Origin of the sequence: Campylobacter sp. CFSAN093226 (assembly GCF_012897595.1) — a bacterium.
Lineage (GTDB): Bacteria > Campylobacterota > Campylobacteria > Campylobacterales > Campylobacteraceae > Campylobacter_D > Campylobacter_D jejuni.
This window is the reverse complement of the sequence record NZ_CP040608.1, coordinates 631,417-1,554,162: the sequence shown is the minus strand read 5'-3', so window position 1 is coordinate 1,554,162 and position 922,746 is coordinate 631,417. Positions and strand designations below refer to the sequence as shown.

Below are 922,746 nucleotides of genomic sequence, written 5' to 3'. Positions count from 1 at the left end.
GATAGGGTGTAGTCCTTGTAAAAAAAGGATTTTAATTCATTTTTCTTTTCTATTTTAAATAATCTTAAATCATTTCTCGCATAAAAAAATCCACTAAAGTTCATAAATGCCATAAGTATCACTCCCTAAAAAATTCCTGTAAAGTGGCTTGAAATTTAAAGGTATTGTAACATTTTTTTCATCATTTAAACTTGAACTTTGGAAAATCAAAAACATATCTATTTCATCTTTAAAGATTTTGAGAAAATTTTCTCCACCCTCATACATTAAAAATTTAGCTTCACTTGGAATTTGGGTATAAATTTGGCGGTTTGGAACTTTAAATAAAGGGATATTTTTATCAAAATTATCTATATTTTGACGGCTTAAGATACAAAGATTAGGCGCTTTTGCTTTGCAAAGCCTAGCATCTAATATAGGGCAATCTTTTCTTATGGTTTCTCCACCGACTACAAGCAAATCAATCACCGCTCTAATTTCATGTGCATAAGTGCGACTTAGCTCATTGCTTACGATTTTGCCAAAAGGTGAGCCGTTCATAGAAAGGGCTAATTTAAAAAGTTTAAATTGCCCTTTTTGCCATTTTAAAAAAGGTTTTAAAAGTTTTTTTCCTTCTTCTTTAAGTATGTCAAATTCAACCTCTATACCTTGTTTTTTTAAAAATTCAGCCCCACCGCTTGCGATTTTATTTTCATCTTTAACGCTGATGAAAATTTTTTTAAAACCTAGCTCGCTAAAGAGTTTTGCACAAGGAGGTGTTTTTCCTTGATGAGAGCAAGGCTCAAGCGTTACAAAAGCTATGCTATCTTTAAATACACCTTGATGGTTTTTGCAAATAAACTCATGTAAGGCGTTTGCTTCTTTGGGCAATGAAATTTCAGGTCTTAAGCTTTTAAAAGCATGAGCTATGGCATTAAGTTCCGCATGAGCTAATCCAGCTTTTTCATGAGCTTTTATGGCTAAAATTTTTTCATTTTTATCTAAGATTACACAGCCTACAGCCGGATTTGGATAGGTTAAAAACTGATATTTCCAAGCCTCATTTAAAGCTAAATTCATATAAAATTCTTTCATTTGCCTACCTTGTATTTTAAAATTTGACATATTTTTAAAATTTTATATTTTTGTTTTAAGATAACAAATTCTAAATTTCCATTTGTATTTCTTATTTTTAATTATATTAGCCATAGTTTTTCTAAGTTTTTTTAGGATATAACAAAAATAGTAAGACCGAAGTATTATTTTTCATTTGTAGTATCCTTTATAATTTCAGGAATAATATAAGCTTGATAAACTAGAAAGTCTTGGTGGCCGGGAGAAAGGGATTCGAACCCCTGGAGGTGTGACCCTCAACGGTTTTCAAGACCGCCGCTTTCGACCACTCAGCCATCTCCCGATAAAGTAAAGTTTTGCCTTTTGGAGGCGACATCCGGATTCGAACCGGAGATCAAGGCTTTGCAGGCCCATGCCTTACCGCTTGGCTATGTCGCCCTGATAATGTTGAAAAAGTGGTGCCCGAGGCCGGACTTGAACCGGCACGGAAGAAAAATTCCGAGGGATTTTAAGTCCCTTGTGTCTACCAATTCCACCACCCGGGCGGGTGATTATGGAGCGGGAAACGAGATTCGAACTCGCGACCCCAACCTTGGCAAGGTTGTGCTCTACCCCTGAGCTATTCCCGCATAAATTTCTGAAAGAATTGAAGATAAAAGTATAGCAAAATAAACTTAAAAGGAGTTTATTTTGCTATAAGTTATTTGCAAATAAATAAAGCTTTTGCATTTAAAATTTGTTCTTTTTTGCTGATAATTGGAGATGAAAGTTCTATATTGTCAGATTTCGCATTTAGCATTCTAGGTGCGATATTGGTATTGGCATTTACTTGTAAATTTTTCAATACACAAGTTTTATTAAGATCTAAAGAGTAAGTTTTTTCATATTCGTATGATGTTTTTAAAAGCTCTTTGTAGAGATTTTCTTTGTTGTTGTTTAGTGTATCTTTTGAAAATTTTGTTTGTATGGCTGGTGTTGAAACGCTGATGAAATTATTTTTAGCTATGATAGAATTGATGTCATTTAAAAGCTTGTTAAAATCTGCAAGTTGGTTTTCTTTAAATTCACATTCTAAATTCGCATCAAATCTTTGACCTTTTGGAGTTTGTATACCATCTTTATAGGAAAAATTAGGTTCTAAAGAAAAACTTCCTCCGCTACAAAAATTTTCTTTTTTTGAGCGTTCTAAAATTTGATTGAAAGTATTTGTGATTTCAGCTTTTTCACTATTGTCTAATGTAATTTTTGAACTTAAATTTTCATTTGCCCAAAAATTAATATTTGCATATAAAATATCGGGTTTTAGCGTATTGCTTACTTCTATATTTCTTGAAAAATATAAATCATGATTAGAGTCTTTTTTGCCTAAAAATTCTACATTAAAAACTACTCCTGCAACAAAAAGTAATAAACATAAAAAACCTACACCTAAACCTTTAAAAAAAGCTAACATGGATATCCTTAATAATTTAATTTGAGCTAATTTTAGCAAAAAATTTTAAAATTTTTTTGTTATACTCTCATTTATGCAAAAAAAAGAGCTTGAAAAACTACAAGAAAATTTACTTCTTTGGTATGAAAAAAATGGACGCAAAACTTTGCCTTGGCGTAATTTACAAAGTCAAAATTGTGATGAAAGTTTAAAGCATATTGATAGAGCTTATGGGGTTTATATCAGCGAAATTATGCTTCAGCAAACTCAAGTTAAATCAGTTTTAGAAAGGTTTTATTTCCCCTTTTTGCAAAAATTTCCTACTTTAGAAAGTTTGGCTAATGCTAATGAAGACGAGCTTTTAAAGGCTTGGCAAGGACTTGGTTATTACACTCGTGCTAGAAATTTAAAAAAGGCAGCCTTAGAATGCGTGGATAAGTTTGGGGCTAAATTACCCAAAGATGTTGAGGATCTAAAAAAATTAAGTGGTATAGGAGCTTATACAGCAGGCGCTATAGCTTGTTTTGGCTACGATCAAAAGGTTTCTTTTGTTGATGGCAATATACGCCGTGTGCTTTCTCGTCTTTTTGCTTTGGAAAATCCTAGCATGAAAGAACTTGAAAAAAGAGCTAAAGAGCTTTTAAATTTAAATCATGCCTTTGATCACAACCAAGCTTTGCTTGATATAGGGGCTTTGGTTTGTGTGGGTAAAAATGCAAAGTGTAGGATTTGTCCTTTGTATGATTTTTGTCAAGGCAAATTTCATACAGAGCTTTATCCAAGAGCTAAAAAAATACTTTATGAGAGTTTAAATTTAAATCTTTTTTTGTTTGAATTTAATAAAAAATTTGCGATACAGAAAAGCCAAGATAAGCTTTATAAGGGTATGTATAATTTTCCTTTTTTTAAAGAAGGAGAGTATAAACTTTCTAAAGATATGGGTTTTGTAGGGGAGTTTAAGCACAGCTATACTAAGTATAAACTTAATATCAAGGTTTATCATCAAATTTTAAACAATGAAAATAAAAATTATGAATTTAAAACCTTAAAAGAGTTAGAAAGTACCGCACTTTCGGCACTTTCTTTAAAAGCGTTAAAATTAATTAAGCTCTGATTTTTTAGGCAAACATAAAGTAGCTATAAGCATGATGATTGTAAAAATAGCTATATATATAAAAAAGCCATTTTCTATACCTGCATTTTTAAATTGTAAAGCAACCCAAGGAGCAGATCCTCCAAAAACAGCATTTGAAATAGCATAACCTAAACCTGTCCCTAAAGCTCTTACATGTTCAGGAAAAAGTTTTGCTTTAAAAATCCCAGCAACTGAAGTATAAAAACTTAAAATAACAAACAATAATACCACCAACATAAATGTCAAAGAAGGGTTATTTTGTGCGTTATTGGCTATAAGTGAAAAAATAGGATAAATTCCTACCAATGCCAAAATACAAAATACAATTAAAGATCGTTTGTGACCTATTTTATCTCCTATATATCCAAAAAGAGGTTGAATGATCATTAGTATAAATAAAGCACCTAAGAAAAGATTATTAACAAGCATTTTATCCATACCCGTATTTTCCATAAAAGTTTTAGTATAAGTTGTAATGGTGTAAAAAGCTAAAGAACCTCCAGAGGTAACCCCAAGTACCATTAAAAAAGGTTTCCAAGATTTGCATAATGCCTTTAAAGTACCACGATCTTCATGCTGGTGAAGTTTTGTAGCACTTTCATTCATCATTTTTCTTACAAAAAGCGAGCCTAGTGCTAAAATTCCGCCTATTACAAAAAGTATTCTCCAAGCATAATCTTTCATATCATCAATGCTAAAAAATAAAAACATTATACTAATGCTTGCAACGGCCAAAAGTTGACCACCTATTAGGGTTACATACTGAAAAGATGAGTAAAAACCGCGTTTTCCTTCCGTAGCAAGTTCTGAAAGATAAGTAGCTGCTATGCCATACTCCCCGCCTACACTAAGACCTTGAATAAGTCTTGCTATTAAAAGCAAGATAATAGCAAGATCGCCCACTGTATCTTTGCTTGGTAAGGCTGCTATCATAAAAGAGCCTAAAGCCATTAAAACCACTGATATAACCATAGATTTTACGACCTACTTTATCAGCTAAAGAGCCAAAAAGCCAAGAGCCTATAGGACGCATAAAAAATCCTGCTGCAAAAACCCCAAAGGCATTGATTTGCTGGATAACAGGATTATCTGAAGTTGAAAAAGTATGAGCAAAATAAGTTGCTGTAAAAGCATAGATATAAAAATCAAACCACTCTACTAAATTTCCGCTACTTGCAGCAATAATAGAGCGAATTTTTTTCGTGCGAGTAAGCTCTTGCATAAACCCTTCCTTAATTTTAGATTTTTATTTAAGTATAGTGTGATTTTTGTTTAATATATTTAAAAATAAAGAAGAGAAATAAAAAAGATAAAAATATCGATAAAAATGTTACATATTTTAATAAATTTCATAAATTTTGGTAAAATGTTTACTCTAGGAAATATAATGAAATTTAAAAAAATATATATAGAATTAAGCGATATTTGTGGTTTAAAATGTGATTTTTGTCCTTCTCAAAAAGGAATTCGCGGGGTAATGAGTGAAGAAAAATTTCAAAACTTAGCTTATGAAATTTCTAATAAAGCTGAGCTTTTTACCTTTCATCTTTTGGGCGATCCTTTGCTTTTACCTAATTTGGAAAATTATCTAAAAATCGCAAAAGATGAAGCTATGAAACTTGAAATCACTACAAGTGGCTTTTATCTAAATTCTAAAAATCAAGCTTTATTGTTAGGGTATGAGAATATCCATCAAATCAATATTTCTTTAATGTCTTTTTTAAGTCAAAGCAAAATTTCTTTAGAACAGTATTTTAAGCCTATTTTAGAACTTTGCAAAAAGCATTTAGAGCAAAAAAGCCTTTCTTTTATCAATCTAAGACTTTGGAATTTAGATGCTAATTTTAAAGCACCTAAGTCAAATTTAAAAATTTATGAGTTTTTAGCCAAAGAATTTGAAGCTAAGATCGATGCAAACTTAAGTAAAAATCGCTTGCAAAGACATATTTTGCTTCATCAAAATAAACTTTTTAAATGGCCAAATTTAAAAGATGAACCCCTTTATAAAAAAGGAAAATGTCATGCTTTAAAAGAGCAAATTGGGATTTTAAGTGATGGAAGTTTGGTGCCTTGCTGTTTGGATACTAAAGCAGATATTAACTTGGGAAATGTTTTTGAAAATAACTTTGATAAGCTTTTTAAATCACCGCGTATAAAGATGATGAAAAAAGCTTTTGAAGAAGATAAACGCATAGAAAAACTTTGTCAAACTTGCGAATTTTTTAAAGCAAGATTGGGTGATTAAAAATTGTTATTTTCTAGCTTTGTTTTAAATTCTTGAATTCTATCTATTATCTTAGGACTAAGACGTAATAATATAGGTGTATCTTTGTTAAAATAAATACTTCCTGTTTTAACTGCTTTGGTATTTTTCAATAAAGCATTTGTATCTAAAAGATTGTTTTTAGCATTAATTCCAAGAATGAGTATGTCTGGATTTTGTTTCAGTATGTATTCTGCTGATATAACAGGTCTTGAAATTTGACTTTGCGGGCTTAAATTTTTAATCCCTATAAGTCTTAAAATATCAGCTATTAAAGAATTATCATTAAAGGCCATTAAAGGGTTGCTAGAATAAAGATAAATCGCACTTTTATTTAGGGGTTTATCGCTTAATTTTTTAAATTTTTGGTTAAATTCTTGTTTTAAAAGCTCTGCTTCTTTTTCTTTTTTGGTGATTTGGCCTAAGGTTGTGATATTTTTTGTTATATCTTCTAAACGCTCGGCTTTTAAATTGATACTTTTGATACCAAAATTTTTAAGTCCTTCTTCTAAATTTAAAGAATAAGAGCTTAAAATCACCAAACTTGGTTTTAATGCTACTATTTTTTCAAGCGAAGGATTTGAAAAAGTACCTACGCTTGTAAGTTTTGAGGTTTGATCTTTAGGATAAATATTTGAGTGTTGCAAAGTGGCAATGCCTACGATTTGATCCTTAGCCTTAAGCATAAAAAGGGTTTCTATGCTTGCAGGATCAAGCACTACAAGGCGTTCTTTTGCATTTAGTGTGATTAAAAACAAACTCATAATAATTAAAATTTTTTTCATTTTTTCTCCTTTAAAGCTAAAATATAAGGTTTAGAATTTTGATAAATAATCTCGCAGTTTAAATCATAAATTTCTTTTAAAATTTTTTGAGTAAAAAGTTCTTTGCTCGTTCCAAAATACTTTATTTCCCCTTCTTTTAAAAAAAGGATTTTATCACAAAACATAGAAGCTAAATTTAAATCATGCAAGATAGCAACAACGGCTATATTTTTTTCTTTAACTAGTTTTTCACAAAGGCTTAAAAGCTCTATAGCATAGTTTAAATCAAGGGCTGAAGTGGGTTCATCTAAAAAAAGAATTTTTGGCTTTTTAAGCAAAGCTCTTGCTAAAAGCATTCTTTGAAATTCACCCCCACTTAAAGAAAGTATGCTTCTTTCTAGAAAATTTTCAAGTCTTAAATCCTTAGCAAATTCTTGAATTTCTAAAATATCTTCTTTAGAATAAGAACTAAAAGCGTGTTTTAAATTCGCATATTTGCTCATTAAAAGCACATCGATGACTTTTAAAGGGGTGTTTAATTCTGATTTTTGAGGCACAAATCCGCAAATTTTGGCAAATTCTTTAAGAGAAAAATCCTTGATATTTGTGTTAAAAAGACTTATCACTCCTTTATTTGGACTTAAATTTTTAAGTATAAGTTTTAAAAGAGTGCTTTTGCCTGAGCCATTTGGCCCTAAAATTCCTATAAAAGCTTGGTTTTTAAGTTCTAAATGAATATTTTTTAGTAAATCTTTTTGGTGATAAGCAAAGCTTAAATCATGTATTTTTAGCATTATAAAAATCTCCTAGCGCTTAAAGCCAAGTATAAAAAAATAGGAGCTCCAAAAAATGCAGTTAAAATTCCAATCGGAATTTGCACAGGAGCTAAAAGAGTTCTTGCTAAAGTATCACAAATAAGTAAAAATAATCCTCCAAATGCTGTACATAAAGGGATAACCAAGGCATTATCATAGTTTTTAAGCAAAAGTCTTATAGTATGAGGAATGATGAGTCCAACAAAGCCTATAAGTCCACTAAAAGCAACCGCAAAAGATACAGCCAAGGATGAGACAATGAGTAAATTTATCTTTAATTTTTGAGCATTTACCCCTAGATTTCTAGCTTCATCATCTCCGCTTAAAAGTATGTTTAATTCGTTTTTATGAGCGTAAAAATAAAACAAACAAAAAATTAAAGGCAAGATTAAAATACCCACACGAAACCAAGAAGCATTGCCTATATTTCCCATGAGCCAAGCGACTATTTTAAAAGAATCCTCGCCTATAAGATAAGTGAAAAAAGAAGTAAAAGCTCCTAAAAAAGATGAAGCTGCTATGCCGATAATGAGTAAAGTCGCTATAGAAGCTTTAGAAGAAATTTTAAAAACTCCTAGGGCAAAAAAGGCAGAGCAAACAAAACCTAAAATTCCATAATAATAATCATTCAATTTTAACAAATACGCTAAAACCGCTCCAAAGGTTGCCGCAGAAGCTATACCTATGATATAAGGATCGGCTATAGGATTTGAAAATACATTTTGAGTGATAGCCCCACTACTAGCTAGAAGCATACCGATTAAAATCGCCATTATAATGCGTGGCAAGCGTCCATCTATGATGATTTGTCTTAAAATTTCATCTTGGCTAAAGATATATGAAAAAAGTTCTTTTGGGTTTAAATTCTCATCTCCTAAACAAAGTGCTGTAAAAGAAGCGATTATATAAGCTACCAAAAGCCCTATAATCACTAAAATTTTAGAATGCGTATTTAAATTCAACATAGTAGTTTCTGCCATTCCCAACTAGGTATTGATCATTTATACTGTCTTGATAGGTGTAGTATCTTTTATCGAAAAGATTGCGAATTCCTGCTAAAATTTGTAATTTTTTATAATTATATTTCATACCAATATCTGTTAAAAAATAATCCCTTATCCAAGAATTTTTAGACATTTTTCCTGTATTTTCATCTATAGTTCCACCATCTTTTGCTCTAGAAAAATAGGTTAAATCAATAAAATTTGAGAAATTTTTATTCCAAGCGTATTCGAACCCAGCTGTGGCTTTGATTTTTGAAACATAAGGAATTCTCATGCCGTCATTAACGCCTTTAGAAATTTTAGCATCAAGATAAGTTAGACTTTCTCTAAAGATTAAATCATCATCTAAGAAATTTTGACTCAGACTTAATTCTACTCCTAGACGGCGAGTTTGATCTATATTATAATATTTCCACCAAGATCCACTAGTAGAATGAGGGTTTCCAAGATAAGAAATTTCATCTTTGCTTAGGGTGTAAAATAAAGTTAGATTAAAGCCGTAAAAATCCCACCAAAAATCATCAATTCCTAGTTCAAAGGTATCAAAGATCTCAGCTTTTAGGTTCGACGAATAATAGGGTGGTATTCCATTACCAGTTTTGTTGCGATTGACAAATTGAGCAGGTGTAGGAGAAACAAAACCTCTTTCGTATTTAAGATAAAGATTACCTGTGTCAGAGTATTTAAAGTTAGGGGTGATTTCAAAAGCAAAATTATTGGTGTTTTTATCGGTATCAAAAAGGGTTGTTGAGTCTGTGATCATAGGATTTGATGATGGCGGTCTTCCGTTCATACTCATTTCATTTCTATAAGATCTATCGGTATTATAAGAGCTAAATTCATATCTAGCTCCACCGGATAAAGTGAAAAATTCATTAAAATTATGAGAATCAAGAGCAAAAATAGAATGGCTTTGTTTAGTCATATCCATTAAAGTTGTCATCCTGTGATAATTTATGACACCTGGAACGCTATAATACACCAAACTCTTTCTTTTTGCATCATGGTTTGCAAATTCATAACCAAAAATAAAATAAGAATTATTTGCATAATTTAGTTTGTTTTTTAAACTTATCCCTGTAAGTGTGTCTTCAAAACCACTTCCATTTTGATAAGCTGTAGTTCCCCTCATAGAAATTTCATCTTTTAGATAATTGATCTTTTGATTTTGCCAAAAAGCTTCTAGGTTAAATTCCCATATATCATCAAAATAGTAATGATAATCTAAAGAAATTTCAGGGCGATTGATTTGTGTGATATTGTCACTATTACCTTTTTGAGTTGGATTGCTTTGAGCTTGTGCTTTTGTTAGATAGCCACTGCTGGTATTTTTGCTTTTAAAATAATTATAACCCAAAGTTAAATCGCTATTATCATTAATATCAATATAGGTTTTTGTGTTGATAAAATAACCTTTTTCATTATAACCTTCTTGATATCCATCAAGGTTAAAACTTTGTATATCAAAGCTAAAAGCTAAATTTTCATTTATTTGTTTGGCGCCATTGATACCTAAATTTCCACCTAGTCCACCATGATTATAAGCACTGCTTTTTAAATTTATAGCAAAAGCATCTGATTTTTGTTTTTTTGTAATGATATTAATCACACCCCCTCTAGTACCACTTCCATAAAGCACAGACCCGCCCCCAGGTATGATTTCTATGCGTTCTACATTATCTAAATTGATACTATCTAGTGGGGTTACACCATGGGAATTATCAAGAACATTAATAGCACGCCCATCGATCATAACTTTTACAGCTATATTGGATTTATTTCCTTGTCCACGCATGTCTATATTGCGTCCAAGTCCAAAATTTACAAAACTAATGCCCGAAATTCTTTCTAAGGCTTGTTCTAAGGAAACATAACCTTTATTTTGCAGATCTTTGCCTTCTATGCTGATTACATTGCGTAAATTTGAATCCGCATCTTGTTCAAAACCTGTTGTACTAACAACAACTTTTTGTAGATTGATAGCTTTATTTGATTCTTGTGCATTTAAATTAGTTATTAGCAATAATGCAAATAAAGATAATTTAAAAGCTTTTTTATTTGGGTGCAAATTTTACTCCTTAAATAAAATAAATAATGATAATTTATATCATAATAATTTAGAAATAAATTTATCCTTTATTAACTTAATCTAGTATAAATTTTTGTTAAAATAGATAATTTATATATTTTAAGTGCTTTTTAATTTGATAATTGATACCATTTTTTTTAATATTTTATTTTAAAATCAAGAAAGGATAAAAATGAATTTTGAAAGCATTATTTCTCATATGAATGATCATCATAAATCAAATTTAGTCGATCTTTGTAAAAAATTTGGTGGTATTGAGCAAGTACAAGATGTTTTTCTAAAAAGTGTTGATTTTAATGGCTTAGATCTTGTTTACAATGATAAAGAAAATTTACGAGTGGAATTTCCTAAAAAAGCCGATGAAAACACGATTAAAGATGCTATAATATCCCTTTGCATGAGTGCAAAGAGCGAGCAAAATTTTAGTGGCGTAGAAAAAGAATTAAATGAATTTATGCTAAGTTTTAATTCTGTAGCTTTGGCAACTTTAAATGCAAATGGAGAAGTTGTTTGCTCGTATGCACCTTTTGTAAGCACACAATGGGGAAATTATATTTATATAAGTGAAGTAAGCGAACATTTTAACAACATCAAAGTAAATCCAAACAATATAGAAATAATGTTTTTAGAGGATGAGAGTAAAGCCGCTTCTGTGATACTTCGCAAAAGATTGCGCTATAGAGTAAATGCAAGCTTTTTAGAGAGAGGTGAAAGATTTGATCAAATTTATGATGAGTTTGAAAAACAAACCGGAGGAGAAGGAGGCATTAAAACTATACGCAAGATGCTTGATTTTCATCTAGTAAAGCTTGAATTTAAAAAAGGACGCTTTGTAAAAGGTTTTGGTCAAGCTTATGATATAGAAAATGGAAATGTTACACATGTAGGTGCTAGTGGAAATCCACATAAATTCCTACATAAGCATTAATTTATATAAAATCTTATAAATTTTGTTCTTGTAAAGCTTGGGCTTGATGATGAGTGATTAAAGGTTCTATGATTTCATCAAAAAGCCCATCTTGCATAATGGCATCTAAGCGATATAAAGTAAGATTTATTCTATGATCGCTGATACGATTTTGTGGAAAATTGTAAGTGCGAATGCGTTCACTTCTATCTCCGCTTCCTACTTGTGATTTTCTTGCTTCACTTTCTTTTGCCAGTCTTTCACTCTCTTGCATTTCATAAAGCCTTGCTTTTAGGACTTTCATCGCACTTTCTTTATTTTTGTGTTGGCTTTTTCCATCTTGATTGACTACAACTATACCTGTAGGGATATGAGTGATACGAACAGCTGAATCAGTAGTATTTACACTTTGTCCACCATGTCCTGAAGATCGCATAACATCAACTTTAAGATCGTTTGGATTGATTTCGATTTCTATATCATCAACTTCTGGCATTACTGCCACGGTGATAGCAGAAGTATGCACGCGTCCTTGGGATTCTGTTTGAGGAACTCTTTGAACACGGTGCGTTCCACCTTCATATTTAAGTCTTGAATAAGCCCCTGTTCCTTTAACAAGCATGATGATTTCTTTAAATCCACCTACGCTTCCTTCACTAGAGCTTACAATCTCAAGTTTATAGCCGCGATTTTCAGCATATCTTGCATAAGCTTTTATAAGATCTCCCACAAATAAAGATGCCTCATCGCCACCTGTGCCTGCACGAATTTCAAGAAAAATATTTCTTTCATCATTGGGATCTTTAGGAAGAAGTAAAATTTTAATCTCTTCTTCAAGTTTCGGTTTTAATTCTTCTAAAGTTTTTAGTTCTTCTTTTGCAAGTTCCCCAAGTTCTGGATCGTTTAGCAAAGCTTTATTTTCTTCTATATTGTCTAAAGTTTTTAAATACTCTTTAGCTTTTAAAACGATAGGTTCTAAATTTTTTTGTTCTTTAGAGAGTGTAGTCATTTTACTGATATCGTTGAGTATATCAGAACTGCTAAGAAGAGAATTTAACTCTTCAAAGCGTTTAAAAAAAGGATCTAGTTTGCTAGCTAACATTAAAAACTATATAGAAAATTATGCGATTTTATTTACTAAAAGGGCTAAGCGGCTTACACGGCGAGAAGCAGTTTGTTTTTTAATGAAACCGCGACTTACCATAGCATGAATGCTTTTATTAGCTACTTTTAAAGCTTCATTAGCAGCATTTTTATTTCCATTTGCTGCAGCTTCTCTTACGGCTTTAGTTATATTTTTAAGTCTTGTTCTATAGAATCTATTTCTTTCTGTTTTTTTAATAGTTTGTCTTGCTCTTTTTTCAGCAGATTTATGGTTTGCCATTTATATTTTCCTTTTTTGAAATTAAAGACTAAATTATATAAGAATAAAATTTAAAATTTAATTAATTTAAGCAAAATTTCAAAATAAATCTTTTAAATTTATATCCCAAAAAACTAAATTAAATTTAAGTAAAAATCCATAAATTACCGCACTTAAAAGTCCAGCAAACAATCCTGCTAACATATCATCAAGCATTACACCTAGTCCGCCTTTGACTTTTTTATCTATCTTACCAATAATAGAAGGTTTTGTAATGTCAAAGAGTCTGAATAAAACAAAAGCCAAAATAAAATTGACTATCGAGTTTTCAACACTTGCTGCAATAGCACAAGCAAGAAAAACTCCAGCAACCTCATCGATAACTATGTGTTTGTCATCGTGAATTCCTGTTTTTTTTTCATAATCATCTATAACACGAATACTTGCAACAAAAATTAAAATGCTTAGTAAAAACAAAGTATTAATCCCGAGATATTTAAGTATAAAAAAAGCAGGTATTAAAGCAGCGATAGTACCAAAAGTCCCACTTGCCTTTTTTACAGAACCTGAATAAAAAAAAGTTAAAAATAATTTTTGCATTTTATTACACCATATAAGACATTTGATGAATTTCTAAAAGTTTTTGATAAAATTCTTCATCATTTTTGTATTCTAAAATTCCATCAGTTGGAAAAAGCTCATTATAAATTTTTTGCATATTTTTTAATCTATTTGGAAAAAGAGAAGTTAAAATAACACTAGATACTTCCTTGCGTATGAAAATTGCTGGAGGAATGATACCCGCTCTTAGTAAATCTTTTAAAGACTGAGAATTATAGTGCAAATGGTGATGACAACCATGAGGGCAAGATCTTGTGCTAACAATCATGCGACATTGATCGCAAAATACAAATTCAGGCAAAACGATCACTTCTATGCCATAGTCCTTGGAAAAATCATCAAGTATGGTTTTTGGTTGGTTATCATCATAAAACATTCCAAGTCCTGTATGATTTTGTCCTACTACTAGTTTGGTACAACCTAGACTTTTTGCGATAATACTTTCTAAGCCAGGATTTAAATGAGCGTGAAAAATATTAATATTTTTTAATGGAAAAATGAAAATTCTATCCGGTGGAAGATAGTTTTGAATAAATTTTTTCAAATATGCTTCTTTAAGTTCGAATTCAAACCCATTTACATCAAAAGATTCTACAAGAAAAATTACAACTAAATCTGCTTTATCAATAGTCCAACGAAACATTCTTTCATGGGCACGATGCAAAGGATCAAAACTTGAAACTATAGCAGTAATTTTTTGTGCATTAAGATTGTTTTTGATTTGTTGAAAATTTTCTTTTATTTTTTCAATTTGAGAATTATAAATTTCTATTTTTCCACTTATGCAAGTTGTTCCCATGTCTTCTAAAGAGCAAGTGTTAGGACTGAAAATATCAGAAAAATTTTTATTATTTTTAAATTGGCTTTTAAAATCTATATGTCCTACTACTTTTTCATCTAGCATGAGATCGATTCTATCGCCAGATTTTATATCATTTAGTGCTTCTTCGGCATTTTTTGGTGCAAAGCTTAAGGGATAGGGAAAGCTTTCTCCTTTAAATTTTCCTGATTTAATGATTTCATTGACTTCTTTTTCATTCATTAAATGAGTGCAAGTGCCTAGCAAACCTTCTTTAATAAGTGATAAGATGCCAAATTCATTTTGATCTATGATAATGTTTTTATTTTTTCTTGCTGATTTCATATTTCTTCCTTTTTTCCCATAAAGATTTACGTGAAATGCCTAATTTTTTTGAAAGATCAGTATCAGGAAATATATTTTGGTAATTTATAATAACATATTTTACATACTCATCTATAGTTAAAATTTCATTGCTATTGATATTTTTTTCATTATCATTTAAATTAATGCAGTTTATTTTTAAATCATCTGTATTTGAATTGGTATGCAAAATAACATTTTTGTTTTGTATAAAATCTAGGAGTTTTTCCTTTTCTGCTGCTTTTAATGCTTGAAAATTACTCAAAAATAAGAGATTGTTTTCTGTGGGAAGTTTCATAACTTTTTCAACTGAATTTGTAGATGTTAAATCAATAAAAGAAAGAGTAATGTCACATTCATTTGCATAATTAAAAACAAAAGCATCAGCACTGCTTTGCTTGTTGGATTTTAATATCAATGGAAGTTTTAATTTTTTATAATTATACTCTGGAATTTTTATTGTTTCTAATCTTGATTTGATATAGCTTTGATAAGCTTTATTAAGGATTGAAAGTTTTCTAAAATCCTGATAATGCTTTATTTTTCTAATCAGCTCTTCTATCATAAAGGGTTTTTGAATATAATCACTAGCACCTAATTTCAAAGGATTTGAGACTGTATCTGTACTTATATAAGAAATAAGCAAAATAATAATACTATGTTTAAACTGACCTACGGCCTTTAAAAAATTATTAGTATTTGTAGAAAGCAGTACAATATCATAGTATTTTTCACCATTGTATTCATTAAACGAGTTGATAATTTCACAGCTATATCCAGCATCACTTAGTTTAATGCTAATGCTTTGCGCTAGATAAATTTCATTTTCAATAATTAAAACTTTCATAATCTTGTCCAATCAAAATATTTTAAATTTACACTACTAAGCACCGCCATACCTTCTTTTCTTCCAATAAAACCCAATTTTTCCGTTGTTGTGGCTTTAACATTGATTCTAAATTCATCTAAATCTAAAGTATGAGCTATATTGCTTTGCATAGCTTGTTTAAAGTCTTTAAGTTTAGGGCTTTGTGCCATGACGCAAATGTCTATATTAATGAGTTCAAAACCTATTTCTCTGACTTTATCATAAGCTTGTTTTAAAAGCTCCATGGAGTTGGCATTTTTAAATTTCATATCAGTATCAGGATAAAGCTCTCCTATATCTCCAAGTCCTGCAGCACCTAAAATCGCATCGGTTAAAGAGTGAGCTAAAACATCTCCATCGCTGTGTGCTTTAAGCCCCATAGTAGGATGAATTTGCACTCCTGCTAAAAGCAAAGGGCGATTCTCTCCAAATTCATGCACATCAAAACCATTGCCAGTAAAAATTTCAAAGCTAGGTGTAGGCAAATCAAGTTTTTTAAGATCTTCTTTAAAGGTTAGTTTTCTTGCATTTTCTTCACCTTCAACAAACCAAATTTTTCCACCCATTGCAGCTATAGCTGTGCTATCATCTGTAAATTCTAGGTTTTGATCCAAGGCTTTTTTAAGCAATTTGGTTTTAGAAATTTGCGGGGTTTGAATGAGTTTGATTTTTTCTCTTTGCAAGGCTTCATTGTCAAAAAGTGTTGTATCTGCAACTTTTAAAGCAGGGGTAATACAATCTGCTTTATCTAAATTTTCAATCAAACGATCAAACAAATTTTTACTCACCAATACCCTTGCTACATCACTTACCATAACAAATTCGCTATCTATGAGCTCTAAGGCTTTTTTTAAGGATTCTGCTCTGGTATCACCACCTTCTATGAATTCATAGTTTTTGGTAAATTTTTTCATATAAGTGATATTACTAGAGGTAACAACTATTTTTTTAAAAGGATAAAAAGAGCTTAAATTTTTTGTTGCATAAAGCCAAAGAGGGTCATTTCCAAGTCGTAAAAATTGTTTTTTTACCTTTGTATTAAAACGAGTAGAATTTCCAGCTGCTAACATAATGAGGCTCATTTCACTCATTTTTTCATTCCTCTTTTTAATATTGTTGGTTTTTATAATGTTACCATATTATACACTTATAAAAAGCTAAATTTTATCATTTTATTAGTAAAATTGATTTTTTTAAAAGACAAGGAAAAAATATGAAAGAACAAATTTTAGAGAAATTAAAAACTGTAAAATATCCTGGTTTTGAAAAGGATATAGTGAGTTTTAACTTTGTAAAAGATATTAAAATTCAAGATGATGGTGTATTCATTGATATAGAAATCGTTTCAGCAAATCCTGAAGTAGCTAATGAAATTCGTAAAAATACTATTGAAGCTTTATCGAGTTTGGCTTTAAAAAATATTGAACTTAATATCATTACTCCAAAAATTCCTGAAGAAAAAAGTAATTCAAGAAGTGGAAAAAATATCGCTCCACAAGTAAAAAATTTCATCATGGTTTCAAGTGGAAAAGGTGGTGTGGGTAAATCTACAACTACAGTAAATTTAGCAATTTCCATGGCTAAAATGGGAAAAAGAGTAGGTATTTTAGACGCGGATATTTATGGGCCAAATATTCCAAGAATGCTAGGTGAAACCAAAACTCAGCCTGAAGTAGTAGGGCAGAGATTAAAGCCTATTTTAACTCATGGTGTTTATATGATGAGTATGGGGGTTTTGATCGAAGAGGGTCAAGGCCTTATGTGGCGTGGAGCTATGATCATGAAAGCAATTGAGCAACTTTTAGCTGATGTAATTTGGCCTGAGCTTGATGTATTGTTTTTGGATATGCCTCCAGGAACAGGCGATGCGCAAATTACTTCTGCACAAAGCATTCCTATTGCTGCAGGAGTTTGTGTAAGTACGCCTCAAACCGTATCTTTAGACGATAGTAAAAGAGCTTTAGATATGTTTAATAAACTTCACATTCCTATAGCGGGTGTGATTGAAAATATGAGTGGATTTTTATGTCCTGATAACGGTAAAGAGTATGATATTTTTGGCAAAGGAACGGCTGAGGATATGGCAAAAGCCTATAAAAGTGAAGTCTTAGCACAAATTCCTATAGAAATGATAGTAAGAGAAGGTGGAGATGAAGGCAAGCCTGTGAGTTTTTATCACCCTGAAAGTGTGAGTTCAAAGCGTTATTTAATGGCGGCTGAAAAAATTTGGAGCTTTATAGAAAAAATTAACAATGAAGGTGGTGCGGATAATTCTGCTATACAACCTGTGATGAATGGAAAAAGTGCGTGTTCGCATTAAAAATTAAGTGGATAAGGAAAAGAAAATGATTAATACTAAAGAAGATTTTTTACTTTTAATCAAACAAATCGAGCAAAAAAGTGGCTATAAAAAACCTAAAGCTTTTGGTATAGCAAGGCTTGATAGAGGACAGTTAAATAAAAATAAAATCTTACAAGCAAGTTTTGCTTTGATTAACTATGAGCAAAATTTTGGCTCAGCGGCAATCATGCTTGAAGCTTTTATGCAAAGGGGCGTGGAGATTGATTTTAATGCGAGTGAGTTTGTGCAAACTTTGAAATTAGAAGATATTGATTTTGCACTTTCTTGTTTTAAACCTTTTTTAGAAGAAGATGGGCATCAAAATATTGATTTATTAAAGATTATCAAAGATAAATTTAAAGACGATGAATTTTCTTTTGTTTGTCTTTTTGAAGATAAAGAACCTTTAAGTGTAGAAAGTATTTATCTAAAACTTTATTTGCTTTCTACTAAAAAAGTACCTTTAAGAAGTATCAATTTAAATGGAGCTTTTGGACTTTTAAGCAATGTAGCTTGGAGTGATGATAAGCCTATCGAGCTTGAGTATTTAAGAGCAAATGAAATGCGTTTAAAAATGAGCAATCAATATCCAAAAATCGATTTTGTTGATAAATTCCCAAGATTTTTAGCACATATTATCCCTGAGGATAATACAAGAATTTTAGAAAGTTCTAAAGTAAGAATGGGTGCGTCTTTAGCAGCAGGAACAACCATCATGCCAGGGGCAAGTTATGTGAATTTTAATGCAGGTACAACAGGAGCTTGTATGGTTGAAGGGCGTATTAGTTCAAGTGCTATAGTAGGAGAAGGTTCTGATGTAGGTGGCGGAGCTTCGATTTTAGGTGTTTTAAGTGGAACAAGTGGCAATGCTATAAGCGTAGGCAAGGCTTGTCTTTTAGGGGCTAATTCAGTGACAGGAATTCCTTTAGGGGATAATTGTATAGTTGATGCAGGTATTGCAGTGCTAGAAGGAACGAAATTTTTACTCAAAGATGCCGAAGAACTTGCTAAACTTAATCCTTATTTTAATTTTGATAAAGAAATTTACAAAGGCTTAGAGCTTAAAGGTTTAAATGGGCTACATTTCCGTCAAGATTCTATAAGTGGTGCTATGATAGTAGCTTTAAATAAAAAAGCAGTCAAACTTAATGAAGCCTTGCATTGATATAAATTTATTTTACATAAAGCTTTAAGCTTTATGTCTTTCTTTTAATTTTGAAATCACATCTGAGAAACTAAGATTTGCATCTGCAAGTAAAACACTTAAATGATACATTAAATCCGCTGCTTCACAAATAAGCTCTTCTTTATCTTTTACTGTCGCTGCTAAAGCTGTTTCTACGCCTTCTTCACCAACTTTTTGTGCGATGCGTTTTGTACCACTTTTGAAAAGTTTTGCTGTATAAGAAGTATTTTCATCGGCATTTTTGCGTGCATTAATAAGTTTTTCAAGTCTGGCTAGAAAAACAAAATCTGCATTTTTAGAAATTTTTTCAAAACAAGAAATATCGCCCGTATGACAAGTAGGCCCTACAGGATTTGCTAAAATTAAAAGCGTGTCATTATCACAATCTAAGCTTAAATCTATGATATTTAAGAAATTTCCACTTTCTTCACCCTTCATCCAAAGACGCTGTTTTGTGCGTGAAAAAAAGACTACTTTGCCACTTTCTAAGCTTTTTTCTAAGGCTTCATTATTCATAAAGCCTAGCATTAAAACTTCGCAAGTTTTTGCATCTTGGATGATGACAGGTAAAAGATTATCCACTTTTTGCCAAGCGATTTTTTCATTAAGTTCTTTGAAATTTTGCATATTATATCCTTATACTTAAGCCTTGATTTTTAAGATAAATTTTTAATTCTTTAATGTCTATAAGTTTTTGATGAAAAACAGAAGCAGCTAAAGCCCCATCTATACCTAGTTTAAAAGCTTCTAAAAAATGTTCCATTTTTCCCGCTCCCCCACTTGCGATTAAAGGTACTTTACAAATTTTATATACAGCTTCTAATTGTTCTAAATCATAGCCATTTTTAACACCATCTTGATTCATCATATTTAAAACAATTTCGCCTGCACCTAGATCTTGCACTTTTTTAACCCATTCTAAAGTGCTTTTTCCACTATGTTTACTTGTTTTTTCATCCCCTGTGTATTGAAATACTTTTAAATTTCCATTTTCATCTTTAAAACTATCAATCCCTACTACTACGCATTGCACGCCAAAGCTTTTAGCAAGGCGTGTGATTAGGCTTGGATCATTTAAAGCAGGAGAATTGATAGAAATTTTATCTGCCCCATTAGCCAAAAGTTCAGCTGCATCTTCTTCGCTTTTAATACCCCCTGCAACACAAAAAGAAATATTGATATTTTTTGCTACTTCACTTACCCATTCTCTTGATATGCGTTCTTTTCTAGCACTTGCAGCAATATCATAAAAAACAAGCTCATCAATACCATTTTGAGAATAATACCTAGCAAGCTCTATGATATCTCCCATATCTTTATGGTTTTTAAATTGTGTTCCTTTTACTACTCTGCCATCTTTGACATCTAAACATGCAATTATGCGTTTTGTAAGCATTTATTTCTCCAAAATACATTTTTCTTTAAGATATTTTTCCATTTCTTCATCGCTTTTAATTTCATCAAAATTAGCTTGAATTTTTGCTTCTTTGCCCACTTTAATTTGTTTGTTTATATCATCAATAAATTCTTTAAAATTTGGATTTTTATTGATCAGCATATTTAGTGTTTGAATATCAAGTTCTTTTTCTTTTGCACTAATTAAAATTTGAGAATTTGAAATATCTTTTTCAAGTTTTATCACTCCTATGCCAAAACTTTGATTTAAGCGTCTTAACTCACTTAAAACTTCGCTATCAATTTCTTGTAAAACAACCAAATAGCCTTCATTTGCCCAGCTAGAATTGCTTACAGCTTGAAAATAGCATTCTTTTAAATTTGAAAAATTTAAAGCAATTTTAAGTTCAAAAGAAAAAAGCTTATAACTATTTTGTTTGATATTTTCTAAAAGTGTTATGGTCTCTTTTTCATAATCATCATAAGGAAAATAAACCCCTACAATATCAGGATAATTCCACTTATCTTCCCCGCCTTTACCCTTTTTGCTTTGTTCATGGTAAATTGTTTTGCAATTTAAATTAAAATCTAAATTTTCATATAAAAATTTTACAAGCAAGGGGTGTAAATCTCTTTCATGAAATTTATTTTTTTCTTGTTTTTCGTTAGTAATTTCATTTTTATTATCAAGCTTTAAAAGTTCATTTTCTCTTTCTTTTAGCCAAAAAGTTGTAGGTTTTTGGGAAGCTTTGATAAACAAAGAATTGTGTTGCAATTCTTTTATATCAACATATATCCTAGCCCCTAAAGTAGCAATTGGAGTTTGTCCTATGCTAGAAAGCTTTTTATCTAAGCCTTGTTCAAGAGCTTTTTGCCAAATTTCATTAACACTTAAAGGTCTGTCACTTTGTTTTAAAATTTCTAAAGTAAGTTCTTTGTAGCTTAATTTGCTAGACATCTTATCCCTTCTTCTACGCTAAAAACTCCGTCTAATAAAGCTTTTCCTACGATAACCCCACTACAAATTCCTTTTAAGTTTTCAAGGTCTTTTAAGCTCGCTACTCCACCACTTGCCTGAATGCAAATATTAGGAAAAATTTCATGGATAAGTTTGTAAAGTCTTACATTTACTCCTTGCATGGTACCATCTTTTGAAATATCTGTGCAAAGTATGTGTTTTAAGCCTTTATTGCTATAAAAATCTAAAACTTCCATAAGCTTTTTATCGCTTGCTTCTTGCCAAGCATTTACAGCCACAACATAATCTTCTTTTAAAATCGTATCTAAGGCTAAAACTATAGCTTCACTACCAAATTCTTTTAAAATTTCAAGACATAAAGTCGCATCTTTAATTGCCATAGATCCTATAACTACTCTTTTTACTCCACAATCAAGCAAAGCTTTAACTTCTTCTTTAGAGCGTATACCTCCACCTACTTGCAAATTGACACTGACTTCTTTGGCTAATTTTTCTATCAAAGCAAATTGTCTTTTGCTAGGATCTTTTGCACCTGTAAGATCTACAAGATGAAGTTCTTTCGCTCCTGCTTTTTCGTATTCTTTAAATTTCTTTAAGGGATTGTATTTATATACTTTTTTTTGTTCGTAATCCCCTTTTACAAGACGCACCACTTCGCCATCTATAAGATCGAGTGCGGGTATGATTTGAGTCATCCTATATCCTTAATAAAATTTGAAATTAAAATTTCCCCAGCCTCGCTACTTCTTTCAGGGTGAAATTGCACTCCGTAAAAATTATCTTTCATTACGCTTGCGCTAAATTTTTGCGAATACTCACAATCTGCTATAGTGTATTTCCCAAGTCCTACACAATAACTATGCACAAAATAAAAATAAGCCCCTTCTAAGCCTTTAAACAAAGCATGAGAGCTATAAACTTCATTCCATCCCATATGTGGAAAAGTAAAGCCTTCTTTAGCTTTAAATTTTTGAGTTGTAAAATCTATGAGTTTTAAGGTTTCTTGATTTAATTCTTCAGAAAAATTTCCTAAAATTTGCATACCTAAACAAATACCAAGCAAAGGTTTTTTGGTATTTTGAATAAAATCAATAAGATTAAATTGTTCTAAATTTTTCATTGCTTCTTTTGCGGTACCCACTCCAGGTAAAAAAAGCTTATCCGCACTTTCAAGCTCTTTTAAATCCCTACTGATAGTTGCATTAAAACCTAATCTATCTAGACAAAATTTCAAAGATGCTAAATTCGCACAGGCTGTATCGATGATGATGATTTTCATATCACTCCTTTAGAGCTGGCTAAATTTTCACTTTCTATTTTTACTGCCATTTTCAAAGCTTTTGCAAAGGCTTTAAAAAGCCCTTCGGCTTTATGATGATCGTTTTTGCCTTTAACTTTTAAATGCAAACTCACGCCCATAGCATAGCTTAAAGAATAAAAAAAGTGCTCGATCATTTCTGTGCTTAAAGCCCCTAAATGAGATTTTTTAAATTTGGCTTTATAGACTAAATGGGGACGATTGCAAAAATCCATTGCACAACTTGCCAAACACTCATCCATAGGTAAAGCAAAACCATATCTTGCAATGCCGATTTTATCCCCTAAAGCTTTTTTGATACAAGCTCCAAGTGCTAAGGCTACATCTTCAACGCTATGATGCTCATCGATTTCCAAATCTCCTTTACAAGAAATTTCAAGCCCTATACCTCCATGTACAGCGATTTGCTCTAACATGTGATCAAAAAAATCAATACCTGTTTTAATGCTAACCTTACCCCCATTTAAGCATACCTTTACTTTTATATCTGTTTCTTTAGTAGTTCTTTGATAACTCGCGCTTCTAAAAGAACTTAAAATTTCATTTTCTATTTCTTTCCAAGAAAGTTCGCCGTATTTTAAACCACGCACGCCTAAATTTGAAGCCAAGATCATATCACTCTCACGATCTCCTATAACAAAACTTTGTTCCTTATCATAAAGTTCGTGTTTGATATACTCTTCTAACATAGCGGTTTTAGGTTTTCTGCAAGCACAATTTTCATTTTCAAAATGCGGACAAATAAAAATATCTTGAAATTCTATACCGCAACTTTTTAAAATATCAAGCATTTTTTCATGAGCGATTTCAAAATTTTCCTTTGGAAAACTTGGTGTTCCAAGACCGTCTTGATTGCTTACCATAACAAATTTAAATCCAAATTTTTTTAGTTTTAAAAGAGTGGGAATAGCATCTTTTTCAAAACGCAATTTTTCAAGAGTATCGATTTGAAAATCGCTTTTTGGCTCCTCTATTAAAGTGCCATCTCTATCTATAAAAAGGATTTTTTGACTCATTTTAAGCTTTCTAAACGAAAAGTTACTGCATTTTTGTGCGCGTCTAAATGCTCATTTTGTGCTAAAATTTCAACACTTTTACCTAAAGCTAAAAAACCTTCTTTACTTAACTCTTGAACGGTCATTCTTTTACTAAAATCTGCCAAACCTAAACTAGAATGCGTTTTAGTAAGTCCATAAGTAGGTAAAACATGATTTGTCCCACTTGCATAATCACCCATAGACTCTGGGGAATAAGCTCCTAAAAATACTGATCCTGCGTGTTTTACACCTTTTAAAAGTTCTCGTGGATTTTGAGTTTGTATGATCAAATGTTCAGGGGCGTAAAGATTTGAAATTTCTAAGGCTTGATTTAAATCTTTAGCTATGATAATGCGTGAATTAGCAATGCTTTTGCTTGCAAGTTCTTTGCGAGGCAAAAGTTCTAATTGACTTTGGACTTCATCACTTGCTTTTTTAGCAAAATCTTGACTTAAACACACTAAAATCACTTGAGAATCTGCACCATGTTCAGCTTGTGAAAGCAAATCACTAGCTACAAATTTTTCATTAGCTAAATCATCAGCTATGACTAAAACTTCACTAGGTCCTGCTTGCATATCAATAGCTGCTCCGTTTATATCACTACTTACTTGGCGTTTTGCTTCGGTTACAAAGGCATTTCCTGGGCCAAAAATTTTATCCACCTTTAAAACACTTTGGGTACCGTAAGTCAAAGCTGCTATAGCTCCTGCACCGCCCATTTGATAAATTTCATCCACGCCACAAAGCTTAGCACAAAAAAGCACAGCATCATTGATTTTTGCAGGACTTGCTAAAACGATTTTTTCACAACCTGCAATTTTTGCAGGAATAGCTAGCATTAAAACCGTTGAAAACAAAGGTGCCAAACCCCCTGGTATGTAAAGTCCTACTTTTTCTATAGGGCGTGTTAAAACTTCACATTTAACGCCTTTTGTAGTTTCAAGAGCGATTTCATGTGGGATTTGGGCTTCGTGAAATTTTTTGATATTTTCATAAGCCACTAAAATAGCTTCTTGTAAATCTTTATCTAAACGATTGCTTGCTTGAGTGATTTCTTCTTGAGTGATTTTAATCTTTGAAATTTCAGCCTTATCAAATTTCAAAGCTTGTTCTATCAAAGCTTTATCGCCTTTTTCTTGCACTTCTTTAATGATAGAACTTACTATTTTTGAAATTTCATCTTTCGCACTTATAGCAGGGCGTTTTAACGCTTCTTCTTTTTGTTTTTCATCCAAATTATCATATACTAAAATTTGCATTTTTTACTCACTTTAACATTTTTTCTATAGGCAGAACTAAAATCGAACTCGCACCTTCTTCTTTTAAAGCCTCCATGGTTTCCCAAAAAAGATTTTCTTTACTTACCATATGTAAAGCTACATTTTTTTCATCGTGTGCTAAAGGTAAGATAGTCGGTCTTTCAACTCCTGGAAGTAGGGCTTGAATTTTATCAAGCTTTTCTTTTGGAGCATGAAGCATAATGTATTTAGATTCTCTTGCTTGCATTACTCCTGCTACACGCAACATAATTTTATCCACTAAGGCTTGTTTTTCTTTACTTAAAGCATTTTCTTTTTGAATCAAACAAGCACGAGATTCATAAATGACTTTAACTTCTTTAAGATTGTTTGCTTGTAAAGTTGCCCCGCTTGAAACAAGATCGCAAATCGCATCGGCTAAATTTGCCCTAGGGGCTACTTCAACAGAACCTGTAAGCGTACAATTTTTATAATTAATCCCATTTTCTTTCATAAAACGCTTTAAAAGTTGTGGATAAGAAGTAGCTATCCTTAAGCCTTCAAAATCTTTCAAATTTTGAAATTTATTTTCTTGAGGTAAGGCAAGAGAAAGACGGCAATATCCAAAATCTAGCTTTTTTAAAAGCTTATAGCTTGGATTTTCTCCTAAAGACTGGCGTTCAAGTTCATTTTCTTCTAAAACATTTTCCCCTATAATGCCTAAATCTACAACCCCATCAAAAATAAGCCCAGGGATATCATCATCTCTAACGCGTAAAATATCTATGGGTAAATTTGTAGAAAAAGCGATCAAGCTTTGTTCATGGATATGCATTTTAACACCACATTCTGAAAGAAGCTCTATGGATTCTTTTGAAAGTCTACCTGATTTTTGTATCGCAATGCGTAAACGAGTGTTTTCTTGCATAACATATCCTTGAAATTAAAAATTAAAAACTTATATTAGCATAAGTAGTTGAATTTTTAGCAAGGGTTTTAGAAAATAAATAAATTTAATTTTATTTAAAATAATTATTTAAAACTTTTTATTTTTAGGATATTTAATTGAAGTATTAATCCTAGCAAAAGCTAGGATTTGATTAAGCTACAAATTCGATGAAAGCCATTTCAGCGGCATCACCACGGCGAATTCTTGTTTTGATGATTCTTGTATATCCGCCATTGCGATCTTTGAATTTTGGAGCAATTTCAGTTACTAGTTTATTGGTAGCGTTTTTATCTTGTAATGAAGCAAAAACTGCTCTATGAGCGTTAAAATCTCCAAGTCTTGCTCTAGTAATCAATCTTTCTACATAACCTCTTAATTCTTTAGCTTTTGGTAGAGTGGTTTCGATTTTTCCGCTATTTACTAAAGCTATAGTTAAATTTTTTAATAAGGCAGCACGATGAGATGAAGTTCTGCCAAGTTTTCTATATCCATGTTTATGTCTCATTCTTTATCCTTCGTTTTGTGCTTTTAATTCTGCGATTTTATTTTTAAGTATTTCTTTATTATCGCTAAGCTTAGAAGTTCCCACAGGAAAACCTATGCTTTCCATGATGTTTTTAATTTCATCAAGAGATTTTTTACCTAAATTTTTAAGCCCTGCAAGTTCACTTACACTCATCAAAGCAAGCTCGCCTATGTAAACCACTCCTGCTTTTTCAAGACAATTATAACTTCTAGCACTTAAATTTAAATCTGTAATGTTTTGCAATAATTTAGTATTTTCTAGTTCATTGCTTGTTGCTTGATTTTTAATTACACTTCTAACATTGGTAATTTTATCAAATACTGATAATTGTTTATACATAGCTTCTAGAGCATTTTGAAAAGCTTCATTTGGAGTGATTTGTCCATCAGTTGTTACGGTTAAAACCACTTTTTCATAATCAGGATTATCTTCAAATAAAACTTTTTCAATATCATAGGTTGCTTCTCTTACAGGTGTAAAGAAAGCATCTAAAGCTATAAATTTAGGATCATTTATAAGCTCTTTAATTTCTTCGCTTGGTACATAGCCAATACCTTTTTCAACGATCAATGTGAATTTGAGTTCAGCATCTTCGTTGATTGTTGCTAGATAGGCGTCTTTATTTACTACTTCTACTTGATCATTATTTAGATCTTTGCCGTAAATTTCTTTTGAGCCTTTAAAGCTAAATTCTACTATTTCTTTATTTGAGTCGCCTTTAATTTTAAAGCGTAGTTTTTTTAGATTAATGATAAAAAGTGCTACATCTTCAAGCATACCACGCATGCTATCAAATTCATGAGCTACGCCATCAATATGAATCGCAGTTGGAGCATATCCTATGGTGCTAGTGTAAAGTAAACGGCGTAAAGGATGGGCTAGGGTGATTCCATAGCCGATCTCAAAAGGCCAAGCACTGATTTTAGCCACAGTATCACTAATGTTTTCTATTGTAAATTCTGTTGGCGTATAAGCAGATGTTGTAATATTTCTCATATTTAGCCCCTATTATTTAGAGTAAAGCTCAACGATAAATCTTTCCTCAACCGGAATGACAACTTCTTCTCTTTCAGGTTTTCTTGTGAAAATTCCAAATCTCTTATCTTTTTCAACATCAACCCAAGCAACGATTCCAGTTTGTGCTGTAAGTTCGATAGCTCTTGTAATTTGAGGATTGTTTTTGCTTTTTTCGATAATTTCGATTTTAGCACCTGCTTCTACTCTAAAGCTAGGAATATCCACTCTTTTACCATTTACTAAAACATGTCCATGTGTTACAAGTTGTCTTGCAAAACGACGTGTTGTAGCAAAACCCATTCTATATACTATATTGTCTAATCTTTGTTCTAAAAGTTGGATAAGTAATACCCCTGTATTTCCTTCTCTTCTTGCTGCTTCAGCAAATAAACGACGGAATTGCTTTTCGCTTACTCCATACATAAATTTAGCTTTTTGTTTTTCTCTTAATTGAAGTCCATACTCACTAATTTTACCTTTTCTTGCTCCGTGTTGTCCTGGTGCATAAGGGCGTTTATCTAGTGCACTTTTGCCAGCTAGTCTTCTTTCTCCTTTTAATGCTAAGCTAACACCAAAGCGTCTTTCTAATTTTTCTACTGGTCCTCTATATCTTGCCATAATATTCTCCTAAATTTTTCTTATATCTTAGACACGACGACGCTTAGGCGGTCTGCAACCATTGTGAGCTAATGGAGTGATATCTTTTAAGAAAGTTACTTTGATTCCTTCCATAGCACCTACACTCTTAACAGCAGTTTCTCTACCGCTTCCTGGTCCTTGTACTTTAATGCCTACTTCTTTAATTCCGTGTTCTTTTGCTTTATTTAAAGCGTCTTCTACTGCTTGTTGTGCTGCATAAGGAGTTGATTTTTTAGAACCTTTAAATCCTAAACCACCTGCACTACTCCAAGCGATAGCATTTCCCATTTCATCAGTTACTGTAACCATAGTATTGTTAAAAGTCGCACTGATATAAACAATACCTTTTGCTATATTTTTTTTAACTACTTTTTTCTTTACGATTTTTCTTTTTGCCATGATTTATCCTTATGATTTTGCACCAACAGTTTTTCTCTTACCTTTTCTAGTTCTTGCGTTTGTTTTTGTTTTTTGTCCGCGAACTGGTAAGCCTTTTCTGTGTCTTAAACCTCTAAAGCTTCCTAAATCCATAAGTGCTTTAATATCCATAGCAACTTGTTTTCTCAAATCCCCTTCAACCATATAGTTTTCTTGAATTTCTTTACGGATAGCTGCTGCTTCATCTTCACTTAACTCATGAACTCTTTTATCATAAGAAATTCCTACTTTATCTAGAATTTTTCTTGAAGTGAAAAGTCCTATACCATAAATATAGGTTAGTCCATACTCAATTCTTTTTTTCTTTGGTAAATCCACACCTGCAATACGAGCCATGTTTATCCTTGTCTTTGTTTATGTTTTGGATTTTCGCAAATAATGCGAACCACGCCTTTACGGCGAACTACTTTGCATTTGTCGCACATCTTTTTAACCGATGGTCTCACTTTCATGAGCGTCTCCTTGAATGAATTCCACTTGATTTACGACTACATCAGGTTTTATGAATAACCAACTATTTTCAAAATAAGTGGTGGATTTTAAAAATACTTCTTCATATAGTTCGATGTAATTTGTCGCAAAAACTCTAATTTTATCTAAAATTAGCTTTTAAATAACTTAGATTATTTATATCTAAAAGTTATACGCCCTTTATCAAGACTATAAGGTGTAAGTTCTACTTTTACTTTATCACCTGGCATTATTCTTATATAATGCATACGCATTTTTCCTGCAATATGACATAAAATTACATGTTTGTTGTCAAGTTCAACCTTGAAATTTGCATTAGGCAATGCTTCAAGTACGGTGCCATCAATTTCAATTACATCATCTTTTGCCAAAATTTTCTCCTTTCATGAAATAAAAAGGCTATAATTTTAGCAAAAATTATTAAAATTTTTACTTAATTTTTAGTAATTTTTAAGTAATTAATCTAAAAATTTAGGTTTGATAAAAGGCACATGAGTCCCTATAACTTTGAGTTTTCTTTCTTTAAATTCTTTAAGTAGTTTTTCCCTTGTTTGTATAGCCTCATTTTGATCTATATCAAATTTTATAGCGATTTTAGGTTTTGGGATTTGTATATCATAAAGATGAAGTAAATCTCCCCAAAAGACTATTTTATCATCAATTATGATAGCATTTTGACCTGGGGTATGCCCGTAAGCAGGTATGGCTTTAATGCCTGAATTTTGAAAGATCAAATCTTTGGAATGATCGATAAATTCTATATTTTTAAGTTTAAGCAAGGTGTTTTTAATTTCTTGTCTATCGCTTTTGATCCAAAAATCATATTCTTTTTTATCAATTAAAATTTGAGCTTTTGGAAAAAGATTTTCTTCGCTCATTAAAGCACCTATATGATCAGGATGTGCGTGTGTTAAGATAATATGAGTGATATCTTTAAAATCGGTTTTATGGATATGTAATTTTTCTTTTAATGTGTCAATAGTATCTAAAAACCCTGTGTCTATTAAAGCATTAAAATTTGGATTTTTTATCAGAACAATATTATGCTCATTTCTTTTGATTTTTGTGCGAGTTTTTTCTATAAAATTCTTATCTTCATCGCTTTGTGGCACTAAAAAAGAAAATAATAAATTTAAAAATTCATCATCAGACTGTTTAAGTGAGATTATATGGGTTTGATTTGAATTTTTGCTTGTGGTTTTTTCTTCTAAAAAATAAAGATTGGTTTTTAAAAGAGTGGTTATAAAATTAAACATATTTATCCTTAAATTTTTAGATAATATTTTGGAAATGATTATAGTATAATAAAAACAATGTTTTTAAAATTTAAGGTAATTAATCAATGAGAAAATCAAAATTTGGAACAAAGGAAATTAAGATCTTAGGACTTTCTTCACTAGGAGGAACTTTAGAATTTTATGATTTTATTATTTTTGTCTTTTTTGCTGAATATATAGCCAATGTATTTTTTCCTAAAGATATGAGTGAATTTTGGGCTTTATTAAATACTTATGGAGCATTTGCAGCTGGATATTTAGCACGTCCTTTGGGTGGTATAGTTATGGCACATTTTGGAGATAAATTTGGGCGTAAAAATATGTTTATGCTAAGTATTTTACTAATGGTTCTTCCTACCTTTGTCTTAGCTTTTATTCCAGGTTATGAAACTCTTGGGTTTTTAGCTCCTGTTTTATTGATACTTATAAGAATTTTTCAAGGCATAGCTATAGGTGGAGAATTGCCTGGAGCTTGGGTTTTTGTAAGAGAGTATTGTCAAGAAAAACAAAAAGCTTTCTTTTTAAGCTGTTTAAATTCAGCTATGGCTTTAGGAATTTTGTTAGGAAGTATAGTATTTTTAATCATTAATGCTTTTTTTAGCATAGAAGAAATTGCTGCTTATGCTTGGCGTATTGCTTTTTTTGTAGGTGGAATTTTTGGGATTATTTCTATTTATTTGCGTAGATTTTTGCAAGAAACTCCTGTTTTTAAACAAATGAAAAAAGAATCATCGCTTAGTTCTTTTCCGCTTAAAGATTTATTTAAAGAAAAGGATATTGTAAAAAATTTATTTTCATCAATGATGATGACTTGGGTTTTAACAGGTTGTGTTATTGTGCTTGTTTTATTGATGCCTAAATTTATGCCTAGTATTTTAAATTTAAGTGGGGTTGAAGGAAGTTATTTACAGATATTAGGAATTTTGGGAATAGCTTTAGGCGGGGCTTTTATGGGTTATCTTGTAGATAAATTTGGTTTATTTAAAATTTGCATTTTCTTTTCTTTAACTTTTGTATTTTTTTCTTTTTTATATTTTTATGCTTTATATGAGCTTAAAAATTTGGTTTTGGTGTGTATTTTGTATTCGATTATTTGTTTTTTAGGTGGGATTAATGTGTTCGCACCTATTTTAATGAGTGAAGTTTTTAGAGCTAAAATAAGATTTTCAGGAATTTCTTTTTCTTATAATATTTCTTATGCAATTTCAGGCGGTATTACTCCGCAACTCGTTTTTTGGCTTAATACACTTGCGAGTAAAAATGAAAATCCATTTTTATATGGTATGAGTATATATATGATTTTTTTAGCGTTATTGGCTATTTGTGCTGTTTTTATAGTAAAAGATAAAATAAAATTTTGATAATCACTCTTAAAATGTTATAATTAAAATTATATTTTGGAGTTTATAAATGCCTTTTATTATGGAATTACTTAAGCAAAATAAATTAAAGTTGATTTCTTTTTTGCTTTTTTCTTTTATTACAAGCGCTGTTGGAGTTTTAACTCTTGTTTTTATCAATGATTATTTGCTTAAAAATGCACAAAACATTCCTATTTTTTATTTTATTGTTTTGCTTTTGATTTTTTTTATAAGTTCTACCATAGTTGAACTTGGACTTAGTATTTTTGGACAAAATTTTATTTTTAAAATGCAAAGGCGCGTAGTAAAGCAGATCTTAGACACCCCTTTGTTAAGAGTCGCTAAAGTAGGTAAGGCTAGAATTTTAGCTTCTTTGGGAAGTGATGTGAGAAATATATCTTTTGGGCTTTTAAGATTGCCTGATTTTTTACAATCAAGTATATTGATTTTATGCACTAGTGTTTATTTATGTTATCTTTCACCACAAATTTTTGCTTTGTGTGTGGTATGGATTATGGTTATTTTTATTACTAATAATTTTTTGATGATGAAAGTATATCAGTATTTTAGAAAGGCAAGGGAAAATGATGATGCTTTGCAAAATAATTACCAAAATATACTAGATGGACATAAAGAACTTTTGATCAATCGTGATAGAGCCAAGCTTTATTATGAAGATGAATTTGAAAATAATGCAAGATTGAAAAAGAAAAATAGTACTTTAGGTAATCTTTTTAACAATCTCTCAAACAACTGGACAAATGTAACTCTTTTGGCTTTAGTGGGTGTAGAGTTTTACTTAGCTTTAAAATTTGAATGGGCAAGTGTTGCAGATGCTACAACTATAGCTCTTTCTATTTTGTTTTTACGAACCCCTTTAGTATCTATGATAGGATCTTTTCCTACTTTGCTTTTGGCAAAAATCGCTTTGGATAAGATCGCAAAATTGGAATTAGATGATTATATAGAAGGTTTTAAAAAAACACATTATATCAGTGAATGGAAAAAAATTTCTTTTAGAAATACTCAATTTGCTTATGAAGAAAATTTTCATTTAAATCCTGTAAATATAGAACTTAAAAAAGGTGAATTGGTATTTTTAATAGGTAAAAATGGAAGTGGTAAATCCACTTTTTGTATGCTTTTGACAGGACTTTTTAAGCCAAGCAAAGGCGGAATTTATGTTGATGATACGCTTATAGATGATAAAAATTTAGATGAGTATAGATCTCTTATTTCTGCTGTTTTTAGCGATTTTCATCTTTTTACTAAAACCTTAAATAAAGAAAATTTTGCAAGCGAAGAAAAAATTGCTTTTTGGTTGGAGTTTTTAGAACTTAAAAATAAAACAAGTGTCAAAGATAATGAACTGACCTTAACCAAACTTTCTACAGGGCAAAAAAAGCGTTTAGCTATGCTTATAGCCTTGCTTGAAGAAAGGGATATTTTAGTGCTTGATGAATGGGCGGCTGATCAAGATCCTGTTTTTAGAAGATTTTTTTATAAAAAACTTTTACCTTTGCTAAAAGAGCAAGGTAAAACAATCTTTGCTATCACACATGATGATGCATATTTTGATAGTGCTGATAGAATTTTCTTGGCTCAAAATGGTGAAATCAGCGAATTAAAGGGTGAGAATATAAAGGAATTAGCTAAAAATTTAGTAGAAAAATTTGATTAAAGCCCAAAATGGGCTTATATTATTTATCATAGAGCTTTTTTTCTATATCGATATAAAATTTAGCAATTTTTCCATAAGCAACTTCCCAAGCTTTAAGAGTGGCTTCATCAGGATTTAAAAGATTTTTAATAGCCTTTAAAAGGCAAGCTCCAACTATAGGATAATGCTCTTCTTTAACTCCTAAATTAACATGAGTTATGGCAACTTTATCAACAAAGCTTCTCATATTTTCCAAATTTTCTATATTTTTAGCCGCCATTAAAATCGCCATTGCTAAAGCTTTTGGTTGTTCTCCTGAAATTTGTTTTTCCATATTAAACATAGGTTTTACCTCAGGATAATCATTGAACATTATTTTATAAAACTCATTGGTTAAATCCTCTCCATTTTTTTGCAAAATAGGCACACAATCTTTGATGATTTGAATTTGTTCTTTTGTCATAGTTTCTCCTTTTTGTTGTAAAAGAGATATTTTATATCTTAAAAAGGAGAAAAAAATTGACTTATGTTAAAATTATGCTCAAAAATATAAATTTAAAATTATCTTTAAATTATTAAATTATATAATTGATAATAAATTAAAAAGAGGGACTATGGCAAATTTTAAAGCTTTTTATAAAGAGGCTAAGTATATTTTTAAGGATAGAATTTTTAATGATTATGCTAGATGCTATGCTTATGGCATTGATGCGTCGTGTTATTTTTATATTCCAAAAATAGTGATTATTGCTAAAAATGAAGATGAAATTAAGCAAATTATTCAATTAGCAAATACTTATAAAACTCCTATAACATTTAGAGCAGCAGGTACAAGTTTAAGTGGACAAAGCTCTTGTGATGGAGTACTTGTAGTGATTAAATTTGCCTTTAAAAAAATAAAAATTAACAAAGACGCTAACGAAATTACTTTAGGATGCGGTGTAGTAGGCATTCATGCTAATGAAAGTCTTGCTTTTTTGAAGAAAAAAATAGGACCTGATCCAGCTACTATAAATTCAGCTTTAATTGGAGGGATTATAAATAACAATTCAAGCGGAATGTGCTGTGGAACTAAGGATAATAGCTATAAAACCTTAAGAAGTATTAGGGTGATTTTGGCAAATGGTAGTATGCTTGATACCAGCGATGCTTTAAGTGTGGCTCGATTTAAAGATGAAAATAAAAAATTAATTAATGAACTTAGAGAGATCAAAGAAGAGATTAATGCCAATAAAGAATTAAAAGATTTAATAATCAAAAAATTTAAAATCAAAAACACCACAGGTTATAGCCTTAATGCCTTTGTTGATTATGATGATGAAATAGATATTTTAGCACACTTGCTTATTGGCTCTGAAGGGACTTTGGGATTTGTAAGCGAAGTTAAGCTTGCTGTTTTGGATGATTTGGAATTTAAGGCCTGTGCTTTATTGTTTTTTGATAATATCAATAATGCTGCAAACACTATAAAAGAATTTGCTAAAGTTGATTTTATAAGTTCTGCTGAAATAATGGACTATGCAAGTTTAAAAGCTGCATCAACTTATGATGAGTTAAGAGATATTTTAGCTGATATTAAAGAGGGCAATACTTGTGTATTGATCCAAAGTGAGCATAGTAATGAGCTTAAGCTTGATGAAAATATAAATAAAATAAAAGAAATTTCCAAACTGGCTTATAAGTCATATTTTAGCAAGAATAAGGCCGAATATGATTTATGGTGGAAGATTAGAAAAGCACTCTTGCCTATAGCAGCTAGTCTTAGAAAGGCAGGTTCAACGGTAATTACTGAAGATGTGTGTTTTAATATCGAGGATTTAGCCGATGGAATTAAAAGCATTCAAGAATTGTTTTATAAATATGGCTTTGGTGATAATGGAATCATTTTTGGCCATGCATTAGCAGGCAATATCCATTTTATTATCACACCGGATTTAAACAATAAGCTTGAATTTGATAATTTTTCAAATCTAGTTAAAGAAATGTCTAATATAGTAGCTTCTTATGGTGGAAGTATAAAAGCTGAACACGGCACAGGGCGTATGGTGGCACCTTTTGTGGAGGTAGAGTGGGGTAAGCAAGCTTATTTGATCAATAAAAAAATCAAAAGTATCTTTGATAAGGATAGTTTATTTAATCCCGATGTAATCATTAGCGATGATAAAGATATTTATAAGAAAAATATCAAACAAGTCAGTTGGATTGATGAGAAATTAAATACCTGTATGGAATGTGGATTTTGCGAAAGATTTTGTCCATCAAATGAATATACAATTACTCCAAGACAAAGAATTGCGATCTTACGAGAGATTAAACGCCTTGAAAGCTTAAATGATGATGAGTCAAAAGCAAAATTAAAGGATATTAAAAAATATTACAATCATTTAGTAGACAGCTCTTGTGCTGCTTGTGGGGTGTGCTCTTTTTCATGTCCTTTGGGGATTAATTTTGCTGATTTTTCATTAAAATATAGAAAAAATAATATAGGATTTATATCTAAAATTTTAGGAAATCTAGCATATAAAAATCATGAAAAAACTCTAAAAATTGCTAAATTTTCATTAAGTATCGCAAATAAATTTGATAATTTAAGTCTTGATAATAAGCTTGAAAAAGCAAGCAATTTTCTTAGCATTATACCAAGAACTAGGGCGTATTTGCCTAAGGTGAATGATTATGAGCTAAAAAGTCATAAAAGAGTTTGCAATGTGGTTTATTTTACAAGCTGTCTTAATAAAAGCTTTAAACCAAATGAAAAAATGCATGATAAAAGAAGTTTGCAAGAAGTATTTGAAAGCTTGTGTAAAAAAGCAAATATAGGCATTATTTATGCACCCAATGATTTATGTTGTGGTAAGGCTTATGAGAATTTTCAAGATATTCAAGATAAAAATATACAAAAAATCAATGACTTTTTAAGCAATATAGACTCACCCATAGTGTTAGATCATAGTGCTTGTAGTGCTAAGTTAATTAGTGATCATTCAAAGTACGAAATTTATGATTTAAGCGAGTATTTATTAAAATTTATTGCTCCCAAGTTACGCATTGATAAAATCAATGAGAATGTAGGATTATATATCATGTGTGCTGCTAGAAAGCTTGGTTTAAATGAAAATATAATTAAGCTTACAAAGCTATGTACGAATGGAAAAGTATTAATAGATAATGATACCTATTGTTGTGGGTTTGCTGGATACAAGGGCTTTTTCAAGCCTCAATTAAATATTAGTGCTACAAAAGGCTTTAAAAAATTTTATGCCAAAACAAATATTAAGCGCGGGTTTAGTACATCAAGCACTTGCGAGATAGGATTAAGCGATGCTACGGGTATATCTTGGCAGCATATAGCGTATTTATTGGATGAATGCAGTGAAGCAATTTAATTGATAAATAAAACTCCATAATTTAAAGCAAATTATCCCCCCATAGAGCTTGTGGCTTCTTATTTTTTATTTTATAATTCTTTAAAATTTTAAATTTGAGGAGTTACAAGTGCTTAGATGGTTTGTTTTACTATTTTTATTGTTTTTGAATCTTGAGGCTAAAATTCCAAAAGATACACTTATTATAGCAGTTGAAAATGAAATCGCAAGGATAAATCCTGCTTATAGCGAGGATCATGATGCAGTGATTAATCTTGTATTTTCAGGGCTTACGCGTTTTGATGAAAATATGAGTTTAAAACCTGATTTGGCTAAGTCTTGGGATATTAGTAAAGACGGGCTTGTTTATGATATTTTTTTAAGAGATGATGTTTTATGGCATGATGGAGTCAAATTTAGTGCTGATGATGTGAAATTTAGTATAGAAGCCTTTAAAAATCCTAAAAACAATTCTTCTATTTATGTCAATTTTGAAGACATTAAAAGTGTGGAAATTTTAAATCCTTCTCATGTAAAAATCACACTCTTTAAACCTTATCCTGCATTTTTAGATGCTTTAAGCATAGGAATGCTTCCTAAACATTTGCTTGAAAATGAGAATTTAAACACAAGCTCTTTTAATCAAAATCCTATAGGTACAGGTCCTTATAAATTTGTAAAATGGAAAAAAGGTGAATATGTTGAATTTAAAGCCAATGAACATTTTTATCTTGATAAGGTAAAAACTCCAAGACTTATTATAAAACACATTTTTGATCCTTCTATAGCTAGTGCTGAGCTTAAAAATGGCAAGATAGACGCAGCTTTAATCGATGTTTCTTTGCTAAATATTTTTAAAAATGATGAAAATTTTGGAATTTTGCGTGAAAAATCGGCTGATTATCGGGCTTTAATGTTTAATTTAGATAATGAATTTTTAAAAGATCTAAAAGTAAGACAAGCTTTAAATTACGCAGTCGATAAAGAAAGTATAGTAAAAAATCTTTTACATGATTATGCTTTTGTAGCTAATCACCCTTTAGAGCGTTCTTGGGCAAATTCTAAGAATTTTAAAATTTACAAATATGATCCTAAAAAAGCCGAGGATTTGCTTGTGAGTGCAGGTTTTAAGAAAAATAAAGATGGAAATTTTGAAAAAGATGGGAAAATTTTAGAATTTGAAATTTGGGCGATGAGCAATGATCCTTTAAGGGTAAGTTTAGCTGGAATTTTGCAAAGCGAATTTAGAAAAATAGGAGTTGTAAGCAAGGTGGTGGCTAAACCTGCTGGAAGTTTTGATTATTCTAAAGTAGATAGTTTTTTAATAGGCTGGGGAAGTCCTTTAGATCCTGATTTTCACACTTTTAGGGTATTTGAAAGTTCGCAAGATAGTGCTTTAAATGATGAGGGTTGGAATTTTGGACATTATCATGATAAAAAAGTGGATATAGCCTTGCAAAAAGCAAGAAATACTTCAAATTTAGAAGAGAGAAAAAAATATTATAAAGATTTTATAGATGCTTTGTATGAAAATCCTCCTTTTATTTTCTTAGCCTATCTTGATTTTGCTTTAGTTTATAATAAAGATTTAAAAGGTATCAAAACAAGGACTTTAGGTCATCATGGAGTGGGTTTTACTTGGAATGTTTATGAGTGGAGTAAATAGTGCTAAAACGCTTAGTTTTTAGTATTTTCATAGCATTTTTTAGCACTTTTTTATGTTTTGTTTTACTTCATTTTAGTAAAGGCAGTATAGCTTATGCTAATGGAGTTAATTCACAAAGTAAAGAATTTGTTCAAAGAATAGAACAAAATTTAGGGCTTGATAAGCCTTTGCTAGAGCAGTATAAAATTTGGCTTTTTAAGGCTTTAAAAGGGGACTTAGGGGTTTCTTTTTTAAGTGGAGAAAGTGTTTTAAAGCTTATAAAAGAAAGAATTTTTAATACTTTTATTTTGGGTTTTAGTGCCTTAATGCTTTTATTTTTGCTCAGTGTTTTTTTGGCACTTTTGGGATATTATTATAAAGAAAGTTTTATAGATAAAATCATCACTTTTTTAGCTTTTAATTTTTTTGCTTTACCTCCTTTTGTTTTGGCTTTATTGTTTGTTTTGATTTTTGGAATTTTTTGGAAAATTTTGCCTGTTATGGGAAGTAGTGATATAGGCTTTGAAGATGATTTTTTAAATCGTTTAGAGCATTTGATTTTGCCTGTTTTGGTGCTCGTTTTATCACATTTGGCGTTATTTTTAAGGATTGCTAGAAATTTTATCAATGAAAGTTTTTCTCAAATTTTTATTCAAAATTTATACGCTAGGGCTTTAAGGGAGAAAGATATTTATTTTTTAGTTTTGAAATATTCTTTAAGTCCTATTGTGGCTTATTTTGGGGGAAGTGCTTTAAGTTTTATGATGGGAACTTATGTGGTAGAAAGTGTCTTTGCTTACAAGGGGCTTGGATCTTTACTTTTTAAAAGTATTATTTTTAAAGATTATCCTATTGTGCTTGCGCTTATATTTTTTAGTGTTTTGCTTGCAGCATTTTTTACATTTTTAAGTGATATTGTAGCTAGGATTTTAAATCCTAGATTAAGAAGGCTTGATTTTGTTTAAATTTCTTATCATTCTTGCGCCTTTAATTTTTTTGTTTTTATGCGCCTTGTTTGCACCTTTTTTAGCTTCTTTTGATATTTTAAGCACTCATTTAGAAAATTTGCATCAAGCTCCTAATTTTACTTATATTTTAGGGACTGATTTTTTAGGCAGAGATTTGTTTTCTCGTTTGCTTTTTGCTTTGAGAAATTCTTTGATTATAGGTGTTGGTGGATCTTTATTGTCTATTATCTTTGCTTTGTGCTATTTGTTTTTAGCGCGATGTTTTTTTTATGTTTTTTGGATGCGTATTTTAGAGTTTTTTTTAGCCTTGCCTGCTTTTTTACTTATGATGTTTTTTCAAAGTATGATAACTTCTGATGTGTTTTTGATGATTTTTTTAATCGCTTTAATTCATTGGTGTTTCATAGCAAGAATTATAGAAAGTGAATTAAAAAGACTTGAAAATTTAGATTTTTACAAAGCAAATATAGTGCTTGGAAGAACTAAATTTAGAGCTTTTTTTAAAGATTTAATACCTGCTTTAAAAACACTGATTTTTACACTTTTTATATTTAATATCGTTCATGCTATAGCCACAGAAGCTACTTTGAGTTTTTTTGGACTGGGTTTAGGATTTGAAATTCCAACTTTAGGTACTCTTTTGAGTGAGTCTTCAAAAGCAGTTTTTATAGGCGCTTGGTGGATGATACTTTTTCCACTTTTAAGCTTGCTTTTGTTGTTTTTACCTCTTTTATGGTTGGGTAATTTTTTACAAAAAATTTGGGGTATAAGATCTTGAAGGTAAGAAATTTAAATATCAGTTTGAAGAATAATTTATTACTTAAGGATATTAATTTAGATATAAAAACAGGCAAAACTTTAATGATACTAGGACAAAGTGGAGTGGGCAAAAGTTTGTTAGGAAAAGCTTTGGTAAGACTTTTAGATTCTAATTTCACAATAAGTTTTGATGAATTAAGTTTTCATAATTCTTGTATTTTTAATTTTAATAAAGAAGAGCTTAGAAATTTTCGTTCTAAAGTGGCACTTGTTTTGCAAGATGCAGAGCTTAGTCTTTATCCTTATTTGGATATTGGAAATTTATGTCATCTTGTTTTAAAAACTCATACAAAATTAAAACAAAAAGAAATAAAAGATTACGCTTTTTCTTATTTTCAAAAATTAGGATTTGAAAATCTTGATCGTTTGTGGCATTCTTATGCTAATGAATTAAGTTTGGGTATGGCAAGAAGGGTGAGCCTAGCTTTGGCATTATTAAATCAACCCCAAATTTTAATTTGTGATGAAATCACAGCTTCTTTGGATAAAGAAAACGCTTCTAAGATTATATCGATTTTAAAAGAATTAAAAAATACTACAGCCTTAGTTTGTATCACTCATGATTTAAATTTGGTAAATTCTTTAGCAGATGAAATTCTTATGCTAGAAAAAAATAGTTCAAATTTATATAGCTTAGATGAGTTTTTAAGGTATTATAATGCTTAAAGTTTGTAATTTAAGTAAGTTTTATGAGCTTAAAAAGCATTGGTATTTAAAAAAAGAAAGACATATTATTTTTGATAATGTCAATTTTTCTTTAAATGAAAATGACAATTTAATAATTTTAGGTAAAAGTGGTGCAGGTAAAAGCACATTAGCTAGAATTCTTTGTTTTTTAGAAGATCCAAGTGAGGGTGAGGTATGGTATGAAAATCTTAACTTACACAAGCTTGATAAAAACAAACAAAGACTTTTAAGAAAGCAAATTCAATATTGCTTTCAAGATCAAAAAATGGCTTTAAACCCTTATAAAAAAATCAAAAATCTTATACAAGATGGTTTGGAAAATTTTAATTTACAAAAGAATGATGACTTGATTTTAGAATTTTTTGATTTTTTTAGTCTAAAAAAACAAATTTTAGAACAAAAATCCTATGAGTTAAGCGGAGGAGAAGCCACACGTGTAGGTCTTATCCGTGCTTTGGTTTTAAATCCTAAATTGTTGATTTTAGATGAAATTACTTCAGCGTTTGATATTAAAACTTCTAAAGAAATTTTAACTTTTTTATATGACTATCAGCAAAAAAATAATATTTCTTATATATTTATAACCCATCAAAGTGATCTTTTTTATAAATTTAATCATAAAAAATTAAAACTTTAAAAAATATTTTTTAATATAAGTTTCAATATAGAAAGTTTAGAGTAAAATAAAGAAAAGTGTAAATTTAATTTTTGTTGTGGAGTGATTAAAGTGCTTTAAAAAAGGAGAATAAATGTCTCATATAGATGCTTCGCATCCTTATTTTGGTATTTTTTTAATGCTGGTACTTGCTAGTGTTATTTTTTTTGGACTGGTTTTTTTAGCTTCAAAAATCGGTAATAATTTTGCCGCAAAAAATCGCAAAAAATTAGGACTTGGAATTTATGAATGTGGTCCTATTCCTGTTAAACAAGCTAACAAGATTAACTCTCAATTTTTCATCATCGCCTTAATCTTCATACTTTTGGATATAGAAGTTGTGTTTTTATTTCCTTGGGCTTTGATTTTTAAAGATTTAGGTTGGTTTGGATTTTTAGAAGTTTTTGTTTTTATCGTACTTTTAGGAGTTGGATTTTTATATGCTTATAAAAAAGGAGCGTTTGCATGGCAGAGCATCAAGTAAATTATGCAAGTGGTTTGCCCGTAGTTTTAACCAGTGTGGATAAGCTAGTTCAATGGGGCAGGAGTAATTCTTTATGGGCTTTATCTTATGGACTTGCCTGTTGTGCGATTGAGATGATGGCGGCTGGGGGTTCAAGATATGATTTTGATAGATTTGGAACGATTTTTAGAGCTTCACCACGCCACAGTGAAGTGATGATTATCGCAGGAACTTTGTGTAAAAAGCACGCTGAATTTACAAGAAGACTTTATGATCAAATGCCTGATCCTAAATGGGTGATTTCTATGGGAAGTTGTGCCAATACAGGCGGTATGTTTAATACTTATTCTACTGTTCAAGGAGTGGATAGAATTATACCTGTAGATATTTATGTGCCAGGCTGTGCTCCACGCCCCGAAAGTTTTCAGTTTGCTTTGATGATTTTGCAAAAAAAGATTCGCAAAGAAAAAGCAAGTCGCAAGATCGCACCTAAAAGGTTGATATGATGAGAAAGTATAGCGATAAAAAAAATGCTCAAACTCAAAATTACTACAAAGATAGATTTTATCACGCACCACACACTGTAAAATCTGATGTTAATGAAAGTGTTTTTAAAGAGGATTTTGAAGTTTTAAAAACTCAAGTAGAAATTTTAAATTCCTTTGTAGAGCTTGATTTTTGGGTAATAGAAATTAAAAAAGAAGACAATGTTAAAACCTTGCAAATGCTTAAAACTTTAGGTTATTTAAGTTTTACAGAAGCAAGTGCTATTGATTTTATAGCAGATAAAAATGGTTTTGAAGTGTTTTATCAGCTTTTAAATTTAGAAAAAAAATTAAGAGTGAGAATAAAAACTTTTGTAGGCGTAAAAGAGCGTTTGCAAAGCGTGGCTCATGTTTTTAAAGGGGCAAATTGGAGTGAGAGAGAAATTTATGATATGTTTGGAATTTTCATCATAAATCATCCTAATTTAAAACGCATTTTAATGCCTGATGATTGGTTTGGACATCCGCTTTTGAAAACTTATCCTTTAAAGGGCGATGAGTTTGCAAGATGGTATGAGATTGATAAAATTTTTGGCAAAGAATATCGTGAAGTAGTGGGCGAAGAACAAAGAGATTCTGGTTTTGCTGATGATAAAGATACGCTAAATTTTGCAAGACTTTACCATGAAGTGCCAAAAGGTGGTCAAAAGAAGGAAATTTCCTTTAAACAAGAATATCAAGAAGATGAAGGTGTGGCTTTTGTAAAAAAAGTAAAACGTGATGAAGCAAAAATTTTAGAGAAAAGGCGTTAAAATGCAAATTCCTAGCAAGTTAAAACCTTATTATGAAAATATAGCTTTTGAGCAAGAAGACTCAAAAATGATTATCAACTTAGGCCCTCAACATCCTTCAGCGCATGGAAATTTGCGTCTTATTTTAGAACTCGATGGAGAGCAAGTTGTAAAAGCGCGTCCTTGTATAGGTTATATGCATCGTGGTATGGAAAAAATGGCTGAAAATATGATTTATCAAGAATTTATTCCTACTACTGATAGAATGGACTATATCGCTGCTTCAGCGAATAATTATGCTTATTGTGCAGCGGTTGAAAAGCTTTGTGGTTTAGAGATTCCACGCCGTGCCGCAGTGATACGCATGATACTTTTAGAATTAAACCGTATCACATCGCATTTGCTTTGGCTTGCTACTCATGCGCTTGATATTGGTGCGATGAGTGTATTTTTATACTGTTTTAGAGAACGAGAGTATGTTTTGGATTTGATAGAAAAGTATTGCGGTGCAAGGCTTACGCATTCTTCTATGAGAATAGGCGGGGTTATGCTTGATTTACCTGAGAATTATTTAGAAGAAATGCTTGCATTTTGCGATAAATTTCTAAATGATTTAAAAGATTATGAAGATCTTTTAGATGATAATAGAATTTGGCGTTTAAGAACTGAAAATGTAGGTGTGGTTACTAAAGAACAAGCCTTAAATTGGGGTTGTACGGGTGTGATGTTAAGAGGAAGTGGCATAAAATACGATATACGCAAAGAAGAGCCTTATTTGCTTTATAATGAAGTTGAATTTGGTGTGCCTTATGCTACGCAAGGGGATTCTTATGCAAGATATAAAGTTTATATGCAAGAATTTCGTGAAAGTTTGAAAATCCTTAGACAATGTGCCATGCTTTATAAAGATACTTCGCCTGAAATTTTAGCTACGCATCCTGAGTATGTAAGTGCTTCAAAGGAACAAATTTTAACGCAGAATTATTCTTTAATGCAGCATTTTGTTTTAATCACTCAAGGTTTAAAACCCCCTAAAGGCGAAGTTTATGTGCCTACTGAAAGTCCAAAAGGTGAGCTTGGCTTTTTTATCCATAGTGATGGTACAGGAAGACCTTATCGTTTAAAGGCTAGAACGCCTAGTTATTGGCATTGTGCGTTTTTTGAAGAAATGCTTGTAGGTACTTATTTAGCTGATGTTGTAGCCATTATGGGTAATGTAAATATAGTTTTAGGTGAGATAGATCGATGAGAAGGGTAGATTTAAGAAAAAGCAAAGAGCTTTTTGAAGATTTAGCACAAATCATAAAAGAAGCAAAACAAGGTGAGGTTTTAGTGGTGCTTTTTGAAATCGGCGATTTTTCTCCTGTTGAAAAAAGTTTTTCTTTTGTAAAAGAACAAGGCTGTGAGCTTTTAAATTCTTTGAAATTTAATCAAGTCGATTGGACTATTGTTATAAAAAAGGAGAGGGTATGATTTATGATAATGCTCTTTGTTTTTTAGATATGCCAAGCCTTAAAAACAAAAATTTATGTGAAAAAATAGGTGTAAATAGCATTAATATTTCTTGTTTGGAAGATAAAAACTTAAAAGCTAAATTTTACAAATGCGAAATTGCAAGTTTGAGTTTTGTTTTGGCCTTGCTTTGTAAATTAAGCGATGAAGGACAATTTTGCGATTTAGATGAGGGATATTTAAGTGCTGAATCTTGTTTTGGAGAGGAAGAAGCAGGCGAAGTGCTTGCTTTTTTAAAAGAGGTTAAGTATTTAATTATAGATAAAAATATCCATTCTTATAAAGATAGTGAAAATATCAAATATTTTTTGAATTTCTTAAGTGTAAAATATGGATTAAAGATTTTAGATAGCGATGAAGAAGAATGCGATTTTAAAAAGGCAAAATTAAACACCCTAAAAGAACTCGATAATTATGACGGGTTAGTGCTTTTTAGAGCAAATTTGCAAGATAAAAATTTACATTGTTCAAAGCAATTTTTACAAATTGCAAAATGCAAAGATCAAAGTGAAGTTGAAATTTTAGCTAAAGATTTTAGTTTTAAAACTAAGCTTTGTTTAGATGAAAATTTACAAGGCACCATAGCTTTTTTAAATTATGAAAATAATGGTTTTGATTTTACTCCAATTCGCATAAAGGAAGCAAAATGACAGTTAAGATTAATGGTATAGATTGCGCCTTTGAAGAAGGCGAATATATCTTAAATATAGCAAGAAGAAATGATATTTTTATCCCAGCGATTTGCTATCTTTCGGGCTGTAGTCCTACTTTGGCTTGTCGTATGTGTATGGTTGAAGCTGATGGTAAAAAGGTATATTCTTGCAATACTAAAGCAAAAGAGGGTATGGTTGTAGAAAGTGATTTACAAAATCTTTGGGATGAAAGAAATGAGATCATGCAAGCTTATTGTATCAATCATCCTTTAGAATGTGGAGTTTGCGATAAATCAGGCGAGTGTGAATTGCAAAATTTTACTCATAAAAGTCGTGTAAATGTTCAAAAACATTGGATTAAAGACACGCATAAACCACATAAACATTGGGGAATGATTAATTACGATCCCGCACTTTGCATAGTGTGTGAGCGTTGTATTACAGTTTGTAAGGATAAAATCGGCGAAAGTGCTTTAAAGACTGTTCCTCGTGGCGGAGATAGTGTGGATAATAGCTTTAAAGAGAGCATGGGAAAAGATGCTTATGCGATTTGGACTAAATTTCAAAAAAGTTTGATAGGCCCTGCAAATGGTGATACGCTTGATTGTTCATTTTGTGGAGAATGTACAAGCGTGTGTCCAACAGGAGCTTTGATAGGTTCGAAATTTCAATACACTTCAAATATTTGGGAACTTAAAAGAATCCCTGCTTCAAATCCGCATTCAAGCGATTGTGAGTTGATGTATTATGATATTAAGCAAAGCGGCATTAGCAATCAAAAAGAAAAAATTTATCGTGTGAGTAATGATTTTGCCTTTGCGAGTTTAAATAAGGCTGCAAGGTTTGCTTTTGATACGCAAAATGAGGCGGATAAAGATGAAAAAGCCTTTAAAGAACTTGTGGAGCTTTTTGAGAAAAATGAAATTAAAAACATTAAATTTAATAGTTTTATTACCAATGAAGAAGCTTTGATTTTACAAAATTTAAAAAAGAAATTTAATCTTTCTTTGATCAATGAAGAAGCTTTGAAATTTAAAGAATTTTTACAAGAATTTATCGCTAATTCTGGTGAGTTTTATAGCGCTAATACTCAAGATATAACAAAAAGTGATTTTTTGGTTGTAGCTGGAATGCTTTTAAGATATGATGCTCCAACGCTTAGCTATAAAATCAATAATGCTTTAGTGATGAATAAAGGCTCAGGGCTTTATTTTCATCCTATGGAAGATATGGGTATAGCAAAATATTCTAAAAATTTTATCCCGCACATTCATAAAAATGGCGATGAAGAGCAAATTTTATATTTTTTACTTCAAAAATTTAGCCAAGATGAAGGTATTAAAACTCATTTAGCAGAGTTTTTTGTTAGTGAAAATAAAGAAATAGAAGAAAGTATCAACGAAGAAGTTGTAGAACAAGTCATAGAAAAAGATGAAGAAGGCAATGAAATTCAAAAAGAAGTAAAAAAAGTCGTACCTAAAAAAGTAAAAAAAATCATAGAAGTACAACGCTCTGTTTTTGCTAAAAATTTAGGCATAGATGAAGATAAATTAGAAGATTTATTGCTTAAAAAAGCAAATTTTACTCTTGTTGTAGGGAGTGATTTTTATTTTCATAAAAATGCGAAAAAACTTGCTAAATTACTTGCTTTGATCCAAAATACTACTCCTTTTAAAGTCTTTTTAAATCCTACGCATACTAATACCTTAGGTGTGGCTATGATTTGTGATTTGGATAACAATACACAAGAAGGCAAGACTTTAGGCTACAATGAAAAAGGTGATTTTAGTTTTTCTTATGAAGAGCATGCAAATTTAGCTAGTGCGAGTTTAAATCAGCAAGAAGGAACTTTTTTAAATTATGATAAAAGAGTGGTACCAACTAATGCTGCTTTAGAATTTAAGGGATATTTTTTAAATGATTTGGCTAATGCTTTAGGTTTTGATGAGGAATATACTATAAATTATACTAAGAGACTCCCTATAAATAAAGGTTTTTCTCCGATTGATTTTGATCATTTAGACAATTTTTATACCAATGCAGGCGATTGTAAAAGGGGATATGAGCTTAATTTAGAATGTTTCAAACAAGTTGCTAAAAAAGAATTCATCTCTCCAAATTTTGAAAATTTAAGCCTAAAAGAAGATGAAATTTTGCTTTATAGTGCTAATCCTAGCTATCAATTTGGTAGATTTTCAAATCGTGCTAGTGCGATTAATGAGGTGATTTTTTTAGGTGTAAGTGAAAATTTAGCTAAAGAGAAAAATTTAAAAGATAAAGATCTTGTAAAACTTAAAATAAAAGATAAAGAATTAAGCCTTAGTGTGCGTGTGGATAAGGATATAAAAAATGGAGCTTTCTTGCCGTATTTTGATGAAAAACTTGATACGCTAAGCTTTTTTGATGAAAGATTTGTTGTGGCGAATTTAGAAAAATTAGGAGCAAACCATGAGTGATTTTGCTTTTTTTGCTTTAGAGACTTTGATTAAATGTATTATTATCATTGCAATATTTGCGAGTTTAGCAGGTCTTGCAACTTATGCTGAAAGAAAGGTTTTAGCTTATTTTCAAAGACGCATAGGGCCTGATATGGTAGGGCCTTTTGGGCTTATTCAACTTGTAGCTGATATGATAAAACTTTTTACTAAAGAAGATATAATCCCTTCAAATTCGCAAAAATTTATTTTTGCTATAGCACCTTTGATTTCTGCTATTTGTGCTTTTGTTTCTTTAGCAGCTATTCCTATGCTACCTGAATTTACTTTATTTGGAAGGGTGATTCAGCCTATAGTGGCAGATATCAATGTAGCTTTGCTTTTTGTCATCGGCACTTCAGGACTTTGCTTTTATGCGGTGTTTTTGGGTGGACTTGCAAGTAATAATAAATGGTCGATTTTAGGGGCTGCAAGAGGGCTTGTATCGATTATTTCCTATGAAAGCGTAGGAGCTTTAGCTTTGATTGCTATTATAATGCTTGTAGGTTCTTTTTCTTTGGTGGATATTAACAATTATCAAAGCGATGGATTTTTTTCTTGGCTTATTTTTAAACAACCTTTGGCTTTTGTGCTTTTTATAATTGCTTTATTTATAGAGACTAATAGAACTCCGCTTTGTTTGACGGAAAATGATGCTGAAATTGTAGCGGGTTATGGAACGGAGTATTCGGGTTTAAGATGGGGTATGTTTTTCATAGGTGAATATACTTCTATGATAGCTGGAGCTATTTTGGTCACTCTTTTGTTTTTAGGGGGTTTTAATAGCTTTTGGATTATTCCTGGTTGGATTATGATGATAGTAAAATCAAGTTTTATTTTCTTTTGGTATTTTTGGGCAAGAGCTGCTTTTCCGCAATTGCGTCCAGATCAAGTGATGAAAATGTGCTATTTGATCTTAATTCCTTTAGCTGTTTTAAACCTTTTAATCACTGCTTTGACAGTTCTTTTATAGGAGTTTGATATGAAAAATTATTATTTAGTAGATGAGAAAAGAAAAACTCCTGTTAGCACTTGGGAGAAAATTTCACAAGCTTTGCGTAGAAGCGTTAAACTAGAGCTTTTTGTAGGGCTTTTTGTGATGATGAGAGAATTACTTAAGAGAAATAATAGTGCTACGATTAAATATCCTTTTGAAAAGGTAAAGCTTGACAATCGTTACCGTGCTGTTCATCGTTTGATGCGTTTTATAGAAAGCGAAAATGAAAGATGTATAGGTTGTGGGCTTTGCGAAAAAATTTGCATTAGCAATTGTATCAGAATGGAAACTTCTTTAGATGAAAATGGGCGTAAAAAAGTAGAAAATTATAGTATTAATTTAGGGCGTTGTATTTATTGTGGTTTTTGTGCTGAGGTTTGTCCTGAACTTGCTATAGTGCATGGCACAGAGTATGAAAATGCAGCCGAGCAAAGGTCTTATTTTGGCTATAAGCAAGATTTTTTAACTCCTATTGATAAGCTTAAAAATCAAGTTGAATTTGAAGGAGCAGGAAGTCTTAGAAAGGATGCAAATTTGTGGGTTAAAAAAACGCCAAATTATTACGATGCGATGCTTGAAAGTGCCTTAGAAAATCAAAACACACAAGAGCAAGGAGAAAACAAATGATAGAAAATTTAGCCTTTGTATTTTTTAGTGTAGTGGTTTTAGGCTTTTTTGGCATTGCGGTTTTAAGTAAAAATATGCTTTATTCTCTTTCGGCTTTAGCGGGTGGAATGGTGTTTTTATCGGGATTTTATTTTTTACTTGATGCAGAGTTTTTAGGTGTGATACAAATTATTGTTTATAGTGGAGCTGTGCTTGGACTTTATAGTTTTGCGATGATGTTTTTTGATGCTTCTAAAGAATTTAAAGAACAACTTAAAGCTAAAAAAAGTTTTTTTACTTTGGTGGTTTTAAGTGCGATTTTACTTTTGGCCATGCTTATAGGTTTTAAATACCAAAATATCAGCACGGATTTGCCTTTAAACGATCCTGCTTTGTTTGATTTTAATAAACAACTGGCTTTAGCGATTTTTTCAAAATATCTTTTGGCTTTTGAGTTTATAGCTATTTTACTTTTGATTGCTTTAGTGTGTGCTATAGTGCTTACTCATAAAGAGCTAACAAAGGAAAAACAATGATAGAAAAGTATTTTTTTATAGCTATTTTAATGTTTGTCATAGGGCTTGTAGGTATTTTAAAAAGACAAAATCTCATCATGCTTTTTATTTCGAGTGAAATTTTATTAAATAGTGCTAATTTAGCCTTAGTAGCGGCTTCTAAAATGCACAATGATTTAAATGGACAGGTTTTTGCACTTTTTATCATGGGTGTAGCGGCTTGTGAAGTAGCTGTTGGTGTAGCTTTGTGCGTGCTTTGGTATAGAAGAAAAGGCACTTTGGAATTAAAAAGCTTAAAAGAAGTGGAGGCTTAGTATGCAAAATTTAGCTTTGATTTCTCTTTTTAGTCCTTTTATAGCTTTTTTGTTTGCAAGTTGTTTTGCTTTGAGTGAGAAAAAACAATTTGTAGGGATAATTTGTTCACTTCTAGTTGCTTTGAGTGCTTTTTGTTCTTTGTATTTGCTTTTTTGCAATGAAGCTTTTAATGTGAGTTTGTTTGAATGGTTTGCTGGAGTAAATTTTGGCTTTGATATAGACGCTATTTCGCTTACTATGATGAGTGTTGTAGGTATTGTAGCTACTTGTGTGCATTTTTATAGTATTTTTTATATGGCTCATGATGAGGGTTTTAATAAATTTTTTGCTTATTTGGGGCTTTTTGTCTTTTCTATGCTTTTTTTAGTTATGAGTGATAATTTCTTAGGACTTTTTGTAGGTTGGGAAGGCGTTGGGCTTTGCTCTTGGTTGCTCATAGGTTTTTGGTATAAAAACGCTACTTATTCTTTTGCGGCTAATGAAGCTTTTATTATGAATCGTATTGCGGATTTGGGTATGCTTTTAGGAATTTTTTGGCTTTATTTGCAAGCAGGAACTTTAAAATATGATGAAGTTTTTTCCATGGCACAAAGCCTAGATCACAATGCTTTGATCTTAATCGCAACTTGTTTATTTATAGGGGCTATGGGAAAATCTGCACAATTTCCTTTTCACACTTGGCTTGCTGATGCTATGGCAGGGCCAACTCCTGTTTCTGCATTAATCCATGCAGCAACCATGGTAACAGCGGGGGTTTATTTGGTAATTCGTGCGAGTACGCTTTATGATTTAGTTCCTGAAGTTTCTTATATTATTGCCTTACTTGGAGCTTTTGTAGCGATTTTTGCAGCCTCTATGGCTTTGGTGGTTAGGGATTTAAAACGCATTATTGCTTACTCTACCTTATCGCAACTTGGATATATGTTTGTGGCTGCAGGACTTGGGGCTTATGGTATAGCTTTATTTCACTTAGCTACGCATGCTTTTTTTAAATCTTTACTTTTCTTAGGCGCTGGAAATGTAATGCATGCTATGAATGATAAATTAGACATTAAAAAAATGGGTGGACTTTTTAAACCTTTAAAAATTACAGCTATTTTAATGTGTATAGGATCTTTAGCTTTAGCAGGAATTTATCCTTTTGCAGGATTTTTCTCTAAAGATTTGATTTTGGGATATTCTTTCATTTCTTTTCACCATGGTATTTTTTTAGTGCTCTTAATCGCAGCTTTTTTAACAGCATTTTATAGCTTTAGACTTTTAATGTTGGTATTTTTTACCCCTGCAAGACATGATGAACATCCACATGAAGCAAGTAAAATCGCACTTTTGGCTATGAGTCCTTTGATGGTTTTAGCTATTATTGCAGGATTTTTCGAACATAGTTTTTTTGAATATTTAAGCACAAAATTAGTTTTTATTGATGCGCAAAATCAAATTGTAATGATTTGTGCGAGTGTAGCAGCTATTTTGGGTGCAATTTTGGCTATTTTTGCTTATAAAAATTCTTGGTTTAAGGAAAGTATTGAAGAAAATAAAATTCATAAACTTTTAAGTAATGATTATTTTATTCCTCAATTCTATCATCAATTTATCGTTTCAAAATATGAAAGCTTATGTGCGATTTTAAAGCATTGTGATCTTTATATTTTTGATAGAATAGTTGAAAAAATTGCTTTGTATTCTCAAAATATTTCACAAAAAATGATTATGCCAAACAGCTTAAACTTAATGCTTAGGTTTTTGGTGGCAGCTTTTGTGATTTTGTTGATTTTAGTATGGATGGTGTAAAATGCTAAATTATTTGATATTTTTTCCTTTAATTTCTGCTTTTGTGGTTTTGCTATTAAATCGCGGAGGCGTTAAGGTTTTTAGCGTTGTTGTAAGTTTTATGATTTTGGCTTTAAATTTGGATATTTTTGCGGATTTTTTACAAGGGGTAAGCTTTGATTATAATCTCTCTTTTAAAATTTTGAAATTTTTTAGCTTTCATGTAGGAGTAGACAGTATTGCACTTGTATTGATACTTTTAAGTTCTTTGATGATATTTTTAAGCTTTTTATTTTTGAAACTAGAACAAAAAGCGCTTATATCTTGTATATTCTTTTTAGAATTTGCTATTATGGGACTTTTTAGCGCAAAAGATGGTTTGTTGTTTTATGTTTTTTGGGAATTTTCTCTTTTGCCTTTGCTTTATATTATGGGAGTTTATGGTAAAGATTTTAGAGCAGGGGTGAAATTTTTTATCTATGCTTTTGCGGGTTCAATTTTAATGCTTGTAGCATTGATTTATCAAGCTTATTTAAATTATCAGCTTTTAAATATCTTCACTTTTGACTTGGAAATTTGGAAAAATAATGCCTCAGCAGTAAATTTTACAGAGCAACTTTTACTTTTTGGAGCATTTTTTATCGCTTTTGCTATCAAAGCTCCTTTATTTCCACTTCATACTTGGGCACCTAAGGTTTATGCAAATTCGCCTATACTTGTTTCTGTAATGCTTGTAGTTTTTAAAATGGCTCCTTTTGGATTTTTACTTTTTTGTTTACCACTTTTTCCAGATGCGAGTGTGTATTTTATGCCTTTAATTGTAGCTTTATGTATAGTAAGTATCGTTTATAACGCTTTAATTGCTTATAGAGCAGAAAATATTAAAGAATTGATTGCTTATAGTTCTATTTCACATCTTGGTGTGATGATTTTGGGAATTTTTTCTTTAAATGCTTTGGGTATTAGTGGTGCGGTTTTTTATATGTTTGCACATGGTATTGTAACGGGAGCTTTATTTTTAATGGTTGAACTTTTATACCAAAGATATCATACTTATGATATTTCTTTTTACCATTCTTTAGCCAAAAAAGCACCTTTATTTTCAATTTTCTTTATGCTCATTTTACTTGCGAGTGTTTCTTTGCCTTTAACTGTTTCTTTTGTGGGAGAGTTTTTAATTCTTTTAGGTATAGCAAAGATTAATTTATTTTACGCTTTGTTGGCAGGTTTGGTGATTATTTTAGGAGCGATTTATATGTTCGCAGTATTTAGAAAAATATTTTTCATGCAAAAACAAAGCTTTATAGAGGGTTTTTCTTTACTTTTTAGAGAAATAGTAGCGCTTGTGTGCATTGTAGTAATGATTTTTGGACTAGGGCTTATGCCAAATATACTTTTAAAGCCGATACAAAAAGATGTGGATAATCTTATAAAAACAATGAATATTAGAGCTGTTGAGCAAAATACTTTAGATTTTTTATCTAAAATAGGAGAGGCAAATGTTAAATAATTTTTTAAATTTAGAACTTTTAAATATAAGCTTATCTTATCCATTTTTATTTTTAATTACAACTGCAATAGTTCTTTTGCTTTGCTCTGGTTTTTGGAAATTTCATCGATCGTTTTATATCGGCATAAGTTCTTTGTCTTTGATTGTAAGTGCTTTTTTGATTTTAAATAATGCAAATGCTCAAGGTTTAGAAGCAAAAGCTTTTTTGGCTACTTTAAATAATGATATTGTTTCATTTTATGCTTCTTTGGTGATTTTGTGTTTTTCATTTTTATATCTTTTAATGCAAAAAGAAGAAAATCAGGGTGAATTTTATGCTTTATTTTTATTTATGATTGCATCTTTGCTTTTGATGGTTTCAAGCTCAAATTTAGTACTTATTTTTATAGGACTTGAAAGTTCTTCTTTAGCACTTTATACTTTAATAGCAATGCGTGGAAGTGATAATGCTATTTCAAGTGCGATAAAATACTTTAGTGTAGCGGCTGTAGGAGCTGGGTTTTTTGTTATGGCTGTAGCTTTTATTTATTTAAAAACAGGAACTTTAGATTTATCTGCTAATTTAGCGTTAAAAAATGAGTTTCAAAAAGATCCCATGCTTTTGGGTGCTGGAGTGATGATTTTTGTTCTTTGTGCAATCAAGCTTTCTTTGGCACCTTTTCATTTTTGGCTTAAAGATGTGTATTATGCAGCACATACAAATTTGGTTGCTTTTATTTCAGTTGTGCCAAAAGTTGCCATGTTGGTTGTGGTTATTCGTTTGTTTGATTTTTTAAATAATACAGGTTTTGAATATATCATAATAGTTCTAGCGATTTTTTCTATGCTTATAGGTGCTTTTGCGGCTCTAAGTCAAAACAATATCAAAAAAATGTTTGCTTATAGTTCTGTAGTGCATTCTTCTTTGGTTTTGGTAGCTTGCATTCCTTTATTAAAAGAACAAAATTTTGATGGAATTTTGCTTGCTATTTTTGGATATTGGACTTTATTTGCTTTTGCAAATTATGCTGTATTTATGATTTTAAGCAATTATGAGAATAATTCTTATGAGAGTTTAAATGGGCTTTTGGTTAAAAAACCTTTAATTGCTTTTTGTTTAAGCATTAGTGTGCTTTCTTTAGCAGGTATCCCGCCTTTTGGAGTGTTTTGGGGTAAATTTATGATTTTAAATACAGCAATTTTAAATGGATATTGGTATTTGGCGCTTTTTGTGGCTTTATCTTCTGTTATTATGCTTTATGCGTATTTAAAGATTTTAATTCATGCTTTATTTATGAAAAATGATAGGGTTCATAATATTAAGTTTAGTTTTATACAAAATTTTATTTTAGCTTTTTGTGTTTGTGTAAGCACTTTTGTTATATTGTTAATGTTATAAGAGTTTTGCTATAATTATTTTATGAGAATATTATTTTTAATTTTATTAAGTTTTTTAAATGCTTTTGCTTTTGAGCTTGTTTTAAACACGGGTCGCGAAAATAATCAAGCTTTTGCAGTTTTACATGCGAGTAATGATTTAGAATTTACATGTCAAAAATTTATTACCGAAGCAAAAGTTCATTTTGAATGTGATATTGTAGGTATGGTTGATAATAAATTAAAAGATCAGAGTTTTTCTGCTTTTGATTTAAAATTTATACAAGAAGCTCAAAAAATTAAAATGATCATTTTGCCAAAAATACAAGCAAGAATGTTTGACACTTCTCAAAATATTTATATAGATAAAGAACTCAGTTCATCAAGTTCGCATAAAAGTAAGGCTTTTACTTTTATTTTTACACCAGAACTAGCACCTATTAAAGACTATGATGGACTCGATTTTAATATCAATTTTCCACATGAGAGTTTGCCTTATGTTGGAGCTTTGGATTTAAATTCTGATCCTGTTGTTATTCCTCAAAGTGCAGATATCAATACTTATTTACGCATCAAAAAAGAATACGATAAGGCTAATTACAATCAAGTGGTGATTGATGCACAAAATGCTATCAATAGATATCGTGGCAGTATTTTTACTAGTGAATTTATACTTTATAAATTAAGAGCTCAAAATAAACTTTACACTCAAGATCCAAGTATGCGTGATCAACAAATTTTAGAAAAGATGATTGATGATGCTAAAAATTGGACGCGTACTTTTACAAGTGATAAAAATTTTTCAGAAGTTTTACATATAATGTTAAGAACTTATATCGCTTTAGCTCAGCGTGCTGATGTAGAGTATACAATGTCGATTTTAGATAATGAACAACCTAATAATTATTTTACTCAGTTATCAAAACTTGATTATGCAGACTATATTTATAATTTAAATGAAAAAGAAAAAGCTGTAAATATTTATGAAAATACTTATTTTAATACAAAAAATTTAGATTTAGCTGCAAGAGCAGCTATGAGTTTGGCAAAGAATTTGCTTTCAAATGAGCAAGTAAATAAAGCTATAGAATATATTAATACCATTTTAAAAGCCAATCCTGAATATTTTGGAAAAGATATTCCAAGATCTTTAGAACTTGCTAAATTATTTAATCAAAAAGGACAATTTGATATAAGTGCAAGTATTTATGAAGATGCCTTTGCTAAAATGTCCAAACTTGATCCAAGTTATGAAGAAACTTTAAAAGATTTAGCCTTGGTTTTATCACATGCTAACAGATCTAGTGATGCTAAAAAATACCTTGATTTGTATATGGATGATTATTTAGATGGTAAGTATTTAGATGAAATTAAAAAAGCAAGTGATGAGGTATTCTTTGCTTTAGGTGATAATAATGCAAGCTTTTTGCATCAGCGTTATACAGATTTAATGAAGCAATATGCAAATAAAGATGAGAATATTGCAAATAAAGCTTTAGATGAAGATGTTGCACTTTATTATAAAGAGGGAAATTTTAGTGCCATTTTAGCTTATAAAGATCTTATAGAAAGTAAAAAAATTCCAAATGCTACTCAATTTTTAGAGAAAGCAGCCATTAATGATTTAAAAAATGCCATAAAAGCTGATAATTGTATCAATGCTGCAAATATTTTTATGCGTTTTAGTGCTTATGATATAGGTCAGAAAATTGAGAATAAAAAACAAATGTTAGCTTGTCTTATCAGAACTTCTAATGTTGAACAAGCACTTGATTATATAGATAAAAATTATAATGAAGATTCTATATTTTATGGTCTTCAAAAAGCATCTATTCTTTTTGACAATAAACAATATCCTCAGGTGATTAAAATTTCTAAAGATATAGCTAATTCTAGAATTTTAAAAAGTGATGATGAGAATTTTAAGGCTTATTATTTGCAATTTTTATCTTTATTGCGTTTAAATGACTATAATCAAGCCATTAAAATTTTGCAAATTTTAGAAAGTTTTCCAATGAATTTTAGTATGGTGGAAGCTTATGATGCTTTACTTTCTTACGCTAATGATCATAATATGCAAACAACGATTTTAACTTACGCACCTAAGGCCATTGACTATCAAAATTTTAAAGGTATAAATCTTTTTAGTCCTAATTTAGAATTTATATATCTTGATGCTTTGACTAAAATCAATAAAAATGAAGAAAGTTTAGCTGTTTTAACAGATTTACTTAAATTAAAACTTTCAGATGAAGATAGAGCAAGAGCTTTATATATCCAAGCCTTAACTTATGAAAGAATGCAAAATATACAAGCTGAAAAAGAAAGTTTAAAACAATGTCTTGAAATCAAAAGTGCTTCAAATTGGCAGAATTTATGTAAGAGTAAAAATCAAATTTTAAATCAATAAGTAAATTTAGAGATAACTAGCTTTTTGGCTAGTTATCTAAGGTTAAAACCTCTTCTTCTTAATATCTTCTAAGATATTATTAGCTATATCACTTACTGTACTAGAAATAATAGCTGATTCATTAGCAATTTCAACATTATCTTTAGTAGTTTGATCAATTTGAGCTACGCTATCATTGATTTGAGTGATACCTGCAGTTTGTTCTTTAATACTTTCTGCCATATCATTGATAGATTGAACAAGTAAATTAGTATTAGCTTCAATTTCAGATAAAGACTTTTGAGTTCTTTCAGCTAACTTTCTAACTTCATCAGCTACCACTGCAAAGCCTCTACCATGTTCTCCAGCACGAGCTGCTTCAATAGCTGCATTTAAAGCTAAAAGATTGATTTGATCTGCAATATCACCTATAATACCTGTAACATTTTTAATCTCTTCGGATTGAGTGATAACATCACTAGTTTTAACTGAAACATTTTGCATAGAAGAAGTGATCTCTTCTAAAGCTGCTGCAGTTTCTTCTAAAGATTGAGCTTGAGAATTTGAAGAAGTGGTTAAGCTCTTTGAACAGCAGTTTGTAATTTTCCACTTTCATTAGCTAAAGCATTAGCAAAGTCTGAACTTTGTTTTAGCATTTTAACTATTTCATCACCTAAAGCATTAGTAGTTAATTCTACACTACCGCTAGCATTTTCTAATTTATTTCTAAAGTCTAAGCTTTTGTATTCTTCAAAAATTTTATGAATAGCATTCATATCAGAACCTACTCTAGCTTGTAAAACATCAAGAAGTTTATTTAGAACATTTTTAAGTTCAATAAGCTGTGGGTTTCTTGGATTAGCAGTAATTCTTGCTGTTAAATTACCACCTTCTACAACTGATACGGTTTGAACTGATTCTTTAACGGCTTGATTGTCTTGTTCTAAGCCTCTTTTAGTAGCAAGAATGTTTTCATTGATAGCATTTGAGATTTGTCCAAATTCATCATTGCTTTTTACTTCTATAGTAGAAACATTTTTTGTTTTATGGTTGATAAAATCAAAGAATGAAGTTAAACCTGTTTGGATAGCTGCAAGTGGGGAGAGGTATTTTGATACGATGAAATAAAGGAGGATGACGCTAAATACTACTACAATAATGACAACAATGGCTTGAATAAATGCAGCTTTATAAATAGGTTTATTTATAATATCAGCGCTTTCGGTAATACAAGCTGTATAAGCAAAGACTTTAGTACAAGCTCCAAGTCTTTCTTCATTATTTAACTTATAAGAGAAGAAGTTGTTATCACCATTGAGTTTATATGCATTTAGAACAGGAGAATGATCAATGGATGGATTTAATAATTCTTTATTGGTTGCTGCAAATATTTTATTTTTTTGATCAAATAAAAAAGTATTTCCAGGGGTTTTTGCAACTAAATTTTGCAAATCTTCTGATGGTATATCGACACCCAGTACCCCTATGATTTTACCATCTTTATAAATAGCTTTAGAATACGTTATTACATATTGTTTTAAAACTGTATCTAAATATGCTGGTGTAACAAAAATATCATTTGTTTTTAAAGCTTCTTGATACCAATCTTTTGTCTTTATATCTAAATCATCACGTAATTCAGGCATTTTTGCATCATTAGATTTTTGACTAAGTAAAACTTTTCCATTGTTTAAACCTAAATAAACATTTAGTGCATTTATACTATGATGATAATATTTCAATATTGGACCAACATTGTTAATAATATTTTCTTCAGTGATTAAAGATTGATAAGGTAAGTTCGCGATATCTTTTTCTAAAGCTCTAGTAAAAGATTGATTTGTGGAACGGAAATCTTCAACGGTAGATTGTGTGACTTTAAGTAGGTCAGTTTGATTTTTAAGAGTGCTTTCATATAGTGAGGTTTTTGTAAAATAAAAACTTACAATACCTAGAACAATTAAGGCAAAAATTGCAATTAAATTTGCAATGAGGGAAAGTTTGATTTTAATACTATTCATTATTTTCCTTTTAATCTTTGTTATTTTTAGCATAAAACTAATAATTTGGCTATTATTTTATCACAAAAAAATAAAATAAATTTTTATTTTTATCTTAAATAAAGGAGAAAATATGGCTTATACTATAAAAAAAGTAGAAAAAGAAACAAAAATTAGTGCTCATACTTTAAGATTTTGGGCTAAAAAAGGTTTGTTTCCTTTTGTTCAAAAAGATGAAAATAGTGTGAAATATTTTTCAAAAAGCGATATAGAATGGGTAAAATGGATAGAATGGCTTAGAATTTCAGGTATGCCAATAGAACAAATCAAACATTATATAAAACTTTGCTCTTTGGGTATAAAAACTGCTAAAGAAAGACAAGAGATGTTAAAGCAAACAAAGAAAAAATTACAAAACCAGATTAAAACATTAAAAGAAAGTGAAAAAGTTTTAAGCAAAAAGATAAAAATTTATGAAGAAATGCTTGCAAATGAAGTCGATGGGTTTAATCCAGAAAGCAAGGACTATCAACCTTGTGATAAATTGCATAAGTTTAAGGGTTGATTTTATATTAAGGGCAAATTTGGGTAATAATATTTTCATTTTTTTTAATAACATTTTTAAGCTCTAAATTTTTGATATTTTCAAAAAGATCTAAATGCAGCTTTAAAAGCTCATTATTAATCCCATAATACGCCCAAGTTCCTTGACGCCTTACATACAAAAAACCTGCATCTTTTAAAATTTTTAAATGTCTTGAAAGTCTTGATTGACCCATGTTTAAGAGCTCTTGTAGATCACAAACACAAAGTTCTTTGTATCTTAAAAGATGATACAAAATCAAAATCCTACTTTCATCATTGATTGCTGAAATAATGGTTAAAAATTTTTGCATTTTATTTCCTTAAATTAAATTAATAAAAATTCCAAAAGATATAGCCACGCCTAAAATAATCATAACAAATAAAAATAAAAATTTTATTTTAAACATTTGTTTGAGTAAAACAAGCTCAGGTAAAGAACATCCAGCACCAGCGATTAAAAAACTCATAATCACTCCTTGAGAAATTCCCATTTGTAAAAGTGCTAAGCCTATAGGAATAATAGTTTCTACTCTTAAATAAAGGAAAATTCCTAAAAAAGCCGCTAATGCAATGCTTAAAATTTCATTGCCATTTAGGTATTTTTGTAAAATTTCTTGAGGAATAAAACCATGAATAAAAGCACCGATAAAAACTGCCACAACGATATAAGGTAATAATTTTTTATAATTTTTCAAACTTTCTTTGAATAATTCTTTATAGTTTATCGTTATATTTTTAGACTTATCTTGAGTATTTGCACAGCATGATTTTTGTTTAAAAATAAAATTGCTAGGATTGTGAGCGCTTTGGGTAAAAATACTTGATTTTGTATTTTTAGGAATATGTTTTAAAAAACTATCTTCCTTAAATTTAGAAAAAACAAAAGAAATAATAAATATCAAAAATATCAAAAAAACCACATAAATCAAACTTAACTTTAAACCAAAAGTTACAAAAAGCATGGAAAAAATAATAGGATTAATAAGAGGCGAAGTAAAAAGATAAGCTAAAGCTATGCTAAGTTTTACTTTCGCTTCTAAAAAAGCTCTTAAAAGCGGTATGGTAGAACAGGAACAAAATGGCGTTAAAGCACCTAAAAATATAGCTTTAAAATAACTTGAAATTTTGTCACCAGCAAGTTGTTTTTAAAAATTCCTTCGTATTTTTGATTGATAATAGAAACTAAAAAAGAAATAGCTATAAAAAGTACAGAAAGCTCAGTAAATAGATATAAAAACTCTTTGAAAGTATTTAAAAAAGACTGCATTTTTTATCCTTTTAAAAATATTTCCAAAAAATATAACATGTATAAATTAATAAATTAATATATATTGATATATTAATTTATTACTTAAACGATATTTTTATAGCTATTTCCCCAATTCTCAAGACTTTTTAAGATGGATTCTAAACTATTGCCTAAAGATGTAAGTGAGTACTCAACCTTTGGAGGAACTTCTGCATAAACTTTGCGTTTGATCAGTTTTGCTTCTTCTAATTCTCGTAAATTTTGTGTAAGGACATTTTGAGAGATGTTTTGATTTTTTGTAAATGAAATGCTTTTTCTTAACTCTCCAAATCTTTTAGTCCCTTGCAACAAATCTCGAATAATTAAAATTTTCCATTTATTTCCTATCAAATTAAGCGTGGTTTCAATAGGACAAAGAGAATGATATTTTTTCATTATAAATCCTTATTTTTTAAAATTATAACATATTTTTTAAAAAAATTTATCTCATTAAAATACTAAAATAACATAATACTCCTAAAATAGATACTATATTATAAAATAATATCTACTTGATTTTTAGTAGTAAATATATTTATAATTTCTAGATTGCATTTTTTATGTAAAAATACTTAAAAAGGAGATATTATGAAAATAGCAATTTTATGTGCAAGCGGTAAAGTAGGCAAAGAAATCAGCAAAGAAGCTTTAAAAAGAAATTTAGAGCCAGTATGTTTTGTACGCAATAGCTCTAAAATGAATGAATTTTTACCTCAAGCTAAAATAGTACAAAGAGATCTTTTTGAACTTGATTCTAAAGATCTGATAGATTTTGATATTATTATTGACGCTTTTGGAGAATGGGAAAATTTAAGCTTACATAAAAAGCATATAGAATGCTTGAGTGTAATTTTACAAGGAAGTAAGGCTAAATTATTTGTTGTAGGGGGTGCTGGAAGTTTGTATATGGATGAGAATCATACTACAAGACTTATGGATATGCCTGATTTTCCTAAAGAGTATTTGGATATAGCTAAAGCAAGTGCGGAAGTATTGGAATTTTTACGCAATGAAAAAGGTTTTAAATGGGTATATGTGAGCCCATCTGCTATTTTTTCACCAGATCTTCCAAAAAGCAATCATTATAAAATCATAGGCGAAAAATTTGAAGTGAATGCCAACAATGAAAGTAAAATCAGCTATAGTGATTATGCTAGTGCTATGATAGACATAGTGCTTAATTCTTGCTATGAAAACACACGCATTGGGGTAATAAGCCTATAAATAAAGATGCCTTATGCTTTTAAGGCATCTTTTATTTCTTTTAAATACTTATTTTGAAGTTTTAAATTTTCTTCTAAAGAATTTAAAATCTCTTCGCTAGTTCTTAGGATTTTTTCTTCTTTTACATTTGGATTTTTAGCACTTAAATCATAATTTCTTTCTTCAAGTTCTTTTTTGCTAAGCAGCCAAGAATTAGCAGTGATTTTTCTTTTCTTTGTAGCATTTTAGAAATTCCTTAAAATGTGCGTATTCTAAAGGCTTGTTTTTAGTAAGCTTGTAAGGTGGTATAAGCTCGTAGTAATACACCTTATCATCATTTGCTTTTAAAATACTATTTGTTATACTTAATAAAATTATTTAAGGATAAAAATGGCAAAGAAAAAAGAAATAAAACTAGAAGATGCGTTATGGAAAAGTGCTGATAAATTACGCAAAAATATCGACGCAGCAGAGTATAAACACATAGTTTTAGGACTTATATTTTTACGCTACATTAGCGATAGCTTTATGCAAAAATACGAAGAGTTATTAAAAGAACAAGATGATGGAGCCGACCCAGAAGATGCAGATGAATACCTAGCTGACAATATCTTCTTCGTTCCAGAAAAATCTCGCTACAACTACATAAGAGATAACGCCAAAAATCCCAAAATAGGCAAAATGCTAGATGAAGCAATGGACGAGATAGAAAAACACAACGATACTCTAAAAGGAGTTTTGCCAAAAGTCTATGCCAAAGATAACTTAGATAGTAAATGCCTAGGCGAACTTATAGATCTTATAGGAAATATCGCCTTTGACACTGGTAAAAGCACCGATGTTTTAGGTCATGTATTTGAGTATTTTTTAGGTGAATTTGCCCTAGCTGAAGGCAAACAAGGCGGACAATTCTACACTCCAAAATGCGTCGTAGAGCTCCTAGTAACTATGCTTGAGCCATATAAAGGCAGAGTGTTTGATCCTTGCTGTGGAAGTGGCGGTATGTTTGTTCAAAGCGAAGAGTTTGTAAAATCTCACCAAGGCAGACTAGATGACATCTCAATCTATGGTCAAGAGTCAAATCAGACTACCTACAAACTCGCCAAAATGAACCTAGCCATAAGAAAAATCGAAAGCTCACAAGTGATATGGAACAACGAAGGCTCATTTTTAAACGACGCTCATAAAGACTTAAAAGCCGATTTTATTATAGCCAATCCACCATTTAACGACTCGGACTGGAGCGGCGAACTGTTAGAAAACGATGGCAGATGGAAATACGGCGTCCCACCAGCAAGCAACGCCAACTACGCTTGGATACAGCACTTTTTATATCATCTATCACCAAACGGCGGTGTAGCGGGATTTGTCCTAGCTAAAGGCGCACTTACAAGCAACACCACAAATGAAGCAGCCATTAGAAAAGCACTTATTGAAGATGATTTGATAGATTGTATAGTAAATCTACCCGCAAAGCTGTTTTTAAATACAGGTATTCCTGCATCACTTTGGTTTATAAGACGCCAAAAGCTACCAAAGACAGTCAAAAAAACGCTTTTTATAGATGCAAGAGATTTAGGAACTAGGATAAATAGACGCAACAAAACCCTAAACAAAGACGATATAAACCAAATCGCAAATATTTATAAAGCATGGAAAAACGGCACTGATTATGAAGACATAAAAGGCTTTTGTAAAAGTGTTAGCATAGATGAGATAAGAGAGCTTTCTTATGTGCTTACCCCAGGGCGTTATGTGGGGCTTGCTGATAGTGATGATGAGTTTGATTTTGATACTAGATTTAACGAGCTTTTAGCAAAGTTAAAATCCCAAATCAAAACTGAGCAAGAGCTAAGTGAAATTATCTTAAAAAACTTAGAGAAGATTAAATGATAAGGACGGTTATGGATTTTAAATTTGTACTAAGATTGTTAGAAGCAAACCAATTTGAGAATGAAGTGGTTGAATATAAGAAAAATAATAAAGATTTTATTGTATTAGGAAAAAATATTTCTGCTTTGTCAAATACAGCTGCTTTACTGGGTATAGATAAAGCATATATAATTTTTGGCATTGAAGATGGTACGCTTAATATTGTCGGTACAAATTTTAAACCAAAACAAGAAAAAAAGGGAAATGAAGAGCTTGAAAGTTGGTTGCATAAAGTTTTAAAACCTAATATAGAATTTAAAATTCATGAAATAACGGAAAAAGAAATCAGGTTGGTGGTATTTGAAATTGAGGCAACTAAGATTTCACCAATAAAATTTGAAGAAAAAGCTTATATAAGGATAGGCAGTAATAGAAAAGAATTGGATAAATATCCAGAAAAAGAGAAAAAATTATGGCAAGTTCTTTCAGGCTTTTCTTTTGAAAATGAAATAGCTAAATCAAATTTAAATATTCAAGATATATATGATTTATTGGATTACAGTAAGTGTTTTGATATGTTAGATATATCTTACGATAATTATTCTTCAGATGAATATATTATTGAAAAATTAATTGAGCATGGTTTAGTTAAAAATTTGAATGATTCTTTTGCTATTACTAATTTAGGTGCTATCTTGTTTGCAAAAGATTTAACAAAATTTAAAGGCTTAAATAGAAAAAGAATTAGATTTATAAGGTATCAAGGTAAAAACAAAATTCATACATTAGAAGAATTAGAAGGTAGAAAAGGATATGCTATTGGTTTTCAAGGATTGATTTCATATATAATGCAGTATGTTCCTAAAAATGAAGTGATAGAGAATGCGATAAGAAAAGATACTACTTTATATCCAGAAATCGCAATAAGGGAACTTGTAGCTAATGCGATAATTCATCAAGATTTTACAATAAATGGTAGAAATCCAATGATTGAAATGTATAGCGATAGAATAGAAATAACAAACAATGGAAAATCTCTTATAGATATTAAACGATTAATAGACATGCCATCAAAGTCACGGAATGATAAGTTGGCTAATTTAATGAGAATAATGGGTATATGTGAAGAAAGGGGTTCTGGTGTGGATAAGGTTATAGATAGCGTTGAAGCTTATCAATTGCCAGCACCAGATTTTATAAATAATGAAGATTATTTTCAGGCAATTTTATTTTCTCATATGCCCTTAGAAGATATGACCAAACAAGATAGAATAAGAGCTACATATCAACATTGTTGTTTAAAATGGGCTTCAAGAGAAGCCATGACAAATGCTAGCTTAAGAGCTAGATTTAAAATAGGTGATAAGCAACATTCAAAAGCTTCAAAAATAATTAGCGATACTTTAGAGGCAGGTTTGATTAAGCAGCAAGATCCAGAAAATAAATCTACAAAACATGTTAAATATGTTCCATTTTTTGTTTAGGTTTTATGTCATGCTTTCGTCAAAATTATTTAAAAATAGCTTAAATTATATATCACATAGCTTTAAAATACGAGCTTTTAGCGTTTTTTCTTCTGTCATGCTTTCGTCATTATCTTTTAAACCAAGCTTAAACAAAGGAAATTCCGAATTTAAATTCTCGAATTTATTTCGTGTATTTTTTGGATTTTTTACGCAAATAAATTCCAAGGGATTAAGATATGAATAATTGGAAAAAATGTAAGCTTGGGGATATTGCAGAGATAACAATGGGGCAATCTCCAAAATCAGAATTTTATAATTTTGATAATATAGGTATGCCATTTTTACAAGGCAATAGGACTTTTGGTAGGAAATATCCTTATTTTGATACATATTGCACTGAATATAAAAAAATAGCTAAAAAGGGTGAGATTTTATTTAGTGTGAGAGCTCCTGTCGGAGATATTAATTTCGCAAACAATGATATTTGTATCGGTAGGGGCTTATGCTCCATGAATGCAAAAAATGGTGAAAATGAATTTTTATATTACTTATTACACAACTTAAGAAGTGTTATTATAAATAATGAGTCTGGTAGTGTTTTTGGCTCGGTAAATAAAAATGATTTACAAACAATAGAAATTTTATTACCGCTATTAGAAGAGCAAAGGCAAATTGCTACTATCTTAAGTAGTATTGATGACAAGATAGAACTACTACACGAGCAAAACAAAACCCTAGAAGAACTCGCCCAAACTCTTTTTTTAAATTGGTTTAAAGATAGAGAATTTAATAGCACTATTAGTGATTTTATATCTATGCAAAATGGTTTTGCTTTTAAGAGTAAAGATTTTATAGATTATGGTAACAATGGAGTAATAAAGATAAAAAATATTTCAAATGGAATTGTAGATATTGTAAATACTGATAAGATAAGCCAAAATACTATAAATGAAGTTAATAACAAATTTAATATAAATTCTGGAGATATTTTATTTGCAATGACTGGTGCTGAGATAGGTAAAATGGGTATCGTTCCAAGTACAAATAAAAAATTATGGTTAAATCAGCGAGTAGGAATGGTAAAAGAAAGGTTTTTAGGAGCTAGGTTTTTAGCATATATACATTTAACTTCTGAATTTGGTTATGACTATGTTATCAATTCAGCTACTGGCAGTGCTCAAGAAAATATAAGTGCGACAGATATTGAAAATTGTCCATTTGTTAAGCTTACGAGTGAAGAGATTGTGAGTTATTCTAAACAATTAAATGATTTTTTTGAAAAAATTATATTTAATCTAGGAGAAATTCAAACCCTAGAAAATATGCGTGATATACTTATCCCAAAACTCCTAAATGGAGAAATAAAAATAACTAACTAAAGGAGAATGTGTGAATAAATATAAGTTTGTAAAATTTCAGGTTAAAAACTTTCGTTCTTTATTGGATATTACTTTAAATATAGACAATAATAATATAAATACAATTTGCGGTGAAAATAATATTGGAAAGACTAATTTTTTGAGAGCCTTAAATTTATTTTTTAATCATAATAATGGTGTGGAGTATAATCAAAATGAAGATAGACCATATCATATTCAAAAGGGATCAACTGGTGGTAGAAAAACAGAATTAATAGGCTATTTTACAAAAAATAATGTCACACATATTTTAAAAGTTGAATTTCATAAAGATAAGATTGTGTATATATTAAATGGAAAGATGGTTGAATGGAAAGTTGCTAGAGATATTGTAGAAAGTTTTAAACTTTTATTTATAGAAGCAAGTAATGTGAATATGCCTAGCGTAATTTCTGCTATTTTAGAAAACGATGCTTTGTTAGCCTTAGATAATAAACGAAAAAAGCAAAGTGAGCCTTTAAGAACATTGAAATTATTCATAGAACAATCAAAGAAAGCTATAGAAGATATAGAAAAGGATATTAATATATATTTAAAACAAATGTTAGATTTTGATAACACCTTAAAAGACAAGGAAATAAAAATTAGATTTGCCGAATTTGAAAAATTAAGAGATGTTGTAAAAACTATGACATCTGTTACTTTAGACGATGGAAATGACCACTTAATGGATCATAAAGGGAGTGGTGCTCAAAGAATAGTACTTTTATCTTTAATGCAATATATTACAGATAAAATTACAACAGATATAATATGGGCAATTGATGAACCAGAAGCATTTTTGCAGCCAAAATTACAAAAAAAGATTATGGAAATATTTAAAAATATTGTAAGAGAGAAAAAGCAGCCTATAATTATGACAACACATTCTCAATACTTTGTAGATTTTAATAATTTAGTCAATACTCATTTGTTTAAATTGACAAAAGAAGAAAAGATTTATGCTAGAAAAAAAGGTAGAGTATTTCAAGAAATTAACACAAAACCGATTTATATAGGCACTGCGTTTGAAAAGTTATCTGTTATTAAAAAACATTTAGGTATAGAAACCAATGATAATTGGGATATTATGCCTTATAATATTTTAGTTGAAGGAGAAGAAGATAAGAAATATTTGCAAATGCTAATAGAAATTTTAAATTTATCTATGCCAAATATAATACATTCTGGTGGTGCAACTAAAATAGCAGGTTTTTTAGAATATTTTAATAATCAGTGCAGTTATACTTCTTTTAAACCATATTTTATATGTATTTTTGATAACGATGAAGAAGGTAGAAAACAATACAATAAAATATCAAAAGATAATTTATATCCAAACATAAAGCTAGATGCAAAAAAATTAAAAAGATATGGAGAATCGATACAAGAAAATAATAGAGATATTTGGGAGATTGAAGATTTCATGCCTATAAAAATAATAGTAGATGCAGTTAATATTATACTTAAGTATAAACAATACAATACGATAACAAACTCTCAGATAAGTGATAGAAAAAAACTAGCATTTAAAAATATGTCAATTTTGGATTATTTAGAAAAATGTATTGCTGATAGAAATGAAGAGAAAGAAAGATTTATATTAAACACTGAATCAAGAAAAAAAGAAATTTGCCAAAACGCATTTAGGGCTCGTGAAAAATATACAAAAAATGATTTAGAAGATTATCATGTTGATTTTATGAATGAACTTATTGATAGCTTTAACAAAGTAGATTTGATAAAAAAGGATAACTAAAAATGAGCAAGGCGAAGACTAGTGAGTTTGATTTAGAGCAGTTTGTTATATCATCACTACTTGAGCATGGGTGGTGCTATGAAAAGCCTGTAAGAGCCACTGATGAAGTTTTGCTAGAAACTAGCCTTGTAAATGCACTTTGTAGGCTAAATCCACAGCTTGATTTATCAAAAGCTAATGAAATTTATAAGGAGCTAAAAAGCAAAAATCATCTTAGCCTTTTAGATAGCAATGAAAACTTTCATTATAAGCTTGTAAATGGGGTAAATATAAACACTACAAAAGACGGCGAAAGCAGAGCTGATATCATAAATCTAATTGATTTTAATAATGCAAGCAACAATGAATTTATAGCAACAAACCAGCTAAGCATCACAGAAGCTAAAGAAAACAAAATCCCCGATGTAGTGCTATATATAAATGGAATTCCGCTTGTTTTAATGGAGCTAAAAAGCCCAAGCGATGAAAACGCCACGATAAACTCAGCTTATAATCAAATAAACACTTATAAACAAACAATCCCAAGTATTTTTACATATAATGCTTTTTGTGTGATAAGCGATGGGTATTTTGCTAGGGCGGGGAGTATTTCGGCTGATTTTTCAAGGTTTATGGCGTGGAAAAGTAGCGATGGGATAAACTACGCTCCAAACAAGTCTTTAGAAATTAAAACCTTAATAGATGGTATGCTAAATCCAAAAACCTTGCTAGATATCATTTGCAATTTCATAGTTTTTGAAAAAGAGCAAATAAGAGATTTAAATGGTATTTTAAGTATAAAAACTACCAAAAAAATCGCTTGCTATCATCAATACTACGCAGTAAATAAAGCCATTAGTAGAACAATCACAGCAAGTAGCAAAGACGGAGATAAAAAAGGTGGCGTGGTGTGGCATACGCAAGGTAGTGGGAAGTCTTTGTCTATGGTGTTTTATAGTGCTAAAGCGATAAAGGCTTTAAATAATCCTACGATTTTGCTTATCACGGATAGAAATGATCTAGATGATCAGCTTTTTGGTACTTTTGCAAGTTGTGCGAACCTTTTAAGACAAGAGCCAAAACAAGCAAACGATAAAGAGCATTTAAAAGAGCTTTTAAGGGTAGCTAGTGGTGGAGTGGTATTTACTACTATTCAAAAATTTAGTCCAGAAAATGATAATGTATTTGAGTGCTTATCGCTTAGAGATAATATCATCGTAATTGCAGATGAAGCACACAGAACCCAATACGGCTTTGATGCAAAAGTAGTAGAAGAAAAGTCAAAAAGTGGCGATGTGCTAGGGCAAAAGATAGTTTATGGTTTCGCAAAATATCTGCGTGATGCTTTGCCAAATGCTACTTATATAGGATTTACAGGAACGCCAATTGAAAGCCATGATATAAACACCCCTGCAGTTTTTGGAAACTACATAGATATATATGATATATCAAGAGCTGTTGAAGATGGTGCTACTGTGAGTATATATTATGAAAGCAGACTTGCCAAAATAGAGCTAAGCGAAGAAGGAAAAAGGCTTGTAAATGAATTAGATGAAAAGCTTGAAAACCAAGATAGCCAAAAAGCAAAAGCTACTAAGCTAGAAGCTTTAGTAGGTAGCACAAGCAGACTAAAACAAATCGCTAAAGATATAGTAAAACACTTTGAAACAAGGTCTAGTAAGCTCGGCGGAAAAGGTATGATAGTAAGTATAAGCCGAAGCGTAGCTATAAAACTATATGATGAAATCATAAAAATAAGACCAAGTTGGCATAGCGATGAGCTAAGTAGCGGGGCTATAAAAGTAGTGATGACTTCAAGCTCTAGCGATGGGGTAGAGTTTAGTAAACATCATACAAGTAAGATTCAAAAGCAGTTTTTGGCAAATCGTATGAGAAATATAGACGATGAATTAAAACTAGTTATAGTGGTGGATATGTGGCTAACTGGCTTTGATGTGCCATCGCTTCATACTCTTTATATAGATAAGCCTATGAAAGGGCATAATCTAATGCAAGCTATAGCTAGAGTAAATAGGGTTTATAAGGATAAACCTAGTGGGCTTGTGGTGGATTATCTTGGGATTGCAAGTGATTTGAAAAAAGCTTTATCATTTTATAGTGAAAGTGGTGGCAAGGGCGATATAATCACTACTCAAGAAGACGCTGTAAAAGTGATGATAGAAAAGCTTGAAATCGTAGAACAAATGCTGCCAAATGACTATGAAAAATACTTTGAACTTGATACGGGGGCTAAACTTGAATATATACTTGATGTAGAAGAGCATATATTATCAAATGAAGATGGTAAGAACAGATTTATAAAAGAATTTGCAGCACTTGATAAAGCCTACACGATAGCTATGCCACACGAAAAAGCTTTGAGCATAAAGAATAAAATCGCTTTTATGTATGCGATAAAGGCTAGGTTTTTAAAGTTTGCTAAAGAAAATGAGAATGAAAATTTGCTTAATCAAGCTTTGATAAAGCAAGTAGTAGATAAAGCTATTGTATCATCTAAAGTGGTGGATATTTTTGATGCTAGTGGTATAAAAAAGCCTGATATATCTATACTTTCTGATGAGTTTTTACTAGAAGTAAAGAATATGAAGCGTAAAAATTTAGCCTTTGAAATGCTAAAAAAGATACTAAATGATGAGATAAAAGCAAGAGAAAAGCTAAGCCTAACAAAGGCTAAAAAATTAGCACAAATGCTTAGTGATGCTATCAAAAAATATAACAATAAGCTAATCTCATCAAGCGAGGCACTAGATGAGCTAATAAATATGAGTAAAAGCATAGTAAGTATGGAAGATGAGGCTAAGAAGTTAGGTTTAAAAGACTATGAATACGCCTTTTACTCAGCACTTGCTTGTAATGATGAGTATGAAAAGATTTTAGGCAATGAAAAACTATTAGCACTCGTTAGTGAAATACTGCAAATTATCAAAAACAATGTAAGTATAGACTGGATGATAAAAGAAAATGTAAGAGCAAGATTAAGAGTAGCTGTAAAAAGAGTGTTAAATAAGTATGGTTATCCACCTGATATGCAACAACTTGCAATTGATGGAGTTTTAGCTCAAGCTGAAATTTTGGCTAAGGAATTAGCTAACGAGTAGAATTTAAGCGATACTGAAATTAAATTTGTTTGTATTATTTTCTTTTATCTTTATTATAGATAGCTTGATTTGTCGTTGCAACTATGTCTTTGTTATAAAATTTGCTTAATTTTATACAATTTCACTAGTATCCAGTATTTATACTAATTTTTAAAAAATTATTTTCACTCTTGACTTATAGCTACTCTAATGTTTTATAATTATAAAAAATCAAAAAAGGAGCAAAAATGCAATACAAAATTTTAGAAAACAATCGCATCGCAAGTAAAGGCTATGCAATGCTTAGCAAGGATGCGAAATTTACACCCTTTGAATTTAGCCGCCATGCTATTGGCGATAATGATATTTTGATTAAAATCCTATATGCAGGCATTTGTCATAGCGATATTCACACCGCAAGAAGCGAGTGGGGAGAAGCTACTTATCCTTGCGTGCCTGGGCATGAGATAGCAGGAGAAGTTATCGCTGTGGGTAAAAATGTGAGTAAATTTAAAGTAGGAGATTACGCAGGGGTTGGTTGTATGGTAAATTCATGCGGTGAGTGCGATGCTTGCAAACGCTCACAAGAGCAGTTTTGCGAAAATGGCAAAACCATCTTTACTTACAATAGTTGTGATGTATTTCATGGCAATGAAAACACTTATGGGGGCTACTCAAACAACATAGTTGTAAGTGAAAAATTTGCCGTTTGTGTGCCAAAAGATGCACCGATGGAAAAAGTCGCGCCTTTGCTTTGTGCAGGAATTACCACTTATTCTCCGCTTAAATTTTCAAATATCAAAGAAGGCTCAAGCGTAGCAGTAGCGGGATTTGGCGGACTTGGTATGATGGCGGTTAAATATGCTGTGAAAATGGGTGCAAAGGTTAGCGTTTTTGCTAGAAATGAAAACAAAAAAGCCGATGCTTTGGCTATGGGTGTAAGCTCATTTTACACAAGCTGCGATAAAAACGCTGTAAAAGAACGTTTTGATTTAATCATCTCAACCATTCCAACGCCTTATAATCCTGCTATTTATTTGGATTTGCTTAAATTTGGCGGTGAAATGGCGATAGTGGGTTTGCCACCTCACGAAGTTGCTCCAAGTATCAGCGTGATAACCTTTGTACATAAGGCAGGTAAAAAGGTTTATGGCTCGTTAATTGGTGGTATTGCTGAAACTCAAGAAATGCTTGATTTTTCTTTAAAACACGGAATTTATCCAGAAACCGAGCTTATTACCCCACAAGAAATCGATAAAGCTTATGAAAATCTAACCTCAGGAAAGGCTAAATTTCGCTATGTCATTGATATGACAAAAGAATAATTTAATACTTATCAAAAACCACATCGCTAATGTCAAATCCCCTTTGCTTAGCGATGTTTAAAAGCTCTTTTATATTTTTTTCATCTATTATATTTCTTGCTAAAATCCAAAGATATTTTTTATCAGGACTACCCACAATGGCAACTTTATACTCGCTATCAACAAAAATGATTTCATAATTTACTTTATTAAAAAGGTTCATAAAGATGTTAAATCTCACTGCTAATTGCCTATTTGAAACGATTTTTGCCTTACCCTTTATACTTGAAATTTCATTTTTTTTACTGCAAAAATTCTCAATTTCTACATAAGGAATGCCATTTTTGTATTTAAGCTCGTATTTTGCCTTTGAATTTAGGCAAGATTTTTGAAAAAAGGCCGGTTTTCTAGCTATTTCAAGCCATTCTCCCATATAATTTTGCAAAGAAAGTTCGCCAATTAATTCAAGCATTTTTTCCCTTTTTTGTCTTTCTTGCCCCATTTGCTCATAGCTTGTAAAATGGGAATTAAACTTTGTCCACGTTTGGATAAGCTATATTCTACCTTGGGTGGAATTTGAGCGTATTCTTTTCTGATAATTAAACCATCGTTTTCTAGTTCTCTTAAGGTATTGGTTAAAGTTTTAAAAGATATGGAGCTTAAAAAGCGTTTGAGTTCATTATAACGCACGATTTCATAGCGAAATAAGCAGTATAAAATACTCATTTTATATTTTCCATTAATTAATGCTAGAGTATAGTTAAATCCACATTCTTCGAAATTGCACGGAGAATTCTCTTTAGTCATTTAACATTCCTTTAGTATAGTATATTACTTTATTTTCTGTATTGAAAATGATATTATGCTAAGTTATAATTGTATCATAAAATTTAAAAAAGGATAAAAATGAAAAATATACTCTTGCTTAATGGTGCTAAAGAATTTGGAAATTCAAAAGGACAACTTAATTTGACATTGCATAATCATGCTTTAGAAATTTTAAAAACACTAGGATACGAGGTAGATCAAACTCACATAGATCAAGGATATGATCCTAAAGAAGAGATACAAAAATTTATAAAAGCTGATGCTGTGATCTATCAAATGCCAGCTTGGTGGATGGGGGAGCCTTGGATAGTTAAAAAATATATCGATGAAGTGTTTGGTTTGGGTGCTGGAGTGCTTTTTAAAAATGATGGAAGAACTCATGAAAATCCTAGTAAAAACTACGGAAAAGGTGGTTTAGATCATGGTAAAAAATACATGTTTTCTCTCACTTGGAATGCACCTCTTGAAGCCTTTAATGATAAAAATGAATTTTTTGAAGGAAAGGGTGTAGATATGGTGTATTGGCATTTGCATAAGGCTCATGAATTTATAGGTATGAAAGCTTTACCAACTTTTATGTGTAATGATGTGGTAAAAAATCCTCAAGTGGAAAAATATCTAAACGAGTATGAACTACACTTGAAAAAAATTTTTTAAAAAATTTGACTTAAAAATTTCAAGGTGTAACATTGACTCGAACAAAGTATTTGTATATCTTGCTTGTTATTGCTATGTTTTTATGGGGCTCATCTTGGCCAACATCTAAGATTTTAGCAAATTATACGGATACTTCTATTATTACCTTTTGGCGTTTTTTCTTTGTTGTATTGGGTTCATTTTTTGTTTTAAACTTCTTAAAAATTCCTCTTAAAATCGAAAAAACTGCCTTAAAATGGGTATTGATAGCAGGAGTTTTAAATGGGCTTTATGCCTTTGTATTTTTTATTGCTATAAAGCACGGCTTGGCAGGCAAAGGAGGAGTTTTAGTAACCACTATGATTCCTATTTTTTCTTATTTGATATTTATGATAGCGATATTTTTTCAAAAAAACAAAAAATCAACTCACAAGATCACAAAGAGTGAAATTCTAGGCTTATTTTTAGGTTTATTATCTGGATTTTGTTTGCTAAATTTAGGGAGTTTAGAAGATTTATTTGGTAAATTTAATATTTTATTTTTAACTTGTTCTTTTATTTGGGCTTTGATGGCAGTGTTTAATCATAAAGCCAAAGGAGCTCACCCTTTGGCGATTAACTTTTATATTAATCTCATTTCTATTTTAATGTTTTCTTGGATATTGTTTGATGTAAAAAGTTATGAAATTTTTCATTTTGAATTTAAATTTTGGATCAGTATGTTTGTCGTGGCTTTTTTATCAACTATTATAGGAACTAGTATTTATTATTATGGGATTCACATTTTAGGAAGCGTTAAGGCAAATTCTTTTGTTTTAATCACTCCTGCTAGTGCTTTAATTTGTAGTTATTTTATACTAGATGAGGTGCCAAATGCACTTACCTTGTTAGGTTGTGCCTTGGCTATAGGTGCTATATATTTTATCAATATTTATGGCAAAAAAGCTTAGATTAAATTTTCAAAATCAAGATTGATTTTTTGATCCATAGCTTTAAATTTCATTTCTCTTTGTTTATAAAGTTCTAAGGCTTCTTGCATGCTAATGCTTTGAAATTTAAAGCTAGAACCTAACTTAGCTTGTGCGAGTAAGCTTAGATCATTTTCTATAACCGTGGCTATTTTTGTATAGCCTCCTGTGCTTTGTCTTCCTGCCATTAAAATGATAGGAATACCACTTTTTGGCACTTGTATACTTCCAAAAACCGCAGGATCTGAGATGATATCTGCTGAGTTTTTATGCTCTATACTTTCACTAGATTCTGCATAAATTGCCATTCTATCGCTTTTTAAACCTACTTTATAAGTAGTATTTAAAAAGGTTTCTATGCCTTTTTGGGTAAAAGCATCTTCATTTGTTCCTAAAATAACGCGTATAATAGGCTCTTTAGGGCTTTTAAAAAGAGGATTTTCACATTCTCTAGCTTCTAAATTAAAAGGTATAAAAGTATTATGAGTATTTAAAATATCATCTTTTTGCAAAGCTCTTCCTTCAAAAACTCCAGCTCCCATTTTAGCATCACTGGATTTAGAGTTTAAAAAACTTTTTACTTCAAAGCCACCCGCTACGCATAAATACCCACGAAAACCTATTTTTGCTAAATCAAGTTCTAAAATATCGCCTTTATTTGCTTGATATACTTTGCAAGTTTTGATTTTTTGATTATCAAGCTTTGCCTCAAATTCAGCTCCACTTAAAACAAAATAATTCTCATCTAAAAATTCGTATTTTCCACCCTTTAAACAAAGCTCAATTCCTGCTTCATCTTGTTTGTTTCCAAGCAAGATATTTGCCATTCTTAAAGCATCTTCATCCATAGCTCCACTTCTTGCTATGCCAAATTTAGCAAATTTTTTTCTACCAAAGTCTTGCAAACTTGAATTTATAGATGCTTCAATGATTTTTATACTCATAAATTTCCTTTTGATAGACTTTTTTAGCAACTTGCTCTTGGATATCGAAAAATTCATCTTTTGAAATGGCTTTAAATTTTAAAAACATACCCGCTTTTAAAAGAGTGGGATTTTTTTCATCTTCTTTATCAAAAAATTCCAAAGGTGTTCTAGCAATGATTTGCCAACCCCCTGGACTTGATATGGGATAAACTCCTGTTTGTTTATCGGCTATACCTACACTTCCAGCTTCTATTTTTGCTCTAGGGCTTGAAAGGCGTGGGGTAAAAAGTCTTTCATCTAAACCTCCAAGATAAGGAAAACCTGCCATAAAACCTAGCATAAAAACAAGATAATAAGGTTTAGTGTGAAGAGATATAAGCTCTTCTTTTGAAATTTGATTGTGTTTGCACACAAATTCTAAATCCAGCCCAAATTCTTCATCATAACAAAGTGGAACTTCTATACAAAGACTTGAGTTTTGTTCTGCAAGTTTAATATCCTTTTTAATTTTTTCCAAAAAATCAAGCAAGGAATTTAAAGAAAGCACGCAAGGATTAAAATATATAAGCAAGCTTGCATAAGCACTTACCAACTCATCAATCCCATAAATTTCACCTTCTTTTAGGGCTTTTTGTATCCTTTGTTCTGTGCTTAAAACATAGGCATTGATTTGAGGTGAAATTTCTTGCTCAAAACGCAAAAGCAAAGCTTTACTTCCACTAAAATGCACACTAAACATTGCTAAAACTTATATAAAATTTTCCAAAGCACAAATTTGAATTTGCTCTTTTTTTAAATTTTCTTTGATTTTTTTAACAAATTCTAAAGCTTTTGCATTATCCCCATGAACACAAATACTATCGGCTTTTAAATCAATTTCTTTGCCATTTATGCTTGTAACTTTGCTTTCTTTTATCATTTTTATCACGCGTTTGATAGCTAAATTTTCATCGTGTATTAACGCCCCTTCTAATTTTCTTGAAACTAAAGTGCCATCATCATTATAGGCACGATCTGCAAAAACTTCATTAGCATATCTTAAACCCTTTTTCTTAGCTGCTTCATTCATAGCAGAATTACTAAGCCCTAGAAAAATAATATTTTCATCAAAACTCGCCACTGCCTCACAAAGTGCTAAGGCTAAATTTTCATCAATAGCTGCCATATTATAAAGCGCCCCATGGGCTTTAAAATGCTGTATTTTCATACCTTTTGCCTTAGCAAAGCCAAATAAAGCTCCTAGTTGATACAAGGCATAGTTTTTAGCCTCTTCAAAGCTTATTTGCATATTGCGTCTTCCAAAACCCAAAAGATCAGGATAAGATGGATGTGCTCCTATGCAAACACCATTTTGCTTGGCTAAATTTAAGGTTTCATCCATCACACAAGGATCACCCGCATGAAAGCCACAAGCGACATTTACTGAACTTACAAATTTTAAAATTTCTTCATCCATTCCCATTTTATAGGCGCCAAAACTTTCCCCTAAATCACTATTTAAATCCACTTTGAACATTATTTGACCTTGTATATTTAATTATTGATTTTATTATATCTAAAGAAGAATTTTAAATAAGCTAAAAGTTTTGAAAAATAAATAAAAAAGTTACAATAAGTAAAAAATGATATTTTAAGCAGGTTAAAACCTGCTTAATTTTTAGTCTTTTCTTGTTTTTGCATCAATTACAAATAAAGGTTTATTAAGAAGTTTAAAATCAGCAATGAAATTTAAAGTCTTATCACTTGTTACCCATTTGATAAATTTACTAGCTTCTGTATAATTTACATTTTTACAATGCTTAGGATTTGTCGCTATAACAGAATAAAAATTTTTAAGACTATCATCGCCTTCATTTACAATGACTAAGTTTGGTTTGCCTTTTTCATTGGCTTCATATTTGATATAAGTACCACGATCGGTTAAAATCACACCTTTTTTTTCTTCAGCGATTTTAATGCTTGCTAACATACCTTGTCCGCTTTGTTGATACCAGCTTTGCTTTTCAGGAACACCGCCAAGATTTTTCCAAAGGCTTTTTTCTTTATTGTCAGTGCCTGATTTATCGCCTCTTGAGATGAAAGTAAGCTTTTCATTTTTGATAAGTTCTAAGCTTTCTTTTAAATTTTTACCTTTAAATTTAGAAGCTAAAGATTTATCTGCGATGATGATAAAATCATTATACATCACAGGAGTTCTATCTACACCAAAGCCTTTTTTCATAAATTCTTTTTCAGCCTTTGGAGAATGCACAAAAAGCACATCAGCATTGCAATCTTCACCCATTTTTAAAGCCGCACCTGTTCCTACGGCAACCCATTTTAAGGTATTGCCACTTTCTTTTTCATAAAGAGGTTTTAGAGCATCTAAAAGTCCTGTATTGTCAGTGCTTGTTGTAGTTGCCATTTTAAGTTCTGCTGCACTTGCACTTAAAGCTAAAGCAAGGGCTAAAGAAATGATTTTTTTCATTTTTTTTCCTTATAAATTTATATAAAAAAATATTTTAGCATAATTATGCTAAAATTACTTATTTTAAAAAGGATATTTTTGGATTATATTTTTGATGGTTTTAAACAGGCTTTATTTTTACTTTTCAATGCTGATGAAAGCGTAATTTCAGCTATAAAAACTACACTTTTAAGCTCAAGTATTTCTATAGTTTTAGCTTTGCTTATAGGTTTTCCTTTGGGATTTATCTTAGGTTTTTTTGAATTTAAATTGAAGCGTTTTATAAAACTTATAGTTGATACTAGCCTTTCTTTTCCAACAGTTGCAGTAGGACTTATACTTTATGCACTGATTTCAAGTCGAGGACCTTTGGGAGAATTTGGATTGCTTTTTACTATAAAGGCTTTAATTTTAGGGCAGTTTATCTTAGCGCTTCCTATAGTGATCGCACTTTTTTCAAATTTGATAGAAAATATGAATAAAAAACATTTTTTACTTATAAAATCTTTTCACCTAAGTCCTTTAAAACTTGTTTTAACGATGATTTATGAATTACGCTTTGCTTTGATTAGCGTCGTTGCACTAGCTTATGGACGCATTGTAGCAGAAGTAGGAGTAGCGATGATAGTAGGTGGAAATATCAAATACGATACTAGAACCATAACCACAGCTATTTCTCTTGAAACAAACAAAGGCGAATTTGCTAGCGGTATAGCTTTGGCTTTGGTTTTAATTCTCATTGCCTTTTGTTTAAATTTCATCACGCACAAACTCAAAAGAACATAAAATGATAGAAATTTCTAATCTTTTTTTCAACTATCAAAACAAAGAAGTTTTAAAAATCAAAAATTTAAAACTTGATACAAGTAAAATTAGCATCTTAATGGGAGCGAATGGAAGTGGAAAATCTACATTTTTAAGAATATTAAAATTTTTAGAAGGAGATTTTTCAAAAAATATTTCTTATTTTGGAAATTTTAAACCTAATAATAAGCAAAAGCGTGAAATTTATTTGCTTTTTCCAGAGCCTATTTTGTTAAATCGTAGTGTAAGGGCAAATTTTTTATTTACCTTAAAAACTTATGGGATTAAAGAAGATATTGAAGAACGCATAAAAGAAAGTTTGATGTTTTTAAATTTAGATGAAAGTTTTTTAAGTAAACATCCTAATGAACTTTCATCAGGACAAAGTCAAAAAATAGCTTTTGCTATAGCTTTAAGCGTAAGAGCGAAGTATTATTTACTTGATGAACCAAGTGCTTTTTTGGATAAAAATACTACACTTTTATTTAAAAAAACTATTCTTAAAATGCATGAAAATTTCAATACAGGTTTTTTAATCGCAAGTCATGATAAACATTTTTTAGATTCTTTGGCGCAAAAAAAACTTTATTTGCACAGTGGAGAAATTTTAGAATTTGAAAATACTAATGTTTTTGAACTAGAAAATCAAGGTGTGAAATTTTGTAATTTTATAGATTTTAGTAATTGTAAAAAATATAAAGATTTTAAAAAACCTCCAAGCAAAATTGCTATTGATCCTTATAAAATTTCTTTTTTTAATTCTAAAAATATTCCAAAAAATAATTATGATTTTATTTTAGAAAAATGTTATATTATAGCACTTAGAAGTAGGAAAAGTGATGTTTTTATAAGGGTAAGTTGTATGGATAAAATTTTAGAATTTGCCTTGGAAAAACAAGAATTTTTAAGATTCGATTTAAAATTATACGAAGAACTTAGTCTTTATTTTTATGAAGATGCAATATGTTTCTTAAATTAACATACATTATAAAATTTAAATAAAATATTACAAATATTCCCATTTTTTATAAAATTTATCTTAATTATTTTTTAAATTTGTATTTAATACAAATAAACTCTTATATAATGTTTAAAAACAACCATAAAGGAGTTTTTATGCTTAATCAAAATAATCAAGAGCTTTTTAAGCCAAGTAAAGAATTTTCTCGTAATGCTCGTATAAAAAATTTATGTGAATACTATGATTTATGCGATGAAGCCAAGGAAGATTTTGAAGGTTTTTGGAAAAGACAAGCATTTGAGAAGATTGAGTGGTTTTCGCCTTTTTCAAGAGTGCTAAATGAGGATAAAGCTCCATTTTATAAATGGTTTGAAGGTGGAACTTTAAATGTAAGTTATCAATGTCTTGATCGTCATATGAAAACAAGACGCAATAAAGCTGCTTTGATTTTTGAAGGTGAAATGGGGGATTATGAAGTTTATACTTATAGAAGATTATTGCATGAAACTTGCAAGGCGGCCAATTTGCTTAAAAAATTCGGAGTAAAAAAAGGCGATAGGGTTGTAATTTATATGCCTATGATTCCAGAAACAGCTATAGTAATGTTAGCTTGTGCAAGGATTGGGGCTATTCATAGTGTAGTATTTGGAGGGTTTTCTCCTGAAGCCTTAAGAGATAGAATTATAGATGCAGGAGCTAAACTTGTAGTAACGGCTGATGGTGCTTTTCGTCGTGGCAAACCTTATATGTTAAAACCTGCAGTAGATAAGGCTTTAAGTGAAGGGTGTGAAAGTGTAGAAAAAGTACTTATAGTTATACGCAATAATGAGCCTATAGAATATATTAAAGGAAGGGACTATGTTTATAACGAACTTGTGAAAAATGAGTCTTATAAGTGTGAACCCGAAATTATGGATAGTGAGGATTTGTTGTTTTTGCTTTACACTTCAGGATCAACGGGCAAGCCAAAAGGAGTTATGCATGCAAGTGCAGGATATATACTTTGGGCACAAATGACTATGGAATGGGTTTTTGATATTAAAGATTATGATAATTATTGGTGTAGTGCTGATGTGGGTTGGATTACAGGACATACTTATGTAGTTTATGGGCCTTTAGCATGTGGGGCAACGACTATAATGCATGAAGGAACTCCTACTTATCCAAATTCTGGGCGTTGGTGGAGAATGATAGAAGAGTATCAAATAAGCAAATTCTACACTTCGCCAACTGCCATAAGAATGCTTCATGCTGATGCACCTAATGAGCCAAGAAAATATGATTTAAGTACGCTTGAAGTGCTTGGAACGGTTGGAGAGCCTATCAATCCTAGTGCTTGGAAGTGGTTTTATGATGAAATAGGGGGAACTAAAAGTCCTATAGTCGATACTTGGTGGCAAACAGAAACAGGTGGGCATATGATCACGCCTTTACCAGGCGCCACTCCTTTAAAACCAGGTTGTGCCACCTTGCCTTTGCCAGGGATTTTTGCGGAAGTTATTGATGAAGAAGGCAATAAAAAAGATGAAGGTGAAGATGGGTTGCTTTGTATAACTAAACCTTGGCCTTCGATGATTCGTGGAATTTGGGGCAATGATGAACGCTATATAGAAAGTTATTTTTCTCAAGCTAAAAAAGATGGAAAAGCTGTATATTTTAGTGGCGATGGTGCTTTTTATGATAAAAATGGTTATATTACCATCACAGGAAGAACAGATGATGTGGTTAATGTTGCAGGACATCGTATAGGAACGGCTGAAATTGAAAGCGCTATTGCTAAACATCCAAGTGTAGCAGAATCAGCTGTAGTGAGTATTTTGGATACGATTAAGGGCGAGTCATTGTTTGCTTTTGTGGTTTTAAGTCCTGCATCCAGTTGTGATCTTGGCGGAGCTATAGAAACTTTAAAAGAACTTAATGACATTTTAAGAGTAGAAATAGGACCTATAGCTAAAATAGAAAAAATTCTTTATACTCCAGGTTTGCCAAAAACTAGAAGTGGTAAAATAATGAGAAGAATTTTAAGAACTATAGCAAGAGGCGAAGAAATCAAACAGGATATTTCAACACTTGAAGATTCTAAAGTAGTAGAAACCATTGTTAAATTAGCTAAGGCAGAGTTTGAATAACAAGGCAAAAAGAACTTTGCCTTGTTGCATGAAAATTCATAAAAATAAGCTATAATGATAAAAAAATAAAAGGAAATTTTTATGCTTCAAACTTGTATTTTCCCTGCGGCAGGTTATGGGACGAGATTTTTACCTGCAACAAAAACTTTACCTAAAGAGATGTTACCTATCTTAACCAAGCCTTTGATCCATTATGGAGTTGATGAAGCTTTAGAAGCAGGAATGGAAAATATGGGATTTGTCACAGGGCGTGGAAAAAGAGCTTTGGAGGATTATTTTGATATTTCTTATGAACTTGAACATCAAATTTCAGGTACAAAAAAAGAATACTTACTTGATGAAATTCGCTCTTTGATCAATCGTTGTACCTTTACTTTTACAAGACAAAATCAAATGAAAGGCTTAGGTGATGCGGTTTTAAAAGGTAGACCTTTGGTTGGCGATGAAGCTTTTGGCGTAATTTTGGCTGATGATTTGTGTGTTAATGAAGAAGGCTTAAATGTTATGGCTCAAATGGTAAAAATTTATGAAAAATATCGCTGCACCATCATAGCTGTGATGGAAGTACCAAAAGAGCAAGTTTCAAACTATGGAGTAATTTCTGGAAATTTTGTAGAAGAAAATCTTATCATGGTTAATTCTATGATAGAAAAACCAAGTCCTGATGAAGCTCCAAGTAATCTTGCTATCATAGGAAGATATATTTTAACTCCTGATATTTTTGGAATTTTAGAAAATACTAAAGCAGGAAAAAATGGTGAAATTCAACTTACCGACGCGCTTTTAACTCAAGCAACCAATGGTATGGTTTTAGCTTATAAATTTCAAGGGAAACGCTTTGATTGTGGAAGTGTAGAAGGCTTTGTAGAGGCGACAAATTATTTTTACGAGAAAAGTAAATGTTAAACAATACGCTTTTTTTTAAACAAAGTGAAATTCACACTATAAGTTCTTATGCAAATCGTATTAATGATGAGGTAAAAAGTGGAGATATAGGGTATTATCATCTTATTGACACAAGTTTGAATTTAATCGATGAGAGCTTGCAATTTATTCAAGATAAAGAGTATGTAAAAAATATCGTTTTAGTGGGAATGGGAGGTTCAAGTTGTGGTGTAAAAGCCTTGCGTGATATGCTTTTTAATGAAAAAAGCAACCAAAGAGAGCTTTTTATACTCGATAACACAAGCTCGCATTCTTTTAATAAGACTTTAGAAAAAATCAAGCTTGAAGAAAGTTTGTTTTTAATCATCAGCAAAACAGGTAGTACTATAGAAGTTGTATCGCTTTTTAAACTTCTTATTGAACATTTTAAACTTGATATGCAAGAATTAAAAAAATACTTTGTTTTTATTACCGATAAGGATTCAAAACTTCATCAAGAAGGTGAAAATTTAGGTATTAAATGCTTTTTTATCCCTGCAAATGTAGGAGGTCGTTTTAGCATACTTTCAGCCGTAGGTATAGTTCCACTTTGTTTTTGTGGCTATAATGCCAAAGCTCTTTTAGAAGGAGCTAAAGCTTGTTTTGAAGATTTTTTTACTCACAAAAAAGATGAAATTTTACAAAAAGCCTATCATTATTGTACACACAAAAATGCCAATATCAATGTACTTTTTTCATATAGCGATGCTTTTAAAGGCTTTAATGAATGGTATATCCAGCTTATTGCTGAAAGTTTAGGTAAAAAGCAAGGCTATAAACGCATAGGTTTAACTCCTATTGCACTCATTGGCGCAAGAGATCAACATAGTTTTTTACAACTCATCATGGATGGACCTAAAAATAAAACTGTAACTTTTTTAAAAATCAAAGACGCTCAAAAAGCACCTATTATCCCTGATATTCATTTTAAATTTTTAGATTCTTTAAGTAATAAAGTCAATCTTCACGAACTTTTAAACGCTCAATGTGATGCAACTATGCACGCTTTAATCGCTGAAAATTTGAGTGTTGATGTGATAGAACTTGAAAAACTTGACGCTTGGCATGCGGGATATTTGATGTATTATTATGAACTTTTTACTTCAACTTGCGGTGTTATGCTAGGGATTAACACTTATGATCAACCTGGTGTGGAAGTTGGAAAGTTGATCTTAAAAAATATATTAAATTCTTAATCAAAATTCATTAAAAAAGAGTATAATGATTTTAAGTTAAAATTATAATAAAAATTTTTAATTAATAATAATAATTATTATTTAAGAATTTTATGTTATAATTTTAAAAATTAAAAAAAGGAGTCAATCATGTCAGTTACAAAACAATTATTACAAATGCAAGCAGATGCTCATCATTTATGGGTTAAATTTCATAATTATCACTGGAATGTAAAAGGTTTGCAATTTTTTTCTATACACGAGTACACAGAAAAAGCTTATGAAGAAATGGCAGAACTTTTTGATAGTTGTGCTGAAAGAGTTTTACAACTTGGCGAAAAAGCTATCACTTGCCAAAAAGTTTTAATGGAAAATGCAAAAAGTCCAAAAGTTGCAAAAGATTGCTTTACTCCGCTTGAAGTCATAGAACTGATCAAACAAGATTATGAATATCTTTTAGCAGAATTTAAAAAACTCAATGAAGCAGCAGAAAAAGAAAGTGATACTACAACAGCTGCTTTTGCACAAGAAAATATCGCAAAATATGAAAAAAGTCTTTGGATGATAGGCGCTACTTTACAAGGTGCTTGCAAAATGTAATTTAAGGGGCTTTATGCCCCAATTATACAAACTAGGTTATAATATCCTTTTTTAAAGGATAAAATTGAAAGTACTTAATTTTTTTTATGAAAACCACCCTAAATTTGAAGTAAGTTATGAAAGAAAAAATCAAATTTCAAAACCAAATATTATCATAAAAGGCCCACGATTTTGTGGTAAAAAAACACTTATTTTTAATTTTTTATCTCAATTTAAAGCAAGTGAAATTTTGTTTTTAGATTTATATGATACACGCTTTGAAAAACAAAGTTTAGAAAGACTTGCTGATTTTCTGAATGAAAATTTACAAATTAAAATTCTTTGCCTTTATAATTTGGATTTTATCCCTAATTTAGAAAAAATTAACATTCCCATCATCTTAAGTACAAATATAAAAGATTTAAATGTAAATGGGTTTGAAGAGCTTGAACTTGATTATTTTGATTTTGAAGAATTTATTAGTGTAAGTAAGAAAAATTTACCTATAAATAATTTAGTAGGTCTTTTTTTGCAAAGTGGACGCAGTAAATTTGGAGAAAAAAACATACTTCTAAGACAAAGCTTCACTCTTTTAGAATTAGAAATTTTAAAGTATTTAGCTTTAAATTTGGGTCAGCAAATCAGTATTTCTAAGATATTTATAGAACTCAAAAAAAGATTAAAAACTTCAAAAGATAGTGTTTATCAAGCTATAAAAAAATTAGAAAATACTTATGTGATTTATACCTTAAAACATGATGAAAAAAAACTTCAAAAGATTTATTTTAAAGATTTTGGCCTAAGAAATAATCTTTGTATTTCAAAGGATTTTTCACATTTATTTGAAAATTTAGTTTTAAGCGAGTTGTTTAAATTTAAAGAAGAATTTTTTTATAACAAATACTTTAACTTTTATAGCCAAATATCTAAAATTGCTTATATTTCAAGTCCAACTTTAGATATTGATTTGATCAAGCTACGTGCTAAGAAAATTTTACCAAAGGCTTTAGAACTTGGAATTTTTCATGTGATTTTTATCACTCTTTCAAGCGAGGATAATTTTTTTGAACAAGGGGTTAAATTTGAAGTCATATCTTTTGATAAATTTTCACTTGGATTTTAGGTGTTGTTTGAGTTTGTATCGTATTTTTCAAGGTTGTATCGTTTGATGATTTTTGTAATAAGATTGATATAATATCCCTTGCGTTCAGAATAAGAATCTAAAGTTTTAATAGCCTCTAGCCCTGTTATCTCTTTGCCTTCGCTTTCAAATTTAGCTCTTGCATCGCGAAACTTTTCATAAGCAAAATGACGATTTAAATTTAAAACATAAGAGTCAACACTATCTTGCAGACTATCAAAAATTTTAATTTTGTGTTTTTTATCTGGATGTCTTAAATCAGGAATTAAACCTTTCTCACCCCAAGTCCATTCTCCAAAAAGATTGTTTGCTTCTCTTGCGAAGCGACTGGTACCTGTAGCACTTTCAACTAAAGCTTGGGCTATACCCATGGATTTTGGAATTTTTTGAATACGTTTTTTATATTCTGCAAAATCATAAAGATTTTCAATGCGATATTTGTTTTTTATCGTGATAAGTTTTTCAAGATTTATTTGGTTTGAAGTCCTAAAGCCTGTTTTGTAAGCATCTTTAAAAAAGGCTTCGATAAAAGCTCTTTCTTGTTCAATTTTTTTAAAGCTTTGATCAAACATTTCATTCATTTTTATAAAAAAAATTTGTCTTTTTTGATCTATATCAAGTTTGTAATATTCTTCTCCAAATCCACTCTTTAGATCATCAGCAAAAAGTGGGATTAGAAAAAGACTAAAAAAAATTATAATTGGCTTCAAAACAATACTTTACCTTTCCTTCAAAAAACAATTCTTCATTTTTATATGCAAACCCTACCTCTTCACCACTTTTAGGAGTTATTTTAACTTTATTTTGTACTTTTTTATTTAAAAATGCCAGATAAAAACAAGCCCCCATTCCTGTGCCACAAGCTAAGGTTTCATCTTCAACTCCGCGTTCATAGGTGCGAACTTTTAAATGATTTTCATCTAAAATTTTTACAAAATTAACATTGGCATTATATTTTTGTCTCATTTTTTGACAAAGCATTGTATCAAATTCATCTAAATTTTGACAAAAATGTACTAGATGTGGAACTCCAGTGTTGCAAAGTTGCCAAGTTTTTCCTAATTCTTCAAAAGTATTTTGCACGCTTTTTATTTTGCCTAAAGATACTTCAACTTTATCTTGATTTACCTTTGCTTTTATTATTCCTGCACCGGTTAAAAAACTCATGTTAGGATTTATTTTGTTAATATGATGTGCAAAATGTGCCGCAGCCCTTGAGCCATTGCCACACATAGCAGCCCTTGAGCCATCGTTATTATAAAATTCCCATTCAAAGTCGTATTTTTCATGAGGCAATATTACGATAAAGCCATCCGCACCTATACCCTCATAACGATTACAAAGTTCTTTAGCTAAAGCACTTCTATCTTCTTTTCTATCAGCATTTGTTATGACAAAATCATTCCCACTTGCACAATATTTATAAAATTTCACATGTTTCCTTTAGAAATTTCTTGTATTACTTTAACACATTCTTGCCTAAAATCGGCATAAGAATTAGTATTTTTAATGATAAAATCTGCTTTTTTAAGTTTTTCTTCAATATCTATTTGAGAATCAAGTCTTGCTTTTGCAGCTTCTAAGCTAAGCTTATCTCTTTGCATGATTCTTTTAAGGCTTAATTCTTTAGGTGTGTAAATTACAATGACTTTGCCTAAATTTTCATAAGCACCGCTTTCAAAAAAAAGAGGAATTTCTACAAAAAAAGCTTTATTTTCTTTATCTAGAATTTGCATTTGTTCTAAAATTTTAGCTCGAATTTTAGGATGAGTGAAATTTTCTAAGATTTTTTTAGCTTCTTTATTGTTAAAAACAATTTCTCCAAGGATTTTTCTATCGATTTTCTTTTCTTTTTTGAGTAAATTTTTTAAACTAAAGGGAGAAAAAATCTTTTCAAGTTCTAAAGCATTTTCATCTAAAATTTTATGAGCGATTTTGTCTGCGCTAATGCTTTTAAAGCCTAAAGAATTCGCTATTTCTATAAAAGTGCTTTTACCACAAGCAATTGAAGCGGTTACAAAAAAAGCATTTTTCATCTTATGCCTTATTAAAACTTTTTTCGTTAAAATACCTTTTTAGTTCTTAAAGGAAAATAAATGAAAATTTCATATGAAGATGCAGGCGTAAGTATAGATAATGGAAATACCTTTGTAGAGGCTATAAAACCTTTGGTTAAAGAAACTTTTAATGATAATGTTGTAGGTGGAATTGGTTCTTTTGCTGGTGCTTTTAGAATGCCAAGTGGTTTTAAAAAGCCTGTGATTTTAGGTGCAACAGATGGGGTTGGTACCAAGCTTCGCTTGGCAATTGATGCTAAAAAATATGATACTATAGGGCAAGATTTAGTAGCAATGTGCGTGAATGATTTGATTTGTAATTTTGCTACGCCTTTGTTTTTCCTAGATTATTATGCTACAGCCAAGCTCGAAGTAGAAGTAGCAAAGGCTGTTGTATCAGGCATTGCCAAGGGATGTAAGATGGCAAATTGTGCATTAATTGGCGGAGAAACTGCTGAAATGCCTGGAATGTATGCAAAAGATGATTTTGATCTTGCGGGTTTTGCAGTGGGTATGGCTGAAGAAGATGAGATTGATAGAAGTAAATTTGTTAAAAATGGTGATATTTTATTGGCACTTTCTAGTTCAGGACTTCATTCAAATGGTTATTCTTTAGCTAGAAAAGTACTTTTTGAAAGTTTAAAATTAAAATTTGATGACAAGATAGAGGGTAAAAATTTAATTGATATTTTGTTAGAACCTACAAGGATTTATGTGCGTGATTTTCTTACACTAAAGCCTTATATCAGTGCTCTAGCACATATTACAGGGGGTGGTTTAGTAGAAAATTTACCACGCGTTTTACCTCGTGGTATGGGTGCAACTATACGCAAACATCATCTTAAAACTCCTGAAATTTTTTATACTATAGGACAGGCTGTAGAAGAAAGCGAAATGTATAGAAGCTTTAACATGGGAGTGGGTTTAGTAATGGTTGTAGATCCTTCTAATGTAAGTAAGATTTTAGAAAATTCAGATGCCTTTATTATCGGCGAAATTTGCATTAATGAAGGTATTGTTTTAGAATGAAAATAAAGCGTTAATACGCTTTATTTTTGTATTTTAAGTTCTATTTTTGTAGTGTTTTGTTCTTTTGGCAAAGGATTGGTTTGTGCTAGATAAAAGGCTACAAGTACATTTACAAGCATAGCGATAAGTAAAAGAGGAGTGGTTCGTTTTATAATATCCATTGGAGCTACTTTTGCAAATCCAGCTAAAGCTATGATTCCGCCTGCTATTGGTGAAGCTGCACGACCTAAACAAGATGCAATTTCTATAGGTAAAACTAGAGTAATAGGTGCAACGCCTAATTTTGTAGCTATATCAGGAGCTAGTTTTCCAAAAGTATTAAAAGCGGCAATTCCACTTCCCATAATCACTGTGGCAAAATAAACTAAAAAGCTTAAAATAGCTATACTCAAAAGAATTCCAAACCATGCAAAATTTCCTGTTCCAAGATTTGAAACCGCGTTAGCAAGGATATTAACTCCACCAAGTGCTTTAATGCCTTCAGCAAATACTCCAGCGGCGATGATTATGCTTACGACTGAGATAAAAATTTCAGCCATAGCTTTTAAAATCACCATCATATCTTCGCCTAATTTTCTAGCATTTCTGTGTCTTGCAAATTCAACAAGAAAAACTAAAGAAATGCTTACAAAATTTGCTGTTACAACATCGAGCTTGATAGTAAAAAAATACGGTATAAATAAAAATACAACAGGTAACCAAGGAAAGAGTATGTAAAAAAGTAGGGCATTTAGGATCAATGATTTGCGGAATTTCAACTTCATCATTTAAAACACCTTTTTCTTTATCTCTTTTATCAATCCAAGTAGAATAAAAAGGAATCAAGATGGCAATTAACTACAACATAAGTAATCACACTATAAATTTGATAATTTAAAGAAAGTCCTACGACATTATCACTTTGTCCTACCATATCCGCCATATTGATTGAATTTCCATCTTTTGGACCATAATCAAGCGCAATTAAAGAAAGCACACATACAGCTGTAATAGGACGGATTTTAAGTGAGATTAAAACAGGATAAATACATGCTAACAAAAGCAATCCAGCATAGCTAGAAATGACGATTTTTAAAGCCATTCCAACAACAAAAGTTCCACTTAAAATTAAGTATTTATTTTTTGATTTTTCCTGAGGGTTTATTTGCTAAAAAAGCAAGTTTTGCCGAAGCATTGATATGTTTCATGTAAGCAGTAAAGCCTGCCACACTCATGATAATAAACCCTACTCCAGAAAGCTGACTTTTAAAAATCGCTGTGATAAAAGATAACTATCAAGTAAAACATTTAAAAAGCTTGTATGCTCTCTGCTTGGGGCTTTTGGTATAGGTGTTCCTGTGATGTAAAAAGCAAAAATAAGCAAGATAATATTTGAAAGAAAAATACAAAAATGAGATTATATTTTAGTATATAATAAGCAACGACAATTACCGCTAAAAGTGTAGAACATATCATAAAAATTGGCATGATTTCTCCTAAAGTTATTATTAGCTTTTATTTTAGCTAAAATTTAACTAATAAATATTTTTCATTTAAAATTTTACTTATTTTTTGCATTATAAAATTAATAATATGTATAGTTTGGTTACTGAAAAGTTTATGTTTGTTTAAAAAAATGATTTTTGTATTATAATTATACACAAATCATAAATATTAAAAAGGATCTAGTGTGGTAAGAATTTTGGCATTTGATATAGGAATAAGCTCTATTGGCTGGGCATTTAGTGAAAATGATGAGTTAAAAGATTGTGGAGTTAGGATTTTTACAAAGGTTGAAAATCCCAAAACAGGAGAATCCTTAGCCTTGCCAAGACGCCTTGCAAGAAGTGCTAGAAAACGCCTTGCTAGACGCAAAGCAAGGCTAAATCACTTAAAACATTTAATCGCAAATGAATTTAAGTTAAATTACGAAGATTATCAAAGCTTTGATGAAAGTTTAGCCAAGGCTTATAAAGGATCTTTAATTAGCCCTTATGAGTTAAGATTTAGAGCTTTAAACGAGCTTTTAAGTAAGCAAGATTTTGCAAGAGTGATTTTACATATTGCAAAAAGGCGTGGCTATGATGATATTAAAAATAGTGATGATAAAGAAAAAGGTGCGATTTTAAAAGCTATCAAGCAAAATGAAGAAAAACTAGCAAATTATCAAAGTGTGGGCGAGTATCTTTATAAAGAGTATTTTCAAAAATTCAAAGAAAATTCCAAAGAATTTACAAATGTTAGAAATAAAAAAGAAAGTTATGAACGCTGCATAGCGCAAAGTTTTTTAAAAGATGAATTAAAGCTTATTTTTAAAAAACAAAGAGAATTTGGCTTTTCTTTTTCAAAAAAATTTGAAGAAGAGGTGCTTAGTGTAGCATTTTATAAAAGGGCTTTAAAAGATTTTTCTCATTTGGTGGGAAATTGTAGTTTTTTTACCGATGAAAAAAGAGCGCCAAAAAATTCGCCCTTAGCTTTTATGTTTGTAGCACTTACAAGAATTATCAATCTTTTAAACAATCTTAAAAATACTGAAGGAATTTTATATACAAAAGATGATTTAAACGCCCTTTTAAATGAAGTTTTAAAAAACGGCACTCTAACTTATAAACAAACAAAAAAGCTTTTGGGCTTAAGCGATGATTATGAATTTAAAGGAGAAAAAGGAACTTATTTTATTGAGTTTAAAAAATACAAAGAATTTATAAAAGCCCTAGGTGAGCATAATTTAAGCCAAGATGATTTAAATGAAATAGCAAAAGATATTACCCTTATAAAAGATGAGATTAAACTTAAAAAGGCTTTAGCAAAATATGATTTAAATCAAAATCAAATTGATAGTTTAAGCAAATTGGAATTTAAAGACCATTTAAATATAAGTTTTAAAGCCTTAAAACTTATCACTCCTTTAATGCTTGAAGGTAAAAAATACGATGAAGCTTGCAATGAGCTTAATTTAAAAGTAGCAATCAATGAAGATAAAAAAGACTTTTTACCCGCATTTAATGAAACTTATTACAAAGATGAAGTAACTAATCCTGTGGTTTTAAGGGCGATTAAAGAATATAGAAAGGTCTTAAATGCCTTACTTAAAAAATACGGTAAAGTGCATAAAATAAACATTGAATTAGCAAGAGAAGTAGGTAAAAATCACAGCCAAAGAGCTAAAATAGAAAAAGAGCAAAACGAAAACTACAAGGCCAAAAAAGACGCCGAACTTGAATGTGAAAAACTAGGCTTAAAAATAAATAGCAAAAATATTTTAAAATTAAGATTATTTAAAGAACAAAAAGAATTTTGTGCTTATAGTGGAGAAAAGATTAAAATTAGTGATTTGCAAGATGAAAAAATGCTTGAAATTGATCACATTTACCCTTATTCTAGAAGTTTTGATGATTCTTATATGAATAAAGTTTTAGTTTTTACCAAGCAAAATCAAGAAAAACTTAATAAAACCCCCTTTGAAGCCTTTGGCAATGATAGTGCAAAATGGCAGAAAATTGAAGTTTTAGCAAAAAATTTACCTACTAAAAAGCAAAAAAGAATTTTAGATAAAAATTACAAAGACAAAGAGCAAAAAGACTTTAAAGATAGAAATCTAAACGATACTCGCTACATCGCAAGGCTTGTTTTAAACTACACTAAAGATTATTTAGATTTTTTACCTTTAAGCGATGATGAAAATACAAAGTTAAACGACACACAAAAAGGCTCAAAAGTGCATGTAGAAGCAAAAAGCGGTATGCTTACATCGGCTTTAAGACACACTTGGGGCTTTAGCACTAAGGATAGAAATAACCATCTTCATCACGCCATCGATGCAGTAATTATTGCTTATGCAAACAACTCTATCGTAAAGGCTTTTTCAGATTTTAAAAAAGAGCAAGAAAGCAACAGTGCAGAACTTTATGCAAAAAAAATTAGTGAATTAGATTATAAAAACAAAAGGAAGTTTTTTGAGCCTTTTAGTGGTTTTAGGCAAAAGGTTTTAGATAAAATTGATGAAATTTTTGTCTCAAAACCTGAGAGAAAAAAGCCAAGTGGAGCTTTACATGAAGAAACATTTAGAAAAGAAGAAGAATTCTATCAATCATACGGCGGAAAAGAAGGAGTTTTAAAAGCCCTAGAGCTTGGTAAAATCCGCAAAGTAAATGGTAAAATAGTTAAAAATGGCGATATGTTTAGAGTGGATATTTTTAAACACAAAAAGACAAATAAATTTTATGCTGTGCCAATTTATACTATGGATTTTGCTTTAAAAGTATTACCAAATAAAGCTGTAGCACGAAGTAAAAAAGGTGAGATAAAAGACTGGATTTTAATGGATGAAAATTATGAGTTTTGCTTTTCTTTATACAAAGATAGTTTGATTTTAATTCAAACTAAAGATATGCAAGAGCCAGAATTTGTTTATTATAATGCTTTTACAAGCTCTACTGTTAGTTTGATTGTTTCAAAACACGATAATAAATTTGAAACGCTAAGCAAAAATCAAAAAATATTGTTTAAAAATGCAAATGAAAAAGAAGTAATCGCAAAAAGCATAGGAATTCAAAATCTAAAAGTATTTGAAAAATACATAGTTTCAGCACTTGGGGAAGTTACAAAGGCTGAGTTTAGACAAAGAGAAGATTTTAAAAAATGAGTTACGATGAAGCTTTTAAAACACTGCTTATTAGCTCTAATGCCAAGCTAAATTTAGAGCTAAATCATCTTGTGATTAAGCAAGATGAAAATATAGCCAAATTGTTTTTAAAAGATATAAATATCATCGTTTTAGAAAGCTTACAAATAAGCATTAGTTCCGCACTTTTTAATGCCTTTGCAAAGTATAAAATTATCTTATTAACCTGCGATGAAACTCATAGTATAAATGGCGTTTTTACTCCTTTTTTAGGGCATTTTCAAAGTGCAAAAATCGCAAAAGAGCAAATGAATGTAAGTGCTCAAAAAAAGGCTATTTTATGGCAAAAAATCATTAAAAATAAAATCCTAAATCAAGCCTTTATCTTAAAAAAACACAATAAAATAGAGCAAAGCAATGAGCTTATAAATTTGGCTAAAAAAGTAAGCTTAAATGATAGTAAAAATATTGAAGCTGTTGCGGCGGCGCTTTATTTTAAAACTTTGTTTGGTACTTCTTTTTCAAGAGATGAGCTTTGCTTTGAAAATTCTGCTTTAAATTATGGCTATGCAATCATTAGGGCTTGTATTATTAGAGCAGTTTGCATAAGTGGGCTTTTGCCTTGGCTTGGCATAAAGCACGATAATATTTATAATTCTTTTGCGCTTTGTGATGATTTGATAGAAGTGTTTAGGGCTAGTGTTGATGATTGTGTTTTAAAGCTTAAGGGTGAAAGTGAGTTTTTAAGCAAAGATGACAAAAGAGCGTTGATTGGCAATTTACAAAGTAAAATCAATTTTGATGGGCAAAATTATCCTTTAAACAGAGCGATAAATCATTATGTGGCAAATTTTAAAAATGCTTTATTGTATGAAGATGAACTAAAGATAGTGAAATTTGATGATTGAAGATAAATTTATGCGTGTGCTTTTGATGTTTGATGTGCCAACTAAAAGTAAAAAAGAGCAAAAACTAGCAAGTAAATTTAGAAATAATCTTATAAAATTAGGTTATTTTATGCTGCAATTTAGTGTTTATATGCGTATTTGCAAGGGTTTAAGTTCTGCAAAAAGTTCTATTGAAAATGTAAAAAAGATTTTGCCACCTTATGGAAATGTAAGGGCTTTAATCATCACTGAAAAGCAATTTGATAAAATGGAGCTTTTGCTTGGTGGCATAGTTTTTAACGAAAAAGTTAATAACGAAACCAATTTAACGCTTTTTGATATAGATAGTCATGGAGAATTTAAATATAAAAATTCAAATAATGAAGAAATTCAAATAAACAAAAAACAAGAAAAATATCATCAGCAAAATTTATTTGAATTTTAAAAGCGGTTTTAGGGGATTGTAACCCCGCAGAGTCCCGCAAACTCTTTATTTTAGTCCCTTTTTAAATTTCTTATGAGATTATAGCATAATTTTTGCTATTTTTCATGAAAAAACCCCGAAATTTTCATTATCTGGTAAATATCTATTTTACCATAAAGAAATTTAAAAAGGGACTAAAACAAAAAAATGGACTTAAATTAAAATACGATAATTTTACCATAAAGAAATTTAAAAAGGGACTAAAACCACAACATTACAAGGGAAAACTCTTTTTTAATTTTACCATAAAGAAATTTAAAAAGGGACTAAAACTCTTTTATTCCAAATAATTTCCTCTTTAAAATTTTACCATAAAGAAATTTAAAAAGGGACTAAAACAGTTAAATTCAACTAATGAAACTTTGGAAAATTTTACCATAAAGAAATTTAAAAAGGGACTAAAACAAACCCTAGTGGATTGAAACTCCACTAGGGCTAATTACTCCACTAAAAGGAGGTTGCGAATTTGAAACTTATTGAAATTTAGGGTTGATTAAAATCGAAATAAAATTATTTAAATAATTTTAAGGCATAAAGATAATATCTACTAAACTTTCATTTTCTAACATTTCACATTCTTTTGGCACCACCATAAGGGCAGCTTTATTGTTAAGATTGTTTATAATCGCACTAGAGCCTTCTTTTTTGCCTTCAAGATTGGCTAAAATGCGTCCATTTTTAAACTCTATATTGCAAGCGACAAATTCCAAATAAGGTGTTTTTTTCTTGTAACTTCCTTGTAAAAAGGCTTTGCAAATATAGTCTTTAGGTTGAAGTAACCAAGAGTTTAAAATCTCTCTTGTGTAAAGATTAAACATTACCATAGCCGAGTAAGGAAAACCTGGTAAGGCGATGATGAATTTTTCATTAGCCTTAGCTATTTTGATATGTCTACCTGGTTTTATGTCGGCTTTATCGATGATGATTTCGTATTCTTTGATGGCTTTTTTTAAAAAGTCAAAATCTCCCATAGAAACCCCGCCCGTTGTAACCAAAATATCACAACTTTGCAAAGCACTTTCAAGGGTGGAAAAAGTGGCTTTCTCATCATCTTTTAAAAGAGGAAAAACCCTTGTATCGCAATTTAAATTTTTAGCTAAATTAGCTATGGCGATATGATTTGAAGAGCGGATTTGAGCAGGATTTTCCAAGGCTTCTCCTAGATCTTTGATCTCACTTCCACTACTTAAAACCCCTACAATAGGTTTTATAAACACACTAATGTGAAAAAATCCAAGTTCAGCTAAAAGAGCTATCTCGCTATAATTTAACCTTGTGCCTTTTTTGAGTAAAATTTCATCTTTTTTATAGTTTTCTCCTACCGCACGCACGGCAAAAGCTTGGGGAACTTTTTTTTCTATAAAAAGAGTATTATTTTCTATGCGTATATTTTCAACAGGGACTAAAGTATCGCTTCCTTCGCTCATGAGTGAGCCTGTAAAGGTTTTTACACAAGTGCCATTTTGTACGCTAAATTGTGGCATAGTACCCGCAGGTGTGAGGCCTAAAATTTTTAAAGGCTTGTCTTGATCTTCAAATTTGATCGCATAACCATCCATAGCCGAGGTTGGAAATTCAGGCTGATTTTTAGGGGCTTTTATATCTTGAGCTAAAATGCGTCCTAAACACTCTGTAAGAGCTATTTTTTCAATCTTTTCATAAGTTTTGATATGAGAATGTAAAATTTTTAAACTTTCTTCATAAGACATTAGCATTTTTTATCCTTTTAAAAGTCCTGCACCGCAAAGCTTGGTTGATCTTTCTTTGGCATAAATTCTTTCTTTGTTTATCACATCATACTTCCAAATGGGCGCACTTGCTTTAAAATCTTCAACAAATTCATTAAGAAGTTTAAGTCCTAATTTTCTTTGTTTGCTTAAAATTCCTGCAAAATACGAGCTTTCATGTATCGCTACATCGCCTATAGAGTGAGCAAAAAGCAAGCTAATACCATCAAAATCTACTCTTTTTTGCCACTCATCAAACCATTTTTTTAAAAGCGATTCATAAATATCAAAACTAAGTGCCTCAATACCTCCTTCTTCACGCACAATACCACAAAAAGTCAGTAAAGCACCGCAGTTTTTATCCTTGGAAAATTCATACCATTGGCTATAAATTTTAGGAATATCTAAAGAGCCTTGATAAAGTGTAAAATGTTTCATTTAGCCTCCACAAACTGGCGGTAAAAGTGCTATTTTATCACCATCTTTTAACTTGGTGTTTTCATTAAAAATGATTTCATCATTTAAAGATACAGCACAAAGTTCTAGCCATTCTTTTAAACTCTCATCTTTTTGCAAAATTTCTTTTAATTCTTTTAAATTTTTTACTTCAAGTTCTAAATTTTCTTTATTTATAGGGCCTAAAAATTCCACTTTTACCATTTTATTCCTTTACTTCTAAATTTCCCATCATTCCTAAATCTTCATGTTCTAAAATATGGCAATGATACATTCTAAGTCCTTTAAAATCTTGTTTCATTTTAAGTCTTAACTCTTCATTAGGACGCACATTTATAGTATCTCTGAAGGCTCTAAATTCGGCTTTTTGAACTTTGCCATTGAGTTTTGATGAGATGAGTTCAAATTGCGTGCCGTGTATGTGGAAAGGATGATCCATGTGAGATTTGTTTATCACTATCCAGTCTTCAACTACTCCAAGCTTGGAGCTTAAATCAATGCGTTTTAAATCATAGCTTTTGCCATTGATTAAAAACATAGACGCAAGAGCGATTTTTAATTCATTTTCACTTTTTCCCATCATTCCATGCATTTGCATATGATCTTCACTCATGATTATTTCTTTAAATTCCTTAGGTTCTTCTAAAGGTTTGAAAATTTTTAAATTTTTTGGAAGTTCTAATTTTTCTTTTTTTAGGTTAATATTGGCTAGAAATAGGGTATTAGATTCTTCTTTTACCATCATTTTATCCCTATCATAATAAGCACTTTCTAGCTTAAAATTCCCATCTTTTGGAGCGTCGATTAAAACTTCTACACGAGAAGCAGGACTTAAGAAAAGTTCTTCTTTATAAATAGCTTTTTCTATAAGTCCACCATCAGTACCAACAAGTATAAACTTAGCTCCTTGTATGCGTAAATTTAAATATCTTGCTGCAGTAGCATTATAAATGCGTATGCGTTCGTTTGTGGCGAGTTTGATTTTAGGTTTAAATTGTCCATTGATGAGTACAAATTCTCCTTCTCTACCATTTAGCCAATCATTTAGGTTGTTGTTTGGAATTTGAGCGTTTTCATCAAGACGCAAATCGCTAATCATCAAATCTTTTTCTTTTAAATGACTTAAAGCATCTTTTTTTGCTTTGATCACAAAAGCCCCTGCTAAACCCATAAAAACTTGTTTAGAAGCCGTATAATGAGGATGTGGATGATACCAGTAAGTTCCTGCGCTATCTTGAGGAATTTCAAAACGATATATTCTTTCTTCTCCTGCTAAGATAGGATCATGTGGGCTTCCATCTTGATCAGGTGGCACAGGAACGCCATGCCAATGTATAGTTGTAGCTTCTTTGAGTTTGTTTTTGACTAAAATTTCAAGTTTATCTCCTTCAAAAACTTCTATTTTTGGAGCAGGCACGAGGCCATTGTAAGTATAAAATAAGGTTTTTTTACCTTTGATAAGCTCTATATGATTTTCTTTGATTTCTAGGGTAGCACGAAAAATATTTTTTTCTTTACTTTCATTTTTGAGTAAAGGCAAGGCTTTTAAAATTTCTCCTTGGGGGAATTGTTTTGGATCTAAAAGCTTTAAATTTTTTGGAGCAAAGTTTATAAAAGAAGTATCTAAGTCATGATTTATAGAATGATTTTTATGCATGGAGTGCATATCATGCATAGGATTTGCATAGGCTACACCCATACTTGCTAGAGTGAGTGCATTAAATTTTAAAAAATTTCTTCTATTCATTAGTTTTTCCTTTTGCTTGATTTTTTGTATTATAGTCATTATTTTTTTAACTTTAGTAAATATTTATTTTGAAAATTTGGTTTAATTTTGTTATGATTTTAGCAATTTAATCAAGGAAAAATAATGTTTTATGAAAAAATTCAAACCCCAGCTTATATTTTAGAAGAAGATAAATTAAGAAAAAATTGTGAGCTTTTAGCAAGTGTTGGCGAAAAAAGTGGTGCTAAAGTGCTTTTAGCTTTAAAAGGTTTTGCTTTTTCAGGAGCGATGAAAATTGTTGGAGAATACTTAAAAGGTTGTACTTGTAGCGGACTTTGGGAAGCAAAATTTGCTAAAGAATACATGGATAAAGAAATTCATACTTATTCGCCTGCTTTTAAAGAAGATGAAATAGGTGAAATAGCCAGCTTATCTCATCATATAGTGTTTAACTCTTTAGCTCAATTTCATAAATTTCAAGCTAAAACACAAAAAAATTCCTTAGGTCTTCGTTGTAATGTTGAATTTTCTCTAGCCCCAAAAGAACTTTACAATCCTTGTGGAAGATACTCAAGACTTGGAATTCGTGCTAAAGATTTTGAAAATGTGGATTTAAGTACCATAGAAGGACTTCATTTTCACGCACTTTGCGAAGAAAGTGCTGGTGCTTTAGAAGCTGTTTTAAAGGTTTTTGAAGAGAAATTTGGCAAATGGATAGGGCAAATGAAATGGGTGAATTTTGGAGGAGGACATCACATCACTAAAAAAGGCTATGATGTTGAAAAGCTTATTGCTTTGTGTAAAAATTTCAGTGATAAATACGGTGTGCAAGTTTATCTTGAACCAGGCGAAGCGGTGGGTTGGCAAACAGGAAATTTGGTGGCTAGTGTAGTAGATATCATAGAAAATGAAAAACAAATTGCTATTTTAGATACTTCAAGCGAAGCGCATATGCCAGATACTATCATCATGCCTTATACAAGTGAAGTTTTAAATGCTAGAATTTTAGCCACAAGAGAAAATGAAAAAATTTCAGACTTAAAAGAAAGCGAATTTTCCTATTTGCTTACTGGAAATACTTGTTTAGCGGGTGATGTAATGGGAGAATACGCCTTTGATAAAAAGCTTAAAATCGGCGATAAAATTGTTTTTTTAGATCAAATTCATTACACCATTGTGAAAAACACAACTTTTAATGGTATAAGACTTCCAAATCTCATGCTTTTAAATGCAAAAAATGAACTTCAAATGATAAGAGAATTTTCTTATAAGGATTATTCTTTAAGAAATTAGTATTATTTATAATTTGCATAAAATGTTAATTTTACTCGGAAGAGAATCAAAGATGTAAATTTTATGCAAAGTATTTTATTTTTTCAAATATAAAATCAACTCAAATATCTAATTTTCAATACTTTGGTATGATTTTTTAATATTTTAAATCCTTGTGGAATTTTATTGAAATTCAGTGATTTTTAAATCAAATAGTATTAAGATAAATCGATTTAAAAATCGGCTTTAAAATGAATATTAGGTATATTTTGCATAATATTCATTCAAGCAAAATTTAAAGCTATTTTTGAAAATTTTGAATGCATGGGAGCTTTAATGGATTTGGAAAAATTAAGATTAGCTAGAAGTCTTTATTATCAATGTCTAGGAGAGCTTTTTGTTTTTTCATTTTCTGAAGAAAGATTGTCAAAATTACAAGAGTATTTAAAGACAATGCAAGAATGTTTATTTGATGAAAATTTAAAATCAAATTTTGATATCTTGCTTAAGCATTTAGATGATGAAAATTCTATACAAGCATTTTTTAAAGAATATGATTTGCTTTTTTTAAGTCTTAAAAATAGCATTCCAACGACTTTTTCTTACATAGAAGAAGGTTTTGAAAATTCAAATCCTTTACTTTGCGTGCGTCAAATTTTAGTCAAAAGTAAAATAAGACGCAATGAAAAATTTTTTAAAGAAAGTGAAGATAGTGTTGGATTTTGTTTATTGTTGATGAGTGAATTTTTAAGGCAAAATGAAGATGATTTAGCCAAAGAGCTTTTTGAAAAAGTGATCAATAAAAGCATTGATGAGTTTTTAGGCGATGTTTTCATGAATAAAAATGCGAATTTATATAAGGAAATTGCAAGTATTGCATCGGCTTTTATGGAATTTGAAAGACTTTGCTTTGAAGTGGAAAAACCTGCAAAAATAAATTCTAAAAAAGTGCAAAACGATCTATCGCGTTCAGAATTTTTAAGAAGAGAAGCAAATAAACAAAGGAGGACTCGTGAAAAATCGCAGGGAATTTCTTAAAAAATCCGCTTTTGCCTTAGGGGCTGCTGGAGTGCTTGGTAGCACAACTTTAGCTCTAGCTAAAGATGAAGAAAGAAAAGATTTAGTTAAAGGTAAAAGTAAGAAAAAAGAAGTGCTTTTTCAAAGAAGTGCTAATTGGGAAAATTATTATATAAAGGCTGAGTAATGTCAAGTGTAGGTGAAAATATCAAGCTTACGCGTCGTTCTTTTCTTAAAATGGCAGCACTTTCAAGCCTAGCAACACCGTTGCTTGCTAGAAGTGAAACTTTAAGAGAAGCGAGTGCTGATGAGCTTAAAGAAGCTTATGAAGGTAGTAAAAAAGTAAAAACAGTTTGTACAGCCTGTTCTGTAGGCTGTGGGATTATTGCAGAAGTGCAAAATGGTGTTTGGGTGCGTCAAGAAATCGCTCAAGATCATCCTGTGAGTTCAGGTGGACATTGCTGCAAGGGATCTGATATGATCGATATGGTGCGTTCACATGTGCGTTTAAAATATCCTATGAAAAAAGAAAATGGAGAATGGAAACGCATAAGTTATGAGCAAGCTTTAAGTGAGATCGGAGAAAAACTAGCTGCTTATCGTAAAGAAAATCCTGAAAGTGTTATGTTTTTAGGTTCTGCAAAACTTAATAATGAACAAGCTTATTATATAAGAAAATTTGCAGCATTTTTTGGAACGAACAATGTAGATCATCAAGCTAGAATTTGACACAGCGCAACAGTCGCCGGTGTGGCGAATACATTTGGTTATGGCGCTATGACAAACCATCTTGGAGACATCCAAAGAAGTAAATGTATCATTATCATTGGAGCAAATCCAGCGGTAAATCACCCTGTGGGTTTTAGACATTTCTTAAAAGCAAAAGAAAAAGGTGCAAAGCTTATCGTTGTAGATCCTAGATTTACAAAAAGTGCAGCAAAAGCGGATATTTATGCAAGAATTCGTCCAGGAACTGACATTGCTTTCATGTATGGAATGTTAAAAATCATTTTTGATGAAGGCTTGGAAGATACAAAATATCTTGATGAAAGAGTTTTTGGAATTGATAAAATTCGTGAAGAAGCAGCAAAATGGACAGTTGAAGAAGTGGAAAATGTTACAGGGATCTCTAAAGAACTTTTGGTGCAAATCACTCACGAAGTAGCTAAAAACAAACCAACTACGCTTATTTGGGCTATGGGTTTAACTCAACATACTGTAGGAACTTCAAATACACGTTTAGCACCTATTGTGCAAATGGTACTTGGAAATATAGGTAAATTTGGTGGTGGAGTTAATATCTTACGCGGACACGATAATGTTCAAGGTGCTTCAGATATGGCTTGTTTGAGCGAAAATTTACCAGGTTATTATCCTTTAAATGAAGCGACTTGGAGATACTATGCCAAAATTTGGGGTGTGGATTATGAGTGGCTTTTAGGAAATTTTGTAAGCAAAGATTGGATGCATAAAACTGGGCTTTCACTTGCTAGATGGTGGGCAGCGGCTTTAAATGGAAAAGATGGAAATGATGCTATCGATAATGCAGGAACGCCTTTAAAAGCTTTAGTAGTTATGGGAAATGGTATTACTTCGACTGCACAACAAGTAAAAGTTAAAGAAGGTTTGGAAGCTTTAGAGCTTTTAGTTTTAGCCGATCCTTTTGTAAATGAAGCAGGGATTATTGCAGAAAGAAAAGATGGAATTTATCTTTTACCTGCAGCAACACAGTTTGAAACAAGCGGAAGTGTAACAGCAACAAATCGTAGCGGACAATGGAGATTTAAAGTTGTAGATCCACTTTATGAAAGCATGGAAGATCAAGAAATTTTATTTGAGCTTGCTAAAAAATTAGGTTTTTATGAAGACTTTACCAAGACTTTACGCGATGAAAAAGGTGAGATTGTTTGGCCTGAAAATGCAACAAGAGAAATTGCAAAAGCAGTTAGAAGTATAGGGCTTAATGGTTGGAGTCCTGAAAGGCTTAAAAAGCATACTTTATACTGGGATAAATTTGATGAGGTAACTTTAGAAGGAAAAGACGAAGTTGCTGGCGAGTATTACGGGCTTCCTTGGCCTTGTTGGAGTGATAAGCACCCAGGTTCTCCTGTGCTTTATAATACCGACATTGAAGTAGCAAAAGGTGGTATGGGCTTTAGAAACAATTTTGGACTTGAATATGAAGGAGAGAGTTTACTTGCTAAGAATGCACCTTTAAATTCACCTATTGATACAGGTTATCCACAAATTACTAAAGATAATATAGAAAAAGTTTTAGGTATTACTTTAAGTGCTCAAGAAAAAGAAAAAATGGGATCAACTTGGTCTTATGATGATAGCAATATCATAGCAACTAAATGTATAGAAAAAGGCATAGTTCCTTATGGAAATGCTAAAGCTAGAGCTGTAGTTTGGACTTTTAAAGATAAAATTCCACTCCACCGTGAGCCTTTACATTCTCCAAGAAACGATTTGGTGCAAAAATATCCAAGTTTTGAAGATCAAAAAGCGCTTTACCGCGTGGATACTAAATTTGTTTCTGTGCAACAAGCTAAGGATTATTCTAAAGAATTCCCGCTTAATCTTGTTACTGCAAGACTTGTGAATTTAAATGGTGCAGGTATGGAAAATAGAGCATCTATGTATCTAACGCGTTTAACACCTGAAATGTTTTGTGAGATCAATCCTGAATTAGCAAAAGAGCAAGACATTAAAGCAGGAGATATGATTTGGGTGCATTCTCCAGAAGGTACTAAAATTCATGTAAGAGTGAAGGTTAATCCAGGTGTAGCAAAAGATATGATTTTCTTGCCTTTCCATTTTACAGGAGTTATGCAAGGCGTGGATTTAACGCACAATTTCCCAGAAGGAACTAAGCCTTATGCAAGCGGAGAAAGTGCTAATACGGTAACAAATTATGGTTATGATATCATGTGTCAGATTCCAGAGACTAAAGGTGGACTTTGTAGAATCAGTAAGGATGGAAAATGAGTAAGGTAAATTTTGCAAATTTAGAAAAAGAACGCTTGAAATTCTTTTGTGATAATGAGCGTTGTATTGATTGTAATGGTTGCGCGGTAGCTTGTGATGAAGCACATGAGCTTCCTATTCATATTCGCCGCCGCCGTGTGATTACTTTAAATGAAGGAATTCAAGGAAAAGAAGTTTCAACTTCTATTTCTTGTATGCATTGTGATGATGCTCCTTGTTCTATCGTTTGTCCTGTGGATTGTTTTTACATCCGTGCTGATGGTATTGTTTTGCATGATAAAGAAATTTGCATAGGTTGTGGATATTGTCTTTATGCTTGTCCTTTTGGTGCACCACAATTTCCAAAAGATAGTGTTTTTGGAAATAAAGGCATTATGGATAAATGTACTATGTGTGCAGGTGGCCCTGAAGCAACGAATTCAGAAAAAGAAAGAGAACTTTATGGTCAAAATCGTATCGCAGAAGGAAAAGTCCCTGTATGTGCTGCGATGTGTTCGACAAAAGCACTTTTAGTAGGTGAAAGTTCTAAAATAGAAGAGATTTATCATAATAGACTTATGAATAGAAATTATGGCATTCCAAATCCTTCGGAAAGTTTGGAATGGAAGATTGCTTACACAGGAAAGGAACGCTTATGAGAAAAGTATTTGTAACGCTTTTATTAAGCGTAGTGAGTTTATTTGCTTATGGTAGCGAGAGAATGGGACAAGATACTCAAATTTGGGATTTTCATCGTATTACAAATATCCCAAATTATGATACTTTTGGCAAACTTTGGACAACTTTGCAAGGTGAATATATAGCTACTATAGCTTTAATCGCTGTTATTGCGGTATTGTCTGCATTTGCTTTGCATTATATGGTTATAGGACCTAAGCAATTTTCACACGATGGAAAGAAAATTTATGCTTTTACATTATTTGAAAGACTTTTTCATTTTATCGCAGCGATTTCTTGGGTGATTTTAGTGCCAACTGGTTTTGTGATGATGTTTGGAGAAGTTTTTGGGGGTGGAGTTTTTGTAAGGGTTTGTAAAAATTTACACGCTTTTGCAACGATTTTGTTTATCATCTCTATAATCCCTATGTTTTTATGCTGGATTAAAAGAATGCTTCCTGCAAGTTATGATATCAGATGGATGATGATAGTAGGTGGTTATTTAAGTAAAATCAAACGTCCTGTACCTGCAGGTAAGTTTAATTTTGGTCAAAAATCTTGGTATTATATAGCTGTATTTGGTGGATTTTTGATGATAATTACAGGTGGATTTATGTATTTTCTTGATTTTAATTCCACGGCAATTCAAGGTCTTTTTGGTTTAACTCAAATTGAACTTTTGAGAATTTCAGCTATAGTGCATAATTTCTTGGGTATAGTGTGTGCAGTGTTTTTTGGTGTGCATATTTATATGGCAGTATTTGCAATCAAAGGTAGTATCCATTCTATGATTAGTGGTTATAAAGAAGAAGAAGAGGTTTATATTTTACATTCTTATTGGTATAAAGAATTAAGCAATAAAAAGCAAATTGAACCTAGTTTTTCTTATGATCCTAATGTGAAAATTTAATCTTTAACCGCTATGTTATTACATAGCGGTAGTTTTAAGCTTTTTTGAAATAAATAGAACGAATTTTCTTTTATAAGTTGAATCTAAAATCTATTTTTCCATATATAAATTTGTTATTTATGTTTTTTTGATATAATATTATTTAAAGATATTTAAAGGATAAGGTATGGATCCGTTATTTACAACTCAAATTTTAAAATATAAAGGTGATGAATCTTTTACATGCAATGATACTTTAGTGCGTGAAATTAAGCTTGAAATTTTTATTAATGATGAAAAAGTAGGTGCTTTAATGGCAACTCCTGTAGATGAACAGGCATTAGCAATAGGATATTTAATGAGTGAAAATATCATTGCGAAAGTAAGCGATATTGAGAGCATAGAAACAAAAGATGATGGTATGAGTGTGCATATTAAAGCAAAGATTGATAAAGAAAATTTAGCAAAGCTTAATGCTGAAGGTGTAGTTATAAGTGGTTGCGGTAGAGCACATACTGCCAATATCGATCCAGAAGCTATTGAAGCGAGTAAAATTAGTTCTGATGCAAAATTTAGCAAAGATGAAATTTTAAAACAAATGAGTACTTTTTATACTCAATGCGAGCTTTACGAGAAAACAGGCTGTGTACATACGGCTAAGCTTTTTGTAGATGAGAAAACTTTTTTTATAGGTGAAGATATAGCTCAGCATAATACCATAGATAAAGCTTTAGGAAAAGCGTGTTTAGCTGGGGTTGATTTAAGTCAATGTTTTTTAATGGTTAGTGGAAGGCTAAGTTCTGAAATGGTAGCTAAAGCAGTTATGCATAAAATTCCAGTGCTTGTTTCACGCACGGCTCCTACTTGTTTAGGGGTTATGATAGCAAGAAAATTTGATTTAACGCTTTGTGGTTTTGCTAGAGAAAATAAGATCAATATTTATAGTGGAGAATTTAGAATTCATGGATAAAAATCAAGAAAAAGAAATCATCTCATATATGAGAGAATTGTTAAATAGCAATGAAAAATTAGATTGTGGTACGGCTTTTAAAATTGCAAAGAAATTTAATATAAATATAGAAAAAATCGGACAATTAGCCGATGAAAATCACATGAGAATTGATAATTGCGAGTTGGGGCAATTTGGACATTTAGATTTTGAAAAAGCAAAGATTGAAGTGCTTAAAAAAATAGAACCTAGTTTAGATGAAAAGCGTAGAATTTTTTGTAAAGATGCAAGAGATATTGCTAAAGAAGGTTGTGGACTTAAAAGTATGCGTTCAGCTTTAAAAACTTATAAGGTTGATGTAAAGTATTGTCAACTTGGTTGTTTTAAAGAAAAAAAAGGTAAGCAATTTATAGTAAGAACAAAAACTTGGATTGAAAATGCGGATGGAGATTTGCTTTTTGGTCGAGGAAAAACAGAACTTTTAGAACTTATCGGACAAACAGGTAGTTTATTACATGCTTCTAAACTTATGGGGATTAATTATAAAAAAGCTTGGATGCATTTACAAACCTTACAAAAAAATTCTCAAGAAATTTTAGTTAGCACAAGACAAGGACGCTCTAAAGAATCAGGAACAAAACTTACTCCTAGAGCTATGGAATTGATGGAAAATTACTCTATTTTGCAAAAAGACATAGAAGAATACGCTAATAAACGCTTTAAAGAATTGTTTTTAAAAGGAAAAAAATAAATCTTCTATCAAAAAATACTAATACATAATTTTTTTATAATTAATTAATATTATTTTTTTAAAAATATGTTAAAATTAGAATCTAAATTTTTATTTTAGGAGTTATAAGATGTTTAAATCTTTAAATATAGGTTTAAAACTTATTTTTTCTGTGGCAGCTGTTGTTGTTATTGGACTTGTTATTTTAATTTCATTAATCACAAAACAAGTAAGTCAAAATATTACCAAAAATACAGAAGATATTCTTGCTTCTATCACGAAAGAATATGCTACTCAAACTCAAGGAATTTTTGGGGAAATGATCGCTTTAAATAAAAGTATTTCAGGTACTTTAACAGAAATGTTTAGATCAACCTCTAAAGAAGATTTAGATATAGACAATATAACAAATATTATAACCAATACTTTTGATAATAGTGCTTATTCTAATTTTACTTATTTATATCTTATTGATCCGCCAGAATACTTTAAAGAAGAGAGTAAATTTTTTAATACTCAAAGTGGAAAATTTGTTATGCTTTACGCTGATGAAGAAAAGGATAATAAAGGCGGAATAAAAGCAATACAAGCTAGTGATGAAATAGCTAATCTGCAAGTTGTGCAAGATATATTAAAAAAAGCAAAATATGGGGAAAATAAAGTATATATAGGCCGTCCTATTAAGATGAATTTAGAAGGTCAAGATTTTGATGCTGTAAATGTTGCTATACCTATTTTTGATCGAAAAAATCAAGTTGTAGGTGTCATAGGCATGACTTTAGATTTTTCAGATATTGCTACTTATCTTTTAGACCCTAAAGGTCAAAAATATGATGGTGAATTAAGAGTTCTTTTAAATTCAGATGGTTTTATGGCGATACATCCAAATAAAAATCTAGTTTTAAAAAATTTAAAAGATATCAATCCTAATAAAGGTGCACAAGAAACTTATAAGGCCATAAGTGAAGGAAAAAATGGAGTTTTTAACTATATAGCTTCTGATGGTGATGATTCTTATGCTGCGATTAATAGTTTTAAAGTGCAAGATAGTTCTTGGGCAGTTTTGGTAACTGCTCCTAAATATTCAGTATTTAAACCCTTAAAAAAATTACAATTAATTATTCTTGGTGCATCTTTTATTTTTATTTTTGTTGTTTTAGGAGTGGTTTATTATTGCGTAAGAAAAATTGTCGCATCTAGATTGCCTGTGATTCTTAGTTCTTTAGAATCATTTTTCCGTTTTTTAAATCATGAAAAAATTGAACCTAAGGCTATTGAAATTCGTGCTAATGATGAGCTAGGAGCAATGGGAAGAATCATAAATGAAAATATTGAAAAGATTCAAATATCTTTAGAACAAGATCAAAATGCTGTAGATGAATCGGTGCAAACTGCTAGAGAAATCGAAAAGGGTAATTTAACTGCAAGAATTACTAAAAATCCTATAAATCCTCAATTAGTAGAACTTAAAGATGTTCTTAATAGGATGCTTGATGTTTTACAAAGTAAAATTGGTTCTAATATGAATGAAATTAATAGAGTTTTTGATAGTTATAAGGCTCTTGATTTTAGTACAGAAGTATTTAATGCTAAAGGTGAAGTTGAGATTACAACTAATATTTTAGGCAAAGAAATTAAAAAGATGCTTTTGGCTTCTTCAAATTTTGCTAAAGATTTAGCCAATCAGTCAGAAGAGTTAAAAAATTCTATGCAAAAACTTGCTGATGGCTCTAATGCACAAGCGAGTTCTTTAGAACAATCGGCTGCAGCTGTGGAGGAGATTAATTCTTCTATGCAAAATGTAAGTGGAAAAACAGTTGAGGTTGCTTCACAAGCTGATGATATAAAAAATATTGTCAATGTGATTAAAGATATCGCTGAGCAAACGAATCTTCTTGCTTTAAATGCAGCTATTGAAGCTGCACGTGCTGGAGAACATGGGCGTGGTTTTGCAGTTGTTGCAGATGAGGTAAGACAGCTTGCGGAAAGAACAGGAAAATCCTTATCTGAAATCGAGGCAAATATTAATATACTTGTTCAAAGCGTAAATGAAGTAGCAGAATCTGTAAAAGAACAAACAGCAGGAATCACACAGATTAACGATGCTATAGCACAACTTGAAACTGTAACTAAGGAAAATGTCGAAGTTGCAAATGTCACCAATAATATAACAAATGAAGTCAATCAAATTGCTGCGGCAATTCTTGAAGATGTGAATAAAAAAAGATTTTAAAAAAGCTCATTTTTGAGCTTTTAAATTTTTTCTATATTATTTAAAATTTTTAAACACAAAACAAGTAATAAAATAATATTATTTTTCAAAGCTAATATCAAGGAAAAATAATGAAAATTGATTGTCGCAATCTATCTTGTCCTCAGCCTATAGTTGAAACAAAAAACGCTCTTGAAAAACTTCAAGAAAATGAAATTTTAGAAATTGTTTTAAATTCTATTATTTCAAAAAATAATGTTGTAAAATTTCTTAACTCTTTAAATTTAAACCCTGTTGTAGATGAAAATGCACAAGAGTTTTGCATCAAAGTACAAAAAAAGAATTTTGATTCTAGTGAAGTAAATATTCACGATTATAATGTTTTATTTTTAAAAACCGACAAAGTGGGTGAGGGTGAATTGGGACAAAATTTACTTGTAGGATTTTTAAGTACCTTAAAAAATTTAGATCATGCTCCAAGTAAAATTCTTTGCGTAAATGAAAGTGTTTTAATCAATGTTGATGAAAATCATAAAGCACATTTAGCTATGAAAGAACTTGAAAATTTAGGTATTGAGATCATAAGTTGTGGAGCTTGTCTAGAATTTTTTAATAAAAGCAAAGAACTTAAAATAGGAAATATAGGCAATGCTTATGAAATTTTAAACGAGCTTTTTGGTAAAGCAAAAATCATTACTCTATAAGGAAAAACACTGCAATATAAAAATCAAAATTTAACGCATTTTGTTAAAGCAGCAGGCTGAGCAGCGAAATTAAGCCCGGGTGGTCTTAAAACAATTTTAAATTTCATGCAAAAAACTCCTGCTTTACTTAGTGATATCGGAAATAATGAAGATGCAAGCGTATATCAAATCAGCCCCGATTTAGCTTTGGTGCAAACGCTTGATTTTATCACTCCTATAGTAGATAGTGCTTATCATTTTGGTGCTATTGCTGCAGCAAATGCTTTAAGCGATGTTTTTGCTATGGGTGCAGAGGTAATTAATGCCTTAAATATAGTAGGTTTTGATACTTGCAATCATGATTTAAACATCTTAAAAGAGCTTTTAGAAGGTGCAAATGATAAAGTTAAAGAATGTAATGCTTTAGTCGTGGGTGGCCATACTATAGAAAGCACCGAGCTTTTTTTTGGACTTAGTGTTACAGGAAAAGTACATCCTAGTAAATTTATTGCTAATAATACTTCTAAAATCGGAGATTGTATCATTTTAACCAAGCCTTTAGGAACAGGAATTTTAAGTACAGCTTTAAAGGCGCAAATGTTAAATCAAAAACATTTAGATATAATGCTTAAAAACATGATAGAGTTAAATTATAAAGCCAGTCAAATTGCTCTTAAATTTCATCCAAGTGCCATGAGTGATGTTACAGGTTTTGGACTTTTAGGACATTTAAAAGAAATGCTAAATAAAAATATTTCTTTTGAAATTTTTGAAAGTGAACTTCCTTTTTTAGATGGAGTAAAAGAGTATTTTAATATGGGTTTAATTCCTGCTGGAGCTTATAAAAATTTAGAATTTATAAAAGAACTTACCCCTGATTTAAATGAAGAAAAATTATTACTTTGTGATCCACAAACTTCAGGAGGACTTTTAATTTCTATAAGTGAAAAAGATTCCTTAGAATGTTTAAAAAAACTAGAAGATGAAAATATTCAAGCTAAAATTATTGCTAAGGTTGTAAATAAGCAAGAAAATGATATTATCATTTCTTAATTTTTGTTACTTATATACCCATTAAAATTTTTTTTATCATTTTTTATACATTTTCTATGATTTAAAATATTATTTTTTATCTTATTTATATATTATTTATTAAAATTTATTTTATCTTAGGAGATACGAAATGATACAAAAAGCTTTAGCCTTAGCTGAAGAATTACAAGGACAAATAGAAGCCAATATTTCAAATTCTGAAAAAGAATTTCATGCTAAAATGCAAAAACTTCTTAATAATCCCAAAAATAAAGTTATGCTTATAGAGCTTTTAGATCGTTCTTTTAGATGTAAAGATAAAAATGCAAGTTTTGAGCTTATAGAATATACTTTGAGTAAATATGGCATAGCGGATTTTTTTAGCACTTTTGAAAAATTCCTACTTTTTAGCTTTTTAAATTTTGGCAAATTTGCTCCTAATTTAAGTGTACCTTTTTTTGTCAAACATTTAAGAGAAGATACTAAAGCTATGGTTCTAGATGCAAATCCTAGTGTTTTAGAACCACATATTAAGAAAAGAAAAGAGCAAGATAAAATTACCTTAAATGTGAATTTAATCGGCGAAGAGGTTTTAGGTGAAGCTGAGAGTAAATATCGTATGCAAAAATACGAAGAAGCCTTAAAATCAAGCTATATCACTTATATTTCCATAAAAATTACTACTATTTTTTCACAAATTAATATTATAGATTTTAATTATTCTAAAGAAGAGGTCGTAAAAAGACTAGATTATCTTTATGCTTTAGCCTTAGAAGAAGAGAAAAAACAAGGTGTATCTAAATTTATCAATCTTGATATGGAAGAATTTAGGGATTTAGAGCTCACCGTTGCAGCTTTTATGGAAAGTGTGGCTAAATTTGATATTAAAGCAGGGATTGTTTTGCAAGCTTATATTCCTGATTCTTATAAGTATCTTAAAAAACTTTTTGCTTTTTCAAAAGAGAGGGTTTTAAAAGGTATGAAGCCTATTAAGATCCGTTTTGTTAAGGGTGCTAATATGGAAAGTGAAGAAACCATTGCGTCTCAAAGGGGTTGGGAGCTTCCTACTTTTTACAAAAAAATAGATACTGATAGTAATTATAATAAAATGCTTGATTTTATTCTTGAAGGAGATAATTATAAATACATCAACATAGGAATTGCAAGTCATAATATCTTTGAGATTGCTTATGCTTATACACGCATAAGTGAAGTGGGTGCTTTGGATTCTTTTACTTTTGAAATGCTTGAAGGTATGAGTTTGCAATGTTCTTATGAATTATCTAAAATGCATGATCTAATCCTTTATGCCCCAGTTTGCGATGAAGCACATTTTAACAATGCCATTGCTTATCTTGTAAGACGCCTTGATGAAAATACAAGTGAAGATAATTTTATGCGTTATTTTTTCAATCTTAAAGTAGGAGATAAGAACTGGAATATCCAAAAAGAACTTTTTTTAAAATCTTTAGAAGGCATAAAAACTCTTGATAATACTACACATCGTAAGCAAGATAGAAATAAAGAATCAAATATCATAAGTTCTTATGAAGGTAAAAAATTTAGCAATGAAAGCGATACGGATTTTATTTTAGCACAAAATAGAGTGTGGGCTAAAGAAATTAAAACTAAATATGAAAATTTAAAAGATTATGATGTTTATCCTGTTATAGGCGAACTTGATTTTAAAGCAGAAAATTTAAATGTTTTAGAAGTTAAAGATAAGATCGAAGATAGAGTTATAGGAAAGGCTTATTTAGCAGGAGAAAAAGAAATCAAACAAGCTTTAGAAGTAGCTAAAAATTCCAAATTTACACAAAAAAGTCATGATGAAATTTATCAAATTTTAGCCAAAAGTGCAAAACTGATGAGAGAAAGAAGAGGGGATTTGATAGGTTTGGCAGCTTTAGAAGTGGGCAAAACCTTTTTAGAGATCGATCCTGAAGTAAGCGAGGCTATTGATTTTATAGAGTTTTATCCGCACTCTTTAGAAGAGCTTAAAAAACAAAATCCAAAAGTTACATTCACACCTAAAGGTATAGGGGTTACCATAGCTCCTTGGAATTTTCCTATAGGAATTTCAGTAGGTACTATAGCTGCACCACTAGCCGCAGGTAATGTGGTGATTTACAAACCTTCTTCACTTTCAACTCTAACAGGTTATATGCTTTGTAAGTGTTTTTGGGATTCGGGTATTCCAAAAGATGCTTTGATTTTCTTACCTTCAAAAGGAAGTGATATTTCTAAATATTTACTTATTGATGAAGCGATTAAATTTTCAATTCTTACAGGAGGAGAGGATACTGCTTATGCCATGTTAAAAGCTAATCCAACCTTGCTTTTAAGTGCTGAAACTGGCGGAAAGAATGCGACTATAGTTTCTAAATTTGCTGATCGTGATAGTGCGATTAAAAATATCATTCATTCTGCTTTTAGCAATAGCGGTCAAAAATGTTCAGCTACTTCTTTGCTAGTCTTAGAAGAAGAGGTTTATCATGATGAAGAATTTAAAAAGACTTTAGTGGATGCTGCGAGTTCTATGGCAGTGGGCAATCCTTTTGAATTTAAAAATAAATTAGGTACTTTAGCTGATAAGCCAAGTTCTAAAGTTCAAAAGGCCTTAGATGAATTACAACCTTATGAAGAATGGGCATTAAAACCTAAGTTTTTAGAGGATAATCCTTATTTGATGACTCCAGGCATAAAATATGGCACTAAAAAGGGTGATTTTACTCATATGAATGAACTTTTTGTACCGATTTTAAGTGTGATGAAGGCTAAAGACTTAAAAGAAGCTATTGATATAGTAAATTCCACAGGTTATGGTTTAACTGCAGGTTTTGAAAGCTTAGATGAAAGAGAATGGGAGTATTTTCACACTCACATAGAAGCAGGAAATATTTATATCAATAAACCAACCACAGGGGCTATAGTGCTGCGTCAACCTTTTGGTGGGATTAAAAAATCAGCTATAGGTTTGGGTAGAAAAGTGGGAATTTATAATTATATCACTCAATTTTTAGAGATTAAGCAAGAAGATTTTGATGATCATTTAATTGAAGATAAATTTTCAAAAAAATTAGCACAAATAGATTTAAAAGAAGCACAAGATTTTATAAACAATTTAATTAAAATGTCTCAATCTTATGCTTATCATTATAAAAACGAGTTTAGTGTTTCAAAAGATTATGTCAATATTCGTGGAGAAGATAATCTTTTTTCTTATACTAAAATAAAGAATATGGTTTTAAGACTTTGTGGAAATGAAAGCTTAAAAGATGTTTTAGGTGTGGTTTTAGGTGCAAATATTGCAAATATTGATCTAAGTATCAGTTATGATGAACAAGATGTTAGTATGATAGAACGAATTGTTCAAAGCATAGGAGCAAAAGTATTGTTTTTAAAAGAAAATAAAGAAAATTTTATCAAGAGTATTAAAGAATATGAAAGAGTGCGTTATTTAGCAAAGCCAGATGTAAATGATGAGATTTATAAAGAGGCTGCAAAGCTTGCTAAAATCATTATAAGAGAAAAGCCATTATTAAATGGTCGTTTTGAACTTTTAAATTATTTTAATGAAAAAGCTTTAAGTATATCTTTTCATCGTTATGGAAATTTAGGCATTAGAGCAATATCTTAATGATCAAGGAGAGATTGATGGAAGTGGTTCAAATTAATACCCCAATAGCAGTGATGTTTGTAGTGTATGCCTTATTAATGCTTTATATAGGTTTTTATTTTTATAAGCAAAATAAAAATTCAGAGGATTATTTTCTAGGTGGGCGTACTATGGGGCCTGTGATATCTGCACTTAGCGCAGGGGCTTCTGATATGAGTGGTTGGCTTTTAATGGGTTTACCAGGAGCTTTATATGTAAGTGGTTTTATAGATTCTTATATTGCAATTGGGCTTACTATAGGAGCTAGTTTAAATTGGATTTTTGTGGCAAAAAGACTTAGAATTTATACCAGTGTGATTGCAAATTCTTTGACTATTCCTGATTATTTTGAAACTCGTTTTGATGATGATAAACATATACTGCGCATTGTATGTGCGGTGGTAATTTTGATATTTTTTACCTTTTATGTTTCATCAGGGCTTGTAAGCGGAGCAAAACTTTTTGAAAGTACTTTTGGTATCAGATACGATTATGCTTTAACTACTGGAACGATTATTATTGTTGCTTATACTTTTTTAGGTGGATATAAGGCGGTTTGTTGGACGGATATGATACAAGGGCTTTTAATGATGATGGCTTTAATTATTGTACCTTTGGTTATGCTTTATCATTTAGGTGGTTTTGGTGAAGCGATGAATATAGTAAGAGAAATAAAGCCACAAGCTTTATCTATGGGCGAAGGAGTAGGAATTGTAAGCATTATATCTGCACTTGCTTGGGGTTTGGGTTATTTTGGTCAACCACATATTTTAGTGCGTTTTATGTCGATTCGTTCTACTAAAGATATTCCTATGGCCACTTTTATAGGTATTGCTTGGATGGCGGTTTGTCTTTTAAGTGCTTGTATGATAGGTATTTTAGGTATAGCTTATGTGCATAAATTTGAATTAAGTTTGCAAGATCCTGAAAAGATTTTCATCGTGATGTCGCAGCTTTTATTTAATCCTTGGATAGCAGGTATTTTACTCAGTGCTATTTTAGCGGCTATTATGAGTACGGCAAGTTCACAATTGCTGGTTTCAAGTTCTACTATAGCGGAAGATTTTTATAAAAAGATTTTTAGAGAAGATGCACCAAGTCATATTGTATTAAATTTAGGTAAATTAGGTGTTTTATTGGTAGCTGTAATAGCGTTTTTGATTTCTACTGATAAAAACTCAAGTGTTTTGAGTATAGTTTCTTATGCATGGGCTGGATTTGGAGCTTCTTTTGGTTCTGTAATGCTTTTTTCTTTATTTTGGAGTAGGATGACAAGAGTAGGAGCGATCTTAGGTATGATAACAGGAGCTGCTACTGTGGTGCTTTGGAAGAATTTTGCAAATTCAGGTCTTTATGAAATAGTTCCAGGGTTTTTAGTAGCTTCGGTGGTGATTATTATTGCAAGTTTGTTTACAAATGTAAGATCTGGAACTAAGGCAGCTTATGAAAAGATGTTAAAAGAGCTTTGAGAATAAAAGCCTTTTTTAAGGCTTTTGGATTAAAAATCTTAGTGTGGGTCCACTTTGATCGATTTCAAGCACTTTAAAACCACGGTTTTTTGCATCTTGAGGTATGGAATTGATACTTTGTGGACAATCACAAAGTACTTCTAAAATTTCTCCACTTTTAAGCTTAGGTAAGACATCAAGTGTTGCTATAGCAGGATAAGGACAAGCTTCACCTTGTAAATTTAAACTATAAGTAATTTTCACTGTTTATCCTTTAAGTTGATTTTTAAAAAAGTGTTTTTTGTAAAATACTACAAAAACAAACATTAAGATGAATAAAATAAGGTTGATAAAAAATCCATTTAAATTGCCAAATTCAGTTAAAAGATTGATTTTTATACCTTCTTTAAAAGCTTTTGGTAAAAAGTTATAACTTAAAGCTAAAATCATAGTTCCTATTATATTTGCAATTCCTACTATTATAAAATGACTTTGTCCTTCAAAGGCACGATAAGTCCAACCACACTCGCAACCTCCGGCAAAAACTATACCAAAACCAAACAAAAATGCTCCCACAGCTACAGCAGGAGAAAGTTCTATGAGTTTGCTAGTATGACCTTGCAAGATAAAAGCAAAAGCGATTAAAGAGGCGATAATCATACCGATTAATGCGCCTTTTATAGCATTATCTCTACCAAATAAAAATAAATCTCTAAAGCAAGAAGTAAAACAAATTTGCCCTCTAGAAATAACAAAGCCAAAAACAAAACCAAAAATCAGTGCTAAAGCTAGAAGACTTTGTTTGTTTTGTGTGCTGATATTGCCATTTGTAAAAACAAGATAAAACACCCAAACTAAAAAGGCTATGAAAAGCAATATGCCTAAGTTAAAATATAATTTTGTACGCAAACTTTGCTTGTTTAACGGCAAGTTTTCTTTATTTACACGTTCTAATTTAGCTTTAGGTTTAAAAAAGGAAGTGTTGCAAATTTTCACTCCTAGATAAATTCCTAAAACCATAAAAACAGTAAAAAGCCAAGTGTGTAAAGAAAAATAAGGTAAACCTGTAAAAAAATTAGCTAAATTGCATCCAAATGCAAGTCTTGCTCCATATCCTGAAAGAATTCCACCTACTATTGCTTGAAAAATTCTTATATTGCTAGCAGGTAGACGAAATTTGACTTTGTTAGCTAAAAGTGCGGCTACTAAACAACCTATAAACATACCTATGAGCATAATACCATCAGTTCTTGTTAAAGGGGTTCCATTTAAATTTTGCTTTTGGTAATAAGAATATCCATCTAAATTCATACCTAAAAGCTCTAAAAACTCGCCACCCCAACGTGTCATTTCTCCAGTAACAGCCCAAACGCCACCAAAAATCCCAAAATACACTGCACTTAAAATTCCAAGTGCAATCATAGAACGGGAATTGTCCCAAAAATTGATTAAATATTTTTGTTTAAAAGAATTCAAAGAAAGATCCTAAAAATGTAATCATCAAAACTTGATGCTAAAAAAGAGTGAGATTATAGCTTAAATTTAATATGAAGTCAAAAAGAATATTGATAAATTTATTTTGTTTTTCATTAAAAATCGCTATAATTATCACTTTGGAAGATTAGCGTATCTGGTGATCGCCACTGACTTCAAATCAGATGAAAGGATAGTTGACTATTCTTTGGGGAGTTCGATTCTCTCATCTTCTCGCCAATATTAAGTAAAATCAAGGAAATTTTTATGAGCAAAGCAGATATTATTGTCGGCATTCAATGGGGCGATGAAGGAAAAGGTAAGGTAGTTGATAAATTATGTGAAAATTATGATTTTGTTTGCAGAAGTGCAGGTGGACACAATGCAGGACATACGATTTGGGTAAATGGTGTAAGATATGCGCTTCATCTTATGCCAAGTGGAGTTTTGCATCCAAGATGTATTAATATTATCGGAAATGGAGTTGTGGTTTCTCCTGAAGTATTGATTGCTGAAATGGCTCAATTTGAAAATTTAAAAGGTAGATTATATATCAGCGATAGAGCTCATTTAAATTTAAAACATCATTCTTTAATAGACATTGCAAAAGAAAAGCTCAAAGGCAAAAATGCCATAGGAACAACAGGTAAGGGTATAGGACCTTCTTATGCAGATAAGATTAATCGTACAGGACATAGAGTTGGAGAGCTTTTAGAACCACAAAGACTTTGCGAGGCTTTGATAAAAGATTTTGAAGCTAATAAAACTTTTTTTGAAATGCTTGAAATTGAAATTCCAAGTGCTGAAGAATTGCTTGCTGATTTAAAACGTTTTAATGAAATTTTAACTCCTTATATTACAGATACTACAAGAATGCTTTGGAAGGCTTTAGATGAAGATAAAAGAGTACTTTTAGAAGGAGCTCAGGGTTCTATGCTTGATATTGATCATGGAACTTATCCTTATGTTACAAGTTCAAGTACTATTTCAGCAGGCACTTTAACAGGACTTGGGTTAAATCCTAAAGAAGCGGGAAATATTATAGGTATTGTAAAAGCTTATGCAACGCGTGTGGGAAATGGAGCTTTTCCTACTGAGGATAAGGGCGAAGATGGAGAAAAAATTGCGCAAATTGGAAAAGAGATTGGCGTAAGCACGGGACGCAAAAGACGCTGTGGATGGTTTGATGCGGTTGCTGTAAGATATACAGCAAGGCTTAATGGTCTTGATGCTTTATCTTTGATGAAGCTTGATGTTTTAGATGGTTTTGAAAAGATAAAAATTTGTCGTGCTTATGAATATAAGGGTATGGAAATCGACTATATACCAAGTGATTTAGAAAATGTTCAACCTATTTATGAAGAAATGGATGGTTGGGATAAAGTTTTTGGTATAAAAGATTATGATTTATTGCCAGAAAATGCTAAAAAATATATAGCAAGACTTGAAGAGCTTGCAGGGGTTAAGGTAAAGTATATTTCTACTAGCCCTGAAAGAGATGATACTATCATCTTATGAAAAGTAAATATAATTCTGTTGTAAAGGTAAGAAAACAACAACTTGATAAAGCAGAATCAAATCTTAATCAAGCCAAACAAAGACAGCTTGAACATGAAAAAGCTTATGAACTTTCACGCCAAGAGTGTGAAAGTTTAGGCGTATTGCCAAAATCAGGATCTATAGCAGAGTTAAGATCGAATTTAAGTATGGCACAAGTAGGACGCGAGGCTTTGGCAAGAGCTAAGGAGAAAGTAGAACTTTCTAAAAAAGAAATGAATCATTATCAGTTTTTATATCAAAAAGCACATTTAGATTATGAAAAAATGAAGGTTTTAGAAGCCGAGGAAATTAAACAAAAGCAAAAAGAACTTGCCAAGGCTGAAGAAAAATTTTTAGATGAAATTGCAATCAGTCGTTTTTTCAAAGGAGAAAAAGATGATTAAAAAATTTATATTGTTAGTTTTTATTTCAAGTGTAGTTTTTGGAGCTGAACAAGATTGTGAGCAGTATTTTGAAGCTAGAAAAGCTCAAATTGAATTGCAAACTAGAGAATTTGATGAAGCAAGACAATCTTTAGAAGCTTATAAAGCCTCTTTTGAAGCTTTGCAAAAAGAAAGGCTTGAAAATTTAGAAAAAAAAGAGGCTGAGGTTAATGCAACTTTGGCAAAAATTGAAGAATTAAAGCTTGAAAACGCAAGGCTTGTAGAAGAACAACAAAAGATTTTAAATTCAATCAATGATAAAACACAAGGTAGGGTTAAAGAAATTTATTCCCAAATGAAAGATGCAGCCATTGCAGATGTTTTAAGTCAAATGGATGCAGAGGATGCAAGCAAAATAATGCTTTCTTTGGAATCGCGTAAAATTTCAGGTGTTTTATCTAAAATGGATCCAAAAAAAGCTAGCGAGCTTACTTTGCTTTTGAAAAATTTAGATAATAATGCTAGTAATTAGGTGATTAAAATAATGAAAATTTTTCATTTTTAACATTCTTTTACCAAAAATAAGCTATTATTTCAAACATTATCAAATAAAAGGTTTTTAAGATGCGTATAAAATTACCACATATTCCTTATATCGCAAATAAAATGATGTTAGATATAGCTAATTCTTCTTTTGTAGAAATTAAAGATCAATTAGAAAAGCTTAAGGTATGTATAATAGAAGTTTTAGAGAAAGATATTCTAAATGAAAGAAAATTAGATGAAAGAGTAAAAGAGCTTTTAGAGCAACAAGAAGATGAAATGGAGCTTATGCAAGTAGATCGTAAAAATATGTTTTGGCTTGTGAAGAAAAAGTTAGCTCCTGAATTTAATGTGATTTTAGATTCTGAAGATAGACATAATCATCTAGCGCATCAAATTTTAGAAGAACTTGTAGAGAATGATTATATTAATTTTATAGTGAGTGAAAATAGAGTTAAAAATTTAATCTTTTCAAGCATAGAGTCTTATCTTAAAATTTATGAAAAACTTGAAGATGAGGTTTATGAGAAAATTAGCAATTATAAAACAAAACCTATTCCAGGTAGCGAAGAATACGATCTTATCTTTGAAAAACTCTATCAAGAAGAGCTTAGAAAAAAAGGTATGTTTTAATGAAGGCTTATATTTATTTAGAAAATGATATTTTTTTAAGTGCTAAGGCTTTTGGAAAGAGCGGTACTTTTTTTGGAGAGCTTGTATTTAACACTTCTTTAACAGGGTATCAAGAAATTATTTCAGATCCTTCTTATGCAGGGCAATTTATCGTATTTTCCATGCCAGAAATTGGTATAGTGGGAACCAATGAAAATGATAATGAAAGCAAGGAAATTTTTGCAAGTGGTGTTTTAATGCGTGAATTAAGTTCCAGTTTTTCAAATTTTCGCGCTAAAGAAAGTCTGCAAGATTATCTTGAAAAACATGGAAAAATAGGAATTTATGAACTTGATACGAGATATCTAGTAAAAATGATAAGAAATAATGGCAATTTAAGAGCTGTAATTTCAACTGAAATTTCAAATAAAGAAGATTTAAAAATCGCCTTAGAAAAATCAGCAAAAATTGATGAAGTAAATTTTGTAAAAGAAGTTAGCACTAAGAAAAATTATTCTCATAAACAAGGCGTTTGGAACGCTAGTTTTCAAAAATTTAATGATGCTAAAAGAAGTGAGAAAAAAGTTGCTGTTATAGATTATGGTGTTAAAACAAATATCTTAAATGAACTTGTAGAAGTAGGTTTTGAAGTAGAAGTTTATCCATATAATGTTAAAGCAGATGAGTTGATTACTCTGTATAAAAAAGGTGAAATTCAAGGCGTGTTTCTTTCTAATGGTCCAGGTGAGCCAAGGATTTTAAAACAAGAGATTGCAGAGATTAAAAAACTTGCAGAAGCTAAAATTCCTATGCTTGGAATTTGCTTAGGTCACCAGCTTTTAAGTAATGCTTTTGGATATGAAACTTATAAAATGAAATTTGGACAACATGGAGCAAATCATCCTGTGATCAATCTTGATACAAAAACGGTAGAAATTACCGCACAAAATCATAATTATAATGTTCCAGAAGAATTAGCTCAAGTGGCTCATATCACTCATAGAAATTTATTTGGCGATAATGTTGAAGGAGTAAGATATAAAGACTATCCTATTATTTCAGTGCAACATCATCCAGAAAGTTCTTCAGGTCCTCATGAAAGTAAGTATATTTTTAAAGAATTTATGAATTTGATGTGAGTATAGATTTTTTAGCTATTATCAGCGTTGCTTTTTTATCTAGTTTTGGACACTGCTATTCTATGTGTGGTGGTTTTAATTTACTTTTTATAAATTTGAATTCAAAAAGCAATAATTTATTTTTATTAACTTTTATTTATAATTTGTTTAGAATTTTTGCTTATATTGTTTTAGGGATAATTTTTGGGACTTTTGGGAATATCTTGGCAATCAATGCCAAGGTTCAAAGTTTGTCATTTTTTATTCTTGGTATATTTATGATGATTTTGGGTTTTGCTCTTATTTTTAGAGGTAATATGTTATCTTTTATTGAAAATAATGTTTTTTTTGATAGTTTTGTAAAGAAAATTATTAAAAAATCTAAAAATTTTAAAGGATTAAAATCAGCCATATTTTTAGGATTTTCAAATGGTTTTGTTCCTTGTGGATTGGTGTATTTTTTTATAGCCAATGCAATGAGTAAGCAAAATATTTTTGAAGGTATTTTGGTAATGATGATTTTTGGAATATCAACTTTACCTGCGATGTTATTTTTTTCTAAAATTTCACAGTTTTTTAGTGATTTTTTGAAAAATTTATTTAATTATTTATCGTATGGCGTTATTGTTTGTTACGGTATAAATCTTGCCTATATAGGTTTTAAGGCTTTTCAATGAAAGATTTTTTTAAAGATCAGTTTTTTAAAGCTCTTGAAAAAAATACAATTTTTTCAAGAGCTGATGTTCAAGGAAATTTAATTTTTGTCAGTGATAAGCTTTGTCAAATAAGTGGATATAGTAAAAAAGAGCTTATAGGAAAAAAACATTCAATATTTAAACATCCAGATGTTGAGGAATGTTATATTGAAGAACTTTTAAAAAAACTTTCATATAAAAAACCTTATCAAGTTATTTTTAAAAATATTGATAAATTAGGCAAAACTTTCTATCTTGAAACTTTATTAATCCCCATATTGGATAAAAATAATGAATTAATAGAAATAGTAGCATTCTCTCATGATGTTAGTAATTCTTTTAAGCTTAATGAAGAGCTTGCTCTAAATCACGCTAAATTAAGAGAATTAAGTATTAATCTTGAAAATACAGTTAAAAATCACCAACAAGAATTTATACAGTTAGGTAAAAAATTTGAGAAAAAAATGCAAATTGCCTTGGAAAAAAATGAAAAAGATATTAAAATAGCATATGAAGAGATTTTGAAATCTTCATTAGAACAAATGATTAGCGATATAGCACATCAATGGAGACAACCGTTAAATGAGCTCGGTATTGCCATGTTTCAAATGAAGCAAAATCTTAAAGATGAAAAAGGATTTGCTGAAATTTACTCACAATCAAAAGATATGATTAAAAATATGTCAGAAACAATTGATGTGTTTAGAACTTTGTTTAACAAAGGAGTAGAGCAGTGTGTATTTATAAAAGAGACTTTAAATAAAGCCTTGGAAATTGCTTTTGAAACTATAGAAAAAAATCATGTAAATATTAATATTGTTTCGAAAAGTGATTATGAAGTTTTGGCATATGAGAATGGTTTAATAAGAGTTTTTCTTAATTTGATTTTAAATTCAATAGAAGCATTTAAAAACAAAAAAAGGAAAATCATAACAATAAATTTTTCAAAATTTGGAAAAAATTATCTGAAAATTACAATAAAAGATAATGCTGGTGGGATTGATAAAGAAAATTTAGATAAAATTTTTCAACCTTATTTTACAACAAAACATCCTAGTCAAGGTATAGGAGTAGGACTTTATATAAGTAGACAAATTATCGAAAGTTTCCAAGGAAAAATAAAAGTTAAAAATGGAAAAGACGGGGCTTGTTTTGAGATATTTTTAAAACTAAAAGAGAGGGTAGAGTAGAAATGTCACAAGAATGTAAAGAATTGATAATATTAGTAGTTGAAGATGAGGTTAAGGCTAGAGAATCAATGATTAATATATTAAGCGAACGCTTTAGTAAAGTAATCGGAGCTCAAAATGGAGATGAGGGGCTTAAAAAATTTAAAAAATTTAAGCCAGATTTAGTTATCACAGATATTGCTATGCCTATTATGGATGGACTGGATATGGCAAGAGAGATTAAAGAAATTTCAGATGATGTCCCAATTGTTGTTCTTAGTGCGTATTCAGAGAAAGAGAGACTTTTGCGTTCTATTGATATTGGTATAGATAAATATTTGATTAAACCTGTTGATATAGAAGAGTTGTTTAAAGTTTTAGATTATCTGATAGGTGAAAAAATTGAAGCAAATATGCTTGTAAAAATTTCTGAAGAATATCAATTTAACAAAACTAAACGAACTTTAATTTACAGTGGTGGAGAAATTGTTTTAACTAAAAAAGAATTGGCTTTTATTTCTTTGCTTTTAAAGCAACCTGGAGCTTTGGTTTTGCATGAAGATATTAAGAAAAATGTTTGGATAGGTGAACATGTGAGCGATACTGCTGTTAGAACTTTTATAAAAAGAGTAAGAGATAAAGTGGGTGAAGATTTTATAAAAAATGTGCCAAGTTTAGGTTATAAGATAAATATCAATAAATAAGACTGATTTAGCCTTAAAATATAAAACATAACAAATGATTAACAAAATTATCATTTTTAAGAAAAAATGTATAATTAATATTCTATAATATTCTCTTGTTATCAAAAATTTTAAGGAGAAAGTCGATGCATCCAGGTAATGTATTAAATTACGACTATACGGTTGCAAGATATTTTATGTTTGCGACCATATTGTTTGGCATTGTTGGTATGGCTATAGGAACTCTTATAGCTTTTCAAATGGCATATCCTAATTTAAATTATTTAGCAGGAGAATATGCCACTTTTTCAAGACTTAGACCACTTCATACTTCAGGTGTGATTTTTGGTTTTATGCTTTCAGGGATTTGGGCAACTTGGTATTATATAGGTCAGCGTGTTCTTAAAGTGAGTATGGCTGAGTCAAGATTTTTAATGGCTGTTGGTAAGCTTCATTTTTGGCTTTATATGCTTACTATGGTTTTAGCTGTTATATCTTTGTTTATGGGTGTGACTACATCTAAAGAATATGCAGAGCTTGAGTGGCCTTTAGATATTCTTGTTGTTCTTGTTTGGGTTTTATGGGGTGTAAGTATTTTTGGACTTATTGGAATTCGCCGTGAAAAAACCCTTTATATTTCTCTATGGTATTATATAGCTACATTTTTAGGTATAGCTATGCTTTATCTTTTTAACAACATGGAAGTACCAACTTATTTTGTTACTGGAATGGGTAAATGGTGGCATAGTGTATCAATGTATGCAGGAACAAATGATGCTTTAGTACAATGGTGGTATGGACATAATGCTGTGGCATTTGTATTTACTGTGGGTATTATTGCTCAAATTTATTACTTCTTGCCAAAAGAAAGTGGTCAGCCGATTTTCTCTTATAAACTCTCTTTATTTGCATTTTGGGGCTTAATGTTTGTTTATCTTTGGGCAGGTGGTCACCATTTGATTTATTCAACTGTACCTGATTGGATGCAAACTATGGGTTCGGTTTTCTCTGTAGTATTGATTTTACCTTCTTGGGGTTCAGCGATTAATATCTTGCTTACTATGAAAGGTGAGTGGAGTCAGCTTCGCGAGAGTCCGTTGATTAAATTTATGATTTTGGCATCAACTTTCTATATGTTCTCAACACTTGAAGGGCCAATTCTTTCAATTAAATCTGTTAATGCTTTAGCACACTTTACAGATTGGATTCCAGGACATGTTCATGATGGAACATTAGGTTGGGTAGGATTTATGACTATGGCTGCGCTTTATCATATGACTCCTAGAGTTTTCAAAAGAGAGCTTTATAGCAAATCTTTAATGGAAGCTCAATTTTGGATCCAAACCACAGGTATAGTTCTTTATTTTGCTTCAATGTGGATTGCGGGTATTACTCAAGGTATGATGTGGAGAGCGACAGATGAGTATGGTAACTTGCTTTATAGCTTTATTGATACTGTTGTGGCTATTGTTCCTTATTATTGGATTAGAGCGATTGGTGGATTGTTGTATCTTATCGGTTTCTTTATGTTTACTTATAATATTTACAAAACAATTGCTTGTGGAAGAGTGCTTGATAAAGAACCAAAAAGCGCTTCGCCTATGGCAGCATAAAAAGGAGAAAATATGTTTAGTTGGTTAGAAAAAAATCCATTCTTTTTTGCTGTAGCTGTTTTTGTAGTGATTGCTTATGCAGGCATAGTTGAAGTTTTACCAAATTTTGCAGAAAATGCAAGACCAATTGAAGGTAAAAAACCTTATACGGTTTTACAACTTGCAGGGCGTGCAGTATATATTAAAGATAGTTGTAATGCTTGTCATTCACAGCTTATTCGTCCATTTAAATCAGAAACAGATCGTTATGGTATGTATTCTGTAAGTGGTGAATTTGCTTATGATAGACCTTTTCTTTGGGGCTCAAAAAGAACAGGACCTGATCTTGCTCGTGTAGGAAATTATAGAACGGCTGATTGGCATGAAAATCATATGTGGGATCCTACTTCTGTTGTTCCAGATTCTATTATGCCTTCATATAAGCATATGTTTAAAAATAATGCAGATATTGAAACTGCTTATGCTGAGGCTTTAACTGTGAAAAAAGTTTTCAATGTTCCTTATGATGCAGAAAATGGAACAAAACTTGGTTCTTGGGAGGATGCACAAGCTGAAGTAAAAGCTGAAGCTCAGGCTATAGTTGATCAAATGAAAAATCAAGAAGTAAAAGATGCTTTTGCTAAAGGTGAAATCAAAGAAATAGTTGCTTTGATCGCTTATTTAAATAGCTTAAAGTAAGATGATGGAACATTTATCAATAGTTTTTGATGTGATTAAAAATTTAATCACATTTGATTTAGCAACAGTTCAAAAACATGAGTGGGAGATTTTCCAAGGTTATGGTTTTTTTGCACTCGTGATGTTTTTGTCAATAGTATTATATGCGTATTGGTATCATTTATATAGAACAGAAAAAAAAGGCGAGAGAAATTATGAAAATTATGCAAACCTTGCCTTAAAAGATGATATTGATGATAGTGTATTAGAAAGTAAAAGGAGTGCTTAATGCAATGGTTAAATTTAGAAGATAATGTTAATCTCTTATCTTTAATTGGAGCTATTCTTATCATTTTAATCACACTAGTTATTGTGGGTAGAATGTTTAAGCAAATGAAAGAAAAAAAAGGCGAGTCAGAGCTTAGTGAACATAGTTGGGATGGAATAGGAGAGTATAAAAATGCTGTTCCTACTGGTTGGGCTGTGGTATTTTTCCTGACTATTGTTTGGGCTATTTGGTATTTTCTATGGGGATATCCTTTAAATTCTTTTTCAAGTATAGGTCAATATAATGAAGAAGTAGCAACTCATAATACAAAATTTGAAGAAAAATTTAAAAATTTATCTCCTGAAGATAAAATAGCAATGGGTCAAAATATCTTTTTAGTTCAGTGTTCGGCTTGTCATGGAATTACAGGAGATGGTATCAATGGTAAAGCTCAAAATTTAAATATTTGGGGTAGTGAAGAAGGTATAATCAATGTAATTAAACATGGTTCAAAAGGTATGAATTTTCCAGGTGGAGAAATGCTTGGTGCTGCTGATTTAGGTGTAGCAGAAGAAGATATCCCTGCTATTGCTGCTTATGTAGCAAAAGATCTTTCAGCTATTAAGAAAACTGCAAATGAAAATTTAGTAGCAAAAGGTAAAGAAGCTTATGCAACTTGTGCAGCATGCCATGGAGAAGATGGAAAAGGTCAAGATGGAATGTTCCCAGATCTTACAAAATACGGTTCTGCAGCTTTTGTAGTAGATGTTTTACATAGTGGTAAGGCTGGTTTTATAGGAACAATGCCGAGTTTTCCAACACTTAATGATATTCAAAAAGAAGCTGTTGGCGAGTATGTAATTTCTCTTTCAAGGGGTGAATGATGGAAAATAATAATAGATGCGTGTTTTCTCTTTCAGGTGTTACAGGTATGTTAATTGCTACGGTTTTGTTGCTTGTTATCTTAGCAGTTTTAACTATTTGGGGTCTTAAAGCTCAGCAAGAAGTGATGCAAAAGCCATATAGTCTTAAAGATGTACAAAGTGTAAAGATGTTTGGTTCAAAAGAACAAGATCATAGAAGTATAAAGGAAGCACAATGAGTAAGGCTTTGGAATATTTAATTGTTATTGGTTTAGTTGCTGCTGCTGCAATCACCGCTTGGTCGGTTTTGACCGTAAATCATCTTCATATAGGATGAAAAAAATATTACAAGATGGCTTTTTTTTAGCTATCTTCTTCTTTGTTTTATTGCCTTCTAGGGTTTTTGCTCTTGATGCTGTACTTTTTAATGAAAATATTTTAAGTCAAAAAGTAAGTAACGAGATTAATCTTATAGGAAAAGAGCTTTACCAAAAAAGTAATATTTTTATCGGCGTTATGGTTGGTGATAAAACTGAAATTGAAACTTTATTAAATAAACAAAAAGAACTTCCTCAATCTTATATATTGCTTCTTTTGTCAAAAAATTCTCACAAAGTTGATATAGTGGGCTCAAAAGGTGCTTTAGCTTTGATTGATAAAGAAGCTGTGCTTAGTCCTTATCCTGGAACAGGATCTATTTTGCCGATATTAGCTACAAATAAAGGTGATATTTATAATGCTGCTATACTTAATGGTTATGCAGATATTGTAGATCGTGTGGCAAAATCCTTGGGATTACAATTAGAACATTCTATAGGTAATGCAAATCGTGATACTATCAATATTTTAAGAATACTTATCTATGGATTTATTTGCTTTGCATTGTTATACTATGCACAAAGAAGAATAAAGAGGAAAAAAAATGTTAGAAACTAAAAAAAGTTTTTGGCCTTATGGTATTTTGCTTTCACTTTTGGCTATAATTATTGCTTGTATTGTAACGATTTTTATAGCAAGTCACCATCCTGTGTATGAGGATGATTTTTATTTTGACTCTTATCAAAATGTTGAAAATAATTACAATCAAATACAAAAACAACAAGTAAATTTTGATAAATTTTTTAAAGTAAATTTTCAAAATGATAAAATCACTTTTATAGGTAAAAGAAAAATTCCTAGTTATGAAGTGGATCAAAATTCCTATGTTGCAAATTTTAAAATTTCTGCATTACAAAATATAAATTCTAATGATTTAAAAGTTCAAGTTCTTCTTACAAGACCATTCACTAAAAATTTTGATCAAAAGTTAGAAGGACAAGTTAAAAATGGAATTTTAAGTATCGCTTTACCTAAATTAGATAAAGGTAGATGGGAGCTTAAGCTAAAGTTTTATGCAAATCAAGAAACAGTGGGTTTTTTTAGCTACGAATTAAATGCTCAATGAAATTAAGAATTTTTAGCTCTTCAAGGCAAATTAGAGAATATTATAATCAAAAAAAACAGCAAAATGCTTTATTAGATAGTGCTATTCATATAGGTGAATTTTTAGATAAAGTTTGTTTGAGCAATTTTCATAAGGCAAGTTCTTATGAAAGCTTACTTTTAATGCAAGAAGCTTGTCTAAAAAGTAAGGATTTAGAAAAAAAACTAGGAATTTCGGTAGAATTTTTTGCTTTTTTGAAAAATAACGAATATCTTTTTTCTTTTTTCAAAGAACTTAGTTTAGAAAAAAAAAGTATAGAAGATCTTAAAAATAATGATTATTATGCTACCTATAATGAACATTTGGAAATTTTAGATGAGGTATATAAGAATTATCTTACTTTGCTTGAAAAGAATTCTTTTTATGATGATCTTTCTTTGCCTAAAAATTACACTCTTAATAAAGATTTTTTAGATGAGTATGAAGCTATAGTTTATGATTTGCAAGGTTTTTTGAGTAAATTTGAAGAAAATTTATTAAATGAAATTTCTCAGATTAAAGAAGTGGTTTTAAGTTTTAAAACAAGTAAATTTAATCTTGAATATCTTTTAAAACTTGATTTTTTAAAAATATTTGATTTAAAAATAAACACTCATTATGAAATCAATCTTTCAAAACAAGAGATCTTAAAAGAAGAAATTTTTAAAACAAAAAATTCAAAAATGAAACTCAAATCTTTTGAATTAAGGGCTTTGCAATGTGCTTTTGTTATGGATGAAATTTCACATTTTGTACGCAAAGGTTTAAAGCCTGAAAATATTGCAGTTATAACTCCAGATGAAAGTTTTTGTGAGTTTTTAAGACTTTTTGATAAAGACAATATGCTTAACTTTGCAAGTGGAATTAGTATTAAAGAGAGTTTGTTTTATCAAAAATTTCAAGCACTTTATGAAAGTGCTAGTAGTGCTTCTTTTATTTATAAAAATCAAGAGGATTATTTTGAAGACACGCAGATGATTTTTGATTATCACAATACGCTTTTACATTCTTTAAAACTTGATTTTATAGAGTTTAAAAAGTATTTTGATGAGAAATGTGATTTTGAATATTTTGAAAAATTACTTGCTTTGTTTTTAGAAAATGAAAAGCAAGAGCTTATTTATTTGATACGAAAAGAACTTTATTTTATTAAAGATTTATTGAAAAATCAGTCTTTAACTCTTAAAGAGTTGATCCATCTTTTTTTCATGCAAATTTCACAACTTTCCCTTAGTGATGTAGGTGGAGGTAAGGTTACGGTAATGGGACTTTTAGAAAGTCGTGGGCTTTGTTTTGATGGAGTGATTTTGGTTGATTTTAATGAAGAATTTATTCCTAAAAGAAGTGTTAATGAGCTTTTTTTAAACAATGAAGTGCGTAAAAAAGCAGGATTGATTAGCTATGATAGAAGAGAAAATTTACAAAGATTTTATTATGAAAGCTTGATGAAGAATGCTTTAGAAGTAAGTATTTGCTTTGTGGAAAATGAAGAAAAAAGCAAATCACGTTTTTTAGATGAACTTGATTTTGACTTTTTTTATGAAACTCATATCCACCAAAAAGCTTATCTTAATGCTTTAAAATTAGACTATGAAGGCATAAAACCTAATCTAACTCCTATAAAAGCTCCTATTTTAAAGCATAATCCTTTCGAGTTTCCGCTTTCTTTTAGTCGTTTTAATTTATTGGAAAATCAAAAAAGAACTTATTATTATCGTTATATTTTAAATTTAGCAGAACCTAGGGTTTTAAGCGAGGAAAGCAAAGCGAAAAATCAAGGAAATTTTATCCATAAAATGCTTGAAATTTATTATAAAAATTATGCAAATAATAATTTTGATATAAAAGTTTTTGCAAATTTATTGGATAAAGAATATCAAAAATACAATATCAGTGAACTTGATCTTGAAGTATTTAAATTAAAATTTATACAATTTGCTAAAAATGAAAAAGAGCATTTTTCAAAAGGCTTTTATGTCGCACATACAGAGCTTGAGTTAAACAATATTTTAAAGCTCGGAACAGATAGTATAAAACTTAAGGGTACTATAGATCGTATCGATAGTTCAAAAGAAGGTAATTTGATTATTGATTATAAAAGTGGAAAAGTGCCAAGTAATTCTTATCAACTTGCTTTTTACCAAGCTTTATATGATGAAAATGCAAGCGTGGGTTTTTATGATTTAAATAGTATGCAAATATTGCATCAAAAAGCCAAAAGTTTAGATGAGCTAAGAGAAAGACTTAAAGATTTAGTTCTTATGAGTAAGGAAGAAATAGAGTTTGAAAATGAACAAGATGAGTATTGTCCTTATAAACTCATTTATAAAAAGGAATTAAAATGAGTCAATTTGAGCCTTTTTTAGCATTAGAAGCGAGTGCAGGAAGCGGAAAAACCTTTGCCCTGAGTGTGCGTTTTGTAGCACTTATTTTAAAAGGAGCTAGGATTAATGAAATTTTAGCTTTGACTTTTACCAAAAAAGCTGCTAATGAAATGCAAAAAAGAATTATTGAGACTTTTTTAAACTTAGAAAAAGAAAATAAAACCAGTGAATGCAATGAACTTTGCAAGCTTTTAGGTAAAGATAAAGAAGAGCTTATTTCTTTAAGAGATGCTAAAAAAGAAGAATTTTTAAGAACAGAGTTAAAAATCAGTACTTTTGATGCTTTTTTCGGAAAAATTTTGCGTGTTTTTGCTTTAAATTTGGGCTTAAGTAGTGATTTTACAATGAGTGAAGAGAGGCTTGATGTAAGAGAGATTTTTTTAAAACTTCTTAAAAAAGATGAATTAAAAGATTTGGCTTATTATATTAATTTAGTTGATGAGAAAGAAAATTTTTTTAACGAGCTTGAAAAATTTTATGAGAATGCTTATTTTCAAAATCGTCCTAAAATTCTAAATCCAACTAAAGCTTATATCAATAAAGCTTATAGTGAGTTAAGAAGTTATTGTTTGGGTCTTACTCATGTAAAAAATTATAAAAATTTGTGTGACAATTTCAAAAGTGAAGTTTTAGATTTATCCGTGTTTATGCAATCAAGTTTTATGACAAAATTTGAAAGTACAAAATATTTACAAGATTTAGAAAGTACTAACCTGCATTTTAGTGCAAAAAGAATGGAGCTTATAAATGCTTTAAATACCTATGCCATAGAGCTTGAAAATTATAAAATTGCTAATTTAATGAATCTTTTAAATCATTATAGTGAAGCTAAAAATATATTTCATAAAGATAAAAATACCTTAAATTTCCAAGATGTGAGTAAAAAAGTTTATGAGTTAATAACCAGTGAATTTAAGGATATGATTTATTTTCGTTTAGATGGTTTTATTTCGCATTTGCTTATTGATGAATTTCAAGATACAAGCGTGATCCAATATCAAATTTTACGCCCTTTGATCGCTGAGCTTGTTTCAGGAGAAGGGGTTAAGAAAAATCGCACTTTTTTTTATGTAGGAGATAAAAAACAAAGTATTTATCGCTTTCGTAAAGGAAAAAAAGAATTATTTGATTTGTTAAAACAAGAATTTAGTCAAATTAAAAGTGATAATTTAAATACTAATTATCGTTCTAAAGAGCTTTTGGTTGATTTTGTTAATGAAACTTTTAAAGAAAAAATCAAAGATTATAAAGAACAATTTGCCTTAGAAAGTAAAAAAGGCGGTTTTGTGCGTATTGTGGAGTCTAAGGAACAAAAGGTTAAAAACCAAGCCCAAGAAATTAAGGAAAAGACTTTAGAAACTTTATTTGAGCAAATTAATTTTTTAAGATCTAAAAATATTTCTTATGATGATATTTGTATTTTGTGTTGGAAAAATAGTGATGCAGATATGGTTTTGGATTTTTTAAGAGAGCAAAATATTCCTGCATTTACTCAAAGCAATGTTTTACTTGAAAATAAAGCAAGTGTAAGACTTGTTTTAGAATATGCTAAATATTGTATTTTTGGTGATGAGTTTTACTTGGTATTTTTAAAGGAACTTTTAGGTTTTGAGCCGAGAAAAATTACCCTTGATTTTTCAAAAAATGCTATGGAAAATGTACTTTTTTTAATAAAAGAATTAAAACTTGATTTAAATGATATCGCTTTAATACAATTTATCGAATATGCTAAAACTAAGGAGAATTTTTTAAAGCTTTTATTTGAGCCTTGTGCTTTGAAAATAGTAAGCGAACAAAATATGGGAATTAGTATTATGAGTGTGCATAAATCTAAGGGTTTGGAATTTGATCATGTGATTTTACTTGATAGTTTATCTAAAAACAATTCAAACAATGAAGATATCATGCTTGAATATGATATCAATCAAGGTTGGCAACTCCATATTAAAGATAAAATTCGAGAGCTTACTAAAGAGCCTATTTATACTCTTTTTAAAGAAAATATTACAAGAGCAAATTATGAAGATGATATTAATAAACTTTATGTGGCTTTTACAAGAGCTAAGGAAAGTTTGATCATCATAAAAAGAAATGAAGAAAGTGTAAATGGAAATTATCCAAGTTATTTTAAGGGGGGATTTTTAAATATACATTCTCAAGAGAGAGGTTTTTTAGAAAGCAAAGAACAAATTTTAAGCGTTAAAAAAGAAAGCATTCAAACTTTGCAAAAATTTGAAAAAATTACCTTGCAAGAAATTCAAAGTGAAGAAAGGCTTGATAGTAAAGAACTATATTTTGGAAATGCTTTTCACTTTTTTATGCAAAATTTAAAACTTCCTAAGGGTGAAAATTTTCAAATACTTACTCAAAGATGCAAGAGTAAATTTAGACATTTTTTAGATGAGAGTGATTTTGAAAAGCTTTTTAAAAGAATTGAAATTTTACTTAAAAATATTCAATTTCAAAATTTGATTGGTGATGGAAAGCTTTTAAAAGAACAAGCTTTGAGTTTTAATGGAGAAATTAAACAATTAGACTTGCTTGCTTTAAAAGATGAAGAAGCTTTTATAATTGATTATAAAACAGGTCTTGCTATGCAAGATAAACATAAAGAGCAGGTAGGAACTTATAAGATCGCCATTAGTGAAATTTTGCAAAAAGATAAAGTGCGTGCTTTTATAGTTTATTGTTTGGAAAATGAAATTCAAATTTTGGAAATATAAACTTAATTTTTACTTAAATTAAGTAAAAATTAATATTATTTTTTATACAATCACATTTTAAATTTTTGGCAAAGGTAAAAATTATGACAAAGATAACAAAGCCAAACGAAGTAAAACGAGAATGGATTGTTTTAGACGCAGAAGGCAAACGCTTTGGTCGTCTTTTAACTGAAGTAGCAACAATTTTGAGAGGTAAAAACAAACCTTGCTTTACTCCAAATGTTGATTGTGGTGATTATGTAATTATCATCAATGCTTCAAAAGCTGTATTTACAGGTGCTAATAAAGCAGAAGATAAGCTTTATCATAGACATTCAGGATATTTTGGAAGTGTAAAAAGCGAAAAATTTGGTGATTTACTTGAAAAAAATCCTGCAAAATTATATAAATTAGCAGTTAGAGGTATGCTTCCTAAAACAAATTTGGGCAGAGCTATGCTTAAAAAATTAAAAATCTATGCGGGTAGTGAGCACCCACACACTGCACAAATTGCTAAAGAAGGAAAATAATCATGGCAACAACATACGCAACAGGTAAGAGAAAAACTGCTATCGCAAAGGTATGGGTAAAACCAGGTAGTGGTAAAATTAGTGTTAATGGTGTTGATTTAAACACTTGGCTTGGTGGACACGAGGCGATTAAGCTTAAAGTGGTTCAACCTTTACTTGTGACTAAACAAGAAACTTCAATGGATATTAAAGCAACTACTTTAGGCGGGGGCTATAGTGCTCAAGCTGAAGCTTTAAGACATGGAATTTCAAGAGCTTTAGCAGCTATGGATGCTGATTTTAGAGCCTTATTAAAACCTAAAGGACTTCTTACTAGAGATAGTAGAACTGTTGAGCGTAAAAAATATGGACGCCGCAAAGCAAGAAGAAGCCCACAATTCTCTAAACGTTAATATTTTTGGTGGGATTTTCCCACCTTTCTACAATTTTTTATAAAACTCATCCTTTTTTCTATCATTTATGTTATAATTGCAAAATTTAAATTTTTATTTTATAACACAATGAAAGGTTTTTTCTATGAAAAAAATATTCTTATGTTTAGGTTTGGCAAGTGTTTTATTTGGTGCTGATAACAATGTAAAATTTGAAATCACTCCAACTTTAAACTATAATTACTTTGAAGGTAATTTAGATATGGATAATCGTTATGCACCAGGGATTAGACTTGGTTATCATTTTGACGATTTTTGGCTTGATCAATTAGAATTTGGGTTAGAGCATTATTCTGATGTTAAATATACAAATACAAATAAAACTACAGATATTACAAGAACTTATTTGAGTGCTATTAAAGGTATTGATGTAGGTGAGAAATTTTATTTCTATGGTTTAGCAGGTGGAGGATATGAGGATTTTTCAAATGCTGCTTATGATAATAAAAGCGGTGGATTTGGACATTATGGCGCGGGTGTAAAATTCCGTCTTAGTGATTCTTTGGCTTTAAGACTTGAAACTAGAGATCAAATTAATTTCAATCATGCAAACCATAATTGGGTTTCAACTTTAGGTATTAGTTTTGGTTTTGGTGGCAAAAAGGAAAAAGCTGTAGAAGAAGTTGCTGATACTCGTGCAACTCCACAAGCAAAATGTCCTGTTGAACCAAGAGAAGGTGCTTTGTTAGATGAAAATGGTTGCGAAAAAACTATTTCTTTGGAAGGTCATTTTGGTTTTGATAAAACTACTATAAATCCAACTTTTCAAGAAAAAATCAAAGAAATTGCAAAAGTTTTAGATGAAAATGAAAGATATGATACTATTCTTGAAGGACATACAGATAATATCGGTTCAAGAGCTTATAATCAAAAGCTTTCTGAAAGACGTGCTAAAAGTGTTGCTAATGAACTTGAAAAATATGGTGTAGAAAAAAGTCGCATCAAAACAGTAGGTTATGGTCAAGATAATCCTCGCTCAAGCAATGACACTAAAGAAGGTAGAGCGGATAATAGAAGAGTGGATGCTAAATTTATTTTAAGATAATGAATAAAACTATTTTATTTGATTTAGATGGCACTTTAATTGATTCTACTGATGCTATTTTAAATTCTTTCCAAGGAGCTTTTAAAGCCCTTGGATTAACTTCTAAAAATAATGAAGAAATCAAAAATCTCATAGGTTATCCTTTAGAGCAAATGTTTAGAATGCTTTATCCAGATAAAGTAAATTTAAGTAAAGAATTTGTATTAGCTTATCGTGAAATTTATGCACAAATTTATTTAGAACAAACCACTCTTTTGCCTAAAGCAAAAGAAGCATTAGAACTTGGAAGCGAAATTGCAGATCTTGGTATAGTTACAACAAAAGGAGGTAAATTTACTCCGATTCTGCTTGATTATTTGGGAGTTAAAAAATTCTTTAAAACTTTAATTACTCTTGAAGATGTCACAAATCCAAAGCCAAGTTCCGAACCTATAATTTTAGCCTTAAAAGGACTCAATAAAACTCAAGAAAATGCCTATATGATAGGCGATACAATATTAGATATTCAAGCTGCAATTTCTGCTAATATCACTCCTTTGGCCTTAACTTGTGGCTATGGCAATGAAAATGAATTAAAAGCTCATTCTATGGTATTTTTAAATGCATATGAGGCTGTTAATTATATAGCTAGATTAAACTAATTTCAAGTTTTCGTTAAACGCCTTTTAAGAGAATTTATAGTAAATTGATAGTTAAAAAATTATAAAAATTATCAATATAAAGGAAGGTCTCAATGGGTAAAATTATGAAAACTATGGACGGAAATGAGGCTGCTGCATACGCTGCGTATGCTTTTACTGAAGTTGCTGGAATTTATCCTATTACACCTAGTTCTCCTATGGCTGATTATACCGATATGTGGGCAGCTGCAGGAAAAAAAAATCTTTTTGGAGTTCCTGTAAAAATCGTAGAAATGCAAAGTGAAGCAGGAGCTGCAGGTAGTGTGCATGGATCTTTACAAGCTGGGGCTTTGACTACAACTTATACGGCTTCTCAAGGATTACTCCTTAAAATTCCAAATATGTATAAAATAGCAGGTCAATTACTCCCCTGTGTAATCCATGTAGCAGCGCGTTCTTTGGCTGCTCAAGCTTTGTCTATCTTTGGTGATCATCAAGATATTTATGCAGCAAGACAAATTGGTTTTGCTATGCTTTGTTCGCATTCTGTGCAAGAAACCATGGACTTAGCTGGTGTAGCACATTTAGCTGCAATTAAGGGAAGAGTGCCATTTTTACATTTTTTTGATGGTTTTAGAACAAGCCATGAAATTCAAAAAGTTGAAGTAATGGATTATGCGCATTTTGATAGATTATTAGATAGAGAAGCTTTGCTTGAATTTAGAAATAATGCTTTAAATCCAGAAAATCCAAAAACACGTGGAACAGCACAAAATGATGATATTTATTTTCAAACTAGAGAAGTAAGCAATCGTTTTTACGATGCTTTACCTGATGTTGTTAATGAATATATGCAAGAAATTTCAAAAATTACAGGTAGAGAATACAAACCATTTACTTATTATGGTCACAAAGAGCCAGAGTGTGTGATTGTTGCTATGGGTTCTGTAACTCAAGCACTTGAAGAAGTGGTGGACTATCTTAATGCCAAGGGTGAAAAGGTAGGGATTTTAAAAGTTTATCTTTATCGCCCATTTAGTTTAAAATATTTCTTTGATGTTATGCCAAAATCAGTGAAAAAAATCGCGGTTTTAGATAGAACCAAAGAACCAGGAAGTCTCGGAGAACCACTTTATCTTGATGTAAAATCAGCTTTCTATGGAAGAGAAAATGCTCCTGTTATAGTGGGTGGAAGATACGGACTTTCTTCAAAGGATGTTGATCCTGCTCAAATGATAGCAGTATTTGAAAATCTTAAACTTGATAATCCAAAAGATGGCTTTACTGTAGGTATAATTGATGATGTAACTCATACTTCACTGAGTACTGGAGAGAAAATTTCACTTGGAGATGAAAGTACGATCGAATGTTTATTTTACGGACTTGGTGCTGATGGAACTGTGGGTGCAAATAAAAACTCGATTAAAATCATCGGAGATAAAACGGATTTTTACGCTCAAGCTTATTTTGCTTATGATTCTAAAAAATCAGGGGGTTATACAAGAAGCCATTTAAGATTTTCTAAAAAACCTATCCGTTCAACTTATCTTGTTTCAACTCCGCATTTTATCGCTTGTTCGGTAGCGGCTTATTTGGAAATTTATGATGTTTTAGCAGGAATTCGCAAAGGAGGAACTTTCCTTTTAAATAGTATTTGGAATGCTGAAGAAACCATAAGACAACTTCCAGATGCAGTAAAGAAAACTTTAGCTGAAAAAGAAGTAAATTTTTATATCATCAATGCAACCAAACTAGCTCGTGATATAGGTTTGGGAAATCGTACAAATACCATTATGCAATCAGCCTTTTTCAAACTTGCAAAAATCATTCCTTATGAAGACGCACAAAAATACATGAAAGAGCTTGCGTATAAATCTTATAGTAAAAAAGGCGATGCTATTGTAGAAATGAATTACAAGGCTATTGATGTGGGTGCTGATGGACTTGTAAAAGTTGAAGTGGATCCAAATTGGAAAAATTTAGAGCTTAAAGAAAAAGAACAAACCAATGCCTATAAAGGTACTGAATTTGTTGAAAAAATCGTAAAACCTATGAATGCGGCTAAGGGTGATGATTTACCTGTTTCAGCCTTTTTAGGTTATGAAGATGGAAGTTTTGAACACGGCACAACCGAATACGAAAAACGCGGTGTTGGGGTTATGGTACCAAGATGGATAGAGGCAAATTGTATTCAATGCAATCAATGTGCTTCAGTTTGTCCGCATGCTGTTATCAGGCCATTTTTGATTAATGATGAAGAAATGGCAAATGCACCTCGCGGTGTAAAAGATCATGCTTTAGAAGCTAAAGGAACCAAAGGAGAAAAATTAAGCTTTAAAATTCAAGTTTCTCCACTTGATTGTACAGGCTGTGAGCTTTGTGTTCATGAGTGTCCTACTAAAGAAAAATCTTTGGTTATGGTACCACTTCAAGAAGAGATGGATTTTGGTGAGCAAGAAAATGCGGATTATTTATTTAAAGAAATTACTTATAAAGATGATATTTTAAATAAAGAAACCACAAAAGGAGCGCAATTTGCCCAACCTTTATTTGAATTCCATGGGGCATGTCCTGGATGTGGGGAAACTCCTTATATTACTTTAATTACAAGATTGTTCGGTGAAAGAATGATTGTGGCTAATGCTACAGGTTGTAGTTCTATTTATGGGGGTTCAGCTCCATCAACTCCTTATAGAAAAAGTGTGAAAAATGGACACGGTCCTGCTTGGGGAAATTCACTTTTTGAAGACAATGCTGAGTTTGGTTTGGGTATGAAAATTGCAACTGAAAATACAAGACACCGCATTGAACATATCATGAATGAAAGTATGCAAGAAGTTCCAAATGCTTTATCAGCTCTTTTTAAAGATTGGATTGCAAATAAAGACAATGGTGCTATGTCTGTGGAAATTAAAGATAAAATGATCCCTATTTTAGAGCAAAATAAAAATATTAAAGCTGTACAAGATATATTAGAGCTTAAACAGTATTTAAGTAAAAAATCTCACTGGATTTTTGGTGGTGATGGTTGGGCTTATGATATAGGCTATGGCGGACTTGATCATGTTTTAGCAAGTGGAGAAAATGTAAATATTTTAGTGCTTGATACAGAAGTTTATTCTAATACAGGCGGTCAAAGTTCAAAATCTTCTAGAACAGGAGCTGTAGCACAGTTTGCAGCAGCAGGCAAACCTATACAGAAAAAAGATCTAGGTCAAATTGCTATGACTTATGGTTATATTTTTGTAGCACAAGTAAATTCAACGGCAAATTATACTCATCTTATCAAAGCTATCACTGCAGCTGAGGCCTATGATGGACCATCTTTGGTGATTTGTTATTCTCCTTGTATAGCTCATGGTATTAAAGGTGGGCTGGGTTACTCAGGAGAGCAAGGTGAGCTTGCTACAAAATGTGGTTATTGGCCACTTTATACCTTTGATCCTCGTTTAGAAGAGCAAGGAAAAAATCCTTTAACTCTAACAGGAAAAGAACCTGATTGGGATTTATATGAGCAATTTTTGATGAATGAAGTGCGTTATAATTCACTTAAAAAAGCAAATCCTGAACACGCTGCTGAGCTTTTTGAACGCAATAAAAAAGACGCTCAACGTCGCTATAGACAGCTTAAGCGTATTGCTATGGCTGATTATAGCAATGAGGTCGAAAGCTGATAAAATATATTTTTAGTGCTACATTGTGTTTTAGCACTTTGTTTGCACAAGATAATTTTGAAGAGTATTTTAAACTTATAGATAAAGAAAATCGTATAAATTTTAATACTCTTCAAAACCCATTTGTGAATCCTACTTTTGAAAAATTAAGACATATTAAAATTACTGCAATTATGCTTGATAAAGTAAAAATTTATGATCGATGGTATAAAAAAGGTGATATGATTGATGATGCTATAATATATGAAATAAATACTAAAGAGATTAAATTCCAATATGATAATTTAGAAATTGCAATCCAAATAAATAAAAATGATAAGATTAATATTAATTAACATTCTTTTTTGCCATTATCTTTATGCTTTAGATTGTCAAAAGCGTCTTTTTGATATCAGTATTAACGAAAAATTAAGCATACAAGAAAGTCTTGATGAGCTTGCAAAATATTGTTCTTTCAGTATTATTGTTAAAGATAAAATTGCCAAAGAAAAATTAGAAACATTGCAAAACTCTGTCAATATTCATCAAATGAGTTTGGACGAAATTTTTAATTTTTTTATCAAAGAGCATGATCTTAGCTATGATTTTGATGGTAAAATTTTAAGAATTTCAGGCATTAATACGAAGATTTTTAAGATAAGTTATATCACTTCTATCAGAGAAGGACAAAGCATAACTAAAGCGTCTGTAGACGCTAAACCAAGGCAAAGTGAATATAGCGGTAGTTTTGATGATGCAGAAGACAACATGATTAAAAGTATGGAAAAATTTGATTTTTGGCAAAATATAGAAAAAGAGATTATTGTATTATTAAAAAATTCTCATGAAGATTATGAGGCTAAAACTCCCATTATAAATCCCAATGCAGGTCTTATTATAGTAACTGGAACAAATTCTCAGTTAAAAAGTGTGAAAAATTATTTGCAAAAACTAGAAAATCGTCTTAAAAAACAAGTTATTATCGATGTTAGCATACTTGCTGTGAGTTTAAATGAAAGCCATTCTAGTGGGATTAATTGGCAAAATTTTAATATAGGTTTAAATTCACAAGTAAATAATGAAAATTCTTTTATTCAGTTTCAAAATGGGCAAGGTTTTGTTAAGAATTTGGGTTTAAGGGCGAATTTAAATTTTGATTCTATTATTAACTTTCTTTCTCAAAATGGAAAAACTAGCGTGCTTTCTAATCCAAAGCTTATGGCTTTAAATAACCAACAAGCCATTATTTCTGTAGGCGATACTATAAATTATCAAGTTAAAGAAAGTTCTAAAGGTACTGAAAATGGGACTACTGTTAGTGAAAGTTATAATAATTATTCTATTTTTGTAGGCATTTTACTCAATATCTTGCCTGAAATTTCTGATGATGGAAAAATAATGCTTAGGATTAATCCAAGCTTAAGTGATTTTAAGTATCCAGAAGATAATAAACGACAAAAAGAACCAAGAACTATTGCTCCTGATACCATACAAAAAAAGCTTTCTAGTGTTGTGCAAGTAGAGAATAATCAAACTTTAATTTTAGGCGGATTGATTTCTCACGATAAATCTAATGAGAAAAATTCTATCAATTTTCTATCAAAAATTCCAATCCTAGGTTCTTTGTTTAAAGGAGAAGTTTTAAATTCTAAAGCAACCGAAATCGTTTTTATTATCACTCCAAGTATAGTAGATAGCGTAAATGCTCCAAGTCTTAAAGATCTAGGATTTAAGCATTATGAGTAAAATTATTCCATTTAGAGAAGAAATTTTTCATCAAATCAATCAAATTTTAGAAAGCCAAAAAGCTTTTATTTTTTTATGGGGAAAAAGTGGTAGTGGTAAAAGTGTATTGTTGCAAAGATTGGCAAAAAAATATAATGTTGATTTTATTAATGAAAATTTTAAAGATCAGAGTTTCTTAAAAGAAAAAATTGAGTTTTTGATTTCACAAGGTCAGAGTTTAATCATTCTTGATGAAGTGGGAATGTATGATTATGCAATGCTAGAAAGCATCAGGATTTATAGTGATTCTATAAGTTTTGTTTTAAGTTCTCATAAAAAGTTAAATATACTTAAAAAAGAGCATTTTAAAAGTCGTTTAAGTGCTTGTTTTAAATTGAAAAATATTAGTCTTTTAGAACTTGATGATTATATTAAATTGAAATTTGGAATGAATTTTTCAAATAAATGTCTTAAGTTTTTACAAAAAATTTCTCAAGGAAATTTAAGATATATTGATAAAACTTTAAAAAGTTTTTATGAGATAAATAGTTTTTTTGATAAAAACAAAAGTCAAGAGTATATTTTAAAGCTTAGTGCTTTAGAGAATGGCTTATTAAGGTAAGATATGCAAGAAAGAATTAAAGAGCTTGAGCTTAGGTATAAATACTTTTTACTTAAAAAATATTTAAAATATTTATTATTAATTATTCTAATATCAGTAATAGCATTTTGTTTTTTTGTGCTAATGCAAAAATATAATAAGCAAAAAAATATTTATTTGCAGGCTATTGAACATAAAAAGCATTTGGAGCAAAAGATTCTTCAAGCGCAAATTTTACAAGAAAAAAATAAGATTTCTAGGGAAAAGTTATATAAAGAACTAGAAGAAGTTAAAGCGGTGCAGGAAAATACACATATTAGCAAGATAGAAATTGATTCTAAAATTTTAAATATTTCTGATTTAAAAAAATCTTTTTATCAAAATCCAAGCTATGAAAAGGCATTAAATTTAGCTAAGAAGTATTTTGATATTAAAGCTTATCAAAAGACAATATTTTGGGCTTTAAAAGCCAATGAACTTGACAAGCAAAAACAAGATTCTTGGCTGATTTTTGCTCAGGCTAAAAGAGCTTTAGGTGAAGAAAAAGAAGCTCAAAGTGCTTTAGATGCTTATATAAATTATTATGGTTTAATGGAATTAGATGGAAAGTAGAATGGATAAAATTTTTCAAGCTTATATTGATAATGAAATAAGTCTTGATGAAATTTGCACTAAATTTAATATCACTTCTTGGGATTTTTTTAACAAATTAGCAAATTTTTGTAATTTACATTTTGTTGATTTAGATGAAGATAATGATTTTATTTATGAAGGTATACCTTTTTCTTTACTTTTAAAATTTAAATTTCTGCTTATTAAAAACAATGACGGCTTTATGATTATTAGATCCAAACCTTGTTCTTTAGAGCTTTTAGAGCAAGTTAAGACTTTTATGATTTGTGAAAAAATCGACACTGCAATTGCCGATGAATTAAAGATAGCTAAAATTTTAAATCAAATTCGCATTCAAGAGGAGATTAAAAGATTAAGCATTAAGCTTAGACTTGAATGGCAAGAAAATCACAAAAGAGATGACCAAAGTTGCATCAGTCAAATTTTTGATTTTTTATTACATGAAATTTTATCTTTTCATGCGAGTGATATTCATATAGAGGCAAGAAATAATGATGCTTTGATTAGGTTTAGGGTTGATGGAATTTTGCGTGAATTTGCTATTTTTGAGAAGGATATTTATGAAGCTTTGGTTTTTCATGTCAAATTTTTAGCTTGTTTGAATTTAGCTGAATCAAGAAAAACACAAGATGGAAGTTTTGAATTAGATTTTGAAAATGAAAGATATGATTTTCGTGTTTCATGTTTGCCTTTGATTTATGGCGAAAGTGTTGTTATAAGAATTTTAAAACATGATAAAGAAATTTTGGATTTGTATAAACTAAATCTTGGAAATAAAAATTTAGAAATTTTAAAAAAGATTTTACATCGTCCCAATGGAATGATTTTATTAACCGGTCCTACAGGTAGTGGTAAAAGCACAACTTTATACGCGTGTTTAAATGAGTTGAAAAGTATTGAAAAAAAGATTATTTCCGCAGAAGATCCTATAGAATATAAAATTCCTTTAGTGCAGCAAATTTTGCTCAATTCAAAAGTTGGAGTCGAGTTTAATAGTGTTTTAAGAGCAATTTTAAGGCAAGATCCTGATATTATCATGATAGGAGAAATTCGCGATGAAGAAAGTTTAGATATTGCACTTAAAGCTTCTTTAACAGGTCATTTGCTTTTAAGCACCTTGCATACTAATGATGCTCTTAGTACCATTGATAGGCTTTTGGATATGCAAGCAAAAAGTTACTTGATAGCATCGGCTTTGAGTCTTGTTATAGCACAGCGTTTGGTTAGAAAACTTTGTCCTTGGTGTAAGCAAAAAAGCAAAAAACATTATATTGAATTTGAAGGTGAATTTTTTGAACCAAAAGGATGTGAGCGTTGTCATCATAGTGGATTTTTTGGCAGAGAATTAATCGCTGAGTGCTTAGAGATCAATGAAGATTTAGCTTGTGCAATTAGGGAAAATCAAGATAAAACGATTTTAATGGAGCTTGCAAAAAAATATGGCTTTCAAACTATGTTTGAACAAGGTTTAAAAAAAGCCAAAGAAGGTCTTACAAGTATAGATGAGCTTTTAAGGGTTGTAAGATGAAATTTTATGAAGTAGAATTTCTTAAAAACAATCAAAATTATACAAAAACTATAAAAGCTGAAAATTTAAATACAGCACAAGCAAAAGCCTTATCAAAGAATTGGAAAATCATTGATATAAAAGAAATTCAAAAATCTAATTTTCAGAGATTAAAGGATGAAAATTTTATACTCTTTTTTAAAGAGCTAGCTTTGTTGTGTGAAGTTGGATTAAGTGTTCAAGAAGCGATTAGAGAATTATATTTTATGCATTCTTGCAAGATTATGAAAAAAATATTAGACAATTTAATTTTAGCCCAAAATCTAAATCAAGCTTTTGAAAATGCTAATTTTGGATTAAATCGTGCGGAGTTAGCTTTGATTAAAACGGCTGAAAAGACAGGAAAAATCAGTGAAGTGTTTAGTCAAATTTCTAAACTTCGAGAAAAAAGCTTAGAGAGTCAAAAACAATTAAAAAAGGCTTTTAGATATCCTACTTTGGTTTTTTTAAGTATTATCGGAGCATTTTTGTTTTTAATGCTTTTTGTAGTGCCTAATTTTAAAGATTTATTTGAAAATTTAGGCGCGAGTTTGCCTTTTATCACGCATGTAATGTTAGAAATTTATAATTTTTTAGATGACTATGGAATTTTTTGCATATTTTTGTTTGTTATTTTTATTGTTATGCTTATTTTAGCTTATAAAAATTTTCATTCTTTTGCTTTTTCTTGCGATTTTTTATTTTTAAAAGTACCTTTGATTTCTCGTTTGATTATTTATAATCAAAATTATTATTTTTTTATGGTTTTTTCTTTGCTTTTAAAAAATGGAATTTCAATATCTAAAGCTTTTGATTTAGCTATTATAGGGCTTGAAAATAAATTTTTAATTTTTCAGTATAAAAAACTTTTTAGTTTTATAGATTCTGGTCTTGAGTTAAGTCAGGCTTTTAAAAAGATTGATATTTTTGATTCTTTGGTGTTTTCTATGCTTAGTGTTGCGATGAAAAGTGGAAGACTTGAAGTATTAAGTGAAGAAATTGCCAAATATTATCAACAAAAAAGCGAAAATTTGATGGATAGATTTTTGATTTTTTTAGAGCCTATGATGACTTTATTTGTAGCGCTTTTAGTTTTGTTTTTGGCTTTAGGTATATTTTTACCTATGTGGGAGCTTAGCTCAGGGGTCAATTTTAACTAAAATAATCCCAAGCTACTTTAATAATAGTAGCTCCTACAACGATTAAAAATAAAGTTTTTATAAACTTTCCATTAGTTTTTAATACAAGTTTTGAGCCTAAATAAGCTCCTAAAACTTGTCCTACACCCATAAGCAAACCTACAGCCCATAAAAGTTCATATTGCCATAAAAATATAGCAAGAGCAATGATGTTGCTTGTGAAATTTAAAATTTTAGTATTAATGCTCGCTTTTCTCATATTAAAACCTAGTAGCATCACACAAGCAAAAATCCAAAATGAACCCGTTCCAGGCCCTAAAAATCCATCATAAAATCCTAAAGTTAAGCCACAAATTAAATGAAAAATTTTGATATTTTTTATTTTAGGTTCGCTTTCGTGTTTGCCTAAGTTGGGACGTAAGGCTGTATATAAGAAGGTAAGAGTTAAAAAGATTAAGATAATAAGCTTTAATTGCTCATCTTTTACAAAAAGAACACTATAACTTCCTATAGCTGCTCCTAAGGCTGTGAAAAAAACACCCCAAGCAAGACGAGGTAGAGTGGTGGATTTAAAATAAGTTAAAGTAGCCGTAAAAGAACCAAAGACGCTTTGGAGTTTGTTTGTTGCTAAGGATAAATGCGCAGGAATTCCACAGGCTATGAGTGCTGGTAGAGTAATAAGCCCTCCTCCACCTACAATAGAATCTATAAAACCAGCAAAAAGAGCTACAAAAAAAAGTATGAAATAATAAATCGTATTTAAGTGCTCAAAACCCATTCTTCACTCCTTAAATTTGTCAATTTCCTTACTTTGCCCTAAACGATAGAGTGCAAAGTCATATTTTATGGGATCATTTGCATCTAATTTTTTTAAATTTTGTGTGAGTTCTAAAACACTTTTATAATCATATATTTTACGCTTTAGAAGTCCTAAAGTCAAGGAAATTTTATGTGCATGTGTATCAAGTGGAATTAAAAGATCTTTGGTGTGAATTTTGGTAAAAAGTCCAAGATCAAGTTCATCTTTTCTAACCATCCATCTTAGATACATATTATAGCGTTTAAGAGGTGAAGTAGGGGTGTTTTGCCAAATTTTTCCAAAGAAAAAATCATATCCATAACTTGAATATGAATTTAAGGTTTTGATTTTTTGCATAAAAGCTAAGATGGCATCTGTGGTATTTTCTCTTTCTTGATAGGCTTGATAAAAAAGTTCGTAGAGTGAAATTTCATTTTTCAGCCTTGAAAGAGTGATAAAAATTTCTTGTATATCTTTTTCATTTTGGAAGCGGTATTTTAAATTTTTAAGTTCTTTTTTTATTTGTTTTTCTTGAAGGTTTAATAAAGAAAAATCAAGTTTCTTTAGAAAATTTACTATATTTTTAGCATTTCCATAGGCAAATAAAGCACAAATTAAGGCAATAAATTCATCATTGTGAATTTTAGCAATTTGCAAAGGATCTGGAGTTTCAAAAAGGGAATGATTGGTATTTTTTTGATTGGCTAAAAAATCGAGCTTAGCTTTAAGATGGATAAAATTTTTCATTTGATATTACTAGAGCTTAAGATTTAAGCCCTAGTAAGGTATCAAGCATTTGATCTACGGTTGAGACGATTTTTGCTGCTGCACCGTAACTTGATTGATATTGTATAAGGGCGGCTAATTCTTCATTTGTATTTACGCCACTTTTAGATTGGTACTCGCTATAAACAGAATTATAAAGAGTTTCATTGCTTGAATTGACGACATTGTTATTTTCACCATCTGAGGCTATTTTACCTGTAAGTTTGCGGTAATATTCTTCCATAGTAAGATTATCGATAGTGCCATCTTCATTATAAAAATTAACTTTTTTATATTGAAGTTGGATGATTTTATTTGCCATGTCATTACCACTATCAACTCCATTTGAGCTTGCTCTTACTGTACTTGGATCATTTAAGATGGAATCTTTTACTTTCATGTCACTTGCATCAGTTCCGCTGAAAAAACCACCTATGCTAAACGCACCTGCGAAATTTGTGCCCTTATCTTCAATGGCTACCTTAAAACCTGATTTTGCATTGATTTGAAATAAACCATCTCCAGTTTTTGCATCGTAGCTAAAACTTGCATTGATATGATCATCAACATCATCGTTTGAATTTTTATTGTCATTATCATCTGTATTAGCATTGATTTGGCGCATGATATCATTCATGGTTGTATTTACATCTATGGTGATGGTTTTGGTGAGTTTTTTATCGCCTTTATCATCATAAATGACTATATCAAAACTTCCTGGTTGTATGGTTCTATCGTAATTAACTAAAGGAATATCTCCCTTAAGCCCAGATAGATAATCAGAAGTAACAGAACTTTTCGCAGAACTTGCATAAAGATTGTTAGTTTCATTGATCATGGTCTTAGCAAAAGTATCTAAAGAATCCATATAACCTTGGATAATTCCATCTTCATATTTTCCTTCGCTTTTGCTATAGTTTCTACCGCGTAAGTCAAGTTGAGCACCAAGCTGTCCACCGCTAATTTTTGCAGTAAGATCGCGAACTTTTTCATCAGGAGTTTCATAATAAATGCTATAAGATTTATTTTTATCATCATAATCAAGCTTTAAAGGATGAAAATTTATTCCATCTACTATACTAAAACCTTCTATACTTAGATTGTATTGATGTCCTGGATCAGTGATGGTTGTATCAAGGCGATTGTCTTGATTGATTTCATTTTTGCTTGCAACTGCACTAACTAGCTTTGAAAGAGTAAGCTCAAGTTCATCTCTTCTATCCCTAAGTTCATTTGCGTGTTCTGTTGGTAAGGCTTCTTGTCCATAAATTTGTTTATTTATAGTAGCAATTTCTTCACCAATTCTATTAATCTCATCAACTGTATTTTTAATATCATCATTTACTTTTTTTTGGATTTTATCTAAGGTTGCAAAAGTGTTATTAACGCTTTCTGTTAAGGTCTGAGAAGCTTTTACAAGGGCTATTTTTGTGGCATTTTCGTTGGGGTTAGATGCAAAATCATTCCAAGCTTTGTTATAATTTTCTAAATCTTGCAAAATTCCAGTATTTTGTAAGTCGGGAAAACGCTGCGCAATTTCTTGTAAAGTGGAAGCCATATATTTAGTATATTCTAGTTGAGTAGATGCACCTTTTAATTTATAGTAAGAATACTCATCATGCAAACGCACTATACTTTCTACAGCAGTTCCTGTGCCTACTTGAACTCCACCTGTTGTAATATATCCATTTGTAGTTTGCACCACTCTTTGGCGTGTATAAAAAGTTGCATTAGCATTTGAGATATTATTTCCAGTTGTTGCGATTTGAACTTCGCTTGCCTTTAAGCCTGTAACACCTGTGTATAATGTTCCAAAAATACCCATTATAAATCCTTATACATTGATCTTGAAAATTGACTCTGGATTTGTCTTTTTATCTCCATAAGCATTATTTGTTCCATCATTGATATCAAACATTTTATTTACTAAGCCATCAAGAAAATCTTTGACAATAAGAACAAATTTAGCATACTCTTTGTTTTTACTATGAAGGTTTTGAAGATTTTTTTTAAGTAGATCTAGTTTTTGTTTATCTTCATCATCTAAGAGTTCACTAAGCCCTTTTGTAGAGCTATTATTTAGCTCAACCAAGGCAACATCAAGTTGTTTTTTAGCTGTAATAAATTCCGCGATAAGTTTGTTTTTTTCTTCTACACTTGGCGTTACACTCTCATGTTTAGCCACTTTGATATTTTCTATATCTTCTTCGGTTAAAGCAATAAGTTTTGCTAAGATAGCATTTACTTCATCAAGTCTTTGTTTAAGCATATTTTCTCCTTTTCTCTCTCAAAAAAAAGGAGAATGAAAGTTTTAGATTAAAGAGTCAGCAATCGCAGCAGCTGTAGCTTTTGTATCGATTTTATAAGTACCGTTTTTAATCTGCTCTGCGATTTTACTCGCTTTATCATTTTCCGTTTTTTGAGTATCGTTTGTTTTAGTTTCTTTATCTATTCTATTTGTATTTAATGCGGTATTTGCCACATAACTTTGTTGTATAGGATTGATCATTTCTGCCTCCTTGATCTTAGTTATAATCCTCTACAAACCATATCGACCTAAATTTAAAAAACTTAACCCCTTTCTTTTAAAAAATCGTATAATAATTTTGAAAAACCCATACCTCCACTTAAAGCTTTACTCATGGTATCATTATACATGGAAGAGTATATTTCATCGCTGGCATCTTTTCCAAAGAGTGAATTTTGACTTTTTAAAGATACATCTAAAACTTGCTTTAAAAAAAATGCCTCAAAAGCATTGGTTTGTTCTTTTAAGGCTTTATCTTCTTTGCTCTTTGTAACTATATCATTGTCATTTATTTTGATGCTTGATTCTAAACTTCTTGCTTTGGCTGCACGATCAAGTAAAGCGCTATTCATACTATAAGTATTTAAAAAATTATCCACTTTCATTAGATGATCTCCAAATCCGCGTTAATTGCACCTGCGCGCTTTAAATTTTCCATAATAGCAATAATGTCATTTGGGGTTGCTCCAAGTTTGTTAAGCATTCTAGCTATATTTGCAACTGTGCTTTTTGCATTGTTGATTCTTAAGGTATTTGAACTTGGATCTACAAAACCACCATCTTTCATATCGATTTCATTTTGATTAGCTACTGTGTTATTGTTTGGATCTATTTTTATAGTGATATCTTTATGAGTGATTAAAACAGGTTCTACCTCTACATCAACTCCAGCAATCACTGTTCCTGTTCTTTCATCGATGATAACTTTGCTTTGTGGTTTATAAGCTATATCTTGTTCTAAAACTCTTGCCATAAAATCAACATTTGAAAGATCTTCAGGTTTTTTGAGTTTTACTGTGCGAGAGTCGATGGCTTTAGCTACTTCTTCGCCAAAGACAGTATTTAAAACTCTTTCTATATTGTTTGCGGTTTTAAAATCCGCTACTTTTAAACTTAAGGTTAGATCATTGTTTTGGCTAAAATTTTGTGGAATTTCTCTTTCTACATTAGCTCCGCCCATTACAGTTGCAGCAGTTGAGTGAGAACCTGTTCCTCCTGGTCTAGGTGTTAAACCTCCTGTTGAGATAGAGCCTTGTGCTATAGCATAAATTTCACCATCAATCCCACGAAGTGCAGTCAGTAAAAGTGTTCCACCTTGTAAAGATTTTGCATCACCCATAGATGAAACGGTAATATCAAGTTTATCTCCGCTTTTTGCAAAGGCTGGAAGTTTGGCTGTAACCATAACAGCTGCGGTATTTTTTGATTTGATATCATTAGGATCTACTTTGATATTCATACCTTGCAAAAGGTTTGAGATAGATTGTAGTGTAAATTTAGAGCTTGTTCCATCGCCGCTTCCATTAAGCCCTACAACAAGTCCATAACCTATAAGTTGGTTATCTCTTACACCTACAGTATTTGCTACATCCTTGATTTGCACTGCAAAAATGCTTGTCATAAAGAGTAAAAATATCGTTAAAACTCTCATGGATTCTTCCTTTAATCTATTGTTGATGATAGATCAAGCAAAAAGTGTTCCAAGTGAGTTAAGAAGAGTAAAAACTTAAGCTAGTTGATCCAAATTTCTTTTCTTTAACTTTTTGAAAATTTTGGATTTTTTCGGGAGTTTTTATGGTTGAGTGGTATTCAAAAATGATTAAATTTAAAGTCTTTAAATCTAAATTTTCTAAAAAATGATAAATTTTTTCATAAATATCACTAAAACCTTCTCTGATATCAAAAGGTGGGTCAAGATATAAGATGATTTCATTTTTTGAATTTTCTATGAGTTTAGGTAAAATTTCAAAAGTATTTGCATGGATCACTTCTAAATTTGGATCTATGTTTTTAGCATTTTCTAAAGCAATTTTATAAGCTTTTATATCAAGTTCTATAGCATAAGCTTTTAAAGCATAATTACTTAGTGCTTCAGCCGCTATTAAAGCACTTCCGCCAAAGGCTTCAATGAAAATTTTACTTCTTAAATCTTCTCTTATTACATTAAAAACACAACTTTTGACTATGCTTTTAGTACTTCTTGTTGTTGTAAGACTAGGTAAAAGTAGTTTTTTCCCTTTGTATTTACCACTTTCTATATTTGTATAAAGCTTTGTTTCTTTAGTTTTTTTTGTTTTTTCTTTAGGAGGTTTAATTTCTTGTTTTTGAAGAAATTTTTTTCTTTTTTCATTGTGATTAAAAAAGTCTTTAACGCTTATAAATTCATCATTCATCATTAAGTGCTTTTACGAGTTTGTTTTTAAGATCTTTTATGGCAAGATCGATTTTATTTTCATAATCTTTTTTAAATTCCAAAGCAATAGCGTCAATTTTTTCTTCAAGCAGTCTTTTTTGTTCAAGTGCAAGTTGCAAAGCTGCTGCTTTTAAGGCATTGTCAAATTCATTTAAAGACTCAAACAAGGTTTCTTTGCTAAATGGTATGCTTAAAAATGGAGAGTTTTTAGAGATGATAAATAAGGGTTTTGCGGTATGAATTTTTTCATCGCTAATGATGAAATCACAATTTTTTTTCATTACCAAATGATCTTTTAAAAAAAGTTCTAAAGTTTTTTCTATGATGAGATCTTTGCATTCTAAAGAGATTTTCATATCAAACTAACCTTTAAAGTGTGATTTTTTAATGATGGAGCTTGTATGCCTTCGATAAGGGCTAAAAACTCAAAACGGCTCAAAATATAAAAGTCTTCAAAATCTCTTTTGCTTGTTTGCATAAGTTTTTTAGCACAAGTATCAAAAAGATAAAAATCTTTTTCTTCTTTTACTACCATAAAATCAGCCCCGCTATCATAAGCGTCCAAAACAATATCTGCGGCTATTTTATAGCTTAGCGTAGGATTTAGATTAAGCAAGCTAAAGCCATTATTTTTTATACTGTTTTCATAGGAAATAAATTTAGCCTTAAGTTTGGATTTTAAAGTATCGCAAGCATTAAAACCATAAAAAGCTATATTGAAATCTTTAAAATTATGTTTAATTTCTTTAAGTTCTTTGATCTCATTATCAAAAGCATTGGTTTTAGGTAAATCAAAGTGTAAAATATTTTTATCAAAAAGCCCTAAATTTAAAATTTCATTTTGTAGGTTTTTGATCGTTGTTTCTAAAATTTCATTTTTGCTTTCAAGATGATAAAAAATACCCTTTTCTTTATCTGCTAGAGTTTTTAAAATTTCTATCTTTTTTTCAGGATATTTTTCTATCATTTTTGAAGCCAAATAAAACACTCCATCGCCCATATATTCAGGAAGATAGTCTAAAATTTCAGTTGCATAATATAAATAATCATATTTTGCATAAAGCTTTTTATCCTCTTCATCGCCAAATTTTTCAAGATATTTGTATTTGTCTAAAAAATCATTTTTATCGATGATAAGATCTTTAATAGCTCTTTTTGTACTTAAAGGCTCGATACAAAGATTAAAATCAAATTCTTTTGCTATTTTTTCTAAAGGTGTAAAAAGTGGTATGATTTGCTTATTTACAACTATGTAAGTATCTTCATCTTTATCAAAATCAAAATAAATATCATCATTTTGAACTTGCAAAAGCAGATCATAAAAACTTGCAAAATTTTCATAATTATCATAAATATAAGGTTTATAATAAGCCTCATAATCCTTAGTTTTATCAAATCTAAAAATTCTTAATTCTAATTTTTTCATGGTTTTTCCTTAAATATTTTTATATTATATAAAATTTTTCTAAAATTCACTAGAATTTAAAAGGAAATTTTATAAAATCACGCATTATGAACAAAGAAGATTTTATTATCAAAGCTTTTTTAAATAAAAAAAATGGTGATGATGGAGCTATTATTGATGATTGGTGTTTTAGTAAGGATTTGTTTTTTGAAAATGTGCATTTTAAAAGAGAGTGGTTTAGCTTAGAGCAAATTGCTACAAAAGCAATGCTTGTTAATATCTCAGATGCTATTTCAATGAATGCTGTACCAAAATACGCACTTTTAGGACTTGCTTTACCAAAAAATTTAAGCGAAAATGAGATCAAAGCCTTGCAAAAAGGTTTTTTAAAAACAGCTAGGAAATTTAATATAAAAATCATAGGCGGTGATACTATAAGCAATGATAAAATAGACATTAGTCTTACTATCATTTCAAAGATTAACGATAAAGCTGTTTTTAGAAAAGGTTTAAAAAAGGGGCATTTACTTGCTTATACGGGAAAATTAGGACGAAGTTTAAAAGGGCTTGAAATTTTACAAAATGGGGGCACTTTAAAACCAAACCATGTATTTATAAAGCCAAAATTAAGAGCTAGTTTTTTTTATGAAATCGCACCTTTAATTTCTTGTGCTATGGATATTTCAGATGGTTTAAGCAAGGATTTATCAAGGCTTTTAGCTTTAAATAAATGCGGTATTTCTTGGTTTAAAAAACTTGATGATTATGCGCTTTATAGCGGAGAAGAATATGAAATTTTGTTTGCTTTTGATGAAAAAGAACGGCAAAATATAGAAATAATAGCCAAAAAACACGGCGTGAAATTAAATATCTTTGGAAAAGCAGTGAAAGGAAAATATGAATTTAGAGGAAGAGAACACCATTTTTAAGCCTTTGTATAGTTTAAAACACAGTCCTATTAATGCGTATTTTAGTAAAAATAGCGATGATTTTGTAGTGCGTGAAAGGCCTTTGTATGAATTTAGCGGTAAGGGTGAGCATCTTATTTTGCATATCAATAAAAAAGATTTAACCACAAATGAAGCTTTAAAAATTTTAAGTGAAGCAAGCGGGGTTAAAATAAGAGATTTTGGTTATGCAGGGCTTAAAGACAAGCAAGGATCAACCTTTCAATACCTTTCTATGCCTAAAAAATTTGAGAGTTTTTTGTCAAATTTTTCTCATCCTAAACTTAAAATTTTAGAAATTTTTACCCATGAGAACAAGCTAAGAATAGGCCATTTAAAAGGAAATTCTTTTTTCATACGCTTAAAAAAAGTTTTACCAAGCGATGCTTTAAAACTAGAACAAGCTTTGATGAATTTGGATAAACAAGGTTTTGCGAATTATTTTGGCTATCAGCGTTTTGGAAAATTTGGGGATAATTACAAAGAAGGGCTTGAAATTTTGCGTGGCAAAAAGATGAAAAATGTAAAAATGAAAGAGTTTTTAATTTCAGCTTTTCAAAGTGAGCTTTTTAATCGCTATTTGAGTAAAAGAGTGGAGTTATCACATTTTGCAAATGATTTTAGCGAAAAAGAATTGATCCAAATTTATAAAATTTCTAAAGAAGAAGCTAAGGAACTTAAAAAACAAGAACAATTTTTTAAGCTTTTAAAAGGTGAGGTTTTAGGGCATTATCCTTTTGGAAAGTGTTTTTTATGCGAGGATTTAAGTGCTGAGCTTGGGCGTTTTAAGGCAAGAGATATAAGCGCCATGGGGCTTTTAATCGGTGCTAAGGCTTATGAAACAGGAGAAGGTTTGGCCTTAAATTTAGAAAATGAAATTTTTAAAGATACTTTGGAGTTTAAGGCTAAAATGCAAGGTTCAAGACGCTTTATGTGGGGATATTTAGAAGAGTTAAAATGGCGTTATGATGAAGAAAAAGCTCATTTTTGTATAGAGTTTTTCTTGCAAAAAGGCTCTTATGCTACTGTGGTTTTAGAAGAAATTTTGCATAAAAATTTGTTTGAATGAAATAATTATGAGTTAAATTTTTACGTGATTTTTACTTTAGAATTTATTGCAAAAATGATATTTAAATTTTAAATTTAGGTATAGTTATATTAATTTAATTTTAAAACTAGGAGCAAAAATAATGAAAAAGATTTTAACAAGTGCTTTGGCTTTAGGAGCTATGACTTTGATTGTAGATTGTGGCGATGGCGATTTAGTCGAGTTAAAAAACAATGGCAACGATCAAGCTATGTTTGATTTAGGTAATCAAGAGATTATGAAAAAATATCCAAATTATAAACTTTATGATTATACTTCAGTCAGAACAATTAGTGATATTAACAATCCAGAAGGCAAAATTAAAGAAATGAAGCGTGATTTAGAAATAGATAAAACTCCATACTCAAACTATGTTTTCTTATTAAATCCAAACGATAAAAAGACTATAAAGTTGTGAGTGTTTATTGCGATAAAGATTTTAAGAAAAGAGTTTATTATTCTGTGAATGATGCTCTTAGGTTTTATGCAAGATAATAAAACAAGCGGGAAAATCCCGCTATCTTTCTAATTTTTTTATACCGACATTTTGCAGAAATTACTTATTTTTAAGCCTGTTACTCCGCTTTTAAAGCAATCAAAACGCCTTCTATCATTTTTTTGATATCCCCATCAAGGATATTATCCACTTGAGAAAAAGCTTCTCCGCTGCGATTGTCTTTGACTTGCTGATAAGGGAAAAGCACATAAGAACGGATTTGATGCCCCCAACCTATCTCGCTTTTTTCTCCAGTATTAGCACTATCTTGTTGTTTCATGAGTTCAAGTTCATAAAGGCGAGATTTTAGCATTTTAAAAGCGGTGGCTTTGTTTTTGTGCTGACTTCTGTCATTTTGGCATTGTACGACTATGCCGGTTGGAAAATGCGTGATTCTCACAGCCGATTCTGTTTTATTGACATGTTGTCCGCCTGCACCGCTTGCTCTGTAATAATCTATTCTTATGTCTTTTTCTTCGATTTCAATTTCTATATCATCATCAAGTTCAGGGCTTACCATAACACTTGAAAAGCTTGTATGACGGCGTCCTGCACTATCAAAAGGAGAAGTTCTTACCAAACGATGGATACCATTTTCAGCTTTTAAATAACCATAAGCATTTTCTCCTTTAACTAAAAAGCTCACATCTTTAAGTCCTGCTTCTTCGCCTTCTTGAAAGTCTAAAGTTTCGACTTTAAAACCTTCTCTTTCACAAAATCTTAAATACATTCTATAAAGTATGCTTGCCCAGTCATTACTTTCCGTTCCACCTGCACCTGGGTGAATGGAAACAATGGCATTTTTACCATCATTTTCCCCGCTTAAAAGCATGGAAATTTCAAGACTTGTGATGGTATCTTCAAGTTTTGGTGCGTCATTAAATAAAGCTTCAAGTGTTTCTGTATCGTTTTCGCTATTGGCCAGATCGAAAAGTTCGCTTGCGTCATTTAGAGCATTAAAAGCATTTTCATAGTTTTTAAGTAGATTGGTGATTTTAGTTTTTTCTTTACCTATGATTCCTGCTTGTTTAACATCACTCCAAAAAGAAGGAGAATTTTCAAGCTCTTCGATTTCTTTAAGCCTTGTTTGGATATTTTCAGGCTTGATGATGGAGGCTATGTTGCCGACTTTGTTTTTTAAAGTTTTTAAAAGTTCGCTAAATTCGTAATTATCCATAAAATTTCTTTGCTATAATTATATTTTTAAAGTCAAAAATTATATCAAAAGAAAACTTTAATATAGGAAAAAAATGTCAAAACTTTATCTTATGTCTTTAGGTTGTAATAAAAATTTAGTCGATAGTGAGATCATGCTAGGGCACCTTAGTGCTTATGAACTTTGCGATGAACCAAGCAAAGCTGATGTTTTAATCGTAAATACTTGTGGTTTTATCGATAGTGCAAAAAAAGAAAGTATTAATGCGATTTTGGATTTGCACGAACAAAGAAAAAAAGATTCTCTTTTGGTGGTTACGGGTTGTTTGATGCAGCGTTACCGCGAAGAACTTATGAAAGAACTTCCTGAGGTTGATCTTTTCACAGGTGTGGGTGATTATGAAAGAATCGATGAAATGATACTTAAAAAAACAAATTTATTTTCAAATTCGACTTATTTGCAAAGTGAAAATTCTAAACGTATTATCACAGGTTCAAATTCCCATGCTTTTATAAAAATCGCCGAAGGTTGTAATCAAAAATGCTCTTTTTGTGCCATCCCAAGTTTTAAAGGCAAGTTAAAATCTCGTGAGATAAGTAGCATTATAGCTGAGCTTAAAGATTTGGTAGCTAGAGGTTATAAGGACTTTTCTTTTATTGCACAAGATACGAGTTCTTATTTGTTTGATAAGGGTGAAAAAGATGGGCTTATACGCTTAATCGATGAGGTGGAAAAAATCAAAGGCATAAGAGCGGCTAGAATTTTATATCTTTATCCTACGAGTGCGAGTGAAGCTTTGATTAAACGCATTATAGCTTCTGAAATTTTTATAAATTATTTTGATATGCCTTTACAACACATAAGTGATAATATGCTTAAAATCATGAAGCGTGGGGCAAATAGCACAAGACTTAAAGAAATGCTAAATTTAATGAAAAGTGCGCCAAATAGTTTTTTACGCACGGGCTTTATCGTAGGACATCCAGGTGAGAGTGAGGCGGATTTTGAAGAGCTTTGTGAGTTTGTTAAAGATTTTGGTTTTGATAGGATAAGCGTTTTTGCGTATTCTAAGGAAGAAGATACGGCTGCTTTTGATATGGAGCAAGTGCCTTTTAAAGTGATCAATAAAAGGCTTAAAATCATAGAAAAAATTGTTGATGAAGTCATAGAAAAAAGTTTTGAAAAAGAAGTAGGGCAAAAGCGTTTAGTAGTTTGCACAGGAAAAAGTAGCGAGGGAGAGTTTTTCATCGCAGCTAAAGATTTAAGATGGGATAGAGAGATTGATGGGGAAATTCTTATCAATGAAAGTGAATGTGGAAATTTAGAAATGGGGCAAATTTATGAATGTGAAATTTTACAAAACCTTGATAAAAAGCTCCTTGCTAAGGCTTTAAGAAAAGTAGATGCAAATTAAAGATGAAATTTTATCCCTTTTAAAAAGGGGTAAAAATTTACTCGCTTTTTCTTATGGAAGTGATTCTAGTGTGCTTTTTTATCTTTTAATGCAAGAAAAGATCGACTTTGATCTTGTGATGATAAATTACAAAACTAGAAAAAATAGTGATTTAGAAGAGTTAAAAGCCAAAGAACTTGCTTTAAAATTTCATAAAAAAATTTTCATAAAACACGCTCCTAAATTTCAAAGTAACTTTGAAAAAAAAGCCAGAGATTTTCGCTATGATTTTTTTGAAAAAATTTGTCTTGAGCAAGGTTATGACCATCTTATCTTAGCCCATCATTTAAACGATCAATTTGAATGGTTTTTGATGCAACTTTCACGAGGCGCAGGTTTGGCTGAAATTTTAGGTATGCAAGAGTGTGAAAAACGCTCAAATTATACACTTTTACGCCCTTTACTCTTTATAAGTAAAGATGAAATTTCATCTTTTTTAAAAGAAAAAGATATTTTTTATTTCCATGATGAAAGTAATGAAAATGAAAAATATTTTAGAAATTATATAAGAAAAAATTTCTCTAATGCCTTTGTGAGTGAATTTCATCAGGGTTTAAAAAGAAGTTTTTCTTATCTTGATGAAGACAGGAAAAAACTTTATGATTTTGAAAATATCAAAGAAATTCAAGGACTTCTTATTTGCCCTAAAAATGAAAGCTTGATTGCTAGAGCGGTGAAAATGAAAGGTTTGCTTTTAAGCACGGCACAAAGAAAAGAGCTTTTAAAGGGTGATTGTGTTTTAGGTGGTAAAATAGCACTTGCATATAAAAACGAACAAGCTATTGTTTTTGAGTATGAAACTTGTCAAAAATTACCTAAAAATTTCAAAGAAGAGTGTAGAATAGCTAAAATTCCAAGACTTTTAAGAGCTTATTTATATAATCATAAAATCGATATTTCAAGCCTTAGCTTTTAGTTTTAAAATTCTTTGATAGCTTAAATGTGTGAGAAAAATCACAAAAAATACTTGCAAAAAAAGTCCTAAAAGTGGTACTGATGAGAGTAGATAAAAACAAAGAGTGCTAAATTTAAACTCTAAAGGCGAAAAATCGGAATGAAAATTTTTAAAACTTTCTTTGTCTAAAATCGTGCTTGTAACATCAATCATTAAAAGTTTGTGAAAGAGATAATAAAAAGCAAGATAATATACAAAAATATTTATAAAAGGTAAAAATAAAGCCAAGGTGCAAAGCAATAAAATCCCTATAAATTTTATAAATATTTTAAAAATTTCAAAGATAGTTTTTAAGGTTGAAACTTCGTTTGTATTATCATAATGGTAATATTTTTTGTTGATTTCTTTAGCGATAAAAGGAGTAAGAAAAGAAGTGATAAAAAGGGCTAAAAAAACCGAAGCAAAAACAACAATAAAACCTGAAAATAAAAAACTTATGATGGTGATTAAAATTTGTACAAAATGAAGAGCATAAAACCACGCCCAAAACGAATCTTCTCCAACGCTAAATAAAGAATTAAAATAATCAAGCAAGGCCGAAAAGCCAAGTACTCCTAAAAAAAGCATCAGTATAAGGCTAAAAATCAAAGGAATTAAGGCAAATTTTAAAAATTTAAGACTTAAAAAATCTTTGATTGCAAGTTTTAAAATATCCAAATTATGCCTTTTTGTAGCATTCTTCTAGTTTTTTATAAATAGTATCAAAATCAAGCTCTTGTTCTAAAATTTGAGCTAAAACTTCATTGTCTTCTTTGCCATTCCAAGTTTTTTTATAGCTGCCATCTTTGTAACCATTGTTTTGTCTAAAAATATTTAAAACATTTTTACCTATGTAGGTCTTATAAAGAATTTCAAGATTTAGCCCACATTTAATAGCTAGGGTAAAATAGGTTGAAAGTAATTCTCCAAGATTAAATCCAAAACCACTGCATTTATGGATAATAAGCTCTATATCATTTAAAATGCCATAAATATCACCCTCATTAGGGTATTCTTCTTCTTTGCAAAAATCTTGAAACACGCTTACAGCATTAACTTCTGTGGCTATAGCTTTGAAATCTTTATTGTTTTTATCGCGATACTCTTCAAGTAAAAGACTTAAAATAAAATGCCAAATATCGACAATCTCTATACGCACATTTTCCCAATTTGTTAGACTTGAAATATTTTTCCAATGTTTCCATGTAAAAGAGTCTATAAGTTCTGCACATTCCATATAAATACAGCGTCTCCAACTGATCAGTTTTCCTTCTTTGGTGTAGCCATTTTCCCAATTTAAGCCGTTTGTTTCATCGTTGAGTTTTTGTTGGAGTTTGAGCATATTTTCTAAAATTTCGATATTTGTCATTTAAAAACTCCTTGATAATTTTTAATATTATATGATTTAAGCGTAAAGATTTAAACTATCATCTGTCTTATCTTGATTTTCCTTGGCTTTTTCTTGCTGTTTTTCAAGTTGTTTTTTCATTTGTTCTAAAACTTCATCAAGAAGTTTTTTGCTATCTTCAAGCATGGAAGCATTGATATCTTTATCATCTGTTTGATTTTGTTTTAGTAAATCACTGAGTTTATTTGTAAAATTATTCATAATAGCATTTTGATGGTTTTCATCATTTGGTGTTGGTAGAACATTTGCCATTTGCATAGCTGATTCTATAATTTCTTTTGGCTTTAACTCTCCGACTTTAGAATTTGCTAAAAAGTCTTTGATCATAGGTTCAACTTCTTTCATAGCATTTTTAATCTCATCAAGATCATTTTGTGTGAGCTTAGAGCCTTCAAAAGTAAAGCTAAAGCCATACTGACGCTTAAGATTAAGAGTTTTACCTTCTTCATTATTTGCATAACTCACGCTTTGATTGTCATACATAGATAAGGCTAAATGTTTGCCACTTTTTGTTGTATAATCCATCGAAAAACTTTGGTTTTTGCTAGCATCAATTTGCATTTCTTCCCCTTATATTTATAGTTTAAATTAAAAATCGGTTATTTTTAAAAATATTTTAGTATAATTTTTACAATATGGATGAAAGAATTTTAGAATTTATAAAAAATGAGCAGCTTTTATCTTGGGCTATGATTGATGAAAAAGGTGTTTATACAGCTAGTGCTTTTTATGCTTTTGATGAGAAGAATTTAGCTTTTATTATCGCTTCGCATGAAGATACTAAGCATATAAGATTAGCCAGTGAAAATTCAAGTATAGCACTTAATATAGCCAAAGAAAGTAAAATAGCTTTTTTAAAAGGTGTGCAAGCTAAGGCCGAGTTTAAAATGGCAAGCAAGGAGCAAATGAAAATTTATTTTTCTAAGTTTCCCTTTGCTAAATTTGATAAAAGTGCAAAAATTTATGCTTTAGAGCTTTTTTGGCTTAAATTTACTAACAATGCTTTAGGACTTAGTAAAAAGCTTGAATTTTATAAAAAATAAATTTTTATGATTTTGTTTAAAAAAATGAGTTATGATTATAGTTTATGTAAAATTGTTAGGTATAAAAATAAATGTTAAATGTAATTTATGCTTTATTTTTTAGAGAGTTAAAAACTAGATTTGGTAAAAATCGGTATTTAGGATATATATGGGTAGTTGGGGAGCCTATGAGTATTGTACTTTTAGTAACTATCATAGGCACTATTGTTAGAGAATATCATCATCAAGTTATGCCTGAGGGAATTTCTATTTTTATGTTTTTGATTTCAGGCATTATGCCTTTTTTTATGTTTAGAAGTATAGTTACCCAGCTTATGAATGGAACTCAGGCAAATTTAGCTCTTTTTGCCTATAAACCTGTAAAGCCTATACATGTATTTATTGCTAGAACTTTACTTGAGTTTTGTATTTATTTTGTAATTTTTATTATCATACTTTTTTTTGCGGGATGGTTTTTTAGACTTGATGTATTTCCTGTTCATTTGCTTGGAGTTTTGTTTTGTATTTTTTTGCTTATATGTTCAGCTTTTGCTTTGGGAATTTGTTTTGCTATTATTTGGCATTTTGTGGAACCTTTAAGAACTTTGCTAGCTTATTTTAGCATAGTGTTTTATTGGACTTCGGGAATTATATTTCCTACTTGGCTAACTCCTCGTCCTTTGCTTGATATATTTTATTATAATCCTTTGCTTCATATTTTTGAACTTTTAAGATTTAATTTTTTTGAAAATTATCCTTTGCAAGATGAATATAGTTATTTTTATGCTATATTTTGGATTTTACTTGTTTTATTTATAGGGCTTTTTATCTATTACTATAATAGACAAGCTTTAACGGCGGTAAAAAAAGAATGATAAAGTTAATTAATCTAACAAAATCTTATCCTTTATTTAGTGGTGGAAGACATTATGTTTTTAAGAATTTTACTTTTGAGTTTCCTGAAAATTGTAGCATAGGTTTGATGGGGTATAATGGAGCGGGTAAATCTACTCTTATGCGTCTTTTAAGCGGGGCAGAACTTCCTGATAGTGGTAAGATAATTACTAATAAAAAATTATCTTGGCCATTGGGTTTAAATGGGGCTTTTCAAGGTTCTTTAACAGCTAGAGATAATGCTAAATTTGTAGCTAGAGTATATGGTTATAAAGGAAAAGAACTCCAAGAAAAAGTAAAATTTGTGGAAGATTTTGCAGAACTTGGGAAATTTTTTGATGAGCCTATGAAGACTTATTCTTCGGGAATGAGTGCTAGGATAGCTTTTGGACTTAGTATGGCCTTTGATTTTGATTATTATTTGATTGATGAAGCAGGAGCTGTTGGAGATCCTGCTTTTAGGGAAAAAAGTGTGAAATTATATAGAGAAAGATTAAGCAAATCAAAAGTGATTATGGTATCTCATAATGTAGCTGAAATTAAAGAATGGTGTGATAAAATAATTTATATGAAAAATGGACAAATTACGGTTTATGATGATGTAGATGAAGGAATAGCTGTATATCAAGGAAAAGTTTAATGGAAGAAAATAAAACTTTATTAGAAAAAATCAAAGATTTAAGTATATTTGATTCTTTTAAAATTGTTTGGTTTATAATGATTTTTGTTGTGATTTATTATACATTGATTGCAGCACCAAGATATGTAAGCACGATGATTTTAGATGTTAGATCAACAAGTGGAGAAAGTGCTCAAACAAGTGGAATCTTGTCTTTGCTTAGTAGTACTTCTACAGCAAGCGAAGATTTAAATTATCTAAAAGGTTATATAGAATCAAGTGATATGTTAAAGATTTTGGATGAAAAAATCAAACTTAAAAATCTTTATCAAGAGCAACATATAGATTTACCTTTTAAAATTTGGGATTCAAGCTCGATAGAATCTTATCTTAAATACTACCAAGCAAGAGTTAAGGTTCATACGGATGAAACCACTAAACTTTTAAAAGTTGAAGTAGAGGGTTTTACACCTAAATCAGCTCATTTGATTGCTCAAGCTATTATGCAAGAAAGCGAAAAATTTATCAACGAAATCTCTCATAAAGCAGCTAGAGAGCAAATGGCTTTTGCTGAAAATGAAGTGCAAAAATACAAAGAACGTTATCAAAAAGCACAAAATGATTTGATTGCTTTTCAAAATAAATATGGAGTTTTTGATCCTTTAAAACAAGCTGAAACTAAAGCAAGTTTAGTTGCGCAAATTGAGGCTAATTTAGCTCAAAAAGAAGCTAAACTTTTAACTTTACAAAGCTATATGAATGATGCAGCACCTGAAGTAGTAGCACTTAAAGCAGAAATTGAAGCGATTAAAAAACAGCTTTTAAGGGAAAAATCTAAAATTTCAGCTAACAATTCTTCTCAAAAGCTTAACGATTTGGCTGCTAAATTTCAGGATTTAACTATAGAAGCTACTTTTGCGCAAAAAGCTTATGAAGCAGCTTTAAAAGCTTATGAAAGTGCTAGAATAGAAGCATTAAGAAAAATAAAACAACTTGTCATCATCCAAAGTCCAGATATTCCAGAAAGCGCAAAATATCCTGAAAGAATTTATGATATTTTAACAGCATTTATTGTATTATCTTTGATTTTTGGGATTGTTAAATTTATTAAAATGATAATAGAGGAGCATAAGTATTAAAATGAAAAAAATATTAATTTTACTTTTTAGTTGTATTTTATGTTTTGGAGCTGTGGATGTTTCACAAATCATTTCAGCAGAGGATCAAGGTTCTGCTACAACTAGCATAGATCAAAATTTAAGCTCAAATTATGATATAGCAAATAAAGAAAATAATCTTACAAAAATTCATCAAATTTTAGTATTTGGCGCTCATCTTTTTAATGGAAATTTTAAAAATTACAATCAAAGAGTTTATAACCCAGATTATAAGATTGCAGTTGGTGATCAAATCAGTCTTAAAATTTGGGGAGCTGTTGAGTTTTCGCAAGTTTTAGTGGTGGATTCTCAAGGAAATATTTTTATCCCTAAAGTAGGAGCTGTAAATTTACTAGGTGTGAAAAATAGCGCCCTTGTAAGTGTTATAAAAGCACGTGTTAATAAAATCTATAAAAGCAATGTTTTTGTTTATGCAGATATGAATGCTTATCAAAATGTCAGTGTTTTTGTAACAGGAAACGTTAATGCTCCAGGACTTTATCAAGGACTTAGTTCGGATTCAGTGATCCAGTATCTTGATAAAGCAGGGGGTATAAATTTAGAATATGGAAGTTTTAGAGATATTCAAATTTTGCGTAATAACAGCGTGATAAAAAATATTGATTTATATGATTTTTTACTAAAGGGGCAAATGGATCTTTTTCCTTTTAGAAGTGGAGATGTTATTTTAGTAGGAAATGTTCAAAATTACGCTTTTGTTAACGGTGATGTGCAAAGACCTTTTCGTTTTGAACTTTCAAATGATATTAAAACTTTAGCTGACTTAGCTAGAGTATCAGGTGCTAAACCTATCGTAACTAATGCTATCGTAAAAAGTTATGGTGAAGATCATAAACTTGATGTCAGTGCTTATAATAAAATGCAATTTTCAAAAGTTTTACTTAGAACGGGAGATGAGGTAGAATTTCACCCTGAGTATGTTTCTGAAAATATAACTATAAGTGTAAATGGCGAGCATAATGGTTTAAAAACTTTAGTTGTGGGTAAAGGAACGACTTTAGAAGATATTTCTAAATTAATTAAAGCTAATCCACAATCAAACATGCAAGCTTTACAAGTGTTTAGAAAAAGTGTAGCTAGAACTCAAAAAGAACTTATCAATGCTCAGCTTAAAGAGCTTGAAACTCTAGCTTTAACTAGTGGTTCTGTTACAGCTCAAGGTGCAGCTATAAGAGCTCAACAAGCAAAAACGATTTTAGAATTTATCCAAAGAGCTAAGCAAGTAGAGCCTAAGGGTCAAATTGTCATTGATAATCCAAAGTCTTATAATTCGGTTATTTTAGAAGATGGTGATACTATTAATGTACCAAGTAAGAATAATCTCATCATAGTTCAAGGTGAGGTTTCTTTACCTGGAGCTTTTGTGTATGATAAGGGCAAAGATTTAAGATATTATATCAATCTTGCAGGAGGTTATGGAGAAAGAGCGGATACTTCAAAAGTTTTGGTGATACGAAGCAATGGAAAAGCTGAAAAATATCATAGTGGTATAGATATGAAACGAGGCGATTCTGTGTTGGTATTGCCAAAAGTGGATAGTGAGAATTTACAAATTTTTTCAATGTTGACTCAAATTCTTTATCAAATTGCTATCGCAACCAATGTTGTGCTTAATCTTTAAGGTTTAAATAATGAATACTCTTGAAATAGCCAAAGAAGTTTTTGAAAAAGAAGCGCAAGCTATTTTGGATTTGGCTACAAATTTAGATGAAAATTTTAATCAAGCTGTAAATTTGATGTTAAATACCAAAGGGCGTTGCATAGTTAGTGGTATGGGTAAATCAGGTCATATAGGCGCTAAGATAGCAGCTACTTTAGCAAGCACAGGAACACCAAGCTTTTTTATCCATCCAGGAGAGGCTTTGCATGGAGATCTTGGAATGTTAACTTCCGAAGATGTTTTAATTGCTATTTCAAATTCAGGAGAAACTGAAGAAATTTTAAAAATCATTCCTGCTATAAAAAAGCGTGAAATTCCACTTATAGTAATGTGTGGTAAAAAAAATTCTACCCTTGTAAAGCAAGGCGATATATTTTTAAATATAGCCGTGGAAAAGGAAGCTTGTCCTTTGCAGCTTGCTCCTATGTCTTCGACAACAGCAACTTTAGTTATGGGGGATGCTTTAGCGGCTGCTTTGATGAAGGTAAGAAATTTCAAGCCTGATGATTTTGCCCTTTTTCATCCAGGGGGAAGTTTGGGACGTAAGCTTTTAACCAAGGTAAAAGATCTTATGGTTTCAAGTAACCTTCCTATAGTGCATCCTGATACCGAATTTAACGATCTTGTTGATGTGATGACTAGTGGAAAACTAGGACTTTGTGTGGTGCTTGAAAATGAAAAATTAGTGGGTATTATCACTGACGGGGATTTGCGTCGTGCTTTAAAAGCAAGCGATAAACCAAGGTTTGATTTTAAGGCCAAAGAAATCATGAGTATAAATCCTAAAGTAGTCGATGCTGATGCTATGGCAAGTGAAGCAGAAGGGATCATGTTAAAACATAAAATCAAAGAAATTATAGTAGGAAAAGAAGAAAAAGTTGTAGGTATTATCCAGCTTTATGCCATAGGAAATGTTTAATGCCTCTTTTATCTGTTATTATTCCTTTTGGATTAAGTAAAGAACGTCCTTATATAGAAGAAAGAGTTCTTCAAAAAGCTAAATTTTTTCAAAGCGATGAGAATATAGAATTTATTTTCGTTGAAGGATATTCATCTAAAGATCACGAGCTTAAAAATTTTATCCAAGCAAACCATCATATTTATCTTAAAGATATGGATCAAAAAGCTTTTTCTCAAGGAAGATGTAGGAATTTAGGAGCAAGTTATGCGCATTCAAATGTTCTTTTGTTTTTGGATGTGGATTGTTATATTTCTTTGGATAATTTTGAAAAAATTTTAAAACTAATTCAAATTAAAAATATTTCTCAAAATATCAATGCTTTGATAGTTTTACCCGTAGTGTATCTTAATAAAGAAGCTAATGAAAAATTAAAGCAATACGATGATAAATTTTGGGATATTTTGATACAAGAGGATTTATTTACAGCAAAAAATACTTGGGTAAAATTTTTTGCCCCAAGTTCTACTTCAAGTATTGTGATAAATAAACATCAGTTTTTAAGATTGGGCGGAAATGATGAAAATTTTATCGGACATGGTTATGAAGATTTTGATCTTTTTGCTAGAATTTTAAAAGCTTGTGTGAGTTTTGAAAAAATGCCTACTAATTTAAGTTATGATGCTAGAAATTGGAATTTTTTTAACTTTAAAGGTTTTAGATCTTGGTTTTCATTGCTTGGTTATGAGGCTTGTTTTTATGGAATTTATATATATCATTTTTATCATATAGAACCCAATCAAAACGCTTATATGCAAAATAAAGATAAGAACCATCAGCTTTTTTATAAGCATTTAAAAAACATCAAAAAACACGATTTAAAGCCTTTGCAAGTTTTTAAAGCCAAAGGTGAAAAAGTTTTAATGCTTTTTAAAGATCAAAATTATGATTTTAAGGATATTAGTGTTTATGTGGGAGAAATTATCTATAAAAATATAAGTGATTTTTTTATAGCTAAAGAGTTAAAATATGAACTTTTGTTGGATTTTTTACAACAAGAAAAAATCACTAAAATATTTTTGGATGCAAGTATAAAACTACAATTTAATGGTATAGATTATTGTGATATTTTTTATTTTCAAAAAGGAATTTTACCTCATTCTTGGTTTTTTGCAAAAAAATTAGATTTAGGTTATAAACAAGATTTAAATTTAAGCGAGCAAAAACTTTATCAAGTGAAAGAATATTTCTTAACTTTAAAGGAGGATGAAAAAAAAGTTATCTTGGATTTTTTAAGCCAAAACAATGATGATAAGTATGATTTGTATAAAATGCTTTATTATTTGATTAACGAGCTTTATAGTTTTGAGCATGATGGGATTTTTTATCAAATCATCATTGATAAAGAAAAAATGCTGATAGCACAAAAACATGATAAAAGCTTTTATCCTTTAAGATCTTTTGTTTATAAACCTTATTTGCATGAGCTTAAGAGTATAAGACCTTTTTCATTTTTGATGAAAATTTTAGGTTTAGAGTATCTTGGTGCTATGATTTCACATACTAAATTTTATCGCTTGGCAAGAAAATTGTTTTTTAATCCTAAGGGATTTTTTGAGGATTTTAATTATAAAATAATGAAAGGTAAAATATGAAAATAGTCATTGTTGGAATTGGTTATGTTGGGCTTGCAAATGCTATACTCTTTTCAAAAAATAATGAAAATGAGGTTGTATTGTTAGATATTGATGAAAATAAAATCCAAAGTATTAATAATCATAAGTCTCCTATTAAAGATAAATTAATTGAAAAGTTCTTTGTGCAAAATATAAGTAAATTACATGCTACTTCAAATATCAAAGAGGCTTATTTTAATGCAGATTTTGCAGTTATTGCTACTCCAACTGATTATGATGAACAGCTTAATTTTTTTGATACAAGAAGTATAGAGAATGTTTTAAAAGATATAAAAAATATAAATTCTAAGATCAATGTTATTATTAAAAGCACTGTGCCTATAGGATATACAAAAACCATAAAACAAAAATTTAATATGTCTAATATTGTTTTTTCTCCAGAATTTTTACGGGAGGGAAGTGCTTTATATGATAGTCTATATCCCAGTAGAATTATTATTGGTGATAAAAGTGTTTTGGGTAAAACTATTGGAGATTTGTTTTTAAAAAATATAGAGAAAAAAAATGTTGATATTTTTTATATGGATTCGGATGAGGCAGAAAGCGTTAAGCTTTTTTCTAATACTTACTTAGCAATGAGAGTGGGATTTTTTAATGAAGTTGATTCGTATGCAAGAAAACATAATTTAAATTCAGCGGATATAATTAAGGGTATTAGTGCTGATGATAGAATTGGAAAATATTACAATAACCCTAGTTTTGGATATGGTGGATATTGTTTACCTAAAGATACAAAACAGTTGCTTGCAAATTTTTATAATATTCCTAATAGTTTAATTAAAGCTATAGTTGAAACTAATGAGATAAGAAAAAAATTTATAACCCAGCTTATTTTAGAAAAAAAACCAAACATTTTAGGTATTTATAGATTAATTATGAAGCAAAATTCTGATAATTTTAGAAATTCTGTGATTATAGATATTATAAAATATTTACAAGAATATAATAGTAATATTGAATTAATAATATACGAACCTTTGGTTAAGGAGAAAAAATTTTTAAATATTAAAGTAGAGAATGATTTTAATGTTTTTGGAGCTAAAGTTGATTTGATCATAGCCAATCGTTTTGATGATAAGCTTAAAGAGATTAAAGATAAAGTTTTTTCAGCAGATGTATTTTATACTGATATTTAGGAAATTACTGTGAAAACTGTAGGTGTAGTTATCCCAATCTATAATGTAGAAAAATATTTAAGAGAATGTTTAGATAGTGTTGTCAATCAAACTTATAAAAATTTACAAGTTGTACTTGTAAATGATGGTAGTACAGATGAAAACTCGCTTAATATAGCCAAAGAATATACTTTAAAAGATGAAAGATTTATACTTTTTGATAAGGAAAATGGGGGACAAAGTACAGCAAGAAATGTTGGCATAGAATTCTTTAGTAAAGAATATGATTTTAAAAACATTACCCAAGAATTAAAAGAAAACTCTTTAGTAGAATTTAAACTAGACAATGAAGATAATCCTTATAATATTTATAAAATATATAAAAGTTCAAATTTCTTTAAAAACAAAGATGAGCTTTTAAATTTTAAAGCCCCTGATATTGATTATATTATCTTTTTAGATTCTGATGATTATTGGGAATTAAATTGCATAGAAGAATGTGTTCCTAGAATGGATGGGGTTGAGGTGGTTTGGTTTGACAGTTGTAGTATATTTGAAGAAGGATTTAAGAAACAATGGAGTAGTTTGTTAAAATTATATGATTTACATGAGGGGGTTATAAAGTCTAAAGTTTGGTTGGAGTATAGTATAAACAAGAAAATTTATAATTTTTATTTCACTTGGTCGGGTATGATTGATTTTATTTATTTAAAAAACATTAAGCTTAAATTTATTGATTATATTATTCATCAAGATCATCACTTCGGCATGTTATTATTTGCCAAATGTAAATATATTTATATTTTTCCATCATCGATGCATACTTATAGAATAAGATCTAATAGTACAATTAATTTAAGTGATAGTGAACTACAAATTCATATTCCAAGATATATGCAAAGTATTTATGATAGTTTTAATATAAATATTAAAGAAGCTAAAGAATATTATTCTTCAATGAGTATGTTTTATGTTTTAAAAAATTGTTTTAATGATAAAATATTAATGGAGAATAGATATAACGCATATTTATTAGAAAAAGCATTTTTTAAATTTATTTGTGAAAGATGTTTAAGGATATTTTTACTAAAAAGAGATCCTTGTTGTATCAAAATTCAAATAAAAAAAATATTAAAACAGTATAAAAATTATCGCTATGTCCATTTAACAAATTTTTATGGAGCTTTTATTTATTTTAAAATTTTTAAAATAAATATTATTAAAAAATATATAAGATATTTATTTTTCAGGTAATTTTTTTTATAATTAGGTTTTGTGAGGAATGTGATTCATGTATGATTATTTAATTGTTGGTTCTGGATTGTTTGGTAGTATTTTTGCTTACGAAGCAACTGAAAAAGGTTATACTTGTTTAGTTGTGGAGCAAAGGGAACATATTGGAGGTAATTGTTATACCGAAAATATTAAAAATATCAATGTGCATAAATATGGTGCTCATATTTTTAGAACTTCAGATCAGAATATATGGGATTATATGAATCAATTTTGTGAATTTAATCATTTTATCAATTCTCCTATTGCAATCTATAAAGATGAAATTTATAATTTGCCTTTTAATATGAATACTTTTAGTAAATTATGGGGAATTAAAACTCCAAATGAAGCTAGAAAAATAATTGAAATGCAAAAACAAATAATTCAACATCCTCCAAAAAATTTGGAAGAACAAGCTATATCTTTAGTTGGTACAGATGTATATGAAAAACTTATTAAGGGTTATACAGAAAAACAGTGGGGTAGATCTTGTAAGGATTTGCCTGCTTCTATTATAAGAAGATTGCCTGTTCGATATATTTATGACAATAATTATTTTAATGATCCCTATCAAGGTATCCCTAAAGGCGGCTATACGGCAATTTTTGATAAAATGCTAAAAAAAAGTAAAGTTATTTTAAATACTGATTTTTTAAAATATAAAGATAAATTTAAAAATAAAGCTAAAAAAATAGTTTTTACTGGTTGTATTGATGCTTATTATGATTATCGATATGGAGCTTTGGAATATAGAAGTTTAAAATTTGAGCATAAAATATTAAATTTAGACAATTTTCAAGGAGTGGCAGTTGTCAATTATACTGACAAGGAAATACCTTATACTAGAATTATAGAGCATAAGCATTTTGAATTTGGAAATACAGATACAACAGTTATAAGCGAAGAATATCCTTTAGAATGGATTAAGGGTATTGAGCCTTATTATCCAATAAATGATGAAAAAAATCAAGCTTTGTATGAAAAGTATAAGCAATTAGCAAAACACGAGAGTAATGTATATTTTGGGGGAAGATTGGGAGAATATAGATATTATGATATGCAAGATGTTGTAAGATCGGCATTATTATTTTGTAAAAATGAGTTAAAAAATAAGCAAGGATGAAATGATGAATTATAATACTCCAAAAGTTTCTATTGTTGTACCTTCATTAAATTCTATATCATATATAAGAGAATGTATTGATAGTATATTAAATCAAACTTTAAAAGATATTGAGATACTTTGTATTGATGCAAATTCAACTGATGGAACTTTAGAAGTTTTAAAAAACTATGAAAAAAAAGATAAGAGGCTTAGGGTAATAATATCAGATAAGAAAAGTTATGGTTATCAAATGAATCTTGGTATAAAAGAGGCAAAGGGAGAATATCTTGGTATAGTTGAAAGTGATGATTATATTAAAACAAATATGTATGAAAGACTTTATGAAATTGCTAAAAAGAATGATTGTGAAGTTGTTAAAGGGGATTTTTATATATTAGAATCAAATAAAGGAAAATATTCGAAAATTACTCCTATTGATTTTTTATATAATCAAATTATTTCTTTTAAAACCCACCCTAATATATTTAATTTTCAAAGCATAAATCCAATCGGTATTTACCGATTGGATTTATTAAGAACAAATCAAATTAAGTTAAACGAAACTCCAGGAGCTTCCTATCAAGACAATGGTTTATGGTTTCAAATTTTTGCTCTTGCTAAAAGTATTTATTTTATTAATGAAGCATTTTATATGCTTAGAAGAGATAATCCTAATTCATCCGTAAAAAGCAAAGAAAAAGTATATTGTGCATGTGAAGAATATGATTTTATTCGAGATTTTTTAAAAAAACATCCTGATCTTGAAAAAACACTTGCTCCAATATGTGCTTTGCATCGTTTTGGAAATTATATGTTTACTTTAGAAAGAATCGATGAAAGATATAAGTTGGATTTTTTAAAAAGATTTTCGCAAGATTTTCGCAAGATTTTAAAAGATAAAGAGCTTGATGAGAATTTATTCGGGGATGGTGATATGAAAATAATTTATTCTATAGTTGAAAACCCAGAAAATTATTATTTTCTCTATATGGGGTATTGTAATGATATGTTTGGTAAGTTATATTTTGGTGCCTCTGAAAGGATTAAATGGCAATTATCTTATAGAATAGGTAAACTTTTGATTGATCTTAAAAATCCAGTACAAATCTTGAAATTTCCATTTAAATTGTTTTTGGAGATTAAACAATTTAAATTTGAACAAAAAATTTATAAAACTACAATTAAATTTTATCCAAATTTACAGCTTCCCCCTCTAGAGGAATATTCTGATTATGAACAGGCATTGAAAACTAAAAAACATTTAAGTTATATTTTAGGAAAATCTTTTATCAATAATCCTATTTTATTTATTTTTAAAATTAAAAAAATATATAAGCAATATAAAAAAGATATAAGTAGCTCAAAAAAAAATATTAAGGAATTAAGTGATTATGACTTTTTATTAAATAGACATAAACAAATTTTTGATTATACTCCAGACTTTAAATGTCCTGTTACATTTAATGAAAAATTAATATATAGAATTTTATATGATAGAAGTTGTATATATTCTTTTCTTGCAGATAAAATTAAGATGAGATTTTATGTAGCTAGCGCTTTGTCTGATAATCATGAATATAGTTGGGATAAAATCGATATATTAAATGAAAAATCTATTTTATTTAATAATATAGACGATTTACAAGATAAAATTTTTGAAACCAATAAATGCAAATATCTTCCAAAAATATATGGGATATATAAAAATATATATGATATTAATTTCAACGAATTACCTAATTCTTTTGTTTTAAAAACTAATCATGATTGTGGAGGTTATGTTATAGTTGAAAATAAACAAGAATTTTTACGAGATACTGTTGTTTTTTCAAATGCTATGAAAAAATTAAAAAAACATTTGGAATGGAATTATTATAGTGTATTTAGAGAATGGCATTATAAGGATATAGAGCCTAGAGTCTTTGCAGAAGAATTATTGTTGGGAGAAAATAAGAAACCAGCAGATACATATAAATTTCATATTTTTGACAAAGAAAATTTATCTAACAATTTTATACAAGTTACAACAGACAGATTTGATAATTATCAAAGGGCTATGTTTGATTTATCATGGAATTTAGCACCTTTTAATTTTATGTATGATAATAAAAATGTTACAATGATTCCTAAAAAACCTAATCTTTTGGATTCTATGATAAATATTTCTTTGATTCTTGCAAAACCTTTTGATTATGTTAGAGTCGATTTATATCAGTTTGATAAGAAAATTTATATTGGGGAATTAACTTTTACTCATGGTGCAGCTGGTGAAAAAGTTATTCCTAAAGAGTGGGATAAGAAATTGGGGGATTTGTGGCGTTTGAAAAGGTTGGATAATGCAAGCAAATAAAAATATTCAAAAACTTACTCCTTATTTATCTATTCCACACAAAATATGGAATTCGAGTCAATCAAATATTTTGAAACTTGATTGGAATGAGGCTACGATTCCGCCATCTCCTTATGTTATAGAAAGCATTAAAAAATTTTTAGTTAATGGAAATTTAAACTGGTATCCGAATACAAAAAATTTATATTTATTGGATAAAATAGCAGAATATACCAAACAGATAAATAGTTCTTTTGTTGAGTTGTTTGAAGGATCCGATTCTGCTCATGAATGCATCATCGATGTGTTTTTAGATAAATGTGATAAAATCGGAATTGTTTCCCCTACTTATGATAATTTTAGATCTAGAGCTAATGGGGTAGGTATTGAAACTATTTCATTTACACTTGATGATAATTTTAATTTAGATTTTGATAGTTTAGAATATTTTATACATGAAAAGAGAATAAAACTTTTATATTTATGTAATCCGAATAATCCAACCGGGAAATCTTATAATATTCAAAAAATTAAGTCTCTAATTATTAATAATCCTAATGTAATGTTTATTATTGATGAAGCCTATTATGAATTTACTAGCCAGAGTGTATGTGATTTGGTTGAACAATGTAATAATTTAATTATAACTCGAACATTTTCTAAGGCTTTTGCATTGGCGAGTTTTAGGATAGGATATATAATTTCACATCCAGAAAATATAGAATCAATAAATAAATTAAGAAATCCAAAAAGTGTTCCTATGCTATCTCAAATTGCAGCTAATGCAGCATTGGAGGATTTACAATATATGAGAGATTATGTAGATGAAGTGAGTTGTGCTAGGATGGAATTTGTGAAATTTTTGAATACCTTAACTACTGGCGGGGGGGGGATATTCAATGATTCTGTAGCAAATTTCGTTTTGATTCAAAATGAGAATATATCTCTTTTTGTAGGGTTTTTGGAAAAAGAGGGTATTTTTATTCGCAACTATTCTCATCTTATTTCTAAAAATTGTCGTATTAGTATAGGTACAAGAAATCAAATGAGTTATGTTGCTGAAAAAATACAAGAATTTGCTAAAAAACAAGGAGGTTTTCACCTTGTTTGATGCAATTATAGTAAGAATTATTTTTACTTTTGTATTCTTCAAGGATTTGATGTTGATAAAACTTAATGATTATGAAAAAAATATTACGCAAAAGATAAAAGATTTGAAAAATGCTTCTGGTAGTCATAGTCCGAGTATTTTTACCATGGCTGAGCAAATACCGGAATTAAATATAAAAATTGATTCTTGTTTTTTATCTAATCCCTATGCGACAGCTCTTTTTTTAAGATATTTAAAAGAGGAGTTAATAGATGGTCAAAAACTAAGGTCAGTTTTGGAATTTTATCCTTCTCAAAATAGTATAATTGCCAAAACTGTTGCAGATTTTATAGGAATTGATCCTAAAAATGTTTTTATTGGAAATGGTGCTATAGAGATTATTCAAGCTGTAATGCATAATTTTGTAGGTAAAAAGATCATTGTTAATATTCCTACTTTTTCATCTTATTATGAATTTGCTAAGTCTGAAACAAATGTTGTTTATTATCAACTTTCTAAAGAAGATAATTATAACTTGAATATAGAACACTATCTTAACTTTGTTAAAAATGAAAATCCAGATAGTGTAGTTTTAATAAATCCTAATAATCCGGATGGAGGATATATTAACTATGAGAAATTAAGATACATTTTAAGTGAATTGAAATATGTTAAAAATATTATTATTGATGAGTCCTTTATTCATTTTGCTTATGAAAATAAGGATTATAATGGGATTAATATTGAGTATCTTTTTAAAGAATTTCATAATACTATTATTATCAAAAGTATGTCTAAAGATTTTGGCGTAGCAGGGATTAGAATAGGTTATGCAATTATGTCAGAAGATAAGATAAGAGGTTTATTGAAAAATGGATATTTGTGGAATTCTTCGGGACTTAGTGAATATTTTTTAAGATTATATGTAAGAAAAAACTTTTTTGATGAATATGACAAGGTTAGAAGGGAATATATACAAGAAACTCAGACTTTTTTTAGAAAGTTAAGTGGAATTAAACAATTTAAGGTTTATCCTAGTATGGCTAATTTTGCTCTTGTGGAGCTTTTGGATGGTAGTTCTAGTACAGATTTTGTTGCTAAAATGCTGATTAAATATGGTATTTATATGAGAACTTGCAATGATAAGATAGGTTTAGAAGGAGAATTTATTAGAATTGCAAGTCGAACTTTAGAGGAGAATGATATGGTATTAAAATCAATTTGTGATGTTTTTAAGGAATAAAATATGTCTAAGGAAATTTTGGCCTTATTTGATTTTTGTGAAACTTTAACTAATTTTCAAACGCTTGATAGATATTTGCCTTTAGCTGGATCTAAAAATATTAATTATACGCAAAGTAAAAATTTAGCAAGAAGAGAAAGGTTTCAAAGAGAAAACCTTCCTTATCCTCGTTATGAATGGTTAATTGATCTCGATGTTGATTTGGCAGAAGAAATTGCTCAAGAGTTTGTTTATACTGATGTGATGGCAAATCTTAATCAAAATGTTATGGATAGACTTTTTTGGCATCAAGATGAAGGCCACACAATCGTTATAGTATCAGGTGGTCTTACGATTTATATTAAAGAATTTGCTAGAATTTATAATATTGAGAATATTGTGGCCGTAGATCTTGAAATTTATAAGAATAAATTAACTGGAAATATAGATGGAATTCATACCATGCAAGAAAGAAAACTTTACAAATTAGCTCAAAAATTTAACTTAAAACAATTTGATTTAAAAAATTCTTATGCGTATAGTGATTGTGTAAGCGATATACCTTTATTATCATTAGTTGGAAATCCAAATGTTATTGAATGTGGTAAAGATTTACAATGGGCTAGAATTTTAGGTTTTAATATTTTGTTGAAGTATTAAATTATAAAGTATTATTTTGTAAAAATGAGTTAAAAAATAAGCAAGGATGAAATGATGAATTATAATACTCCAAAAGTTTCTATTGTTGTACCTTCATTAAATTCTATATCATATATAAGAGAATGTATTGATAGTATATTAAATCAAACTTTAAAAGATATTGAGATACTTTGTATTGATGCAAATTCAACTGATGGAACTTTAGAAGTTTTAAAAAACTATGAAAAAAAAGATAAGAGGCTTAGGGTAATAATATCAGATAAGAAAAGTTATGGTTATCAAATGAATCTTGGTATAAAAGAGGCAAAGGGAGAATATCTTGGTATAGTTGAAAGTGATGATTATATTAAAACAAATATGTATGAAAGACTTTATGAAATTGCTAAAAAGAATGATTGTGAAGTTGTTAAAGGGGATTTTTATATATTTGCATATGGTAAAACTGAATATGTTAATGTTTTGAGAAATTCTTGTGAAGATATTTATAATTATAAAGTAAATTGGAATAAAGATATAAGAATATTTTTAGGTTCGGATGGAATAAATCCAATCGGTATTTACCGATTGGATTTATTAAGAACAAATCAAATTAAGTTAAACGAAACTCCAGGAGCTTCCTATCAAGACAATGGTTTATGGTTTCAAATTTTTGCTCTTGCTAAAAGTATTTATTTTATTAATGAAGCATTTTATATGCTTAGAAGAGATAATCCTAATTCATCCGTAAAAAGCAAAGAAAAAGTATATTGTGCATGTGAAGAATATGATTTTATTCGAGATTTTTTAAAAAAACATCCTGATCTTGAAAAAACACTTGCTCCAATATGTGCTTTGCATCGTTTTGGAAATTATATGTTTACTTTAGAAAGAATCGATGAAAGATATAAGTTGGATTTTTTAAAAAGATTTTCGCAAGATTTTCGCAAGATTTTAAAAGATAAAGAGCTTGATGAGAATTTATTCGGAAATATAAATATGCAAAGAATTAATAAAATAATTGAAAATCCTGTAATATATTATTATTTTTCTAGAGGAGCTAGAGCTCGTTTGCAAAACCAGCTGGTATATAGATTGGGTAAAGTTGTTGTTGAGGCAAAGTCATTTAATAAAATTATTAAATTACCTTTTCTTATGCTCAAAATTTGCCTTGAGCATAATTTTGAGCATAAAGTTTATAGGTCTATTGTACAATTTAGACCAGATTTGAAGCTTCTTCCATTAGAGTGTTATTTGGATTATCATGAAGCATTAGTTATAAAAGAGCATTTATCTTATAAATTTGGAAAATTGATTTTGCTTTCTTTTAAGGGATGGTATAAAGGGAAGATTTTTATTTTGCCATTTATGTTAAAAAAAAGATATAAGGAATATAAGAATAAGATGATATAATATTTTTGGCAGTTTGTTTTAAAGGATGTTTTAATGCAGCGATTTAAAAAATGGTTTTTGTCTATCATAAAAAATTTCAAGCAACATGAAAAAATTAAGATAGATCTTAATAATACAAAGATAGATCTTAATAATACAAAGATAGATCTTAATAATACAAAGATAGATCTTAATAATACAAAGATAGATCTTAATAATACAAAGATAGATCTTAATAATACAAAGATAGATCTTAATAATACAAAGATAGATCTTAATAATACAAAGATAGAATTATCGCAATTAAAAAAAGAGCACTATAAAGTATTAGATTTTCATTTAAGAAAAATTACACCTCAAGCTTTTTTAGAGATTGTTGAAATTCATTTAGCCGAATCATGTAATTTAAATTGTTTTGGTTGTAATCATTTTTCACAAATAGCTGAAAAAGAATTTCCAGATATAGAAATTTTTAAAAAAGATATGCAAAGACTTTCAGAAATATCTAAAGGTATTGTCGGAACTTTTAGATTGATGGGTGGCGAACCTCTTTTAAATCCCAATTGTATACAGTTTTTTGACATTACAAGATATTTTTTTCCAAAAAGTGCCATTTGGTTGGTAACTAATGGTATTTTACTTGATAAGCAAAATGAGGATTTTTGGAATTCATGCCAAAGGAATAAAATGCAAATTCGTCCAACAAAGTATCCTATAAAAATTAATTGGGATTTGATTAAAGATAAGTGTGATCAATATGATATCCCCTTGATATTTTTTAACAATGGAGAGTTGGAAAAAACTTCTTGGAAATTTTCTCTAGATCCTTCTGGAAATTGTGATAATTACCATAGTTTTACAAATTGTAGTATGGCAAATCACTGTGTTCAGTTTAAAGATGGAAAGCTATTTACTTGTACCTTTCCTGCACATGTACAGCATTTTAATAAAAAGTATGGAAATCATTTTGAAGTTTGCGAATTTGACTTTATTGATATTTATAAAGCCAAGGATTATCAAGAAATTTTATTTTTTCTTTCTAAGCCTATTCCTTTTTGTAGATATTGCAAGGTATCACAATGGGCAGAAATTGGAAAATGGCGTTCTAGCAATAAAACAAAACATGAATATTTAATTTGAAAGTGTATTATGATAAAAAAAATTCTTCTTATTACTCCAGAACTAGAATATACAGGAGCTTTAAATAGTTTTAAAAGAATATGTGAAGTATTATTGAATAATAAATATGCTGTAGATATTTGGACCTATAATGAAGGACCTTATATTAGTGAGTTTGATAAATTAGGCGTATATGTTGAAGTTATTTCAGAAGATGATATTGATTCTAAATGGGTGCATGAAAGAATTTCAAAATATTCATTGGTCATAGCAAATACTATAGTAGTATATAAATGTGTTGAGTTGATCCAAAATTTAACTCCTGTTGTTTGGTATATTAGAGAGGCTGAAAATCTTCCTGATTTTTTTTGGAAGCCAGAAAGGAAGTTGGCTTTAGAAAAAGCTAAAAAACTTTATGTGGTTAGTGAGTATGCAAAGGATTTTATAATTCATAATTATAATAAAAATGTAGAGGTTTTACATAATTATGTAGATGATGTTTTTTATGAAAAGCATGACGATTTTTTAAAACAGATAAAGTCAGATAAATTAAAATTTTTAGCTTTAGGGACTATTGAAAAAAGAAAAGGTTATGATGTGTTGTTACAAGCTTTCATTGATCTTCCAGTAGATATAAGGGATCAATGTGAGCTTCATTTTGCTGGAAGATTTTGGGAGGGAGCTAAAGATTTTTTCCCCAAGATTTTATCATTAGCCAAAAAATTTCCAAACATTTTTTATCACGGGGAATTAAGAGATAGAAAAAAAATACACTCTTTGATTTTCCAATGCAATGTTATGGTTGTACCATCTAGAGATGAATCGTGCTCTTTGGTTGCATTGGAAGGTGCGATGATGTCTAAACCATTGATATTAACTGAAAATATTGGAGCTAAATATATTTTAGATGAAAATAGTGGATGGTTGGTTAAAACCGGTAGCGTAGATTCTTTAAAAAATGCTTTTATACAAGCGTATAAAAATAAAAATAAGTTAGATGCAATGGGTGCAAATTCTAGGAATAATTATCTTCAAACATCCACTTATGAAATTTATGAAAAAAATATTTTAAAAATGGTTCGAGATGAAATTTGTAAAAATCAATATTTATATCGTATTAATCAAGAAAATTATGTACTTTTTTCTTTTGATATTTTTGACACTTTAATTTCTAGAAATATAGCTAAACCTAGTGCTGTATTTTTAATAATGAAACAAAAAATGAGAAATATGGATTTTCCTTTAAATTTAGTTAAAAATTTTGATAGAATAAGAGTGGAGGTTGAGCAGTATTATTATCGAAATGTGTGTAAAAATAAATATGAAGATACCAATTTTGATGAAATTTATAATTTATTACAGCAGAATTTTTCTTTAAGTTTTCAACAAAAAGAGGAGTTAATGAAACTCGAAATTAATACTGAAAAAGAGACATTATATCCAATTAAAAAAAATATAGAATTGGTTGAAGAGCTTATTAAAAATGAAAAGAGAGTTGTTTTAATTTCTGATATGTATTTTAGTTCTTCTATTATTAGAACCTTTTTAAATAAATTTTCCCCTATTTTTAATAATATTCCAATATATATGTCATCAGAGTTTAGATTAAAAAAAAATAGCGGGAATTTGTTTAAGGCTATATTAAATTTAGAAAAAGTTGATCCAAAAAAATGGATTCATTGCGGCGATAATTGGGTGGGGGATTATCTTAAGCCCTCAAATTTGGAAATTTCTACAAATTTTTATATTAATCAGTTGCTTCCATATGAAGAATTTGCATTAAACCGTAATTCATTAGATATGGATTTGCAAAAAATAATTGGAATATCTAAAAAGATAAGACTTGAGAATACCTTGACTAACTTGCAAGAGATAGGAGTTTCATTTGGTGCCCCTATGCTATTACCTTATGTTCAGTGGATTTTAAATATTGCTTTAAAAAACTCTATTAGATGTTTATATTTTATAGCAAGAGATGGTTATGTATTGCAAAAAATGACCGATATGTTAATTCAAGCAAAAAAAATTAATATTAAAACAAAATACTTGTATGGTTCTCGAGAGTCTTGGAGAGAGCCTTTTAGAAATAAAGATAAGTTAAAAATACAGCTAATTGATGAGTATTTGGATCAAGAAATTGATAAACAAGAAATTTTTGCTTTTGTTGAGTGCTGTGGCACGGGTGAAACTTTGGATTATATTGTAAAAAGAATTGAAAGTAATCAACAATTTAAAAATATGTTTTTTGGCAGTTTATATTTATATCGTAGTAAATTAAATAAAACTAAAACTCAATCTTTATTTATGCTCCCTTTAAATGAAAATTATACTTATGGTATAGAATTATTTGTTCGTTCGTTACAAGGTCAGGTTTTAGGATATGATAAAAAAGATGGTAGAGTGATTCCTGTTTTTGATTTTTTAGAAGGGGAGGCTTTGCAAAAGTTTAGATATGATGAATATATCGATGGGGTAATGCTTTTTATGGAGTATATAGTAAAAACTGATAATTATGAAAAAATCTTTGACAATATGAATGTAACTATTTTATATCTGAATTATTTAAGCAATAATTATATAGATAAAAAATTTATCGAAATTATGGGAAATGTTCCATTTATTCTTAATGGAGTAAAAGATAGAGTGGGTATTTTCGCTCCTAGGTTAAACAACAAAATAACATTAGATCAAAAAAATTCTTTTTTTAACTGGTCTGTTTTAAGAAGTTGTAAAGATATTAGAGTTAAATATAATATGGATAATGATTGTTATTTTGGCCTTATTGGTGCTGTAGATATTATAAAATCTCATCTTTCTTATAAATTGGGTAAAGTTATACTTTTAAATATTAAAAATCCTTTAAAATGGATAAAGCTGATAGTTTTAATTCCTATTTTAATTTTTTCTCATCATGAGCAAAAAAAAATTTATTTAACTGAAAAAAAAATAAACATAGATTTGAGTTTTTATAAAGATTACAATGAGGCAATTATGGTTAGAAATTTTTTTTCCTATCAGCTTGGAGAGCTTATTTTAAAAACATCTAGAAAATGGAATGTTTTAGCTATAGTGATTTTACCTTATAAGATTGCACAGCTATATAGAAAGAAATTTAAGAAAGGATAATAATGGATAATTCAAAACCTCTCATAATTGCAGGAAGGGATGATGGATTTGGAGAGAGAATGAGAGCATTATTAAATGCTCTTTATATATCTAAAAAATTTGGTTTTAAATTCGGTTTTGTATGGAGAGATATTAATAATATTCAAAATTTATTAGATGGTAAAGTATTGATTCCTTGGGCAAATTTGCCAACTAGAGAGTATTTGTTTGATCAAGATTTTATTAAAAGTTATTATAGACAAGATATAGAATTCGCTTATGAAACACCAGTATTGTGGAGTTTGTATAGACAAAGCATTAAAAATATTTTGAAAAAACCTTACGAAAAAGAATGGGGGTGGTATTCAACTCAAGGTGATCTTAGTGAATATTTTACAGATGTTGACGAGGGCGAATATAGAACAGAGTTGGTTTCATGTTGGAAACAAATAGATTTTTCATCTCATGTTAAAAAAATTTTTGAAAAAGCTCATAGTAAATTTTTAGACATTGGAAAGTTTGTTGCTATACATATTAGAACAGGTGAGGTTATTCATGATGAATTTTATAGAAATATACTATATCATTGTAGATATAAAATCTTTCCATACCCATTTGCTTTAGAGATTGCTCTAAAAGAAATAAAAAAAGGACATCGTGTTATTTTTTTTGGAGATGATCTTAATTTAATACAGAATTTAAAAGAATATTGTTCTTTCAATAAACAAGCTCAAGAAAATATTTTTTCAATAGATGATATCATAGCTTTCGAACAATTAGATAATGGATATGATAGATTACTTTTTGAATTGGTTTTAATGTCTAAATCTGAGTATATATTTGGTTCTGGGACAACAGGATTTTCAAGATGTGCTAGTTGGATAGAAAATAAAATTTTTATCAATATATTTGATCATTTGTCGCTCATTGAACAATATGAGATTATTTTAAAATATATTGATATTGAAAATATTGATGACTTGTATCGATCGTGCAATTATTTTTTCCTTTTTTTACTTTCGGAACAATTGAATTTAAATTTTGATATAAAATTAAGATATTTAAGTAAATCTTTAAGGTATGATTCTGGTAGCTTAAATTCTGAAGTGTTTTATATTAATTTGTTGTTGCAAAATGAAAAATTTAAAGAAGCAGATGATAGGTTGGAGCAAGTAATTTGTAAAAATAAAAAAAAGTTTTTCGACTTATTGCTAGGATATGGCCAAAATCCAACTTTTCCTTACGATATTTATATGAATTATTATTTTAAAGATTTTGATCAGTATAGTAATATTTTCTATGTTGCATGTAGGATTTTTTCTGAATTTAATATTCCAGAATCTAGGGTCAATACTTATTATCCTAATTTTCATCCTATAATATTTGATCAATTTAAAATGTTTATTTTTAAAGATCTTCCTAAAAGCGATCAAGAAATAGGTGCTGTAAAAAAGATTCGTAATCATTTAGCTTATAAACTTGGCGTTGCTGCTATTAAAAATTCTAAATCTTTATGGGGATATATAAGGATGCCATATGTTTTGTCTTACATAAGAGATATGCATAAAGAAAGCCAAAATAAAATGGATAAAAAATCTATTAGTTTAGAATATTATTCTGATTATGAGTCGGCTTTAAAAGAAAAAGAGGGTTTTGTTTATAAATTAGGACAGATTATAATCAAAGCTCATAAAAATTGGCATAAAGGAGGATATATTATGTTGTGGTTTGAGGTTAAAAAATTAAAAAAAGAATTTAAAAAAGGAAAATAATGGCAATAGAATTTGATATACAAGAATCAAAAATTTTAAAAGGAGTGTATATTATAACTCCTAATAAATTTAGAGATTTAAGAGGTGAAATTTGGACAGCTTTTACAGATGAATATTTAAGCAAGTTGGTTCCAGATGGAATTAAATTTAAGCATGACAAATTTATAAATTCCCATTTTAATGTTTTACGTGGAATACACGGAGATGTGAAAACTTACAAACTTGTAACTTGTGTCTATGGAGAAGTGCATCAAGTTGTGGTTGATTGCAGAAAAGATTCCCCAACTTATTTAAAATGGGAGAAATTTATTATAAGTTATAAAAATCAGCAACTTATTTTATTACCACCAAATATGGGAAATTCTCATTATGTGAGTTCAAAGGAAGCAGTGTATTATTATAAACTTGCTTATGAGGGGGAATATATGGATGCACCTGATCAATTTACTTATGCATGGAATGATGAAAGAATTGGTATAGATTGGCCAACAAATACGCCTATTCTTTCCGATCGCGATATTCTTGCAACTAAAAATAAAGGATAAATTATGGAAAAATTATTAAAAGAATTAAATAATAATATTAAACTTAGCAATCAATTGTCCTATCAAATCTTAATGTCAAATATTATTTCGAATTTAGATATTGATAAAAAAGATAAAGAAATTTTACTTTTATTATTACAAGCAAGAGATAGAAATTATATTCGTATAAATAATAATGAACAATGTTATCAAAATATTATAAATTATTTAAATCTCATTCGACCTTTGGAATTGCCTTTGTGTGATTTGTTAAGAATAGGTGGTAATGGAGATGGTGGTTATGTGATGTATAATGGGGGGGGGGATATGAGTGATATTAATGCAAAAGCTCTTTCTTTGGGTGTTTCGGATAGTTCTCCTTGGGATTTAGAAATGGCTCAGAGGGGATTTAAGGTGATAGAATATGATGCTAGTATAGAAAAATGTCCTTATGACCATGAAAATATTGTTTTTCATAAAAAATTTATAGGTAATGTAAATAATGAGAATACAATTACTTTGGTACAAGCTTTAAAAGATAATAATTTAGATGAGAACAAGCCAAATATTTTGCAATGTGATATTGAAAATTGCGAATGGGATATGCTTGAAAATATTGATATAAGTATTTTAAATAAATATTTCTCACAAGTTATATTTGAATTTCATGGGTGCAATCCTGAGGAGCAAGATGGGGTGGAAAAAAGAATAAGTTTGCTAAAAAAACTTAATGAATATTTTGTTCCAATGCATACACATTTTCACAACCATGGGAAAATTTTTTATTCTCAAGGATTATTTTTTAGTACCACTTTGGAGGTTAGTTATTTAAGAAAAAATTTGATTAATCTTGATATTATGAAATATAGAGATGTCGCAGGGGGATTTAAAAATTTAGATTTTCCTTGGATTTCAAATCCAGAAATTCCAATACGATTTAGAGGTTATTGATGCAAACAAATTCAAAAATATATATAGCGGGGCACAAAGGAACCGCAGGTACAGCATTGGTAGAAAACTTACAAAAAAGAGGATTTAATAATCTTGTTTTAAAAACAAGGCAAGAGCTTGATTTGGTTAATCAGCAAGCGGTTGCTAAATTTTTTAAAGAAGAAAAGCCAGAATATGTTTTTTTGACTGCAGTCTTACCTTGTGGTGCTGCAAATGTCGCTCAAAGGGCTGATTTTATTTATGAAAATTTGATGATTCAAAACAATGTTATTCACAATTCATTTCTTAATAATGTTAAAAAATTGGTATTTTTTGGTTCTGGGTATATGTATCCTGAGAATGCTAAAAACCCATTGAAAGAGGAATATTTATTTCAAGGTGATTTAGAATATGGCGCTTATTCTTTTGGTGCAGCCAAAATAGCTGGAGCTATAATGTGTGAAAGTTATAATATTCAATATGGTACTAATTTCATTACTCTTGTTTTAAATAATCTTTACGGAACTAAAGCAAATTTTGATTTTGGAAAATCAAGAGTCTTACCCGCATTGCTTAGAAAATTTCATTTAGCAAAATTGTTAAGCGAGGGTAATATAACTCAAATCCTTCAAGATTTGAAAATGAATAATTTTGAAGAAGCAAAAGAATATTTGCATAATTTTGGAATTAGTAAAAAAAGTGTAGAAATTTGGGGCACTGGAAAAGTTAGGAGAGAATTTATTCATAGTGACGATCTAGCCGATGTAGCTATCTATACGATGCAAAATATTGATTTTAAAGATCTTATTAAAGATAGAAAAAGTAAAAATACCCATATTAATATAGGGACAGGTATTGACTATTCAATCAAAGAAGTTGCTTTGATGGTAAAAAATATAGTTGGGTTTAGCGGAGAACTAGTTTTCAATACTTCTAGACCGGATAGCACAATGGATAGACTTATGGATTGCTCAAAAATTCATTCTTTAGGTTGGAAGCATAAAATTGAACTTAAAGATGGTATTAAAATGATGTATGAATGGTATAAAACACAAAATTGATTTTCAAAGACGAAAGGAAAAGTATGTCAAAAAAAGTTTTAATTACAGGTGGTGCAGGTTATATAGGTTCGGTTTTAACGCCGATTTTACTTGAAAAAGGTTATGAAGTTTGTGTGATTGATAATTTGATGTTTGATCAAATTTCTCTTTTATCTTGTTTTCATAATAAAAATTTTACTTTTATAAATGGTGATGCTATGGATGAAAATCTTATTAGGCAAGAGGTAGCAAAAGCTGATATTATTATTCCTCTAGCTGCTTTAGTTGGAGCTCCACTTTGTAAAAGAAATCCAAAATTAGCTAAAATGATCAATTATGAAGCCGTAAAAATGATAAGTGATTTTGCAAGTCCTTCTCAAATATTTATTTATCCCAATACAAACAGCGGTTATGGTATAGGAGAAAAAGATGCAATGTGTACTGAAGAATCTCCCTTGCGTCCTATCTCAGAATATGGGATCGATAAAGTGCATGCGGAGCAATATTTGCTCGATAAAGGAAATTGTGTGACTTTTCGTTTAGCTACTGTTTTTGGAATTTCACCTAGAATGAGACTTGATTTACTTGTTAATGATTTTACTTATCGTGCATATAGAGATAAATTTATAGTGCTTTTTGAAGAGCATTTTAGACGCAATTATATTCATGTTCGCGATGTGGTTAAAGGATTTATTCATGGAATTGAGAATTATGATAAGATGAAGGGTCAGGCTTATAACATGGGATTAAGTTCTGCAAATTTGACCAAAAGACAGCTTGCTGAAACAATTAAAAAGTATATTCCTGATTTTTATATCCATTCAGCCAACATAGGTGAAGATCCAGATAAAAGAGATTATTTGGTTTCAAATACTAAATTAGAGGCTACAGGTTGGAAACCAGATAATACTTTAGAAGATGGTATTAAAGAGCTTTTAAGAGCGTTTAAAATGATGAAAGTTAATCGCTTTGCAAATTTTAATTAAAATTAAAGGAGATAAATAATGAAAAAAGAACAATTGGAAGTATTAAAAGAGGCTCTAAATGGCTTGATTTATCAAATTGATAATCATCAGCAAGCTAGGAAACCAATAGCTGATGTAGAAAGGATAATTTCAGAGTTGCAAGTATTAAACCATTGGAATAAGCAAGAAAATGTTTATAATGCATTGCATTTAATTCAGGGTGCTATAGCCGATCCACAAGGGCTTGGTAGATTAAATTTGTTATTAGATAATGCCAGAATTCCAAAACAATATTATGATATTTTTTACAAGATGCTTTATGTCGATAAATATGGGGGGGGGGATGGATATCGTCCAGTATGTATTGATTGTGGTGGACATGCAGGCTTAATTACTGATATTATTTTACATTGTGGCGGGCAAAGTTATATCTTTGAGCCAAATATTTATTTAAATTATTTTTTAAGAAAAAAATATGAAAATAATATAAATGTAAAACTTTTTCAAAAAGCAGTATCGGACAGAAATTATGAAACAGATTTTATTATGTTTGGAAATAGGATACTATCTCAAGGCAATCGTATAGTTGAAAGTGTACAAGACAGTCAGACGGAAAAAACATATAAAGTTCAAGTAATTGATTTATGCGAGTTTATCGAAAATGAAATTTTAACACAACATAAAAGGATTTATTTTCTAAAACTTGATATTGAAGGAATGGAGTTTGAGATAATGAAAAAAATTATTGAAAAAAAAATATATAAAAAAATTGATTATATTGCTTGTGAAACACATGAATATATGTTTGATGATTCAGAGAAAAAGATAGGGGAGTTAAAGCAATTGATTAATAAATGTAATATTCAAAATATTTTACTTGATTGGATATGATAAATAAATTAGGAGATTTATGAAAACCATACGCACACAAACTCCTCTTCGTCTCGGTCTAGCAGGTGGTGGGACTGATATAAATTTATATTGTGATAAATATACAGGTTATGTTTTAAATGCGACTATATCTTTATACATACATTGTACTTTGATCAAAAGAGAAGATGGAAAAATCATTTTTGATTCTCCTGATACAAATTCTTACTGTGAGTACGAAAGTAAAGAATTCTTAGGAAATGATGGAAAATTAGATATTTTTAAAAGTATTTATAATCGCATTGTAAAAGATTTTACAAAAAAACCTTTGAGTTTTTCTTTGCATACCTATTCGGATGTACCAAGTGGTAGTGGCTTGGGCGGAAGCTCAACTTTGGTTGTAGGGGTTATAAAAGCCTTTGCAGAATGGCTTAATCTACCTTTAGGAGAATATGAAATCGCTAAACTTGCTTACGAGATAGAAAGAGAAGATTTAGGCATAGTAGGTGGAGCACAAGATCAATACGCCGCAACTTTTGGTGGTTTTAATTTTATGGAATTTTATAACAATAAAAGAGTCATTGTTAATCCTTTGCGTATTAAAAACTGGATAGCTAGTGAGCTTGAAGCTAGAACTGTGCTTTATTTTACAAATATCACAAGAGAAGCAAAAGATATAGAAGAGCATAAAAAAGGAAAGCTTGGAGATGAAAAATCTTTAGAAGCCATGCACGCGATAAAACAAGATGCTATAAAGATGAAAGAAGCTTTATTTAGAGCCGATTTTGGTACTTTGGCGCAAATTTTAGGAAAATCTTGGCGGTCAAAAAAAATCATTTCAGAAATCGTTAGTAATGATGAGCTTGAAAGAATTTATAAACTTGCTATAGATAACGGAGCCTATAGTGGCAAAACCAGCGGAGCAGGAGCTGGTGGATTTATGTTTTTCTTCGTAGATCCTACTAAAAAATACAACTTAATCAAAGCTTTAAGAAAAGAGCAAGGTTATGTGCAAGATTTTTCATTTACAAAAGAGGGGGTTAAATCATGGAGAATTTAAATTCCTATATAAAAGGACATTTTGCAGATTCTATTTTAGTAAAAGAACAAATTTTAAAAGATGAGAATTTGATAACTCTTATTAAAAATGCTTCATTAGAAGTCATAAAAGCTTATAAAAATGGTAACAAAACTTTATTAGCAGGAAATGGTGGCAGTGCTGCAGATGCACAGCATATTGCAGGGGAATTTGTAAGTAGGTTTTATTTTGATAGACCCGGTATCGCAAGTATTGCACTTACTACAGATACTAGCATATTAACAGCTATTGGTAATGACTATGGTTATGAAAATTTGTTTGCTAGACAAGTGCAAGCTCAAGGTGTTAAGGGAGATGTTTTTATAGGCATTTCAACAAGTGGAAATAGTAAAAATATCTTAAAAGCTTTAGAGTTTTGCAAACAAAAAGAAATCATAAGTATAGGCTTAAGTGGAGCTAGTGGCGGGGCTATGAATGAACTTTGTGATTATTGTATAAAAGTGCCTTCAACTTGCACGCCAAGAATTCAAGAAGCGCATATTTTAATAGGACATATTATTTGTGCTATTGTCGAAGAAGAGCTTTTTGGTAAAGGTTTTTCTTGCAAGCAATAATACTTTGTGGCGGCTTAGGAACAAGACTTAAAAGTATTATAAAAGACATTCCAAAGCCTATGGCACCGATAAATGATAAGCCTTTTTTAGAATTTATTTTTGAGTATCTTAAAAAGCAAGGTATAAAAGAAGTAATTTTAGCAGTATCATACAAATATGAAGTGATAAAAGAGTATTTTAAAGATGAGTTTTTAGGTATAAAAATAAAATACAGCATCGAAAAAGAGCCTCTAGGAACAGGCGGAGCCATAAAAGAGACTTTGAAATTTGTAAAAAATGAAGCTTATGTTTTAAATGGTGATACTTTTTTTGACATAGATTTAAGTAAATTAAAGCTAAATGAAAGTAAAATTTGTCTTGCTTTAAAACAAATGAATGATTTTGATAGATACGGCACAGTAAATGTTGATGAACAAGATCTTGTAATTTCTTTTGAGGAAAAGGTATTTAAAAAGCAAGGTTTAATCAATGGTGGAATTTATCTTTTAACTAAAGATATTTTTAATGATTTTGCTTTGCAGGAAAAATTTTCTTTTGAAGAGTTTTTACAAGAAAATTATAAAAAACTAAAGGCTAGGGCTTGTATTTTTGATGATTATTTTATAGATATTGGTGTGCCTGAGGATTATTATCATTTTCTAATCAATAATTGAATATAATTATTTCTTGTTTTTTTGATTGATTTATTTTAAAGGAAAAACCCATGCTCAACCCAAATTCAGCCATAGAAAGAGTAAAAAACCATTTAGCTTATAAACTAGGTCAAACTGTGATAGAACATAGACATAACGGGGGGGGGTATATAGCATTATTTAAAAAACTCTATAAAATCAAAAAACAACATAAAAAAGAACAAAAAATTTATCAACAAATCATACAAGTCTTTCCCCAACTTAAATACCCAAGTTTAGAAACATGTTCTGATTATAATGAAGCTTTAAGATGTAAATTCCATTTATCTTACATGATAGGTGAAGTTTTAATTAAGGCTTATCAGAATTGGTATAAAGGAGGTGGATTTAAATTAAAAAATAATATTAAAAAAGCAAATAAAGAATTTCAAATTTTTAGAGAAATTCTAAAAGAATTTAAAGAATTAAATGGTGAAACTTTAAAAGCTATTCAAGATAATAAACAATTATTCCTAAAAGAATTTCCAAGAATAAAAAATATCTTAAAAACACATCAAGATTATCAACCTATACTAGATAATATCTTTCACAACTTTAATTATTTTATAAAAAATTTCGATCTTATAGAAGAATGGTTATTATCAGATGATTTCAAAGAAAAATATAAAAAAGAAAACCATCCTTATCCTTCATTACTTGATCCTAAAAAACTTAATGATGAAAATGAAAAAATCAATTATCATAACATACCTGCTGAACTTGCTTGGAAGATGAATTTGCCTTTACCACCCAATTATGAGTTTGTTGGATTTTTTTTGCATACAAGTGGAGAAAAAGCTATGGAGAGATTTTTAAAAGAAGTTGGTGTTGTGCTTATTGGTGCATTTGGATATGAGGATGGTAAGCGTTATATTAGTATTTTTAATTTTTTGATTAGTGAAGCTTGTGCATGCAATGATTTAAAATTTGCCATAGGTATACTCGATGTGAATTGTCAAAAGTATGATAAATTTTGTTTTTTGTTGCAAAATAAACCTGTATTGATTTTGCTTAGAGATCCTATTGATTCTTTGAAATCTTTTATTAATGTTAGACATCAGAAAAATGGATTTAATGAAATTCTTAAAATAGATATTAACAATACTGATTTTGATAAAATTAATGATAGAATAGTTTATGTTCACGAATCAAATGGTTGTTTTAATCCAGATACAAATCAAAAATTTCCATCTCTTGAAAGTATCAAAGCTCTTTCAGATACTAATCATTGGATGTTAATGTATAATATTAGAAGAAATAAGACTATAGAATTTTTTAGATTTAATAAAATTATTTATATTGATATGATGGATATAGTTGGAGACAAGACTTTATTTACATTAGAGAAATTATCAAAAATACTGAATTTTTCTTCCCCAGATAAAAATAATAAAATATTTTATCAGCAATTATATTCACCATTAACAGTATTATTACCTTGTATTATAAAAGTAAATAATAAGGTCAAAATTTTTGTTTCAAATAGATTTTCTGTAAAAAACATACAAATTATGGAAAATTGCATAGATATCACTGATAAGTTTAAAGAAATTTTTCATGAAAACTTGATTATTTTTTGTTCAAAAGATCATTTTGATAGTTTGATAAATAATCAAACTCTTTATAATGTTGTTTTAGAATATATTAATAAATTTTTAATTTCTTTAAAAAAAAGGATTAATGTTGAAAAAAATAAAGAAGTGAAAGTAGACGATGTATTGGATTATTTTAAAAAGAATATAAGTGTAGCAAAATCTTATAAGGATATTTTAGATGAGGAATTGGTTTACATCAAGCAACATCGTCCAGATATAGTAGCTTCTTGGAAATACTACCAAGAATTTGAAAGAATGTGTAAAGAGTTAGATGAGAATAATCAAAACCCATCTTTATCATTTTCTAATCAATAATTGAATATAATTATTTCTTGTTTTTTTGATTGATTTATTTTAAAGGAAAAACCCATGCTCAACCCAAATTCAGCCATAGAAAGAGTAAAAAACCATTTAGCTTATAAACTAGGTCAAACTGTGATAGAACATAGACATAACGGGGGGGGGTATATAGCATTATTTAAAAAACTCTATAAAATCAAAAAACAACATAAAAAAGAACAAAAAATTTATCAACAAATCATACAAGTCTTTCCCCAACTTAAATACCCAAGTTTAGAAACATGTTCTGATTATAATGAAGCTTTAAGATGTAAATTCCATTTATCTTACATGATAGGTGAAGTTTTAATTAAGGCTTATCAGAATTGGTATAAAGGAGGTGGATTTAAATTAAAAAATAATATTAAAAAAGCAAATAAAGAATTTCAAATTTTTAGAGAAATTCTAAAAGAATTTAAAGAATTAAATGGTGAAACTTTAAAAGCTATTCAAGATAATAAACAATTATTCCTAAAAGAATTTCCAAGAATAAAAAATATCTTAAAAACACATCAAGATTATCAACCTATACTAGATAATATCTTTCACAACTTTAATTATTTTATAAAAAATTTCGATCTTATAGAAGAATGGTTATTATCAGATGATTTCAAAGAAAAATATAAAAAAGAAAACCATCCTTATCCTTCATTACTTGATCCTAAAAAACTTAATGATGAAAATGAAAAAATCAATTATCATAACATACCTGCTGAACTTGCTTGGAAGATGAATTTGCCTTTACCACCCAATTATGAGTTTATGTGGTTTTTTAGCCATGGTGCTGGCGCGTTTACTTTAGGTCAATTTTTTTATCATTTGTTTAAAATTAATATATTGGATTATTTTTGTGGAGGAGACGGGGATATCCGTTATTATAAATTTTATAATAAATTGTTAGAATTAAAAGATAAAAGAAATATTATTACTATAAATGATATAGACCCATCATGGTATGGCAATCAGCATAAAAGAGATAAATTATTTTCATCTTTTCAAAAAATAACTCCTATTCTATTTCAGATAAGGGATCCTATAGAATTGATTAAACATGCTTATGGTAGAAAATGGGGAAATAATTTAGCCAAAACAAAAGAATTTGATTTGAGTTATCAATTTAATGATATCATAACGGAAGTAGAAGTATATAATTATAATTTGCCTAATACTTTGGAAGGACAAAGGCCGCAATCGTTTTTATGGAAATCTTTAATCGAATGTTTTGATAAATTTAATGATTGTTTTTATTTAGATATCTCAAAGATAAGAGGTGAAGAAACTATTCACACATTAAATTATCTATCAAATAAATTTAATTTGAAACAAATTAAGATTAACGATAAAGAGTTTGTAACAAAAAGTTACTTTAAAGGAAATTTATATTTTCTATTGCCTTTGACTTTGTATTTAAATAAAGAAGACTTAAATACAAATATTCCGAATAAAAAGATTAATAAAAACAATAGTTTGATAATTAATATTAATTTTTTTCAAAATGATAATAACTTATTTAATTTATATTCTGAGCTTAGTATTTTAGATATGGATAGTTCAGTGGGTTTTTATATTGATAAGCAAGATTATAATAAATTAAAAAATGATAGTATTTTTTATAAGCAAGTAATAGATTATCTTCGGAATTTTGCTTATGAATTAAAAAATAGAATTCAAATAGAAGAAGATTTGATGCTTAAAGTTGAAGATGTTTTGAGACATTTATATAATAATAAAAATGCTAGAGTAAGTGCTAAAAATATCTTGGATGAAGAATTGGTTTATATTAAACAACATCGTCCAGATATAGTAGCTTCTTGGAAATATTACCAAGAATTTGAAAAAATGTGCAAGGAGTTGGATGGTGATATTTAGGAGAAAGATTTGTAAATTAATAAAAAAAAGATATAATTATGTTTTAATTTAGAAAAAGGAATGAATATGAAACAAGGGGATTTTACAAAAGTTGCAAAACATTATCACAATAGACCTGCTTATAGTCCGTTTTTACTTGAAAAACTTGTAGCTTGTATCAATGATAAAAATAAAAATTTAAAAGATTTAAATATTGTTGAAGTAGGAGCTGGAACTGGAAAACTTACTAAGATGTTGGGAGAAATGTTTGGATGCCAAATTAGTGCTGTGGAACCAAACGATAATATGCGTGAAGAAGGGCAAAAATTTACACAAAATTTATCAAATATTTCTTGGCATAAAGGGAGTGGCGAAGAAACCTGCATGAGCAATAATCAAGCTGATTGGGTCATCATGGCTAGTTCTTTCCATTGGACAGATCCTAAAAAATCTCTCCCAGAATTTAATCGTATATTGACAGGGGGGGGGGTATTTTACTGCGATTTGGAATCCTCGCCACATTGTAGAGGGTTCGGTTTTTGATGAAATTGAAAAGGAGATTAAACATATTGTTCCAGATCTTGCTCGTGTAAGCAGTGGCACTCAAAATGTTAAAAAATGGGAAGAAATTCTTGTTTCAACAGGAGATTTCATAGACTGCTTTTTTATGGAGTGTGACTATAAAGAGTTTTGGGATAAAGAGCGTTATCTTGGAGCTTGGCATTCTGTAAATGATATACAAGCACAAGCAGGTGAAAAAAGATGGAAGGAAATTTTAGAGATGATAGAAGCTAAAATTTCTCATATGCAAAGTATAGAGATTCCTTATAAAATAAGAGCATGGACAGCTAGAAAAGCATAAAATACCTCCTTTTTTTCATCAAGCTTGTCAAAGATGAAAAAAAGGAAATAAAATGCAAAAACTAGTAGAACAAGTGTGGGATTATACCAAGCATGCTAAATTTTATAGCTATAGACCAAATTATGCTCCAAAAACTATAGATATGCTTATTAGCTTAGTTGGAAAAAAAGATATTAAAGTCGCTGATATCGGTGCAGGAACTGGAAATTTAAGCATTATGCTTTTAGAAAGAGGATGTAAGGTAGTATCTGTAGAACCAAATGATGCGATGCGTGAGATCGGGATAGAAAGAACCAAGGATCAAAAGATTGACTGGGTTAGAGCAACAGGCTTAAACTCAACACTCCAAAATAGTGAATTTGATTGGGTGACTTTTGGTAGTAGTTTTAATGTAATGGATAGAAATGAAGCCTTAGAGGAAGCGCATCGCTTATTAAAATCAGAGGGATATTTTTCTTGTATGTGGAATCACAGGGATTTAAACGATCCTGTGCAAAAAATAGCTGAAGATACTATTGTAGAATTTGTACCAAATTATACAAGGGGAACAAGAAGAGAAGATCAAAGACCAATTATAGAGAGTCGAAAGGATCTTTTTGATAATATTGTTTATATTGAAGAGGATTTTTATTTTCATCAAAGCATTGAAAATTATATTAATGCATGGAAGAGTGTTAAAAATCCTTACTGGGATTTGGAGACTGATGAAGGAAATGAACTTTTTAATAAAATTAGTAATAAAATTTCACAAAGACTTCCTAAGGAATTTAGCATAAAATATACCACTCGTTGTTGGAGTGCTAAAAAAATATAAAACTAAGGAAAAACATGGCGGAGTTAAAATTTAAAACCAAAGCACAAAATTTAAAAAATTTACAAACAAAATTAAAAAAAGCAAAAGTTCTACCTTTGGTTTTAACTTCGCTTGAAGAATTAATATCAAATGAAGATAAAGTTTTACAGGACATTCAAACCTTAAAGGCTAATAGACTCATTATAAGAAGTTCTTCTTTAAGTGAAGATAGCATGAAAAACTCCAATGCAGGTGCTTTTCTTTCTTTGGCAAATATTAAAGCTGATTCTAAAGATGAGTTATTAAAAGCTTTATATGAAGTTGCCAATTCTATGCCATCAAAAAGTGATGAAATTTTAGTTCAACCTATGCTTGAAAACATTACTCTTTGTGGAGTTGGTTTTAGTGTTGATAAGGATAATTTTTCCCCTTATTTTTGTCTTCAATATGATGAAAATGGTTCAAATAGCTCTATTACAGATGGAAGCAGTAAGAGTGCAAAAACTTACTATCATTACAGAAATTATTTAGAATTTAAAGATATTAGACTTCAAAAAATTATAGAACTTATAAAAGAATTAGAAGTTTTATATGATTGTCATTTTTTAGATGTTGAATTTGCATTTGCTATTCAAGATGATAAGGAAGAACTTTTTTGCTTACAAGTGCGTCCTTTGGTTATGCATGAAAAAAATAATTTATTTCATTCTTTACCAAAAGAAGCTTTATATAGATTTTATAAACGTTTTGAGTCTTTAAAAGAATCAAGATCTAGAGTTTTGGGAGATAAAGCTATTTTTGGGGTAATGCCTGATTGGAATCCAGCTGAAATCATAGGGTTAAGACCTAAGCGTTTAGCTTTTAGTTTATATAAAGAAATCATTACGGATAATATCTGGGCGTATCAAAGAGATAATTATGGTTATAGAGATCTAAGATCCCATCCTTTAATCCATTCTTTTTTAGGCATTCCTTATGTGGATGTAAGATTATCTTTTAATTCTTTTATACCAAAAAAATTAGATGAAAATATTGCACAAAAACTTGTCAATTTTTACTTAGATAAGCTTAATAAAAATCATGAATTGCACGATAAGATTGAATTTAATATTGTTTATTCTTGTTATGACTTTAATAGTTCTAAAAAATTAGAAGAACTTTTAAATCATGGTTTTAATGAAAATGAAATCAAAAGATTAGAATTTTCATTATTAGAACTTACAAATAAGATTATTAATCCTAGATCAGGGTTTTATTTAAAAGACATACAAAAAGCTTATAAGCTAAAAGAAAGATATGATGGCATTATTAATTCTAATTTTTCTTTAATTGATAAAATTTATTGGCTTATTGAAGAATGCAAGCGTTATGGAACCTTGCCTTTTGCTGGGGTGGCTAGGGCTGCATTTGTAGCAATGCAACTTTTAAATTCTTTAGTTGAGATTGATTTTATAACCAAAGAGGAAAAAGATGATTTTTTAAATTCACTCAATACAGTGAGCAAAAATTTAAGCAAACAAACAAACCATCTTAATTTTCACAACAAAGATCAATTTTTAAAAGATTTTGGACATTTAAGAGCAGGAACTTATAATATTTTATCGCCAAGGTATGATGAAGATTTTGAGCTTTATTTTGATGCAGATCAAAAAGATAGTAAAGTTTATTTACAAGATAAAGCTTTTGTTTTTTCAGAAGAAAAGACAAGAGCTTTAAATGCTTTACTTAAAGAACATGGACTAGAAATTAATGCTTGTGAATTTTTTGATTTTTTAAAACAGGCTATCGAGGGTAGAGAGCTCGTTAAATTTGAATTTACTAGATTGCTTTCTAAAGCCATAGTTTATATAGAAGAATTAGGCAAATATTATGATATTGAAAAAGAAGATTTGGCTCATCTTGATATAAAAAGCATTTTAAATCTTTATTCTAGTCTTTATTCTATAAATCCAAAAGAGCAGTTTATAGAAGAAATTAATCGCAATAAAAAAGAATATGAACTTACACAAGCTATAAAACTTCCTTCTTTACTTTGTAATGCTGATGAAATTTTTTCTTTTTATAATCATAGCATTATTCCAAATTTTATTACACAAAAGAGCATTACTGCATTTACGGCGAAGGAAAATGATAAAGATTTAGAAGGAAAGATTGTTTTAATTTATGCAGCAGATCCTGGATATGATTATTTATTTACAAAAAATATAGCAGGACTTATTACATGTTATGGGGGTGCTAATTCACATATGGCCATTCGTGCCTCAGAACTTGGAATGCCTGCTGTTATAGGAGTTGGAGAAGAAAATTTTGAAAAATATTTAAAAGCTAAAAAAATAAATATAGAATGTGAAAGTGAGCAAATATTTTGTTTATAGGTATTACTCAAAGGCTTATTTGCAACGATAGTTATCATGAAAAAAGAGAATGTTTGGCTTTGGATTGGGGAAAATTATTTAATAAAGATTTATTTAAAAATTTTACTCCTCTTCCTCTTAGCTATGAAATAGATTTTTCTTATTATAAACATCTAATAAAAGCTGTGATATTAAGTGGTGGCAATGATTTAAGTTTTTATAGTCCTAATGTTTTATCCAAAAAGAGAGATTTATATGAAAAGCAAGTTATAGAAATTTGTTTAGAAGAAAAAATACCACTTTTAGGAATTTGCAGAGGGGCTCAGATGATAGCTCATTATTTTAACAGCCATATAAGTCCTTGTGAAAATCATATAGGCAAACATGAAGTATTTTTCTCAAAAGAAAAATTTATAAGCAATTCTTTTCATAATTTTGCTATTGAAAAATTAGGCGAAGATCTTGTAGAACTTTGCTTAGCAAAAGATAATACCATAGAAGCTTTTAAACATAAGTATGAAAATATTTTTGGTATAATGTGGCATATTGAAAGAGAAAATGGACTTAATAATATTCAAATTTTAAAAGAGTGGTTTAGTTTAATCAAGGAATAATATGAATGCAATTATCTTAGCAGCAGGTTTTGGATCAAGGCTGATGCCTTTAACAAAAGATCAACCAAAGTGTATGGTTGAGTATAAGAATAAAAAAATAATAGATTATGAAATCGAAGCTTTAAAATCAGCAGGTATAAATGAAATAGCTGTTGTGGGTGGATATTTAAACGATGTGCTAAAAAATTATCTTAATAAATATGATATTGAGCATTTTTTTATTAATTCAAAATATGATAAAACCAATATGGTTCATACTTTTTTTTGCGCTAAAGATTTTATGTTAAAATGCATCGAAGAAAAACAAGATTTGATTATTTCTTATGCGGATATTGTTTATTTTCAAGATTGCGTGCAAAAGCTTATAAATGCCAAAGAAGAACTTGCTATAGTAGTTGATAAGTCTTGGTGTAAGCTTTGGAGCAAACGCTTTGCAAATCCTTTAGAAGATGCTGAAACATTAAAGATGACAAATGGTTATATTATAGAACTTGGAAAAAAAGCTAATGCCTATGATGAGATAGAAGCTCAATATATAGGACTTTTTAAATTTTCTTATCAATTTCTTTCCGAAGTTATTGCTTTTTATGAAATGCTTGATCGAGATATTTTATATGATAATAAAAATTTTGAAAATATGTACATGACAAGTTTTTTGCAAGCTTTAATTGAAAAATACAACAACGCAAAAGCAGTGGAAATTGATGGCAATTGGTGTGAAATTGATTTTATGAGTGATTTAGAGGTGCAAATTGAAAAATAATCCTTATATTATTTGGCTTACTGGTTTAGCTGGAAGTGGAAAAACAACTATAGGTCAAGCTTTGTATGAAAAATTAAAATTAAAATATAAAAACCTTATTTATCTCGATGGAGATGAGTTAAGAGAAATATTAGGACATTATGCATACGATAGACAAGGTCGCATAGATATGGCTTTGAAAAGAGCTAAATTTGCAAAATTTTTAAACGATCAAGGTATGATGGTTATTGTCACTACGATTTCAATGTTTAATGAGATTTATGATTACAATAGAAAGCAATTAAAAAATTATTATGAAATTTATATAGAATGCGATATGCATGAATTAATACAAAGAGATCAAAAAGGGCTTTATACTAAGGCTTTAAATAAAGAAATTGATAATGTAGTTGGTGTTGATATAGAATTTGATAAACCAGAGGCTGATTTAGTGATCAATAATTCTTGTCGAAATAATTTAGAAGAAAAAGTTGAACTTATAATAAAGAAATTGGCATTGTGAAGTATTACTCAATATCAAAAAAACTTATTGCTAATGTTAGAAATTTTTACACCATTTCTTTGTATAAGAAAAATTTAAAAATCAAAAAAGATGATCTTTTCTTTGGTTGGGGACGCAAAAAATCAGGTTTAAAAGCTATGAATTTAGCTAAAAAATATAAGGCTAAATTCATACTTTTAGAAGATGGATTTATCCGCTCATTAAACTTAGGGGTTGAAAATAGCCCAAGTTTTTCTATGGTTAAAGATGATATAGGCATTTATTATGATGCAACAATGCCTTCAAAGCTTGAAAATCTTTTAAATACTTGTGAATTTAAAGATGAAGAAATCAAGCAAGCTAAAAAAGCTATAGAGCTTATCAAAAAATATAAAATTAGCAAGTATAATAACAATCTCGATATTCCAGATAATTATTTTCAAAAAGATGAAAAACGCGTTTTAATCATCACTCAAACGGCCAATGATGCCTCTCTTGAATTTGGGCTTGCTAAAGATTTTAAAACTCTTGATATGATAAAAGATGCCATAAAAGAAAATCCTAAATCTACAATTTATATAAAAATCCATCCAGATGTTTTAAGTGGTAAAAAACAAAGTGATTTAGATTTAAATTCCTTACCTAAAGAATGTATTTTAATCACTGAAAATTTTAATCCCATAGCCTTGCTTGAGTTTTTTGATAAGGTTTATACCAAAACTTCTGGTATGGGTTTTGAAGCTTTGATGCAAGAATGTGAGTGTATTTGTTATGGCATGCCTTTTTATGCGGGCTGGGGTCTAACAAAAGATAAATTAGAGTGTAAAAGAAGGATGCAAAAAAGAAGTTTAGAAGAAGTTTTCTATGCTGCTTATATACTTTATGCTGAGTATTTTAATCCTTATTTAAATCAAAAAAGTAATATTTTTGATACTATTCAAACTTTAGCAAAATATAAAGATATAGAAAAGGTAAATTCTAACAAGCTTTTTATGCTAGGCTTTACCCTATGGAAAAGGCATTTTATCAAGCCTTTTTTTAAGGCTAAAGATAATGAAATTATTTTTTTAAATTCTTTAAAATCTTTAGCTAGATATAAACTTAAAGAAAATGATAAATTTTTCATTTGGGGTAAAAGGATAGATTATAACGCTCTTAAAACTACTCTTATAAAAAAAGCGCAAGATGAGAATTTGCTCCATTTTACTCCCAAAATTTCTTTAGTTGAAGATGGATTTATTCGCTCAATCTCTTTAGGTTCTGATCTTACGCGCCCTTTTTCTTTAATTGTTGATGATAAAGGACTTTACATAGATCCAAATAAAGCAAGTAAATTAGAAGAGCTTTTGCAAAACGAAATTTTTGATGAAAATATGCTAAATAGGGCAAAAAATATTATAAAAATCTTACTTGAGAACCGCTTTTCAAAATACAATGGCTTAAAGCATGAAGACTTAAAAATCAATGCCAAAATAGGACAAAAGATTATTTTAATCCCTGCTCAAGTTGAAGATGATGCTTCGATGATTTTAGGGGGTTTTGGCTTATCTACTCTTGATTTGCTTAAGGAGGTGCGTGCTAAAAATCAAGATGCTTATATCATCTTTAAACCCCATCCTGATGTGTTAAGCGGTAACCGTGTAGGTTTAAAAGATGAAACACTCATCTTGGAATTTTGTGATGAGATTGTAAAAGATTGCAGTATTGATAGCGCTATAAAAATTGCTGATGAAATTCACACTATTACTTCTACAAGTGGTTTTGATGCTCTTTTAAGGGCTAAAAAAGTTTTTACTTATGGTATGCCTTTTTATGCGGGCTGGGGTTTAACAAAAGATAAATATAGATGTGAAAGAAGAATAAGAAAACTAAGCCTAGAAGAGCTTGTAGCAGGTGCTTTAATCATATATCCAAGATATATAAATCCTAAAACAAAAACTTTATGTGAAATTGAAGTTTGTTTAGATATAATGCTAAATTTACAAAAAGCTTATTTTTCAAAAAAATATATAAAATTGGCAATAGATTTTAAAACTTTTATGCTTAGAAAAATAAGAAGATTTTATGAATTTTTAGCAAAGAAATGAGATTTAGCACTAAAATTAAAAAAGAATTTAGCGGTAAAAATGTTTTACTCTTGCAAGGGCCTGTGGGAAATTTTTTTCATCATCTTGCAGTGAAAATGAGAAAAAACCAAACCAAAGTTTTTAAACTCAATTTTAACGGCGGAGATTTTTTTTTCTATCCTAGCGGAACGAGGTGTAAGTGTGATGAAAAAGATCTTGAAAATTTCTATAGAGATTTTTTTCAAAATAAAAAAATCGATGCTATTTTAATGTATAATGATTGTCGCATTATACATGCTAAGGCTATTAAAGTGGCTAAAGAATTAGGAATTGAAATATGGATTTTTGAAGAAGGATATTTAAGGCCTTATTGTATTACTTTGGAAAAAGATGGGGTGAATGCAAATTCTTCTTTACCGCGTGATAAAAATTTTTATCTTTCTCAAAATATTTTTACCAAAGAAAGCATAAAAGAAATTCCAGGTGGATTTAAATTTATGGCTTTTGATGCTTTTTTGTATTGGTTGTTTGCTTTTATTTTGGCTCCATTTTTTAACAACAAACTTCATCATCGCACTTTATATCCTTTTGAATTTTTATTTTGGTTTAGATCATTGTATAGAAAGTATCTTTATAAGATTACAGAAAAAAAACTAAATGAAAAGATTTATAATTTAGAAAAAAAGTACTTTTTGGCGATTTTACAAGTTTATAGCGATACGCAAATTAAATATCATTACAAAAAAAGCATAGAGCACTTTATAGAGGAAACCATACTTTCTTTTGCAAACCATGCAAGAGCTAAATCTTATCTAGTTTTTAAACACCATCCCATGGATAGGGGCTATAAGAATTATTTTAAACTTATAAATGATTTAAGTCGAAAATATCATGTAGAAGGAAGGGTTTTATATGTTCATGATACCCACTTGCCAGTTCTTTTAAGAAAGGCTTTGGGTTGTATTACTATAAATTCAACAGTAGGCCTTAGTGCTATTTTAGAAGGCTGTCCGACTAAGGTTTGTGGCAATGCTTTTTATAATTTTGAAGGCTTATCTTATCCAAAAAAACTTCAATTTTTTTGGCGTGAAGCTCATGCTTATAAACCCAATCCTGTTTTGGTATGTAATTTTAAGAAATATCTTTTACAAACTAATCAATTCAACGGCAATTTTTATAAAAATTTCTTTTTAGACAAATAAGACTAAAAAGCTTTGATTAAGAGAGCTTTTAAAGCAAAGTTGTTATAATTAAAAGCAAAAAGAAATTATTGTATGGATAGGGAAGTATTTTATATAGCAGGATATGATCCTAAAAGTTATAGATTTTATTATGATTTATTTAAAAAAAACCTAAAAGATTATTCTCATGCTTTTAACATTAAAGCTGATTTAAGTAAAATTGAAAAAAATGAGCAATTTCCTTTTTTTCAAATTTCTTGCGAAGGAGTACAAACTAAATATCATTTTTTAACATGGAATGATATTGTTAAGAAAAATTGGTCAGAAAATTATAAAGATGCTTTGGCAGATTGTTATAGTTTTTTTAGAATTTATACTATCACAGGACTTTTTATCAAATTTGGCAAAGAGTCGATTTATCAACTTATCACAGGTTATTATCCTTTTTTTTATGTGTTATTTTCTTTACTATTTTCTTTGGTTTTGGCTTTTGGAAGTTTTGCTTTTTTGCAAAATTATATGCATTTTTCTTTAGCTATCATCATAGGATGTTTTTTAGGATTTTTACTAAATCATTTTTTATTTAAATTAGGTAAGAAATTAGCTGTATTTTGGATAGCAAGAATTTGTGCTTTTTGTGCTACTTGGCAAGATAAAAAAACAGGCACTATGCAAGAAAGAATCAAGCTTTTTGCGAATACCATAGTAGATAAGCTAAAACAAAATGAAAATAAACAAGATTATGAACTTGTTTTAGTAGCACATAGTGTTGGAACTATAGTTTGTATAGAAGTTTTGGAGTGTATTTTAAGACAAAATTTAGATTTATCTTTACTTCATAAGTTAAAAATTCTTACTCTAGGAGAATGCATTCCTTTAGTGAGTTATCAAAAAAAAGCGGATGAATTTAGAAAGAAGCTTGAATTTGTTTCAAGGTTTGATTTAAAATGGTATGATTACACATCGATTATTGATGGAGCATGTTTTCCTCAAGTGGATTTTTTCCGCACGAGTGGCGTAAATGCTAAATTTACACCCCCATTTTTAAGTGCTAAATTTCACACTTTATATGAAAAACATGAGTATAAAAAAATAAAAAGAGATAAAAACAAAGCGCACTTTTTATATCTTTATAGTATTAGTGTTAAAGGTGATTATGATTTTTTTTCTTTCATCATAATGCCTAAATTTTTAGAAGAAAAGGTAAAAATATGAGTGAATGCCCCTTTTTTCCAAAACCTTATAAAAATAAAGCTTCTACGCTTTTAACTTTTTTGTTAAAGCGTAGATCTTGGCTTGACGGGCTTTATGAGCGTAGTTATAAAATGCAAACAGGCTATGTGAAGATGCCAAATTTTGATCTTTATGTCATAAATGACACTAAAGAAGTTAAAAGAATGATGGTTGATGAGGTTAGAGAATTTCCTAAAAGTGCATTTTTACATGAGCTTTTAAGTCCGCTTTTAGGGGAGAGTATTTTTACTACAAATGGTGAAGTTTGGAAAAAACAAAGAGAGCTTTTGCGTCCAAGTTTTGAAATGACTCGTATCAATAAAGTGTTTAATCTTATGAGTGAAGCTGTGGCAGATATGATGGATCGTTTTAGCAAGTATCCAAATCATGCTGTTATCGAAGTAGATGAAGCTATGACTTTTATTACCGCTGATGTGATTTTTCGCACCATTATGTCTTCAAAACTCGATGAGGAAAAAGGTAAAAAAATCTTAAACGCATTTGTGACTTTTCAAGAGCAAAGCGTGCATACAGCCATGCGTCGTATGTTTCGTTTTCCAAAATGGCTTTCTTATGTGTTAGGAGATTGTAAGCGTGCTAAGGCCGGAGATGTGATCAGACAGGTTTTAAGTGATATCATAAAACCAAGATATGATATGGCAGATAATGCAGAATTTGAAGATATTTTAGGATCTTTGCTTTTAGTAGTGGATGCTGATACAAATAAGCGTTTTTCTTTTGAGGAAATTTTAGATCAAGTGGCTATGCTTTTTTTAGCAGGACATGAAACCACAGCAAGTTCTTTGACATGGACGCTTTATTTGCTTAGTCTTTATCCTAAGGAGCAAGAAAAAGCTTACGAGGAGATTACTCAGGTTTTACAGGGTGGAGTCATTGAAATTTCGCATCTAAGACAGTTTAAATACTTAACAAATATTTTTAAAGAATCTTTAAGACTTTATCCTCCTGTTGGGTTTTTTGCAAGAGAGGCAAAAAAAGATACTCAAGTTAGAGATAAGCTTATTAAAAAAGGTTCTGGGGTGGTGATTGCTCCTTGGCTGATACACAGACATGAAGAATTTTGGACAAATCCGCATGGATTTAATCCTTCTCGTTTTGAAGGAGAGTACAAAAAAGATGCTTATTTGCCTTTTGGGGTAGGGGAAAGAATTTGTATAGGACAAGGTTTTGCTATGCAAGAAGCGATTTTGATTTTGGCTAATATTTTAAAAACTTACAAACTAGAACTTGAAGAAGGTTTTGTACCTGATGTAGTAGGGCGTTTAACAGTGCGTTCGGCTAATGGTATGAGGATAAAATTTAGCAAAAGAAAGCTATGAAAAGAGTTAGAACTAAAATTCGCGCCAATTTTCGTCGTCGTGTAAAACGCACTTTAAAAGGAAGCTTAAAAGAAAAATTAGCAGGTACTATTCTGCTTTGTGCAATAGTACCTTTAGCAGTTTTAGGATATCTTTTTATCGTGATTATAGGAATTTTTTTTAATACCGCACGAGCAAGACAGGGTGTTAGAGCCTTAGATCATTTTGTAAATGCAAGCTTGTTTAATGGCTATGCTTGGGAGAGCGTTTCTTCTCATGCGTGGCGTGAAAGAAATCGCAAAAAATGGGCAAGGATTGTTATAAAAATCACAGATTTTTTTCAAAAAGATCATTGTAAAAGAGCAAACAAAAGAGAACAACCTGTGGTGGATTTCATACTTTCAAGAAATTTAGACAAGCAAACTATAGGAAAATAATCAAACTACAGCCACTATGGCTATAGCAAAACCATTATCATGAGAAATACTTAGGGAAGTTTGAGTGATATTAAAATCTTTTGTAATTTTTTGAGAATATTTTAATTTAGGCGCGTTTTTTTCATCTTTTGATATTTCAATATCAAAAAAACTGCATAATTCACAAATTCCAACACCCAAAGCCTTGCTAGCGGCTTCTTTAGCAGCCCAAAGACCTGCTAGAGTTGCTGGATTTTTAATGAGTATTTGTTCTTTTGGGTTTAGAAATTTATCCAAAAAATTTTTGCCATGTCTAGAATGAATTTTTTCTATTCTAGAAATGGCGATGATATCACAGCCTACACGCATTAAGAAACTACAAAATCCGTAAAATAAACATTTTTAATAAAGCCATCGGTTAAAATTTCATTGATTTTTCCAACTAGCTCATCTTTTAAACGTTCTTTGCCTTTTTGTGTACTTACTTCTTCAAAAGTTTTAGCTGTTAATGTACGAATAATAATATCACGAATCACCGGGACTTTTTTATCAAGTTCAGGTTTTAAAAGTTCGCTATTTTGTTCTAGTTCTATAGTGCATTTTACATATCTTGAGCCGCTATCGCTAAGCAAATTTAGGGTAAAAGGATCAAGTGGATACATAGGACCTATATTAGCAAAATCACTACCTCGCTGAGCAGGAGCTGAAACTTTAGGTTTATCGGCTTTTGCCTCTTCTTTTGGAGCTTCTTTGACTTCACTTTCATCACTTGAACTGCTTGAAATAAGCCAAGCAATTACTCCCATAATACTAAGAAGTAAAACAAAAAGTAAAATAACAATAATAATTACAAGTGAACCACCTTTTTTCTTTTTTGTTTCTTCGTTTTCTAATTCTTCATCCATAAATTTTCCTTCATTTAGTGAAATTAATGTAAAATTGTAGCAAAAATTTCTTTTCTATCCAAATTTGCTTTAGAAAAACGATAAATTTAGGTCAAAGAAGAGATGAATTTGAAGGAAAAAATGTTAGATGTGATTTTTAGAGAATATGATATAAGAGGACTTTACGACAAAGAATTGAATGAAAAAAGCGTTAAAGCTATAGGTTTTTGTTTGGGACAAACTATGTTAAATAGGGGTTGTAAAAATGTAAGCGTGGGCTATGATGCAAGATATAGTGCAAATGAACTTTTTAATTATCTAGTGAGTGGACTTAACAAAGCGGGAATAAAAATCTATGATATAGGGCTTGTACCAACTCCATTGGGATATTTTAGTCTTTATGAGGGCTTAAAATTTGATGCAAATGTTATGATAACAGGCTCTCATAACCCAAAAGATTATAATGGTTTTAAAATTACTATCAATAAAGAAAGTTTTTTTGGTGTAGAATTAAAAGAGTTTTCAAAAGAAGTTTATAAGCATTTAGATGATGATATTGAAGAAAATTTAGAAGTAGAAAAATACGATATTTTAAACCTTTATGTGAAATTTATGTGCGAGCAATTTAGCTTTTTAAAGGATTTTAATTATAAATTTGGTGTTGATTGCACAAATGGTGCGGCTGGAGTGGTGATAAAGCCTTTAATCAAGGCTTTAAATTTAAAAGCTCATGTAATGTTTGCAGAGCCCGATGGACAGTTTCCAAACCATGCTCCAGATCCTACAGAAGAAGAAAACTTAAGTGCGATTAGAGAATTTTTAAATCAAAATCAAGATTATTCTTTGGCTTTTGCTTTTGATGGGGATGCTGATAGAATGGTTGCTTTAAGTAAAACTCATGTATTTTGTGGGGATGAGCTTTGTTATTTGTTTGCTAAAGATATCCCTAATCCACGCATTTTAGGTGAGGTAAAATGTTCTAAAAATCTTTTTGATGAAGTGGCTAAATTTGGAACTATTTTTATGGGAAAAACAGGACATTCTAATATCAAAAAAATGATGAAAGAAAAAGATATTGATTTAGCTGCTGAAGTGAGTGGGCATATTTTCTTTAAACATAGATATTTTGGTTATGATGATGGAATTTATGCATTTTTAAGAGCCTTGGAGCTTGTTTATAAAGGTTTTGATCTAGAAAGTATGATTAAAGCTTTACCAAAACTTTATACTACACCTGAAATTAAAATTCCTGTAAATGAAGAAGAAAAATTCAAACTTGTGGAAGAATTTCAAAAAGAGATTGAAAAAGGAGCTTTAAAAGGTGTTAAAAGTCTTTGTGAAATTGATGGAGCTAGGATAGATTTTGGCGATGGATGGGCTTTACTTCGTGCATCTAATACCAGCCCTTATCTTATCACACGCTTTGAGGCAACATCTTTAGAAAGAGCAAAAGAGCTTGAAAGTATGGTATTTACTTTGTTTAATGATATAAAAGCTAGATTTAAGAATTGATGAGATAATATTCCGCGATTTAATTTATTTTAAAAAGGAATTAAAAATGAAAAAAATACTTATTCTACTTACACTATGTGCTTTTGCTTTTGGTGCAAGTGAATGTGATAGAAAAATCGATCGTATCAATAAAGAAATCAGTTTTTCTAAAGCGCATAATGATACAGCTAGAACTTTAAGCTTAGAGCTTGCTTTAAAACAAGTACAAAATGATTGTGCTAAAGATCCTATGTTTTATGATAAAAAGTTAGAAGCTAAAAAACTTAAAGAACAAGAAGTGGAAAAAATCGAAAAAGAACTTGATGCTTTAAAAGAACAAAAAGATTATATGAGCAAGGCTGAGTATAAAGCTAAAAAAGAAGCTTTAAAAGAACAAAAAGAGAAAATCAAAAAATAAATTAAAGAATATATCGATAATCTCTAAAAATTAAAAAGACTAATAAATTTTAGCCTTTTTAAACCCTACCTTTTTTAAGATTTTCTAATAATTCTTCTATATTATAAATTCCTCTGTGTTCTGGTGTTAAAAGATGGATTAAAATATCACCAAGATCAATCACGCTCCATTCTTCACTACTATCTATGTTTAAAAATTCCTCACCTTTGGCTTTAAGTCGTGTTTTAAGCTCATCGATCAAAGATAGAGCGTGTCTTTCTCCTAAAGTAGCTGCAATAATGACATATTTTACAAAGTATTCTTGCTCGCTCATGTCAATGGTTTTGATATTTTCAGCTTTTTTTTCATCTAAAATTTTAACGATTAAATCTATTCTTTCTTGCATTATTGTCCTTTAATTTTTGAAATTGTATCAATTTTTTTGTAATTTTTCATAATATTTTTTTACTTCATCTTTAATTTCTTCACAAACCTCATTTGTATTTAAAGTGTCGCGTATGAAAGAAGAAGCGATTTTTTTATTGGTTTTTAAATCTTTGAAATTCTTAGGAATTCCTATATCATTGCGATTGGCAATAACAAATTCTACTAAAGAATTGAGTTTTTCAAAATCATGCCAAAGATGAAGTTTTTCTAAATGATCTGCGCCAATTAAAAGATAAAATTTACTAGGATTATAAAGCTTATAAAGATACTTAACACTTTCTATGCTAGGAACAGGGCGTTTTTGCCTGATTTCAAAATCGCAAATTTCAACTTTTGGCAAATGTCCCCAAAGTTTTTTAACCCATAAGAATCTTTGCTTTTCATCAGCACTAAAACTTTGTTTAAAAGGATTGATATAAGTAGGCATAATAATAAGTTTATCAATATCTAATTTTTCCAAAGCCTCTAAAACAACGCTATTATGACCATTATGCGGTGGATCAAAACTGCCACCAAAAAGTGCTATCTTCATTAAAATTTTAACCTTTTTTTTGTAGAATATTAGCATTATATTTTGCAAAAGGAAATTAAATGGCTGTAAAAGTTGCTATAAATGGTTTTGGACGCATAGGCAGATGTGTTGCAAGAATCATCTTAGAAAGAAATGATATTGAGCTTGTGGCGATAAATGATACTACGGATATTGAACTTACAAAATACCTTTTTAAATACGATACAGTACATGGTGAATTTAAAGGCAGTGTTGATAGTGAAGGAGATGATTTAGTGGTAAATGGTAAAAAAATCAAAGTATTTAAAAGTCGCAATGTAAAAGATCTTGACTTTGCAAAACACGGCGCACAAATTGTTTTAGAGTGCACAGGAGCGCATTTAACTATGGCAAAATGTCAAGAATTTATAGATATGGGAGTACAAAAAGTGATCATGAGTGCTCCTGCAAAAGATGATACTCCTACTTATGTTTTAGGAGTAAATTCAGAACTTTACAAGGGTGAAAGCATTATTTCTAATGCAAGTTGTACAACAAATTGTTTAGGTCCTGTTTGTCGTGTTTTACAAGATAATTTTGGCATAGAAAAAGGACTTATGACAACAATACATGCTTATACAAATGGACAAAGTATTATTGATGCTAAAGCTAAAGATAAACGCCGTTCTCGTGCTGCAGCGCAAAATATCATTCCAACTTCTACAGGCGCAGCAAAAGCTATGAAACTTGTTATGCCTGAACTTAATGGCAAGCTTCATGGACAAAGTATGCGTGTGCCAGTGATTGATGTATCAAGCGTGGATTTAACTGCACAACTAAGCCGTAAAGTTAGCAAAGATGAAATCAATGAAGCTTTCAGAAAAGCTGCAGCTACAAATTTAAAAGGCATTTTAATGGTAGATGATGATGAAAGAGTTTCAAGCGATTTTATCACTTGTTCTTATGGAGCTATTGTAGCAAGTGATTTAACTCAAGTGATTGCGGATGATTTTATCAAGGTAATTGCTTGGTATGATAATGAATGGGGCTATTCAAGTCGTCTAGTAGATATGGCAGTATATATTGCAAATAAGGCTTAATCATGAGTGATATTATTTCTATAAAAGACATTGATTTAGCTAAGAAAAAAGTTTTTATAAGATGTGATTTTAATGTTCCTCAAGATGATTTTTTAAATATCACTGATGATAGACGCATAAGATCAGCTATTCCTACGATAAGATATTGTTTGGATAATGGTTGTAGTGTGATTTTAGCCTCTCATTTAGGGCGTCCAAAAGAAATTAGCTCTAAATATTCTTTAGAACCTGTGGCTAAGCGTCTTGCTAGACTTTTAGATAAAGAAATTGTTATGGCAAAAGATGTTATCGGCGAAGATGCAAAAACCAAAGCTATGAATTTAAAAGCGGGTGAAATTTTACTTCTTGAAAATTTGCGTTTTGAAAAAGGCGAAACTAAAAATGATGAAAATTTAGCCAAAGAACTTGCTTCTATGGTTCAAGTTTATATCAATGATGCTTTTGGAGTATGCCATAGAGCACATTCTAGTGTAGAGGCGATTACTAAATTTTTTGATGAAAAACACAAAGGCGCAGGATTTTTACTCCAAAAAGAAATTGATTTTGCAAGCAATCTTATCAAACATCCAGCACGTCCTTTTGTCGCTGTTGTTGGAGGTTCAAAGGTAAGTGGAAAACTTCAAGCATTGACAAATTTATTACCAAAGGTAGATAAATTAATCATAGGCGGAGGTATGGCATTTACTTTTTTAAAAGCTTTAGGTTATGATATAGGAAATTCACTTTTAGAAGAAGAACTTTTAGAAGAAGCTAATAAAATTCTTACCAAGGGTAAAAATTTAGGAGTGAAAATTTATCTTCCAGTAGATGTTGTAGCCGCTCCTGCGTGCTCACAAGATGCGCCGATGAAATTTGTTCCAGCGCAAGAAATTCCAAATGGTTGGATGGGTTTAGATATAGGACCTGCGAGTGTGAGACTTTTTAAGGAGGTGATTTCTGATGCGCAAACGATTTGGTGGAATGGACCTATGGGTGTTTTTGAAATTGATAAATTTTCAAAAGGTAGCATTAAAATGAGTCATTATATCAGCGAAGGACATGCAACTTCTGTTGTTGGAGGCGGTGATACGGCTGATGTGGTTGCGCGTGCAGGTGATGCAGATGAAATGACTTTTATTTCTACTGGAGGTGGTGCTTCTCTTGAACTTATAGAAGGCAAAGAACTTCCAGGTGTAAAAGCTTTAAGATCTAAGGAAAATGAATGATCTTTGCTGCAAATTTAAAATGCAATCACACAAGAGCAAGCTTTAAAATTTATGCTAAAATTTTAAATAAAACTATGGGGGTAAAATGCGATGATATTATCGTTTTTCCACCTAGTATAGCATTTTTAGAAAATGAAAATAACTTCATACAAGGAGCGCAAAATTTTTATCCTTGTGTTAATGGTGCTTTTACAGGCGAGCTTGGAAAAGAACATTTGGACGAATTTGGGATTAAATGTGTCTTAATCGGGCATTCTGAAAGAAGAGCTTTAGGAGATGAAGAATTTATTAAGGCTAAATTTGATTTTGCTAAAGAGCATGGTTATAAAATTGTTTTTTGTATAGGTGAAAATTTAGATACAAAAAATTCAGGCAAGACTTTAGAGTTTTTAAAAAAACAACTTGAAATTATTGATTTAAATTATGAAAAACTCATCATCGCTTATGAGCCTATTTATTCTATAGGAACGGGAGTGAGCGCACAAAGTACAGATATCGCTAAAGTGCTTGAATTTTTAGCGAGTTTAACCAAAGTACCTTTGCTTTATGGTGGAAGTGTGAATGAAAATAATATCAAAGAAATTTTAAGTGTAAATCATTGTGGTGGAGTTTTGATAGGCTCTGCAGCTTTAAAAGTAGAAAATTTTATAAAATTAATCAAAGGATAAAAGATGATTATGAAGGGTAAAAAAGGCCTTATTGTAGGGGTTGCAAATAATAAATCTATTGCTTATGGCATAGCAAAAGCATGTTTTGATCAAGGAGCCGAGCTTGCTTTTACTTTTTTAAATGATGCTTTAAAAAAACGCGTAGAACCTATAGCACAAGAGTTTAATTCTAATTTTGTTTATGAGCTTGATGTAAATAATAACGAGCATTTAGATTCTATCGCTGAAAAAATCAAAAAAGATTTAGGCGAGATTGATTTTGTAGTGCATGCGGTTGCTTTTGCTCCAAAAGAAGCTTTAGAAAATTCTTTTTTAGAAACTTCAAAAGAAGCTTTTGATATAGCTATGCAAACTTCTGTGTATTCTTTACTTTCTTTAACACGTGCGGTTTTACCTATTTTAAAAGATAAGGGTTCGATTTTGACTTTAAGTTATCTTGGTGGGGTTAAATATGTACCTCATTATAATGTTATGGGTGTAGCAAAAGCCGCACTTGAAAGTTCTGTGCGTTATTTAGCAAGAGATCTAGGAGTAAAAGGAATTCGTGTTAATGCTATTTCAGCAGGTCCTATTAAAACTTTGGCAGCAAGTGGAATAGGGGATTTTAGAATGATTTTAAAATACAATGAAATCAATTCTCCTTTAAAACGCAATGTTAGTATAGAAGATGTAGGTAATTCGGCTATGTATTTACTTAGCGATTTAGCAAATGGTGTTACAGGTGAAATACATTATGTTGATGCAGGATATAACATCATGGGTATGGGCGATGTTGAAAAAAATGAAGAAGGGCAAACTGTTCTTTGTTGGGATAATCAAAAAGGATAAAAAATGGCAAAGCTTAGCAATGAAGAATTAAAAAATATACTTGAAGATCGCATTAAAAAACTTGAGAATTCTACTTTAAAAGAGGACAAGGTTATCAATGAAGAAAGTGTAAAAATTCTTGCTAGGCATTTATCTTTAGGCAATGAAATTCCAGCTCTTGCTCAAAGATTTTTTCAAATCGCACCTAAAACAAAGTTAGTATGGCTTCATCTTTGTGAATGTACAGGGTGTAGCGAGAGTTTGTTGCGTTCTGAGTTGCCAAGTTTTGATGAGCTTATTTTTGATTTTTTTTCTTTAGAATATCATGAAACTTTAATGGCGGCAAATGGCACTAAGGCTGAAGAGCTTTTAGAGTATGTTTTAGAAGAAGATTTTATTTTAGCGGTTGAAGGTGGTGTTGCAGCCATTGATACCTTTTTTCTTACTATAGGAGCGCAAGGAGAGAGTGGCTATGAAATTTTAGAAAAACTAGCCGCTAAAGCCAAGGCTATCTTTGCAGTGGGTACTTGTTCAAGTTATGGTGGTATTCAGGCTGCTTATCCAAATCCTAGTAAAACTTGTGGTATTAGCGAAGTTTTAAGTCAGAAAGTAGTAAATATTCCAGGTTGTCCTCCAAGTGATATAAATATCATTGCGACTTTAAGTTTTTTTGCTTTATTTGGAGTTTTGCCTGAACTTGATGAGCAAAATCGTCCTGTGTGGGCTTATGGTAAATGTTTGCATGATATGTGTGAAAGAAAGGCGAAATTTGAAAGCGGGATTTTTGCTGAACATTTTGACGATGAAGCTGCAAAGAATGGAGCTTGTTTATTTAAGATAGGTTGTAAAGGACCTTATACTTACAACAACTGTCCTAAAGTGAAATTTAATGCTAAAACTTCTTGGCCAGTGGCTGCAGGACATGGTTGTATAGCCTGTAGTGAGAAAAATTTTTGGGATGAGTTTGGGAATTATGAAAAACCTATGGCAAATATTTTTTCTTACGCTAAACTTTGCAATGAAGAGTTAAAACAAGAATTTTTTCTAGAAGAGCAAATTAAAATTTTAGAACAAATAGATTTTGAATTTGAAAGCAATATAAAACTTATTTTACAAAATATAGCTAAAAATAAATTAGGTGCTTTGCTTGTAGAAAATTATAAAAAATCTTTTGAAAAAAACTATGCTTTTATAGAACAAAATTTTGATGAAAATCCTATGCCTTCAAAAGATTTTTGGAAATATCTTGAGATAAGCTTTATTTTAGTTAAAGGCGCATTTTTAAAAGATAAGAATGATTTTTTAATTGTGGCAAAAAATTACGCTTTTAAACATGCAAGTCCTTATGATTTTAAGTTAAATATGAACGCTGAAAAACCAAAGCTTGATGTGAGTAAATCTTTTCGTATGACTTTAATCTATCTTTGCGGTGGACTTGATTTTGAAGGTGTTGCTTATAGCATTTTAAAAGCTTTTGAAGATAATATCGCTAAAATTTCATCATTAAAAGCAAGTTAATTTAATAAAATTTTAGCAATATGAAGTCCTATAAAAGCTACTATATAAGCACTTGTACAGGTAAAAAGAAATAGAAAGAGAGTGTATTTTAGCTTTCCACTTTCTTTTGAAAAAACTATAGTTGCTGCAAAGCAAGGATTATAAATCATTACAAATAAAATAAAAGCCACTGCACTTGGTATAGGTATGTTTTTAGCGATAATTCCTTTTAAATCATTATTTGTTTCATCTACATCTTTTCCTAGTGAATAAAGCACGCCCATAGTTGAGATCATCACTTCTTTAGCAGCCAAACCACTGATTAAAGATACGCTTAATTTCCAATCTAACTCAAGGGGTTGAAAAATAGGTTCTATGCCTTTGCCAAATTGTCCTAAATAACTTTGTTCTATAGCTCTTTCTTGAGCATTAAAATCATTTAAATTTTCTTCACTTTTTGGAAAATTGCTAGCAAACCATATGAGCAAAGAGGCCAAAAGTATGAAAGTTCCTGCTTTTTTAAGATACATTTTGGCTTTATTATAAACCATAAACCAAACTAAATGCCAATTTGGCATACGATATTTTGGCATTTCCATAACAAAAGGTTCATCAAGTCCACGAAATGCTGTCATTCTTAAAAATTTTGCAGCACAAAGTCCTAAAATCGCACCTAAAATATAAATTCCAAAAAGATAATTTCCTGCTTTTTCACTTGGAAAAAAAGCACCGATAAAAAGCACATATACAGGAAGTCTTGCTCCACAACTCATAAAATTGATCACAAAAAGAGTTAAAAGCCTATCTCTTTTGTTCTTAAGAGTGCGTGTAGCCATAAAAGCAGGTACCGAACAACCAAAACCAGTGATTAGCGGAATAAAACTTTTACCATGCAAACCAAATTTATGTAAAATCCCATCAAGTAAAAAAGCTACTCTTGACATATAGCCTGTGGTTTCTAAAAGAGCTATGCCTAAAAATAAAATCATTATATTAGGCAAAAAAAGTATCACAGCACCAACACCTGCGATAATCCCATCAGCCAAAGCTGAAGCGATAAAGGTATTAGAAATATTGTTTTTAACAAATTCACCTAAGGTATTAAAGCCCGATTCTATATAATCCATAGGAATTTGCCCTAAGCTAAAGGTGAGTTGAAATAAAAGCCACATTAAAAATAAAAATATAGGTAAGCCAAAGAATTTATGGATAAGTAAGGCATCGATTTTTTTGGTTAAATTTCTTTCTTCTTTTTTGTGTGTAATAATTTTTTTTGAAAGTTCATTAATAAAATATAATAAATCTTCTTTTTCCGGACTTTTTTCGCAAAGCGGAGTGTAAAATTGAGATCTTGGAATAAATTTACTTTCAAATAAAATAATAATTTTTTGCAGCAAAAGTTCTAAATTTTCTTTTGTTTTTGCTGAAATTTCAACAACTTGACTTTGAAATTCTTGGCTTAAAATAGAAGTGTCAAGCTCTATACCTTCTTTTTTGGCTTCATCGCACATATTTAAAGCTAAAAGCATTTTTTTATTAAGGCTTAAAAGTTCTGCACTAAGGATAAGATTGCGTTCTAAATTGGTAGCATCTAAAACATTAACAATAACATCATAGTCATTTTGATTTAAAAAATGACGTGTGATTTTTTCTTCTTCGCTATATCCATCTAAAGAATAAGTTCCTGGCAAATCAATGACTTCAAATTCATAGTTTTTATAAAAAGTTTTTGCGCTTGCTTTTTCTATAGTAACTCCGCTAAAATTTCCTACTTTCATATTGGCTTTGCAAAGTGCATTAATAAGAAGACTTTTGCCTACATTAGGCTGACCTACAAGAGCTATTTTGATTTTTTTCATATAAGATTCACTTCTATGGTTTTAGCTTCATCAGATCTTAGGATAACACAACTTGTATCAAGTTCTACCATTATGGTGGCATTTTTTAAAGAGGAGTGAATTTTTTTCAAGTTTTTATTTTTAATAAATCCAAAGCTTAAAAGTCTATTTTTGAGTTCTTTGTGAGCGTTTAAATTGACAATAATAGCCTTTTGTCCATCTTTTAACTCGTTTAAAGTCATTGTAATTCCTAAATTAATAATAAATATTATAATAAAAAAGTGTAATGAAATTATCCTTCTTGTAAAAAGAAGGATAAATATTTAAAAAGAAAAGTGGTTTAAATTTTCTAGATTGATGATTTGATCTAGAATTTTGTTAGCTTTAGTATTATCAAGGTAAATTTGTGCATTGGCTAAAAATTTAGCTTTTAATTCTTCAAAACTTAGTGGATTATCAAAATTACCTTTATTGATAAAAACATCTTTTTGGATTATGCGTCCATCTTGCAAACTGGCTTCTAAATGCCCTGGAAAATATTTTGGAAAGCCTTGAGATTTCCTTTTTTTGTAACTGATTTTTTTAGCAAATTCTAGTACTTCTTCACGCTTTAAATTTTCATAAGATTCAAGAGTGATTTTACCATCAAAGAATCCTAGAGCCATTAAAAAAGGCATGGAAAATTTGGCCTCATAAGCACTGTTTGGAGTGTATTTTGCTTCTAAAGGATCGCAAATAAAAGAAATAGGAACTTCATCTACAAAACAACGAATGCTTTTGATTTCATCTGCTTTTAAGCCATCATTTTTTAAAGCTATGGCACAATCAATAAGACCATGAGCAAAATGGCAGCTTGGATAAGGCTTTATAGAAACTTGCATACTTTGCTAAATTTCACCCAAGCCTTTATCAAGTTCTGTTTTATCGCATTCTTGTTCTATACCAAAACATTTAAAGATATTATCCCTACCTTTAAAAATGCTTAGAGGTTCACTCATGTTATTTTTAGCAAAGTTAGCGATTAAAATTCCATTTTTAATGGCATTTGCTATATGTAAGACTTTTGAATTAGAGCCATTGGATAAGAACTCATTAATCCCACTTGCAAAACTTCCAGCAAGTCCTAAAGCATTGATGATTTGTTCTTTGTTAAGATCCAGCAAGATTGCACTTGCACTCACACTTCCAAAAATTCCTGCAATAGCAGTGGTATGAAAACCACGCTTATGAAAAGTGCCTTTGCTTGCAATGCCTACTCTAGCTGCAATTTCCCAGCCTATTATAAAAGCTTTGATGATTTTTTTCGCATCTTTGCTAACATGAAAACCATAACTTAAACAAAGAGGAGTTAAAATCGCACTTGCGTGCAAAATAGCTTCTGTATGCGTATCATCAAAATCAAGTGCATGAGAAGCAATGCCATTTAGCATGGCTGCATAAATGGGATCTAATTTTTTATCATGTACCCATACAGGGGTATTTTTTTCTGTGCTTAAATTTTCAAAAGCTTTAAAGGCATTTAAAACGCATTCTTCCTTACTCGCTGCTATAGCCGTTCCAAGGCTATCAAGCATAAGCTCTTTAGCTCTTTGAACAACTGTATTAGGGATATTTTCATACTGAAGATTGAAAATAAAATCCGCCAAAATTTCGCTATAGAACATGATTTTTCCTATTTTAAGATAGCGCTATTTTTGATTTTTGCCAAAAATTCATCTACAAGTTTTGGTGCATATCCTACATAACTTGTTGCATCAAGTAAAGCATCGATATCTTTTTCTTTTAAGACTTGAGATACTCTTGTATCTGCAAGCAATACTTCTTTGAAAGTTTTTTGTTGTTCGATACCTAGCATAGCGTTTTCATAAACGATTTCATGAGCGTGTTGTTTGCCGTAATGATCGCTTAGTGCAAACATAACGCGTTCTGCCAGTACAAAGCCTTTAAGAGTGTCAAGATTTTTAAGCATTTTATCTTTTTTAACTTCTAGGTCACTAAGAGCAAATTTCATATTTGCTAAAACCACAGAAAGCATTAAAAACATTTCAGGTAAAAGTTTCCATTCCATTTTCCAAACTTGCCCATCTCTTTCATGCTCGTGTCTTTCAATATCGCTTAAAATGCCTAAATTTGCCTTAAAGGCATTGCTTACTGTAACTGCATTTTCGCTTACTGCAGGATTTCTTTTGTGTGGCATAGTGCTAGATCCTACTTGTCCTTTGCCAAAAGGTTCTGCTACTTCATCGATTTCATTGTGTGAGAGTATGAGTAATTGATGAGCGATTTTGTTAAAAGTTGCATTGATATTGCCTAGTACAAAACCAAGCTCTATAAAGCGATCACGTGTGCTCTGCCAAGAGATATTAGGCACTTCAAGTCCTAAATTCTCTAAAGTTAGCTTTTCTACTTCGTTGCATTCATCGCTTAAACTCGCCTTGGTTCCAACAGCTCCTACTATGCTGCCTACATAAAGTCTTTTTTCAAGTTCAAGTATTCTTTCAAAATGACGATCAAGCTCGCTAAGCCAGATGGCTACCTTATGCCCAAAGGTGATCGGTAAAGCTTGTAAAGCAAGAGTTCTTCCCATCATAGCAGTGTTTTTATGGGTTTTAGCTAGTTTCGCTAAGGCTTTTGCGATAGCTTTTAATTCGCTTTTTACAAGAGTCATTGCTTCTTTAAATTGTAAAACCAGTCCTGTATCGATGATATCTTGAGTGGTTACTCTAAAATGTACATATTCGCCTAAATTATTATCGCAAGCTTTTTCTAATCCTCTTACAGTAGGAACTAAAGGGTGTTTGGTCTTTTTAAATTCAGCAAAGATAAAGTCCATATCCATAAATTTATAATGAGCTTTTTTTGCGATCTCATCAGCTGCTTTTTTAGGGATAATTTTAAGTTTTGCTTGTGCTTTTGCTAAAGCTGCTTCAACATCGAGCCATTTTTGTATGCGGTTTTGTTCGCAAAAAATAGCACGCATTTCCTGCGTGCTCCATGAGTCTGCTAGTAATCTATGATCAAATACGCTAATTCCTGTCATCTTATCTCCTTATTTTTTAATACTATCAAAAGCTTGTGTTAAATCAGCAATTAAATCTTTAGTATCTTCAAGACCTATATGAAATCTTACAAATAGCCCTCTTGCACTTAGGTCTGTTGCAGTTCTAGGCGGAGTAGTTACGGTGGCTAAGCTTTCATATCCACCCCAGCTAGCACCAATTGAAAAGTATTCTAGTTTATCTACAAATTTAATAGCATCATCTTTGTTATAACCTTCTGCAAATTCTATGGTAATCATACCATTTGCACCTTTATGATCACGCATGAAAATTTCATGATTTGGGTGGGATTTGAGTTTTGGATAGAAAATTGTTTTAATTTCTTTTCTGCTTTGTAAAAACTCTACAATTTCATCAGCACTTTTTTCATGAGCTTTCATTCTTACATCTAGTGTTCTCATACCACGAAGTACTAAGTAAGCATCATCAGGACTTGTTGTAAAGCCTAAAGCTTCTGGAAGTTTGTCAAAATTTTTCCATTCTTTTTCGTTGATTACTACTATACCCATGGTTACATCAGAGTGTCCACTAAGATATTTTGTAGCGGCGATAACTGAAATGTCTACTCCAAGTTCTAAAGGATTTAGAAAATATCCACTAGAATAAGTATTGTCAATAGCTACAGGGATATTATATGCATGAGCAATTTTGCAAAGTTTTGGTAAATCTATGATTTCATAAAGTATAGAACCTGGACTTTCGCATAGGATAAGCTTGGTATTAGGTTTGATTTTTTCTTCTATATCACTTGCATCAGCTTTTAAAAAATCAATTTCAACGCCTATTTTGTCTAAAAATAATTCGCAAATCGTTCTTACAGGCCCATAAATTGCATCAGTGATTAAAAAATGTGCATCTTTGCTTGCATAGTTTAAAAGTACCATGGCTAATGCTGCAAGTCCTGTTGGAAAAAGTTGTGCTCTATAACCACCCTCTAGAGTGCAAATAAGTTTTTCAAGTTCAAAATTGGTTGTTGTTCCTCTAGCTCCATAGCTTAAAACACGATCTGTTTTTCTTAATTCTCTGTATTTTTCCAAGTTGCGTGATCTTTAAAAAGTATGGTTGATGCACGCATAAGTGTAGGATTGACTGATCTTACTTCAGCACCTTGATCGCCTCTGCCACAATGAATAAGTTTAGTTTTTGAGTTCATTTTTTCTCCTTTTTAAAGATAAATATAAGTCATAATAACATTTACAATAGCCGCTACAAGCATAGGAATAGCTGTTCTTTTAACTACGGCAAAAGGACTTACTTTTGCAATAGCTGAGATAGCTAAGATCGCTGGTGCAATAGGACTAACACATCTTCCAAAGCCCGTCATGATTTGAATTGGTGCTATCATGGTGATAGTTTCAACTCCAAAGTGTTTTGCTATATTTGGGATAAGTGGAGCAAAGCTAAAAAATGCCGCATTTCCTGAACCCATTAAGAAAGCACAAACCGCAAGCAAGATTGAAACGGCGATAATAATAGCCAAAACTCCAAATCCTGCATTTTTGCAAAATTCTATTAAAGTATCTACAAAACCTACAGATAAAAGACCACTTGCAAATACTTGACCGCAAACGATGAGTGAAACTGTGATAACAAATAAATGTCCCATTCCTTTAAAGAAAATCATAATAGAATTAAGAGTTTCTACAACGCTTTTATAGCGTATCATTTCAAAAATAATAGCCACAAAAGTTGAAATCACCATTGCTTACTGGAACATTCATTTTAATTGCAGTGCTAGCAGCTGCTTTAACTTCTTGGGCACTACTTATTCCCATTAAAACCAAGATGCTATCAAGCACGGAACTAAATCCTAGGATTAAAACCAAAGGAATTATAGGTAAAATCGCATAAATTCTAGGAGGCTTTTTAAGTTCTTTTTCTTTACCTTCATTTTCATTTAGTTCTTTTTCAATTTCTTGTGCATTGAAGGCAAAATTATCTTTTTTGTCAAAAAATTTATTGCAAAGATATATCGCAATACCTACAGCTATAATGATAGGCAAGGTTGTAGGGAGTTGATAATGAACAAAATAAATTGCAGGATCAACTTCAGCTACTTTTGATGCCATGATCACATTTCCACTTCCAGGTCCATGATCGATATATTGACAAATCGCAATCACACTTAAGGCAGAAAGTTTTGAAACACCAGAAGTACAAGTATAGGATACATAGTAACCATAAGTAAAAGTGCCAAACCTGCGTGAGAAGGGATAAAAAGAACCAAAAATTGCACGATAAAATATGCAACTAAAAGTAAGATATAAGGGGACTTTACCATTTTTAAAGGTTTTTCAAAAACTTTAAAGAGTGTATAAGAAGCCCCAACATGATCCATATAAGCAGAAAAACCTGCTATAGTCATAAGTGTAAGTCCAAGCCCTACTAATGTACTTGACATGGTTTGATTGAAAACTTGAAAAATATCAAAAAAACCTAAATTTAAAGAACCTTTAGCGACAATATGTGGAGAAAGTCCAAAAAGAGCAGCTAAGGAAAGTAAAAGTAAACCACTTAAAAGCAATGCCATGTGAGCATTGATTTTTTTATAAAGCATAAAAACAAGCAAAAAAACACTAAATAAAGAAAAAACAATACCTAGCATGTTTTATCCTTTTTGAGCGATGATCTCTATCTCTACTTTAGCTTTTTTTGGTAGATCTTTTACCGCAAAAGCACTTCTTGCTGGATAAGGAGCTTTAAAAAATTCAGCATAAATTTCATTGAATGCTACAAAATCATTAATATCAGCTAAAAAGCAAGTGGTTTTAATCACTTTATCATAACTGATACCATTTTCTTCTAAGATAGCACCGATATTTTTTAAAGATTGTTTGGTTTGTTCTTTGATATCAGAGCTTTCTATTTCTCCTGAAGCAGGGTTGATAGGAAGTTGTCCTGATATAAATAAAAGTCCATTTACTTCTCTGTAAGCTGAGTATGGACCAATGGCCTTTGGATAGTTTGACATGAATTCTCCTTTGTTAAATATAGATTAAGCAGAATGCATTTTATCACTACAATAATAATTTGTCAATAGTTTATTATCATAATAATAAAATTTTATTTTTAAGAAATGTTTTAAAGTATAAAGAGTAGAATTTAATATTATATTAATTTTTTATTGAAGGCAGTTTTATGGATGAGGGACAAAAACAACAATTTATAAAGTTGACATATTTTTTAGGAGAAGTTTTAGGTGAGCAATATGAGATAGTTTTTCATGTAATTACTGAAGATGGGGCCTATATTGCAGCAATTGCTAACAGTCATATTAGTGGAAGAAGTTTAGATTCTCCCTTGACTGCTTTTGCAAGTGAGCTTATGCAAAATAAAAAATATTTAGAAAAAGATTTTTTATGTGATTATAAGGCTCTTGTTGGAAAATCAAAATTAATTAGAGGATCTACTTTTTTTATTAAAAATCATGACAAATTAGTAGGTATTTTGTGTATCAATCATGATACTAGCATTATGAGAGATTTAATATGCAAGATGATTGATTTAGAAAAAATTGGAGATATGGGTGATATTTTAGGAAATATTAGTTTTTCTCAAAATGATTCAAGTATAGAAACATTAAGTCACTCGATAGAGGATATTTTAGTTCAAAGCGTAGATTCTAGTTATTTAAATTCTGATTATCAATTAAGCATTACTCAAAAAGAAGAAATTGCTGAAAAGCTATATGAAAAAGGTATTTTTAATATAAAAGGGGCGGTTCCTATCGTAGCAAAATTTTTAAAAATTTCAGAACCTAGTGTCTATAGGTATCTGAAGAAATTTAAAAAATAACTAAAATTTTTTGATAAATTTTAGTATTTTTAGGCTTATTTTCTTTAAAAAATTATTTTTAGATTTTTTGAGTAAAAATTCTGCCACATCTTTGCGTCCAAACATAATAGCAAAAGTATAAGGTGTCATTCCTAAACCATTGTTTTCATCAATATTTGCTCCATATTTAACTAAAAGTTCACACATAGGTAAGTATCCTTTAAAACAAACTCCCGCTAATGGGGTTTGTCCACGATCGTTTTTTTCATCTACTTTTGCACCTTTTTCTAAAAGCATTTTAGCGCTTTCATAAGAATTATTATAAGCTGCAAGCATAAGCAAGCTATCGCCTTTATGAGTTTTTAAATTTACATTTAAACCTGCTTCTATCATGATTTTAAGATTTTCACATTCATTATTTCTTGCAAAATTAAAAGCCATTTTGCAAAGCTCTTCAAATCTTTTTTCTTCTTCTAAACTAAGAGTTGTCATTGTTTTTCCTTAATTATTATAATCTTTAGTTTGCCACCAAAAGTGGCAAGTAAAAATTATTTTTCTAAAGCTTTTTTAATTCCTTTTGCATAATCAGGTGAAATTTTTTCAAAATGTTTTAAAGCTCTAGTGATAATTTTTTCATCAACTCCTTCCATAGAAGCGGCGATATTATGAAAAAGTTGAGTTTTTTGATCATCATTCATAAGATTAAATAAAGCTCTTGGTTGAGTATAAAAGTCATTATCTAGTGGAGCATATCTTTGTGCTACGCCTTCTAAGACTAAATCAGGTTCAAGATAGCTTTTGTCTTCTTTTGGGCTATTATCATAGCTGTTTGGTTCATAATAAGCAGCATCATTTTTATAACTATCAAAATTCATAGCACCAGCGACATTGTAAGTATTCACTTCGCTTTTTGCACGATTTACTGGTAAAAGATGATAATTAGTTCCTATTCTATATCTTTGTGCATCAGGATATGAAAAAATTCTAGCTTGCAACATTTTATCAGGGCTAAAGCCAATTCCAGGAACGATATTGCTTGGACTAAAGGCAGCTTGTTCAACTTCATTAAAATAATTTTGAGGATTTTTGTTTAGAATCATTTCGCCTATATCCATCAAAGGTACAAAACTATGAGGCCAAATTTTTGTTAAATCAAAAGGATTAAATCCAAGTTTTTCTATATCTTTTTCAGCAAGAATTTGAACTTGAACTTTCCATTTTGGAAAATCTTTATTTTCTATAGCATTATAGAGATCTCTTTGATGACTTTCTCTATCTTTTGCTATAAGCTCGGCAGCTTCTTGGTTGGTAAGATTTTTAATCCCTTGTTGGGTTTTAAAATGGAATTTCACCCAAAATCTTTCATTTTTATCATTAATAAAACTATAAGTATGGCTTCCAAATCCATGCATATGACGATAACTTGCAGGAATTCCTCTATCGCTCATAAGAATGGTTACTTGATGTAAACTTTCAGGACATAAACTCCAAAAATCCCAAGCAGCATTATTACTTCTTAGATGAGTTCTTGGATCTCTTTTTTGAGTATGGATGAAATCAGGGAATTTATAAGCATCGCGGATGAAGAATGTCGGAGTGTTATTTCCTACCAAGTCCCAGTTTCCTTCTTTAGTGTAAAATTTAATAGCAAAACCTCTCACATCGCGTTCAGCATCTGCTGCACCTGCTTCACCTGCTACTGTTGAAAAGCGTAAAAATAATGGAGTAACTTCGCCTTTTTGAAAAATTTTAGCTTTGGTATAAGCACTTAAGTCTGCTGTAATTTTTATTTCGCCATAAGCTCCACTTCCCTTAGCATGAACGGTTCTTTCTGGAATTCTTTCTCTATTTTGATGAGCAAGTTTTTCAAGCAAAAGATAATCTTGCATAAGTAAAGGTCCTTTTGCGCCTGCGCTTAATGAATTTTGGTTATCAGCTATAATGTTTCCAAAATCGTTAGTCAATTTTTTCATTGTTTTCTCCTAAATAATAAATTTTATTAATTAGTAAATTATATCTATTAAAAATTAAAATTAACTGAATAATTGCATTTTATTGATAATAAATTTCAAAATAAATTTAGTTTTTTTATATTATAATAATAATTATCAAAATATATTTTAAAAATCACAAAGGAGAATTTATGTCAGTTTTGGTTATTGGTGCAGATGAAATCACTCCTATTAGAGCTGTTTTACATGATTTAGGTGCTAAAAAAATAGAACACTGGGATGCACGTAATGAAAATAGAGTTAATCGCAAGCCGATTCCTTGTGATACAGAATGTATAGTAATGTTAACAAGCTTTTTAAATCATAATACTATGAAAAAAATCAAAAATGAAGCTAAAAAGCGTAAAATTCCATTAGTTTGTGCAAAAAGAAGTGTAAGTTGTGTGTATTGTGAATATTGTAAAATTTTTAATCTTAATAAAGAATTTTCTTGCTATAAAGGTTAAAGATGTTATTTGGATTTGATGATAAGCAAGAATTTATACCGCAAATTTATCGCTATTTAAACAATCAAGAGCTTATGTTGACTTTTTTAACTCAATATAATGCGAGCGTTGATAGTGCTCTAAAAATTCCTCTTTTATATGCAAAAAATACCAAGAGTTTAAAAATGATATTTGGAAATTTTTTGCATAATATAATGCATGTTTCATTTGGTAAGATTCAAAATATAAATATCAAGCTTAATACATACGCTTTTTACTTTCAAAAAAGAAAAAGCTTGATTTTTAATACTAAAATATCTAAGAATGTCGATCTTTTAAGACTTTTAAGAATTTATCTTTATGGCATTTGTTTTGATGCGCAAATTTTATTTAGCTCCTATGTTTATGATAAGGTTTCTTTTCAAAATAATGGAAAAAATATAGATCAAGATGGTGATCTTATTATAATAGATAAGAAATTTGCAATTTTGCCACTTTGCAAAGAGATTAATACACATAATTTAGAAATTGAAAATGAAATTTATGAATTATTGAATTTAATAAAAGAAAATAATTTTGAAAAATTTTATATTGTTTGTCCGCGTAACAAAAATTTCACACATTTTATTGAAATAAAACATTTTTTGTGTGATTTAAACAAAACTATGTTAAAATTAGTTCCGTATAAAATATCAAATCAAATTATAAGGAGAAAATAATGTCAGTAGCAGTAATCTATGGTAGTGCTATGGGAAATACAGAAGGAGCGGCTAATACAATTGCTTCAAAACTTGGAATTAGTGATGTTTTTAATATCTCAGATATTGATGCAGCTAAAATGAATTCTTACGATAAATTAATTTGTGGAACTTCAACTTGGGGAAGTGGTGATTTACAAGATGATTGGGATGGTTTTGATTTTTCAGGGCTTAGTCTTGGTGGAAAAACTGTAGCTGTATTTGGTATGGGTGATAGTGAAAGTTATTCTGACACTTTTTGTGGCGGCATGGGTAAATTAGCTCAAAATTTAAAAGATGCAGGTGCAAATTTGGTAGGAGAAGTTTCAACTGATGGTTATACATTTGAAGCAAGCGATGCGGTTGTAGATGGTAAATTTGTTGGACTTGCTCTTGACAATGATAATCAAGAAGATCAAACTGAATCAAGAATTGATGCTTGGGTAGAACAAATCAAACCTTATTTTGCTTAATAATTCTTAAAATCAAGAGTTTTTATACTCTTGATTGTCTTTTCTTAAAAATAAAAAAAACTCACTATTTGATTTATAATTTTATTTTCTAAAGATAATTGACAGCGTTCTTTATTTCCAAGATAAGCTGTTCTTGCAAGAAGACTTGTTTTTTGAGAATTGTGATTTTTAGAGTTGATTTGTAAATTAACTTGCATAGTATAGTAGTTTTCTACCATCCATTCTCCATCGCTTTCCAAAGGATCAAAATCATAAAAAAATCTTGCTGAAGTTGTGATTTTTTGAGCATAAGAATGCTTTTTCATATCTACAAGATTGATTAAAATTTCATAATCTGCATTCTCTTTTACTTCTTTTAAGCCTAAATTTTTAAGTTTTAAAGCCAAATCTCTATCTAGAGTAGTTTGAAGTTGACTGGGATTTTGAAAGGAAATTTTAAAACTTTGTTGTTTTTGTGATCTGATAAAAATGCCTTCATTGCTTGTTTGAATAAAGCTTTGTGTGAAAGTTGCATTGGTGCAAGCACTCATAAAGAGTGCTATAAAAAAGCTTAAAATTAAAGCAAATTTAGACATTAGGTTTATTTAATAATAGTTGGAGTAGCGCTAAGACCTAATGAGCGATATTTTTCATATAAGGAAAAAACTTCTTTTAATTCTGCATCACTTACTTTTGGATAATTTTTGATATTTGCATCATAGTATTTGTTTAAAATTGCGATTTTTTCTTTATCATTTTTTGCTTTTTTTGCTTCCTTGTAGATTAGAGCGGATTTTTCAAAAGCAGATTTTCCATGTACTGGAGTTAAAATATAATTAACTTGATAGTTTTTAAGTTCATCATCAATTTGAGCTAAATGTTCTCTACAATAAGGGCATTCAGGATCTGAAAAAACATAAATTGCAGGTTTATTTTTATCTCCCAAAGCTATTACCATGGTTTCTTTTTGTGCTACAGCTTTAGCATTTTTTGTAAAATTTTCTCTTGCTTCTTGAAATTTTTTCATTTCATATTCTTGAGCATAAGAAATTCCCGTTTTCAAGTCGATAAGATCAGGGGTAATAAGACTATCTTTTGTAAAAAGAATGTTTTCTTGTTTTTGTCCATTTAATTCAACGCTTACAATAACACTTTCAAAACCCGTATTACCAACCTTTTGACGATTTGATACACTAACGGTAGCATTTGGAAATTGTGCTTTAATGCTTTTTGAATAAAAATCACTAATTTCTGAATTACTTGCAGCAAACAAAGATGCTGAACAGACAAGAATTAAACTTAATTTTTTCATAGTTTATAAATCCTTTAAATAAATTATGTTTAATTCTATAATGATTTTCTAAATGTTTGTTAAAAATCTTTTTTCAGCTTCTTTACTTACTTGAGGAAATTTGTCTAAGTATTCTAAATAAGCAATAGCATATTTTCTTGAAAGATTAAAATATTCTTTCATACTTTGCACATCAAGACTTTGATTTTTTAATAAATTTAAACATTCTTGCATAAGTTTTTCAAGAGCTTGTTTTTCTATAAAAAGATTGTGTGAAAGTCTTACAACCAAGCCTTTTTGGGTAAGTTTTTTGAGTATATTATCTCCGCTTTTTCTATCAAGTTCTAAAAAATCATAAAGATTATAAGGAGCTTCGGGTTTAATACCTTGTTTTTTTAAAATTTCATACATTTGGTTATTGTTTTTTTCTTGAAGTTTTTCAAAATCTATACCTTTTTTAAAATAAATTCCATTTTGAAAATCCAATAAATTTGACATTTCTTTAAGCCCAAGTTCGCAAAAATTTTCACTTGCCCAAGTAATCCTTAAAGCTAAAGAATGTGCTGAAAGCATGGCATAAGGATTTTTTTCAAGTATGAATTTGATGAAATTTTTAATTTCTTCTAGGCTTTGTAAATGATATACATTAAGATTTTTTTCATCAACAAATACTTGATTTAATTCTTTTGCTAATTTCAATGCTTTTTGATGAGAGAGTTTAAATCTCTGATAGCTTGAAAGCAAACCAAAGCCGTATTTATGTGCGTCTTTTAAGAAAGAAAAAGCTGCTTTAAAATCTTTATTTTTCAAAAACATTAAAAATTTATTTTTTTGTTCTTTTTTTAAAGGTTCGCTTAAAGGATTTAAAACCTTACCACCGCCTATAACACGATTATTTTGTAATAAAATAAAAGCCTCATCAAAACTTAAAAATACATTTTTATCAAAACTAAAATGCACAAAAAATTCATCATTTTCTAGTTTTTTTAATATATTTATTTTGCATTCTATTTGTCTTGAACCTACACAAAAAATCATTTTGCTATTTTGTAAATTTTTTGCTTTAACTAAAGCATCACATTCTTTAAAGGCTTTAAAATAACCTTTTTTACTTAGCAAATAACCTTTTTTCAACTCTTTATAATCACAATTTAAACTTAAAGCCACACGGTTACAAGCTTTGATTTGCTCTAAATTAGTATCGTGGTTTTGTATATTTTTAACAATGAGTTCTTTTTGAGTGTCTAAACAGATGATTTTTTCATTTAAAGTGATGCTTCCTTCATTAAGACTGCCTGTAACGACAGTTCCTATGCCTTTTAGAGAAAAAACTCTATCGATATAATAATGAAAAATCAGTTCTTCATCGTTTTCTTTGTTTTCTATGGTATAAAGATAATTTTTTAATTCTTCTATGCCTTGATTATTTTTTATACTGGTGTGAAATACTTTTAAAATGGGATAATCTAAATTTTTTAACTCTTCTAAAATTTCTACACTTTTTTGCTCTATATTTTCACAAAGATCACATTTGCTAAGCACTAAAATGATATTTTTAATATCAAGAATTTTTAAAATTTCTAAATGTTCTAAACTTTGTTCTTTTAAACCTTCGTTAATATCTACGACAAATAAACAAACACTAAAGCCAAAAGCTCCACTTACCATAGTTTTAACCAAATCTTTATGTCCTGGAACATCGATAAAAGAAATGTTTTTATCTTTTAATTTAAGATTTGAAAAACTTAAATTAATGGTGATTTGTCTTTCTTGTTCTTCTTTTAAACTATCGCCTTCAAAACCATTTAAAGCTTTAATGAGTGAAGTTTTTCCATGATCAATATGTCCTGCGGTTCCTATAATAACAGATTTCATAAGTTTTCCATTTGATTGATTGTAAGAATAAGTTTTTGAAGTTCATTTTCTCGTATAGTTCTAAAATCAAGAACAAATTCATCATTTTCAATGCGTCCTATGATATTTTCTTTTCTAAATCGAGTTTGTAGTTTTAAAGCATCTCCTTGAAAAGTTAGTATATAAGTATCTAAACTTTTATCAGGCATAGAACCTCCTCCTACTAAACTTTTGCTTTTTTTAAGCTGGGTTTGAAATTTTAATTCTTTTTGCACTCTTAAAGCTTTTTTCTCTATAAAGGATAAGTCATCATTTAAAAGTTTTAAGGTAATAATTTTTTCATAATCTTTTTGTAAATAAGCTTTTAAGCTTTCGTTTAAAAAAGATAGGGTTAATTTATCCACTCTTAGCATTCTTAAAAGTTGATTTTGTTTAAGTTTTTCTATGAGTTCTTTTTTTCCAAGTATAATGCCCGCTTGTACGCTGCCAAAAAGTTTATCTCCGCTAAAACTTAAAATATCACATTCTTGCACGAGTTTTCTGATTTTAGGTTCATTCTTAATCAGCTTTTCATTTAAATTTTCACACCAGCCAGAACCTAGATCATAATAACTCAAAAGCTCTTTTTCTTTTGCTAGTTCATGTAGATCTTTTATATTTACTTCACTGTGAAAACCCATAAGAGCGAAATTAGACTTGTGGGTTTTTAAAATTAGAGCGGTATTTTCATTGATAGCTTGTTCATAGTCTTTTAAGTGTGTTTTATTACTAGTTCCAACTTCGCAAAGCTTTACACCTGCAGCTTTTATCACTTCAGGCACACGAAAACTTCCGCCAATTTCTACAAGTTCTCCTCTTGAGCTTATGACTTCTTTATCATAACAAAGAGAATTAAGCACTAAAAAAACTGCCGCAGCGTTGTTATTGACCACTAAAGCATCTTCACATTCAAAAAGCATTTTAAGTTTTTCTAGTACCAAAGCATAGCGAGAGCCTCTTTTTCCATTTTCTAAATCAAACTCTACATTAGAATAATTACAAATGATATCTTTACACGCTTCATAAAGTTCTTCATGGATTACACTTCTACCAAGGTTTGTGTGTATAACCACTCCGCTTGCATTAATCACACTTTGTAAATCTTTGCGGTAAAAAGTTTTGATTTCTTTTTTGATTTCTAAAAGTAGTTTATCTTTAGAAATTTCATCTTGGAAAAAATTTTCTTTTAGTTTTGCGACAACTTTTTTACAAAAAAATGCTTTGATATAAAAAGGATAGGATTTTAAACTCTCATCTTCAATAAGAGTGTTAATTTGTGGAAAAGTTCTAAATTTGTTCATCTTAAGCCTTAAGAAAATATTTGGTTATTTTAACATAGAATTTATAAAATGATGTTTTAAAGAGATTAAGGAAGACAATGCAAGATTTTGTTTATATAAAAAATGATGTTTTAATCCCTTTGCCTGATGCTATTGAAATTTTAGATCAGGCAAATGATAAAGAAGCATTAATTTGCAATGATAAAAATCAAAAAGCACAAATTTATGCCCCTGAGATTAATTTTTATCTTAAAAATTCTCAAGATGAAATTTTAGAGCAAAGTAAAAATGTTTTAACGCTTTATGAAGCAAGAGCTAGCGTTTATGATTTGGGGCTTGATTTAGAACAAAGCAAAGAAGTGCAAAATCGTTTGATTGTCGCAGATGGTGACGCTCAAACTGTAGAGTTTTTAAAAGAACATGAATTTAAGGTTATTGCTTTAAGCAGTGCAGAAATTTTAGCTGTTTTTGGAAGTGTAGGGGAGCTTTGTGCTGTGGTTAAAAATCAAGGCGAAGAAGTGGAAATAGATTTTGATTTTTTACTTTTTAAAGCTGAGGATTTAAGCGTTGTGCGTAAAGATTTTACAAGACAAAGTGGATGTTATAATCTTTTAAATTTTGAAAATCTTGAAGTATTGTTTGAGTTTTTGCAAAGCAAAAGTCCAAAATATCATTATAAAACTTATATTAGCTATAATGCTAGTGTGTGTCAATACCACGAAAGACGCAGTGAGCATTGTGCAAAATGTGCTGAAATTTGTCCTACTGTGGCGATTTTAAAAGATGATGAAAACAAACATTTGGAATTTTCTCAAGTGGATTGTTTGGGTTGTGGAGGATGTATTAGCGTGTGTCCTAGCGGATCGCTTGATTATGCTCCTATGCCAAGAGAAAGTTTCTTTACCCTTTGTGAGTTTTATAAAGATAAAAAAATTTTAATCATTCCTAAAAAAATGTCTTTAGAAAATTTAAATCTTGCTTTACCAAAAGATGTTTTACCCTTTATGATAGAGGGTGAAAAATGGCTTTCTTCTATGCATTTTTTAACGCTTTTGCAAAATAGTGGAGCAAATTTGGTTTTTTATACGGATTTTGTATCTCGTGGTAGCAACGAGGCTATTGTACTTTTAAATACTTTTTTTGAGAGAAAATTTCAAAAAAAAGCTATTTTTGTTGCTAAAGATGAAAAAGAATTGCAAAATGTTTTAAAAGAGCAAGAATTCATACAAGATTTAAAATATGATTTTCATAATAACACCTTAACTACAAGAGAAAATTTTGCCAAAAGAATGCAGGAAATGATAAAAAATGAAGATTTTGGCAGTATGGAAAGTGGCGAATGGTTGCGTTATGGTAAGGTAGAAATCAATCCTAACACCTGTACGCTTTGTCTTTCTTGTGTGGGTGCCTGTAATGTAGGAGCTTTAATCGCTGATAAACAAGAAAATGCTTTGAAATTTAATGCTTCTCTTTGTACGACTTGTGGGTATTGTGAGTTAAGTTGTGCTGAAAAAGATACTTTAAAATTATTTCGTAGTGGAATGGAGTTTAGAGCTTCTTATTTTGAATATCAAACCATGGCAAAAGATGAGCTTTTTGCCTGTATAGAATGTGGTAAAGAATTTGCGACCAAAAAAGCCGTAGAAAAAATAGCCAATTTAATGAAACCTAAATTTGGTAATGATGAGAATAAAATCAAAACACTTTATTGCTGTGCAGATTGCAAGGCAAAAGTGATGATAAAAGCAATGATTAATTAAGATCAAGAAGCTTTTTCATCCACAGCATAGCTTTAGATATGACACTTCCATGAGTTTCATTTTTAAAAAGTTTAAAATGAGTTTTACAATTAGTTTCTTTGGATATTTTTTCGCTAAGTTTTTGAGCATTGAGCTTAGCTACACCTTTGATAATACTTGAATTTGTTTCCAATGAACCTAATCCGATGTAAATTTTAGGGCAAGTTTGTAATTTTATGATATTAGGTAAAAACTCACTATTATCCCACCATAAAGAAGGTGAAATAATAAAATAATGACTAAAAATCTTACTATCATAAAGAAGTGTATCAATGGCAAAAAGTCCTCCAAAAGAATGTCCAAAGAGAATTTGATGGCTAAAATCAATAGGATACATTTTGTTGATATAAGGGATGAGTTGGGTTATTAAGAAATTTCTAAATTCTTTACTACCTCCACCTTGTTTATTTAAATTTGTTGTAGGCGTATAATCTTTAGTGCGTTTTTGTGTATCAAAAGCTAAATTATTATCATAACCTATTCCAATAATTAAAAGATTTTCTTTGACAGGAGTGTTGAAAAGATTTAAAAAAAGAGGAAAAAAGGCATTTCCATCGAGTAAATAAATGATTTTATATTTATAATTTGAGTTTTCATTCTTGTTTTTAGCTATAAAAATTTTATATATTGTGCCATTATAATTAAATTTGACATTTTCTAAAATAAAGTTTTGTTTTGCTTGTTTTGAGAGCTTGGGTATCTCTAGACTTGGTTTTGCAAAAGCTAGAAAAAAAGAACAGAATAAAAATAATATTTTTTTCATAATTTGCCTTCTAATTCTTCTTTACTTGTAAGTTTGCTATCAAATTTAACAACAAGATTTTTAGAGTTTTTATAAATATCTACAACCCCTAAATTTTCACCAAAAGTACTGAAATTTAAAGGCGTTTCTAAAGGTAGATAAAGGTTTTTAAAATCAGCTGGATTTTTTAAGAAAAATAATGCCACAAGCCAAATTAGAGCTAAAATTACTAAAATAATAGCTAAAAGATTTAAGGTATCTAGATGTAAAAATATCCCTCCGATAATACCACCTATAAAACTTCCACCATATCCAAAAGCATTAAATAACCCTAATGCTGCACCTTTTTCATGAACTTTACAAAATTTTGATGCACAACTTTGCATAATAGGTTCGTGTAAATTAAAACCTATAAAAAAAATCACAACTGCTATGATAAAAAAATCAATAGAATTACTAAAAGCAAAAAAAAGATAAGAAAGTATGAAAAAAACAATTCCTAAGAGTAAAATTTGTTTAGCTAAACCTTTTTTTTCGCCTAAACTTCCAGCAAAGCCCATAGCGATAAAACCTGCTACCATAGAAGCGCTATAAACAATCCAAAGTTTATCAGAAGCAAAGCCTAAATGTTTTACTAGAATAATAGGAATACTTAAAAATGCTATACTCATAAGCATTTTTTGCATGAAATTAGTAAGATTCATAAGGGCTAAATTTTTTTGTTTAATAAGATGAAAAAAAGGAGTTTTTTCATTTTCATGAGTGATTTTATTTTCTTTAGGTACAACGGTATAAAGTAAAATTATACATAAAAGAGACAAAGCCGCACTAAGATCAAAAAGGCTAGATAAACCCCATTTTGCACTCATTAAAGGAGAAATTACCATAGAAGCTGCAAAACTAAGTCCTATAAAAGAACCCATTACCGCCATGGCTTTACCACGATTTTCTTCTGTGATAAAATCACTTATCATTGCCGTAGCTACTGCTCCAATAGCTCCTGCACCTTGGAGCATTCTCCCTAAAAGCATGGTGTAAATATTTTCTGCAAAAGAGCAGATTAAAGAGCCTATTATAAAAATAATCAGTCCAATGAGCATGGTTTTTTTACGACCAATTTTATCACTTAAAATCCCAAAAGGCATTTGTAAAATCATTTGGGTTAAGGCGTAAACACCAACTAAAAGTCCCACTAAAAATTCATTAGCACCTTCAAGTTTTAAAGCATAAAGGCTTAAAACTGGCAAAACTATAAAAAGCCCAAAAAATCTTGTTCCAACTATGAAAGATAAGGGTAAGACATTATTTAGCATTATCAATTTCCTATTAAATTTGAAATTTAAATTAGGATAATTTTACTATGAAATGGATTAAGCATTGATTAACATCGTTTTACCATTTTGTATTTAAAAGCTACGCACAAGGATAAATTTTATAAAATCATATTTTTGTTTTTGATATTATTTTGGAGCTTTTGTTATGAAGATTATCCTAGCTACGAGCAATAAACATAAAGTTTTAGAACTTAAAGAAATTTTAAAAGATTTTGAAATTTATGCTTTTGATGAAGTTTTAATGCCTTTTGAGATTGAAGAAAATGGAAAAACTTTTAAAGAAAACGCCTTGATTAAAGCAAGAGCGGTTTTTAATGCTTTGGATGAAAAGCAAAAAAAAGATTTTATCGCTTTAAGTGATGATAGTGGCATTTGTGTAGATGTTTTAGAAGGAAATCCAGGAATTTATTCTGCTCGATTTAGCGGTAAGGGCGATGATAAAAGTAACCGTGATAAACTTGTCAATGAAATGATAAAAAAAGGTTTTAAACAAAGTAAGGCATATTATGTTGCTGCTATTGCTATGGTAGGTTTGATGGGGGAATTTAGTACGCATGGAACCATGCATGGAAAAGTAATAGATACAGAAAAAGGTGAAAATGGTTTTGGTTATGATAGCCTTTTTATTCCAAAGGGTTTTGATAAAACCTTAGCCCAGCTTAGCGTGGATGAGAAGAATAATATCTCTCATCGTTTTAAAGCTTTAGAGCTTGCAAAAATCATTTTAAAGATTTTAAATAAAGGATAAAAATGAAAAATTTTTTAAAATATATAGCTATTATTGTTTTAATATATGCTCTTTATGTTGGTTTGGAAACTTGGTTTTCTTAGAATAAATAGTGATTAAAAAGCTTGGTAATAAGAACAAACTTCCACTTAAAAGCAAAATCATTACAAAAACGGTTAAAATTCCAAAATAAATTGTTGGAATGAAATTACTACTCATCATAACACTAAAACCTAAAACTATGCTAATGGTAGTATAATAAAGTGCCGAACCTATACTAAGGTGAGAAATCATAATGGCTTCTTCTAGGCTTTTGTTTTTAATTTCTTCTCTAAAACGATAAATATAATGTATAGCATCATCAACGCCTATGCCTATAGCAATAGCAGCTATAGTAATACTCATCATATCCAAAGGAATACCTAAAAGCCCCATAAGAGCAAAAACCACACTTAAAGGAATAACATTTACCAATATAGCCGCAACTGAAAATTTTAAATCTCTAAAAACAATGATAAAAAGTATAAAAATAGCTAAAATTACAAATATAAGAGTATCAAATTGCGATGAAAAAAGACTTTGGAGCATATTATTATAAAGCACCATTATGCCTGTGATTTGAACTTCTACTCCATCATTTTTTACAAGCTCGTTGAGCTGTTTTTTAAGATCTATTAAAAACTCATTACGTCTTAAATTCGGATCAGAATCAACAATACGCATGCTAAATCTTAACTCGTTATTTTCTATACTTACAAAAGGTGAAAGCAAGTCTTGTTTAAATTTGGCAGGCAAATTTTCATTTAAAAACGCAAGGGCAAAATCATCCAACTCTTTTCCATCGTTAATATTTTTCCCTAGGGTTAAAAGACTATTAAGACTTAAAACCGAACCTACAAATTCTTTGTTTTCTAAAAATTCATGAACTTTTTTTGCAATGCGTGTTTTTTTAGAGTCAAACCAATAAGTTTCTTGTGTGGCTAAATTTTCAAATTCACTTTCAAAACTATCAAGAGTATCGCTTGCATTTTGATCGTTTTTATTATTTGGAAAACGAATGATCACTTCTAAAGGTAAGGTTCCACCTAGATTTTTATCAATAACCAAAAGTCCTTTTTTGATTTCACTACCATCTTTGAAATAATTGACAAAAGAATTTTCAACTCTGAGTTTTGAAATGCCTATTAAAGCTAAGATTATAGCAAGAACTGAAATTTCATAAATCATGCGACGCTTTTTAGGATCAAGAGCGGTTTTGGCGCAAAAGGCTAAAAGATTAAATTTAAACTCTTTTTTATGATAATTTTTTGGTTTTAAAAGAACTAAGATACTTGCTAAAAACAAATAACTAAAGATAAGAGCTAAACCTATACCTATACTCATCATAATGCCAAGTTTTATGATAGGTTCGATATTTGATAGGATTAAAGAAAAAAATCCTATCATCGTTGTAACAATGGCATAAAGGCTAGGATTTGCTTTCGCTAGTAAGGTTTCAAGCACTATGCGCTCAACTTTAGCTTTGGGATGATTTTGGGTGCTTTCGATAAAATGCGTGATCAAATGAACAACTACACTTAAGGTGATAATTAAAACCAAAGCAACGTAATTTGATGAAATAACCGTGATTTGAAAATTTAAAAGCGCAAAAACTCCACTAGCCGCACTTAAGCTTATAAAACAAATAAAAAGAGGTAAAAAAACAAAGCGCCATGAGCGGAAAAAATAATAAAGTGCAAGTCCTAGTAAAAATACAAGAGAAACACCATAAAGCACAAGATCAGATTTTATATAAGCTATCATATCATCAGCGATCATGCTTACGCCACCAAGGTAGAGCGTATCTTTATTTTTTTCATAATTTCGAACTATGCTTTTAATAGTATCTAGACTTTGTTTCGTGATAACTTTTTGCTTGTCTTGATGTTCTTTTATGGCAAGACGAATTTGATCTTTTTCTTTTTCATCGGTAGCAAGATCGCGTTTTTCTATAAGATTATTATAAACTGTATCAGGCTTTAAGTAAATAATAAGCCCTGTTACTTTTCCATCTTTTGAGATGATATTATTTTTATAAAAGGGACTATTTAAAATTTCATTTTGGGCTTTTGTGCGGTTTATATCTTGGCTTTCTATATTTGGGATATTTTTTAAAAGTTCTTTTAAATCCGTATTTTGCGAACTTTGAAGCAAAGGGGCATTGATGATACTAAAAACGCGTTCTACTAAAGGGGCTTTTTCTAATTCTTCATGAAGTTTTTTTAATTTGGCTAAATTTTCATTTGAAAAAGGTTTTTCATCATAGGGTTTGAAGGCTAAAAGTAAAAAATTATCACTTTTATAATGTTTTGAAATTTCTCTAAAAGTTTTTAAATCTGCATCATCTTCTAAAAGTAAACTTTCAGCACTTGCATCTACGCTAAGCTTAAAAGCAAAAAAGCTTAAAAACAGGCATATAAACAACGTTCCAAAAAAAGTACTTTTTGGACGAGAAATAAAAAACTTTAAAAGCTTTGCAAACATTATTCTATGACAATACTTTCAAGTTTTTGAAGTAGGGCATCAAAGCCTTGGTTGGCTAAAATATCTCCAAATTGTGATCTATAAGTTTGTACTATACTCACACCTAAAACATCTACATCATAAATAAGCCAGTTGTTATTATCATTGTAAAATTTGAAAATGATATTTTTTTCTTCCCCATCTACTACCATAGAAGTGGTTAAAAAATAGCGTTTTTCATTTTTTAACTCACCATTTTTGACCTTTAAAACCTGATCTTTATAAAGACTGAGTTTATCGGTAAAACTTTTTTTAAGACTTGTTTCAAAGGCTGTGGTAAATTTTTCTTGTTCTTTTGGGGTTAATTTAGAATAATTTTTCGAAAGACTGAGTTTCGCCATGAGTTTATAATCTATTATGCTATCAAAAAGTTTAAAAATTCCATTAGCAGCTTGTTTTTTGTCTTCTTTGTTATCTTGTAAAAGTTTTAAGCTTGCATCAATGTTTTTTTGCATAGTGCTAGAAATTTCATCTAGTTGTAAGGCAAAAGCATTAAAAAATAAAGTCAAGATTAAAAATATTTTTTTCATTAATTTCCTTTATTTGCTAAGTTCATTGCGTCTTTGCTCGTAAGCATCACGCAAGAATGGATATAAATTAGGCGTGTTGTGATAAATTTCATCAATTTCATCAAGCCTAAAACTAAGTTCATTACCAAATCCATAAGCACTTATAGCTATACTTGCCCAAGTAGGATCAATGTAAGCGGTAAAACTTGCATACCAAGTTGCAGGTAAAGTAAGAGTGTCTCTAAGATTGCTAGGACCAAGTATAGGTAAGACAATATGAAAACCGCTTCCTACACCCCAGTGAGCCAAAACGGTTCCTAAGTCCGCGGGATGTTTTTTAAGACCCATTTTTGATGCCACATCCATAAGTCCACCAAAACCCATGATGGTATTGGCGGTAAATCTTTTAAATTCTTCTCCAGCTTCTTCAAATTTAAACTGCAAAACATTGCTTACAAAACGCAAAGGAGCAAGTAAATTATCAAAGAAATTTCTTGCCCCTAATCTTATAAATTCAGGAGTGATAGCGTTATAGCCCTTAAGAACGGGACGCAAACCATAATCATACAAAGCCACATTAAAGCTTGTCATAGCTTTGTTATATCCTGAAAGTGGATCGTTTACTTGATAGTTTTGGTATTCTTGTTCAAAATCATCTAAATTTTGTTCTTTAGCAAAAGCAAAAATAGTAAAAAAAATTAAAATAAAAGATATAAATTTTATTCTCAAGCAAAAACTCCTAAAAATTTTAAAAGTAAAATTATAGCAAATTTTTAATCAAGATTTATATCCCAGTAAAAATCCACCCATTCAGTAGCTTCTTTTACTTTAAAATCAGGCTCTAAAAGAGCGGTTTTTTTGTAAAAAATGGTTGTAATTTTAAGTTCTATATGAGGAAATTTTTCAAGCAAAACTTTTTTTATTTCTGCTAAACTTTCTCCACTATCTACTATATCATCAATGAGTAGAATTTTTTTGTGCTTGCTTAAATCGGGAATGTTAAAAATTTCAATAGTATCAAGTTTTTTCGTATTATCGTAATGAATTGAGTTTAAAGCAAAAAGTTGACGCGTTTTTAAAGCCACTGCTAAAGAGTGTCCTAAACTCATCCCCCCTCTTGCTATAGCTAAAAGTGCATCAGGGTTAAAATCTTCTTTAATTTCTTTAGCAAGAATTTTTACATCTTCTTTAAATTCTTCATAGGAGTAAAATATCATTATATATCCTTATTTATTGTAGTGCCATAAGTAAAAAATTACCCAAAGATAATAAACTTAAAACTATAATGCCAAGATTGATTTTATCCCATTCGCGTTTAAAAATTCTTACAAGTAAATAAGAAAGAAAACCAAAAGCAAAACCTGTGGTGATGGAGTAAGTAAAAGGCATCATGATAATAGTAAAAAAGCTTGCTACAGCTATAGCACTATCTTTAAAATCTATATTTTTAACTTCCATAAACATTAAAATTCCAACCATTACAAGTACGGGGTATATTGCGTTTGCAGGAATGGCTTTAAAAAGTGGCAGTAAAAAAAGTGTAAAAGCAAAACAAATAGCTACAACTAAAGCTGTAAGCCCAGTTCTTCCTCCGCTTTCAACCCCTGTAGTGCTTTCAACAAAGGCTGTAACTGTAGAAGTGCCTGTCATAGCTCCTAAGGCTGATCCTGTTGCATCTGCCATTAAGGTTTTGCTTAGTTTTTTTTCTCCATTTTTGGGATCATCAAAAATCTTTCCTCTTTCACCCACACCTGTGATAGTTCCTATGCTATCAAAAAGTTGAGTGATAAAAAAAGTAAGAATTATAGGTATCATAGTAATATTTAAGGCGCTTTTGATATCAAGTTGTAAAAAGATGGCTCCTAAACCATTTTCCATGCTAAAATTTGGCCAAGAAAAGATTTGCACAGGAAAACTTGCATTGTCTAAATGGAAAATCCAAGCAATAATAGAGCTTGCTAATACCCCCCAAAATAAAAGCTCCGCGAAGTTTTATAGCCCAAAAAAAGATGATTAAAGCTAGAGTGAAAATTCCAAAAAGCACATGAGGGCTTTTGAAATTTCCTATGCTGACTAAGGTATCTTTATTATGCATTATCACACCCATTTGACTTAAGCCTAAAAATGCAATAAAACAACCTATGCCCGCACAAATTGCAAGGCGTAAATCTTTTGGGATATTGCGGATTACCCAAAGGCGAAAATGCGTAAAAGAAAGTATGAGAAAAATAATACTTGAAATAAAAACAGCTCCTAAGGCGCTTTGCCAAGCTATGTTTTGACCTAAACAAACCGCAAAGGTAAAATAAGCATTTAAACCCATTCCTACACTCATAGCTACAGGAGTATTGGCAAAAAAAGCATTAAAAGCACTTGCAACTATGGTAATTAAAGCTGTTGCGGTGATTAAAGCTTCTATAGGCATTCCTGTATTTCCTACTATGCTAGAATTTACGGGGATAATGTAAACCATAGCTAAAAAAGTAGTAAGTCCTGCTATAACTTCGGTTTTAAAACTCGTATTGTTTTCTTTGAGTTTAAAAAAGCTCATTTTTTCTCCTTAGTAGGTTTTTAGCTCGTTGTATAAACTATCGCGTTCTACAGGAATAAGATTTGAAGTTTTTATCATATCGATAAAAGTTTTTAAACTTGTGCCTTTGGCGGACTTTGCACCACCTGCACTTTGTATACTTTCTTTTTCTATAGTGCCGTCTAAATCATTAGCTCCAAATTCTTGTGCTACCATGGCTAAATTTAAAGTCATTGTTGCCCAGTAAGCTTTGATATTTTTGATATTATCAAGCACTAAACGAGAAATGGCAATGGTTTTTAAAATTTCTTCACTATCCATGATTTTATCAGTTTGTATAAAGCTTTTATCCCTTTGCCAAACTAAAGGGATAAAAGCATTGAATCCACCGGTTTGATCTTGAAGATCACGCAGTCTTAACATATGATCGATCCTGTGATGTCTTTCTTCTATATGTCCAAAAAGCATGGTAGCATTACTTTGCTTGCTTTTTTCATGCCAAAGTTTATGAATTTTAAGCCAATTTTCACTGCTAACTTTTCCATGACAAATTTTCTTACGCACTTCTTCATCAAAAATTTCAGCTCCACCACCTGGCATGGAATCAACGCCGTATTCAAGCATTTTTTCTATCACTTCTTCATAACTCATTTTAAAACGACGATGTAAAAAATCAATTTCAGCAGCAGTCATAGCTTTTACATGAAGATTAGGATATTTTTCTTTTATCATTTTAAAAATTTCTAAATACCATTGCCAAGTTGTATCTTTGTTGTGAGCTGAAACGATATGCACTTCTTTGGTTTCTCGTTTTACGGTTTCATCGACGATTTTCATGATTTCTTCATGAGTCATCAAATAAGGATTAGGATTTTTTCGGTGCGCTGAAAAGGCGCAAAATTTACAGGTATCTGCACAGATATTAGTTGGGTTGATATGGCGATTGATATTAAAATAGACTTTTTTTCCATGAAGTTTAGTGCGTTTTTTGTGAGCGTATTTGCCTAAGGTAAAAAGATCTAGATCCCAAAGTGCATTGGCTTCTTCTTGGTTTAATCTTTCTTCATTTTCTAGTTTGGTGATTAAATTTTTCATTTTAATTTTACTCTTTTGCTGTTTTTAAATAAAGCATTATAATTTTTGCTTACTGAAAAAGAGTTTATAGAAAAAGCCAAAATAAAAGATATTTTTGTTAAGATTATTATTAAAATATTAAAATTTTAAAGAGAGTAGAAATTTTGTTAAATAAAGAATTAGAAATTTTTAAAAAAAATCTTAGTTCCTATACCCAAAGTTGTAGAAAATTTTTTCTTAAGCAAGGGGCGTTTAGCTTATATCATTCTAAAAATATGGATAATTTCATAAAAAAAGCTTATGATATAGTTCTTAAAGATTATTTTGATGATTTTTCACCTCCAAGTGATAATATCCCTTTTTGTGTTTTAGCAAGCAAAGCATATGCAAATAATAGTCTTTGTTTTAATGAAAGTATTTCTTTGATTTTTGTTTATAAAGATATTAAGGCTTTTCATTTAAAACCTATGATTAAGGCTTTTATCGAAATTTTAAATGATGCGCATTTGCAAATTGATTCGGTTATCTTAGAATTTAATGGACTTTATAATGCTAGCAATGAGCTTAAGACTTCTATAATACAAACTCGTTTCATATGTGGTTCTAGGATTTTATTTAAAGGGATTAAGATAAAATTTGAGAGTATTATAAAAGAAAATAAAAATGATTTTGCCAAGCTTTTGCTAGAAAATTTTAAAGAATTTGACATTCCATTTATAAAGCAAGAATTTAATATCTTAAAAGATTTTGGCGGATTAAATCATTTAAGATCCTTGGAGAGTTTGCTTGTTCTTTTTAAGACTTCTCCAAAAAATTATGCTTTAAATTTTATAGATGAAAAAAAATTAAGCGAGTTGCGTTTAGCTGGAGATTTTTTACTTTCTTTAAAATCAGCGATGAATTTATTAAGTGCTAAAGATGAGGATGAATTTTTACTTATTAATGTTCATGATTTGAGTGAATTAATGTATAAAAAAGCTAAAAAACATTTTGGAGCAAATGAGTTGTTGGTTCAAAAGGCTTTGCAAAGTATGCATACTATAGGTTTTTATACACACTTTTTAGCAAAGCAAATTCAAGATGGATTAAATCATACTCTTAAACAAGAATATAAATTTAAAACTCTTGTGGAAGTTTTAGAATACTTATTAAAACTTGAAGATAAACATGTTATTTTCGATCTTAACTTGGTTTTTGCCCTAGGAAGATTGAAATACGGTAAAAAAGATATAGAAAAAGCTTTAATACTTTTTGAGAAAATTTTTTATAAAAGGCATAGTTTTTGTGTTTTAAAACTTTTGCTTGATAGTGGAATTTTAAAAGATTTATGTAAGCCTTTTTGGACAGTTCGTTTTTTAAGCGATGAAGAAGGAAATTATAGTTTTGATGAGCAAGTTTTTCTTATGTTAAGTGAATTTGAAAAATACGAAGATGAGCTTGAGATACTCCAAAAACTTAAAACCGATGAAAAAATGATTTTAAAGCTTGTGATACTTTTAAGCGCTATAGAAAGTGAAAATGAAATTTCTTTAGCAGGCATATATAGAGCGTATTGCTCCAAATTTGATTTAAAGAATGAAATTTTAGAATGGGGTCTTAAGATATTTAAAAACAATAATGCCTTAAAAGATCTTGTAGAAAAAGAAGATATATACAATCCTATTGTTGTAAGTAGCTTGGTTTCTAAGCTAGAAAATTTAGAAAATTTAGAGCTTTTATACACTTTAACTTGGCTAAAGGCTAAGGCTTTAAATTATAATGCTTTTTATTTTAGAGTTCTTGATAAACTTTTAGAAAATGCAAAACAAGGTTTTGAAGATGAAAATCTACTTGAAGAAAGCGCAAGAAGAGTAAAAAAAGAATTAACACTTAAAAGAAGTAAGATTTTTTTAGAGCAAGATGAAATTTTGCAAGATAAAATCATACATATCAAATCAAATCTTTTTATTATAAAAAATACTTTTGAAGATATTGTTATGATTTCTAAATTAGCCAAAGAAAATGATTTTAAATTTTGGTTTAGCAATGAAACAAATCTTAGTTTGCAAATTGTTGCACCACTTCATTTTAATATTGCCATTATTTTAAGTTCTTTAACAAATTTAAATCTTATTTTCATGAATTTTTTTGAACTTTTTGATGATAAAATTTATTTAAGATTTGAATATGATAATATTATCAGTGATGAGCAAAAACTAAAACTTTGCGAGCTTTTAAATTCAAATCTTTCTGGTTTTAATTTGAAAAAAATTAAAAAGCCAATCATTAAAAAAGATGAGTTAAAATTAGACTTAAATTATTCTAAAATGTATGCCAAATTAGGTCTTAATACTAAAGATCAGCAGGGTTTAATGGCGTATTTGATGAATGTTTTTAATGAACTTGAACTTGTTTTATGTGCAGCAAAAATTCAAACCATAAGACAAAGGACGCGTAATATTTTTATTTTTCAAAAGAATGAAAAATTAGAACATAGCGAGCAAAAGTTAGTTAATTTATTAATAAGTGAGTAAAAAAATGTGTGGAATCGTAGGCTATATAGGAAATAATGAAAAAAAACAAATTATACTAAATGGACTTAAAGAATTAGAATATCGTGGCTATGATAGTGCGGGTATGGCAGTGATGCAAGAAGGAGAGCTTAGTTTTTTTAAAGCTGTAGGAAAACTTGAAAATTTGGCGAATAAATGCACGGATTTTGAAAGTCAAGGTTATGGTTTTGCTATAGGTCATACAAGATGGGCAACTCATGGTAAGCCTACTGAAATCAACGCACATCCTCATTTAGGACAGTATTCTTGTGTGATTCACAATGGTATTATAGAAAATTATAAAGAAATCAAAGATAAACTTGAAAAAGAAGGCGTGAGTTTTTTAAGTCAAACCGATACAGAAGTTATTGTCCAGCTTTTTGAATTTTATGCAAGAAATTTGGGAGTTTTTGAAGCTTGGCAAAAAACCATCAAAGAACTTCGCGGTGCTTTTGCTACTTTGTTGGTAACAAAAAAAGATCCCAATCATGTGTATTTTGCAAAAAATGCTGCTCCTTTGATTATAGGTAAAAATGCAAATAAAGAATGGTATTTTTCTTCAGGTGATGCGCCTTTGATAGGAAGTTGTGATGAGGTAATGTATCTTGAAGATTTAAGCTTGGGATACGCGAGTAAAGATGAGCTTGTCGTTTATGAAAATGATATTTTAAAATCACTTTGTTTTTCTAAGCTTTCAGGCGATAAGGCTTATGCAAAAAAAGACGGCTTTCGTTTTTTTATGGAAAAAGAAATTTATGAACAAAGTCGCGTGATGAGTGAAGTTTTAATGGGGCGTATTCAAGGCGATGAAGTCGTTTTTGATGAGCTAAACAATGAAGATTTAAGTCAAGTAGATGAAATCACGCTTTGTGCTTGTGGAACAAGCTATCATGCTGCAATGGCAAGTGCTTATTTGTTTGAAAGAATTGCTAAAGTTAAAGCTAAAGTAGAAATTGCAAGTGAATTTCGATACCGTGAAGCAATTATAAAAAAAGATTCTTTATTTATCGTTATTTCTCAAAGTGGAGAAACAGCAGACACTTTAGAGGCTTTAAAGATTGCAAAAGAGCAGGGTGCTAAGACTTTTGCAATTTGCAATGTGGATAATTCTAATATAGTGCGTTTAGCACATCTAAGTCTTTTAACTCGTGCGGGCATAGAAAAAGGAGTTGCTTCAACTAAAGCTTTTGCTACTCAGGTTTTAACACTTTGGATGCTTGCTATTTTTATGGCACAAAAAAGAAATTTAAATGTTTCTGCTGAAATTAAAGCACTTTTGCATACTCCAAATTGCGTGAGTGTAAAACAGGCTTTACATGAAAAAATTCATCGTTTATCCAAGCGTTATTTAGATGGACATGGCTTTTTCTTTATAGGCAGAGATGTGTTTTATCCTTTGGCTTTAGAAGGAGCTTTGAAACTTAAAGAATTATCTTATCTTCACGCTGAGGGTTATCCTGCAGGAGAGATGAAACATGGCCCTATTGCTTTGGCTGATTCTAAGCTTTATACTATAGCTTTAATGCCAAAGCACATGCTTTATGAAAAAACAAAATCAAATGTTGAAGAGCTTATTGCTAGGGATTCTACAGTGCTTAGCATTTCACCTTTAGAATTTGATTTAAGTGATGATTTTATAAAAACCAATGAGCAAGATCATTATATGTGTGAATTTTTTGAAATGATGGTCATTACTCAACTTTTGGCGATGGAAATTTCCATAAGACTTGGCAATGATGTGGATATGCCAAGAAATTTGGCTAAAAGCGTAACGGTAGAATAGAAATGAAAAAATTTTTTTGTTTAACTTTAGTTTGTAAACTTTTTGCTTTAAGCGAATTTGAACTTCATCATATTGATAAAGTACATAAGCTAGGGTATAGCGGAGATACTATTATAATAGGTGTAGCCGATGATGCTTTTAATCAAGATCATATTAGTTTAAAGGATAAGATTTTAAAGTCTACTTATCCTACTGATACAGCTGGGAAACAGCTTATACCTGATTTGAAAAAATCAACACACGGAAGTCATGTAGCAGGTATAGCTGTTGGAGCAAAGATAGGCGATAGCAAACCTTATGGAGTGGCTTATGGGGCAAAATTTTATGGAGCTGGGGTGTTTCCAAATGGCTCTTACACTCAAATTCCTGATATTTATAATTTTTTCAAAGATGTGAGTATTATTAATAATAGCTGGGGTATTAATTTTTATCCTTATTTTAATCTTAAGGCTTCAAATTCTGGATTAGTAGATTGTACTCAAACTAATCAAGGGACAAGCTATAATATCTGTAATACTCCTTTGGAATATGTTATGAAAGCAGATAAGGTTGCTAATGATATGATGAGGCTTAGCAAGGACAAGGGAGTATTAAATGTATTTGCTGCTGGTAATGAAGGAATTCTTAGCCCTGCTTTGCATGCGATTTTACCAAGTTATGATGAATCTTTAAGAGCTTGGTTGGCTGTTGGAGCTTTGGATGCAAATGAGATTACTTTAGAATCAGATGGGACTTTAATAATTAAAAGTCAAGGTTTGGCTGATTTTAGTAATGGTTTTAAGGGAGCTACGAATTTTTCTTTAGTTGCTGCTGGAGTAAATATTAATAATGTTGATTCAAGCACTAATGATAAGTTTACAAAAAAAAGTGGAACTTCTATGGCAGCACCTATGGTAAGTGGAACAGCGGCACTGGTCAAGCAAAATTTCCCCTTTTTGGATGGTAAGCAAATTGCTGATATACTATTAAGTACAGCAAATAAAAATTATAAGGCTCCAAAATTTACTGTTAAACAAGTAACCGATGGAACAAATCAACCTAAATTTCTTATTGTGTATATTTCGCAAGATCCACCTGGGATAGAAGATGAAATAAAACGGGATTTAAAACAGCTTTACAATGGAATACAAGTTCAAGTTAATGGACAATGGATTGATTATAGTGATTATATTTGGGATAATAGAGATAGTGCGCAGTCACAAAAACTTAATACTTCCACTATTAGTTCTATTAATGGAGTAGTTAGAGTTGAGAAAGAAGAATTATTTGGACAAGGAATTTTAGATGCACAAAAGGCGTTAAAAGGACTGAGTATTTTAGATGCAAACAGACTCAGTGATCAGGATGTATTAAAATATGAGCAAGAACCTAATACAGCTTATTATACTATAAACACTGCAGGTTATGATGCTGAATTTTCTAATGATATTAGTCAAAGAAAATGGGATGAAAGTACTCATTTATCAAGTGCTATTAATAAACCTACACATTTAGCTAATCTTAACATAGGGTTATCTAAAGAAGGTGAAGGTATTTTGATTATCAGTGGTCAAAATACTTATGAGGGCGCAACTTTAATCAAACAAGGAGAATTAAAGCTTAAAGGAAAAGTTAAAAATAATGCTTATGTAGAACAAAAAGCAATATTAAGCGGTAATGGTATTGTAGGGCAAAATTTAAACAATAAAGGCATAGTTAGACCTGGAAATGAAGATTTGAATGATTTAACCGTGCAAGGAACTTATACTCAAGAAGGAGTTGATTCTAAATTGCAACTTGATTTTGGTAATTATAAAAATTCTAAACTGATTGCAAAAACTTATGATATTAAGAGCGGGAATTTAGAATATATTCCTTTACCTAAATACTATATCTTAAATAAGCCAGTGAAAATTAATTTGGGAGATTTGGAAAAAAGTTTATCATCTTTTAATCATGTTTTGATACAAAATACCTATGCTTTAAATTTTGATTTTGTTTTAAGTGATGATTTAGTGAGTATTAATAAAACCTTAATAAAACCTAATTTAAAGCCAAATGCTTACGAAATTCCTAATACAAGCTTGGGAAATGCTTTAAGACAATTGCGATCTAGGGCAGACTTGAGTCAGACTTATCAGGAATTTTTTGCTTCTTTAGATAATGGAATAGATGTAAAGACTAAATTAAATAGAATAGAAGGTTCAGGGTATTTAAGCACTTTTAGTAATCATAATCAATCTAATTTAATGCAAAATAATATGTTATTTACCCTTCATCCTCTTAATATTAATAATTTTGCACAAAACAATAATATCTTACTTGCTAGTACTTATTTACCTAGAATTTTTAGCAATGAAGAATATTTTTGGCATCTTACTCCAAGTTATAAATACTATAAAGATAAAGATTTTTCAGGTCAAAAAACAGGTGCTAATATCTCTTTAGGAGAAAATTTCTCATCAGGCTTTTTAGCTTATGCTTTATCTCTTTCTAGCGCTAAATTTAATTTTAATAATGGTAGTGATTTGAAGAGTTATAACATGGATTTATTGCTTAATTATAACCATGATTTAGATTTTATAAAAATATTAAGTGGATTAGGTATAGGTGTAGGATTTAATACTCTTAATCGTTTTGTAGTAGAGCAGCCAATTGAAGGCAAATATAAAACATTGCAAACTTCAGCCCAGCTTGGTGTAACTAAAGATATTATTTTAGGTCAAGATTTTATTTTTAATCCTTTAATGTATTTTACACATAGTTTTTTTTATCAAGAAGATTTTAAAGAAAATAAAAGTCCTTTTGCTAAAAATTATGAAAGTTTAAAACATCATAGCATAAATGCAAATTTAGGTTTTAATCTTGCTAAAAATATAGAGCAAGATGATTATCAAGCTTCTTTTTCTACTTTTGTAATTTTTGAAAAAAGAATTTATGGAAGAACTTTAGAAAATAAGGCTAGTTTTGTTGATTTTCCTATTGCTTTTATTCAAAAATATAAATTAAAAGATAATATTTTAAGTCAAGGTTTTAATTCAGAATTTTTATATAAAAACAATGTATTTTGGCAGTTTATGTTAATGAATAGATTTTCTCATAATGCCTATGAATTGCATTTAATGAGTTCAGTAGGAAAACGTTTTTGAAAGTATTTATTTTTTTAGCTTATAATAAATAAAATTTTAATCAAAGGAAAAAATTATGGAATACAGAGTTGAACATGATACCATGGGTGAAGTTAAGGTTCCAAATGACAAATATTGGGGAGCTCAAACTGAAAGAAGTTTTGAAAATTTCAAAATCGGTTGTGAGAAAATGCCAAAGGTTTTAATCTATGCTTTTGCAAATCTTAAAAAATCTTTAGCTTTGGTCAATAACAAACTTGGCAAACTTGATGATGCTAAGAAAAATGCTATAGTTCAAGCTTGCGATGAGATTATCGCAGGTAAATTTGATGATAATTTTCCACTTGCGATTTGGCAAACAGGTTCAGGCACACAAAGCAATATGAATATGAATGAAGTTATTGCAAATCGTGCCACTGAAATCATGGGCGGGGATTTTCGCAAAGAAAAGCTTGTACATCCAAATGATCATGTTAATATGAGTCAAAGTTCAAATGATACTTTTCCAACAGCTATGAGTATCGTTGCGGTTGAGCAAGTAGAGAAAAAGCTTATCCCTGCGCTTGATGAGCTTATTGCAACTTTTGAAAAAAAAGTAAAAGAATTTGATGGTATTATCAAGATAGGACGCACGCATTTACAAGATGCTACTCCACTTACTCTAGCGCAAGAATTTAGTGGATATCTTTCTATGCTTTTACATTCAAAAGAGCAAATCATCGCTTCTTTACCAACTTTAAGAGAACTTGCCATAGGAGGAACCGCAGTGGGAACAGGGCTTAATGCACATCCAGAATTAAGCCAAAAAGTAAGTGAAGAGCTAACTCAACTTATAGGTACAAAATTTATTTCAAGTCCAAATAAATTTCATGCTTTAACAAGTCATGATGCGATTAATTTTACTCATGGAGCTATGAAAGGTTTGGCTGCAAATTTAATGAAAATTGCAAATGATATAAGATGGTTAGCTTCAGGCCCAAGATGCGGTCTTGGTGAGCTTATCATCCCTGAAAATGAGCCAGGAAGTTCGATTATGCCAGGTAAGGTAAATCCTACCCAGTGTGAAGCTGTTACTATGGTTGCTGTACAAGTGATGGGAAATGATGTAGCTATCGGATTTGCAGCAAGTCAAGGAAATTTTGAACTTAATGTGTTTAAGCCTGTGATTATTTATAATTTCTTGCAAAGTCTTGATTTGTTGGCTGATTCTATGCATTCATTCAATATCCATTGTGCTGTAGGCATAGAACCAAATCGTGCAAAAATCGATCATAATCTTCATAATTCTTTAATGCTAGTTACCGCTCTAAATCCACACATAGGTTATGAAAACGCTGCTAAAGTAGCCAAAAATGCCCATAAAAAAGGTATTTCTTTAAAAGAAAGCACAATGGAGCTTGGTTTGGTTAGCGAAGAAGATTTCAATAAATTTGTTGATCCTACTAAAATGATAGGCCCAAAAGCCTAGAACATCAAACTTGCCTTTTTTAAGGCAAGTTAAATTAAATTCTTATCTTTTAAAATCACATACATTCTTAAAGTTGATACAAAAAAGGTTAAAATCGCAGGACCTAATATAATACCCCAAAAACCAAAGGTAGAAATTCCTGCTATCATAGCCAAGAAAATTAAAAGTTCATTGATTTTAGTAGGGGTTTTTACAAGTTTTTTGTTGATCCATTTGATGATTAAAGGTTTGATTAAAGTATCTGCTATAAAAGAAATTACAATTACAGAATAAATAAAAATAACAAGAGCTGAGTTAAGATTGTTTGAGGCAAATTCATAAAGACTTACAGGCATATAAATTAAAGCACCTCCTATAGCAGGTATGAGAGAACTTACAGCAAAAATTACTCCCATTAAAATTCCATCATAACCATAAAATATTGTGATTAAACCAAAAAGCGCACCTTGAAATATCGCTACAATCACCATAGAGTAAAGTACAACAGCCATAACATTACCCACCTCGCTTAAAACATCATCAAGTTCTTTTTTATCAATAGGAATGATGGATTTAAGATAGATAACAAGTTCTGTTCCATATAGATTTGCAAAGAAATAAAATACGCAAATTAAAACCATATCTATAAGAAATTTAGCTCCTGATTTTGTAAAACTTGAAGCATAACTTAGAATTTGTTTAGAAATACTATTTAAATCTATAGATGCTAAAAATTCTTTGATTTTAGGTTCTAAAAAATTAAAGCTTTCAGGCAAGGTAAATTGATAATTTTTGACATAATCAAGAGTTTGTGTGACTAAATTAATATCAAAATTTTTTAAAGCTTTGGCAAGTTCTATCATAGCATAAACAAAAGGTGCAAAGAAAAGCAAAACCATACAAGTTGTTGTAAGAATGGAAGCTAAAAATTTATGCCCTTTAGTAAGATTTAAAAATTTCGCATTGATATTTGAGGTAGCTACCGCCATTAAACTAGCTATGATAATTACAAGTAAAAAACCTTTAAAAAGGTAAAGCAAAAGAAATAAAATGACTAAAATAAAGCTTATAAGAAAGAATTTTCCATTTTGCAAAATTTACTCCTCAAATAAAGTTTTTTCATAGTTTAGTTTTAAAGCACTATAACTTTTTGCACTTGCTATACGCCCTTTTGCAGTGCGTTCTATATAGCCATTAGCTAATAAATAAGGCTCGATTACATCTTCTATGGTATTTTCATCTTCACTTAAAGCCGCAGCAATACTTGCAAGCCCGATAGGTTTTTGCTTAGCAGCGGTTAAAAGTTCAAGATATCTTAAATCCATCGCATCAAAACCAAGCTCATTAACCCCTAAAGAATTTAAGGCCTCATTAGCCCTTTTTTCTGTGATAATCTCTTCATCATTAACATCGGCAAAATCTCTAACTCTTTTTAAAAGCCTTAGAGCTATTCTAGGGGTTGAACGACTTCTTTTAGCGATCTCAAGTGCGGCTTTTTCTTCGCAAGTTTTATTAAGTTTTAAAGCTGCTTTTTGCAAGATGAGGGCAAGTTCGCTATCTTTGTAAAATTCTAATCTAAATTGCATACCAAAACGATCACGCAAAGGATTGCTAAGCATACCTGCACGCGTTGTAGCCCCTATAAGAGTAAATTTTGGTAAATCGATTTTTATGGTTTGAGCAGCTGGACCACTACCTATGATAATATCAAGGCGGTAATCCTCCATTGCAGGGTAAAGCACTTCTTCGATAGCAGGACTTAAGCGATGAATTTCATCGATAAAAAGTATATCCCCTTCGCTAAGATTGGTTAAAATAGCGGCTAAATCTCCGCTTTTTTCTATCATAGGAGCGGCGGTTGTTTTGATATTTGCACTCATTTCATAGGAGATGATATTAGCTAGTGTTGTTTTTCCAAGTCCTGCAGGACCACTAAAAAGTATATGATCTAAACATTCATTGCGTTTTTTGGCTGCAGCTATAAAGACATTTAAATTTTTTTTAATGCTTTCTTGACCTATATAACCATCAAAATTTGAAGGACGCAACGAAGTTTCGTAAGTTTCATCAAAGGAGTATTTTTCTATTTCTACTATTCTATCCATATCTTTGCTTATATTTTGGAAAAATTAAAATAAGATTTTAGCTAAAATTTGCTAGAATTTACATTAAACTTTAATGATTATGGTTTAAAAATGGGAATTTTAACAAAATTAGAATTAGATTATGAAATTGACGATATAGAAAAATTTTTACAATTTTTTAGAACCATGTGCGATAGGTTTGAACCTTTAATCATCAAGCTTGGAAGCGATAGTGTGCGTTATAAAGAAGCCATAAAAGAGCTTGAAACTTTAGCACACAATACCGCTTGGGCAGCAAGACGCTTAAATCTTGAAGAAGTGACTGATTTTTGTGTATTTTGTGAAGAGATGATGGCGCAAGCAAATCGCTTTAATGGGCCTGCTAGTGATGAATTTACGGATTGGATGCTTTTGATGAGTGATCAGTTTGAAAAATATTGTCGTTCATATGAAAATGATGATTCTGTTTTAGCGGTTTTTAATCCTTTAATTGTTAATGTTCCAAATATTATTTCTAAATAAGGGAGCGACTTGGCTTCGACAGGAGTAAGTCTGCTTAGATGGCATGTCGCTTTGGGCAAAGCGTAAAAAGCCCAAATAAAATTAAACGCAAACAACGTTAAATTCGCTCCTGCTTACGCTAAAGCTGCGTAAGTTCAGTTGAGCCTGAAATTTAAGTCATACTATCTAGCTTAATTTTCGGTCATTTTTGATAGTGTAGCCTTGCGTTTGACAAGCGTTGAGGTGAAATAAAGTCTTAGCCTTGCTTTTGAGTTTTGGAAGATGAGCGAAGTAGGGTGAAGTAGTCATCTTTGCTAAGCATGTAGAGGTCTTTGTGGGATTATTTTTGGACAGGGGTTCGATTCCCCTCGCTTCCACCAGTTTTAAATCAATGTTTATTGAAATTTGAAGATTAATAAAAATTCATAGTTTAAAGTTTTTAAGGTGTAAAACCCTAAAAACTTTTAGTTTTCCTTAAAAAGTTTGGAAGCTAAGTGCGTTGCACGACTTTGATCTGTATCTTTTTTAAGTGTTTTATAAATTTTACTTACATATTCTTCTAAGGTTTGTTGAGAATCTATGATTTTTTCAGAAGAAGGAATTTTTTCATACTCTCCATTGTTTTTAAGCTCATAAGCTAAAACATTATCACTAAGTTGCAAGCGTAAAAATTGAGCTAATTTAGCTTTACTTCTTTCATCATATATAGGAGTCATAAGTTCTAAGCGACGCTCTAAATTTCTTGGCATCCAATCTGCACTCGATATAAAATAATTTGGCTCACTATGTTTAAAATAAAATACTCTAGCATGTTCTAAGTATTTTCCTATGATGCTTCTAACGCGTATGTTTTTGCTGTATTCTTCATCAGGTTTTAAGCAACAAATTCCGCGTATGATAAGATCGATTTGCACTCCTTCCATACTTGCTTCATAAAGCGCTTGTATGATATCACTATCTACAAGAGAATTCATTTTAGCTACAATCACACCTTCATTTTTCTTGCTTGTTTCAATGCGTATCATTTCTAAAACTTTTTCTTTGATTTGATTTGGGCTCATTGAAAGAGTTTGAAGGCGACGATTTTTGCTAAAGCCCGATAAGATGTGAAAAAAGCTTGTCGTATCTCTTGCAAATTCTGCTTTGCTTGTAAAATAACTCACATCAGTATAGATTTTAGCACTGCTTGCATTATAATTTCCCGTACTTAAATGCATATAAAATTTAAGTTTATCTCCTTGTTTGCGTATGACTTGAGAAACCTTAGCGTGGACTTTAAAACCTGTAATGCCATAAATAACATGAGCTCCGGCATTTTCTAAAGCTTTTGCCCAATGAAGATTGTTTTCTTCATCAAAGCGTGCTTTTAATTCTACCATCACAGTTACTTGTTTTCCATCGCTTGCAGCATCAATTAAAGCTTGAACTATATTGGAATTTTTTTCAACTCTATAAAGTGTCATTCTTATGGAAATTACTTCAGGATCTTTGCTTGCTTCTTTGATAAATTTATAAACTGGATCAAAACTTTCAAAAGGTTGTATAATGAGTATATCTTCTTTTTCTACAGCATCAAAAATAGATAAATTCTCATCAAAAGGTGGTAAAGTTTTAGGCGTGTAAAGTGGGCTTAAAAGATGCGTAAAGGTTTTATTTCCTGCGATTTGCCAAAGGCTAGGGAGATTGAGTAAAATAGAATATTCATAAACATCTTTATGAAAAATTTTCATGTGAGTATTAAGAAATTCTACGATTTGCTCATCTGCATCTTTTTGAATTTGCAATCTTACAAAAGCTCCTTTTCTGCGAAGCTTCAAGCCTTGTTCTAAAATCATCATAAAATCATCAGCTTCTTCCTCTTCTATTATCATATCTGCATTTCTAGTCACTCTAAATGCTGCTGAAGCTAAGAGTTTATAGCCTGGAAAAATTTCTTCTGCGTGTTGATGGACTATACTTTCTATAGGAACATAAATATTTGCACTTACTTCATAAAAACGAGGTAAAACTCTTGGAATTCTAATCATTCCAAATTTTACAAGTTCAGGATGCGCTTTATCGCAAATTTTAACCGCTAGTGAAAAAGATAAGTTGTTTAAATGCGGAAAAGGGTGAGTAGCATCAACAGCTATTGGAACAATAACAGGAAAAATATTAGAGAAAAAATACTCATCACATTTTTGTTTTAAATTTTCATCTAAATTCTCATAATGTTTTATGAAAAGATTTTCTTTTTCTAATTCACTTGTGATTTCATTAAAATAACGCTCCAAAAGTTCTTTTTCTTGGTGTAAATATTTGCGTATGGCTTTTAATTGTTGTAACGGGGTCATTTCATCGCTACTGCTTGCATTAACTCCAGCTGAAAAAAGTTGTTTTAAGCCTGCGACGCGTATCATATAAAATTCATCTAAATTAGTGCAATATATAGCTATAAATTTTAATTTTTCTAACAAGGGTAAATTTTTAGAACATTGGTCTAAAACACGAGAATTAAAGCGAAGCCAAGAAAGTTCGCGATTGATAAACATATCAGGACTTGTTTGCATTAATTTTTCCTTTTTTAGTTGTATTTTATCATTTATTTTGAAATTATTGAATAAAAGTTTTAAATTTTTTTAGGTTAATTAAGAGTAAATATATCTTTAAAATTATATTAAATTCATCTATGTTAGAATCACAAAATTTATTTCTGGGAAATTCTGTGACATTGTTGTTTCATTGAAGATTTTAAGAAATGATAATTTTAAGGAGGAAAATTTTGAAGAAAACTTCGAATCTTTTTACTATTTTTCTTGTTTTGCTTTTTGTTTTCTTTGCGGTTGGGTTTTATACTTTTTATAACGCTAAGGGCACATCTTATTTAAGCAATGCAAGTGAATCTTGTAATAACTGCCATATTATGAATGAAGTTTATAACGAATACATGGCAGGACCACACTCTCAAAAAGTCAAAGGCGAACCAAGAGCAACTTGTGTGGATTGTCATTTGCCACATAATTTTGTAGCTAAGTGGATAGCTAAAGCGCAAAGTGGTTTAGGACATGCTTATGCTTTTACTTTTAAACTTGATGAGTTGCCTACAAATTTGAGTGCGACTGAAAAAAGCAGAAAAATGGTGCAAGAAAACTGCATACGCTGTCATGCAGATTTTGCTCAAACAGCTATCAATGCTACAACAAATCCACATGCAGACAAGTCATTAAATTGTGCTTCTTGTCATAAAGATGTTGGACATAAACACGGAATTTAATAAGGAGAAGATGAATGAAAAAAAATATTTTACGCTTAGGTATTGTCGTTTTGGTTTTACTTATAGCGGGAGTTTTATGGCTAAATAATGATATCAATCAAAAAAAAGAAGATGAAGCAAATAAAAATGCCATTGCAGCAAATGCTGATTTTTCTTTGCTTAGCGATGATGATCCAAATTTTGAAAAATGGGGTAAGGTTTTTCCAGAGCAACTAAAAATGTATTTAACGGTTGAAAAAGAAGAGCCTAAGGCTACTGAATTTGGTGGTAATTTAGCTTATTCAAAATTAATTCGCTTTCCTCAATTAACCATACTTTGGGCAGGATATCCTTTTAGTCTTGATTTCAATGAAGAAAGAGGGCATTTTTGGGTTCAAGTAGATCAAATGAAAACAGCAAGAAACAACAAAGATTTTCTTAATGCCCATGGACTTGCTGCTTTTAAAGGTCAACCTGCAGCTTGTATGAATTGTCATAGTGGATGGACTCCATGGCTTATAAAAAATGTTGCTAAAGGAGATTTTACTGCTTTTAACTCTACAAATTATTGGACTATGATTAAAAATATCCCAGCTGTTGATGGTATAGTAGAAAATTCACCTGAACATGCAGGCCCACATGGTGGTAAAAGAATGGGTGTAACTTGTGCAGATTGTCACAATCCAAATGATATGAGTTTAAGACTTACTCGTCCAGCAGCTATTAATGCTTTAGTTTCTAGAGGATATGAAAAAGATCCAGTACAAGGCGTAAAAGCTACAAGAGAAGAAATGAGAACTTTAGTTTGCTCTCAATGTCATGTTGAATACTATTTTAAACCAACAGGGGAAAAAGTAAAAGTAATGGGTGAAACTATTGTAGATGATAGTTCTAAAAAATGGTGGAATGGAACTCAGAAAAATTATGATGAGTATGAGTTTTGGAGAGATGGCAATAAAGTTAAAGAGATTGAAACCGATGGTATAGTTTTAACTTTTCCTTGGAGTGAGTGGAAAAAAGGACAACCATTTAGAATTGAAATGCTAGATGATTATTATGATAAAGTTCGTGGAGTATTTGGAGCTGATTTTACTCATAAATTAACAGGAGCGCAAATTATTAAAATTCAACATCCAGAAAGTGAACTTTATAGTGGCGGTGTGCATGCTGCAAATGGAGTAAGTTGCGTGGATTGTCATATGCCTTATGTTAGAGAAGGAGCTAAAAAGGTTACTCAACACAATATCACTTCTCCTTTAAGAGATATTAACTCTGCTTGTAAGTCTTGTCATAAACAAAGTGAAGATTATTTAAAAGCTCAAGTGCTTGACATACAAAACAGCGTTGCACATGATCAAAGAACTGCAGAGTATGCAATTGTTAGTTTGATTATGGATACTAAAAAATTACGCGATGAACTAGGCAATATGGAAAAATTCCAAAGCGATGGAAAAGCTGATGCGAAAAAAATTAGCGAAGAGCTAAAAGAAGTTTTAGAACTTCATCGTAAAGCTCAAATGAGAGCGGATTTTGTTAATGCTGAAAACTCAACTGGTTTCCATAATCCTCGCGAAGCTTCAAGAATGTTATTGCAAGCTGTTGATATGGCAAGAATGGGACAAACTAAACTTGTAGAAATTGCAGCGGCAAATGGAATTAAAGATTTTAAAACTTCAAATTTAGGTTTTGAAGATATTCAAAAATTTAATCCAGGAGAGCTTTATTATAAGGTAGATGTTAATAATCATAAAGCTGGAGAGCGTTACTATGCAGATGAAAAAGATGTTAATGGCAATCCTCCAAAAGAACTTTTAGAGCATGATAAAGAGCTTGCTCCTTATAATTATCAAGTGATTGATAAAAAATAATTCTTAAGCCCTATAATCATAGGGCTTTTTCTTTTCTTTGTTTTAAAAAATATAAACTTTTTATTTAAAATTCACTTTTGCTTCACTTTGTTTTGTCAAAATATCACAAATTTTGATAATCAAAAAGGAGTTAAAATGATCAATAAAAATAAATTGTTTAGACAGGTTCATATCTATCTTAGTTTGTTCTTTTTGCCTTGTGCTTTGCTTTTTGCTTTAACGGGTATAGCGTATATTTTTGGTATTAATCAAGATGTGGGCTTAAAAGTTGAGCAGTATCAATTGTCAAAAGTTATAGAAAGTGGTAAAGAAAGAGAAGCTTTAATAGAGTATTTAAAAACAAATGGTTTAAAAGTACCATCTAATACAAATATAATTAAAAGTAAAGATAAAGGTATAACAATAGGTGGAACTCATTATAGTGCTAATATAACTCAAAATTCTACTAATGAATACAATATTACCTTAAAAACAAGATCTTTACTTGGAGATATGATTATGCTTCATAAAGATAAGGGTGCTTGGTATTTTTCTGTGCTTAGCGTAGGTTTTGGTATTACTTTATTTATGCTTTATATTTCAGGGCTTATGATTACTTTGTTTGCAAATAAAAAAGATAGAAGTAAACAATTTGCAGTTCTTGGAGTAGGGGTTGTTGTAACTTTGCTTTTGGCTTATCTTAGCCTTTGATTTTTCCTAGCTTTTTAAGCTAGGTATTATTTATTTTTTTGTATAATCATACTTTACTTTATTGGACAGATGGGTGAGTGGCTGAAACCACACCCCTGCTAAGGGTGCAGATCTTAACGGGTCTCGAGGGTTCAAATCCCTCTCTGTCCGCCACTAAAACTTTCTTGAAAATCCCAAGTATTTTATTAAGTATCGAAGCAAGAGACTAGCCCTTGCGAGGTTGTATTATTTTACAGCGTTTTTGATTTCTAAAATCATAGTTTTTAAAGACTCTAGTCCATTTCCACTTGCTAAATACCAGTATTCTGGATCAAGATAGATAATTTTTTTGTTTTGTGCTGCTTTGGTTTTAGCGACAAGCGCATTATCGAGTATGCCTTGCGCTCGTTCTTTGTTGCCTACAATGATATTTCTATCAATAACAAAAATATAATCAGGATTTTTTTCTAATATAAATTCAGAATTGATACTTTTACCGTGAGTGCCTACTTTTATATTCTCATCTACTGCGTTAATCCCTAAAACATCGTGAATAATCCCAAAGCGAGATTGAGGACCAAAGGCTGAAATTTTGTTAGAATTTGTAAGAATAATAAGAGCTTTTTTATCTTCATCAACTATACTTTTGGCTTTTTCAATTTCATTTTTAATATCTGAAATTTTTTCCAAAGCTTCTTTTTCCAAACCATAAAGTTTTGCAACGCTTAAGACATTGTTTTCAAAAGAGCTTAAAAAATTTGCATTATCAAGACCTACAAATAAAGTTGGAGCTATTTCTTTTAATTTATCATAAAATTTACTTTGTCGTCCGGAAATGATGATAAGATCAGGTTTTAAAGCATTAATGGCTTCAAAATCAACTTGCTGTACTCCACCTACACTAGGTTTGTTTTTAAATTGTTGTAGGTATTTTGGTAAATTTTTAGCAGGAACGCCTGCGACTCTATCGTTTAATTTTAAAGCATCAAAAGTATCTAAAATTCCAAGATCTAAGATCACTACCTTAGAAGGATTTTTAGGGATTTTATTTTCTCCTAGACTATCCTTCACTAAAAAACTATCACCCTCATCACTCATGCTGATAGGTAAAACTTTCACCGTAGCAGTGTTGGTTTTTGTTGTAGAACTTGCGTTGTTTTCATTTGAGTTTGAATTACAAGCTGTTAAGATTAGACTTAAAAAAAATGCAAAAAATGCAAAAACTAAAGATTTTTTCATATTTTCTCCTTTTTAAAAATAAATACAAATTTTCTTACCATTAATTTGACTTACGGGTATATCCATATCATAAATTTGTTTTAAATTTTCTTGATTGATGATTTCATCTTTTGAGCCTTGTTTTAAAAGCTTCCCATCTTTTAAGGCTATGATTTCATCAGAATAAATCGAAGCAAAATTAATATCATGTAATACAACAGCTATACTTTTGTTAAAGTCTTTGACTAAATTTTTCATTAGTTGCATGATTTGTACGCTATGCTTCATATCAAGATTGTTCAAAGGTTCATCAAACATTATAAATTCAGTATCCTGAGCGATGATCATGGCTATAAAAGCTCTTTGCTTTTGTCCCCCGCTTAATGTATCTAAAAATTCATTTCTTAAGTTGCTAAGTTCCATGTATTCTAAAGCTTCATTGATTTTGATTTTATCGTTTGTATTAAGTCTTCCTTGAGAATGCGGAAAACGCCCAAAAGCGACTAATTCTTCAACTTTTAATCTTAAATTGATATTGTTTTGTTGTTTGAGAATGGAAATTTTTTGTGCTAAGATTTGCTCTTTATAATTTTTTAAATTCATTCCATCGATATAAATTTCTCCACTACTAGGTTTTATCAAACGACTTGCTAGAGCTAAAAGAGTGGATTTTCCAGCGCCATTGGCTCCTATTATAGAAGTGATTTTGCCTTTATGAAAATCAAGGCTAAGATCTGAAATAATGACTTTATTATCATAAAATTTGGTGATATTTTTTAGTTTAATCATAATTTATTACCCTTTAATACAAGATAGATAAAATATATCCCACCTAAGAAATTAATAACCACGCTTATAGTGGCATTATAATCAAAAACTCTAGAGACAAAAAACACCCCTCCAAGCAAAGCCAAAATACTAATAAGTATACAAGCGCTTAGCAAAATACTATGCTTTGCAGTTTTAAATAGCTCATAAGTGATATTTACTACTAAAAGTCCTAAAAAGGTTATAGGACCTACAAGTGCGGTGCTAATAGAAGTTAAAATAGCTATGATAATCATCAATTGTTTTGAAATTTTTTGATAATTTATCCCTAAATTTATCGCTAAATCTTTGCCTAAATTTAAAGGATCTAAAAATTTCATATAGCGAAAAATCCATATAAAACTTAAAAAGCTAATAATATAAGCAAGAATTAAAACATCAAAAGCAATATTATCAAAACTAGCAAACATTCTTCCTTGTATTACCATGAATTCATCAGGGTCGATTAGTACTTCAAAAAAAGAGCTTAAAGTGCTAAAAAGTGTTCCAAAAACTAAACCTAAAAGCATGATAAGATAAATACTTCTATCACTACTAAATAAAATCTTATAAAGTCCTAGTGAAAAAACCACCATACAAACTAGAGTGATTAAAAAATTGATATCGTTTTTATAAACACTTAAATTAGCCGCACCAAAAGAAAAGATAAGAGCACTTTGAAGCAACATATATAAAGAATCTAATCCTATGATAGCAGGGGTTAGAATTTTGTTATTGCATAAAGTTTGAAAAATCACTGTTGAAACAGCGATACAAATAGCTACTATAATAATAGCCGCAATTTGTAAAAAACGACTTTTTAAGGCATACTCATCAAAGCCATTTAAACCCACAAATATAAAAATCCCTATCATGTTAAGTGTTAAAAAGCTTAAAATTAGCATTTTTTTACGCATAAACTTTCCTTTTTAGTAAAAGAAAGATAAAGATTAAAGACCCTAAAACACCTGTAGTGATACTTAAAGGCATTTCAAAAGGAAAGATAACAAGTCTTGAAATGATATCGCAAACAAGTAAAAACAAAGCTCCACAAAGTGCTATATAGATAAGATTTTTTCTAAGATTATCACCTAGATAAAGAGCTACTAAATTTGGGATAATTAGCCCTAAAAAAGGGATAATCCCAACGCTTACAATCACTAAGCTAGTGATAATGCTTACAATCATTAAGCCTAAAAATAATATACCATTATAAGAAATTCCAAGATTTAAAGCTATATCTTCACCCATGCCAACTATGGTGATTTTATGAGCTAAAAAATAAGCAAGTATAAAAAGTGGTAAAGAAATGTAGAGCAATTCATAATTTCCCTGTATAACATTTGCCATACTGCCTTGTAGCCAACCTTGGATATTTTGTATATAATTTAAAGCATAGGCAAAAAAAGTGGTTATAGCACTAATAATACCTCCAAACATCAAGCCTATCAAAGGTACAAAAATCACATCTTTGAGTTTGATTTTTCTTAAAATTTGGATAAATATAAAAGAACCCAAAAGTGCAAATATAGAAGCAATGATAGCTTGAGTGAAAAAAGACGCTCCAGTAAAAAATATTAAAGAAATAAGTATGCCAAATTTAGCACAATCCATGGTCCCTGCTGTAGTTGGGGAAACGAATTTATTTTGCGTGAGTTGTTGCATGATAAGCCCACATATACTAAGACTCATTCCTGTGAGTAAAATCGCTATAAGTCTAGGAATTCTTGTGAGAGTTATGATTTCTAGTTGAGTGGAGTTAAGATTAAGAATATCTTTTACATTGATACTGATAACTCCTATAAATAAACTTATCATTCCAAAGAATAAAAGTAAAGCTATAAGCACTTTTAAACTCAATATATGCTTAAAAAACAAATCTTTCCTTATAGTAATAATAATTATCAAAAATGAAATTGTAATGAAATTTGTTTTAAGAAATGATAAAACTATAAAGGATATTTTAGTAAGAAATCAAAAATCCAGTGGAAAGTCTTTGCAAGTGTTTGTTATAGTCTATAAGGCTTTCTCCATAGCCATTAAAGTATTGTAAATACCAATAAATTCCGTTATTAAAAATATCATATCCTAGATCAACTTGTATAGCGCCTTTGTTATTGTGGAATTTAAGATTATTTCTTAGCATAAGATTGATAAAATAATCATCACCTAAATACGCTAAATTCACATCAAAATTTCCCATATAATGCAAGATGGCAGGATTATCATCATCTTTTTTGTTTTCAGGAATTCTATACCAAAGGCGTGGAACAAATAAAAATTTATTATATAAAATAGCAGTAGATACATAAATTCTATTCCATGAGCGAGATTGTAAATTCTCATCTCCCTTGCCATTGCTTTCATGCAATATACCTACGCGTAGATTGTTAAAAAATTCATAATCTTTAAGATATAAAGGAAGATCTATAAAAAATTCTGGTTGATAGTTGGTTTCTCTAAAAGGAGAAGAATGCTCATAAATTTGCCACCAAGAAGTTTGAGTATAGGCTATATAATATTTTTCATCTAGTCCTAGTAAATTTTCAAAAAGTCTTTTTTTAACACTAAGTTGGAATTTCGCCTCACTCTTATTATTATTTGTTCCTAAAGAATTAAAACTATAAGTAAAAGGTAAAAAATAATTCATCTTATAAGAGCTAATGCCAAGGGGATTAAAGCTTTCATTTTCACCAAGATAATTAGCCAAAGCTAAGCGAGAAAAGTCTTGTTTTTCTTCTTTTTTTATAGTGATAGAATTTTGCATTTGTGTTGCTTGGCTTGAGTTATTTTGTTCTTGAGAAATCAAAACAGATGAATTTTTTAAAGCGAGTTTTTTGTAAATTTCCATAGCTTTTTTATAATCGCCTTGTTTTTCATACTCTAAAGCTTGTTGTAAATCACTAGCCCATATAAAAACGCATAAGCTTAAAAATAAAGCAATTTTTCTCATTTTAACTCGCTTTTAAATTTTTCATATTCTTCATAAAAATTAAGATTTAAAAAAGCATCTTCATCTTCAAATTCTACAAATTTGGTTTTAATCTCAGAAAATAAAAGTCCTATTTTTTGTTCATTTTTTTCTAAGAAATTTTTACAAGTTTGAGCTAAAGAGCTGTGATAAAAGCCACATAAGGGATGTTTATGCAAAGGGGTTTTTGCTATGATTATTTTATAGTTTTGTTCTAAAAAAGGAAGCATTTTTAAAAGCTCATTTTCACCTACTTTAGGACTATCTACACTTAAAACAAAAACAAATTCATTTTTAAAATTTGAAAGTATAGAGTAAAGCGCAAGCATAGGAGAGTAAACTTCAAATTCTAAAGAATCTTTTATCAAGCTAAAATGGTTTTCAAATTTGTCTTCTTTTGCACTCACATAGACATTTTTAAAAATTTTAGAAAATTTCTCTACTTGAAATTGAGTTAAATTTTGATTTTTAAGAATCAATTTGCTTTTATCTTGTCCCATACGACTAGATTTGCCACCACATAAAATCACGCAATTTAGCTCATTAAGCTGCACAAATTTCCTTTTTTAATGTAATTCTACCACAAATTCGCCAAAATATTTTATAATTTCTTTTATGAAATACACAGAACTTTTACAATTGCAAACTTTTTTTTCTCAGTTTAAAAAAATCGATTTTATCAAGCGTATTAATGACAATATTTTGGAATTAAGCTTTGATAGAGAAAGATTTATTTTTGATCTCACTCGTGCAATGAGTGCGATTTATACGGCTAAATTTAATGCAAAAAATTATAATGCACCTTTTGATTTTATGCTTAAAAAGTATTTTAGCAATGCTTTTATAAAGGAAGTTAAAGTCCTTGAAGGCAATCGTATTTTATGTTTTAGTGTAAAAGCTAATAAGGCTTATAAAAGCTATGAGAGCAAGATTTATTTTGAATTTACGGGTAAAAATACCAATGTTATTCTTACAGATGAAAAAGATTTGATCATAGAGGCTTTAAGACACATTGATAAAAGTTATCGTGTTGTAAAACCTAATGTGATTTTAGAGCCTTTAAAGCCTTATAAAATGGATGAAAATTTTGAGGAAATCAAAGACTTTGCAGATTATTTTTCTCGCAAATTTACAAGCATTTATGAGAGTAAAATCAAACAAATAAAAAATTTAAAACTTGCACAAGTAGATAAAAAAATACAAAATTTACAAGAACTTTTTTCTAGTCTAGATGAAGAAAATTCTTTACTCTTAAAAGCTTTAGAATACAGAAAAAGGGCTGATGTATTGTTTGCAAATTTGAGTGTTTTAAAAGATTATGAAAGGGAATTTAAGCTTGATGATTTTGAAGGCAAAGAGCTTGAATTTAAGCTTGAATTTAGTCCTAAGCGAAGCGCTAATTTATATTATAAAAATGCCAAAAAATTAGAACAAAAAGCTAAAAATTTAAACATACAAAGGCAAAATTTAAAAGAAAAGTTAGATTTTACCTTGAGTTTGAAAGAATTATTGCTTCAAGCTAAGAGTGAGATAGAGCTTGAAATTTTACTACCTAAAAAAAATAGCAAAAAAAATCAAGATTATAAACAAGAAGATCTTGTGGCAAATTTTTATTACAATGAGTTTAAAATTTGTGTGGGTAAAAATGAAAAAGGCAATGAATTTTTACTTAAAAATGCTAAAAAAGATGATTTGTGGCTTCATGTAAGGGATATTCCTAGCGCACATACTTTGATTGTATCAAACAAGCAAAAAATCAGCCTCGATGTGATAGAATTTGCTGCAAGGCTTTGTGTAAGCTTTTCTAAGTTAAAGAAAGGTTCGTATTGGGTCGATTATACCTTAAAAAATTTTGTTAAGGTTCAGCAAAAGGCGTTTGTAAATTATACAAATTTTAAAAGTATTAATATCACAAAGGATTAAAATGCCAGTTAGCCCTTTAGGAAATATCAATTATATAAATCAGAATATGGCTTATCCAGCTACACAAGCAAGCAATGAGCTTGCAAAAGAAGGTTTTGCAGCTACGCTAAATATGGCTGAATTTAATGAAAAAGAAAAAACTTTAAACAAGCTTGAAAAAGTCAATGAGACTCATGAAATCAAAGAAGAGATCAAAGAAAAAGCCGAACAAGAAGAAAAAAAGAAAAAACACAATCAAGAAGCTAAAACCAGCGATGATGAGAAAAATGAAGAAGATGAGTCTAAAGATCCAAATTTTAAAGACGCACAAAGCATTCATCGCCTAGATATTAGTATATAAGGAAAAATATGTTTAATACAACTAGAATTATTTCAGCTCTTGTGATGATAGGGGCTATTATTATTATCGCGTTGATTGATCAATTTTTTATCAATTTTATCGTTTTTGCGGTTTTATTGTATTTATCTTTTAGTGAAGCAAAAAAACTTTTTGCTTTAGAAAATATTTCTATTATCCCTTTGGCTATAGCTTTTATTTTGGGAAGTTTATCGCATAAAGCTTTGCTTTTTGGGATTTTAGCTTTGTTATTAGTCGTTGGATATTTGGTTTATAAAAAGGCTTCCTTAAAACCAGCTCTTATTTATATTTATCCTAGTTTGCCTATTTTAGCACTTTGGCAAGTGTATTTAGATCAGGGTATGTTTGCGCTTTTTTGGCTTATCATTATCGTTGCAGCTTGCGATAGTGGGGCGTATTTTATCGGAAAACTTATGGGTAAAACTCCTTTTTCTCCAACAAGTCCAAACAAAACCTTAGAAGGTGTTATAGGTGGCTTGATTTGTGCGAGTGTTATTGGAACTATTTTGGGAATTTTTGTTTATAGTTTTTGGCTTTCTTTACTTTGTTCGTTTTTTGTAGCGATTTTTGCAGTGATTGGAGATTTGTTTGAGAGTTATTTTAAAAGAGAAGCAGGTGTAAAAGATAGTGGAGATCTTATCCCTGGTCATGGGGGCGTGCTCGATAGAATCGATGCAGTGATCATTGCTGCTTTTGTGATGGTTACTTTTTTATGATACTTTTTGGAAGTACGGGCAGTATAGGAGTAAATGCTCTTAAACTTGCTGCTTTAAAAAACATTCCCATTTCTGCTTTAGCTTGTGGGGATAACATCGCTCTTTTAAATGAGCAAATCGCAAGGTTTAAACCCAAATTTGTTGCCATAAAAGATTCAAAAAATAAGCATTTAGTTAAACACGATAGAGTTTTTATAGGGCAAGAAGGTTTAGAGCAAATTTTAACAGAATGTCAAGATAAGCTTTTACTCAATGCCATTGTAGGTTTTGCAGGACTTAAAAGCACTTTAAAGGCTAAAGAGCTTGGCAAAAACATAGCTTTAGCTAACAAAGAAAGTCTTGTAGTAGCTGGGAGTTTTTTGAAAGGGGCTAAATTTTTACCCGTTGATAGTGAGCATGCAGCTTTAAAATTTTTACTCGAAGGTAAAAAAAATATAGCAAAACTTTATATCACAGCAAGTGGTGGAGCTTTTTATAGGTATAAAATCAAAGATTTAAATCAAGTCAGTGTCAAAGATGCTTTAAAACATCCTAATTGGAACATGGGAGCAAAGATCACTATAGATAGTGCGACTATGGCAAATAAGCTTTTTGAGATTATAGAGGCTTATCATTTATATGATTTTAAAGAAATTGATGCTTTAATAGAACCAAGATCTTTAGTGCATGCAATGTGTGAATTTAAAAATGGAGCTAGCACGGCGTATTTTTCAAAAGCAGATATGAAACTAGCTATTTCAGATGCTATATTTGAAAAACAAGATACGCCTATTTTAGAGGCTGTTGATTTTAGCAAAATGCCTGCTTTAAAATTTCATCCAATCAGCACAAAAAAATATCCTATTTTTAAGCTTAAAAATACATTTTTAAAAGAGCCAAATTTAGGTGTTATCATCAATGCTGCTAATGAAGTTGGTGTTTATAATTTTTTAGAAAATAAAAGTGGATTTTTAGGTATCACTAAATGCATTTTTAAAGCCCTTGATCATTTTGGAGTGCCTAAAATTTCAAGTATAGAAGAGGTTTTTGAGTATGATTTTAAAACAAGAGAGTATTTAAGGAGTTAAAATGAAATTTTTTTTAACAATTTTATTTTTTATAACAAGCATTTTTGCTTTAGAGCTAGACTTTAGCGTAGGAGAAAATGGAAAAAGTCTAGATGATAATAATACAGTTTTAATTTTTGGTGGAATTCAAGGTGATGAGCCTGGTGGATTTCATGCGGCAAGTTTGCTTTTGAGTGATTATAATATCACCAAGGGTAAGATTATAGTGGCTCCAAATTTAGCTTTTGATAGCATTATCAAGCGTTCGCGTGGGAATAATGGGGATTTAAACCGTAAATTTGCAAGCATTAGCCCAAAGGATCCTGATTATAAAACTGTGCAACGCATTAAAGAGCTTATTTTACTTCCTGAAGTTAGTATGGTGATCAATCTTCACGATGGTTGGGGTTTTTATAAACCTACTTATATCGATGCGATGCAAAATCCTAAGCGTTGGGGAAATTCAAGCGTGATTGACACAAGTGAAATCAATGCAAGCAAATACCCTGATCTTGAAAATATTGCCACTCAAACCGTAAATAGTGTCAATTCTTCGCTTGCTGATCCAAAGCATGCTTATCATCTTAAAAACACCAAAACCCAAGAGCTTGGCGATATGGAAATGCTTAAAGCTTTGACTTATTTTGTGATTTCAAATCACAAAGCCGCTTTTGCAAATGAAGCGAGTAAAAATCTGCCTGTAAATTTAAGAGCTTATTATCATCTTTTGGCAATTGAAAATTATTTAAAAACTGCAGGAATTGAATTTAGTAGAGATTTTGAACTCACTCCACAAGGGGTTGATAAAGTCATAAATAAAGAGCTTGAAGTAAAACTTTTTGATGATAGAATTTTACTTTCTTTAAAAAATCCAAGAAAGCTTATCAACTATGTGCCTTTTCCGGTAAATAAAGAGTTAAATTATAACACAAGCAATGAACTTACGGCTATTATCGCAGAAGGAAATTCTTTTTATATCCAGTATGGCAATCGTTTTCAAACAAGATTATATCCTGAGTATTTAGAATTTAGCGATGCTTTTAATGAGGTAACTTTTCAAGTTGATGGCAATGAAACCACCGTTCCTTTTGGAACCAAGGTGAAAGTAAAAGAGAATTTTCTTATTCCAAAGATAGCTAATGTGCGCGTAAATATCATAGGCTTTGATCACTCAAAAGATGAAAGTGGTATTTTAGTTCATAAAAAAAATATGCAAACACAATATTCTTTAGATATGGCAGGTAAAATTTATAGAGTGGAATTTTATGAGTTAAGAGGGGCGAATTTGCAACAACTTTTAGAAGCAAATACCAATAGCAAGTTGATCAAAAATGCTAAAAATTTGGATTTAAACACTCTTAAAATGGCAAGATCAAAAGATAAATTCTTAGGTTCTATTTTAGTGGAATTTGAATGAAAAATCTTATCCTAGCTATAGAAAGTTCTTGTGATGATAGTTCTATAGCTATCATTGATAAAAATACCTTAGAATGTAAATTTCATAAAAAAATTTCCCAAGAATTAGATCATAGTATCTATGGAGGAGTGGTGCCTGAACTTGCTGCAAGGCTTCATAGCGAGGCTTTACCAAAGATACTTACGCAATGCAAAGAGCATTTTAAAAATCTTTGTGCCATAGCTGTGACAAATGAGCCTGGACTTAGTGTTTCTTTGCTCAGTGGAATTTCTATGGCAAAAACCTTAGCAAGTGCTCTAAATTTACCTTTAATCCCTATAAATCATCTTAAAGGTCATATTTATAGTCTTTTTTTGGAAGAAAAAATTTCTTTAGATAGGGGAATTTTGCTTGTCAGTGGTGGGCACACTATGGTGCTTTATCTTAAAGATGATGCAAACTTAGAGCTTTTAGCAAGCACAAATGATGATAGCTTTGGAGAAAGTTTTGATAAAGTGGCTAAAATGATGAATTTAGGTTATCCTGGTGGGGTTATCATAGAAAATTTAGCAAAAAATGCCAAACTTAAAAATATCTCTTTTAACACACCTTTAAAGCATTCTAAAGAACTCGCTTTCAGTTTTTCAGGGCTTAAAAATGCAGTGCGTTTAGAAATTTTAAAGCATAAAAATTTAAGCGATGATATAAAAGCAGAAATAGCTTATGCCTTTGAAAATACAGCTTGTGATCATATCATGGATAAATTAGAAAAAATTTTTAATCTTTATAAATTTAAAAATTTTGGCGTTGTAGGTGGAGCGAGTGCAAATCTTAACTTGCGTTCGCGTTTGCAAAATTTATGTCAAAAATATAATGCAAATTTAAAACTAGCTCCTTTAAAATTCTGCTCTGATAATGCTTTGATGATAGCAAGAGCCGCAGTTGATGCTTATGAAAAAAAGGAATTTGTAAGTGTAGAAGAAGATATTTTAAGCCCTAAAAATAAAAATTTTTCAAGGATATAGATGAGAAAAGCTTTTACCATATTAGAACTTGTTTTTGTGATTGTTATCTTAGGAATTTTAGCCGCTATTGCTTTACCAAAAATGAGTTCAAGCAAGGATGAAGCGGAGATTAGCAAGTCTTTAAACAACCTTAAAACTTTGATCAATGACATAAGCATTTATACTTTAAAAAATGATCATTTAAGCTCTATAAAAACGATGAGTAATGTAAGTGGGGTTGAAAATGTCGATCTTGGCAATTTCAATGGCACAAAAGAAGTAAATTTTCGCGTAGGCGATGATAAAGAATGCTTAAAACTTGTTTTTATAGATAGAGCGGATTTTATACTCATGGGAATTTCAAGTAATGAAGCAAGCAAAAATGCTATCATCAACGCAGCCAATCAAAGCCATGAAGATTTAGAAAATATAGACTTTACAAGCTCTTCTAGCAATAAAGCTTGTGTGATCTTAAGTAAGAATGAAAATTTTAAAAACCTAGCAAGTAAAACTTATCTTTTAATAGGGGAAATGTAATGATAGTGAGCAAAGCTTATGAGATTGACTCTTGTGATGATGTAGAGCTTGGTATAAAAAGAGAATCAAAGCTTGAATTTAAGCTTTGGTATGATGATGAAAAAACACCTGAAGCCTTGGTGTTTGTGGTGCAAGGTATGGGTGATGATATATCATCGATCCAATATGTTGGTGATTATATGGTAAGGCAATTTAATACTGCTGTAGTTGGAGTAAATTATCATTGTATTGGCAATCGTCCTCAAACTGGATCAACTTTTTATTTAGATGATATAGACAAGCTTATTTTAAAAGCAAGTTGTGAAGCTGCGGATATCAAGCTTCCTTATGATGTTGATAAAATTCAAGACTATAAACAAATGAGTGAAATTTTTCATTTTATTAACTATAGCATTGTCCAAGGCAAGCAAAAAGGTAATTTTACACCAAATTATTTTTTAAATTTGCATGTGAGTTTGCAACCGACAAAAAACGAGTATCAAAATTTTGGGATCATGCAAGCTCAAGATCTTTTAAATGTCACACTTTACCTTAAAAAACATGCTCCTTTTGATACTATGGGGGGGGGTATACCCGTTATTATGATAGGTAGTTCTCATGGGGGATATTTAGCACATTTGGCGGCTAAGATTGCACCTTGGTTAGTAGATGGAGTGTTGGATAATTCTGCATACGCGAAGTTTTTATGGAGAGTTGTAGGTTTTGGAAAGGAAATAGATTTTATGCAGTGTAGTGAATTTTCTACTTTTGATTTTTTCCATCATATTAAAACACATTGTTCGACAAAAACTTTTTGGACAAGTAATTCTTCATCGCCTCGTTTTTTTTCTCCCGCAAGAAGAAAAATTCGAAATCTTTTAGAGGAAGATCATCTTTTAGAACAATCAAAATGTTTAAAAACTTGCTTTATAAGTTATCATTCGTTATATGATGAGTATGTTTCTTTAAAAGAAAAAACTATGTTCTATGAAGAGCTTGAGAAACTTGGTTTTGATGTAACTTTGTGTTCTGTTACTAAAGAATCTCAAGTTGATGGAAAATTTATTAAAAACTTAAATCATGGCATGGGAATTCCGGTAAAACTTTTGATTAAGAAAGAACTTCCTTTAATGCTAGAAAAAATAAAACAAAATTCAAAAAAAGATTATAAAGAAAAATGTATCTCTTATCCTTGCGAGGATTTGTTGTATCAATTTAGCGAAAAAGATGACAAAATGTCACTAAAAATAGATAAAATTTAAGGAAAGCTAATGACCCTACTAGAAAAAAACATACAAGCTTTATTAAGTGGAGTAAATGAACCCTTAGGAAATAAACTTTTAAATTTCATACAAAATAAAACTTGCTCTCGTTTTAATATAGATGAAAATTTAAATATCTTTGATAAAACTCATAATGTTTTCATGTATGAAAACTTAGAAGAAGAAATAAATTTTTTCTATCAAAGTATTTTAGAAAAAACTCCTAGATATCCTTTTATATGTATTTATGGTATAGGCAATGCTTTACTGATTAAAAATTTAGCTAAACACTATAAACATCTTTTTGTATTTGAAAGTGAAATAGAACTTTTTATTCTAGCTTTAAGTACGATAGATTTGAGTGAAGAGCTTTGTAGTGGAAAAATTTATCTTGTGGATATCGAAGAAGAAAGAGTAGATATTCAACTGCTTATACTTTTTGATATGAAAGATATGTTTGAGTACTTAAGTTTGTATGAAATGTTTGTGAATAATGTTTATTATAAAAAGTTTTATGAGGATGTCTGGCATAAAGCAGATGAGCTTTGCGAGAAAAATATAAAAGTTGTGATAAGAAATTTAAATTCTAGTTTATGTATCGGTTTTGAGTGTTATTCTCATCTTTTACAAAACATCCCTTCTATGCTTGAAAGCATTCCTTTTCAAAGAATCTTAAGTGAAAGAAAAAACAAATTTGAAAATGCTATAGTAGTTTCTGCAGGACCTAGTTTAGCTAAACAACTTCCTTTACTTAAAGCTTATCAAGATAAAGCAGTGATCTTTTGTGCTGATGGGGCTTTAAGCATGCTTGAAAAAGAAGGCATAATACCTGATTATGTTACGAATTTAGATTTTACTGATCTAGCAATGAAATTTTTTCAAAATAAAGAAAATAAAACTTCTTTAAATATGCTTTCATGTGCTACTCATCCTAGTTTGGTTCATTTTTTAGATAATAAAAGTGTAGTTTTAAGAGATGATCCTTTATACCAACGCTTCAATCTTAATGACTTTGGCTATATCGATACAGGCACTCATGTAAGTCATTTTTCTTATACCTTAGCTTTGGCTTTAGGATTTAAAAATATCATCATGATAGGACAAGATTTAGCCTTTGATGAAGAAGGAAATTCACACTCAAAAGGTTTTGATTTTGGAGAGAAATTTAGTGGTGAAGAAAATATAGATAAACTTAAAGTCACCGCCTATGCAGGCAAAGGTGAAGTTTTAACGCATATAACCTGGAATGATTATCGTATAAAACTTGAATATCTTTTTGCTTGCAATGAACAAAAAGCAAAGTTTTACAATGCTACTGAAGGTGGAGCAAGGATTAATTTCACTGAAGAACTTTCCTTTAAAGAATGTTGTGAAAAACTCCTTACAAAAGAAAAACCTCAATTTGAACTTCCAAAAAGTTTAACTAAAAATAGAAGTGATAAACTCCTAGTTAAATTCAAAGAAAAAATACAAAAAGATCAAGATAATGCTAAAAGATTTTTAGACGATGCTTTAGCTTTAAAACAAATTTTAGAAAATATACTCAGTAAAGATTTTATTTTACCTTTGGAATTTTTAGAAAAAGTTTATCAAAATATAGAAAATTTCAATCACTCTTTAGATGAAGATGAGTTTATACAGGATGGTATTTTAAAAGCAGTGATGTATGAGCGAGGACTTAAGATAAGTTTAGTTTATAAAGAAAATATTGTAGATAATGCTAGTTTTATCAGTGCTTATATTAAAGCTTACCATGAATGGTTGCTTTATTTTATGGAAAAATTAGAGCAAAGAATAAATATTATCATCGATTCTTTTAAGGAACTTCCATGAATTTGCTAGAAAAAAACATACAAGCTTTATTAAGTGGGGTAAATGAACCCTTAGGAAATAAACTTTTAAATTTCATACAAAATAAAACTTGCTCTCGTTTTAATATAGATGAAAATTTAAATATCTTTGATAAAACTCATAATGTTTTCATGTATGAAAACTTAGAAGAAGAAATAAATTTTTTCTATCAAAGTATTTTAGAAAAAACTCCTAGATATCCTTTTATATGTATTTATGGTATAGGCAATGCTTTACTGATTAAAAATTTAGCTAAACACTATAAACATCTTTTTGTATTTGAAAGTGAAATAGAACTTTTTATTCTAGCTTTAAGTACGATAGATTTGAGTGAAGAGTTGAAAGTTTATAAGGTTGTATTATTTGACTGTGTTGCAAAGGATTTAGAAATTCAAATTGCTATGATTTTTGATCAGCAAAGTATTTTAGAGTATTTAAGTTTATATGAAATGTTTATTAGCTCGCATTATTATCTTAAATACTATGAAACTTCTATTTTATCTTTAAATGAACTTTGTATTAAAAGTGCAAGTGTAGCAATAAGGAATGCAGATATTACTTGTTTTTTACCTTTGCTAACACATGGACAGTTTTTACAAAACATCCCTTCTATGCTTGAAAGCATTCCTTTTCAAAGAATCTTAAGCCAAAGAAAAAACAAATTTGAAAATGCTATAGTAGTTTCTGCAGGACCTAGTTTAGCTAAACAACTTCCTTTACTTAAAGCTTATCAAGATAAAGCAGTGATCTTTTGTGCTGATGGGGCTTTAAGCATGCTTGAAAAAGAAGGCATAATACCTGATTATGTTACGAATTTAGATTTTACTGATCTAGCAATGAAATTTTTTCAAAATAAAGAAAATAAAACTTCTTTAAATATGCTTTCATGTGCTACTCATCCTAGTTTGGTTCATTTTTTAGATAATAAAAGTGTAGTTTTAAGAGATGATCCTTTATACCAACGCTTCAATCTTAATGACTTTGGCTATATCGATACAGGCACTCATGTAAGTCATTTTTCTTATACCTTAGCTTTGGCTTTAGGATTTAAAAATATCATCATGATAGGACAAGATTTAGCCTTTGATGAAGAAGGAAATTCACACTCAAAAGGTTTTGATTTTGGAGAGAAATTTAGTGGTGAAGAAAATATAGATAAACTTAAAGTCACCGCCTATGCAGGCAAAGGTGAAGTTTTAACGCATATAACCTGGAATGATTATCGTATAAAACTTGAATATCTTTTTGCTTGCAATGAACAAAAAGCAAAGTTTTACAATGCTACTGAAGGTGGAGCAAGGATTAATTTCACTGAAGAACTTTCCTTTAAAGAATGTTGTGAAAAACTCCTTACAAAAGAAAAACCTCAATTTGAACTTCCAAAAAGTTTAACTAAAAATAGAAGTGATAAACTCCTAGTTAAATTCAAAGAAAAAATACAAAAAGATCAAGATAATGCTAAAAGATTTTTAGACGATGCTTTAGCTTTAAAACAAATTTTAGAAAATATACTCAGTAAAGATTTTATTTTACCTTTGGAATTTTTAGAAAAAGTTTATCAAAATATAGAAAATTTCAATCACTCTTTAGATGAAGATGAGTTTATACAGGATGAAACTTTAAGAGGAGCCTTTGCTTATCGTGGAAAAATGATTGCTGATGTATTGAAACTTCATATACAAGATAAAACGCATTTCATCACAGCTTATATTAAAGCTTACCATGAATGGTTGCTTTATTTTATGGAAAAGTTAGAGCAAAAATACAAGTCTTTGTCAAAAGTATGAAATTTTATTGCTAAAGTATAAAATATTTTTTTGATTGCACGATATAGCATTTAACAAGTTCATGGATGAGCTTGAATTTTTTTAAAAGGATTTAAAATGGGATTTCGTATTAACACCAATGTTGCAGCTTTAAATGCAAAAGCAAACGCTGATTTAAATAGTAAAAGTTTAGATGCTTCTTTAAGCAGACTTAGTTCAGGTCTTAGAATCAACTCCGCAGCAGATGATGCTTCAGGGATGGCGATAGCAGACAGTTTAAGATCTCAAGCTAATACTTTAGGTCAAGCTATATCTAATGGTAACGATGCTTTAGGTATCTTACAAACTGCTGATAAGGCTATGGATGAGCAACTTAAAATCTTAGATACTATTAAAACTAAGGCAACTCAAGCGGCTCAAGATGGACAAAGTTTAAAAACAAGAACCATGCTTCAAGCAGATATCAACCGTTTAATGGAAGAACTTGACAATATCGCAAATACTACTTCATTTAACGGTAAGCAACTTTTAAGTGGAAATTTTATCAATCAAGAATTTCAAATCGGTGCTAGTTCAAATCAAACTGTAAAAGCTACCATAGGAGCAACCCAATCTTCTAAGATAGGTTTAACACGCTTTGAAACAGGAGGAAGAATTTCATCTAGTGGTGAAGTGCAATTTACTCTTAAAAATTACAATGGTATAGATGATTTTCAGTTTCAAAAAGTTGTGATTTCAACTTCAGTTGGAACAGGACTTGGAGCTTTAGCAGATGAGATCAATAAAAATGCTGATAAAACAGGTGTTAGAGCTACTTTTACAGTAGAAACTAGAGGTATGGCTGCAGTTAGGGCTGGAACTACTTCAGATGATTTTACTATCAATGGGGTAAAAATCGGTAAAGTAGAATACAAAGATGGTGATGCTAATGGAGCCTTAGTTGCTGCAATCAATTCGGTTAAAGATACCACTGGAGTTGAAGCTTCAATCGATGCTAATGGACAACTTTTACTTAGCTCAAGAGAGGGAAGAGGAATTAAAATCGAAGGAAGTATTGGTAGAGGTGCTTTTATCAATCCAAATATGATGGAAAATTATGGTCGTTTATCTTTAGTTAAAAATGATGGTAAAGATATTTTAGTAAGTGGTACAGGTCTTTCTTTTGCAGGTTTTGGAGCAAACAGTTTTATCTCTCAGGCTTCTGTTTCTTTAAGAGAGTCAAAAGGAAGATTTGATGCTAATACTGCCGATGCTATGGGATTTGGTTCTGTAAACAAAGGAGTTATGTTAGCTGGTTATTCTTCTGTTAGCGCTTATATGAGTAGCGCAGAAAGTGGATTTTCTTCAGGTTCAGGTTATTCTGTAGGTAGCGGTAAAAATTATTCCACAGGTTTTGCAAACGCTATAGCTATTTCAGCTGCTTCGCAACTTTCTGCGGTATATAATGTTTCTGCAGGTTCAGGTTTTTCTAGTCAAAGCGGACTTTCTCAGTTTGCAACTATGAAAACAACTGCTTTTGGAGTAAAAGATGAAACCGCAGGTGTTACCACACTTAAGGGTGCTATGGCAGTGATGGACATAGCTGAAACAGCTATAACAAATCTTGATCAAATCAGAGCTGACATTGGTTCAGTGCAAAATCAAGTTACATCAACTATAAACAACATTACCGTTACTCAAGTAAACGTTAAAGCAGCTGAGTCACAAATCCGTGATGTAGACTTTGCAGCCGAGAGTGCAAACTACTCTAAAGCAAATATCTTAGCTCAAAGTGGCTCTTATGCCATGGCACAGGCTAATTCTGTTCAGCAAAATGTTTTAAGATTGCTACAGTAATTTAATAAAGCTGCAATATATACAAATCCAAGCCTAGTTTAGAACTAGGCTTTTTTATTTTAAACTCTAAAATTTTTAATTAAACTAAAACTTGGAACACTTCTTGCTTTAATCTTTTCGATGCAATATTTTGAAAGGATTTAAAATGGGTTTTAGGATAAACACTAACATCGGTGCATTAAACGCACATGCAAATTCAGTTGTTAATGCTAGAGAACTGGATAAGTCTTTAAGCAGACTTAGTTCAGGTCTTAGAATCAACTCCGCAGCAGATGATGCTTCAGGGATGGCTATAGCAGATTCTTTGCGTTCACAAGCAGCTACTTTAGGTCAAGCTATCAACAATGGTAATGATGCTATAGGTATCTTACAAACTGCTGATAAGGCTATGGATGAGCAACTTAAAATCTTAGATACTATTAAAACTAAGGCAACTCAAGCGGCTCAAGATGGACAAAGTTTAAAAACAAGAACCATGCTTCAAGCAGATATCAACCGTTTAATGGAAGAACTTGACAATATCGCAAATACTACTTCATTTAACGGTAAGCAACTTTTAAGTGGAAATTTTATCAATCAAGAATTTCAAATCGGTGCTAGTTCAAATCAAACTGTAAAAGCTACCATAGGAGCAACCCAATCTTCTAAGATAGGTTTAACACGCTTTGAAACAGGAGGAAGAATTTCATCTAGTGGTGAAGTGCAATTTACTCTTAAAAATTACAATGGTATAGATGATTTTCAGTTTCAAAAAGTGGTTATTTCAACTTCAGTTGGAACAGGACTTGGAGCCTTAGTTGAAGAGATTAATAAAAGTGCTGATCAAACCGGTGTTAGAGCTACTTTTACAGTAGAAACTAGAGGTATGGCTGCAGTTAGGGCTGGAACTACTTCAGATGACTTTGCTATTAATGGGGTAAAAATCGGTCAAGTAGAATACAAAGATGGTGATGCTAATGGAGCCTTAGTTGCTGCAATCAATTCGGTTAAAGATACCACTGGAGTTGAAGCTTCAATCGATGCTAATGGACAACTTTTACTTAGCTCAAGAGAGGGAAGAGGAATTAAAATCGAAGGAAGTATTGGTAGAGGTGCTTTTATCAATCCAAATATGATGGAAAATTATGGTCGTTTATCTTTAGTTAAAAATGATGGTAAAGATATTTTAGTAAGTGGTACAGGTCTTTCTTTTGCAGGTTTTGGAGCAAACAGTTTTATCTCTCAGGCTTCTGTTTCTTTAAGAGAGTCAAAAGGAAGATTTGATGCTAATACTGCCGATGCTATGGGATTTGGTTCTGTAAACAAAGGAGTTATGTTAGCTGGTTATTCTTCTGTTAGCGCTTATATGAGTAGCGCAGAAAGTGGATTTTCTTCAGGTTCAGGTTATTCTGTAGGTAGCGGTAAAAATTATTCCACAGGTTTTGCAAACGCTATAGCTATTTCAGCTGCTTCGCAACTTTCTGCGGTATATAATGTTTCTGCAGGTTCAGGTTTTTCTAGTCAAAGCGGACTTTCTCAGTTTGCAACTATGAAAACAACTGCTTTTGGAGTAAAAGATGAAACCGCAGGTGTTACCACACTTAAGGGTGCTATGGCAGTGATGGACATAGCTGAAACAGCTACAACAAATCTTGATCAAATCAGAGCTGACATTGGTTCAGTACAAAATCAACTTCAAGTTACTATAAACAACATTACCGTAACTCAAGTAAATGTTAAAGCAGCAGAATCAACCATAAGAGATGTAGACTTTGCAAGTGAAAGTGCAAATTTTTCTAAATATAACATCCTTGCACAGTCAGGTTCTTATGCTATGAGTCAGGCTAATGCAGTGCAGCAAAATGTTTTAAAACTTCTTCAATAGATTTCTTAGATGCTTTTTGCATCTAAGATTTTAAAGTGCTTTTTTCTTTTCTAAAAAGTCTTGCAAGGGCAAAATCGCAATCTTAAGTCTTTTATCTTGGACTTCTAAAAGCTCTATGATATTTTCTATCAAAGCTTCGTGTGCATAAACCCAAGCAAAAAGTTTATTTTGTTTATCAGATTCATCTTTGATATCTTTAAGATATAAAGGCGTTAATATACTTTGTTCGTGATGTAAAGTAGGGCCTAAAATTTCTTGCAAAAAGAGATATTTTTTATTTGAAAGTTTTTCTTTGATTTTGTCTATATTCTGGTTTATTTGTTCAAGAGAGAGCTTGTTTTTTCCATGGGTAAGATTGTGAATTTGTTTTTGAACTTTTTTACACTCTTTTTTAAAATTCAAAGATAAATTCATATTTTTTTTGATTTTTTGATAGATTTTTAATCCGAGTTTTACTTGTTCTTTAGTATTTAAAACTTGTAATTTTTTAAATTTTTTATCTTTTTTATTTTCGAGTAAATTTTCGCAAAGTTCTTTAAAAGGTTTTTCTATAGCGCTTTCTATCCTAGCACCTCCTTCAGTGCAATTATAAGTTTTACTTTTGCTAAAAGCAATGAAATTTTCAAAAATTTGTCTAAAAAGTGTCCAAATTTCAGAACTTTGAACTTTTCCATTTCCTCCATAAGCTGTAGTGCTAAATCTATCTAAGTCCCTTTCATAGTCTCCATTGTGTAAATTAGCATGGATGAAACCTTGAGAATGTGTTTGCCCATCTTTGGCATAAGCTAAATCCTGACCTATGAGAATGATGTTGTTATGTCCTAAATTTTCAGCCAGTTCATAAGCCATATGAGATACACTCATGCCTGCGTTAATATATCCATAATCGTCTAGCCCCAAGCATCTCGCAAAAGGCTGGCCTTTTATGATTAAAATGTATTTTCTTTGATTTTTTTCAAGATAAGAAATGGTTTTTTTATGCACCAAAGAAGCTACTAGAAAAATGATGTCTTTATCAAAATCTTTAAAATCATTATTAAAACATTCAGCTACTATTTCATCGCGTTCCAACATACAAACATAATCAGGTTTTATACCATGCTTAGCTAAAATAGGATAAGAAGAATCCGCACAAAAAATTGTAGCTTTATTAGCATATTTTTTTAACAAAGGAAGTTGTTTAGTAAGAGATGGTCCTGTAGAAACAATGATAGCTGTATCACTTATACCCTTTCTTTTAGAAAGTAATTCTTTATAACTAGGATGAGTGATCATTTGAGGAAGATTATAAACAAATTGTTCTATACCTTGCATGGCATCTTTAGGATCATTACCACGCATAAGATTGTGATTTTTGATGATTTGCATGTTGAGTTTATTAAGTTTTAAAATATCTTCTTTATAGTGTTCATAAAAATCATTAGCAATGTGTAGATTATAAGAACGATAAAACAAATCCCCTATCAAACGAAAAACTTTATCCATTTTAGGAAGATTAATATCATCATGATGTAAAATAATGAGTCGCCCTAAGCTTAAATCTTTGCTAAAATCTATGAAATTTAAAGCCAAAAAGATAAGTTCTAATTCTTTTTCAAAGATGATTATTCTTTTAAGTGCTTGATTTTGAAGTAGAATTTTATATAAAATTCCATTTCCAAAACCATAAAAAAAAAGCACAGGATAGCGTGTAAAATCTTTAAAATATTCTAAATTTTTTTCAAGCTCTTTGATGGGATCTTGATACATTTTTTTTAAATTTCTTTTTTTTATGATATTGATATCAAGATTATCTTTTCCTTGAGTGAAAGTAAATTCTCTAAGCTCTTTTAGATCCTCAAGTTTTTTGCGTAAGTCGTTATACTCAAAACCGCTTAAAGCTTTTAAATTTTTGTTAAAATTATTTTCTTCTCTCACCTTCTCACCCTTTCCATCCATTTATCTAATTTTCTTTCTTTAAGTTTTTCTTCTAAAGGAAGTATATTTTTAATCAAAGCATTTTCTTGTGCTTTAATATGTCCATAAACTAATTCCATAAATTCTAAATGTTCTTTTATCCAAAGAATACTTTTATTAAAAGCATCTTCTTTGGTTTTAGGATTTAAGACATAAATTCTAGCAAGATTAAGTTCAAATTGAGTACGCAGAGGTTGTAAAATTTCATATAAATCTTGCATTTGTTTTATATCTTCAAGTTTATTTTTAAATTTATCTATTTTTTCAATAGCTAAATTGATATCCTCTTCTTTTTCATTTAAACTCAAATATATACTTTGTATATTTTCAAAATCATTGCTGAGTATTTTACTAAAATCTCTACAATGTTTAATACTTTGATAAACTTTATAATAAGCCTTAAGTAAAAACTCATTTTGTTTATTTAAACTTAAAGGTTCTAATTTTTCAAAAGGTTTATTTAAATCTTTATGAAGTAAATTCTCACAAGCCCATAGAAAAGGTTTTTCTATGGTTCCTTCTATCCTTGCTCCACCTTCGGTGCAGTTGTAGGTGGTGATACCCATTTTTCTAGTATTTGGAATCATTTCATTTTCAAACCAATTTTTAAATAAAAGCCATATACTATGAGTTTCGACTTTTCCGTTGCCTCCATAAGCTGTAGTTAAAATATGTTCATACATTTGACTTTCATAATTAGCTGAGTTTTGGTAATCATCAGGATGAGAATTGCCATTTTCAGCATAAGCTAAATCCTGTCCTATAAAAATGATGTTTTTATGACTTAGATAAGTTGCTAGATAAGATAATGTATGTGCAACACTAAATCCTACAGCAGCATAAGAAAAATCTTTAAGATTTATATAATATGGAAAAGCAAGAACTTTTTGAGTTATGACTAAATTTCTATCCTTTAAATACTCAATCGCCTTTGGATGAACAACACCAGCACAAATAAATATAATATCCTTATCAAATTCCCCAAAATCATGATTAAAAAACTCAGCAGTAATTTCAGTTCTTTCCAACATACAAACATAATCAGGTTTTATACCATGCTTAGCTAAAATAGGATAAGAAGAATCCGCACAAAAAATTGTAGCTTTATTAGCATATTTTTTTAACAAAGGAAGTTGTTTAGTAAGAGATGGTCCTGTAGAAACAATGATAGCTGTATCACTTATACCCTTTCTTTTAGAAAGTAATTCTTTATAACTAGGATGAGTGATCATTTGAGGTAAGTTATAAACAAATTGCTCTATACCTTGAAGAGCATCAAGAGGATCATTACCATTTCTTAAAATGATATTTTTAAAATTTTCTGCTAATTTTTTATTCAATCCTAAAATATCTTCATGAAATCTTTCATAATAATGACTCATCAGTTCTAAAAAATAAATTCTTGAAAATTGAAAGAAAGGTTTAGAAGAACAAAGTTCAGTATAATCTTGAGCTTGCAATTTATCATTTTCCAAAATCATCAATCTTGAATTTTGTAATTCATTTGAAAAATCTAAAACATGAAACATGACCCAAATGATTTCTATATCTTTTTCAAAAACAATAATATGTTGATGATTTTTATTTTGCAATAAAGCTTTAAATAAAATTCCATTTCCAAAACCATAAAAATATAATACAGGATAAAGTAGATATTTATCATTATAAGTATTTAGCATAGTTTGCAATTCTTTAATGGGATCTTGATAAAGTAAATTTTCATTATACCCCCCCCCATTATTTTTTATACTTGTATCTTTTAAATTGATATCTAGATTATCTTTACCTAAGATAAGTTCAAATTTACTTGATTTAATTTCTTTTAAACTTTCTTTTAAAAGAATATTGCTTAAAGCTTCAATGTTTTTGTTAAAGAGTTCTTTTTGAGCATGGGTGAAGGTCATTGGAAATCCTAATTATTTTTTGATTATATCGTCAAAATTCCAATTTTCTAAACTTTTTTCTATGGTTTTGTTTTGAGTATCAAGATATCCTAAACCTTGGATAAACCAATTGTGTTGTATTTTCAAAAAGTCTATTAAATTTTCTTTTTGCTTATTTGTGTTTAAAACTTCAAATTTTAAAATTTCGCATTCGTTATGAAAATAAATAGCTTGACAAAGTTCATTAAAAAGCTTGAGTTTTTTAAATTCTTTAAAAAGATTTAAAAGATCATTTTTGATTTTTTCAAGAGTTTGAAAATTCTTGTCATTTTTTTCTAAAGTGTATCTAAGCTTTTGAAGCTGAGTTTGAGTTTTTTTTATAAATTCTTTAGATTCTAAAATGCTTTTTTGGAGATATTTTTTTATTTTTTCTAATTTTTCTTTGGCTAGTTTTTTATCTAGAAATTTTGGAAAATCAAAAGGTTTATTTAAATCTTTATCAAGTAAATTCTCACAAGCCCATAGAAAAGGTTTTTCTATGGTTCCTTCTATCCTTGCTCCACCTTCGGTGCAGTTGTAGGTGGTGATATTGAGTTTTTCTTTTGCCCAAAATATATCTTTTTCAAAAGCTTGACGAAATAAATTCCAAGTAAGTTGTGTTCTTACTTTGCCTTTTCCCCCATAAGCTAGTGTATATTTTTCTCCTCTGATTTCTTCACCTTGACTTCCATGTATATGCTCTTTAGGATGTGAACTTCCATCCTCGCCATAAGCTAAATCCTGTCCTATAAAAATGATATTTTCAAATCTTAAAGCTCCTGTTAGTTCATAGATCATATTTGAAACACTGTGTCCTACTCCAAGATATCCATATTCATCAAGTTTTAAACTAGCCGCAAAATTTAAAGGGCGATGTACAAGCATATAAGTTCTTTGATCTTTTTCTAAAAAATCTAATACTTCTTTGTGAACCACAGAAGCAAGTATGAAAAGTATGCCTTTGTTAAAATCGCCAAAATCATTATCAAAACATTTAGAAACTATATCATCACGTTCTAGCATGCAAACATAATCAGGCTTTATACCGTATTTTCCAAGGATAACATAAGCACTATCTGCACAAAAAATCGTAGCTTTATTAGCATACTTTTTTAATAAAGGAAGTTGTTTTATAAGACTTGGTCCTGTAGAAACAATGATAGCATTTTCAACCTTAGCTCTTCTTTCTTTGAGAAATTCTTGAAAAATTCCATGATTTAACATTTTAGGGAGATTATCTAGGGTATGTTTGATTCCAACTAAAGAATCATGTGGATCATTACCTTTGTTTAAAACGATAAATCGTATTATTTCTATCAGTTGAGTATTTATATTTTGTATTTGAGTGCTATAAAATTGTTGATAAAAATCATTATGAATAAAAAGATTAAAAATTTTTACACTTTTTTGAATGATTTCATAAGTAAAAAGTGTGGTGAGTTGTGCTGTATTAATATTTGGAGTATAAAAAAGTATTAGTTGTTCTTTTTTTAATTCTTCGCTAAAATCAAATAAATGAAAAGCTAAAGTTAAAATTTCAAGATTGTCTTCAAAAATGATAATGTGTTTATGTTGTTTGTTTTTACATAAAGTTTTATAAAACATTCCATTTCCAAAGCCATAAAAAAACAAAACAGGATATTTGTTATATTCGGTTTTAAACAGAGTAAGGTTTTCTAAAAGCTCTTTATTGGGATTTTCATAAAGAAAAATATCATCTTTTTTAAAATTTATTCCATTTTCATCTTGGATAAGTGCAAAAGTTAAGTATTTAAGTGATCTTAGTGTACAAGCTAAAAACTCATCGACCTCAAACAAAGCTTGAGTATTTTTTAAAAAAAGCTCTTCTCTCACCTTCTCACCCTTTCCATCCATTTATCTAATTTTCTTTCTTTAAGTTTTTCTTCTAAAGGAAGTATATTTTTAATCAAAGCATTTTCTTGTGCTTTAATATGTCCATAAACTAATTCCATAAATTCTAAATGTTCTTTTATCCAAAGAATACTTTTATTAAAAGCATCTTCTTTGGTTTTAGGATTTAAGACATAAATTCTAGCAAGATTAAGTTCAAATTGAGTTAGTAGGGGACCTAAAATTTGTATCAAATCTTTTTGAGTATTGCAAAGTTCATCTATTTGAGTTTTGGTTTTATCTATATCTTGAATAATTTCTTGAATAAAAATTTCATTTTTTTGAGAATTTTGTAAACTCATAAAAGAATTTTTTATTTTATCATAGCTTTTAATAAATTTATTACTAAAATCTCTACAATGTTCAATACTTTTACAAACTTTATAATAAGCCTTAAGTAAAAACTCATTTTGTTTATTTAAACTTAAAGGTTCTAATTTTTCAAAAGGTTTATTTAAATCTTTATGAAGTAAATTCTCACAAGCCCATAGAAAAGGTTTTTCTATGGTTCCTTCTATCCTTGCTCCACCTTCGGTGCAGTTGTAAATTTTAGTATCTAAATACTTTTGTATTTTTTGCACATCTTGCTCTAAATTTCGTTTAAACATAAGCCAGACATGGTGAGTTTTGATTTTTTCTTTTCCGCCATAAGCAAGAGTATAAAGATGCGGATACCTTCTGCTTTCATAGCTAGCTGAATTTTGATAATCATCAGGATGAGAATTGCCATTTTCAGCATAAGCTAAATCCTGTCCTATAAAAATGATGTTTTTATGATTTAAATGTAAGGAAAGATAACAAGCCATATGTGCAACACTAAATCCCATGTTAAAATATCCAAAATAATCTAATTTTAAATATTGTATAAAACTTGCATAGGTTGAAACTATAGTAAAATTATCGGTTTTTTTGGTTAGGTAATTTATGGCATTAGGATGTACTATGGATTTGATAATAAAACAAATTCCATTATCAAATTCCCCAAAATCATGATTAAAAAATTCTGCTGTAATAGCTTTTCTTTCCAACATACAAACATAATCAGGTTTTATACCATGCTTAGCTAAAATAGGATAAGAAGAATCCGCACAAAAAATTGTAGCTTTATTAGCATATTTTTTTAACAAAGGAAGTTGTTTAGTAAGAGATGGTCCTGTAGAAACAATGATAGCTGTATCACTTATACCCTTTCTTTTAGAAAGTAATTCTTTATAACTAGGATGAGTGATCATTTGAGGTAAGTTATAAACAAATTGCTCTATACCTTGAAGAGCATCAAGAGGATCATTACCATTTCTTAAAATGATATTTTTAAAATTTTCTGCTAATTTTTTATTCAATCCTAAAATATCTTCATGAAATCTTTCATAATAATGACTCATCAGTTCTAAAAAATAAATTCTAGAAAATTGAAAGAAAGGTTTGCTAGAGCAAAAATTAGAAAAAAATTCTATATCCAAAGAACTTGTTTGCAAAATCATCAATCTTGAATTTTGTAATTCATTTGAAAAATCTAAAACATGAAACATGACCCAAATGATTTCTATATCTTTTTCAAAAACAATAATATGTTGATGATTTTTATTTTGCAATAAAGCTTTAAATAAAATTCCATTTCCAAAACCATAAAAATATAATACAGGATAAAGTAGATATTTATCATTATAAGTATTTAGCATAGAGTTTAATTCATCAATAACATTTTCATAAAGAAAAGTATTATCACTTGTATCTTTTAAATTGATATCTAGATTATCTTTACCTAAAACAAGTTCAAATTTACTTGATTTAATTTCTTTTAAACTTTCTTTTAAAAGAATATTGCTTAAAGCTTCAATGTTTTTGTTAAAGAGTTCTTTTTGAGTAGGGGTGAAGGTCATCATAAGCCCCATCCATCATCTACTACTAAGGTTTGCCCTGTGATAAATCTACTCTCATCACTAAGCAAAAATACCAAGGTTCCGCACACATCATCAGCATCTAACATACCCTTGCTTGCACAACATTTTCTATAAGCTTTTAAAAAAAGTTCATTTTGATTATCCAAAATTCCTCCACTTGCTAGGGTATTAACGCGTATGTTTTGATTAAAAAGCTCTTTAGCTAGCCAAGAGCTCATGTGATTAATCCCTGCTTTTATCACACTGTATTCTAAAGAGCTTTGCATGGAAGTGCCTTCATAGTTTTCAAATTTTGGCGCATAAACTCCCATGATGGAGCTAAGATTGATGATATTACCATGGCCTTGTTGTTTAAAAAATTTCACAAATTCTTGAGCAGCCAACATAAAGCCTGCTAAATGTAAATTTAAACTTTCACAAATTTGTTCGTATTTGAGTTCATAATAAGGCGTTTTACCCCAATCTTTGCCAAAAGGATAGCTTGAGTTAACAAAAGCATCGATTTTGCCGTATCTTTCTTGACTTTTTTGAAGGGCAATTTGTAAACTTTCTTGTTTGGTGATGTCAAGTTCTAAGCTTAAAAGTTTTGTTTTAAAATTTGTTTCTAAATTTTCTTGCAATTTATTTAAGCGTTCTTTGTTGATATCTGCAAGTATGACCGTGCCTTTATTAAGAAGTATTTTTTTGCAAAGCACTTTGCCTATGCGTCCACAAGCTCCTGCTACAAAGATGATTTTATTTTCAAGCATTAAAAATCCTTTGGCGATAAATTTTTTAAAGAGATTAAAAACTCTACGATTTTAAAATCAAGTTCACTATCTACATCAAAAGCTGTGCTTTCATCCATTACAAAAAGCCCTGTGTTTTTGCCAAAAACACTATCATTTTCTAAAAGATAATCCCTTTTAAAGATATAAATACTAGCGTTCATATCATAGCATTTTGGGGCACTTTGGCGAGTGGTAAAATTTCCTTCTTTGGATTTTACTACCTTGTTATTTTGTATTTCTACGAGGTTAAAATAAGGATTACGTCTAGCAGGAACTGCGGTGATGAGATTGGAATTATCATTTTCAACAAAACTTTCATAAGCTTTTTTTATATCAAGGCTTGAGCGAAGCGGGGCTGAAGCATCTAAGTCTATGAGAGTTTCAAAACGCGTTTTAAAATGCTCTTCACTTCTTAGCAAGGCATCACGCATGACAGGAAGTTTTGCAGCCCGATCATTGGCAAGATGAGCTTCTCTTTTGAAAAAAACTTCAGCATCGTATTTTTGGGCTACACTTGCGATTTCATCACTATCAGTACTTATGACTATGTGTTTAAAAAGCTTTGAATTTTGAGCTTGTATGATGCTATAAGCTATCATTTCAAGTTCGTTAATCTTTTTAATATTTTTGTTTTTAACGCCTTTGCTTCTACCTCTAGCACAAATGGTACATAAAATTTCAGCCATTTTTTTTCCTTACTTCATCACAAAGTTCAAGTACTTTTAAAGCTTGCTTAAGATCGCAAAGTTCTTTGTCTTTTTCAAAGACTGCTTGATGTAAATTTTGAAGGGTTTTTATCGTATCATTTTCAAAATTTAAGATTTTTTGACTTTGATTTTTGTGATAAATTTCGATTTTATTGTTTATTAAATCGGCTTTAAAGCTTTTTTCTAAAGTATGGATGGTCATTTCTCTTTTGTTGAATTTAGAAAAATAGTCTAATTCTATATGAATTTTAGCTTTTTGTGAATTTTTTAAAGCCAAAAAGGCAAAATCATCGCTTGTTATGTCAAGCTCTGAAATTTTAGCATTTTGGGAGTATATAAGCTCTAAGTTTCCAAAAAGAAAAAAGGCTAGATCGATTTCATGAGAGAGATCGAGTAAAACCCCACCACCTAGCTCTTTTTTAGCGCTGTAATTTTGCCTGTAGTCTAAAGCCCTCCAATGGGGCAAATAAGAATTACAAACCAAACTAGCAAAATAAATTTTTTCACCTTTTAAAAGCCTTTTTAAAGCTACAATCACAGGATGAAAACGCAGTAAATATGCTACATAAATGTGATTTTTTGAGCTTGTGAAATTTTGGCTTTTTTCAAATAAAGGTTTTTCTACGAGTATGATTTTATCTTTTACAAGCTCATTTAAAGCTTTTAAGGTGTTAAAATGCTCTGTGGTGATATTTGCGATGATAAAAAGATCAAATTCATTTAAATGACATTCTTTTAAGGAACGATAGATTTGAGTTTTTTCAAACTCTTCTTTTTTAGCACTTAAAGAAAGCAAACTTACTTCATACTTTAAATTTTTTAAGGCTAAAAAATGCTTTTTTCCTATGCTTCCAAAGCCTATGATTAAGACTTTCATTTAAAATCCTCATTGGCTTTTAAAAACTCATCTGGCCTTCCAATGTCAATCCAATAATCATTGATGATATAGGTATTTACCTTACCTTTTTGTAGAGCGAGTTTGATGAGTTCTGGCATATCTAGGTATTCATTTTTAGCAATTAAATTTAAAATTTCATTTTCAAGTACATAAATCCCCGCACTTACTAGGAATTTTTGGGTAGGTTTTTCTTCTATATTTTCTATAAAACCTTGTTTTTGAGTGATCACTCCATAAGGAATTTGTTGCTCAAACTCACGCACGCAAACGCTCATTAAAGCTTTTGATTTTTTATGCGCTTTTAAAAGATCATTAAAATTAAGCTCGGTTAAAATGTCTGCATTCATAACGATAAAACTTTCTTTAAATTCTTGTTTTATAAGGCTTAAAGCCCCTGCTGTACCTAGTTTTTTACGCTCTTTAATATAAGAAATTTTAACCCCAAATTTTTGCCCTTTTTGAAAATAATCTTCTATGATTTGTTTTTTATAATTCACACAAAAGATAAAATTTTCAAAATTTTGATTTTTAAGTCTTTGGATTATGCTTTCTAAAATGGGTTTTTTGCCTACTTTTAACATAGGTTTTGGAGTATCTTTAGTCAGCTCTTTTAAGCGAGATCCTAAGCCTCCAGCCATGATGACAATGGAGTTTGGATTGGTTTTTAAAAGCGATGAGACAGATTTTATGGAAAGAATTTGCCCTTTTTCATCTAAAACAGGAAAATCATAAATATCGGTTTTAGCAGAAATTTTTAAAAGCTGTTCTTTGCTTGTGTTTTCTTTTATGGTGATGGGATTTTTAGTGTAAATATCCTTGATACTATCTTTTAAAGTTTTGCCACTAATTAAAGCTTTTCTGATGTTTGAATCACTAATGACTCCTAAAAATTTATCCTTTTTATCAACTATAATGCCTAGTCTAACGCGTTCTTGCCCGACTATTTTTAAAGCTTCTTCTATGCTTGAATCAGGGGTGAGTTTGAGTTTGTTTATATCCACGCTAAGCCTTATAAATCGATGAAATTTTTATGTAAAATTGTATCTAAATTTGCATTTTTTAGGCAAGTTTTTATGAATTTATTGGGATTTTTATCATTATCATAAGGGTTTTTAAAATTTTTTAAATTTTGTTTAAATTCTTTGCTTTCTAATTTTTCAAAAGCTTGATCAAGATCGTTGATTTCGCAATCAATGATATTTTGAGTTCTTAAACGCCCTTTTTGTCTATCGCCTATATTAATGCAAGGAGTTTTAAAAAAAGGACTTTCACTAATACCGCTTGAAGAATTGCCTATCATGGCTTTGGCTATTTTCATAAGACTTAGGTATTTTTGTGAGCCAAGATTATCAAAAAGTTTAGCCTTGTGTGAGTTTTTTTGGCAGTAATTTTGCAAAATTTCATTGATTAAAAGTCCATTTTCATCGGCATTTGCTTTGGTAAAAATCAAACTTGCGTTTTTAAGGGTGTCAAGTTTTTTAAGTAAGGTTTTAATCTCTTTTTGAGTATTTTTTACATTTAAGGTTAAAGGATGATAAGTGATTAAGTAAAGTTCTTTATCTAGTTTCATTTCTAAGGCTTTTTCTAAATCTTTTTTGTTTAAAAAATTCATATTTTTTATGATAGTAGAAGCTAAAGAACCTATATTAAAAACCCTTTTTTCTTCTTCTCCAAGTTGCAAAAGCCTTTTTTTATAAATTTCATGACTTACAAAATGTAAATGTGACATTTTTGAAATGCTGTGTCTTATACTATCATCAATAGCCCCTAAAGTAAGCTCCCCGCCACATAAATGCACTAAAGGTATGTGCATCAAAAGACATACACTTGCTACGCTAAGCATTTCATAACGATCGCCTAAAATTACCACCATATCAGGTTTTAAGTCTTCAAAAGCATCGCTAAAAGCACTAAAAGCTAAACTCATGCTTTTGCAAAGGCTTATTTTATCATCATTTGCAAGTAGGATAGGAATTTTCTTAGTGATTTTAAATTCTTTTTCTATTTCTTTATAAGTGAGTCCAAACTCAGGGCTTAAATGTGCTCCTGTAGCGATGATTTGAAGGCTTAGATCTTTATCGTTTTGAATTTCATGACATAAATTTCTTAAAAGATACCATTCAGCCCTTGTTGCACTGACTATACAAATTTTTCTTTTACTCACGGATAAGCTCATCTTCTTTGTAGTTTTTAGTAGCAATTTTACCTAAAAACTCTTCATATCTCATAGCACTTATACCATTTGCGGGGCGTTTGGTAGTAAGATTTTCTTCGCTAAAAATTTCTCCTTTTTGGATGTCTTTTTTAGCCACTAAACTTTTTCTTACTATGTTGATATTTTTTTGTTCGCTTTTGCTTGCTTTTTTTATGCCATCACCCATAGCCTTTTGTATTTGTCTAATTTGAGTGCAAAGCGTTTTTAGTTCATGAGGTTCTAGACTTGCTTTATGATCAGGTCCTGACATATTTTTATCTAGGGTAAAATGCTTTTCTATCACACAAGCTCCTAAGGCAACCGCAGCTAGGGAAATGTGTATGCCTTGAGTGTGATCAGAATAACCCACATCAAGTTTAAAAGCATCTTTTAAGCTTTGCATGGCTTTAAGATTGACTTCATCAAAAGGGGCAGGGTATTCTGTAGTGCAGTGTAAAAGAGTGATATTTTGGCGTTTAGCGCCATTTTTGCAAAGCACATTTAAAGCTTCTTCTATCTCGCCTAAATTTGCCATGCCTGTTGAAAGTATGATTTTTTTATTAAGCTTTGCAATTTTTTTAAGATAGGGTAGATTGGTGATTTCTCCGCTTGGAATTTTAAAGATTTTTAAGCCTAACTCATTTAAAAGATCTACACTTTCAAGATCAAAAGGAGTAGAAAGAAAGGCAATATTGCATTTTTTTGCGTGTAAGATAAGCTCTTTATGAGCTTTAATATCGAGTTCGAGTTTTTGTACCATTTGAAGCTGACTCTCATCACTAGCTGTGGTTTTAAGCTGATAGGGTGCTTTTTTAGCCTTTGTGCTGATACAGTTTTTGGCTTTAAAACTTTGAAATTTAACAAAATCAGCGCCTGAATCTGCTGCGATTTCTATTAACTTTTTAGCTAAATTTAAATCACCATTGTGATTAACTCCTGCTTCTGCGATGATAAGAGTTTTTTTCATAGTTTTGCCTTTATTTTGCCTTAAAATAAAGGCAAAATTTTATTTTTTAATACCTATATAAATATAATGGTGTGCTGATCCTTCAAAATTATAAAAATTAATAGGATCATAATCTCCTAAAAATAAAGTTTCAAAAGGTTGAAAAAGATTTTCTAGATCTTGGGCTTTATCAATAAAATGTATAAAGCTTGTTTCATTTAATCTTCCATTAATTTCAACTTTACTCAAGCCATTTTTTTCTTCTTTTTGACTGTGGGAAAAATAATAATTTTTCTTGCTCATCATTGTAGCAAAAAGTATTCCACCCGTGTTTAAAAGTTCGTAAAATTCTAAAATATTTTGTTTGAGTTCTTTTAAGGGTATATAGTAAAGACTTTGATTTGCAAAGATGATATCCATATTTTCATCAAAAAGTCCTTTGATACTAGAATTTGGTTCTATAATTTTACAATATCCCCCCCCCCTTTTTTTTTAATATTTTGCTCCCAAATTTCTTTTAAACTTGGAACTATATCTATTCCGAAGGTTTTAAACCCTTTGCTTTGAAAATACGCTGAATGTACACCATTGCCACAACCAAAATCAAGTAAATTTCCATTTATTTTATTTAGTTTGTATTTTAAAATTCTTTCATAAAAACGTACTACATGACCATCTGGAAAAAGTAATCCGTATCCATTTTCATTATATTTCATTGTATAAGTTTCTAATGAGTTTTGCATTTCTTTCCTTTATATTTTTATTGTAATTTATTTTTTAATTTAAATTCTCCAAAATCATTTTTATAAAATAAATCCATATTGTAATGTTTTTCTACTATTTTCCAAAATGTAGTTTTACTAATACCTATGAAATTGCAAAAATCTTCAACGCATCTATTGTCAAGCTTACGATCTCTTTTTTGCACAAGTTCAATAGCTTCTTTTCTGCTTAAAAGTCCATAACGCACGAAACGAGCTGCGTAATCACTCGCACAAGCATGACCAAATTTAGGGTATTTCATCCAAGCGTGTAGGATATAGCCTATACTATCAACTTGATCAAAATTTTCTGCACACATTGTTCTATCCCATTCGCCTTCTAGATCAGTAAAACCACGACTTTTAGCAAAAATATAATTGCTATAAGAATTCCATTTTACAAAATAACTTAGATAAATAGGATTAAGTTTGTTGATATCATTTGCATTGGGATTAAAAAAGAGTTGTAGATTTTCTTCTTTGATTTCATTATCTATAAATTCATTTATATCTAAATCACTAGCTGTACCATTTAAAAATATTTCTTTGGCGCTAGGAGTTTCTTTGTCATCACTACCTCCATATTCATAACTAACATTTTCTCCATAAACCAATAAAGGTGTATTAAATTTTAAAGCCATAGCAAAAGGATAGCTGTAAATCAGTCTATCAATAAACCAAGTGGGTTTTCCATATTTTTCAAAGGTTTTTAGCATAACTTTTTTTTGAGTTTTGATATCAGGCTTTAAGCTAATAATATGACAACCAAAAGTTTCACTTAAGTTTCTAAGATTTTTCTTACCTGCTTCAGTCATGGTGAAATTATCTTCAACGCTAAAAAGAATAGGATTCATTCCAAGTTTTTCTTTCATGATATGCACTTGAAAATGCGAATCTTTACCTCCACTTACGGCAATAGCGCAATCATATTCAAATTTTCCATTCATTCTGCGGTATTTATCGCATAAGGCTTCAAGCTCTTTAAATCTTGCTTTATAATCAATATTTTCTTTATTTTTATGATTGATGCAAGCTGAACAGATATTTTTACCTTCTTTATCTTTTGTAAAATTAATACCAGGTCTAGTATTTGGCATCACGCAGTGATCACAATAAATCATTCCCCACCCCTTCAATTTAATAAAAATATTAGATTGTATAAAATATTAAATTAATATTTGCTTATTTTATAAAATATCACTTATGTTTGTTTTATTTTTCTACCTAAAATTCCTTTTTATAAGGCCTTTTTAAAGATTTTTGGATGGTAAAAATTTTCATCATCTTCTTTTAAATTCTTACAAATTTTATTACAAAGTTCTATGCCTATAGTGTCGATAATATTTAACAAATTTCTTTTTTCATAAAGCAAATCATAAACTGTTTGACATTCTTTGAAATTATAATCGTATTTTTCTATAATTTTAAAAAATGATGAAATTTCATTGAACAAAAGTAAATTTGCTAAAGCTCCTCGATTGCCTTTACTGCAAATGATATGAAATCCTAATTTTTTAAGATCTTTCAATGGGGTAAATCGTTCTAAATTAGAACCACAAAGTTCTATTAATTTGATATAAATAGTATTGAAAAAATGTATAAAATCGCAGTTTAAATCATCCATACTCTCGAAAAAACTATATTATTATCTCTAAGAATTTGCATGATTTCTTTTTTTAAATTTAAATCTTCATTTAAGCTTTCTATAGTCAAGCTATTTTTAAGATCTTCTATATGTTGGCAAATGTTTATTTTTCCGGCGTTAAAATTAGAAAAATCTATTTTTCTTTGTAGAAGTTTTATTTGTTTTTCAAATTCGTATATATTGAGCTTGCTTTTATTATAAACACCTATTTCATAGCCTAATAAATAAAATAAAGCACTTATTTGCTTACCCATTAAACCAAAGTCTATGATATTAATTTCTTTCATTGTTTTTTCCTTGTTTTAATTATATTTTTATGAAAAATAAGTTGATTGGATGTGTAGTTTTTGCTAATAATACTACCTGCTTACTATGCAGTTATCTTCTAAGTTTACGCAAGGCAACAGGCTAACTCTAGTAGCTAAAAAACAATTTTTTCCTATGCTTGAATTTCCATTAAGTGTAGCATAAGGGCTTAAAATACTTCCTTCTCCTACTTTACAATCATGAGCTATGCTTGAATAAATATTACAAAGCACAAAATCTCCTATATTTGAATTAGCATTAATGGTTACAAAAGGACACACTATAACCCCTTGTCCTATTTTAGCTTCTTTTGAAACAAAAGATTGAGGATGTATAAAAGTGATAAAATTACATGATTTTTTTGAAAGTTTTACAAGGATTTTTTTTCTTAAATTGATTTGTCCTACACCTAAAGCAAAAGATGCTTTTTGAATCAACTTTTTATCGAAATTATCTTCATTGCCTAGATATTTTAAGTCAAAAAAATTATTTTCTTGTATATCAATATAGCCTATAATTTCGTAATTTGCATCTTTTAAATAAGAATAAAGCTCTCTAGTAAAGCCACCCGCTCCTATGATGATGACATTTTTCACGCACTTCTCCTAAAAGAAGAAGTAAAAAAATCAAATCCCCCCCCCCGCCGCTATTCTCATATTTTTTCTTATTAAATTTTTTTAATGCTTTGAATTAAATTTTGCAACGCATCATTCCTTTTTATTTGCTATTCTAACGCTACTAGGTAAATTAATCAAGCGTTTTTCTAATTTTTTAGTGTTTATAAGCTCATTGCTTTGACAGTTTTGAAAAGCTTTTAAACTCGGTAAGCTTTTCCATACAGGACGGACGAAAATATTATTTTTCAAGCATTCTTCTAAAAAGATATTTCTTAAATTTTCATCTTTAAAAAGCAAGGTATTGAGCCAAAAATTGCTTTTTTCATTGCTTTTTTCATCGATAAATTTACATTTATCGTGATTTTTAAAAAAATCCTTGTAAATTTTAGCAAGTTCTCTTTTGTTTTCTAAAAAAAGTTCTAAATTTTCAAGTCCTGCAAGCAAGATTGCTGCGTTTATATTGCAAAGACGGTAATTATAAGCTATCCTATCATGATCGTATTCGTAAGGATGGGGGATTTTAGCTGTGGTGCTAAGGTGTCTTGCAAGTTTGGCTAAATTTTCATCATCGCTTAATATCGCCCCACCGCATCCACCTGTGATGATTTTATTACCATTAAAGCTTAAAATTCCACACTTTCCAAAAGTGCCTAAGGCCTTGTTTTCATAGGTGCTTCCTAAGGCTTCTGCAGCATCTTCAATTAAAAGGATGTGGTATTTTTCACAAAGCTCTTTGATGGCTTTTATATGAGCGCTTAAACCAAAGGTGTGCATAATAACACAAGCTTTGATGGGTTTGTGTGTGGTTTTGTTATAGCTAAGATTATCTTTTTGATAAGTTTGATTTTCTAAAAAATGCTCTAAAGCCTTAGGACTTAAACTTAGAGTGTTTTCATCTATATCTAAAAAAACGGGTTTTGCACCTGTATAAGCGATAGCATTGGCCGTAGCGACAAAGCTTATGCTTTGAGTGATGACTTCGCAGTTTTCATCGATACCATTAGCTAATAAAGCGATATGAAGGGCTGCTGTACCTGTATTTGTAGCGATGACAAAGCGTGCTTTGGTTTTTTCTTTTAAAGCTTCTTCAAAACGCGTTACAAATTCTCCTACGCTTGAAACAAAACCGCTATCGATACATTCTAAGAGATATTTTTTCTCATTGCCTATAAAGCAAGGCTCATGTAGGGCGATATTTTCTTTATTAAAAAGACTTTTTATAAAAGAAATTTCTTTTTCAAACATTATAAAGCTCACTTTTATAATTTTCTAAATTTTCTTTAAAATACTCTATGCTTTGTCTTAAACCTTCTTCTAGACTTATTTTGCTTTGCCAATTTGTAGCTTTTTTAAGCTTGTTTGCATCGCAACAAAGTCTAAAAACTTCGCTATTTTTAGGACGCAATCTTTGCTCATCTTGGATGATTTTTACCTTAGAATCTAAAATTTTTTGTATGAGATTAAGTACTTCTTGCATGGAGTATTCCACTCCTGAGCCTATATTATAAACTTCTCCAAAATGTTTTAAATTTAAAAGAGAGATAAAACCCTCGCAAGTATCTAGCACAAAATTTAAATCCCTTTTAGGGCTTAAATCTCCTAGTTTGATTTCCTTTGCTCCGCTTAAAATTTGTGTGATGATGGTAGGTATGATAGCCCTTGCGCTTTGTCTTGGTCCATAGGTGTTAAAAGGGCGTGCAATATTGACATTTAAATTAAAAGAATTATAATAACTCAGCGCCATCATATCTGCAGCGATTTTGCTTGCAGAATAAGGGCTTTGAGGTTGTAAAGGGTGTTTTTCATCGATGGGCACATAAAAGGCCGTGCCATAAACTTCGCTTGTTGAGGTGTGGATAAAATGCGAAATTTCGTTTTTTTTAGCTGCTTCGAGCATATTTAAAGTGCCATTGACATTGGTATCCACATAGCTTTGTGGGGCTGTGTAGGAGTAGGGGATGGCGATTAAGGCGCCAAGATGAAAGATCGCATCTATATTTTTGGTGATTTTTTCGCAAAAAAAACTATCTCTTAAATCCCCACTTACAACTTCCATGTCTTTTAAAAAAGGACTTTTTTCTAAATGTCCCCAAAAATTAAAAGAATTATACTGACTTAAAGCTCTGACTTTAAAACCTTTTTTGACCAAACTTTCACAAAGATGAGAGCCTATAAAACCATCAGCACCTGTAACTAAAATATTTTTCATGTAAAATCTCCTTGTTTTAAAGCATCACCAAATTCTATATCTTTAGTAGCTTTTTTTCCTAAAAGTTCTTGATAAAATTTAGGATGTAGTCCAAAAGAAGGACGCACGGATTTTACATTTTCTTCGCTGAACATTTCACCTTTTTTGATATCCTTACTTGCATATAAGCTTCTTGCAAAAACACGGTTTTTAAGCGCCTTTTCATCTAGATCTAACTTACCATCGCCTAAAGCACTTTCAGCTTGTCTTACTGCATCTATCATAGCTTTAAATTCATCAAAATCAAGACTAAATTTACTGTCTTCACTTTCTATGCTTTTATCTAACATAAAATGCTTTTCTATCACTCTAGCTCCAAGTGCTACTGCCATAACAGGGGCTAAAAAACCAAAGCTATGATCACTTAGTCCCACTTCAACATTAAATTTTTCTTTTAAACTTGCTATGCCTTTTAAATTCATATCTTCTATGGCAGTAGGATAAGCCGAAGTGCATTTTAAAAAGATTAAATCAGGATTTTTTTCTTCTTTAAAAATTTCACAGATTTTAAAAAGTTCTTCTTCTGTAGCAATGCCCGTTGAAACGATAGTAGGTTTTTTTTCTTTGGCGATTAAACGCACGAAATTTTCATCATTAGCTTCAAAAGAAGCGATTTTATAGGCTATAGGATCAAAGCGTTTTAGAAATTCTAAATCTTCTTTGGCAAAAGGACTTGAAAAACAAAGTATGCCTTCATTTTGTGCGGTTTCAAAGATTTGAGAATGCCATTCATAAGGAGTTTTTGCGCTTTCGTAAAGCTTATAAAGTTTTCTTTTATCCCAAAGCCCACCCTTAATAATAAAATCTTCTTTGTTGCTATTTAGAGTCATGCTATCTGGAGTGTAAGTTTGAATTTTTATCGCATCAGCACCTGCTTTTTTGGCAGCTTTTATACTTTGAAGTGCCATCTCAAGACTTCCTGCGTGATTTGCACTAAGTTCTGCTATGATAAAAACCTTTTTATCGGTGTTAAAATTTCCTATTTGCATACTTTTCTTTCTTTGGTAAATTTCCTGACTAAAATGATATATAATTATATTATATATTTCTTCAATTTATATATTTATATTATATAAATATTACAACTTTGTTATGATTTTGCTTGGTTTCATTCAAAAAATGCCATATGGATTTAAATTATAGAATTCATTCATTTTTTAATTTTTATATAATATAAATATATAAAATCATAAAATAAAATTTAATTATAACGATATATATATTTAAGACTAATTAAAGGAAATTTATGAAATTTTGTAAAAAATGTGTGATGCCAGATACTAAGCCTGATTTACATTTTGATGAAGAAGGTGTTTGTGATGCTTGTCGTTCTCAAGAAGCTAAAAATCAAAATATTAATTGGCAAGAAAGAGAAAAAGAATTTTTTGAGCTTATAAAAAAATACAAAAAACATCCTGTTTATGATTGTGTTATCGGAGTAAGTGGCGGAAAAGATTCTACTTTTCAAGTGGTTAAAATGCTCGAACTTGGACTTAATCCTTTGTGTGTGTGTTTTGAGCCTAGCGTACCTACGAAAATAGGGCGCAAAAATTTAGACAATTTAAATCATCTTGGCGTGGATTTGATCCATATCAAGCGTGATCCAAAAGTTTATCAAAAACTTGCCCGTGAAGCTTTTATAAGAACAGGGGATAATGAGTGGCAAAACCATTTGGGAATTTTTACTTCTGTTCCACGCATAGCGGTAAATTTTGGAGTGCCTTTGATCATCTGGGGAGAAAGTCCGCAGATAGAGTATGGCGGTCCTGCGAGTAGTAAAAATAAAAATATTTTAGGCAGAGAGTGGCTTGAAGAATTTGGCGGGCTTTTAGGAAATCGTGCTTCTGATATGCTTGGGGTAAATGGTATCACTGAAAAAGATTTGTTTTTATATACTTATCCAAGTGATGAAGAACTTCAAAGAGTAGGGGTTACGGGGCTATTTTTAGGGTATTATTTTAAATGGGATTATAAAAAAATTCTTGAAATTTCTAAAAAATATGGTTTTTTAACTCTAGATCATCCTGTTGAGACTACTTATGAAAATTTTGAAAATTTAGATTGTTATTCTAATCATGTGCATGATTATTTAAAATACTGCAAATACGGCTTTGGTAGAGCAACAGATAATGCTTGTTTGGATATTCGTTTAGGTTATATCAGCCGTGAAGAAGGGGTGCGTTTGGTACAAAAATACGATGGCAAGCCCCCTAAAAAGGCTATTAAAAAATACCTTGAATTCAGTGGTTTTAGCGAGGAAGAATTTCAAAAAATAGTAGATTCTTTTACCAATAAAAAAATTTTTAAACGTGATGAAAATGGTAAATTTATAAGAGATTATGATGGTTCTTTGGTAAGAAAAGACGAGTGTGTTTTAAAATGATAGCGCTCATTGATTACAAGGCGGGAAATTTAAACTCTGTTGCTAAGGCTTTTGAAAAAATAGGAGCTATAAATTTTATAGCTAAAAATCCAAAAGATTTGCAAAAAGCAGATAAATTGCTTTTACCTGGAGTGGGATTTTTTAAAGAAGCGATGAAAAATTTAAAAGAACTTGGTTTTATAGAAGCTTTAAAAGAGCAAGTTTTAGTACAAAAAAAACCTATTTTAGGCATTTGTTTAGGAATGCAGCTTTTTTTAGAAAGGGGCTATGAAGGTGGAGTTTGCGAAGGACTTGGTTTTATAGAAGGTGAAGTAGTCAAATTTGAAGAGGATTTAAATTTAAAAATCCCACATATGGGTTGGAATGAGCTTGAAATTTTAAAACAAGTTCCTTTGTATCAAGGCATAGATAATAAGAGTGATTTTTATTTTGTGCATTCTTTTTATGTGAAATGCAAAGATGAGTTTGTAAGTGCTAAAGCACAATACGGACATAAATTTGTTGCATCTTTACAAAAAGATCATATTTTTGCTACACAATTTCACCCTGAAAAAAGTCAAAATTTAGGTTTAAAACTTTTAGAAAATTTTGCAAGGCTTTAAATGTTAAAAACTAGAATTATCCCTTGTGTGTTATTAAAAAATTCTCAACTTGTTAAAAGTATAGAATTTAAAGATTTTCGCACTATAGGGCATTTAACTTCAACAATGAGAATTTATAATGCACGCAATGTTGATGAGCTTATTATCTTAGATATAGATGCTTCAAAAAGTGGAGAAATAGATTTTGAAAGTATAGAAGATCTTGCTAAAGAATGTTTTATGCCTTTAACTATAGGTGGCGGGATAAAAACCCTTGAAGATATACAAAAGATTTTAAATTTAGGTGCGGATAAAATTTCTATCAATTCTAAGGCCTTAGAAGATATGGATTTTATAAGTAAAGCGGGTAATCGTTTTGGTTCTCAATGTATAGTTTGTTCTATAGATGTTAAAAGAAAAGGAGATCAATTTTGTGTTTATGATAGGGGAAATTTACTTGAAAAAAGTCCTTTAGAACTTGCTTTAGAATATGAAAAAAAAGGAGCTGGAGAGCTTCTTTTAACTTCTGTGGATTTTGAGGGAAAAGCAAAGGGTTATGATTTAGAACTTTTAAAGATTTTTCAAAATAAACTTAAAATTCCTCTTATTATCAATGGAGGACTTAGCAAGCCAAGTGATGGAGTTGAGGCTTTAAATTTAGGCGCCGATGCTTTAGCGGGTGCTTATATTTTTCATTTTTCTAAATATACCCCTAAAGATGTAAAAGAAGAATTAGCTAGGCAAGGCTTTGCAGTGAGATTGCTTTAAGCAAACATAGTAGAAATCTTTATCTTCATCATAAATAGTAAAATGATTTTGTTGATATAATTTTAAGGCTTTGTGATTGTCTTTAAAAACATAAGCTTTAAGAGTATCTACTTTTAAAATTTCAAAGGCGTATTTTTTGATTTCATTCATTAAAACTTGTCCTACGCCTTTTAAATCAGGTATTGCATAAAGTCCAAATTCGCAAGATTTAGTTGTGATATTGACAAAATCAATTACACCGATAATCTGTTCATCTTGAAAAACTAAAAAATATTTTTTATTAGAATCTTGATGTAAGTTTCTTATAAATCTTAAATGTTCTTCAAAATCAATATGTTTTGTTTTCATAAATTGACTGATATCGGGGTGATTGCGCCATTTAAAAATCAGCTTTATTTCTTGAGAATTAAGTTCTGCGAAATTTTTAAGTTTTATCAATACTTATACTCCACTTCATACCCTTTTTTAGCAAGCCAAGTTGCTGTAGATTCTTGATTTTTAACATAACAAATAGCTTTGAAATTTGCCTTTAAAAGCAAGGCTTCATTGACTAAAGAACTTGCACTAATGATGAGTTTATTGCTTTCATTCATCAATTTTGCAATATTTTCATGATCGATAAATAATCTAATATTGTTATGTAATTTTGCAAATTTTTGCAATTTTTTAAGATTAGGATTAGAAGAGCTGGTTGCAATGCTGATGATTTTTGTTTTAGGTAATTCGCTAGCAATTTGTAAAGAAAGGTTTTTTATATCAGTTCCACCCATGCAAATGAAAAAATCATATTTTTTTTCTCTATTTTCTTTGGCCTCTTGATAAAATTCTTCCCTGATTAAAGCATAAGAAAAACCACATCTTACTTCGCATTTAAAAGGCACTAAACCTTCATAATCACTTGCTTTTGCATAGGCATTGACATTGAGTAAAATATCACAATGATGAGGCTTTATTTCATCATCAAAGCTTAGAATTTTCACCCCTGTTTCAAGCTTGATCAGTTTTTCATCATCTACGCTGATGCCATAGTGATCAATGATAAGAAGTTCAAATTTTTCTTCTTTGATGAGATTGATAAGCTCGTAGATACTTTCGCTACTAAGCTCATAAACAGGATAAGGAATTTCATCGATCAAGGAGCCTTCTAAAGGCAAGCAAGCAAAACTTACATCGCTATATTGTTTAGCTAAGACTAGATCGCGTTTAATGTGTCCAAAGCCTATTTGACTGGAGCTATCGCTTCTAAAAAGCACTTTCATGATTTACCTTATAAAGTATTTTTGCAAATTCCAAATCTTGTATGGTGTCTATATCGCAAACTAAATTTCTTGGCAATACAAACACGCTAGAATGAGGTTTAAATATAAAATCTTCCTCAAGCCAAGCTTTGCTTGTACCAAAATAAAAAGCTCCTGCATCATGATAAGCTTTTGTTAGATCTTGTGAACGACTTTTATAATGTTTTTCATCAAACATATAAACTTGATTGTTTTCATTTAGATAAAATGCCCTTTGTATAGGATACTCAAACTCAGTAGCAGCAAATAAAAACTTGCTTTGATTTTGTATAAATTTTTCATAGGCTTGTTTTAAAATGTCTTTATTTAACAAAGGAGCAGTAGCATAAAGGCAGCAGACATGATCATAAATTTGATTTTGGCTTTGTAAAATTTCTATGGCATTTTGCACTACAGCAGTGCTTGAAGCATAATCATCGCTTAAATTTTTATCACGCACAAAAGGAGCTTTTGCACCGTATTTTAAGGCTACTTCTATGATTTCTTCATCATCGCTTGAAAGCACCACTTCATCAAAAATACCTGAATTTAAAGCATTTTCTATGCTATAAGAGATTAAAGGTTTACCTAGAAAATCAATGATATTTTTTCTAGGAATTCTTTTTGATCCACCACGAGCAGGGATTATGCAAAGATTTTTCATAGTTAAGCCTTGTTTTTGTGTTTTATTTTACTAAAATTTAAGTATAATTGTCTTTAAAATACAATAAAAGGCTTAAAATTGCTTATAAACCAAACCTTTGAAATTGATTCTTGTGATGATGTAGAACTAGGTATTAAAAGAACCAGTAAGCTTGAATATCGCATAAGTTATGATGATGAAAAAGATATCAAAGCCATAGTTTTTATAGTGGGTGGTTTTGGAGCTAATGCAAATATTTCTTTTTTAGATTTTGATAGGGAATATATTGCTAAAAATTTTGATGTTGTAGTGGTACATGTTTTTTATCATTGTTTTTGTGCAAGACAAAGTATTGATCAAAAGTATAATCCAAAGCTTATTCCCAATCAAGATGATTTAGAGCGTGTAAATGGCATTTTAAAAAATATTAATTTAGGACATTTATCGGTTAATAAAGATAATTTTGAACAAATTATTCCTCTTATAGAGCAAAAAGTTAATAAAATGAAACAAGCAGGTTTGGTTGATGAAAGCCAAAAAATAGAACTTTCTTGTGATTTTATCCCACCCAATGGAGATTATCAAAACTATGGCATTATGGCAGCTATTGATCATATCAATGCTTTAAAAGATTTAGTTAAACGCTTTCCAAAATTTGCAGATTTACCAAAAATTTATGGGGGGGGGTCTTATGGAGGATACCTATCTTTACTCATAGCAAAAATAGCTCCTTGGTATGTGGATGGTGTGATTGATAATTCAGGTGTTTGCTTGCCATTTTTGGCGTGCATTTTAGGAAGAGAAATGAATCAAGGGGAATTTTATTTCGAAGGAAGTGGTTATAGACTTTATTGTTTTGTATATAAATACTGGAATAGAAATATGAATTCTTCTTATTATTTTGGTGATGAAAATTATTTAATCAGAGCAGTTTTAAATTCAAACCATCTTCAAATTCAATCAAATTTAAATAAAAATACCATTTTTGTAAGCTATCATAGTATACAAGATATGGGTGCGCCAGTGCAAAATAAAATAGAACTTTATAAGTGTTATCAGGAATTAGGATATGATGCAACTTTACATTTAATAAAGGATGAAAATGATATAGATGGTAGATTTGTAAAAAGTTTAGAGCATGGACTTAGAATGACTGATAGGGCTTTATTTAGAAAAGAACTTCCTTTAATGCTTGAAAAACTACAAGGAAGAAAATCTTTTATGCAAGAAAATTCTATCTCTTATCCTTGTGGGAATAAAGTATTTGTGTTTAAGGATTTAGAAGATAAATTTGAGTTAGAGATGATAAATTAAAATAAAGATAAAGGATATAAAATGACAGCATATTTACATATAGGAACTACTAATACAGGAAATCAAGAAAAACAAGGCTTCTTGATGCAAAACGAAGAAAAGCTTTTGCAAAAAGCTTATATTTACCCAAAAAGTCTTAGAGTGGCAAATAGGCATTGGGCTTTGGTGGATATGGTTTTAGAATTGGTTCAAAAAGAAGATATTTTAAAAAAAGAGAGTGTTTTAAGTCATATCACAAATGAAAGACTTCTTAGAGCTATAGAAAATTTTAAAAGTGAAAGTGCTTTACATAAAGATAAAAAATTTATTTTTTCAGCTGAGGGTATAGTTTGGGATTTTTCTACCAAAAAACATGTAGAAATTTTAGAAAAGATTATGAGAGAGTTAGGTTTTACTCAAATTTATATTATTGTGTATTTTAGAGATACTTTGGGTTATTTAAACTCACATTGTTCTCAAGACCATAAAAACAATATGGGGTATTATTCTGCTGATTTTGCTCCGCAAGATCATCCTAGAAAATATATTTTTGACTATGAATGGATTTGCAAAACTCATGCTGAGGTATTTGGAGAAGAAAATTTGATAGTAAGACTTCTAAGGGAGGATTATGTAGGAGGGACTTTACTTAAGGATTTTGTTTATCATTTAGGACTTGAATGGGATGAGAGTTTTGTTTTAAAACAAACCAAAAATGAAAGTTTTAATCTTTTAGGAATGGAGCTTATGTCAAGATTAAATCAAAAAGATTTAAAGCAGGATAATCTTAATTCTTTGCTTTTTATGGCAAGAAGAAAATTTGAAGGCAGCAAAGAAAAAAGATTAAAATTTGCAGTGCAAAAAGATATTGCTAAAGCTTATGTGGATTATTTTGCTTCTTCACTTGAATGGGTAAAAAACAAATATTTCCCGCATAAAAATTCTCTTTTTACTCCTGTGAATTGGGAAGAATATGAACAAAATTATACTTTAACCCATATGCTAAGTAAAGATTGGGATGATGTGGCGGATTTTATAGCACAAATTATTGTTTCTAAAAATGAAATCATCAGTTCTTTAAAAGAACAGCTTGAACTTGCAAGGAAAGATTAGTCTTTCATTGCAGTTTCAAGCATTTTTTTGATATTTTCAAAGCTTTCAAAATTTTCAGGTGTGATAAATTCTGCTTTTAAGGGTTTTTTATAAAATTTTTCTATTTCGGCAACCAAAGCCATGATATCGATACTATCGATAAAATCTTCACTTACTAGATTTTCCATACTCTCATTGATATCTGTTCTTTCTATATTGATAAAAAATTGTTTGATTTCTTGCATTTTTTCTCCTTTAGTTTTTTGAAATTATAAAATATTTATTTAAACAAGTTCTTTTAAAACCTTTCTATCAATTTTACCATTTTGATTAAGCTTAAATTTGTCGAGTTTAATAAAATTTTTTGGGATCATATAAGAAGGTAATTTATCTTTCAAAAAATCTTTAAAATTAATTTCTTCTTCACTTTCATAAAAACAAATAATATCTTCTTTAAAAATACAAGCACTGTTTTTAATATTCACATGAGAATTTATCACGCTTTCTATTTCTCCAAGTTCTATTCTATGTCCCATATATTTTATCTGATTATCTGCTCTTCCGTAGCATAAAAGCTCTCCAAATTCATTATAAGAAACGATATCTCCTGTTTTATAGAGTAAATCTAAATAATTATCATGTAAAGGATTTTGAATAAAAGCTTGTTTGGTTTTTTCTTTGTCATTATAATACCCTAAAGACAAAGAAGTTCCACGCACGAAAAGCTCCCCTTTAACACCTATTTGTTTAGGACTTATGAAATTCATATTTTCATCAAAAACTAAAAGTTCTGTGTTTTTGCACGCTTTTCCTATCGGTAAAAGTTCTTCATCTTTAAAAGTGCGATTGATGATATAAAAAGAACATACATCAGTGATTTCTGTTGGGCCATAAAGGTTGGCAAATAAGGCATTGGGTAAGTGTTTACGCCAAATATTGAGCTGTTTATTGGGCATGATTTCACCACAAAAAAGCATCTTTTTTAAGGCGTTTAAACTAAAATTATTCAAAGCTTCAGTATTTGCAAAATAAATCAGCACCGAAGGTACCCAAAATATAGTGCTTACTTTTTCTTTTTCAAGGCATTCTAAAATTTTATTTGGAAAGGCAAAAAGATGATTAGGTAAAAGGTGTAAAGTCGCTCCTGATTTTACACTTGAAAAAATATCTAAAATGCTATTGTCAAAATAAAATGGCGCTTGATTGGCTAAAATTTCATTCTCATCAAATTTAAAAGTCTCACACACCCAAAAAGTATAATCAATCACACTCTTATGAGCTATGCTTACTCCTTTAGGAATGCCTGTGCTCCCACTTGTAAAGAAAACATAGAGTAAATTAGTATCTATATGTTTTTCTTTGGCATGCTTTATTAAACTCTCATCTATATTAAAACTTTCAAAGTCTTGTGTATAAAGCGTAGGTAAATCTAAGTTAAAATTTAAGTCCTTTGAAGTGATAAAAAGTTTAGGCTTTAAAACTTCTATGACTTTTTCTACTCTTTCTTTAGGACTTTTTTCATCTAAAAGTGTATAAAAATTTCCACTGAGTGCCACTCCAAAAAATGAAATCAAACAATCAATCCCTTTAGGCAAGATGATTAAAACAGGAGCTTGAGTAGGATTATCATTTCCTAAAGTTTTTAAAATTTCACTGGCTAGTTTTTTAGAAAAGAGATCAAAGTCTTTGTAAGTGATTTCCTTTCTTTCTTTGACAAAGGGTTCTACAAAAGCAGTTTTTTCGCTAAATTTGATTAAACTTTTTTCTAAAAAATCATAGATATGAGTTGTCATGATTTACCTTTTTAATTTTTTGTAATATAATATCGATAAATTAATAAAAAAGGCCTTTATATGCTCATAAACCAAAGCTTTGAAATCGATTCTTGTGATGATGTAGAATTAAATATAAAAAGAACTAGCAAACTTGAATACCGTATAAGTTATGATGATGAAAAAGAGATTAAAGCTATAGTTTTTATAATAGGAGGTTATGGAGCCAATGCAAATATATATTTTTTAGACTCTTATAGAAATTATATTGCTAAAAATTTTGATGTTGTAGCAGTGCATGTTTTTTATCATTGTTTTTGTCAAAGGCGTTCGGATGTTGAAAAGTATTCAACATTAGCAGATTTTACAAAAGATGATTTAAAATTAATAGAAAAAGTGCTTCGTAAATACAATATTCCATGTGATCAATTAGCCAATAATACTGTAGTTAGTCATTGTGAATATTTGAGCGAGATTATGACAGAATTAAAAATGTTAAATCGATTGCCTTATGATTTTGAAGAAAGACTAAGTGCAACTTTTATTCCTTCGCGTGGAGAATATCAAAATTTTGGCATTATGGCAGCTATTGATCATATCAATGCTTTAAAAGATCTAGTTAAACGCTTTCCAAAACTTGCAGATTTACCAAAAATTTATGGGGGGGGGTCTTATGGAGGATACTTAGCCTTGCTCATAGCAAAAATAGCTCCTTGGTATGTGGATGGCGTGATTGATAATTCGGGTTCGGCTGTTCCACCGCTTAATTATATTATTGGTAGAGAGTTGGAATTTAAAAGCAAAGATACTAATGGGGATATGTATATGCAGGGCGATCATTTTTTTGTGAGTTGTTTTCTAAAAACCCACTGGACGCGTAAAGAAAATTCACCTTATTTTTTTAATAATGAAAATTATTTTATTAGAACATTGTTAAATAAGGATCATTTGATTTTGCAAAGTCAAAAAAATAAAAATATTATTTATGTGAGTTATCATAGTAAAGAAGATCCTTTAACTCCAGCAAATTTTAAAGAACTAACCATGCAAATATTAAAAATTTTAGGTTACGATGTAAGCTTAAATTTGATAGATGAAAATAAAATTGATGGAAAATTTATTAAAAATTTAGATCATGGTTGTGGTATACCTGATAAAGCCTTATTTAGAAAAGAACTTCCTTTAATGCTTGAAAAACTACAAGGAAGAAAATCTTTCATGCAAGAAAATTCCATCTCTTATCCTTGTGGAAATAAAGTGTTTACTTTTAAAGATGTAGAAAATCAGTTAAAATTGATCATTAATTAAAAAGGAAAATATATGCTCATAAACCAAACCTTTGAAATTGATTCTTGTGATGATGTAGAATTAAATATAAAAAGAACTAGCAAACTTGAATACCGTATAAGTTATGATGATGAAAAAGAGATTAAAGCTATAGTTTTTATAATAGGAGGTTATGGAGCCAATGCAAATATATATTTTTTAGACTCTTATAGAAATTATATTGCTAAAAATTTTGATGTTGTAGCAGTGCATGTTTTTTATCATTGTTTTTGTCAAAGGCGTTCAGATGTTGAGAAATATAGTGCATACAAATATTTTCAAGAGGAAGATATTGAAAATATTAAAAATTTATTAAATCAGTTTCATTTTTCTTATGGTGAAATAAATAATGATAATGCGCTTTTTTTAGCGAATTCTTTAGTGAAACATGTAGAAAATTTAAAAATGCAAAATAAACTCGATCATAACTTTAAACTAAATTTTACTTCAACTTTTATCCCACCTAATGGAGATTATCAAAACTATGGCATTATGGCAGCTATTGATCATATCAATGCTTTAAAAGATCTAGTTAAACGCTTTCCAAAATTTGCAGATTTACCAAAAATTTATGGGGGGGGGTCTTATGGAGGATACCTATCTTTACTCATAGCAAAGATAGCTCCTTGGTATGTGGATGGTGTGATTGATAATTCGGGTTCGGCTTTGCCACCTTTAAATTATATTTTAGGAAGAGAAATGGAACATAGTTACGGTGATTATTATGAAGATTTTCCACATAATAGGATTATTTTTTTTCTAAAAACCCACTGGACTCGTAAAGAAAATTCACCTTATTTTTTTAATAATGAAAATTATTTTATTAGAACATTGTTAAATAAGGATCATTTGATTTTGCAAAGTCAAAAAAATAAAAATATTATTTATGTGAGTTATCATAGCGATAAAGATCCTCTAACGCCTGCCAATTTTAAACAACAAACCATGCAAATATTAAAAATTTTAGGATATGATGTAAGCTTAAATTTGATAGATGAAAATAAAATTGATGGAAAATTTATTAAAAATTTAGATCATGGTTGTGGTATACCTGATAAAGCCTTATTTAGAAAAGAACTTCCTTTAATGCTTGAAAAATTGCAAAAAAGAAAATCTTTTATGCAAGAAAATTCCATCTCTTATCCTTGTGGAAATAAAGTGTTTATATTTAAAGATGTGGGTGACAAATTTGAATTAGTGATAAAAGATTAAAACCTTAAAGGTTTTAATCAAGCTTTGCTAAATTGATTAAATCACTTACTTTTTGACAATTTTTCAAGTCTTCGGCTGTGATTTTTAAAGTAAAAAGATTTTTATAAAGCACCATCACAGATACAAAAGCCAAACTATCCCACTCATCTATATCATCAAGTAGCATATCTTCATTTAAGTCTTCATCTCTATGCATAGCTTCTTTAAGCTCTTCTAAAAATTCAGTTTTTGTCATTATTTCTCCTTTGTGTAAATTAAAATATTTTTTGTGTATAAATCTTTGAAATTCAACACCGCACTTCCCCAGCTAAGCCCTGCACCAAAAGCACTTAAACTCGCTTTAAATTCTTTTGGAGTATCTAGTTCGCAAAGTAGGGTAGGTAGTGAACAAGCGCTTAAATTAGCGTATTTTTCCATGATGAAATTAGGAACTTTATCATCATTAAGTTTTAATTCTTCTTTGATGCAATCAACCAAATACGCATTGGATTGATGAAAAAGATGAAAAGCAATGTCTTTTTCATCTACTTTAGAAAATTCTAAAATTTCTTTAAAGCTTTTAGGTTCGCATTCCAAAGCCATATTGAAAATATTTGCTCCGTCCATGTAAAGGTTTTCTAATTGTCTAAACTCCTCAGTTTGCATGAGCGAATCATCGTTAAAAATATCTGCTTTAGGTATTCTCATCGCACCTTTTGGAATGATGAGTTTATCAAAATATTTTCCATCGCTTCCAAGCTCAAAAAAAGCTTCGTTAAAATCCGTTTTTTCAATTAAAGTTGCACTTACTCCATCACCAAAAATAGGAGCTAAATTCATATTTTTAGGGTGGATGAATTTGCTTAAAGTATCTCCACAAATGAGTAAAATTTTACCTAAGCCACTTTGTATTAAAGAATGAGCGACAAATAAGCCGTATAAATACCCTGCACAAGCTTGCCCTAAATCAAAAGCTACAGTTTTGGAGCTTAAATTTAAAAGTTGGTGTAAATAACAAGCCGTAGAAGGCATGAAAAAATCAGGACTTTGAGTTACTACGATGAGTGCATCAAGGCTATTTTTATCTATATTTAAACCTTGTAAAAGTGTATTGGCTGCGTGTTTTCCAAGATCGCTTACGCAAGTGTTTTCATCGCAAATATAACGCGTGTTTAAACCTATGACTTTTTTCATTCTTTTAAGGGTTTTGATATCGTTTGAAAAAACGCTTTCTAACTCATCATCAATGCAAATTTTATGTTCAGGTACGCTTACGCAAATGCCTGAAATTTTAGCTTTATCAAATCTAGTTTTCATGGATTATAAGTCCTTTGAAGTTTAAATTTTGAAATGGAATAAGGGCTGAGTTTTTTTCAAATTCTTTGGAAATTTGTTCTAAAAAGCTCAAAAATGGCATATTTCTTTCGCCTTTTTGATAATAAAGCCTTGCATTATTGTTTTTAAGATCAAAGAAATGTAAAGCTAGTTCAAAGGCTTTAAAAAACATTCTAGTTTCAAGTTTTCTACCTAAAGCCCTACAAGAAATGCAAAGATCATCGATAAATAAATTTCCTTCTTTACAAGAAAAAACAAAAATAGCGATAATCCCACTATCGCTTAATTTATCACTCATACTCACACTTACAATGAGTTCTTTTTGCATGTGTTGTGCGACTTTTTCTTGATTTAAGCGTGTGTAATTAGCGATAAATTGATTGGTTTTGCCTAAAAGTTCGCTAATGCGAGGGATATTTTGCAGATCATTTTTGCTAAAATTTAAGCTGATTTCAAGATTTTGAAAATATTCTTCATCGCTTAAGCTTTTAAGCTCTTCTCTTAAAGCATTGGCTGCTATATCTTTGGCACGAATTTGATCTTCTTTGGTATTTGAAAGTTTTAAAAGATTAGGAAAAAGTTTGATTTTATAAAGTATATTTTCATCGCATAAAAGTGTTTTAACGCCTGTAATTTTGGTATTTTCAAGCTCGGCGATATTATCATCTATAAAAAGCATAGCGTTAGTATTTATATTAAATTTTTTAGCAATTTTTAAGATATTTTCACCTTTTGGCTCCCAATTGATCATTCTAGCATCAAAATCATCCCATTGTAAGATGAAATCTTTCCTTATTTCAAAAAGTTTTTTTGCGTCTTTTTCTTCATTTTTTGAAGCTAGGGCAAGTAAAAACCCTTGTTTTTTAAAAGTTTTAATTTTTTCTTGTAAGGTTTTGTGCAAAGGACTTAAATTAAGATTATCTATACCCTCTTCACCTAAAATTCCTTGATACAAGGTATTATCAAGATCAAGTACAAGAGCTTTAAGAGCGGGTTTTACAAGTGCAGGGATGAGACTAAGTCCTAAAATTTGTGCTAAAAAAATCAAGGCTTTATTATTAAGCTTAGAGCCTGTAAGTTCTTCTTTAGCTAAGTCTAAAATATCTTCTTCATCAAAATACTCTTTTATGAGTTTTTCTATGTTAAAAATTTCACAATTTAAAATTTTTTTATCTGTTTTAAATTCTCCTAAACTAAGAACTAAAATAGGGTTTTGTGAAATTTTTCTTAGTTCTAAAAGTCTTTCTTCTATAAAATTTTGCACATTATTTTTATAGCGGGTTAAATCTAGCCATAAAAGTTCTAAACTAGCTTCTTTAAAGTTATCAAAACTCAAGCTATCATCATAAGAGCTGAAATTAAACTCAGCTCTTAAATTAGCAAAATGTAAAAAAGGAGCAATGATACTTTGCACTCCTTCAAAAGCATGATTTCTATGGACATTAATAAGAAGATCTTGACTTTTACTAAAGTCTAATTCTTTGGCGAATTTTATAAGCTCATTGCGTTTTAAATGGGGTGAAAAAAGATTCATTTTAGCTCCACAAGTTCGATTAAAAGCCTATTTGGCATCATGATAAAACAAAGTTTAGCAAAATAGCTTGCTTGCATAATAGGAACAATACAAATGCCTCCTTGTTGTTCCAAAAGAATTAAATCTTGGGCGATATTTTTACTTTCATAGGCTAAATGATACATTTTGGTATTATTTTTCAAATAGCTATCTAGTGGTCCTTTATCGTTTAAATTTTGCAAAAGTTCAAATCTATACTGTGGAAATGCTTCATTACAAGGAATGATAAATTCGCCTCTTACCCCTTGTTTTTCATCTATAAATTCTGATTCTTTATAAAAACCTAGTTTAAAAAAACATTCCCTTTCTTTTTCTAAATTTTTACAAGCCACGCCTATATGATGAAGGGGTAAATTGAGTGTTGTATTAAGCATTTAAAACTACTGCCATAGTGATAGCATTTTTAAATTTCAATGCTTTTTCCAAACTATAATCATTTGCCATAAAACATTCATAAGCTTTAAATTTTAAGCCTGATTTTTCTATCAAATCTTTAACTTCATCAGGATGGGAAAATAAATAAATATGATCAATAGCAGGAGCATTGATAGGGATAGTTGCAAAAATTTCTCCTCCATCGCTAAGAAGTTCTTTAGATCTTTTAAGAAATTCAAGAGGTTTTTCTACGTGTTCTAGCACTTCTCCAATTACTATCAAATCAGCTTTTTTATCAAAATCATAAGTAAAAAAATCTTGACATAAAAAATCGCATTTTGTAATCAATCCTCCTACTTGTTGTTTTACCATTTTTTGAGTAAGTTCGCAACTCGTTGGAGAGATATCAAGTCCATAAAAGGCTGAAAATTTACCACTTTTAACTGCTCTTGCGAAGTATTCTCCATGGCCAGGGCCTATTTCAAAATAAGTTGTTTTTGGAGTGAAATTTTGCAAATATTGTGAAAAATACTTTCTCACTTTAATATGAGCTATCCAAACAAAAGAAGAAAGAGCTAGGCCTATCATGTATTGTTTCATATAGCTTTCATTAAAATAAACTTTATCCTTAACTTCATCAAAGCTAGAATAACGATAAGCCCCATTTTCTATGAAAAATTTTGTTTCTTCTAAAGTATCGTTAAGGATCAATAAATAACAATCGCATTGTTCTTTTATACTGATACCATCTTGAATATAATAAGAAATTAATTTATCAAATTCTTCTTCGTCTTCTTGTGAAAATTCAATTTTTTTAAGATATTTAGAATGGATAGGATTTTTTTGAGCGATGGCTTGAAATAATTTTTCAATATTTTCTTTCATTTTTCTGCCTTTAGGGTTTGAATTTTTTCTAGTAAAGCGCTTTGAGATTTTAAGAGACTTAAATCTTCTTTGTTAAATTTGATTTCAAATTCTTCTTCTAAACTCATGATGATATCAATATGAGCTAAAGAAGTCCAGTTCTTGCAGTTTTCCATGCTTAAATTTGTATTTTCATCTACTTTGGTTTCAAGTATATTTTCTAAAATTTCATAAAATTGTTTTTCCATTGTATACCACTTTCTTGAGAATGTTGAAAATTAATATATTGTATCATAATTTTCTATTAGAATTGTTTGGTTTATATCTAATTTTTTCCATAAAATTTCTATATATTCTTTAGCGTTGTAAATATTTATATGATCTCCTGCAAAATTGTTTTTTTTAAAATTTTTAGTATTATTAACAATATTGATAATGTTAATTAAATTGGGTTCAGAAGATATGTCAAGTTTTCTAACATAATAACTAATGGTTTTATTGTATGATATATTGTTTTCATCAATTAAAATTCCAGAGAAAATTTTATGATATCTGTAAAATACATTAAATTGTTCTTCTGCATAATGTGTTAGTGTGTGTCCTTGGCCTCCAAATGTCATATATTTTCCATTCTCTTTGGTTAAAACCTCATAAACACAATTTTCCCCAAAACAGCTTGTTGTATCTTTTAAAAATAATTCTTCTTTTGCTCCTTTTATAGCAAAAGAAAATATAGGATCGTTTGTGCGTTTTACTCCTGTTTGTTTGCGAAAATATTCATTTAATGCTCCCATTTTTGTTTTGGAATTTATTTTGTCATAAACTTCATTTTTGCAAAAACTATAAGTAAAGGTTGGCATGATCAAAGTGCCTTCTTTGCCTATAACTTCAAAAAAACAATCTAATATAGTCTGTAAAAATTCATTTCTAGAAAGCAAGGGAAAACCGAAATTAAAAAGTTCAGTATGCACACACAAGGTATCGCCTTTTTGTAGTCCTAGTTTGTAAAAAGTTTCTATGAAGTCGTAAGTGGAGTATTTTTTATTTTCAAATTCAAGTAAATATTTCATAAACTACCTTTAAATGTTTTTCATAAAAGAAGCTTTTCATATATGGCAAATTTATCCTGCTTAAGGGCGTTGCCTATGGCTTTGACATATTCTTTAGCATCATAGCTTTCTAGAAAATCTCCTGCAAATTTTATGCTTTTGTAATACCTTGTTTGCCGCACGATTTCATTTATCTTATCAAGGCTGCATACATAGGCTTTTTCCAAGTCTCTTACATAATAATTTATCCTTTTTTCTCTTTTTTGTCCTAGCTCGTCAATCACAAAGCCCTTAAATTCCTTAAAATACCTGCAAAAGCTGGTATTTCTCTCTTCAGCATAATGCGTTAGGGCGTGTCCATAATTCAAGCCTAAAAGCATAAATTTCCCACCTTCCCTAGTTAAAATTTCATATACACTATCCTTTCCAAAACAGCTTGAGTTTTCTTTTAAAAAAATATCCGCTTTAGCACCCTTCACAGCAAAGGAAAAAATAGGGTCGCTAGTTCGCCTAACCTCCCCCCCCCGCTAGTTCTAAAAAATTCATTCAGCACTCCCACTTTGCCTTTAGAATGCACTTTATCATAAACTTCATTTTTGCAAAAACTATAAGTAAAGGTTGGCATTAGAAGAGTGCCTTCCTTGCCTAGCACTTTAAAAAAGCATTCAAGTAAGGTTTTTAAAAAATCATTTTTAGTAAGCAAAGCTTTGCCAAATTTCATAAGTTCTGTATGTACGCATAAAATATCACCCCTTTTTATACCTAGTTGATAAAAAGCATCTATTAAATCCTTATCGGAGTATTTTTTGCCATTGTGTTCTAAAAAATATTTCATTTTACCAGTCCATAAAATTTTATTTTTTCCAAAAGTTCTTTAAATTCATAAGCTTGCATATTTAAGATATTGGCTATATCGATGATATCATTCTCTCCATCGCAATAAGCCAAAAAATTACAAGCCAAAGGAATGTCATTGGTAGTGCTAAGGGTGTGATATAATCCTCTTTTGCCAAGATTGGGTTCGCATACTATGGTGTTTTCATATACGGCGTTGATTTCTAGATTTAAAATCATTTCTTGCATGCTTTGAAGTCCACCCATTAAACCTTTTTCAGAGATAAAATTGAGATCATCTTTTGAGTTATGATATCCATCATAGTCACCATACCTTGTGCGACATACCCCTACTATGCCAAGATTTACAAGTGGGGCATTGTATTGTCTTTCATCACTTCCACGATCTAAAAAACTAAAAGCTTTGAAATTTTCTTTATTTTTGAGCGTATGCAGGGCGACTTTATCGCTTAGAGTGTTCTCTTTAACTGTGTGTATGAGTGAGTAAGTATGATCATCGCCTAAGCAAGAAAGCACAAAGCCTGCTTTAACATGTTTTTTTAAACACTCTAAATGTTTGCTAAGATAGACTATAGAGCCTATGGTTTCAGGGATGATGACAAAGCGGTAATTATATCTTCTTTCTTTTAAACCCAAAAGCCATTTTGCTAAGAAAATACTCACTACAGGGCCACTAAGCTCATTATTTGCCATGGAAGGGTGGCAAAGATAGGTTGAAATTAAAATTTCATCTTTTGAGTTTTGCGTACTAGGTAGGATAAAATCAGCATAATCTAAAACTCCATTTTCATCGTGTTTTGCATCGATATAGACTTTGTATTTGCCTTTTTTGAGTTTTTTTCTTTCGTTGTGCGTGAGACAAAATCCCCAACGCCTTTTATAATAACTCGTTACATAAGGAATAGCATCGGGCATTTCTTCTATGGAGTAAAGATGATCTTGAAGTTCTTCTAGTTCGATTTCTTGATCGATGGCTTCGCTATAGTTTAGAAGGTGCAAGTTATGCTTTTTAAAATCACAAATTTTTTCTCCTTTTGGAGTGATGATATAGGCTTCTTTAACATTCCATTCATCAGGGACTATCCAGTCAAAAACCTTTGTGCCACTTTTTATAGAGTGAAATTTGAGTATACCCCCCCCCAGAGTTTTATTTAAAATTTCTAAGCTATCTCTAAAACCTTGCCCTGTGATACTCCTAGGGATAGGAAAAAGTTCACAAGCTAGTTCATACATAGCCTTTCCAGTTTGGCTAAAATCTTGGCTTCTAAAGTCTAGCTTATCCACAATATCCCTTTTTAACTTTTTCAAGAATGCTAAATAAAGTATCTTTGACAAATTTTGCATCTTTTAGATTCATTTCTTGATGACAAGGTATACTAAGTTCAGCTTTGTAAAAATTATCTGCATTTTGGAGTTTGATTTCCCCCAAGAGTTTTTTATAAAAACTAAACTCATAAGTTGGTTTATAATGTACCTGTACGCCAATTCCTGCATGAAGTAAGCTTTCAAAAAGTTCTTCTTTTTGACAATAAAATTCAGGAAAAAGCAAAATAGGATATAAATGTCTTGAACTTTTTTTATAGTCTTTGATTTTTATCGTGGAAAAATAAGGATTTTTTTCAAATTCTTTATCGTAAAAATTTGCGATTTCTTCGCGTTTTTCAAGATTGTGATCGAGTTTTTTAAGCTGGTTTATCCCTAAAGCACAAGCAACATCACTTAAGCGGTAATTATAGCCAAGTTCTACCATATCGCTATCCCAAAGCCTTTTTTTAACAATACCATGGCTTCTTAAAAGCTTGATTTTATCGATAAGCTCTTCATTATCACTCACCACAGCCCCACCTTCAAAAGTAGTGATAGGCTTAACAGGGTGAAAAGAAAATATAGAAAGATCGGCTTTTTTTCCTACTTTTTCACTTTTATACAAAGCACCTAAAGCATGGCTTGCATCATCGATTAAAGGGATATTGTATTTTTTAGTAAGGTTTGAAATTTCATCCATTTCAACGCTATTGCCCGCAAAATCTACCACGCTAATAGCTCCTATATTTTCACTCTCTTTTAAAAGTCTTGCTTCTAGTTTTTTTTCATCAATATTGCCATCGTTTTTAATGTCGATAAACTCTACCTTAGCTCCAGCCATTAAGGCCGCATTAGCTGTAGCGGCAAAGGTTAAAGGGGTAGTTAAAACGATTTTTTCTTGGACACCTAGTGCTGTGTAGGCAAGATGAAGGGCTGAAGTGGCTGAGTTTAATACACAAGCGTGTTTTACGCCCATATATTCACAAAGGGCTTCTTCAAATTCATTTACCTTTTTACCCCCTGTTAAAATTTCATCTTTTAAAGCTTTTGTAAGCGTATCTATATCGCTTTGATCGATGTTTTGATGAGAATAAGTAAGCATTTTAAAAACCTTCAGTATGATTGATGATTTCTAAAAGTTCTTTTTCGCTTGCCCATAAAGGATTATTATCCGAGCTATAAGAAAAACCATCTTTTACCTTTTGCCCTTTTTCGCCTAGGGCATTGATACTAAAGTCATTATCTTTATCTACAAATTTAATACTCGGGCTTATAGCATAGTAGTTTTCAAATTCATAGGTTAAATGGCTATCATCGCTTGAAATCATGATTTCATGTAGTTTTTCTCCTGCTCTTATGCCTATGATTTTATGGCTTAAATTAGGAGCTAGAGCATGGGCTAGATCGGTGATTTTCATCGAAGGAATTTTAGGGATAAAGATTTCTCCTCCATGCATTCTTTCAAAATTACTCAGTACAAATTTTACTCCATCTTCAAGGCTGATCCAAAAACGAGTCATTCTCGTATCGGTGATAGGAAGTTCTTTAGCTCCTTCGCTGATGAGTTTTTTAAAGAAAGGCACCACTGAACCTCTTGAACCTACAACATTGCCATATCTTGTAACACCAAAGCGTGTTTGCTTGTTACCTGCTATGTTGTTTGCAGCGACAAAAAGCTTATCGCTTGCAAGTTTGGTTGCACCGTATAAATTTACAGGATTACAAGCCTTATCCGTACTAAGAGCGATACATTTTTTAACCCCATTTTCAAAACAAGCGTCGATGACATTTTGCGCACCGTGTATGTTTGTTTTTATACATTCCATAGGGTTATATTCAGCAATAGGCACATGCTTCATTGCAGCAGCATGTATAACAAAATCCACATCACGCATAGCAGCACTTAAACGCTCTTTATCTCTTACATCTCCTATGAAATAACGCATACAAGGAGCATTAAAAACGCTTGCCATTTCAAATTGTTTGAGCTCATCACGAGAATAAATGATAATCTTATTAGGTTTATAGTTTTCTAGCAAAACCTTAGTATAAGTTTTTCCAAACGAGCCTGTTCCGCCCGTGATTAAGATATTTTTTTTGTTAAACATTTTGCCTTCCTTTGCTTAAGTTTTTTTAAAATTAAAGCAATAAGTGTTCCTATTTTAAAATTCTTGGCAAGGTTATGCCAGTTTGGGCTTGATACTTGCCTTTTTTATCTTTATAAGTGGTGTCACATTTTTCATCGCCTTGCAAAAACAACACTTGCGCTATACCTTCATTGGCATAAATTTTTGCAGGTAAAGGCGTAGTATTTGAAATTTCTATAGTGATATGTCCTTCAAAACCTGGTTCAAAAGGGGTAACATTGACGATGATGCCACATCTTGCATAAGTGCTTTTGCCAAGACAAATAGCTAAGACATTATCAGGCATTTTAAAATACTCTATAGTTCTAGCTAGGGCAAAAGAATTTGCAGGAACTATACATACATCGCCTTCAAAATCTACTACATTTTCTTCTACGAAATTTTTTGGATCCACTACAGTTGAATTAACATTGGTAAAAATTTTAAACTCACGCCCTACACGTATATCATAACCATAGCTTGAAAGTCCATAGCTTACCACACCTTTTCCTATATTTGCTTCGCAAAATGGTTCGATCATCTTGTGTTCTAATGCCATTTTTCTTATCCAATTATCCGCTTTTAAGCCCATTTTTAACCTTTTTAATATTTGTAATTTTTGTAAGGATTATAACCTAAAAAATCTATATTTTTTATGATTTTTTTCTTTTTTAAAGTTAAATTTCAAGTTTTTTTATATAATACAAGGTTAAGTTCTTAAATTTTGTAGGAGAATTTTATGACAAAAGAAGAAATTAAAGAGTTAGTCAACCTTTTTGCTGAAGCAAATATTAGTAAAATTAAGATCAAAGAACAAGATGGTTTTGAAATAGAACTTGAAAGAGATATGTGCTGCGATGTTCCAGCTCCTGTTTGTCCTCCAGTTCCAGCTCCACAACCTATCAATGTAAGCGTTGTAAACGAAGCTCAACCTAGTCAAAGTGTAAAATCAAACAAACCAAGTATAAACAGCCCTATGGTAGGAACTTTCTATCAAGCTCCAAGTCCAGGTGCAGCACCTTTTGTAAAAGTAGGTAGTACGGTTAAAAAAGGCGATACTATAGCTATTATCGAAGCGATGAAAATCATGAATGAAATTGAAGCGGAATTTGATTGTAGGATCGCTGAAATTTTAGTTGCTGATGGTCAGCCTGTAGAATTTGGAATGCCTTTATTTGCGGTGGAGAAATTATAAAATGGAAATTAAAAGCATATTAATTGCTAATCGTGGAGAAATAGCACTGCGTGCTTTAAGAACGATTAAAGAAATGGGTAAAAAAGCAATTTGTGTGTATTCTGAAGCAGATAAAGATGCTTTGTATTTAAAATACGCTGATGCAAGCATTTGTATAGGTAAGGCAAGAAGTTCTGAAAGTTATTTAAATATCCCAGCTATCATCGCAGCGGCTGAAATAGCAGAAGCTGATGCGATTTTTCCAGGATACGGATTTTTAAGTGAAAATCAAAATTTTGTTGAAATTTGTGCTAAACATAACATCAAATTTATAGGTCCTTCTGTGGAAGCTATGAATTTAATGAGTGATAAATCAAAAGCAAAACAAGTCATGCAAAGAGCAGGCGTACCTGTGATCCCAGGAAGCGATGGGGCTTTGGCAGGAGCTGAAGCAGCTAAAAAACTTGCCAAAGAAATAGGTTATCCTGTGATTTTAAAAGCAGCTGCAGGTGGTGGTGGTCGTGGTATGCGTGTGGTTGAAAATGAAAAAGATCTTGAAAAAGCGTATTGGTCGGCTGAAAGCGAGGCTATGACAGCATTTGGCGATGGAACTATGTATATGGAAAAATACATACAAAATCCACGCCATATAGAAGTGCAGGTTATAGGAGATAGTTTTGGCAATGTGATTCATGTGGGCGAAAGAGATTGTTCTATGCAAAGACGCCATCAAAAACTTATAGAAGAATCCCCTGCGATTTTGCTTGATGAAAAAACACGCACTAGGCTTCATGAAACTGCTATTAAGGCAGCTAAAGCTATAGGATATGAAGGTGCGGGAACTTTTGAGTTTTTAGTAGATAAAAATTTAGACTTTTATTTTATAGAAATGAATACGCGTTTGCAAGTTGAACACTGTGTAAGTGAAATGGTAAGTGGGATTGATATCATAGAACAAATGATTAAAGTAGCAGAAGGTTATGCCTTACCATCTCAAGAAAGTATTAAGCTTAATGGGCATTCTATAGAATGTAGAATCACAGCTGAAGATTCTAAAACCTTCTTGCCAAGTCCAGGTAAGATTACTAAATACATTCCACCCGCAGGACGCAATGTAAGAATGGAAAGTCATTGTTATCAAGACTATAGCGTGCCTGCTTATTATGATTCTATGATAGGCAAACTTGTAGTTTGGGCAGAAGATCGTAATAAAGCTATTGCAAAGATGAAAGTAGCTTTAGATGAGTTGCTTATAAGTGGGATAAAAACGACTAAAGATTTTCATCTTTCCATGATGGAAAATCCTGATTTTATTAATAATAATTACGATACAAATTATCTTGCAAGACATTAAAATTTCCCTATTATAAGGGAAATTTTAATTGTAATTTTTATCTTAAATATTCTATATTGATTTTAGAGCGGAGTTTATCAAAATAATCCTGTATGAAATTTTGTCTTTGTTCACTTACGTAAGCGTTTAAAACTTCATTTTTAACTTGTTCGTATTCAGGAGTTTGTGTCCCATCTTTGCTTTTAACTTCATAGAGTTCATAGCCATTTTTTCCATTTAAAACAGGGGAAAAGCCTCCAACAGGAATTTGCGATAAAAGTCCTAAAAGTCTTGGATCGGCATTGCTTGTGTTTAAAGATGCATTTTGTGGTTTAAGGATTGTTTTTTTTGTATTTTTGATATTTTCTAAAGTTTGAGGATTGTTTGATAGATAAATATTTGCATTAATTTGTGTATAAAAAGTGAATTTATCTTTATTTTGTTCGAAAAATTTTTTTGCTCCATCATCACTAAAGTCAGTTTTTGCCATACTTGCGATTTTTTCATAAAGCTTTCTTTTTTCTAAATCTTTTTTAAAATTTGTACGAAATTGTTCATAGCTTTGATTTTTGGATTTTAAATTTGCTTTGAAAGCATTTAAAGTGGTTTTGTTTTGAGCAAGCATTTTATTTATAGCATCATCAAGCTCTAGATCATTGACTACAATACCCAGTTGTTTCATTTGTGAAATTTCCATTTTTTCATTGATGAGTACGCCTAAAGCTTTATTTCTATCAATTTTAAGTGCTTTCATAGTTTGATCTATATCATAAGTTGTGATAGGCTCTTTGTCTACAACTACAGCTATAGCATTAATGGTATTTGCACTAGCCAAACTTGCAAAAAATGCAAAACTTAATAAAATTTTTTTCATTTCAAACCTTTATTTAAGTATAAATATCGCATTATATCAATAAAAATTTAAGAAAAGGCAAAAAATGCACGAAAAACTTACAACGCGTTTTGCTCCAAGCCCAACAGGGTATTTGCACATAGGTGGACTTAGAACAGCTCTTTATAATTATTTATACGCTAGAAAAAATGGTGGAAATTTTTTACTTCGCATTGAAGATACGGATTTAAAAAGAAATTCCAAAGAAGCTACTAAAGCAATTATCGAAGCTTTTAAATGGTGTGGTTTAGAACATGATGGAGAAGTAACTTACCAATCAGAGCGTTTTGATCTTTATAAAGAATATGTTAAAAAGCTTTTAGATGAAGGTAAAGCGTATTATTGTTATATGAGTAAAGAAGAATTAGAAGAATTGCGTGCCAAGCAAGAAGCCGCCAAAGAGCGCCCAAGATATGATGGAAGATATAGAGAATTTACAGGCACGCCACCTCAGGGTATAGAACCTGTTGTGCGTATTAAAGCGCCTCAAAGTGGCGAGATTGTTTTTGAAGATGGGGTTAAAGGCGAGGTGAGATTTAAAGCAGAAGATATAATGGATGATTTTATCATTGCAAGAAGTGATGGAACCCCAACTTATAATTTTACTGTTGTTATTGACGATGCTTTAATGGGGGTAAGCGATGTGATTCGTGGGGATGATCATCTTTCAAATACTCCTAAACAAATTGTGCTTTATGAAGCATTGGGTTTTAAAATTCCTAAATTTTTTCATGTGGCTATGATACATGGAGAAGATGGTAAAAAGCTTTCAAAAAGACATGGGGCAACTGATGTTATGGAATACAAAGAAATGGGAATTTTACCTCAAGCTTTGCTTAATTTTCTTGTGCGTTTAGGTTGGAGTCATGGCGATGACGAGGTTTTTTCACTAGAAGATTTGAAAAAACTTTTTGATCCTTATCATATCAATAAAAGCGCATCTTGTTATAATGCTAAAAAGCTTGAATGGTTGAATGCTCATTATATTAAAACTTTGCCTTTTGAAGAGATTAACCGTCAGCTTAAAGATCTTGGCTTTGATTTATCTGTTTATGAAAAGGCAGGATTTTTACTTGATTTATTAAGAGAGCGTGCAAAAACCTTGCATGATATTATCAATGGTGCAAAAAGCATAGTTAATGCACCGCAAAATTATGATGAAAATGCAGTGCAAAAATTTGTTAACAAAAATAATTTAGAATTGCTCCAAGCATTTGCCAATACACTTAAAGATCAAAAAACAGGTAAAGATTTTGAAGATTTTACAAATGATTTTTTAGAAAAAAAAGAAGCAAAGTTAAAAGATTTGGCTCAGCCTATACGCATAGCTTTAACAGGGAGTGCGGTAAGTCCTAGTATTTTTGAAGTATTAGAATTTTTAGGGGTTGATGAGTGTAAAAAAAGAATAGACAATTTTTTAAAAGTTAGAGGAAAATAAAATGAATTTAAAAGAAGAAGCTTTAAAATACCATTTAGGTGGGAAAATTGATATTGTGCCAAGTAAGCCAATGGCTACAAGTTATGATCTATCTTTGGCGTATAGCCCAGGAGTTGCAGAACCTTGCCTTGAAATCGCTAAAGATAATGAGCTTGCTTATACTTATACAAATAAAGCTAATTTGGTAGCTATAGTTAGCGATGGTTCTGCTGTTTTAGGACTTGGAAACATAGGAGCACAGGCTTCAAAACCTGTTATGGAAGGTAAGGCTTGTTTGTTTAAAAAATTTGCAAATGTAAATGCTTATGATATAGAAATTAATGTTCATAGTATAGAAGAGATTGTAAATTTTTGCAAGGCTTTGGCTCCGACTGTGGGCGGGATAAATTTAGAAGATATAGCTGCTCCAAAATGTTTTGAAATTGAAGCGGCTTTGCAAGATTTAGGAATTCCTGTAATGCATGATGATCAGCACGGAACAGCTATTATTTCAACTGCAGGGCTTATGAATGCTATGGAGATAAGTGGTAAAAAATTTAAAGACATTAAGGTGGTTGTAAGTGGCGCAGGTGCCGCAGGTATAGCAAGTGCTAAGATGTATAGAAATTTAGGGGTTGAAAATATTATTTTAGTAGATAGTAAAGGAGTGATTTCTAAAGATAGAAATGATTTAACTCCTCAAAAACTTGAATTTGCTGTTGATTCTAAGGAAAAGACTTTAAAAGAAGTTTTAAAAGGAGCTGATGTTTTCCTAGGACTTAGTGCACCAAAAATTCTTGATGATGAAATGGTTTTAAGCATGGCAAAAGATCCTGTGATTTTTGCTTTGGCAAATCCTATCCCTGAAGTGATGCCTGAAGATGTGGCTAGACTTAGAAAAGATGCGATTGTAGGAACAGGAAGAAGTGATTATCCAAATCAAATCAATAATGTTTTAGGTTTTCCTTTTATTTTCCGTGGGGCTTTAGATGTGCGTGCAAGTAAAATCACTGAAAATATGAAAGTAGCGGCTGCTAAAGCATTAGCAGATCTTGCAAAACTTCCTGTAAGCGATGCGGTTAAAAAAGCTTATAATTTAAGCACTTTAGAATTTGGAAGAGATTATGTTATACCAAAACCTTTTGATGAAAGAGTAAAAGCTGCAGTAAGTACAGCTGTAGCAGCAGCTGCGGTAAAAGATGGTGTAGCTAAGGTGAAAAATTTTGATGAGAAAGCTTATTTTGAAAGCTTAAAATGAAAAATATTCATTGTATCAATCATCCATTGATCGAACATAAATTAGGAATTTTAAGGGCTAAAGAGACAAAGCCCTTTCAATTTCGTATGTTAATCGATGAAATTTCATCTTTTTTGCTTTTTGAAGCGAGTAAAGATTTTTCTTTAAAAGAAATTGAAATTTCAACACCTATACAAAAAACTACAGTAAAAAAACTTGATGAAAAAATTATGATTTGTCCTATTTTAAGAGCTGCATTAGGAATGCTTGAAAGTGTTTTTAAGATGATTCCTGATGCAAGTGTTGGGTTTTTGGGGTTTGTGAGAAATGAAGAAACTTTAAAGGCGGATTTTTATTTTCAAAAACTTCCCAAAGATGCAAAAAAACGCACTGCTATTGTTATAGATCCTATGTTTGCTACAGGTGGGACTGCTATAGATGCTTGTAATTTTTTAAAAAGCCAAGGAGTTAAAAAAATAAAATTTATATCCATACTTGCTGCTCCACAAGGTTTGAAAAAATTTAGCCAAATGCATGATGATGTAGAAGTTTTTGTGGCTTGTATTGATGAAGGTTTAAATGAAAAAGGTTATATTATCCCAGGGCTTGGAGATGCAGGAGATAGAGTGTTTAACACTCTATAAAAGAGATGATTTTTGGAAAAATTGATTATATTAATCTTTTACCTTTACATATATATCTTAAGAAATATCCCCTACCTAATGGTTATAAAGCAAGTATGGAGTATAAAAAAGGAGTTCCAAGTAAGCTAAATAAAGATTTATTTTATAGAAGAATTGATGCAGCTATCATTTCAAGCATAGAAAGTGCTAGAAAAAAATATAAAAATTTAGATTTGGGTATTTGTGCCAATAAAAGAGTTTTAAGTGTATTAGTAGAAAAAAATACATCAAATGCCAAAGATCCAAGTTCAGCAACTTCAAACGCTCTGGCTAAAGTATTAAAACAAGATGGAAAAGTAATTATAGGTGATAAGGCTTTAAAGCTTTATCTAAAAGATCCTTCTAAATATATCGATTTATGTGCAAAATGGCACGAAAAAACAGGATTGCCTTTTGTTTTTGCTAGATTTTCTTGTGTGCAAAAAAAAGCTTTATATAAACAAATTTTGAAAAAATTTCCAAAAACAAAGATTAAAATTCCTTATTATATACTGCAAAATTATGCCAAAACAAGGGATTTAGATATAAAAGATGTTAGATATTATTTAGATGAAGTTATATATCATAAAATTTCTACCAAAGAAAAAACAGCCTTAAAGCGTTTTGTAAAGGCTTGTAAGGCTTTAAATCTTGCTTAGTGTTCAAATTCTCTAAGTTCTTTAACTGTTCCAAGGAGTATTACAACATCTCCACTATAAACTGTCGTGGTTTCTAAATCAGGTAGTATTTCCCAGTCACTATTTAATTTTTTATAAGAAATCACTTTCATATTTTGTGCTACATGTTTTAAAGAATTTCCTGCTAATTTTTCATCTATATTGATCTTAATAGCTCGTATAGTATTTGCTGAAAGATCAAAAACTTCATAATCAGCATCTTTAGTTAAAAATTCTTTTACTAGTCTTTTAGCACTTTCTTTTTCAGGATAAATAACCTTTGTTGCACCTAACTTAGAAAGAATTTGACCATGGATATTAGAGGTTGCTTTAGCAATGATATTTTTAACACCTATATCTTTAAGCGCCATAAGAGTAAGGATTGATTTTTCAACATTTTCTCCTATGCTAACAATAACAACTTCAACATCATGAAAGCCTGCTTCTTTTAGGGCTGAAATATTTGTAGAATCTAAAATATAAGCATAGCTTGGAGGATTTTGTATACTTTTTAAAGCTTCCTCATCTTTATCCGCAACGATAACAGTATGACCTCCAGCAATGAGTTCATCTGCTACAACTGATCCAAATTTTCCAAGTCCTATGATTCCATAATTAAGATTTTTCACGATTTTACCTTTATAAATTAACCTTTCCTTCAGGGAATTTTAAATGAATAGCTTTGTCTTGTTTGAATACCGAGAGTAAAAAAGCAAAAACACCTATCCTACCACTTAGCATCATAATGATGATAATCACCTTGCTAGGATCACTAAACAAAGCGCATAAAGATAAAGTTCCACCATTTCCTACTGAAATTCCTACGGTTGCAAAAGCCGAAGAAGTTTCAAAAAGCAAGGCTATAAAATCAAATTTTGACTCTAGCAAGGAAAGCAAAATAACAGCTATTACTATATAAACAGCTGAACCTACAGCTATAATAAAAGCTTTAGATATAGTTTCTCTTGGAATTTCATGTCCAAAAATTCTAACTCTTCCATCGCGGATACTCCAATAAGCATAGAGCAATAAAACCATTACAGTTGTTACTTTCATACCCCCAGCTGTTCCACCTGGTGCACCACCAATAACCATAAACAATGATCCAAAAAATAAGCTTGCATCATGCAAATGTCCCATATCTAAGGTATTAAATCCTGCTGTGCGGTAATTAATAGCGATAAAATATGAGCTTAAAATTTTATCAAAAAATGAAAAATGTCCTATAGTTTGAGGATTTGAGTATTCAAAAGCAAAAATAATAAGCGTTGAAGAGAAAATAAGAAAAATACTTGCAACAACAACCATTTTTGTATGTAGGCTTAAATTTTGCAATTTTTTTCTTTGAAAAAAGTATAATTCAACCAAAACAAAATATCCAAGCCCTCCAATAATAATCAAAGAAGTGATAATAAGATTAATTGCTATATCATGTTTATAAGCTATAAATCCATGTTCAAATATAGTAAATCCAGAATTATTAAAAGCGCTAATAGAATGAAAAATTCCAAACCATAAAGCTTTCTTAAAATTCATTTCAAGGGCAAAACGCATGGTGAGAAGTATAGCACCTATCAATTCTATAGTAAAAATGAACAGCAAAACCTTTTTAAAAAATTTAAATAAACCATCCATTGATGGATAAAATAAAGACTCTTTTAGTAAATTTCTTGCACTAAAACCAACTTTTTTGCGTATGAGTATATAAACAAATAAACCTATACCCATATATCCCAAGCCTCCAATTTGCACCAAAGCTAAGATAATAATTTGTCCTGCTAAGGTAAAATCAACCGCAGTGTTCTTAATTACTAATCCTGTCATACTAACAGCAGATGTGCTTGTAAAAAAGGCATCTAAAAAATCAATAGGAGTTGTATGTGCCCAGCTTGAATGTAGCAATAAAGCCCCAAACAATGCAATAATAATATAACCAGCTAGTAAAATTTTAAAAGTTCGTCTATCTAGTCCAAATTGTTTCAAAAAATTTCCATTTGATAATGATCTAAAGCGGGTATTCTATCTTATTAAAACTTTAAGGGAAATAAAATTTTATTTTTGTATTTAAACTTAAATTAAAGAAAAAAAGATACAATTACATTTTTACTTTATCAAACATTGTGGTTGGATAGCTCAGTCGGTAGAGCAGCAGACTGAAAATCTGCGTGTCGGCAGTTCGATTCTGCCTCTAACCACCACTTTATCTTTCAAAAAATCACATCACATACTTTTTTTATATAAGATTGAAATATTTAAAGAACTAAAAGTTATTTTTTAAAGAAAGAGTCTATAGCTTATATGTAGAATGGTGGATTTAGCAGGACTCGAACCTGCGACCAACCGGTTATGAGCCGGTTGCTCTAACCAACTGAGCTATAAATCCGCCTAAGTTGAATTAAAAGATAAAATTATATCTTATTAATGCTTAAAAATATTTTATTTAGCCTTTATATCCGTCCAAAAATATCTAAAAGTGATTAAATGCTGTAAAATTCCAAAAAAAATCATAAAAATAGTAAAAGAACTTCCACCATAACTAAAAAAAGGCAAAGGGATCCCAACTACTGGTGCAAAACCTATAGTCATTGAAATATTTACTGCCGCATAAATAAAAATAAATAATGCAACACAATTAATAGCAACTCTAGCAAAATAATCATCTTTAAGTTTATAATTTAAACTAAGTAGATGAAAAATAAGTAAAATATAAAATATAATTAATGTCAATCCCCCAATAAATCCAAATCTTTCTATCATGTAAGCGAAAATAAAATCACTAGTTGAAATAGGTAAAAATTTAAAATGAGTTTGCGTAGCTTCATCTTGAGATTTTCCGGTTAAACCACCATTTCCAATAGCTATCATTGATTGGGCTACTTGATAACTTGGTTTTTCTGAAATAAAATCATGAATTCTTTGCTTTTGGTAGGGTTTTAAAAGATGTGTATAAATAATAGGAGAGCTAACACTTATAGCTATAACAATACTTAACCAAATTTTATAATGAACTCCCATGATAAAAAGCACTCCAAAACCAACAAGTAGTAAAACCATAGCACTTCCTAAATCAGGTTCTTTTGCAATTAGCAAAAAAGGCAAGATGATGTAAAAGCTAAGTTTGATGAATTGTTTAAGTTTGTATCCATTTTTTGGAGGAGGATTTTGATAAATAAGATAGGCAAGCATTAAAATAAAACTAGGTTTAAAAATTTCAGAAGGTTGTATAGTAAAGTGAGTAAAAGGAATTTCAAGCCATCTTTTAGCACCTAATTTTTCAACCCCAAAAATATCTACGCTTAGCAATAAAAAAATATTAATCCAATAAGCAACAGGAATAATCCAAATAAATTTCCTTATGGGAAAGAAGAAAAAAACCATAAAAGCAAACAATCCCACACAGGCATAAACAAACTGTTTTTCTGCTAAAAAAGGATTAGCTTCAAAGATTAAGAAAAATGAAATAAGAATTATGGGTAAAAATAAAATGGGTTGCATATAGTCAAAATGAGTTAAAATTCTTCTATCTAATCTAAACAAAATTTGCCTTCAGTTGGTAATATAAAGCTATAATTATAAACTAAAATTTTAAATTTATCAAAACCTCTAAGGAAAAAATGCAAACTTTTTTAGTAGATGAAAATTCAAGGCTTGATGTATTTTTGGCTAAAAAATTAAACCAAAGTCGCAATCAAGTTGCTTTACTTATAGAAAAAGATTGTGTACAGGTTAATGATAAAATTCAAGATAAAAATTCATTTAAGCTTAAAAATGGTGATATTATTTCTATTGCAAGTTTAAAGCTTTGCAATGAGATAAAACCTCAGTTTGAAGTGGATTTTGATATTGATGTGTTATACGAAGATGAAGACTTGCTTGTTTTAAATAAACCTTCAAATTTAGTCGTTCATGGAGCAAGTAGCGTTAAAAATGCCACTTTGGTGGATTGGTTAATAGAAAAAAAATATACTTTATCAAATTTAGGAGGAGAGATAAGAGCTGGTCTTGTCCATAGATTAGATAAAGATACAAGCGGAGCTATACTAATAGCGAAAAATAATTTCACCCATCAAAAATTAAGTGAACAGCTTGCAGATAAAAGCATGGGAAGAATTTACCTTGCGTTAATTGATTTGCCACTAAAAGAAGATAAAATTATAGTAGAAAAATTTTTAATGCGTTCGCCTTCTAATGCTATTAAAAAAATAGCCATAGATAAGGAAAATAAATTCAGTAAAAACGCAAAATCAGCTTTTATAAATGTAGTAAAAACTGAAAATTTAACTTTGATGGCTGCTAAGCTTTTTACAGGAAGAACTCATCAAATTAGAGCGCATTTGGCTAGTTTAAATCGCTATATTTTAGGTGATAGTTTGTATGGTTATAAGGGTAAGTATGATTGTAGGATAATGTTACATGCTTATTTTTTGTATTTTATCCATCCAAAAACCAAAGAACAAATTTTTGTTAAAGCACCTTTGATGGAAGATTTTAAAAATATTATGTTTGAACAAATTAATTTAGGAGAGAATGATGAAAAGATTTCGCTTGAGTTTTTACTTGAGTTTTTTAACTCTTTTGCTTAGCGCTTGTAGTGTTTCGCAAATGAATTCGCTAGCTTCAAGTAAAGAGCCTGCTGTAAATGAAAGCTTGCCAAAGGTTGAAAGTTTAAAAAGTCTTAGTGATATGAGTAATATTGCTTTTGAATGGGAGCCTTTATATAATGAAAATATTAAAGGATTTTATTTGTATCGTTCTAGTGATGAAAATCCTGATTTTAAACTTGTAGGCACTATTAAAGATAAGTTTCAAACTCATTATGTAGATACTAAATTAGAGCCTGGTACTAAGTATCGTTATATGATGAAAAGCTTTAATGAGCAAGGACAAATTTCAGAAGATGGCAAGGTTATAGAAGTGAGCACAGCTCCAAGACTTGAAGCTGTTCCTTTTGTTCAAGCTGTGACTAATTTGCCTAATCGTATTAAACTTATTTGGCGTCCGCATCCTGATTTTAGGGTTGATTCTTATATTATTGAAAGAACCAAAGGTGATGATAAAGAATTTAAAAAAATTGCAGAAGTAAAAAATCGTTTAAACGCTGAATACATCGATAGTGATTTAAAGCCTAATGAAAATTCAAGTTATAGAATTATTGCTGTGAGTTTTAATGGGATAAAGAGTGGGTCAAGTCAAGTTGTAAGTTCTACAAGCAAGGCTTTACCTCCTCAAGTTGAGCATTTAAGTGCTAGCACAGATGGTTCTAGTAAAATCATTTTAACTTGGGATGCTCCTACGTATGAAGATTTTTCTTATTATAAAGTTTATTCTACGAGCTCAAGCTTCCTTCCTTTTAGTGTTTTGGCAAAGACTGATAAAAATTCTTATGAGGATATAGTAGAAGGAGCAGGTAAAAGCAAGTATTATAAAGTAACAATGGTGGATAAAGATGGTCTTGAAAGTCCTATGCCAAAAGATGGTGTAGAAGGTAAAACTTTAGGCAACCCTTTGGCTCCTAGTATTATTTTGGCTCAAAGTACAAGCGAAGGGATAAATTTAGAATGGAGTGATAATGATACTAGAGCTGTTGAGTATGAAGTAAGACGCTATGGCGGGGAGCAAAATGCAGTTTTTAAAGGCATTAAAGAAAAGCGATTAAAAGATGTAAAAGCTTTGCCAGGGGTGGAATATAGTTATGAAGTTATTGCTATTGATTCAGCCGAGCTTCGTTCAGAACCTTCAAGCAAAGTTAAGGCGGCTCAGTAGTGCCAAATTTTAAAAGTAAAAAGATCAAAGAAATAAATCTGCCTTATAGTAAGGATGATGTTGAATTTCTTTGGCTTGCTAAGAATGATAATGTTAGTCTTATTTATACAAAGGTTCAAGAAGAGAGTTTTTTTCTGCAGATTAAAAAAGCACAAAATGGTTTTGTGATTAAAGGCGATAAACATACAAAACCTTCTAAAATAGGTTATTTGCAAAAGGCTTTAAAAATCTTTAAAGAAGGTTTTTGTGAGGATATTATCAATGAAGCTTTTGGACTTAAAAATAATGCTTTAATTGAAAAAACACCATTTATCGTTGATAATTTTGATGAGCTTTTATCTAGACTTCAAGGTAAAATTTATATAGAAATAGGCTTTGGATCAGGAAGACATTTGCTTTATCAAGCAAAAGAAAATCCAAATGTTTTAATTTTAGGGGTGGAAATTTACAACCCAGCTTTAACTCAAGTGGCTAAACTTGCTAAAGCACAAAATGTAAATAATATTTTGCTAATCCAAAGTGATGCGAGATTGTTATTGAGTGTATTAAAATCAAAATCAGTTGAAAAGATTTTTTTACATTTCCCTGTTCCTTGGGACAAAAAGCCTCATAGGCGAGTTATTGGGAAAGATTTTTGCAAAGAATGTGCTAGGGTTTTAGTTCAAAATGGTCGTTTTGAGCTTAGAACAGATAGTTTTGAGTATTTTAATTTTACTTTAGAGCAATTTTTGACTTTTCCTGCTCCAAAATTTAGCCTTAGAAAAAATGAAAATTTAGAAATTTCAAGCAAATATGAAGATAGATGGAAAAAGCAAGAAAAAAATATATATGATCTTTGGGTGTGGAATTTTAACCAAGAGTGTAAAAACTATGAGTTAAATGAATTTAATCTCTCATCGGTTGAATTTTCTAAAGAGGATTTGAAAAAAATAGAGCAGAACTTTAAAAATATTACTATAAAAAAAGATGATTTTTTCTTGCATTTTGAAAGCATCTATAAACAAGATGAGAATTTGCTTTTAAAGGTTGCTTTTGGAGCTTTTAATAAGCCTGAACATTGTTATTTGCATCTTGATAAAACGATTGATTTTGCTTTTAAAGAGCCATTTAAAATTCAAGAAAATATTAAAGCGATAAATGAATTAAAAGAAATTTTAAAAGTTCAGTTTAAAATATAATTTTTCTTGAAAATTAAGCAAAAATAAAGCATAATTTAAAAATTTAAAAAGGGAAATTAAGGAAAAAGGATGCCTAATTTAATCCAAGCAAATAAACTTACTTTAGGTTATGATGAACTAGTTATTAAAGAAGCGAGTTTTGCTTTTAAGGATGATGATTTTGTTTTTATTACGGGTAAAAGTGGGAGTGGTAAGAGTACGCTTTTAAAGTCTTTTTATGGAGATTTAGAACCTATTTCTGGTAAACTTGAAGTATGTGGATCTTTGATGAATAAAATTGGAAATTTAGAACTTTTAAAATTACGTCAAAGAATAGGGATTATTTTTCAAGATTATAAACTTGTACAAGAATATAGTGTTGAAAAAAATGTTATGTTGCCTTTAATGATTAAAGGTTATAGCAAAAAAGTATGCCATGATCAAGCTACTAAGCTTTTAAAGCATGTAAATTTAACTTTTAAAGCAGATAAATTGCCTAATCAACTTAGCGGTGGTGAGCAACAACGCGTCGCTATGGCTAGGGCTTTAGCTCATAATCCAAAGCTTTTGCTTTGCGATGAGCCAACGGGAAATTTGGACGAGTATTCTTCTGATATTATATGGACTCTTTTAAAGTCTGCTAGAGAGCTTTTAGGAACTTGTGTTATAGTGGTAACACATAGAATTCCTAGTAATTTAAGAGTGGATTATCGTCGTTTTAATATAGAAAATGGAAAAATGAATGAAATTTTTTAAAACACATTTATCTTTAATTTTACCTTTACTTTTTATGATGTTTGCTTTTGAATTTATTTTGATTACAAATGCAACTTTGAAGCATTATGAAGAACTTGTTAATAAAGATTATAATATTATAGTTGTCAGCAAAACTGAACTTGATCAGAATGTAGTAAAAACAAAAGTACCATTTTTTGCTGGACTTGAATCTTTAGATCCTAAGGATTTAATTGATCGTTTGAAAAATGATGTTTCTGAAAAGAATTTGAAAGTTTTAAAAGATTCTCTGCCAAAATTTTATACTTTAAAATTAAATTCTTTACCCGATCAAAATGAACTAAATTCGATTAAAAATCAACTTTTAAATATTGTAGGTGTTAGTAAGGTTGAAACTTTTTCCAAAACCCATGATAAGATATACTCTTTGCTTATTTTGATGAAATTTGTTTTTTGGTTATTTTTGTTTATCATTATTTTACTTGCCTTTGTTTTGTTTTTAAAACAGATGAGAATTTGGCTTTATGAACATACCGATCGTATTGAAATTATGTGTTTATTTGGAGCTCCGTTTTGGTTTAGATCTTTTATGCTTTATAAGGTGGTTGTGGTTGATTGTTTTATTGCTTTTGTTATTTTACTTGCCTTTTTTACCCAAATTTTTGATCTTTCTATTATCCAAGAAAGTTTAAAGGCTGTAGATATTATTTTTCCACCTATTAATTTTATTTTACATTTGACTTTAATTTTTTTAGCTACTTTGTTTATTTGCTTGTTGTGTGTAAATACGGTTATGTTTAAGGTTAAAAGATGAGAAAAAATATTCTTATCTTTTTTTGTTTTTTTTTGTTTGTTGATATAAGTTTAGCAAACGCTATAAATGAAAAAACAAAAAGTTTAGAAGAAAATAAACGCATACAAGAACAGTTAAATAAAAAACTTGAAGATTTGGCTAGCGATATTTTAAATGGTGAAAAAAGTTTGAAAGATCTAAGTTTGCAAATTGAAAGCTTAAATTCACAAACTTCTAAGCTTGAAGCAAGTGCTAAGGCTCAAAATCAAGAGTTAAACACCCTTACAAGCCAAAATGAAGATTTGCTTAAAAGTAAATCAAATATGGAAGGTAAGCTTATATCTTTAATGGCTAAAGATTTTGCTTATGATTTACCTATCCCTCAAGGCTATATTGAAAGTGAAGAAAGTTTTATGGCTTTTGAAATTTTAGGAAGTTTAAACAAAGTTTTAAATGAAGAAATTTTTAAAATTTCTAAAGATTATGAGGGAGTAAGCAGGCTTATTGATGATAAACAAGCTCAGATTAAGAAAATCAATGAAAGTCTTAAGGATTACAACGCTCAATTAGCCAAGCTTCAAAGTTTAAAACAAAAACAAATTAGCGAAATTAATAAACAAAAAACAGATCGAGCTATATATGCAAAAAAACTCGATGATTTACAAGCTCAGCAAGAAGAGCTTAGAAAAACATTAAATCAATTAAAAATTATTAATGATAAAGAAGATGCAAATTCAAACAAAAATGATACTAAAATAGTAAAAAATAATCAAAAAATAAGACAATTAGGTTCAAGCTATCAAGGAAGTTCAGTCAAGCGTTACACAGGAAAAAAAACCATAGCTCCATTGGATTCTTTTACTGTGAAGCAAAAATTTGGAAATTATGTTGATCCTGTTTACAATCTTAAAATTTTTAACGAGAATGTAGTTTTAAGAAGCAATAAAAGCGATGCAGTTGTTAAAAATGTGCTAGATGGAAAAATAGTTTTTGCTAAAGATACTAGTATGCTAGCTCGAGTTGTTATTGTTGAACATGATAATGGCATACATACAATATACGCACATTTAGATAAGATTGCTCCTAATATTAAAGTTGGTAAGAATATTAAAAAAGGTGCCGTAGTGGGTAGAATAAAAAATGATCTTACTTTTGAAGTAACTCAAAAAAATTTTCATATCAATCCTTTGGAACTCATTAGCTTAAATTAGCTAAATTTAATGGAATTTAAAATATAATTTCAAGTTAAATAAGGAGAAATAATGCAAGAGAGAAAAAGAGTTTTAGTAAAATTTTCAGGAGAGGCTTTAGCAGGTGAAAATGGCTTTGGTATAGAAAATTCTATTTTAAAATTCATAGCTTCAGAGATTAAAGAACTTATAAAAAATCAAATAGAAGTAGGCATAGTTATAGGCGGTGGTAATATTATTCGCGGAGTAAGTGCTGCTAAGGGCGGATTGATTAAAAGGACAAGTGGAGATCATATGGGGATGCTTGCTACGGTTATCAATGCTATTGCTATACAAGAAGCTTTGGAAAGCTCTGGACTTGAAGTTAGGGTTCAAAGCGCCATTCAGATGGAAGCATTTTGTGAAACTTATATTATGAGAAGAGCGCAAAGACACTTAGAAAAGGGTCGTGTTGTGGTTTTTGCTGCAGGTACTGGAAACCCTTATTTTACTACGGATACAACAGCTATTTTAAGAGCTGTGGAAATTGATGCAGATATGGTAATAAAAGCTACAAAAGTTAATGGAGTTTATGATAAAGATCCAAAACAATTTGATGATGCAGTATTTTTAAATACTTTGAGTTATGATGAGGCTATGCAAGATAATATTAAAGTGATGGATGATACAGCTATAGCTTTAGCTAAAGATAACAAACTTCCTATTGTGGTTTGTAATATGTTTGAAGAGGGTAATTTACTTAAAATCATACAAGGTGATACTAGCCTTTGTTCAACCGTTAAAAATAATTAAGGAGAAAATTATGGATAAAAGAATAGAAGAAGTAGCGGCAAAAGCTTTGGAAAAAATGGGTAATGATAGATATCGCCTTTCTTTAGTGGTAGCAAAAAGAGCGGAACAATTGGCAAATGGAGCAACCCCTTTGGTAGACTTTGATAAAAATAAAAATAAACTTGCAGATATAGCTTTATATGAAATTGCAGAAAATAAAATCACTTTAGAGGGTTTAGTTGAAACCAATCGATGAAGAATTATTGCTTGAACAATTAATCGATAATGTAAAAAATTGTAAAGATTTAGAAGCTGCTAAGGCTTTGCTTTTCGAAATTTGTGGCCATGATGCCATTCTTGAAAAAGCGGTAGATTACTGTATATTTTGCCATGAAGGGCAGTTTAGAAAAAGTGGAGAGCCTTATGCGGTACATCCTATTTTAGTAGCAACACTGGTTGGATTTTTAAGTGAAAATAAAAGCAATATTTTAGCTGCTTTATTGCATGATGTGATTGAAGATACAAACTGCACTGAAGAAGAACTTAGAGAGCAGTTTGGTTCTGAGGTTTTAAAACTTGTTTTAGGACTTACTAAAATTATAGAAATTAGAGAAGATAATCTCATTTCATCAAAATCTAAAAAAAGTTTAACTAAATCAGCCTTGACTTTCAGAAATATGCTTTTAGCAAGTATTGAAGATGTTGGGGTTTTGATTGTGAAGTTATGCGATAGGCTGCATAATATGCTTACTCTTGATATTCTAAGAGAAGATAAGCAAAAAAGAATCAGCGAAGAAACTTTAGTTGTATATGCCCCAATAGCCCATAGACTTGGTATTTCAAGCATAAAAAATTATTTGGAAGATCTTAGTTTTAAATATCTTATGCCAGATGAGTATAAGCTTATTGACAATTATATCAATTCCAATAATCAAGAAATGCAATTAGGTTTAAATGAATTTATTTCCAAAATCGAACTTTTATTTTTGAGTAATGGCTTTAGACAAGGTAGTTTTGAAATTCAAAAACGCATTAAACATAGCTATTCTATTTATCTTAAAATGCAAAGAAAAGGCATTGGTATTGAAGAAGTTCTTGATTTGCTTGGGGTAAGAATTTTGGTTGAAAAAGTAAGTGATTGTTACTTAGCTTTGGGAATTTTACATACACATTTTAATCCCTTGGTTTCGCGTTTTAAGGATTATATAGCCTTGCCTAAACAAAATGGTTATCAAACTATACATACCACACTTTTTGATGCTAAAAGTATTATAGAGGCACAAATTCGAACTTTTGATATGCATAAAATTGCGGAATTTGGTATAGCAGCGCATTGGAAATATAAAGAAGATGGCAGCGTGGTTGCGCCTCGTCTTGATTGGCTTACAGATATTTCAATGCAAAGTATAAACAATCTTGAAAATGCAGAAGATTATAATGCTATTGAGCTTTATGAATATGCTAAAGATAGTCTTTATGTTGAAGATGTCGCAGTTTATTCTCCTAAGGGAGAAATTTTCACTTTGCCTCGTGGTGCAACGGTTCTTGATTTTGCTTATGAAGTGCATACCAAAGTAGGGCTTCATGCAAAAAGTGCTTATGTAAATCGTATTAAAGTACCTTTGTTAACCGAGCTTAAAAATGGCGATATTGTGCGAGTGGTTACTAGCAATGATAAATTTTATCGCTGTTCTTGGATAGATAGTGTTAAAACAGGAAAAGCAAAAGCAAGTATAAGGGAATTTTGCAAGCAAAAAATCAGAGAGATTAATCTAGCAAGTTCTATTAATATGTTAAGTTTTATTTTTGGAGTTGATAAAAACAGAATTGAAACTTGGATAGAAAAAGAAAATTTAGTCAGACGTATTAGACAAGTAGCAACAGATAGTGCTTATTTGAAAGATATAGTTAATGGTCTTAAAAAATACGCCAAGAAGTCATATTGGTTTGATAAATATGAGATTAAAGAGCAAAAAATAGGAAATTTTACTCTATATTGTAACCATAAAATCGCTAATGTGGATTTTGATTTTTGCTGCCATCCAAAAAGAGGTGATGCTGTTTTAGCTTTTGTTAAAGGTGGTAACGCTATTGTCCATCATAAGCTTTGCGATAGAGCTGATAAAATGATAGATAATAATCAAGATATGGTATTTATAAAATGGGATTCTAACATCCCTAAATCTTATAAATTGATTTTTTCTTTGGAAAATAAAAAAGGTGTTTTAGCGGAATTTTTGGCATTTTTAGCTAAAATGCAGATAAATTTATTAACAATTAATTTATCAAGTGATTTAAATTCGGCGGTAGATTATTTTGAGATTACAATGGAAATTCCTGATAATATCAATCCAGATAGTGTCAAGGATAGGTTAAAATCTCGTTGTAAAATTTTAGATTTTACATCTTTAAATGATGCTTATAAAGAAAGTTAAAAAGGTTTATTATGGATATAAAAAAAATATTAGCAGAAGTTAAGCGTGGTTGTGCAGAGCTTATTGATGAAGAAAGAATAGAAAATTTAATTAAAAATTATTATGAAAAGGGTGAAAATTTCTTTATAAAGGCAGGGTTTGATCCTACAGCGCCTGATTTACATTTAGGCCATAGCGTGGTTTTAACAAAAATGGCTTTTTTGCAAAAACATGGAGCTATTGTGCAGTTTTTGATTGGAGATTTTACAGGACAAATTGGCGATCCAAGTGGAAAAAGTGCAACGCGTAAAAAGCTGGATAAAGAGCAAGTTTTAATCAATGCTAAAACTTATAAAACGCAGGTTTTTAAGGTTTTGGATAAAGAAAAAACACAGATTAAGTTTAATTCTACTTGGCTTAATGAACTTGGAGCCGCGGGTATAGTAGAGCTTACTTCAACTTTTAGTGTAGCTAGAATGCTTGAGCGTGACGATTTTACCAAGAGATTTAAAGAGCAAAGTCCTATTTCGATTTGCGAGTTTTTGTATCCTTTACTTCAAGGATATGATAGTGTGGCTTTAAAAAGCGATATTGAAATGGGTGGAACGGATCAAAAATTTAATCTTTTGATGGGAAGACAGCTTCAAAGAGTTTATAACATAGGAAAAGAACAAGCTGTGATTATGATGCCTTTACTCGAAGGTTTAGACGGTGTAAACAAAATGAGTAAGAGTTTAAATAATTACATTGGTGTTACAGAAAAAGCTAATGATATGTATGCTAAAATTTTAAGTATTAGTGATGAATTGATGTTTAGATATTATGAACTTTTAAGTCAAAAAAGTCTAGAAGAAATTGCGCAAATAAAAAAAGATATAGAACAAGGCAATTTACATCCTAAAAAAGCTAAAGAAAATTTAGCTTTAGAGATTACAGAGCGTTTTCACTCCAAAGAAGAGGCTAATAATGCTAAGTCTGAATTTGATAGAATTCATTCTCAAAATGCTTTGCCAAGTGATATGGCTGAGTTTGAAATACAAGGAAAAATTTGGCTTGCTAAGGCTTTGGTTGAATGTGGTTTGGAAAGTTCTACTTCTGCGGCAAGAAGAAGCATCAGTGCTAATGCAGTAAGTGTAAATTCTCAAAAAGTTAGCGACGAGCAAATGTATTTAGAACAAGGAGAATACATCTTACAAATAGGTAAAAGAAAATTTGCAAAATTAAAGGTAAAAGAATGAATTTACAACCCTTACAAATAGGAAAACATACTATAAAATATCCCATTTTTCAAGGAGGAATGGGACTAGGCATAAGCTGGGATAGATTAGCTTCTGCAGTTTCTTTAAATGGTGGACTTGGGATTATTTCTTCTGTGGGAACAGGATATTATGAAGAAAGAAAGTATGCAAGTAAAGAATTAAACGCTAAGCCTTATGGAAGTGAAAATTTTTACTCACGCAAGGGTTTGCAAGCTTTGATTAATAATGCAAGAAAAGTTTGTGGCGATGCACCTTTGGGGTGTAATATCTTATGTGCAAGTAATGATTATGCAAGAATAGCACGCGATGCTTGTGAGGTTGGTTTTAATGTGATTGTTTCAGGCGCTGGACTTCCTACAAATTTACCTGAATTTACTGCAGATTTTCCTGATGTGGCTTTAGTGCCTATCATTTCATCTGCAAAGGCTTTAAAAATTATTTGCAAAAGATGGCAAAGCCGTTACAATCGCTTACCTGATGCAGTGGTTTTAGAAGGGCCAAAAAGTGGAGGTCATCAAGGTTTTACTTATGAGCAGTGCTTAGATCCGAATTATCAGCTAGAAAAATTAATTGCTCCTGTGGTAGAAGAGGCTAAAAATTGGGGGTCTTTTCCCGTGATTGCTGCAGGTGGAATTTGGGATAAAAAAGATATAGAAAATGCTATTTCTTTAGGGGCTAGTGGTGTTCAAATGGGAACGCGTTTCATAGGAACTTTTGAATGTGATGCGAGTGAAGAGTTTAAAAGCGTTTTGCTAGCTTCTAAAGAAGAAGATATAGAGCTTATTAAATCTCCTGTGGGCTATCCTGCTCGTGGAGTTAGAACCAATCTTTTAAATTTGGTAGATAAAAGAATGGGTCCAAAGATTAATTGTATAAGCAATTGTGTAGCGCCTTGTGGACGTGGAAAAGAGGCGACTAAAGTAGGGTATTGTATAGCAGATAGGCTTTTTGATGCGTGGTCAGGCAAAAAAGAAACAGGACTTTTCTTTACAGGTGCAAATGGATATCGTTTAGATAAGCTTATCAGTGTTAAAGAACTTATGGAAAAATTGGTTAATGGTGAATAATGGCTAAAATTTTTGTATTTTTAGTATTTGTTTTCACAACTCTTTTTGGAGTTTATGAAAATGAACTTGCAAATTTTGATAAAAATTTTATCGGTTCTAAAAGTGAAGTGCAAGTAAAATTTCACCATCAGCTCAAAAGCCTTTATATACAAAGTGTTATTAATGAAGATGAAAAAACTAAAATTGAAATTTTAAAAAGATTGATTATCAGTTCAAATACTTTAAATTTAGATGACAAGTCATATGCTAATGAGTTAAAAGAAAGTGGTATAAGTGAAACAAGTATTAATGCTTTAAGAAAGGCTGTTATTAAAGATATTAAGGTTCAAAATATTTCTCAAGACACTGAAAAATCAACTTTTGAACCTATAAAAACAGTTCAAAAAAATGAAAAAAAATCATCTAACGAACAAATAAAAAATACAGAAAAAACAAATTCTAAAACTTCGCAAGCACCAAAGAGCAGTATCGTTTCTAAAGCAAAAAGCGATGATAAAATTTATGTTTTAAAGTCAAGTAAAACAAACCAAGGTGTAGAGTTTGAACTAAATGCAGATTTGGATAAGGATCAATTAAAAAGTTTTGCTTTAGACGAAAAAGGAAACTATCGTTTTATTAGTGATTTTGATGGGGTTTTAGAAGGGGGTAAAAAAGAGTTTAAATTTGATGACTATCGTTTAGTGATTTCACAATTTAATCCCAAAACCATACGCATAGTGGTTTATGCTAAAGAAAAAATTCCTATTGATATATCTTTTAAAGAAGAAAAAATAATTTTTTCAAAAGAAACTACTAGCCAAAAAAAGACTGAGCAAGTTAGTAAAATTTCAGAGAAAAAGCAAGATCAAAAAACAGAAATTAAAACCAAAGTTTTAGAAACAAAAAAACAAGATAAAAAAACCAATAATGAAAAAGAAAATCAAGAACCTTTATATGTTTTAGATGTGGATAAAATTTCTAATGCTGTGGTGTTAAATTTAAGCGATGATTTAGATGAAAAAGAAATAGCAGTATTTGATACCAAAGATCAAAAATTCCGATATGTTGTAAGTTTTAAGGGTGTGTTAGAAGGTAATAGAAAAAGCTTTACTTTTGGACAAAATGTGATTACAGTTACTCAATACAATCCAAAAACCGTTCGTGTGGTTTTGAGTGCTCCTAAAGAATTTAAACTTTTAAAGGAGTTGGATAATAATAATCTCACTTTAGGTTTTTATATACAAACTACAAATCAAAATGCAAACAAAAAAGCAACTCAAAGTTCTAGTAAAACTTTAAATACAAATTACAAATCAGGAAAGCTTGTGGTTATCGATGCGGGGCATGGTGGAAAAGATAGCGGTGCTTTAAGTGATAAAAAAGGAAGTTTAAAAGAAAAAGATATAGTTTTAAGTACGGCTTTAAAACTTGGAAATGAACTTAAAAAACGCGGTTATAAAGTGCTTTATACTAGAAGTTCGGATAAATTTATCAATCTTCGTGATAGAACCAAATATGCCAATGATAAAAGAGCGGATTTGTTTATTTCTATACATGCTAACGCAGCACCAAATGCCACAAAAGCCAAAAGTAGCGAAGGCGTGGAAACTTTCTTTTTAAGTCCTGCAAGAAGTGAAAGAAGTAAAAAGGCAGCAGAAAAAGAAAATCAAGGGGATTTTGAAGAGATTAATTATTTCTCAAAACAAAGTATTTTAAATTTCTTAAATCGTGAAAAAATCGTTGCTTCAAATAAACTAGCCATTGATGTACAAAAAAATATACTCACTCAAACACGCAAAAAGTATAAAATTGTAGATGGCGGTGTAAGAGAAGCACCTTTTTGGGTTTTAGTAGGTGCGCAAATGCCTGCAATTTTGATTGAAATTGGCTATATTACACATCCAAATGAAGGCAAAAGAATCGCCAATAAAGCTTTTCAAGATTTATTGGTTAAGGGTATTGCTGATGGAGTTGAGAGTTATTTTTATAACAACCGATGAAAAAAGCTAAGCTAATTTTTAAGGATAATACTCCTTTTTCTTTGGATTTTGATGATTTTTATTTTAATTTCAAAGATGGCTTAAATGAAAGCAAATTTGTTTACACTCATTCTTTTGAATGGAAAAATCAAGAAAATTTTATTATCGCAGAGAGTGGTTTTGGCATAGGTTTAAATTTTTTTCTTACTTTGAAACGCTTTTTAGAAACTACCCCTTCTAAGCGTCCTAAAAAACTTTTTTATATTAGCGTAGAAGCTTTTTATATCGAAAAAGAACAATTAAGAGAAATTTATCAAAAACTAGAATTTTATGAAGAGTTTAAAGAGCTTTTAGAACAATTTTTAAAATTTTATCCTAAGGCTAAAGAAGGAATTTATCGTTTTTATTTTGAAGATTGTTTTTTAGATCTTGTTTTTGAAGATATAGCTGTTTTAAAAGAATTGGATTTTAAAGCTGATGTTTGGTATTTAGATGGATTTTCTCCAAATAAAAACTCGCAAATGTTTGATGAAAATTTAATCTTTGAAGTGGCAAGGCTTTCTAAAAAAAATACACAAATTTGCACCTTTTCTTCGGCAAGTTTTTTGCAAAAAAATTTAAAAAAATATGGCTTTAGAGTAGAAAAAACCAAAGGTTTTAGAAAAAGAGAAATGATTAAAGCTTATTTGGAAAATGAGCTTGAGTTTAAAGACAAAGAAGCGTATTTTTCAAGAACATTTTCATCTTTAAAAAATAAAAAAGTAGCTATTATTGGTGCAGGTATATCAAGTGCTGTTTTAGCTTATGAGCTTAGTTTAAGAGGTTTTGAAATAGATATTTTTGAAAAACATTTAGAATTAGGCAAGGGTGCAAGTGGAAATGAAAGTGGAATTTTAAGCTCTTTAATCTTAAAGCCTAAGGTAAATTTAGGGGAGTTTTCAGAGCTTTCTTTTATAGAGGCAAGTCGTTTTTATAGACAAATTTTAGATTTAGAATTTAAGGGTGTGGTGGAGTTTGCACATAATGATTTAATGCAAGAAAGATTTGACACGCAAAGAGAAAATGTTTTGTTTAAAATTTCAAAAAATCAAGCTTTTTTAGAAGAGGGTGGAGTGATTTTTCCAAAAAAATTGGTTAAAAATCTTTTTGAAAAAAGCAAAGCTTGTATATATTTTAATCATGAATTTCAAGCTTATAAATTTGAAAATGGGTGTTTTAGTTTAAAATTTAAAAATGATGTTGTTAAAAGTGATTATGCGGTTTTGATTTATGCTATGGGTGCAGATGCAAAAGACTTTGTTTTTTATGATGAGATGAAATTAAGCAAAGTAAGAGGTCAAGTTACACATCTAAAACCTTTTTTAGATACCCCATTTCCTTTATCTTCTAAGGCTTATATTTGCCCTGTAAAAGATGATTTGCAAGTAATTGGTGCAAGTTATGATAGGCTTAATGCAAGTTTAGAATCAAAAGAAGAAGATGATAAACAAAATATAGAAAATATAGCCGATTTTATGGATAAAAATACAAAATTAGAAATCATAGGTTCTAAAGTAGGTTTTAGATCTTATTCGAGTGATCGCTTTATGATAGTTGGAAATGCTTATGATGAAGCGTTTTATAAAGAAGAATATAAAGCTTTATTATGGACAAAAAATAAGGAGCAAAAACCAGCTAAAATGTCTTGTAATTTGTATTTTAATTTTGCTCATGGGTCAAGGGGTTTTAGTACAAGTGTTTTAGCGGCAAGGTATTTGTGTGCATTGATAAATAATGAACCCTTGTGTTTAGAAAAAAAATACATCCACGCTATTCATCCTGCAAGATTTTTGATTCGCAAACTTAAAAAAGGCTTATGATTAAGCTTTAATTAAGAATGATGCTAATATTTACTTATGAGAGTAAGTTTTTAACTTTATTTTAACTTTCTTTATTTTATTATTTATAGAGAATAAATTTCATGTTATAAAGGAAATATAATGATTGATTATCATCAAATAGAGTCGCGTTTATCGGCTCTTGAAAAGCTTCCTTCTTTGAAAGACAATGATAGTATTACAAAAGCATTAGAAAAGTCAGGTTTTTCTAGAAGGGATTTTATGAAATGGGCAGGTGCTATGACTGCATTTTTGGCTTTGCCAGCGAGTTTTACTCCTATGGTGGCAAAAGCTGCTGAGCTTGCTGATAGGCTTCCTGTTGTGTGGCTTCATATGGCTGAGTGTACAGGCTGTAGCGAGAGTTTGTTAAGAAGTGATACTCCAACGATTGATAGTTTGATTTTTGATTATATTTCTTTAGAATATCACGAAACAGTGATGGCTGCAGCAGGTTGGCAAGCTGAAGAAAATTTAGAAAGTGCCATTCAAAAGCATAAAAATAAATACATTTTAATGGTTGAAGGTGGTATCCCTATGGGTGATACAGAGCATTTTTTAACCATAGGTGCACATGGAAAAACAGGCTATGAGCTTTCAAAAATGGCAAGTGAAAATGCTTTGGCGATTTTTGCTATAGGAACCTGTTCTAGCTTTGGAGGAATTCAAGCTGCAAGACCAAATCCTAGCAACGCGCAGCCTTTAAGCAAAGTAACAAGCAAAACTGTGATCAATGTTCCAGGCTGTCCTCCAAGTGAAAAAAATATAGTGGGTAATGTACTTCATTATTTATTATTTGGTGAGTTACCAGCACTTGATGTGTATAATAGACCAAAATGGGCTTATGGTTTAAGAATTCATGATCTTTGTGAAAGACGCGGACATTTTGATGCGGGTGAATTTGTACATGCTTTTGGGGATGAAGGAGCAAAACAAGGTTTTTGTCTTTATAAAGTAGGTTGTAAAGGACCTTATACTTTTAATAACTGCTCAAGAGAGAGATTTAACCAGCACACTTCTTGGCCTATTCAAGCAGGGCATGGTTGTATAGGTTGTTCTGAGCCTAATTTTTGGGATACTATGGGACCTTTTGAAGAGCCTATGGCTAGTCGTAAATTTGATACCGTTTTTGGTTTGGGTGCGGATAGTGTTTCAGATAAAATCGGTATAGGTGTGCTTACACTCACAGGCGTTGCTATAGCAGCACACGCAGTTATATCTTCCATGCAAAAAGATAAGGAATAAAAATGAGTCAAAAAATAATCGTAGATCCTATTACAAGAATTGAAGGGCATTTAAGAGTTGAAGTTGTTGTTGATGATAACAATGTGGTAAAAGAAGCTTATGCGGGCTCTACTTTGTGGCGTGGTATTGAAACCATAGTAAAAGGGCGTGATCCAAGAGATGCGGGTTTTATGACGCAAAGAATTTGCGGAGTTTGTACTTTTTCACATTATAAAGCAGGTATAGTTGCTGTTGAAAATGCTTTAGGTATTACTCCGCCTTTAAATGCGCTTTTAACAAGAACTTTAATGAATGCGGCTTTATTTTTACACGATCATATTGTGCATTTTTATCAACTTCATGGGCTTGATTGGGCTGATGTGGTAAGTGCTTTAAGTGCTGATGTTAAAAAAGCAAGCGATGAAGCTTTTAAATACACTTCAAATCCTTATGCAACAGGTGCGGATAAACTTCTTGAAGTGCAACAAAGACTTAAAACTTTTGTAGATAAAGGAAATTTAGGACCTTTTGCTAATGCGTATTATGGTCATCCAACTTATCGTTTAAGTCCTGAGCAAAATTTAATCGTTCTTTCTCACTATCTAGAATGTTTAAGAATTCAAAGAATCATTGCTCAATGTATGGCGATTTTTGGAGCTAAAAATCCACATCCACAAAGCTTAACCGTTGGTGGTGTAACTTGCGTTATGGATTTACTCGATCCTGCAAGAATGGGTGAATATATGGTTAAATTCCAAGAAGTGCAAGACTTTGTTAATCGTGCGTATTATCCTGATCTTGTGATGGCAGGAAAAGCTTATGCACATGAAGCAAGTGTTTTAAATGATATAGGGGTAAATAATCTTTATACCTTTAAAGAATTCCAAATCGGAAGAGATGAATGGCTTTTTGAAAGTGGTATTATCAAAAATGGAGATTTAAGCAAGGTTTATGAAGTAGAAGAAGATAAGATTACTGAAGAGGCAACTCATTCTTGGTATGCAGACAATGAACCTTTACATCCTTATGATGGCAAAACAAATCCAAATTATACAGGACTTGTAGATGGAGAAAGCGTAGATCATCATGGAAATAATGTCCATTCTAAAGTGTTTGATACTAAGGGTAAATATAGCTGGATTAAAGCTCCACGCTATGAAGGAAATCCTATGCAAGTAGGACCTTTAGCAAATGTCGTTGTAAATTATGCTAAAGGTAATCAAAATGTTGTTCCTGTGGTAGATGAGTTCTTAAAAGAAACAGGACTTCCTTTAAATGCTGTATTTAGCACACTTGGAAGAACAGCTGCTCGTTGTATTGAAGCAAAAATCGTTGCAAATAATGCTTTAAAAGCGTTTAATAATTTAGTTGAAAATTTAAAAGTAGACCAGAGTACTTGTGCTCCTTATGTGATCGATAATTCTAAAGAATACAAAGGACGCTATATGGGGCATGTGCCACGCGGAACATTAAGCCATTGGTGTAGAATTAAAAATGGTGTTATTGAAAATTGGCAAGCTGTGGTGCCTTCTACTTGGAATGCAAGTCCAAAAGACGCAAATGGCGTAGGTGGAAGTTATGAGCAATGTTTGATAGGACTTAAAATCGCTGATGTAAAACAACCACTTGAAATCATTAGAAAAATTCACTCTTATGATCCTTGTATTGCTTGTGCGGTGCATGTAATGGATACTAAGGGCAATAATCTAAGTGAATATAAAGTGAATGTCAATTTATAAGGAGGCTTTCATGCAAAACAAAGAAGAAAAATTGCAAAGAAAAGCTGAATATGAATTTAGCATAGGTTTGCGTTTAACGCACTGGGTAAGAGCTATTGCTATAGTGATTCTTATTGGCACAGGGTATTATCTTTCCTATGTGTTCCAAAGCCCTATTAGTAACGGTGAACCCGTAAATTTTATGCAAGCAAAATACCGCTTAGTACATCAAGCGGTGGGTTTTGTTTTAATCGCTTGTATTATTTTTAAAGTATATTTGTTTTTCTGCGATAAGGTAAGCGCAAAAGAACGCAGAAGTGTATGGGATATTTTTAATATCAAATTATGGATAGAACAAGTAAAATTTTACATTTTCTTAGGAAAACATCCGCATTTAAAAGGGGTTTATAATCCTTTGCAATTTGTAACTTATTTTTTCTTTTATCTTGTGATATTAGGTATCATTCTTACAGGGCTTATTCTTTATACTCATACTTACCATGAGGGCTTAGGTGGGCTTTTATATCATATTTTAAGACCGCTTGAAGCTGCAATGGGCGGTTTGGCCGATGTAAGAACTTATCATAGAATTTTGATGTGGGTAATTATGATTTTTGTGCCAGTACATATTTACATGGCGATTTTTAACGCAGTAAAAGGTAAAGATGGTGCTATGGATGCTATTATTAGCGGATATAAATTTGTAAAAGAAGAACAGCATTGAAATTCTTAGTCCTTGGAATAGGTAATATCATGTTTGCGGATGAAGGCTTAGGCGTTCATCTTTGCAAACAACTTGAAAAAAACTACAAATTCACTCATTCTGAATTTACTTTAGATTTTGTTGATGGTGGAACTTTGGCTTTGCAGCTTAGCTATATCATCGCTCGATACGATAGACTTATCGTTTTAGACTGTATAGAAGCGCAAGGTGCGAGTATAGGAGATGTATTTTTCTTTCCTTATGATGCTATGCCTAATAAAATTAGCTGGAGTGGAAGTGCCCATGAAATAGAAATGCTTCAAACCTTACAATACATGGAACTTGCAGGAGATTTGCCTAAAACACACATCTTAGCTTGTGTGCCAAAGCGTATTGAAGCGATGAGTTTTAAGCTTTCAGATGAGCTTATACAAGGAGCTAAAATCATGGAAAAAACTTTACTTGATTTTTTAAGCAAGGAAGGTTTTGCTTATGAAAAGATTGCGGATTTTTCTTTGCAAGAATTAGCCGATATTTCTTATAAAAATTACTAAATTTTTGTTCTAAAATTCATAGCTTTATTTAAAGAGATTAAATCCACATTTTCTAAATTTACACCACTTGGAATTCCTTGAGCGATTTTACTAAAAGTTAGGTTTAAGCCTTTAAATTTATCCTCTATAAAAAAGATGGTTGCATCAGAATTAATGCTATGTGTCAATGCAAAAATGAGCTCAGAGATATTTAGCTTAAGTATGATTTGCTTTAGTTTTTCAAGTTTTTCTTCATTTAACTCATCTAAAACAAAATATAGCCCATTGTAACTTTGACTCTCTTCGAGTGTTAGTATATCTTTTGGGCTTTCAACTATACATAAAATGTTTTTATTTCTTTCTTTATCGCTACAAATTTCGCAAAGCTCATTTTCGCTTAAAGCACCGCATTGCTCACAAGGTTTTATAAAGCGGATAGCATTTTCTATATTGTGTGCGAGTTTCATACCATCGATTTGATTATTTATGCAAAGGTGATAAGCAAGCCTTATGGCGGTTTTTTTTCCTATGGTAGGTAAATTTGCAAAACTTTCAACAAGTTCATTGAATTTTTCCAGGCCTTTTACCATTATTTTTCTTTATCTCCAAAGAAAATTTTAAAGCAATGCTTTCCATCATCATAAAAATAAATCAAATCAAAATTATGCAGTTTACATACCTCTGAAACTATATAAAGTCCTAGTCCCATACCTTTGACTTGATTGTGTTTTTCTCTTGTAAAAGCTTCAAGATAATGCTCTATAGGCTCTGCTAAAGGTTTGCCTGGATTTTTAATGGTAAAACATTCTTTACAACAAAAAAGCTCACAAGTGCCATTGTTTGAGTATTTTAAGGCATTATCGATAAGATTTTTTAAAATTACAGAGAAAATTTCCATATCAACATTGATTAAAGCGTCATATCTTATATCGACTTTTACAACTTTATTAAAATCATCTATCATAAGGTGTTCTTTAGCTTCTTCAAGTATAGTGCTAAAACGACTAGGTTTAAAGTGTAAGTTGTAGTTTTTTGAAAATAAATTTTCGATTTTGGCAAATTCATTGATCAAAGAATCCATGCGTAAAAATATAGCGATAAGTCTTTCTTTTTGTCTGTCTTCTTTGATCATTTCAGAAATGATTCTCCCTTTTCCTATAGGGGTTTTTAACTCATGCATGATTGTTCTTAGGAAAAGTTGTCTTGATTGGATTAATTCTTGGTTTTTCTTGAAAGCTTTTTGAAATTCAAAGGCGATCTTGCCTACTTCATCTTCTTGATAGTCTAGAAAATCAGGTTGTTCCCCATTTGCAACTTCGGCAACTTGTCTTCTTAATTTTTTTAAAGGTTCTAAGGATTTTAATACAGAAAAATACATAAAAACAACCAACAAAGAAAAAGAGAAAAATCCTATCAATAAAAGATTATAAACCCTATCACTAGTATTTTCTTCATACAAGCCATCAAAATCTTTACATTGAACATCAAAATAAAGATTGCTATGATATTTTAAAGAAGAAAGAGTACAAAGCTCTCCGCCTGCTTTAAAAAGTGATTGTCCATTATTTCTTATAGCTTTTACAAGATTGGGATTTTGTATAGCGTTAAAACCGCTGTTTCCAAGATAAGCTCCTATTTCAACACCTGAAGTGTTTTCATAGGAGATGAGTAAATTTTTTATAAGATTTTCTTGTTTTAAACTTTCTTCTTCATTATAGGTATTCCCTTCTATTTTTAAAAGAACGATAAAAAGCACACAAACCAAGAAAAAAGTAACAACAAATAAAATAATCAGTTTGGTATGAATAGAATAATTTTTTGTCATCCTATCAGTTTATATCCTATACCTCTAACAGAAAAAATATGTTTTGGAGATTTTGAACTATCTCCTATTTTTACCCTTAAGCGACCGATGATAACATCAAGGCTTTTAGAATCTTTATCTTTTAGATTTTTACAGCGACTTACAAGCTGTTCTCTTGAAACACTATATCCGTGTTGTTGGATAAGGTATTCTAAAATTTCAAATTCAGCAGGAGTAAGTGTTAAAACCTTATCTTCATAGGTGATCTCATGTCTTCTTTCATCAATTTTGAAAGCAGAGTTAATATTTTCATTATTAGTGTGTTCAACTCTTTTTGTGCGACGAATAAGACTCATAATCCTTGCATACATTTCTTTTGGATCGTAAGGCTTTGGTAGATAATCATCAGCACCGATTTGAAGCCCCACAACTTTATCGCTTAAGTCACCTCTAGCCGATGAGATGATAATAGGAATATTGCTTTTTTGTCGGATTTCTCTACAAACTTCAAGACCATCAATTCCAGGTAAAGTTAAATCTAAAATCAGACAATCATAGCCTTGAATACCCACATTTAAAGCACTTTTAGGATTTTCAAAATTTGTGATTTTAATATTAAATTGCGCTAAATATTCAGATAATAATTGTGCAAAGTCAGGATCATCTTCTATCATCAACACATTAATCATTCTAGTGTCCTTGTAAATTTTTATGTAGTCTTTAAAATCTTTACATAATTTTATTTAAAATTTGATAAATTATTGATTTTATTTTTGCTAAAATTATATTTTTGAATTTTTAAAATTAAAATTCTAGTAAAATTTTAAATTTTTTAAAGGAATAATGTGGAAATAAGTTATTATGAAATTCTTGAAATCACGCAAAATGCTGATAAAGAAACCATAAAAAAAGCCTATAGAAAAATGGCTTTAAAATATCATCCTGATAGAAACCAAGGTGATAAAGAAGCAGAAGATAAATTCAAGCTTGTTAATGAAGCCTATGAAGTTTTAAGCAATGATGAAAAGCGAGCTATTTATGATAGATACGGAAAAGATGCTTTAAAAGGCGGTGGATTTGGTTCTAGTAGCTCAGGTTTTGGTGGTTTTGAGGATTTAGGAGATATATTTTCTAGTTTTTTTGGAGAAGGCTTTGGCTCATCGCGTCGTAGAAAAAGTTCAAATGATGAGAAAATCCCTTCAGATTTTATCGTTAATTTAAAATTAAGTTTTAAAGAAGCGGTTTTTGGTTGTAAGAAAAATATAGACTTTACTTATAAATGCTCTTGTAAAACTTGTAATGGAACAGGGGCTAAAGATGGAAAGCTTCAAACTTGTCCAAAGTGTCAAGGTAGAGGACAGGTTGGGGTTTCTCAAGGTTTTATCACTTTTGCACAAACTTGCCCTGATTGTCAAGGAATTGGAGAAAAAGCTAGTGAAAAATGTAGTGATTGTAAAGGTTTGGGTTATAATGAAAGCAAAGATAGTGTCGAGCTTAATATCCCAGAAGGTGTAGATACAGGTATGAAGCTTCGTGTCAATGCTAAAGGTAATATCTTAAAAAATGGTACTAGAGGGGATATGTATGTTAAGATCATCGCCGCTGAAGATGATACTTTTATCAGAGATGATGATGATATATATATAGAATTTCCAGTGTTTTTTACTCAAGCTATCTTAGGAGAGAGTATAAAAGTACCCACCATACGCGGTGAAGCGACCTTAAATTTACCAAAGGGTGCTAAAGATGGACAAAGATTTGTTCTTGAAAAAGAAGGGGTAAAAGATGTTCATAGTTCTCGCATGGGAAATCAAATCGTTCAAATTTCTATCAAATTCCCAACTTCTTTAAACGATGAACAAAAAGAACTTTTAGAAAAACTAAGTGAAAGTTTTGGCATCAAAGATGGTATGCATCAAGAGCAAAAAGGGCTTTTTGAAAAAATCACTAATTGGTTTAAGTCTTAATTTTCCTAAAGCGTTTTAGCTTGGGAAAATTTTTTATATAAATTTAAGTTTTAAAAATCAGGCATAAAAAAAGGCGGAGCAAAACCCCGCCTTGAAGTTAGACTTGAAAGCTTCTTAGAATTTGTAAAGAGCTTGAAGTCTTACAGTGCTATGATCAGCACTTTCATTAGTGTTTACACCTTGATCTAGGTTCACATAAGAATAGAATGCTGAGAAGTTAAGTTTTGGAGAGTATTTGTAATCTACTCTTGCAACAGCTTCAAGTTTTTTACCACCACCTAAATGATTAGCAGCTTCTGTTTTTGTTCCACCATATACGAAGTCAGCACCAACGCGAACTGTTTCGTTGAAAGTATATCCACCAGTTACATAACCGAAGATATTTCTACCAGTATCACCATTTAGTCTTGAACCAGTAGTATAGAAAATTTCCTCACCTGCAAGTAAAGAACCAAGATTACCTTGATCTTCGATTACAACTGTAGAAGCTTTTTCTTTATCACCGTAGTATAAACCACCAAGGCTAGCATCCCAACCATTTACTTCAATGCTACCTTTTAAAGCAAATAAATTGCCATTAGCGTGTGTTTTATCATCAAGTTCGCTATCAAGGCTATTTCCTAAGTAAGCACCTTCAAGTGTCCAGTTGATTCCATCAAAGATAGTTGTACTATAAGCTGCATCTACAGCATAGAAGAATGCTACTTGATCCCAGTAAGCTAACCATAATTGTGGGTTGAATTGTCCACCAGCAAGATCATAAGAACCTACAGCAGCAGCACCGTAAAGATTTCCTACTGAATCTACTTTAAAAGGAACTTGATTTGATGTTGTTGAAATATTACTATGTCCTAATAAATCTGCACCTTGCTCTGCAGCCATGAAGCTATCTGCAGCAAAAGCAGCTAGAGTTAAACCATCGATGCTGTTATTTACTACTTTAACACCTGTGCCAACTAAACCATCAATAGCGTTATCCGTCCAGATAAGGTTTAATTGTTGTTTACCAGCGATTACACTTGTAGCAACATCTTCATTTGTATAAGTTAAGTATAATTGACGAACAAAAAGTCCTTTTTCGGCATTTGTTACGTTATCAACACCAGTGCCACCATCAACAGCGTTGTAGTCAAACTGAATGAAAGCTTTGAAGTTATCAGCTATAGCAGCACCGAAGTTAACTTGTGCTCTATATTTGTGATCTTGTTTGTTGTTGTTTAAATTTGAGTTGTTAACGAAATTTTTATCAAAATTACCTGTATCGTATCTGTATCTTAATACACCTGATACATCAACATCTTTGATCGCTTCTTCAAGTGGAGTAGCGTTAGCTGCTGAAAAAGCACCTGCAGCAAGAGCTGCAACTAAACTAAGTTTAACTAGTTTCATGAGAATTCTCCTTGTCAAAAATTAATAAAACATCGTAATTGTAGCACATAAATTTGGAGTTTTTTCTTAAGAAGCACTTAAAATAGTAAAAATTTTAAATCCGAAGGATAAAAACATCTAAAGAAAAGCCTAGCTAAAGGGATTTAAGCTAGGCGTGTAATTTTAAGGAGTTTTTCTTATGAATGTTTTTCGGTTCGTTTAGAAGTATAAGCCTAAAAAGTAAACAAGAAGTAATATATAGTTGTTTTAAATTATTTTGATAAAAAAACAAGTAAATTTTTACAAGCTAGGGATAAAATTTTATAAGTTTCATCAAAATTCCCACTATACCAAGGATCAGGGACTTCATCGTAGTTTAGACTAGGGCTAAAATCAGTGATTTTTAAAACTTTGTTTTGGGTGTTGGTGAAGTTTTTTAAAACATTTTTGAAGTTAGAATTGTCCATGGTGATTAAAAAATCGCTTTCATCGCAAAGCTTTTGAGTGAGTTTTTTGCTTGTGAAGTTTTTGTGTTCTATGTTAAGTTGAGTAAGCTTGTTTTTGGTGCCATAGTGCATACCTTCTCCATCGTGTTCTCCTGAAGTTCCAGCACTGCTTATAAAAAATTCTTTTTCTAAATTTGCTTTTTTGACAAGATCTTTCATGATAAATTCTGCCATAGGCGAACGGCATATATTGCCTAAGCATATAAAGAGTATTTTTTTCATTTTTATCCTTGAGTTTTAATTAAAAATTATAAAAAATATCATACAATAAATCCATGGAAAATTTCAATAGAACTTTGCTTGTGTGTTGGTTTGGTGTTTTTACCACAAGTATGGGGCTTAGTCAAATCGCTCCGATTTTGCCTTTTTATATCAAAGAACTAGGACATGTTGATACGAGTGAAATAGCGTTTTACTCAGGGCTTGCTTTTGGGATCACTCCACTTTTTATGGCTGTTTTTTCACCTTTGTGGGCTTTTTTGGGTGCAAAGTATGGTTATAAAAATATGCTTCTTCGTGCAAGTTTTGGGATGTCGGTTTTAACCTTATGGCTTAGCTTTGCTCATAGTGCTTTAGAAGTAGTTTTTGTGCGGGGTTTAACAGGGATAATTTCGGGTTTTACTTCTGCTGCTGTTGTGTTTATCGCTGTGATAGCACCTAAAGAAAAAGTGGCTTATGCTTTAGGAACTCTTTCTACGGCTTCTATAAGTGGAAGTTTGCTTGGGCCTTTGTTTGGTGGCTTTGTGGCTGAATTTTTTAGTATTAGTACGGTTTTTGATATGGTGGCTTTTTTGATCGCTTGTTCTTTTGTGACGATTTATTTTTTCATCCATGAGAGAAAAATTCAAAAAGAGGCGAAGAAAAATACTCAAAAAGTGAAAGAAAACAAAACCCTTATTATCGTTCTTTTTATCACTACTTTTGTGATACAATTTGGTACTTTTGGAGTGATGCCGATTTTAAGTATCTATGTTGAGCAAATTCATCAAGGTGGAAATTTGGCTCTTTGGGCGGGTATAGTAGTGGCTGCAAGTGGGATTAGCAATCTTTTTTTCGCACCAAAACTTGGAAAAATCGCCGATAAGATAGGGCCTAGTAAGATTATTTTTGGAGCTTTGATATTTTGTGGAATTTGCTTTTACTTGCAGGCTGTAGCAAGTAATGTTTATACGCTTATTTTCGTGCGTTTACTTATAGGTGTAGGACTTGGAGGGCTTTTGCCTTGTGTGAATGCCTTGCTTAAAAAAAGTGTGAGTGCTAAAAATTTAAGTGTGATTTTTGGTTTTAATCAAACTTGTCAATTTTTGGGAAATTTTTGCGGTGCTTTTGGCGGAGGGCTTATGGCTTCTCATTTTAGCGTGGAATTTGTTTTTACTTTTGTGTGTTTGATTTTTATCATTAATGCTTTTATTTTCTTGGCGTTTGAGAAAAAATATATCTTTTCAAATCAAGGTTTATAAATTTAGAAAGGTTTAAAATGGAAATGATTTTATTTGTTTTAGTGATGATTTTACTTGTGCTTTTGTTTGTAGTGCTTTTTAGGCAGTATAAAAGCCCTAAAATAGAAGAAAAAAGCACGCAAAGTTTTAGCGATATCATGCAACTTAAATCCATAGGAGAATTAAGTGTTTTTCAAGTTTTTAGTAAAGAGATTGTCACTAAAAAAGATAGCGCTTTTAATGGAATTTGGAAAAATCTTTTAGGATGGTCTTTGAGTGAAAGACAGATTGCTTTGATTTTTGAATTTGAGATCACTTTCTTGTATGATTTAAGGGATAAAAACTTTGATATTTTGCCTTTAGGGGACGATGCTTATAAGATCATCATGCCAGAGTGTAGATACAAACACAGCATCATAGATATGAAATTTTATGATGAAAAAAATGCTAAATTTTTACCTTTTTTACTGCCTGATTCTATCAATAGTACGGGGATTAGTTTTAGTGAAAGTGATAAAAACAAACTCATAAAAGAAGCCAAAGATGAGGTTAAAGACTTGTCTTTAAATCTTATCCAAAATTTAGAAAGCAAAATCCATAAAAGTGCTAAGGATACTTTAGAAGCTATTGCTAAAGGTTTTGGGGCTAAGAGAGTGGAATTTGAATTTAAGGATAACACACAAAAGCTAGATGTAAGTTAGCTTTTTTCTTTTCTTGCTTGGGTAATGCTTTTTCCACCTAGTCCGTAATTATCCGTATCGATTTCATCGATAATTACCACAGTCGAGCTTTTATTTTTGTTTAAAACCTTAGCAAGTAAATCCGTTACTCCTGCGATAAGCTCTTGTTTTTGTTCTGTTGTAGGTTCTCCGTTTTCTTTGGTGATGCGTATATTTACAAAAGGCATTTTTAACTCCTTAAATTTTTATAATTATTCTAAAATCTAAAAAATTAAAATATTCTTTTATTTTGTAAATTTTTTGATTATTTCATAGTTTTGTAAAAGCTGTTCAAAAGAAAAATTTAAATTTGCAGGAGAAGTTGAGGGTAGGGCTATGGCTTCTAAGCGAGGGTGGAATTTAACAAAAAATCTATAAGCACTTTGTCCTGTAGTAAAAATGGCTTGAATTTTGGTTTGAGAAAGGATTAGGTTTAAATCATTGGCTTTTGCATAACTTATTGTTTTATCATCTGAATTTTTTATCTTGCAACTTTGAAGTACATCCCAAAGAGCGATATGTTTTTTTCTTAAAAAGGCTTGTTGTTCTGTGATATTTTCTAATTTTGCATTAAAAAGTGTTTCTAGTATAGGCCAAAAACGATTTCTTGGGTGTTGATAATAAAAGCCATCTTGTCTTGATTTAATAGAAGGAAAAGATCCTAAAATTAAGATTTTAGAATCTTTGTCAAAAAAAGGCTCAAAAGGATGAGTTAAAAATTCACTCACTCGCACAAATCCACAGAAATTTTTCCGTTTTTAATTTCGCTGATTTTCACCTTTAAACTTTGGTTTTCGCTTAAATTAAGATGCTTGATTTTTGAACTATGCAATAAACCATCAACACCATTTTTAAGTTCCACAAAGGCTCCAAAAGGAGCGATTTTTTTAACAATACCTTGAAATTCTTGCCCAAGTTCAAAGCCTGATATATCTTTGTCTTTAGGGCCTTTTTTAGTTCCTTTTTGAGAGCTTGTGATGTTTATGATGTAGTCTTTTGCGGCTTTGATTTGCTCGTTTTGACTACCTGCTATTTTTACTTCACCTTTTTCGCGATCTAAGTCTATAGAAACGCCAAATTTTTCTACGATTTCTTTGATGGTTTTTCCGGCTTGTCCTATGATATCAACGATTTTTGAAGGATCAACGCTAAAAAGCTCAAGTTTAGGTAAAACTTCTTCATTGACTATGATTTCTTTGGCGGCTTCTTCCATGATATTTAGAATGTGAATTCTTCCTTCTTTGGCTTGGTATAAAGCTTGTTTTAGTATTTCTTGATCGATTCCACCTAGTTTTATATCCATTTGAAGAGCAGTAACGCCGTCTTTGCTTCCTGCTACTTTAAAGTCCATATCCCCATCATGATCTTCAAGTCCCATGATATCTGTTAAAACAGCATACTTGTTATCTTCAAAGATAAGCCCCATGGCTACTCCTGCAACAAGTTTTAAGCTTGGCACTCCTGCTGCTTTTAAGGCTAAAGATCCGCCACAAACCGTTGCCATGGAACTTGAGCCATTGCTTTCTAAAATTTCACTGACTAAGCGGATTACATAAGGATAGTTTTCATCCACACTTGGATAAAGTGCTCTTTTGGCTAAATTTCCATGTCCTAGTTCTCTTCTTCCTGGAGCTTTGATAGGACTTGCTTCGCCTACTGAAAAACCTGGAAAATTATAATTTACCATAAAGCGTTCGCTTATAGGATTTTTTTCTGTAAGCAAGTCTATCATTTGAGAATCGTTTTCTCCGCCTAAGGTTGCAACCACTAGGGCTTGAGTTTGTCCACGAGTGAAAAGACAAGAACCATGAGCGTTTGGTAAGATGTTGGTTTCTATACTAATAGGACGAACCTCGTTTAAACTTCTACCATCAGCTCTTTTGCCTTCATTTAAAATTTGCTCACGAATAAGTTTGCGTTTGACTTTAGCTAAGGTATTTAAGACACTTTCTTCGCTCCAGTCTTTAGTGATTTCAAGATTTAAAATTTCTTTAGCGATTTTATTTAGTTCGCTTGCTCTTTCGCTTTTTGCCATTTGATTGATGGCTTCTTTGATTTGTTTTTGGAAATTATTTTCTATAAAAGCTAAAATTTCAGGATGTTCAATCTCATTTTTTAGTTCGATTTGAGAATTTTTTTTGTGTTTGCTAAAGGCTTCTTCATAAGCATTTGAACCATTTAATATAGCTTTTTGAGCTAAATTTAGAGCTTCTAAAATTTCATCTTCGCTAAGTTCATTCATATTTTGTGAAGTGGTTTGAGTTAAAACATCGGCATAAGGAGCTTCGATAAAGATTTCATTTTCTTTTTGATCAGGTAAGGCTCTCATTTCTATCATCAAAAGCTCATCTTTTACACCTGCTACATAGAGATCTAGGGTGCTATTTTGAAGCTCTTCATTGTTTGGATTGAGTATGAAATTTCCATCTATCTTTCCTATACGCACGCCACATACTGGAGCTTTCATAGGTATATCACTAAGATAAAGTGCCACGCTTGCGGCATTTAAGCTCATTACTTGTAAATCTACTTTAGGATCAGCTGAGAGAACCATCACAACGATTTGAGTCGGATAAGCATAGCCTTTTGGAAAAAGAGGGCGTAAGCTTCTATCAATAATGCGTGCTGTTAAGGTTTCTGCATCGCTTGGCTTGGTTTCTCTTTTGACATAACCACCAGGGATTTTTCCTGCGGCATAAGCTTTTTCGATGTATTGGACGGTTAGAGGTAAAAAATCTTCTTCAACTTGTTTTTCTTCTCTTGCAACTGTAGCTAGAACAACGCTTTTGCCTTGTCTCATTAAAACAGCACCGGCAGCTTGTTTGGCGACTTTGTCTATATCAAATATTTCTGTATTTTTGTTAATTTCTATGCTGTATTGCATTATTTTTCCTTTTTTACCAGATAATAAATTCGTAAAATTTTTTAAAATATTTAGCAAATTTCATCCTTTTTAAATTTTGTTTTCACTTTCTGCTAAAGAGAAATCGTATTTTACTCCTCCTAAAGGATAGAAGTTGAAAATAAAATAAACTCCGCTTTGATTTTTAGCTGTGATGCCACCACTTGTGAGTTGTGGATCGATTCTTTCTCTATACATTAAAGAATAGTTCCAACATTTTCTTTGGTAGGTATAGCCAAGTTCCCACATGTTTGCATGAGCTCTTTGAGTATCAAACCAAATTCCACCAAATAAATTGTAATTAGGTGTGGCAATATAATTTGCTCTTGTACCAATAAAGCTATATTTTCCATACTCATCGTTTTGATAAGCATGAGAAAACATCCAATTAAATTTTGAATTTGTATTGACTTCTATTTGGCTGATGACATTGGTAAAGCGACTTTGCTCATAAGAGTAAAGCACTTCGCTGTTGAGATTGATGTTTTCATTAAAATAATAAGTTAAAAGATTTTCAAGTTCATAGAATTCATTTTGTTTATTGAGATAGTCAAGTGAAATTCTGTGTTTGAGTTTTTTTTGTCCTTCGTTGTTATAGAAATATTGCACAGTATAAAGACTTGTATGTTCGTTTTCTTTGTCGTATTCTTCAAGATAATCTTGCGTGATTTTACCTGATTTTGCTCCTGGTAAAATGTAATTCACCCCTAAATTTAAAGTATGAAAGAAATTTTCATAAGCTTTTGAAAGATCGGTGTAGAGATTAAAATCATGAGTGTTTCTGAAATAATGCTCATGGTTTCTTTCAGGATCGTTGCTATAATTTACAAAAGAAGCATAAAATCTTTCTGTAAAAGTAAAGTGTAAAAAGTCTCCAAAAAAAGCGTTGTGATACGAGATAGGCAAGTCTAAATTTAGCTCATTTGCATAAGAACCAGCAGGTCGGTAAAAATTATGAAATGAAGCATCAAATGAATAACGCAAGCGTTCATCAAAAAGGTTATTTAAAAATCTATGATATTGAAAGCTTGGATATTCTTGTAAGGTTGTATTGTTGCTAAGTTTAGATGTGTCGATATAATATCTTGCATAAGCTCCGTAAAAATTGTTTTCATCAGCTAAAAAATAATTGATTTTGGAGGTTATAAGCGAGTTAAGATCTCGATAATCCCTACTTCCTAAATTTAAATAATCCACATCGTTGAGATAGGTTGCATCTATCCATAGACCTTCTTGAAAATTATCACTGAGTAAAGATTTGATTAAATCATCTCTTGAGTATTTTAGTTCTATTCCATAGTGGGTTTGATTTTTCAAATTTTCATCGTGAAAATAGGAGCTATTTTCCCTAAAAGCACCAAAATTTAATTCTCCTGTTGAATATGGAGAATCAAGAAATCTTAAAGTAGAATAAAGTCCAAAACCACGGTTTGTTCGAATTTGTGGATCAAGTTCTAAATCCCAATTTTCTTGAGTGGCTATATAAATAGGTTGTTCATAGTATAAGCCTTCGCTACTTTTTAAAACGATTTTTGGGATTAAAAGCCCGCTTTGTCTATGAGTATCAGCGCTAAATCCAAAATAAGGTAGATAAAAAACTGGGGTATTTTTAACATATAATCTTGCATTGTAAAGATGAACAAAATTGGTTTCCCGGTTAAGCCAGCCTTTTGAAAAACGAATTTCCCAATCAGGATCTTCAACATTGCAGCTTGAAACTGCTGAAACTTTGCTTTCAAAGACTTTATCATTTAGATGGCTTGTTTTGCTTTGAAACCATACTTCAAGATTGTTATTGGAAAAGAAAAAATTACTAAAATCGGCTTGATTGGAATTTAGGTTGATTTTAGCATAATCAGAATGTGATCTTTCGTTTTGTCCCCTTAGGATGTTAACATCGCCAAAAAGCTCAACATCTCCGGTTTTTTCATTGTAAATTGCTTTATTGGCAGTGATGAAATAAAAATCAGAAAAAATAATAACATCATTGTTCGCAGTAAGAATATCACCTTCTTTTTTTGCATCAAGAGCGTAAATATCAACTTGTGCTGCATTTAAAGCTATGCTAGTTCCTAGCAATAGGGAAAATTTACGCCACATCGACTACTATTGTCCTTGCTAGATAATCCTCCCAAGCTTTGCGTAAATCATTGCTTAAAGCCCAAGCAAATCCAAGCATAAACGCCATAGCACTAACTTGTCTTACGGCAGACCTGATGCAACTTTGAATGAGATTGGGTTTATCAAGAAGATTTTCATCCAAGATGATAATTTTGCATAATATTTTTCCCAAACTTGCCCCATAAAGATAAGTAAAAATTGCTTGATAACTAAAATGAAGCAAGATGAAGCCAAGGTAAAAATTTCCTACAATTTGAGTTGTTTCAAATAAATCTTTTGCTTGGATTAGACGATCATAAAAAATGATAAACACAATCAAAGAAATAACCATATCATCGATTAAAAAAGCTAGAACTCTTTTTCCAAAACTTGCTATTTTTAGATTTTCACGCTCTAAGCGGTCTTGTAAATTTTCTTTCATTTCAGAACCTGATGAGCGATGTCTTTTCTGTATTGTTTTCCTTTGAAATTTACATTATCACAAAGTTTATAAGCATTTTTTTGCGCTTCTTCTATACTTTTTCCTGTGCCAACGCAAACTAAAACTCTTCCACCATCAGCCATTAATTTGCCATCTTCTAGGCTTACTCCAGCATAAGAAATATGAGAGTTTTCTGGAATGTTATTTACAGTAATTTCGCTTTTTGGTGAACTTTTGTAAGGATAGTTTTCACTTGCGCATACAACCCCTACTGCAAATTCTTTTTTGATTTTGATTTTTGAGTGTCTTAAGCGTCTTTGAGTAGCAGCTAAAATAAGCTCTAAAGGATCTTCGATTAAAGGCATTAAAACTTCACATTCAGGATCGCCAAAGCGAACGTTAAATTCTAATACGTAAGGTTTATTTCCAACGATCATAGCACCTATAAATAAAACACCACAAAATTCCGCTCCTTCTTTTTTCATACCTGCTAAAGTTGGTAAAATAATATCTTTTTGAACTTTTCTAAGCAAGCTTTCATTCGCCAAAGAGCTAGGAGCGTAAGCACCCATTCCACCAGTATTTGGCCCTTGATCATTATCGAGTAATTTTTTGTGATCTTGTGCTGCAGGAAGTAAAACAAAATCATTGCCATCACATACTGCAAAAATGCTTAATTCATAACCATCTAAAAATTCTTCAATTACAACGAGTTTTCCAGCATCTCCAAAGCTTTCTCCGCTCAGCATTTTAGCTGTTTCTTCTATGGCTTCTTCATGAGTTTTAGCTATGATAACACCTTTTCCTGCGCAAAGTCCATCGGCTTTTACTACTATAGGAGGGGTTAAACTATATATAAAATTTTTTGCTTTTTCAATGTCATTTGTGTTTAAAAATTTGGCTGTTTTGATACGGTATTTTTTAAGAAAGCTTTTCATAAAAGATTTTGAGGTTTCAAGCATTGCAGCAGCTTTACTTGGCCCAAAAATAGCAAGTCCTTGTTGTTTAAAAATATCTACAACCCCTTCAGCTAAAAAACTTTCACTTCCTACTATACAAAGATCAAAACCTTTTTCTTTTGCATAGGTTGCTAAAACTACTGGATCTTTTAGGTTTAAATTTGTTCCAAGACTTTCGGTAGCGCCATTTCCAGGAGCAAAATAAAACTCTAAATTTTTGTCTACTCTTCTTAAGGCTAAAGCAATAGAATATTCTCTTGCACCACTACCCAAAATCATTATTTTCATTTATATCTCCTTTTAAACCCAAACAGCCGTTTAACAAAGATTGACCCCAAAAAGTCAAAGAAAACCGCTAGGTAATTTTTAAAGGCTGCAACTTCTCGCTTTTTTCAAAGCTCAAACGATGCCACAGAACACGGTAAATCACACAATCGCAGTTAATAAAAATGTGTTGGATCACTTTAAATACTACAAACTGTTTAGGCAAGGAAATTATAACTTAATTTAGCTTAAATTTCTATGTCTTAAATCAGTTTAAATTTGGTTTTTCCTGATTTGTCAAAATGCTTTCCTTGTAAAATAATATCGGCAACATTTTCCCAAACATGTTTTTCATCAATATAGACTATATCAAAGGTGTTATCACGCATTAAAGATTGATAATTTACTTTTTTAGGTGCGTATTTTACTAAATAATACGGATTTTGTGAAAAGTTTTCAATTTTTAATTTGCATAATAAATCTAAATCCGATGTGACAACTAAAAATTTTTTTCTTTGTTCTTTTGTGATTTTTTGAATATACACTAAAAGTTTTTGATCAAAAGGATTTAGAGCGGATTTATTTAAGCGACTTAAGTAATGTTCTGCAAAAGAAAGAGAACAGAAAGAATTTTCTATATTACTCATAGTAAAATAAGAATTTTTAACCCCTGATGATTTTAAAGATAAGTGCCAAATTTTGACATCCATTATGGTTGCACATAGGTTTAAACCTGTGACAATTTTTTTAAAGAGTTTTTCTCGTGAAAGTTTAAAAGCATTTTCGAAAATATTGTAATTTTTCTTATAAAAATCTTCCCTTATAGCATCAAGTCTTTTTAGTGTTGTTCTGTAGTATTCTGCTTCTTTTTGTAGTTTAGCCAATCTTTCTTGTCGTGCTTTAAGTTTTTCAGGGTCTGCATCGGTCGCATTGCTTTTAAGATTTATTTCAGATTGTAAAGTTTTCATTTGTGCTTCAAGTGAGGCTAGACGATTTTTTCTTGTATCTATGGTGGCTACTAAAGCTTGGTAATGACACTGCAAAGATAAAAAAGTTTCGTTAAAAATTTTAGTGATATTTGGTTTTTGATCAGCCATCATTTGCTTATACGAATTCTCTAAATGCATCATGATGCTTTTTAATGCGCTAAATTGGGTTTGGTCTATGCTATTATCCATAAAAATTAAAGTATCATAAGCTTTAAATAAAAATCTTTTAAGTATAAGATAATCAAGTATACAAGGAATTTCCTTTTCATCTTGTAGATTGGCTTGAAGCGTTTCTACGGATAAAATTTCATGGGCAAAATATTTTTGTATAGCTTGAGGTATAGTAAAAGAAAGAGGAATTTTTTCTATAGTGTCAAAGTCTGTTGTTCTATAGAGTTCTGTTATATAAGCACTTCTTCTTGAGTTTTGCAAGTCTTCTAATTCATCATCATTATCAGTTTTCCAAAAATCATGCTCAGTGATAAAATCCCCTTCTTTGAATTCTTGAAATTTTGAAGGTTTTATACCTGTTATGGTTTTGCTTGTTTGAACGAGTTTGCCGTCTTCTGCTTTTTTTTCGCTAGAAAGAGTTCTAAATTCCACAAGCATACCAACACTTGGCATACTTTTTTTATCATTCCAAATTTGGCGATTAAAGTCAAAAAAGGTATTTGCTGAGTTTGTAACGGTTCCACGTCCTGTAGAATCCATATAAATAGCTATTTTTCCATGCATATTTCTTCCTTGAAATTTCTTAAATAAATTCTAGCCTTATTTTTATAAAAATTTTATATTAAAAATAAGAGCTAGAAAAAATGGATTATTCCCATTCTATAGTTGCAGGTGGTTTGCTTGAGATATCATAAACAACGCGATTTATACCTTCTACTTCATTGATGATACGGCGACTTATGTTTTCTAAAATTTCGTAAGGTAAATGCGAGAAGGTAGCTGTCATACCATCACTTGCATCTACAACGCGTATACAAACTGCATTATCATAAGTGCGGTTATCCCCCATAACTCCAACGCTTTTAACATTTAAAAGTACGCAAAATGCTTGCCAAGTTTTATCATACCAACCTGTACTTTTAAGTTCCTCAAGTAAAATTACATCAGCCTTGCGTAATAGTTCTAAGCTAGCGCGATTTACTTCTCCCATAATGCGTATAGCAAGACCTGGCCCAGGGAAAGGATGACGATAAACTACTTCTTTGCTAAGTCCAAGCTCAAGTCCTAAGGCACGCACTTCATCTTTAAAAATTTCTTTTAAAGGCTCTATGAGTTTAAGATTCATTTTTTCAGGTAAGCCCCCTACATTATGATGGCTTTTAATGGTTTTGCTTGCACCTACAACAGAACTTTCTATGATATCAGTATAAAGTGTGCCTTGAGCAAGATATTTTACATCTTTATGTTTTTTTGCTTCTTCTTCAAAAACTTCTATAAAGGTATTTCCTATGATTTTTCTTTTTTGTTCAGGATCTGTGACATTAACTAAGCGACTTAAGAAAATTTCACTTGCATCAATGCTGATGAGATCGATGCCTAAAGTGTTTTTAAACATAAATTCAACTTGTTCTTTTTCTCCACTTCTTAAAAGTCCATTATCTACAAAAACTACTATAATTTGCTCTTTTATAGCACTAGCTAAAAGTGCAGCAACTACGCTACTATCTACTCCGCCACTTACAGCACAAAGCACTTTATCATTGCCTACTTCTTCACGGATTTTTTCTGCTTGAGTTTTTGCAAAAGAACCCATATTCCAAATACTTTCACAATTGCAAGCATATTTAGCAAAATTTTTTAAGATATTTTTGCCAAATTCGCTGTGTTGTACTTCTGGGTGAAATTGTAGAGCAAAGAATTTCTTATCTTCGTTTCCAAAAACACAAAAAGGGCTATTTTCACTTGTGGCTAAAACTTCAAAACCTTGAGGTAAATTTTCTACTTTATCAGAATGACTCATCCAAACGGTTTGTTTTTTTGGAAGATTTTTAAACAAAGCGTTATCTTTTTTAATTTCTATGTTTGCTTTGCCGTATTCTTTATGTCCTGCAGGTGCTACTGTAGCTTTGTAATGATGTGCCATAAGCTGCATACCATAACAAATTCCAAGAACAGGTAGATTTAAGTCAAATATACCTTTATCGCAAAAATACGCATCAGTTGCATATACACTTGCTGGACCTCCGCTTAAAATAATACCTTTTGGTTCTTTCGCCTTAATATCAGCTAAGCTTACATTAAAAGGTAAAATTTCTGCATAAACTCCTTGTTCCCTTAAGCGTCTTGCTATAAGCTGAGTGTATTGAGAGCCAAAGTCTAAAACTAAAATATCTGCTTTTTTCATTATTTACCACCTATGTAATTGTTCGTATTTTTTAATGGTTTTTACTGAACCATTTTGTTCATAGCTTGTGTATTGAGGGTTGCCTTTATATCCGCAAGCACAGAAGAAAATTAAGAAAAGAAATGCTAAAATCATCTTATGGGAAAAAGAAATAATATTAAGATGACTAAAAATGCTAGTGCTGTTATTAATGAATTGATGGATAAACCTCATTATAAGCCTTTAAAAACCTTATTTTTTTGCAAAGATTTTTTAAGTTCTTTTCCGCTTGCTAAGCAACGTTTGATTGCTAAAATTTATGTAAAAAATCATATTTTAAATATAATAACCTTACATCCAGCAGCTTATCAAGAATTAAATCATGATGATAGCAAAATTTATATTAAATTTCTCATAAAAGCATATGGGCAGAAATATCCTTTAAGTGGATTTGTTGATATAAAAGATATAAAAATCTTTTCTCAAAAATACACTTATGCGGCAAATAAAAACAAAAATGATGAAAAACTCTCTAAAAATTCTTATTTGGAGCTTTCTAAGGGTGAATTTAAAAATTGCTTTAAAGATAAAAAATTATTTAAGAAATTTGAAGATTTAAGAGAGCTTATAAAAAAAGGTTCTAATCTTGACTAAAGAGAATTTAGAAAATGAGTTAAAAACTCTTCCTAATAGTACTGGCGTTTATCAATACTTCAATCAAGAAGGAAAGCTTTTATATGTAGGCAAGGCTAAAAATCTTAAAAATCGTGTTAGATCTTATTTTGCTTTTACTCCAAATTTACATGCAAATCCAAGAAATTCTTTAAGAATTCAAAAAATGATTGAAGAAACAGTGCATTTGGAATTTATTGCTACTAATTCAGAGGCTGATGCTTTGATTTTAGAAAATTCTTTTATCAAACAACTGCATCCAAAATATAATATTTTGCTAAGAGATGATAAAACTTATCCTTATATTTATGTGGATTTTGAAGAAGAATTTCCACGCTTTGAGATCACTAGAAAATTAGTAAAAAAAAGCAAAATTAAATATTTTGGCCCTTTTTTTAAAGGCGCTAGAGAGCTTTTAGATGCGCTTTATTTATACTATCCTTTAAAGCAAAAAGCAAGTTGTAAATCCCCTTGTATTTTTTATCAAATTTCTCGTTGTCTTGCGCCTTGTGATAAACTCATCAGCAGGGAAAAATACCTTGAAATTTTAGATGAGGCTATACACGCACTTTTAAATCCTAGTGTTTTGCTTAAAAACTTAGAAAAACAAATGCTTGTTTTAGCACAAAATGAAAATTACGAAGAAGCAGCTAAAGTAAGAGATCAGATTGCAATGATTAAAGATTTGGAAGTTAAGGTTGAAATAGATATTGCAAAATTAGAAGATTTTGAAGTATTTGCTTTAGCTTTTAAAAATTCCGTGCTTTCAACCTTGCGTTTTGTGGTGCAAAATGGAAAAATTATCAGTGCAAATTCTAAGATTACTCCTATAAAAAATGATATACAATGGGATCAAAATGAAATTTATAAGCAACTGATTTTAGAAAATTTTAGCATGGATATTCCTTTGCTTGCAAATGTTATTTATGTTTATGAAGAATTTGAAGATAGAGTGCTTTTAGAAGAAATTTTAAGCCAAAGGTTTGATAAAAAAATCAGTATTAAAATCCCTAAAATAGGAGAAAAAAGAAGAATTTGTGATTTGGCTTTTCAAAATGCCCTTTTAAATATAGAAAAAGAGCAAAAAAATCATGATTTTACTATACAAAAAGAATTAAAGTCTTATTTTGAGCTTGAAAATTTACCAAATGATATAGAAATTTTTGATAATTCTCATTTGCAAGGCGTGGCAAATGTTGGAGCTATGGTAACTTATAGAATAAATTCTTGGGATAAGTCAAAATATCGTAAATTTCATTTAAAACATAAAAATGACTATGATCAAATGCGTGAAGTTTTAACGCGTAGGGCTTTGGACTTTGATAAAATACCTCCTCCTGATTTATGGCTTATAGATGGGGGAAAGGCTTTGCTTGATTTGGCTAAAGAAATCATTGTAAGTAGTGGGGCAAATGTCGATATTTTAGCTATTTCAAAAGAAAAAATCGATGCAAAAGCACATAGAGCTAAAGGGGGTGCTAAGGATAAAATTCATTCCTTAAAAGGAGAATTTAGTCTAAGCATTAACGATAAAAAACTACAATTCTTACAGAAATTAAGAGATGAAGCACACCGTTTTGCTATTAGCTTTCATCAAAATACTAAGAAAAAACAGGACTTGAAAAGTTCTAAGCTTGCAAATTTAGGACTTAGTTCAGGGGTTATGCAAAAACTTTTAGCGTATTATGGAAATTTTGAATCTATATATAAGGCTGATTTTAAAGATCTTACAATGCTTGTAGGCAGGAAAGCGGCGCAAAAGATAAAGGAAAATTGATTTGATATTAGCAGGGATAATTTTTATTTTTAATCTAATTTTAGCGTATTTAAGTATTGATATCTCAAAGCTTGATAGTGTTACTGAACAACTGAAAATAGGTATGTTTTCTAGCATTTTTGTTTTATCTTTAACACTTTTTATTTTTGCTTTTAGGCAAAATAGAAATATAAACAAAATATATCAAAAAATTTTTTGCATGCAAAATGATTTTTTAAATTTTCAAAAAAAGATTGATGTTGATAGTGCGCTTGATTTGTTAAAGGAAAAATTTGAAACTACGAGCCAAAATTTAACTAAAATATCCCATGAAAAAGATAGATATTTGCATTTATTGGAAGAAAATTTATATCAGCTTATAAATATATCTAATGCAATGCGTTGCTTAAATGAAGGGTATAATAAAGAAATTAATTCTTTGATTTTAAATGCCTTAAATTCTCAAAAAGATCAAATTAGATTAGAATTAAATGAGGCTTTAGAGCATCATAAAAGCATTATAGGAACATCTCATGGAAAGGTTTTGCAATTTGAAGCAAGTGTGGCCATAGTTAATAATGATGAGCTTGAGAATTTTTTACTTGCAAATTTACTTTCGTATTTTGGCATAGAAAGCACTTGTTTTAAAAATTTAAGTTTTGATGTTAATGACTTTCATTTGATTTTTATCAAGGATAAAATTTTCAATAAAAATGTAAAGAAAAATTATGATTTTATAGTGATGGGTCGGCATAAAAATACACATTATGAGTATTTTTTAACTTTACCTTTTGAAAAAAAAGATCTTGAAAATATTTTGCAAAACAAGCTTGATAAGGTTTGCACTTTAAAATTTAAAACCCCTTATCAAAATAATGTATTGCTTTTTAAACAAAATGATTTTGATGCAACCTTGTTTTTTAATATAATAGAAAAACAATGTGATAAAAATATATGTATAAATTCTTTTAGTCAATTAAAACAAGAATTAAGCAAGGAGACTTATCGTTTGATTTTACTTGATTATGAATTAATTAAATTTGATCTTGAGCAAATGAGAAATTTGCTAAGTGCTTATAAAAAACAGCATCCACAAAGCCATATCATCTTTTTTTCAAAGGAAAAAGTTAGGGATTTTGATTGTGTGAGCGAAGTTTTAAGTGATGTAAGTAGAAATGATCTTATAACTTTACTTAGAAAGTATTTGCCAAAGGCCTAAACTTTATAAAATTTAACTCCAGCTAAATCGAGAATTTTTACCTTTTTTTCTTTGATAAGTTGATTTAAGAGAGTTTTGGATTGTTCATCAAATTTCACTTCAATGTCTATTTCGCTTTGTGAGCGCAAATGAAGCATTTTTAATAATTCTTCTTCATTGAAGCTTAGTTTTTCACCTTCATAATGTCTTTTGGCTAAGAGTACAGGAGTAGAATCTATAAGTTTAGAAAGTTCTAAAAGTTTTTCTTCGCTTACTTTTTTAACAGCATAAGCAGGAGGTCTATCTATGGTGCTTAGATCAACCCTTAAAGGCATGATTTTTTTTAAAGCTTGATTAAGTGCTTCAAATTCTTCTTCGTTGTCATTAAGATCTTTAACAACTAGAATTTCCATAATCAAATCTCCATTAAACCTAGCTCTAAAATCTGCCATTTTTTCTATCATTTTTTCTAAGTCAATGTTTTTTAAAGCTCTATCAATACGATAAAAAGTTTTAGCAACTGCACTATCTAGGCTAAATTTGACCACATCTAGTTTTAGCAAAGCATTAAATTTGTCTTCATCTAATACAGCTGTACCATTGCTTAAAATAAGCAATTTTTTATCTTTAGCAATGCTGCGTAAAGATAAAATAAGCTCATTTAAATAAGGATAAAGACTAGGCTCTCCGTTGGCAGTAAGGGTAAGAAAATCAAATTCAACATTTTTTTCAAGCATAGCTTTAACTTCAGAGATAATTTTATCTATGCTGATAATTTCATCTTGTTTTTCTTGGGCTTTTTTTGGATCAAGCTCGCAGTAAACACAATCAAAATTGCATTGTTTTTTACTAGGGCTTAAATCTATACCCAAAGATCTTCCAAAACGCCTAGAGCTAACAGGACCAAAGAGTATTTTCATTTAGCTGAACTTTCTTGTACAAGCTTGATAAAATATTTTGCATTTTCAACAGGAATATCAGGCAAGATCCCATGTCCTAAGTTGAAAATATGAGCTTTATTTTGCATGGTTTTTAGTATTTTTTCCACTCCTTCTTTGATGGCATTTTTATCATAAAGTCTGCAAGGCTCCATGTTGCCTTGAAGAGTGTATTTGTGTGATAGTTTATCACGTGCTAAATCAAGCGGGGTGCTCCAATCAACCCCAAAAACATCAAAATTGCCATCGATTCTATCCAAATAACCGCTAATGCCTTTAGGGAATAAAATTACAGGTATATTTGGGTATTTGCTTTTAATAAAATTTGAAATTTCAAGCATATAATTAAAAGAGAATTCAAAAAACTTATCATATTCTAAAGCACTTGCCCAGCTATCAAAAATTTGTATAGCATTAGCACCTGCTTTAATTTGCTCTTCTAAATAAAGTTTTAAAACTTGAGTTAGTTTGTTTAGAATTTTATGTAAAAGTTCTGGGTTTTGATAAAGCATTTTTTTACACTTTGCATAATTTTTACTTCCACTTCCTTCTATCATATAGGTAGCTATAGTCCAAGGGCTTCCGCAAAATCCTATTAAAGCCTTGTTTTGAGATAATTTTTCTCTTGTAAGCTTTAAGGCATCATAGACATAATTTAATTTTTTATGTGCATTTTGATCGTCAAGTTTTTCTAAATCTTCTAGGGTTGAAATAGGATTACCAAAAACAGGCCCTTCTCCTTTTTCAAAACGTAAATTCATACCCATTTCAAGAGGAACAACTAAGATATCTGAAAAAATGATTGCTGCATCTACATCTAAAATATCAATAGGCTGTAAAGAAACTTCAGAAGCTTTTTTATAGTCTTTACATAAAGAGAGAAAATCACCCGCTTGTTTTCTTACTTCCATATATTCTGGCAAATACCTTCCTGCTTGACGCATCATCCAAATAGGGGTGTAGGGTGTAGGTTTTTTAAAGCAAGCATCGATAAAAATCATTATTTTCCTTTGTTTTTAGCAAAATTATAACAGAATTTGATAAATTAAATTGGTCAATTTTTCTATATTTTCTTCATATAGAGGAAATAATAAATTTTTTCATTTTATCCAGAGTTATTAGAAATTTTACGAGAATTATTGGAATTCTCGTTTATGTAGTTTGAGTTTTGATTGATTTGTATATTAAGCCTTTGTATTGTTTGTGGCATTTCCTGCGTCAATTGTAGTAAAAAGCTTATTTAGCAAAGTCTCCTCATTTTTTTTGTATTGATCTTCTCTCATTTTTTGCCAAGCATAAGATCTAAAATCTTCTCTAACAGCACCAAGATCAATGTCTTCGTTAGTAAATTTGCTTGAGTTTGTTTTTTTATCTTCCTTTTCTTCTTTGTTTTTTACTTCATTTAATGTGGCTTGAAATTCATCTGCCGAAGTATTTTTTTCTTTAACTTTAGTTGTGGTGCTAAAGATAGCATTTGATGTTTTTTGAGTATTATCTACTACCATTTTCTCCTCCTTTATTTAACTTTACATTAAATAAGCAAGCAATTTCTATTCCAATTTATACCTTTGTAAAACTTTTTCTTTGAAATTTTTTATAATTTAATTTATCTTTGGCAAAAAGCAAGGCAAAAATCAAAGCAGGGCTTACAAAAAGTGCTGAAAATAAAGCATTAAATTCTATACCCAATCTTGCTAAAACAATCCCACCTAAAAAACTTGCTAAAGCTATGCCTACATTAAAAGCTGCTTCATTCACACTTACTGTACTGTCTATGACTTTATAAGTATGGCGTTTAGCTTTAGTAATGCTAAGCATTTTTAGTGCAGGTATGGTTGAAAAGGCAAAAAATCCTATCAAAGCTACGCTAAAAATGATTAAAATTTTAGAATGCATGGTGAGAAATACACTTAAAAATACTAGAACTTGTATGCTTAAAATAAGACGCAAAGAAAAAATAGCACCTTTTTTATCTACTATTTTTCCGCCCCATAAATTCCCACAAATTGCACAAATTCCATATAAAAGCAAGATATAAGCTGTATCTTGGACTTTAAAACCGCTTATTTCTACAAGTATTTTTTGCAAATAAGTATAAAGAACAAATTGAGCCCCACAACTACAAATGGTTATAGTATAAGTTTTTAACAAATTTTGATGAGAAAAAGCAGGGATTAGATTTTTAAGATTGGTTGGGCTAGGATGTAAATTTTTGGGCATCATATGCCATACTCCAAAAAATGCTAGACTTGTAATGATAAAAATGAGTAAAAAGATAAATTTAAAGCCAAAATAATGCCCTATAAAAGTTCCAAGCGGCACTCCAGTAACTAAGGCTACAGTAAGCCCTGTGACCATTATAGCTAGAGCACTTGATTTTTTATCATCTGGAGTTATAGCACTTACAGCTAAGGTGGCAATGACAAAAAATACCCCATGTTGTGTTCCTGCTATAAAGCGTGCAAAAGCAGTAAGATAGAAATTTTGGCTAAAAAAGATGATGAAATTTGCTAAAGCAAAAATTCCAAGATTGATTAAAAGTTGTGTATGTCTATGAAAACGACTTAAAGGTATGGTGATAAGAGGAGCACCTATAACAACACCTATAGCATATAAGGTTGTAAGATAGCCCGCGGTTTTTGCATCTACGCTAAAATACGCTTCAACATCAACCAAAACTCCTGCCATAACAAATTCAGTTACGCCCATACAAAAAGCACTAAGAGCTAGTGCAAAAAGAGCTTTTTTGTAATTTTGCATTTTAAGTTCCTTATAAAAAATAAAAACGCATTATAATAAAATAAAGGCTTAATTTCCTTAAAAAATTCAAAATATTTTTGTTAAAATAAAATAAAAATTTTAAAGGTAAATAATGAAAAAAATTATTTTATTGCTTGGTTTAAGTTTGGCGAGTTTAGGGGCTTTGAGTTTTGATGAGCTTATTTATAAAGATGAAGTAAAACCTAGTTTTGATTGCTCTAAAATCAAATATGATGGCAAAAGTGATGATGAACTTATGATATGCAATAAAATTGGTGTGCGTAATGAATTTGATAATAAAAAACTTGCTTTAGTAGATAACATCTATAGTAGTTTATATCAAAATATTTCAAAAAAAGCAGATAAAAAGATGAAAAAAGATTTTAAAGCCATTTCAAAAAAGATGCTTAAAGAAAGAAAAATTTGTATAAAAAATATGCAAAATACAAAAGCAGGGGAAAATCCTCTTTTATCTTTACTCAATGCAAGTGATTGCATGCAAGAAGCTTATATTAAGGTTTTATTAGAACTTATGCAAAGAGCAAAAAAAGATACAAAGACTAAAGAAGTTTTAGAGCAAATTTTTAAAAATAAAGTTGATAAATATGAAAATTTACTCACTCAAAGTTTAAATACCAATAAAGATTTGCAAGATTTTATAGACAGCTTAGCTAAAGAAGATTTGATTGATTCTAGGGCTAAATTTAAGCTTTAGAATGTAAATTGATTGCAAATTTAGCCGCTTCAAAATAACTTTTAGTGTTGATTTTAGCATTTTTATAGGCCTTATCAAAGGCCGTGCCATGATCAACGCTAACGCGTATGATAGGTAAATTTAAACTTACATTGATGCTTTTATCAAAATACAAGGCCTTTAAAGGAGCAAGGGCAAGATCGTGATACATAGCCACTAAACGATTGCAGTTTTTTAAACCAGTCTTAGTAAAAGCTGTATCAGCCACTAAAGGATAGGGTAGATAAACGCCCTTGCCTTTAAAATTTAAAAGCAATTCTTTTTGTAAATTTTCATCTTTTAAGGCTTTTTTGAAAAATTTTTCATCTTTTTTAGAGTGTAAAAAGGCATTAACAAAGGCTATAGCTTTTTCCATGATCTTTTCTTCTTCTCCACCTATAACTCCATAATCTCCAGCGTGAGGATTAAAACCTAAAAGCCCCATTTTTTTAAAATGCGTTTCTTTGTAAAAATCTTTTAAAAAGATACTTAAATTTTTAAAAGTGATTTTTTTACTCACTTTAGCTAAAGGTATATGTTCGCTAAAAAGCCCTACAAAAAGTTCTTTGCAACCTAACATCATAATGGCATTTTTTTTAAAAAAATCCCTTAAAGCATCGGTGTGTCCTTTGTATTTAAGTCCTGCATCTTCCCAAGCTTTTTTGTGTATAGGTAGAGTAAGTAAGGCATGGGCGTGTTTTTCATAGACAAAATAACTTGCCGCCTTAAAGCTTAAAAAACCATAAAGTCCACTTTTTGCATCTATTTCTCCGGCTTGGATTTCAAAATTTTCATCCACTTTAAAGCCTAAAGGAAGGCAAAAAGAGTAAATTTCAAGAGAATTTTCTTTTTTTATAAAATTAAACTCATAGTCTTTGTCATCTTTAAAAGCTACGATTTTTGCATTAAAAAGTTTTAAATTTAAAAGTTTTAAAGCTTTATTAAGTAAGCTTTCGTGGATAAAATAAAAAGGTGTGCAGATTTTGCTTAGTTCTTCATGAGAACGCACTAAAATTTCAAGTCCTATGCTGTTTATATCGCCTATACTAATGGCTAGTTTTTTCATCTTTTAATAAGTTCTTTCATTTCCAAAATAGCGTTTTGAAGTCCTGTAAATACAGATCTTGCTACAATGCTTTGTCCTATATTTAGCTCGCAAATTTCTTTAATTTTTACTACGGGTTTTACATTTTTGTAATTTAAACCATGTCCCGCGGCTACTTTTAAGCCAAGTTCTAGGCCTTTTTTGGCACAGAGTTCTAAATTTTGTAATTCTTTTTCAAATTGAGCTTGCAAGGTTTTTTTATCTTGATCAAGTTCTTTTAAGGCAAAAGCAGTATGAGAGATATTGCTAAAAAGTGCGTTGTGTAAATTCGCATAATGTCCTGTATGAAGCTCTATAAATTGGGCTTTTAAAATTTTTGATTTTTCTATATCTTCTAAACTAGGATTGATAAAAAGTGAAACTTCAATGTTTGCATTTTGAAGTTTTTCTATGCTTTGTTTTAATTTAGCATGATTTAAACAAAGCCCCCCTTCTGTAGTAAGCTCTTCTCTTTTTTCAGGCACTAAAGTAACGCGGTGGGGTTTGAGTTTAAGAGCTAAATTTAAAATTTCATCATTTAAAGCACATTCTAAATTGACAGGGCTTTTGCAAAATTTTATAATATTTTCCAAGTCAAAATCCTGAGCATGACGGCGATCTTCTCTTACATGCAAAGTGATTTGATCTCCGTGTCTAGCTACTATAAAAGCAGCTTCTAAAAGATCAGGATCATTTACCATTCTAGCTTGTCTTAACACTGCAATATGATCGATATTTACACCTAAAAGCATATTTTTCCTTTAGAACTTTTTTGCTATTATACTATAAAATCAAATAAGGAAAGTCATGTTAGGTATAGATCTTGGTTCAAATACTTTAAGAGCAGTACAAATGGATGAAAAATTAAATAAATTAAAAGAATATGAATTTGTTATTGGGGCAGCGAAAAATCTAAATCAAAGTGGAGAAATTTCTAAAGAAGCCATACAAAGATTAAAAAATACTTTGAGTATTTTAGCTAAAGAGCAAGATTTAAGTAAAGCGAGAGCTGTAGCGACTGCAGCTTTTAGAAAGGCAAGCAATACAAATGAAATTTTTGCCCATTTAAAAAAAGAATTTGGGATTGATTTTAAGCTTATAGATGCCAAAAGTGAAGCTAAGATTAGTGTTTTAGGTATGCAATCAGGTTTAAGAAGGCTTAAAATTTGGGGAGAGTTTGCGTATTGTGATTTAGGAGGGGCTTCTTGTGAGCTTTCTTTTGGAAAAAGTTTTAAAAGTTTTGATTTTGGTATTATTAGTTTTTATGAAAAAAATTGCCATTCTTATTATAAAACTTGTATTTCTTATAAAAAATTGATAAAAAAATATCCTAAATTTATCATAAATATTAAAGATAAAAAACTTAAAATTCATTTTTTAATTGCAAATCCCTATTTAAAGCATCTAGCTTTTAGGGCTTTTGATGAGGTGGCTATGATTAAAAAGGAACTTTGTTCTTTAGGGGCTAAAACGGTGGTTTTAAATTCCGGAGTTCCTACCACACTTAGCGCATTAAAACAAAATATAAGCTATGAAAAGTATGAAGCAACTAAAGTAAATGGTAAAAAACTTTGCCATAAGGATTTTTTAAATTATGCTATTAAACTTTTTCATATGGAAGAAAAAAAAGCTATAAAAGAAGTAGGCACGATGAGAAAAAATTATTTGAGTGCAGGTTGTTTGCTGTTTTATGCTTTGTTTGATAAACATAAACTTCTAGTCATTGATGAGGGTTTAAGAGAGGGGGTTTGTTTAGCGAGTATGAAAAATATAAAATTTTAGTTTTTTTGAAATTCGAAAAAATGAAATTTTTCATCAAAATTAAAAAATAAAATTTTAGCTTGAGATAAAAAACTTTCGTAAGTTTTAATGTTTTTATTTTTTGTGTATTCTAATAAATCTTCAAAACCAAAATCCATGAAAGCAAGACTTTGTTTTTTAAAAGCTAAAGGTTTAAAATCATATTCTTTGATGAGTTTTTGAAGATGAGTAAAATTGACATTATAAGTTAGATCGCTTTTGCCGAAAAAATCTTTTAAAGATACTTCAAAAGGGCTAAAAACTTCGTGCTTTTGATAGATTCTTAAGCTAAAACTTTGTGGATTTAAAGTTCCATAGTCAAATCCCGCAAATATAAATCTCTCACAAGTTTGGTTTAAATCTTTAAAAAAATTTTCAAGCTCTAAACTGAGTTCGCCTTTTGTAAGATTTAAAGCTTTGCATTTTGTGATCAAATTTTCATCCATATTTTTAAAAATAAGTTTAAAATTTTCTACAAATGCCATTTTATCATGATCTATAAGTTCGCAGGTAAAACTATCAAAAAGTTCATTGCAAAAGAAAAAAGCGTTCTTAAAATGGCATTCTTTAAGACTATTTTTGTGAGTAAATTCCACTCCTTCTAAAGTCTTTTTTTGTAAAGTTCTTAATTTTTCATGTGGTTCTATGATGAAAAAAGAAATTTGAGAAAAAATTTCAGGTCTTAATTCAAGCAAAGCGGCTAAAAAATCACGACTTAAATAGCCTTCATTAGCGCCTATTTCTACAAGTTCTAGTGGAGGTTTGAGAATTTTTTCATCTATTAAATTTAAAAAATGCTTGGCTAAAAGTGTGCCAAAAAGATTTCCTACGCTCACAGCAGTAAAAAAATCTCCGTTTTTTCCTATACTTACAGCATTTTTATAATAGCTTTCATGGAGCCAAGCATGGAAAAAGTCACTAAATTTCATTGAAAAATAGCATTAAATTTGGATACAAAATCCAAAGGATCAACTTGTTTGCCTCCAGCTAAAATTCCAAAATGCAAATGCGGCCCACTTACCCTACCTGTAGCCCCACTAAGTCCTATAAGTTCACCTTTTTTTATCTTTTGTCCTATTTTAACATCGATTTTAGAAAGATGATAATATTGTGAATAAATTCCAAAACCATGATCAATGACTACTGAATTTCCTGCGAAATAACGATCTTTTGCAATTTTTACTACACCTGAATTGGCTGCATAAATAGGTGTTCCTGTGGTAGCTCTAAAGTCCGTTCCGCTGTGATAACTTGCTACTTTTTCATTAAAAGTTCTTGCTTTGCCAAAATCACTTGTGATAAAAGAATTTAAAGGTATATTAAAAGCACCGTTAAATAAAGCTTTTGGAGTATAAGAACTATAAATCGCATTGGCTTCTTTTAATTCTTTAGTGATGCGTTCTTGTATGGTTTTTGGCGGAAAAATCTTTTTGTTTTCAATTTGCAATTTTTCACTTTTATAATTACCTTCTAAAGTTTTTATGAAAATTTCTTCTTTTTTATCTTTATAAAATGCGATAAGTTTGGTGTTTTGCGGGGGATTTTTGTAAGGTAAGGAAAAAATAGCTAGAATTTTTTCTTGATTTTTAGGATGTGCAAAGGTGGGAATATTTTTATCATTATTTTTTAAAGATAAAAAATCTTTCTTATCTAGTTCCAAAAATAAAGCTTGACCTTTGATGAGTTCTAAATTTTGAGCTCCAAAAAGCCAAAGAGTAAGGCTTAAAAGAATCCATAGGGCTTTCATAGGCTTAACTCTTTAAGATCGGCGATTTTTAAAAACTCCGCATAAATTTCATAAACCAAAGCTTGGCGATTATTTTTAAGTTTTTCATCTTCAGCATTAATCATCACTTGATTAAAAAACTCATCAATAAAAGGCTTAAGTGCAAAAAGATTTTCAAGTTTTTCTTGTAAAGAGTTGGCTTTAGTTTTTTCTTGAAAAGCTTTGTAAAGTTTACTTTCTGCTTCTTGAACAAAAAGACTTTCATCAACTTTATGAGGATTTTTAGTGGCGATATTGGCTAGTCTTTTAAAGGTTGCAAAATTTTCATTAAAATTATCTTTTTTGCTAAGTTTTATAAGAGCATTTACGCTTTGATTGATATGGATAAGATCTGTATTTTGTGAGCTTAAAACCGCTTTTACAAAAGAAGCATTGACTGTATAAAAAGTATAAAGTCTTTCAAAAATAAAATCTTTTAAAATTTGCATATCAAAGCTTTTATAATGATTTGAAAGTTTTTCTAATAAAATTTGGATATCAAATTCTTTATTTAAATTTAAAGCAATTTTAATGATCCCATTGGCAGCTCTTCTTAAGGCATAAGGATCCTTTGTTCCGCTTGGAATTTTTCCTATGCTAAAAAGTCCTATAAGGGTATCAAGCTTGTTTGCAAGGGCTACTATGCTTGAAAATTCTGTACTTGGAAGTGGAGCTTGTTCGGAATTAGGAAGATATTGTTCTTTGATAGCTAAGCAAATTTGATAATCTAAGCCCATTTTTTGCGCATAATAACTTCCCATAATGCCTTGCAAATCAGTAAATTCATAAACCATTTGTGTGGCTAAGTCTGCTTTGGCGTATTTTAGTGCTGTGCTGATATTTTCGATTTTATCATTATGGAGCATTTGACATAAAATTTCAGCAATTTTAATCTCTCTTAAACTTTTATCTTGCATTGTGCCTAAACCTTCAAGATAGGTCATTTTGGCAAGTTTTTCAGGTTTTAAGCCATTTTGTAAATCATTTTGATAAAAAAACATTGCATCGCTAAGTCTTGCACGCAAAACTCTTTCATTTCCATGTATGATTTTTGAATAATCCTTACATACTGCATTACTTACTACTATAAAATGATTACTTAAGCCTTTATCGTTAAAAACTGCAAAATAACGTTGATTTTCTCTCATTGAAGTGATGATTACTTCGCTAGGAATTTCTAAAAATTCTTCTTCAAAACTTCCTAAAAGTGCATTAGGATATTCTGTGATAGCAACTACTTCAGCTAAAAGCTCTTCATCTTCTCCAATTTGTATATTTTTTTGACTTTCTATGAGTTTAAATTGCTCAAGTATTTTTTCCTTTCTTTTGATTGGATCAAGGATGATATAGTTTTTTTCTAGTAGTTCAAAATATTCTTTTGCATTGTTAAAATCTTGCAAATCATAACTTACGCTTCTGTGAATGAAAGTTTTTTTAGTACTTTTTACTCCATAGCTTTGAAAATTAACAAGTTCATCATTTAAAATGCAAGCTATAGAACGGATCGCACGGATGAATTCAAAAGAATTTGCACCCCAGCGCATACTTTTGCCAAAACTAAGACTTTTTAGAAATTTTTCTACCATTTCTCCTAAAATTTCTTGACTTTGCAAACCTTTAATAGCTTTTTGATGGTACAAAACTTCCTTGCCTTTGATTTCTTTAAAAGAGAGTTCATTTTCACTGATCCTTGCTTTTTGCAGGAAGCTTTGTCCCGCAGGAGTTAAAACTCCATCTTTATAAGCAACATTTTTAGGTGCTCCTATAAATTCAGCAAAGCTATCTTCTTGTTTGTCTGCAAAATTTTCATGAAAAAAAACTAAACGACGCGGAGTATAATAAAATTTAAAATCACTTACCAAGCGGTATTCTTCTAAAACATTGTTCCATTTTTTTTCTATATTAGCTAATTCTTTTAGCAAAGGAATAGCAGGTAATTCTTCTGTACCAATTTCTATTAATAATTCACTCATAATTTACTCTTTTTAAAATTTATTTCTAATTTTAACTAAAATTTCATTAAAAAACTTATAAATACTTTTGCAAAAAGCCTTTAAGTTCACTAGCGTTGCTAAATTCATTTTCTTTTAAATTTTTTTGATACCATTTGGCATGAAAATAAGGCAAATTAGCATTTTTAGCACATTCTTTATCTTTTTGACTATCTCCTATAAAAACGCTTGTTTTATATGGAGCCTCGCTTTTTAAAAGCTCTAGCATCATAGGATGAGGTTTGGGTTCTATGCCTAAACTTACGCCTAAAATTTTATCAAAATAAGGAATGATATCGTGTTTTTTAAGTATGTTTGAAAGTGAGCTTTGCGGGGCGTTAGTAGCAATAGCTAAAAAACAATTTTTGCTTTTTAAAAATTCTAACAGTTCTTTCACCCCTTCAAAAAGCACCACGCTTTGTTCATAGTGTTTGACAAAATATTTTTCGTAGCCTTCTTTAAAACTAGAATGATGGAAATTTTCTATATTATAAAGTTCTTTTGCCCAGTCAATATTAGGAGTATTGATGGTTTGCATAATGATTTCTCTTGAAAGTGGGGCTAGGTTTAAATCCTGTCTTATTTCATTGACTGCACAAGAAATGGCATTTGCGCTATCGATTAAAGTTCCATCCATATCAAAAAATACATTAATCATTCATAATCCTTTAAATAATTTTTGTGTTTTTCTTTTTTCTCACCTTGTTTTTTTTGCTTATCTAAAGCATTGGCAAGATTTAAAAGTTCGCTTTTTTCTTTGGAAAAATCTAAACAAGCATTGACAAAAAATTCAAGATTTTTTGCATAGGTTGAGTTAAGATTTACCGCGGGATTTTTTTCAAAAAATTTAGCATTTTTTAGCATTCTTTCTTCAAATTTAGTTTTATCAAAATCTTCTTTTTTAAGTGCAGATATAGCGCCATTGAAAAATTTTTCAAGATTTCTTAGGTATTTTACGCGTAAGGCTTTTTCTTCATTTTTTGTCAAAATTCTTCCTTAGGTATTTTTATGAATGCGGCATTCTAGTGCTTCTTGAACTAAATTTCTAGCGATTACTTTTTCAGAGCGAATGATGCGTATATTTTCATCTATGCTAGAAAAAAGCATCTTTTTCAAAGTTCCATTTACATGAATGATAGTATCTATAGGTTTTGGATAATTAGCTAGCACTTGACATAAAATTTCAAGTTTAGCTTCATTTGTAACTGTGATAATAGCTACGGCACATTCTTCTATATTGGCAATTTTTAAGGTTTCTTCTTGAGCAGCATTGGCAAAAACGACATTTTCACCCCGACTAACTCCAAGTTCTACTAAATTTAAATCACTTTCTAAAACAAGATAAGGTACGCCTGTATTTTTGATTTTTTGTACAACTTCTTGTCCTAAGCGTCCGTAGCCAAAAACAACAAGATGATTTTTAAGCTTGATATTACTGTCAATATTTTGCACAGCGTTGGTATTAAGTGCTATATCTTCTACAACATTGGTAATTTTTCTTATATTGTTTAAAATAAAAGGCGTGATAATCATGGTTAAAATAGAAACAACAATTAAAATTTGTGAAGTTTTGATATCAAGCATATTTTTTGCTTGTAAAAGAGAAAAAATTGCTAGGGCGAATTCGCCAATTTGCGCTATGGCAAAAGCTGTTTTAAGCGCTACTCTTTTTTTGGTGTAAAGAAATAAAAAGCCAAAAACTATGCCAAATTTTAAAGCCATTACAAGAAGGGTTAAAACTATGATTAAAAACCAATTTTGCGCCACTACATCAAGTTGAATTTGCATGCCTACAGTTATGAAAAAAAGCCCTAAAAGCAAATCTCTAAATGGGATCAAGTCCGCTTCTATTTTGTGTTTATATTTTGTTTCTGCTATCAAAGCACCTGCTATAAAAGCACCCAAAGAATAAGAAAATCCAAAATAATTTGCTAAAAAACTTGCTCCAATAACCATAAATAAAACAGTACTAATAAAAATTTCCTGAGAAGAAGTGTGGATAATGAGTCTAAAAATTCTATCCACTAGATATTTACCTATGAAAAATAATAAAGTGATTAAAATAAGTGCTGAAATTAAACTGGTAAAAAGGAGTTTTTCTATGTTTTGATTGTTGGATGAAAAAATATCTACAAGCAAAAGCAAAGGAATAACGGCTATATCTTGAAAAAGCAAAATTCCCAATGCTTTTCTGCCATATTGCTCATTTATATCGCCATTATCATTTAAAATTTTAAGCACCACTGCGGTTGAAGAAAGCGCTAGTGCAAAGCCTACTATGGTAGCGCTTTTATCTCCAAGTCCTAAAATTCCTATAGCAAGTAGCATAAAAACAAAGCCACAAGTAAGCATCTGCAAAGAGCCGTTTAAAAAAACTTCTTGTTTCATTGCCATTAAATGCTTAAAAGAAAATTCAAGCCCTATGGTAAACATTAAAAACACTATACCAAATTCGGCTATATGAGTGATTTCGCCTTTGCCACTTAAATGATAAATTTCAGAAATGATTTCTCCAGCAGCTATATATCCAATGATAGTTGGAATTTCAAATTTTTTAAATATGACATTTAAAACTATAGCTATAGCAACGGTGATTAAAAAAATTTCTAAAAAATTATCCATTATTTTTATTTTTTCTCATAAAAAATCAAATCAAAGCTATTTTTATGCTTAACAACGGCTTTACTAGCCGCTTCTTTATCTTGTTGTTTGCTTAATTCTAAGCGTAGTTCATCAATTAAATTTTCAAATTCGTGAAGTTGGTTTTTCAATTTTAAGATAACATCTACTCCAGCAAGATTGATTCCCATGTCTCTTGTTAAACGCAATATAAGTTTAATACGGTCAATATCTCTTTGAGAATAAAGTCTTATTTTGCCATCGGTTCTACTTGGCTCTATCAATCCTTCTCTTTCGTATTGCCTTAAGGTTTGTGGATGTATGCTTAAAACTTTAGCCACAACACTGATTAAATATACAGGTTCATCATAATGCTGTTCCATATTTTATTCCTTTCTTTAAGGTAATTTTTCTTTTAAGAGTTCTATAAATTTTTCATCAAGGGTATCTAAATTTGGCAAAACAACATTTAAAATCAAATACATATCCCCATAAATATCACTTTTTCTATTTTGCACACCATAGCCTTTTAAACGAATTTTTTGGTTATTTTTTGAATTAGGCGTTATGTTAATTATTGCTTCTTCCTTGCCTTCTTTGAGTGTTTTTATATTTATTTTTCCACCAAAAAGTGCAGTTTTTAAAGAAATATCAACCTTTTGATATAAATCATCATCTTCTCTTGTGTAAATAGGACTTTCTTCTATTTTTACAATAATGATTAAATCTCCTCTAGCTCCATTTCTGCTTTGTTTTCCTTTAGAGCGAATTCTTAGTTTCTCGCCTTCTTTTATACCATGTGGAATTTTAAATTTAATGGTTTCGCCTTGAAAATTAAAACTATGTTCCCCGCCTTTAACAGCTTTTTCGAAAGGAATGTGAAGCTCTAGATTGCTGTCTAAAATTTCTTCTTCAAAACCTCCAAATCCTCCAAAACCACTGCTAAAGCCTTTTGAAGAAAAGCCGTTAAAACCCCCTCTTGAGCGTCCACCAAAGCCTCCTCCAAAGAGATCTTTTAAAATATCGTCCAAATTTACCCCACCAGTATTTCTTGAAAAATCATGAAAACTTTGTCCACCAAACATAGAATCGCCGTATTGGTCATACTGAGCTCGTTTTTTTTCGTCACTTAAAATTTCATAAGCAGCATTAATTTCTTTAAATTTTTCTTCAGCACCTTTTTCTTTGTTGATATCAGGATGATATTTTCTAGCTAGGCGACGGTAAGCTTTTTTTATTTCATCTGCACTAGCGTTTTTGCTAACTCCAAGAGTTTCGTATAAACTATTCATGTTATATTTCCTTAAAAATTTTTACTTGATTATATAGAGGATTAAATTATAACATAAACTTTAGCCTAAGTCAATCAAGTTTTATAAATTTTTATCACTCAAGGTTTTATTTACAATTTTGTAAATTTTCGGTTTTATACTATGAAGACAGTAAAATATTTTACGAGATAATTTATCTTTAAGAACAAAAGGAAATGAAATGAAAAAGATTTTTTTATCATTAAGTTTAGCAAGTGCTTTATTTGCTGCAAGTATTAATTTTAACGAATCGACTGCAACGGCTAATCGTGTGAATCCTGCTGCTGGAAATGCAGTGCTTTCTTATCATGATTCTATTAAAGATGCAAAAAAATCAGTGGTTAATATTTCCACCTCAAAAACTATTACAAGAGCAAATCGTCCAAGCCCTTTGGATGATTTTTTTAATGATCCTTATTTTAAACAATTTTTTGATTTTGATTTTTCTCAAAGAAAAGGAAAAAATGATAAAGAAGTGGTGAGTTCTTTGGGATCAGGGGTGATTATTTCAAAAGATGGTTATATAGTAACAAATAATCACGTTGTAGATGATGCTGATACGATTACAGTGAATTTACCAGGAAGCGACATAGAATATAAAGCAAAACTTATAGGTAAAGATCCAAAAACAGATTTGGCTGTTATAAAAATAGAGGCTAATAATCTTTCAGCTATTACTTTTACAAATTCTGATGATTTAATGGAAGGAGATGTTGTTTTTGCACTTGGAAATCCTTTTGGAGTTGGTTTTAGTGTTACAAGTGGGATAATATCTGCTTTAAATAAAGACAATATAGGTTTAAATCAATATGAAAATTTTATACAAACAGATGCTTCTATCAATCCAGGAAATTCAGGTGGAGCTTTGGTGGATAGTCGCGGATATTTAGTAGGTATTAATTCAGCTATTCTTTCTCGTGGTGGTGGAAATAACGGCATAGGTTTTGCCATACCTTCAAATATGGTTAAAGATATAGCTAAAAAACTTATTGAAAAAGGCAAGATTGATAGAGGATTTTTAGGTGTGACTATTTTAGCTTTGCAAGGTGATACTAAAAAAGCTTACAAAAATCAAGAAGGAGCTTTAATCACTGATGTTCAAAAAGGTTCAAGTGCTGATGAAGCAGGGCTTAAGCGTGGAGATTTAGTTACTAAAGTTAATGATAAGGTTATAAAAAGTCCTATTGATCTTAAAAATTATATAGGAACTTTAGAGATTGGTCAAAAAATTTCATTAAGTTACGAAAGAGATGGAGAAAATAAGCAAGCAAGTTTTATTCTTAAAGGCGAAAAAGAAAATCCTAAAGGCGTACAAAGCGATTTGATTGATGGTTTGAGTTTGAGAAATTTAGATCCAAGACTTAAGGATCGTTTGCAAATTCCAAAAGATGTTAATGGTGTTTTGGTTGATAGTGTTAAAGAAAAGAGCAAAGGAAAAAATTCTGGTTTCCAAGAGGGTGATATTATCATAGGTGTTGGACAAAGTGAAATTAAAAATTTAAAAGATTTAGAACAAGCTTTAAAACAAGTTAATAAAAAAGAATTTACCAAAGTTTGGGTATATCGCAATGGTTTTGCGACTTTGCTTGTGCTTAAATAAAAATAACGGAAGGATTTTCCTTTCGTTATAAATTTTAGTTTAAAATTAAAATTAAGTTTAAAATAAAGGAAAACTATGACAAATATTCTTATGATAGAAGATGATTTAGAATTAGCAGAAATTACAGCTGAATATTTGGAAAAATTTGATATGAAAGTTGATATAGCTCATGAACCTTATATAGGTCTTTCTAAGCTTGCATTAAAAGAATATCAGCTTATCATTTTAGACCTTTCTTTGCCAGGGCTTGATGGGCTTGAAGTGTGTGAAGAGATTCGTAAAAAGTATGATACGCCTATTATTGTTTCAAGCGCAAGACATGATATTACAGATAAGGTTAATGCTTTAGAGCTTGGAGCAGATGATTACCTACCAAAACCTTATAATCCAAAAGAATTACAAGCACGTATTAAAAGTCATTTAAGACGTATTTCAAATACAAAAAGCGCCATAGCAAAAAGTGTAAAAGATCTTGTTTATGATCAATATAAGCATATTATTACCATGAAAGGACAAGAGCTTACTTTAACTAATGCTGAATTTGATATTTTAAGCTATTTGATTAAAAAAGAGGGTGGAGTGGTAAGTCGTGAAGAGCTTGTTTATAATTGTTCTTCTATTAGTGAGGATTCTAGTAATAAAAGTATAGATGTTATTATCAGTAGAATTCGTCAAAAGATGGGAGATGATCCAAAAACTCCAAAATATATTCACTCTATACGTGGAATAGGTTATAAGCTTACTCAATGAATAAATCTTCGATTTTTTATACTATAACTTTTATTTTTATTTTTGCTGGGGTTAGTGTTATACTTGGCTTTTTGTGGCTTATAGAATATGATCAGCAAAATTATACTAGAGAATTAAACACAAAATATTCTTTGATAGCTAATGCAAGGCTCTTAAATTTTGCAGGAGTTATCAGTGAAAAAGAATTTGAAGAGCAGACAAAAAATTATAATAAAATGGATGAGATAACAGAAGCAAAGCAGATCCGTAAAATTCTTTTTAGAGGTGATGTTTTAGCTAGGGTTGAGGTTAACAATGGCTTAATCGAGATTATTTCTTATAATAGACAGGTGTATTTAAATATTATTTATGATGGAAAGGTTTATCTTTATAAGGATCAAGATTATCAAACCTATAGGTATTTTATTATCAAAGCTATAGCTGTAGCTGTGATTTGTATTCTTGTATTGCTTTATATTTATATATTTAAAAAATTAAAACCACTTAAAAGACTTAAAAAACAAATTGATAAATTTGCCCAAGGAAAGCTTGGTGATATAGAAGATGTAAGCACTGGGGTGGATGAAATTTCACAAGTAAGTGAAGCTTTTTATCAAGCTATTGTTCAAATTCGAAAGTTAAACCAATCTCGTCAGTTTTTTTTAAGAAATATTATGCATGAACTCAAAACTCCTATTACTAAAGGGCTCTTAACTTTAGAAATGATAGAAGATAATAAATATAAAGAGCGCTTAAATGGGGTTTTTACTAGACTTGAAATTTTAATTAATGAATTTGCTGCTATTGAGCAAATTACTTCAGGGGCTGCTTTTATAAATAGAAAAAAATACAATATTTTAGATGTTTTAGATGAAGCCAAAGAAATTGCAATGCGAGATGATAGCAATATACGTATTTTTATGGAAGAAAGTTTTTTTGTAAATGTGGATTTTAAACTTTTTACTACGGCGATTAAAAATATGATAGATAATGGTATTAAACATTCTGAAGATGGGTTTGTGCAAATTGATATTATAGATGATTATATTTGTTTTAAAAATCGTGGTCCTGAGCTTAACAATACTTTAGAATACTATACTCAAGCTTTTACTCAAGGATCAAAACAAAAATCAAGTTTTGGATTAGGGCTTTATATTGTAAATACTATTTTAGAAACACATGGAATGAAGCTTGATTATTTATATGAAGATGGGGTAAATTTGTTTTATTTTAGAAATTTAAAAAGTGTTATTGTTAAGGAGTAAATTAATTTTTTTACATAAAAAATGCATTTTTGTGAAAAAACCCTTGACAAAGTTTTTTAATTTCACTATAATCATATTTTACTTTTAAATATTCCGGATTAGCTCAGCGGTAGAGTAGTCGGCTGTTAACCGATTGGTCGTAGGTTCGAATCCTACATCCGGAGCCACTTTTTTAACTCCATTTTTAATATTCATAAATGTATTTTAATATAAAAAATTAATAAGTCTTTATCACAAAAAAATTGTGATAAAGTTTTTTATTTTGTTTGTTTAAGATTTTTGACAATTTTATCTATTTTTTTACTTGCCTTTTGATAATCCCCATCTTTAAGTTCTTCTAGGGCATTAACAGCAAAAGAAAAATCTTCAACTTCATTAAGATAAGCCTCTATGGCTTCTTTTACTATGGTTGATTTTGGTTTAGAAAGATTTTTACTTAAATTATCCAAACGCTCCTTAAGCTCTAAAGGCATTCTAAAAGAATAAGTTTTTACATTGCGTTTCATTTTATCCTCCTTAAGAATATTTTTTGTAAAATTTTATAGCTTGTTTACAAGTTTTACAAGTAAATTTACGACCTTGTAATTCTATTTTTTGATGAATGCTATAAGGAACATCGTGAATTTTACCAGGACAATTACAGGTATAAAGATAAAATTGTGGATGCTCATTATCTTCATCTTCTGCTGCTTCAAAGCTAACATCGCCACCATCATCTGTAGACAAAGAAGAACTTCTCCATTTTTCAACTTTCATGTCTTCATATAGTATGTGTTCTAAAAGCCACTTTTTAGCCACTATATAAAGTTTTTCTTTAAGATCATTGGTTGATTTGATATCTTTGATTAAATTAATCATGGTTTGGATGATTTCTTTATGTATTTTTCGATGTTCTTCTAAATTTGGATAGCCTATTAGCTGCATGTATTTTTCTTCATCATTAAAGTGATCTTTCATATAATTAAAAAATTCAGCCAAAAGTTCTTTGACTTCATTTTTACTTACAGATCTATCTGATACAACTTCAACTTTTGCAGCAAGTTTAAAAAGCTTTTTATGCTGCTCATCAATTTTAGCATTGTGCACACTATAGCTGTTATCCCATTTTGGAAGCATTTTAACTCCTTAAGGAAAAATTTATTTGTATGAAAGGATTATAGATAAAAATAAATTAAATAAAAATGAAATTTTATTAAATAATTGATAAGAATTTTGATACAATGATATATATTTAAGAGATTTGAAGTTAGAAAGATTTAAATTATGGCTGCTAAAATTTTACTTTTAGAAGATGATTTGAGCTTGAGTGAGATCATTGAAGAGTTTTTAAACGATGAGGGATATGAAGTATTTTTATGCGATAATGCGCAAGAAGCTTTAGATATGGCTTATGAAAGATATTTTGATCTTTGGATTTTAGATGTAAAAGTTCCTTTAGGAGATGGATTTTCATTACTTAAAGAATTAAGAAAAAGCGGAAAGCAAACTCCAGCAATTTTCATGACTTCTTTAAACACAACAAATGATTTAAAACAAGGCTTTGACGCAGGTTGTGATGATTATATAAAAAAACCTTTTGAACTTGCCGAGTTATCTATCAGGGTTAAAGCTTTGCTTAAAAGAGCTTTTTCACATAAAAATGAAGATTTTGAAGATTTAGGAGATGGATTTAGATTTGAATTTACTACACAAATTCTTTACCATAATAATAAAGCCTTGACTTTACCGAGTAAAGAAATTAAGCTTTTGTCTTTATTACTTAAAAATAAAAACAACTTTTTAAGTACAGAGAGAATTTTTGAAGAACTCTGGGATTATGATGAGGAGCCTAGTGAGCTAAGTTTAAGGGCTTATGTGAAAAATTTACGTAAAATTTTAGGAAAAGAAAAAATTATAAATCAAAGAGGCAGGGGATATTGCTATGGCTAAAAAAGTCATTAGGCAAATTTTATTAATCTACCTAACAACTACAGGTATTTTTTTAACTATTTTTTTTGCATTATGGTATCAAAAATTATATGAAGAATTAGTTGTTTTAAAGGGTGCCACTTTGAGAGAAAATCATAGAAACATTGTTATAAGCATCTTAAATTCTCGTTTTACCCCTATAGATATAAGTGCAAAAAATATTGCTCAAAGCACAGCACTAAAATTTGCTATATTTGATGCTAAAAAGATTGTTTTTAGTAATATAGATTTTGATTTAAGAAAGGCAAAGATAGAGCTTAAAGGTAGAGGTATTTGTGATAATAAGGTTTTTTTCCTTGCTTCTATGAGTGCAGATCATTATTTTTTAAGACATGCTAGCAATGAAGAAGTAAATACTAACGATGGTTTGCAAATTTTAATACAGGGTGAAGATGTTGGCAAAGATCTTTTTTGGATTAGAACGAAAGTTTTTAGTTTTGCTATTATGGCTTTTTGCATATTGGGTTTAATATCTTATATTTTAGTAAAAATTGCTCTAAAGCCTTTGGAGGATAAAATCAGCACACTAAATCGTTTTATTAAAGATTCAACTCATGAACTCAATACCCCATTAAGTGTTATTTTGATGAGTATAGAACAACTTGAGCATCAAAATTTAGGAGATAATACTAAATTTACAAGGATTAAGCTTGCTGCAAAAAGTTTGTCTCAAGTGTACTCTGATCTTGTTTTTTATAATTTCCCTAATACCTTAGAAACAGAAAAACAAAAATTTGATTTAAGAATACTACTTGAAGAAAGATTGGAATATTTTAAAGTATTTTTTGAGCAAAAAAAAATTACACTAAAGCTTGATTTAAATCAAGCAAATATTTTTGCTCCTAAAAGTCAAATTTCTAAATTGATTGATAATCTTATAAGCAATGCTATTAAATACAATAAAAAAGGTGGAGTAATTTCTATAATTTTAAAAGCCAATTTTTTAAGTATTGCGGATACAGGTTGTGGAATTTCAAAGTCAAATTTAAATCATATTTTTGATAGATATACAAGATTTAATACCGATCAAGGAGGATTTGGTATAGGGCTTTCTTTGGTAAAAAAAGTTTGTGATGATAATGATATTAAGATTATTTGCGAATCTGTAGAAAATCAAGGGAGTGTTTTTAAATTAAATTGGTAATCAGCAAGGAAAATCCTTGCTGATAAGAGGTTAGAGCAGATATTACATCATTCCGCCCATGCCACCCATTCCTCCCATACCGCTCATATCTGGCATAGTAGGTTTATCTTCTTTAATTTCACTAATTGTTGCTTCTGTGGTTAAAAGCATACTAGCTACAGAAACTGCATTGAGTAAAGCTACTCTTTCTACTTTAACAGGATCGATAATTCCACTTTCAAGCATATTAACATATTCACCTTTTGCAGCATCAAATCCTGTGTTTTCATCTTTAGCATTTTCTACGCTATTTACAACCACACCTGCATCAAATCCTGCATTTTCAGCAATTTGTCTTAAAGGTGCTCTTAAAGCTCTTTCAACGATAGCTGCGCCAATTGCTTCATCACCCTGTAGATCAAGTTTGATTTTAGCTTTTGCTTTGATAAGCGCTGCACCACCACCAATTACTATACCTTCTTCAACTGCTGCTTTAGTAGCGCTTAAAGCATCGTCAACGCGATCTTTTTTCTCTTTCATTTCAGTTTCAGTTGCTGCACCTACTTTAATAACTGCAACACCACCACTTAATTTTGCAAGTCTTTCTTGTAATTTTTCTCTGTCATAATCTGAAGTTGTTTCAGCAATTTGTGCTTTGATTTGATTGACTCTCGCATCAATATTTGCTTTTTCGCCTGCACCATTTACTATGGTTGTATTGTCTTTATCGATGATTACACTAGAAGCTTGTCCAAGATCTTGTATAGTCGCACTTTCAAGAGTTCTTCCAAGTTCTTCAGAAATCACTTCTCCACCTGTTAAAATCGCTATATCTTCAAGCATAGCTTTTCTTCTATCGCCAAAACCTGGAGCTTTCACTGCTGAAATATTAAGAACACCGCGAAGTTTATTTACAACCAAAGTTGCAAGCGCTTCACCTTCAATATCTTCAGCGATAATTAAAAGTGGTTTGCCTGTTTTTTGAATTTGTTCTAAAACCGGTAATAAATCTTTTAAATTTGTAATTTTTTTATCAAAAAGCAGGATATAAGGGCTTGAAAGCTCTACTGTCATTTTTTCTGCATTAGTGATAAAATAAGGGCTTAAATAACCTCTGTCAAATTGCATACCTTCAACTACATTTAATTCATCATTGATTGATTTTGCCTCTTCAACAGTGATAACACCATCTTTGCCCACTTTTTCCATAGCATCAGCGATTAAATTTCCGATTTTTTCATCAGAGTTGGCTGAGATTGTAGCAACTTGTGCAATTTCTTTTTTATCTTTTACTTCGCGAGAAAGTTTTTTAAGTTCTGCTACTATAGCTTCGCAAGCTTTATCCATACCGCGTTTTACCTCGATAGGATTTGCACCTGCTGTGATATTTCTTAAACCTTCTTTGAAAATTGCATGAGCTAAAACCGTTGCAGTAGTTGTTCCATCGCCTGCTTGATCAGCTGTTTTACTCGCTACTTCTCTTACGAGTGAAGCACCCATATTTTCAAGACTATCTTTAAGCTCTACTTCTTTAGCAACACTTACGCCATCTTTAGTAATGCTTGGAGCACCAAAGCTTTTTTGGATTAAAACATTGCGTCCTCTTGGCCCCATAGTTACTTTTACCGCGTCATTAAGTTTTTTAACGCCCTCATAAAGTTTATTTCTTGCTTCATCTGAAAAAATAATTTCTTTTGCCATTTTTTATCCTTTTTTATAAATTATTTTAAAATTCCTAAGATATCATCTAAATTTAAAACTAAATATTCATTATTATCAAGTTTAATTTCTGTTCCACCGTATTTAGCAAACACGATTTTATCACCATTTGCAATATCAGTGATTTCTTTACTTACTGCTACTACTTTACCCATTAAAGGCTTTTCTTTAGCATTATCTGGTATAATTATGCCTGAGGCTGTTGTTTTAGTTTCTTCTACGCGTTTAACTAGAACACGCTTTCCTAAAGGTTGAAAATTCATTTTTGTCCATCCTTAAAAATATTGATTTTAGCACTCTTTAATTTAGAGTGATAATATCATACTATAAAAAATGAATTTTGTCAATACTTTAAATTAAAATATTTATAAAAGTTTAGTTTTATAGACTAAAGTTATTTTATAAAATAAACTAAAGGATAAAAATGAAAAAGATTTTTTATGGCATTGTAGCTTTTGTTGTTGTGCTTTTAATCGCTCTTTATACCATACTTTTTACAAGTTTTGGTAATAATATAGTGGCAAATATAGCACAAAAAAAGATCAAAGAAAATGCGGGATTAGATGTAAATATCACGCGTTTTAATTTGCGTTTTTCAAGTCTTGAACTGCAAGCAAATATTGCAAATATGGCAGATTGTAATCTTCAGGGAGCTTTGAGTCCTTTTAAGCTTGGATTTGATCTTGACTATCTTATTTCTTTAAATCAAAATTATGCTAAAAATTTAGGTTTAAATTTAAATCAAAATCTTTCTTTTGGCGGTAAGATTCAAGGTAAAGCAAGTGATTTTACTTTAGATGGAAAGGGTTATTTACTAGGTTCAAATGTACTTTTAAATGCAAGAATGTATAATTACAGCCCTATTGCTTTAAATTTAGATGCGCAAAATCTTAAGATAGAAGAAATACTTCATCTTTTATCTTACCCTAGTTACGCTAAAGGTTTTTTAAATGCTCAAGCAAAAATTTCAGCACAGAATTTAAAACCTGATGGAAATATCATCATAAAACTTGATACAAGTTATATAAACTATGAGGCGATAAAAAAAGATTTTTCTTTAGACTTGCCTTTAAATTCTAATCCTAAAGCAGAAATTTTGGCCAATGTTAAAGAAGATAAGATTTATGCTGTAAGTAAAATTTACAATGATTATCTTAACTTACAAACCCAAAAAACTCTTTATGATATGAGTAAGAATATTTTAAGTACTGATTTTAATTTAAATATTCCTTCTCTTGCAAAGCTTGAAAAACTTACAAAAACTAGATTAAATGGTAGTTTGGGCGTGATAGGCGAAACAAGTGTTGTAAATAATGCCTTATCAAGTTTAAATGCTCAAGTTATCGGACTTGGTGGAGAGGTAAAGGCAAGTTTGAAAAATAATAAAATTTTTGCAGATATTAATGAAGCAAGTTTGGAAAAATTATTAGCTCTTGCAGGATACGGAGCTTTGGTTTCTGGAAATTTAAATGCTAAACTTTTAAATGCAGATTTGGATTTTTCTAATTTTGATCTTGAAGCAAAAATAAACAATGCAAAGATTAACACCAATGAGCTTAAAAAATTAGCTAAAATAGAGCTTCCAAATACAATTTTTAGTTTTGATGCTAAAGCAAATGCAAAAAATAGCAATATTGCTTACAATGCTTTGCTTGCTTCAAATTTGCTTAATATCAAAAAACTTCAAGGAACTTATAATTTAAAAAATAGTGAGTTAAATACAGATTTAAATGCTTTTATTGATGACTTGTCCCAGTTTAGTGCTATAGCAGGACAAAAATTACAAGGTAAGGCAGATCTTACTGCAAAAGCTCATATTATAGGCACTCAAATACAAAATTTAAATGCAAATGCAAATTTGGCAGATGGTGTAATCAAGGCTGATTCAAATGGTAAAAAACTTGATTTAAACATTGATAAACTTGATTTATCTAAACTTTTTGTTATAGCAGGTATGCCAAATTATGCCAGTGGGATTGTTAATGCAAAAGTTAATTTAGATAATATCGATTTTAGCAACCTTAATGGTAAAGCAAATTTAGAAGCTAAAGGCATTTTAAATGCCGCAACTTTAAGTAAAATTTTAAATAAAAATTTTCCAAACAATACAAGTTATGATTTAAATACCAAAATTAATTTTAAAAACAATATCGCTCAATTTGATTCTGTTTTAAATTCATCTTTAGCTGATCTTACAAAACTACAAGGAAGTTTTGATATAAGCAAAATGCTTTTAAATTCGGATTTTAATCTAAAGATAAATGATTTTTCAAAACTAGGTTTTTTGTTGGATAGAAAACTTAAAGGTAAGGCAGAATTTAATGGAAAGGTAGGTTTTGATAAGAATTTAAATTTTGTTGTAAATAGTCCGAATTTATTTGAAGGAAAGCTTCAAAGCACACTTAAAGATAACCTTTTGCTTGCTGATTTAAATGGAGTGGATTTAAGTAGTCTAGCTCAAGGTTTAGATTTTATGGATGTTTATCAAGGTAAGGCAGATGTGAAGGCAAATTACAATCTTTTAAGCGAAGAAGGAGAGGTTAATTTGGATATGAAAGAGGGTAAATTAAAACCAAATCTTATTACCAATGCTTTAAAAATTTTAACACTAAAAGATATTACCAATGATGTTTATCGCACTGCTAATGCTAAAGCTTTGATTAAAAAAGAAAATATCAAGTTTGATCTTAATATGCAAGCAGATCGTTCTTATATTTTAGTACAATCAGGAGCTTTAAATTCTAAAAGCGGGGCTTTAAATTTGCCTTTTGATATTAAATTTGATAGAGCTAATTTTAAAGGAAGTATTACAGGAACTACGGAAAATCCTAAAGTAAATTTAAATGCAGGAAGCGTGTTAAATTCTATTAAAAATGTAGTAGGCGGCGGTATGAGTGACGGTGCTAAAAGTACAGGTGATAAAGTAGATAAAGCGGTGAATAAATTATTAAATAAGATTTTTTAAGGTAAAAAATGTTTAATGGACTCATAAGAGAAATTGCTAAAGTTCAATCTTATCAAAACAATACTTTAAGCTTAAAAGCAAAATATTGCCCAAATCTTGGCGATAGCATAGCCGTAAATGGAGCTTGTTTAAGTGTAACAAAACTTTATGAAGGGGGTTTTGAAGTGGAGCTTTCTCGTGAAAGTCGCACTCATATAGTTATAGAGAATTTAAAAGATAAAGTTCATATAGAACCTGCTTTAAGATATGGCGATAGAATTGATGGACATCTTATGCAAGGACATATTGATTTTATCGGCACACTTGAAAAGATTCAAAAAGATGAAAATGGAGTGGATTTTTATATATCTTTACCCAAAGAAGCTATGAAATTTATGGCAGAAAAAGGAAGTATAGGCGTTGATGGGGTAAGTCTTACTATCAATGAAATTTTAAAAAATGGTATTAGGCTTACTATTATTCCTATTACTTTTAAAGAAACGCTTTTTAAAGACTATCAAGTAGGTAGAAAAATCAATATAGAAAGTGATTTACTTGCTCGTTATATTTATGCACAATTACAAGGTAAAAACAAAGGATTATCATGGGAAGAAGTCGAAAGAATTTCTTATCTTTATTAGAAAATGATAAAGTCGGTATTTTTTGTGCTTTTGATAAGGATTATAATGTTTTTAGAGCTAAAATTCATAATGAGAATTTATTTTCTCATTTAGGTTTTAAAGATATTGAAAAATGTGTTTTTATGGATCAAATTCATTCTCATAAAGTTATCATTTATGATGAAAATTTAAAAAATCTCAGTTGTGATGGACTTATAAGCAAGGAAAAAAATATCGCTCTTTGTGTTTTAAGTGCGGATTGTCTGCCTTTGATTTTATATCATGAAAGTGGTATTATAGCAGCTTTGCATTCAGGTAGAAAAGGAAGCTTTGAAAATATCCTAAAAGAATGCGTTGATCAAATTACTATGCAAAATTCACATTTAGATAAGAATAAATTTCATCTTTTTATCCTGCCTGGAATTTGTGCTAAAAATTATGAAATAGATGGAGAAATTTTAGAATTTGCTAAAAAAGAATTTAAAGAATTTGTTCAAGATGATAAACTTGATTTAAAAGCTTTAGTAAAATTTCAAGCGCAAAATTTAGGCATTGAAAATATTAAAGATTGTGGAATTTGTAGCTTTGATGATGAGAGTTTTTTTTCTTATCGTCGTGATAAAACGACTAAGCGTTTTGTGAGTGTGGTTTATTTAAAGGATTAAAATGTATGAAAGAAAAGATTTAAGGGTGTTAAAAATCATTCAAAAAGCTAGAGAATTTGGCGATGGAGATTTGTTAAATGAAGCTTTGGTGAAACAATTGATTGATGCAGATTTTTGTGAAATTAATGAAAAAGAAAAAGAAGAGCTTGCAACTCTTCTACATTCTTTAATCAATGCAAAAGATAAAGCGTTATTGAGTAATTAAAATTCTATATAGTTTTCAAAATCTTCTTCTTTTGGAGGATTAGGTTGATTCGAGGCTAGGGCTTCTTTAACAACCTGCTCGTATCCAGCTATGATATGTTTAAAATTCTCTTTCGCTTTTCCACTAAGTTCTGATTTGGCGATTTTTACAACAGATGCAGGATTTATAGCTTTATTATTTAAATATACTCCAAAATGCAAATGAGGACCTGTGCTCATACCTGTTGAACCAACATATGCAATTACTTGTCCTTGATTTACCTTTTGTCCGTTTTTAATTTTTGCAAAACGACTAAGATGAGCATATAAAGTCATATAACCTGAGTCATGCTTGATTTGAATTACATTTCCATAACCACCTTTTGTGCCTATAAAGGTTACTACTCCTTTGCCAGCACTTTTCACAGGAGTTCCAGTAGGTGCAGCATAGTCTATACCAAGATGGGCACGATAGCGTTTTAATATAGGATGATATCTTGCTGTTGTAAAAGGAGAAGAAATTCTAGTGTAATTCACAGGTTTTGTAAGTAAAAAAGATTCTAATTCTTTGCCATCACGATCATAGAATATATCATTATAAGAAAAGACTTCTCTAGCGCTTTTATTGATTTCTACCATTGCCATTTTTATATTTATATCACCCCAAAGTTTACCCATGCGTCTTTTTTGTTCATAATATAGGGTTACTTCATCACCTTTTTGGATATTGCGAAAATTTATACTTCCTCGAAAAGCACGAACCATAGCACGAGCTAAAGTACTGCTACCACTTTCTTCATAGACATCTTGATAAGCAGAGCTTTTAATGGTTAAATGTAAAATTCTATCTTCTTTTTGATAAGATACAGGAGTAAAAGCAAGAGTGTATTGTCCATCTTTATCTTTATAGATATGAATTTGTAAATCATCACTAATTGGAATTAAAACTTGTTCTATGTTGTTGTTTTCATCTTTTAAAACTTGATATTTTATTTTATAGGCTATATCAGAAGCAAGTTCTTGATCTTCTCTATCAAGTCCATAATAAAGCGACATAGGTATGGAATTTCTTTGTAGGAATTTAAGCAAGGTATCTCCATTATCCCAAGTTAGCTCTTCAACACTTAAAGCTGCAAAACTTTGAACAACAAAAATAAATAAAAGCAATAATTTTTTCATGAGATAACCTTAATTTTTAAAAGAATTTTGAAATTTGAAAGCTATATTTTACTTTATTTTTCTTACAATTGCTTAACAAAAAAGGATTATAATTCTATAAATTTTTATTTAAGGAGCAAATTTGTTTAAAACTATAGTGTGTTTTTTAGCTTTAAACCTTAGCCTCTTTGCGGTTGGATTTGATTTAAAACCTATAAAAAGTGAACTTGTAAAAGTTGATGATATTTATGGTTATATTAAAGATAGTGATGATATAAAACTTTATTCAAGTGGCGTAGTAGTGCAACATTTTAGCAATTCGCAAAGTATCATCGCTAGAGCAAGTGTTATAGATAAAAAAAATGGTTTGGCAAAATTAGAATTTAGTGTTTTTTCAGCTCTTAAGCAAGATGCTTTGCCTTTACCAAATGTTTTACCTAAAGTAGGTGATGAGGTTGTTTTAAATTTTCTTTATGATAGAGGATTGGTAATTGCTCCTGATGAACAAACTTATAATGAACTTGTTAGAGAATTTCCGCAGATATATTTTACCCATATTGATATTTTTGGAGCACAATTAATTAGAACGGCTACTCTTTCTCCTAAGCGTTCAGATTTTAGGCAATTTTGTGATGATAATGCGGTCGGCATTTTGGTTGTGGCTTTGGAAAATCATGCAGAAGTTGTGGATTGTCAAGATTTTAATAAGCTTTATGAAGTGCCTATAAGCAAGCCAACTAGCGTTCAGGTTCCTTTTTATTCTCGTATAGGTGGATATAAAAGTAATTTTTTTGATTTTAACTCTCAAGAAATAGGAAATTATTATAGGTATTATGATGCTTTGATTAATCTTCCTAAGGTGCAATAAACATGAAAAAAGAATTTGAACAATATTTTAAACGATTTTTAGGAGAAGAAAACGCTTATTTTGATGAAATTCACAAAAGAGCTTATAGCTATGATGCGACAAAAAAACATTATTTACCCGATGGGGTTCTTTTTCCAAGAAATGAAGAAGATATTGCTCGAATTTTAAAATTTTGTAATGAAAATAATATCATAGTCATACCGCGAGGCTCAGGATCTGGTTTTACAGGAGGAGCTTTAGCTGTTAATGGCGGGGTGGTGCTTGCTTTTGAAAAGCATATGAATAAAATTTTAGAAATTGATCTTGAAAATTTAGTGGCTGTTGTGCAACCTGGGGTTATTAATATACATTTACAAAAAGAAGTAGCCAAATACGGACTTTTTTATCCACCTGACCCTGCTAGCATGGAGTATTCAAGCTTAGGGGGTAATGTAAGCGAAAATGCTGGGGGAATGAGAGCTGCAAAATATGGCATTACAAAAGATTATGTGATGGCTTTAAGGGCTGTTTTGCCTAGCGGAGAAATCATTCGTGCAGGGAAACGCACTATTAAAGATGTAGCAGGTTATAATTTGGCAGGAATTTTAATCGCTAGTGAAGGTTCTTTGGCAGTTTTAAGTGAGCTTACTTTAAAATTAATACCTTTGCCTAAATTTAAAAAAACTGCTTTTGCTATTTTTCCAAGTGTAAAAAGTGCTATGAATGCGGTTTACAAAAGTCTTGCTAGCGGTGTAAGTCCTGTATCTATGGAATTTTTAGACAATCTTAGCATTAGAGCGGTTGAGAGCAAATTTAATAAAGGTTTGCCTATAGAAGCTGGAGCTATTTTGATTGCTGATGTGGATGGTAATGTTAAAGAGGCTATTGATGAGGATTTAAGAAATTTAGAACATTATTTTTTAGAAGCTGGCGCTAGCGAATTTAAAATAGCAAAAGATGAACAAGAAACCGCAGATATTTGGTTTGCTAGAAGAAATTGTTCTCAAAGCATTGCCATGTATGGAACTTTAAAACTTAATGAAGATATTACAGTTCCGCGTTCTAAACTACCTACTTTGCTTGAAGGTATAGATGAGATTTCTAAAAAATATGGTTTTAAAATTCCTTGCTTTGGACATACAGGGGATGGAAATGTGCATACTAATGTTATGGTTCCTGATAAAAATGATAAAGAGCAGGTGAAAAAAGGCTATGAAGCTGTGGAAGAGATTTTTAAATTAACAGTGAAACTTGGAGGAACTTTAAGCGGAGAGCATGGTATCGGACTCTCTAAGGCACCTTTTATGAATTTAGCTTTTTCTGAAGCCGAAATGAATTTAATGAGAAATATTAAAAAAGCTTTTGATCCAAATAATATACTAAATCCTTTTAAAATGGGACTTTAGAAGGTGAAAAATTTTTTTACTATTTTACTAAATTTGCGTGATAAGGAAATTTTAAATTATGCAGCAGCGCTTAGTTTTTATACTGTATTATCTTTAATACCTATTTTATTTGTATGTTTTTCTGTTTTTACGCAAATTTCCAGTTTTAAAGCTTATTATGAAAAAGCAAAGCAAGTAATTTTTGCTTTTTTAATACCAACGCAACAAGATGTTGTTGCTACCTACATCGATACTTTTTTAAAAAATAGTGTAAATTTGGGTATTGTAGGTCTTATTGCTATGGCATTTACTTCTTTAGCTTTTTTTTCAGGCTATGATTTTGTAATCAATCGCATTACTAAAAATGAACCTAAAGGACTTTGGCAAAGTATTAGTTCTTATTGGACTCTTTTAACTCTTGTTCCTTTGGGGCTTGGGCTTAGTTTTTATATTTCAGGTTTTATCCAACAAACTTTAGATGATTATAAAATAGGGTTTAATTTTTTTGAAATTTTACCCTTTGTAATTATTTGGGGTTTATTTTTTATATCTTATTCAAGTTCTGTTCATAAGGGAACTCTTAAAAGTTTAGCTTTAGTATCTTTTGGAGCGGGTACTATTTGGTATATAGGAAAAAATTTATTTGTATATTACGTGGTATATAATAAAACATACGCTAGCGTTTATGGATCTTTTTCTACTATTTTATTCTTTTTTATTTGGATTTATATTTCTTGGATTATTTATCTTTTTGGGCTTAAACTCTATTATTTTCTAAATCACAATCATAATGAAGGGAATAAAATTCGCAAAAATACAAAGAAAAGCTAGATATTTAAATCGCACAGAGATTAAAGAAGCAATAAGATAACTTATAAAAATCCAAAATGGGATATGGATATTAGTTCCATAAATTTTAAATTTAAAAAATTCATCTAAGATAAAATTGAGCAAATCTCCATAGTTTATAAGATGCAAAAATAATACTAAAGGATAAAATATTACAAAAATTCCACTCAAAATAATACCTAAAATTTGTTGGTAGCTTATAAGTGGAAAAAAATAAAGCACAGGTAAAACCATAGCAAAAAAAGTCCAAATATTAAGCAAAATAATATTTATAAGATTATTAAATTTATTTGCAAAATGATGCATATATAAAAAAATATAAAAAACACCTAAAATAGAAAATAAAAATCCAATACTAAATAAAAGTCTAGGGTAAAGAGAAATGCACAATAAAATACTACAAAAAAGCGTAACGAAATTAATGATTTTTATATTTTTACACAATAGATAAAAAACCCAAAAAGCCATAATCAAGGAGCGCACAAAAGAAGGGACAAATCCTATTAAACAAGCATAAGCTAAAAGTAGTGCAAAAATTAAAATACTTAAATCTAAACGTAAATTTCTATAAGGAAAATATCTTTTTTGGAAAAAACTATAAATTGGAGCTAAAATAAAGAAAATTAAACTAAAAAGTAAGCCTATGTGATAACCGCTAATTGCTATAAGGTGTGCTATACCGTAGTAATTTACATCGTTTCTAAGCTCTAAAGATATGGGCAGTGCAAAAAATAAAGCACCATAAAATTCTTTAATCTTTTCATTTGTATGTTGATTTAAGAAGTAAGATATAATGGGATTGTATTCTTTTTCTTTTAATTTTTCAAAATCATAAGAAGGTGCGTAAAAACTTTTACTCAGATAGTCTTTAAAGTTAATATTATGGGTGATAATTCTAAGGCTTAAAAATTGATTCTTGCTTAAATTTAAATCCTTAAAACTTGTAGTATAAAAAGTGAAGTTTTCAGTTTGTAACTTTAAAACCCAGTATTTTTTATTTTTTTTATTATATTTTATATATTGGTGCGTTAATAGAGCGTTGTCTATAAGGTAATGTTTTTGGTTTTTAAAGTTTAAAAAATTATTATATTCTAAAAGGATATTAAAAATAAAAATAACAACAACAGAGAAAAATAAATAATGAAATTCTTTAAAAGAGTAAGAAAAAGAATTCCATAGAGACATTATTTTTTAGAAAATTTACTTAAATAAAGCCAAATTATTCCGGCTAAAAATAATAAAAATAAAGGAGCAGCATAAGGATATAAACTCAGTTTATCAAAAATTGCTTCAATAACATACCCAAAAGTATAAGCAGTAAAACCTAGAACAATAGCCCATGCCAAACTAGCTAGAGTATTGATAATAAAAAATTTAATAAAATTATATTTTGCCATACCTGCAGCTATGGGAATGAAAGTTTTTAAACCATAAATAAATTTTTGAGTTACAAGTAAAATAATTCCATGTTGTTTTGTTTTTATCATAGCAAGGGCTATCTTGCGTCGGTGTTTTTTAAAATAAGGCATAATGTCTTTTTTATAATATTTTCCAAGTATAAAAAGCAAAGTTGAACCTATGGTATTAGCAATAAAAGCAAGAGCAATGCAAAAACTAAGATCCATTTTTCCTTGAGAACTTAAAACTCCTGCAGCTAAAATTCCAACCATCCCGCCCCCTAAAGAGTAAAAGAATAAAACAATATAACCATATTTTATTAAAGTATCAATCATATCTTGCATAATAAACCTTATTTAGCGTATTCTACAGCTCTAAGTTCACGTATAACATTGACTTTAATTTCACCAGGATATTGCATTTTTTCTTGAATTTCAGCTGCTATTTCCTTAGCTAAAAGTACACTTTCATCATCATTAACAAGCTGAGCATTGGCTATGACGCGAATTTCTCTTCCGGCATTGATTGCATAGGCATTTTTAATTCCTTCTTTACTTTTAGCGATATCTTCTAGCTCACTGACTCTTTTTAAGAAAGCTTCTAACACTTCTCTTCTAGCTCCAGGTCGTGCAGCACTTAAAATATCTGCTGCACAAACAGCTGCTGATTCTATGCTTGTAGCTTCTTCGTGTCCATGATGTGCGTAAATAGCATTGATTACTACAGGATGCTCTTTGTAGCGTTTGCAAAGTTCTGCACCTAAATCCACATGAGATCCTTCAAAATCATGGGTTAATGCTTTTCCTATATCATGTAAAATTCCCGCACGACGTGCTAAATTCTCATCTCCACCACACTCAGCAGCAATGATTCCTGCAAGGTGAGCCACTTCCAAAGAATGTGCTAAAGCGTTTTGTCCATAGCTTGCTCGGTATTTGAGTTTTCCTATGAGTTTTACAATTTCAGGGTGTATTTTATTTAAACCTAGATCCATAACTATGGTTTCGCCTTCTTCTAGAATGGCACTATCAAATTCTTTACACACTTTTTCGTGAATTTCTTCTATGCGCGCGGGTTGAATTCTGCCATCTTCAACTAAAAGTTCTATAACTTTTGTAGCAATAGCACGGCGATAAAGATTAAAACAACTTACTATAATAGCACCTGGTGTATCATCGATGATAATATCAACACCTAAAACCATTTCCAAGGTTTTAACATTGCGCCCTTCTTTACCAATGATACGTCCTTTAAGTTCATCGTTTTTAATGTTAATAACATTGATAAGTCTTTCAGCTGCAAATTCACCTGCAAAACGAGAAGTAGCTTGAGCAATGATGAAATTAGCTTTTCTTTTAGCTTCATTTTTTGCTTCTTCTTCATATTTTCTTACTATATGTGCAATTTGCTCGCGAGAATTTTCTTCTACTTTTTTAAGAATGATTTCTTTGGCTTCATTTTGTGTAAGTCCTGTCGAATGTTCTAAAATTTTTAAAACATCGTCAAGTTTTTCTTGATATTTATTTTTTAATTTATCAACATCAGATTGTAAGTTTTGAATGTGTTTTTGTGACTTGCAAAGGTATTCTTTATCTTCTTTTAGTTTTTCTTCTTCTTGCTGAAGTTTTTGTTCTTTTTTAGAAAGATCATCAAATTTTTGATTAAAATCTTTTTGAAATTTGTGAGTTTTTTCTTCGTATTTTTTTTTAACTTCTAATTCTGCATTAAGAATTGAATTTTTTGCATCTTTTAAAATAAGCTCCGCTTCGTATTCTATAGCTTTGGCTTTAGCTTTGGCTTGTTCTACGAAAATTTCATATTTGGCATCATTGATTTTTTTTGCAACTAAATATCCTATACCGAGTCCGACTATAGCGGCTATAAGTGCGATAAGTGATTCTATCATTTTTTCTTTCTTTCTTGTAATATTTTTTATAAGGGTTTATGTATAATTTTCCTGAAATATCATGCTTTTGTGTTAGATTATTTTGACTTAAAGCATCTATACTTTGGATAAATATTATATGAGGTTTGTAATTTAAATTTTCAAAAAATCTATCATAAAAACCTTGCCCATGTCCTATTCTTTTTAAATTTTTATCGACGCCAATTACAGGCACAATAGCTAAATCAATTTTTGCTTTAAAAAAAGAATCTATAGGCTCTAAAACCCCAAACCTTTTTTTAATAAAAGGCAATCTTAATTTTACAATTTTTAAACTTTTATCTTGCATAAATGGAACAAAAAGTTTGTAATTTTTATTAAGAATATGGCGAAATTTTATTAAGTTTGGTTCATAATGCAAAGGAATAAAAATTAAAATATTTTTAGCTTTAAATAGCTTTATTATTTTAAGACATTCTTTAAATATTTTATAATCTTGTTTGAAATTTAGTTTTGAATGTTTGAAAAGGCGTATTTTTTGCAATGCCCTAAAATCTGTTTTTTCCATTAATATGCCTTTAAAAAAATATTATCTTATGTATGTTATAATTTTAGCATTTTTATAAAGAATAATAAAGGATTGATAAATAATGAAGATTAAAAAAATACTTTTACTAGTGGCAATATCTTGTTTGTTTGTTGCTTGTAGCAATGATAAAGAAAAGCAGCAAAATGATGTAAATTTAAGCACCGAGGCAAGTATAAATCAAAGTGATGATATGAATTTTAAACTTAATTTGATTGATGGAGGATCAATTTCAGTTAAAAAAGAAAATGCCGTTTTAAATTTCAACGATGAAGATAAGGTAACTTTGTTTGTATTTTTTACCACTTGGTGTACCCCTTGCATTGCTGAAATCCCTCATCTTAATAAATTACAAGAAAAGTATAATAATGATTTTAATATAGTTGGGGTTTTATTAGAAGATAAATCTAACGATGAGATTCAAAAATTTATAGAACAGCATAAAATATCTTATAAAGTCGCTAATGGTGAAAATAACTATCTTTTAGCTAAAGCTTTAGGTGGGGTAAATGGAATTCCTACCATGTTTCTTTACAACAAGCATTCTAAATTGATTAATCAGTATTTAGGGCTTATTCCTGAAGAAATGCTAGAAATTGATATACAAAAGGCTATACTTTAATGTTTAATTTTTTTAAAAAAGGACTTGCAAAAACTCTTGAAAATATTGTTGGAGTTAAAGGAGAGAATAAAAAGATAACCAAAGATTTGCTTGAAGAAATTTTGCTTGAAGCAGATGTAAGTTATGAAATAGTTGAAGAGATAATTTATTATTTACCACCTCAAAATGAAGTAAAAAAAGAAGATTTAAAGCGTGTTATGGGTTCTTATTTTCTTTATGAAAAAAAAGAAACCAATCAAGAAAAACCTTTTGTAGAGCTTATTTTAGGAGTAAATGGAGCAGGAAAAACAACAAGTATTGCCAAGCTTGCTTATTTATACAAAAACCAAAATCAAAAAGTGATTTTAGGAGCGTGTGATACTTTTAGAGCAGGTGCGATTGAGCAATTAAAACTTTGGGCGCAAAAAGTGGATGTAGATATAGTTTTAACTGCACAAGGGCATGATCCTTCAGCGGTTGCTTTTGATACCATTTCTAAAGCAAAAGCAAAGGATTTTGATAGAGTTATTATCGATACAGCAGGGCGTTTGCAAAATCAAAAAAATTTAGCTCATGAGCTTGAAAAAATTGTAAGAATTTCAAACAAAGCTTTAGAAGGCGCACCCCATAGAAAAATTTTAGTTTTAGATGGAACACAGGGAAATGCTGGAATTTTACAAGCTAAAGCTTTTAATGAGCTTGTAAAACTTGATGGTGTGATTATCACAAAGCTTGATGGGACAGCTAAAGGGGGTGCACTTTTTAGTATAGCAAGAGAGCTTGAGCTTCCTATTTTTTATGTAGGCGTGGGTGAGCAAATGACGGATTTACAAGAATTTAATGCAAGTGCTTATTTAGATACTTTATTAGATCCTATTTTTGAATAATGGCAAAAAATAAAGCACTTTTTGAATGTCAAGCTTGTGGAAATCAACAAAGCAAATGGCTTGGAAAATGTCCTGATTGTGGAGCTTGGGATAGTTTTGTAGAATTAAAAGCTGAGCAAATTAAAGTTTTAAAAGAGCTTGCGCAAGTTAGCATGAAAACAAGTGAGGCTGTTTGTATTGAAGATGTGGAGTTAGAGCATTTTACAAGATACAGCACAGATGATAATGAGCTTGATTTGGTTTTAGGCGGAGGGCTTGTTGAAGGTTCTTTAGTGCTTATAGGCGGAAGTCCAGGTGTGGGAAAATCTACGCTTTTGTTAAAAATTGCTTCAAATTTAGCTAAACAGGGTAAAAAAGTGCTTTATGTCAGTGGCGAAGAAAGTAAAGCCCAGATTAAATTAAGAGCTGATCGTCTTGAGGCTAATACTCCGAATTTATTTTTACTTACTGAACTTTGCCTTGAAAATATTTTAGAAGAATTGCACAAAAAAGATTATAGCATTCTTATCGTTGATTCTATACAAACTCTATATTCAAATAAAATCACTTCAGCAGCAGGAAGCATCACTCAGGTGCGTGAGATTACTTTTGAGCTTATGCGTGTGAGTAAGGCTTATAATATCAGTACTTTTATCATAGGGCACATTACTAAAGAAGGTGCTATAGCAGGACCTAGAGTTCTTGAGCATATGGTAGATGTGGTGCTTTATTTTGAGGGAGATGCCACTAAAGAAATCAGACTTTTAAGAGGCTTTAAAAATCGTTTTGGTGGAACGAATGAAGTAGGTATTTTTGAGATGACTGCTAAGGGTTTGATCAGTGCAAAAGATTTGGCAAATCGTTTTTTTACTCGTGGAAAGGCTATTTCAGGAAGTGCTTTAGGTGTTGTAATGGAGGGATCTCGTGCTTTGGTTTTAGAAGTTCAAGCTTTGGTGTGTGAAAGTTCTTATCCAAAACGCAGCGCTACGGGCTATGAAAAAAATCGCTTAGATATGCTTTTGGCTTTGCTTGAAAGAAAGCTTGAAATTCCTTTGGGGCATTATGATGTATTTGTAAATATTAGTGGCGGAGTAAAAGTAAGCGAAACTGCGGCGGATTTGGCTGTGGTTGCAGCTATTATTTCAAGTTTTAAAAATCGCCCTTTGAGCAAAGATAGTATTTTTATAGGGGAGCTTAGTTTAAATGGAGAAATTAGAGAGGTTTTTAGCCTTGATACGCGTTTAAAAGAAGCTAAAATGCAAAAATTTAAAAATGCCATTGTTCCTTCTAAGCCTTTGGAAGATATAGGGCTTAAGTGTTTTGTTGCTAAAGAACTTTCGCAAGTTTTAGAATGGATGTAAATTTTCATTAAAATATAAGTAAGATTTTGCTAAAATTTCGAGTTTAGAATAAAATTTTTGAGGAAACCATGAAAGATTTATTTTTATTTAGCTCTTTGCTTGATGCAAGTCATACTTTTTCTTATTTTTTTCACATAGGTTTGGTAGCTTTAATTGCTGTTATAGTGGCTATGATGGCTACTCGTTCTATGCAACTTGTTCCACGCGGTATGCAAAATTTAGGTGAGGCTTTTTTAGAGGGAGTTTTATCTATGGGTAGAGATACCATGGGAAGTGAAAAAGGTGCAAGAAAATATCTTCCTTTGGTTGCAACTTTGGGGATTATAGTGTTTTTTAGTAATATTATAGGTATAATACCTGGTTTTCACGCTCCAACTGCAAGTTTAAATTTGACTTTGTCCTTGGCTATTATAGTTTTTGTATATTATCATTTTGAGGGTATTAGGGCACAAGGTTTTGTAAAGTATTTTGCTCATTTCATGGGACCTATTAAACTTTTAGCTCCTTTGATGTTTCCTATAGAGATAGTCTCTCATCTTTCTCGTGTGGTTTCTTTGTCCTTCCGTTTGTTTGGAAATATTAAAGGCGACGATTTATTTTTAATGGTAATTTTAGCTTTAGTTCCTTATATAGCTCCACTTCCTGCTTATGTGCTTTTAACTTTTATGGCATTTTTACAAGCTTTTATTTTTATGATTTTAACTTATGTATATTTAGCGGGTGCAACTGTTGTTGAGGAAGGTCATTGATCTATATTTTAGAATTTTTCAAAGGTGCATCTTTAGCTTTAATGCTTTTTGGTGCACTTTTCTTCTTTTTTAAATATAATTCTTTTTTCTATCTTTGCTTGGGTATTATACCAGGTTTGCTTTTATCTTTAATTTTTGTTTTACTTATAGAAAACCATAAGCTAAAAAATGAAAATAAGTTAAGATAAAAGCAAAAAATAGTTTATTTTCTAAGCATGAAGCTCTTCTTTAAGCAAATGCTTTACAGCTTCATAAATTTTAATAGCCGCTTTGGATTTATTCATAGTATAAAGATGAATTCCATCTACACCACTTGTGATTAAATCGACAATTTGATCGCAAGCATACGCGATACCTGCATCTTCTAAAGCCAAAGTATTATTTTCATATTTTTCTAAAATTTTAACAAATTTAGGAGGGATTTTAGCTCCGCAAAGTTGAGAAATTTTTAAAACCTGTCTTTTGTTAGTAATAGGCATAATACCTGCGTAAATAGGTATGTCAATATCTGCTAAAGCACAATTTTGTTTAAAAGTATAAAAATCTTCATTATCGTAAAAAAGTTGAGTAATGAGCTTATCTGTTCCTGCATTTACCTTAGTTTTAAGATGGTGTATATCCTCGATGAAATTTTTAGATTCATTATGTTTTTCGGGATAGCATGCGGCATAAATTTCAAAGTATTCTTGTTTTTTTATAAAAGAAATTAAATCACTAGCATAAGAAAAATCTTTGCTTTTTTTTAAATTTTCACATATATCGCCTCTTAGGGCAAGAATTTGATTAAGATTTTTTTCTTTGCATTTTTGAAGTATCTGAGTGATTTTTTCTTTACTAGAATGGATGCAAGGTAAATGTACTATGCTAGGAATTTGATATTCTTCCTGGATTAAGCTTGCAACTTCTAAAGTATTTTGTGAGTTAATAGAGCCTCCAGCTCCAAAGGTTACGCTGATAAAATTAGGGCTTAATTGCCCTAAATCATCTAAGATAGCATGAAGATTTTTGATATTTTCATCCTTTCTTGGTGGAAAAACTTCAAAAGAAAAACTACACATGAAAACTCCTTATAATTGTTCTCGTATTTTTTGCGTGGCCGTAACTAAATTTTTAAGAGAGGCTATAACTTCTTCATAGGCTCTTGTTTTAAGTCCGCAGTCTGGATTGATCCAAATTTGCTCCTTAGGTAATTTGTTTAAAATTTTTTCTATAGTTAAACTTAATTCTTCTACGCTTGGAACTCTAGGGCTATGTATATCATAAACTCCTGGTCCCACCTCAGTTTTAAAACGAATAGCTTTTAGGGTATCTAAAAGACTTAAGTTTGATCTTGAAGCTTCAAAAGAAATCACATCAGCATCCATAGCGTCAATTTCTTTTAAGATATCACTAAATTCACTATAACACATATGAGTGTGAATTTGAGTTTTAGCTTTTACCCCGCTATGCACAAGATTAAAAGCAGGAATAGCCCAATCTAAATACTCACTATGCCAATCACTTTTTCTTAAAGGCAGTTTTTCACGCAAAGCCGCTTCATCAATTTGTATGATTTTTATACCTGCATTTTCAAGATCTAACACTTCATCTCTTATAGCTAAGGCAATTTGCTCAGTGCTTTCTTTTAGACTGATGTCTTCTCTTGGAAAGGACCAATTAAGTATGGTTACAGGTCCAGTTAGCATACCTTTTACGATTTTTTGACTTAAACTTTGTGCAAATTTAGACCAAGCTAAGGTGATAGGCTTTGTGCGTGATACATCACCCCAAATCACAGGAGGTTTAACGCACCTTGTGCCATAGCTTTGCACCCAACCATTTTGAGTAAATAAAAAGCCCTTTAGATTCTCTCCAAAATACTCCACCATATCATTTCTTTCAAATTCTCCATGCACTAAAACATCAAGTCCTATTTCTTCTTGAATTTGTATGCATTCTTTGATTTTTTGTTGGTTAAATTCAGTGTAGTTTTGAGCTGAAATTTTTTCTTGCTTAAAGGCAAGGCGATTAGATCTTACATCGGCACTTTGAGGAAAGGAACCTATGGTTGTGGTTGGTAAAAGAGGGAGTTTTAAAAATTCTTTTTGGATTAAGGCGCGTTCTTTAAAACTAGGCGTTCTGGTAAAATCTTCTTTTTTTAAGGCCTTAAGCCTTGCTTTGACTTTTTCATCTAAACGCTCTGGGATATTTTTAAAAAGCTCTTGATTGGCTCTAAAGAGCGGATTTTCTTCGCTAGAATTTAGAATTTCTTTTAAATCTTTAAGTTCTTGAAGTTTTTCTTTAGCAAAGGCAAAAAGTTTAAGATAGCTTGAATCTAATTTGCTTTCAAATTCAGTGCTATAAGGCACATGTAAAAGTGAGCAAGAAGTGTTTAAGATGATATTTTGTGTATATTTTTGAAGCTCTTTAATAAGCTTTAGGCTTTTAGCATAATCATTAGCATAGATATTTTTGCCGTTAATAAGACCTGCAAAAAGGATTTTATCTTTAGCAAAACCGTATTGTTGGACTAAGGCTAAGCTTTGTTTTCCCTCGATAAAATCAAGCCCCAAAGCATCAAATTTGCTTTCTAAAAGTTTAGGATAAATATCTCTTAAGTCTCCAAAATAGCTTTGAAGTAAAATTTTAAGATCTTTTTTGTGATTTAAAAGTTCTTGGTAAAATTCTTCGAACAAAGCGATATCTTCCTTGCTTAAATCATAAACCAAATAAGGCTCATCAAGTTCAAGCCATGTTACTTTAAGTTCATTTAGTTTATCAAAAAGCTCTATGTAAGCGTTTAAAAGCTTTTCTTTGGCGAGTTTTTGAGTTTTTTCATCTTTAAAGGCAATGAGTTTAAAAAGTGTGAAAATGCCTATTAAAACAGGCTTGCTTTCTATACCAAGCTCTTTAGCTTCGAGATATTCTTTAAAAATTTTATCCCCTGTTAAAGCTATAATATCAGCATTATCGCACTCAGGCACCAAATAATGATAATTTGTATTGAACCATTTTTTCATTGCTAAGGCTGTAACATCTCCATTTTCTCCTTGATAACCTCGACTTTGAGCAAAGTATTCATCTAAAGCATCTAAATTTAAATTTTTATACTTTGTATGAACAATGTTAAAAAGCACAGCTGCATCTAAGACATTATCATAAAGTGAAAAATCATTACTAGGGATAAAATCAATGCCAGCTTTTTGAATTTCTTGCCAGTGTCTAATCCTTAAATCCTTAGCACTCTTTAAAAGCTCCTCTTTAGAACTTTGGTTTTTAAAGTATTTTTCAATAGCAAATTTTAATTCTCTATTTGCACCTATTCTTGGGTAAGAAATGATTGAATTTTTCATATTTGTTCTCCTTAAAATGTAGGGATTAAAGCACCCTGATATTTTTCTTCTATAAATTTTTTAACTTCATTGCTTTGCAAGGCCTTTACTAGGGCTTTGATTTTAGGAAGGTTTTCATTACCTTCTTTAACGGCGATGATATTGCCATATTCACTATATTTACTTTCTGTATAAAGCCCATCTTTTACAGGGTTTAAACCTGCTAAAATAGCAAAATTGCTATTAATAAGAGAATAATCTACATCATCTAAACTCCTTGTAAGTTGAGCGTCTTTTAACTCTACAAATTTAAGCTTCTTAGGATTTTTAGTGATATCTAAAGGAGTGATGAGCTCATTATCCTTAACTTCTATAAGTCCTTTGCTTGCTACAATGCGTAAAGCACGGCTTTCATTTGTAGGATTATTGGGTATAGAAATGCTTTGTCCTTCCTTGGGGTGAAATTCTTTGTGTTTTTTAGAATACACTGCCATAGGTTCTATATGGATACTGGCAACTTTTACAAGATGGGTGCCTTGTCTTTGATTGAATTCTTTTAAATAAGGCTCATGCTGAAAATAATTAGCATCTAACTCACCATTTTCAACCATTACATTAGGGATTACTCCATCATTGAATTCATAAATTTTTAAATCATAACCTTGTTTTTGAAGTGCTGATTTTATAAATCTTAAAATATCTGCATGAGGTGTTATAGAAGAGCCAACTTTAAGTTCTTCATTTGCCCATGCAAAACCGGTAAAAAGAGTAGCGACGCAAAAAGCTTTAGTAAATAAAGTCATTTTTTCTCCTTTACGCAAAACTAAATTTTTCTATCAAGTCACTATGATAAATACTTGCCACATCAGGATGAGAGCGTATCATTCTTTTAAAATAATTACTTGCAACATTTCTTAAAAGTGGATTTTTAGGATCAGTATCCACACCTTTACTTTCTTTAGCAAGCTCTGGATTTAACTTAAAAATAGGTATATCCTTATCAAGCTGCACTCCAAGAAAATAAGCTATGCTAAAGCGTTCTTTTGGGCTTAAATTCACGCGGTGAATAGTAGCTTTTAAATAGCCATTGGTAGCTAGTTCTAAAAATTCTCCTATATTAACTACAACGCTATTTTCAAGTGGGGGTATACTAAGCCATTTACCATCTATAAAAGCTTCAAATCCGCTTTGTTTTTCTTGAAAAACAAAAGTGATAAGCCCACCATCTTTATGTGAACCTACGCCTTGAGTGATATTTTTTGAGCTTTTTGGATAATGTATGATTTTACAATGTTCGTAAGAATTTTCTCCATAAAGTTTATCAAAAGCATTGTTAGGTAGATCAAGAGCTTGAGCGAAGGCTTTTAAAAGCTTTAAACAAGCTTTTTTGGTTTGTTTGTGCCAAGTTAAGAAAGTTTTTTTAAGTTCTGGAATTTCACTAGGCCAAAGATTAGGACCTTCTAGTCTTTGCCATAAGGGTGAGTTTAAATTCCAGTTTAAAGCATCTCTTTCTGTGCCTATATCCAGTTGTTCTCTATAATCCTTAGATCCTGCTGTGTATTCAAAACCTTCGCTAGTATAACCTCTAAATTGAGGAGAATGTACCATAGAAATAAGCTCTTTCGAACTTCTAGAAAGATTAAAAAATTCTTTGCCAAGTTTGAATAATTTCTCGTTTAAATTTTTATCTATACTGGTATTGATAAGATAAAAAAAACCTATTTTAGAAGCAATTTCTCTTAAATTTTTAAGAAAAGTGCTTTTATCTTTTTCATAAGCTTGTAAATCAAGTATAGGTAAGTTCATTTTTGCTCCTTAAATTAAAATTAAGGATAAGAAGATATTTTGAATTAAAATTTTATTAGAGAAATTTTTGTAAGTTAAGATTTTAAATGAGTATTTTGAAAAAATAAACTTTTTTGACTTTCTTACACATTATATCTCCTTATCCACTTTTTGGACCTTTGGAAACATAATGTTAAGCCAAAGGACGCACTAGATACTACACATCTCGCACATCAGTTTCATTTTTTCTCCTTTTAAAATAATAAAATTTCAAAATCATATATAAAAATATATTAATTAAAGCTTAATCATTTAAAAAATAAAGATTCTTTTTAAGCATTCTCGAGTTTTAATTCTTTGTTATTTATTATGCTAATACCTAGATTTAAAACTTTTTGGGCAATTTGTTTGGCTTCATCTAAAGAATGCATTGCGCAAGTTCCGCATTGGTAGATATTAAGTTCAGGAATTTTGCTTTGATCGCTTACGCTTAAAACATCTTTCATGGCTGCTTCCCAAGCTTTTGCAATACTTTTCTCATCAGGTGTTCCAATTAAACTCATATAAAAACCCGTGCGACAACCCATAGGTGAAATATCAATAATTTCAACTGAATTTGAATTAAGATGATCTCTCATAAATCCTGCGAATAAATGTTCTAAGGTATGAGTACCTTTTTCGCTCATAATGTCTTTATTTGGTATGCAAAAACGCAAATCAAATACGCTAATATCATCACCCTTAGGTGTTTTCATAACTTTAGCTAAACGCACAGCAGGAGCTGGCATTTTAGTATGGTCAACTTTAAAGCTGTCTAATAATGGCATTTTAACTCCTTAAATATAAATTGTCTAAGAATTATAGCATTTAAAGTTAATATTTAAAGCCTTTCTAAAAGAAAAAAAGATAAAATAAAACATTTAAAAATTCAAGGAAATTTTATGTTTGAAGTAGTTATAGGTCTTGAAGTTCATGCTCAGTTAAATACAAAAACAAAAATCTTTTGCTCATGTGCAACTTCTTTTGGAGAAGCTCCAAATACCAATGTTTGTCCCACTTGTTTGGCCTTACCAGGAGCTTTGCCTGTTTTAAATGAAGAGGCTGTAAAAAAAGCTATAGCTTTTGGAAAAGCTGTCAATGCAACAATTAATAAAAAAAGTGTTTTTAATCGTAAGAATTATTTTTATCCAGATTTACCTAAGGCTTATCAAATTTCACAATTTGATATCCCTATAGTAGAAAAGGGTGAGCTTTTTATCAATGTAAAGGGTGAAAATAAACGCATAGGTATTACAAGAGCGCACTTGGAAGAAGATGCAGGTAAAAATATCCATGAAAGTAATTTTTCTAAAGTAGATTTAAATCGTGCAGGAACTCCTTTGCTTGAGATTGTCAGTGAGCCTGAGCTTAGAAGTAGCGATGAGGCAGTAGCTTATCTTAAAAAACTTCATTCTATTATACGCTTTTTAGACATTTCAGATGCAAATATGCAAGAAGGAAGTTTTAGATGCGATGCAAATGTTAGTATAAGACCTAAGGGCGATACAAAACTTTATACTAGAGTAGAGATTAAAAATCTTAATTCTTTTCGTTTTATCCAAAAAGCTATAGAATATGAGGTAAAAAGACAAAGTGAGGCTTGGGAAGATGGAACTTACGAACAAGAAGTAGTTCAAGAAACTAGACTTTTTGATACGACAAATTTAGTTACAAGAAGTATGCGTGGCAAAGAAGAAGCGGCAGAATATCGCTATTTTCCTGATCCTGATTTATTGCCTGTTTTATTAAAAGATGAGTTTTTGGATATTAAAATCCCTGAGCTTCCTGATGAGAAGAAAGTACGCTTTATAGACAAGCTTGGTATAAAAGAAAGTGATGCAGAGGTTTTAATCAGTTCTTTAGAAATGAGTCGTTTTTTTGAAAGTCTTATTTCTCAAAATTTAAATCCTAAACTTTGCGTAAATTGGTTAAATACTGAACTTATGGGACTTTTAAAAGGAGAATTGACTATAGAAAATTCTCCTGTAGATGCTCAAAAGCTTGGAGTTTTAATTAAACGCATAGAAGATGGCACTATCAGTGCAAAAGCGGCTAAAGATGTCTTAGCTTTTGTATTTGAAAATACTAGCGTGGAAATTGATGAAGCTATAGAAAAGCTAGGACTTAAGCAAGTAAGTGATGATTCAGCCATAGAAGCGGTGATTGAACAAATTTTAAATGCAAATGCCGATAAGGTTGCAGAGTATAAAAGTGGTAAAGACAAGCTTTTTGGATTTTTTGTGGGTCAAACAATGAAAGAAGGCAAAGGAGCTTTTAATCCTGCAAAAGTAAATGAAATTTTAAAAACAAAGCTTGGTTGATGCGTATAGCGGTTATTGGTGCGGGAAAATGGGGCAGTGCTTTACATCTAGCCTTAAAAGAAAATCACAATTGTTTTATTAGTTCTTTGCATCAGCGTGATTTAGAAGATTTTGTTAGCATAAAAGAAGCTTTAGAATGTGAATATCTTGTTTTTGCTTTAAGTTCTCAAGGGATGCGTGCTTGGCTTAAAGAAAATTTCATCAACAAGGGGCAAAAAATTTTAATTGCTTCAAAAGGTATAGAAGATCAAAGTTGTCAATTTTTAGATGAAATTTTTTTAGATTTTGTACCAAAAGAAAATTTTTGTGTTTTAAGCGGTCCTTCTTTTGCTGCTGAAGTAATGCAAAAACTTCCTACTGCTTTGATGATTAGCGGGATAAATCAAGAGCTTTGTAAAAAATTTGCAAGTTTTTTCCCTGATTTTATTAAAACTTATATTGATAATGATGTTCGTGGTGCTGAAATTTGTGGTGCTTATAAGAATGTTTTAGCAATTGCAAGTGGGATTAGTGATGGGTTAAAACTTGGCAATAATGCAAGAGCGGCACTGATTTCAAGAGGGCTTATAGAAATGCATCGTTTTGGTAAATTTTTTGGTGCTAAAGAAGAAACTTTTTTAGGGTTAAGTGGGGCAGGGGATTTGTTTTTAACTGCAACGAGTGTTTTATCAAGAAATTATAGAGTAGGTTTAAAACTGGCGCAAAATCAAAAATTAGATAGTATTTTAGTCGAACTTAATGAAGTAGCAGAAGGTGTAAAAACTGCTTATGCTATAGAAAAACTAGCAAAAATGAAAGGAATTTATACACCTATTGTAAATGAAGTAGTGGCAATTTTTAAGGGTAAAAGCGTGCAAGAAGCAACGCAGAGTTTATTAAAGCAAAATGATTAAGGAAAAATCATGATAATTAAAAATGCAAAAATTTATGGAGATTCTTTACAAGATATAGAGATTAAAGAAGGAAAAATTACCAATATTGGTTCTAATTTACAAGGCGAAGAAATTTTAGATGCTAAAGGTATGACTTTACTTCCATCTTTTGTGGATTTGTGTGTGAGTTTAAAAAACGATAAATTTTCTTTAGCTAATTTAGAGCTTTTAGAAAATGAGTGTCTAAAAGGAGGAATTTCTAGTATAGTTTTGCGTGATTGCATGGATTTTGATGAAGAAAGTTTTGCTTTATTTTTACAAAATTTAGCTCAAAGAAAGATGCAAATTTTTTCAAGTGTGCGGGTTAAGGATGCAAACGGCAAGCTTAAAAATTTAGCCACTCTTTTAAATAAAGGTGCTTGTGCTCTAGAACTTGACAGCTCTTTAGATGCAAATACTTTAAAAGTAAGTTCACAATATGCTTTTATGAAAGACTCTCCAATTTTTGTGCGTTGTTATGATAAGGATTTTGATGATAATGGAGTGATGAATGATTGTGAAATGAGTTTTGAGCTAGGGCTTATAGGCATGAGTAAAATCGCTGAAACTAGCCAGATAGCTAAAATGAAAGAATTGGCTAAATTTTATAAAAATAAAGTTATTTTTGATCTTTTAAGTTTGAAAGATTCTTTAGTATTATTAGATGAAAAGGATTTAAAACTTGTAAGCATTCATCATCTTATCAAAGATGATAGTGCTTGTGAAGATTTTAATACGGCTGCGAAACTTATGCCACCTTTAAGAAGCAAAGAAGATGTTTTGGCTTTAAGAGAGGCTTTAAAAGAAGGAAAGATTAGCTTTTTAACTTCCCTGCATAGTGCAAAATCAATTTCTTTAAAAGATTTAGCTTTTGATGAAGCGGCTTTTGGAATTCATAGCGTATGCGAATTTATAAGTCTTTGTTATACTTTTTTAATCAAAGAAGGATTTTTAAATTGGCAAGAGCTTTGTCGATTTACAAGTAAAAATCCTAGTGAATTTTTAGGTTTAAATAGTGGAGTTATAGAAGTTGGCAAAGAAGCTAATCTAGTTCTTTTTGATGAGAATGAAGAAATTTTTGCTCCAAAAAGTTCTCTTTATTCTGAGGATAAACTTTTTGGAAAGATTAAAATGCATATAATTAAAGGAAAAAATATTTTAGAAAAATAAGCTTTACTTAAATTCCTAAAGATAGTTTAAATCCTAAAAATACAAGTGCTGCCATAATACCAGCGGCTGGTAAAGTGATAATCCAAGCCAATCCTATAGGCTTCATCATAATCCAATTTGCGTTTTTATTATACACTCCTATACCCAATATAGCACCTATGAGTATATGGGTGGAGCTAACAGGAATTCCAAATTGTGTAGCTAAGAGTATAACTATGCTTGCACCAAGTTCTGCAGAAAATCCAGTAGTAGGGCGTATGGTTGCAAGTTTTGAACCCACTGTAGTAATCACTTCTTTACCTAAAAACCAAAGCCCTACAACTAGAGCAACTCCAAACATAGCTAAAGCTGCAAAAGGTACAGGAGAAGTCGCGTTAATTGTACCGTTTTTTAAGACATCTAAAATCGCTGCAAAAGGACCTATAGCATTGGCTATATCATTGGCTCCGTGTGAAAATGCAAAACTAGAGGCTGTAAATATTTGAAACCATGAGAAAATTCTATCAGTAGTTTTATTAAGTTCTGTTTTTTTAACGATTTTGACTATAGCAAATGTTACAACATAACTTATAGTTCCTATAATTCCGATAATCCAAAAGTTTTGTAAAATATCCAAAGTGCTAACATTATTTAAACCTTTAAATAAAAACATTGCCGAAATGATAGCAGCAGCAATACAAGCAATGATTGGCATATGAGTTTTTAAAATAGAGTAAATATCTATATCTTTTTCTTGATCCTTAAATTCCTTCATTTTATTTCTATAGAAATTATTTTCTTGTTCTTCTTCATCCAAAGCTATAGCGGAAAGTTCTTTGATTTGTTCTTCTTGGGATTTTGTTTTTAAATTTAAAAAATATTCTTCTTTGAATTTTTTTCTTTCTTTTTTGATATTTTTCAAATCATCATTTAGTTTTTCTGATGGTTTTAAAATTTTTTTATCAATATATGAATAAATAATATAAGCTACAATACCCCCTAAAAGAGGCGAAGCTACCCAAGAAATAGCTATTCTTAAAATTTCACTCCATTTAACCATAGAGAGTGTTTGGATCCCATCAAATTTTAAAAGCCCCATCATAATGCTAGCACCTACAATCCCACCAACTATACTGTGTGTGGTTGATACAGGTAAGCCTTTCTTGGTTGCAATAAAAATCCAAACCCCAGAGCTTAAAAGTGCAGCAAGCATAATGATAACAAAAAGCATAGGATCTAAAGAATTTGGAAAAATAACAATACCGCTGCGTATGGTTTTAGTAACTTCTGCGCCTGCGAAGATTGCCCCGCTTAGCTCAAAAACAGCTGCTATAATTAAAGCTTGTTTAATGGTTACTGTTTTTGCGCCAACGCTTGTTCCAAAAGAATTGGCTACATCATTTCCACCTATATTAAATGCCATAAAAATACCAAATATAGAAGCAAGAATAAAAAGAATCAGTTGATGTTGCGAAATATAACCAAATCCCCAAATAACAAATGCGATAGTACTGATAATAAAAATAACAAAAGCTATGAGGTTGTCTTTTTGCATTAATAACCCTTTTTTATTTTAATTATACACTTATTTACTTTAAATTTGCTAATTTTATTTTTTAGTCTTTGTGGAATTTTTATTTATATTATTTTTTTATAATAAATACTCAAACAAGAAATAATAAGGAATATAAGAATAATGAGGGGTATTTTTTATATAATAGCATTGTTTTCTTTACTCAATGCCGATGAACTTACAGAGGCTTTAGCAAAAAATAATAATCAAAATTCTTGGGAGCACTTTGATTATAAAAATACCAAAGAAGCTCCAAAAATTCAAGAAGAGAATGTGGATTTTAAAAGCACTTTTGATAGCTTACTTTCAAAAACTTTAGAAAATAATAATGGTATAGATAAAACAGATGGGAATTTAGATTTTCAAAATGAAAATGTGCAGGTTAAAAATTTAAGTTCTCTTTATGAGGGGGAGAATAATTCTTTGCTTTTTCAAAAAGAACTTTTTGTGGCTCAAAATAATTATAATTACTCAGGGGGTTTAATCAATCGTTATGAAAAAGATGATTTTTTATTTGGAGTTAATGGTTTTATTGATAAACAAAAGGAACAAAAAGATACTAAAAGCTTTGGTACAGAGTTTGGTTATAGTAAATTTATAAAGGCTTATAGTAATTATTATATACCCAATGAAGCAGAAAAAAATTTACAGCTTGGAATGAGTTTTGTAATTCCAACTTATACCGCTTTTGCTTTTGATATAAGTAAGGATAATGATAAAACTAATTATCAAGTATCTTACTCTCCTTATAGTGTATTTAGTTTAAATTTATTGCGTCGTGATTATAGTGCAAGAGAGACTGTTGATGATACTGTTGTTCAAGTTGGATTTAGTTTTAATTTCAATGAAAGTTTTTTAAAGCAATTTAGAAAAAAAGATAATACTTTAGAGGAGGTTAATCGATATGATTTCCTCCAAAGAACTCATTAGTTCATTCCAGCATTATGAAATTTTTCTGGATTGTCCATAGCGTAGCGGAATTTTTCCCAATCAATTTGTTTATCCCAGATAGCAACGATTAAAGCTGCTACTGAATTTCCACAAAGATTTCCAACCGCCCTCATTTCAGACATAAATTTGTCAACACCTAAAAGAACACCTATAGCAGCTACTGGTAGAACTTGTGCTAAGGTTGCATTTGCTTCTGAAATTTCCATATTTCCTAGAGCTGCAAGCGTACTTCCAAGCACTATAAAACCTGATCCAGTTACACCTACTGCACCTTTTGAGGCTATCATTAATACTATTAAAATACTGATTTCGTGTGCTAAACTTAAATTTACATTGAAAGCTTGTGCTAGAAAGATTAAGCTCATAGCTAGATAAATATTTGTACAATCAAGATTAAAACTATATCCCGTTGGTAAAACAAGTCCGACTGTTGCTTTAGAAAGTCCTGCTTTTTCTAGTTTTCTCATTAAAGGAGCAAGTGCAGACTCGCTTGAACTGGTTGCAAAAACGATCAATACTTCTCTTGAGATAAATCTCATAAATTTGAAGATATTTACTTTTGCAAAATAACAAATCAGACCTAAGATTCCAAATATAAAAACAAGACATGAAATCAGCATTACTAAAAGTAAATATGCTAAGTTGATCAAAGAGCCAATTCCGTATTGAGCTATGAGTACAGCCATTGCTGAAAAGGCGGCAATAGGACTAAAATACATAATGATTTGTAGAATTTTAAAAACAAAATTTTGTACCACTTCAAAAACTCTTTGAATTGCCTGTTTGTCTTCTATTCTCATTAAAGAAATAATCAAAGCAGTAATTATAGCAATAACTAAAACTTGTATGGTTTTTCCTTCTGTAAAAGGTGTGATAATATCAGTAGGCATAGCATCTTTTAAAATATGCATAATCTCAGAGCTCGCACTTACTTCTGTGGTTTGAGAAATGTATTTTTGAACGCTTTTTGTATCAAGTTGACTTGGATCAAGATTCATTCCATGGCCTGGTTGCATAACATTTGCCATAAAAATACCTATAGCAAGTGCTAAAGTACTTACAACTTCAAAGTAAATAACCGCTTTAGCACCAATGCTACCTACTTTTTTTAAACTTTCAAGACTAATGATGCCCAAAACCAAAGTAACAAAAATAATAGGGCCTATAAGAACCTTTAAAGCACCTATAAAATAATCAACTCCTGGTTTGCTAGCAATGGCTAATTCTTTATCTGTATAGCCAAGTACAATACCTGTAATAATGCCTATAATCACCCAAAATCCAAGACTTTTGATAATACGTTTATATAAAGGCGGTTTTCTTTCAGCTAAAGTTTGACTTAAAGTTTCCAAGTTTATTCACTCCTTTTGATCTTTGTAAAATATAATTTTAACAATGTGTATCGTAAATTTTAACAAAAAAACAAATCTAGAAATACTTTCTTTTATATGATATGATAATTTTTTATATAAACGTTACAAAATTTCTCATTATTTGCATTATAAAATTTAAAATATTTTTGAAAATTTTATAATTTTGCAATTCAGTTTGCTTTTTGTTGTTTGTTATTGGTAATAATTCTATTTTTGATTTATTTGTTTTATTGGGATGTTTTAAATTATGAAAGAAATAGTTTTGTCTGAAAATGCTTTAATTACTTCTAAAACAGATCTTAAGGGGAATATCATTTATGCCAATAATGACTTTTTAAAATACGCAGGTTATAAAGTTGATGAACTTTTGTATAAATCTCATAATATAGTAAGACATGAAGATATGCCACGCACTGTATTTAAATGTCTTTGGGATTATATTCAAAAAGGAGATGAAATTTTTGCATTTGTGAAAAATAAAGCCAAAGATGGTAATTTTTACTGGGTTTTTGCAAATGTAAGTGCTTCATTTGATACTAATGGAAATATCATCAATTATTATTCTGTTCGTCGTGCACCTAATAGAAAATCTCTTTCTATAATTGAAGAAGTTTATAAAATTTTACTTGAAAAAGAGCAAAAATCGGGCATTAATGCTGGAGTTTCAGCTTTAATGGATATTGTAAGTTCTTATAAAATGACTTATAATGAACTTATTTTTAACTTACAAGAAAATAATTAAATAAGATATATTTTATCTTTTTTATTGTATAATTTTCACCTAGAAGTTAAAGCATTGTTTTGATTTATGACTTCAAAAAATTTTCAATAAAAAGGGTAAATTTATGATAAAAAATGGATTATTGTTAACTATTTTTCTAAGTGTTATCGGTGTTTTAGGTGTCATTTTTATTCATATTTTTGTTGGAGCGATAATTTTTGTTTTAATCGCTGTTTTAATGATTTATTTGCTTAGACAACACAAAGATGAGCAAATAATGATAGATAAACTTTTGGTTCTTTGTAGAGAGTTAAAGGAGGGTAATTTCGACAATAGAATCATCTATGTAAAAACAAAAAGCAAAAAATTAGCCGAAATAGCAGATAATCTTAATAATACTATTGATGGGCTAGAAGCTTACTTAAGGGAAATTAATACTTCTATTTCATGTTCTCAAAAAGGTGAATTTTATCGTAAGGCTTTGCCTGAAGGTTTAAAAGGAATTTTTGCTCATAATATCGAATTTATAAATAAAGCTTTAGCAAACATAGAAGTGACAGCAAGATCTACTTTTAAAAATGCTTTATCAAGAACTTTAATGGATTTAAGCCTTGGAAATCAAAATAAAGACATGTCTCAAATTTCTAGCTCATTAAATCAAGATATTAGCATGATGAAAAATGTATATGATACAGTGGATGCCATTTCTCATACAGCTACAGAAAATGGTTCAGAGGTGGATTCTCTTCAAAGTGCTATGGGTTCTTTAATGGATGTTGTAAATTCGAGCAAGGAGACAGTACAAACTTTTGTGGCTAATTCACAAAATATCACTTCAGTGGTTGAAGTAATACGTGATATAGCCGATCAAACCAATCTTCTAGCTTTAAATGCTGCTATTGAAGCTGCGCGTGCAGGAGAGCATGGTAGGGGCTTTGCGGTTGTGGCTGATGAAGTTAGAAAGTTAGCAGAAAGAACTCAAAGATCTACAAGCGAAATTTCTATTGCAATTCAGACTATGCAACAAGATTTTGTAAATATCCAAAGTGGCAGTGAGCAAGTTTTTAACATTGTTAGTGAATCTGAAGAAAGAATTAATAAATTTTCTCAAGCTTTTAAACGTCTAGAAGAAAATAGTAGTGCTCTTGGTGTTAATTTTGGATCCTTTGCAAAGAGATTGATTTTGTCTGTGGTTAAAATCGATCATATTCTTTATAAATCAAATATATATTTAAATTTAAATGGGGCTCAAAATTTCAATCTTGAAAGTGTAGATCCAATTTCTAATCTTTGTCAAGATGAGAGAGCTCAAGGTGTTATTAATGAGCTTAGTTCTGAAACTGAGTTAAATTTAGCTAAAGAATTTATAAAAGATAACGCTAAAAAAGCAATAGAAGAATCAAGTCAAGATTATATCGATCAAAAAGCTTATGATGCGATTGTAAATGATATTAAATCACTAGAGCAAAGAAGTGCTGAAATCTTAGCAAAATTAAAAATATAAATTAAGAGGGTGGGAAAATGTCAAGAGAAATTTTTTTACAAGAAGATAGTTTAATTACTTCTAAAACAGATTTAAAAGGTAAAATAGTTTATGCAAATGATGATTTTTTAAAGTATGCAGGTTATACCATGGGTGAAGTTTTAAATAAACCTCATAACATAGTAAGACATGAAGAGATGCCAAAAACTGTTTTTAAATATTTATGGGATTATATGAAAGAAGGCAAAGAAATTTTTGCTTACGTAAAAAATAAAACCAAAGATAACAATTACTATTGGGTTTTTGCAAATGTAACCCCATCAATAGATGTTAATAATAATATCATAGGCTATTATTCCGTTCGTCGTATGCCAAATAAAAGCGCTATTTCTACAATAGAAAGTCTTTATAGCGATCTTTTAAGAGCAGAACAGCAACAAGGCTTAAATAAGGGTGTTGAGATGCTTAAAAATTTATGCAAAGATGCAGATAAAACTTATAATGAGCTAATCTTTTCTCTCCAAGAAGCTAAATAAATTTTTGTTAGACTTAAAACGAGTTTGTTTTAAGTCTAAATATTATATAATCTTTCTTTTAAAAATTCACATTTTTCAAGGCAAAATATGTTTGATGTCATTGTTATAGGTGGTGGACATGCAGGTGTTGAAGCAAGTGCTGCTGCTGCTAGAATGGGTAAAAAAACCTTACTTTTAACTACATTGATTGAGCAAATAGGAGCGGCAAGTTGTAATCCAGCCATAGGTGGACTTGCAAAAGGACATTTGGTAAAAGAACTTGATGCCATGGGTGGTCTTATGGGTGAAATCACCGATGAAGCAGGGATACAATTTCGCATTTTAAATGAAAGTAAGGGTGTAGCCGTTCAAGGAAGTAGGGCACAAATTGATATGGATAAATACCGTATCATTACACGTAATAAACTTTTAAAACTTTCAAATTTAGAAATTTCTCAAGAACAAGCGAGTGCTTTAATTGTAGAAAATGATGAAGTTAAAGGCGTGAAAACAAATTTAGAAAACACATATTTTGCCAAAAAAGTGATACTTACAACAGGAACTTTTTTAAATGGACTTATTCATGTAGGTGAAAACAAACTTCAAGCAGGAAGGGTAGGGGAGCTTGCTTCGGTAAATTTAGGAAATTATCTGCAAACTTTGGGTTTAAAAATGGGACGTTTAAAAACAGGAACTTGCCCAAGAGTGGATGCAAAAAGCATTGATTTTAGCGTGCTTGAAATTCAAGATGGTGATGTAAATCCTAAAGCTTTTAGTTTTCGTTCAAGAAATTTCAATCCTACTCAACTTCCTTGTTATATCGCACGCACTAATACAACTACACATGAGATTATTAAGAATAATTTTTATCGTGCCCCGCTTTTTACAGGACAGATTGAAGGTGTGGGGCCAAGGTATTGTCCTTCTATAGAAGATAAGATCAATCGTTTTAGCGACAAAGAAAGCCATCATCTTTTTATAGAGCCTCAAACTATCGATGCGACGGAGTATTATATCAATGGTTTTTCTACTTCTTTGCCTTATGAGGTACAAATTCAAATGCTGCGTTCTGTAAAGGGTTTTGAAAATGCTAAAATAACCCGTTTTGGTTATGCTATAGAATATGACTATATAGAGCCAACTGAACTTAAGCATACTTTAGAACTTAAAAAGATTAAAAATCTTTATTGTGCAGGACAGATTAATGGAACTACAGGTTATGAAGAGGCTGCAGCACAAGGCTTTATGGCGGGAATCAATGCAAGCTTAAGCATAGATATGAAAGAGCCTTTGATTTTAAGGCGTGATGAAGCTTATATAGGAGTTTTAATCGATGATTTGGTAGTAAAAGGCACAAAAGAACCTTATAGAATGTTTACTTCAAGAGCGGAATTTAGACTGCTTTTAAGGGAAGAAAATGCTATACTTAGACTTGGAAAATATGGCTATGATTTAGGGCTTTTAAGCGAGCAAGATTTTACTTATATACAAAATATTGCAAACAATCTTCAAAAAGGACTTGAATTTTTACTTTCTAAAGAATTTACGCCTAATAACCAAAATAATGCTTTTTTAGAGAGTTTAGGAGAAGATAAAATTTCTTCTATAGTCAATCTTCAAAAAATTGTTGCAAGAGCAAGTTTTGATATAGAAAAATTAAAAAAACTTGACCCTATATTTGAAATCATGGATAATTATTCTTTAAGAGAAATTTTAAATGAGGCAAAGTATTATCATTACATTAGTATGCAAAAAGCTCAAGTAGAAAAAATGAAAAATCTTAGTGAGCTTAAAATTCCTGAAAATTTTGATTTTAAAAGTGTAAGTGGTTTGAGTAATGAGGTTGTAGAAAAACTTAATCATCATAAACCTCCAACCATTTTTGCTGCAAGTCAAATCAGTGGAATCACTCCTGCAGCGTTAGATATTTTACAAATTTATATCAAAATGCAAAAGAAAAAAGCTTAAATGCTTGCTTTTTTTATTTTTTTATCTACTTTAGTTTTACTTTTTTGGCGTCCATGGAATTTACCTATTTGGGTATTTTCTAGCTTGGGGGCTTTTTTTGTTTTTATTTTTCAATTGGTAGATTTTAAAGATGTTTGTTTTGTTTTTTCTTTGGTTTGGGATAGTTCTTTAACTTTGGTTGGGTTGATTATCCTTTCTTTTAGCTTGGAAGCTTTGGGATTTTTTGATTTTATTGCGAGTAAAATTTTGCATTTTTCTAGAGAGAAAAATCAAGAAAAAATTTATATCAGTACAAAAAAATTGATGTTATTTTTGTTGATTTTTGTATTTTTTCTTTCTGCATTTTTTGCTAACGATGGAGCGATTTTAATCATTACACCTATTATTATAGCTTTATTTTCAACTCTTAAAGATTGTAAAAATCATGCTTTTATTTTAAGTTCTTTTTTACTTAGTCTTTCTTTTTTATGTGATGCAAGTTCAAACGCTTTGGTTATTTCAAATTTAACCAATATCATCACAGCAAATTATTTTAAGATAGAATTTTTAGAATTTGCTAAAAATATGTTTTTGCCAAATTTTTTTGTTTTGCTTTCTACTATAGTTACGGTTTTTGTGCTTTATGTGAGAGTTTTACCTAAAAGGCTTGAATTTAAATTAATCAAAAAAGAGCAAATTTCATTGAAATTGTTTTTTCTTTGCATAGTATTTTTATTTCTTTTTGTTATCAGTTTTTTTATAGGTGAAATTTTTAATATTAAAATAAGTTTTTTTGCTTTGCTTTGGGCGGGAATTTTTTGGCTTATTATTTTAAAAATTCAAGGTAAAAAAAGTATTAAAATTCTTTTTGAAGCACCTTATGGAGTTTTGCTTTTTAGTTTTGGGCTTTATATGGTGGTTTTTGCTTTACATAAAATAGGTGTGAGTGAAATTTTGGTTAAAAGCTATGCTTTTTTGATGCAAGATAAGAGTGGAATTTTTGGTGTGGCTTTGATTTCAGCTTTTGGATCTTCTGTGTTTAATAATTTGCCTATGGTTTTAATCGGAGATTTGGCATTAAAAGAATATTTTGAGAATTTTTCTTTTGATTCTTTGATGATTTATGCACATCTTTTAGGTGTAAATATAGGTCCAAAACTTACGCCAATAGGTTCTTTAGCAACTTTGCTTTGGCTTGGAGTTTTGGCTAGAAAAGGCATTAATATTTCTTTTTGGCAATATTGTAAATTTGGCTTTTTGATAACTTTACCTGTGCTTGTTTTTTCTCTTTTTGCTCTTATTGTCTAAATATCAAAACTTGTTAAACAAAGAAAAAATTTATTTTAATTTCGATAAACTTTTAACTTGGTTAAAAAATAAAATCGAAAGGAGCAAGTTATGGCTACATCTGAGAGTAGACGAAGCTTTATGGGCTTTGCATTTGGAAGCGTAGCTGCTGTAGGCGGTGTTTTCTCACTTGTTGCGATGAAAAAAACTTGGGATCCGCTTCCAAGTGTTAAAGCTGCAGGTTTTACTACAGTAGATTTATCAGGAATGCAAGATGGAGAGCTTAGAACTATAGAATGGCGTAAAAAGCCTATTTTTATATTAAAAAAAGATGCGAGTATGCCAAAAGATGAAAAACGTGATGTTGTGGTAGATAACGCAGCTTATACTGTGGTTATAGGACTTTGTACGCATTTGGGTTGTATACCTGCTTACCAACCAAGTGAGCAATTGTTTAAATGCGCCTGTCATGGTGGAGAATTTGACACAAGTGGAAAAAATGTCTTTGGACCTCCTCCAAAGCCTCTTGAAATTCCTCCTTTTAAAATTGATGGAACCAAGCTTGTTTTAGGTGAAGAGGGTCCTGAATATAAAAAAATGATAGCGGAGGCTTAAGATGGCACAAATTAGAAAAGCTAATGGTCTTGTAGATTGGCTTGATCAAAGACTTGCGGTACATAAACTGCTTGATGTTTTAATGGTAAAGTATTGGATACCAAAGCAAATTAACTTTCTTTGGGCAATGGGGGTTATTTTAACCACTCTTTTTGCAGTGCTTTTTGTTACAGGACTTTTACTTGTGATGTATTATAAACCAGATACTGCACTTGCTTTTGATAGTGTGAATAAGACTATTATGCAAGAGGTGGACTATGGATGGCTTTGGCGTCACATGCATGGTGTTGCCGCTTCTGTTGTATTTTTGATTATATACATACATATGCTAACAGGAATTTATTACGGTTCTTATAAAAAAGGTCGTGAGATGATTTGGGTTAGCGGTATGCTTTTGTTTGTTGTATTTTCTGCTGAAGCTTTTAGTGGGTATATGCTTCCTTGGGGACAAATGAGTTATTGGGCAGCTCAAGTAATCACTAATCTTTTTGGAGGGATACCATTTATTGGCCCTGAGCTTGTGATTTGGATTCGTGGAGATTATGCGGTTTCTGATCCAACTTTAACAAGATTTTTTATGCTTCATGTGTGCTTGCTTCCTATAGTTATCATTGCTATTATAGCATTTCACTTCTATTCTTTAAGAATTCCTCATGTTAATAATGAAATTTCTGAAGAACTTGACTTTGATTTAGAGGCTGAAAAATACATGGCAGGTGACACAAAGGGTTCTAAAGTGATTCCTTTTTGGCCAGGATTTTTATCAAAAGATTTTATGTATATAAGCTTTTTTATGATTTTCTTCTTTTATTTGGTCTGTTTTAAATTTGAATTTGCAATGGATCCAATTAATTTTGATCCAGCTAATGCGCTTAAAACACCAGCTCATATTTATCCTGAGTGGTATTTCTTATGGAGTTATGAAGTTTTAAGAGGATTTTTCTTTGATATTGCAGGTATTAAAGCTTTTGATATAGGTTTGGCTGCATTTGGTATTGCTCAAGTGATTTTCTTCTTGCTTCCTTGGCTTGATAGAAGTGATGTGGTAAAACCAGCTCATGAAAGACCTTTATTTTTCATTTGGTTTTGGATATTGCTTATCGATTTAATTGTTTTAACAGTTTATGGAAAATTACCTCCAACAGGTGTAAATGCTTGGGTAGGATTTTACGCTTCTATAGTATTTTTACTTTTACTTATTGTAGTTTTACCGGTTATTACTATTATGGAGAGAAAAGGAGCTAAACAATGAGAGAAATAAAAATATTTTTAGTTGTAGTAGTTTTTACTGCACTTGTATATTGGGGGGTAGAGCCTTATGCTCATTCAGTGATGAAGCCTCATGTTGCTCCTGCAAATTTTGATTTTGCTGTTGAAGATACTACTTTTGCAAAAGGTATAGTTGAAGCTAAAGAATTAGCTCTAAAAGATGCACAAGCTTCAGGAGATGCTAAAAGAATAGAGAGTGCAAACAAAGAACTTGAAAAAGCAAAAGAAGAATTAAGCAAGGTTGAAACACTTTGGGCAGATGTTGCAAAGATCGATTTTGCTAAGGGTGATGCAAAAAAAGGTAAAGAATTTTTTGAAAATAACTGTTTTGCATGTCATGGTGTAAAAGAAGATGGAATAGCGGCTAATATTACTGATTCTTCTATGGGAGTAATACCGCCTGATCTCAGTGCAGCTGGTGCTATTTTTGATGAAAAATTTTTAGCAGCTTTGATTATGCATCCTGCGCTTGCTTTAAAAGTAGATCATAAATTTGGTGATGCTTTTATTATGACAGCTTACAATAAAGATACTTCAGGAGAAAGTGAAGAAGCTACAAATGCAAATATAGCCAATGTAATTGCTTATCTTAAAGATGTGAGTGTTAAATTTGAAGCCAATGAAGATGCTACTATTAAGAAAGATGTTGAGGCAAAATATGCTAAAATGGAAAATAGTGCTCAAAAAGCAGCTTTAATGGAAAAAGATATAAAATTTGCTAAAGATAAAGCAACTTTTATTGAGGCTTGCGGACGTTGTCATGATATGAAATACGATAGCTTTTTTACTCCATCAAATCAAAATGATTTAAAAACTTATTTAGGTTCTGTTCCACCTGATCTTTCTATGATGATAAGATCTCGTGGTGAGCAATATTTACATGATTTTATTAATAATACTCAAAAACTTCTTCCAGGAACCGCTATGCCAAGAGTAGGTTTAACAGAAGCTGCACAGGCTAAGGTTGTATCTTATATTGATCAAGTGGGTGATAGCAAAAAAGAAGAAAGAAAAACTACAGGAATTTATGTAATGATATTCTTTGTAATTTTAAGTATTTTTGCTATAGGTTGGAAGCGTTCTGTTTGGTCTAAATTACATTAGTATTATAAAATTTTTGCCACTATTTTATATCTGTGGCAAAAATTCTATCTTTTCTTCAATTTTATCAAATTTTAAACATAATTAAGAGATACTATCAAATAATAATTTTTATTAGTTGGAGTATGTCATGCTTGAAAAACAAATGATTAAATTTATTCTTTCAAAATGGAATTATGGAAATTTTAGAATTGTATTTTGGGATCAAGAAGAATTTCATGTGGGTAATCAGCCTGCTAAATTTTCTTTAATTTTCAAAGAAAAAATACCTTTTTTAAAATTATTTAGTGATACGAGTTTAGTTTTTGCAAAACATTATATGGAGTCTAAACTAGAAATAGAAGGTGATTATGATGAAATAGCTAAAGTTTTGTATTATTTTTCAAATAAGCGTTTTTTAAAAAATACAGAGGATATCTTGAGTAAAATAGCCCAAAAACAGGAAAGTAAAAATATCAAAAGTCATTATGATATAGGTAATGATTTTTATAAGCTTTGGCTTGATGATACTATGAGCTATTCTTGCGCTTATTTTAAAGAGCCTAATAATACTCTTTATGAAGCTCAAATTAACAAAATAGAACATACTCTTAAAAAACTTGATTTAAAAGAAGGAGAAAAGCTTTTAGATATAGGTTGTGGCTGGGGTTGGCTTTCTATTATGGCGGCTCAAAAGTATGGAGTTAAGGTTGTTGGAATTACTATTTCAGAGGAGCAGTGTAAAAAAGCTAAGGAAAGAGTAAAAGAACTTGGTCTTGAAGATAAAATAGAAATAAGACTTCAAAATTATCAAGATTTAGAATTTGAAAATTATTTTGATAAAGTTGTTTCTGTGGGTATGTTTGAACATGTAGGCAAAGAGAATTTAGGACTTTATTTCATGAAAGTAAAACAAGTGTTAAAACCTGGAGGTTCTATGCTTTTACATTCTATTTTAGCCATGTTTGAAGGAAAAACAAATGCTTGGATAGATAAATATATTTTTCCAGGAGGATATTTACCTTCTTTAAGAGAGGTTGTAAGTGCTATGAGTGAGTGGGATTTTCATCTTCTTTTAGCAGAAAGTTTAAGAATGCACTATGCAAAAACTTTAGATTTATGGGATGAAAATTTTAACGAAGTATTGGACAAGGTAAGGGAAAAATATGATGAAGAATTTATAAGAATGTGGGATTTGTACCTTCGTTCTTGTGCCTCTGCTTTTCGTGTTGGAAGCGTGGATTTGTTTCAATTTTTAATCACAAAAGAAATCAATAATAATCTAAGTCTTACCAAGGACTACATATATAAGTAAAAACTAAACTTAAATTTGATAAAATCTTAGCTTCATTTCACACGCATCAATCCTTTTTAGCTTGTGTAAATTAAGGGATGTGGAGGAATAAAGCTAAATTTATAAGGAGAAACTCATGGTTAGTATGAGAGATTTATTAGAATGCGGTGTGCATTTTGGACACCAAACAAGACGCTGGAATCCAAAGATGAAAAAATTCATTTTTGGCGAGAGAAAAGGTATTTATGTAATTGATTTACAAAAAACTTTAAGATATTTTAGATATACCTATAATATCGTTCGTGACGCTGCTGCCGAAGGAAAAACTATACTTTTTGTCGGGACAAAAAAACAAGCAGGTGGAGCGATTAAAGAATACGCTGAAAAATGCGGTATGCCTTATGTAAATCATAGATGGCTTGGCGGTATGATGACAAATTTTGGTACCATTCGCCAATCAATTAGAAAATTAGAAGTAATTGAAAAAATGGAAGAAGATGGAAGTATTAAACTTTTAACTAAAAAAGAAGCTTTAATGCTTACAAGAAAAAAAGAAAAATTATTAGCTTATTTAGGTGGAATTCGTTATATGAAAACTCAACCTGATATGATTTTTGTTATTGACACAGTAAAAGAAAAAATTGCTGTTCAAGAAGCAAATAGATTAAGAATTCCTGTTGTAGCTCCACTAGATACAAACTGCGATCCTGACTTGGTAACTTATCCTATTCCAGGAAATGATGATGCAATTCGTTCAGTGCAACTTTTCTGCCAAGAAATGGCTGAAGCGATTAATGAAGGAAAAGCTTTAAGAGAACAAGATGGCGAAGCTTTAGCAAATGAAGAAAAAGAAATCACCGATGAAGAGAAAAAAGAAGTTTTAGATGAAGCGATAAGCGAAGAAGACTTTGGTGAGGAGCAAGAATAATGGCTGAAATTACTGCTGCAATGGTAAAAGAACTCCGCGAAAGTACAGGCGTGGGGATGATGGATTGTAAAAATGCTTTGAGTGAAACTAATGGAGATTTTGATAAAGCAGTACAACTTTTAAGAGAAAAAGGTTTAGGTAAGGCTGCTAAAAAAGCAGATAGACTTGCTGCAGAAGGTTTAGTAAGTGTAAAAGTAAGTGATGATTTTACAAGCGCAACTGTAAGTGAGATTAATTCCGAAACAGATTTTGTGGCAAAAAATGATCAGTTTATCGCTTTAACAAAAGATACTACAGCTCATATTCAAAGCAATAGCTTGCAAAGTGTGGAAGAGCTTCACTCAAGTACGATTAATGGTGTAAAATTTGAAGAATATTTAAAAAGTCAAATTGCAACTATAGGAGAAAACTTAGTTGTAAGAAGATTTGCAACTTTAAAAGCAGGTGCTAACGGCGTTGTAAATGGTTATATTCATACAAATGGCCGTGTTGGTGTTGTGATCGCTGCAGCTTGTGATAGTGCTGAAGTAGCTTCAAAATCAAGAGATTTATTAAGACAAATTTGTATGCATATTGCAGCAATGAGACCAAGTTATTTAAGTTATGAAGATTTGGATATGACTTTTGTTGAAAATGAATACAAAGCCTTGGTTGCTGAACTTGAAAAAGAAAATGAAGAAAGACGTAGACTTAAAGATCCAAATAAACCTGAACATAAAATTCCTCAATTTGCAAGTCGCAAACAATTAAGCGATGCAATTTTAAAAGAAGCTGAAGAAAAAATCAAAGAAGAACTTAAAGCTCAAGGTAAACCTGAAAAAATTTGGGACAATATTATCCCGGGCAAAATGAATAGTTTTATAGCTGATAATTCTCAACTCGATAGCAAACTTACTTTAATGGGTCAGTTTTATGTAATGGATGATAAAAAAACTGTAGAACAAGTAATTGCTGAAAAAGAAAAAGAATTTGGCGGAAAAATTAAAATTGTTGAATTTATTTGCTTTGAAGTTGGCGAAGGTTTAGAAAAGAAAACTGAAGATTTTGCGGCTGAAGTTGCTGCACAACTTTAAAAACGGTTAAAAATGGAACTCTTAAGAGCGGAAAATTTAAGCCATAGTTTTGATTATCCGCTTTTTGAGGGTTTAAATCTTACTTTAAATACCAAAGATTGCATTGCTATTCAAGGGAGTAGCGGTTGTGGTAAATCTACTCTTTTGCATATACTTTCTTCTTTATTGATTCCAAAAAAAGGTGAAGTTTTTTTTAAAGGTTCTAGTCTTTATCAGATAGATGAAAACGAAAGATTAAAAATTCGCCGTTATGATTTTGGTATTATTTTTCAGACACATTATCTTTTTAAAGGTTTTTCGGCTTTAGAAAATATCGAACTTGCTAGTGTTTTATCGGGTCAAGATTTAGATGAGAAAATTTTAAAAAGGTTAGGTATTGATACGCTTTTACATCAAAAAATAGGAAAGCTTAGCGGCGGACAACAACAGCGTGTGAGTATCGCACGTGTGCTTTGTAAAAAACCAAAGATTATTTTTGCTGATGAAGCAACTGGAAATTTGGATTTTGATAATGCTAAAAATGTTATCGAGCTTTTAATTTCCTATGTTAAAGAAAATGATGCAGCTTTATTTTTTGTAACTCACGATAGCAAGCTTGCAAGTTTTTGTGATAAAACTTATACTATAAACGCCAATGGAATTTGTTAATTATTTAGGTGATAAAAATGTTGTAACTTTTATGTTGCTTCTTGCTAGAATGGGTGGTCTTATAGTTTTTTTTCCTTTTTTTTCACATAATTCTATTCCTATGGTGATAAAAAGTACTATAGTTTTATTTTTGACTATGTATTTATATCCTTTGGCTAGATTAGAATCTTTGCATTTAGATAGTTTTTTTGTTTTACAGCTTATTAGTGAAGTGATTTTTGGAATGATAGCAGGATTAATGCTTCAAATTATTTTTGCTATTATTATGATGGCAGGTGAGCAGATTGCTTTTACTATGGGATTTACTATGGCAAGTATATTAGATCCAAGTTCTGGAACGAGTATGCCTATCACATCTCAAATTTTAAATTTACTTGCTTTGATGTTTTTTCTTGCTTTTGATGGCCATCATTTAATGCTTTTGTTTTTAAGTCATTCTTTGGGTTATATTAGTTTAGGTGGATTTTATCCGCATGAGAATTTAATGCATTATTTAAATATGGGTATGTTTAATATTTTCATCATAGGTTTTACTATGAGCTTTCCTATACTTGGAATTTCACTTTTAGCCGATGTTATTTTTGGACTTTTGATGAAAACAATGCCACAATTTAATCTTTTAGTTATTGGCTATCCTATAAAGATAGCTCTAGGTTTTGTAGTTTTGATTGCTATTTTACTAGTTATGATGCAATATTTTAAAAATTTAATTTTAGAACTTTTTACTCATATGCAAACTCTTTTTTTCTTCTAAGGAAAGGATAAATGAAATTATCGTAAAATAGCGATTATTTTTTAAGGATTAAAGTGATGAAAATTTTACTTTTAAATGAAAACCCTGTAGTTTCAAGACTTGTAAGCCTTAGTGCTAAAAAAATGTCTTATGATTTTGAAGAACTTAATGCTTATAGTGAAAATTTGGGTAATTATGATGTGATTGTTGTAGATAGTGATACTCCAGCACCTTTAAAAATTCTTAAAGAAAAATGCGATAGGTTGATTTTTTTAGCCCCGCGAAATCAAAATGTAGAAGATATAGATGCGCAAATTTTACAAAAACCTTTTTTACCTACAGATTTTTTAAATTTACTTAATAATAAAGATGCGAACAAGCATACATCTATTGATTTGCCAATGTTAAGCAATGATGAAAATCCTTATGCTGATATAAGCTTGGATTTAGATAATTTAAATTTAGATGATTTGCCTGATGAAAATTCTTTAGATATAAATTCAGAGGGAATGGAAGATTTGAGTTTTGATGATGATGCTCAAGATGATAATGCAAACAAAACTTTAGAAACTCAAAATTTAGAACATGAAACAATTAAAGAACAGACTCAAGAAGACACTCAAATTGATTTAGATTTAACTTTAGAAGATGGCGAAAGTGAAAAAGAAGACTTAAGCCAAGAACATACAGCTTTGGATACTGAGCCTAGTTTAGATGAGCTAGATGATAAAAATGATGAAGATTTAGAAATCAAAGAAGATGATAAAAATGAAGAAATAGAAAAGCAAGAATTATTAGACGATTCTAAAACAAATACATTAGAAATGCAAGAAGAGCTTAGCGAATCTCAAGATGATAATTCAAACAAAACTTTAGAAACTCAAAATTTAGAACATGACAATTTAGAACATGAAACAATTAAAGAACAGACTCAAGAAGACACTCAAATTGATTTAGATTTAACTTTAGAAGATGGCGAAAGTGAAAAAGAAGACTTAAGCCAAGAACATACAGCTTTGGATACTGAGCCTAGTTTAGATGAGCTAGATGATAAAAATGATGAAGATTTAGAAGATAATAAAGAATTACAAGCTAATATAAGCGATTTTGATGATCTTCCTGAGGTTGAAGAGCAAGAAAAAGAAATGGATTTTGATGATCTTCCTGAGGATGCTGAATTTTTAGGTCAAGCAAAATATAATGAAGAATCAGAGGAAAATTTAGAGGAGTTTGCTCCTGTTGTGGAAGAAGATATTCAAGATGAAATAGATGATTTTGCTTCAAATTTGAGTACTCAAGATCAAATCAAAGAAGAACTAGCTCAACTTGATGAGCTTGATTATGGTATTGATAGTGACAATAGTAGCAAGGTCTTAGAAGATTTTAAAGATGAACCAATTTTAGACGATAAAGAATTAGGAACAAATGAAGAGGAAGTGGTTGTGCCAAATTTAAATATAAGTGATTTTGATACATTGAAAGAAAGTGATATACAAGAAGCTCTTGGAGAGGAAATCTTAGAAAAAAATGAAGAGCCTATAGTAAGTGATGTAACTAAAGATGATAATAGCGAAGAGATAGTTAATGAGCTTAGCCAAAGCATAGCAGGAGCGATCACTTCAAGTATTAAAGATGATACCTTAAAAGCTGCTCTTAAGGGTATGAATATGAATATAAATATAAACATTAGTTTTAAAGAGGATTGAAATTGCAAGGTTTTGTTTTGTTGATTTCAGGTCCTAGTGGTGCTGGAAAATCAACTCTTTTAAAAAAACTTTTTGATGAATTTGAAGATGAGCTTTATTTTTCTATTTCTTCAACAACTCGCAAACCAAGAGAGGGTGAAAAAAATGGAATACATTATCATTTTATATCCCATGAAGAATTTCAAAAAGGTATAGATAGTGATCATTTTTTAGAATGGGCTAGAGTGCATGAAAATTTTTATGGTACTTCTTTAAAGCACACTCAAAATGCTTTAGATAATGGAAAAATAGTTGTTTTTGATATTGATGTGCAAGGATTTAAAATAGCCAGAAAAAAAATGGCTGATAAGATTGTTTCTGTTTTTATTACTACAAAAAATAAAGATGAGTTAAAAAAAAGACTTATTAAGCGAAATACTGATACAATAATACAACTAGAAAAAAGATTACAAAACGCTAGTGATGAAATGAAAGAGCTTAGCGAGTATGATTATCTTATCATTAACGATGAGTTAAAGCAAAGTTATGAAGCATTGCGAGCGATTTTAATCGCCCATAAATTTAGAACCAAAGGGCAGAATCTAGGGCAAATTCAGAATATTTGGAATGAAGGAGAATAAAATGGGTGGTTGGTCAAGTCCAAGTCATTGGTTGATTATTTTATTGATTGTTGTATTGCTTTTTGGAGCAAAAAAAATTCCAGAACTTGCAAAGGGTTTAGGCAAAGGTATTAAAACTTTTAAAGATGAAATGAATAATGATGATGAAGTAGCAAAAAATACTCAAAAAATAGAAGAAAACAAAAACACAACTAATAATACAAATGCTGATGCAAGTATAGACGAAACAAAAAAAGCTTAAGGTTTAGTCTTTTGAAAAGTATTATTTTTAATGAAATTAAAAAGATTTTAGAGTGTGATTTTGCGCTTGAAAATCCAAAGGATAAAAATTTAGCACATTTTGCTACCCCTTTGGCTTTTTCACTGGCTAAGGAATTAAAAAAATCCCCTATGTTGATCGCTAGCGACTTAGCGAGCAAATTTCAAAATCATGATTGTTTTGAATTAGTTGAAGCTGTAAATGGGTATTTAAATTTTAGAATTTCCAAAACTTTTTTAAATGAACTTGCAAATCAGGCTTTAACAAATCCAAATGATTTTACTAAAGGAGAAAAAAAACAAGAAAGTTTTTTGCTTGAATATGTGAGTGCAAATCCTACTGGGCCTTTACACATAGGACATGCAAGAGGCGCTGTTTTTGGAGACACCTTAACAAGACTTGCAAGACATTTGGGCTATAAATTCGATACAGAATACTATGTCAATGATGCGGGTAATCAAATTTATTTACTAGGGCTTTCTATTTTACTAAGTGTGAAAGAAAATATACTTCATGAAAATGTTGAATATCCAGAGCAATATTACAAAGGCGAGTATATAGCGGATTTAGCAAAAGAAGCTTTTGAAAAATTTGGTAAAGAATTTTTTAGCGAAGAAAATATCCCTAGTTTGGCTGATTGGGCAAAAGATAAAATGCTTGTTTTGATTAAACAAAATTTAGAACAAGCAAAGATTAAAATTGACAGCTATGTAAGCGAAAGATCGTATTATGATGCTTTAAATGCAACTTTAGAATCTTTAAAAGAGCATAAAGGAATTTACGAGCAAGAAGGTAAAATTTGGCTTGCTTCTTCGCAAAAAGGCGATGAAAAAGATAGGGTAATTATCCGTGAAGATGGACGCGGGACTTATTTGGCAGCAGATATTGTTTATCATAAAGATAAAATGAGTCGTGGTTATGGAAAGTGTATTAATATTTGGGGAGCAGATCATCATGGTTATATCCCTAGAATGAAAGCTGCAATGGAATTTTTGGGATTTGACTCTAATAATCTTGAGATTATTTTAGCACAAATGGTTTCCCTACTTAAAGATGGAGAACCTTATAAAATGAGTAAAAGAGCAGGAAATTTTATCTTGATGAGCGATGTGGTTGATGAGATAGGAAGTGATGCTTTGCGTTATATCTTTTTGAGCAAAAAATGCGATACGCATTTGGAATTTGATATCAGTGATTTGCAAAAAGAAGATAGTTCTAATCCTGTATATTATATCAACTACGCACACGCTAGAATTCATCAAGTGTTTGCTAAAGCTGGTAAAAAAATCGATGATGTAATGAAAGCTGATTTGCAAAGTTTAAATCAAGATGGCGTAAATTTGCTTTTTGAAGCTTTGAATTTAAAGGCTATTTTAAACGATGCTTTTGAGGCTAGAGCTTTGCAAAAAATTCCTGATTATCTTAAAAATTTAGCTGCAAATTTTCATAAATTTTACAATGAAAATAAAGTTGTAGGCTCTGCAAATGAAAATGATTTGCTTAAATTATTTTCTTTGGTTGCTCTTAGTATTAAAACCGCATTTTCTTTAATGGGCATTGAAGCGAAAAACAAAATGGAACATTAAAACAGCATTTTGCTGTTTTAATAATTTAGCAAAAATACTGCTATTATCACGATAATGATACCTAAAATTCCTATTTTGTTTAATTTTTCTTTATATAAAATCCATCCACCAAGACAAGTTCCTATGATGCCTATAGCACCCCAAGTTGAGTAAGCTATGCTTAAAGGAACATATTTTAAAGAAAAAGAAAGTAGAAAAAAAGCAAGTATAGCATTGACAATCGCAGCTAAGCCCCAAATTTTATGCTTAAAACCATCTGATTTTTTTAGTAATAAATTTGCTACGATATCTAACAATGCCGATAGAACAATGATAAAAATATACATTATTCTTTAACCTCGCCTATATTAATCATGATAATTCCAACGATAGAAAGAACAATGCCTAGAATTTGAGTTAAGGTTAAACTCTCTTTAAAAACTATAAAAGAAACTAAAAGTATAAGAATAATCCCTAAAAGTTCCCATACAGCATAGGCTATGCCTACTTGAATTTTTTTAATCGCTTTGCCCATAAAAAAATAAGAAAAAGCTATAAATAAAGCCATAAATATATAGCCTAAAATTTGATTTTCCATTTTTAAAAAACTAGTGCCTAAAACTTCAAATACAATAGCAGCAATCAAGAAAAACCAAGCAACAAAAAGTTCTTTTTTTGCGATATTCAAAAAGCTTCTCCCCAAAAATAAATGGTAAAATCATACCATTTAAAGCTTTAATTAGCCTTTTTAGTTTATACTTTTAAGTTTAAAAATCTTTAAAGAAAGTGAGAATTTATGGGACGAGCGTTTGAATACCGAAGAGCTTCTAAAGAGGCTAGATGGGATAAAATGAGTAAGCTTTTTCCTAAGCTTGCTAAAGCCATACAAGTAGCTGCTAAAGAAGGTGGCACTGATCCTGATATGAATCCAAAATTAAGAAGTGCTATAGCTACAGCAAAAGCAAATAATATGCCAAAAGATAATATAGATGCGGCTATTAAGCGTGCGAGTGGAAAGGATAGCGCAGATATTAAAAACATTCATTATGAAGGAAAAGCTGCGCATGGAGCTTTGGTTATAGTTGAATGTATGAGCGATAACCCTACACGCACCGTGGCTAATGTAAAAGCTATTTTTAGCAAAAATGGTGGAGAAGTTTTACAAAATGGATCTTTAGGCTTTATGTTTACTAGAAAAGCGGTTTTTCATCTTGAAAAATTTGCAGGAGATTTAGAAGAATTAGAACTTGATTTGATTGATGCAGGACTTGAAGAATTAGAACAAAATGAAGAAGAGTTAGTAATTAGCGGTGATTATACTGCCTTTGGTGAGCTAAGTTCTGCTATAGAAGCTAAGGGTTTAGTTCTTAAAAAAGCAGGGCTTGAGTATATACCAAACAATCCTGTAAGCTTTAGCGAAGAACAGCTTAGCGATATAGAAAAACTTTTAGATAAGTTAGAAGACGATGATGATGTTCAAGCTGTTTATACAAATATAGATTAAGGAGAAATAATGATAAAAACAATTGACACAAGCAAAGTAAACGAATATAAATTTGCTCTTATAGAAACTGAAAAAGGCACAATGAAACTAAAACTTTTTGGCGATGAGGCTCCACAAACGGTTTGTAATTTTGCTACTTTGGCTAATGAAGGGTTTTATAAAGATTTAAATTTTCATCGTGTGATCCCAAATTTTGTCATACAAGGAGGTTGTCCACACGGCAATGGTGTAGGTGGGCCTGGATATGAAATCATTTGCGAATGTGATGATCAAGAGCATAAGCATGAGCGTGGAACCTTATCTATGGCACACGCAGGACGCGATACGGGTGGTTCTCAATTTTTCATTTGTCACAGCCCTCAAGCTCATTTAGATGGAGTTCATACTGTTTTTGGGCAAATTGATCCAAAAGATGAAGAAAGTTTGGAAGTTTTAGACTCCATACGCCAAGGAGATAAAATTTTAGACATAAAAATTTGCAATAAAATTTAAAAATTTAAAATTTTAAAACTTTTTTGAAACTACAATATTTACAAAGCTAGTCATAAGTTTGACTAGCTAAAAATGATTAATGTATAATTTTTTTTTAAACTTTTTTTTCTATAATCACAATTTTAATTTACTAAATGTAACAAAATTACAAGGAGTTATGATTATGAAAACTAAGTTTTCACTTATTTTAAGTGCTTGTCTTCTTTCATCTTCACTTTTTGCTAAAAATACAGATGATGAGATAACCAAGCTTCAAAAACAGCTTGCACAAATTCAAGCTGAACTTGCAGAAATCAGAAAAGAAAGGGAAGCTCAAGCTAAGCAAAATGAAGCTGTAAAAGCTGAACTTGCCGATCTTAATGATAGAGCCGATGAAACAGAATTTCAAGCTGCTTTAAGTAAGGTTAAATTTGGTCTTGAGTTTTCAACAGCAGTTTCAAATACAAACTATAAAGTTAGCGGACAAGATTATAGCGCTAATAACAAATGGATGAATGAGCTTCATTTAAATATGAATGCTGATATTAATGATAAAACCAAATTCTATGGTCGTTTATCTATGGCTAAAAACTGGTCTCAAATGGGTTGGAGTGGAAGTCCACTTGACTTAGATGCAGGAAGAAATACAAGATCAAGCGGGCCTGTACTTTATGTAGATAGAGCTTATCTTGACTACTATATCACACCTGAGTGGATTGCAACCATAGGAAGACAGCCAGGAACCGATGGTCCAGGAAGCAACCTTAGAAACAATGCTTTAAGACAATCAACTTATCCAGCTTTAGCAATCAATGCTTTAGGTGATGCAGCAGTGATCACTTATAAACCTGAAAGTTTGCAAGATCATAAGGTAGCTATCCGTGCAGCTTATGGTAAAACTTATCAATGGGATGAAGAAAGTGGTAAAGTAAGAGACTGGATGAGTGATCAAAAAGATGCTGATGCAAATCTTTACTATGCTGCAGTAGAAGGAGAGCTTCCTATAGAAGGTATGGGAGATAATCTTATTATCTTCAATGTGGCTCATATGACTGATTTTGCATTGCCTATTCCAGGATCTATGTTATTGGGTGATGATGATGAAGTTGTTAATTTAGGTAATCTTACTTTAGCTAATATTCATTTTGAAAATTACAAAGCTTTTGGAACAAATTTTAATTGGTTCGCATCTTTGGGATATTCTAATGGAAGCAATAATGAGATAAATCCATTATTAAGCATAGCTCTTCAAAGTAAAGGTTATGGCAATGGTAAGTTCAATGAAAAAGACGGCTATGCTGTGCATGTAGGCGGACGCTATGATTTTACTAAGGCTTTAAAAGTAGGGTATGAGTTCTTCTGGGGAAGTAGATACTGGTATACTATGAGCCGTCCAAGTATCAATGATCCGCTTAATATAAGAATGACAAGAGGAACGGCACATGATTTTTATGTGATTTATCAACTTGATAGATATCAATTCTTACGCTTAAGCTACACCAATATCCAAAACATTTGGGGTAATCGTGGCTTACCATTTGGTGGAGCGAAAAAAGATAAAGCAAGAGCTGATAATATCATGTTAATGTATAATGTAAAATTCTAAGGAGCAAAAGATGAGAAAAATACTTTTTGCAAGTTTATTACCTATCATTGCTTTGGCTGATTGTGCAAGTTTGATGGCAAAATACGAAGCTCCAGAGCCAGAGTCAAAAACAATGAAACAAGTTGAACGCTGGATTAATAAAAAAGTTAGCGATCCAGCTGATGCTGCTGTTTTAAAAGAGTGCATGATCGCTCGTGCAGCAGACAATCCAAATCAAGTTTCAGTTGCAGGTAAATAAAAAAAGCGGTGTAAAACCGCTTTTTACTGTTTAATCTTTTAAGCTACAATTTTTTAAAATTTTCTTCAAATAAGGCTAATATGCAAGAAATCATTTCTTTTATTGTTGAGACGGCTAGTGCTTGGGGGTATTTGGGTATTATTATCTTAATGACCTTAGAGAGTTGTTTTATACCTTTTCCAAGTGAAGTTGTTATGATACCTGCTGGATATTTGGCACATAAAGGCGAGCTTGATATCACTCTTTGTATACTTAGTGGGACTTTAGGTTCTGTTTTAGGGGCTTTGATTAATTATTATATTTGCTTTTTTTGGGGTAAAAATTTTGTATTAAAATGGGGTAAGTATTTTGGTATAAACGAAGTCAAATTTGCTAAATTTGAAGAATTTTTTAACAAACATGGGGAATTTTCAACCTTTACTTGTCGTCTTTTGCCAGGGATTCGTCAGTACATCTCTATGCCTGCAGGTTTGGTAAAAATGAAACTTATAAATTTTATACTTTTTACTGCACTTGGTAGTGCTATTTGGGTGGCTATACTTGTATTTTTGGGTTATTATATAGGACAAAATGAAGAGTTGATTAAAACTTATTTAACTCAAATTTTAATCATTATAATTGTTTTTGTGATTTTAGCAAGTTTAATTTATATCAAAATCAAAAAGCCTTTTAAAAAGGCTTAAATTTTTATCTTTTACGCTTTGTATAGCGTTTTTGATTTGTTGTTTTGAATTTTCTAATTTTGTTTTTTCTTTTTCATTGAATTTTAATTCAAAAACCTTTTCTATACCATCTTTTCCTATGATAGCGGGCATTGAAAAAGCTATATCATCAAAAACCACACTTACAGGATGTAAACTTTTTCTATCTTCTAGGATGGCTTTGGCTAAATTTGCACAAGAAGTTCCTATGCCAAATTCTGTTCTTCCTTTGCGTTCATAGATGAAATATCCCTCGCTAATCACAGCTTTTTCGAGTTCTTGTATGTCTAAATCTTTGCCTAATTTTTGCTTGTAAAAATCTAATAAATTTTGTCCTAAAACGCTTGCATTAGAAAGTGCTGCAAACTGAGAATCTCCATGTTCACCAATCATACAAGCAAAAATATCTTTTGAATTTATGTTTAAATCTTTGGCTAAAAATTTCTTAAGTCTTGAACTATCTAAATTTGTTCCACTACCAAAAACATGATTTTTAGGTAATTGGCTTAATACTTGAGTGTAGTAAGTTATGGTGTCATTTGGATTTGTTGCGACAATGTATTTGCCTTTAAAATTAGCATTTTTTAAGGTTAAGACAATGTCTTTAAGTTCGAGGATATTGTTTTGAAGTTCTACTAAGCGACTAGGTAATTCTTTTAAGCTTTCTTTTCTAAAAGCTAAAATGATAATATCGCAAGAAGCTAAATTTTCTAAATTTGGCACATGAAAAATTTTTGTATAAGAAAAATGAATGGCTGACATATCTTCCAAATCTCTTGCATGAGCTAGAGCTAAATCTTGTTTTATATCATATAAATAAAGTTCTGAGCAAATTCCTTGAGTAGCTATGCTATAAGCACTAGCAGATCCTACATAACCTAAACCAACTATACCGATTTTTGCCATTTTTTCTCCTTATTTATTTTAAAATTTGCTATAATTATAACAAATTCAATCAAAGATTATTAAAATATGGAAAAACCTGATATACAAAGATTAACTAATTTTTTAATCGTATATACTAAAACTTTGCTAGGTGCTGGAACTTATACAGCTAGGGTGGCAAAATGCGTAGGAAGAATAGCTGAGGTTTATGGCTATGAGATAAATATCAATTTCTTTTTTCATCATATTACTTTAAATGTTGTAGATATGGATGATAACTCCATTCAAAGAACTTATGTTATACCCAATCATCATGCCCATGTTAATTTTAAACTTATTTTTGATTTAAGTGCTTTAAGCTGGGCTATATATGATCACAAATACGATCTTGAAAAAGCAAAAGTCGTTTTTGGGCAAATTTCTCAACAAAAAAAGCATTCTTATTTGCTTAATCTTTTATTTGTTTCTATGGCAAATTCGGCTTTTTGCAGGCTTTTTGGTGGTGATTTTGGTGCTGGAAATTTAGTATTTTTTGCAACTTTTGTGGGATTGTTATTAAGATATATTTTAACTAAAGCAAAGATTGATTTAAGAATTCAATACATCCTTTGTTCTTTTATCTCATCATGGTTTGTATTTTTTGGACTGGATATGGGATATACCAATACTTCTGATGTGGCTTTGGGTTCTAGTATCTTGTATCTTATACCAGGGGTATTTTTTATAAATTCTGTGATTGATATATTAAAAGATCATATTTTAATGGGGCTTAGCCGTATTATCAGCGTGGCTATTTTGATTTGTTGTATAGCACTTGGAATTTACATGACGCTTAGTATTTCGGATTTTGGGATTTTAAGATGATTGAATTTATTTTAAGAGATATGTTTTTTGCTGCTGTGGCGGGATTTGGCTTTGCTTATGCTTGTAATCCACCTTTAAAAACCCTTATTTTATCTGCTCTTTTAGCGGCAATTGCACATGGACTTCGTTTTACCTTGGTGGAATATTTTCATTTTCAAACTTTAGCAATTGCAACTTTTGTTGCTTCATTTTGCATAGGATGTTTAGGAATTGTTTTAGCAAAAATCATCAAAACTCCTGCTGAAATTATCGCTTTCCCTGCTCTTATTCCTATGATACCTGGAATTTATGCTTATAAAGCGATTTTGTATCTTATTTCTTTTATACGCAGTGATGATTTGAAGGCTAAGTCTGAATTTTTAGTTCAATTTTTTGATTATTTTTTTACAACTGTTTCTGTGACTTTGGCTCTAGCTATAGGAGTGAGTGTTACCTTGCTTATATTTTTTGAACAAAGTTTTATGATGACTAGACATGCAAAAAAACATTAAAACTTGTTGTAAATTTGTTTAATATTTCTTTTTATAATTTTAAGTCAAAAATTTAAAAAAAGGTATTGTATGTTATGTCCAGTTTGTAATGTAGATTTGGTTATGAGTGATAGGAGTGGAGTTGAGATTGATTATTGTCCAAAGTGTCGTGGCGTTTGGCTTGATCGTGGAGAGCTTGACAAAATCATAGAACGCAGTGTCCCTAATACAGCAAATTTTAACCAAGCTCCAAGACAAGAGTCAAGATATAATGACTCAGCTTATCATCAGCACAATGACTATTATAAAAAGAAAAAGAAAGAAAGTTGGCTAGGCGAGCTTTTTGACTTTTAATTTTTATAAAAATAACAAATATTTATATCCTTTTTAGCTTAATATCTTAAAATGTCAAGCAAAAAAGGATATAAGATGTATAAATTTTTATCACACGAGCCTTTAGCTAACAAATCTTGTCATCATAATCACGAAGAACATTCTCATGAACATCATCATTCCCATGCCGATGCAAGGAGTGTGGATAAAAAGATTTTAAAAATTTCTCTTTTAATGACTTTTTCTATGATGCTTGTGCAATTTATTTATTCAATCCTTTCAAATTCTTTGGCACTTTTAAGCGATACTTTGCATATGTTTTCTGATGTTTTTGCCTTAGCTCTTAGTTTTTTAGCCATTATAGCTGTAGAAAAATGGCAAGATCATCAAAAGACCTTTGGGTATTTTCGTCTTGAAGTTTTAGTGGCTTTTATCAATGCTTTAACCATTATTTTATCGGCTTTATTTATCATTTATGAGGCTATAGAAAAATTTATCAATCCAAAAGAAATTGACGCTAAAACCATGATAATTGTAGCTATTTTGGGCTTTTTGGTAAATGGGATTAATGTTTTGATGATGTTTAAGGGTGCAAATTTAGAAAATGTCAATATGAAGTCCGCTTTTTTGCATATGATGAGCGATTTATTGGGTTCTTTAGCGGTTATTATAGGTGGGATTGTGGTGTATTTTAGTGATATTGTTTATATAGATACGATTTTAGCTATTGTATTATCAATCTTGCTTTTAAGATGGGCGATTATCTTGCTTAAACAAAGTGCTAATGTCTTGCTTGAAAGTTCTCCTGTGGATATAGAAAAAGTAAGACAAGTTTTGCTTTTAAATCCTAGTGTGGATGAGGTAGTGGATTTGCATATTACTCAAATCACTAATAAAATGCTAGTAGCCTCTATGCATTTAAAAGTAAGAGTTTGCAATCTAAAGGAATTTGAAAAACTATCTCAGGATTTATCTCATAAGTTGTTGCATGAATTTGAAATCGGGCATATTACCATACAACCTATAAGGAGTGAAAATGAAATTTAAAGTAAAAAATGTTAATTGCATGAATTGTGTAAATTTGATCAAAAATTCTCTTGAAGATGAATTTGGAAATATAGAAGTGGATTTGGAGCAAAAAATTTTAAGTTTAAATTTAGAAGAAAATCAAGTATCAAATTTTACAAAAGAATTTCAAGATTTAGGTTTTGAGATTGTAGAGCGTTTATAATGGAAGAATTGCGTATAAAAATAGGCAAAATGACTTGCGTTAATTGTTCTAATGCTATAGAAAGAGCTTGTAAAAAAATTGATGGTGTTAAAGATGCTAGTGTTTCTTATGTGAATTCTAGCGGGGTTTTTTTACTTGAAGATCAAAAAAAACGCAAGGATATCATCGCAAAAATTAAAAATTTAGGCTTTGAAATTTTAGAAGATGAACAAAGCTTGAACGCATACAAGGCAAAAAAACACTTAGAATTAAGAAAAAATTTGCTCTTAAGTATAGTTTTGAGTGTGATTATTATGTATTTTGAAATGTTTGTTAAAAGTTCTTTTTCTCAAAATATCCAAATGGCTTTGAGTTTTTTTGGGATATTTTATTGTGGGAGAGACTTTTTTTCTCATGCTTTTTTAGGCTTTAAAAGCAAAAATTTAGATATGAATACCCTTGTAGCTTTGGGGACTTTGAGTGCTTTTGTGTATTCTTTTTTGGTGTATTTGCAAATTTTTAAAGAAGAAGATTTGTATTTTAGTGGTGCAATGATGATTATTTCCTTTGTGCTTTTAGGAAAATATCTTGAAAGTAAGGCTAAATTTAAGGCACAAGATTATCAAAGAATTTTAGAAAATATAGACACAAAAAAGACAAAAATTTTGCTTGAAGATGAAAGTATCAAAGAAATTTCAAGTTCTTTTGTTAAAAGTGGCGATGTACTTTTGGTAAAAGAAGGAGAAAGCATTGTTGCAGATGGAGTAGTGCTTTTAGGGAGTGCAGAGCTTGATATGAGTTTTTTAAATGGGGAGTTTTTGCCTGTTTTAAAAAAAGAAGGCGATGAAGTTCAAGCAGGAGCAGTAGTTTTAAATGGTGCTTTAAGGATCAAAGCAAACAAAAAGGCCATGGATAGTACTTTAGAACAAATCAAAAATCTAGTTTTTGAAGCAGGAAGTATCAAAAGTCCTTTGGCAAATTTAGCAGATCAAATTTCTAAATACTTTGTAGGGGGTATAATATTTTTTGCTTTTTTAGTTTTTGTTTTTTGGGTGCTAAAAGCAGATTTAAATACAGCTTTTTTACACTCTTGTGCTGTGCTTTTGATCTCTTGTCCTTGTGCTTTAGGTCTTGCAACGCCTATAGCTTTGGTTGTGGCAAGTGCAAATGCGGCAAAAAATTTCATTCTTATTAAAAATCCTGCTGCTTTAGAAAAATTAGCCTTAGTTAAGTATGCTTTTTTTGATAAAACGGGTACATTAACAAAGGAAAATTTGAGTATTTTTAAACACAATCTTTCTAAAGATGATTTTGATAAATTATGTCAAATTGAAAGTTTAAGCTCTCATCCTATAGCTAAGGCTTTACATAAAGATCATTTTTTTGATTTAAAGGGTGAGGGAAGAGTGATTGTGGGTTCTGGTATAAAATACAAAGAAGATAATGATATTTATCTCGCAGGTAGTGCGAAGTTTTTGCACGAAAATGAAATTGACACAAAAGAAAGTGATATCTTTTTTGATACTTTTAAAGAATATATTAGGGTGTATTTTGCTAAGAATAAAAAGTGTTTAGGCGGTGTTTTGTTAAGCAATGCTTTAAAAGATGGAGCCAAAGAGCTTGTGTTAAATTTAAAAAAGCAAAATCTTAAAACTTTTATTTTAAGCGGCGATCATGTAAAAAATGTAGAAAAAATAGCCAAAGAATTACAAATAGACGAATTTCACGCTCAGCTTAAGAGTGAAGAAAAACTACAAATCATTCAAAAATTTGAAAAAACTCTTTTTGTAGGAGATGGGATCAATGATGCGGCAGCTTTATCTGCTGCAAGTGTGAGTATAAGTTTTTCAAAGGCAAATGAACTTGCAAAAAAAACAGGGGATTTTATCTTGATAAAAGATGATTTATCAGCTATTTTTAAATGCTTTAAGCTTGCTAAAAAAACACGCAGTATTATTAAGCTAAATCTTTTTTGGGCTTTTATTTATAATGTACTTTGCATTCCCATCGCAGCAGGATTTGTACCTTTTATCGCTTTAAGTCCTCATATAGCAGCACTTGCAATGTGTTTTAGTTCTGTTACTGTAGTGTTTAATTCTTTAAGGCTTAGAAAATCTAAGCCTTGATCTCATTAATAGCGCGATAAGCTTGGTCGATAGCTGAATGCATATAAGCTGACCAATCTGAATCTGAATTAGCTATAACAATATTGCCAAAAGGTTTTCTAGCTATAAGCCTGGTTTGCTCTGCAATTTTAGGATCATCATAAAGACTATTTTCTGTATAGGAGTAACAATGTCCCCAGCGATTTACAACAATTGCTAATATATCTTTTTCGTGGTTAAAACCTGCAGTTCCCAACATTCCTTGAAGCTGCCCCCTAATGATTTTTTCATGTTCTTCAAAACTCATGGTAAACAATAGATTTCTACCTACTCTGGCTCTATCTCTTGCATCAAGCCCTTCAAGATCAATACCTTGAATATTGGCTAGAGCTAAAGGAGAGCAAACCATATGAATACATATAGGTTTTTTTGGATCTCTTGGATGATGATAGCCACCCATATCAACCGGATAATCAAGTTTTGTTCTAGCGTAAGGCATTTTTGGTGAATAAATTTCATGAACCCCTAGTTTAATAAATGGTTCCCAATTGCTTATAATTACTTTGGTGTGAAGTAGAGATGTTTTTACATTTTTACTTAAGGCTTCTTTTTGTTCTTTAGGTAAACTAGGGATAATATAAGGAATCATATTGTTATAATTAGCCATTACAACATTTTTTGCTTTAATTCTATATTTTTTTCCTTGATTGATATAGCTTATTAAGGTTCCATTTTTTGTATTTTCTACATGAATAACAGTACTATTTAATCGTAAACGAACTTTATTATTAGAGTCATCAAGTTTTGAGTAGTCAAAATGAGCTAAGGTGATATCGTCCATATCTTTACCTTTTTGTGACACTGTAGGAATCAGCTTTCTTACCATTAATCTTGCTACTGTAGCATTTCCATCGGCGCAATGATAAATGTAAGGTTCTTCCATTTCGGCCAAAGCTTCTCCTTCGATAGGATCAAGTCCTAATTTATCAAACCCAGGTAAAAAAGAAATTCTTGCATCCTCACAAGAGATTGCATCTATACCTAAAGCTAAAAAATCATCCGTCATTCCCTCGAAAAATGTTATAGCTTTTTGGGATAATTTTACTTTTTCTTCTAAGAATTTTTTATAACTTGTTTTAGCCATATATTCTTCTTTTTCCTCTTTGCTTAAACCTTTGAGATAGTCTTTATTGCTTTTAAAAAGGGATATTAACTCTCTTTTATCTTTAGAAGTCATAGGAAAATCTTTAATAAAATTTTCAATACTTTTTCCATTATTTTTAGAATCTGGGATATCATCACAAATAACTTTTCTAGGATTTCCATTGACAACTTTATCAACACCAAAATTTTCTTTTGAAAAATATACCCCTCTGCTTAATTTTAAATCTGGGTAAAAATTTACATCAAATCGTTTTGCTAATTCATCTATACTGACTCCAAGTGATTTTAAGAGTTCGATTACTTCTTTAGAATAAAGTGCTTTTGGGGATTGAAAACTTTCACTTCCTCCGTAACTTAAAATGGTTCCTTCATCAAGTTGTATTTCATTGCGTCTAGCATGTCCTCCAAAATCATCATGATTGTCAAGAATTAAAATTTTTTTATTTTCCCCAAATTTTTGTTGATAAAAACAAGCTGCAGCTAGTCCACTGATTCCAGCTCCAACGATTACTAAATCATAATTTTCTTTAGGTTTTATACTGCTAAAACCAAATTTATCTCCATCTCTTAACATGTGAGCGTATTTATAGCTTTTATTATTACTACCTCTTAATCCAAGTAGATTGGGAGGATAGTATTCTTTTGTAAAGTCTTCAATTTTACTATCTTTTCCATAGAGTAATTGTAAGGGTGTCATGCCTGCAACGACAGCTAAGGCCATGCCATTAAGAAAGTCTCTTCTTTGCATTTTTATTCTTCTTTCTAAATAATTTATAAAAAAATATTGTAGCTAAAGATTACTTATATTATTATTATTAAGCAATATCTTAATCTATATTTTGGATTTGAGGATTGCCAAAGCAATCTTTAAGAGCCTCTTTAAGATCTTCTTGTGGGTCAAATTTTTTGGCCCCTTCTTTAAGCATATTAATAGAACTTTGAATATCTATGTTTTTATTTTCATTGTTTGGTAATTCTTGAGTTAAGGATTGAAGCTTATTTTCATCAATTGTTAGTGCTTTTTGCACATTAATTTTTGCATTTTCCCCAAATTTAGCTTTAAAAAGTTCTTGTATGAGTTTAAAACCTTTATTGAGTGTATCGCGATTTTGTCCTTGTGCGTTTGAGCTTATATTTAAAGTATTGTTTTCAAAACTAATAAATTTTGTGCTTTGTTTAAAGCATTCTGCAAGATTAAAATCCCTATCATAAATACTATCAAGCAAGATTTCATAAGCATTTTTTTCTATTTTTTTCTCAAGATTAGGTATGATAGGAGCAGGTGTGATCCTAGGTGTAATATTTGTCATATTTTCTTGTTTGATTTCTTGGATTTGTGCGTCAATTTCTTTTAAATGACTTGCTTCCATCATCATAAAAGCCATAACACAAAGCGTAAAGCCATCATCATCGCAAAGCATATTCTTAGCTTTTGATAAAATACGGAAAAATCTTTCATAAATTAAAGTAGAAAATTCTGTACTTTTTGCAAAAAAACTTTCTTTTAAATAAAAAAGCATTTCATCAATCACGCTTGAGGCTTCATAGTCTTGTAATTCCTCTAAATACGCAAAAACTTTTTCCTTGTCTTTTGTTAAGATAGCCTGATAAAAGGTTTTGATTTTTTGAGGATCTAAAAAGCCTAACATATCTGTAATTTTACTAATGCTGATTTCATTTTGACAAAAAATAATAGCTTGGTCAAGCAAGGTTAAAGTATCTCTTAAAGATCCATTGCCGCTTCTTGCTATAAATTTTAAAGCTTCTTCTTCAAATTTAACATTTTCTTTAAGTAAAATTTCTTTAAGATGATTTAAAATTTCACTCTGTGGAATTTGTTTAAAGCGAAAATGTTGTGTTCTTGAAAGCACAGTAGCTGGAAGTTTTAAAGGATCTGTGGTTGCAAGTATAAATTTAACATAACTTGGGGGTTCTTCTAAGGTTTTTAAAAGCGCATTTGCAGCCTGTGGGGTAAGCATATGTACTTCATCAATGATGAAAATTTTAAATCTTGCCATAGAAGGGGTGTATTTGGTTTGTTCGATTAAGGCTTGTATATCTTCAAGCCCACGGTTGCTTGCAGCATCCATTTCTATAATGTCTATATGTTTGCCTTCAAGTGCTGCAAGACAGTGTTTGCAAGTGCCACATGGAGTATCACTTGGTCCTTGTTCGCAAACTAAAGCACGAGAAAAAATTCTAGCACTTGAAGTTTTTCCACTTCCTCTAAGTCCTGAAAAAAGATAAGCATGAGCTAAGCGATTATGATTTAGGGCGTATTTTAAACTTACGCTAACTGTCTTTTGTCCTATAAGTTCATCAAAAGTTTTTGGTCTGTATTTAATCGCTAAAGCTTGAAGCATTTTTTACTCGTTCATTATAGATAAAAGTTCTACATTGTCTTTGGTTTTAAGCATTTTAGAATATAAAAATTTCAACGCTTCAACATCATCCATTTGAGAAATCGCTGAACGGATCGCCCAAATTTTTTGAAGATTTGCTACGCCTTGGAGTAATTCTTCTTTTCTTGTTCCTGATTTGATGATATTAATCGCAGGATAAATTCTTCTATCGGCGATATTTCTATCAAGAACTATTTCGCTATTTCCTGTGCCTTTAAATTCTTCAAAAATCACATCATCCATTCTTGAACCTGTATCAATTAAAGCTGTAGCAACTATAGTTAAAGAGCCTCCATTTTCTATATTTCTAGCTGCACCAAAGAAGCGTTTTGGTTTGTGTAGGGCATTAGCATCCACCCCGCCGCTTAGGACTTTTCCGCTGCTTGGAGTTGCGGTGTTATAAGCACGTGCCAGTCTTGTGATACTATCAAGCAAGATGATAACATCTTTGCCTGTTTCTACCATTCTTTTGGCTTTTTCTATCACGAGTTCAGCTACACGCACATGATTATAAGCAGGTAAATCAAAAGTAGAACTAAAAACTTCGCCTTTTACACATCTTTGCATATCGGTAACTTCTTCAGGCCTTTCATCGACTAAAAGTACGATTAAATGCATTTCTGGGTGGTTTTTTGCAATAGCAGTAGCAAGTTCTTTCATAAGCTCTGTTTTACCTGTGCGTGGTGGAGCAACGATAAGCCCGCGTTGTCCTTTTCCTATAGGAGTAAAAAGATCCAAAACACGACCTGTAAGCTTCATCGCATCGTATTCGAGTTTGATTTTTTCTGTTGGAAAAATAGGGGTTAAGTTATCAAACAAAGGTCTTTCTTTGGCTTCTTGTAAAGGCAGATAATTGATCGCTTCGATTTTTAAAAGAGCGTAGTATTTTTCTTGATCTTTTGGTTCTCTAACTTGTCCTGTAACGATATCGCCTACACGCAGAGCAAATTTTTTAATTTGTGAGTTTGAAACATAAGCGTCATTAACGCTATCACTAAGATTAGAGTCCATACCTCTTAAAAAGCCATAACCTTCGGAAGAAATTTCTAAAATCCCTGTAAAAAGTATAAAACCGCCTTTTTTTGTTTGTGCTTTTAAAATTTCAAAAATAAGTTCTTGGCGGCGAAATTCTCTTGGGTTTTCGATTTCACATTCATTAGCGATTTTAACTAGATTTTCTAAATCTAATAATTTTAATTCTTCGATTTTATAACCTTCCACTGGAACGTGGGTTCTTTGATGTTGTTTTTTTTCTTTTTCCATAAGTCCTCGTAAGATTTAGCAGAATAATTTTTGTAAAATGTGATTTTAATAAAAAAATGCACTTTTTGTCAAATTTGTTTATAATTATAAAAAATATTTTTTTAAAGAATGATTATGAAATGTGAACATTGCAAACTTGATTATAAACAAGCCCAAATGATAGAGTATAAGGGTAAAATTTTTTGTTGTAAAGGTTGTGAGAGCGTTTGGGAAATTTTGCATGAAAGTGGATTAGATGAGTTTTATGAAAAGCTTGGAAATCAAACTTTAAGCCCTGTAAATTTTCAAAATGAAATGAAAAATTATGATGAGTTTATCACTAAAACCAAAGAAGGATTTAGTGAAATTTATCTCATGATACACGGTATAGAATGTGCAGCTTGTGTGTGGCTTAATGAGAAAATTTTAACCAAACAAGAAGGAATTTTAGAACTTGATATTAATCATTTAAACCATAAAGCACGCATTGTTTTTGATGAGCAAAGCATTTCTTTGGTGCAAATTTTAAGACTTATTGAAAGCATAGGCTATAAAGCGAGTGCTTATGATGCGAGCAAGGCTTCAAAAAAAGCGGATTTACTAAAAAGGGAATTTTATTCTAAGCTTGTTGTGGCTATAGCTTGTGTGATGAATATCATGTGGATAGCAGTGGCAAAATACGCAGGATTTTTTAGCGGTATGGATAAGGACACTAAGGATATTTTAAATTTTGCTGAATTTATCCTTTGTTCTCCTGTGCTTTTTTATACGGGATCTCATTTTTATAAAAGTGCTTTTAAAACTTTAAAAATGCATAGTTTAAATATGGATGTATTGGTGATTAGCGGAGCGAGTTTGGCTTATGTTTATTCTTTATGGGCCATGTTTTTTAGGGTAGGGGAGGTGTATTTTGACTCTGTGGCGATGATAATTTGCTTTGTTTTTATAGGTAAATATCTTGAGATGTTTAGCAAAAAGCGTGCTTTAGATACTATAGATGGGCTTAATGATTTTTTGCAAAATGAAGTTTTAGTTTTCAATGGTAAAGAATTTGTCTCTAAAGAAGTGCAAAAGGTTTGTTTGGGGGATAGAATTTTGCTTAAAACTGGAGATAAAATTTTAATCGATGGGATTTGTAAAAGTGGTGAAATGAGCGTAGATACTTCTTCTTTAAATGGAGAAAATACCCCAAAACTCATACAAAAAGAAGATGAAATTTTTTCAGCTTGTATAGTGCTTGATGGAAGTGTGGAGTATGAAGCAACAAAGCTTTACAAGGATTCAAAACTCAGTCAAATTATCCAGCTTTTAGAACTTGCAAGTTCTAAAAAAGCAAAACTTGAAAGTTTGGTCAATAGTCTTTTGGCTTATTTTTCTAGAACGGTTTTATTGATCGCTTTTATTTGTTTTGCTTTTTGGTTTTTTTATAAAGAAGAGAGTTTCGAAATTTCTTTAGTCAATGCGATTGCAGTTTTGATTATCGCTTGTCCTTGTGCTTTGGCTTTAGCAACGCCAGTGAGCAATCTTGTGGCTTTAGGTAGGGCTTTAAAAAAGCATATTTTATTTAAAAGTTCTAGCGTGATAGAAGATTTAAGCAAATGTGATTGTGTGGTGTTTGATAAAACGGGTATTTTAACCAAAATAGAGCTTGAACTTAAAGAGGTTTTTTTAGATAAAGCGCTTGATTTAAACGAGCTTTATAATTTTGTAAAACTTTCTAAACATCCTATCTCTCAAAATATTGTGTTATATTTAAAGCAAAAAGGAGCTAAGGATTTAAATTTGGATTTTAAAAAGCATTCGAGTATTCAAGCTAAAGGTTTAAGTGCTGAGTTAAATGAAGGGTTGCTTTTAGGCGGAAGTTCTAAATTTTTGCAAGAAAAGGGTATTGTGGCTAAAGAATTTGATAATACGCATTTTATTTTTGCCAAGGAAGGTAAAATTTTAGCTTTTTTTGAGTTTGATAGTGTTTTAAGAGAAGGTGCAAAAGAGCTTATCGCTTATCTTAAAAAAGAAAAGAAAGAATTAATGATACTCAGTGGCGATCATCAAAAAGCAGTGGAAAAAATCGCTAAAAAGTTAGAAATTCAAAATTATCAAGCTTCTTGTTTGCCTGAAGATAAGATGAAAACTATAGAAAATTTAAGTAAAAATTACAAAGTTTTATTTGTAGGTGATGGGGTAAATGATGCACTAGCTTTAAAATACGCAAGTGTTTCAATGACTTTAAGAGAAGGAAGTGATCTAGCTATAGAAAGTAGTGATGTTTTGCTTTTGAAAAATGACTTGCTTTCTTTAAAAAAAGCCATCAAATTATCTAAAAACACCTTTAAAATTATCAAGCAAAATCTTGCTTTTTCTTTGTTTTATAATGCTTGCACCATACCTTTGGCTTTTTTGGGTATGATAAATCCTTTATTTGCTGCTATTTCTATGTCTTTTAGTAGTATAATAGTCGTTTTAAATGCTTTAAGGATTAAAGAATGAATAGTATAATCATGATGATGATAGGAGTTTCTATCTTAGCGTTTTTTATCATTTTGGCAACTTTGCTTTGGGGGATTAAAAATAAGCAATTTGATGATGATTATAAATTTACTACTTTAAATGATGATGAGGATTCTTTACGTGATGCTATAGAATTAGAAAGACGTAAAAAAGAAGCTTTGGATAAAAAAAGGCTTTCTTAAAAAGAAAAGCCTTTTTTAGAAATTATTTTAAAGTTTCAATATGAGCTTCGATAGCTTTAAAATCTTCTTCAGTTAAACCTTTAAGGTTAAGTTTCATGATCGCACCTTGACCATAAGCATTTCTTTTACCTTCTGAATATTCTTTCATGTATTGAAGTCTTTCAGCAGAAGAAAGAGTTTTTAAAGCTGGAACTTTGTTTAAGTAAACTTTGTCAGCATTTGCACCATGGCATACTGCGCATTTTTTAAAAAGTGTAGCACCATCTGCAGCAAAAGCAGAAACACCAAGACATGCCAAAGCAGAAACTACTAATAATTTTTTCATTTGTTTTCTCCTTAGTAAAAATTAGATTGCTAGGTATTATATATCTTTATTTTTAATAAAAATCTTAAGAAATTAAAGATAATGTTTATTTTCTTTTTAAAAAAGCTATATTATAATGTTTTTATGAAAACAAAAGCATTATTTTTAGATAGAGACGGTGTGATTAATATAGATAAAAAATATGTTTATAAAATAGAAGATTTCGAATTTTGTGATGGAATTTTTGAACTTTGTAGATATTTTTTGGCTAGAAATTATTTGCTTTTTATAGCGACAAACCAATCAGGCATTGCAAGAGGATATTACAAGGAAAGTGATTTTTTTAAGCTTTGTGATTATATGCTTAAAGAATTTGCTAAACAAGATATAAAAATTGATAAAATTTATCATTGTCCGCATTTAGAAGGTTGTGAGTGTCGCAAACCTAAAGCAGGCATGCTTTTAAAAGCAAAAGATGAGTTTGATTTAGATATGAAAAATTCTATCTTTATCGGAGATAATCTAAGTGATATGCAAGCAGGATTAAATGCTGATATTGGCACTTTGATTTTAGTGAATGAAGAAAAAAAAGAAGGTGATTTTTTTAGACAATTTAAAAATTTAAAAGAAATTTTGAACTTTTTTAAGGAAAAGGATATTTAAATGAAAATAGCAATCACAGGTGGAGCAGGATTTATAGGTTCGCAACTAGCTTTAAATTTGCAAGAAAAACATGAAATTTTAATCATCGATAAAATGCGTAGTAGTGCGACTTTTGAAAATGGAAATTTGCAAAGTTTTGGGCATTTTAAAAATTTACTTGAATTTGATGGAGAACTTTTTGCAGGCGATATTAACGATGAAAAAGTTTTAAAAAAGATTGAAGATTTTAAACCAGAGATTATTTTTCATCAAGCAGCAATTTCAGACACTACGGTTTTTGATCAAACTAAGGTTTTGCAAACCAATTTAAATACTTTTAAAGATTTTATAGAACTTAGCATAGATCTTAATGCAAAGCTTATTTATGCAAGTTCAGCTTCGGTTTATGGTGATGCAAAAAGTCCACAAACTGTAGGTAAGGATGAAGAACCAAAAAATCCTTATGCTTTTTCAAAATTGATGATGGATAAGTTAGCGAAAAAATATTACGATAAAGCTCATTTGGTAGGACTTAGATATTTTAATGTTTATGGAAAAGGCGAATTTTATAAAAACAAAACCGCTTCTATGGTTTTGCAATTTGGCCATCAAATTTTAGCAGGAAAAAATCCACGATTGTTTGAAGGAAGTGATCAAATTTATAGGGATTTTACTTATATTAAAGATGTTATTAGTGCTAATTTAATCGCCCTTGATTCAAAATGTGGGGTTTATAATGTAGGCAGTGGTAAAGCAAGAACCTTTCAAGATATAGTTGATATTTTGCAAAAAGAGTTAAAGACTGATTTGCCTTGTGAATATATCCCAAATCCTTATGTAAAATCTTATCAGTTCCATACTGAAGCAAAACTAGATCAAACTTGGAATTATCAGCCAAAATTTAGCCTTGAAGAGGGTATAAAAGATTATTTAGGCGAGATAAAAAGACTTTTTGAAAAGGAAGTAAATGCTTGAGTTTTTAAGTCAGCAAAAACCTAAAATTTTGATTATAGGAGATTTTATGGTGGATAATTACACTTGGTGTGATTGTTCGCGTATCAGCCCTGAAGCCCCTGTTTTAATAGCTAAAACTCTTAAAGAAGATAAAAGATTAGGCGGGGCTGCGAATGTTTATGCAAATTTAAAAAGCTTGGGAGCTGATGTTTTTGCGCTCGGTGTTGTGGGCGATGATGAGAGTGGAAAATTTTTACAAGAAAATTTAAAAGGAGAATTTTTGATCCAAAAAGGACGCAAAACTCCTTTTAAAAATCGTATTATGGCGCATAATCAGCAGGTTTTAAGACTGGATGAAGAAGATATAAGTGAGATTTTGCTTGAAAATGAGCTTATTGCTTTGTTTGATGAAAAGATTAAAGACTTTAAGGCTGTGGTTTTAAGCGATTATGCCAAAGGTGTTTTAACCCCTAAAGTTTGTAAGGCTGTGATAGAAAAGGCTAAGGTTTTAAATATCCCTGTTTTGGTTGATCCTAAGGGGAGTGATTTTAACAAATACAGCGGTGCAACTTTACTTACACCTAATAAAAAAGAAGCTTTAGAGGCTTTGAAATTTGAAAATTTAGAGGGTGAAAATTTAGAAAAAGGCATCAAAAAATTAAAAGAAGATTTTTCTTTGCGTTATTCTATCATCACTCTTTCAGAAGCTGGAATTGCACTTTTTGATGAGGGTTTGAAAATCGCACCTGCTAAAGCCTTAGAGGTTTATGATGTAACAGGAGCGGGCGATAGTGTGATCGCAGTTTTGGCTTTTTGTTTGGCAAATGAAATTGAAATTTTTAAAGCTTGCGAACTTGCCAATGAAGCCGCAGCTGTTGTGGTAAGTAAAATAGGTAGCGTGAGTGTGAGTTTTGATGAGATTAAAAGTTTTAAGCGCGTGGATTTTGAGAAAAAAATCAAAAGCAAAGAAGAACTTTTGGTACTTTTGAAACAAAATAATAAAAAGATTGTTTTTACAAATGGTTGTTTTGATATCGTGCATTTTGGACATATAAAATACCTTGACAAAGCTAAAAGATTGGGCGATGTTTTGATTGTAGGTTTGAACTCAGATGCGAGTGTGAAAAGACTCAAAGGCGAGAGTCGTCCTGTAAATTCAGAATTTCAAAGAGCTTGTATGTTGGCAGCTTTTTATTTTGTTGATTTTGTAGTGATTTTTGATGAAGACACGCCTTTAGAACTTATAAGCTTTTTAAAGCCTGATATTTTGGTTAAAGGAGCTGATTATAAAGATAAACTTGTTGTAGGTGCAGATATCGTTTCAAGGGTTGAATTAATCGACTTTGAAGAAGGATTTAGTACAAGTAAGATCATAGAAAAGATTAAGGATAAAAAATGATAAATTTAGTGGAAAAAGAATGGCAAGAACATCAAAAAATTGTTCAAGCAAGCGAAATTTTAAAAGGACAAATCGCTAAAGTAGGTGAGCTTTTGTGTGAGTGTCTTAAAAAAGGTGGTAAAATTTTAATTTGCGGAAACGGTGGAAGTGCGGCTGATGCTCAGCATTTTGCGGCTGAACTTAGCGGGCGTTATAAAAAAGAACGCAAGGCTTTAGCAGGCATAGCACTTACAACCGATACTTCAGCACTTAGTGCCATAGGAAATGACTATGGTTTTGAGTTTGTTTTTTCAAGACAAGTGGAAGCTTTAGGGAATGAAAAGGATGTTTTAATCGGTATTTCAACGAGCGGAAAAAGCCCTAATGTTTTAGAAGCTTTAAAAAAAGCAAAAGAGCTTAATATGCTTTGTCTAGGGCTTAGCGGAAAAGGTGGTGGAATGATGAATAAGCTTTGTGATCATAATCTTGTTGTGCCAAGCGATGATACAGCTAGAATTCAAGAAATGCACATTTTAATCATACACACACTTTGTCAGATCATAGATGAGAGTTTTTAAGTAAATTTTTAGCCTGTTCTATCACTTTTTCAGGCTTTAGATCTTTCATGCATTTGTGGTGTTTTAAAGGGCAGGTTTTTTGCATACAAGGCATACAAGCTAGATCTAAATGCACTAATTTTGCATTTTCATTTTGCCAAGGTGAAGTTTGAGTAAATTTCGTAGGGCCAAAAATAGCTACGGTTTTTACCTTATAAACCGCACTTAGGTGCATAGGTCCACTGTCATTTGTGATGAAAAGATCGCAAAAAGCGATATTTTGACAAAGGGTTTTGATGGTGGTTTTATTGCAAAGATTTTTTACTTTTATGTTTTGTTCTTTTAAAATTTGATAAATTTCATTACAAAGTTCTTGTTCGGCTTTTCCTGCACCAAAGATTAAAATATCATGACTTTGGCTGAAATTTAAAGCCACTTTAGCAAAATAACTCGCATCCCATCTTTTTGCACTTCCAAAGCTTGCACCAGGGTTGAGTCCTAGAATTTTTTTACCATTTCTTAAGATAAGAGGGTTTTGAAATTTTAGCTTAAAGGGAAGCTTTAAGTCCTTAAAATGAGCTTTTATACTAAGTGAATTTTCTATAAAATAAAGGTATTTTAAAACTTGATGTTCTTCTTTGTACTTGTTTTTGTCAAAAAAATATCTTTGTTTTGTTTTAAGGATATGCAAGATAATCTTAGAAGAGAACGCAGATCTAAAAGCAAAGCTAAGATCGATTTTACCAAGTTCTTTGCGTAAAGATAGAGCTTGTTTATAACGGGATAGTTTATTTTCTATGATGATTTTAGAATTAGGAAATTCTTTAAAAAGTGCTGTAGAAACAAAAGAACCATAAAGGATAAACTGAGCATCTTTAAAATGTTCTTTTATAGTGTATAAAGCAGGTGAAGCCATTACCGTATCGCCTAACCAGGTGGGAAGATGTATAAAAATTTTCATAAATTTCCTAAACTTTGATAGAATTGTTTTTATTATTTTAACAAAATTTAGGAAAAATATGCCACAACTTTCTATCATAATCCCGCTTTTTAATTCTTGCAATTTTATCTCAAGAGCTTTGCAAAGTTGTATAAATCAGACTTTAAAAGATATTGAAATTTTGATTATCGATGATAAAAGTAAAGATAATAGTTTAAATATGGTTTTAGAATTTGCTAAAAAAGATCCAAGGATAAAAATCTTTCAAAATGAAGAAAATTTGGGCACTTTTGCAAGTAGAAATTTGGGAGTTTTGCATTCTAGTTCTGATTTTATAATGTTTTTAGATAGTGATGATTTTTTAACTCTTGATGCTTGTAAAATAGCGCTTAAAGAGATGAAAAAAGGTTTTGATTTGCTTTGCTTTGATGCTTTTGTACATAGGGTAAAAACCAAGCAATTTTATCGTTTTAAACAAGATGAGTTTTTTAATCAAAAAGAATTTTTAGAATTTCTAAGCAAACAAAGGCATTTTTGCTGGTCGGTTTGGGCTAAGTGTTTTAGAAAAGATATTATCTTAAAAAGTTTTGAAAAAATTAAAATAGATGAGCGTTTGAGTTATGGCGAAGATGTGCTTTTTTGTTATGTTTATTTTATGTTTTGTGAGAAAATAGCTGTTTTTAAAACTTGCATTTATCATTATGAATTTAATCCAAATGGAAGATATGAAAACAAAAATAAAGAAATTTTATGGCAGAATTATCAAGATAAAAAGAAAAGCAATGAACTTGTAAAAAAGCTTTGTTTAAACTTTAAAAATAATGATTTTCATAAGAAGTTGTTTGAGGTTTTAGAGAAAGAAGAATTTGATTTACAAAGAAGGGTTGATGAAGCAAGAAATTAGTAGTTTTTGGTATACACCTAGAGGTTATAAAGGTATTGGTTTAATGGAGCTTTTATCTATAAAATCTTTTATAGATAATGGTTATAAATTTATACTTTATACTTATAATTTAGATGATAAAATTTTTAAAAAATTAGATGAATTATTTGATGATTTTGAATTAAAAGATGCAAATGAAATTGTTTCTTTTAAAAATTATTTTAGAGACGATAGGGGATCTGGAGTAGCAGCGTTTAGTGATTATTTTAGATACAATTTACTTTATCTTAAAAAAAAAAAAAAAGGGGGGGGGTATGGGTAGATCTTGATATGATATGTTTAAATTATATTGATTTAAATGAAGAATATATCTTTACACAAGAAGTGGATGAAGATAATAAAAAATCAAGAATCACAACATCCTTTTTAAAATTTTCTCGATATTCAGATTTTGGAAAAAATCTTATACAAGAAGCAGAAAAAATCATTAATAAAAGAAAAAAAATCTCGTGGGGTGTTATAGGACCTTGGTTTTTAGCTGATCATGTAAAAAAATGTGGTTTAGAAAATTTTGTTTGGGATTATAAAAGAACTTGTCAGATTCCATGGTGTAATGTAAAAATTTTTTTAGATAATACTTCAATAGATATCAGTCAACCTTTCTTACATTTATTTTCAGAAATGTGGAGATTAAATAATATGGAGAAAAATACTTTTCATCAAATGGGAGTTTATGGACAACTTTTAAAAAAACATGAGATAGAAAAATTATATAATCAGATAAATACTTGTTTAAAAACATCAATGCTAGATAATATAGCATCCTTTTTAACCAAGTTTTTTATAAAAAAATTATAAGAAGCTTATATTATTAACTCTTTTTAAATCCTCTGTTGTATCTATATCCAAACTAGCTTTTTCGTCCATTATATAGCAACTTGTTTTTTCTTGTAGAAAAGTTGGGTTATTTAAAAATAAATTTGACTTTACTATATAAATTGCACCATTACTCATATAAGTTTTTGGTAATTTTTGTCTAGGCATAAATGGATATTTGTTATCACAAATTCCTTTTAAGTTACCATTATCATCTATAAAAGCTTTTAAAATTTTATTATCACATTCTACAACACTTATTAATGCATTTGAGTTTTCATTTTTAAATTTTAAAAAAGCTTCATCTATATGTACATTTGTCCTTAAAGGAGAAGTGGGTTGTAATAAAACAATATTTTCATAATCTTTATAAAAACTCAAGGTATGCAATACAACCTTATCACTAGTTGTATCATCTAGCGCTAATTCTTTAGGTCTTTTTAACACATCTACACCTTGAGTTTGTCCATATTCTAATATATCATCGCCATCACTACTTAAAACAATTTTATCTACATACTTTGAATTTTTTGCTGCATTGATAGTATAATACAACAAAGGCCTATCATGCAAAAGAGCTAAATTTTTATTTTTTATACCTTTTGAACCAGCTCGAGCAGGTATTATAGCTAAAGTCATTTTTTTACCACTCAATTTAAATTTATCTAATATTTCACGAATTACTTTTTCATCAAGCATTGTATAATTTATTTTCTTTATTTTTCTATGTCTATAATGGATTTTTTTAAAATCTTCTAAAGTTAAAGCATCCAAATGTTTTTGATAATCATTTCTATGATATTTTAAAGCAGGAAAATGCCATTGAAGTAATTCTGCTTGTAAGATTTTTATATGTTTGGGTATAATTTGCTGTTCAGAATACAATTCTTTCACAGTTTTTTCAGGATCAATCCACTGACTTTGCTTTGAAACCATTCTTTCTATAAATACACTATTGCACTTTTGAATTAACAATTGATCCCCTCCATCGATAAAACCACATTCTCCTATATTTTGAATTACAATTTTATCTAGTATTAAAAAATTAATTCTTGGAAATCTAACAGCAGTATTTTTTGATGCCATATAAAAACTCTTATATAATTTTTTTGCATCATAGTAATGATCCACATCTATTTTTATAAGCCACTCATCTTGCGGTATAAAACTAGCTACATAGTTATAATAACTATGAAGTTTATTTTCTTCGCTTTGCGGATTTTCAATTTGCACCTCATGGGGATATTTTACTGGTATAAACGAAGGGTATTGTTTGCAAAATTCCAAAATAATTTCTTCACTTCCATCAGTACAATCATTATATCCTATAACACCTCTTTGTATGGCAGGTAACATACTTTCAAGTGATACTCTTAAAGTAGTGGCTTCATTTTTTACTCTTATAAAAGCCCATGGATTTAAAGGAGATTTTGTATCTTTTGAGTTTGGATCAAAATCAAAAAAACCTTTATGCTTTTCATCGTAGATTTTTTTATTTAAGTTTAAAAAATATTCATTATCAAATTTTAATTTTTTATCAATTTTAAGCAATCTTAAAAAAGCTATAATTTTATAAAACAAAGTCATTTTTTATCCATGAATATTTTTTGCTTGTTTATAGTAAATAAAATATTATTTTTCAATAACCTATAAAATTGCTCAGAACTATTTAAAATTTCTAGTCTTTTATTTGTAATATTAGTGCATTTACTAGTATTTAAAATCGCTTCCAATATATCCTTTTCCTCTGCATTTACTCTTATTGTTTTATTAATGTCAGTTCTACCATCTTGTCTTGAACCAACTAAAATTCCATTTATATTAAGATATAAAGCTTCTTTTATTATACAACTTGAATTTCCTATGATAAAATTGGCATTTTTTAGCAAACTTATAAAATACTCAAATCTTAAAGAAGGAAAAATTTTAAATCTTTCATTATTTTTTAGCCTTTCATAATTTTGCAAAATTAATTCAAATCCTAAATCATTATTTGGATAAATAACTATATAATTTTTTTCACTTTTTATAAGAGCATTTACAAATTCTTCACTTTGTTTATATAAAGAGTTTATTTCGGTTGTAATTGGATGAAATATAGCTATGGCATAATTTTTAAATTTTATATCATAATATTTTTTTGCTTCATCTAAAGATATAGTATTATTTAGCAATTCTAAATCAGGAGAACCTATAATAAAAATAGATTTCTCATCTTCACCCATTTGTATTAATCTTTTTTTTGCTATTTCATCATTTACTAAATGAATATGTGCTAATTTACTAATAGCATGTCTTAAACTCTCATCTATAGTTCCTGAAAGCTCTCCGCCTTCTATATGTGCCACTAAGATATTATTTAAACTTCCTACTATAGCAGCAGCTAAAGGCTCCACTCTATCACCATGCACTACTATTAAATCAGGCTCTATCTCATGTATAAATTTAGAAAAACCATCTATTGTTGATGATAAAGCCTTATCCATCTGATAATACTTATCGTGATTTATATATTTATATATATTTTTAAAACCACATTTTTCTATTTCCATATAAGTAGAACCAAACTTTTTACTCATATGCATACCGGTTACAAATATAAATAATTCAAATTCATTTGAATTTTCAACTTTCATCATTAGAGATTTTATTTTAGAAAAATCAGCTCTAGTTCCGCTAACAAAAACTATTTTTTTCATTCAAAATCATCCCATGTTAGTTGTATATTATTTTTTATATCTTTTTTTGCTCTTTTTCCAAGTATGGCTTCAAAATCCTTTGCACTTATACCACCTTTTGAAGGTCTTTTTACCCAAATATTATCCATAGATAAAATTTCACCCTTTTTTATATCTTTAATACTTACTACACTAGCAAATGCAAAATCAATGGTCACTTGCTCTTCTTTTAAAGGATTTTTATTATTATCGCCTCTTAAAAGCACCATTTCTTGTGTTTGATTTATAAGATCTTTTAAAGTGCTTTCATCCATAGAGCAAACTATATCAGGGCCTTTTCTGTCCATGGTATCTGTAAAGTGTCTTTCTAGTACACTTGCTCCAAGAGCTATTGCACCTATACATGCAAGATTGTTTGTGGTATGATCACTAAGTCCATAAAGACAATTAAACTCTTTATATAATTCTAACATAGCTTGTAATCTTACTAAGTGCGATGGAGTAGGATATAAATTTGTAGTATGAAGCAAAACAAAAGGTATTTCATAATCTCTAAGTATCTTAACTGTGGGTTTTATACTTTCTATGCTATTCATTCCGGTGCTTATAATCATAGGTTTTTTAAATTGTGCTATATGTTTTATTAAAGGATAATTATTACATTCACCTGAGCCTATTTTATAAGCACTTACACCCATATCTTCTAAACGATTTGCTGCAGCTCTACTAAATGGAGTGCTAAGATATACCAAACCTTGCTTCTCTACATACTCTTTTAAAGCTAGTTCATCTTTATAGTTTAATGCACATTGTTCCATAATCTCATAAATGCTAATATTTGCATTACCCGGTATAACATTTTTAGCCTCTTGGCTCATTTCATCTTCGACTATATGAGTTTGGTGTTTTATTATCTTAGCTCCTGCTCTTTTGGCCGCATCTACCATAAGTTTTGCTATTTCTAAACTACCATTGTGATTTATACCTATTTCAGGGATTATCAAAGGATTTTTCTGAGAAATAGTTAATTTATCTATTTTTATTTGCATATTTTTCCTTTAAGTAGTGTTTTATGTCACTTGGAAGTCTAATTAGATCTTTTATTAGCTTATAATGGAGATTTTCTTTTAACCTACTTTTTTTTCCATAATATCTTTCTTGTGCATACTTATCTGGTATCAATATATCATTTATATATTTTTTTGGTTTTTTACTCAATACAAAATCACTTCCAATATCCGGAGCCAATTTAAAATACTCATCTGAATTTAAACTATAAATATTCACATCATACCTTTTCATTAGATAATCTAAAGCTTGTAAATCACATGCCATTGAATGATTGATAAATTTGAATTTTTGATTTTTAAAACCAGTGCATTTATTTAATAAATTTTTTTTATTATTATCGAAGGCATATAAATTATTTGTATCTTGATAAAAATCAATACCACTTATATATATACTTTTATATCCCAGAGCCACAGCTGTAGCACACATATAAACTCCACTAGTAATTCTTTGCCTATTGTATATTTCATTATATTTAATATAGGCAAAAAAATCTTTAAGCTTTTTTATAATCTCATGACCTAAAAAAGCATCACTAAAGTATAATTCAAAATTATCAACAAATTGAAATCCATCTATGTATTCTAAATTAATAGTAGAACAAACTATATTTTCTATGTTATATTCTTCGTTTTGTATAAGTTTTTTACTAGTATAGTATTGTTCAAAAAACACAAAAGGATTAAAAAAAACATATTTTACATCTTTACCCACAAAATATCTATCTTCAAAATAAAACTGATTGCATCTAAATACATCAAATTGTTTTGGTAACCTTTTATAATCTATATTTTTTAAACTAGGTCCATTACCGCATACCAAAGCATTAATATTCATACTCATTTTATTACCTTAAATTTATAGTATAATTATATCAAAAAAAAATAAAGAGCTAAAATGAGTCAAATTTCCATCATACTACCAACTTATAATGTGGAAAAATATATTGCTAGAGCATTAGAAAGTTGCATTAACCAAACTTTTAAAGATATAGAAATCATTGTAGTAGATGATTGTGGTAATGATAAAAGTATAGATATAGCTAAAGAGTATGCTAGTAAAGATGATAGAATAAAAATCATACATAATGAAGAGAATTTAAAGCTTTTAAGAGCAAGATATGAAGGTGCTAAAGTAGCAACTTCACCTTATATCATGTTTTTAGATTCTGATGATTATTTAGAACTTAATGCTTGCGAAGAATGTATTAAAATTTTGGATATGGGTGGGGGGGGTAAAATTGATTTGTTGTGTTTTGAAGCTTTTATTACCAATGCAAAAAAATCAATAAAAAAATTAAATATAAAACAAGGAAAATACAACAACAAAGAATTTACAATGCAAATACTTAAAACTAAAAATCCATTTTGGACAATGTGGGCTAAAATAATCAAAAAAGATATTTATTTAAAAGCCTTCAACATGTTAAATCTCAAAAAAGAAATCAAAATAAATATGGCAGAAGATGCCTTATTATATTATCCTTTGACAATATTATCTAATGAAATATTTTACTTAACACAACCTTTGTATACCCAGCATGTAAATAGCAATTCTATAACAAATAATATTAATTCTTTAGAAGCTAATATTCAAGAACATAAAATTGTTTTAAATGTTTTAAAATCAATTAAAAATAAAAAAACACCTCTATATTTTCTAATTATATATTTATTAAAAATTCAATTATTGAAATATGAACAAAATTTTAATAAAAGAAATATAAATCTTATTTATTATAAAATAAATATTTTATATCAAAAATATCAATTCAAATGGAAAAAATTTTTATATAATTTAATTCCGTAAAGATATTAAAAATTTCATAACTTTATATCTTATTTTTGAAATTTTATAGGGTTTTAATAGTTGCAATTTCTCTTTAATACACAAAGGATCTTTATCGAATTTTTTAATTTTAAATGCATTTTTGATATAAAAATACAAAATAGTATCTTTCAGCAACGAAGAAATTTTTTTATCATGATAATTTTCTACAAATCGCACTAATTCTAAACTGGTTTCCACCCAACTAACATATTTAAAATACTCTTTTGCTAAAGTTGCATTCTCTTCAAATGCAATAAATATATCTTTAAAATATGGAAGTATATTATCTTTAGTGATTTTTTTATCTTGATTTGTCAAAGAATTAGCTCGAATTCTATAATAATAAAATACTTTAGGATAGACATAAATATTTTTAGCTTGCGAAAAAAGCAAAATTCCAAATAAATGATCTTCAGCAAAAATAGCGTCTTTAAATTTCATTTTTTTATCTTTTATATAATCAAAATCAATTATGCCACTCCACGCAAATGCAAAGTCTTTAATTTTATTTTGCCTTAGAAGCTTAAGCCACTCTATAGGATTTATTCTACATTCTTTCTTTATATTAATATCTTTTAAACGACTATGATGCTTGAAATAACTTTTTTCTATATCATGATATTCAATACTATCAAACCAAACCACATCTACCCCATCCATTCTAGGTACACATTCTTCTATGCAGTTTAATTCCCAATAATCATCAGAATCTAAAAAGATGATATAATCTATAATAGGATAAGTAAAGTTAGTTAAATCTTGTTCATTATTAAAAGCTTTATAGCTTTTATATACAGTATATATTTCATAAGGATTATTACCTTCTATGTTAAATTCTATTAAAGAATTTTCTTTTATAGTTTGAGTTTTATTTTTGAGTTTATATTCTCCACTAAAATATTCTATACCTACATTTCTAGCACTACTTAAACCACCATTTTTTTTATCAAAAAGAATTATTCTTTTATCTTTTAAAGTATATTCTTTTGCAATATTAAGTGAGTTTTCATCTGTACTACCATCATTTACTAGTATGATTTCTAAATTAGTATAAGTTTGATTGATTACACTATCTAAACATTCTTTTAGATATTTTTCTACATTGTATATGGGGATTACTACACCTACGGTTTTCATATATACATAACCTTAATTATTTTTGATATTATATCAAAAAACTTTTTAGGAATATATATGCAAATACAACAAAACAATTCTTTAATTTATAATACTTTAACAAAAAAACTAAGCTCATTTATACCCATAAAATCAACAAGAAGAAAATTAAGAAATCATATTCAATATAAGCTAGAACACCCTAAAGTGACTAATTATCTTTCAAACAACTATATTAATCCTTTTTTAGAAGGGAAAATTCCTCATTTTGATTTTGAAAAAAAACATTATTTTAAAAACGATAAAATTATTTGGCAATTTTGGTATCAAGGTAAAAATCAAGCTTCACCTATGATACAACAATGTTTTAACTCTGTACAAAGTCAAATGAAAGATGACTACACAATTATCATTTTAGATAAAGATAATATAAAAGATTACCTTGATTTTCCACCATTTGTTATAGAAAAATTAGAAAATAATTTTTTTGGAGAAAAAACTATAACTTTTTTTTCAGATCTTTTAAGAGTATGCTTGCTTGCAACTTATGGAGGTATATGGTGTGATGCAAGTATATTTTTAAGTTCTAAAATTCCTAGTGAACTTTGTGATAAAGACTTTTTTACCTTTGAAAGATCAAAAATAAAACCTAGTAAAGAAAAATTGAAAAAATTTATCAAAAGTGGATATTTTTCTTATGGATACTTTAACTGGAATGATGATTTTAAAGTTAAAATGCTAAGTAGTTTTATGATAGCCAAAACAAACAATACTTTTATTCAAACTCTAAAAGATATTTTAATGAATTATTGGAAAAATGAGCAATCAAGTGAAAATCACTATTATTTTATACTACATATCATATTTGAACTTTTAAAAGAGCATGGCTTTGTAAATGATATCTATAAAAACATGAGCGATATAGAATGCCATTTATTACAATTTAGTGCCAAAGAAAAATTTAATTCAACTCTTTGGGAAGAAATTCAAAAACAAAGCTTTTTACACAAACTCACGCATTTTAAATCTATAAAAAAAGATTCAATGATAGATAAAATCATTTTGCAAAGTTGATTTTATCTAAAATACCCTTTATTTTTTGCCAAATTTTCCAAAGATCATAAGGAATTTTTGTTTGGATAAAAGGTTTAATTATAGGTAATTTTTCCTTTAAATTCAAAGGATCTTTTTTAAATTTTTTAATCATCAAAGCCTTTTTTACATAAAAAGGCAAAAAAGCCTCTTTTATGGCTTGAGAATTTTCATTTTTTTGATCTTTAAAAAATTCTATCAACTCCAAAGCTGTTATCATCCTACTTGCTGCTTTTAAATAGTTTTTTGCCTCTTTAGCATTTTCTCCAAAAAATTCATACAAGTCTTTAAAATACTCTGACACATTTGCCTTTGTAACTTTTTTATCATGATTTGATATACTATTTGCCCTCAAACGGCATAAGTACAATCTTTTTGGTAAAATATAGATACTATCAGCACTCGCAAACAAAACCATGCCAAAATGAATATCTTCATTGATGATTTTGTTGATAAATTTAAGTTTTAATTGTTTTAAAAATGAAAAATCTATCATACCACCCCAGCTAAACGAGATATCCCTCGAACCTACTTTTATAGCTTGCTTAGCATAGTCTCTTGGAGTGATAGTGCATTCTTGAGTAAAATTAAATACATTCATCCTTGTTTTTTGACCCTTATCTTCTATACCATCATCATAAATACAAGCATGGTCAAACCATAATACATCTACATTTTGCATTCTTACAACACACTCTTCTATGCAGTTTAACTCCCAATAATTATCAGAATCTAAAAAGATAATATAATCAATCTTTGAAATTTCTAGCTTATCACTCGCTAAAGCATTTTTGTACTTATAAATTTTATAAATATTTTGTGGATTATCGCCAATAATCTTAAAAACATTTAATTCATTTTCTTTTTCAATATATTGTGTTTCATATTCTCCACTAAAATATTCTATACCTACATTTCTAGCACTACTTAAACCACCATTTTTTTTATCAAAAAGAATTATTCTTTTATCTTTTAAAGTATATTCTTTTGCAATATTAAGTGAGTTTTCATCTGTACTACCATCATTTACTAGTATGATTTCTAAATTAGTATAAGTTTGATTGATTACACTATCTAAACATTCTTTTAGATATTTTTCTACATTGTATATGGGGATTACTACACCTACTTTTTTCATGTTTTATCTCCAAGTTGTTTTTTCATTTTTTATAGTTTCAAGATAAATTTGATGATTGATTTCGAGCATATTTTTGCTATTTTCTTCATGATAGATATGATAAGCCAGAGCATTAAATTTAAGCCTTTTAAACACTCCATCATTAAATAAAAATCTAGCTACAAACTCACTATCTTCCCTACCCCAGCCTATAAATTTTTCATTAAATCCCTCAATGGCTTCAAAATCACTTTTATAAAAACTCATATTGCAAGTTTTACTACCTTTAACAAGTTGTGATTTTTTAAAAAATTTCTTAGTTAGTTTTGAAAATTTATATACACATTTAGCTAAAAAAATACTTCTTTGATTTTTAAAACCTTTTTTATTAAAAGCTAAACTATAATTATTGTTTTTTAAGATTTCTTCGCTTTCATTTTTATTTAAAATTACTCTTGAACCTTGTAAAATTACTTTGCGTTTTGCAAATTCTAAATGATTTTTTACAAAGTCTTTTTCTAAAATCATATCACCATCAATTAAAATTATATATTCACTTTTAGAAGCTTTAATAGCATTATTTCTACTTTTTGCAGCACGAAAACCCTCATCTTCTTGCCAAATGTGTTTTAAAGGGCAAGGAAAATCTTTTTGATATTCTTCAATAAGCCTTGCTGTATCTTCTTTGCTACCATCATCTGCGATTAAAACTTCATTGGGTAAAAAGGCTAGATTTTTAACACTATCAAGCACTAATTTAAGGCGTTCTTTTTGATTATAAGTTGTTATTATTAAAGCGCAAGTTTTTGGCTTTTGCTTTTGAAGTTCATATAATTTCATGTATTTAAAAAAAGTCCCTAAGGCATTGCAAACGCTAATTATAAAACCCTTATAACCATATAAAAAGCCATTTTTTAAAAAATAATTTCTAAAAAAAGTCCAAAAAGCTCTTAAATTTGCTTTTAAAACACCACTTTTTTTGTGTATATTTTGTTTTGCCCAAAGGCTTGAGTAGTACTGCATTTTGTCAATTAGGTGGGAAATATCTCTAAAAGCATAATGCCTTAATCCATTTTTAAGATAAATTTTTTTAGCATTACTTGGCAAAACAAGGCTTTCATGTACTAAATTATCATTAAAACGAGTGAAATTTTTATTAAAAATTCTCCAAACATAATCAGGCCACCAACCACATGCCTTTATCCATTCGCCTTTATAGAGATTTTTACGACTAAGTGCGATGATATTATCTTCTTGAAGTTCTAAATTTTTAAGCTCTTTAATACACTCATTTTCAAGCACTTCATCAGCATCAATGCTTAAAATCCAATCATTTTTTGCATAACTTAAAGCAAGGTTTTTTAAAGCTCCAAAACCTATAAAAGCACTGTGGTAAATGTGCAAATTAGCAAAATCTTTTTTAAATTCATTAGCTATATTTAGGGTATTATCACTACTTTCATTGTTAAGTAAAATAATTTCATCAAAATCTTTTAAAGAATTTAAACATTCAAGCAAGGTTTGTTTTGCATTTTTTACGATGATAATAGCACTTATTTGCTTTAGATTCATTTTGCATCCTTGTAAATTTCCTTATTATAACTTGCAAAGCGTCTATGAAAAAAAAAGTATTCCCAAGGTCTTTTTTTAATCATTTCTTCGCAACTTTGTGCTTGATAAAGTGTCAGTTCTTCTAAGCTTGCATTTTGAGAATCTTTTACTTTAAAAAACTCTATGCAAAATTTACCATCTTCTTTATAGGCATAAACAGGGATGATCAAAGCATTACTTCTTTGTGCGATAAGGCTTGCTCCCATTTGATAATTCACTTCTTTGTTAAAAAATTTTAATCTTACGCTTTCGTTTTCTACACAGTCTTGATCAGTTAAAATTCCCAAAGTTCTCCCTTTTTTTAGAGCGCTTAGCATTTGTCTTATGCCGCCTTTTTTGTCGATAAGTTCTATGTCAAATTGGGTGCGACTTTGGCTTAAAATTTCATACATAATTTCACTTTTTAACTTTTTCCCTACTATAGAAATCGCACCATATTTAGCTGCATAAGCAAGGCTTAAAATTTCCCAGTTTCCATAGTGTGCAGTTGTGAAGATAATAGGACGATTTAAAGCTAGAGCATCTATAAGAAAATTTTCATTGATGAAATTTACTTTATTGAGAATTTTTTCTTTGGTGGTGTTTTGATTTTGCAAACAATCAATCCCAAATTGAGCAAAATTTTCATAAATTTTTAAAGACAATTTATCGCGTTCTTTTTGAGTGTATTGAGGAAAACAGATTTGCAAATTTGTATTGATGATTTTGCGGTGTTTTTTGTTAAGATAAAAAGCGATTCTTGCTACAATCAAAGCTAAAAAATGCAAGATACACTCAGGCATAAAAGTAACAAAAAATTTCAAAATATAATAAAGACTAAGATATATTCTATCACTATTTTTCATTAAGTAAGCCTTTGGCAAGTTTGAAGATATCTTCTTCTTCTATACGCGTGATACAAAAATCACTTTTATCGATATGCTTGGCATTTTGGATTTTTTTACCTGCATCAATGATTTTATTGATATGAGTTTGAAAAGCATTGCGGTAGCTTGGTGTTGCACCAAAAATCGTAATAGATGCCTTATTTAAAGCAAAAGCCAAATGTGTTGGGCCGCTATCATTTCCTATGATTAAATTCATCATTTTTGTAAAAGCCATTAGTTCTTCAAGATTGAATTTTGGCGCTAATTCTATATGTGTTTCATCAATACCACTAAGATTTAAAACCTCTTTAGCAAATTCGTATTCTTTTACATTTCCCCAAGCGAGCCAAATTTTTGTTTGTTGAAATTCATTGATTAAAAGCTTACAAAGTATAGCAAGTTTGGTTTTAGGATAGATTTTATTTTCTACACTTGAGCCCACATGTATGAGTATGTTTTTTTCGTTTTTGTCGAGTTTGAGTTTATTATTTAAGAGTTGTTTTAAATTTTCATCTACGCTAAAAATATCTTGTTTAAAGGCTAAATTTTTGACATTAAAATCAGTATTTAACATAAAGGAGGTAAGACTTAAGTATCTTACAAATACATTTTCATTGTAATCTAACTCAAGTTTTTGGTTGTAGAAATTATGAGCAAAACTTTCTTTAAGACTATTTTTATCAAAACCAAAATTATTTCTACTTAAAATTCGACTTACAATAGCAGATTTTATGAGCCCTTGTAGATCTATTACTGCATTATAGTTGTTTTTTCTTGCTTTAAGAAGAATTTTTAGGCTTTTTAAAATTTTTTTGTCTTTTAAGGGCAGGGCATAGAGTTTGTTTATTAAAGGATGGTTTTTAAGTATGCCTTCAAATTTTTCATCTACAAACCAATGAATTTCTATATCTTTTTTAAAATTTTTGATAAATTGCAAAACCACGGCACTTTGTATAATATCACCAAGTGCTGACAAACGAACAATTGCTATTTTCATTAAAAGCCTAATATTTTAAAATTTTTGCTATGATTTTAGCGAAATTATTTAAAAAAAGGTTAAAAATGGCAAAAAATGAAGGTTATATTTGTGTTTTTGATTGTGAGAGTGTGCCAGATGTTGAGCTTATCCGCAAAACTTTGGGTTTTGAAGGAAGTGATTTAGAGGTAAGTTTAAAAGCACTTCAGTGGCAAAAAGAACAAAGTGGGAGTGAGTTTTTGCCTTTGCCTTATCATAAAATTATCAGTATTTGTGCGGTTTTAAGTGATAATTTTGGAAAATTTATCAAAGTGAATAAAATTGATGGACAAAATGAAAAAGAAATGATTGAGAATTTTTTCAATTTTATAGAAAATTATGAGCCAAAATTAGTCAGTTTTAATGGTAAAAATTTCGATATGCCTGTTCTTGTTTTAAGGGCTTTAAAATACAATTTAAAAGCAGCAACTTATTTGGATACTCAAAGTGATAAATGGAATAATTATAAAACAAGATTTTCAGAATTAAAACATTGTGATTTATTAGAATCCTTAGGATCTAACGGGCGTGGAATAAAGCTTGATACACTTTGTTCTATGGTGGGTTTGCCAGGAAAATATGATGTGCATGGCGATGAGGTAATGAAACTTTTTTATGAAAATAAACTTGAAAAAATCCACGAATATTGTGAAAGTGATGTTTTAAACACCTATATGCTTTTTTTAAAATATGAACTTATTAAAGCTAATGTTGATGAAGAAGATTATGTTGGTTTTCTTTCTTATATGAGAGATTTCTTGTGTGCAAAAAAATCAGATCGTTCTTATACAGAAGTTTTTGCAAAAGCTTGTGAGAGTGAAATTTCAAAAGTTCGATCTTAAGTATTTAAGAAAATATATTAAAATTTATTTTTGACATTTTTAAAAAAAGGAATGATGATGAAAATTCTTATTAGCGGTGGTGCAGGTTATATAGGTTCTCATACTTTAAGACAATTTTTAAAAACAGATCATGAAATTTGTGTTTTAGATAATCTTTCTAAGGGTTCTAAAATCGCAATAGAAGATTTGCAAAAAACAAGAGCTTTTAAATTTTTCGAACAAGATTTAAGTGATTTTCAAGGCGTAAAAGCATTGTTTGAGAGAGAAAAATTTGACGCTATTGTGCATTTTGCAGCAAGCATTGAAGTTTTTGAAAGTATGCAAAATCCTTTAAAATATTATATGAACAACACTGTTAATACGACAAATCTCATCGAAACTTGTTTGCAAACTGGAGTGAATAAATTTATATTTTCTTCAACGGCGGCCACTTATGGCGAACCACAAACTCCCGTTGTGAGCGAAACAAGTCCTTTAGCACCTATTAATCCTTATGGGCGTAGTAAGCTTATGAGTGAAGAAGTTTTGCGTGATGCAAGTATGGCAAATCCTGAATTTAAGCATTGTATTTTAAGATATTTTAATGTTGCAGGTGCTTGTATGGATTATACTTTAGGACAACGCTATCCAAAAGCGACTTTGCTTATAAAAGTTGCAGCTGAATGTGCCGCAGGAAAACGTGATAAACTTTTCATATTTGGCGATGATTATGATACAAAAGATGGTACTTGCATAAGAGATTTTATCCATGTAGATGATATTTCAAGTGCACATTTAGCGGCTTTGGATTATTTAAAAGAGAATGAAAGCAATGTTTTTAATGTAGGTTATGGACATGGTTTTAGCGTAAAAGAAGTGATTGAAGCGATGAAAAAAGTTAGCGGAGTGGATTTTAAAGTAGAACTTGCCCCACGCCGTGCGGGTGATCCTAGTGTATTGATTTCTGATGCAAGTAAAATCAGAAATCTTACTTCTTGGCAGCCTAAATATGATGATTTAGAGCTTATTTGTAAATCTGCTTTTGATTGGGAAAAACAGTGTTAAAAAAACTTTTTTTTATTTTAAGTAAGGAAGATAAAAATTTTTTATTTTTCTTGCTTGTTTTTTCAGTATTTATTTCTTTTATAGAAACTTTTGCAATTTCTTTGGTAATGCCTTTTATCACTTTGGCTAGTGATTTTTCTTATTTTGATCGTAATAAATATTTAATCAGCCTAAAAGAATATCTTAATATCCCTGTTTTTGAAATCATTGTTTATTTTGGAGTGGGGCTTATTGTTTTTTATGTGTTTAGAGCTTTGTTAAATGCGTATTATTTTCATCTTTTGGCAAGATTTTCTAAAGGGCGTTATCATGCGATCGCTTATAAGGTTTTTTCTAAATTTTTAAATATTAATTATGAAAAATTTACTCAAAAAAATCAATCTGAAATTTTAAAGTCCATTACAGGGGAAGTTTATAATCTAAGCACTATGATTTCATCATTTTTACTTTTGATGAGTGAAATTTTTGTAGTACTTTTGCTTTATGCTTTAATGCTTTTGATTAATTATAAAATCACTTTGTTTTTAAGTATTTTTATGGTGTTAAATGCCTTTATTTTAGTGAAAATTTTAAGCCCTATCATTAAAAAAGCAGGAGTAAGACGCGAAGAAGCGATGAAAAATTTCTTTGAAATTTTAAATACAAATTTAAATAATTTCAAATTTATTAAGCTTAAAACCAAAGAAGATGGAGTATTAAGTCTTTTTAAAGCGCAAAGTGAAGCTTTTTCTAAAGCAAATATTACCAACGAAAGCGTAGCTGCGGTGCCTAGAATTTATCTTGAAGGAATAGGCTTTTGCGTACTTGTTTTTATCGTGGTATTTTTGGTTTTGAAAAATGAAAGTGATATTTCAGGTATTTTATCCACGATTTCTATTTTTGTTTTAGCGCTTTATCGCTTAATGCCAAGTGCAAATCGTATTATTACAAGTTATCATGATTTGCTTTATTATCATTCTTCTTTGGATATTATTTATCAAAATTTAAGACAAGAAGAAGAAAATTTGGGCGAGGAAAAATTAAGCTTTAATCAAGAGCTTAAAATTTGCAATCTTAGCTTTGGTTATGAGGGAAAAAAATATTTATTTAAAAATCTTAACTTAAATATTAAAAAAGGCGAAAAAATCGCTTTTATAGGGGAGAGTGGTTGTGGAAAAAGTACCTTAGTAGATCTTATCATAGGACTTTTAAAACCAAAAGAAGGGCAAATTTTAATTGATGAGCAAGAATTAAATGCAAATAATACAAAAAATTATCGCCAAAAAATAGGCTATATCCCGCAAAATATCTATCTTTTTAATGACAGTATAGCTAAAAATATCACTTTTGGAGATGCGGTTGATGAAGAAAAACTTAATAGGGTTATCAAACAAGCAAATTTAGAGCATTTTATAAAAAATTTACCTCAAGGAGTGCAAACAAAAGTGGGCGATGGGGGGAGTAATTTAAGCGGGGGACAAAAACAACGCATAGCTATAGCAAGAGCTTTATATTTAGAGCCTGAAATGTTAGTGCTTGATGAAGCAACTTCTGCGCTTGATACTCAAAGTGAAGCAAAAATTATGGATGAAATTTATAAAATTTCTAAAGATAAAACCATGATTATTATCGCACATCGCCTTTCTACGATAACACAATGTGATAAGGTTTATCGTTTAGAACACGGTAAGCTTAAAGAGGAGAAATGATGAAAATAAGCTTTATTATCGCAACTTTAAATTCAGGAGGTGCTGAGCGTGCTTTAGTAACCTTAGCTAATGCACTTTGCAAAGAGCATGAAGTAAGTATTATTAAATTTCATGCAGGAGAATCTTTTTATAAGCTTGAAAATGAAGTTAAAGTTACAAGTTTGGAACAATTTAGATTTGACACGCTTTATCATAAAATCGCAAGTCGTTTTAAGAAATTTTTTGCTTTAAGAAAGGCTTTGAAAGAAAGTAAGTCTGATGTTTTTATTTCTTTTTTGGATACGACTAATATTGCTTGTATTGCTGCGAAAATAGGGCTTAAAACTCCACTCATTATAAGTGAGCATAGCAATGAAGCGTATTTAAAACCTAAAATTTGGCGTTTTTTAAGAAGGGTAAGCTATCCTTTTTGTGATGCTTTAAGTGTGCTTGGAAGCAGTGATAAGGTGTATTATGAAAGATTTGTAAAAAGGGTTAAGCTTTTATTAAACCCTTGTCATTTTAGCGATGAAATTTCTTTTGATTCTAGTTTTGAAAAGGAAAATTTGGTTCTTTTTATAGGGCGTTTAGATCACAACAAAAACCCTGTAATGTTTTTAAAAGCTATAGCGCATTTGGATAAAAATTTACAAGAAAATTATAAATTTGTTATAGCAGGAGATGGACAGTTAAGACAAGAACTTGAATATAAGGTAAAATCTTTAGGAATAAAAGTTGATTTTTTAGGACGCGTTGAAAATGTCAAGGCTCTTTATGAAAAAGCAAAAGTGCTTTGCCTTTGTTCTTTTGTAGAGGGTTTGCCAACGGTTTTAATTGAAAGTTTGTATTTTGAGGTTTGTAGAATTTCAAGTTCTTATTATAATGGTGCTAAGGATTTAATCAAAGATAATCATGATGGGCTTTTGGTAGGTTGTGATGATGAAATAGCACTTGCTAAAAAACTTGAACTTGTTTTAAATGATGAAAATTTTAGAAAAGAACTTGTAAATAATGCCAAACAAAGGTGTAAAGACTTTGAAATTTCTCATATCAAAGAAGAATGGCTTAAGCTTATAGCCGAGGTTAAAAATGCCTAAACTTTCTGTTATAGTACCAACTTTTAATCGTCAAGTTTTGTTAGAAAAGGCTATTAAAAGCATACAAAATCAAGATTTTAAAGATTTAGAAATTATTGTAAGCGATGATAATTCTAGCGATGATACTAAAAGTGTGGTGCAAAATTTACAAAAAGATGATGATCGCATTAAGTATTTTTTAAATCAAAATTACAAACAAGGTCCAAATGGCAATAAAAACAATGGCTTAGATCAAGCAAGTGGCGAGTTTGTAACTTTTTTAGATGATGATGATGAGCTTTTATCCGGGGCTTTAAGTACCTTGATGCAAAAAGCAAATGAGGGTTATGCTCATGTTTTTGGAAATTGTTTGATAGAAAAAGAAGGAAATTTAAGCAAGGAATTTAGCGGCAAGGGCTTGGAAAAAGATAGTGAAATTTCTAAAAAAGATTTTTTAATGGCTAAATTTAGCGGAGAGTTTTTTTCTGTTTTTAAAAAATCCCTACTTGAAAATAAGCGTTTTAATGAAGAATTTTATGGCAATGAAGCCACGCTTTGGGTAAATTTATACAAAGAAAAAAGTTTTTATATCCATAAGGCTTTTAGGATTTATAGAATTTTTAGGCAAGATAGCGTGACTTTAGGGGCGAGTAAAAATGCTTATAGGGTGTATTTGGGATATTTAGAGCTTGCTAAAATTTTAGAAAATGAACTTAGAATGAGTAAGGATAAAGATTATAAAAAAACTTGTGCGAGTTATTATAAAATGGCAGCTTATTATGCAAAACTTGCAAAAAATTATAAAGCCCTTTATAAATGTTTGTTTAAAAGCCTAAGTATAAAAATCAACGCTCCTGCTTTGATATTACTCATTTTAAGTATAATTCCAAATAATATGATTGAAAAATTATCAAAAATTCGGGTGGCTTTATGCAAAAATTAGGCATTTTTATTTATTCTTTAGGAAGTGGTGGTGCTGAAAGAGTTGTGGCGACTTTATTGCCTATTTTAAGTTTGAAATTTGAAGTGCATTTGATCTTGATGAATGATAAAATTTCTTATGAAATTCCAGAGTGTCAAATTCATTTTTTAGAATGTTCAAAACCTAGTGAAAATCCTATTTTGAAATTTTTAAAACTACCTTTTTTGGCTTTAAAATACAAAAAACTTTGCAGAAATTTAGGTATTGATACAGAATTTGTTTTTTTAAATCGACCTAATTATATAGCTTTAATGGCAAGAATGTTTGGAAACAAAACTCGCCTTGTGATCAATGAATGCACTACGCCAAGTGTGATGTATATGAAAAATAATTTTAATTCTTTGGTAAATAAATTTTTAATTTCTTTGCTTTACCCAAAAGCTGATTTAATCTTGCCTAATTCTAAGGGAAATTTAGAAGATTTAGTGCAAAATTTTAGTATAAGTCCAAAAAAATGTGAAATTTTATACAATGCCATCGATTTAGAAAACATAGGGCAAAAAGCCCTTGAAGACATAGCTTTAAAAGATAAATTTATTTTAAGTGTAGGCAGGCTTGATAAAGGTAAAAATCATGCTTTATTAATTCGTGCTTATGCGAGATTGAAAACAGATTTAAAGCTTGTGATTTTAGGTGAAGGTGTGCTTAAGGATGAGCTTTTAGCTTTGATTAAAGAATTAAATTTGGAAGAAAAGGTTTTGCTTTTAGGATTTGATAATAATCCTTATAAATACATGGCTAAATGCGAATTTTTTGCTTTTGCTTCTGTGTTTGAAGGTTTTTCAAATGTTTTAATCGAAAGTTTGGCTTGTTCTTGTGCGGTGGTTTGCACTGATCATAAAAGTGGTGCAAGAGAGCTTTTTGGCGATGATGAATTTGGACTTTTAGTAGAAGTAGATAATGAAAACTCTATGTTTCAGGGTTTAAAAACTATGCTTGAAGACGATAAATTAAGAAAAGCGTATAAAAACAAAGCTAAAACTAGGGCTAAAGCCTTTGATAAAGTAAAAATTGCACGCGATGCTTTGAAATATTTATTAGGATAAAAGATGTTGAAAAAAGAGTATTTAAAAAACCCTTATTTAGTTTTGTTTGCGATGATTGTATTAGCTTATGTTTTTAGTGTATTTTGCAGGTTTTATTGGGTTTGGTGGGCAAGTGAGTTTAACGAGTATTTTTTCAATAATCAATTAATGATCATTTCAAACGATGGCTATGCTTTTGCTGAGGGCGCAAGAGATATGATAGCAGGTTTTCATCAGCCTAATGATTTGAGTTATTATGGATCTTCTTTATCTACGCTTACTTATTGGCTTTATAAAATCACACCTTTTTCTTTTGAAAGTATCATTTTATATATGAGTACTTTTTTATCTTCTTTGGTGGTGATTCCTATTATTTTACTAGCTAATGAATACAAACGCCCTTTAATGGGCTTTGTAGCTGCTCTTTTAGCAAGTGTAGCAAACAGTTATTATAATCGCACTATGAGTGGGTATTATGATACGGATATGCTGGTAATTGTTTTACCTATGTTTATTTTATTTTTTATGGTAAGAATGATTTTAAAAAAAGACTTTTTTTCATTGATTGCCTTGCCATTATTTATAGGAATTTATCTTTGGTGGTATCCTTCAAGTTATACTTTAAATGTAGCTTTAATTGGACTTTTTTTAATTTATACACTTATTTTTCATAGAAAAGAAAAGATTTTTTATATAGCTGTGATTTTGTCTTCTCTTACTCTTTCAAATATAGCATGGTTTTATCAAAGTGCCATTATAGTAATACTTTTTGCTTTATTTGCTTTAGAGCAAAAACGCTTAAATTTTATGATTATAGGAATTTTAGGTAGTGCAACTTTGATATTTTTGATTTTAAGTGGTGGGGTTGATCCCATACTTTATCAGCTTAAATTTTATATTTTTAGAAGCGATGAAAGTGCGAATTTAACACAGGGCTTTATGTATTTTAATGTTAATCAAACCATACAAGAAGTTGAAAATGTAGATTTTAGCGAATTTATGCGAAGAATTAGTGGTAGTGAAATTGTTTTCTTGTTTTCTTTGTTTGGTTTTGTATGGCTTTTGAGAAAACATAAAAGTATGATTATGGCTTTACCTATATTGGTGCTTGGGTTTTTAGCCTTAAAAGGAGGACTTAGATTTACCATTTATTCTGTACCTGTAATGGCTTTAGGATTTGGTTTTTTATTGAGCGAGTTTAAGGCTATATTGGTTAAAAAATATAGCCAATTAACTTCAAATGTTTGTATTGTTTTTGCAACTATTTTGACTTTGGCTCCAGTATTTATCCATATTTACAACTATAAAGCGCCAACAGTTTTTTCTCAAAATGAAGCATCATTATTAAATCAATTAAAAAATATAGCCAATAGAGAAGATTATGTGGTAACTTGGTGGGATTATGGTTATCCTGTGCGTTATTATAGCGATGTGAAAACTTTAGTAGATGGTGGAAAGCATTTAGGTAAGGATAATTTTTTCCCTTCTTTTTCTTTAAGTAAAGATGAACAAGCTGCAGCTAATATGGCAAGACTTAGTGTAGAATATACAGAAAAAAGCTTTTATGCTCCGCAAAATGATATTTTAAAATCAGACATTTTACAAGCCATGATGAAAGATTATAATCAAAGCAATGTGGATTTATTTCTAGCTTCATTATCAAAACCTGATTTTAAAATCGATACACCAAAAACTCGTGATATTTATCTTTATATGCCCGCTAGAATGTCTTTGATTTTTTCTACGGTGGCTAGTTTTTCTTTTATTAATTTAGATACAGGAGTTTTGGATAAACCTTTTACCTTTAGCACAGCTTATCCACTTGATGTTAAAAATGGAGAAATTTATCTTAGCAACGGAGTGGTTTTAAGCGATGATTTTAGAAGTTTTAAAATAGGTGATAATGTGGTTTCTGTAAATAGTATCGTAGAGATTAATTCTATTAAACAAGGTGAATACAAAATCACTCCAATCGATGATAAGGCTCAGTTTTATATTTTTTATTTAAAGGATAGTGCTATTCCTTACGCACAATTTATTTTAATGGATAAAACCATGTTTAATAGTGCTTATGTGCAAATGTTTTTTTTGGGAAATTATGATAAGAATTTATTTGACTTGGTGATTAATTCTAGAGATGCTAAAGTTTTTAAACTTAAAATTTAAGGGTTGAAAATGAGAATAGGATTTTTATCACATGCAGGAGCGAGTATTTATCATTTTAGAATGCCTATTATAAAAGCGTTAAAAGATAGAAAAGACGAAGTTTTTGTTATAGTGCCGCAAGATGAATACACGCAAAAACTTAGAGATCTTGGCTTAAAAGTAATTGTTTATGAGTTTTCAAGAGCTAGTTTAAATCCTTTTGTGGTTTTAAAGAATTTTTTTTATCTTGCTAAGGTTTTGAAAAATTTAAATCTTGATTTTATTCAAAGTGCGGCACACAAAAGCAATACTTTTGGAATTTTAGCAGCAAAATGGGCAAAAATTCCTTATCGTTTTGCCTTAGTAGAAGGCTTGGGATCTTTTTATATAGATCAAGGTTTTAAGGCAAATTTAGTGCGTTTTGTTATTAATAGTCTTTATAAATTAAGTTTTAAATTTGCACACCAATTTATTTTTGTCAATGAAAGTAATGCTGAGTTTATGCGGAATTTAGGACTTAAAGAAAATAAAATTTGCGTGATAAAATCTGTAGGGATCAATTTAAAAAAATTTTTTCCTATTTATGTAGAATCGGAAAAAAAAGAGCTTTTTTGGAAAAATTTAAACATAGATAAAAAACCCATTGTGCTTATGATAGCAAGAGCTTTATGGCATAAGGGTGTAAAAGAATTTTATGAAAGTGCTACTATGCTAAAAGACAAAGCAAATTTTGTTTTAGTTGGTGGAAGAGATGAAAATCCTTCTTGTGCAAGTTTGGAGTTTTTAAACTCTGGCGCGGTGCATTATTTGGGTGCTAGAAGTGATATAGTCGAGCTTTTGCAAAATTGTGATATTTTTGTTTTGCCAAGCTATAAAGAAGGCTTTCCTGTAAGTGTTTTGGAGGCAAAAGCTTGCGGTAAGGCTATAGTGGTGAGTGATTGTGAAGGTTGTGTGGAGGCTATTTCTAATGCTTATGATGGACTTTGGGCAAAAACAAAAAATGCTAAAGATTTAAGCGAAAAAATTTCACTTTTATTAGAAGATGAAAAATTAAGATTAAATTTAGCTAAAAATGCCGCCCAAGATGCTTTACAATACGATGAAAATATAATCGCACAGCGTTATTTAAAACTTTATGATAGGGTAATTAAGAATGTATGAAAAAGTTTTTAAAAGAATTTTTGATTTTATTTTATCTTTAGTGCTTTTAGTGCTTTTTTCTCCGGTGATTTTAATCACTGCTTTACTTTTAAAAATCACTCAAGGAAGTGTGATTTTTACCCAAAATCGTCCCGGGTTAGATGAAAAAATTTTTAAAATTTATAAATTTAAAACCATGAGCGATGAAAGAGATGAAAAGGGTGAGTTATTAAGCGATGAATTGCGTTTGAAAGCTTTTGGAAAAATCGTTAGAAGCTTAAGTTTGGATGAGCTTTTGCAACTTTTTAATGTTTTAAAAGGGGATATGAGTTTTGTTGGACCTAGACCTCTTTTGGTTGAGTATTTGCCTCTTTACAATAAAGAGCAAAAATTGCGTCATAAAGTGCGTCCAGGTATAACAGGATGGGCGCAGGTAAATGGTAGAAATGCTATTTCTTGGCAGAAAAAATTCGAACTTGATGTGTATTATGTGAAAAATATTTCTTTTTTGCTTGATTTAAAAATCATGTTTTTAACAGCTTTAAAGGTTTTAAAACGAAGTGGGGTAAGCAAAGAAGGCCATGTTACAACAGAGAAATTTAATGGCAAGAACTGAAAAAATTTATATTTATGGTGCTAGTGGTCATGGGCTTGTTTGTGAAGATGTGGCTAAAAATATGGGTTATAAAGAATGTATTTTTTTAGATGATTTTAAAGGAATGAAATTTGAAAGTACCTTACCTAAATATGATTTTTTTATAGCCATAGGAAACAATGAAATTCGAAAAAAGATTTATCAAAAAATTTCAGAAAATGGCTTTAAAATTGTCAATCTTATCCATAAAAGCGCGCTTATAAGTCCTAGCGCAATCGTGGAAGAAAATGCAGGAATTTTAATCATGCCTTATGTAGTGATTAACGCTAAAGCTAAAATAGAAAAAGGTGTGATTTTAAATACTTCAAGCGTAATTGAGCATGAATGTGTGATAGGGGAATTTTCTCATGTGAGTGTGGGAGCTAAATGTGCGGGTAATGTAAAAATTGGTAAAAATTGTTTTTTAGGGATTAATTCTTGTGTTTTGCCTAATTTAAGTTTGGCAGATGATAGTATTTTAGGTGGTGGAGCAACTTTAGTTAAAAATCAAGATGAAAAAGGTGTTTTTGTGGGAGTACCTGCAAAAAGGATGTAAATTGCATTTTAATAACAATCTTGTTGTTCACTATATAGTAAATCCTTCGCCTTTGGGGTGGATTGTCATTAATTTACTAACCATATGTCTAATATGCTACATATTTCCTTTGAAAAATTCTTTAAAACACAAAAAACTTTTTAGTCTTAAAGCAAATGTAAATTCTAAAAATAGTAGGATTATAAAATATACAGGTATTGCTGCTTTTTTGGGTGGATTAATAGGAATTTGGTATAATTTTGAAGGTTTTTATCAACTTCTTTTTTTCTTTGAATTAGAAAATGAAAATTTAAAAACACTTTGGAGTTTGCAAGTATCAGTTTCTTCTGTGATAACAGGTATGTTATTATTGTTGATATATGTTATAAATTTAGCAATGGTTTGTGAAAATGGAATTTATATAGTTAGTAAATTTAATCTTTTTTATATGTATTTTATAAAACGAGAAGATTTGGAAATTGTTAAAATAGAAAAAATGAAATTTTTAAATCAAGTTGAAGTTTGTTTTGTTATCAAAACAAAAAATAAAATACTCCTTAAATGCTTTGAAAGTATTTATAAAAAAGAAGACTTAGAAAAGCTTAAAAATTGGTATGAAAACAAGCTTTGACTATAAAAAGAATTTAAATATTTGAATCTTTGTAAATTTTTTTAGGTAAAATAGAGTCAATTTATAAAAATTTTGTTTTACACAAAGGATAAATCATGAGATTTTTTCTTTCTCCTCCGCATATGGGTGGTAATGAATTAAAATACATAGAAGAAGTTTTCAAAAGCAATTATATAGCACCTTTGGGTGAATTTGTAAATCGCTTTGAACAAAGTGTCAAGGCTTACAGTAAAAGTGAAAATGCCTTAGCTTTAAATTCAGCCACAGCGGCTTTGCATTTAGCTTTAAGGGTGGCAGGGGTAAAACAAGATGATATTGTTTTGGCTTCTTCTTTTACTTTTATCGCTTCAGTAGCACCTATTTGTTATCTTAAAGCAAAACCTGTATTTATAGATTGTGATGAAACTTATAATATCGATGTAGATTTATTAAAGCTTGCTATTAAAGAATGTGAAAAAAAACCAAAAGCATTGATTTTAACTCATCTTTATGGCAATGCGGCTAAAATGGATGAAATTGTTGAAATTTGCAAAGAAAATGAAATTGTTTTAATCGAAGATGCTGCTGAAGCTTTAGGAAGTTTTTATAAGAATAAAGCTTTAGGAACTTTTGGAGAATTTGGAGCTTATTCTTATAATGGCAATAAAATTATCACCACTTCAGGTGGAGGTATGCTTATAGGAAAAAATAAAGAAAAGATTGAAAAAGCAAGATTTTATAGCACTCAAGCTAGGGAAAATTGTTTGCATTATGAACATTTAGATTATGGTTATAATTACCGCTTAAGCAATGTTTTAGGAGCTATTGGCGTAGCGCAAATGGAGGTTTTAGAACAAAGAGTGCTTAAAAAAAGAGAAATTTATGAGTGGTATAAAGAATTTTTAGGAGAGTGTTTTAGCTTTTTAGATGAATTAGAAAATTCAAGAAGCAATCGCTGGTTAAGTACAGCTTTGATTGATTTTGATAAAAATGAACTTAATTCTTGTCAAAAAGATATAAATATCAGTCAAAAAAATATTACTTTGCATCCAAAAATTTCAAAACTCATAGAAGATTTGAAAAATGAACAAATAGAAACAAGACCATTATGGAAAGCTATGCACGCTCAAGAAGTATTTAAAGGAGCTAAGGCTTATCTTAATGGCAATAGTGAGTTATTTTTCCAAAAAGGAATTTGTTTGCCAAGTGGCACGGCGATGAGTAAAGATGATGTTTATGAAATTTCAAAACTGATCTTAAAGAGCATAAAGGCTTAAAATGATTTTTTATAAAAGCAAAAGATTAGCATTTTTTTTAACTTCAGATATTGTTTTAATTTTACTTAGCGTTTATCTGGCTTTTTCTTTGAGATTTAGTGGAGATATTCCGAGTATTTTTTATCATGGTATGATGGTTTCTGCTATTATTTTGCTTGTTTTAAAACTTTCATTTTTGTTTGTTTTTAGAATTTATAAAGTAGCTTGGAGATTTTTTTCTCTCAATGAAGCAAGAAAGATTTTTATCGCTTTGCTTTTAGCTGAGTTTTGTTTTTTTCTTATTTTTTATTTTTTTAGTGATTTTTTTAATCCTTTTCCAAGAAGTGCTATTGTGATAGATTTTGTTCTTTCTTATATGTTTATAGGTACTTTAAGAATTAGCAAAAGAATGCTTGTGGATTTTAAACCTTCTAGAATGAAAGAAGAAGAAACTCCTTGTATTGTAGTAGGGGCAACTTCTAAGGCTTTGCATTTGTTAAAAGGTGCGAAAGAAGGTTCTTTAGGGCTTTTTCCTGTAGGCGTAGTTGATGCGAGAAAAGAGCTTATAGGGACTTATTGTGATAAATTTATTGTAGAAGAAAAAGAAAAAATAAAATCTTATGTAGAACAAGGGGTAAAAACTGCCATTATTGCTTTAAGACTTGAACAAGAAGAGCTTAAAAAACTTTTTGAAGAACTTGTAGCTTATGGTATTTGCGATGTAAAAATATTTTCTTTTACAAGAAACGAAGCAAGAGATATCAGTATAGAAGACTTGCTTGCTAGAAAACCAAAAGATTTAGATGATAGTGCTGTGGCGGCTTTTTTAAAAGATAAGGTAGTTTTGGTAAGTGGAGCAGGTGGAACTATAGGCAGTGAACTTTGTAAGCAATGTATTAAATTTGGTGCTAAGCATCTTATCATGGTTGATCATAGTGAGTATAATCTTTATAAGATCAATGATGATTTAAATTTATATAAAGAAAAAATTACTCCTATTTTACTGAGTATTTTAGATAAGCAAAGTTTAGATGAGGTATTAAAAACTTATAAACCCGAGCTTATTTTACATGCAGCCGCTTATAAACATGTGCCTCTTTGCGAACAAAATCCACATTCAGCAGTAATCAATAATATTTTAGGAACTAAAATTTTATGCGACAGTGCTAAAGAAAACAAAGTAGCTAAATTTGTGATGATAAGTACAGATAAAGCAGTACGACCAACAAATATTATGGGTTGCACTAAGAGAGTTTGCGAGCTTTATACTTTAAGTATGAGTGATGAAAATTTTGAAGTTGCTTGTGTGCGTTTTGGTAATGTTTTAGGTTCTAGTGGTAGTGTGATACCGAAATTTAAAGCACAAATTGCCAATAATGAGCCTTTAACTTTAACGCACCCTGATATAGTGCGTTATTTTATGCTTGTGGCTGAGGCAGTGCAACTTGTTTTACAAGCTGGAGCTATCGCAAAAGGGGGAGAACTTTTTGTTTTGGATATGGGTAAGCCTGTGAAAATCATAGATTTAGCTAAAAAAATGCTTTTACTTTCTAATCGCAATGATTTAGAAATTAAAATCACAGGCTTAAGAAAAGGTGAGAAGCTTTATGAAGAGCTTTTGATTGATGAAAATGATGCTAAAACACAATATGAGAGTATTTTTGTAGCAAAGAATGAGAAGGTTGATCTTGATTGGCTTAATAAAGAGATAGAAAATTTACAAATATGTGAAGATATTTCAGAGGCTTTATTAAAGATTGTACCTGAATTTAAACACAATAAAGAAGGTGTATAATGTATATAAAAGATATACAAAGATTTGAAGATAATCGCTATCGTGCTAGAGCTTATATGAGTTATATTTTAACAAGAAATCTGCCCAATAAACTTCCTGATATTCACCTTGAAACGATTAAAACAGCTTTGGATAAAATAGCTCATGAAGTTGTTGTTTTTGATGCTTTGTATATTTTAGATATTTCAGGCATGCAAATAGAAAATGCGATTTCCTTAAATAAAGCTCATGAAATAGGGCAGGGTGAGGATAGAAGTACTCGTTCTTATTTTTATAGAGCTGTAAAATTAAGACGATGTGTTTTGAGCGATCCTTATCCTTCGGTTTTAAATAATGAGCTTTGCGTGACAGCTTCTATGCCAATTTACGATGATAAAAATAACTTGCTTTTTGTTGTTTGTATTGATATCAAGCTTGAAGATATTTTAAAGATTATTCAAGCAGGAAAATTTGAATTTGTTTTTACTCAGTTTAGTCGTTTGGTATATTTTTGCTTCGCACTGGTTTTATTTGTGATTACTTGTTTTTTATTTCAAAAAGGTTTTTTTAGTCTTTTTGATAATCAAGCTATAGGTATAGAACATATGTTTGAAAGTACCATCGCTATAACTTTGGCTTTAGCTATTTTTGATTTGGCAAAAACTTTGATCGAACAAGAAGTATTAGGAAGGACGAAAAAAGAAGAAGGCGGAATTCAAAAAACTATGGTGAGATTTTTGGGTTCTATTATCATTGCTTTAGCTATAGAAGCTTTGATGTTGGTATTTAAACTTGCTATTGGTGATCTTTCTCAGATGATTTATGCGATTTATCTTATCGGTGGAGTGAGCTTGCTTCTTTTAGGTTTAAGTGTATATTTATTTACGGTTAAGTATAAAAATAATAATATTTGAGTAAAAATTTAAGTAAAAGATGATATAATGCTGTTTTTTAAAATTTTTTAGCTTGATTAATAAGGCTAAAAAGGGTAAAATAAAACTATAAAAACTTTGAAAGGACGAAATTGTGAAATTGTTAGTTGTTGATGACAGTTCTACTATGAGAAGGATTATTAAAAATACCCTAACAAGACTTGGACACGATGATGTTTTAGAAGCTGAGCATGGCGTTGAAGCTTGGGATTTATTAACTAAAAATGAAGATGTAAAAGTTTTAATTACAGATTGGAATATGCCAGAAATGAATGGCTTGGAGTTGGTAAAAAAAGTAAGAGCAGAGAAAAAATATGAAGATATGCCTATCATCATGGTTACAACTGAGGGTGGAAAAGCTGAAGTGATTACTGCTTTAAAAGCTGGCGTAAATAACTATATTGTAAAACCTTTTACTCCACAAGTTTTAAAGGAAAAACTTGAAGATGTTTTAGGAACAGGAAGTGGAGAAGGTGCAGCTGAGTAAAGGCTGATTTTTAAAATTCTAAATGCAAAAAAAATATTATGAATTGTTCTTTATCGTAGAAGAGCAGTATAAAAATTTATTTCTTGATTTTGCTTTTGATTTAGGTATAGAAGCCATAGAAGAGAAAGATAATGGTGTTTACATTAGATCCCATGAGAGTTTAGAAGAGTTTTCATGGGCACTTGAAATATTTGCTCAAAAACTTACAACTACTTTCAATTTAAACCATAAAATTATTTCTAATTTAAGTCTTGTAGAGAAAGAAAACAAGGACTGGATACAAGAATATAAAAAAGGCATAAAACCTATCTTAGTGGATAATGTTTACATCCATACAACTTGGCAAGAAGAAAAGAAGAATTGTATAAATATAAAGATTAATCCAGCCTTAGCCTTTGGCTCAGGACATCACGAAAGCACATATTCTTGTGTAAAATTTTTACAAAAATTTTCTAAAAGTAAATTAAGAGCTTTAGATCTTGGTTGTGGTAGTGGAATTTTGGGTATTATTATGGCAAAGTTTGGTTGTAATGTTGAAATTTGTGATACTGATGAGTTGGCTATTGATAGTTCTTTAGAAAATGCAAGATTAAATGGTGTCGATTTTCACAAGGCTTGGTGTGGATCTATAGATAAAGCAAATGGTTTATATAATCTAATTGTTGCAAATATCATTGCAGATGTGATTTTAATTTTAGAAAAAGATATTAAAAACCATTTAGAAGATAATGCTATACTTATTTTGTCAGGAATTTTAGATAAATATTCAACAAGAATTAAAGAAAAATTTCAAGATTTGGAACTCATTGATGAAATGCAAATCAATGAGTGGTGTAGTTTTGTATATAAAAATAATAAAAAAGGATAAGTAATGAATAATAATACCCAAAATAATAAGGGTAATCCGCAGGGTAATAATTTTTTTAACAAAAATCCCATTTTTATTTTTGCGATTTTTGCAATTATAATGATAATTATTTTTAAGGGATTTTTTGATGGCAATGGTTCTTTTGGCGGGGCATTGAATGGCAATGAAGTAAATAAAAATGTCCCTTATTCTGAGTTAAAAAAGCTTATTGAAAGTGGACAAATCAATCAAGTTAGTATAGGACAAACAACAATCAAAGCGATTTCAAGCTCTCACAATACTGTTTATACAGCAAAAAAAGTTAATGATCCTGAGCTTGTGAGTTTACTAGATAGTAAAAATATCGCTTATGGTGCGTATTCTGAAACAAATTGGTTTACGGATATACTTTTTTCATGGGTTTTGCCAGTATTTATTTTCTTTGGTATTTGGATGTTTTTGGCAAGTCGTATGCAAAAAAATATGGGAAGTTCTATATTGGGTATAGGAAGTTCTAAGAAGCTTGTAAATTCAGAAAAACCTAAAGTAAAATTTAGCGATGTAGCTGGTGTTGAAGAAGCTAAAGAAGAAGTAAAAGAAATTGTAGATTTTTTAAAGTATCCTGAAAGATATATTAAATTGGGAGCTAAAATTCCAAAAGGGCTTTTACTTGTTGGGCCTCCAGGTACAGGAAAAACTTTGCTTGCAAAAGCAGTTGCAGGTGAAGCTGATGTGCCGTTTTTTAGTGTTTCAGGTTCGTCTTTTATAGAAATGTTTGTGGGTGTAGGTGCTTCTCGTGTGAGAGATTTATTTGAAAATGCAAAAAAAGAAGCTCCTGCTATTGTTTTTATAGATGAAATAGATGCTATTGGTAAAAGTCGTGCAGCAAGTGGCATGATGGGTGGAAACGATGAAAGAGAGCAAACTTTAAATCAGCTTTTGGCTGAAATGGATGGCTTTGGGACAGAAAGTTCCCCAGTCATTGTTTTAGCAGCAACAAATCGCCCAGAAGTTTTAGATGCAGCGCTTTTAAGACCAGGAAGGTTTGATAGACAAGTTTTAGTTGATAAACCTGATTTTAAAGGTAGGTGTGATATTTTAAAAGTGCACATGAAAGATGTCAAAATCTCCCCAAAAGTTAAAGTAGAAGATATAGCACGCTTAACCGCAGGGCTTGCAGGAGCTGATCTTGCAAATATTATTAATGAAGCAGCGCTTTTAGCGGGTAGGGATTCTAAAAAATATGTAGAACAAAATGATTTAGTTGAAGCTGTTGAAAGAGCTATAGCAGGGCTTGAGAAGAAATCACGTCGTATTAATGAAAAAGAAAAGAAAATTGTTACTTATCATGAATGCGGTCATGCTTTGATTGCTGAAACTACCAAAGGCGCAAAACGTGTAAGTAAGGTTTCTGTGATTCCGCGTGGTCTTGCGGCTTTAGGTTATACTTTAAATACTCCTGAGGAAAATAAATTTTTAATGCAAAAACATGAACTTATCGCTGAAGTAGATGTACTTTTGGGTGGTCGTGCAGCTGAAGAAGTGTTTATAGGTGAAATTTCAACGGGTGCAAGTAATGATTTAGAAAGAGCAACCGATATCATAAAAGCTATGATTTCTATGTATGGTATGAGTGAAATTGCAGGACTTATGGTACTTGAAAAACAAAGAAATACTTTCTTAAGTGGTGGACAAACTATCAAAGATTATTCTGAAAAGATGGCAGAATCTTTAGATGATTATGTAAAGAAAACCTTGGATGAACGCTATAAAGATGTTAAAGATACTTTAAATACTTATAAGGGAGCGATTGAGACTATGGTTGCAGCCCTTTATGAAGAAGAAACTATTGAAGGTAATAAAGTGCGCGAGATTATTAAAGAGTTTGAGGATCAAAATAGTCTACCAACTCGTTTACAAGAACTCGAAGAAGTTAAAACTGAAGTTAAAGTAGAAGAATGAAAGATTTTATTGCAAAATATGGATATTTAAGTCTTATTATTTTAAGCTTAATTTTTATTTTTGTGTGGATTTTTTATTCTTTTTCCATCTTGCTATTAGCATTAATTGTAATTTGTATTTTTCTTTTTAGAGCGCCCAAAAGAGAACTTGTTTGTAGTGATGAAAAAGCTATTTTTGCACCTATGGATGGTAGGGTTACTAAAATAGAAAATATTCATCATAAAGATTTGGGTGAATGTGTTGAAATTGCTATTAAAAATGCTCTTTATGATGCTGGGAATTTTAATACACCTTTTGCAATGTCTATAATAGATATTCGTTTACGACATGGGCTTTTTTTGTGCAGTGAATTAAAATCTGCAAAAATGATGAATGAAAGAGCTTTTATTTTGGCAAAAGTTAAAGAGAATAAAACGATAGCCTTGCGAATCTATGCAGGTTCTTTTGATAGAAAATTAAAGCTTGATAATATTTCTCATGATTTAAAAGCAGGAGATAGAATGGGTTTTTTAATTAATGGCTCTATAAGTTTACTTTTACCAAAAGATACTAGAATTCATATAGGCTTAAATGATGAAATTAAAGCAGGTTCATTGCTAGGCTATTTTGCGTAAGGAAAAATAATGAATAACAGACCGCAACTAATTTATATTTTACCCAATCTTTTTACAGCTGCTTCAGCTTTTTTAGGGGTTATTTCTATTATAGCTTCAATACATGGAAATTATTATACAGCTTTGATTTATATTATTTTATCTTTGATTTGCGATGGGCTTGATGGCCGCGTTGCAAGACTTACAAATTCTACTTCAAAATTTGGAGTAGAATTTGATTCTTTAGCTGATCTAGTAGCTTTTGGAGTTGCTCCAGCGGTTCTTTTTTATATGGCTATAGGTTATGATTTTGGAAAGCTTGGATCTTTGATTACAGCTTTTTTTGTGGTTTTTGGAGCTATTCGTTTGGCGAGATTTAATGTTACCACAGGCACTTATGAACCCTCCGTTTTTATAGGTCTTCCTATACCTACTGCAGCAGTTGTGAGTGCTATATGGACTTATGCATTTATCAGTTATGATTTTTTAAAGCCTTATGGTGTAGTTTTTTTGGTGCTTCAAGCAATTTTAGGGCTTTTAATGGTAAGTAATATACGCTATCCTAGCTTTAAAAAGCTTGATTTTAATCGTTCTAGTGTTTTAAAAGTTTTGATTATTTTAATTATAATATTTTCATTTTTATATCTTTACCCTCTTGAAAGTTTAGTAATTTTAGCAAGCTTGTATGTGCTTTATGGAATTATTCGAGTTTTATATACTATTATCGTTTCAAAATTTAAGACAAGAAATCAAGAGTAAAATTTTTCAATGACTTCGCATTCTTCTTGAGTGAAGCCAGCTTTGATTCTTGCTTGAATGTTAAGTTTTTTTCCTGCAAGAGAGAATTGTTTAAATGTTTTGCAAAGCTCAATAAAATCATACCTGTTTTGGTTTGCAAATTTCCACCAAGTATCTCCTTTTTTAACGTGTTTTATTTCATCATTAAGTATAATTTCAAGATATTCCATTAGAAGATTTTTAATGGAATGATTGGAACTTTGAAGTTTTTGAACAACAAAGGGGTTGGCATCAAGCCCTTTAGCTTCTAAACCTCTATGAACTACTCCCATTCTAAAGCTTAAAGAGTCTTTTGTAGCTTCTAGAGCAGATTCTAAATTATCATGCACTGGAAAATTTCCATATTTGTAACCAAGTTCTTTAAGTGCTGAATTTAAAAGTTTGAAATGTTTAATTTCCTCATCTGCTACCTCCAGCCAATCGTAATAAAATTGCAAAGGTAAATTTTTAAAGCGATAACTCGCATCTAAAGCCAGGTTAATTGCATTAAATTCTATATGAGCGACTGAATGAATTATTTTAGCAAGCGCATGAGTTGAATTGACAAATTTAGGCCTTCTTATACGCGTAGGATGAAGCAAGGTAATTTGTTGTGATGTATTTTTTTTGAAAATGCTTTGATGCTCGTGATTAAAATTAAATTTGTGGCTTTTAAAGTCTTCATAAAAATTTTGAAAAGAGTGAAATTTTATAGTTACATTTTTTTCATATAAAATATCTTGAAGTTCTTGAAAAAATTCTTTTTGCATTTAAAACTTTCTTGAAAATTATAAAAATTTATCATTTAAAATTGAAAATTTAATTATATAATATAAAAATTATTTTATAAGGGTAGATCATGAAAGAATTAAATGAAGAAGAAAAAAAAGTAATTTTAAATAAAGGAACAGAAGCTCCTTTTAGTGGGAAATATAATGATTTTTATGAAAAAGGAATCTATCAATGCAAGCAATGTGGAGCTTCGCTTTATAAATCCGAAGATAAATTTAAATCAGGTTGTGGATGGCCTAGCTTTGATGATGAAATAAAAGGGGCTGTTAAAAGAATTCCTGATAAAGATGGGATTAGAACCGAGATTGTATGTGCAAATTGCAATGGACATTTAGGTCATGTTTTTGAAGGAGAAGGATTTTCTGCTAAAAATGTAAGACATTGTGTAAATTCTATTTCTTTGGAATTTGTAAAAACTAAGGATTGATAGTGTTTTCTAGTATGGGTTCTGAGCTTTATTTGATGTTTTTTGCTGCAATTACTTTACTTGCTATATTAAATCCTTTTGGTAATTTAACTCAATTTTTGGCTATGAGTGATGGATTGCCTTTAATGCTTCGAAAAAAACTTTTTAGAACTATTCTCTATACAGCTTTTACTATAGTTTTGGTGTTTTTATTATCAGGACCTTTATTTATGAACTATATTTTTAGAGTTTCATTGGATGATTTAAGGGTTTCTGGTGGTTTGGTTCTTATTATAATGGCTATTAAAAATTTACTTTTTTCAACAAAAATTGCAACTAAGGATTTTAGTTCTTATCAAGATATGGATGATAAGGAAATTTTAAGACAGAGTTTAATACCTATGGCATTTCCTATGCTTGTTGGGCCTGGAACTTTAGCTAGCGTTATTGTTATAGCCGAAGATGGTGGGCTTGATGTTGCTCTTGGTGGAGTAATGATAGCTTTTATTTTTATGTTTATACTTTTTCATTTTGCAGCTACTATAGAAAAAATAGTTGGAAAATTGATTTTACATGTTTTTTCTCGTATAGCACAAGTATTTATTGTTGCTATGGGGTTTAAGATGATTATTGTAGGTTTAAAGGATATATTTAACTTATAAATTAATATAATTTTAAGTAAATAATACTATATAAATATGATATAATTTTAAAATAATTTATTATTAAAAAGGTGAGTTTTATGTTTGGTGCTAAGAAAAATAATACTAAAATAATTGAACAACTTGAAAAAAAATGTAATGGTTTAGGAGATATTTTAAGATCTATTGGGAATACCATGGCGGTAATTGAATTTACTACCGATGGCGTTATTTTAGAGGCAAATCAAAATTTTTTAACAACTATGAAATACTCCCTTTCAGAGATCAAGGGTAAGCATCATAGTATGTTTTGTTTGCCTGAAGTTGTTAATTCTTCAGCATATAGTGATTTTTGGAAAGATTTAAGAGATGGAAAAGCTAGAAGTGGTCTTTTTAGACGTATAGCTAAGGGAGGGATAGATGTTTATTTAGAAGCAAATTATCTTCCAATTAGTGATAATAATGGTCATGTTTATAAAATTATTAAATTTGCCAATGATATAACTCAAAGACATTATGAAATGCTTGATCTTAGAAATACTATTGCTGCTGCTAATCGTTCTATGGCTATTATTGAATTTAAACCTGATGGGACTATTATTACGGCTAATGAAAATTTTTTAAGAACTATGGATTTTAATATTGATGAGATTAAAGGAAAGCATCATAGCATGTTCTGTGATTCTAATTATAGACACTCTAAGGACTATGTTCAATTTTGGGAAGATTTAAGAGAGGGCAAATTTCAATCAGGTAAATATATAAGATACGGAAGAAATAATAAAAAAGTATACCTTGAAGCAAGTTATAATCCGGTTAAAAATGATGATGGAAAAATTTACAAGGTTATTAAATTTGCTACAGATATAAGCGAACAAGTTAAAAAAGATCAAGAAAAACTTTGCCTCATAAGCGAACTTGCAGAAAAAAATGATAATCTTACTCAAGATGGAGATCGTGTAATTGAAAACACTGTTTCAAATGTTCAGAATATTGCTGATATGATGTCTCAAAGTTCAAATCTTGTTTCCTCATTAAATCAACAATCAGATGAAATTAAATCTATTATTCAAACTATTAGTGATATTGCTGATCAGACTAATCTGCTTGCTTTAAATGCTGCTATTGAGGCAGCACGTGCTGGTGAACATGGTAGAGGTTTTGCTGTTGTTGCTGATGAAGTAAGAAATTTAGCTGAAAGAACAGGGCATTCGGTTAATGAAATTACCACTACGATTAATTCTATTCGCAATGTTACATCACAAGTGGTTGAGAGTATTAAAAGCGGTTTAGAGGATGTTAATCAGAGTGTTGAACTTGCAAAAGAAGCAAGAGAGTGTATGGAGAAAATTCGTGAAAGCTCTGCTGAAGTTGCTAAAGCGATGTCATAAGCGTGATTTTCACGCTTATTTTTAAGTAATTAAATCTTTAAAATTTTTAAAACCACTTTCTTGATTGCATTTTTCTTTTAAAATATTTAAAAATTCTTTCCTAGAAATATTATGAGCACCCATAAATTCTAAATGTTGGTTATAAACTTGACAATCTATGATAAAATCATAAGGTTTTAATAAATCACAAAGTTTAATCATGGCAACTTTAGATGCATTTTTTTTAATGCTTACCATGCTTTCACCAAAGAAAACCTTGCCTAAAATTAAACCATAAATTCCACCTATAAGTTCATTATTTTCATAAAGTTCAAGGCTATGCGCATAGCCTTGGGTAAATAACTTATAATAAGTGGTAATAAATTCATCATCTATCCAGCTTTGAGAGCGTGTATCGCGACATAATGTAATTAATTTTAAAAAATCATAATCAAGTTTAATTTGATAGAGATTAATAAATTTTTTCATATTTTTTTGGATGTGAATTTGATTTGGAATTAAAATGCATCTAGGATCTGGACACCACCAAGTTACAGGTTTACTTGTCCATGGGAATAGACCAAAAGTATAAGCTTTTACAATAAAATCAGCTTCTAAATTTTGACTTAAAAATACAGGAGCATTTTTAGGCGCATTGAGTAATTTAGAATATAAATTCGAGCTTTTCATTTTTACCAAGTTTGATTTTAGCTATACCACCTTTTTTAAGCTTTCCAAATAAAATTTCATCACTGATTTTTTCTCCTATTTCCTCAGAAATTATGCGTTTTAAAAGCCTTACTCCAAATTCTTTATTATAGGCTTTTTTAGCTAAATAAATTTTAGCTTTATCATCCACTGATAATTTTATATTATTTAAATTTTTAGAAATTTCGTCAAGTTCTTTTTCGATAATTTTAACAAGTATAGCATCGTTTAAATCATTAAAATGTAAAATTTTATCAATGCGATTAATAAATTCTGGAGCAAAAAAGTCTTTGATAGCACGATTACTTTTTTCTTCATTTTTACTTAAAAAACCAAGCTCATTGCTTTCTTTAAGTCCTAGATTAGATGTCATAATAATGATTGTATTTTTAAAATCTACTTTAAGACCACTATTGTCGGTGAGTTCAGCATTGTCAAAAATCTGTAAAAAGGTATTGCTTAAATCAGGATGAGCCTTTTCTATTTCGTCAAAAAGAACAAGACTGAAAGGATTTTTGCGAATAGCATTGCTTAAAAGTCCACCCTCTTCAAAACCTATATATCCAGCTGGAGATCCTATTAGTTTACTTATAGCATGTTTTTCTGCATATTCACTCATATCAAAGCGTTCTAAATTTAAACCTAAAAATTCAGCTAAAGCTTTGCAAAGTTCTGTTTTTCCAACTCCACTTGATCCAGTAAACAAAAACACTCCGCGTGGTGTATTGGAATTTTTAAATCCTGCGAAACTTTGCTTAAGTGATGAAACAAGGCTATCTATAACTTCATCTTGGCCAAAAATTTTTGCTTTTAAATTTGTTTTTAAGTTCATTAAAGCTTTATTTTGATCGAATTCAAACATTTTGTGATGGTGGGTCATTTTTGCTAAAACATTTTCTAAATCTTTTAAATTGGCATTTTTTTTAGCTCTTGGATTTAAAGCAAAAGAAGCGCCAAGTTCATCGATCAGATCTATAGCGCTATCAGGTAAAAATTTATCATTAAAAAATTTTTTACCCCAAATTACAGCATATTGAAGAATTTCATCGTTTAATTTGATATGATGAAATTCTTCATATTTGTTTTTTAATCCTTTAAGAATTTGCAAGCTTTCTTCTTGGCTTGGTTCATCTACATTTATTTTAGCAAAACGGCGACTTAGGGGTTTATTTTTATCAAAAGTATTTTTATATTCCATAAAAGTTGTTGCACCTATGCATTTTAAAGTTCCATTGCTTAGAGCTGGTTTTAAAAGATTGGAAAAATCAGTATGAGATTCTCCTGTGCTTCCAGCTCCTACTATAGTGTGAATTTCATCAATAAATAAAATAGCATTGGGTATTTTCTCAAGTTCACTTAAAATTTCTTTAATTCTTTTCTCAAAATCTCCACGGTATTTTGTTCCCGCAAGTATACTAGCCATATCAAGACTAAAAATTTTTGCATTTTGTAAGTTTTTAGGCACCTTTTTTTCCGCAATAGCCAATGCTAATCCCTCTACAATGGCTGTTTTTCCAACTCCTGCTTCTCCTACTAAAATAGGATTATTTTTCTTGCGACGTGAAAGAATTTGCATCATTCTTTCAAGTTCAAATTTTCTTCCTATTAAAGGATCAATTTTGCCATTTTGAGCTAAAAGTGTTAAATCACTTGTGTGGTTGTTTAAATTTTGTATATTTTCATGATTTTGAAGTTCTTGAATTTTGTTAAGATTTATGTTGTGTTTTTTTAAGAGATAGCTAGAATAACTTCTTGAATCCTGTATGAGCTTTTCTAAAAAATCTATAATTTTAATTTCATTATTTTTATTTTTAGATGAAAGTAAGATTTCATCTAAAACAACAGATATTGTAGGTTCTATTTCTTGTTTAATAACTTGATTGTTTTGAGAAATGTAATTTTTTAATTCAGTTTCTAGAAGTTCAAGATCTCCATCTGAAAATTCTTCAAATATATCCTTAAAATCAGTGCTTAGTTTTAGTAATGCAAACAGTACATGCTCACAGGTAACAAATTCATGGTGATTTATTAAGCTTAGATTTTTGGCATTATCAAGATATTTTTGTAAATTTTCTTGGTATTTCATTCTTCTTCCACCTTTGCTTGTAGTGGAAAATTAGCAAGTTTAGCCGCATCCATAACTTTTTTTTGTTTTGAAAGAGCTATTTCCTGGGTGTAAATGCCACAAATTCCAGAACCATTGTGATGAATTTCTAACATTGTTTGACTTGCTTTCTCAAGGTTTTGATGAAAAATATTCATCAAAATTTCTATGACAAAATCCATGGTTGTTACATCATCATTTAAGAGTATAACTTTATACATTTTTGGTTCACTAAGTTTTGTTTGCTCTAGAGTTTGGGTTTTTGGCATTATTTTCCTTTGTAGATTTTATTTAAATCTTCTTGCATGAGTTCTGTTGGAATTTTACCAAGATAAAAATTTGTTGGAGTATTATTATTCCAGTAATCGCTTATTTTTTGATAAATTCCATTTTTTAAAACAACTTTAAAAGGAAGTTGCTCCATATTTTGATAGTCTATATCTTTTAAAATTTGAGCAATAATACGATCATTAGAGCTGCCATTGCTTAGAAAATAGTAAGCACCATAATCACCCGCGAATTTTTTAACTGTTTCATCGCTAACATCTTCAAAATGTGTAAGTCCTATAATGATAAATTTGCTAGAATTATTTTTCCAAAGTTTGCTAAGATCTAAAGCTTCTTCTTTACATGGGGTGCAAAAAGTGCCAAAAAAATCAAACATTAGAACTTTTCCTTCCTCTCCTTCCACCACAAAACCTTTATCTGTTCTTATTAAAGTTTTGCTTCCACCATTTACACTATTTAAGACTATTTTATCTCCTTTGTGATACTCTTCAAACATAAAATCATTTTGAATTTCTTCTTCCTTGGAGCAAGCATTAAGAAAAAATGCTAAACTTATTAAAAATAGGGCTGAAATTTTTTTCATTTATTTTCCTTTATTTGTAATTTTTCATAGCAGCTCTAGCTTCTAAATCGGCTTGCTTTTTCTTTAAAGTTTCACGCTTGTCGTGCAAATTTTTCCCTTTAGCTAAAGCAAGGGTAGCTTTTACTTTATTTTTTGTGTTAAAATAAAGATCTAATGCAACGATAGTATATCCTTCTATACTTACTTTACCTAATAATTTATCAATTTGCTTTCTATGCATTAAAAGCTTTCTAGCACCTCTTTCTTTGTGTTTATAGAAAGAATGTGTAGTATGAAGCAATGAAATATGAGAATTAAGTAAAAAAATCTCATTTTTTATAATGCGAACAAAAGAGTCTTTAAGATTTGCTCTTCCTGCTCTTAAGGCTACAACTTCACTTCCTTTAAGGACAATTCCGGCTTCAAAGCGTTCTATGATGCTATAATCAAATAAAGCTTTTTTATTTCTCGCAATAATTTTCATCGATCAACCTTAAAAACACTACTACCGCTACCGCTTAGAAAAAAATCTTCTTGCAAGTAAGACTTCATTTTAGGATATAAAGTTGCACAAGGAGTAAATAAATCATTTAATTCTTTGTTTTTAAAGTTTTGTAACAACTCTTTTGTGCTGAGTTTTTTGTAGATTTGCGCTTGATTATTGTTTTTTTGAAAGTCAAATATTCCTCTATCAAATTCATCATAAACAGCTTTAGTTTGGCAAGATATTTGTGGAAAAGTCCATTTTAAATTAGGTATGTCATCTTCAAATTCTTCTATAATTTCGCCACAGCTACTTACATTAGCAGAGTGAAAGCCACTTAAAAAAAAGGCAATATCACTTCCTAGTTGTATGCTTAAATTTATAAGTTCTTGTAGGTTTAATTTTAAATTTAGGGTTTCATTTATTAGTAGTAAAAAACTCGCACAATCGCTACTTCCACCACCAAGCCCAGCACATACTGGGATATTTTTTGTGAGTTTTAGACTTTTTTTGCTAAATAATTCTTTTAATTCGTTATTATATCTTCTAGAAAGTAGCAAATAAGCCTTTTGAATAATATTATTTTCGCATTTAAAATTACTAATGATTTCAAATTCTTTTTTAGAATCTGATTCTTTATCAATAAGCTCAAGCTCATCAAAAACATCTTTTAAAAGTATAAATCGTGATTCTAAAAGATGATATTTTCTTGAGTCAAAACCGGTAAGTTTTAAAAAAATATTTGCTTTAGCGTAAGCTTTCATTTGATTAGTTTTTTGCTTAAGTCATCAAGTTTAATATCATTCTGAACAACAGAATGCAAATTTTCATCCTTTACTTGTTGAACAAGTTCTTTTCTAAGTATCATAAGGGATTTTGGAGCTTCTATACCTATTTTGGCATATCCTTTCCCTGTTTGAACGACTTTGATTTCTATACCTTCTCCGATAATTATACTTTCATTTTCTTTTCTTGATAATATTAACATTTTTCAACCTTATTTAGAAGATATTTTACTGTATTTTCTTTAATATTAATTATGCTAAAATATTTTTCTGTTTCAATATAATAATCTCCTTCATCATGAAATTCTAATTCTTCGACAAAAATTTTAGCACCATTTTCGAGTTTATTTAAATCCTTGATAAAATTTGGCTTTAGGTTAATGTATTTTAACACATTTAAGCTTTTCTCATTATTATAAACAAATTTGCCTTCTTTAATGCGCTCTAAAGAGCTTAAAGTCGCATTAATACCTAGTTTTCTAGCAAAAAGTTCACAATAAGATCTTATGTAAGCACCTTCACTGACTGTGATTTCAATATTTAAAAAAGGATGATTATAGCTTAAGATCTTACAATCAAATACTTCCATTTGACAAGGTTTTAAATTTGCTTCTATACCTTTTTTTGCAAGTTCATAGGCGCGAGTTCCATTGATTCTTTTGGCGCTAAATTGAGGTGGTGTATAGGAGATAATTCCTTGCATTTGATCAATGATTTGTTTTAAATTTGCAAGATCAAATTCTTTTATATTTTGAATTTCTTTTATATTTTGATCATCAAGACTTAAGGAGTAAACTCCAAGCCATAAAGTAGCTTTATAGGTTTTTGGGGTTTTTTTTAAAAAACGGAAAAGTTTTGTGTATTGTCCAAATGCAACGATTAAAACCCCTTTGGCGAAAGGATCAAGAGTGCCAGAATATCCTGCTTTTTTATTTTTATATTTTTTCTTTAAAGTACTTAAAAAGGCATTAGAACTCAAACCCTTTGGTTTAAAGGCTGCAAAGATCTTGTTCATACTGCTTTTTCCACAAAGCTTGCCATGATTACACGCATTATACCACCAAAATTAATATTAAGCTTTTCCTCTTTTCCGCTTTTATTAACTTCAACAACCCTGCCAATGCCAAAAATTTTATGTTTAACTAGATCTCCTTTGCAAAAACTAGTTTTTTGTATATTTTGATTTTTTGATTTTTCATTGATTAATTTACTTTCTTCTAAGAAGCGACTAGGATTGATATTTGCTCTTGAACCATGATAAAAACGAGAATTTGCAACACTTATTGTGAGAAATTTCTTGGCGCGAGTGATGCCAACATAAGCAAGACGGCGTTCTTCTTCGAGATTTTCTTCGCTATTTAAAGGAAAAAATCCTTCATCAAAGCCTATTATAAAAACATAATCAAATTCCAAACCTTTGCTAGCATGAATACTCATCAAGCAAACACATTCTTCATCTAAATTATCTTGATCGCTTAATAAAGAAATTTCACTAAGTAGATCTTCTAAAGAAGCTTTGGGATCTTCTTTGAGTTTTTCTCTTAGATTAGCATAAAACTCATCAAGATTTCTGATTCTTTCATCTCCATCATCTTGCTCTGAAAAATAATCTTTGATTTTAAATAATTCTTCTATATTGTCAAAAACCTTTTTTGCATTATCGTAGCTTTTTAGAGTGTGAATATTTTGTATAAAAATATTTGCTTCATTTTGTGCTTTTTTTGTTGTTAAAATTCCTACACCACCATCGCTTTCGCATAGGGCATCAAAAAGTGAAATTTGACGTTTTTTTGCATATTCTTCTAAATTTTTTAGGGCTTTTTCTCCTATGGATCTTTTGGGGCGATTAATAATACGTTTAAACGACAAATCATCGCTTGGATTTAAGATAAGTCTAAGATACGAGATTAAATCTTTTATTTCTAATCTCTCATAAAAACGCATACCACTAAGTAGTTTATAAGAAATTTGTTTCTTCATAAATGCTTCTTCTATTGCTCTTGATAGTGCATTAACTCGAAATAAAATGGCGATCTCTTTAGCTTCTACTCCAGAATTTAGCAATTTTTTCACTTCTTGAGCGATATATAAACCTTCATCTTTTTCGTTTTCGTTTTTTAATATTTTAATATTTTCCCCAGTATCTTTAGTGCAGATTAAAGTTTTTCCAAGTCGTTGCTCATTGTGAGATATGAGATTATTTGCTGCTTGTAAAATAGTCCCTACTGAACGATAGTTTTGTTCAAGTTTTACAAGTTTAACATTTTTAAAATCATTTTGAAAATTTAAAATATTTTCAATTTTTGCTCCACGCCAACTATAAATACTTTGATCATCATCACCAACAACTGTGATATTTTCATGCATACAACATAGATTTTTTAGAATTTTATATTGCAAGGTATTAGTATCTTGATACTCATCAACTGTAATGTAATTATAAAGTAAGCTTTGTTCTTTGGCAAAATTTATATCATTTTCTAAAATGAGATTGCTTAGCAATAAAAGATCATCAAAATCTACAAAATTTTGTTTTAATAAGTATTCTTCATAAGCACGGTAATAGTTGGCAAATTTGTATTCATTTTGATATTTTTCAAAATTATGTTCTTTTAGTAAATTTAAATCTTCAAAGACATTGCTTACTCTTTTGCCTTCATTTTTGCAATAAGATATGTATTGGATAATATCATAGACATTATCTTTGTTTTTATCATGGATTAAGTCTTTAATTATTTTTTTTGTATCATCTGTATCGATAACAATAAAACTATTTTTACGCTCCAATCTTTCAAAATGGAGTTTTAAAAATAAAAGTCCAAATTTATGAAAGGTGCAAAGCAAAGGATTGTGATTGCCTTGTAGAAAATTTAATGCTCTATGACGCATAACACTAGCTGCTTTATTTGTAAAAGTAAGAGTAAGAGTGTTATGTGAGGGGATGCCTACTTCACCGATAAGATAAGCAAGACGAGTGGTGATAGTTTTGGTTTTTCCACTACCTGCGCCTGCTAGGATAAGCATGGCTCCATCAATGTGGCTTACCGCTTGTTTTTGACTATCATTTAAATCTTCAAATAGATTCATTTTTTGAAAATATCTTTATTTTTTGGATTATTTAAAAATATATTTTTAGATTTTTGTAAATTTTTGCTATCTTCACGTTTATAAAGACTAAAATTAACGAATAAAATGCTATTTTCTACTTGAATTTGCGTGATAGCTCCTAAATCAACCTTTACAAAACTATCAAAATCATCATTTCCAAAACCTGCGTGAAATTGAATGAAATCTTTATTTAGTTGTATGGATTCAAAGGTGTATCCTCCAAGAGCAAAAAGAGCATAAGGATTTTGTTTAATATCAAGCTCTTTGGGAAGTTCAGGGTTAAAATCTATGAAATTTGTATTTGCAACTATGGAAAATTCTATATTTTCTTCTATAAGGTGTGAAATAACTTCATAACAATGCTTTTGCATGGTATGGATAAAATTTTCATTTTTTAAGATTGTTTCTAGCATGATTGTAACTCCATGAATTCATTGATGAGTTTTTGAATTTCTTTTATGCCTATTTCCCAAAAATTTTCATCTTCTATATCAAATCCAAACATTCCTACTAGTTCTTTTGGACTCACGCTTCCACCTAAAGAAAGCATTTTGATATAAAGTTCTTTAAAATTTTCACATTTTTTACTTTTGTAAAGTCCATAAAGAGCTAAAACTAAAAGTTGTGCATAAGCATAAGCATAGCAGTAAAAAGGAGAATGGATAAAATGAGGAATATAACTCCACCAAGAAGCATAATTTTTTGTAAGTTTTACGCTGTCTTGAAACATCTTTTGAGATTCTTCCATCCAAATTTTATTGATTTCTTCAGTGCTAAGTTCATTTTCTTGAGCATGTAAGCGTCTTTCAAAACAAGTAAAATTAATTTGTCTATAAAAAGTTGCAAAAATATCTTCGATTTTATTTGCATATAAAGATAAGAGTTCTTCTTTTTTTAACTTATCTTTAATAAAATCAAATACGAGCATTTCAGCAAAAACTGAAGCTGTTTCTGCGGTGGTTAAAGGTGTATTTTGATTTAAATAGCTTACATTATAAGAAAGTTTTTGATGGATAGTGTGTCCTAATTCATGTGCAAGTGTAAAAAGATCGCGTCTTTTATTGGTGTAGTTTAATAAAACAAAAGGATGTGCATCAGAAGTTGCAGAATGCGAAAAAGCACCCCCTTGTTTATTTTCTTGCGGATAAACATCAATCCAACCTTGATCAAAAGCATTTTTTGCTATATCATAAAATTGAGGAGAAAAAGCTTGAAATGCCTCTAAAACAATATTTTTACTTGTTTTAAAATCAAAACTTGCTTCTTTTCCTATGGGTGCATATCTGTCATAGTCTTTAAGCTCATCATAGCCTAAAATTTGTTTTTTTCTTTTGTAAAATTGCGATACTAAGTTAAAATGTTTTTGCGCACTTGCTATCAAAGAATCAACGCTTTTTTGTGAAATTTGATTGCTGATATGTCTTGAAATTTCAGCATTTTCATAACCTCTTAATAAGCTTATATTTTTTCTTTCTGTTTTTATCATATTGATAATAAAACTTAAAAGTCTGCTATTTTTTTGTAAGACTTTACTGAATTTTTTAGCAGCTTTTTTGCGTATCTTTCTATTTTCATCATACATTTTGCTTAGAATTTCTTCTTCGCTAAGTTTTTTACCTTCAAAAGGGATTTTTAAAGCACTCATACTTTCATCAAAAAGTCTACTAAAAGCATTTGCACCTGTATTGGAAAGATAAAGCATAATGCGTTCTTCGTTTTTGCTAAGATTATAGCGTTTGTTTTGCAATAAATTAGAAAGATAAAAATCATAATCTTTGCAAAAAGTTGTAAATTCTCGACTTTTCTCAGGAGCTAACTCGCAAAATTCAAGCTCGAAAAAGAGTAAATTTTCTTCTATTTTTTTGCATTCTTCTTCGTATTGTGCATAAAAAGAACCATTTTGAGTGTTTTTAGCAAAAAGCAAATAAGCATAAGTCATGATTTTGCCAAGGGCTTGATTTAAATTTTCATAATCTTTTAAAGCTTGTAAAAACTCATTAGCATTTAATGTATAAAGTTTATTTTCATAGTTTTTTTTAAAATTTAAACTTTGTTGGATTTGGTCTTGTGTAAAATTTTGCAATGCTTCTTTATCGTGAAATAAAGCACTTAAATCCCATTCTAACATTTTTTATCCTTCATTTTCTAGTATGAGTTTTTTAAGAACAGCCATTCTAATAGCCACTCCATTTTTAACTTGTTTTAAAACTAAAGTCCTTTCATTGCTCATCATTTCATCGCTTATGTCAATATTGCGATTTACAGGGCCTGGATGTAGTAAAATAAGCTTTTTATCCTTTACTAAGCTTTTTTGAATGCAAAAATCATTTGCATAGTCTTTAAGTGAAGCATAAACGGTTTTATTATGTCTTTCTGTTTGTGTTCTAAGACTCATGATAATATCTGAATTTGCTATGATATTCTCATCAAGCTTATAATGTTTTTTAAGATGGGTATTAGGCATAAAATGTGGTGGAGCTACTAGGGTAATATCAAGATTAAATCTACTTAAAAGCTCTATATTGGACGCTGCAACGCGGGAATTTTTGATATCACCTACGATGCAAATTTTCTTACCTTCAACATTACCTTGAAAATGATTATAAATCGTAAACAAATCGAGTAAAGCTTGGGTAGGATGGGCGTGTTTTCCATCTCCTCCATTAACAACTGGACAATGCATATGCTTTGCTAATATCAAAGGAACTCCTGAGTTTGCGTGTCTTACAACAATAGCATTAGGACTCATGGCATCTAAATTAGCAGCAGTATCATAAAGAGTTTCTCCTTTGCTAGAGCTTGATCTTGAAACATCAAGGCGTAAAACCCTAGCACCTAATCTTCTTGCAGCGCTTTCAAAAGATGAAAGGGTGCGTGTAGAGTTTTCAAAAAAAATTGTCGTGATGCTTTTTCCTTCAAGAAAAGTCCTAGGTTTTTCATCTAAGAAATCACTTGCTTCTTTAAAAAGCTCCATAATTTCGACTTTATTAAAATCCTTTGTAGTGATGAGATGACGCATGTTTTTACCTTATTTGATATTGTAATTTAATTCATTTTTAGAACAAATTGCTGTAAAAAGAACATCTGTAGAACTATTTAAAGCAGTTTCAACACTATCTTGAATAACCCCTATAATAAAACCTATGGCAACTACCTTCATAGCAATATCATAGTCTATATTAAATAAAGAACAAGCCAAAGGTATAAGCAGTAAAGATCCGCCCGCAACTCCGCTAGCCCCACAAGCTGCAAAGGTGGCAATAATGCTTAATAAAAAGGCTTGTAAAAGACTGATTTCTATACCAACGGTATTGGCTGCAGTAAGACTTAAAATAGCTATAGTAACTGCTGCTCCTGCCATGTTGATAGTAGCTCCTAAAGGTATAGAAATGCCATAAAATTCTTTATCTATGCCAAGTTTAGCGCAAAGTGCCATATTTACAGGAATATTTGCCGCTGAACTTCTTGTAAAAAAGGCAAAAAATGCACTGTGCCTTAAGCAGATAAAAATTAAAGGAAAAGGATTTTTTCTTGTATAAAAAAAGACTATTAAGGCATTGATAACAAAAGTAACAAAAAGCATAGTAGCTACAAGTAAAATTAAAAGTTTTACATAGCTTAGCAAACCTTGTGCTCCTGTTTGTGCTACAGAATTAGCCACAAGTCCAAAAATTCCAAAAGGGGCAAGTTTTACTACAAATTTAACGATTTTTAAAACCCCTTCATTGATATCTATAAAAACTTGTTTTGCTTCGTTAGAACAGTGTTTTAATGCTATACCTCCAGCTATTGCCCAAGTTAAAATTCCTAAATAATTTCCGCTTGAAAGAGCATTTATGGGATTATCGACAATTTTAAATAAAAGATCTTTGAAAATATCACTCATGTGGGTTGGAGATGAGTTTGTAGCAGTTTGAACTCCATCTAAAACAAGCTTTACAGGGAAGAAAAAATTAGCAAGAACTGCACAAGCTGAAGCAAAAAAGGTGCCTACTATATATAAAATGATAATATTTTTGATCTTAGCACCACTTTGAGAAAAATCTTTAGTGCAAATTGAGGTTAAAATTAAAATAAAAACAAGCATAGGAGCGATAGCTTTTAAGGCACTTGTAAAAAGTATTCCAAGTAAATTTGCAATTTCAGATATTTCTTTAGAGCTAATGCCTATAAGTATTCCTAGTGCTATACCTATGCAAATTTGAACTATGAGGTTGCCTTTAGCGTAGCTTTGAATGATTTTAGAAAACATAAAAACCTTATTAAATATTTTTTATATCAAAAGTTGATTTTAACTAACTTTTGCTTAATTTTAGAGAATTTTTAATTTATCAAGCTTTGATAAGTTTATTTGGATACAATTGTGGTTCATTTTAAATGAAAGGACTTTTTATGTATCTATTCACTTCAGAAGTCGTAAGTGCAGGTCATCCAGACAAGTGCGCTGATATAATCGCTGATACGATAGTGGATATACTCTTGAAAAATGACAAAAATTCAAGGGTGGCGAGTGAGGTTTTTGTCGCAGGAAATAAGGTTGTGATAGGAGGCGAAGTTAAGTCAAATCACAAACTTAGTAAAGCTGATTACGATAATTTAGTTAAAGATGTTTTAAAAAACATTGGTTATGACGGAGCAGGCCATTTTAGCAAAGAGCAGTGTTTACATCCTGATGAGGTTGATGTTATGGTGTTTTTAAATGAACAAAGCCCTGATATCAACCAAGGTGTCGATCAAGAAGATGGCGAAACAGGAGCAGGTGATCAAGGCATTATGTTTGGTTTTGCAAGTTGTGAAGCTGAGGAATATATGCCAGCAGCTATTAGTTATGCAAGAATGCTATGTGATAGAGTTTATGCTTATGCAAAAGCAAATCCACATGAACTTGGAGTGGATATTAAAACTCAAGTGACTATAGATTATGGCACTAAGGCGAATTTTGAAAATTGTAAACCGCAAAGTATTCATACTATAGTAGTTTCTGCACCTTGTGTTGAAAGTATGAAAATAGAAGATTTAAGATCTTTAGTGATGAAACTTATCTTAGATAGTAATTTACCAAAAGAACTTTTTGATCCTAATAAGACTAGAATTTTAATCAATCCAACTGGTAAATATGTTAATCATTCTTCTTTACATGATAGTGGTTTAACAGGAAGAAAACTTATAGTAGATAGTTTTGGAGGTTATTCTCCAATAGGTGGTGGCGCACAATCGAGCAAAGATTATACTAAAGTTGATAGAAGTGGACTTTATGCAGGTAGATGGTTAGCTAAAAACATAGTTGCAGCAGGGCTTGCTAAAAAATGTATAGTTCAACTTAGTTATGCTATAGGTGTTGCAAAACCTACTTCGGTAAGCGTGGATTGTATGGGCACAAATACCAGTGTAAATGACGATGTTTTAAGTGATTTTGTAATGCAAAATTTCTCTTTAACGCCAAATTGGATCCGTGATAAATTTCATCTGGATAAACCAAGTAAAGAAACTTTTCTTTATGCGGATGTAGCAGCTCGTGGGCAAGTAGGACAAAAGGACTATCCTTGGGAAAAACTTGATGCTCTAGAACAGTTTAAAAAGCTACTTTAAAAAATTAACAATATTATACAAGCTTAAACAAGGCTTGTATAATTATAAAGAATTAATAAAGTTATATTAATTTTTGACTTAGAGGGATATTTTTCAATATCCCTCATAAATATAAAAGTTAGGAAGGAAGCTAAATTAATTTAGCTTTGGGGTAAAAACCCCTCTAAGTCAAAATATTGTTTGACAGAATTATAATATAAAATAACTTAAATTACTTTAAAATTAAAATTTTAATATTATTTTTTATCATTAAATATTTCTTTGGATAAATTTTTCCAATCTTTGCTTAAAAGCTTTTTAGGGAGTATAACTATATTCTCTTTGCCATTTGTAGCATGATAAACACTAACCCCATATTTACTTGCATAAAATTTCATTAAGAGTTGCTGGAGTTTGTATTCGCTACTATTATTAAACCAAGCATTGTTGCTTAGGGCTATAATAATTTGTGAATTTTGATAGTTTTGTTCTTTGGTAGCTTCATAACAAATTGCATTTGTGATAATTTGATTATCTAATTTATATTTGCTTTGTATAGGACCTTTGGAAAATTCTTCAATATTTTTGAGAAAATATTTTTTTGTTAAGTCTTTAAAAAATGGAATTTCTTCACCAAAGGGAACTAAAAAATGCTTATTTAAAATATAGACATTGCCTTTTTTAAAGATATAAGTGCTATTGTAAGTATGCTCTTTTTCAACATGAAATGCTCCTGTAATAATGGTGATTTTATAAGATAATTCTTTAAGCATAAGCTCATATTTGGTATTTTTTAAATCAAAAGCAAAAGCGGTTTCAGGCAAGATTACAAGTTCTTTTTTTTCATTTATAGCTTGAAGTATATCTTGAATTAAGATATCAGAATTTGATTTTAAATTTTCTTGTAAAAATTTTTGATCTTGAGAGATATTAGTATTGATGAGTTTGTAGTTTAAATTAAGAGTTTGAGCTTGTTTTTCATTATATTGAAATCCACTAAAGAATAAAATAAGAACAATTGCTATTTTATAATATCTTGATATATAACCCTCATAGATGAAATATGCTATTAAAAATATGCAAATAATGCCACGATAACTTGGGTCAAAAAAACCATAAACTGTAAAAATCCCCCAATTAAACCAATCAAATCCTAAAGGATGGATAAAACTTATGCAAAAAATTCCACAAAGCCTTAAAAAATCAAATTTTAATAAATAACATAATCTAAAAAGTAACCCATAAATAAAACCAATGATAATTGGTATAATTGGTACTAAATAGTTTAGATTAAAATAAATTGAAGATAAACCAATCCACCAAAACCAAAGAATCCCTACAAAAAAACCTATCCAAAAATATTGTTTAGAAGTTTTACTTTTTAGAAGTAAAACTAACCCCCAAATAGCTAAAAATGGACTAATGGTTTGTGTAAAAATATTTTCAAAAAATGATAGATAAATAGAATTTGAAAGTAAAATTGCAATAAAAAAGACTTTTATTATTTTAAAAATGATAGAATTAGTGTTTAATTTTTTTGGAATAAAGGAAAAATATGGCAGAAAATTCAATTTTAACTTCATTGTTACCTCTTGTAGTGTTATTTGCAATTTTTTATTTCTTGGTGATCAGACCGCAACAAAAACAAGCAAAAGCACATAAACAAATGCTTGAGTCTTTGCAAAAAGGAGATAAAATCATCACTAATGGCGGACTTATTTGTGAAGTCGTAAAACCAGAGGAGGATTTTATCAAAGTTAAGCTTAATGAAGACAATGTTACTGCAAAAATTTCAAGAGAATTTATAGCAAAGAAAATTGATGCGTAATTCTAAAATCAATTATCGCTTGATTATTTTTATAGCGGTATTTATTTTTGGAGTGGCTTTTTCACTCCCTTCTTTTTTGCAGTCAGAACGTGGTGCGAAGATTAATTTAGGGCTTGATTTGCAAGGTGGGCTTTATATGCTCTTAGGTGTAGATAATGAAGAAGCTGTAAAATCTAAAATAAAATCAATTGCATCTTCATTGAGTTATTCTTTTAATAAAGAAAATATTTTAAATGATGGCTTAAATACCCATGATGATATTTTAGAATTTACTTTGCTTGATAATGCAGATATTGCAAAAGTTGAAAATTTGCTTAAAGAAATAAAAGGAATTAATATACAAAGTGAAAATATGCACTATAAAATTTCTTTTACCTCAAAAGAAGTAAAAAATATAGAAAATTTTGCACTTTTGCAAGCAGTTGAAACCATAAGAAATAGGCTTGATCAATTTGGTTTAGCAGAGCCAACAGTTGCTAAACAAGGTGATGATAAGATTTTGGTTGAACTTGCAGGGATTAAAACCAAAGAAGATGAACTAAGAGCAAAAGAACGCATCACAAAAGCAGCACATTTGCAACTTATGGAAGTTGATGATTCTAAAATGGGTCAAGCTTCTACAATGAGCGATGCTGAGGCTGCGAGTTATGGACTGATTTTAGTGCCTGATTCTAGAAATCCAAATTTAAAATATACCTTAAAAAGTATACCTATTTTAGATGGATCTATGCTTACTGATGCTAGAGTAGGACTTAGCGATAAGAGTAATTATCCTGTGATTAATTTTACTTTAAATGCCGAGGGTTCTAAAAAATTTGCTGATTATACAGGAGCAAATGTTGGAAAGCGTCTTGCTATTGTACTTGATAATAAAGTATATTCTGCTCCATCTATCAATGAACGCATAGGCGGAGGTAGTGGGCAAATCAGTGGAGCTTTTACTCAAGAAGAAGCACGCGATGTGGCGGTAGCTTTAAGAAGTGGAGCTTTGCTTGCGCCTGTAAAATTACTTGAACAAAGAAGCATAGGACCATCTTTAGGTGCTGATAGTATTAAAATGAGTATGATAGCCTTAATCGGTGCATCAGTTTTTATTGTAGTATTTATGATGATGTATTACGGTGTGGCAGGAATTTTTGCAAATATTGCAATGCTAGTTAATGTTTTGGTAGTAGTTGCCGTTATGGCTATGTTTGGAGCAACTTTAACTTTACCAGGGATGGCAGGACTTGTTTTAACTGTGGGTATGGCAGTAGATGCAAATGTGATTATCAATGAGCGTATACGAGAACTCTTGCGAGATGGAGTAAATATAAGAGTTAGTATAGAACAAGGTTATAAAAATGCTATGAGTGCGATTATAGATTCAAATATCACTTCTTTAGTTACTTCGGTAGCGCTTTATGCCTATGGAACAGGAGCAGTTAAAGGTTTTGCTGTGACTTTGGGAATTGGTATCGTTGTTTCTATGATTACAGCTATTTTAGGAACTCATGGAATGTTTGATTATTTTATGCAACGCATAGAAAAAAATAATAATACAAGATTTTGGTTTGGTTATAGGAGAAGATAATGCAGTTTTTTAGCGAAAAGAAAATTTATGATTTTATGAGAATGCGTTTTGCTGCTATTTCCCTTTCTTTTATTTTGTTTTTTGGTTCTATTTATTTACTTTGGGATAGGGGTTTGCAATATGGCATTGATTTTAGCGGAGGAACTTTAGTTCAGCTTAAATATGAAAATGCAGCTCCTATAACGCAAATTCGAGAAATTTTAGAAAATCAAGGAACTTTTCAAAATTTATCTGTAACTGAGTTTGGAAGCAATGAAGAAGTAACTATACGCTTTTTAGGAAGTAATGATAATGTAAGCAATGATATAGGTGAGCATATAAGCACTCTTTTAAAGGATACGGGAAAATTTGAAGTGCGTCGTGCTGATGTGGTAGGTCCAAAAGTAGGTGATGAACTTAGAAATAAAGGACTTATGGCTATAGCTGTATCTTTGATAGCAATTTTAATTTATATAGCGTTGCGTTTTGAGTGGCGTTTTGCTCTTGCGGCTATAATCAGTGAAATTCATGATGTTGTGATTACTTTAGGAGCAATTTCTTTATTTAAAATTGATGTCAATCTAGATACTTTGGCTGCTGTTTTAACTGTGCTTGGATACTCTTTGAATGATACAATTATTATTTTTGATAGAATCAGAGAAGGTATTAAAACAAGTAAAAAAACCGAACTTGCACCTATTATTAATGAAAGTGTTTCAGCAACTTTATCAAGAACGGTTTTAACTTCAGGGTTGACTTTAGCAACCGTTGTGATACTTTATTTCTTTGGCGGGGAAATGATACAAGGATTTTCTTTGGCTTTAATTGTAGGTATTATAGCGGGAACTTTAAGCTCTATTTTTGTTGCAAGTCCGACATTATTATGGTTTAAATTTAGTGTGCTTGAGTTTAGAAATAAAGAAATTGAAAAAGCAAAAAGAAAACAAGATAAAGAACGCAATCGTGCAATGTATGAAAAAGGAACTGTGTAAGGAGAATTTATGGCTTATGAAGCAAGTTTAATAGAAAAAAAATGGCAAAAAATTTGGGATGAAAATGAATATTTTGAGCCAAAAGATGACTTAAATTTGCCTAAAAAATATATTTTATCGATGTTTCCTTATCCTAGCGGACGCATTCACATGGGGCATGTAAGAAATTATACTATAGGTGATGCTTTAGCAAGATATTATCGCAAGATAGGTTTTAATGTTTTACATCCTATAGGTTTTGATAGTTTTGGCATGCCTGCTGAAAATGCAGCTATTAAACATAAAATTCATCCTAAGTCATGGACTTATGAAAATATAGCTTATATGAAAAAAGAACTTTTTTCTTTAGGTTTTTCTTTTTCTAAAAAAAGAATGCTTGCTACTTCAGATCCACTTTATACAAAATTTGAGCAAGAATTTTTTATTAAGATGTTTGAAAAAGGTTTGATTTACACTAAAGAAGCAAATGTAAATTGGTGTGAACAAGATCAAACGGTTTTGGCTAATGAGCAAGTTGAAGACGGAAAATGTTGGCGTTGTGGTCATGAAGTGGTGCAGAAAAAAATGCCAGGTTATTATGTAAAAATTACTGCTTATGCTGAGGAACTTTTAAAAGATTTAGAAGAATTAAAAGATAAATGGCCTAATCAAGTTTTAACTATGCAAGAAAATTGGATTGGTAAAAGCGAAGGTTTGGAATTTTCTTTAAATTTAGACGAAGAAAGTAAGCAAAAAACCAAAGAAAGTTCTTTAGAAGTTTTTACTACAAGAGCAGATACAATTTATGGAGTTTCGTATATCGCTTTAGCTCCAGAACATAAGATTGTTCAAAATTTGCTTTCACAAAATTTATTAAATCAAGATGTATTAAATAAAATCAAAGTTATTCAAAATCAAAGCCCAAGAGAAAGACAAAGTTCTGAAAAAGAAGGTTATTTTTTAGGAATTTATGCCATTCATCCTTTAAGCGGAGAAAAAATTCCTTTATGGGTGGCTAATTTTGTCTTGGCTGATTATGGTAGTGGAGCGGTTATGGCTGTTCCAGCTCATGATGAAAGAGATTTTGAATTTGCAACAAAATATAATCTTGCCATCAAACAAGTTATTCAAACTCAAGAAAATTTACCTTATATGCAAAAATTAGGAAAATTAATTAATAGTCAAGAATTTGATAATCTTGATTGTAATGAAGCAAGATTAAAAATCATTTCTCAGTTTGAAGCTAAAAATATAGGAAAAAGGGTTGTAAATTTTAAAATTCGTGATTGGGGTGTTTCGCGTCAAAGATATTGGGGTGCGCCTATTCCTATGATTAAATGTCAAAGTTGTGGTATAGTACCTCAAAAACTAGAAAATTTACCTATTACTCTGCCCGAAGATGTGCAAATTACAGGTGAGGGTAATCCACTTGATAAACATCCAACTTGGAAAAATTGTATCTGTCCAAAATGTGGTAAAGAGGCTCAAAAAGAAAGCGATACTTTAGATACTTTTTTTGAAAGTTCTTGGTATTTTGCACGTTTTGCAAGTGATGAGAAAACTTGGCAGGAAAAAGCTTTAGATGAAAAAAGTGTAAAGTATTGGATGAGTGTGGATCAATATATAGGTGGTATTGAACATGCAATCTTGCATTTACTTTATGCGAGATTTTTCCAAAAAGCTTTAAGAGATTTGGGTTATTTAACACAAAATGAACCTTTTGATAGACTTTTAACTCAGGGTATGGTGTTAAAAGATGGTGCTAAAATGTCAAAATCAAAAGGCAATGTTGTAGATCCTGATGAGATTATAGAAAAATACGGTGCTGATACCGCAAGACTTTTTATACTTTTTGCTGCGCCTCCGGCTAAAGAGCTTGAATGGAATGATGATGCGGTTGAAGGGGCTTATAGATTTATTTGCAAACTCTATGATAGGGCGCAAAATGTTAAAAAAGGTGAGCTTGTAGAATTAAAACAAGAAAATTTAAACAAAGAAGAAAAATATGCAAGATTAAAGGTATATGAAGCTTTGAAAAAATCTTTTGAAGTTTATCATCAAAGTTTTGCTTTTAATACTTTAATTGCAGCTTGTATGGAAGCTTTAAATGCTTTAGCACTTTGTAAAAATGAAGCTTTGGAGCAAGAGGCTTTTTATATTATTTTAAATATTTTAGAGCCTATTATTCCTCATGTTTGTTTTGAGCTTAGCGAGGAGCTTTTTAAATGTAAAAATTTCAAAAAATTAGAACTTAAAGAAGAGGTTTTTGTAAAAGATACTTTAAATTTAGCTGTAAGTATTAATGGTAAAAAAAGGGCTGAATTTGAAATTTCAAGTAGTGCGAGCAAAGAAGAAATTTTAGCTTTTGCAAAAGAAAATACTGCTAAATGGCTTGAAGGTAAGAGTATAGTTAAAGAAATTTATGTGGAAGGAAAGCTAGTTAATCTAGTGATTAAATGAAAAAGATTTTAATTTTTTGTATAGGTTTATTTTTAGGTGCTTGTGGATATATTCCTACATCAAAAATCGCTAATAATATTTTCGATGAGAAGGTTTATGTTAATGTTGAATTAAGTCAACAAGACCCAAAAAATAGTATCTATGTTGCCGATACTTTAAAAGAAATGGTAATTTCAAAATTAGGGCGTAAACTTGCTTTAAAACACGAGGCAGATGATGTAATTAATGTTAAAATGAATAATTTAGAATTTATTCCTTTAGCTTATGATAAAAATGGCTATGTTATTAGTTATAAAGCTAAATTAAATTTAGATTTTAATGTTGTCTTTAAAGATGGTTCAAGTCAGGCTTTTAGTACAAGTGGAAGTTATAATTTTGAAATTTCTCCAAATAGTATTATTAGTGATTCTGCAAGGTATGAGGCTATTCGAGCAGCTTCAAGCGAGGCATTTGATGAGTTTATTTCCGTAATTGCTATTAAAGGGCAAAAACGTGATTCCAAATACTAATGAAATAGCAAAGCAAACTTTAATTGCATTAAAAGAAAGAAAACTAAAACCAACTCCTGAAAATTATACGGAAATTTTTGAAGAATTATCTTTAAAATATGGTATCACAAGCTCAAATAAAGCTAAACTTGACAAATACAAAACCTTGCTTTTGCCGATTTATCAACAAGAATTAAATTCTAAAACTATAAGAAGTTTAGAAGAACTAATTAGTTTTTTAATTTCTGTTTTAAATAGACAAAGCGGAAAACAATTTAGTGAATTTTTTGATTTTTTATATACCATATCTAAAACTTTGCAAATAAGTAAGGATAAAAAGATAAGAGATTTGGCTAAGGTGACTTCGATTAGAATTTCTAAAACTATGGATAGTGAAAGTATTTACTTGCTTACTAAAAAATGGAAAGAGCTTGAAAGAAATTATGATGAAAATGACTTAGAAGAACAAGCTCGTAAATATGGCATTAGTAAATATGATGATTATGATAGCGTGATTAAAAAACTCTTAGTCAAGCTTGAAGAGCGTAGTTATGAGCACTTTAGTGAATTATTATGCTTGGGTTTAAATCCTTCATTGGTAGAAGATTTAAAAATTCAAGGTTTTATACAAAATTTAACACAAAAGCCTTTTGTAATAGGCGAAGAAAATTTTAAAAATGAACTAATGGAATTTATAAATCATCGCATAATGGTTGATAATATGTATGTCCAAAAAAATTTAAATTTTTTTAACGATAATCTAAAAAAAATCTATGAATTGCTTGTCTTACTTAATAAATCGAATGAAAAAAATATGGATTTTATCAATACCTTAAAACCAGATGAAAATGGGGAAGTAAAACTTAGTTTTGAGGATTTAAAACTAAAATTTAAACAACTTGGAGAAAAAATTACATCTTTAAATAATCAAATTGAATTCACGCAAAGCTTAGAAGAGAGAGAGGCTTGGAGTGTTCTTAAAGAGCTTGATAAAATGGATGAAAATTTTAATAAGTATAAAGTTAATTATTCTTTAGCTTTATTTTCTATAGTAAATTACCGTTTCATTATGGAAAAATATGGTATGGGAAGTTTGAATGAAATTTTTGTTCGATTTAAAAAAATTTTAAAAGATTCTTGTAGTGAATTTGATGAACTGTGGATGATAGATGAAAAGAGTTATTTGATTGTTTCGCCAGGAAAAAGCAAAGATGAAATTACACAGCTTGTAAATACAAATCTTAAAACTATAGAAAATTTTAGATTTATTTATAAGCAAGATATTATAACTCCTAAAATTCACGTGGCTTATCTTGATAAGCAAAGTAAGCCAAGTATTAATATTTTAGATGAGTTAATAAAGCAAATTGCAGCGGTTAATGAACAACATAATGAAAGTTGAGAATTTTTTAGCTCAAAAAAGTATAAATTACGATAAAATTGATCGTTTTTTGATGTTTAGAATGTATGAAAAATATAAGAAATATTTTAAAAATATTCCTATAATCCAACTTATAGGCACAAATGGTAAAGGTAGCACGGGTAGATATTTAACCCAACTTTTAGAAAATTTAAATTATAAAATAGGGCATTATACTAGCCCGCACATTTTCAGTTTTAATGAAAGATTTTATCTTGATGGTAAGATTGCGAATGATGAAGAATTAGAACAAGCTCATATAAGACTTGAAGAAATTTTTAAACAAGACTTGCAAAAATTAAGTTATTTCGAATATGCTACTTTTTTAGCTATGATTTTATTTCAAAAATGCGATTTCATTGTTTTAGAAGCAGGAGTGGGTGGAGAATATGATGCTACTTCTATTTTTGAAAGAAGAATGAGTATTTTTACAAGAATTGGATTTGACCATATTCAAATTTTGGGCAATTCTTTAGAAGATATTGCAAGAACCAAGCTTAAAGTTATGGCACCTATAGCACTTATAAGTGATGAGCAAGAGCAAAATGTTTTAAATTTAGCAAAAAAAATTGCTTTTTTAAAAAAAGCTAATTTGCAAGTTTCCTCCTTAAATCCTTTTTTGAAAGAAAAATTTGAGATTTATTGTAAAAAGTTTGTTTTACCTTATTTTTTAAAGCATAATTTAAAGCTTGCATTAAAGGCTTGTGAAATTTTAACTTCGCAAGAAAAAACCTTAGAAGCTTTAAAAAAGTTACAAGAGTTAAATTTACAAGGAAGATGCCAAGAAATTTCTCCAAATTTTTTTGTTGATGTGGGTCATAATCCCATGGCTGCTAAGGCCATGCTTGATAAATTTCAAGGAGAAAAAATAAATCTTATTTATAATGCTTATTTGGATAAGGATATTTTTCAAATTTTAAATACATTAAAGCCTATTATTGATACAATACAAATATATAAATATAAAAGTGCAGAACGAAAGCTGGCCGATGATGAAATTTATAGTATTGCATCAAAGCTAGGCATGCAATGTAAAGAATTTGTAAAATTAGAAGAGAATAAAAAAAATCTAGTTTTTGGTTCTTTTATGCTGGTAGAAAATTTTTTAAAGGAGTGGTGTGGTAAAAAATAAATTCACTATTACCATTACAGATATTAACGGTTCAAGACATTTTTATTTAAATCAAATAATCAAAAAAATAGTTTTTTATATTATTGCTTTTATTGTTTTATTTTTAGTTTTTAGTGGTTTTTATATCAAATATCTCGATAGCAAACTTAGTGATATCAGTGAAAAGCGTGAGGAGCTTTTGAAAAAAAGCAAAGAATTGGAATTATCTAATTCGCAAATGCAAAAAAGCATAGAAGAAAAAACTCAGCAGTATGCAGCTATAGAAGATAAAATAGCTTCTTTTGAAGAGGCTTTGGGCTTAGAAGCAGAAAATAATCTTACAATTAGTGCAAGACTTGATAATCTTCAGCTTACCAATGAGCAGCAACTTGGAATTTTGGGGCAAATTCCTAATGGATGGCCTATTGAAAATAAAGGCATTACAGGAAATTTTGGCTGGAGAGAGCATCCGCTTTTAAAAAGAAGGGAATTTCATCCTGGTATTGATTTAAGAGCAGAAATTGGTACTCCTATTTATGCACCAGCAAGTGGAGTAGTGGAATTTTCAGGTTATAGTGATAATGGCTATGGCTATAATGTAATTTTATTGCATAATTTTGGTTTTAAAACAGTATTTGCTCATATGATGCGCAAAGAAGTGGTCAAAGCAGGTCAATTTGTTAATAAAGGGCAGTTGATAGGTTATAGTGGCAATACAGGTCTTTCTACGGGGCCGCATTTGCACTATGAGGTAAGGTTTATTAATAAAACTTTAGAACCTTTGTATTTTTTAAATTTGCAAAGAAAAAATATGAATGATTTTTTTAATCAAGAAAGGAGAGTTCCATGGCAATCTTTAATAAAGGCGGTATCAGCCCAACATCCAGCTCTAGCTCAGAAACAACAGTAATTTCTTCAGGTGCGAGAATTGAGGGTAAATTTTATTTTGCTTCTATGCTTCATGTTGATGGAGAGTTAAGTGGTATTATTCATTCTGAAAGCATTGTGGTTATCGGAAAAAATGGAAATTTAAAAGGTGAATTACAAGCAGATAAAATTGTAGTAAATGGGTGTTTTGAAGGGCAACTTGAGGCTAATAGTTTAGAAATTTTAGCGGGCGGAGTTGTTAATGGTGATATTTCAACGCAAAAAATTTCTATAGAAAATGGCGGTCGCTTTAATGGAACTAGTAAAATTAAAGAAGATACTATCAAACTTATTGAAAATAACAACGAAGAATAATGCAAGCTTCATTTTATGAATACTTACAAAATCCAAAAATTTGTGAACTTTTTCTTTGTAAAGATGAAAAACAAGCAGATTTACTCGCTCAAGTTTCACGATTTAAGGGTTTAAAAACCTTTGTTTTACCTGATTTTAGAGCGCAGTTTGGAGATGATTTAAGGGCTTTTTCTAAAGAACTTTTTGATCTTTGTAAGATTTTAAATGCTTATCATAAAGAAGAAGAAAAAAAAATCCTTATTTCTCCTTTAAATACTGTTTTAAAAAAACTTCCTTCAAAAAAACATTTACAAAATTATCATATCGATAAAAAACAAAATTTTGATTTGAAATGTTTTGAAGATGAAATTTCAAGATTGGGATACGAATTTGTAGATATAGTTCAGGATAAAGGTGAAATTTCAATTCGTGCGGATATTATTGATATTTTTTGTATCAATGAAGAAAATCCTATTAGAATTTTACTTTTTGGCGAAGAGATTGAAAGTATAAGATATTTTGATTTGCAAAGTCAAAAGTCTATTCCTAACGAACTAGAACATTTTGAAATTTGTCCTTTTTTAAAATATTTTGACAAAGAAAATTATGAAATTTTTAAGGACAAATTAGAAGATTTTCAAAGCGATGCTTTAATACATGATATCAATTCTTTAGGCTTTTGGTGTATTGATGATTTTTTTGATTATTTAGAACTTGATTTTTTAGCTTGTGAAAAGTTTGATATTAATGAATATGAAAAAGATATAAGTTTTGTGAATGCAAAAATTTTACCTCAAGCTAAAAAATTTAAAGAATTGCAAAGTTCTTACAATAAAGATTTTTTTGAATTTCATAAAAATAAAAAAATCACACTTTTAGCTAAAAACGAAGCTTTATTTAAAGCTTTAGAGCTTGAAGATACTCAAAATATCCATTTTGTAAAAAGTGATTTAAGGCTTAATCTTATTAGTCCTGAAGAGCTAATTATTTCTTTAAATCAAAAAGAAAAACAAAAAACAAGAAAAAAAGCTAGTTTGATTATAGATGAGCTTAAAAATGGGGATTATATAGTACACGAAGATTATGGGGTAGGTAAATTTTTAGGTCTTGAGATGATAGTGATAAGCGGAGCAAAAAAAGAGTTTGTTGCTATAGAGTATCAAAATTCTGATAAGCTTTTATTACCAGTGGAAAATCTTTATTTGATTGATAAATATTTGGGCGTGAGTGGATCTATTCCAAGCTTAGATAAACTAGGTAAAACAAGCTTTATTAAACTTAAAGAAAAATTAAAGACTAAACTTTTAGCCATAGCTTCTGAAATTGTTATTATGGCGGCTAAAAGATCTTTGGTGCAAGCAAAAAAAATTACAGTGGATTTAAATAGACAGACTGATTTTATAGCTAGTGCGGGTTTTATTTATACAAGCGATCAAGATAAAGCCTGTCATGAAATTTTGCAAGATTTTCAAAGTGGAAAAGTCATGGATAGGCTTTTAAGCGGTGATGTGGGTTTTGGAAAAACAGAAGTCGCTATGAATGCTATTTATCCAGTAGTTAAAAGTGGATTTTGCGCATTTTTATTTGCGCCTACGACTTTGCTTTCTCATCAGCATTATAAAACCTTAAAAAAGCGTTTTGATCCTTTTGATATAAAGGTTTTTAAACTGGATCGCTTTACAAGTAGTGCAGAAAAAAAACAAGTTTTACAAAATTTAAAAGAAAATAAAGCTTGTGTAGTTGTAGGAACTCATGCACTTTTAAGTGTAGAATGTGAAAATTTAGCCCTTGTTATTATTGATGAAGAGCATAAATTTGGAGTGAAGCAAAAAGAAAAGCTTAAAGAAATCACTCAAAATTCACATATTTTATCCATGTCAGCAACCCCTATACCAAGAAGCTTAAATCAAGCTTTAAGTTCTATAAAATCTTATAGTGTTTTGCAAACTCCACCAGAAGATAGAATGGATGTAAGAACTTTTGTCAAAGAAAATGATGACGCACTTTTAAAAGAAGCTATAGCAAGAGAGTTAAGACGTGGTGGGCAAATTTTTTATATTCATAATCATATTGCAAGTATAGAGCAATGTAAAAAGCATCTATTAGAACTTTTTTCTACTTTGCGTATTTTGATTTTACATTCTAAAATCGATGCCAAGATGCAAGAAGAAGAAATGTTGAAATTTGAAAACAAAGAATATGATTTGCTTTTAAGTACCTCTATCGTAGAAAGTGGGATTGATTTACCAAATGCAAATACTATCATAGTAGAAAAAAGCGATCGTTTTGGCATGGCTGATTTGCATCAATTGCGTGGGCGTGTAGGAAGAAGTGATAAGCAAGGTTATTGTTATTTTTTAATTGAAGATAAAAATGCTATCACAAAAGATGCTTTAAAGCGTCTAGTTTCCTTAGAAAGTAATTCTTTTTTAGGCGCAGGTTCTATTTTGGCTTATCATGATCTTGAAATTCGTGGCGGTGGAAATTTATTAGGCGTAGATCAAAGTGGACATATTGAGCAAATTGGATATAGTTTATATCTTAAAATGTTAGAAGATGAACTTAATGCTTTAAGTAAAAATGAAGTGGATCAAAAAGAAAATAAACTTGATTTAAAACTCAATGTTAATGCCTTTTTAAACAGCGAACTTATCAGCGAAGATCGCTTAAGATTAGAACTTTATAGAAGACTTAGCAAGTGTGAGCAAGTTCATGAGGTTTATGAGATCGAAAGTGAAATTGAAGATCGCTTTGGAAAACTTGACATTTATACTAAGCAATTTTTATCTTTGATTACTATTAAAATTTTAGCTTTAAATAAATTTAAAAGCATTAGTAACTATGAGCAAAATATTCAATTTACTGCTTTAAATGATGAAAAAGAACTCATCAAGGCAAAAAGCAAAGATGATGATGATATTTTAGAGGCAATTTTAACGCATTTAAGAAAGGCTTAAAATGGATTGGAATAAAACTTATGCAGCAATTTATAGAGCAAGAAAAGATTATTTAAAGCCTATTTTTGAAATCGATCCTATTGCTTTAAAAGATTTAGTAGGTATGGAAAGTCAAAAAAAAGCACTTTATGAAAATACTTTAAATTTCATTCAAGATAAGGGAGCAAATCACGCACTTTTATGGGGATCTAAGGGCACTGGAAAATCAAGTTTAATTAAAGCTATATTTAATGAATTTAAAGAACAGGGCTTAAGACTTGTCGAATTAAATAAAGAAGATTTATTTGCCTTAGCAGATATCATCGATGAAATCAGATTAGAAAATTTTAAATTCATACTTTTTTGTGATGATTTTTCTTTTGAAAAGGGAGATGATAGTTATAAATTTTTAAAACCTTTACTTGAGGGAAGCATAGAAAAAGCCCCAAATAATGTAATTATTTATGCGAGTTCAAATCGTAGGCATTTATTAAGTGAAAGCATTACTGATAATCTTGATACGCAAATCACACATACAGAACTTCATTTAAGCGATGCTGCTGAAGAAAGATTAAGCTTGAGTGATAGATTTGGTTTGTGGTTAAGTTTTTATCAGGGAAATTTAGAAGAGTATTTAAAGATGATAGATTTTTATTTTAAAGATTATTCTTGTGATAAAGAGCTTTTGCACGCTAAAGCTAAAGAATTTGCTACTCTAAGAGCAAGTAGAAGTGGTCGTACCGCAAAGCAATTTTATTTAGCTTTTAAGGAGAATTTTAAATGACTGGAGCACAAATTTTTACCAAGCTTTTAAATTTGGATTTAAATTATCATGATTTTGATTGGCTTGAAAATCAAGGATTGAGTGAATTTGAGCTTTTAATTTCTGTCGTTTTAACTCAAAATACAAATTGGAAAAATGTCTTAAAAGCTTTAGAAAATTTAAAAAAAGAAAATATTGCAAGCTTAGAACAAATCAATACTTTATCCAATTTAGAACTTGCAACTTTAATCAAGCCTAGCGGGTTTTATAATACCAAAGCCAAGCGTTTAAAAGGCTTAGTAGAAAGTATCATAAACACTTATGAAAATTTAGAAAATTTTAAAACAAATGTAAGCAGAAAATGGCTTTTAAATATCAAAGGTTTGGGTTTTGAAAGTGTTGATGGGATATTAAACTATCTTTGCAAAAGAGAGATTTTGGTTGTAGATAGTTATAGCTTGCGTTTGGCTTTTCACTTAGGTTATGAGTTTGAAAATTATGAAGAATTAAGAGAATTTTTTCAAAGTGGTATAGAGAGTGAGCAAGAAAATTTGTGTAAAATTTTAGGGAGAAAATGCGAACTTTACGAACTTTATCAAATTTTTCATGCTTTGATTGTAGCTTTTGCAAAACAGAGTTTTAAAGGACAAAAATTAAGCCCTAAGGGTGAAGAATGGATTAAAATTTTAAAGGAAGATTTATGAAAGCAAAAGGAAGCGAACTTATACCTGTTTTAACTATAGCAGGAAGCGATTGTAGTGGTGGAGCGGGGATACAAGCCGATCTTAAAACCTTTAGTGCGCACAATCTTTTTGGTATGAGTGTGGTTTTAAGTGTAGTAGCTGAAAATACCGCAAGGGTGATTTCTGTACACGATATACCTACTCAAAGCGTAGATGAACAAATGCTTGCCGTATTTGAAGATATAGTGCCAAAGGCAACTAAAATCGGAATGATAGGTTCTTGTGAATTAATGAGCTGTGTAGCTAAAAATTTAAGCGAGTTTAAACCTCAAAACATAGTGATCGATCCTGTAATGTTTGCTAAAAATGGCTATGCTTTAATGCCGCAAGAAAATTGTGATTTTTTCAAGCAAACCATAGTAAAATTTGCAGACATTCTTACGCCTAATATTCCTGAAGCAGAGTTTTTATGCGGTTTTAAGATCGCTAATGAAGAGCAGATGATAAAAGCAGCTAAGCATTTATGCAGCTTGGGGGCTAAGGCGGTTTTACTTAAAGGCGGACATAGTGAAATAAATGCCAATGATGTGTTTTATGATGGAAAAGAAATTTATATTTTAAAAGGCGAACGCATAGAAACTAAAAATACTCACGGTACAGGTTGTACGCTTTCTTCGGCTATTGCTAGTAATTTAGCTAAGGGCAAGGATTTATTTCACGCTGTTAGTGAAGCTAAAGAGTATGTAAGAAATGCGATTTATTATTCACTTAATCTTGGAAAAGGTTGTGGTCCTACAAATCATTTTTTCAAGTTTCTAGATGAAAAATAAATTAGATCTTAGCCTTTATTTGGTTGCTACTAAGGGAAGTAAAAGCGAGGAGTGTTTTTTAAATACTTTAGAAAATGCTATAAAAGGCGGAGTAAGTATCATACAACTTCGTGAAAAAGAGCTTAATGCAAGAGAATTTTATAAACTAGGCTTAAAGGTGCAAAAACTTTGCAAGTCTTATAAAATACCTTTTTTGATTAACGATAGGGTGGATATAGCTTTAGCCTTAGATGCTGATGGGGTGCATTTAGGACAGGAAGATTTAGAAGCAAAATTAGCTAGAAAGCTTTTAGGAGATGAAAAAATCATAGGCTTAAGTCTTAAAAAGTTAGAACAACTTGAGTTTATACAAGGAGTAAATTATCTAGGTTGTGGAGCTATTAAGGCAACGCCTACTAAAGAAAGTTCGCTTTTAAGCCTTGAGCTTTTAAGTCAAATTTGTGATAAAAGCCCTATAGGGGTTGTAGCCATAGGTGGGATTGACAAAGAAGCACTTGTTGAGTTAAAGGGTATAAATTTAAGCGGTGTGGCTGTGGTTAGGGCGATCATGGATGCTAAAGATGCTTTTTTGGCAGCTAAAGAGCTAAAGCGTAAAATCTATGAAAATTTATCTCTTAAATGAAACTCCTTTTGAAGGGGTGGAAAATCTTATTTTAAATGAGATTGTTTTTTATGATTTTAGTGTGGATTTGAGTTTGTATGATGCTTTAATCTGCACTTCAAAAAATGCTTTAAAAGCTTTACAACATGCAAAAATCACTTTAAATTTCAAACTCAATTTATACGCTGTGGGACAAAGTACAGCTCAATACGCTAAAAATTTAGGTTTTAAAAAGATTAAAATTCCATCAAAGGCTTATGGAAAAGATCTTTTTCTTGAATTTAAAGAGGAGTTAAAAATGCAAAAATGTTTGTATCTAAGGGCTAAAAATATTGTTTCAACTTTAAATTTGGATCTTAAAAATGTAGGTGTGGATTTAGATGAAATGATTGTTTATGAAAATGTTTTTAAAAAAGGCGACAAAAAGCTTATCCATCCTGCTATTTTTATATTCACCTCTCCTTTAAGTGTAGAAAATTTTTTAAAATTTTACAGCTTAAAAGAAGAAGATAAGGTTGTAGTTATAGGGCAAAGCACAGCAAAGAAGCTTTTAAATTTTAAAAATCTTTATATATGCGAAAATCAAAGTCTTTTAAACTGTGTTAAGCTCGCTAAGACTTTGGTTTAATTTTTTAAATTCCAAAAATTTTCTTTGGGATAAATAATAATGCTTTTTGTGAGTAAAATTTCATCATTGACGTTTTTATCACGATTTAAAGCAATACTAATGTGGGCTATAATAACACCATCTTTGCTTAAATTTGCATCGGGATTGAAGTTGGAAAATTTAAAATTAACACATTGTGCAATAGGATAAAAATATTTTATTTTAATCAAAGCTTTTGTGTAATTAAAATATATATTATCTAAACATTCTTTATTTTCTTGCTTTGCTTGATATAAAAAATATTTAGAAAATTGTGTTGCATTGTGACTTAAAATTTGAGCTTGAAGGTAGTAATAACTATCTTGGATTATTTTTGGAGTATAGCTGGATATGTTTAAGGTCAAGCTCATCCATAGACTTATTAGCAGTATTAAAAAAATTGTCCAAATTAAAACATAAGCTTTTTTCACAGTAAAATTCTTTTTTCAAGGCAATGTTTTGTTTGTCTTTTTAGGCAAATTTTTAATTTATTGTTTTGCAGGTTAAATGAGCTTATGTTTTTAGAAATTAATCCTTGTTGGTTTAATTGTTCATTAAATTTTGGCTTTATTTCATATATAAGTTCTTCATTTTGCAATTTGATAACTAATTGAGCTTGCAAAGGAATAAAACTACCTGTAAAATTTGCAGATATACCATTTTCCAAGATAGATATTTTTTCAATCTTATTAATTTTATAAGCATAGCTAATATGTTCATTGTCGTTATATAAATCTTTTCTATTTTGGAGTTGTGTTTTAAAATCAGAATGAGGTGAATAAAGTGTATGATTATTTTCTAAAATAAGAGCAGAATTAATAAGATAAAGTTTATTATCTTTTAGGCTAATTAACTCATCTTTTAAAAGACATTTTAATGTATTCTGTGAAAATGTAATATTAATACAATTTTGTATTAATTTTTCTATTTTAAGCAAGTTTAAATGTGCTTGAGTGATAAGATTGTTTGTATGTAAAGCAGTAAAATTTAAATGATAAAAATCCATTAAAGGTTTTGAAAGTAAGCTAGTTATAAAAGTAAAAAGTATTAGTGATATTATAAGTTCAAAAAGTGTAAAAGCTTTGCTCATTCTTTAAAATAAACGCTATAATTTTGATCTTGAAAGTATAATTTTTGAAATTGAAATATACCGTCATTAACAAACTGTTCTTGTAAAACTATAGGTTTTAAGGCTGAAGTTTGAAGTATGATGGTTTTAAAAATAGGCTTTTCATATAATTCTTCTTGAAGTTTATAGAGTCTTTCAAAAATATTTAAATTTTCATAGTTTTTGTAAAGTTGAATATAGTAATAAAAAATGCCAATGAAAATTAAAGATATGATCGTTATAGCACTAATGCTTTCTATAAGTATGAAAGCCTTTTTCATTTAGCGCTGCTAGCATTTATGGCTTCAAAAAAACTTCCGCGAATTCCTTTTTGTTCGAGTATTTTTATGCCTTTTATTGTAACTCCGCCAGGGGAGCAAATATTTTCTTTGATAATAGCTGGATGTTCATGTTCTAGTAAAGCATTAGAGCTTTTAAATAAAGAGCGCGTAAGATTGAGACTAAGTTCTTTTGACAAACCTTCATAAACTCCAGCATTAGCAATGCTTTCTGCTATAAGTGCTAAAAAAGCAGGAGCGCAGCCGCTAATCGCCATAGCTGCATTCATTTGTATTTCATTATCTAATTTATAAGCCGAGCCAAAAGTTTTTAAAATGTCTAAAATTTCATTTTCAAAATGAGAGTTTTTAAGTATATATGGTGTGGTTGAAGCCTTGTATTTAGCTGCTGTATTGGGTATTATTCTAACATAATTTTGAGCTTTGATGGTTTGTAGTTTTTCAAAATCAACATTGGCTAAAACAGAGATTAAGATACGTGCTTGTCCTTTTAGCATTTGAGCAATATTTTCTAAAGCATAAGGTTTAAATGCTAAAATAACATCTTTACCTTCTATGTTAAAATCTTTGTAAAGTAAGGTTTTAAAGCCTTCTTTGGCGAGGGCTTGAAGTTTTTCTATACTTCTTCCTACTATACAAATTTCATAATCATCTTTTAACCCATAGGCTAAGGCTGTTGCCATAGATCCATTTGCAAGTATATAGAGCATTATTTTTTAATATAATTAGCAATTTGATCAGCTTGAAAAAAGTCGGGATAATTAACTGTATCTAGTATCACTTGTACCATAGTATTATTATCAAGATTAATGACTACTGGAGCTAGAAAATTCACTGTCGATTCTTCAATGCTTTTTGCTATGGCTACTATATTAAAAATTTTCATATTAGATTCAGGTGTTAAAGAAAGAAGCTCTTGATAATAAGTTGGTATATCAAATTCATAATCAGGTCTAATCAAATAAGGATTAATTAAAACAAAAGAAAAGTCTTTACCATCAAGACTTTTAAGTCTTACAAATACTTCATCGATAGTTGAAAATTCCATATTTTTGGTTTCTTCAAAACCTAAGATAGGGCATTTAACAGCTAGGGTCATGTTTTCTCCTCAAGTTATAATGTTTAATATTTTAACATAAAATAAGCAATAATCATTCCAAAATTTTAAATTATTTAATTAATTTTATTATAATTTTAGAAGAACATAATTATAAAATCGTTAAAATATATATTTTTGAGAATATAAATCAAGGTGAAGTATGAAAAAAGGTATTTTTTTATTGGTTTTTTTAAGTGTTTTTTTTAGTGCGTGTAGTACGAAAAATGATGAAGGTTTATACAATCTTAGTGCTAGTGAGTGGTATAAGCAAATTATTAAAGATTTGCAGGACAAGGATTTGGAAAAAGCTGATGATCATTATAATGGTATGGCAAGTGAGCATGTTGCCGATCCTTTATTGGAAACTACTTTAATTATTTTAGCACAAGCTCATATGGATGAAGAGGAATATAAGTTAGCTGAATTTTATTTAGATGAATATAATAAAAAATTTGGAAATTCACGCAATGCTGATTATATTCGTTATCTTAAAATTAAGGCAAAATTTGATGCATTTGCAGTGCCAAATCGTAATCAGGCTTTAATGCTTGAAAGCCAAAAAGAAATAGATACTTTTTTGAAAGATTATCCTTATACAGAATATGAACCTTTGGTTCAAACAATGCTTACAAAATTTAATTTAGCGGTTTTTTATCTTAATAGTACTATAGAAAATCTATACCAGCGCATAGGGCATGATGAAAGTGCACAAATTTATAAACAAAGACTTCAAGAAAGTGAATTTTATCAGCAAAGTATTATCAAACCTGAGCTTCCTTGGTATAGAAGTATATTTGAAAGATTTTAATAAACAAGGAAAATAAATGCAGATTGAAGAGATACAAAATTATCCAGCAAATTTACCAGTATTGGTTGAAGATGAATTATTTTTATATCCTTTTATGATAACTCCTATTTTTATTAACGATTCATCCAATATGAAAGCTTTAGATCTTGCGATTAAAAATGATAGCATGCTTTTTGTTGCACCTTCAAAGTTGGAAAATGGAAGAAATTTTGATGAAATTTATAATTGCGGAGTGATTGGGACTATCATGCGAAAAGTTCCTTTACCTGATGGAAGGGTGAAAATACTTTTTCAAGGATATGCTAAGGGTAAAATTATAGAGCAAATTTCTAATAAACCTTTAGAAGCCAAGATAGAACTTATAAAAGAAGACTTTTTAGAAGGAACTAAAAAAGAAGCGCTTCTTGAAGTTTTAAAAGAGAAGGTAAAAAATTTGGCAAATATTAGTCATTATTTTTCTCCGGATCTTTTAAGAACAATTGAAGAAGGTTTTGATGCGTCTAGGATTTGTGATTTGATTTTAAATACTGTGCGTATTAAAAAACAAGTTGCTTATGAGTTTTTTGTTTTAACAGATCTTGAGCAAAAATTAGTAAAATTAATAGATTTAATTGCCCAAGAAATAGAAGCCAATAAAATTCAAAAAGAAATTAAAAATAAAGTACATTCTCGTATTGATAAGGTAAATAAAGAATATTTTTTAAAAGAACAATTAAGACAAATTCAAAAAGAGCTTGGTTCTGATACACAAAAAGAAGATGAGGTTAGAGAGTATCAAAAGCGTCTGGAGTTAAAGAAGAAATTTATGCACGAAGACGCTTATAAAGAAATCAAAAAACAAATTGAAAAATTCGAACGCATTCATCAAGATAATTCCGAAGCATCGATGATTCAAACTTACATAGAAACAGCATTAGATATTCCTTTTGAAAAAATTTCTAAGAAAAAACTTGATATTAAAGAAGTTTCAAAACAGCTCAACCATGATCATTATGCATTAAATAAACCAAAAGAACGCATAGAAGAATATTTTGCAGTTAGGGAACTTTTAGAAAAAAGAAAAATAGCAGAAAAAGATGGTGCTAAAGTTATACTTTGTCTTTATGGACCTCCTGGCGTGGGTAAAACTTCACTGGCAAATTCTGTTTCAAAAGCTTTAAAAAGAGAGCTTATTCGCATAGCCTTAGGCGGACTTGAAGATGTTAATGAGCTACGTGGTCATCGTAGAACTTATATAGGCGCTATGCCTGGACGTATTACCCAAGGACTCATAGAGGCAAAACAAATTAATCCTGTAATTGTATTGGATGAAATTGATAAATTAAATCGCAGTTTTAGAGGCGATCCAAGTGCGGTGCTTTTAGAAATTTTAGATCCAGAGCAAAATTCTAAATTTAGGGATTATTATTTAAATTTTAATATTGATTTAAGTAAAGTCATTTTTATAGCAACAGCAAATGATATTAGCAATATTCCTGCACCTTTAAGAGATAGAATGGAATTTATAGAACTTAGCTCTTATACTCCAAGTGAAAAATTTCATATAATGAAAAAATATTTAGTTCCAGATGAGCTTAAAAAACATGGCTTAAAATCCAATGAATTATCTATTGATGATGAAACTATAGAGTTAATCATTAGTGATTATACTCGTGAATCAGGAGTTAGAAATTTGCGTCGCAAAGTGGCAGAGTTGTGTCGTAAGAGTGCTAAAAAACTACTTTTAGAAAATATTAAAAAAGTCATTATTAATACAAAAAATTTGAATGAATTTTTAGATAAAAAAGTTTTTGAAATAGAAAAAAATAATGGAGAAAATCAAGTAGGTCAGGTTAATGGTTTGGCTTGGACAAGTGTAGGTGGAGATGTTTTAAAAGTAGAGGCTGTAAAAATTAAAGGTAAAGGAGAATTAACGCTCACGGGAAGTTTGGGTGATGTAATGAAAGAATCAGCTAGAATTGCTTTTAGCATGATAAAAGTTTTAATCGATGAAGGAAAAATAAAAATACCTAAAAAAATAATTATCGATCCTAAAGTTAATGTTTATGATAGTTATAATATTCATATCCATGTGCCAGATGGAGCTACTCCAAAAGATGGTCCAAGTGCGGGCATTACGATAAGCACAGCTATTGCTTCTATTTTTAGTGATAAAAAGGTTAAAGCAGATGTTGCAATGACAGGTGAAATAGATTTAAAAGGAAAAGTTTTACCAATAGGCGGATTAAAAGAAAAATTAATTGCAGCTTATAAAGCAGATATAAAAACAGCTTTAATCCCAAGAAAAAATTACGAAAGGGACTTAAAAGATATTCCTAGTGAGGTTAGAGACAATATGGAAATCATTGCTGTTGATACTTTTAGTGATGTCTTAGAATATACTTTGATTTAATTTTATTTTGAGAATAAATGTATAAGAAAGCAAACTTTTTACAAGTTTGCTTTTAAAAGATTATAGTCCTTCAAAAGGATTATTGATTACTTCTTTTCTATCCACTATATAAGGGATAAGAGCTACATGTCTTGCACGTTTGATTGCAACTTCTACCATTTCTTGGTATTTTTTGCTTGTACCTGTTAAACGGCGTGGCATGATTTTAAATCTTTCAGATAAAGCATGTTTTAACATTGCTGTATCTTTATAATCAATAAATTCAACTTTTGCTTCAGTGTATTTGCAATATTTGCGAGAGTATTTTCTTTTTTCTGCCATAGTTTATCCTTTAAAATGGTAAATTAGTATCATCGCTATCATAAGCATCGATATCAATTTCTTTTAATTTTTCTTCGTGTTGTGGGTTTTGGTTTCTTTGTGGAGTAGGGTTTGTTTTTGCTTTATTAAAATTTTGATTTTCACTCATATAAGGATCATAGCTTTGATTTTCATAGTTTCCACTATAATTGTTGTTTGAAAAGCTATTATTGCCAAAATTTCCGCCTTGTTGTGGAGCATTGGAATTGCCAAGCATTTCCATATTTTCAACTTGAATGCTATGTTTAGAGCGATTTTGTCCATTTTGATCACTCCATTGTTCAAATCTCAAACGTCCTTCTATGAGTACTTTTGAACCTTTTGTAAGGTATTGGTTTGCAACTTCTGCGGTGCGACCATAAAAACTTATATCAATAAAGCAAGTTTCCTCTCTTTTTTCTCCATTTGTGGTAAATCTTCTTGTTACTGCGATAGCAGAAGCTCCAATAGCACTACCGCTTTGTGCATAACGCATTTCTATATCGCGTGTAAGATTTCCAACCAAAACAACTTTGTTAAACATCTTTTTCCTTATTGAATTTCAGGAGCATCTAAAGGTTTGATTTCTTTTTTAGATTGCTTAATCCCGTGGCTTAGTTTTTCCCAAGCTGCAATTTCTTTTTTGTTTTCATATTTTACGATTAAAAATCTTATTACTTCTTCAGTGATTCTTAACACCCTTTCAAGCTCAGCGATCAAGTTTGTAGGAGCTTTGAAATAAATCACAAAATAAGTTCCTCTTTCATATTTTTTGATTTTATACGCTAATTTTCTAGTGCCCATTGGAACAACAGTTTCAATTTCTGCACCATTTTTGATTAGGACTTCTTTAACGAATTCCAACTTTGCATTCACTTCCTCTTCGGTAAGCGTTGGTTTTAAGATAAATAAAACCTCATAATGTTTCATCTTTTCTCCTTATGGATATAAAGCCCATTTTTATGAGCAAGGATTTTGCATTAAAGCAAGAGCAAATTATACTATAATATACTTAATTTATACTTCAATGAAGTTAATATGTAAATTATCATTGCCATTATCAAACAATTAATAAGCAATGGATTTGTTTTGATTTACTTTCGACTGTTATAATGCAATGTTTTTTAAAATACGACCTTAATTGAGCAAGGATTAAAATTGAAAAAAATATTGGTTTTGTTGTTTATGTGTTTTAGCAGTTTATTTGCAAATGATGATTTTATTTATGAAAAAAGTAAATATAATTTTAATGAGCTGATAAAAAGAGTTGAGCAAGAGCTTAAAGATAGAAATTTAACGATTTTTGCAAAATTTAATCACTATCAAAATGCATTAGATGTTAATTTGACCTTAAAATCAAATACAGTTATAGTGTTTGGTAATCCTATTGTAGGAACTTATTTGATGCAAGAAAATCCAATGATAGGTATTGAATTACCTTTAAAAATTTTAATCTGGCAAGATCAAAATAATGAAACTTTTATAGGTTATGTCAGTTTAAAATCAAAAATACAAAAATATCATATTAAAAATACTGTTTTAGTAGATAAAATAGATTCTTTAATGAAAGATATCATCAATATAAGCAAAAAATAAATTAAGGAAGAGAAATGAAGCATTATGAAGTTATTATTATTGGCTTTGGTAAGGGTGGAAAAACTTTAGCGGCAAAACTTGCAATGCTAGGAAAAAAAGTTGCTCTTATAGAAGAAGATGAAAATATGTACGGAGGGACTTGCATTAATGTTGGTTGTATTCCTTCTAAGTCTTTGGTAAAAAACTCTCTTTGTGCTGATAAAAATGCAAATTGGGAAATAAAACAGAATTTTTATTACAATGCTATTTTAGAAGAAAAACAATTAAGTGCAATGTTAAGACAAAAAAATTATGATAAGTTAAATGCTTTAGAAAATATTACTCTATATCTTGGAAAAGCTTCTTTTATTAATGAAAAAACTTTGTTAATACAGGGCGAAAAAGAAGTTCAAATTAGTGCCGATAGAATTTATATTAATACAGGCTCGATTCCTATTATACCAGATATAAAAGGACTAGATCAAAGTAAAAATGTATTAACAAGCAAAGAATTAATGGCACAAGAAAATTTACCTAAGCATCTTGTTATCATAGGTGGAGGTTATATTGCTTTAGAATTTGCTTGTATTTATGCTAATTTTGGTTCTAAGGTAACCTTATTGCAAAGGAACGATACTTTTTTAGGTAAAGAAGATAAAGATTTCGCAGATTTAATTTTTCAAAATTTAGAAAATAAACAGATTGATATTAGATTAGGAGTTCAATTTAAAGAAATTAAAGATTTTGATCAAAAAAGTATAGTGTTTTTTACTCAAGATCACCAAGATTTCGAAATTGAATGTGATATGATCTTATTAGCAACGGGAAGAAAGGCAAATACTCTTGGATTAAGTTGCGATAAAGCCGGCATTCAACTCGATAAAAGAGGTTTTATTATTGTTGATGATACTTTAAAAACAAATAAAGATTCTATTTATGCTCTAGGTGATGTAAATGGAGGTTTACAATTTACTTATGTTTCTTTAGATGATTATAGAATAGCTTATGCTCCATTTAGGCAACAAAATTATACAAAATCTAAAAGAAAGGTTATTCCTTATAGTGTCTTTATCGATCCTCCTTTTTCAAGAGTTGGATTAAATGAAAAAGAATCAATTGATGCAGGTTATAGAATTAAAGTGGTAAAATTGCCTGTTGTAGCAATCCCTAAGGCACAAGTTCTTAAAAAAACTTATGGTTTACTAAAAGCAATCATAAATGAAGAAAATGACGAAATTTTAGGAGCAATGCTTTTTTGTGAAGAATCTCATGAGATGATTAATATTGTTAAACTTGCTATGGATACTAATTTAAAATATCAAGTTTTAAGAGATCAAATTTATACTCACCCAACAATGAGTGAGTCTTTTAATGATTTATTTGATATCTAAATAAATTTTTTAGATTTTGCCTAATACCTTCAAGCATAGTGAAACGTTTTTTATACATGGAGCGTTTTTGCGAAGGGATTTCTTCTAGGTTTTTTTGCGAGTGGTGGAGCTTGTAGTATTTGTGTTTATCGATTTTTATTAATTCTCCACCATTTTCTAGCCAAATTTTTTGATAATCTACAAAATAGCCTTTTTCTTTTCCTTTTTGAGAACGGATTTGATTTTTTTCATGTACACCTAAAGTAGCTTGAAGTTTTAAAATTTCACAAAGCATCTTAGAGCATTCTATAAGTAAAGCAACAGGGCGCAAACCATGACATTTTTTAGTTAAAATTTTATTAATTTCTAAAATATTAAAATCTTTGTATTTATATCCTTGTATGCAAGAAAGTAGAAGATTATTTTCTAAAGTAAAGCAAAAATTACATTGTGAAATAGTGTATTTTTTAAATTTTAAAGAAAAAGCCCAAAAACCTTCTTCGTAAACATTATGGTTATATCCTAAAAAAAGCTCAAAATCTTCATCAAAAGAAAAAATCATTTGTTCTTCGGGAAGAAATTTAAAACAAGTAAGTCCCTTATCAACATCATAAATAAGTGTTTTAACGCGTTCATTTGCTTTAAAACTTTTATCGCAAAATCTTCTTATAGCATTGTAGCAAGCATAGGGTCTTTGAGAGAAAAAGTCTTTTAAATGTTTATTTTTTTCTTCATTAAGCGTTTTTTCTAGAAGCCTTACTTGAGGAAAATATAGAATTTTTCTTGCTTGAAAACGCAAATAGCGCCAAAAGATGATACTTTTTCTTCTATCAGTAAAATTTGGAATAGGGTAGGAAAATTTTTTATTCACCTGCAATCCTTGATATATCATTATAAGTTGCAAAGAGCATTAAGCTTAAAAGTATTGCCATGCCTGCGTAACTTAAGTATTCAAAAGCACGCTGTGGAATCTTGCGTCTAAAAATCATTTCATAAAGATTAAAAAGTATATGTCCTCCATCAAGCATAGGAATAGGTAAAAGATTTAAAATACCTAAATTTATAGAAATTAAAGCAGTGATAAATAAAAGCAAAGTAAAGCTATTTTGTGCAGCCTTTGAGGTAATTTCAGTCATGGTGATAATACCGCCTAAATTTTTTGCTTCAACTTCACCACTTATGAGTTTTACAATACCCTTGATGATAAGTGTGGAAGCTTGAAAACTTTCTTGTGCGGCATATTTAAAACTTTCTAAACCTTGGTGTTTTACAAGAGTGCTTGTCCCATTTGGACTGACTCCAAGTTGAGGTTTTTCAACGATTTGTCCAAAGTCATTATATCCTTGTCCTATTTTTGGAGTTAAAATAAATTCTAAATTTTTTCCTTCTCTATCGATTAATATTTTCAAAGGCTCTAAACTTAAATGCTTTGAAATTTCATCAAAGCTTTGAATTCTTATACCGTTAATTTCTAAGATAGTATCATTTTTTTGAAGTCCTATGTCTTGTGCAGCAGAGTTTGGCGCTATGCTTCCTATTTGCGGAGCAAGTTTGTTTAGACCTAAATTTCCTATGATAATATAAAGAAAAAAAGCTAAAATTAGATTAAAAAATGGTCCAGCAAAAAGAATATAAATCTTTTTTAAAGGACTTAAAATGCTATAGCTATCTTTGTCTAGATTTTCAAAACCAGGACGCATATCATCTTGTCCTTTAAGTTTAACATATCCTCCAAGTGGTAAAGTGCTTAAGCGATAGTTTGTGCCTTTAAATTCACGCTCTATAAGACTTTTTCCAAATCCTATACTAAAAACTTCAACTTTTACACCCAAAGATCTTGCAGCCAAAAAATGTCCTAATTCGTGAAAGAAAATTAAAAATGAGATGACTAAAACAGTTGCTAAAAATTCAATAGAATAAAATTTAATTCCCAAAATCAAAATAACAATTAAAAATAATAAAGATCTCATTTTTCTCCTTTTTTTTGAGCTTTTATATAAGTATAGATGTATTCAAATCCAGAATAAAGAGTTAAAATCAAAGCTATGTAAAGTAGAATTTCACCGCCTATCCACTCCATGATTAAAAATCCTATCGCAGTCATTTGAAAAGCGGTTTTAAGTTTGCCTGCAAAAGAAGCATTGACATTTAAATTTTCGCTAATCATTACAACTCTAAAACCTGTGATAAAAAATTCCCTTACTAATATAATATAAATTACCCATTCATTAGCTTTTCCTGTAAGTAAAAGCCCTAAAAAAGCTGCTAAAACAAGCATTTTATCGGCTAATGGATCTAAGATTCCACCAAGTTTTGTAGTTTGTTTCCAAGTTCTTGCGATGTATCCATCAAAAAAATCACTTAAAGCTGCTAATGAAAAAGTTAAAGCAGCAAAATAGTTAATCCAACTTTGATGAATATTTTCAAAATGATGAATTAATAAAAAAAATAGCAAAGGCGCTAAAACCATTCTAAAAATCGCCAAGATATTGGGTAAATTCATAACAAGCCTTGTGAAATTAAATGTAAAATTATAATCAAAATTGTATAAAATTTAAGCAAAGACTTAGTAAAAATACAAAAAAGAATCAGTTTATTTTTATTTAAATTTTGCTTAAAAGCAAAATTTAAATAAATTTTACAACTTCATCAAAACTAAAACGATTTTTTTGAGGATTTTTTTTATCGTTGCAATATCCTAAAGCCACCACCAAACTTGATCTTTCTTTTTGAATATCAAGTGATAAATAAGAATCAAGCTTTTCTTTATCAAAACCACCTATAGTGCAGCTTGCTATATTTAAAGCATTAGCACTGTAAAGTATGCTAGCTAGAGCTATATGAGCTTGTTCTCTTGCATAAGATATTTTTTGTTCTTGATTTAGAGATTTTAAAAAAGGCATATAAGTATCTAAGCGTTTTTGCATTTCTGTTTCACTCATATCTCTTTTTCTAAGTTTTTCTTCAAAATAATCCAAAAAATCAAGTCTTGAAATGATTATAATTAATGCAGCACAATCTTTTACATGTTTTTGTTGATTGCAAATTTTAGAAAGTTCTTCTTTTCTTTTCTCATCTTGCACTACTATAAATTTCCAAGGTTCCAGTCCCAAGGAGCTTGGGCTTAATCTTGCTATTTCTAAAATAGAATTTAAATCCTCTTTTTTGAGTTTTTCATTTTTAAAATTTCTACAAGAATATCTTGTGCTAAAAATTTCAAGTTCTTTTTTCATTATTTTTCCTTGTAAAATTCGACGACTTCATTAAAATTTAAGCGTTGAGTAGAATATTTTGGTTCATGGGCTTTATATCCTAAGGATAAAATTACAGCAGTTTCAAAAGGATAAGTTAAATTAAGAAAATTATCAACTTTAGCTTTTTCAAAGCCACCTATCATACAAGAATCAATACCTAAGCTCATTGCAGCTAGCGACATTTGCATCATAGCAAGATAGCATTGAAGTTGTGCGTAATGATAGAGTTCATTATCATTCATTGCATTGGTTTTATGGGTGTAAATTTCTAAAATTTTTTGAAAATTTTCTTCGCTAGAACCTGAGAAACGACGCACTTGTTTTTGTGCAAATTCATCTTTGCTTTGAAGATCTTTTCTTGCTAGAAAAATGATATTATGACTCGCACTTGCTACATTTTGTTGATTGTAACATAGGGTTGAGAGTTTAAGATTGTGTTCTTTTTGTTCTAATACTACAAATTTCCAAGGCTCAAATCCATGTGAGCTTGGGGCTAAGACTCCACTTTCTAAGATAAAATGCAAATCCTTTTCATTGATTTTTTTATCATTAAAAAGTTTACAAGCTCTGCGTTTTGAAATTAGTTCTTTAAAATTCATTTTATTCCTTAAAATCAAAAATAATAATATTAATTATAAAATGCAAAGCTTAATCAAAAAATATTATAGTTTGATATTTTTCTTAAAAACAAAACCGGATTTTTCAAAACCCATTTTTTGGATATAAAATTCATGAGCTTGTGTTCTAAAAAAACTTGAACTTAGTTCTAATTCTTCATATCCTTGATCTTTTGCCCAAATTTGGATTTTTTTCAAAAAAGCTTGACCTATACCTTTTCCTCTTAAAGCTTCATCTACGACAAAATCACAAATATAAAGACAATGATTATGATAAAGTACATTAAAGGGCATGACTCCACAAGCTGCTTTGTAGCTTCCCTCATTTTCATAGGCAAAAAGTTTATAATGTTGAGTTTGTGTAGCAAGTTGGATTTTGTCTAAAAAATCTTTCAAAGATAGGTTATTTCTTAATTGTTTTATCAAGGGATAAATTTTTTCCAAGTCTTCTTTTAGCTTAATTTCTTTCATTTTTAAATCCCTTAAATTTCAAAAATCTCAGGTTTTAATTTTAAAAGTAGGCAAAAAGTTGCCAAAACAGCTTGTTCTTGCATAAATTCACGATCTCCATCTAAATAAAGCGTTTCTTGGATAAAAGTTCCATCTCTAAACATTGCACCTATATAAATAGTGCCTGATTTTATTTTTCCCTCATCTTTTTCGCCAACTACTCCGCTAATAGCTAAGGCAAAATCAGGATTAGCTGTTTTAAAAATACCTTTTAGCATAAAATAAACACAACGTTCACTGTATTCGCCATTATTTTCTAAGATGCTTTCGCTAATTCCAAGCCATTCGTGTTTGATGCGGTTGGAATAACTTACAATAGATCCTTCAAAAATTTCACTTACACCTGAAATTTTGGTTAAGGTGCTTGCACAAAGTCCGCCTGTGCAACTTTCAGCAAAAGAAATTTTTAATTTTTTTTCTAAAAGTTTAGAGCTTATAAAATGTATAGGATCTTTACCTAAAAACACCTTTTGTCCAAAAAGATTTTTTACGCTATTTAAAAAACCATCAAGTTTTCCAAAATTAGCGCAAGTGGCCTTAATAAGCACAAGATTATCTAAAAGCTTGGTTAATTTTATATTTATCTCATAAGATTTTGTTAGGGTTTGCAGTAGTAATATAGCGCTTTCATCATCCATGCCAAAAATGCAAAAATATGCAAAATTTAATTTTATATGCCCAAGAAGATTGGGTAATTTTTCGCTTGGATTTATTTTAACGACATTGATTTTTGAATTTGAAAAATTACACACAAAGCTATTTTTACTAAATTCTGCTTTATCTGGAACCAAGGTATCATCTTTTAAGATAAGATTATCATCATTTAAAGTTGCTAAAATTTTAGCAACAGTCGCATAATGCAAAGGGCTTGTAAATAAAGTGATAAAATCATACTGATTTAAGAGGTTTTCAAGCAAAAAGGGTAAATCTTTATCGGTTTTACTTTGTATGCGAATTTCGTTGATTTCTTTAAATTTTTCTTCATAAGTTCTATAAATATAATTTTTGAATTTTTCGTTTATAGTAAGCTCATCTCCTATAAGATAAAGCAAATGTTTCATAAATTTTCCTTTTTTTCTTATAATTATAGCCAAAAACAAAGTAGAAATTAAAGCTAATTTGAGTAGAATTTAAGATTATTAAAAATTAGGTGGAAAAAATGGACTACAAAGAAACTCTACTTTTGCCCAGCACTACTTTTGCTATGCGGGCGAATTTAGCGGAACTTGAACCGCAAAGATTTAAAAAATGGTTTGAGCAAAATTATGCTTATGAAACAATGAAAGAAAATCGCAAAAATGCGAAAAAAAGTTTTACTTTACACGATGGCCCCCCTTATGCTAACGGACATATCCATATAGGACATGCTTTAAATAAAATTTTAAAAGAAACTATTATCAAAACACATTATTTTAAAGGTGAGAGTGTGCGTTTTACTCCAGGGTGGGATTGTCACGGTTTGCCTATAGAACAACAAGTAGAAGTAAAGCTTGGAGAAAAGAAAAAAAGCTTAAGTAAAAAAGAAATTCGTGAGTTTTGCAGACAACATGCGAGTGAATTTGTAGATATCCAAAGAGAAGAATTTAAAAATTTAGGCATTATTGCGGATTGGGATAAGCCTTATTTAACTATGAAATTTGAGTTTGAAGCAGCGATTTATAGAACTTTATGTGAGATTGCTAAGAAAGGCTTACTTTGTGAGCGTTCTAAACCTGTTTTTTGGAGTTGGGCGGCAAAGTCAGCTTTAGCAGAAGCTGAGGTAGAATATCAAGATAAAGAAGATTATTCTATCTTTGTGGCTTTTGATTTGGATGTAAAAGCTTGCGAAAAATTAGGTGTTTCAAAAGCAAGCGCAGTGATATGGACAACTACGCCTTGGACTTTAGTGGCTAATCAAGCTATAGCTTTAAATCCTAATGAAAATTATGTGATCACCAAAGAAGGTTTGATTTTTGCAAGTGCTTTACTTAAAAGTATGGTAGAAAAAGGACTTACAAGTGGAGAAATTCAAAAAGAATTAAACGCAAAAGAATTTGAAAAACTTGAAGCTATCAATCCTTTAAATGGAAGAAAATCTGTTTTAATTATGGGTGAGCATGTATTGATGGATGGTGGAAGTGGACTTGTGCATACTGCACCAGGACATGGCGAAGATGATTACTATGCTTGTTTGAAATACGGTATTGAAGTTTTAATGCCTGTTGATGATGGTGGATGTTATGATGAAACTTTAAGAGCTAAAGAGCTTTTGCCTTCTCATTTGCTTGAAGAGTTTATAGGTCTTCATATTTTTAAGGCTAATGAAAAAATTTTAGAACTTTTAGGCGCAAAACTGTTACATTCTTCTAAATTTATACACTCTTATCCGTTTTGCTGGAGAACACATAAACCTGTAATCTATAGAGCTACTAAACAATGGTTTATTTTAATGGATGAGCCAAAACTTCAAGGAAAAACCTTAAGAGAGTGTGCAAAAGAACAACTTTTAAAAACAACTTTTTATCCGCAAAGTGGGGTAAAAAGAATAGGTTCTATGGTGGAAAATCGCCCAGATTGGTGTATTTCAAGACAAAGGGACTGGGGAACGCCTATAGCCTTTTTTAGAGATAAAAACACTAAAGAAGTCATTTTTGATGATGAGCTTTTTGACTTTGTAGCGGCTATTTTTGAAAAACACGGCGCTGATGCGTGGTGGGAGTTTGAAATCAAAGATTTAATTCCTACAAATTCAAAATACAACGCTGAAAATTTAGAAAAAGTATATGATATTTTAGATGTTTGGTTTGATAGTGGAAGTACTTTTAATGCGGTTTTAAATAGCGGACTTTATGACGCAGGAGAAAAAAGAGCAAGTATGTATTTAGAAGGAAGCGATCAACATCGGGGTTGGTTTCAAAGCTCTTTGCTTGTAGGTACAGCGATCAATGAAAGTGCACCTTATGAAAGCATTTTAACTCATGGTTTTACCACCGATGAAAAAGGGCAAAAAATGTCTAAATCTAAAGGCAACGTGATCGCTCCTGAATATGTAGCAAAAACCTATGGAGTTGAAATTTTAAGACTTTGGATACTTTTAAGTGATTATTCAAGTGATTTAAAAATTTCAGACAATATCTTAAAACAAGTAGGCGAACAATACCGCAAAATAAGAAACACTATAAGATTTTTACTTGCCAATACCAATGATTTAAAAGATTTAAAAGTTAAAGAATTTAGTTTTATTGATAAATGGATATTAAGCCGTGCAACTAAAGTTTTTAAAGCAAGCAAAGAGGCATTTTTTGCTTATGAATTTGCTAAAGGTTTTAGTTTGCTTTTAAATTTCTTAAGTGCGGATTTAAGTGGGATTTATCTTGATATCAGTAAAGATAGACTTTATTGTGATAGCGAAAATGCCCAAAGAAGAAAATCTGCTCAAGTGGCTATGGCTTTGATAGCAAAAGAGCTTTTAAATTTACTTGCTCCAAATTTAAGCTATAGTGTAGATGAGGCTTTAGAACATGCTAATGTTTTAATCAAAGGCGATGCAAAAGATGTATTTGATCTAAGTTTAACTCAGGATTTTGATTATGATTTTGGTATAGATGATACATTTTTAATGAGTGCTAGAGAGAAATTTTTTGAACAGATTGATATACTTAAAAAAGATAAAATCATTAAATCTACTTTGGAATTAAATTTAAACATCAGTTTTAATAAATTCCCAAATGAGGAATTAGCCGATTGGTTTATGGTAAGTCAAATCAGCAATGAAAATGAAGAAATTTTGGCTGAATTTGAAGTAGAGAATGAGAAATTTAAAATCACCAAAGCTTCACTTTGTAAATGCCCAAGATGTTGGAAACTTCAAAGTAAAGATGAAGAAACACCTTGTTTAAGATGTGAAGAAGTTTTAAAAGGGATTCAATGCTAGAAAATCCTATTCCAAATAGCATTATCATCACAACTATAGCGGTGGTTTTGGCTTTTAGTGCTTTAGCGGTATTTTTGATCAAAAAAACAAAGGAAAATAAATGATAACTTTAAAAGAAGCTTTAAAATACTCCAAAGAAGAACTTGAAAATTTAAAAAAAGAACTCAATGAAAAAGCAAAAAAAGAAAAAAAAATAGGTGCTTATATCGAACAATTTTTAGATAAAGACTTAAGTGTTTCAGGTGAAGGTGTGCCTGTAGCTATAAAAGATAATATCAGCGTAAAGGGCTGGGAGCTTACTAGTGCGAGTAAGATTTTACAAGGTTATATCGCTCCTTATGATGCAAGTGTGATTGTTAATTTAAAAGCTAATGGTTTTTCTCCTTTTGGGCGTTGCAATATGGATGAATTTGCTATGGGAAGTTCAACAGCGAGTTCTTATTATGGCAAAACTTTAAATCCTTTAAATTTTGAGCGTGTGCCAGGTGGTTCAAGTGGTGGAAGTGCTGCTGCGGTAGCGGGTGGCTTGGCTTTGGCAAGTTTGGGTTCTGATACAGGAGGATCTGTACGTCAGCCTGCAGCTTTTTGTGGTTGCGTAGGATTTAAACCGAGTTATGGAAGAGTGAGTCGCTATGGCTTAGCTTCTTATTCTTCAAGTTTGGATCAAATTGGGGTTTTAACGCAAAATGTAGAAGATGCGGCAATTTTATATGATGCGATCGCAGGATATGATAAAATGGATAGCACGAGTGCAAATATCGAGTTTATCAAAACCGCTCCAAATTTAAATGCAAATAAAAAATTAAAAATTGCAGTGATTGAAAATTATGTCAATGATGCAGATAGTGAAGTAAAAAACGCACTTTTAAAAACCATAGATATGTTAAAAGCTAATGGACATGAGATTGTATATAAAAATTTGCTTGATTCTAAGTTTGATATCGCAGCGTATTATATCATCGCAACAGCTGAAGCAAGTGCAAATTTAAGTCGTTATGATGGGGTGCGTTATGGCAAGCGTTCTGAAAATATCCAAAATTTAAAAGAAATGTATGTAAATACACGCAGCGAAGGTTTTGGAGAAGAAGTAAAAAGAAGAATTTTGTTAGGAACTTTTGTTTTAAGCAGTGGATATTATGATGCGTATTATATTAAAGCACAAAAAGCTAGAGCTTTTATTAAGGCAAAATATGAAGAAATTTTGCAAGATTGTGATCTTATTTTTATGCCTGTAACGCCTACAACGGCTTTTAAATTTGATACTCAAAAAAGCCCTATGCAAACTTATTTAGAAGATGTTTATACTATCTCTGTAAATTTAGCAGGACTTGGAGGCATTAGTGTGCCTGTTGCAAAAGATAAAGAAGGGCTTAATATATCAGCACAACTGATTTGCAAAGCTTATGATGAACAAACCTTATTAGATGGGGCTTTAAGTTTAGAACAAATGATTAAACATTAAGGATGAAAGATGAAAATTGTAAAAAGAGCTTTAACTTTTGAAGATGTATTATTGCGTCCTGGGTATTCTGAAGTTTTACCTAAGGAAGTAAAAATTCACACTAAATTAACAAAAAATATCACTTTAAATATGCCTTTAATCTCTGCGGCTATGGATACAGTTACTGAACACAGGGCTGCTATTATGATGGCAAGACTTGGAGGGCTTGGAGTGATTCATAAAAACATGGATATAGCCTCACAGGTTAGAGAAGTAAAAAGAGTGAAAAAAAGCGAAAGCGGGGTGATTATCGATCCTATTTTTGTAAGTCCTAAGGCAAGTGTTGCGGAAGCTTTAGAAATTATGGCAGAGTATAGAATTTCAGGTGTTCCTGTAGTAGATGAAGATAAGAAACTAATAGGCATACTTACCAATCGTGATTTAAGATTTGAGAGTGATTTTTCAAATTTGGTTGAAAATGTTATGACTAAAATGCCTTTAATTACTGCTCCAAAGGGTTGTACTTTAGATGATGCGGAAAAAATTTTCAGCACCAACAAAGTAGAAAAACTTCCTATAGTTGATGAACAAGGACGCTTGGAAGGACTTATCACTATAAAAGATCTTAAAAAACGCAAAGAATATCCTGATGCCAATAAAGATAATTTTGGCAGATTACGCGTGGGTGCGGCTATAGGAGTAGGGCAAATGGATCGTGTGAATGCTTTAGTTGAAGCAGGCGTTGATGTTGTTGTGCTTGATTCTGCGCATGGGCATTCTAAGGGTATTATTGATACAGTAAAAGCAATTAAGGCTAAATATCCAAATTTAGATCTTATCGCAGGAAATATCGCCACTGCAGCTGCAGCAAAAGCACTTTGTGAAGCAGGAGTAGATGCGGTTAAAGTAGGTATTGGGCCAGGAAGTATTTGTACTACACGTATTGTTTCAGGTGTGGGCGTGCCTCAAATTTCAGCCATTGATGAGTGCGTGGAAGAAGCAAATAAATTTGGCGTTCCTGTGATAGCTGATGGCGGGATTAAATATTCAGGTGATATCGCAAAAGCTTTAGCTGTAGGTGCGAGTTCTGTTATGATAGGATCGCTTTTAGCTGGAACAGATGAGAGTCCAGGAGAGCTTTTTACTTATCAAGGAAGACAATATAAGTCTTATCGTGGTATGGGCTCACTTGGGGCTATGCAAAAGGGAAGTTCGGATAGATATTTTCAGCAAGGTACTGCTCAAGATAAACTCGTTCCTGAAGGTATAGAAGGGCGTGTTCCTTATGTGGGAAGTATAAGAAGCGTGGTGCATCAACTTTTAGGAGGTTTGCGTTCTTCTATGGGTTATGTTGGGGCTAAAGATATAGAAGATTTTCAAAAAAGAGCCGAATTTGTTGAAATTACCACTGCAGGGCTTAAAGAAAGTCACGTGCATGATGTTACTATCACTCATGAAGCACCAAACTACAAGGTTAATCATCAATGAGTTTTGAAGAAAATTTAAAACACGCTAATGAATCTTTGGAAAAATTAAATAATCAAGAGCTTGCCTTAGATGAAAGTGTAAAAATTTATAAAGAAGGTTTAGAGAGTATCAAAAAAGCAAGACTTGAGCTTGAAAAAGCAAAATTAGAAGTGGAGCAAATCGATGAGTAAAATAGCAGCTTTACAGTTTCCAACTTTAGCTTTAAGTGAATCAAGGCTTGATTATTATCTTAAAGCTTCAAAAGACAATGGAGTAAATTTAGTAGTTTTGGGAGAATATGTGATCAACAGTTTTTTTACAGAACTTTTGCATATGCCAAAAAATATGATAAAAGAACAAAGCGAAGCTAAAAAAGAAAGCTTGATTAAACTTGCTAAAAAATACGAATTAGAAATTATCGCTCCTTATGTAAGCGTTGAAGCTAAAAGTTATAAAAAACTTTGCTTAAAAGTTACTCCAAATGGTGTGAAAAGTTATGAACAGCAAATTTTAATGCCTTATGAACATTGGAATGAAGAAAAATTTTTCAGCAACAAAACTCCATCAGAATTAAAAATTTTTACTTTTAATTATGAAAAATTAAAATGTGCTTTGCTTTTTGGTTTTGAGACACATTTTGATATTTTTTGGCAACAGATTATGGCGAAAAAAATTGATTTGGTTATCGTTCCTAGTGCTTGTACCTTTGAAAGCAAACAAAGATGGGAAGAACTTTTAAAAACAAGAGCTTTTTTAAATTCTACAAGCATTTTAAGAGTAAATCGCATAGGCAAAACAAAAGATGAGTGGAATTTTTACGGCGATACTTTGTTTATTAATGCTTTTGGTGAGATAGAAAGTAAATTAGGTTCTGAAGAAGAAATGCTTATTATAGAGCCTAAAAAAAGTGATGAAGCAAGAAAACTTTGGGGTTTTGATAAAATTCTTAAGAATTTTTAAAGAAGGTGAATATGAGAAAAATTTTACTTCAAATTTTTATTTTTAGTGTATTATTTATAGTAACTTTTACCATTAATCGTATTTTAATGCAAAATTCTTTTATCCCTACTGGTTTAATTAGTGATAAAAATGAAATCTTTTTAATGTATCTTTTAGGTGTTTTTCATGATATAAGATTTTTAAGCGCAGCGTTTTTACCATTCTTGCTTTGTGGTTTTTTAAGTTTAATTTTTTCTAATATAAAAATAAATAATAAGTTAGTAATATATAGTAAAAATTTTTATTTCATTTTTTCAAGCATTTATATAATTGTTATTTCTTGTCTTTGTATAGGATTTTCTTATGCAAAATACTATTATTACGAAATTTACAAGACTAAATTTGATATTTTTATGTTTACTCTAAAAGATGATAACGCAAAAACTATTTTAAGTATTATTTATCACGATTATCCAATTTTAAAAATTTTAGCTTTAATGTTGATTTTTGGAGTTTTTGTATTTTTTTTAAATTTGAAAATATTAAATTTAAAGCTAAAACCTGTTAATTTAAGATTATTTCCCTTGATAGCTTTAAATTTAATATTAATTATTGTTTATGTTATAGCCTTAAGGGGTCCATTTAAGCATGTGGCTATAAATGTGCAAAATTATTCTTTTAGCGAATATAGTGTTGTAAATGATACAATGTTAAATCCAATTATGGCATTTTCTTGGGCTTTAAAACAATATAAAGAAGAAGCAGCTTTGAAGGCTATCACACCTTTAAAAGCACAAGAACTTAAAGAAAAACTTTTTGATTATTTGCATCAAAGTCCTATAAATCTAAAAGCTGAAAAGAATCATCCTAGTGTATTTGTTAACTTAATGGAAAGTTTTGGGCTTAATTTGGCTGATTTTACAAATACAGAACATAATTTTTTGGGTTCGTTAGATAAACATTTTAAGCAAGATTTTTTATTCAAACGCTTTTTGAGTTCTAGTAATGGAACTATACCAAGTTTTGCAAACTTATTTTTTGTAAGTCCATTTTCTAATATTTCCACAAGTAAATTTCAGAAAACTTATTTAGATTTAACACCTATTGCTATTTATAAGAAAGCAGGATATAAGGTGATTTTTGTAAGTGCAGGTAATGGATCTTGGCAAAATATTAAAAATTATCTCAGTATTTTGGGGGTAGATGAGATTATAGATGAAAATATTTTAATGAAAGAGTATAATGGAGCAAAAGATAGCGAAAATGGTTATGGGGTAGCTGATGAGTTTTTATATAAAAAAGTTTATGACTTACTTCAAAAAAATCCACACAACACCCTTATAATTGCTCTTACTATTTCTAATCATCCACCTTATAAAATTCCACAAAATGATTTGCCAAAATTACAAAACATTCCGCAAACTTTGCTTAATATGCTTCCTTATGAAAAAGATAAACAAGATAACATTATCAAAGCTTATACTTATGCAAACAATGAATTTGGAAAATTTCTAGATAAAGTAAAACAAAGTCCATTTAAGAATAGTGTTATTATAGCAGCAACTGGAGATCATAGAGTACGCGAAATGAGTATGGATTTAAATTCCCAAAAAGCTTTTGCTTATAGTGTACCTTTTTATCTTTATATTCCTAAGGATTTGCAAGATAATATTTATTATGATAAAGATCGTGTAGGATCTCATAAAGATATTTTTCCAACTCTTTATGCTTTAAGTTTAAATAATGTCAAGTATTTAAGCGTAGGCGGAAGAAATATGTTAGCAAGACCAAGTGATGAGAAATTAGAATTTGGGATCAACGATGCTGTATGGATTGATAAAAAAGGTATTTATAGTGGCGGTAAAGGGTATTATTTTGAAAGTAATGATACTTTAAAAGATATGAATAAAGCTTTTAACCTTGATGGTTATACTAAAGACTTTGATAAATTTTATAGAGAGTTAAATTTATATCAATTAGCCGAGCGTTTAGGCATTTCAAAATAGGATTTATATTTTCTTTTTAGTAAAAAAGTGCTAAAATTTAGCCTTTAAAGTATAAAGGTTTAAATGATGCAAAATATCCATTTTATCGGCATAGGCGGTATAGGAATTTCCGCTTTAGCAAGATTTTTAAAAGAAAAAGGTTTTAAAATTAGCGGAAGTGATCTTAAAGAGAGTAAAATCACTAAAGAACTAGAAAAAGAAGGGGTTAAGGTCAGCATCCCTCATCATAAAGACAATATTTTAAACAAAGATTTAGTTATTTATTCTGCTGCTATCAAAGAAGAAAATCCTGAATTTAAACACGCTAAAGAATTAGGCATTAAATGCCTTTCACGCAAAGAGGCTTTACCTCTTATTTTAGAAGATAAGCGCGTTTTTGCAGTTGCAGGAGCACATGGAAAAAGTACGACTTCAAGTATTTTAGCTTCTTTGCTTGATGATGCTTCTGTGATTATCGGAGCGATTTTAAAAGAATTTGGTTCAAATATGATTTATAAAGAAAGCCAAAACCTTGTTTTTGAAGCTGATGAGAGCGATAGTTCTTTTTTAAATTCAAATCCTTATTTGGCTATAGTTACTAATGCAGAAGCAGAGCATTTAGATCATTATGGCAATGAAGTTTCAAAACTCCATCATGCTTATACGCAGTTTTTAGATGTGGCTAAAATTCGCGTGATTAATGCTGAAGATGAGTTTTTGAAAAATTATAAAAATGAGTCAATCAAACTTTATCCAAGCAAAGATATCAAAAACTGCACCATGTGTATAGAAAATTTCAAACCTTTTACAAGCTTTGAGTTGAAAGATTTAGGTAAATTTAAGGTTTTTGGCATGGGATATCATTTAGCCCTTGATGCGTCTTTGGCGATTTTGGCGGCTTTAAATTTCTTAGATATAGAAACGATAAGAACTAGGCTTAAAAATTATCAAGGTATTAAAAAGCGTTTTGATATTTTACATGCTGATGAAAATTTGGTTTTAATCGATGATTATGGTCATCATCCCACCGAAATAAAAGCGACTTTAAGTGCAGCACAAGAATACGCAAAATTAGGCGGATATAAGAAAATCACAGCTATCTTTGAACCCCACCGCTACACGCGTTTGGCTGCAAATTTAAAGGAATTTGCAAAGGCTTTTGAAGGTGTAGACGAGCTTATAATTTTACCTGTTTATGCTGCAGGAGAAGAGCCTATAGGGCTTGATTTAAAAGCGGTTTTTCCTAAGGCTTTATTTGTAGAAGATATCAAAAGAGAGGGTAAATTTTTGGTGGCTTCTAAGGGGCAAGTTTTTGAAGAAGGGCTTATTATAGGTTTTGGTGCAGGAGATATCAGCAACAAATTAAGGCAAAAAAATGAGTAGGTTTTTTTTATATTTTTTAATTATTTTAATTTTAGCCTTAATCACTTTTGCTTTGCGTGAAAAATTAGGCAAAAAAACTAAACCTTTTTTTGGTATTTTACTTGTGATTTTTATTGTTTTAGTAGTATTTTTTGAATTTGAAAATACACAAAAAAGTCATTTAAGAACAGATATTATCGTAGCTTTTAATCAAAATAAAAATATTTTATGTAAAGATATAAATATCTCTAAAGCTTATTTTAATTACGAATTTGGGACAGGAAGTTTTATTTCAAAGGATAATAATCAAAGTTTTAATTCTTTAATCATAGATATTAAAGATTGTAGGTTAAATGATGAATGATACAAAAGAAGAATTGATCTCAAAGCTTGATTTAAACAGCTATTTAGAAGAGTTTAAAGCTCTTTTTGCAAGAGATAAGGAGATTTTTTTGCAAGGAGATTCTAATCTTCATTTTAAACGCATACATGAGCTTTGCGAGGTGGAATTTCCTACTATGCCAGAGCTTAGCAATCTTGATAAAGCCTTAGTTCATTTAAGCAAGCAAGGAATTTTACATTTAGATGAAATTTTTGAATTTGTAAAAATTTTTCGTTATTTTGAAAAGCTAAAAAAATTAAAACTAGGAACAAATTTAGACTCTTGGTTGCAAAAGATAGAATTTGTTAGCGGGGCTTTGGAGCTTTGTTTGAATTTCGATGAAAAAGGGGAATTAAAAGAAAGCTTAGATGAAAGACTTGTAAATCTTAATGCCGCTCTAAGATTAAAAAATGAAAGCATAATAGCTGAGTTTAAGAAATTTTGCTATACAAAAGCTTTGATGCCTTATCTTATCGATACACAAATCCATCTTATAAACAATCTTGAAGCCTTGCTTGTAAGAGGCGGGTTTAATCACGCTATTAAAGCAAAAATCATAGGCAGAAGTAATGGCGGTGGCTTTTATATCGTGCCTTTAAGTGTTGAGAATTTGCAAAATGATATAGAAAAAATCAAAAATCAAAAAGAAGAAATTTATTATGAATACGCTAAAAATTTCTCAGCTTTTTTAGCAAAAAATCTACCTTTTTTAAAATTTATCAATACAGCCTTTGATCTTTTTGACCATTATAGTGCTAGGGTTTTGCTTGCTAAAAAAAGGGATTTTGAATTTGTTTTGTGTGATCAAAGTAAGGATTTAGTGCTTAAAAATTTCGCTCATCCTGCCTTAAAAAATCCAAAAAGCGTGAGTTTGGAATTTAAAAAACAAGTTTTAATCATCACAGGGGTAAATGCAGGCGGAAAATCCATGCTTTTAAAATCCATGCTAAGCGCAGCATTTTTAGCTAAACATCTTTTGCCTATGTATATAAAAGCAAATGAAAGTAAAATCGGTACTTTTAAAGAATTTGATGCCATCATAGAAGATCCGCAAAATGTTAAAAACGACATTTCAACTTTTGCAGGAAGAATGTTGCACTTTTCCAGGCTTTTTTCTAAGAAAAATTTGCTTTTAGGTATCGATGAAATAGAGCTTGGAACAGATTTTGAAGAAGCGGCTTGTTTGTATAGTGTGTTAATTTCAAAACTCATAGCTAATAATCTTAAAATCATCATTACTACACACCACAAACGCCTTGCCATGCTTTTAGCAAAAAATGAGCAAGTTGAACTCATTGCTGCTTTATATGATGAAGAGCTTTCACGCCCAAAATATGAGTTTTTAAAAGGTACTATAGGAAAATCTTATGCCTTTGAAACCGCTTTGCGTTATCAGATTCCGCCGAATTTAGTTAGCGAGGCTAAAAAGCTTTATGGCGAGGATAAAGAAAATTTAGAAGAGCTTGTGGGTAAAAATATCAATCTTGAATTAGAACTAAAAGCTAAGCTTGAAAATGTTGAGAAAAAAGAGCAAAAAGTCGATGAAATTTTACTTTCTTTAAAAGAGCAAAAAGAAAAAAATGAACAAGAATTTCGTACGAGTTTGAGAAATTTAGAATTTAAATTGCACAAAACCATAGAAGAAGCTAAAAAAACCATACAGCTTAAAGACACAAAAGATAAGCAAAGAAGTCTTAATAAAGCCAATGAACTTAAAAAAGAAATCATCTTGCCAAGTATGGAGCAAAACGAAGAATTGCGTGTGGGGGATTTTGTAAAATATGAAAAAATTAAGGGTAAAATCATAAGCATTTCTAAAAACGATGCTATGGTTGAAAGTGATGGGATCAAACTTCGTGTGCCTTTAAAACTGCTTAAAAAAAGCACTCCTACACCTAAAATAAGTCCAAAAACAAGCATTAGTGTGGCAAAACCGACTAATCTTAGCGTTAGCTTGGATTTGCATGGGCTTAGGAGTGATGAAGCTATTTCAAGGCTTGATAAATTTATTTCAGATGCTTTGCTTGCAGGCTTTGATGAAGTTTTAGTTTACCATGGTATAGGAACAGGAAAGCTTGCCTTTGCTGTAAGAGAGTTTTTGAAAACTCATAAAAGTGTCAAGGGCTTTAATGACGCACCGATCAATCAAGGTGGCTTTGGTGCTAAGGTGGTGAGATTATAAGGAAATAAATGATTACAAAAGATAATTTAAAACAAGTTCTAGAAAACTTAGGCTTTAAAAATAAAAATGAAAATTATGTAAAAACAATCAATAATTACACACTTTTAATAGATTATAAAAACCAAAGTATTAATTACCCAAAAGAAATAAAAATTCACGATAAAACTACTTCTAATTTTTCACACCCTGAAAGTTTTGTAGTTTTTGAATGTGTGCATAGACTTTTAGAAAAAGGTTATAAGGCTGAACATTTAGAGTTAGAGCCAAAATGGAATCTTGGCAGGGATAAAAAAGGTGGTAAGGCTGATATTTTAGTAAAGGATAATGAAAACAATCCTTATTTGATTATAGAATGTAAAACCACAGATTCTAAAAATAGTGAGTTTATAAAAGAATGGAATAGAATGCAAGAAGATGGCGGGCAGCTTTTTTCTTATTTTCAGCAAGAAAAAGGTGTAAAATATCTTTGTCTTTATACAAGTGATTTTAGCGATAAGTTAGAATATAAAAATTACATCATACAAGCTTACGATAACGAAGAATATCTAAAAGAAAAGGAATTACAAAATTCTTATAAAAAATCTAATAACAATATAGAACTTTTTAAAACTTGGAAAGAAAGTTATGAACTGCAATATTTTAAACAAGGTATTTTTGAAGAAAATGTCAATGCTTATAAAATTTTAGAAATTACTCCAACTTTTGATAATCTTAAGGAACTTAAAGAAGAAAGTAAATATCACGAATTTGCAAAAATTTTACGCAAGCATAATATATCAGGCAAGGAAAATGCCTTTGATAAACTTGTAAATATTTTTCTTTGCAAAATTTATGATGAAACTTTTAATAAGAACAATCTCAAATTTGGATATTTTGGTGTAATGGCAGATACTTATGCAAATATGCAAGATAGATTAATGTGGCTTTATAAAGAAGCTATGAAAGAATTCTTAGGAGAGAAAATTACCTTTGTATCTAATGAAGATATAGAAAAAGACTTTAAGCAATTAAAGATAAAAACTTTAAAAGAAGTAATGCAAAATTACATCAAAGAATTAAAATTTTATTCAAATAATGATTTTGCATTTTTAGAAGTGCATAATAAAGAATTATTCTTAAAAAATGCACTTGTATTAAAAGAAATAGTAGAGCTTTTTGCAAATTACAAGCTTACCCAAAACTCTACAAATCAATTTTTAGGCAATCTTTTTGAACTTTTTTTGCAAAAAGGTATGAAGCAAGATGAAGGGCAGTTTTTTACCCCTATTCAAATTTGTGAATTTATTATGTATTCTTTACCGCTTCAAGAAATGTTAAGCAAAAACTCTAAAGCTTTAAGGGTGATTGATTATGCTTGTGGTGCTGGACATTTTTTAAACACCTATGCCAATGAGCTTAAGCGTTATCTAACAGAAGATGAGCTTAAAGAGCATTATAAAAATATTTATGGTATTGAAAAAGAGTATCGCTTAAGTAAGGTTTCTAAGGTATCAAGTGCAATGTATGGACAAAATGAAATCAATATTTTATACGCTGATGCACTTGCTTCTTTTGAATTAGCAAATACAAATAATTTAGAAGGAGAAAAAGCAAAACCACAAATAGAATCAAATAGTTTTGATTTGCTTATAGCAAATCCGCCTTATTCTGTAAAAGGATTTTTAGAAACTTTAAGTGATAAATCTAAAAATACCTATAAACTTTTTAACGATGATATAAACATAGAAACAAATAATTCTATTGAATGCTTTTTTTGTGAGCGAGCAAATCAAATTTTAAATGATAATGCTAAAGCTGCCATTATCTTACCAAGTTCTATTTTAAATAAAGATTCTATTTATAAAAATACAAGAGAAATATTATTTCAAAATTTTGATTTTATTGCCATTGTAGAGCTAGGTAATCAAACATTTGGAGCAACAGGGACAAATACGATTATTTTATTTTTACGCAAAAAAGAAACTTTTAAACAAGAAAATCATCTTATTTCTCAAGATTATAGTTTGATTAAAGAACGCATAGAAGCTGAAAATTTAAAAGACAATGAAAACTTTTATCAAAATTATCTAAGTGCGTATTGTGATTTTAGAAAATTTGATAAAGAGCTTTATAGTAATTTTTTAAATGGAAACTTAGATTCTAATCTTGCAGAGTTAGAAGCCTTTAAAGATTATCGCAATGCATTTAGGCAAACAAGTGATTATAAAAAACTTAAAGAATCTAAATTTTATAAAGAAAGTAAAGATAAGCAAGATTTAGAAGATAAAGCCTTTTTAGCTTATGCTCAGGCAATAGAAAAGGATAAATTGCTTTATTTTAGTCTAAGTCTTAATCAAGAAGTTTTAATCATAAAATCCCCAAGTGATATAAAAGAACAAAAGAAATTTTTAGGTTATGAGTGGAGTAATAGAAAAGGTGATGAAGGTTTAAAAGAATTGCACGAGCCTTATTTGAGCCCACTTTTTGAAAGAGGCAATCCACAAAATGAGACTAAGCTTAATACTTTAATCTACAAATCTTTTTTAAATACGCCGCTTGATGTTATCCCGCAAGAATTGCAGATTTATGCTACAAAAGCAAGGCTTGTTGATATGATGGATTTTGAAAAAGTGGAATTTAATAAAGCTATAAGTTTAAATCCTAGCAATTCAACGCAAAGTGAGATGTCTAATCCTTTTATAAATTCTAAATTTGAGTTAGTAAGACTTAAAGATTTTGTATTAGATATTCAAACCGCAAAGCGTCCTAGTGGTGGTGTCGGCAAATATGAAAACGGTGCACTGAGTCTTGGTGGAGAACATATAAACAATAAAAGTGGGTATATCAAATTAGATAATCCTAAGTATGTACCAATAGAATTTTATGAAAGTTTTGCGTTGCAAGATAAAGGAATTGTAAAACAATTTGATATTTTAATATGTAAAGATGGTGCATTAACTGGAAAAATTGCAATGGTGCGTAATGAATTTATTAGGAAATCTGCAATGATTAATGAGCATATTTTTTTATTGCGTTGTGATAATATAGCAAAACAAAAATATTTATTTTATATATTACATTCTTATAGTGGACAACAAGCTTTAAAATCTAAAATTACAGGTTCGGCTCAAGGCGGAATCAATAAAACAAATTTAGAATCTATTTTAATACCAAATGCAGACTTTGAGATTCAAAAGCAAATCGTGGCAGAATGTGAAAAGGTAGAAGAGCAGTATAACACAATAAGAATGAGTATAGAAGAGTATCAAAATTTAATCAAGGCAATACTTCAAAAATGCGGTATTATAGATGATGGGGGGGGGTATGAGCTAAATTCTATTTTAGAAAATTTGCAAAAATTAGAATTTAAGCTTGATTTTAATCTTTTGCTTTCGCTAATTGAAGAACAAATCAGTCATTCTGAAGTATTAGTTGAAGAAACTCAAAGCAAGGAAAGAAAGCAAGATTTTAATGCTTTTAAAAACTTTTCTAAAACTATACAAGAGCTTTTACAAACTCTCTCAACTCCACCAAAAGATGGCTGGAAGAGAATTTCTTTAAAGAATGAACAATATATGGAACTTAATCCTAGCAAAAAAGAAATATCAAAACTTGATGAAAATATGCTTGTCTCATTTATAGAAATGGCTAGCGTTTCAGATAAGGGTTATATTCAAAGTAAGATAGATAGGTCATTAAACGAAGTAAGAAAAGGCTACACATATTTTATAGAAAATGATATTTTGATTGCAAAAATTACTCCTTGCATGGAAAATGGTAAATGTGCTATCGCAAAAAATCTAACAAATAACATAGGTTTTGGTAGCACAGAATTTCATATTTTTAGAGCAAAAACAGGGCTTGATAGTAGTTTCTTATTCTATAATCTAAATCAACAAAATATAAGAGAAAAAGCAGCTCTTGCTATGACTGGAGCAAGTGGACACAAAAGAGTTCCTATAAGTTTTTATGAAAATCTTACAATCCCACTCCCACCGTTAGAAATTCAAGAAAAAATTGTTCAAAACATTGAATTAGTAGAACAACAAATTGATTTTCTTAATCTTAAATTAGAATTTTTAGAAAAAGAAAAAGAAAAAATCTTGCAAAAATATTTATTTTCTTAAAGCATTTTTCGCTAAACTTTGTAAATTTTATAAGGTTTAGCGATGAAAAACATTATGATATTAAGCGGAGCGGGTTTGTCTGCTCCAAGTGGGCTTAAAACTTTTAGAGATAATGATGGACTTTGGGAAGAATACGATGTGATGGAGGTTTGCTCTGCAACAGGTTTTAGAAAAAATCCTAAAAAAGTACTTGATTTTTACGATGCAAGAAGGGCACAACTTCAAAATGTAAAGCCAAATCATGCTCATGAAAAAATCGCACAGTTAAAAGAAAAATGGGGTAAAAACCTTTTTGTCATCACGCAAAATGTAGATGATTTGCTAGAGCGTGCAGGGTGTAAAGATGTAGTACATTTGCATGGCTTTTTGCCTGAACTTCGCTGCTTAAAATGCGAAGAAATTTTTAATATAGGTTATGAAAAAATCACAGATAAACAATGCCCAAAATGCAAAAGCAAGGATTTAAGACACAATATAGTCATGTTTGAAGAGCAAGCCCCTGCTTATGCTACGCTTTATTCTTTGTTAAATCAAACTTCGCTTTTTATCAGCATAGGCACAAGTGGGGCGGTTTTGCCTGTAGGGCGTTATGCTTCAATGTGCGAAAAAAGTATTTTAAATATCTACGAAAAAGATGCGAATTTAGAGCGGTATTTTGATAAAATCTACACTGAAGATATTATAAGCGCTATTGATAAAATCGCACTTGATATAGAAAATTTTATGAAAGATGGTAATGTTTGATTCTTTTTTAAGTGGAGTTTTTTTGGGCTTTGGAGTGAGTGTGCCTTTTGGACCTGTAAATATTTTGATTTTAACTTATGCACTAAAAGCTTTTAAAAATTCCATAGCTGTAGGACTTGGAGCATTTAGTATGGATATGCTTTATCTTTTTTTGCTTCAATTTGGGCTTTTAAATTTCTTAGACAATGTCATTTTTATGCGTTTTTTGGCGATTTTTGGTTTTTGTTTTTTAACTTATATGGCGTATTTGATGCTAAGAAAAAAGAAAGAAAGCTTAAATTTAGAGCATAAAGAATTTAAAGAAAGTCTTTTGAAAAGTTATATTAAAGGAGCTTTTTTAAATGGTTCAAATCCTTTTGTGATAGGATTTTGGCTTAGTGCTGCAAGTGTGGTTTTAAGCAGCGATCATGCTTATTTGATGACTTTAGGGCTTGTTGTGGCTATACTTTTTTGGGTAAGTGCTTTAGCCTTTGTGGTGGCAAGATATAGTCATGTTTTTAGTGCAAAAGTTGTTTTTATAATCAATATAATTTCAGCTATAATTATAGAGTATTTTGCTCTTAATTTATTATATAAAACTTTCTTAGGATAAAAAATGAATGCAAAAGAATTTTTAATCGAACTTTTAAAATTTAAATCTGTTACGCCAAATGATGATGGAGCTTTAAATTTCATCGCTATGGAACTGAGTGATTTTGAAGCTTTTTTTATAGAAAAAGAAGGCATTAAAAACCTTTTACTCACTAAAAAATTTAAAGATGAAGGCGAGCATTTAGCTTTTGGTGGGCATGTAGATGTGGTGCCTGCAGGCGAGGGTTGGAGTAATAATGCTTTTGCGCCTGTGGAAAAAGAAGGCTTTATCTATGCAAGGGGTGCTCAAGATATGAAAAGCGGAGTAGCAGCCTTTGTGGATGCGGCAAAGAATGCGGATTTTAAAGGAGCAAGACTGAGTCTTATTTTAACAAGTGATGAAGAAGGCGAGGCTATATATGGAACCAAGGCTGTTTTAGAATGGATGCAAGAAAGAGATATGTTACCTGATTATGCCGTGGTTGCAGAGCCAACCTGTGTTAAAAAAATCGGCGATAGTATTAAAATAGGGCGTCGTGGTTCTATCAATGGAAAACTTTTAATCCGTGGAAAACAAGGGCATGTTGCTTATCCTGAAAAATGTATCAATCCTGTGCATGATTTTGCACCGGTTTTAAAGCTTTTAGCGGGTTTTGATCTTGATCCTGGAAGTGCTGAATTTAGTCCTTCAAAAATCGTTATAACTGATATTCGTGGAGGTATGGGGGTATGTAATGTAACGCCAAATGATTTAAAACTTATGTTTAATGTACGCAATTCCCCTGATACAAGCTTAGAAGATGTAAAAAGTTATGTAGAAAAAATTTGTCATGGTTTAAACTATGAGTTAGAGCTAAAACAATCAAGCGAAGCTTTTTTGACAAATATCGATAATAAAATCGTTCAAAAAATGAATGAAAGCGTTCAAAAAATCACTCATGAAGTGCCAGAGCTTAATACCAAAGGCGGTACAAGTGATGCAAGGTATTTTGCAAAATACGGTGTAAAGGTAGTAGAATTTGGGGTTTGTAATGATAGAATTCACGCTATTGATGAAAGAGTAAGCATAGAAGAATTTGAAAAACTTTGCCTTGTTTTTAAAGACTTGATAGAAAATTTTTAAAGGTTTAGAATGATTATCAATGGACAAAAGCTTGAGTTAAAAGAGCTTAAATTTATGGATTTTATCAAAGAAAAAGGTTTTAAAATCGAACTTATCGCCTTGGAATTAAATGGAGAGATTGTACCTAAGAGCGAATTTGAAAATTTGATTTTAAAAGAAAACGATAAAGCTGAAATCGTAAGTTTTGTAGGAGGTGGATGATGAGAGTAAAATTCAATGGCAAAGAACTTGATACAGACTTTAAAACAAGTTTGGAATTTTTTGAAAATATCAGCAAAAATGAAAATGATGTATGGATTATCAATGGTTTTGCAACAAAAGAGAATATCGCTTTAAATGAAAATGATGAGCTTTTTTGTATAGAAAAAAATACTTTACCTCCAAAAGACGCACTAGATGCTATGATGAGAGCAAGACATACACCAAAGCTTCACGATAAACTTAAAAATGGGCGCGTGGCGGTGTGTGGTTTAGGCGGACTTGGATCGCACATTGCGATAAATTTAGCAAGAAGTGGAGTGGGGTATTTAAAGTTGATTGATTTTGATGTGATTGAGCCTAGTAATTTAAATCGTCAGGCTTATCGTGTAAGTGATTTGGGCAAGTTTAAAACCGAAGCTTTAAAAGAGCAAATTAGCGAAATTAATCCTTATATCAGCGTTGAAATTTGTACTTTAAAAATCGATGAGGATAATTTAGAGTCTTTGTTTAAAGATATAGATATAGTTTGTGAAGCCTTTGATAGTGCTATCGCAAAAGCAATGATAGCGCAAAATTTTCATAGATTTTACAAAGATGGTATTTTAATCTGCGCTTCAGGGCTTGCGGGCTATGGTGATAGCAACAGCATACAAACAAGAAAAATTGCTAAAAATTTCTATGTGTGTGGGGATTTGGTAAATGGTGCTAAGCTAGGAAATGGACTTATGGCGCCAAGGGTAAATATTTGCGCAGGACATCAAAGTAACCTTGTTTTAGAGCTTTTAGCAAATAAGGAGTAAAAATGCAAGAAAATTTAAAAAATGATAAATTAAAAATAGGCAAATACGAGTTTGATTCAAGATTTATTTTAGGTTCTGGAAAATATTCGCTAGAGCTTATAAAATCAGCTATAGAAGAAGCTAAAGCACAGATTATCACTCTAGCCTTACGCCGTGCAAATACAGGGGAAATTGCTAATATACTTGATTATATCCCTAAAAATATCACACTTTTACCCAACACTTCAGGCGCAAGAAACGCCGATGAAGCCTTACGCATTGCAAGGCTTTCAAGAGAGCTTGGTTGTGGAGAACTTATCAAAATAGAAGTGATAAGTGATAGTAGGTATTTATTGCCTGATAATTATGAAACGATTAAAGCTTGTGAGCTTTTAGCTAAAGAGGGTTTTACGCCCCTACCTTACATGCATGCTGATCTTTACGCAGCTAGAGCTATGCGTGATGCTGGAGCTGCGGCTATCATGCCTTTAGCAGCGCCTATTGGGAGTAATAAAGGTTTATGTGCTAAGGAATTTATACAAATTTTGCTTAATGAAATTGATTTGCCTATCATTGTAGATGCGGGTATTGGAAGTCCTTCACAAGCTTGTGAAGCTATGCAAATGGGAGTAAGTGCAGTGATGGTAAATACAGCCATAGCTGAAGCTAAAGATATAGCCTTGATGGCTAGAGCTTTTTCTTTGGCAGTAAATGCGGGAAGAGCGGCTTTTTTAGCAGGTGTGGCAAGTGTGAGTGAAGCTAAAGCAAGTTCTCCATTAACAGGCTTTTTAAGGGATTGATTATGCAAGATTATATGCAGCATTTACCTCACATGCAGGAAATAAAAAGCGAAATTTTAAACAAGGTTTTAACTCAAGTTCAAAGCTATGATGAGAGTCAATTTAGCGCTAAAGATGTTAAAAATGCTTTAAATCAAACACATTTAAGCATAGAGCATTTAAAAGCCTTGCTTTCAAGTGCAGCAGAAGATTTCATAGAAGAATTAGCCTTTAAATCCGCTAAAGTCAAGCAAAAATATTTTGGAAATTCTATCTCTCTTTTTACTCCGCTTTATTTGTCAAATTATTGTAATTCTAAATGTGTTTATTGTGGTTTTCAAAAAGGTAATAAAATCGCAAGAGCTAAGCTAAATGAAGCTGAAATTCACGAAGAAATGCAAGCCATTGCTAAAAGTGGTTTAGAAGAAATTTTAATGCTAACAGGCGAGGGCAGGGAGTTTGCAAGTGTAGAATATATAGCAAATGCTTGTAAAATAGCTAGAGAGTATTTTAAGGTTGTGGGCGTTGAAATTTATCCTATGAATGAAGATGAATATAAAATTTTGCATGAAAAGGGTTGTGATTATGTGACTGTTTTTCAAGAAACTTACAATCCTCTAAAATATTCTAAAATTCATTTAGCTGGTGAAAAACGCATTTTTCCTTATCGCTTTAATGCTCAAGAAAGAGCTTTAAAAGCGGGTATGCGTGGAGTGGCTTTTGCGGCACTTTTGGGTATAGATGATTTTAGAAAAGACGCTCTTGCTACGGCGCTTCATGCACATTTTTTACAACAAGCTTATTCGCATGCTGAAATTTCTATTTCAGTGCCGCGTTTAAGACCTATTATCAATAATGCCAAAATCCATCCTAAAGATGTAAGCGAAAAACGCCTTTTGCAAGTACTTTGTGCTTATAGACTCTTTTTGCCTTTTGCGGGCATTACCATTTCAAGTCGTGAAAGAATAGGTTTTAGAGATGAGGTTATCAAGCTTGGTGCTACTAAAATGAGTGCAGGAGTGAGTGTGGGTATAGGTGAGCATAAGGGTGAGAAAAAGGGTGATGAGCAGTTTGAAATTTCAGATGATAGAAGTGTAGATGAAATTTTAGCTATGCTTAAAAGATCCAATTTACAAGCTGTGATGAGCGATAGTATCTATGTGGGATAAAAAAATCATCGCTATAAGTGATAGAAAATGTGTGCAAATAGATTTCTTAAAGCAGATTGAAAAACTTGCTAAGGCTAAGGTAGATGCTATAGTTTTAAGAGAAAAAGATTTAAGCGAATTTGAGTATTATGACTTAGCAAAAGAAGTTTTAAGCATTTGCGCAAAGCAAAAAGTGACTTGTTTTTTGCATTTTTTTGATAGGGAGTGTTTAAAATTGGGACATCGTTATTTTCACGCACCGCTTTCTTTGCTAAGAAAAGAACCTAAATTAACAAAATATTTTCATATACTCGGTACTTCAGTCCATAGCAAAGAAGAGCTTTTAGAGGCGATGAGCTATAAGGTAAATTATGCTTTTGTAGGGCATATTTTTGAAAGTTCTTGCAAGATGGGTTTAGAACCTAAAGGGCTTGATTTTTTAAAATCCTTGCTTGAATTTAGTCAAATTCCACTTTATGCTATAGGCGGTATCAATGCTCAAAATATAGAAAATTTTAAAGATATAAATGTAGTAGGTGTTTGCATGCGTGAAATTTTAATGAAAGAAAAAGATCTTAAAAAGTATCTTTTAGAATGTAGGCAAAATTTACGATGAATAAAATTCTTTCTTTACCAGAAGATTTAAAGCAATTAAAAGGTGTCAATTATAAAAAAATTAAATCTTGCACTTTTGCTAAATATACACAAACGGATACTTCGCATTCTACTTTTGTTAATGTAGGAAGTCATCTTTTAACTTTTGTTCGCAAAGGATATAAAATTTTACACACTGCATCAAAAGATTATAAGATTAACTCTTATGAAACTTTGTTTTTAAAAGCTGGGAGCTATACTTTAAGCAATGTAGGACTTAGTAAAGGAGTTTATGAAGCTTATTTATTTTTTTTTGACAATGCATTTTTAATTGAGCTTATTTATAAGTATAAAGATTTTTTTAAACTAGATCAAAAGTTTCAAAACTATGAAATTTTTTGGGTAAAAAATGATAAGATTTTGCAAGGAATTTTGGAAAGTTTTTCACCGCATTTTGAAGAAAATACGCAAATTTTAGATCCTATAGTGAGTTTGAAATTTGAAGAGATTTTTTTACATTTGCTTTTAAATAAGAATATTTATTTTATTAGTTTTTTATCAGGAATTTTAAAAGAATTTCGCCTTGATCTTTCCCAACTTTTTGAGTATTGTGGTAGAGAATTTTTAAGCGTAAATGAAATGTCTAATTTTGCGAAATTAGATTTAGCAACTTTTTCTAAAGAATTTAAGAAATGTTTTGGACAAAGTCCTAAAAAATGGTTAGATGAAAAAAGGTTGCAAAAAGCAAAGATTTTACTTAAATTTTCTAAAAAAAATATCAATGAAATAGCTAATGAGTGCGCTTTTTCTTCGGTAGCTTGGTTTATTGAAAGATTTAAAGAGAAATATGAGCAAACTCCTAAGCAATATCAAAAAACAAAAAACTTGTATTTTTTATCAAAAAACTAGCACATTTTTTTTATCTAAATAAATATAATTCAATGAAAATATTTTTAAATAAAGGAGAAAATATGAAAAAATATGTTTTAAGTTTAGCGCTTCTTGGAAGTTTGCTTGGTGCAAGTGAATTAAAATATCAAGAATTTGATGGTTTTAAAAGCCCTGAAAGTATTTTTGTAGATAAAAACTATGTTTATATATCTAATGTAGGAGAAAAACTTGAACCTTTGGCGAAAGATAATGATGGATTTATTTCTAAGCTTGATAAAAATGGCAAAGTGCTAGAATATAAATTTTTAACCCATCTTAATGCACCAAAAGGCATGATGGAGATTGGAAAAACTCTTTATGTGGTAGATATCGATGTTTTACGCGGTTTTGATCTTAAAACTAAAAAAGAAATTTTTAATTTACCTATTAAAGGTGCAATCTTTTTAAATGACATAGAAAAATTAGACGACAATACGCTTTTGGTTAGCGATACTGGCACAGGACTTATTTTAAAGGTTGATTTAAAAACTAAGCAATATGATGAATTATTAAAACTTGATTTAGCAAAATTTGGCGGTCCAAATGGGTTATATCTAGATAGAAAAAAACATAAGCTTTTTATAGCTGGTTATCATCCTGATGGTGTAAGTGGCGGTGTTGTAATGGCTTATGATTTAAATACAAAAGAACTCAGTATAATTAAAAATGAAAAAGAATCTTATGATGGAATAGTTCCTTATAAAGATGGTTTATTGGTAAGTTCTTGGGGAAATAATCTAAATGGATATATTTATAATTTAGATAATGTTAAATCTGTAAAACTTGAACTTCCTTTGATGAAAGGTCCTGCAGATATATTTATTGAAGGTAATATTTTATGGATTCCTAAGATGGCAGAAGGTAAAATATTCAAAGTAGAACTTAACAAATAAGGCTTTTATGGCTTCTTTTAAAAAGATATTTTGGATTAATGTTATTATTGTTATTATTGTAGCTTTTAATCTTAGAGCCCCAATTACTGCAGTGGGGCCTATTATTGATATTATTAAAGATAAGTATTATTTAAACTCAACCGTAGCGGGCATACTTACAAGTCTTCCTTTGATAGCTTTTGGAAGTATTTCTTTTATTGTGGGGTATTTTTCTCCTATTCGTGCTATTGTTTTTGGAATTTTTTTAATTTTTTTAGGCGAAATTATTCGTTCTTATTTTGGTGTATATGGCTTATTTTTAGGAATGTTAGCAATGGGCTGTGGTATTGCAATTGCAAATGTTTTACTTCCTAGTTTTATTAAAGAAAAATTTCCAAAAAAAATGGCAAGTATAATGGGAATTTATAGTCTTGTTTTGAGTATTTCTTCGATTATGGGTATTGCTTTAGCTATACCTTTGCTTAGTGTATTTGATTTAGCTGGAGCTATGTTTTTCTGGGCTATTTTTTCTTTTATAGCTTTAGTAGTTTACTATCCTCAAGCTAAAAATGGTAGATTTTTTCGCATTAAGAAAAAAGCTCATAAAAAAATCAATCTTTTTACAAATTTAACAACTTGGAAAATTACTCTTTTTATGGGATTTCAAAGTTTTTTAGCTTATTCTTTGTTTTTTTGGTATGTTCAAATTGTTGTAGAAAAAGGATTTGATAAAGAATTTTCTACAAGTATGGTTTTATTTGCTCAACTTGTTGCAGCTCCAGTGTCTCTTTTTGGCCCTTTACTTTTAGGAAAATTAAGACAAAATTTACATACTTTTTACATAGCAGGTTTGTGCAGTATGTATGTGATCGCTTTTGGTATGCTCTTTATTTTTGATAGCAAAATTTCTATTATTATTAGTGCTTTTATCATGGGTTTTCCATGGGGTGGAGTTTTTGGCATTGCGTTGCTTTTTATTGCACAAAAAAGCTCTAATGCTCAAATAGCAGCGAGACTTTCTGCTTTAGCTCAGGGTTTTGGATATTTAATTGCAGCACAAGGACAATGGATTATAGGTTTTTTGCATGATAAATTTGAAAATTTTTCATTTGCTATTTTGATGTTAGTTTTTGTTGGAATTTTAGTAAATATCTTTGGATATTTATCTTATAAAAGTCAAATTATCAAATAAAGCTTTTTGGATTAGCATATCTGCGCCGTTTTTTTGGGTTATATTTTGCAATCTTGTAGAAATATTTTCTAGATTTAGTTTTAATATTGACTTAAAAAATTCATCAAGATTAATAGAGTTTTGCATAAAAATTTGACATAAAGCTTGATCTTGTAAAAATTTAGCATTAAAGTATTGATGATTTTTAGCTGCATAAGGATAAGGTATAAAAATAGTAGGTAAAGTATTAGCGCAAAGTTCAAAAAGAGTACTTGCACCTGCTCTTGATATAGCTAGATCTGCATTTTTCATTTTTTCTTCCAAATTTAAACTAAAATCAAAAATATCAGCTTGGATATTTAAGCTTTGATAATGTTTTTTGCACTTTTCAAAATCATTTTTTCCACATTGATGGATGATTTTGATATTTTGTTCTTGAAGTTTTGGTGCCAAATTTAAAGCTAGTTCGTTGATAAATTGAGCTCCTTGTGATCCTCCTAGGAAAATAATATTTTTTAATTCTTTGCGAATCCTAGCATTATCAAAAAATTTATCTGCTACGGGATAAGGGCTAATTTCTTTTTCAAAGGCGCTAAAAAATTTTGTAGCGAAAGGTTTTAAAAGCATATTTAAAGAGCCGCTTTTTGAATTTTGTTCATGTATAAAAAGAGGCAAATGTGAGAATAAAGCTGCAAAAGATGCAGGAGCTGCACTATATCCACCTACACTAAAAACGGCTTGGATGTGGTATTTTTTAAAAATTTCTCTACAATCTTTGGAGAGTTTTAAGGTGTGGAGCAAAGAACTGATTTTGCCAAATTTGCTTTGATTAACCACTCCTTTAGAGCTTAAAAAAAATTTTTCCTTAAAGCGTACTTCATTTTCAAACCAAGCTTTATCTTGACCATTTTGACTGCCTATGTATACACATTCTATATTTTTTTTAATCGCACTTTCTAATAAGCAACGCACTATGGCCAAATGTCCTCCAGTTCCACCACCTGTTAAAGCTATTGTCATAATTTAACCTTTTTTGAAATCATTAATACATATCCTATGCCTATGCAAATTGCCCACATTGAACTTCCTCCATAGCTTAAAAGTGGAACCGCTACACCTTTTAGTGGAGTAAGAGAAATAATACCAAAAGCATTCATAAAGAAAGAAAAAAGTAAAAGTAAGGCTATGCCTGAACAAAAAATAAAATCTTGTTTAGCTTCACATCTTCCTGCAATTCTAAAAATTCTTAAAATCATCCAAAGATAAATATAGCAAATAACCCCAAGACCTAAAAGTCCTATTTCTTCAGTAATTCCTGAAAGAACAAAGTCAGTATGCACTTCACTTAAAAAGCCTAATTTAAAAGTTCCAAGTCCTAGGCCTTCGCCAAACATTCCTCCATGGGCTATAGCATTTAAAGAGTGTGAAATTTGATAAGGCTCGCTGTTGCTACTTACTCTTAAAGCATTTGCCAGCCAATCAGGAAGCATAGGTAAAAAAGCATCTTGTATATTCCCCCACCAAGAAGCGATTCTTTGAATTCTTCTTTGGTTGCTAAAAATTACCATTATACCTATCATCATAATGATTAAAGTTCCAAAAGCAAAAAGTCTTTTACTAGCTCCTGCAAAAAAAGCTAAAGCCAGAATCAAAAAGAAAGAAATTACGCTTTGTCCTAAATCGTTTTGAGTGATATAAATATATCCTATAACTATAGAAGCTAAGATGCAATAAGGCAGAAGAATTAAAGCCTCGTGTCTGATAGCTTTTTTGCTATCATCAATACGCCTTGTATAGCTCCATGCTAAAAAATAAATCAATCCTATTTTAAAAAATTCCACAGGAGAGATAGAGAGTGGGCCTAAGCGTATCCAGCGTTTAGCTCCTCCGCTAGCTGTTGCTAATGCAGAAGGTAAAAATGGCAAAATGATGATAAAGATAAAAGAAATAATCAAAATAGCTAAAATAATTTTTTTAGAAAGTGCTTTATCAGGGTCCAATCGAGAAATAAAAAACATTATAAGTATGCCACTAATTCCAAAAAAAAGCTGACGAATAAAAAAATGAAACTCACTATAGTCAAGAAAAAGAACAGTAAAAGCTGTAAGAGAGTATGAAAATACTATTCCTATGGTGATTAAAATACAACTTAAATAAAATAATCTTTTATCAGCAACCATTATAATTATAACTTTTCTTTATTGGAATTAAAATTTTAAAAAGTTTTATTATAACTAAAATAAATTAAATTTTTTGCTAAGTTTTTGTAAGGAAAATTTGCTAAAATTAACAATAAAAATATAACAAAAAAGGCAAATTATGAATCAAATCCATAAAATTCTCATAGCAAATAGAGCTGAAATAGCTGTTAGAGTAATCCGTGCTTGTAGAGATTTACATATTAAAAGTGTTGCAGTTTTTACAGAGCCTGATCGTGAATGTTTGCATGTAAAAATCGCAGATGAGGCTTATCGCATAGGAACGGATGCTATAAGAGGATATTTAGATGTTGCTCGTATTGTCGAGATTGCTAAGGCTTGTGGTGCTGATGCGATTCATCCTGGTTATGGATTTTTAAGTGAGAATTACGAATTTGCTAAGGCTTGTGAAGATGCTGGAATTATTTTTATAGGTCCAAAATCTGAAGTAATCCATAAGATGGGAAATAAAAATATCGCTCGTAAGTTAATGGCTAAAAATGGCATACCTATTGTTCCAGGGACTGAAAAATTAAATTCCTATAGCATGGAAGAAATTAAAATTTTTGCTGAGAAGATTGGTTATCCTGTTATTTTAAAAGCTTCAGGTGGTGGAGGTGGACGCGGAATTCGCGTTGTTCATAAAGAACAAGATCTTGAAAATGCCTTTGAATCTTGCAAAAGAGAAGCTTTAACATACTTTAATAATGATGAAGTATTTATGGAAAAATATGTAGTTAATCCCAGACATATAGAATTTCAAATTTTAGGAGATAACTACGGAAATATTATCCATCTTTGTGAAAGGGATTGTTCTATTCAAAGAAGACATCAAAAGGTAATTGAGATAGCACCTTGCCCTGGAATTTCAGATAATCTTAGAAAAACCATGGGTGTTACAGCTGTGGCAGCTGCTAAGGCTGTAGGTTATACAAATGCTGGAACTATAGAGTTTTTGCTTGATGATTATAATCGCTTTTATTTTATGGAAATGAATACAAGAATTCAAGTTGAGCATCCAATTACTGAAGAAATTACAGGTATTGATCTTATTGTAAGACAAATTCGTATTGCAGCAGGAGAAATTTTGGACTTAGAACAAAGCGATATTAAACCTAGGGGTTTTGCTATTGAAGCTAGAATTACTGCTGAAAATGTATGGAAAAATTTTATTCCAAGTCCTGGAAAAATAGGAGAATACTACCCAGCTCTTGGACCATCTGTTAGGGTTGATAGTCATATTTATAAAGACTATACTGTGCCGCCTTATTATGATTCCATGCTTGCAAAGCTTATTATTAAAGCAACAAGTTATGATTTAGCGGTTAATAAACTTGAGCGTGCTTTGAAGGAATTTGTGATTGATGATATTAGAACAACAATACCATTTTTAATTGCCATTACAAAAACAAGAGAATTTAGAAGGGGGTATTTAGACACCTCTTTCATAGAAACACATATGCAAGAATTATTAGAAAAAACAGAAGATCGTCATCAAGAAAATAAAGAAGAAGTTATAGCTGCAATAGCTGCTACGCTTAAAAAAATACGAGAAAGTAGGGAATAATAGATGGATTTTTTAGACAGTCTTAAAAGTATTAAAAAAGAAATGCAAGCTAACACCAATACTTCAAAATTAGCGAAGAAATCAAGCAAGAGTGGTGCAAGTGTAAAAAATTTAGAAAAACTAGCTAAAGATATTCGCGAAAAAAATCAAGAAACAAACATAGATAAGGAAATGCAAGAAATTTTCTTAAAGCAAGAAAAACTACAGGATGAATTTTCCGAATTTATCAAAAATGCAGATATTAAGAAAATTTAATGCTTGAGATTGGTTTTTGTACTCTTGAAGATCAGTGTCCTTACTTAAAGGATAAACGTTCAAGAATAGAGTATAAATACATTGAAAATTGCCCTAAAGAAATCAATAATGAGCTAATAAAACGAGGTTGGCGTCGTTTTGGTAGGTATTTTTCACGCCCTATTTGTAAAGATTGTGATGAATGTTTAAGTCTTAGAATTTTAGTTAATGAATATAATTTTTCAAGAAGTGAAAGAAGGGTTGTAAATAAAAATATTAACACCAAAGTTATACTTAGAACACCCAATTTAAGCAATGAACATTTGTTTTTATATGATAAATACCATCGTTTTATGGAAGAAAAAAAGAACTGGAAGCGTTATGATTTAAGCTTTAAACAGTATTATAATCTTTATGTCGATGGTTTTATGAATTTTGGATATGAGCTTGCATTTTATATAGAAGATAAGCTCGTTTGTGTTGATTTGATTGATATTTTAGAGGATGGAATTTCAAGCATTTATTGTTTTTATGATCCTGATTTTTCGTATTTTTCTTTGGGTAAATTTTCTTTGCTCAATGAAATACAAATAGCTAAAAAAATGAACTTAGATTATATTTATCTTGGGTATTTTGTAAAAAAGTGTCAATCTTTATCTTATAAAGCCGATTATACACCTAATGAAATTTTAAAAGGCACTAAAGAGCTTTTTGAAAATGAGGTTTTATGGGAGAAATAGATGCAAATCGTGCAAACTTTAGAAACTATCAATGTTAATACAGATGATATTAGCGTATTTCAGTATTTTAAAGACTTGATTACCAAAAATTTCACAAAGGTCATAGGACGAAAAAATAAAATTTTTTCTTTTTTTGAAGAAAATGAAATTCCACAGCGCCGTTATTTCTTAAAAGTTTTAGATCAAAAATATCGTAAAAGCACAAATGAAGGTATAGAGAATTTACAAGATGCTCATTTTAAAACTTTTAGATTAATTTTTGAGCAAAATAATATGCTTAAGCCTATGTTGTTTATCAAGATTGATTTTGTTGCGGGTAGAATTTTGATGAAGTTAAGCTCTAATGAAAAATTATTTATTGCTTATATAAGAAATTATTTTCAAGATCATAATATAGAATATAATGAAATGACAAATATTCTAATTTTAGAATATAAAAACGAGAATACCCTTGAACTTTTTGAAGTTTTTGCAGATGAGAGCGAGCATTTAAAATATTGCGTGAATTTTGAAGTTGACCGCGAAGAGTATAAAAAATTTCGCCAAAATATTCACAATAAAGAAAATATGAAATGGAAATTTAATGCTTTAGCTAAGCTTTTTAGTAATTATTTTAATACTTTAGAATGCACTCCGCAAAATGATCTTAGTGAAATCAGACAAAAATATTTGATTTTGGTAAAACTTTATCATCCTGATTTTCATCAAGGAAAAAGTGCAATAGAAAAAGCTTACGCAAGAGAACAGTTTGAAAAAATACAAATCGCCTATGATAACTTAAAAGCACTTTATAAGAATAATACTTAAAAAAATTAAATTAATCATTTTGGTTAATTTAATTTTTCTCTCTCATAAATTTTTCTTAATTTGCTATCTAGTTTAAAACAAAATTTAAAAAGTGCAGGTACTACGAGTAAGGTAAGCAAAGTCGAACTTATAAGTCCAAAGATAATGGCTATTGCCATAGGAGAATTAGCTTCATAGCCCGCACCCCTTGAAAGAGCAAGTGGGAGCATAGCAAAAATCATAGCAAAAGTTGTCATCAATATAGCCCTTAAGCGCGATTTTCCAGCGATTAAAAGAGCTTTATCGGGATCTAAACCTTCATGGCATTTTTTATTAGCTACATCTACGAGTAAAATAGCATTTTTCCCCACCATACCAAAAAGTAAGATGATGGCAATAAGTACAAAAAGTGAAAAATTATGCCCTGTGATAAAAAGCCCTATAGAAGCTCCGCCAAAGGCTAAAGGCATGGTTATCATGATGATTAAAGGCAGAATAAAACTTTCATAAAGTGCGGCTAAAACAAGATAAATTAAAACAAAAGCAAGTGCTACTGCCATAGCAAAACCTTGCACGGTTTCACCTAAAAGATTGATAAAGCCTGAAAAAGCATAGCTAAGACTTGGATTGTTATTTAAAATTTTATCCATATTATCTAGTAAAAGTTTTTGCACCGCTCCTAAGGAAAGATCATTCACTCCAGCTGTGATTTTCACAGAGCGGTTTTTATTGTAACGATTGATAGTTTTTAAATCTTTACTGTATATAAAATCCACCACGCTTGAAAGTTCTAAATTTATACCTTGGTTGTTTTTAATGCTAATGCGCTTTAAAGCTTCTATGTCTTTTTTAAATTCTGGAGCAAAACTTAGGATAATATCATCTTTTGAATTGCCTCTATCCATGCTTCCTACGCTAAGTTGCGAGAAAGAATACCCTAAAACCCCAGCGATATATTGAGGATTGACATCTAAAAGTTTGGCTTTTTCTTTGTTGATGTGTAAGGCTACTTCATCTTTTGTAGCATTAGCATTATCACTTATATCTACAATGCGTGCATTAGTGCCTAAAATTTCTTTTGCCTGAGAAGCAGCTTCTTTCAGAGTGTTTAAATCATCTCCTAAGATTAAAAATTGCACGGGATCATCAATGCCTGCACCCTCTATCTTTGGAAGTTCTAAAATTTTGATTTTTAAACTTTCATCTTGAAATTTTTGACGATATAAACTTACTATGGCACTTTGTCTTAAATTTCTTTCGTCTAAATTTTTAAGTTTAACATAAATTTTAGCCTTTGTAGCATCTTTGGCATCATCATAGCCTACAAGTAAAAAAGCGTATTTGACATTGCTATCATTTTTGATTTTTTCAAGCAAATTTAAACTTTTTTCTTTCATGGCTTCTAAACTTAAATCCTTTTTGCTTTCAAGCAAAACTTGAATTTCACTATCATCTTCCATAGGTAAAAAATCAAGCCCTATGCGAGTGGCTAAAGCAAAAGAAAGCCCTATAAAAACAAGAGTGGCTAGGATAAATTTTACTTTATTTTGTAAAATTTTATAGAGTAAATTTTCATACTTTTGCTCTATTTTTTCAAAAAAAGCTTCTGTTTTTTCATAAAACTTGTTTTCTTTTGGATTTAAAAATCTTGCCCCAATACTAGGTATTAAAAATACAGAAACCAAAAAGCTTATAACTATCCCACTTGCAACGCTTATGCCTAAGGCATTGAAAAAAAGCCCTGATATAGAGTTCATATAAGAAATAGGGATAAAAACACAAAGTAAAACTATACTTATGCTTAAAACGCTAAAACCTATTTCATTGATACCTAAAAAAGCAGCTTGTAAAGGCGGATAAGTTTTTAGTTTTTTAGCAATATTTTCAATCACTACTATAGCATCATCGATAAAAATTCCTATGCTTAAGGTTAAAGCTATAAAAGTTAAGCGGTTTAAATCATAGCCTAAAAGATCGATAATAAAAAAAGTTGAAATGATAGAAGTAGGTATAGCTATGCAAGCAATGAGAGTTGTACTTAAATTTCTTAAAAATAAAAACACGATAACAAGGGTTAGAAAAATCCCCAAAACCATATCAAAAATCACTTGAGAAAGGTGCTTGTGGATATTTAAGCTTTTATCATAAAGCATATTAATGCTTATATCTTTTGGAATTTGTTTTTCTAAAATAGGCAAGGCATTTTTGACATTTTTAATCATTTCAAGGGTGTTATAATTTGTGATTTTTCCGAGTTCTAAAAGCACCCCTTCTTTACCTTCGTATAAAGCACTTTGTTTTTCATCTTCATAAAGGCTTGAAATATTAGCAATATCACTTAAAAATACTCCTGTTTTTATGCGAAGATTGCTAAGTTCTTCTAAATTTGTGGCTTCAAAATAGCCTTTGATGATATAGTTATCTTGATTGTTGTTAAGTTCGCCTAGGGCTTGTTTAAAATTTTGACTTTTGATGATATTTGCTACATCAAGGGCGTTAAGATTGTATTTTCTAAGTTCGTTTGGTTTTAATTCTATGCGAATTTGGGGTTCTAAAAACCCCTTAGCTTCGATTTTACCTACTCCTTCAACTCTTTGCAAAAAAGGTTTTATTTTGTCATTGATTTCACGCATGAGTTGTAATTTATCTTTAGAATATAGAAAAAGTGAAATAGCAGAACCAGAATCTGAACTGATTTTTTCAATTTCAGGCTTAGAAGGTAGGCTCAAAGTTCCTATTTTATCACGCACATCATTGGCAGCTACTTCAAGATTTTTACCCAGTTTAAACTCGACTACACTTACACTAAAATTATCATATGCAGCTGAGGTTATGGTCTTTACTCCATCGATTTCACTTAAAGCATTTTCTATTTCTTTAGTGACTTTTGATTCTACGAAATTTAAATCCCCATTTATCTTGCTTGTGATTTTTATAAGAGGTATGGAAACATTAGGAAATAAATTTACACTCATGCTAAAAGCAGAGATTAGCCCAAAAATCATAAGAGCTAAGAAAAACATTAGCACGGTAATAGGTCGGTTTATAGCTAGTTTAAACATTTTTAATCTTTAGTGATGATTCTACCTTCACCAAAAAGCCCTGGTGTTAGATTTGTGGTTTGCACTTCAGCATAAATTTTTCTTGTTTTTACTTCTATACTTGGATAAATAAGGCTGATTTTTCCTTTCAATTCTGTACCATTTTGATCGATTTTATAAAAGAAATCATCGCCTAATCTAACTTTATCTTTATATTTTTCATCAAAACTTAAAATCAGTTTGCTTTGTGGATAGGAAAAAATTTCTATTAAAGGTTGAGCTACTCCTCCTACTCCTTCGCCCACTTGTATAAATTTGTTTGCGATAATAGCATCATAAGGTGCGCGTAATTCTTTTTTTGCCATGATATTTTTATAATAAGCTATATTGATTTTTGTTTTGTTTAAATTTAAATTAGCAGCATCAAACTTAGCTTTCATATCTTCATAGCTTTGTTTGTCTATAACATTTTCTACAGCTTTGATTTTTTGCATCCTACTTTTGGTATTTTCGTATTCTACAAGGGCAAGTTGATAAGAATTTTGAGCATTTTGAAGAGCTATTTTTTCACTTTCTTGATCAAGAGCAAGTAAAAGTTCTCCTTTGCTGACTTTTTGTCCAATTTTTACAGGAATTTTTTGAACCAAACCTATGCTTTCAAGGGCAAGTTTGCTTTGTTTTGATGCTTCTACATTGAAACTTGCGTAAATTTCTTCGCCAAAGGCGCAATTAAAAACAAGAAGTAAAAATAGAATTTTTTTCATTCTTTAACCTTTGAATTAAGATCTATACCCGCATTAAAATAATAATTTGCTTTAGTAATTTCAAATTCATTTTTAGCAAGCTCTAAATCGCTTTGTGCTTTAAATTTAGCCTCTAAAGCTTGAAGATATTCTACATAAGAAACAAGTCCTGCTTGGTATTTTTTATCTACACTTTCAAAAGCTAAATTTGCAGCATTTAAGCTAAGATTAAGAGCTAAAATTTGTTCTTGTAAAACTTTTAAACTTTTGTCTAAATAATTTAATTCTTCTTTATTTTTTCTCTCGCTAAATCTTGCATTTGCATTGGCTATTTGAACATTTAAACGCTCTTTTTCAACTTCTTTAGCCCTTGCATTGAAATCAAAAATTTTCCATTCCATACCTAAAATAAATTGATTACCTTGAGAATATTTTTCTAAGAATTGATCCGCTAAATTTGCAAAAGGAGCTGGAACTTTTGGATTGTAATTGTTTTTATAAAAGTTAAAATTATCTTGAATATAAAATTTTGGAAAATATTCAGCTTTTGCTAAATTTACACTTTCTTTAGCAAGATTGATTTGCTCTTTAGCTATCATTACTTCATAGTTTTGACTTTTTTCTTGTTGTGGATTTTCTAAAAAAGCATTCCCTTGCACTTTAAAATCTGTATTGCTTAAAATTTTAATCTCTTTTTGTATATTGGCAAGTTTTAATTCATTTTGACTGAGCTCTAATAAGCTTAAATGGTATTTAGCCTTAATGCTTTCAAGTTCATCTTTAGGGCTAAGTCCTGCATCGTAAAATTTTTGCAATCTTTCAAAAGTTGATTTTAAAAAAGCTACTTTTTGTTGATTGGCTAGTAAAATTTTTTCAAGACTTAAGGTATTAAAATAAAGTGTGATTGCATTTAAGGCAAGGTAATTTTTGCTTTGTTCTTTGTCTAAAAGGCTTAATTTTTCTTTGCTTTCTAAAACCCTTAAATTGGCCTCTCTAGCACCCCCATCAAAAAGCAAAAAATTAAGAGAAACTTTAGTAAATAAACTTTCTTGTGGATCGATGATGAAGCGATCTTTATTGTTGGCTACATAAGCTGAGTTTAGACTAAGAGAGGGTAGGTAATTTCTAAAAGCTTGTTCTTTGTCTAAATTTGCTTGTTCGCTTTGCATTTGCTTAATAAGATAGGATTCGTTATTTTGACTTAGTGCTATAAATTCGTGCAAATTAGAAGCTAACATTGCTAAGGGGTAAAGAGCTAAAAATATAGCTGATTTTAAATATTTTTCAAACATAGCGATATTTTAGTATGCTTTATATAAATTTCAATTGAAGTTTTTTATATAAAATAAAATTTATTTGTTTTAAACATAAATTTTGCTAAAATCTTAGCTTTAAAATTTTATATTTAGGATGAAATTTTGTCGGTAAAAAATATTAGAAATTTTTCTATTATAGCTCATATAGATCATGGAAAATCTACTCTTGCAGATAGGATTATTAGCGAGTGTGGTGCTATTAGCGATAGGCAGATGAGTTCACAAGTTATGGATACTATGGATATAGAAAAAGAGCGTGGTATCACCATAAAAGCACAATCAGTGCGTTTAAATTATAAATTTAATAATGAAAATTTTGTTTTAAATCTTATTGATACTCCTGGCCATGTGGATTTTTCTTATGAAGTGAGTCGTTCTTTGGCAAGTTGTGAAGGGGCTTTACTTGTAGTAGATGCTTCTCAAGGTGTTGAAGCACAGACTATAGCTAATGTTTATATAGCACTTGAAAATAATCTTGAAATCATTCCTGTGATTAATAAAATCGATTTACCTAATGCTGATGTTGAAAAAGTCAAGCATGAAATCGAGCATATTATAGGTATAGATTGCAAAGATGCAATTTGCGTGAGTGCAAAAACAGGAGTGGGTATAAAAGAGCTTATAGAAACAATTATCACTAAAATCCCTGCACCAAAAACAGATGATGAAGCTCCTACTAAGGCTTTAATTTATGATTCTTGGTTTGATAATTATTTGGGTGCTTTGGCTTTGGTTAGGATTTATGAAGGAAGTATTGCTAAAAATGATGAAGTTTTAGTCATGAGTACAGATAAAAAACATATAGTTCAAGATCTTTTTTATCCCCACCCTTTAAGTCCAATTAAAACTCAATCTTTACAATCAGGTGAAGTAGGCGTGGTGGTTTTAGGGCTTAAAACTGTAGGCGATGTACAAGTAGGCGATACTATTACTTTAGTAAAAAATAAAGCTAAAGAAGCCATAGGGGGTTTTGAAAAGGCTAAAGCTTTTGTGTTTGCAGGACTTTATCCTATAGAAACGGATAAATTTGAAGATTTAAGAGATGCTTTGGATAAGCTAAAGCTTAACGATAGTTCTATTACCTATGAGCCTGAAACTTCTTTGGCTTTAGGCTTTGGTTTTAGGGTAGGGTTTTTAGGACTTTTACACATGGAAGTGATCAAAGAAAGACTTGAGAGAGAATTTAATCTTGATTTGATTGCTACAGCTCCAACTGTGACTTATGAAATTTATCAAACCGATGGAGAGCTTGTTAAAATTCAAAATCCTAGCGAACTTCCTCCTGTTAATAAAATCGATCATATAAAAGAGCCTTATGTTAAAGCCACTATCATTACTCCAAGTGAATTTTTAGGGAATTTAATCACTCTTTTAAATCGTAAAAGAGGAGTACAGGTTAAAATGGACTATATCACACCTGAGCGTGTTTTATTAGAATATGATGTGCCTTTAAATGAGATTGTGATGGATTTTTATGATAAATTAAAGTCCTTAACAAAAGGCTATGCGAGTTTTGATTATGAGCCTATAGAATTTAGAGTAGGGGATTTGGTAAAACTTGATATTAAAGTAGCGGGTGAAAATGTTGATGCCTTAAGCATTATCGTGCCTAATGAAAAAGCGCAAAGTAAAGGAAGAGAACTTGTTAGCGCTATGAAAGAAATAGTTCCTAGACAGCTTTTTGAAGTGGCCATTCAAGCAAGTATAGGAAATAAAATCATTGCAAGAGAAACCGTTAAATCCATGGGTAAAAATGTGACAGCAAAATGTTATGGTGGGGATATTACTAGAAAAAGAAAGCTTTTAGAAAAGCAAAAAGAAGGTAAAAAAAGAATGAAAGCTATAGGTAAGGTAAATTTACCTCAAGAGGCTTTTTTGAGTGTTTTAAAGATAGATTGATGATAAATTTAAAACTTGGCTTGAAATTTGCTTGTATTTTTAATACAATTTTAAAATAATTTTCTAAGGAGAAAAAATGTTTAAAAAATTTTTGATTTTTATAGTGCCTATTTTATTTTTGAGTGCTTGCGCAACTAAACAAGATACTTTTGCTCAAGTTAATCAAATTTCTAAAAATTCTCAATGCAGTTCTTGTGAAAGTCCTGATGGCTTTGAAGCAAAGATTAAAGGGCTTTTATACATTAGCGATGTTGGAATTCAATGTTGTGCAAATAAACGCACTTTAGACACTGGTATTGCTTTAAAAAAGGTTTATTTGCATAGATTTTATGATTTAAAAGAAGGGCAAAAAGTTTTAAATGCTAAAGGGAAAAAGTTATTTGTTGATGTGAATTTTAATGCGGTATTTTATACTTATTTAAAACAAGAACTTGAAGCTAGAGGAATAGTTGTGCTTGACAATAACGATCAAAATTCACCTTATGTGAGTAAGATTGATTTAGAATTTATATCTTATGGAGCAACTCAAGATGCTGCAGGATTACATTCAAAACTAGTAGGAGTTTTACAAGTTAGCGATATAAACAAAAATAAGAAATTTACAATCCGCACCAAGCAAGATGTACAAGGTTTCGATGATCTAAAAGAAACAACTTTTTATACTCATTTGTTAATAAAACAAATGGCAAATAAAGCAGCTAGTTTAATCTCTGAACTTTGAGGTGTATAAATTGCGGAGCTTTTGCTCTGCTTTGCTTTTGTGATTTGTGTGAGCTAGAGCTTTCTGAATTTTCCTTAAATGTAAGAAAGCTTGATAATAATTTCAAAGTCTATTCTTTTTATAAATACCATGAAATACAACACTTGCTTCACTCTAAACATTATTTTTATGGTTATTTTGTTTATAAAATGCTTGCTAAATTAAGTTTTGCAAAATTTAAAGATTTTTTTGATCCTAGAATGACAATTAATGTTATAGCTTTAGATGATAAGGTTGAAGATATGCTTTATTCACATTCTGCTATTTTAGCTAGATATCTTAAAACAAAATTTGTAAAACCTGTTTTTAATGTTTTAAAAGCACAAAATTCTGTGAAATATTCTGGAAAAAGTTTAGAATTTCGTCAAAAACATAAAAGAAATTACAAACTCTTAAAAACCATTCACGAACCTGTAATTTTAGTAGATGATATTGTAACAACTGGTTCTAGCCTTTTGGAAGCTAAAAAAGTTTTAGAAGAAAATAAAATTTCTGTACTTTTTGCTCTTGTTTTAGCTGATGCAAAAGTTTAATATGCTATAATCAAAACTTTGAACTAATAGAAGGATTTTTATGGAGAATATTTTTAGCAAAGATTCTGATATTGAACTTGTAGATATAGAAAATTCTATAAAAAGTAGTTATTTAGACTATTCTATGAGTGTTATTATAGGTCGTGCTTTGCCTGACGCAAGAGATGGTTTAAAGCCTGTTCATAGAAGAATTTTATATGCTATGCAAAATGATGAGGCAAAAAGTAGAACAGATTTTGTCAAATCAGCCCGTATAGTGGGTGCTGTTATAGGTCGTTATCACCCACATGGAGATACAGCAGTTTATGATGCTTTGGTTAGAATGGCTCAAGATTTTTCTATGAGATATCCAAGTATTACAGGACAAGGCAACTTTGGATCTATAGATGGTGATAGTGCCGCTGCGATGCGTTATACTGAAGCAAAAATGAGTAAACTTTCTCATGAGCTTTTAAAAGATATAGATAAAGATACGGTCGATTTTGTTCCAAATTATGATGGTTCAGAAAGCGAACCTGATGTTTTACCTTCTAGGGTTCCAAATTTATTATTAAATGGTTCAAGTGGTATAGCTGTAGGTATGGCGACAAACATCCCACCTCATAGTTTAAATGAGTTGATAGATGGACTTTTATATTTGCTTGATAATAAAGATGCAAGCCTAGAAGAGATTATGCAGTTTATCAAAGGTCCAGATTTTCCAACAGGTGGAATAATTTATGGTAAAAAAGGTATTATAGAAGCTTATCGCACAGGGCGTGGTCGCGTGAAAGTGCGAGCTAAAACTCATATTGAAAAAAAGACAAATAAAGATGTTATTGTTATCGATGAGCTTCCTTATCAAACCAATAAAGCTAGGCTTATAGAGCAGATTGCAGAGCTTGTTAAAGAAAGGCAAATTGAAGGAATATCTGAAGTAAGAGATGAGAGCAATAAAGAAGGAATCCGCGTTGTTATAGAGCTTAAACGTGAGGCTATGAGTGAAATTGTTTTAAATAATCTATTTAAATCTACCACTATGGAAAGTACTTTTGGTGTGATTATGTTGGCAATTCATAATAAAGAACCTAAAATTTTCTCTTTGTTGGAACTTTTAAATCTTTTCTTAACTCATAGAAAAACAGTTATTATTAGAAGAACGATTTTTGAACTTCAAAAGGCAAGAGCAAGAGCTCATATTTTAGAAGGTCTTAAAATTGCACTTGATAATATAGATGAAGTGATTGCTTTAATTAAAAATAGTTCTGATAATAATACCGCAAGAGATTCTTTAGTAGCTAAATTTGGTCTTAGTGAGCTTCAAGCCAATGCTATTTTAGATATGAAACTTGGTCGTTTAACAGGACTTGAAAGAGAAAAAATCGAAAATGAACTTGCAGAATTAATGAAAGAAATTGCAAGACTTGAAGAAATTTTAAAAAGTGAAACCTTGCTTGAAAATTTAATTCGCGATGAATTAAAAGAAATTAGAAGTAAATTTGATGTGCCACGTATTACTCAAATTGAAGATGATTATGATGATATTGATATTGAAGATTTGATTCCTAATGAAAATATGGTTGTAACTATTACGCATCGTGGTTATATTAAGCGTGTGCCTAGTAAACAATATGAAAAGCAAAAACGAGGCGGAAAAGGAAAATTAGCCGTTACGACTTATGATGATGATTTTATAGAAAGTTTCTTTACGGCAAATACACATGATACACTTATGTTTGTAACAGATCGTGGACAGCTTTATTGGCTTAAAGTTTATAAAATTCCTGAAGGCTCAAGAACGGCTAAAGGAAAAGCAGTGGTAAATCTTATTAATTTACAAGCTGAAGAAAAAATCATGGCTATTATTCCAACCACGGATTTTGATGAGAGTAAATCTTTATGTTTCTTTACTAAAAATGGTATTGTAAAGCGTACAAATTTGAGTGAATATCAAAATATCAGAAGTGTAGGAGTTAGAGCGATCAACTTGGATGAAAATGATGAGTTGGTAACTGCTATTATTGTTCAAAGAGATGAAGATGAAATTTTTGCCACTGGTGGTGAAGAAAATTTAGAAAATCAAGAAATTGAAAATTTAGATGATGAAAATCTTGAAAATGAAGAAAGTGTAAGCACACAAGGTAAAATGCTCTTTGCAGTAACCAAAAAAGGTATGTGTATCAAATTCCCACTTGCTAAAGTGCGTGAAATCGGCCGTGTAAGTCGTGGAGTGACGGCTATTAAGTTTAAAGAGAAAAATGACGAATTAGTAGGTGCAGTTGTTATAGAAAATGATGAGCAAGAAATTTTAAGCATAAGTGCAAAAGGTATAGGAAAACGCACCAATGCTGGAGAATATAGATTGCAAAGCAGAGGTGGTAAGGGTGTAATTTGTATGAAACTTACAGAAAAAACCAAAGATCTTATTAGCGTAGTTATAGTAGATGAAACTATGGATTTAATGGCTCTTACAAGTTCAGGTAAGATGATACGTGTTGATATGCAAAGCATTAGAAAAGCAGGGCGTAATACGAGTGGTGTCATTGTAGTTAATGTGGAAAATGACGAGGTGGTTAGCATCGCTAAGTGTCCTAAAGAGGAAAATGACGAGGATGAGTTAAGCGATGAAAACTTTGGTTTAGATTTGCAATAAGTTTAAAGTTGGAACGCTTATTGCTTTTTATTTTACTAATTACAATATTTTGAAGGTGTAAAAATGAAAAAAATTTATTTTATGCTAGCAATAGCAGGAATTTTCGCTGGTTGTGTACCAAGTGCAAACAGTGCAACTAAAAATTCAAGTGCAAATAGCACTGCTCCATCTCAAGATGTTATCGTGCAAAAAGTCGATAAAGATGATGTGCGTGATATTATCAGAGAAGAAAAAATGTTGGCTCCAGATGCTAGCGAAACGGAACTTAGTTTTACAGCAGTTGGTGAAGGAATTGCTCCAATGAATACAGTTTCTACTGCTCAAGCTCTAGCTTTAGCAAAAAGAGCAGCGATTACAGATGCTTACAGACAGCTTGCAAGTAAACTTTATGGTGTGAAAGTGAATGGTAAAGACACTGTAAAAGATGCAATGCTTAGAAGTTCAACTATTACTGCGCAAGTAAATGGTTTGATAAAAAATGCAAGTATTATTGATGAGAATTTTAATCAAGGGCTTTATAGAGTAAACTTAGAACTTAAAATCGATGCAGACAAGTGGAAAGAATTGTTTGCTTATTAATCTTTCTTAGCTTTAAGCTTTTTGCCCAAGATGAATTTATTTTTTGGGCAGAGCTTTCTAGTAAAAATTTCATTCTCTTTCATCAAAATCAAAATTTATCCTTAGCAATGACGCAAAGCGAAAATGTTGAAGAACAATGGGTATGTGAAATTTCTTATAGTGATCAAGATTTAAAAGTTTTACCTCGAACTTCTTTAGGATTGATTGATGATAATATGCCAAAAACAATTAAATTTAATTTTTTAAATTCTCATAAAGATGAATTAAGCGATTGCTTTATAGGAGCTAGAATCAGTGTTAAGGATATTGTTAATACTGACTTATTACGTGCTCAAAGTGAAACTTATGTTAAAATTTTACCCTTGCGTTTTACCGTAGAATTTGGCGAACAAAATGCGATAATTTATTATCTTAAAAAAAAGTAAATTCAAAATTAAGCGCAAATTGGATACTATAGTAGAAATTTTTTAAAAGGCTTAGGATGAATTTAGTCATAGTAGAAGATGATATTAATATGCGCAAATCCTTAGAAATTGCATTAGCAGAGTATGAAGAATTTAATATTAAATCTTATAAATCTGCCACTGAAGCTTTAAAAAAAATAGATGATAATACAGATTTGATTATTACAGATATTAATATGCCAGGAATTGATGGCATAGAATTTGTTAAAGCCTGTGAAAATAAATATGATTTTATTATTATGACAGGAAATGCTACTTTAAGCCGTGCTATAGAAGCGGTTCGTTTGGGAGTAAAAGATTTTTTAACCAAGCCTTTTGATGTTGATACTTTAGTCGAGGCTATTAAGCGTGCTAAAATCATAAGAGAAAAAACAGCCGATAAAAAAAGCAAAAAAAATGAAAAAAAAGAAGAAAATAAAGATTTTTTTTCAACTTCTCCTAATTTAGAAAAAACATTAAATTTAAGTCAAAAAGCGGCTAAAACTGATGCCTCTGTAATGTTTTTTGGAGAAAGTGGAGTAGGAAAAGAGGTATTTTCTCGTTATATTCACACCCATTCTAAACGCTCTAATAAGCCTTTTATTGCTATTAATATGGCAGCCATTCCTGCAAATTTGATTGAAAGTGAGCTTTTTGGTTTTGAAAAAGGTGCTTTTACTGATGCTAATGCAACTAAAATAGGGCTTTTTGAAATGGCTAATGAGGGCACTTTGTTTTTAGATGAAATTGGTGAAATGCCTTATGAAATTCAAGCTAAACTTTTAAGAGCTTTGCAAGAAAAAGAAATCACACGACTTGGAAGTACAAAAAGCATCAAAATAGATGTAAGAATTATCAGTGCAACTAATGCAAATTTAGATGAAAAAATAAAAAATGGCGAATTTCGTTCAGATTTATATTATCGTTTAAACACTGTTCCTATTAATATCCCGCCTTTAAGAGAGCGTAAAGAAGAAATTTTAGGTATAGCTCAAAAGGTTTTAGAAGATACTTGTAAAGAATATGATTTTAAGGAAAAACAGCTCAGCCAAGAAGCTAAAAATGCTTTACTTGAATATGATTTTCCTGGTAATATTAGAGAATTAATATCCGTTGTACAAAGAGCTTGTATTTTAAGTGAAAATGATGAAATTTCAAGTGAAGATTTGTTCTTAGAAGCTAGAAGTATAAAAAAAGATGTAAAGAATTTAGAAAAAGAATTGATTTGTGAAGTTCTTTTAAGTGTAGATTATGACAAGGATCAAGCTTCTCAAATTTTAGGTATGGATATAAAAATTTTAAATGAAAAAATTAAAAAATATCAAATAAAGGATAAGTAATGTCAAAAAAACAAAAAATAGCCATTGTGGGTGCTACTGGTGCGGTTGGGGAAGAGCTTTTAAATGTTTTAGATGAACTTGATTTCCCAGTGGAAGGTATTTTACCTTTAGCAAGTGCAAAAAGTGTAGGTAGTGAAGTAGAATTTAAAGGCAAAGCTTATAAAGTCAAAGAACTTACCGAAAATGTATTTAAAGAAAATCCTATTGATATTGCTTTTTTTAGCGCAGGTGGAAGTGTGAGTGAAAAATATGCTAAATTTGCAGTAGAATCTGGTGCTGTTGTTATTGATAATACAAGTCATTTTAGAATGGAAAAAGATGTTCCTTTGGTGGTTCCTGAATGCAATCCTGAGGATATTAAAGATTGGAAAAAAACAGGGATTATTGCTAATCCAAATTGTTCTACTATACAAATGGTGCAAGTTTTAAAACCTTTAAATGATGCATTTAATTTAAAGCGTGTTGATGTAAGTACCTATCAGGCTGCAAGTGGAGCAGGAAAAGAAGGAATGCAAGAATTGGTTGAAGCTATGCAAAGTTTTTTTGCTTTTAAACTTGATGAATTTGAACCTCAAACTTTTCCTTATACTTTGGCACTTAATCTTATTCCACAAATTGATGTTTTTATGGATAATGATTACACTAAAGAAGAACTTAAAATGGTCAATGAAACTCAAAAAATTTTACATAAAAATTTAGAAGTTTCGGCAACTTGTGTTAGAGTGCCTGTTTTAAGAAGTCATAGCGAAGCCATTACTATGCATTTTGAAAAAGAAATAGATGTAAAAAAAGCTAAAGAAATTTTAAAAAAAGCACCAAGTGTTATTGTCATAGATGATCCTAAAAATAAAAAATACCCTATGCCTTTAATGACTAGCGATACTAATGAAACTTATGTAGGAAGAATTCGTGCTGATGTGTATGATAAAAAAATACTCCATCTTTGGTGTGTGGCGGATCAAATTCGTGTAGGTGCTGCAACAAATGCTGTGCGTATTGCGCAAAAATGGTTAGAATTAAAAAATAAATAAGGAAAAAAATGTTAGAGAAAATATTTGAATCTTTACTTGTTAGAAGTCGTATTGTTACAATTTTACCCGTAATTTTTGGTTTAATTGGAGCTTTTGTATTGTTTTTTATTGCAAGTTATGATGTTTTAAAAGTTATATTTTATACTTATAATTATTTTTTTGATGCAGGTTCTAATGTCGATTTGCATGAGGATGTGGTGGCTTTAATTATAGGAGCTGTTGATCTTTATCTTATGGCTTTAGTTTTGTTTATTTTTTCTTTTGGAGTTTATGAGCTTTTTATCAGTGAAATAGAAGAATTTAAACAAACAAAACAAAGCAAGGTTTTAGAGGTGCATAGCTTAGATCAATTAAAAGACAAGCTTGCAAAAGTTATCATTATGGTCTTAGTGGTAAATTTCTTTCAAAGGGTTTTACAGATGAAATTTGCTACTCCTGTGGATATGGCTTTTCTTGCTGGATCGATTTTAGCTCTTTGTGTAGGACTTTATTTTTTACACAAAGGTGGTCATTAACAAGGATTATCTTTTTTTGATATAATCGTTTTTTTGTGTTTAAAGAATAAAAATGAAAAAAATATTTTTAATTGGTATGATTTTAAATCATTTTGTTTTTGCAGCTCCGTTAGATGAAGTCTTTAAAGATATAGAAGTTTCAGGGACTGTTCGTTATCGCTATGATATTAAAAAAGAAAAAAAATACAACAAAAAAACACATAGATATCAAAATAAAACACAAACAGAAATTACAATAAAATAAGGAAAATCATGATTGCACGCTGGTTGTTTATTAGTTCAATATTTGTTGTTGCGCTTTTTGGTATTAACTTGAAATCATTTTTTACTTATACCTTTGATGCAAATAAGCAATATGATATGGAAAAAGCGAAGGCTTTGTATTTTCAAAATAAATGCAATACTTGCCATGGAGATAATGCTGAAAAGAGTGTTATAGGATCTAGAATTTTAAAAGATATGTCTCCTGAGGATATTAAAGGAGCTTTGATAGGTTATACTCTTGATAGTAGCAGTTCTACAACAGCTTCTCAAATGGCTTTTTATGCTAGAAATTTAAGCCACGAGGATATAGATAATATTATTGCTTATATTAAAGGTGGAAATTTTGCGCTTGATTTGCAAGTAAAAGATCTTCTTGAAGAAGAACCTGCGCAAAAAACAAAACATAATATATTTCTAAAATAAAATGTAAAAACTATAATTAAAAGGAATACTATGAAAAAACTAACTTTAACTTTAAGTGTTTTAACTATGGTAAATTGCTTATATGCTAAGGATATTAATATAGGAGTAGTTTTACCTTTAACTGGAACTGTGGCAGCTTATGGGCAAGATGTTTTTAACGGAATTGAACTGGCTAATAAGCTACAGCCAAAACTTTCAAATGGAGATGTTATTAAACTTATCACAATAGATACAAAAGGAGATAAGCTTGAAACTTCAAATGGAGTTAATCGTTTAATAGCAACAGATAAAGTCCTTGGGATTATTGGTGAAGCTACAACTCCAAATACCATTCAAGCTATTTCTATAGCAGAAGAGAAAAAAATTCCCCTAATAGCTCCAGTGGCATCTGGAGATAAATTGCTAGATAAAAAGAAATATGCAAGTAGAGTTTGTTTTAAAGATAGTTTTCAAGGAGATAAATTTGCTACTTATGTATCTAAGGATTTAGGACTTAAAAATGCTGTTATCATCATAGATCAAAGCAATGTTTATTCTTTAGGTTTGGCAAGAGCTTTTGAAAATTCTTTTAAGAATAATGGTGGGAAAATTATAAAAAAACTTGTTATTAATTCAGGAGATAAAGATTTTAGAGCTGTGGTTTCTCAACTTAAGAGTTTAAATCCTGATTTTGTTTATATGCCTATTTATCATCCTGAAGCTGCTTTAATTGCGAGACAAGCAAGACAAATTGGTTTTGATAAACTTTTAGTAGCAGGAGATGGTGTTAACAATCAAACTTTTATAGATCTTGGCGGAAGTGCTGTTAATGGAGTAATTTTCACTGATAGTTTTGATTATAACAGTCCATCTACACAATTAGGAAAAGATTTTGTTGCAGCTTATGAGAAAGTTAAAGGAACAAAAGAACTTCCAGCATTTTCGGCTATGGGGGCTGATGCGTATTTTGTAATGTTAAATGCTATGAATGCTTGCGTTGATAATCTTAGCAGCGAATGTATTAATAGCAAAATTCATCAAACTAAAGATTTTCAAGCTGTTGGTGGTGTGATTAGCATAGATGAAAGCGGTAATGCCATTCGTTCTGTTGTGATTAAAGAAATTCAAAATCAAAAACAAAATTATAAAACAATTATAAATCCATAATTACTAAAATAAAGGTAGAGAATGAAAAAAAGTTTAATTTTAGCAAGTATTCTAAGTTTAAGTTTAAGTGCTGCGGAAGTCAAAATAGGAGTTGTTTTACCGCTTAGCGGAGCTACTGCAGCATATGGACAAAGCGCACTAGAAGGGATTAAACTTGCAAATTCAATGCAATCAGCTTTAAGTAATGGAGATAAGGTTTCTCTTGCTATTATTGATACTAAAGGTGATAAATTAGAATCTTCGAGTGGAGCAAATCGTTTAGTTTCTCAAGATAAAGTTATAGGCCTTATAGGGGAAATGGTTACTGCTAATACATTGCAAGTTATGCGCGTAGCAGAAGATAATAAAATTCCATTGATCGCTCCTGCTGCAACTGGTGATAGATTGCTTGATAAAAAAATATATTCTTCTCGAGTATGTTTTATGGACAGTTTTCAAGGTTCATCTTTAGCAAAATATGTTTTTTCAAAACTTAATTACAAAAGTGCTGTTATTGTAGTAGATCAAAGCACTGACTATTCCTTAGGTTTAGCAAAAGCTTTTGAAAAACAGTACAAGTCTAATGGTGGTCAAATTCTTAGAATTTTAAGAGTTAATTCAGGTGATAAAGATTTTAGAGCTATTGTAGCTCAAGTTAAAAGTTTAAATCCAGAATTTATTTTTTTACCGCTTTATTATAGCGAAGCTTCTTTATTTGCAAGACAATCAAAACTCGCAGGTTTAAATATTCCTATGGGTTCTGCAGATGGAGTTGCTGATCAAACTTTTATTAGTTTAGCTGGAGATGCAAGCGAGGGTTATATTTTCACAGATAGTTTTGATGCTAATAATCCAACTACAAAATTAAGCAAAGAATTTATCAGTGTTTATGAAAAAGCTAAAGGAACAAAAGAAGTTCCAAATTTTTCGGCTATGGGTGCTGATGCGTATTTTGTAATGCTAAATGCTATGAATGCTTGCGTTGAAAATCTTACTAGTAAGTGTGTCAATGAAAAAATTCACCAAACTAAAAATTATCAAGGTGTTTCTGGTGTTATCAGTATTGATCAAACAGGAAATGCAACTCGTTCTGTAGTGGTTAAAGAAATTAAAAATCAGAAGCAAAATTATAAAGATATTATCAATCCTTAAAGGAAAAATAGAAAGATTATGGATTCTACTTTATTTTTACAACAACTTGTTAATGGACTTAGTTTGGGCAGTATGTATGCTCTTATTGCTGTTGGCTATACGATGGTTTATGGTGTGTTAAGACTTATTAATTTTGCTCACGGCGATATTATGATGGTTGGTGCTTATGCGGCTCTTTTTTGCATGACTAATCTAAATGTTCCTTTTCTAGGAGCTTTGTCTTTAGCAATGATTTTTGCTGCTTGTGTTGGAATAGCTACAGATAGAATCGCTTATAAACCTTTAAGACAGGCTCCTAGAATTTCATTGTTGATTACAGCAATCGGTATTAGTTTTTTCTTGCAAAATCTTTTTAATATGCTTTTTACTTCAACACCTAGAACTTTTACACCGCCAAGTTATTTTGAGGAAAGTGTTAATTTTGGTGGAGTGATAACAACTTATGGTTCTTTAATGGTTCCTGCTCTTACATTTGTTATTTTAATAGCAGTGTTATGGATTTTGTATAAAAGCAAATATGGTATAGCTATTCGTGCTTTGGCATTTGATATACAAACAGTAAATTTAATGGGTATAGATGCAAATCGTATTATTGCTATAGTTTTTGCCCTAGGTTCAGCTTTGGCAGCAGTTGGGGGTGTTTTTTGGGCTGCAAATTATTACTCTGTTGAACCTACTATGGGAACTTTAATAGGTTTAAAAGCTTTTGCTGCTGCAGTTTTAGGAGGTATAGGTTCTGTAGTAGGTGCAGTTTTGGGTGGACTTATTATAGGATTTACTGAAGTTGTTGTTGTGGCTTTTTTTCCAGATTTATCAGGCTTTAAAGATGCATTTGCTTTTATTTTTTTGGTGTTTATATTGTTATTTAGGCCTACGGGAATTTTAGGTATAAATTTTGAAAAGAGTAGGTTTTAATGATGGTTAGAATTAAGGTTTCACATTTAATCTTTTTAATTGCTTCAATTATTTTTATTTTCATTTCTCCTTATATTTTTGGGGATTATGGATTAAACATTGTTAATCAAATTGCTATTTTTATTATTTTGGCTGTGAGTTACAATCTTATTAATGGTGTAACTGGACAATTTTCACTAGAACCCAATGGATTTGTTGCGATTGGAGCTTATGCGGCTGCTTTAGTTCTTTTAAGTGCTGATGCAAAAAATGATCAGTTTTTTTTAGATGGTCCTAGTTCTTTTATTTTAGCTATCCATTCAAATTCCTTTATTCTAGCTTTAATTGTGGCTGGAATTTGTTCATCTTTACTTGCCCTGATTTTGGCTTTTGCTGTATTTCGCGTGAGAGGGGATTATTTGGCTATTGTAACTTTAGGCTTTGGAATAATTATTAAAATAGCTGCTATTAATTTTCCTTCTATTACTAATGGCTCAAGAGGGCTGGTAGATATTCCACAATTTTCCACGATCTATTGGACAGGTGGTATTGCTATTGTAGCGGTTATTTTAATTTTAAATATAGTTTATTCTAAATATGGTCGTGCAATGAAGGCTATAAGAGATGATGAAGATGCTGCAAGCGCTATGGGAATAAATACTTTTTGGATAAAAACTTTAGCTTTTAGCACTTCAGCATTTTTAGAAGGTGTAGGTGGCGGACTTTTAGCTTGTCTGTTGACTACCGTATCTCCAACTCAATTTGATTTTTTACTTACTTTTCAGCTTTTGATTATTATTGTTTTAGGTGGACTTGGTTCTACTACAGGTGCTATTATAGGTGCGATATTGGTTATTGGTGGAAGTGAGTGGCTTAGATTTTTAGATGAGTTAAATATAAAAATAGATTCTTTAAATCTTGATATCCAATCAACGCCAGGGCTTAGAATGGTTGTTTTTTCTATTGTTCTGATTTTAGTAATGCTTTTTGCAAGAAAAGGCATAATGGGTTATTATGAGTTGAGTGATGTGATTAGAGGGATTAAAAAGCGTTTTAAAAGGAGCAAAAAATGATTTTGGAATTAAAACAAATTTCAAAAAGTTTTGGTAGTGTTAAGGCTATTAATGAAACTTCTTTTAAAATCAATGAGGGTGAAATTTTTGCTTTAATTGGACCTAATGGGGCTGGCAAAACAACTCTTTTTAATATTATAACAGGTAACTATAAACCTAGTTCAGGTTCGGTTGAATTTCTAGGAGAAAGAATTGATCACTTAAAACCTCATAAGATTGTGCATTTAGGAATAGCTAGAACATTTCAAAATATTAGGCTTTTTTCAAGCATGAATGTGCTTGAAAATGTTCTTATTGGTTTTAATAAACAAATGAAATATAATATTTTTGAAGCCTTTTTGCATTTAGGGCGTTTTGGAAAAATAGAACAAGTATTTAAAGAGAAGGCTTATGCAATATTAGAAGAACTTGGTATTGCAGAATTTGCCTATGAAAAGGCTACTAGCTTGAGTTATGGACAACAAAGAAAAGTTGAGATTGCAAGAGCAATGGCTACTCAACCAAGATTATTATTGCTTGATGAGCCAGCCGCTGGGATGAATAGCTCTGAGAGTGATGAACTTGCTGGGCTCATTTTTAAATTACGAAAAGATTATAAAATTAGCGTTTTGCTTATAGAACATGATATGAAATTTGTAAATAAATTGTGTGATCGCGTATTGGTACTTGATTATGGAAAAACAATTTTTGAAGGTAAACTTTGCGATGCTGTAAATCATAAAGAAGTAATTGCTGCGTATTTAGGGGATTTTGATGCTAATAGTTAAAGATTTGCATGTTTATTATGGATTAATTGAAGCTGTTAAAGGGATTGATTTTAAAGTGGAAACAGGTCATATTGTTTCTCTTATAGGTTCAAATGGAGCAGGTAAAACTTCAACTTTAAATGCGCTTTTAAACTCAGTTAAAAGAACTGGTGAGGTTAATTTCTTAGGTTATGATACTAAAAGGCATTTAACTCATACTTTAGTTCAAAAAGGTATAGCTTTAGTTCCTGAAGGAAGGCGTGTTTTTATTAATTTAAGCGTAGAGGAAAATTTAAAAATAGGTGCTTTTAATAATGCTGAAAATTATGAGCATTTAAGAGAGCAAATGTATAAACTTTTTCCAAGACTTGCAAGTAAAAAGCATGCTTTAGCTGGAACATTGAGTGGAGGGGAAGCGCAAATGCTTGCGATTTCAAGGGCTTTAATGAGTGAACCAAAACTTTTGATGTTGGATGAGCCTTCTTTGGGACTTGCTCCAAAGATTGTGGGTGAAGTTTTTGATATTATTGTGCGTTTAAAAGAAGAGGGTATAACTATTCTTTTGGTAGAGCAAAATGCTTATTCTGCATTAAAAATAAGTGATTATGCTTATGTTTTGGAAAATGGTCGCATTGTAATGGAAAACGAGGCTAAAAATTTAATAGGTGATGATGAGATTAGAAAGAAATATTTAGGGCTTTAAAATTTAAAGGAAAAAGAATGAAAAATATAATAAAAAGCATAGGGGATTTAAGAGTTTCGGTTGTATTGTTTTTGCTTTTTGCGCTTTTTTGTGCTTTGGCAACTTTTATTGAAAGTGCTTATGGAACCCCTACGGCTTGGGCAATGGTTTATGATACTTTTTGGTTTGAATATATACAACTTTTACTTGGTATTAATTTACTATGCGGGATGTTTCGTTATAAAATGTTTGGGCTTAAAAAATTACCTTTAATGATTTTTCATATTTCTTTTTTATTTATTTTAGTGGGTTCTGCAATGACAAGATATGCTGGTTTTGAAGGTATTTTACCTATTAGAGAGCATACTCAAAATTCACTTATAGAAAGTTCTAAGACTTCTTTGCGTATTTCTGCTATAAAAGATGGAGAACGCTATAGTGCGGTTAATGATCGTTATATAGGAAATTTGCCTTTTGCTAATTCTTTTAAACTAAAACTTAATTTAGGTGATGATCAAGCTGTATTAAAATATAAAGATTTAATCTTAAATGCTCATTATACTTATAAAGAAAATAATAATTCTGATCCTTTATTGGTTTTGATGCTTTCTCAAAAAGGATCTCAAGGTGTTGATGTTAAATTTGAAAAAGGTGAAGTTAAGAATATAGAAGGGGTTAACTTTGCTTTTATGAATGATAATGTTAAAGCACCTTTTGTAAAAATTGATGAAAATTTAACTTTAAGTTCAAGTGAAAACTTACATTTTCTAAGCATGCTAGATGGACAAAATTTAGACCTTAAAATTGGAGAAAAGGCAAATGCTAAGGAAAGAAGACTTTATGAAATTAATGATATTAGTTTTGTAGTTAAAGCTGCTTCTTTGCATGCGCAAGAAGCTTTAGAAGGTTCCAATAGACCTCAAGATGAAAGTTTTTGGTTATGGTTTAAATCTGCTTGGTTAGAAGTGGGTAGAACTATGTTGATTTCTACTTTTGGCGAGCCTCAAAATTGGAAAAATTCTTTATTATTGCATTTTAAAGATTTTGCCTTAAGCAATGAGAATAAAAACTTAGAATTAACTGGCTCTAATGCTTTAAAATTAGAATTAAGCTATAAAAATGAAAGTAAAGAATTTTATATTTTTGAATATAATAAACCTATTATGATAGAACTTGCAGATCAAAAATTCTTTATTTCTTGGGCGCTTTCTTATGAACAATTGCCTTTTGATATTTATTTAAGAGATTTTGTATTAGATCGTTATCCAGGTTCTATGTCTCCAGCTTCTTATGCAAGTGAAATTACCGTAAAAAATAATAATGAAAATTTTGATTATAGAATTTTTATGAATAATGTTTTAGATTATGATGGCTATAGATTTTATCAAAGTTCTTATGATCAAGATGAAAAAGGGACTGTTTTATCTGTAAATAAAGATCCGGGCAAAATACCAACTTATATAGGTTATTTTCTGCTTTGTCTTGGAATGTTTATGAATTTTTTAAATCCACATTCTAGATTTAGAACTTTGGCAAGATTAATTAATAAAGACACTTTAAAACATACAAGTGTGATTATTTTTATTTTATTGTTATCTTTTGGTTCTGAAAAGACTTTTGCTCAAGATTTAAATTCGACCTTACCTGTGGTAAATACTAATCATGCTAAAGCTCTTGCCACTTTAATAGTTCAAAAATCAGCAGATGGAAGAATGGTGCCTTTTGATACGCTATCAAGAGAAATTTTAGAAAAAATTCATCAAAGTGATAGCTATAAGGGTCAAAATTCTAACGCTGTTATGCTTTCCATGCTCGTTGATGTAGATAAATGGCAATTGGAACCTTTTATTTTAATGCCACAAAATCAAGCAGTTCGTGATGCTATTGCAAATATTTTAGAAATTCCTAGTGCTAAATATATTGCTTATAAAGATTTTTTTGATGAGAATAACCGCTATAAACTTCAAAAATATGTTGAAAATGCAAATCGTAAAAACCCAAATGCAAGAGGAGTTTTTGATAAGGAAATTATAAAACTAGATGAAAGAGCTAATGTTGTAAATTTAGTTTTTAGTGGTGAATTATTTAAATTTATTCCTGTTCAAAATAATCCAAATAATGTTTGGCTTGCACCTTTTTCTGCTGTAACTACTCTTAAGGGGGATGAAGGGCATATTGTTTTGGCTTTAATACAGAATTATTTTAGTGCCGTGGAAAATGCTTTTAAAGATGGTAATTGGATTAGAGCTGATGAAGGCTTGAAATTTATCAAAGAATATCAAGAAAAAATAGGATATAAAGTCATGCCTAGTAAAACCAAGGTTGAAATGGAAATTTTTTCTAATAAGGCTGAAATTTTCGTTAAACTCGCTCCTGTATATTTAATTGCGGGTTTTTTACTCTTGATTCTTGTTTTTTCTAAAATGGTCGTACCGAATTTAAAAATCTCTTTTATATTTAAAGTGGTATATGTTTTAAATGTTTTAGCTTTTGTAATTCATACAGTAGGTCTTGGACTTCGTGCTTATTTATCAGGTCATGCTCCATGGAGTAATGGCTATGAAAGTATGGTGTATATAGCTTGGGCATTGTCTTTGTCGGGTATATTTTTCTCCAGAAAAAGTCCTATAGCCTTGTCATTAACTTCTATTTTATCTGGTGTTGTATTAATGGTTGCGCATTTAAGCGAAATGAATCCGCAAATTACAAATCTTGTTCCTGTGCTTAATTCTTATTGGCTTAGTATTCATGTATCTGTTATTACTGCTAGTTATGGATTTTTAGGACTTTGTGCCTTACTTGGTATCTTTACATTGTTCTTAATGTGTTTTCTTAAGAAAGATGGAAAATATAATCTTAATATTTTGAGAAATATTACAGAGGCTACAAGAATTAATGAAATGGCAATGATTTTTGGACTTTGTTTGCTTACTGTAGGAAATTTTTTAGGAGCAATTTGGGCAAATGAAAGTTGGGGGAGATATTGGAGTTGGGATTCTAAGGAAACTTGGGCTTTAGTTAGCATTTTGGTTTATGCAGCAATTTTGCATCTTAGAATGATTCCAAAATATTGTAATCAATTTGTGTTTGCTTTATGGAGTATGTTTGCTTATTGGGTTATTATTATGACTTATTTTGGAGTAAATTACTTTTTAACAGGACTTCATTCTTACGCTGCAGGCGAAGCGGCTCAAATTCCTAATTATGTTTATTGGGGATTTGCATTGATGGTGGTTTTAGCTTTTTTTGCAAGAAGGAAGCGAAATTTTGTGGGCAAACTTTAAATGAACCATATTTTTTTGGTTATTTTTTGTGCTGCTTTAGCGCTTTTATTGTTTTTAGGCGTGATTGCTTATCTTATTACAAGTGATGGCAAAAAAACAATTAAAAAGCAAAAAACTAGCCAAAAGCAGCATGTAGCTGAAAAGACTAAAAAATTTGATACAGACTTAGATAAAATGATAATTGCTGCTTCCGATGTTAAACTAACGGATATTGAATTAAAAGAACTTGCCAAACTTTATGTGCAGACACATAAACTTGGTTCAAAAACTTCTAAAGAATTAGATGAAGCAGCAAAAAAGAAACTAGAATTTGTTTCTGCTTTGGCTGCAAATATTAATGCAAGTGCACAAACAGTAAGTTACTTAAATAAAGAACTTAAGAAAATTTATGGATCTTACAAAAAAGAAATTGATGCTTACGAGCATATGGGATTAGCTAAAAGAAAAATTAAAGAAGATAAATAATATGGTGCGCTCAAGAGGATTCGAACCTCTGGCCTTTTGAACCGCAATCAAATGCTCTATCCAGCTGAGCTATGAGCGCAAAAATAAGTTAAAATTATATATAAATATTCTTAAAATAAGCAAAATTTTGCTTATTTTGTTTGTTTTTTAGCTTTTTTACCTTCATCTAAATCAAATTCTTTAGTCTTTTTTGAATAATAAAATATAAAACCTACAATCAAAATACAGCAAATCAAAGAAAAAATATAAAGTGTACCATAAGGGCTATCTTTGAAAAAAAGATTATTAGTATTCATTCCAAAAAATCCTACGATCAAATTTAAAGGCAAGAAAATAGAAGAAAGTATACTTAAAAGATAAATACTTTTATTCATTTTTTCATTTTTAATTGCATTTGTTAATGTATAAAGAGTATCAATTCTTGCTAGATGTTCTTTGGTGTTTTTACTTAAGATGCTGATGGATAAATTTAAAATTTTTAAATGTTTTTTATATTGTGCTTGTTCACTAAGCAAAAGATTGAAAGCTTCGCTTAGAAGATTAATTTGCTTTAGATTTTTGTTGATTTTTTGTCTTAACACAAAGGATTTTTTGTAAAAATTTTTAACAAAACCACCTTTTAAGATAATACCTTCTTTGTGTTCTAAAAGGTTTTGAAAATGAGTATTTTGTACTTTAAAATCTTCTAAAATGGATTTAATAAAATTTGAAAATTCTTCTATGCTAGAAAGCTTAAATTCTCCATCTTGAAGTTTATAAATTTTTTCATCGTTAAAAAGCCAAGTTTCCAAATTTAATCCCACATAAACAAAAATTTTTTGTCCATAAATTTCACTATAAAAAGTTTCTAAATTCTTTGCTTGTAGGATTTTTTTTAGATTTTCGTGTAGTTCTAGCATTTTATTTGCCTCTTAAGTGATAAAAATTTCTTTTAAATTGCGTAAAAGAATTGTTCAAAATTGCTTCACGCATCTTTCTTGCAAGTTCAAGATAATAATGTAGATTGTGCAGACTTGCCAAACGAAAAAAAGTAAGTTCTTTAGCTTTAAAAAGATGGTTTAAATAACCCCTTGAAAAATTACGACAAGTATAACATGAGCAAGTAGAATCTATAACTTCATGATCGTTGATAAATTCTGCTTTTTTGATATTAAATTTTCCAAAACTTGTGAAAAATGTTCCATTTCTTGCATTTCTAGTTGGCATCACACAGTCAAACATATCTACTCCTCGCTCAACATTTTCTACTAAATCTTCAGGCGTTCCTACGCCCATTAAATATCTTGGACGATTTTCATCTAGATAAGGGTTTAAGTTTTGGACTGTTTCGTACATCAAGGCGTTTTCTTCGCCCACGCTAAGCCCACCTATAGCTAAACCATCAAATGGCATTTCATTTAAACTTAAAGCGCAACGCTTTCTTTCTTCATAATCTGTACCACCTTGGATAATACCAAAAATATTTTGCCCTATACCTATACCTTTATTTTGCATATTTTTATGATAAGTAATAGCCTCTTTTGCCCAAAGTATAGTGCGATCAACAGAAATTTTAACCCTTTCTTTGGTTGCGGGTAGGGCTACTAAATCATCTAAAATCATCATAATATCAGAATTAAAATCATATTGAGTATCTAAAACACTTTTTGGAGTAAAAAGATGACGACTTCCATCAATGTGACTTTTAAATTCTATGCCTTCATTAAAATGTTTGGAATTTTTACTTAAAGAAAAAGCTTGAAAACCACCACTATCGGTTAAAAAACTTCTATCAAATTTCGTAAATCCATGTAAACCTCCAAAATCTTTTACTACTTTGGAAGTTGGACGCAAGTACATGTGATAGGTATTTGCTAAAATAATTTTTGCATCAAGCTCATTTTTCATATCATTAGCATCAAGACTTTTAACCGCTCCTACTGTGCCAACAGGCATAAAAACAGGGGTTAAAAAAGTGCTGTGTGCGGTAGTGATTTCACAAACCCTTGCCATTCCATCTTTATGCTTTAATTTAAATTCCATTTGTTATAATTTCCTTTTTGGAGTTTAAAATGAATAATATTTTAATTATAATAGATGGTATTTTAGCAAAGCATTTCTTAGAAAGGCTTTGTTTTGAAAAAGGCTTAGGTTACTTTTTTACAGTAGTGTGTCAAAATAGTGAAAAAAATAACTTAAATATTTCTAGCGAGTATATTGACTTGCATTATTTTGATCCTACAAGCACAGCGCGTCTTGAAAATATTATGAGTAAGGATTTTAAACAGGCTTTTATTTATATGCAAGATGAATTTGAAACTAAAAAAAGTTACGAGGCTTTGCGTTCTTTAAATCCAAATTTAGAAATAGAAATAATGGATTTTTGGGGGTTAAGTGTTAATGATACTCATGCAAATTTAGCTGATGCTAGAATGACTTTAAGCCGTAGATTTATGGATTTTTTACCAGATATTGCTTTAACAGCTCAGTATATAGGACTTGGAGTTGGAGAGATTATGGAAGTAAAAATTCCAGCAGGGTCTATTTTTGCTTATAGGCACATAAGTTCAATACAACAAAAAAGGTGGCGCATAGTCCTTATTTATAGAAATTCTAAAATTTATTTTGTAAAACCATCTTTTGTTCTAGAGCCAAATGATAGCATTTTGATCGTTGGGGATCCTGTTGTTTTACAAAGTATTTTTCATAATATAAGAGGCAAAGCAGGGCAATTTCCTATGCCTTTTGGAAGTAATGTTTTTGCTTTAATTGATATGAAAAATATGAATCAAAATATGCAAGAAAGAGTGCTTGATACTACTTTAAAATTAACTCAAAAAAGCAATGCAAAAAGATTTTTTATACATGTTATCAATCCTAAATTAGGGGTAATGTATGAAAAATTAAAAAAACTTTCTGAGGATAAAGAAGGTGTGTTTTTTGATTATTTCAACACGGATTTTAAACAAATTTCCATGTGGTTGCAAAATAATGATATAGGATTAGTTGTAACTGATATAAAAAATTTTGAGAAAGAAAAACAAGCTTTTTTTGATTTAAAAATTCCTATTATGAAGGTGGGTGAAGCTTCTTTTGATGAGCTTAAAGAAGCGATTATTTTAAGTGCTGATGAGAGTGAACTTGAAAACAATGCAAATGTCATTACTGATTTAAGTAAACAGCTTGATTTTGGAGTTATTTTATATTATTATAATCCAAATTCTCAAAATACTACAGATATGGAGGAGTATTTTAGAAGTTTATCTAAGCTTTATGATAAAAATATACAAATTATTAATAAAAATGATGAAAACCCTCTTTTAAATTTGCAATATCGCGAAGATTTGTTACAATTTGTGAGTTTTCAAAAAGAATTACTAAATAGAGATTTTGCCAGAAATTTAAGTACAAATTTAAATAGGCATTATTACAAAATGAGACAAAATTACCAACTTTTCATACCAGTAGAATAAATAATTAATTAAATGTGATAAAATAAATGCAAAAAGAGTAGTTCAATGCAAGTAGAAGTTAAGTTAAAAGAAAATGCTTATAAGGTTTATATTGATGAACTTGAAGAATTAGAATTTGATAGTAAGGTTTTTATACTTTCAAATCCTAAGATTTCAGGTCTTCATTTGAAAACATTACTTTCTAAAATTAAGGCAAAAGAAATTTTTATTGCCACTGTGAAAGATGGTGAAGAATATAAAAATTTAAGCACCATGGAAGAAATTTTAAACCAAATGTTTAATTCTAAATTGGATAGAAAAAGCGTACTTATAAGTTTTGGTGGTGGCGTGATTAGTGATATGGGCGGATTTGCTGCTAGTATTTATCAAAGAGGTATTGATTTTATAAATATTCCTACTACACTTTTAGCTTGTGTTGATGCAGCAGTAGGTGGAAAAACAGGTGTTAATAATAATTTTGGTAAAAATCTTATTGGCACTTTTTATCAACCTAAAGCTGTATATTGTGAGAGTTTTTTTTTAAAGACTTTGAGCTCTAGAGAACTTGCTGCAGGCATGGCTGAATTTATTAAAATGGCAGCAATGTTTGATTATAGTATACTTGATTTTATAGAAAAAATTGATGAAAAAAGTTTCTTAAATGCTACTTGTGAGAATGAAATTTTTACTCAGATTATAGCAAAAAGCATAGAGCTTAAATCAAGGGTTGTTGAACAAGATGAAAAAGAATCAAGGCTTAGAATGCTTTTAAATTATGGTCATACTTTTGCTCATGTTATAGAAAATTTTACAGATTATAAGCTTTATTTACACGGAGAAGCGGTGGCTATAGGTATGGTTATGGCAAATCAATTGGCTTTAAATTTAGGGCTTTTGGATAAAATGCAAAGTCAAAGAATAAAAGATATTTTACTTAAATTCGGTTTGCCAATATCATATAAAATCAACAATGTAGATGAATTTTATGAAGCTTTTTTCATGGATAAAAAAAGCTCTAATAAAAAAATCAATTTTGTTCTTGCTAGTCCTTTGGGTAAGGGTTTGATAAAAGGTGATATTTCTAAAGAAGATATAATTGCAACTTTAAGAGAATTCCAATGAAAAAAATTATTATTTTAACCTTTTTTGTTGTTTTTGCTTTTGGTGATGTAAATCGGACTATTATTAATAATATAAATGAGAAAATTAATACTTTAAATACTGTAATCAGTGCTAGTATTTGGAATATACGTTATGAAAATTTTATAAAATATCAAGATATAAATGATGAATTAATCATTTTAAATCTTAATTTAAAAAAGACTTCCGATATTCACCAACAAGAAGAACTTAAACGCAAGATAGCAAATTTAGAAGAGCAATTGAACTTGCTTAAAGAATATAAAGATTTAAATTTTGCACAAAGTCTTAGTGCCCCTGATAATATAGAAACTTTATCTAAGCTTACTAATCCTTTGGCTATTATAGGAGCTTTTTCTCATATTAAGAAATTAAAAGGAGAAAAGGAAGAGTATATATTTAAATTTAATGATTTTAAAAATTTAGTAGATAAAATCAGGGAAAAAAACTCAGAACTTAAGGAATTAGTTGAGCTTAAACCAAGTGTTGAGAATATAGAAGCTTTAAAAGCTTCGGATAAAAAGCTGGAAGAATTTGAGCAAGCTTTAAATTTTGCTAGTGTTTCTTATTCTGTTTATGAGAAAAAAATTGATGAAGAGCTTTCTCGAGTAAGTGCTGAGATTAAAGTTCAAAGCTTAAGGGCTGTAAATATACTTGTTGCTATTGTTATTGTTATAGCTATAGCTTTTATGTTGAAATTTATTGCTAAAAAATACATTAAGGATAGTGAAAGATATTATACTGCTACGAAGATTATTAATTTTATTAATATAAATATTATTTTTCTTATTTTGCTCTTTGCTTATATAGAAAATATTACTTATCTTGTAACTATACTTGGTTTTGCCTCTGCGGGCTTAGCTATTGCTATGAAAGATATGTTTATGTCTATGCTTGGATGGTGTGTGATTATTTTTGGCGGAAGTTTTAGAGTAGGGGATCGTGTAAAAGTTTTTCAAAATGATACTACCTATATAGGAGATATTATAGACATTTCTTTTTTACGCATTACTCTTTATGAAGAGCTTACGCTTGAAACTTATAATAAAAATCGTCGTAGTGGGCGTATTATATTTATTCCTAATAACTATGTTTTTACAAATTTGCTTGCTAATTATACCCATCATGGTATGAAAACCGTGCTTGATGGCATTGATATAAGTGTTACTTTTGATAGCAATCTTGACAAAGCTCAAGAAATTGTGGAAAATATTGTTACACGCCATGCCAAAGGTTATACTGAGCTTGCTAGAAAAAATATAGCTCGTTTACAACATGAATATAGTATTAAAAATCCTAAAGTGGAGCCAAGGTTTTTTATGTTTTTTGAACATTGGGGAATGAGAATTTCTGCATGGTATATGACTAATGCTTATGCGGCTTTGGTATTAAGAAGTACGATTAGCAAAGAGATTATAAAAGAATTTAATAAGCATAAAGATATAAAAATTGCTTATCCATCGCAAAATTTATATTTAGGAAATTTAAATCAAAATCATTTTGAACAACATCATGAAAATATGTATTTTCATGCAAGGAATAAGGATTGAAAGAAAAAGTTTTTTTTAAAACCTTTGGGTGTCGCACAAATATTTATGATACAGAGCTTTTAAAAAGTTATGTAAAAGATTATGAGATTATAAATGATGAGAATAAAGCACAAATTATCGTTGTAAATTCTTGCACGGTTACAAATGGAGCTGATAGCGGGATAAAGTCTTATGTAAATACCATGCAAAAAAAAGGCATTAAAGTTATACTTACAGGTTGTGGTGCTGTAAGCAAAGGTAAGGAGCTTTTAGATAAAAAGCAAGTTTTTGGAGTGCTTGGAGCGTCAAATAAAGATAAAATCAATGAATTTTTAGGAGCAAAGACAAGTTTTTATGAACTTGGAAATTTAAATTTTATTGATAAAGATATAGTTTGTGAGTATGAAAATCATACCAAAGCTTTTGTGAAAATTCAAGAAGGTTGTGATTTTGCTTGTTCTTATTGTATTATTCCTAGCGTGAGGGGAAAATCAAGAAGTGTGGATGAAAAAGCTCTTTTAAAACAGGTTGAAATTTTGGGAGCTAATGGTTATAGTGAAATTGTTTTAACAGGGACTAATATAGGTTCATATGGGCTTAAAAATGGCACAACCCTAGGCAAGCTTTTGCAAAAAATGGGACAAATTTTAGGTATAAAACGCATAAGGCTAGGTAGTTTAGAACCTGCACAGCTTGATGAAAGTTTTTTAGAAATCTTAGATGAAGCTTGGCTTGAAAGGCATTTGCATATTGCATTGCAACATACAAGTGAAAAAATGCTTCGTATAATGAGAAGAAGATCACATACGGATAATGATTTAAAGCTTTTTAATACTATAGCAAGCAAAGGATATGCTTTAGGGACGGATTTTATAGTAGCTCATCCAGGCGAGAGTGAAGAGCTATGGCAAGAAGCTTTAAGAAATTTTAAAGAATTTCCACTCACTCATATCCATGCTTTTATTTTTAGCCCTAGAAACAACACGCATTCTGCTACCATGAAAGATGTGATAAATGGAACTTTAGCTAAAGAAAGGCTAAACACTTTAAAATCCATAGTAGAAAAAAATAATTATGAATTTAGGAAAAAAAATCAAGTTTCACTTGAAGTTTTGGTAGAAAATCAAAAAGATGGTTTTTTTGAGGGTTATGATCAGTTTTTTAATAAGATCAAAATTAAAAGTGATAAAGATATAGCTAAAGAATGGATCGTTATATCTGAATATGAAGTACAAGAAAAGTCTAACTTTACAAATTTAAAAGGCTAGATAATGAAAAATAAAAAGATAATTTTAGCATCTTTTATGGTTTTATGTATGCTTTTGGGAATTTTATATTTTAAAAATGAACCTAAATATATAGATGAAAATCTTTATCAAAGTCTATTAAGCCAAAATTTAATCCAAAAAGCTGTGATTGATAAAGACGAAATTTGGCTTAAGGCAGAAGGTGAAAATTACGTAATTATAAAAGATGGCATAGATATAAAAACACTTTTATCAAAAGTTCCCGTAGAGGTTAAAAAAGATAATACGCTTTGGGTGTTTTTTGTTTTACTTATTTTTATTATCGCACTTTTTATAAGTCTTGGTTATTTTGCTCGTAAAAAAGAGTTGGCTAAATATCCAATATCAAATAAGAATCAAAATCACACTCAAGCTCAAAATTCAAATATAAATTTAGAAAGTTCCCATATAAAACCTGTGATTTCAAATATTACTTTTAATGATGTAGCAGGTGTTGATGAAGTTAAAATGGAGCTAAGCGAACTTGTGGATTTTTTACAAAATCCTAAAAAATATAAAGAATTTGGTGTAAAAATGCCAAAAGGTGTTTTAATGGTAGGCCCACCTGGTGTAGGAAAAACATTGATAGCAAAAGCAGTTGCAGGAGAAGCAGGGGTGCCATTTTTTTATCAAAGTGGTTCAAGTTTTGTTGAAATTTATGTAGGTATGGGTGCAAAAAGAGTTAGAGAGCTTTTTTCAAAAGCTAAAATGATGGCGCCTAGCATAGTTTTTATTGATGAAATAGATGCCGTAGGTAAGGCAAGAGGAGAAATGTCAAATGTTGAAAGAGATAGCACTTTAAATCAACTTTTAACTCAAATGGATGGTTTTGAGGACAATAGCGGGGTTATAGTTATAGCTGCGACAAATAAAATCGAACTTATGGATCCTGCTTTATTGCGTTCGGGGCGTTTTGATAGGAGAATTTTTTTATCTTTGCCTGATTTTAAGGATAGACTTAAAATTTTAGAAATTTATATGAAAGATAAAAACAATAATATCAATTTAAATAAAATCGCTAAAGCAAGCGTAGGTTTTAGTGGAGCAGGGCTTGAAACTTTGGTCAATGAAGCAGCAATTAATGCTTTAAGAAGAAATAGTGCTTTAGTTGAGGAAAGCGATTTTTATGCTGTATTAAATAAAGTTCTTTTAGGTAAGAAAAAGATTTTAAGTTTTAATAATGAAGAGAAGAAAATTCAAGCCACTTATCAAGCTGCAAAAGCTTTGAGTGCGTATTATTTTGACATAGGATTTGAAAAAATCACTCTCATTGAAGATCGTTTTAAAGAATATGAGCATAATATAAGATCAAAATCAGAGCTTATCAATCGTATAAAAGTTTATTTGGCTGGTTCTAGAGCCATGAGATTGATTTACAATGAAAGTTATACTAACTCGCAAGATGATTTTTTAAAGATTAAAGAATTGCTTGATTATATGTTGAGTTTTGATATGTTGAAAGAGTCAAATTTAAGTGAACAAAAAAAAGAAATGGATGAATTTTTAAATTCTATGAAGGATAAAATTTTAAAATTATCAGAGCTTTTGCTTGAAAAAGAAAAGATAGAATATGACGATGTTAAAGATATAATGCAGGTTTGATGATATGTTTAATCATCAAATTCTTTATATAAGATAGTTCCATTAAAATCTATAAGAATTTTTATATCGTTATCAAGTTTAATCTTATAATGGTTGATTTTTCTTTCAATTTCTCTAGCTTTTGTATTTGGAAATTCGTTTTTGATGATATTGGCTAAATTTTGAGGTAAAAAATCTAGATCAAAAGGAAAGGCTTTATTTTCAATTTCCTTCCAAGCTCCATCTATATCAAATTCAAGCTCTGTTCCATCGCTAAGATAGACTTCATAGGAATTTTTGTCTTTTTGCACGATCCCTATAGGCGCTTTGAAATTATGTTGTAAAAATTCTTTAGAAACATTCGGTAAATTATCAGCAGAAATTATTATATCAGCATTTAAAGATAAGCTTAAAATAGTAATAATATTTAAAAATTTAATTTTCAATATTTTTCCTAAATTATTTTTTAGTAAAATTGTAAAGAATTTATGTGAATTTTATGTGAATTTTAAGACAATATTATAAAAAATAAAGGTTTTATATTTTGCTTACAATTTTTTTAATTTTTTTAAATATTTTATGTTATTTTTTGATTTCTTATGATTATTACAATATCCTTGGTTTGAATATTTTATTTTTTAATGGAGCTTATTGGCAGCTTTTAAGTTCAATGTTTTTACATGGAAATTTAACTCATCTTATATTAAATATGATAGTTTTGTTTCAATTTGGGCGTATGTTAGAAACTTATTTGGGTGCTTTGTGTTTTATTTTTATTTATTTTATTGGCGGATTGTTGTGCTCACTTTTAAGTGTTTTTTATGTGTATTTTGATTTTAAATATTTTGGAGAAAATATAAATGTCATAGGCGCTAGTGGTGCAATTTGTGTTTTAATGGGCTTTTATGCTGTTATTGATAAAAATAGCACAAAAGGACTTATAGTGGCAATTTTACTTATGAGTTTTGTGCCATTGCTTATGGGGGTAAATGTTGCTTGGTATGGTCATATTTTCGGGTTTATGTGTGGTTATATTTTAGCTAAAATAAAAGAGGTAAAATGAAAAAAATTTATATTATAAGACATGCAAAAGCAAGTAAGAGTGAAGACATCGATGATTTTGAAAGAAAACTTACTAAGAGTGGAAAGGAAGATTTAAAAAAACTTTTTAAAAATCTTGCTTCGCATGAAATTCATCCTGATTTGGTGCTATCAAGTCCTGCTGTTAGAACCGCTAAAACAGCGAAAAAAATAGCCAAATTTTATAATTTTGATAAAAATAGAATTTGTTTTGATGAAAGATTGTATCTTTGCAATGTTGAAAATTTGCTAAAAATTCTGCAAGATATTGATGATGAGTTTAATGAAGTATTTTTAGTGGGTCATAATCCTAGTTTAATGGAGCTTGGAGAGTTATTAAGTTCGCTATGTTTAGCTTCTTTTCCAACTTCTTCTATCTTGTGTTTAGAATTTGATATTAAGGAATTTAAAAATTTAAAAAAACATAGCGGAAAATTAGTTTTTTTTGAACATGTACGCAAGTTAAAAGAAGAAAAAGATCTGGGTTTTTAGTAAGGAGATTGACTCTTACTTCCAACCTTCTATATAATTTTTTAGTTTTCTTCCTACTTTAGGGTGTTTGAGTTTTTTTATAGCTGAGCTTTCTATTTGTCTCACTCTTTCTCGAGTGACATTAAGTTCCTTTCCAATTTCCTCTAAAGTTCTATCACTTTCATCATCCATTAAACCAAAACGCATACGAATTACCGCTTTTTCTCTATCGTTTAATTGATCTAAAACTTCATCAATTTGTTCTTTTAAATCATCCTTTAAGATATGATCCATTGGAGAAAGTGAATTTCTATCTTCAACAAAATCTCCAAATTTACCATCATCTTCATTTCCTATTGGAGCTTCAAGAGAAATTGGTTCTTTTGTGATTTTAATAACTTGTTTAACCTTATCTACGCTTAAACCTACTTCTTTAGCTATAACACTGACATCAGGTTCTTTTCCATCTTTTTGTAGATGTTCGCGGATAATTTTGTTAATTTGATTGATGGTTTCTATCATATGGATTGGAATTCTTATGGTTCTTGCTTGATCAGCTATAGCCCTTGAAATAGCTTGCCTGATCCACCAAGTTGCATAAGTGGAAAATTTATAACCCCTTTTGTATTCAAATTTATCCACAGCTTTCATCAAACCTATATTTCCTTCTTGGATAAGGTCTAAGAAAGGCAGACCACGATTTGTGTAGCGTTTAGCTATGCTTACAACAAGGCGCAAGTTTGATTTTGCCATTCTTCCTTTTGCTTCATCAGAGATTTTTTTACCGCGTTTAATTTGCTCCAAAATTTCTTTTAAGCGTGATTTTTCAAGATCAAAGCTTTTTTCACTGGCTTCTTTAGTTTGAAATAGTTTTTTAATTTCCATATAAGTGCTTACCATGGTTGTTTCTAAAGCTCGCTCTGTGATTTCTTCTTTGCTCAATTTTGTAATATCTTTTAAAATATCTGCATGGCGTTTTTTAAGTTCATCAGAAAACATAGGTAAGCGGTATTCTAAACGCTTAAGTTCTTTGTCAAATTCTTCATCACTTTTTAGTGCAGTTTCCATTGATTTTACGATTTCGCTAATAAGTTTTGAAGTAGGGCCTAGATCCATTAATTTTTCTTTTAAAATATTTTTTTTGAACGCAATGCTTAATTTATCTAAAAGTTCATCTCCGCTTTCTTTGTCTTTGGATGTTTTTAGCCAATCTTTTTTAGCTTTTTCTAGAGCTTTAAATTTTTCTATAACTTTTAAAGTTCTTTCATCTTCTTTTTTGCTGTTTTTTTTAGTATTTTCTTCATCTGATTCTAATTCTGTTTCGTTTTCTTCATCTTCATCTATATCAAGTTCATCAAGTTTGTCATCACTTTTTTCTTCATCGTCAAAGCTTTTAAATAGTTCTTTTACCCTTCTTTCTCTGTTTATTAAAGGTTCTTTATAATCTAAAATAAAATCTATCAAATAAGGTACAGAACAAAAAGCATCAATGATAATATCTTCGCCAAGTTCTATTTTTTTGGAAATTTCAATTTCTTCATCTTTGTTTAATAAAGCAATTTGTCCCATTTCTCTTAAATACATACGAACAGGAGAGTCTGATCTGCTCCATTCTAATAAATCGTTTTCATTGGCTAAATCAAATTCGTTCTCAAGGCTTGTATCTTGGAGTTTTTGTTTTTCTTCTTGAAGTCTTTTTGCATCTTCTATGTTTTTCATTTGTGCAATTTCAGCTGCTGAAAAAAGTTGCACTTTGTGTTTTTTCATTAATGCTTGCACTTTTTTAGTGGTTGATGCACTTGGTTGTTTTGTAAGATATTTTACCAATTTTTCATATGTGATATAATCTTTTGCATTTTCTTGAAATAATTCTTCTAATTCAGCTTCTTGAGTTTTGGCGTTCATTGATTATCCTTGAAATTTATATAAGCTTTGGATTTTATCTAAAAATTGCTTAACTTTCTATATAAATCGGTTATTATGTTTATGATTTGAATATTTTTTCAAATTTTTCTAAAGCTCTGTTAAAATTATAATTTTTTCTTTTTAAGGTATAAAATTTACGCTTTAGGTCGATATTTTTTAATTTAATTTCATAAAGTGTTGAATTTTTTAATTCTTTTTCTATGCTTTTTTTGGAAAAAATAGAGATTGCTTTTTTTTGTAAAACAAGTTCTTTAATCGCAGCCATTCTATCAAGTTCAAGAAAAATATTAAGTTTTTTTGAGCTTGCACCAATTTCGTTTAAAAATTTATCCCTTAAGCCTGAGCCTACTTCTCTTAAAATCCACTTTTGTTCCAAAAGTTCATCGATATAAAATTCTTTTTCATTGAGTTTTTTATCACTTGTAGCTACTATAAGTTCATCATCTTGCCAAAAATTTATTTCTAAATTTTCATACTCCACTAAAGCTGGATCAAGTTCTGCTTCAATGATTGCAAATTCTATATTTCCGTTTTTTAGTAAATTTAAACATTCTTTTGAATTCTGCGTTTGAGAGCGAATTTCTATGTTTTTAAATTCTGCCTTAAAATCAAATAAAATAGGAGCTAAAAAATGTTCAGAAATGCTTTGAGTTGAGGCTATTTTTATTTCCCCTAAGAGCATACTTTCGTCGTTTAATTTTTCTAAGCTTTGGTAGTAGGCTTGTATAATTTTTAACCAATTTTTTCCTAGTTCTAAAGCTTTTGGTGTAGGTAAGAGTTTTTTTCCAAGTCTTTCAAATAAAATGCCATCAAATTTATTTTCTAAATTTTTAATTACTATTGAAACATTAGGTTGAGTTATGGAAAAATTGTTGGCTGTATGAGTTGGACTTTGAGTGTTTAAAAGATCTAAAAATATTTCTATATCTTTGATTTTCATGAGTGATTCCTTTATTTAATAAAAAAAATTTATTATAAAAATTAAAATAATATATTTCTATAATTTTAATAAAAAAAATATAATAACACAAAATTTACAAAAAGGAAAATAAATGAAAACAAGTTTTTTAGCACATAGCGTGGCTATAGTGCGATCAAATTTTAAGGGTTTGCTTTTTACTGCTTGTATAGTGATTTTTGCTATGTATCTTTCTAGTGTTCAAAGTATCAAAGATACCACTCATTTAGCAGCGACTGCTTTTGCTATTATCATAGGAGTGTTGCTTTCTCCTTGGTTTTTTAAATACCAACATCATTTTCAAGCCGGAGTGCATTTTAGTGCGAAAAAACTTTTAAGACTTGGCATTGTTTTATATGGTTTTAATATCACTTTAACTGAGCTTTTAAGTGTAGGATTGAAAGGATTTTTGCTTTCTGCTATAGTGATATTTTTTGTTTTTATTATTGCTTTATTTGTGGGAACGAAAATTTTTAAACTCGATAAAGAAACTTCTATGCTTGTTGGAGCTGGAAGTGCGATTTGCGGTGCGGCAGCGGTTTTAGCACTAGAGTCAAGTTTGAAAAGTGATCCTTTTAAGGGAATTTTAGCTGTAGGTACGGTGGTGATTTTTGGACTTGTATTTATGTTCTTATATCCCATAGCTTTTTCTTTAAATCTTTTTCCTTTTTTTGATCAAAATGCTATGGGTGTTTTTATGGGAGCTACGTTGCATGAGGTGGCAAATGTCGCAGGTGCTGCTGAAATGGCAAAGGATATGGCAGGATTTGAGCAAGGTGCTTCTAATGTTGCAGTGATTATAAAAATGATGAGAGTGATTTTACTTGTGCCTTTTTTGCTTATAGTGACTTATTTTTTCGCTAAAAATCAACATTCAAGCAGTGGAAAAACTGCAAAAAGTATCACTATACCTTATTTTGCTTTTGCATTTTTAGGCATGATAGTTTTAAATACTTATTTAGCAAGCAAAGAAAGTATTTTAGGTATTGCTACGAGCGATATCATCTCTTTAGGTAAAACACTTTGTACTTTATGTATCGTTTTTGCTATGGCAGCTTTAGGCTTGCAAATTGACTTTAAAAAATTTTTAAAAAGTGGCTCTAGGGTATTTGGCTTGGCTTTTGTTTTAGGGCTTGTTTTGATTTTTGGAGGATATTTTTTAACCTTAGCTTTTAAAGGTATACTTTGGTAATAAAAATTATTTTTTATTTTAGAAAATTTTATTTTATTAATCAACGTAAGAATATAATTTAATTCATTAATTAAATTTATTAAAAAGGAATAAAGATGAAAAAAATTCTTGTAAGTGTTTTAAGTTCTTGCTTGTTAGCTTCGGCTTTAAGTGCTGTATCTTTTAAAGAAGATAGTTTAAAGATTTCTTTTGAAGGATATAAAACTAAAGATATGATAGGAACAAAAGGTGAATTTAAAAATGTAGAATATAAATTTTCTAAAAATATAAAGGATTTGGCAAGTTATCTTAAAGGCGCTAAAGCTACCATAAAGCCAAGCAATGCTTTTATGGGTGAAGGCAATGATATTATAACCAATAATATCACAAAAGTATTTTTCCCTGCTTTATTGGGAGATACGGATATTAAAGTTGTTTTTCAAGATGTGATTGCGGGTGAAAATAAAGGCGTTATTTCAGCAAAAATTACTATGGATAAAAAAAGTACTATTGTACCTTTAACTTATACCATCAAAGATAATAAATTTGAAGCTAAAGGACAACTTGATTTGCATACTTTTAAAAATGGTTCTAAAGCATTAAAAGCATTAAGCGATGTTGCTGCAGGACATGGTGGAATTTCTTGGCCTTTAGTGGATATCAGTTTTAATGCTGATTTAGCAGAATAAAAAGTAGCCTTAGGGCTACTTTAAAATACAATATCTTCTTAAATTATTTTCAAAAATTTCATAATCTTTTATATTTTCAAGTTCTTGATAAATTTCACTACCTTTCCATAAAATAAAAACTGTATTTTCATCTTTTAGATTTTTACAAATTTCAAGCAAAGGCTTGACATCCATTAAGGCTCTTGAAGTGATGATATCAGCTTTAAAGGTATTCTTGTATTCTTGAACTTTTTCTTTGTAAATATGTAAATTTGGAAGTTCACATTCTATTTTTAATGTCCGCAAAAAGGCAGCTTTTTTGGGATTGGGTTCGAAAAGATGAAAATTGCTTTGCAGTAAAAAAGCTAAAAATACAACTGGAAATCCTGCGCCACTTCCTATATCGGCAATATTTTTTGCTTTAGAAAAATCATAAAAATCTAAAATTTTAATACTATCAAAGATATTTTCATCTATATTTTTTAAATGAGTAAGATTGTGAATGCGGTTAAATTTAGATAATAATTCTTTATAAATTTTTACCTTTTCTTCAAAGTTTTTTAAATCGTAGTTTTGCAAAAAATCATAATCTTTAAAAATCATTTATTTAAGATGTCCCATTTGAGTTTGTTTTATGTTTAAATACTCTACATTAAAACGATTAGGTTCTATTAAAATCGGTATGCGTGTGATGATTTTTTCTTTGATAGAATCTAGCTTTTCAGGGTTATTTGTGAGTAAATTAACCTTAGAAATTTCATAGTGTTTGAGTATAAATTCTACAATTTCATAAGTTCTCTCATCGGCTTTAAAGCCAAGCTGATGATTTGCTTTAATCGTATCAAAACCTTTATCTTGTAAAGCATAAGCATTAACCTTGTTAAAAAGCCCTATACCCCTTCCTTCTTGTCTAAGATAAATCACCATTCCGCCATTCTTTTCTATATATTTTAGCGAAAATTCAAGTTGTTCTCCGCAGTCGCATTTTAAACTTCCTAAAGCATCTCCTGTTAAGCACTCTGAATGAATTCTTAGATTGAGTGTATCTTTTGGAGTGTTTTTAAATATGCATAAATGTTCTTTATCGTTTTCTTTGAAACTTTGCATTTGGAAATTTCCCCATTTGCTAGGTAAATTCGCAATTTCTGAAATTTTTATTTCCATTTACTACTCTCTATAATCAAATTTATGTTAAGATTTTAGCAAAAAAAGGACAAAAAAATGTTTAAAAGATTTAGAAGATTAAGGCTTAATGAAAACTTAAGATCTATGGTAAGGGAAAATTCTTTAAGTGTAAATGATTTGATTTATCCGCTTTTTGTGGTTAATGGAACGGGGATAAAAAAAGAAATTTCTTCTATGCCTGATGTGTTTCAAATGAGTTTAGATGAAATTTTAAAAGAGTGTCAAAATGTAGTTAATTTAGGCATTAAAGCCATTATACTTTTTGGTGTTTTAGAAAATGAGAAAAAAGACAGTTGTGGAAGCGATGCTTTAGATGATGAAGGGCTTGTTGCAAGAAGTATAAGAGAGATTAAGAAAAATTTTCCAGATCTTTTTATAATCAGTGATCTTTGTTTTTGCGAATACACAGATCACGGGCATTGTGGGATTATCGATCCAAAAATAAAAAGCGTAGATAATGATGCAACTTTAGAAATTTCAGCCAAGCAAGCCTTAGTTCATGCAAGAGCAGGGGTAGATATGATAGCACCTAGTGGAATGATGGATGGTGTTATCACTACTTTGCGCAAAGCTTTAGATAAGGAAGGTTTTGAAAATTTGCCTATAATGGCGTATTCTACTAAATTTGCATCAAGTTATTATGGGCCATTTCGAGATGTAGCAGAGTCAGCTCCAAGTTATGGAGATAGAAAAAGCTATCAAATGGATTTTGCTAATGGTAAAGAAGCTTTAGAAGAAAGCTTAGAGGATGAAGCACAAGGAGCTGATATTTTAATGGTAAAACCTGCTCTTGCTTATCTTGATGTGGTTAAAGAAATATCCCTTCATTCTAACTTGCCTTTGTGTATTTATAATGTAAGCGGAGAGTATGCTATGTTAAAGGCAGCTAAAAATGCAGGAGTGATTGATTATGAAAAAGTTTTGTATGAAACTATAATAGCTTTTAAAAGAGCAGGGGCAAAGCTTATCATCACTTATCATGCTAAAGAATTAGCTAAAATGTTAAAAGGAGAAAAATGAAACATTTTTTAACTTTAAGAGATTTTTCTAAGGAGGAAATTTTAAGCCTTGTAAATCATGCTAGCGAGCTTAAAAAAGAGCCTAAAAAACTTTTACAAGATAAAACTTTAGCAATGATTTTTGAGAAAAACTCTACAAGAACAAGAATGGCATTTGAATTAGCCATAACAGAGCTTGGCGGAAAGGCTTTGTTTTTAAGCAGCAATGATTTACAACTTAGTCGTGGTGAGCCTGTAAAGGATACAGCTAGGGTGATAGGGGCGATGGTTGATTTTGTGATGATGAGGGTCAATAAACATGAAACTTTACTCGAATTTGCAAGATATTCTAAAGCTCCTGTGATCAATGCTTTAAGCGAGCTTTATCATCCTACTCAGGTTTTAGGGGATTTGTTTACTATCAAAGAATGGAATAAAATGCAAAATGGTATAGCAAAAGTTGCTTTTATCGGAGATAGTAATAATATGTGCAATTCTTGGCTTATTACGGCTGCGATTTTGGGCTTTGAAATTAGTATAGCTATGCCAAAAAACTATAAAATTAGCCCTGAAATTTGGGAATTTGCTATGAAACAGGCTTTGATTTCAGGAGCTAAAATTTCCTTAGGCTATGATAAATTTGAAGCCTTAAAGGATAAAGATGTAGTCATTACCGATACTTGGGTTTCCATGGGCGAAGAGAATGAAAAAGAACGCAAGATTAAAGAATTTGAAGGATTTATGATCGATGAAAAGGCTATGAGCGTTGCCAATAAAGACGCGATATTGCTTCATTGTTTGCCTGCTTATAGGGGTTATGAAGTGAGTGAAGAAATTTTTGAAAAACATGCAGATGTGATTTTTGAAGAAGCAAGAAATCGCCTTTATGTGGTAAAAGCCTTGCTTTGCTTTTTGGATAATCAGAGAGGAAGAGAATGAAAGAGCTAGAAAAGTATAGCACTTGCTTAAAACGCATTGATGAATTTAGTCAAAATCTAGGAATAAAGAAAAAAGATAGAACGATTTTTAAAATGAAGCAAAGCGAGAATGAAAACGAAAAATGTTTAGTTCTTGAAAATGGAAGTTTTGATTCTCCTGAGCCTTGGTTTGTGATCGATGAAAACGATGAAATTCACACTTTGCTTTCTTTACAAAGTCTTAAGAATATACTTGAAAGTTTAAAACAAAGTCAAAAAGAGAATTTTGAATTGCGTTTAGAAAAGGCGATTTATCAACAAATTCCTGTAGATTTTAACGATGTTTGGACGGTTGCTATGGATGAGATCAAGCAAAAGGCGCAAAATGGTACCATGGAAGTTAGTATTGATCTTGAAAAATTAATTTCTAAAATCAAACAAGAGCATCCAAATTTATTTGTAGATATGCAAGCGATGATAGAAAGGGTAAACCAAAATGAGAGATTATAAAGCTTTTGTAAAATACTCTAAAGCAGGACCACGCTACACTTCTTATCCTACAGCAGTAGAGTTTAATGCAAATTTCAAATACGAAGAATATATAGAAATTTTAAAAAAACAAGATAGATCTTTATCGCTTTATTTTCATTTACCATTTTGTAGGAGTGCTTGTTATTTTTGTGGTTGCAATGTCATCTATACTGCAAAAGAAGAGAGTAAAGAAAGGTATTTAACTTATATTTTTAAAGAGCTTGATATTTTAAGTACCATTTTAGATACTAAAAGAGAAGTGGTGCAAATGCACTTTGGTGGCGGAACTCCAACTTTTTTTAGCGCTAAACAACTTCAAAGTTTGATTTTAAAAATCAGATCTGTTTTTGGAAATTTTTCTAAAGATGCAGAGATTAGCTGTGAGATCGATCCGCGTTTTTTAAATGAGGAACAAGCCATAGTTTTAACGCAAAATGGCTTTAATCGTATTAGCTTTGGAGTGCAGGATTTTGATGAAAAAGTTCAAAAAGAAATTCATCGCATCCAGTCTTTTGAATTAACACAAAATGCTTTAAATCTTGTAAGAAATAAAGGCATAAAGTCTGTAAATATGGATTTAATTTATGGTTTGCCTTATCAAAATTTACAAAGCTTTACACAAACTTTAGAAAAAGTTATGCTTTTAAACCCTGATCGTTTGGCGATTTTTAATTACGCTCATGTGCCTTGGCTTAAGAAAAATATGAGAAAATTTGATGAAAATACCTTGCCAAGTCCTGATGTTAAGCTTGAAATTTTAGAATTTTGTGAGAAATTTTTAAGCAAAAATGGTTATAAAATGATAGGAATGGATCATTTTGCAAAAGAAAATGATGAGCTTTTTAAAGCTTTAGAAAATGGAACTTTACATAGAAATTTCCAAGGTTATACCACCAAAGGCGGTGCTGATTTAGTCGGTGTTGGGCTTACAAGTATAGGCGAAGGACAAAGACATTATGCACAAAATTTTAAAGATATGTCAAGTTATGAAGCTGCATTAGATAGAGGAGTTTTACCTTTTGAAAGAGGTGTGATTTTAAGCGATGATGATGAGCTTAGAAAAGCAGTGATTATGGAGTTAATGGCAAATTTTAAGCTTGATATTAAGTCAATAGAAAAAGAATTTTCCATTGATTTTAAGGAGTATTTTAAAGAGGATTTAAAAGCTTTAGAAGAATACAAAGATTTTGTTAATTTTGATGAAAATTTTATCAAAGTCAATGAAACAGGTGTTTTGCTTATAAGAAATATTGCTATGTGTTTTGATGCTTATATGAAAAACATTAGTGAAGATAAAAAAGTATTCTCAAAAACGGTGTAAGATGAAATTTAGTCAAATAAGTGATGCTTGCGTTAAATGTGGCAAATGTATACCTGTTTGTACTATACATGAAGAAAATCGCGATGAAATTACTAGTCCAAGAGGATTTTTAGATCTTTTAACTGCTTATAAAGAGGGAAGTCTAGAGCTTGATAAAGAAGCTAAGAAAGTTTTTGAATCTTGTTTTTTATGCACCAATTGTGTTGAAGTATGTCCGAGTAAATTAAGAGTAGATAATGCCATAGAAGAAGTTCGTTATGATATAGCTAAAAAATTTGGTATAGCTTGGTATAAAAAACTTATTTTTTTCTTTTTAAGAAGACGCAAAATTTTAGATTTGGTAGCTAAGCTTGGCTATGTGTTTCAAAGTTGTGCGTTTAAAATTCAAAATGAGAATGAAAATACAGGTATGAAGGCAAGATTTTCCATGCCTTTTGTTAAAAAGGGAAGATTACTTACAAGTTTTAATAAAAAAAGTTTCTTAAATTCTAATCCAAAATTTATCAATAATGATGGAGAAAAAACAATAGGTTTTTTTGTAGGTTGTTTGGCGAATTATTTTTACATAGATACGGCTAATGCGGTGCTTAAAATCACTAAGGAATTAAAAATCAATGTGGATTTGATGAAAGAACAAGTATGTTGTGGAGCGCCGCAATTTTTTACGGGTGATTTTAAAAGTGTTGAAGTTTTGGCTAAAAAAAATATTGAGTATTTTGAAAAAAAATTAGAAAAATTAGATGCTATTATAGTTCCTGAGGCCACTTGTTCGGCTATGTTAAAGATAGATTATGAACATTTTTTTATAATGCAAAATGATTTAGACTGGGCAAAACGCGCAAAATGTGTGTCATCTAAGATATATATGGCTAGCGAGTATTTTTATAAATTTACTTCTTTGGAAGAAATTTTAAAAACAAAAAATAAATTTAATTATAGCATTACTTATCACGATCCTTGCCATGCAAGAAAAATGCAAGGGGTTTTTAAAGAGCCAAGAGAACTTTTAAAAACAAATTATCATTTTGTAGAAATGAGTAATTCTAATACTTGTTGCGGTTTTGGCGGGGTGAGTATGCAAACGGATTATTATGATAGAGCTTTAAGTGTAGGGCTTAAAAAAGCACAAATGATCGATGAAAGTAAGGCTAGTGTGGTAAGTGCCGAGTGTTCAGCTTGTAGAATGCAAATTTCAAATGCATTAGAACAAAATTCAAGCAAGGTTGTTTTTGCTAGTCCTTTAGAACTTATAGCAAAAGCTTTGTGATGATGAAGATAGTATTTAAAGGCAAAAGTTCTGAATATGAAATTCAAAGATCGTGCTTTTGTGTTGATGCTTTTGTGATTAAAGATAAGATTGAAGAACGAGATGGTGTTGATTTTATCACTTCAAATGTAGATCTTTTGGAATTTAGTGATGACAGTTTTACTTTTGAAGAAATTGTAAAACATTTTAATATTTGTGATACTGAAGATATGATTATCGTTGAAGATTTTGACATGAAATCAAACAAAGATAATCAAAACCAAGAAGATGATATAGAACACAACATCTTAAAATCCGAAAAAATAATACATGAAAACACAAAACAAACAAGTATGCAATTTAAAAATTTAAAATTTTTTTCAAGAATTTTTAAAAATGAAAATTTTCTTTCTGATTTTAAAGAAAGTAAGCAAGAAGTTGTTACTATCAAAAAACATGAAAAACTTGAAATTTTTAAAAATTTATCTCAAGAAGATCAAGAAATTAGCTTTGTTAAAATTGAAATTTTAAATTATGATAGTAATGAAGATAGTTTAAGTTTTAATCTTGATATATTTCCAAGCGGTATGAGCTATAAGTACGGAATTTTAAAAGGCTCTATGCATATTATTTTACAAGGTAAAACTTCTAGTACGATGCTTTTTCCGTTTTTAAAAAGTATGATTTATAAAAATAAAAGCGAAAATTCAAGTGAAAAAATTTTTACTTTAATGATAAATCAGAAAAAACACTATAAGCTTATCGCAAATCTTTCTTAGTTTTATTTTATTATATTTTCTATATTAGAGCGATTTTTTTCAATTAAAGAGCGATTTTTTTGAGTTGTTTCTTTAAGATCGGCTATATCTTCTTTCATATTTTGTATGTTTTGGTTGAGTAATTTTATCTTTTTTTCATAGCGAGTAACGATGATAAAGACTACAAATAAAAATATAATAATCAAAAAAATAAATGCTAAAAATTCCATATTTTTCCTTTTTAAAACTAGATTTTGAAATATATCATTTAAATACTTCAAAAAACTTTTACGGGTTTTTTATTTTGTATTTTAGTTTTTTTATCTTTAAACTTATATATAAATTTTCAAAAAGTAACAAAAAAATATATAAAAAAATAATTAAATTAAAAAAAATAATTAAAGATAATAAATATCTTATTTTTTTATGTTATATTTTAATAAATATCTAAAAAGGATTTTAATATGGAAAAATCACTTTTATTTCATTTTAGACGCATTGGAGTTGAATTTATCATTTTTAGTGTTTATGCTGTTTTTAGTATCTCTTGGGCAGCAACAGGGTCTTTAATGCCTTTGATTTCAAACGATCTTGCCCTAAATACTCAGCAAGCTACTTTAATCACTAGCATGATAGTGGTTGCGAAAATTTTTGGTGCTTCATTTACTGCTTTTTTGGTTTATAAATTCGGATTAAAAAAGGGATATTTTTTAGGCTGTATTTTAATGAGTTCGGGTATATTTTTAAGTTTTGTAGATAGTTATAGTGGTATTTTGATTATAAGATTTTTAACAGGGCTTGGTTCAGCTTGTGCTTTAGTTTGCTTAGTGCCTATTGCACAGCAATGGTTCGAAAAAAAAGCTTTACATTTTGTAATTAGTTTTAACATAACTTCAAATTTAGTAGGCATTACCCTAGGACTTGTTTTAGCTGAAAGCATCTCAAATTATTTTGGAAATTGGAGAGATTCTTTATCATTTTATGCTTGGATTAATTTGATTTTATTGATTTTGTGGCTTTTTGTAGGTAAAGATGAGAATAAAAAAGAAGAAAAAAAGAATAATGCAAAAGATCTTATTTATGCTCTAAAATCTCGTGTTACTTGGGGTATGATTATTTTTTACATAGGGCCTATTTTATTTTTAAATTCTCTTTTTACTTTTTTACCAACTTTTTATGCACAATATGCAGGTTTTAGTAAAGAATTAGCTGATTTTGCTAAAAAAGAAATTCCAGCCTTGGCTAATTTTGCTATTATTTTTGGTCCTTATCTTGGATTATTTTTTAAAAGAAAAAATATTTCTTTTAAAATAATGCTATTGTCTGGAGGAGCGTGTATTTTTATATGCGGATTTTGTATGTTATTTTTACAAAATTTAGTATTGATACAGATTTTTGCTGTGTTATCAGGCATTTTTTATTCTATGTAGTTTCCATTTTTCTTTAATTTACCTTCAGAACTAAAAAATTCCAATCCAAATCAAACTGCTTATATTATGAGTGCTTTTTGGAGTATTACCTTTGTTATACTATCATTTAATCTATGGGTAGTATCTTGGAGTGTTGATAAAACCCATAGTTTTACTTTGGGTTTTGTTTATATTTTTGCTTTGATTTTTATTTCAGCGATCTTAGCACAATTTGTTTTACCTAGAAGAGAAAAATTTATACAAGGAGAAAAATAGAATGAATTTAATTCCAGAAATACTAGACTTACAAGGCGAATTTGAAAAAATTCGTCATCAAATTCATGAAAATCCTGAGCTTGGTTTTGATGAATTATGTACTGCAAAATTAGTGGCGCAAAAATTAAAAGAATTTGGTTATGAGGTTTATGAGGAAATAGGAAAAACAGGCGTTGTGGGGGTTTTAAAAAAGGGAAATAGCGATAAAAAAATAGGACTTCGTGCAGATATGGATGCTTTGCCTTTACAAGAATGCACAAATTTGCCTTATAAAAGCAAAAAAGAAAATGTAATGCATGCTTGTGGTCATGATGGACATACTACTTCTTTATTGCTTGCTGCAAAATATTTAGCAAGTCAGAATTTTAATGGCGCTCTAAATCTTTATTTTCAACCTGCTGAAGAGGGTTTGGGTGGTGCTAAGGCAATGATAGAAGATGGATTGTTTGAAAAATTTGATAGTGATTATGTTTTTGGATGGCACAATATGCCTTTTGGTAGCGATAAGAAATTTTATCTTAAAAAAGGTGCGATGATGGCTTCTTCGGATAGTTATAGTATTGAAGTTATTGGAAGGGGTGGTCATGGAAGTGCTCCAGAAAAGGCAAAAGATCCTATTTATGCTGCTTCTTTGCTTATTGTGGCTTTACAAAGCATAGTATCTCGCAATGTTGATCCTCAAAATTCAGCAGTTGTAAGCATAGGAGCTTTTAATGCAGGACATGCTTTTAATATCATTCCAGATATTGCAACGATTAAAATGAGTGTTAGAGCATTAGATAATGAAACTAGAAAGCTAACTGAAGAAAAAATTTATAAAATTTGTAAAGGTATTGCGCAGGCTAATGATATAGAGATTAAAATCAATAAAAATGTTGTTGCACCAGTGACTATGAATAACGATGAAGCTGTGGATTTTGCTAGTGAGGTTGCAAAAGAATTATTTGGCGAAAAAAATTGTGAATTTAATCATCGTCCTTTAATGGCAAGTGAGGATTTTGGATTTTTTTGCGAAATGAAAAAATGTGCCTATGCTTTTTTAGAAAATGAAAACGACATTTATTTACATAATTCTAGTTATGTTTTTAATGATAAGCTTTTAGCTAGGGCTGCAAGTTATTATGCGAAGCTAGCTTTAAAATACTTAAAATAAAAACTAATCTAGAATTTCAAGCACAATTTCTTCCTTTAAACCTTTGATTTGAATTTCTTTGAGTTTTAGGTTTGAAGGAAGGTTTGCTAAAAGCTCTTTATTGTTTTTTACTTGGTTTTTTGCACTTATGGAGAGTAAAATTCCCCTATAAGCTTTAGCAAAATGACTGATGACTTTACCATTTTTTACAAATTTATAAGTATAAAATTTCTTTTTTGGGGTGTAGAATTTATCATAAAATCCTGCTCTAAGGTCAAGTATTTCTTCATTTTCTAAGTATTCATCTAAGGCTTTACTAAAATGTTCTTTATAAAATTTCTCTATGGCAAAATTTCCTATTTTAGCCCCTTGCTTGAATTTATAAAAGGGTAGGGTATCATTAGCTCTTACAATGCCAAAAAGATTAGAAAATATAAGAGTATTTTCTAAAATATAAGCTTGACTTTTTTTATCTAAAGCTTTAAAATTAAGATATTCATAACTTACCCCAGTATAAAGCAATATAGCTTCTTGGGTGGGAGCTTGTTTTAAGTCGTGTTTAAATTTATCAATTTCATTTTCATTTTTAATGCCAAAAAGTTCTTGTAAATTCTGTAAACTTGCGTTTTTGATAAATTCTTCATAATGCTTTAAAGCTTCCATTCTATAAGGAAATAATTCTTTAAATATAAATGAGTTTTCATTGATAGGATTTTTTACGCAATTTTCATTTTTACTTTCGCTAGGGGAGAATAAAATTTTCATTTTAGCCTTTTTTGTTAATATTATGAAAACATTAAGAGCAAAGAATTTAATCTTGCTTTTAATGTTTTTGAAGTTTTTATCATTTTAAAATTTAAAATGACGCTCCGCCCATTAACATAGAAAACATGATAAATGGAAGTATAATTTTTAACGCTTCTGTGGCGTCTTGATTGTTGATGCTTAGTTTTTCTATGCTGTCGATTCCCTGTGTGCTATAGTCACTAACAGGGATGTTTTTAAATTTTAAATCAAGATTGAGTTTATAATCATCATTTTGAGTGATATTGTTTAAAATAGCTAAAGCTTTATCAAAGATTAATGCTTGTTCTTCATTTTGACTTTGAGCTTTTAAGGTTTGTAAATTTTCCTTAGCAGTTGCTATATAGCTACTAAATACGCCTTCGGTTTTAAGAGTTGAATCAATTTTAAAATTATTTAAGATGATGTATTTTTGGATTGTATTGCTAAAATCTGAAGCTTGTTCGTAGTTTGCTATATTAAGAAGTTCATTGATAGCTTGTTTATCCATAACTAAAGTTTGAGTGTTAAATTTTATACCCTTAGAATCAAGGTAATTAAGCAAATCTTCTTTTAGATTTATATTTAGATTTGTATTGAAATTTAATTTTGCGTTATAAAATTTTATATCAAGATTATCTAGATAATTGTTTTCTTGTTTGTTTATGGAGTTATCAAATGATAAAGTATAAGAATCCGAGCTTAATTTATTGATAAAAGAGCTGATTTTTGGATCTTGTTGAAATAAGCTTGCATTGATGTCACTAACAACTTTTTCTCCAAGTTTAAAATCTTCAAAAACCAAATTTGATTGTATGCTTTTTTGGTTTTTAAAAAGATCGTTGTAATATTCTTTAATGCTAATTGATGCATTTGCTTCGCCTTTGTAAATTTCATTTGAGCGAATTTTGATATTTTTTGCTTGAAATAGTTCTTGATACTCATCGTTATTATCTTTTGTAAGAGTTTTAAAATTTGGACTTAAACACGCTATAAAATCACCATCTGCATTGCATTTAAAATCAGAAAATTCAATCTTTATTCCAGAATCCTGAGAAAGGCTTGCAATTTCTTGTTTAACTGTTTGATTTAGTTGATTTTCATATTTTTTAACTGTTTTTTCATCTATGGAATTTCCGCAAGCTGAAAACAAAACAGCTATTCCAATAGAGAGAAAAATACCTTTTTTCATAGTTTTCTCCTTAAAAATTTAAAAAAAGATTATATCTTTTTTTACTTAAAATTTAAACAATGCTAAAAGAGAGTGTGAGATTAATTACATTTTTACACATAGGAAAATCTTTTTAGTTTGTTTCAAATGCATTATTTATAATTTTAAGTATAATTAACTTTGCAATTATTATATATTTTTGCAATAGCTTTAAGCTTATTTTTAAAGAAAGGAAATGTATGAAAAAAATACTTCTAAGTGTTTTAACGGCCTTTGTTGCAGTAGTATTGGCTGCTTGTGGAGGAAATTCTGACTCTAAAACTTTAAATTCTCTTGATAAGATCAAGCAAAATGGAGTTGTTAGGATTGGGGTATTTGGCGATAAACCACCTTTTGGTTATGTGGATGAAAAAGGAAACAATCAAGGCTATGATATAGCTTTAGCTAAACGCATAGCAAAAGAACTTTTTGGCGATGAAAATAAGGTGCAATTTGTTCTTGTTGAAGCTGCAAATAGGGTTGAGTTTTTAAAATCAAATAAAGTAGATATTATTTTGGCTAATTTTACTCAAACTCCGCAAAGGGCAGAGCAGGTTGATTTTTGCTCGCCTTATATGAAGGTAGCTTTAGGCGTAGCTGTACCAAAGGATAGTAATATAACTAGCGTAGAAGATTTAAAAGATAAAACCTTGCTTTTAAACAAAGGCACAACAGCAGATGCTTATTTTACGCAAAATTATCCTAATATTAAAACTTTAAAATATGATCAAAATACCGAAACCTTTGCCGCTTTGATGGATAAAAGAGGCGATGCTTTAAGTCATGATAATACCTTACTTTTTGCTTGGGTGAAAGATCATCCTGATTTTAAAATGGGTATTAAAGAGTTAGGTAACAAAGATGTTATCGCACCAGCGGTTAAAAAAGGCGATAAAGAACTTAAAGAATTTATCGATAATTTGATCATCAAACTAGGCCAAGAGCAGTTTTTTCACAAGGCTTATGATGAAACTTTAAAAGCTCATTTTGGAGATGATGTTAAGGCCGATGATGTAGTGATTGAAGGTGGAAAAATTTAATAAAGGGCTTTTTGCCCTTTAGTTGATTTAGGATAAAATATGCAAAAAAAATACAAAAATATTATTTATGCTTCTTTGGGTGGAATTTTAGAATTTTATGATTTTGTGCTTTTTGCCTTTTTTTTGGATATTTTTGCTAAGGTATTCTTTCCGCAAAATGATGCTTTTTGGATGCAGATAAATGCTTATATAGCCTTTGGTGCTGCTTATTTAGCGCGTCCTTTTGGTTCTATTGTGATGGCACATTTTGCTGATAGATATGGAAGAAAGAATATTTTTTATATTTCTATGCTTTTGATGGTTTTGCCTAGTTTTGCTTTAGCTTTTTTACCAAGTTATGAAAGTATAGGTATATTTGCTACTTTGATTTTATTTACTATTCGTATTTTGCAAGGTTTAGCCGTTGGAACTGAGGTGAGCGGAGCTTGGATTTATGTGAGCGAATTTGTTAAAGGGCGTCAAATTCCTTTGGCTCTTGGTTTTATTTCAGCGACTTTAACCATAGGTTTATTGCTAGGAAATATTGCCACTTTGGGCATAAGATCTTATTTTACCCCAGAAGAAGTTCAAAGCTATGCTTGGAGAATTCCTTTTATCATAGGAGGATTTTTTGGAATTTTAGCTTTGTTTTTAAGAAATAAACTCAGCGAAACTCCAGAATTTATAAAAGTTCAAAATGAAAAGAAAATTTTAAGTTTTCCATTGTTTGAAGCTTTGAAAACTCATAAAATGAGTATGCTTGTTTGTTTTTTAATGACCATGGTTTTAACAAGCGGTGTGGCAACTTTGATGATTTTGCCTAAGTATTTTGAAAGTCTTTTAGCTATGAGTAAAACTTCTGCTTTATGGGTGCAAAATTTTGCTATTTTAGCGGTGATTTTTGGAGCTTTATTTCAAGGTTTTTTAGCAAGCAAATGGGGAAGCTATAAAATTTGCTCTATTTTTAGTATAGCTTTTATTATCTTTGGTATGCTTTTTGGTTTTTATGATGAGAATTTTTTATTTTATTTTTTACTGGCTTGTTTTGCACAAGGTATTATTACTTTCGCGCCTGTTTTTATGACGCAAATTTTTAAAAGCGAACTTAAATTTAGCGGGCTTAGTTTTGCTTATAATATTTCTTATGCGATTTTAGGTTTTTTAACCCCTTTTATAGTTAATGCTTTTTATAAAGAGTATTTAGGTATTTATCTTGCTATAGTGGGATCTTGCTCCTTGCTTTGCGTGTTTTTGTTAAAACGCGTTTTTGCAAGAAGTAAGATTAAAGAATTAAGCATTGTCTTTTAAAACTTCAAAAACAACCTTAGATATTTTTTCAACTGAAGCGATTTCACAATGCTCATCAGTTGAATGAGGATTATGGATATTTGGGCCTATAGAAGCGCATAAAAGCTCTTGTTTTTTCTCTATAATGCCACACTCAAGCCCTGCATGGATAGCTGAAACTTTGGCATTAGGCGATACTTTTTTAAGTGCTTTAAAAACCATGTCGCTAAGTGCGTTTGGTTTACCTTCCCAAGGTGGATAGAAATTAAAACTTCTTATTTTAAAATCAAAAGCTTTGAAAAATTCTAAAGTTTCAAATTCTACTTGCTTAAGTCCATCAAGTATATTAGATCTTGCAAAAAGTGCGAATTTGATTTGGTTATCTTGCATTCTTAAAGTAGCTAGGTTAATGCTTGTTTGAACTATATCTAGATTTTCATCATAAGCTCTAACTCCATGAGTGAAAGAATTTATAAGGCTTAAAAGTTTTTTACTTTGATCGCAAATTTCAAATTCATTTTCTTCTTTAAATTCGCATTTTATCCAGTTATTACTCTTTACTTCATCTTTAAAATGCACTAAAGCTTTGGCGTGTTTAGGTATAGAATTGATTCTTTCTCCGCCTTCAAAAGAAATGATTTCTCCTTCATTTTCTTGTATGAATTTAGCCATTTCTTTGATGGAACTTTTTTCATTGCGTATGATATTTATGCCTGAGTGTCCACCTTTAAAATTTTGCGCACAAAGCTCGTAAATTTTACCCTTTTTTCTAAGGGTATTAAAAGACAAACTTGCTTCTATATCTACTCCACCTGCACAGCCTATCATGATCTCATCATCGCTTTCATGATCTAAATTTAAAAGCATTTTAGATTCTAAAGTGTGCTCGAGTAAATTCACTCCCATGAGTCCTACTTCTTCATCGTTTGTAAAAAGACATTCTAAATTTTCAAATTCAGCCATAGCACTCATCATGATGGCTATACCTATGCCATTATCTGCACCAAGACTTGAATTTTTGGCTCTTAAAAAGCCATTTTCTTCATAAACTTCTAAGTTTGGTGCATCGCCCATACAGACCATATCATAATGGCTTTGTAGACAAATTTTTGGTTTGCCTTTTATGGCATGGATATTTCCTGCCTTATCTACACTCACCTTAAAGCCTTTATCTTTGGCGTAAGAGCTTAAAAATTCTTTCATTTGTTCTGTTTCATAACTGCAATGAGGAATTTTGCATAATTGTTTAAAATTTTCTATAACATTTTGCATTTTATCTCCTTTGTTTTGATAAAATTATGGCATATTTTTTAAAATTTAAAGGCAAAATGATTAAAAAATGAGAATAAATTATAAAAAAATATTTAATCTGAGAAAATTACTAAGTGATCCAAAAAAACTTTTTTCTGTATTAATCTTCACTCTTGTAGTTGTTTTTATCCAGAACTATATTGCCCAAAATTCTAGTTTTGAAGGAAAAGTAGTTAGAATTATTGATGGAGATACTATAGAAGTTAATCATGAAAACAAACTCGCTAGAATAAGATTTTTCGGTATAGATGCACCAGAACTTAAACAAAGTTTTGGAAAGCAGTCAAAAGAAGCTTTAAGTAGAATTTTAAGTGGCAAACAAGTTGAAATTATTTATAAAAATAAAGATACTTATGGTAGAATTGTTGCTATTGTAAAGCTTAATGATGTTGATATTAATCGATTTTTGGTAAGCAAAGGCTATGCTTGGGCTGATACTTACTATAGTAACGCTTATACCAAAGAACAAGAAAATGCTAAGAAAAATCATTTAGGTCTTTGGAAAGAGAGTAATCCTATAGAGCCTTATAAATGGAGAAAACACAATAAATTCTAAGGAAAAACATGAAAAAATATACTTTAATGGTGCTATTAGTTTTAGGAATTTCTGGATGTTTTGTAAATGAAAGAGGGATTTCAAATCGTTTTTATGATGATTGTAAAGAGTATTATGATGGAAGCGGAACTTATCATAAGGATTGCCCAAAAAATTGGGTAGATATTAAAATGACTCCTTGATTATTTTCCACCCACAGAGGCCATTAATGCAGCTGCTACGGCTTCTGGATTGTTGATTTTGGCACCTTGTTCTTGATTTTCTGTAGGTTTAACAGTGTTAAGTGGCGGACGCTTGAGTTTAAATATATGCTCATCGGTGCTAACAACTTGTATCGTTCCTTCAAACATTTTAACTTCTTTAACATGTCCAACCACTTTTACATCTCTTTTTTTGGAGGTTTCGTCAAAAAGTGCATGAGCTTCAAGTTCTAAAACATCGCCTAATTTAAGCGGAGCATAAAAAAAACATTTTGATCCAATAATCACTGAAAATTCTTTATTGATAGAGGCTTGTGCTACATAGTTTGCTGCAGCGAAAATAAAGGCATCAAAAATCAATCCTTGATCATCTGCTACCATTTCGCTTGTGGTTATTAAAATTGATTTGGCATAGTTTTTATCAATTTCGATAATGGTTCCAGCAAGTGAGGTGTTTAATTCAGGACAAGTGAGTAATTCTGCTCTAACGCGAGATATATCTTCTGCAGATGCGTATTCTTCAAGTTGTGCATATTCTTCAAAATTATCTTTTTTTGCCATATCTAACCTTTAAATTCTACTTATCTACTTCAAAATATCTAAAATTCAATATCGGCAAAAAATAAAAAGAATTTATATTTTAATGCGTATATAAACTCTTTTGGGTGCTTCATAGCCTTCAATGGTAAGATTTTTATCCTTTGGATCTAAGAAATTTTCCAGCGAAAAAGAGTCTATCCATTCTGTTTTTCTTTGTTCATTTTCATCGGTTTTTTTTGTAGCCAAAACTTCAAATTCTTTAAATCCTGCTCTTTCACACCAGTTTTTTAATGCACTAATGCTTGGTACAAAATAAATATTTGGAATTTTAGAATAAGTTTTATTAGGCACAAGAGCGATTTCTCTCTCATCTTCTATATACATGGTATCTAAAAAAACAACTCCATTTTTATTAAGTCCTGCTTTTAAATCTTTTAGCATTTTTATAGGATCACTTCTATGATAAATCACCCCAAGACAGAAAATCACATCAAATTTCAAGCTATAGCTTGGAAGATCTTCTACGCCTAAAAGTTCGTATTTTATAGGAGTTTTAGCTAAAGCGTTAATGAGTTCAAATTGCAAACGGTATTTGATAGAAGGATCAAAACCTATGAGTTTTGCAGGATTAAATTCAAGCATTTTAAACATATAATAACCATTATTACAGCCTATATCAGCAACGCATTTTTGAGAAATTTCGTTCATGAAAGGCTTTAGAATGTTGAATTTAATAAAACTTTGCCATTCTGTATCGATGAAAAGATCGTCTATTTTAAAAGGACCTTTTCTCCATGGTTTAAGTTCTTTTGCTATAGCTAAGATTTCATCTTTGGCTTGAGAATTTGTAGATAAATTCACGCTATCGCCTAAAGAAAAATTACAAGCAAGATTGAGAGCTTTAAGTTCTTGAATTTTAGCGTATAAAGGGTGATTTAGAAATTGTTTTTCAAGTAAATTTTCTTGCATTTTTATCCTTGACATTTGCTTTTAATGCTAAATTATAACATTAAAAGCTTTTATGGCAATATAAATCTCATATGCATTAAGTATTTGATCAAAAATAAATTTTTAAAAACTCAAAAATACTTCCCAAAGCTTACATAAGCTTTAGAACTATAATCATCATCTAGTTTATATTTCTTTAAAGCTCTAGCTAAATCAAGCTTGACATAAAAATTCCCTGTTTTATTATAAAGCAGTTGTAAACCATAAGCATCCATATAGTTTGTTTCACTTGCTCTATATAGTTTAGAATCATTCTCATACCAAGAATAACCTATATCATAAAAAGGAGTGATATAAAAATCTTTTAAAGGAGTAGCCATTCTAAGTCCAAAGCTAGCCACTACAGCATTATCTCCTTCTCCATCTCCATTATTATAAGCCCTTACTCCATAAGGATCTCCTAAAGATATAGTTTCACTACTATCTAATGTAGCTCCATTGACAACTTGTTGATAATTTAAACTAAAAAGATGAGTAAAAGTATCATTAAAGAAATAAGCATTGTTAAGATTGACATTGAGTTTAGCAAATTTTCCAAAGCCATCTCCATCTGTTTTAGAACTCATTCCTAATATAGTAGTTCCCCCATCTTTAACATTACCATAGCTTACATTAGCACTATAAGAAAAACTATCATTACTAATGCCATTATAAACTCCTTCTATACTAAAGCTTATCGTATCAGAGCTTTTATCTATAGTCATGATATTTAATCTTGAATTACTAAGCTTTTTATGATAATAACTTGAAGTTAAATAAAAAGAATTATAAGTCGTAATCCACAAAGGATATTTTAAATCTATACCTAGATTTTCAGAAGTTCCTATAAAGTTTGCATTTTTATAAGCTCCTCCTAAAGCATAGTTTCTTTTAGAATAACTTGGAGTGATTTTTAAATTCCCTAAGAAAGTAGTATAGCTTATACTATAGTTAGTTTGTGCTTCATCGCTTCTTTGCAAATAAGCATTAAGACTATCTCCTTGATGAGCTATGTTATTAAAACTCATACTGGCACCATCCCTATATCTGCCTGATTCTTTTATACCGTAATTATCCCCATAAAACAATACAGAAACAAAGCTATCACTAGGGGTAGTTTCTATCACTACATCTGTTTTACCTGGATTATCTCCTGCTTTTAAAGAAGCAAGGGTTTGTATGCCATACATTTCATTGACTTTATAAACTGCATCTTCTACTAATTTAGTAGTGATGATTTCACCTTTGTGATTAGGTAATTTACTTTCTATAGCATAATCTCTTACACTAGAATTGTTTTGAACCACATATTTACCTAAAACACCTAAGGTGATATTGATTTGAATTTGATCTTTTAGTTCTTGTTGTGGGATATAAGCTGTAGCAGCAGGATAACCACTAACTTGAACATAATAAGAAATGATATTGGCTATATCTTGTAAGTCTTGAACTGAAATACTTTCTTTTTTGTAATCGTTTAAGGCTTCTTGTAAAACTTGCTCATCTAAACCTAGATCTTTAAAGTTTATGTTTTTATTGGTAATATGAAAGCTAAAGCTAACTTTATAAATTGATTCTTCTTTAGAAGTATTTTTTAAAGAAGGAGTGTTTGAATTTGGGGTTTTAGTTTTTAAAGTATTATCATTAGACAAGTTAGGTTGATTTTTTTGAGTGTTTTTCTTTGTGTTGATGGTTTTTGAATTATTATCATCACTAGTATTAGAATGATCTATGATAATCACTCCATCTTTTACTTTTAAAGTGTTGTTGTAGTTTTTTGAGTTAGCATCTTCTTTATAAGGAGATTGTTCTAACATTTGTATGGTTTTTTATTATCTTTAGTATCACTAGCATAAAGGCTTAAGATAGCTAAACTAGATAGTAAGATAATGCGTTTTATTTAAATTTTCCTTAGTGTTTGTTTGATTTTTAATCTTTAAACTTTGTTTGTTTTTTAATTTTTTAACAAGATCCAAAAGGCTTTTAACCTTTTGGATTTTAATCATCTTGAGCAAGGATTTCCTGCTTTAAAATTATCCGATACTATACAACATTACCACTTTCTTGAGTACTGGCTTCATCTATACTTGCTTGTTTATCATCTTCATTGATATTTGGATCTTCATCTGTAGTTTGTATAAAAAGCTGTAGCAATGCCAGGTTCTTGTTGTCCTATGGTATCATTTGGGTTATTATTAGAACCGTTGTTGTTGCTATTGTTAATATCACCTGAATCGGTTCCATCGTTTCTGTTGTTGGAGTTGTTAGATCCTAAATTTATAATGGATACTGGCTTATAGTTTGCACTATATTTTCATTGACTGTAAGATGACTAGTTCCATTTATGCTCGCACTTGCTAAGGTTTTATTAGAATTTTCTAAACTAGAATTAGTACTCGCTGTAGCGATTTGAAGAGCTATTGTAGCTTGTTGTAAATCACTAGAAACTTTATCTACAGCTTGTTTTAAACCTGCAATAACTTTATCGCCATTATTACCTGTTATACCACTTAGAGCTGTATTGTAAGCTTTAACTGCTTCATTATAAGCATTTGCAGCAGTATCGTAAGTTTTTTGAGCGTTTTCTTGCCCTTCGGTCATTTTAGGAATTTTGAGAAAGAATTTCCTTTGTTTTAATAATGGCTTGTTTAGCTTTTCCTAGATCACCATAAGAATTTCCCAATACTTCCTTTAAAGCGTTTGCAAATGTTGCATTATTGCTATCTTGAGTTTGTCCATATAAAGCAGTAATAAAATCCATACTTTGATTAATGCTTGTTAGTTCATCAGCTGTTAATATTTTTCCATCTTTATAAAATTTACTTAAGTCGCTAATATCAACACTAGAATTAAATTTCAAGTCATTAAATATAGAATTTAAAACTTCATTTGAGATGTTATCTTTAGCAATAAGATCGCTAGTTTCTTTATAGCCTATTGTGTCTGTTGGATCTCCTCCTGGTCCAGTTAAGCCTTTATTAGATCTTATACTCAATATTACAGAGTCTTCTTTTTTATTGTATTTGATGCAGGACCACGAATGACAAATGTATCATTACTATAGACATTAAGATAGACGGTATTGGATTGTTCTTTTTTATTTGTAAAAATGAATTTACCATAATCAGTGCCACCATATTTCATATTTGAAACTTGATTGCCTGCCATAGCAACTCTTTCTCCTACCGTTATAGTTTCTAAATTTATAACATTTCCTGCATTGGATTTAATTACAGGTGATATTGTTTTAGGATTTCCTTTAAATGCTGAAAGTTTTCCATCTTTTGTAAACTCCTTCATCTCCTTATCACCTATTGATGAAGCAGACAGAACAATTTTTTTCCACCTTTACCCACTACTATGCCATTAGGATTGATTAAAAAGATATTATTGCTTCCACTATTGAGTGTTCCATCTATAATGAGAGCTTTTAGAACCATAGACAATATTTAAATAATTTTGGTTAGTTTTTCCTTGTCCAAAATTTACAGTTTCATTACTTGCTATATTAAAACCACCACTAACACTTATACTTCCACTTGTTCCATGAGTGAACTTACCCCCACTTGGTAAAGCATAGCTTTGTGTAAAAAGTAAAGAACCTACAACTAAAGACAAAGAAAGTTTATTTAACTTTTTCATGACTTGCTCCTTTTTGTAAGATTAAGATTTAAGAATCTTTTGTTTATATTTATAAAAATACAAATAAATCATTCCTATCTTAAAAATAGGAATGATTTATTTTATCCTTGCATAAATGTTTTTGTCATCTTGAGATATTCTTGCTTCATAAGAAAGCTTTTGTAGGTTCATATTTTCTAATCTATCTATAGAACTTAGTTTAAAATCTTCTTTGTTTTTTGCATTTTTTCAATAAAGCTTTGAAGTTCTTCTTGATTTAAAATATTAGAGTTTTCATCTATAAAACCTTGCTCACTTTATAAGATTAAGATTTCTTTATTTTTAATATAGGGGTATTACTCTTTGAGGGTGTAAAGAGCTAATACTCCCTAGCTAGAAATATTAATAGGAGCATCGTATGACTTCAAAAGGGGAGTTGTGTTGATTTTATTGGATACAATAAGATAATAATGCTCAAAGTTATTAATAATTCTAGCTTCAACTTTAGTATTTAAAATCAGTCTATTGTTTTTACTTAAACTGATATCTGAAGGAGCTGCAGCATTAGAAGCACTATAATTATCTTCATAATGCACCAACGCTCCTGCTAATATATCTATGAAAGTGTTTTTAAATATATTTAAATTCCCACCTATATATAAGGTATTATTATAAGATTTAGCTTCACTTAAACCTGTAATGGCTGAAGGAGCTATAAAAATAGAATTGTTATTTTTGTACTCATCAAGATTAAGATTGTTTATGATTAAGGTATTATCATGGGCATTGTTTGAAAGTCCAGCTATAATACTTAAAATTCCTTCTCTTTTATCTGAAGCTACACCAAATAAAGTATCATTGATAATGATTTTATTATAAGCAGCTTCATTATAAGCCATAATCAAATAAGCATTATCAGCTGCATTAGAAGAATAGTTTTTTATATCTATAGTATTATGATTGGCTTTATCTAAAGCTCTTATGATGATTTTAGAACCTTTATCTATATTACTTACATCGGTAATGCTTTGAACATTGTTATAATTTATAGTATTATAAGAGGCTTCTTTAGCTTCTGTTAATACAGTTAAATTTCTAAAAGAAGCAAAGTCTTTAATCACTACTTCATTGTTATTAGCACTACTAGGATAAAAGTCTTGGTTATTAAGAATGTTTTTCTTAGCTGTATAAATGTATACAGGTAAGGTTGACATAGAATTATTAATATAAACTTTATTATAATCCGCACTGCCTTCTAAGGTTCTAGCAGCTACAATATTTAAAGCATCTTTATAGCTTTGAGAAAGATCGGTTGTGGTAAGATCGTTTTTAATGTTAATGGTATTATGATTAGCTCCTTTAGTTGCAAAGCCACCATAAAAAGAATGTTGGTTATAACCTAAGAAGTTATTAGCGATTTCTAAAGGATGTTTTAATTCTATGTTTAAGGTATTATAATTTGCTTCTCCATTATTAGAAGCTCCTGCATAGAAGTTAAACAAAGCTTGAGCAAAAATGTTCTCATTGTTTTTATCTTTTTTTAGGTTTTTAATATCTTTTAAATTGATAGTATTATCTAAGGCTTGTCCTTGTTCGGTTTTTCCACCCCAAAAATCAGCAAATAAAACAGAATTATAAGCTAAGGGTTGTTTATCATGGTTCATATACATATCAAGATTAAAACCATCTATGTCTAAAAGGTTTTTACTGGCTTGAAAGTTTTTATCTGTTCCACTATCTATATAACCTGCGCTAATATGAGCAGCAGCTAAACTAGCATAAGCTTTGCTTGGACCATGGATAATCATATTAGCATCTTTGATAAAGATTTTATTGTTTTTTACATTACCTTGATAAGCTAAACCACCTACAAGGTGAGTGATTCTTTCATCAAAGGTATTATTACCATTTTTATCTTTTTTAGGTAAGGAAGTAAAAAACTCTACACTGCTACCTGCTTCTATATTTAAACTATTATTTGTAGAATCTCCATAAGTGGCTATAGCTCCGATTAAATAAGGAGCACCATTTAAGGCTAAATCATAAGTGTTCTCAACTCCCATACTAATATGGGCATCTTTTTGAAGTATGGTTTGGTTATAGCTTGCATTACCATAATGAGTAAAGGTAGAACTCATTAAGAAATTCATGCGTTGATTGCTTTTAGAATTACTAGGGTTTTTTATATGAGTATCTTTAGGTTTAAGATAAAAAACTGAACTAAGTTCTCCTTGTTCTAATATAAGTTTATTATAACTTGCATCAGCATGATCGGTTTTTGCTGTGATTAAAAAAGGAAGCACTCTAACTGTTTTTATACTATGACCGGCTGTATTAACACCATGCCTTGCTTTAAAAGAAAGAACTTCATCTTCTCTCATATCAGGAGTAAGTAAATAATGTTTAAAATTTAAATCGTTTATATTTGTAATATTTGGTTTAGGATTGTTATATATTAAAGTAATATTGTTAATATATTGTTTAGAACTCTTAGCATAATAATTTATACCTTGGAGTTTTTATAAGTAGAATTGGTTTTATCATAAAGTTCGTTATCATTAAAATAATGCTCTGGAATATTGAAATTTCGATTGTCTGTAGTATTTGCTTGAGTGGCTGCAAAAGCGTTGATGCTTAAGAAGGTAACAATAGAAAGTTTAAAACAAAATTTCTCTATACCCCCTCCCCGTGAAGTTAAAAAGCTTTATTAAATTAAGATTGGGCGGAATTTTTTAATATAAACTAAAAAGCGATATCAAAGAATTTCCGTTGTATAATCTAATGTTTTTTAAATGTAAAATATTTTTTAAGGTAAAGCGATGAAAATGCGTGTGTATTATGAAGATACTGATGCGGGTGGAGTGGTGTATCATAGTAATTATTTAAAATTTTGCGAGAGAGCAAGAAGTGAAATTTTTTTCAATAAAAAAGTAGATATTTTTGATGCGTCTAAGGGACATTTTTTGCTTGCAAAAGCAAATTGCAATTTCTTAAAACCTGCAAAACTTGGAGATATGATAGAGATTAAAACAAAAATTTTAGAAGTCAAAAATGCTTCTGTGGAAATTTTACAAGAAATTTATAAAGATGAAATTTTGCTTTTTAAAATGGAATTAACTTTAGCTTTTATTAAAAACGAAAAACCAGCTAGAATGGATATGCAGTTAAAAAAGCTCTTTGAAGAATTATTTTAATTCTTCAAAGCTTGCTTGTTTGCCTTGCATAAGACGCACTTTGTAATCAACTTGAGAATTTTTGATTTTCTCATCAAATAAACTTTCGCTTTTTTTATTTAAGAATTCGGTATAAAAGTAATCAACTCCTATACTAGTAGCATAAGCAATCCAGTTATAATCTATACTTTGATTAAAAATTTCATTAAGATAGACTAGGTTATCATCGTGGTTATTGATAGAATTAGCAATGATAAAATTTTCTCTATCTCCTTGTTGTGTTAAACTTAAAAATGTTGGATTATAGTTGATTTGAGTGGATAAAAGCACATAAGGATGAATGTTATAAATTCTTAGCTGAGAACTTGCTAGAGCTGTTTTGATCAATGGAGTGTTAAAAAATATTGAGGCATTATTAACTCCACCTTGTGATCTTAAAAGCCTGCTAAAATCAAGCTTCTCGCCTTCTATGGTATATATTCTAGCATTATTATTTTGAGCAAGAATTCTTGAATTTAGATTGCTTGATAAGGCAGAGCCATCGCTAAATATTGCGATATTAGCATTTGATTTGCTTAAAAGTGTGGCAATTTGAGCATCATAGTCAATACTTCCAAAAATAATATTTTGATTTGAAATTTGTATGTTGTTTTTATGGATAGTCGGTATGAAAATTTTCATATTTCCTGAGTAATTTTTCAACTCATTAGCACCTTTTAAGGTAAATCCAGCTATGGCATACTGATATCCTTGAGCTTGTGCTGCATCAAGCGCGGCTCGAATTTTATCATTATCTTCTGTGCCGGTTAAAAAAACTTTTACTTTGATTTCAGCTCTTTGTCTTAAAAGATAGGCTATGCTTGAATTTATTATAGTATTTGAGTAGCTTTTTATGGTTTTTTCTGGGATAATTATCGCAAGTTTAACAGAAGTAATTTTTTGAACATTTTTTTCAAAATCAGTAATGGAATTTAATAATTTTGCATAAACATTAGATAAAAATTGATCGTTTTGATCTGCAAATTCACTTAAAAAACTAAGATACAATCTTGATTCTAAAAGATCAAAAAGACAATTTGTGTTGCATTCTTGAACGCTTAATTTAGGATAAAAATTTTCAACTGGTTTTACATCGACTAATTTTTGCTCTTTTGCATTAAGCAAAAAGCAAGATAAGAAAAATATTAAAAATATTTTTTTCATAAAAATCCTTTAATTTTTTTTAAATCTTGTATAAAATTTTTTTCATAACTTGGATTTTTTTCTATAAAATCTAAATCATAACTTGGCATTATGAAAAAATTTTTATAAGCAAAAACTTCACCTTTTAAAATGTGATAATCTTTAAATCCCAAGCTTTTAAATGTATATTCTCCTAGACAAAGTAAAAAAGCAGGTTGAATCAGTTTTAGTTCGTTCCAGAAAAATGGTAAGCAAGATTGTAGCGAAAAATCATCAAATTTTCCATTACAAAAACATTTAAATAAATAAGAAAAATAAAAATCTTCATCGCAAAGCCCTAAAATTTGATAAATATAGTGTTTTAATTTTTCACCTTTTTTTGAATTAAGTAAAATTCCGCTTTCATTTTCACTCTTTTGCCCAAAAACATCAAGAATTAGCAATTTGGCATTTTTTATCTTAGGCTCCATAAGACTAAATTTTCTTGTTTTGGAAAATTGGCATAAGGTGCAAGATGAAACAAGTTGTTTTAATTCTTGAAAATTTTGTACTTGTTCAAAGTGGTTTGTATGTGTATCAACAAAGTTAAATCCCATAGCTTTTAAATAATAAAGACTTCTTATCATAAATCACATAATTTTTCTAAATTTTCTCCACTTAGACGATAATTTCTCCATTGTTTAAGATGTTTAGCGTTTAAACTTTCATAAAAATTAATACCTAAAATATTATCATTTAAGCAAACCCAGTCGAGTCTTTTTAAATTTTCTTTTTTGCAAATTTCTCCTAAAAATTTAAAAACAGCTTTTCCATAACCTTTTTTACGAAAATCTTCTCGTATATAAATATCTTCAAGATAAATTCCACCGCTGCCCCAAAAAGACGAAAAAGTATAAAAATAAATCATATAGCCTATAGTTTTTTCATTTTCTTTTAACAAAAAAGCACGAGCAAATTTATTTTTTAGTAAAGAATGTTCCAGTTTTTCTTTCGTGCATTGAAGAAAATCTAACATATCTTCGTATTTTGCAAATTCTATGATCATTTCTTGTAAAATATCTAAATCTTCTTGTCTTAAATCAATAATTTTAAATTCTGACATTTTTAACCTTTTAAAAATAATTTCAAAATTTATCAAAAGAATTTAAAAATTACTCTTAATCAAAAGCAATTTATAAGTAAGATTAAGATAAAATACAAGTTTATTTTATAATTTTTTAAGGAAAAATCAAATGAAAAGAACTTATCAGCCGCATGGTACTCCAAGAAAACGCACTCATGGTTTCCGTGTTCGTATGAAAACTAAAAATGGTCGCAAAGTGATCAATGCAAGACGCGCTAAAGGTAGAAAAAGACTTGCTGTGTGAAAAATTTTGATAAATTTAGCACAAACGAGGAATTTTCATCTGTATATAAAGTAGGCAAAAAATGGCATTGCGAAGGTGTGATCATTTTTTATCTGAATAGTTATGAAAAAAAAATAGCAGTTGTTGCTAGTAAAAAAGTTGGAAAAGCAGTGGTTAGAAATCGTTCAAAACGAATTTTAAGAGCTTTGTTTGCTAAGTTTGAAAGATATCTTCAAGATGGCAAATATATTTTTGTAGCTAAAAATGAAATCACTGAACTTTCTTTTTCTAGGTTAGAAAAAAATCTAAAATGGGGATTGAAAAAACTAGAATGTTTCAAATGATATGCCTAAAAATACTCCGTTTTTATCAGAAATTCTTAAGCCCTTTAAAACCCGCTGCTTGTAGGTATTATCCTAGTTGTTCTGAGTATGCGCTTTGGCAGTTTCAAAAAAAGAATTTTTTTCTAGCTTTTTTTTCTACTTTTTTTAGAATTTTAAGATGCAACCCTTTTTTTAAAGGGGGTTTTGATTATCCTAGAGTTTCTAAAAATTTTTATCCTATAAATTTATGTTTTAAGCCTATATTTTTAGCAGAAAAACAACTTTGTTTTTTATATATACCTTATAAAAATAAAAGTTTTTATCTTATAAAAATCATCTTTAAAAGGACAAATCAGTGAATAATTCAAATAATATTTTTCAGCAAAAGCGTATACTTTTAGCTGTTGTGATTTCTTTTTTATTTTTTGTTATTTATGATTATTTTTTCATTCCAAAGCAACCTTTAAAAATAGAACAAAACATTACACAAAAAAATCAACAAAACACAAGCATAAATAACACTCCTAATATACAAAATGCCACCACAAATACTCCAAGTGCGGCTTTAGTTTCGCAAGATAGTGTGATATCTAAGGTTCAAAGCAAGCATTTTGAAGCACAAATTGACTCTTTTGGTAGAATTTCTGCTTTTTATTTAAAAGATAGAAAATACCAAAATGAGAAAGGAGAATTTATAAATCTTGTTAGCAAGGAAAATAGTCCTTATCCTTTAGAAATGCGTTTTAGTGATCCAAGTATTAACTCAGAGGCTTTTAAAATTCCTTATGTTGCTAACGCTAGCAATCTTTTTGTTGATGAAAATGGAAGTCAAGTTTTAAAACTCACTCAAAATCTTTCTGGATTGAAAATCGAAAAAGATATTACTTTTTATCCAAAAGGAAATTATGAGATAGAAGTTAAACTCAGCAAGAATGCAAATTATTTTATAAGTCCAGGATATCGTCCAAATATTGCCGTAGATAGTTATACAGTTCATGGTGCTTTGGTAATGGATAATAAAGAAACCATCGAAACTTATAAAGATGGAGATGTAGAAAAGGATGAAAGTGCTAATAATGTCGTAATGACTTCGGCTTTTGATAGATACTATGCAACTTTCTTTTATAATTTTGATAAACCTTTAAATGTGGCAATCAGCAAGGATGCTAATCAAAACCCTATAGTTTTTGCTTATAGTGATAATGAATTTAAAGCAGGGGGCTATATAGGCTCTAAAGAACATGTGATTTTAAGAAGTATAGATCCACGCCTTGAAGCAGTTGTTGAATATGGTTGGTTTACTTTTATTGCTAAGCCTATGTTTGAGTTTTTGAATTTCTTGCATCAGTATATAGGAAATTGGGGTTGGGCTATCGTTGTGATGACTTTAATTGTGCGTATTATTTTATTCCCGCTAACTTATAAGTCTATGATTTCTATGAATAAACTTAAAGATCTTGCTCCTAAAATGAAAGATATTAGAGAGCGTTATAAAGGCGATCCACAAAAAATGAATATGCACATGATGGAGCTTTATAAAAAACATGGTGCAAATCCTATGAGTGGTTGTTTGCCTATACTTTTACAAATTCCTATTTTCTTTGCTATTTATCGCGTTTTGCTTAATGCTATTGAGCTAAAAGCAGCTCCTTGGGCGTTTTGGATACATGATTTATCGGTAATGGATCCTTATTTTATTTTGCCTATTTTAATGGGTGCAACGATGTTTTTACAACAGCTTATTACACCTATGACTATACAAGATCCTATGCAAGCTAAGATTATGAAATTTTTACCAGTGATTTTTACTTTTTTCTTTATCACTTTCCCAGCAGGACTTACGCTTTATTGGTTTGTAAATAACCTTTGTTCTTTGGTTCAACAATGGGTTATCAATAAAATATTTGCTAAAGAACATCACAAAAAAACAAGCGGAGCATGAAAAATGAAAATCGAAGCCATTGATCTTCAAAGTGCCTTAACAGAAGCTTCAAGAAGTTTAGAATGTTCTGTGATGGACTTAGAATATGAGATTATTCAGCATCCAAGAAAAGGTTTTTTTGGATTTGGAAGAAAAAAGGCAATTATAGAGGCTAAAGCAAAAAAAAGGATTTTGAAAAAAAATCCTAAAAAAGAATTTACAAGTTCAAAAAATCACAAACCAGAAACACATGAGCCAAAACAAGAAAACAAGATTGAAATAAAAAATGAAAAAAATAAAAGTCAAAAAGAAAAATACACAGTAAAAAGTGATGAAATTTTTGATAGTTTTCATCGAGAAAGCAAAGGAGTGCGTAATACTCAGGATATTTTAGATGAGATTCGTATTCAGCTTGTAAAACTTTTAGAAAGCTCCCAGTTTAAAATAGAGCTTAGTGAACTTAGAATGTATGATGAAGATTGTGTTTTGATTCGATTGGATGGGGAAGATGCTGCTTTGATGATAGGCAAAGAAGCACATCGTTACAAGGCTATTTCTTATCTTTTGCATAATTGGATCAATTTAAAATATAATCTTTTAGTGCGCCTTGAGATCGCTCAATTTTTAGAAAATCAAATTCAAGGTATGCAGCTTTATTTACAAAGCGTGATTGAAAAAATTAAAATTCATGGACGCGGACAAACCAAACCTTTAGATGGGGTTTTGATAAAAATCGCTTTAGAGCAGTTAAGAGCTGAATTTCCAGATAAGTATGTAGGAATTAAGCAAAATAATGATCAAAGATTTGTTGTAATAAACGACTTTTTCAAAAAAGATGAGTGATACTATAGCGGCTATTGCCACAGCTCATGGTGTGGGTTCGATTTCTATTGTAAGATTAAGCGGTGAAAGGGCTTTAGAATTTGCCTTAAAGCTTAGCCACAAAACCAAACTTACCCCGCGCCATGCTACTTTTACAAAACTTTTTAATCAAAATAATGAAATTATCGATGAAGCTATAATGATATATTTTAAAGCCCCTTATAGTTTTACAGGGGAAGATATAGTAGAGTTTCAAACTCATGGAGGATTTAGTGTGAGTGAAGTTTTACTCGAAGAACTTGTGAGTTTAGGAGCAAGACTTGCTTTAGCAGGGGAATTTAGCAAAAGAGCGTGTTTAAATGGCAAAATGACTCCTTTAAAAGCTTTAAATATACAAGATCTCATACTTTCAAAATCTGCACTTGCAGCTAAAATTATAGCACGCAACATGCAAGGAAACTTAGGAGAACTTTTAGAAAAAATTCGCACAGATTTGGTTAAAACCTTGGCTTTTGTAGAAACTAGCATTGATTATGCTGATGATGATTTACCTTCTGATTTATTAGAGCAAATTTCTACTATGTGTGAAGAAAATTCTAAAATTTTAAAAGAAATTTATACGCTTTCTCAAAGCAAAAAAGGACTCATAGAAGGTTTTAAAATCGCTATTGTAGGTAAGCCAAATGTAGGCAAATCTTCGCTTTTAAATGCCTTGCTTTCTTATGAAAGAGCTATTGTTTCAGATATAGCAGGCACCACTCGTGATACTATAGAAGAGAACTTTAAATTAGGAACGCATTTATTACGCATTATAGATACAGCGGGTATTAGGGAAAGTAAAGATGTTATAGAACAAATCGGCGTAGCTTTAAGTAAAAAAAGTTTAGAAGATGCAGATATTATTTTGGCAGTCTTTGATGCTTCAAGAGTGCAAGATAAAGAAGATGAGAAAATTTTTGACTTATTAGCAAATACTGATAAAAAAATCTTTTGGATTTTAAATAAAAGTGATTTAGAAAATGTTTTCAAAAATACTCAAAATAAAAATTTTATCAAGCTTAGTGCTCAAAAAGACATTACTTTGTTAAAAGAAGAATTGCAAAATTATCTTAATTCTTTTGATAGCGAAGGTATTATGGTAAGTTCTTTAGATCTTATTAATGCTTGTAAAATTTCAAGTGAAGCGATTTTTAGAGCTAAGGGGCTTTTAGAGGAAAGTTCTTTAGAGTTTTTTGCTTTTGAGCTTAATTTAGCTATTAATGAACTTGCAAGATTTACCAAAGATTTTCAAAGAGATGAAATTTTAGACGAAATGTTTGGTAATTTTTGTTTAGGAAAATGAAAGGATAGAAATGGATAAAGAAACCATAAAAGCACATAAAATCAGCGATGAAGAATATGCACAAATTTTAGAAATTTTAGGACGTGAGCCAAATTTATTAGAACTTGGGGTTATTTCTGCGATGTGGAGTGAGCATTGCTCTTATAAATCCAGTAAAAAATATCTTAATGGTTTTCCAACTAAAGCACCTTGGGTGATTCAAGGTCCAGGTGAAAACGCAGGGGTTATTGATATCGGGCAAGGTATGGCAGCGGTTTTTAAAGTGGAAAGTCACAATCACCCTAGTTTTATCGAACCTTTTGCAGGTGCGGCTACAGGAGTAGGGGGAATTTTGCGTGATGTTTTTACTATGGGTGCAAGAGTGGTTGCGGGGCTAAATTCTTTAAAATTTGGCGATATTCATGATGAAAAATGCGGCAAACATCAAAAATACCTTGTTAAAGGCGTGGTAAATGGAATTTCTCATTATGGAAATTGCATGGGTGTGCCAACTATAGGCGGAGAATGTGCTTTTGATGAGTGTTTTAATGGAAATATCTTAGTTAATGCCTTTGCTTTAGGGGTTTGTAAAAGTGAAGATATCTTTTATGCTAAGGCTGAAGGTGTAGGAAATCCTGTGATTTATGTGGGTTCAAAAACAGGGCGTGATGGACTTGGTGGAGCGGTTATGGCAAGTGATAGCTTCAATGAAGAAAGCAAATCTTTGCGTCCTACAGTGCAAATTGGCGATCCTTTCAGTGAAAAACTTCTTATGGAGGCTTGTTTAGAGCTTTTTAAAACCGATTATATTGTGGGTATTCAAGATATGGGTGCTGCAGGGCTTACTTCAAGTTCTTTTGAAATGGCAGGAAGAAGTGGCAGTGGCATGAAACTTTACTTAGATAAAACTCCTATGCGTGAAAGCGGTATGACTCCTTATGAGTTAATGCTTAGCGAATCTCAAGAAAGAATGCTTATTTGTGCGAAAAAAGGCTATGAAGATAAGGTTATAGAGATTTTCAAAAAATGGGATTTAGATGCTGTGGTTATGGGTGAAGTTACCAATACAGGAAAAATGGAGCTTTTTTGGCATGATGAGCTTGTAGGACTTATTCCTATCGAGCCTTTAAGTGAAAAAGCGCCGATTTTAAGTCGCCCTACAAGTGAACCAAAATATTTAAGTGAAATTAAAAATTATAAATTTGAGTTAAAATCAAGCGTTCAAGAGCTTTTTATACAAATGCTTCAAAATGAAAATATTAATAATAAAGCTTTTATTTATGATCAATTTGATTCAAGTGTGCAAACCAATACCATAAAAGCTGATGGAAGATTAGGTGCTAGTGTTATTCGTATCAAAGAAAATGGTGCAAGTGTGGCTATGGCTATAGAATGTAATTCACGCTTAAATTATGTAAATTCTAAAATAGGAGCAGCTTTAGCAGTAGCTTCTGCAGGAAGAAAAGTTGCTTGTACGGGGGCTAAACCTTTGGCAATAAGCGATTGTTTAAATTATGGAAATCCGCAAAATCCTGAAGTGATGTGGCAATTCGCACAAGGTTGCGAAGGTATTAAAGAAGCTTGTAAAGAGTTAAATACCCCAGTAGTAAGCGGCAATGTTTCGCTTTATAATGAAACTGAAGGCGTAAGTATTTATCCAAGTCCTACTATAGTAAGTGTAGGGGTTTTAGAAGATGCAAATAAAACCCTAAAAGCTAGTTTTGAAAAAGAAAATTTAAGCGTTTATCTTTTGGGTGAAAGTTTAGGAGAATTTAGTGGATCTATGGTAATGAAAATCCAAGATAAAAAAGTATCAGGAAGTCTTAAAGAGCTTGATTATAAAGCTGAACTTGCACTTTGGGATTTGCTTTATAAAGCCAATCAAAATTCTTTACTTGAGTGTGCCAATAGCGTAGGAATAGGGGGTATTGCTATGACTTTGGCAAAAATGTTTGCTATTTCTAGTGTGGGTGCAAATTTAACAAGTGATTTTGATGATGAAAAAATGATTTTTGATGAGAGTGCAAGTCGTGCTATAATAGGGCTTAGTAAAGAAAATGAAGAAGCTTTTTTAAATTTAGCTAAAGAATTTGGAGTAAAAGCTTATAAATTAGGTGTGAGTACAAGCCAAAAACATTTTAAACTTGATAGCATTGAGTTAAGCAAGGCTGAACTTGATAAGCTTTATTTTGAAAGTTTTAAAGAGCAAATCCAATGACTTTAGTTTTAATTATACTCGTTGTTTTGGTGTTTTACTGGTATTATAAAACTTGGGGAAAACAGGATTTTTTAAACTCAGCTACAAGAGGAGCCAAAGGCTTTGCTAAGGGTTTTGCTCGTGGGGTTATGGAAGAAAGAATGGATGAGTTTAAAAGGCGTATGAATTACTATGTTATCGCACTTTTGGCAAAAATTGCAAAAAGCGATGGCAGGGTAAGTGAAAATGAAGCTGAAATGATCAAAGATCTTTTAGATGCAAATGCCAAAGATGAAAAAGAAAGAGCTTTTTTAAAAGCAAGTTTTAACGAACATAAAGAAAATTTAAGCGATGCTTTTTATGTGGCAAAAGATTTTTTAAAAGAAGTGCCTTTGCCTAAAAATGAGCGTTTTAATGTCTTGCGTGTGCTTGTTTTTATGGCTTTAATCGATGCAGATTTTAATGCTAAAAAGCGTGAAATTTTAGAGCAAATCGCTAAAGCCTTTGATATAGCAAAAAGCGAACTAGACGCTTTTATAGCAAGTCTTTCAAATTTAAAAAGTACTAAAAAAGAATTAAGTCTTGATGAAGCTTTTGCTATTTTAGAACTTCCAAATAATGCGGATTTAAATGCGGTAAAAAAACAATACCGCAATTTGGCAAAAAAATACCATCCTGATATTTTAAATGCAAACAATGTTAGCGAAGAAGAGCTTAAAATCGGCGTAGAGAAATTTCAAAAAATCAACGAAGCTTATGAAAAAGTTAAAAAACATTTAGAAAGGTAAAAATGAGAGCATTACTTAGTGTGAGTGATAAAGAAGGCATAGTAGAATTTGGCAAAGAGCTTGAAAATTTAGGTTTTGAGATTCTTTCAACTGGGGGGACTTTTAAGCTTTTAAAAGAAAATGGAATAAAAGTTATAGAAGTGAGTGATTTTACAAAGAGTCCTGAGCTTTTTGAAGGGCGTGTGAAGACTTTGCACCCTAAGATTCACGGTGGGATTTTGCATAAAAGAAGCGATGAAAATCATATCAAACAAGCAAAAGAAAATGAAATTTTAGGCATTGATCTAGTTTGTGTAAATTTATATCCTTTTAAAAAAACTACCATTATGAGCGATGATTTTGATGAAATTATAGAAAATATCGACATAGGCGGACCTGCGATGATAAGAAGTGCAGCAAAGAACTATAAAGATGTGATGGTGCTTTGCGATCCACTTGATTATGAAAAAGTGATTGAGACTTTAAAAAAAGGTCAAAATGATGAGAATTTTCGTTTAAATTTGATGATAAAAGCTTATGAGCATACAGCAAATTACGATGCTTATATTGCAAATTATATGAATGAACGCTTTAACGGAGGTTTTGGAGCGAGTAAATTTATAGTAGGACAAAAAGTATTTGATACAAAATATGGAGAAAATCCACATCAAAAAGGGGCTTTATACGAGTTTGATGCCTTTTTTAGCGCAAATTTCAAAGCCCTTAAAGGCGAAGCAAGTTTTAACAATCTAACCGATATTAACGCAGCTTTAAATTTAGCTAGTAGTTTCGATAAAGCTCCAGCTATTGCTATAGTAAAACATGGAAATCCTTGCGGTTTTGCTATAAAAGAAAATTTAGTACAAAGCTATATACATGCTTTAAAATGCGATAGCGTCAGTGCTTATGGAGGAGTGGTTGCAATCAATGGAACTCTTGATGAGGCTTTAGCAAATAAAATCAATGAAATTTATGTAGAAGTAATCATTGCAGCCAATGTAGATGAAAAAGCTTTAGCCGTGTTTGAAGGTAAAAAACGCATTAAAATTTTCACTCAAGAAAGTCCGTTTTTAATCCGCAGTTTTGATAAATATGATTTTAAACATATTGATGGGGGTTTTGTGTATCAAAACAGTGATGAAGTGGGCGAAGATGAGCTTAAAAATGCAAAGCTTATGAGTCAAAGAGAGGCAAGTAAGGAAGAATTAAAAGATCTTGAAATCGCTATGAAAATAGCAGCGTTTACCAAATCAAACAATGTTGTTTATGTAAAAAATGGCGCTATGGTGGCTATAGGTATGGGTATGACAAGTAGAATCGATGCAGCAAAGGCAGCAATCGCTAAAGCTAAAGAAATGGGACTTGATTTGCAAGGTTGCGTTTTAGCAAGTGAAGCCTTTTTTCCTTTTAGAGATAGCATAGATGAAGCAAGTAAAGTAGGGGTTAAAGCTATAGTAGAACCAGGCGGAAGTATAAGAGATGATGAAGTGGTAAAGGCGGCTGATGAGTATGGTATGGCGCTTTATTTTACAGGAGTAAGACATTTCTTACATTAAGTTTAATGGAATGTTATGTTTTTTACACATAATTCAATAAAAATTAAATAAATTATGTGTAAAATATTTCCGAAAAATTTTATTTTTAGGAAACTATGATGTTTAAAACTATAGGATTTAAGGTTTCTGCTGCAATTTTTGTGGTGTTGCTTATAAGTTTTATTGTAATGCAAGTGATTTTAAATTTGGATTTTAAAAATACTGCCAATAAAATGAGCAGGGCAAATTTAGATACCGTAAGTACTTCTGTTTTTCAAACAATGAGAATGGCTATGAATTTAGGAGATCCTGAAAAAATTAAAGAAGCCATTGAAGATGCAAAAAGTATAGAGGGTATTAGTGATATTAAAATTTATCCTTCAAAAGATACTATAGATCTTTTTGAGATGAAAGCCCCTCAAATTTCAAATGATAAGCGTATTATAGAACAATTTTCAAATCCTAAAATTCAAGCTTTAGAAGAAAATGTAAATGGTGTTGTGCATTTAAGATTGATACGCCCTTTGATTGCAGATGAAAGTTGTGTTGCTTGTCATGCAAATGCTAATGTAGGGAGTGTGATTGGGGTTATGGATATATCACATTCTTTAGAAGGTGTTCAAAAAGATATAAGCAAAACCAGTCAATCTTATATTGTAATATTTACTATTGCTTTGATTTTTACCCTTTGTGTGGTTCTTTTAATGCTTAAAGTTGTTGTTGGAAAGCCTGTTTTAGAGCTTTTAAATCATGCTAAAGAATTAGCTCAAGGAAGTGGCAATTTAAAAGCTCGTATTTCAGTTAAAGGTCAAGATGAAATTGCTTTAGCTTGTGGATATATCAATTAATTTATCGAAAAAACTCATAAGGCAGTTAGCGGTGCAAGTCATAATTCAAAAAATGTAGAAAAACAAAGCAATCTTTTAAATTCAAATGCTATTTCTTTAAGTGATATCAGTTCACAAAGTCATAAGCAAATAGATCAAAGTTTTAAACTTGGTGCAAATGTTGGCAATGAACTTGGAGAACTTGCTAGTTTGTCAAATAAAGCAAATAGTGCCAATGAAAAATCCTTTTTATTATTAGAACAAATGCTTAAATCTTTGTTTAATGTTGCTAATAAAGTATCAACAGTATCTCAAAATGAAAATGAATTGGCTAAAAAAGTTGAAAACATGGTCAATCAAGCAGGTAATATACAAAAAGCAACTCAAATGATGGATGAGATCGCAGATAAAACCAATTTACTATCCCTAAATGCTGGCATAGAAGCAGCTAGGGCTGGTGCATTTGGACGAGGTTTTTCTGTAATTGCTGAGGATGTTAGGCAGTTGGCTCAGAACAGTGAAGAATTTTTGGGAAATGTAGCTCAAATTACAAAAGAGCTTTTGCAAAGTATTAATGAGGTTAGCGCAGAATTAAAGAAAAATGCTCAAAGTGTACAAGCTTTAAATGATGACACCGCTTTATTGGTTGATGATGCTAATGAGGTTAAATTATGCAACGAAGATGCTAGGGCTTTGGTAACTCAATGTACTGAAAAAATAAAAATTTCACAAGAGAATATACAAAATTTACTTTCTCGTATGCAAGAAAATGTTGAAGTAAGTGAAAAGAATGAAGAAATTTCTAAAATTCTGCTTCAAGTTGCAGATGAGTTAAAAATAGTGTGTCATAATCTTGAAAGCGAACTTAACCAATTTCAAATTTAAAGGAATAAAATGAAAAAAATGCTTCAAATTGCTTTAGCTGCAACTTTTTTTGCGGGTTGTGCTAGTACTTCTCTTACTTCATCTACTTCTAAAGGTAATAATGAACTTGTGCAAAATCAGCTTTTCAAAATAGAAAAAATTATAGTAAATGGCAAAACTTTTGATCCAAAAAACGCAGAGGAAAGTCCAAATATCAGTTTTGAAAATAATAAATTTTATGGTTATTCAGGATGCAATCGTTTTTTTGGTTCTTATCAAACTAAGGCGGATACTTTACAAATCGAAGGTGATCGCGTAGCTTCAACTCAAATGCTTTGTCACCCAATGGATGTAATGGATTTTGAAAATTCTTTCCTTTCAAATTTCAAAGGAACTTTTAAAATTTCAAATGAAAATGGAAAACTTGTTTTAAGCAATGATGAAATGAAAATCTTTTTTAAATAATGCCCTAAAGCCTCGAAATATCGAGGCAATCTTCTTAAATTTGACAAAAGTCTAAAAAATGATACAATTATAATTTTATTATCAAAAAAGGTAGTTAAATGATAAAATCAATTCCTGAATGGAGTGAGCAAGAATACCTCATGCTTTCTTTACCCCATGAAAAAAGCGATTGGAATCCCTACTTAGAGGAAATTTTGCAAAGTTATAAAGAATTTGTAAAAGTGGTAAGTGAATTTCAAAAAGTTTTACTTATAGCTCCTAAACAGAGTGATTTTGAAAATTTTAAAGATATAAAAAATGTAGAGTTTTTTAAATGTGATACCAATGATACTTGGATACGCGATTTTGGAGCTATAGATATAGTAGAAAATGGTCGTTTAAAAGCTCTTGATTTTACTTTTAATGCTTGGGGAAATAAATTTCAAAGCGAGCTTGATAATGCTGTAAATTCTAAGCTTTTTAAAGAAAAATTTAAAGAGGAGCTTAAAAAGGTTGATTTTATTTTAGAAGGAGGAAGTATTGACTTTAATGGAGAGGGTGTGATGCTTACAAGCTCTCATTGTCTTTTAAATGAAAATAGAAATTCTCATCTAAACAAAACTCAAATTGATACAAAATTAAAAGAAATTTTTGGTTTAAAGCAAATTATTTGGCTAGAAAATGGTTTCATAAAAGGTGATGATACGGATCATCATATCGATACCTTAGCAAGATTTATAGATAAAAATACCATAGCGCATTGTATTTGTGAAGATGAAGAGGATGAGCATTATTTGCCTTTGCAAAAAATGAAAGAAGAGCTTAAAAAAACAGGCTTTGATTTATTAGAACTTCCTATACCTAAGCCTTTATACTATGAAGAAAGAAGATTAGGAGCGACTTATGCGAATTTTGTTTTTATAAATAATGCTTTAATTGTGCCTTTTTACAAGGATAAAAATGATGAAATCATAGCTAAAAGACTTTCTAAAGCTTTACCTAATCATAAAATTATAGGAGTAGATGCAAGAGTGTTTTTACGACAAAACGGTTCTTTGCATTGTTCTTGTCAAAATCGTTTCAAAGGTTTAAGATGAGTTTGCAAAAAAAAGCAACTCTTGTAGCAAGTTTATGTGCTATTGTTTTAGCCTTGGTTAAATTTATAGTAGGCTTAACAAGTGGTTCTGTTGCAGTACTTTCAAGTGCGATTGATTCTTTAATGGATTTTGCTATTTCTGCTTTTAATTTTTTGGCTCTTAAAAAAAGCTCACAAAAGGCGAATGAAAATTATAATTTTGGTTTTTCTAAAATTGAAGCTTTAATGGGTTTGTTAGAAGGTGTTTTTATAGTTGGCGTGGGGATTTTTATTTTTTATGAGAGTATTTTAAAGATTTATTATAAAGAAGAAATTAAAGATTTAAATTCAAGCATCTATGTGATGATTTTTGCTTTAATTATGACTTTTTTTCTTGTACTTTTTTTAAATTATGTAGCTAAAAAAACCAAAAGTTTGATTATAGAAAGTGATGCTTTGCATTACAAAACAGATTGCTTAACCAATGCTTGTACTTTAGGGGCTTTGGTTTTGATTTATTTTACAAATTTACATATTATTGATGCTATTTTTGGGATAGTGATCAGTCTTTATACGGCATTTTCTGCTTTTAAAATCATTAAAAAAGCTTTAGCTTTTTTAATGGATGAGGCTTTACCTAAGGAACAAGTGGATAAAATTTGTACTTTGATTTCTAATAATCCTGAAATAATTTCCTATCATGAATTAAAGACGCGTAAAACTCCAAGTTGTAATTATTTAAGCGTGCATTTGGTTTTTTGCCCTATAATTTCGCTTTTAAATGCGCATAAAATTTCAGATGAAATAGAAGAAGGTGTGCGTAAGATGTTTGAAAATGAAAAATGGGATATACAAATTCATTTAGATCCTTATGATGATGCAGAACAAGAAAGGCAAAGACAATGAAAATCGCTTTAATACAACAAAAATTTCATTTAAATAAAGAACAAACTATAAAAAAAACTTGCGAATTTATAGAAGAAGCCTCTAAACAAGGAGCTGAGCTTGTTTGCTTAGGAGAACTTCATCAAAGTGAGTATTTTTGTCAAAGTGAAAATGTGGATTTTTTTGACTATGCTAATGATTATGAAAAAGATGTGAAATTTTGGGCAAATATAGCTAGAAAAAATCAAATAGTGCTTATTGCTTCATTGTTTGAAAAACGAAGTGCCGGACTTTATCATAATACTGCAGTGGTTTTTGAAAAAGATGGTTCTATAGCAGGCAAATATCGCAAAATGCACATACCCGATGATCCTTGTTTTTATGAAAAATTTTATTTTACTCCTGGAGATTTGGGTTTTGAACCTATAAATACAAGTTTAGGTAAGCTTGGAGTGCTTATTTGTTGGGATCAGTGGTATCCTGAAGCAGCAAGAATTATGGCTTTAAAAGGAGCTGAGATTCTTATTTATCCCACGGCAATTGGTTGGTTTGATAAGGATAAAGATGAAGAAAAACAAAGACAGCTCAATGCTTGGCTTGGCGTACAAAAAGGACATGCTATAGCTAATGGTTTATATGTAGTAGCTATCAATAGAGTAGGTTTTGAAAAAGATGTAAGCGGGGTAGAAGAGGGCATTAGATTTTGGGGAAATTCTTTTGTTTTTGGCCCTCAAGGTGAAGAACTTTGTCTTTTAGATTCTCAAAACGAATGTGTAAAAATCATAGAAATAGATAAAAAAAGAAGTGAAAATGTGCGTCGTTGGTGGCCTTTTTTGCGAGATAGACGCATAGAATATTTTACAGATTTAACTAAAAGATTTATTGATTAAATCAATAAATCTTATTTGTTTTGTATATTTTCAAGATAGCTTTTTATTTGCTCTTTTTCTTGTTCGTTTAAATTTATAAAACTTATTTCTTTAAGTCTTGATAAAAGCAAATTATCTTCTAAAATTTCATTTTTTCCTATTTCTAAAGAAGTGATGACGCTAGAACTTATGAGAAGTCTTTGGGTTGCATCTTTTCTTAAGCCCCATATATTATGTATGGCAATATTATTATCTGTAATTTGCCCTGCATAAAGCATAATATGTCCAGGTAAATAAAGTAAACTAAGATAAGCTTTCCCAAAGCGGTTTAAAAAATCTTTTTTTTGAGAATTACTAAGAGTGCTTATATCAAAATGATTAAAAGAATTTTTTTGTGCAGCTGAATTTCTTGGTAGATAAAGTCCAAAAGCTGAAAAGATATCACGAGTTAGTAAAGAACAATCTCTTTCAAAATTATAACCGCCCCAGCCATAAGGCAAATTTAAAACTTGTGAAAGTTGATTTTTTAAATTTTTATCATTGAATTGTAAAGGAAATTTAGATACATCTTTTTTAGAAATTTTATATTTTTTAGAACCTATTTTTCCATAAAAATAGTTTTTATCTTCTTTGTAGTAAGGATAGATAGCACCAATTCTACTTTCAAATAAAAATTTACCATCCTCGCTATAGATAGCAAATTTTTCTTTTAGTGGTGTGATAAAGTTGAGATTTTCATAGATTTTCGCTCTATCGTTTGAGAAAAATTCCAAATTTTTACTTTCAACAAATCCAAATCCAGCTTCACCTAAAACAAAAGCATAACGCTTATCTTTACTAAAATGTGAAATTAAGACAGGGGCTCCAGTATTTAAAATGCCATCGCTTGCATAGTCAAAAGGAATTCCTTCATTTTCAAAAAAAGGATTTTTTAAGATAGCTCTTTGGGTTGGAAGATTTTTAATGATTGTATTTTGGATAATTAAAGCTTTTTGATTAAGTTTACCGAATTCTTGGATATTTGCGTTATTTATAGCGTTTTTAAACCATGAAAGTGGAATAATTTGTTTATTGAAAAAATAATAAGTATTTTTTGAATTTAAATATAAAGGAAAGGACCAAAAAATATTTTGTCCTTTGTAATTTTTAAATGAATCATGCCAAGGGTTAAAGAAATATTTTTTATATCGTTTTGCATCAAAATTAATATCGTAAGCAAATTGTGGCAAAATGTTTACATTTTGTTCGTATTCAAGTTTTACATAATGTTGATTTTCATTTTTTTGTTCTAAATTTTCACGATGAAGTGAAGTTAAATTTTTTGTTGAACAAGCTGTTAAAAATAGCACTATAAAAGTAAAATATAAACAAGATTTCATAATCAACCTTTTAGAAAAAATAGTTATAATTAAAGCCAAGGAAATATAATGTTTGATAAACTAGAAAAAATTTTAGCTTATGATAATGTTTTTTTAAGTGGTGGTGCTGGAGTTGGTAAAAGCTTTTTGACAAATGAGCTTATCAAATCTTATAGAAAACAAAAAAAATTAGCCATAGCTCTTGGTTCTAGTGCTCTATCGGCGTTTAATATAGGCGGTGTTACTTTACACAGCTTTTTTTGTTTAGGGTATTGTGATGATATGATGAAATTAAGTGTATTGGATCGCAATCAAAAACAAAAAGAAAAATTAACAAAACTTAAAGAGCTTTTAAAAACGATTGAGCTTATTATTATCGATGAAATTTCCATGGTTAGTGCAAATGTTTTTGAAATGATAGGCTTTAGACTTAAAAATTCTCAATTTAATGGAAAAATTTTAGTTGTTGGAGATTTTTTTCAACTGCCTCCAGTAATTAAAGAAAAAAAAGAAACTTTATTTAACCATTCTTATTATGCTTTTTCTTCATTTTTTTGGCAAGATTTAAATTTTAAGAATATTAAACTTTCTCAACCTAAAAGAACGCAAAATATGGAATTTTATAACCATTTATCTTTGATTAGACAAGGTTTTTTAGATGAAAAAATTTTAAGCTTTTTTGAATCTTTGCGAATTGATTATAAAGAATTAGAAAATTTAGAAAATGATTATACTTTACTTTGTGGTATCAATAAAAAAGTAAACAATATCAATCAAGAAAAATTAAGCAAACTTGAGACCCCGCTTGTATGCTTTAAGGCTCAGGTTAAAAAAGAAGATAAGAGAATAAAAGATGAAGAGCTTGATTCTTGGATTAGAAGCTTAAATATATTGGAAGAATTAAATATTAAAATAGGCGCTCGTATTATTTTTTGCGTAAATAATTGGGATAAGAATTATTATAATGGAGAGCAAGGCATTATAGAAGATATTCTTTATGAAGAGGAGAAAATTTATATTAGCATTATTAAAAATAATGGGATGAAAATTTTACTTGAACCTTATACTTTTTTCATGGAAGAACTTGAGCAATCAGGTAAAGATTTTGTTGTTAATATTCTCGCAAGTGTTACACAGTTTCCTATTAAATTAGCTTATGCTATTACTATACACAAATCACAAGGTATGAGTATTGAAAAATTAGTGTGTGATATTGATCATATTTTTGAAAATGGACAGCTTTATGTCGCTCTTTCTCGCGCTACAAACCCAAATACTTTAAAAATTTATTCTACAAAAAAGATAAATTTTGGATTTTATTTTGCTAATATTTTAAAAATAGATTCTAATGTGATTGAATTTTATAAAAAACATAATTTTTTAGATCTCGAAATACAAGAACAAATCATTTAAAGGCATTAAATGAAAAAAATATTTTTAAGTGTTTTTTTGGTTTTGAGTTTAAATGCTCAAAATCTTGAAATAGATAAAATAAGAACAGATTTGTATTCTAAAAGTGGAGCAAATGTTCTTAAAAAAGTTGAAATTTCTTTGGAATTTGATGGGAATAATTTAAAAGAAAATGAAAATAAGTTAATTGATGCTGTAAATACAGTAATTTCAGGGTTTTTTTATGAAGATATTTTTACAGAAATTGGAAAAAATAATTTTAAAAAAACTTTAGAAAAATTTTTAGATAAGAAATATAAGATTAAACTAGATGATATATATATCATATCTTTAAGTGGAGTGGAAAAATTTGATTTAGAGGAGTTTAAACGCTTTTTAGAAAGTACTGAGGCTAAAGAGAAGGGTATGGGTAGCGAGGTAAAAAAAGCACTTGAAAACTTAGAAGTTCCTAAAACTCAAGTTCCTAGTGTTGAAAAGATCCCAACTCCTAGTGTTCCAAATTTAGAAGTCAAGCAAGTTGAACAGCTTTTCAAAGATCCAGATGAAGAAAATAAAAATGACAATGGAGAAATCAATATAGATAATTTAAATACACCTAAAATGACTCCAGATATAGAAGAAAAAATTAAAAGAGATTTAATCGCCAATCCTCCACAAATATTCAAAGAAAATAACGCAAGCAAGCCTTATCATTTGCCACAAACAGGCTATGATATAAAGCTTGATGAGAATTCAACGCAAAATTAGCGAACTATATCATAATTTTGCGGAATTTTTGCCTTAAAAACATCGGAATTAATTTTTGGATTTTTAATTTGATTGTTTAGATTGATTATAACATCATTTTCAAATTCATCTTTATAGGATATGCTTTGAATTTGCTCTTGATTGAGTTTAATTGTATAATTTATATTATCATATTTTGCTACAAGTTTATCTTTGTCTATAAGACTTGCTTTTTTGAAAATTTCATTAAGATTTGGAATGTTATCAAGATGAGAGAAAATGACTTGTTCTAGATCGTGCTCTACTATGGTTACTTGATTTTTGTTGATATAAATCTCTTTTTTACTAGGAGTATCATAACTCCAATATGCTTGATCTTTACTCAGTATAAAATGCCCAGAATAAGAAAGTGTAGAGTTTTTGGATTTCACTATTTGGGTAAAATTGCTTGAAAAGGTATTAAAATTAAGATCAAGGGCAAAAAGTTGTCCTATAAAAATAAAAAATATCAAGAATGTTTTTTTCATTTATTTTCCTTAAAAAAATATATTTTTTATGTCATTCTAGCTAATTTTAATTAAATAATCGTTATAATGATAGCTTGAAAAATTTATAAAGGTTTAGAAATGTTTTTAAATGCTTTAAAAGCCGTGTTTGGCACAAAAAATGATCGTGAAGTTAAGAAATATTTCAAGCGTGTAGCACAAATCAATGCTTTAGAAGGCAACTATCAAAATTTAAGCGATGATGAATTAAAAGCTGAATTTGCAAAATTTAAAGAGCAAATTTTAAGCGGAGAAAAAAACGAAAATGATGTTTTAAATGATGTTTTTGCTATAGTCAGAGAGACAGGTAAGAGAACTTTAAATATGCGTCATTTTGATGTGCAGTTAATCGGTGGTATGGTTTTGCACGATGGAAAAATCGCAGAAATGAAAACAGGAGAAGGTAAAACTCTTGTAGCGACCTTACCTGTTGTTTTAAATGCCATGAGTGGCAAAGGCGTACATGTCGTTACAGTAAATGATTATCTAGCCAAAAGAGATGCTGAGCAAATGAGTGCGATTTATAATTTTTTAGGTTTTAGTGTTGGCGTGGTGCTTTCTTCTCAAAATAGTGATATAGAACACAAGCAAGCTTATGATTGTGATATTACTTATGGAACCAATAATGAGTTTGGTTTTGATTATTTGCGTGATAATATGAAATTTTCAAAAGCTGAAAAAGTTCAAAGAGAGCATAATTTTGTTATCGTAGATGAAGTAGATAGTATTTTAATTGATGAGGCAAGAACTCCGCTTATCATCAGTGGTCCTACAAATCGTACTTTAGATGGTTATATTAAAGCCAATGAAGTAGCTAAACAAATGCAAAAAGGTGAAGCAGTTTTACCCCCTGCAAAACCTGAGGGTGATTTTGTAGTAGATGAGAAAAATCGTAATATTTTAATTACAGAAGCAGGTATTGCTAAGGCTGAAAAACTTTTTGGCGTAGAAAATTTATACAGTCTTGATAATGCTATCTTAGCTCATCAGCTTGATCAAGCCTTAAAAGCACATAATCTTTTTGAAAAAGATGTGCATTATGTTTTAAGAAATAATGAAGTTATCATTGTTGATGAATTTACAGGGCGTTTAAGCGAAGGACGTCGTTTTAGCGAAGGATTGCATCAAGCTTTAGAAGCTAAAGAAAATGTAAAAATTCAAGAAGAAAGCCAAACTCTAGCAGATATTACTTTTCAAAATTATTTTAGAATGTACAATAAACTTGCAGGTATGACAGGAACTGCACAAACAGAAGCGACTGAATTTTCTCAAATTTATAGTTTAGATGTTATTTCTATACCGACAAATATTCCTATTAAAAGACAAGATAAAGATGATCTTATCTATAAAACTCAAAATGAAAAATTCAAAGCTGTAATTGAAGAGATTAAAAAAGCCAATGCTAAAGGTCAGCCTGTACTTGTAGGAACCGCAAGTATAGAGCGCAGTGAAGTTTTTCACAATATGCTTGTAAAAGAGAAAATCCCTCATCATGTTTTAAATGCTAAAAATCACGAGCAAGAAGCTTTGATTATCCAAGATGCAGGTAAAAAAGGTGCTGTAACTATCGCTACAAATATGGCAGGTCGTGGTGTGGATATAAAAATCGATGATGAGATTAGGGCTTTGGGTGGGCTTTATATCATCGGTACAGAAAGACATGAAAGCCGCCGTATTGATAATCAACTTCGTGGTCGTGCAGGAAGGCAGGGTGATCCTGGAATAAGTCGTTTTTATCTAAGTTTAGAAGATAATCTTTTAAGAATTTTTGGTGGGGATCGTATTAAAAGTATTATGGATCGCTTGGGCATAGAAGAGGGCGAAAGCATAGAATCAAGAATCGTTACAAGAGCGGTTGAAAATGCGCAAAAAAAAGTTGAAAGCTTGCATTTTGAAAGCAGAAAGCATTTGTTAGAATACGATGATGTAGCAAATGAACAAAGAAAAACTATTTATCGTTATCGTAATGAGCTTTTAGATGAAAACTATGATATTAGAGCTAAAATTTCTCAAAATATCGCTGAATATAGCGCAAATGTAATGAATGATTATATGCTTGACGAAAGCGGTTCTAATGTAAATTTTGAAAATTTGAAAGCAAAAATTTTGTATGAATGTTCAACTCAGATTAGTGAAAAAGATTTTGAGAATTTAAGCGTCATTGAAATGCAAGACAAGCTAAGTCAAATTCTTGAAAATTCTTATAATGAAAAGATGTTAAGACTTGAGATTAAAGAATTGCGTAATATAGAGCGTATTTTATATTTGCAAGTTTTGGATAATGCTTGGAGAGAGCATTTGTATCAAATGGATATTTTAAAAACAGGAATAGGACTTCGTGGATACAATCAAAAAGATCCTCTTGTGGAATATAAGAAAGAAAGTTATAATCTTTTCTTGGAGTTGGTCAATCGTATTAAATTTGATAGTATTAAACTACTTTTTAGCGTGCAATTTAATCAAGAAGAGGCGCAAAATTTAGAAAATAAAGCCAATGAAGAAAATGAAAAGCTACTTCAAAGCTCAGTAGAAATGGGCGCAAGCGAAGATAATCTTGGCGAAGCTGAATTTAAAAAAGTTCCACGCAATGCTCCTTGTCCTTGCGGAAGTGGAAAAAAATTTAAAGAATGCCATGGAAAAAGTGGTCCTAAGCAAGGAATTTTAGCTTGAATAAAAGCGTTTTAAAATATTTACTTTTTAAGTATTTAAGATTTGATAAAGAGCAACCCTTTATCAATCTTTCTATGCTTTTGGCCTTTTTAGGAGTTTGTGTAGGACTTTGCGTTTTGCTTGTAGCTATGGCAATTATGAATGGTTTTGATAAAGAATTTGAAAAACGCTTTTTTGTGATGAATTATCCTATTACTATTTTGCCTAAATTCTACGCTCCTGTAAATGATGAATTTATAGATGAGTTAAGAAAAACATTTCCAAATTTGTTATTTAGCCCTTATTTAAGCACTCAAGTTGTTGTAAAGGGAGATAATCGTTTTGAAGGTGGTGTGCTTTTTGGCGTTAATTTTAATGATGAAAAAAAAATAAACGAAGTGGTTGCTAAAGCTTTAAAGGATGAGAATTTAAGTGGTTTTGATATACTTGTAGGATCAGCACTTACTGATGAATTTGGTTTGCATAAAAATGACAAACTTTCACTTATTTTTTCAAATCTTAATCCTAGTGGATTTTCTTTAGTACCGCAAACTAAACGTTTTGATGTTAAAGCGCGTTTTACTTCAGGGCTTGCATTTTATGATAAAGCTTATATGTACACAGATGTTGATGCATTGAAAAAAGTACTTGGAATACCTAAAAATCCAAATTATGATGGAATTCATGTATATAGCGATAATGCTTTTAAGGATGTTGAAAAAATTAAATCTTATTTAAAAGATGATTATGCTGTGGTGGGTTGGTGGGAGCAAAATAAAAATTTTTTTTCAGCCTTAGAACTTGAAAAAAGAGCGCTTTTTATAGTGTTGATGCTTATTATTTTGGTTGCAAGTTTAAATATAGTAAGTTCTTTATTGATGATAGTAATGAATCGTCGCAGTGAAATAGCACTTTTACTTGCTCTAGGTGCAAGCAAAAATGAGGTAAAAAAGAGTTTTTTTGCCTTAGGTATGCTTATTGGTGGTGGTGGTATGATAGTGGGTGTGGTACTTGCATTTTTTGCTTTATGGCTTTTGGGAAATTTTGATATTGTAACTTTACCTGTTGATGTTTATGGAACCAGTAAATTACCACTTGATTTGTCTTTAATGGATTTTTCTTTAACCATTGTGGGTGCTTTAATAATCATAGCTTTATCATCTTTTTATCCTGCAAAAAAAGCAACTCAAATTAATATTTTAGATACTTTAAGAAATGAATAAATTGTAATTTTGGAGATTTTTATTGTCTTTGTTTACTCAAAAAAATAAGAATTTTAAACCTTTAAAACCTCTATCAAAGTCAAAAATAATCACTAATTTAATTCTTTTGATTTTATTTTTAATATTGTTTTGTTATTGTAGTTTTAGTATAAGTGCTTATCATTTTGATTTTAGCGCAATTGCAACCTATAAAGAAAAATTTCTTCAAGGTTTTTTAAATACTTTAATAATCAGTTTTTTTTCTTTATTGTTGAGTATAATTTTGGGTGGAGTTTTTTGTGCTTTTTCTTTAAGTTCGATTGTTTTTTTAAGATTTTTATCTACATTTTACATAGAGCTTGTCAGAGGAACCCCTTTACTAGTGCAGGTATTATTGATATATTATATCATTGCAAATAATTTAGGACTTGATAATCGATATGTGGCTGGAGTTATTATTTTATCATGTTTTTCTGCTGCTTACTTAGCTGAAATATTTAGAGCTGGAATTTTAAGTATTTCTATATCTCAGCTTGAGAGCGCTAGGGCTTTAGGGTTAAAAGAGATGCAGGTTTTTGCGTATGTAATTTTTCCCCAAGCTTTAAAAAATATTTTAGCACCGCTGAGTGGACAATTTGCAAATTTAATTAAAGATAGTTCCTTATTAAGCGTTATTGCTGTAAATGAATTAACCCAAAGTGCGCAAGAGATAAATTCTTATACTTTTGCTACTCTTGAAGCTTATGTAATTTTGGCTATTACATATCTTGTTTTGACTTTACCTATAAGTATATTTTCTCGTTATTTGGAGAGAAAATGCCAAAAATGATTTAAAAAAGCTTGACAAATAGAGCTAATTTTGGCATAATCACATTTTTATTTCAGAAAATGTCTCGTTAGCTCAGCCGGTAGAGCATCTCCCTTTTAAGGAGGGGGCCGTTGGTTCGAATCCAACACGGGACACCATTATAAAGGTCGCTTAGCTCAGTTGGTAGAGCGCCACCCTTACAAGGTGGATGTCATAAGTTCGAGTCTTATAGTGACCACCATTTTATAAAATCATAAATAGGTTTTATAATCTTTACTTCTTTACTTTGGATGCAGCGGTAGTTCAGCTGGTTAGAATGCCGCCCTGTCACGGCGGAGGTCGCGGGTTCGAGCCCCGTCCGCTGCGCCATATTGTCTCGTTAGCTCAGCCGGTAGAGCATCTCCCTTTTAAGGAGGGGGCCGTTGGTTCGAATCCAACACGGGACACCATTTTTATTGTTAGGGTTATGACCCTTTCGTCTAGTGGCCCAGGACAACACTCTCTCTGTGTGGAAACAGAGGTTCAAATCCTCTAGGGGTCGCCAATCATAGGTCGCTTAGCTCAGTTGGTAGAGCGCCACCCTTACAAGGTGGATGTCATAAGTTCGAGTCTTATAGTGACCACCATTTTATAAAATCATAAATAGGTTTTATAATCTCTACTTCTTTACTTTGGATGCAGCGGTAGTTCAGCTGGTTAGAATGCCGCCCTGTCACGGCGGAGGTCGCGGGTTCGAGCCCCGTCCGCTGCGCCATCTTGCTTGGTAACAATTTTATAAGTATAATTTACAAAATAATAAAAAATAGAGCTAAGGAAAAAAAATGCTTATTATTGGACATAAATTATTAAAAAATTTAGATTTTTCTTTTATTGAAAGTGTTGAAGAAGTTAAAGATAATAAAGTTTATTGTATTGTTTATGATGAAAAATTGATTTCTTATTTAAGTCAAAATGATTTTGAATTTGCTATTTTAGTTCAAAATAAAGATGAGATATTTTTAGCCAATGCTTTAGGAGCTAAGTTTTTGCTTTGTAATGATAAAAAACTTGCAAAATTTGCTAGTAAGGTTGCAGAATTTTATGTTTTTGATAGTAGGGTTTTAATGATTGTTGATAAATTAGAGAATTTTAAAAAATTTTATAAATTAAAAATCGATGGAATTATTTTAAAAGATAATATAGATAATTTTCCTAAAAACTGATAAATTCTTTTGTAAAATAAGCGCTAATTGACGAGGTTTAAATAATGCAAAAAAAATCTTTTTTGAAAATTTACGGATTAATTCCTTTTTTACTTATAGCATTCATCAATGCTTTTGTGGATTTGGGACATAAAATTATTATTCAAAATACTATTTATAAGGCCTATGAAGGAAGTGAGCAGTTATTTTTAAATGCTATAGTTAATGCTTTGATTTTACTTCCTTTTATTCTTATGCTTTCTCCTTCGGGTTTTTTAGCGGATAAATATCCAAAAAATATTGTAATGAAAATTTCAGCAATTTTCAATGTTATACTCACTTTAATAATTTGCATTTGTTACTATAGCGGTGCTTTTTGGATGGCTTTTATTTTTACTTTTATAATGGGAGCACAAGCAGCGATTTATTCACCAAGTAAATACGGTTTTATTAAAGAACTCGTGGGAAAAGACTTTCTTGCTATGGGTAATGGTGTAATTAATGCGGTAAGCATTGTGGCAATCTTAGCGGGAATGGCTTTATTTTCTTTAAGCTTTGAAAGTCTTTATAGTTCTATGTATAATCAAACAGATGAAATTTTAAAAGAAGTAGCGCCTTTAGGAATTGTGCTAATTTTATTTTCTTGTATCGAAGTATTTTTTGCGTGGCGTTTACCTAAGCTCAAACAAACAAATAAAGATTTAGTTTTTAATAAAAAAGACTATATTCGTGGAAAACTTCTAATAAATAATCTTAAGCTTGTTTTTAAAAATAAAACTATTTGGCTTTGTATAATTGGAATTTCATTTTTTTGGGCTATATCTCAACTTTATCTTGTCAGCTTTCCTGTCTTTGCTAAAAATGAACTTTTCATAGAAAATACTTTTTATGTGCAAATTTCACTCGCTTTTTCTGGTATAGGAGTGATTTTAGGCTCTTTAGTAGCTGGTAAATTTTCAAAAAATTATATAGAACTTGGATTTATTCCACTTGGTGCATTGGGTATGTTTTTAATGGCTTTTTTAATGCCTTATTTTATAAGTTTATTAAGTTATAGTTTTTTATTTTTCTTTTTTGGATTTTGCGGAGCCCTTTTTATCATTCCTTTAAATACTTTAATCCAATTTCATGCTAAAGAAAATGAATTAGGACAAATTCTTGCAGGAAATAATTTTTTTCAAAATATTGCCATGTTGGGATTTTTGCTCTTGGCAACTTTATTTGTAAAATTTGAAATCAATGTGATTTATTTGTTTTATTTTATTGCTTTGGTAACCTTTATAGGAAGTTTTTACATACTTTTAAAACTCCCCTTTTCTTTAGTGCGTATACTTTTAAGCATAGCTTTTTTACAACGATACCGTTTACTTGTGGAAGGTTTTGAAAATATACCAGAAAAAGGTGGAGCTTTACTTTTGGGTAATCATATTTCTTTTATTGATTGGGCTGTTGTACAAATGGCAATTCCAAGAAAAATTTATTTTGTTATGGAAAGAAGTATTTATTCTAAATGGTATATTAAAATTTTTCTTGATAAATTTGGTATTATTCCTGTATCAAGTACAGGAAGTAAGACGAGTTTAGAACTGATAGCAAAGCATATTAAAGAAGGTAATTTAGTTTGCTTATTTCCTGAAGGTACACTTTCGCGACATGGGCAATTAAATGAATTTAAAGCAGGATTTGAATTAGCTTGTGAATGTTTAAGTGAAGATGATGGAAAAATTATTCCTTTTTATATAAGAGGGCTTTGGGGTAGCGCTTTTTCAAGAAGTGATGAAGAATTTTCAGCAAGAAACCGCACTTTAAATAAAAGAAAAATTGCTATAGCTTTTGGTAAAGCTATGCCTTTGCATTCTAAAAAAGATGAAGTTAAAGCTAAAGTTTTTGAACTTTCTTTTATGGCTTGGAAATCACAATGCGAAGCTATGCATACTATAGCAAGAGCTTGGATAGATACAGCTAAAAAAAATCTAAATCAAATAGCTATTATCGATACACTAGCTGGAGATATTTCTTATAGAAAAATGTTGACTCTTAGTTTATTTCTTAATTTTTTTATTAAAAGAAAATCCAAAGAGTTAAACATTAACCTTCAGCGTGGAAGTTACGCTCCTAAAGAGGAAGCTATAGGAATTTTACTACCTGCTTCTTTTGCAAGTTCTTTAACCAATCTATCTGTTTTAATCGCAGAAAAAATTGCAGTAAATCTTAATTTCACTGCTGGAGAAAAAGCTCTAAAAGCAGCTATAAAAAATGCGCAAATTTCACAAATTTATACTTCTAAAACTTTTTTAGAAAAATTAGCAAATAAAGGTATAAACCTAAATTTCGATACAAATATACATTTAATTTATTTTGAAGATATTGTAGAAGATTTTAAAATGCAAAAAACTAAAATTTTTAGCATGATGCTAGCAGTTAGTATTATACCTAGTTTTATACTCAAAAGCATCTTCACTCCTTCAAAAAACAATCTTGCCATCGCAGCTATTTTATTTAGTAGTGGAAGTGAAGGTTCTCCAAAAGGTGTTATGCTCAATAACCGTAATATTTTAAGCAATATAGCACAAATTTCTGATGTGCTTTGCACAAGAAATAATGATGTCATTCTCTCATCTTTACCACCTTTTCATGCTTTTGGACTTACCGTAACTACATTTTTGCCTTTGCTTGAAGGTATTAAAAGCATCACTTTTTCAGATCCAACCGATGCCTTAGGGGTTGCCAAAGCTGTTGCTAAAAATAATGTCACTATTATGTGTGGAACTTCAACCTTTTTAGGAATTTATGCAAGAAATAAAAAGCTTGATGCTTTAATGTTTGAAAGTTTAAGAATAGTTGTATCGGGCGCTGAAAAACTAAAAAATGAAGTAAGAACTACTTTTGAAATGAAGTTTAAAAAAAGCATTTTTGAAGGTTACGGGGCTACGGAAACCACGCCTGTGGCGAGTGTAAATTTACCAAATCATTTTGATGTGGATTATTGGCTTATACATCGTGCTAATAAAGAAGGAAGCGTAGGAATGCCTCTACCTGGAACTGCGGTACGTATTGTTGATCCAAATAATTATGAAAATTTAAAAACAAATGAAGATGGACTCATACTTATAGGCGGTCATCAAGTTATGGTAGGCTATCTTAATGACAAAGAAAAAACCGATGAAGTGGTTAAAGAAATTGATGGCATAAGATGGTACAACACGGGAGATAAGGGACATTTGGATGAAGATGGTTTTTTATATATTGTCGATCGTTATTCTCGCTTTGCAAAAATTGGCGGAGAGATGATTTCTTTGGGTGCAATAGAAGAAGAAATTGCCAAATTTATAGACACTGAAGTGGTTAAATTTTGTGCCACATCTTTAGAAGATGAGAAAAAAGAGGAACAAATTGTTTTACTCATAGAATGCAATAATGAAATTTTTGAAGGAGTATGTGAGGCTATAAAAAATTCTAATATACCTACACTTTTTAAACCTAGATATTATTTTCAAATAGAAAAAATTCCCCTCCTAGGTTCAGGAAAAGTTGATCTTAAAAAAGTTAAAGAATTAGCTAAAAATTTAGCCATATAATTTGAGCTTATAACAAAGTCCAAATTAAAATTGGCATAGAAACAAAAGCAAAAAGAACTCCAAAGGCTACAGCACTTACGGCTAAATTACTATCTAGTTTAGCTTTCATTACCATAGCTCCTGCTAAAGTCATAGTAGGAGCTGCACTTTCTATAATAGCAACGATGGTAGAATCTTTTAATTCCAAATTAAATATTTTTAAACAAAATACAAAAAATAAAGGAGCTAAAATCATTTTAGCAAAGATGACAACTATTGTAGGTTTGTAAGAGGTTTTAATCGCCATAAAGCCAAGTCCTAAACCTATAGCAAAAAGTGCAACAGGGGTTGCAGAGGCACCAAATAAACGAATAGGAGAGAAAATAAATTCAGGTAAAGTAATCAATTTACACAAAAAACCAAAAAGCAAAGCTAAAAAAGGTGGAAAACTAAGAATTTTTTTAACATTAGCAAGCAAACTGACTTTTTCTCCATTTCCCAAAGAAAGTATAAAAGGTCCAAAAAGTGATATAGGTAAAGTTGTGGCTAAAGCATCGTAAAATATAACTTCAGCGCTAAATTGTGGGTCATTAAATATACCAGCAACAATAGGCATACCCACAAATATAGTATTTCCAAAACAAGAAAGCAAAAACATACTGACTAAAGTTACTTTAGAAAAATGAAAAACTTTTCCAATAAGAATAGCAAAAAAAGCTGCTAGTATACAGCTAAACAATCCAATAAAAATAAAAATAATCAATGAAAAATCAAAATTTAAATGATATGCTTTATCGAAAATCAAACAAGGTAAAGCAAAAATAATAGCAAAATCTAAAAAAGTCCTAGCTTGTTTTTGCTTTAAAACGCCAATTCTTTTGGCAAAATATCCGCCTGCAAGTAAAATAAAAATTGTAAATAATGGTATAAAAACAAACATTGAATAATCCTTTTTAAGGGATGGTTTTTGAAAACGGATAGAATTATATTCTTTATACTTAAAAAAAATCTTAATATTTTTTAAGTTTTTTAAAAAAACCAATATTTTTTATTTTTTGTAACTTTAAGAAATTGTAAGTTGAAATTTGATTTTGAATAGTTAGTATTTTAAGTTGAATGATTATAATTTTAAATAATGGTGCGGTTAGCGAGATTTGAACTCGCACACGCGGAGCGCACCACCCCCTCAAGATGGCGTGTCTACCAATTCCACCATAACCGCATAGAAAAAAGCCCAAAAAGGGCTTTGATAAGTTTTATTGTAAAACTATAAAAGGATTTGCGTAAAGTGCTATTAGCGCGATAACAAGAGCATAGATAACTTGTGCTTCAATCATCGCTAAAGCGATAAACATAGTTGTCATTAATTTTGGCCCAAGACCAGGGTTTCTAGCTGTTCCTGCAATTGTTGCCGCTGCAGTATTACCCATACCGATAGCACCACCAAGTGCTGCAACACCAAGACCTAAGCCTGCTGCAAGAACTGAAAATGCTTTAATCCATACATTAATAGCTTCTTGCTCTACTGGAGCATTAGTTTCAGCTGCAAAAGCTACTGCTGTACATGCTAATAATAAAAAAAGAACTTTTTTCATTATCTTAACCTTTCTATAAAAAAATTTTTTTCAATTTTTAAATCAGTTCGGCTTGCGTATCCCTACTTAAGACTTAAAAATAAATTCGAATTATAACCAAAAGTATCTTTATTTTTATTGAAATTTACAAAAATTCACATTTTTGATTTAAATTTGATTGTTTTCAATAAAGCTTAAAAGTTTTTTTGCTTTAATAATATTTTAAAATAATTTTTAAGTCAAGGTTGTAACATTGAGTTCTAAATTTTCAAAAATAGGTTTCATTTTAGCGGTAGCAGGTTCAGCGGTGGGCTTGGGTAATGCTTGGAAATTTCCAACACTAGTAGGTCAAAGTGGTGGATCTGCTTTTATCTTGCTTTATATAATTCTTACTTTAGGTGTAGGTTTTGTGATATTTTTAGCTGAGCTTAGCATAGGAAAAATTAGTGAAAAAGATCCGGTTAATGCCTATGAAAAGTTAGCACCTTCAAATAAAAAAGCTTGGTCTTATGTTGGTTTTACTATGGTGGGGGCGATTTTAATAGTTTCTTTTTATACCTTGGTGATTGGCTGGATAGTTAAATATGTGTTTTTAAGTATCACTGGAAATTTGCCTATGGATCTAGAAGTAAGTAAAGCACAGTTTGGATTTTTTATAAGTGAGGATTTTTTAAGTCAGTTTATTTGTTTTACTTTGGTTTTTTTATGTGTTTTTTATATTGTTTCTAAAGGTGTTAAGAATGGGATTGAAAAGTTAAATGTTTGGATGATGCCTTCATTGTTTATTTTGCTTATTTTGATGCTTGTTTATGCTATTAGCAAAGATGGTTTTATAATGGCGGTTAAATTTCTTTTTGTACCTGATTTTTCCAAAATCAACACTTCAAATGTTCTTGAAGCCTTAGGACTTGCTTTTTTTAGTCTTTCTTTGGGCGTTGGAACGATTATTACTTATTCTGCTAGTCTGCCTGATAAAACCAATTTTATTACCAGTACTTTAAATATTATTTTTATCAATCTTTTAGTTGGTTTATTAATGGGTTTGGTTGTTTTTACTTTTATCTTTGAGTTTGGTTACAATCCTAATCAGCAAGGACCAGGACTTGTTTTTATTTCCTTAGCTACTTTATTTGAAAAAATTGGAGTGATTGGTTGTATTTTTGGAGCAGCGTTTTTTATTTCTTTAATCTTTGCTGGTATTACTTCAGCTGTTTCAATGATAGAGCCTTTCACTTTTTACCTTATTAATACTTTTGGTATGAGCCGTAAAAAAGCTTTGATTTTAATAGGAATTGTTGTTTATATTTTAGGAATGTTGTGTATTTTATCTTCTTTAAAAAGTACTCAGTTTGGATTTTTTGGAATGAGTTTTTTTGATTTGCTTGATAGTGTTTCAAGCAAGGTTATTATGCCTTTAGGTGGAATTTTGGCAGCTATTTTTGTGGGATTTGTGATGAAAAAAGAAGCTTTAAAAATTTTATTTAAACCTTATATGAGGGGTATATTTTTTGAACTTTGGTATGTGTTTTTGAGATTTATTTCCCCTTTGGCTGTTGTTATAGTTATGATAGCCGCTTTTTTAAAGTGAGTTTGAAAAATAATGAGAACATATTTTTCAAAAATCGGTTTTGTATTGACTGTTGCTGGTGGAGCCGTTGGTTTAGGTAATGCTTGGAAATTTCCAACTTTAAGCGCAGAAAATGGTGGTTTTGTTTTTGTGCTTTTATATTTGTTTTTTACTTTAACTATAGGATTTAGTATTTTTTTGGCTGAAGTGGCTATGGGACGTTTAAGTAAAAGTGATCTTGCAAATGCTTATTCAAATCTTGCCATAAAATATGGCAATAGATGGCGATATGGCGGCGTTTTTATGTTAGGTGGTATTTTTGTCCTCTCTTTTTATCTAGTTATCATGGGATGGGTTTTAAAATATACTGTAGTGAGTCTTTATTATCTTCCTAAAACTTTAGATGAAGCAGCAAGTAATTTTCAGAATTTAATTACTACAAATTTGACAAGTTCTGTTTTTTTCTTCACTTTATCTTTTTTTCTTACTTTATTGATAGTATCTAAAGGTTTAATCAAAGGGATTGAAAAATTAAACGTTGTTATAATGCCTAGCTTATTTTTAATGCTTGTTTTTATGTTGTTTTATTGCATGGGATTTAAGCAAGGTTTTGCAAATGCTTTTTCTTATTTATTTTATCCCGATTTTTTACATTTTAAATTCAGCTCTATTGCCGAAGCTTTAGGGCTTGCATTTTTTACCTTATGCTTGGGAATAGGTTGTATAGTTACATATTCATCGGCCTTGGATAAAAAAACAAATTTTATAAAAAGTTCAGTGTATATTGTTTTGATTAATTTATTGATTTCTTTTATCATGGGACTTATTGTTTTTACTTTTATCTTTGAATTTGGAGCCGATCCGCATACTCAAGGAGTAGGAATTGTTTTTATATCCTTGATGAGTTTGTTTAATCAACTTGGAGCTTTAGGCTATATTTTTGCATTTTGTTTTTTCTTAGCACTTTTTTTTGCTGGTATTACTTCAGCTGTTTCAATGATAGAGCCTTTAACTTTTTATATGATTAATAACTATCAAATTTCTCGTGTTAAAGCTCTATTTTTAATAGGTTTATTTGTTTTTGTTTTTGGAATTTGTTGTATCTTGTCATTAAATTTAAATTTTTTTTCTATGTTTAGTTTTTTTGGTAAAGATTTTTTTACTTTATTAGATAAATTAACTTCAAATTTTTTACTTCCACTTGGTGCTATAGTATGCTCTATATTTGTAGGTTTTTTTATGAATAAAAAACAAATTTATAAAATTTTTTCTAAATTTATAAGTCGAAAAATTTTCTTAATTTGGTTGTTTTTTATTCGTTTTATATCGCCTATAGCAATAATTTTGGTAATGTGTTATCAAATTTTTGTATAATAATGAAAAAATATTTTTTTAAGGAAAAATAATGGCTAAAAAATTCATCGATGTAATGGATACAAGCTTTAGGGACGGTTTTCAGTCTGTTTATGGAGCTAGGGTTTTAATGGATGATTTTTTTCCTGCAGTAGAAGCAGCAAAAGAAGCGGGTATTACTCATTTTGAATTTGGTGGTGGTGCTAGATTTCAAAGCTTGTATTTTTATCTTAATGAAGATGCTTTTACCATGATGGATAGATTTAGGGCTATTGTAGGAAAAGATGCTAATCTTCAAACTTTAGCAAGAGGGGTTAATACTGTTACTTTAGATACTGGAAGTAGTGAGCTTATTGATTTGCATGCAAAACTTTTTGCAAAACACGGTACCACAACGATAAGAAATTTTGATGCTCTTAATGATATAAATAATTTAAAATTTAGTGGTGAATGTATAGCAAAACATGGATTAAAACATGAAATCGCTATTACCTTAATGGATCTACCGCCAAATTGCAAAGGTGCTCATGATGTGCCTTTTTATGAAAAAATTTTGAAAGAAATTTTAGCAGCAGAAATTCCTTTTCACAGCATTTGTTTTAAAGATGCAAGTGGAACTTCAAATCCAAATAAAATTTATGAAACCATTAAAATGGCAAGAAAAATTTTACCTCAAGATATGCATATTAGACTTCATACGCATGAAACTGCAGGGGTGAGTATAGCCTGCTATCTTGCAGCACTTGAAGCAGGTGTTGATGGTATCGATTTGGCTGCAGCTCCTGTAAGTGGTGGAACTTCTCAGCCTGATATTTTAACCATGATGCATGCCTTAAAAGGTAAAGATTATGATTTAGGTGGACTTGAAGAAGAAAAAATTCTAAAATACGAAGAAGTTTTAAAAGATTGTTTAAAAGAGTATTTTTTACCCCCTGAAGCTACTATGGTAAATCCACTTATTCCTTTTTCTCCTATGCCAGGAGGAGCTTTAACGGCAAATACACAAATGATGAGGGATAATAATATTTTAGATAAATTTCCACAGGTCATTCATGCTATGAGAGAAGTTGTAGAAAAAGGTGGATTTGGTACTTCGGTTACTCCAGTTTCTCAATTTTATTTTCAACAAGCATTTAATAATGTTATGTTTGGGTCTTGGAAAAAAATCGCAGAAGGTTATGGAAAAATGGTGCTTGGTTATTTTGGAAAAACTCCAGTTGCACCCGATGCAAACATTATTGAGCTTGCTTCAAAACAACTTAATTTAGAACCTACTACAGAGCTTGCTATAAATATAGCTGATAAAGATGAGAGTAAAAGTATAGCTTATACCAAAACCTTGCTTGAAAAAGAGGGTATAGAAACGAGTGAAGAAAATATATTTGTTGCAGCAGCTTGCAAAGAAAAAGGTATAGCATTTTTAAAAGGAGAGGCAAAGGTAAATATACGCAAATTAGCCAGTATGCCAAAACCTATGAGTGCAGATGAAAACAAATTTACCGTAGCTGTAAATGGTAATAAATATCATGTAGAAGTAAGCTATGGCTTTGATAAAGATGTTAATGTTAAAAGTGTGAAAAAAGTAGAAGAAAATAAAAATATTATTTCTTCAAATTCAACAAGTTCTGTAGATGCTGAAAATGAAGTTTTAGCAGGTATTTCAGGTAATGTCTTTAAAATTTATGTTAACGAAGGCGAAGAAGTAAAATCAGGTCAAGCTATCATGGTTTTAGAAGCAATGAAGATGGAGATTGAGGTTAATGCCCCAAAAGATGGAATTATTTTAGAGCTTTGTATTAAAATAGGTGATACTGTTAATGAAGGCGAAGTATTAGCTATTTACAAGAATTAAAGTGAGGGAAAAATGAAAAAATTTGATAAGTTAGGTTTGGATAATATAAAGGAAATTTTTCATAATTTAAGTTATGATGAATTAAATGCTCATGAAAAAGCAAATAATGAAGGTTTAAGCACGGATAATGATACTTTTTGTGTAGATACAGGGATTTTTACAGGTAGAAGTCCTAAAGATAAATATTTTGTAAAACAAGATCCATCTAGTAAATATATAGCTTGGGGAAAGGTAAATCAGCCTATTACAAAAGAATTATTTGATAAACTTTTAACTAAAGCAAAGCAAGAATTAAGCGGAAAGAAAATTTATGTTCAAGATGTTTTTTGCGGTGCTTCTTTGCAAAGTCGCAAAGCAGTAAGATTTGTTACTGAAATTGCATGGCAAGCGCATTTTGTTAAAAATATGTTTATTCGCCCAAGTCAAGAGGAACTTGAGAATTTTAAAGCAGATTTTATTGTTTATAATGCTTGCAAATGCATCAATGAAGATTACAAACAAGATGGTTTAAATTCAGAGGTTTTTGTGATCTTTAATGTTGAAGAAAATATAGCGGTTATTGGTGGAACTTGGTATGGTGGAGAAATGAAAAAAGGTATTTTTTCTATGATGAATTATTGGTTACCACTAGAAAATAAACTTTCTATGCATTGTAGTGCAAATGTCGGAGAAAAAGACGATGTGGCACTTTTCTTTGGACTTAGCGGTACAGGAAAAACTACGCTTTCAACCGATCCAAAAAGAAGACTCATAGGTGATGATGAGCATGGCTGGGATGATGAAGGTGTGTTTAATTTTGAGGGCGGTTGCTATGCAAAAACAATCAATCTTGATCCTGAACATGAGCCTGAAATTTATGGAGCTATTAAAAGAAATGCACTTTTAGAAAATGTAGTTTTAAGAGCTGATAAGAGTGTTGATTATGCTGATGCCTCAAAAACAGAAAACACGAGAGTTTCTTATCCTATAGAGCATATTGAAAATCATGAGCCTAGTCTAAAAGCAGGGCATCCAAAAAATATTATATTTTTAAGTGCAGATGCTTTTGGAATTTTACCCCCGGTAAGCAAACTAAGCAAAGAGCAGGCTATGTATTATTTTTTAAGTGGCTATACAGCAAAAGTAGCTGGAACTGAGCGCGGTATAACAGAGCCTCAAGCAACTTTTTCAGCTTGTTTTGGAGAACCTTTTATGCCTTTACATCCAACGGTTTATGCGAGATTGCTTGGTGAAAAGATTGAAAAACATGAAGTTAATGTTTATCTTGTTAATACGGGTTGGAGTGGCGGAAGCTACGGTGTGGGTAAAAGAATGAGCATTAAGGCTACTAGGGCTTGCATTAATGCCATTCTAGATGGAAGTATTACAAAATGCGAATTTGAAAATTTTGAAGTGTTTGATTTAGCTATTCCAAAAGCTTTAGAAGGTGTAGAAAGTGTACTTTTAAATCCTATAAATACTTGGTTAGATAAAAATGCTTATATTGCAACAAGAGATAAATTAGCACATATGTTTATACAAAATTTTAAACGTTATGAAGATGTCAAAGAAGGCATTGAATTTAGCAAATTTGGACCAAAAATTTAAGGCATTTAAATGAAAAATGAAATGTGGTCAGGACGTTTTAGTGGTGCAAGTGATGAGCTTTTAAAAGAATTTAATGCAAGTTTAAATGTAGATAAAACTTTGTTCAATGAAGATATACAAGGTTCTATAGCACACGCTACAATGCTTGAAAGTTGTGGTATTTTAAAAAAAGAAGAATTAGATGCTATTATAAAAGGTTTAGAGCAGGTTAGAAGTGAAATAGAGCAAGGTAAATTTATTTTTGATATTAAAGATGAAGATATTCATATGGCTGTAGAAAAGCGTTTAAGCGAGATTATAGGTAGTGAAATTGGCGGAAGACTACATACTGCAAGAAGTAGAAATGACCAAGTGGCTACTGATTTTAAACTTTTTGTAAAAAAATCTCATATTGAACTCATAAAGCTTTTAAAAGAATTGATTCAAACCATGCTCGAACATGCTAAAGTGCATAAAAAAACTATTATGCCAAGTTTTACACATTTACAGCACGCTCAGCCTGTGAGTTTTTCTTTTTATATTTTAGCTTATGCTTTTATGTTAATGCGAGATATTAAGCGTTTGCAAAATAGCCTAGAACTTGCAGACTTTTCACCACTTGGATCTTGTGCATGTGCAGGAACAAGCTATGCTACCAATCGTGAGTTGAGTGCTAAAATTTTAGGATTTAAAGATATTATGCCAAATGCTATGGATGGAGTGAGTGATAGGGATTTTGCTCTTGATTTGCTTTATGATATAGCAGTTATTTTTACACACACTTCAAGACTTTGTGAGGAAATGATTTTATTTTCAAGCTCAGAATTTTCTTTTATAACCATAAGTGATAGTTTTTCAACGGGAAGTTCTATTATGCCTCAGAAAAAAAATCCTGATGTTTGTGAGCTTATACGTGGAAAAACAGGGCGTGTTTATGGAAATTTGATTTCTCTTTTAACTATAATGAAAGCTTTACCTTTAGCCTATAATAAAGATATGCAAGAAGATAAAGAAGGGATTTTTGATAGTGTAAAAACCGCTAAAGATAGCTTAATCATCTTAAATGCAATGCTAAAAGAAATACAAATTAATAAAGAAAATATGCTTAATGCTTGTAAAAAAGGTCATTTATTGGCTACCGATTTGGCAGATTATTTGGTGCGTGAAAAAAATATTCCTTTTAGAAAAGCACATTTTATAGTGGGAAATGTTGTTGCACAAGCTGAAGCACAAGGTATTGATATAAGTGAAATTAAAGATCTTTCAAAAATAGATCCTGTATTTGATGAAAAAGCTATGGAACTTTTAAATTTTGAATTTTCTTTAAATTCTAAGCAAAGTGAAGGCTCAAGTTCTATTGCAAGCGTAGAAAAGCAAATTCAAATTTTGGAAGGTTTTATTCAAAATTTATAAATATTGTTTAGGCTATTTTGCCTAAACATTGAATTTAAAATGCATTACATCGCCATCTAAAACGATATAGTCTTTTCCTTCAAGGCGTAGCTTTCCTGCTTCTTTGGCGCCATTTTCGCCTTTGTATTGGATATAATCTTCATAGGAAATAACTTCAGCTTTTATAAAGCCTTTTTCAAAGTCATTGTGAATTACACTTGCTGCTTTTGGTGCTTTCCAGCCTTTTTTGATTGTCCAAGAACGCACTTCAACTACACCAGCGGTAAAATAACTGATCAGTCCAAGCTTAGCAAAAGCAGTGCGTATGATTTGATCAAGACCGCTTTCGTTAACTCCTAGAGAACTTAAAAATTCATGACTTTCTTCATCGCTTAATCCTACTAATTCTTCTTCGATTTTTGCACAAAGCTTGATAACTTCATGATCATTTTTTTTAGCATATTCTTTTAAAGCTTTTACATAATCATTATCTTCACTAATACCATTTTCATCAACATTTGCACCATAAATCACTTCTTTAGCAGAAAGCAGTCTTAATTCTTTGATTAAGGCTTGATAAATTTCACTTTCTTTTTCAGGGTAAGAACTTGCAGCTAAGCCTTTGTTTAAATGATCAAGTAAGGAATTTGCAAGTTCGAGACTTTCTTTAGCACCCTTTTGATTGGCTTTGGCTTCTTTGGTGAGTTTTTCTATTTTTTTACTCAGTTGTTCAATATCTGCTAAAATAAGCTCTGTATTGATAATTTCTACATCACGTAAAGGATCAACTCCACCTTCAACATGGGTAATATTTTCTTCATCAAAACAACGTACTATATGCAAAATAACCTCAGTTTCACGTATATTTGAAAGAAATTTATTTCCCAAGCCTTCGCCTTTACTTGCGCCTTTAACAAGTCCAGCGATATCTACAAATTCTATTAAAGAATGCATAATTCTTTCAGGTTTTACTATTTTAGCAAGTTCATTAAGTCTTAAATCAGGAACTTCAACCATGGCTTTATTAGGCTCTATGGTGCAGAAAGGATAGTTTGCACTTTGGGCATTTTGTGCTTTAGTTAAAGCATTAAAAGTTGTTGATTTGCCAACATTTGGAAGTCCTACTATACCTACGCTTAAACTCATTTAGCTTTCCTTAAAATTTGAATTAAATAATTAACACACATTCTAACTCCAGCTCCACCTGCGCCAAAACTAGAATATCCCCAAGATTTTTCTGTATAAGCAGGTCCTGCTATATCAAGATGTAGCCATTTATCTTTATATTCTTTACGAATAAATTTATCTAAAAATAACCCTGCGGTAATTGCACCTCCGTAGCGACTAGAGGCAGTATTACTAACATCGGCAATATTTGATTTTATAAGTTCTCTTAAGTGAGGGTTGAAATGTAAGATTGTGGTATATTCTCCGCTTTTTTTAGAGCTTAGATAAAAATCATTTTGCAATTCCTCATTATTTCCCATAATAGCGCTTGTAAATTCTCCAAGTCCTACAACACAAGCTCCAGTAAGAGTTGCCATATCGATAAGTAAATCAGGTTTTAAATCCTGTGCAAAAGAAAGACAATCAGCTAAAACCAAGCGTCCTTCTGCATCTGTATTTCTTACTTCTATGCTTACACCTTCACGACTGATTAACACATCATCAGGCTTATAAGCATTGCCGCCTATCATATTTTCAGTTGCGCCCAAAATGCAATGCACTTCTAAATCTAAAGCAAGTTCAGCTACGGCTTTTATGATTCCCATTGCTGCTGCTGCACCGCTTTTATCAGCTTTCATTGTAAGCATAAAATCAGCTGGTTTTAAGCTTAATCCACCGCTATCGTAAGTTAAGCCTTTTCCAACAAATACAACACGTTTTTTTGCATTTTTGGCTTTATAGCTTAGATGAATGAGGCGTGGTGGGTGTACCGAGGCATGATTTACCGCTAAAAAGGCATTCATTTTTTCTTTGGCTAAAAATTTTTCATCATAAATTTTACAAATAATGTTTTTATTTTCTTTAGCTAAATTTTGCGCATCTTCTGCCATTTTTAAAGGGGTGTAAATTTCAGGAATTTCATTGACTATATTTTTAGTAAAATTTGTAGCATTGGCTAAAATTTCTCCACGCTCTAAACCTATCTTAGCTTCATCTTTATTAAATTTCTTACCATTTAATTCTTCGTTTGAAATAATAAATTTTTCCAAAGTACTTGTTTTTTTCTCGCTTTTATATTTGTCAAATTTATAAGCTCCAAAAAGTACGCCTTCAACTAAAGATGCAAAACTTCTAACTACACAATCTCCTATTATGCTAGGAAGTTTTACGCTTTTAATATTAAGTTTCTCAAGAGTTTTATATGCTGTGCAAAGACTTAATCTTATATCCTCATAAGCAAGACTTTTAAGCTCTAAATAAAGCTTTTTATTGTTTAAGTCTAATAATGCACCTTCGCCTTTGTAATTATTAAGTTTAAAAAAATCTTTTTCTTTGTTAAAAATTTTTAAATTTTTATCCTGTATAAAAACAAGTTCAAAGTCTGCTTTTATAGCATCTAGTTTTTTATCGTTTAATTCAAATTTCATGATTTTTTCCTTTTATCTTTAAGTATAGCTTTTTCCATTTGTTTAAAACCAAATAATAAAAGGGATAAAAAAGCTATAATAATAATGGCTGCATAATACCAATGTTCTTCAGCCCAAGTCACCATCTTCCAAATTTGTTCTCCAAAATACCAAGCTAAAAGTATAGTGATTGATGCCCAAACCCAAGCACTAAAAAGATTGATAATAGCAAATTTTTTTGCACTATAACGCGTGATTCCTATACTCATAGGTATAATGGTTCTAAAGCCATACATATAGCGTTGTATAAAAATAATAGGCCAACCAAAACGTTGTAAAAGTAGGTGTGCTACTGCAAATTTACGCCTTTGAGTTTTTAATTTTTTTTGTATGTAGCATTTATTATATCTTCCTATATAGAAGTAAATTTGATCGCCTACAAAACCGCCAAGACCTGCTATAAATATAACAAAGCCTAAATTTACATGTCCTTGATGGGCAAAAATACCAGCTAAAATTAAAGCTAACTCTCCTTCTAAAATGCACCATAAAAAAATAATAATATAAGCTAGATCTTTGTATTGGTAAAGTAAATTTTTTAAAAATTCTTCCATTTGTACCTTTCTATAGTTTTAAATTTCTAAAACACTATAAACTGAAGTAAGTTTTTCAAGTTTATTTGCTCCATTTAAATCTTTAAGATTTATTAAAAAACAAGCTTCAACACATTTTGCTCCAGCTTTTTGAATGAGTTCATATGAAGCTATAGCTGTTCCGCCAGTTGCTATTAAATCATCTACAAGTAAAACTCTTGCATTTTGAATATTTTTAAATGCATCTTTATGAAGTTCTACTTTATCGCTGCCATATTCAAGATCGTATTCGCAGCTAAAGGTTTCAAAAGGGAGTTTTCCAGGTTTTCTAATAGGCACAAAAGGAAGATTAAGTTTTGCACAAATCATAGATGCAAAGATAAATCCTCTGCTTTCTGTTCCTGCTATGAAGTCTAGATTGTAATCTTTGTAGCGTTCTTTTAAATGTTTAAGTAGAAAATTTAAAGCCTCTTTGTTATTTAGTAGAGTGGTAATATCTCTAAAAATAATTCCTTTTTTTGGAAAATCAGGAATAATCCTAATGCTATCAAGCAGGTATTTTTGTTCTTCTTGTGTTAGTTTTATCATAATAATGCCTCAATTTTTGCTTCTAATTCTTTAATTCTTTGTCTTAGTTTGTCATTTTCCAAGCGATATTGAGAATTTCTGGTTCTTAAAGATGTAAGGTCTGCTTTGATTTTATTAAGTTCTTCTGTGAGTATATCTATATTTCCAAGACTTCTTTGAAGTTGAATTTGTAGTTTTCTAATGACAATCTCAGTATCATCAAGATTGTTTTTGATAAAATCTTTTGATGTTTTTTCTTTATTAAGTAGAGTTTTATAGTAAAACAACATTACAATAAGATAGATAGTTGCACAAATCAATATAGTTAAAACAAGCCAGTTTGTAAACATTATATTTTTACCTCAATTTTTTGAATTCTTTGCATATGTCTCCCTTCTTCAAAAGGAGTTTGAATGAATTTTTCTATAATATCTATAGCTAATTCAACCCCAATTAATCTTCCGCCTAATGCCAAAACATTGGCATCATTATGCCTTCTTGCAAGTTCTGCACTTAAGCTTTCGTGGCATAATGCACAACGAATGTTTTTATGACGATTTGCTGCAATAGAAATTCCAATTCCACTTCCACAAATAAGAATGCCAAAGCTCCGTTTGTTTATTTTTTCGGCAAGTAAATGCGCATAATCAGGATAATCGCAGCTTGCGCAAGTGTTTGTTCCTAAATCGTTAAAAATTATATTTTTTTCTTTTAAAAATACGCAAATTTTTTCTTTTAATTCAAAACCAGCATGATCACTAGCAATATAAATTTTTTCCCTAAGCATTGGTTTCCTAATTACTATATAAAATAAGATAAAAACCTAATCTTATCATATTAAATCATAAAAACAGCTTTTCTTTGTTTTAAAAATAAGCTTTATTTTTCTTTATATATGTTAGAATCATGTGACAAGAAAAATAAAATTTCAATAAATTAAGAGGAGAAGAAAGTGAAGCTCATACTCATAGGATCTTCAACAGGTGGTCCTAATCAGCTTAAATTTCTTTTAAAGGATATTGATGTAAAAAATACTTGTGTAGTTATAGCTCAGCACATGAGTGCCAGTTTTATTCCATCTTTTGTGGGGCAATTTAATAAAGAAGCTTTTAGTGAAGTGTGCTTATTGAACGATAAAGAGATATTAAGCAATAAAATTTATATTTGCCCTAAAAATACTATTTTATCTGGAAATTTAAATATTGTAGCCGCTTGGCAAGATGTGGCTTCAAGCTTTAAACCGAGTGTGGATTTACTTTTTCATTCCGCTGTTTCTTTGGCAAAAACAAATAAAATACTTGCTATTATTTTAACGGGCATGGGAGATGATGGCGCAAAAGGTTTATTTGAGCTTTATAAAACAGGAGTTAGATGTTTATGTGAGAATGAAGCAGATAGCGTCGTTTATGGTATGCCAAAAAGAGCAAAAGATATGAATCCGCATTTAAAACCTATGAGCTTAAAAGAAATTAAAAAAGAAATTGTAAATTTTATTGATCAGGATTAATAAAAGGAAAATTGCATGGAAAAAAAAATAACTCCTAGCGAATTGGAACTTAATGAATTTATAAAAATTATCAACGAAATGAGTGGTATTGATTTAACCGATAAAAAAAATATACTAGCTTTAAAGTTGAATAAATTTCTTGAAGGAACTAATACTAAAAATTTTTCCGAATTTTTGGGAAAATTAAAAAGCAATAGACAACTTAAACAAGAAACTTTAGATTTTGTAACCATAGGTGAAACTTATTTTTTAAGAGAATTGGCTCAATTGAAAGAAATAATTTATTATGCCAAAAGCTTAGAAAAGAGAGTAAATATCCTAAGCGCCCCTTGTTCAAGTGGAGAAGAAGTATATTCTTTGGCATTATTGGCTGCACAGAATTTTATTAAAGATATGTATATTTTAGGCGTTGATATTAATTCAAGTGTGATTGAAAAAGCAAAACTTGGAAAATATCAAGGAAGAACTTTACAGCGATTGAGCGAGAGTGAAAAAAGAAGGTTTTTTTTAGAAAGCGAAGATAAATTTTATACTATTAATAAAAATGAGCTTTGTACTTGTAAATTTGAACTTTGCAATGTTTTTGAAGAAAAATTTTCAAGATTGGGAAAATTTGATATTATAGCTTCTAGAAATATGATTATTTATTTTGATCATGAATCAAAACTAAAACTTATGGAGAGGTTTCATAGAATTTTAAATGATAAAGGAAGGCTTTATGTTGGCAATGCTGATTTAATTCCAGAGACTATTTATTTTAAAAAGATTTTCTCTCCAAGAGGTGTTTACTATGAAAAAGTATAAATTCTAAAAATTACTAAAAGTTACACTTTGGAAATTTATTAGTAAAAATAAGTTACATTTTGAAGTAGTTTTCTTTATTTAATGATAAAATAATTTCAATTAATTTTATATTTAGCTAAAAATAAAGGAAAAAACTTGATTGAATTAAAAAATGTAAACAAATACTACGGAACTCATCATGTTCTAAAGAATATTAATCTTTCTGTTAAAGAAGGTGAGAAGCTTGTTATTATAGGTCCAAGTGGAAGTGGAAAAAGTACAACTATCCGTTGCATGAATGGGCTTGAAGAAGTTAGTTCAGGAGAGGTCGTAGTTAACAATCTTGTTTTAAATCATAAAAATAAAATTGAAATTTGCCGAAAATATTGTGCAATGGTTTTTCAGCATTTTAATTTATATCCACATATGACGGTTTTGCAAAATTTGACCTTAGCTCCAATGAAACTTCAAAAAAAATCTAAAAAAGAAGCTGAAGAAACAGCTTTTAAGTATTTAAAAGTTGTAGGTTTGCTGGATAAAGCAAATGTTTATCCAGCAACCCTTTCAGGTGGACAACAACAACGCGTTGCTATAGCAAGATCACTTTGTACTAAAAAACCCTATATTTTATTTGATGAACCTACTTCAGCCCTTGATCCAGAAACCATACAAGAGGTTTTAGATGTAATGAAAGAAATTTCACATCAAAGCAATACTACCATGGTGGTTGTTACACACGAAATGGGTTTTGCAAAAGAAGTAGCAGATAGGATTATTTTTATGGAAGATGGTGCTATTGTGGAAGAAAATATTCCTAGTGAATTTTTCTCAAATCCAAAAACTGAAAGAGCGCGACTCTTTTTAGGGAAAATTCTTAAAAATTAACCAAAATTGAAAGGAGAAAAAATGGTTTTTAGAAAATCTTTGTTAAAGTTGGCAGTTTTTGCTCTAGGTGCTTGTGTTGCATTTAGCAATGCTAATGCAGCAGAAGGTAAACTTGAGTCTATTAAATCTAAAGGACAATTAATAGTTGGTGTTAAAAATGATGTTCCGCATTATGCTTTACTTGATCAAGCAACAGGTGAAATTAAAGGTTTCGAAGTAGATGTTGCCAAATTGCTAGCTAAAAGTATATTGGGTGATGATAAAAAAATAAAACTAGTTGCAGTTAATGCTAAAACAAGAGGCCCTTTGCTTGATAATGGTAGTGTAGATGCGGTGATAGCAACTTTTACTATTACTCCAGAGAGAAAAAGAATTTATAATTTCTCAGAGCCTTATTATCAAGATGCTATAGGGCTTTTGGTTTTAAAAGAAAAAAAATATAAATCTTTAGCTGATATGAAAGGTGCAAATATTGGAGTGGCTCAAGCTGCAACTACAAAAAAAGCTATAGGTGAAGCTGCTAAAAAAATTGGCATTGATGTTAAATTTAGTGAATTTCCTGATTATCCAAGTATAAAAGCTGCTTTAGATGCTAAAAGAGTTGATGCGTTTTCTGTAGACAAATCAATATTGTTAGGTTATGTGGATGATAAAAGTGAAATTTTGCCAGATAGTTTTGAACCACAAAGTTATGGTATTGTAACCAAAAAAGATGATCCAGCTTTTGCAAAATATGTTGATGATTTTGTAAAAGAACATAAAAATGAAATTGATGCTTTAGCGAAAAAATGGGGTTTATAATATGAATGAAAGTGTAGGTTTTGTTGAACATTTAAGACAAATTCTTACTTCTTGGGGTTTATATGATGAAAATAGTATAAGCCCTTTTGCGGTATGGAAATTTTTAGATGCTTTGGATAATAAAGATGCTTTTATTAATGGTTTTATTTATACTTTAGAAGTAAGCATTCTTGCTTTGCTTATAGCTACAATTTTTGGAACTATAGGCGGAGTTATGGCTACAAGTAGATTTAAAATTATCAGAGCCTACACTAGAATTTACGTAGAGCTTTTTCAAAATGTTCCTTTGGTAATACAAATTTTCTTTTTGTTTTATGCCTTGCCTGTTTTAGGTATAAGGCTTGATATATTTACTATTGGTGTATTGGGTGTTGGGGTGTATCACGGAGCTTATGTAAGCGAGGTGGTTAGAAGTGGAATTTTGGCTGTGCCAAGAGGTCAGTTTGAAGCTTCTGCGTCTCAAGGGTTTACTTATATTCAACAAATGCGTTATATTATAGTACCTCAAACCATTAGAATTATTTTACCACCGATGACAAATCAAATGGTAAATTTAATTAAAAATACCTCTGTATTGCTTATTGTAGGTGGAGCTGAGTTAATGCATTCTGCTGATAGTTATGCAGCTGATTATGGAAATTATGCGCCAGCTTATATATTTGCAGCGGTTTTATATTTTATAATTTGCTATCCTTTGGCTTATTTTGCAAAAGCTTATGAAAATAAATTAAAAAAAGCACATTTAACGAGATAAAGGGTTGTTAATGGAAAATGTTTTTAATGCGCAAAATATTGAATTTTTAATGCAAGGTTTATTTCTGACATTAAAAATAGCCTTGGCAACTTGTATTATTTCGATTGTTTTTGGAACTTTTTTAGCTATAACTAAAAATTATGGAGATAGATTAAGTAAATTTTTAGCAGCTTGCTATATAGATATTTTTAGAAATACTCCTTTATTGCTATGGATGCTCGCAGCTTGTTTTGTTTTGCCTGTATTTTTTGGACAATTTCCTCAAGCTTTTTGGGGTACTATAGGATTTTCACTTTATACGAGTTCGGTTATGGCTGAAATTATTAGAGGCGGATTAAATTCTATACCAAAAGGTCAGTTTGAAGCAGCTTATTCACAAGGTTTTGGTAAATTTTTTACTCTTTTTTATATTATTTTACCACAAACTTTTAGAAAAATAATACCTGCTTTATTATCTCAAATTGTAACCACTGTAAAGGATACAGCTTATTTAGCAGGTCTGGGTATAGCTGAACTTACTTATAATTCAAAAACTATATTGGCAAAACTAACAAGTTTTGAAGAAATTTTAGCGATGATAGGTGTTGTTGCGGGAATTTATTTTATAATATGTTTTTCACTTTCTATGTTGGTAAGATATTATGCCAAAAAGACAGCTTATATTTCTTAAAAAAGCTTATATTTTTATATAAGCTTTTTAAATTTACAGCAGTTTTTAACATTTTTTTTATTAAAATCTTTTGTATTAATTCATAATTTTATTGATTAAGGTTTTTTATGCGAGGTTATAAAATTTTTTCAGGCTCAGCTAATGTCGAATTTGCAAGACAAGTTTCTAAATATCTCTCCCTGCCTTTAAGTGATGCTGGAGTAAAGCGGTTTAGTGATGGAGAGATTAGCGTTCAAATTGATGAGAGTGTACGCGGAAAGGATGTTTTTATTATTCAAAGTACTTGCGCTCCTACAAACGATAATTTAATGGAACTTTTAATTCTTACAGATGCTTTGCGTCGCTCAAGTGCAAATTCAATTACGGCTATTATCCCATATTTTGGCTATGCGAGACAAGATAGAAAAGCAAATCCTAGAGTGCCAATTACTGCTAAACTTGTGGCTAATTTGATTCAAGCAGCTGGGATTGATCGCGTAGCTACGATAGATTTGCATGCAGGACAAATTCAGGGTTTTTTTGATATTCCAGTAGATAATCTTTATGGAAGTATAGTTTTTAATGATTACATTAAAGCCAAACATTTTAAAAATGCTATTATAGGAAGTCCAGATATAGGGGGTGTTGCAAGAGCTAGGAGTGTTGCAAAGCATTTAGGACTTGATATAGTTATAGTTGATAAGCGTCGTGAAAAAGCCAATGAAAGTGAAGTAATGAATATTATTGGAGATGTAAAAGATAAAGAAGTTATCTTAGTGGATGATATTATTGATACTGCTGGCACTATAGTTAAAGCCGCGGAAGCTTTAAAAGAAAAAGGTGCAAAATCTGTTATGGCTTGCTGTACTCATGCAGTTTTAAGTGGAAAAGCCTATGAGAGAATAGCAAGCGGAGTTTTAGATGAGCTTGTGGTAACAGATACTATACCTTTAAAAGAGCAATTACCAAATATTAAAGTATTAAGCGTTACACCTGTTTTTGCTGAAGTAATACGTCGTGTTTATCATAACGAAAGTGTAAATTCTCTCTTTATTTAGATTAAAAAAGCTTAAAGATTATTTTTAAGCTTTTCATTTTTATGCTACTTAAAGAAACAAAAAACATATATTTTTTTAAAAATGTGAAAAAACTAAACATCTTTCTATACAATTTAATCTATAAATCTGCTATTCTTTGAAAATATTTTATTTTCTTAGGAGAAATATGACTCAGTTAAGTACTAAAATTTTATGGTTGTTTGTTGCAGCTTTAGGCGCTATTTGTTTTGGTTATTTAGCTTTACAAAATGGCGAAAGTGTATCAGCGATTTATTTGGTGGTTGCTGCTGTATGTATTTATATGATAGGATATAGATTTTATGGGAGTTTTGTAGCTTATAAGGTTTTAGAACTTGATAAAAATCGTGCAACACCAGCACTTGTAGAAAATGATGGGCGTGATTTTGTGCCTACAAATAAAGCTGTATTATTTGGACATCATTTTGCTGCTATTGCAGGAGCAGGTCCATTAGTAGGACCTATCTTGGCCGCTCAAATGGGATATTTGCCTTCTATGCTTTGGATTTTAGTAGGAGGAGTTTTAGCGGGTGCTGTGCATGATTTTGTTGTTCTTTTTATATCTACTCGTAGAAAAGGTAGAAGTCTTGGCGAGATGATTAAGGATGAGATGGGTAAATTTACAGGTGGAGTTGCTATGGTGGCGATTTTTGGCATTATGCTTATTATTATTGCCATTTTAGCTATGGTGGTTGTAAAAGCTTTAGCAGAATCTCCATGGGGTTTATTTACTATCGCAATGACGATTCCTATAGCAATATTTATGGGAATTTATATGCGTTTTATCCGTCCAGGTAGAGTAGGGGAGGCTTCTATAATAGGTTTTGTGCTTTTAATTTTGGCTATTCATTATGGTAGCGTTATAGCTGCTGATCCTTATTGGGCTAAAATATTTACTTTAGAAGCTCCAACTTTGGCAATTGTTATGATGGCTTATGGTTTTATTGCTTCTGTTTTACCTGTGTGGTTTTTACTTGCTCCAAGAGATTATCTTTCAACTTTTTTGAAAATCGGTGTTATTGTGGTAATGGCTGTAGCTATTGTTTTGGTTGCTCCTGATTTACAAATGCCAAAAGCAAATACTCAGTATTTTGATGGAACAGGTCCAGTATTTGCAGGTGGAGTGTTTCCATTTTTATTTATTACCATTGCTTGTGGTGCGATCAGTGGTTTTCATGCTTTGATTTCTAGTGGAACTACTCCTAAAATGCTTGAAAACGAAACTCATACTTTGGCTGTTGGATATGGCTCTATGCTTGCTGAGAGTGCTGTGGCGATTATGGCTTTAATTTGTGCTTGTATTTTACATCCAGGTCTTTATTTTGCTATAAATTCAAGCTCTGCTTTGATAGGAACAGATGTTGTAAATGTAGCACAAACTATTTCAAGTTGGGGATTTAGTATTACTCCTGAAGAAATTACTACTTTAACCACAAATATAGGAGAGTATACTATACTTTCAAGAACAGGGGGAGCCCCGACTTTTGCTATAGGTGTAGCTTTGATCTTGCATGAACTTTTTGGCGGCGTGGATTTGATGGCTTTTTGGTATCATTTTGCTATATTGTTTGAAGCTTTATTTATTTTAACAGCGGTGGATGCTGGGACAAGGGCTTGTCGTTTTATGGTGCAAGATATATTGGGTAATGTTTATAAACCTTTAGGAGATATTCATAATTATCCAGCTGGACTTTTGGCTACGGCTTTAAGTGTTGCAGGTTGGGGATATTTTCTTTATCAAGGCGCCATTGATCCTAAGGGAGGAATTTATACACTTTGGCCTCTTTTTGGCGTGAGCAATCAAATGCTTGCGGGTATGGCTTTGCTTCTTGCTACAACTATACTTGTAAAAATGGACAAGGCAAGATATACTTGGGTTACTTTAGTACCTGCGGTATTTGTCTTAGTGGCAACTCTGTATGGAGGAATTCAAAAAATTATGCCTTATGAAGAAGGCAATAAAATAGCAAATGCGGTAAGTCATGTAGCCGCCGTTAGCATACAAAGTCAAAAAATTAAAGATTTAGAATTTAAATTAAATAATACTAAAGATGAAAAAGAAATTTCTACAATTAGAAAAGAAATTTCAATAGCCACTCAAAATAAAGTTGGAAATTTACTTAATGCAATTCTTTGTGTGTTCTTTATGATAGCTACCTTGCTTGTTATAATTTCTTGTATAGGAATTTGCTTAGGTAAAATTAAAATTCCTCTTAAAGAAACTAAGTATATTAAGATTGATGAATTTCAAAAAATTTAAGTATTATTATGAAAAAGCCGAAAGGTTTTTTCATCCCTTGGTGGGACTTTCTAGTTATGATAAGTATTTAGAACACATGAAACAAAAACATCCAGGAAAAATTCCAAAAACCAGAGGGGAATTTTTCAAAGAATGTCTAGATAAAAAATATAATAGTGGCGGTTTAAATAAATGCTGATAAGCTTAAAGGATAAAGTTTTATCATACAAAATAAGCTTTAAGCATTTAAAAAGCCATGAATTCTTTTAAGTTCTTCACTAATAGGATTTTTCTTTCCATCTCTTGTAACACTTACATAAGTTACTAAAGCCGAAGTTACATTAATGCAAGAAGTACAACCTTGAGAATCCACTCTTTGAGCTGTGACTTCTACTTCAACGCTGATTGAAGTGTTGCCCACATTTACAACTTTAGAGTAACAAGAAATTATATCGCCTATAAAAACAGGTTCTTTAAAAACTACTTTATCCATAGAGATGGTTACAACGCGTTCAGGAGAAAGTTCTCTTGCTGCGATAGCTCCTGCTAAATCGATTTGTGAAAGTATCCATCCGCCAAAAATATTTCCTGCTGGATTTGTGTCACTTGGCATAGCTACAATTTTTAATTTTGGTTCTCCCATATCTCTCATTTTTACTCCTTATTTTAAAAAATGAATTATAATTAAAAAAGTTAAAAAGGAGAATAAAAGTATGAATAATTTTAAAGAAATAGCTAAATTGGTTAGAAAATACAAAGAAAGAAATAATGCGTTATATGAGTTTTTAGACAAAGAAGATGTGGGCGAGTATTTTAGATCTTTGATTTCTTTAAGTGAGTTAAAACAAGATAAAACAACTATGCTAGCCATACTTAGGCGTTTGATTGATTTAAAAGAAGAAAATTTAGTTCAAGAGTGGAAAAAAAACAACTTTAAGGAAGATAAGATTATAGAGTTAAAACATAAGTTCTATGAAGAGGTTAGAAAGTTTTATGAAAAAGAACATCAAAATTTAATTAATGAAATAAAAGAGAAAAAACTTTTAAATAATTTTTATCAGTCCTTAATACAAGGAGTGCATAATATAGGTTTAATTATGAATATTTTTGAAATTTCTTGGACTAAAGAAATTATAGAAAAAAATAATAAAATTTTATCTACTCAATTTCCAAATTTAGATGATGCAATGGAATTTTTACGTAAAAATCATTTATATCAAAAAACTCCAGAAGGAGAAATTTGTGAGCGAAGCTATGGTGTTTTAGTTAGAATAGGAAATTTATGGAAATTTGTTCCTTATGCGAGATTTTTCGAGAATGAAATTTTAAAATTAGAATTTGCTTTTGAAAATATGATTGATCAGCTTAAAATATTTGCTAGCAGCGAAGAGGAAAAAGCTTATATAGAATATTTTGAAAAATTAAAATTAGCGTTTTGTGAAAAAGATGAAGATAGGGTTATAAAAGCTTGGCAAGAAGCTGAATTTGCTTGGATGAAAGTAAAATCACCTTTACAAGTGGGACATCCTTTAGAATATTATGAAGATAATTATACTCATGCGGTGGCATTAGAATGGGATATAAGAATAGAAGATGAAAATGATTTTGATGTTTTGAAATTTGGTAATGAAATTAAGGAAAGTTTTGAACATGTTTATAAAAATATAGGACTTGAAGATTGTGAATTAGAAAAAGAAGTTTTATCTAATATAGAAAAAACTCAACTTTATATTTGCACTCCGATGATATTTTATGGTGCTGAACTTAAAGGTTTATTCTCAGCTCAAGTCGTTCCAAATGATGAGTTTGTAAGTTCTAAGGCGGGCAAAAAAATATTTGCCTTTATAAATTTTGTATATGAAAATGCTAAAACAAAGCCTTTTATGAAAATTTCTAGCGAGGTTTTTGATAAAGAATTTTTGGATTTTGGAAGAAATATTTTATTTTATCAGGAAAAAATTTGGAAAAGGGTTTATGAAGTATCAACTATAGGCCATGAATTTGGTCATATATTTTTTATTGCTAATGATACCGAAAAAACAATGAATCAGAGTGGTTTTTTTAAAAATATAGAAGAATATAAAGCTACTACAGGTGGACTTATAAATTTCTTTTATCATGAACAAGATGACTTGATAATGCCTGTTTTTCATGAACTTATAAAAAGAGCTATTGGACTTATTTCTTGGCAAAGGGTTGATGAAGTTAGACCTTATTATACGGAAGGACTTATTCATCTTAGCTTGCTTTTTGAAAGCGAAGTATTGATTTTTGAAAATAATAATTTGAAGATAAATTTTGATTTAGGGTATTATGAAAAATTTAAAGAGCTAACTTTAAAAAATTATCATGAATTGGCAAAACACTATGCTTTAAGACTTGATGCAAAAGAGTTTTTAAGTAGATTTTGTGAAATTGAAGATAATATTTTTCTTCCTATTATGCCTAAGTGTAAAGAATTTGTTAAATTTTATTATGATTTATACGAGAAAATTGGTAATGAAATTGATAATAGTGGAGAATTTGAAAGATATAAGAAAAAATAATAAAGTTTTTTGAAAAAAACTTAAAAAAAGCTGTTTTTTACTTGATATTGTTTTTTAAATATGCTAAAATTAGGCGTTTCAATTAAAACAAAGGAGCTTTTATGACTAAAGCAGATTTCATTTCATTAGTTGCTCAAACAGCTGGGCTAACAAAAAAAGACGCTACTACTGCTACTGATGCAGTTATTTCTACTATTACTGATGTTTTAGCTAAAGGTGATAGCATCAGTTTTATTGGTTTTGGTACTTTTTCAACTCAAGAAAGAGCTGCTAGAGAAGCTAGAGTACCAAGCACAGGAAAAACAATCAAAGTTCCTGCTACAAGAGTTGCAAAATTTAAGGTAGGTAAAAACCTTAAAGAAGCTGTTGCAAAAGCAAGCGGCAAAAAGAAAAAATAAAACTTCGGCTAGATAAATTCTAGCCTTCTTTCTTAATTAATTCAGATATTTTGTATCTTTTATTTACTTTATTTTTTTAAACTTTTATAAAACTATCATTATTAAACAAAAAAGGATATTAAAATTATGAAAGTACATGAAAAAGTAAGTGAGCTTATAGGAAATACTCCTATTATACATTTGAAAAAATTTGGTATCAATGTTTTTGCTAAATGTGAATTTTTAAATCCTAGTCATTCTATAAAAGATAGAGCAGCTTTTGAAATGATTAAAGATGCTTTAGATAGTAAAAAAATTAATCAAGATACTACAATAGTTGAAGCAACTAGTGGAAATACTGGAATTTCTTTGGCTATGATTTGTGCAGATTTGGGACTTAAATTTATTGCTGTAATGCCCGAATCTATGAGTTTAGAAAGAAGAAAAATGATAACACTCTTTGGCGCTAGGTTAGAATTAACTCCTGCAAATTTAGGAATGAAAGGAGCGGTTGATAAAGCAAATGAAATATTATTAAATACTCCAAATTCTTTTATGGTTTCTCAATTTGAAAATATTTCAAATAAAAATGCGCATCGTAAGAATACGGCTTTAGAAATTTTAAGAGATTTGGATAATGAACTTGATATTTTTGTAGCTGGTTTTGGAACTGGCGGTACTATTAGTGGAGTTGGGGAAATACTAAAAGAAAAATTAGAAAAAGTGCATATTGTTGGAGTCGAGCCTCTAAATTCTCCATTGCTTAGCAAAGGTGAAGCGGGAAGCCATAAAATACAAGGAATAGGGGCGAATTTTATACCTGCTATTTTAAATAAAGAAGTTATAGATGAAGTGATCACAGTAAGTAATGAAGATGCTATAAATACAGCCAAAGAACTTGCCAAAAGTGGTTTAATGGTAGGTATATCAAGTGGAGCAAATGTATTTGCCGCAAGTATGCTAGCAAAGAAATTTCCAGATAAAAGAATTTTAACTATGCTAAACGATACGGCTGAAAGATACCTCTCAACCGATCTTTTTGCTTAAGTATAATTATTGAGAATTTAGAAAAATTCTAAGTTCTCTTAAAATTTCTTGTGGATTTAAATCGTTAATTTCTTTATAAAAATGACCTTTTTCATCAATAAGATAAAGCATATTGCTATGTGCTATAGAATAACCCATAAAAGAATCATTTAGATCTATTTTTTGATATTGAACATTATATTGTTTTGTTATTTTTTGAAGAGTTTTTTCATCTTTTGCAATTAAGGCATCTGCTTTTGGGTAAAAGTATCGTAACCATTCGTTTGTATTGCTTAAGTTATTATCTCTATTTGGATCTAAAGAAATAAAAAGAAGGTGAGCCTTAGGATTATTGATTTGCTTTAAGGCTTTGCCTACTAAACTAAGAGTTGCCGGACAAACATCAGGGCAATAAGTATATCCAAAATAGATAATAAGCTTATCTCCTTTAAAATCTTTTAGGGTGGTTTCCTCTTTTAAGTCTGATTTTAAGATAAAATCATAAGAATTTTGATGATTTTTAATAAAAAATATTACACCTAAAATAATGGCAACTATAACTATAAACAAAATAATATTTTTTTTCATTTTTTTAGCTCAAAATCAAAATAAAACCCTATGGGTTTATTATTATCCATAAATTCTACCCTGAAACGCATAGTATCTAAAACGCAAGCAGCAAGAACTATTTTACTTTCATAGTCTGTTGAATTTAATCGATGTATTTTAGGTTTAATTTCGCCCATATACATATTTAATCCATAAATTTTAATTCCTAAGTTGTTATAATTTCCTAGATTTACAATCTTTAGATTTGTAACATCTAAAGATTGTAAGGGTTTGGGATTTAGGGAAATTAAGACTTTTTTATTGTTAAAACTATATGTGCAGTCTTTAACATTAAGATCGCAAGTCAATGGGGTAGAAAAATCAGTTTTTGTTATTTTTTGAGAATCTTTTATTACATAAAAATCAAAAATAATATATAAAATAGCAATAACAAAAGCAAAAGCTAGGATAAAAATAATTTTTCTCATTAATTAAAATTCTTTAGAATCAATATTTTTTAACTCTATGGTTTTGTGATTATTAAATTTTAAATCTAAATTTACCTTCGTGTCTTTAATAATAGGTTTTTTTAGTTTTAAAAGCATTATATGGTAACCTCCAGATTTAAGCTCTGTGCTTGAATGAGCTTTTATAATAATTTCAGGAATTTTTTGCATCATCATTTTTCCATCTTTATGTATATGTGTATGCAGTTCACTGACTTCACTGATATCGCTTTTGGCACTTATTAGAGCAATATCCTTATTAGTATTATTAAAAATAGTAAGAAAAATAGCACTATTTTGCGCATGAGGTGGAGTTTGTTTTACAAAGGCATTTTTTACCTCTATATCATTAACAGCCCAAAGATTTACAGCAAAAAGAGCACCTAAGAGAAGAATTTTTTTCATATTGTATCCTTATTTTTATAATATTAAATATTTGTTCATTATATCAAAAAATATTTTTATTTGAATATAAAATTTTGAAAATTTTTCAATGTGTGTTACCTGTTTGAAAATTTTTTTGCATAGTAACATCAAAATCAAAGAAAAAACCAGTTGGAGCATTATTGTTTAAAAATTCAACCCTAAATCTAGAATCATCGGTAATGCTTCTACCTATAAAATTTATAAGAATATCACCATTAACTATATTAAATTTAGGAATGATATCGCCTATATAGGAATTTAAACTATAAATTTTAATCTTTAAATTAGAATAATGAGGAAAATTCTTAATTTTTATAGTAGTTTTATTGAAAATTTTTATAGGTTTTGGGTAGGCTGAAACTTCAATATTTTTTTTATTAAAAGAAAAAACACAATCTTGTAAATTTAAGTCACAAGTTAGAGGTTGGCATGTATTTAAGCTAAATATACTTTCTTTCTTTTTATCATATAATGTATAAAAAGCTAAAAACAAAATGCCTAAAAAAGACATTCCTATAAAAAAATTTCTTATCATTATAGACAACCTTTTAAAACAAGCCTTTATGATTTGTAAAAATTATATCATAAATAAGGCTGCATTGTTAATATAATTAATATTTTTTAAGAAAAAAAATATTATAATCACAAACATTTTTGACTTAAAAAATTTGAAATACCTAAGGAAAAACATTGTTAAAACGACTTGCTTTATTAATTGCACTTTCTTCATTGATGTTGCATGCCTCAGATCTTGTTAAAATTTATCTTAATCAAGGATTAGATGCTGTTGGTGTAGCGATTGAAAAAGAATTAACTCAAAAGGATTTTTGGTTAAGTGAAATAGGAGATAAAAATATTTCACTTGGATACTATGATGATAATGTTGCTATCGTGCTTACAAATAAAACAGATAAAATTCTCCGTGTTTATTCTTACGAGGACGGAAAAATAAGAAAAGATTTTGAACAAAAAGAAATAATAACTGGATTAATGGGTGATAAAAAAATAGAAGGAGATTTGAAAACTCCAGTAGGTTTTTATGAGTTAGGCCGTAAGTTTAATCCAGGTGATCCTTATTATGGTCCCTTTGCTTTTGCCACAACTTATCCAAATTTACTTGATAAAGTACAAGGAAAAACAGGTGGTGGTATTTGGATCCATGGCTATCCTTTAGATGGTTCTAGACTTGATGAATTTAAAACAAGAGGGTGTATTGCTTTATTTAATAATAATTTGGAGAAATTTGCAAAAGTTGTGCAAGATAAAAAAGTTTTTGTTATGACAGAAGAAAAAGAAAAAATTAGAGCTAAAAAGGATCAAATCGCTAGTTTATTGGCTGATCTTTTTACATGGAAACTAGCTTGGACAAATAGTGACACTAATGCCTATTTAAGTTTTTATGATGAGCAAGAATTTAAACGTTTTGATAAAATGAAATTTGAACAGTTTGCTTCCATGAAAAAATCTATTTTTTCTCGTAAAGAAGATAAAAAGATTAAATTTTCAGATATTAATATCAGCCCTTATCCGAATTTAGAAAATGAAACTATGTATAGAATTTCATTTTATGAGGATTATTACACTAAAAACTATCGGTTTAGAGGCGATAAAATTTTATACGTTAAGATAGATAGTAAAGGTAAAATGAAAATTTTAGCAGAGCAATAAATGTCTTTAATAAAAATTGATCAAAAAGCTTATGAATACAATTTAAGACATATTGCTAAAAAAATAGGGAGTTTTCAAAGATTAATTTGTGTTTTTAAAGATAATGCATATGGACATGGAGCTAAGCTTTTAGCTCCATTAGCCAAAAATTTAGGAGTTTCTTTTGTTGCTGTTAAGAGTGAAGAAGAAGCTCGAGAAATCGAAGAATTTTTTGAGAATATATTAATACTATCACATCGTCCTCATGGTAATGAAAATTCTCGATTTATTTATGCTTTAAATGACATTTCTCAAGTAAAAAATTACAAGCAAGATATAAAAATACATCTAAAAATAGATACAGGCATGCATCGCAATGGAATTTGTGTAGAAAATTTAGAGCATGCTATAAATCTTATTCAAGGTAGTGATTTAAAACTTACTGGAATGTTTACACATTTTGCTAGTGCAGATGAAATGGATGGAAGTTTTTTTGTTCAAAAAGAAAATTTTCAAAAAGCTAAAAAGATAGTAAAAAAATATTTTTCAAATTTATTATTTCATTCGTATAATTCTGCAGCATTATTTAGAGGGAAAATTCCTGAAGATGAATATTGTAGAGTTGGGCTTGTTCAATTTGGATATGGGGATTCAAATTTAAAAAGAGTTTTAAGTTTGTATGCTCATAGATTAAGTCAAAGGATTTTACAAAAAGGACAGAGCATAGGATATGGAGGCATTTTTACTGCTGCAAAGGATATGGAAGTAGCAACTTATGATTTGGGTTATGCTGATGGTCTTTTTCGCTACAATGGAAGGGGGGAGTTAGTGCTTGGAAATGGAAAAGCAATGCTTGGAAAGATGTCAATGGATAGTTTTTCTTGTGAAAATTCTGGTGAGGAAATTTGCGTGTTTAAAGATGCTGATATTTGGGCTGATTTTTTTCATACTATTAACTATGAAATTTTAGTAAAATTAAATCCTAATATTCAAAGAGTTCTAGTATAAATATGTTTAATATAGTTTTAGTTCACCCTAGAATACCGCAAAATACAGGTAGTATAGGTAGAATGTGCTTTAATGCTGGTTTTAAACTTCATATTGTTAAACCAATTGTTTTTGATATTTCACAAAAGGCTGTTAGAAGGGCAGGACTTGATTACTGGGATAAATTAGAGCCTATTATTTGGGAGAATCTTGAAGAATTTTTGAATGAAAATATGATTTATAAAAATCGCTTTTTTTTCGCAACAACTAAGAGTCAAAAAGCTTATTTTGATGCAGAATTTCAAAAAAATGATTTCTTATTCTTTGGAAGTGAGAGTTATGGTTTGCCTATGGAATTAATGCAATTAAATTGGGAAAATGCTATAACTATACCTATGAAATCTTATGGAAGAAGTTTAAATTTAGCCACAAGCGTTGGTATAATCTCTTATGAAGCTTTAAGACAAAATTTTAGAAATTTTGCTTCTTAAAAGTTTCAAATTTACACAATAGCTTAAAACAAATAAAATCATAAAGTCCTTTTTATAAAAATTATGTTAAAGTAAAATTTAGATTATTTTTTGAGGAGTTTAGATGAATTTAGATATTATGCTAGATTTTGCCAATAAAGCGTCTGATATTATAGCTAATAAGATTGTCCCAAATACAGACATTATTATGGTAGTTTTACTTATTGTTTGTGGGCTTTATTATAGTTTTTTAACTCGCTTTGTTCAGTTTCGTATGTTGAGTTCTGTATTTAAAATTCTTACAGAAAAAAACGAAGGACACGCTAAAGAACATATTTCACCTTTTCAAGCATTAATGATCTCAACTGCTTCTAGAGTTGGTATAGGAAATATTGCTGGAATTTCTTTGGCATTGGCTACAGGTGGAGCTGGTGCTTTATTTTGGATGTGGGTTATGGCATTTTTTGGTGGTGCCTCAGCATTTGCTGAAAGTACCTTAGCTCAAGTTTACAAATCAAAAGATGATACAGGCGGGTTTAAAGGTGGTCCAGCTTATTATATAAAAAAAGCCTTAGGCTCACATTTTTTTGGAGCTTTTTTTGCTTTTATTCTTATTATTACTTATGCTTATGGATTTAATGGACTTCAAAGTCAAACAATGACTTCGTCTTTTAAAGTTTATTATGATATGTTTAATCCAAATGCTGCTGTAGATTTTGCATCAAGTTCTTGGCCAATGATTATTGGTATTGTTTTAACTATTTTTGGTGCATGGATGTTTTTTTCTCACCATACTAAAATAGGTAAAATTAGTTCTTTAATTGTTCCTTTTATGGCTTTAGCTTATGTTTTACTTGCCGTGATTGCTGTTTTAATGAATTTTGATAAAATTCCTTCTGTGATTCATATGATTTTACAAAGTGCTTTTGATTTTAAAGCGATTTTTGGTGGTTTTGCTGGTTCTGCTTTGGTTATAGGGATTAAAAGAGGACTTTTTTCAAATGAAGCGGGTATGGGCTCGGCACCTAATGCAGCTGCAGCAGCTTTGACAAGTCATCCAGCTAAACAAGGTGTTATACAAGCCTTTTCAGTTTTAATTGATGTTGTTGTTTGTACAAGTTCTGGATTTTTAGTTCTTTTTTCTATGGCATATTTAGGACTTGGAGAAAATAAAATTGATGGTGGAATGCCTTTAGTTCAAGAAGCTATGCGTGAGTATTACGGTAGCTTTGGAATCCATTTTATTACTATAGCTATTGTTCTTTTTGCAATAACTTCTTTAATAGGAAATTATTATTATGCTCAAGCTAATGTTAAATATTTAACAAATTCCAAATTTGTAATGAATTTGTTTAGAATTACAGCTGTGGCTATGATTTTTATAGGCTCGCAAATGAATTTAAAACTTGCTTGGAATTTGGCTGATTTGACTATGGCTTTCATGGCAACGACAAATATTATATCTTTATTGCTTTTAGGTGGTATAGTAAATAAAGTTTTAAAAGATTTTAATACGCAACAAAAATCTGGTATAGATCCTAAATTTAATGCTAGCAAACTTGGAATTAAAAACGCTGAATGTTGGGATTAAAATTCATAAGCCTTAGTGGCTTATGAATTAATGATTTAAAACCTTGTTTAAAAATTCTCTCAATCTTTCATTGCTAGGATTTTCAAATACTTCTTTAGGGCTTGCATCAACAGCAATTTTTCCTTTATCCATAAAAAATATACGATTGGCAACATTTCTAGCAAAGCCCATTTCATGAGTTACTACAAGCATAGTTAAACCTTCTTTTGCAACATCTTTCATAATGCTTAGAACCTCGCCTATCATTTCAGGATCTAGAGCTGAAGTAGGTTCATCAAATAAAATAACATCAGGATTCATCATCAAGCTTCTAGCAATAGCTATGCGTTGTTTTTGTCCACCAGAGAGCTTATGGGGCATTATATTTTCTTTGTCTGCTAAACCCACCTTAGCAAGAAGTAATTTTGCTTTTTTTATGGCTTCTTCTTGACTTAAAATTCCTGTTTTAATTGGTGTTAAACATAAATTTTCCATAACATTTTTATTAGCAAAAAGATTAAAATGCTGAAATACCATGCTAACTTTTTGCCTGATCTTATTAATATCAATTTCTTTATCAAGTATGTTTTGCTTATTGATTAAAATTTCCCCACTATCAGCTAGTTCTAAGCGATTGATGCAGCGTAAAAATGTACTTTTTCCGCCTCCACTTGGACCTATGATAGCTATTACATCGCCTTTTGAGATTGTAGTGTTAATATTTTTTAAAACTTCTAATTCTCCATATTTTTTTTGTAAATTTTTAACTTCAATCATTTTTATTCATCCTAAGTTCAAGTTTTTTTGCAAAATAACTAAAAATTTTTACACTTACATAATAAACAAGTCCAGTGAAAATAATAGGCTTTGGATTGTAAAGTACGGCTTGCAAGCTTTGACTTTGCATGGTAATATCAATAACACTAATAAATCCTACAACAGAAGTTTCCTTAAATAAAGAAATAAATTCATTAGCTAATGCAGGTAGAATGTTTTTAGTAGCCTGAGGAAGAATAATTTCTTTCATTGAAGTTTTGTAATCAAGTCCCATTGCTCTTGCAGCTTCCATTTGTCCTTTATCTACACTATTAATGCCACTTCTTACAATTTCTGCTATATAAGCCGAGCTATTAAGTCCTAGTGCAAGAATGGCTGCATAAAGGTTGTCTATAAAAGTAAAAATTACAAAAGCAAAAATCATCAATTGTAAAATTACCGGTGTTCCTCGTATAATGTCTATATATTCATCTATAATAAAATTAAGTGTTTTAAATTTAGAGAAGCGTAAAATAGCTAAGCTAAAACCAATAATCACTCCGATAATAACAGCACAAGCAGTTAATAAAAGCGTAATAAGATAACTTTTTAAATAAGCTTTTGCATTTTCTGTATAGCCATAGCTTGCAACTCCACTAGGATCTTGAATTTTTAATATTTCTATCGGGAAAGAAAAATAGCCCCATAAAATAATAATAACAAAAAAAACAAAAATTCTTATATTTTTCTGATTCAATTTGTAAACCTTTTCAGAGAAATTATTTAAAAAAAGATTTTATAGAAATATCTTTGAATTTTCTCTAAAGATTTAAAAAAATGTGTTAGAATTTCCCAAAAATAAGGTTGTATTTATGGAAATTTTAGATTTCATTCTAATAGTTATTTTTGTGTTTTTAATGATTGTTTTGGTTATAGGTTTCAATCATCAAATGATGCAAAAAAACAAAGAAAGAGAAGAAAGATTTAAAAAATATAAAAAAGGAGAACAAAATGAGTAAAAAAGTATTAATTCCATTGGCTCAAGGTTTTGAAGAAGCTGAATTTATAGGAATTGCGGATGTTTTAAAACGAGCAAAAGAATTAAATCCAGATTTGGAAGTTGTTATAGCTTCGTTAAACAGTGAGTTATTGGTAAAAGGTGCTAATAGCATTAGTATAAAAGCAGATTGTTCTATAGAGGATGTTGATATAGAAAATTTAGATGCTATTGCTTTGGCGGGTGGCTTTGAAGGTATGATGAATCTTAAGAATTCAAATGTTATTTTAAATATCATTAAACAACTTCATAGCAAAAATAAAATTGTTGCCGCAATCTGTGCTTCTCCTATAGTTTTAAATGAAGCAGGTGTTTTAGAGGGCGAGTTTGCTTGTTATCCTAGTTGTGAAGTTGGACTTAATGGAAATCGTGTTAACAAGGCTGTAGTTGTAAATAAAAATGTTATAACTTCAGCAGGTCCAGCTACGGCAATTCTTTTTGGTTTAGAACTAGCTAAAAAGTTATGCGGTGATGAAATTTATCAAAAATTATACGAGGGAATGTTGCTACCTTTGACAAAATAGTTTAAATGGTAGTTTTTCTACCATTTAAATTAAAATAAAGCTTGAGGATTTTCTTTTTTAGTTTTTTCCTTAGGCAGTTCAAAACCTCCAAGCATATGAAAATGCAAATGAAAAACTTCTTGTCCACTATTTTTTCCACAGTTTGTTACCAAGCGATATCCACTTTTATCTACACCTAAAAGAACAGCTAATTCTTGTATGAAACTTGTCATTTTGGCCATAAGTTCAGGATCAAATTCTTGAAAGTCTTTAAAATATTTTTTAGGGATTATAAGTATATGTATGGGTGCTTTGGGTGCAATATCATGAAATGCTAGAAAATCGTCACTTTCAAGCACTTTATTGCATGGAAGTTTACCTTCAACTATGAGTTCAAAAATTGTTTTTTCTTGCATTATTTATCCTTTTTTATTGTTGGTTTGATACAATTATATCTTTAAAGTTTGGTTTTTATGCTGAATTTAAAATAGTTTTTAATAGAATTAGAACTTGAAATATTTTATTTAAGGTAAGAAAATTGCAAAATTTTATAGAACAGATTCAAAAATGTGAGAATTTAAATGATTTGGAAGCCATTAGGATTTCCGTTCTTGGAAAAAAAGGTATTTTAACAGAAGGCTTTACAAAGCTTAAAGAGTTAGAAGATGAGGCGAAAAAAGAATTTGCTGCTAAATTAAATGCACAAAAAGAAATATTTAATGAGGCTTATTTAGCCAAATTTAAAGATTTGGAAAATCTTGCTTTAGAAGAAAGAATGAAACAAGATGCTTTAAATTTTAACTATTTTGATGAAAGTATTACAACAGGTGCCTTGCATCCTGTTATGAGCACCATGGATAAAATCATAGAATATTTTATAGCTTTGAATTTTAGCATAGAAAAAGGGCCTTTAATAGAAGATGACTTTCATAATTTTGAAGCGTTAAATTTACCTAAATCTCACCCCGCAAGAGATATGCAAGATACCTTTTATTTTGATGATAAAAGGCTTTTAAGAACACAAACTTCGCCAGTGCAAATACGGACAATGCTTGCACAAAAACCTCCTATTAGGATGATAGCCCCTGGTGCTGTATTTAGAAGAGATTTTGATATTACGCATACTCCTATGTTTCATCAAGTTGAAGGCCTTGTGGTGGAAGAAGGGCAAAAGGTTAGCTTTGCAAATTTAAAAAGTGTATTGGAAGATTTTTTGCGTTATATGTTTGGAGATGTGAAAGTTCGTTTTCGTCCAAGTTTTTTCCCATTTACAGAACCTTCTGCTGAAGTTGATATTTCTTGTGTATTTTGCAAAGGAAAGGGTTGTAGAGTTTGCAAACATACAGGTTGGCTTGAAGTTTTAGGATGTGGAATAGTTGATCCTAATGTTTATAATTTTGTTGGTTATGAAAATGTAAGTGGTTATGCTTTTGGATTGGGAGTAGAACGTTTTGCAATGCTTTTGCATCAAATTCCAGATTTAAGATCTTTATTTGAAGGTGATTTGAGATTATTGGAGCAGTTTAGATGATAATTACTAAAAGTTGGTTGAATGATTGGTTAGAACTTGAAGAAATAAGTTCAGATAAAATAGCTAAAACTTTAAACTCTATAGGTATAGAAGTTGATAGGGTTGGCGCTTTAAAGGCTCCAGATAAAGTTGTTGTAGGCTATGTTAAGGAAAAAATTAAACATGAAAATTCAGATAAATTAAGCATTTGTCAAGTTGATATCGGAAGTGAAACCTTGCAAATTGTCTGCGGTGCTGCGAATGTTGATGCAGGACAATTTGTAGCTGTTGCAACTAAAGGTGCTATCATGTCAAACGGTATGGAAATAAAAGAAGCAAAATTGCGAGGAGTGGATTCTTGTGGTATGCTTTGTTCTAGTTTAGAACTGGGTTTTGAAAAAATCAATGAAGGAATTATGCTTTTAGATGAGAGTATAGGGAAATTAGAACTTGGGAGACCTTTAAATACTTATGAAATTTTTAATGATGAGCTAATAGAAGTGGAACTTACTCCTAATAGGGGTGATTGTTTAAGTATTTATGGTATAGCTCGTGATTTAGCCGCAGCTTTAAATTTAAATTTAAAAGAACCAAAACCATTTAAAGAAAGTGAAAATGTTTTAGGTATCGGTAGAATTTTGCGCTTAGCAGCTGAGAAAGAACTTAATGGACTTTATAATTATCGAGCCATAGGGCTAAAAGAAGAAATTCAAACAAATTTATTGCTTAGTTTAAGACTTGCTCAAATTGAAGGTTTGGGAAAAAATTCCATAGAAAATTTATTAAATTATGCAACGCATTCAACTGGTGTTCTTTTTAATGCTTATGATTTAAGTAGTTTTTCTGAAAAAGATGAAGAATTTACCATTAATTTAAGCAAGCAAGTGCATGGAGAAACAAAAGTATCTTACAAAGATAAACTTTTAAGCTTTAGCGGAATTTTCCAAAATAATGAAAGTAGATGTAAAGATGATTCTAAAATAATTATTATTGAGGCTAATTATACCGATCCATTGGTAATTGCAGATGCTAAAATATATCATAAAGATCAAGATGAAAAAATGCTTTATAGAAGTTTTAGGGGAAGTGAACCTAAATTAAATTTAGGAATGGATTTTTTGCTTGGTATTTTTGAGCAGATTCCAAATCTTGTTATTTATAGTTCTTCTCAACAAATTTTAACTGACAAAGAATTACCAATCATACCAATAAGTATTGAAGGTATTAGCGATATAATAGGACAAAATGTTGATAAAGATGAAGTATTAAAAATATTAAAGAAATTAGGTTTTGAGCTCATACTTTCAGGTGAAGGGCTTATAAATGTTAAAGCACCTTTACATCGTCCTGATATTAAAAATTTATCAGATATTTGCGAGGAAGTTGTAAGAATTATAGGTATTGATAATATTGCTTCCAAGGGTTTAGAATTTATAGAAAAAAATCGTTTAAATTCTGCATATAAAAATTATATTGAGTTTTTAAATTTAAGAAAAAGAGCAGTAGCTAGTGGTTATTTTGAAAGCTTACATTATGTTTTGGATAATGGAGAAGAACTTAAAAGATTAGGTTTTGACTCTGTTAAATTAAAACTAATCAATCCAATTACAGCAGAACTTAATACTTTAAGAACAACCCTTTTAAATCATTTGTTAAATGCAGCAAGTTTAAATGCAAAAAATTCTAAAAAAATTATTAAACTTTTTGAATTAGGGGCTGTTTTCAATGTTAATAATCAAGAATTAAATCGTATTGCATTTATCCATTCTGGCTTAAAAGAAGAAGCTAAAATTTCCAACAAGGCCAAACCTGAATCGGTGCAATTTTATGATTTTCTTTTAGATATTAAAAATATTATAGGTGATTTTAAACTAAAATCATCAAAATATAATATTTTAAGCCCTTATGAACAAGCAGATATTTATCTATCGGATATTAAAGTAGGTTTTATAGGCCGTTTGCATTTAAAAATAGAAAATGAGAGAGATTTACCAAAAACATATATTTGCGAACTTGATTTAGATTTAATCAGGCAAGATTTTAAAATAGCTAAGCCTTACTCCAAATTCCCAGCTATCACTAGAGATCTTAGCGTGTTAATACCTAAAGGTTTTGAATACAATCAGATTAAAAATTGTATCGAAGAATTGAATTTAGAAATACTTGAAAATTTTCGTTTAGTTGATATTTATAGTGATGAAAACCTTAAAGAATTTTATAGCATTACTATAAGTTTTTCTTTTAGGGATATAAATAAAACTCTAGAAGATAATCAAGTGAATGAATGTATGGATAAAATTTTAAATACTCTTAAAAATTTGGGTCTTGATTTAAGATGAAAATTTACAAATTGCAAACCCCTGTAAATGCTATACTTGAAAATATAGCAGCAGATAAAAGCATATCTCATCGTTTTGCTATATTTTCGCTTTTAACACAAGAAGAAAATAAGGCTCAAAATTATCTCTTAGCTCAAGATACTTTAAACACTCTTGAAATTATAAAAAATCTTGGAGCTAAAATTGAACAAAAAGATTCTTGCGTCAAAATTATACCCCCTAAAGAAATTTTATCTCCAAATTGTATTTTAGACTGTGGAAATTCAGGAACTGCTATGCGTTTGATGATAGGATTTTTAGCAGGAATTTCTGGTTTTTTTGTTTTAAGTGGAGATAAGTATTTAAACAATCGTCCTATGAGAAGGATAAGCAAACCACTTACTCAAATAGGCGCTAGAATTTATGGAAGAAATGAGGCAAATTTAGCTCCACTTTGTATAGAAGGTCAAAAATTAAAAGCTTTTAATTTTAAAAGCGAAATTTCTTCGGCTCAAGTTAAAACAGCTATGATTTTATCTGCTTTTAGGGCTGATAATGTATGCACTTTTAGTGAAATTTCTCTTAGTCGAAATCATAGTGAAAACATGCTAAAGGCTATGAAAGCTCCAATAAGGGTTAGTAATGATGGCTTAAGTCTTGAAATAAATCCTTTAAAAAAACCTTTAAAAGCTCAAAATATAATCATTCCTAATGATCCTTCTTCGGCTTTTTATTTTGTTTTAGCAGCTATTATTTTACCTAAATCTCAAATTATTTTAAAAAATATTTTGCTTAATCCTACTCGTATAGAGGCGTATAAAATTTTGCAAAAAATGGGTGCCAAACTTGAAATGACAATAACTCAAAATGATTTTGAAACTATTGGTGAGATCAGGGTGGAGTCTAGCAAGCTTAATGGCATAGAAGTTAAAGATAATATCGCTTGGTTAATAGATGAAGCGCCTGCTTTGGCTATAGCTTTTGCTTTGGCTAAGGGTAAATCTAGTTTAATAAATGCTAAAGAATTACGCGTTAAAGAAAGCGATAGGATTGCTGTGATGGTTGAAAATCTAAAGCTTTGTGGTGTTGAAGCTAGAGAACTTGATGATGGTTTTGAAATAGAAGGTGGATGCGAACTAAAATCTTCAAAAATTAAAAGCTATGGAGATCACCGTATTGCTATGAGTTTTGCTATTTTAGGTTTGCTTTGTGGAATCGAGATTGATGATAGTGATTGTATAAAAACTTCTTTTCCAAATTTTATAGAGATTTTATCAAATTTAGGAGCTAGGATTGATTATTGAATTAGCAAAAAACTATGGTTTTTGTTTTGGTGTTAAAAGAGCTATTAAAAAAGCAGAACAAATAAAAGATGCTGCAACTATAGGCCCTCTTATTCACAATAACGAAGAAATTTCTCGTTTGCAAAAAAATTTTAATGTCAAAACTTTGGAAAATATACAAGCTTTAAGTAATGAAAAAAAGGCTATTATAAGAACTCATGGTATTACAAAGCAAGATTTAGAAGAATTGAGAAAAAAAGATATAGAAATTTTTGATGCCACTTGTCCTTTTGTTACAAAACCACAACAAATTTGCGAGCAAATGAGTAAGGAGGGTTATGAAGTTGTTATTTTTGGAGATGAAAATCATCCCGAAGTTAAAGGAGTCAAAAGTTATGTAAGTACAAAAGCTTATGTAGTTTTGGATAAAAAAGAACTTCAAAATATAAAACTTCCTAATAAAATAGCTGTAGTAAGCCAAACAACTAAGAAGCCTGAGCATTTTATGGAGATAGTAAATTTTTTAATACTTAAAACCAAAGAAGTAAGAGTTTTTAACACTATATGTGATGCAACCTTTAAAAATCAAGATGCCATTAAAGAACTCTCGCTTAAAAGTGATGTTATGGTTGTTGTAGGGGGTAAAAACTCAGCCAATACAAAACAACTTTTTTTGATTGCAAAAACCAATTGTGAAGATAGCTATCTAATTGAAACCGAAGAAGAGTTAAAAAAAGAATGGTTTTTAGATAAAAAACATTGTGGCATTAGTGCAGGTGCTAGTACTCCTGATTGGATTATACAAAAAGTTATCGCCAAAATAGAAAATTTTAGAATTAATTAAAAAATGTTTTTAAATAGAATAAAAAAGTCAAAAATTTAAAAAAAATTAACAAAAATAAAAAAACTTAACACTAATTAAAGAAAAATAAGGTAAAATCAATCAATTTCTAAAAATTATTTTAAAGGACCATAATGAGCGAGGTGAACAAAAAAGTTCAAGACGGCGTAGATGATTATCTTGAGGAAGAAGATTTTGGACAGCTTTTAGAAGCTTTTGATAAATCAAGAGAAGAGGCTACAACAGAGGGTGTGATTGTAGAGATCAAAAATGATGAAGTTTATGTAGATATAGGTAAAAAATCTGAAGGTATTTTAGCTCTTAGCGAAATACAAGGTGACAATTCTAAGCTATTGTTTAATGTAGGTGATAGTATTAAAGTTGCTGTTATGGGTTCTCGTGGTGGCAGATCTTTACTTTCTCATAAAAAAGCTTTGAGAAAAGAAAAAGTTATTGAATTTATTAAAAACTATCAAGAAAATCAAGATGATATTTTTACCGTAAAAGTAGTTGGAAAAAATAAAGGCGGATTGATAGTTGTTGATGAAAATGATGTTGAATTTTTCTTACCAAAATCTCAATATGGCTTTAAAGAAACAAATAATATTATAGGCAAAACGTTTAAAGTTAAAATTATTAAAATCGACAAAGATGAGCAAAGTATCATTGTTTCTCGTAAAAAAACTTTAGATGATGAGAGAAGAAAACGAAAAGAATTGATCAATAATGTAGCACAACAAGAAGATTTAATTGAAGGTATTGTAAAAAAAATTACCACTTATGGTATGTTTGTAGATGTAGGAGGTGTTGATGGCCTTGTTCATTACAGCGAAATTTCTTACAAAGGACCTGTAAACCCTGGAACACTTTATAAAGAGGGCGATAAAGTTCCAGTTAAAGTAATAAAGTATGATAAAGAACGCAAACATTTATCCTTATCTATAAAAGCGGCTTTACCTGATCCATGGAGCGAGATAAAAGATACTCTTGATATAGGTGATACCATTAAAGTAATAGTATCAAATATAGAGCCTTATGGTGCTTTTGTGGATTTAGGAAATGATATAGAAGGATTTTTACATATCAGTGAAATTTCTTGGGATAAAAATATTAAAAATCCAAAAGATTATATCAATAAAGGTCAAGAAATTGATGTTGAAGTAATTGAAATCAATCCAAATGAAAGACGCTTAAGGGTTTCTTTAAGAAATTTACTTTCTAGACCTTTTGATGAATTTATGAAATCTTACAAAATTGCAGATGTGGTTGAAGGAGAAATTACCTCAGTAACTTCTTTTGGTGCATTTGTTAAACTTGGTGGTATTGAAGGTTTATTGCATAATGAAGATGCTTCTTGGGATAGAAACGATAAATGCAAAGACAAATTCTCTCAAGGGGATAAAATCAAGGTAAAAATTATCAAAATAGATGAAGAAAACCAAAAAATATCATTAAGTACAAAAGAATTAAGCAGTTCTCCAGTGCAAGAATATGCTAAAATTCATAAAGTCGGCGATATTGTAAAAGGTGCTATCCGTGATATTAAAGATTTTGGTGTTTTTGTAGAGCTAAGTAAAAATGTTGATGCTTTAATTCATAAAGAAGATATAAGCACTTCTATGCTTGAAAATTTAAAAATTGGCGACGATATTGAAGCTGCTATAGTTTTTATTGATGAAAAGAAAAATAGAATTCGCCTAAGTGTTAAAAATCTTGTTAGAATAAAAGAAAGAGAAGTTCTTAATGAAATCAATAATGATGATAAAGTAACTTTAGGTGATATCATTAAAGATCAGCTAGCTTAATGAAAAAATACATTACAATAAGCATTTTGAGTATTTTATTACTCATTTTGCTTGCTGTTGTTTTTACATTGCTTTGGCAATTTAAAGCTAATGTAAATTTCATTCCACAATTTGCTAAAGATACAAATACGCAGCCAAGCATTCAAACCCAAAATCAAGATCTTTCATGGCAAGAAGAATTAGCAAAATGGCCTACAAGAGATTTTACCCCAGCAGCAGAAAAATTTACCTTATATTTTGATGCGGATACTAGCGAGCTTAAGGAGAAAAATAAATATTATCAACTTATAGTTGGAAAATATGATATTTATTCTATGTTTTGCTTAAGACAGACTTTAAATTCTTTTAATGTGAAGTATTTTCTTCTTAAATCTGGCCATAGTCCAGAAATCTTTTTGGATACAGGCAATGAAAAACTTATAGATGATATTATCAAAGAATTAAAAAAATATAAAATAAATACAGAAGTAAAGGAAATTTGGTTATGAAAAAAAAGATTATAGTGTGTGATGCTATTTTGGATAAAGGTGTCGATATTCTAAGAAAAGCTGAAGATATTGAGCTTATAGAAGCTGCAAAATTTCCAAAAGATGAACTTATGCAAATGCTAAGCGATATTGAAGTTGCAATTACTAGAAGTTCTACGGATGTAGATGTAAATTTTTTAAATCATGCCAAAAAATTAAAAGCGCTTGTGCGTGCCGGGGTGGGCGTAGATAATGTTGATATTCCAGAGTGTTCTAAACGAGGAGTGATTGTGATGAATGTCCCAACTGCAAATACTATTGCCGCAGTTGAACTAACAATGGCACATCTTTTAACATCAGCTAGAAGCTTTGTCAATGCTCATAATTTTTTAAAAATTGAAAGAAAATGGGAAAGAGAAAAATGGTATGGCATTGAATTGATGAATAAAACGCTAGGGGTTATAGGTTTTGGAAATATAGGTTCAAGAGTAGCTATCCGTGCTAAAGCATTTGGTATGAAAATTTTAGCCTATGATCCGTATATTTCTGCTTCTAAGATTACAGATTTAGATATGGAACAAGCAAAAAATTTGGATGAAATTTTAGAAAAAAGTGATTTTATTACCATTCACACACCAAAAACCAAAGAAACCAATGGTATGATAGGAAAGCAAGAAATTGCAAAAATGAAAGATGGAATAAGATTAATAAATTGTGCTCGTGGAGGATTGTACACAGAAGAGGCTTTATATGAAGGTTTAAAAAGTGGTAAAATAGCTTGGCTTGGTATAGATGTGTTCGATAAAGAACCCGCGACTAATCATCCTCTTTTAGACTTTGAAAATATTTCAGTTACTTCTCACCTAGGAGCAAATACTTTAGAAAGTCAAGACAATATCGCAAGAGAAGCTTGTGAGCAAGCATTAAGCGCAGCACGAGGCGTGGCTTATCCTAATGCCTTAAATTTACCAATTAAAACTGAAGATTTACCACCTTTTGTAGCTCCTTATATAGAACTTGTTTCTAAAATGGCTTTTTTAGCTGTTCAAATTGATAAAAATCCTATAAAAAGTATTAAATTAGAGGCTGAAGGAATTATTGGTGAGTATGCAAATTCTATGCTAACTTTTGCAGCTGTTGGTGCTTTGGGTGGAATTTTAGGAGAGAAAATTAATTATGTTAATGCAGAATTTGTTGCCAAAGAAAAAGGAGTTGAATTATCTTGCGAAACTCTTCCAAATAGTGGTTATAATAATAAACTTAGCGTTAAAATTATCACCGAAAATTCAAATATCAGTGTTTCAGGAACAGTGTTTAATGAAAATGAACAACGCATAGTTGGATTAAATGGCTTTAAAACTGATTTTAAGCCAAAGGGAAAAATGATTATTTTTAAAAACAAAGACATACCAGGAGTTATAGCTAAAATCAGTTCCGTTTTGGCAGCTAAAAATATCAATATAGCTGATTTTAGGCTTGGTAGAGATGGTTTTGGGTATGCTTTGGCTGTTGTTTTGATTGATGAAAAAGTTCAAAAAGAAGTATTAGATGAACTAAAACAATTAGAGGCGTGTGTATTTGTCCAATATGTTGAAATTTAAAATTTTAATTATAGAAGATGATATAGATTTAAACGAACTGCTTGTTTTAAAGTTAAAATCTAGTGGTTATGAAGTTATATCTTTAGCGGATTTTTTTGGAGTTGAAGATTTGCTCGATAATGAGCAAATTGATCTTTTAATAGTCGATAGAAATTTGCCCAGTGGAGATTCTTTAGAAAAAATTCAAGATTTAAGAGAGCAAGGATATAAAGAAGCAGTTATTTTTCTTACAGCCAAGGCTTTACATCAAGATTTACTCGAAGGCTTTGAAAGTGGTTGTGATGATTATGTTTGTAAACCTTTTGATTTCAATGAGCTTTTGCTTCGCATTAAAGCAATTTTAAAACGCCATAAAAAAGAAGAAGAAAAACTATCTTTTGGTGATTTTATTTTAGATTTGGTTAGTTATGAATTCTTTTACAAAAATCAAAAATTAGAAATCTCAAATCTTGACTATGAGCTTTTAAAATGTTTTTTTGAAAATCCAAATACCTTGCTTACTAGACAATTTTTAAGCGAAAGTGTTTGGAAAGATGATACTACAAGTGATAAAACAATCAATATAGCTCTAACAAGACTTAGAAATAAATTTCCAAAACTAAAAGATCATATTATAAGTGTTAGGGGTATTGGCTATAAATTATGCTAAAAACTAAAAATATTTTTATAGTTTTTTTTGTTGTATTGGCTTTGATTTTTGGGTTTATTTTTTATACTTTTACTAATTCTTATCTTAATTTCTTGCTTATAAAACAATATGAACAAAAAATCAAAAGCCTTGATGATGTTTTAAAATTTTCTCTCTTAGAGCATTTAAATGATGCTAATATCAAGGATTTTGCTAAAGATACTAGGGCTGATTTTATTATCCTAAACAATGATATGAAAATAAGTTCTGTAAAAAATCCTGATTTTTTTTCTAATCTTAAAGAAGGAGAAATTTTAAATTTCAATTCAAAAAAAATTCTCACTAAAAGCTTTATTTACAAAGGATATAAATATATTATTATTGTTTATCCTCGTTTTTTAGATTTAGAACTTTTTTGGACAAAAATGGCAATCGGTTTTGGAGTATGCTTGCTGTTTGTTTTTATTTTAATGTTGTTGTTAGGTAGAAGAATAGAGAAAAATTTTAATAAAATTTTGGATTTTTTGGATTCTATAGGGGATCATAAAGTTGTTATATTAGAAAAAGGAATCTTTAAAGAATTTAATTTACTAAATGAGAAACTTTTAAAAACTAAGGATAAAATTCTAAAGAATACCCAAAAAAATAAAAAACAAAGCGATAAAATCACTTTAAAAAATACTCAGCTTGCTAGCGTGATTTCTGCTATTTCTCATGAGCTTAAAAATCCATTAAGCGTGATTGATCTTAGCTTAGAGATGCTAAAAGATGAGAAATTGGAAGATAAAAAATTAAAAAAGGAATTACTAGAAAAAATTTCACGTCAAAGCGTTAAACTTAATGCTTTAACCCATAAGCTTAATTTTGTTTTTAATCTTAATAGTGAAGCCTTGCAGATGCAAGAATTCGATCTTTTTTCTCTATGTGAAAAAATCACTAAAAACCCAGGCTTTGAAAGAGTTGCATTGCAAGGTAAAAGCACGAAAGTTAAGGCTGATGAATTTTTAATCGAGCAAGTGATTATAAATTTGCTTTCTAATGCTTTAAAATATAGTCAAAAAAAAGTCATTTTAACGGCAAGAGATCAAAAGATAATAGTGCAAGATTTTGGAAAAGGCATAGAAGAAGATAAAATAAAATTGATTACAAAAAAATTTTATAAAATTGATGTAAAAAGTGATAATTCTTTTGGTTTGGGACTTTTTTTAGTAAAGAAAATTTTAAATATACATAAAAGTTATCTTGAAATTTCTAGCACTTTAGGTTATGGTTCTAGTTTTAGCTTTAAACTCAGTCAAGGATAAAAAATGGCTCTTATAGATTTAATTGAAGCTTCAAAAAAATTTGGAGACAAAATAGTTTTAAATGAAGTAAATTTTAGCGCAAACGAGGGAGAAAAGATTGCTATTATAGGCAAAAATGGAGAAGGAAAATCTACTTTTTTAAAAACGCTTTTAGGCGCACTTCCTTTAGATAGCGGTAGAATAATAAGACAAAATGGAAAAAGCATAGCCATGCTTTCACAAACCGTTGATTTTAATGCAAATTTAAGCGTAAAAGAAGCCATCAAGCAAGAGCTTGTAGAAATTTACAATACCTTAGAAGAATATGAAATACTGCATAAAAAATTAGAAGAAGATCCTAGTAATAAAGATTATCTTCAAAAAATAGATACGCTTATGACTTTGATTGATAGTAAAGATGCTTGGAGTATAGAATCTAAAATAATACGCGTTTTAAAAGAATTTAGTTTACTTGAGTATGAAAATCGCATTATATCTACTTTAAGTGGTGGAGAAATACGCCGCGTTGGGCTTTGCATACTTTTACTAAAAAATCCTGATATTTTATTGCTTGATGAACCAACTAATCATTTAGATGTATATATGACAAGCTTTTTGGAAGAATTGCTAAAAAATTCAAAGATGTGTGTGATTTTTATTTCCCATGATAGATATTTTATTGACGCTATAGCACACAAGTGTGTAGAAGTAGAGCAGGGTAAGCTTAGTATTTTTAAAGGCGGATATGCAAACTATTTAGAGAAAAAAACACAAATTTTGCAAAGCCTTGCTAAGAGCCATGAAACTCTTTTAAAGCAATTAAAAAGCGAAGAAGAATGGCTTAGAAGAGGGGTTAAAGCAAGACTTAAAAGAAATGAAGGACGAAAAGAACGCATTTTTAAAATGCGTGAAGAAGCGAAAAAAAATCCTGGGGCAATCAAACGCTTAAAACTTGAAATTTCAAGAGCGGCTTTAAATTTTAATGGAGAAAAAACGATCAATCGTAAAAAAATGCTTTTTGAGCTTAAAAATATAAGCAAAAATATAAACAATAAAAATCTTTTTAAAGATTTTTCAACGCGTATTTTACAAGGTGAACGCATAGCTATCGTAGGAAGAAATGGTTGTGGAAAATCAACATTGTTAAAAATTCTTCTAGGGCAAATAAAACAAGATAGCGGTGAAATAAAACGCGGAGAGCTTAAGATAGGATATTTTGATCAGGCTAGAAGCTTGGTAAATTCTGATAAAAGCTTGCTTGAAATTTTTTGTCCCAATGGTGGAGATAGGGTTGAAGTTCGTGGTAAAAATATGCATGTTTATGGATATTTGAAAAATTTTCTATTTCCTAAGGAATTTTTAGATAAAAGCGTGGCTCTTTTAAGCGGCGGAGAGAAAAATCGCGTTGCTTTAGCCTTGCTTTTTGCTAAAGAATATGATGTTTTGATTTTAGATGAGCCAACTAATGATCTTGATATAGCTACGATTAATATATTAGAAGAATACTTACTTAGTTTTGAAGGGGCTATTTTGCTAGTATCACACGATAGATATTTTGTTGATAAAATCGCAACAAAACTTTATGCTTTTGAGGGAAATGGATATATAAATATTTTACACACTCTTTATACTGAATATCTTGAAAATGAAAAAGAAATTGAAGAATTGGATAATTTTGCTTTAGAGCTTCAAACCCAAGAGCAAAATAATAACCAAAAAGAAAAAAGCTCCAAAAAATTGAGCTACAAAGAAAATGAGATATTAAAAAACCATCCTGAAAAAATAGATTTTTTAGAGCAAAAGATAGCTAAATTAAATCAAGATTTATCCGATCCAAATGTATATCAAGAAATAGGTATTAACAAGCTTTATCAAGAGCTTGAAGTAATGCAAAAAGAACTTGAAATTCTAGAAAATGAGTATTTTTTAGTATTAGAGAAAAGCGAGAATTTATAATTAAAGAGATTTTATATTTTTTTTACTCTATGGAGCGGGAAACGAGATTCGAACTCGCGACCCCAACCTTGGCAAGGTTGTGCTCTACCCCTGAGCTATTCCCGCAAAAAATAAGTGGTGCCCGAGGTCGGACTCGAACCGACACAAGGTTGCCCTTACCAGATTTTGAGTCTGGCGCGTCTACCAGTTTCACCACTCGGGCTCATTTTTAAGATTTAAAGCTAAAATTATACTTTTTTAGGCTAAAAAATACTTTAAAAATAAAAAGTATTTTCAAAAAGACAATATAAAATTATATAATTTAAATTTTTGGAACAGTTATTGCTTTTGTTTATTAGCAATGTTTGAAAAGATTTTAACTTTAATACTTTAGAGGAAAAAAATGAGAATTACAAATAAACTTAACTTCACAAATAGTGTGAATAATTCTATGGGCGGTCAAAGTGCTTTATATCAGATATCTCAACAACTTGCTTCAGGTTTGAAAATACAAAATTCATATGAAGATGCAAGCACTTATATAGATAATACGCGTCTTGAATATGAAATTAAAACGTTAGAACAAGTAAAAGAATCAACAAGTAGAGCTCAAGAAATGACTCAAAATAGTATGAAAGCTTTACAAGATATGGTTAAACTTCTTGAAGATTTTAAAGTTAAAGTAACCCAAGCTGCAAGCGATAGCAATTCTCAAACCTCAAGAGAAGCTATAGCAAAAGAACTAGAACGTATAAAAGAAAGCATAGTTCAGCTTGCAAATACCAGTGTTAATGGTCAGTATCTTTTTGCGGGTTCTCAAGTTGCAAACAAACCTTTTGATTCTAATGGAAATTATTATGGAGATAAAAATAATATTAATGTAGTAACTGGAGCTGGAACTGAAAGCCCATACAATATACCAGGTTGGGATTTATTTTTTAAAGCAGATGGAGACTATAAAAAACAAATAAGCACTAATGTTAGTTTTACAGATAATCGTTGGGATTTAAATAAAGACCCTGATAAAACTAAATATCTCACAGGAGATTCTAAATGGCAACAACTTATCGGACAAAGTTATGTAAAAGATAATAGCTTAGATGCTGACAAAGACTTTGAGTATGATGATAGCAAACTAGATTTTCCTCCAACAACTCTTTATGTTCAAGGTACAAGACCCGATGGAACAAGTTTTAAAAGTGCTGTACTCGTCAAACCCGAAGATACTTTAGAAGATGTAATGGAAAATATTGGAGCTCTTTATGGTAATACTCCAAATAATAAAGTAGTAGAAGTAAGTATGAATGATAGTGGTCAAATTCAAATTACAGATCTAAAGCAAGGTAATAATAAACTCGATTTTCATGCTGTAGCTTTCACACCACAAGCTGATGATAAAACTGAATTAAATAATATTATCCAAGCAGCACAGGATGAAGGCATTACAATGGAAGATGTTACAAACAGGGTTATGACTGCTGCACTAGGAAATCCCAATAATGGAGATATTACAAATTTAAATAATCCTGTAACCATTCAAATTAACGGACAAAACTTTGAAATTGATTTAAAACAAACTGATTTTATCAAAAGTAAAATGACAGATACAGATGGAAATGCTGCTAATGGAGCTGATTACGATAATGTGTATTTTGAAAAAAATGGCAATACTGTTTATGGTAATGTTTCTCAAGTTATCAAAGGAAGCAATGCTTATGCCACTGATTCAACCAAACTTAGCGAGGTAATGGCAGGAGATAGCCTAAATGGTACTACTTTAAATTTAAAAGTCAATTCCAAAGGTGGAAATTCTTACGATGTTACTATAAATTTACAAACTTCAACTGTAAGCTATCCTGATCCTAATAATCCAGGTCAAACCATAAGCTTTCCTATTATGCATACTAATCCTGCAACTGGAAATAGTGGGGTTGTTACAGGATCAAATGATATTACTTATGGTCAAATTAATGATATTATAGGTATGTTTGCTGCAGATAAAATTCCTACAACAACCATACAAGCCAATAATGGTCAAATTAATAATGCAGATTATACCCAAATACAACAACTCATGAAAGATTCACAAGCTACTGTTGATGTAAGTATGGATTATAAAGGTCGTATTAGTGTTACTGATAAACTTTCATCAGGAACCAATATAGAAATTTCTCTTAGTGATTCTCAAAGTGGCCAATTTCCAGCACCTCCTTTTACCACAACTTCTACTGTACAAAATGGTCCAAATTTTAGTTTTAGCGCGAATAATTCTTTAACTATAGATGAGCCAAATGTGGATATTATTAAAGATTTAGATTCAATGATTGATGCTGTTTTAAAAGGCAATATGAGAGCAGACTCCGAAAGTGAAAACCCTAGAAATACAGGTATGCAAGGAGCTTTAGAAAGACTTGATCATTTAGCAGATCATGTTAGCAAGCTTAATACAACTATGGGAGCATATCATAATACTATCGAAGGTGTTAATACACGCACATCATTTTTAAGCGTTAATGTCCAAAGTATAAAATCAAATGTGATTGATGTAGATTATGGTGAGGCAATGATGAATTTAATGCAAGTTCAACTTGCATATCAAGCTTCTCTTAAAGCTAGTACAACAATTTCTCAACTTAGCTTATTAAATTATATGTAAAATTTTTTATGGTATAATTTGGCTTTGATTTTATTTTCAAGGAAAGAATATTAAAAAAGAAGCCATTTTTACCAGCTCCACGCTTGTTATTTTTTATCTTTGTCTTTGTATGCTAGCACCTGGCATGGGAGAATGGGTTTACAAGGCTAATTTATTTTTATTTGGAGAATTTGCGTATTATTATCCTTTTTTCTTATTTATTTTAAATTATGTTTATTATAAAAGAAATTACAAATTAGCTAATTTTACAAGAAGAGAGCTTTTTGGTATAGGATTTGCCTTTTTCTCGAGTTTGCTTTTATTTGCAGTTTTTTATCCTAATTCAGGCTATATACTAGAGCTTGCTTATGCGATTTTTTCTACTATTTTGGGGCATACTGGGAGCGGAATTTTCGCTCTTTTACTTCTACTATTTTCTTTGGTTTTATTGTTTCCAAAATTTGCAAAAGAAATTTTAAAAATAGAATTAGATTTTACTTATTTATTAAAAGTAGAGCAAGCTTTTAAATCTTTACTTATGCGTGTATTTGGTGGAGAAAACGAGAAAGAAGATGTAGGTAAATCAGAACCTATAGTTCCAAAATTAAATATTTTGCAAGATAGTATTTATGGAAATTTACAAATAAACAAAAAAGGGGAAACCAATAACTTAGAACAGATAATTAAAGATAGCAATATCAATGCAAGTAAAAATTCAATTACCACGGCCAAGGAAAATTTTGAAAAACTAAAAAATCAAATTTTAGATGAAACCATAGAGATTGATAAACAAAGTTTAAAAGAATCAAGAAGTTTTGTTCATGAGCATTCTCAACAAGTGCGAAATTTCGCACAAAAGGCTAGTAAAATGAGCATTAGTCTTGATGAAGATTTTAATTTTATTTCAGAAGAAGAGGTAGATATGATTCCTGAACGTTTTTTAAAACCTAAAAAACTTGAAGATATAAAGCAAATAGATACAAATAAAAATTTAGATGAGCCAAGTTATAAACGTAAAAATATTGAAATTCCAGTTTCTAATCAAGAAGTTAAACCAAAAATTTTTACAAAAGAGCTTGAACTTAGAGAGAATTTGATAAAAAAAGAAAAACTAGAACAAGAATACAAAGCCTATCAAAATGAAATTTTAGAAAATAAAGTAAAACAAGAAATTAAAAAATTAGAAGAATATGATGCGATAAATTCAAGCGATATTATAGAAGGGAATAAATATAGTTTTAATAGCCCAAAAACAATTAAAACAGAAACAGAAGAATCAGACAAAATAAATGAAAATAAAAATCTAGATAAAGCAGACAATATCTTTGAATTTGCTCCCATTGTAGAAGAGTTAAATCATCCTTATATAGAACCTACTCCTATAAAAAATATAAATGAAATAGTTATAGAAGAAAAAAATACACTCGATTTTATCCAAAATACAGAAACTAAAATCGATAATGAAAAAACAAATGATCAAGAAATTAAACTTCAAAAAGCAGTTTTAGCCAAAGAAATTGCTATTAACCAAGCTTTATTGCGTGAAATAGAGCAGGGCGAAATAGAAAAACCAAAAGATTTCACCTTGCCGCCATTAGATTTTTTAGCTAATCCAAAAGAACACAAACAAGAAATCAATGAAAGTGAAATAGATAAAAAAATTTATAATCTTCTTGAAAAATTGCGTCGTTTTAAAATAGGCGGCGATGTTATAAGCACTTATGTTGGTCCTGTGGTAACTACTTTTGAATTTCGTCCTAGTGCAGATGTGAAAGTAAGTCGTATTTTAAATTTACAAGATGATTTAACTATGGCTTTAATGGCAAAATCAATCCGTATTCAAGCTCCAATACCAGGAAAAGATGTTGTAGGTATAGAAGTTCCAAATGATGAAATTCAAACCATTTATTTAAGAGAAATTTTACAAAGTGAAGTTTTTAAAAACGCTAAAAGTCCTTTAACCATAGCTTTAGGTAAAGATATAGTAGGCAATGCTTTTGTAACCGATCTTAAAAAACTTCCGCATTTACTCATCGCAGGAACGACAGGTAGTGGTAAAAGTGTGGGGATAAATTCTATGCTTTTAAGTCTTTTATATCGCAACTCTCCAAAAACCTTGCGTTTGATGATGATAGATCCTAAGATGCTTGAATTTAGCATTTATAATGACATTCCTCATCTTTTAACTCCTGTTATCACAGATCCAAAAAAAGCAGTCAATGCGCTTTCAAATATGGTAGCTGAAATGGAAAGACGCTATCGCTTAATGGCTGATGCAAAAACCAAAAATATAGAAAATTACAATGAAAAAATGAAAGAATTAGGCGGAGAAGAACTTCCTTTTATTGTAGTAATTATCGATGAACTTGCTGATTTGATGATGACTGCGGGTAAAGATGTAGAATTTTATATAGGAAGACTTGCGCAAATGGCAAGAGCAAGTGGAATCCACTTGATTGTAGCTACACAACGACCTTCTGTTGATGTTGTAACAGGACTAATTAAAGCGAATTTACCAAGTAGAATTTCTTATAAAGTAGGGCAAAAAATTGACTCTAAAGTTATTTTAGATGCTATGGGTGCTGAAAGTTTACTTGGAAGAGGGGATTGTTTATTTACTCCTCCTGGAACAAGCTCTATAGTGCGTTTGCATGCGCCTTTTGCAAGCGAATTTGAAATAGAAAAAATCGTGGATTTTCTAAAGGATCAACAAAGCGTAGAATATGATGAAAGCTTTTTAAAGGATCAGCAAAGCGTAGGTGTTACAACAAATGAAAGCTTTGATGGGGAAGCAGATGAGCTTTATGAAGAAGCTAAAAGAGTAATCTTAGAAGATGGAAAAACAAGCATTTCTTATTTACAACGCCGTTTAAAAATCGGCTATAACCGCTCTGCAAATATTATTGAACAACTTACGCAAAACGGGATTTTAAGCGAACCTGATGCCAAAGGACAAAGGGAAATCTTGTAAGATTTTTCTTGTGTTTTTGATATATAAAACTGATTACAAAAGAAGAAATTTAAAAGGCAAAAGCCCCGTAAAAAGGGCTTAAAAATTATTTATCTCTAAGATTTAATTCAGTAATTAACTTACTATAAGAATTATAATCTTTTCTTTTAAGATAAGATAAAAGTCTTTTTCTTTGACCTACAAGTTTTAAAAGTCCTAATCTTGATGAAAAGTCTTTTTTGTAGATTTTTAAATGTTCTGTAAGTTCTGCAATTCTTGCAGTTAAAAGAGCTACTTGAACTTCTGTTGAACCAGTATCACCTGGTTTTTTAGCGAATTTCGCAACTATTTCTGCTTTTTTGGCCGAATCCAAAGCCATGATAGACCTCCTGATTGGTAAAATAATAAAATTAAAGAACTGTAATTTTATCTTAAAAAGCAAAAAATAAACTGAATTTATCTTTTTTAGAAGGTTTTGTCAAAATTTAAGTCTTTTTCTAAGAATTATTTATTATAATTACAGCTATTTCTGTAGTTATAACAAGGAGAATCTGTGCTATTTACCAAAGCTAGCGAATACGCTTTACTTTCTTTAATTTATATTTCTCAAAAAGAAACACCTCAAGATGTAGATTCTTTAGCTTTAGAGCTTGATATTCCTAAAAGTTTTTTAGCTAAAATTTTACAAACTTTAGCTAAAGATGGCTTGTTAAAATCCTTTAAAGGGGCAAAAGGTGGTTTTGTTTTAATCAAAGAACCAAGTCAATATACTATAAAAGAAATTGTTAATAGTGCTGAAAAAAAGGATATCAGTGTATTTGAATGCAGTGGTGGCACTTGTCCAAATAATAAAGAAGAAAATTGCACCTTAATGCCTATGTTAGTAAATTTACAAAATAAAGTAGATGAATTTTTAGATTCTATTACTTTAGAAGATATTATGAAAAATAATGGCAAAAAATAAAATAGTCGATTTAGTTTTTCCTTTCTTGGGGCCTTTAATCGCTCCTGTTTTAAAAGCTAAAAGCTTGACTATTGTTGGTTTTTTAGTTTGTATTTTAGCTATTATTATAGTTCCTTTACCAAGTCCTATTTTGGACTTTTTCTTGGCTTTAAGTATAGCTTTATCGGTATTAATTATTTTAATTTCTATTTATATACCCAAACCGACAGATTTAACAACTTTTCCAACTTTAATCTTGATTATCACTTTATTTAGGCTTTCATTAAATATAGCTACCACAAGGATGATTTTAAGCGAAGGGCAAAACGGCCCTGAAGCTGTGAGTGAGATTATAGCAGCATTTGGAGAATTTGTTGTTGGTGGAAATATGGTCATTGGCGTGATTGTATTTTGTATTTTAGTATTGATTAATTTCATGGTTGTAACAAAAGGTAGTACAAGGGTTTCTGAAGTACAAGCAAGATTTACACTTGATGCGATGCCGGGTAAACAAATGGCTATTGATGCGGATTTAAATGCAGGACTTATTGATGAACAAACCGCTAGAGCAAGACGTCAAGAAGTTATTGCTGAGGCAAACTTCTATGGTGCAATGGATGGTTCTTCTAAATTTATCAAAGGAGATGCTGTTGCAGGAATTATCATAACTATTATAAATATCATAGGTGGTTTTTTAATAGGATCTTTTCAGCACGATATGGCTTTAAGCGATGCTGCATCTACTTATACTATTTTAACCATAGGTGATGGACTTGTATCTCAAATTCCAGGGCTTATTACTTCTACTGCAACCGCTATAATTATCACTCGTGCAAGCAAAGATGAGGAAAATTTTGCAGAAGGAACTTTAACTCAACTTTTAAGCGAATATCGCACGCTTTTAATAGTAGGTTTTGTACTTTTTATCTTTGCGTTAGTGCCTGGTTTGCCAACTTTATCCTTGGGCTTTATGGCTTTAGTATTTTTAAGCCTTGGCTATCTTACCAAGCAGGTTAAGGAAGGTAAAATTGATATAACTACAGTTAAAAAAAGCAAACCAAGTGCCGCAGTTGCATCTCAAAGTGGAGCAGGTGGGACAACGGCAGCGCCTGCTAAGAAAAGCGAAGAAGAAATTCTCAAAGAAGAAGAGCACAAGATTAACGATATACTCAAAGTTGAAATTTTAGAACTTGAACTTGGATACGGACTTATTAAGCTTGCTGAAAACGAACTTACAGAAAGAATTCGCTCAATGAGAAGAAGTATTGCTGAAAGTTTAGGATTTTTAATGCCAAAAATAAGAATAAGAGATAATTTAAGACTTAAACCAAATGAGTATAGTTTTAAACTCAAGGGTGTGTCTATAGCAAGTGCTGAAATTTATCCGGATAAATATTTAGCCATGGATAGTGGTTTTATCACAGAAGAGATAGAAGGGATTGCTACAAAAGAACCCGCTTTTAACTCTGATGCACTTTGGATTGATGCGAATTTAAAAGATGAAGCAACATTAAATGGCTATATAGTAATAGATCCTGCAAGTGTTATTTCAACACATATGAGCGAACTTATCAAAGCGCACGCAAGCGAACTTCTCACACGCCAAGAGGTACAAAATCTTCTTGATAAGGTTAAAAATGATTATCCAATCATCGTAGAAGGTGCTTTAGGTGTTGCACCTGTAAGTCTTATTCAAAAAATTCTCAAAGACTTGCTTAAGCATCACATACCAATTAAAGATATGCTTACTATTTTAGAATCTGTAAGCGATATAGCAGAAGTAAGCAAGAGTTTTGATATGATTATTGAACATGTAAGGGCGTCCTTAGCTAGGATGATTACAAATATGTATTTAGATGATAAAGGAAATTTGGATATTTTTATCTTAGACTCTGCTAGTTCTGCGGTTTTAATGGAAAATGTACAATTTAGAGATGGAAGTTATCACTTGCCTTTAAGTGTAGCTCAAACAGGTACTTTAGTAGATACTCTAAGGGCTGAAGTTGCCGCAGTAGCAAATGGTCGTATCAAGCCTTTTATACTTTGCGTTGAACCGCAGCTTAGAAAATTCATTGCTGATATTTGTTATAATTTTAGCATTAATATAGTAGTGTTAAGTTTTGCAGAAATTGCAGAAAATACAAATTTTAATACCGAGGGTATTATTAGGATAGAACTTTAAGGAATATAATGAAAATTTATCATCTTTCACATACAGATCTTGATGGCTATGCTTGTCAATTTATAGTAAATTTTTATTTTAAAAATGTGAGATTTTATAATTCTAATTATGGCAAAGAAATTAATGAAAATTTTAACTCTATTATAGGCGATATAGAAAAAGATGAAAATTTCGGAAAAGCTATTATTCTAATAACAGATTTAAATTTAAATTTAAATCAATGCGAAGAATTTGAAAAAATTTGCAAAGAGAAAAATATTAAAATTTTTCTTCTTGATCATCATCAAAGTGGCGAAGAATGTGCTCAAAAATATTCTTGGTATTTACTTGATTCTAAAAGATGTGCAACTAAAATCGTTTATGATTTTTTCTCTAAAATCTGCACCCCTGTTTTAGAGCTTTCAAAATTTGTTGATGTGGTTAATGCTGTTGATATTTGGCTAAGCGAGGATGAAAATTTTGAACTTGGAAAGGTTTTTTTAGGCTTGATTGCCAATGCAAAAGAAATAAATCGCGTGATGTTTAAAGAATCTCAAATCGATTATATGTTTTTCTTGCTTGATAAGGCTTGGAAATTTATAGGAAAAGAAAATGCGAATATTTTACTCGATAATGCTACTCATTTTATAAAAAAGGATTATTTTGCCAGAAAAAATGATGATACTCTTTCTAATTTAATTTCTTGTTTTGTAGTTGAAAAACTAAGCGAGCTAAAAGAAAATTTCAGTATAGAATATGAAGGCCATAAAGGCATCTTAACTTCAAATATAGGCAATACTTCTGTTATTGGAAATGATTTTTTAGTAAAAAATCCTGATTATGACTTTTTTATTGATGTTAGTTCTAGAAAAACCTTAAGTTTTCGTGCAAATGGAAAAATAGATGTAAGTTTAATGGCTAAAAATTTAGTAGGTGGTGGTGGACATAAAAATGCTAGTGGTGGACTTTTTGCGACATTTAAAGATGGAGCAAATTATAATCATATTAAGGCTCAAATTATTGATTTAATTAAAAGCAAAGAACTTAAAAAGGAAAACAATGAATCAAAACAATAATAAAACCTTAAAAAATGAACTAGAAGATTTACAATATGAGCTTAGCATAGTTTTAGAAGCTATGCTTTTATACGCTGGAGTTAAAAGGGACAAATTAGAAAATGCAATAGAAGCTTATATTGATAATATAGATAATGTGCTCGAAAATTCCAACAAAGAAGGGGTTGATGAAATTTTAGAAGTGGTGGAATTTCTAAAAAATAAATACAAAGATTTTTTTCAATGAAAAAGTGTATTTTAATTTTTTTTAGTTTATATTCTTTAAGTTTTGCCAATATTTATGAAAAATTAAATGATTTTGCTTATGAAAAAAAACCAAATAAAGATTTTAAGATTCAAGACGTTAAATTAGTGCAATTTTCACAAGAAAATAAAGATTGCCTTGAACTTTTAATAGAAGCTGGTCAAGTTAGAATTTTAAATAGCTATAATTCTTGTCAAAAATTATCTAAAGATGAAAGTTTTCAAAAATTTCTTAATGAAGATTTTTTAAAACTTTATAAAAATAATGGATACTTGATTAATGAAAATTTACAAAATTTGAAAAATACCATGCAGGATATTATGATATATTATAAACTCCGATATTCTTTTAGTAAAGATGTAAAAGATATGAGTAAAAATAAGAATTTGGATATTTTAAATATAGATGAAAAAGACGGTGGTACTTTGCTTTACAAAATCAACAATCAAGCTTGCGTTGGAATAGAACTTACAAGACATGACTCAAGAATGGCTATGAAAATATACGGAATAGAAAATTTGGATAAAGAGTGCAAACTATTTATCCAATCACCTTCTTTTAAAGATCTTTCCTACACAAAAAAAGATTTTAAGTGGTATTATTTAGAATAAATAAATGCTTTAATTTTTAAATAAAAATTTTTAAAAATCGCGCTTAAAGCAAAAGTATCTTGCCTTCCAAGATTTTGAAAAACACAGTTGTCTAAGTCTTTTTTTTCTTGAATGCTTAAATTTTTCATTAACCTAACCTTTAAAAATATTGCAAGATTTTATTATAGCGAAAAAACTTTATTTTTGCTTTAAATATTTATAAGTTCTATTTTAAATATAAATGAATATTATTTTAAGGTTTAAAGCTTTTTTCTTAAAATGTAATTAGGTTTTATTGACTTTTTCTAAATAAAGTCTTATACTGAATTTAAATTACGCAAAATAAGGAGGAAAATTGATGAATAAATTTTTCTATAGTTTTAACTTTGTTGTTATATGGAAGTTGTGCTTTAGCCTTAGATCCAAATTTGGAAAAAACCAAGAGTGCAACAGGTATTGACCTGCCTACTGCTAAATGGAATTTGCCTAAGGCATTAAATGAAGATGGCACTATAGATGAAACTAAGATGCCAAAAAATTCAGAATATAGCAAAATGGTTATTTTAGGAAATAAAATTCTTAATGAAACAAGCAAATATGTGGGTCCACAGGCCAAAGATCCTAAAAAAAGATTTGCGGGAAATAATCTTTCTTGTTCAAGCTGTCATGCTAATGGTGGAAGTGTGCAAAATCAATCGGGTTTTGTAGGAATTTGGGCAAGATTTCCACAATATAATGCCAGAGGAGATAAAGTAATTACCTTAGCAGATAGGATCAATGGCTGTTTTGAACGCTCTATGAATGGCAAAAGAATGCCTAGTGATGCGCCTGAAATGAAAGCCATGCTAACTTATATGCAATGGTTATCTCAAGGAGTTCCAGTAGGAGCTAAGATAGAAGGGTAGGGACTTAAGAAAATAGATTTCATCTCAAGAGCAGCTGATCCTAAAAAAGGCAAGGCAATTTATATGGATAAATGTGCCGTTTGTCATCAAGAAAATGGATTAAGGCTTAAAAATGAGGATAGCACAGGGGCGTATTATCTTTATCCACCACTTTGGGGTGATGATAGTTATAATACAGGAGCTGGAATGTATCGTCTATCAAAGCTGCTTCTTATATTAAAGAAAATATGCCTCAAGGTGCGCCTGACTTAAGTCTTGAAGATGCTTATGATGTAGCAGCTTACATGAATTCACAAGCTCGTCCTATTAAAGCAAATAGAAATAAAGACTTTCCAGATAGAAAGATTAAGCCTTTAGATATGGATGTAGGACCTTATGATGATATCTTTTCTACAACCCAACATCGCTATGGACCTTATACAAATATGATCAAAAAATAATTTTTAAGGCAATTTTTATTGCCTTAAAAATTTATTATTTCATATTACTTAATTTTTTAACTAGATCTTCTAAATCTTGCATCGAATTGATTGCGCTTGGGTTAATTTGATATTTTCCATTAACAACAAAAGCAGGGGTACCATAGGTTTTAGCTATATCATTAGCTCTTTGAAACTCGCTTAAAATTTCTTTAGCTTTTGGGGTATTTAAAAAATTTAATACTTCATTTTTATTTACATTCATAGCCTTTAAACCTATGTCGTAAAATTCATCTAAATTTGAAAAATTTCTTTGCTTGTTTAAAAAATAAGAAACAAAATAAACATCAGCAAGTTTATGAGATAAACTATCAGAATAACTCGCATCTTTACCATTTTGCTCATCTTTGTATTGAGCAAAGGTAAAAAGCTCATTCATTTCTTTGGAAAATTCCCCATTCATTAAACTTACAGGATAGAGTTTAAAATGTAAATTTGGAAAAGCTTCTCTCAGTTTTTCAAGAGTTCCAAATTTATGATGATTATAACAATGTATACATTTATAAGAAAATGCTTCTATTACACTATTTTCAGAGCTAGGTAAACTTGGATTAAGGGTAATAAAACTATTGTTTGCTAATGCAAAACTTGAATAAAATACAAGAGCTAAAACAAATTTGCAAAAAAAATTACACATATTATATCCTTGGTTAAATAAAATTTTCAAAGATAATTTTATTTAAAAAAAATAAATAAACCCAAAAATAAATTTGGGCTTATTTATTTTTTAGGATTGAATGCTTGATCAACACTAAAAGGCATTGCTTGATAATCCGTGCCTGAACCGCTGAATTGAATTTGAACCGAAGGCTCCTTAGCGCCCCAGTTAAATTCATCAATTTTAGGTTTTGGTTCTCCAAGACTTACACCTTTACTAAGATTAAAAGCCATTCCAGCGTTGCACTATAAACCATAATAGAATCTTTATCTGGTTCATATTGAGTTAAAGAAGTTACAGGATAAAACCATTCATTGCCATTTTTATCTACAGGTTGCAATAAATATTTTTGAAATTCTTTATTCCACCCTTTATATGCGCCCAATTCCTACCTATACCTGCTATATCTCCAAATTTGTCGCTTTCATCCATTTTGGCAAGCTCTTCATCGCTTAAAGTTTTACCCACTTTACTTGCATCTATATTTAAACACACTGCACTTTGATCTAAAGTTTTGATAATAGTACTTCTATAAGGATCTAAAATCTTATACAATCTCCAATCATCAACAACATTACCATTCTCATCTACTTCTATAATAGTATCACACACTGTGCGTACATGCTTACTATCTTGGACGCAAAGTATTTGTTGAAGAAATAATGCCCATTTTTTGCATATTGTCCATAGCATGAGAAAAAATCTATATAGACAGCAGGTAATTTGCGATTGAAAATTTCTCTTCCCAGACATCGTATTTTACATATCTTTGACCAAATCCCCAAGTTAAAGCTCCATCTTTGTTTTGACGAAAACTTATCATAATTCCACGATTGTAAATATTACCCCAGTTCATTAGTTTATTGTTATCATAATACCATCTGATTTCACCCTTGGTATCTTATAATAAAGACATTTGAATTTTCATCCCATTCCATAGCACCACCTACAAGATTATTCCATACAGATTATGAGTCTTTGCCAGATTATTTTCCAGGAGCATTATTTACTAAATATAGCCTATCTGAAAATTTTGGATCCATTTTTAATACTTTCACATTTTCAAAAAGAGTTCCTCTTTGATCAGTGCCTTCCGCTTGGCTCTATGCTAGCCCATGGAGTTGTAATTTTATAAATCTCATCAATGACTTTTTGACTTTTACCATTTGCGGTTTTAGTATAACTTACCTTTACTATAAGAAGGATAAAGTCCAAAAATAGGAATTCCACCATACGTCTTAGCCATTTTAGAATTCACATTATTAAGAAATAGTTTGACCATTTGATTTTTTTATATCGCTTAAGACATAACCATTATTCATGATAATAGCGGTCAAAGGAGACAATCCATAAGGATTCATTTTAATCATACCCATTTGTCCTTGAATTTGCCAATCTATTTTCACTCTACTAGGACCACCCATGGCCATTAAAGCATTAGGTGCAAGTAGGGTAGAACCCGCCAAAATTGCCATGCAAAGAGTTTTGCTAAGTCTCATGATCAATCCTTTAAAATTATTTAAGACATCCTATTTTAAGAGTATCTTAAAACGACTTGATTTAAACTAGCTATATTTTGATTCGGATTTTTTGATTCGCCTATAAATTTAAGCACCAAAACCAAAGCAACAATCACCAATGCAAAAATTTTAGCATTAGGTTTATTTTTATCTAAAACATAGGCTATAAACATTGCAAAAAGCACGACAAAACAACATAAAAATGCTATAAGACAGCAAATTGCCATATTCATAAACTTTAAACTAGGAATCAAATACCAACCATTACTATAAAGCCCATTTTCAAAATCAGGTGGAGTTCCTATAAAAAATTTTTGAAAAGCATTGAGATGATTATAAGCATTTTCTGGAACTACAGGGGTATCCATCCCGCATTCTCCTGTTGGCAAAAACCAACTAGAAGCCCATTTATACAAAGGTAAATTAAATGGATAAATAGGAATTTCACGACATCCATCTACGCCTGCAAAAGGATTTTCAGAATGAACCACTTCATGGATATGATTTAAAGTTAGACAATGCTCCAAGCCAAGCCAAATTCCATAAAAAGCTAAGCTATAAGAAAAAATTTTTATAATATTATTTGCAGGGTTGATTAATGCAATCATACCACCTATAGCCATAACAAGCATATCAAATCTTATATACACACATTGTTCACAAGGTTTCATAAAAAGATATTCTTGAAATAAAAAATGTGCTATACAAGTAAGTCCTATAGTAACTATAATCAAAATCAACCAAGGTTTGCGCGTATCTTGCCATTTGGAAAGTGAAAAATTTCTGCATTTATCTTTCATTTTTATACAACTCATTTTTGCTTGCTAAGTTCTTTAGTAATTTCAATCAAAGCCTCTGGAGAGTTGATTGCACTTGGAACGATTTGATATTTTCCATTAACAACAAAAGCAGGGGTGCCATAATTTTGCGAAATAGGATTGGCAATTTCATAACTTTTTAAAAGCTCTGCAGCCTCTGGAGTTTTTAAGAAATTTTCAAAATCAGCTTTACTTACATTCATTGCTTTTAAACCGACACTATAATTATCAGCGTTAGCAATAGGATTTTTAAGAATTACATATTCTTTACCTTCACTTAATGCGCTAGCACTTATACCTGCTAAAAAAGCACATACAACAATAGATCTTGCTAATTTTACTGGAAATTTCATTACCCTCTCCTTGAAATTTGGTTTTGATAAAACTTTTTATTAAGTTTTTATGTAATAACTATTATAAAACTATTAAAATAAAAATATTCTTAAAAAATTTTATAACTAAGAATATTTACTTTAACTAAAAATCAAGAATAGGGGATTAAAAAATTTAATGCACAAGTTATCATTTTTATGTATATTTTGATAATAATATAAAATAATTTAATTTTTAAATATTCTTTATAGTTTTCAAGAAAAGTAAAATATAATTTTAATTTACGAAATAAAATTATCAATTTTTTACATTATATTTTATGGATAAGTTTATTTCACTCAAAAGGTAAAATCATAAAAGTATGTAAAAATAGTAGCTTAATCTATATCAAAGTAGAATAATCTAGGTGTATATAAAAAAGTTTGAAAATTACAGTTTTCAATACAAAATTATAAATTTTATATATTTTTACCTTTTATCATATCTTTTTATGATTGATATAAGATTTATTTAATAAAAATATTTTAATCTTTTTGCCTTGCATATAAAAACAAACTTTTTCCTAAAAAAGCTTTTTTTTACTAAGTTAATACTAAAATACCTTTTCTAGTTAAAAAGCTAAAATTTTAGATTTAGGAAAAGTTTTTATGAAATACCCTTTAGATTGTGAAGAAAATTTTGAAAAATCATTCTTATTTTGGTTAGCAAAATATGTAAAATTTAAACTCAACTCACTATCTAACAAAGAGTTAAAAAATCCACAAGCTTTAGCAGAAGTTAATTTTGCTCTTACAAAAGGTGTAAAAAATATTGATGAACTTGACGCTCTAGCAAAAAAAGCAAGAAATGCTGGTTTAAGTGGAGTTAATACTTATTTTAATCCTTTAAAAAAAGTATTTGAATATTTAAATTTTTATAAGCTTTACTCTTTAAAACAGATTGATGAAGAACTTATTGTAGAAGTTTTAGCAAGTATAACAGGTGCTTTATCAGATGCAAGCAAAAAAAATTACCGTATTGCTGTGATTAATTTTTTTGATTTTTTAGACAAGCAAAATGAAGAAGATGAAAAAGCACATATTTTCGATATCAATCTTAAAAACTGGGCAGGTATAGCAGGTTCTAAAGGGGTAAAATTACCTGAATTTATGAGTAAAGAAGAGCTTAAAAAATTTCTTGATGCTATTGAAAATGCAGATTTTAAAAACAATACCATACGCAATAAACTTATTATTAAAATCATCATTTTTACAGGCATACGGGTAAGTGAAGCTATCAATATCAAAATGGGTGATATTAGCGAAGAAAACGATCTTTATATCATAAGAATAAGAGCTAAAGGCAATAAATATCGTGTTGTAATGATAAAAAAAGAACTTATTTACGATTTGCTTAAAAATGTAAGTATTAATTATATAAGTAAAGACGCCCTACTTTTTGTCAATAAAAAAGGCACTCCACTGACTCAATCTTATGTCAGTCGCATAGTAGAACAGCTTTTATTTCGCGCAGGAATTCGCAAACAAAAAAATGGTGCTCATATGTTGCGTCATACTTTTGCCACCCTGCTTTATAAAAAGCAAAAAGATTTAGTTTTAGTTCAAGAAGCTTTAGGGCATGCAAGTTTAAATACCTCAAGAATTTACACTCATTTTGATAATGATAAATTAAAACTTGCCGCACAGGTTGCAAAGGAATTAAGTGACTCTTGAAAACTATGCTGTTTTTGGTAAATATTTTTACCATGATTTAAAACACACTTTAAAAGCCTTTAACCACAAAGAAAGTAAAAAATGCTTTAAATTTATAGAGAAATATAAAAATGATTTTTATATTTTAATGCTTACTGATTATGAACTATATAGATATTTTCAAGATAAAAATTTCACAAGCAAAAAGGCTTATTTGTCTGTATTTGCTTTTAAAAAAAGAAAAAAATTTCAAAAAGAAGATATTGATGAAGAAAAATTTATTCCTGAATTTATAAATTTTTTAGATCAAGATAATTACAAAGAAAATTTCATCAAGGTTAAAGAGGCAATCTCCAAAGGAAGAGTTTATCAAATCAACCTCACTCAAAATTTTAAATTTCATAGCAAAATGGATTCTTTTGAACTTTTTAAACTTTTACTTTCTAGACAAGATACTGAATTTAAAGCTTTTATAAAAGATGAAACAAGAGAAATTTTGTCCTTCTCACCTGAACTTTTCTTCAAGACCAAAAAAAGAAAAATATTTACAAAACCTATGAAAGGCACAATTAAGCGTGATAAAGATCCTATAAAAGATGAAGAAAATAAAATTTTCTTGCAAAATGATACAAAAAATCTGAGTGAAAATGTTATGATTTGTGATCTTTTACGCAACGATCTTTCAAAAATCATCACAAAAAAAAGCTTAAAAACCAAACTTTTTGAAATTCAAAGTCACCCTACTTTACATCAAATGACTTCAAGCGTACAAGGAAAACTTAAAAAAAATATTTCTTTATATCAAATTTTTAAAGCTCTCTTTCCTTGTGGTTCTATTACAGGTGCTCCAAAGCTTGAAAGCATTAAATTTATTGAAGAATTAGAACAAAGAGATCGTGGTATTTACTGCGGAACTATAGGTTTAATACACAAAAATAAAAATAAATGTAGCGTAGCCATACGCACCTTAGAAAAACAAGATGAAATTTATACTTATAGCACGGGTAGCGGCTTGGTTTGGGACTCAAAATTTAAAGATGAATTTGAAGAATTAAAACTTAAAAGTGCAATCTTAAATCCTTGTGATTTTCATCTTTTTGAAACCATGTATTTTAAAAATTCTCAAATTTTATTTTTAAAAGAACATTTATTAAGGCTTATAAATTCAGCTCTTAAATTTAATTTTAACACTCACAAGCTCTTTAAAGATTTTTATAATGTTTTAAATCAAAAAAGTTCTCATAAAAAATATCAAAATTTTACACTTTTTAAACTCGATGAAAAAATTTTCCACAAAAAACACTCTTTATTTTATAATTTTCCCCTACCCTTTAAAAATCCACATAAAGAAGGAATTTTAAAGCTTATTTTATACAAAGACGGAAGATACGAATTTCAACAAAGTGCCTTAAAGCAAAATTCAAACGATATTTTGCTTTTAAGTGATGATAAAATTAACTCAAAAAGTGACAATCTCTATCACAAAAGCTCTTTGCGTACTTTTTATAATCAACACTCATACAAATGGCAGCAAAACTTGTGTTATGACATAGCTTTTTTTAACGAAAAAGATGAACTTTGCGAAGGCTCAAGAACCAATCTCATCTTAGAAAAAAACTCTCAATTTTATACTCCACAAATTCAAAGCGGTATGTTAAATGGAGTATATAGAAATTTCTTAATCAATCTTGGTTTGATAAAAGAAAAAGCATTATTTAAACAAGATTTATTTGAAGCAGAAAATATTTATTGTATTAATTCCGTGCGTGGTTTAAAAAAGGTAAAATTACAATGAAGAAAATTTTATTTATAGATAATTATGATTCTTTTAGTTATACCATCATCTATTATCTTAAAGAACTTGGTTTTGAATGTAAAGTGATAAAAAATGATGCCTTTAAAAAAGCTAAAGAATTAGAAAAATTTGATTTCACTCATCTTATCATCTCTCCTGGCCCTCATTCTCCTAAGGAATCTAAATTAAGCTTAAAAGCAATCAAATATTTTAAAAAAAATAAAAAAATTTTAGGTATATGTTTAGGACATCAGTGTATAGCTGAAATTTTTGGCGGTAGGGTTTCTAAAATGCAAAATCCCATGCATGGTAAAATTTCTAAACTTTATTTTAAAAAAGATCCTATTTTTAAGGGTATTAAAAAAGAAATTGAAATTTGCTTATATCATTCTTTACACATTAGTTCCATGCCTGAAAAATGCAAAATTTTAGCTCATAATTCAGAAAATATTATTATGGCAATTAAACATAAAAAATATCCTATTTATGGATTGCAATTTCACCCTGAAGCGGTTTTAACTCAAAAAGGCAAAAAAATACTTAAAAACTTTATGAAACTTTAGTCTTTTTTGCATTTAAAATATAAATATGAAAATCTAAAATAAAATATCCTTAAAATAATTATCATTAATATAAATTTATAAATAAAAAAACCGATAACAATATAAATTAATTTAAAAAGATTTAAGATGAAAATAGATACTTTGACAAAAAATTTTAGCAATTATCAAACACAAATAAACAAAAACAATGATTTGGCAAGTAATGTTCATAGTGACAATGTGGTTAAAATTCAAATTTCAGATGAAGCAAGAAGTTTAAGTCAAGCAAATTCAAAAAATGAAAAAGAATATGAAATCAAAGTAAGTCAAGAAAAAATAGAAAACCACAAAGACCAAAATTCCATTCAAAGTAGCAAAGGTGGCGGAAATCCCGCATTAGAGGCTTTAATAGCAAAATTAGCTGAAATTTTAGCTAAAATTGCAGAACTTACTCAAAAAATGACAAACGCTAACGAACAAATGAAAACGACATTTCAAAAACAAATTGATGTGCTAATATCTCAAGCAGATGTAATTCAAGCTCAAATTCAAGAACTCCAAAGCCAACAAGCTTGATTATATTTTTTCAAAAGTTTAAGAATGCTATAATGGTGCATTTTTAAACTTTTTCAAGGAAAAATATGACTTATCTAGAAATCGAAGGCACAAATCATCTAAGCGGAAATGTTGCAATAAGCGGGGCAAAAAATGCCGCCCTACCCTTGATCGTTTCAAGCATACTTGCTAAAAACGAAGTAAAAATCAACAATGTTCCTAATGTTGCTGATATAAAAACTCTTATATCTTTGCTAGAAAATTTAGGAGCTAAAGTCAATTTTCAAAACAATAGTGCTTTATTAAACACAAACACTCTTAATCAAACCATAGCTAAATATGACATTGTGCGTAAAATGCGTGCTTCTATACTTACTCTAGGGCCTTTGCTTGCTCGTTTTGGGCATTGTGAAGTATCTTTGCCTGGTGGATGTGCCATAGGACAAAGACCTATTGATTTACATCTTTTAGCCTTAGAAAAAATGGGGGCAAATATACAAATCAAACAAGGCTATGTCGTAGCTAGTGGAAATTTAAAAGGCAATGAAATTCTTTTTGATAAAATCACGGTTACAGGTAGTGAAAACATCATCATGGCAGCAGCTCTAGCTAAAGGTAAAACCAAACTCTTAAATGTTGCAAAAGAACCCGAAGTAGTTCAACTTTGCGAAGTTTTAAAAGACGCAGGACTTGAAATCAAAGGCATAGGTACAGATGAACTTGAAATTTATGGTAGTGATGGAGAACTTTTAGAATTTAAAGAATTTAGCGTTATACCTGATAGAATTGAGGCAGGAACTTATCTTTGTGCAGGGGCTATTACAAATTCTAAAATTACTTTAGATAACGTTAACGCCACTCATCTTAGTGCAGTTTTAGCAAAACTTCATCAAATGGGTTTTGAAACTTTGATTGCAGAAGATAGTATCGCCCTACTTCCTGCTAAAGAAATTAAACCTGTAGAAATCATGACAAGTGAATATCCAGGCTTTCCAACCGATATGCAAGCGCAGTTTATGGCACTAGCTTTAAAAGCTAATGGAACTAGTATTATTGATGAAAGACTATTTGAAAATCGTTTCATGCATGTAAGTGAACTTTTAAGAATGGGTGCGGATATTAAACTCAATGGTCATATTGCTACCATAGTAGGCGGAAAAGAACTTAACGCTGCTGATGTCATGGCTACAGATTTGCGCGCTTCTTCAGCCCTTATCTTAGCAGCTCTTGCAGCTAAAGGTACAAGCAAAGTCCATAGAATTTACCATCTTGATAGGGGTTATGAAAATTTAGAAGAAAAATTTAAAGATTTGGGTGTGAAAATCACAAGGCTTGAAGAATGAAAAATATCTTTGAAACCTTAAAAGACTTAGAAAATCAAATTTCATGTTTAGATGAAAGTGAGCTTATTAGCCTTGAAAAAGCAAAGGATAGAATTTTAGCTAAAGATTTATACGCTAGAAAAAATCTACCTAGTTTTGACAATGCTGCTCTTGATGGCTATGCTTTTAATTATACTGATATCAATGAGGCTTTGGAGATTAAAGGGACTATTTTTGCAGGAGATAAAAATTTTTATACAGTTGCTAAGAATGAATGCTATAAAATCATGACAGGGGCTAAAATGCCCAAAAATGCTGATACTATCTTAATGTTAGAAGATGAGTATATAGAAGAAAATAAACTCATCATTAAAAAAACCCCTAAACAATACAATGCCTATCGCTATAAAGGCGAAGAATTAAAAAAAGGTGAAATTTTACTTCAAAAAGGCACCAAACTTAATGATAAACATATCGCCCTGCTTGCTTCTCAAGGGCTTTATAAAATAGAAGTCATAAGAAAAATTCGCATAGGTATTTTTTCAAGTGGAAATGAGCTAAAAGAACCTTGGCAAGAATGCGATGAAGAAAGTATTTATAATGCCAATGCTTTGCCTTTACTAACTATGCTTCAAAATGCTTCTTATTTGGGTATTATCAAAGATGATTTTAAAAGCACTAAAGAGGCTTTAGAAAATACAAATTTTGATCTTTTAATCACTTCAGGAGGTGCAAGCGTTGGCGAGGCTGATTTTATGGAAAAAGCTTTAGATGAATTAGGCTTTACTCCGCTTTTTAAAGGTTTAAAAGCACGCCCTGCAAGACCTACTAAGCTTTATAGAAAAGGTGAAAATTTCGTATTGATTTTACCAGGAAACCCTATGGCAGCTTATCTTTCTTGTTTTATTTTTGCTAAAAAAATCATTAATTTATTAAGTGGAAACCTAGACAATCCTTTAACATTTTATGGCAAAATGGGTATGGATTTAAAACTTAAAAGCGGAAGAAATAATCTCATTTTAGGAAATTTAGAAAAAGGTATTTTTACACCATTTAACGAAAACAAATTTGGCTCTGGTATGATACTTCCACTTATTAAAAGTGAGTTTTTGCTTATAAGCGAAGAAAATACGAGTGAATTAAAAAAAGGTGATGAAATCACGCTTTTAAAAATATAATGTTTGTGTTTTTCACAAACATTAGCTTAATTTATCCTCATCATCATGATCATGGATATATTGTTCATCATTTTCCAAGGTATCAACAAAACGCCCTATCCTTTCCCAGCGAACATTTTTATCTTTATCCCAAGAGAAATATACAAACCAAGGTTTACCTACTATCAACCTATAAGGAACAGAACCCCAAAAACGACTATCATAAGAATAATCGCGATTATCACCCATCATGAAATACTCATTTTCAGGTACATCAAAAACATAAGCATTTCCGCCGCTAAAACCTATATGATTTCCAAGTTCTTTAATATAAGCTGGAGACATGGCAAAATCACCTATGCTAAGAAAGCGTAAAATATCGCTTTCTATATCTTTTTTTGGATCATAATGAATACCTTTTTGTTTATAAGGTTCTTTTACATAAATTTGCCCTCCAAGAGTAACAAGATCATTCGGATAATGTTCTTTCATAAATTCATCACCCTCATGCATTCTTACATAAAGTGTTTTATTTGCATAAACTATCCTATCTCCTCCTGTGCCTACACAACGCTTTACAAAGTGTTCTTTTTCATTTCTAGGATTTCTAAAAACAACTATATCTCCTCTTTGCGGCCCTTGTGCTTTTATCAAATGCCCATCTTTATTAAAATCCGGCAAAACAGGAATTTCCAACCAAGGAATATGAGGAGTTGGGATACCATAGCTAAATTTTTTAACAAATAAAAAATCCCCTACTAATAAGGTGTTTTTCATAGAACCAGAAGGAATAACAAAAGCTTGTATAAAGAAAAAAATCACCAAAAGAACAATAACTACAGTTCCAGTCCAAGACTGTGAAAATTTATATAATTTCTTTAAAATTTCCATAGATTTTCCCTAATTAAGTCTATTTTTAGCAGATTTAACTGTGTTTTCTAAAAGCATGGCTATAGTCATAGGACCTACTCCACCTGGAACAGGAGTTATATAACTAGATTTTTTAGATACCTCTTCAAAATCTACATCTCCAACTATCTTTCCACTTTCAAGACGATTGATTCCAACATCAACAACAATCACTCCTTCTTTTACCATATCCGATCGAAGTAAATTCACACAACCTGCTGCTACTATAATCAAATCAGCTTGCCTAGTATAAAGGCTCAAATCTTTGGTTTTAATATGACAAACGCTTACTGTAGCTCCAGCGTTTAAAAGCATAGTAGCCATAGGACGACCTACTATATTTGAAGCACCTATAATAACAGCGTCTTTTCCTTCTAAATCAATTTCATAAGCCTTCAAAAGCTTCATAACTCCAAGTGGAGTACAAGGCAAAAACCCACTTTCTAAGCCTAAATTTAAATATCCTACATTAATAGGATGAAAGCCATCAACATCTTTACTACTTATAATGCTTTCAAGTATTAAATCTTTACAAATATGATCAGGTAAGGGAAGTTGAACCAAAATTCCATGAACACTATCATCGTGATTTAAGGTATTAATCAATGCCAAAAGTTCATTTTGTGTAGTATTTTCATTAAGATAATAAACTAAAGATTTAATTCCACATTCTTCACAGGCTTTAGCCTTAGATTTTACATAAGTTTGACTTGCAGGATCATCTCCAACCAAGATAACAGCTAAACAGCTTTCAATCCCTTTGCTTTTCAAAAATTGATTTTTTTCTTTTAATTCTTCTTTGATTTTTGCGCTTAAAGCTTTACCATCAAGCAAAGTCATTATTTTCCTTCTATAAATTTAATCACTTTTTTAAAGTAAAAATTGTATCATATTAAAACTTCATTAACAAGGTGAAACTTTGAAAATTGTCTTAATGTTTTTTTTATTTAGTATCAGTCTTTTTGGTGCTGATTTTATCACTCTTAAAGAATACTCTAAAATGCTTTATGAAAATCCAAGGGGCATTAGTTGTAAAGAATGTCATGGAGCAAATGGAAGCGAACAAATTTTAGGATATTATATGAAAAATGGTATTAAAACAGCTTATAAAGTTCCAAGTATACAAAATCTTAGTTTTGAAAATTTTAAAAATTCTCTTAATCAGAGTAAAGACGCAAAATCAATCATGCCAAATTACTCTTTAACAAATGATGAAATTGTAACTTTATATAATTACATCAAGCAATTTAGCAAGGAAGAAAAATGACAAACAAAAAAGCTTTTAAAGAAGCGTGTAAATTCATCGCAGGTGGTGTAAATTCTCCAGTTCGTGCTTTTGCAAATGTTCAAAGTGAGCCAAAATTTATTTCTCATGGAAAAGGTGCTTATATTTTCGATATAGATGGAAATTCTTATATAGACTATGTTCAAAGCTGGGGGCCTTTACTTTTTGGACATTGTGATAAAGATATACAAAAAGCTTGTCAAAAAGCACTTCATAAAGGTTCAAGTTTTGGAGCTCCAACTTTATTAGAAACTGAACTTGCCAAGCTTGTTTTATCTGATTTTCCTCATTTAGAAAAGATCCGCTTTGTAAGCAGTGGAACAGAAGCAACCATGAGTGCTATTCGTCTTGCCCGTGGTTTTACTAAAAAAGATAAAATTTTAAAATTTGAAGGATGTTATCACGGGCATTCTGATTCATTATTAGTGAGTACAGGAAGTGGTGCTGCTACTTTTAACTCTCCTAGTTCTTTGGGTGTTTTAGAAGATGTAGCTAAACACACTTTAGTAGCTAAATATAATGATATAAATAGCGTTAAAGAGCTTTTTGAAAAAAATAAAGATATTGCATGTATTATCATTGAGCCTATTGCTGGAAATATGGGGTTAGTTCCAGCTAAACAAGATTTTTTAGAAGAACTTGCTAAGATCTGTAAAAACAATCAAACTCTGCTGATTTTTGATGAAGTAATGAGTGGATATAGAGCATCTTACCTTGGTTCCTATGGAATCAATCATATCCAAGCAGATATAATTACTTTTGGTAAGGTAATAGGAGGCGGTCTACCTGCAGCAGCATTTGCTTCTAGAGCTGAAATTATGGATATTTTAAGTCCTTTGGGTGGAGTTTATCAAGCAGGAACTTTAAGTGGAAATCCTTTGGCAATGGCTGCAGGTATAGCAAGTCTTACAAAAGCCAAAAAGAAAACCAAGCTTTATGACAAACTTGGAAAATTAGCAAAAAAACTTACACAAGGAATGAAAAAATTAGCAGATGAAAAAGGACTTCCGCTGCAAGCTTGTCATGTAGGTTCTATGTTTGGATACTTTTTCACCAAAGATCCTGTATCAAACTACCAAGATGCATTAAAATCTGATCTAGCATTATTTTCAAAATTTCACAAAAATATGCTTGAAAATGGAATTTATTTAGCACCTTCTCAATTTGAAACAGGCTTTATATGTTCAAAAATGGATGATAAAATTATAGATACAACATTAGAGGCTGTTAGGGAAAGCTTTAAAAGAATATGAGCAATATTTTAAAAGAAGAAAAAAATCACTTAGAAAATTCCAACAGCAAAAGACAAAAAATCATTCGCAAAACTCTTGAAGCTGCGGATGGTTTAAGTCTTGGCATTTCTATGGTTGTTGCTGTATTTATAGGTGTGGGAATAGGATATTTGCTTAAAAAATTTACTCCTTATCCTTGGCTTTTTTGGCTTGGAGTTTTTTGGGGGATCAGTGCTGCTATACTTAATGTTTATAAAGCTTATAAAGTTCAAGTAAAAAGCTATGAAGAATTTAAAGAAAGAGATGAGTTGATCAAAGAAAAAATTCAAAAAGAAAAGAACAAATAATGGAACATAAAAAAGCTCTATTTTGTATTTTTGCCATTATTCATTTATTTTTTTGGATCATATTTTCATCGTTAAATCATTTTAAATTAGATACATTTTTAAGCTATGAAATAGCTTTTTTTAGTGTTTTATTGATTATTTTTACTTCTTATTTAAATTATAAAAAAGTCATTATAAAAAAATCAAAAAATTATGAAAAAGATTTTAATTTCATTTCATCACTTTTTATTAAAAAAAAACAAAATTTATCAAAAATTATTCATTTTAAAGTTCTAAAAGACGATTTAAAGCCAAATATTAAAGAGAAAATCCATTTTTTTACTATGTTTTTTACTCTCTTTAAATTGATGGCTTATGTGATATTGGTTGCTGGATTTTTATTTTTACATCGCCAAGATAAATTAGATATCTTTGCTTATATTTGTGGAATTTCATCCTTGCTAGTTTGTGTGTTTATTTTTATTTTATATATAAAAAAGTATGAGTCCAAAAAAAATTATTAAATCAATGACAGCACTTTTTGCTGGTATGGCATTTTTATTTGCAGGTAATGCCTTGATAGTAAGCTCTATAGGTGTTATATTAAAAGAAAACGGAGAAAGTTCTTTAGCTGTTGGAGTAGTAAGTTCTTGTTTTTTTGTAGGCGCTCTTGTTGGAACTATCAGTGCTCATAAAATTATTTCTCGTATAGGTCATATACGCTCTTTTGGGCTATTTGGTGCTATTTTTGGAATTTCAGCTATGCTTCATACAGTAAGCGAAAATCTTATTTTTTGGGCTATTTTAAGATTTTTCATAGGAATTTGCTACTATGGACTTTTAATGGTCATAGAATCATGGCTTAATGAAAAAAGCAAAAATGCCATTCGATCTAGAATTTTAGGCTTTTATGAAATTGTTTTTTATCTTGCGTTTGGTATTGGAGTTTTAATCATAGCGTTAAATTTGAGCAAACATAGTGTATTTATTCTCAGTGCAACTTTAATTTTACTTTCATCTTTACCTTTAAATCTAATTAAAATCAAAGAACCTGTTTTACCCGCATCAAGTCCTATTTCTATACCTAAAATTTTTGATATAGCTCCTTTAGCTATCGTCACAAGCTTTATAGCTGGAATGCTTATAAATGGCTTTTTTTCTATGGCATCTTTATTTATACTTTTGCAAGGTTTTGATACAAAAGCGGTTTCTTATTTTATATTTTGTGGGGTTTTAGGTGGTTTTATTGCACAAACCATCATAGGAACTATTTCAGACAAACTTGGTCGCAAATTTGCCATTATCACTTGTGCAAGCATAGGATTTATCACTATGCTTATATTTATCTTTTTTAAACTTCATTTATATATGCAATATTTTTTAGGAATTACTCTTGGTATAGGAATATTTTGCTTATATGCTTTAGCACTTGCTAGAGCAAATGATGTTTTAGTAAGCAAAAATAAAGGTGTAGAGTTAGGTCGTGGGGTTCTTTTTTGTTATTCTTTGGGCTCTTTGTTTGGCCCTTTAATTTTAGGTTTTTTAATGCAATATTTTGAAATCAAAGGTTTTATATGGTTTTATATAGTTTCTTTAGCATTTTTAATTCTTTTTGCTATCAATAAACCAAATATTTTAAATAAAAAATTTAAGAAAAAGCCTGGAAATATGGTGATATTTGATGATTAATACTCAACTAGCAAGTCAAATTGCCAATACGCAAAAAAATGATTTAAAAGTAGATAACTCTGCTTCAAAAGATAAAACAAATTTAAAAGACAATCCAAAAGAAGTACTTGCACAAGCTTTAAAGCAAAATTTAGGTTTAAGCAAGGACGCTAGTAGTGAGGAAATACTAGCAAAATTTGTTCAAAATGAAACAGGTACCAAATTAAAAGAACTTGTTAATAAACTTTTAGATCAAATCAATGCTCAAAAAAATCCCGATTCCCCTGTGCTTAAACAAGGAAAAAATTTAAATTTAGCTCCTAATTTTGCTAATGAATTAAAAATCTTAAGTACAGAACTTGCAAAAAGTGATACTTTTACACAAGTTTTAGACAGATTAAATCAAATTTTAAAACCTGCCAGTGAAATAAAAAACAATAACTTAGCTCCTTTGTTTAAAAATTCAGGCGTATTTTTAGAAGCTAAATTAAAAGATGCCCTAAACGAAGAATTACTACCCAAAAGTTTTCACTCTCTTTTAAGTACAATCAAAGGTCTTAGTAGCGAAAAACTAAGCGTTCAGATAGCCCAGCTTGCAAATACAAATTTAAGCCCAAAAGACACTTTAAAAGAATTAAAAAATATTATTAATTCTAGCAAAAATGAAAATAAGCAAATTTTAAATCAAAGTTCTTTTAAAGCACTTTTAAATTTAAGTTCTAAATTGGAAAATTTTAAAAATTATATAAGTAAAAATCCCAGTCATGCTCAAGAAAAAATCACCCCTATAGCTAATAAAATTTTAAAAGAATTAAATTCCATCAAAAATGATTTTTTCAAAGCTCTTAATAAGCCAGAAAATTTAATGATAAAAGATCCAAACATCCTTAAGCAAACTGCTACCGCCTTTGAAAAACTTGAAAATACTTTAAAAAATATACTAGGCAATCAAGCTTCTAAAATACAAGATAAAGAAAATATTTTAGAAAATCTTTTAAGTAACAAAGAAAATATCAAGGAAGAAAAACTTAATCATAATACAAAAAACCAAGATGAAGAAAAACATATAAAAGCATCAAAAGAAGATGAAAATTTAGATTCTGGTATAAAAACCCATGAAGAAGATACCCAAGATACAAAAAATGATATTCAAAATAATGAAACAGAAAATAAGCCAGACAATGATATAAAAAATTCTACTCCAAACCAAGAAAAAATTAAAGATGAAAAACAAGAAAAATCAAAAGAAAATATCAAAGAAAATCCAAAATTTTATGAAACAAAAACAGAAAACAAAACTTCAATCAATACAAATACCAACACTTCAAATCCTAACACAAACAATACGCAAAATTTAAATAATACTCAAAATATTCAATCTAACAATAACCAAACTATGCAAAATATTTTTAAAAATCAGGAATTTATAAAACAAAATATTGTAAAAAATTTAGCATTTAATGTAGAAAATTTAGATCTAGAACAAGTGCAAGATTTAAGTAAAAATTTAAGCAATCTTTCTCGTAGACTTAATGAAAGCTTAAAAGAACTTGAACCCTATACTCAAAATGCCAAGCTTAATCAAGCAGAACTTAAAAATCTCGAACACAAACTCAATCTTTCTATCAAAGATCTAGCGCAAATTAAACCAAAAACAGAACAAGATATAGCTGAATCTTTACATCATGATGTAAAATCAACACTTTTGCAAATTTCAAATTTAGCTAAAAATGAAGGCAATGAAGCTGTATACAATCAAGCTAATCGTCTTTTAGCGCAAATTGAAATCAATCAGCTTATGTCTTTAGCTAATGATTCTATCAATACTTATCTGCCTTTTTCTTGGGATGATTTAAATGATTCTAAAATTATGTTTAGACGCGGAAAAAAGGACAAATTTTTTGCTCAGATTAAACTCGAATTTGCAAAACTTGGGGATTTAGAAATTCTTATTTCTTTAAATAATGAAAAATATATAGATATTAATATTATGGCAGAAAATATTGAATTTAGAAAAACCATCTATGAAAATGCCCATGAGCTTAAAAGAAATATCAATAAAGCAGGACTTTTAAGTGCAAATTTCTTTGTAGGTGATATCATAAGAAGTAAATTTGATACTAGAAATATGAAAAATTTAGATCTTGAAATGGGTATGGATAAAAAAGTATGAGCAAAATCAAAAGATCGATTAAAAAAGCTGTAGCTCTAGGCTATCAAAAAGAAAAAAACTCTGCACCAAAAGTGCTTGCAAGTGGCAAAGGAGAAAGTGCTGCTAAAATTATTTCTTTAGCCAAGGAACACGGAGTTCCTATTAAAGAAGATGAAGATTTAATAGAAATTTTAAGCAAGCTTGACTTAGGTGATGAAATTCCACCTAATATGTATAAAGCTGTAGCTGAAGTTTTTGCCTTTATCTATCAAATGGCAAATAAAACTCCTAAAAACTAATCCGCTATTTTTTCTCCAAATTTAATACCCTGCCCTACTTTTAAATTAAAAGTTAAAAGTCCTTTTTGAGAGATTAAAACTATAGTAGAACCTAGCTCAAAATTTCCTAGTTCTTCGCCTTTTTTGAAATTTAAATTTTCATATTTTCTAGTAAAATTATGAGAAATTTTAGCATTGGTTTGTATGCTTGCATCAAAATTAAAACGCATTTTTCCTACATTTTGCGCTCCTACAAAAACAAGCCAAAAAATACCTTTTTCATTTTGACATTTCAAGCTCACTCTTTCATTTTTTACATATAAATTACTAATGCATTCTAAATGTTTTTCATTTACGCTATAAAGCACTCCACTTGTGTAAGTTGCACTTAAAATTTGCATATCACAAGGGCTGTGATAACGATGATAATCTTTTGGAGAAAGATAAATATTGACATAATCAAGCCCATTTTTAAGTTCATCTTTTTCAAAGCTATCTTTTAAAAGCTCCTCAACGCTATAAGCATGTCCTTTTATAGAAAAAGCAAAATGTTCTTCATTTGCTAAAAAAGTACTTCCACACTCTAAAATTTTACCATCACTTGGACTGATAAAACCTTCTTCAAATTTTCTTGGAATTTGTAAAGTTCTTGTAAAAAGAGCATTTAAACTCTCATATTCACAAGGAGCTTTAAATTCACTCATATTGATATTAAAATACTTAACATAATTTTCATTAATAACTTTTTGTATCATTTTAGGAAATTTAATCCCCGCTACAAAACCAAAAAGTCTCGAACTTTCTTTTGAAAAACTCATTTTTTTCCTTTTAAATTTAAAATCACTATTTCACTCGGAGCAAAAACTCTAAGACTTGGCCCCCAAAATCCTGCTCCACTACTCACATAAAGCTTAGTTTTTTCTCCTAAATCATAAAGCCCATAAACAAAACCTTGCTGAAGTTTAACTAAAAACATAAAAGGGAAAATTTGCCCTCCATGTGTATGCCCACTTAAAACAAGATCAAAATCACTTAAATCATAAAGCAAAGCTGTTTTAGGTTGATGTGTGAGTAAAATACTAGCTTTGCTTGTATTTAAATCCACTTTTATTCTTGCTAAATCAGGAGCATATAAACCCCTATCAAGTCCGGCTAAATCTCCAAGTCCAGCAATATTTATAAAACCCAAATCTAAATTTTGATTGACTAAAATTTTCATATTAGTATGTTTTCTAAGTAAATCCAAAACTTCATTGATACCATGATAATACTCATGATTTCCCAAAGCATAAAAAGTTCCGTAAGTGGAGTTAAAATCATTAAGTTTTGAGATGTAATTTTTTAAATCTTTAGGATTAGTATCAATCAGATCCCCTACTATTACAACCATATCAGGACTTTGCAAATTCACTTTAGTGATGAGCTTGTCTAAAAAATTTTCATGCAAATTTTTACCCAAATGTATATCAGTAAGCATGGCAATTTTTAAATCTTGTTTAAGATTTGGTATTTCAACATCAACACTCTTTACTTCAGGTGTTTTTAGAGCATTATTTATACTTGCATAAATTAAAAACACACTTAAAACTATAAGAGAAAGTTCAAAAATCAAACGCAAAATAAGATTATATGTTTTATCTCTTTTACCCATAAGAGCTAAAATCAATTTAACAAAATCCCAAGCTAAAGTCATAAAAAACAAACAATAAGTCGGCGCATAAAACATGGCTAAAATTTCATACCAAGTATCACTTAAATATTCATCTCTACGAAATATTAAAAACACAGCTTGAGCTAAAAAAAGCACAATAAAAATAAAGGAAAAAATTTTATAAAAATACTTAAAAAGAGTAATTTTCTTGATTAATCTTTTATAAATATAAACATTTGCTAAGCCAAAAATCAATAACACAATGAAAGAAAAAATTAAAAATATCATAAAAGTATTATAACCAAGTAAAATTAAATATCCGTATAAATTTTTCTGTTATAATAAGCTTTTAAATAATTTTAAAGGCTATAAGATGTACCGTTTTGCACCTTCTCCCACAGGTGATATGCACATAGGAAATTTACGCGCAGCAATTTTTAATTATATCTGTGCAAGACAAAAAAATATGGATTTTATCTTACGTATTGAAGATACTGATAAGGCTAGAAATATAGCAGGAAAAGAAGAAGAAATCAAAGAAATTTTAAATCTTTTTAGTATTTCATGGCAGCATTACTATATACAAAGTGAAAATTTAAAATTCCATCGCCAAATGGCTTTAAAACTTGTAAGCGAAAAAAAAGCTTTTGCTTGTTTTTGCACCGAAGAAGAACTTGAAGCAAAAAAAGAGCTGGCTAAAAAACAAGGTAAAGCTTATCGCTACGATGGCACTTGTGAAAAACTAGCCGATATTGATGTTTTAGAATGTGAAAAACCCTTTGTTATCCGTCTTAAAAAACCTACTCATACTATGAAATTTACTGATTTTATCAAAGGCGAGCTTAGTTTTGAGCCTGAAAACATAGACTCTTTTGTGATTATGAGAACGGATAAAACTCCAACTTATAATTTTGCTTGTGCGGTTGATGATATGCTTGAAAATGTCACTTGTATTATACGCGGAGAAGATCATGTTTCAAACACTCCAAAACAAGAACATATCCGCGCAAGCTTAGGTTATAATAAAGCCATGACTTATGCACACTTGCCTATCATTTTAAACGAAGAAGGTGTTAAAATGAGTAAAAGAGAAGCACATTCTTCTGTAAAATGGCTACTTGAAAGTGGAATTTTACCTAGCGCAATCGCGAATTATCTTGTCATACTAGGCAATAAAACTCCTTGTGAAATTTTTACCTTAGAAGAGGCTATAAAATGGTTTGATATTTCTAAAGTTTCAAAAGCTCCCGCAAGATTTGATCTTAAAAAACTCTTACAAATCAATCGTGAACATATCAAAATGATCAAAGATGATGAGCTTAATAAAATTTTAGATTTAAACAAAGATCTTGCACAACTTGCTAAATTTTATACTCAAGAAACAAGTACTATAAAAGAACTTAAAGAAAAAATGCAAGCTATTTTTAACGCAAAAGATTTTGGCGAGTTTGAAACAGAATGTAAAATTTTAAAAGAACTCTTAAAAGATATTGAACTTTTTGAAAATTATGAAGATTTTAAAAATGAACTTTTAAATAAAAGCAACTTAAAAGGTAAAAAATTTTTCATGCCTTTAAGGATAATTTTAACAGGAAATATCCACGGACCTGAGCTTAGTGATCTTTATCCTTATATTAAAAATTTTATTCACGAATTAGCAAGGATTTAACTATGGTTATAGACTCTTTTATTATTTCTATTTTTCAAGTACTTCAAATTGTCATTAACATTTATACTTGGATTATTATCATCACAGCACTTTTAAGCTGGGTAAACCCTGATCCTTATAATCCCATAGTGCAAATTTTATATAAACTAAGCTACCCTGCTTACGCCTTAGTTAGAAAAATTCCAACACGCATTGGTAATATTGATCTTGCGCCTTTGATTATAGTCTTAGCATTGCAGTTTCTTGGCATTTTTCTTGGGAATATCTTAAGGAGTATATTGTGATAAAAAAAATACTCGTTTTTTTATTTATTTTTTCAAGTTTAAATGCTACACAATATAGTATAGAAAAACTCAAAAAGGAAGAAAATTCACTTGCTAAGGATTATTATATTTATAGGCTTTTAGAAAAAAATAAAATCAGTAAAAAAGATGCACAGGATTTAAATTCTCATATTTTTCGCTATATAGGAAAAATTAAATCTGAACTTGAAAAAATCATCCCTTTAAAGCCTTATATCAACCCAAAATATGCTAAATGCTATACCTATATAGCAAATACTATCTTAGATGCAAATTTAACTTGTCAAAGTGTGCGCTTAAATTCATTAGTTTTTATAGCGAGTCTAAATTCCAAAGACCGAACTACTTTAGCTCAAACCTTTAAAAATCAAAGACCTGATTTGACAAATTTATTGCTAGCTTTTAATACTTCTGATCCTATGAGCTATATAGTACAAAAAGAAGATATTAATGGTTTTTTTAAACTTTATAATTATTCTAAAAAATACGACTTAGATTTAAATACAAGTTTAGTCAATAAACTACCAAACCACATTGGTTTTAAAGATTTTGCACAAAATATTATTATTAAAAAAGAAAATCCAAAATTTAGATATTCTATGCTAGAAATAAATCCTGAAAATGTAAGTGAAGATTCTGCTTTCTATTTAGGAGTCAATGCCTTAACTTATGATAAAACAGAGCTTGCTTATGACTTTTTTAAAAAGGCGGCACAAAGTTTTAAATCGCAAAGTAATAAAGACAATGCTATATTTTGGATGTGGTTGATTAAAAACAATGAAGAAGATTTAAAAACTTTATCGCAAAGTTCTTCTTTAAATATTTATAGTCTTTACGCAAAAGAACTTACCAACACACCTTTTCCAAAGATAGAAAGCCTTAATCCAAGCAAGAAAAAAAATAATTTTAATATGCAAGATCCTTTTGCTTGGCAAAAAATAAACAAACAAATTCGCGATGCTAACGCAAGTCAACTAGATGTCTTGGCAAAAGAATTTGACACACAAGAAACCTTGCCTATTTATGCTTACATATTAGAACGCAAAAATAATTTTAAAAAACATTATTTTATAATGCCTTATTATGATAATATAAAAGACTATAACAAAACAAGACAAGCTTTAATTTTGGCTATTGCCAGACAAGAAAGTCGTTTTATTCCAACTGCTATTTCAGTTTCTTATGCTTTAGGCATGATGCAATTTATGCCATTTTTAGCCAATCACATAGGGGAAAAAGAATTAAAAATTCCAAATTTCGATCAAGATTTTATGTTTAAACCTGAAATAGCATATTACTTTGGAAACTATCATCTAAATTACCTTGAATCACGTTTAAAATCTCCACTTTTTGTCGCTTATGCTTATAATGGCGGTATAGGATTTACTAACCGTATGCTTGCAAGAAATGATATGTTTAAGACAGGCAAATTTGAACCTTTCTTGTCTATGGAGCTAGTTCCTTATCAAGAAAGCCGAATTTACGGAAAAAAAGTTCTAGCTAATTATATTGTGTATCGACATCTTCTGAACGATAGTATAAAGATTTCGGATATTTTTGAAAATTTAATTCAAAACAAGGCAAATGATCTAAACAAATCTTAGCTACAAGCCTAATCTCTTCCTTGACACTAGGAAGAGATACTTTAAAATAATCAGTATAGTTGTTTTGTATTATATATTTTAAATACTCATCATCCAATTTTTCAATATTGGCTTTTTTATTATTGATAAAAACTTCTAAATTTTGAATTTTTAATGTATTTGGAGTAAAAGATAAAGCTAATACATCATCTTTACTTGTCTTGTCTAGAATTGGGTTTAAATAAGACATAGTTATAATGGCATTAATCTTATCTTGTGTGATTTTGTATTTTTGAGTAAACATTAAAGTTTGAGATTTTAAATTTGTATCCACAATCGCCTGATCTTTTAAAGAACAAGCTCCAAGCAAAAAAGCACCTAAAATTACACTATAAATTTTCATTCTTTTTCCATATTTTTTAGTATTATTGTAGCCTTTTAACCCTATTTTTTGGTTTAAAAAGATATAATTTTGCAAAAAAATTAAGAGTATATTTTATGAAACAACTTATTATAGCTTTTAGCGGGCCTTCAAATTCAGGAAAAACTACACTCATCACTAAAATAGCTGATAATTTTTTGCAACAAAATTTAAAAGTTTTAATCATTAAACATGACCCTGCCGATAAAGCTCAATTTGATTTTAACGGTAAAGATAGTTTTAAATTTTTTCAAAGTGGAGCTGAAGTCATGGTTTTAAGCCCTACAAGAACAACTTTTTTTTCTCATGAAAATAGAGATATTTTAAAAGCTTTAAAATTAAGCCCTGATTTTGACATTTGTTTGGTTGAAGGATTAAAAACTCTTGATTTACCACGCATTAGCGTATTTTGCAAAGAAATTGATGAAAGTTATTTTATTTTTTCAAACGCCATTGCAAGCTATGAAAAAATTTCTCACCCTTATCTTACTTGGCTTGATTTAAACGATATACAAGCTATTTGCCAATACATACTTAAAAATGCTAAAAATTTACAAGGAGAATTATAAAATGCAAGAAGTGATTTCTTATATACAAAAAGCGGTTTTAGAAATTTCTAACGCTTTAAAATTTCCCGATACAAGCTACAGTCAAAATCAAAATTTTACAGGCGATACCCAACTCAAATTTGATGTTTTAAGTGATGAAATTATCACAAAAACCCTAAGTCAATGTTCAAGTATTAAAGCCATCATCAGTGAAGAAAAAGATGAAATTTTAACGCTTAACGAGAGGGCAAATTTTATCGTAGCTTATGATCCTTTAGACGGTTCTAGCTTAATGGATGTTAATTTTGCCATAGGTTCTATTTTTGCTATCTATGAAGAAAAAGCAAGTGCTAAAAATTTAAGAGCTGCGCTTTATAGTATGTATGGAGCGCGATTAGAACTTGTGATTTGCAAAGATCAGCCAAAACTTTATCGCTTAAATGCAAATAATGAATTTATTTTTATAAAAGATCTTAGAATGAATGAAAAAGGCAAGATTAATGCTACAGGCGGAACGCAAAAATTTTGGGAAGAAAAACACGCTAAATTTATCAAAAGTCTTTTTGATGAAGGCTATCGCTTAAGATATTCTGGAGCCATGGTAAGCGATATCAATCAAATTTTATTAAAAAGGGGTGGCATTTTTAGCTATCCTGCAACACAAGATGCGCCTAATGGCAAACTTCGTGCCTTTTTTGAAGTCTTTCCTCTAGCCTTTATCATAGAAAAAGCAGGCGGAAAAACTACAAATGGAAAAAACCGCTCTTTACTTGAACTTGAATTTGATAAAATCCATGCGACAACTCCTTGTTTTTTTGGCTCAGAATATGAAATTTCAAAACTTTTAAAGGCTTACAATGAATGAAGTTAGAGATGAATTTGAGCAAGATATGGATAAAAAAAAAGAAATTTTACTTTCATGTCAAAACTCAAAAAACCTAAACTCTTGTTATAATTGCGATGAAATTTTTAACTGCCAAACTAGAAAAAATTATGTTGATGCAGTCTATAACAGTATGTCTAAGGGTAAAACCGAAGGCGGATTTGACTTTTAAAGGAAAAAAATGCGTTATATTACAACACCAATTTATTATGTAAATGATGTACCTCATTTAGGTCATGCTTATACTACCATCATAGCCGATACTTTAGCAAGATTTTATCGTTTGCAAGGACATGAAACAAGATTTCTAACAGGAACAGATGAGCATGGACAAAAAATCGAAGAAGCTGCCAAACTAAGAAATTCCACTCCTCAAGAATACGCTGATAAAATCAGTTTTGAATTTAAAAAATTATGGGATGAATTTGAAATCACCTATGATATTTACGCAAGAACAACTGATACAAGGCATATTGAATTTATTAAAGCTATGTTTTTAAAAATGTGGCAAAAAGGTGATATTTATAAAGATGAATACGAAGGACACTATTGTATTTCTTGTGAAAGCTTTTTTACTCAAAGTCAGCTTATTAACGATTGTTCTTGCCCAGATTGTGGCAAACAAACTAGAATTTTAAAAGAAGAAAGCTATTTTTTCAAACTTTCAAAATATCAAGATAAAATTTTACAATGGTATGAAGAAAAAGATCCCATCTTGCCAAAAAACAAAAAAAACGAACTTATAAATTTTGTCCAAAACGGCCTTAAAGATCTTTCCATTACAAGAACAAGTTTTGATTGGGGGATTAAACTGCCTCAAGAAATTAATGATGATAAACATATTATTTATGTATGGCTTGATGCACTTTTTATCTATGTAAGCTCACTTGACTTTCAAAACAAGGGAGAAAATGCTAAATTTTGGCCTGCGCATGTGCATTTAGTAGGAAAAGATATCTTGCGTTTTCATGCCATTTATTGGCCAGCTTTTTTAATGAGCGTGGATTTGCCTTTGCCAAAATTTATAGGTGCACATGGCTGGTGGACTAAAGAAGGTGAAAAAATGAGCAAATCTAAAGGCAATGTTGTAAAACCTAAAGAAGTAGTTGATGCCTATGGAAGTGAAGCTTTTAGATATTTCTTGCTTAGAGAAGTGCCTTTTGGTAACGATGGGGATTTTAGCGAAAATATGCTGATAAATCGTATCAATGCAGAGCTTAGCAATGAATTTGGAAATTTACTTAATCGCATTATAGGTATGAGTACAAAATATTCTCAAGGAAATATTTCAAAAGAAGGTGTTTTAAAATTTTACAATGCCGAACTAAATCAAGCAAAAGAACACTTAAATTTAGCGGTAGAATTTTTAGAAAACTTACAGTGTAATCGTTATTTAGAAGAACTTTTTAAAGCCTTAAGTGTGGCAAATTTAGCCATTAGTAAATACGAACCTTGGAGTTTAATCAAAGAAAACAAACACGAACAAGCTAATGCTTTAGTAGCACTTTGTGCAAATATTTTAGCCAAAACAAGCCTTTTATTAAGCCCTACTCTACCAAAGTCCTCTCAAAAGGTGGCCTTAGCTTTAAATTTTGAAATTTCGTCTGCAAATTACACAAAAATGATACTTGATAATGAACTTTTAGATTTTAAAGCAAATCCTTGCGAAGCTTTATTTCCAAAAGTAGAAAAAGCTCTTTTAAAACAAGAAATTAAAGAAGAACCTAAAAAAGAAGAAAGTCCTAAAATAAAAATCGATGATTTTGCAAAAATTGAAATCAAAGTTGCTAAGGTACTTGATTGTCAAAATATAGAAGGGAGTGAAAAACTTTTAAAATTTCAACTCGAACTTGACGATAAAGAAATCCGTCAAGTACTCTCAGGCATAGCAAAATACTATAAGGCCAGTGATTTAATCGGTAAACAAGTTTGCGTTATAAGCAATCTTAAAAAAGCTAAAATTTTTGGACATGAAAGCGATGGTATGATACTTTCTGCAAAAAGCGGAGATAAACTTGTTTTAATCGCCCCTGAACAACTTGTGCAAAACGGCTCTTTAGTGGGTTAAAATATGCAAATTAGCAATTTAGGCGAACTGTTAAACGCAACACTAATTCATGAAGGTAGTGTTTTAAGCGTGGAAGGTTTTGCCATAAATTTAAACGAACTTAAAACAGGCTTTGCCTTCTTTAATAACGATAAAAAAGAAATTGCCCAAGCTGTAAAAAAAGGCGCTTATGCTATAATTACAGAAAATGACATTACTATTGAAGATAAAGAAATTTTTTACTTTAGAGTAGAAAATCTAGAACGAGCTCTTGTAAGATTTTTACGCTTTTTTTGCGAAGATAAAGAATGTGAATTTTTACTTTTTAAATCTTACGAACTAAGTCTTTGCAAGGCTTTTTATTTTAACATTTTAAAAGGAAATATTTTTGCTGATTTTGAAAAACTAATCAAAGCAAAAAAGGGTGAAATTTTTTGCTACTGTGAAGAAAATTACTTAAATAAACTTTGCACCTATTCTCATAGTCTAAAAGATGCTAATTTTACCTTATTATCGCGATCTAGCTTCTTTTTTACAACTTTGATTTGTGAAAATTTATATTTTAAAAATCTTAATTTGCCTTTTTTTTACGCAAATAGTTTTGCAAAAATTATTTCTTTTTTAAAAGAAAAAAGTCAAAAAATAATATTTGACTTTAATAAGATTGATGATTTTAAAATTTATTTTATTGATGATAAATTTGAAATCACTCCTTTTGGTTCAAGCTCTCAAGCGTTTATTGTAAGCAACAACCAAAATACCTTTGAATTCTGGAAAGAAAAATTTAAAAACATAAAAGACTTTAAAATTGCTTCTAAAAATTCTTTATTTTGCGATTTTTCCTATAATCAGCTTTCAGATTTAAGAAAATTAAAAAATTTTAAATATTGTTTAATTCTTGAAAATTATGATATTTTTGAGCAAGAATTTGAAAACAAAGAAAATCAAACCCCAAGCTTATTTTAAATTCACTCCTTCATTTTCAAGCAAAAATCTTTTTATTTCAAGCCCTCCATTATATCCTCCTATGCCATTGCTTGCAATAACTCTATGACAAGGTATAAAAATAGGAATTTGATTTTTAGAATTTGCATTTCCAACAGCTCTAAAAGCTTTTGGATGATTAATTTTTTCTGCTATATCTTTATAAGTAGCTATTTTGCCATAAGGAATTTCCATTAAAGCCTTGTAAACCTTTGATTCAAAATCCGTACCTTGTATCAAAACAGGAATGCTAAATTTTCTAAGCTTATGAGTAAAATATAAATCAAGTTCATATTTTGCTAAGTCAAGCAAACTACAATTTTTTTCTGATCTTTTATTATCACAAAAATCGACTCTAGTTAAAAATTTTCCATCACTATGTAAAGATAGGTAACATAAAGGCATTTTATAATAAACTTTAAACATTTTTTATCCTTCAAAGAGCTACAATTATAATAAAAAATATTTAAGGAGTAGAAAATGTCTTTTATGCAAGAATACAATAAACTTGTTGAAGAAAGAGCCGCTTTGGGTATACCACCCCTTCCTTTAAATGCAAATCAAACTAGAGAACTTTGTAAATTACTTGAAAATGAAAATAATGAAGAGCTTGCAAATCTTTTAGAAAATAGAGTAAATCCTGGTGTTGATGATGCAGCTTTAGTAAAATGTGAATTTTTAGATTCCATACTTAAAGGCAAAATCAGTGCTCCAAATATAGACAAAAAAAGAGCCTTAAGAATGCTTGGAACTATGCTAGGCGGATATAATGTTAAAGTTTTAATCGATGCCTTAAAAGATGAAAACATAGCCAAAGATGCTGCAGAAGTGTTGAAAAATATTATTTTTGTACATGATAATTTCCATACCATAGCTGAACTTAGCAAAAACAATCCACACGCTAAGGAAGTTTTACAAAGCTGGGCAAATGCGGACTGGTTTAATAAAAAAGAAAAACTACCACAAGTGATTAAATGTATAGTTTTTAAAGTAGCAGGGGAAACAAATACCGATGATCTAAGCCCTGCAGGAGATGCTTTTACAAGAAGCGATATTCCTTTACATGCAAATGCCATGCTAAAGGTAAGACAAACAGGATCCTTAGAAAAAATCAAAGAGCTTAAAAAAAGCGGTCGCGAAGTGGTTTATGTAGGTGATGTTGTAGGAACAGGTTCAAGTAGAAAATCGGCAATAAATTCCATACAATGGCACTTAGGAAAAGAAATAGAAGGTGTGCCAAACAAGCACAGCGGTGGTATAATAATGGGTTCAACTATAGCACCGATTTTCTTTAACACTGCTCAAGATAGCGGGGCTTTACCTATCATCTGTGATGTAACAAACTTAGAAATGGGCGATGAGTTTGAAATTCATCCTTATGAGGGAAAAATCATAAAAAATGGCTCTACAATCGCAGAATTTACACTCAGTCCAAACACTCTCTTAGATGAAGTTAGAGCAGGAGGAAGAATCCCACTTATCATAGGTCGCGGGCTTTGTACTAAGGCTAGAGAATTTTTAGGAATGGAAAGTGAAAATATCTTTACCAAACCTGAACAACCTAAATCTTCAAGCGGTGGTTATACCTTGGCTCAAAAAATGCTAGGTCGTGCCTGTGGAGTTGAAGGTGTGCGTCCAGGTATGTATATAGAACCTATAACTTTAACTGTAGGCTCTCAAGATACCACAGGTCCTATGACTAGAGATGAAATTAAAGAACTTGCAAGCCTAGGTTTTAATGCAGACTTTGTTATGCAAAGCTTTTGCCATACAGCTGCGTATCCAAAAGTAAGCGATTCAAATTTACATAAAACCTTGCCCAATTTCATGACAAGTCGTGGTGGGGTAAGTTTAAAACCAGGTGATGGAGTTATCCACTCTTGGCTTAATCGTTTTGTATTGCCAGATACCGTAGGAACGGGCGGGGATTCTCACACACGCTTTCCTATAGGAATTTCTTTCCCTGCAGGAAGTGGACTTGTAGCTTTTGCTGCGGTTACTGGTTCTATGCCTTTAAATGTACCTGAAAGTGTTTTAGTGCGTTTTAGTGGAGAATTGCAAGCCGGAGTTACCTTAAGAGATTTGGTTAATGCTATACCTTATTATGCAATCAAACAAGGACAACTTACCGTTGAAAAGAAAAATAAGAAAAATATTTTTGCAGGAAAAATTTTAGAAATAGAAGGCTTGCCAAACTTAAAAGTCGAACAAGCTTTTGAACTTAGTGATGCAAGCGCTGAAAGATCTGCAGCTGCTTGCAGTGTGGATTTAAGCATAGAAAGTGTAAGCGAATATATCAAATCCAATATCTCTTTAATTGAAGCTATGATAGAAGTAGGATATGAGAATAAAGCTACCCTTGCCAGAAGGGCTGAAAAAATGAGAGAATGGCTTAAAAACCCTACTCTTTTAAGAGCAGACAAAGATGCAAAATATGCGTACATTATCGATATTAATCTTAACAATATCAAGGAGCCAATTCTAGCTTGTCCAAATGACCCTGATGATGTGGCAACCTTAAGCGAAATTTTAGCCGATGACAAGCGTCCAAAAAATATAGATGAAGTTTTTGTAGGTTCTTGTATGACAAACATAGGACATTATAGAGCTTTGGGAGAAATTTTAAAAGATAAAGGCATACTTAAAACCAGACTTTGGGTAGTGCCTCCAACAAAAATGGATAAAGCACAACTTATCAATGAAGGTTATTACAGCATCTTTGGCGCAGCAGGTGCTAGAATAGAAGTTCCTGGTTGTTCTTTGTGTATGGGAAATCAAGCAAGAGTAAATGATGGTGCTGTTGTCTTCTCAACCTCTACAAGAAACTTTGACAATCGTATGGGTATGGGTGCTAAAGTATATCTAGGAAGTGCTGAACTTGCAGCAGTTTGTGCGATTTTGGGTAAAATTCCAAGCAAGGAAGAATACTTACAAATTGTCAGCGAAAAACTAAGTAATGAGCATAAGGCAAATATCTATAGATATTTAAATTTTAATGAGATTGAAAATTTCAAACTTGAAAATTAATTCAAATTTAATACTAAATAACAAAATTAAAATTTTCAAAGGAAAAATATTGAAGTTATTATTCACTTCCTTTTGTTGTTTTGCAAGTTTAATGGCTAGCGATGCCATTAACTGCGACAACATTAAAAATAATAAAACATTGCTAAATGAAAGTTCAAATTTAGATTATTTAAATATAGCTTCAAGCTGTAAAGAATCTTTAAAAAATCAAGATTTTACAAAAAAACTCTATGCAATTTCCAATGAAATTCGCGGAAGCAATAGCTCTTGTAATGGTGTGGCTTATTTGCCAAAATTACAACAATTTGATTTTTTATTATTAAAAATAGCTATCGATCCCATCGCTTATCAAAAAACTTTAGATACACCCGAAAATTTAGAAAAAAAATATGATATTTTAAAATCTTATTTTAGATATTGGGCATATCAAAGCATAGGAAATTTTAGACTTTACAAAGCTTTTTGGCAAGAATACAATAATGCTATAGAACCTTTAGAAAAGTATTTTGAAAGTAATTTTAATTTTGACAAAGGCAGTAATATTTACTATACTAGCAATGCCTTAAACGAATTTTTAAATTGGGCTGTTGGTGAAACAAAAATTTACAAAGACATTAGTCCTTTAGCAAAAATCATGTCAAATAAAAATTATTCAGTATCTTATATACAAGATTTTATTTTTTCAAATAATCCAAGCCAAGATGACCTTACTATAGCCTTGCAAGCAGCGCTTCTAAATCAAAGAGAAAAAGAAATTTTAGAACTTTTGATTCGTTTTGGCGCTAGGATTGACGAAGGTTATGAAAGTGCTATTTTTTATGCATTGGAAAGTTATGAAAATACAAACTTTTTAATCCAAAATGGAGCAAATGTTAATCAAGCCAATGCCTTTGGTAAAACCCCACTTTTTTATGCCATAGAGTTTAATCGTCTTGATATCATAAAACTACTTCTTGATAATGGAGCAAATGTTAATCAAAAATATATTAATAACAATGAAAAATTAGCATTAAGCGCGAACATAGGTTCAAATACGCCTTATTTTATTACATTTTGTGCTCTAGAGCACACTTCAAAAAATGTTTTAATGCATGCTGCAGCCTATGGAAATGTTGAAATTTTAAAACTTCTTATTTCAAAAGGAGCAAATTTTAATGCTGTTGATGATCTTGGTTTTAATGCACTCGACTTTGCGCTATCAGCAGGTAAAAAAGAAAATGCTGATTATCTAAAAAGCTTGGGTTTAAAAGCAAACGAAAATCTATTTTACGGAGGTAGTTTAGAATGAAAACCGCATTTATTACAGGAGCTAGTTCAGGTTTTGGTAGAGCTTGCGTTGAAGCTTTTATACAAGAAGGCTACAAAGCAATCGCCCTTGCTAGACGCAAAGAGCGTCTAGAAGAGTTAAAAAATGCTTACAAAGATAAGATTTACACGCTTTGCATAGATGTAAGAAATCAAAAAGAAATCTTTGAGGCTATTGAAAATTTACCCAAAGAATTTCAAGAAATTGATGTGCTTTTTAATAATGCAGGTTTAGCTTTAGGGGTAGATGAATTTGATAAATTAAACCTTGAAGATATTAACACTATGGTAGATACAAACATCAAAGGATTTTTATATGTTGCAAAAGCTATTATTCCTATACTTCGCAAACAAAAAAATGCTTATATTTTTAACTTAGGTTCGGTTGCGGGACGCAATCCTTATTTTGGAGGCAATGTGTATTGTGGAACCAAAGCCTTTGTAGGACAATTTTCATTGGCCTTAAGAAATGATCTTAGAGGAAGCAATATCAAAGTAACAAACATTGCTCCAGGACTTTGCAAAACTGAATTTAGTGAAGTGCGTTTTAAAGGAGATATCCAAAAAGCTGATGCAGTGTATGAAAATACGCAATTTATCAGTGCTAATGATATTGCCAAAGTGGTAATGTCTATCATTAACCTACCAAGCCATATTAATGTTAATGAAATCGAGCTTATGCCGGTAACACAAACTTGGAATGGATTTTATATAGAAAGAGATGAATGAATAAATTTTTAGTTTCATTGTTTTTACCTTTAGTTGCATTTGCAAACTCCTCAGAAGCAGCTGCAAATGCTAATTTATTTGGAGCTTTTACGCTTATACCACCTTTAGTTGCTATTGCTTTAGCCTTTATCACAAAAGATGTTATTTTATCGCTCTTTACTGGAGTTTTAAGTGGAACTTTTCTACTTAGCCTTTCTACAAATATTTTTAAAGCACAACATTTAACTTTTGTAAATTATTACAATACTACAGTAGAATCTTTTTCAAAAATTATTTCCTATATCTTAGGTTCAACTTCAGATCCAGTAAATGCAGGAATCATTTTACAAATTCTTTGTATAGGTGGTCTTGTGGCACTTATCACAAAAATGGGAGGTGCAAAAGCTGTAGCATTAAAATTTGCCAAAAGAGCCAAATCAGCTGTATCAGCTCAAGTTAACACTTGGTTTTTAGGGCTTTTAATATTTTTTGATGACTATGCTAATTTACTAATCGTAGGTCCAATTATGCGTCCTTTGGCAGATAAATTTAAAATTTCTCGTGAAAAATTTGCCTTTATTATCGACTCTACCGCAGCTCCTGTGGCAGGAATAGCTGTAATTTCTACTTGGATAGGCTTAGAAGTTTCTTTAATTAAAACCGCTTATGAACACATAGGCATTAGCAATATTAGTGCTTTTGGAATTTTTGTTGAAACCATACCTTATCGTTTTTATAATATCTTCATGCTTTTTTTTGTAGTCATGACTGCAATCATGGGGCGTGAGTTTGGTTCTATGTACAAGGCTGAAGTGCGTGCAAGAACCACAGGACAAATTGCTCCTCTACCTAAATCAGGCACACTAGATACTACTGAATTAGAAGATCAGTTTTTAGCACCAAAAGAAGGTATTAAAATTCGTGCTTTTGATGCTATTGTTCCTATTTTTACTTTAATCATTTTAGCTATATTAGGATTTTATTTTAATGGACTTAGCACTTTAGAAGGCGAAGAACTTGCAAAAGCAAGTACCAATCCTTTGTCTTTTGAAACTTTTAGAGCTGCTTTTGGAAATGCTGATTCTTCTGTGGTGTTATTCCAAGCTGCTTTGTTTGCTGCTATTGTAGCGATTTTTATCGGGGTGCGTCGTAAAATTTTCAATCTTAAAGAAGCGGTAGAAACTTGGATATATGGCTGGAAAACCATGATTTTTACCATAGTATTGCTTTTATTTGCTTGGTCACTTTCAAGCATAGTAAAAGATCTAGGAACTTCTTTATTTATCACTAGTTTGCTTGCAGACAAATTGCCTGAGTTTATTTTGCCTGCTACTATTTTTGCTTTTGCTTCAGCCATTTCTTTTGCCATAGGAACAAGCTATGGAACTATGGGGATTTTAATGCCTTTAGCTGTGCCTTTAGCTCATGAAATCGCCAAAATCAATGGTATGGATGCAAACGCTATGCATCATTATATGGTTATTAATATAAGCTGCGTTTTAACAGGTGCGATTTTTGGAAACCATTGCTCACCAATTTCAGATAATGTAATCCTTTCATCTATGAGTGCAAAATGCGATCATATGGAGCATGTAAGAACACAAATTCCTTATGCTTTATTTATCTGTGGCATTTCTTTAATCGCTGGATATATTCCTGTATCTTTAGGACTTAGCGTTTGGTTTGTCTTGCCTTTAAATTTCATACTTATTGCACTTTTACTAAGACTCATCGGAAAGAAAGTTCCATGAGTCTTGAAAATTTTGGAAATTTTCTCACTTTAGATGAAAAACATTCTTTCATAAAAAAATATTTTAAAGAATTTTATACAAAGGATTTTAAACTTTTTGCTTCAAAAGATAAACATTATCGTACAAGAGCTGAACTTTCATTTTATCATGAAAATGATACGCTTTTTTATGCAATGTTTGATCCAAAAAGCAAAAAAAAGTACATTATAGAATATTTAGATTTTGCTGATGAAAAAATTTGTGCTTTTATGCCAAGACTTCTAGAATACTTGCGTCAAGATAATAAATTAAAAGAAAAACTTTTTGGTGTAGAATTTTTAACCACAAAGCAAGAACTTAGCATAACCTTACTCTATCATAAAAATATAGAAGATATAAAGTCAAATTTAGAAAATTTAAGCAATATTCTTCATATCAACCTCATAGCAAGAAGTAAAGGCAAAAAACTTATTTTTAAAACAGAAAATCTAAGACAAACTTTAAATATTCAAGATAGAAAAATATTTTATGAATTTAACAACGATTGTTTTATTCAGCCTAATACTGCTATAAATGAAAAAATGATTACTTGGGTGTGTGAAATTTTAAACACTCAAAAAAGAATGGATTTGCTTGAGCTTTACTGTGGATATGGAAATTTTACTTTAGCTTTAGCGCCATTCTTTTTTAAAATTTTAGCCACTGAAATTTCAAAAAGCAATATTAATTTTGCTTTAAAAAATTGCGAGCTTAACAATACAACAAATATCCACTTTGCAAGACTTTCAAGCGAAGAATTAAGTCTTGCTATCAAAAAAGAAAGAGAATTTTTTCGTTTAAAAGATATTCGATTAGATGATTTTAATTTCTCTCATGTTTTAGTTGATCCACCCCGTGCAGGACTTGATAAAAGCGTAATTGACTTAATAAAAAAATATGGAAATATTATTTATATTTCTTGCAATCCTATCACTTTAAAAGAAAATTTAAAAGAATTAAGCCTAACACATAGAGTGGAAGAGTTTGCTCTGTTTGATCAATTTGTCAATACTCCACATCTTGAATGTGGAGTATTTCTTAGCAAGGTATAAAAAAATAATTCATTAATTTAGCCAGTATTACTATCGCGATACAAAGCACAAATACAAAAGGGTGGATAAAAACACCGAGTGGATTTTTCTTCTTTAATATAAAATGACAAAATAAAGAAAAAACAACTAAAGATAAAATTCCAAAAGCCAAAATAATTTTTACAGCAAAAAGTAAATTTAAAGGTTTAAAATGAAAACCTGCCAAAGCACCTCCACTTAAAAAAAGCAAAAGAACAACAAAAGGCATTATTTTAACTCCAGTAGCACTAAAAAGACTTTTGTCAAAATTAGGATTTTTCTTTTTAACTACACCCAAAACAAATACATCAACAAACAAATAACCTATAAACAAAATAGCACAAAGAAGATGGATTGTTAAAGTATATGGATAAAATTCTTCCATTTTTCCCTCCTTATTAAACTTCGGAATTTGCTATATTATAACACTTTTTTCATTTTTTGAATTCACTTTAGTTAATTTTTTAATCATTTAAGATAAAATACCAAAACAAAGGTTAACAATGAACGAAAAAGAAACTATCTCTTATATTATAAATACAAGTAAAAATATTGTCATATTTGCTTTAAGTCCAGATAAGACAAAAGCTTCTTATAGGGTAGCAGAATTTTTACAAAGAAAAAATTATAAAATTTTTCCTATTTATCCTAAAGAAGAGTTTATTTTAAATGAAAAAGTTTATAGAAATTTAGATCAAATAGAAGAAAAAATCGATACACTTATACTTTTTAGAAAAGGTGAAGTGGCGCTAGAAATTCTTCCTAAGCTTGTTGAAAAAAATATTAAAAACCTATGGCTTCAACTTGATATTAGTAATGAAACAGCCAAAGAAGAATGTAAAAAATTAGATATAAATTTTATACAAAATCGTTGCATTATGCTAGAATATCCGCATTTTAAAACAAAGGAAAAATAGTGTTAGAGCTTAATAAAATTTACAAAGCAAAACAACAAATTTCAGGATTTGTAAACAAAACTCCTTTCATATACTCTTCTTTTTTAAGTGATATTTGTCAAAGTGAGATTTATCTTAAAAATGAAAATTTACAAATTACAGGTGCTTATAAAATTCGTGGAGCTTACAATAAAATAGCCAATCTTAGCACTGAACAAAAACAACATGGAGTCATTGCAGCAAGTGCGGGAAACCATGCTCAAGGCGTGGCCATTAGTGCAAAAAAATTTAGCATTAAAGCAGTTATCGTAATGCCAGAATCCACTCCACTCTTAAAAGTTTCTGCTACAAAAGCCTTAGGAGCAGAGGTGATACTCAGAGGAGATAATTTTGATGAAGCCTATGCTTTTGCAACCTCTTATGCTAAAGAAAATAATCTTAGCTTTATCCATCCTTTTGAAGATGAATTTGTAATGGCAGGACAAGGAACTTTAATGCTTGAAATGCTTGATGAAATAAGCGATCTTGATATGATTATTGCACCTGTTGGAGGCGGAGGACTTATAAGCGGTATCTCAAGTACAGCTAAACAAATCAATCCTAACATTAAAATCATCGGAGTTGGAGCCAAAGGAGCTCCTGCAATGTATGAAAGTTTTCATGCTAAAAAAATCAAAAATGCGAAAAGCGTACGCACTATAGCCGATGGTATTGCTGTGCGTGATGCAAATCCTATAAATTTTAACATTATCTTAGAATGTGTAGATGATTTTATCCAAGTTGATGATGAAGAAATAGCTAATGCGGTATTGTTTTTACTCGAAAAACATAAAATCATAGTCGAAGGTGCGGGAGCTGCGAGTGTAGCCGCCCTGCTTCATCAAAAAATAAATACACAAAATCATAAAAAAATTGGCGTAGTTTTAAGCGGAGGCAATATCGATGCACAAATGCTAAATATCATCATAGAAAAAGGTTTATTTAAATCTTACAGAAAAATGCAAATTTATGTTACTTTAGTAGATAAACCTGGGGCATTATTACACCTTACAGACAGCTTAAAAATAGCCAATGCAAATATAGTAAAAATCGACTATGATAGATTTTCTACCAAGCTTGATTATGGCGATGCGATGATTTCAATTACTCTAGAAACCAAAGGTAAAGAACATCAAGAAGAAATAAGAAAAATTTTAACCCAAAAGGCTTTTAATTTCTATGAAAGTTTTTAATAACATATACGGCTTAAATAAAGCCCATTTGGCGGTGCTAAAAAGTGATTGTATTGCTTTTTAGCCTCAATCTGTTCTTTGAGTTCTTTTTCACTCATTTTTCCTTCTAAAACTTTTAAAACGCTTGCTACGCTTAATCTAATTTGCCCTCTTAAAAAACCATTAGCTTTAAAATGAAAAATGCTAAAATCTTTATAAGCATAAGCTCTAGCAATAAAAATTTCTCTTAAAGTCGTTTTATTATCCCCTCCACTTTTGCAAAAAAACTTTAAATCCTTTTTTCCTACAAAAAAACCCAAAAGTTCATTAGCTTTACCTAGGTCAAATTTAGGATAAAAATGTACATAAGAAGCCATAAAAGGACTATAAGAAGCGTGAGAAAATATATAGCGGTATTCTCTACTTTTTACATCAAATCTTACTTCAAAATCATCTTTTACTTTTTCAATTTTTTTGATATGGATAAAAGGATGGGAAAATTTATTAAGTTGTTTTTGAAGATATTCTAAATTTGTAAAATAATCTCCACACTCCACACTAGCTACAGCATAGCTTGCATGTACTCCTTTATCTGTACGAGAAGCCATCAAAAGAGGTGAAAAAATACCCAAATGCGATAAGGCCCCACTTAAAGCATCTTGAACACCTTTTTTATGAGGCTGAGTAGCAGAACCTAAAAAAGCAGAGCCATCATAAGAAAATATAATTTTTATTTTCATCAATATCGACTCAAAATCATTTTCTTAAAGCAATAAGCCGAAACAAATAAACTTAAAGAAAAAATTCCAAGACAAGCCAAAATTGGAGGTTGAGAAAAAGAACTTAAAAGTCCAAAATATATAGCAATCACTCCAAACATACCTAAATACACATAGCCTTTTTCATAACGATAAGTAACCAAACCAAAACAAAGCGCAAAAAGCGTACTAGCAAGTGGAAACAAGGCTATAGTTGTATAAATCACAAATTCTCTTGCTCTTTGTAGATTTTCGTTTAAATCATTCCAGTATTCATAAAATTTCTTTGTTTGAAGATTGTCTGTATTAAACTGAGTATTTACTACTAAAGTGTCAAATTCTCCACTAAAAATACTTTGACCTTGCTCAAAATTATACATTTTGCCTTGATTTAAGCTAAAAGCAAAGCTATCATCTTTTCTTTGCACATGCGCTTCTTTGGCTATGATAAGTTGTTCTTTATCATCTGCTTTATGTTTAGGGCGATACATAATTATGTTTTCATACTTATCACTATCTTGTTTTTCTATAAAAATCATCCAGTCTAAAAATTTTTGTCCAAATTCTCCTGTTTTGTAGTTAAATTTCACTTGAGTGCTTTTATAGTTTACAAAGTTATCCTGAAGTTCAAATACTATAGGTATCATTACCAAAGCTACAACAAGCATAAAAGCACTAATCAAGCTTGCAATTTTAAGGAAAAATTTTGCCAAAATCATTGGTGAAAATCCCAAAGTAAAAAGCACTATGCTTTCATTTTCCTTAGAAAGCCTAAACAAAGCCAAAGTTAAAGAAATAAAAAAAGATATAGGCAAGGTAAAAATTAAAATTCTAGGCAACATAAACCCATAAAGCTTTAAAAGATCCAAAAAACTAATCTCTATACTTGAAGTAAGTTTTGCAAGTTGAATAAAAAACACCATAGATACAATAGCAAAAAGTACGAAAAATATAGACAAATTCGTACTTAAAAATTGATTTAAAACATATCTTAAACTAAGCTTCATTAGAATAATCCTAAGTTTTTATAAAATAAAACTGCCACAAAAGCGATATTTAAAAAGGGTATCATAGCAAGTTCTTGCTCTTTTATTGCTTTAATTCTAAAAAAAATAAAAAAAGGCAAAGTCAAAATAGAAGCTATAAATAATACTAAAAATCCATACTCAAAACCTAAAATTCCACCTATACAAGACATAATAATAATATCAGCATCACCCAAATTTTCTAAAATTTCATCTTTTTTTTGGAAATTCATTAGAAAAAAAACCAAACTTTTTAATAAAAAAACAAATCCTCCAAAACTAAAAGCATTTAGTAAAAAACCTCCACTAAACTCTTTAAAAATCAAAAAATGTAAAATTTCACTTTCCCTAAAGGCGTAAAAAAAAGCAAATAAAAAAGCACTCCAAAGTAAAATTTGTGGTACGGCTTTGAGTTTAATATCAATTAAAGAAAGTAAGAAAAGATTAAATAAAAATAGAGATAAAAATAAAAAATCATAAAAATTTTGACTTAAAGAATAAACCAAAATAAGCAAAATTATGCCTAAAATTTCATTGATTAACAAAGAAATAGGCAAATGACATTTGCAAGTTTGACATTTTGCCTTTAAAAAAATATAAGAAAAAATAGGAATAATTTCATAGTATTTTAATTTTGTATCACAAGAAAAACAAAAAGAGCGCGAGATAAAAAAGGGCTTTTTTTCAATTATCCTACTTGCCAAACTTGTGCAAAAAGAACCCAAACAAGCCCCTAGAATTATTATGAAAAATATCATTTTCCAAAAGTTCTTTCTCTATTTCTAAATTCTTTAATAATCCTTTTAAATTCTCTCTTGGTAAGAGATGGAAATAAAGTTTCACTAAAATAAATTTCAGCATATGAACACTGCCAAAGTAAGAAATTTGAAAGTCTTTTAGCGTTTCCAACGCGAAGCATCAAATCCACATCTAAAGGTAAATCTAAATTTTGCGTTAAATTTTCTTCATTTAGCTCAAGTTTTTTTTCAATCACACGCTTAGCAGCTCTTATAATCTCATCTCTTGCACCATAACTTATAGCCAAATTAACACAAAGTGCGTCACAATGCTTTGTTTTTTCTTCAACTAAGGTAATTTTTTCTCTTACTTTATCTTCTAAGCGCGATAAATCACCTATAGCTCTTAAATGCACATTATTTTTTTCAAATTTTTCTAAAGCTTCATCTAAACAACGATCTAAAAGTTCAAAGATAAAATCAATTTCATCTTTAGGACGCTTCCAATTTTCCGTACTAAAAGCAAAAAGGCTTAAATTTGAAATATTTTCCTCCATGCAAACTTCCATCAATTTTTGCATAGTTTTGACTCCTTGGGAATATCCAAGCTTTGCCAAAAAACCCTTAGCTCTAGCCCACCGCCTATTGCCATCCATAACAACAGCAAGGTGTTTTAATTCATTCATTTTTCATCCTTTAAAATCAAAAAGCCTTTTGAAAACAAACAAAGGTTCAATCTTGTTTTCTTGCGATACATTAAAATCTAAATGTTCGTTTAAAAATTTTTGCACCTTGGCAAAAGGTGTAAAAACACTAATGCCTTGCGAGTCTATTAAAATTTTTAAAGCTCCAAAAACACTAAAATATAAGTAAATTTCTAAATATTTTGCTCTTTTACGCATTTGAAACAAGCAAGATTTATTTTCAAAGTTAAAAGGAATATGATAAATATTTTCAAAACTTGCAAAAAGCATTTCTTTTAATATCTGATAACGCTCTATATCTTTACAATCTAAAAGATTTTGTATAATGAATTTTTTATAAGAAATTTTATCCTCTAACATAGCGATTATCAAAGCCAATCCCTCTTCAAAAGGTTTAAAATTAGGACGCTTTGAAAGATGTTTAAATTGTATAACTCCACCATTTTGCATATAAAGTTCAGCTAAATATTCAGCACCAATTTCAAGCTCTATCATGCTTTTGGTTTGAATCTTTTTGTGATTTAATAAAAGCGTATAATGTCTATAACCTGATTTAGCTAAAACTTTCATTTGTATAGGTAAGGTAGAATTAATCATACTCATAATTTTTCACACCATTTTACTAATTCAAATGCCAATTTTTCTTTGCTTTGCAAAGTGCTTTTATTTTCATTGTTTAAAGTGATAAAATAAAGCTCATTTTGATCGCTTCCAAAATAATTTTTTTGATCAATGATATTAAGACAAACCATATCAAGCTGCTTATCTTTTAAAGATTTTTTCGCATTTTCTAAGGCATTTTGAGAATCAAATTCCATCTTAAAACCTATCTTTTTGCCTTGAAATTTGCAAGTTTTAAGCAAATCTTCATTTAAAGATAGATGCAAATTTAAACCCTGTAAATGCTCATTTTTTTTAATTTTCCCTTTTACACTTTGAGGGATAAAATCACTTACCGCAGCCGTCATAATCAAAAAGTCATGATTTAAATTTTTATCCAAAAGCTCCTTTAGATCCTTAGAACTTTCAAATTTGCAAAGCTCATAAGGCGTATCAAATTCCACAGAGCTTAAAAGTTTTACCCTAGCTCCTAAAAAATAAAAAGCATCAGCTATGGCCTTTGCCATTTTTCCACTTGAAAAATTACTCACACAACGCACATCATCGATCTTTTCTTTTGTGCCGCCACCTGTGATAACTACACTTTTATCGCACCAAAACTTTTCTTTTAAAAGTTCTCTTTTGACGATATTAAAAATATTCTTAACTTCAGCTAAGGCTCCTACGCCTTCATCTTTACAAGCTAAAACTTTACAAATAGGCTCTATAATCAAAGCTTTATTTTCTTTAAGCATCTTTAAAGAATTTTGCGTGCTAAAATGATGAAACATATTTGTATTTGCCGCAGGAGCTATGATAAGAGATTTATTTGCTGCGATTAAGGTTTGGATAAAAAGATTATCCGCTATACCAAAAGCAAGTTTATTGATAGAATTAACACTTGCAGGGGCAAACAAAACAAGGTCTACATCCTTGCTAAAAGCTATGTGATTGTTTGAATTTTGCCAACTTTCATTTTCCTCGCATAAAACTTCATCAACCAAGGCTTCAAAACTCATTTTGCTAGCAAATTTTAACAAACCATTAGAAAGCAAAACTTTCACCCTAAAGCCTTCTTTTTTAAACAAAGAAATAAGCTCGTAAGATTTATAAAAAGCTATACTGCCACTAATGGCTAAAAGTACGGTTTTCATTTTTGAAATTTCTTGTAATAATAATCTTTTATCATTTTATGCTCTGCTCTATTGATAAACAAAGCACCTTTTTCTACATTGACACTTACTGTGCTTCCTGCTGCTATGATCACTTCATCTTCGATTTTTACAGGTGCAATAAATTGCGTATCCGAACCTACAAAAACATTTTTTCCTATGATGGTTTTATGCTTTTTTACCCCATCATAATTACAAGTGATAGTCCCACAGCCTATATTGGTTCCACTATCTATCTCACAATCTCCTAAATAGCTCAAATGCCCTGCTTTTACGGTATTTAACTTTGCATTTTTGCATTCTACAAAATTTCCTATATGAGTGTTTTTTAACTCACAATTTGGACGCAAATGTGCCAAAGGCCCTACATCGCTATTTTCTACGATGGAATTTTCTATCACGCTTGAACTTTTAATGATAGAGTTTATAATCTTACTTTTGCCCTCTATCCTTACATTTTCATATACTTCACATTCACCTACAAATTCAACATCTGCACCTATAAAAGTGCTTTGCGGTAAATGAAAAATCACACCCTGTTGCATCCAGTATTTTTTAATTTTTTTTTGCATGAAATTTTCAGCTATACTGAGTTCAAATTTATCATTAATCCCCATAAATTCATCTTCATCTACAAAAACTGCTTTAATCATCACATCTTTTTCTTTTGCTAGTTTTACAATGTCGGTTAAATAATACTCTTTTGCCGCATTATTGTTATCAATCAAAGGTAAAAGCTCTTTTAAAAGCCTCGAGTCAATCACATAAACCCCAGCATTGCAAGTATTTATCTCTTTTTCTTGCGTATTTGCATCTTTAAATTCAACAATTTTTTCAACGCTATCGTTTTTTATCACCACCCTACCATAACTTTTAGGATCTCTTGCTTTAAAAACTGCTAGATTTAATTTTGCATTATTACCCAACAAAGCTTCCAAACTTGTTTGCTCAACCAAAGGCATATCACCACAAAGAATCAACACTCTTTCATTTTTAGGCTCAAACCCACTTAAAGCTCCCGCAGTTCCTGGATAATTTTGCAAATCTTGCTCTAAAATTTGTGTTTTTGGAAAATATTCTAAAATTTCTTTTTCAACGCGTTCTTTTTGATGCGATAAAACTACACTTACATCATCACTTAAAGCAAAAGCCTTTTTTAAAATGTGTAAAATCATACTTTTTTGACAAAGCTCTTGCAAAACCTTTGGCTTTTGTGATTTTATTCTAGTGCCTAATCCTGCCGCTAAAATCAAAATAGAAGTTTTCATTTTTTACCTTTGTTATTAAGAAGTCTAAAAGACTATTTTAGCAGTTTAAAGTTAAAATCCTAATACCCTTAAACTAGTTTTTAGTCATCAAAAGATAAAATTTAAATTTCTTTAGTAAAAAACAAAAAAAGGTTTTTAAATTTTGAAAAAAATATTATTATTTTTACTTTTAAGCATGAGCTTATTTGCTGCTGAAGCAACTATCCCTACAGTAAATTTAAGCTTAAGTGCACCCAATACACCTAATCAGCTTGTTACTACTTTAAATATAGTGATTGTTTTAACCATACTTGCGCTCGCTCCAAGTATAGTTTTTGTTATGACTTCTTTCTTGCGTCTTATTGTAGTATTTTCATTTTTGCGACAAGCTATGGGGACGCAAAGTATGCCACCTAATACCATTTTAGTAACCTTGGCTTTAATTTTAACTTTTTTTATCATGGAACCTGTAGCTACAAAATCCTATAATGAAGGTATAAAACCTTATTTAGCAGAAAAAATAGGCTATGAAGAGGCTTTTATAAAAGGAGCAAAGCCTTTTAAAGATTTTATGCTTAAAAATACTCGCGAAAAAGATTTAGCCCTTTTTTATCGCATACGCAATCTACCCAATCCCAAAACCATAGATGATGTTCCCCTTACGGTTTTAGTTCCTGCTTTTATGATTTCAGAGCTTAAAACCGCTTTTGAAATAGGGTTTTTAATCTACCTACCCTTTTTAGTCATAGATATGGTTGTAAGCTCAGTTTTAATGGCTATGGGTATGATGATGCTACCTCCTACTATGATCTCTTTACCTTTTAAACTCTTAATTTTTGTATTAGTGGATGGATGGAATTTGCTAGTGCAAAGGCTTGTGGAAAGCTTTGTAACCTAAGATTTATAAAATCTTAAAAACAAAATTCCAAGAAAAAGATACAAAAGCAAAAATAATTCTAAAGCTAAAAGTATATACAAAAACAAGCCTTTAACGCAAAAAAGAGCTATAAAAACAACAAAAAGAATTACTAAGGCTGTTCGCCCTAGAAAGACTTTTTCTAGGGTCTTGATAGAATAAAAAGTAAAATCTAAAATAAGAGTAAAAATAAATTCTAGCATTGTAAAATACACCCAAAAACTAAGCTTAGTGGCATCTTGCAGCCATCATGTCAATTTTTGAATTGTAAGTACTTCCGCCCGGTGCAGGTGCATTCGCAACCCCAGCACCTACTACCCCCAATCTTATTCCATAATTTAAAATTAAAGGTATAGCTCTATCTTCTTGATAAGCATATTTGCAATACTCCCTAGCTGCGTTTAGTACAGTGCAAGATAAAAACAAAAATAACAAAAAAAATGCAACTTTTTTCATTATCTTAAATCCTTTTATTTAAAATTTAGATAATGATATTGTATATCAAAATTCATAAAATTAATATTAATTATCAATATTTTATTAAAAGCCTACAAGAAAAAAGTGATATTATTTTGCTTAAAAACTTCTTTAATGTCTTTTAAATACTTATTGCCCAAAAAATCTAAAAAGCCATTTTTCCTACTCTCATCAATGAAATTATCAAGCTTGTCCTTTAAAGCTTCATCACCTTTTCTTACAGCTATACCCCAAAACTCAGGATTTTCTTGAAAAGGCGCTAAAATGGCTCTGGTTGTATCTTGATGCTTTTGCCAAGTCCGATAAATCGTAAGTTGATCATAAAAAAATCCATCAGCCTTGCCTTGAATCACTTCCAAAATAGCAGCATTTTCTTTATCAAATAAATTAATAGTTGCATTTTTTAAATTTTTAACCGCATATAAATGCCCTGTAGAACCACGCTTTAAAGCCAAAACTTTGCCCTTTTTATCTAAATCTTTGATATTTGTAATATCAGAGTTCAAAGGAGTTAAAATAGCCAAATTTGCCTTAGCATAAGGAATGCTAAAATCCACCACTTTCTTTCTCTTATCGGTAATTGTCATAGAGGACATAATAAGATCTATCTTGGCTGTTTTTAAAGCAGGTATTAAACCATCCCAAGCGATATTTTTTACTACAAGTTTATAGCCGTTTTTCTTTGCAAAAGCTTCTAAAAAATCCACGCTAATTCCACTTGCTTTGCCTGTTTTATCGCTCATTTCAAAAGGCGGATATCCAAGCTCCATTCCTACAACCAAATCTTTTGCACTCAAATTTAAAGCAAAAAAAGAGATAAAAATCAAAATAATTTTTTTCATAATTTCCTTTCAATTTTTTTTGTAAAAAAATTATACTAGTTTTATCTTATTTTGTTATTAGCAATTTATTTCAAACTTAAAAAATTAATACTTCCTAAACCCTAGTTTGTCCCAAAAGATTATTTAATCTATCCATTATAGAATCAGCGTAGGAATCAATAGTGCTAGGTTTTGCTTTCCAACCATTAGCAAGAGCTTGTTTAATCTCAGCATCTAAAGCCCAATTACCCATAGCAGATTCTTTAGAAATGTTATTTTCATACATATATAAATCACCTTCTATGCCACGCTCTGCCCAGTATCTAAAAAAGCTTTTAAAGTCACTTTTACCTGTCATAATACTATCAATGTTAATTGCAGGACCACTAAAACTCTCTTTAGCCATAGCCCTCTTGTAAGCTTCTAATTTTGGATTAAGTGTGGTTTTTAGACTCTCAACAGGTTGTCCACCTTGAGCTTTTAAAAAACTCATAAACAAAGTTTCTTTAGAATAGCTTCCATCTTCATTTTGTGGATAAACTGACATATCAGGATTAAATTGCCAATCTTCACCTCTAGAAACATTTTTGATTTCTTCTAAGGATAAACCTAAAGTCTCAGATGATAATCCTTTGATCATACATCCTGAATCAAGTCAAATTTCATCAGCTTCTTTTGCTTGTTCAGGGGTTTTATAAACATTTGAAATTAAAGAATTTGAAAAATCTTTTAAACCTGTAATATTCATTCTATTGCTTGGCTCATTAAAGTCCATCCATTGCGTTCCACTTACACCATAACCACTAGGCATAGAATTTATATCTGCTTCACTAAAACTTGTTTTATCATTTGAAAAGCTTTGACCTAGAGCATTAGAAAAAAGATTATAATATTGTTTTATAGTATTTGCTATATCTATATTAGAATAATAACTGCTTACGCCTAAGTATTCTTTTGTACTTGAAACAACAGGATCATTTTCGGCAGCTTTTTTAATCTCATCCAAAGTAGATTTATGTATCTTAAAATCTTCAGGAAGTCCCGCAGCTTTATTAAAATCACTTCCCATATAACCATCTTTATCTACACTATAACCATAGGCTGTATTAGTAGAAGTATTACTTATATCTACTTGTTTGTATTTTAGAGTATAAATAGAGTTTTTAAATTCACTAGATATATCATAATTAGGAGAACTTGTCTTACTACTTATACTAAAATTAGTATTATTGCTAGTATTTGTTGTATTAGTAGAATTTAATGCTTCACTTCTTGCTAGAGTTTGTGAATTTGCATTTTGAATTTCATTTAACTTACTAGCATTTTGTTTTAAAAAAGCATTAGCAAAACTTATTTTAGAATTTTCTTTACTTTCTTTACTCTCTTTACTTTGCATAGTTTGAGTTATCATTGATACTAAAGATACTCATATTAATTCCTTGATTTAGATTTTTTGCCTTCAACCTAAATATATTAAAATAATATAAGCAAAATTTGTTCCGTTTTGGGGTGGAGTTATTTTTCTAAATAAATTTTTAAAGCCCTTTCATAGTCTTCTTTAGTATCAATCCCCATGCTTGTTGTTGAAATTTCAAGCATTTTGATTTTTTTACCATTTTCTATAGCTCTTAACTGCTCTAATTTTTCCGCTCTTTCAAGTGCAGAACTTGATAAAGAACAAAACTCCCTTAAAGCTTTGACACTATAAGCGTAAATGCCTAAATGCCCTTTAAAACTTTCCTCGTAATTTTCTCTTTCATAAGGGATTTTAGCTCTTGAAAAATACAAGGCATACCCTTCTTTATCGCAAAGCACTTTAACCAGATTAGGATCCATAGCTTCTTCTTGAGTGATTTTTTTATAACAACTCGCCATAAAAGCTTTTTTATCCAAGCAAAAACTTGCAAATTCTTTAAATTTTAATAAATTTTCACATTCTATAAAAGGCTCATCAGCTTGGACATTGATAATAATCTCATCATCTTTTAAAGCTAGTTTCTTACAAGCTTCATTAATCCTATCCGTACCGCTTTCATGATCTTTGCTTGTTAAAACCGCATTTAGACCATATTCTTTAGCGATACTTAAAACCTTTTCATCGTCTAAAGCTATACAAACTTCATCCACGCTACTTACTCTTCTTGCAGTAGCCACAAACATAGGCACTCCACCTATATCACATAAAATTTTCTCATGAAAACGACTTGATTTTAATCTTGCAGGAATAATAATCATTTTTGCATCCAATCTAAAATTTCTTTTTTTATATTTCTGGCTTCAAATACCTTTTCATCGCTATTTTTCAAATCAAATAAAGCCAAAATTTCATCTTTAACTTGGACATTAAACTCTTTAGCTATAAATTTTAAATCTTCTTTTTCATTCTTAGAATCCCTATCATATAAAGCTTTTATCATACTTGGAGTAAATTTTGTCCATTCTGCTGTAGAAGTGATAATGCTAGGTTTTAAAGGATCAAGCATTTTAAAACAAGTTGCGGTATGCGGATCGATTAAAATCTTGCTTTGTTTGATAAATTGCATACATTCTTCATCGGTGCAAAAATCCGCCTCAAAATCTTCTTGCAAACTTTGTAATTCTTCTTTTTCAAGTTTAAAATATCTTTCATTTTTTAACAAATTCATCAGTTCTTTAGTTCTTTTATCTTTAAATTTCGCAAACAAAAGTCTTTCGATATTAGATGAAATAAGTATATCCATAGCTGGAGAAATAGTCTTCTTAAGACTTTTTTCACGCAAATCATAAACGCCTTGATTAAAAAATTCACTCAAAATATTATTTGCGTTTGAAGCGATTTTGATTTTTGAAATTTTAGCTCCCATTTTTTTAGCATAAAAAGCTCCTAAAGCATTGCCAAAATTTCCACTTGGAACGATGATTTGTACTTCTTCTAAAAACTCATTAAAAAGTTTTAAACTCGCATAATAATGATAAATAATCTGAAATAAAATACGCCCAAAATTTACAGAATTAGCTGCGCAAAGCTCATAATTTAAAGCTTTAATTTCATTTTGAAAATCTTTTGAAAAAAGCAATTCTTTTAAAGTGCGTTGCGCTGCGTCAAAATCCTCATCTATGGCAAAAACTTTCAAGTTATCCTTATCTAAAGCTCGCATTTGCAACTCTTGAACTCCACTTGTGCCACCTTTTGGATACATACAAGCTACTTTAACATTTTTTGCATTTTCAAAACTTTTTAGGGTTGCAGGCCCTGTATCGCCGCTTGTAGCACAGATAATTAAAATATTTTTATCCTTTGAAAATTCGCTTAAAAGCACGCCAAAAGGCTGTAAAGCCATATCTTTAAAAGCTCTTGTAGGCCCATGCCAAAGCTCGTTAATATAGGTTTTTTCAGAGATTTTTTGCAAAGAAATAGGTGTATTTTTATCATCAAAGCTTTCGTAACTTTTCAAAGCCTTTTTAAAAAGCTCTTCTTCGCCAAAACCAAAACTTTCTATAAGCTTTAAAGCAAAATCTTTATAAGACAAATTGGCATATTTTTCTCCTTCAAAAATAGGCAAATTTAAAGGTGAGTAAAGCCCTCCTTCTGGAGCGTTTGGGTTAATCAAAGCTTCCTTAAAACTTGATACATTATTTACATTTCTACTCTCGACCAATTTCACTGTTCAAACTCCTTGATATAAGTTTTTATTTTTTCTCTTAATGAATCTTTTAATTCTATATTTAATTCTATAATTTGACATTTAAAACCAAAATCTTTAACTTTAACAAAATCCTTAAAAGTAAGCATTAGTGTATCGCAATTATGTTTTTTTAGCAAATTTTCTAATTCTTCTTTTTTAAACTCATAATGATCTTTAAAAAAATAACAAGCCCTTGCCTTGATAAAATGCTCATACAATCTAAAAGGTTTAGCAATAGCAGTTACCAAAACAGCCTTTGGATTTTCTTTTACAAAAGAATAACGCACAAAATCCCTGCCTTCTAATGCAATAAAATCAGCCCTTTTTTCATAAAATTTCGGCAAACGATAAGCTCCACTTGGTAAGGTAAAATTAAAATAAGGTTTGATTTTACTTTCAAGTAAAATATCAAATTTTTTAATATGAAATTTAGAAAAAGCATCATCAAGCACAACGATTTTAGCTCCCAATTCAAAAGCTTTTTCAATACCTTTTACTCTATCTTCGCTCACAATCACACCTTTGATATTTTCTTCAAAAGCATACTCCATAGCTTCATCGCCACTTTGTGTTAAGGTGCATAAAATTTCATTTTGATTTTTAACAACAAACAAACCTTTAGACTTTCTTTTATAGCCCCTAAGTACTATAAAAACACCATCAAATTCCCTTGCTATAGCTTTACAAAGCGGGGTTTTTCCATTACCTCCAAAACTTAAATTACCAACGCTAATAACAGGCTTTTTAAAAACTATTTTTTTACGAAAAAAAGTATTTAAAATCGCAAAAAAAGCATAAAGCACACTTAAAGGTAAAAGTATAAAAGCAAGGCATTTTTGCCAAAAATTGGGCTTAAAAAAATAATTATCAAGCCAAAGTTCATAATTTTTTTCTTCATTCATTGTTTAAATTTCCAAAATTTCAGGCATTTTTCCCTTAAAAGCATTTTTTTGCATGCGATTTTTTAACATAGCAATCAAAGAAGGATCAAGTGTTCTTAAAAGTTTTTCATCATTAGTTTCTAAAGCTTTTAAACCTTCATCGATTTTTGTATAAGAAAAACCTAAATCCGCCTCATCACTTTGATTTTCCCAAAGATCCGCACTTGGAGCTTTTTTGATGAAATTTTCATGCAAGTTAAGGTATTTTGCTAAGGCATAAATTTCACTTTTATAAAGCGATCCTATAGGATTAAAAGCACAAGCTAAATCCCCATAAATCGTACCATAACCTAAAAGCAATTCGCTTTTATTAGAAGTGCCTATGACTAAAGAATTTTTCAAAGCAGAATAATCATAAAGCAAACTCATTCTAATACGCGCTGCAAAATTTCCCAAAGATACTAGAGTGGTATTTTCACTTTGCTTTATAAAAGCATCTAAAATGCTTTGAATTTCTATGATTTTATATTCAAGATTTAAATCCGCACAAAGCCTTAAAGCATCTTCAAGATTGGCTTTGTTTGAAATTTGAGTTGGCATTAAAAGAGCAAAAACATTCTCTTTTAAAGCTCTTTTACAAAGCGTTGCTACTAAAGCAGAATCAATCCCGCCACTAAGCCCCAAAACCACACCTTGACTTTGAGAATTTTTCACTTTTTCTTGTATAAAATCACACATTTTTTCCGTAATCTTTTGCCAATCCATAAAGCTTGCCTTTTAAAAATTTAATGTATAATTATATTTATTTAAGGCAAATTTTTTATTAAAGAGGCAAAAAATGCAAATTATCAAACAAGCTTGTGGAGTTTATGAAACTAATTGCTATATTTTATTTACCCCAAAGGGTGAATTTATCATTGATCCAGGAACTGATGCACTTTTATTTATCAAAAAACATGTAAAAAATCCTTTGGCGATTTTAAATACTCACGGGCATTATGATCATATTTGGGATAATGCCAAGGTTAAAAAAGAATACAACATCCCTATTTATATTCATAAAAATGATGCTTTTATGCTACATGATGATTTTAATCAAGGCTATGATTCTAGCGATGCGGATTTTTTAGTAGATAATGAAGATATTTTAAATATTTGCGGAGTTGATTTTAAATTTCACTTTTTACCAGGACACACACCAGGTTGCACTATGATAGAAATTGTAGGTAAAAATATCATGTTTAGTGGAGATTTTTTATTTTATAGAAGCATAGGAAGATGGGATTTTCCTTATTCAGATGCAAATTTAATGAAACAAAGCTTAGAAAAAGTTATGACTTACAAAGAAGATTTTAAACTTTTACCAGGACATGGACAAGAGACTACTTTAAAAGAAGAGCAAGTCCATCTACCCTCTTGGCTTAGATACTTTTAAGGTATATTAAAATGGAATTAGATCAAATTTTATTATATGCTTTTATTTTTTTAAATCTTTTTGCCCTTTTTGGTTTATTTTTAGGAAATAAAAAGAAAAATCAATTTAACGATAAAAAATTTTATAAAATCTGCCCATGTAAAAAAATGGCAGAAAATGGATCTTTAAGTACGATTTGTATTTATTCAGCTGTGGGAGGATTTTTTTACAGCGTATTATCTATAGGTTTTGTAGGTTTTGGTAATTGGACTTTAAATTTTATTTTTTTACTTGCATTATTAAGTGTTTTTTTAGGGTGGAAATTAAAACTTGATTGAAAAATATTTTTAAGAAAAATCCATTGATTTTTCTTAATTTTTATTTAAAAGTTGTACCACCATCAACGATGAAAGTATGTCCTGTAACCCAACTTGCCTTACTTGAACAAAGAAAAAGACATGCTCCAGCCAAATCTTCAGGCTGCCCCATGCGATTTAAAGGGCTTAAATTTATAGTAGCCTGTTTTACTTCTTCATAATTTGTAAAAGCTCTTAAAGCATCAGTTTCAATAGGCCCACCACTTACGACATTTACACGGATATTTTTTTCTCCAAGTTCAGTAGCCGCATATCTTGCCATAGCTTCTACAGCGGCTTTTGCTGTACCGTGACCTGAATAATTTTCTATATACACTAAATTTCCTGTAGATGAGATAGAAATAATGCTTCCACCCCCTACTTTTTCCATCCTTTTAGCTGCTTCTTGTGCGCCCACAACAAAAGCATTTACTGTGGCTGTAAAAATGTTATTAATTCCCTTTGGTTTTAACTTCATAAATTTGGTATAGCCACCTACAACCGCACGTCCTGAAATGATAGCATTTGAGATAAAATAATCCACTCTATCAAAATCCACATCAATTTTTTCAAAAAGTTCTTTATAGGTTTCAGGTTCTAAGATATTAAATTCATAAGCTCTAGCTTTGATTTTATAATTTTTCTCCAAATCTTGAACCATTTCATCAGCAATTTGCGCATTAGAATTATAAGTAAAAGCTATATTTGCACCCACTTTAGCAAATTCATAAACTATAGCTTTGCCTATCCCGCGAGTTCCACCGCTAATCACTAAAGTTTTTCCTTGAAATTCTGTATTCATTAAAATCCTTTGATCTTATATTTTTTCATCACTTCTTCAATTTTAGCAAAATTTTCCTTACTTGGAGAACAAAGAGGAAGTCTAAATTCCAAACTTTCTATCAATCCAGCTAAATACATAGCCGTTTTAATAGGAATAGGATTACTTTCGCAAAATAAAATTTTATTGATATTATAAAGCTCATCATTGATTTTTTTAGCTTCTTTATAATTTTCATCTAAAGCAAAATGAGTTAAAGCGCTAATCATATCGGGTAATAAATTTGAAGTTACTGAAATCACTCCCTTTCCACCATTTGAAAGTATAGGATAATTGATCGCATCTTCCCCTGAAATAAGCATCATTCTAGGTTCGTGTGCAAGCAAATCCACACACTTATCGATATTTCCACTCGCTTCTTTTACTCCATAAATATTTTCACAATCTCTAAAAAGCTTGATAATAGTATCCGTTGAAATTTCACAACCTGTTCTTCCTGGAACATTATATAAAAGCACAGGAATATCTACACTTTGCGCAATAGCCTTATAATGCTCGTAAAGTCCTTGTTGCGTAGGTTTATTATAATACGGTGCCACACTTAAAATCCCATCAGCACCATGCTCTTTAGCAAATTTAGCCAAACCCACTGCCTCATGAGTTGCATTACTTCCCGCACCTGCTAAAACCTTAACTTTAGTTCCTTTACAAGTCTCAACGGCTATTTCTATGCAAGTTCTATGTTCTTCATGGGTTAAAGTTGCACTTTCTCCTGTTGTTCCTACTGGAACTACTGCATCGATGCCATTTTCTATTTGTCTTTTAATCAATCTTGCATAACTTTGCTCATCAACTTTTCCATTTTTAAATGGTGTAATAAGAGCCGTCATCGCCCCAATGATAATATTTTTATCCATTTGAATCCTTTCTTAGAATTACCGTAGTTGAATTTTCTTGAATAAAATATTTTTTAGCACAAGAAATCAAATCTTTTAATTCCAAATTTTGTATATCTTTCTCATAATTTAACAAAGGATTGATATCTCCTCTTGCTAGATATGAACCATAAATATTTGCCACTGCACTAGCATTGTTAAGTGAGAAAATAAAATCACTTTTGACATTATTTTTCACTCTTTGCAAATCTTTTTGAGAAATTTTACCCATTTTAAGTTTATCAATGATTTTTAAAAGCTCTTTTTCTACTTTTTCTGCATTAACATTGGGGTTACAATTACAAATAAAAATAAATAAATTTTCATCTATACAATCATTAACATAAGCATAATAATCATTGATTAAATTTAATTTATCAATCAAAATTTCACTCATTAAAGAACTTTTCCCACTTCCTAAAAGCTCGGATAAAGCATTTAAAGCAGGTATATCTTTGTGCTTGAAATTTGGAATTTTATAAGCAAGGGCTAATAGTTCAGTATCTGAGTTTTTATGTAAATATATTCTTTTTACTCCATCTTGCTTAGGCTCTTTTGTGTGAATTTTAGGTATAGTCTTAGTATTTTTAATCTTTTCAAAATGTTTTTTTGAAAGCTCAAAAACTTCCTTACTTTCTATATCGCCACTTACAAGTAAAATCGCATTTTTAGGTTGATAATAAATACTGTGAAATTCTTTAATATCTTCAATACTCCAATTTTCTATATCCTTAAAAAAACCTATAGGAGTCCAATGATAAGGATGATACATAAATGCATGATTAAAAAGCCTAAAATAAAGATATCCTAAAGGGTTATTATCTGTTCTCCATCTACGCTCTTCTAAAACCACTGCTCTTTCAGGCTGAAATTCTTCATCTTTTAAATTTAAATTCGCCATAAGTTCTGCAAAAAGCTCTAAAGCTTTATCTAAATTTTTCTTCGCACATTTAATATAATAATGAGTATAGTCAAAACCTGTGCTTGCATTATCCACACCACCAAAACCCTTAACAATCTCATCAAATTCGCCAGCTTTTAAATTTTTAGTACTTTTAAAATTTAAATGTTCTAACATATGAGCTATGCCACTTTTTCCCATGATCTCATTTCTTGAACCCACTTTATAAAAAATATCAACGCTAATCACATCGCTATTTTTATTTACAGGCAAAGCATAAACTTCAAGCTTGTTTTTTAATTGAATTTTTTCATAAGCAATCATTTTAAATTTACCCCAACAGCTTCGCTAATGTGTAAAAAACCATCTTTTCTTAAAAGCTCTATAAGATTTTGATTGATATTTTTTACCAAAGAAGGACCTTTAAAAATCAAAGCTGTATAAACTTGCACCAAATTAGCCCCATTTTTAATACGCTCATAAGCAATATCAGCACTATCAATCCCTCCACTTGCAATAAGCAAGGTTTTGCCAAAAAGAATTTTAGTTACTTCTTTGAAAAAAATACCACTTTTTTCCGTAATCAGTCTTCCACTAATACCACCAAAAGTACGATTATTATCTAATAAACTATAATCAACACTAGTATTGGCTAATATAAACCCATCTGCACCTTTTTTAATGGCATTTTCACATAAATTTAAAGCATCATCTATTTTCATATCAGGAGCAATTTTTATCAAAATAGGCTTAGAAGTGATTTTTTTGGCTTCTTCAAGCAAGGTATTTAAAAAATCATCATTTTGCAACTCTCTTAAATTTTTAGTATTAGGAGATGAGATATTAACGATAAAATAATCACACAAATCCTTAAAATCTCTAAACAAAGTAAAATAATCCTCCAAGGCTTTATCATTTGGAGTGATTTTATTTTTCCCTATATTTACCCCTAAAGGCAAAACAAAAGGATAGGTTTTTGCAAGTCTTAAAGCAATCTTTTCAGCACCTTCGTTGTTAAAACCCATAGCATTTTGTATACTTTCTTGTTTTACAAGTCTAAATAGACGTGGCTTTTCATTGCCTTCTTGAGGTTTTGGAGTAAAAGTTCCCACTTCTAAAAAGCCAAATCCTAAAGCACTCAAAGGTCTTATCATAGTGGCATTTTTATCAAAGCCTCCTGCTAAACCTACAGGATTATTAAAATCAAGTCCAAGTAAATTTTGCCTTAAACTCTCATCATCAACTATATATTTGTGTGCTAAAAAACTTAAAGCTCCTGGAAAACTGGCACTTAAAGCCCTTAAGCTATATTCAACCAAAGCATGTGCATGCTCAGGGTTTAACTTAAAAAGTAAAAGTTTTATCATTTCATAAGCCATTTTTTAATCCTTTTTGAAATTCTAACTAAAATTAACTAAAGCTGGGCTTTGTTTTTTCTTTGCTTTTAAATTTTTGATACAAAGAACAAGTTTGCAAAAGCTCTTCATCTTTACCTATTGCCAATACCTTACCCTTATCCAATACTACTATTTTATCCGCATTTTCTATAGTGCTTAAACGATGTGCAACCACTAAAATCAATCTATCTTGTTTTAAATTTTCTATAGTTTTAACTATTGCTTTTTCACTTTCATTATCCAAAGCTGAAGTTGCTTCATCAAAAATAAGCACATCAGGATTTTTATATAAAGCTCTAGCGATTGCTATTCTTTGTTTTTGCCCTCCACTTAAGTTCTTACCATGTTCTTTCACTTCAGCCCAAATCCCGCCCATTTCTTTAACAAATTCATAAGCATTGGCCAATTTTAAAGCTTGGATGACTTTTTCTTCTTCTAACTCTTCGCTATAAGCAATATTTGCAGCAAAACTATCATTAAAAAGATAAATATTTTGCGTTACAAGTCCTATTTTAGCATGTAAGCTTTCTATGGTAAAAGTGCTAATATCTTCTTGATTGAGTAAAATTTTACCTTTTTGCTTTTCATAAAAATACATCAAAAGATTAATAATAGAAGATTTACCACCCCCACTTGTCCCTACAAGAGCAAGCATTTGCCCTTTAACAAAATCAAAATTTACGCCTTTTAAAACACTTTTATGCGGGTTTTCATAAGCAAATTCAACATTTTCAAAGCTAATTTTTTCAATGTTTTTTAATTCTTTGCTTCCACCTTTAATTTGAGGTTCTAAATCCAATAAATAAAAAGTTCTTTCACTTGCCGCAACAGCACCTTGAAGTTTTCCATATAAAGACGAAAGACGCTTTAAAGGAGTATATATCGCAAAAAGTGCCGAAACAAAACTGATAAAACTTCCCACACTCATAGAACCATTGATAACCTCTCTACCCCCTACAATAATCACCACAGCAACCCCAACAGAACCCATCATATCCATTAAAGGACTTGTAAGTGCATCAATACGTGCGGATTTTAGGTTTAATTTACATAAAGTATCATTATGCTTAGCAAATTTATCACTTTCTTTTTTTTCATTATCATTAGCTTTGATCAATTCAATATTTGAAAAAATTTCACCCAAATAAGAAAGTAAATCCGAATTTGTTTCTTGTATATTTCTTGCATATTTTTTAAGTTTTTTAGCAAACCATACCAAAGGAAAAATAGCTAAAGGCAAAATCACTAAAGCAAAAAAAGCCAAAGTAGGACTTTGATACAAGACTACCGCAAGCAGTCCTATAGCAGTTAAAAGCTCTCTAAAAAAATCAGGAATAATGTTTGATACTATGCTTTGAAGTGCATTAATATCATTAGTACAACGACTTACAAGCTCTCCGCTTCTATAGCGTTTAAAAAAATCCATATCCAAGCGTAAAACATTTTTTAAAACCCTAGCACGCAATACTCTTAACATATCTGTTCCTATAAAGGAAACATAAAAACTTTGTAAATAAGTTCCAAGATTTTTAAAAAAATACATCAATACTAGCAAAAAAGGTACTGTATAAAGTAAAGCTTCATTTTTTTCAACGAAAATATAATTTAAAATAGGCTCTAAAGCATAAAAACTTCCAGCAGTTCCTCCGCTTGCTAAAATCATACCAAAAATAGCTATAGCAAATTGTTTCCAATATCTTTTATAAAAGGGCTTAAAGCGTATTAAAACCTCTTTTAAATTCATCTCATTATGCATTTATTTTCTCCCAAATTGTTCCATTTGGAGTATCTAAAAGAGTGATTTTTTTACTATTTAATTGCTCTCTTATTGCATCAGCTGTGTTAAAATCTTTGTTTTTCTTAGCCTCAGTTCTTTCTAAAATTAACTTTTCAATCTCTTCTCGTTCTTCTTTGCTTACACCCCATTGAAAATATAAAGTTGCATCCATAAAACCAAAGCCAAAAATTTTAGCTAGCTCACTTAAAGCTTCTTTGATATTTTGTTTTAAAATTTTATTTTTGCTTTCTTTATCCAACTCTAAATTTGCACTACTGATAAAATCATCCAAAAGAGCTAAGGCTTTAGAAACATTTAAATCATCATTTAAAATCTCTAAAATTTGCTTAGCAATTTCGCTTTTTATTCCAATATCATTTAAAACATCAAAATCAGAAATTTCACCTAAATCCAATCTTTTTTTAAGGCGATAAAATTTATCTAAACGTTTTTTAGCATTTTCTAAATCCGATAAAGAATAATTAAAATGAGATCTATAATGAGAACTCAAAAGATAAAATCTTAAAGCCTCGCCCATAAATTCTTTTAAAGCATCTTTTATAAAAAAACTATTATTTAAACTTTTACTCATTTTTTCGCCATCGATTTTTACAAAACCATTGTGAAGCCAAATATTTGCTAATTTTCTCTTACATCCACAACGACATTGCGCAGCTTCATTTTCATGATGAGGAAAAAGCAAATCTATCCCTCCAGCATGTATATCAAGGGTATTTTCAAAAATAGAATCAATCATAGCAACACATTCAGTATGCCAACCTGGACGCCCTTTGCCAAATTCACTTTCGTAAAAATTTTCATCAAATTTCCAAAGCACAAAATCGCTTTCATTTCTTTTTTGCACTTCATTACTTAGACGAGAGATATTTTCTTCTAAATTGCGATTTGATAGGCTTAAATATTTTTCATCTTTACTTGTATCAAAATAAATTCCATCTTCTAGAGTATAAACAAACCCATCCTTAGCAAGCTTTTTAATCAAATCAAGCATAGCTGTTATATAATGCGTTGCACGAGGTTTAAAATCAGGATCTAATACATTTAAAACCCTCATATCCTCTTCATAACTTTTGATATAAAATTCCGTAATTTCCTCTAAAGTTTGACCACTTTGAGCCATTTTTTTCAAAATCTTATCATCAATATCTGTATAATTTCTAGCAAATTTTACCCTATTGCCTTGAGCAAGTAAAACCCTACGCAAAAGATCAAAACAAACACTACTTCTTGCATGTCCTAAATGTGCATCATCATAAACCGTAGGTCCGCATAAATAAATACTAATATCTTTTTTATCAAGTTTTATTTTCTCTTTTGTTACACTATCTAATAATCTCATTAAAAAACTCCTTTAAAACTTGTAAAAATTCCTATAAAAAAACTTAAAATATAAGGTTTAATCAAAATAAGTAAGATCGTAAAAACAATCAAAGCAACTATAACCAATAAGCAAATTTTAATAGATATTAAAGCAAAAAATTTCTTAAAACCAAATTCTTTGATATTAGCTCCAAGCAAATAAAAAGCACTAATAGAGCTTGAAAGTGCTACTGCAATAACCTTTAAACTTTCATCTTTAATCAAAAATATAAAAGCCATAGAACATAAAGCACTGATAATTAAAGATTTTACCGCGATCCAAGCTGCTGTTTTTTGTTTAAATTTTGCATAAAGCCACAAAGAAAAAAGCTTTTGCAAACCAAAAGGTAAAAGCCCTATAAGATAAGCAATCAAAACATAAGCCGTAATCACACTATCTTCGTGAGTGAAATTTCCTCTTTCAAATAAAAGCTTTGAAATTTCCAAAGCAAACACAGAACCTACAATACTAGAAGCAATAAGCAAAATGCTTAAAAGCGCTAATGCTCTTTGCATAAATTTTAAGGCTAAATTTTCTTGATCACTTTTTAAATGTTTTAAAATTTTTGGAAAAGAAACTTGAGTTAAAGCAATAGCAAAAAGTGCCAGGGGGAGTTGGAAGACACGATTTGCATAATAAAGATAAGAAATACTCCCGCTCATTAAAAAACTAGCTATAGTTGTATCAAGCAATGAGCTAAATTGAGTCGCAGAAGAACCTAAAACTCCATGAAAAAAATTGCCATAAAAACCTTGTAATTTCGCCTTGGTTTTTTTAAATTTTATACTTAAAGTCATAGCACGTATTACAGGATTGTTTTTTAAAACAAGCAAATGTAAAATAAGCTGTGCCACCCCACTTAAAACCGTTGCATAAGAAAAATAATAAAGTGTATTTTGCGGTGCATTTTTATCCACAAAAAAGGCAGCTATAACAATACTTAAGTTAAATAATGCCGCAGAAAAAGAGGTAATGAAAAATTTTTGTCTATAATTTAAAATAGCTCCTAAAAAAGTAACTAAAAAAATAAAAAACAAATACCAAAAATTAATCGCCACCAAAGGAGCCGCTAAAGCTATAGTATCTGCGTTAAACCCAAAAGCAAAAAGCTTAGTAAAAAAAGAGGAAAAAAAACTTACCAAAAGACAAAATAAAAAAACTATAAGGCTAAATTGCATCATTACACTAACGCAAAAAGCTCCCTTTTTTTTCGCTTTTACAAAATTAGGCAAAAAACTTTGTCCAAAAGCCCCTTCTGCAAAAATTCTTCTAAAAAAAGCAGGCATTTTTAAAGCCACAAAAAAAATATCACTATAAAGCCCTGCTCCTAAAAAAAGCGCTATTAAAACATCTCTAGCAAGCCCTAAAATTCTTGAAAATAAAATTCCTAAAGCATTGATAATAAAATTTTTAAATACTAAACTCTTCATTAAATTTTTTCATAAATTTCAAAATATAAAGAGAACTATTTTAACTAAAATTGATTAAAAATTGACTATAATTACATTCTTAATTTTTTACAAGGGGAAAGTTTTGGCTTTGGATGAAAAAATTATTGCCTATACAGAAAATCCAGCTCGAGAGCTTTTAAGCGTAGCTTCACGAACAAACCTTAGCTTAAATGAGCTTGATTTTAGTTTATTGGCATTTTCTACACAATATCGTTTTGGAGATTTAGAATGGGAAAAAATCTCTGAAAAAGAATTAACTCTTTTTGATAAAGATGAAATTTTTTTAAAAAATGATCTTCAAATCAAGCAAGAATACAAAATAGAAATTTTCCACGGTATAAACCAAAGCAAAGCATCTCAAGCAGTCAAACTAGTTGCAAATAAAAATTTAACCAAAATAGTTGCTCAAATTGATTTTACAAATTTAGACTTTCATGAAAAACTAGCACTAGAACTTTTGCAAAATATTTATAAAAAGATGTTGAAACTTAAATTTTTAATAGGTATCCGCATTTTTGATTTTAAGAAAAAATTAATGTCTTTTTGCAACCAATATAAAAACACCCCTTTAAATAAAACTATACAAATCACCGTTGCACAAGGTATTGATCCTATAGAAAGTCAAGATGAATCTCTGATCTTGACTTATAAAGAAAAAACCAAAAACTACACTATCGATGAAAAACGCTCAGGTATTATTGTTGTTGATGAAAATGAAGTTGTTTTAAAACACGTCAAATTTAAACAAGGTAAAGAAGGAAAAGACTTAAATTTACACACCTTAAAAGTTTTAGCTGCAAATGAAAATAAAGTTAAATTTTCTTGTTCTTCGGCTTTTAAACAAGTAGAGCAAGATGGATACACAGAATATATAGCCTTAAAAAAAGGTTATGTAGTACAAGATGGTGAAAAATTTGATATCGCCAATGAACTAGATTTTAATGGGGTAGATTTTAAAAATATAGGGATTATAAGAGCTGGACTAGACAAAAATGTCAAAATCAATATAAAATTTCTTTCAGAAGTAAAAGATGCTGTAAATTCTGGCGTTGGGATAGAATGTGAAGAATTAAATGTAGTCGGAAGCGTAGGAAGCAACACTCAACTTAATGCCACCAAAATGAAAATTGAAGGCACTACGCACTCTAAAGCCAAAATTCAAGCCAAACAAGCCTATATAAAAACTCATAGAGGATTTGCGGAAGCCGAAATTTTAAATATAGATTTGCTCGAAGGTGGAACAATCAAAGCCAAAGAAGTGAGAATTAAAAAAAGTTTAGGCGGAAATATACAAGCTGATAAAATCTATATAGAAAATTTAGAAAGTAATAATTCTTGTGTGTTTTTTGAAAACACCACAATAGAACGCATTAACGGGGATAACAATAAATTTCATGCTAAAATTAAAACTCTTGATAAAAATTATGATGAAGAATTTGCGATTTTAGGAGAGCAAATTTCTAAGTTAAATCATAAAATAAATAAAATAAGACAATACATTTTATCAAGCAAAAATGGAATTTTAAGCGTTGAAAAAAAGATAACAGAACTTAAAAATCAAGGTCAAAATGTTCCTGTACAATACGAAAAAGCCCTAAAAGATTTCTCTTTACAAAATCTTGAATTAAATAAACTACAAAATGAAGAAAAAGAACTTCTTGAACGCAAAAAATCTTTGCAATTAGAATTAATCAATTTGCAAAAAATGCTTTTTGAAGCAACTTTTATAAATAAAAGCGGCAAATGGACTGATATGAATGAAATCAAATTTTCACTTCTAGAGCCTAAAGAAGATATTTTTTGCTCTTCATTTGTTAATGAAAGTGCTAAATTTATAGGCATTAAAAAAGTCATACAAAACAACCAAGAAAGTATAGAAATACATAAAAAATTAGATTATGAAGAAAAGGATATAGCATGGTTGTCGGCATCGAAGGAATAATCACAAAAAAAGAACCTACTTTTATCATTGTTAAATGTGCTAGTGGTTTAAGCTATGGGATATTTATTTCTCTTTTTTGTTCTGCTAAAATTCAAACTCAAGAAAAGCATGAGTTTTTTATCACTCAAATCATCAAAGAAGATTCTAATAAATTTTATGGCTTCTTGGATAAAGATGAACAAAAAATGTTTGAAATGCTTTTAAAAGTCAATGGAGTGGGTGCAAATACTGCTATGGCGGTATGCTCTAGTCTTGATGTAAATTCTTTTTACAAAGCGTTAAGTTTGGGCGATGAAAGCGTGCTTAAAAAAGTACCTGGCATAGGTCCAAAAAGTGCAAAACGCATTATAGTAGAACTTTCTGACACAAAAACCAAACTTGAAAATGTAAGCGATGATAAAAGCGAAGCCTTAGCCGCACTTCTTACTCTAGGCTTTAAACAAGAAAAAATCATAAGTGTTTTAGTAAGTGCTCAAGCAACAGGCACAAGCGAACTCATCAAAGAAGCTCTTAAAAAACTAGGATAAAGGAATAAAATGAAATTTGCAATACTTTTTGGCGGAAATTCTTATGAACATGAGATTAGTATAGTAAGTGCTGTAGTGCTTAAAAAAGTTATCAATCAAAATTTAGAATTTATTTTTTGTGATAAAGAAAGAAGATTTTATCATATCCCAAGTGAAAAAATGAATTCTAAAACTTTTAGCACCAAAGCTTATAAAAAAGAAAAAGAACTCTTCATCAAACAAGGAGGTTTTTTTAGCAAAGGCTTTTTAAAAGAAAATAAACTAGAGTGCGAATGCGTGATCAATCTTATCCATGGTAGAGATGGAGAAGATGGAAAAATTGCGGCTTTATTTGAGTTTTATTCTATTAAATTTATAGGACCTAGGCTTGAAGCTAGTGTATTATCTTTTAACAAAGAACTTACCAAACTTTATGCCAAAAGCGTTGGAGTAAAAACACTTGATTATACCATACTAAGAAAAAATCAAAACTCTAAAGAAAAGCTTAGTTTTCCTTGCATTATCAAACCTGCAAGACTTGGAAGTAGTATAGGTATTAGTATAGTAAAAGATGAAAAAGATTTAGAATACGCCAAAGATGTAGGTTTTGAATTTGACAATGATCTTGTAGTAGAAGAATTTAAAAACAATATCAAAGAATACAATCTTGCAGGATGTATGATCAATGATGAGTTTGTTTTTTCCATTATAGAAGAGCCAAAGAAAAAAGAATTTTTAGACTTTGAACAAAAATATCTTAGCTTTTCAGGACACAATGAACTTATAGAAGCAGATTTAAGCGAAGAATTAAAAGAAAAACTCAAAGATAGCTTTAAAAAGATCTACAATCCTTTGTTTAAAGGTGCTTTAATACGCTGTGATTTTTTTATACTGGATAATGAAATATATTTAAATGAAATCAACCCAAACCCTGGTTCTTTGGCTAATTATCTTTTTAAAGATTTTAATACCACTTTAAACGCTTTAGCTGATCAAATTTCACTTGAAAAAATGATAAAAATCAATTACAACTTCCTTCACTCCATTAACGGACAAAAAGGAAAATTATAAGCTTTTAAGTCAAAATGCGCTAAATTATACATAAAATTTAGCGTATTTTAGGAAGAAAAATGCTCTCTTTTAAACAAGATGAAATTTACACTGCCACCGAAGTGGTAAGAAATTTTAGCCCCATTATGGAAAAACTCAAAAAAAGCGAAAGTGGAAAAATAGTTATTTTAAAAAATAACAAATTTGAAGCTGTAATGCTTAGTATGAAGGAATTTGAACGCTTACAAAACGCCATGCAACTTTTAGAAAATATCTACAAAAATCAAAAGGCTTAAAATGGCTCAAACACAACTTTCTTATAAAAACAAAACTTATCAAATTTCTTATGAAATTTTAGGTGATCTTTCCTTACCGCAAATACTTATCTTACACGGCTGGGGAGCTAATAAAGAACTTATGAAGCAAAGTTTTTGTCCTTTTTTAAAAGATTTTTGTCAAATTTATATGGATTTAGCAGGTTTTGGAAATTCAAGTGTGGAAGAAATTTTAAACACTCAAGATTATGCCAATATCACAGAACTTTTTTTAAAACAAAAAAAACTCAATATCTGTTTTTTCATGGGGCATTCTTTTGGTGGAAAAGTAAGCACCCTGCTCGCAAAAGAAAAAGACATCCTAATCTTACTTTCAAGCGCAGGAATTTTGGCTAAAAAATCCCTAAAAGTGCGTTTTAAAATCCGTATTTTTAAAATTTTAAAACTCTTTGGTTTGGGAAAATTTTATCGCTATTTTGCTAGTAAAGATGGAGCAAATCTTAGTCCTATAATGTATGAAACCTTTAAAAAGGTTGTTGATGAGGATTTTAGTGAAATTTTTGCCAAGCAAAAGGCTAAAAGCTTGATTTTTTGGGGAAAAAGCGATGAAGCTACGCCTTTGTATTGTGGTGAAAAAATGCATCAATTTTTAAAAAATAGTACTTTTTATCCTTTAGAGGGGGATCATTTTTTCTTTTTAAAACACTCTGCTTTCATAGCTCAAAAAATCAAGGAAATTTAAATGCTTATCAATACTCTTTATTTTATCAATTCTTTATTTTTTAATTTTTGTATAGCTTTTTATCTTATGAGTGCTTTACAATGGTATTCTTATAAATTTAAACGCGTGTTTTTTCATTATCATAAACCTTTGTGGCATTTGTATTTTTTATTTATTCCTTATTTTTTATTCTTAGCTTTTCCTTTATACTCTTTGGTATATTTTGCATTGATCCATACTCCGATTTTGTATTTTTGGAATAAAGGCATAGATAAAAAGCTTGTTTTTACAAGTAAGGTTAAATGGTTTTTTGTTTTTGTTTTTGTTTATAATGCTATTTTTACCATCCTTGCTTTGCGTTTTTCTTTTCTTTTTAATCTTTTTAGTCTTCCTTTTGCTTTATTGAGTCTTAAAATTTATGAGTTTTTTACAAATTTATATTATAAAAAACAAGCCAAAGCCAAACTAAGAGCCAATGAAAATTTAAAAATCATACTCATTACCGCAAGTTTTGGAAAAACAAGTATTAAAAATTTTTTATACGAACTTTTAAAAGATGACTTTAAAAGCTACAAAACACCACGCTCTGTCAATACCTTACTAGGTATAGTTGCTGATATCAATGCTAATTTAAGTCAAGATACTCAAATTTACATAGCTGAAGCAGGCGCTAGACTTAAAGGCGATATCGATGAAATCACGCATTTTTTACAACCTCAAATCAGCATAGTAGGAGAGATAGGCAATGCACATTTAGAGTATTTTAAAAGTGTTGAAAATATCCGCTCAACCAAACTTGAAGCCTTAAATTCCGAAAGACTAGAAAAGGCTTTTTTACACTCTAGCACCCAAAAAGAAGAAGATAAACTCATCAGCCTTTATGATGATAAATTAAGTCTTATTCATTCAAGTCTTGAAGGTTTAGAATTTAAAGTCGATATAGAAAATAAATCCTATGATTTTAAAAGTCAAATTTTAGGGGATTTTAATGCGCAAAATCTTTGTGTTTGTATACTTTGTGCTCATTATCTTGGCATAAAACTAGAAAAAATTCAAAAGCAAGTTTTAAATATAAATTCCGTAGAACATCGCTTGCAAGTGCTTTCAAGAGAGCCTAAATTTATCATAGATGATGGTTTTAATGGAAATTTTAAAGGTATGAGCACAAGCTATAAACTTTGTAAAAGCTATAAAGGACGCAAAGTTTTAGTAAGTCCTGGTATAGTAGAAGTAAGCGAAGAAGAAAATATAAAACTTGCCAAAATCATCAATGAGTGTTTTGATCTTGCTATCATTAGTGCACAAATCAATGCTGAAATTTTCAAAAAAGAGTTAAAAATAAAAACCATTATACTTAAAGAAAAGAGTCAACTAGTTCAAACTCTAGCTAAAGAAACAAAACACGGAGATTTGATACTCTTTTCAAACGATGCACCTAGCTTTATGTGATTCGCATAAGTATTTGCAAATGTCATCATTTTTAATTTGACTTCGTGCAAATACTTCCTAAACCCTAGTTTGCCCTATAAGATTATTAAGTCTATCCATTATATTATTTACAAAAGAATTTATACTTTCATTACTTGCTTTCCAGCCATTAGCTTTTGCTTGATTAAATTCTCTATCAAACCAAGCTCCACCATAACCTATACTTGTATTTTGCCAAGCAACCCCTTTTTCCATTGCATATATATCTGCATCAAGCCAGCCATCTTGTGCATAACCTTTTAATAAACTTGCAAAATCAACTTTGCCTGTCATGATGTCATCTAAGGAAGTTAATGATCCATCAAAGCTTTCTTTGGCCATAGCTTCAGCATAAGACTTAGCTATAGGATTTAATGTTGCACTACCTTCTCTTGGCGATACACCCGTTGATTTTAAAAAACTCATAAACAAAGCCTCTTTAGAGTAACTTCCATCTTCATTTTGTGGATAAACTGACATATCAGGATTAAAAGTATCTATTGCAGTGTCTTTATCTAAATTTTGAGTTTGCATACTTTGCGGAGTGAAATTTAATGGTTGTAAGCCTATATTAATATGCCCAAACATTCCTAATTGTTCTGCTTCATTATATTGCTCTTGTGTATTATAATAGTTTGTTATTGTTAGCTTATCATAATTTTTCGGCATAATACCTATAGTTTTATCAGATGATAATTCACTAATTCCCTTAGGCATAGAATTTATATCTGTTTCAGTGAAACTTGTTTTATTGGTATCATTAAAAGTATGATTAACAATTTGATTAAATTGATTATAGTATTGTTTTATGGTTTCAGCCATATCTATGTTTGTATAATATTTATCTATACCTAAATATTTTTTTATATCTGAAGTATAAGAGTTATTTTCAGCCTTCCTCTCTATCTCATCCAAAGTAGATTTATGTATCTTAAAATCTTCAGGCAATCCTGCGGCTTTGTTAAAATCACTTCCCATATAGCCATCTTTATCTACACTATAACCATAAGCTGTATTAGTAGAAGTATTACTTATATCTGCTTGTTTATATTTTAGAGTATAAATAGAGTTTTTAAATTCACTTGATATATCATAGTTGGGAGAACTTGTTTTACTACTTATACTATTGCTAGTATTTGATATATTAGTAGAATTTAATACTTCACTTCTTACCAGGGTTTGTGAATTTGCACTTTGAATTTCATTTAATTTACTAGCATTTTGTTTTAAAAAAGTATTAGCAAAACTTATTTTAGAATTCTTTATTAGCTTTTGCTTGTGAAAGTATAGAATTATAATTTGAGTTATCATTGATGCTAAAGATACTCATATTAATTCCTTTGATTTAGATTTTTTTGCCTTCAATCTAAATATATTAAAATAATATAAGCAAAATCTGTTTCGTTTTGGGGTGAAAAGAAAATATTTATCACACCAAAGGTAAGGTAAAATAAAAATTCTTAGGATCGCTTTGAAAACTTAACTCTCCCTTATGGGCGTTTATGATTTCTTTAGAAAGAGACAAGCCAAGCCCATTGCCTTTAAGTTTTGTTGTTTTAAAAGCTTCAAAAACCAATTTCTCATCTTTTATTTCACAACCATTATCATACACTCTGATGCATATTTTTTCATTATCACAACTTGCTAAAATTTTAATCATAGGCTTTTCACATTCGCTTTCTTCTATCGCATCAATAGCATTATAAATCAAATTTTGCAAAACCAAACCAAGAAGAGCTTTATCAGCACAAATCTGCTTATCCAAAAAAGATATTTCAAAGTCTATTTGAGAAGTGAAATTATAAGAGTTAATGGCACTTTCACACTCTTCTTTTAACTCTAAAAGATTAAAATTTAAAGCATTGATGTGCACACCCTTAGTAAAAAGTAAAGTTGAATTTACGATACGCTCTACTCTAGCAATAGCCTTTTGGATTTCAAGAACTATATGCTTATTTTTAAGCTCACTACGAGCAAAAAGAGTTGAAGCAAGCAAAGATATAGATCCAATAGGATTTCTTATCTCATGTGCCAAATGAGCCGCTACACTACCCATGCTTGCAAGCCTTTCATTGCGTTTTTCATCGCTAATATCTGTAGCTGAAACTATAGTTTTTTCATTATGTGCTATGATTTTTACCGCATAAAACCTACCTTCAAATTCAAGCTCATCGCGAATTTTATCAAGACTAATGATACTAAGTAATTTTGGATTTTTCAAGGCTTCTTGATTTTGTAAAATAATATTTTTTTCTTTATCTAAAATCCAAAGCGCACTAGGCAACACCTCTATAATCTCATCAACCATTGCGCGTAAGGAGTTATAGTTTTCATTTAAAGTTTTGTATTCATTTTCTATTACATAAGTTTGTTCTATAAGACTTTCTAAGCCTTTTTGTAGGGTTTCTTTTTCATTTGAGTCTAAACTTTTTAAAATACTTTCATTCATTTATCATTCCTCTAATAAAATCTTAAAATCATTCAAATCAAGTAAAAGCAAATTCTGTTCACATATTTTATCAATTTCCTTGCTAAAACCATTTTTTGAGATTATAATGTAATAATTTGGAGCCAAATTTAAAGACTTTGCTTTTGATTTTAAAAGATTTAAAATATTTTTACAAATTTTTTTATTTTTAAATTTAACTTCTCCGACAAAACACAAATTTTCATCTTGATAATAAAGATCAAGTTCTAAATTCTTATCCCAGTAACTTTGCACTCCATTGATATTGAATTTTTTCTCAAGTAATTCTCTAGAAAGCTGTTCAAAACAAAAACTTTGATAAAGTTCAAATTTTTCCTTAATACATTCTAAAACTTCTTTATAACGATTTTGCAAAATAAGCTTTTCATTGGGCTTTAAAAAATAAAAAAAGAAACGAGTAAAATGGTTGCTAAATATAATCTTATCTTGGACAACATAAGATCTTAGTTCTTTTTTGATTTTTTGTCTTTTATCTTTTATTTTTTTAGCTTCCTTACTATACTCAAGTTTTATTATACCTGTTTCTAAAAGATATTTAAGTGTAGATAAAGCTTTAAAATGCTGAATTTTTCTATTGATAGAAAAACGCTTGCGATTGTTTTTAGCTAGTAAAGTAAGAGCGTAAGAACTTGTTTCATCCAAGGCGAAATAACTTTTAATTTTTAGATAATCATCAAGCAAAATTCGCTCTATATTTGTAAATACATCGTCTTCAAAATTTAAAATGTTTAATTTTTCAAAACCTTCAAACACACTATAAAAATCAAAAAGCTTACTTAAAGACAAATTCTTATGCAAATCTACAAAGTTCTTAAATTTTATATTTTTCCTTTTATAAAGCATTTTTATAGTATAATTTTAGCAAATTTTTATAAGGATTGTATTTGCAAATTTCAGATTTAAAAAAAGAATTGATCTTAAAAAAAGGTATTTTGCATTTTGACTTCACAGCAAGTGCTTTAGCTCTAAAATGTGTAGAAAAAGAAATTTTAAAAATTCTCCCAACCTATGCAAACACACATTCTGATAGCTCTTTGAATTCTTTTAAAACTCAACAAACTTACGAACAAGCAAGAAAAGATATAAAAAAAAGTTTATCATTAGATGAAAATTTTGCCCTTATAGCTTGCGGAACAGGATCAAGCAGTGCTATTAAAAAATTTCAAGAATTGATCGGCATTTACATTCCCCCTCTTGTAAAAGAAAGATATTTTACGCAAATTGATAAAAATACCTTACCTTTAGTTATCGTAGGGCCTTATGAGCATCATTCTAATGAACTTTCATTTCGAGAAGGCTTGTGCGAATGTATTAGAATTCCCTTGGATAAAAATGGAGAAATTGATTTTGATTTTCTAGAAAAAACTTTACAAAAAAACAAAAAAAGAAAAATAATCGCTAGCTTTTCTTTAGCTTCAAATGTTACTGGGATATTAAGTGATTACAAACGCATTTCTGAAATGGTTCGTAAATTTAAAGGGATAGTTGCTTTTGATGCATCTAGTTTCATTCCCTATAAAAACATATCTTGTCAATACTATGATGCGTTGTTTATAAGTTCTCATAAATTAATCGGTGGTATTGGCGGTTCTGGACTTTTAGCCATCAAAAAAGATCTTTGTGGAAACAAACCTAGCTTTGCCGCAGGTGGAACTGTGGGCTATGTTTCTCGCACTTCACAATGCTACCTTTGCAATGAAGAAGCTTTAGAAGAAGGAGGAACACCTGGAATTTTACAACTCATTCGCGCTAGCTTAGCTTTTAAAATCAAAGATTCTATAGGGGTTAAAAATATAGAAAAAAAAGAAGAAATTTTAAAAGATTATTTTTTTGAAAAACTAAAAACTATACCTAATTTAATTTTATACGCAAAGAATTTAAAAACCCGATTGCCTATTTTTGCTTTCAATATCAAAGGAATTTCTCCTTTTGATATCGCTTACGAACTTAGTAAAAAATACCACATAGAAACACGCGCTGGATGTGCTTGTGCTGGGCCTTATGGTCATGATTTGCTAGGCTTAAAAGATAATCAAAAACTTAAAACAAAACCAGGTTGGTTAAGAATAAGCTTGCATTATACGCATGAAAAAGAGGATATTGATTATTTTTTTAATGCTTTAAATAAAACTATAGTAAAATTATCGCATTAAAATATTATAGTTTTATTATTATGTATAAAAATTCTATCTTCAAAAGCCAAATCAAGTGCTTTTGAAAGAACATCTTTTTCTATATTTCTACCTGCTTGTTGCATATCTTGCCAAGTAAATTCATGGTTTACAGGCGAAACAGCTTGAGTGATAATAGGACCTTCATCAAGATTATTATTTACAAAATGTGCCGTAGCTCCAATTATTTTAACCCCTCTTTCAAAGGCTTGTTTATAAGGATTTGCTCCTATAAATGCAGGTAAGAAAGAATGGTGAATATTTATAATCTTGCCTTCAAAATGCCTAACAAAATCAGGAGATAAAATTCTCATATATTTTGCCAAAACCAAATAATCAAATTTATATTGTTCAAGACATTTTAAAATCTGATTTTCTTGCTCTTTACGATCTAAATTTTCAGCGCTGATAAAATGATAAGGAATTTCAAATTTCTCAACTAAATCCTTTAAAGAGTTGTGATTTGAAATCACAGCTTTGATATTTGCTTCAAGTTCGTTACTATAATGCTTTATTAGCAAATCTCCCAAACAATGACTTTCTTTAGTAGCAAAAACAACAATATCTTTTTTTCTCTTCTCGCAAAGCTCTATCAAGGCTTCTTGTCCAAGCATAGCCTCAAGCGTTCCTATAAAAGCTTCTTTATCAAACTCACCTTCTAAAAGAGCACGAAAAAAAAACATTCCTTCACCTACAAATTCATCGTTTTTTACTATATTGATATGATATTTAAAAATAACATCAGAAATTCTATAAATTAAACCTTTTTGATCTTTGGTGCAAATTTTTAATACAGAAATCATTTAGCTAAACCTTTTATATATTCTTTTAATTCATTCTCTCTTGCTTCTTGAAGCTTTAAACCAAGAATTTTACCACAAAATCCAGCATTTATGAAATCTTTTGCTAAAATTTTACTTTCAAACTTATTCTCATAAAGCCCTAATCTTTTAGCTTGCTCAATACGCTTTTTACTCCAAAGTCCAAGCCATTCCTTCAAAGGCATTTCAAAAGCAATTTTTGCTAGTTCAAAATCACTTATATCATCAAGATAAAAAGCTTGATTTGCGTATTTTAGGTATTCTTTTTTAAGTTTAGTTCTTTTAAAAAATATATCTTTTTCTAAATTAAAAAAATTCAAATACAAATACAAGAATAAAGCATCGCTTTTTACAAATTCTCTACTTTGTCTGAGTAAATTTTGAAATTCCGAACTCTTAAAAACACTCTCAAAGCCGAAAACCTGTTTCTCTAAGCCAAGTTCTTGTAAATATCTATAGCCAACATCAAGTCTAGGACTTTTAAAGAATTTACAAAGCTCCGCATTGATCCTATCTTTGCTAAGATCAGTTATATCCATACTTTGCATCAATTTCAAGCTTTCACTAGTTATCTTAAAGTTAAACCTTGAGGCAAATACTACTGCTCTTAATACCCTTAAACTATCCTCTTGAAAGCTTTGTTTATCAATATGCCTTAAAAAGCCTACTCCTAGATCTTTTAATCCTCCATAAAAATCTAAAAACTCATCGTTAAAAAGATTAATCATCATAGAATTTATGGTAAAATCGCGTCTTTTGGCGCCAAGTTTTTCATCATTGCAAATTTGAACTTCAAAACCTTTATGTCCATAGCTTATTTTATTTTCGGTTCTAGCAAGAGCTAAATCATAATTTTTAAACTTATATACAAAAAAACTTTTTCCAAAGCCTTGTGCGCCCAATTTTTGCATAATCTTTTCAAAATCTTTAGGTTTTATATCATAAAGCTCTATATCATAGTCGCAAATTTTTAAACCTAAAAACAAATCCCTAACGCTACCTCCAACCAAATACGCTCGTTTGGTATAAGGCTTTAAAAACTCAGCGATAAACTGTAAATCGGGATTATTTTTTAAGCTTATCTTCGATATTTGCAAGCAAAAACTCTAAAAAATTTATGGTCAAGTTTAACCTATTTTCAAGATCATCTTTTTTTATGCTATTTAAACCTTCAAAAAGAACTAAAATTCTCTCTCTAAGATGTTTTAAAAAAATATCCTCATTAAGCGTTTGAACCTCTGTCATAACACTAGGATTTAAAATTTCATTTTGTAAAAAAGGCTCTTCTTTTTTAAACTCTTTATTTTCCTGAGTAGAAATTTCAATATTATTTTGTATTTTTTGCTCTTCTTCAAATTTTGCCATAGAAATTTTATCTTCTAAGTCTTGCGGAGTATCAAGCTCTTCGCATACAAACTCCATAGGTGGTAATTCATCTTTTATTTCAGTTTTTCTATTTAATTCTTGTTCTTTTAAAATTTCATTTTGTCTTCTTTGCTCTTCCATGATAGAGCTAACTTCGCTAATGGTTTTTTTAGCTAAATCTTCCAAATTCATATTTTTATCAACCACCTTTTAAATTCATTAATTTCTTCATCGCTTTTCATATTAATAAAAAAATCCAACATTTGAGTGTTTAAGTCTTTATGCTTGGATCTAAAACCACTAAGACGACGAACCGCATCGATAGCGTTTTGGTTATTCGGATCTTCTTTTAAGATATTTTTATAAATTTCTAAAGCTTCGTCTTTTAACCCTTGAGCCTCATAGATAGAAGCTTCAGTGACTGTATTTTTCATCACTGTTTCCTAAAATTTTTCTTTAATTCTAGCAAAAAGCTTTTTAATTTATCTTTAAGAAAATAATATGATTTTTAATGCCTATTTTGTTTTAAACAATTTTTCTATATATTCTTTTTTTTCTTTCTCTAAGCTAGAATTTAATTCTTTTTGTTCTTTTTTAACTTGCACTTTTAAATCTTGATTTTTAAAATACACATAATCAATTCCAAAAATAACACCAATTATAATAAGCAATGGGATTAAAAATACCATATACTTTACACTTTAAGAAAATTGATTAAACACACTACCATAGTAGCGAACATTCTCAGCATTTTCATTTTTTTCTATCGTTTCTATTGCGCCACTATTGATTGCTTTTTGGATATCATCATTTAAATCTTGATAAGAAAAAACCATATTAATACTGATAATATTTGGCAATTTCTCAAGCATTTTATAAGAGTTTAACTCATCTTCTAAATTTTCACTTTCAATCACAACTATAATCTTTTCATTTTCACAAAGTTCTACAGAACAAAAAGGAATTTCAGATATAGCCTTTTTTAAATCATTTATATATTCTTCTTTTGCTAAAATCAAAACACTAGAAAGATTATTCATCAATACTCCTAAACATTATACTATCACCAAAGCCTGAAACGATAAAATCTTTATTGTTTAAAAAAATAATAAACTCACTCATCAAATTTTCATTATTAAAAGTTTTAACAGGCTTAAAATCACTTGTGCTAAAAACTTCACTAACTCCAGCTTCATTATCGCTATAAACAGCGAATTCTCCACTAGGACTTAAAGCACAAGTATATATCAAAAAATCTTTTTGTAAAAAATTTTGTTCTTCATTTTTTACAACTCCTATACGCCTATCCGTTCCACAACTTAAAATAACATTATTTTTAAAATCTACTTGATAGATATTATCTTTATGCATTTTATCATAGTTTTTCAACATCTTCCAATTTTTCAAATCAAAAAGTTCTACTTCGCCACTCTCAAAACCTGCAATTAGTCTACTCTTATCTTCATTTAAAACTGCATCATTAAGACTAGAATGGGAAAAATTAAATTTTTTTATATTTTTTAAACTTTTATCAATCAATTCTATTTCAGAACCAATAGAAATCAAAAGATAAGTATTTTCATTGATAAAAAATGCTTTTATTATGCTATTTTCTTCGAGCTTTTTGATTTGTAAATTTTCCTTATAAAAACTTAAATTTTTAGCACCAAAATCACCCTCGCTAAGTATTAAAAGTGTATGTTTAAAAATATCAATGTTGTAAATTTTAGCAAAATCATCACCATAATAATTTTTAATCTTTGGCAAAGATAAAAGTTCTTTTAAACTTTTATCTTTAATGTTATATTGCAAAATTTCACCTTTATCAGTGCCTATATATAAGTTTTGCTTATCAAGCTTTAAAGCTGTTATATTGGCATTTAATTTCAGCTCATAAGCATAAGACAAAACACAAAAAAGACTCAAAATAAAAAGAAATTTTTTCATTTATTTACTTTACACCCTCATTAATCACATCAATTAAATTTGAACGACTTTTTAATTGTTCATTTTTAAATTCAGGTTTAAAGCTATTTCCCACTAAAGGTTTTGCATCACTTTGTGGAACATGACACTGAGTGCAATTAAAACGACTATCGCTAATCATATCTCCTGTGGTTTTATTGTGTCTAAAATCATAATAATGACTAGCAGGAAGTGGAGTTGCACCAGCATCTGCTGCTATAGCCTTATCATGGCAGCTTAAGCACATATTGTTATCTTTAGTTATAGGTAACAAATCTTCAATAGCATGCGGAATTAATGGTGGTGCATTTTCATAAGAACGCTCAAAACGAGTAGATTCCCCAGGCTGTAAAGTTGTGAAATTTGCCTCCACTAAATTTACTTTATTTTCATTTTCTAAACTTGCTTTTCTAAGTCCAATTTGTTCTGAACTTACCCCACTATTCATTGCACAAGCGGCAAAAAATACCACTGCAGCACTTCCTAATAAAACCAATTTCTTCTTCATCATTTATTCCTTAAATCAAAAATATTAAAATTCAAAGCATCATCATTACAAACTTCTATACATCTTGCACACCTTATACACTCTCCTGATTTCACGCTAGTACTTTCTTTTCCAACCATCCACAAAACCTGTTTTTCAGGACAAATACGGATACATTCATAACATTTAGTGCATTTATCACTATCATGCTTTATTTTAAGCAAAGCAAAACGAGAAATAAAAGCATAAAAAGCTCCTAGTGGACAAAAATGTGAACAAATTGCCCTAGGACTTAAAAAAGTATCGATACAAAAAAGTATAAAGGCTACAAAAATCCAAGAACTTGTAGCAAAAATAATCCCTCTATGTATCATTCCTATATAAGAAAAACTTTCAAACACAGGCAATGAAAATACAAAAGAAAGGACTAAAACCAAGACCAATACAAAATAGCGTAAATTTTTAGGCAAAATTAAAAATTTATTATTAAGGGTTAATTTATTTCGCACAAAAGCAGCAAAATCTGTGATTAAATTAACAGGACAAACCCAAGAGCAAAAAACCCTTCCTAAAAGCAAACCATAGATAAAAAATATAATCAAAGCTCCTATTAAAGCCATTAAATCTATACTCCAGCTTGCTAGAATGATTTGCAAAACTGCAAAAGGATCACTTAAAGGTATGGTATTAAAAAGTCTAGAAGAACTTAAATTTCCCTGCAAGATAAAATCTGTAGCTTTAAAACTAAAAAGCGCTAAAATTCCAAGCTGAACGATGCGTCTAGCAATTAAATACTTCATCACAGTTCTCCATCATTTAAATAATTGGTTGCTTTTTTAACATTAAAATGTTTTGAAGTATCTGCATTTTTTATACGACCTTCATCTTTTTCATCCCAGCCTTTTACATAATGAGATCCTGCTTTTCCCAATACATACTCCCTTGGCAAAACACGAATGGCCGGTTTTTCAGTAATACAAGCCAGTTCACAAAGCCCACAACCTACACACACTTCATGATCCACACTAGGTAGTAAAAAAGCATGTTTGGCGGTGCGTTCATTGCGTTTAAGCTCAAGTTTTAAAGCCCTATCTATCAAAGGACAAGCTCTATAACAAGCATCACATTGAATTCCCCAGTGTGCCACACAAGAAGCACTATCAACAATAGCAATACCCATTTTCAAAGATTCTATACCCTGCTCTAAATGCTTTTTATCTAAAGCATCAGTTGGACATTCTCTAATGCAAGGAATATCCTTGCAAAGATAACAAGGAATTTCTCTTGCCTTAAAAAAAGGCGTACCATTTTTTGGACTATCTAACAAGCTAGCAAGCTTTAAAGTATCATAAGGACAGGCTTTTACACAAAGCCCACAACGAATACATTTACTTAAAAATCTAGCTTCATTTTCAGCCCCAGGAGGACGCAAGGCATAATTATCATCAGCTTTTAAAGCCAAATTAGCCAAAAATCCACCTCCTGTACATAAACATGCAGCCTTAAAGGCACTAACGAAAAATTCTCTTCTACCTTTCATTTAATCAAAACCCTAAATTAAGCTTTATAAATTTTTACAGCACATTTTTTAAAGTCAGTTTGTTTTGAAAGCGGACAAGTCGCATCCAAAGTAACTTTATTGATATATACATTCTCATCAAACCACGGCACATACACAAGTCCTACAGGCGGTTTGTTTCTTCCACGCATATCTACTCTTGCTTTTACTTTACCACGACGAGATTCCACCCAAACCAAATCACCTTGATTTAAGCCTAATTTCTCTCCATCTTTCTCACTCATATAGCAAAGTGCTTCAGGCACAGCACGGTAAAGCTCAGGCACACGCATAGTCATAGTTCCACTATGCCAATGCTCTAAAACCCTTCCTGTTGCAAGCCAGAACGGATACTCTTTACTTGGTCTTTCAGGTGCTTTCATAAATGGCCTAAAGAAAATTTTAGCCTTATTTTTAATACTGTGCTCTTTTTCATCTTTAGGAGCTATTAAATCCCCATTTGTAAGCATTTTGTTAAAATCACCATAAAAAGCAAAATCTGAATTTGGAGCCGCTTTTTTAGCATAATAATCAAATTTAGTATTAAATCTCCACTGTGTTTCCTTGCCATTAACCACAGGCCATCTTAAACCCCTTACTTTATGATAGGTATCAAAATCCGCTAAATCATGTCCGTGTCCTAAGCCAAATTTACGATATTCTTCCCAAAGGTATTTTTGAACGAAAAAGCCATAGCCTGTAAATTCTTTTCCATCACTGCCTTGAATTTTTCTCTCATCACCTTTAACATCGGTATTATCAAAGCCTTTTGCGATGGCATCGTTTGGATTAAAGCTTTTTGCTTCTTTATTGGCAAATAGCACATCAAAAAGTGTATCATCTTCGCTATAACCCATAGCTTTTGCCTCTTCTAAAACGCTTGGCAAGGTAAGCTTATTATCCACTTTTTGCTCTTTCCAAACTTCTTTAAGCTTAAAGCGTTTTGCAAATTCTAAAATTTGCCAAGTATCACTCATGGCAGCACCTACAGGTAAGACTTGTTGTTTCCAATGTTGAGTTCTTCTTTCAGCATTACCATAAGCACCCCATTTTTCATAAATCATAGCGCTTGGTAAAATAAGATCAGCTACTTTTGCTGAAATTCCAGGATAACAATCACTTACAACAATAAAATTATCCATTTCTCTTGCTGCTGCAATCCAGTGATTTGCATTTGCAGTGTTTTGCCATGGATTATTCACTTGCACCCATGCAAATTTAATTTTTCCATCTTCTAAATCTCTCATGATATTAAGATAAGGAGAACCTGGTTTTGGGTTGATAGTCTTTGCAGGAACTTTCCAAATTTTTTCAGAAATTTCTCTGTGTTTTGGATTGGCTACAACCATATCTGCAGGCAAACGATGTGAGAAAGTTCCTACTTCCCTAGCTGTTCCACAGGCACTTGGCTGTCCTGTTAAAGAAAAGGCTCCACTACCTGGTTTAGCTTGCTTTCCTAGCAAAAAATGTACCATATAAGCTTGTTCATTTACCCAAGAACCTCTTGTGTGTTGATTAAAGCCCATAGTCCAAAAACTTACGACTTTGCGATTTTTCTCTATGTAAAGATTAGCTAATTCTTGAAGTTTTTTCTTAAAATCTTCCAAAGACTCATTATCATCACCTTTGGCTACTCTTGCAGTGTATTCTAAAGTATAAGGGGCTAAACCTTTTTTAAATTCGTCAAAAGAAATTTCCCAGTTTTTATCAGCCACACCTTGATGTTTCATTTCAAATTTATCACCCGCTTTAACGCCAAGATAAGATAAAGAAGTAGCCTCTTCATCATCTAAAGTGATTACATTTTCTTTTTCAACCGTATCTTTTTCACTTTCCTTAAATTTTGGATGATTTGGATTATTTCTCATACCATAACCAATATCAGCATAACCAGTTGCAAATACGCAGTGATCTTTGATAAATTTCATATCCATAGCCTCTGGATGATTATAAACAATCTCTCTTGCTATGTAGTTCCAAATAGCCAAATCTGTATTTGGTTTAAAAATAATTTCAATATCAGCAATATTTGAAGTACGGTTAGAAAAAGTGCTTAGATTAACAACTTTAACCTTATCAAGATTGCTTAGTTTTCTATCACTTACTCTTGACCAAAGGATTGGGTGCATTTCAGCCATATTAGCTCCCCAAGTGATAATAGTATCTGTAAGCTCTATATCATCATAACAGCCTGATGGCTCATCTACACCAAAAGTTTGCATAAAACCAACCACTGCAGAGGCCATACAATGTCTTGCATTTGGATCGATATTATTTGTTCTAAAACCCGCTTTTGCAAGCTTTAAAGCAGCATAACCTTCTTGGATAGTGTATTGCCCACTACCAAAAATCCCTATACCTGTAACGCCGAGTTCATTGTAGGCTTTTTTAAATTGTTTTTCCATTTCATCAAAGGCTCTTTGCCAAGAAACTTGTTGAAATTTGCCTTTTTTATCAAATTCGCCTTTTTCATTCATGCGAAGCAAAGGCATAACAAGACGATCTTCACCATACATGATCTTAGCATTAAAATAACCTTTGATACAATTAAGTCCGCGATTTACGGGTGCTGCAGGATCACCTTTTGTTGCTACGATTTTGCCATCTTTTCTGGCTATCATAATTCCACAGCCAGTTCCACAAAATCTACAAACAGCCTTATCCCATTTCCAATCTTCTTCTTGTGCACCAAGCATAGAGCTTGGAACACTAAGTCCTGCAACACTAGCAGCACTTGCAATAGCGGTATTTTTAATAAAATCCCTTCTATTCATCCTTATTCCTCCAAAATAAAAAAATCATCTTATTATAAAAAATGGAGTATAAAAATCTCTTGAAATTTTAATAAAAATAATAATTTTAAAGCTCTATTTTATAGGAGTTTTATTGTCCTTTTTATATTATTCTTACACAAAATAAATATTAAAAATAATCAACTTAACAATTAAAATATAATCAACTTAAAATAATAAAAAAATGAAGATATAAAAATTAAGCCCTAAGAATGGGCTTAATCAAAATTAATGGCAACCACAACCACCGCAGCAGCTAGAACCACCAAAAAATGCATCAAGTTTTGCAATATCTGGCATTTCTGTGATTTCATTTACAAGTTCTTTATATGCCACTTTACCCTCTTTAATCACAAATACGGCACGAGCTAAAAGCCCTTCTAAAGCACCTTCATTTATCAAAACACCATATTTTTCACCAAATTCTTTTGCCACAAAATCACTTGCAACACTTAAATTTTCAATACCTTCTGTACTGCAAAATCTTCCCATAGCAAAAGGTAAGTCCATACTTACTACAATCACTTCAGCACCATTGTAACTGGCTACTTTTTTATTAAATTCTCTAGCCTCTGTAGCACAAACTGGTGTATCTAAACTTGGAACACTTAAAATGATTTGAGTTTTACCCGCTGCACCGATTTCAATCACGCTTAAATCTTTAGCTTTAAGATTTACCTTAGGAGCATCTGCTCCAACTTCTACTGAATTTCCTTTAAGTTTTACAGGATTTCCTTTAAAATTTACTATACTCATTTAATTTCCTTTTTTGATATTTTAAACATTATTGCAATTAATGTTTTAGGAGTAATTATATCCTATAAATATTAATTATTTTTTAATTTCACTCAAAATTATTTTACTTCTTTCCAAGTATATTTTTTCCACACTTTTTGAGCTTCCTGACTCTTAATAAAATCTACAAATTCTAAAGCTTTTTTATTTTCTAAACCTTTTTTTGTAGGAGCTATTTCAGCTGCACGATAAATCACTGCATTTTTATCTTTGATAAATAAAGCTTTATCATCGCCTAAAGCCTTTGCCCAATGAGACCAAATGATTAAAGCATCAATATTTGGATTGTTATTCCACTCATCTACAGCAGCTTTGGAATTTTTAGCATAAATTTTTATATTTTTACGTAATTTTACCAAATTTTCTCTTTTTGCACTTTTTAAAGCCATATCTTCATAAAGTCCAACTTGTCCTGCACCATCAACCACCATAACATTTATGCCATCTTTTAAAATGTCTTCAAAATTTTTAATATTTTTTGGATTATTTGGACGCACGATAATACCTGATGGACGCACATTTAAAACGCTTAAATTTTCCAAACTTAAACTTGGAATTTTTTTAGCAAAATCATCCATCATTGAAGTATTGCCTGAAAAAATCAAATCTGCATTTTCTTTTGCTTTGTCTACCCAAGCTGGAGTTGGACCTGCGGTTACAATCACCTTTTCTTTTGTTTTTTCTTCAAATTTTAAAGCAAGCTCTTTTAGCACAGGAGCAGGACCACCTGGACCATAAACTAAAATTTCAGCATTTAAAAAACTTGCTGCTAAACTTAAAATTAATATTTTTTTCATAAAATAAACCTTTCTTTGATAATATAAAGGAAATTGTATCAATCTATAGTTAACTCTCCCTTGCAAAGCCCTGCTTCTATAAGAAAACGAGAAGGAGCGAAAGAAGTTTTTTTATTTTTATCATATTTAGCATAGCTTAAATAAAGTATATTTTTTGCCCTAGTTACTGCAACATAAAAAAGCCTTCTTTCTTCTTCTAAGCTTCCACCCATTCCCATAAGCTTTTGATTAGGAAAGCGACCTTGCGCAAGATCAATCACAAAAACAAGATCAAATTCCAAGCCCTTACTTGCATGTACGCTAAGCAAATTAACTCCTTTGCCACTACTCATTTCACTTGCACCTAAAGTTAAAAAATTATAATACTTATAAATATCGCTATAATTTTTTGTAAGCTCTTTTAAGACATTAAATTTTGTTTCTATTTTTTCTAAATTTTCACTCTTTCTTAATAAATCCACCTGCCCTGCTTTGTTCGTCGCTCTTTTAGTTGCAAGTTCTTCGCAAATTTCTCTATAAAAAGAATTTTCGCAAATTAAATTGACTAAAGTCAAAGAATGTTTTATTTCCATAGCTTTTTTTAAAAAAAGATAGATTTTTTCCAAATTTCTAGCGCACAAATCATTGATTTTTGAAAGTCTTAAAATAGGATGTGCGTCAAATTCACTCTCAAATTTAAAACGAGTTTCGCTAGCTAATTCTTCTAAATCTGCAAAAAGCCCAAGTTGATAATTTCTTTTTTGATGATTTTGCAAATTTACATTTTTATCAGGATCTAAAAAACCTTTTATTAAATTTCCATGCCCTAATTTTAAAAGTGCGTCAAAAATTTCTTTTGCTAAAACTCCACCCACACCTTTGGTATATTGAACCAAATGAATAAAAGCCATGATATCCTTAGGATTTACCACAAGCGCAAGCATGGAGCTAAAAGCTTTAACTTCCAAACTTTCAAAAAAACTTCCACTTCCCTTTCTCACACTTGCAATGCCCTGCTCCCTTAAAGCTACTTCAACCCCATCAGCACTTGAGTTGTTGCGAAAAATCACGGCAATTTCTTCCAAACTTACTCCGCTTGTAAGTATCATTTTGGCTATATTTTGATACTGATCAAATAATTCTTCAAAAGTAAGCAAAGATGGGGCTTTAAACTCATCATTTCTTGTAACAATAAGTTCTTTTGGATATAATCTTTCGTTATTTAAAATCACTTTATTAGCCAAAGCTAAAATACTTCTTGATGAACGGTAGTTTTTATTTAAAGAAAAAATTTTTGCATCTTTAAAACGATCTTTAAACCCACCTATGATATTAATATCCGCTCCATTAAAAGCATAAATACTTTGATCATAATCCCCTACGCAAAACAAACTTTTACTATGAAAAGCCTCTATTAAAGAACTTTGCAAAGTATTTGTGTCTTGATATTCATCTACTAAAATTTCATCAAATTCATATTTTTCTTCTTTTAAAAGATCTTTTAGATTGATAAGCAAGTCATTAAAATCCACATAATTAAAACGCTTTTTTTCATTATCATATTCTTTTAAAATATCTTCATAAATTTCAGCATAAATACTTTGATCTTCATAGTTTTGACAAAACCAAGTATAAAAATCTTGATTGTGTGCTTTGTTTTGAAACAAAGAATAAAGATCGTATAAATAACTTGATTGATAAGGTTTTATATCACTTAAATGCCTAAAAGTTCTTTTTTCATAGACACTTTTAAGTAGAGTTTTTAACTCGCTTGCTTGCTTTAAGGCTATATTTTTATCCGCATTTCTAAGTAAGGTATAAGCCGTACTATGAAAAGTTCCTGCAAGTATTTTACTGGTAATATTTTTATCAAAAAATTTCCCTAAACGCCCTATCATTTCTTTGCTGGCTTTATTTGTGAAAGTCAAAAGCATGATTTTTTGAGGTGCCACTCCCTTGCTTAAAAGATAAGAAATTCTTGCAACAATAGTAGAAGTTTTTCCCGTCCCTGCACTTGCAATAACAAGATTGTGTCCAAAATCAGCAGTAGCGGCAAGATATTGTTCATTATTTAATTTTGAAAGTGGCATTATTTTCCTTATAAAAGTTAAAATTATAAAAAAAAATTACTTAAAAATATAAAAATTTAAAATTACTTTATATTAGATTATAGTACAATGCTAAAATTATTTAACTTTCTATTTTTAAGGGATAGCAAATGAATTTGAAAATTTTTTCTATTATTGTTGGCATATTAATTGCTGTTATTGTAATATTAGGTGGAACCTATTATTATCTTTTTGAATATTCAAAACCAAAGAATTACACCTTAAATACCAACACTTACACCGAACAAAAATCGTATACCAATAACTACGATAATCCCTATTCACCCTCGATCCAAACCAACAATAGTTCATCAAATGTAAATACTAACAACAATACCATCCAAAAGCAAGAAACAAACCCATTATTAGATGAAAATCAAAGCTTAAATAACGATACATTTAATATATCAATAAGCGAAAACAATCAAAGCTTAAATAATGACACCAATACAAGTAATAATATTAATACAAATGAAAATAAGCAAATTTTAGATACGGATAAAGAAAAATTAAAACAAGAAAATAAACAAGCCAAAATAGAAGCTCTTAAAAAAGAAATCAGCAAACAGCAAAAGATCTTAGAAAGAGAAAGAGCTATAAAAAAAGAACTTCAATCAAACAAATCAAACAAAAATAAATATCTAAATACCGCTAGAGAGTATCTAAGCATAGGAAAAAACAGTCGTTTAGAACCTGAGCTTAGCACAGAAAATATGAAAGTTTATATTTTAGATGGAAAATTTTTAAGCCAATACAGAATCAATCTGTTAAAAGATATGCTAAGCATTATACAAGATAATGCAAAAGATTATTATCTAAGTATTTTTGTTAAAATGCTACCAAAAGGGGAAATGAAATTAACTATCTATAACAAAGAAATTATCTTTTCAGATATGAAAAAAGCTTATAAATATATTAGTTTAGATAGATTAAGCCCATATTTAAACAATCCAAAAGAATTAAATGAACATGTAGCACGTGAAGAAATTTTAGAAAGACTTAAACTTCAAATTAAAAAAGATGGCAAAGGAAGTGATTTTTCTAAACATATCAAAAGTTTGAAAACTGGACTTAATACAGCACAATATTTCTTCCCGTTTTGTGAAATTATAGAAATTAGCTCTATTAAATAAGCTAAAACAATAAAGGCAAATAATGTATGATAAAAATTTAGAAAAAGAGTATTATCAAATTTGCGAAGAACGCGGATATTTTGAAATCGATGGCAATAAAACCATACAAGAAAAAGATAAAAATTTCTGCATTATGATGCCTCCTCCTAATGTCACTGGAGTTTTACACATAGGACATGCTTTAACTTTTACTCTACAAGATATTATGACGCGTTATAAAAGAATGGATGGCTATAAGGTTCTTTATCAACCAGGGCTTGATCACGCAGGTATTGCCACTCAAAATGTTGTAGAAAAACAACTCCTTGCTCAAGGCATTAAAAAAGAAGAACTAGGTAGAGAGGAATTTATAGAAAAAGTCTGGGAGTGGAAAGAGCAAAGCGGTGGAAAAATTTTAGACCAAATGAGAACACTAGGCATCACTCCTGCATGGAGTCGCTTGCGTTTTACTATGGATGAAGGTTTGGTTAATGCCGTAAAAAAAGCCTTTGTAGAACTTTATGATAAAAGACTTATTGTACGTGGAAACTACATGATAAATTGGTGTACTCATGATGGCGCTTTAAGTGATATAGAAGTTGAATACAAAGAAAACAAAGGAAAACTTTATCATATTAAATACTTTTTAAAAGATAGCGATGAATTTTTAGTAGTAGCCACAACGCGTCCTGAAACTTTTTTTGGCGATACTGCAGTTATGGTGCATCCTGATGATGAACGCTATGCTAAATTTGTGGACAAAGAAGTGATTTTGCCTATAAGCAAAAAAGCCATTAAAATCATAGCCGATAAACATGTAGAAAAAGAATTTGGAACAGGAGTTGTAAAAGTTACTCCCGCTCATGACATGAACGATTATGAAGTAGGACTTAGACATAATTTAGATTTTATAAGTGTTTTTGATGAAAAAGGAATTTTAAACGAGCATTGTTTAGAGTTTCAAGGTTTAGAACGCTTAGAAGCAAGAGAAAAAATCGTAGCCAAACTTGAAAGTCTTGGTTTTATAGAAAAAATAGAAGAGTATAACAATCAAATAGGATATTGTTATCGTTGCAACAATATAGTTGAACCTTATATCTCCAAACAATGGTTTGTAAAAAAAGAAATCGCCCAAGAAAGTATAGAAAAAGTTGCGCTTGGAGAAAGTAAATTTTACCCAAATCACTGGATAAATAGCTTTAATGCTTGGATGAAAGATTTAAGAGATTGGTGTATTTCAAGACAACTTTGGTGGGGGCATCAAATTCCTGTGTATTATTGCGAATGCTCTCATGAATGGGCAAGCCAACATACGCCTAAAACTTGTCCAAAATGTCAAAGTCAAAATTTCAAACAAGATGAAGATGTGCTTGATACTTGGTTTTCTTCAGGACTTTGGGCTATGAGTACTCTAGGCTGGGGAAATGAAAATTGGGGTAAAGATAAAATTTGGTCTGAAAAGGATTTAAAAGATTTTTATCCCAATTCTTTACTCATTACAGGTTTTGATATTTTATTTTTCTGGGTGGCTAGAATGATGTTTCAAAGCACCAATGTCTTACATCAACTTCCTTTTAAAGATATTTATTTACATGCTCTTGTGAAAGATGAGCAAGGTAGAAAAATGAGTAAAAGCCTTGGAAATGTTATCGACCCAAATGAAAGCATTAAAGAATATAGTGCTGATATTTTACGCTTTACTTTAGCACTTCTTGCTATACAAGGACGCGATATTAAACTTAGCAATGATAAACTTTTACAAGTTAGAAATTTTACAAATAAAATTTATAATGCTAAAAATTATCTGCTTTTAAATGAAAGTAAATTTGAAGATTTGGAAAATATCACACTTCATTCAGAATTAGCAAAATATATTTATGCCAAATTTCAAACTTGTGTTAAGGATGTAAGAGAAAATTTAGACAATTATCGCTTTAATGATGCGGCTAATACTCTATATAAATTCTTTTGGGATGATTTTTGCGATTGGGGTATAGAGCTTAGCAAAGCCGAAAAATCAAGCGTTAAAGAACTTGGTAGTATTTTCAAAGAAGCTTTAAAACTTTTAAATCCTTTCATGCCTTTTATCAGCGAGTATTTATACCACAAACTAAGCGATACAGAACTTAAAACAAGCCCTTCTATTATGATAAGCAAATATCCAAAATTTAAAGAACAAGATAAAAATATAGAAAAAATCTTTTCTTTGCTCATAGAAAGCATAGTTAGTATCCGCCGTGCTAAAAGTTTAATCGATCTTGGAAATTCTAAAATAGAAAAAGCTTATATCAAATTTAACGATAAAAAAATCAAAGATGAAATCAAAGCTTATATGAATTTTATCATAATGCTCGCAAAGTGCGAGCAAATAGAATTTAGTGAAGAAAAATTACCAAAGGCAATATGTGATGTTAGCGAGAATTTAGAAATTTTTATTACGCTTGAAAATGTTGATTTAAGTGGTATTTTAACAAGACTTGAAAATCAAAAAAATAAGCTTGAAAAAGAAAGTTTCAAGCTTAACTCCATGCTTTCAAATGAAAAATTCATCGCTAACGCACCTAAAGAGGTGGTGGAGCAAAATAAAGAAGCTCTAGAAAATTTAAAAATTCAACTTGAAAAAATATCAGTTGAACTTCAAAATCTAAGAGGTTAAAAATTTGATAAAAATAAAAAATTTAAAAAAATATTATGGCAAGGAACTCGTGATAAACGATGTTTCTTTGGAGATTAAAAAGGGTGAAATTTACGCCATAGTAGGTCATAGTGGAGCTGGAAAATCCACTCTTTTAAGATGTATTAATGGACTTGAGAATTATCAAGAAGGAAGTTTAAAAGTCTTTGATCAAGAAATTAAAGATTTAAGTCAAAAAAAATCAAAAGAGTTAAGAATGCTTAGAAAAGATATAGGGATGATTTTTCAAAATTTTGCCCTAATGGAGCGCAAAAATGTATTTGAAAATGTTGCTATGCCTTTAAGAACACACTATACTCAGTGTAAATTTCATGCCAAGCTTTTTAATAAAGAATACATGAGCGAAAAAGAAATTGCCCAAAAAGTCAATTCCTTACTTGAAATCGTAGGGCTTGATCATAAAAACAAATCCTACCCAAGAGAACTGAGCGGAGGGCAAAAACAACGTGTTGCTATTGCTAGAGCCTTAGCTTTAAACCCAAAAATTTTACTTAGTGACGAAGCTACTTCGGCTCTTGATCCAAACACTACAAAAAATATTTTAGAGCTTATATCTAAAATCAATGCTGAATTTGGGATTACTGTTGTTTTAGTAACTCACGAAATGGATGTGGTAAAAGACATAGCTCAAAAAGCTTTATTACTTGAACATGGACAAATCATAGGAAGTGGAGCAATTGATGAGCTTTTTTTAAGGCCTAATGCCAAAATGAAAGAATTTTTAGGAGAAAGCGACTTCTTGCCTGAGCACGGACTTAATATCAAACTTTACTTTCCAAAAGAAGTTGCCCAAAATAGCGTCATCACTCATATGGCAAGAACTCTAAATATAGACTTTAACATAGTTTGGGGTAAAATAGAAAAACTGAATGGAAAAGCCTTGGGAAATTTAGTTATAAATATAAATGAAAAGGATAAAGACAAGGTTCTTGATTACATAGAAAAAAGTGGAGTATTATGGGAGGTGGCATCATGAATGAAGAAAACATCTCTATTGTCAGTGCTTTTTTTAGTAGAATTTCTCAATTTTTTAATGAATTTTCTTGGCAGGATATTAAAGAAGTGAGTTTAAGTTCTATCACGAGTTTCAATGAAAATTATGAAAACATTTTAAAACCTGCACTTAATGAAACAATTTATATGAGTTTAATGGCTGTACTATTTGGATTTTTATTGGCTATCATTCCTGGAATTTTACTTGCTATTTGGGATAAAAATGGAATTAAAGAAAATAAAATCGCTTATAGTATTTTAGATTTTATTACCAATATATTACGCGCCTTTCCATTTTTAATTCTTATAGTTGTTCTTTTACCACTTTCTAAAATCATAGTAGGCACAAGCATAGGTACAAATGCTGCCATAGTTCCTTTAGCTATCGGAATAGCTCCTTATTTGGCAAAGATGCTTGAAAGCGCTTTTAAAGAAATAGACAAAGGAATTATAGAAGCAGCAAAAAGTTATGGTGCTAGCAATATTCAAATTATCTTCAAGGTTATCTTTAGTGAAGCCCTTCCTGCTATAATTAGCGGAATTACCCTAACTTTGATCTTTACCATTGGTTTTTCTGCTCTTGCTGGAACTGTCGGTGGTGGAGGATTAGGAGATGTAGCTATTCGCTATGGTTATGAAAGATTTAACAAAGAAGTTATGATTCAAACTGTAGTTATTTTACTTATATTAGTTCAATTAGTTCAAATTCTAGGTAATTTATTTTATACTTGGGCTAAAAATAGTAAAACTACATATATCATTGCCACTCTATTGATTTTACTTGGAGTTAGTATAGTTATCAATATAAACAATGATGAAAATTTCTTTTGGCAAGTAATTGTTTTTATCTTATTTTTAGGAAGTTTGCTTTATAAAGGTTTCAAAAAATAAGGAGATTATATCTCCTTTTAAGATAAATATAAGTTTTTTTAAGTAAAATTTAAAAAAAATTAAAGGAATTAAAATGATGTATCAGATGCGTTAATCTGACTATCAACAAGTTTTTATATGCTTCTTCCTGATAGTCAGAGTGAATTTATTAAGATTAAAGCAAGCACAAAATGACTAAAAAGGAAAAAAATGAAAATCAAATCTTTATTTATAGCAAGTATTTTAACATTAAGTCTTAATGCAAATGCATTAGAAACCATCACAGTTGCAGCAACTCCCGTCCCTCATGCTGAAATCCTAGAACAAGTAAAACCTGATTTAGAAAAACAAGGCTATAAACTTGAAATCAAAGAATTTACGGATTATGTTTTGCCTAATCTAGCTGTTGATAACGGAGAAGCCGATGCAAATTTTTTCCAACATACTCCTTATTTGGAAGAATTTAATAAAAACAAAGGCACCAAACTTATCAAAGTAGCTGCCATACACATAGAACCTATGGCTGTTTACTCCAAAAAATACAAAAGTCTAGATGATATTAAAGAAGGGGTTAAAATCGCCATTCCAAATGATCCAACCAATGAAAGTAGAGCTTTAGATATTATTGCAAAAAAAGGTTTGGTAAAATTTAAAGATAAGGCTTTAAAAACACCTCTTGATATTATAGACAATCCTAAAAAAATTAAATTTGTAGAATTAAAGCCCGCACAACTTCCAAGAGCTTTGAATGATGTTGATTTTGCTGTAATTAATTCCAACTACGCTCTCTCTGCAAATCTAAATCCTGCAAAAGATAGCGTATTTATCGAAGATAAAGAAAGCCCGTATGCAAACATTCTTGTTGTAAGAGTGGGACATGAAAACGATCCAAAAATCAAAGCCTTAATCCAAGCTCTACAAAGTGATAAAATCAAACAATTTATCATAGAAAAATACAACGGATCTGTTTTACCTGCTTTTTAATTTTGTCCCTTACCTAGGGACTTTTTTCTTAAGTACAAAGGAGTTTTTATGAATTTATTTAAAATTATTATACTCGCTTGCATTCTAAATTTATCTAGCCTATTTGCACAAAACATTACTATAGGAGCCACTCCAAATCCTTTTGGTAGCTTACTAGAACTAATGAAAGATGATTTTAAAAACAAAGGGTATGAGCTTAAAATAGTAGAATTTTCAGACTATATTTTGCCCAATCGTGCATTAGAGGAAAAAGAACTTGATGCAAATTTATATCAACACAAACCTTTTTTAGAAGAATACAACCTAAAAAAAGGTTCAAATTTAATTGCAACAACGCCTGTACTTATAGCTCCAGTAGGAGTTTATAGTAAAAAAATCAAAAATTTAGAAAATCTTAAAGAAGGTGCTAGAGTTGCTATACCTAATGATGCGACCAATGAAAGCAGAGCTTTAGAGCTTTTAGAGAAAGCAAAATTAATAGAGCTTAACAAAAATACTCTAAAAACCCCATTGGACATAAACAAAAATCCAAAAAAACTTAAATTTATAGAACTTAAAGCCGCACAACTTCCAAGAGCTTTAGATGATGTTGATATTGCTATAATTAATTCTAATTTCGCACTTGGAGCCGGTCTGAATCCAAGTAAAGATACTATTTTTAGGGAAGATAAAAATAGCCCTTATGTAAATTATGTTGTGGTACGCTCAGAAGGTAAAAATAGCGAAAAAACCAAAGTAATTGATGAAATTTTAAGAAGCGATAAATTTAAAGCCATCATTAATGAACATTATAAAGATATATTAATCCCAGCTTTTTAGGAGTATAATATGAATATTAAAAAAATATTTTTAAGTGTTTTATTTACAATTAGCCTTAGTTTTGGGGCAGATAAAACCATAATCATAGGTGCAACACCAACGCCTTATGCTGAAATTTTAAATTTCTCTAAACCCTTATTTCAAGAAAAAGGTTGGAAGTTAATAGTTAAGGAATTTAATGACTATAATATACCTAACATCGCTTTAAATGAAAAAGATTTAGATGCAAATTTATATCAGCATAAACCTTTTTTAGATGATTTTAATACCCACAAAGGAACAAAATTAAGTTCTTTAGGTGCTATTGTTTTAGTTCCTATGGCTATATATTCTAACTCCATAAAAGATATAAAAGACATTCCTAATGGTGCTAAAATCGCTATACCTAATGATGCTACCAATGAAAGCAGAGCTCTTGATTTACTAGCTAAAGCAAATTTAATAGAGTTTAAAAGTCAAAGCACCCTTAAAACCCCTATTGACATAAGTAAAAATCCAAAAAAACTTAAATTTATAGAGCTTAAAGCCGCACAACTTCCAAGAGCCCTAAATGATACTGATTTGGCTATTATTACCACAAACTATGCTCTTGGAGCAGGCTTAAACCCTTTAAAAGATGGTATTTTTATGGAAGATAAAGATAGTTTATATGCTATTGTTTTAGCTACAAGAAAAGGTGAAGAAACAAGTCAAAAAAGTCTTGTTATTAAAGAAATTTTAACAAGCGATAAAATTAAAAATTTTATCATAGAAAAATACAAAGGCTCTGTTATCCCTACTTTTTAACTCTATACAAAGCCTTCTAAAGGCTTTGTTAAACTTATAAAAGCTAAAATACTATTTATTGCATTATAATTCTTAGGATAAAAATGAAAATTATTTTTTTAACTTTTTTTATTGTGATAAATTATATCCAAGCAGCTAGTTTAGAAGAAATCAAAACAGCACTAGCTAAAGAATTTAGAAATAATTTTCCTAAAATTATAATTTCTCAAATTGATTTAAAAATAACATCATTGCCTAAAGATTTTGATCAATATGAATTTCTAAGAATCGCTAATGGGCGTTTTAATCAAGCACAAGGCTTTTTAAGGGCTGAATTTAAAACTCCGCAAAATATACAAAAAAATGTATTTTTTAGATATTTCATTCAAGCAAATTTAGAAGTTTTAAAAAGCGAACGCGCTATAAAAAGAGGAGATAAACTTGGAGCTTTTGACTATAAAAGCGTATTGATTGATTTTGATAAAGTTCCTTTAAATGCCTTAACCTTAGATGATGTAGATAATCTTGTAGCTAAAAGCAATATTAACAAAAACGCCATTTTAAGAGCAAATATGTTTAAAACCACAGCTTTAATACGCCGAAATGATCCTATAATCGGGGTTTTAAGCGAAGCAAATGTTGATGTTTTAATCGAACTTGTGGCTTTGCAAAGTGCAAATATGGGCGAAAGGATTCGTGCAAAAAACAAAGAAGGTAAAGTTATGCAAGGTATCGTAGTGGGTAAAAATAGGATGATTATACAATGAAAGTTTTATTGGGAATTTCTGGTTCAAGCAGTGTCAATTTAGGCTTAAAATTATTAAAAAATTTAGAAAATCAATGCGAACTTTATTGTATTTTAACCCAAGGTGCAAAACTTAACTTCAAAACTGAAAATCAAGCAAATTTAGAAGAAATTTGTCAAGAAAATTTTAAATACACTCATTTTTTAGATGATAAAAATTTAAGTCTAAGTGTAGCAAGTGGATCTTTTGGAATAGAAAAAACCATCATTGCTCCTTGTTCAATTTCAAGTTTAGCAAAAATTCACGCTGGTTTTGCAGACACTCTTTTAATGCGTGCTGCAGCAGTAGCCCTAAAAGAAAGAAAAAAACTCATCTTAGGGGTACGTGAAATGCCTTTTTCTACTTTAAATTTAGAACATATGTTAAAACTTAGCCAAATGGGAGTTATCATCGCCCCTCCTATTATCGCAAGCTATTCTAAAGCAAACAATCTAGAGCAAATGGAAAATTTTATCGCAGGTAAATGGTTAGATCTTTTAGAAATAAAACACAATTTATATGAAAAATGGCAAAATTTTTAGTTTAAATTTGTTATATTTTTAAAAAAAATTGGAGCAAAAATGACTTGTTTATATCCTGGGACTTTTGATCCTATTACCAACGGGCATTTAGATGTTATAAAACGGGCTTTAAAAATTTTTGATGAAGTCATCGTTGCCATAGCAAAAAGTGAACATAAAAAACCTTGCTATGATTTAGAAAAACGCAAAGAACTAGCCCTGCTCGCAACACAAAATTTAAAAAATGTTAAAATCATTGCTTTTGATAATTTACTTGTAGATTTAGCCAAAGAATTAAAAGTTAATACTATAATCCGTGGACTTAGAGCAGTGAGTGATTTTGAATACGAATTGCAAATTGGCTATGCAAATCACGCACTTTGGGAAGATATGGAAACCATTTATCTTATGCCAAGTCTAAAACATGCTTTTATTTCAAGTTCTATTGTGCGTTCTATAGTAGCACATGGGGGTGATGTAAGTTCTCTTGTTCCAAAAGAAATTCTACCTTTTTTAAAGGATCAATCTTGTATGTAGTTTTTGAAGGTATTGACTGCGTAGGAAAAAGTACGCAAATTTCACTTTTAAAAGAAATTTATAAAGACGCCATTTTCACACTCGAACCTGGCGGAACAGAACTTGGAAAACATTTAAGAGAAATTTTACTTAATAAAACTCATCCTATTAACAAAAGAGCTGAACTCTTGCTTTTTTTAGCTGATCGTGCTCAACATTTTGAAGAAATCTTAAAAACCAATCAAAACAAACTCATTATTAGCGATAGAAGTTTTATTTCAGGCATGGCTTATGCCAAAGATTTTGAAAACGATTTGCTTTTTGCTTTAAATAGTTTTGCTTTAGAAAATTTTTTTCCACAAAAAATTATCTTTTTAAAAGGAGATGCAAACCTTATCCAAGAACGCCTCAGTCAAAAAGAACTAGATAGTATAGAAAAACGTGGCATTGAGTATTTTTTAAGCGTGCAAGATAAACTCGAAAAAGTGCTTCATTTTTTAAAAGAAAAAATTTCTGTAGAAATTTTAACACTTGACGCAAAAGAAAGTAAAGAAAAATTACACCAACAAATAAAGGAATTTTTACAATGATTAACGCTTTAAAAGGAATGAAAGATTTATTAGATAAAGATGCATATTATTATGAAAAAGTGATTAAAATCTGCGAAGAAGTAGCTAAAAACTATGGCTTTACTTTTATCAATACACCGCATTTAGAACTTTGCACCCTTTTTAAAAGAAGCGTAGGAGAAAGTTCTGATATAGTAGGTAAAGAAATGTATGAATTTATCGATAAAGGCGAAAATCATGTTTGCATGCGTCCTGAAGGAACTGCTGGGGTGGTGCGTGCCTATATAGAAAAAAAACTCGATAAAAACACTAGTGTGAAAAGATGGTTTTATTATGGTTCTATGTTTCGTTATGAAAGACCTCAAAAGGGTCGCTTAAGAGAATTTCATCAATTTGGAGTTGAAAGCCTTGGCATACCTAATGTTTATGAAGATGCAAGCATTATTTTAATGCTAGTAGAAATTTTCTCACGCCTTGGTATTGATTTTAAACTTCAACTTAATTCTTTAGGCTGCTCACAATGCTTGCCAAAATACCGCGATAGGCTCGTTGAATTCTTAGATTCCAAAGAAGGTTTTTGTGAAGATTGTTTGCGTAGAAAAAATTTAAATCCTATTCGTGTCTTAGATTGTAAAAATGAGCATTGTCAAAATTTGCTTGAAAATGCTCCGCTTTTGATCAATAATTTATGCACCTCTTGCCAAAAAGACTTTGAAACACTGCAACAAATTTTAAAGGATAATGGAGTTAAATTTGAGTTAGATTCAAAACTTGTGAGGGGTTTGGATTATTATTCTAAAACGGCTTTTGAATTTATAAGCGATGAAATAGGAGCAAAGGCTGCTATCGCAGGTGGAGGACGCTACGATAGACTTATAGAGTATTTAGGTGGAAAAAGTGGCTATGGTATAGGTTTTGCCATGGGTATAGAAAGAATTATAACTATTTTAGAACAAAAAGAAGAAAAGATTCAAAGAGAAGGAATTTATCTTTGTGCTATGGATGAAATTTATATCCAAAAACTTTTGCATATCGCTACAAATTTAAGAAAAGAATATAAAGTACTTTTAAGCTATGAAGCAAGAAAACTAGCCAAACATCTTGAAAACGCGGATAAAAATAATACTGAAATTTTTCTTTGCATGGGAGAAAATGAAGCACAAAATGAAAGTTTGTTTTATAAAAATTTAGCAAAAAAAGAAGAAAAAATGATTAAAATTTCAGACTTAAAGAAGGTTTTATGATGGATTATGGTATTGATATTTGGGGAAATGAAAATTTCATTATCAAAAATGGTAAAGTTTGTATCAATTACGAGAAAAAACCTGCTATTATTGATATAGTTAAAGAATTAAGAGATGATGGATACAAGGGGCCTTTACTTTTAAGATTTCCTCATCTTATCCAAAAACAAATTGAAAATATTTACGGAAATTTCAATAAAGCAAGAAAGGAATTTGGCTATAAAGGAGGATTTAACGCTGTTTATCCTTTAAAGGTCAATCAATACCCTGGTTTTGTAAAAAATCTTGTAAAACTTGGAAAAGACTATAACTATGGACTTGAAGCAGGTTCTAAGGCAGAGCTTTTACTCGCTATGGCTTATAATAACGAAGGCGCACCTATTACCGTAAATGGCTTTAAAGATAGAGAACTTATCAACATAGGCTTTATTGCAGCTGAAATGGGACATAATATCACTTTAACCATAGAAGGACTTAATGAACTTGAAGCTATCATAGACATAGCTAAAGAACGCTTTAAACCTAAACCAAATATAGGCTTACGTGTACGTTTGCATTCTGCTGGAGTTGGAATTTGGGCAAAAAGCGGTGGGATTAATTCTAAATTTGGACTTACATCCACTGAACTCATAGAAGCGGTAAATTTACTCAAAGAAAACAAACTTTTAGAACAATTTACCATGATTCACTTTCATCTAGGCTCACAAATTACCGAAATTCACCCCTTGAAAAAAGCCTTAAATGAAGCAGGAAATATCTATACAGAACTTAGAAAAATGGGAGCTAAAAATCTAAAAGCTATTAATCTTGGTGGCGGTTTAGCTGTGGAATACTCACAATTTAAAAATGAAAAAAGTAGAAATTACACCCTAAGAGAATACGCTAACGATGTAGTTTTTATCCTAAAAAACATAGCCGAACAAAAAAAAGATTTAGAGCCTGATATTTTCATAGAAAGTGGACGTTTTGTAGCAGCTAATCACGCTGTTTTAATCGCTCCTGTATTAGAACTTTTTTCTCAAGAATACGCAGAAAACAAACTCATACTTAAAAAACAAAATCCAAAACTTATCGATGAGCTTTATGATCTTTATAAAAGTATAAAACCTTCCAATGCTTTAGAATACTTGCACGATAGCATAGATCATTTAGAGAGTATTTTAACTCTTTTTGATTTGGGCTATGTGGATTTACAAGATCGTTCCAATGCTGAAATTTTAACTCATTTGATTACAAAAAAAGCCATCTTGCTTTTAGGCGATAAGCAAAATCCTGCGGATTTACTTGCCATACAAGATGAAGTGCAAGAAAGGTATTTGGTAAATTTTTCGCTCTTTCAAAGCATGCCTGATTTTTGGGGTTTAGAACAGAATTTCCCCATCATGCCACTTGATCGCTTAGATGAAGAACCGACACGAAGTGCAAGTATTTGGGATATAACCTGCGATAGCGATGGAGAAATTTCATACTCTAAAGATAAACCTTTATTTTTGCACGATGTAGATGTAGAAAAAGAAAATTATTTTCTAGGGTTTTTTCTTGTAGGTGCCTATCAAGAAGTACTTGGAATGAAACACAATCTTTTTACTCATCCTACTGAAGCTATTATAAGCATCAATGAAAAAGGCTATGAAGTCGAGGGGATTATAGAAGCGCAATCCATACTTGATACCTTAGAAGATTTAGACTATGATATACACGCTATCATGGATATACTTAATGAACGCATAAGTAATTCTAAGCTTGTAAATGATAAGCAAAAAAAGCATATTTTAGGCGAACTTTATCTTTTCTTAAATGATAATGGTTATTTAAAAAGCATAGGAGTTTAGATGAATTTTTGGGGTATTATAAAAGAAGATTTTTCTCAGCCAAAGGCACAAGATCCAGCTTTTAATTCTTGTATAGAACTTTTTTTTAATTACCCTGGAGTATGGGCTGTAGTAAATTACCGCTTTGCACATTTTTTTTACATAAGAAATTTTAAACGCATTGCTAGAATGATTAGCGGAATTTCACAATTCTTAACTGGGGTAGATTTGCACCCTGGAGCAGAACTTGGAAGGCGTATTTTTATAGATCATGCCAATGGAGTGGTTATAGGTCAAACAGCAATTATAGAAGATGATGTTTTAATTTATCAAGGCGTTACTTTAGGTGGAACAAGCCTTGAAAAAGGTACTAAACGCCATCCAACCATAAAAAAAGGAGTGATCATAGGCTCAGGCGCAAAAGTGCTTGGCAATATCACCATAGGAGAAAATGCCAAAATAGGCTCAAATGCTGTAGTGGTTAAAGATATAGGTGCAAATTTAACTGCCGTTGGAATTCCTGCTTATATTATCGAAGAGCGTAAAAATAAAAACATTAGAGCCATAGATGCAAATTGCGATGACAAACTAGAAAAGTTAGAAAAGAAAATTTTAGAACTTGAAAATCTTATATTAAAACAACCTGAATCACAAAAATAATAATTTTTTATAATACATAAAATTATATGTATTATTATGCGTATTAATTTTTCCTAAAAATTAATACAAATTTTCACATTTATTGAAATTTACAACTCATTTTTAAATTAAATTTATTGTAAAAATGCAATTTTCTGCTAAAATTAAACAAAAATTATCAAGGATTGAAAAATGCTTACAAAAAGATCTCAAGTTTTAGAAGAATCTATCACTTTAGCTATCACTGCACTTGCCAATGAACTTAAAGCCAAAGGCGAGGATATCATTAGTTTTTCAGCGGGTGAACCTGATTTTGACACACCACAAACCATCAAAAATGCCGCTATAAGTGCTATTGAAAAAGGATGTGGAAAATACACTGCTGTTGCAGGAATTCCTGAAGTATTAAAAGCTATTCAAACCAAATTTAAAAAAGATAATAATCTTGATTATGAAACAAATGAAATCATCACCAATGTAGGCGCAAAACACTCTCTTTTTGAATGTATAGAATGCTTAGTAGAAAAAGATGATGAAGTGATTATCCCTAGTCCTTACTGGGTAAGCTATCCTGAAATGGTAAAATTTGCAGGTGGAAAACCTGTATTTATAGAAGGCTTAGAAGAAAATGGCTTTAAAATTACCGCTGAACAATTAAAAAAAGCTATCACAGCTAAAACCAAAGTTTTGATGCTAAATTCTCCTTCAAATCCTGTGGGATCGATTTATTCTAAAGAAGAATTAACTCAAATTGCTAAAGTTTTAGAAGGAACGCAAATTACTGTTTTAAGTGATGAAATGTATGAAAAACTTCGCTATGATGGTTTTGATTTTGTAGCTTTTGCAAGTGTAAGCAAAGATGCTTTAAAACGCACTGTGACCATTAACGGACTTAGCAAATGTGGAGCTATGCCAGGATGGCGTTTTGGCTATATGGCAAGCAAAAATAAAGCCCTAATTTCAGCCGTTAAAAGACTTCAAGGACAAAGCACTTCAAATATTTGCTCTATCACTCAACATGCAGCCATTCCTGCTTTAAATGGAGAATGTGATAAAGATATAGAAAAAATGCGTCAAGCCTTTGAAAAACGCCGTAACTTAGCCTTAGACATACTTAAACAAATCCCAAATATCAGTGTTTATAAACCAGAAGGTGCTTTTTATCTTTTTGTAAATATACAAAAAATAGAAAAAGATTCTATGAAATTTTGTCAAAAGTTACTTGAACAAGAAAAAGTTGCCGTTGTTCCAGGTGTAGGTTTTGGAATGGATGGATACTTCAGACTTTCTTATGCTACAAGCGATGAGCTTATCAAAAAAGGTTTAGAAAGAATAGCAAATTTCATTAAAAACTATAAATAATTCTAGGTTAAAGCCTAGAATTATTTAGGCAAATTAAAACCTTATAAAATCAAGGCTTTTTAAGCACAGCATTTACCCTTTGAACACTATCTGATTTATTTAAACTCAATCTTATTATAGAATTTTCTAATCCACCTAAAGAATGTGCTACATTTGCCTCTAGGCTTATCATATCTAAAGCATTTAATTCAAATTTTTCCTTTTCCACTTCAAACCAAATTTTACCGCTTAAAACTTGAACATGTATAGCAAAAGGAGCTTTATGCTCTTTCATCACACTGTCTTTAGCTAATAAAATTTGAATTTCTTTACCTTTTTCATTGTCAATTAAAACATTGATTTTCACTTCTTTTGGGCTAAATTCCGCTCCATTCCATTGAATGATTTTCACAAAATCTCCTTTTTTAGTTTTACAAAACTATAGCAAAAGCCAAAATATAAATTATAAACTTGTGTTAATTTATTCTTCTTTCCACCAAAAATCCTGTTTAAATTTAGCTCCTACTTCATAAGCCTCGCCCATTTTTGGTGTGATAAGGGGTAAATCTAAATTTTCATAAAGAAATTTTACCACCTCATTCCATGCATGAGTTCCTGCTAAAAATCTCCCCCAATGTATAGGCATGACAGCCTTTGCATTAAGATCTTTTGCCTCTTTTAAAATTTGCTCAGGAAAAGAGTGTGAATATGGCCAAGCGATATTAAATTGTCCGCTTTCAAGACAAGCTAGGTCAAAACTTCCAAAATACTCACCTATTTTTTTAAAATGTGTAAAATACCCTCCATCTGCGCTAAAAAACACTCTCTTATCTACACTTAAAAATTCCATCACAAAAGAAGCCCAAAGGGTTTTGTTTTTACCATCTCCCCTACTTGAACTGTGCTGTGCAGGTGTTGCCATGATTTTTAAATCACCAAATTCTATTCCACTCCACCAATCAAGCTCTATGATTTTTTTCTCGCTCACCCCATAGCTTTTTAGATAATTTCCCACTTTTAAAGGAGTGATAAAAAATTTAGCCTTATCTTTTAAAGCTTTTACACTCTTAGCATCTAAATGATCAAAATGCGAATGCGTGATAATCACAGCAAAAATTTCATTAAAATCATTTATATTATAAACAGGAGCATTTTTAAAAGCCTTGTTGATAAAAGAAATGGGCGAAGCATGAGTGTTAAAAATAGGATCAATCAAAATTTTATACTCTTTAAAACTTATAAAAAGCGAAGAATGGCCAAGCCAAGTAATATGTGGGGTGCTAAAACCACTCAAATCAGGCTTGAAAAAAGGTAACTTAAAAGAAGGGATGGCATTTTTTGGATAAAGATAATAATACCTCAAAATTTCTTTAAAAGACACTTTAGGAGTTATAAGACTGTGCTCATTTTCATTAAGAAAAATTTCATATTTTTTACCCTGCACTTTTTTAGCTTTTGATCGTTGTGTATTGGAAATATCAAAGATTTTAAATGATAAATTCAAATTTTTCCTTTTATGTTTATTAAGATTATATCTAAAAAGTTTTTAGATTAATTTTATTTTATTGTTAATTTTTTAGTTTGCTTACACTAAAATGAATTGTCTGATTTGAATTAGAACTTCAAAAAGAATTGGTTAAAAAATCAATGAAAAATTAGGTAGCAAGCTAATAAAAGAATTATGTTTTACAGATTTTGTCATTTCTTTAAAATTTTAAAAAATTTTCAAGCCTTTTAAAAAGGCTTGAATAGAGATTTTAAGATTACTCAACTTCAGCGTCGATTACATCGTCATCTTTTTTCTTTTTATCATTTGCTGTGTTTGGCTCATCTTTTTTATACATATTTTCGGCTAACTTATGAGAAACTTCGCTTAAAGCTTTCATTTTGCTTTCAATCTCTTCTTTGCTTGCATTTTGATTTTTCAAAGTCTCACGCAAATCATCAAGAGCTTTTTGAATATTTTCTTTATCAGCAGCGGCAACTTTTTCACCCAACTCACTTAAAGATTTTTCTACTTGATGCGCCAAGCTATCAGCTGCATTTCTAGCATCTACAGCTTCTTTGCGTTTTTTGTCTTCTTCTTTGTGAAGTTCAGCATCTTTTACCATGTTATTAATCTCTTCCTCGCTAAGTCCGCTTGAACCTGTGATTTTGATCTCTTGAGCCTTACCTGTTGCTTTATCTTTTGCACTAACAGTTAAAATACCATTTGCATCGATATCAAAAGTAACTTCGATTTGTGGCATACCGCGTGGTGCTGGTGGAATTCCTTCAAGATTAAAATTTCCTAAAGATTTATTATCACGACTAAATTCTCTTTCCCCTTGTAAAACATTGATAGTTACAGCGCTTTGATTATCTTCAGCGGTTGAGAAAACTTGCTCTTTTTTAGTTGGAATAGTTGTACCTTTTTCGATAATCTTAGTCATTACCCCGCCTAGAGTTTCTATACCCAAAGAGAGCGGAGTAACATCAAGTAAAAGCACATCTTTTACATCACCTTTTATAACCGCACCTTGAATCGCCGCACCGATAGCCACAACTTCATCAGGATTTACAGACTTATTAAGATCTTTATTAAAGGCTTTTTTCACTTCTTCTTGCACTAAAGGAACACGAGTAGAGCCCCCTACCATAACGATTTCTTTGATCTCATCTTTTTTAAGCCCTGCATCGCTTACTACTTCATTGATTTTAGTGATGGTTTCAGCTACTAAAGAATCAATCATACCTTCAAATTTAGCTCTAGTAAGTTTTTTAACCAAATGTTTTGGCCCACTTGCATCTGCTGTGATAAATGGTAAATTAATTTCAGTTTCATTAGCTGAACTTAATTCTTTTTTAGCATTTTCTGCTGCTTCTTTCAAGCGTTGCAAAGCCATAACATCATTTTTAAGATCTATGCCTGTTTCATCTTTAAATTCATTAGCTAGAAAATCTATAAGTTTATTATCAAAATCATCACCACCTAAGAAAGCGTTACCACCTGTTGCTAAAACTTCTACTACATTATCGCCCGTTTCAAGCACAGTAACGTCAAAAGTTCCCCCACCTAGATCATAAACCACAATTTTTTCACTATCTTTTTTATCAAGTCCGTAAGCTAGAGCTGCTGAAGTAGGCTCATTGATAATTCTTAATACATTAAGTCCTGCTATCGTTCCCGCTTCTTTTGTCGCTTTTCTTTGTGCATCGTTAAAATAAGCAGGCACAGTAATCACCGCATCAGTAACACTTTCACCCAAAAAAGCTTCTGCATCTTCTTTTAATTTCATCAAAACTTTTGCTGAAATTTCTTGTGGGGTGTAAATTTTACCTGCGATTTCTATTGCGCACGCACCATTTCTTTCGGTGATGTGGTAAGGAAGTCTATTTTTAGCTTCTTTAGCCGCATCTTCATTGATCATTAAACCCATAATTCTTTTGATAGAATAAATGGTTTTTTCAGGGTTAGTTACCGCTTGGCGTTTTGCACTATCGCCTACTAAAACCTCGCCTTTATCTGTAAAAGCTACCACTGAAGGAGTTGTGTTTTTTCCTTCTTTGTTTGGGATTACTTTGCTCTCGCCGCGTTCATACACAGCAACACAAGAATTGGTTGTTCCTAAATCTATACCTATAACTTTACTCATTTTTTATCCTTTTATTAAAATTTATTTTGCTACACTAACTTTGGTTGGGCGGATCACGCGATCGGCTATTTTATAACCTTTTTGAAGCACTTGAACCACTTCACCACTTTGATGGTTTTCACTATCTACATGAAACATTGCTTCGTGTAAATTAGGATCAAACTCTTTTTCATCTTTGATAAGAGCCACTCCATGTTTTTCAAGTTTCTTAAGAAATAAATCTAAAGTATTTTGCACTCCTTCTTTGATTTTTAAGCTAATTTCATCTTGGCATTCAACATTAACAGCTGCTTCTAAAGCATCTAAAACATCAAGCAAATCCTTTGCAAAGCTTTCATTTGCATAAGCCATAGCACTTAGCTTTTCTTTTTCCATTCTTTTTTTAATATTTTCAAATTCAGCGTTTGCACGCATATATTTGTCTTTTAATTCATCATAGTCTTTTTGCAATTTGTTTTGCTCAACATCTTCGATATTTTGCAAATTCTCATCTTGCAAATGTTCAGAATTTTCTGCGTTTTCGTTTTCAAATTCTTGCTTTTGCTCGCTCACGCCGCCTCCTTTATATATTGTAATATTTTTTTATAATCCGTATAAACACTACCTGCTAAGATAATATTTACATCTTCGCCCAAAAACTGCGCATCCACCTTAAGCCCCATAAAACCTTCTTTAAATAAAGGTTCAAATTCAAGACTTTCTTTAAAATGACGGTGAATTTGACAATCTAAGAGCTTAACAAATTCATCATTTTGATAAATTTGATAAGCTCTTTCTTCATTGCTTCTATAGCAAATCAAATTTTGTCTTAAGCTAGCTATTTTTTCTACAAGATCTATAAAATGAACTCTCAAAGCTATTTTTTCTATACTAGAAAGATCAAGCCCTATAAGACTTTGTAAAAAATTCCACGCTTCTTTTTCGTATTTTAAAACCAGCTCTTCATCTTCAAAATCAAGCACTATAAATTTAGTATTAAGATCTAGTACTTCTTTAAGTACTAAACTTCTACCTCCATAAACAAGACAATAAATTTCAAATTCTTTACTTAACTCTTTCAAAAAGCTTTCGTTTTTGATATGGATATTTTTATCTTGTTCTTTTTCCCAAAAACTTTGCCAATAATTTTGCATCGTTAAAATAGTAGGAATTCTACCACTACTTATATGAAGCTGAGTGATCAAACCCTCATCGCTAAGTCTTTTAAGATAAACGCGTATAGTCGAAGCAGGTATGCAAAGGTTTGAATTTAACTCATTAGAACCAATAGGCGCATTATCCAAAAGATAAGTTTGGATAATAGACTCTAAAATCAAATCCTTTTTATCTCGGCTTTTCATAGCTCTTTCCTTAAATTTTTAGCACTCTATTTTTTGATTGCTAGATATATTATACAACATTGAGTGTTATTTTGTCAAGTGTAAATATAAAAAATATACTTAATTTTATTTAGTCTATATGACTAAAGTTTTATTAGTTACTTTTTTATAAGGATAAGCTATCTTTTAAGATTGAAAATGCAACGATAAAAATAAGATGAAAATTTTAAATTGAATTGATTGTCTAGTTTTTTAAAGGTATAGGGTATTAAAATAAAAAACTAAAGAAGACTTTAAAAGCCCTTTAGTTTTTCTATTAAAGCTTAAAAGCTACCATTGATAGAAATATACATTCTTCTTCCTTCTTCTATACGATTGTAAGTATTGACCCAAGTAGGAGCACCGCTATTTTGATAAGATTCCCAACCATCTGTAAAACTTTTGTTAAAAAGATTATAAATAGCTGCATTGATACTCCATTGCTTATTGATATCATAACGCACACCCATAGAAGCGAAAAAGATATCCTTATAATATTCCCTATTTATATTAGTATCACCCATATAGCGATCTATTTGCCATTCGCCTTTTATCCAAGGGGTAATTTTATTATAGAAGCTGTATTCAGTTTTTAACATGATATTGTGTTTTAAACTATCCTGCTCAGGTTTACCTATCACACTTTTATCTTGTGCTTCTTTAACCTCACTATCAAGATAAGTATAAGCAAAATTTACATTTAAATTATCAAGAGGGCTTATCCCTGCTCCAAGCTCTATACCTTTATATTCAACCTTGCCATGGTTGATTGCCTTAAAACATCTATCAGCATCGCAAGTACCAATTCCTGGAATCATATTGCCTTTATCATATCTTTGGGTTGAAATTTTATCTTTAAAATTTGTTAAAAAACCTGTCGCAGAAACATAAAACAAATCATTATTGTAAATAGCTGCTATTTCATAATTTAAAGATGTCTCTTCTTTTAAATCAGGATTTCCATATATAGGGAATCTACCTTGACCACTATAATTATAAGCTCCATTTATCAAACGATTTGCATAAGGAGTCCTAAAACCCGTAGATACACCGCCTTTTAAAGTAAGTTCATCAGTAGGATTATAAACCAGATAAGCTCTTGGCGAAATATTATTTCCAAAAATTTCATGATGATTGTATCTTGCTCCAAAAGTCAATCTTAAGTTATCTTTTATGCTGTACTCATCCTCTGCAAATATTGCCAATAAATACTGATCAAAATTGGTCGGATTAGCTATTTTATCTTGCATTTTTTCAAGCCTATATTCACCACCTGCGCTTAAAATATGACTTTGTCCCAAAGGAATGACAGACTTAGTATCTAAGATAATATCTTCTGCGACTATATCTCTATTTTGTCCTAAAAATGGCTGATTAGCTTGTCCTACAACTTCGCGTCCATTATTGCTTACTCTATTATACTGCAAACCAGAAGTGATAGAAAAGTTTTCATAAACACCCTCATGGCTTAAATAAGTCACAAATTTATCAACTTCCATAATATCTGCATAACCACCCGTTAAGCTATCTGGCGCACTACCTGGGCTTGTGATGGTTCCTAATTGACCCTGTTTGTTATCGTAATGATTTCTTGAAAAATCTATATCAAATATAAAGGTATTATAATCATTAGCTAAATAACTAATTCTTGTTCCTATATTAAAATTATTTGCTTTTGTGGGACTTTGAGCTTGATCTCCTTGAACTCTTTGTCCACTTCCATTTGTAAATTCAACATTAGATTGCTGTCTGTAAAATTCTCTAAATCGAAGTGTTAGACCCAATTTGTCATTCATCAAAGGACCACTAGAATAAATACTCGTTCCATAAGTATTACCCCAATCTTTATTTTCATTTAAAAGAGCATCCAAACTTACAGAAGTTTCCCATTTATCACTTACTTTTTTGGTAATGATATTTACCACCCCGCCTAAAGCTTCAGAGCCATATAAAGTACTCATAGGGCCTTTTATAATTTCTATCCTTTCTATACTAGAAATCGGAGGTAAGAAAGAATTTGAAATTTCATTAAAACCATTAGGGCCCACCTCTCCGCCAATACCCTGACGACGCCCATCAATCAAAACCAAAGTATATCCAGTAATACCCCTCATAGTGATATTATAAGAACCTGTTTTTCCCTTGCTAGCATATAAATCAACGCCTGGGATATCTGCGATAGCCTCTGCAACATCTCTATAAGGCTTACTTTGTAATTCTTTTTTACTGATAACATTGATAGTAGCAGGAGCTTCTTTAATATCTTGGGTAAAGCCAGAAGCACTAACGATTGAGCTATCTAGTTCTACATTTTGCGATATGGCATAGGAGCTTAAGAGACCAATGGCGCAAACTGATAGACATATTTTTTTCATTTTTCTCCTTTTGTCAAATATTGATTTAGAAATCAAAATATTATGATAATAATTATTAATTTAATATAAATTTTGTATCAATTGTGATAATTAGTATTAATTAAAAATTTATTTTTTCTTGCTATAATTCTTAAAAATATAAGTTTTTTAGAGAAGTAAATAGCAAAAATTAAATATCTTTTAGATACAAGCTTGATTATTTGATTGTTATTTTTCTCTGTGAAATTTGTTTCAAAATTTATCTTTTTAAACAATTTACCATAGAATGTGTTTTAAGAAATAAAGATATTTAAATCAAAAAATAAAATCATAACGGAGTAAAAGATGAAAACATTTATAAGCAATCATAAAAACCAATCTTCTTTTATCACTTTATTTGTTTTTACACCTTTATTTTTTGTTTTTCTTTATTCTAAAGATTTTTTACACATACAACCCAATGAAATTATTAAAGAAAATAAATTTAATATGGCAATCAAACATTTTGTACAAAATTCCTCCGATATGAAACCGACACAACCCACACAAACTATACAAGAGCCTTCGAATGTGCAACCCAAAGAACCTGTGCAAGAAATAAAAAAAATAAAACCGAGAAAAGAAAAACCTATCGCTAAACCTAAAAAAATAATCCCTCCAGCAAATGCAAAGGCAATAAGTCAACCCAAAAAAGATACAAACATGCAGCAACCAATCATGCAGCAACAAACTCCACAAGCCAGCTCTTACCAAAGCGTATCTTTAACTAGTAATAGTGAGCTTTTAAAAGAAATAAAATCAGCAATCGATGAAGCCCTAATCTACCCTAGACAAGCTAGAAAAATGCGTATGAGTGGGGAGGTTCTTGTAGAATTTACCTGGACAAAAGAAAAGAAATTAGAAAATTTAAAAATACTTAAGCCTTCAAAATATGATTTTCTAAATAAAAGTGCTTTAGAAACTATACGCATAGCTTCTAAAAAATTTCCACAATATGAAAAAACTTTTCATATAAAAATACCATTGGTATATAAATTAAGCTAAATCTTTCACAATATACTCTATTTTTAATGCAAATCACTCCAGCTTTGCTAACGCTTAGAAGTAGAAGCTTCCTAGCTAAAGCTAACTAGTATTAGCTAATTCGAAAGGCTTTGAGTTTATAGTCCTCAAGGCTAATTCCTAACCCAAACGACTTTAATCCACGCTTTAAGATATTATTTGCAGCATTAATATCTCTATGTAAAGTGTTGCCACATTTTTCACAAAGATACACTCTATCTTTAAACATAAGATTTTTTTTGATATTTCCACATACACTACAAGTTTTGCTTGTATATTGTGGATTGACTTTTATAAAGAATTTGCCATTATGCTTTGCTTTATACTCTAGATATTGAGAGAATTGATAGAATGAAGTATTAAGAATAGATTTATTTAAACCACTTTTAGCTTTTATATTCTTTAATTTAGCTCTTTTACACATATTCTTAATTTGCAAATCTTCAACTGCTAGCAAGTCAAATTCTTGTATGAGTTTTGAAGTTATCTTGTGATAACTATCCTTTTTGATTTTGAACTTTTTTCATAGATTTTATTTAATTTTAATTGTGTTTTTTTGAAATTATGGCTTAACTTTGTTTTCTCCTTTTTTGTTTTTAATATTCTCCTGCTTTGTTTTCTTTGCAATCTTTTAATATTCAGCTCTACTAAGTAGCTTTGAGTTAGTAGCTATTAACTCTCCACTGCTTAAGGTAATCTCATTGATATTTAAATCAATGTCAACTGCTTTTTTAATATCAAAATCTTTGCTAGACATTAAAGAAACATTCGATTCATCATAAATGATACTAAAAGCTAAATAGTATTTATTGTGATTTTTGATAATAGTGATTTGATTAAACTTATAAGTATTTGGTAAATCTCTGTGATAACGCATTTTAAAAAATGTATTCATAAGTCTAAATATCTTAAACTTAGTAGTATCACTATCTTTGATTTTGTAGGCTTGATTATTCCAATTAAAGCTTTGCTTTGCAAATTTAGAGTTTTTAAATTTGAGAAAGCCTTTGTTTTTATCTCTAATTGCTTGCTCTAAGGCACGAGAAGATTAATCCTTGCTTGTTGGGTTACAACACTTTTATAGCTTAATTCTCTTGCTTTTATAAGGCTAGTTTTATTGATTATCTATCTTACTTGCCTTTAAATAACTCCTATCTTTTTTATCTAAATTCTTATTTTTATCCCACTCTCTTGCTGTAAATTTAAACAAATATTATAGGCTTGATATAGATGAAACATTGATGATTAATAAGCTTTTGTTGTTCTTTGTTTAGGTAGAATTCTATATTTAAAACCTTTGGTTATTTGCATTGCTTTGTTCCATTAGGGCTTTTTTTCTTTTTGGTTATATATTTTTTTAGGGTAATTATCTTCTATGCCTTGATTTTCTGCATATTTTTTAAGAGTTTCTAGCATTATTCCGCATAGGTATTCTATAAAAAATTACTGATTATGTCAAATACCTAACTAGAGCCGTACAACTAACACTGTAAGCAATTCATCTCCCACTTAAGAAGTGAGAGTTTTATTGAATAAAAAAAGATAAATTTAAAGCAAGTAATCTTTTTTTAGACAACACTAAACCCTTGCATGTATTTACAGCAATATTTATTTCATCATAAACAACCCCCAACCCATAAAACCTTCAATAAACACTATAAAATAAAAGTATTTGTAAAGAACAAGCAAACAATAAATCTCAATCACCCAGACAAAAACAATCTCAACCGACCCATAAAGCAATAAATCAAGCAAGCATAATTAATTTAATTGATTAAACTAATAAATTTAATTTATAAGATTAACAATAAAAAACCATAAATTAACCAAGCTAATCCCACCCAAACCCAAACAAGCCATAAATTACACACACTTTTTTACAAACATCAATTAAATAGCAAGACTATCGATAATAAAAAATTTATCTCAAGTATAACATTCATTCTCGCCAACAAGAATAGACAATCATAGTCTATCCACCCTAACCCAACATTAACCCCTAACCCAACTAAGAAGTGTATAACAACCCCAACCCATAAACCTCAATAAACACTATAAAATAAACTTGAGTGATTAAAAATCCAACCCAATTATTGAACAAACCCAACCTACATAATAAAATATAAACTAGACATATAAAGAACAATTGACACATAAAAATAGATTGAATAAATAAACCTATACAAGTAAACATAAAGATTAATTATTGATACAAAAGATTCAATAAATAAATAAAAAGAATAATTGAGATATAAAAACATATAAACTAAACAACTCAAACAACCATTAAATCAACCCAAGCTAATTAAACCTATAAACATAAAAAAATAATTAAATATAAAAACAACGATTGACGTATAAAAACTAAGATTTTAAATCTATAAGAATAAGATAAAGTAGAATTAACAAGTCCGCAATGAGCTACTTTCCCCCTGCCAGTAAGGCGTAGTATCATCACCCACGATGTGCTTAGCTTCTTGGTTCGGGATGGAGCAAGGCGTTTCCACATCTGTATAATCACGGACATTGTTATTTAAATATTCTTTGAAAGACTGAATTTAAGAATAAAGCCTAATCTTTTATTTCTTTACTTTTTTCTTTATTCTCTTTCTTCTTTTATTTTTCTTTCTTCTTTACTTATCTTTGATAAGTCTTTATATAGAATACTTAAAAAACAATGTTAAGAGCAAGTTTTAATACAAACTCTACTTGAAAGATTTCTATTAAACTCTAAATATTATCTATATTCAAAGTCTTCTAAAAACCTTAACAAGGAAGTGATGCTTTATTAAAGATAAGCCAAACGCTCTATTAGTACTGGTCAGCTAAAGGACTTTCATCCATTACACACCCAGCCTATCAAACTAGTAGTCTTCTAGAGAGCTTAGAGAAGATTCATCTTAGAGTTGGCTTCACGCTTAGATGCTTTCAGCGTTTATCCTTTCCAAACTTAGCTACGCTGCGATGCTCTTGGCAGAACAACAGCTACACCAGTGGTTTGTTCAACCCGGTCCTCTCGTACTAGGGTCAAATCTCTTCAATCTTCTTACGCCCACGGCAGATAGGGACCGAACTGTCTCACGACGTTCTGAACCCAGCTCGCGTACCGCTTTAAATGGCGAACAGCCATACCCTTGGGACCTGCTCCAGCCCCAGGATGCGATGAGCCGACATCGAGGTGCCAAACCTCCCCGTCGATGTGAGCTCTTGGGGGAGATCAGCCTGTTATCCCCGGGGTACCTTTTATCCTTTGAGCGATGGCCCTTCCACACAGAACCACCGGATCACTAAGACCGACTTTCGTCTCTGCTTGACTTGTATGTCTTGCAGTTAAGCTGGCTTATACCTTTATACTCTACGAACGATTTCCAACCGTTCTGAGCCAACCTTTGTAAGCCTCCGTTATTATTTGGGAGGCGACCGCCCCAGTCAAACTACCCACCAGACATTGTCCCACTTGAGGATAACTCAAGCTGGTTAGCTACCCAAATAAGAAAGAGTGGTATCTCAACAATGGCTCATATACAACTGGCGTCATATACTCAAAGCCTCCCACCTATCCTGCACATTCTTATCCAAGTAGCAGTGTCAAGCTGTAGTAAAGGTCCACGGGGTCTTTCCGTCTTGCCGCGGGTAGGAGGAATTTTCACCTCCACTACAATTTCACTGGATCCCTCTTTGAGACAGCTCCCATCTCGTTACGCCATTCATGCAGGTCGGTATTTAACCGACAAGGAATTTCGCTACCTTAGGACCGTTATAGTTACGGCCGCCGTTTACTCGGGCTTCGATCAAGAGCTTCGCTAATGCTAACCCCATCAATTAACCTTCGAGCACCGGGCAGGCGTCACACCCTATACATCCTCTTACGAGTTAGCAGAGTGCTGTGTTTTTGGTAAACAGTCGGGAGGGACTCTTTGTTGTAAGTTTCCTTGCTTTCGGAGTAAATCCTAATACAAAGCTAACCACACCTTATACCGAAGATACGGTGCTATTTTGCAGAGTTCCTTAAAGAGAGTTCTTCCACGCGCCTTAGAATACTCATCCCACCCACCTGTGTCGGTTTACGGTACGGGCAACATTAGCTAAACTTAGAAACTTTTCTTGGCTCGACGGCATCAGGGGTTCTTCTATCCATCCGAAGACTTCAAAAAGCCTTTCAGTTCTCGGAGTATTGTTATACGGATTTGCCTGTATAACCTCCTACGACCTTAGACTAGCACTTCCATCCGCTAGCCCCCTTAGCCCTAAGCGTCCTTCCATCGCACACTAATGTTGGTATTGGAATATTAACCAATTTGCCATCGTCTACCCCTTTCGGACTCGACTTAGGACCCGACTAACCCTACGATGACGAGCATCGCGTAGGAAACCTTGGGTTTACGGCGTTAATGATTCTCACATTAATTATCGCTACTCATGCCTGCATGCTCACTTCTATTCGCTCCAGCACTCCTTACCGGTATACCTTCGACGCAAATAGAACGCTCTCCTACCACTTAGTAAACTAAGTCTACAGCTTCGGTACTTACTTTAGCCCCGTTATATTTTCCGCGCAAAATCACTAGACCAGTGAGCTATTACGCTTTCTTTAAAGGATGGCTGCTTCTAAGCCAACCTCCTGGTTGTTTAAGTAACTTCACATCGTTTTCCACTTAAGTAAGACTTAGGGACCTTAGCTGGTAGTCTGGGTTGTTTCCCTCTTGACGACGGATTTTATCACTCGCCGCCTGACTGCTGTGATTACATATAAGGTATTCGGAGTTTGATAGGGTTTGGTACATTGGTGTATGCCCTAGCCCATTCAGTGCTCTACCCCCTTATATTACGACACAACGCTATACCTAAATATATTTCGGAGAGAACCAGCTATCACGAAGTTTGATTGGCCTTTCACCCCTATCCACAAGTCATCCCGGGGCTTTTCAACGCCTATGGGTTCAGTCCTCCACTAGTTCTTACACTAGCTTCAACTTGCTCATGGATAGATCACTTCGTTTCGGGTCTGCAGCATCTGACTAAGCGCCCTATTCAGACTCGCTTTCGCTACGGCTTCGCGTTTGCTTAACCTTGCCAGACACCACAACTCGCAGGCTCATTATGCAAAAGGCAGTCCATCACCCTGTATTGCTACATAGGGCTCTGAATGATTGTAAGCAAATGGTTTCAGGTTCTATTTCACTCTGATCACCTCAGTTCTTTTCACCTTTCCCTCACGGTACTTGTGCACTATCGATCTGGTATTAGTATTTAGGGTTGGATCGTGGTCGACCCGGATTCAGACAGGATTCCTCGTGTCCCGCCCTACTCAGGATACTGCTAGCTAAGGTTTGTTTTTCGCATACGGGACTATCACCCTCTATGGTTATACTTTCCAGAATGTTCTGCTAAACTTACCTCTTGCATATTGCAGTCCTACAACCCCCAGTGCAAGCACTGGGTTTGCCCTCTTGCGCTTTCGCTCGCCGCTACTGACGCAATCTCTATTGATTTCTTTTCCTGAGGGTACTAAGATGTTTCAATTCCCCTCGTTCGCTCCTATATAGGTAATGTATATCTCTATACATTGGGTTGCCCCATTCGGAAATCTACGGATCAAAGCTTCTTGACAGCTCCCCGTAGCTTATCGCAGTCTAGTACGTCCTTCATCGCCTTTACCAGTCAAGGCATCCACCATTCGCTCTTAGTAGCTTACCTTTTTTACCTTTTATTATTGATTCTAAAACGCATCACTTCCTTGTTAAAGTTTTTATGATAAGACTTCTTTATCTTAAGACGGAAAGCATTCAAACACTTAATATAAAACTAAATGATTTAGTCTCAACTAAGCTGTGAGTTTGAAACTTGTCTTTAATTTATAATCCTTAAATCTAATATTCTCTTTATTCATAGAAATAAAGACAGCTAAAAGTTAAGTTAAACTAAAGAAAAGATAAATAGGTTTTATCCTTTAACAAGTCCTGTAAAATTGTTTTTATTAAAACTTGCTTGTGACTCTTAACAATGATAATTAAAAAGAACATTAGGTTTAAAACCTAAAGGAAGTATATATATTAATATAATCATTATAAATATAAATACATAATGTATATGTTATTTATATCTATCTAAAGTATATTCTTTTATAGCTAAAGATAAAAATAAATCTAAGTATTTAGAGTTTATATTTTATATTTAATCTACTTTATATACTTGCTTTAGATTTTAAAGCTTCTTTATTCAAATCTTTTTTATGGTGGGCCTAACAAGACTTGAACTTGTGACCTCACCCTTATCAGGGGTGCACTCTAACCAGCTGAGCTATAGGCCCTTAATAAATGGTGGAGAATAGCGGGATCGAACCGCTGACCTCCTGCGTGCAAAGCAGGCGCTCTCCCAGCTGAGCTAATTCCCCATAAACAATTAGCTTTATCATCAATCTTTGAAATCTAAACAAGAATCAATTGAGTTTATATATTGAAGTAATAGTTGTGAGACTTATTACTTTGTACTCTAGAAAGGAGGTGATCCAACCGCAGGTTCTCCTACGGTTACCTTGTTACGACTTCACCCCAGTCGCTGATTCCACTGTGGACGGTAACTAGTTTAGTATTCCGGCTTCGAGTGAAATCAACTCCCATGGTGTGACGGGCGGTGAGTACAAGACCCGGGAACGTATTCACCGTAGCATGGCTGATCTACGATTACTAGCGATTCCGGCTTCATGCTCTCGAGTTGCAGAGAACAATCCGAACTGGGACATATTTTATAGATTTGCTCCACCTCGCGGTATTGCGTCTCATTGTATATGCCATTGTAGCACGTGTGTCGCCCTGGGCATAAGGGCCATGATGACTTGACGTCGTCCACACCTTCCTCCTCCTTACGAAGGCAGTCTATTTAGAGTGCTCGGCCGAACCGTTAGCAACTAAATACGTGGGTTGCGCTCGTTGCGGGACTTAACCCAACATCTCACGACACGAGCTGACGACAGCCGTGCAGCACCTGTCTCTAAGTTCTAGCAAGCTAGCACCCTCTTATCTCTAAAAGGTTCTTAGGATATCAAGCCCAGGTAAGGTTCTTCGCGTATCTTCGAATTAAACCACATGCTCCACCGCTTGTGCGGGTCCCCGTCTATTCCTTTGAGTTTTAATCTTGCGACCGTACTCCCCAGGCGGTACACTTAATGCGTTAGCTGCATTACTGAGATGACTAGCACCCCAACAACTAGTGTACATCGTTTAGGGCGTGGACTACCAGGGTATCTAATCCTGTTTGCTCCCCACGCTTTCGCGCCTTAGCGTCAGTTGAGTTCCAGCAGATCGCCTTCGCAATGGGTATTCTTGGTGATATCTACGGATTTTACCCCTACACCACCAATTCCATCTGCCTCTCCCTCACTCTAGACTATCAGTTTCCCAAGCAGTTTAATGGTTAAGCCATTAGATTTCACAAGAGACTTGATAATCCGCCTACGCGCCCTTTACGCCCAGTGATTCCGAGTAACGCTTGCACCCTCCGTATTACCGCGGCTGCTGGCACGGAGTTAGCCGGTGCTTATTCCTTAGGTACCGTCAGAATTCTTCCCTAAGAAAAGGAGTTTACGCTCCGAAAAGTGTCATCCTCCACGCGGCGTTGCTGCGTCAGGGTTTCCCCCATTGCGCAATATTCCCTACTGCTGCCTCCCGTAGGAGTCTGGACCGTGTCTCAGTTCCAGTGTGACTGATCATCCTCTCAGACCAGTTAAGCGTCATAGCCTTGGTAAGCCATTACCTTACCAACTAGCTGATACTATATAGTCTCATCCTACACCGAAAAACTTTCCCTACTCAACTTGTGTTAAGCAGGAGTATAGAGTATTAGCAGTCGTTTCCAACTGTTGTCCTCTTGTGTAGGGCAGATTAACTATACCTTACTCACCCGTGCGCCACTAATCCACTTCTAGCAAGCTAAAAGCTTCATCGTTCGACTTGCATGTATTAGGCACGCCGCCAGCGTTCACTCTGAGCCAGGATCAAACTCTCCATAAAACATTATAGATAGTTTAATCTTTTTCTTCAAAGAAAAAGTTATGAAAGATTAAAAGAAAAGTTTTTAATTTTTTTAATTATTAGATTGAATAGATTTTACATAATTGCTTATGCCTAAATCTGTTCTGGCTCAATCGATCACTTATTTAGATTTCAAAGATTGACTAATAAGATTTGAATAACAATACTAATTTAAAAGAACAAAACAAAAAATCATTTTTAAAAGAAAAGTTTTTAAATTAAAAAACAAGATTTATAAAAAAGCTTTTAGTTTATAAGACAAAAACCAAAAGAGTTAATTTATAAAATCTACTAAGCTAGTGAAACTTTATAATTTAAAAGATTTTAAGTCCTTTTTTCAAAAAAGGAAATGAAAGTATAACCAATTAAACTTAAAAGGGGATTAAATAAAGGATTAAATAGTATAAATATTTGTGTAAGTATTTATATAAGTATTTGGTGGGTTTAAAAATGGGGGGGGGGATTTTCCAATCACCCCAAAGTTAAAAGTATTTTTCTAGGCTTGCATAAACTCTTGCTCGATGTTCTCCATCGTGTTTAAACTGATGAACAGCTCTTGCAGCATCCATTTTTACATAAAAATTAGCACTTCTTGTATAGAGTATTTATATACCCATTGCATCCATAAGATAATGATTTTCACTTTGATATTCTTTATTTTCATACCAAGAATACCCTATATCATAAAAAGGAGTCGAGTAAAGCCCTTCTAAAGGTGTTTGAAATCTTATTCCCAAGGCGCCAGAAACAACATTATCCGCACTTCCCTCACCTTCTAAACAAACACATACACCACAAGGTCTACCTAAAGATACGGATTCACTACTATCTAAAACAGCATCGCTGATAACTTTTTGATAATTGAGTTGAAAAATGTGAGTTAAGCGTTCTTAGAATTGATATTTGTTGCTTAAATTTAAATTCATTTTTCCAAAATTTCCTAAATTTACTCCATTAAATCCAGAAAAATCACCATCATTTTCAACATTACCATATATAAAATTTAAAGTATAACTTAGGACATTATTCTCCAAACCTCTATAAGTTCTTTCTATGCCCAAATTTACACTATTTCTCGCTTTTTCATTGCTTACTAAACCATCAAGATAATAATCTTTAATCTTTTTATGAGTAAAACCCGAAACAAGATATAAAGAATACTCAGTATATAAAAACACAGGATAAGAAAAATTTACTCCAACATTCATAGAGTCCCTATAAAAACTAAGATTTCTATAAATTCTGCCAGGAACATAATGTCCTTGAGTTGCAAATGGAGTAATTTTTAAATTCCCTATAAAAGTACTATAATTAATCCCATAATCTGTTTGATTTTCATCACTATCTTGAAGATAAAAATTTAAGTTATCCCCTTATCTTGCTATATTGTTTAAACTTTGACTCATTCCTGCTCTAAAACGACCTGTTTCTTTAGTCCCATAGTTGTTAGAATATAAAGTTAAAGTTACACTATCTCACCTTTGTTTACTTCTATAATAACATCGCTTTCTCCACAACCATCACCTGATTGTAAATTAGCATTGGTTTGGATTCCGTATATTTCATTGATTTTATAAATTTCATTTTCCACATTTTTAGTTGTGATAACTTTCCCTTTAAGATTTTTGTTCAATTTACTCTCTAAAGCATAATCTCTGACACCTGAGTTGTTTTTAATAATTACTTTTCCTATAAAGTTCCAAAAGCTATGTTAATTTGCACTTTGTTAGAACTTAAATCTTGCGGTGGTATATAAGCAGTTGCCGAAGGATGGCCACTTAATTGACAATAATAAGCTATAATGTTTGTTATATCTTTTAAATTTTGTAAGCTTAATTCTTGGTTGCGATATTCAGCTATTGCATCTTGAATTTATTTTTCGCTAATTCTTAATTTTTTAAATGTCAAATCTTTATTATCGATATGCAAAACATACTCTCTTACAAAAACCTTAGCTTCATTTTGATCAGTTTGTGAATTTGTAATATTTGTAGTATTTTGCTCTTTGAAATTTACAGGGCTTTTTTGATTTTTTAATGTATTTTTTAAATTTTTATTTTGTGGTTCATTTGCTTCAGGAGAGCTTTCTATAAGCTCTCTTATTTTATTATTATTTAGCTCTTCAGCATGTGAAAATACTTGCAATAAGACTAAAACAACTAAAATTTTTCTCATTTTTATTTCCTATTTTGCATTTACACAAATATTCATTGTCTTAAAATTATCACTTACAATACAACGCAAACCACTACTTCTAGCATCTGCTTCTCCTATTTCCACTTGATCATCATCTTCTTCTTTTTTTTGCGTCTACTTCGGTTTGAATTTTTATAGGAGCTTCTACAACCTTTTCAGGAATTTCAGGCGGCAATACAGAAGGTTTGTCTGGATCTTCACCCCCTTGTTTATCTGGCTCATAGATAGATATATTTGGTTTTTCTGGCAATGAGGCTAATTTTCCTTTAAAATTAAAATTTCCAGTGTATACTTTACCATCTACATCTTTACCTTCTATAGAAAAACCTTGAGAATTTAGAATTTCATTTTCAAGCTTATAGCGAAATCCTTCATTTCCACTAAGATCCGCAAACTGCTTTTCAAGAGCTTCTTTTTGTTCTAAAAGTTTTTCATATATAGCCCTTAATGTTTCATCGCTAACTAAGCCTGATTCTTTGATTTTTTCATAGTTTTTATTTTCTTTGTCAAGTTGAGCTAAGGCTTCTTGGTATTTTTGTAATTCTTCTTTAAAACTAGCGAAATAACCTTCGCCGGTTTTGATTTTATCCATAGCAGTTTTCTTTTGCGTCCATTTTTCATAAAGATTGGTATAATTTTTATAATTTTGTTCTTGCGAACCTTGCCATAACTTTAAAAATTCTTGTTCTACTCCCGTATCTTTAAACGCATTTAAGAAATTTAAACTTTGAGTGATTTCACTAGCCTCATCTTTTCCTACCACACCCTTACTATCTGTGTAAGTCCAAGTTTTGGTATCAAAATCATAAGTGTATTTTCCATTCATCAAATCATCTAAAATTCTTTGAAGCAATTTAGGGTCAAAGTCGTCTTTGGATAATTTCACAGCATCTGTTGCCTTGGTAAAAGAATCAGCAAAAGCATAAGAATTATTATCAAGATATTTTATATCGTTAAATTTCTTTCTTACAGCACTATCAAAATCTTTTTTTCCTGTTACTTCATTATTATATTGCACAGACTTAAAAAATTCTGTCCTTCATCAATGTAACCATTTTCTAAATTATGATAAACATAAATATTACTAAAATTATTATTTACACTAATTCCAGGATCACCAATAACTTTTCCAGCTTGTGTTTTATAGTTTCCAGCACTCAAAATTGCTCCATTTTATAAAATAAGTAAGCATTATTAATCTTTAAATTTCCAACTTTTCCAGTAAATCCTCCTGTTTTACTATCATTCCCAGAAGTTATAAGTTTTTCTATGTCATTAACCACAACATTATTAAAATTACCACCATCAATTTGTCTGCCTATGCCACCCACATAAGAACCTTCTTTGCTACTATACTTATATTATTAATAGCAACATTTGTAAAATTGATAGTGTTATTCCCTCCACTACCATTTCCCCAGCCTATTATTCCGCCAACTTTAGTATTTACAGCTGTATTAATAACGAGATCATTAACAGTCACATTTTCAAAACCCGTATAACTGTTTGCAATATTTTGCCCTACTATACCTCCAACTAAGCATCATAACCAGTTGAAGCAATTTTCAATCCTTGAATATTAAAGTTTCTTATATAGCTATTTTGAACAACTCCAAAAATTCCTACATATTGATTTGATGAATTAATATTAACATTTTTTAAAGCATAACCAGAACCATCGAAAGATTTAGCAAAAGCATTGCTTGTATTATCACCTACTATGTATGTTTTCACGCCACTAAAATCAATATCATCAATCAAACGAAAATGATCAAAAGCTGTTCTAAATTTTTCTTTATTTACATTCCAAAAATCAGCAAATTTATTCCATTCTGTTGCATCCGCAATACTTCCATATTTAGTCCAGTTTTTAACTTTACTACTATCATCAAAACTAAATTTACTACTAGAATTACCCAATAAAGCTCCATCTTCTTCAAAACTTGTTATGCTTTGTTGAATGATAGCTTCTTGCTCTGCTTTGGCTACGATATTTTTTGTATCTTTTACCACTCCAGCATCAACATAAACTTTATTACCTTCAAGTTTTAATACATCCAAAGTAATTTTTCCTTTATTGATTTCAACCTTATTTCCTATTAAAACAATATTATCTGCATTGATCTTTCCAAGATTTATAATATTTCCTTGTTTGCTTACATCAAATGCCGGAGAGAAACTAGCTCCTTTCTCTAAAAAAGTTTTGACATTATCATCACTTAAAGCTGTTGTGCTAGCTACAAATTTTCCCGCAGTAATAGTTCCTGTTTTGCCAATCAAAACTCCCATAGGATTAACTAAAAAGATATTGTTATTCCCTCTATTTAAAGCTCCGTCTATCTTAGAAGCATCTTTTTGATAAGCAATGTTTAGGTAGTTTTGATTTTTGCCGTTAAAATTTACACTTTCATTTTGTCCTATATTAAAACCGCCACCCCATTGGATAACATGATTTTGTCCTTTTCCTGTAATCGTTACAGTATTGCCAGAGGTATGGATAGTCCCACTTGTACCATGAGTAAATTTACCCCCACTTAGTAAAGCATAAGCTTGAGAAAAGAGCAAAGAACTCACCGCAAATGATAAAACTATATGTTTACTCATCTTTTTCATGTTACTCTCCTTTAAAGTATGTTGATATAAATTATTTTTGCATCATCTGAAACTTCAAAGCTAAAATTTACATTTTTCAATGTACTTTTAGCCAACTTTTCTATCTTGTTGTAATTAAATTTATTTTTATTATTTTTCATTTTTTCTAACAAATTTTCTAATTCTTGTTGATTTAACAATCCATTGTCACCATCATAAATTCCAACATCACTTTGTATGAGAATATATTTTCCTTTTGTTGGTTTATTTTTAGTAAGAATTTCCATACTTCCATTTGCAGGAAGATTGATAAGTTTTTCTATAGTCAAGATAGGATTTTTTATTTTATTTGGTAAAATAAAAGTAAAATTTTCAAAGTTATTTACCACTTCTGATTTGACATCTTGAGTATCTATAATCAAACGATTGTTTTTAGAAAAATCTTCTTGATGCGGTAGAATTTGAGTGATTATTTTACCTTTTTTATTTACTTCATGAAAAACAGAACCAGAAAGCAAATCGATATTTACATCTTTAAAGAAATTCAACTCTCCACCTAAATATAAAGTATTGTTATAAGATTTAAAATTTGAAATATCCGAAGTTCCAGATGGAGCTAAAAATATAGCATCTTGATTTTTATACTCATCTATATTTAAATTAACAAGCTCCATGATATTATCATGAGAATTTGCAGACACTCCAGCTATCAACCCCACATAACCTTGTCTTTTATCTGAGGCAGTACTAAAAGCTGTGTTGTTGTTGATGATTTTATTAAAAGCACTTTCTTTATCTGCTTTTATGATGCACGAACTTTCCACGGCAGCCGAAGAACAATCTTTAAGCTTTATAAGATTGTTGTTTGCATTTTGAGTTGCTTTTAAAATAATTTTTGAGCCCTTTCCTAAAGAACTCGCTTCGGTTAAACTCTGAATGAGATTATAATTTATTTTATTATTTGAAACATTTTTAGCATTGATCATCAAACTTAAATTTTTAGATGATTTAATATTTTCAAAATTTACTTCATTATTGTTTGATTCATCGGCGATATAGTCTATACCATCTAGCGTAGTTTCACTTGTAATAAAAGCATATAAAGGCAATGAAATAACAGAATCTTTTATACTTAAGGTATTATTATTTGCTTTTCCACTTAAAGTTCTTGCCGCATATACGGTAAATTTATCAGAATAATTTTGTGGAACTTTTTCATAGGTTAAATCATTTTGTATATCAAAAACATTAAAATTCGCACCCTCTGTAGCAAAACATCCGTAAAGATTGTAATAATTTTTTCCATAAAAATTATCACTGATTTTTAAAGGTTTTTTAAGACGAAATACAATTTTATTTCCATTAGCTTCACCATCATTAGAATACCCACCATAGAGGTTTAACGATGCATGTGTTTTAATGTTTTTATTAAGATGATCTAATGAGTTAAAATGATAAACTTCTATAGAATTTTTCTCTGCATTACCCTGTAATGTTCTTCCACCGTAAATTTCTCCAAATAAAACAGCATCATAAAAAGTTATTTTATTTTGCGAATTTACCATTAAATCTAAATTTAAATTTTTAATTATTACAGAATTTTTACTTACATTGTATTTTTTAAGATTATTTACATCAGCTAAAGCACCTAAAATTTCAAAGGTCGAACGAGCTGTATACTCACCATCTGGCCCATGAAGGACGATATTGGCTGAATCGATAAGAACTTTATTGTTTTGTAAATTAGAATTTATGCCAAAAGCTCCCATTAAACGAGTAATTCTTTCATCATAAATATCCTTACCTTCTTCATCTGAAAAATACTGGGAATTATGAAGGTCAATTTTTGTATTTGACTCTAAGATTAATTTATTGTCTTTAGCTTCACCATCAAAAGCTACAGATCCTGAAATATAAGGAACTCCATTTAAGGGCAAGGTGTAGATATTTTCTACACCCATTATTGATATAGGAGTTTTCTTTTAAAATGGTTTGATTGTTAAATCCCTCCCCCCTGTCAGTAAACGCCGCAGTAATTAAATACTTAAAACGATCGCCTTTTTGAGAATTATTAGGTACTCCACAATCCCCTATGCTTGGTTTGCAAAAATACACAGAAGATAATTCTCCATTTTCTAATATAAGTTTATTATTTGTTGCATTTGTATTTTGCGCATAAGCTGTTACAATAAAAGGCATAAAAGAACTAGGAACGGCTTGAGTATCTGAAGATACGGTTCCTAAAGTGCTAAAAGCTGTTATGATCTCTTCTTTTGAAGTATCCGGAGTTAAAATTTCAAGCTTGGATAAATTTTTATTTCCAGATTTAGGGTTATTATAAATCATAGTTAAATTTGATATAGGGTATTTTGACTTAGAAGCATAGAAATTTTTTCCATTAATTTTTTTAAAAATTTCTGCTTGAGGATCATAAACTTGATTATCCTTAAAAGAATGTTCAGAAATATAAAAAATTTTTCCATCCTTGCTTGCAGCCTGAACCGCCGCAAAACAAACCGAAGAAGATAAAACCACACTACAAACGCCCAAGCCAAATTTTGCATTTGTCTTATTTGTAAAAATTTTAAAAATATTAAAATATTTTTTCATCTCATTTCTTACTAAAATAAAACCTTTTGATTTATCGCAAATTGATTATTTGCAACACTATCCCGTATGTCCTGAGTTGATTATAAAATATTAATTTGATATTTTATTTTTCAATATTTAAATTTAATGAAAATTTAACAAATTTTATATTAATATATTCTTAAATAAAATTTTATTTTAAATATTAAAAGAATACTTTTATAATTATTTAAATATTATCTAAAAGCACAACATTAATATAACTTTTCTAAAAATTGATCCAGACTTAATTAAATATAAATTTAAAATAAGTATAATTTTAAAACATTTTATATCAAAGGAAAAAAATGAAAAAAATATTAAGCATTGCTCTAGTTGCTTTAGTTGGTTTATTTTTAGGTGCTTGTAGTGATTCTAAAAATAAAGAATCAAATGCAAGTGTAGAATTAAAGGTTGGAACTGCTCCAAATTATAAACCTTTTAATTATAAAGAAAACTCAAAACTTACAGGTTTTGATACTGATTTGGTTGAAGAGATTGCCAAAAAAAATGGTATTAAAATTGTTTGGGTTGAAACCAATTTCGATGGATTGATTCCTGCTTTAAAAGCTGGCAAAATCGATATGATTGCCTCAGCTATGAGCGCAACTGACGAAAGAAGACAAAGTGTTGATTTTACCAAACCTTACTATATGAGTAAAAATCTTTATCTTAAGCTAAAAAACAACGACTCTCTTCAAACGAAAAATGATTTAGAAGGTAAAAAAATAGGAGTTCAACTAGGAACTTTACAAGAAAATACTGCAAAAGCTATCAAAAATGCACAAGTACAAAGCAATAAAGATTTAAACATAGCTGTTTTAGCACTAAAAAACAACAAAATCGATGCTATTGTAGCTGATCAAGATACTGCTAAAGGTTTTTTAGCTGAAAATCCAGAATTGGTAAGCTTCTACCAAGAAACAGATGGAGGGGAAGGCTTTAGTTTTGCTTTTGATAAAAATAAACAAAAAAATATTATTGAAATATTTAACAAAGGCATAGATGAAGCAAAAACTGATGGATTTTATGATACTTTAATTAAAAAATATGAATTAGAATAAGCGTGAATTTTCACGCTTATAGCTTAAAAAGTTAAAATTTCATATTTTCTCTCTTTTGCAATTTTTAAAATTTTTTCATCACCATTACATACAAAGGCTTTGCTAACAGACTCTAGTAAAGGTAAATCATTGATAGAATCACTAAAAAAATAAGAATCTTTCATCCATTTTTCATAATCTTTACCCAAATATTCCTTAAGTCTTAAAACCTTGCCTTCCTTAAAGCTATAAATCCCATAAGCTTTTCCACTAAATTTATCACCCACACGCTCGCATTTTATGGCTATGCTTTCTCTCACTCCCAAAAAAGAGGCGATTTTTCTAACTAAAAATTCAGCCGTAGCTGAAATTATAATACACCTTTGATCTTGATATTTGATTATAAGTTCTTTAGCTTTTTCATAAGGTTTTATATAAATTTTTATAAATTCATCTACCAAAGATGAAATTCTATCTTCATTTTTACCCTTAACACTTTGAAGAAAAAAAGTCATAAATTCATCCATATCAAACTTTTTTTCTTGATATTGTTTTTGATAAAAAACGATTTTTTCTAAATATTCTTGAGGTAAAAAACCTTTTTCAACACAAAATTTAAGCCAAAGTTTAGCACTATCGCCTTGTATTAAAGTATCATCTAAATCAAATAAAACAAGCTTCATTTTAACTCTTTTGCTAAAGAAAGATTGAATTTTAAAGCGATTTTATCACCTGCTTCATAAGTACTATGAGTGCTAAAATTTAAAGTATCTACCTTAAATTCAATTTCTTGCACTCTAACCCTATAGCGTATGATATTGCCTAGCAATGATTTTTCTTTGATTTTAGCCTCTAAGCCTTCGTTAGAAATTTCTATGGTTTCAGGACGCAAGGCTATATCTTTTTTAAAATCGTGTTTTAAACCCAAGCTATCAAGCTCTTTAGGGCTTAAAATATTGTAATTTCCTATAAAGCTAGCCACAAAATGAGATTCTGGCAAAAGATAAAGATTATTTGCGTTGGAATTTTGTATGATTTTACCCTCATTCATTAAAATAATCGTATCGGATAACTCTAAAGCTTCTTCTTGATCGTGCGTTACAAAAATAGTGGTGAGTTCAAGTTCTTTTTGAATTTCTTTAATTTGCACCCTTAAATACTTACGAATTTTAGCATCAAGTGCCGATAAAGGCTCATCAAGTAAAAGTAAATCAGGTTTAATCACCAAAGATCTTGCTAAAGCCACTCTTTGCATTTGTCCGCCTGAAAGCTTATGTGGATAAGTTTTAGCGTATTCTTCAAGCTCGACGAGTTTTAACATTTTTTTCACTCTTTTTTCTATGTCCTTTTTATCCATTTTTTTGATCTTTAAACCAAAAGCTACATTTTCAAAAACGTTAAGATTTGGAAAAAGAGCGTAATTTTGAAAAACCATACCTATATTTCTTTTTTGAGGACTTAATTTGGTAAGATCTTTATCATTTAAAGAAATTTTTCCTCCATTAATTTGGCTAAGCCCTGCTATACACCTTAAAAGAGTGGATTTTCCACAGCCACTTGGGCCTAAAAGGGTTATAAACTCACCCTTTTTAGCACTAAAATTAATATCTTCAAAAATAATTTTATCCCCATAAGCTTTTTTAAAATTTTTAATCTTTAAATAAGCCATTTTTCACTCCTTAATCAAACTAGCTATAAAAGTTGTTATAAAAATTAATACAAAATAAACTATTACCAAAGCACTAGAATAATGCCCACTTTGATTTTTGATATTATAAAGATAAACTTGTAAAGTCTCATAAGCACTTCCTACAAGAATATTTGCGTATAAAAATTCACCTATTAAAAAAGAAAAACTTAAAAAAACTGCCACCAAAATTCCATTTCTTAAGTTAGGCAAGATAAGTTTAAAAATCGCTCCCATTAAAGAACCTCCAAGCATAGCATTAGATGTGATGAGTTCATTTAAATTGACATTAGATATAGCATTATCTAAAGCCCTATATATAAAAGGTAAAGCTATAGTAAAATAAGTAAAAATGAGTATCCAAGCTGTGCCTCCTATATTGTCAGCATAAAGTTGCAAAAGCCCCACACAGCTAACTATAGGAGGTACAGCAAAAGGCATGATAATAAGTATATTTACAAAGGCTTTTAATTTTAAAAAATAATAATTTAGCACAAAAACCAAAGGGAAAACAAGAATCACAGAAAGTAAAATACTGCCCACACAAACAAGCAAAGAATGCCAAAGAGCAAGTAAAAATCTTTCGTCATGAAAAAGTTCTTGATACCATTTAAGCGTAAGATCATCAGGCAAAACACTTACACCCCAAGAAGTGGAAATAGAATATAAAAAAGTAGCCATTAAAGGCAAAGCTAAAAATAAAAAAACCAAAAACAAAACTGCATAATGATAAATTTTAGCTTTTAAACTCAAATTTTCATTCATTTAAAGCACCTTAAAATTATATTTTTTAGAAAGGAAATTGGCTATAAAGGTAACAACAAGCATGATAATAGTTATAATGATGCTTAAAGCACTAGCCATATAAGGATCAAGATTGATATCGCCTGCGATTAAAGCAGCGATTCTTACAGGAGCGACATTAAAATTTCCCGAACTTAAAGCATAAATAGTCGCATAAGCTCCAAAAGCATTGGCAAATAAAATCACAAAAACACCAAACAAAGCAGGAGCGAGCAAAGGCAAAGCTATTTTTAACCAATATAAAAAATTGCCTCCACCTAACATTTTACAAGCATTTAAATGTGAATTTTCAAGACTTTTAAAAGCTGGAAGCAAAAGCAAGATTGCCAAAGGAATTTGAAAATACACATAAACAATATTTACCCCGAAATTAGCATAAACACTAACAAAAGGCTCTATGCCTAAATTTTTCAAAAACACATTAACTACACCATTGCTTCCAAGAACTATAATGAAAGCAAAAGCTAAAGGAACTCCTGAAAAATTACTTATCATAGTATTTAAAGAAAAAAGAAATTTACATATTTTTGATGGAGCTAAAACAAATAAAGAATAGCTCGCCAAAAGCCCTATTAAAAGTCCAAAAATACTAGAAATAAAACTGATTTGTAAAGAATTTATAATGCTTTGTAGATAGAATTTGGACTCAAAAATATGTATAAAATTGGCTAAAGAATAAATTTCATCCTCTTCTACATAAAAAGCATTAAAAACAATCCAAATCAAAGGCGCTATCATAAAAAAAGTAAAAACTATAAAAAAAGGTAAAATACTTAAAAAGGCTAGAAATTTTTCTTTCATTTTTTGGCCTTTAAAATTTCATCATTATATCTCTTATCGTGTTTAAGTCCTAAAATTTCACAGATACTGCCACAAATTTCATCCTGTTTTATCTTGGCATTTTCATACGAAAAAGCACTACCAAAAGTGAAAAAAGGCACTAAAATTTCATCTTCACTTAAGCCTCCATGACTTTTACCCTCTGTCATACCATGATCGCTTGTGATGATTACATTAATACCTTGTTCTAACCAAGTAGGCAAATACTCAGAAATCAAAATATCAACTTTTTTGGTTTTATTAGCATACTCAATAGAGTGTGAGCCAAATTTATGTCCTGCATCATCTATATTCATAGAATGTATAAGAGTAAAATCTAGATTATATTTGTTTCTTAAATGCTCCCCATCTGCAAATAAATGAGAATCTAAATAATCATCTTCATAATAAAAATGTCCATAAGGCAAAGTTAAATTTTCATCTTCTATGTGGCGATGTAAAGAAGGAATAAATTCTTTTTTATTATAAAGCTCAAAAACCCAATGATAAGCTGCGCCTCCAGCTTTTAAGCCTTGTTCTTTGCAAAGGTCAAAAATGCTTGTTTGTTTTGAAAAACTCAATTTATTATTAATTATCCCACTTAAAACAGGCTTTACGCCTGTTAATAAGCACTCGTATAAAGGACGAGACATACTAGGAAGTTCGCATTCTAAAGAATAAAATTTGCCTAAATTCTCTTTGCAAAGCGCATTTAAATATCCCATATTTATACTAGCACTTTTACAATTTAAGCCATCAAGCACAACTAAAATAGCTTTGGACATCATTTACTCTTTAAAAAATCTTTTACTTCAAGTAAAATAAATTCATTATCATCAGTTTTATTAGGTTCTCTACTTGAAGAATAAGGAAAGTTATTGTCATTTTCTACGACTATATGAGAGTCATCTACTATATCCACACCTTCTATGGTTTCAAAAGGAAAAACAAATTTATCATTTACCAAAGGCTTTTTAGAAATTTTATTTCTATCCTTAATATTTAAAAGATCTATATAAGAAATTTTTTGAGCTTCATGAGTTTTATCATCTAATTTAACCTTGTAAATTCTTTTAAATTGAGCTACATTATTAAAACAATGCTTAGTATCTTCACCTTCTTTGCAAGCCTTATCTTTAGTGCCTTCTTTTTGATCTCTTTCTATGATGATGCCGTATTTATCATCTATCATATTAAAATCACCTATGGAATGGCTTTTATCTTCTAAGAAATATTTATAAGTTTTTCCAGTGAATTTTTTATTTTTTACATTAAATTCTATGATTCTTAGATATTCTTTACCTTTTTCATTCTCATAAGCGTTGTTATTATAAATGCTTCCTTCTAAAAGCAAATAAAGTTTAGAACCATCTTTAGAGCTTGCCATAGCTTCAAAGCCTTTAGAACGCTTGATATTAAATTTCTCATTTTCTCCATCAGGCTTATCGCTAAATTTTAAACTTGGATTATCAGGAGAAATAAGTTTTTTACCCTCCACATACACATCAAAAACTTCTTTTAAATTCCCATTCTTATCAAAATGAAGCAAATAAGGACCAAATTCATCACCTATATAAAATTCATCATTGATAACCTGTATACTCTCAGTATCAAAATCAACCCCACTTAAATACCTTTCTTTGGTTGTTTCGGTGGTTATAGGATAGGGGTATTTTTTATCACTATCTTTAAAAAAAACTGTTTTTAAAAGTTCGTATTTTGAGTTTTTAAAATCAAATTTAAACTCGTGAGCATAAAGCATGGCATCATAAGAATTATACTTTTTACCCAAGCCATTATCGCTAATTACCCAAAAAACATCTTTTTTTGGAATATATTTTATCCCACTATGTCCTTGTATAGGTTGATTTTTAAAAGGTAAATAAAAATCTGTTTCCCTGTTTCCCTTAGATTTAAAAGTTCCAATTTTTTCTTCTCTAGCGATATTTGCAAATTTCCCATAAGTTTTAAAAAAATCAGGAGCATCCTTAGGAGGTTTTACTGTACTTTTAGAATCTATGATAATATGCCCTGCTAAATTGGCCTCATACTCTTGAACTCCAAATAAAACACTGCAAAGCATAGCACTTGTTAAAATAACCTTTTTCATCCAATCTCCTTTATTTCATATCCACTATAACTTTTTCTTGCCAAAGTTGTGGCAATTCTTTAGCGCTTTTTTCCCAAGCTTTTTGATCTTTGATTGCTCTTGCATTTTTGTATTGCTCACTTGGTAAAAGTTTAGCTTTTATATCATCTGGCAAGGTAATATGATCAATTCTTATTGGCCTTGCATAACCTTTTGCTAGATTGATTTGTCCTTTATCAGAAAGTATAAACTCACGGGCTAATTTAGCCGCATTTGGATGTTTTGCGTATTTATTGATAATAGTTGTATAACCCGAAATAACACTACCATCAGCAGGGATTAAAACTTCATAACGATCTTTGCCCACTTTATCTCTATAGCCTAAACCATTAAAATCCCAAACTAAACCCACTTCAACTTCACCTTTTTCAAGATTGGCTATACTTACATCATTATTTACAAGTCTTCCTTGTTTGGCTAAAGTATTAAAAAAAGCTAAAGCAGGACTTAAATCTTTTTCATCCCCACCTAAGGCATAATTAGCTGCCAAAACTGCACTCACAGCTTGAGCTGCTACACTTACATCGCCCACGGTAATTTTATAATTTCCCTTAAGCAAATCTTGCCAAGTTTTAGGTATATCTTTTACTACATCTTTATTGACTATAAAAGCTATGGTTCCTGTATAAGCTAAAAGCCAATTTCCATCTTTATCTTTAGCCCAAGTTGGAATTTGATCCCAGTAACTTGTCTTAAAAGGCTGAGCTACTCCTTGTTTAACCGCTATCTCTCCAAAAGACGCCCCTACATCCCCTATATCACCGCTTGCATTTTTCTTTTCGGTTTTAAATTTAGCAATTTCTTGAGCTGAACTCATATCTGTATCACTATGTTCTATGTCATAAAGATTTTTAAGATCTGCCCAAGTATCCTTCCAGTTTGCCCAAGTATCAGGCATAGCTAAAGAATTTACCCTACCTTCTGCTTGCGCAGCTTTAATCAAATTCTCATCAATAGCTTGTGAATTTGAAAACAATAAAGCAACAAGACCTAAACTTAAGAAAAATTTCTTACTCATTTTTTTCCTTTCAAAAAATATTTTGGAAATTTAATGAGTTTTAGAAACATTTTAGAAACAAGTTAATTTTTAAGCAAACAAGGTTATAATTTTAAAGTCATAAACAAGGAGCGATCATGCTTTATATTTATATCAAAACTCAAAATGCTTTAGTTCAAAGAATCAATTTTAATCTCGATAGTCAAGAACTACCGCAAAATATTTTATGGATTGATTTACTTCATCCAAGTGCAGCAGAAATTGCTTTTATATCAAGTGAATTTAATCTTGAGTTTCCTACAAAAGAAGAAAGGGAAGAAATAGAGCTTAGCGCAAAATATTGGGAAGATAATGCAACAATAACCATCAATGCTCATTTTTTAGTAAGAGATCTTAAAAGTGATGAAGAAGATAGAAATTTAATCAAGCTTCGCACAGAAATTGTTACTTTTGCTACCGCTAAAAATATCTTATTTACTATAAGATATAACGAATTTAGCACTTTTGAAGAAATTCAAGCAAGGATTTTAGCTAGTCCGAAGAATTTTGAAGATGGTTTTGATATTATTGATAAAATGTTTGAAGTACGCGTTGAAAAAGATGCGGATTTACTAGAATGGATAGATAAAGAAGCAAGACGCTTAAGAACAAGTGTTTTAGAAAAAAAAGATGAATATAGTTATGATGAAATGCTAAAGGATATTTCAAGTTTGCAAGAGCTTAATATGCGCGTAAGAGATTCTTTATTTGATAAGCGTCGCGCTATGACTTCTTTGTTAAAAAGCGATAAAATCGATAAAGACATAAAACAAAATCTCACTATAGTTTTAAAAGACTTAAATTCTTTGGTTGAATTTAGCGTTTCGCAACTTAATATCTTAGATAATATCCAAACCATTTTAGCCAGTCAAATCAACATAGAACAAAACAAAGTCATTAAAATTTTCACCGTTGCAACTGTTGCCATGATGCCACCTACTTTAATAGGAACTGTTTATGGTATGAATTTTAAATTCATGCCCGAACTTGAACTTCACTATGCTTATCCCATAGTGCTTGGCGTGATGGTAATTTCTATCATTTTACCTTTGGTTGTTTTCAAGAAAAAAGGATGGTTATAAAAATTTATTAAGGAGAAACAATGGATACAATAAACATAGGAATTTTAACCCTAAGCGATAGAGCAAGTAGTGGTATATACGAAGATAAAGCCACTGCTGAAATTGAAAGAGTGTTAAATTCATATATAAAAAATGATATTATTTATCATAAAGAATTAATCCCTGATGATTATGATTTGATCATTAAAAAATTACTTTATCTAGCAGATGAAAAAAAATGCGATTTGATTGTTACAAGCGGAGGTACAGGTCCAGCACTTCGTGATGTAACCCCAGAAGCCACGGAAGCCGTGTGTGATAAAATGATGCCAGGTTTTGGAGAACTTATGCGCTTAGAAAGTTTAAAATATGTCCCAACAGCTATACTTTCAAGACAGAGTGCAGGAATTCGCAATAAATCTTTTATCATTAATTTACCAGGAAATCCTAAGGCTATAAAAGAATGCCTAGAGCCTGTTTTTCCGGCTATACCTTACTGTATCGATTTGATAGAAGGTGCTTATATAGAAGCAAATGATGAAGTTATTAAGGTTTTTCGCCCTAAGAAAAAATGTCAAAATTAAAATTTATTAGCTCTGATAAGTCTGCTTAATTGTCTAGCAAGCAGACTTGCCGAAGCTTCATCTTTGCTTATCTTTTGCACTTTATTTTTAAACTTACAAAGTCTGTCATCTAAAATCACATCATTGATTGGAATTTTAGGCTTTTCTTTTTGTTTTTGTGAAATCTTTTTCTTAAAAAACATTCTTTAATCCTTTTTTATAAATATATACCAACTTAGTTGAAAAGAATATTATTTTAGATTTTAAACTATTAACTTTATTTCATTATTTTAAGCTAGAATTCGCAAAAAACTAATCAAGGAAAAATAATGACTTTAATTGCAATTTTATGTCTTTACACAGCACTTTTATCTTGGATTTCCTATGCTCAAATTCGTTTCTTAGAAAGAGAAAAAGACAAACAAGCTCAAATTTTAAGCGAAAAAGACTATCAAAATGCAGCAGATATTGCCATCGAAAATGAAAAATTTAAACTATTTTCCAATTTTTATAATTTAATCATCAGTATTGCATGGATAGGTTTTGGATTTTTATACCTTAAAGAATTACTTATCTTAAACAACACTCGTTTTGAAAATACTTTATTTTTATTATCTTTTTTAATAATCACAAGTATTTTAAATCTACCTTTAAGTATTTATGAAAGTTTTATCAAAGATAAAGCCCATGGTTTTTCAAATATGACTGTAAAACTTTTTATCAAAGATACTATGAAAAGTCTTATTTTAACTTTAATATTTGGATTTTTAATCCTTTATACTTTGCTTTTTTGCTATGATTTTTTTGGAACTTTTTGGTGGATTGCGGCCTTTATTTTTGCCTTTTGTATTATAGTGATTATAAATCTCATCTACCCTACCTTAATAGCACCTATTTTTAATAAAATGAAAAAACTAGACGATGAAAATTTGCTGAAAAAAATCAGCTCTTTGATGAAACAATGTGGGTTTAGTGCAAATGGGGTTTATGTTATTGATGCAAGCAAAAGAGATAAGCGTTTAAATGCTTATTTTGGTGGACTTTTTAAAAGCAAAAGAGTGGTGCTTTTTGATACATTATTAAAAGCCTTAAATGAAAGAGAACTTTTAGCTGTTTTAGGACATGAGCTTGGACATTTTGTTCATAAGGATATTATCAAAGCTTTATTTAACGGCGCTATAACTATGTTTTTACTTTTTTTTGTTTTTGCAAATTTACCTGAATTTGTTTACTTAGAAAGTCATCTAGAAGGAGTAAATGGTGGCGTGTTTGCTCTTTTGTTTATCTTGGCGAATATTTTTAGCTTTTTAATCTCTCCTATGCTTAATGCCTTAAGTAGAAAAAATGAATTTGCAGCTGATCAACACGGAGCTAAAGTTACAAGCAAAGAAGATATGAAAAATGCATTGATAGCTCTAGCAAGAGAAAATAAAGCTTTTATCAAAACAAGTAAAATATATACATTTTTTTATCTCAGTCATCCAAGTATTAGTGATAGAATCAAGGCTCTTTCTTGACTATAAAAAATGCTCTTATGGAAGCTAAATCTAGCTTAAAAGGTTATGAAAATGAAGCGGTATTTATACTTTGCGAATATCTAAAAAAAGATAAAGCTTGGTTATTTTTAAACCAAGATATAAAAATAGATCATGAACCTTATTTTGAGCTTATAAAGCGTTTTAAATCTGGAGAACCTTTTGAATATATATTTGAAAAAGTGGATTTTTGGGGCTTAGAATTTAAGATAAAAAAAGGCATTCTAATCCCTCGCTACGATAGTGAAATTTTACTTTTTCAAATTTTAAATTTATGCAAAAAAAATACTTTTAATGGGATTTTAGAAATAGGATTTGGAAGCGGAATTTTAAGCATTGTTTTAGCCAAAGAACTTGGGTTAAAAATCACAGCCTGTGATATCAATCCCAAAGCCTTAGAATTAGCTTTAGAGAATGCCCAATTACACAAAGTCGATCACTTGATTGACTTTAAACTTTGTAATTTTAAGCAAATTAAAGAAAATTATGATTTTATTTTTTCAAATCCACCTTATATTAAAAATTCATATCCTATAGATATTTGGGTGCAAAAAGAACCCAAAGAGGCTTTATTTGGCGGAGAAAAAGGATATGAAATTCTAGAAGAAATCATACATTTTTCCCTTGATAAAAAAGTTAAATTTTTAGCTTGCGAATTTGGCTATGATCAAAAAGAAATTTTGGAAAAAATTTTATATCAAAATAATTTCATTGTTGATTTTTTCAAAGATGAACAAGGTTATAATCGTGCTTTTATAGCTAAATTTACAAATATGCGTTATGATAAAAAATAAAAGGAGAAACTCTTGAAAGCTGTTAATTTATTTTTACTTGCCTCCATCATAGGGGTTGAACTCATACTAGGAATAGTTGTTGCACCAACAATTTTTTTTCCTCAAAATCTTATAGGAGAAGGAGTGTTGAGCCATTTTCAAAGTGGCTTAATGATGACGCAAATTTTTATTAAGATGGGATATTTGCTGATTTTTGTTTCAGTGGTTAATTTTTTATATGAAATTTATTCTCTTATAAAAGATGAAATGAAATTTCAAATAAAATTTTCAAAATTTATGCTGAGTTTGCTTATTTTGATTTTAAGCTTAATATTTGTTTTTTATTTTACTAATACCATAATTGAACTCCAAAACTTAGGCGAAAACGCTACAAAAACTCAAGAATTTATCAGTATCCATAATGCAAGTGAAGTGGTGATTAAAATCATCTTGATAATGCAAGTTTTTTTATATTTCTTAAGCTTTAAAATAGCAAAAAAATGATAAAATATTAAATAAATCCAAAAGAGAAGGAGTAGGCCATGATGATCTCTGATGCAACTATGATGCAACAAAATTATTATTTAAATAATGCACAAAAAGCTAGCGATAAAGCTTTAGAAAATATTGCAGCTGTTCGCGCAATAAGTGGAGTTGATAGTGCTAATTTAGCTATTGCTGATTCTTTAAGATCTCAATCAAGCACTATAGATCAAGGTGTCGCAAATGCTTATGATGCTATAGGGGTTTTACAAATTGCAGATGCTAGCCTTACCAATATCTCTCAAAGCGCAGATAGACTTAATGAACTTTCAGTAAAAATGAACAATGCTGCACTTAATGATTCTCAAAAAGGAATGCTAAGAACAGAAGCAACACGCATACAAGAATCCATCAATGATTCTTTTAATAATGCAACTTATAATGGAAAAAATGTCTTTCAAACTATGAATTTTGTAGTAGGTAGCGGAACTGAAACTACAAATTTAAATCCATTAGCAACAGATGGATTAAGCATAGATAGTCAAGATAGTATTACAAATTTTATGGATCAACTTGGAAGTTTAAGAAGTGAAATAGGCTCAGGTATCAATGCCATCACATCAAATATTAATGCAAGTGTTCAAAATAGCATCAACTCAAAAGCAGCTGAAAATAATTTACTAAATAATGACATGGCAAAAAATGTCAATGATTTTAATGCCAATTATCTAAAAGAAAATGCTGCTGCTTTTGTTGCTGCGCAATCCAACATGCAGCTTCAAAGCAAAATTGCTAATTTATTACAATAAAATAAGCCCTAAATAGGGCTTATTTTTTATCAAAATGACTTTAGAGCAAATTTTAGAAAAAACCAAAAACGTTCGTCTTGTAGCCGCAAGCAAGTATGTCGATGCAAGTATAATTGAAAAGCTTTTTGATCAAGGTATAGTAGAATTTGGAGAAAATCAAGTCCAAGCTCTAGCACAAAAAAAAGAAAATCTTGATGAAAAAAAACTAGACATAAAGTGGCATTTTATAGGAACGCTACAAAGCAACAAAATCAATCTCTTAATCAAACAAAAACCTATATTATGGCACTCTTGCAATGGTATTAAAATAGCTAAAGCTATGGACAAAAGACTTGATTATAAATTAAATACTTTATTAGAAATCAATAGTGCAAATGAAAATAGCAAAAGCGGTCTAGATCCAAATCAAGCCGTAGAAGAATATTTACAAATACAAGAAGAATGCTCTAATTTAAATCTTTGTGGCGTAATGAGCATAGGATCACACAGCCAAGATAAAGAAAATATTATAAAAAGCTTTGAAACTACATTTAAAATTTATGAAATTCTTCAAAAACATGGGGCTAAGATTTGCTCTATGGGGATGAGTAATGATTTTGAAATTGCTATAAAATGCGGATCCAACTTGGTAAGACTCGGAAGCATTTTATTTAAAAATCTTAAGTAAAACAATCTTACTTAAGCATATTTATTAGAAATTTCCTCTACTATACTATCAGAGATAATAAAATCTGTATGATAAAGCAAGCAAGATCCCGCACTAATAACTTTTAAAACAAGTTTTTTATTATTTTTTTCATTAGGATTATGTGCATTTCTAGCAATTTCATGAATTTCATAGATTAATTCTCTATTCAATCTTGTCAAATCTAGCTCTATGATATTTTTTTCAAATTCCTTAGGTTCTGCGGTAAAATGATTTTCTTCTTTATTTTTAAAATCTTTTTTTGCTCCAAATTTTTTTATAGCTTTAATCTCGCCATCTTCAAGACTTTGCAAATCTTTAATTGCTTTTAAAAAAAAGCTAGGCTTCTCCCCTCCTTCAGCTTTAAATCCCAATACAAAACCATAGGCATTATTTTTTAAATTTTCATCTTTGATGATGTTTTCTATTTCTTCTACATTGCTTTCAAATACAGTAGCATCAAACGAAGAATAATAATCCAAAATTTCAATTCTACCATAACGCTTATTATTTTTACTCATCATGGATTTGAAATCTTCAATTTTACCTATACTTAAAATTTCTCCATTGTTTTTTAAACTTTCAAAATCTAAACTTTTAACATAATCTATGGCATTAATTTGTTCATAAAATCGATCTAAAGGATGGCCTGAAACATAAATTCCTAAAATTTCTTTTTCATATCCTAATTTTTCCATCACTTCAAATTCTTCATTTTTGGGAGTAAAATTTACTTGAACACCTGAAGTTAATTCCTCTTCACCAAAAAGAGAACTTGCAGCATTTTTTCTTACTTCAGCCATTTTACGCGATGCTTCGCTAAGATTTTCCATATTATCAAACAAAGCTTTTCTAGTAAAACCAAACTCATCAAAAGCCCCTGCCTTAATAAGACTTTCTAATGTTCTACGGTTTATTTTGGTGGGATCTATCTTACCTAAGAAATCATTAATATCCTTAAATTCTCCATCTTGTCTTGCTTCAAGTAAATTTTCAACTGCAGGAATACCCACACTTTTTATAGCCCCAAGTCCGTATATAATAGCATCCTTGCCATCTTGCTCTAAAGCACTAAATTCACGGATCGCTTTGTTAATCGATGGAGGTAAAAGTTTAATATTCATTTTTTTCATCTCATCAATATAAACAGCAATTTTATCCACATTGTTTTCTTCGCTTGTTAAAAGCGCTGCCATAAATTCACTAGGATAATAAGTTTTTAAATAAGCTGTTTGAAAAGTAATCAATGCATAAGCCGCAGAGTGAGATTTATTAAAACCATATCCTGCAAATTTTACGATAAGCTCCCATAAATCCTCAGCTTTTGCTCTATCATATCCTTGTTTTTCTGCTCCATCTGCAAAATCAGTTTTAAGCTTTTTCATCTTCTCAGGATCTTTTTTACCCATAGCACGACGCACTACATCAGCACCTCCTAAAGAAAAGCCACCTATAATTTGAACAATTTGCATAACCTGTTCTTGATAAACAATAACCCCATAAGTAGGCTCTAAAACCTTTTCTAAACTGTCAAAAGGATATTCTATACTTTTTAAACCATGCTTTCTGTCGATAAAATCATCAAGCATTCCTGATTCCATAGGGCCTGGACGATAAAGCGCAAGAACCGCAATGATATCTTCAAAACGCTCTGGTTTTAAGCGTGCATTTAAGCTTTGCATACCGCCTGATTCGATTTGAAAAATTCCCAAAGTATTTCCACTTTGTATGGTTTTATAAACTTTGCTATCATTTACATCTATAGTTTCCCAAATAATGTCTTTATTGTAACGCTTTTTAATAAGCTTGATCGCATTATTGATTACTGTTAAGGTTTTAAGACCTAAAAAGTCAAATTTTATCAAATCCACATCTTCTAAATGATCTTTAGAATACTGCGTTACCAAATGTCTTTCATCATTTTTACTTTGTCTAAAAAGCGGAGTTTTCTTCCATAAACTTTCATTAGAAATTACAACACCTGCTGCGTGCATACCCGCATTGCGATTTAATCCTTCTAAAGCTCTTGCATACTCCCAAACTTCAAGACCTTTAGGATGACGATCGATAAATTCTTTGATTTTAGGTTCTTTTTCATAAGCAGCATCAAGAGTGATTTTAAGCTCTTCAGGCACAAGTTTAGCAAGCTCATCAGCATCTTGAATACTCATATCACAAACTCTAGCCACATCACGAATCACCCCTTTAGCCAAAAGTTTACCAAAGGTAATCACCTGTGCAACCTTATCCGCTCCATATTTATCAATCACATAATCAATCACTTCAGCACGTCTGTCTTGACAAAAATCCACATCAATATCAGGCATGCTCACACGCTCAGGATTTAAAAAACGCTCAAAAAGTAGACTATAAGGAATAGGATCTAAATCCGTAATCCTTAAACAATAAGAAACCAAACTTCCTGCAGCTGATCCTCTTCCAGGGCCTACTGGAATACCTTTATCCTTAGCCACTTTAATAAAATCATGAACAATAAGCATATAACCTGAAAATTTCATATTTTTAATGATGTTAATTTCTACTTCAAGTCTTTGTTTGTATTCTTCATGCTTACTTTCATCGATAAATTTTAATCTCTCTTCAAGTCCCTTTTTGCAAAGTTCTTCAAAAACCATGTCATCATTATCAAAGCTAAATTCTTTTGTTTCTTCAGGTAAGATAATATTATGATCTTTAGCATATTCTCTTGTAAATTTAAAATTCGGTGGAGTGGGATTGCCAAGATTAAGCTCTAAATTACATTTTTGTGCGATTTCTTGTGTATTTTCTATAGCTTCTGGAATATCTGCAAAAAGCTCACTCATCTGCTCAGGACTTTTAACATAAAATTCATGCACACTATGACGCATTCTATCAGGATCGTTAAGTTTTTTTCCCATGGCTATACACATAAAAACCTCATGGGCAGCCGCTCTTTCTTTAAAAGTATAATGCGTATCATTTGTAGCAATGATTTTTATATTTAATTCTTTAGAAAGTCTGATAATATCATCATCTATCATTCTTTGATCGCCTATACCATGACGCATGATTTCAAAATAAAAATCATCTTTAAAAACTTTTTTATACCATAATGCCGCTTCTTTTGCTGCTTCATAGCCTTTTGCACCAAAACGCACATTTCTTTCACTATAAGTATTTAAGTGCCAATTTACTTCACCTTGCAAGCAAGCAGAAGAGCAAATAAGACCTTCGCTATAATCTTCCAAAAGCTTTTTATTGATACGCGGATAATAATACAAACCTTTAATATAACTTTGAGAACTTAAATACATTAAATTTTGATATCCAATCTCATTTTTTGCATACAAACAAAGGTGAAAACGCTGACGAGAACTTTTATCATCTAACTCATCATGATTATGCAAATACGCTTCTATACCAATGATAGGTTTTAAACCTTGTGCTTTCATTGTTTGATAAAAATCAATTGCCCCAAACATATTTCCATGATCTGTCATAGCCACACTTGTAGCACCCTGCTCTTTTAAAGTCAAAGCTAATTCTTTAAGCTTATTGGCTCCATCAAGCAAAGAATATTCTGTATGTAAATGCAAGTGTGTAAATTGACTCATTTTCTTCCTTTAGTTTTTTAAGGCTTATTTTAATTTTGATAAAAATTATAAATTTTTCTCGCTGAATTTGAAAGAAATTGACCCTAAATTTCAACTTAAATTTTACAAAAAGGCAAAAATTCAGCCAAAATAAACTATAATAAAATTAAGATTTTAATCTTAATAAAAAGAACTTCTCAAAGGATGAAATGATGAAAGTAAAAATTGCTTATTGCAATCTTTGAAATTATCGCCCACAAGCTGCAAGGGTTGCAGAAGAACTACAAAGCGATTTCAAAGATGTTGAAGTAGAATTTGAAATTGGCGGCAGAGGTGATTTTATCGTTGAAGTAGACGGAAAAGTTATCTTCTCTAAAACACAACTTATTAATTGCGAAAGTGAAAGATTTCCATATCAAAATGAAATTAATCAATTAATAAAAAATAGAGTGTAATCAAACACTCTATCATAACATTTTCTCATATTCCTTACCAATATATATGTTTTGCTCATACTCGATAATAGGACGCTTAATACAACTTGGATTTTCCAATACAATTTTTTCAAGTTCTTTTTCATTTAAATTTTTAACTTTTTCTTTGTTTAAGCCAAGTTTTTTAGAAGTTAATCCAGCAGTATTGATAAGTTCTTCAAAAGATTTTTGTTTTAACCATGTGTATAAAATATCTTGATTAATCTTTTTAATATCCATAAAATCAAACACAATACCTTTTTGTGTTAAAGCATCCATAGCTTTCTTTACAGAATTGCAATTTTTAATACCATAAAGTTTCATTTTCTAGTCTTTTTTACCAAATCTGCGATTAAAAAAGCAAGTTCTAATGCTTGATCCGCATTAAGTCTTGGATCGCATTGAGTCTCATAACGATCTTCCAAGCTTTGAGCAGTAACATTGCTTGCACCACCTGTGCATTCTGTTACATCTTTCCCAGTCATTTCAAGATGCACTCCACCTGGATAAACCCCTTCGCTTATTGCAATCTCAAAAAAAGATCTCACTTCTTGCATAATTTTATCAAACTCACGTGTTTTAAAATTGCCTGCTTTTACCGTATTTCCATGCATAGGATCTATGCTATATACTAAATTTAAACCTTCACTTTTAAGTTTAGAGAAAATTTTTGGCAAATTATTGATAATTTTATCTGCACCCATGCGGATAATAATATTTAATCTTCCTTCTTCATTGTTTGGATTTAAAACATTTGCTAAAGCTATGATATCATCAGCACTTGCACTAGGTCCTATTTTAACCCCTAAAGGATTTTTTACTCCACTTAAAAAATGCACATGAGCTTCATCAAGCGCCCTTGTTCTTTCACCTATCCAAAGCATGTGAGCTGAACAATCGTAAATTTCTCCACTTAAACTATCCACTCTAGTTAAAGCTTCTTCATAAGGCAAAAGTAAAGCTTCATGTGAAGTATAAACACTAACTTCTCTTAGACTTGGAGTATTACTTGTATTAATTCCACAAGCTTCCATAAAAGCTAAAGCTTGTGAAATTTTTTCACTGATATCAGTATATTGCTTATGGAGTTCACTCTTTTTTAAAAAGCCCAAATTCCAACGATGTACTTCATGTAAATCTGCTAAACCACCCTTAGCAAATCCACGCAACAAATTTAGCGTTATTGCGCTTTGATAATAAGCTTCAAGCATTCTATGTGGATCAGGAATGCGTGCTTGTTCACTAAATTCAAAACCATTAATAATATCACCACGATAACTAGGAAGACTTATACCATCTAACTCTTCAAAATCACTACTTCTTGGCTTGGCAAACTGCCCTGCAATACGACCAATTTTTATAACAGGACATCCACCAGCAAATGTAAGTACTATAGCCATTTGAAGTAAAATTTTAAACATATCACGGATATTTACAGCGCCAAAATTTTCAAAACTTTCAGCGCAATCTCCACCTTGAAGTAAAAAAGCTTCTTTTTTACAAACTCTTGCTAAAGACTTTTGAAGATTTCTCACTTCTCCAGCAAAAACCAAAGGAGGAAGTTTCTCAAGTCTTGCTAGAACTCTATTCATTTCCTCTTGATCTGGATAGATAGGTTGCTGTTTTATAGGATAGTTTTTCCAAGAATTCTTAGCCCACATGGTTTTTTCTTTCGTTTTATTTATCAGCTTCCTCTATAAGTTGAATAACCAAAAGGAGAAAGGGTTATTGGAACATGATAATGTTTCTGATCTTTAGAAAGCTCAAAACTTACCTCTACAAAAGGATAAAAAGTATTTATTTTGTGTGATGTGTAATAGTCTTTTGTAAAAAATTTAAGCTTATAAATTCCAAAAGCCCTATTTTCAGCTTTTTCATATGGTAATAAATCTCCTATTCTACCATTTTCTTCGGTAAATTCTTCACTTACTTTTTTCCACTGTTGATTTGCTTCCAACTTATAAAGCTCAACTTTTACTTTAGGAGCAGGTTGTCCAGAAGTAATATCCAAGACATGAGTACTTAATTGATATTCAGTAGCACTCAAAAACATTGGCACGCTTGCTAGTATTAATAAAGTTTTTTTAATAGAAAACATTTTCTCTCCTTGTATAATATTTACAAGGAATATTATACAAGAGTATTATTAATAATTAAAATCAAATAAATAATAATTATAAATTAATTATAATTATTTAATTGTTAGACTTATAATAAAAATAATTATAAATTATTTTTTAAGCTCTTTAATACGCGCTGCTTTACCGCGTCTATCTCTTAAGTAGAATAATCTTGCACGGCGTACACGACCACGACGCAAAACAGTAATACTTTCTAAACTTTCACTATAAATAGGAAAAATTCTCTCAACGCCAACATTATTAGCGCCAATTTTACGCACGATAAAAGTTTCACTTACGCCATTACCTCTTCTAGCAATACAAATACCCTCAAAATTTTGGATTCTTGTTTTATCTCCTTCTTTGATGCGAATTGCAAGCTTTAAAGTATCACCAGCACGAAAATCTGGAACATTTTTACCTTCAATTTGTTTTGCTTCAAATTGTTCTATATATTTATTTTTCATAAAAAATCCCTTATTTTTTGCGTTCATGCTCTAAAAATAAATCTGGACGAAAAAATTTCGTTTTGCAAGACGCCAAAGTAGTTTTTAAACTTGCAATTCTAGCGTGATTACCCTTTAAAAACTCTGAAGGAGTATAAAATTTTTTATTTTTTTTCTCAAAAATAAAAGGTTTTGAAAAAGCAGGCGCTTCGAGTAAATTATTTTCAAAGCTTTCTTCTTCCAAACTTTCCATATTTCCTAAAACCCCGTTAACATTTCTTAAAATTGCATCACACATTACAAGCGCAGGTAATTCTCCTCCAGTTAAAATAAAATCCCCTATACTAAAAACTTCATTCGCAAAAATTTCAAGCACTCTTTCATCTATACCTTCATAGCGCCCACATACAAAAACTATATGTTCTTTTTTACTTAAGCGTTTGGCGTCTTTTTGATTAAAGGTTTTACCACTTGGATTTAAAAAAATAAAATAGGGATTTTCTTTTTTTTCTTGAATACTTCTTAGCACCTCATACATAGGTTCAGCTTGCATCAAAAGTCCAGCTCCACCACCTATTTTATAATCATCGACTTTATGATAAGAATTTTTAGAAAAATCTCTTGGATTATAAAAATTAAGTTTGAAAAGTTTTTTTTCTTTTGCTCTTGCAAGTATAGAATCTTGAAAGTAAAATTCCATAAGATTAGGGAACAAAGAAACGAAACTAAATTTCATGAATTTTCTAAAATTAAAAAAGCATCTTGCGTGCAAAAAATCTGTCGTTTTTCTATATCTATATTTTTAACAAATTTATCCAAATATGGAATAAAAAATATTTTAGGATATTTTTTTTCAACCCATTTTTCATCACTTTGAATTTCAAATAAATAAGAAGCTCCAGTTTCCAAGATATCAACCACTTTACCTAATCTTTTATCTTCTTCAAAAACTTCACACTCTAAAATATCAAAATAAAAAAACTCATCTTTTTTTAATTTACAAGTTTGTCTGCTTTTCTCGATACTCTGAAAAAGAATAAGATTAGTTAATTCTTTGGCCTTTTCTATATCTTCATAATTTTCAAATAAAACAGTAGAATTGTTTGCATTATAATGCTTAATCTTTAACATTTCTTTGGTGTTTTTTATAAAAAAAGTAGCATCTTTTTTAAATTGAGAAGAAAAGTCGCTCAGGTTATGCAATTTTACATAACCCTTAAGACCCACAGTTTTACCAAGTTTTGCAACTTGAACAAAATCTTTTTCACTCAAGTGCTTTTACCGTTACTCTATAAGAACTTGCATCCTTGCTCTTATAAGCAGAGATTACGGTTTTTATAGCATTGATCATTTTTCCATTTTTACCTATAAGCTTACCTGTATCAACCTTATGTGCAAAAAGAACAATCTCAAAAAAATTTTCACTTAATTCAATTTTTTGAGTATCAATCTGTTCAGGATAATCTGCAATTAATTTTGCGTATTCTCTAAGAAAATTCTCTACCATGATTATTTGCTAGTGATAGAAGCAACTTTATCGCTAAGTTTTGCACCAACGCTTTTCCAATAAGCTAAACGCTCTGCATCAACTTTAATTACTTCAGGTTCTACCATAGGATTATAATACCCAATACTTTCTATCCAACCACCATCACGACGTTTTCTACTGTCCGTAACTACAATACGATAAAATGGTCTTTTGGTTCTACCCATTCTTGTAAGTCTAATAACTGTCATTTACACTCCTTAAAAATTAAAAATTTTATTTATAGATACTATAAAAAGTATTTATAAATAAAATTTAAAACTGTCTTCTAGCTTGACTCATCATTTGTGTCAAACTCTCCATTCCTTTTTTACCTGAAAATCTTTTTGCAAGTTTTGCTGCATTGCTAAATTGTTTTAAAAAACGATTGACTTCTACCTGAGAAAGACCTGCTCCCTCTGCTATACGACGCTTTCTAGCATTATTTAATAAATCAGGATTTTCTCTTTCTTTTGGAGTCATTGAAGAAATCATTGCTTTAATGCGTATGATTTCTTTAGAATTATCCAAATCTATATCTTTTACCGCATTTGCCATTCCACCAAGTCCTGGTATCATACCGATTAAAGACTTCATACTTCCTAATTTTTTAATACTTTCCATTTGGTTAAGAAAATCATTAAAATTAAATTCACCTTTTTTAATTTTTTGATTGAGTTTTTTAGCCTCTTTTTCATCAATAATCGCAGCAGTTTTTTCAGCTAAAGTTGCCAAATCACCCTCACCCATAATACGACTTACTATACGATCTGGTATAAAAACTTCTAAATCTGCTACTTTTTCACCCACACCAATAAATCTTAAAGGAATACCGATTTGTTTTGCTATACCTAAGGCTACTCCACCTTTAGTATCTGCATCAAATTTTGATAAAATTACCCCACTGATACCTAAAACTTCATTAAAACTAGCAGCAGTCTTAACCCCATCTTGACCACTCATTGCATCAGCAACATAAAAAATCTCATCAGGATTTAAGACATCCTTAACTGCTCTTAACTCATCCATCAAAGCTTCATCTATAGCCAAACGTCCAGCAGTATCCACAAGCAAAACATCCACCATAGAACTTTCAGCCTTTTTTAAAGCCTCTTTAGCAACCCTAATAGGATCTTTTTCATTTTCTATGAAGAAAAGTTCAATTTCATTAGCTTCACAAAGTTGTCTTAGCTGCTCCACTGCCGCTAAACGCTGTAAATCACAAGCTGCAACTAAAACTTTTTTATTGCGTAATTTTAAATAATTTGCAAGTTTGATAGTGCTTGTAGTCTTACCGCCCCCTTGCAAACCTGCCATTAGAACTACTGTTGGGGGTTTAGAAGCAAAAACAAAACCTTGATTTTTGCCATTGACACTTAAAATATTTTCTAAATTTATTTTAATGGCATTTAAAAATTGTTTTTGACCTATTCCGTTTTGCTTTGCATCTTCTTCTATCAAAGTCAAAAGCTCTTTAGTTACCTTATGGTGAACATCTGCTTTTAAAAGAGCTTTTTTTAAGGTTTCTAAAGCGTTCTTAAGTGCTTTTTCATCATCAACAAAACGTAATTTATTAATCGCTGATTTAAAAGATTCGCTGACTAACTCAAACACTTTATCACCTTTCTATAAAATTTTTAAATTAAACCTTGCATTATACAAAATTTTTTCTTAAATGGCTTTAAAAATCTAAATTTTTTATATCAAAGCCAAATTTTGCAAAACCACTATCTAAATTAGCCCTAAAATGATAATTAAAAATTTTAATTTCATAGCTATGCAAATACATTCTATCGCTTGAAATTTTAGCATATTTTTCATCACCTACAACGCCATGTTTTATAAATTTAGCATGCACTCTGATTTGATGAGTTCTACCTGTTTGAATAACTATTTTTGCTAAGGTTTTTTTTGACTGCATCATGATAGGAGTAATGATACTTAAGGCACTTAAACCATCTTTTGAAACTTTACTTAACGCCCCGCCTTTTACTTTTATAGTAAAAATAGGTTCATTCACTTCAACCTCTTCAGCCAAAACCCCATCTAAAACCGCAATATAACTTTTATAAACCCTGTGTTTTTTAAATTCTTCTATACAAAGCTTTCTAAAATCTTCATCTTTACAAAGCAAAATCACACCACTTGTTTCTTTGTCTAAACGATTTAAAAGCTTGGCATTAAATTTTTTCTCTAAATCTTCACTCACATAAGCATAAGGTTTATTAATAGCAATAATCTTATCATCTTCAAAAATAATTTGAGGATTTTTAGCTTTTATCACATTAAATCTTGCCTTATCGCTCATCAAAGCTCTAGCAACCACAACTTTTTTTCCATATGAAAAAACACAACCCTTATCAATCAAATCTTTAGCTTCACGATTTGAAATTTTTTCTTGCAAAGCTAAGAGTTTATAAGCTTTTTCTTGCATCAATTCCCTTTTGTATAGTTTGTATGATAAGATCTAAATTTTCTTTTTTGGAAATTTTAGCTTTTAAATTTAAATAATGAACTTTATCATTTAAATCCTTTAATTTTTCACAAAAATATACATTTTCCACTTCTTCAAACAAAACCTTTTGATTGTGAATAAATTTCCCACTGATTAATACATTGTCAAAATATGCCGCTTCTATAGGATTGTGTCCTCCTATGCCTTCTATGAAAGAACCTCCAAGCACAACAACATCAGAAATTGCATAAAAATTTACAAGCTCCCCTAAAGCATCTAAAAGCAAAATTTTTTTAGAAAATTTCTTATTTTCATCTTTTAAAGAACTAAATTTTTCAAATTCTAAACCTTTGTTTAAAAGCAAATTTTCAACTTCTTTAAAACGTTCAGGGTGTCGTGGGGCGATAATGAGTTTTTCATTTTCTTCTAGTTTAAAATGATCAAGCAAAAGCTCTTCTTCATCTTTATGCGTACTGGCAAAAATGATAAGTTTTTCCTTAGGTTTGGTATAAATTTTATTATTTTTAATTTCTAAATTTGCCTTAATATTTTTAAAAATTTTAACATTTTTAGCTCCCAAACTTTCAAGTCTTGCTTTATCTAAATCACTTTGAGCAAAAACTTCATCAATATAAGAAAAAATTTTTTTATAAAAAAAAGAAAATCTTTGATAAGAATGATAAGACTTATCAGATATTCTCGCATTAAGCAAAATAATCTTAGCCTTATAAATACGTGCTATAAAAACAAGCATAAGCCAATATTCTGCTTCAAAAATTACCAAAACCTTACAAGGCTTAAGCCAAAAAGGCAAAAAATTTTCAAAAGCAAGATAATTTACCTTTTTACAAAATTCTTTTGCACATTCAAAACCTGTTTGAGTAATAGTAGTTATTCTTGAATCAAATTTCAAAACCAAAGCTTTAATACTTCTTACCTCCCCGTAAGAACAAGCATGAAAATGTACATCAGCTTTTTCTTGATGTAAATTTTTATAAAGAAAAAATCGAGATTTTAAACTAATTTTGTATTTGGATTTTAAAAAAGAAAGTAAAAGAATAAAGACGGCACAAAATAAAAATGCCGTCCAAGTTAAAAAATAATAAAAAAAGATCAATTTTGTTCTTCTTGCTCTTTATAAAGAATTCTTCCGCAATGAGGACAAGTTACAATCTCTTCACCTTTTACAACGGACAGATAAGTCTTATCGTAAATTTTCATAAAACATCCATAGCATGCTTGTTTTTTAACAGGAACTACAGCAGTATTCTTCGCCCATTTGCGAATTTTCTCATAAAAACTTAAAACTTTTTGATTCATCTCACTCACAAGTTTAGTTTTTTTATCATAAACACTCATTCTATCTTTTTCAAGAACTTCCATTTCAGATTTAATGCTTACTCTAATCTCGTTAATATTTTGCTCTTGTTTGATTTTTTCTTCTTCAAGTTCTTTTTTATAAGTTTCTTTATTCTCTAAAATTTTATCTAGTCTTACAATCTCATCATTTGCAGCGTCTAATTGCTCTTTTGCAATATCTTCTTCAATTTTTAAAGCATTAGCTTCTTTTTCTGTTTTTACCACACCACTTTTTTTAGAAAGATCTTTAATTTTTGCTGAAAACTCGGAAATATGAGCATTATTTTGTATTTTTTGATTTTCTATATCTTTGATTTCTTCATCGATTTTTTCTAAATCTGCGTTGATTTTTTCTATTTTTAACTCAGCATCTTTTAAAGTCTTATTAATACTGTCTATTTTTGGTTCATAACTATCAATTTCTTGATCTATTTTTGATAAAAGCACTAATTGTTCGAGATATTTATTCATTTATTTTCCTTAAAAATATTGAAATGGATTTTTTGAAACTGTTATTATAACTTGTAGCGGCAAATTTTTCAAGTCTTTTGCTAAACATTGAGAAAAATATCTCTCACTTTCAAAATGACCCAAATCAATAAGACTGATTTGATTACTAAGCGCCTCTAAAGCTTGATGATATTTAAAATCTCCACTTAAAAAACAATCCGCATCTACTTTAGAAATTAAATCCCCGCCACTTCCAGTACATATAGCAATGCGCTTAATGTCTTTTTTGCCACAATCACTTACACGTAAAATTTGCAAATTTAACTTTTTTTTCACCCAGTCACACAAAGCTTCAAAAGACATAGAATTTTCCACATAAATTAAAAATTTATCTTTAAAAGAAATTTTAAAACCTAAAATTTCTTCCGTAAAATAAGTATTTAAATGACTTAAATCGTAATTTGTATGCATACTGATTAAAGAAATATTTTTATAAATCATTTCTTTGATAAAAGCCCTAGGATAAGTCTTGTCATATAAATCTTTTAAACCTTTAAATATCAAAGGATGGTGTGTGATAATTAAAGAATTTTCACTCGCTTCTTTAATGATATTTTCATCAATATCTAAGCTTAAATAAACAGTTGAAATTTCACTATCCCTATCTCCAAGCAAAATTCCACTATTATCCCATGATTCTTGGATATTAAAGGGACTTAATTGATCTAAAAAATTATAAATTTCACTCAGCTTCATTTAAATTTTTCTTATAAATTTCAGCACAATTTTTTGAAAGTTCACGAATTTTTAACATATAATCTTGTCTTTGTGCTACAGAAATTGCTCCTCTTGCATCTAAAAGATTAAAAGTATGTGCAGCAAGCATACAATAATCATAAGCAGGTAAAGCTAGTCCTTGTTCTAAAATATTTTTACATTCTTTGTAAGAATTTTCAAACTGCTCATTTAAGATTTTAACATCACTTACTTCAAAATTGTATTTACTAAATTCATATTCACTTTGCTTATGCACATCTGCGTATTTAATTTTTTCTCCATTAAATTCACTCCAAACTATATCATAAACATTATCAACATTTTGAAGATACATGGCTATTCTTTCAAGACCATAGGTAATTTCAGCACTTACTAAATCTACTGCTATACCGCCAACTTGCTGAAAATAAGTAAATTGAGTAACTTCCATACCATCAAGCCATACTTCCCAGCCTAAACCCCAAGCACCCAAACTTGGACTCTCCCAATTATCTTCAACAAAACGAATATCATGACTTTTTAAATCAAAACCCAAATTTTCAAGACTTTTAAGATATAATTCTTGAATATTATCAGGACTAGGTTTAATTAAAACTTGAAATTGATAATAAGCACCTAAGCGATTAGGATTTTCACCATAACGTCCATCAGTAGGCCTTCTACTTGGAGCCACATAAGCAGCTGCCCAAGATTTTTTTCCTAAACTTCTTAAAAAAGTTGCTGGATGAAAGGTTCCTGCACCTGCTGGCATATCATAAGGTTGCATAATCGCACAACCTTGCTCTTGCCAATAATTTTGTAAATTAAGTATCATTTGTGAAAAAGTCATTGTATCTCTCTTTATTGTTCCATATTTTCAATAGGTTTTTCTAAATTTTTATTCATTTCCAAATCAGGCTCTGTCTTAGCTCCAAAAATTTCTGCAGTTTTACTCCACATTAATTTATATTTACGCTTGAGAAATTCTATCTCTTCACGCGCATGTTTTAACTCATTGTTTAAGGTTTCTATAGTTTTTCTATCTTCATCATAAAGCTCTTGCATAGAATAAAGGGCATCTTTTAAAAATTTATTTTCATTTTTTAATGCTTCAAGTGTTTCATCTTTAGCATCTAAAACTTTTTCATGTAAATTTAAAATAGTTCCTATTGTTTTTTCAACAAAACTTTCTCCTGCTAAAGTCATTGAATTTACCATTGCAGTTTGAGATTTTGCAGAACTAGGCACTACACTAAAAGTACCTTGATGGGCTTCGATGTAAATTTTACCCTCTTCTTCTTTAAAATTTAAAGCCCCATTGGCCATCATACCCTTAACCACATCTTCATTTAAATGCACAAGTTTACAAAATTCTTCAAGTTCAAGATAGGTTTGCATTTTTATCCCTTATAATAAAACTTCTACTTCTTTTGAATCAGATACAAGTTTTTTTTCTTTTTCAAGACGATCTTCTTTAAGCTTTTGTGCTAAATCAACATCATAAATAGCTAAAATTTGCATAGCCAAATAAGCAGCATTGATTGCTCCAGCCTTACCAATAGCTAAAGTTCCTACAGGAATTCCACTAGGCATTTGCACCGTAGAAAACAAAGAATCCATACTTGCAAGATTGCTTCCTGACATAGGCACTCCTAAAACAGGTTTTGTTGTATAAGCTGCAACAGCTCCAGCTAAATGCGCTGCCATTCCAGCTGCTGCTATAAAAACCTTCACACCTTTTTCTTCAGCATTTGCAATATACTCTTTTGTTCTTTTTGGACTACGATGAGCTGATGAGATGATAAGTTCATACTTTACACCAAAACTTTCTAAAGTTTTAGCAGCCTCTTTCATAGTCTCATAATCACTCTTGCTTCCCATTAAAATAGAAACAAAATTCATCTATATTTCCTTTCTTAAAAAACTTAATGCACTGATTTTATTTGGTAATTGGATTTCATGTTCATTACCGCTATGAATTTCGCTAAATTCTTTATTGTTTTTAGCAATAAGTTTTTTAAACTCTATAAAATATTTACCCTCTTTTTGATAAATTTTACCTAGTTCATTATCGCAAGTTTGAATCACATCGCCTAAAGGGGTTAAAATTTCATAAGGCGTGTTTAAAACGATTTTCCCTTTACATTTAAAAAATCTTCCATCTTCGCTTATAGCATGCACTTGATGAGAACCTTCTTCTATGCTTGTATTATGATTTTGTGTGTCGGTTTTTTCTAAAGGACGCGAAACAAGATAGCCATCTGTAAAACCACGATTTTTAAGTGTAGCAATCTCTTTTTCATACTTACTTGACTCAAATTTACCCTCTAAAGCATCTTGTATGGCCATTTTATAAGTCCTTGTTGTAAGCGCAACATAATATTCGCTTTTAGTACGCCCTTCTATTTTAAAAGCACTGATACAATTTTCTTGCATGATTTTTTCTATATAAGAACAAAGATTTAAATCTTTAGAATTAAAAATATGAGTACCATTTTCATCTTCTTCTAAGCGAAATAAAGTGCCATTTTCTGGATTTTTAGCATAAAGCTCATAATTAAATCTACAATCATTTGCACAAGATCCACGATTGCTCATTCTTCCACTTTGCACAGAGCTTATTAAACAACGCCCTGAATAAGCAAAACACATAGAACCATGCACAAAAGCTTCAAGTTCAATATCGCAATTTTCCTTTAAAGCTTTAGCGTCTTTAAGCCCTAATTCTCTGGCAATTACAACCCTTTTAGCACCCATATCCTTATAAACTTGAGCATCTAAATAATTTAAAATATTTGCCTGAGTAGAAACATGTAAAGAAATTTCAGGTGCAAGTTCTTTAACAAGACGCATAGCTCCAACAGAAGCTACAATAAAAGCATCAGGTTTCATCTCACGCAATTTTAAAATATGTCTTTTTAAACCTTCAATTTGAGAACTCAAATGAAAACCATTTAAAGTAACATAAATTTTCTTACCACGCTCATGAGTATATTTGATAGCTTCTTCAAAACTTTCATAATTAAATTCTCTTGCAGTGCGTGATCTTAAAGAAAAATTATTCACACCCGCATAAACCGCATCTGCGCCATAAGCTAAAGCAATTTTTAATTTTGTGAAATTTCCTGCAGGAGCTACTATTTCAGGAATGATCATTTTTGCCCTAAACTTGCAATTAAAGCTTCTATATCATCATTACTTACAACATCAGCAGTACTATCACCTTCAATATGCACTGCAGAACTTACACGTTTTTTATCATCAATTTTACCTTCAAATAAGGAACTCATATAACGGCTTAAAGCACGCATTACATTAATAACACGTTCGATTTTTTGACGATGTATATCTTGATACTGCATTGCATCCATTGCCATCATCACTTCATCTTGTCCGCTTTGAAGATTTCCGACAATCTCCTTAGAACTTTTTTTAGCTTGATTGTTTAATTCTAAAACTTCACTGAAACTTTCCACATTAGGAAATTTTTCATTAAGTTTAGAAAAAATATCAATATTTTTTTCTATTGCTTTATTTATTTCTTTGAGTAAACTTTCAGAATCCGCAAAAAAATTATTAATACTTTCAAGCTTATCCATCATTTCCGTTGCTTTAAGCTCGCTATCTTTTGTAACATCATCTAACTGATGTACAACTTTATGCTCCTGATTTGGTGGGGGTGGTGGCCATACTACACTAGGATTAGGTTTGTAATCAGCTATTTTGACATCTTCTAACATCAAAGCATCTTCTTCGGTATTCGATTCTTCGGTTTTTACCTCTGCTTCTGTCTCTGAATCAAGATCAACATCACCATTCATCAAAGCATCAAGCTCTTCTTGAGTCATTTTTTTCCCTTTTTTAAATCTAGATTTTCAATAATTGCTCAAAATTATAATCAATTTTATCTAAAACAAAAATATAAATTTTTATTTTTTAATCTTTTTAAATTAAATTTTTAAATTTATTAAAAAAAATATATTAATTAAATCTTAATTAAAAATTTTATGATATAATTTTATAAATTTAATTACATAAAGGAGTAAAAATATGGGAAAATTTGTTAATAATATAGATGATTTTTTCAAATTTTGCAAACAAAATGAAGTGCTTTTTGTTGATTTTCGTTTTACAGATATGATAGGAACTTGGCATCATATTACCTATAATCTTCATGCAATCAATGAAGAAACATTTCAAACTGGCATTCCATTTGATGGAAGCTCAATTCATGGATGGCAACCTATAGAAAAATCAGATATGATTTTAAAACCTGATGCTCAAAGTGCTTTTTTAGATCCTTTTACGGCTGATCCTACTATCATAGTATTTTGTGATGTGTATGATATTTACAAAGGACAAATGTATGAAAAATGTCCAAGAAGCATAGCAAAAAAAGCAATAGAACACCTTAAAAATAGTGGCATAGCTGATACTGCTTACTTTGGACCAGAAAATGAATTCTTTGTTTTTGATAGTGTAAAAATAGTTGATACTACTCATTGTTCTAAGTATGAAGTTGATACCGAAGAAGGAGAGTGGAATGATGATAGAGAATTTACCGATAGCTACAATACTGGACACAGGCCAAGAAACAAAGGTGGATATTTTCCAGTTCAGCCAATTGATTCTTTAGTAGATATTCGTTCTGAAATGGTTCAAACCCTTGAAAAAGTAGGTCTTAAAACTTTTGTTCATCATCATGAAGTTGCACAAGGACAAGCTGAAATAGGAGTAAATTTTGGCACGCTTGTAGAAGCAGCTGACAATGTTCAAATTTATAAATATGTTGTAAAAATGGTAGCTCATTTAAATGGCAAAACTGCCACTTTTATGCCAAAACCTTTATACGGAGATAATGGCAATGGTATGCATGTTCATATGAGCTTATGGAAAAATGGAGTAAATTTATTTTACGATAAAGATGGATACAGTGGACTTAGTCAAACTGCTATAAATTATATAGGTGGAATTTTAAAAAATGCTAGAAGTGTTGCAGCTTTTACAAATCCAAGTTCCAACTCTTACAAAAGAATAGTTCCTGGCTTTGAAGCTCCTTGTATTTTAACTTATTCTTGCCAAAACAGATCAGCAAGTTGTCGCGTTCCTTATGGCATAGGTAAAAATTCAGCTCGTATAGAAATTCGCTTCCCTGATAGCACTGCTAATCCTTATTTAGCTTTTGTTAGTCTTTTAATGGCAGGTCTTGATGGAATCAAAAATAAAACCATTCCTGTGGGTCCTATGGATGAAAATTTATTTGATCTTACTTTGGATGAAATACGTGAAAAAGGGATAGAGCAATTACCACATACTCTAAGAGGAAGTTTGGAAGCTTTAATCCGACATAATTCTTATTTAAAACCTGTAATGAGCGATATTTTTATCGATGACTATCAGCATTTAAAATTTGAAACACAAGTTTGGCCAGTAGAAGCTCGTCCAACTGCTTATGAATTTAAAACTTGCTACTCTTGCTAAAAAATTTAATGGCGTTTAACACGCCATTAAACAAAAAAGAATTAAAAATTATTTATTTTATATCAACTATCGCTTAAGCTGATTTACAATTCCTAGCATATCATCACTTGTTGTAATGGCCTTAGAACCCGCTTCATAAGCTCTTTGTCCTGTGATAAGATCTGTCATTTCTTCAACAAGCTGAACATTACTAAGTTCTATAAATCCATGTCTTATTGTTCCAAGCCCATCTTGTCCTGCTATACCCGCAACAGGTGCACCACTTGCTCCTGTTTCAAGATAAAGATTATCACCCATAGAATGAAGACCCGCTGGATTTATAAACTGAACTAGCTCCACTTGGCCAATTTGAGTTTCTTGTTGCTCCCCTGGTAGCATTACAGAAACGGTTCCATCTGTAGCAACATTAATTGCTGTTGCGCCTTCAGGTATTGTCATTTCAGGTAAAAGTCTATAACCATCTGAATTTACAATATTACCTTCATTATCTTTTGTAAATTGCCCATTTCTAGTATATCCTATAGTGCCATCAGGAAGTTGTATTTGAAAAAACCCATTACCTGCAATAGCCATATCAAGACCATCAGTACTTGTTGATTTTAAATTTCCTTCAGTAAAAACTTTAGTTACCGCTGTTGGACGCACACCCACACCCACTTCTATACCCGAAGGAGAAAGAGTAGTAGCTGAAGTTGAAGTTCCTGCATACTTCATAACTTGATACATAAGATCAGCAAATTCTGCGCGACTTTTCTTAAAACCTGCTGTATTAACATTGGCGATGTTATTTGAAGTAACATCAATTTGTGTTTGCTGCGCTACCATTCCTGTAGCAGCAGTATGAAGTGATCTCATCATTTTTAATCCTTTTTTATTTTATTTTAAATTATTTAACAGCTGCAAGCTTATTGATAGCTTCTTGATTTAAGTCATCCATATGAGCTGTCATAACTTTTTGATACATTTCTACCATTCTGTTTGCTTCAATCAGTCCTACCATTTCAGTAACTGGATTAACATTTGATCCCTGAGAAAAACCTTGGCGAATAGCATTGGAGTTTTTCAAATCTCTAATACGGGTTAGATCATCTATTTTATAGACATTATCCCCATCTTTTTGCAAAGCTCTTATATCATCTACTTGTGCTACAAATAATCTTGCATTTTGAGCTCCATCAACTTCAATGCTTCCGTTTTTATCAACGCTAATTTGAACAGCACCATTAGGAATGCGTATGCCAGCATTCTGAGGATTATTAAAATAATCACTACTTAATACCTTGTATCCTTGCTTATTTACCAAATAACCCTCATCATCAAGTTGAAAATTTCCATCTTTGGTTAATCTTACTTCTCCATCTTTGGTCTGAACCAAATAAAAAGCATCTTCTCTAGTCATTGCCAAATCCAAAGGATTGTTTGTGGCCTTTAAAGAACCTAGGCTAAAATCCGTATATTCTTGAGAAACTTGTGGGATTCCATCTATTGTAGTATTTACAAAACGAGATGCATCTCTTGTGTGATTTTCTATAGGCAACTCATCCTGAGTTTCTTTAAAAATCCTTTTAAAATCTGCAATAACCACATCATCTCTTTTGTATCCGCTTGTATTAATATTGGCAAGATTATTAGTAATCACATCAAGTTTATTAAACTGAGTTACCATTCCGCCAGTTGCTTGATAATATCCATTTTGCATATTTTCACCTATAAATTTAAGATTTTATAACTATAAAAGCAAAGAGTGTTCCAACTTTTAAAAACAAAGAAAAATAAATATTTGAAAGATTATTAGGAGAGAATTTTAAACTATAAAAAGCAAGATTTGACTCAATCTTGCTTTAAAAATCAATTTTAATCCATTTGACGACGCAAGAAAGTTGGTGTTTCAATTTGCGCCATTATCTCTTCATCGTAACCACCGCTTACCTTTTTAAGACTTAAATAAGGATTTTTCTTAGAAGCTTGAGCTTCTTCGGTAGATTTTTTAGCTACTGTATCTTTATCTTCAAACCCTGTCGCAATAATAGTTACTTCAACTCTATCTTCCATGCTATCATCTGTAGTAGAACCAAAAATAATCTTAGCATTTTCATCAACAATTTCTTGTATACTATTTGCTGCTGCCGAAATTTCAAACAAAGAGCAATTAGAACTTGTTTTAAAATGTAAAATAACTCCCTTGGCACCTTTAATATCCATTCCATCAAGCAAAGGAGATTCTATAGCGTTTGAAAGAGCCTCTTCTATAGCATTTTCACCGCTAGCACTACCAACACCCATAAGCGCGAGTCCGCGATGACTCATGATGGTTCTTACATCCGCAAAGTCAACATTAATATCTCCATTATCAAGTAAGATAGACACCATACCTTTTACAGCACGAGCTAAAATATCATCAACCAACCTAAAAGCATCTTTAATACCTGCTTTTTTATCAATAATGCTCAATAATTTTTCATTTTGAATTACAAGAATAGAATCACTTTCTTTTTTAAGCTCAAGGAGACCGCTTTCAGCAAGTTTTTTTCTTTGTTTTCCTTCGAATGCAAAAGGCATAGTTACAACAGAAACAGTTAAAGCTCCAATCTCTTTAGCTGCTTGTGCAATAACTGGAGTGGCACCCGTTCCAGTACCTCCACCAAAACCTGAAGCAATAAATACAATATCACTTTGACTAAGACTTGCTTTTATTTCTTCAAAACTTTCTCTAGCACTTTCTGCACCTACTTCAGGAAGCATACCAGCGCCCAAACCTTTAGTTTTTTTCTCGCCAAGTTGAATTTTAGTTTTTGCTAATGAAATTGAAATAGCTTGTGCATCAGTATTCGCTGCAATTAAATCAAGATCATTTAATCCCATTTTAACCATATGGTTAATCATATTACCGCCACCGCCACCGCAGCCTATAACCTTAATTTTTGCACCTTTATTATGTTGCATTTCTTCTACTAAAAATTCACTCATAAAAATTTCTCCTTGTTAAAATTGATTCATAATTTTATGCCAGATATTTGAAAAAACACTAGGTTTTTTTTCTTTTGGCTCTTTAAAATCTAATTGTTCTTGTATTGCAATTGTATCATTTTCTTGCAAATTTTCATCAAAAAAATCAGATTTTATTTCACTTTCTGTATCTTTTTGCAAAACAATATCTTGTTTAATTTGACGATTAAAATTTTCAATTTCCCCTTTATATCTTAATTTCTCATTAGAATCAAGTTCATAAGGCGTAAAATATCCCGCTCCATATAAACAAAGTCCTATAGCACAAGTATTTTCAGGATCATTAAAAATTTCACTAAAACCAGTAATCAAATCTTTTCTTGCAGTAGCCAGTCTAACTGAGCGATTATCAAATATTGCAGGAGCTAGCTCATCAATACCTGCTAACTTAGTCATTCCACCTGTTAAAACAACTCCGCCACCTATAGCATTGGCATAACGATTATCACTTAAGATTTTTGCCAAAATCATCAAAGTTTCTTCCGCTCTTGCATAAATTACGTTTGAAATAATATCCAAAGAAACTTCATTAACCTTTCTTTCATCACCCATTGAAGGAATTTGTATAAGGGTATTAGGCTGTTGTGAAAGAGCTGCATAATTAAGCTTGATTTTTTCTGCTTCTTTTAAAGGTGTATGCAATGCCATTGATAAATCTTGAGTGATATTAATCGAGCCAATTTGCAAACAATCATTATATCTAATTGAATTTCCAGTATGAACAACCATATCACAAATCGCTCCACCCATATCAATCAAAACAGCACCTAATTCCTTTTCGCTATCATCTAAACAAGCTATAGCTGAAGCATATCCTGAAAGAACTATATTATCCACTCTTAAATCAGCTAATTCAACTGCTTTCTTAAGATTTTTAATATGAGATTCTTGTGAAATCACTATATGGGTTGAAACTTCTAAACGATTGCCACTCATTCCCAAAGGATCATCAACATGTTCAAGATCATTAACCTTAAAATTATAAGGCAAAACATGGATAATTTCATAACCACTTGGTAGATTGGCAGTATGCTTAGCTGTACTTACAGCACGATGAATTTCTTTAATGCCTATTTCATGATTTGGAATATTAACAACACCTATGCTATCAACGCTTTTAGTATAAGCACCTGATATAGACACCACAACCCTATCATAATGAACTCCGCTCATCATCTCAGCACTTCTAACAGCCTCTTCAATAGATTTAGAAGCAAGCTCTATATTGGTAATGGCACCTTTTTTAACCCCGTTGGTTTTCGACTTGGAAAAACCAATAATTTTTAATCCATCTTCATCTTTTTGAGCAATAATGGCACAAGTCTGGGTTGAGCCTAAGTCAATTCCTAATATATTCAAAATCAATTCCCTTTATAATAAATTTTTATCGGATATATCTTTTTAAGTTCATCAACAAGTTCTTGCTTAAGCTCATTTGCTTTTAAATTTTGCAAATTTTGTTCAAGCATAGTTTTGTATTGTTCAAATTTATCGGAGTTCATATCTAATTTTTGTTTATTTATTTTATATAATATTGCTTTATTGTCATTAATGACCACATAAGAACTATTTTGATCAGTATTAAATACATTCATTAAAAAATAAGCAAATTCAGAATCGTTTAATATTTTATCGCTAACCTTTACACTCTCGCGAGAACTATCTCGACTTACAAAGCCTATATCATCGCCTTTAAAATTTACTAAACTATTTTTAGCTTTTTCTTCTAAATTTTTTCTAGCTTGTTCGCTTAAATACATAGGTAAAACTTCTTCTCTAGCTTCTTCAAAAGTTTTATTTCTTATAGGATCTACTTTATTTAGTTTAACTATGATATATCCGTTATTATAAGGTGCTGGCCGTAAAACATCTCCATTTTTAGCTTTATTCAAAAGATCAATTGGATAATAAACATCAGATTCACTAATATTTTGATCTTTTTGAAAATTATCTTTCCCATTTTTTAAATCTAAAAATTTAGCATTAGCCACATTCTTTAGTTGCATTAAGGCGTAATCTTTAGCAACTTCATTTTTAGCAGACTGAAAATCCATCACTTTACCTGCAAAATCTTTATATTTTAGTTTATTTTCATCTTGATTATAAAATTTTTCTAATTCTTTGTCGTCAATTTTCTCATTGCTAACTGGCAAAAAATAAGTTGAAATTTCATATATTTTTTTAGTTTTATAATCTTCTTTATGTTCATTCCAAAGCTTTTTTAAATCCTCTTCGTTAATCTTAATATTTTTTTTGTCATAATCAATTTTTGCAATACTTAAAGCATCTTGCATGAAATAACTAGAAGCTAACATTTTTAATTCCTCATCTTTGCTAGGAATATTAAAAATTTGATTAAGTTTATCGGTAATTACTTCATTTGCAAGTTGTGTTTCATAATCTTTTGGAGCTAAATTATTGGCATTTAAAAGTTCATAATAAATTGTTTTGTTAAAATCCCCTGTAGGATCTTGAAATTCTCTAGTATTTGCAAGTTTTTGTAAAATTTGATTCTCGTTCACACCAATACCCAAATCTTTGGCAAAATTTAACAAAAGCTTATCTTCAACAAGAGAGCTTAAAGCTATATTTTTAATGCCTAGTTGCTCAGCATTTTCTGGAGTTAAAGCACCATTGCTAATTTGATTATAATAACTTAAAATTTGTCTATATCTAGTATCAAATTCGCTAAAACCTATCTTTTCATTTCCTACAGTTGCAACACTCGAACTTCTATTGAGATTAAAATCATAAGCACCCCAACCTAAAAAGCCAGCGCCAACAAAAGCTATAGTACTAACCCATATAGTAACAACAAGATATTTTTTGTGATGTTGCATCCAAGTAAGCATATCATTCCTTGATTAAATTTAAACCAGATATTGTATCGTAGAAGTGTTTAAGTGGAGTTTAATTATAAAATTTTTACCAAAAAATATTTGTTCTTTAAATTTTATGATTTTTACAATGAAATTTAGTTATAATTATAGTTTATAAAAATTTATTAGGATTGATTTTGGAAATTCCTCATATCCCAGTTTTACTTAATGAAGTTCAAGAGATTTTTAAAAATCTTAAAACAGGTTATTTTTTAGACTGCACTTTAGGATTTGGCGGACATAGTGAAGCTTTGCTTAAAAATCATCCTGATCTTAAATTCATTGCTTGTGATCAAGATCAACAAGCTTTAAAATTTTCTAAAAAACGTCTTAAAGATTTTCGCAATAGGATAACTTTTATGCAAAGTAATTTTAGTGAAGTTTTAGAAAAAATTTCACATAAAGAAGAATTAAGAGGTATTTTAGCAGACATTGGAGTTTCTTCATTTCAGCTTGATAATAACGAAAGAGGTTTTAGTGTAAATTCTGACTTTTTGGATATGAGAATGAATCAAAACTCCAAAATATCAGCTTATGAGATTATTAATACTTATACAAAAGAGCAATTAACTTCCATTTTTAAAGATTATGGAGAATTACATGATGCACATTTTATTGCTGAAAAAATTTGCCTAGAAAGAAGTAAAAATCCAATCAAAAGCGCCAAAGAGCTTTATCAAATCATAGGAAAAGGTAAACAAAATCATAGAAAAATTTCCAAAGCTACTTTAGCATTTCAAGCCATTAGAATAGAAGTAAATCAAGAACTTAAAGTGCTTAAAGATTTTCTTGAACATTTAGAAAATTTAAAACCAAAAAATTGCATTTTAGCTATCATTAGCTTTCATTCTTTAGAAGATAGAATAGTAAAACAATTTTTCAAAAAATGGTCAAAAAACTGCATTTGTAATGAAAAAATAATGCGTTGCGAATGTGGAAATAACCATAGCCTAGGACAAATAATAACTAAAAAAGCTATAAGTGCGAGCAAGGAAGAACTTTTAAAAAATTCTCGCTCTAGTTGTGCTAAAATGCGGGCTTTTTATTTTAATAATTTGGACAATAAATAATGCTAGAAGATGATTTTATAAAAGAACGCCAAAACATACGCCAAAAAATGCTGAAATTTTCTCGCGCCATAAATCAAGGCAAACCGCTTGATGATGATTTAAGAGATGAAATTTCTAGCGATGATATTTTAAGACGTCGTTTTAAAAAAAAGACTCCTAATAAATTCTTAGAAGAACTCGATGAAGAGTATGAGTCAAAACATACTAAAAAATCAAATATATATTTAAAAGAAGATCTAATCAATGTTAAATTAGAAGAAAAGCAATCTCTTGCTAAAAAAATTTTTTCCAAAATGAAAGAAAGAAGAAAAGAAGAAAATAAAAAAACTAAAAAAAATTTTTTATTTAGCAGAAAAAAAGCAAACGAAATAAAAAATATCCAAACCAAAACACAAATTCAAACAAAAAGCAATCAAGCTACCACTCAAACAAAACAAGAAAAAAAGGAACTTACAAATTCTATAGAAAAAATTCAAAAAACAGAAACTAAAATACAAAAACCTCTAATTATAGAAAAAAAACTAGATGTTAAAAATCAACCTAATATCAAGAAAAGTTTAGAAAATTTACAAAAAAAAATAACACCACAAGAAAATAAACAAGAACTTCCAAAACCATCTAATCAAGCTCAAGAAAAACAACAAAATGATGAAGATGCTCAAAAGGCAAAAAATATTTTACTAGAAGGCTTCTCTAATGCTACCAAAGAAGATAGAAACCTAAACTTCAATCATCTTCTTTTTGCAGCTTTACTTGTTAGTTTTGCATTATTTTTATTTGCCCCACAAATTTATATTAGAAATCAAATTTATTATCTTAGTAGAGAGATTGCTACATTAAGAACAGAAGAAAGTGTTTTAAACGAGGAAAATAAAGACTTAAAAAGAAGACTTGAAAATATGCGATTCCAAAATCAAATTTTAGATTATTTAGAATGAATAATCTTATCTAAAACATACTGCTCTAAATTTGCTTTTGGAATTTCTTCTTTTAAAGCTTCTTTATAAAATTCACCCGCCATTGTAGAGTACTTTTCATAAGCAAAATAAGGAAAGTGTAAAGCCCAGGCTTTTTGTATTATTTTTTTTGAGATTATTTTGCGAGTATAAACTTTAAAAATATCATATCCTATAAATACACAAGCAGTAACCATAACAGCGCTCACTATGCTTATATGAAAGTCAAGCTTTGTTAAAAAATAATGAGTAATCAAAAGCAATGGCAATAAAATCACAGCGCAAAAAACACCAAAATAAATATAAGAATTTAGAATTTTGAAATTAAAATTTAGCTTAGAAGGATCTACAAGCATTCCATCGTTAAAAAGTGCATTTGCCTCTAATAAATCTCTTATAAGAACAGGTTGCTCTGATACTTTAAATAAAAAACGAAGGCTAAATTCTTTAAATTTTTTCATAATCCACGCTTTATTTTTTAATTAAAATTTTATCCAAAGAAAATTAATTCCAACTAAAAAATCATTTTCATAAATAAGCACAAGTCTTTAAAGTTTTTTAGATATAATTTAAAATGTCAAATTTTTAAAAATACTTTAGAAAGAAAGCCATGAATTACTATCAAGAACTTAAAAAATACCTCAACAATAATCTTTTTACAAGCTATTCTTTAGAAATTGACTTTCCTAAGATTTATAATTTCAACGCAAATCAAAAAGCCTTTAGAGATATTTTAACTAAAATTACAAAAATTTACAACAAAAATAAATTTATAAAACAAAACGAACATCAATTTGAAGATGAATTTATATCAAAAGTATTAGAAATTTTAGGGTGGTGCTTTGTAAGACAAGATGAAAAAATCATACAAGGAAAATTGGAAAAACCTGATTTTCTACTTTTTAGCAATGACAAATTAAAATCAAAATACGAAAATTTAGACAAAGAAACAAAAAAATCAAGCAATGATTTCACAATCATTTTAGAGTCAAAAGCTTATAATATAGAAATAGACAATAAAAAAGTAAAAGACAACCCTCACTTTCAAATTCTAAGATATCTAGGCAATCTTAAGAAAAATTATGGTTTTTTAACCAATGGTAGATTTTGGCGTTTTTATGATAATTCTATACTGAATTCAAACAAAGTTTTTTACGAAATCAATCTAGAAAAAATCATTGAAGATCAAAATATTGAAGCTTTTGCGTATTTTTATAGTGTGTTTAGCGCTTTTAATTTCACAGAAAAAGAAGATCATTTAGAAATAACTCTACAAAACAATAAACTTTCAAAAATCAAAATAGAAGATGATTTAAAATCTATCATTTACGGAACCAATGGAAATGAATCTTTATTTGAATTCATAGGCTCTAGAATTTACAATAAAACAAAGGCGGATTTAAAACTAATCTATGAAAATTCTTTATATTTTATCTTTAGGCTTTTATTTATTGCTTATTTTGAAGATAAATTTGAAATTATACTAGAAAAACATAAGTATTTTAAAAGTAAAATCAGTCTTAGAACCTTACTTGAAAATTTACAAGAAGATGAAAACTCAAGTGGTGGCTTTGGAGAACTTGAAAATATTTTCAACATTTACAACAAAGGCAAAGGCAATTTTGACATGCCTGTTTTTAATGGCGGTTTGTTTGATGAGAGCAAAACCGCTCTTTTAAGCACGCCAAAAATCTTTAACGATAAAGATTTAAAATTCATTTTAAACCAATTATTAAATTTTAAAGATAAAAATCTAAGCTTTAAAAGAGATTACAAAACTTTAAGTGTAGAACATTTAGGCACGATTTATGAAGGCTTGCTTTCTTATTTTTTTGAAATAGCAAATGAAGATATTTACTATGTAAGTTATAAAGAAAAATCAAAAGAAATAGAATGTTATTTTGATAATTATGATTTTAAAATTTTAGAAAAATCAAAAAAAGTAGAAAAATACACCTTTTATAAAAAAGGACAAATTTATCTTAAAAATTCTAGTAATTCAAGAAAATCAACAGCAAGCTTTTACACACCTCAATCCATAGCTAATTTTTTAATCCAAAGTGCTTTAAAAGACAAACTAAACAATGAAAATATTTTGAAATTTAAAATACTAGACAATGCTTGCGGTAGTGGACATTTTTTAGTTGGAGTTTTAAATGCTATTACACACATTGTTTTATCAGATTTTGATCATTTTACAAATTTAAAAGAACTTTACGAAGAAGAAAAAGAAAATATTTTAAACTATATAAAAGATTTTGTGCAAGACTATGAAGTAGATGAGAGTGATATTTTAAAACGACTTTTACTAAAACGCATTATTTATGGGGTGGATTTAAACCCTTTTAGCATAGAGCTTACTAAACTTAGCCTTTGGATAGATAGTTTTATCTTTGGAACCCCACTTTCTTTTATAGAACACCACATAAAGTGCGGCAATGCTTTGATAAATTCTAATCTAAGTGATTTTAAAGATTTGATAAAACAAAACTCAAGCAACCTTTTTACAAATTCCATAACACAAGAATTTGAAATTTTACAAGAAGTATTTGAAAAACTTGACAACCTAAAAGATACCAACGAAGAACAAATCAAACAATCTAAACAAATCTATCAAAATGAAATCACACCAAAACTTAATAAACTAAATTTATATCTAAACTATATCAACACGCTTCATTTTGTCAACAAAGAAGAATTACAAATTCTAAAAGCCCTAAGCCAAGATGATATACAAAATTTAAGCCAAAATGAACAAGCAAAAAACATCATTAGCAAATATCAAAAAGAATTTAACTTCTTTAACTATGAGTTAGAATTTCCTGAAATCACAGAAAATCAAGTCTTTAAAGGCTTTGATATCATTATAGGTAATCCACCTTGGGATAAAACTAAATTTAGTGATAGCGATTTCTTTCCACAATACAAAAGCGATTATAGAAGCTTAATCGCTAGCAAGAAAAAAGAAATTCAAGACAATTTGCTAGCAAAAGATTATATAAAGCAAAATTACGAAAAACAAAAAGCATATATAAATGATTTAAACGAGTATTATAAAAAAGCCTATCCTTTAAACAAAGGCAGTGGAGATGGAAATTTATTTCGTCTTTTTGTAGAAAAAAATCTTTCTCTTTTAAAACAAGATGGAAATTTAGCTTATGTACTTCCTAGTGCTTTGATGTTTGAAGATGGAAGCTTAATTTTAAGAAAAGAAATTTTAGAAAATAAAACTTTAGAGTATTTTTATAGTTTTGAAAACAACAAAGCTATCTTTATAGATGTTCATAGAAGCTATAAATTTGCTCTTATGCTTATAAAAAACACGCAAGCAAATCACACTCATAAAATCAAAATGATGTTTTATAAAACAGATATAAACTCATTAAAAAACAAAGATGAAATTTTAACTCTAAATTTAAAAGATATCAAAAAGCTAAGCCCAACTCACCTAGCCTTAATGGAGTTAAAAGACAAGCAAGCTTTAGAAATTCTAAGAAAATCTTATAATGCTTTTCAAAACTTGTCTTTTGATTATATAGATTTTAGAAGAGAACTTGATATGACAAACGATAAAGATTTGTTTATAGAAGAGTTTAGGGAAGGACTTTTACCCTTATATGAAGGTAAAATGATACATCAATTTGATGCAAATTTTAGCCAAGCTACTTATTTTTTAGAAAAGGCTAAATTTGATGAGCGTTTAAAAAGTAAAGAACTTTATAGAGCTAAAAAAGCTACTGGGAAAGAATTAAATCCTAAATTAATAAAATACGATAGAGAATTTTTTAGACTCGGATATAGAAAAATTGCAAGTGATACAAATGAGAGAACTTTGATAGCTTCTTTATTACCAAAAAATTGCGGTGGAGCTGATAGTACTTATAGTAACATTCCAAAACAATATGTTTTAAAAGATGATGTAATTTGCATGGATATAGTGCCTTATGAAAGAATTTTATTTGTTTTAGCTTTGTTTAATTCTTTAGTGGTTGATTTTATCATAAGAAATATGGTGCAAATCAATGTAAGCAAATCTTATTTAGAAAGAATTCCCCTGCCTCAACCAAGTGATGAAGAAATTCAAAACAATGAAATTTATAAAACCCTCGCTAAAAATGCTTTGCTTTTACAGCTTTACAATGATCAAAATCATCATTTTGATGAGCTAAAACAAGAATTTAATATAAAAAATGAAGAAATTCCAAAAACTAAAAAAGCTTATGATATCTTAAGAGCAAAAAATGATTTATTGGTTAAAGAACTTTATGGTTTAAGTGATGATGAATTTTCTTACATGATAAGCACTTTTAAAGTTTTAAATGAAAAGCAAAGTGAATATATAACCTTGCTAAAAACTATATAAATGAAAGATTTATATAGTTTTTAAAATTTAATTTTTACCGATAAGTTCTTCTGTAATTCTAGCGATTTCTAATTCTTCATCTGTAGGAATAACAAGCACTTTAACTTTAGAATTTGCATGATTTATCATTCTTTCGCCCGAAATCCTTTGTTTGTTAAGTTCAAAATCTAACTCGATACCAAGATGAGCTAATCTCTCGCATACTTTTTGTCGAACCAAACTATCATTTTCTCCTATACCACCTGTAAAAATAATAGCATCGGTTTTTGGCAACACAGCAAAGTAGGATCCTATATATTTAACAAGACGATAACAAAACATATCAAGAGCCAAGCGTGCTTTATCATTACCTTGTTCTATCTCTCTTTCTATATCTCTAAAATCATTATAACCGCAAATTCCATATACTCCACTTTTTTTATTCATCAGTGTATCTATTTCTTCTATAGTTAAACCCTTAAGATGACTAACAAAAGGTAAAATAGCAGGGTCTAAATCTCCACAACGCGTTCCCATAATAAGTCCTTCAAGTGGAGTAAAGCCCATAGAAGTATCCATACTCTTACCTTTTTCTATAGCACATACACTTGCACCATTTCCAAGATGAGCAGAGATGACATTTAATTCATTTTGATCTTTTTGAAGAAATTTTGCCGCTCTAGAACTAACATAAGCATGAGAAGTCCCATGAAAACCATATCTTCTAATATTATGCTTATCATAAAAATCATAAGGCAAAGCATACATATAAGCAAAATCAGGCATAGTGCGATGAAAAGCTGTATCAAAAATAGCTGCATTAGCAACACTAGGTGCAGCTTTGATCATTGTTTTTATACCTGCTAAATGCGCAGGATTATGCAAAGGAGCAAAAATACTAATCCTATCTATCTCTTTAAGAACATAGTCATCTACTAAACAATGCTCGCTTAAATTTCTTCCCCCATGAACTATACGATGACCGCAGCCATCAAGTGCATTTAAATCTGCTAAAATTCCTGATTCTTTAAAAAGCTCATTAACTATACTAAGGCCTTCTTCGTGATTATTTATTGTTAATTCTCTTTCAAAACTTTCATTATTTAAAGTATTTTTTAATACAACCTTTGAATTTTGCTCTCCAATTTTTTCTACTAATCCACTGGCTTTAACGATTTTATTATCAAAAAATTTAAATTTAATCGATGAAGAACCTGAATTTAAAACCAAAATTTTCATTTATCATTCCTTTCTATTGAGCTTGTATTGCACTTAAAATTACGGTATCTACAATATCATCTACCAAACATCCACGACTTAAATCATTAACAGGTTTTTTAAGACCTTGCAAAATAGGACCGATTGCTAAAGCATTAGCAGTTCTTTGAACTGCTTTGTAACAAATATTTGCTGCGTTAAGATCAGGAAAAATATACACATTTGCATGACCTGCTATCTTAGAATTTGGCATTTTCTTTGCTGCAGTTTTTGGATCATAAGCGCAGTCAAACTGCATAGGACCATCTATATTCAACTCAGGATATTTTTCTTTAGCAATCTTTAATGCTTCTTTTACAAGATCTACGCTTTCTCCTTTACCGCTATCACCACTAGAATAAGAAAGCAAAGCTATTCTTGGTTCAAGTCCAAAAGATTTAGCAGTCATAGCACTTACATAGGCACTAGTTGCAAGTTGCTCAGCACTTGGGCTTGGATTTACAGCACAATCAGCAAAAGCTAAAACTTGATCTTCAAGTCCCATAAAGAAAATTCCTGAAACGGAACTAATACCTTCTTTAGTTTTAATAAGCTGTAATGCAGGGCGAATCGTTTCAGCCGTAGTAGTTGATGCTCCACTAACCATAGCATCAGCTTTTCCAGTGTGTATAAGTAAAGTTCCAAAATAAGTTTTATCTTGAACTAGCTTCCTAGCCTCTTCTAAACTCATACCTTTAGATTTTCTTGCTTCATAAAGAATAGAAGCAAATTCTTGATTATATTCTGATTTGAGTGGATTTATAATCCGTATAGTATTTAAATCAAGACTTAATTTAGCACTATCTTGCTTGATTTTTTCTTCATCACCCAATAAAATAAGATCAACAACTTTACTTTTCAATAAAATTTCAGCAGCTTTTAAAATTCTCTCATCATTACTTTCTGGCAAAACAACGGTTTTTTTATTTTTTATACTTTGTTTAATCAATTCATATTTAAAACGATGAGGAGTTATAAAATCATATTCTTTAAGTTTTTGCACTTCTTCAAAATTAAAATTTTCATTAATCAAAACATAATTACGACCATCTAGAGCATGATCGAAATATTTTTGAGCTATAAGTTTATCTTCATCATTGATAATAGCAGCAATAGGTGTATTAAGATTTTTGGCCAATTTTATACTAAGATCAAATCCATCAAGTATTCCAAATTCGCAAAAACTATTTACAAGCACAAAATCGTATTTGCGTTTTAACTCTTCGTATTCTTCTAAAATAACATTAAAAAAATTATGAGGATCTTTGCTAAATTCCTCCATTGCCTCTCTAAAGGTAAAACCATAGGCACTTTTTACGGTTTGATTGATATTAAATTCTTCCAACCAACCCTGCAAAACAGGGACGCGATGTATGTATATTACAGGGCAATAAATTGCGATATTTTTGTAAATTTTGCTATAATTTTTAAGCAAATTTGTACTAATAATAGTATTTAACTCATCACTTCTAGATCTCATCAAATAAAGATTTGCCATCATTTTCTCCTTGAATTTATAAATGTGGAACACTCTTTGCTTTTTCTAATTTTAACAAAGAAAAATAAAAATTCATATTTTAAAGGACGAAAATGAAAAAAGTTTTATTTTATGTGTTACCGTTTGCATTTTTTGGTTGTTCTGCAACGGTTGATCCGCAAATTTCAATGAAACCACCTGCTTATGTAGAAGAACTTGCACCAAAACAAAGTAATAATATAGAAAGTGCACCAGGATCGCTTTTTGGCAAAGGGGATAATCCTTTATTTTCAGATAAAAAAGCTATGAATGTAAATGATTTAGTTACAGTTGTTATACAAGAAAGTACCACTCAAAGCACACAAGCTAATAAAGCAACAAGTAGAACTAATACCTCAAATTTAGGCGGAGGTGCTTTAACAGGAAGTTCAGGAGTGGTAGCTAATGCTCTTAATAAAGTCAATGCTTATTCTAATATAGGCTTTCAAACCAATAGTTCAAACAACTACACAGGAACGGGTTCGCAAAGCAGAAATGAAAGTTTCAATACTACAATTTCAACGCGTGTAATTAAAATTTTATCAAATGGTAATTATTTTATCGAAGGCTCAAGAGAGCTTTTAATCAACGGAGAGAAACAAATCATACAATTAAGCGGTGTTATTCGTCCTTATGACATCGGTCAAGACAATACTATAGATAGTAAATATATAGCAGATGCTAAAATTCTTTATAAAACAGAAGGTGAAGTGGATAGAAGTACAAGAAAACCTTGGGGTAGCAAAGTTATAGAAGCGATATGGCCATTCTAAAAGCAAGGTTAAACCTTGCTTCTTGGCTTTTATTCTTTTACAGCCCTACTTTTAACCTCATCTTCAACTTCAGCTAAAAATCTATCTACAAGTTCACTTTCTTTTAATTTAGCTACAACTTCACCATGTCTTATAACAAGTCCTTGATTTTTCCCAAAGGCTATAGCCACATCAGCGCCCTTAGCTTCACCTAAAGCATTTACTACACAACCCATAACACTGATATTTAAAGGTTCTTTTATATGCTTGGTTTTTTCCTCTACGATTTTAATCGCGCTTAACAAATCACTTTGAATCCTACCGCAAGTTGGACATGAGATGATATTTACTCCGCTTTTTTGCACTCCACTATCTTGCAAAATCGCTCTTGCTACACGAATTTCTTCTTCAAGCTCACCCGTCATAGAAACACGCATAGTATCGCCTATACCTTTAAGAAGTAAATTTCCTAAAGCTATAGAACTTTTTACAGTGCTATGAAATTTAGTTCCTGCTTCAGTTACCCCTAAGTGAAAAGGATAATCACAAAGCGGTCTTAATCTCTCATAAGCTTCTATAGTTTTTTGAGCATCTGAAGTCTTCATGGAAATTTTAATATCAAAAAAGTCTAAATCCTCTAAAAGCTTGATATTATACATCGCACTTTCTAGCATGGCATCGACACCATAACCAAATTTATCACTAAATTGTTTTTCTATGGAGCCGTGATTTACACCGATGCGTATAGGGATACCCCGTTCTTTACATGCTTTTACCACTTCTTTAATATTTTCTTTAGAGCCTATATTGCCAGGATTTATACGCACGCCATCGATAAATTCAGCACAATATACAGCCAAATTATGATTAAAATGAATATCTACGATTAAAGGTAGAGGACTTTTAGCTTTAATCTCTTTTAAAGCCCTTGCATCAGCCATATCCAAGCACGCCAAACGCACTATGTTTGCTCCTGCAAAATAAAGACGATTGATTTGTTCTAAAGAACCTTCTATATCTCTTGTTTTAGTAAAAAGCATAGATTGAACTGAAATGGGTGCATCACCGCCTATTAAAACATTTCCTACTTTGATTTGTCTGGTTTTAAATCTTTTATACTCCATAACTTCACTCTTTGAAAAATTTTAATATCAAATTTTAACTTTTTATTGCTTTAATTAAAGTTTATTTTTGATAATATATTTAAATTTCATGACATTTAAATATTTATGAATTATATATAAATTAAATACAATTAAAAGAGGTTATATGCAAAATCTTTTACTCTATATAAAAAATAACCTAACTCCAACCCTAGCTCAAATTCTTTTACAAGCTTTAAAAAATTCGAATAATGAAAAATTTTTTACCTTTGTTTTGGAAAATATTGAAACAATTTGCACTTGGCTCAATTCTAGCGAATTTAAGAATAGATATTTATCAATAAAACATCCTTATCCACCTTTAATCAATCCTAATTTTATAGAAATAGATGCTAGTCGACATTGTGCAGAATTAGCTTGGGATTTAAATTTACCCCTACCTAAACACTATAAATTTATCTATATTTCTCCACATGGCGTTGGAGCAGCAGCATTTTTAAGATACCTTAATCAATGTTGCGATGTAACTTGTTTTGCCTCCTGGGTTTTACCACCTGATAGCAAAGAGAGATATTGTATTAATTACATGTGTCTAAATGACAATACGATTACTCAATATGCTATTAATATATCAGAAATTAATCTACCTTATTTTGATAAATATCTATCTTTATTGGATTTTAACTCTAAAATTATTTGCGGAGTTCGCGATCCAATAGGAATTTTAAAGCATAACTGGGGAAGAGATTGGAGTAAAGTTTTAAGAAACTATCCCTCTGAATTTAATCTAACTTATGATTGGCGTTATTATATTGACTATCTTGCTCATCAAAATCATAAAATTAAAATCGATATAAACGAACTACAACAAGGAGTTTTTATCATCTCTTATTTATTAAAATATTTTAACAAAGACAATGTATACTATCTTGATATGGAAGAAATCCGCCAATCAAAGGCCTTCGATACTATGAATTTACTTGCTATAAATTTTAATTTTACCCCCCCATAAAGATAAATTAGATTTATTTAAAATTAAAGAATTTAGAGGTTATATTCGCTATCTTTTTCCTATCACACTCTATGCAAATTCTAAAGATATTAATAACACCTTTTATCTTAATACTCCTAAAAATAATAAAAATTTCAATATTGATAAAACTTCTAGCATTCCCATAATTTTAGACAGAAAACATATCAATCATGAAAAAATAGACATAATACAAGAAATTATAAAAAACGATCTATGTAATGATATGGGTGTATATATTGATAAAAATGATTTTAAACAATTAGAACAAAACAATCTTTTATTTTCAACAATTAAACATTATTTGTATGATTTTTTATATCAAATTAAAATAACCATAGATGAAACAGAATCAAAAATGATGAAAGAAAAAGATGTAATAGATTATTTTATAAAAAATAAATCACTTGTTTACACTTTTTTTAATATTTTTGAAAATGATCTAAATCATTTAAAGCAAAAATTTCCCAATATAATTAACTCTTGGACATACTATAAAGAATTTGAAAAAATATATAAAGACAAATAATTATATCACTTACACAAAATCAATAGGGTCAATATCCGCACTTACATTTTTAAATTGCAAAATATAATTTTCAATTGCCACTAAAGCTTTGTGATTTTCACTTCTAAGCAATAAATAAAAACGATATTTTCCATGCAGCATTTCAACTCCACAAATTCCATAGCCTACTAATTCTACTTGTTTGATATTTTTAAATTGATAGGCAAGTTTTTCGCAGAGCTTTTGTGAGGATTGTTGATCTTTATCTTCTATAAGAATTCTTAAAAGGCGTTTAAATGGAGGGTAAAGATCTTTTCTATTTTCTAACTCATCTTTTAAAAAAGCATCATAATCCTCTATATACTTTTCAAAAAAAGCTCTATTTTTTGTTTGTAAAAGCACTCTTGCTTCACCTTTACGCCCTGCCCTACCAGCAACTTGCATAGCTAAAGCTAAAGTTTCTTCACTCGCTCTAAAACTAGGACGCAACAAATACTCATCAAGTCCTAAAATAACGCTTAAATCTACACTATGATAATCATGTCCTTTAGCAAGCATGGAAGTTCCTATAAGTATATCGATCTTATTTTCATTAAAATCTTTTAAAATAGCATTAAGCTTTCGAATACTCGTAATCTCATCACTATCAAATTTAGCTATCCTTGCTAAAGGCAAAGTCTCTTGCAAAAGTTCTTGTAATTCTGCTGTGCCCATCTTCCTAGCCTCTAGCATCACACCTTGGCAGCTAGGACAATTTTGCTCTATTAAAGAAGTGTAATTACAATAATGACATTTTAAAACATTTCTTTTTTTGTGCAAACTCATAGCAATAGAGCAAAAAGGACATTTTATAGTTTGCCCACAATCTTTACACACAATTTGTCTAAAATTGGCCTTAGTGGGCAAAAAAATGATAGCTTGTTTTTGATTTTCCAAGCTTTTTTGCAACTCGCCCAAAAGCATAGGAGTTACGCCCAATTCGTTTTCATCATATAAAAAGTGTTTTTTACTTTCAAAAAAAGTACCCTTAAGTCTAAAACTCTTTTGCTTGTAAAAACTCGTTAAAGATGGGGTTGCAGAACCTAAAATCACTTGAATATTATTTTTTTGACCCAAAAAAAGTGCTAAATCTCTTGCATTGATAAAAGGCTGGTTAGAAGCCTTATAAGAATTATCATGTTCTTCATCTACTACAATAAGTCCTAAATTTCTAAAAGGTAAAAACAAAGCCGATCTTGCACCCGCTACTAAAAGCACTTCTCCCTTGCAAAAACGCTCTAAATATTCTTGCTTTTTTTTCTTTGAAATTTTAGAATGCCACAGGAAAAAATTATCCTTAAAATACACTTCTAAACGCTTTTGCATTTGTGGAGTAAGTGCGATTTCTGGCATCAAAAGCAAAGCTTGCTTACCCTGTTCTAAACACTCTTTTATCAAAGAAATATAAATTTCAGTCTTGCCACTACCCGTATCAGCAAAAAGCAAGGAATTATTTTCTTTTTGAAGAAAACTTAAGGCATTTTGTTGTTGATTGCTTAGTTTAGGAGTATCTTTAAAAAACATTTTGTGACATTCATACTTAGGACTAGTTTCAAAAAAACCCAAAACAAAACCAAGTTTTGAAGCATAATAATAAACAATAAAATTTGCCAATTCAAACTGCAAAGGAGTTAGAAAATACTCTGTAATTTCTTTAATTTCTACGGTTTTAAAATCAGGTTTTTGACATTCTTTAAGCACGATAGCTTTAAGGTTTTTTTTAGTTTTTAAATCCACTAATACTTGTGTTAAAGGTTTGATTTCATCAAAACTATGAAAAGTTAAATTATCCAAATACAAACCACAAATTGCAAGTTCATAATATCTTATATCAGATCTTTGCATCTAGAACTTCCTATACACTTTAACAAACCTTCTTTAGAATCATAAATAAATTCAACCATCTCTTTGGCGTTTAATGCAAATCTATAGTGATTTTTACCTATTTTTATCCAAGATTTAAAATCAGAATAAATAGGTGTATCAAGCAAAGAATAATCACAATCATTTAAACAATAAAAGAGTTTTTCTTTGGCTTGATTGTTTTGTGCATTATCTAAAATTTCTGGAAAATTTAAATTTTTAAGTCTCATTTGACTACGCATTAAAGCAAGAGCTGAGCTTAGCATTTCATAGTCCATTTTTAATTTTAAAATTTTAACCTCATCTTTTGTAGTATTGATAAAAGATAAAGATAAGCTTGATAAAATTCCCAAAATCAAAATCACAAAAACAAGCTCAAGCAGAGTAAAAGCTTTATTCATTTTGTCGGGAGTTCTTCATTGATTGCTTTTATTAGCTTCTTAAGTTCTCTTTCTAAAATATAATTTTCATAACTTTTTTTAACAAACGCATCTACAAAGCGTTTAAGTTCTATTTTTTTAGTACCGCCAGAAATCAAAGCGATATCATCTTCTAAAAAATTTGCAAATTCTTCACTGCACTTAACAATGAAATCTTTTGCATTAACATTAACAATGACTTGTTTTAGATTATCTGCCAAGAACAGCCTCTATTTTCTTATAAATATCTTCGCTTTCTATATTGCGAGATTTAAGTTCTTCTTCTAAACGCATGATTTGATTACTTTTTGCTTCATTTTGTGCTTTAACGCTTACAAGCTCATTTCTTAAAGCCTCATTGGCTTCGCAAACTTCGTTATATTTTTCAATGAGTTCATTTACTTTATCTGTCATAGTATTGATTATTTTTTCATCAAACATATTTTTGCCTTCTTAAAAAATTTGTAATTTATGGAAAATATTATTTGATATTGTAGCAGAAAAAAATTTAAATTTAGGTTTTTATTGTCAATTAATTTTTAATTAAAGCATTTTCTTTTAAAATTTTTTCAAAAATAAAAATAAAGTAGAAAAATGTTAGAACTTACCAGCGAATTTAAACCCAGTCCCGATCAACAAGAAGCCATAAAAGGCATAGTAAAAAGCATAAAAAAAGGCAACAAATATCAAACCTTACTAGGCGTTACAGGAAGTGGAAAAACCTTTACCATGGCAAATGTCATTAAAGAACTTAATATACCCACTCTTATCATGAGTCACAACAAAAGCCTTTGTGCACAACTTTATAGCGAATTTAAAGGCTTTTTTTCTAAAAATCATGTGGAATATTTTATATCTTATTATGATTATTATCAACCTGAAGCCTATATTCCACGCACTGATGTTTTCATAGAAAAAGACAGCTCCACTAATGAAGACTTAGAGCGTTTAAGACTGAGTGCTACTGCTTCTCTTTTAAGTTATGAAGATGTAGTTTGCATAGCTAGTGTTTCAGCAAATTATGGACTTGGTAATCCAAATGAATACATAGGCATGGTTTTAATCTTTGAACTGGGTATGCAAATTTCACAAAAAGAACTTTTAAAAAAACTTGTAGATATGGGTTATAAAAGAAATGATAATTTTTTTGATCGTGCAGATTTTAGAGTTCAAGGAGATATTATAGATATTTATCCAGCTTATTATGAAGATGAAGTAGTAAGACTTGAATTTTTTGGCGATGAGCTTGATGCTATGTATCATTACAATGTTTTAGAAAATAAAAAAGGTAAAGATTTAAAACGCTTTATACTCTATCCTACAAGCCAGTTTAGCGTGGGCGAAGCAAGGCTAAAACAAGCGATAAAAGACATAAAAACAGAACTTAACGAACGCCTTGCTTATTTTGAGCATGAAAATAAACTCGTAGAATATCAACGCCTTAAACAACGCGTTGAATTTGATCTTGAAATGCTTACAAGCACAGGAATGTGTAAAGGAGTTGAAAACTATGCAAGGCATCTAACAGGACTTAAAGAAGGCGATACTCCTTATACGCTTTTTGATTATTTTGCGATTAAAAATAGAAAATTTCTTGTCATAGTCGATGAAAGCCATGTTTCTTTACCACAATTTCGCGGTATGTTTGCAGGAGATAGAAGTAGAAAGCAAACTTTAGTAGATTATGGTTTTCGTCTTCCATCAGCTCTTGATAATCGTCCTTTAATGTTTGATGAATTTATCCATAAAGATTGTCAGTTTCTTTTTGTTTCAGCCACCCCTGCCCCGCTTGAGCTTGAACTTAGCAAGGAAAATATCTTTCATCAAATTATGCGTCCAACAGGATTACTTGATCCTTTGATAGAACTTAAAGATAGCGATAATCAAGTTGAAATTTTATTTGATGAAGCTAAAAAAATCATACAAAGAAACGAACGGGTTTTAGTAACTGTACTGACTAAAAAACTCGCTGAAGAGCTTACAAGGTATTATTTAGAGCTTGGTATAAAAGTCAAATACATGCACTCAGATATCGATGCAATAGAACGCAATGAAATCATAAGAGGCTTAAGAAGCGGTGCTTTTGATATGCTAATTGGCATTAACTTACTTAGAGAAGGACTTGATTTGCCTGAGGTTTCGCTTATTGCCATTATGGACGCAGATAAGGAGGGTTTTTTAAGAAGCACTACAAGTTTAATCCAAACCATGGGAAGAGCTGCTAGAAATGTCAATGGTAAGGTTTTGCTTTTTTGCAAAAAAATCACAAAATCCATGCAAGAAGCTATGGATACCACCAATGAACGCCGCAAACTTCAAGAAGCTTACAATCAAAAACACAATATCACGCCAACTTCAGTCAAGCGACACATCGAAGAAAGTTTAAAAAATGAAGAAAACTTAGGAGAAATTTATCGCAAAGGTAAAAAATTTGAAAAAATGCCTGCTAATGAAAGAGCTAAAATCGTAAAAGAGCTTCGTAAACAAATGCTTGAAGCTGCTAAAGCGCTCGAATTTGAAAAAGCAGCGACTTTAAGAGATGAGATCAATAAATTAAGGGATTTATAATAAAAATATATCCCTTGTTCTAACTCCTGCCTCATTAAGTAAAGCACTTAAAATTTCATACTGAAAGTCTTGCAAGGGACGTTTTTCTTTTAAAACTATACCTATAACCCCTTTAGTTTTTTCCCATCTTCTATAGGTAAATACATAGCATTAGCATTAGGTAGGGTATTTGTACAAACACCTGCTCTTTCTTTATTTGTTGCAACCCATTGAGCAATAGCAATCTCATCAGCACTAAAACAATTTTTTAACATTTGCTTATCATCGTTAAAAAACAACAAAGGTTTCGATAAAATATTGTTTTTATTTATAGGATAAATAATAATAGGTAAATTTAATAATTTTAAAGCTTGATTTCCAAGTTGTTCCCAAAGCTCTTGTTTGCTTTTCACTCTTGCTAAATTTTCACTATTTTCAAGTAAAATAGCTGTTCTATAAGCCCTTTTAGTGAGTTCTTTAGATTGCAATTTTAATCTTCTAGTAAAAACAGCTGTTAAAAATCCAACTATAAACATAGTTGTAAAAGTAATAATATTTCCACTATCATGAACTTTAAGACTAAAAATAGGTTCTAAAAAGAAAAAATTATAAATCAAAACACTTACCAAAGAAGAATAAAAGGCGAAAATTTTATTATCAGAAATAAAAGAAGAAGCAAAAACTGCTAAAATAAAAATCATAACTATATTACTTGGCTGAGTATTAAATTTATGAAATACAAAAGCTATAAAAGTTGCTAAAAGCAAAACTCCTGTGATTTTTAAAAAACCTAAAAAATCAAAACTTTTTTTTACTTCGTATTTTAGGAGTAGAAATTTGATTTTCATTGACAAGATATAAATCAATATCGGGTGCTTTTTTAGCGACAGCTTCAAAAATCTCTTCTTTAAACTTTTTTTATCTTTATTTTTGCCTAAAACAATTTTAGAGACATTGCTAAGGCTTGAATACTCTGCAATTTGTCTTGCTATATCATCATATACGCTAATGATTTTAGCATCAAAACTTTTAGCTAGTTCTATATTTTCTTCTAAGGCTTTTGCTTCTTTAATATTGGGATTTTTTATATAAAGCGCACTCAATTTAGCATGAAAAGCTAAAGCAAGTCTTGCAGCTGCACGAATAACCTTTGCATTTGAAGCATTAATACAAACTAAAATATGCTCTCCAGTATGATAAGCTAAATCATCATTAATAAGCCTTTGTTCACTTGCTCTTAAATTCACTCTTGAAGCAAGTCTTCTTAAGGCAATCTCACGCAAAGCTATAAGTCTTTCTTGGCGAAAGAAATTTTCAAGTGCTAGTTTAGCTTGTTTTTCCTTATAAATTTTACCATCTTGCATTCTTTTTAAAAGCTTATTAGGTTCAATATCAACAAGTTCAACCTGATCAGCCTCATCAAAAATACGATCAGGAATACGCTCTTTAACTTCTATCTTACTGATATTAGCGACTAAATCATTTAAGCTTTCTAAATGTTGTATATTTAAAGTAGTATAAACATCAATCCCTGCTTTTAGAAGTTCTTCTATATCTTGAAAACGCTTTTCATTACGCAAGCCTTTAGCATTAGTGTGTGCAAGCTCATCTACTAAAACCAAAGCAGGCTTTCTCTTAAGGGTAGCGTCTAAATCAAATTCTTTTAATACTATATTTTTATAAGGAATTTCAAGATTAGCTATACTTTCAAAACCTTGTGCTAAAGCCATTGTTTCAGGTCTATCGTGAGGCTCTATATAGCCTAAAACAACATCAACTCCATTATCCCTTAAAGTTCTGGCTTCACTTAACATAGCATAAGTTTTTCCAGAACCTGCAGCATAACCTAAGAAAATTTTTAATTTTACAAGTTTGTTTTTTTCTTCTTCCTTAGCTTTAACCTCAAGTTTTTTAAGAATTTGTTCAGGACTTTGTCTTTGCATGTTTATTCTTTTTTCATGGCTTTAGCAATAGCTATATTAACAGCTAAAACATTAACCTTTTCTTCCCCAAAAATCCCTAAAATTTAGACTCAGTATTTTCTTGAATGATTTTTTCTAGTTCTTCTTTGGTGATTTTTGAAGATTGACTTATCCTAGGAATTTGCACTAGGGCTGCTTGAAGACTGATATGAGGATCAAGACCTGATCCTGAAATCCAAAGGAATTTGTTCTTTTGTAATTTGCGGATTTTCATCTAAAAATTTTTGCAAATATTTTTGCACACGCTCTTTTAAAGCAGGATTTGACATAGCATAATTAAATCCACCTGAACTTACACTGCTTTCATTTGTATCGCTTGTATTGTAATTTGACACAGATGTTCTTGAATGTAGAAAATAAGGTTTATTAAAATCTTGACCCAAAAGCTTTGAACCTACCGCTTTGCTTACATCCAAAGTCGGACGACCTTCTTTATCTACTAAACTTCCACTTGATTGATAAGGAAAAATAAATTTTGCAACTGTATTTAAAGCAAAAGGATAAACAAGAGTACACAATATTAGCATTACCACAAAAAAACTAAGCAAAGTTTCTAAGCATATCACACTCCTAAAATTCTAAGTATCCAAGCTGTAGGAATATCAATTATTTTTATCCCTATAAAAGGTGCTATCATACCACCTAAACCATAAATACTCAAATTTCTTAAAAGCAAATGCTCGCTTTTCATAGGCTTAAATTTAACTCCACGCATAGCAATAGGTATGAGCAAAGGTATAATAATAGCATTAAAAATAAGTGCTGATAAAATAGCGCTTTTCGGGGTAGCCAAATGCATAATATTTAAAATTTGCATTTGAGGTAAAACCACACTAAACATAGCAGGTAAAATAGCAAAATACTTAGCAATATCATTTGTCATACTAAAAGTTGTAAGACTACCTCTAGTAATAAGCAAACCTTTTCCTATTTCAACTACTTCTAAAATTTTAGTAGGATTAGAATCAAGATCTATCATATTGGCTGCTTCTTTGGCTGCTTGAGTTCCTGAGTTCATAGCTATACCTACATCAGCTTGTGTAAGAACTGGAGCATCATTGGTTCCATCTCCTGTCATGGCTACTATCTTACCTTGGGCTTGTTCTTTTTTAATGGCTTTTATTTTATCTTCAGGCTTGCATTCTGCTATAAATCCATCAAGCCCTGCTTCTTTAGTTATAGTAGCTGCTGTTAAAGGATTATCTCCGGTACACATTAAAGTTTTTATGCCCATTTTTCTAAGCTCATCAAAGCGCTCTTTAAGTCCTGGTTTTACTGTATCCTTTAGATAAATCACTCCTAAAATTTTTTCATTTTTACACACTACCAAAGGAGTGCCGCCAAGATTTGAAATTTCCATTACCTTAGTTTCTAAATCGCTAGGAATTTTTCCATTCATTTCGCTTATATAAGCTCTTATAGCATCAAAAGCACCTTTGCGAATTTTTGTATTATCTTGCAAATCCACACCACTCATTCTATTTTGAGCGCTAAATTCGATAAATTCTTTAATATCATTACCTTCTAATTCATAACCCATTTTTTGAGCCAATGCAACTATGCTTTTACCTTCTGGAGTTTCATCTTTTAAAGAGGATAAAACACAAGCTTTAATCATTTCTTCTTTACTTATACCTTGGACTTCATAAAATTCATTTGCCAAACGGTTTCCAAAAGTAATCGTTCCTGTTTTATCCAAAATCATAGTATCAACATCACCACAACTTTCAACAGCCTTGCCTGAAAGTGCGATCACATTAAAACGCGTTACCCTATCCATACCTGCTATTCCTATAGCTGATAAAAGTCCCCCTATAGTTGTAGGAATAAGACATACAAGCAATGCTACTAACCATGAAATAGGCAAACTCACGCCTAAAAATTGCATAAAAGGATATAAACTTACAACCACCATCAAAAAACTCAAACTAAGTACAATTAAAAGAGTATTAAGAGCAATTTCATTTGGAGTTTTTTGACGCGCAGCACCTTCTACAAGATTGATCATTTTATCTAAAAAACTTTCCCCAGCTCCAACTAAAATTTTAATCTTTAAAAAATCAGTTAAAACCGTAGTCCCACCTGTAACAGAAGAAAAATCACCGCCCGCTTCACGCATAACAGGTGCACTTTCACCTGTAATAGCTGATTCATCAACACTTGCAGTACCTTCTATAATTTCTCCATCATTAGGTATAAGTTCACCTGCTTTAACTAAAACTATATCACCTATTTTTAACTCGCTAGAATTAAGCATTTCTTCACTGCCATCACTTTTTATGTGTCTAGCTTTAGAATCCTTTTTGCTTTGTCTTAAGGTAGCTGCTTGGGCTTTACCCCTTCCTTCTGCAATACTTTCTGCAAAATTTGCAAAAAACAAGATTATAAATAAAATAAA

At 30.3% G+C, this 922,746-nt stretch carries 885 protein-coding genes, 22 tRNA genes, 3 rRNA genes, 1 other RNA gene, 21 pseudogenes and 1 CRISPR repeat array (2 of these 933 cut by a window edge); of the genes and pseudogenes, 523 read left to right on the top strand and 409 right to left on the bottom strand.

Annotated elements, in window-relative coordinates; all coding sequences use genetic code 11:
- The 7 genes from FBF02_RS07915 to FBF02_RS07885 all read right to left on the bottom strand — a co-directional run.
- Window positions 1–113: the 5' end (the start) of a hypothetical protein gene (locus FBF02_RS07915; RefSeq protein WP_002851161.1), read on the bottom strand. It extends 409 nt beyond the left edge of the window; only the first 113 of its 522 coding nucleotides appear in the window; the start codon lies at window positions 111–113; its stop codon lies beyond the left edge, outside the window.
- Window positions 94–1,104, bottom strand: a complete 1,011-nt coding sequence (gene ribD / locus FBF02_RS07910; RefSeq protein WP_010891948.1) for a bifunctional diaminohydroxyphosphoribosylaminopyrimidine deaminase/5-amino-6-(5-phosphoribosylamino)uracil reductase RibD — start codon at window positions 1,102–1,104, stop codon at window positions 94–96. The genes FBF02_RS07915 and ribD overlap by 20 nt, the downstream gene beginning before the upstream one ends.
- 204 nt (window positions 1,105–1,308) lie before the next feature.
- Window positions 1,309–1,396: transfer RNA gene (locus tag FBF02_RS07905), tRNA-Ser, on the bottom strand.
- A 21-nt stretch (window positions 1,397–1,417) separates the two neighbouring features.
- A tRNA-Cys gene (locus tag FBF02_RS07900) sits at window positions 1,418–1,491 on the bottom strand.
- 18 nt (window positions 1,492–1,509) lie between these two features.
- Window positions 1,510–1,598, bottom strand: a tRNA-Leu gene (locus FBF02_RS07895).
- 9 nt (window positions 1,599–1,607) lie between these two features.
- A tRNA-Gly gene (locus tag FBF02_RS07890) sits at window positions 1,608–1,682 on the bottom strand.
- Between the two features lie 71 nt (window positions 1,683–1,753).
- A complete protein-coding gene (locus FBF02_RS07885; RefSeq protein WP_002851224.1) occupies window positions 1,754–2,506 on the bottom strand; it encodes a hypothetical protein in 753 nt (250 codons plus the stop codon).
- 73 nt (window positions 2,507–2,579) lie between these two features.
- Here FBF02_RS07885 and mutY point away from each other — a divergent pair, with 73 nt between their 5' ends.
- Window positions 2,580–3,599 carry an A/G-specific adenine glycosylase gene (mutY, locus tag FBF02_RS07880; protein ID WP_002851465.1) on the top strand — a complete coding sequence of 340 codons (1,020 nt, stop codon included), beginning with the start codon at window positions 2,580–2,582 and terminating at the stop codon, window positions 3,597–3,599.
- On the opposite strand, the pseudogene FBF02_RS07875 reads toward mutY, so the two are convergent.
- A pseudogene (locus FBF02_RS07875) lies at window positions 3,585–4,842 on the bottom strand (MFS transporter). The gene mutY and the pseudogene FBF02_RS07875 overlap by 15 nt on opposite strands.
- A 165-nt stretch (window positions 4,843–5,007) precedes the next feature.
- Between FBF02_RS07875 and FBF02_RS07870 the strand changes: the two are divergent.
- Window positions 5,008–5,865: a radical SAM/SPASM domain-containing protein gene (locus FBF02_RS07870; RefSeq protein WP_002858286.1), complete on the top strand. Its 858-nt coding sequence runs from the start codon at window positions 5,008–5,010 to the stop codon at window positions 5,863–5,865.
- Here the strand turns inward: FBF02_RS07870 and FBF02_RS07865 are convergent.
- Genes FBF02_RS07865 through FBF02_RS07850 form a run of 4 tightly spaced genes read right to left on the bottom strand, consistent with a single transcriptional unit; the run spans window position 5,862 to window position 10,534 of the window.
- Window positions 5,862–6,668: an ABC transporter substrate-binding protein gene (locus tag FBF02_RS07865; protein ID WP_002872796.1), complete on the bottom strand. Its 807-nt coding sequence runs from the start codon at window positions 6,666–6,668 to the stop codon at window positions 5,862–5,864. The genes FBF02_RS07870 and FBF02_RS07865 overlap by 4 nt on opposite strands.
- On the bottom strand, window positions 6,665–7,441 hold the full coding sequence (locus tag FBF02_RS07860) for an ABC transporter ATP-binding protein (RefSeq protein ID WP_021034258.1): 777 nt from the start codon (window positions 7,439–7,441) through the stop codon (window positions 6,665–6,667). The genes FBF02_RS07865 and FBF02_RS07860 overlap by 4 nt, the downstream gene beginning before the upstream one ends.
- Window positions 7,441–8,427: an iron ABC transporter permease gene (locus tag FBF02_RS07855; RefSeq protein WP_002856526.1), complete on the bottom strand. Its 987-nt coding sequence runs from the start codon at window positions 8,425–8,427 to the stop codon at window positions 7,441–7,443. The genes FBF02_RS07860 and FBF02_RS07855 overlap by 1 nt, the downstream gene beginning before the upstream one ends.
- Window positions 8,402–10,534, bottom strand: a complete 2,133-nt coding sequence (locus FBF02_RS07850) for a TonB-dependent receptor (RefSeq protein ID WP_021034256.1) — start codon at window positions 10,532–10,534, stop codon at window positions 8,402–8,404. Before FBF02_RS07850 ends, FBF02_RS07855 begins: the two co-directional genes overlap by 26 nt.
- A gap of 193 nt (window positions 10,535–10,727) precedes the next feature.
- On the opposite strand from FBF02_RS07850, the gene FBF02_RS07845 reads away from it, so the two are divergent.
- A complete protein-coding gene (locus FBF02_RS07845) occupies window positions 10,728–11,483 on the top strand; it encodes a HugZ family heme oxygenase (protein WP_002856189.1) in 756 nt (251 codons plus the stop codon).
- A gap of 13 nt (window positions 11,484–11,496) precedes the next feature.
- On the opposite strand, the gene prfA is transcribed toward FBF02_RS07845, so the two are convergent.
- The 6 genes from prfA to FBF02_RS07815 form a co-directional block, all read right to left on the bottom strand.
- A complete protein-coding gene (gene prfA, locus FBF02_RS07840; protein ID WP_002858076.1) occupies window positions 11,497–12,564 on the bottom strand; it encodes a peptide chain release factor 1 in 1,068 nt (355 codons plus the stop codon).
- An 18-nt stretch (window positions 12,565–12,582) separates the two neighbouring features.
- A complete protein-coding gene (gene rpsT, locus FBF02_RS07835; protein WP_002851317.1) occupies window positions 12,583–12,846 on the bottom strand; it encodes a 30S ribosomal protein S20 in 264 nt (87 codons plus the stop codon).
- A gap of 78 nt (window positions 12,847–12,924) precedes the next feature.
- Window positions 12,925–13,425 carry a phosphatidylglycerophosphatase A gene (locus FBF02_RS07830; protein WP_002851418.1) on the bottom strand — a complete coding sequence of 167 codons (501 nt, stop codon included), beginning with the start codon at window positions 13,423–13,425 and terminating at the stop codon, window positions 12,925–12,927.
- A gap of 4 nt (window positions 13,426–13,429) precedes the next feature.
- Window positions 13,430–14,590: a sulfate adenylyltransferase gene (locus FBF02_RS07825; protein ID WP_002851486.1), complete on the bottom strand. Its 1,161-nt coding sequence runs from the start codon at window positions 14,588–14,590 to the stop codon at window positions 13,430–13,432.
- Entirely contained in the window at window positions 14,568–15,455 is an 888-nt protein-coding gene (locus FBF02_RS07820) for a response regulator (RefSeq protein ID WP_021034255.1), read from the bottom strand. Before FBF02_RS07820 ends, FBF02_RS07825 begins: the two co-directional genes overlap by 23 nt.
- On the bottom strand, window positions 15,452–16,567 hold the full coding sequence (locus tag FBF02_RS07815; protein ID WP_002851397.1) for a bifunctional 2-C-methyl-D-erythritol 4-phosphate cytidylyltransferase/2-C-methyl-D-erythritol 2,4-cyclodiphosphate synthase: 1,116 nt from the start codon (window positions 16,565–16,567) through the stop codon (window positions 15,452–15,454). Before FBF02_RS07815 ends, FBF02_RS07820 begins: the two co-directional genes overlap by 4 nt.
- Window positions 16,568–16,689: 122 nt before the next feature.
- Between FBF02_RS07815 and FBF02_RS07810 the strand changes: the two genes are divergently transcribed.
- On the top strand, window positions 16,690–17,796 hold the full coding sequence (locus FBF02_RS07810; protein WP_002851177.1) for an Mrp/NBP35 family ATP-binding protein: 1,107 nt from the start codon (window positions 16,690–16,692) through the stop codon (window positions 17,794–17,796).
- A 25-nt stretch (window positions 17,797–17,821) separates the two neighbouring features.
- On the top strand, window positions 17,822–18,982 hold the full coding sequence (locus FBF02_RS07805; protein ID WP_002851311.1) for a 2,3,4,5-tetrahydropyridine-2,6-carboxylate N-succinyltransferase: 1,161 nt from the start codon (window positions 17,822–17,824) through the stop codon (window positions 18,980–18,982).
- A 24-nt stretch (window positions 18,983–19,006) separates the two neighbouring features.
- Here the strand turns inward: FBF02_RS07805 and hisIE are convergent, their stop codons facing one another.
- From hisIE to FBF02_RS07725, 16 genes are all read right to left on the bottom strand, one after another.
- Window positions 19,007–19,630 carry a bifunctional phosphoribosyl-AMP cyclohydrolase/phosphoribosyl-ATP diphosphatase HisIE gene (gene hisIE / locus FBF02_RS07800; RefSeq protein WP_002851143.1) on the bottom strand — a complete coding sequence of 208 codons (624 nt, stop codon included), beginning with the start codon at window positions 19,628–19,630 and terminating at the stop codon, window positions 19,007–19,009.
- Between the two features lies 1 nt (window position 19,631).
- Window positions 19,632–20,399, bottom strand: a complete 768-nt coding sequence (gene hisF / locus FBF02_RS07795) for an imidazole glycerol phosphate synthase subunit HisF (protein ID WP_002851492.1) — start codon at window positions 20,397–20,399, stop codon at window positions 19,632–19,634.
- Complete coding sequence (locus tag FBF02_RS07790) at window positions 20,400–21,356, bottom strand: COG2958 family protein (protein WP_002851346.1); 957 nt, start codon at window positions 21,354–21,356, stop codon at window positions 20,400–20,402.
- Window positions 21,341–22,072, bottom strand: a complete 732-nt coding sequence (hisA, locus tag FBF02_RS07785; protein ID WP_002851391.1) for a 1-(5-phosphoribosyl)-5-[(5-phosphoribosylamino)methylideneamino]imidazole-4-carboxamide isomerase — start codon at window positions 22,070–22,072, stop codon at window positions 21,341–21,343. Before hisA ends, FBF02_RS07790 begins: the two co-directional genes overlap by 16 nt.
- The gene (gene hisH, locus FBF02_RS07780; protein WP_002851270.1) at window positions 22,069–22,656 is read right to left on the bottom strand and encodes an imidazole glycerol phosphate synthase subunit HisH; all 588 of its coding nucleotides are present in this window, start codon (window positions 22,654–22,656) and stop codon (window positions 22,069–22,071) included. The genes hisA and hisH (FBF02_RS07780) overlap by 4 nt, the downstream gene beginning before the upstream one ends.
- Entirely contained in the window at window positions 22,653–23,711 is a 1,059-nt protein-coding gene (hisB, locus tag FBF02_RS07775; protein ID WP_002858024.1) for a bifunctional histidinol-phosphatase/imidazoleglycerol-phosphate dehydratase HisB, read from the bottom strand. Before hisB ends, hisH (FBF02_RS07780) begins: the two co-directional genes overlap by 4 nt.
- Window positions 23,708–24,994 carry a histidinol dehydrogenase gene (gene hisD / locus FBF02_RS07770; RefSeq protein ID WP_002858444.1) on the bottom strand — a complete coding sequence of 429 codons (1,287 nt, stop codon included), beginning with the start codon at window positions 24,992–24,994 and terminating at the stop codon, window positions 23,708–23,710. Before hisD ends, hisB begins: the two co-directional genes overlap by 4 nt.
- A gap of 7 nt (window positions 24,995–25,001) precedes the next feature.
- Entirely contained in the window at window positions 25,002–25,901 is a 900-nt protein-coding gene (gene hisG, locus FBF02_RS07765) for an ATP phosphoribosyltransferase (protein ID WP_002858407.1), read from the bottom strand.
- Between the two features lie 172 nt (window positions 25,902–26,073).
- A complete protein-coding gene (gene rplQ, locus FBF02_RS07760; protein WP_002851332.1) occupies window positions 26,074–26,427 on the bottom strand; it encodes a 50S ribosomal protein L17 in 354 nt (117 codons plus the stop codon).
- A 3-nt stretch (window positions 26,428–26,430) separates the two neighbouring features.
- Entirely contained in the window at window positions 26,431–27,444 is a 1,014-nt protein-coding gene (locus FBF02_RS07755; protein ID WP_002851403.1) for a DNA-directed RNA polymerase subunit alpha, read from the bottom strand.
- 12 nt (window positions 27,445–27,456) lie between these two features.
- Entirely contained in the window at window positions 27,457–28,083 is a 627-nt protein-coding gene (rpsD, locus tag FBF02_RS07750; protein WP_002851551.1) for a 30S ribosomal protein S4, read from the bottom strand.
- Window positions 28,084–28,110: 27 nt separating this feature from the next.
- Window positions 28,111–28,503: a 30S ribosomal protein S11 gene (gene rpsK, locus FBF02_RS07745; RefSeq protein ID WP_002779544.1), complete on the bottom strand. Its 393-nt coding sequence runs from the start codon at window positions 28,501–28,503 to the stop codon at window positions 28,111–28,113.
- A gap of 9 nt (window positions 28,504–28,512) precedes the next feature.
- The gene (gene rpsM / locus FBF02_RS07740; protein ID WP_002800121.1) at window positions 28,513–28,878 is read right to left on the bottom strand and encodes a 30S ribosomal protein S13; all 366 of its coding nucleotides are present in this window, start codon (window positions 28,876–28,878) and stop codon (window positions 28,513–28,515) included.
- 2 nt (window positions 28,879–28,880) lie between these two features.
- Window positions 28,881–28,994 carry a 50S ribosomal protein L36 gene (gene rpmJ, locus FBF02_RS07735; RefSeq protein ID WP_002781429.1) on the bottom strand — a complete coding sequence of 38 codons (114 nt, stop codon included), beginning with the start codon at window positions 28,992–28,994 and terminating at the stop codon, window positions 28,881–28,883.
- A 171-nt stretch (window positions 28,995–29,165) separates the two neighbouring features.
- On the bottom strand, window positions 29,166–29,384 hold the full coding sequence (infA, locus tag FBF02_RS07730) for a translation initiation factor IF-1 (protein ID WP_002781436.1): 219 nt from the start codon (window positions 29,382–29,384) through the stop codon (window positions 29,166–29,168).
- An 87-nt stretch (window positions 29,385–29,471) separates the two neighbouring features.
- A complete protein-coding gene (locus FBF02_RS07725; RefSeq protein WP_002851251.1) occupies window positions 29,472–30,269 on the bottom strand; it encodes an MBL fold metallo-hydrolase in 798 nt (265 codons plus the stop codon).
- A gap of 86 nt (window positions 30,270–30,355) precedes the next feature.
- On the opposite strand from FBF02_RS07725, the gene FBF02_RS07720 reads away from it, so the two are divergent.
- Both FBF02_RS07720 and FBF02_RS07715 read left to right on the top strand, forming a co-directional pair.
- Window positions 30,356–31,651, top strand: a complete 1,296-nt coding sequence (locus FBF02_RS07720; protein ID WP_002851344.1) for an MFS transporter — start codon at window positions 30,356–30,358, stop codon at window positions 31,649–31,651.
- 49 nt (window positions 31,652–31,700) lie between these two features.
- The gene (locus tag FBF02_RS07715) at window positions 31,701–33,332 is read left to right on the top strand and encodes a multidrug ABC transporter permease/ATP-binding protein (RefSeq protein ID WP_002851469.1); all 1,632 of its coding nucleotides are present in this window, start codon (window positions 31,701–31,703) and stop codon (window positions 33,330–33,332) included.
- A gap of 19 nt (window positions 33,333–33,351) precedes the next feature.
- Here FBF02_RS07715 and cgb read toward each other — a convergent pair whose 3' ends face one another.
- The gene (cgb, locus tag FBF02_RS07710) at window positions 33,352–33,774 is read right to left on the bottom strand and encodes a single-domain globin Cgb (protein ID WP_002814418.1); all 423 of its coding nucleotides are present in this window, start codon (window positions 33,772–33,774) and stop codon (window positions 33,352–33,354) included.
- 151 nt (window positions 33,775–33,925) lie between these two features.
- Here cgb and FBF02_RS07705 point away from each other — a divergent pair, with 151 nt between their 5' ends.
- The 21 genes from FBF02_RS07705 to FBF02_RS07605 all read left to right on the top strand — a co-directional run bounded on the left by FBF02_RS07705 (window position 33,926) and on the right by FBF02_RS07605 (window position 57,307).
- Window positions 33,926–36,697: an FAD-binding and (Fe-S)-binding domain-containing protein gene (locus tag FBF02_RS07705; protein WP_002858342.1), complete on the top strand. Its 2,772-nt coding sequence runs from the start codon at window positions 33,926–33,928 to the stop codon at window positions 36,695–36,697.
- 109 nt (window positions 36,698–36,806) lie between these two features.
- Entirely contained in the window at window positions 36,807–38,342 is a 1,536-nt protein-coding gene (locus FBF02_RS07700; RefSeq protein WP_002851170.1) for an ABC transporter substrate-binding protein, read from the top strand.
- Window positions 38,342–39,286 carry an ABC transporter permease gene (locus FBF02_RS07695; protein ID WP_002851293.1) on the top strand — a complete coding sequence of 315 codons (945 nt, stop codon included), beginning with the start codon at window positions 38,342–38,344 and terminating at the stop codon, window positions 39,284–39,286. The genes FBF02_RS07700 and FBF02_RS07695 overlap by 1 nt, the downstream gene beginning before the upstream one ends.
- On the top strand, window positions 39,273–40,067 hold the full coding sequence (locus tag FBF02_RS07690) for an ABC transporter permease subunit (protein ID WP_021034254.1): 795 nt from the start codon (window positions 39,273–39,275) through the stop codon (window positions 40,065–40,067). The genes FBF02_RS07695 and FBF02_RS07690 overlap by 14 nt, the downstream gene beginning before the upstream one ends.
- Complete coding sequence (locus FBF02_RS07685; RefSeq protein ID WP_002869220.1) at window positions 40,064–40,774, top strand: ATP-binding cassette domain-containing protein; 711 nt, start codon at window positions 40,064–40,066, stop codon at window positions 40,772–40,774. The genes FBF02_RS07690 and FBF02_RS07685 overlap by 4 nt, the downstream gene beginning before the upstream one ends.
- Window positions 40,767–41,432 (top strand): ATP-binding cassette domain-containing protein, encoded by a 666-nt coding sequence (locus FBF02_RS07680; protein ID WP_002851151.1) that lies wholly within the window; start codon window positions 40,767–40,769, stop codon window positions 41,430–41,432. Before FBF02_RS07685 ends, FBF02_RS07680 begins: the two co-directional genes overlap by 8 nt.
- A gap of 112 nt (window positions 41,433–41,544) precedes the next feature.
- On the top strand, window positions 41,545–41,934 hold the full coding sequence (locus tag FBF02_RS07675) for an NAD(P)H-quinone oxidoreductase subunit 3 (RefSeq protein ID WP_002851275.1): 390 nt from the start codon (window positions 41,545–41,547) through the stop codon (window positions 41,932–41,934).
- A complete protein-coding gene (locus FBF02_RS07670; RefSeq protein ID WP_002851253.1) occupies window positions 41,916–42,419 on the top strand; it encodes an NADH-quinone oxidoreductase subunit B in 504 nt (167 codons plus the stop codon). The genes FBF02_RS07675 and FBF02_RS07670 overlap by 19 nt, the downstream gene beginning before the upstream one ends.
- Window positions 42,416–43,210, top strand: a complete 795-nt coding sequence (locus FBF02_RS07665; RefSeq protein ID WP_002864416.1) for an NADH-quinone oxidoreductase subunit C — start codon at window positions 42,416–42,418, stop codon at window positions 43,208–43,210. The genes FBF02_RS07670 and FBF02_RS07665 overlap by 4 nt, the downstream gene beginning before the upstream one ends.
- Window position 43,211: 1 nt before the next feature.
- Window positions 43,212–44,438: an NADH dehydrogenase (quinone) subunit D gene (nuoD, locus tag FBF02_RS07660; protein WP_002858018.1), complete on the top strand. Its 1,227-nt coding sequence runs from the start codon at window positions 43,212–43,214 to the stop codon at window positions 44,436–44,438.
- Window positions 44,435–44,662, top strand: a complete 228-nt coding sequence (locus FBF02_RS07655) for an NADH-ubiquinone oxidoreductase subunit E family protein (protein ID WP_002824979.1) — start codon at window positions 44,435–44,437, stop codon at window positions 44,660–44,662. The genes nuoD and FBF02_RS07655 overlap by 4 nt, the downstream gene beginning before the upstream one ends.
- Complete coding sequence (locus tag FBF02_RS07650; RefSeq protein WP_002851266.1) at window positions 44,659–45,351, top strand: hypothetical protein; 693 nt, start codon at window positions 44,659–44,661, stop codon at window positions 45,349–45,351. The genes FBF02_RS07655 and FBF02_RS07650 overlap by 4 nt, the downstream gene beginning before the upstream one ends.
- The gene (locus FBF02_RS07645) at window positions 45,348–47,810 is read left to right on the top strand and encodes an NADH-quinone oxidoreductase subunit G (RefSeq protein ID WP_002851440.1); all 2,463 of its coding nucleotides are present in this window, start codon (window positions 45,348–45,350) and stop codon (window positions 47,808–47,810) included. The genes FBF02_RS07650 and FBF02_RS07645 overlap by 4 nt, the downstream gene beginning before the upstream one ends.
- Window positions 47,803–48,801 carry an NADH-quinone oxidoreductase subunit NuoH gene (gene nuoH, locus FBF02_RS07640; RefSeq protein WP_002851149.1) on the top strand — a complete coding sequence of 333 codons (999 nt, stop codon included), beginning with the start codon at window positions 47,803–47,805 and terminating at the stop codon, window positions 48,799–48,801. Before FBF02_RS07645 ends, nuoH begins: the two co-directional genes overlap by 8 nt.
- A gap of 9 nt (window positions 48,802–48,810) precedes the next feature.
- A complete protein-coding gene (gene nuoI / locus FBF02_RS07635; RefSeq protein WP_002858138.1) occupies window positions 48,811–49,452 on the top strand; it encodes an NADH-quinone oxidoreductase subunit NuoI in 642 nt (213 codons plus the stop codon).
- Window positions 49,449–49,967, top strand: coding sequence for an NADH-quinone oxidoreductase subunit J (locus FBF02_RS07630; protein ID WP_002858410.1), 519 nt, complete (start codon window positions 49,449–49,451; stop codon window positions 49,965–49,967). The genes nuoI and FBF02_RS07630 overlap by 4 nt, the downstream gene beginning before the upstream one ends.
- Window positions 49,964–50,260: an NADH-quinone oxidoreductase subunit NuoK gene (nuoK, locus tag FBF02_RS07625; RefSeq protein ID WP_002858466.1), complete on the top strand. Its 297-nt coding sequence runs from the start codon at window positions 49,964–49,966 to the stop codon at window positions 50,258–50,260. Before FBF02_RS07630 ends, nuoK begins: the two co-directional genes overlap by 4 nt.
- Before the next feature lies 1 nt (window position 50,261).
- Complete coding sequence (nuoL, locus tag FBF02_RS07620) at window positions 50,262–52,052, top strand: NADH-quinone oxidoreductase subunit L (protein WP_002858178.1); 1,791 nt, start codon at window positions 50,262–50,264, stop codon at window positions 52,050–52,052.
- A 1-nt stretch (window position 52,053) separates the two neighbouring features.
- Window positions 52,054–53,541 (top strand): NADH-quinone oxidoreductase subunit M, encoded by a 1,488-nt coding sequence (locus tag FBF02_RS07615; protein ID WP_002858136.1) that lies wholly within the window; start codon window positions 52,054–52,056, stop codon window positions 53,539–53,541.
- Window positions 53,531–54,919 (top strand): NADH-quinone oxidoreductase subunit N, encoded by a 1,389-nt coding sequence (locus tag FBF02_RS07610; protein WP_002851201.1) that lies wholly within the window; start codon window positions 53,531–53,533, stop codon window positions 54,917–54,919. The genes FBF02_RS07615 and FBF02_RS07610 overlap by 11 nt, the downstream gene beginning before the upstream one ends.
- Before the next feature lie 21 nt (window positions 54,920–54,940).
- A complete protein-coding gene (locus FBF02_RS07605) occupies window positions 54,941–57,307 on the top strand; it encodes a paralyzed flagella protein PflA (protein ID WP_002851328.1) in 2,367 nt (788 codons plus the stop codon).
- Between the two features lie 42 nt (window positions 57,308–57,349).
- On the opposite strand, the pseudogene FBF02_RS07600 reads toward FBF02_RS07605, so the two are convergent.
- Window positions 57,350–59,340, bottom strand: a pseudogene (locus FBF02_RS07600) (methyl-accepting chemotaxis protein).
- 79 nt (window positions 59,341–59,419) lie between these two features.
- Between FBF02_RS07600 and FBF02_RS07595 the strand changes: the two are divergent.
- The gene (locus FBF02_RS07595; RefSeq protein WP_002858055.1) at window positions 59,420–59,851 is read left to right on the top strand and encodes a MerR family transcriptional regulator; all 432 of its coding nucleotides are present in this window, start codon (window positions 59,420–59,422) and stop codon (window positions 59,849–59,851) included.
- Between the two features lie 7 nt (window positions 59,852–59,858).
- On the opposite strand, the gene FBF02_RS07590 is transcribed toward FBF02_RS07595, so the two are convergent.
- From FBF02_RS07590 to FBF02_RS07580, 3 genes and pseudogenes are all read right to left on the bottom strand, one after another.
- Window positions 59,859–60,182 (bottom strand): metalloregulator ArsR/SmtB family transcription factor, encoded by a 324-nt coding sequence (locus FBF02_RS07590; protein WP_002858110.1) that lies wholly within the window; start codon window positions 60,180–60,182, stop codon window positions 59,859–59,861.
- A gap of 9 nt (window positions 60,183–60,191) precedes the next feature.
- Window positions 60,192–61,138, bottom strand: a pseudogene (gene arsP / locus FBF02_RS07585) (organoarsenical efflux permease ArsP).
- 84 nt (window positions 61,139–61,222) lie between these two features.
- Entirely contained in the window at window positions 61,223–61,555 is a 333-nt protein-coding gene (locus tag FBF02_RS07580) for a helix-turn-helix domain-containing protein (RefSeq protein WP_002851392.1), read from the bottom strand.
- Between the two features lie 192 nt (window positions 61,556–61,747).
- On the opposite strand from FBF02_RS07580, the gene FBF02_RS07575 reads away from it, so the two are divergent.
- Window positions 61,748–62,383, top strand: a complete 636-nt coding sequence (locus tag FBF02_RS07575) for an NAD(P)-dependent oxidoreductase (RefSeq protein ID WP_002851545.1) — start codon at window positions 61,748–61,750, stop codon at window positions 62,381–62,383.
- Window positions 62,384–62,394: 11 nt separating this feature from the next.
- Here FBF02_RS07575 and FBF02_RS07570 read toward each other — a convergent pair.
- Window positions 62,395–62,698: pseudogene (locus FBF02_RS07570) on the bottom strand (SAM-dependent DNA methyltransferase); the annotation flags it as partial.
- 54 nt (window positions 62,699–62,752) lie between these two features.
- Here FBF02_RS07570 and FBF02_RS07565 point away from each other — a divergent pair.
- The 6 genes from FBF02_RS07565 (at window position 62,753) to FBF02_RS07540 (ending at window position 73,258) form a co-directional block, all read left to right on the top strand.
- Window positions 62,753–64,255 (top strand): class I SAM-dependent DNA methyltransferase, encoded by a 1,503-nt coding sequence (locus FBF02_RS07565; protein ID WP_002851467.1) that lies wholly within the window; start codon window positions 62,753–62,755, stop codon window positions 64,253–64,255.
- The gene (locus FBF02_RS07560) at window positions 64,252–65,718 is read left to right on the top strand and encodes a helix-turn-helix domain-containing protein (protein ID WP_010891943.1); all 1,467 of its coding nucleotides are present in this window, start codon (window positions 64,252–64,254) and stop codon (window positions 65,716–65,718) included. The genes FBF02_RS07565 and FBF02_RS07560 overlap by 4 nt, the downstream gene beginning before the upstream one ends.
- Window positions 65,719–65,936: 218 nt before the next feature.
- A complete protein-coding gene (locus FBF02_RS07555; RefSeq protein ID WP_002851154.1) occupies window positions 65,937–67,079 on the top strand; it encodes a restriction endonuclease subunit S in 1,143 nt (380 codons plus the stop codon).
- 10 nt (window positions 67,080–67,089) lie between these two features.
- Entirely contained in the window at window positions 67,090–68,856 is a 1,767-nt protein-coding gene (locus FBF02_RS07550; RefSeq protein WP_002851428.1) for an ATP-binding protein, read from the top strand.
- Window positions 68,857–68,858: 2 nt separating this feature from the next.
- Window positions 68,859–71,954, top strand: a complete 3,096-nt coding sequence (locus tag FBF02_RS07545; RefSeq protein WP_002858356.1) for a type I restriction endonuclease subunit R — start codon at window positions 68,859–68,861, stop codon at window positions 71,952–71,954.
- A 227-nt stretch (window positions 71,955–72,181) separates the two neighbouring features.
- Window positions 72,182–73,258: an alcohol dehydrogenase catalytic domain-containing protein gene (locus tag FBF02_RS07540; RefSeq protein WP_002851455.1), complete on the top strand. Its 1,077-nt coding sequence runs from the start codon at window positions 72,182–72,184 to the stop codon at window positions 73,256–73,258.
- A 1-nt stretch (window position 73,259) separates the two neighbouring features.
- Here the strand turns inward: FBF02_RS07540 and FBF02_RS07535 are convergent, their stop codons facing one another.
- Together FBF02_RS07535 and FBF02_RS07530 are read right to left on the bottom strand one after the other, a co-directional pair.
- Entirely contained in the window at window positions 73,260–73,709 is a 450-nt protein-coding gene (locus FBF02_RS07535) for a lipocalin family protein (protein ID WP_002851461.1), read from the bottom strand.
- On the bottom strand, window positions 73,697–74,044 hold the full coding sequence (locus FBF02_RS07530) for a helix-turn-helix domain-containing protein (protein WP_002855295.1): 348 nt from the start codon (window positions 74,042–74,044) through the stop codon (window positions 73,697–73,699). Before FBF02_RS07530 ends, FBF02_RS07535 begins: the two co-directional genes overlap by 13 nt.
- A 99-nt stretch (window positions 74,045–74,143) precedes the next feature.
- Between FBF02_RS07530 and FBF02_RS07525 the strand changes: the two genes are divergently transcribed.
- Both FBF02_RS07525 and FBF02_RS07520 read left to right on the top strand, forming a co-directional pair.
- Complete coding sequence (locus FBF02_RS07525; RefSeq protein WP_002851227.1) at window positions 74,144–74,722, top strand: NAD(P)H-dependent oxidoreductase; 579 nt, start codon at window positions 74,144–74,146, stop codon at window positions 74,720–74,722.
- Between the two features lie 32 nt (window positions 74,723–74,754).
- Entirely contained in the window at window positions 74,755–75,651 is an 897-nt protein-coding gene (locus tag FBF02_RS07520) for a DMT family transporter (protein WP_002869215.1), read from the top strand.
- Here FBF02_RS07520 and FBF02_RS07515 read toward each other — a convergent pair.
- From FBF02_RS07515 to tupA, 4 genes are all read right to left on the bottom strand, one after another.
- Window positions 75,648–76,613, bottom strand: coding sequence for a biotin-dependent carboxyltransferase family protein (locus tag FBF02_RS07515; protein WP_002858255.1), 966 nt, complete (start codon window positions 76,611–76,613; stop codon window positions 75,648–75,650). The genes FBF02_RS07520 and FBF02_RS07515 overlap by 4 nt on opposite strands.
- Window positions 76,594–77,334 carry a 5-oxoprolinase subunit PxpB gene (gene pxpB, locus FBF02_RS07510; protein WP_002851148.1) on the bottom strand — a complete coding sequence of 247 codons (741 nt, stop codon included), beginning with the start codon at window positions 77,332–77,334 and terminating at the stop codon, window positions 76,594–76,596. Before pxpB ends, FBF02_RS07515 begins: the two co-directional genes overlap by 20 nt.
- Before the next feature lie 9 nt (window positions 77,335–77,343).
- Window positions 77,344–78,111, bottom strand: a complete 768-nt coding sequence (locus FBF02_RS07505) for a LamB/YcsF family protein (RefSeq protein WP_002851457.1) — start codon at window positions 78,109–78,111, stop codon at window positions 77,344–77,346.
- Between the two features lie 141 nt (window positions 78,112–78,252).
- On the bottom strand, window positions 78,253–79,062 hold the full coding sequence (gene tupA / locus FBF02_RS07500) for a tungstate ABC transporter substrate-binding protein TupA (RefSeq protein ID WP_002851335.1): 810 nt from the start codon (window positions 79,060–79,062) through the stop codon (window positions 78,253–78,255).
- Between the two features lie 78 nt (window positions 79,063–79,140).
- On the opposite strand from tupA, the gene tupB reads away from it, so the two are divergent.
- The 7 genes from tupB to FBF02_RS07465 all read left to right on the top strand — a co-directional run bounded on the left by tupB (window position 79,141) and on the right by FBF02_RS07465 (window position 86,736).
- Entirely contained in the window at window positions 79,141–79,827 is a 687-nt protein-coding gene (gene tupB / locus FBF02_RS07495; RefSeq protein WP_002851481.1) for a tungstate ABC transporter permease TupB, read from the top strand.
- Window position 79,828: 1 nt separating this feature from the next.
- On the top strand, window positions 79,829–80,824 hold the full coding sequence (gene tupC / locus FBF02_RS07490; protein ID WP_002851507.1) for a tungstate ABC transporter ATP-binding protein TupC: 996 nt from the start codon (window positions 79,829–79,831) through the stop codon (window positions 80,822–80,824).
- 137 nt (window positions 80,825–80,961) lie between these two features.
- Window positions 80,962–82,935: an acetate--CoA ligase gene (gene acs / locus FBF02_RS07485; RefSeq protein ID WP_002851288.1), complete on the top strand. Its 1,974-nt coding sequence runs from the start codon at window positions 80,962–80,964 to the stop codon at window positions 82,933–82,935.
- An 81-nt stretch (window positions 82,936–83,016) separates the two neighbouring features.
- Complete coding sequence (galU, locus tag FBF02_RS07480) at window positions 83,017–83,841, top strand: UTP--glucose-1-phosphate uridylyltransferase GalU (protein WP_002851421.1); 825 nt, start codon at window positions 83,017–83,019, stop codon at window positions 83,839–83,841.
- Window positions 83,835–85,055: a glucose-6-phosphate isomerase gene (locus tag FBF02_RS07475; RefSeq protein WP_002855462.1), complete on the top strand. Its 1,221-nt coding sequence runs from the start codon at window positions 83,835–83,837 to the stop codon at window positions 85,053–85,055. The genes galU and FBF02_RS07475 overlap by 7 nt, the downstream gene beginning before the upstream one ends.
- A 129-nt stretch (window positions 85,056–85,184) precedes the next feature.
- Window positions 85,185–85,634 carry a Dps family protein gene (locus FBF02_RS07470; protein ID WP_002851546.1) on the top strand — a complete coding sequence of 150 codons (450 nt, stop codon included), beginning with the start codon at window positions 85,185–85,187 and terminating at the stop codon, window positions 85,632–85,634.
- Between the two features lie 64 nt (window positions 85,635–85,698).
- Complete coding sequence (locus FBF02_RS07465; RefSeq protein ID WP_002851155.1) at window positions 85,699–86,736, top strand: ATP-binding protein; 1,038 nt, start codon at window positions 85,699–85,701, stop codon at window positions 86,734–86,736.
- Here the strand turns inward: FBF02_RS07465 and FBF02_RS07460 are convergent.
- Genes FBF02_RS07460 through coaE form a run of 3 tightly spaced genes read right to left on the bottom strand, consistent with a single transcriptional unit; the run spans window position 86,733 to window position 88,790 of the window.
- Window positions 86,733–87,464, bottom strand: a complete 732-nt coding sequence (locus tag FBF02_RS07460) for a glucosaminidase domain-containing protein (RefSeq protein ID WP_002851407.1) — start codon at window positions 87,462–87,464, stop codon at window positions 86,733–86,735. The two genes, FBF02_RS07465 and FBF02_RS07460, sit on opposite strands and share 4 nt — an antisense overlap.
- The gene (gene dapF, locus FBF02_RS07455) at window positions 87,439–88,188 is read right to left on the bottom strand and encodes a diaminopimelate epimerase (RefSeq protein WP_002851173.1); all 750 of its coding nucleotides are present in this window, start codon (window positions 88,186–88,188) and stop codon (window positions 87,439–87,441) included. Before dapF ends, FBF02_RS07460 begins: the two co-directional genes overlap by 26 nt.
- Window positions 88,185–88,790 carry a dephospho-CoA kinase gene (gene coaE, locus FBF02_RS07450; RefSeq protein WP_002851523.1) on the bottom strand — a complete coding sequence of 202 codons (606 nt, stop codon included), beginning with the start codon at window positions 88,788–88,790 and terminating at the stop codon, window positions 88,185–88,187. The genes dapF and coaE overlap by 4 nt, the downstream gene beginning before the upstream one ends.
- A 60-nt stretch (window positions 88,791–88,850) precedes the next feature.
- Here coaE and purM point away from each other — a divergent pair, with 60 nt between their 5' ends.
- Window positions 88,851–89,840 (top strand): phosphoribosylformylglycinamidine cyclo-ligase, encoded by a 990-nt coding sequence (purM, locus tag FBF02_RS07445; RefSeq protein ID WP_002851320.1) that lies wholly within the window; start codon window positions 88,851–88,853, stop codon window positions 89,838–89,840.
- A 20-nt stretch (window positions 89,841–89,860) separates the two neighbouring features.
- Here purM and dcuC (FBF02_RS07440) read toward each other — a convergent pair.
- Window positions 89,861–91,307, bottom strand: a pseudogene (gene dcuC / locus FBF02_RS07440) (C4-dicarboxylate transporter DcuC).
- 202 nt (window positions 91,308–91,509) lie between these two features.
- Here dcuC (FBF02_RS07440) and cas9 point away from each other — a divergent pair.
- From cas9 to cas2, 3 genes are read left to right on the top strand one after another with little or no spacing between them, the layout of a single operon-like run.
- Entirely contained in the window at window positions 91,510–94,464 is a 2,955-nt protein-coding gene (cas9, locus tag FBF02_RS07435) for a type II CRISPR RNA-guided endonuclease Cas9 (protein ID WP_002858341.1), read from the top strand.
- Window positions 94,461–95,351 carry a type II CRISPR-associated endonuclease Cas1 gene (cas1, locus tag FBF02_RS07430; protein WP_002797819.1) on the top strand — a complete coding sequence of 297 codons (891 nt, stop codon included), beginning with the start codon at window positions 94,461–94,463 and terminating at the stop codon, window positions 95,349–95,351. Before cas9 ends, cas1 begins: the two co-directional genes overlap by 4 nt.
- Window positions 95,344–95,775, top strand: a complete 432-nt coding sequence (cas2, locus tag FBF02_RS07425) for a CRISPR-associated endonuclease Cas2 (RefSeq protein ID WP_002797817.1) — start codon at window positions 95,344–95,346, stop codon at window positions 95,773–95,775. Before cas1 ends, cas2 begins: the two co-directional genes overlap by 8 nt.
- A 143-nt stretch (window positions 95,776–95,918) precedes the next feature.
- Window positions 95,919–96,219: a CRISPR direct-repeat array (repeat unit 37 nt; unit sequence AATTTTACCATAAAGAAATTTAAAAAGGGACTAAAAC).
- Between the two features lie 119 nt (window positions 96,220–96,338).
- Here the strand turns inward: cas2 and FBF02_RS07420 are convergent.
- Genes FBF02_RS07420 through cueO form a run of 4 tightly spaced genes read right to left on the bottom strand, consistent with a single transcriptional unit; the run spans window position 96,339 to window position 99,744 of the window.
- Window positions 96,339–97,529, bottom strand: a complete 1,191-nt coding sequence (locus tag FBF02_RS07420; RefSeq protein WP_002858151.1) for a molybdopterin molybdotransferase MoeA — start codon at window positions 97,527–97,529, stop codon at window positions 96,339–96,341.
- A gap of 3 nt (window positions 97,530–97,532) precedes the next feature.
- On the bottom strand, window positions 97,533–97,979 hold the full coding sequence (locus tag FBF02_RS07415; protein WP_002781229.1) for a molybdenum cofactor biosynthesis protein MoaE: 447 nt from the start codon (window positions 97,977–97,979) through the stop codon (window positions 97,533–97,535).
- Window positions 97,980–98,201, bottom strand: a complete 222-nt coding sequence (locus FBF02_RS07410) for a MoaD/ThiS family protein (RefSeq protein ID WP_002857949.1) — start codon at window positions 98,199–98,201, stop codon at window positions 97,980–97,982.
- 1 nt (window position 98,202) lies between these two features.
- Window positions 98,203–99,744, bottom strand: coding sequence for a multicopper oxidase CueO (cueO, locus tag FBF02_RS07405; protein ID WP_002858205.1), 1,542 nt, complete (start codon window positions 99,742–99,744; stop codon window positions 98,203–98,205).
- 123 nt (window positions 99,745–99,867) lie between these two features.
- Between cueO and nspC the strand changes: the two genes are divergently transcribed.
- The 13 genes from nspC to putP all read left to right on the top strand — a co-directional run bounded on the left by nspC (window position 99,868) and on the right by putP (window position 117,282).
- On the top strand, window positions 99,868–101,016 hold the full coding sequence (gene nspC, locus FBF02_RS07400) for a carboxynorspermidine decarboxylase (protein WP_002858431.1): 1,149 nt from the start codon (window positions 99,868–99,870) through the stop codon (window positions 101,014–101,016).
- Window positions 101,017–101,319: 303 nt separating this feature from the next.
- Window positions 101,320–102,033 carry a molecular chaperone TorD family protein gene (locus tag FBF02_RS07395; RefSeq protein WP_002851502.1) on the top strand — a complete coding sequence of 238 codons (714 nt, stop codon included), beginning with the start codon at window positions 101,320–101,322 and terminating at the stop codon, window positions 102,031–102,033.
- The gene (locus FBF02_RS07390) at window positions 102,008–102,199 is read left to right on the top strand and encodes a twin-arginine translocation signal domain-containing protein (protein WP_002851537.1); all 192 of its coding nucleotides are present in this window, start codon (window positions 102,008–102,010) and stop codon (window positions 102,197–102,199) included. The genes FBF02_RS07395 and FBF02_RS07390 overlap by 26 nt, the downstream gene beginning before the upstream one ends.
- Window positions 102,199–105,003 (top strand): formate dehydrogenase subunit alpha, encoded by a 2,805-nt coding sequence (locus tag FBF02_RS07385; RefSeq protein WP_010891941.1) that lies wholly within the window; start codon window positions 102,199–102,201, stop codon window positions 105,001–105,003. Before FBF02_RS07390 ends, FBF02_RS07385 begins: the two co-directional genes overlap by 1 nt.
- Entirely contained in the window at window positions 105,000–105,641 is a 642-nt protein-coding gene (fdh3B, locus tag FBF02_RS07380; RefSeq protein WP_002851264.1) for a formate dehydrogenase FDH3 subunit beta, read from the top strand. The genes FBF02_RS07385 and fdh3B overlap by 4 nt, the downstream gene beginning before the upstream one ends.
- Entirely contained in the window at window positions 105,638–106,570 is a 933-nt protein-coding gene (locus FBF02_RS07375) for a formate dehydrogenase subunit gamma (RefSeq protein ID WP_002851174.1), read from the top strand. Before fdh3B ends, FBF02_RS07375 begins: the two co-directional genes overlap by 4 nt.
- Before the next feature lie 166 nt (window positions 106,571–106,736).
- Window positions 106,737–107,519 (top strand): formate dehydrogenase accessory sulfurtransferase FdhD, encoded by a 783-nt coding sequence (fdhD, locus tag FBF02_RS07370; RefSeq protein WP_002851178.1) that lies wholly within the window; start codon window positions 106,737–106,739, stop codon window positions 107,517–107,519.
- On the top strand, window positions 107,512–108,249 hold the full coding sequence (locus FBF02_RS07365; RefSeq protein ID WP_002822570.1) for a winged helix-turn-helix domain-containing protein: 738 nt from the start codon (window positions 107,512–107,514) through the stop codon (window positions 108,247–108,249). The genes fdhD and FBF02_RS07365 overlap by 8 nt, the downstream gene beginning before the upstream one ends.
- A gap of 109 nt (window positions 108,250–108,358) precedes the next feature.
- A complete protein-coding gene (ccaA, locus tag FBF02_RS07360) occupies window positions 108,359–110,461 on the top strand; it encodes an aspartate chemotaxis receptor CcaA (protein ID WP_002851362.1) in 2,103 nt (700 codons plus the stop codon).
- 110 nt (window positions 110,462–110,571) lie between these two features.
- Entirely contained in the window at window positions 110,572–111,144 is a 573-nt protein-coding gene (yedF, locus tag FBF02_RS07355) for a sulfurtransferase-like selenium metabolism protein YedF (RefSeq protein WP_002851218.1), read from the top strand.
- 9 nt (window positions 111,145–111,153) lie between these two features.
- Window positions 111,154–112,176 (top strand): selenide, water dikinase SelD, encoded by a 1,023-nt coding sequence (gene selD / locus FBF02_RS07350; RefSeq protein WP_077409355.1) that lies wholly within the window; start codon window positions 111,154–111,156, stop codon window positions 112,174–112,176.
- Between the two features lie 130 nt (window positions 112,177–112,306).
- Window positions 112,307–115,795, top strand: coding sequence for a proline dehydrogenase family protein (locus FBF02_RS07345; protein ID WP_002851452.1), 3,489 nt, complete (start codon window positions 112,307–112,309; stop codon window positions 115,793–115,795).
- A gap of 17 nt (window positions 115,796–115,812) precedes the next feature.
- Window positions 115,813–117,282 carry a sodium/proline symporter PutP gene (gene putP / locus FBF02_RS07340; RefSeq protein ID WP_002851539.1) on the top strand — a complete coding sequence of 490 codons (1,470 nt, stop codon included), beginning with the start codon at window positions 115,813–115,815 and terminating at the stop codon, window positions 117,280–117,282.
- Window positions 117,283–117,297: 15 nt separating this feature from the next.
- Here the strand turns inward: putP and yedF (FBF02_RS07335) are convergent, their stop codons facing one another.
- Window positions 117,298–117,525 carry a sulfurtransferase-like selenium metabolism protein YedF gene (yedF, locus tag FBF02_RS07335; RefSeq protein ID WP_002855447.1) on the bottom strand — a complete coding sequence of 76 codons (228 nt, stop codon included), beginning with the start codon at window positions 117,523–117,525 and terminating at the stop codon, window positions 117,298–117,300.
- A 3-nt stretch (window positions 117,526–117,528) separates the two neighbouring features.
- Window positions 117,529–118,737, bottom strand: a complete 1,209-nt coding sequence (gene yedE / locus FBF02_RS07330; RefSeq protein WP_002858372.1) for a selenium metabolism membrane protein YedE/FdhT — start codon at window positions 118,735–118,737, stop codon at window positions 117,529–117,531.
- 139 nt (window positions 118,738–118,876) lie between these two features.
- Here yedE and FBF02_RS07325 point away from each other — a divergent pair.
- From FBF02_RS07325 to FBF02_RS07180, 30 genes are all read left to right on the top strand, one after another.
- A tRNA-Sec gene (locus FBF02_RS07325) sits at window positions 118,877–118,974 on the top strand.
- Between the two features lie 27 nt (window positions 118,975–119,001).
- A complete protein-coding gene (locus tag FBF02_RS07320) occupies window positions 119,002–120,252 on the top strand; it encodes an adenylosuccinate synthase (RefSeq protein WP_002851458.1) in 1,251 nt (416 codons plus the stop codon).
- Window positions 120,249–120,677, top strand: a complete 429-nt coding sequence (locus FBF02_RS07315) for a flagellar export protein FliJ (protein ID WP_002797496.1) — start codon at window positions 120,249–120,251, stop codon at window positions 120,675–120,677. Before FBF02_RS07320 ends, FBF02_RS07315 begins: the two co-directional genes overlap by 4 nt.
- Window positions 120,670–121,188: a MotE family protein gene (locus FBF02_RS07310; RefSeq protein WP_002851265.1), complete on the top strand. Its 519-nt coding sequence runs from the start codon at window positions 120,670–120,672 to the stop codon at window positions 121,186–121,188. The genes FBF02_RS07315 and FBF02_RS07310 overlap by 8 nt, the downstream gene beginning before the upstream one ends.
- Window positions 121,189–121,280: 92 nt before the next feature.
- The gene (locus FBF02_RS07305) at window positions 121,281–121,832 is read left to right on the top strand and encodes a DUF507 family protein (RefSeq protein WP_002851269.1); all 552 of its coding nucleotides are present in this window, start codon (window positions 121,281–121,283) and stop codon (window positions 121,830–121,832) included.
- Entirely contained in the window at window positions 121,832–122,950 is a 1,119-nt protein-coding gene (gene carA / locus FBF02_RS07300) for a glutamine-hydrolyzing carbamoyl-phosphate synthase small subunit (protein WP_002851156.1), read from the top strand. Before FBF02_RS07305 ends, carA begins: the two co-directional genes overlap by 1 nt.
- Complete coding sequence (locus FBF02_RS07295) at window positions 122,947–123,606, top strand: sulfite exporter TauE/SafE family protein (RefSeq protein WP_002851528.1); 660 nt, start codon at window positions 122,947–122,949, stop codon at window positions 123,604–123,606. The genes carA and FBF02_RS07295 overlap by 4 nt, the downstream gene beginning before the upstream one ends.
- On the top strand, window positions 123,603–124,814 hold the full coding sequence (gene bumS / locus FBF02_RS07290; RefSeq protein WP_002851243.1) for a butyrate sensor histidiine kinase-like phosphatase BumS: 1,212 nt from the start codon (window positions 123,603–123,605) through the stop codon (window positions 124,812–124,814). Before FBF02_RS07295 ends, bumS begins: the two co-directional genes overlap by 4 nt.
- A gap of 2 nt (window positions 124,815–124,816) precedes the next feature.
- Window positions 124,817–125,497 carry a butyrate response regulator transcription factor BumR gene (gene bumR / locus FBF02_RS07285; protein ID WP_002864474.1) on the top strand — a complete coding sequence of 227 codons (681 nt, stop codon included), beginning with the start codon at window positions 124,817–124,819 and terminating at the stop codon, window positions 125,495–125,497.
- 125 nt (window positions 125,498–125,622) lie between these two features.
- Window positions 125,623–127,089, top strand: a complete 1,467-nt coding sequence (gene ccoN, locus FBF02_RS07280) for a cytochrome-c oxidase, cbb3-type subunit I (protein ID WP_002851405.1) — start codon at window positions 125,623–125,625, stop codon at window positions 127,087–127,089.
- A gap of 12 nt (window positions 127,090–127,101) precedes the next feature.
- On the top strand, window positions 127,102–127,767 hold the full coding sequence (gene ccoO / locus FBF02_RS07275; protein WP_002851187.1) for a cytochrome-c oxidase, cbb3-type subunit II: 666 nt from the start codon (window positions 127,102–127,104) through the stop codon (window positions 127,765–127,767).
- Window positions 127,768–127,771: 4 nt separating this feature from the next.
- Entirely contained in the window at window positions 127,772–128,035 is a 264-nt protein-coding gene (locus FBF02_RS07270; protein WP_002851307.1) for a cytochrome c oxidase, cbb3-type, CcoQ subunit, read from the top strand.
- A complete protein-coding gene (locus FBF02_RS07265) occupies window positions 128,035–128,898 on the top strand; it encodes a cbb3-type cytochrome c oxidase N-terminal domain-containing protein (protein WP_002851306.1) in 864 nt (287 codons plus the stop codon). Before FBF02_RS07270 ends, FBF02_RS07265 begins: the two co-directional genes overlap by 1 nt.
- The gene (locus FBF02_RS07260; RefSeq protein ID WP_002864471.1) at window positions 128,895–129,116 is read left to right on the top strand and encodes a DUF4006 family protein; all 222 of its coding nucleotides are present in this window, start codon (window positions 128,895–128,897) and stop codon (window positions 129,114–129,116) included. The genes FBF02_RS07265 and FBF02_RS07260 overlap by 4 nt, the downstream gene beginning before the upstream one ends.
- Window positions 129,113–129,214, top strand: coding sequence for a hypothetical protein (locus FBF02_RS07255; protein WP_002868225.1), 102 nt, complete (start codon window positions 129,113–129,115; stop codon window positions 129,212–129,214). The genes FBF02_RS07260 and FBF02_RS07255 overlap by 4 nt, the downstream gene beginning before the upstream one ends.
- Entirely contained in the window at window positions 129,211–129,813 is a 603-nt protein-coding gene (locus FBF02_RS07250; protein ID WP_002851454.1) for a hypothetical protein, read from the top strand. The genes FBF02_RS07255 and FBF02_RS07250 overlap by 4 nt, the downstream gene beginning before the upstream one ends.
- Window positions 129,800–130,321: a FixH family protein gene (locus tag FBF02_RS07245; RefSeq protein ID WP_002851150.1), complete on the top strand. Its 522-nt coding sequence runs from the start codon at window positions 129,800–129,802 to the stop codon at window positions 130,319–130,321. Before FBF02_RS07250 ends, FBF02_RS07245 begins: the two co-directional genes overlap by 14 nt.
- Window positions 130,318–132,684, top strand: a complete 2,367-nt coding sequence (locus FBF02_RS07240; RefSeq protein ID WP_002858095.1) for a PD-(D/E)XK nuclease family protein — start codon at window positions 130,318–130,320, stop codon at window positions 132,682–132,684. The genes FBF02_RS07245 and FBF02_RS07240 overlap by 4 nt, the downstream gene beginning before the upstream one ends.
- Window positions 132,681–135,446 (top strand): RecB-like helicase, encoded by a 2,766-nt coding sequence (locus FBF02_RS07235; RefSeq protein WP_002851192.1) that lies wholly within the window; start codon window positions 132,681–132,683, stop codon window positions 135,444–135,446. The genes FBF02_RS07240 and FBF02_RS07235 overlap by 4 nt, the downstream gene beginning before the upstream one ends.
- 83 nt (window positions 135,447–135,529) lie before the next feature.
- Window positions 135,530–135,955: a 50S ribosomal protein L13 gene (gene rplM, locus FBF02_RS07230; RefSeq protein WP_002779321.1), complete on the top strand. Its 426-nt coding sequence runs from the start codon at window positions 135,530–135,532 to the stop codon at window positions 135,953–135,955.
- Between the two features lie 2 nt (window positions 135,956–135,957).
- Window positions 135,958–136,347, top strand: coding sequence for a 30S ribosomal protein S9 (gene rpsI / locus FBF02_RS07225; protein ID WP_002851459.1), 390 nt, complete (start codon window positions 135,958–135,960; stop codon window positions 136,345–136,347).
- A gap of 124 nt (window positions 136,348–136,471) precedes the next feature.
- Window positions 136,472–137,431, top strand: coding sequence for a fibronectin-binding outer membrane protein CadF (gene cadF, locus FBF02_RS07220; RefSeq protein WP_002851185.1), 960 nt, complete (start codon window positions 136,472–136,474; stop codon window positions 137,429–137,431).
- Entirely contained in the window at window positions 137,431–138,072 is a 642-nt protein-coding gene (locus FBF02_RS07215; RefSeq protein WP_002851542.1) for an HAD family hydrolase, read from the top strand. The genes cadF and FBF02_RS07215 overlap by 1 nt, the downstream gene beginning before the upstream one ends.
- Window positions 138,073–138,164: 92 nt before the next feature.
- Window positions 138,165–141,725, top strand: a complete 3,561-nt coding sequence (gene nifJ / locus FBF02_RS07210) for a pyruvate:ferredoxin (flavodoxin) oxidoreductase (protein WP_002851382.1) — start codon at window positions 138,165–138,167, stop codon at window positions 141,723–141,725.
- A 23-nt stretch (window positions 141,726–141,748) separates the two neighbouring features.
- Window positions 141,749–142,060, top strand: a complete 312-nt coding sequence (locus tag FBF02_RS07205) for a hypothetical protein (protein WP_002855438.1) — start codon at window positions 141,749–141,751, stop codon at window positions 142,058–142,060.
- Complete coding sequence (gene mshL / locus FBF02_RS07200; RefSeq protein ID WP_002862130.1) at window positions 142,038–143,450, top strand: pilus (MSHA type) biogenesis protein MshL; 1,413 nt, start codon at window positions 142,038–142,040, stop codon at window positions 143,448–143,450. Before FBF02_RS07205 ends, mshL begins: the two co-directional genes overlap by 23 nt.
- On the top strand, window positions 143,443–144,051 hold the full coding sequence (locus FBF02_RS07195) for an ATP-binding protein (RefSeq protein ID WP_002851464.1): 609 nt from the start codon (window positions 143,443–143,445) through the stop codon (window positions 144,049–144,051). Before mshL ends, FBF02_RS07195 begins: the two co-directional genes overlap by 8 nt.
- A gap of 3 nt (window positions 144,052–144,054) precedes the next feature.
- Window positions 144,055–144,642: a membrane protein gene (locus tag FBF02_RS07190; RefSeq protein WP_002851370.1), complete on the top strand. Its 588-nt coding sequence runs from the start codon at window positions 144,055–144,057 to the stop codon at window positions 144,640–144,642.
- Window positions 144,632–146,191, top strand: coding sequence for a GspE/PulE family protein (locus FBF02_RS07185; protein WP_002864463.1), 1,560 nt, complete (start codon window positions 144,632–144,634; stop codon window positions 146,189–146,191). Before FBF02_RS07190 ends, FBF02_RS07185 begins: the two co-directional genes overlap by 11 nt.
- Window positions 146,188–147,369, top strand: coding sequence for a type II secretion system F family protein (locus FBF02_RS07180; protein WP_002851165.1), 1,182 nt, complete (start codon window positions 146,188–146,190; stop codon window positions 147,367–147,369). The genes FBF02_RS07185 and FBF02_RS07180 overlap by 4 nt, the downstream gene beginning before the upstream one ends.
- Here FBF02_RS07180 and FBF02_RS07175 read toward each other — a convergent pair.
- The 10 genes from FBF02_RS07175 to FBF02_RS07130 all read right to left on the bottom strand — a co-directional run bounded on the left by FBF02_RS07175 (window position 147,362) and on the right by FBF02_RS07130 (window position 155,059).
- A complete protein-coding gene (locus FBF02_RS07175; RefSeq protein WP_002851426.1) occupies window positions 147,362–148,126 on the bottom strand; it encodes a TSUP family transporter in 765 nt (254 codons plus the stop codon). The two genes, FBF02_RS07180 and FBF02_RS07175, sit on opposite strands and share 8 nt — an antisense overlap.
- Before the next feature lie 3 nt (window positions 148,127–148,129).
- Window positions 148,130–148,894 (bottom strand): TIGR02757 family protein, encoded by a 765-nt coding sequence (locus FBF02_RS07170; protein WP_002851318.1) that lies wholly within the window; start codon window positions 148,892–148,894, stop codon window positions 148,130–148,132.
- A gap of 16 nt (window positions 148,895–148,910) precedes the next feature.
- The gene (gene flgK, locus FBF02_RS07165) at window positions 148,911–150,737 is read right to left on the bottom strand and encodes a flagellar hook-associated protein FlgK (RefSeq protein WP_002851396.1); all 1,827 of its coding nucleotides are present in this window, start codon (window positions 150,735–150,737) and stop codon (window positions 148,911–148,913) included.
- Between the two features lie 9 nt (window positions 150,738–150,746).
- Entirely contained in the window at window positions 150,747–151,181 is a 435-nt protein-coding gene (locus FBF02_RS07160) for a flagellar protein FlgN (protein WP_002779263.1), read from the bottom strand.
- A gap of 42 nt (window positions 151,182–151,223) precedes the next feature.
- Window positions 151,224–151,421 (bottom strand): flagellar biosynthesis anti-sigma factor FlgM, encoded by a 198-nt coding sequence (gene flgM / locus FBF02_RS07155; RefSeq protein ID WP_002779262.1) that lies wholly within the window; start codon window positions 151,419–151,421, stop codon window positions 151,224–151,226.
- A 62-nt stretch (window positions 151,422–151,483) separates the two neighbouring features.
- The gene (locus FBF02_RS07150) at window positions 151,484–151,825 is read right to left on the bottom strand and encodes a hypothetical protein (RefSeq protein WP_002851191.1); all 342 of its coding nucleotides are present in this window, start codon (window positions 151,823–151,825) and stop codon (window positions 151,484–151,486) included.
- Window positions 151,825–152,871, bottom strand: a complete 1,047-nt coding sequence (locus FBF02_RS07145) for a flagellar basal body P-ring protein FlgI (RefSeq protein ID WP_002858049.1) — start codon at window positions 152,869–152,871, stop codon at window positions 151,825–151,827. Before FBF02_RS07145 ends, FBF02_RS07150 begins: the two co-directional genes overlap by 1 nt.
- Before the next feature lie 58 nt (window positions 152,872–152,929).
- The gene (locus tag FBF02_RS07140; RefSeq protein WP_002851338.1) at window positions 152,930–153,613 is read right to left on the bottom strand and encodes an RsmD family RNA methyltransferase; all 684 of its coding nucleotides are present in this window, start codon (window positions 153,611–153,613) and stop codon (window positions 152,930–152,932) included.
- Window positions 153,606–153,989: a hypothetical protein gene (locus tag FBF02_RS07135; protein WP_002851272.1), complete on the bottom strand. Its 384-nt coding sequence runs from the start codon at window positions 153,987–153,989 to the stop codon at window positions 153,606–153,608. The genes FBF02_RS07140 and FBF02_RS07135 overlap by 8 nt, the downstream gene beginning before the upstream one ends.
- On the bottom strand, window positions 153,986–155,059 hold the full coding sequence (locus tag FBF02_RS07130; RefSeq protein WP_002851142.1) for a DUF5644 domain-containing protein: 1,074 nt from the start codon (window positions 155,057–155,059) through the stop codon (window positions 153,986–153,988). The genes FBF02_RS07135 and FBF02_RS07130 overlap by 4 nt, the downstream gene beginning before the upstream one ends.
- 86 nt (window positions 155,060–155,145) lie before the next feature.
- Between FBF02_RS07130 and FBF02_RS07125 the strand changes: the two genes are divergently transcribed.
- From FBF02_RS07125 to FBF02_RS07115, 3 genes are all read left to right on the top strand, one after another.
- Window positions 155,146–155,967, top strand: coding sequence for a thiamine-phosphate kinase (locus tag FBF02_RS07125; RefSeq protein ID WP_002851372.1), 822 nt, complete (start codon window positions 155,146–155,148; stop codon window positions 155,965–155,967).
- Window positions 155,936–157,054 (top strand): tRNA pseudouridine(13) synthase TruD, encoded by a 1,119-nt coding sequence (gene truD / locus FBF02_RS07120; RefSeq protein ID WP_002851259.1) that lies wholly within the window; start codon window positions 155,936–155,938, stop codon window positions 157,052–157,054. Before FBF02_RS07125 ends, truD begins: the two co-directional genes overlap by 32 nt.
- A gap of 121 nt (window positions 157,055–157,175) precedes the next feature.
- Window positions 157,176–157,490: a hypothetical protein gene (locus FBF02_RS07115; protein WP_002851510.1), complete on the top strand. Its 315-nt coding sequence runs from the start codon at window positions 157,176–157,178 to the stop codon at window positions 157,488–157,490.
- Window positions 157,491–157,647: 157 nt separating this feature from the next.
- Here the strand turns inward: FBF02_RS07115 and prfB are convergent, their stop codons facing one another.
- Complete coding sequence (gene prfB, locus FBF02_RS07110) at window positions 157,648–158,745, bottom strand: peptide chain release factor 2 (RefSeq protein WP_002851475.1); 1,098 nt, start codon at window positions 158,743–158,745, stop codon at window positions 157,648–157,650.
- Window positions 158,746–158,818: 73 nt separating this feature from the next.
- Between prfB and rimO the strand changes: the two genes are divergently transcribed.
- On the top strand, window positions 158,819–160,138 hold the full coding sequence (gene rimO / locus FBF02_RS07105; protein WP_002851299.1) for a 30S ribosomal protein S12 methylthiotransferase RimO: 1,320 nt from the start codon (window positions 158,819–158,821) through the stop codon (window positions 160,136–160,138).
- Complete coding sequence (gene tilS, locus FBF02_RS07100; RefSeq protein WP_002851521.1) at window positions 160,128–161,093, top strand: tRNA lysidine(34) synthetase TilS; 966 nt, start codon at window positions 160,128–160,130, stop codon at window positions 161,091–161,093. The genes rimO and tilS overlap by 11 nt, the downstream gene beginning before the upstream one ends.
- Here the strand turns inward: tilS and FBF02_RS07095 are convergent.
- Genes FBF02_RS07095 through ciaI form a run of 3 tightly spaced genes read right to left on the bottom strand, consistent with a single transcriptional unit; the run spans window position 161,076 to window position 163,080 of the window.
- Window positions 161,076–161,789 carry an EI24 domain-containing protein gene (locus FBF02_RS07095; RefSeq protein ID WP_002858321.1) on the bottom strand — a complete coding sequence of 238 codons (714 nt, stop codon included), beginning with the start codon at window positions 161,787–161,789 and terminating at the stop codon, window positions 161,076–161,078. The two genes, tilS and FBF02_RS07095, sit on opposite strands and share 18 nt — an antisense overlap.
- Window position 161,790: 1 nt before the next feature.
- A complete protein-coding gene (dut, locus tag FBF02_RS07090; RefSeq protein ID WP_002851377.1) occupies window positions 161,791–162,480 on the bottom strand; it encodes a dUTPase in 690 nt (229 codons plus the stop codon).
- 36 nt (window positions 162,481–162,516) lie between these two features.
- Window positions 162,517–163,080: an intracellular survival protein CiaI gene (ciaI, locus tag FBF02_RS07085; protein ID WP_002826203.1), complete on the bottom strand. Its 564-nt coding sequence runs from the start codon at window positions 163,078–163,080 to the stop codon at window positions 162,517–162,519.
- Between the two features lie 74 nt (window positions 163,081–163,154).
- Here ciaI and FBF02_RS07080 point away from each other — a divergent pair, with 74 nt between their 5' ends.
- From FBF02_RS07080 to FBF02_RS06890, 39 genes and pseudogenes are all read left to right on the top strand, one after another.
- Window positions 163,155–163,562 carry a hypothetical protein gene (locus FBF02_RS07080; protein ID WP_002851336.1) on the top strand — a complete coding sequence of 136 codons (408 nt, stop codon included), beginning with the start codon at window positions 163,155–163,157 and terminating at the stop codon, window positions 163,560–163,562.
- A 71-nt stretch (window positions 163,563–163,633) separates the two neighbouring features.
- Window positions 163,634–164,416 carry a capsule polysaccharide transporter KpsM gene (gene kpsM / locus FBF02_RS07075; protein WP_002851559.1) on the top strand — a complete coding sequence of 261 codons (783 nt, stop codon included), beginning with the start codon at window positions 163,634–163,636 and terminating at the stop codon, window positions 164,414–164,416.
- Window positions 164,413–165,075 carry an ABC transporter ATP-binding protein gene (locus tag FBF02_RS07070; protein WP_002851179.1) on the top strand — a complete coding sequence of 221 codons (663 nt, stop codon included), beginning with the start codon at window positions 164,413–164,415 and terminating at the stop codon, window positions 165,073–165,075. The genes kpsM and FBF02_RS07070 overlap by 4 nt, the downstream gene beginning before the upstream one ends.
- On the top strand, window positions 165,075–166,193 hold the full coding sequence (locus FBF02_RS07065) for a capsule polysaccharide transporter (RefSeq protein ID WP_002851300.1): 1,119 nt from the start codon (window positions 165,075–165,077) through the stop codon (window positions 166,191–166,193). The genes FBF02_RS07070 and FBF02_RS07065 overlap by 1 nt, the downstream gene beginning before the upstream one ends.
- Before the next feature lies 1 nt (window position 166,194).
- Window positions 166,195–167,853: a polysaccharide biosynthesis/export family protein gene (locus FBF02_RS07060; protein WP_002851485.1), complete on the top strand. Its 1,659-nt coding sequence runs from the start codon at window positions 166,195–166,197 to the stop codon at window positions 167,851–167,853.
- 10 nt (window positions 167,854–167,863) lie between these two features.
- The gene (locus FBF02_RS07055; RefSeq protein ID WP_002851196.1) at window positions 167,864–168,811 is read left to right on the top strand and encodes a KpsF/GutQ family sugar-phosphate isomerase; all 948 of its coding nucleotides are present in this window, start codon (window positions 167,864–167,866) and stop codon (window positions 168,809–168,811) included.
- Window positions 168,811–170,445: a galactosyltransferase-related protein gene (locus FBF02_RS07050; RefSeq protein ID WP_002858224.1), complete on the top strand. Its 1,635-nt coding sequence runs from the start codon at window positions 168,811–168,813 to the stop codon at window positions 170,443–170,445. Before FBF02_RS07055 ends, FBF02_RS07050 begins: the two co-directional genes overlap by 1 nt.
- Window positions 170,442–171,623: a UDP-glucose/GDP-mannose dehydrogenase family protein gene (locus FBF02_RS07045; protein WP_002851145.1), complete on the top strand. Its 1,182-nt coding sequence runs from the start codon at window positions 170,442–170,444 to the stop codon at window positions 171,621–171,623. The genes FBF02_RS07050 and FBF02_RS07045 overlap by 4 nt, the downstream gene beginning before the upstream one ends.
- A gap of 9 nt (window positions 171,624–171,632) precedes the next feature.
- Window positions 171,633–172,856, top strand: a complete 1,224-nt coding sequence (locus tag FBF02_RS07040; protein ID WP_002858426.1) for a glycosyltransferase family 2 protein — start codon at window positions 171,633–171,635, stop codon at window positions 172,854–172,856.
- Window positions 172,857–172,893: 37 nt separating this feature from the next.
- Complete coding sequence (glf, locus tag FBF02_RS07035; protein ID WP_002858210.1) at window positions 172,894–174,000, top strand: UDP-galactopyranose mutase; 1,107 nt, start codon at window positions 172,894–172,896, stop codon at window positions 173,998–174,000.
- A gap of 1 nt (window position 174,001) precedes the next feature.
- Window positions 174,002–176,332, top strand: coding sequence for an ATP-grasp fold amidoligase family protein (locus FBF02_RS07030; protein WP_010891936.1), 2,331 nt, complete (start codon window positions 174,002–174,004; stop codon window positions 176,330–176,332).
- Window positions 176,319–177,422 carry a dihydroxyacetone phosphate transaminase gene (locus FBF02_RS07025; RefSeq protein WP_002858082.1) on the top strand — a complete coding sequence of 368 codons (1,104 nt, stop codon included), beginning with the start codon at window positions 176,319–176,321 and terminating at the stop codon, window positions 177,420–177,422. Before FBF02_RS07030 ends, FBF02_RS07025 begins: the two co-directional genes overlap by 14 nt.
- A gap of 49 nt (window positions 177,423–177,471) precedes the next feature.
- Window positions 177,472–178,644, top strand: coding sequence for an L-serine phosphate decarboxylase (locus FBF02_RS07020; RefSeq protein ID WP_002864382.1), 1,173 nt, complete (start codon window positions 177,472–177,474; stop codon window positions 178,642–178,644).
- A 3-nt stretch (window positions 178,645–178,647) separates the two neighbouring features.
- Window positions 178,648–179,283, top strand: coding sequence for an HAD-IB family hydrolase (locus tag FBF02_RS07015; RefSeq protein WP_002857947.1), 636 nt, complete (start codon window positions 178,648–178,650; stop codon window positions 179,281–179,283).
- A 51-nt stretch (window positions 179,284–179,334) separates the two neighbouring features.
- Window positions 179,335–180,672 carry a glycosyltransferase family 2 protein gene (locus tag FBF02_RS07010; RefSeq protein ID WP_010891935.1) on the top strand — a complete coding sequence of 446 codons (1,338 nt, stop codon included), beginning with the start codon at window positions 179,335–179,337 and terminating at the stop codon, window positions 180,670–180,672.
- Window positions 180,673–180,705: 33 nt separating this feature from the next.
- Window positions 180,706–181,791 (top strand): radical SAM protein, encoded by a 1,086-nt coding sequence (locus FBF02_RS07005; RefSeq protein WP_002857998.1) that lies wholly within the window; start codon window positions 180,706–180,708, stop codon window positions 181,789–181,791.
- 9 nt (window positions 181,792–181,800) lie between these two features.
- Window positions 181,801–184,896 (top strand): HAD-IA family hydrolase, encoded by a 3,096-nt coding sequence (locus tag FBF02_RS07000; protein ID WP_002852392.1) that lies wholly within the window; start codon window positions 181,801–181,803, stop codon window positions 184,894–184,896.
- Window positions 184,897–184,898: 2 nt separating this feature from the next.
- Window positions 184,899–186,647 carry a capsule biosynthesis protein CapA gene (locus FBF02_RS06995; RefSeq protein ID WP_002858440.1) on the top strand — a complete coding sequence of 583 codons (1,749 nt, stop codon included), beginning with the start codon at window positions 184,899–184,901 and terminating at the stop codon, window positions 186,645–186,647.
- Window positions 186,647–187,192: a dTDP-4-dehydrorhamnose 3,5-epimerase family protein gene (locus FBF02_RS06990; RefSeq protein WP_002858190.1), complete on the top strand. Its 546-nt coding sequence runs from the start codon at window positions 186,647–186,649 to the stop codon at window positions 187,190–187,192. Before FBF02_RS06995 ends, FBF02_RS06990 begins: the two co-directional genes overlap by 1 nt.
- Before the next feature lie 3 nt (window positions 187,193–187,195).
- A complete protein-coding gene (locus tag FBF02_RS06985) occupies window positions 187,196–188,122 on the top strand; it encodes a hypothetical protein (protein ID WP_002864204.1) in 927 nt (308 codons plus the stop codon).
- Window positions 188,122–189,162: a GDP-L-fucose synthase gene (locus FBF02_RS06980; protein WP_002864205.1), complete on the top strand. Its 1,041-nt coding sequence runs from the start codon at window positions 188,122–188,124 to the stop codon at window positions 189,160–189,162. Before FBF02_RS06985 ends, FBF02_RS06980 begins: the two co-directional genes overlap by 1 nt.
- Window positions 189,163–189,185: 23 nt before the next feature.
- Entirely contained in the window at window positions 189,186–190,127 is a 942-nt protein-coding gene (locus FBF02_RS06975) for an NAD-dependent epimerase/dehydratase (protein WP_002858299.1), read from the top strand.
- Between the two features lie 18 nt (window positions 190,128–190,145).
- A complete protein-coding gene (locus FBF02_RS06970) occupies window positions 190,146–190,997 on the top strand; it encodes an FkbM family methyltransferase (RefSeq protein WP_002857889.1) in 852 nt (283 codons plus the stop codon).
- A gap of 19 nt (window positions 190,998–191,016) precedes the next feature.
- Window positions 191,017–192,036 carry a D-glycero-D-manno-heptose 7-phosphate kinase gene (hddA, locus tag FBF02_RS06965; RefSeq protein WP_002858413.1) on the top strand — a complete coding sequence of 340 codons (1,020 nt, stop codon included), beginning with the start codon at window positions 191,017–191,019 and terminating at the stop codon, window positions 192,034–192,036.
- Window positions 192,024–192,629 (top strand): D-sedoheptulose 7-phosphate isomerase, encoded by a 606-nt coding sequence (gmhA2, locus tag FBF02_RS06960; protein ID WP_002857991.1) that lies wholly within the window; start codon window positions 192,024–192,026, stop codon window positions 192,627–192,629. Before hddA ends, gmhA2 begins: the two co-directional genes overlap by 13 nt.
- On the top strand, window positions 192,617–193,282 hold the full coding sequence (gene hddC / locus FBF02_RS06955; RefSeq protein WP_002857908.1) for a D-glycero-D-manno-heptose 1-phosphate guanosyltransferase: 666 nt from the start codon (window positions 192,617–192,619) through the stop codon (window positions 193,280–193,282). The genes gmhA2 and hddC overlap by 13 nt, the downstream gene beginning before the upstream one ends.
- Window positions 193,283–193,332: 50 nt before the next feature.
- The gene (locus FBF02_RS06950; protein ID WP_002858405.1) at window positions 193,333–195,210 is read left to right on the top strand and encodes a DUF2972 domain-containing protein; all 1,878 of its coding nucleotides are present in this window, start codon (window positions 193,333–193,335) and stop codon (window positions 195,208–195,210) included.
- Between the two features lie 54 nt (window positions 195,211–195,264).
- Entirely contained in the window at window positions 195,265–197,103 is a 1,839-nt protein-coding gene (locus tag FBF02_RS06945) for a DUF2972 domain-containing protein (protein WP_002858443.1), read from the top strand.
- A gap of 66 nt (window positions 197,104–197,169) precedes the next feature.
- Window positions 197,170–197,944, top strand: a pseudogene (locus FBF02_RS06940) (class I SAM-dependent methyltransferase).
- A 52-nt stretch (window positions 197,945–197,996) separates the two neighbouring features.
- Window positions 197,997–198,758 carry a class I SAM-dependent methyltransferase gene (locus FBF02_RS06935; RefSeq protein WP_002857976.1) on the top strand — a complete coding sequence of 254 codons (762 nt, stop codon included), beginning with the start codon at window positions 197,997–197,999 and terminating at the stop codon, window positions 198,756–198,758.
- Window positions 198,759–198,772: 14 nt separating this feature from the next.
- Window positions 198,773–201,112, top strand: a complete 2,340-nt coding sequence (locus tag FBF02_RS06930; RefSeq protein WP_004297685.1) for a PEP-utilizing enzyme — start codon at window positions 198,773–198,775, stop codon at window positions 201,110–201,112.
- Window positions 201,103–201,705, top strand: coding sequence for a gamma-glutamyl-CDP-amidate hydrolase (locus FBF02_RS06925; protein ID WP_002858074.1), 603 nt, complete (start codon window positions 201,103–201,105; stop codon window positions 201,703–201,705). The genes FBF02_RS06930 and FBF02_RS06925 overlap by 10 nt, the downstream gene beginning before the upstream one ends.
- 1 nt (window position 201,706) lies before the next feature.
- On the top strand, window positions 201,707–202,468 hold the full coding sequence (locus FBF02_RS06920; protein ID WP_002858404.1) for a CTP:phosphoglutamine cytidylyltransferase: 762 nt from the start codon (window positions 201,707–201,709) through the stop codon (window positions 202,466–202,468).
- Window positions 202,458–202,970 (top strand): cytidine diphosphoramidate kinase, encoded by a 513-nt coding sequence (locus FBF02_RS06915; RefSeq protein WP_002858462.1) that lies wholly within the window; start codon window positions 202,458–202,460, stop codon window positions 202,968–202,970. The genes FBF02_RS06920 and FBF02_RS06915 overlap by 11 nt, the downstream gene beginning before the upstream one ends.
- Window positions 202,967–205,036, top strand: a complete 2,070-nt coding sequence (locus FBF02_RS06910) for a capsular polysaccharide biosynthesis protein (protein ID WP_002857891.1) — start codon at window positions 202,967–202,969, stop codon at window positions 205,034–205,036. Before FBF02_RS06915 ends, FBF02_RS06910 begins: the two co-directional genes overlap by 4 nt.
- Complete coding sequence (gene kpsS, locus FBF02_RS06905) at window positions 205,033–206,217, top strand: capsule polysaccharide modification protein KpsS (protein WP_002857981.1); 1,185 nt, start codon at window positions 205,033–205,035, stop codon at window positions 206,215–206,217. Before FBF02_RS06910 ends, kpsS begins: the two co-directional genes overlap by 4 nt.
- A gap of 72 nt (window positions 206,218–206,289) precedes the next feature.
- Window positions 206,290–207,411 carry a membrane protein gene (locus tag FBF02_RS06900; protein ID WP_002858304.1) on the top strand — a complete coding sequence of 374 codons (1,122 nt, stop codon included), beginning with the start codon at window positions 206,290–206,292 and terminating at the stop codon, window positions 207,409–207,411.
- A complete protein-coding gene (locus FBF02_RS06895) occupies window positions 207,408–208,769 on the top strand; it encodes a cytochrome P450 (protein ID WP_002780438.1) in 1,362 nt (453 codons plus the stop codon). The genes FBF02_RS06900 and FBF02_RS06895 overlap by 4 nt, the downstream gene beginning before the upstream one ends.
- Window positions 208,766–209,185 (top strand): hypothetical protein, encoded by a 420-nt coding sequence (locus FBF02_RS06890; protein WP_002780440.1) that lies wholly within the window; start codon window positions 208,766–208,768, stop codon window positions 209,183–209,185. The genes FBF02_RS06895 and FBF02_RS06890 overlap by 4 nt, the downstream gene beginning before the upstream one ends.
- Here the strand turns inward: FBF02_RS06890 and acpS are convergent, their stop codons facing one another.
- A complete protein-coding gene (gene acpS, locus FBF02_RS06885; protein ID WP_002857939.1) occupies window positions 209,186–209,533 on the bottom strand; it encodes a holo-ACP synthase in 348 nt (115 codons plus the stop codon). It lies immediately after the preceding gene.
- Window positions 209,533–210,069 carry a flagellar basal body-associated protein FliL gene (gene fliL, locus FBF02_RS06880; RefSeq protein ID WP_002780442.1) on the bottom strand — a complete coding sequence of 179 codons (537 nt, stop codon included), beginning with the start codon at window positions 210,067–210,069 and terminating at the stop codon, window positions 209,533–209,535. Before fliL ends, acpS begins: the two co-directional genes overlap by 1 nt.
- Window positions 210,070–210,171: 102 nt before the next feature.
- Here fliL and pgmL point away from each other — a divergent pair, with 102 nt between their 5' ends.
- A complete protein-coding gene (pgmL, locus tag FBF02_RS06875) occupies window positions 210,172–211,560 on the top strand; it encodes a phosphoglucosamine mutase PgmL (protein ID WP_010891933.1) in 1,389 nt (462 codons plus the stop codon).
- A gap of 46 nt (window positions 211,561–211,606) precedes the next feature.
- Window positions 211,607–211,957, top strand: coding sequence for a DUF1090 family protein (locus FBF02_RS06870; protein WP_002858318.1), 351 nt, complete (start codon window positions 211,607–211,609; stop codon window positions 211,955–211,957).
- A 58-nt stretch (window positions 211,958–212,015) separates the two neighbouring features.
- On the opposite strand, the gene rsfS is transcribed toward FBF02_RS06870, so the two are convergent.
- Window positions 212,016–212,342, bottom strand: a complete 327-nt coding sequence (gene rsfS, locus FBF02_RS06865) for a ribosome silencing factor (protein ID WP_002858238.1) — start codon at window positions 212,340–212,342, stop codon at window positions 212,016–212,018.
- Window positions 212,343–212,369: 27 nt separating this feature from the next.
- Complete coding sequence (gene nadD / locus FBF02_RS06860) at window positions 212,370–212,915, bottom strand: nicotinate (nicotinamide) nucleotide adenylyltransferase (protein WP_002780449.1); 546 nt, start codon at window positions 212,913–212,915, stop codon at window positions 212,370–212,372.
- A 59-nt stretch (window positions 212,916–212,974) separates the two neighbouring features.
- Between nadD and gap the strand changes: the two genes are divergently transcribed.
- The 5 genes from gap to FBF02_RS06835 are packed head-to-tail and all read left to right on the top strand — an operon-like array spanning window position 212,975 to window position 218,171.
- On the top strand, window positions 212,975–213,973 hold the full coding sequence (gene gap, locus FBF02_RS06855; protein ID WP_002780453.1) for a type I glyceraldehyde-3-phosphate dehydrogenase: 999 nt from the start codon (window positions 212,975–212,977) through the stop codon (window positions 213,971–213,973).
- Window positions 213,974–213,975: 2 nt separating this feature from the next.
- Window positions 213,976–215,178, top strand: a complete 1,203-nt coding sequence (locus tag FBF02_RS06850; protein ID WP_002855324.1) for a phosphoglycerate kinase — start codon at window positions 213,976–213,978, stop codon at window positions 215,176–215,178.
- Window positions 215,175–215,846, top strand: a complete 672-nt coding sequence (locus tag FBF02_RS06845) for a triose-phosphate isomerase (RefSeq protein ID WP_002855528.1) — start codon at window positions 215,175–215,177, stop codon at window positions 215,844–215,846. Before FBF02_RS06850 ends, FBF02_RS06845 begins: the two co-directional genes overlap by 4 nt.
- A 3-nt stretch (window positions 215,847–215,849) precedes the next feature.
- Window positions 215,850–216,674: an enoyl-ACP reductase FabI gene (gene fabI / locus FBF02_RS06840; RefSeq protein WP_002780456.1), complete on the top strand. Its 825-nt coding sequence runs from the start codon at window positions 215,850–215,852 to the stop codon at window positions 216,672–216,674.
- Window positions 216,675–216,677: 3 nt separating this feature from the next.
- Window positions 216,678–218,171, top strand: a complete 1,494-nt coding sequence (locus FBF02_RS06835; protein ID WP_002858455.1) for a hydrogenase small subunit — start codon at window positions 216,678–216,680, stop codon at window positions 218,169–218,171.
- Here the strand turns inward: FBF02_RS06835 and feoB are convergent.
- From feoB to FBF02_RS06800, 7 genes and pseudogenes are all read right to left on the bottom strand, one after another.
- Complete coding sequence (feoB, locus tag FBF02_RS06830; RefSeq protein ID WP_002865443.1) at window positions 218,168–220,009, bottom strand: ferrous iron transport protein B; 1,842 nt, start codon at window positions 220,007–220,009, stop codon at window positions 218,168–218,170. The two genes, FBF02_RS06835 and feoB, sit on opposite strands and share 4 nt — an antisense overlap.
- Window positions 220,006–220,230, bottom strand: coding sequence for a ferrous iron transport protein A (locus FBF02_RS06825; RefSeq protein ID WP_002779147.1), 225 nt, complete (start codon window positions 220,228–220,230; stop codon window positions 220,006–220,008). Before FBF02_RS06825 ends, feoB begins: the two co-directional genes overlap by 4 nt.
- A gap of 81 nt (window positions 220,231–220,311) precedes the next feature.
- A pseudogene (locus tag FBF02_RS06820) lies at window positions 220,312–221,652 on the bottom strand (MmgE/PrpD family protein).
- A gap of 8 nt (window positions 221,653–221,660) precedes the next feature.
- Window positions 221,661–223,028 (bottom strand): adenylosuccinate lyase, encoded by a 1,368-nt coding sequence (purB, locus tag FBF02_RS06815; RefSeq protein WP_168940580.1) that lies wholly within the window; start codon window positions 223,026–223,028, stop codon window positions 221,661–221,663.
- Between the two features lie 9 nt (window positions 223,029–223,037).
- Window positions 223,038–224,200: pseudogene (locus FBF02_RS06810) on the bottom strand (PLP-dependent aspartate aminotransferase family protein).
- A gap of 12 nt (window positions 224,201–224,212) precedes the next feature.
- Window positions 224,213–225,652 (bottom strand): annotated as a pseudogene (dcuC, locus tag FBF02_RS06805) (C4-dicarboxylate transporter DcuC).
- A 3-nt stretch (window positions 225,653–225,655) separates the two neighbouring features.
- Complete coding sequence (locus tag FBF02_RS06800; RefSeq protein ID WP_002852401.1) at window positions 225,656–226,018, bottom strand: RidA family protein; 363 nt, start codon at window positions 226,016–226,018, stop codon at window positions 225,656–225,658.
- A 167-nt stretch (window positions 226,019–226,185) separates the two neighbouring features.
- Between FBF02_RS06800 and FBF02_RS06795 the strand changes: the two genes are divergently transcribed.
- Window positions 226,186–226,842, top strand: a complete 657-nt coding sequence (locus FBF02_RS06795; protein ID WP_002858310.1) for a transcriptional regulator — start codon at window positions 226,186–226,188, stop codon at window positions 226,840–226,842.
- Here the strand turns inward: FBF02_RS06795 and FBF02_RS06790 are convergent, their stop codons facing one another.
- Together FBF02_RS06790 and FBF02_RS06785 are read right to left on the bottom strand one after the other, a co-directional pair.
- The gene (locus FBF02_RS06790) at window positions 226,843–227,313 is read right to left on the bottom strand and encodes a Cj1386 family hemin-binding protein (protein ID WP_002858381.1); all 471 of its coding nucleotides are present in this window, start codon (window positions 227,311–227,313) and stop codon (window positions 226,843–226,845) included.
- A 56-nt stretch (window positions 227,314–227,369) separates the two neighbouring features.
- A complete protein-coding gene (locus FBF02_RS06785; RefSeq protein WP_002856117.1) occupies window positions 227,370–228,794 on the bottom strand; it encodes a catalase in 1,425 nt (474 codons plus the stop codon).
- A 170-nt stretch (window positions 228,795–228,964) separates the two neighbouring features.
- Between FBF02_RS06785 and FBF02_RS06780 the strand changes: the two genes are divergently transcribed.
- Genes FBF02_RS06780 through fldA form a run of 3 tightly spaced genes read left to right on the top strand, consistent with a single transcriptional unit; the run spans window position 228,965 to window position 230,468 of the window.
- Complete coding sequence (locus FBF02_RS06780; RefSeq protein WP_002855637.1) at window positions 228,965–229,279, top strand: DUF2325 domain-containing protein; 315 nt, start codon at window positions 228,965–228,967, stop codon at window positions 229,277–229,279.
- Between the two features lie 2 nt (window positions 229,280–229,281).
- Window positions 229,282–229,977 (top strand): hypothetical protein, encoded by a 696-nt coding sequence (locus FBF02_RS06775; RefSeq protein WP_002855633.1) that lies wholly within the window; start codon window positions 229,282–229,284, stop codon window positions 229,975–229,977.
- On the top strand, window positions 229,977–230,468 hold the full coding sequence (gene fldA / locus FBF02_RS06770) for a flavodoxin FldA (RefSeq protein ID WP_002855629.1): 492 nt from the start codon (window positions 229,977–229,979) through the stop codon (window positions 230,466–230,468). Before FBF02_RS06775 ends, fldA begins: the two co-directional genes overlap by 1 nt.
- A 44-nt stretch (window positions 230,469–230,512) precedes the next feature.
- On the opposite strand, the gene FBF02_RS06765 is transcribed toward fldA, so the two are convergent.
- The 4 genes from FBF02_RS06765 to selA are packed head-to-tail and all read right to left on the bottom strand — an operon-like array spanning window position 230,513 to window position 234,932.
- Window positions 230,513–231,043 carry a lipoprotein gene (locus FBF02_RS06765; RefSeq protein WP_002858393.1) on the bottom strand — a complete coding sequence of 177 codons (531 nt, stop codon included), beginning with the start codon at window positions 231,041–231,043 and terminating at the stop codon, window positions 230,513–230,515.
- 5 nt (window positions 231,044–231,048) lie between these two features.
- Window positions 231,049–231,759, bottom strand: a complete 711-nt coding sequence (locus tag FBF02_RS06760) for a DsbA family protein (RefSeq protein ID WP_002858436.1) — start codon at window positions 231,757–231,759, stop codon at window positions 231,049–231,051.
- Between the two features lie 48 nt (window positions 231,760–231,807).
- Complete coding sequence (gene selB, locus FBF02_RS06755) at window positions 231,808–233,613, bottom strand: selenocysteine-specific translation elongation factor (RefSeq protein WP_002857930.1); 1,806 nt, start codon at window positions 233,611–233,613, stop codon at window positions 231,808–231,810.
- On the bottom strand, window positions 233,610–234,932 hold the full coding sequence (selA, locus tag FBF02_RS06750) for an L-seryl-tRNA(Sec) selenium transferase (protein ID WP_002858009.1): 1,323 nt from the start codon (window positions 234,930–234,932) through the stop codon (window positions 233,610–233,612). The genes selB and selA overlap by 4 nt, the downstream gene beginning before the upstream one ends.
- 77 nt (window positions 234,933–235,009) lie before the next feature.
- Between selA and FBF02_RS06745 the strand changes: the two genes are divergently transcribed.
- Window positions 235,010–236,671 carry a 4Fe-4S dicluster domain-containing protein gene (locus FBF02_RS06745; RefSeq protein WP_002857979.1) on the top strand — a complete coding sequence of 554 codons (1,662 nt, stop codon included), beginning with the start codon at window positions 235,010–235,012 and terminating at the stop codon, window positions 236,669–236,671.
- On the opposite strand, the gene FBF02_RS06740 is transcribed toward FBF02_RS06745, so the two are convergent.
- Both FBF02_RS06740 and FBF02_RS06735 read right to left on the bottom strand, forming a co-directional pair.
- Window positions 236,664–237,473: an alpha/beta hydrolase gene (locus FBF02_RS06740; protein ID WP_002855690.1), complete on the bottom strand. Its 810-nt coding sequence runs from the start codon at window positions 237,471–237,473 to the stop codon at window positions 236,664–236,666. The genes FBF02_RS06745 and FBF02_RS06740 overlap by 8 nt on opposite strands.
- The gene (locus FBF02_RS06735; protein ID WP_002857990.1) at window positions 237,470–238,765 is read right to left on the bottom strand and encodes an MFS transporter; all 1,296 of its coding nucleotides are present in this window, start codon (window positions 238,763–238,765) and stop codon (window positions 237,470–237,472) included. Before FBF02_RS06735 ends, FBF02_RS06740 begins: the two co-directional genes overlap by 4 nt.
- Before the next feature lie 166 nt (window positions 238,766–238,931).
- On the opposite strand from FBF02_RS06735, the gene rdgB reads away from it, so the two are divergent.
- A complete protein-coding gene (gene rdgB, locus FBF02_RS06730; RefSeq protein WP_002853680.1) occupies window positions 238,932–239,534 on the top strand; it encodes an RdgB/HAM1 family non-canonical purine NTP pyrophosphatase in 603 nt (200 codons plus the stop codon).
- Window positions 239,535–239,564: 30 nt separating this feature from the next.
- Here the strand turns inward: rdgB and FBF02_RS06725 are convergent, their stop codons facing one another.
- The 6 genes and pseudogenes from FBF02_RS06725 to mqnE all read right to left on the bottom strand — a co-directional run bounded on the left by FBF02_RS06725 (window position 239,565) and on the right by mqnE (window position 246,209).
- A complete protein-coding gene (locus FBF02_RS06725; protein WP_002858465.1) occupies window positions 239,565–242,036 on the bottom strand; it encodes an RND family transporter in 2,472 nt (823 codons plus the stop codon).
- Complete coding sequence (locus FBF02_RS06720; RefSeq protein ID WP_002852394.1) at window positions 242,036–242,605, bottom strand: phospholipid-binding protein MlaC; 570 nt, start codon at window positions 242,603–242,605, stop codon at window positions 242,036–242,038. Before FBF02_RS06720 ends, FBF02_RS06725 begins: the two co-directional genes overlap by 1 nt.
- Window positions 242,606–242,614: 9 nt before the next feature.
- Entirely contained in the window at window positions 242,615–243,313 is a 699-nt protein-coding gene (locus tag FBF02_RS06715; protein WP_002853724.1) for a VacJ family lipoprotein, read from the bottom strand.
- A gap of 44 nt (window positions 243,314–243,357) precedes the next feature.
- The gene (locus tag FBF02_RS06710; RefSeq protein WP_002852389.1) at window positions 243,358–243,801 is read right to left on the bottom strand and encodes a phosphoribosyltransferase family protein; all 444 of its coding nucleotides are present in this window, start codon (window positions 243,799–243,801) and stop codon (window positions 243,358–243,360) included.
- Between the two features lie 13 nt (window positions 243,802–243,814).
- Window positions 243,815–245,135: pseudogene (locus tag FBF02_RS06705) on the bottom strand (NCS2 family permease).
- Window positions 245,136–245,144: 9 nt separating this feature from the next.
- Window positions 245,145–246,209 (bottom strand): aminofutalosine synthase MqnE, encoded by a 1,065-nt coding sequence (gene mqnE, locus FBF02_RS06700; RefSeq protein WP_002858079.1) that lies wholly within the window; start codon window positions 246,207–246,209, stop codon window positions 245,145–245,147.
- Between the two features lie 143 nt (window positions 246,210–246,352).
- Here mqnE and FBF02_RS06695 point away from each other — a divergent pair, with 143 nt between their 5' ends.
- Genes FBF02_RS06695 through fumC form a run of 4 tightly spaced genes read left to right on the top strand, consistent with a single transcriptional unit; the run spans window position 246,353 to window position 255,077 of the window.
- Window positions 246,353–248,701 (top strand): nucleotidyltransferase, encoded by a 2,349-nt coding sequence (locus FBF02_RS06695; RefSeq protein ID WP_002858387.1) that lies wholly within the window; start codon window positions 246,353–246,355, stop codon window positions 248,699–248,701.
- 4 nt (window positions 248,702–248,705) lie between these two features.
- On the top strand, window positions 248,706–250,502 hold the full coding sequence (gene glmS, locus FBF02_RS06690; RefSeq protein WP_002858421.1) for a glutamine--fructose-6-phosphate transaminase (isomerizing): 1,797 nt from the start codon (window positions 248,706–248,708) through the stop codon (window positions 250,500–250,502).
- Window positions 250,503–250,504: 2 nt separating this feature from the next.
- Complete coding sequence (locus FBF02_RS06685) at window positions 250,505–253,630, top strand: S8 family serine peptidase (protein WP_002858452.1); 3,126 nt, start codon at window positions 250,505–250,507, stop codon at window positions 253,628–253,630.
- A gap of 55 nt (window positions 253,631–253,685) precedes the next feature.
- Window positions 253,686–255,077 (top strand): class II fumarate hydratase, encoded by a 1,392-nt coding sequence (gene fumC, locus FBF02_RS06680; RefSeq protein ID WP_002857888.1) that lies wholly within the window; start codon window positions 253,686–253,688, stop codon window positions 255,075–255,077.
- 29 nt (window positions 255,078–255,106) lie between these two features.
- Here fumC and FBF02_RS06675 read toward each other — a convergent pair whose 3' ends face one another.
- Together FBF02_RS06675 and ruvB are read right to left on the bottom strand one after the other, a co-directional pair.
- Window positions 255,107–256,150 carry an AI-2E family transporter gene (locus FBF02_RS06675; RefSeq protein WP_002856044.1) on the bottom strand — a complete coding sequence of 348 codons (1,044 nt, stop codon included), beginning with the start codon at window positions 256,148–256,150 and terminating at the stop codon, window positions 255,107–255,109.
- Window positions 256,151–256,153: 3 nt separating this feature from the next.
- Complete coding sequence (ruvB, locus tag FBF02_RS06670) at window positions 256,154–257,161, bottom strand: Holliday junction branch migration DNA helicase RuvB (protein WP_002856258.1); 1,008 nt, start codon at window positions 257,159–257,161, stop codon at window positions 256,154–256,156.
- A gap of 90 nt (window positions 257,162–257,251) precedes the next feature.
- Between ruvB and FBF02_RS06665 the strand changes: the two genes are divergently transcribed.
- Both FBF02_RS06665 and ssrA read left to right on the top strand, forming a co-directional pair.
- Window positions 257,252–257,662 carry a hypothetical protein gene (locus tag FBF02_RS06665; RefSeq protein ID WP_002783915.1) on the top strand — a complete coding sequence of 137 codons (411 nt, stop codon included), beginning with the start codon at window positions 257,252–257,254 and terminating at the stop codon, window positions 257,660–257,662.
- Window positions 257,663–258,021, top strand: a transfer-messenger RNA (tmRNA) gene (gene ssrA, locus FBF02_RS06660).
- Window positions 258,022–258,105: 84 nt separating this feature from the next.
- Here ssrA and FBF02_RS06655 read toward each other — a convergent pair.
- The gene (locus FBF02_RS06655) at window positions 258,106–260,214 is read right to left on the bottom strand and encodes an RNA degradosome polyphosphate kinase (RefSeq protein ID WP_275451263.1); all 2,109 of its coding nucleotides are present in this window, start codon (window positions 260,212–260,214) and stop codon (window positions 258,106–258,108) included.
- Window positions 260,215–260,378: 164 nt separating this feature from the next.
- Here FBF02_RS06655 and nrfH point away from each other — a divergent pair, with 164 nt between their 5' ends.
- From nrfH to FBF02_RS06635, 4 genes are all read left to right on the top strand, one after another.
- Window positions 260,379–260,894: a cytochrome c nitrite reductase small subunit gene (nrfH, locus tag FBF02_RS06650; protein WP_010891930.1), complete on the top strand. Its 516-nt coding sequence runs from the start codon at window positions 260,379–260,381 to the stop codon at window positions 260,892–260,894.
- 14 nt (window positions 260,895–260,908) lie between these two features.
- On the top strand, window positions 260,909–262,741 hold the full coding sequence (locus FBF02_RS06645; RefSeq protein ID WP_002858075.1) for an ammonia-forming cytochrome c nitrite reductase subunit c552: 1,833 nt from the start codon (window positions 260,909–260,911) through the stop codon (window positions 262,739–262,741).
- Between the two features lie 135 nt (window positions 262,742–262,876).
- The gene (locus tag FBF02_RS06640) at window positions 262,877–263,431 is read left to right on the top strand and encodes a membrane protein (protein ID WP_002855904.1); all 555 of its coding nucleotides are present in this window, start codon (window positions 262,877–262,879) and stop codon (window positions 263,429–263,431) included.
- A gap of 63 nt (window positions 263,432–263,494) precedes the next feature.
- Window positions 263,495–263,584: transfer RNA gene (locus FBF02_RS06635), tRNA-Ser, on the top strand.
- A gap of 72 nt (window positions 263,585–263,656) precedes the next feature.
- Here FBF02_RS06635 and ceuB read toward each other — a convergent pair.
- From ceuB to FBF02_RS06605, 6 genes are all read right to left on the bottom strand, one after another.
- Window positions 263,657–264,649 carry an enterochelin ABC transporter substrate-binding protein CeuB gene (ceuB, locus tag FBF02_RS06630; RefSeq protein ID WP_002856494.1) on the bottom strand — a complete coding sequence of 331 codons (993 nt, stop codon included), beginning with the start codon at window positions 264,647–264,649 and terminating at the stop codon, window positions 263,657–263,659.
- Between the two features lie 12 nt (window positions 264,650–264,661).
- Window positions 264,662–265,417 carry an ABC transporter ATP-binding protein gene (locus tag FBF02_RS06625; RefSeq protein ID WP_002858409.1) on the bottom strand — a complete coding sequence of 252 codons (756 nt, stop codon included), beginning with the start codon at window positions 265,415–265,417 and terminating at the stop codon, window positions 264,662–264,664.
- Window positions 265,414–266,352: an iron chelate uptake ABC transporter family permease subunit gene (locus tag FBF02_RS06620; RefSeq protein ID WP_002854141.1), complete on the bottom strand. Its 939-nt coding sequence runs from the start codon at window positions 266,350–266,352 to the stop codon at window positions 265,414–265,416. The genes FBF02_RS06625 and FBF02_RS06620 overlap by 4 nt, the downstream gene beginning before the upstream one ends.
- Complete coding sequence (locus tag FBF02_RS06615; protein ID WP_002858230.1) at window positions 266,345–267,313, bottom strand: ABC transporter permease; 969 nt, start codon at window positions 267,311–267,313, stop codon at window positions 266,345–266,347. Before FBF02_RS06615 ends, FBF02_RS06620 begins: the two co-directional genes overlap by 8 nt.
- An 85-nt stretch (window positions 267,314–267,398) precedes the next feature.
- On the bottom strand, window positions 267,399–268,388 hold the full coding sequence (locus FBF02_RS06610; protein WP_002858083.1) for a phospholipase A: 990 nt from the start codon (window positions 268,386–268,388) through the stop codon (window positions 267,399–267,401).
- The gene (locus FBF02_RS06605; protein WP_002858185.1) at window positions 268,385–268,960 is read right to left on the bottom strand and encodes a molybdenum cofactor guanylyltransferase; all 576 of its coding nucleotides are present in this window, start codon (window positions 268,958–268,960) and stop codon (window positions 268,385–268,387) included. The genes FBF02_RS06610 and FBF02_RS06605 overlap by 4 nt, the downstream gene beginning before the upstream one ends.
- A gap of 61 nt (window positions 268,961–269,021) precedes the next feature.
- On the opposite strand from FBF02_RS06605, the gene FBF02_RS06600 reads away from it, so the two are divergent.
- The 12 genes from FBF02_RS06600 (at window position 269,022) to FBF02_RS06545 (ending at window position 283,944) form a co-directional block, all read left to right on the top strand.
- Window positions 269,022–270,329, top strand: a complete 1,308-nt coding sequence (locus tag FBF02_RS06600) for an NFACT family protein (protein ID WP_002858307.1) — start codon at window positions 269,022–269,024, stop codon at window positions 270,327–270,329.
- Window position 270,330: 1 nt separating this feature from the next.
- A complete protein-coding gene (locus FBF02_RS06595) occupies window positions 270,331–270,669 on the top strand; it encodes a hypothetical protein (protein ID WP_002852397.1) in 339 nt (112 codons plus the stop codon).
- An 8-nt stretch (window positions 270,670–270,677) separates the two neighbouring features.
- The gene (locus FBF02_RS06590; protein WP_002858027.1) at window positions 270,678–271,403 is read left to right on the top strand and encodes a phosphatidate cytidylyltransferase; all 726 of its coding nucleotides are present in this window, start codon (window positions 270,678–270,680) and stop codon (window positions 271,401–271,403) included.
- Window positions 271,400–272,470 (top strand): 1-deoxy-D-xylulose-5-phosphate reductoisomerase, encoded by a 1,071-nt coding sequence (gene dxr / locus FBF02_RS06585; RefSeq protein ID WP_002853864.1) that lies wholly within the window; start codon window positions 271,400–271,402, stop codon window positions 272,468–272,470. The genes FBF02_RS06590 and dxr overlap by 4 nt, the downstream gene beginning before the upstream one ends.
- A gap of 1 nt (window position 272,471) precedes the next feature.
- Window positions 272,472–273,866, top strand: a complete 1,395-nt coding sequence (locus FBF02_RS06580) for a M99 family carboxypeptidase catalytic domain-containing protein (RefSeq protein ID WP_002915833.1) — start codon at window positions 272,472–272,474, stop codon at window positions 273,864–273,866.
- Window positions 273,863–274,870 carry a tRNA (adenosine(37)-N6)-threonylcarbamoyltransferase complex transferase subunit TsaD gene (gene tsaD / locus FBF02_RS06575; RefSeq protein WP_002858276.1) on the top strand — a complete coding sequence of 336 codons (1,008 nt, stop codon included), beginning with the start codon at window positions 273,863–273,865 and terminating at the stop codon, window positions 274,868–274,870. Before FBF02_RS06580 ends, tsaD begins: the two co-directional genes overlap by 4 nt.
- A complete protein-coding gene (locus FBF02_RS06570; protein WP_002858355.1) occupies window positions 274,871–275,386 on the top strand; it encodes a prepilin-type N-terminal cleavage/methylation domain-containing protein in 516 nt (171 codons plus the stop codon). It begins immediately after the preceding gene.
- Complete coding sequence (locus tag FBF02_RS06565; protein WP_002858295.1) at window positions 275,386–276,627, top strand: DUF2920 family protein; 1,242 nt, start codon at window positions 275,386–275,388, stop codon at window positions 276,625–276,627. The genes FBF02_RS06570 and FBF02_RS06565 overlap by 1 nt, the downstream gene beginning before the upstream one ends.
- Before the next feature lie 9 nt (window positions 276,628–276,636).
- On the top strand, window positions 276,637–278,460 hold the full coding sequence (locus FBF02_RS06560; RefSeq protein WP_002858102.1) for a motility associated factor glycosyltransferase family protein: 1,824 nt from the start codon (window positions 276,637–276,639) through the stop codon (window positions 278,458–278,460).
- Window positions 278,457–280,265, top strand: a complete 1,809-nt coding sequence (locus FBF02_RS06555; RefSeq protein WP_168940579.1) for a motility associated factor glycosyltransferase family protein — start codon at window positions 278,457–278,459, stop codon at window positions 280,263–280,265. The genes FBF02_RS06560 and FBF02_RS06555 overlap by 4 nt, the downstream gene beginning before the upstream one ends.
- Before the next feature lie 96 nt (window positions 280,266–280,361).
- A complete protein-coding gene (locus FBF02_RS06550; RefSeq protein WP_168940578.1) occupies window positions 280,362–282,080 on the top strand; it encodes a flagellin in 1,719 nt (572 codons plus the stop codon).
- A gap of 145 nt (window positions 282,081–282,225) precedes the next feature.
- Window positions 282,226–283,944, top strand: coding sequence for a flagellin A (locus FBF02_RS06545; protein ID WP_168940577.1), 1,719 nt, complete (start codon window positions 282,226–282,228; stop codon window positions 283,942–283,944).
- A gap of 30 nt (window positions 283,945–283,974) precedes the next feature.
- Here the strand turns inward: FBF02_RS06545 and FBF02_RS06540 are convergent, their stop codons facing one another.
- The 18 genes and pseudogenes from FBF02_RS06540 to pseI all read right to left on the bottom strand — a co-directional run bounded on the left by FBF02_RS06540 (window position 283,975) and on the right by pseI (window position 303,715).
- Window positions 283,975–285,861 (bottom strand): motility associated factor glycosyltransferase family protein, encoded by a 1,887-nt coding sequence (locus FBF02_RS06540; protein ID WP_015016482.1) that lies wholly within the window; start codon window positions 285,859–285,861, stop codon window positions 283,975–283,977.
- Complete coding sequence (locus FBF02_RS06535; RefSeq protein ID WP_015016481.1) at window positions 285,858–287,804, bottom strand: motility associated factor glycosyltransferase family protein; 1,947 nt, start codon at window positions 287,802–287,804, stop codon at window positions 285,858–285,860. Before FBF02_RS06535 ends, FBF02_RS06540 begins: the two co-directional genes overlap by 4 nt.
- A gap of 12 nt (window positions 287,805–287,816) precedes the next feature.
- Window positions 287,817–289,676: a motility associated factor glycosyltransferase family protein gene (locus tag FBF02_RS06530; RefSeq protein ID WP_015016480.1), complete on the bottom strand. Its 1,860-nt coding sequence runs from the start codon at window positions 289,674–289,676 to the stop codon at window positions 287,817–287,819.
- Window positions 289,673–291,613, bottom strand: a complete 1,941-nt coding sequence (locus FBF02_RS06525) for a motility associated factor glycosyltransferase family protein (RefSeq protein WP_015016479.1) — start codon at window positions 291,611–291,613, stop codon at window positions 289,673–289,675. The genes FBF02_RS06530 and FBF02_RS06525 overlap by 4 nt, the downstream gene beginning before the upstream one ends.
- Window positions 291,613–292,383, bottom strand: coding sequence for a flagellin modification protein PtmA (ptmA, locus tag FBF02_RS06520; RefSeq protein ID WP_002890604.1), 771 nt, complete (start codon window positions 292,381–292,383; stop codon window positions 291,613–291,615). The genes FBF02_RS06525 and ptmA overlap by 1 nt, the downstream gene beginning before the upstream one ends.
- Window positions 292,383–293,090 (bottom strand): CMP-N,N'-diacetyllegionaminic acid synthase, encoded by a 708-nt coding sequence (gene legF / locus FBF02_RS06515; RefSeq protein ID WP_002890602.1) that lies wholly within the window; start codon window positions 293,088–293,090, stop codon window positions 292,383–292,385. Before legF ends, ptmA begins: the two co-directional genes overlap by 1 nt.
- Window positions 293,083–293,988 (bottom strand): L-glutamine-D-fructose-6-phosphate isomerase subunit, encoded by a 906-nt coding sequence (gene ptmF / locus FBF02_RS06510; protein ID WP_002890600.1) that lies wholly within the window; start codon window positions 293,986–293,988, stop codon window positions 293,083–293,085. Before ptmF ends, legF begins: the two co-directional genes overlap by 8 nt.
- A complete protein-coding gene (locus FBF02_RS06505) occupies window positions 293,985–295,010 on the bottom strand; it encodes a nucleotidyltransferase family protein (protein ID WP_002890598.1) in 1,026 nt (341 codons plus the stop codon). Before FBF02_RS06505 ends, ptmF begins: the two co-directional genes overlap by 4 nt.
- 8 nt (window positions 295,011–295,018) lie before the next feature.
- Window positions 295,019–296,173 (bottom strand): GDP-N,N'-diacetylbacillosamine 2-epimerase (hydrolyzing), encoded by a 1,155-nt coding sequence (legG, locus tag FBF02_RS06500; protein WP_002811473.1) that lies wholly within the window; start codon window positions 296,171–296,173, stop codon window positions 295,019–295,021.
- Window positions 296,166–297,170, bottom strand: a complete 1,005-nt coding sequence (gene legI / locus FBF02_RS06495; protein ID WP_002890597.1) for a N,N'-diacetyllegionaminate synthase — start codon at window positions 297,168–297,170, stop codon at window positions 296,166–296,168. Before legI ends, legG begins: the two co-directional genes overlap by 8 nt.
- 39 nt (window positions 297,171–297,209) lie before the next feature.
- Window positions 297,210–297,892, bottom strand: a pseudogene (locus FBF02_RS06490) (class I SAM-dependent methyltransferase).
- Between the two features lie 17 nt (window positions 297,893–297,909).
- On the bottom strand, window positions 297,910–299,031 hold the full coding sequence (locus FBF02_RS06485; protein ID WP_002891140.1) for an N-acetyl sugar amidotransferase: 1,122 nt from the start codon (window positions 299,029–299,031) through the stop codon (window positions 297,910–297,912).
- A gap of 116 nt (window positions 299,032–299,147) precedes the next feature.
- Window positions 299,148–299,534: a hypothetical protein gene (locus tag FBF02_RS08995; RefSeq protein WP_002782233.1), complete on the bottom strand. Its 387-nt coding sequence runs from the start codon at window positions 299,532–299,534 to the stop codon at window positions 299,148–299,150.
- The gene (locus tag FBF02_RS08990; RefSeq protein ID WP_002891138.1) at window positions 299,522–299,842 is read right to left on the bottom strand and encodes a 3-hydroxyacyl-CoA dehydrogenase NAD-binding domain-containing protein; all 321 of its coding nucleotides are present in this window, start codon (window positions 299,840–299,842) and stop codon (window positions 299,522–299,524) included. The genes FBF02_RS08995 and FBF02_RS08990 overlap by 13 nt, the downstream gene beginning before the upstream one ends.
- 72 nt (window positions 299,843–299,914) lie before the next feature.
- Window positions 299,915–300,457, bottom strand: a complete 543-nt coding sequence (locus tag FBF02_RS06475) for a transferase (RefSeq protein WP_002815677.1) — start codon at window positions 300,455–300,457, stop codon at window positions 299,915–299,917.
- Between the two features lie 111 nt (window positions 300,458–300,568).
- Window positions 300,569–301,723, bottom strand: a complete 1,155-nt coding sequence (gene legC / locus FBF02_RS06470; protein ID WP_002858192.1) for an aminotransferase LegC — start codon at window positions 301,721–301,723, stop codon at window positions 300,569–300,571.
- Window positions 301,716–302,687: a 4,6-dehydratase LegB gene (gene legB / locus FBF02_RS06465; RefSeq protein ID WP_002857901.1), complete on the bottom strand. Its 972-nt coding sequence runs from the start codon at window positions 302,685–302,687 to the stop codon at window positions 301,716–301,718. Before legB ends, legC begins: the two co-directional genes overlap by 8 nt.
- The gene (gene pseI / locus FBF02_RS06460; RefSeq protein WP_002857933.1) at window positions 302,684–303,715 is read right to left on the bottom strand and encodes a pseudaminic acid synthase; all 1,032 of its coding nucleotides are present in this window, start codon (window positions 303,713–303,715) and stop codon (window positions 302,684–302,686) included. Before pseI ends, legB begins: the two co-directional genes overlap by 4 nt.
- Before the next feature lie 257 nt (window positions 303,716–303,972).
- Between pseI and pseA the strand changes: the two genes are divergently transcribed.
- The 3 genes from pseA to hisF (FBF02_RS06445) are packed head-to-tail and all read left to right on the top strand — an operon-like array spanning window position 303,973 to window position 306,458.
- The gene (pseA, locus tag FBF02_RS06455) at window positions 303,973–305,109 is read left to right on the top strand and encodes a pseudaminic acid biosynthesis protein PseA (protein WP_002784894.1); all 1,137 of its coding nucleotides are present in this window, start codon (window positions 303,973–303,975) and stop codon (window positions 305,107–305,109) included.
- On the top strand, window positions 305,106–305,711 hold the full coding sequence (gene hisH, locus FBF02_RS06450) for an imidazole glycerol phosphate synthase subunit HisH (RefSeq protein WP_002858423.1): 606 nt from the start codon (window positions 305,106–305,108) through the stop codon (window positions 305,709–305,711). The genes pseA and hisH (FBF02_RS06450) overlap by 4 nt, the downstream gene beginning before the upstream one ends.
- The gene (gene hisF, locus FBF02_RS06445; RefSeq protein WP_002858306.1) at window positions 305,712–306,458 is read left to right on the top strand and encodes an imidazole glycerol phosphate synthase subunit HisF; all 747 of its coding nucleotides are present in this window, start codon (window positions 305,712–305,714) and stop codon (window positions 306,456–306,458) included. It begins immediately after the preceding gene.
- Here hisF (FBF02_RS06445) and pseH read toward each other — a convergent pair.
- The 3 genes from pseH to pseF are packed head-to-tail and all read right to left on the bottom strand — an operon-like array spanning window position 306,423 to window position 308,399.
- Complete coding sequence (pseH, locus tag FBF02_RS06440) at window positions 306,423–306,896, bottom strand: UDP-4-amino-4,6-dideoxy-N-acetyl-beta-L-altrosamine N-acetyltransferase (protein ID WP_002858467.1); 474 nt, start codon at window positions 306,894–306,896, stop codon at window positions 306,423–306,425. The two genes, hisF (FBF02_RS06445) and pseH, sit on opposite strands and share 36 nt — an antisense overlap.
- Entirely contained in the window at window positions 306,893–307,717 is an 825-nt protein-coding gene (gene pseG, locus FBF02_RS06435; protein WP_002830499.1) for a UDP-2,4-diacetamido-2,4,6-trideoxy-beta-L-altropyranose hydrolase, read from the bottom strand. Before pseG ends, pseH begins: the two co-directional genes overlap by 4 nt.
- Complete coding sequence (gene pseF, locus FBF02_RS06430; protein ID WP_002777693.1) at window positions 307,701–308,399, bottom strand: pseudaminic acid cytidylyltransferase; 699 nt, start codon at window positions 308,397–308,399, stop codon at window positions 307,701–307,703. The genes pseG and pseF overlap by 17 nt, the downstream gene beginning before the upstream one ends.
- Before the next feature lie 78 nt (window positions 308,400–308,477).
- Between pseF and FBF02_RS06425 the strand changes: the two genes are divergently transcribed.
- Together FBF02_RS06425 and FBF02_RS06420 are read left to right on the top strand one after the other, a co-directional pair.
- The gene (locus FBF02_RS06425; protein ID WP_002857950.1) at window positions 308,478–309,692 is read left to right on the top strand and encodes a DUF2920 family protein; all 1,215 of its coding nucleotides are present in this window, start codon (window positions 308,478–308,480) and stop codon (window positions 309,690–309,692) included.
- Between the two features lie 21 nt (window positions 309,693–309,713).
- Complete coding sequence (locus FBF02_RS06420) at window positions 309,714–310,784, top strand: hypothetical protein (protein ID WP_002856137.1); 1,071 nt, start codon at window positions 309,714–309,716, stop codon at window positions 310,782–310,784.
- Here FBF02_RS06420 and FBF02_RS06415 read toward each other — a convergent pair.
- Entirely contained in the window at window positions 310,781–311,008 is a 228-nt protein-coding gene (locus tag FBF02_RS06415) for an acyl carrier protein (protein WP_002777686.1), read from the bottom strand. The genes FBF02_RS06420 and FBF02_RS06415 overlap by 4 nt on opposite strands.
- A 39-nt stretch (window positions 311,009–311,047) precedes the next feature.
- Window positions 311,048–312,556 (bottom strand): AMP-binding protein, encoded by a 1,509-nt coding sequence (locus FBF02_RS06410; RefSeq protein WP_002858032.1) that lies wholly within the window; start codon window positions 312,554–312,556, stop codon window positions 311,048–311,050.
- A gap of 60 nt (window positions 312,557–312,616) precedes the next feature.
- On the opposite strand from FBF02_RS06410, the gene FBF02_RS06405 reads away from it, so the two are divergent.
- Both FBF02_RS06405 and FBF02_RS06400 read left to right on the top strand, forming a co-directional pair.
- Window positions 312,617–313,843, top strand: a complete 1,227-nt coding sequence (locus FBF02_RS06405; RefSeq protein ID WP_002858432.1) for a DUF2920 family protein — start codon at window positions 312,617–312,619, stop codon at window positions 313,841–313,843.
- A 12-nt stretch (window positions 313,844–313,855) separates the two neighbouring features.
- Complete coding sequence (locus FBF02_RS06400) at window positions 313,856–315,073, top strand: DUF2920 family protein (RefSeq protein WP_010891921.1); 1,218 nt, start codon at window positions 313,856–313,858, stop codon at window positions 315,071–315,073.
- Window positions 315,074–315,086: 13 nt separating this feature from the next.
- Here the strand turns inward: FBF02_RS06400 and FBF02_RS06395 are convergent, their stop codons facing one another.
- The 12 genes and pseudogenes from FBF02_RS06395 to dcd all read right to left on the bottom strand — a co-directional run bounded on the left by FBF02_RS06395 (window position 315,087) and on the right by dcd (window position 325,126).
- Window positions 315,087–315,308 (bottom strand): acyl carrier protein, encoded by a 222-nt coding sequence (locus FBF02_RS06395; RefSeq protein WP_002789840.1) that lies wholly within the window; start codon window positions 315,306–315,308, stop codon window positions 315,087–315,089.
- Window positions 315,308–316,369 carry a beta-ketoacyl-ACP synthase III gene (locus tag FBF02_RS06390; RefSeq protein WP_002789842.1) on the bottom strand — a complete coding sequence of 354 codons (1,062 nt, stop codon included), beginning with the start codon at window positions 316,367–316,369 and terminating at the stop codon, window positions 315,308–315,310. Before FBF02_RS06390 ends, FBF02_RS06395 begins: the two co-directional genes overlap by 1 nt.
- Complete coding sequence (locus FBF02_RS06385; RefSeq protein ID WP_002786080.1) at window positions 316,359–317,921, bottom strand: HAD family hydrolase; 1,563 nt, start codon at window positions 317,919–317,921, stop codon at window positions 316,359–316,361. Before FBF02_RS06385 ends, FBF02_RS06390 begins: the two co-directional genes overlap by 11 nt.
- On the bottom strand, window positions 317,918–318,334 hold the full coding sequence (locus FBF02_RS06380; protein WP_002791673.1) for a VOC family protein: 417 nt from the start codon (window positions 318,332–318,334) through the stop codon (window positions 317,918–317,920). The genes FBF02_RS06385 and FBF02_RS06380 overlap by 4 nt, the downstream gene beginning before the upstream one ends.
- Complete coding sequence (locus FBF02_RS06375) at window positions 318,327–319,220, bottom strand: class I SAM-dependent methyltransferase (protein WP_002857912.1); 894 nt, start codon at window positions 319,218–319,220, stop codon at window positions 318,327–318,329. The genes FBF02_RS06380 and FBF02_RS06375 overlap by 8 nt, the downstream gene beginning before the upstream one ends.
- Window positions 319,217–319,447 carry an acyl carrier protein gene (locus FBF02_RS06370; RefSeq protein ID WP_002781997.1) on the bottom strand — a complete coding sequence of 77 codons (231 nt, stop codon included), beginning with the start codon at window positions 319,445–319,447 and terminating at the stop codon, window positions 319,217–319,219. The genes FBF02_RS06375 and FBF02_RS06370 overlap by 4 nt, the downstream gene beginning before the upstream one ends.
- A 30-nt stretch (window positions 319,448–319,477) precedes the next feature.
- Complete coding sequence (legH, locus tag FBF02_RS06365; RefSeq protein ID WP_002856586.1) at window positions 319,478–320,269, bottom strand: N-acetyltransferase LegH; 792 nt, start codon at window positions 320,267–320,269, stop codon at window positions 319,478–319,480.
- Between the two features lie 20 nt (window positions 320,270–320,289).
- Window positions 320,290–321,083: pseudogene (locus FBF02_RS06360) on the bottom strand (AAC(3) family N-acetyltransferase).
- Window positions 321,080–322,387, bottom strand: coding sequence for a DUF4910 domain-containing protein (locus tag FBF02_RS06355; protein ID WP_002878575.1), 1,308 nt, complete (start codon window positions 322,385–322,387; stop codon window positions 321,080–321,082). Before FBF02_RS06355 ends, FBF02_RS06360 begins: the two are co-directional and overlap by 4 nt.
- Window positions 322,380–323,510: a UDP-4-amino-4,6-dideoxy-N-acetyl-beta-L-altrosamine transaminase gene (gene pseC, locus FBF02_RS06350; protein WP_002856503.1), complete on the bottom strand. Its 1,131-nt coding sequence runs from the start codon at window positions 323,508–323,510 to the stop codon at window positions 322,380–322,382. Before pseC ends, FBF02_RS06355 begins: the two co-directional genes overlap by 8 nt.
- Window position 323,511: 1 nt before the next feature.
- Window positions 323,512–324,516 (bottom strand): UDP-N-acetylglucosamine 4,6-dehydratase (inverting), encoded by a 1,005-nt coding sequence (gene pseB, locus FBF02_RS06345; RefSeq protein WP_002858028.1) that lies wholly within the window; start codon window positions 324,514–324,516, stop codon window positions 323,512–323,514.
- Between the two features lie 49 nt (window positions 324,517–324,565).
- Complete coding sequence (dcd, locus tag FBF02_RS06340; RefSeq protein WP_002854086.1) at window positions 324,566–325,126, bottom strand: dCTP deaminase; 561 nt, start codon at window positions 325,124–325,126, stop codon at window positions 324,566–324,568.
- Window positions 325,127–325,273: 147 nt separating this feature from the next.
- On the opposite strand from dcd, the gene accB reads away from it, so the two are divergent.
- Together accB and FBF02_RS06330 are read left to right on the top strand one after the other, a co-directional pair.
- Entirely contained in the window at window positions 325,274–325,729 is a 456-nt protein-coding gene (gene accB, locus FBF02_RS06335; protein ID WP_002853623.1) for an acetyl-CoA carboxylase biotin carboxyl carrier protein, read from the top strand.
- A 1-nt stretch (window position 325,730) separates the two neighbouring features.
- Entirely contained in the window at window positions 325,731–327,062 is a 1,332-nt protein-coding gene (locus FBF02_RS06330) for an acetyl-CoA carboxylase biotin carboxylase subunit (protein WP_002858001.1), read from the top strand.
- A 37-nt stretch (window positions 327,063–327,099) separates the two neighbouring features.
- Here FBF02_RS06330 and salC read toward each other — a convergent pair whose 3' ends face one another.
- Window positions 327,100–327,915 (bottom strand): peptidylprolyl isomerase SalC, encoded by an 816-nt coding sequence (gene salC, locus FBF02_RS06325; protein ID WP_002856474.1) that lies wholly within the window; start codon window positions 327,913–327,915, stop codon window positions 327,100–327,102.
- Window positions 327,916–327,979: 64 nt separating this feature from the next.
- On the opposite strand from salC, the gene gltX (FBF02_RS06320) reads away from it, so the two are divergent.
- Genes gltX (FBF02_RS06320) through FBF02_RS06305 form a run of 4 tightly spaced genes read left to right on the top strand, consistent with a single transcriptional unit; the run spans window position 327,980 to window position 331,908 of the window.
- Entirely contained in the window at window positions 327,980–329,371 is a 1,392-nt protein-coding gene (gltX, locus tag FBF02_RS06320) for a glutamate--tRNA ligase (protein WP_002858284.1), read from the top strand.
- 1 nt (window position 329,372) lies between these two features.
- On the top strand, window positions 329,373–330,608 hold the full coding sequence (locus FBF02_RS06315; RefSeq protein ID WP_002854063.1) for a malic enzyme-like NAD(P)-binding protein: 1,236 nt from the start codon (window positions 329,373–329,375) through the stop codon (window positions 330,606–330,608).
- On the top strand, window positions 330,605–331,231 hold the full coding sequence (gene upp / locus FBF02_RS06310) for a uracil phosphoribosyltransferase (protein ID WP_002858427.1): 627 nt from the start codon (window positions 330,605–330,607) through the stop codon (window positions 331,229–331,231). Before FBF02_RS06315 ends, upp begins: the two co-directional genes overlap by 4 nt.
- A 5-nt stretch (window positions 331,232–331,236) precedes the next feature.
- Window positions 331,237–331,908, top strand: a complete 672-nt coding sequence (locus tag FBF02_RS06305) for a menaquinone biosynthetic enzyme MqnA/MqnD family protein (protein WP_002857885.1) — start codon at window positions 331,237–331,239, stop codon at window positions 331,906–331,908.
- Here the strand turns inward: FBF02_RS06305 and FBF02_RS06300 are convergent.
- Complete coding sequence (locus FBF02_RS06300) at window positions 331,905–332,555, bottom strand: TrkA family potassium uptake protein (RefSeq protein WP_002853664.1); 651 nt, start codon at window positions 332,553–332,555, stop codon at window positions 331,905–331,907. The genes FBF02_RS06305 and FBF02_RS06300 overlap by 4 nt on opposite strands.
- 10 nt (window positions 332,556–332,565) lie before the next feature.
- Window positions 332,566–333,909 (bottom strand): TrkH family potassium uptake protein, encoded by a 1,344-nt coding sequence (locus tag FBF02_RS06295; RefSeq protein WP_002858357.1) that lies wholly within the window; start codon window positions 333,907–333,909, stop codon window positions 332,566–332,568.
- 139 nt (window positions 333,910–334,048) lie between these two features.
- Between FBF02_RS06295 and FBF02_RS06290 the strand changes: the two genes are divergently transcribed.
- Window positions 334,049–334,124, top strand: a tRNA-Phe gene (locus FBF02_RS06290).
- Between the two features lie 108 nt (window positions 334,125–334,232).
- Here FBF02_RS06290 and FBF02_RS06285 read toward each other — a convergent pair.
- Both FBF02_RS06285 and FBF02_RS06280 read right to left on the bottom strand, forming a co-directional pair.
- Window positions 334,233–334,309 (bottom strand) — tRNA-Ile (locus FBF02_RS06285).
- Between the two features lie 53 nt (window positions 334,310–334,362).
- Window positions 334,363–335,463: an FtsW/RodA/SpoVE family cell cycle protein gene (locus FBF02_RS06280; protein WP_002853654.1), complete on the bottom strand. Its 1,101-nt coding sequence runs from the start codon at window positions 335,461–335,463 to the stop codon at window positions 334,363–334,365.
- Window positions 335,464–335,540: 77 nt separating this feature from the next.
- Between FBF02_RS06280 and FBF02_RS06275 the strand changes: the two genes are divergently transcribed.
- The 17 genes from FBF02_RS06275 (at window position 335,541) to FBF02_RS06195 (ending at window position 355,106) form a co-directional block, all read left to right on the top strand.
- Window positions 335,541–336,509, top strand: coding sequence for an RluA family pseudouridine synthase (locus FBF02_RS06275; RefSeq protein ID WP_002858282.1), 969 nt, complete (start codon window positions 335,541–335,543; stop codon window positions 336,507–336,509).
- Window positions 336,454–337,689 (top strand): fibronectin type III domain-containing protein, encoded by a 1,236-nt coding sequence (locus tag FBF02_RS06270; protein WP_014516824.1) that lies wholly within the window; start codon window positions 336,454–336,456, stop codon window positions 337,687–337,689. Before FBF02_RS06275 ends, FBF02_RS06270 begins: the two co-directional genes overlap by 56 nt.
- Window positions 337,689–338,867, top strand: coding sequence for a tRNA (guanosine(46)-N7)-methyltransferase TrmB (gene trmB / locus FBF02_RS06265; protein ID WP_002858203.1), 1,179 nt, complete (start codon window positions 337,689–337,691; stop codon window positions 338,865–338,867). The genes FBF02_RS06270 and trmB overlap by 1 nt, the downstream gene beginning before the upstream one ends.
- Window positions 338,868–338,936: 69 nt before the next feature.
- On the top strand, window positions 338,937–339,602 hold the full coding sequence (locus FBF02_RS06260) for an ABC transporter ATP-binding protein (RefSeq protein ID WP_002853534.1): 666 nt from the start codon (window positions 338,937–338,939) through the stop codon (window positions 339,600–339,602).
- Window positions 339,589–340,395 carry an FtsX-like permease family protein gene (locus FBF02_RS06255; protein ID WP_002853622.1) on the top strand — a complete coding sequence of 269 codons (807 nt, stop codon included), beginning with the start codon at window positions 339,589–339,591 and terminating at the stop codon, window positions 340,393–340,395. The genes FBF02_RS06260 and FBF02_RS06255 overlap by 14 nt, the downstream gene beginning before the upstream one ends.
- Window positions 340,392–341,585, top strand: a complete 1,194-nt coding sequence (locus FBF02_RS06250) for a M23 family metallopeptidase (RefSeq protein WP_002853860.1) — start codon at window positions 340,392–340,394, stop codon at window positions 341,583–341,585. The genes FBF02_RS06255 and FBF02_RS06250 overlap by 4 nt, the downstream gene beginning before the upstream one ends.
- 51 nt (window positions 341,586–341,636) lie before the next feature.
- Window positions 341,637–342,356, top strand: a complete 720-nt coding sequence (gene pyrH / locus FBF02_RS06245; RefSeq protein WP_002858454.1) for a UMP kinase — start codon at window positions 341,637–341,639, stop codon at window positions 342,354–342,356.
- 10 nt (window positions 342,357–342,366) lie between these two features.
- Window positions 342,367–342,591 carry a DNA-directed RNA polymerase subunit omega gene (locus tag FBF02_RS06240; protein WP_002853464.1) on the top strand — a complete coding sequence of 75 codons (225 nt, stop codon included), beginning with the start codon at window positions 342,367–342,369 and terminating at the stop codon, window positions 342,589–342,591.
- A complete protein-coding gene (locus FBF02_RS06235) occupies window positions 342,575–344,770 on the top strand; it encodes a bifunctional (p)ppGpp synthetase/guanosine-3',5'-bis(diphosphate) 3'-pyrophosphohydrolase (protein ID WP_002858057.1) in 2,196 nt (731 codons plus the stop codon). Before FBF02_RS06240 ends, FBF02_RS06235 begins: the two co-directional genes overlap by 17 nt.
- A gap of 11 nt (window positions 344,771–344,781) precedes the next feature.
- Complete coding sequence (gene tyrS / locus FBF02_RS06230) at window positions 344,782–345,987, top strand: tyrosine--tRNA ligase (RefSeq protein WP_002858315.1); 1,206 nt, start codon at window positions 344,782–344,784, stop codon at window positions 345,985–345,987.
- Window positions 345,984–347,075, top strand: coding sequence for a nitronate monooxygenase family protein (locus FBF02_RS06225; RefSeq protein WP_002857924.1), 1,092 nt, complete (start codon window positions 345,984–345,986; stop codon window positions 347,073–347,075). The genes tyrS and FBF02_RS06225 overlap by 4 nt, the downstream gene beginning before the upstream one ends.
- A complete protein-coding gene (locus tag FBF02_RS06220; protein ID WP_002858145.1) occupies window positions 347,075–349,054 on the top strand; it encodes an N-acetylmuramoyl-L-alanine amidase in 1,980 nt (659 codons plus the stop codon). Before FBF02_RS06225 ends, FBF02_RS06220 begins: the two co-directional genes overlap by 1 nt.
- Window positions 349,051–350,892 carry a bifunctional tRNA (5-methylaminomethyl-2-thiouridine)(34)-methyltransferase MnmD/FAD-dependent 5-carboxymethylaminomethyl-2-thiouridine(34) oxidoreductase MnmC gene (gene mnmC / locus FBF02_RS06215; protein WP_002853221.1) on the top strand — a complete coding sequence of 614 codons (1,842 nt, stop codon included), beginning with the start codon at window positions 349,051–349,053 and terminating at the stop codon, window positions 350,890–350,892. Before FBF02_RS06220 ends, mnmC begins: the two co-directional genes overlap by 4 nt.
- Window positions 350,893–351,012: 120 nt before the next feature.
- A complete protein-coding gene (locus tag FBF02_RS06210) occupies window positions 351,013–352,152 on the top strand; it encodes a hydrogenase small subunit (protein WP_002853195.1) in 1,140 nt (379 codons plus the stop codon).
- Between the two features lie 2 nt (window positions 352,153–352,154).
- Window positions 352,155–353,870 (top strand): nickel-dependent hydrogenase large subunit, encoded by a 1,716-nt coding sequence (locus tag FBF02_RS06205; protein WP_002853190.1) that lies wholly within the window; start codon window positions 352,155–352,157, stop codon window positions 353,868–353,870.
- A gap of 10 nt (window positions 353,871–353,880) precedes the next feature.
- Window positions 353,881–354,573 (top strand): Ni/Fe-hydrogenase, b-type cytochrome subunit, encoded by a 693-nt coding sequence (gene cybH, locus FBF02_RS06200; protein WP_002853164.1) that lies wholly within the window; start codon window positions 353,881–353,883, stop codon window positions 354,571–354,573.
- Window positions 354,570–355,106, top strand: coding sequence for a HyaD/HybD family hydrogenase maturation endopeptidase (locus FBF02_RS06195; protein WP_002859319.1), 537 nt, complete (start codon window positions 354,570–354,572; stop codon window positions 355,104–355,106). Before cybH ends, FBF02_RS06195 begins: the two co-directional genes overlap by 4 nt.
- Here the strand turns inward: FBF02_RS06195 and recR are convergent.
- Genes recR through FBF02_RS06180 form a run of 3 tightly spaced genes read right to left on the bottom strand, consistent with a single transcriptional unit; the run spans window position 355,103 to window position 357,578 of the window.
- Window positions 355,103–355,675 (bottom strand): recombination mediator RecR, encoded by a 573-nt coding sequence (recR, locus tag FBF02_RS06190; RefSeq protein WP_002853214.1) that lies wholly within the window; start codon window positions 355,673–355,675, stop codon window positions 355,103–355,105. The genes FBF02_RS06195 and recR overlap by 4 nt on opposite strands.
- Complete coding sequence (locus FBF02_RS06185; RefSeq protein WP_002857920.1) at window positions 355,675–356,910, bottom strand: ArsS family sensor histidine kinase; 1,236 nt, start codon at window positions 356,908–356,910, stop codon at window positions 355,675–355,677. Before FBF02_RS06185 ends, recR begins: the two co-directional genes overlap by 1 nt.
- On the bottom strand, window positions 356,907–357,578 hold the full coding sequence (locus FBF02_RS06180; protein WP_002853168.1) for a response regulator transcription factor: 672 nt from the start codon (window positions 357,576–357,578) through the stop codon (window positions 356,907–356,909). Before FBF02_RS06180 ends, FBF02_RS06185 begins: the two co-directional genes overlap by 4 nt.
- 156 nt (window positions 357,579–357,734) lie before the next feature.
- On the opposite strand from FBF02_RS06180, the gene dnaJ reads away from it, so the two are divergent.
- Window positions 357,735–358,856 carry a molecular chaperone DnaJ gene (gene dnaJ, locus FBF02_RS06175; RefSeq protein WP_002853203.1) on the top strand — a complete coding sequence of 374 codons (1,122 nt, stop codon included), beginning with the start codon at window positions 357,735–357,737 and terminating at the stop codon, window positions 358,854–358,856.
- A gap of 114 nt (window positions 358,857–358,970) precedes the next feature.
- Here the strand turns inward: dnaJ and FBF02_RS06170 are convergent, their stop codons facing one another.
- Together FBF02_RS06170 and FBF02_RS06165 are read right to left on the bottom strand one after the other, a co-directional pair.
- Window positions 358,971–360,245, bottom strand: coding sequence for a major outer membrane protein (locus FBF02_RS06170; protein WP_002858468.1), 1,275 nt, complete (start codon window positions 360,243–360,245; stop codon window positions 358,971–358,973).
- A 251-nt stretch (window positions 360,246–360,496) separates the two neighbouring features.
- Window positions 360,497–360,952, bottom strand: coding sequence for a low molecular weight protein-tyrosine-phosphatase (locus FBF02_RS06165; protein ID WP_002858269.1), 456 nt, complete (start codon window positions 360,950–360,952; stop codon window positions 360,497–360,499).
- A 53-nt stretch (window positions 360,953–361,005) separates the two neighbouring features.
- On the opposite strand from FBF02_RS06165, the gene FBF02_RS06160 reads away from it, so the two are divergent.
- On the top strand, window positions 361,006–362,190 hold the full coding sequence (locus tag FBF02_RS06160) for an MFS transporter (protein WP_002858385.1): 1,185 nt from the start codon (window positions 361,006–361,008) through the stop codon (window positions 362,188–362,190).
- A gap of 17 nt (window positions 362,191–362,207) precedes the next feature.
- Window positions 362,208–362,870 carry a DUF4230 domain-containing protein gene (locus tag FBF02_RS06155; protein WP_002853237.1) on the top strand — a complete coding sequence of 221 codons (663 nt, stop codon included), beginning with the start codon at window positions 362,208–362,210 and terminating at the stop codon, window positions 362,868–362,870.
- On the opposite strand, the gene FBF02_RS06150 is transcribed toward FBF02_RS06155, so the two are convergent.
- The 8 genes from FBF02_RS06150 to guaA all read right to left on the bottom strand — a co-directional run bounded on the left by FBF02_RS06150 (window position 362,867) and on the right by guaA (window position 372,900).
- Complete coding sequence (locus tag FBF02_RS06150) at window positions 362,867–363,076, bottom strand: 4-oxalocrotonate tautomerase family protein (RefSeq protein ID WP_002853198.1); 210 nt, start codon at window positions 363,074–363,076, stop codon at window positions 362,867–362,869. The two genes, FBF02_RS06155 and FBF02_RS06150, sit on opposite strands and share 4 nt — an antisense overlap.
- A 57-nt stretch (window positions 363,077–363,133) precedes the next feature.
- Entirely contained in the window at window positions 363,134–363,616 is a 483-nt protein-coding gene (locus FBF02_RS06145; protein ID WP_002853175.1) for a DNA-deoxyinosine glycosylase, read from the bottom strand.
- Window positions 363,613–365,772, bottom strand: a complete 2,160-nt coding sequence (locus FBF02_RS06140) for a polyribonucleotide nucleotidyltransferase (protein ID WP_002853182.1) — start codon at window positions 365,770–365,772, stop codon at window positions 363,613–363,615. The genes FBF02_RS06145 and FBF02_RS06140 overlap by 4 nt, the downstream gene beginning before the upstream one ends.
- A 69-nt stretch (window positions 365,773–365,841) precedes the next feature.
- A complete protein-coding gene (locus FBF02_RS06135) occupies window positions 365,842–367,890 on the bottom strand; it encodes an LPS-assembly protein LptD (protein ID WP_021034306.1) in 2,049 nt (682 codons plus the stop codon).
- Window positions 367,880–368,332 carry an RDD family protein gene (locus FBF02_RS06130; RefSeq protein ID WP_002853161.1) on the bottom strand — a complete coding sequence of 151 codons (453 nt, stop codon included), beginning with the start codon at window positions 368,330–368,332 and terminating at the stop codon, window positions 367,880–367,882. The genes FBF02_RS06135 and FBF02_RS06130 overlap by 11 nt, the downstream gene beginning before the upstream one ends.
- Complete coding sequence (purD, locus tag FBF02_RS06125; RefSeq protein ID WP_002853212.1) at window positions 368,329–369,579, bottom strand: phosphoribosylamine--glycine ligase; 1,251 nt, start codon at window positions 369,577–369,579, stop codon at window positions 368,329–368,331. The genes FBF02_RS06130 and purD overlap by 4 nt, the downstream gene beginning before the upstream one ends.
- Before the next feature lie 239 nt (window positions 369,580–369,818).
- On the bottom strand, window positions 369,819–371,279 hold the full coding sequence (locus tag FBF02_RS06120; RefSeq protein ID WP_002853236.1) for a hypothetical protein: 1,461 nt from the start codon (window positions 371,277–371,279) through the stop codon (window positions 369,819–369,821).
- A gap of 85 nt (window positions 371,280–371,364) precedes the next feature.
- Window positions 371,365–372,900 carry a glutamine-hydrolyzing GMP synthase gene (gene guaA / locus FBF02_RS06115; protein WP_002853189.1) on the bottom strand — a complete coding sequence of 512 codons (1,536 nt, stop codon included), beginning with the start codon at window positions 372,898–372,900 and terminating at the stop codon, window positions 371,365–371,367.
- A gap of 138 nt (window positions 372,901–373,038) precedes the next feature.
- Here guaA and FBF02_RS06110 point away from each other — a divergent pair, with 138 nt between their 5' ends.
- From FBF02_RS06110 to FBF02_RS06100, 3 genes are read left to right on the top strand one after another with little or no spacing between them, the layout of a single operon-like run.
- A complete protein-coding gene (locus FBF02_RS06110) occupies window positions 373,039–373,533 on the top strand; it encodes a hypothetical protein (RefSeq protein WP_002859309.1) in 495 nt (164 codons plus the stop codon).
- Window positions 373,526–375,328, top strand: a complete 1,803-nt coding sequence (gene uvrC, locus FBF02_RS06105) for an excinuclease ABC subunit UvrC (RefSeq protein WP_002853165.1) — start codon at window positions 373,526–373,528, stop codon at window positions 375,326–375,328. Before FBF02_RS06110 ends, uvrC begins: the two co-directional genes overlap by 8 nt.
- Window position 375,329: 1 nt before the next feature.
- Window positions 375,330–376,526, top strand: coding sequence for a hypothetical protein (locus FBF02_RS06100; protein ID WP_002853187.1), 1,197 nt, complete (start codon window positions 375,330–375,332; stop codon window positions 376,524–376,526).
- On the opposite strand, the gene FBF02_RS06095 is transcribed toward FBF02_RS06100, so the two are convergent.
- The 4 genes from FBF02_RS06095 to FBF02_RS06080 all read right to left on the bottom strand — a co-directional run bounded on the left by FBF02_RS06095 (window position 376,523) and on the right by FBF02_RS06080 (window position 380,203).
- The gene (locus tag FBF02_RS06095) at window positions 376,523–377,425 is read right to left on the bottom strand and encodes a radical SAM protein (RefSeq protein WP_002853222.1); all 903 of its coding nucleotides are present in this window, start codon (window positions 377,423–377,425) and stop codon (window positions 376,523–376,525) included. The two genes, FBF02_RS06100 and FBF02_RS06095, sit on opposite strands and share 4 nt — an antisense overlap.
- On the bottom strand, window positions 377,422–378,444 hold the full coding sequence (gene hemE, locus FBF02_RS06090) for a uroporphyrinogen decarboxylase (protein ID WP_002853233.1): 1,023 nt from the start codon (window positions 378,442–378,444) through the stop codon (window positions 377,422–377,424). The genes FBF02_RS06095 and hemE overlap by 4 nt, the downstream gene beginning before the upstream one ends.
- Window positions 378,445–378,627: 183 nt before the next feature.
- On the bottom strand, window positions 378,628–378,948 hold the full coding sequence (gene ciaC, locus FBF02_RS06085; RefSeq protein WP_002853224.1) for an invasion antigen CiaC: 321 nt from the start codon (window positions 378,946–378,948) through the stop codon (window positions 378,628–378,630).
- 55 nt (window positions 378,949–379,003) lie between these two features.
- The gene (locus FBF02_RS06080) at window positions 379,004–380,203 is read right to left on the bottom strand and encodes an MFS transporter (protein WP_002853238.1); all 1,200 of its coding nucleotides are present in this window, start codon (window positions 380,201–380,203) and stop codon (window positions 379,004–379,006) included.
- A 112-nt stretch (window positions 380,204–380,315) separates the two neighbouring features.
- Here FBF02_RS06080 and FBF02_RS06075 point away from each other — a divergent pair, with 112 nt between their 5' ends.
- A complete protein-coding gene (locus FBF02_RS06075) occupies window positions 380,316–380,918 on the top strand; it encodes a hypothetical protein (protein WP_002853243.1) in 603 nt (200 codons plus the stop codon).
- Here the strand turns inward: FBF02_RS06075 and pdxA are convergent.
- Entirely contained in the window at window positions 380,908–382,002 is a 1,095-nt protein-coding gene (gene pdxA / locus FBF02_RS06070; protein ID WP_002853162.1) for a 4-hydroxythreonine-4-phosphate dehydrogenase, read from the bottom strand. The genes FBF02_RS06075 and pdxA overlap by 11 nt on opposite strands.
- Window positions 381,999–382,772, bottom strand: a complete 774-nt coding sequence (locus FBF02_RS06065) for a pyridoxine 5'-phosphate synthase (protein ID WP_002853163.1) — start codon at window positions 382,770–382,772, stop codon at window positions 381,999–382,001. The genes pdxA and FBF02_RS06065 overlap by 4 nt, the downstream gene beginning before the upstream one ends.
- A gap of 55 nt (window positions 382,773–382,827) precedes the next feature.
- Between FBF02_RS06065 and FBF02_RS06060 the strand changes: the two genes are divergently transcribed.
- Entirely contained in the window at window positions 382,828–383,802 is a 975-nt protein-coding gene (locus tag FBF02_RS06060; protein WP_002853207.1) for a Ppx/GppA phosphatase family protein, read from the top strand.
- Here FBF02_RS06060 and FBF02_RS06055 read toward each other — a convergent pair.
- Genes FBF02_RS06055 through FBF02_RS06020 form a run of 8 tightly spaced genes read right to left on the bottom strand, consistent with a single transcriptional unit; the run spans window position 383,799 to window position 391,487 of the window.
- Entirely contained in the window at window positions 383,799–384,749 is a 951-nt protein-coding gene (locus FBF02_RS06055; RefSeq protein WP_002853171.1) for an SAM-dependent methyltransferase, read from the bottom strand. The genes FBF02_RS06060 and FBF02_RS06055 overlap by 4 nt on opposite strands.
- On the bottom strand, window positions 384,746–385,567 hold the full coding sequence (locus tag FBF02_RS06050; protein ID WP_002857898.1) for a M23 family metallopeptidase: 822 nt from the start codon (window positions 385,565–385,567) through the stop codon (window positions 384,746–384,748). The genes FBF02_RS06055 and FBF02_RS06050 overlap by 4 nt, the downstream gene beginning before the upstream one ends.
- A complete protein-coding gene (gene glyS / locus FBF02_RS06045) occupies window positions 385,564–387,558 on the bottom strand; it encodes a glycine--tRNA ligase subunit beta (protein WP_002858294.1) in 1,995 nt (664 codons plus the stop codon). The genes FBF02_RS06050 and glyS overlap by 4 nt, the downstream gene beginning before the upstream one ends.
- 55 nt (window positions 387,559–387,613) lie before the next feature.
- Window positions 387,614–388,234, bottom strand: coding sequence for an HAD family hydrolase (locus FBF02_RS06040; protein ID WP_002853160.1), 621 nt, complete (start codon window positions 388,232–388,234; stop codon window positions 387,614–387,616).
- A complete protein-coding gene (locus tag FBF02_RS06035) occupies window positions 388,231–388,563 on the bottom strand; it encodes a hypothetical protein (RefSeq protein ID WP_002853180.1) in 333 nt (110 codons plus the stop codon). The genes FBF02_RS06040 and FBF02_RS06035 overlap by 4 nt, the downstream gene beginning before the upstream one ends.
- A 9-nt stretch (window positions 388,564–388,572) precedes the next feature.
- On the bottom strand, window positions 388,573–390,198 hold the full coding sequence (locus FBF02_RS06030) for a cation:proton antiporter (RefSeq protein WP_002853239.1): 1,626 nt from the start codon (window positions 390,196–390,198) through the stop codon (window positions 388,573–388,575).
- 5 nt (window positions 390,199–390,203) lie between these two features.
- Window positions 390,204–390,578, bottom strand: coding sequence for a heat shock transcriptional regulator HspR (hspR, locus tag FBF02_RS06025; protein WP_002853230.1), 375 nt, complete (start codon window positions 390,576–390,578; stop codon window positions 390,204–390,206).
- A gap of 15 nt (window positions 390,579–390,593) precedes the next feature.
- Window positions 390,594–391,487 carry a DnaJ family protein gene (locus FBF02_RS06020; RefSeq protein WP_002853234.1) on the bottom strand — a complete coding sequence of 298 codons (894 nt, stop codon included), beginning with the start codon at window positions 391,485–391,487 and terminating at the stop codon, window positions 390,594–390,596.
- A 199-nt stretch (window positions 391,488–391,686) separates the two neighbouring features.
- Between FBF02_RS06020 and htrA the strand changes: the two genes are divergently transcribed.
- The 4 genes from htrA to FBF02_RS06000 all read left to right on the top strand — a co-directional run bounded on the left by htrA (window position 391,687) and on the right by FBF02_RS06000 (window position 395,266).
- Window positions 391,687–393,105: a serine protease HtrA gene (gene htrA / locus FBF02_RS06015; RefSeq protein ID WP_002853235.1), complete on the top strand. Its 1,419-nt coding sequence runs from the start codon at window positions 391,687–391,689 to the stop codon at window positions 393,103–393,105.
- Window positions 393,106–393,180: 75 nt separating this feature from the next.
- On the top strand, window positions 393,181–393,855 hold the full coding sequence (locus tag FBF02_RS06010) for a response regulator transcription factor (protein ID WP_002853196.1): 675 nt from the start codon (window positions 393,181–393,183) through the stop codon (window positions 393,853–393,855).
- A complete protein-coding gene (locus FBF02_RS06005) occupies window positions 393,852–395,099 on the top strand; it encodes an ArsS family sensor histidine kinase (RefSeq protein WP_002853241.1) in 1,248 nt (415 codons plus the stop codon). Before FBF02_RS06010 ends, FBF02_RS06005 begins: the two co-directional genes overlap by 4 nt.
- A gap of 92 nt (window positions 395,100–395,191) precedes the next feature.
- Window positions 395,192–395,266: transfer RNA gene (locus tag FBF02_RS06000), tRNA-Asn, on the top strand.
- A 90-nt stretch (window positions 395,267–395,356) separates the two neighbouring features.
- Here the strand turns inward: FBF02_RS06000 and FBF02_RS05995 are convergent.
- Together FBF02_RS05995 and FBF02_RS05990 are read right to left on the bottom strand one after the other, a co-directional pair.
- Window positions 395,357–395,605, bottom strand: a complete 249-nt coding sequence (locus FBF02_RS05995) for a ribbon-helix-helix domain-containing protein (RefSeq protein ID WP_002853192.1) — start codon at window positions 395,603–395,605, stop codon at window positions 395,357–395,359.
- Between the two features lie 10 nt (window positions 395,606–395,615).
- Window positions 395,616–396,215, bottom strand: coding sequence for a bacteriohemerythrin (locus tag FBF02_RS05990; protein ID WP_002853178.1), 600 nt, complete (start codon window positions 396,213–396,215; stop codon window positions 395,616–395,618).
- A 147-nt stretch (window positions 396,216–396,362) separates the two neighbouring features.
- Here FBF02_RS05990 and dccR point away from each other — a divergent pair, with 147 nt between their 5' ends.
- Together dccR and dccS are read left to right on the top strand one after the other, a co-directional pair.
- Complete coding sequence (gene dccR / locus FBF02_RS05985; protein WP_002853205.1) at window positions 396,363–397,028, top strand: two-component system response regulator DccR; 666 nt, start codon at window positions 396,363–396,365, stop codon at window positions 397,026–397,028.
- Window positions 397,021–398,211 carry a two-component system sensor histidine kinase DccS gene (dccS, locus tag FBF02_RS05980; RefSeq protein WP_002853219.1) on the top strand — a complete coding sequence of 397 codons (1,191 nt, stop codon included), beginning with the start codon at window positions 397,021–397,023 and terminating at the stop codon, window positions 398,209–398,211. Before dccR ends, dccS begins: the two co-directional genes overlap by 8 nt.
- Window positions 398,212–398,253: 42 nt before the next feature.
- On the opposite strand, the gene groL is transcribed toward dccS, so the two are convergent.
- Window positions 398,254–399,891 (bottom strand): chaperonin GroEL, encoded by a 1,638-nt coding sequence (gene groL / locus FBF02_RS05975; RefSeq protein ID WP_002858047.1) that lies wholly within the window; start codon window positions 399,889–399,891, stop codon window positions 398,254–398,256.
- Window positions 399,892–399,911: 20 nt separating this feature from the next.
- Window positions 399,912–400,172 carry a co-chaperone GroES gene (gene groES / locus FBF02_RS05970; protein ID WP_021034234.1) on the bottom strand — a complete coding sequence of 87 codons (261 nt, stop codon included), beginning with the start codon at window positions 400,170–400,172 and terminating at the stop codon, window positions 399,912–399,914.
- Between the two features lie 161 nt (window positions 400,173–400,333).
- Here groES and FBF02_RS05965 point away from each other — a divergent pair, with 161 nt between their 5' ends.
- The 4 genes from FBF02_RS05965 to FBF02_RS05950 are packed head-to-tail and all read left to right on the top strand — an operon-like array spanning window position 400,334 to window position 404,343.
- Entirely contained in the window at window positions 400,334–402,874 is a 2,541-nt protein-coding gene (locus tag FBF02_RS05965; protein ID WP_002852788.1) for a hypothetical protein, read from the top strand.
- Window positions 402,875–402,882: 8 nt separating this feature from the next.
- A complete protein-coding gene (locus tag FBF02_RS05960) occupies window positions 402,883–403,494 on the top strand; it encodes a riboflavin synthase (protein ID WP_002852828.1) in 612 nt (203 codons plus the stop codon).
- The gene (locus tag FBF02_RS05955) at window positions 403,458–404,138 is read left to right on the top strand and encodes a polyphenol oxidase family protein (RefSeq protein WP_002852800.1); all 681 of its coding nucleotides are present in this window, start codon (window positions 403,458–403,460) and stop codon (window positions 404,136–404,138) included. Before FBF02_RS05960 ends, FBF02_RS05955 begins: the two co-directional genes overlap by 37 nt.
- 1 nt (window position 404,139) lies before the next feature.
- Complete coding sequence (locus FBF02_RS05950) at window positions 404,140–404,343, top strand: hypothetical protein (RefSeq protein ID WP_002852756.1); 204 nt, start codon at window positions 404,140–404,142, stop codon at window positions 404,341–404,343.
- On the opposite strand, the gene FBF02_RS05945 is transcribed toward FBF02_RS05950, so the two are convergent.
- Window positions 404,340–405,500 carry a M23 family metallopeptidase gene (locus FBF02_RS05945; protein ID WP_002852845.1) on the bottom strand — a complete coding sequence of 387 codons (1,161 nt, stop codon included), beginning with the start codon at window positions 405,498–405,500 and terminating at the stop codon, window positions 404,340–404,342. The two genes, FBF02_RS05950 and FBF02_RS05945, sit on opposite strands and share 4 nt — an antisense overlap.
- Window positions 405,501–405,621: 121 nt before the next feature.
- On the opposite strand from FBF02_RS05945, the gene FBF02_RS05940 reads away from it, so the two are divergent.
- From FBF02_RS05940 to FBF02_RS05930, 3 genes are read left to right on the top strand one after another with little or no spacing between them, the layout of a single operon-like run.
- Window positions 405,622–406,347: a plasminogen-binding N-terminal domain-containing protein gene (locus FBF02_RS05940; RefSeq protein WP_002852692.1), complete on the top strand. Its 726-nt coding sequence runs from the start codon at window positions 405,622–405,624 to the stop codon at window positions 406,345–406,347.
- A 2-nt stretch (window positions 406,348–406,349) separates the two neighbouring features.
- The gene (locus FBF02_RS05935) at window positions 406,350–407,732 is read left to right on the top strand and encodes an FAD-linked oxidase C-terminal domain-containing protein (RefSeq protein ID WP_002852810.1); all 1,383 of its coding nucleotides are present in this window, start codon (window positions 406,350–406,352) and stop codon (window positions 407,730–407,732) included.
- Window positions 407,733–407,735: 3 nt separating this feature from the next.
- A complete protein-coding gene (locus FBF02_RS05930; RefSeq protein ID WP_002852725.1) occupies window positions 407,736–408,542 on the top strand; it encodes a YihY/virulence factor BrkB family protein in 807 nt (268 codons plus the stop codon).
- Here FBF02_RS05930 and FBF02_RS05925 read toward each other — a convergent pair.
- From FBF02_RS05925 to FBF02_RS05910, 4 genes are read right to left on the bottom strand one after another with little or no spacing between them, the layout of a single operon-like run.
- Complete coding sequence (locus tag FBF02_RS05925) at window positions 408,486–409,745, bottom strand: ComEC/Rec2 family competence protein (protein WP_002873165.1); 1,260 nt, start codon at window positions 409,743–409,745, stop codon at window positions 408,486–408,488. The genes FBF02_RS05930 and FBF02_RS05925 overlap by 57 nt on opposite strands.
- On the bottom strand, window positions 409,745–410,302 hold the full coding sequence (locus tag FBF02_RS05920) for a DedA family protein (RefSeq protein WP_002856055.1): 558 nt from the start codon (window positions 410,300–410,302) through the stop codon (window positions 409,745–409,747). Before FBF02_RS05920 ends, FBF02_RS05925 begins: the two co-directional genes overlap by 1 nt.
- Window positions 410,303–410,310: 8 nt before the next feature.
- Complete coding sequence (gene rny, locus FBF02_RS05915) at window positions 410,311–411,864, bottom strand: ribonuclease Y (RefSeq protein WP_168940576.1); 1,554 nt, start codon at window positions 411,862–411,864, stop codon at window positions 410,311–410,313.
- Complete coding sequence (locus tag FBF02_RS05910) at window positions 411,785–412,411, bottom strand: 5-formyltetrahydrofolate cyclo-ligase (RefSeq protein ID WP_002875342.1); 627 nt, start codon at window positions 412,409–412,411, stop codon at window positions 411,785–411,787. The genes rny and FBF02_RS05910 overlap by 80 nt, the downstream gene beginning before the upstream one ends.
- A gap of 82 nt (window positions 412,412–412,493) precedes the next feature.
- On the opposite strand from FBF02_RS05910, the gene FBF02_RS05905 reads away from it, so the two are divergent.
- The 5 genes from FBF02_RS05905 (at window position 412,494) to FBF02_RS05885 (ending at window position 416,194) form a co-directional block, all read left to right on the top strand.
- Window positions 412,494–413,051: a TlpA disulfide reductase family protein gene (locus tag FBF02_RS05905; RefSeq protein WP_002858112.1), complete on the top strand. Its 558-nt coding sequence runs from the start codon at window positions 412,494–412,496 to the stop codon at window positions 413,049–413,051.
- Entirely contained in the window at window positions 413,051–413,917 is an 867-nt protein-coding gene (gene ftsY / locus FBF02_RS05900; RefSeq protein ID WP_002858085.1) for a signal recognition particle-docking protein FtsY, read from the top strand. Before FBF02_RS05905 ends, ftsY begins: the two co-directional genes overlap by 1 nt.
- Window positions 413,917–415,257, top strand: a complete 1,341-nt coding sequence (gene radA / locus FBF02_RS05895) for a DNA repair protein RadA (protein WP_002858434.1) — start codon at window positions 413,917–413,919, stop codon at window positions 415,255–415,257. The genes ftsY and radA overlap by 1 nt, the downstream gene beginning before the upstream one ends.
- A gap of 68 nt (window positions 415,258–415,325) precedes the next feature.
- Window positions 415,326–416,006 (top strand): F0F1 ATP synthase subunit A, encoded by a 681-nt coding sequence (locus FBF02_RS05890; protein WP_002858390.1) that lies wholly within the window; start codon window positions 415,326–415,328, stop codon window positions 416,004–416,006.
- Entirely contained in the window at window positions 416,003–416,194 is a 192-nt protein-coding gene (locus FBF02_RS05885) for a membrane protein (protein ID WP_002852856.1), read from the top strand. Before FBF02_RS05890 ends, FBF02_RS05885 begins: the two co-directional genes overlap by 4 nt.
- A gap of 21 nt (window positions 416,195–416,215) precedes the next feature.
- On the opposite strand, the gene metF is transcribed toward FBF02_RS05885, so the two are convergent.
- The 5 genes from metF to luxS form a co-directional block, all read right to left on the bottom strand.
- On the bottom strand, window positions 416,216–417,064 hold the full coding sequence (gene metF, locus FBF02_RS05880; RefSeq protein ID WP_002858469.1) for a methylenetetrahydrofolate reductase [NAD(P)H]: 849 nt from the start codon (window positions 417,062–417,064) through the stop codon (window positions 416,216–416,218).
- A 9-nt stretch (window positions 417,065–417,073) separates the two neighbouring features.
- On the bottom strand, window positions 417,074–419,338 hold the full coding sequence (gene metE / locus FBF02_RS05875; RefSeq protein WP_002858088.1) for a 5-methyltetrahydropteroyltriglutamate--homocysteine S-methyltransferase: 2,265 nt from the start codon (window positions 419,336–419,338) through the stop codon (window positions 417,074–417,076).
- A gap of 11 nt (window positions 419,339–419,349) precedes the next feature.
- Window positions 419,350–420,120, bottom strand: a complete 771-nt coding sequence (locus tag FBF02_RS05870; protein WP_002857994.1) for a MetQ/NlpA family ABC transporter substrate-binding protein — start codon at window positions 420,118–420,120, stop codon at window positions 419,350–419,352.
- A 10-nt stretch (window positions 420,121–420,130) separates the two neighbouring features.
- Entirely contained in the window at window positions 420,131–421,123 is a 993-nt protein-coding gene (locus FBF02_RS05865) for an isopenicillin N synthase family oxygenase (protein WP_002858100.1), read from the bottom strand.
- A 311-nt stretch (window positions 421,124–421,434) separates the two neighbouring features.
- Window positions 421,435–421,929 (bottom strand): S-ribosylhomocysteine lyase, encoded by a 495-nt coding sequence (gene luxS / locus FBF02_RS05860; RefSeq protein WP_002857890.1) that lies wholly within the window; start codon window positions 421,927–421,929, stop codon window positions 421,435–421,437.
- A 114-nt stretch (window positions 421,930–422,043) separates the two neighbouring features.
- Here luxS and gatB point away from each other — a divergent pair, with 114 nt between their 5' ends.
- The 3 genes from gatB to FBF02_RS05845 are packed head-to-tail and all read left to right on the top strand — an operon-like array spanning window position 422,044 to window position 425,543.
- Entirely contained in the window at window positions 422,044–423,462 is a 1,419-nt protein-coding gene (gatB, locus tag FBF02_RS05855) for an Asp-tRNA(Asn)/Glu-tRNA(Gln) amidotransferase subunit GatB (RefSeq protein WP_002858123.1), read from the top strand.
- The gene (locus FBF02_RS05850; protein ID WP_075888380.1) at window positions 423,459–424,355 is read left to right on the top strand and encodes an NAD(P)H-dependent glycerol-3-phosphate dehydrogenase; all 897 of its coding nucleotides are present in this window, start codon (window positions 423,459–423,461) and stop codon (window positions 424,353–424,355) included. The genes gatB and FBF02_RS05850 overlap by 4 nt, the downstream gene beginning before the upstream one ends.
- A 9-nt stretch (window positions 424,356–424,364) precedes the next feature.
- Complete coding sequence (locus tag FBF02_RS05845; protein WP_002858139.1) at window positions 424,365–425,543, top strand: metal-dependent hydrolase; 1,179 nt, start codon at window positions 424,365–424,367, stop codon at window positions 425,541–425,543.
- A 7-nt stretch (window positions 425,544–425,550) separates the two neighbouring features.
- On the opposite strand, the gene FBF02_RS05840 is transcribed toward FBF02_RS05845, so the two are convergent.
- A complete protein-coding gene (locus FBF02_RS05840) occupies window positions 425,551–427,077 on the bottom strand; it encodes an inorganic phosphate transporter (RefSeq protein ID WP_002852729.1) in 1,527 nt (508 codons plus the stop codon).
- A 141-nt stretch (window positions 427,078–427,218) separates the two neighbouring features.
- Here FBF02_RS05840 and FBF02_RS05835 point away from each other — a divergent pair, with 141 nt between their 5' ends.
- On the top strand, window positions 427,219–428,025 hold the full coding sequence (locus FBF02_RS05835; RefSeq protein ID WP_002858023.1) for an inverse autotransporter beta-barrel domain-containing protein: 807 nt from the start codon (window positions 427,219–427,221) through the stop codon (window positions 428,023–428,025).
- On the opposite strand, the gene FBF02_RS05830 is transcribed toward FBF02_RS05835, so the two are convergent.
- Window positions 428,022–429,398, bottom strand: coding sequence for a cation:dicarboxylase symporter family transporter (locus FBF02_RS05830; RefSeq protein ID WP_002852850.1), 1,377 nt, complete (start codon window positions 429,396–429,398; stop codon window positions 428,022–428,024). The genes FBF02_RS05835 and FBF02_RS05830 overlap by 4 nt on opposite strands.
- 268 nt (window positions 429,399–429,666) lie before the next feature.
- Here FBF02_RS05830 and cetC point away from each other — a divergent pair, with 268 nt between their 5' ends.
- The 17 genes from cetC (at window position 429,667) to argS (ending at window position 447,183) form a co-directional block, all read left to right on the top strand.
- Complete coding sequence (gene cetC, locus FBF02_RS05825) at window positions 429,667–430,161, top strand: energy taxis response protein CetC (protein WP_002855880.1); 495 nt, start codon at window positions 429,667–429,669, stop codon at window positions 430,159–430,161.
- A gap of 103 nt (window positions 430,162–430,264) precedes the next feature.
- Complete coding sequence (gene cetA / locus FBF02_RS05820; protein WP_002921346.1) at window positions 430,265–431,644, top strand: bipartate energy taxis response protein CetA; 1,380 nt, start codon at window positions 430,265–430,267, stop codon at window positions 431,642–431,644.
- 17 nt (window positions 431,645–431,661) lie between these two features.
- Entirely contained in the window at window positions 431,662–432,159 is a 498-nt protein-coding gene (cetB, locus tag FBF02_RS05815; protein WP_002858430.1) for a bipartate energy taxis response protein CetB, read from the top strand.
- Window positions 432,160–432,246: 87 nt separating this feature from the next.
- Entirely contained in the window at window positions 432,247–434,106 is a 1,860-nt protein-coding gene (gene mnmG / locus FBF02_RS05810; protein WP_002858012.1) for a tRNA uridine-5-carboxymethylaminomethyl(34) synthesis enzyme MnmG, read from the top strand.
- Window positions 434,107–435,393, top strand: coding sequence for an arsenic transporter (locus FBF02_RS05805; protein WP_002858303.1), 1,287 nt, complete (start codon window positions 434,107–434,109; stop codon window positions 435,391–435,393).
- 90 nt (window positions 435,394–435,483) lie between these two features.
- Window positions 435,484–435,987, top strand: a complete 504-nt coding sequence (petA, locus tag FBF02_RS05800; protein ID WP_002852880.1) for a ubiquinol-cytochrome c reductase iron-sulfur subunit — start codon at window positions 435,484–435,486, stop codon at window positions 435,985–435,987.
- 1 nt (window position 435,988) lies between these two features.
- Complete coding sequence (locus FBF02_RS05795) at window positions 435,989–437,239, top strand: cytochrome bc complex cytochrome b subunit (protein WP_002852758.1); 1,251 nt, start codon at window positions 435,989–435,991, stop codon at window positions 437,237–437,239.
- On the top strand, window positions 437,236–438,360 hold the full coding sequence (locus FBF02_RS05790) for a cytochrome c1 (protein WP_002852693.1): 1,125 nt from the start codon (window positions 437,236–437,238) through the stop codon (window positions 438,358–438,360). Before FBF02_RS05795 ends, FBF02_RS05790 begins: the two co-directional genes overlap by 4 nt.
- A gap of 127 nt (window positions 438,361–438,487) precedes the next feature.
- Window positions 438,488–439,651: a cyclopropane-fatty-acyl-phospholipid synthase family protein gene (locus tag FBF02_RS05785; RefSeq protein WP_002858137.1), complete on the top strand. Its 1,164-nt coding sequence runs from the start codon at window positions 438,488–438,490 to the stop codon at window positions 439,649–439,651.
- 115 nt (window positions 439,652–439,766) lie between these two features.
- Window positions 439,767–440,558: a 30S ribosomal protein S2 gene (rpsB, locus tag FBF02_RS05780; RefSeq protein ID WP_002858184.1), complete on the top strand. Its 792-nt coding sequence runs from the start codon at window positions 439,767–439,769 to the stop codon at window positions 440,556–440,558.
- The gene (gene tsf / locus FBF02_RS05775) at window positions 440,558–441,631 is read left to right on the top strand and encodes a translation elongation factor Ts (protein ID WP_002857948.1); all 1,074 of its coding nucleotides are present in this window, start codon (window positions 440,558–440,560) and stop codon (window positions 441,629–441,631) included. The genes rpsB and tsf overlap by 1 nt, the downstream gene beginning before the upstream one ends.
- A 12-nt stretch (window positions 441,632–441,643) precedes the next feature.
- A complete protein-coding gene (locus tag FBF02_RS05770; RefSeq protein ID WP_002852807.1) occupies window positions 441,644–442,279 on the top strand; it encodes an ABC transporter ATP-binding protein in 636 nt (211 codons plus the stop codon).
- Window positions 442,266–443,033 (top strand): flagellar biosynthetic protein FliR, encoded by a 768-nt coding sequence (gene fliR / locus FBF02_RS05765; protein ID WP_002852712.1) that lies wholly within the window; start codon window positions 442,266–442,268, stop codon window positions 443,031–443,033. Before FBF02_RS05770 ends, fliR begins: the two co-directional genes overlap by 14 nt.
- 56 nt (window positions 443,034–443,089) lie before the next feature.
- Window positions 443,090–444,718, top strand: coding sequence for a hypothetical protein (locus FBF02_RS05760; protein ID WP_002858264.1), 1,629 nt, complete (start codon window positions 443,090–443,092; stop codon window positions 444,716–444,718).
- Window positions 444,715–445,338 (top strand): guanylate kinase, encoded by a 624-nt coding sequence (gene gmk, locus FBF02_RS05755; RefSeq protein WP_002860253.1) that lies wholly within the window; start codon window positions 444,715–444,717, stop codon window positions 445,336–445,338. Before FBF02_RS05760 ends, gmk begins: the two co-directional genes overlap by 4 nt.
- A gap of 1 nt (window position 445,339) precedes the next feature.
- Complete coding sequence (locus FBF02_RS05750; RefSeq protein ID WP_002852866.1) at window positions 445,340–445,579, top strand: twin-arginine translocase TatA/TatE family subunit; 240 nt, start codon at window positions 445,340–445,342, stop codon at window positions 445,577–445,579.
- A gap of 11 nt (window positions 445,580–445,590) precedes the next feature.
- The gene (argS, locus tag FBF02_RS05745; protein WP_002858328.1) at window positions 445,591–447,183 is read left to right on the top strand and encodes an arginine--tRNA ligase; all 1,593 of its coding nucleotides are present in this window, start codon (window positions 445,591–445,593) and stop codon (window positions 447,181–447,183) included.
- Window positions 447,184–447,200: 17 nt separating this feature from the next.
- Here the strand turns inward: argS and FBF02_RS05740 are convergent, their stop codons facing one another.
- A complete protein-coding gene (locus FBF02_RS05740) occupies window positions 447,201–447,509 on the bottom strand; it encodes a multidrug efflux SMR transporter (RefSeq protein WP_002780599.1) in 309 nt (102 codons plus the stop codon).
- A complete protein-coding gene (locus FBF02_RS05735) occupies window positions 447,509–447,850 on the bottom strand; it encodes a multidrug efflux SMR transporter (RefSeq protein WP_002777281.1) in 342 nt (113 codons plus the stop codon). The genes FBF02_RS05740 and FBF02_RS05735 overlap by 1 nt, the downstream gene beginning before the upstream one ends.
- Before the next feature lie 108 nt (window positions 447,851–447,958).
- Between FBF02_RS05735 and FBF02_RS05730 the strand changes: the two genes are divergently transcribed.
- From FBF02_RS05730 to FBF02_RS05710, 5 genes are all read left to right on the top strand, one after another.
- Complete coding sequence (locus tag FBF02_RS05730; RefSeq protein WP_002780603.1) at window positions 447,959–448,666, top strand: YebC/PmpR family DNA-binding transcriptional regulator; 708 nt, start codon at window positions 447,959–447,961, stop codon at window positions 448,664–448,666.
- Window positions 448,667–448,675: 9 nt separating this feature from the next.
- Window positions 448,676–449,158 (top strand): peptidylprolyl isomerase, encoded by a 483-nt coding sequence (locus FBF02_RS05725; protein ID WP_002858090.1) that lies wholly within the window; start codon window positions 448,676–448,678, stop codon window positions 449,156–449,158.
- Window positions 449,159–449,321: 163 nt separating this feature from the next.
- Window positions 449,322–450,743: an outer membrane tyrosine kinase gene (gene omp50, locus FBF02_RS05720; RefSeq protein WP_002858383.1), complete on the top strand. Its 1,422-nt coding sequence runs from the start codon at window positions 449,322–449,324 to the stop codon at window positions 450,741–450,743.
- A 10-nt stretch (window positions 450,744–450,753) separates the two neighbouring features.
- A complete protein-coding gene (locus FBF02_RS05715; protein WP_002822505.1) occupies window positions 450,754–450,981 on the top strand; it encodes a hypothetical protein in 228 nt (75 codons plus the stop codon).
- 80 nt (window positions 450,982–451,061) lie between these two features.
- Window positions 451,062–451,664 carry a DedA family protein gene (locus tag FBF02_RS05710; RefSeq protein WP_002865243.1) on the top strand — a complete coding sequence of 201 codons (603 nt, stop codon included), beginning with the start codon at window positions 451,062–451,064 and terminating at the stop codon, window positions 451,662–451,664.
- On the opposite strand, the gene FBF02_RS05705 is transcribed toward FBF02_RS05710, so the two are convergent.
- A complete protein-coding gene (locus tag FBF02_RS05705) occupies window positions 451,623–452,588 on the bottom strand; it encodes an L-lactate dehydrogenase (protein WP_002916444.1) in 966 nt (321 codons plus the stop codon). The two genes, FBF02_RS05710 and FBF02_RS05705, sit on opposite strands and share 42 nt — an antisense overlap.
- A gap of 66 nt (window positions 452,589–452,654) precedes the next feature.
- Between FBF02_RS05705 and FBF02_RS05700 the strand changes: the two genes are divergently transcribed.
- The 6 genes from FBF02_RS05700 (at window position 452,655) to copA (ending at window position 457,570) form a co-directional block, all read left to right on the top strand.
- A complete protein-coding gene (locus FBF02_RS05700) occupies window positions 452,655–453,431 on the top strand; it encodes a threonine/serine exporter ThrE family protein (RefSeq protein WP_002858457.1) in 777 nt (258 codons plus the stop codon).
- A complete protein-coding gene (locus FBF02_RS05695; RefSeq protein WP_002831613.1) occupies window positions 453,428–453,922 on the top strand; it encodes a threonine/serine exporter family protein in 495 nt (164 codons plus the stop codon). The genes FBF02_RS05700 and FBF02_RS05695 overlap by 4 nt, the downstream gene beginning before the upstream one ends.
- A gap of 69 nt (window positions 453,923–453,991) precedes the next feature.
- Complete coding sequence (locus tag FBF02_RS05690; RefSeq protein WP_002831611.1) at window positions 453,992–454,255, top strand: zf-TFIIB domain-containing protein; 264 nt, start codon at window positions 453,992–453,994, stop codon at window positions 454,253–454,255.
- A 75-nt stretch (window positions 454,256–454,330) separates the two neighbouring features.
- Complete coding sequence (gene czcD / locus FBF02_RS05685) at window positions 454,331–455,281, top strand: CDF family cation-efflux transporter CzcD (RefSeq protein WP_021034233.1); 951 nt, start codon at window positions 454,331–454,333, stop codon at window positions 455,279–455,281.
- The gene (locus FBF02_RS05680) at window positions 455,271–455,465 is read left to right on the top strand and encodes a cation transporter (RefSeq protein ID WP_002852760.1); all 195 of its coding nucleotides are present in this window, start codon (window positions 455,271–455,273) and stop codon (window positions 455,463–455,465) included. Before czcD ends, FBF02_RS05680 begins: the two co-directional genes overlap by 11 nt.
- The gene (gene copA, locus FBF02_RS05675) at window positions 455,465–457,570 is read left to right on the top strand and encodes a copper-translocating P-type ATPase CopA (RefSeq protein WP_002858014.1); all 2,106 of its coding nucleotides are present in this window, start codon (window positions 455,465–455,467) and stop codon (window positions 457,568–457,570) included. The genes FBF02_RS05680 and copA overlap by 1 nt, the downstream gene beginning before the upstream one ends.
- On the opposite strand, the gene FBF02_RS05670 is transcribed toward copA, so the two are convergent.
- The 3 genes from FBF02_RS05670 to rho all read right to left on the bottom strand — a co-directional run bounded on the left by FBF02_RS05670 (window position 457,560) and on the right by rho (window position 462,378).
- Window positions 457,560–459,461 (bottom strand): NAD(P)/FAD-dependent oxidoreductase, encoded by a 1,902-nt coding sequence (locus tag FBF02_RS05670; RefSeq protein ID WP_002857910.1) that lies wholly within the window; start codon window positions 459,459–459,461, stop codon window positions 457,560–457,562. The two genes, copA and FBF02_RS05670, sit on opposite strands and share 11 nt — an antisense overlap.
- 79 nt (window positions 459,462–459,540) lie before the next feature.
- Window positions 459,541–461,076, bottom strand: a complete 1,536-nt coding sequence (locus FBF02_RS05665) for a DNA polymerase III subunit gamma/tau (protein ID WP_002858347.1) — start codon at window positions 461,074–461,076, stop codon at window positions 459,541–459,543.
- A gap of 3 nt (window positions 461,077–461,079) precedes the next feature.
- Window positions 461,080–462,378 carry a transcription termination factor Rho gene (gene rho, locus FBF02_RS05660; protein WP_002852852.1) on the bottom strand — a complete coding sequence of 433 codons (1,299 nt, stop codon included), beginning with the start codon at window positions 462,376–462,378 and terminating at the stop codon, window positions 461,080–461,082.
- A gap of 108 nt (window positions 462,379–462,486) precedes the next feature.
- Between rho and FBF02_RS05655 the strand changes: the two genes are divergently transcribed.
- Window positions 462,487–464,844 carry a heavy metal translocating P-type ATPase gene (locus tag FBF02_RS05655; RefSeq protein ID WP_021034232.1) on the top strand — a complete coding sequence of 786 codons (2,358 nt, stop codon included), beginning with the start codon at window positions 462,487–462,489 and terminating at the stop codon, window positions 464,842–464,844.
- The gene (gene ccoS, locus FBF02_RS05650) at window positions 464,841–465,047 is read left to right on the top strand and encodes a cbb3-type cytochrome oxidase assembly protein CcoS (protein WP_002852798.1); all 207 of its coding nucleotides are present in this window, start codon (window positions 464,841–464,843) and stop codon (window positions 465,045–465,047) included. Before FBF02_RS05655 ends, ccoS begins: the two co-directional genes overlap by 4 nt.
- A 22-nt stretch (window positions 465,048–465,069) precedes the next feature.
- Here ccoS and FBF02_RS05645 read toward each other — a convergent pair whose 3' ends face one another.
- Entirely contained in the window at window positions 465,070–465,372 is a 303-nt protein-coding gene (locus FBF02_RS05645; protein ID WP_002852762.1) for a cytochrome c, read from the bottom strand.
- An 81-nt stretch (window positions 465,373–465,453) separates the two neighbouring features.
- On the opposite strand from FBF02_RS05645, the gene gmhB reads away from it, so the two are divergent.
- From gmhB to gmhA, 4 genes are read left to right on the top strand one after another with little or no spacing between them, the layout of a single operon-like run.
- On the top strand, window positions 465,454–466,014 hold the full coding sequence (gene gmhB / locus FBF02_RS05640; RefSeq protein WP_002853963.1) for a D-glycero-alpha-D-manno-heptose-1,7-bisphosphate 7-phosphatase: 561 nt from the start codon (window positions 465,454–465,456) through the stop codon (window positions 466,012–466,014).
- On the top strand, window positions 466,015–466,968 hold the full coding sequence (gene rfaD, locus FBF02_RS05635; RefSeq protein ID WP_002858041.1) for an ADP-glyceromanno-heptose 6-epimerase: 954 nt from the start codon (window positions 466,015–466,017) through the stop codon (window positions 466,966–466,968).
- Window positions 466,961–468,346 (top strand): D-glycero-beta-D-manno-heptose-7-phosphate kinase, encoded by a 1,386-nt coding sequence (gene rfaE1 / locus FBF02_RS05630; protein ID WP_002858114.1) that lies wholly within the window; start codon window positions 466,961–466,963, stop codon window positions 468,344–468,346. Before rfaD ends, rfaE1 begins: the two co-directional genes overlap by 8 nt.
- On the top strand, window positions 468,343–468,903 hold the full coding sequence (gene gmhA / locus FBF02_RS05625) for a D-sedoheptulose 7-phosphate isomerase (protein WP_002858021.1): 561 nt from the start codon (window positions 468,343–468,345) through the stop codon (window positions 468,901–468,903). The genes rfaE1 and gmhA overlap by 4 nt, the downstream gene beginning before the upstream one ends.
- Here the strand turns inward: gmhA and waaF are convergent.
- Entirely contained in the window at window positions 468,884–469,843 is a 960-nt protein-coding gene (gene waaF / locus FBF02_RS05620; RefSeq protein WP_002875425.1) for a lipopolysaccharide heptosyltransferase II, read from the bottom strand. The two genes, gmhA and waaF, sit on opposite strands and share 20 nt — an antisense overlap.
- Before the next feature lie 58 nt (window positions 469,844–469,901).
- On the opposite strand from waaF, the gene FBF02_RS05615 reads away from it, so the two are divergent.
- Window positions 469,902–470,726: a glycosyltransferase family 2 protein gene (locus tag FBF02_RS05615; RefSeq protein WP_002858096.1), complete on the top strand. Its 825-nt coding sequence runs from the start codon at window positions 469,902–469,904 to the stop codon at window positions 470,724–470,726.
- Window positions 470,710–471,563, top strand: a pseudogene (locus FBF02_RS05610) (glycosyltransferase). Before FBF02_RS05615 ends, FBF02_RS05610 begins: the two are co-directional and overlap by 17 nt.
- Here FBF02_RS05610 and FBF02_RS09225 read toward each other — a convergent pair.
- From FBF02_RS09225 to FBF02_RS05585, 5 genes and pseudogenes are all read right to left on the bottom strand, one after another.
- Window positions 471,558–472,220 carry an N-acylneuraminate cytidylyltransferase gene (locus FBF02_RS09225; RefSeq protein WP_002881429.1) on the bottom strand — a complete coding sequence of 221 codons (663 nt, stop codon included), beginning with the start codon at window positions 472,218–472,220 and terminating at the stop codon, window positions 471,558–471,560. The pseudogene FBF02_RS05610 and the gene FBF02_RS09225 overlap by 6 nt on opposite strands.
- A 33-nt stretch (window positions 472,221–472,253) precedes the next feature.
- A pseudogene (locus FBF02_RS09220) lies at window positions 472,254–473,168 on the bottom strand (beta-1,4-N-acetylgalactosaminyltransferase); the annotation flags it as partial.
- Complete coding sequence (gene neuC, locus FBF02_RS05595) at window positions 473,165–474,280, bottom strand: UDP-N-acetylglucosamine 2-epimerase (protein ID WP_002858400.1); 1,116 nt, start codon at window positions 474,278–474,280, stop codon at window positions 473,165–473,167. The gene neuC and the pseudogene FBF02_RS09220, both read right to left, overlap by 4 nt.
- Entirely contained in the window at window positions 474,277–475,308 is a 1,032-nt protein-coding gene (neuB1, locus tag FBF02_RS05590; RefSeq protein ID WP_002858213.1) for a sialic acid synthase, read from the bottom strand. Before neuB1 ends, neuC begins: the two co-directional genes overlap by 4 nt.
- The gene (locus FBF02_RS05585; protein ID WP_002858290.1) at window positions 475,289–476,173 is read right to left on the bottom strand and encodes an alpha-2,3-sialyltransferase; all 885 of its coding nucleotides are present in this window, start codon (window positions 476,171–476,173) and stop codon (window positions 475,289–475,291) included. Before FBF02_RS05585 ends, neuB1 begins: the two co-directional genes overlap by 20 nt.
- Before the next feature lie 54 nt (window positions 476,174–476,227).
- Between FBF02_RS05585 and wlaN the strand changes: the two genes are divergently transcribed.
- Window positions 476,228–477,139: a beta-1,3 galactosyltransferase gene (wlaN, locus tag FBF02_RS05580; protein ID WP_002858039.1), complete on the top strand. Its 912-nt coding sequence runs from the start codon at window positions 476,228–476,230 to the stop codon at window positions 477,137–477,139.
- Here wlaN and FBF02_RS05575 read toward each other — a convergent pair.
- Window positions 477,128–478,297: a glycosyltransferase family 2 protein gene (locus tag FBF02_RS05575; protein WP_002858320.1), complete on the bottom strand. Its 1,170-nt coding sequence runs from the start codon at window positions 478,295–478,297 to the stop codon at window positions 477,128–477,130. The two genes, wlaN and FBF02_RS05575, sit on opposite strands and share 12 nt — an antisense overlap.
- 57 nt (window positions 478,298–478,354) lie before the next feature.
- On the opposite strand from FBF02_RS05575, the gene FBF02_RS05570 reads away from it, so the two are divergent.
- Window positions 478,355–479,350, top strand: coding sequence for a capsular polysaccharide synthesis protein (locus tag FBF02_RS05570; protein WP_002858358.1), 996 nt, complete (start codon window positions 478,355–478,357; stop codon window positions 479,348–479,350).
- On the opposite strand, the gene FBF02_RS05565 is transcribed toward FBF02_RS05570, so the two are convergent.
- The 4 genes from FBF02_RS05565 to waaC are packed head-to-tail and all read right to left on the bottom strand — an operon-like array spanning window position 479,334 to window position 483,959.
- On the bottom strand, window positions 479,334–480,506 hold the full coding sequence (locus FBF02_RS05565) for a glycosyltransferase family 2 protein (RefSeq protein ID WP_002858013.1): 1,173 nt from the start codon (window positions 480,504–480,506) through the stop codon (window positions 479,334–479,336). The two genes, FBF02_RS05570 and FBF02_RS05565, sit on opposite strands and share 17 nt — an antisense overlap.
- Window positions 480,507–480,509: 3 nt before the next feature.
- Window positions 480,510–482,057, bottom strand: coding sequence for a glycosyltransferase (locus tag FBF02_RS05560; protein ID WP_002858148.1), 1,548 nt, complete (start codon window positions 482,055–482,057; stop codon window positions 480,510–480,512).
- Complete coding sequence (gene htrB, locus FBF02_RS05555) at window positions 482,054–482,941, bottom strand: lipid A biosynthesis lauroyl acyltransferase HtrB (protein ID WP_002858051.1); 888 nt, start codon at window positions 482,939–482,941, stop codon at window positions 482,054–482,056. Before htrB ends, FBF02_RS05560 begins: the two co-directional genes overlap by 4 nt.
- Entirely contained in the window at window positions 482,931–483,959 is a 1,029-nt protein-coding gene (gene waaC, locus FBF02_RS05550) for a lipopolysaccharide heptosyltransferase I (RefSeq protein WP_002858077.1), read from the bottom strand. Before waaC ends, htrB begins: the two co-directional genes overlap by 11 nt.
- A gap of 65 nt (window positions 483,960–484,024) precedes the next feature.
- Here waaC and FBF02_RS05545 point away from each other — a divergent pair, with 65 nt between their 5' ends.
- The 19 genes from FBF02_RS05545 (at window position 484,025) to pssA (ending at window position 504,287) form a co-directional block, all read left to right on the top strand.
- A complete protein-coding gene (locus tag FBF02_RS05545; RefSeq protein ID WP_002853812.1) occupies window positions 484,025–484,819 on the top strand; it encodes a 3'-5' exonuclease in 795 nt (264 codons plus the stop codon).
- Between the two features lie 57 nt (window positions 484,820–484,876).
- Window positions 484,877–485,863 (top strand): UDP-glucose 4-epimerase GalE, encoded by a 987-nt coding sequence (galE, locus tag FBF02_RS05540; RefSeq protein ID WP_002858414.1) that lies wholly within the window; start codon window positions 484,877–484,879, stop codon window positions 485,861–485,863.
- The gene (pglK, locus tag FBF02_RS05535) at window positions 485,857–487,551 is read left to right on the top strand and encodes an ABC-type lipopolysaccharide transporter PglK (protein WP_002858308.1); all 1,695 of its coding nucleotides are present in this window, start codon (window positions 485,857–485,859) and stop codon (window positions 487,549–487,551) included. Before galE ends, pglK begins: the two co-directional genes overlap by 7 nt.
- Entirely contained in the window at window positions 487,548–488,627 is a 1,080-nt protein-coding gene (pglH, locus tag FBF02_RS05530) for a GalNAc-alpha-(1->4)-GalNAc-alpha-(1->3)-diNAcBac-PP-undecaprenol alpha-1,4-N-acetyl-D-galactosaminyltransferase (protein ID WP_010891911.1), read from the top strand. The genes pglK and pglH overlap by 4 nt, the downstream gene beginning before the upstream one ends.
- Complete coding sequence (gene pglI / locus FBF02_RS05525) at window positions 488,620–489,549, top strand: GalNAc(5)-diNAcBac-PP-undecaprenol beta-1,3-glucosyltransferase (protein ID WP_002852770.1); 930 nt, start codon at window positions 488,620–488,622, stop codon at window positions 489,547–489,549. The genes pglH and pglI overlap by 8 nt, the downstream gene beginning before the upstream one ends.
- On the top strand, window positions 489,537–490,634 hold the full coding sequence (gene pglJ, locus FBF02_RS05520; protein ID WP_002852870.1) for an N-acetylgalactosamine-N,N'-diacetylbacillosaminyl-diphospho-undecaprenol 4-alpha-N-acetylgalactosaminyltransferase: 1,098 nt from the start codon (window positions 489,537–489,539) through the stop codon (window positions 490,632–490,634). Before pglI ends, pglJ begins: the two co-directional genes overlap by 13 nt.
- 3 nt (window positions 490,635–490,637) lie before the next feature.
- On the top strand, window positions 490,638–492,779 hold the full coding sequence (gene pglB / locus FBF02_RS05515; protein ID WP_002852780.1) for an undecaprenyl-diphosphooligosaccharide--protein glycotransferase: 2,142 nt from the start codon (window positions 490,638–490,640) through the stop codon (window positions 492,777–492,779).
- Window positions 492,780–492,788: 9 nt separating this feature from the next.
- Entirely contained in the window at window positions 492,789–493,919 is a 1,131-nt protein-coding gene (pglA, locus tag FBF02_RS05510) for a N,N'-diacetylbacillosaminyl-diphospho-undecaprenol alpha-1,3-N-acetylgalactosaminyltransferase (RefSeq protein ID WP_002852885.1), read from the top strand.
- Window positions 493,912–494,514 (top strand): undecaprenyl phosphate N,N'-diacetylbacillosamine 1-phosphate transferase, encoded by a 603-nt coding sequence (gene pglC / locus FBF02_RS05505; protein ID WP_002858344.1) that lies wholly within the window; start codon window positions 493,912–493,914, stop codon window positions 494,512–494,514. The genes pglA and pglC overlap by 8 nt, the downstream gene beginning before the upstream one ends.
- A complete protein-coding gene (gene pglD / locus FBF02_RS05500; RefSeq protein ID WP_002852865.1) occupies window positions 494,501–495,088 on the top strand; it encodes a UDP-N-acetylbacillosamine N-acetyltransferase in 588 nt (195 codons plus the stop codon). The genes pglC and pglD overlap by 14 nt, the downstream gene beginning before the upstream one ends.
- Window positions 495,045–495,698 (top strand): membrane protein, encoded by a 654-nt coding sequence (locus FBF02_RS05495; RefSeq protein WP_010891910.1) that lies wholly within the window; start codon window positions 495,045–495,047, stop codon window positions 495,696–495,698. The genes pglD and FBF02_RS05495 overlap by 44 nt, the downstream gene beginning before the upstream one ends.
- Before the next feature lie 95 nt (window positions 495,699–495,793).
- The gene (gene pglE, locus FBF02_RS05490) at window positions 495,794–496,954 is read left to right on the top strand and encodes a UDP-N-acetylbacillosamine transaminase (protein WP_002852877.1); all 1,161 of its coding nucleotides are present in this window, start codon (window positions 495,794–495,796) and stop codon (window positions 496,952–496,954) included.
- Between the two features lies 1 nt (window position 496,955).
- Entirely contained in the window at window positions 496,956–498,728 is a 1,773-nt protein-coding gene (gene pglF / locus FBF02_RS05485; protein WP_002858054.1) for a UDP-N-acetylglucosamine 4,6-dehydratase (configuration-retaining), read from the top strand.
- A complete protein-coding gene (locus FBF02_RS05480; protein WP_002852871.1) occupies window positions 498,728–499,621 on the top strand; it encodes a PDC sensor domain-containing protein in 894 nt (297 codons plus the stop codon). The genes pglF and FBF02_RS05480 overlap by 1 nt, the downstream gene beginning before the upstream one ends.
- Before the next feature lie 112 nt (window positions 499,622–499,733).
- A complete protein-coding gene (locus FBF02_RS05475; protein WP_002866134.1) occupies window positions 499,734–500,126 on the top strand; it encodes a chemotaxis response regulator CheY in 393 nt (130 codons plus the stop codon).
- Window positions 500,127–500,148: 22 nt separating this feature from the next.
- The gene (locus tag FBF02_RS05470; protein ID WP_002852657.1) at window positions 500,149–500,994 is read left to right on the top strand and encodes a 50S ribosomal protein L11 methyltransferase; all 846 of its coding nucleotides are present in this window, start codon (window positions 500,149–500,151) and stop codon (window positions 500,992–500,994) included.
- Between the two features lie 3 nt (window positions 500,995–500,997).
- Window positions 500,998–502,935, top strand: coding sequence for an ATP-dependent zinc metalloprotease FtsH (gene ftsH, locus FBF02_RS05465; RefSeq protein WP_002852796.1), 1,938 nt, complete (start codon window positions 500,998–501,000; stop codon window positions 502,933–502,935).
- Complete coding sequence (locus FBF02_RS05460) at window positions 502,932–503,549, top strand: phosphatidylserine decarboxylase (RefSeq protein WP_002852690.1); 618 nt, start codon at window positions 502,932–502,934, stop codon at window positions 503,547–503,549. The genes ftsH and FBF02_RS05460 overlap by 4 nt, the downstream gene beginning before the upstream one ends.
- A 9-nt stretch (window positions 503,550–503,558) precedes the next feature.
- Entirely contained in the window at window positions 503,559–504,287 is a 729-nt protein-coding gene (gene pssA, locus FBF02_RS05455) for a CDP-diacylglycerol--serine O-phosphatidyltransferase (RefSeq protein ID WP_002853992.1), read from the top strand.
- On the opposite strand, the gene FBF02_RS05450 is transcribed toward pssA, so the two are convergent.
- Entirely contained in the window at window positions 504,278–505,075 is a 798-nt protein-coding gene (locus FBF02_RS05450; protein WP_002858437.1) for a ferritin-like domain-containing protein, read from the bottom strand. The genes pssA and FBF02_RS05450 overlap by 10 nt on opposite strands.
- 89 nt (window positions 505,076–505,164) lie before the next feature.
- On the opposite strand from FBF02_RS05450, the gene FBF02_RS05445 reads away from it, so the two are divergent.
- The 3 genes from FBF02_RS05445 to cetZ all read left to right on the top strand — a co-directional run bounded on the left by FBF02_RS05445 (window position 505,165) and on the right by cetZ (window position 507,535).
- Entirely contained in the window at window positions 505,165–505,524 is a 360-nt protein-coding gene (locus FBF02_RS05445; protein WP_002826104.1) for a methionine-R-sulfoxide reductase, read from the top strand.
- Between the two features lie 14 nt (window positions 505,525–505,538).
- The gene (locus FBF02_RS05440) at window positions 505,539–506,165 is read left to right on the top strand and encodes a MarC family protein (RefSeq protein WP_002860212.1); all 627 of its coding nucleotides are present in this window, start codon (window positions 505,539–505,541) and stop codon (window positions 506,163–506,165) included.
- An 80-nt stretch (window positions 506,166–506,245) separates the two neighbouring features.
- On the top strand, window positions 506,246–507,535 hold the full coding sequence (gene cetZ / locus FBF02_RS05435) for an energy taxis response protein CetZ (protein ID WP_002858314.1): 1,290 nt from the start codon (window positions 506,246–506,248) through the stop codon (window positions 507,533–507,535).
- Between the two features lie 21 nt (window positions 507,536–507,556).
- On the opposite strand, the gene aat is transcribed toward cetZ, so the two are convergent.
- The 13 genes from aat to sstT are packed head-to-tail and all read right to left on the bottom strand — an operon-like array spanning window position 507,557 to window position 519,805.
- Complete coding sequence (gene aat, locus FBF02_RS05430; protein WP_002852895.1) at window positions 507,557–508,204, bottom strand: leucyl/phenylalanyl-tRNA--protein transferase; 648 nt, start codon at window positions 508,202–508,204, stop codon at window positions 507,557–507,559.
- Entirely contained in the window at window positions 508,179–510,308 is a 2,130-nt protein-coding gene (locus FBF02_RS05425) for an AAA family ATPase (RefSeq protein WP_002852743.1), read from the bottom strand. Before FBF02_RS05425 ends, aat begins: the two co-directional genes overlap by 26 nt.
- Window positions 510,305–510,595: an ATP-dependent Clp protease adaptor ClpS gene (locus FBF02_RS05420; protein WP_002852892.1), complete on the bottom strand. Its 291-nt coding sequence runs from the start codon at window positions 510,593–510,595 to the stop codon at window positions 510,305–510,307. The genes FBF02_RS05425 and FBF02_RS05420 overlap by 4 nt, the downstream gene beginning before the upstream one ends.
- Window positions 510,595–511,197 carry a TlpA disulfide reductase family protein gene (locus tag FBF02_RS05415; RefSeq protein ID WP_002852711.1) on the bottom strand — a complete coding sequence of 201 codons (603 nt, stop codon included), beginning with the start codon at window positions 511,195–511,197 and terminating at the stop codon, window positions 510,595–510,597. The genes FBF02_RS05420 and FBF02_RS05415 overlap by 1 nt, the downstream gene beginning before the upstream one ends.
- Before the next feature lie 10 nt (window positions 511,198–511,207).
- Window positions 511,208–511,660: an SsrA-binding protein SmpB gene (gene smpB / locus FBF02_RS05410; RefSeq protein ID WP_002857928.1), complete on the bottom strand. Its 453-nt coding sequence runs from the start codon at window positions 511,658–511,660 to the stop codon at window positions 511,208–511,210.
- A complete protein-coding gene (locus FBF02_RS05405; RefSeq protein WP_002852673.1) occupies window positions 511,657–512,424 on the bottom strand; it encodes a 4-(cytidine 5'-diphospho)-2-C-methyl-D-erythritol kinase in 768 nt (255 codons plus the stop codon). The genes smpB and FBF02_RS05405 overlap by 4 nt, the downstream gene beginning before the upstream one ends.
- Window positions 512,421–512,648 (bottom strand): carbon storage regulator CsrA, encoded by a 228-nt coding sequence (csrA, locus tag FBF02_RS05400; protein ID WP_002852854.1) that lies wholly within the window; start codon window positions 512,646–512,648, stop codon window positions 512,421–512,423. The genes FBF02_RS05405 and csrA overlap by 4 nt, the downstream gene beginning before the upstream one ends.
- On the bottom strand, window positions 512,642–513,460 hold the full coding sequence (truB, locus tag FBF02_RS05395; protein ID WP_002852653.1) for a tRNA pseudouridine(55) synthase TruB: 819 nt from the start codon (window positions 513,458–513,460) through the stop codon (window positions 512,642–512,644). The genes csrA and truB overlap by 7 nt, the downstream gene beginning before the upstream one ends.
- Complete coding sequence (locus FBF02_RS05390; protein ID WP_002852893.1) at window positions 513,457–515,532, bottom strand: 3'-5' exonuclease; 2,076 nt, start codon at window positions 515,530–515,532, stop codon at window positions 513,457–513,459. The genes truB and FBF02_RS05390 overlap by 4 nt, the downstream gene beginning before the upstream one ends.
- Window positions 515,529–515,966 (bottom strand): hypothetical protein, encoded by a 438-nt coding sequence (locus tag FBF02_RS05385; RefSeq protein WP_002852822.1) that lies wholly within the window; start codon window positions 515,964–515,966, stop codon window positions 515,529–515,531. The genes FBF02_RS05390 and FBF02_RS05385 overlap by 4 nt, the downstream gene beginning before the upstream one ends.
- Window positions 515,960–517,681 carry a M3 family oligoendopeptidase gene (locus FBF02_RS05380; protein WP_002858266.1) on the bottom strand — a complete coding sequence of 574 codons (1,722 nt, stop codon included), beginning with the start codon at window positions 517,679–517,681 and terminating at the stop codon, window positions 515,960–515,962. Before FBF02_RS05380 ends, FBF02_RS05385 begins: the two co-directional genes overlap by 7 nt.
- Window positions 517,682–517,684: 3 nt before the next feature.
- Complete coding sequence (locus FBF02_RS05375; protein ID WP_002852714.1) at window positions 517,685–518,572, bottom strand: aspartate carbamoyltransferase catalytic subunit; 888 nt, start codon at window positions 518,570–518,572, stop codon at window positions 517,685–517,687.
- A gap of 9 nt (window positions 518,573–518,581) precedes the next feature.
- A complete protein-coding gene (gene sstT / locus FBF02_RS05370; protein ID WP_002858067.1) occupies window positions 518,582–519,805 on the bottom strand; it encodes a serine/threonine transporter SstT in 1,224 nt (407 codons plus the stop codon).
- Between the two features lie 140 nt (window positions 519,806–519,945).
- Here sstT and metK point away from each other — a divergent pair, with 140 nt between their 5' ends.
- On the top strand, window positions 519,946–521,142 hold the full coding sequence (metK, locus tag FBF02_RS05365) for a methionine adenosyltransferase (protein WP_002852836.1): 1,197 nt from the start codon (window positions 519,946–519,948) through the stop codon (window positions 521,140–521,142).
- Window positions 521,143–521,378: 236 nt separating this feature from the next.
- Here metK and FBF02_RS05360 read toward each other — a convergent pair whose 3' ends face one another.
- Window positions 521,379–522,704, bottom strand: a complete 1,326-nt coding sequence (locus FBF02_RS05360) for an apolipoprotein N-acyltransferase (protein WP_002852744.1) — start codon at window positions 522,702–522,704, stop codon at window positions 521,379–521,381.
- On the opposite strand from FBF02_RS05360, the gene yajC reads away from it, so the two are divergent.
- Genes yajC through FBF02_RS05285 form a run of 15 tightly spaced genes read left to right on the top strand, consistent with a single transcriptional unit; the run spans window position 522,677 to window position 538,613 of the window.
- Complete coding sequence (yajC, locus tag FBF02_RS05355) at window positions 522,677–522,949, top strand: preprotein translocase subunit YajC (RefSeq protein ID WP_002786346.1); 273 nt, start codon at window positions 522,677–522,679, stop codon at window positions 522,947–522,949. The two genes, FBF02_RS05360 and yajC, sit on opposite strands and share 28 nt — an antisense overlap.
- Entirely contained in the window at window positions 522,942–524,522 is a 1,581-nt protein-coding gene (gene secD, locus FBF02_RS05350; protein WP_002857963.1) for a protein translocase subunit SecD, read from the top strand. The genes yajC and secD overlap by 8 nt, the downstream gene beginning before the upstream one ends.
- Window positions 524,522–525,493: a protein translocase subunit SecF gene (secF, locus tag FBF02_RS05345; RefSeq protein WP_002858025.1), complete on the top strand. Its 972-nt coding sequence runs from the start codon at window positions 524,522–524,524 to the stop codon at window positions 525,491–525,493. Before secD ends, secF begins: the two co-directional genes overlap by 1 nt.
- Before the next feature lie 9 nt (window positions 525,494–525,502).
- The gene (leuS, locus tag FBF02_RS05340) at window positions 525,503–527,932 is read left to right on the top strand and encodes a leucine--tRNA ligase (RefSeq protein WP_002852890.1); all 2,430 of its coding nucleotides are present in this window, start codon (window positions 525,503–525,505) and stop codon (window positions 527,930–527,932) included.
- Entirely contained in the window at window positions 527,929–528,441 is a 513-nt protein-coding gene (lptE, locus tag FBF02_RS05335) for an LPS assembly lipoprotein LptE (RefSeq protein ID WP_002852685.1), read from the top strand. The genes leuS and lptE overlap by 4 nt, the downstream gene beginning before the upstream one ends.
- Window positions 528,425–529,822, top strand: coding sequence for a hypothetical protein (locus FBF02_RS05330; RefSeq protein WP_002858150.1), 1,398 nt, complete (start codon window positions 528,425–528,427; stop codon window positions 529,820–529,822). The genes lptE and FBF02_RS05330 overlap by 17 nt, the downstream gene beginning before the upstream one ends.
- Entirely contained in the window at window positions 529,788–530,972 is a 1,185-nt protein-coding gene (locus FBF02_RS05325) for a folylpolyglutamate synthase/dihydrofolate synthase family protein (RefSeq protein ID WP_010891906.1), read from the top strand. The genes FBF02_RS05330 and FBF02_RS05325 overlap by 35 nt, the downstream gene beginning before the upstream one ends.
- The gene (locus FBF02_RS05320) at window positions 530,959–531,861 is read left to right on the top strand and encodes a M23 family metallopeptidase (protein ID WP_002852904.1); all 903 of its coding nucleotides are present in this window, start codon (window positions 530,959–530,961) and stop codon (window positions 531,859–531,861) included. Before FBF02_RS05325 ends, FBF02_RS05320 begins: the two co-directional genes overlap by 14 nt.
- Window positions 531,798–532,193 (top strand): polymer-forming cytoskeletal protein, encoded by a 396-nt coding sequence (locus FBF02_RS05315; RefSeq protein ID WP_002859143.1) that lies wholly within the window; start codon window positions 531,798–531,800, stop codon window positions 532,191–532,193. Before FBF02_RS05320 ends, FBF02_RS05315 begins: the two co-directional genes overlap by 64 nt.
- Window positions 532,193–535,129, top strand: coding sequence for a DEAD/DEAH box helicase (locus FBF02_RS05310; protein ID WP_002858240.1), 2,937 nt, complete (start codon window positions 532,193–532,195; stop codon window positions 535,127–535,129). The genes FBF02_RS05315 and FBF02_RS05310 overlap by 1 nt, the downstream gene beginning before the upstream one ends.
- A gap of 1 nt (window position 535,130) precedes the next feature.
- Complete coding sequence (locus tag FBF02_RS05305; RefSeq protein ID WP_002852748.1) at window positions 535,131–535,892, top strand: ATP-binding protein; 762 nt, start codon at window positions 535,131–535,133, stop codon at window positions 535,890–535,892.
- A complete protein-coding gene (locus tag FBF02_RS05300) occupies window positions 535,889–536,575 on the top strand; it encodes an endonuclease III domain-containing protein (RefSeq protein WP_002858132.1) in 687 nt (228 codons plus the stop codon). Before FBF02_RS05305 ends, FBF02_RS05300 begins: the two co-directional genes overlap by 4 nt.
- Entirely contained in the window at window positions 536,572–537,384 is an 813-nt protein-coding gene (thiD, locus tag FBF02_RS05295) for a bifunctional hydroxymethylpyrimidine kinase/phosphomethylpyrimidine kinase (protein WP_002858043.1), read from the top strand. The genes FBF02_RS05300 and thiD overlap by 4 nt, the downstream gene beginning before the upstream one ends.
- The gene (thiE, locus tag FBF02_RS05290; RefSeq protein WP_002858441.1) at window positions 537,374–538,006 is read left to right on the top strand and encodes a thiamine phosphate synthase; all 633 of its coding nucleotides are present in this window, start codon (window positions 537,374–537,376) and stop codon (window positions 538,004–538,006) included. Before thiD ends, thiE begins: the two co-directional genes overlap by 11 nt.
- Complete coding sequence (locus FBF02_RS05285) at window positions 537,984–538,613, top strand: uroporphyrinogen-III synthase (protein WP_002858312.1); 630 nt, start codon at window positions 537,984–537,986, stop codon at window positions 538,611–538,613. The genes thiE and FBF02_RS05285 overlap by 23 nt, the downstream gene beginning before the upstream one ends.
- Here FBF02_RS05285 and FBF02_RS05280 read toward each other — a convergent pair.
- Genes FBF02_RS05280 through fliW form a run of 5 tightly spaced genes read right to left on the bottom strand, consistent with a single transcriptional unit; the run spans window position 538,610 to window position 541,137 of the window.
- A complete protein-coding gene (locus FBF02_RS05280; RefSeq protein ID WP_002859148.1) occupies window positions 538,610–539,062 on the bottom strand; it encodes a hypothetical protein in 453 nt (150 codons plus the stop codon). The two genes, FBF02_RS05285 and FBF02_RS05280, sit on opposite strands and share 4 nt — an antisense overlap.
- Window positions 539,059–539,721 carry a hypothetical protein gene (locus tag FBF02_RS05275; protein ID WP_002858296.1) on the bottom strand — a complete coding sequence of 221 codons (663 nt, stop codon included), beginning with the start codon at window positions 539,719–539,721 and terminating at the stop codon, window positions 539,059–539,061. The genes FBF02_RS05280 and FBF02_RS05275 overlap by 4 nt, the downstream gene beginning before the upstream one ends.
- Window positions 539,718–540,020, bottom strand: coding sequence for a type II secretion system protein (locus tag FBF02_RS05270; protein WP_002853046.1), 303 nt, complete (start codon window positions 540,018–540,020; stop codon window positions 539,718–539,720). Before FBF02_RS05270 ends, FBF02_RS05275 begins: the two co-directional genes overlap by 4 nt.
- Window positions 540,017–540,748, bottom strand: coding sequence for a pyrroline-5-carboxylate reductase (locus FBF02_RS05265; RefSeq protein WP_002858388.1), 732 nt, complete (start codon window positions 540,746–540,748; stop codon window positions 540,017–540,019). The genes FBF02_RS05270 and FBF02_RS05265 overlap by 4 nt, the downstream gene beginning before the upstream one ends.
- Window positions 540,748–541,137 (bottom strand): flagellar assembly protein FliW, encoded by a 390-nt coding sequence (gene fliW / locus FBF02_RS05260; RefSeq protein WP_002852982.1) that lies wholly within the window; start codon window positions 541,135–541,137, stop codon window positions 540,748–540,750. The genes FBF02_RS05265 and fliW overlap by 1 nt, the downstream gene beginning before the upstream one ends.
- Window positions 541,138–541,297: 160 nt before the next feature.
- On the opposite strand from fliW, the gene FBF02_RS05255 reads away from it, so the two are divergent.
- Both FBF02_RS05255 and lon read left to right on the top strand, forming a co-directional pair.
- A complete protein-coding gene (locus FBF02_RS05255; protein WP_002852961.1) occupies window positions 541,298–541,945 on the top strand; it encodes an outer membrane protein assembly factor BamD in 648 nt (215 codons plus the stop codon).
- A 16-nt stretch (window positions 541,946–541,961) separates the two neighbouring features.
- A complete protein-coding gene (lon, locus tag FBF02_RS05250) occupies window positions 541,962–544,337 on the top strand; it encodes an endopeptidase La (RefSeq protein WP_002858084.1) in 2,376 nt (791 codons plus the stop codon).
- A 60-nt stretch (window positions 544,338–544,397) separates the two neighbouring features.
- On the opposite strand, the gene rpsR is transcribed toward lon, so the two are convergent.
- The 3 genes from rpsR to rpsF are packed head-to-tail and all read right to left on the bottom strand — an operon-like array spanning window position 544,398 to window position 545,606.
- Window positions 544,398–544,658, bottom strand: coding sequence for a 30S ribosomal protein S18 (rpsR, locus tag FBF02_RS05245; RefSeq protein WP_002853032.1), 261 nt, complete (start codon window positions 544,656–544,658; stop codon window positions 544,398–544,400).
- A gap of 10 nt (window positions 544,659–544,668) precedes the next feature.
- Window positions 544,669–545,220: a single-stranded DNA-binding protein gene (locus FBF02_RS05240; RefSeq protein WP_002856575.1), complete on the bottom strand. Its 552-nt coding sequence runs from the start codon at window positions 545,218–545,220 to the stop codon at window positions 544,669–544,671.
- 8 nt (window positions 545,221–545,228) lie between these two features.
- Window positions 545,229–545,606 (bottom strand): 30S ribosomal protein S6, encoded by a 378-nt coding sequence (rpsF, locus tag FBF02_RS05235; protein WP_002858097.1) that lies wholly within the window; start codon window positions 545,604–545,606, stop codon window positions 545,229–545,231.
- Window positions 545,607–545,834: 228 nt separating this feature from the next.
- On the opposite strand from rpsF, the gene FBF02_RS05230 reads away from it, so the two are divergent.
- Both FBF02_RS05230 and FBF02_RS05225 read left to right on the top strand, forming a co-directional pair.
- On the top strand, window positions 545,835–546,272 hold the full coding sequence (locus FBF02_RS05230; RefSeq protein WP_002857985.1) for a DUF302 domain-containing protein: 438 nt from the start codon (window positions 545,835–545,837) through the stop codon (window positions 546,270–546,272).
- A 14-nt stretch (window positions 546,273–546,286) separates the two neighbouring features.
- Window positions 546,287–547,642: an FAD-dependent oxidoreductase gene (locus tag FBF02_RS05225; RefSeq protein WP_002863358.1), complete on the top strand. Its 1,356-nt coding sequence runs from the start codon at window positions 546,287–546,289 to the stop codon at window positions 547,640–547,642.
- Here the strand turns inward: FBF02_RS05225 and FBF02_RS05220 are convergent.
- From FBF02_RS05220 to FBF02_RS05190, 7 genes are all read right to left on the bottom strand, one after another.
- The gene (locus FBF02_RS05220) at window positions 547,620–548,492 is read right to left on the bottom strand and encodes a VirK family antimicrobial peptide resistance protein (RefSeq protein WP_002858448.1); all 873 of its coding nucleotides are present in this window, start codon (window positions 548,490–548,492) and stop codon (window positions 547,620–547,622) included. The genes FBF02_RS05225 and FBF02_RS05220 overlap by 23 nt on opposite strands.
- Window positions 548,485–549,591 (bottom strand): RIP metalloprotease RseP, encoded by a 1,107-nt coding sequence (rseP, locus tag FBF02_RS05215; RefSeq protein ID WP_002858350.1) that lies wholly within the window; start codon window positions 549,589–549,591, stop codon window positions 548,485–548,487. Before rseP ends, FBF02_RS05220 begins: the two co-directional genes overlap by 8 nt.
- Entirely contained in the window at window positions 549,588–550,124 is a 537-nt protein-coding gene (pgsA, locus tag FBF02_RS05210) for a CDP-diacylglycerol--glycerol-3-phosphate 3-phosphatidyltransferase (protein ID WP_002853053.1), read from the bottom strand. Before pgsA ends, rseP begins: the two co-directional genes overlap by 4 nt.
- Window positions 550,125–550,248: 124 nt before the next feature.
- Window positions 550,249–550,854, bottom strand: coding sequence for an NAD(P)H-dependent oxidoreductase (locus FBF02_RS05205; RefSeq protein WP_002853752.1), 606 nt, complete (start codon window positions 550,852–550,854; stop codon window positions 550,249–550,251).
- Window positions 550,854–551,474 carry an NAD(P)H-dependent oxidoreductase gene (locus FBF02_RS05200; protein WP_002858394.1) on the bottom strand — a complete coding sequence of 207 codons (621 nt, stop codon included), beginning with the start codon at window positions 551,472–551,474 and terminating at the stop codon, window positions 550,854–550,856. The genes FBF02_RS05205 and FBF02_RS05200 overlap by 1 nt, the downstream gene beginning before the upstream one ends.
- A 63-nt stretch (window positions 551,475–551,537) precedes the next feature.
- Window positions 551,538–551,963 carry a GNAT family N-acetyltransferase gene (locus FBF02_RS05195; protein ID WP_002777060.1) on the bottom strand — a complete coding sequence of 142 codons (426 nt, stop codon included), beginning with the start codon at window positions 551,961–551,963 and terminating at the stop codon, window positions 551,538–551,540.
- Between the two features lie 11 nt (window positions 551,964–551,974).
- Window positions 551,975–553,063, bottom strand: coding sequence for a CinA family protein (locus tag FBF02_RS05190; protein WP_002858323.1), 1,089 nt, complete (start codon window positions 553,061–553,063; stop codon window positions 551,975–551,977).
- A gap of 98 nt (window positions 553,064–553,161) precedes the next feature.
- On the opposite strand from FBF02_RS05190, the gene ileS reads away from it, so the two are divergent.
- From ileS to FBF02_RS05080, 22 genes are all read left to right on the top strand, one after another.
- Entirely contained in the window at window positions 553,162–555,915 is a 2,754-nt protein-coding gene (gene ileS / locus FBF02_RS05185) for an isoleucine--tRNA ligase (protein ID WP_002858461.1), read from the top strand.
- Window positions 555,909–556,019, top strand: a complete 111-nt coding sequence (locus FBF02_RS05180) for a membrane protein (protein WP_002869114.1) — start codon at window positions 555,909–555,911, stop codon at window positions 556,017–556,019. The genes ileS and FBF02_RS05180 overlap by 7 nt, the downstream gene beginning before the upstream one ends.
- The gene (gatA, locus tag FBF02_RS05175) at window positions 556,016–557,377 is read left to right on the top strand and encodes an Asp-tRNA(Asn)/Glu-tRNA(Gln) amidotransferase subunit GatA (protein ID WP_002855710.1); all 1,362 of its coding nucleotides are present in this window, start codon (window positions 556,016–556,018) and stop codon (window positions 557,375–557,377) included. Before FBF02_RS05180 ends, gatA begins: the two co-directional genes overlap by 4 nt.
- A 9-nt stretch (window positions 557,378–557,386) precedes the next feature.
- Window positions 557,387–558,844 (top strand): IMP dehydrogenase, encoded by a 1,458-nt coding sequence (gene guaB, locus FBF02_RS05170; RefSeq protein WP_002856408.1) that lies wholly within the window; start codon window positions 557,387–557,389, stop codon window positions 558,842–558,844.
- Window positions 558,841–559,014, top strand: coding sequence for an exodeoxyribonuclease VII small subunit (gene xseB / locus FBF02_RS05165; RefSeq protein WP_002853034.1), 174 nt, complete (start codon window positions 558,841–558,843; stop codon window positions 559,012–559,014). The genes guaB and xseB overlap by 4 nt, the downstream gene beginning before the upstream one ends.
- Complete coding sequence (locus FBF02_RS05160; protein WP_002852935.1) at window positions 559,007–559,783, top strand: carbon-nitrogen hydrolase family protein; 777 nt, start codon at window positions 559,007–559,009, stop codon at window positions 559,781–559,783. The genes xseB and FBF02_RS05160 overlap by 8 nt, the downstream gene beginning before the upstream one ends.
- A gap of 11 nt (window positions 559,784–559,794) precedes the next feature.
- Window positions 559,795–561,768: an LTA synthase family protein gene (locus FBF02_RS05155; RefSeq protein WP_002858226.1), complete on the top strand. Its 1,974-nt coding sequence runs from the start codon at window positions 559,795–559,797 to the stop codon at window positions 561,766–561,768.
- A gap of 63 nt (window positions 561,769–561,831) precedes the next feature.
- The gene (gene murC, locus FBF02_RS05150; protein ID WP_021034226.1) at window positions 561,832–563,130 is read left to right on the top strand and encodes a UDP-N-acetylmuramate--L-alanine ligase; all 1,299 of its coding nucleotides are present in this window, start codon (window positions 561,832–561,834) and stop codon (window positions 563,128–563,130) included.
- Window positions 563,123–563,473: a hypothetical protein gene (locus tag FBF02_RS05145; RefSeq protein ID WP_002858449.1), complete on the top strand. Its 351-nt coding sequence runs from the start codon at window positions 563,123–563,125 to the stop codon at window positions 563,471–563,473. Before murC ends, FBF02_RS05145 begins: the two co-directional genes overlap by 8 nt.
- Window positions 563,463–565,673, top strand: a complete 2,211-nt coding sequence (locus FBF02_RS05140; protein ID WP_021034225.1) for an endonuclease MutS2 — start codon at window positions 563,463–563,465, stop codon at window positions 565,671–565,673. Before FBF02_RS05145 ends, FBF02_RS05140 begins: the two co-directional genes overlap by 11 nt.
- A gap of 8 nt (window positions 565,674–565,681) precedes the next feature.
- A complete protein-coding gene (locus tag FBF02_RS05135) occupies window positions 565,682–569,779 on the top strand; it encodes an N-6 DNA methylase (RefSeq protein ID WP_168940575.1) in 4,098 nt (1,365 codons plus the stop codon).
- A gap of 42 nt (window positions 569,780–569,821) precedes the next feature.
- Window positions 569,822–570,523 (top strand): NAD-dependent deacetylase, encoded by a 702-nt coding sequence (locus FBF02_RS05130; protein ID WP_002858091.1) that lies wholly within the window; start codon window positions 569,822–569,824, stop codon window positions 570,521–570,523.
- Window positions 570,516–571,115: a LysE family translocator gene (locus tag FBF02_RS05125; protein WP_002858199.1), complete on the top strand. Its 600-nt coding sequence runs from the start codon at window positions 570,516–570,518 to the stop codon at window positions 571,113–571,115. Before FBF02_RS05130 ends, FBF02_RS05125 begins: the two co-directional genes overlap by 8 nt.
- 3 nt (window positions 571,116–571,118) lie before the next feature.
- On the top strand, window positions 571,119–572,216 hold the full coding sequence (gene dapE, locus FBF02_RS05120) for a succinyl-diaminopimelate desuccinylase (protein WP_002854067.1): 1,098 nt from the start codon (window positions 571,119–571,121) through the stop codon (window positions 572,214–572,216).
- A 9-nt stretch (window positions 572,217–572,225) separates the two neighbouring features.
- Window positions 572,226–572,417: a sulfur carrier protein ThiS gene (thiS, locus tag FBF02_RS05115; RefSeq protein WP_002858367.1), complete on the top strand. Its 192-nt coding sequence runs from the start codon at window positions 572,226–572,228 to the stop codon at window positions 572,415–572,417.
- Entirely contained in the window at window positions 572,414–573,217 is an 804-nt protein-coding gene (gene thiF / locus FBF02_RS05110; RefSeq protein ID WP_002858442.1) for a thiamine biosynthesis protein ThiF, read from the top strand. The genes thiS and thiF overlap by 4 nt, the downstream gene beginning before the upstream one ends.
- Before the next feature lie 2 nt (window positions 573,218–573,219).
- A complete protein-coding gene (locus FBF02_RS05105; RefSeq protein WP_002854009.1) occupies window positions 573,220–573,996 on the top strand; it encodes a thiazole synthase in 777 nt (258 codons plus the stop codon).
- 2 nt (window positions 573,997–573,998) lie between these two features.
- Window positions 573,999–575,144 (top strand): 2-iminoacetate synthase ThiH, encoded by a 1,146-nt coding sequence (gene thiH, locus FBF02_RS05100; RefSeq protein WP_002857955.1) that lies wholly within the window; start codon window positions 573,999–574,001, stop codon window positions 575,142–575,144.
- Window positions 575,134–575,739, top strand: coding sequence for a thiamine phosphate synthase (locus tag FBF02_RS05095; RefSeq protein WP_002856006.1), 606 nt, complete (start codon window positions 575,134–575,136; stop codon window positions 575,737–575,739). Before thiH ends, FBF02_RS05095 begins: the two co-directional genes overlap by 11 nt.
- Window positions 575,736–576,626, top strand: coding sequence for an AraC family transcriptional regulator (locus tag FBF02_RS05090; protein WP_002852985.1), 891 nt, complete (start codon window positions 575,736–575,738; stop codon window positions 576,624–576,626). The genes FBF02_RS05095 and FBF02_RS05090 overlap by 4 nt, the downstream gene beginning before the upstream one ends.
- Window positions 576,627–576,688: 62 nt before the next feature.
- Window positions 576,689–577,540, top strand: coding sequence for an ATP-binding protein (locus FBF02_RS05085; RefSeq protein ID WP_002894502.1), 852 nt, complete (start codon window positions 576,689–576,691; stop codon window positions 577,538–577,540).
- A 7-nt stretch (window positions 577,541–577,547) separates the two neighbouring features.
- Entirely contained in the window at window positions 577,548–578,711 is a 1,164-nt protein-coding gene (locus tag FBF02_RS05080; RefSeq protein WP_002894504.1) for a CynX/NimT family MFS transporter, read from the top strand.
- Here FBF02_RS05080 and murG read toward each other — a convergent pair.
- Window positions 578,682–579,710, bottom strand: a complete 1,029-nt coding sequence (gene murG, locus FBF02_RS05075; RefSeq protein WP_002866070.1) for an undecaprenyldiphospho-muramoylpentapeptide beta-N-acetylglucosaminyltransferase — start codon at window positions 579,708–579,710, stop codon at window positions 578,682–578,684. The genes FBF02_RS05080 and murG overlap by 30 nt on opposite strands.
- On the bottom strand, window positions 579,707–580,870 hold the full coding sequence (gene ftsW / locus FBF02_RS05070) for a putative lipid II flippase FtsW (protein ID WP_002853553.1): 1,164 nt from the start codon (window positions 580,868–580,870) through the stop codon (window positions 579,707–579,709). Before ftsW ends, murG begins: the two co-directional genes overlap by 4 nt.
- A gap of 139 nt (window positions 580,871–581,009) precedes the next feature.
- Between ftsW and FBF02_RS05065 the strand changes: the two genes are divergently transcribed.
- From FBF02_RS05065 to FBF02_RS05050, 4 genes are read left to right on the top strand one after another with little or no spacing between them, the layout of a single operon-like run.
- A complete protein-coding gene (locus tag FBF02_RS05065) occupies window positions 581,010–582,455 on the top strand; it encodes an acetyl-CoA carboxylase subunit A (RefSeq protein ID WP_002856595.1) in 1,446 nt (481 codons plus the stop codon).
- Window positions 582,456–582,458: 3 nt separating this feature from the next.
- The gene (locus tag FBF02_RS05060) at window positions 582,459–582,710 is read left to right on the top strand and encodes a hypothetical protein (protein WP_002857906.1); all 252 of its coding nucleotides are present in this window, start codon (window positions 582,459–582,461) and stop codon (window positions 582,708–582,710) included.
- Window positions 582,710–583,429, top strand: a complete 720-nt coding sequence (locus tag FBF02_RS05055; RefSeq protein WP_002853863.1) for an arginyltransferase — start codon at window positions 582,710–582,712, stop codon at window positions 583,427–583,429. Before FBF02_RS05060 ends, FBF02_RS05055 begins: the two co-directional genes overlap by 1 nt.
- Complete coding sequence (locus FBF02_RS05050) at window positions 583,430–584,236, top strand: adenylosuccinate lyase (protein WP_002858037.1); 807 nt, start codon at window positions 583,430–583,432, stop codon at window positions 584,234–584,236.
- A gap of 23 nt (window positions 584,237–584,259) precedes the next feature.
- Here the strand turns inward: FBF02_RS05050 and cmeF are convergent, their stop codons facing one another.
- Genes cmeF through cmeD form a run of 3 tightly spaced genes read right to left on the bottom strand, consistent with a single transcriptional unit; the run spans window position 584,260 to window position 589,291 of the window.
- Window positions 584,260–587,277: a multidrug efflux RND transporter permease subunit CmeF gene (gene cmeF / locus FBF02_RS05045; RefSeq protein WP_021034222.1), complete on the bottom strand. Its 3,018-nt coding sequence runs from the start codon at window positions 587,275–587,277 to the stop codon at window positions 584,260–584,262.
- Window positions 587,278–587,279: 2 nt separating this feature from the next.
- Complete coding sequence (gene cmeE, locus FBF02_RS05040) at window positions 587,280–588,020, bottom strand: multidrug efflux RND transporter periplasmic adaptor subunit CmeE (protein ID WP_168940574.1); 741 nt, start codon at window positions 588,018–588,020, stop codon at window positions 587,280–587,282.
- Entirely contained in the window at window positions 588,017–589,291 is a 1,275-nt protein-coding gene (cmeD, locus tag FBF02_RS05035; RefSeq protein ID WP_002925850.1) for a multidrug efflux RND transporter outer membrane subunit CmeD, read from the bottom strand. Before cmeD ends, cmeE begins: the two co-directional genes overlap by 4 nt.
- 126 nt (window positions 589,292–589,417) lie before the next feature.
- Between cmeD and lepA the strand changes: the two genes are divergently transcribed.
- From lepA to FBF02_RS04940, 19 genes are all read left to right on the top strand, one after another.
- On the top strand, window positions 589,418–591,214 hold the full coding sequence (gene lepA, locus FBF02_RS05030) for a translation elongation factor 4 (RefSeq protein WP_002870581.1): 1,797 nt from the start codon (window positions 589,418–589,420) through the stop codon (window positions 591,212–591,214).
- A gap of 76 nt (window positions 591,215–591,290) precedes the next feature.
- The gene (gene mapA, locus FBF02_RS05025) at window positions 591,291–591,935 is read left to right on the top strand and encodes an outer membrane lipoprotein MapA (RefSeq protein WP_002894512.1); all 645 of its coding nucleotides are present in this window, start codon (window positions 591,291–591,293) and stop codon (window positions 591,933–591,935) included.
- Window positions 591,932–592,507: a ComF family protein gene (locus tag FBF02_RS05020; protein ID WP_002882644.1), complete on the top strand. Its 576-nt coding sequence runs from the start codon at window positions 591,932–591,934 to the stop codon at window positions 592,505–592,507. The genes mapA and FBF02_RS05020 overlap by 4 nt, the downstream gene beginning before the upstream one ends.
- Before the next feature lie 40 nt (window positions 592,508–592,547).
- Entirely contained in the window at window positions 592,548–595,139 is a 2,592-nt protein-coding gene (gyrA, locus tag FBF02_RS05015) for a DNA topoisomerase (ATP-hydrolyzing) subunit A (RefSeq protein ID WP_002857904.1), read from the top strand.
- 63 nt (window positions 595,140–595,202) lie between these two features.
- Window positions 595,203–595,718 (top strand): flagellar assembly lipoprotein FlgP, encoded by a 516-nt coding sequence (flgP, locus tag FBF02_RS05010; RefSeq protein ID WP_002852972.1) that lies wholly within the window; start codon window positions 595,203–595,205, stop codon window positions 595,716–595,718.
- Window positions 595,694–596,143: a flagellar assembly protein FlgQ gene (gene flgQ / locus FBF02_RS05005; protein ID WP_002852929.1), complete on the top strand. Its 450-nt coding sequence runs from the start codon at window positions 595,694–595,696 to the stop codon at window positions 596,141–596,143. The genes flgP and flgQ overlap by 25 nt, the downstream gene beginning before the upstream one ends.
- Window positions 596,144–596,199: 56 nt before the next feature.
- Window positions 596,200–597,501, top strand: coding sequence for a fla regulon two-component system response regulator (gene flgR / locus FBF02_RS05000; protein WP_002853038.1), 1,302 nt, complete (start codon window positions 596,200–596,202; stop codon window positions 597,499–597,501).
- Entirely contained in the window at window positions 597,501–598,532 is a 1,032-nt protein-coding gene (locus tag FBF02_RS04995; RefSeq protein WP_168940573.1) for an aspartate-semialdehyde dehydrogenase, read from the top strand. The genes flgR and FBF02_RS04995 overlap by 1 nt, the downstream gene beginning before the upstream one ends.
- A gap of 8 nt (window positions 598,533–598,540) precedes the next feature.
- Window positions 598,541–599,047, top strand: coding sequence for a YqhA family protein (locus FBF02_RS04990; RefSeq protein ID WP_002852919.1), 507 nt, complete (start codon window positions 598,541–598,543; stop codon window positions 599,045–599,047).
- Window positions 599,048–599,099: 52 nt separating this feature from the next.
- Complete coding sequence (locus FBF02_RS04985) at window positions 599,100–599,291, top strand: mini-MOMP protein (protein ID WP_002853004.1); 192 nt, start codon at window positions 599,100–599,102, stop codon at window positions 599,289–599,291.
- An 8-nt stretch (window positions 599,292–599,299) separates the two neighbouring features.
- A complete protein-coding gene (locus FBF02_RS04980; RefSeq protein WP_002853050.1) occupies window positions 599,300–599,734 on the top strand; it encodes a c-type cytochrome in 435 nt (144 codons plus the stop codon).
- A 30-nt stretch (window positions 599,735–599,764) separates the two neighbouring features.
- Window positions 599,765–600,880, top strand: coding sequence for an ABC transporter substrate-binding protein (locus FBF02_RS04975; protein WP_002858428.1), 1,116 nt, complete (start codon window positions 599,765–599,767; stop codon window positions 600,878–600,880).
- Window positions 600,881–600,901: 21 nt separating this feature from the next.
- On the top strand, window positions 600,902–602,011 hold the full coding sequence (locus FBF02_RS04970) for an ABC transporter substrate-binding protein (RefSeq protein ID WP_002852953.1): 1,110 nt from the start codon (window positions 600,902–600,904) through the stop codon (window positions 602,009–602,011).
- 18 nt (window positions 602,012–602,029) lie between these two features.
- Window positions 602,030–602,926: a branched-chain amino acid ABC transporter permease gene (locus FBF02_RS04965; protein WP_002852952.1), complete on the top strand. Its 897-nt coding sequence runs from the start codon at window positions 602,030–602,032 to the stop codon at window positions 602,924–602,926.
- A complete protein-coding gene (locus tag FBF02_RS04960; RefSeq protein WP_002853049.1) occupies window positions 602,926–603,978 on the top strand; it encodes a branched-chain amino acid ABC transporter permease in 1,053 nt (350 codons plus the stop codon). Before FBF02_RS04965 ends, FBF02_RS04960 begins: the two co-directional genes overlap by 1 nt.
- A complete protein-coding gene (locus tag FBF02_RS04955; RefSeq protein WP_002852992.1) occupies window positions 603,975–604,745 on the top strand; it encodes an ABC transporter ATP-binding protein in 771 nt (256 codons plus the stop codon). The genes FBF02_RS04960 and FBF02_RS04955 overlap by 4 nt, the downstream gene beginning before the upstream one ends.
- Window positions 604,732–605,427 (top strand): ABC transporter ATP-binding protein, encoded by a 696-nt coding sequence (locus FBF02_RS04950; RefSeq protein WP_002852965.1) that lies wholly within the window; start codon window positions 604,732–604,734, stop codon window positions 605,425–605,427. The genes FBF02_RS04955 and FBF02_RS04950 overlap by 14 nt, the downstream gene beginning before the upstream one ends.
- A gap of 17 nt (window positions 605,428–605,444) precedes the next feature.
- Window positions 605,445–608,690, top strand: a complete 3,246-nt coding sequence (ccsA, locus tag FBF02_RS04945) for a cytochrome c biogenesis protein CcsA (RefSeq protein ID WP_002852963.1) — start codon at window positions 605,445–605,447, stop codon at window positions 608,688–608,690.
- A gap of 15 nt (window positions 608,691–608,705) precedes the next feature.
- Entirely contained in the window at window positions 608,706–609,155 is a 450-nt protein-coding gene (locus FBF02_RS04940) for a hypothetical protein (RefSeq protein WP_002852989.1), read from the top strand.
- A 2-nt stretch (window positions 609,156–609,157) separates the two neighbouring features.
- On the opposite strand, the gene FBF02_RS04935 is transcribed toward FBF02_RS04940, so the two are convergent.
- From FBF02_RS04935 to tgt, 3 genes are all read right to left on the bottom strand, one after another.
- Window positions 609,158–609,234, bottom strand: a tRNA-Arg gene (locus FBF02_RS04935).
- Between the two features lie 52 nt (window positions 609,235–609,286).
- A complete protein-coding gene (locus FBF02_RS04930; protein WP_002852995.1) occupies window positions 609,287–610,054 on the bottom strand; it encodes a magnesium transporter CorA family protein in 768 nt (255 codons plus the stop codon).
- 1 nt (window position 610,055) lies between these two features.
- The gene (tgt, locus tag FBF02_RS04925) at window positions 610,056–611,177 is read right to left on the bottom strand and encodes a tRNA guanosine(34) transglycosylase Tgt (protein WP_002853029.1); all 1,122 of its coding nucleotides are present in this window, start codon (window positions 611,175–611,177) and stop codon (window positions 610,056–610,058) included.
- Window positions 611,178–611,206: 29 nt separating this feature from the next.
- On the opposite strand from tgt, the gene FBF02_RS04920 reads away from it, so the two are divergent.
- Genes FBF02_RS04920 through FBF02_RS04900 form a run of 5 tightly spaced genes read left to right on the top strand, consistent with a single transcriptional unit; the run spans window position 611,207 to window position 618,143 of the window.
- Complete coding sequence (locus tag FBF02_RS04920) at window positions 611,207–612,607, top strand: COG3400 family protein (RefSeq protein WP_002857878.1); 1,401 nt, start codon at window positions 611,207–611,209, stop codon at window positions 612,605–612,607.
- A 45-nt stretch (window positions 612,608–612,652) separates the two neighbouring features.
- Entirely contained in the window at window positions 612,653–613,708 is a 1,056-nt protein-coding gene (gene aroB / locus FBF02_RS04915; protein WP_002852978.1) for a 3-dehydroquinate synthase, read from the top strand.
- On the top strand, window positions 613,705–615,276 hold the full coding sequence (locus FBF02_RS04910) for a mechanosensitive ion channel domain-containing protein (protein WP_002852957.1): 1,572 nt from the start codon (window positions 613,705–613,707) through the stop codon (window positions 615,274–615,276). Before aroB ends, FBF02_RS04910 begins: the two co-directional genes overlap by 4 nt.
- Window positions 615,273–616,523 (top strand): tRNA (N(6)-L-threonylcarbamoyladenosine(37)-C(2))-methylthiotransferase MtaB, encoded by a 1,251-nt coding sequence (gene mtaB, locus FBF02_RS04905; protein ID WP_002858158.1) that lies wholly within the window; start codon window positions 615,273–615,275, stop codon window positions 616,521–616,523. The genes FBF02_RS04910 and mtaB overlap by 4 nt, the downstream gene beginning before the upstream one ends.
- Window positions 616,524–616,526: 3 nt before the next feature.
- Window positions 616,527–618,143 (top strand): ATP-dependent metallopeptidase FtsH/Yme1/Tma family protein, encoded by a 1,617-nt coding sequence (locus FBF02_RS04900; protein WP_002852990.1) that lies wholly within the window; start codon window positions 616,527–616,529, stop codon window positions 618,141–618,143.
- Between the two features lie 8 nt (window positions 618,144–618,151).
- Here FBF02_RS04900 and FBF02_RS04895 read toward each other — a convergent pair whose 3' ends face one another.
- Window positions 618,152–618,568, bottom strand: coding sequence for a PepSY-like domain-containing protein (locus FBF02_RS04895; protein ID WP_002853001.1), 417 nt, complete (start codon window positions 618,566–618,568; stop codon window positions 618,152–618,154).
- Between the two features lie 98 nt (window positions 618,569–618,666).
- On the opposite strand from FBF02_RS04895, the gene FBF02_RS04890 reads away from it, so the two are divergent.
- Both FBF02_RS04890 and FBF02_RS04885 read left to right on the top strand, forming a co-directional pair.
- Complete coding sequence (locus tag FBF02_RS04890; protein WP_002853058.1) at window positions 618,667–619,185, top strand: rhomboid family intramembrane serine protease; 519 nt, start codon at window positions 618,667–618,669, stop codon at window positions 619,183–619,185.
- Window positions 619,182–619,694, top strand: coding sequence for a histidine phosphatase family protein (locus FBF02_RS04885; RefSeq protein ID WP_002852934.1), 513 nt, complete (start codon window positions 619,182–619,184; stop codon window positions 619,692–619,694). Before FBF02_RS04890 ends, FBF02_RS04885 begins: the two co-directional genes overlap by 4 nt.
- A gap of 15 nt (window positions 619,695–619,709) precedes the next feature.
- On the opposite strand, the gene rpoD is transcribed toward FBF02_RS04885, so the two are convergent.
- Both rpoD and FBF02_RS04875 read right to left on the bottom strand, forming a co-directional pair.
- On the bottom strand, window positions 619,710–621,578 hold the full coding sequence (gene rpoD, locus FBF02_RS04880) for an RNA polymerase sigma factor RpoD (RefSeq protein WP_002852997.1): 1,869 nt from the start codon (window positions 621,576–621,578) through the stop codon (window positions 619,710–619,712).
- Between the two features lie 79 nt (window positions 621,579–621,657).
- Entirely contained in the window at window positions 621,658–622,539 is an 882-nt protein-coding gene (locus tag FBF02_RS04875; RefSeq protein WP_002852976.1) for a LysR family transcriptional regulator, read from the bottom strand.
- 112 nt (window positions 622,540–622,651) lie between these two features.
- Between FBF02_RS04875 and FBF02_RS04870 the strand changes: the two genes are divergently transcribed.
- Both FBF02_RS04870 and FBF02_RS04865 read left to right on the top strand, forming a co-directional pair.
- Complete coding sequence (locus FBF02_RS04870) at window positions 622,652–623,749, top strand: YeiH family protein (RefSeq protein WP_002853043.1); 1,098 nt, start codon at window positions 622,652–622,654, stop codon at window positions 623,747–623,749.
- A gap of 95 nt (window positions 623,750–623,844) precedes the next feature.
- On the top strand, window positions 623,845–624,417 hold the full coding sequence (locus tag FBF02_RS04865) for a hypothetical protein (protein ID WP_002853041.1): 573 nt from the start codon (window positions 623,845–623,847) through the stop codon (window positions 624,415–624,417).
- A gap of 15 nt (window positions 624,418–624,432) precedes the next feature.
- Here the strand turns inward: FBF02_RS04865 and rsmG are convergent, their stop codons facing one another.
- Window positions 624,433–624,999, bottom strand: a complete 567-nt coding sequence (gene rsmG, locus FBF02_RS04860) for a 16S rRNA (guanine(527)-N(7))-methyltransferase RsmG (protein ID WP_002853035.1) — start codon at window positions 624,997–624,999, stop codon at window positions 624,433–624,435.
- On the bottom strand, window positions 625,000–625,560 hold the full coding sequence (gene ribA, locus FBF02_RS04855; protein WP_002853056.1) for a GTP cyclohydrolase II: 561 nt from the start codon (window positions 625,558–625,560) through the stop codon (window positions 625,000–625,002).
- Between the two features lie 57 nt (window positions 625,561–625,617).
- On the opposite strand from ribA, the gene hemB reads away from it, so the two are divergent.
- Genes hemB through FBF02_RS04825 form a run of 6 tightly spaced genes read left to right on the top strand, consistent with a single transcriptional unit; the run spans window position 625,618 to window position 631,373 of the window.
- Window positions 625,618–626,601, top strand: coding sequence for a porphobilinogen synthase (gene hemB, locus FBF02_RS04850; RefSeq protein WP_002852925.1), 984 nt, complete (start codon window positions 625,618–625,620; stop codon window positions 626,599–626,601).
- Entirely contained in the window at window positions 626,598–627,518 is a 921-nt protein-coding gene (gene argF, locus FBF02_RS04845) for an ornithine carbamoyltransferase (protein WP_002858026.1), read from the top strand. Before hemB ends, argF begins: the two co-directional genes overlap by 4 nt.
- A complete protein-coding gene (locus FBF02_RS04840; RefSeq protein WP_002853412.1) occupies window positions 627,515–628,006 on the top strand; it encodes a DUF2603 domain-containing protein in 492 nt (163 codons plus the stop codon). Before argF ends, FBF02_RS04840 begins: the two co-directional genes overlap by 4 nt.
- Complete coding sequence (gene hemN / locus FBF02_RS04835) at window positions 627,993–629,348, top strand: oxygen-independent coproporphyrinogen III oxidase (protein WP_002853363.1); 1,356 nt, start codon at window positions 627,993–627,995, stop codon at window positions 629,346–629,348. Before FBF02_RS04840 ends, hemN begins: the two co-directional genes overlap by 14 nt.
- Before the next feature lies 1 nt (window position 629,349).
- A complete protein-coding gene (locus tag FBF02_RS04830) occupies window positions 629,350–630,615 on the top strand; it encodes a (Fe-S)-binding protein (protein ID WP_002853398.1) in 1,266 nt (421 codons plus the stop codon).
- A complete protein-coding gene (locus tag FBF02_RS04825; RefSeq protein WP_010891900.1) occupies window positions 630,612–631,373 on the top strand; it encodes a DUF5416 domain-containing protein in 762 nt (253 codons plus the stop codon). Before FBF02_RS04830 ends, FBF02_RS04825 begins: the two co-directional genes overlap by 4 nt.
- Before the next feature lie 2 nt (window positions 631,374–631,375).
- Here FBF02_RS04825 and FBF02_RS04820 read toward each other — a convergent pair whose 3' ends face one another.
- A complete protein-coding gene (locus tag FBF02_RS04820) occupies window positions 631,376–631,582 on the bottom strand; it encodes a membrane protein (RefSeq protein ID WP_002853356.1) in 207 nt (68 codons plus the stop codon).
- A 234-nt stretch (window positions 631,583–631,816) separates the two neighbouring features.
- On the opposite strand from FBF02_RS04820, the gene FBF02_RS04815 reads away from it, so the two are divergent.
- The 3 genes from FBF02_RS04815 (at window position 631,817) to FBF02_RS04805 (ending at window position 634,190) form a co-directional block, all read left to right on the top strand.
- The gene (locus FBF02_RS04815; RefSeq protein ID WP_002853375.1) at window positions 631,817–632,782 is read left to right on the top strand and encodes an MFS transporter; all 966 of its coding nucleotides are present in this window, start codon (window positions 631,817–631,819) and stop codon (window positions 632,780–632,782) included.
- Window positions 632,783–632,848: 66 nt separating this feature from the next.
- A complete protein-coding gene (locus FBF02_RS04810) occupies window positions 632,849–633,037 on the top strand; it encodes a hypothetical protein (RefSeq protein ID WP_002853344.1) in 189 nt (62 codons plus the stop codon).
- Between the two features lies 1 nt (window position 633,038).
- Window positions 633,039–634,190 carry a M20 aminoacylase family protein gene (locus FBF02_RS04805; protein ID WP_002853394.1) on the top strand — a complete coding sequence of 384 codons (1,152 nt, stop codon included), beginning with the start codon at window positions 633,039–633,041 and terminating at the stop codon, window positions 634,188–634,190.
- A gap of 3 nt (window positions 634,191–634,193) precedes the next feature.
- Here the strand turns inward: FBF02_RS04805 and FBF02_RS04800 are convergent, their stop codons facing one another.
- Entirely contained in the window at window positions 634,194–634,934 is a 741-nt protein-coding gene (locus tag FBF02_RS04800; RefSeq protein ID WP_002853346.1) for a YaaA family protein, read from the bottom strand.
- A gap of 91 nt (window positions 634,935–635,025) precedes the next feature.
- Window positions 635,026–636,144: a lipoprotein adhesin JlpA gene (gene jlpA, locus FBF02_RS04795; RefSeq protein ID WP_002857978.1), complete on the bottom strand. Its 1,119-nt coding sequence runs from the start codon at window positions 636,142–636,144 to the stop codon at window positions 635,026–635,028.
- A gap of 218 nt (window positions 636,145–636,362) precedes the next feature.
- Here jlpA and FBF02_RS04790 point away from each other — a divergent pair, with 218 nt between their 5' ends.
- Entirely contained in the window at window positions 636,363–637,202 is an 840-nt protein-coding gene (locus FBF02_RS04790; RefSeq protein ID WP_002853353.1) for a cysteine ABC transporter substrate-binding protein, read from the top strand.
- Between the two features lie 39 nt (window positions 637,203–637,241).
- The gene (locus FBF02_RS04785; RefSeq protein ID WP_002853379.1) at window positions 637,242–638,489 is read left to right on the top strand and encodes an MFS transporter; all 1,248 of its coding nucleotides are present in this window, start codon (window positions 637,242–637,244) and stop codon (window positions 638,487–638,489) included.
- Here the strand turns inward: FBF02_RS04785 and FBF02_RS04780 are convergent.
- Window positions 638,472–639,740, bottom strand: a complete 1,269-nt coding sequence (locus FBF02_RS04780) for a M20/M25/M40 family metallo-hydrolase (RefSeq protein WP_002853369.1) — start codon at window positions 639,738–639,740, stop codon at window positions 638,472–638,474. The genes FBF02_RS04785 and FBF02_RS04780 overlap by 18 nt on opposite strands.
- A 67-nt stretch (window positions 639,741–639,807) precedes the next feature.
- Between FBF02_RS04780 and FBF02_RS04775 the strand changes: the two genes are divergently transcribed.
- Window positions 639,808–640,335, top strand: coding sequence for a thermonuclease family protein (locus tag FBF02_RS04775; protein ID WP_002853387.1), 528 nt, complete (start codon window positions 639,808–639,810; stop codon window positions 640,333–640,335).
- An 8-nt stretch (window positions 640,336–640,343) separates the two neighbouring features.
- Complete coding sequence (locus tag FBF02_RS04770; RefSeq protein WP_002853385.1) at window positions 640,344–640,517, top strand: lipoprotein; 174 nt, start codon at window positions 640,344–640,346, stop codon at window positions 640,515–640,517.
- Here the strand turns inward: FBF02_RS04770 and FBF02_RS04765 are convergent, their stop codons facing one another.
- The 9 genes and pseudogenes from FBF02_RS04765 to FBF02_RS04740 form a co-directional block, all read right to left on the bottom strand.
- Window positions 640,518–641,096 carry a hypothetical protein gene (locus tag FBF02_RS04765; protein ID WP_002853367.1) on the bottom strand — a complete coding sequence of 193 codons (579 nt, stop codon included), beginning with the start codon at window positions 641,094–641,096 and terminating at the stop codon, window positions 640,518–640,520.
- Between the two features lie 72 nt (window positions 641,097–641,168).
- Window positions 641,169–642,059 carry a tRNA 5-methoxyuridine(34)/uridine 5-oxyacetic acid(34) synthase CmoB gene (gene cmoB, locus FBF02_RS04760; protein ID WP_002864121.1) on the bottom strand — a complete coding sequence of 297 codons (891 nt, stop codon included), beginning with the start codon at window positions 642,057–642,059 and terminating at the stop codon, window positions 641,169–641,171.
- 95 nt (window positions 642,060–642,154) lie between these two features.
- Window positions 642,155–643,879, bottom strand: coding sequence for a ShlB/FhaC/HecB family hemolysin secretion/activation protein (locus tag FBF02_RS04755; RefSeq protein ID WP_002858389.1), 1,725 nt, complete (start codon window positions 643,877–643,879; stop codon window positions 642,155–642,157).
- A 57-nt stretch (window positions 643,880–643,936) separates the two neighbouring features.
- Window positions 643,937–644,077, bottom strand: a complete 141-nt coding sequence (locus tag FBF02_RS04750; protein ID WP_002860721.1) for a hypothetical protein — start codon at window positions 644,075–644,077, stop codon at window positions 643,937–643,939.
- 262 nt (window positions 644,078–644,339) lie between these two features.
- Window positions 644,340–644,663 (bottom strand): hypothetical protein, encoded by a 324-nt coding sequence (locus FBF02_RS09165; RefSeq protein WP_002853350.1) that lies wholly within the window; start codon window positions 644,661–644,663, stop codon window positions 644,340–644,342.
- A gap of 1 nt (window position 644,664) precedes the next feature.
- The gene (locus tag FBF02_RS09160; protein WP_002853377.1) at window positions 644,665–645,057 is read right to left on the bottom strand and encodes a hypothetical protein; all 393 of its coding nucleotides are present in this window, start codon (window positions 645,055–645,057) and stop codon (window positions 644,665–644,667) included.
- Window positions 645,058–645,059: 2 nt separating this feature from the next.
- On the bottom strand, window positions 645,060–645,362 hold the full coding sequence (locus FBF02_RS09155) for a hypothetical protein (protein WP_002853370.1): 303 nt from the start codon (window positions 645,360–645,362) through the stop codon (window positions 645,060–645,062).
- 99 nt (window positions 645,363–645,461) lie between these two features.
- Entirely contained in the window at window positions 645,462–645,704 is a 243-nt protein-coding gene (locus FBF02_RS09150; protein WP_002853396.1) for a hemagglutination domain protein, read from the bottom strand.
- A 368-nt stretch (window positions 645,705–646,072) separates the two neighbouring features.
- A pseudogene (locus FBF02_RS04740) lies at window positions 646,073–648,360 on the bottom strand (hypothetical protein).
- Between the two features lie 142 nt (window positions 648,361–648,502).
- Between FBF02_RS04740 and FBF02_RS04735 the strand changes: the two are divergent.
- Entirely contained in the window at window positions 648,503–648,877 is a 375-nt protein-coding gene (locus FBF02_RS04735) for a thioesterase family protein (RefSeq protein ID WP_002853400.1), read from the top strand.
- On the opposite strand, the gene FBF02_RS04730 is transcribed toward FBF02_RS04735, so the two are convergent.
- Genes FBF02_RS04730 through FBF02_RS04720 form a run of 3 tightly spaced genes read right to left on the bottom strand, consistent with a single transcriptional unit; the run spans window position 648,869 to window position 651,140 of the window.
- Entirely contained in the window at window positions 648,869–650,059 is a 1,191-nt protein-coding gene (locus tag FBF02_RS04730; RefSeq protein WP_002853393.1) for a hypothetical protein, read from the bottom strand. The two genes, FBF02_RS04735 and FBF02_RS04730, sit on opposite strands and share 9 nt — an antisense overlap.
- Entirely contained in the window at window positions 650,056–650,664 is a 609-nt protein-coding gene (locus FBF02_RS04725; RefSeq protein WP_002853338.1) for a uracil-DNA glycosylase family protein, read from the bottom strand. Before FBF02_RS04725 ends, FBF02_RS04730 begins: the two co-directional genes overlap by 4 nt.
- Complete coding sequence (locus FBF02_RS04720) at window positions 650,661–651,140, bottom strand: GNAT family N-acetyltransferase (RefSeq protein WP_002853404.1); 480 nt, start codon at window positions 651,138–651,140, stop codon at window positions 650,661–650,663. The genes FBF02_RS04725 and FBF02_RS04720 overlap by 4 nt, the downstream gene beginning before the upstream one ends.
- 130 nt (window positions 651,141–651,270) lie before the next feature.
- Between FBF02_RS04720 and rpmH the strand changes: the two genes are divergently transcribed.
- The 15 genes from rpmH to FBF02_RS04645 all read left to right on the top strand — a co-directional run bounded on the left by rpmH (window position 651,271) and on the right by FBF02_RS04645 (window position 665,255).
- Window positions 651,271–651,405 (top strand): 50S ribosomal protein L34, encoded by a 135-nt coding sequence (gene rpmH, locus FBF02_RS04715; protein ID WP_002776864.1) that lies wholly within the window; start codon window positions 651,271–651,273, stop codon window positions 651,403–651,405.
- Window positions 651,402–651,728 (top strand): ribonuclease P protein component, encoded by a 327-nt coding sequence (gene rnpA, locus FBF02_RS04710; protein ID WP_002853349.1) that lies wholly within the window; start codon window positions 651,402–651,404, stop codon window positions 651,726–651,728. Before rpmH ends, rnpA begins: the two co-directional genes overlap by 4 nt.
- The gene (yidD, locus tag FBF02_RS04705) at window positions 651,725–652,066 is read left to right on the top strand and encodes a membrane protein insertion efficiency factor YidD (RefSeq protein WP_002853395.1); all 342 of its coding nucleotides are present in this window, start codon (window positions 651,725–651,727) and stop codon (window positions 652,064–652,066) included. The genes rnpA and yidD overlap by 4 nt, the downstream gene beginning before the upstream one ends.
- Complete coding sequence (gene yidC, locus FBF02_RS04700) at window positions 652,063–653,649, top strand: membrane protein insertase YidC (protein ID WP_002853384.1); 1,587 nt, start codon at window positions 652,063–652,065, stop codon at window positions 653,647–653,649. The genes yidD and yidC overlap by 4 nt, the downstream gene beginning before the upstream one ends.
- A gap of 3 nt (window positions 653,650–653,652) precedes the next feature.
- Window positions 653,653–654,471, top strand: a complete 819-nt coding sequence (locus FBF02_RS04695; protein ID WP_002853389.1) for a Jag N-terminal domain-containing protein — start codon at window positions 653,653–653,655, stop codon at window positions 654,469–654,471.
- Window positions 654,464–655,792, top strand: coding sequence for a tRNA uridine-5-carboxymethylaminomethyl(34) synthesis GTPase MnmE (gene mnmE / locus FBF02_RS04690; RefSeq protein ID WP_002853397.1), 1,329 nt, complete (start codon window positions 654,464–654,466; stop codon window positions 655,790–655,792). Before FBF02_RS04695 ends, mnmE begins: the two co-directional genes overlap by 8 nt.
- Window positions 655,793–655,802: 10 nt before the next feature.
- A complete protein-coding gene (gene purL / locus FBF02_RS04685; RefSeq protein ID WP_002858406.1) occupies window positions 655,803–657,989 on the top strand; it encodes a phosphoribosylformylglycinamidine synthase subunit PurL in 2,187 nt (728 codons plus the stop codon).
- Complete coding sequence (locus FBF02_RS04680) at window positions 657,986–658,756, top strand: DnaJ family molecular chaperone (RefSeq protein ID WP_002853334.1); 771 nt, start codon at window positions 657,986–657,988, stop codon at window positions 658,754–658,756. Before purL ends, FBF02_RS04680 begins: the two co-directional genes overlap by 4 nt.
- A 2-nt stretch (window positions 658,757–658,758) precedes the next feature.
- A complete protein-coding gene (purH, locus tag FBF02_RS04675; RefSeq protein ID WP_002853339.1) occupies window positions 658,759–660,291 on the top strand; it encodes a bifunctional phosphoribosylaminoimidazolecarboxamide formyltransferase/IMP cyclohydrolase in 1,533 nt (510 codons plus the stop codon).
- 98 nt (window positions 660,292–660,389) lie between these two features.
- A complete protein-coding gene (locus FBF02_RS09215) occupies window positions 660,390–661,118 on the top strand; it encodes a membrane protein (protein WP_002858108.1) in 729 nt (242 codons plus the stop codon).
- Between the two features lie 189 nt (window positions 661,119–661,307).
- The gene (locus FBF02_RS09210) at window positions 661,308–661,982 is read left to right on the top strand and encodes a methyl-accepting chemotaxis protein (RefSeq protein WP_002853269.1); all 675 of its coding nucleotides are present in this window, start codon (window positions 661,308–661,310) and stop codon (window positions 661,980–661,982) included.
- 9 nt (window positions 661,983–661,991) lie between these two features.
- Window positions 661,992–662,426: an META domain-containing protein gene (locus tag FBF02_RS04660; protein ID WP_002853321.1), complete on the top strand. Its 435-nt coding sequence runs from the start codon at window positions 661,992–661,994 to the stop codon at window positions 662,424–662,426.
- A gap of 98 nt (window positions 662,427–662,524) precedes the next feature.
- A complete protein-coding gene (locus FBF02_RS04655) occupies window positions 662,525–663,502 on the top strand; it encodes an agamatine deiminase (RefSeq protein ID WP_002855829.1) in 978 nt (325 codons plus the stop codon).
- Window positions 663,499–664,386: a cation diffusion facilitator family transporter gene (locus FBF02_RS04650; RefSeq protein WP_002853697.1), complete on the top strand. Its 888-nt coding sequence runs from the start codon at window positions 663,499–663,501 to the stop codon at window positions 664,384–664,386. The genes FBF02_RS04655 and FBF02_RS04650 overlap by 4 nt, the downstream gene beginning before the upstream one ends.
- Window positions 664,383–665,255 carry an N-carbamoylputrescine amidohydrolase gene (locus tag FBF02_RS04645; protein WP_002853261.1) on the top strand — a complete coding sequence of 291 codons (873 nt, stop codon included), beginning with the start codon at window positions 664,383–664,385 and terminating at the stop codon, window positions 665,253–665,255. Before FBF02_RS04650 ends, FBF02_RS04645 begins: the two co-directional genes overlap by 4 nt.
- Before the next feature lie 11 nt (window positions 665,256–665,266).
- Here FBF02_RS04645 and FBF02_RS04640 read toward each other — a convergent pair whose 3' ends face one another.
- A complete protein-coding gene (locus FBF02_RS04640) occupies window positions 665,267–666,613 on the bottom strand; it encodes an SH3 domain-containing C40 family peptidase (RefSeq protein ID WP_002853331.1) in 1,347 nt (448 codons plus the stop codon).
- Window positions 666,614–666,661: 48 nt separating this feature from the next.
- Between FBF02_RS04640 and pif1 the strand changes: the two genes are divergently transcribed.
- On the top strand, window positions 666,662–668,005 hold the full coding sequence (gene pif1, locus FBF02_RS04635; protein ID WP_021034219.1) for an ATP-dependent DNA helicase Pif1: 1,344 nt from the start codon (window positions 666,662–666,664) through the stop codon (window positions 668,003–668,005).
- A gap of 9 nt (window positions 668,006–668,014) precedes the next feature.
- A complete protein-coding gene (locus FBF02_RS04630; protein ID WP_002853278.1) occupies window positions 668,015–668,749 on the top strand; it encodes a hypothetical protein in 735 nt (244 codons plus the stop codon).
- On the opposite strand, the gene lolA is transcribed toward FBF02_RS04630, so the two are convergent.
- Entirely contained in the window at window positions 668,746–669,255 is a 510-nt protein-coding gene (gene lolA, locus FBF02_RS04625) for a LolA-like outer membrane lipoprotein chaperone (protein WP_002853302.1), read from the bottom strand. The two genes, FBF02_RS04630 and lolA, sit on opposite strands and share 4 nt — an antisense overlap.
- A gap of 99 nt (window positions 669,256–669,354) precedes the next feature.
- Here lolA and secA point away from each other — a divergent pair, with 99 nt between their 5' ends.
- From secA to FBF02_RS04565, 12 genes are all read left to right on the top strand, one after another.
- Window positions 669,355–671,943 carry a preprotein translocase subunit SecA gene (gene secA / locus FBF02_RS04620; protein ID WP_002858134.1) on the top strand — a complete coding sequence of 863 codons (2,589 nt, stop codon included), beginning with the start codon at window positions 669,355–669,357 and terminating at the stop codon, window positions 671,941–671,943.
- Complete coding sequence (locus tag FBF02_RS04615) at window positions 671,940–673,145, top strand: ABC transporter permease (RefSeq protein WP_002853329.1); 1,206 nt, start codon at window positions 671,940–671,942, stop codon at window positions 673,143–673,145. Before secA ends, FBF02_RS04615 begins: the two co-directional genes overlap by 4 nt.
- A gap of 22 nt (window positions 673,146–673,167) precedes the next feature.
- On the top strand, window positions 673,168–673,953 hold the full coding sequence (locus tag FBF02_RS04610) for an amino acid ABC transporter permease (RefSeq protein ID WP_002853310.1): 786 nt from the start codon (window positions 673,168–673,170) through the stop codon (window positions 673,951–673,953).
- Between the two features lie 61 nt (window positions 673,954–674,014).
- Window positions 674,015–674,090 (top strand) — tRNA-Lys (locus FBF02_RS04605).
- Window positions 674,091–674,097: 7 nt separating this feature from the next.
- Window positions 674,098–674,173 (top strand) — tRNA-Val (locus tag FBF02_RS04600).
- 51 nt (window positions 674,174–674,224) lie between these two features.
- Window positions 674,225–674,301 (top strand) — tRNA-Asp (locus FBF02_RS04595).
- Between the two features lie 4 nt (window positions 674,302–674,305).
- A tRNA-Lys gene (locus FBF02_RS04590) sits at window positions 674,306–674,381 on the top strand.
- Window positions 674,382–674,400: 19 nt separating this feature from the next.
- Window positions 674,401–674,476, top strand: a tRNA-Arg gene (locus tag FBF02_RS04585).
- Window positions 674,477–674,482: 6 nt separating this feature from the next.
- Window positions 674,483–674,558, top strand: a tRNA-Val gene (locus FBF02_RS04580).
- A gap of 51 nt (window positions 674,559–674,609) precedes the next feature.
- Window positions 674,610–674,686 (top strand) — tRNA-Asp (locus FBF02_RS04575).
- Between the two features lie 67 nt (window positions 674,687–674,753).
- Complete coding sequence (locus tag FBF02_RS04570) at window positions 674,754–675,134, top strand: hypothetical protein (protein WP_002853267.1); 381 nt, start codon at window positions 674,754–674,756, stop codon at window positions 675,132–675,134.
- A gap of 44 nt (window positions 675,135–675,178) precedes the next feature.
- Window positions 675,179–678,691, top strand: coding sequence for an acyl-[ACP]--phospholipid O-acyltransferase (locus FBF02_RS04565; protein ID WP_002857980.1), 3,513 nt, complete (start codon window positions 675,179–675,181; stop codon window positions 678,689–678,691).
- Between the two features lie 7 nt (window positions 678,692–678,698).
- On the opposite strand, the gene FBF02_RS04560 is transcribed toward FBF02_RS04565, so the two are convergent.
- The 3 genes from FBF02_RS04560 to FBF02_RS04550 form a co-directional block, all read right to left on the bottom strand.
- On the bottom strand, window positions 678,699–679,610 hold the full coding sequence (locus FBF02_RS04560; RefSeq protein ID WP_002853271.1) for an AEC family transporter: 912 nt from the start codon (window positions 679,608–679,610) through the stop codon (window positions 678,699–678,701).
- A 196-nt stretch (window positions 679,611–679,806) separates the two neighbouring features.
- Window positions 679,807–679,892, bottom strand: a tRNA-Leu gene (locus FBF02_RS04555).
- A 34-nt stretch (window positions 679,893–679,926) separates the two neighbouring features.
- Entirely contained in the window at window positions 679,927–680,265 is a 339-nt protein-coding gene (locus FBF02_RS04550; RefSeq protein ID WP_002853292.1) for a F0F1 ATP synthase subunit C, read from the bottom strand.
- Between the two features lie 232 nt (window positions 680,266–680,497).
- On the opposite strand from FBF02_RS04550, the gene FBF02_RS04545 reads away from it, so the two are divergent.
- Genes FBF02_RS04545 through argH form a run of 5 tightly spaced genes read left to right on the top strand, consistent with a single transcriptional unit; the run spans window position 680,498 to window position 687,995 of the window.
- On the top strand, window positions 680,498–681,832 hold the full coding sequence (locus FBF02_RS04545; protein WP_002858451.1) for a sodium-dependent transporter: 1,335 nt from the start codon (window positions 680,498–680,500) through the stop codon (window positions 681,830–681,832).
- Window positions 681,833–681,844: 12 nt separating this feature from the next.
- Complete coding sequence (locus FBF02_RS04540; protein ID WP_002853313.1) at window positions 681,845–683,185, top strand: sodium-dependent transporter; 1,341 nt, start codon at window positions 681,845–681,847, stop codon at window positions 683,183–683,185.
- 31 nt (window positions 683,186–683,216) lie between these two features.
- On the top strand, window positions 683,217–685,016 hold the full coding sequence (locus tag FBF02_RS04535; protein WP_002858311.1) for a biotin/lipoyl-containing protein: 1,800 nt from the start codon (window positions 683,217–683,219) through the stop codon (window positions 685,014–685,016).
- A gap of 12 nt (window positions 685,017–685,028) precedes the next feature.
- Window positions 685,029–686,603, top strand: coding sequence for a phosphoenolpyruvate carboxykinase (ATP) (pckA, locus tag FBF02_RS04530; protein ID WP_002853265.1), 1,575 nt, complete (start codon window positions 685,029–685,031; stop codon window positions 686,601–686,603).
- 9 nt (window positions 686,604–686,612) lie between these two features.
- Window positions 686,613–687,995 (top strand): argininosuccinate lyase, encoded by a 1,383-nt coding sequence (gene argH, locus FBF02_RS04525; RefSeq protein ID WP_002858438.1) that lies wholly within the window; start codon window positions 686,613–686,615, stop codon window positions 687,993–687,995.
- 21 nt (window positions 687,996–688,016) lie between these two features.
- Here the strand turns inward: argH and ychF are convergent, their stop codons facing one another.
- Genes ychF through rpiB form a run of 6 tightly spaced genes read right to left on the bottom strand, consistent with a single transcriptional unit; the run spans window position 688,017 to window position 692,494 of the window.
- Complete coding sequence (gene ychF, locus FBF02_RS04520) at window positions 688,017–689,120, bottom strand: redox-regulated ATPase YchF (protein WP_002858396.1); 1,104 nt, start codon at window positions 689,118–689,120, stop codon at window positions 688,017–688,019.
- A complete protein-coding gene (locus tag FBF02_RS04515; RefSeq protein ID WP_002853317.1) occupies window positions 689,117–690,568 on the bottom strand; it encodes a leucyl aminopeptidase in 1,452 nt (483 codons plus the stop codon). The genes ychF and FBF02_RS04515 overlap by 4 nt, the downstream gene beginning before the upstream one ends.
- Window positions 690,565–691,161, bottom strand: a complete 597-nt coding sequence (locus FBF02_RS04510; protein ID WP_002853249.1) for a DedA family protein — start codon at window positions 691,159–691,161, stop codon at window positions 690,565–690,567. Before FBF02_RS04510 ends, FBF02_RS04515 begins: the two co-directional genes overlap by 4 nt.
- A gap of 18 nt (window positions 691,162–691,179) precedes the next feature.
- Window positions 691,180–691,728, bottom strand: a complete 549-nt coding sequence (apt, locus tag FBF02_RS04505; protein WP_002853297.1) for an adenine phosphoribosyltransferase — start codon at window positions 691,726–691,728, stop codon at window positions 691,180–691,182.
- On the bottom strand, window positions 691,725–692,057 hold the full coding sequence (locus FBF02_RS04500) for a membrane protein (protein ID WP_002853247.1): 333 nt from the start codon (window positions 692,055–692,057) through the stop codon (window positions 691,725–691,727). Before FBF02_RS04500 ends, apt begins: the two co-directional genes overlap by 4 nt.
- Window positions 692,057–692,494, bottom strand: coding sequence for a ribose 5-phosphate isomerase B (gene rpiB, locus FBF02_RS04495; protein ID WP_002853308.1), 438 nt, complete (start codon window positions 692,492–692,494; stop codon window positions 692,057–692,059). The genes FBF02_RS04500 and rpiB overlap by 1 nt, the downstream gene beginning before the upstream one ends.
- Before the next feature lie 165 nt (window positions 692,495–692,659).
- Here rpiB and FBF02_RS04490 point away from each other — a divergent pair, with 165 nt between their 5' ends.
- From FBF02_RS04490 to kcuS, 9 genes are all read left to right on the top strand, one after another.
- The gene (locus tag FBF02_RS04490; protein ID WP_002853263.1) at window positions 692,660–693,214 is read left to right on the top strand and encodes a chemotaxis protein CheB; all 555 of its coding nucleotides are present in this window, start codon (window positions 692,660–692,662) and stop codon (window positions 693,212–693,214) included.
- 15 nt (window positions 693,215–693,229) lie between these two features.
- Window positions 693,230–694,018 (top strand): CheR family methyltransferase, encoded by a 789-nt coding sequence (locus FBF02_RS04485; RefSeq protein WP_002853285.1) that lies wholly within the window; start codon window positions 693,230–693,232, stop codon window positions 694,016–694,018.
- A gap of 135 nt (window positions 694,019–694,153) precedes the next feature.
- Window positions 694,154–694,882 (top strand): amino acid ABC transporter ATP-binding protein, encoded by a 729-nt coding sequence (locus FBF02_RS04480; RefSeq protein WP_002853259.1) that lies wholly within the window; start codon window positions 694,154–694,156, stop codon window positions 694,880–694,882.
- A gap of 21 nt (window positions 694,883–694,903) precedes the next feature.
- A complete protein-coding gene (gene peb1A, locus FBF02_RS04475; RefSeq protein ID WP_002853252.1) occupies window positions 694,904–695,683 on the top strand; it encodes a bifunctional adhesin/ABC transporter aspartate/glutamate-binding protein PEB1a in 780 nt (259 codons plus the stop codon).
- Window position 695,684: 1 nt separating this feature from the next.
- Window positions 695,685–696,437, top strand: coding sequence for an amino acid ABC transporter permease (locus FBF02_RS04470; RefSeq protein ID WP_002857960.1), 753 nt, complete (start codon window positions 695,685–695,687; stop codon window positions 696,435–696,437).
- 10 nt (window positions 696,438–696,447) lie between these two features.
- The gene (locus tag FBF02_RS04465) at window positions 696,448–697,107 is read left to right on the top strand and encodes an amino acid ABC transporter permease (RefSeq protein WP_002853290.1); all 660 of its coding nucleotides are present in this window, start codon (window positions 696,448–696,450) and stop codon (window positions 697,105–697,107) included.
- 107 nt (window positions 697,108–697,214) lie between these two features.
- The gene (locus tag FBF02_RS04460) at window positions 697,215–698,144 is read left to right on the top strand and encodes a ribose-phosphate pyrophosphokinase (RefSeq protein ID WP_002853293.1); all 930 of its coding nucleotides are present in this window, start codon (window positions 697,215–697,217) and stop codon (window positions 698,142–698,144) included.
- Between the two features lie 166 nt (window positions 698,145–698,310).
- Window positions 698,311–700,422, top strand: a complete 2,112-nt coding sequence (locus FBF02_RS04455) for a carbon starvation CstA family protein (protein WP_002858433.1) — start codon at window positions 698,311–698,313, stop codon at window positions 700,420–700,422.
- Complete coding sequence (kcuS, locus tag FBF02_RS04450) at window positions 700,403–700,600, top strand: KCU-star family selenoprotein (protein ID WP_002867452.1); 198 nt, start codon at window positions 700,403–700,405, stop codon at window positions 700,598–700,600. The genes FBF02_RS04455 and kcuS overlap by 20 nt, the downstream gene beginning before the upstream one ends.
- 39 nt (window positions 700,601–700,639) lie before the next feature.
- Here kcuS and FBF02_RS04445 read toward each other — a convergent pair whose 3' ends face one another.
- Window positions 700,640–701,053: an acyl-CoA thioesterase gene (locus FBF02_RS04445; protein WP_002853315.1), complete on the bottom strand. Its 414-nt coding sequence runs from the start codon at window positions 701,051–701,053 to the stop codon at window positions 700,640–700,642.
- A 61-nt stretch (window positions 701,054–701,114) separates the two neighbouring features.
- Here FBF02_RS04445 and ciaB point away from each other — a divergent pair, with 61 nt between their 5' ends.
- The 3 genes from ciaB to cysM all read left to right on the top strand — a co-directional run bounded on the left by ciaB (window position 701,115) and on the right by cysM (window position 704,371).
- On the top strand, window positions 701,115–702,947 hold the full coding sequence (gene ciaB / locus FBF02_RS04440; protein ID WP_002858322.1) for an invasion protein CiaB: 1,833 nt from the start codon (window positions 701,115–701,117) through the stop codon (window positions 702,945–702,947).
- 101 nt (window positions 702,948–703,048) lie between these two features.
- Window positions 703,049–703,345, top strand: coding sequence for an HU family DNA-binding protein (locus FBF02_RS04435; RefSeq protein WP_002859562.1), 297 nt, complete (start codon window positions 703,049–703,051; stop codon window positions 703,343–703,345).
- 126 nt (window positions 703,346–703,471) lie between these two features.
- Window positions 703,472–704,371 (top strand): cysteine synthase B, encoded by a 900-nt coding sequence (gene cysM / locus FBF02_RS04430; protein ID WP_002858759.1) that lies wholly within the window; start codon window positions 703,472–703,474, stop codon window positions 704,369–704,371.
- A gap of 6 nt (window positions 704,372–704,377) precedes the next feature.
- Here the strand turns inward: cysM and FBF02_RS04425 are convergent, their stop codons facing one another.
- From FBF02_RS04425 to FBF02_RS04410, 4 genes are all read right to left on the bottom strand, one after another.
- Window positions 704,378–704,938, bottom strand: a complete 561-nt coding sequence (locus FBF02_RS04425) for an SCO family protein (RefSeq protein ID WP_002852563.1) — start codon at window positions 704,936–704,938, stop codon at window positions 704,378–704,380.
- Complete coding sequence (locus FBF02_RS04420) at window positions 704,935–705,387, bottom strand: hypothetical protein (protein WP_002852445.1); 453 nt, start codon at window positions 705,385–705,387, stop codon at window positions 704,935–704,937. The genes FBF02_RS04425 and FBF02_RS04420 overlap by 4 nt, the downstream gene beginning before the upstream one ends.
- A 3-nt stretch (window positions 705,388–705,390) precedes the next feature.
- Window positions 705,391–705,810 (bottom strand): copper chaperone PCu(A)C, encoded by a 420-nt coding sequence (locus FBF02_RS04415; RefSeq protein WP_002852580.1) that lies wholly within the window; start codon window positions 705,808–705,810, stop codon window positions 705,391–705,393.
- 85 nt (window positions 705,811–705,895) lie between these two features.
- Window positions 705,896–706,366 carry a hypothetical protein gene (locus FBF02_RS04410; RefSeq protein WP_002852438.1) on the bottom strand — a complete coding sequence of 157 codons (471 nt, stop codon included), beginning with the start codon at window positions 706,364–706,366 and terminating at the stop codon, window positions 705,896–705,898.
- A 155-nt stretch (window positions 706,367–706,521) separates the two neighbouring features.
- Here FBF02_RS04410 and FBF02_RS04405 point away from each other — a divergent pair, with 155 nt between their 5' ends.
- The 4 genes from FBF02_RS04405 (at window position 706,522) to FBF02_RS04390 (ending at window position 710,526) form a co-directional block, all read left to right on the top strand.
- Window positions 706,522–707,499 (top strand): murein L,D-transpeptidase family protein, encoded by a 978-nt coding sequence (locus FBF02_RS04405; RefSeq protein WP_002852494.1) that lies wholly within the window; start codon window positions 706,522–706,524, stop codon window positions 707,497–707,499.
- Window positions 707,500–708,486, top strand: coding sequence for an alanine racemase (locus FBF02_RS04400; RefSeq protein ID WP_002852617.1), 987 nt, complete (start codon window positions 707,500–707,502; stop codon window positions 708,484–708,486).
- Window positions 708,487–708,488: 2 nt separating this feature from the next.
- On the top strand, window positions 708,489–708,956 hold the full coding sequence (locus tag FBF02_RS04395) for a tRNA (cytidine(34)-2'-O)-methyltransferase (RefSeq protein ID WP_002852450.1): 468 nt from the start codon (window positions 708,489–708,491) through the stop codon (window positions 708,954–708,956).
- A gap of 103 nt (window positions 708,957–709,059) precedes the next feature.
- Window positions 709,060–710,526, top strand: coding sequence for a sodium:alanine symporter family protein (locus FBF02_RS04390; RefSeq protein WP_002852570.1), 1,467 nt, complete (start codon window positions 709,060–709,062; stop codon window positions 710,524–710,526).
- Between the two features lie 27 nt (window positions 710,527–710,553).
- Here the strand turns inward: FBF02_RS04390 and FBF02_RS04385 are convergent, their stop codons facing one another.
- Together FBF02_RS04385 and FBF02_RS04380 are read right to left on the bottom strand one after the other, a co-directional pair.
- Window positions 710,554–711,282, bottom strand: a complete 729-nt coding sequence (locus tag FBF02_RS04385) for an amino acid ABC transporter ATP-binding protein (protein WP_002858785.1) — start codon at window positions 711,280–711,282, stop codon at window positions 710,554–710,556.
- Entirely contained in the window at window positions 711,275–712,018 is a 744-nt protein-coding gene (locus FBF02_RS04380) for an amino acid ABC transporter permease (RefSeq protein ID WP_002856709.1), read from the bottom strand. The genes FBF02_RS04385 and FBF02_RS04380 overlap by 8 nt, the downstream gene beginning before the upstream one ends.
- An 82-nt stretch (window positions 712,019–712,100) precedes the next feature.
- Between FBF02_RS04380 and FBF02_RS04375 the strand changes: the two genes are divergently transcribed.
- Window positions 712,101–712,280 (top strand): hypothetical protein, encoded by a 180-nt coding sequence (locus tag FBF02_RS04375; protein ID WP_010891894.1) that lies wholly within the window; start codon window positions 712,101–712,103, stop codon window positions 712,278–712,280.
- Window positions 712,273–712,842: a DJ-1 family glyoxalase III gene (locus FBF02_RS04370; protein WP_002852508.1), complete on the top strand. Its 570-nt coding sequence runs from the start codon at window positions 712,273–712,275 to the stop codon at window positions 712,840–712,842. Before FBF02_RS04375 ends, FBF02_RS04370 begins: the two co-directional genes overlap by 8 nt.
- A gap of 29 nt (window positions 712,843–712,871) precedes the next feature.
- On the opposite strand, the gene FBF02_RS04365 is transcribed toward FBF02_RS04370, so the two are convergent.
- Entirely contained in the window at window positions 712,872–713,237 is a 366-nt protein-coding gene (locus FBF02_RS04365; protein WP_002852408.1) for a histidine triad nucleotide-binding protein, read from the bottom strand.
- 122 nt (window positions 713,238–713,359) lie between these two features.
- On the opposite strand from FBF02_RS04365, the gene pheS reads away from it, so the two are divergent.
- The 10 genes from pheS to abc-f all read left to right on the top strand — a co-directional run bounded on the left by pheS (window position 713,360) and on the right by abc-f (window position 726,513).
- The gene (gene pheS / locus FBF02_RS04360; protein WP_002852567.1) at window positions 713,360–714,352 is read left to right on the top strand and encodes a phenylalanine--tRNA ligase subunit alpha; all 993 of its coding nucleotides are present in this window, start codon (window positions 713,360–713,362) and stop codon (window positions 714,350–714,352) included.
- A complete protein-coding gene (gene pheT / locus FBF02_RS04355) occupies window positions 714,349–716,670 on the top strand; it encodes a phenylalanine--tRNA ligase subunit beta (RefSeq protein ID WP_002915726.1) in 2,322 nt (773 codons plus the stop codon). Before pheS ends, pheT begins: the two co-directional genes overlap by 4 nt.
- Window positions 716,667–717,953, top strand: coding sequence for a 3-phosphoshikimate 1-carboxyvinyltransferase (gene aroA, locus FBF02_RS04350; protein ID WP_002852577.1), 1,287 nt, complete (start codon window positions 716,667–716,669; stop codon window positions 717,951–717,953). The genes pheT and aroA overlap by 4 nt, the downstream gene beginning before the upstream one ends.
- The gene (locus FBF02_RS04345) at window positions 717,943–718,776 is read left to right on the top strand and encodes a 4-hydroxy-3-methylbut-2-enyl diphosphate reductase (protein WP_002852585.1); all 834 of its coding nucleotides are present in this window, start codon (window positions 717,943–717,945) and stop codon (window positions 718,774–718,776) included. The genes aroA and FBF02_RS04345 overlap by 11 nt, the downstream gene beginning before the upstream one ends.
- Before the next feature lie 131 nt (window positions 718,777–718,907).
- Window positions 718,908–720,578: a 30S ribosomal protein S1 gene (locus FBF02_RS04340; protein WP_002852520.1), complete on the top strand. Its 1,671-nt coding sequence runs from the start codon at window positions 718,908–718,910 to the stop codon at window positions 720,576–720,578.
- Window positions 720,578–721,066, top strand: a complete 489-nt coding sequence (locus tag FBF02_RS04335) for a hypothetical protein (protein ID WP_002852423.1) — start codon at window positions 720,578–720,580, stop codon at window positions 721,064–721,066. Before FBF02_RS04340 ends, FBF02_RS04335 begins: the two co-directional genes overlap by 1 nt.
- Window positions 721,063–722,646, top strand: a complete 1,584-nt coding sequence (gene serA / locus FBF02_RS04330; protein ID WP_002852643.1) for a phosphoglycerate dehydrogenase — start codon at window positions 721,063–721,065, stop codon at window positions 722,644–722,646. Before FBF02_RS04335 ends, serA begins: the two co-directional genes overlap by 4 nt.
- Window positions 722,633–723,295 (top strand): response regulator transcription factor, encoded by a 663-nt coding sequence (locus tag FBF02_RS04325; protein WP_002860529.1) that lies wholly within the window; start codon window positions 722,633–722,635, stop codon window positions 723,293–723,295. The genes serA and FBF02_RS04325 overlap by 14 nt, the downstream gene beginning before the upstream one ends.
- A complete protein-coding gene (locus tag FBF02_RS04320) occupies window positions 723,289–724,578 on the top strand; it encodes a HAMP domain-containing sensor histidine kinase (RefSeq protein WP_002852536.1) in 1,290 nt (429 codons plus the stop codon). The genes FBF02_RS04325 and FBF02_RS04320 overlap by 7 nt, the downstream gene beginning before the upstream one ends.
- A gap of 3 nt (window positions 724,579–724,581) precedes the next feature.
- Window positions 724,582–726,513, top strand: a complete 1,932-nt coding sequence (gene abc-f, locus FBF02_RS04315; RefSeq protein ID WP_002852425.1) for a ribosomal protection-like ABC-F family protein — start codon at window positions 724,582–724,584, stop codon at window positions 726,511–726,513.
- Window positions 726,514–726,543: 30 nt separating this feature from the next.
- Here the strand turns inward: abc-f and FBF02_RS04310 are convergent.
- Window positions 726,544–726,618: transfer RNA gene (locus FBF02_RS04310), tRNA-Gly, on the bottom strand.
- Window positions 726,619–726,628: 10 nt separating this feature from the next.
- Window positions 726,629–726,715 (bottom strand) — tRNA-Leu (locus FBF02_RS04305).
- A gap of 180 nt (window positions 726,716–726,895) precedes the next feature.
- Here FBF02_RS04305 and flgL point away from each other — a divergent pair.
- Both flgL and FBF02_RS04295 read left to right on the top strand, forming a co-directional pair.
- On the top strand, window positions 726,896–729,148 hold the full coding sequence (gene flgL, locus FBF02_RS04300; RefSeq protein ID WP_002852538.1) for a flagellar hook-associated protein FlgL: 2,253 nt from the start codon (window positions 726,896–726,898) through the stop codon (window positions 729,146–729,148).
- A gap of 109 nt (window positions 729,149–729,257) precedes the next feature.
- A complete protein-coding gene (locus tag FBF02_RS04295; RefSeq protein WP_002858762.1) occupies window positions 729,258–732,098 on the top strand; it encodes a DNA translocase FtsK in 2,841 nt (946 codons plus the stop codon).
- An 85-nt stretch (window positions 732,099–732,183) separates the two neighbouring features.
- On the opposite strand, the gene rpsO is transcribed toward FBF02_RS04295, so the two are convergent.
- Window positions 732,184–732,456: a 30S ribosomal protein S15 gene (gene rpsO / locus FBF02_RS04290; RefSeq protein WP_002852579.1), complete on the bottom strand. Its 273-nt coding sequence runs from the start codon at window positions 732,454–732,456 to the stop codon at window positions 732,184–732,186.
- A 174-nt stretch (window positions 732,457–732,630) separates the two neighbouring features.
- On the opposite strand from rpsO, the gene FBF02_RS04285 reads away from it, so the two are divergent.
- The 5 genes from FBF02_RS04285 to FBF02_RS04265 are packed head-to-tail and all read left to right on the top strand — an operon-like array spanning window position 732,631 to window position 737,112.
- Window positions 732,631–733,041, top strand: a complete 411-nt coding sequence (locus FBF02_RS04285; RefSeq protein ID WP_002852609.1) for an RrF2 family transcriptional regulator — start codon at window positions 732,631–732,633, stop codon at window positions 733,039–733,041.
- The gene (gene flhA, locus FBF02_RS04280; protein WP_002857013.1) at window positions 733,028–735,202 is read left to right on the top strand and encodes a flagellar biosynthesis protein FlhA; all 2,175 of its coding nucleotides are present in this window, start codon (window positions 733,028–733,030) and stop codon (window positions 735,200–735,202) included. Before FBF02_RS04285 ends, flhA begins: the two co-directional genes overlap by 14 nt.
- 8 nt (window positions 735,203–735,210) lie before the next feature.
- The gene (locus FBF02_RS04275) at window positions 735,211–736,257 is read left to right on the top strand and encodes a DHH family phosphoesterase (RefSeq protein ID WP_002857066.1); all 1,047 of its coding nucleotides are present in this window, start codon (window positions 735,211–735,213) and stop codon (window positions 736,255–736,257) included.
- Window positions 736,241–736,483, top strand: a complete 243-nt coding sequence (locus FBF02_RS04270) for a hypothetical protein (protein ID WP_002857162.1) — start codon at window positions 736,241–736,243, stop codon at window positions 736,481–736,483. Before FBF02_RS04275 ends, FBF02_RS04270 begins: the two co-directional genes overlap by 17 nt.
- Entirely contained in the window at window positions 736,480–737,112 is a 633-nt protein-coding gene (locus FBF02_RS04265) for a hypothetical protein (protein WP_002858755.1), read from the top strand. Before FBF02_RS04270 ends, FBF02_RS04265 begins: the two co-directional genes overlap by 4 nt.
- On the opposite strand, the pseudogene FBF02_RS04260 reads toward FBF02_RS04265, so the two are convergent.
- Window positions 737,090–737,240: pseudogene (locus FBF02_RS04260) on the bottom strand (hypothetical protein). The gene FBF02_RS04265 and the pseudogene FBF02_RS04260 sit on opposite strands and share 23 nt — an antisense overlap.
- 237 nt (window positions 737,241–737,477) lie before the next feature.
- Between FBF02_RS04260 and FBF02_RS09140 the strand changes: the two are divergent.
- The 3 genes from FBF02_RS09140 (at window position 737,478) to FBF02_RS09130 (ending at window position 738,436) form a co-directional block, all read left to right on the top strand.
- Window positions 737,478–737,996 carry a hypothetical protein gene (locus tag FBF02_RS09140; RefSeq protein ID WP_002916224.1) on the top strand — a complete coding sequence of 173 codons (519 nt, stop codon included), beginning with the start codon at window positions 737,478–737,480 and terminating at the stop codon, window positions 737,994–737,996.
- 63 nt (window positions 737,997–738,059) lie between these two features.
- Complete coding sequence (locus FBF02_RS09135; protein ID WP_077409359.1) at window positions 738,060–738,248, top strand: hypothetical protein; 189 nt, start codon at window positions 738,060–738,062, stop codon at window positions 738,246–738,248.
- Complete coding sequence (locus FBF02_RS09130) at window positions 738,224–738,436, top strand: hypothetical protein (protein WP_002858763.1); 213 nt, start codon at window positions 738,224–738,226, stop codon at window positions 738,434–738,436. The genes FBF02_RS09135 and FBF02_RS09130 overlap by 25 nt, the downstream gene beginning before the upstream one ends.
- Window positions 738,437–738,470: 34 nt before the next feature.
- Here the strand turns inward: FBF02_RS09130 and FBF02_RS04250 are convergent, their stop codons facing one another.
- The 8 genes from FBF02_RS04250 to FBF02_RS04235 form a co-directional block, all read right to left on the bottom strand.
- A complete protein-coding gene (locus FBF02_RS04250; RefSeq protein WP_021034217.1) occupies window positions 738,471–739,112 on the bottom strand; it encodes a thiol:disulfide interchange protein DsbA/DsbL in 642 nt (213 codons plus the stop codon).
- Window positions 739,113–739,195: 83 nt separating this feature from the next.
- A complete protein-coding gene (locus FBF02_RS09125; RefSeq protein WP_002852584.1) occupies window positions 739,196–739,366 on the bottom strand; it encodes a hypothetical protein in 171 nt (56 codons plus the stop codon).
- A 94-nt stretch (window positions 739,367–739,460) separates the two neighbouring features.
- Entirely contained in the window at window positions 739,461–739,826 is a 366-nt protein-coding gene (locus tag FBF02_RS09120; RefSeq protein WP_158208991.1) for an aryl-sulfate sulfotransferase, read from the bottom strand.
- A 10-nt stretch (window positions 739,827–739,836) separates the two neighbouring features.
- Complete coding sequence (locus FBF02_RS09115; protein WP_002864840.1) at window positions 739,837–739,989, bottom strand: hypothetical protein; 153 nt, start codon at window positions 739,987–739,989, stop codon at window positions 739,837–739,839.
- 227 nt (window positions 739,990–740,216) lie between these two features.
- Complete coding sequence (locus tag FBF02_RS09190) at window positions 740,217–740,348, bottom strand: hypothetical protein (RefSeq protein WP_002852428.1); 132 nt, start codon at window positions 740,346–740,348, stop codon at window positions 740,217–740,219.
- A gap of 47 nt (window positions 740,349–740,395) precedes the next feature.
- Entirely contained in the window at window positions 740,396–740,632 is a 237-nt protein-coding gene (locus FBF02_RS09110) for an aryl-sulfate sulfotransferase N-terminal domain-containing protein (RefSeq protein ID WP_002852527.1), read from the bottom strand.
- A 35-nt stretch (window positions 740,633–740,667) separates the two neighbouring features.
- A complete protein-coding gene (gene dsbI, locus FBF02_RS04240) occupies window positions 740,668–741,468 on the bottom strand; it encodes a protein-disulfide oxidoreductase DsbI (RefSeq protein ID WP_002865484.1) in 801 nt (266 codons plus the stop codon).
- Window positions 741,465–741,824 carry a thiol:disulfide interchange protein gene (locus tag FBF02_RS04235; protein WP_002852474.1) on the bottom strand — a complete coding sequence of 120 codons (360 nt, stop codon included), beginning with the start codon at window positions 741,822–741,824 and terminating at the stop codon, window positions 741,465–741,467. Before FBF02_RS04235 ends, dsbI begins: the two co-directional genes overlap by 4 nt.
- A 627-nt stretch (window positions 741,825–742,451) precedes the next feature.
- On the opposite strand from FBF02_RS04235, the gene FBF02_RS04230 reads away from it, so the two are divergent.
- The 6 genes from FBF02_RS04230 (at window position 742,452) to FBF02_RS04205 (ending at window position 748,887) form a co-directional block, all read left to right on the top strand.
- Window positions 742,452–743,516: a tyrosine-type recombinase/integrase gene (locus FBF02_RS04230; RefSeq protein ID WP_002852607.1), complete on the top strand. Its 1,065-nt coding sequence runs from the start codon at window positions 742,452–742,454 to the stop codon at window positions 743,514–743,516.
- Window positions 743,506–745,290, top strand: coding sequence for a bifunctional anthranilate synthase component I family protein/aminotransferase class IV (locus tag FBF02_RS04225; RefSeq protein WP_002852546.1), 1,785 nt, complete (start codon window positions 743,506–743,508; stop codon window positions 745,288–745,290). Before FBF02_RS04230 ends, FBF02_RS04225 begins: the two co-directional genes overlap by 11 nt.
- Window positions 745,287–745,853: an aminodeoxychorismate/anthranilate synthase component II gene (locus FBF02_RS04220; RefSeq protein WP_002852589.1), complete on the top strand. Its 567-nt coding sequence runs from the start codon at window positions 745,287–745,289 to the stop codon at window positions 745,851–745,853. The genes FBF02_RS04225 and FBF02_RS04220 overlap by 4 nt, the downstream gene beginning before the upstream one ends.
- A 126-nt stretch (window positions 745,854–745,979) precedes the next feature.
- On the top strand, window positions 745,980–746,408 hold the full coding sequence (gene fspA2, locus FBF02_RS04215) for a flagellum-secreted nonflagellar protein FspA2 (protein WP_002858761.1): 429 nt from the start codon (window positions 745,980–745,982) through the stop codon (window positions 746,406–746,408).
- Window positions 746,409–746,473: 65 nt separating this feature from the next.
- Window positions 746,474–747,730, top strand: a complete 1,257-nt coding sequence (murA, locus tag FBF02_RS04210) for a UDP-N-acetylglucosamine 1-carboxyvinyltransferase (RefSeq protein ID WP_002852514.1) — start codon at window positions 746,474–746,476, stop codon at window positions 747,728–747,730.
- Window positions 747,727–748,887, top strand: a complete 1,161-nt coding sequence (locus tag FBF02_RS04205; RefSeq protein ID WP_002852443.1) for a molybdopterin molybdotransferase MoeA — start codon at window positions 747,727–747,729, stop codon at window positions 748,885–748,887. The genes murA and FBF02_RS04205 overlap by 4 nt, the downstream gene beginning before the upstream one ends.
- A 21-nt stretch (window positions 748,888–748,908) precedes the next feature.
- On the opposite strand, the gene lepB is transcribed toward FBF02_RS04205, so the two are convergent.
- Window positions 748,909–749,757: a signal peptidase I gene (gene lepB, locus FBF02_RS04200; protein ID WP_002852457.1), complete on the bottom strand. Its 849-nt coding sequence runs from the start codon at window positions 749,755–749,757 to the stop codon at window positions 748,909–748,911.
- A gap of 9 nt (window positions 749,758–749,766) precedes the next feature.
- The gene (gene folD, locus FBF02_RS04195) at window positions 749,767–750,615 is read right to left on the bottom strand and encodes a bifunctional methylenetetrahydrofolate dehydrogenase/methenyltetrahydrofolate cyclohydrolase FolD (protein ID WP_002858768.1); all 849 of its coding nucleotides are present in this window, start codon (window positions 750,613–750,615) and stop codon (window positions 749,767–749,769) included.
- Between the two features lie 79 nt (window positions 750,616–750,694).
- Between folD and FBF02_RS04190 the strand changes: the two genes are divergently transcribed.
- Genes FBF02_RS04190 through FBF02_RS04160 form a run of 7 tightly spaced genes read left to right on the top strand, consistent with a single transcriptional unit; the run spans window position 750,695 to window position 756,737 of the window.
- On the top strand, window positions 750,695–751,042 hold the full coding sequence (locus FBF02_RS04190; protein WP_002858771.1) for a c-type cytochrome: 348 nt from the start codon (window positions 750,695–750,697) through the stop codon (window positions 751,040–751,042).
- Window positions 751,039–752,313, top strand: coding sequence for a glutamate-1-semialdehyde 2,1-aminomutase (gene hemL, locus FBF02_RS04185; protein WP_168940572.1), 1,275 nt, complete (start codon window positions 751,039–751,041; stop codon window positions 752,311–752,313). The genes FBF02_RS04190 and hemL overlap by 4 nt, the downstream gene beginning before the upstream one ends.
- The gene (locus FBF02_RS04180) at window positions 752,310–752,639 is read left to right on the top strand and encodes an AtpZ/AtpI family protein (protein WP_002852414.1); all 330 of its coding nucleotides are present in this window, start codon (window positions 752,310–752,312) and stop codon (window positions 752,637–752,639) included. The genes hemL and FBF02_RS04180 overlap by 4 nt, the downstream gene beginning before the upstream one ends.
- Complete coding sequence (locus FBF02_RS04175; protein WP_002852497.1) at window positions 752,639–753,142, top strand: membrane protein; 504 nt, start codon at window positions 752,639–752,641, stop codon at window positions 753,140–753,142. The genes FBF02_RS04180 and FBF02_RS04175 overlap by 1 nt, the downstream gene beginning before the upstream one ends.
- Complete coding sequence (locus FBF02_RS04170; protein WP_002916132.1) at window positions 753,120–754,307, top strand: MFS transporter; 1,188 nt, start codon at window positions 753,120–753,122, stop codon at window positions 754,305–754,307. Before FBF02_RS04175 ends, FBF02_RS04170 begins: the two co-directional genes overlap by 23 nt.
- The gene (locus FBF02_RS04165; RefSeq protein WP_021034215.1) at window positions 754,300–756,459 is read left to right on the top strand and encodes a flagellar hook-length control protein FliK; all 2,160 of its coding nucleotides are present in this window, start codon (window positions 754,300–754,302) and stop codon (window positions 756,457–756,459) included. The genes FBF02_RS04170 and FBF02_RS04165 overlap by 8 nt, the downstream gene beginning before the upstream one ends.
- Window positions 756,456–756,737: a FlhB-like flagellar biosynthesis protein gene (locus FBF02_RS04160; protein ID WP_002852641.1), complete on the top strand. Its 282-nt coding sequence runs from the start codon at window positions 756,456–756,458 to the stop codon at window positions 756,735–756,737. Before FBF02_RS04165 ends, FBF02_RS04160 begins: the two co-directional genes overlap by 4 nt.
- On the opposite strand, the gene FBF02_RS04155 is transcribed toward FBF02_RS04160, so the two are convergent.
- Both FBF02_RS04155 and FBF02_RS04150 read right to left on the bottom strand, forming a co-directional pair.
- Window positions 756,734–757,534 carry a phosphatidylserine decarboxylase gene (locus tag FBF02_RS04155; RefSeq protein WP_002858754.1) on the bottom strand — a complete coding sequence of 267 codons (801 nt, stop codon included), beginning with the start codon at window positions 757,532–757,534 and terminating at the stop codon, window positions 756,734–756,736. The genes FBF02_RS04160 and FBF02_RS04155 overlap by 4 nt on opposite strands.
- Window positions 757,531–758,655 (bottom strand): metallophosphoesterase, encoded by a 1,125-nt coding sequence (locus FBF02_RS04150; protein ID WP_002852430.1) that lies wholly within the window; start codon window positions 758,653–758,655, stop codon window positions 757,531–757,533. The genes FBF02_RS04155 and FBF02_RS04150 overlap by 4 nt, the downstream gene beginning before the upstream one ends.
- An 85-nt stretch (window positions 758,656–758,740) precedes the next feature.
- Between FBF02_RS04150 and gltX (FBF02_RS04145) the strand changes: the two genes are divergently transcribed.
- The 3 genes from gltX (FBF02_RS04145) to FBF02_RS04135 are packed head-to-tail and all read left to right on the top strand — an operon-like array spanning window position 758,741 to window position 761,942.
- Window positions 758,741–760,036, top strand: coding sequence for a glutamate--tRNA ligase (gene gltX / locus FBF02_RS04145; protein WP_002852637.1), 1,296 nt, complete (start codon window positions 758,741–758,743; stop codon window positions 760,034–760,036).
- A 2-nt stretch (window positions 760,037–760,038) separates the two neighbouring features.
- Complete coding sequence (locus tag FBF02_RS04140; RefSeq protein ID WP_002852501.1) at window positions 760,039–760,320, top strand: YggT family protein; 282 nt, start codon at window positions 760,039–760,041, stop codon at window positions 760,318–760,320.
- Window positions 760,317–761,942 carry a lytic transglycosylase domain-containing protein gene (locus FBF02_RS04135; protein WP_002852559.1) on the top strand — a complete coding sequence of 542 codons (1,626 nt, stop codon included), beginning with the start codon at window positions 760,317–760,319 and terminating at the stop codon, window positions 761,940–761,942. The genes FBF02_RS04140 and FBF02_RS04135 overlap by 4 nt, the downstream gene beginning before the upstream one ends.
- Here the strand turns inward: FBF02_RS04135 and FBF02_RS04130 are convergent.
- Window positions 761,839–762,324: a hypothetical protein gene (locus FBF02_RS04130; protein ID WP_002890840.1), complete on the bottom strand. Its 486-nt coding sequence runs from the start codon at window positions 762,322–762,324 to the stop codon at window positions 761,839–761,841. The two genes, FBF02_RS04135 and FBF02_RS04130, sit on opposite strands and share 104 nt — an antisense overlap.
- A gap of 95 nt (window positions 762,325–762,419) precedes the next feature.
- Between FBF02_RS04130 and mobB the strand changes: the two genes are divergently transcribed.
- Genes mobB through FBF02_RS04105 form a run of 5 tightly spaced genes read left to right on the top strand, consistent with a single transcriptional unit; the run spans window position 762,420 to window position 766,786 of the window.
- Window positions 762,420–762,911 (top strand): molybdopterin-guanine dinucleotide biosynthesis protein B, encoded by a 492-nt coding sequence (gene mobB, locus FBF02_RS04125; protein WP_002852644.1) that lies wholly within the window; start codon window positions 762,420–762,422, stop codon window positions 762,909–762,911.
- A gap of 1 nt (window position 762,912) precedes the next feature.
- Window positions 762,913–763,755, top strand: coding sequence for a class 1 fructose-bisphosphatase (locus FBF02_RS04120; protein ID WP_002852540.1), 843 nt, complete (start codon window positions 762,913–762,915; stop codon window positions 763,753–763,755).
- On the top strand, window positions 763,748–763,945 hold the full coding sequence (locus FBF02_RS04115) for a hypothetical protein (protein WP_002797008.1): 198 nt from the start codon (window positions 763,748–763,750) through the stop codon (window positions 763,943–763,945). The genes FBF02_RS04120 and FBF02_RS04115 overlap by 8 nt, the downstream gene beginning before the upstream one ends.
- Window positions 763,946–763,954: 9 nt before the next feature.
- Window positions 763,955–765,841 (top strand): methionine--tRNA ligase, encoded by a 1,887-nt coding sequence (metG, locus tag FBF02_RS04110; RefSeq protein WP_002852639.1) that lies wholly within the window; start codon window positions 763,955–763,957, stop codon window positions 765,839–765,841.
- 3 nt (window positions 765,842–765,844) lie between these two features.
- Window positions 765,845–766,786 (top strand): hypothetical protein, encoded by a 942-nt coding sequence (locus FBF02_RS04105; RefSeq protein ID WP_002852449.1) that lies wholly within the window; start codon window positions 765,845–765,847, stop codon window positions 766,784–766,786.
- Here the strand turns inward: FBF02_RS04105 and FBF02_RS04100 are convergent.
- Window positions 766,778–767,230, bottom strand: coding sequence for a methylated-DNA--[protein]-cysteine S-methyltransferase (locus tag FBF02_RS04100; RefSeq protein ID WP_002852552.1), 453 nt, complete (start codon window positions 767,228–767,230; stop codon window positions 766,778–766,780). The two genes, FBF02_RS04105 and FBF02_RS04100, sit on opposite strands and share 9 nt — an antisense overlap.
- 54 nt (window positions 767,231–767,284) lie before the next feature.
- Here FBF02_RS04100 and FBF02_RS04095 point away from each other — a divergent pair, with 54 nt between their 5' ends.
- Genes FBF02_RS04095 through trmA form a run of 5 tightly spaced genes read left to right on the top strand, consistent with a single transcriptional unit; the run spans window position 767,285 to window position 774,665 of the window.
- Entirely contained in the window at window positions 767,285–769,831 is a 2,547-nt protein-coding gene (locus FBF02_RS04095) for a bifunctional aconitate hydratase 2/2-methylisocitrate dehydratase (RefSeq protein WP_002852522.1), read from the top strand.
- Between the two features lie 49 nt (window positions 769,832–769,880).
- On the top strand, window positions 769,881–771,119 hold the full coding sequence (locus tag FBF02_RS04090; protein ID WP_002867487.1) for an ankyrin repeat domain-containing protein: 1,239 nt from the start codon (window positions 769,881–769,883) through the stop codon (window positions 771,117–771,119).
- Complete coding sequence (locus FBF02_RS04085) at window positions 771,116–771,865, top strand: SDR family NAD(P)-dependent oxidoreductase (protein ID WP_002852646.1); 750 nt, start codon at window positions 771,116–771,118, stop codon at window positions 771,863–771,865. Before FBF02_RS04090 ends, FBF02_RS04085 begins: the two co-directional genes overlap by 4 nt.
- Window positions 771,862–773,595 carry a Na+/H+ antiporter NhaC family protein gene (locus tag FBF02_RS04080; RefSeq protein ID WP_002852459.1) on the top strand — a complete coding sequence of 578 codons (1,734 nt, stop codon included), beginning with the start codon at window positions 771,862–771,864 and terminating at the stop codon, window positions 773,593–773,595. The genes FBF02_RS04085 and FBF02_RS04080 overlap by 4 nt, the downstream gene beginning before the upstream one ends.
- Window positions 773,592–774,665, top strand: coding sequence for a tRNA (uridine(54)-C5)-methyltransferase TrmA (gene trmA / locus FBF02_RS04075; protein WP_002852531.1), 1,074 nt, complete (start codon window positions 773,592–773,594; stop codon window positions 774,663–774,665). Before FBF02_RS04080 ends, trmA begins: the two co-directional genes overlap by 4 nt.
- Here the strand turns inward: trmA and FBF02_RS04070 are convergent.
- The gene (locus tag FBF02_RS04070; RefSeq protein WP_002852650.1) at window positions 774,652–775,068 is read right to left on the bottom strand and encodes a membrane protein; all 417 of its coding nucleotides are present in this window, start codon (window positions 775,066–775,068) and stop codon (window positions 774,652–774,654) included. The two genes, trmA and FBF02_RS04070, sit on opposite strands and share 14 nt — an antisense overlap.
- A gap of 118 nt (window positions 775,069–775,186) precedes the next feature.
- On the opposite strand from FBF02_RS04070, the gene FBF02_RS04065 reads away from it, so the two are divergent.
- Together FBF02_RS04065 and ilvA are read left to right on the top strand one after the other, a co-directional pair.
- Window positions 775,187–775,600, top strand: a complete 414-nt coding sequence (locus FBF02_RS04065) for a CoA-binding protein (RefSeq protein WP_002858783.1) — start codon at window positions 775,187–775,189, stop codon at window positions 775,598–775,600.
- Window positions 775,600–776,811, top strand: a complete 1,212-nt coding sequence (gene ilvA, locus FBF02_RS04060) for a threonine ammonia-lyase (RefSeq protein WP_002858758.1) — start codon at window positions 775,600–775,602, stop codon at window positions 776,809–776,811. The genes FBF02_RS04065 and ilvA overlap by 1 nt, the downstream gene beginning before the upstream one ends.
- Here the strand turns inward: ilvA and truA are convergent.
- Genes truA through glmU form a run of 7 tightly spaced genes read right to left on the bottom strand, consistent with a single transcriptional unit; the run spans window position 776,808 to window position 783,054 of the window.
- A complete protein-coding gene (truA, locus tag FBF02_RS04055) occupies window positions 776,808–777,533 on the bottom strand; it encodes a tRNA pseudouridine(38-40) synthase TruA (RefSeq protein WP_002852636.1) in 726 nt (241 codons plus the stop codon). The two genes, ilvA and truA, sit on opposite strands and share 4 nt — an antisense overlap.
- The gene (locus tag FBF02_RS04050) at window positions 777,530–778,555 is read right to left on the bottom strand and encodes an LptF/LptG family permease (RefSeq protein ID WP_002852624.1); all 1,026 of its coding nucleotides are present in this window, start codon (window positions 778,553–778,555) and stop codon (window positions 777,530–777,532) included. The genes truA and FBF02_RS04050 overlap by 4 nt, the downstream gene beginning before the upstream one ends.
- Window positions 778,555–779,331, bottom strand: a complete 777-nt coding sequence (locus tag FBF02_RS04045) for an A24 family peptidase (protein ID WP_021034213.1) — start codon at window positions 779,329–779,331, stop codon at window positions 778,555–778,557. Before FBF02_RS04045 ends, FBF02_RS04050 begins: the two co-directional genes overlap by 1 nt.
- A complete protein-coding gene (uppS, locus tag FBF02_RS04040; protein ID WP_002894967.1) occupies window positions 779,328–779,996 on the bottom strand; it encodes a polyprenyl diphosphate synthase in 669 nt (222 codons plus the stop codon). The genes FBF02_RS04045 and uppS overlap by 4 nt, the downstream gene beginning before the upstream one ends.
- Window positions 779,997–779,999: 3 nt before the next feature.
- Complete coding sequence (locus FBF02_RS04035) at window positions 780,000–780,617, bottom strand: hypothetical protein (RefSeq protein ID WP_002894969.1); 618 nt, start codon at window positions 780,615–780,617, stop codon at window positions 780,000–780,002.
- Complete coding sequence (gene coaBC / locus FBF02_RS04030; RefSeq protein WP_002894970.1) at window positions 780,614–781,768, bottom strand: bifunctional phosphopantothenoylcysteine decarboxylase/phosphopantothenate--cysteine ligase CoaBC; 1,155 nt, start codon at window positions 781,766–781,768, stop codon at window positions 780,614–780,616. The genes FBF02_RS04035 and coaBC overlap by 4 nt, the downstream gene beginning before the upstream one ends.
- Window positions 781,765–783,054, bottom strand: coding sequence for a bifunctional UDP-N-acetylglucosamine diphosphorylase/glucosamine-1-phosphate N-acetyltransferase GlmU (gene glmU, locus FBF02_RS04025; protein WP_002894972.1), 1,290 nt, complete (start codon window positions 783,052–783,054; stop codon window positions 781,765–781,767). Before glmU ends, coaBC begins: the two co-directional genes overlap by 4 nt.
- Window positions 783,055–783,196: 142 nt before the next feature.
- On the opposite strand from glmU, the gene fliP reads away from it, so the two are divergent.
- Complete coding sequence (gene fliP / locus FBF02_RS04020; RefSeq protein WP_002852529.1) at window positions 783,197–783,931, top strand: flagellar type III secretion system pore protein FliP; 735 nt, start codon at window positions 783,197–783,199, stop codon at window positions 783,929–783,931.
- On the opposite strand, the gene FBF02_RS04015 is transcribed toward fliP, so the two are convergent.
- The 8 genes and pseudogenes from FBF02_RS04015 to FBF02_RS03975 form a co-directional block, all read right to left on the bottom strand.
- Window positions 783,928–784,152 (bottom strand): hypothetical protein, encoded by a 225-nt coding sequence (locus FBF02_RS04015; protein WP_002780361.1) that lies wholly within the window; start codon window positions 784,150–784,152, stop codon window positions 783,928–783,930. The genes fliP and FBF02_RS04015 overlap by 4 nt on opposite strands.
- Before the next feature lie 25 nt (window positions 784,153–784,177).
- On the bottom strand, window positions 784,178–784,405 hold the full coding sequence (locus FBF02_RS04010; protein ID WP_002852403.1) for a lipoprotein: 228 nt from the start codon (window positions 784,403–784,405) through the stop codon (window positions 784,178–784,180).
- 92 nt (window positions 784,406–784,497) lie between these two features.
- The gene (locus tag FBF02_RS04005) at window positions 784,498–785,268 is read right to left on the bottom strand and encodes a transporter substrate-binding domain-containing protein (protein ID WP_002858779.1); all 771 of its coding nucleotides are present in this window, start codon (window positions 785,266–785,268) and stop codon (window positions 784,498–784,500) included.
- Between the two features lie 94 nt (window positions 785,269–785,362).
- Window positions 785,363–786,677 (bottom strand): annotated as a pseudogene (locus tag FBF02_RS09105) (Cj0814 family flagellar-dependent secreted protein).
- A gap of 85 nt (window positions 786,678–786,762) precedes the next feature.
- Window positions 786,763–787,482, bottom strand: coding sequence for a 3-deoxy-manno-octulosonate cytidylyltransferase (gene kdsB, locus FBF02_RS03990; RefSeq protein WP_002852502.1), 720 nt, complete (start codon window positions 787,480–787,482; stop codon window positions 786,763–786,765).
- Window positions 787,479–788,891, bottom strand: coding sequence for a threonine synthase (gene thrC / locus FBF02_RS03985; protein WP_002852451.1), 1,413 nt, complete (start codon window positions 788,889–788,891; stop codon window positions 787,479–787,481). The genes kdsB and thrC overlap by 4 nt, the downstream gene beginning before the upstream one ends.
- A complete protein-coding gene (locus tag FBF02_RS03980) occupies window positions 788,888–789,814 on the bottom strand; it encodes a tetraacyldisaccharide 4'-kinase (RefSeq protein ID WP_002852582.1) in 927 nt (308 codons plus the stop codon). The genes thrC and FBF02_RS03980 overlap by 4 nt, the downstream gene beginning before the upstream one ends.
- Window positions 789,815–789,817: 3 nt before the next feature.
- Window positions 789,818–790,558, bottom strand: coding sequence for an NAD+ synthase (locus FBF02_RS03975; protein WP_002852555.1), 741 nt, complete (start codon window positions 790,556–790,558; stop codon window positions 789,818–789,820).
- A gap of 73 nt (window positions 790,559–790,631) precedes the next feature.
- Here FBF02_RS03975 and FBF02_RS03970 point away from each other — a divergent pair, with 73 nt between their 5' ends.
- Together FBF02_RS03970 and FBF02_RS03965 are read left to right on the top strand one after the other, a co-directional pair.
- Window positions 790,632–791,228: an MBL fold metallo-hydrolase gene (locus FBF02_RS03970; RefSeq protein WP_002852433.1), complete on the top strand. Its 597-nt coding sequence runs from the start codon at window positions 790,632–790,634 to the stop codon at window positions 791,226–791,228.
- An 11-nt stretch (window positions 791,229–791,239) separates the two neighbouring features.
- Window positions 791,240–791,545: a hypothetical protein gene (locus FBF02_RS03965; RefSeq protein ID WP_002852583.1), complete on the top strand. Its 306-nt coding sequence runs from the start codon at window positions 791,240–791,242 to the stop codon at window positions 791,543–791,545.
- A 40-nt stretch (window positions 791,546–791,585) separates the two neighbouring features.
- Here FBF02_RS03965 and FBF02_RS03960 read toward each other — a convergent pair whose 3' ends face one another.
- From FBF02_RS03960 to murJ, 7 genes are read right to left on the bottom strand one after another with little or no spacing between them, the layout of a single operon-like run.
- On the bottom strand, window positions 791,586–792,365 hold the full coding sequence (locus tag FBF02_RS03960) for an enoyl-ACP reductase (RefSeq protein WP_002852476.1): 780 nt from the start codon (window positions 792,363–792,365) through the stop codon (window positions 791,586–791,588).
- Window positions 792,365–793,261, bottom strand: a complete 897-nt coding sequence (dapA, locus tag FBF02_RS03955) for a 4-hydroxy-tetrahydrodipicolinate synthase (RefSeq protein ID WP_002852574.1) — start codon at window positions 793,259–793,261, stop codon at window positions 792,365–792,367. Before dapA ends, FBF02_RS03960 begins: the two co-directional genes overlap by 1 nt.
- Window positions 793,254–794,504 (bottom strand): pitrilysin family protein, encoded by a 1,251-nt coding sequence (locus FBF02_RS03950; protein ID WP_002852436.1) that lies wholly within the window; start codon window positions 794,502–794,504, stop codon window positions 793,254–793,256. The genes dapA and FBF02_RS03950 overlap by 8 nt, the downstream gene beginning before the upstream one ends.
- Entirely contained in the window at window positions 794,501–795,559 is a 1,059-nt protein-coding gene (locus FBF02_RS03945) for a quinone-dependent dihydroorotate dehydrogenase (RefSeq protein WP_002852597.1), read from the bottom strand. The genes FBF02_RS03950 and FBF02_RS03945 overlap by 4 nt, the downstream gene beginning before the upstream one ends.
- A gap of 31 nt (window positions 795,560–795,590) precedes the next feature.
- Entirely contained in the window at window positions 795,591–797,333 is a 1,743-nt protein-coding gene (locus FBF02_RS03940) for an ABC transporter ATP-binding protein (RefSeq protein ID WP_002858782.1), read from the bottom strand.
- Entirely contained in the window at window positions 797,326–798,714 is a 1,389-nt protein-coding gene (gene cysS, locus FBF02_RS03935; RefSeq protein WP_002852611.1) for a cysteine--tRNA ligase, read from the bottom strand. Before cysS ends, FBF02_RS03940 begins: the two co-directional genes overlap by 8 nt.
- Window positions 798,714–800,165: a murein biosynthesis integral membrane protein MurJ gene (murJ, locus tag FBF02_RS03930; protein ID WP_002852456.1), complete on the bottom strand. Its 1,452-nt coding sequence runs from the start codon at window positions 800,163–800,165 to the stop codon at window positions 798,714–798,716. The genes cysS and murJ overlap by 1 nt, the downstream gene beginning before the upstream one ends.
- A gap of 103 nt (window positions 800,166–800,268) precedes the next feature.
- On the opposite strand from murJ, the gene FBF02_RS03925 reads away from it, so the two are divergent.
- Genes FBF02_RS03925 through murF form a run of 6 tightly spaced genes read left to right on the top strand, consistent with a single transcriptional unit; the run spans window position 800,269 to window position 806,129 of the window.
- The gene (locus tag FBF02_RS03925; protein WP_002852626.1) at window positions 800,269–802,128 is read left to right on the top strand and encodes a flagellar assembly protein A; all 1,860 of its coding nucleotides are present in this window, start codon (window positions 800,269–800,271) and stop codon (window positions 802,126–802,128) included.
- Window positions 802,104–802,655, top strand: a complete 552-nt coding sequence (gene ruvA, locus FBF02_RS03920) for a Holliday junction branch migration protein RuvA (RefSeq protein ID WP_002852492.1) — start codon at window positions 802,104–802,106, stop codon at window positions 802,653–802,655. The genes FBF02_RS03925 and ruvA overlap by 25 nt, the downstream gene beginning before the upstream one ends.
- A gap of 9 nt (window positions 802,656–802,664) precedes the next feature.
- On the top strand, window positions 802,665–803,705 hold the full coding sequence (locus FBF02_RS03915; protein ID WP_002858765.1) for a D-alanine--D-alanine ligase: 1,041 nt from the start codon (window positions 802,665–802,667) through the stop codon (window positions 803,703–803,705).
- Between the two features lie 59 nt (window positions 803,706–803,764).
- Complete coding sequence (locus FBF02_RS03910; RefSeq protein ID WP_002852622.1) at window positions 803,765–803,980, top strand: type II toxin-antitoxin system Phd/YefM family antitoxin; 216 nt, start codon at window positions 803,765–803,767, stop codon at window positions 803,978–803,980.
- Between the two features lies 1 nt (window position 803,981).
- Complete coding sequence (locus tag FBF02_RS03905) at window positions 803,982–804,701, top strand: alpha/beta hydrolase (RefSeq protein ID WP_002894751.1); 720 nt, start codon at window positions 803,982–803,984, stop codon at window positions 804,699–804,701.
- Window positions 804,702–806,129 (top strand): UDP-N-acetylmuramoyl-tripeptide--D-alanyl-D-alanine ligase, encoded by a 1,428-nt coding sequence (murF, locus tag FBF02_RS03900; protein WP_002852462.1) that lies wholly within the window; start codon window positions 804,702–804,704, stop codon window positions 806,127–806,129.
- 57 nt (window positions 806,130–806,186) lie between these two features.
- Here murF and FBF02_RS03895 read toward each other — a convergent pair.
- From FBF02_RS03895 to FBF02_RS03885, 3 genes and pseudogenes are all read right to left on the bottom strand, one after another.
- A pseudogene (locus tag FBF02_RS03895) lies at window positions 806,187–807,477 on the bottom strand (Cj0814 family flagellar-dependent secreted protein).
- Between the two features lie 99 nt (window positions 807,478–807,576).
- On the bottom strand, window positions 807,577–808,596 hold the full coding sequence (flgS, locus tag FBF02_RS03890) for a fla regulon two-component system sensor histidine kinase FlgS (protein ID WP_002859823.1): 1,020 nt from the start codon (window positions 808,594–808,596) through the stop codon (window positions 807,577–807,579).
- 3 nt (window positions 808,597–808,599) lie between these two features.
- Window positions 808,600–809,478: a DUF234 domain-containing protein gene (locus tag FBF02_RS03885; RefSeq protein WP_002852402.1), complete on the bottom strand. Its 879-nt coding sequence runs from the start codon at window positions 809,476–809,478 to the stop codon at window positions 808,600–808,602.
- Between the two features lie 35 nt (window positions 809,479–809,513).
- On the opposite strand from FBF02_RS03885, the gene FBF02_RS03880 reads away from it, so the two are divergent.
- Window positions 809,514–810,788: an aminotransferase class V-fold PLP-dependent enzyme gene (locus tag FBF02_RS03880; protein WP_002864147.1), complete on the top strand. Its 1,275-nt coding sequence runs from the start codon at window positions 809,514–809,516 to the stop codon at window positions 810,786–810,788.
- On the opposite strand, the gene purU is transcribed toward FBF02_RS03880, so the two are convergent.
- The 14 genes from purU to FBF02_RS03810 all read right to left on the bottom strand — a co-directional run bounded on the left by purU (window position 810,785) and on the right by FBF02_RS03810 (window position 823,455).
- Complete coding sequence (gene purU / locus FBF02_RS03875; protein ID WP_002852510.1) at window positions 810,785–811,609, bottom strand: formyltetrahydrofolate deformylase; 825 nt, start codon at window positions 811,607–811,609, stop codon at window positions 810,785–810,787. The two genes, FBF02_RS03880 and purU, sit on opposite strands and share 4 nt — an antisense overlap.
- Window positions 811,606–812,724, bottom strand: coding sequence for a CCA tRNA nucleotidyltransferase (locus FBF02_RS03870; protein WP_002868507.1), 1,119 nt, complete (start codon window positions 812,722–812,724; stop codon window positions 811,606–811,608). Before FBF02_RS03870 ends, purU begins: the two co-directional genes overlap by 4 nt.
- Window positions 812,693–813,184 carry a hypothetical protein gene (locus FBF02_RS03865; RefSeq protein WP_002852635.1) on the bottom strand — a complete coding sequence of 164 codons (492 nt, stop codon included), beginning with the start codon at window positions 813,182–813,184 and terminating at the stop codon, window positions 812,693–812,695. Before FBF02_RS03865 ends, FBF02_RS03870 begins: the two co-directional genes overlap by 32 nt.
- The gene (locus tag FBF02_RS03860; RefSeq protein WP_010891888.1) at window positions 813,181–813,429 is read right to left on the bottom strand and encodes a tetratricopeptide repeat protein; all 249 of its coding nucleotides are present in this window, start codon (window positions 813,427–813,429) and stop codon (window positions 813,181–813,183) included. The genes FBF02_RS03865 and FBF02_RS03860 overlap by 4 nt, the downstream gene beginning before the upstream one ends.
- A gap of 78 nt (window positions 813,430–813,507) precedes the next feature.
- Window positions 813,508–813,681: a Sec-independent protein translocase subunit TatA2 gene (gene tatA2, locus FBF02_RS03855; RefSeq protein WP_002852615.1), complete on the bottom strand. Its 174-nt coding sequence runs from the start codon at window positions 813,679–813,681 to the stop codon at window positions 813,508–813,510.
- 12 nt (window positions 813,682–813,693) lie between these two features.
- Window positions 813,694–814,032, bottom strand: a complete 339-nt coding sequence (locus tag FBF02_RS03850) for a chaperone NapD (protein ID WP_002852435.1) — start codon at window positions 814,030–814,032, stop codon at window positions 813,694–813,696.
- Complete coding sequence (locus tag FBF02_RS03845) at window positions 814,025–814,939, bottom strand: WD40 repeat domain-containing protein (protein ID WP_002852557.1); 915 nt, start codon at window positions 814,937–814,939, stop codon at window positions 814,025–814,027. The genes FBF02_RS03850 and FBF02_RS03845 overlap by 8 nt, the downstream gene beginning before the upstream one ends.
- A gap of 4 nt (window positions 814,940–814,943) precedes the next feature.
- Window positions 814,944–815,468, bottom strand: coding sequence for a nitrate reductase cytochrome c-type subunit (locus FBF02_RS03840; protein WP_010891887.1), 525 nt, complete (start codon window positions 815,466–815,468; stop codon window positions 814,944–814,946).
- Window positions 815,465–816,247, bottom strand: a complete 783-nt coding sequence (napH, locus tag FBF02_RS03835) for a quinol dehydrogenase ferredoxin subunit NapH (protein ID WP_010891886.1) — start codon at window positions 816,245–816,247, stop codon at window positions 815,465–815,467. Before napH ends, FBF02_RS03840 begins: the two co-directional genes overlap by 4 nt.
- Window positions 816,244–816,984, bottom strand: a complete 741-nt coding sequence (gene napG, locus FBF02_RS03830) for a ferredoxin-type protein NapG (RefSeq protein WP_002852504.1) — start codon at window positions 816,982–816,984, stop codon at window positions 816,244–816,246. The genes napH and napG overlap by 4 nt, the downstream gene beginning before the upstream one ends.
- Window positions 816,985–817,001: 17 nt before the next feature.
- Entirely contained in the window at window positions 817,002–819,776 is a 2,775-nt protein-coding gene (gene napA / locus FBF02_RS03825; RefSeq protein WP_002852404.1) for a periplasmic nitrate reductase subunit alpha, read from the bottom strand.
- 246 nt (window positions 819,777–820,022) lie between these two features.
- Complete coding sequence (gene tpx, locus FBF02_RS03820) at window positions 820,023–820,550, bottom strand: thiol peroxidase (RefSeq protein ID WP_002852593.1); 528 nt, start codon at window positions 820,548–820,550, stop codon at window positions 820,023–820,025.
- Between the two features lie 98 nt (window positions 820,551–820,648).
- On the bottom strand, window positions 820,649–821,386 hold the full coding sequence (peb2, locus tag FBF02_RS03815) for an AcfC family adhesin PEB2 (RefSeq protein WP_002858781.1): 738 nt from the start codon (window positions 821,384–821,386) through the stop codon (window positions 820,649–820,651).
- Between the two features lie 38 nt (window positions 821,387–821,424).
- Window positions 821,425–823,455, bottom strand: coding sequence for an ATP-dependent helicase (locus FBF02_RS03810; RefSeq protein ID WP_002852419.1), 2,031 nt, complete (start codon window positions 823,453–823,455; stop codon window positions 821,425–821,427).
- Between the two features lie 128 nt (window positions 823,456–823,583).
- Here FBF02_RS03810 and FBF02_RS03805 point away from each other — a divergent pair, with 128 nt between their 5' ends.
- The 15 genes from FBF02_RS03805 (at window position 823,584) to FBF02_RS03735 (ending at window position 839,158) form a co-directional block, all read left to right on the top strand.
- Entirely contained in the window at window positions 823,584–824,606 is a 1,023-nt protein-coding gene (locus FBF02_RS03805) for a hypothetical protein (protein ID WP_002852506.1), read from the top strand.
- A 22-nt stretch (window positions 824,607–824,628) separates the two neighbouring features.
- Window positions 824,629–827,241, top strand: coding sequence for a valine--tRNA ligase (locus tag FBF02_RS03800; RefSeq protein WP_002852605.1), 2,613 nt, complete (start codon window positions 824,629–824,631; stop codon window positions 827,239–827,241).
- A 4-nt stretch (window positions 827,242–827,245) separates the two neighbouring features.
- Entirely contained in the window at window positions 827,246–828,256 is a 1,011-nt protein-coding gene (locus FBF02_RS03795; RefSeq protein WP_002852619.1) for a methionine ABC transporter ATP-binding protein, read from the top strand.
- Window positions 828,253–829,164 (top strand): methionine ABC transporter permease, encoded by a 912-nt coding sequence (locus FBF02_RS03790; protein WP_002852518.1) that lies wholly within the window; start codon window positions 828,253–828,255, stop codon window positions 829,162–829,164. The genes FBF02_RS03795 and FBF02_RS03790 overlap by 4 nt, the downstream gene beginning before the upstream one ends.
- Before the next feature lie 189 nt (window positions 829,165–829,353).
- Window positions 829,354–830,127: a MetQ/NlpA family ABC transporter substrate-binding protein gene (locus tag FBF02_RS03785; protein ID WP_002852410.1), complete on the top strand. Its 774-nt coding sequence runs from the start codon at window positions 829,354–829,356 to the stop codon at window positions 830,125–830,127.
- A gap of 48 nt (window positions 830,128–830,175) precedes the next feature.
- Window positions 830,176–830,946 (top strand): MetQ/NlpA family ABC transporter substrate-binding protein, encoded by a 771-nt coding sequence (locus tag FBF02_RS03780; protein WP_002852483.1) that lies wholly within the window; start codon window positions 830,176–830,178, stop codon window positions 830,944–830,946.
- Between the two features lie 9 nt (window positions 830,947–830,955).
- Window positions 830,956–831,732 carry a MetQ/NlpA family ABC transporter substrate-binding protein gene (locus FBF02_RS03775; RefSeq protein ID WP_002852406.1) on the top strand — a complete coding sequence of 259 codons (777 nt, stop codon included), beginning with the start codon at window positions 830,956–830,958 and terminating at the stop codon, window positions 831,730–831,732.
- An 83-nt stretch (window positions 831,733–831,815) separates the two neighbouring features.
- A complete protein-coding gene (gene flgA / locus FBF02_RS03770) occupies window positions 831,816–832,478 on the top strand; it encodes a flagellar basal body P-ring formation chaperone FlgA (RefSeq protein ID WP_002852578.1) in 663 nt (220 codons plus the stop codon).
- Window positions 832,475–833,038: a UbiX family flavin prenyltransferase gene (locus FBF02_RS03765; protein ID WP_002852466.1), complete on the top strand. Its 564-nt coding sequence runs from the start codon at window positions 832,475–832,477 to the stop codon at window positions 833,036–833,038. Before flgA ends, FBF02_RS03765 begins: the two co-directional genes overlap by 4 nt.
- A gap of 39 nt (window positions 833,039–833,077) precedes the next feature.
- Window positions 833,078–833,554, top strand: a complete 477-nt coding sequence (coaD, locus tag FBF02_RS03760) for a pantetheine-phosphate adenylyltransferase (RefSeq protein ID WP_002852633.1) — start codon at window positions 833,078–833,080, stop codon at window positions 833,552–833,554.
- Window positions 833,545–834,123, top strand: coding sequence for a dTMP kinase (tmk, locus tag FBF02_RS03755; RefSeq protein ID WP_002852526.1), 579 nt, complete (start codon window positions 833,545–833,547; stop codon window positions 834,121–834,123). The genes coaD and tmk overlap by 10 nt, the downstream gene beginning before the upstream one ends.
- Complete coding sequence (gene hisS, locus FBF02_RS03750; RefSeq protein ID WP_002852541.1) at window positions 834,120–835,346, top strand: histidine--tRNA ligase; 1,227 nt, start codon at window positions 834,120–834,122, stop codon at window positions 835,344–835,346. Before tmk ends, hisS begins: the two co-directional genes overlap by 4 nt.
- Window positions 835,343–837,178, top strand: coding sequence for a biosynthetic arginine decarboxylase (gene speA / locus FBF02_RS03745; RefSeq protein ID WP_010891885.1), 1,836 nt, complete (start codon window positions 835,343–835,345; stop codon window positions 837,176–837,178). Before hisS ends, speA begins: the two co-directional genes overlap by 4 nt.
- On the top strand, window positions 837,179–837,817 hold the full coding sequence (gene cysE / locus FBF02_RS03740) for a serine O-acetyltransferase (RefSeq protein ID WP_002852612.1): 639 nt from the start codon (window positions 837,179–837,181) through the stop codon (window positions 837,815–837,817).
- A gap of 171 nt (window positions 837,818–837,988) precedes the next feature.
- Complete coding sequence (locus FBF02_RS03735) at window positions 837,989–839,158, top strand: pyridoxal phosphate-dependent aminotransferase (protein ID WP_002852601.1); 1,170 nt, start codon at window positions 837,989–837,991, stop codon at window positions 839,156–839,158.
- A gap of 49 nt (window positions 839,159–839,207) precedes the next feature.
- On the opposite strand, the gene FBF02_RS03730 is transcribed toward FBF02_RS03735, so the two are convergent.
- Window positions 839,208–839,549, bottom strand: a complete 342-nt coding sequence (locus FBF02_RS03730; RefSeq protein ID WP_002852534.1) for a cupin domain-containing protein — start codon at window positions 839,547–839,549, stop codon at window positions 839,208–839,210.
- Window positions 839,550–839,618: 69 nt separating this feature from the next.
- Window positions 839,619–840,641, bottom strand: coding sequence for an MBL fold metallo-hydrolase (locus FBF02_RS03725; protein WP_002852439.1), 1,023 nt, complete (start codon window positions 840,639–840,641; stop codon window positions 839,619–839,621).
- A 104-nt stretch (window positions 840,642–840,745) separates the two neighbouring features.
- Here FBF02_RS03725 and FBF02_RS09205 point away from each other — a divergent pair.
- Window positions 840,746–840,855, top strand: a pseudogene (locus FBF02_RS09205) (flagellar basal body protein FliL); the annotation flags it as partial.
- A gap of 45 nt (window positions 840,856–840,900) precedes the next feature.
- Here FBF02_RS09205 and dnaK read toward each other — a convergent pair.
- From dnaK to cfrA, 4 genes are all read right to left on the bottom strand, one after another.
- Window positions 840,901–842,772, bottom strand: coding sequence for a molecular chaperone DnaK (gene dnaK / locus FBF02_RS03720; RefSeq protein ID WP_002826316.1), 1,872 nt, complete (start codon window positions 842,770–842,772; stop codon window positions 840,901–840,903).
- 21 nt (window positions 842,773–842,793) lie between these two features.
- A complete protein-coding gene (grpE, locus tag FBF02_RS03715; RefSeq protein ID WP_002780052.1) occupies window positions 842,794–843,324 on the bottom strand; it encodes a nucleotide exchange factor GrpE in 531 nt (176 codons plus the stop codon).
- Window positions 843,321–844,112, bottom strand: coding sequence for an HrcA family transcriptional regulator (locus FBF02_RS03710; RefSeq protein WP_002843531.1), 792 nt, complete (start codon window positions 844,110–844,112; stop codon window positions 843,321–843,323). The genes grpE and FBF02_RS03710 overlap by 4 nt, the downstream gene beginning before the upstream one ends.
- Window positions 844,113–844,414: 302 nt before the next feature.
- Window positions 844,415–846,505 carry a TonB-dependent ferric enterobactin receptor CfrA gene (cfrA, locus tag FBF02_RS03705; RefSeq protein WP_168940571.1) on the bottom strand — a complete coding sequence of 697 codons (2,091 nt, stop codon included), beginning with the start codon at window positions 846,503–846,505 and terminating at the stop codon, window positions 844,415–844,417.
- Window positions 846,506–846,829: 324 nt separating this feature from the next.
- Here cfrA and FBF02_RS03700 point away from each other — a divergent pair, with 324 nt between their 5' ends.
- Window positions 846,830–847,528, top strand: a complete 699-nt coding sequence (locus FBF02_RS03700; protein WP_002858756.1) for an energy transducer TonB — start codon at window positions 846,830–846,832, stop codon at window positions 847,526–847,528.
- Between the two features lie 91 nt (window positions 847,529–847,619).
- On the opposite strand, the gene FBF02_RS03695 is transcribed toward FBF02_RS03700, so the two are convergent.
- The 19 genes from FBF02_RS03695 to FBF02_RS03635 form a co-directional block, all read right to left on the bottom strand.
- Window positions 847,620–848,003 (bottom strand): RNA-guided endonuclease TnpB family protein, encoded by a 384-nt coding sequence (locus tag FBF02_RS03695; RefSeq protein ID WP_002792118.1) that lies wholly within the window; start codon window positions 848,001–848,003, stop codon window positions 847,620–847,622.
- Between the two features lie 174 nt (window positions 848,004–848,177).
- Window positions 848,178–848,441 (bottom strand): hypothetical protein, encoded by a 264-nt coding sequence (locus tag FBF02_RS03690; RefSeq protein WP_002792117.1) that lies wholly within the window; start codon window positions 848,439–848,441, stop codon window positions 848,178–848,180.
- 428 nt (window positions 848,442–848,869) lie between these two features.
- Window positions 848,870–848,962 carry a hypothetical protein gene (locus tag FBF02_RS03685; RefSeq protein WP_002776614.1) on the bottom strand — a complete coding sequence of 31 codons (93 nt, stop codon included), beginning with the start codon at window positions 848,960–848,962 and terminating at the stop codon, window positions 848,870–848,872.
- Between the two features lie 992 nt (window positions 848,963–849,954).
- A 5S ribosomal RNA gene (gene rrf, locus FBF02_RS03680) occupies window positions 849,955–850,071 on the bottom strand.
- 265 nt (window positions 850,072–850,336) lie between these two features.
- Window positions 850,337–853,243, bottom strand: a 23S ribosomal RNA gene (locus FBF02_RS03675).
- 536 nt (window positions 853,244–853,779) lie between these two features.
- Window positions 853,780–853,856: transfer RNA gene (locus FBF02_RS03670), tRNA-Ile, on the bottom strand.
- 8 nt (window positions 853,857–853,864) lie between these two features.
- Window positions 853,865–853,940, bottom strand: a tRNA-Ala gene (locus FBF02_RS03665).
- A 102-nt stretch (window positions 853,941–854,042) separates the two neighbouring features.
- Window positions 854,043–855,555 (bottom strand): 16S ribosomal RNA (locus FBF02_RS03660).
- Together the 16S, 23S and 5S rRNA genes with 2 tRNA genes alongside form the textbook arrangement of a ribosomal RNA operon.
- Window positions 855,556–856,181: 626 nt before the next feature.
- Window positions 856,182–856,313, bottom strand: a complete 132-nt coding sequence (locus FBF02_RS09185; protein WP_002858570.1) for a hypothetical protein — start codon at window positions 856,311–856,313, stop codon at window positions 856,182–856,184.
- Window positions 856,314–856,466: 153 nt separating this feature from the next.
- The gene (locus FBF02_RS09100; RefSeq protein ID WP_002858604.1) at window positions 856,467–856,784 is read right to left on the bottom strand and encodes a hypothetical protein; all 318 of its coding nucleotides are present in this window, start codon (window positions 856,782–856,784) and stop codon (window positions 856,467–856,469) included.
- A gap of 257 nt (window positions 856,785–857,041) precedes the next feature.
- A complete protein-coding gene (locus tag FBF02_RS09095; protein WP_002864369.1) occupies window positions 857,042–857,209 on the bottom strand; it encodes a hypothetical protein in 168 nt (55 codons plus the stop codon).
- 56 nt (window positions 857,210–857,265) lie between these two features.
- A complete protein-coding gene (locus FBF02_RS09090; protein WP_285816309.1) occupies window positions 857,266–857,388 on the bottom strand; it encodes a hypothetical protein in 123 nt (40 codons plus the stop codon).
- Between the two features lie 60 nt (window positions 857,389–857,448).
- Window positions 857,449–857,751 carry a hypothetical protein gene (locus FBF02_RS09085; RefSeq protein ID WP_002858562.1) on the bottom strand — a complete coding sequence of 101 codons (303 nt, stop codon included), beginning with the start codon at window positions 857,749–857,751 and terminating at the stop codon, window positions 857,449–857,451.
- Between the two features lie 112 nt (window positions 857,752–857,863).
- Window positions 857,864–858,790 (bottom strand): hypothetical protein, encoded by a 927-nt coding sequence (locus FBF02_RS03650; RefSeq protein WP_002858499.1) that lies wholly within the window; start codon window positions 858,788–858,790, stop codon window positions 857,864–857,866.
- 139 nt (window positions 858,791–858,929) lie between these two features.
- The gene (locus tag FBF02_RS09080; RefSeq protein WP_002858593.1) at window positions 858,930–859,103 is read right to left on the bottom strand and encodes a hypothetical protein; all 174 of its coding nucleotides are present in this window, start codon (window positions 859,101–859,103) and stop codon (window positions 858,930–858,932) included.
- Window positions 859,091–859,255, bottom strand: coding sequence for a hypothetical protein (locus tag FBF02_RS09075; RefSeq protein ID WP_002879385.1), 165 nt, complete (start codon window positions 859,253–859,255; stop codon window positions 859,091–859,093). Before FBF02_RS09075 ends, FBF02_RS09080 begins: the two co-directional genes overlap by 13 nt.
- 53 nt (window positions 859,256–859,308) lie before the next feature.
- Window positions 859,309–860,385 carry a filamentous hemagglutinin N-terminal domain-containing protein gene (locus FBF02_RS03645; protein WP_002858633.1) on the bottom strand — a complete coding sequence of 359 codons (1,077 nt, stop codon included), beginning with the start codon at window positions 860,383–860,385 and terminating at the stop codon, window positions 859,309–859,311.
- Between the two features lie 11 nt (window positions 860,386–860,396).
- Window positions 860,397–862,325 carry a hypothetical protein gene (locus FBF02_RS03640; RefSeq protein ID WP_002916328.1) on the bottom strand — a complete coding sequence of 643 codons (1,929 nt, stop codon included), beginning with the start codon at window positions 862,323–862,325 and terminating at the stop codon, window positions 860,397–860,399.
- On the bottom strand, window positions 862,255–862,974 hold the full coding sequence (locus FBF02_RS03635) for a hypothetical protein (RefSeq protein ID WP_002852321.1): 720 nt from the start codon (window positions 862,972–862,974) through the stop codon (window positions 862,255–862,257). Before FBF02_RS03635 ends, FBF02_RS03640 begins: the two co-directional genes overlap by 71 nt.
- A 326-nt stretch (window positions 862,975–863,300) precedes the next feature.
- On the opposite strand from FBF02_RS03635, the gene FBF02_RS03630 reads away from it, so the two are divergent.
- Window positions 863,301–864,056, top strand: coding sequence for a basic amino acid ABC transporter substrate-binding protein (locus FBF02_RS03630; RefSeq protein ID WP_002858622.1), 756 nt, complete (start codon window positions 863,301–863,303; stop codon window positions 864,054–864,056).
- A gap of 23 nt (window positions 864,057–864,079) precedes the next feature.
- Here FBF02_RS03630 and FBF02_RS03625 read toward each other — a convergent pair whose 3' ends face one another.
- The 7 genes from FBF02_RS03625 to FBF02_RS03595 are packed head-to-tail and all read right to left on the bottom strand — an operon-like array spanning window position 864,080 to window position 870,512.
- Window positions 864,080–864,718, bottom strand: a complete 639-nt coding sequence (locus FBF02_RS03625) for an HAD family phosphatase (protein WP_002810914.1) — start codon at window positions 864,716–864,718, stop codon at window positions 864,080–864,082.
- On the bottom strand, window positions 864,715–865,704 hold the full coding sequence (locus tag FBF02_RS03620) for an ABC transporter ATP-binding protein (protein ID WP_002793288.1): 990 nt from the start codon (window positions 865,702–865,704) through the stop codon (window positions 864,715–864,717). The genes FBF02_RS03625 and FBF02_RS03620 overlap by 4 nt, the downstream gene beginning before the upstream one ends.
- A 3-nt stretch (window positions 865,705–865,707) precedes the next feature.
- Complete coding sequence (locus FBF02_RS03615) at window positions 865,708–866,487, bottom strand: ABC transporter permease (protein WP_002793289.1); 780 nt, start codon at window positions 866,485–866,487, stop codon at window positions 865,708–865,710.
- Window positions 866,488–867,327: an ABC transporter permease gene (locus FBF02_RS03610; RefSeq protein ID WP_002784190.1), complete on the bottom strand. Its 840-nt coding sequence runs from the start codon at window positions 867,325–867,327 to the stop codon at window positions 866,488–866,490. It lies immediately after the preceding gene.
- Entirely contained in the window at window positions 867,324–868,133 is an 810-nt protein-coding gene (locus FBF02_RS03605) for an alkaline phosphatase family protein (RefSeq protein ID WP_010891882.1), read from the bottom strand. Before FBF02_RS03605 ends, FBF02_RS03610 begins: the two co-directional genes overlap by 4 nt.
- Window positions 868,130–869,455: an esterase-like activity of phytase family protein gene (locus tag FBF02_RS03600; protein ID WP_002793291.1), complete on the bottom strand. Its 1,326-nt coding sequence runs from the start codon at window positions 869,453–869,455 to the stop codon at window positions 868,130–868,132. The genes FBF02_RS03605 and FBF02_RS03600 overlap by 4 nt, the downstream gene beginning before the upstream one ends.
- Before the next feature lie 10 nt (window positions 869,456–869,465).
- Window positions 869,466–870,512, bottom strand: a complete 1,047-nt coding sequence (locus tag FBF02_RS03595; RefSeq protein ID WP_002852095.1) for an extracellular solute-binding protein — start codon at window positions 870,510–870,512, stop codon at window positions 869,466–869,468.
- 116 nt (window positions 870,513–870,628) lie between these two features.
- Here FBF02_RS03595 and corA point away from each other — a divergent pair, with 116 nt between their 5' ends.
- Both corA and mog read left to right on the top strand, forming a co-directional pair.
- Window positions 870,629–871,612, top strand: a complete 984-nt coding sequence (corA, locus tag FBF02_RS03590; RefSeq protein WP_002852367.1) for a magnesium/cobalt transporter CorA — start codon at window positions 870,629–870,631, stop codon at window positions 871,610–871,612.
- Between the two features lie 20 nt (window positions 871,613–871,632).
- Window positions 871,633–872,175: a molybdopterin adenylyltransferase gene (mog, locus tag FBF02_RS03585; RefSeq protein WP_002842823.1), complete on the top strand. Its 543-nt coding sequence runs from the start codon at window positions 871,633–871,635 to the stop codon at window positions 872,173–872,175.
- On the opposite strand, the gene FBF02_RS03580 is transcribed toward mog, so the two are convergent.
- Window positions 872,172–872,357: a hypothetical protein gene (locus FBF02_RS03580; RefSeq protein WP_002825403.1), complete on the bottom strand. Its 186-nt coding sequence runs from the start codon at window positions 872,355–872,357 to the stop codon at window positions 872,172–872,174. The genes mog and FBF02_RS03580 overlap by 4 nt on opposite strands.
- A gap of 126 nt (window positions 872,358–872,483) precedes the next feature.
- Here FBF02_RS03580 and FBF02_RS03575 point away from each other — a divergent pair, with 126 nt between their 5' ends.
- The 5 genes from FBF02_RS03575 to FBF02_RS03555 are packed head-to-tail and all read left to right on the top strand — an operon-like array spanning window position 872,484 to window position 876,421.
- Complete coding sequence (locus tag FBF02_RS03575) at window positions 872,484–873,671, top strand: M48 family metallopeptidase (RefSeq protein ID WP_002858475.1); 1,188 nt, start codon at window positions 872,484–872,486, stop codon at window positions 873,669–873,671.
- Window positions 873,668–874,483: a HemK/PrmC family methyltransferase gene (locus tag FBF02_RS03570; RefSeq protein WP_002858549.1), complete on the top strand. Its 816-nt coding sequence runs from the start codon at window positions 873,668–873,670 to the stop codon at window positions 874,481–874,483. Before FBF02_RS03575 ends, FBF02_RS03570 begins: the two co-directional genes overlap by 4 nt.
- A 12-nt stretch (window positions 874,484–874,495) precedes the next feature.
- On the top strand, window positions 874,496–874,966 hold the full coding sequence (locus FBF02_RS03565; RefSeq protein ID WP_002858582.1) for a DUF4149 domain-containing protein: 471 nt from the start codon (window positions 874,496–874,498) through the stop codon (window positions 874,964–874,966).
- A gap of 38 nt (window positions 874,967–875,004) precedes the next feature.
- Window positions 875,005–875,754, top strand: coding sequence for a flagellin C (gene flaC / locus FBF02_RS03560; protein ID WP_002858476.1), 750 nt, complete (start codon window positions 875,005–875,007; stop codon window positions 875,752–875,754).
- A 34-nt stretch (window positions 875,755–875,788) separates the two neighbouring features.
- Window positions 875,789–876,421 (top strand): YggS family pyridoxal phosphate-dependent enzyme, encoded by a 633-nt coding sequence (locus tag FBF02_RS03555; RefSeq protein ID WP_002852054.1) that lies wholly within the window; start codon window positions 875,789–875,791, stop codon window positions 876,419–876,421.
- A gap of 11 nt (window positions 876,422–876,432) precedes the next feature.
- On the opposite strand, the gene dnaE is transcribed toward FBF02_RS03555, so the two are convergent.
- On the bottom strand, window positions 876,433–880,035 hold the full coding sequence (gene dnaE, locus FBF02_RS03550; RefSeq protein WP_002852165.1) for a DNA polymerase III subunit alpha: 3,603 nt from the start codon (window positions 880,033–880,035) through the stop codon (window positions 876,433–876,435).
- Between the two features lie 191 nt (window positions 880,036–880,226).
- On the opposite strand from dnaE, the gene FBF02_RS09180 reads away from it, so the two are divergent.
- Window positions 880,227–880,469 carry a SelT/SelW/SelH family (seleno)protein gene (locus FBF02_RS09180; protein WP_257406500.1) on the top strand — a complete coding sequence of 81 codons (243 nt, stop codon included), beginning with the start codon at window positions 880,227–880,229 and terminating at the stop codon, window positions 880,467–880,469.
- Window positions 880,470–880,481: 12 nt separating this feature from the next.
- Here the strand turns inward: FBF02_RS09180 and FBF02_RS03540 are convergent, their stop codons facing one another.
- The 18 genes from FBF02_RS03540 to FBF02_RS03455 form a co-directional block, all read right to left on the bottom strand.
- On the bottom strand, window positions 880,482–880,811 hold the full coding sequence (locus FBF02_RS03540) for an ArsC/Spx/MgsR family protein (protein ID WP_002854966.1): 330 nt from the start codon (window positions 880,809–880,811) through the stop codon (window positions 880,482–880,484).
- Window positions 880,808–882,148: a class II 3-deoxy-7-phosphoheptulonate synthase gene (locus FBF02_RS03535; RefSeq protein WP_002852215.1), complete on the bottom strand. Its 1,341-nt coding sequence runs from the start codon at window positions 882,146–882,148 to the stop codon at window positions 880,808–880,810. The genes FBF02_RS03540 and FBF02_RS03535 overlap by 4 nt, the downstream gene beginning before the upstream one ends.
- A 23-nt stretch (window positions 882,149–882,171) precedes the next feature.
- On the bottom strand, window positions 882,172–882,585 hold the full coding sequence (gene uraH, locus FBF02_RS03530; protein ID WP_002852246.1) for a hydroxyisourate hydrolase: 414 nt from the start codon (window positions 882,583–882,585) through the stop codon (window positions 882,172–882,174).
- 132 nt (window positions 882,586–882,717) lie between these two features.
- Complete coding sequence (gene rplS, locus FBF02_RS03525) at window positions 882,718–883,074, bottom strand: 50S ribosomal protein L19 (RefSeq protein ID WP_002852307.1); 357 nt, start codon at window positions 883,072–883,074, stop codon at window positions 882,718–882,720.
- Between the two features lie 10 nt (window positions 883,075–883,084).
- Window positions 883,085–883,789 carry a tRNA (guanosine(37)-N1)-methyltransferase TrmD gene (gene trmD / locus FBF02_RS03520; protein WP_002868040.1) on the bottom strand — a complete coding sequence of 235 codons (705 nt, stop codon included), beginning with the start codon at window positions 883,787–883,789 and terminating at the stop codon, window positions 883,085–883,087.
- Window positions 883,786–884,325, bottom strand: coding sequence for a ribosome maturation factor RimM (gene rimM / locus FBF02_RS03515; RefSeq protein WP_002852323.1), 540 nt, complete (start codon window positions 884,323–884,325; stop codon window positions 883,786–883,788). Before rimM ends, trmD begins: the two co-directional genes overlap by 4 nt.
- Window positions 884,318–884,560 (bottom strand): KH domain-containing protein, encoded by a 243-nt coding sequence (locus FBF02_RS03510; RefSeq protein ID WP_002852144.1) that lies wholly within the window; start codon window positions 884,558–884,560, stop codon window positions 884,318–884,320. Before FBF02_RS03510 ends, rimM begins: the two co-directional genes overlap by 8 nt.
- Window positions 884,561–884,562: 2 nt before the next feature.
- Complete coding sequence (gene rpsP / locus FBF02_RS03505; RefSeq protein ID WP_002852274.1) at window positions 884,563–884,790, bottom strand: 30S ribosomal protein S16; 228 nt, start codon at window positions 884,788–884,790, stop codon at window positions 884,563–884,565.
- Between the two features lie 64 nt (window positions 884,791–884,854).
- The gene (ffh, locus tag FBF02_RS03500) at window positions 884,855–886,192 is read right to left on the bottom strand and encodes a signal recognition particle protein (protein ID WP_002852163.1); all 1,338 of its coding nucleotides are present in this window, start codon (window positions 886,190–886,192) and stop codon (window positions 884,855–884,857) included.
- A gap of 67 nt (window positions 886,193–886,259) precedes the next feature.
- On the bottom strand, window positions 886,260–887,012 hold the full coding sequence (locus FBF02_RS03495) for an RluA family pseudouridine synthase (protein ID WP_002852134.1): 753 nt from the start codon (window positions 887,010–887,012) through the stop codon (window positions 886,260–886,262).
- Entirely contained in the window at window positions 886,993–888,150 is a 1,158-nt protein-coding gene (waaA, locus tag FBF02_RS03490; protein ID WP_168940570.1) for a lipid IV(A) 3-deoxy-D-manno-octulosonic acid transferase, read from the bottom strand. Before waaA ends, FBF02_RS03495 begins: the two co-directional genes overlap by 20 nt.
- Complete coding sequence (locus tag FBF02_RS03485; RefSeq protein ID WP_002852139.1) at window positions 888,147–888,863, bottom strand: zinc ribbon domain-containing protein; 717 nt, start codon at window positions 888,861–888,863, stop codon at window positions 888,147–888,149. The genes waaA and FBF02_RS03485 overlap by 4 nt, the downstream gene beginning before the upstream one ends.
- Window positions 888,864–888,872: 9 nt before the next feature.
- The gene (locus tag FBF02_RS03480) at window positions 888,873–889,598 is read right to left on the bottom strand and encodes a Nif3-like dinuclear metal center hexameric protein (protein ID WP_002852315.1); all 726 of its coding nucleotides are present in this window, start codon (window positions 889,596–889,598) and stop codon (window positions 888,873–888,875) included.
- Window positions 889,585–890,448, bottom strand: coding sequence for a glycine--tRNA ligase subunit alpha (gene glyQ, locus FBF02_RS03475; protein ID WP_168940569.1), 864 nt, complete (start codon window positions 890,446–890,448; stop codon window positions 889,585–889,587). Before glyQ ends, FBF02_RS03480 begins: the two co-directional genes overlap by 14 nt.
- An 11-nt stretch (window positions 890,449–890,459) precedes the next feature.
- Complete coding sequence (locus FBF02_RS03470) at window positions 890,460–890,996, bottom strand: DUF3972 domain-containing protein (RefSeq protein WP_002852251.1); 537 nt, start codon at window positions 890,994–890,996, stop codon at window positions 890,460–890,462.
- Window positions 890,997–891,005: 9 nt separating this feature from the next.
- Window positions 891,006–891,500 (bottom strand): 5-(carboxyamino)imidazole ribonucleotide mutase, encoded by a 495-nt coding sequence (purE, locus tag FBF02_RS03465; protein ID WP_002852194.1) that lies wholly within the window; start codon window positions 891,498–891,500, stop codon window positions 891,006–891,008.
- Complete coding sequence (locus FBF02_RS03460; protein WP_002852318.1) at window positions 891,501–892,754, bottom strand: peptidase U32 family protein; 1,254 nt, start codon at window positions 892,752–892,754, stop codon at window positions 891,501–891,503.
- Complete coding sequence (locus FBF02_RS03455; RefSeq protein WP_002858514.1) at window positions 892,751–893,446, bottom strand: hypothetical protein; 696 nt, start codon at window positions 893,444–893,446, stop codon at window positions 892,751–892,753. The genes FBF02_RS03460 and FBF02_RS03455 overlap by 4 nt, the downstream gene beginning before the upstream one ends.
- Window positions 893,447–893,648: 202 nt before the next feature.
- Here FBF02_RS03455 and glnA point away from each other — a divergent pair, with 202 nt between their 5' ends.
- Window positions 893,649–895,079 (top strand): type I glutamate--ammonia ligase, encoded by a 1,431-nt coding sequence (gene glnA, locus FBF02_RS03450; RefSeq protein ID WP_002858636.1) that lies wholly within the window; start codon window positions 893,649–893,651, stop codon window positions 895,077–895,079.
- Window positions 895,080–895,145: 66 nt separating this feature from the next.
- Here the strand turns inward: glnA and flgG are convergent, their stop codons facing one another.
- The 5 genes from flgG to FBF02_RS03425 form a co-directional block, all read right to left on the bottom strand.
- The gene (gene flgG / locus FBF02_RS03445) at window positions 895,146–895,937 is read right to left on the bottom strand and encodes a flagellar basal-body rod protein FlgG (RefSeq protein ID WP_002852142.1); all 792 of its coding nucleotides are present in this window, start codon (window positions 895,935–895,937) and stop codon (window positions 895,146–895,148) included.
- A gap of 28 nt (window positions 895,938–895,965) precedes the next feature.
- Window positions 895,966–896,778: a flagellar hook-basal body protein gene (locus tag FBF02_RS03440; protein WP_002858501.1), complete on the bottom strand. Its 813-nt coding sequence runs from the start codon at window positions 896,776–896,778 to the stop codon at window positions 895,966–895,968.
- A gap of 155 nt (window positions 896,779–896,933) precedes the next feature.
- Entirely contained in the window at window positions 896,934–898,046 is a 1,113-nt protein-coding gene (ftsZ, locus tag FBF02_RS03435) for a cell division protein FtsZ (RefSeq protein WP_002852071.1), read from the bottom strand.
- 15 nt (window positions 898,047–898,061) lie between these two features.
- Window positions 898,062–899,450, bottom strand: a complete 1,389-nt coding sequence (gene ftsA, locus FBF02_RS03430) for a cell division protein FtsA (RefSeq protein WP_077409346.1) — start codon at window positions 899,448–899,450, stop codon at window positions 898,062–898,064.
- On the bottom strand, window positions 899,447–900,937 hold the full coding sequence (locus tag FBF02_RS03425) for a peptidylprolyl isomerase (protein WP_002852128.1): 1,491 nt from the start codon (window positions 900,935–900,937) through the stop codon (window positions 899,447–899,449). Before FBF02_RS03425 ends, ftsA begins: the two co-directional genes overlap by 4 nt.
- Before the next feature lie 158 nt (window positions 900,938–901,095).
- On the opposite strand from FBF02_RS03425, the gene rsmH reads away from it, so the two are divergent.
- Together rsmH and FBF02_RS03415 are read left to right on the top strand one after the other, a co-directional pair.
- The gene (gene rsmH, locus FBF02_RS03420; RefSeq protein WP_072224443.1) at window positions 901,096–902,034 is read left to right on the top strand and encodes a 16S rRNA (cytosine(1402)-N(4))-methyltransferase RsmH; all 939 of its coding nucleotides are present in this window, start codon (window positions 901,096–901,098) and stop codon (window positions 902,032–902,034) included.
- A complete protein-coding gene (locus tag FBF02_RS03415) occupies window positions 902,034–902,972 on the top strand; it encodes a hypothetical protein (protein ID WP_002852050.1) in 939 nt (312 codons plus the stop codon). Before rsmH ends, FBF02_RS03415 begins: the two co-directional genes overlap by 1 nt.
- On the opposite strand, the gene FBF02_RS03410 is transcribed toward FBF02_RS03415, so the two are convergent.
- Window positions 902,960–903,451 carry a hypothetical protein gene (locus FBF02_RS03410; RefSeq protein WP_002852223.1) on the bottom strand — a complete coding sequence of 164 codons (492 nt, stop codon included), beginning with the start codon at window positions 903,449–903,451 and terminating at the stop codon, window positions 902,960–902,962. The two genes, FBF02_RS03415 and FBF02_RS03410, sit on opposite strands and share 13 nt — an antisense overlap.
- Window positions 903,452–903,600: 149 nt before the next feature.
- On the opposite strand from FBF02_RS03410, the gene FBF02_RS03405 reads away from it, so the two are divergent.
- Entirely contained in the window at window positions 903,601–907,353 is a 3,753-nt protein-coding gene (locus FBF02_RS03405; protein WP_002858509.1) for an Eco57I restriction-modification methylase domain-containing protein, read from the top strand.
- Between the two features lie 27 nt (window positions 907,354–907,380).
- On the opposite strand, the gene FBF02_RS03400 is transcribed toward FBF02_RS03405, so the two are convergent.
- Window positions 907,381–908,571, bottom strand: a complete 1,191-nt coding sequence (locus FBF02_RS03400) for an acetate kinase (RefSeq protein ID WP_168940568.1) — start codon at window positions 908,569–908,571, stop codon at window positions 907,381–907,383.
- Window positions 908,572–908,584: 13 nt separating this feature from the next.
- Complete coding sequence (gene pta / locus FBF02_RS03395; protein ID WP_072223312.1) at window positions 908,585–910,090, bottom strand: phosphate acetyltransferase; 1,506 nt, start codon at window positions 910,088–910,090, stop codon at window positions 908,585–908,587.
- A gap of 89 nt (window positions 910,091–910,179) precedes the next feature.
- Here pta and flgH point away from each other — a divergent pair, with 89 nt between their 5' ends.
- A complete protein-coding gene (gene flgH, locus FBF02_RS03390) occupies window positions 910,180–910,878 on the top strand; it encodes a flagellar basal body L-ring protein FlgH (protein ID WP_002854917.1) in 699 nt (232 codons plus the stop codon).
- 29 nt (window positions 910,879–910,907) lie between these two features.
- Here the strand turns inward: flgH and ispG are convergent, their stop codons facing one another.
- A complete protein-coding gene (gene ispG, locus FBF02_RS03385; protein WP_002854766.1) occupies window positions 910,908–911,981 on the bottom strand; it encodes a flavodoxin-dependent (E)-4-hydroxy-3-methylbut-2-enyl-diphosphate synthase in 1,074 nt (357 codons plus the stop codon).
- A 145-nt stretch (window positions 911,982–912,126) separates the two neighbouring features.
- Here ispG and FBF02_RS03380 point away from each other — a divergent pair.
- Window positions 912,127–913,519, top strand: a pseudogene (locus FBF02_RS03380) (DUF2972 domain-containing protein).
- A 9-nt stretch (window positions 913,520–913,528) separates the two neighbouring features.
- On the opposite strand, the gene FBF02_RS03375 reads toward FBF02_RS03380, so the two are convergent.
- Genes FBF02_RS03375 through FBF02_RS03360 form a run of 4 tightly spaced genes read right to left on the bottom strand, consistent with a single transcriptional unit; the run spans window position 913,529 to window position 916,260 of the window.
- On the bottom strand, window positions 913,529–915,382 hold the full coding sequence (locus FBF02_RS03375) for a primosomal protein N' (RefSeq protein ID WP_002858495.1): 1,854 nt from the start codon (window positions 915,380–915,382) through the stop codon (window positions 913,529–913,531).
- The gene (locus FBF02_RS03370) at window positions 915,364–915,801 is read right to left on the bottom strand and encodes a prepilin-type N-terminal cleavage/methylation domain-containing protein (protein WP_002852324.1); all 438 of its coding nucleotides are present in this window, start codon (window positions 915,799–915,801) and stop codon (window positions 915,364–915,366) included. Before FBF02_RS03370 ends, FBF02_RS03375 begins: the two co-directional genes overlap by 19 nt.
- On the bottom strand, window positions 915,798–916,040 hold the full coding sequence (locus FBF02_RS03365; protein WP_002854947.1) for a hypothetical protein: 243 nt from the start codon (window positions 916,038–916,040) through the stop codon (window positions 915,798–915,800). The genes FBF02_RS03370 and FBF02_RS03365 overlap by 4 nt, the downstream gene beginning before the upstream one ends.
- Window positions 916,030–916,260 (bottom strand): hypothetical protein, encoded by a 231-nt coding sequence (locus FBF02_RS03360; protein ID WP_002852327.1) that lies wholly within the window; start codon window positions 916,258–916,260, stop codon window positions 916,030–916,032. Before FBF02_RS03360 ends, FBF02_RS03365 begins: the two co-directional genes overlap by 11 nt.
- Window positions 916,261–916,413: 153 nt before the next feature.
- Here FBF02_RS03360 and uvrB point away from each other — a divergent pair, with 153 nt between their 5' ends.
- Window positions 916,414–918,387 (top strand): excinuclease ABC subunit UvrB, encoded by a 1,974-nt coding sequence (gene uvrB, locus FBF02_RS03355; protein ID WP_002858504.1) that lies wholly within the window; start codon window positions 916,414–916,416, stop codon window positions 918,385–918,387.
- Window positions 918,388–918,488: 101 nt separating this feature from the next.
- Here the strand turns inward: uvrB and FBF02_RS03350 are convergent, their stop codons facing one another.
- The 3 genes and pseudogenes from FBF02_RS03350 to kdpB form a co-directional block, all read right to left on the bottom strand.
- Complete coding sequence (locus FBF02_RS03350) at window positions 918,489–920,309, bottom strand: sensor histidine kinase KdpD (protein ID WP_002858538.1); 1,821 nt, start codon at window positions 920,307–920,309, stop codon at window positions 918,489–918,491.
- Window positions 920,310–920,311: 2 nt separating this feature from the next.
- Window positions 920,312–920,875, bottom strand: a pseudogene (locus FBF02_RS03345) (potassium-transporting ATPase subunit C).
- A 35-nt stretch (window positions 920,876–920,910) separates the two neighbouring features.
- A protein-coding gene (gene kdpB, locus FBF02_RS03340) for a potassium-transporting ATPase subunit KdpB (protein WP_002852255.1) crosses the window boundary here: on the bottom strand, window positions 920,911–922,746 show its 3' portion. 210 nt of this gene lie beyond the right edge of the window; the window shows 1,836 of its 2,046 coding nt (coding positions 211–2,046); the start codon falls outside the window, past its right edge; the stop codon is at window positions 920,911–920,913.

Coding starts and splice junctions, on each gene's coding strand:
- smpB (WP_002857928.1), bottom strand. CDS start 511,660: ATGAAAATTATTGCGAGAAATAAAAAAGCTTTATTTGATTATAGCATC.
- FBF02_RS03915 (WP_002858765.1), top strand. CDS start 802,665: ATGAAATTTGCAATACTTTTTGGCGGAAATTCTTATGAACATGAGATT.
- FBF02_RS04270 (WP_002857162.1), top strand. CDS start 736,241: ATGAATCAAAACAATAATAAAACCTTAAAAAATGAACTAGAAGATTTA.
- trmD (WP_002868040.1), bottom strand. CDS start 883,789: ATGAAATTTAGTTTCGTTTCTTTGTTCCCTAATCTTATGGAATTTTAC.
- bumR (WP_002864474.1), top strand. CDS start 124,817: ATGTCACAAGAATGTAAAGAATTGATAATATTAGTAGTTGAAGATGAG.
- ribA (WP_002853056.1), bottom strand. CDS start 625,560: ATGGAAATAAAAATTTCAGAAATTGCGAATTTACCTAGCAAATGGGGA.
- mnmG (WP_002858012.1), top strand. CDS start 432,247: ATGTTTGATGTCATTGTTATAGGTGGTGGACATGCAGGTGTTGAAGCA.
- FBF02_RS06150 (WP_002853198.1), bottom strand. CDS start 363,076: ATGCCTTTTGTAAATATACGCATCACCAAAGAAAACGGAGAACCTACA.
- FBF02_RS05090 (WP_002852985.1), top strand. CDS start 575,736: ATGAATAAAATTCTTTCTTTACCAGAAGATTTAAAGCAATTAAAAGGT.
- mapA (WP_002894512.1), top strand. CDS start 591,291: ATGTTTAAAAAATTTTTGATTTTTATAGTGCCTATTTTATTTTTGAGT.
- FBF02_RS07565 (WP_002851467.1), top strand. CDS start 62,753: ATGGCAAAGAAAAAAGAAATAAAACTAGAAGATGCGTTATGGAAAAGT.
- htrB (WP_002858051.1), bottom strand. CDS start 482,941: ATGAAAAATAGTGATAGAATATATCTTAGTCTTTATTATATTTTGAAA.
- FBF02_RS07320 (WP_002851458.1), top strand. CDS start 119,002: ATGAGCAAAGCAGATATTATTGTCGGCATTCAATGGGGCGATGAAGGA.
- FBF02_RS06980 (WP_002864205.1), top strand. CDS start 188,122: ATGCAAACAAATTCAAAAATATATATAGCGGGGCACAAAGGAACCGCA.
- FBF02_RS07410 (WP_002857949.1), bottom strand. CDS start 98,201: ATGGTAAAAGTGGAATTTTTAGGCCCTATAAATAAAGAAAATTTAGAA.
- rimO (WP_002851299.1), top strand. CDS start 158,819: ATGTCAAAACTTTATCTTATGTCTTTAGGTTGTAATAAAAATTTAGTC.
- ceuB (WP_002856494.1), bottom strand. CDS start 264,649: ATGAAAAAATCTTTAGTTTTTGCATTTTTTGCATTTTTTTTAAGTCTA.
- fliR (WP_002852712.1), top strand. CDS start 442,266: ATGGAATTTGTTAATTATTTAGGTGATAAAAATGTTGTAACTTTTATG.
- FBF02_RS05965 (WP_002852788.1), top strand. CDS start 400,334: ATGAAAAAGATTTTTTATGGCATTGTAGCTTTTGTTGTTGTGCTTTTA.
- legB (WP_002857901.1), bottom strand. CDS start 302,687: ATGAAAAATATTTTAGTTACAGGTGCTGATGGTTTTATAGGCTCTCAT.
- cmeE (WP_168940574.1), bottom strand. CDS start 588,020: ATGAAAAAAATTCTATTTTTACTTCTTGTTTTTAATTGCGCCTTTGGC.
- FBF02_RS06775 (WP_002855633.1), top strand. CDS start 229,282: ATGTTATTTGGATTTGATGATAAGCAAGAATTTATACCGCAAATTTAT.
- FBF02_RS05785 (WP_002858137.1), top strand. CDS start 438,488: ATGCTTGAAAAACAAATGATTAAATTTATTCTTTCAAAATGGAATTAT.
- mshL (WP_002862130.1), top strand. CDS start 142,038: ATGATAAGATTAATATTAATTAACATTCTTTTTTGCCATTATCTTTAT.
- FBF02_RS04645 (WP_002853261.1), top strand. CDS start 664,383: ATGAAAATCGCTTTAATACAACAAAAATTTCATTTAAATAAAGAACAA.
- FBF02_RS04045 (WP_021034213.1), bottom strand. CDS start 779,331: ATGATATTTTTCATAATAATTCTAGGGGCTTGTTTGGGTTCTTTTTGC.
- peb1A (WP_002853252.1), top strand. CDS start 694,904: ATGGTTTTTAGAAAATCTTTGTTAAAGTTGGCAGTTTTTGCTCTAGGT.
- kcuS (WP_002867452.1), top strand. CDS start 700,403: ATGAATTTCAAAAAATTTAAGTATTATTATGAAAAAGCCGAAAGGTTT.
- flhA (WP_002857013.1), top strand. CDS start 733,028: ATGGCAAAAAATAAAATAGTCGATTTAGTTTTTCCTTTCTTGGGGCCT.
- FBF02_RS06800 (WP_002852401.1), bottom strand. CDS start 226,018: ATGTCAAACTATCCAAAGGCCATTGGTCCATACTCAGCTTACAGAGAA.
- FBF02_RS03640 (WP_002916328.1), bottom strand. CDS start 862,325: ATGGGTGTAGAAAATATCTACACCTTGCCCTTAAATGGAGTTCCTTAT.
- FBF02_RS05310 (WP_002858240.1), top strand. CDS start 532,193: ATGCAAGCTTCATTTTATGAATACTTACAAAATCCAAAAATTTGTGAA.
- FBF02_RS05155 (WP_002858226.1), top strand. CDS start 559,795: ATGAGAAAAATTTTACTTCAAATTTTTATTTTTAGTGTATTATTTATA.
- FBF02_RS07590 (WP_002858110.1), bottom strand. CDS start 60,182: ATGCAAAAATTTTTAACCATTATTTCAGCAATCAATGATGAAAGTAGG.
- FBF02_RS05945 (WP_002852845.1), bottom strand. CDS start 405,500: ATGAAAAAATTATTGCTTTTATTTATTTTTGTTGTTCAAAGTTTTGCA.
- FBF02_RS07050 (WP_002858224.1), top strand. CDS start 168,811: ATGCCTCTTTTATCTGTTATTATTCCTTTTGGATTAAGTAAAGAACGT.
- rplS (WP_002852307.1), bottom strand. CDS start 883,074: ATGAAAAATAAATATATAGAACAATTTGAAGCAAAACAAATTGAAGGT.
- flgS (WP_002859823.1), bottom strand. CDS start 808,596: ATGAATGAAAGTATTTTAAAAAGTTTAGACTCAAATGAAAAAGAAACC.
- FBF02_RS04930 (WP_002852995.1), bottom strand. CDS start 610,054: ATGCTAGAACTACACGAAAATCTAAAAAAAATCCTACAAGCAAAGAAT.
- trmA (WP_002852531.1), top strand. CDS start 773,592: ATGAGTCTTGAAAATTTTGGAAATTTTCTCACTTTAGATGAAAAACAT.
- FBF02_RS07305 (WP_002851269.1), top strand. CDS start 121,281: ATGCGTATAAAATTACCACATATTCCTTATATCGCAAATAAAATGATG.
- yajC (WP_002786346.1), top strand. CDS start 522,677: ATGGCAGAAAATTCAATTTTAACTTCATTGTTACCTCTTGTAGTGTTA.
- FBF02_RS03370 (WP_002852324.1), bottom strand. CDS start 915,801: ATGAATAAAGCTTTTACTCTGCTTGAGCTTGTTTTTGTGATTTTGATT.
- ftsY (WP_002858085.1), top strand. CDS start 413,051: ATGTTTAATTTTTTTAAAAAAGGACTTGCAAAAACTCTTGAAAATATT.
- nuoI (WP_002858138.1), top strand. CDS start 48,811: ATGAAAAATTATTATTTAGTAGATGAGAAAAGAAAAACTCCTGTTAGC.
- FBF02_RS05790 (WP_002852693.1), top strand. CDS start 437,236: ATGAGAGAAATAAAAATATTTTTAGTTGTAGTAGTTTTTACTGCACTT.
- truD (WP_002851259.1), top strand. CDS start 155,936: ATGAATTTAGAGGAAGAGAACACCATTTTTAAGCCTTTGTATAGTTTA.
- hisD (WP_002858444.1), bottom strand. CDS start 24,994: ATGCAAATTTTAGTATATGATAATTTGGATGAAAAACAAAAAGAAGAA.
- flaC (WP_002858476.1), top strand. CDS start 875,005: ATGATGATCTCTGATGCAACTATGATGCAACAAAATTATTATTTAAAT.
- argF (WP_002858026.1), top strand. CDS start 626,598: ATGAAACATTTTTTAACTTTAAGAGATTTTTCTAAGGAGGAAATTTTA.
- pseG (WP_002830499.1), bottom strand. CDS start 307,717: ATGAAAGTGCTTTTTAGAAGCGATAGCTCCAGTCAAATAGGCTTTGGA.
- FBF02_RS06580 (WP_002915833.1), top strand. CDS start 272,472: ATGAAATTTTTTTTAACAATTTTATTTTTTATAACAAGCATTTTTGCT.
- flgH (WP_002854917.1), top strand. CDS start 910,180: ATGAAAAAAGTTTTATTTTATGTGTTACCGTTTGCATTTTTTGGTTGT.
- FBF02_RS05255 (WP_002852961.1), top strand. CDS start 541,298: ATGAAAAAAGGTATTTTTTTATTGGTTTTTTTAAGTGTTTTTTTTAGT.
- FBF02_RS04170 (WP_002916132.1), top strand. CDS start 753,120: ATGAGTCCAAAAAAAATTATTAAATCAATGACAGCACTTTTTGCTGGT.
- FBF02_RS05695 (WP_002831613.1), top strand. CDS start 453,428: ATGATTGAATTTATTTTAAGAGATATGTTTTTTGCTGCTGTGGCGGGA.
- prfB (WP_002851475.1), bottom strand. CDS start 158,745: ATGGATAATTACGAATTTAGCGAACTTTTAAAAACTTTAAAAAACAAA.
- FBF02_RS07065 (WP_002851300.1), top strand. CDS start 165,075: ATGGAAGAAAATAAAACTTTATTAGAAAAAATCAAAGATTTAAGTATA.
- dxr (WP_002853864.1), top strand. CDS start 271,400: ATGATACTTTTTGGAAGTACGGGCAGTATAGGAGTAAATGCTCTTAAA.
- FBF02_RS05645 (WP_002852762.1), bottom strand. CDS start 465,372: ATGAAAAAATTATTAGTAGTTTCTGCTTTGGCATGTCTTGGTGTTTCT.
- purL (WP_002858406.1), top strand. CDS start 655,803: ATGGATAAAGAAACCATAAAAGCACATAAAATCAGCGATGAAGAATAT.
- FBF02_RS04365 (WP_002852408.1), bottom strand. CDS start 713,237: ATGCAAGAAAAAACAATTTTTGAACTCATAGTTGAAGGTAAACTTCCA.
- FBF02_RS04500 (WP_002853247.1), bottom strand. CDS start 692,057: ATGTTTACAAACTGGCTTGTTTTAACTATATTGATTTGTGCAACTATC.
- FBF02_RS05080 (WP_002894504.1), top strand. CDS start 577,548: ATGGCTTCTTTTAAAAAGATATTTTGGATTAATGTTATTATTGTTATT.
- FBF02_RS07720 (WP_002851344.1), top strand. CDS start 30,356: ATGAGAAAATCAAAATTTGGAACAAAGGAAATTAAGATCTTAGGACTT.
- FBF02_RS07515 (WP_002858255.1), bottom strand. CDS start 76,613: ATGAGTATAAAAATCATTGAAGCATCTATAAATTCAAGTTTGCAAGAC.
- FBF02_RS04885 (WP_002852934.1), top strand. CDS start 619,182: ATGAAAAAAATTTATATTATAAGACATGCAAAAGCAAGTAAGAGTGAA.
- FBF02_RS06400 (WP_010891921.1), top strand. CDS start 313,856: ATGCTCATAAACCAAACCTTTGAAATTGATTCTTGTGATGATGTAGAA.
- FBF02_RS06165 (WP_002858269.1), bottom strand. CDS start 360,952: ATGAAAAAAATACTCTTTATATGCTTAGGCAATATATGCCGTTCGCCT.
- FBF02_RS06525 (WP_015016479.1), bottom strand. CDS start 291,613: ATGACCTTCACCCCTACTCAAAAAGAACTCTTTAACAAAAACATTGAA.
- ileS (WP_002858461.1), top strand. CDS start 553,162: ATGGACTACAAAGAAACTCTACTTTTGCCCAGCACTACTTTTGCTATG.
- FBF02_RS04275 (WP_002857066.1), top strand. CDS start 735,211: ATGAAAATTTATCATCTTTCACATACAGATCTTGATGGCTATGCTTGT.
- FBF02_RS07845 (WP_002856189.1), top strand. CDS start 10,728: ATGAATTTTGAAAGCATTATTTCTCATATGAATGATCATCATAAATCA.
- FBF02_RS04975 (WP_002858428.1), top strand. CDS start 599,765: ATGAAAAAACTAACTTTAACTTTAAGTGTTTTAACTATGGTAAATTGC.
- cmoB (WP_002864121.1), bottom strand. CDS start 642,059: ATGTCAAGGATAAAAATGCAAGAAAATTTACTTGAAAAACAATTTCTA.
- FBF02_RS07605 (WP_002851328.1), top strand. CDS start 54,941: ATGAGAATATTATTTTTAATTTTATTAAGTTTTTTAAATGCTTTTGCT.
- cmeD (WP_002925850.1), bottom strand. CDS start 589,291: ATGTTTGAAAAATATTTAAAATCAGCTATATTTTTAGCTCTTTACCCC.
- legH (WP_002856586.1), bottom strand. CDS start 320,269: ATGAAATATTTACTTGAATTTGAAAATAAAAAATACTCCACTTACGAC.
- wlaN (WP_002858039.1), top strand. CDS start 476,228: ATGAGTCAAATTTCCATCATACTACCAACTTATAATGTGGAAAAATAT.
- truB (WP_002852653.1), bottom strand. CDS start 513,460: ATGAACAAGATCTTTGCAGCCTTTAAACCAAAGGGTTTGAGTTCTAAT.
- FBF02_RS03605 (WP_010891882.1), bottom strand. CDS start 868,133: ATGATGTCCAAAGCTATTTTAGTTGTGCTTGATGGCTTAAATTGTAAA.
- yidD (WP_002853395.1), top strand. CDS start 651,725: ATGATATGCCTAAAAATACTCCGTTTTTATCAGAAATTCTTAAGCCCT.
- pgsA (WP_002853053.1), bottom strand. CDS start 550,124: ATGAATTTACCCAATATCTTGGCGATTTTTAGAATGGTTTTAGCGCCT.
- FBF02_RS03540 (WP_002854966.1), bottom strand. CDS start 880,811: ATGAAACTTTATGGTATTAAAAATTGCAATTCTGTAAAGAAAGCTATG.
- FBF02_RS05730 (WP_002780603.1), top strand. CDS start 447,959: ATGGGACGAGCGTTTGAATACCGAAGAGCTTCTAAAGAGGCTAGATGG.
- luxS (WP_002857890.1), bottom strand. CDS start 421,929: ATGCCATTATTAGACAGCTTTAAAGTTGACCATACTAAAATGCCAGCT.
- nrfH (WP_010891930.1), top strand. CDS start 260,379: ATGATAATTTTAAGGAGGAAAATTTTGAAGAAAACTTCGAATCTTTTT.
- FBF02_RS07805 (WP_002851311.1), top strand. CDS start 17,822: ATGATTAATACTAAAGAAGATTTTTTACTTTTAATCAAACAAATCGAG.
- FBF02_RS05180 (WP_002869114.1), top strand. CDS start 555,909: ATGCTAGAAAATCCTATTCCAAATAGCATTATCATCACAACTATAGCG.
- cadF (WP_002851185.1), top strand. CDS start 136,472: ATGAAAAAAATATTCTTATGTTTAGGTTTGGCAAGTGTTTTATTTGGT.
- FBF02_RS07645 (WP_002851440.1), top strand. CDS start 45,348: ATGACAGTTAAGATTAATGGTATAGATTGCGCCTTTGAAGAAGGCGAA.
- salC (WP_002856474.1), bottom strand. CDS start 327,915: ATGAAAAAAATTTTATTAAGTTTTGCATTTTTTGCAAGTTTGGCTAGT.
- FBF02_RS06130 (WP_002853161.1), bottom strand. CDS start 368,332: ATGAAAGAAAATTTACAAGACCGCTTAGAGCGTGAAAATCTAAAAATA.
- lolA (WP_002853302.1), bottom strand. CDS start 669,255: ATGAAAAAAACATTCTTGATATTTTTTATTTTTATAGGACAACTTTTT.
- FBF02_RS03575 (WP_002858475.1), top strand. CDS start 872,484: ATGACTTTAATTGCAATTTTATGTCTTTACACAGCACTTTTATCTTGG.
- FBF02_RS04660 (WP_002853321.1), top strand. CDS start 661,992: ATGAAAAAAATGCTTCAAATTGCTTTAGCTGCAACTTTTTTTGCGGGT.
- metF (WP_002858469.1), bottom strand. CDS start 417,064: ATGTGTAGTTTTTCTTTTGAAGTTTTTCCACCAAGAAAGGATGAAAAT.
- FBF02_RS07150 (WP_002851191.1), bottom strand. CDS start 151,825: ATGAAAGTGGATAATTTTTTAAATACTTATAGTATGAATAGCGCTTTA.
- FBF02_RS05665 (WP_002858347.1), bottom strand. CDS start 461,076: ATGCTTCAAGCTTTAGCGATTAAATACAGACCAAAAACTTTTGATGAA.
- glmS (WP_002858421.1), top strand. CDS start 248,706: ATGTGTGGAATCGTAGGCTATATAGGAAATAATGAAAAAAAACAAATT.
- FBF02_RS06620 (WP_002854141.1), bottom strand. CDS start 266,352: ATGCGTAAAAAAATGCTAATTTTAAGCTTTTTAACACTTAACATGATA.
- FBF02_RS06005 (WP_002853241.1), top strand. CDS start 393,852: ATGAATAAATCTTCGATTTTTTATACTATAACTTTTATTTTTATTTTT.
- FBF02_RS04010 (WP_002852403.1), bottom strand. CDS start 784,405: ATGAAAAAAGTTGCATTTTTTTTGTTATTTTTGTTTTTATCTTGCACT.
- pdxA (WP_002853162.1), bottom strand. CDS start 382,002: ATGAAAAAACTAGCCATTAGTATAGGCGATATAAACAGCATAGGACTT.
- FBF02_RS07070 (WP_002851179.1), top strand. CDS start 164,413: ATGATAAAGTTAATTAATCTAACAAAATCTTATCCTTTATTTAGTGGT.
- fliL (WP_002780442.1), bottom strand. CDS start 210,069: ATGGATGAAGAATTAGAAAACGAAGAAACAAAAAAGAAAAAAGGTGGT.
- FBF02_RS04100 (WP_002852552.1), bottom strand. CDS start 767,230: ATGTTTAAAGTTTATTATAAAATGCCTTTATGTTACCTATCTTTACAT.
- purB (WP_168940580.1), bottom strand. CDS start 223,028: ATGACAGGAATTAGCGTATTTGATCATAGATTACTAGCAGACTCATGG.
- gltX (WP_002852637.1), top strand. CDS start 758,741: ATGTACCGTTTTGCACCTTCTCCCACAGGTGATATGCACATAGGAAAT.
- FBF02_RS07115 (WP_002851510.1), top strand. CDS start 157,176: ATGAAAAAGATTTTAACAAGTGCTTTGGCTTTAGGAGCTATGACTTTG.
- FBF02_RS06995 (WP_002858440.1), top strand. CDS start 184,899: ATGGATAATTCAAAACCTCTCATAATTGCAGGAAGGGATGATGGATTT.
- FBF02_RS04420 (WP_002852445.1), bottom strand. CDS start 705,387: ATGAGAAAAATTATTTTTATCCTAGCTTTTGCTTTTGTTATTGCTATT.
- FBF02_RS07270 (WP_002851307.1), top strand. CDS start 127,772: ATGGAACATTTATCAATAGTTTTTGATGTGATTAAAAATTTAATCACA.
- FBF02_RS04970 (WP_002852953.1), top strand. CDS start 600,902: ATGAAAAAAAGTTTAATTTTAGCAAGTATTCTAAGTTTAAGTTTAAGT.
- FBF02_RS07865 (WP_002872796.1), bottom strand. CDS start 6,668: ATGAAAAAAATTTTAATTATTATGAGTTTGTTTTTAATCACACTAAAT.
- FBF02_RS04425 (WP_002852563.1), bottom strand. CDS start 704,938: ATGAAAAAAAATATTATTTTGTTTATAGTTATAGTTGCCATTATTTTA.
- coaD (WP_002852633.1), top strand. CDS start 833,078: ATGACTTGTTTATATCCTGGGACTTTTGATCCTATTACCAACGGGCAT.
- FBF02_RS05840 (WP_002852729.1), bottom strand. CDS start 427,077: ATGCAAAAAGACAACCTCATAGCTTTTGTTATTTTTATTATCAGTACT.
- pglB (WP_002852780.1), top strand. CDS start 490,638: ATGTTGAAAAAAGAGTATTTAAAAAACCCTTATTTAGTTTTGTTTGCG.
- rfaD (WP_002858041.1), top strand. CDS start 466,015: ATGAAAATAGCAATCACAGGTGGAGCAGGATTTATAGGTTCGCAACTA.
- FBF02_RS03785 (WP_002852410.1), top strand. CDS start 829,354: ATGAAAATCAAATCTTTATTTATAGCAAGTATTTTAACATTAAGTCTT.
- leuS (WP_002852890.1), top strand. CDS start 525,503: ATGGCTTATGAAGCAAGTTTAATAGAAAAAAAATGGCAAAAAATTTGG.
- FBF02_RS07870 (WP_002858286.1), top strand. CDS start 5,008: ATGAAATTTAAAAAAATATATATAGAATTAAGCGATATTTGTGGTTTA.
- glmU (WP_002894972.1), bottom strand. CDS start 783,054: ATGAAAACTTCTATTTTGATTTTAGCGGCAGGATTAGGCACTAGAATA.
- FBF02_RS07045 (WP_002851145.1), top strand. CDS start 170,442: ATGAAAATAGTCATTGTTGGAATTGGTTATGTTGGGCTTGCAAATGCT.
- FBF02_RS06760 (WP_002858436.1), bottom strand. CDS start 231,759: ATGAAAAAATTAAGTTTAATTCTTGTCTGTTCAGCATCTTTGTTTGCT.
- FBF02_RS06985 (WP_002864204.1), top strand. CDS start 187,196: ATGGAAAAATTATTAAAAGAATTAAATAATAATATTAAACTTAGCAAT.
- hisA (WP_002851391.1), bottom strand. CDS start 22,072: ATGACTCAAATCATACCCGCACTCGATCTTATAGATGGCGAAGTGGTG.
- uvrB (WP_002858504.1), top strand. CDS start 916,414: ATGTTAGAACTTACCAGCGAATTTAAACCCAGTCCCGATCAACAAGAA.
- rpsM (WP_002800121.1), bottom strand. CDS start 28,878: ATGGCTCGTATTGCAGGTGTGGATTTACCAAAGAAAAAAAGAATTGAG.
- FBF02_RS03910 (WP_002852622.1), top strand. CDS start 803,765: ATGCTCTCTTTTAAACAAGATGAAATTTACACTGCCACCGAAGTGGTA.
- FBF02_RS07145 (WP_002858049.1), bottom strand. CDS start 152,871: ATGAGAGTTTTAACGATATTTTTACTCTTTATGACAAGCATTTTTGCA.
- FBF02_RS06415 (WP_002777686.1), bottom strand. CDS start 311,008: ATGCAAGAAATCAAACAATTTTTTATCAATATAGAAAGAACAGATATC.
- FBF02_RS04250 (WP_021034217.1), bottom strand. CDS start 739,112: ATGTGTAATTTTTTTTGCAAATTTGTTTTAGCTCTTGTATTTTATTCA.
- cfrA (WP_168940571.1), bottom strand. CDS start 846,505: ATGAAAAAAATATGTCTATCAGTTTGCGCCATTGGTCTCTTAAGCTCC.
- FBF02_RS06845 (WP_002855528.1), top strand. CDS start 215,175: ATGATCTTTGCTGCAAATTTAAAATGCAATCACACAAGAGCAAGCTTT.
- FBF02_RS06890 (WP_002780440.1), top strand. CDS start 208,766: ATGAAAAGAGTTAGAACTAAAATTCGCGCCAATTTTCGTCGTCGTGTA.
- FBF02_RS03865 (WP_002852635.1), bottom strand. CDS start 813,184: ATGAATTTGGAAGATTTAGCTAAAAAAACCATTAGCGAAGTTAGCTCT.
- FBF02_RS05270 (WP_002853046.1), bottom strand. CDS start 540,020: ATGAAAAAGGCTTTCATACTTATAGAAAGCATTAGTGCTATAACGATC.
- FBF02_RS07650 (WP_002851266.1), top strand. CDS start 44,659: ATGATTTATGATAATGCTCTTTGTTTTTTAGATATGCCAAGCCTTAAA.
- FBF02_RS07135 (WP_002851272.1), bottom strand. CDS start 153,989: ATGAAAATCTCTTTAGAATGCAAAGATCTCATCATAGAAAAAACTTTA.
- tgt (WP_002853029.1), bottom strand. CDS start 611,177: ATGGAATTTAAATTAAAGCATAAAGATGGAATGGCAAGGGTTTGTGAA.
- FBF02_RS05935 (WP_002852810.1), top strand. CDS start 406,350: ATGAAAAAAGAATTTGAACAATATTTTAAACGATTTTTAGGAGAAGAA.
- FBF02_RS03780 (WP_002852483.1), top strand. CDS start 830,176: ATGAATTTATTTAAAATTATTATACTCGCTTGCATTCTAAATTTATCT.
- gap (WP_002780453.1), top strand. CDS start 212,975: ATGGCTGTAAAAGTTGCTATAAATGGTTTTGGACGCATAGGCAGATGT.
- fdh3B (WP_002851264.1), top strand. CDS start 105,000: ATGAGTAAGGTAAATTTTGCAAATTTAGAAAAAGAACGCTTGAAATTC.
- FBF02_RS04830 (WP_002853398.1), top strand. CDS start 629,350: ATGAAATTTAGTCAAATAAGTGATGCTTGCGTTAAATGTGGCAAATGT.
- FBF02_RS03965 (WP_002852583.1), top strand. CDS start 791,240: ATGGAATTAGATCAAATTTTATTATATGCTTTTATTTTTTTAAATCTT.
- glyS (WP_002858294.1), bottom strand. CDS start 387,558: ATGAGTGAATTATTAATAGAAATTGGTACAGAAGAATTACCTGCTATT.
- flgP (WP_002852972.1), top strand. CDS start 595,203: ATGAAAAAAATTTATTTTATGCTAGCAATAGCAGGAATTTTCGCTGGT.
- hspR (WP_002853230.1), bottom strand. CDS start 390,578: ATGGAACAGCATTATGATGAACCTGTATATTTAATCAGTGTTGTGGCT.
- putP (WP_002851539.1), top strand. CDS start 115,813: ATGGAAGTGGTTCAAATTAATACCCCAATAGCAGTGATGTTTGTAGTG.
- FBF02_RS06745 (WP_002857979.1), top strand. CDS start 235,010: ATGCAAGATTTTGTTTATATAAAAAATGATGTTTTAATCCCTTTGCCT.
- FBF02_RS07345 (WP_002851452.1), top strand. CDS start 112,307: ATGATACAAAAAGCTTTAGCCTTAGCTGAAGAATTACAAGGACAAATA.
- rpsI (WP_002851459.1), top strand. CDS start 135,958: ATGGCAACAACATACGCAACAGGTAAGAGAAAAACTGCTATCGCAAAG.
- FBF02_RS03945 (WP_002852597.1), bottom strand. CDS start 795,559: ATGGCTTATGAAATGATAAAACTTTTACTTTTTAAGTTAAACCCTGAG.
- FBF02_RS05760 (WP_002858264.1), top strand. CDS start 443,090: ATGAAAATTTTACTTTTAAATGAAAACCCTGTAGTTTCAAGACTTGTA.
- FBF02_RS04875 (WP_002852976.1), bottom strand. CDS start 622,539: ATGAAAATCAAAGATATAGAAATATTTTTAGATCTTTTAAACACTCAA.
- flgR (WP_002853038.1), top strand. CDS start 596,200: ATGAATTTAGTCATAGTAGAAGATGATATTAATATGCGCAAATCCTTA.
- metG (WP_002852639.1), top strand. CDS start 763,955: ATGCGTTATATTACAACACCAATTTATTATGTAAATGATGTACCTCAT.
- FBF02_RS04810 (WP_002853344.1), top strand. CDS start 632,849: ATGAGTGCTTTTTGGAGTATTACCTTTGTTATACTATCATTTAATCTA.
- gyrA (WP_002857904.1), top strand. CDS start 592,548: ATGGAGAATATTTTTAGCAAAGATTCTGATATTGAACTTGTAGATATA.
- FBF02_RS04565 (WP_002857980.1), top strand. CDS start 675,179: ATGCAAAAAAAATCTTTTTTGAAAATTTACGGATTAATTCCTTTTTTA.
- guaB (WP_002856408.1), top strand. CDS start 557,387: ATGAAAATTGTAAAAAGAGCTTTAACTTTTGAAGATGTATTATTGCGT.
- FBF02_RS06685 (WP_002858452.1), top strand. CDS start 250,505: ATGAAAAAATTTTTTTGTTTAACTTTAGTTTGTAAACTTTTTGCTTTA.
- FBF02_RS06095 (WP_002853222.1), bottom strand. CDS start 377,425: ATGAAAATACTCTTTGGTCCTGTTAGCTCTAGGCGTTTTGGAAGATCT.
- FBF02_RS06135 (WP_021034306.1), bottom strand. CDS start 367,890: ATGTGGCGTAAATTTTCCCTATTGCTAGGAACTAGCATAGCTTTAAAT.
- FBF02_RS03400 (WP_168940568.1), bottom strand. CDS start 908,571: ATGAAAATTTTGGTTTTAAATTCAGGTTCTTCATCGATTAAATTTAAA.
- ciaB (WP_002858322.1), top strand. CDS start 701,115: ATGAATAATTTTAAAGAAATAGCTAAATTGGTTAGAAAATACAAAGAA.
- cas1 (WP_002797819.1), top strand. CDS start 94,461: ATGAGTTACGATGAAGCTTTTAAAACACTGCTTATTAGCTCTAATGCC.
- hddA (WP_002858413.1), top strand. CDS start 191,017: ATGAAAACCATACGCACACAAACTCCTCTTCGTCTCGGTCTAGCAGGT.
- FBF02_RS04540 (WP_002853313.1), top strand. CDS start 681,845: ATGAGAACATATTTTTCAAAAATCGGTTTTGTATTGACTGTTGCTGGT.
- dccS (WP_002853219.1), top strand. CDS start 397,021: ATGGCTAAAAAAGTCATTAGGCAAATTTTATTAATCTACCTAACAACT.
- FBF02_RS04570 (WP_002853267.1), top strand. CDS start 674,754: ATGCTTATTATTGGACATAAATTATTAAAAAATTTAGATTTTTCTTTT.
- pta (WP_072223312.1), bottom strand. CDS start 910,090: ATGATGGCAAATCTTTATTTGATGAGATCTAGAAGTGATGAGTTAAAT.
- FBF02_RS03790 (WP_002852518.1), top strand. CDS start 828,253: ATGAATGAAGAAAACATCTCTATTGTCAGTGCTTTTTTTAGTAGAATT.
- FBF02_RS04175 (WP_002852497.1), top strand. CDS start 752,639: ATGGAACATAAAAAAGCTCTATTTTGTATTTTTGCCATTATTCATTTA.
- FBF02_RS04990 (WP_002852919.1), top strand. CDS start 598,541: ATGTTAGAGAAAATATTTGAATCTTTACTTGTTAGAAGTCGTATTGTT.
- FBF02_RS07715 (WP_002851469.1), top strand. CDS start 31,701: ATGCCTTTTATTATGGAATTACTTAAGCAAAATAAATTAAAGTTGATT.
- FBF02_RS05440 (WP_002860212.1), top strand. CDS start 505,539: ATGGGTTCTGAGCTTTATTTGATGTTTTTTGCTGCAATTACTTTACTT.
- FBF02_RS05925 (WP_002873165.1), bottom strand. CDS start 409,745: ATGTCTCTATGGAATTCTTTTTCTTACTCTTTTAAAGAATTTCATTAT.
- FBF02_RS05495 (WP_010891910.1), top strand. CDS start 495,045: ATGAAAAAGGTGTTTTTGTGGGAGTACCTGCAAAAAGGATGTAAATTG.
- FBF02_RS03410 (WP_002852223.1), bottom strand. CDS start 903,451: ATGAAAAAATTTAAAGAATTTAGCCTTCGTTTTTTATTTAAAGTATCA.
- nspC (WP_002858431.1), top strand. CDS start 99,868: ATGTTTTATGAAAAAATTCAAACCCCAGCTTATATTTTAGAAGAAGAT.
- dnaE (WP_002852165.1), bottom strand. CDS start 880,035: ATGAGTCAATTTACACACTTGCATTTACATACAGAATATTCTTTGCTT.
- FBF02_RS05655 (WP_021034232.1), top strand. CDS start 462,487: ATGATTATGAAATGTGAACATTGCAAACTTGATTATAAACAAGCCCAA.
- FBF02_RS05265 (WP_002858388.1), bottom strand. CDS start 540,748: ATGCTCTATATACTTGCAAATGGATCTATGGCAACAGCCTTAGCCTAT.
- FBF02_RS06935 (WP_002857976.1), top strand. CDS start 197,997: ATGCAAAAACTAGTAGAACAAGTGTGGGATTATACCAAGCATGCTAAA.
- FBF02_RS07575 (WP_002851545.1), top strand. CDS start 61,748: ATGAAAATAGCAATTTTATGTGCAAGCGGTAAAGTAGGCAAAGAAATC.
- FBF02_RS04820 (WP_002853356.1), bottom strand. CDS start 631,582: ATGGAATTTTTAGCATTTATTTTTTTGATTATTATATTTTTATTTGTA.
- thiH (WP_002857955.1), top strand. CDS start 573,999: ATGCAAGATTATATGCAGCATTTACCTCACATGCAGGAAATAAAAAGC.
- FBF02_RS06590 (WP_002858027.1), top strand. CDS start 270,678: ATGTTTAATACAACTAGAATTATTTCAGCTCTTGTGATGATAGGGGCT.
- FBF02_RS07505 (WP_002851457.1), bottom strand. CDS start 78,111: ATGTTCAAAGTGGATTTAAATAGTGATTTAGGGGAAAGTTTTGGCGCC.
- FBF02_RS04775 (WP_002853387.1), top strand. CDS start 639,808: ATGAGAATAAATTATAAAAAAATATTTAATCTGAGAAAATTACTAAGT.
- prfA (WP_002858076.1), bottom strand. CDS start 12,564: ATGTTAGCTAGCAAACTAGATCCTTTTTTTAAACGCTTTGAAGAGTTA.
- FBF02_RS03950 (WP_002852436.1), bottom strand. CDS start 794,504: ATGATTGCTTATGAAAAAATTCAATTAAAAAACAAGCTTGAAGTTTAT.
- ftsW (WP_002853553.1), bottom strand. CDS start 580,870: ATGGTTGCTGATAAAAGATTATTTTATTTAAGTTGTATTTTAATCACC.
- FBF02_RS06405 (WP_002858432.1), top strand. CDS start 312,617: ATGCTCATAAACCAAAGCTTTGAAATCGATTCTTGTGATGATGTAGAA.
- serA (WP_002852643.1), top strand. CDS start 721,063: ATGAAAAAAAAGATTATAGTGTGTGATGCTATTTTGGATAAAGGTGTC.
- FBF02_RS05085 (WP_002894502.1), top strand. CDS start 576,689: ATGAAAAAATATGTTTTAAGTTTAGCGCTTCTTGGAAGTTTGCTTGGT.
- FBF02_RS04410 (WP_002852438.1), bottom strand. CDS start 706,366: ATGATAAGAAATTTTTTTATAGGAATGTCTTTTTTAGGCATTTTGTTT.
- ychF (WP_002858396.1), bottom strand. CDS start 689,120: ATGAGTTTAAGCGTAGGTATAGTAGGACTTCCAAATGTTGGCAAATCA.
- FBF02_RS06895 (WP_002780438.1), top strand. CDS start 207,408: ATGAGTGAATGCCCCTTTTTTCCAAAACCTTATAAAAATAAAGCTTCT.
- rsmG (WP_002853035.1), bottom strand. CDS start 624,999: ATGATTTTTAAAGATTATGATTTTTTGCAAAACTACGATTTAAAAAAC.
- FBF02_RS07030 (WP_010891936.1), top strand. CDS start 174,002: ATGATGAATTATAATACTCCAAAAGTTTCTATTGTTGTACCTTCATTA.
- FBF02_RS06080 (WP_002853238.1), bottom strand. CDS start 380,203: ATGCAAAATTACAAAAAAGCTCTTTTTGCACTAGCTCTTAGTGCTTTT.
- FBF02_RS04960 (WP_002853049.1), top strand. CDS start 602,926: ATGATGGTTAGAATTAAGGTTTCACATTTAATCTTTTTAATTGCTTCA.
- flgK (WP_002851396.1), bottom strand. CDS start 150,737: ATGGGTATTTTTGGAACATTATACACAGGTGTTACAGGCTTAAAGGCA.
- peb2 (WP_002858781.1), bottom strand. CDS start 821,386: ATGAAAAAAATATTAATTTTAAGTTTAGCAGCAAGTTTTTTAAATGCT.
- FBF02_RS04985 (WP_002853004.1), top strand. CDS start 599,100: ATGAAAAAAATATTTTTAATTGGTATGATTTTAAATCATTTTGTTTTT.
- FBF02_RS05870 (WP_002857994.1), bottom strand. CDS start 420,120: ATGACTTTATTTACTAAAGCTTTTTGCGTCGCTACTCTTTTTACCGGT.
- FBF02_RS05955 (WP_002852800.1), top strand. CDS start 403,458: ATGGGAAGAAGTCGAAAGAATTTCTTATCTTTATTAGAAAATGATAAA.
- FBF02_RS04140 (WP_002852501.1), top strand. CDS start 760,039: ATGGTTATAGACTCTTTTATTATTTCTATTTTTCAAGTACTTCAAATT.
- FBF02_RS05390 (WP_002852893.1), bottom strand. CDS start 515,532: ATGAATCTATTTGAAGATTTAAATGATAGTCAAAAACAAGCGGTAAGC.
- FBF02_RS04165 (WP_021034215.1), top strand. CDS start 754,300: ATGATTAATACTCAACTAGCAAGTCAAATTGCCAATACGCAAAAAAAT.
- FBF02_RS06010 (WP_002853196.1), top strand. CDS start 393,181: ATGACAAATATTCTTATGATAGAAGATGATTTAGAATTAGCAGAAATT.
- FBF02_RS04725 (WP_002853338.1), bottom strand. CDS start 650,664: ATGATAAGAAGTCTTTATTATTTAAAAGCTATGGGATTTAACTTTGTT.
- FBF02_RS06270 (WP_014516824.1), top strand. CDS start 336,454: ATGATGAAAAGATTTCGCTTGAGTTTTTACTTGAGTTTTTTAACTCTT.
- FBF02_RS07215 (WP_002851542.1), top strand. CDS start 137,431: ATGAATAAAACTATTTTATTTGATTTAGATGGCACTTTAATTGATTCT.
- FBF02_RS07125 (WP_002851372.1), top strand. CDS start 155,146: ATGAACAAAGAAGATTTTATTATCAAAGCTTTTTTAAATAAAAAAAAT.
- cetC (WP_002855880.1), top strand. CDS start 429,667: ATGAAAGAAATAGTTTTGTCTGAAAATGCTTTAATTACTTCTAAAACA.
- fldA (WP_002855629.1), top strand. CDS start 229,977: ATGTCAGTAGCAGTAATCTATGGTAGTGCTATGGGAAATACAGAAGGA.
- FBF02_RS04790 (WP_002853353.1), top strand. CDS start 636,363: ATGAAAAAAATACTTCTAAGTGTTTTAACGGCCTTTGTTGCAGTAGTA.
- FBF02_RS06385 (WP_002786080.1), bottom strand. CDS start 317,921: ATGAATCTTTTTTCACCCCATTTAAAACGCAATGAGCTTATAAAATTC.
- uppS (WP_002894967.1), bottom strand. CDS start 779,996: ATGAATGAATTAAAACACCTTGCTGTTGTTATGGATGGCAATAGGCGG.
- FBF02_RS03375 (WP_002858495.1), bottom strand. CDS start 915,382: ATGCAAAGATCTGATATAAGATATTATGAACTTGCAATTTGTGGTTTG.
- FBF02_RS03535 (WP_002852215.1), bottom strand. CDS start 882,148: ATGTGGGCTAAGAATTCTTGGAAAAACTATCCTATAAAACAGCAACCT.
- FBF02_RS07250 (WP_002851454.1), top strand. CDS start 129,211: ATGAAAAAAATATTACAAGATGGCTTTTTTTTAGCTATCTTCTTCTTT.
- FBF02_RS06900 (WP_002858304.1), top strand. CDS start 206,290: ATGGATAGGGAAGTATTTTATATAGCAGGATATGATCCTAAAAGTTAT.
- mnmE (WP_002853397.1), top strand. CDS start 654,464: ATGAGTGATACTATAGCGGCTATTGCCACAGCTCATGGTGTGGGTTCG.
- FBF02_RS06120 (WP_002853236.1), bottom strand. CDS start 371,279: ATGCATGGAAAAATAGCTATTTATATGGATTCTACAGGACGTGGAACC.
- FBF02_RS05680 (WP_002852760.1), top strand. CDS start 455,271: ATGAAATTTAAAGTAAAAAATGTTAATTGCATGAATTGTGTAAATTTG.
- FBF02_RS06600 (WP_002858307.1), top strand. CDS start 269,022: ATGAAATACACAGAACTTTTACAATTGCAAACTTTTTTTTCTCAGTTT.
- FBF02_RS04120 (WP_002852540.1), top strand. CDS start 762,913: ATGCAAGAAGTGATTTCTTATATACAAAAAGCGGTTTTAGAAATTTCT.
- FBF02_RS03960 (WP_002852476.1), bottom strand. CDS start 792,365: ATGAATACAGAATTTCAAGGAAAAACTTTAGTGATTAGCGGTGGAACT.
- FBF02_RS07665 (WP_002864416.1), top strand. CDS start 42,416: ATGATGAGAAAGTATAGCGATAAAAAAAATGCTCAAACTCAAAATTAC.
- uraH (WP_002852246.1), bottom strand. CDS start 882,585: ATGTTTTCTATTAAAAAAACTTTATTAATACTAGCAAGCGTGCCAATG.
- FBF02_RS05700 (WP_002858457.1), top strand. CDS start 452,655: ATGGAAAAACCTGATATACAAAGATTAACTAATTTTTTAATCGTATAT.
- selA (WP_002858009.1), bottom strand. CDS start 234,932: ATGAACAAATTTAGAACTTTTCCACAAATTAACACTCTTATTGAAGAT.
- FBF02_RS07535 (WP_002851461.1), bottom strand. CDS start 73,709: ATGCTTGAATTAATTGGCGAACTTTCTTTGCAAAATTATATGGGAGAA.
- FBF02_RS04385 (WP_002858785.1), bottom strand. CDS start 711,282: ATGATTGAAGTTAAAAATTTACAAAAAAAATATGGAGAATTAGAAGTT.
- FBF02_RS05135 (WP_168940575.1), top strand. CDS start 565,682: ATGATTACAAAAGATAATTTAAAACAAGTTCTAGAAAACTTAGGCTTT.
- FBF02_RS04155 (WP_002858754.1), bottom strand. CDS start 757,534: ATGAGTTTTTCAAAAGAAAGTTCGAGACTTTTTGGTTTTGTAGCGGGG.
- FBF02_RS04130 (WP_002890840.1), bottom strand. CDS start 762,324: ATGAAAATTTATAGTGTAATTTTAGGTGCTTTTTTGCTTGGAGCTTGT.
- FBF02_RS04865 (WP_002853041.1), top strand. CDS start 623,845: ATGAAAAAAATTCTTGTAAGTGTTTTAAGTTCTTGCTTGTTAGCTTCG.
- groES (WP_021034234.1), bottom strand. CDS start 400,172: ATGAATTTTCAACCTTTAGGAAAGCGTGTTCTAGTTAAACGCGTAGAA.
- FBF02_RS06595 (WP_002852397.1), top strand. CDS start 270,331: ATGCCAGTTAGCCCTTTAGGAAATATCAATTATATAAATCAGAATATG.
- FBF02_RS07055 (WP_002851196.1), top strand. CDS start 167,864: ATGAATACTCTTGAAATAGCCAAAGAAGTTTTTGAAAAAGAAGCGCAA.
- FBF02_RS05710 (WP_002865243.1), top strand. CDS start 451,062: ATGCAAGAAATCATTTCTTTTATTGTTGAGACGGCTAGTGCTTGGGGG.
- dccR (WP_002853205.1), top strand. CDS start 396,363: ATGGCTGCTAAAATTTTACTTTTAGAAGATGATTTGAGCTTGAGTGAG.
- FBF02_RS07140 (WP_002851338.1), bottom strand. CDS start 153,613: ATGAATGATGAATTTATAAGCGTTAAAGACTTTTTTAATCACAATGAA.
- FBF02_RS05905 (WP_002858112.1), top strand. CDS start 412,494: ATGAAGATTAAAAAAATACTTTTACTAGTGGCAATATCTTGTTTGTTT.
- FBF02_RS06220 (WP_002858145.1), top strand. CDS start 347,075: ATGGCTAAAATTTTTGTATTTTTAGTATTTGTTTTCACAACTCTTTTT.
- FBF02_RS04735 (WP_002853400.1), top strand. CDS start 648,503: ATGAAAATGCGTGTGTATTATGAAGATACTGATGCGGGTGGAGTGGTG.
- ftsH (WP_002852796.1), top strand. CDS start 500,998: ATGAATAATAATACCCAAAATAATAAGGGTAATCCGCAGGGTAATAAT.
- FBF02_RS09125 (WP_002852584.1), bottom strand. CDS start 739,366: ATGGCTTTTAATCTTAGTAAAGGTGTAAGTCTTGGAGAACCAAAACCT.
- FBF02_RS04900 (WP_002852990.1), top strand. CDS start 616,527: ATGAAAAATAAAAAGATAATTTTAGCATCTTTTATGGTTTTATGTATG.
- FBF02_RS05575 (WP_002858320.1), bottom strand. CDS start 478,297: ATGAAAACCGTAGGTGTAGTAATCCCCATATACAATGTAGAAAAATAT.
- pseF (WP_002777693.1), bottom strand. CDS start 308,399: ATGAAAAATCTTTGCATAATCCCTGCTCGTGGTGGATCAAAAAGAATT.
- FBF02_RS06735 (WP_002857990.1), bottom strand. CDS start 238,765: ATGCTAAATAATGTCTTACCCTTATCTTTCATAGTTGGAACAAGATTT.
- FBF02_RS05950 (WP_002852756.1), top strand. CDS start 404,140: ATGTATGAAAGAAAAGATTTAAGGGTGTTAAAAATCATTCAAAAAGCT.
- FBF02_RS04910 (WP_002852957.1), top strand. CDS start 613,705: ATGAAAAAAATTATTATTTTAACCTTTTTTGTTGTTTTTGCTTTTGGT.
- FBF02_RS04320 (WP_002852536.1), top strand. CDS start 723,289: ATGCTAAAAACTAAAAATATTTTTATAGTTTTTTTTGTTGTATTGGCT.
- FBF02_RS03350 (WP_002858538.1), bottom strand. CDS start 920,309: ATGCAAAGACAAAGTCCTGAACAAATTCTTAAAAAACTTGAGGTTAAA.
- FBF02_RS06950 (WP_002858405.1), top strand. CDS start 193,333: ATGCTCAACCCAAATTCAGCCATAGAAAGAGTAAAAAACCATTTAGCT.
- FBF02_RS05200 (WP_002858394.1), bottom strand. CDS start 551,474: ATGAATTTTAAAGAACTAATTTCAAAACGCAGAGCTTGTAAACTTTTT.
- rplQ (WP_002851332.1), bottom strand. CDS start 26,427: ATGAGACATAAACATGGATATAGAAAACTTGGCAGAACTTCATCTCAT.
- ccoN (WP_002851405.1), top strand. CDS start 125,623: ATGCATCCAGGTAATGTATTAAATTACGACTATACGGTTGCAAGATAT.
- FBF02_RS05990 (WP_002853178.1), bottom strand. CDS start 396,215: ATGCTTCCAAAATGGGATAACAGCTATAGTGTGCACAATGCTAAAATT.
- FBF02_RS03470 (WP_002852251.1), bottom strand. CDS start 890,996: ATGCAAACCTATCTTGAACTTGAAGAATTTTGTAAACTTGTGCATTTA.
- omp50 (WP_002858383.1), top strand. CDS start 449,322: ATGAAAACTAAGTTTTCACTTATTTTAAGTGCTTGTCTTCTTTCATCT.
- FBF02_RS09150 (WP_002853396.1), bottom strand. CDS start 645,704: ATGAAAAAGTTAAATAAACTTTCTTTGTCTTTAGTTGTAGGTTCTTTA.
- FBF02_RS07195 (WP_002851464.1), top strand. CDS start 143,443: ATGAGTAAAATTATTCCATTTAGAGAAGAAATTTTTCATCAAATCAAT.
- FBF02_RS04400 (WP_002852617.1), top strand. CDS start 707,500: ATGTCTTTAATAAAAATTGATCAAAAAGCTTATGAATACAATTTAAGA.
- thiD (WP_002858043.1), top strand. CDS start 536,572: ATGAAAGCAAAAGGAAGCGAACTTATACCTGTTTTAACTATAGCAGGA.
- FBF02_RS05315 (WP_002859143.1), top strand. CDS start 531,798: ATGGCAATCTTTAATAAAGGCGGTATCAGCCCAACATCCAGCTCTAGC.
- FBF02_RS06835 (WP_002858455.1), top strand. CDS start 216,678: ATGGCAAAGCTTAGCAATGAAGAATTAAAAAATATACTTGAAGATCGC.
- ptmF (WP_002890600.1), bottom strand. CDS start 293,988: ATGAAAGTCTTAATCATAGGCTTTGGAAGCATAGGAAAAAAGCATTTT.
- mutY (WP_002851465.1), top strand. CDS start 2,580: ATGCAAAAAAAAGAGCTTGAAAAACTACAAGAAAATTTACTTCTTTGG.
- FBF02_RS05300 (WP_002858132.1), top strand. CDS start 535,889: ATGACTGGAGCACAAATTTTTACCAAGCTTTTAAATTTGGATTTAAAT.
- FBF02_RS03415 (WP_002852050.1), top strand. CDS start 902,034: ATGCTAGAAGATGATTTTATAAAAGAACGCCAAAACATACGCCAAAAA.
- FBF02_RS07170 (WP_002851318.1), bottom strand. CDS start 148,894: ATGAAAAATTTTATCCATCTTAAAGCTAAGCTCGATTTTTTAGCCAAT.
- FBF02_RS07670 (WP_002851253.1), top strand. CDS start 41,916: ATGGCAGAGCATCAAGTAAATTATGCAAGTGGTTTGCCCGTAGTTTTA.
- pglJ (WP_002852870.1), top strand. CDS start 489,537: ATGCAAAAATTAGGCATTTTTATTTATTCTTTAGGAAGTGGTGGTGCT.
- FBF02_RS08995 (WP_002782233.1), bottom strand. CDS start 299,534: ATGGATGATTTAAACTGCGATTTTATACATTTTTTCAATACTATTTAT.
- glf (WP_002858210.1), top strand. CDS start 172,894: ATGTATGATTATTTAATTGTTGGTTCTGGATTGTTTGGTAGTATTTTT.
- FBF02_RS05565 (WP_002858013.1), bottom strand. CDS start 480,506: ATGAAAAAAGTAGGTGTAGTAATCCCCATATACAATGTAGAAAAATAT.
- FBF02_RS03970 (WP_002852433.1), top strand. CDS start 790,632: ATGCAAATTATCAAACAAGCTTGTGGAGTTTATGAAACTAATTGCTAT.
- FBF02_RS04955 (WP_002852992.1), top strand. CDS start 603,975: ATGATTTTGGAATTAAAACAAATTTCAAAAAGTTTTGGTAGTGTTAAG.
- FBF02_RS06740 (WP_002855690.1), bottom strand. CDS start 237,473: ATGAAAAAAATATTATTTTTATTCTGTTCTTTTTTTCTAGCTTTTGCA.
- secD (WP_002857963.1), top strand. CDS start 522,942: ATGCGTAATTCTAAAATCAATTATCGCTTGATTATTTTTATAGCGGTA.
- FBF02_RS03700 (WP_002858756.1), top strand. CDS start 846,830: ATGAAAACATTTATAAGCAATCATAAAAACCAATCTTCTTTTATCACT.
- tatA2 (WP_002852615.1), bottom strand. CDS start 813,681: ATGGTATTTTTAATCCCATTGCTTATTATAATTGGTGTTATTTTTGGA.
- FBF02_RS05585 (WP_002858290.1), bottom strand. CDS start 476,173: ATGAGTATGAATATTAATGCTTTGGTATGCGGTAATGGACCTAGTTTA.
- FBF02_RS05385 (WP_002852822.1), bottom strand. CDS start 515,966: ATGCTAGAAACAATCTTAAAAAATGAAAATTTTATCCATACCATGCAA.
- FBF02_RS07180 (WP_002851165.1), top strand. CDS start 146,188: ATGAAATTTTATGAAGTAGAATTTCTTAAAAACAATCAAAATTATACA.
- kpsM (WP_002851559.1), top strand. CDS start 163,634: ATGTTAAATGTAATTTATGCTTTATTTTTTAGAGAGTTAAAAACTAGA.
- FBF02_RS03765 (WP_002852466.1), top strand. CDS start 832,475: ATGAAAGTTTTATTGGGAATTTCTGGTTCAAGCAGTGTCAATTTAGGC.
- galU (WP_002851421.1), top strand. CDS start 83,017: ATGCTTCAAACTTGTATTTTCCCTGCGGCAGGTTATGGGACGAGATTT.
- glnA (WP_002858636.1), top strand. CDS start 893,649: ATGGGAAAATTTGTTAATAATATAGATGATTTTTTCAAATTTTGCAAA.
- rpsD (WP_002851551.1), bottom strand. CDS start 28,083: ATGGCAAGATATAGAGGACCAGTAGAAAAATTAGAAAGACGCTTTGGT.
- FBF02_RS05920 (WP_002856055.1), bottom strand. CDS start 410,302: ATGCAAGATATGATTGATACTTTAATAAAATATGGTTATATTGTTTTA.
- rpsP (WP_002852274.1), bottom strand. CDS start 884,790: ATGACAGTTATTAGACTTACAAGAATGGGTAGAACCAAAAGACCATTT.
- ptmA (WP_002890604.1), bottom strand. CDS start 292,383: ATGCTTGAAAATAAAATCATCTTTGTAGCAGGAGCTTGTGGACGCATA.
- purH (WP_002853339.1), top strand. CDS start 658,759: ATGAGAGCATTACTTAGTGTGAGTGATAAAGAAGGCATAGTAGAATTT.
- hemN (WP_002853363.1), top strand. CDS start 627,993: ATGAGAGATTATAAAGCTTTTGTAAAATACTCTAAAGCAGGACCACGC.
- FBF02_RS07160 (WP_002779263.1), bottom strand. CDS start 151,181: ATGCTTAAACAAAGACTTGATGAAGTAAATGCTATCTTAGCAAAACTT.
- cmeF (WP_021034222.1), bottom strand. CDS start 587,277: ATGTTTAAACTAGCTATAAACCGACCTATTACCGTGCTAATGTTTTTC.
- tpx (WP_002852593.1), bottom strand. CDS start 820,550: ATGAGTATAGTAAATTTTAAAGGAAATCCTGTAAAACTTAAAGGAAAT.
- FBF02_RS03480 (WP_002852315.1), bottom strand. CDS start 889,598: ATGAAGCTGAGTGAAATTTATAATTTTTTAGATCAATTAAGTCCCTTT.
- ccoS (WP_002852798.1), top strand. CDS start 464,841: ATGAATAGTATAATCATGATGATGATAGGAGTTTCTATCTTAGCGTTT.
- FBF02_RS04050 (WP_002852624.1), bottom strand. CDS start 778,555: ATGAAGCTTAGTTTAAGATATGTTTTAAATCAATTTTTAAGTACGAAT.
- FBF02_RS04070 (WP_002852650.1), bottom strand. CDS start 775,068: ATGGAAGAATTTTATCCATATACTTTAACAATCCATCTTCTTTGTGCT.
- FBF02_RS05690 (WP_002831611.1), top strand. CDS start 453,992: ATGTTATGTCCAGTTTGTAATGTAGATTTGGTTATGAGTGATAGGAGT.
- bumS (WP_002851243.1), top strand. CDS start 123,603: ATGAAAGATTTTTTTAAAGATCAGTTTTTTAAAGCTCTTGAAAAAAAT.
- FBF02_RS06155 (WP_002853237.1), top strand. CDS start 362,208: ATGGAAATGATTTTATTTGTTTTAGTGATGATTTTACTTGTGCTTTTG.
- FBF02_RS06305 (WP_002857885.1), top strand. CDS start 331,237: ATGATTTTTGGAAAAATTGATTATATTAATCTTTTACCTTTACATATA.
- dapE (WP_002854067.1), top strand. CDS start 571,119: ATGAATGCAAAAGAATTTTTAATCGAACTTTTAAAATTTAAATCTGTT.
- FBF02_RS05060 (WP_002857906.1), top strand. CDS start 582,459: ATGGATTTTTTAGACAGTCTTAAAAGTATTAAAAAAGAAATGCAAGCT.
- ribD (WP_010891948.1), bottom strand. CDS start 1,104: ATGTCAAATTTTAAAATACAAGGTAGGCAAATGAAAGAATTTTATATG.
- FBF02_RS04415 (WP_002852580.1), bottom strand. CDS start 705,810: ATGAAAAAAATTCTTCTCTTAGGTGCTCTTTTTGCTGTAAATCTTTGG.
- hemL (WP_168940572.1), top strand. CDS start 751,039: ATGACAAACAAAAAAGCTTTTAAAGAAGCGTGTAAATTCATCGCAGGT.
- hisIE (WP_002851143.1), bottom strand. CDS start 19,630: ATGCAAAATTTCAAAGAACTTAATGAAAAAATCGCTTGGCAAAAAGTG.
- FBF02_RS04995 (WP_168940573.1), top strand. CDS start 597,501: ATGTCAAAAAAACAAAAAATAGCCATTGTGGGTGCTACTGGTGCGGTT.
- nifJ (WP_002851382.1), top strand. CDS start 138,165: ATGGGTAAAATTATGAAAACTATGGACGGAAATGAGGCTGCTGCATAC.
- FBF02_RS07705 (WP_002858342.1), top strand. CDS start 33,926: ATGGCAAATTTTAAAGCTTTTTATAAAGAGGCTAAGTATATTTTTAAG.
- gltX (WP_002858284.1), top strand. CDS start 327,980: ATGCACGAAAAACTTACAACGCGTTTTGCTCCAAGCCCAACAGGGTAT.
- metE (WP_002858088.1), bottom strand. CDS start 419,338: ATGAAAAATTCAATCATTTCTTACCCAAGAATAGGTGCAAATAGAGAA.
- FBF02_RS06535 (WP_015016481.1), bottom strand. CDS start 287,804: ATGACCTTCACCCATGCTCAAAAAGAACTCTTTAACAAAAACATTGAA.
- hisF (WP_002858306.1), top strand. CDS start 305,712: ATGTTAAAAACTAGAATTATCCCTTGTGTGTTATTAAAAAATTCTCAA.
- guaA (WP_002853189.1), bottom strand. CDS start 372,900: ATGAAAAAAGCAGATATTTTAGTTTTAGACTTTGGCTCTCAATACACT.
- FBF02_RS07185 (WP_002864463.1), top strand. CDS start 144,632: ATGGAAAGTAGAATGGATAAAATTTTTCAAGCTTATATTGATAATGAA.
- FBF02_RS07235 (WP_002851192.1), top strand. CDS start 132,681: ATGAGTCAATTTGAGCCTTTTTTAGCATTAGAAGCGAGTGCAGGAAGC.
- FBF02_RS05225 (WP_002863358.1), top strand. CDS start 546,287: ATGAAGCATTATGAAGTTATTATTATTGGCTTTGGTAAGGGTGGAAAA.
- FBF02_RS03555 (WP_002852054.1), top strand. CDS start 875,789: ATGACTTTAGAGCAAATTTTAGAAAAAACCAAAAACGTTCGTCTTGTA.
- FBF02_RS06795 (WP_002858310.1), top strand. CDS start 226,186: ATGGATGAGGGACAAAAACAACAATTTATAAAGTTGACATATTTTTTA.
- gatA (WP_002855710.1), top strand. CDS start 556,016: ATGATAACTTTAAAAGAAGCTTTAAAATACTCCAAAGAAGAACTTGAA.
- speA (WP_010891885.1), top strand. CDS start 835,343: ATGATGGATTATGGTATTGATATTTGGGGAAATGAAAATTTCATTATC.
- FBF02_RS06330 (WP_002858001.1), top strand. CDS start 325,731: ATGGAAATTAAAAGCATATTAATTGCTAATCGTGGAGAAATAGCACTG.
- ccsA (WP_002852963.1), top strand. CDS start 605,445: ATGAAAAATATAATAAAAAGCATAGGGGATTTAAGAGTTTCGGTTGTA.
- FBF02_RS06545 (WP_168940577.1), top strand. CDS start 282,226: ATGGGTTTTAGGATAAACACTAACATCGGTGCATTAAACGCACATGCA.
- murJ (WP_002852456.1), bottom strand. CDS start 800,165: ATGAAGAGTTTAGTATTTAAAAATTTTATTATCAATGCTTTAGGAATT.
- FBF02_RS04695 (WP_002853389.1), top strand. CDS start 653,653: ATGAAAATCGAAGCCATTGATCTTCAAAGTGCCTTAACAGAAGCTTCA.
- thiS (WP_002858367.1), top strand. CDS start 572,226: ATGATTATCAATGGACAAAAGCTTGAGTTAAAAGAGCTTAAATTTATG.
- FBF02_RS04870 (WP_002853043.1), top strand. CDS start 622,652: ATGAAAACAAGTTTTTTAGCACATAGCGTGGCTATAGTGCGATCAAAT.
- FBF02_RS06970 (WP_002857889.1), top strand. CDS start 190,146: ATGAAAAAAGAACAATTGGAAGTATTAAAAGAGGCTCTAAATGGCTTG.
- gmhB (WP_002853963.1), top strand. CDS start 465,454: ATGTTTATTTTCTTTTTAAAAAAGCTATATTATAATGTTTTTATGAAA.
- apt (WP_002853297.1), bottom strand. CDS start 691,728: ATGATAAAACTAACACAAGAAGAACAAAAATACCTGCTTGATAGCATT.
- FBF02_RS05140 (WP_021034225.1), top strand. CDS start 563,463: ATGATGAATGATACAAAAGAAGAATTGATCTCAAAGCTTGATTTAAAC.
- FBF02_RS04065 (WP_002858783.1), top strand. CDS start 775,187: ATGAACGAAAAAGAAACTATCTCTTATATTATAAATACAAGTAAAAAT.
- FBF02_RS07595 (WP_002858055.1), top strand. CDS start 59,420: ATGGCTTATACTATAAAAAAAGTAGAAAAAGAAACAAAAATTAGTGCT.
- rplM (WP_002779321.1), top strand. CDS start 135,530: ATGACAAAGATAACAAAGCCAAACGAAGTAAAACGAGAATGGATTGTT.
- FBF02_RS07025 (WP_002858082.1), top strand. CDS start 176,319: ATGCAAGCAAATAAAAATATTCAAAAACTTACTCCTTATTTATCTATT.
- FBF02_RS04815 (WP_002853375.1), top strand. CDS start 631,817: ATGGAAAAATCACTTTTATTTCATTTTAGACGCATTGGAGTTGAATTT.
- FBF02_RS05145 (WP_002858449.1), top strand. CDS start 563,123: ATGAGTAGGTTTTTTTTATATTTTTTAATTATTTTAATTTTAGCCTTA.
- FBF02_RS03940 (WP_002858782.1), bottom strand. CDS start 797,333: ATGCATAATGAGATGAATTTAAAAGAGGTTTTAATACGCTTTAAGCCC.
- nuoL (WP_002858178.1), top strand. CDS start 50,262: ATGCAAAATTTAGCTTTGATTTCTCTTTTTAGTCCTTTTATAGCTTTT.
- FBF02_RS05420 (WP_002852892.1), bottom strand. CDS start 510,595: ATGCCAAAAACCCAAACTCTAGAGCAAACAAAACTTAGTGAACCAAAA.
- FBF02_RS03690 (WP_002792117.1), bottom strand. CDS start 848,441: ATGAATACATTTTTTAAAATGCGTTATCACAGAGATTTACCAAATACT.
- FBF02_RS03850 (WP_002852435.1), bottom strand. CDS start 814,032: ATGAATAATCTTTCTAGTGTTTTGATTTTAGCAAAAGAAGAATATATA.
- FBF02_RS07820 (WP_021034255.1), bottom strand. CDS start 15,455: ATGAAAGTTTTAATTATTGAAAATGAAATTTATCTAGCGCAAAGCATT.
- FBF02_RS04295 (WP_002858762.1), top strand. CDS start 729,258: ATGCTAGCACCTGGCATGGGAGAATGGGTTTACAAGGCTAATTTATTT.
- FBF02_RS05450 (WP_002858437.1), bottom strand. CDS start 505,075: ATGCAAAAAGAATTTTTTCAAGAACTTCAAGATATTTTATATGAAAAA.
- FBF02_RS05480 (WP_002852871.1), top strand. CDS start 498,728: ATGTATATAAAAGATATACAAAGATTTGAAGATAATCGCTATCGTGCT.
- htrA (WP_002853235.1), top strand. CDS start 391,687: ATGAAAAAGATTTTTTTATCATTAAGTTTAGCAAGTGCTTTATTTGCT.
- FBF02_RS05960 (WP_002852828.1), top strand. CDS start 402,883: ATGTTTAATGGACTCATAAGAGAAATTGCTAAAGTTCAATCTTATCAA.
- FBF02_RS07885 (WP_002851224.1), bottom strand. CDS start 2,506: ATGTTAGCTTTTTTTAAAGGTTTAGGTGTAGGTTTTTTATGTTTATTA.
- petA (WP_002852880.1), top strand. CDS start 435,484: ATGGCTACATCTGAGAGTAGACGAAGCTTTATGGGCTTTGCATTTGGA.
- FBF02_RS03645 (WP_002858633.1), bottom strand. CDS start 860,385: ATGAAAAAGATGAGTAAACATATAGTTTTATCATTTGCGGTGAGTTCT.
- FBF02_RS06420 (WP_002856137.1), top strand. CDS start 309,714: ATGACAGCATATTTACATATAGGAACTACTAATACAGGAAATCAAGAA.
- FBF02_RS04230 (WP_002852607.1), top strand. CDS start 742,452: ATGAAATACCCTTTAGATTGTGAAGAAAATTTTGAAAAATCATTCTTA.
- xseB (WP_002853034.1), top strand. CDS start 558,841: ATGAGTTTTGAAGAAAATTTAAAACACGCTAATGAATCTTTGGAAAAA.
- FBF02_RS06825 (WP_002779147.1), bottom strand. CDS start 220,230: ATGACTTTAAACGAGTTAAAAGATGGACAAAAGGCTATTATTGTCAAT.
- FBF02_RS06040 (WP_002853160.1), bottom strand. CDS start 388,234: ATGATTAATGTATTTTTTGATATGGATGGAACTTTAATCGATAGCGCA.
- FBF02_RS03735 (WP_002852601.1), top strand. CDS start 837,989: ATGCTTACAAAAAGATCTCAAGTTTTAGAAGAATCTATCACTTTAGCT.
- FBF02_RS03360 (WP_002852327.1), bottom strand. CDS start 916,260: ATGTTTGATGAAAAAATAATCAATACTATGACAGATAAAGTAAATGAA.
- FBF02_RS06665 (WP_002783915.1), top strand. CDS start 257,252: ATGGGAATTTTAACAAAATTAGAATTAGATTATGAAATTGACGATATA.
- aat (WP_002852895.1), bottom strand. CDS start 508,204: ATGAAAAGCTCGAATTTATATTCTAAATTACTCAATGCGCCTAAAAAT.
- FBF02_RS04630 (WP_002853278.1), top strand. CDS start 668,015: ATGAAAAAAATATTTTTAAGTGTTTTTTTGGTTTTGAGTTTAAATGCT.
- legI (WP_002890597.1), bottom strand. CDS start 297,170: ATGAAAAAAACTCTTATCATCGCAGAAGCAGGAGTTAATCACAATGGT.
- rny (WP_168940576.1), bottom strand. CDS start 411,864: ATGATAGAATCACTTATCGCACTTATAGCCGCTATAGTCGGACTCGGT.
- purM (WP_002851320.1), top strand. CDS start 88,851: ATGAAAATTTCATATGAAGATGCAGGCGTAAGTATAGATAATGGAAAT.
- FBF02_RS06555 (WP_168940579.1), top strand. CDS start 278,457: ATGAATTTGCTAGAAAAAAACATACAAGCTTTATTAAGTGGGGTAAAT.
- FBF02_RS05160 (WP_002852935.1), top strand. CDS start 559,007: ATGAGTAAAATAGCAGCTTTACAGTTTCCAACTTTAGCTTTAAGTGAA.
- FBF02_RS05570 (WP_002858358.1), top strand. CDS start 478,355: ATGCAAATACAACAAAACAATTCTTTAATTTATAATACTTTAACAAAA.
- fdhD (WP_002851178.1), top strand. CDS start 106,737: ATGGATCCGTTATTTACAACTCAAATTTTAAAATATAAAGGTGATGAA.
- purE (WP_002852194.1), bottom strand. CDS start 891,500: ATGAATTTTGTTTCTATTTTAATGGGAAGCAAGAGTGATTATGAGACT.
- rpsO (WP_002852579.1), bottom strand. CDS start 732,456: ATGGCTTTGGATTCGGCCAAAAAAGCAGAAATAGTTGCGAAATTCGCT.
- flgG (WP_002852142.1), bottom strand. CDS start 895,937: ATGATGAGATCACTTCATACTGCTGCTACAGGAATGGTAGCGCAGCAA.
- neuC (WP_002858400.1), bottom strand. CDS start 474,280: ATGAAAAAAATAGTTTTTGTTAGCGGAACTAGAGCTGATTTTTCTAAA.
- FBF02_RS04730 (WP_002853393.1), bottom strand. CDS start 650,059: ATGAAAAAAATATTTTTAATATTTTTCTTATCTTGCTTTTTGCTTAAT.
- FBF02_RS04325 (WP_002860529.1), top strand. CDS start 722,633: ATGTTGAAATTTAAAATTTTAATTATAGAAGATGATATAGATTTAAAC.
- sstT (WP_002858067.1), bottom strand. CDS start 519,805: ATGTTTTCTAAAATCATTCAAAGCTACGCTAAAGGCAACCTCATAGTT.
- FBF02_RS06060 (WP_002853207.1), top strand. CDS start 382,828: ATGTTAGGTATAGATCTTGGTTCAAATACTTTAAGAGCAGTACAAATG.
- FBF02_RS07680 (WP_002851151.1), top strand. CDS start 40,767: ATGCTTAAAGTTTGTAATTTAAGTAAGTTTTATGAGCTTAAAAAGCAT.
- ciaC (WP_002853224.1), bottom strand. CDS start 378,948: ATGGTAGTAGATAATACTCAAAAAACATCAAATGCTATCTTTAGCACC.
- FBF02_RS07245 (WP_002851150.1), top strand. CDS start 129,800: ATGTTAGAAACTAAAAAAAGTTTTTGGCCTTATGGTATTTTGCTTTCA.
- FBF02_RS05095 (WP_002856006.1), top strand. CDS start 575,134: ATGTGGGATAAAAAAATCATCGCTATAAGTGATAGAAAATGTGTGCAA.
- FBF02_RS05195 (WP_002777060.1), bottom strand. CDS start 551,963: ATGAAAGAAATTAAGCTAAAAGAAGACTTGGAAAAAATTTATCCCTTG.
- FBF02_RS04005 (WP_002858779.1), bottom strand. CDS start 785,268: ATGAAAAAAATTATTTTGATTTTTATCTCTTTTTTTGCTTTAAATTTG.
- FBF02_RS08990 (WP_002891138.1), bottom strand. CDS start 299,842: ATGAAAGAAATTAATATCATAGACTTTGGTTTAATGGGTAAGCAAATA.
- hisS (WP_002852541.1), top strand. CDS start 834,120: ATGATTAACGCTTTAAAAGGAATGAAAGATTTATTAGATAAAGATGCA.
- ccoO (WP_002851187.1), top strand. CDS start 127,102: ATGTTTAGTTGGTTAGAAAAAAATCCATTCTTTTTTGCTGTAGCTGTT.
- tilS (WP_002851521.1), top strand. CDS start 160,128: ATGCAAATTAAAGATGAAATTTTATCCCTTTTAAAAAGGGGTAAAAAT.
- FBF02_RS06725 (WP_002858465.1), bottom strand. CDS start 242,036: ATGTTTGCAAAGCTTTTAAAGTTTTTTATTTCTCGTCCAAAAAGTACT.
- mqnE (WP_002858079.1), bottom strand. CDS start 246,209: ATGAAAAATTTAATCACCAAACTAGAAAATGAAGAAAGATTAAACCAA.
- FBF02_RS09100 (WP_002858604.1), bottom strand. CDS start 856,784: ATGAATGTTGGAGTAAATTTTTCTTATCCTGTGTTTTTATATACTGAG.
- FBF02_RS05770 (WP_002852807.1), top strand. CDS start 441,644: ATGGAACTCTTAAGAGCGGAAAATTTAAGCCATAGTTTTGATTATCCG.
- FBF02_RS06990 (WP_002858190.1), top strand. CDS start 186,647: ATGGCAATAGAATTTGATATACAAGAATCAAAAATTTTAAAAGGAGTG.
- FBF02_RS05415 (WP_002852711.1), bottom strand. CDS start 511,197: ATGAAAAAAATTTCAGCCCTATTTTTAATAAGTTTAGCATTTTTTCTT.
- FBF02_RS06645 (WP_002858075.1), top strand. CDS start 260,909: ATGAAAAAAAATATTTTACGCTTAGGTATTGTCGTTTTGGTTTTACTT.
- FBF02_RS03775 (WP_002852406.1), top strand. CDS start 830,956: ATGAATATTAAAAAAATATTTTTAAGTGTTTTATTTACAATTAGCCTT.
- rpmH (WP_002776864.1), top strand. CDS start 651,271: ATGAAAAGAACTTATCAGCCGCATGGTACTCCAAGAAAACGCACTCAT.
- FBF02_RS09115 (WP_002864840.1), bottom strand. CDS start 739,989: ATGAACTGGGGTAATATTTACAATCGTGGAATTATGATAAGTTTTCGT.
- FBF02_RS07240 (WP_002858095.1), top strand. CDS start 130,318: ATGAAATTAAGAATTTTTAGCTCTTCAAGGCAAATTAGAGAATATTAT.
- tupC (WP_002851507.1), top strand. CDS start 79,829: ATGATAGAAATTTCTAATCTTTTTTTCAACTATCAAAACAAAGAAGTT.
- nadD (WP_002780449.1), bottom strand. CDS start 212,915: ATGAAGATAGCACTTTTTGGTGGCAGTTTTGATCCACCGCATAATGGT.
- cueO (WP_002858205.1), bottom strand. CDS start 99,744: ATGAATAGAAGAAATTTTTTAAAATTTAATGCACTCACTCTAGCAAGT.
- FBF02_RS06625 (WP_002858409.1), bottom strand. CDS start 265,417: ATGATTAAACTAAAAAATATCACCAAATTTTATGATAATAAAGTCATT.
- FBF02_RS03485 (WP_002852139.1), bottom strand. CDS start 888,863: ATGAATAAATATCTCGAACAATTAGTGCTTTTATCAAAAATAGATCAA.
- FBF02_RS05740 (WP_002780599.1), bottom strand. CDS start 447,509: ATGTATATTTTTATCATTGTTCTATCGGCATTGTTAGATATCGTAGCA.
- rpsT (WP_002851317.1), bottom strand. CDS start 12,846: ATGGCAAACCATAAATCTGCTGAAAAAAGAGCAAGACAAACTATTAAA.
- FBF02_RS09110 (WP_002852527.1), bottom strand. CDS start 740,632: ATGAGACTTAGCAAAACTCTTTGCATGGCAATTTTGGCGGGTTCTACC.
- FBF02_RS04655 (WP_002855829.1), top strand. CDS start 662,525: ATGATAAAATCAATTCCTGAATGGAGTGAGCAAGAATACCTCATGCTT.
- FBF02_RS06210 (WP_002853195.1), top strand. CDS start 351,013: ATGATTGATTATCATCAAATAGAGTCGCGTTTATCGGCTCTTGAAAAG.
- pglI (WP_002852770.1), top strand. CDS start 488,620: ATGCCTAAACTTTCTGTTATAGTACCAACTTTTAATCGTCAAGTTTTG.
- rpsR (WP_002853032.1), bottom strand. CDS start 544,658: ATGGCAGAAAAAAGAAAATACTCTCGCAAATATTGCAAATACACTGAA.
- FBF02_RS04160 (WP_002852641.1), top strand. CDS start 756,456: ATGAGCAAAATCAAAAGATCGATTAAAAAAGCTGTAGCTCTAGGCTAT.
- FBF02_RS05240 (WP_002856575.1), bottom strand. CDS start 545,220: ATGTTTAACAAAGTTGTTTTGGTTGGAAATCTTACACGCGATATAGAA.
- FBF02_RS04465 (WP_002853290.1), top strand. CDS start 696,448: ATGGAAAATGTTTTTAATGCGCAAAATATTGAATTTTTAATGCAAGGT.
- FBF02_RS05750 (WP_002852866.1), top strand. CDS start 445,340: ATGGGTGGTTGGTCAAGTCCAAGTCATTGGTTGATTATTTTATTGATT.
- FBF02_RS07555 (WP_002851154.1), top strand. CDS start 65,937: ATGAATAATTGGAAAAAATGTAAGCTTGGGGATATTGCAGAGATAACA.
- coaE (WP_002851523.1), bottom strand. CDS start 88,790: ATGAAAAATGCTTTTTTTGTAACCGCTTCAATTGCTTGTGGTAAAAGC.
- dnaK (WP_002826316.1), bottom strand. CDS start 842,772: ATGAGTAAAGTTATAGGTATAGATTTAGGAACAACCAATTCTTGTGTT.
- FBF02_RS07130 (WP_002851142.1), bottom strand. CDS start 155,059: ATGAAAAAATTAGAATTAAGAATTTTTAGATTTGATAAAACTAAGGAT.
- FBF02_RS04950 (WP_002852965.1), top strand. CDS start 604,732: ATGCTAATAGTTAAAGATTTGCATGTTTATTATGGATTAATTGAAGCT.
- FBF02_RS05835 (WP_002858023.1), top strand. CDS start 427,219: ATGAGGGGTATTTTTTATATAATAGCATTGTTTTCTTTACTCAATGCC.
- FBF02_RS03840 (WP_010891887.1), bottom strand. CDS start 815,468: ATGATGAAGAAGAAATTGGTTTTATTAGGAAGTGCTGCAGTGGTATTT.
- cetA (WP_002921346.1), top strand. CDS start 430,265: ATGATAAAAAATGGATTATTGTTAACTATTTTTCTAAGTGTTATCGGT.
- cas2 (WP_002797817.1), top strand. CDS start 95,344: ATGATTGAAGATAAATTTATGCGTGTGCTTTTGATGTTTGATGTGCCA.
- FBF02_RS09120 (WP_158208991.1), bottom strand. CDS start 739,826: ATGCTATGGACAATATGCAAAAAATGGGCATTATTTCTTCAACAAATA.
- FBF02_RS03600 (WP_002793291.1), bottom strand. CDS start 869,455: ATGAAAAAGGTTATTTTAACAAGTGCTATGCTTTGCAGTGTTTTATTT.
- fspA2 (WP_002858761.1), top strand. CDS start 745,980: ATGAAAATAGATACTTTGACAAAAAATTTTAGCAATTATCAAACACAA.
- groL (WP_002858047.1), bottom strand. CDS start 399,891: ATGGCAAAAGAAATTATTTTTTCAGATGAAGCAAGAAATAAACTTTAT.
- FBF02_RS03685 (WP_002776614.1), bottom strand. CDS start 848,962: ATGCTAGAAACTCTTAAAAAATATGCAGAAAATCAAGGCATAGAAGAT.
- FBF02_RS04510 (WP_002853249.1), bottom strand. CDS start 691,161: ATGGAAGAATTTTTAAAAAATTTACTTTACCAATACAAAGATCTAGCT.
- FBF02_RS06550 (WP_168940578.1), top strand. CDS start 280,362: ATGGGATTTCGTATTAACACCAATGTTGCAGCTTTAAATGCAAAAGCA.
- FBF02_RS04560 (WP_002853271.1), bottom strand. CDS start 679,610: ATGTTTGTTTTTATACCATTATTTACAATTTTTATTTTACTTGCAGGC.
- FBF02_RS05705 (WP_002916444.1), bottom strand. CDS start 452,588: ATGGCAAAAATCGGTATAGTTGGTTTAGGTTATGTAGGATCTGCTAGT.
- kdsB (WP_002852502.1), bottom strand. CDS start 787,482: ATGATTATTATTCCTGCAAGATTAAAATCAAGTCGTTTTCATGAGAAA.
- FBF02_RS04460 (WP_002853293.1), top strand. CDS start 697,215: ATGCGAGGTTATAAAATTTTTTCAGGCTCAGCTAATGTCGAATTTGCA.
- hisG (WP_002858407.1), bottom strand. CDS start 25,901: ATGCAAGAAAACACTCGTTTACGCATTGCGATACAAAAATCAGGTAGA.
- FBF02_RS03620 (WP_002793288.1), bottom strand. CDS start 865,704: ATGGCTTATTTAAAGATTAAAAATTTTAAAAAAGCTTATGGGGATAAA.
- FBF02_RS04180 (WP_002852414.1), top strand. CDS start 752,310: ATGAGCAATATTTTAAAAGAAGAAAAAAATCACTTAGAAAATTCCAAC.
- FBF02_RS05190 (WP_002858323.1), bottom strand. CDS start 553,063: ATGAAACATTTGCTTTATCTTATAGGAGATGAGCTTACTATAAACGAA.
- FBF02_RS07860 (WP_021034258.1), bottom strand. CDS start 7,441: ATGCTAAAAATACATGATTTAAGCTTTGCTTATCACCAAAAAGATTTA.
- cysS (WP_002852611.1), bottom strand. CDS start 798,714: ATGAGATTATTAGATAGTGTAACAAAAGAGAAAATAAAACTTGATAAA.
- FBF02_RS05305 (WP_002852748.1), top strand. CDS start 535,131: ATGGATTGGAATAAAACTTATGCAGCAATTTATAGAGCAAGAAAAGAT.
- abc-f (WP_002852425.1), top strand. CDS start 724,582: ATGGCTCTTATAGATTTAATTGAAGCTTCAAAAAAATTTGGAGACAAA.
- flgA (WP_002852578.1), top strand. CDS start 831,816: ATGAAAATTATTTTTTTAACTTTTTTTATTGTGATAAATTATATCCAA.
- pif1 (WP_021034219.1), top strand. CDS start 666,662: ATGTTTGATAAACTAGAAAAAATTTTAGCTTATGATAATGTTTTTTTA.
- nuoK (WP_002858466.1), top strand. CDS start 49,964: ATGATAGAAAAGTATTTTTTTATAGCTATTTTAATGTTTGTCATAGGG.
- accB (WP_002853623.1), top strand. CDS start 325,274: ATGACAAAAGAAGAAATTAAAGAGTTAGTCAACCTTTTTGCTGAAGCA.
- FBF02_RS07545 (WP_002858356.1), top strand. CDS start 68,859: ATGAGCAAGGCGAAGACTAGTGAGTTTGATTTAGAGCAGTTTGTTATA.
- tsaD (WP_002858276.1), top strand. CDS start 273,863: ATGAAAAATCTTATCCTAGCTATAGAAAGTTCTTGTGATGATAGTTCT.
- FBF02_RS05795 (WP_002852758.1), top strand. CDS start 435,989: ATGGCACAAATTAGAAAAGCTAATGGTCTTGTAGATTGGCTTGATCAA.
- FBF02_RS07655 (WP_002824979.1), top strand. CDS start 44,435: ATGAGAAGGGTAGATTTAAGAAAAAGCAAAGAGCTTTTTGAAGATTTA.
- FBF02_RS06255 (WP_002853622.1), top strand. CDS start 339,589: ATGAAATTTTTTAAAACACATTTATCTTTAATTTTACCTTTACTTTTT.
- FBF02_RS04485 (WP_002853285.1), top strand. CDS start 693,230: ATGGAAAAAAAAATAACTCCTAGCGAATTGGAACTTAATGAATTTATA.
- nuoH (WP_002851149.1), top strand. CDS start 47,803: ATGAGTGATTTTGCTTTTTTTGCTTTAGAGACTTTGATTAAATGTATT.
- nuoD (WP_002858018.1), top strand. CDS start 43,212: ATGCAAATTCCTAGCAAGTTAAAACCTTATTATGAAAATATAGCTTTT.
- FBF02_RS06850 (WP_002855324.1), top strand. CDS start 213,976: ATGAGTGATATTATTTCTATAAAAGACATTGATTTAGCTAAGAAAAAA.
- jlpA (WP_002857978.1), bottom strand. CDS start 636,144: ATGAAAAAAGGTATTTTTCTCTCTATTGGAATAGCTGTTTTGTTTTCA.
- rpiB (WP_002853308.1), bottom strand. CDS start 692,494: ATGCTTAGGGAAAAAATTTATATTGCTAGTGATCATGCTGGTTTTGAA.
- cetB (WP_002858430.1), top strand. CDS start 431,662: ATGTCAAGAGAAATTTTTTTACAAGAAGATAGTTTAATTACTTCTAAA.
- FBF02_RS03440 (WP_002858501.1), bottom strand. CDS start 896,778: ATGCAAAATGGATATTATCAAGCAACTGGCGGAATGGTAACTCAGTTT.
- pheT (WP_002915726.1), top strand. CDS start 714,349: ATGATAATTACTAAAAGTTGGTTGAATGATTGGTTAGAACTTGAAGAA.
- kpsS (WP_002857981.1), top strand. CDS start 205,033: ATGAGATTTAGCACTAAAATTAAAAAAGAATTTAGCGGTAAAAATGTT.
- ftsZ (WP_002852071.1), bottom strand. CDS start 898,046: ATGAGTGAATTTTTAGTAGAAGAAATGCAACATAATAAAGGTGCAAAA.
- FBF02_RS03625 (WP_002810914.1), bottom strand. CDS start 864,718: ATGAAGCTTGTTTTATTTGATTTAGATGATACTTTAATACAAGGCGAT.
- ispG (WP_002854766.1), bottom strand. CDS start 911,981: ATGGAGTATAAAAGATTTAAAACCAGACAAATCAAAGTAGGAAATGTT.
- pseC (WP_002856503.1), bottom strand. CDS start 323,510: ATGCTTACTTATTCTCATCAAAACATCGATCAAAGCGATATAGATACG.
- acs (WP_002851288.1), top strand. CDS start 80,962: ATGCTTAATCAAAATAATCAAGAGCTTTTTAAGCCAAGTAAAGAATTT.
- FBF02_RS07365 (WP_002822570.1), top strand. CDS start 107,512: ATGGATAAAAATCAAGAAAAAGAAATCATCTCATATATGAGAGAATTG.
- FBF02_RS04770 (WP_002853385.1), top strand. CDS start 640,344: ATGAAAAAATATACTTTAATGGTGCTATTAGTTTTAGGAATTTCTGGA.
- FBF02_RS04805 (WP_002853394.1), top strand. CDS start 633,039: ATGAATTTAATTCCAGAAATACTAGACTTACAAGGCGAATTTGAAAAA.
- FBF02_RS07790 (WP_002851346.1), bottom strand. CDS start 21,356: ATGTCTAGCAAATTAAGCTACAAAGAACTTACTTTAGAAATTTTAAAA.
- FBF02_RS05105 (WP_002854009.1), top strand. CDS start 573,220: ATGCAAGAAAATTTAAAAAATGATAAATTAAAAATAGGCAAATACGAG.
- FBF02_RS05845 (WP_002858139.1), top strand. CDS start 424,365: ATGATAATTAAAAATGCAAAAATTTATGGAGATTCTTTACAAGATATA.
- FBF02_RS05460 (WP_002852690.1), top strand. CDS start 502,932: ATGAAAGATTTTATTGCAAAATATGGATATTTAAGTCTTATTATTTTA.
- galE (WP_002858414.1), top strand. CDS start 484,877: ATGAAAATTCTTATTAGCGGTGGTGCAGGTTATATAGGTTCTCATACT.
- pglC (WP_002858344.1), top strand. CDS start 493,912: ATGTATGAAAAAGTTTTTAAAAGAATTTTTGATTTTATTTTATCTTTA.
- FBF02_RS06765 (WP_002858393.1), bottom strand. CDS start 231,043: ATGTCTAAATTTGCTTTAATTTTAAGCTTTTTTATAGCACTCTTTATG.
- upp (WP_002858427.1), top strand. CDS start 330,605: ATGAAAAATATTCATTGTATCAATCATCCATTGATCGAACATAAATTA.
- FBF02_RS07260 (WP_002864471.1), top strand. CDS start 128,895: ATGATGGAAAATAATAATAGATGCGTGTTTTCTCTTTCAGGTGTTACA.
- FBF02_RS04550 (WP_002853292.1), bottom strand. CDS start 680,265: ATGAAAAAAGTTCTTTTTTTATTATTAGCATGTACAGCAGTAGCTTTT.
- pseI (WP_002857933.1), bottom strand. CDS start 303,715: ATGCAAATAGGAAATTTTAACACCGATAAAAAGGTTTTTATCATAGCA.
- FBF02_RS06065 (WP_002853163.1), bottom strand. CDS start 382,772: ATGCTTTTAGGTGTAAATATCGATCATATTGCAGTGTTAAGACAAGCT.
- FBF02_RS09135 (WP_077409359.1), top strand. CDS start 738,060: ATGGATAAATGTGCCGTTTGTCATCAAGAAAATGGATTAAGGCTTAAA.
- murC (WP_021034226.1), top strand. CDS start 561,832: ATGATGCAAAATATCCATTTTATCGGCATAGGCGGTATAGGAATTTCC.
- FBF02_RS06410 (WP_002858032.1), bottom strand. CDS start 312,556: ATGACAACTCATATCTATGATTTTTTAGAAAAAAGTTTAATCAAATTT.
- pglA (WP_002852885.1), top strand. CDS start 492,789: ATGAGAATAGGATTTTTATCACATGCAGGAGCGAGTATTTATCATTTT.
- FBF02_RS04115 (WP_002797008.1), top strand. CDS start 763,748: ATGAATGAAGTTAGAGATGAATTTGAGCAAGATATGGATAAAAAAAAA.
- ciaI (WP_002826203.1), bottom strand. CDS start 163,080: ATGCAAATTGATGCTAGCAAAAACCAAAGTTTTTCGATGGATTATACA.
- FBF02_RS04445 (WP_002853315.1), bottom strand. CDS start 701,053: ATGAGAGATATGGGAGAACCAAAATTAAAAATTGTAGCTATGCCAAGT.
- FBF02_RS09155 (WP_002853370.1), bottom strand. CDS start 645,362: ATGAAGGAGTTTACAAAAGATGGAAAACTTTCAGCATTTAAAGGAAAT.
- pglD (WP_002852865.1), top strand. CDS start 494,501: ATGGCAAGAACTGAAAAAATTTATATTTATGGTGCTAGTGGTCATGGG.
- hisH (WP_002851270.1), bottom strand. CDS start 22,656: ATGAAAATCATCATCATCGATACAGCCTGTGCGAATTTAGCATCTTTG.
- FBF02_RS04785 (WP_002853379.1), top strand. CDS start 637,242: ATGCAAAAAAAATACAAAAATATTATTTATGCTTCTTTGGGTGGAATT.
- FBF02_RS04765 (WP_002853367.1), bottom strand. CDS start 641,096: ATGGCAAAAAAAGATAATTTTGAAGAATATGCACAACTTGAAGAATAC.
- radA (WP_002858434.1), top strand. CDS start 413,917: ATGGCAAAAAATAAAGCACTTTTTGAATGTCAAGCTTGTGGAAATCAA.
- FBF02_RS07675 (WP_002851275.1), top strand. CDS start 41,545: ATGTCTCATATAGATGCTTCGCATCCTTATTTTGGTATTTTTTTAATG.
- mog (WP_002842823.1), top strand. CDS start 871,633: ATGGATACAATAAACATAGGAATTTTAACCCTAAGCGATAGAGCAAGT.
- FBF02_RS03710 (WP_002843531.1), bottom strand. CDS start 844,112: ATGAAAAGCCGAGATAAAAAGGATTTGATTTTAGAGTCTATTATCCAA.
- rho (WP_002852852.1), bottom strand. CDS start 462,378: ATGGAAAAAGAAAAAAAACAACATCAAAGAACCCACGTTCCAGTGGAA.
- neuB1 (WP_002858213.1), bottom strand. CDS start 475,308: ATGCAAATAAAAATAGATAAATTAACTATTTCTCAGAAAAATCCTTTG.
- FBF02_RS07810 (WP_002851177.1), top strand. CDS start 16,690: ATGAAAGAACAAATTTTAGAGAAATTAAAAACTGTAAAATATCCTGGT.
- FBF02_RS04650 (WP_002853697.1), top strand. CDS start 663,499: ATGAGTTTGCAAAAAAAAGCAACTCTTGTAGCAAGTTTATGTGCTATT.
- pssA (WP_002853992.1), top strand. CDS start 503,559: ATGAATAACAGACCGCAACTAATTTATATTTTACCCAATCTTTTTACA.
- FBF02_RS04455 (WP_002858433.1), top strand. CDS start 698,311: ATGACTCAGTTAAGTACTAAAATTTTATGGTTGTTTGTTGCAGCTTTA.
- FBF02_RS06560 (WP_002858102.1), top strand. CDS start 276,637: ATGACCCTACTAGAAAAAAACATACAAGCTTTATTAAGTGGAGTAAAT.
- FBF02_RS03595 (WP_002852095.1), bottom strand. CDS start 870,512: ATGAGTAAGAAATTTTTCTTAAGTTTAGGTCTTGTTGCTTTATTGTTT.
- fliW (WP_002852982.1), bottom strand. CDS start 541,137: ATGACCCTAGCTGTTAAATGCCCTATCTTAGGTTTTGAAGAAACCAAA.
- FBF02_RS07010 (WP_010891935.1), top strand. CDS start 179,335: ATGATGAATTATAATACTCCAAAAGTTTCTATTGTTGTACCTTCATTA.
- FBF02_RS07755 (WP_002851403.1), bottom strand. CDS start 27,444: ATGAGAAATATTACAACATCTGCTTATACGCCAACAGAATTTACAATA.
- FBF02_RS05995 (WP_002853192.1), bottom strand. CDS start 395,605: ATGAAACGCAATGTAAAAACTTATTCTTTTAGAATGCCTTTAGAGCTT.
- secA (WP_002858134.1), top strand. CDS start 669,355: ATGTTTTTAAATGCTTTAAAAGCCGTGTTTGGCACAAAAAATGATCGT.
- rpsF (WP_002858097.1), bottom strand. CDS start 545,606: ATGAAACATTATGAGGTTTTATTTATCTTAAAACCAACGCTTACCGAA.
- FBF02_RS07420 (WP_002858151.1), bottom strand. CDS start 97,529: ATGCTAATGTCTTATGAAGAAAGTTTAAAAATTTTACATTCTCATATC.
- gatB (WP_002858123.1), top strand. CDS start 422,044: ATGTTTGAAGTAGTTATAGGTCTTGAAGTTCATGCTCAGTTAAATACA.
- purU (WP_002852510.1), bottom strand. CDS start 811,609: ATGATTTCTGTATTAAAAATTTGCACCAAAGATCAAAAAGGTTTAATT.
- FBF02_RS04265 (WP_002858755.1), top strand. CDS start 736,480: ATGAAAAAGTGTATTTTAATTTTTTTTAGTTTATATTCTTTAAGTTTT.
- FBF02_RS03610 (WP_002784190.1), bottom strand. CDS start 867,327: ATGAAAGAAAAATTTCTAGCCTTTTTAAGTATTTTACCTTTTTTTATA.
- FBF02_RS07175 (WP_002851426.1), bottom strand. CDS start 148,126: ATGGGTTTTGAGCACTTAAATACGATTTATTATTTCATACTTTTTTTT.
- flgM (WP_002779262.1), bottom strand. CDS start 151,421: ATGATCAATCCTATACAACAAAGTTATGTGGCAAATACCGCATTAAAT.
- FBF02_RS03845 (WP_002852557.1), bottom strand. CDS start 814,939: ATGAAAAAATTTCTTTTTATTTTGAGTCTTTTTTGTGTTTTGTCTTAT.
- FBF02_RS06050 (WP_002857898.1), bottom strand. CDS start 385,567: ATGAAAGCCCTATGGATTCTTTTAAGCCTTACTCTTTGGCTTTTTGGA.
- FBF02_RS04640 (WP_002853331.1), bottom strand. CDS start 666,613: ATGAAATCTTGTTTATATTTTACTTTTATAGTGCTATTTTTAACAGCT.
- FBF02_RS07610 (WP_002851201.1), top strand. CDS start 53,531: ATGTTAAATAATTTTTTAAATTTAGAACTTTTAAATATAAGCTTATCT.
- FBF02_RS06710 (WP_002852389.1), bottom strand. CDS start 243,801: ATGATATTTTACTCCTATGAAGAATTTAAAGAAGATGTAAAAATTCTT.
- feoB (WP_002865443.1), bottom strand. CDS start 220,009: ATGAAAAAAATCAAAATAGCTCTTGTAGGTCAGCCTAATGTAGGCAAA.
- FBF02_RS07630 (WP_002858410.1), top strand. CDS start 49,449: ATGATAGAAAATTTAGCCTTTGTATTTTTTAGTGTAGTGGTTTTAGGC.
- FBF02_RS05560 (WP_002858148.1), bottom strand. CDS start 482,057: ATGAATCTAAAGCAAATAAGTGCTATTATCATCGTAAAAAATGCAAAA.
- tsf (WP_002857948.1), top strand. CDS start 440,558: ATGGCTGAAATTACTGCTGCAATGGTAAAAGAACTCCGCGAAAGTACA.
- FBF02_RS05285 (WP_002858312.1), top strand. CDS start 537,984: ATGAAAATTTATCTCTTAAATGAAACTCCTTTTGAAGGGGTGGAAAAT.
- fabI (WP_002780456.1), top strand. CDS start 215,850: ATGATTATGAAGGGTAAAAAAGGCCTTATTGTAGGGGTTGCAAATAAT.
- FBF02_RS06975 (WP_002858299.1), top strand. CDS start 189,186: ATGTCAAAAAAAGTTTTAATTACAGGTGGTGCAGGTTATATAGGTTCG.
- secF (WP_002858025.1), top strand. CDS start 524,522: ATGCAGTTTTTTAGCGAAAAGAAAATTTATGATTTTATGAGAATGCGT.
- dcd (WP_002854086.1), bottom strand. CDS start 325,126: ATGGGCTTAAAAGCGGATAATTGGATAAGAAAAATGGCATTAGAACAC.
- FBF02_RS04095 (WP_002852522.1), top strand. CDS start 767,285: ATGTCTTTTATGCAAGAATACAATAAACTTGTTGAAGAAAGAGCCGCT.
- FBF02_RS05445 (WP_002826104.1), top strand. CDS start 505,165: ATGAAAGAATTAAATGAAGAAGAAAAAAAAGTAATTTTAAATAAAGGA.
- FBF02_RS09085 (WP_002858562.1), bottom strand. CDS start 857,751: ATGAGAAAAATTTTAGTTGTTTTAGTCTTATTGCAAGTATTTTCACAT.
- acpS (WP_002857939.1), bottom strand. CDS start 209,533: ATGCGTGTAGGCTGTGATATCATCGCCATTTCTAGAATAGAAAAAATT.
- FBF02_RS05275 (WP_002858296.1), bottom strand. CDS start 539,721: ATGAGCAAAGCTTTTACACTTTTTGAACTTATAATATCACTAATACTT.
- FBF02_RS06075 (WP_002853243.1), top strand. CDS start 380,316: ATGAAAAAAATTATTTTATTGCTTGGTTTAAGTTTGGCGAGTTTAGGG.
- FBF02_RS09225 (WP_002881429.1), bottom strand. CDS start 472,220: ATGACTTTAGCTATAATACCTGCTCGAGCTGGTTCAAAAGGTATAAAA.
- ccaA (WP_002851362.1), top strand. CDS start 108,359: ATGTTTAAATCTTTAAATATAGGTTTAAAACTTATTTTTTCTGTGGCA.
- FBF02_RS05615 (WP_002858096.1), top strand. CDS start 469,902: ATGCCACAACTTTCTATCATAATCCCGCTTTTTAATTCTTGCAATTTT.
- FBF02_RS05125 (WP_002858199.1), top strand. CDS start 570,516: ATGTTTGATTCTTTTTTAAGTGGAGTTTTTTTGGGCTTTGGAGTGAGT.
- dsbI (WP_002865484.1), bottom strand. CDS start 741,468: ATGAGTTGTATAAAAATGAAAGATAAATGCAGAAATTTTTCACTTTCC.
- FBF02_RS07190 (WP_002851370.1), top strand. CDS start 144,055: ATGCAAGAAAGAATTAAAGAGCTTGAGCTTAGGTATAAATACTTTTTA.
- FBF02_RS05545 (WP_002853812.1), top strand. CDS start 484,025: ATGGCAAAAAATGAAGGTTATATTTGTGTTTTTGATTGTGAGAGTGTG.
- waaC (WP_002858077.1), bottom strand. CDS start 483,959: ATGAAAATAGCAATTGTTCGTTTGTCAGCACTTGGTGATATTATACAA.
- rpmJ (WP_002781429.1), bottom strand. CDS start 28,994: ATGAAAGTGAGACCATCGGTTAAAAAGATGTGCGACAAATGCAAAGTA.
- FBF02_RS05360 (WP_002852744.1), bottom strand. CDS start 522,704: ATGAAGTTAAAATTGAATTTTCTGCCATATTTTTCCTTTATTCCAAAA.
- FBF02_RS06720 (WP_002852394.1), bottom strand. CDS start 242,605: ATGAAAAAAATATTTTTAATCTTGACTTTATTTTTTAATGCTTTTGCC.
- FBF02_RS07560 (WP_010891943.1), top strand. CDS start 64,252: ATGATAAGGACGGTTATGGATTTTAAATTTGTACTAAGATTGTTAGAA.
- FBF02_RS03980 (WP_002852582.1), bottom strand. CDS start 789,814: ATGAATGAAGAAAAAAATTATGAACTTTGGCTTGATAATTATTTTTTT.
- FBF02_RS04680 (WP_002853334.1), top strand. CDS start 657,986: ATGACTTTAGTTTTAATTATACTCGTTGTTTTGGTGTTTTACTGGTAT.
- FBF02_RS04080 (WP_002852459.1), top strand. CDS start 771,862: ATGAATAAATTTTTAGTTTCATTGTTTTTACCTTTAGTTGCATTTGCA.
- FBF02_RS04205 (WP_002852443.1), top strand. CDS start 747,727: ATGAAAAATATCTTTGAAACCTTAAAAGACTTAGAAAATCAAATTTCA.
- dut (WP_002851377.1), bottom strand. CDS start 162,480: ATGACAAATATCGAAATTTTAGAAAATATGCTCAAACTCCAACAAAAA.
- yedF (WP_002851218.1), top strand. CDS start 110,572: ATGAAAATTGATTGTCGCAATCTATCTTGTCCTCAGCCTATAGTTGAA.
- FBF02_RS07255 (WP_002868225.1), top strand. CDS start 129,113: ATGAGTAAGGCTTTGGAATATTTAATTGTTATTGGTTTAGTTGCTGCT.
- FBF02_RS05205 (WP_002853752.1), bottom strand. CDS start 550,854: ATGAAAAAAGAACTTGAAATTTTTAGCACAAGATATTCTTGTAGAAAT.
- lon (WP_002858084.1), top strand. CDS start 541,962: ATGCAGATTGAAGAGATACAAAATTATCCAGCAAATTTACCAGTATTG.
- selB (WP_002857930.1), bottom strand. CDS start 233,613: ATGAAATCTGTTATTATAGGAACCGCAGGACATATTGATCATGGAAAA.
- cysM (WP_002858759.1), top strand. CDS start 703,472: ATGAAAGTACATGAAAAAGTAAGTGAGCTTATAGGAAATACTCCTATT.
- FBF02_RS03630 (WP_002858622.1), top strand. CDS start 863,301: ATGAAAAAAATATTAAGCATTGCTCTAGTTGCTTTAGTTGGTTTATTT.
- FBF02_RS06390 (WP_002789842.1), bottom strand. CDS start 316,369: ATGAAAACTAGATTTGATAAAGCTAAAATTTCAGGCATTTGCGTAAGC.
- cetZ (WP_002858314.1), top strand. CDS start 506,246: ATGTTTGGTGCTAAGAAAAATAATACTAAAATAATTGAACAACTTGAA.
- purD (WP_002853212.1), bottom strand. CDS start 369,579: ATGAAAATAATGATTTTGGGTAGTGGTGCAAGAGAATATTCTATTGCT.
- FBF02_RS07815 (WP_002851397.1), bottom strand. CDS start 16,567: ATGAGTGAAATGAGCCTCATTATGTTAGCAGCTGGAAATTCTACTCGT.
- ruvB (WP_002856258.1), bottom strand. CDS start 257,161: ATGGATAGAATAGTAGAAATAGAAAAATACTCCTTTGATGAAACTTAC.
- FBF02_RS04800 (WP_002853346.1), bottom strand. CDS start 634,934: ATGAAAATTTTATTCTCCCCTAGCGAAAGTAAAAATGAAAATTGCGTA.
- FBF02_RS04015 (WP_002780361.1), bottom strand. CDS start 784,152: ATGCTAGAATTTATTTTTACTCTTATTTTAGATTTTACTTTTTATTCT.
- tupA (WP_002851335.1), bottom strand. CDS start 79,062: ATGAAAAAAATCATTTCTTTAGCCCTTGCTTTAGCTTTAAGTGCAAGT.
- FBF02_RS06930 (WP_004297685.1), top strand. CDS start 198,773: ATGGCGGAGTTAAAATTTAAAACCAAAGCACAAAATTTAAAAAATTTA.
- FBF02_RS05715 (WP_002822505.1), top strand. CDS start 450,754: ATGAGAAAAATACTTTTTGCAAGTTTATTACCTATCATTGCTTTGGCT.
- FBF02_RS09165 (WP_002853350.1), bottom strand. CDS start 644,663: ATGACCGAAGGGCAAGAAAACGCTCAAAAAACTTACGATACTGCTGCA.
- FBF02_RS04370 (WP_002852508.1), top strand. CDS start 712,273: ATGAGTAAAAAAGTATTAATTCCATTGGCTCAAGGTTTTGAAGAAGCT.
- FBF02_RS05065 (WP_002856595.1), top strand. CDS start 581,010: ATGAATCAAATCCATAAAATTCTCATAGCAAATAGAGCTGAAATAGCT.
- mnmC (WP_002853221.1), top strand. CDS start 349,051: ATGAAAAAAGCTAAGCTAATTTTTAAGGATAATACTCCTTTTTCTTTG.
- rpsK (WP_002779544.1), bottom strand. CDS start 28,503: ATGGCAAAAAGAAAAATCGTAAAGAAAAAAGTAGTTAAAAAAAATATA.
- FBF02_RS04720 (WP_002853404.1), bottom strand. CDS start 651,140: ATGTCAGAATTTAAAATTATTGATTTAAGACAAGAAGATTTAGATATT.
- FBF02_RS05890 (WP_002858390.1), top strand. CDS start 415,326: ATGAAAGATTTATTTTTATTTAGCTCTTTGCTTGATGCAAGTCATACT.
- FBF02_RS03800 (WP_002852605.1), top strand. CDS start 824,629: ATGTATGATAAAAATTTAGAAAAAGAGTATTATCAAATTTGCGAAGAA.
- rfaE1 (WP_002858114.1), top strand. CDS start 466,961: ATGCTTGAGTTTTTAAGTCAGCAAAAACCTAAAATTTTGATTATAGGA.
- FBF02_RS07310 (WP_002851265.1), top strand. CDS start 120,670: ATGATTAAAAAATTTATATTGTTAGTTTTTATTTCAAGTGTAGTTTTT.
- FBF02_RS06020 (WP_002853234.1), bottom strand. CDS start 391,487: ATGAATAGTTTATACGAAACTCTTGGAGTTAGCAAAAACGCTAGTGCA.
- FBF02_RS04965 (WP_002852952.1), top strand. CDS start 602,030: ATGGATTCTACTTTATTTTTACAACAACTTGTTAATGGACTTAGTTTG.
- FBF02_RS03425 (WP_002852128.1), bottom strand. CDS start 900,937: ATGCTTACTTGGATGCAACATCACAAAAAATATCTTGTTGTTACTATA.
- FBF02_RS06170 (WP_002858468.1), bottom strand. CDS start 360,245: ATGAAACTAGTTAAACTTAGTTTAGTTGCAGCTCTTGCTGCAGGTGCT.
- FBF02_RS06790 (WP_002858381.1), bottom strand. CDS start 227,313: ATGACAACTCTTAGTTTAGAAGAAGAAAAAAGATTTGAAGAGCTTTGC.
- FBF02_RS04470 (WP_002857960.1), top strand. CDS start 695,685: ATGAATGAAAGTGTAGGTTTTGTTGAACATTTAAGACAAATTCTTACT.
- FBF02_RS06185 (WP_002857920.1), bottom strand. CDS start 356,910: ATGACAAAAAATTATTCTATTCATACCAAACTGATTATTTTATTTGTT.
- FBF02_RS06610 (WP_002858083.1), bottom strand. CDS start 268,388: ATGAGAAAAATTGCTTTATTTTTAAGCTTATGCGTTTTTATATGGGCT.
- FBF02_RS04395 (WP_002852450.1), top strand. CDS start 708,489: ATGTTTAATATAGTTTTAGTTCACCCTAGAATACCGCAAAATACAGGT.
- lptE (WP_002852685.1), top strand. CDS start 527,929: ATGAAAAAGATTTTAATTTTTTGTATAGGTTTATTTTTAGGTGCTTGT.
- legF (WP_002890602.1), bottom strand. CDS start 293,090: ATGGCTGAAATTTTATGTACCATTTGTGCTAGAGGTAGAAGCAAAGGC.
- hisB (WP_002858024.1), bottom strand. CDS start 23,711: ATGAGTCAAAAAATCCTTTTTATAGATAGAGATGGCACTTTAATAGAG.
- metK (WP_002852836.1), top strand. CDS start 519,946: ATGTATCTATTCACTTCAGAAGTCGTAAGTGCAGGTCATCCAGACAAG.
- fumC (WP_002857888.1), top strand. CDS start 253,686: ATGGAATACAGAGTTGAACATGATACCATGGGTGAAGTTAAGGTTCCA.
- FBF02_RS06785 (WP_002856117.1), bottom strand. CDS start 228,794: ATGAAAAAATTGACTAACGATTTTGGAAACATTATAGCTGATAACCAA.
- tyrS (WP_002858315.1), top strand. CDS start 344,782: ATGGATATAAAAAAAATATTAGCAGAAGTTAAGCGTGGTTGTGCAGAG.
- rseP (WP_002858350.1), bottom strand. CDS start 549,591: ATGAGATCTTTATTATTTTTAATTGTTATTTTGATTTTGGGAATTAAA.
- FBF02_RS04840 (WP_002853412.1), top strand. CDS start 627,515: ATGAAAGAGCTAGAAAAGTATAGCACTTGCTTAAAACGCATTGATGAA.
- FBF02_RS07470 (WP_002851546.1), top strand. CDS start 85,185: ATGTCAGTTACAAAACAATTATTACAAATGCAAGCAGATGCTCATCAT.
- FBF02_RS06570 (WP_002858355.1), top strand. CDS start 274,871: ATGAGAAAAGCTTTTACCATATTAGAACTTGTTTTTGTGATTGTTATC.
- lepB (WP_002852457.1), bottom strand. CDS start 749,757: ATGGAAATTTTAAAGAAATTATATAAATTTTCACAGTCTTGGACTGGA.
- pgmL (WP_010891933.1), top strand. CDS start 210,172: ATGAATTTGAAGGAAAAAATGTTAGATGTGATTTTTAGAGAATATGAT.
- FBF02_RS05375 (WP_002852714.1), bottom strand. CDS start 518,572: ATGCGTCATCTCATCACTACAAAGGATTTTAATAAAGTCGAAATTATG.
- rdgB (WP_002853680.1), top strand. CDS start 238,932: ATGAAGATTATCCTAGCTACGAGCAATAAACATAAAGTTTTAGAACTT.
- FBF02_RS06225 (WP_002857924.1), top strand. CDS start 345,984: ATGAATTTACAACCCTTACAAATAGGAAAACATACTATAAAATATCCC.
- FBF02_RS03805 (WP_002852506.1), top strand. CDS start 823,584: ATGAATTTGAAAATTTTTTCTATTATTGTTGGCATATTAATTGCTGTT.
- mobB (WP_002852644.1), top strand. CDS start 762,420: ATGAAACAACTTATTATAGCTTTTAGCGGGCCTTCAAATTCAGGAAAA.
- FBF02_RS05725 (WP_002858090.1), top strand. CDS start 448,676: ATGATAAAAACAATTGACACAAGCAAAGTAAACGAATATAAATTTGCT.
- FBF02_RS03905 (WP_002894751.1), top strand. CDS start 803,982: ATGGCTCAAACACAACTTTCTTATAAAAACAAAACTTATCAAATTTCT.
- FBF02_RS07475 (WP_002855462.1), top strand. CDS start 83,835: ATGTTAAACAATACGCTTTTTTTTAAACAAAGTGAAATTCACACTATA.
- murF (WP_002852462.1), top strand. CDS start 804,702: ATGCTTATCAATACTCTTTATTTTATCAATTCTTTATTTTTTAATTTT.
- FBF02_RS05670 (WP_002857910.1), bottom strand. CDS start 459,461: ATGCAAAGAAGAGACTTTCTTAATGGCATGGCCTTAGCTGTCGTTGCA.
- flgL (WP_002852538.1), top strand. CDS start 726,896: ATGAGAATTACAAATAAACTTAACTTCACAAATAGTGTGAATAATTCT.
- FBF02_RS05425 (WP_002852743.1), bottom strand. CDS start 510,308: ATGAAATACCAAGAAAATTTACAAAAATATCTTGATAATGCCAAAAAT.
- thiF (WP_002858442.1), top strand. CDS start 572,414: ATGATGAGAGTAAAATTCAATGGCAAAGAACTTGATACAGACTTTAAA.
- FBF02_RS05380 (WP_002858266.1), bottom strand. CDS start 517,681: ATGTTAGAATGGGATTTAAGTGCTTTATTTCACGATAAAGAAGCATTG.
- FBF02_RS06380 (WP_002791673.1), bottom strand. CDS start 318,334: ATGCTTAATACAACACTCAATTTACCCCTTCATCATATAGGCGTGGCT.
- FBF02_RS07540 (WP_002851455.1), top strand. CDS start 72,182: ATGCAATACAAAATTTTAGAAAACAATCGCATCGCAAGTAAAGGCTAT.
- FBF02_RS06640 (WP_002855904.1), top strand. CDS start 262,877: ATGATCAATAAAAATAAATTGTTTAGACAGGTTCATATCTATCTTAGT.
- FBF02_RS07615 (WP_002858136.1), top strand. CDS start 52,054: ATGCTAAATTATTTGATATTTTTTCCTTTAATTTCTGCTTTTGTGGTT.
- FBF02_RS06055 (WP_002853171.1), bottom strand. CDS start 384,749: ATGAAATTTAGTGACTTTTTCCATGCTTGGCTCCATGAAAGCTATTAT.
- coaBC (WP_002894970.1), bottom strand. CDS start 781,768: ATGAAAACCGTACTTTTAGCCATTAGTGGCAGTATAGCTTTTTATAAA.
- pckA (WP_002853265.1), top strand. CDS start 685,029: ATGAAAAAATTTGATAAGTTAGGTTTGGATAATATAAAGGAAATTTTT.
- FBF02_RS04105 (WP_002852449.1), top strand. CDS start 765,845: ATGCAAATTAGCAATTTAGGCGAACTGTTAAACGCAACACTAATTCAT.
- FBF02_RS07080 (WP_002851336.1), top strand. CDS start 163,155: ATGGATGAAAGAATTTTAGAATTTATAAAAAATGAGCAGCTTTTATCT.
- gmhA (WP_002858021.1), top strand. CDS start 468,343: ATGATAAATTTAGTGGAAAAAGAATGGCAAGAACATCAAAAAATTGTT.
- FBF02_RS09130 (WP_002858763.1), top strand. CDS start 738,224: ATGCCTCAAGGTGCGCCTGACTTAAGTCTTGAAGATGCTTATGATGTA.
- FBF02_RS06870 (WP_002858318.1), top strand. CDS start 211,607: ATGAAAAAAATACTTATTCTACTTACACTATGTGCTTTTGCTTTTGGT.
- FBF02_RS07825 (WP_002851486.1), bottom strand. CDS start 14,590: ATGAAATCAGCAAGAAAAAATAAAAACATTATCATAGATCAAAATGAA.
- FBF02_RS07395 (WP_002851502.1), top strand. CDS start 101,320: ATGGGAGCTTTAATGGATTTGGAAAAATTAAGATTAGCTAGAAGTCTT.
- waaF (WP_002875425.1), bottom strand. CDS start 469,843: ATGAAAATTTTTATACATCTTCCCACCTGGTTAGGCGATACGGTAATG.
- thiE (WP_002858441.1), top strand. CDS start 537,374: ATGAAAAATAAATTAGATCTTAGCCTTTATTTGGTTGCTACTAAGGGA.
- FBF02_RS04150 (WP_002852430.1), bottom strand. CDS start 758,655: ATGATATTTTTAATTTTTTCTTTCATTGTGTTATTGATTTTTGGCTTA.
- FBF02_RS06315 (WP_002854063.1), top strand. CDS start 329,373: ATGAATTTAAAAGAAGAAGCTTTAAAATACCATTTAGGTGGGAAAATT.
- FBF02_RS06180 (WP_002853168.1), bottom strand. CDS start 357,578: ATGATTAATGTGTTGATGATAGAAGATGATCCTGACTTTGCACAATTA.
- FBF02_RS06110 (WP_002859309.1), top strand. CDS start 373,039: ATGGGAAAAAGAAATAATATTAAGATGACTAAAAATGCTAGTGCTGTT.
- gmhA2 (WP_002857991.1), top strand. CDS start 192,024: ATGGAGAATTTAAATTCCTATATAAAAGGACATTTTGCAGATTCTATT.
- FBF02_RS07855 (WP_002856526.1), bottom strand. CDS start 8,427: ATGTTGAATTTAAATACGCATTCTAAAATTTTAGTGATTATAGGGCTT.
- csrA (WP_002852854.1), bottom strand. CDS start 512,648: ATGTTAATATTATCAAGAAAAGAAAATGAAAGTATAATTATCGGAGAA.
- FBF02_RS06240 (WP_002853464.1), top strand. CDS start 342,367: ATGGATAAAAGAATAGAAGAAGTAGCGGCAAAAGCTTTGGAAAAAATG.
- ruvA (WP_002852492.1), top strand. CDS start 802,104: ATGGTTGTCGGCATCGAAGGAATAATCACAAAAAAAGAACCTACTTTT.
- cgb (WP_002814418.1), bottom strand. CDS start 33,774: ATGACAAAAGAACAAATTCAAATCATCAAAGATTGTGTGCCTATTTTG.
- FBF02_RS07580 (WP_002851392.1), bottom strand. CDS start 61,555: ATGAAAAAATATCATTCTCTTTGTCCTATTGAAACCACGCTTAATTTG.
- FBF02_RS05055 (WP_002853863.1), top strand. CDS start 582,710: ATGCTTGAGATTGGTTTTTGTACTCTTGAAGATCAGTGTCCTTACTTA.
- cybH (WP_002853164.1), top strand. CDS start 353,881: ATGCAAAACAAAGAAGAAAAATTGCAAAGAAAAGCTGAATATGAATTT.
- legC (WP_002858192.1), bottom strand. CDS start 301,723: ATGTTTGAAAAAGAAATTTCTTTTATAAAAAGTCTTTTTAATAAAGAA.
- FBF02_RS07020 (WP_002864382.1), top strand. CDS start 177,472: ATGTTGATAAAACTTAATGATTATGAAAAAAATATTACGCAAAAGATA.
- FBF02_RS07000 (WP_002852392.1), top strand. CDS start 181,801: ATGATAAAAAAAATTCTTCTTATTACTCCAGAACTAGAATATACAGGA.
- rpoD (WP_002852997.1), bottom strand. CDS start 621,578: ATGAACGCCAAAACTCAAGAAGCTGAATTAGAAGAATTATTTCAAGAA.
- cysE (WP_002852612.1), top strand. CDS start 837,179: ATGAATTTTTGGGGTATTATAAAAGAAGATTTTTCTCAGCCAAAGGCA.
- argH (WP_002858438.1), top strand. CDS start 686,613: ATGAAAAATGAAATGTGGTCAGGACGTTTTAGTGGTGCAAGTGATGAG.
- FBF02_RS03510 (WP_002852144.1), bottom strand. CDS start 884,560: ATGGTAGAGAATTTTCTTAGAGAATACGCAAAATTAATTGCAGATTAT.
- FBF02_RS07725 (WP_002851251.1), bottom strand. CDS start 30,269: ATGTTTAATTTTATAACCACTCTTTTAAAAACCAATCTTTATTTTTTA.
- hemB (WP_002852925.1), top strand. CDS start 625,618: ATGTTTAAAAGATTTAGAAGATTAAGGCTTAATGAAAACTTAAGATCT.
- FBF02_RS06945 (WP_002858443.1), top strand. CDS start 195,265: ATGCTCAACCCAAATTCAGCCATAGAAAGAGTAAAAAACCATTTAGCT.
- FBF02_RS05470 (WP_002852657.1), top strand. CDS start 500,149: ATGCAAAAAAAATATTATGAATTGTTCTTTATCGTAGAAGAGCAGTAT.
- FBF02_RS05130 (WP_002858091.1), top strand. CDS start 569,822: ATGAAAAACATTATGATATTAAGCGGAGCGGGTTTGTCTGCTCCAAGT.
- FBF02_RS04780 (WP_002853369.1), bottom strand. CDS start 639,740: ATGCAAAATGTTATAGAAAATTTTAAACAATTATGCAAAATTCCTCAT.
- FBF02_RS03635 (WP_002852321.1), bottom strand. CDS start 862,974: ATGAAAAAATATTTTAATATTTTTAAAATTTTTACAAATAAGACAAAT.
- carA (WP_002851156.1), top strand. CDS start 121,832: ATGAAGGCTTATATTTATTTAGAAAATGATATTTTTTTAAGTGCTAAG.
- FBF02_RS03615 (WP_002793289.1), bottom strand. CDS start 866,487: ATGAATGAAAATTTGAGTTTAAAAGCTAAAATTTATCATTATGCAGTT.
- napG (WP_002852504.1), bottom strand. CDS start 816,984: ATGAAAGGTAGAAGAGAATTTTTCGTTAGTGCCTTTAAGGCTGCATGT.
- pseB (WP_002858028.1), bottom strand. CDS start 324,516: ATGTTTAACAAAAAAAATATCTTAATCACGGGCGGAACAGGCTCGTTT.
- FBF02_RS06485 (WP_002891140.1), bottom strand. CDS start 299,031: ATGATTTATTGTGATCACTGCGTGATGCCAAATACTAGACCTGGTATT.
- FBF02_RS05405 (WP_002852673.1), bottom strand. CDS start 512,424: ATGAAAGCTTACGCTAAAGCAAATATTTTTTTAAAACTTACCGGTTTT.
- FBF02_RS03975 (WP_002852555.1), bottom strand. CDS start 790,558: ATGGATTGGCAAAAGATTACGGAAAAAATGTGTGATTTTATACAAGAA.
- aroA (WP_002852577.1), top strand. CDS start 716,667: ATGAAAATTTACAAATTGCAAACCCCTGTAAATGCTATACTTGAAAAT.
- FBF02_RS06205 (WP_002853190.1), top strand. CDS start 352,155: ATGAGTCAAAAAATAATCGTAGATCCTATTACAAGAATTGAAGGGCAT.
- pglH (WP_010891911.1), top strand. CDS start 487,548: ATGATGAAAATAAGCTTTATTATCGCAACTTTAAATTCAGGAGGTGCT.
- hemE (WP_002853233.1), bottom strand. CDS start 378,444: ATGATTTTTATCGATGCTTGCTTTAAAAAACCTACACCCTACACCCCT.
- FBF02_RS04035 (WP_002894969.1), bottom strand. CDS start 780,617: ATGAGTATGATTAATTCTACCTTACCTATACAAATGAAAGTTTTAGCT.
- FBF02_RS03455 (WP_002858514.1), bottom strand. CDS start 893,446: ATGACTCAAGAAGAGCTTGATGCTTTGATGAATGGTGATGTTGATCTT.
- FBF02_RS05910 (WP_002875342.1), bottom strand. CDS start 412,411: ATGGAAAAAACAGATTTTAGGGCATTGCAAAAAATACGCCTTTTCAAA.
- FBF02_RS04535 (WP_002858311.1), top strand. CDS start 683,217: ATGGCTAAAAAATTCATCGATGTAATGGATACAAGCTTTAGGGACGGT.
- FBF02_RS06780 (WP_002855637.1), top strand. CDS start 228,965: ATGTCAGTTTTGGTTATTGGTGCAGATGAAATCACTCCTATTAGAGCT.
- rsfS (WP_002858238.1), bottom strand. CDS start 212,342: ATGCAAGAAAGAATAGATTTAATCGTTAAAATTTTAGATGAAAAAAAA.
- FBF02_RS06565 (WP_002858295.1), top strand. CDS start 275,386: ATGATAGTGAGCAAAGCTTATGAGATTGACTCTTGTGATGATGTAGAG.
- FBF02_RS07060 (WP_002851485.1), top strand. CDS start 166,195: ATGAAAAAAATATTAATTTTACTTTTTAGTTGTATTTTATGTTTTGGA.
- napA (WP_002852404.1), bottom strand. CDS start 819,776: ATGAATAGAAGGGATTTTATTAAAAATACCGCTATTGCAAGTGCTGCT.
- FBF02_RS04980 (WP_002853050.1), top strand. CDS start 599,300: ATGATTGCACGCTGGTTGTTTATTAGTTCAATATTTGTTGTTGCGCTT.
- FBF02_RS05050 (WP_002858037.1), top strand. CDS start 583,430: ATGCAAATCGTGCAAACTTTAGAAACTATCAATGTTAATACAGATGAT.
- FBF02_RS03495 (WP_002852134.1), bottom strand. CDS start 887,012: ATGCAAGAAAAAGCTTATAAACTCTTAGCTTTGCAAGAAAAAATTTCA.
- FBF02_RS06375 (WP_002857912.1), bottom strand. CDS start 319,220: ATGAAAGAAAATATTGAAAAATTATTTCAAGCCATCGCTCAAAAAAAT.
- pxpB (WP_002851148.1), bottom strand. CDS start 77,334: ATGTTTAGTGTGCATTTTAGTGGAAGTAAAGCTTTGCTTTTGCGTTTT.
- pglE (WP_002852877.1), top strand. CDS start 495,794: ATGAGATTTTTTCTTTCTCCTCCGCATATGGGTGGTAATGAATTAAAA.
- FBF02_RS07375 (WP_002851174.1), top strand. CDS start 105,638: ATGAGAAAAGTATTTGTAACGCTTTTATTAAGCGTAGTGAGTTTATTT.
- FBF02_RS03580 (WP_002825403.1), bottom strand. CDS start 872,357: ATGTTTTTTAAGAAAAAGATTTCACAAAAACAAAAAGAAAAGCCTAAA.
- FBF02_RS05805 (WP_002858303.1), top strand. CDS start 434,107: ATGCTTGCTTTTTTTATTTTTTTATCTACTTTAGTTTTACTTTTTTGG.
- glyQ (WP_168940569.1), bottom strand. CDS start 890,448: ATGACTTTTTCACAAATGATACTTAATTTACAAAATTATTGGCAAGAG.
- FBF02_RS06250 (WP_002853860.1), top strand. CDS start 340,392: ATGAGAAAAAATATTCTTATCTTTTTTTGTTTTTTTTTGTTTGTTGAT.
- FBF02_RS03405 (WP_002858509.1), top strand. CDS start 903,601: ATGAATTACTATCAAGAACTTAAAAAATACCTCAACAATAATCTTTTT.
- FBF02_RS06275 (WP_002858282.1), top strand. CDS start 335,541: ATGCAAACTTTTTTAGTAGATGAAAATTCAAGGCTTGATGTATTTTTG.
- FBF02_RS05865 (WP_002858100.1), bottom strand. CDS start 421,123: ATGAACTTACCTATACTTGATTTACAAGCTTATGAAAAAGATAAAAGC.
- czcD (WP_021034233.1), top strand. CDS start 454,331: ATGTATAAATTTTTATCACACGAGCCTTTAGCTAACAAATCTTGTCAT.
- FBF02_RS04755 (WP_002858389.1), bottom strand. CDS start 643,879: ATGTTAGAACAATCTCCTTATAAAGAAGATGCTAACTCAAAAAACTAC.
- rpsB (WP_002858184.1), top strand. CDS start 439,767: ATGGTTAGTATGAGAGATTTATTAGAATGCGGTGTGCATTTTGGACAC.
- murA (WP_002852514.1), top strand. CDS start 746,474: ATGACTTATCTAGAAATCGAAGGCACAAATCATCTAAGCGGAAATGTT.
- FBF02_RS07015 (WP_002857947.1), top strand. CDS start 178,648: ATGTCTAAGGAAATTTTGGCCTTATTTGATTTTTGTGAAACTTTAACT.
- FBF02_RS03885 (WP_002852402.1), bottom strand. CDS start 809,478: ATGCTTTATAAAAGGAAAAATATAAAATTTAAGAACTTTGTAGATTTG.
- FBF02_RS06920 (WP_002858404.1), top strand. CDS start 201,707: ATGAATGCAATTATCTTAGCAGCAGGTTTTGGATCAAGGCTGATGCCT.
- FBF02_RS06030 (WP_002853239.1), bottom strand. CDS start 390,198: ATGGATAATTTTTTAGAAATTTTTTTAATCACCGTTGCTATAGCTATA.
- hisF (WP_002851492.1), bottom strand. CDS start 20,399: ATGCTTACAAAACGCATAATTGCATGTTTAGATGTCAAAGATGGCAGA.
- FBF02_RS07830 (WP_002851418.1), bottom strand. CDS start 13,425: ATGCAAAAATTATTTTTAACTTTTTTTTATTCAGGTTCTGTAAAAAAG.
- FBF02_RS06140 (WP_002853182.1), bottom strand. CDS start 365,772: ATGCAATACAGCATAGAAATTAACAAAAATACAGAAATATTTGATATA.
- FBF02_RS06395 (WP_002789840.1), bottom strand. CDS start 315,308: ATGACAAAAACTGAATTTTTAGAAGAGCTTAAAGAAGCTATGCATAGA.
- FBF02_RS07315 (WP_002797496.1), top strand. CDS start 120,249: ATGAAAAGTAAATATAATTCTGTTGTAAAGGTAAGAAAACAACAACTT.
- FBF02_RS04515 (WP_002853317.1), bottom strand. CDS start 690,568: ATGAAATTTGAATTAAACGATAAAAAACTAGATGCTATAAAAGCAGAC.
- FBF02_RS04085 (WP_002852646.1), top strand. CDS start 771,116: ATGAAAACCGCATTTATTACAGGAGCTAGTTCAGGTTTTGGTAGAGCT.
- hisH (WP_002858423.1), top strand. CDS start 305,106: ATGATAGCGCTCATTGATTACAAGGCGGGAAATTTAAACTCTGTTGCT.
- FBF02_RS06370 (WP_002781997.1), bottom strand. CDS start 319,447: ATGGAAAAACAATTTTATGAAATTTTAGAAAATATACTTGAAACCAAA.
- recR (WP_002853214.1), bottom strand. CDS start 355,675: ATGGTAAAAGGCCTGGAAAAATTCAATGAACTTGTTGAAAGTTTTGCA.
- FBF02_RS07005 (WP_002857998.1), top strand. CDS start 180,706: ATGCAGCGATTTAAAAAATGGTTTTTGTCTATCATAAAAAATTTCAAG.
- corA (WP_002852367.1), top strand. CDS start 870,629: ATGCTTTATATTTATATCAAAACTCAAAATGCTTTAGTTCAAAGAATC.
- FBF02_RS07525 (WP_002851227.1), top strand. CDS start 74,144: ATGAAAAATATACTCTTGCTTAATGGTGCTAAAGAATTTGGAAATTCA.
- FBF02_RS06260 (WP_002853534.1), top strand. CDS start 338,937: ATGCCTAATTTAATCCAAGCAAATAAACTTACTTTAGGTTATGATGAA.
- FBF02_RS07415 (WP_002781229.1), bottom strand. CDS start 97,979: ATGAAACATTTTACACTTTATCAAGGCTCTTTAGATATTCCTAAAATT.
- FBF02_RS07265 (WP_002851306.1), top strand. CDS start 128,035: ATGCAATGGTTAAATTTAGAAGATAATGTTAATCTCTTATCTTTAATT.
- pglF (WP_002858054.1), top strand. CDS start 496,956: ATGATTTTTTATAAAAGCAAAAGATTAGCATTTTTTTTAACTTCAGAT.
- murG (WP_002866070.1), bottom strand. CDS start 579,710: ATGACAATAGCTTTAACAGGTGGTGGAACTGGAGGACATTTGGCCATA.
- FBF02_RS04335 (WP_002852423.1), top strand. CDS start 720,578: ATGAAAAAATACATTACAATAAGCATTTTGAGTATTTTATTACTCATT.
- pyrH (WP_002858454.1), top strand. CDS start 341,637: ATGCAAGAGAGAAAAAGAGTTTTAGTAAAATTTTCAGGAGAGGCTTTA.
- FBF02_RS04390 (WP_002852570.1), top strand. CDS start 709,060: ATGAATTTAGATATTATGCTAGATTTTGCCAATAAAGCGTCTGATATT.
- FBF02_RS09215 (WP_002858108.1), top strand. CDS start 660,390: ATGTTTAAAACTATAGGATTTAAGGTTTCTGCTGCAATTTTTGTGGTG.
- FBF02_RS04340 (WP_002852520.1), top strand. CDS start 718,908: ATGAGCGAGGTGAACAAAAAAGTTCAAGACGGCGTAGATGATTATCTT.
- aroB (WP_002852978.1), top strand. CDS start 612,653: ATGCAAGTAGAAGTTAAGTTAAAAGAAAATGCTTATAAGGTTTATATT.
- FBF02_RS06160 (WP_002858385.1), top strand. CDS start 361,006: ATGGAAAATTTCAATAGAACTTTGCTTGTGTGTTGGTTTGGTGTTTTT.
- folD (WP_002858768.1), bottom strand. CDS start 750,615: ATGACTTTGCTTGATGGTAAAGCTTTAAGCGCAAAAATCAAAGAAGAA.
- FBF02_RS04220 (WP_002852589.1), top strand. CDS start 745,287: ATGAAGAAAATTTTATTTATAGATAATTATGATTCTTTTAGTTATACC.
- FBF02_RS04920 (WP_002857878.1), top strand. CDS start 611,207: ATGAATAATATTTTAATTATAATAGATGGTATTTTAGCAAAGCATTTC.
- dapA (WP_002852574.1), bottom strand. CDS start 793,261: ATGGATAAAAATATTATCATTGGGGCGATGACGGCTCTTATTACACCA.
- FBF02_RS03810 (WP_002852419.1), bottom strand. CDS start 823,455: ATGCCACTTTCAAAATTAAATAATGAACAATATCTTGCCGCTACTGCT.
- pseA (WP_002784894.1), top strand. CDS start 303,973: ATGAAATTTTGTAAAAAATGTGTGATGCCAGATACTAAGCCTGATTTA.
- FBF02_RS04435 (WP_002859562.1), top strand. CDS start 703,049: ATGACTAAAGCAGATTTCATTTCATTAGTTGCTCAAACAGCTGGGCTA.
- FBF02_RS07530 (WP_002855295.1), bottom strand. CDS start 74,044: ATGACTAAAGAGAATTCTCCGTGCAATTTCGAAGAATGTGGATTTAAC.
- FBF02_RS03460 (WP_002852318.1), bottom strand. CDS start 892,754: ATGATCATTCCTGAAATAGTAGCTCCTGCAGGAAATTTCACAAAATTA.
- copA (WP_002858014.1), top strand. CDS start 455,465: ATGGAAGAATTGCGTATAAAAATAGGCAAAATGACTTGCGTTAATTGT.
- FBF02_RS04235 (WP_002852474.1), bottom strand. CDS start 741,824: ATGAAATTTCCAGTAAAATTAGCAAGATCTATTGTTGTATGTGCTTTT.